Source organism: Catenuloplanes japonicus (assembly GCF_000717135.1).
Taxonomy (GTDB): domain Bacteria; phylum Actinomycetota; class Actinomycetes; order Mycobacteriales; family Micromonosporaceae; genus Catenuloplanes; species Catenuloplanes japonicus.
The window spans coordinates 56727-885816 of sequence record NZ_JNXY01000001.1; the positions used below are offsets into that span (position 1 = coordinate 56727).

At 71.7% G+C, this 829090-nt stretch carries 754 protein-coding genes, 3 tRNA genes, 9 pseudogenes and 1 riboswitch (1 of these 767 running past the window's edge); of the genes and pseudogenes, 394 read left to right on the plus strand and 372 right to left on the minus strand.

The window, feature by feature from the left end; genetic code table 11:
- Both OP04_RS56360 and OP04_RS00295 read left to right on the plus strand, forming a co-directional pair.
- Positions 1–630: the 3' end of a sensor histidine kinase gene (locus OP04_RS56360; RefSeq protein ID WP_157239058.1), read on the plus strand. It extends 753 nt beyond the left edge of the window; the window shows 630 of its 1383 coding nt (coding positions 754–1383); the start codon falls outside the window, past its left edge; the stop codon is at positions 628–630.
- Positions 627–1253, plus strand: coding sequence for a response regulator (locus OP04_RS00295; RefSeq protein WP_033337404.1), 627 nt, complete (start codon positions 627–629; stop codon positions 1251–1253). The genes OP04_RS56360 and OP04_RS00295 overlap by 4 nt, the downstream gene beginning before the upstream one ends.
- A 66-nt stretch (positions 1254–1319) precedes the next feature.
- On the opposite strand, the gene OP04_RS00300 is transcribed toward OP04_RS00295, so the two are convergent.
- Both OP04_RS00300 and OP04_RS00305 read right to left on the minus strand, forming a co-directional pair.
- Entirely contained in the window at positions 1320–3287 is a 1968-nt protein-coding gene (locus OP04_RS00300) for an LTA synthase family protein (RefSeq protein WP_232323410.1), read from the minus strand.
- A gap of 111 nt (positions 3288–3398) precedes the next feature.
- Positions 3399–6491, minus strand: coding sequence for a DUF3427 domain-containing protein (locus tag OP04_RS00305; RefSeq protein ID WP_033337405.1), 3093 nt, complete (start codon positions 6489–6491; stop codon positions 3399–3401).
- Positions 6492–6620: 129 nt separating this feature from the next.
- Here OP04_RS00305 and OP04_RS00310 point away from each other — a divergent pair, with 129 nt between their 5' ends.
- The 4 genes from OP04_RS00310 to OP04_RS00325 all read left to right on the plus strand — a co-directional run bounded on the left by OP04_RS00310 (position 6621) and on the right by OP04_RS00325 (position 12178).
- Positions 6621–8717 carry a phosphocholine-specific phospholipase C gene (locus OP04_RS00310; RefSeq protein ID WP_033337406.1) on the plus strand — a complete coding sequence of 699 codons (2097 nt, stop codon included), beginning with the start codon at positions 6621–6623 and terminating at the stop codon, positions 8715–8717.
- Positions 8718–8803: 86 nt separating this feature from the next.
- The gene (locus OP04_RS00315) at positions 8804–10381 is read left to right on the plus strand and encodes an FAD-binding oxidoreductase (protein WP_063746520.1); all 1578 of its coding nucleotides are present in this window, start codon (positions 8804–8806) and stop codon (positions 10379–10381) included.
- 10 nt (positions 10382–10391) lie between these two features.
- Complete coding sequence (locus tag OP04_RS00320) at positions 10392–11537, plus strand: sensor histidine kinase (RefSeq protein ID WP_051796872.1); 1146 nt, start codon at positions 10392–10394, stop codon at positions 11535–11537.
- Entirely contained in the window at positions 11534–12178 is a 645-nt protein-coding gene (locus tag OP04_RS00325) for a response regulator (RefSeq protein WP_033337408.1), read from the plus strand. Before OP04_RS00320 ends, OP04_RS00325 begins: the two co-directional genes overlap by 4 nt.
- Here OP04_RS00325 and OP04_RS00330 read toward each other — a convergent pair.
- From OP04_RS00330 to OP04_RS00340, 3 genes are all read right to left on the minus strand, one after another.
- Positions 12144–12860: a TetR/AcrR family transcriptional regulator gene (locus OP04_RS00330; protein WP_033337409.1), complete on the minus strand. Its 717-nt coding sequence runs from the start codon at positions 12858–12860 to the stop codon at positions 12144–12146. The genes OP04_RS00325 and OP04_RS00330 overlap by 35 nt on opposite strands.
- A gap of 194 nt (positions 12861–13054) precedes the next feature.
- Positions 13055–13843, minus strand: a complete 789-nt coding sequence (locus OP04_RS00335) for a hypothetical protein (RefSeq protein WP_033337410.1) — start codon at positions 13841–13843, stop codon at positions 13055–13057.
- A 102-nt stretch (positions 13844–13945) separates the two neighbouring features.
- Positions 13946–14563, minus strand: coding sequence for a DUF6230 family protein (locus OP04_RS00340; protein ID WP_033337411.1), 618 nt, complete (start codon positions 14561–14563; stop codon positions 13946–13948).
- Between the two features lie 190 nt (positions 14564–14753).
- Here OP04_RS00340 and OP04_RS00345 point away from each other — a divergent pair, with 190 nt between their 5' ends.
- From OP04_RS00345 to OP04_RS00365, 5 genes are read left to right on the plus strand one after another with little or no spacing between them, the layout of a single operon-like run.
- Complete coding sequence (locus OP04_RS00345; protein ID WP_033337412.1) at positions 14754–15602, plus strand: S1C family serine protease; 849 nt, start codon at positions 14754–14756, stop codon at positions 15600–15602.
- A 32-nt stretch (positions 15603–15634) separates the two neighbouring features.
- Positions 15635–16606 (plus strand): AAA family ATPase, encoded by a 972-nt coding sequence (locus OP04_RS00350; RefSeq protein ID WP_033337413.1) that lies wholly within the window; start codon positions 15635–15637, stop codon positions 16604–16606.
- A 3-nt stretch (positions 16607–16609) separates the two neighbouring features.
- The gene (locus OP04_RS00355; protein WP_033337414.1) at positions 16610–17494 is read left to right on the plus strand and encodes a DUF58 domain-containing protein; all 885 of its coding nucleotides are present in this window, start codon (positions 16610–16612) and stop codon (positions 17492–17494) included.
- Entirely contained in the window at positions 17491–18462 is a 972-nt protein-coding gene (locus OP04_RS00360; protein ID WP_033337415.1) for a VWA domain-containing protein, read from the plus strand. The genes OP04_RS00355 and OP04_RS00360 overlap by 4 nt, the downstream gene beginning before the upstream one ends.
- The gene (locus OP04_RS00365; protein WP_033337416.1) at positions 18462–19544 is read left to right on the plus strand and encodes a VWA domain-containing protein; all 1083 of its coding nucleotides are present in this window, start codon (positions 18462–18464) and stop codon (positions 19542–19544) included. The genes OP04_RS00360 and OP04_RS00365 overlap by 1 nt, the downstream gene beginning before the upstream one ends.
- Here the strand turns inward: OP04_RS00365 and OP04_RS00370 are convergent.
- On the minus strand, positions 19525–19899 hold the full coding sequence (locus OP04_RS00370) for a barstar family protein (RefSeq protein ID WP_232323411.1): 375 nt from the start codon (positions 19897–19899) through the stop codon (positions 19525–19527). The two genes, OP04_RS00365 and OP04_RS00370, sit on opposite strands and share 20 nt — an antisense overlap.
- A 53-nt stretch (positions 19900–19952) precedes the next feature.
- Between OP04_RS00370 and OP04_RS00375 the strand changes: the two genes are divergently transcribed.
- On the plus strand, positions 19953–20339 hold the full coding sequence (locus OP04_RS00375; RefSeq protein WP_033337417.1) for an SseB family protein: 387 nt from the start codon (positions 19953–19955) through the stop codon (positions 20337–20339).
- A gap of 26 nt (positions 20340–20365) precedes the next feature.
- Entirely contained in the window at positions 20366–21298 is a 933-nt protein-coding gene (locus OP04_RS00380; RefSeq protein WP_033337418.1) for a 5,10-methylenetetrahydrofolate reductase, read from the plus strand.
- Between the two features lie 30 nt (positions 21299–21328).
- Here the strand turns inward: OP04_RS00380 and OP04_RS00385 are convergent, their stop codons facing one another.
- The gene (locus OP04_RS00385; RefSeq protein WP_033337419.1) at positions 21329–22183 is read right to left on the minus strand and encodes an SDR family NAD(P)-dependent oxidoreductase; all 855 of its coding nucleotides are present in this window, start codon (positions 22181–22183) and stop codon (positions 21329–21331) included.
- Between the two features lie 81 nt (positions 22184–22264).
- Between OP04_RS00385 and OP04_RS00390 the strand changes: the two genes are divergently transcribed.
- Both OP04_RS00390 and OP04_RS00395 read left to right on the plus strand, forming a co-directional pair.
- The gene (locus OP04_RS00390) at positions 22265–23221 is read left to right on the plus strand and encodes an AraC family transcriptional regulator (RefSeq protein WP_033337420.1); all 957 of its coding nucleotides are present in this window, start codon (positions 22265–22267) and stop codon (positions 23219–23221) included.
- Positions 23222–23248: 27 nt separating this feature from the next.
- Positions 23249–24280 carry a hypothetical protein gene (locus tag OP04_RS00395; RefSeq protein WP_033337421.1) on the plus strand — a complete coding sequence of 344 codons (1032 nt, stop codon included), beginning with the start codon at positions 23249–23251 and terminating at the stop codon, positions 24278–24280.
- Here the strand turns inward: OP04_RS00395 and OP04_RS00400 are convergent.
- Positions 24240–24959 (minus strand): MerR family transcriptional regulator, encoded by a 720-nt coding sequence (locus OP04_RS00400; protein ID WP_033337422.1) that lies wholly within the window; start codon positions 24957–24959, stop codon positions 24240–24242. The genes OP04_RS00395 and OP04_RS00400 overlap by 41 nt on opposite strands.
- Positions 24960–25019: 60 nt before the next feature.
- On the opposite strand from OP04_RS00400, the gene OP04_RS00405 reads away from it, so the two are divergent.
- Positions 25020–26597 carry a DUF6194 family protein gene (locus OP04_RS00405; protein ID WP_033337423.1) on the plus strand — a complete coding sequence of 526 codons (1578 nt, stop codon included), beginning with the start codon at positions 25020–25022 and terminating at the stop codon, positions 26595–26597.
- A gap of 51 nt (positions 26598–26648) precedes the next feature.
- A complete protein-coding gene (locus tag OP04_RS00410) occupies positions 26649–27662 on the plus strand; it encodes a threonine ammonia-lyase (protein WP_033337424.1) in 1014 nt (337 codons plus the stop codon).
- 43 nt (positions 27663–27705) lie between these two features.
- On the opposite strand, the pseudogene OP04_RS00415 reads toward OP04_RS00410, so the two are convergent.
- A pseudogene (locus tag OP04_RS00415) lies at positions 27706–27927 on the minus strand (carbohydrate-binding protein); the annotation flags it as partial.
- A 237-nt stretch (positions 27928–28164) separates the two neighbouring features.
- Between OP04_RS00415 and OP04_RS00420 the strand changes: the two are divergent.
- Entirely contained in the window at positions 28165–28635 is a 471-nt protein-coding gene (locus tag OP04_RS00420) for a response regulator transcription factor (RefSeq protein WP_051796874.1), read from the plus strand.
- 729 nt (positions 28636–29364) lie between these two features.
- On the opposite strand, the gene OP04_RS00425 is transcribed toward OP04_RS00420, so the two are convergent.
- The gene (locus OP04_RS00425) at positions 29365–30480 is read right to left on the minus strand and encodes a glycosyltransferase (RefSeq protein WP_033337426.1); all 1116 of its coding nucleotides are present in this window, start codon (positions 30478–30480) and stop codon (positions 29365–29367) included.
- A gap of 93 nt (positions 30481–30573) precedes the next feature.
- On the opposite strand from OP04_RS00425, the gene OP04_RS00430 reads away from it, so the two are divergent.
- The 3 genes from OP04_RS00430 (at position 30574) to OP04_RS00440 (ending at position 32930) form a co-directional block, all read left to right on the plus strand.
- Positions 30574–31182, plus strand: a complete 609-nt coding sequence (locus OP04_RS00430; protein ID WP_033337427.1) for a TetR/AcrR family transcriptional regulator — start codon at positions 30574–30576, stop codon at positions 31180–31182.
- A gap of 82 nt (positions 31183–31264) precedes the next feature.
- A complete protein-coding gene (locus OP04_RS00435) occupies positions 31265–32056 on the plus strand; it encodes an SDR family NAD(P)-dependent oxidoreductase (RefSeq protein ID WP_033337428.1) in 792 nt (263 codons plus the stop codon).
- A 160-nt stretch (positions 32057–32216) separates the two neighbouring features.
- Entirely contained in the window at positions 32217–32930 is a 714-nt protein-coding gene (locus tag OP04_RS00440; protein ID WP_033337429.1) for a hypothetical protein, read from the plus strand.
- Between the two features lie 390 nt (positions 32931–33320).
- Here the strand turns inward: OP04_RS00440 and OP04_RS00445 are convergent, their stop codons facing one another.
- Together OP04_RS00445 and OP04_RS00450 are read right to left on the minus strand one after the other, a co-directional pair.
- Positions 33321–34424 carry an alpha/beta hydrolase family protein gene (locus tag OP04_RS00445; RefSeq protein WP_033337937.1) on the minus strand — a complete coding sequence of 368 codons (1104 nt, stop codon included), beginning with the start codon at positions 34422–34424 and terminating at the stop codon, positions 33321–33323.
- Between the two features lie 84 nt (positions 34425–34508).
- Entirely contained in the window at positions 34509–35396 is an 888-nt protein-coding gene (locus OP04_RS00450) for a patatin-like phospholipase family protein (protein ID WP_033337430.1), read from the minus strand.
- A gap of 253 nt (positions 35397–35649) precedes the next feature.
- Here OP04_RS00450 and OP04_RS00460 point away from each other — a divergent pair, with 253 nt between their 5' ends.
- The gene (locus OP04_RS00460; protein ID WP_085066111.1) at positions 35650–37041 is read left to right on the plus strand and encodes a glycoside hydrolase family 30 beta sandwich domain-containing protein; all 1392 of its coding nucleotides are present in this window, start codon (positions 35650–35652) and stop codon (positions 37039–37041) included.
- Here OP04_RS00460 and OP04_RS00465 read toward each other — a convergent pair.
- A complete protein-coding gene (locus tag OP04_RS00465; protein ID WP_033337432.1) occupies positions 37038–38003 on the minus strand; it encodes a Bug family tripartite tricarboxylate transporter substrate binding protein in 966 nt (321 codons plus the stop codon). The genes OP04_RS00460 and OP04_RS00465 overlap by 4 nt on opposite strands.
- Positions 38004–38103: 100 nt before the next feature.
- Here OP04_RS00465 and OP04_RS00470 point away from each other — a divergent pair, with 100 nt between their 5' ends.
- Together OP04_RS00470 and OP04_RS00475 are read left to right on the plus strand one after the other, a co-directional pair.
- Positions 38104–39660, plus strand: coding sequence for a sensor histidine kinase (locus tag OP04_RS00470; RefSeq protein ID WP_033337433.1), 1557 nt, complete (start codon positions 38104–38106; stop codon positions 39658–39660).
- Positions 39657–40328: a response regulator gene (locus OP04_RS00475; protein ID WP_033337434.1), complete on the plus strand. Its 672-nt coding sequence runs from the start codon at positions 39657–39659 to the stop codon at positions 40326–40328. The genes OP04_RS00470 and OP04_RS00475 overlap by 4 nt, the downstream gene beginning before the upstream one ends.
- Before the next feature lie 69 nt (positions 40329–40397).
- Here OP04_RS00475 and OP04_RS00480 read toward each other — a convergent pair whose 3' ends face one another.
- The 3 genes from OP04_RS00480 to OP04_RS00490 all read right to left on the minus strand — a co-directional run bounded on the left by OP04_RS00480 (position 40398) and on the right by OP04_RS00490 (position 43527).
- Positions 40398–41927 carry a tripartite tricarboxylate transporter permease gene (locus tag OP04_RS00480; RefSeq protein WP_033337435.1) on the minus strand — a complete coding sequence of 510 codons (1530 nt, stop codon included), beginning with the start codon at positions 41925–41927 and terminating at the stop codon, positions 40398–40400.
- Positions 41924–42460: a tripartite tricarboxylate transporter TctB family protein gene (locus OP04_RS48950; protein ID WP_198153641.1), complete on the minus strand. Its 537-nt coding sequence runs from the start codon at positions 42458–42460 to the stop codon at positions 41924–41926. The genes OP04_RS00480 and OP04_RS48950 overlap by 4 nt, the downstream gene beginning before the upstream one ends.
- 68 nt (positions 42461–42528) lie before the next feature.
- Positions 42529–43527 carry a Bug family tripartite tricarboxylate transporter substrate binding protein gene (locus OP04_RS00490; RefSeq protein WP_033337436.1) on the minus strand — a complete coding sequence of 333 codons (999 nt, stop codon included), beginning with the start codon at positions 43525–43527 and terminating at the stop codon, positions 42529–42531.
- 179 nt (positions 43528–43706) lie between these two features.
- Between OP04_RS00490 and OP04_RS00495 the strand changes: the two genes are divergently transcribed.
- On the plus strand, positions 43707–44927 hold the full coding sequence (locus OP04_RS00495) for a PP2C family protein-serine/threonine phosphatase (protein ID WP_033337437.1): 1221 nt from the start codon (positions 43707–43709) through the stop codon (positions 44925–44927).
- Positions 44928–45029: 102 nt separating this feature from the next.
- A complete protein-coding gene (locus tag OP04_RS00500) occupies positions 45030–46535 on the plus strand; it encodes a glucoamylase family protein (protein ID WP_232323412.1) in 1506 nt (501 codons plus the stop codon).
- 8 nt (positions 46536–46543) lie between these two features.
- Here OP04_RS00500 and OP04_RS52835 read toward each other — a convergent pair whose 3' ends face one another.
- Positions 46544–46711, minus strand: a complete 168-nt coding sequence (locus OP04_RS52835) for a hypothetical protein (RefSeq protein ID WP_157239060.1) — start codon at positions 46709–46711, stop codon at positions 46544–46546.
- A gap of 193 nt (positions 46712–46904) precedes the next feature.
- On the opposite strand from OP04_RS52835, the gene OP04_RS00505 reads away from it, so the two are divergent.
- The 3 genes from OP04_RS00505 (at position 46905) to OP04_RS00515 (ending at position 49328) form a co-directional block, all read left to right on the plus strand.
- Entirely contained in the window at positions 46905–47378 is a 474-nt protein-coding gene (locus tag OP04_RS00505; RefSeq protein ID WP_033337439.1) for a winged helix-turn-helix transcriptional regulator, read from the plus strand.
- A gap of 129 nt (positions 47379–47507) precedes the next feature.
- Entirely contained in the window at positions 47508–48296 is a 789-nt protein-coding gene (locus tag OP04_RS00510) for a thioesterase family protein (protein ID WP_033337440.1), read from the plus strand.
- 204 nt (positions 48297–48500) lie between these two features.
- Positions 48501–49328, plus strand: a complete 828-nt coding sequence (locus OP04_RS00515) for an alpha/beta fold hydrolase (protein WP_033337441.1) — start codon at positions 48501–48503, stop codon at positions 49326–49328.
- Here the strand turns inward: OP04_RS00515 and OP04_RS00520 are convergent.
- Both OP04_RS00520 and OP04_RS00525 read right to left on the minus strand, forming a co-directional pair.
- Positions 49274–50197 (minus strand): polysaccharide deacetylase family protein, encoded by a 924-nt coding sequence (locus OP04_RS00520; RefSeq protein ID WP_051796876.1) that lies wholly within the window; start codon positions 50195–50197, stop codon positions 49274–49276. The two genes, OP04_RS00515 and OP04_RS00520, sit on opposite strands and share 55 nt — an antisense overlap.
- 23 nt (positions 50198–50220) lie before the next feature.
- Complete coding sequence (locus tag OP04_RS00525; RefSeq protein WP_033337442.1) at positions 50221–51327, minus strand: MFS transporter; 1107 nt, start codon at positions 51325–51327, stop codon at positions 50221–50223.
- A 6-nt stretch (positions 51328–51333) separates the two neighbouring features.
- Here OP04_RS00525 and OP04_RS00530 point away from each other — a divergent pair, with 6 nt between their 5' ends.
- Positions 51334–51717 carry a MerR family transcriptional regulator gene (locus OP04_RS00530; protein WP_051796877.1) on the plus strand — a complete coding sequence of 128 codons (384 nt, stop codon included), beginning with the start codon at positions 51334–51336 and terminating at the stop codon, positions 51715–51717.
- Positions 51718–52129: 412 nt separating this feature from the next.
- Here OP04_RS00530 and OP04_RS00535 read toward each other — a convergent pair whose 3' ends face one another.
- From OP04_RS00535 to OP04_RS00545, 3 genes are all read right to left on the minus strand, one after another.
- Positions 52130–53461 (minus strand): ferredoxin reductase family protein, encoded by a 1332-nt coding sequence (locus tag OP04_RS00535; protein WP_198153642.1) that lies wholly within the window; start codon positions 53459–53461, stop codon positions 52130–52132.
- A 48-nt stretch (positions 53462–53509) separates the two neighbouring features.
- Positions 53510–53584: transfer RNA gene (locus tag OP04_RS00540), tRNA-Arg, on the minus strand.
- Between the two features lie 11 nt (positions 53585–53595).
- Positions 53596–53670, minus strand: a tRNA-Glu gene (locus tag OP04_RS00545).
- A gap of 139 nt (positions 53671–53809) precedes the next feature.
- Between OP04_RS00545 and OP04_RS00550 the strand changes: the two genes are divergently transcribed.
- From OP04_RS00550 to OP04_RS00575, 6 genes are all read left to right on the plus strand, one after another.
- Positions 53810–54451 carry a hypothetical protein gene (locus OP04_RS00550; protein WP_157239062.1) on the plus strand — a complete coding sequence of 214 codons (642 nt, stop codon included), beginning with the start codon at positions 53810–53812 and terminating at the stop codon, positions 54449–54451.
- A gap of 58 nt (positions 54452–54509) precedes the next feature.
- Positions 54510–55076, plus strand: coding sequence for a thymidine kinase (locus OP04_RS00555; protein WP_033337445.1), 567 nt, complete (start codon positions 54510–54512; stop codon positions 55074–55076).
- Between the two features lie 107 nt (positions 55077–55183).
- Positions 55184–58318 carry an ABC transporter permease gene (locus tag OP04_RS00560; RefSeq protein ID WP_033337446.1) on the plus strand — a complete coding sequence of 1045 codons (3135 nt, stop codon included), beginning with the start codon at positions 55184–55186 and terminating at the stop codon, positions 58316–58318.
- Positions 58315–61032: an ABC transporter permease gene (locus OP04_RS00565; RefSeq protein ID WP_033337447.1), complete on the plus strand. Its 2718-nt coding sequence runs from the start codon at positions 58315–58317 to the stop codon at positions 61030–61032. The genes OP04_RS00560 and OP04_RS00565 overlap by 4 nt, the downstream gene beginning before the upstream one ends.
- Entirely contained in the window at positions 61032–61976 is a 945-nt protein-coding gene (locus tag OP04_RS00570) for an ABC transporter ATP-binding protein (RefSeq protein WP_033337448.1), read from the plus strand. The genes OP04_RS00565 and OP04_RS00570 overlap by 1 nt, the downstream gene beginning before the upstream one ends.
- Complete coding sequence (locus OP04_RS00575) at positions 61973–62647, plus strand: ABC transporter ATP-binding protein (protein WP_033337449.1); 675 nt, start codon at positions 61973–61975, stop codon at positions 62645–62647. Before OP04_RS00570 ends, OP04_RS00575 begins: the two co-directional genes overlap by 4 nt.
- Before the next feature lie 40 nt (positions 62648–62687).
- Here the strand turns inward: OP04_RS00575 and OP04_RS00580 are convergent, their stop codons facing one another.
- Entirely contained in the window at positions 62688–63113 is a 426-nt protein-coding gene (locus OP04_RS00580; RefSeq protein WP_033337450.1) for a PPOX class F420-dependent oxidoreductase, read from the minus strand.
- Between the two features lie 61 nt (positions 63114–63174).
- On the opposite strand from OP04_RS00580, the gene OP04_RS00585 reads away from it, so the two are divergent.
- On the plus strand, positions 63175–63594 hold the full coding sequence (locus OP04_RS00585; protein ID WP_051796878.1) for a hypothetical protein: 420 nt from the start codon (positions 63175–63177) through the stop codon (positions 63592–63594).
- A 183-nt stretch (positions 63595–63777) separates the two neighbouring features.
- Here OP04_RS00585 and OP04_RS00590 read toward each other — a convergent pair whose 3' ends face one another.
- Positions 63778–65367 carry a Na+/H+ antiporter gene (locus tag OP04_RS00590; protein WP_232323413.1) on the minus strand — a complete coding sequence of 530 codons (1590 nt, stop codon included), beginning with the start codon at positions 65365–65367 and terminating at the stop codon, positions 63778–63780.
- A gap of 127 nt (positions 65368–65494) precedes the next feature.
- Between OP04_RS00590 and OP04_RS48290 the strand changes: the two genes are divergently transcribed.
- The 4 genes from OP04_RS48290 (at position 65495) to OP04_RS00610 (ending at position 67746) form a co-directional block, all read left to right on the plus strand.
- Positions 65495–66196, plus strand: a complete 702-nt coding sequence (locus OP04_RS48290) for a scabin-related ADP-ribosyltransferase (RefSeq protein WP_051796879.1) — start codon at positions 65495–65497, stop codon at positions 66194–66196.
- A complete protein-coding gene (locus OP04_RS00600) occupies positions 66180–66611 on the plus strand; it encodes a hypothetical protein (protein ID WP_051796880.1) in 432 nt (143 codons plus the stop codon). The genes OP04_RS48290 and OP04_RS00600 overlap by 17 nt, the downstream gene beginning before the upstream one ends.
- 6 nt (positions 66612–66617) lie before the next feature.
- Positions 66618–67136, plus strand: a complete 519-nt coding sequence (locus tag OP04_RS48295; RefSeq protein ID WP_332309655.1) for a molybdenum cofactor biosysynthesis protein — start codon at positions 66618–66620, stop codon at positions 67134–67136.
- 79 nt (positions 67137–67215) lie between these two features.
- A complete protein-coding gene (locus OP04_RS00610) occupies positions 67216–67746 on the plus strand; it encodes a hypothetical protein (RefSeq protein ID WP_033337452.1) in 531 nt (176 codons plus the stop codon).
- A 231-nt stretch (positions 67747–67977) separates the two neighbouring features.
- Here the strand turns inward: OP04_RS00610 and OP04_RS00615 are convergent, their stop codons facing one another.
- Positions 67978–68379, minus strand: coding sequence for a beta-ketoacyl-[acyl-carrier-protein] synthase family protein (locus OP04_RS00615; RefSeq protein ID WP_033337453.1), 402 nt, complete (start codon positions 68377–68379; stop codon positions 67978–67980).
- A gap of 54 nt (positions 68380–68433) precedes the next feature.
- Between OP04_RS00615 and OP04_RS00620 the strand changes: the two genes are divergently transcribed.
- On the plus strand, positions 68434–69087 hold the full coding sequence (locus tag OP04_RS00620) for a dihydrofolate reductase family protein (protein WP_033337454.1): 654 nt from the start codon (positions 68434–68436) through the stop codon (positions 69085–69087).
- A 364-nt stretch (positions 69088–69451) separates the two neighbouring features.
- The gene (locus tag OP04_RS00625) at positions 69452–70153 is read left to right on the plus strand and encodes an SIMPL domain-containing protein (protein WP_033337455.1); all 702 of its coding nucleotides are present in this window, start codon (positions 69452–69454) and stop codon (positions 70151–70153) included.
- Here the strand turns inward: OP04_RS00625 and OP04_RS00630 are convergent.
- Positions 70128–70655, minus strand: a complete 528-nt coding sequence (locus tag OP04_RS00630; RefSeq protein WP_033337456.1) for a GNAT family N-acetyltransferase — start codon at positions 70653–70655, stop codon at positions 70128–70130. The two genes, OP04_RS00625 and OP04_RS00630, sit on opposite strands and share 26 nt — an antisense overlap.
- Before the next feature lie 75 nt (positions 70656–70730).
- On the opposite strand from OP04_RS00630, the gene OP04_RS00635 reads away from it, so the two are divergent.
- The 8 genes from OP04_RS00635 (at position 70731) to OP04_RS00670 (ending at position 77624) form a co-directional block, all read left to right on the plus strand.
- Positions 70731–72533, plus strand: a complete 1803-nt coding sequence (locus tag OP04_RS00635) for an alpha-amylase family glycosyl hydrolase (protein ID WP_033337457.1) — start codon at positions 70731–70733, stop codon at positions 72531–72533.
- A gap of 53 nt (positions 72534–72586) precedes the next feature.
- Positions 72587–73780, plus strand: a complete 1194-nt coding sequence (locus tag OP04_RS00640) for a beta-ketoacyl-[acyl-carrier-protein] synthase family protein (RefSeq protein WP_033337458.1) — start codon at positions 72587–72589, stop codon at positions 73778–73780.
- A 42-nt stretch (positions 73781–73822) separates the two neighbouring features.
- Complete coding sequence (locus tag OP04_RS00645; RefSeq protein ID WP_033337459.1) at positions 73823–74698, plus strand: YwqG family protein; 876 nt, start codon at positions 73823–73825, stop codon at positions 74696–74698.
- A gap of 56 nt (positions 74699–74754) precedes the next feature.
- Positions 74755–75477 carry a lysophospholipid acyltransferase family protein gene (locus OP04_RS00650; RefSeq protein ID WP_033337944.1) on the plus strand — a complete coding sequence of 241 codons (723 nt, stop codon included), beginning with the start codon at positions 74755–74757 and terminating at the stop codon, positions 75475–75477.
- Between the two features lie 220 nt (positions 75478–75697).
- The gene (locus OP04_RS00655) at positions 75698–75979 is read left to right on the plus strand and encodes a type II toxin-antitoxin system RelE/ParE family toxin (protein ID WP_033337460.1); all 282 of its coding nucleotides are present in this window, start codon (positions 75698–75700) and stop codon (positions 75977–75979) included.
- A 19-nt stretch (positions 75980–75998) separates the two neighbouring features.
- Positions 75999–76313 (plus strand): HigA family addiction module antitoxin, encoded by a 315-nt coding sequence (locus tag OP04_RS00660; RefSeq protein ID WP_033337461.1) that lies wholly within the window; start codon positions 75999–76001, stop codon positions 76311–76313.
- Positions 76314–76395: 82 nt separating this feature from the next.
- Positions 76396–76875: a nuclear transport factor 2 family protein gene (locus OP04_RS00665; protein ID WP_033337462.1), complete on the plus strand. Its 480-nt coding sequence runs from the start codon at positions 76396–76398 to the stop codon at positions 76873–76875.
- Between the two features lie 467 nt (positions 76876–77342).
- Positions 77343–77624 (plus strand): hypothetical protein, encoded by a 282-nt coding sequence (locus OP04_RS00670; RefSeq protein ID WP_157239064.1) that lies wholly within the window; start codon positions 77343–77345, stop codon positions 77622–77624.
- Here OP04_RS00670 and OP04_RS00675 read toward each other — a convergent pair.
- The 3 genes from OP04_RS00675 to OP04_RS00685 form a co-directional block, all read right to left on the minus strand.
- Positions 77610–78473, minus strand: coding sequence for an NADP-dependent oxidoreductase (locus tag OP04_RS00675; protein WP_033337464.1), 864 nt, complete (start codon positions 78471–78473; stop codon positions 77610–77612). The two genes, OP04_RS00670 and OP04_RS00675, sit on opposite strands and share 15 nt — an antisense overlap.
- A gap of 80 nt (positions 78474–78553) precedes the next feature.
- Positions 78554–80311, minus strand: coding sequence for a cellulase family glycosylhydrolase (locus OP04_RS00680; RefSeq protein WP_033337465.1), 1758 nt, complete (start codon positions 80309–80311; stop codon positions 78554–78556).
- A gap of 21 nt (positions 80312–80332) precedes the next feature.
- Complete coding sequence (locus OP04_RS00685; protein ID WP_085066114.1) at positions 80333–80779, minus strand: cellulose binding domain-containing protein; 447 nt, start codon at positions 80777–80779, stop codon at positions 80333–80335.
- 124 nt (positions 80780–80903) lie between these two features.
- On the opposite strand from OP04_RS00685, the gene OP04_RS00690 reads away from it, so the two are divergent.
- Entirely contained in the window at positions 80904–83879 is a 2976-nt protein-coding gene (locus OP04_RS00690; protein WP_033337467.1) for a tetratricopeptide repeat protein, read from the plus strand.
- 15 nt (positions 83880–83894) lie between these two features.
- Positions 83895–85661, plus strand: coding sequence for a WD40 repeat domain-containing protein (locus OP04_RS00695; RefSeq protein ID WP_033337468.1), 1767 nt, complete (start codon positions 83895–83897; stop codon positions 85659–85661).
- A gap of 7 nt (positions 85662–85668) precedes the next feature.
- On the opposite strand, the gene gap is transcribed toward OP04_RS00695, so the two are convergent.
- From gap to OP04_RS00715, 4 genes are all read right to left on the minus strand, one after another.
- Positions 85669–86664 carry a type I glyceraldehyde-3-phosphate dehydrogenase gene (gap, locus tag OP04_RS00700; protein ID WP_033337469.1) on the minus strand — a complete coding sequence of 332 codons (996 nt, stop codon included), beginning with the start codon at positions 86662–86664 and terminating at the stop codon, positions 85669–85671.
- 473 nt (positions 86665–87137) lie between these two features.
- Positions 87138–88073 (minus strand): GlxA family transcriptional regulator, encoded by a 936-nt coding sequence (locus OP04_RS00705; RefSeq protein ID WP_232323414.1) that lies wholly within the window; start codon positions 88071–88073, stop codon positions 87138–87140.
- 26 nt (positions 88074–88099) lie between these two features.
- Positions 88100–88819 (minus strand): GNAT family N-acetyltransferase, encoded by a 720-nt coding sequence (locus OP04_RS51300; protein ID WP_085066115.1) that lies wholly within the window; start codon positions 88817–88819, stop codon positions 88100–88102.
- 85 nt (positions 88820–88904) lie between these two features.
- Complete coding sequence (locus OP04_RS00715) at positions 88905–89387, minus strand: DUF2231 domain-containing protein (protein WP_033337470.1); 483 nt, start codon at positions 89385–89387, stop codon at positions 88905–88907.
- 222 nt (positions 89388–89609) lie between these two features.
- On the opposite strand from OP04_RS00715, the gene OP04_RS55365 reads away from it, so the two are divergent.
- On the plus strand, positions 89610–90206 hold the full coding sequence (locus OP04_RS55365) for an excalibur calcium-binding domain-containing protein (RefSeq protein ID WP_051796881.1): 597 nt from the start codon (positions 89610–89612) through the stop codon (positions 90204–90206).
- A 98-nt stretch (positions 90207–90304) separates the two neighbouring features.
- Positions 90305–90967, plus strand: coding sequence for a VOC family protein (locus OP04_RS00725; RefSeq protein ID WP_033337471.1), 663 nt, complete (start codon positions 90305–90307; stop codon positions 90965–90967).
- A 6-nt stretch (positions 90968–90973) separates the two neighbouring features.
- Here the strand turns inward: OP04_RS00725 and OP04_RS00730 are convergent, their stop codons facing one another.
- On the minus strand, positions 90974–92296 hold the full coding sequence (locus OP04_RS00730; protein WP_085066116.1) for a dienelactone hydrolase family protein: 1323 nt from the start codon (positions 92294–92296) through the stop codon (positions 90974–90976).
- 32 nt (positions 92297–92328) lie between these two features.
- Positions 92329–93054: a TetR/AcrR family transcriptional regulator gene (locus OP04_RS00735; protein WP_033337949.1), complete on the minus strand. Its 726-nt coding sequence runs from the start codon at positions 93052–93054 to the stop codon at positions 92329–92331.
- A gap of 364 nt (positions 93055–93418) precedes the next feature.
- Between OP04_RS00735 and OP04_RS00740 the strand changes: the two genes are divergently transcribed.
- The 4 genes from OP04_RS00740 to OP04_RS00755 all read left to right on the plus strand — a co-directional run bounded on the left by OP04_RS00740 (position 93419) and on the right by OP04_RS00755 (position 96748).
- Positions 93419–94114, plus strand: a complete 696-nt coding sequence (locus OP04_RS00740) for a DUF2306 domain-containing protein (protein WP_051796883.1) — start codon at positions 93419–93421, stop codon at positions 94112–94114.
- 287 nt (positions 94115–94401) lie between these two features.
- Positions 94402–94875: a protein-tyrosine phosphatase family protein gene (locus tag OP04_RS00745; protein ID WP_232323415.1), complete on the plus strand. Its 474-nt coding sequence runs from the start codon at positions 94402–94404 to the stop codon at positions 94873–94875.
- A 233-nt stretch (positions 94876–95108) separates the two neighbouring features.
- Complete coding sequence (locus OP04_RS00750) at positions 95109–96311, plus strand: sensor histidine kinase (RefSeq protein WP_051796884.1); 1203 nt, start codon at positions 95109–95111, stop codon at positions 96309–96311.
- A gap of 35 nt (positions 96312–96346) precedes the next feature.
- On the plus strand, positions 96347–96748 hold the full coding sequence (locus tag OP04_RS00755; protein ID WP_033337473.1) for a nuclear transport factor 2 family protein: 402 nt from the start codon (positions 96347–96349) through the stop codon (positions 96746–96748).
- A 37-nt stretch (positions 96749–96785) separates the two neighbouring features.
- Here OP04_RS00755 and OP04_RS00760 read toward each other — a convergent pair whose 3' ends face one another.
- Positions 96786–97319 (minus strand): DUF1697 domain-containing protein, encoded by a 534-nt coding sequence (locus OP04_RS00760; protein WP_033337474.1) that lies wholly within the window; start codon positions 97317–97319, stop codon positions 96786–96788.
- 93 nt (positions 97320–97412) lie between these two features.
- Here OP04_RS00760 and OP04_RS00765 point away from each other — a divergent pair, with 93 nt between their 5' ends.
- Positions 97413–97997: an HD domain-containing protein gene (locus OP04_RS00765; RefSeq protein WP_033337952.1), complete on the plus strand. Its 585-nt coding sequence runs from the start codon at positions 97413–97415 to the stop codon at positions 97995–97997.
- A gap of 113 nt (positions 97998–98110) precedes the next feature.
- On the opposite strand, the gene OP04_RS00770 is transcribed toward OP04_RS00765, so the two are convergent.
- Positions 98111–98971: an alpha/beta fold hydrolase gene (locus OP04_RS00770; protein WP_033337475.1), complete on the minus strand. Its 861-nt coding sequence runs from the start codon at positions 98969–98971 to the stop codon at positions 98111–98113.
- 22 nt (positions 98972–98993) lie between these two features.
- Between OP04_RS00770 and OP04_RS00775 the strand changes: the two genes are divergently transcribed.
- Positions 98994–99566, plus strand: a complete 573-nt coding sequence (locus tag OP04_RS00775) for a TetR/AcrR family transcriptional regulator (protein ID WP_033337476.1) — start codon at positions 98994–98996, stop codon at positions 99564–99566.
- Here the strand turns inward: OP04_RS00775 and OP04_RS00780 are convergent.
- Positions 99536–100072, minus strand: coding sequence for a DUF4291 domain-containing protein (locus OP04_RS00780; RefSeq protein WP_033337953.1), 537 nt, complete (start codon positions 100070–100072; stop codon positions 99536–99538). The two genes, OP04_RS00775 and OP04_RS00780, sit on opposite strands and share 31 nt — an antisense overlap.
- An 18-nt stretch (positions 100073–100090) precedes the next feature.
- Positions 100091–100495, minus strand: a complete 405-nt coding sequence (dhaM, locus tag OP04_RS00785) for a dihydroxyacetone kinase phosphoryl donor subunit DhaM (RefSeq protein ID WP_033337477.1) — start codon at positions 100493–100495, stop codon at positions 100091–100093.
- 69 nt (positions 100496–100564) lie between these two features.
- Here dhaM and dhaK point away from each other — a divergent pair, with 69 nt between their 5' ends.
- From dhaK to OP04_RS48955, 6 genes are all read left to right on the plus strand, one after another.
- Complete coding sequence (dhaK, locus tag OP04_RS00790; protein WP_033337478.1) at positions 100565–101545, plus strand: dihydroxyacetone kinase subunit DhaK; 981 nt, start codon at positions 100565–100567, stop codon at positions 101543–101545.
- Positions 101542–102135 carry a dihydroxyacetone kinase subunit DhaL gene (gene dhaL, locus OP04_RS00795; protein WP_033337954.1) on the plus strand — a complete coding sequence of 198 codons (594 nt, stop codon included), beginning with the start codon at positions 101542–101544 and terminating at the stop codon, positions 102133–102135. Before dhaK ends, dhaL begins: the two co-directional genes overlap by 4 nt.
- 82 nt (positions 102136–102217) lie before the next feature.
- Entirely contained in the window at positions 102218–103795 is a 1578-nt protein-coding gene (locus OP04_RS00800; protein WP_033337479.1) for an FAD-dependent oxidoreductase, read from the plus strand.
- A gap of 132 nt (positions 103796–103927) precedes the next feature.
- Positions 103928–104233 carry a hypothetical protein gene (locus OP04_RS00805; protein WP_033337480.1) on the plus strand — a complete coding sequence of 102 codons (306 nt, stop codon included), beginning with the start codon at positions 103928–103930 and terminating at the stop codon, positions 104231–104233.
- A 237-nt stretch (positions 104234–104470) separates the two neighbouring features.
- The gene (locus OP04_RS00810; RefSeq protein WP_033337481.1) at positions 104471–105481 is read left to right on the plus strand and encodes an SDR family oxidoreductase; all 1011 of its coding nucleotides are present in this window, start codon (positions 104471–104473) and stop codon (positions 105479–105481) included.
- A gap of 11 nt (positions 105482–105492) precedes the next feature.
- A complete protein-coding gene (locus tag OP04_RS48955) occupies positions 105493–106143 on the plus strand; it encodes a GNAT family N-acetyltransferase (RefSeq protein WP_085066117.1) in 651 nt (216 codons plus the stop codon).
- Here the strand turns inward: OP04_RS48955 and OP04_RS00820 are convergent.
- Positions 106122–108017, minus strand: a complete 1896-nt coding sequence (locus OP04_RS00820; RefSeq protein ID WP_232323416.1) for a glycoside hydrolase family 5 protein — start codon at positions 108015–108017, stop codon at positions 106122–106124. The genes OP04_RS48955 and OP04_RS00820 overlap by 22 nt on opposite strands.
- 293 nt (positions 108018–108310) lie before the next feature.
- On the opposite strand from OP04_RS00820, the gene OP04_RS00825 reads away from it, so the two are divergent.
- On the plus strand, positions 108311–108619 hold the full coding sequence (locus OP04_RS00825; protein WP_033337483.1) for a hypothetical protein: 309 nt from the start codon (positions 108311–108313) through the stop codon (positions 108617–108619).
- Positions 108620–109502: 883 nt separating this feature from the next.
- On the opposite strand, the gene OP04_RS00835 is transcribed toward OP04_RS00825, so the two are convergent.
- The 3 genes from OP04_RS00835 to OP04_RS00845 are packed head-to-tail and all read right to left on the minus strand — an operon-like array spanning position 109503 to position 112180.
- A complete protein-coding gene (locus OP04_RS00835) occupies positions 109503–110669 on the minus strand; it encodes a DUF5925 domain-containing protein (protein ID WP_157239067.1) in 1167 nt (388 codons plus the stop codon).
- A gap of 52 nt (positions 110670–110721) precedes the next feature.
- Positions 110722–111225, minus strand: a complete 504-nt coding sequence (locus OP04_RS00840; protein ID WP_033337485.1) for a GNAT family N-acetyltransferase — start codon at positions 111223–111225, stop codon at positions 110722–110724.
- A gap of 46 nt (positions 111226–111271) precedes the next feature.
- Positions 111272–112180 (minus strand): SDR family NAD(P)-dependent oxidoreductase, encoded by a 909-nt coding sequence (locus OP04_RS00845; RefSeq protein ID WP_051796887.1) that lies wholly within the window; start codon positions 112178–112180, stop codon positions 111272–111274.
- A 145-nt stretch (positions 112181–112325) separates the two neighbouring features.
- Between OP04_RS00845 and OP04_RS00850 the strand changes: the two genes are divergently transcribed.
- Complete coding sequence (locus tag OP04_RS00850) at positions 112326–112880, plus strand: TetR/AcrR family transcriptional regulator (RefSeq protein ID WP_033337487.1); 555 nt, start codon at positions 112326–112328, stop codon at positions 112878–112880.
- 218 nt (positions 112881–113098) lie between these two features.
- Here the strand turns inward: OP04_RS00850 and OP04_RS00855 are convergent, their stop codons facing one another.
- The 4 genes from OP04_RS00855 to OP04_RS00870 form a co-directional block, all read right to left on the minus strand.
- A complete protein-coding gene (locus OP04_RS00855; RefSeq protein ID WP_033337488.1) occupies positions 113099–114505 on the minus strand; it encodes a pectinesterase family protein in 1407 nt (468 codons plus the stop codon).
- A gap of 11 nt (positions 114506–114516) precedes the next feature.
- Positions 114517–115950, minus strand: coding sequence for an RICIN domain-containing protein (locus tag OP04_RS00860; RefSeq protein WP_033337489.1), 1434 nt, complete (start codon positions 115948–115950; stop codon positions 114517–114519).
- Between the two features lie 199 nt (positions 115951–116149).
- The gene (locus tag OP04_RS00865) at positions 116150–117277 is read right to left on the minus strand and encodes an ROK family transcriptional regulator (protein ID WP_033337490.1); all 1128 of its coding nucleotides are present in this window, start codon (positions 117275–117277) and stop codon (positions 116150–116152) included.
- Positions 117278–117447: 170 nt separating this feature from the next.
- A complete protein-coding gene (locus tag OP04_RS00870; RefSeq protein WP_033337491.1) occupies positions 117448–118212 on the minus strand; it encodes a polyphosphate kinase 2 family protein in 765 nt (254 codons plus the stop codon).
- A 1084-nt stretch (positions 118213–119296) separates the two neighbouring features.
- Here OP04_RS00870 and OP04_RS48960 point away from each other — a divergent pair.
- Complete coding sequence (locus OP04_RS48960; protein WP_157239069.1) at positions 119297–119983, plus strand: alpha/beta fold hydrolase; 687 nt, start codon at positions 119297–119299, stop codon at positions 119981–119983.
- Between the two features lie 660 nt (positions 119984–120643).
- Positions 120644–121201, plus strand: coding sequence for a TetR/AcrR family transcriptional regulator (locus tag OP04_RS00880; RefSeq protein ID WP_033337492.1), 558 nt, complete (start codon positions 120644–120646; stop codon positions 121199–121201).
- A gap of 209 nt (positions 121202–121410) precedes the next feature.
- Here the strand turns inward: OP04_RS00880 and OP04_RS00885 are convergent, their stop codons facing one another.
- Positions 121411–121599, minus strand: a complete 189-nt coding sequence (locus tag OP04_RS00885; RefSeq protein WP_033337493.1) for a DUF397 domain-containing protein — start codon at positions 121597–121599, stop codon at positions 121411–121413.
- 93 nt (positions 121600–121692) lie between these two features.
- Complete coding sequence (locus OP04_RS48300) at positions 121693–122181, minus strand: DUF5753 domain-containing protein (RefSeq protein ID WP_051796889.1); 489 nt, start codon at positions 122179–122181, stop codon at positions 121693–121695.
- A gap of 351 nt (positions 122182–122532) precedes the next feature.
- Here OP04_RS48300 and OP04_RS00895 point away from each other — a divergent pair, with 351 nt between their 5' ends.
- From OP04_RS00895 to OP04_RS00905, 3 genes are read left to right on the plus strand one after another with little or no spacing between them, the layout of a single operon-like run.
- Positions 122533–123078, plus strand: a complete 546-nt coding sequence (locus tag OP04_RS00895; protein WP_456297617.1) for a DinB family protein — start codon at positions 122533–122535, stop codon at positions 123076–123078.
- Positions 123079–123115: 37 nt separating this feature from the next.
- On the plus strand, positions 123116–123481 hold the full coding sequence (locus tag OP04_RS00900; protein ID WP_033337495.1) for a DUF427 domain-containing protein: 366 nt from the start codon (positions 123116–123118) through the stop codon (positions 123479–123481).
- Between the two features lie 3 nt (positions 123482–123484).
- Positions 123485–124645, plus strand: coding sequence for an acyl-CoA dehydrogenase family protein (locus tag OP04_RS00905; RefSeq protein ID WP_033337496.1), 1161 nt, complete (start codon positions 123485–123487; stop codon positions 124643–124645).
- Positions 124646–124710: 65 nt separating this feature from the next.
- Here OP04_RS00905 and OP04_RS00910 read toward each other — a convergent pair whose 3' ends face one another.
- Complete coding sequence (locus tag OP04_RS00910; RefSeq protein WP_033337497.1) at positions 124711–125262, minus strand: dihydrofolate reductase family protein; 552 nt, start codon at positions 125260–125262, stop codon at positions 124711–124713.
- 104 nt (positions 125263–125366) lie between these two features.
- On the opposite strand from OP04_RS00910, the gene OP04_RS00915 reads away from it, so the two are divergent.
- Positions 125367–125816: an Hsp20/alpha crystallin family protein gene (locus OP04_RS00915; RefSeq protein ID WP_033337498.1), complete on the plus strand. Its 450-nt coding sequence runs from the start codon at positions 125367–125369 to the stop codon at positions 125814–125816.
- Between the two features lie 64 nt (positions 125817–125880).
- Here OP04_RS00915 and OP04_RS00920 read toward each other — a convergent pair whose 3' ends face one another.
- The 3 genes from OP04_RS00920 to OP04_RS00930 form a co-directional block, all read right to left on the minus strand.
- Positions 125881–126054, minus strand: coding sequence for a Flp family type IVb pilin (locus OP04_RS00920; protein ID WP_232323417.1), 174 nt, complete (start codon positions 126052–126054; stop codon positions 125881–125883).
- Between the two features lie 111 nt (positions 126055–126165).
- Positions 126166–126939, minus strand: coding sequence for an ABC transporter permease (locus OP04_RS00925; RefSeq protein WP_033337500.1), 774 nt, complete (start codon positions 126937–126939; stop codon positions 126166–126168).
- Positions 126936–127874 (minus strand): ATP-binding cassette domain-containing protein, encoded by a 939-nt coding sequence (locus OP04_RS00930; protein ID WP_033337501.1) that lies wholly within the window; start codon positions 127872–127874, stop codon positions 126936–126938. Before OP04_RS00930 ends, OP04_RS00925 begins: the two co-directional genes overlap by 4 nt.
- A 77-nt stretch (positions 127875–127951) precedes the next feature.
- Between OP04_RS00930 and OP04_RS00935 the strand changes: the two genes are divergently transcribed.
- The gene (locus OP04_RS00935) at positions 127952–128920 is read left to right on the plus strand and encodes a helix-turn-helix transcriptional regulator (RefSeq protein WP_051796890.1); all 969 of its coding nucleotides are present in this window, start codon (positions 127952–127954) and stop codon (positions 128918–128920) included.
- A gap of 102 nt (positions 128921–129022) precedes the next feature.
- Here the strand turns inward: OP04_RS00935 and OP04_RS00940 are convergent, their stop codons facing one another.
- Positions 129023–131311, minus strand: a complete 2289-nt coding sequence (locus OP04_RS00940) for an ATP-binding cassette domain-containing protein (protein ID WP_033337502.1) — start codon at positions 131309–131311, stop codon at positions 129023–129025.
- 53 nt (positions 131312–131364) lie between these two features.
- Here OP04_RS00940 and OP04_RS00945 point away from each other — a divergent pair, with 53 nt between their 5' ends.
- The gene (locus OP04_RS00945; RefSeq protein WP_033337503.1) at positions 131365–132108 is read left to right on the plus strand and encodes a TetR/AcrR family transcriptional regulator; all 744 of its coding nucleotides are present in this window, start codon (positions 131365–131367) and stop codon (positions 132106–132108) included.
- Here the strand turns inward: OP04_RS00945 and OP04_RS55370 are convergent.
- The 3 genes from OP04_RS55370 to OP04_RS00960 all read right to left on the minus strand — a co-directional run bounded on the left by OP04_RS55370 (position 132098) and on the right by OP04_RS00960 (position 136984).
- Positions 132098–133570, minus strand: a complete 1473-nt coding sequence (locus OP04_RS55370) for a (Fe-S)-binding protein (RefSeq protein ID WP_033337504.1) — start codon at positions 133568–133570, stop codon at positions 132098–132100. The genes OP04_RS00945 and OP04_RS55370 overlap by 11 nt on opposite strands.
- Positions 133571–134051: 481 nt before the next feature.
- A complete protein-coding gene (locus OP04_RS00955; protein WP_033337505.1) occupies positions 134052–135290 on the minus strand; it encodes an FAD-binding oxidoreductase in 1239 nt (412 codons plus the stop codon).
- Between the two features lie 245 nt (positions 135291–135535).
- On the minus strand, positions 135536–136984 hold the full coding sequence (locus OP04_RS00960) for an FAD-linked oxidase C-terminal domain-containing protein (protein ID WP_033337959.1): 1449 nt from the start codon (positions 136982–136984) through the stop codon (positions 135536–135538).
- A gap of 212 nt (positions 136985–137196) precedes the next feature.
- On the opposite strand from OP04_RS00960, the gene OP04_RS00965 reads away from it, so the two are divergent.
- Complete coding sequence (locus tag OP04_RS00965) at positions 137197–138681, plus strand: Nramp family divalent metal transporter (RefSeq protein WP_033337506.1); 1485 nt, start codon at positions 137197–137199, stop codon at positions 138679–138681.
- Here OP04_RS00965 and OP04_RS00970 read toward each other — a convergent pair.
- The 5 genes and pseudogenes from OP04_RS00970 to OP04_RS00985 form a co-directional block, all read right to left on the minus strand.
- Complete coding sequence (locus tag OP04_RS00970) at positions 138671–139576, minus strand: DUF559 domain-containing protein (protein ID WP_033337507.1); 906 nt, start codon at positions 139574–139576, stop codon at positions 138671–138673. The two genes, OP04_RS00965 and OP04_RS00970, sit on opposite strands and share 11 nt — an antisense overlap.
- Before the next feature lie 691 nt (positions 139577–140267).
- Positions 140268–140453, minus strand: coding sequence for a VOC family protein (locus OP04_RS55375; RefSeq protein WP_232323418.1), 186 nt, complete (start codon positions 140451–140453; stop codon positions 140268–140270).
- A gap of 127 nt (positions 140454–140580) precedes the next feature.
- Positions 140581–140694 (minus strand): annotated as a pseudogene (locus OP04_RS56680) (VOC family protein); the annotation flags it as partial.
- Entirely contained in the window at positions 140691–141131 is a 441-nt protein-coding gene (locus tag OP04_RS00980) for a helix-turn-helix domain-containing protein (RefSeq protein ID WP_033337508.1), read from the minus strand. The gene OP04_RS00980 and the pseudogene OP04_RS56680, both read right to left, overlap by 4 nt.
- 8 nt (positions 141132–141139) lie before the next feature.
- Positions 141140–141502, minus strand: a complete 363-nt coding sequence (locus OP04_RS00985) for a DUF1304 domain-containing protein (protein ID WP_033337509.1) — start codon at positions 141500–141502, stop codon at positions 141140–141142.
- A gap of 33 nt (positions 141503–141535) precedes the next feature.
- Between OP04_RS00985 and OP04_RS00990 the strand changes: the two genes are divergently transcribed.
- The 3 genes from OP04_RS00990 to OP04_RS01000 are packed head-to-tail and all read left to right on the plus strand — an operon-like array spanning position 141536 to position 146785.
- Positions 141536–144670, plus strand: coding sequence for a hypothetical protein (locus OP04_RS00990; RefSeq protein ID WP_033337510.1), 3135 nt, complete (start codon positions 141536–141538; stop codon positions 144668–144670).
- A complete protein-coding gene (locus tag OP04_RS00995; protein WP_033337511.1) occupies positions 144667–145872 on the plus strand; it encodes a lycopene cyclase family protein in 1206 nt (401 codons plus the stop codon). The genes OP04_RS00990 and OP04_RS00995 overlap by 4 nt, the downstream gene beginning before the upstream one ends.
- A complete protein-coding gene (locus tag OP04_RS01000) occupies positions 145829–146785 on the plus strand; it encodes a hypothetical protein (RefSeq protein ID WP_051796892.1) in 957 nt (318 codons plus the stop codon). Before OP04_RS00995 ends, OP04_RS01000 begins: the two co-directional genes overlap by 44 nt.
- Here OP04_RS01000 and OP04_RS01005 read toward each other — a convergent pair.
- Positions 146771–147679, minus strand: coding sequence for an NADP-dependent oxidoreductase (locus OP04_RS01005; protein ID WP_033337512.1), 909 nt, complete (start codon positions 147677–147679; stop codon positions 146771–146773). The genes OP04_RS01000 and OP04_RS01005 overlap by 15 nt on opposite strands.
- A 91-nt stretch (positions 147680–147770) precedes the next feature.
- Here OP04_RS01005 and OP04_RS01010 point away from each other — a divergent pair, with 91 nt between their 5' ends.
- On the plus strand, positions 147771–148397 hold the full coding sequence (locus tag OP04_RS01010) for a TetR/AcrR family transcriptional regulator (RefSeq protein ID WP_198153644.1): 627 nt from the start codon (positions 147771–147773) through the stop codon (positions 148395–148397).
- Between the two features lie 258 nt (positions 148398–148655).
- Entirely contained in the window at positions 148656–149075 is a 420-nt protein-coding gene (locus OP04_RS01015) for a hypothetical protein (RefSeq protein ID WP_033337513.1), read from the plus strand.
- 148 nt (positions 149076–149223) lie between these two features.
- Here the strand turns inward: OP04_RS01015 and OP04_RS52840 are convergent, their stop codons facing one another.
- From OP04_RS52840 to OP04_RS01030, 4 genes are all read right to left on the minus strand, one after another.
- Complete coding sequence (locus tag OP04_RS52840; protein ID WP_198153645.1) at positions 149224–149670, minus strand: hypothetical protein; 447 nt, start codon at positions 149668–149670, stop codon at positions 149224–149226.
- Between the two features lie 145 nt (positions 149671–149815).
- Positions 149816–150634, minus strand: coding sequence for an alpha/beta fold hydrolase (locus OP04_RS51305; protein ID WP_085066123.1), 819 nt, complete (start codon positions 150632–150634; stop codon positions 149816–149818).
- A 274-nt stretch (positions 150635–150908) separates the two neighbouring features.
- Positions 150909–153173, minus strand: a complete 2265-nt coding sequence (locus OP04_RS01025) for a hypothetical protein (protein WP_033337515.1) — start codon at positions 153171–153173, stop codon at positions 150909–150911.
- Between the two features lie 96 nt (positions 153174–153269).
- Positions 153270–153935: a TetR/AcrR family transcriptional regulator gene (locus OP04_RS01030; RefSeq protein ID WP_033337516.1), complete on the minus strand. Its 666-nt coding sequence runs from the start codon at positions 153933–153935 to the stop codon at positions 153270–153272.
- A 100-nt stretch (positions 153936–154035) separates the two neighbouring features.
- Between OP04_RS01030 and OP04_RS01035 the strand changes: the two genes are divergently transcribed.
- Positions 154036–154950 (plus strand): SDR family NAD(P)-dependent oxidoreductase, encoded by a 915-nt coding sequence (locus OP04_RS01035; RefSeq protein WP_033337517.1) that lies wholly within the window; start codon positions 154036–154038, stop codon positions 154948–154950.
- 61 nt (positions 154951–155011) lie between these two features.
- On the opposite strand, the gene OP04_RS48965 is transcribed toward OP04_RS01035, so the two are convergent.
- From OP04_RS48965 to OP04_RS48970, 3 genes are all read right to left on the minus strand, one after another.
- The gene (locus tag OP04_RS48965) at positions 155012–155800 is read right to left on the minus strand and encodes a hypothetical protein (RefSeq protein ID WP_051796895.1); all 789 of its coding nucleotides are present in this window, start codon (positions 155798–155800) and stop codon (positions 155012–155014) included.
- A 206-nt stretch (positions 155801–156006) separates the two neighbouring features.
- Complete coding sequence (locus tag OP04_RS01045) at positions 156007–157644, minus strand: serine/threonine-protein kinase (protein ID WP_033337518.1); 1638 nt, start codon at positions 157642–157644, stop codon at positions 156007–156009.
- A 147-nt stretch (positions 157645–157791) separates the two neighbouring features.
- Positions 157792–159645 carry a diguanylate cyclase domain-containing protein gene (locus OP04_RS48970; RefSeq protein WP_051796896.1) on the minus strand — a complete coding sequence of 618 codons (1854 nt, stop codon included), beginning with the start codon at positions 159643–159645 and terminating at the stop codon, positions 157792–157794.
- A 232-nt stretch (positions 159646–159877) separates the two neighbouring features.
- Here OP04_RS48970 and OP04_RS01055 point away from each other — a divergent pair, with 232 nt between their 5' ends.
- Both OP04_RS01055 and OP04_RS01060 read left to right on the plus strand, forming a co-directional pair.
- The gene (locus tag OP04_RS01055; protein WP_051796897.1) at positions 159878–162181 is read left to right on the plus strand and encodes a putative bifunctional diguanylate cyclase/phosphodiesterase; all 2304 of its coding nucleotides are present in this window, start codon (positions 159878–159880) and stop codon (positions 162179–162181) included.
- Between the two features lie 23 nt (positions 162182–162204).
- Positions 162205–162873: a (2Fe-2S)-binding protein gene (locus tag OP04_RS01060; RefSeq protein WP_051796898.1), complete on the plus strand. Its 669-nt coding sequence runs from the start codon at positions 162205–162207 to the stop codon at positions 162871–162873.
- Positions 162874–162937: 64 nt separating this feature from the next.
- On the opposite strand, the gene OP04_RS01065 is transcribed toward OP04_RS01060, so the two are convergent.
- Both OP04_RS01065 and OP04_RS01070 read right to left on the minus strand, forming a co-directional pair.
- Entirely contained in the window at positions 162938–163642 is a 705-nt protein-coding gene (locus OP04_RS01065; RefSeq protein WP_033337519.1) for an anti-sigma factor family protein, read from the minus strand.
- Positions 163639–164214 (minus strand): sigma-70 family RNA polymerase sigma factor, encoded by a 576-nt coding sequence (locus OP04_RS01070; protein ID WP_033337520.1) that lies wholly within the window; start codon positions 164212–164214, stop codon positions 163639–163641. The genes OP04_RS01065 and OP04_RS01070 overlap by 4 nt, the downstream gene beginning before the upstream one ends.
- Before the next feature lie 303 nt (positions 164215–164517).
- Between OP04_RS01070 and OP04_RS01075 the strand changes: the two genes are divergently transcribed.
- Entirely contained in the window at positions 164518–164805 is a 288-nt protein-coding gene (locus tag OP04_RS01075; RefSeq protein ID WP_033337521.1) for a hypothetical protein, read from the plus strand.
- A gap of 44 nt (positions 164806–164849) precedes the next feature.
- On the opposite strand, the gene pgi is transcribed toward OP04_RS01075, so the two are convergent.
- The gene (gene pgi / locus OP04_RS01080) at positions 164850–166484 is read right to left on the minus strand and encodes a glucose-6-phosphate isomerase (protein WP_033337522.1); all 1635 of its coding nucleotides are present in this window, start codon (positions 166482–166484) and stop codon (positions 164850–164852) included.
- Between the two features lie 84 nt (positions 166485–166568).
- Complete coding sequence (locus OP04_RS01085; protein WP_033337523.1) at positions 166569–166934, minus strand: hypothetical protein; 366 nt, start codon at positions 166932–166934, stop codon at positions 166569–166571.
- Between the two features lie 167 nt (positions 166935–167101).
- Here OP04_RS01085 and OP04_RS01090 point away from each other — a divergent pair, with 167 nt between their 5' ends.
- The 9 genes from OP04_RS01090 to OP04_RS01125 all read left to right on the plus strand — a co-directional run bounded on the left by OP04_RS01090 (position 167102) and on the right by OP04_RS01125 (position 176249).
- Positions 167102–167995, plus strand: coding sequence for a helix-turn-helix domain-containing protein (locus OP04_RS01090; protein ID WP_157239075.1), 894 nt, complete (start codon positions 167102–167104; stop codon positions 167993–167995).
- A gap of 29 nt (positions 167996–168024) precedes the next feature.
- Entirely contained in the window at positions 168025–168174 is a 150-nt protein-coding gene (locus OP04_RS51310) for a DUF397 domain-containing protein (RefSeq protein WP_232323457.1), read from the plus strand.
- Positions 168175–168316: 142 nt separating this feature from the next.
- Entirely contained in the window at positions 168317–169195 is an 879-nt protein-coding gene (locus OP04_RS48975; protein ID WP_157239077.1) for an ATP-binding protein, read from the plus strand.
- Between the two features lie 192 nt (positions 169196–169387).
- Positions 169388–170323 carry an STM4015 family protein gene (locus OP04_RS01100; protein WP_033337524.1) on the plus strand — a complete coding sequence of 312 codons (936 nt, stop codon included), beginning with the start codon at positions 169388–169390 and terminating at the stop codon, positions 170321–170323.
- Entirely contained in the window at positions 170320–171366 is a 1047-nt protein-coding gene (locus tag OP04_RS01105; protein WP_033337525.1) for an STM4014 family protein, read from the plus strand. Before OP04_RS01100 ends, OP04_RS01105 begins: the two co-directional genes overlap by 4 nt.
- Positions 171354–172139: an STM4013/SEN3800 family hydrolase gene (locus OP04_RS54435; RefSeq protein WP_033337526.1), complete on the plus strand. Its 786-nt coding sequence runs from the start codon at positions 171354–171356 to the stop codon at positions 172137–172139. The genes OP04_RS01105 and OP04_RS54435 overlap by 13 nt, the downstream gene beginning before the upstream one ends.
- The gene (locus OP04_RS54440) at positions 172136–173422 is read left to right on the plus strand and encodes an STM4012 family radical SAM protein (protein WP_198153646.1); all 1287 of its coding nucleotides are present in this window, start codon (positions 172136–172138) and stop codon (positions 173420–173422) included. Before OP04_RS54435 ends, OP04_RS54440 begins: the two co-directional genes overlap by 4 nt.
- Positions 173419–174279, plus strand: a complete 861-nt coding sequence (locus OP04_RS01120) for an STM4011 family radical SAM protein (RefSeq protein WP_033337527.1) — start codon at positions 173419–173421, stop codon at positions 174277–174279. Before OP04_RS54440 ends, OP04_RS01120 begins: the two co-directional genes overlap by 4 nt.
- Before the next feature lie 65 nt (positions 174280–174344).
- Positions 174345–176249 (plus strand): Xaa-Pro dipeptidyl-peptidase, encoded by a 1905-nt coding sequence (locus tag OP04_RS01125; protein WP_051796901.1) that lies wholly within the window; start codon positions 174345–174347, stop codon positions 176247–176249.
- A gap of 92 nt (positions 176250–176341) precedes the next feature.
- On the opposite strand, the gene OP04_RS01130 is transcribed toward OP04_RS01125, so the two are convergent.
- Positions 176342–177457, minus strand: a complete 1116-nt coding sequence (locus OP04_RS01130) for an AAA family ATPase (RefSeq protein ID WP_033337528.1) — start codon at positions 177455–177457, stop codon at positions 176342–176344.
- Entirely contained in the window at positions 177444–178229 is a 786-nt protein-coding gene (locus OP04_RS01135; RefSeq protein WP_033337970.1) for an RNA ligase family protein, read from the minus strand. The genes OP04_RS01130 and OP04_RS01135 overlap by 14 nt, the downstream gene beginning before the upstream one ends.
- Before the next feature lie 126 nt (positions 178230–178355).
- On the opposite strand from OP04_RS01135, the gene OP04_RS01140 reads away from it, so the two are divergent.
- Positions 178356–179210, plus strand: a complete 855-nt coding sequence (locus OP04_RS01140) for a hypothetical protein (RefSeq protein WP_157239079.1) — start codon at positions 178356–178358, stop codon at positions 179208–179210.
- Between the two features lie 283 nt (positions 179211–179493).
- Here OP04_RS01140 and OP04_RS51320 read toward each other — a convergent pair whose 3' ends face one another.
- Both OP04_RS51320 and OP04_RS55380 read right to left on the minus strand, forming a co-directional pair.
- Positions 179494–180186, minus strand: a complete 693-nt coding sequence (locus tag OP04_RS51320) for an FAD-dependent oxidoreductase (RefSeq protein ID WP_232323458.1) — start codon at positions 180184–180186, stop codon at positions 179494–179496.
- A 37-nt stretch (positions 180187–180223) separates the two neighbouring features.
- Positions 180224–180364, minus strand: a complete 141-nt coding sequence (locus OP04_RS55380) for an FAD-dependent oxidoreductase (protein ID WP_232323459.1) — start codon at positions 180362–180364, stop codon at positions 180224–180226.
- A gap of 108 nt (positions 180365–180472) precedes the next feature.
- Between OP04_RS55380 and OP04_RS01150 the strand changes: the two genes are divergently transcribed.
- Complete coding sequence (locus OP04_RS01150) at positions 180473–181129, plus strand: TetR/AcrR family transcriptional regulator (protein ID WP_051796903.1); 657 nt, start codon at positions 180473–180475, stop codon at positions 181127–181129.
- Positions 181130–181160: 31 nt separating this feature from the next.
- The gene (locus OP04_RS48980; protein WP_157239082.1) at positions 181161–183416 is read left to right on the plus strand and encodes a putative bifunctional diguanylate cyclase/phosphodiesterase; all 2256 of its coding nucleotides are present in this window, start codon (positions 181161–181163) and stop codon (positions 183414–183416) included.
- A 6-nt stretch (positions 183417–183422) separates the two neighbouring features.
- Here OP04_RS48980 and OP04_RS01160 read toward each other — a convergent pair whose 3' ends face one another.
- The 5 genes from OP04_RS01160 to OP04_RS01180 all read right to left on the minus strand — a co-directional run bounded on the left by OP04_RS01160 (position 183423) and on the right by OP04_RS01180 (position 189205).
- Positions 183423–183794: an FKBP-type peptidyl-prolyl cis-trans isomerase gene (locus OP04_RS01160; protein ID WP_033337530.1), complete on the minus strand. Its 372-nt coding sequence runs from the start codon at positions 183792–183794 to the stop codon at positions 183423–183425.
- Positions 183795–183834: 40 nt separating this feature from the next.
- Positions 183835–184692, minus strand: a complete 858-nt coding sequence (locus OP04_RS01165) for a methyltransferase domain-containing protein (RefSeq protein ID WP_033337531.1) — start codon at positions 184690–184692, stop codon at positions 183835–183837.
- 10 nt (positions 184693–184702) lie between these two features.
- The gene (locus tag OP04_RS01170) at positions 184703–185776 is read right to left on the minus strand and encodes an App1 family protein (protein ID WP_033337974.1); all 1074 of its coding nucleotides are present in this window, start codon (positions 185774–185776) and stop codon (positions 184703–184705) included.
- A 219-nt stretch (positions 185777–185995) separates the two neighbouring features.
- Positions 185996–186868, minus strand: a complete 873-nt coding sequence (locus OP04_RS01175) for a hypothetical protein (RefSeq protein WP_033337532.1) — start codon at positions 186866–186868, stop codon at positions 185996–185998.
- 132 nt (positions 186869–187000) lie between these two features.
- Entirely contained in the window at positions 187001–189205 is a 2205-nt protein-coding gene (locus tag OP04_RS01180; protein WP_033337533.1) for an MMPL family transporter, read from the minus strand.
- Positions 189206–189497: 292 nt separating this feature from the next.
- On the opposite strand from OP04_RS01180, the gene OP04_RS01185 reads away from it, so the two are divergent.
- Both OP04_RS01185 and OP04_RS01190 read left to right on the plus strand, forming a co-directional pair.
- On the plus strand, positions 189498–191537 hold the full coding sequence (locus tag OP04_RS01185; protein WP_033337534.1) for a sensor histidine kinase: 2040 nt from the start codon (positions 189498–189500) through the stop codon (positions 191535–191537).
- Positions 191538–191594: 57 nt separating this feature from the next.
- Complete coding sequence (locus OP04_RS01190) at positions 191595–192146, plus strand: GNAT family N-acetyltransferase (protein WP_051796906.1); 552 nt, start codon at positions 191595–191597, stop codon at positions 192144–192146.
- On the opposite strand, the gene OP04_RS01195 is transcribed toward OP04_RS01190, so the two are convergent.
- From OP04_RS01195 to OP04_RS01205, 3 genes are all read right to left on the minus strand, one after another.
- The gene (locus OP04_RS01195; RefSeq protein WP_033337535.1) at positions 192089–192370 is read right to left on the minus strand and encodes a hypothetical protein; all 282 of its coding nucleotides are present in this window, start codon (positions 192368–192370) and stop codon (positions 192089–192091) included. The genes OP04_RS01190 and OP04_RS01195 overlap by 58 nt on opposite strands.
- 433 nt (positions 192371–192803) lie before the next feature.
- A complete protein-coding gene (aroA, locus tag OP04_RS01200) occupies positions 192804–194039 on the minus strand; it encodes a 3-phosphoshikimate 1-carboxyvinyltransferase (protein WP_033337536.1) in 1236 nt (411 codons plus the stop codon).
- Positions 194040–194401: 362 nt separating this feature from the next.
- Positions 194402–197026 (minus strand): Tex family protein, encoded by a 2625-nt coding sequence (locus OP04_RS01205; RefSeq protein WP_051797046.1) that lies wholly within the window; start codon positions 197024–197026, stop codon positions 194402–194404.
- Between the two features lie 298 nt (positions 197027–197324).
- Here OP04_RS01205 and OP04_RS01210 point away from each other — a divergent pair, with 298 nt between their 5' ends.
- Positions 197325–198845, plus strand: coding sequence for a deoxyguanosinetriphosphate triphosphohydrolase family protein (locus OP04_RS01210; RefSeq protein WP_033337537.1), 1521 nt, complete (start codon positions 197325–197327; stop codon positions 198843–198845).
- Between the two features lie 67 nt (positions 198846–198912).
- Entirely contained in the window at positions 198913–200385 is a 1473-nt protein-coding gene (locus OP04_RS01215) for a hypothetical protein (protein ID WP_033337538.1), read from the plus strand.
- A gap of 64 nt (positions 200386–200449) precedes the next feature.
- Here OP04_RS01215 and OP04_RS01220 read toward each other — a convergent pair whose 3' ends face one another.
- On the minus strand, positions 200450–200920 hold the full coding sequence (locus OP04_RS01220; protein WP_033337539.1) for an SRPBCC family protein: 471 nt from the start codon (positions 200918–200920) through the stop codon (positions 200450–200452).
- A complete protein-coding gene (locus OP04_RS01225; protein ID WP_033337540.1) occupies positions 200917–201258 on the minus strand; it encodes an ArsR/SmtB family transcription factor in 342 nt (113 codons plus the stop codon). The genes OP04_RS01220 and OP04_RS01225 overlap by 4 nt, the downstream gene beginning before the upstream one ends.
- A gap of 138 nt (positions 201259–201396) precedes the next feature.
- On the opposite strand from OP04_RS01225, the gene OP04_RS01230 reads away from it, so the two are divergent.
- The 3 genes from OP04_RS01230 to OP04_RS01240 are packed head-to-tail and all read left to right on the plus strand — an operon-like array spanning position 201397 to position 204644.
- Positions 201397–202239: a DUF3626 domain-containing protein gene (locus tag OP04_RS01230; RefSeq protein WP_033337541.1), complete on the plus strand. Its 843-nt coding sequence runs from the start codon at positions 201397–201399 to the stop codon at positions 202237–202239.
- A 36-nt stretch (positions 202240–202275) separates the two neighbouring features.
- The gene (locus tag OP04_RS48310) at positions 202276–203604 is read left to right on the plus strand and encodes an FAD/NAD(P)-binding protein (RefSeq protein WP_051796907.1); all 1329 of its coding nucleotides are present in this window, start codon (positions 202276–202278) and stop codon (positions 203602–203604) included.
- 20 nt (positions 203605–203624) lie between these two features.
- On the plus strand, positions 203625–204644 hold the full coding sequence (locus OP04_RS01240; RefSeq protein WP_033337542.1) for an acyl-CoA dehydrogenase family protein: 1020 nt from the start codon (positions 203625–203627) through the stop codon (positions 204642–204644).
- Here OP04_RS01240 and OP04_RS01245 read toward each other — a convergent pair.
- The 9 genes from OP04_RS01245 to OP04_RS52845 all read right to left on the minus strand — a co-directional run bounded on the left by OP04_RS01245 (position 204634) and on the right by OP04_RS52845 (position 211680).
- Positions 204634–205425, minus strand: a complete 792-nt coding sequence (locus OP04_RS01245) for a spermidine synthase (RefSeq protein ID WP_033337543.1) — start codon at positions 205423–205425, stop codon at positions 204634–204636. The genes OP04_RS01240 and OP04_RS01245 overlap by 11 nt on opposite strands.
- 104 nt (positions 205426–205529) lie before the next feature.
- Positions 205530–205727 (minus strand): hypothetical protein, encoded by a 198-nt coding sequence (locus OP04_RS01250; RefSeq protein WP_408606690.1) that lies wholly within the window; start codon positions 205725–205727, stop codon positions 205530–205532.
- A 754-nt stretch (positions 205728–206481) separates the two neighbouring features.
- Positions 206482–206892 (minus strand): GNAT family N-acetyltransferase, encoded by a 411-nt coding sequence (locus tag OP04_RS01255; RefSeq protein ID WP_033337544.1) that lies wholly within the window; start codon positions 206890–206892, stop codon positions 206482–206484.
- A 270-nt stretch (positions 206893–207162) separates the two neighbouring features.
- Positions 207163–207561 (minus strand): Hpt domain-containing protein, encoded by a 399-nt coding sequence (locus tag OP04_RS01260; protein ID WP_051796908.1) that lies wholly within the window; start codon positions 207559–207561, stop codon positions 207163–207165.
- The gene (locus OP04_RS01265; RefSeq protein ID WP_033337545.1) at positions 207558–208703 is read right to left on the minus strand and encodes a response regulator; all 1146 of its coding nucleotides are present in this window, start codon (positions 208701–208703) and stop codon (positions 207558–207560) included. Before OP04_RS01265 ends, OP04_RS01260 begins: the two co-directional genes overlap by 4 nt.
- A 200-nt stretch (positions 208704–208903) precedes the next feature.
- Positions 208904–209458, minus strand: a complete 555-nt coding sequence (locus OP04_RS01270; protein ID WP_051797047.1) for a GNAT family N-acetyltransferase — start codon at positions 209456–209458, stop codon at positions 208904–208906.
- A 64-nt stretch (positions 209459–209522) separates the two neighbouring features.
- Positions 209523–209852: a hypothetical protein gene (locus tag OP04_RS01275; protein WP_033337546.1), complete on the minus strand. Its 330-nt coding sequence runs from the start codon at positions 209850–209852 to the stop codon at positions 209523–209525.
- 25 nt (positions 209853–209877) lie between these two features.
- Positions 209878–211266, minus strand: a complete 1389-nt coding sequence (locus OP04_RS01280; RefSeq protein WP_033337547.1) for a DUF4331 domain-containing protein — start codon at positions 211264–211266, stop codon at positions 209878–209880.
- 45 nt (positions 211267–211311) lie between these two features.
- Positions 211312–211680, minus strand: a complete 369-nt coding sequence (locus tag OP04_RS52845; RefSeq protein ID WP_157239084.1) for a hypothetical protein — start codon at positions 211678–211680, stop codon at positions 211312–211314.
- A gap of 176 nt (positions 211681–211856) precedes the next feature.
- On the opposite strand from OP04_RS52845, the gene OP04_RS01290 reads away from it, so the two are divergent.
- The 3 genes from OP04_RS01290 to OP04_RS01300 all read left to right on the plus strand — a co-directional run bounded on the left by OP04_RS01290 (position 211857) and on the right by OP04_RS01300 (position 214311).
- Positions 211857–212096, plus strand: coding sequence for a CPCC family cysteine-rich protein (locus OP04_RS01290; RefSeq protein ID WP_033337549.1), 240 nt, complete (start codon positions 211857–211859; stop codon positions 212094–212096).
- Positions 212097–212212: 116 nt separating this feature from the next.
- Entirely contained in the window at positions 212213–213031 is an 819-nt protein-coding gene (locus OP04_RS01295; RefSeq protein WP_051796909.1) for an MSMEG_0568 family radical SAM protein, read from the plus strand.
- Between the two features lie 47 nt (positions 213032–213078).
- The gene (locus tag OP04_RS01300; RefSeq protein WP_232323420.1) at positions 213079–214311 is read left to right on the plus strand and encodes a sugar efflux transporter; all 1233 of its coding nucleotides are present in this window, start codon (positions 213079–213081) and stop codon (positions 214309–214311) included.
- Between the two features lie 359 nt (positions 214312–214670).
- Here the strand turns inward: OP04_RS01300 and OP04_RS01305 are convergent, their stop codons facing one another.
- On the minus strand, positions 214671–214973 hold the full coding sequence (locus OP04_RS01305; RefSeq protein ID WP_033337551.1) for an STAS domain-containing protein: 303 nt from the start codon (positions 214971–214973) through the stop codon (positions 214671–214673).
- A gap of 2 nt (positions 214974–214975) precedes the next feature.
- Complete coding sequence (locus OP04_RS01310) at positions 214976–216124, minus strand: PP2C family protein-serine/threonine phosphatase (protein ID WP_332309656.1); 1149 nt, start codon at positions 216122–216124, stop codon at positions 214976–214978.
- Positions 216125–216162: 38 nt separating this feature from the next.
- Here OP04_RS01310 and OP04_RS01315 point away from each other — a divergent pair, with 38 nt between their 5' ends.
- The 4 genes from OP04_RS01315 (at position 216163) to OP04_RS01330 (ending at position 221601) form a co-directional block, all read left to right on the plus strand.
- On the plus strand, positions 216163–216585 hold the full coding sequence (locus tag OP04_RS01315; RefSeq protein ID WP_033337552.1) for a MarR family transcriptional regulator: 423 nt from the start codon (positions 216163–216165) through the stop codon (positions 216583–216585).
- A gap of 177 nt (positions 216586–216762) precedes the next feature.
- Positions 216763–218049, plus strand: coding sequence for a Tat pathway signal sequence domain protein (locus OP04_RS48315; protein ID WP_157239086.1), 1287 nt, complete (start codon positions 216763–216765; stop codon positions 218047–218049).
- A 50-nt stretch (positions 218050–218099) separates the two neighbouring features.
- Positions 218100–221099, plus strand: coding sequence for a M14 family metallopeptidase (locus OP04_RS01325; protein WP_033337553.1), 3000 nt, complete (start codon positions 218100–218102; stop codon positions 221097–221099).
- A gap of 115 nt (positions 221100–221214) precedes the next feature.
- Complete coding sequence (locus OP04_RS01330) at positions 221215–221601, plus strand: DUF6401 family natural product biosynthesis protein (protein ID WP_051796911.1); 387 nt, start codon at positions 221215–221217, stop codon at positions 221599–221601.
- Between the two features lie 14 nt (positions 221602–221615).
- Here OP04_RS01330 and OP04_RS01335 read toward each other — a convergent pair whose 3' ends face one another.
- Positions 221616–222173, minus strand: a complete 558-nt coding sequence (locus tag OP04_RS01335) for a Uma2 family endonuclease (protein ID WP_033337984.1) — start codon at positions 222171–222173, stop codon at positions 221616–221618.
- Between the two features lie 221 nt (positions 222174–222394).
- Here OP04_RS01335 and OP04_RS01340 point away from each other — a divergent pair, with 221 nt between their 5' ends.
- Positions 222395–223135: a LamG-like jellyroll fold domain-containing protein gene (locus OP04_RS01340; protein ID WP_033337554.1), complete on the plus strand. Its 741-nt coding sequence runs from the start codon at positions 222395–222397 to the stop codon at positions 223133–223135.
- Positions 223136–223141: 6 nt separating this feature from the next.
- On the opposite strand, the gene OP04_RS01345 is transcribed toward OP04_RS01340, so the two are convergent.
- From OP04_RS01345 to OP04_RS01355, 3 genes are all read right to left on the minus strand, one after another.
- Entirely contained in the window at positions 223142–223498 is a 357-nt protein-coding gene (locus OP04_RS01345; RefSeq protein WP_051796913.1) for a hypothetical protein, read from the minus strand.
- A 65-nt stretch (positions 223499–223563) separates the two neighbouring features.
- The gene (locus OP04_RS01350; protein ID WP_033337555.1) at positions 223564–224841 is read right to left on the minus strand and encodes a sensor histidine kinase; all 1278 of its coding nucleotides are present in this window, start codon (positions 224839–224841) and stop codon (positions 223564–223566) included.
- Complete coding sequence (locus tag OP04_RS01355) at positions 224838–225515, minus strand: response regulator transcription factor (protein WP_033337556.1); 678 nt, start codon at positions 225513–225515, stop codon at positions 224838–224840. The genes OP04_RS01350 and OP04_RS01355 overlap by 4 nt, the downstream gene beginning before the upstream one ends.
- A 223-nt stretch (positions 225516–225738) precedes the next feature.
- On the opposite strand from OP04_RS01355, the gene OP04_RS01360 reads away from it, so the two are divergent.
- The 5 genes from OP04_RS01360 to OP04_RS01380 all read left to right on the plus strand — a co-directional run bounded on the left by OP04_RS01360 (position 225739) and on the right by OP04_RS01380 (position 231206).
- Positions 225739–226743 (plus strand): NAD(P)-dependent alcohol dehydrogenase, encoded by a 1005-nt coding sequence (locus tag OP04_RS01360; protein ID WP_033337557.1) that lies wholly within the window; start codon positions 225739–225741, stop codon positions 226741–226743.
- Positions 226744–226793: 50 nt separating this feature from the next.
- Positions 226794–228371 carry a methyl-accepting chemotaxis protein gene (locus tag OP04_RS01365; RefSeq protein ID WP_033337558.1) on the plus strand — a complete coding sequence of 526 codons (1578 nt, stop codon included), beginning with the start codon at positions 226794–226796 and terminating at the stop codon, positions 228369–228371.
- Between the two features lie 215 nt (positions 228372–228586).
- Positions 228587–229228 carry a response regulator gene (locus OP04_RS01370; protein ID WP_033337559.1) on the plus strand — a complete coding sequence of 214 codons (642 nt, stop codon included), beginning with the start codon at positions 228587–228589 and terminating at the stop codon, positions 229226–229228.
- Between the two features lie 24 nt (positions 229229–229252).
- Entirely contained in the window at positions 229253–229828 is a 576-nt protein-coding gene (locus OP04_RS48320) for a hypothetical protein (protein ID WP_051796914.1), read from the plus strand.
- A gap of 406 nt (positions 229829–230234) precedes the next feature.
- Complete coding sequence (locus OP04_RS01380) at positions 230235–231206, plus strand: helix-turn-helix domain-containing protein (RefSeq protein ID WP_085066130.1); 972 nt, start codon at positions 230235–230237, stop codon at positions 231204–231206.
- Between the two features lie 4 nt (positions 231207–231210).
- On the opposite strand, the gene OP04_RS01385 is transcribed toward OP04_RS01380, so the two are convergent.
- Positions 231211–231549, minus strand: a complete 339-nt coding sequence (locus tag OP04_RS01385; protein WP_033337561.1) for an Imm51 family immunity protein — start codon at positions 231547–231549, stop codon at positions 231211–231213.
- A 161-nt stretch (positions 231550–231710) separates the two neighbouring features.
- On the opposite strand from OP04_RS01385, the gene OP04_RS01390 reads away from it, so the two are divergent.
- On the plus strand, positions 231711–232247 hold the full coding sequence (locus OP04_RS01390; RefSeq protein ID WP_033337562.1) for a hypothetical protein: 537 nt from the start codon (positions 231711–231713) through the stop codon (positions 232245–232247).
- Here OP04_RS01390 and OP04_RS01395 read toward each other — a convergent pair.
- The 3 genes from OP04_RS01395 to OP04_RS01405 form a co-directional block, all read right to left on the minus strand.
- Positions 232225–234168, minus strand: a complete 1944-nt coding sequence (locus OP04_RS01395; RefSeq protein ID WP_232323461.1) for an ABC transporter ATP-binding protein — start codon at positions 234166–234168, stop codon at positions 232225–232227. The two genes, OP04_RS01390 and OP04_RS01395, sit on opposite strands and share 23 nt — an antisense overlap.
- Before the next feature lie 130 nt (positions 234169–234298).
- Entirely contained in the window at positions 234299–236104 is a 1806-nt protein-coding gene (locus OP04_RS01400) for an ABC transporter ATP-binding protein (RefSeq protein ID WP_033337564.1), read from the minus strand.
- Positions 236105–236118: 14 nt separating this feature from the next.
- On the minus strand, positions 236119–236736 hold the full coding sequence (locus OP04_RS01405; RefSeq protein WP_157239088.1) for an MFS transporter: 618 nt from the start codon (positions 236734–236736) through the stop codon (positions 236119–236121).
- Between the two features lie 99 nt (positions 236737–236835).
- Between OP04_RS01405 and OP04_RS01410 the strand changes: the two genes are divergently transcribed.
- The 7 genes from OP04_RS01410 (at position 236836) to OP04_RS01440 (ending at position 244393) form a co-directional block, all read left to right on the plus strand.
- Entirely contained in the window at positions 236836–237402 is a 567-nt protein-coding gene (locus tag OP04_RS01410) for a dihydrofolate reductase family protein (RefSeq protein ID WP_033337565.1), read from the plus strand.
- A gap of 407 nt (positions 237403–237809) precedes the next feature.
- Entirely contained in the window at positions 237810–238799 is a 990-nt protein-coding gene (locus OP04_RS01415) for an Acg family FMN-binding oxidoreductase (protein ID WP_085066132.1), read from the plus strand.
- 14 nt (positions 238800–238813) lie between these two features.
- Positions 238814–239608, plus strand: coding sequence for an exodeoxyribonuclease III (locus OP04_RS01420; protein ID WP_033337566.1), 795 nt, complete (start codon positions 238814–238816; stop codon positions 239606–239608).
- A 35-nt stretch (positions 239609–239643) separates the two neighbouring features.
- Positions 239644–241242, plus strand: coding sequence for a PP2C family protein-serine/threonine phosphatase (locus OP04_RS01425; protein WP_051796916.1), 1599 nt, complete (start codon positions 239644–239646; stop codon positions 241240–241242).
- Positions 241239–242291 (plus strand): cobalamin B12-binding domain-containing protein, encoded by a 1053-nt coding sequence (locus OP04_RS01430; protein ID WP_033337567.1) that lies wholly within the window; start codon positions 241239–241241, stop codon positions 242289–242291. The genes OP04_RS01425 and OP04_RS01430 overlap by 4 nt, the downstream gene beginning before the upstream one ends.
- On the plus strand, positions 242291–242656 hold the full coding sequence (locus OP04_RS01435) for an STAS domain-containing protein (protein ID WP_063746526.1): 366 nt from the start codon (positions 242291–242293) through the stop codon (positions 242654–242656). Before OP04_RS01430 ends, OP04_RS01435 begins: the two co-directional genes overlap by 1 nt.
- Positions 242657–243118: 462 nt before the next feature.
- Positions 243119–244393 (plus strand): Hsp70 family protein, encoded by a 1275-nt coding sequence (locus OP04_RS01440; protein ID WP_157239091.1) that lies wholly within the window; start codon positions 243119–243121, stop codon positions 244391–244393.
- 839 nt (positions 244394–245232) lie between these two features.
- On the opposite strand, the gene OP04_RS01445 is transcribed toward OP04_RS01440, so the two are convergent.
- The 3 genes from OP04_RS01445 to OP04_RS01455 form a co-directional block, all read right to left on the minus strand.
- Complete coding sequence (locus OP04_RS01445) at positions 245233–246843, minus strand: GAF domain-containing sensor histidine kinase (protein ID WP_085066198.1); 1611 nt, start codon at positions 246841–246843, stop codon at positions 245233–245235.
- 80 nt (positions 246844–246923) lie between these two features.
- A complete protein-coding gene (locus OP04_RS01450; RefSeq protein ID WP_033337569.1) occupies positions 246924–247886 on the minus strand; it encodes an Acg family FMN-binding oxidoreductase in 963 nt (320 codons plus the stop codon).
- A gap of 73 nt (positions 247887–247959) precedes the next feature.
- On the minus strand, positions 247960–248313 hold the full coding sequence (locus OP04_RS01455; RefSeq protein WP_033337570.1) for a VOC family protein: 354 nt from the start codon (positions 248311–248313) through the stop codon (positions 247960–247962).
- A 59-nt stretch (positions 248314–248372) separates the two neighbouring features.
- Here OP04_RS01455 and OP04_RS01460 point away from each other — a divergent pair, with 59 nt between their 5' ends.
- Positions 248373–249812 carry an ATP-binding protein gene (locus OP04_RS01460; RefSeq protein WP_033337571.1) on the plus strand — a complete coding sequence of 480 codons (1440 nt, stop codon included), beginning with the start codon at positions 248373–248375 and terminating at the stop codon, positions 249810–249812.
- On the opposite strand, the gene OP04_RS01465 is transcribed toward OP04_RS01460, so the two are convergent.
- Complete coding sequence (locus tag OP04_RS01465) at positions 249790–250392, minus strand: M15 family metallopeptidase (RefSeq protein WP_085066133.1); 603 nt, start codon at positions 250390–250392, stop codon at positions 249790–249792. The two genes, OP04_RS01460 and OP04_RS01465, sit on opposite strands and share 23 nt — an antisense overlap.
- A 121-nt stretch (positions 250393–250513) precedes the next feature.
- On the opposite strand from OP04_RS01465, the gene OP04_RS01470 reads away from it, so the two are divergent.
- Complete coding sequence (locus OP04_RS01470) at positions 250514–251350, plus strand: alpha/beta fold hydrolase (protein WP_033337992.1); 837 nt, start codon at positions 250514–250516, stop codon at positions 251348–251350.
- Here OP04_RS01470 and OP04_RS01475 read toward each other — a convergent pair.
- Together OP04_RS01475 and OP04_RS48985 are read right to left on the minus strand one after the other, a co-directional pair.
- Positions 251345–251815, minus strand: coding sequence for a nitroreductase family deazaflavin-dependent oxidoreductase (locus OP04_RS01475; protein WP_033337572.1), 471 nt, complete (start codon positions 251813–251815; stop codon positions 251345–251347). The genes OP04_RS01470 and OP04_RS01475 overlap by 6 nt on opposite strands.
- A 49-nt stretch (positions 251816–251864) precedes the next feature.
- Positions 251865–252629 (minus strand): septum formation family protein, encoded by a 765-nt coding sequence (locus OP04_RS48985; protein ID WP_051796919.1) that lies wholly within the window; start codon positions 252627–252629, stop codon positions 251865–251867.
- A gap of 84 nt (positions 252630–252713) precedes the next feature.
- On the opposite strand from OP04_RS48985, the gene OP04_RS01485 reads away from it, so the two are divergent.
- On the plus strand, positions 252714–253652 hold the full coding sequence (locus OP04_RS01485; RefSeq protein WP_051796920.1) for a phosphotransferase: 939 nt from the start codon (positions 252714–252716) through the stop codon (positions 253650–253652).
- Between the two features lie 8 nt (positions 253653–253660).
- Positions 253661–254317, plus strand: coding sequence for an SDR family oxidoreductase (locus OP04_RS01490; RefSeq protein WP_033337995.1), 657 nt, complete (start codon positions 253661–253663; stop codon positions 254315–254317).
- A gap of 57 nt (positions 254318–254374) precedes the next feature.
- Here the strand turns inward: OP04_RS01490 and OP04_RS01495 are convergent, their stop codons facing one another.
- A complete protein-coding gene (locus tag OP04_RS01495; protein ID WP_033337573.1) occupies positions 254375–255190 on the minus strand; it encodes a class I SAM-dependent methyltransferase in 816 nt (271 codons plus the stop codon).
- A gap of 313 nt (positions 255191–255503) precedes the next feature.
- Here OP04_RS01495 and OP04_RS01500 point away from each other — a divergent pair, with 313 nt between their 5' ends.
- Positions 255504–256787 (plus strand): citrate synthase, encoded by a 1284-nt coding sequence (locus tag OP04_RS01500; RefSeq protein ID WP_033337574.1) that lies wholly within the window; start codon positions 255504–255506, stop codon positions 256785–256787.
- A gap of 158 nt (positions 256788–256945) precedes the next feature.
- On the plus strand, positions 256946–258973 hold the full coding sequence (locus OP04_RS51325) for a glycerophosphodiester phosphodiesterase family protein (RefSeq protein ID WP_085066134.1): 2028 nt from the start codon (positions 256946–256948) through the stop codon (positions 258971–258973).
- A 52-nt stretch (positions 258974–259025) separates the two neighbouring features.
- On the opposite strand, the gene OP04_RS01515 is transcribed toward OP04_RS51325, so the two are convergent.
- Positions 259026–260180 carry an endonuclease gene (locus tag OP04_RS01515; protein ID WP_033337575.1) on the minus strand — a complete coding sequence of 385 codons (1155 nt, stop codon included), beginning with the start codon at positions 260178–260180 and terminating at the stop codon, positions 259026–259028.
- A 243-nt stretch (positions 260181–260423) separates the two neighbouring features.
- Here OP04_RS01515 and ppk2 point away from each other — a divergent pair, with 243 nt between their 5' ends.
- Positions 260424–261356 carry a polyphosphate kinase 2 gene (gene ppk2 / locus OP04_RS01520; protein ID WP_051796921.1) on the plus strand — a complete coding sequence of 311 codons (933 nt, stop codon included), beginning with the start codon at positions 260424–260426 and terminating at the stop codon, positions 261354–261356.
- On the opposite strand, the gene OP04_RS48990 is transcribed toward ppk2, so the two are convergent.
- Positions 261330–262394: a hypothetical protein gene (locus OP04_RS48990; protein ID WP_157239096.1), complete on the minus strand. Its 1065-nt coding sequence runs from the start codon at positions 262392–262394 to the stop codon at positions 261330–261332. The two genes, ppk2 and OP04_RS48990, sit on opposite strands and share 27 nt — an antisense overlap.
- 173 nt (positions 262395–262567) lie before the next feature.
- Complete coding sequence (gene cspE, locus OP04_RS01530; RefSeq protein ID WP_033337577.1) at positions 262568–262771, minus strand: transcription antiterminator/RNA stability regulator CspE; 204 nt, start codon at positions 262769–262771, stop codon at positions 262568–262570.
- Positions 262772–263093: 322 nt separating this feature from the next.
- A riboswitch (cobalamin riboswitch) is annotated at positions 263094–263163 on the plus strand.
- 85 nt (positions 263164–263248) lie between these two features.
- Here cspE and OP04_RS01535 point away from each other — a divergent pair.
- From OP04_RS01535 to OP04_RS01555, 5 genes are all read left to right on the plus strand, one after another.
- Complete coding sequence (locus tag OP04_RS01535) at positions 263249–265231, plus strand: VWA domain-containing protein (RefSeq protein WP_033337578.1); 1983 nt, start codon at positions 263249–263251, stop codon at positions 265229–265231.
- Between the two features lies 1 nt (position 265232).
- The gene (cobO, locus tag OP04_RS01540) at positions 265233–265835 is read left to right on the plus strand and encodes a cob(I)yrinic acid a,c-diamide adenosyltransferase (protein WP_033337579.1); all 603 of its coding nucleotides are present in this window, start codon (positions 265233–265235) and stop codon (positions 265833–265835) included.
- Entirely contained in the window at positions 265829–267226 is a 1398-nt protein-coding gene (locus OP04_RS01545; protein ID WP_033337580.1) for a cobyrinate a,c-diamide synthase, read from the plus strand. Before cobO ends, OP04_RS01545 begins: the two co-directional genes overlap by 7 nt.
- A gap of 173 nt (positions 267227–267399) precedes the next feature.
- The gene (locus OP04_RS48995) at positions 267400–267990 is read left to right on the plus strand and encodes a cobalamin biosynthesis protein (protein WP_051796923.1); all 591 of its coding nucleotides are present in this window, start codon (positions 267400–267402) and stop codon (positions 267988–267990) included.
- Positions 267991–268016: 26 nt separating this feature from the next.
- The gene (locus OP04_RS01555) at positions 268017–268355 is read left to right on the plus strand and encodes a hypothetical protein (RefSeq protein WP_033338000.1); all 339 of its coding nucleotides are present in this window, start codon (positions 268017–268019) and stop codon (positions 268353–268355) included.
- A gap of 1 nt (position 268356) precedes the next feature.
- Here OP04_RS01555 and OP04_RS01560 read toward each other — a convergent pair whose 3' ends face one another.
- Both OP04_RS01560 and OP04_RS01565 read right to left on the minus strand, forming a co-directional pair.
- A complete protein-coding gene (locus OP04_RS01560) occupies positions 268357–269139 on the minus strand; it encodes a hypothetical protein (protein WP_157239100.1) in 783 nt (260 codons plus the stop codon).
- A 55-nt stretch (positions 269140–269194) separates the two neighbouring features.
- Positions 269195–269731, minus strand: coding sequence for a carboxymuconolactone decarboxylase family protein (locus OP04_RS01565; protein ID WP_033337582.1), 537 nt, complete (start codon positions 269729–269731; stop codon positions 269195–269197).
- 23 nt (positions 269732–269754) lie between these two features.
- Here OP04_RS01565 and OP04_RS01570 point away from each other — a divergent pair, with 23 nt between their 5' ends.
- The 3 genes from OP04_RS01570 (at position 269755) to OP04_RS01580 (ending at position 272595) form a co-directional block, all read left to right on the plus strand.
- Positions 269755–270246, plus strand: coding sequence for a MarR family winged helix-turn-helix transcriptional regulator (locus OP04_RS01570; RefSeq protein ID WP_198153648.1), 492 nt, complete (start codon positions 269755–269757; stop codon positions 270244–270246).
- Positions 270247–270304: 58 nt separating this feature from the next.
- The gene (mptB, locus tag OP04_RS01575; protein WP_033337583.1) at positions 270305–272035 is read left to right on the plus strand and encodes a polyprenol phosphomannose-dependent alpha 1,6 mannosyltransferase MptB; all 1731 of its coding nucleotides are present in this window, start codon (positions 270305–270307) and stop codon (positions 272033–272035) included.
- 158 nt (positions 272036–272193) lie between these two features.
- On the plus strand, positions 272194–272595 hold the full coding sequence (locus OP04_RS01580) for a hypothetical protein (RefSeq protein WP_033337584.1): 402 nt from the start codon (positions 272194–272196) through the stop codon (positions 272593–272595).
- Between the two features lie 21 nt (positions 272596–272616).
- Here the strand turns inward: OP04_RS01580 and OP04_RS01585 are convergent, their stop codons facing one another.
- Together OP04_RS01585 and OP04_RS01590 are read right to left on the minus strand one after the other, a co-directional pair.
- Positions 272617–273819, minus strand: a complete 1203-nt coding sequence (locus tag OP04_RS01585) for a LacI family DNA-binding transcriptional regulator (RefSeq protein WP_085066135.1) — start codon at positions 273817–273819, stop codon at positions 272617–272619.
- The gene (locus OP04_RS01590) at positions 273816–274496 is read right to left on the minus strand and encodes a TetR/AcrR family transcriptional regulator (protein WP_033337585.1); all 681 of its coding nucleotides are present in this window, start codon (positions 274494–274496) and stop codon (positions 273816–273818) included. The genes OP04_RS01585 and OP04_RS01590 overlap by 4 nt, the downstream gene beginning before the upstream one ends.
- A gap of 73 nt (positions 274497–274569) precedes the next feature.
- Between OP04_RS01590 and OP04_RS01595 the strand changes: the two genes are divergently transcribed.
- On the plus strand, positions 274570–275733 hold the full coding sequence (locus tag OP04_RS01595; protein ID WP_051796925.1) for an FAD-dependent oxidoreductase: 1164 nt from the start codon (positions 274570–274572) through the stop codon (positions 275731–275733).
- Here OP04_RS01595 and OP04_RS01600 read toward each other — a convergent pair.
- Positions 275723–276439, minus strand: a complete 717-nt coding sequence (locus OP04_RS01600; protein ID WP_033337586.1) for a hypothetical protein — start codon at positions 276437–276439, stop codon at positions 275723–275725. The genes OP04_RS01595 and OP04_RS01600 overlap by 11 nt on opposite strands.
- A 139-nt stretch (positions 276440–276578) precedes the next feature.
- Positions 276579–276938: a VOC family protein gene (locus OP04_RS01605; RefSeq protein ID WP_033337587.1), complete on the minus strand. Its 360-nt coding sequence runs from the start codon at positions 276936–276938 to the stop codon at positions 276579–276581.
- A 105-nt stretch (positions 276939–277043) separates the two neighbouring features.
- Here OP04_RS01605 and OP04_RS01610 point away from each other — a divergent pair, with 105 nt between their 5' ends.
- A complete protein-coding gene (locus OP04_RS01610) occupies positions 277044–277385 on the plus strand; it encodes a hypothetical protein (RefSeq protein WP_033337588.1) in 342 nt (113 codons plus the stop codon).
- A gap of 418 nt (positions 277386–277803) precedes the next feature.
- Here OP04_RS01610 and OP04_RS01615 read toward each other — a convergent pair whose 3' ends face one another.
- From OP04_RS01615 to OP04_RS01635, 5 genes are all read right to left on the minus strand, one after another.
- Positions 277804–278439, minus strand: coding sequence for a hypothetical protein (locus tag OP04_RS01615; protein WP_051796926.1), 636 nt, complete (start codon positions 278437–278439; stop codon positions 277804–277806).
- Complete coding sequence (locus tag OP04_RS01620) at positions 278436–279314, minus strand: carbohydrate ABC transporter permease (protein WP_033337589.1); 879 nt, start codon at positions 279312–279314, stop codon at positions 278436–278438. Before OP04_RS01620 ends, OP04_RS01615 begins: the two co-directional genes overlap by 4 nt.
- A complete protein-coding gene (locus OP04_RS01625) occupies positions 279311–280204 on the minus strand; it encodes a carbohydrate ABC transporter permease (protein ID WP_033337590.1) in 894 nt (297 codons plus the stop codon). The genes OP04_RS01620 and OP04_RS01625 overlap by 4 nt, the downstream gene beginning before the upstream one ends.
- A gap of 66 nt (positions 280205–280270) precedes the next feature.
- Entirely contained in the window at positions 280271–281533 is a 1263-nt protein-coding gene (locus tag OP04_RS01630; RefSeq protein ID WP_033337591.1) for an ABC transporter substrate-binding protein, read from the minus strand.
- A 29-nt stretch (positions 281534–281562) separates the two neighbouring features.
- Positions 281563–282546 (minus strand): hydroxyacid dehydrogenase, encoded by a 984-nt coding sequence (locus OP04_RS01635; RefSeq protein ID WP_033337592.1) that lies wholly within the window; start codon positions 282544–282546, stop codon positions 281563–281565.
- 168 nt (positions 282547–282714) lie between these two features.
- Between OP04_RS01635 and OP04_RS01640 the strand changes: the two genes are divergently transcribed.
- Complete coding sequence (locus OP04_RS01640) at positions 282715–283815, plus strand: substrate-binding domain-containing protein (protein ID WP_232323421.1); 1101 nt, start codon at positions 282715–282717, stop codon at positions 283813–283815.
- A gap of 30 nt (positions 283816–283845) precedes the next feature.
- On the opposite strand, the gene OP04_RS01645 is transcribed toward OP04_RS01640, so the two are convergent.
- Both OP04_RS01645 and egtA read right to left on the minus strand, forming a co-directional pair.
- Entirely contained in the window at positions 283846–284409 is a 564-nt protein-coding gene (locus tag OP04_RS01645; protein WP_033337594.1) for an HD domain-containing protein, read from the minus strand.
- A gap of 65 nt (positions 284410–284474) precedes the next feature.
- Entirely contained in the window at positions 284475–285698 is a 1224-nt protein-coding gene (egtA, locus tag OP04_RS01650; RefSeq protein ID WP_232323422.1) for an ergothioneine biosynthesis glutamate--cysteine ligase EgtA, read from the minus strand.
- 509 nt (positions 285699–286207) lie between these two features.
- Here egtA and OP04_RS01655 point away from each other — a divergent pair.
- Both OP04_RS01655 and OP04_RS01660 read left to right on the plus strand, forming a co-directional pair.
- Entirely contained in the window at positions 286208–287812 is a 1605-nt protein-coding gene (locus tag OP04_RS01655) for a serine/threonine-protein kinase (RefSeq protein ID WP_033337595.1), read from the plus strand.
- Positions 287813–287846: 34 nt separating this feature from the next.
- Complete coding sequence (locus tag OP04_RS01660; protein WP_033337596.1) at positions 287847–288887, plus strand: questin oxidase family protein; 1041 nt, start codon at positions 287847–287849, stop codon at positions 288885–288887.
- Positions 288888–288891: 4 nt separating this feature from the next.
- Here OP04_RS01660 and OP04_RS01665 read toward each other — a convergent pair whose 3' ends face one another.
- Positions 288892–289332, minus strand: coding sequence for a hypothetical protein (locus OP04_RS01665; RefSeq protein WP_033337597.1), 441 nt, complete (start codon positions 289330–289332; stop codon positions 288892–288894).
- Between the two features lie 9 nt (positions 289333–289341).
- Entirely contained in the window at positions 289342–290484 is a 1143-nt protein-coding gene (locus OP04_RS01670) for an oxygenase MpaB family protein (protein WP_033337598.1), read from the minus strand.
- A 104-nt stretch (positions 290485–290588) separates the two neighbouring features.
- Here OP04_RS01670 and OP04_RS01675 point away from each other — a divergent pair, with 104 nt between their 5' ends.
- From OP04_RS01675 to OP04_RS01680, 4 genes are all read left to right on the plus strand, one after another.
- A complete protein-coding gene (locus OP04_RS01675; RefSeq protein ID WP_033337599.1) occupies positions 290589–291848 on the plus strand; it encodes an SGNH/GDSL hydrolase family protein in 1260 nt (419 codons plus the stop codon).
- A gap of 163 nt (positions 291849–292011) precedes the next feature.
- Positions 292012–292152 carry a hypothetical protein gene (locus tag OP04_RS52850; protein WP_157239105.1) on the plus strand — a complete coding sequence of 47 codons (141 nt, stop codon included), beginning with the start codon at positions 292012–292014 and terminating at the stop codon, positions 292150–292152.
- Between the two features lie 149 nt (positions 292153–292301).
- Complete coding sequence (locus tag OP04_RS52855) at positions 292302–292697, plus strand: hypothetical protein (RefSeq protein ID WP_157239107.1); 396 nt, start codon at positions 292302–292304, stop codon at positions 292695–292697.
- Between the two features lie 145 nt (positions 292698–292842).
- Positions 292843–293421, plus strand: a complete 579-nt coding sequence (locus tag OP04_RS01680) for a hypothetical protein (RefSeq protein WP_232323423.1) — start codon at positions 292843–292845, stop codon at positions 293419–293421.
- A 129-nt stretch (positions 293422–293550) separates the two neighbouring features.
- Here the strand turns inward: OP04_RS01680 and OP04_RS01685 are convergent, their stop codons facing one another.
- Complete coding sequence (locus OP04_RS01685; protein WP_033337600.1) at positions 293551–294567, minus strand: polysaccharide deacetylase family protein; 1017 nt, start codon at positions 294565–294567, stop codon at positions 293551–293553.
- A 132-nt stretch (positions 294568–294699) separates the two neighbouring features.
- On the opposite strand from OP04_RS01685, the gene OP04_RS01690 reads away from it, so the two are divergent.
- From OP04_RS01690 to OP04_RS01715, 6 genes are all read left to right on the plus strand, one after another.
- The gene (locus OP04_RS01690; RefSeq protein ID WP_033338007.1) at positions 294700–295158 is read left to right on the plus strand and encodes an AAA family ATPase; all 459 of its coding nucleotides are present in this window, start codon (positions 294700–294702) and stop codon (positions 295156–295158) included.
- A 2-nt stretch (positions 295159–295160) separates the two neighbouring features.
- Positions 295161–295709, plus strand: a complete 549-nt coding sequence (locus tag OP04_RS01695) for a hypothetical protein (RefSeq protein WP_033337601.1) — start codon at positions 295161–295163, stop codon at positions 295707–295709.
- Positions 295710–295764: 55 nt separating this feature from the next.
- On the plus strand, positions 295765–297738 hold the full coding sequence (locus tag OP04_RS49000; RefSeq protein ID WP_051796927.1) for an alpha/beta fold hydrolase: 1974 nt from the start codon (positions 295765–295767) through the stop codon (positions 297736–297738).
- A gap of 152 nt (positions 297739–297890) precedes the next feature.
- On the plus strand, positions 297891–298943 hold the full coding sequence (locus tag OP04_RS01705) for an LLM class flavin-dependent oxidoreductase (protein ID WP_232323424.1): 1053 nt from the start codon (positions 297891–297893) through the stop codon (positions 298941–298943).
- Positions 298944–298980: 37 nt separating this feature from the next.
- Entirely contained in the window at positions 298981–299322 is a 342-nt protein-coding gene (locus tag OP04_RS01710) for a hypothetical protein (protein WP_033337602.1), read from the plus strand.
- Between the two features lie 52 nt (positions 299323–299374).
- The gene (locus OP04_RS01715) at positions 299375–300394 is read left to right on the plus strand and encodes an LLM class flavin-dependent oxidoreductase (protein WP_033337603.1); all 1020 of its coding nucleotides are present in this window, start codon (positions 299375–299377) and stop codon (positions 300392–300394) included.
- Positions 300395–300406: 12 nt separating this feature from the next.
- Here the strand turns inward: OP04_RS01715 and OP04_RS01720 are convergent, their stop codons facing one another.
- Entirely contained in the window at positions 300407–301186 is a 780-nt protein-coding gene (locus tag OP04_RS01720) for an SDR family oxidoreductase (RefSeq protein ID WP_033337604.1), read from the minus strand.
- 198 nt (positions 301187–301384) lie between these two features.
- On the opposite strand from OP04_RS01720, the gene OP04_RS01725 reads away from it, so the two are divergent.
- Entirely contained in the window at positions 301385–301948 is a 564-nt protein-coding gene (locus tag OP04_RS01725; protein WP_157239109.1) for a hypothetical protein, read from the plus strand.
- 86 nt (positions 301949–302034) lie between these two features.
- Here OP04_RS01725 and OP04_RS01730 read toward each other — a convergent pair whose 3' ends face one another.
- Together OP04_RS01730 and OP04_RS01735 are read right to left on the minus strand one after the other, a co-directional pair.
- Entirely contained in the window at positions 302035–302931 is an 897-nt protein-coding gene (locus OP04_RS01730) for a sporulation protein (RefSeq protein WP_033338010.1), read from the minus strand.
- An 89-nt stretch (positions 302932–303020) separates the two neighbouring features.
- Complete coding sequence (locus tag OP04_RS01735) at positions 303021–303653, minus strand: hypothetical protein (protein WP_033337606.1); 633 nt, start codon at positions 303651–303653, stop codon at positions 303021–303023.
- Positions 303654–303864: 211 nt separating this feature from the next.
- Between OP04_RS01735 and OP04_RS49005 the strand changes: the two genes are divergently transcribed.
- From OP04_RS49005 to OP04_RS49010, 7 genes are all read left to right on the plus strand, one after another.
- Complete coding sequence (locus OP04_RS49005; RefSeq protein WP_198153651.1) at positions 303865–306291, plus strand: tyrosinase family protein; 2427 nt, start codon at positions 303865–303867, stop codon at positions 306289–306291.
- 143 nt (positions 306292–306434) lie between these two features.
- Positions 306435–307712, plus strand: coding sequence for a VWA domain-containing protein (locus OP04_RS01745; RefSeq protein WP_033338012.1), 1278 nt, complete (start codon positions 306435–306437; stop codon positions 307710–307712).
- A gap of 1 nt (position 307713) precedes the next feature.
- Entirely contained in the window at positions 307714–308541 is an 828-nt protein-coding gene (locus tag OP04_RS01750; RefSeq protein ID WP_033337607.1) for a hypothetical protein, read from the plus strand.
- Between the two features lie 292 nt (positions 308542–308833).
- Entirely contained in the window at positions 308834–310063 is a 1230-nt protein-coding gene (locus tag OP04_RS01755) for an extracellular solute-binding protein (protein WP_033337608.1), read from the plus strand.
- A gap of 10 nt (positions 310064–310073) precedes the next feature.
- Positions 310074–310439, plus strand: coding sequence for a hypothetical protein (locus OP04_RS01760; protein WP_033337609.1), 366 nt, complete (start codon positions 310074–310076; stop codon positions 310437–310439).
- A gap of 30 nt (positions 310440–310469) precedes the next feature.
- Entirely contained in the window at positions 310470–311345 is an 876-nt protein-coding gene (locus OP04_RS01765; RefSeq protein ID WP_232323425.1) for an ADP-ribosylglycohydrolase family protein, read from the plus strand.
- Positions 311346–311654: 309 nt separating this feature from the next.
- A complete protein-coding gene (locus tag OP04_RS49010; RefSeq protein ID WP_157239111.1) occupies positions 311655–314762 on the plus strand; it encodes an AbfB domain-containing protein in 3108 nt (1035 codons plus the stop codon).
- Here the strand turns inward: OP04_RS49010 and OP04_RS01775 are convergent.
- A complete protein-coding gene (locus OP04_RS01775; protein WP_232323426.1) occupies positions 314714–315232 on the minus strand; it encodes a CGNR zinc finger domain-containing protein in 519 nt (172 codons plus the stop codon). The genes OP04_RS49010 and OP04_RS01775 overlap by 49 nt on opposite strands.
- A gap of 60 nt (positions 315233–315292) precedes the next feature.
- On the opposite strand from OP04_RS01775, the gene OP04_RS01780 reads away from it, so the two are divergent.
- Together OP04_RS01780 and OP04_RS01785 are read left to right on the plus strand one after the other, a co-directional pair.
- Positions 315293–316378, plus strand: a complete 1086-nt coding sequence (locus OP04_RS01780; protein ID WP_232323427.1) for an epoxide hydrolase family protein — start codon at positions 315293–315295, stop codon at positions 316376–316378.
- A gap of 1102 nt (positions 316379–317480) precedes the next feature.
- Positions 317481–318653, plus strand: a complete 1173-nt coding sequence (locus OP04_RS01785) for an acyltransferase family protein (protein ID WP_051796931.1) — start codon at positions 317481–317483, stop codon at positions 318651–318653.
- A 4-nt stretch (positions 318654–318657) separates the two neighbouring features.
- On the opposite strand, the gene OP04_RS01790 is transcribed toward OP04_RS01785, so the two are convergent.
- A complete protein-coding gene (locus tag OP04_RS01790) occupies positions 318658–319347 on the minus strand; it encodes a response regulator (protein WP_033337612.1) in 690 nt (229 codons plus the stop codon).
- Positions 319344–320912, minus strand: coding sequence for a sensor histidine kinase (locus OP04_RS01795; RefSeq protein WP_033337613.1), 1569 nt, complete (start codon positions 320910–320912; stop codon positions 319344–319346). Before OP04_RS01795 ends, OP04_RS01790 begins: the two co-directional genes overlap by 4 nt.
- A gap of 79 nt (positions 320913–320991) precedes the next feature.
- Here OP04_RS01795 and OP04_RS01800 point away from each other — a divergent pair, with 79 nt between their 5' ends.
- The 3 genes from OP04_RS01800 to OP04_RS01810 all read left to right on the plus strand — a co-directional run bounded on the left by OP04_RS01800 (position 320992) and on the right by OP04_RS01810 (position 324051).
- Positions 320992–322371, plus strand: a complete 1380-nt coding sequence (locus OP04_RS01800) for a cation:dicarboxylate symporter family transporter (RefSeq protein ID WP_051796932.1) — start codon at positions 320992–320994, stop codon at positions 322369–322371.
- Between the two features lie 205 nt (positions 322372–322576).
- The gene (locus OP04_RS01805) at positions 322577–323221 is read left to right on the plus strand and encodes a hypothetical protein (protein WP_033337614.1); all 645 of its coding nucleotides are present in this window, start codon (positions 322577–322579) and stop codon (positions 323219–323221) included.
- Positions 323222–323235: 14 nt separating this feature from the next.
- A complete protein-coding gene (locus tag OP04_RS01810) occupies positions 323236–324051 on the plus strand; it encodes a transporter substrate-binding domain-containing protein (protein WP_033337615.1) in 816 nt (271 codons plus the stop codon).
- A 4-nt stretch (positions 324052–324055) separates the two neighbouring features.
- Here OP04_RS01810 and OP04_RS49015 read toward each other — a convergent pair whose 3' ends face one another.
- Together OP04_RS49015 and OP04_RS01820 are read right to left on the minus strand one after the other, a co-directional pair.
- On the minus strand, positions 324056–324238 hold the full coding sequence (locus OP04_RS49015; RefSeq protein ID WP_051796933.1) for a hypothetical protein: 183 nt from the start codon (positions 324236–324238) through the stop codon (positions 324056–324058).
- A 140-nt stretch (positions 324239–324378) separates the two neighbouring features.
- Entirely contained in the window at positions 324379–324663 is a 285-nt protein-coding gene (locus tag OP04_RS01820; protein ID WP_033337616.1) for a Smr/MutS family protein, read from the minus strand.
- Between the two features lie 112 nt (positions 324664–324775).
- Between OP04_RS01820 and zwf the strand changes: the two genes are divergently transcribed.
- On the plus strand, positions 324776–326119 hold the full coding sequence (gene zwf, locus OP04_RS01825) for a glucose-6-phosphate dehydrogenase (protein WP_033337617.1): 1344 nt from the start codon (positions 324776–324778) through the stop codon (positions 326117–326119).
- 79 nt (positions 326120–326198) lie between these two features.
- On the opposite strand, the gene OP04_RS01830 is transcribed toward zwf, so the two are convergent.
- The 3 genes from OP04_RS01830 to OP04_RS55385 form a co-directional block, all read right to left on the minus strand.
- Positions 326199–327404: an NAD(P)/FAD-dependent oxidoreductase gene (locus OP04_RS01830; protein WP_033337618.1), complete on the minus strand. Its 1206-nt coding sequence runs from the start codon at positions 327402–327404 to the stop codon at positions 326199–326201.
- Positions 327405–327421: 17 nt separating this feature from the next.
- Positions 327422–327916, minus strand: a complete 495-nt coding sequence (locus OP04_RS01835) for a universal stress protein (RefSeq protein WP_085066136.1) — start codon at positions 327914–327916, stop codon at positions 327422–327424.
- 315 nt (positions 327917–328231) lie between these two features.
- On the minus strand, positions 328232–329512 hold the full coding sequence (locus OP04_RS55385) for a hypothetical protein (RefSeq protein ID WP_033337619.1): 1281 nt from the start codon (positions 329510–329512) through the stop codon (positions 328232–328234).
- 331 nt (positions 329513–329843) lie between these two features.
- On the opposite strand from OP04_RS55385, the gene OP04_RS55390 reads away from it, so the two are divergent.
- Positions 329844–330656 carry a hypothetical protein gene (locus OP04_RS55390; protein ID WP_232323428.1) on the plus strand — a complete coding sequence of 271 codons (813 nt, stop codon included), beginning with the start codon at positions 329844–329846 and terminating at the stop codon, positions 330654–330656.
- On the opposite strand, the pseudogene OP04_RS56745 reads toward OP04_RS55390, so the two are convergent.
- Positions 330606–331184, minus strand: a pseudogene (locus tag OP04_RS56745) (hypothetical protein); the annotation flags it as partial. The gene OP04_RS55390 and the pseudogene OP04_RS56745 sit on opposite strands and share 51 nt — an antisense overlap.
- Positions 331185–331498: 314 nt before the next feature.
- Between OP04_RS56745 and OP04_RS01855 the strand changes: the two are divergent.
- The 6 genes from OP04_RS01855 (at position 331499) to recD (ending at position 342085) form a co-directional block, all read left to right on the plus strand.
- The gene (locus OP04_RS01855; RefSeq protein WP_085066137.1) at positions 331499–332047 is read left to right on the plus strand and encodes an NUDIX domain-containing protein; all 549 of its coding nucleotides are present in this window, start codon (positions 331499–331501) and stop codon (positions 332045–332047) included.
- Positions 332048–332072: 25 nt separating this feature from the next.
- Positions 332073–332822, plus strand: a complete 750-nt coding sequence (locus OP04_RS01860; RefSeq protein WP_198153652.1) for an ArsR/SmtB family transcription factor — start codon at positions 332073–332075, stop codon at positions 332820–332822.
- A 48-nt stretch (positions 332823–332870) separates the two neighbouring features.
- Positions 332871–333254: a hypothetical protein gene (locus OP04_RS01865; RefSeq protein WP_033337623.1), complete on the plus strand. Its 384-nt coding sequence runs from the start codon at positions 332871–332873 to the stop codon at positions 333252–333254.
- A gap of 187 nt (positions 333255–333441) precedes the next feature.
- Positions 333442–336738, plus strand: a complete 3297-nt coding sequence (gene recC / locus OP04_RS01870) for an exodeoxyribonuclease V subunit gamma (protein ID WP_033337624.1) — start codon at positions 333442–333444, stop codon at positions 336736–336738.
- Positions 336735–340172: a UvrD-helicase domain-containing protein gene (locus OP04_RS01875; protein ID WP_232323429.1), complete on the plus strand. Its 3438-nt coding sequence runs from the start codon at positions 336735–336737 to the stop codon at positions 340170–340172. Before recC ends, OP04_RS01875 begins: the two co-directional genes overlap by 4 nt.
- On the plus strand, positions 340169–342085 hold the full coding sequence (recD, locus tag OP04_RS01880) for an exodeoxyribonuclease V subunit alpha (RefSeq protein WP_051796936.1): 1917 nt from the start codon (positions 340169–340171) through the stop codon (positions 342083–342085). The genes OP04_RS01875 and recD overlap by 4 nt, the downstream gene beginning before the upstream one ends.
- 12 nt (positions 342086–342097) lie before the next feature.
- On the opposite strand, the gene OP04_RS01885 is transcribed toward recD, so the two are convergent.
- The 7 genes from OP04_RS01885 to OP04_RS01915 all read right to left on the minus strand — a co-directional run bounded on the left by OP04_RS01885 (position 342098) and on the right by OP04_RS01915 (position 351803).
- Positions 342098–342170, minus strand: a tRNA-Gly gene (locus tag OP04_RS01885).
- A gap of 40 nt (positions 342171–342210) precedes the next feature.
- Positions 342211–345483 (minus strand): NACHT domain-containing protein, encoded by a 3273-nt coding sequence (locus tag OP04_RS01890; RefSeq protein ID WP_051796937.1) that lies wholly within the window; start codon positions 345481–345483, stop codon positions 342211–342213.
- Positions 345484–345586: 103 nt separating this feature from the next.
- Positions 345587–346423, minus strand: a complete 837-nt coding sequence (locus OP04_RS01895; RefSeq protein WP_051796938.1) for a carbohydrate ABC transporter permease — start codon at positions 346421–346423, stop codon at positions 345587–345589.
- Entirely contained in the window at positions 346420–347334 is a 915-nt protein-coding gene (locus OP04_RS01900; protein ID WP_033337625.1) for a carbohydrate ABC transporter permease, read from the minus strand. The genes OP04_RS01895 and OP04_RS01900 overlap by 4 nt, the downstream gene beginning before the upstream one ends.
- Positions 347335–347394: 60 nt before the next feature.
- Entirely contained in the window at positions 347395–348708 is a 1314-nt protein-coding gene (locus OP04_RS01905) for an ABC transporter substrate-binding protein (protein WP_033337626.1), read from the minus strand.
- A gap of 33 nt (positions 348709–348741) precedes the next feature.
- A complete protein-coding gene (locus OP04_RS01910) occupies positions 348742–350766 on the minus strand; it encodes a beta-galactosidase (protein WP_033337627.1) in 2025 nt (674 codons plus the stop codon).
- Positions 350763–351803, minus strand: a complete 1041-nt coding sequence (locus tag OP04_RS01915; RefSeq protein ID WP_033337628.1) for a LacI family DNA-binding transcriptional regulator — start codon at positions 351801–351803, stop codon at positions 350763–350765. Before OP04_RS01915 ends, OP04_RS01910 begins: the two co-directional genes overlap by 4 nt.
- Before the next feature lie 162 nt (positions 351804–351965).
- Here OP04_RS01915 and OP04_RS01920 point away from each other — a divergent pair, with 162 nt between their 5' ends.
- A complete protein-coding gene (locus OP04_RS01920) occupies positions 351966–353666 on the plus strand; it encodes a hypothetical protein (RefSeq protein WP_033337629.1) in 1701 nt (566 codons plus the stop codon).
- 132 nt (positions 353667–353798) lie between these two features.
- On the opposite strand, the gene OP04_RS01925 is transcribed toward OP04_RS01920, so the two are convergent.
- On the minus strand, positions 353799–354662 hold the full coding sequence (locus tag OP04_RS01925; RefSeq protein ID WP_063746527.1) for a LysR family transcriptional regulator: 864 nt from the start codon (positions 354660–354662) through the stop codon (positions 353799–353801).
- Positions 354663–354734: 72 nt separating this feature from the next.
- Between OP04_RS01925 and OP04_RS54445 the strand changes: the two genes are divergently transcribed.
- Complete coding sequence (locus OP04_RS54445) at positions 354735–356129, plus strand: GNAT family N-acetyltransferase (protein WP_051796940.1); 1395 nt, start codon at positions 354735–354737, stop codon at positions 356127–356129.
- On the opposite strand, the gene OP04_RS01935 is transcribed toward OP04_RS54445, so the two are convergent.
- Entirely contained in the window at positions 356114–357514 is a 1401-nt protein-coding gene (locus OP04_RS01935) for a GGDEF domain-containing protein (RefSeq protein ID WP_198153653.1), read from the minus strand. The genes OP04_RS54445 and OP04_RS01935 overlap by 16 nt on opposite strands.
- Before the next feature lie 391 nt (positions 357515–357905).
- Between OP04_RS01935 and OP04_RS51340 the strand changes: the two genes are divergently transcribed.
- Both OP04_RS51340 and OP04_RS49025 read left to right on the plus strand, forming a co-directional pair.
- Positions 357906–358712: a UTRA domain-containing protein gene (locus OP04_RS51340; protein ID WP_232323430.1), complete on the plus strand. Its 807-nt coding sequence runs from the start codon at positions 357906–357908 to the stop codon at positions 358710–358712.
- On the plus strand, positions 358678–359301 hold the full coding sequence (locus OP04_RS49025; protein ID WP_051796941.1) for a hypothetical protein: 624 nt from the start codon (positions 358678–358680) through the stop codon (positions 359299–359301). Before OP04_RS51340 ends, OP04_RS49025 begins: the two co-directional genes overlap by 35 nt.
- 388 nt (positions 359302–359689) lie before the next feature.
- Here the strand turns inward: OP04_RS49025 and OP04_RS01950 are convergent, their stop codons facing one another.
- From OP04_RS01950 to OP04_RS01965, 4 genes are all read right to left on the minus strand, one after another.
- The gene (locus OP04_RS01950) at positions 359690–360475 is read right to left on the minus strand and encodes a polysaccharide lyase family 7 protein (RefSeq protein ID WP_033337631.1); all 786 of its coding nucleotides are present in this window, start codon (positions 360473–360475) and stop codon (positions 359690–359692) included.
- A gap of 209 nt (positions 360476–360684) precedes the next feature.
- Entirely contained in the window at positions 360685–363771 is a 3087-nt protein-coding gene (locus OP04_RS01955) for a DUF4132 domain-containing protein (RefSeq protein ID WP_051796942.1), read from the minus strand.
- A gap of 9 nt (positions 363772–363780) precedes the next feature.
- A complete protein-coding gene (locus tag OP04_RS01960) occupies positions 363781–364797 on the minus strand; it encodes an LLM class flavin-dependent oxidoreductase (protein ID WP_033337632.1) in 1017 nt (338 codons plus the stop codon).
- Entirely contained in the window at positions 364794–365252 is a 459-nt protein-coding gene (locus OP04_RS01965) for a DUF1579 family protein (RefSeq protein ID WP_033338029.1), read from the minus strand. The genes OP04_RS01960 and OP04_RS01965 overlap by 4 nt, the downstream gene beginning before the upstream one ends.
- Before the next feature lie 94 nt (positions 365253–365346).
- On the opposite strand from OP04_RS01965, the gene OP04_RS01970 reads away from it, so the two are divergent.
- On the plus strand, positions 365347–365991 hold the full coding sequence (locus tag OP04_RS01970; protein WP_033337633.1) for a TetR/AcrR family transcriptional regulator: 645 nt from the start codon (positions 365347–365349) through the stop codon (positions 365989–365991).
- Here OP04_RS01970 and OP04_RS49030 read toward each other — a convergent pair.
- Positions 365978–366457: a hypothetical protein gene (locus OP04_RS49030; RefSeq protein WP_157239116.1), complete on the minus strand. Its 480-nt coding sequence runs from the start codon at positions 366455–366457 to the stop codon at positions 365978–365980. The genes OP04_RS01970 and OP04_RS49030 overlap by 14 nt on opposite strands.
- Positions 366458–366492: 35 nt before the next feature.
- Here OP04_RS49030 and OP04_RS01980 point away from each other — a divergent pair, with 35 nt between their 5' ends.
- On the plus strand, positions 366493–367089 hold the full coding sequence (locus tag OP04_RS01980; protein WP_232323462.1) for a GNAT family N-acetyltransferase: 597 nt from the start codon (positions 366493–366495) through the stop codon (positions 367087–367089).
- Positions 367090–368272: 1183 nt separating this feature from the next.
- On the opposite strand, the gene OP04_RS49035 is transcribed toward OP04_RS01980, so the two are convergent.
- Both OP04_RS49035 and OP04_RS01990 read right to left on the minus strand, forming a co-directional pair.
- Positions 368273–368818: a hypothetical protein gene (locus OP04_RS49035; RefSeq protein ID WP_051796944.1), complete on the minus strand. Its 546-nt coding sequence runs from the start codon at positions 368816–368818 to the stop codon at positions 368273–368275.
- Positions 368819–368826: 8 nt separating this feature from the next.
- Positions 368827–369480, minus strand: a complete 654-nt coding sequence (locus OP04_RS01990) for a cellulose binding domain-containing protein (RefSeq protein ID WP_033337635.1) — start codon at positions 369478–369480, stop codon at positions 368827–368829.
- Positions 369481–369745: 265 nt separating this feature from the next.
- Here OP04_RS01990 and OP04_RS01995 point away from each other — a divergent pair, with 265 nt between their 5' ends.
- From OP04_RS01995 to OP04_RS02005, 3 genes are all read left to right on the plus strand, one after another.
- On the plus strand, positions 369746–370279 hold the full coding sequence (locus OP04_RS01995) for an AAA family ATPase (protein WP_033337636.1): 534 nt from the start codon (positions 369746–369748) through the stop codon (positions 370277–370279).
- On the plus strand, positions 370276–370941 hold the full coding sequence (locus OP04_RS02000) for an SMI1/KNR4 family protein (RefSeq protein ID WP_033337637.1): 666 nt from the start codon (positions 370276–370278) through the stop codon (positions 370939–370941). Before OP04_RS01995 ends, OP04_RS02000 begins: the two co-directional genes overlap by 4 nt.
- Before the next feature lie 240 nt (positions 370942–371181).
- Positions 371182–374814 carry an NB-ARC domain-containing protein gene (locus OP04_RS02005; RefSeq protein WP_085066140.1) on the plus strand — a complete coding sequence of 1211 codons (3633 nt, stop codon included), beginning with the start codon at positions 371182–371184 and terminating at the stop codon, positions 374812–374814.
- Between the two features lie 71 nt (positions 374815–374885).
- On the opposite strand, the gene OP04_RS02010 is transcribed toward OP04_RS02005, so the two are convergent.
- A complete protein-coding gene (locus OP04_RS02010; protein ID WP_033337639.1) occupies positions 374886–375218 on the minus strand; it encodes a TfoX/Sxy family protein in 333 nt (110 codons plus the stop codon).
- Positions 375219–375247: 29 nt separating this feature from the next.
- On the opposite strand from OP04_RS02010, the gene OP04_RS02015 reads away from it, so the two are divergent.
- On the plus strand, positions 375248–375688 hold the full coding sequence (locus OP04_RS02015) for a hypothetical protein (protein WP_157239118.1): 441 nt from the start codon (positions 375248–375250) through the stop codon (positions 375686–375688).
- On the opposite strand, the gene OP04_RS02020 is transcribed toward OP04_RS02015, so the two are convergent.
- The 4 genes from OP04_RS02020 to OP04_RS02035 form a co-directional block, all read right to left on the minus strand.
- Positions 375685–375984: a DUF1905 domain-containing protein gene (locus tag OP04_RS02020; protein ID WP_033337641.1), complete on the minus strand. Its 300-nt coding sequence runs from the start codon at positions 375982–375984 to the stop codon at positions 375685–375687. The genes OP04_RS02015 and OP04_RS02020 overlap by 4 nt on opposite strands.
- On the minus strand, positions 375981–376568 hold the full coding sequence (locus tag OP04_RS02025; RefSeq protein ID WP_033337642.1) for a class I SAM-dependent methyltransferase: 588 nt from the start codon (positions 376566–376568) through the stop codon (positions 375981–375983). Before OP04_RS02025 ends, OP04_RS02020 begins: the two co-directional genes overlap by 4 nt.
- 63 nt (positions 376569–376631) lie before the next feature.
- Positions 376632–377108 (minus strand): YfbM family protein, encoded by a 477-nt coding sequence (locus OP04_RS02030; protein ID WP_051796945.1) that lies wholly within the window; start codon positions 377106–377108, stop codon positions 376632–376634.
- 37 nt (positions 377109–377145) lie between these two features.
- Positions 377146–378015, minus strand: coding sequence for a helix-turn-helix domain-containing protein (locus OP04_RS02035; RefSeq protein ID WP_033337643.1), 870 nt, complete (start codon positions 378013–378015; stop codon positions 377146–377148).
- 136 nt (positions 378016–378151) lie between these two features.
- Between OP04_RS02035 and OP04_RS02040 the strand changes: the two genes are divergently transcribed.
- Entirely contained in the window at positions 378152–379162 is a 1011-nt protein-coding gene (locus tag OP04_RS02040) for an alcohol dehydrogenase catalytic domain-containing protein (RefSeq protein ID WP_033337644.1), read from the plus strand.
- Between the two features lie 637 nt (positions 379163–379799).
- Here the strand turns inward: OP04_RS02040 and OP04_RS02045 are convergent.
- The gene (locus OP04_RS02045) at positions 379800–380558 is read right to left on the minus strand and encodes a class I SAM-dependent methyltransferase (protein ID WP_033338033.1); all 759 of its coding nucleotides are present in this window, start codon (positions 380556–380558) and stop codon (positions 379800–379802) included.
- Between the two features lie 332 nt (positions 380559–380890).
- On the opposite strand from OP04_RS02045, the gene OP04_RS02050 reads away from it, so the two are divergent.
- Positions 380891–381448 carry an ester cyclase gene (locus OP04_RS02050; protein WP_232323431.1) on the plus strand — a complete coding sequence of 186 codons (558 nt, stop codon included), beginning with the start codon at positions 380891–380893 and terminating at the stop codon, positions 381446–381448.
- Positions 381449–381508: 60 nt separating this feature from the next.
- Here the strand turns inward: OP04_RS02050 and OP04_RS02055 are convergent, their stop codons facing one another.
- Together OP04_RS02055 and OP04_RS02060 are read right to left on the minus strand one after the other, a co-directional pair.
- A complete protein-coding gene (locus tag OP04_RS02055; protein WP_157239121.1) occupies positions 381509–381664 on the minus strand; it encodes a GNAT family N-acetyltransferase in 156 nt (51 codons plus the stop codon).
- A 39-nt stretch (positions 381665–381703) separates the two neighbouring features.
- Positions 381704–381937, minus strand: a complete 234-nt coding sequence (locus OP04_RS02060; RefSeq protein ID WP_085066142.1) for a hypothetical protein — start codon at positions 381935–381937, stop codon at positions 381704–381706.
- A gap of 131 nt (positions 381938–382068) precedes the next feature.
- Here OP04_RS02060 and OP04_RS02065 point away from each other — a divergent pair, with 131 nt between their 5' ends.
- Both OP04_RS02065 and OP04_RS02070 read left to right on the plus strand, forming a co-directional pair.
- The gene (locus OP04_RS02065; protein ID WP_157239123.1) at positions 382069–382866 is read left to right on the plus strand and encodes a hypothetical protein; all 798 of its coding nucleotides are present in this window, start codon (positions 382069–382071) and stop codon (positions 382864–382866) included.
- Between the two features lie 43 nt (positions 382867–382909).
- Positions 382910–383581, plus strand: a complete 672-nt coding sequence (locus OP04_RS02070; protein WP_033337646.1) for a VOC family protein — start codon at positions 382910–382912, stop codon at positions 383579–383581.
- Here the strand turns inward: OP04_RS02070 and OP04_RS02075 are convergent.
- From OP04_RS02075 to OP04_RS02095, 5 genes are read right to left on the minus strand one after another with little or no spacing between them, the layout of a single operon-like run.
- A complete protein-coding gene (locus tag OP04_RS02075) occupies positions 383556–384344 on the minus strand; it encodes a carbohydrate ABC transporter permease (protein WP_033337647.1) in 789 nt (262 codons plus the stop codon). The genes OP04_RS02070 and OP04_RS02075 overlap by 26 nt on opposite strands.
- Entirely contained in the window at positions 384341–385237 is an 897-nt protein-coding gene (locus OP04_RS02080; protein ID WP_033337648.1) for a carbohydrate ABC transporter permease, read from the minus strand. Before OP04_RS02080 ends, OP04_RS02075 begins: the two co-directional genes overlap by 4 nt.
- Positions 385234–386472 (minus strand): ABC transporter substrate-binding protein, encoded by a 1239-nt coding sequence (locus tag OP04_RS02085; RefSeq protein WP_033337649.1) that lies wholly within the window; start codon positions 386470–386472, stop codon positions 385234–385236. The genes OP04_RS02080 and OP04_RS02085 overlap by 4 nt, the downstream gene beginning before the upstream one ends.
- A gap of 9 nt (positions 386473–386481) precedes the next feature.
- Positions 386482–389280 (minus strand): MGH1-like glycoside hydrolase domain-containing protein, encoded by a 2799-nt coding sequence (locus tag OP04_RS02090; RefSeq protein WP_051796947.1) that lies wholly within the window; start codon positions 389278–389280, stop codon positions 386482–386484.
- A 24-nt stretch (positions 389281–389304) separates the two neighbouring features.
- Positions 389305–391119, minus strand: coding sequence for a glycoside hydrolase family 127 protein (locus tag OP04_RS02095; protein ID WP_033337650.1), 1815 nt, complete (start codon positions 391117–391119; stop codon positions 389305–389307).
- Positions 391120–391224: 105 nt separating this feature from the next.
- On the opposite strand from OP04_RS02095, the gene OP04_RS02100 reads away from it, so the two are divergent.
- Complete coding sequence (locus OP04_RS02100; protein ID WP_051796948.1) at positions 391225–392274, plus strand: LacI family DNA-binding transcriptional regulator; 1050 nt, start codon at positions 391225–391227, stop codon at positions 392272–392274.
- Here OP04_RS02100 and OP04_RS02105 read toward each other — a convergent pair.
- Positions 392269–393447, minus strand: coding sequence for a cellulose-binding domain-containing protein (locus OP04_RS02105; protein WP_232323432.1), 1179 nt, complete (start codon positions 393445–393447; stop codon positions 392269–392271). The two genes, OP04_RS02100 and OP04_RS02105, sit on opposite strands and share 6 nt — an antisense overlap.
- A gap of 168 nt (positions 393448–393615) precedes the next feature.
- Between OP04_RS02105 and OP04_RS02110 the strand changes: the two genes are divergently transcribed.
- The 9 genes from OP04_RS02110 (at position 393616) to OP04_RS02150 (ending at position 405140) form a co-directional block, all read left to right on the plus strand.
- Positions 393616–396246, plus strand: coding sequence for a DUF7824 domain-containing protein (locus OP04_RS02110; RefSeq protein WP_033337653.1), 2631 nt, complete (start codon positions 393616–393618; stop codon positions 396244–396246).
- 2 nt (positions 396247–396248) lie between these two features.
- Positions 396249–398690 carry a hypothetical protein gene (locus tag OP04_RS02115; protein WP_157239126.1) on the plus strand — a complete coding sequence of 814 codons (2442 nt, stop codon included), beginning with the start codon at positions 396249–396251 and terminating at the stop codon, positions 398688–398690.
- 85 nt (positions 398691–398775) lie between these two features.
- Positions 398776–399477 (plus strand): DJ-1/PfpI family protein, encoded by a 702-nt coding sequence (locus OP04_RS02120; RefSeq protein ID WP_033337655.1) that lies wholly within the window; start codon positions 398776–398778, stop codon positions 399475–399477.
- 50 nt (positions 399478–399527) lie between these two features.
- Positions 399528–400217, plus strand: a complete 690-nt coding sequence (locus OP04_RS02125; RefSeq protein ID WP_033337656.1) for a DJ-1/PfpI family protein — start codon at positions 399528–399530, stop codon at positions 400215–400217.
- A 225-nt stretch (positions 400218–400442) separates the two neighbouring features.
- Complete coding sequence (locus OP04_RS02130) at positions 400443–401216, plus strand: hypothetical protein (protein ID WP_033337657.1); 774 nt, start codon at positions 400443–400445, stop codon at positions 401214–401216.
- A gap of 441 nt (positions 401217–401657) precedes the next feature.
- Positions 401658–402557, plus strand: coding sequence for an ATP-binding cassette domain-containing protein (locus OP04_RS02135; protein ID WP_033337658.1), 900 nt, complete (start codon positions 401658–401660; stop codon positions 402555–402557).
- Positions 402554–403309, plus strand: coding sequence for an ABC transporter permease (locus OP04_RS02140; protein ID WP_033337659.1), 756 nt, complete (start codon positions 402554–402556; stop codon positions 403307–403309). The genes OP04_RS02135 and OP04_RS02140 overlap by 4 nt, the downstream gene beginning before the upstream one ends.
- A 50-nt stretch (positions 403310–403359) precedes the next feature.
- Positions 403360–404490 (plus strand): sensor histidine kinase, encoded by a 1131-nt coding sequence (locus tag OP04_RS02145; RefSeq protein WP_033337660.1) that lies wholly within the window; start codon positions 403360–403362, stop codon positions 404488–404490.
- Complete coding sequence (locus OP04_RS02150; RefSeq protein WP_033337661.1) at positions 404490–405140, plus strand: response regulator; 651 nt, start codon at positions 404490–404492, stop codon at positions 405138–405140. The genes OP04_RS02145 and OP04_RS02150 overlap by 1 nt, the downstream gene beginning before the upstream one ends.
- On the opposite strand, the gene OP04_RS02155 is transcribed toward OP04_RS02150, so the two are convergent.
- The 4 genes from OP04_RS02155 to OP04_RS02170 form a co-directional block, all read right to left on the minus strand.
- Entirely contained in the window at positions 405141–406580 is a 1440-nt protein-coding gene (locus tag OP04_RS02155) for an alpha/beta hydrolase (protein WP_051796949.1), read from the minus strand. It abuts the gene before it with no gap.
- 148 nt (positions 406581–406728) lie between these two features.
- The gene (locus OP04_RS02160; RefSeq protein WP_033337662.1) at positions 406729–408879 is read right to left on the minus strand and encodes a M48 family metalloprotease; all 2151 of its coding nucleotides are present in this window, start codon (positions 408877–408879) and stop codon (positions 406729–406731) included.
- Complete coding sequence (locus OP04_RS02165; protein ID WP_157239128.1) at positions 408876–409358, minus strand: hypothetical protein; 483 nt, start codon at positions 409356–409358, stop codon at positions 408876–408878. Before OP04_RS02165 ends, OP04_RS02160 begins: the two co-directional genes overlap by 4 nt.
- A 218-nt stretch (positions 409359–409576) precedes the next feature.
- Positions 409577–410794: an MFS transporter gene (locus tag OP04_RS02170; RefSeq protein ID WP_033337664.1), complete on the minus strand. Its 1218-nt coding sequence runs from the start codon at positions 410792–410794 to the stop codon at positions 409577–409579.
- A 97-nt stretch (positions 410795–410891) separates the two neighbouring features.
- Between OP04_RS02170 and OP04_RS02175 the strand changes: the two genes are divergently transcribed.
- On the plus strand, positions 410892–413708 hold the full coding sequence (locus OP04_RS02175) for a LodA/GoxA family CTQ-dependent oxidase (protein ID WP_198153655.1): 2817 nt from the start codon (positions 410892–410894) through the stop codon (positions 413706–413708).
- Between the two features lie 3 nt (positions 413709–413711).
- Entirely contained in the window at positions 413712–414788 is a 1077-nt protein-coding gene (locus OP04_RS55400; RefSeq protein WP_051796952.1) for an NAD(P)/FAD-dependent oxidoreductase, read from the plus strand.
- A 46-nt stretch (positions 414789–414834) separates the two neighbouring features.
- Here OP04_RS55400 and OP04_RS51345 read toward each other — a convergent pair.
- From OP04_RS51345 to OP04_RS02195, 3 genes and pseudogenes are all read right to left on the minus strand, one after another.
- Positions 414835–415800 (minus strand): annotated as a pseudogene (locus tag OP04_RS51345) (Hsp70 family protein); the annotation flags it as partial.
- Positions 415801–416408: 608 nt separating this feature from the next.
- On the minus strand, positions 416409–416612 hold the full coding sequence (locus OP04_RS02190) for a hypothetical protein (protein WP_033337667.1): 204 nt from the start codon (positions 416610–416612) through the stop codon (positions 416409–416411).
- Between the two features lie 31 nt (positions 416613–416643).
- Positions 416644–417084, minus strand: coding sequence for a hypothetical protein (locus OP04_RS02195; protein WP_033337668.1), 441 nt, complete (start codon positions 417082–417084; stop codon positions 416644–416646).
- A gap of 147 nt (positions 417085–417231) precedes the next feature.
- Here OP04_RS02195 and OP04_RS02200 point away from each other — a divergent pair, with 147 nt between their 5' ends.
- The 4 genes from OP04_RS02200 to OP04_RS02215 are packed head-to-tail and all read left to right on the plus strand — an operon-like array spanning position 417232 to position 419859.
- Positions 417232–418332, plus strand: a complete 1101-nt coding sequence (locus tag OP04_RS02200) for an RNA ligase RtcB family protein (RefSeq protein ID WP_033337669.1) — start codon at positions 417232–417234, stop codon at positions 418330–418332.
- On the plus strand, positions 418329–418919 hold the full coding sequence (gene prfH / locus OP04_RS02205) for a peptide chain release factor H (RefSeq protein WP_033337670.1): 591 nt from the start codon (positions 418329–418331) through the stop codon (positions 418917–418919). Before OP04_RS02200 ends, prfH begins: the two co-directional genes overlap by 4 nt.
- A 41-nt stretch (positions 418920–418960) precedes the next feature.
- Positions 418961–419536 (plus strand): DUF6892 domain-containing protein, encoded by a 576-nt coding sequence (locus tag OP04_RS02210; RefSeq protein WP_033337671.1) that lies wholly within the window; start codon positions 418961–418963, stop codon positions 419534–419536.
- Between the two features lie 41 nt (positions 419537–419577).
- Complete coding sequence (locus OP04_RS02215; RefSeq protein WP_157239133.1) at positions 419578–419859, plus strand: hypothetical protein; 282 nt, start codon at positions 419578–419580, stop codon at positions 419857–419859.
- 211 nt (positions 419860–420070) lie between these two features.
- Here the strand turns inward: OP04_RS02215 and OP04_RS49040 are convergent, their stop codons facing one another.
- Both OP04_RS49040 and OP04_RS02225 read right to left on the minus strand, forming a co-directional pair.
- Positions 420071–420502, minus strand: coding sequence for an META domain-containing protein (locus OP04_RS49040; protein WP_085066145.1), 432 nt, complete (start codon positions 420500–420502; stop codon positions 420071–420073).
- A 94-nt stretch (positions 420503–420596) separates the two neighbouring features.
- Positions 420597–421826, minus strand: coding sequence for a chymotrypsin family serine protease (locus OP04_RS02225; RefSeq protein WP_033337673.1), 1230 nt, complete (start codon positions 421824–421826; stop codon positions 420597–420599).
- A 213-nt stretch (positions 421827–422039) separates the two neighbouring features.
- On the opposite strand from OP04_RS02225, the gene OP04_RS02230 reads away from it, so the two are divergent.
- The 4 genes from OP04_RS02230 (at position 422040) to OP04_RS02245 (ending at position 427553) form a co-directional block, all read left to right on the plus strand.
- Positions 422040–422462 (plus strand): nuclear transport factor 2 family protein, encoded by a 423-nt coding sequence (locus OP04_RS02230; protein WP_051796954.1) that lies wholly within the window; start codon positions 422040–422042, stop codon positions 422460–422462.
- 17 nt (positions 422463–422479) lie between these two features.
- Positions 422480–424222, plus strand: coding sequence for an FtsX-like permease family protein (locus OP04_RS02235; protein WP_033337674.1), 1743 nt, complete (start codon positions 422480–422482; stop codon positions 424220–424222).
- Positions 424223–424246: 24 nt separating this feature from the next.
- Positions 424247–425242: a hypothetical protein gene (locus OP04_RS02240; RefSeq protein ID WP_033337675.1), complete on the plus strand. Its 996-nt coding sequence runs from the start codon at positions 424247–424249 to the stop codon at positions 425240–425242.
- A 73-nt stretch (positions 425243–425315) separates the two neighbouring features.
- Positions 425316–427553 (plus strand): putative bifunctional diguanylate cyclase/phosphodiesterase, encoded by a 2238-nt coding sequence (locus tag OP04_RS02245; RefSeq protein WP_051796955.1) that lies wholly within the window; start codon positions 425316–425318, stop codon positions 427551–427553.
- A gap of 72 nt (positions 427554–427625) precedes the next feature.
- On the opposite strand, the gene OP04_RS02250 is transcribed toward OP04_RS02245, so the two are convergent.
- The 3 genes from OP04_RS02250 to OP04_RS02260 all read right to left on the minus strand — a co-directional run bounded on the left by OP04_RS02250 (position 427626) and on the right by OP04_RS02260 (position 429718).
- On the minus strand, positions 427626–428036 hold the full coding sequence (locus OP04_RS02250; RefSeq protein WP_033337676.1) for an ATP-binding protein: 411 nt from the start codon (positions 428034–428036) through the stop codon (positions 427626–427628).
- A 46-nt stretch (positions 428037–428082) separates the two neighbouring features.
- Positions 428083–428889, minus strand: coding sequence for an SAM-dependent methyltransferase (locus OP04_RS02255; protein ID WP_033337677.1), 807 nt, complete (start codon positions 428887–428889; stop codon positions 428083–428085).
- 64 nt (positions 428890–428953) lie between these two features.
- Positions 428954–429718, minus strand: a complete 765-nt coding sequence (locus OP04_RS02260; RefSeq protein WP_033337678.1) for a DUF899 domain-containing protein — start codon at positions 429716–429718, stop codon at positions 428954–428956.
- An 81-nt stretch (positions 429719–429799) separates the two neighbouring features.
- Here OP04_RS02260 and OP04_RS02265 point away from each other — a divergent pair, with 81 nt between their 5' ends.
- Positions 429800–430921, plus strand: coding sequence for a glycosyltransferase (locus OP04_RS02265; protein WP_033337679.1), 1122 nt, complete (start codon positions 429800–429802; stop codon positions 430919–430921).
- Positions 430922–430971: 50 nt separating this feature from the next.
- Positions 430972–431565 carry a TetR/AcrR family transcriptional regulator gene (locus OP04_RS02270; RefSeq protein WP_033337680.1) on the plus strand — a complete coding sequence of 198 codons (594 nt, stop codon included), beginning with the start codon at positions 430972–430974 and terminating at the stop codon, positions 431563–431565.
- On the opposite strand, the gene OP04_RS02275 is transcribed toward OP04_RS02270, so the two are convergent.
- The 4 genes from OP04_RS02275 to def (OP04_RS02285) all read right to left on the minus strand — a co-directional run bounded on the left by OP04_RS02275 (position 431549) and on the right by def (OP04_RS02285) (position 433990).
- Positions 431549–431764 (minus strand): hypothetical protein, encoded by a 216-nt coding sequence (locus OP04_RS02275; RefSeq protein WP_033337681.1) that lies wholly within the window; start codon positions 431762–431764, stop codon positions 431549–431551. The genes OP04_RS02270 and OP04_RS02275 overlap by 17 nt on opposite strands.
- A 92-nt stretch (positions 431765–431856) precedes the next feature.
- Complete coding sequence (locus tag OP04_RS55405; protein WP_051796956.1) at positions 431857–432606, minus strand: DUF4132 domain-containing protein; 750 nt, start codon at positions 432604–432606, stop codon at positions 431857–431859.
- A gap of 122 nt (positions 432607–432728) precedes the next feature.
- On the minus strand, positions 432729–433298 hold the full coding sequence (locus OP04_RS55410) for a hypothetical protein (RefSeq protein ID WP_232323433.1): 570 nt from the start codon (positions 433296–433298) through the stop codon (positions 432729–432731).
- 194 nt (positions 433299–433492) lie between these two features.
- Entirely contained in the window at positions 433493–433990 is a 498-nt protein-coding gene (def, locus tag OP04_RS02285) for a peptide deformylase (RefSeq protein ID WP_408606697.1), read from the minus strand.
- Positions 433991–434081: 91 nt separating this feature from the next.
- On the opposite strand from def (OP04_RS02285), the gene OP04_RS02290 reads away from it, so the two are divergent.
- The 5 genes from OP04_RS02290 to OP04_RS02310 all read left to right on the plus strand — a co-directional run bounded on the left by OP04_RS02290 (position 434082) and on the right by OP04_RS02310 (position 439479).
- The gene (locus OP04_RS02290) at positions 434082–435134 is read left to right on the plus strand and encodes a FecCD family ABC transporter permease (protein ID WP_198153659.1); all 1053 of its coding nucleotides are present in this window, start codon (positions 434082–434084) and stop codon (positions 435132–435134) included.
- Positions 435135–435145: 11 nt separating this feature from the next.
- Positions 435146–436099: an ABC transporter substrate-binding protein gene (locus OP04_RS02295; RefSeq protein ID WP_033337684.1), complete on the plus strand. Its 954-nt coding sequence runs from the start codon at positions 435146–435148 to the stop codon at positions 436097–436099.
- Positions 436096–436866 (plus strand): ABC transporter ATP-binding protein, encoded by a 771-nt coding sequence (locus OP04_RS02300; protein ID WP_033337685.1) that lies wholly within the window; start codon positions 436096–436098, stop codon positions 436864–436866. The genes OP04_RS02295 and OP04_RS02300 overlap by 4 nt, the downstream gene beginning before the upstream one ends.
- A complete protein-coding gene (locus OP04_RS02305; RefSeq protein ID WP_051796958.1) occupies positions 436863–437564 on the plus strand; it encodes a class I SAM-dependent methyltransferase in 702 nt (233 codons plus the stop codon). Before OP04_RS02300 ends, OP04_RS02305 begins: the two co-directional genes overlap by 4 nt.
- A 1156-nt stretch (positions 437565–438720) precedes the next feature.
- Positions 438721–439479, plus strand: a complete 759-nt coding sequence (locus OP04_RS02310; RefSeq protein WP_157239137.1) for an ATP-binding protein — start codon at positions 438721–438723, stop codon at positions 439477–439479.
- Positions 439480–439620: 141 nt separating this feature from the next.
- Here the strand turns inward: OP04_RS02310 and OP04_RS02315 are convergent, their stop codons facing one another.
- Positions 439621–439965, minus strand: a complete 345-nt coding sequence (locus tag OP04_RS02315; RefSeq protein WP_085066146.1) for an STAS domain-containing protein — start codon at positions 439963–439965, stop codon at positions 439621–439623.
- A 75-nt stretch (positions 439966–440040) separates the two neighbouring features.
- Positions 440041–441396, minus strand: coding sequence for a sodium:proton exchanger (locus OP04_RS02320; protein ID WP_051796960.1), 1356 nt, complete (start codon positions 441394–441396; stop codon positions 440041–440043).
- Positions 441397–441539: 143 nt separating this feature from the next.
- On the opposite strand from OP04_RS02320, the gene OP04_RS02325 reads away from it, so the two are divergent.
- From OP04_RS02325 to OP04_RS52870, 4 genes are all read left to right on the plus strand, one after another.
- Positions 441540–442550 carry a lysylphosphatidylglycerol synthase domain-containing protein gene (locus OP04_RS02325; RefSeq protein ID WP_051796961.1) on the plus strand — a complete coding sequence of 337 codons (1011 nt, stop codon included), beginning with the start codon at positions 441540–441542 and terminating at the stop codon, positions 442548–442550.
- An 18-nt stretch (positions 442551–442568) separates the two neighbouring features.
- The gene (locus tag OP04_RS02330; RefSeq protein ID WP_033337688.1) at positions 442569–443678 is read left to right on the plus strand and encodes a glycosyltransferase family 4 protein; all 1110 of its coding nucleotides are present in this window, start codon (positions 442569–442571) and stop codon (positions 443676–443678) included.
- Positions 443675–444661: a PIG-L deacetylase family protein gene (locus OP04_RS02335; RefSeq protein WP_033337689.1), complete on the plus strand. Its 987-nt coding sequence runs from the start codon at positions 443675–443677 to the stop codon at positions 444659–444661. Before OP04_RS02330 ends, OP04_RS02335 begins: the two co-directional genes overlap by 4 nt.
- Positions 444662–445629: 968 nt before the next feature.
- A complete protein-coding gene (locus OP04_RS52870) occupies positions 445630–446478 on the plus strand; it encodes a hypothetical protein (protein WP_157239139.1) in 849 nt (282 codons plus the stop codon).
- A gap of 37 nt (positions 446479–446515) precedes the next feature.
- Here the strand turns inward: OP04_RS52870 and OP04_RS02345 are convergent, their stop codons facing one another.
- Positions 446516–446875: a DUF4267 domain-containing protein gene (locus OP04_RS02345; RefSeq protein WP_232323464.1), complete on the minus strand. Its 360-nt coding sequence runs from the start codon at positions 446873–446875 to the stop codon at positions 446516–446518.
- 89 nt (positions 446876–446964) lie between these two features.
- On the opposite strand from OP04_RS02345, the gene OP04_RS02350 reads away from it, so the two are divergent.
- Positions 446965–447537: a TetR/AcrR family transcriptional regulator gene (locus tag OP04_RS02350; protein ID WP_033337692.1), complete on the plus strand. Its 573-nt coding sequence runs from the start codon at positions 446965–446967 to the stop codon at positions 447535–447537.
- A 99-nt stretch (positions 447538–447636) separates the two neighbouring features.
- On the opposite strand, the gene OP04_RS02355 is transcribed toward OP04_RS02350, so the two are convergent.
- Together OP04_RS02355 and OP04_RS02360 are read right to left on the minus strand one after the other, a co-directional pair.
- The gene (locus OP04_RS02355; protein WP_033338046.1) at positions 447637–448260 is read right to left on the minus strand and encodes a 4'-phosphopantetheinyl transferase family protein; all 624 of its coding nucleotides are present in this window, start codon (positions 448258–448260) and stop codon (positions 447637–447639) included.
- On the minus strand, positions 448257–449081 hold the full coding sequence (locus tag OP04_RS02360) for a metallophosphoesterase family protein (protein ID WP_033337693.1): 825 nt from the start codon (positions 449079–449081) through the stop codon (positions 448257–448259). Before OP04_RS02360 ends, OP04_RS02355 begins: the two co-directional genes overlap by 4 nt.
- 57 nt (positions 449082–449138) lie before the next feature.
- Here OP04_RS02360 and OP04_RS49055 point away from each other — a divergent pair, with 57 nt between their 5' ends.
- Complete coding sequence (locus tag OP04_RS49055) at positions 449139–449921, plus strand: class I SAM-dependent methyltransferase (protein ID WP_051796962.1); 783 nt, start codon at positions 449139–449141, stop codon at positions 449919–449921.
- 17 nt (positions 449922–449938) lie between these two features.
- Here OP04_RS49055 and OP04_RS51355 read toward each other — a convergent pair whose 3' ends face one another.
- On the minus strand, positions 449939–450103 hold the full coding sequence (locus OP04_RS51355; RefSeq protein ID WP_085066147.1) for an SDR family oxidoreductase: 165 nt from the start codon (positions 450101–450103) through the stop codon (positions 449939–449941).
- Here OP04_RS51355 and OP04_RS02370 point away from each other — a divergent pair.
- Entirely contained in the window at positions 450090–450614 is a 525-nt protein-coding gene (locus OP04_RS02370; protein ID WP_051796963.1) for a TetR/AcrR family transcriptional regulator, read from the plus strand. The two genes, OP04_RS51355 and OP04_RS02370, sit on opposite strands and share 14 nt — an antisense overlap.
- 65 nt (positions 450615–450679) lie before the next feature.
- On the opposite strand, the gene OP04_RS02375 is transcribed toward OP04_RS02370, so the two are convergent.
- Both OP04_RS02375 and OP04_RS48330 read right to left on the minus strand, forming a co-directional pair.
- Positions 450680–451342 (minus strand): hypothetical protein, encoded by a 663-nt coding sequence (locus OP04_RS02375; protein WP_033337694.1) that lies wholly within the window; start codon positions 451340–451342, stop codon positions 450680–450682.
- Between the two features lie 6 nt (positions 451343–451348).
- Positions 451349–454231 (minus strand): AfsR/SARP family transcriptional regulator, encoded by a 2883-nt coding sequence (locus OP04_RS48330; RefSeq protein ID WP_198153660.1) that lies wholly within the window; start codon positions 454229–454231, stop codon positions 451349–451351.
- A gap of 190 nt (positions 454232–454421) precedes the next feature.
- Here OP04_RS48330 and OP04_RS02385 point away from each other — a divergent pair, with 190 nt between their 5' ends.
- On the plus strand, positions 454422–455888 hold the full coding sequence (locus OP04_RS02385) for an MFS transporter (protein ID WP_051797050.1): 1467 nt from the start codon (positions 454422–454424) through the stop codon (positions 455886–455888).
- Between the two features lie 4 nt (positions 455889–455892).
- Positions 455893–456483, plus strand: a complete 591-nt coding sequence (locus tag OP04_RS02390) for a TetR/AcrR family transcriptional regulator (protein ID WP_033337695.1) — start codon at positions 455893–455895, stop codon at positions 456481–456483.
- On the opposite strand, the gene OP04_RS02395 is transcribed toward OP04_RS02390, so the two are convergent.
- Positions 456464–458581: a DUF4132 domain-containing protein gene (locus OP04_RS02395; RefSeq protein ID WP_033337696.1), complete on the minus strand. Its 2118-nt coding sequence runs from the start codon at positions 458579–458581 to the stop codon at positions 456464–456466. The genes OP04_RS02390 and OP04_RS02395 overlap by 20 nt on opposite strands.
- A gap of 16 nt (positions 458582–458597) precedes the next feature.
- The gene (locus OP04_RS02400; protein WP_033337697.1) at positions 458598–459170 is read right to left on the minus strand and encodes a TetR family transcriptional regulator; all 573 of its coding nucleotides are present in this window, start codon (positions 459168–459170) and stop codon (positions 458598–458600) included.
- A 63-nt stretch (positions 459171–459233) separates the two neighbouring features.
- Here OP04_RS02400 and OP04_RS02405 point away from each other — a divergent pair, with 63 nt between their 5' ends.
- Positions 459234–460037, plus strand: a complete 804-nt coding sequence (locus OP04_RS02405; RefSeq protein WP_033338051.1) for an SDR family NAD(P)-dependent oxidoreductase — start codon at positions 459234–459236, stop codon at positions 460035–460037.
- A gap of 110 nt (positions 460038–460147) precedes the next feature.
- The gene (locus OP04_RS02410) at positions 460148–461581 is read left to right on the plus strand and encodes a glycoside hydrolase family 76 protein (RefSeq protein WP_232323435.1); all 1434 of its coding nucleotides are present in this window, start codon (positions 460148–460150) and stop codon (positions 461579–461581) included.
- Positions 461582–461630: 49 nt separating this feature from the next.
- On the opposite strand, the gene OP04_RS02415 is transcribed toward OP04_RS02410, so the two are convergent.
- The gene (locus OP04_RS02415; RefSeq protein ID WP_033337698.1) at positions 461631–462314 is read right to left on the minus strand and encodes an SDR family NAD(P)-dependent oxidoreductase; all 684 of its coding nucleotides are present in this window, start codon (positions 462312–462314) and stop codon (positions 461631–461633) included.
- 105 nt (positions 462315–462419) lie between these two features.
- On the opposite strand from OP04_RS02415, the gene OP04_RS02420 reads away from it, so the two are divergent.
- The 3 genes from OP04_RS02420 (at position 462420) to OP04_RS02430 (ending at position 464219) form a co-directional block, all read left to right on the plus strand.
- Positions 462420–463007 carry a TetR/AcrR family transcriptional regulator gene (locus tag OP04_RS02420; RefSeq protein WP_085066150.1) on the plus strand — a complete coding sequence of 196 codons (588 nt, stop codon included), beginning with the start codon at positions 462420–462422 and terminating at the stop codon, positions 463005–463007.
- Positions 463004–463492: a DUF7919 family protein gene (locus OP04_RS49060; protein ID WP_051796964.1), complete on the plus strand. Its 489-nt coding sequence runs from the start codon at positions 463004–463006 to the stop codon at positions 463490–463492. The genes OP04_RS02420 and OP04_RS49060 overlap by 4 nt, the downstream gene beginning before the upstream one ends.
- A 193-nt stretch (positions 463493–463685) precedes the next feature.
- On the plus strand, positions 463686–464219 hold the full coding sequence (locus OP04_RS02430) for a TrmH family RNA methyltransferase (RefSeq protein WP_033337699.1): 534 nt from the start codon (positions 463686–463688) through the stop codon (positions 464217–464219).
- Positions 464220–464422: 203 nt separating this feature from the next.
- Here OP04_RS02430 and OP04_RS02435 read toward each other — a convergent pair whose 3' ends face one another.
- Positions 464423–464929: a cupin domain-containing protein gene (locus tag OP04_RS02435; RefSeq protein ID WP_033337700.1), complete on the minus strand. Its 507-nt coding sequence runs from the start codon at positions 464927–464929 to the stop codon at positions 464423–464425.
- Between the two features lie 81 nt (positions 464930–465010).
- On the opposite strand from OP04_RS02435, the gene OP04_RS02440 reads away from it, so the two are divergent.
- Positions 465011–465505, plus strand: coding sequence for a MarR family winged helix-turn-helix transcriptional regulator (locus tag OP04_RS02440; RefSeq protein WP_033338055.1), 495 nt, complete (start codon positions 465011–465013; stop codon positions 465503–465505).
- A gap of 14 nt (positions 465506–465519) precedes the next feature.
- Here OP04_RS02440 and OP04_RS02445 read toward each other — a convergent pair whose 3' ends face one another.
- Together OP04_RS02445 and OP04_RS02450 are read right to left on the minus strand one after the other, a co-directional pair.
- On the minus strand, positions 465520–466044 hold the full coding sequence (locus OP04_RS02445; RefSeq protein WP_157239144.1) for a GNAT family N-acetyltransferase: 525 nt from the start codon (positions 466042–466044) through the stop codon (positions 465520–465522).
- Between the two features lie 48 nt (positions 466045–466092).
- Positions 466093–466437: a hypothetical protein gene (locus OP04_RS02450; protein WP_033337702.1), complete on the minus strand. Its 345-nt coding sequence runs from the start codon at positions 466435–466437 to the stop codon at positions 466093–466095.
- Positions 466438–466589: 152 nt separating this feature from the next.
- Here OP04_RS02450 and OP04_RS02455 point away from each other — a divergent pair, with 152 nt between their 5' ends.
- The 3 genes from OP04_RS02455 to OP04_RS02465 all read left to right on the plus strand — a co-directional run bounded on the left by OP04_RS02455 (position 466590) and on the right by OP04_RS02465 (position 468475).
- Positions 466590–467189, plus strand: coding sequence for an AAA family ATPase (locus OP04_RS02455; protein WP_051797052.1), 600 nt, complete (start codon positions 466590–466592; stop codon positions 467187–467189).
- 305 nt (positions 467190–467494) lie between these two features.
- Positions 467495–468028 carry an ATP-binding protein gene (locus OP04_RS02460; RefSeq protein WP_033337703.1) on the plus strand — a complete coding sequence of 178 codons (534 nt, stop codon included), beginning with the start codon at positions 467495–467497 and terminating at the stop codon, positions 468026–468028.
- Positions 468029–468079: 51 nt separating this feature from the next.
- Complete coding sequence (locus OP04_RS02465) at positions 468080–468475, plus strand: hypothetical protein (RefSeq protein WP_033337704.1); 396 nt, start codon at positions 468080–468082, stop codon at positions 468473–468475.
- Here the strand turns inward: OP04_RS02465 and OP04_RS02470 are convergent.
- A complete protein-coding gene (locus tag OP04_RS02470) occupies positions 468472–469143 on the minus strand; it encodes an HD domain-containing protein (protein ID WP_033337705.1) in 672 nt (223 codons plus the stop codon). The two genes, OP04_RS02465 and OP04_RS02470, sit on opposite strands and share 4 nt — an antisense overlap.
- Positions 469144–469212: 69 nt before the next feature.
- On the opposite strand from OP04_RS02470, the gene OP04_RS02475 reads away from it, so the two are divergent.
- Positions 469213–470130, plus strand: a complete 918-nt coding sequence (locus tag OP04_RS02475) for a LysR family transcriptional regulator (protein WP_051796966.1) — start codon at positions 469213–469215, stop codon at positions 470128–470130.
- Between the two features lie 5 nt (positions 470131–470135).
- Here OP04_RS02475 and OP04_RS02480 read toward each other — a convergent pair whose 3' ends face one another.
- The 3 genes from OP04_RS02480 to OP04_RS02490 are packed head-to-tail and all read right to left on the minus strand — an operon-like array spanning position 470136 to position 472611.
- Entirely contained in the window at positions 470136–470867 is a 732-nt protein-coding gene (locus OP04_RS02480) for an ABC transporter permease (protein ID WP_033337706.1), read from the minus strand.
- Positions 470864–471793 carry an ABC transporter substrate-binding protein gene (locus OP04_RS02485; protein WP_051796967.1) on the minus strand — a complete coding sequence of 310 codons (930 nt, stop codon included), beginning with the start codon at positions 471791–471793 and terminating at the stop codon, positions 470864–470866. The genes OP04_RS02480 and OP04_RS02485 overlap by 4 nt, the downstream gene beginning before the upstream one ends.
- Positions 471794–471825: 32 nt before the next feature.
- Positions 471826–472611: a class I SAM-dependent methyltransferase gene (locus OP04_RS02490; RefSeq protein ID WP_033337708.1), complete on the minus strand. Its 786-nt coding sequence runs from the start codon at positions 472609–472611 to the stop codon at positions 471826–471828.
- A gap of 60 nt (positions 472612–472671) precedes the next feature.
- Between OP04_RS02490 and OP04_RS02495 the strand changes: the two genes are divergently transcribed.
- Together OP04_RS02495 and OP04_RS02500 are read left to right on the plus strand one after the other, a co-directional pair.
- A complete protein-coding gene (locus OP04_RS02495) occupies positions 472672–473142 on the plus strand; it encodes a hypothetical protein (RefSeq protein ID WP_198153661.1) in 471 nt (156 codons plus the stop codon).
- Complete coding sequence (locus OP04_RS02500; RefSeq protein ID WP_232323436.1) at positions 473079–474290, plus strand: MFS transporter; 1212 nt, start codon at positions 473079–473081, stop codon at positions 474288–474290. The genes OP04_RS02495 and OP04_RS02500 overlap by 64 nt, the downstream gene beginning before the upstream one ends.
- On the opposite strand, the gene OP04_RS02505 is transcribed toward OP04_RS02500, so the two are convergent.
- Positions 474277–474732, minus strand: coding sequence for a hypothetical protein (locus OP04_RS02505; RefSeq protein ID WP_033337711.1), 456 nt, complete (start codon positions 474730–474732; stop codon positions 474277–474279). The genes OP04_RS02500 and OP04_RS02505 overlap by 14 nt on opposite strands.
- Positions 474729–475664 carry a hypothetical protein gene (locus OP04_RS02510; RefSeq protein ID WP_033337712.1) on the minus strand — a complete coding sequence of 312 codons (936 nt, stop codon included), beginning with the start codon at positions 475662–475664 and terminating at the stop codon, positions 474729–474731. Before OP04_RS02510 ends, OP04_RS02505 begins: the two co-directional genes overlap by 4 nt.
- Before the next feature lie 268 nt (positions 475665–475932).
- On the opposite strand from OP04_RS02510, the gene OP04_RS02515 reads away from it, so the two are divergent.
- Positions 475933–476673 (plus strand): class I SAM-dependent methyltransferase, encoded by a 741-nt coding sequence (locus OP04_RS02515; protein WP_033337713.1) that lies wholly within the window; start codon positions 475933–475935, stop codon positions 476671–476673.
- A gap of 24 nt (positions 476674–476697) precedes the next feature.
- Here OP04_RS02515 and OP04_RS02520 read toward each other — a convergent pair.
- Positions 476698–477153, minus strand: a pseudogene (locus tag OP04_RS02520) (DeoR/GlpR family DNA-binding transcription regulator); the annotation flags it as partial.
- Here OP04_RS02520 and OP04_RS02525 point away from each other — a divergent pair.
- Positions 477138–478199 (plus strand): annotated as a pseudogene (locus OP04_RS02525) (MFS transporter); the annotation flags it as partial. The pseudogenes OP04_RS02520 and OP04_RS02525 sit on opposite strands and share 16 nt — an antisense overlap.
- Positions 478200–478265: 66 nt before the next feature.
- Positions 478266–479699 (plus strand): lipase chaperone, encoded by a 1434-nt coding sequence (locus OP04_RS02530; protein WP_051796969.1) that lies wholly within the window; start codon positions 478266–478268, stop codon positions 479697–479699.
- A gap of 42 nt (positions 479700–479741) precedes the next feature.
- Here OP04_RS02530 and OP04_RS02535 read toward each other — a convergent pair whose 3' ends face one another.
- Positions 479742–480269, minus strand: coding sequence for a GNAT family N-acetyltransferase (locus tag OP04_RS02535; protein WP_033337714.1), 528 nt, complete (start codon positions 480267–480269; stop codon positions 479742–479744).
- Positions 480266–481180 (minus strand): LysR family transcriptional regulator, encoded by a 915-nt coding sequence (locus OP04_RS02540; protein WP_033337715.1) that lies wholly within the window; start codon positions 481178–481180, stop codon positions 480266–480268. The genes OP04_RS02535 and OP04_RS02540 overlap by 4 nt, the downstream gene beginning before the upstream one ends.
- Before the next feature lie 73 nt (positions 481181–481253).
- Here OP04_RS02540 and OP04_RS02545 point away from each other — a divergent pair, with 73 nt between their 5' ends.
- Positions 481254–482150 carry a DMT family transporter gene (locus tag OP04_RS02545; RefSeq protein ID WP_198153662.1) on the plus strand — a complete coding sequence of 299 codons (897 nt, stop codon included), beginning with the start codon at positions 481254–481256 and terminating at the stop codon, positions 482148–482150.
- Positions 482151–482324: 174 nt separating this feature from the next.
- On the opposite strand, the gene OP04_RS02550 is transcribed toward OP04_RS02545, so the two are convergent.
- Entirely contained in the window at positions 482325–483266 is a 942-nt protein-coding gene (locus tag OP04_RS02550) for a hypothetical protein (RefSeq protein ID WP_033337716.1), read from the minus strand.
- 61 nt (positions 483267–483327) lie between these two features.
- Here OP04_RS02550 and OP04_RS02555 point away from each other — a divergent pair, with 61 nt between their 5' ends.
- Positions 483328–483951: a TetR/AcrR family transcriptional regulator gene (locus tag OP04_RS02555; RefSeq protein ID WP_033337717.1), complete on the plus strand. Its 624-nt coding sequence runs from the start codon at positions 483328–483330 to the stop codon at positions 483949–483951.
- A 559-nt stretch (positions 483952–484510) separates the two neighbouring features.
- Here OP04_RS02555 and fusA read toward each other — a convergent pair.
- On the minus strand, positions 484511–486412 hold the full coding sequence (gene fusA, locus OP04_RS02560) for an elongation factor G (protein WP_033337718.1): 1902 nt from the start codon (positions 486410–486412) through the stop codon (positions 484511–484513).
- Positions 486413–486872: 460 nt separating this feature from the next.
- Positions 486873–487775: a LysR family transcriptional regulator gene (locus OP04_RS02565; protein WP_033337719.1), complete on the minus strand. Its 903-nt coding sequence runs from the start codon at positions 487773–487775 to the stop codon at positions 486873–486875.
- A 67-nt stretch (positions 487776–487842) separates the two neighbouring features.
- Here OP04_RS02565 and OP04_RS02570 point away from each other — a divergent pair, with 67 nt between their 5' ends.
- From OP04_RS02570 to OP04_RS02580, 3 genes are read left to right on the plus strand one after another with little or no spacing between them, the layout of a single operon-like run.
- Positions 487843–488625: an inositol monophosphatase family protein gene (locus OP04_RS02570; protein ID WP_033337720.1), complete on the plus strand. Its 783-nt coding sequence runs from the start codon at positions 487843–487845 to the stop codon at positions 488623–488625.
- A 1-nt stretch (position 488626) separates the two neighbouring features.
- The gene (locus OP04_RS02575) at positions 488627–489238 is read left to right on the plus strand and encodes an NAD(P)-dependent oxidoreductase (RefSeq protein ID WP_033337721.1); all 612 of its coding nucleotides are present in this window, start codon (positions 488627–488629) and stop codon (positions 489236–489238) included.
- Positions 489239–489273: 35 nt separating this feature from the next.
- On the plus strand, positions 489274–490221 hold the full coding sequence (locus tag OP04_RS02580) for an FAD-dependent oxidoreductase (protein ID WP_033337722.1): 948 nt from the start codon (positions 489274–489276) through the stop codon (positions 490219–490221).
- Here OP04_RS02580 and OP04_RS02585 read toward each other — a convergent pair.
- The 6 genes from OP04_RS02585 to OP04_RS52875 all read right to left on the minus strand — a co-directional run bounded on the left by OP04_RS02585 (position 490189) and on the right by OP04_RS52875 (position 498082).
- Positions 490189–492144, minus strand: a complete 1956-nt coding sequence (locus tag OP04_RS02585) for a cytochrome c oxidase assembly protein (RefSeq protein WP_051796971.1) — start codon at positions 492142–492144, stop codon at positions 490189–490191. The two genes, OP04_RS02580 and OP04_RS02585, sit on opposite strands and share 33 nt — an antisense overlap.
- A 145-nt stretch (positions 492145–492289) precedes the next feature.
- Positions 492290–492946: a response regulator gene (locus OP04_RS02590; RefSeq protein WP_033337724.1), complete on the minus strand. Its 657-nt coding sequence runs from the start codon at positions 492944–492946 to the stop codon at positions 492290–492292.
- On the minus strand, positions 492943–494127 hold the full coding sequence (locus OP04_RS02595; RefSeq protein ID WP_157239149.1) for a sensor histidine kinase: 1185 nt from the start codon (positions 494125–494127) through the stop codon (positions 492943–492945). Before OP04_RS02595 ends, OP04_RS02590 begins: the two co-directional genes overlap by 4 nt.
- A gap of 229 nt (positions 494128–494356) precedes the next feature.
- A complete protein-coding gene (locus OP04_RS02600; protein WP_033337725.1) occupies positions 494357–495661 on the minus strand; it encodes an ABC transporter permease family protein in 1305 nt (434 codons plus the stop codon).
- A gap of 2 nt (positions 495662–495663) precedes the next feature.
- Positions 495664–496386 (minus strand): ABC transporter ATP-binding protein, encoded by a 723-nt coding sequence (locus OP04_RS02605; RefSeq protein ID WP_033337726.1) that lies wholly within the window; start codon positions 496384–496386, stop codon positions 495664–495666.
- A 184-nt stretch (positions 496387–496570) separates the two neighbouring features.
- Positions 496571–498082: a tetratricopeptide repeat protein gene (locus OP04_RS52875; RefSeq protein WP_051796973.1), complete on the minus strand. Its 1512-nt coding sequence runs from the start codon at positions 498080–498082 to the stop codon at positions 496571–496573.
- Between the two features lie 119 nt (positions 498083–498201).
- Here OP04_RS52875 and OP04_RS52880 point away from each other — a divergent pair, with 119 nt between their 5' ends.
- Positions 498202–498768: a DUF4303 domain-containing protein gene (locus OP04_RS52880; protein WP_051796974.1), complete on the plus strand. Its 567-nt coding sequence runs from the start codon at positions 498202–498204 to the stop codon at positions 498766–498768.
- A gap of 26 nt (positions 498769–498794) precedes the next feature.
- On the opposite strand, the gene OP04_RS02620 is transcribed toward OP04_RS52880, so the two are convergent.
- The 3 genes from OP04_RS02620 to OP04_RS02630 form a co-directional block, all read right to left on the minus strand.
- On the minus strand, positions 498795–499778 hold the full coding sequence (locus OP04_RS02620) for a Gfo/Idh/MocA family protein (protein ID WP_232323437.1): 984 nt from the start codon (positions 499776–499778) through the stop codon (positions 498795–498797).
- 85 nt (positions 499779–499863) lie between these two features.
- Positions 499864–500946 (minus strand): GDP-mannose 4,6-dehydratase, encoded by a 1083-nt coding sequence (locus tag OP04_RS02625; protein WP_085066154.1) that lies wholly within the window; start codon positions 500944–500946, stop codon positions 499864–499866.
- 164 nt (positions 500947–501110) lie between these two features.
- Positions 501111–501872 (minus strand): rRNA methyltransferase, encoded by a 762-nt coding sequence (locus OP04_RS02630; RefSeq protein WP_033337727.1) that lies wholly within the window; start codon positions 501870–501872, stop codon positions 501111–501113.
- A gap of 281 nt (positions 501873–502153) precedes the next feature.
- Between OP04_RS02630 and OP04_RS02635 the strand changes: the two genes are divergently transcribed.
- The gene (locus OP04_RS02635) at positions 502154–503644 is read left to right on the plus strand and encodes a multicopper oxidase family protein (RefSeq protein WP_033337728.1); all 1491 of its coding nucleotides are present in this window, start codon (positions 502154–502156) and stop codon (positions 503642–503644) included.
- Positions 503645–503702: 58 nt separating this feature from the next.
- Positions 503703–507497, plus strand: a complete 3795-nt coding sequence (locus tag OP04_RS02640; RefSeq protein ID WP_033337729.1) for a type I polyketide synthase — start codon at positions 503703–503705, stop codon at positions 507495–507497.
- Positions 507498–507578: 81 nt separating this feature from the next.
- On the opposite strand, the gene OP04_RS02645 is transcribed toward OP04_RS02640, so the two are convergent.
- The 8 genes from OP04_RS02645 to OP04_RS02685 form a co-directional block, all read right to left on the minus strand.
- Positions 507579–508922: a cation:proton antiporter gene (locus tag OP04_RS02645; RefSeq protein WP_033337730.1), complete on the minus strand. Its 1344-nt coding sequence runs from the start codon at positions 508920–508922 to the stop codon at positions 507579–507581.
- A 45-nt stretch (positions 508923–508967) separates the two neighbouring features.
- The gene (locus tag OP04_RS02650) at positions 508968–510236 is read right to left on the minus strand and encodes a class I SAM-dependent methyltransferase (RefSeq protein ID WP_085066155.1); all 1269 of its coding nucleotides are present in this window, start codon (positions 510234–510236) and stop codon (positions 508968–508970) included.
- The gene (locus OP04_RS02655; protein WP_033337732.1) at positions 510233–511030 is read right to left on the minus strand and encodes a class I SAM-dependent methyltransferase; all 798 of its coding nucleotides are present in this window, start codon (positions 511028–511030) and stop codon (positions 510233–510235) included. Before OP04_RS02655 ends, OP04_RS02650 begins: the two co-directional genes overlap by 4 nt.
- Positions 511031–511115: 85 nt before the next feature.
- Positions 511116–512471 (minus strand): phytanoyl-CoA dioxygenase family protein, encoded by a 1356-nt coding sequence (locus OP04_RS55415; RefSeq protein WP_232323438.1) that lies wholly within the window; start codon positions 512469–512471, stop codon positions 511116–511118.
- A gap of 11 nt (positions 512472–512482) precedes the next feature.
- Positions 512483–513553: an NAD-dependent epimerase/dehydratase family protein gene (locus OP04_RS02670; RefSeq protein WP_051796976.1), complete on the minus strand. Its 1071-nt coding sequence runs from the start codon at positions 513551–513553 to the stop codon at positions 512483–512485.
- Between the two features lie 34 nt (positions 513554–513587).
- Complete coding sequence (rfbB, locus tag OP04_RS02675; RefSeq protein ID WP_033337733.1) at positions 513588–514577, minus strand: dTDP-glucose 4,6-dehydratase; 990 nt, start codon at positions 514575–514577, stop codon at positions 513588–513590.
- Positions 514577–515644, minus strand: coding sequence for a glucose-1-phosphate thymidylyltransferase (locus OP04_RS02680; protein ID WP_033337734.1), 1068 nt, complete (start codon positions 515642–515644; stop codon positions 514577–514579). Before OP04_RS02680 ends, rfbB begins: the two co-directional genes overlap by 1 nt.
- 133 nt (positions 515645–515777) lie before the next feature.
- Positions 515778–516716: a GDP-mannose 4,6-dehydratase gene (locus OP04_RS02685; RefSeq protein WP_033337735.1), complete on the minus strand. Its 939-nt coding sequence runs from the start codon at positions 516714–516716 to the stop codon at positions 515778–515780.
- 587 nt (positions 516717–517303) lie between these two features.
- Here OP04_RS02685 and OP04_RS02690 point away from each other — a divergent pair.
- On the plus strand, positions 517304–517717 hold the full coding sequence (locus tag OP04_RS02690; RefSeq protein ID WP_033337736.1) for a cupin domain-containing protein: 414 nt from the start codon (positions 517304–517306) through the stop codon (positions 517715–517717).
- A gap of 12 nt (positions 517718–517729) precedes the next feature.
- Here OP04_RS02690 and OP04_RS02695 read toward each other — a convergent pair whose 3' ends face one another.
- From OP04_RS02695 to OP04_RS02725, 7 genes are all read right to left on the minus strand, one after another.
- Positions 517730–518668, minus strand: coding sequence for an NAD-dependent epimerase/dehydratase family protein (locus tag OP04_RS02695; RefSeq protein ID WP_033337737.1), 939 nt, complete (start codon positions 518666–518668; stop codon positions 517730–517732).
- Positions 518665–519711, minus strand: coding sequence for a Gfo/Idh/MocA family protein (locus OP04_RS02700; RefSeq protein ID WP_051797054.1), 1047 nt, complete (start codon positions 519709–519711; stop codon positions 518665–518667). Before OP04_RS02700 ends, OP04_RS02695 begins: the two co-directional genes overlap by 4 nt.
- A gap of 5 nt (positions 519712–519716) precedes the next feature.
- Complete coding sequence (locus OP04_RS02705; RefSeq protein WP_051797055.1) at positions 519717–521084, minus strand: NDP-hexose 2,3-dehydratase family protein; 1368 nt, start codon at positions 521082–521084, stop codon at positions 519717–519719.
- 234 nt (positions 521085–521318) lie between these two features.
- Entirely contained in the window at positions 521319–522368 is a 1050-nt protein-coding gene (locus OP04_RS02710; protein WP_051796977.1) for a methyltransferase, read from the minus strand.
- Complete coding sequence (locus tag OP04_RS02715) at positions 522361–523188, minus strand: 2OG-Fe(II) oxygenase family protein (protein WP_033337739.1); 828 nt, start codon at positions 523186–523188, stop codon at positions 522361–522363. Before OP04_RS02715 ends, OP04_RS02710 begins: the two co-directional genes overlap by 8 nt.
- A gap of 100 nt (positions 523189–523288) precedes the next feature.
- Entirely contained in the window at positions 523289–524122 is an 834-nt protein-coding gene (locus OP04_RS02720; RefSeq protein ID WP_051796978.1) for a TrmH family RNA methyltransferase, read from the minus strand.
- 77 nt (positions 524123–524199) lie between these two features.
- Complete coding sequence (locus tag OP04_RS02725; RefSeq protein WP_198153663.1) at positions 524200–525261, minus strand: methyltransferase domain-containing protein; 1062 nt, start codon at positions 525259–525261, stop codon at positions 524200–524202.
- A 202-nt stretch (positions 525262–525463) separates the two neighbouring features.
- On the opposite strand from OP04_RS02725, the gene OP04_RS02730 reads away from it, so the two are divergent.
- Complete coding sequence (locus OP04_RS02730; protein WP_033337740.1) at positions 525464–526498, plus strand: ketoacyl-ACP synthase III family protein; 1035 nt, start codon at positions 525464–525466, stop codon at positions 526496–526498.
- Between the two features lie 132 nt (positions 526499–526630).
- On the opposite strand, the gene OP04_RS02735 is transcribed toward OP04_RS02730, so the two are convergent.
- The 9 genes from OP04_RS02735 to OP04_RS02775 form a co-directional block, all read right to left on the minus strand.
- Positions 526631–527464 (minus strand): ABC transporter permease, encoded by an 834-nt coding sequence (locus tag OP04_RS02735; protein ID WP_232323440.1) that lies wholly within the window; start codon positions 527462–527464, stop codon positions 526631–526633.
- Positions 527461–528402, minus strand: coding sequence for a daunorubicin resistance protein DrrA family ABC transporter ATP-binding protein (locus tag OP04_RS02740; protein ID WP_033338075.1), 942 nt, complete (start codon positions 528400–528402; stop codon positions 527461–527463). The genes OP04_RS02735 and OP04_RS02740 overlap by 4 nt, the downstream gene beginning before the upstream one ends.
- A gap of 119 nt (positions 528403–528521) precedes the next feature.
- Positions 528522–529502 (minus strand): aldo/keto reductase, encoded by a 981-nt coding sequence (locus tag OP04_RS02745; protein WP_033337741.1) that lies wholly within the window; start codon positions 529500–529502, stop codon positions 528522–528524.
- Positions 529499–530230, minus strand: a complete 732-nt coding sequence (locus OP04_RS02750) for a class I SAM-dependent methyltransferase (protein WP_051796979.1) — start codon at positions 530228–530230, stop codon at positions 529499–529501. The genes OP04_RS02745 and OP04_RS02750 overlap by 4 nt, the downstream gene beginning before the upstream one ends.
- Complete coding sequence (locus OP04_RS02755) at positions 530227–531546, minus strand: nucleotide disphospho-sugar-binding domain-containing protein (RefSeq protein WP_198153664.1); 1320 nt, start codon at positions 531544–531546, stop codon at positions 530227–530229. The genes OP04_RS02750 and OP04_RS02755 overlap by 4 nt, the downstream gene beginning before the upstream one ends.
- Positions 531547–531592: 46 nt before the next feature.
- Complete coding sequence (locus OP04_RS02760) at positions 531593–532834, minus strand: twitch domain-containing radical SAM protein (protein ID WP_085066158.1); 1242 nt, start codon at positions 532832–532834, stop codon at positions 531593–531595.
- The gene (locus OP04_RS02765) at positions 532828–533769 is read right to left on the minus strand and encodes a phytanoyl-CoA dioxygenase family protein (protein ID WP_033337742.1); all 942 of its coding nucleotides are present in this window, start codon (positions 533767–533769) and stop codon (positions 532828–532830) included. The genes OP04_RS02760 and OP04_RS02765 overlap by 7 nt, the downstream gene beginning before the upstream one ends.
- Positions 533766–534500: an FkbM family methyltransferase gene (locus tag OP04_RS02770; protein ID WP_232323441.1), complete on the minus strand. Its 735-nt coding sequence runs from the start codon at positions 534498–534500 to the stop codon at positions 533766–533768. The genes OP04_RS02765 and OP04_RS02770 overlap by 4 nt, the downstream gene beginning before the upstream one ends.
- Positions 534497–535945: an NAD(P)/FAD-dependent oxidoreductase gene (locus OP04_RS02775; RefSeq protein ID WP_033337743.1), complete on the minus strand. Its 1449-nt coding sequence runs from the start codon at positions 535943–535945 to the stop codon at positions 534497–534499. The genes OP04_RS02770 and OP04_RS02775 overlap by 4 nt, the downstream gene beginning before the upstream one ends.
- A 249-nt stretch (positions 535946–536194) precedes the next feature.
- Between OP04_RS02775 and OP04_RS02780 the strand changes: the two genes are divergently transcribed.
- Genes OP04_RS02780 through OP04_RS02795 form a run of 4 tightly spaced genes read left to right on the plus strand, consistent with a single transcriptional unit; the run spans position 536195 to position 540183 of the window.
- A complete protein-coding gene (locus OP04_RS02780; RefSeq protein ID WP_051796981.1) occupies positions 536195–537130 on the plus strand; it encodes a thiamine pyrophosphate-dependent dehydrogenase E1 component subunit alpha in 936 nt (311 codons plus the stop codon).
- 4 nt (positions 537131–537134) lie between these two features.
- Positions 537135–538100, plus strand: coding sequence for an alpha-ketoacid dehydrogenase subunit beta (locus OP04_RS02785; RefSeq protein WP_033337745.1), 966 nt, complete (start codon positions 537135–537137; stop codon positions 538098–538100).
- A gap of 20 nt (positions 538101–538120) precedes the next feature.
- Positions 538121–539134, plus strand: coding sequence for a glycosyltransferase family 2 protein (locus OP04_RS02790; RefSeq protein WP_033338080.1), 1014 nt, complete (start codon positions 538121–538123; stop codon positions 539132–539134).
- The gene (locus OP04_RS02795; protein ID WP_157239152.1) at positions 539131–540183 is read left to right on the plus strand and encodes a glycosyltransferase family protein; all 1053 of its coding nucleotides are present in this window, start codon (positions 539131–539133) and stop codon (positions 540181–540183) included. The genes OP04_RS02790 and OP04_RS02795 overlap by 4 nt, the downstream gene beginning before the upstream one ends.
- A 174-nt stretch (positions 540184–540357) precedes the next feature.
- Here the strand turns inward: OP04_RS02795 and OP04_RS02800 are convergent, their stop codons facing one another.
- The gene (locus tag OP04_RS02800; protein WP_033337746.1) at positions 540358–541377 is read right to left on the minus strand and encodes a glycosyltransferase; all 1020 of its coding nucleotides are present in this window, start codon (positions 541375–541377) and stop codon (positions 540358–540360) included.
- Between the two features lie 7 nt (positions 541378–541384).
- Complete coding sequence (locus OP04_RS02805) at positions 541385–542569, minus strand: hypothetical protein (RefSeq protein ID WP_051796982.1); 1185 nt, start codon at positions 542567–542569, stop codon at positions 541385–541387.
- 365 nt (positions 542570–542934) lie between these two features.
- On the opposite strand from OP04_RS02805, the gene OP04_RS02810 reads away from it, so the two are divergent.
- On the plus strand, positions 542935–543855 hold the full coding sequence (locus OP04_RS02810; protein WP_033337747.1) for a putative sugar O-methyltransferase: 921 nt from the start codon (positions 542935–542937) through the stop codon (positions 543853–543855).
- Complete coding sequence (locus OP04_RS02815) at positions 543852–544862, plus strand: NAD-dependent epimerase/dehydratase family protein (protein WP_051796983.1); 1011 nt, start codon at positions 543852–543854, stop codon at positions 544860–544862. The genes OP04_RS02810 and OP04_RS02815 overlap by 4 nt, the downstream gene beginning before the upstream one ends.
- Here the strand turns inward: OP04_RS02815 and OP04_RS02820 are convergent.
- The 5 genes from OP04_RS02820 to OP04_RS02840 all read right to left on the minus strand — a co-directional run bounded on the left by OP04_RS02820 (position 544785) and on the right by OP04_RS02840 (position 550368).
- Positions 544785–545462, minus strand: coding sequence for a dTDP-4-dehydrorhamnose 3,5-epimerase family protein (locus OP04_RS02820; protein WP_085066159.1), 678 nt, complete (start codon positions 545460–545462; stop codon positions 544785–544787). The genes OP04_RS02815 and OP04_RS02820 overlap by 78 nt on opposite strands.
- On the minus strand, positions 545423–546664 hold the full coding sequence (locus tag OP04_RS02825; RefSeq protein ID WP_033337749.1) for a class I SAM-dependent methyltransferase: 1242 nt from the start codon (positions 546662–546664) through the stop codon (positions 545423–545425). Before OP04_RS02825 ends, OP04_RS02820 begins: the two co-directional genes overlap by 40 nt.
- Before the next feature lie 30 nt (positions 546665–546694).
- Positions 546695–547816 (minus strand): DegT/DnrJ/EryC1/StrS family aminotransferase, encoded by a 1122-nt coding sequence (locus OP04_RS02830; RefSeq protein WP_033337750.1) that lies wholly within the window; start codon positions 547814–547816, stop codon positions 546695–546697.
- An 11-nt stretch (positions 547817–547827) separates the two neighbouring features.
- Positions 547828–549093, minus strand: a complete 1266-nt coding sequence (gene evdC, locus OP04_RS02835; RefSeq protein WP_033337751.1) for an L-evernosamine nitrososynthase — start codon at positions 549091–549093, stop codon at positions 547828–547830.
- A 222-nt stretch (positions 549094–549315) separates the two neighbouring features.
- Positions 549316–550368 (minus strand): transposase domain-containing protein, encoded by a 1053-nt coding sequence (locus tag OP04_RS02840; RefSeq protein ID WP_198153665.1) that lies wholly within the window; start codon positions 550366–550368, stop codon positions 549316–549318.
- Between the two features lie 103 nt (positions 550369–550471).
- On the opposite strand from OP04_RS02840, the gene OP04_RS02845 reads away from it, so the two are divergent.
- Together OP04_RS02845 and OP04_RS02850 are read left to right on the plus strand one after the other, a co-directional pair.
- Complete coding sequence (locus tag OP04_RS02845) at positions 550472–551641, plus strand: nucleotide disphospho-sugar-binding domain-containing protein (RefSeq protein WP_085066161.1); 1170 nt, start codon at positions 550472–550474, stop codon at positions 551639–551641.
- Positions 551626–552564 carry an NAD-dependent epimerase/dehydratase family protein gene (locus tag OP04_RS02850; RefSeq protein WP_033337752.1) on the plus strand — a complete coding sequence of 313 codons (939 nt, stop codon included), beginning with the start codon at positions 551626–551628 and terminating at the stop codon, positions 552562–552564. Before OP04_RS02845 ends, OP04_RS02850 begins: the two co-directional genes overlap by 16 nt.
- Positions 552565–552607: 43 nt before the next feature.
- On the opposite strand, the gene OP04_RS02855 is transcribed toward OP04_RS02850, so the two are convergent.
- Positions 552608–553366: a phytanoyl-CoA dioxygenase family protein gene (locus OP04_RS02855; protein ID WP_033337753.1), complete on the minus strand. Its 759-nt coding sequence runs from the start codon at positions 553364–553366 to the stop codon at positions 552608–552610.
- 200 nt (positions 553367–553566) lie between these two features.
- Here OP04_RS02855 and OP04_RS54455 point away from each other — a divergent pair, with 200 nt between their 5' ends.
- Together OP04_RS54455 and OP04_RS02865 are read left to right on the plus strand one after the other, a co-directional pair.
- Positions 553567–554316, plus strand: a complete 750-nt coding sequence (locus OP04_RS54455; RefSeq protein WP_051796986.1) for an HAD family hydrolase — start codon at positions 553567–553569, stop codon at positions 554314–554316.
- Positions 554313–555230 (plus strand): NAD-dependent epimerase/dehydratase family protein, encoded by a 918-nt coding sequence (locus tag OP04_RS02865; protein WP_033337754.1) that lies wholly within the window; start codon positions 554313–554315, stop codon positions 555228–555230. Before OP04_RS54455 ends, OP04_RS02865 begins: the two co-directional genes overlap by 4 nt.
- 90 nt (positions 555231–555320) lie before the next feature.
- Here the strand turns inward: OP04_RS02865 and OP04_RS02870 are convergent, their stop codons facing one another.
- The 3 genes from OP04_RS02870 to OP04_RS02880 form a co-directional block, all read right to left on the minus strand.
- Complete coding sequence (locus tag OP04_RS02870; RefSeq protein WP_232323442.1) at positions 555321–556175, minus strand: glycosyl hydrolase; 855 nt, start codon at positions 556173–556175, stop codon at positions 555321–555323.
- Positions 556176–556253: 78 nt separating this feature from the next.
- On the minus strand, positions 556254–556502 hold the full coding sequence (locus OP04_RS02875) for a LuxR C-terminal-related transcriptional regulator (protein ID WP_033337756.1): 249 nt from the start codon (positions 556500–556502) through the stop codon (positions 556254–556256).
- A gap of 843 nt (positions 556503–557345) precedes the next feature.
- On the minus strand, positions 557346–557852 hold the full coding sequence (locus OP04_RS02880) for a YbhB/YbcL family Raf kinase inhibitor-like protein (protein ID WP_033337757.1): 507 nt from the start codon (positions 557850–557852) through the stop codon (positions 557346–557348).
- Between the two features lie 89 nt (positions 557853–557941).
- Here OP04_RS02880 and OP04_RS02885 point away from each other — a divergent pair, with 89 nt between their 5' ends.
- Positions 557942–558592, plus strand: coding sequence for a GntR family transcriptional regulator (locus OP04_RS02885; protein ID WP_198153666.1), 651 nt, complete (start codon positions 557942–557944; stop codon positions 558590–558592).
- Between the two features lie 86 nt (positions 558593–558678).
- Here OP04_RS02885 and OP04_RS02890 read toward each other — a convergent pair whose 3' ends face one another.
- Positions 558679–559191, minus strand: coding sequence for an O-acetyl-ADP-ribose deacetylase (locus OP04_RS02890; protein ID WP_033337759.1), 513 nt, complete (start codon positions 559189–559191; stop codon positions 558679–558681).
- Positions 559192–559288: 97 nt separating this feature from the next.
- Here OP04_RS02890 and OP04_RS02895 point away from each other — a divergent pair, with 97 nt between their 5' ends.
- Positions 559289–560551 carry a radical SAM protein gene (locus OP04_RS02895; RefSeq protein ID WP_198153667.1) on the plus strand — a complete coding sequence of 421 codons (1263 nt, stop codon included), beginning with the start codon at positions 559289–559291 and terminating at the stop codon, positions 560549–560551.
- Here the strand turns inward: OP04_RS02895 and OP04_RS02900 are convergent.
- Genes OP04_RS02900 through def (OP04_RS02920) form a run of 5 tightly spaced genes read right to left on the minus strand, consistent with a single transcriptional unit; the run spans position 560532 to position 565197 of the window.
- Complete coding sequence (locus OP04_RS02900) at positions 560532–560924, minus strand: hypothetical protein (protein WP_033337761.1); 393 nt, start codon at positions 560922–560924, stop codon at positions 560532–560534. The two genes, OP04_RS02895 and OP04_RS02900, sit on opposite strands and share 20 nt — an antisense overlap.
- Positions 560925–560942: 18 nt before the next feature.
- A complete protein-coding gene (locus OP04_RS02905) occupies positions 560943–563018 on the minus strand; it encodes a hypothetical protein (protein ID WP_033337762.1) in 2076 nt (691 codons plus the stop codon).
- 33 nt (positions 563019–563051) lie between these two features.
- Positions 563052–564269, minus strand: a complete 1218-nt coding sequence (locus OP04_RS49070) for a YqgE/AlgH family protein (RefSeq protein ID WP_051796987.1) — start codon at positions 564267–564269, stop codon at positions 563052–563054.
- Positions 564266–564625: an effector-associated constant component EACC1 gene (locus OP04_RS54460; protein WP_033337763.1), complete on the minus strand. Its 360-nt coding sequence runs from the start codon at positions 564623–564625 to the stop codon at positions 564266–564268. The genes OP04_RS49070 and OP04_RS54460 overlap by 4 nt, the downstream gene beginning before the upstream one ends.
- 35 nt (positions 564626–564660) lie before the next feature.
- Positions 564661–565197: a peptide deformylase gene (gene def / locus OP04_RS02920; RefSeq protein ID WP_033337764.1), complete on the minus strand. Its 537-nt coding sequence runs from the start codon at positions 565195–565197 to the stop codon at positions 564661–564663.
- A 220-nt stretch (positions 565198–565417) separates the two neighbouring features.
- On the opposite strand from def (OP04_RS02920), the gene OP04_RS02925 reads away from it, so the two are divergent.
- Together OP04_RS02925 and OP04_RS02930 are read left to right on the plus strand one after the other, a co-directional pair.
- Positions 565418–566896 carry a GGDEF domain-containing protein gene (locus tag OP04_RS02925; protein ID WP_033337765.1) on the plus strand — a complete coding sequence of 493 codons (1479 nt, stop codon included), beginning with the start codon at positions 565418–565420 and terminating at the stop codon, positions 566894–566896.
- Between the two features lie 69 nt (positions 566897–566965).
- Positions 566966–567436 carry an SRPBCC family protein gene (locus tag OP04_RS02930; protein ID WP_033337766.1) on the plus strand — a complete coding sequence of 157 codons (471 nt, stop codon included), beginning with the start codon at positions 566966–566968 and terminating at the stop codon, positions 567434–567436.
- A gap of 82 nt (positions 567437–567518) precedes the next feature.
- Here OP04_RS02930 and OP04_RS02935 read toward each other — a convergent pair whose 3' ends face one another.
- Positions 567519–568439, minus strand: coding sequence for an alpha/beta hydrolase (locus OP04_RS02935; protein ID WP_033338088.1), 921 nt, complete (start codon positions 568437–568439; stop codon positions 567519–567521).
- A 103-nt stretch (positions 568440–568542) separates the two neighbouring features.
- On the opposite strand from OP04_RS02935, the gene OP04_RS02940 reads away from it, so the two are divergent.
- Entirely contained in the window at positions 568543–569343 is an 801-nt protein-coding gene (locus tag OP04_RS02940; RefSeq protein ID WP_033338089.1) for a helix-turn-helix domain-containing protein, read from the plus strand.
- Between the two features lie 35 nt (positions 569344–569378).
- Positions 569379–570545 (plus strand): amidase family protein, encoded by a 1167-nt coding sequence (locus OP04_RS02945; protein WP_051796988.1) that lies wholly within the window; start codon positions 569379–569381, stop codon positions 570543–570545.
- A gap of 284 nt (positions 570546–570829) precedes the next feature.
- Here OP04_RS02945 and OP04_RS02950 read toward each other — a convergent pair whose 3' ends face one another.
- Positions 570830–571642, minus strand: coding sequence for a chitosanase (locus tag OP04_RS02950; RefSeq protein WP_269746648.1), 813 nt, complete (start codon positions 571640–571642; stop codon positions 570830–570832).
- 172 nt (positions 571643–571814) lie between these two features.
- Between OP04_RS02950 and OP04_RS02955 the strand changes: the two genes are divergently transcribed.
- Positions 571815–575018 (plus strand): GH92 family glycosyl hydrolase, encoded by a 3204-nt coding sequence (locus OP04_RS02955; RefSeq protein WP_051797058.1) that lies wholly within the window; start codon positions 571815–571817, stop codon positions 575016–575018.
- A 109-nt stretch (positions 575019–575127) separates the two neighbouring features.
- Positions 575128–576015 (plus strand): septum formation family protein, encoded by an 888-nt coding sequence (locus OP04_RS52885; RefSeq protein ID WP_033337769.1) that lies wholly within the window; start codon positions 575128–575130, stop codon positions 576013–576015.
- A gap of 156 nt (positions 576016–576171) precedes the next feature.
- Here OP04_RS52885 and OP04_RS02965 read toward each other — a convergent pair whose 3' ends face one another.
- On the minus strand, positions 576172–577794 hold the full coding sequence (locus tag OP04_RS02965; RefSeq protein WP_033337770.1) for a methyl-accepting chemotaxis protein: 1623 nt from the start codon (positions 577792–577794) through the stop codon (positions 576172–576174).
- Between the two features lie 128 nt (positions 577795–577922).
- Positions 577923–578615 carry an SGNH/GDSL hydrolase family protein gene (locus tag OP04_RS48335; RefSeq protein WP_157239160.1) on the minus strand — a complete coding sequence of 231 codons (693 nt, stop codon included), beginning with the start codon at positions 578613–578615 and terminating at the stop codon, positions 577923–577925.
- 158 nt (positions 578616–578773) lie between these two features.
- Here OP04_RS48335 and OP04_RS02975 point away from each other — a divergent pair, with 158 nt between their 5' ends.
- The 3 genes from OP04_RS02975 to OP04_RS02985 are packed head-to-tail and all read left to right on the plus strand — an operon-like array spanning position 578774 to position 581282.
- Positions 578774–579448 carry a response regulator transcription factor gene (locus OP04_RS02975; protein ID WP_033337771.1) on the plus strand — a complete coding sequence of 225 codons (675 nt, stop codon included), beginning with the start codon at positions 578774–578776 and terminating at the stop codon, positions 579446–579448.
- Positions 579445–580803 carry a sensor histidine kinase gene (locus tag OP04_RS02980; protein ID WP_033337772.1) on the plus strand — a complete coding sequence of 453 codons (1359 nt, stop codon included), beginning with the start codon at positions 579445–579447 and terminating at the stop codon, positions 580801–580803. Before OP04_RS02975 ends, OP04_RS02980 begins: the two co-directional genes overlap by 4 nt.
- Complete coding sequence (locus OP04_RS02985; RefSeq protein WP_033337773.1) at positions 580800–581282, plus strand: hypothetical protein; 483 nt, start codon at positions 580800–580802, stop codon at positions 581280–581282. The genes OP04_RS02980 and OP04_RS02985 overlap by 4 nt, the downstream gene beginning before the upstream one ends.
- 278 nt (positions 581283–581560) lie before the next feature.
- Here OP04_RS02985 and OP04_RS02990 read toward each other — a convergent pair whose 3' ends face one another.
- Positions 581561–582793 (minus strand): acyltransferase family protein, encoded by a 1233-nt coding sequence (locus OP04_RS02990; RefSeq protein ID WP_033337774.1) that lies wholly within the window; start codon positions 582791–582793, stop codon positions 581561–581563.
- A gap of 127 nt (positions 582794–582920) precedes the next feature.
- Complete coding sequence (locus tag OP04_RS49075; RefSeq protein WP_051796989.1) at positions 582921–583577, minus strand: hypothetical protein; 657 nt, start codon at positions 583575–583577, stop codon at positions 582921–582923.
- A 159-nt stretch (positions 583578–583736) separates the two neighbouring features.
- Between OP04_RS49075 and OP04_RS03005 the strand changes: the two genes are divergently transcribed.
- From OP04_RS03005 to OP04_RS03020, 4 genes are all read left to right on the plus strand, one after another.
- Positions 583737–584588 (plus strand): alpha/beta fold hydrolase, encoded by an 852-nt coding sequence (locus tag OP04_RS03005; protein ID WP_033337775.1) that lies wholly within the window; start codon positions 583737–583739, stop codon positions 584586–584588.
- Between the two features lie 104 nt (positions 584589–584692).
- Positions 584693–586372, plus strand: coding sequence for an ABC transporter transmembrane domain-containing protein (locus OP04_RS03010; RefSeq protein WP_085066210.1), 1680 nt, complete (start codon positions 584693–584695; stop codon positions 586370–586372).
- Positions 586369–588144 carry an ABC transporter ATP-binding protein gene (locus OP04_RS03015; protein WP_085066211.1) on the plus strand — a complete coding sequence of 592 codons (1776 nt, stop codon included), beginning with the start codon at positions 586369–586371 and terminating at the stop codon, positions 588142–588144. The genes OP04_RS03010 and OP04_RS03015 overlap by 4 nt, the downstream gene beginning before the upstream one ends.
- A 169-nt stretch (positions 588145–588313) precedes the next feature.
- A complete protein-coding gene (locus OP04_RS03020; RefSeq protein ID WP_033337777.1) occupies positions 588314–589138 on the plus strand; it encodes an enoyl-CoA hydratase/isomerase family protein in 825 nt (274 codons plus the stop codon).
- Positions 589139–589211: 73 nt separating this feature from the next.
- Here OP04_RS03020 and OP04_RS03025 read toward each other — a convergent pair whose 3' ends face one another.
- Positions 589212–590075, minus strand: coding sequence for a helix-turn-helix domain-containing protein (locus OP04_RS03025; protein ID WP_033337778.1), 864 nt, complete (start codon positions 590073–590075; stop codon positions 589212–589214).
- A gap of 243 nt (positions 590076–590318) precedes the next feature.
- On the opposite strand from OP04_RS03025, the pseudogene OP04_RS03030 reads away from it, so the two are divergent.
- Positions 590319–591233, plus strand: a pseudogene (locus OP04_RS03030) (glycoside hydrolase family 5 protein); the annotation flags it as partial.
- A gap of 16 nt (positions 591234–591249) precedes the next feature.
- On the opposite strand, the gene OP04_RS03035 reads toward OP04_RS03030, so the two are convergent.
- On the minus strand, positions 591250–592020 hold the full coding sequence (locus OP04_RS03035) for an SDR family NAD(P)-dependent oxidoreductase (protein ID WP_033337779.1): 771 nt from the start codon (positions 592018–592020) through the stop codon (positions 591250–591252).
- 115 nt (positions 592021–592135) lie between these two features.
- On the opposite strand from OP04_RS03035, the gene OP04_RS03040 reads away from it, so the two are divergent.
- Positions 592136–592975, plus strand: a complete 840-nt coding sequence (locus OP04_RS03040; RefSeq protein WP_033337780.1) for a helix-turn-helix transcriptional regulator — start codon at positions 592136–592138, stop codon at positions 592973–592975.
- Here OP04_RS03040 and OP04_RS03045 read toward each other — a convergent pair.
- Both OP04_RS03045 and OP04_RS03050 read right to left on the minus strand, forming a co-directional pair.
- Complete coding sequence (locus OP04_RS03045) at positions 592948–594006, minus strand: Gfo/Idh/MocA family protein (RefSeq protein WP_051796990.1); 1059 nt, start codon at positions 594004–594006, stop codon at positions 592948–592950. The two genes, OP04_RS03040 and OP04_RS03045, sit on opposite strands and share 28 nt — an antisense overlap.
- On the minus strand, positions 594003–594719 hold the full coding sequence (locus OP04_RS03050) for a sugar phosphate isomerase/epimerase family protein (protein ID WP_033337781.1): 717 nt from the start codon (positions 594717–594719) through the stop codon (positions 594003–594005). Before OP04_RS03050 ends, OP04_RS03045 begins: the two co-directional genes overlap by 4 nt.
- Before the next feature lie 347 nt (positions 594720–595066).
- Between OP04_RS03050 and OP04_RS03055 the strand changes: the two genes are divergently transcribed.
- From OP04_RS03055 to OP04_RS03080, 6 genes are all read left to right on the plus strand, one after another.
- Positions 595067–595366, plus strand: coding sequence for a hypothetical protein (locus tag OP04_RS03055; RefSeq protein ID WP_157239165.1), 300 nt, complete (start codon positions 595067–595069; stop codon positions 595364–595366).
- A gap of 8 nt (positions 595367–595374) precedes the next feature.
- A complete protein-coding gene (locus OP04_RS03060) occupies positions 595375–595656 on the plus strand; it encodes a hypothetical protein (protein WP_157239168.1) in 282 nt (93 codons plus the stop codon).
- An 84-nt stretch (positions 595657–595740) separates the two neighbouring features.
- Positions 595741–596331 carry a TetR/AcrR family transcriptional regulator gene (locus tag OP04_RS03065; RefSeq protein ID WP_033337784.1) on the plus strand — a complete coding sequence of 197 codons (591 nt, stop codon included), beginning with the start codon at positions 595741–595743 and terminating at the stop codon, positions 596329–596331.
- A 34-nt stretch (positions 596332–596365) separates the two neighbouring features.
- Positions 596366–597805 carry a DUF6745 domain-containing protein gene (locus OP04_RS49080; RefSeq protein WP_051796991.1) on the plus strand — a complete coding sequence of 480 codons (1440 nt, stop codon included), beginning with the start codon at positions 596366–596368 and terminating at the stop codon, positions 597803–597805.
- Positions 597806–597828: 23 nt separating this feature from the next.
- Positions 597829–598299 (plus strand): hypothetical protein, encoded by a 471-nt coding sequence (locus OP04_RS03075; RefSeq protein ID WP_051796992.1) that lies wholly within the window; start codon positions 597829–597831, stop codon positions 598297–598299.
- Positions 598300–598360: 61 nt separating this feature from the next.
- Positions 598361–599170, plus strand: a complete 810-nt coding sequence (locus tag OP04_RS03080) for a rhamnogalacturonan acetylesterase (RefSeq protein WP_033338098.1) — start codon at positions 598361–598363, stop codon at positions 599168–599170.
- A 7-nt stretch (positions 599171–599177) separates the two neighbouring features.
- Here OP04_RS03080 and OP04_RS03085 read toward each other — a convergent pair whose 3' ends face one another.
- Positions 599178–600356 carry a glycoside hydrolase 5 family protein gene (locus OP04_RS03085; protein ID WP_051796993.1) on the minus strand — a complete coding sequence of 393 codons (1179 nt, stop codon included), beginning with the start codon at positions 600354–600356 and terminating at the stop codon, positions 599178–599180.
- Between the two features lie 786 nt (positions 600357–601142).
- Positions 601143–601898 carry a DeoR/GlpR family DNA-binding transcription regulator gene (locus tag OP04_RS03090; protein ID WP_033337785.1) on the minus strand — a complete coding sequence of 252 codons (756 nt, stop codon included), beginning with the start codon at positions 601896–601898 and terminating at the stop codon, positions 601143–601145.
- A gap of 46 nt (positions 601899–601944) precedes the next feature.
- On the opposite strand from OP04_RS03090, the gene OP04_RS03095 reads away from it, so the two are divergent.
- The 4 genes from OP04_RS03095 (at position 601945) to OP04_RS03110 (ending at position 607905) form a co-directional block, all read left to right on the plus strand.
- Positions 601945–602613, plus strand: coding sequence for an NUDIX domain-containing protein (locus OP04_RS03095; RefSeq protein WP_232323443.1), 669 nt, complete (start codon positions 601945–601947; stop codon positions 602611–602613).
- 75 nt (positions 602614–602688) lie between these two features.
- On the plus strand, positions 602689–605172 hold the full coding sequence (locus OP04_RS03100; RefSeq protein ID WP_033337786.1) for an alpha-L-arabinofuranosidase C-terminal domain-containing protein: 2484 nt from the start codon (positions 602689–602691) through the stop codon (positions 605170–605172).
- Between the two features lie 8 nt (positions 605173–605180).
- Complete coding sequence (locus tag OP04_RS03105) at positions 605181–606602, plus strand: family 43 glycosylhydrolase (protein ID WP_063746513.1); 1422 nt, start codon at positions 605181–605183, stop codon at positions 606600–606602.
- Between the two features lie 133 nt (positions 606603–606735).
- A complete protein-coding gene (locus OP04_RS03110) occupies positions 606736–607905 on the plus strand; it encodes a cupin domain-containing protein (protein ID WP_051796994.1) in 1170 nt (389 codons plus the stop codon).
- Positions 607906–607947: 42 nt separating this feature from the next.
- On the opposite strand, the gene OP04_RS03115 is transcribed toward OP04_RS03110, so the two are convergent.
- The gene (locus tag OP04_RS03115) at positions 607948–608520 is read right to left on the minus strand and encodes a TIGR03086 family metal-binding protein (protein ID WP_033337788.1); all 573 of its coding nucleotides are present in this window, start codon (positions 608518–608520) and stop codon (positions 607948–607950) included.
- Between the two features lie 64 nt (positions 608521–608584).
- Here OP04_RS03115 and OP04_RS03120 point away from each other — a divergent pair, with 64 nt between their 5' ends.
- Complete coding sequence (locus OP04_RS03120; RefSeq protein WP_232323444.1) at positions 608585–609190, plus strand: TetR/AcrR family transcriptional regulator; 606 nt, start codon at positions 608585–608587, stop codon at positions 609188–609190.
- On the opposite strand, the gene OP04_RS03125 is transcribed toward OP04_RS03120, so the two are convergent.
- The 5 genes from OP04_RS03125 to OP04_RS03145 form a co-directional block, all read right to left on the minus strand.
- Positions 609162–609755 (minus strand): TetR/AcrR family transcriptional regulator, encoded by a 594-nt coding sequence (locus OP04_RS03125; RefSeq protein WP_232323445.1) that lies wholly within the window; start codon positions 609753–609755, stop codon positions 609162–609164. The genes OP04_RS03120 and OP04_RS03125 overlap by 29 nt on opposite strands.
- Positions 609756–609764: 9 nt before the next feature.
- Positions 609765–610727 carry an aldo/keto reductase gene (locus OP04_RS03130; protein ID WP_033337790.1) on the minus strand — a complete coding sequence of 321 codons (963 nt, stop codon included), beginning with the start codon at positions 610725–610727 and terminating at the stop codon, positions 609765–609767.
- Positions 610728–610793: 66 nt separating this feature from the next.
- Complete coding sequence (locus OP04_RS03135; protein ID WP_033337791.1) at positions 610794–611807, minus strand: CE1758 family FMN-dependent luciferase-like monooxygenase; 1014 nt, start codon at positions 611805–611807, stop codon at positions 610794–610796.
- A 21-nt stretch (positions 611808–611828) separates the two neighbouring features.
- Positions 611829–612200, minus strand: coding sequence for a DoxX family protein (locus tag OP04_RS03140; protein ID WP_033337792.1), 372 nt, complete (start codon positions 612198–612200; stop codon positions 611829–611831).
- 134 nt (positions 612201–612334) lie between these two features.
- A complete protein-coding gene (locus OP04_RS03145; protein ID WP_051796995.1) occupies positions 612335–612940 on the minus strand; it encodes an LUD domain-containing protein in 606 nt (201 codons plus the stop codon).
- A 121-nt stretch (positions 612941–613061) separates the two neighbouring features.
- Between OP04_RS03145 and OP04_RS03150 the strand changes: the two genes are divergently transcribed.
- A complete protein-coding gene (locus OP04_RS03150; protein WP_033337793.1) occupies positions 613062–613643 on the plus strand; it encodes a TetR/AcrR family transcriptional regulator in 582 nt (193 codons plus the stop codon).
- Between the two features lie 49 nt (positions 613644–613692).
- Here OP04_RS03150 and OP04_RS03155 read toward each other — a convergent pair whose 3' ends face one another.
- The 4 genes from OP04_RS03155 to OP04_RS03170 all read right to left on the minus strand — a co-directional run bounded on the left by OP04_RS03155 (position 613693) and on the right by OP04_RS03170 (position 616043).
- Positions 613693–614085, minus strand: coding sequence for a hypothetical protein (locus tag OP04_RS03155; protein WP_157239173.1), 393 nt, complete (start codon positions 614083–614085; stop codon positions 613693–613695).
- Positions 614086–614158: 73 nt separating this feature from the next.
- Positions 614159–614983 (minus strand): hypothetical protein, encoded by an 825-nt coding sequence (locus OP04_RS03160; RefSeq protein WP_051796996.1) that lies wholly within the window; start codon positions 614981–614983, stop codon positions 614159–614161.
- Between the two features lie 39 nt (positions 614984–615022).
- Positions 615023–615646 carry a GntR family transcriptional regulator gene (locus OP04_RS03165; protein ID WP_033337795.1) on the minus strand — a complete coding sequence of 208 codons (624 nt, stop codon included), beginning with the start codon at positions 615644–615646 and terminating at the stop codon, positions 615023–615025.
- A 79-nt stretch (positions 615647–615725) separates the two neighbouring features.
- Positions 615726–616043 carry a putative quinol monooxygenase gene (locus OP04_RS03170; RefSeq protein WP_033337796.1) on the minus strand — a complete coding sequence of 106 codons (318 nt, stop codon included), beginning with the start codon at positions 616041–616043 and terminating at the stop codon, positions 615726–615728.
- 196 nt (positions 616044–616239) lie between these two features.
- Between OP04_RS03170 and OP04_RS03175 the strand changes: the two genes are divergently transcribed.
- Both OP04_RS03175 and OP04_RS03180 read left to right on the plus strand, forming a co-directional pair.
- A complete protein-coding gene (locus OP04_RS03175; protein ID WP_033337797.1) occupies positions 616240–616650 on the plus strand; it encodes a MarR family winged helix-turn-helix transcriptional regulator in 411 nt (136 codons plus the stop codon).
- Between the two features lie 9 nt (positions 616651–616659).
- On the plus strand, positions 616660–617319 hold the full coding sequence (locus OP04_RS03180) for a nucleotidyltransferase family protein (protein ID WP_033337798.1): 660 nt from the start codon (positions 616660–616662) through the stop codon (positions 617317–617319).
- Positions 617320–617531: 212 nt separating this feature from the next.
- Here the strand turns inward: OP04_RS03180 and OP04_RS03185 are convergent, their stop codons facing one another.
- Positions 617532–618485, minus strand: a complete 954-nt coding sequence (locus OP04_RS03185) for a zinc-binding dehydrogenase (RefSeq protein WP_033337799.1) — start codon at positions 618483–618485, stop codon at positions 617532–617534.
- Positions 618486–618670: 185 nt separating this feature from the next.
- On the opposite strand from OP04_RS03185, the gene OP04_RS03190 reads away from it, so the two are divergent.
- The 3 genes from OP04_RS03190 to OP04_RS03200 all read left to right on the plus strand — a co-directional run bounded on the left by OP04_RS03190 (position 618671) and on the right by OP04_RS03200 (position 621869).
- On the plus strand, positions 618671–620080 hold the full coding sequence (locus OP04_RS03190; RefSeq protein WP_033337800.1) for an SDR family oxidoreductase: 1410 nt from the start codon (positions 618671–618673) through the stop codon (positions 620078–620080).
- A 65-nt stretch (positions 620081–620145) separates the two neighbouring features.
- Positions 620146–620961: an MEDS domain-containing protein gene (locus tag OP04_RS49085; protein ID WP_051796997.1), complete on the plus strand. Its 816-nt coding sequence runs from the start codon at positions 620146–620148 to the stop codon at positions 620959–620961.
- Positions 620958–621869: a sensor histidine kinase gene (locus OP04_RS03200; RefSeq protein WP_051796998.1), complete on the plus strand. Its 912-nt coding sequence runs from the start codon at positions 620958–620960 to the stop codon at positions 621867–621869. Before OP04_RS49085 ends, OP04_RS03200 begins: the two co-directional genes overlap by 4 nt.
- Here OP04_RS03200 and OP04_RS03205 read toward each other — a convergent pair whose 3' ends face one another.
- Both OP04_RS03205 and OP04_RS03210 read right to left on the minus strand, forming a co-directional pair.
- On the minus strand, positions 621870–622442 hold the full coding sequence (locus OP04_RS03205; protein ID WP_033337801.1) for a GAF domain-containing protein: 573 nt from the start codon (positions 622440–622442) through the stop codon (positions 621870–621872).
- A gap of 408 nt (positions 622443–622850) precedes the next feature.
- Positions 622851–623408, minus strand: a complete 558-nt coding sequence (locus OP04_RS03210; protein ID WP_232323465.1) for an aldo/keto reductase — start codon at positions 623406–623408, stop codon at positions 622851–622853.
- On the opposite strand from OP04_RS03210, the gene OP04_RS55420 reads away from it, so the two are divergent.
- A complete protein-coding gene (locus OP04_RS55420; RefSeq protein ID WP_232323469.1) occupies positions 623337–623687 on the plus strand; it encodes a hypothetical protein in 351 nt (116 codons plus the stop codon). The two genes, OP04_RS03210 and OP04_RS55420, sit on opposite strands and share 72 nt — an antisense overlap.
- Here OP04_RS55420 and OP04_RS03215 read toward each other — a convergent pair.
- Entirely contained in the window at positions 623669–626128 is a 2460-nt protein-coding gene (locus tag OP04_RS03215; RefSeq protein WP_033338108.1) for a beta-L-arabinofuranosidase domain-containing protein, read from the minus strand. The genes OP04_RS55420 and OP04_RS03215 overlap by 19 nt on opposite strands.
- 126 nt (positions 626129–626254) lie before the next feature.
- Here OP04_RS03215 and OP04_RS49090 point away from each other — a divergent pair, with 126 nt between their 5' ends.
- From OP04_RS49090 to OP04_RS03235, 4 genes are all read left to right on the plus strand, one after another.
- Positions 626255–626950, plus strand: a complete 696-nt coding sequence (locus tag OP04_RS49090; protein WP_051796999.1) for a DUF4184 family protein — start codon at positions 626255–626257, stop codon at positions 626948–626950.
- A 153-nt stretch (positions 626951–627103) separates the two neighbouring features.
- Positions 627104–627358, plus strand: coding sequence for a hypothetical protein (locus OP04_RS03225; protein ID WP_157239175.1), 255 nt, complete (start codon positions 627104–627106; stop codon positions 627356–627358).
- A gap of 62 nt (positions 627359–627420) precedes the next feature.
- Complete coding sequence (locus OP04_RS03230; protein WP_033337803.1) at positions 627421–629133, plus strand: sensor histidine kinase; 1713 nt, start codon at positions 627421–627423, stop codon at positions 629131–629133.
- Positions 629134–629417: 284 nt separating this feature from the next.
- Complete coding sequence (locus OP04_RS03235) at positions 629418–630806, plus strand: nitronate monooxygenase (protein ID WP_157239256.1); 1389 nt, start codon at positions 629418–629420, stop codon at positions 630804–630806.
- Here OP04_RS03235 and OP04_RS03240 read toward each other — a convergent pair.
- The 5 genes from OP04_RS03240 to OP04_RS03265 all read right to left on the minus strand — a co-directional run bounded on the left by OP04_RS03240 (position 630787) and on the right by OP04_RS03265 (position 639360).
- The gene (locus OP04_RS03240; protein WP_033337805.1) at positions 630787–633210 is read right to left on the minus strand and encodes an ATP-binding protein; all 2424 of its coding nucleotides are present in this window, start codon (positions 633208–633210) and stop codon (positions 630787–630789) included. The genes OP04_RS03235 and OP04_RS03240 overlap by 20 nt on opposite strands.
- Before the next feature lie 813 nt (positions 633211–634023).
- Positions 634024–635808 (minus strand): dipeptide ABC transporter ATP-binding protein, encoded by a 1785-nt coding sequence (locus tag OP04_RS56365; protein ID WP_269746649.1) that lies wholly within the window; start codon positions 635806–635808, stop codon positions 634024–634026.
- 5 nt (positions 635809–635813) lie between these two features.
- Positions 635814–637469, minus strand: a complete 1656-nt coding sequence (locus OP04_RS03255) for an ABC transporter substrate-binding protein (protein ID WP_033337808.1) — start codon at positions 637467–637469, stop codon at positions 635814–635816.
- Entirely contained in the window at positions 637466–638470 is a 1005-nt protein-coding gene (locus OP04_RS03260) for an ABC transporter permease (RefSeq protein ID WP_033337809.1), read from the minus strand. The genes OP04_RS03255 and OP04_RS03260 overlap by 4 nt, the downstream gene beginning before the upstream one ends.
- Positions 638467–639360: an ABC transporter permease gene (locus OP04_RS03265; protein WP_232323447.1), complete on the minus strand. Its 894-nt coding sequence runs from the start codon at positions 639358–639360 to the stop codon at positions 638467–638469. The genes OP04_RS03260 and OP04_RS03265 overlap by 4 nt, the downstream gene beginning before the upstream one ends.
- Before the next feature lie 241 nt (positions 639361–639601).
- Between OP04_RS03265 and OP04_RS03270 the strand changes: the two genes are divergently transcribed.
- The 4 genes from OP04_RS03270 to OP04_RS03285 all read left to right on the plus strand — a co-directional run bounded on the left by OP04_RS03270 (position 639602) and on the right by OP04_RS03285 (position 644291).
- Positions 639602–640429 (plus strand): basic amino acid ABC transporter substrate-binding protein, encoded by an 828-nt coding sequence (locus OP04_RS03270; protein ID WP_033337810.1) that lies wholly within the window; start codon positions 639602–639604, stop codon positions 640427–640429.
- A 25-nt stretch (positions 640430–640454) separates the two neighbouring features.
- Positions 640455–641249, plus strand: a complete 795-nt coding sequence (locus OP04_RS03275; protein WP_033337811.1) for an amino acid ABC transporter permease — start codon at positions 640455–640457, stop codon at positions 641247–641249.
- A gap of 5 nt (positions 641250–641254) precedes the next feature.
- Entirely contained in the window at positions 641255–642031 is a 777-nt protein-coding gene (locus OP04_RS03280) for an amino acid ABC transporter ATP-binding protein (protein WP_033338111.1), read from the plus strand.
- Positions 642032–642398: 367 nt separating this feature from the next.
- Positions 642399–644291, plus strand: coding sequence for a peroxidase family protein (locus tag OP04_RS03285; RefSeq protein ID WP_051797001.1), 1893 nt, complete (start codon positions 642399–642401; stop codon positions 644289–644291).
- On the opposite strand, the gene OP04_RS03290 is transcribed toward OP04_RS03285, so the two are convergent.
- Complete coding sequence (locus OP04_RS03290; RefSeq protein WP_198153669.1) at positions 644256–645389, minus strand: AraC family transcriptional regulator; 1134 nt, start codon at positions 645387–645389, stop codon at positions 644256–644258. The two genes, OP04_RS03285 and OP04_RS03290, sit on opposite strands and share 36 nt — an antisense overlap.
- Here OP04_RS03290 and OP04_RS03295 point away from each other — a divergent pair, their 5' ends adjacent.
- The gene (locus OP04_RS03295) at positions 645390–646181 is read left to right on the plus strand and encodes an alpha/beta fold hydrolase (protein ID WP_198153670.1); all 792 of its coding nucleotides are present in this window, start codon (positions 645390–645392) and stop codon (positions 646179–646181) included.
- A 36-nt stretch (positions 646182–646217) separates the two neighbouring features.
- Here OP04_RS03295 and OP04_RS03300 read toward each other — a convergent pair whose 3' ends face one another.
- The gene (locus OP04_RS03300) at positions 646218–646901 is read right to left on the minus strand and encodes a histidine phosphatase family protein (RefSeq protein ID WP_033337812.1); all 684 of its coding nucleotides are present in this window, start codon (positions 646899–646901) and stop codon (positions 646218–646220) included.
- Positions 646902–647138: 237 nt separating this feature from the next.
- On the opposite strand from OP04_RS03300, the gene OP04_RS49095 reads away from it, so the two are divergent.
- On the plus strand, positions 647139–648938 hold the full coding sequence (locus tag OP04_RS49095) for an eCIS core domain-containing protein (protein WP_085066168.1): 1800 nt from the start codon (positions 647139–647141) through the stop codon (positions 648936–648938).
- Between the two features lie 162 nt (positions 648939–649100).
- Here OP04_RS49095 and OP04_RS03310 read toward each other — a convergent pair whose 3' ends face one another.
- Both OP04_RS03310 and OP04_RS03315 read right to left on the minus strand, forming a co-directional pair.
- Positions 649101–649556, minus strand: a complete 456-nt coding sequence (locus OP04_RS03310) for a hypothetical protein (protein ID WP_157239180.1) — start codon at positions 649554–649556, stop codon at positions 649101–649103.
- Positions 649557–649674: 118 nt separating this feature from the next.
- A complete protein-coding gene (locus tag OP04_RS03315; RefSeq protein ID WP_157239182.1) occupies positions 649675–650268 on the minus strand; it encodes a hypothetical protein in 594 nt (197 codons plus the stop codon).
- Between the two features lie 704 nt (positions 650269–650972).
- Between OP04_RS03315 and OP04_RS56750 the strand changes: the two genes are divergently transcribed.
- Positions 650973–651779, plus strand: a complete 807-nt coding sequence (locus OP04_RS56750; RefSeq protein WP_157239185.1) for a LysR substrate-binding domain-containing protein — start codon at positions 650973–650975, stop codon at positions 651777–651779.
- Here the strand turns inward: OP04_RS56750 and OP04_RS03325 are convergent.
- Together OP04_RS03325 and OP04_RS03330 are read right to left on the minus strand one after the other, a co-directional pair.
- Positions 651712–654225, minus strand: a complete 2514-nt coding sequence (locus OP04_RS03325; protein ID WP_033337816.1) for an ATP-binding protein — start codon at positions 654223–654225, stop codon at positions 651712–651714. The genes OP04_RS56750 and OP04_RS03325 overlap by 68 nt on opposite strands.
- Positions 654226–654275: 50 nt before the next feature.
- The gene (locus tag OP04_RS03330) at positions 654276–655430 is read right to left on the minus strand and encodes a cobalamin-independent methionine synthase II family protein (protein WP_033337817.1); all 1155 of its coding nucleotides are present in this window, start codon (positions 655428–655430) and stop codon (positions 654276–654278) included.
- A 309-nt stretch (positions 655431–655739) separates the two neighbouring features.
- Between OP04_RS03330 and OP04_RS03335 the strand changes: the two genes are divergently transcribed.
- Together OP04_RS03335 and OP04_RS03340 are read left to right on the plus strand one after the other, a co-directional pair.
- Positions 655740–656738, plus strand: coding sequence for an esterase/lipase family protein (locus OP04_RS03335; protein ID WP_033337818.1), 999 nt, complete (start codon positions 655740–655742; stop codon positions 656736–656738).
- A gap of 269 nt (positions 656739–657007) precedes the next feature.
- Positions 657008–658519 (plus strand): GGDEF domain-containing protein, encoded by a 1512-nt coding sequence (locus OP04_RS03340; protein WP_033337819.1) that lies wholly within the window; start codon positions 657008–657010, stop codon positions 658517–658519.
- Between the two features lie 13 nt (positions 658520–658532).
- Here the strand turns inward: OP04_RS03340 and OP04_RS03345 are convergent, their stop codons facing one another.
- From OP04_RS03345 to OP04_RS03355, 3 genes are all read right to left on the minus strand, one after another.
- A complete protein-coding gene (locus OP04_RS03345; protein ID WP_051797005.1) occupies positions 658533–659660 on the minus strand; it encodes an acyl-CoA dehydrogenase family protein in 1128 nt (375 codons plus the stop codon).
- A 39-nt stretch (positions 659661–659699) separates the two neighbouring features.
- The gene (locus tag OP04_RS03350; RefSeq protein WP_198153672.1) at positions 659700–660518 is read right to left on the minus strand and encodes a helix-turn-helix domain-containing protein; all 819 of its coding nucleotides are present in this window, start codon (positions 660516–660518) and stop codon (positions 659700–659702) included.
- 130 nt (positions 660519–660648) lie between these two features.
- The gene (locus OP04_RS03355; protein ID WP_033337821.1) at positions 660649–661674 is read right to left on the minus strand and encodes a LacI family DNA-binding transcriptional regulator; all 1026 of its coding nucleotides are present in this window, start codon (positions 661672–661674) and stop codon (positions 660649–660651) included.
- 127 nt (positions 661675–661801) lie between these two features.
- On the opposite strand from OP04_RS03355, the gene OP04_RS03360 reads away from it, so the two are divergent.
- From OP04_RS03360 to OP04_RS03375, 4 genes are all read left to right on the plus strand, one after another.
- On the plus strand, positions 661802–663169 hold the full coding sequence (locus OP04_RS03360; RefSeq protein WP_033337822.1) for an extracellular solute-binding protein: 1368 nt from the start codon (positions 661802–661804) through the stop codon (positions 663167–663169).
- 5 nt (positions 663170–663174) lie between these two features.
- Complete coding sequence (locus OP04_RS03365) at positions 663175–664038, plus strand: carbohydrate ABC transporter permease (protein ID WP_085066169.1); 864 nt, start codon at positions 663175–663177, stop codon at positions 664036–664038.
- Entirely contained in the window at positions 664031–664879 is an 849-nt protein-coding gene (locus tag OP04_RS03370; RefSeq protein WP_033337823.1) for a carbohydrate ABC transporter permease, read from the plus strand. The genes OP04_RS03365 and OP04_RS03370 overlap by 8 nt, the downstream gene beginning before the upstream one ends.
- Positions 664880–665005: 126 nt before the next feature.
- Positions 665006–667024 (plus strand): glycoside hydrolase family 2 protein, encoded by a 2019-nt coding sequence (locus tag OP04_RS03375; protein WP_033337824.1) that lies wholly within the window; start codon positions 665006–665008, stop codon positions 667022–667024.
- Between the two features lie 41 nt (positions 667025–667065).
- Here the strand turns inward: OP04_RS03375 and OP04_RS03380 are convergent, their stop codons facing one another.
- The 3 genes from OP04_RS03380 to OP04_RS49100 form a co-directional block, all read right to left on the minus strand.
- Positions 667066–668724 carry a sialidase family protein gene (locus OP04_RS03380; RefSeq protein ID WP_033337825.1) on the minus strand — a complete coding sequence of 553 codons (1659 nt, stop codon included), beginning with the start codon at positions 668722–668724 and terminating at the stop codon, positions 667066–667068.
- A gap of 139 nt (positions 668725–668863) precedes the next feature.
- Positions 668864–669877, minus strand: coding sequence for a LacI family DNA-binding transcriptional regulator (locus OP04_RS03385; protein WP_033337826.1), 1014 nt, complete (start codon positions 669875–669877; stop codon positions 668864–668866).
- A gap of 57 nt (positions 669878–669934) precedes the next feature.
- Positions 669935–672706: an Hsp70 family protein gene (locus OP04_RS49100; RefSeq protein WP_051797007.1), complete on the minus strand. Its 2772-nt coding sequence runs from the start codon at positions 672704–672706 to the stop codon at positions 669935–669937.
- A gap of 192 nt (positions 672707–672898) precedes the next feature.
- Here OP04_RS49100 and OP04_RS03395 point away from each other — a divergent pair, with 192 nt between their 5' ends.
- A complete protein-coding gene (locus OP04_RS03395) occupies positions 672899–674104 on the plus strand; it encodes a nitric oxide synthase oxygenase (RefSeq protein WP_033337827.1) in 1206 nt (401 codons plus the stop codon).
- Here the strand turns inward: OP04_RS03395 and OP04_RS52900 are convergent.
- Positions 674099–674641: a globin domain-containing protein gene (locus tag OP04_RS52900; protein WP_051797008.1), complete on the minus strand. Its 543-nt coding sequence runs from the start codon at positions 674639–674641 to the stop codon at positions 674099–674101. The genes OP04_RS03395 and OP04_RS52900 overlap by 6 nt on opposite strands.
- 154 nt (positions 674642–674795) lie before the next feature.
- Between OP04_RS52900 and OP04_RS49105 the strand changes: the two genes are divergently transcribed.
- Positions 674796–675404: a TetR/AcrR family transcriptional regulator gene (locus tag OP04_RS49105; protein WP_198153674.1), complete on the plus strand. Its 609-nt coding sequence runs from the start codon at positions 674796–674798 to the stop codon at positions 675402–675404.
- Positions 675405–675416: 12 nt separating this feature from the next.
- Here the strand turns inward: OP04_RS49105 and OP04_RS03410 are convergent, their stop codons facing one another.
- The gene (locus OP04_RS03410; RefSeq protein WP_033337828.1) at positions 675417–676196 is read right to left on the minus strand and encodes an SDR family oxidoreductase; all 780 of its coding nucleotides are present in this window, start codon (positions 676194–676196) and stop codon (positions 675417–675419) included.
- A 75-nt stretch (positions 676197–676271) separates the two neighbouring features.
- Between OP04_RS03410 and OP04_RS03415 the strand changes: the two genes are divergently transcribed.
- The 6 genes from OP04_RS03415 to OP04_RS03440 all read left to right on the plus strand — a co-directional run bounded on the left by OP04_RS03415 (position 676272) and on the right by OP04_RS03440 (position 682954).
- Positions 676272–677543 carry an MFS transporter gene (locus tag OP04_RS03415; protein WP_033337829.1) on the plus strand — a complete coding sequence of 424 codons (1272 nt, stop codon included), beginning with the start codon at positions 676272–676274 and terminating at the stop codon, positions 677541–677543.
- 244 nt (positions 677544–677787) lie between these two features.
- Positions 677788–679641, plus strand: coding sequence for a serine/threonine protein kinase (locus OP04_RS49110; RefSeq protein WP_157239187.1), 1854 nt, complete (start codon positions 677788–677790; stop codon positions 679639–679641).
- Between the two features lie 112 nt (positions 679642–679753).
- Positions 679754–680374, plus strand: a complete 621-nt coding sequence (locus OP04_RS03425; RefSeq protein WP_033337830.1) for a TetR/AcrR family transcriptional regulator — start codon at positions 679754–679756, stop codon at positions 680372–680374.
- A complete protein-coding gene (locus OP04_RS03430; protein ID WP_033337831.1) occupies positions 680374–681168 on the plus strand; it encodes an SDR family NAD(P)-dependent oxidoreductase in 795 nt (264 codons plus the stop codon). Before OP04_RS03425 ends, OP04_RS03430 begins: the two co-directional genes overlap by 1 nt.
- A 26-nt stretch (positions 681169–681194) precedes the next feature.
- The gene (locus OP04_RS03435; protein WP_063746515.1) at positions 681195–682061 is read left to right on the plus strand and encodes an alpha/beta fold hydrolase; all 867 of its coding nucleotides are present in this window, start codon (positions 681195–681197) and stop codon (positions 682059–682061) included.
- The gene (locus OP04_RS03440) at positions 682058–682954 is read left to right on the plus strand and encodes an NAD-dependent epimerase/dehydratase family protein (protein ID WP_033337832.1); all 897 of its coding nucleotides are present in this window, start codon (positions 682058–682060) and stop codon (positions 682952–682954) included. The genes OP04_RS03435 and OP04_RS03440 overlap by 4 nt, the downstream gene beginning before the upstream one ends.
- Positions 682955–683004: 50 nt before the next feature.
- Here the strand turns inward: OP04_RS03440 and OP04_RS03445 are convergent, their stop codons facing one another.
- The 3 genes from OP04_RS03445 to OP04_RS03455 form a co-directional block, all read right to left on the minus strand.
- Complete coding sequence (locus tag OP04_RS03445) at positions 683005–683799, minus strand: metallophosphoesterase family protein (protein WP_198153675.1); 795 nt, start codon at positions 683797–683799, stop codon at positions 683005–683007.
- An 11-nt stretch (positions 683800–683810) separates the two neighbouring features.
- Positions 683811–684716 (minus strand): diacylglycerol/lipid kinase family protein, encoded by a 906-nt coding sequence (locus OP04_RS03450; protein WP_051797012.1) that lies wholly within the window; start codon positions 684714–684716, stop codon positions 683811–683813.
- 110 nt (positions 684717–684826) lie between these two features.
- The gene (locus OP04_RS03455) at positions 684827–685900 is read right to left on the minus strand and encodes a glycoside hydrolase family 43 protein (RefSeq protein WP_033338125.1); all 1074 of its coding nucleotides are present in this window, start codon (positions 685898–685900) and stop codon (positions 684827–684829) included.
- A gap of 166 nt (positions 685901–686066) precedes the next feature.
- On the opposite strand from OP04_RS03455, the gene OP04_RS03460 reads away from it, so the two are divergent.
- Together OP04_RS03460 and OP04_RS49115 are read left to right on the plus strand one after the other, a co-directional pair.
- Positions 686067–686660, plus strand: a complete 594-nt coding sequence (locus tag OP04_RS03460) for a hypothetical protein (RefSeq protein ID WP_033337833.1) — start codon at positions 686067–686069, stop codon at positions 686658–686660.
- 44 nt (positions 686661–686704) lie between these two features.
- Positions 686705–688927, plus strand: coding sequence for an Hsp70 family protein (locus tag OP04_RS49115; protein WP_051797013.1), 2223 nt, complete (start codon positions 686705–686707; stop codon positions 688925–688927).
- A 110-nt stretch (positions 688928–689037) separates the two neighbouring features.
- Here the strand turns inward: OP04_RS49115 and OP04_RS03470 are convergent, their stop codons facing one another.
- Positions 689038–690192 carry an ROK family protein gene (locus OP04_RS03470; RefSeq protein WP_033337834.1) on the minus strand — a complete coding sequence of 385 codons (1155 nt, stop codon included), beginning with the start codon at positions 690190–690192 and terminating at the stop codon, positions 689038–689040.
- An 86-nt stretch (positions 690193–690278) separates the two neighbouring features.
- Here OP04_RS03470 and OP04_RS03475 point away from each other — a divergent pair, with 86 nt between their 5' ends.
- Positions 690279–691511: an MFS transporter gene (locus OP04_RS03475; RefSeq protein WP_198153676.1), complete on the plus strand. Its 1233-nt coding sequence runs from the start codon at positions 690279–690281 to the stop codon at positions 691509–691511.
- Positions 691512–691515: 4 nt separating this feature from the next.
- Here the strand turns inward: OP04_RS03475 and OP04_RS03480 are convergent, their stop codons facing one another.
- The gene (locus OP04_RS03480; RefSeq protein ID WP_033337836.1) at positions 691516–692214 is read right to left on the minus strand and encodes a TetR/AcrR family transcriptional regulator; all 699 of its coding nucleotides are present in this window, start codon (positions 692212–692214) and stop codon (positions 691516–691518) included.
- 117 nt (positions 692215–692331) lie between these two features.
- Here OP04_RS03480 and OP04_RS03485 point away from each other — a divergent pair, with 117 nt between their 5' ends.
- From OP04_RS03485 to OP04_RS03495, 3 genes are all read left to right on the plus strand, one after another.
- On the plus strand, positions 692332–692751 hold the full coding sequence (locus OP04_RS03485; RefSeq protein ID WP_033337837.1) for an ester cyclase: 420 nt from the start codon (positions 692332–692334) through the stop codon (positions 692749–692751).
- A gap of 68 nt (positions 692752–692819) precedes the next feature.
- Complete coding sequence (locus tag OP04_RS03490) at positions 692820–693275, plus strand: GNAT family N-acetyltransferase (protein WP_051797014.1); 456 nt, start codon at positions 692820–692822, stop codon at positions 693273–693275.
- Between the two features lie 74 nt (positions 693276–693349).
- Positions 693350–693970 (plus strand): NAD(P)-dependent oxidoreductase, encoded by a 621-nt coding sequence (locus OP04_RS03495; protein ID WP_033337838.1) that lies wholly within the window; start codon positions 693350–693352, stop codon positions 693968–693970.
- A 6-nt stretch (positions 693971–693976) separates the two neighbouring features.
- Here the strand turns inward: OP04_RS03495 and OP04_RS03500 are convergent, their stop codons facing one another.
- Entirely contained in the window at positions 693977–695647 is a 1671-nt protein-coding gene (locus OP04_RS03500) for a flavin-containing monooxygenase (protein WP_051797015.1), read from the minus strand.
- Positions 695648–695794: 147 nt separating this feature from the next.
- Here OP04_RS03500 and OP04_RS03505 point away from each other — a divergent pair, with 147 nt between their 5' ends.
- A complete protein-coding gene (locus tag OP04_RS03505; RefSeq protein ID WP_033337840.1) occupies positions 695795–696631 on the plus strand; it encodes a mycofactocin-coupled SDR family oxidoreductase in 837 nt (278 codons plus the stop codon).
- On the opposite strand, the gene OP04_RS03510 is transcribed toward OP04_RS03505, so the two are convergent.
- On the minus strand, positions 696624–697190 hold the full coding sequence (locus OP04_RS03510; protein ID WP_198153677.1) for a TetR/AcrR family transcriptional regulator: 567 nt from the start codon (positions 697188–697190) through the stop codon (positions 696624–696626). The genes OP04_RS03505 and OP04_RS03510 overlap by 8 nt on opposite strands.
- A gap of 2 nt (positions 697191–697192) precedes the next feature.
- Complete coding sequence (locus OP04_RS03515) at positions 697193–698287, minus strand: amidohydrolase family protein (RefSeq protein ID WP_033337841.1); 1095 nt, start codon at positions 698285–698287, stop codon at positions 697193–697195.
- An 84-nt stretch (positions 698288–698371) separates the two neighbouring features.
- Between OP04_RS03515 and OP04_RS03520 the strand changes: the two genes are divergently transcribed.
- The 4 genes from OP04_RS03520 to OP04_RS03535 all read left to right on the plus strand — a co-directional run bounded on the left by OP04_RS03520 (position 698372) and on the right by OP04_RS03535 (position 701647).
- Positions 698372–698806, plus strand: a complete 435-nt coding sequence (locus OP04_RS03520; RefSeq protein WP_033337842.1) for a MarR family winged helix-turn-helix transcriptional regulator — start codon at positions 698372–698374, stop codon at positions 698804–698806.
- A gap of 66 nt (positions 698807–698872) precedes the next feature.
- On the plus strand, positions 698873–700093 hold the full coding sequence (locus OP04_RS03525) for a hypothetical protein (RefSeq protein ID WP_051797016.1): 1221 nt from the start codon (positions 698873–698875) through the stop codon (positions 700091–700093).
- Entirely contained in the window at positions 700042–701199 is a 1158-nt protein-coding gene (locus OP04_RS03530) for a vWA domain-containing protein (protein WP_033337843.1), read from the plus strand. Before OP04_RS03525 ends, OP04_RS03530 begins: the two co-directional genes overlap by 52 nt.
- Positions 701186–701647 carry a hypothetical protein gene (locus OP04_RS03535; protein WP_157239189.1) on the plus strand — a complete coding sequence of 154 codons (462 nt, stop codon included), beginning with the start codon at positions 701186–701188 and terminating at the stop codon, positions 701645–701647. Before OP04_RS03530 ends, OP04_RS03535 begins: the two co-directional genes overlap by 14 nt.
- Positions 701648–701687: 40 nt before the next feature.
- Here OP04_RS03535 and OP04_RS03540 read toward each other — a convergent pair whose 3' ends face one another.
- Complete coding sequence (locus OP04_RS03540) at positions 701688–702890, minus strand: S8 family peptidase (RefSeq protein ID WP_033337845.1); 1203 nt, start codon at positions 702888–702890, stop codon at positions 701688–701690.
- Between the two features lie 108 nt (positions 702891–702998).
- Complete coding sequence (locus tag OP04_RS03545; RefSeq protein ID WP_033337846.1) at positions 702999–703925, minus strand: hypothetical protein; 927 nt, start codon at positions 703923–703925, stop codon at positions 702999–703001.
- A gap of 58 nt (positions 703926–703983) precedes the next feature.
- Between OP04_RS03545 and OP04_RS56370 the strand changes: the two genes are divergently transcribed.
- On the plus strand, positions 703984–704601 hold the full coding sequence (locus OP04_RS56370; protein ID WP_033337847.1) for a TetR/AcrR family transcriptional regulator: 618 nt from the start codon (positions 703984–703986) through the stop codon (positions 704599–704601).
- A 496-nt stretch (positions 704602–705097) separates the two neighbouring features.
- Here the strand turns inward: OP04_RS56370 and OP04_RS03555 are convergent, their stop codons facing one another.
- The gene (locus OP04_RS03555) at positions 705098–705580 is read right to left on the minus strand and encodes a BP74-related protein (protein ID WP_051797017.1); all 483 of its coding nucleotides are present in this window, start codon (positions 705578–705580) and stop codon (positions 705098–705100) included.
- 332 nt (positions 705581–705912) lie between these two features.
- Between OP04_RS03555 and OP04_RS03560 the strand changes: the two genes are divergently transcribed.
- The gene (locus OP04_RS03560) at positions 705913–706368 is read left to right on the plus strand and encodes a response regulator transcription factor (RefSeq protein WP_232323448.1); all 456 of its coding nucleotides are present in this window, start codon (positions 705913–705915) and stop codon (positions 706366–706368) included.
- Between the two features lie 55 nt (positions 706369–706423).
- Here OP04_RS03560 and OP04_RS03565 read toward each other — a convergent pair whose 3' ends face one another.
- A complete protein-coding gene (locus OP04_RS03565) occupies positions 706424–707611 on the minus strand; it encodes a cytochrome P450 (protein WP_033337848.1) in 1188 nt (395 codons plus the stop codon).
- Between the two features lie 179 nt (positions 707612–707790).
- Here OP04_RS03565 and OP04_RS49120 point away from each other — a divergent pair, with 179 nt between their 5' ends.
- The 5 genes from OP04_RS49120 (at position 707791) to OP04_RS03590 (ending at position 713635) form a co-directional block, all read left to right on the plus strand.
- Positions 707791–710388 carry a DUF4132 domain-containing protein gene (locus OP04_RS49120; protein ID WP_051797018.1) on the plus strand — a complete coding sequence of 866 codons (2598 nt, stop codon included), beginning with the start codon at positions 707791–707793 and terminating at the stop codon, positions 710386–710388.
- Positions 710389–710421: 33 nt separating this feature from the next.
- A complete protein-coding gene (locus OP04_RS03575) occupies positions 710422–711525 on the plus strand; it encodes an SPFH domain-containing protein (protein ID WP_232323449.1) in 1104 nt (367 codons plus the stop codon).
- Positions 711526–711530: 5 nt separating this feature from the next.
- A complete protein-coding gene (locus OP04_RS03580; protein ID WP_198153678.1) occupies positions 711531–712613 on the plus strand; it encodes a hypothetical protein in 1083 nt (360 codons plus the stop codon).
- A 74-nt stretch (positions 712614–712687) separates the two neighbouring features.
- Positions 712688–713251 carry a TIGR03086 family metal-binding protein gene (locus tag OP04_RS03585; protein ID WP_033337851.1) on the plus strand — a complete coding sequence of 188 codons (564 nt, stop codon included), beginning with the start codon at positions 712688–712690 and terminating at the stop codon, positions 713249–713251.
- A gap of 165 nt (positions 713252–713416) precedes the next feature.
- Positions 713417–713635, plus strand: a complete 219-nt coding sequence (locus tag OP04_RS03590; protein WP_033337852.1) for a hypothetical protein — start codon at positions 713417–713419, stop codon at positions 713633–713635.
- Here the strand turns inward: OP04_RS03590 and OP04_RS03595 are convergent.
- Entirely contained in the window at positions 713629–714048 is a 420-nt protein-coding gene (locus OP04_RS03595) for a BLUF domain-containing protein (RefSeq protein ID WP_051797020.1), read from the minus strand. The genes OP04_RS03590 and OP04_RS03595 overlap by 7 nt on opposite strands.
- Positions 714049–714112: 64 nt before the next feature.
- Between OP04_RS03595 and OP04_RS03600 the strand changes: the two genes are divergently transcribed.
- Positions 714113–714550 (plus strand): DUF6194 family protein, encoded by a 438-nt coding sequence (locus OP04_RS03600; protein WP_033337853.1) that lies wholly within the window; start codon positions 714113–714115, stop codon positions 714548–714550.
- A 34-nt stretch (positions 714551–714584) separates the two neighbouring features.
- Here the strand turns inward: OP04_RS03600 and OP04_RS03605 are convergent, their stop codons facing one another.
- From OP04_RS03605 to OP04_RS54470, 3 genes are all read right to left on the minus strand, one after another.
- Positions 714585–715586, minus strand: a complete 1002-nt coding sequence (locus OP04_RS03605; RefSeq protein WP_033337854.1) for an LLM class flavin-dependent oxidoreductase — start codon at positions 715584–715586, stop codon at positions 714585–714587.
- Between the two features lie 15 nt (positions 715587–715601).
- A complete protein-coding gene (locus tag OP04_RS03610) occupies positions 715602–715892 on the minus strand; it encodes an ArsR/SmtB family transcription factor (RefSeq protein ID WP_033337855.1) in 291 nt (96 codons plus the stop codon).
- 96 nt (positions 715893–715988) lie between these two features.
- Positions 715989–716399, minus strand: a complete 411-nt coding sequence (locus OP04_RS54470) for a MarR family winged helix-turn-helix transcriptional regulator (protein ID WP_033337856.1) — start codon at positions 716397–716399, stop codon at positions 715989–715991.
- Positions 716400–716435: 36 nt separating this feature from the next.
- Between OP04_RS54470 and OP04_RS03620 the strand changes: the two genes are divergently transcribed.
- The gene (locus OP04_RS03620) at positions 716436–716924 is read left to right on the plus strand and encodes a YbhB/YbcL family Raf kinase inhibitor-like protein (RefSeq protein WP_051797021.1); all 489 of its coding nucleotides are present in this window, start codon (positions 716436–716438) and stop codon (positions 716922–716924) included.
- Between the two features lie 39 nt (positions 716925–716963).
- On the opposite strand, the gene OP04_RS03625 is transcribed toward OP04_RS03620, so the two are convergent.
- Positions 716964–717701, minus strand: coding sequence for a GntR family transcriptional regulator (locus OP04_RS03625; protein WP_033337857.1), 738 nt, complete (start codon positions 717699–717701; stop codon positions 716964–716966).
- Positions 717698–718225 carry a GntR family transcriptional regulator gene (locus OP04_RS03630; RefSeq protein ID WP_033337858.1) on the minus strand — a complete coding sequence of 176 codons (528 nt, stop codon included), beginning with the start codon at positions 718223–718225 and terminating at the stop codon, positions 717698–717700. The genes OP04_RS03625 and OP04_RS03630 overlap by 4 nt, the downstream gene beginning before the upstream one ends.
- 123 nt (positions 718226–718348) lie before the next feature.
- Between OP04_RS03630 and tgmA the strand changes: the two genes are divergently transcribed.
- The 3 genes from tgmA to tgmC are packed head-to-tail and all read left to right on the plus strand — an operon-like array spanning position 718349 to position 720557.
- Positions 718349–718573 (plus strand): putative ATP-grasp-modified RiPP, encoded by a 225-nt coding sequence (gene tgmA / locus OP04_RS03635; RefSeq protein ID WP_051797061.1) that lies wholly within the window; start codon positions 718349–718351, stop codon positions 718571–718573.
- A 3-nt stretch (positions 718574–718576) separates the two neighbouring features.
- Positions 718577–719518: an ATP-grasp ribosomal peptide maturase gene (tgmB, locus tag OP04_RS03640; RefSeq protein ID WP_033337860.1), complete on the plus strand. Its 942-nt coding sequence runs from the start codon at positions 718577–718579 to the stop codon at positions 719516–719518.
- Entirely contained in the window at positions 719511–720557 is a 1047-nt protein-coding gene (tgmC, locus tag OP04_RS03645) for an ATP-grasp peptide maturase system methyltransferase (protein WP_232323450.1), read from the plus strand. Before tgmB ends, tgmC begins: the two co-directional genes overlap by 8 nt.
- On the opposite strand, the gene OP04_RS03650 is transcribed toward tgmC, so the two are convergent.
- On the minus strand, positions 720547–721158 hold the full coding sequence (locus OP04_RS03650; RefSeq protein WP_033337861.1) for a hypothetical protein: 612 nt from the start codon (positions 721156–721158) through the stop codon (positions 720547–720549). The two genes, tgmC and OP04_RS03650, sit on opposite strands and share 11 nt — an antisense overlap.
- 85 nt (positions 721159–721243) lie before the next feature.
- Between OP04_RS03650 and OP04_RS03655 the strand changes: the two genes are divergently transcribed.
- On the plus strand, positions 721244–721831 hold the full coding sequence (locus OP04_RS03655; protein ID WP_033337862.1) for a TetR/AcrR family transcriptional regulator: 588 nt from the start codon (positions 721244–721246) through the stop codon (positions 721829–721831).
- Positions 721832–721909: 78 nt separating this feature from the next.
- The gene (locus tag OP04_RS03660; RefSeq protein WP_033337863.1) at positions 721910–723025 is read left to right on the plus strand and encodes an NADH:flavin oxidoreductase/NADH oxidase; all 1116 of its coding nucleotides are present in this window, start codon (positions 721910–721912) and stop codon (positions 723023–723025) included.
- A gap of 153 nt (positions 723026–723178) precedes the next feature.
- Here OP04_RS03660 and OP04_RS03665 read toward each other — a convergent pair whose 3' ends face one another.
- The 5 genes from OP04_RS03665 to OP04_RS03685 all read right to left on the minus strand — a co-directional run bounded on the left by OP04_RS03665 (position 723179) and on the right by OP04_RS03685 (position 731187).
- Positions 723179–725974, minus strand: a complete 2796-nt coding sequence (locus tag OP04_RS03665; protein ID WP_033337864.1) for a hypothetical protein — start codon at positions 725972–725974, stop codon at positions 723179–723181.
- Between the two features lie 121 nt (positions 725975–726095).
- The gene (locus OP04_RS03670; RefSeq protein ID WP_085066176.1) at positions 726096–728123 is read right to left on the minus strand and encodes an alpha-galactosidase; all 2028 of its coding nucleotides are present in this window, start codon (positions 728121–728123) and stop codon (positions 726096–726098) included.
- 39 nt (positions 728124–728162) lie between these two features.
- Positions 728163–729482 carry an extracellular solute-binding protein gene (locus tag OP04_RS03675; protein ID WP_033337866.1) on the minus strand — a complete coding sequence of 440 codons (1320 nt, stop codon included), beginning with the start codon at positions 729480–729482 and terminating at the stop codon, positions 728163–728165.
- A gap of 29 nt (positions 729483–729511) precedes the next feature.
- Positions 729512–730339 (minus strand): carbohydrate ABC transporter permease, encoded by an 828-nt coding sequence (locus OP04_RS03680; protein ID WP_033337867.1) that lies wholly within the window; start codon positions 730337–730339, stop codon positions 729512–729514.
- Positions 730336–731187 (minus strand): carbohydrate ABC transporter permease, encoded by an 852-nt coding sequence (locus OP04_RS03685; protein ID WP_033337868.1) that lies wholly within the window; start codon positions 731185–731187, stop codon positions 730336–730338. The genes OP04_RS03680 and OP04_RS03685 overlap by 4 nt, the downstream gene beginning before the upstream one ends.
- Before the next feature lie 122 nt (positions 731188–731309).
- Between OP04_RS03685 and OP04_RS03690 the strand changes: the two genes are divergently transcribed.
- From OP04_RS03690 to OP04_RS03700, 3 genes are all read left to right on the plus strand, one after another.
- Complete coding sequence (locus OP04_RS03690; protein ID WP_085066178.1) at positions 731310–732323, plus strand: LacI family DNA-binding transcriptional regulator; 1014 nt, start codon at positions 731310–731312, stop codon at positions 732321–732323.
- A 1002-nt stretch (positions 732324–733325) separates the two neighbouring features.
- Positions 733326–735854, plus strand: coding sequence for a rifamycin-inactivating phosphotransferase (gene rph, locus OP04_RS03695; protein WP_033337869.1), 2529 nt, complete (start codon positions 733326–733328; stop codon positions 735852–735854).
- 52 nt (positions 735855–735906) lie between these two features.
- Positions 735907–736353, plus strand: coding sequence for a hypothetical protein (locus OP04_RS03700; protein WP_033337870.1), 447 nt, complete (start codon positions 735907–735909; stop codon positions 736351–736353).
- A gap of 85 nt (positions 736354–736438) precedes the next feature.
- Here the strand turns inward: OP04_RS03700 and OP04_RS03705 are convergent, their stop codons facing one another.
- From OP04_RS03705 to OP04_RS56375, 4 genes are all read right to left on the minus strand, one after another.
- A complete protein-coding gene (locus OP04_RS03705) occupies positions 736439–737053 on the minus strand; it encodes a hypothetical protein (RefSeq protein ID WP_051797024.1) in 615 nt (204 codons plus the stop codon).
- Positions 737050–737385, minus strand: coding sequence for a hypothetical protein (locus OP04_RS03710; RefSeq protein ID WP_033337871.1), 336 nt, complete (start codon positions 737383–737385; stop codon positions 737050–737052). Before OP04_RS03710 ends, OP04_RS03705 begins: the two co-directional genes overlap by 4 nt.
- A complete protein-coding gene (locus OP04_RS03715) occupies positions 737386–738189 on the minus strand; it encodes an SAM-dependent methyltransferase (RefSeq protein WP_033337872.1) in 804 nt (267 codons plus the stop codon). It lies immediately after the preceding gene.
- A gap of 74 nt (positions 738190–738263) precedes the next feature.
- Positions 738264–738386, minus strand: a complete 123-nt coding sequence (locus tag OP04_RS56375; RefSeq protein ID WP_269746650.1) for a hypothetical protein — start codon at positions 738384–738386, stop codon at positions 738264–738266.
- Between the two features lie 310 nt (positions 738387–738696).
- Here OP04_RS56375 and OP04_RS03720 point away from each other — a divergent pair, with 310 nt between their 5' ends.
- Complete coding sequence (locus OP04_RS03720) at positions 738697–739434, plus strand: RDD family protein (RefSeq protein ID WP_033337873.1); 738 nt, start codon at positions 738697–738699, stop codon at positions 739432–739434.
- 99 nt (positions 739435–739533) lie between these two features.
- Here OP04_RS03720 and OP04_RS03725 read toward each other — a convergent pair whose 3' ends face one another.
- Entirely contained in the window at positions 739534–740337 is an 804-nt protein-coding gene (locus OP04_RS03725; protein WP_033337874.1) for an SDR family NAD(P)-dependent oxidoreductase, read from the minus strand.
- A 79-nt stretch (positions 740338–740416) separates the two neighbouring features.
- Between OP04_RS03725 and OP04_RS03730 the strand changes: the two genes are divergently transcribed.
- Positions 740417–740833 carry a MarR family winged helix-turn-helix transcriptional regulator gene (locus tag OP04_RS03730; protein WP_033337875.1) on the plus strand — a complete coding sequence of 139 codons (417 nt, stop codon included), beginning with the start codon at positions 740417–740419 and terminating at the stop codon, positions 740831–740833.
- A gap of 956 nt (positions 740834–741789) precedes the next feature.
- Here the strand turns inward: OP04_RS03730 and OP04_RS03735 are convergent.
- Both OP04_RS03735 and OP04_RS03740 read right to left on the minus strand, forming a co-directional pair.
- Entirely contained in the window at positions 741790–744039 is a 2250-nt protein-coding gene (locus OP04_RS03735) for an FdhF/YdeP family oxidoreductase (RefSeq protein ID WP_033337876.1), read from the minus strand.
- 69 nt (positions 744040–744108) lie between these two features.
- A complete protein-coding gene (locus tag OP04_RS03740; protein WP_051797025.1) occupies positions 744109–745005 on the minus strand; it encodes an alpha/beta hydrolase in 897 nt (298 codons plus the stop codon).
- A gap of 56 nt (positions 745006–745061) precedes the next feature.
- On the opposite strand from OP04_RS03740, the gene OP04_RS03745 reads away from it, so the two are divergent.
- Positions 745062–746174, plus strand: coding sequence for a glycosyltransferase (locus OP04_RS03745; RefSeq protein WP_033337877.1), 1113 nt, complete (start codon positions 745062–745064; stop codon positions 746172–746174).
- A 4-nt stretch (positions 746175–746178) separates the two neighbouring features.
- On the opposite strand, the gene OP04_RS54475 is transcribed toward OP04_RS03745, so the two are convergent.
- Positions 746179–746670 carry a sigma-70 family RNA polymerase sigma factor gene (locus OP04_RS54475; RefSeq protein WP_033337878.1) on the minus strand — a complete coding sequence of 164 codons (492 nt, stop codon included), beginning with the start codon at positions 746668–746670 and terminating at the stop codon, positions 746179–746181.
- 91 nt (positions 746671–746761) lie between these two features.
- On the opposite strand from OP04_RS54475, the gene OP04_RS54480 reads away from it, so the two are divergent.
- Positions 746762–746959 (plus strand): hypothetical protein, encoded by a 198-nt coding sequence (locus OP04_RS54480; protein ID WP_033337879.1) that lies wholly within the window; start codon positions 746762–746764, stop codon positions 746957–746959.
- A gap of 42 nt (positions 746960–747001) precedes the next feature.
- Here OP04_RS54480 and OP04_RS52910 read toward each other — a convergent pair whose 3' ends face one another.
- Together OP04_RS52910 and OP04_RS03765 are read right to left on the minus strand one after the other, a co-directional pair.
- Positions 747002–747139, minus strand: a complete 138-nt coding sequence (locus tag OP04_RS52910) for a hypothetical protein (RefSeq protein WP_157239199.1) — start codon at positions 747137–747139, stop codon at positions 747002–747004.
- A 66-nt stretch (positions 747140–747205) separates the two neighbouring features.
- Positions 747206–748198 carry an esterase-like activity of phytase family protein gene (locus tag OP04_RS03765; protein ID WP_232323451.1) on the minus strand — a complete coding sequence of 331 codons (993 nt, stop codon included), beginning with the start codon at positions 748196–748198 and terminating at the stop codon, positions 747206–747208.
- Between the two features lie 225 nt (positions 748199–748423).
- Between OP04_RS03765 and OP04_RS03770 the strand changes: the two genes are divergently transcribed.
- From OP04_RS03770 to OP04_RS03790, 5 genes are all read left to right on the plus strand, one after another.
- Positions 748424–748885, plus strand: coding sequence for a cupin domain-containing protein (locus OP04_RS03770; protein ID WP_232323452.1), 462 nt, complete (start codon positions 748424–748426; stop codon positions 748883–748885).
- A gap of 372 nt (positions 748886–749257) precedes the next feature.
- Positions 749258–750088, plus strand: a complete 831-nt coding sequence (locus OP04_RS03775; RefSeq protein WP_033337880.1) for a CPBP family intramembrane glutamic endopeptidase — start codon at positions 749258–749260, stop codon at positions 750086–750088.
- Positions 750085–751200, plus strand: coding sequence for a sensor histidine kinase (locus OP04_RS03780; RefSeq protein ID WP_085066180.1), 1116 nt, complete (start codon positions 750085–750087; stop codon positions 751198–751200). Before OP04_RS03775 ends, OP04_RS03780 begins: the two co-directional genes overlap by 4 nt.
- Positions 751197–751850 (plus strand): response regulator, encoded by a 654-nt coding sequence (locus OP04_RS03785; protein ID WP_033337881.1) that lies wholly within the window; start codon positions 751197–751199, stop codon positions 751848–751850. The genes OP04_RS03780 and OP04_RS03785 overlap by 4 nt, the downstream gene beginning before the upstream one ends.
- 344 nt (positions 751851–752194) lie before the next feature.
- A complete protein-coding gene (locus OP04_RS03790; protein ID WP_033337882.1) occupies positions 752195–754018 on the plus strand; it encodes a LamG-like jellyroll fold domain-containing protein in 1824 nt (607 codons plus the stop codon).
- 32 nt (positions 754019–754050) lie between these two features.
- Here OP04_RS03790 and OP04_RS03795 read toward each other — a convergent pair whose 3' ends face one another.
- A complete protein-coding gene (locus tag OP04_RS03795; protein WP_033337883.1) occupies positions 754051–754650 on the minus strand; it encodes an HD domain-containing protein in 600 nt (199 codons plus the stop codon).
- 48 nt (positions 754651–754698) lie between these two features.
- Here OP04_RS03795 and OP04_RS03800 point away from each other — a divergent pair, with 48 nt between their 5' ends.
- On the plus strand, positions 754699–755544 hold the full coding sequence (locus tag OP04_RS03800) for an alpha/beta hydrolase family protein (RefSeq protein ID WP_033337884.1): 846 nt from the start codon (positions 754699–754701) through the stop codon (positions 755542–755544).
- A gap of 55 nt (positions 755545–755599) precedes the next feature.
- Entirely contained in the window at positions 755600–756394 is a 795-nt protein-coding gene (locus tag OP04_RS03805) for a methyltransferase domain-containing protein (protein ID WP_051797026.1), read from the plus strand.
- Here OP04_RS03805 and OP04_RS51380 read toward each other — a convergent pair.
- The 6 genes and pseudogenes from OP04_RS51380 to OP04_RS03830 form a co-directional block, all read right to left on the minus strand.
- A pseudogene (locus OP04_RS51380) lies at positions 756391–756480 on the minus strand (GNAT family N-acetyltransferase); the annotation flags it as partial. The gene OP04_RS03805 and the pseudogene OP04_RS51380 overlap by 4 nt on opposite strands.
- Positions 756481–756589: 109 nt before the next feature.
- Positions 756590–757711, minus strand: a complete 1122-nt coding sequence (locus OP04_RS03810) for a caspase family protein (protein WP_033337885.1) — start codon at positions 757709–757711, stop codon at positions 756590–756592.
- Complete coding sequence (locus OP04_RS03815; RefSeq protein ID WP_033337886.1) at positions 757711–758100, minus strand: type III secretion system chaperone family protein; 390 nt, start codon at positions 758098–758100, stop codon at positions 757711–757713. Before OP04_RS03815 ends, OP04_RS03810 begins: the two co-directional genes overlap by 1 nt.
- A 50-nt stretch (positions 758101–758150) precedes the next feature.
- Positions 758151–758609: a DUF427 domain-containing protein gene (locus OP04_RS03820; RefSeq protein ID WP_033337887.1), complete on the minus strand. Its 459-nt coding sequence runs from the start codon at positions 758607–758609 to the stop codon at positions 758151–758153.
- 47 nt (positions 758610–758656) lie between these two features.
- Positions 758657–759808, minus strand: a complete 1152-nt coding sequence (locus OP04_RS03825; protein WP_033337888.1) for a DUF6461 domain-containing protein — start codon at positions 759806–759808, stop codon at positions 758657–758659.
- 37 nt (positions 759809–759845) lie between these two features.
- Positions 759846–760778 carry a helix-turn-helix domain-containing protein gene (locus tag OP04_RS03830; RefSeq protein ID WP_033337889.1) on the minus strand — a complete coding sequence of 311 codons (933 nt, stop codon included), beginning with the start codon at positions 760776–760778 and terminating at the stop codon, positions 759846–759848.
- 71 nt (positions 760779–760849) lie between these two features.
- Between OP04_RS03830 and OP04_RS03835 the strand changes: the two genes are divergently transcribed.
- Positions 760850–761722 carry a saccharopine dehydrogenase family protein gene (locus OP04_RS03835; protein ID WP_033337890.1) on the plus strand — a complete coding sequence of 291 codons (873 nt, stop codon included), beginning with the start codon at positions 760850–760852 and terminating at the stop codon, positions 761720–761722.
- Here OP04_RS03835 and OP04_RS03840 read toward each other — a convergent pair.
- On the minus strand, positions 761699–762259 hold the full coding sequence (locus tag OP04_RS03840) for a DUF4240 domain-containing protein (RefSeq protein WP_033337891.1): 561 nt from the start codon (positions 762257–762259) through the stop codon (positions 761699–761701). The genes OP04_RS03835 and OP04_RS03840 overlap by 24 nt on opposite strands.
- An 80-nt stretch (positions 762260–762339) precedes the next feature.
- On the opposite strand from OP04_RS03840, the gene OP04_RS03845 reads away from it, so the two are divergent.
- On the plus strand, positions 762340–764634 hold the full coding sequence (locus OP04_RS03845) for a putative bifunctional diguanylate cyclase/phosphodiesterase (protein WP_085066181.1): 2295 nt from the start codon (positions 762340–762342) through the stop codon (positions 764632–764634).
- Here OP04_RS03845 and OP04_RS03850 read toward each other — a convergent pair.
- A complete protein-coding gene (locus OP04_RS03850; RefSeq protein ID WP_033337892.1) occupies positions 764631–767639 on the minus strand; it encodes an ATP-binding protein in 3009 nt (1002 codons plus the stop codon). The genes OP04_RS03845 and OP04_RS03850 overlap by 4 nt on opposite strands.
- A 120-nt stretch (positions 767640–767759) precedes the next feature.
- Between OP04_RS03850 and OP04_RS03855 the strand changes: the two genes are divergently transcribed.
- Positions 767760–768875 (plus strand): FAD-dependent oxidoreductase, encoded by a 1116-nt coding sequence (locus OP04_RS03855; protein WP_033337893.1) that lies wholly within the window; start codon positions 767760–767762, stop codon positions 768873–768875.
- 52 nt (positions 768876–768927) lie between these two features.
- Here OP04_RS03855 and OP04_RS03860 read toward each other — a convergent pair whose 3' ends face one another.
- A complete protein-coding gene (locus tag OP04_RS03860) occupies positions 768928–769443 on the minus strand; it encodes an LURP-one-related/scramblase family protein (protein ID WP_033337894.1) in 516 nt (171 codons plus the stop codon).
- Between the two features lie 59 nt (positions 769444–769502).
- On the opposite strand from OP04_RS03860, the gene OP04_RS03865 reads away from it, so the two are divergent.
- Positions 769503–770438 carry a hypothetical protein gene (locus OP04_RS03865; protein WP_033337895.1) on the plus strand — a complete coding sequence of 312 codons (936 nt, stop codon included), beginning with the start codon at positions 769503–769505 and terminating at the stop codon, positions 770436–770438.
- 4 nt (positions 770439–770442) lie between these two features.
- Here OP04_RS03865 and OP04_RS03870 read toward each other — a convergent pair whose 3' ends face one another.
- A complete protein-coding gene (locus tag OP04_RS03870; RefSeq protein ID WP_033337896.1) occupies positions 770443–771648 on the minus strand; it encodes a pyridoxal phosphate-dependent aminotransferase in 1206 nt (401 codons plus the stop codon).
- 47 nt (positions 771649–771695) lie between these two features.
- The gene (locus tag OP04_RS03875; RefSeq protein WP_033337897.1) at positions 771696–771989 is read right to left on the minus strand and encodes a thiamine-binding protein; all 294 of its coding nucleotides are present in this window, start codon (positions 771987–771989) and stop codon (positions 771696–771698) included.
- A gap of 263 nt (positions 771990–772252) precedes the next feature.
- Between OP04_RS03875 and OP04_RS52915 the strand changes: the two genes are divergently transcribed.
- The 9 genes from OP04_RS52915 to OP04_RS03920 all read left to right on the plus strand — a co-directional run bounded on the left by OP04_RS52915 (position 772253) and on the right by OP04_RS03920 (position 783115).
- Positions 772253–774154, plus strand: coding sequence for a hypothetical protein (locus OP04_RS52915; protein ID WP_157239201.1), 1902 nt, complete (start codon positions 772253–772255; stop codon positions 774152–774154).
- On the plus strand, positions 774120–774908 hold the full coding sequence (locus tag OP04_RS54485; RefSeq protein WP_198153679.1) for a cytosine permease: 789 nt from the start codon (positions 774120–774122) through the stop codon (positions 774906–774908). Before OP04_RS52915 ends, OP04_RS54485 begins: the two co-directional genes overlap by 35 nt.
- 484 nt (positions 774909–775392) lie before the next feature.
- Positions 775393–778176 (plus strand): TIR and AAA domain-containing protein, encoded by a 2784-nt coding sequence (locus tag OP04_RS03890; RefSeq protein WP_198153680.1) that lies wholly within the window; start codon positions 775393–775395, stop codon positions 778174–778176.
- Positions 778173–779138 carry a D-2-hydroxyacid dehydrogenase gene (locus tag OP04_RS03895; RefSeq protein ID WP_157239206.1) on the plus strand — a complete coding sequence of 322 codons (966 nt, stop codon included), beginning with the start codon at positions 778173–778175 and terminating at the stop codon, positions 779136–779138. The genes OP04_RS03890 and OP04_RS03895 overlap by 4 nt, the downstream gene beginning before the upstream one ends.
- Before the next feature lie 13 nt (positions 779139–779151).
- A complete protein-coding gene (locus OP04_RS49125; protein ID WP_051797028.1) occupies positions 779152–780363 on the plus strand; it encodes an aminotransferase class I/II-fold pyridoxal phosphate-dependent enzyme in 1212 nt (403 codons plus the stop codon).
- 71 nt (positions 780364–780434) lie between these two features.
- The gene (locus OP04_RS03905) at positions 780435–781358 is read left to right on the plus strand and encodes an ATP-grasp domain-containing protein (protein ID WP_198153681.1); all 924 of its coding nucleotides are present in this window, start codon (positions 780435–780437) and stop codon (positions 781356–781358) included.
- On the plus strand, positions 781351–782109 hold the full coding sequence (locus OP04_RS49130; RefSeq protein WP_051797029.1) for a class I SAM-dependent methyltransferase: 759 nt from the start codon (positions 781351–781353) through the stop codon (positions 782107–782109). Before OP04_RS03905 ends, OP04_RS49130 begins: the two co-directional genes overlap by 8 nt.
- Entirely contained in the window at positions 782106–782591 is a 486-nt protein-coding gene (locus OP04_RS03915; RefSeq protein WP_033337902.1) for a hypothetical protein, read from the plus strand. Before OP04_RS49130 ends, OP04_RS03915 begins: the two co-directional genes overlap by 4 nt.
- On the plus strand, positions 782588–783115 hold the full coding sequence (locus OP04_RS03920) for a hypothetical protein (RefSeq protein WP_033337903.1): 528 nt from the start codon (positions 782588–782590) through the stop codon (positions 783113–783115). The genes OP04_RS03915 and OP04_RS03920 overlap by 4 nt, the downstream gene beginning before the upstream one ends.
- Here OP04_RS03920 and OP04_RS03925 read toward each other — a convergent pair.
- The 3 genes from OP04_RS03925 to OP04_RS03935 form a co-directional block, all read right to left on the minus strand.
- Positions 783100–784263: an alpha-hydroxy-acid oxidizing protein gene (locus OP04_RS03925; RefSeq protein WP_033337904.1), complete on the minus strand. Its 1164-nt coding sequence runs from the start codon at positions 784261–784263 to the stop codon at positions 783100–783102. The genes OP04_RS03920 and OP04_RS03925 overlap by 16 nt on opposite strands.
- Before the next feature lie 2 nt (positions 784264–784265).
- Positions 784266–784589, minus strand: a complete 324-nt coding sequence (locus OP04_RS03930; protein ID WP_033337905.1) for a pyridoxamine 5'-phosphate oxidase family protein — start codon at positions 784587–784589, stop codon at positions 784266–784268.
- 512 nt (positions 784590–785101) lie between these two features.
- A complete protein-coding gene (locus tag OP04_RS03935) occupies positions 785102–786205 on the minus strand; it encodes a magnesium transporter MgtE N-terminal domain-containing protein (protein WP_198153682.1) in 1104 nt (367 codons plus the stop codon).
- 717 nt (positions 786206–786922) lie between these two features.
- Here OP04_RS03935 and OP04_RS52920 point away from each other — a divergent pair.
- Both OP04_RS52920 and OP04_RS03945 read left to right on the plus strand, forming a co-directional pair.
- Entirely contained in the window at positions 786923–787180 is a 258-nt protein-coding gene (locus OP04_RS52920) for a cytosine permease (RefSeq protein ID WP_033337907.1), read from the plus strand.
- 2 nt (positions 787181–787182) lie between these two features.
- On the plus strand, positions 787183–788040 hold the full coding sequence (locus OP04_RS03945) for an aspartate/glutamate racemase family protein (protein ID WP_063746517.1): 858 nt from the start codon (positions 787183–787185) through the stop codon (positions 788038–788040).
- Here OP04_RS03945 and OP04_RS03950 read toward each other — a convergent pair.
- The 4 genes from OP04_RS03950 to OP04_RS52925 form a co-directional block, all read right to left on the minus strand.
- The gene (locus OP04_RS03950) at positions 788002–791511 is read right to left on the minus strand and encodes a DEAD/DEAH box helicase (protein WP_051797030.1); all 3510 of its coding nucleotides are present in this window, start codon (positions 791509–791511) and stop codon (positions 788002–788004) included. The two genes, OP04_RS03945 and OP04_RS03950, sit on opposite strands and share 39 nt — an antisense overlap.
- Positions 791501–792265, minus strand: coding sequence for a hypothetical protein (locus tag OP04_RS03955; RefSeq protein ID WP_051797031.1), 765 nt, complete (start codon positions 792263–792265; stop codon positions 791501–791503). Before OP04_RS03955 ends, OP04_RS03950 begins: the two co-directional genes overlap by 11 nt.
- A 165-nt stretch (positions 792266–792430) precedes the next feature.
- On the minus strand, positions 792431–793663 hold the full coding sequence (locus OP04_RS03960; RefSeq protein ID WP_051797032.1) for a hypothetical protein: 1233 nt from the start codon (positions 793661–793663) through the stop codon (positions 792431–792433).
- A gap of 332 nt (positions 793664–793995) precedes the next feature.
- A complete protein-coding gene (locus tag OP04_RS52925; protein ID WP_157239214.1) occupies positions 793996–794148 on the minus strand; it encodes a hypothetical protein in 153 nt (50 codons plus the stop codon).
- 201 nt (positions 794149–794349) lie between these two features.
- On the opposite strand from OP04_RS52925, the gene OP04_RS03965 reads away from it, so the two are divergent.
- Entirely contained in the window at positions 794350–796086 is a 1737-nt protein-coding gene (locus OP04_RS03965; RefSeq protein ID WP_157239216.1) for a pentapeptide repeat-containing protein, read from the plus strand.
- 530 nt (positions 796087–796616) lie between these two features.
- The gene (locus OP04_RS52930) at positions 796617–796880 is read left to right on the plus strand and encodes a hypothetical protein (RefSeq protein ID WP_157239218.1); all 264 of its coding nucleotides are present in this window, start codon (positions 796617–796619) and stop codon (positions 796878–796880) included.
- A gap of 115 nt (positions 796881–796995) precedes the next feature.
- Here OP04_RS52930 and OP04_RS03970 read toward each other — a convergent pair.
- Positions 796996–798431, minus strand: a protein-coding gene (locus OP04_RS03970; protein ID WP_408606698.1) for an IS3 family transposase whose coding sequence is annotated in 2 segments (ribosomal slippage) — positions 796996–798074 and positions 798074–798431 — 1437 coding nt in all. Because the reading frame shifts where the segments join, the coding sequence is not laid out codon by codon here.
- Between the two features lie 315 nt (positions 798432–798746).
- On the opposite strand from OP04_RS03970, the gene OP04_RS03980 reads away from it, so the two are divergent.
- Entirely contained in the window at positions 798747–799037 is a 291-nt protein-coding gene (locus tag OP04_RS03980) for a hypothetical protein (RefSeq protein WP_033337909.1), read from the plus strand.
- Positions 799038–799203: 166 nt separating this feature from the next.
- Here the strand turns inward: OP04_RS03980 and OP04_RS03985 are convergent, their stop codons facing one another.
- Positions 799204–799596 carry an HflX-like GTP-binding protein gene (locus tag OP04_RS03985; RefSeq protein ID WP_198153683.1) on the minus strand — a complete coding sequence of 131 codons (393 nt, stop codon included), beginning with the start codon at positions 799594–799596 and terminating at the stop codon, positions 799204–799206.
- Positions 799597–800310: 714 nt separating this feature from the next.
- A complete protein-coding gene (locus tag OP04_RS49135; RefSeq protein ID WP_051797035.1) occupies positions 800311–801588 on the minus strand; it encodes a S1 RNA-binding domain-containing protein in 1278 nt (425 codons plus the stop codon).
- A 215-nt stretch (positions 801589–801803) separates the two neighbouring features.
- Between OP04_RS49135 and OP04_RS03995 the strand changes: the two genes are divergently transcribed.
- Complete coding sequence (locus tag OP04_RS03995) at positions 801804–802991, plus strand: response regulator (protein WP_157239220.1); 1188 nt, start codon at positions 801804–801806, stop codon at positions 802989–802991.
- A gap of 3 nt (positions 802992–802994) precedes the next feature.
- Here the strand turns inward: OP04_RS03995 and OP04_RS04000 are convergent, their stop codons facing one another.
- From OP04_RS04000 to OP04_RS04015, 4 genes are all read right to left on the minus strand, one after another.
- Positions 802995–808793, minus strand: a complete 5799-nt coding sequence (locus tag OP04_RS04000) for an ATP-binding protein (protein ID WP_033337911.1) — start codon at positions 808791–808793, stop codon at positions 802995–802997.
- A complete protein-coding gene (locus OP04_RS04005) occupies positions 808790–812497 on the minus strand; it encodes an AAA domain-containing protein (protein ID WP_033337912.1) in 3708 nt (1235 codons plus the stop codon). Before OP04_RS04005 ends, OP04_RS04000 begins: the two co-directional genes overlap by 4 nt.
- 202 nt (positions 812498–812699) lie before the next feature.
- A complete protein-coding gene (locus tag OP04_RS04010) occupies positions 812700–813482 on the minus strand; it encodes an IS630 family transposase (RefSeq protein ID WP_157239222.1) in 783 nt (260 codons plus the stop codon).
- A complete protein-coding gene (locus OP04_RS04015) occupies positions 813371–813838 on the minus strand; it encodes a helix-turn-helix domain-containing protein (protein WP_033337913.1) in 468 nt (155 codons plus the stop codon). The genes OP04_RS04010 and OP04_RS04015 overlap by 112 nt, the downstream gene beginning before the upstream one ends.
- A gap of 153 nt (positions 813839–813991) precedes the next feature.
- Between OP04_RS04015 and OP04_RS51395 the strand changes: the two are divergent.
- The 13 genes and pseudogenes from OP04_RS51395 to OP04_RS04080 form a co-directional block, all read left to right on the plus strand.
- Positions 813992–814240, plus strand: a pseudogene (locus OP04_RS51395) (helix-turn-helix domain-containing protein); the annotation flags it as partial.
- A gap of 337 nt (positions 814241–814577) precedes the next feature.
- Complete coding sequence (locus OP04_RS04020) at positions 814578–814955, plus strand: DDE transposase family protein (protein WP_063746518.1); 378 nt, start codon at positions 814578–814580, stop codon at positions 814953–814955.
- A 31-nt stretch (positions 814956–814986) separates the two neighbouring features.
- A complete protein-coding gene (locus tag OP04_RS49140) occupies positions 814987–815946 on the plus strand; it encodes a hypothetical protein (RefSeq protein ID WP_157239224.1) in 960 nt (319 codons plus the stop codon).
- Positions 815943–817256 (plus strand): hypothetical protein, encoded by a 1314-nt coding sequence (locus tag OP04_RS04035; RefSeq protein ID WP_033337915.1) that lies wholly within the window; start codon positions 815943–815945, stop codon positions 817254–817256. Before OP04_RS49140 ends, OP04_RS04035 begins: the two co-directional genes overlap by 4 nt.
- The gene (locus OP04_RS04040) at positions 817253–818809 is read left to right on the plus strand and encodes a hypothetical protein (protein WP_033337916.1); all 1557 of its coding nucleotides are present in this window, start codon (positions 817253–817255) and stop codon (positions 818807–818809) included. Before OP04_RS04035 ends, OP04_RS04040 begins: the two co-directional genes overlap by 4 nt.
- A gap of 3 nt (positions 818810–818812) precedes the next feature.
- Complete coding sequence (locus tag OP04_RS04045; RefSeq protein ID WP_033337917.1) at positions 818813–820210, plus strand: AAA family ATPase; 1398 nt, start codon at positions 818813–818815, stop codon at positions 820208–820210.
- Positions 820211–820443: 233 nt separating this feature from the next.
- Complete coding sequence (locus tag OP04_RS04050) at positions 820444–822405, plus strand: DUF4209 domain-containing protein (RefSeq protein ID WP_033337918.1); 1962 nt, start codon at positions 820444–820446, stop codon at positions 822403–822405.
- Positions 822406–822647: 242 nt separating this feature from the next.
- Entirely contained in the window at positions 822648–822905 is a 258-nt protein-coding gene (locus OP04_RS04055; protein WP_157239226.1) for a hypothetical protein, read from the plus strand.
- A gap of 283 nt (positions 822906–823188) precedes the next feature.
- Positions 823189–823800 (plus strand): RNA polymerase sigma factor, encoded by a 612-nt coding sequence (locus OP04_RS04060; RefSeq protein ID WP_198153684.1) that lies wholly within the window; start codon positions 823189–823191, stop codon positions 823798–823800.
- Entirely contained in the window at positions 823800–824018 is a 219-nt protein-coding gene (locus tag OP04_RS04065; RefSeq protein WP_033337921.1) for a hypothetical protein, read from the plus strand. Before OP04_RS04060 ends, OP04_RS04065 begins: the two co-directional genes overlap by 1 nt.
- A 13-nt stretch (positions 824019–824031) precedes the next feature.
- Positions 824032–826761, plus strand: a complete 2730-nt coding sequence (locus OP04_RS04070) for a CHAT domain-containing protein (protein ID WP_157239230.1) — start codon at positions 824032–824034, stop codon at positions 826759–826761.
- Positions 826762–826962: 201 nt separating this feature from the next.
- Entirely contained in the window at positions 826963–827199 is a 237-nt protein-coding gene (locus OP04_RS04075; protein ID WP_033337922.1) for a hypothetical protein, read from the plus strand.
- Positions 827200–827749: 550 nt separating this feature from the next.
- The gene (locus OP04_RS04080; RefSeq protein WP_157239232.1) at positions 827750–829009 is read left to right on the plus strand and encodes a hypothetical protein; all 1260 of its coding nucleotides are present in this window, start codon (positions 827750–827752) and stop codon (positions 829007–829009) included.
- The last annotated feature ends 81 nt before the right edge of the window (positions 829010–829090 follow it).

Genomic DNA, 829090 nt, shown 5'->3' on the forward strand with positions numbered 1-829090 from the left:
ACGGGCACGGGCGTCGGCTACAGCGGCGACCGATCGGAGGGCTCGGGAGCGTCCTCGGCGGCGGCGGACCCGATGTCGGGGGCTGCGACCCCGACGGCCGCGGGACCGCCGGGTGCGGGAGGGATGGCACCGGGCGTGACGGCGCTGGATGCGGTGGTGCCGAGAGTGGCCGTGCCGGGCGTGACGGCGTCGGAAGGGATCGGGGCGCTCCTGGAGCTGCCGGACGGGCCGCAGCCGGAGGACTGGCCGCCGGAGGTGGCCACCGGCCTGTATCGGATCGCGCAGGAGGCGCTGACCAACGTCGTCCGCCACGCTCCCGACGCGCGGCACGTAACGGTGACGCTGACCCACGACACCCGTGCGATCTGCCTGACGGTGACGGACGACGGAGGTGGCACTGGCCGGGCCGCTCGGGCCGATCGTCAGGATTCCGCACCCGCGAGCGGGAAAGGCGCGGGCCGGAGCGTTGACGGACTGCGCGCGGGCCGCGGCGTCGACGGCATGCGAGAGCGTGCTGCCGGGCTCGGCGGCACGCTCACCGCCGGCCCCACCGCGCACGGGTGGACCGTCCGTGCCGTGATCCCGGCGCCGGCGTCGTCGCGCGGGCGATCCTGGAGGATCTGGCGATGAGCATCAGGGTGCTGGTCGCGGACGATCAGGCGATCGTGCGGCGCGGGTTGCGGCTGCTGCTGGAGAGTCAGTCCGACATCACCGTGATCGCGGAGGCCGCGGACGGGGTGGAGGCGATCGAGGCGGCGCGGCGGCTGGGGCCGGACGTGTGCCTGGTCGACATCCAGATGCCGCGCCTCACCGGGCTGGACGTCACCAGGGCGCTCTCCGCCGGCACCAAGGTCGTCGTGATCACCACGTTCGACCTGGACGAGTACGTGTACGGCGCACTGCGGGCCGGCGCGGTCGGGTTCATCCTCAAGGACTCCGGGCCGGCGCTGCTGGCCGAGGCGGTCCGGGCCGCGCACGCAGGCGATGCGCTCATCTCGCCGTCGATCACCATGCGGCTGCTGAAGCACTTCTCCGGGCCGTCCCCGGTCCCCGCTGATCGGCCGTCGCTCACCGAGCGGGAGTCGGAGCTGGTCAGGAAGGTGGCCGGCGGCCTGACGAACAGGGAGATCGCGGCTGACCTGTTCGTGTCGCTGAGCACGGTCAAGGCGCACCTGGCGAACATCCAGACCAAGCTCGGCCTGCGCAACCGCGTCGAGGTCGCGGCCTGGGCCTGGGAGAACCGCCATGCGTGAGCAGGCCCGGGATGCTGCCGGCCCTAGCGGGGCCCGCCACCGGATCGGGGTGGCGGGCCCGTGACCTCAGTCGCTGAACGCGGTCAGGAAGCGGTCGCGGAACGCGTCCATCGGCCAGACCGGCGCGTCCGGGGCCGGCTTCAGGCCGTCGGTCCACCCCCAGGACGTGATCTTGTCGAGCACGGCCGGGTCCTTCGCGACCAGCGTGATCGGCACGTCGCGGGTGGCGTTCTCGCCGGTGATGATCGGCGCGGGCTGGTGATCGCCCAGGAAGACCAGCACCGTGTTCTCGTCGCCGTAGGTGGAGATCCACGACGTCAGCGCCTCGATGGAGTACTCGATCGACTGGCGGTAGTGGGCGCGCACCTTGTCCGAGTTGCTCCACAGCTCGCGCGTGGACTCGCCCGCCTGCGCCATCGGCGTGAAGATCGAGCCGTCGCCGACCTGGTCCCAGTCGACCATCTGCGGCAGCCGCGTCCACGGCGTGTGGCTGGACAGCGTGTCGATCTCCGCCATCACCGGGCCCGCCTGCCGGGCCGCGCCCAGCTCCCGGGTCTGCAGCGTGGAGTAGGAGAACTGGTCCGGGACCACGACCCAGGTGAAGTGCTCACCCTCGTACCCGATGGTCTCGGAGTTGTAGACCTGGTCGAAGCCGTAGAAGTCCTGCTCCGGCCAGGCGTAGGTCAGCGCCGGCATCACGCCCACGGTGCGCCAGTCCGCCCGCCGGAACGAGCCGGTCAGCGTGGTGTGCTCCGTGCTGACCAGGTTCCGGTACCGCTCCTGGTTGTTGATCCACAGCCCGGACTGGAACGTGGAGTGCGCCAGCCAGCTGCCCCCGCCCGCGGTCGGCGACGTCAGCCAGCCGCTGCGCGCCGCGAACCCCTGCGCGGACAGCCGCTCGTTGCCGGCCTCCAGCGCGGACGTCACCGCGGCCGTGTAGTCGTAGCCCTCGACCGCGGTCCGGCCGTAGCTCTCGATGAACGTGAAGAACACGTCCTTGCCGCGCAGCCCGGTCAGCAGCTGCTCCGGTGGCACGTCCCGGAACGCGTCGTTCGCCGCCAGCTTCGCGAATTCGCGCGAGTCCGCCAGACCGGCCGCGACCTGCTCGACCTTGTCCACCGCCATGCGTCCGGTGCTCACGGCCGCGACCGGCCCGCCCGGGTTCGCCCGCAGCCCCGTGCCCGCGATCAACACCCAGATCACGGTCAGGACCGCCACGGTACGCACCGAGGCCTTGTCGTGCCGCACCACGAACCCGGAGAGCCGGATCATCGCGCCGGCCATCGCGGCCAGCACCAGCACCGCCAGCAGCACGATCCCGACGATCGCGGCCACCGCGCCCACGGTCCCGGTGTTGCCCTGCACGAAGTTGTAGGCATCCTTGAAGAACGGCCAGTCGAGCACCAGGTCGAACGGCCGGGACAGCGTCGTGTAGAACCCCATGTCGACGATCTTGATGATCAGCATGACCGCCAGCCCCACGCCGAACAGCCCCGCCAGATAGATCCGCGGCCGCCGCGGGAACAACCGCAGCACCGCCACCGCGAGCAGCGCCTCCAGCGGCAGCCGCAGGAACGCGGCCGGCCCGAGGCTGGTCATCTGATTCGGCGACAGCAGCGCCCCGAGCACCAGCGCCGCGCAGGCCAGCGTCAGCAGCCACCCGCCGGTCGTCCGCAGCCGCCGGCGTACCGTGATGCCGCTTTTCTCCGCCTTTTTCGGCTCATCACCCTGTTCTGCCGAAGCCGCGACAGGTTCCTCCGCGGTCGAGGCGGCGACCGCGATCGGCCCGGCCGCCTCCGCGCTCTCCGCCGCCCCCGTGGCCTCAGCGGCCTCGGTAGCGTCAGCAGCCTCCGTCACCTCGGCCGGCTCCGTCACCTCGGCCGGCTCCGTGGCCTCCGCGGTCTTCGTGGCCTCGGCCGTCCCCGTGGCTCCGGTGGTCTCCGTCACCTCGGCCGCCGGGGTCGCTTCGACGGGCGGCGCCTCCGCGGGTGCGTCCAGAGCTGGTGTTCGGCGGAAGCGCGTGATCAGCGACAACGGTCAGTTCCTTCGCAGCGGGACCCCTTCGGGCCGTCGGACCTACCCGGTCCTAGGTACGGCTCAAGCGGCCCGCCGCGTTCAACGCGAGAACAACTTTGTGCGCGTGCGCTACGCGACCGCCGCCGCAAACGTCGCAAAAAGGTCACCCGAGAGCGGTGTGTCGAGCCTCCAGGTGATGGCCATCGGCCGCTCTCCCTCGTGCGATACGTAGGTGGCGGGACCGAGGAACCAGAACGCCCGATCGTTCTGCTGCCGTCGCGCAAACAGTAGAATCGAACGACCGATCTGGGCATGAGTCCGGTAGCGCCTGCCGGTCGGACTGTCCTCGGGAGTGCCGGATTGACTCTCCCAGTGGATGAGGGATGGGCTGATCGCGTAGTCCCGGTACCGCGTGGTGGGCGAGAACTCTCCGCTGGTCTTGTCCAGCGTGAAGGCGAGGAGATCGGCACCGGCGGCCTTCGCCTCGTACACGCCCTCACGCCACGGCGGTGTCTTCGCGTGTGCGCCCTCGCCCATCGCCGCCAGGATCTCGATCCGGGTGTACTGGCTGTGCACCTGGAGCGGCACGTGCGGAAGCGCGGCGTGCTGCATGTGGTCCGGCGCGTCCGTGATCACGGCGAACAGTTCCTGCAACTCGGTACGCACCTGGGGGTGCAGCCACACCAGGTCGATCGCCGATTGGAGCGACTCCTGCTTGGTGATGACCTGGTCGGTCAAGCTTGCCGTGAGCATGCGCGCCAACCTTCGTGCGGTGGATCCCAGCCCTTCCACGCTTGGGGCAGTGTCGTTGGCCAGGAGCTCTCGGTAGCCATCAATGCGCTGCCGGTCGTCAATGTGCAGCAGCCGCCCGATACTGCGACGAATCTTAGGCTCCTCGGGGCCGGCCGGGGCGACCTGCAGTCCCGCTTCTTCTCGCAGGGTCGACCAACTGCTGTTGCCGCTGTAGATGTCGGCGACGTCGAGGCCGGTCGCCTGCAGGTAATCCGCCAGCGTGATGGATCGCTGCTGCTGAGAAAGGTCCCTGAGCTCGCGAATCTTCGAGCGCTTGTCGGACGGCACCGCACTCTTCAGGTTCTGCAGGATGACCTCGCGTGCCACTCGATCAAGCTCCATGTGGCACCCGGCCGGCAGGAACGGGAACCCCTGTTCGACCGCCTGCTCCACGTCCCGTCGCGTGCCACCAAGTAGCGCGCGATAGCGCTGGTCGAAGCGGAACTCGCGGCGGTGCTGACCGACAAAGTCGAGAACCGTGCAGAGCGACTTTCCGAGCGCTAACCGCAGGCCTCGGCCCAACTGCTGGATGAACAGTGTGGCGCTCTCGGTGGGGCGGAGCATGAGCACCGTGTCCACCACCGGCACGTCAACACCCTCATTAAAGAGGTCAACGGAGAAGACGACCTGGATTCGTCCTGCCGCAAGGTCGCGTAGCGATGCCTGCCGGTCCGCGTGCGAGGTCTGGTCCCACACCGCGACCGCATTCAGCCCAAACGCCTGGAATTGGGCGGCCATGAAACGGGCGTGCGCGACGCTGACGCAGAAGCCAAGGCAGCGGATGCTGTTGACGTCGTCGACGTGTGCGCGCAGTTGGTCGTAGACGAACCGCGCCCACGCCTCGTTGCCCAGGTAGACGTCGGCGAGCGCTTCGATGTCGTAACCCCGACCTCGCTGCCAGGGAATCTCAGTCAGATCGATGCCGTCGTGGATGCCGTAGTAGGCAAACGGCGATAGGCGGTGCTGCTCGATCGCATCCCACAGTCGCATTTCTGCCGCGATGCGGCCGCCGAACCAGCGGAGCACATCGAGTCGGTCGGCCCGTTCCGGAGTGGCGGTCAGACCCAGGAGCTCGCGCGGCGTGAGGTCGTCCATGATGACGGCGTAGGACGGGGCGGCCGCATGGTGAAATTCATCGACAATGATGACGTCGAAATGCGTCGGGTCGAGCCTGTTCAGGTCGGTGGCGGCGAGGCTCTGCACCGACGCAAAAACATGGTCGAACACGGTCGGACGCTGGCCACCGACCCACAGCTCGCCAAAGGCGTGGTCGGCCAGCACCTGTCGGAATGTCAGCCGGCTCTGCCGCAGAATCTCCTCGCGGTGCGCCACGAAGAGCAGCCGCGCCCGAGGAAGCGTCGTCCGGAGCCGGGCGTAGTCCATGGCCGCCATCACGGTTTTGCCGGTTCCCGTTGCGGACACGAGCAGATTGCGGTGTTGCCCCTGCGCGCGGGAGAGCTCGATGAGCTCCAGGAGACGTTCCTGGAACGGCTCGAGGCGCACGTAGAGCGGGCTGATCACCTCAGTGTCCGAGTCCTCGGGGCGTTGGGTGCGCGCCACCGCGTGCCGGAATGTCTCCCGGTCGTAGCCGACGAAGTCGACGCTCTGCCAGTAGCTTTCAAATACCGCGCCGATTTTGTCGACGACGTCCTGATTGCGCGCCGCGGAGACACGCACGTTCCATTCCATCCCGGCGATCTGCGCGGAGTGGGTCAGGTTGGACGAGCCCACGTAGGCGGTGCTGAACGACGTCTGCCGGTGAAAGAGCCAGGACTTGGCATGCAAGCGCGTGGTTGAGACGTCATACGACACCCGCACCTCGGCACCCAGCTCGATGAGCAGCTCGATCGCCTGCTCCTCGGTCGAGCCCGTGTACGTCGTAGTCAATACACGGAGCCGCTTACCCTGCGCGCAGTGTTGGCGCAACGCGGGCAGGAGTGGCCGGACGCCGCTCTTGCGGATGAACGCCATGACGAGGTCGATCGAGTCCGCGGACTCGATCTCGGTGAGAATCTGGCTGCCCACCCGTGGCTCGCCCGGGGCGTTCGTCAGCAGGGTGGTGTCGAGGAGCGGGATGAGCGGTCGCTCCGCGAAGCGCACCGTGCTGTCGGGGCGCCAGGTGCCCACGGCGCTCAGAACCTCGCCCGGCGCCAGCGGCCGTTCCACCTCCACTTTGTCGGACGCCACGGCCTCCAATGCGTCGAGCACGGCGTTGGCGATCCGCACGGCGGCGGCGACACGCTCGTCTTTTCCTACCGTATCGATGGCGCGCTCGACCTGCTGTGCGACGAGACGACTGATGCGGTCGGCGACCTCCGCGACGCGGAGGTTCTCGCGCCGGATGAGCTTGTCGTCCATCTCGGATAGACGCGCCGCAACCGCACTGGTCAGAACGGTTTCGTAGACGCCGGAGTGAAGTTCAGCTACCACCCGTGCAGTGTCCCGCAGCTGATCGTGAAGGGGCGGCAGAAGCGAGGTGTGTCGTGGATCTAGCGATCGCCCCGGAGATTCTGGTGGTGGTCATCTGGGGGCAAGGTTGTGGATTTAGCGTGGGCGGCTATGAGCACCGTCGATCGGCGCAGCTTTCTGACCATGTTGGGTGCGCCTGCGATCGGCGCCGCGGTGCCGGCGGGGCTGGAGCGGGCGGTGCGTATCGCGCCCGACAGCCGGACCGGGAGTATTCGCGACGTCGAGCACGTGATCTTCCTGATGCAGGAGAATCGGTCGTTCGACCACTATTACGGCGCGATGCGCGGGGTGCGCGGGTTCGCGGATCCGCATCCGGCGCGGCTGCGCAACGGCGACCCGGTGTGGCGGCAGCCATTTGGCAGCTCAGCGCGGCAGCCACTTGGCAGCTCAGCGCGGCAGCCATTTGGCAGCTCAGCGCGGCAGCCGCACGAGGGCGGGGTGCTGCTGCCGTTCCGGCCGGAGGTGCCGGATGTGGGGCGCATGTTCCTGCCGGATCCGCCGCACGGCTGGAACGACGGGCATGCGGCGTTCGGCGACGGGCGCTTCGACGCGTGGGTGCCGCAGAAGGGCGTCACCACGATGACGCATCACGTGCGCGGCGACCTGCCGTACCAGTACGCGCTGGCGGACGCGTTCACGGTGCTGGACAACTACCACTGCTCGCTGCTCGGGCCGACCGACCCGAACCGGTACCACATGTGGTCCGGCTGGGTCGGCAACGACGGGCAGGGCGGCGGGCCGGTCGTGACGAACGCGGAGCTGGGCTACGACTGGACGACCTACCCGGAGCGGCTCACCGACGCGGGCGTGTCGTGGCGGATCTATCAGGACACGGGCAACGGGCTGGACGCGGCCGGCTCGTGGGGCTGGACCCAGGATCCGTACATCGGCAACTACGGCGACAACTCGCTGCTGTACTTCAACAGGTACCGCAACGCCGCCCCGGGCTCAGACCTCTTCCAGAAGTCCCGCACCGGTACGTCGATCGTGGACGAGGGACGCGACCCGGAGAAGCTGCTCACCGACTTCGCCGCGGACGTGGCCGCCGGACGGCTGCCGCAGGTCTCCTGGATCGTGGCGCCGGAGGCGTACACCGAGCATCCGAACTGGGAACCCGGCTACGGCGCCTGGTACGTCTCGCAGGTGATCGACATCCTCGCCGCGCACCCGGAGGTGTGGAGCAGGATGGCGCTGTTCATCACGTACGACGAGGAGGGCGGCTTCTTCGACCACCTCGTGCCGCCCACGCCGCCGCGCACCCCGGCCCACGGCGCCTCCACCGTGCCGATCACGAACGAGATCTTCCCCGGCGGCAACGGGCTGGTCCCCGGCCCCTACGGGCTCGGCATGCGGGTCCCGATGGTGATCGTGTCGCCGTGGACGCGGGGCGGCTGGGTCAACTCGCAGGTGGCGGACCACACGTCGCTGATCCGGTTCCTGGAGCGGCGGTTCGGCGTGCGTGAGCCGCAGATCACGCCCTGGCGGCGGGCCGTGACCAGCGACCTGACCGGCGCGTTCGACTTCCGCACGCCGAACGAGGCCGCGCACGTGGAGCTGCCGGACACCGACTCCTACCGGCCCGCGGACCTCACCCGGCACCCGGACGAGGTGCCGGTTCCGCCCGCCGATCCGCGGCTGCCGGCGCAGGAGCGGGGCGTGCGTCCGGCACGCGCGCTGCCGTACCGGCTGCATGCCGATCTCCGGGGTTCTGATCTTCGCCTGCGCAGCGACGGCGGGGCCGCGGCGGTCTTCGGACTGCGCTCGCCCGACCACGACCCGCGCACGTTCACGGTCGGTGACGGTTCCGAGATCACCGAGTCGCTGGCCGGGTACGCCTCGGCGGAGGTGCACGGGCCGAACGGCTTCTACCGGCGGTTCGCGTTCGGCGCGCGCACGCCGGTGGACGTGCGGGCCCGCTACGACGAGCACCGGCTCGAGGTGATCCTGGAGATCACCAACCGGTCCGCGCGGCGGGCCGAGGTGCGGGTCGCGGACCGGTACCGGAGCCGGGCGCGCACGCTGACGCTGAAGCCGCGTGAGATCCGTGCGGAGCGGTGGGCGCTGTCGCGCACGCGGGGCTGGTACGACCTGACCGTCACGGCCGCGGATACCGAGCTGCGGTACGCCGGGCACCTGGAGAACGGCAAGCCCAGCATCAGCGACCCGGGCATGGGCGGACTCATCTGACCGAACGGTGGAGCGGCGGATTCCACCGCCGCTCCCCACCCGGTGGCCGATGCGCGGGAAGGTGGCGAATCGGCAGGCTCATGGGCATGACAGATTCCACTCTGAGCCGCCGCCACCTGCTCGCGGCGGCAGGCGTTTCCGCAGCCGGCGCCACGGTTCTCGTCGGCACGCCGGCCGCTGCGACCGCCCGCACCCCGGCCGTGGCCAGCAGCGTCCCGGTCTCGGCCGGCGGTACCCCGGCAGCCGACGTGGACGCGCGCCCAGCCGCCGCACGTCCCGCCGCCACCATCACGCCCGGTGACCGCCGCTACGACAGTCTGCTCCGTGGCAACAACTGGCGCTTCGCCGGACGCCCGGACGAGATCCGTGTCGCCGCCTCCACCACCGACGTGGTCCGCGCGGTCGCCGACGCGGTCCGCACCGGCCGCCGCATCGCCCCGCGCAGCGGCGGGCACTGCTTCGAGAACTTCACCGCGGACCCCGCCGTCCGTCTGCTGCTCGACCTGTCCCCGATGAACGCGGTCGGCTGGGACCCGGCCCGGCGCGCCCACTACGTCGAGCCCGGCGCCACGCTCGGCGAGGTCTACCGCGCGCTCTTCACGGGCTGGGGCGTCACCGTCCCCGGCGGCAGCTGTCCCGAGGTCGGTGCCGGCGGCCACTTCGCCGGCGGCGGTTACGGCCCGCTGTCCCGCCGGTTCGGCTCCGTCGCCGACTACGTCCACGCGGTCGAGGTCGTGGTCCCGGACCGCAACGGCGCCCGCGCGGTGATCGCCACCCGCGAGCCGGACGACCCGCACCGCGACCTGTGGTGGGCGCATACCGGCGCGGGCGGCGGCCAGTTCGGCGTCGTCACCCGGTACTGGCTGCGGGACCTGCCGCCGGCGCCGTCCACCATGCTCCAGCACGTGGTCATCTGGTCCTGGGCCGGCCTGACCGAGGCCGCGCTGACCACGCTGATCCGCAATTTCGGCACCTGGCACGAGCGGCACAGCGCGCCGGGCACGCCGGAGTGCGGCGTCTACGGCATCCTGGAGGCCTCGCACCGGACCACCGGCACGGTCATGCTGGTCGCGCAGGCGGACGCGGACCTGCCCGGCGCGGGCGCGCTGATCGACGGGTTCATCGCGGCGGTCGCCGAGGGCACCGGCCTGACGCCGGTGCTGGACCTGCGGACCCCGATGCCGTGGCTGCACCGGATGACCTGGCCGGGCAGCGGCATGCCGGGCGACGTGCTGACCCGCCGCTACAAGATCAAGGCGGCGTACCTGCGGCGCGGCTTCACGGAGGCGCGGCGCGGCGCGATCTGGCGGCACCTGACCAGCGCCTACGGCGCCAACATGACCATCATCGGGTACGGCGGGCAGGCCAACGCGGTCGCGCCGGACGCCACCGCGATCGCGCAGCGGTCCGCCGTGATGAAGACGACGATCGCCGCCACCTGGTTCGGCGAGGCCGACGACGCCGCGCACCTGGAGCTGGTGCGCGCGTTCTACCGCGACGTGTTCGGCGACGTGCCCGCGGACGGCTCCTACATCAACTACCCGGACACGGACCTGCCGCGGGAGGCGTACTACGGCAGTAACTATCCACGGCTGCGGCGCGTGAAGTCGCGCTGGGACCCACGTAACGTGTTCCGTCACGCGCTCTCCGTCGAGCCACTGTAGATTGCGCGGCATGAGGTGGTGGCCGTTCGCGCTGCTGGCGGTGCTCGCCGTCGCCGGTGCCGCGGAACCCGTCACGCAGGCGCTGTGCGCGGTGACCGCGGTGTGGATGCTGCAGCCGTGGTGGCGGCGCGGCGGGTTCGTGGCCGGGCTGATCCTGCTCACCGGCGCGCTCGTGGTGCAGACGCCGTGGTTCGGGCTGTTCACGCCGGTGGCGTACGTGCGGACGTTCCAGCTGCTGCGCTGGCCGTGGCAGCCGGTCGGCGTCGGCGCGGTCGCGGTGGTGGCCGGGGTGGCGCAGGCGTCCGGCGTGGACACCTCGACGGCCGAGGGTGTGATCGCCTACGCGGCGGTGCTGGCGGCCAATGTCGTACCCCTGTGCGGGTTTGCCTGGTTCCTGCGGCAGGACGAACGGCACCAGGCCGAGCGTGAGCAGGCGCTGGCCGAGGCGCGCGAGGCGAACCGGCGGCTGGCCGCGTCGCTGGCCGAGAACGCGGCGCTGCACGACCAGCTGGTGAACCAGGCGCGGGACGCGGGCATCCGCGACGAACGGCAGCGCATGGCCCGGGAGATCCACGACACGCTGGCCCAGGGGCTGGCCGGCATCATCAGTCAGCTGCGCGCGGCCACGCACGCGGACGACGACCCGGAACGCCGGCGGCGGCACGTGGACGCCGCGGCGGCGCTGGCCGGGGAGAGCCTGACCGAGGCGCGGCGGTCCGTGCACGCGCTGCGGCCGGAGCCGTTGCGGACCGCGCAGCTGATCGAGGCGCTGACCGGGGTGGCGGCGCGGTGGTCGGCGCTGCACGGCATTCCGGTCCAGGTCAGCACGACCGGCACGCCGCGGCAGATCCGGCCGGAGGCGGAGGCCGCGCTGTTGCGGATCGCCCAGGAGGCGCTGGCGAACGTCGCGAGGCACGCGGCCGCAACCCGGGTCGGCGTGACACTGTCCTTCCTGGACACGGAGGCGGCGCTGGACGTGCGCGACGACGGGCGCGGGTTCGTGGTGCCGGCCGAGAACCGCCCCGCGGAGAACGGCAGCGGCTTCGGGCTGGTCGCGATGCGGCAGCGGATGGAGGAGCTGTCCGGCACACTGCGGGTCGAGTCGGAGCCGGGCGGCGGCACCGGCGTCTCGGCCCGTGTGGGAGTGAGCGCATGACCCCGATCCGGCTGCTGATCGTGGACGACCACCCGATCGTCCGCGACGGCCTGGTCAGCCTCTTCGACCGCGACCCGGACTTCACCGTGCTCGGCGAGGCCGGAGACGGTGCCGAGGCGATCCGCCAGGCCCGCGCGCTGCACCCGGACGTGATCCTGATGGACCTGCGCATGCCCGGCACCGACGGTCTGGCCGCGACCCGTGAGCTCGCCGCCGACTTCCGCGTGCTGGTCCTGACCACCTACGACACCGACCACCACGTGCTGCCCGCGATCGAGGCGGGCGCCGCCGGTTACCTGCTCAAGGACGCGCCCCGCGACGACCTGACCCGTGCGGTCCGCGCCGCCGCCCGTGGCGAGGCCGTGCTCGCGCCGTCCGTGGCCGCGCTGCTGATGAGCCGCGTGCGCAAGCCCCCGCCCGGCCCGCTCAGCGCCCGCGAACTCGAGGTGCTGCAGCTGGTCGCGGACGGTGCCACCAACCGCGAGGCCGCCGCGAAACTGTTCCTGACCGAGGCCACGGTCAAGTCGCACACGCTCAGCATCTACAGCAAGCTGGGCGTCAACGACCGCGCTTCCGCGGTCACCGAGGCCTTCCACCGTGGCCTGCTCACCCCGCGGCCGGGGCCGTCTGACCGGCGTTGAGCCCGGCCGTGTCCGCCGCCGCGCGCATCCCGATGAACGGGGACAGCACCGCGTACGTCAGGGCCGGCAGCTCGTCCGGCAACTCCGCCAGCCGCCCCGACACCGCGTAATCGAAGATCACGCCGTAGACGCCGGCCACCACCGCCTCCACCGCGACCGGCGGCGGCACCGGCTGCCCGGCCCGGTGCGGCGCCTCCGCGAAGAAGGCCAGGAACCCGTCCAGCAACGCCCGCCTGCGTGCCAGCGCACGTGGCCCGGCCGCGGTCACCTCCACCACGGCCAGCGCCGCGAAGGCCGGATTCGCCGACAGCACCCGCAGCAGCTCCTCCAGCCCGCGCCGCATGCGCACCGGCCACCGCCCCGGCTGCCCGTAGGCGGTCACCACCTGACGTTGCAGCAGCTCAAGCCCGGTGTCGAAGGCGGCGAGGAAACACGCCTCCTTGTCCGCGAAGTGCTGATAGAACGCCTTCGTGGACACGCCGGCCGCGGTGCACACCTCACCGAGCGCCGCGCCCGCATAACCGCGTGCCGCGACCGTGTGCGCCATCGCGTCCAGCAACCGGTCACGCTGGGTGCGCGCCACGAACTCCGGCGGCAGATCATGCCGCCCGCGCGGGAGCAGCCGGTCCGTCGCGGTCGCCGACCGCGCCCCCGGCATCTCACGCACATAGTCCGCGGTCATCCCCACAGCCTACGGCCCCGATTTCACGAACAAAGACCTTGAAAGACCTGGATTTCCCGCTTCCGGCGTGGTCCGGTTCCGCGCGCTCCCGCGGCCGGGGGATCCGTGGCCGGTCACCGAGAACCCCGCCGTGGACGAGGCCGCGGCCTGCCTCCCGTGCCCGTGCCGTGGAGGCGGCACGGGCACGGCAACGGTCAGGGGCCGACCGTGATGCGGGTGGCGGGCGCGGTGGTGTCGGCGACGGAGTAGCGGGCGGAGAAGATCGCGGAGGTGGACGCGGTCGGGCAGCCGAAGCCGCCGGTGACCGTGACCGGGACCGGGACGCCGGCGGAGAAGTCGAGCTGCGGCGCGGCCGTGGTGGTGCCGGGGACCCACGGCCCGGTGATCGAGGCCGGGCCGTCCGGCGCGACCGTGATCACGCAGGAGGCGAGACCGGAGATCGTGCTGATCACGCCGGCGCGGGGGATGGTGAGCGTGCCGGTGGAGCCGGACGCGTGGTACTGCAGGCCCACGGTCCAGTCGCCGTTGGTGCTGTTGGCGATCGTGCTCGCGGTGGTGAAGAAGATGCCGGTCGGGCACGCGCCGCCGTTGTCGGTGAACGTGGGCGGCGTGACCGCGCTGGTCACCGGCCCGTCCGCGCTGGCGTTGCCGGGCGCGGCCGGGACCGCGCCGCTGGTGCTGGACGCGGTGCAGGTGGACGTCACGGCACCGACCTGGAAGTCGGCCGTGGTCCCGGCGACGAGGCTCGCGGTGAACGCGTGCCCGGCCGGGGTGACGGTGGTGGCCGGTGCCGCGACACCGGCCGAGAACGGCGCGCTGGAGGAAGCGGCCTCGCCGGCGGAGAACGGAGCGGCGCCGGTCGAGAACGGAGCGCCGGCCGGCGGAAGGGCGGCCGGGGTCGCTGAAGCGGGTGAGGCAGGGACAGTGGCCGCGACCAGCGCGCCGAGCGTGGCGAGTCCGGCGATGAGGCGGGGGCTGAGCATCGTGATCTCCTTTGATCCGGGCTGGGGTATCCCGATCCAGAAACGGGGGATTTTCTGGATACGCGACGAAGGTATTGCCGGACGTAGATATCGGTCAAGACCTCAGAAACACTCGTTCCGGCCGCGTGAGATCTTCATCTGCAGGCCGGGCAGCGTGAACGTGCCCGCCTGTGTCGCCCACGCGATCTGCTGCAGGTGGTCCACGTGCAGCGTGTTCGCCTGCTGGCCGAACAGGCCCTGCAGGCCCACCGCGCCGGCCGGGCCCTTGTTCAGCGTGGACGCGTCCCGGCCGATCTCGATCGAGTCGAAGACCGCGTCGCCGTCCATCTGGTTCATGTCGACCGTCATGTTCGTGCCGATCACCGGCGAGTCCGCACCCGCGGTCAGTCGCAGCGTGATGTCGCCGACGATCGGCAGCGTGGTCAGCACGGACTGGCAGAGGTTGGTCAGCTCGGCGCGCCGCATGCCCGCGATCGCGACCGGCTCGGCCGTCCGGTCCGCCTTCTGGTTCACCCACCCGTAGTTGACGAACCCGGTCGCGTCCATCGTGTCCGCGGAGATCTTGAACTGCTGCGACGAGACCGTGAACGAGGTGGCGAGCGCGCCGTCCGCGATCAGCGCCAGCATGGCGCCGCTGGCGAGCGTGACCACCGCGCCCGCGAGCCCGGCCCGCCGCCGGCTGATCCGGCCCCGTCCGGCCCGCCGATTGTGTGCGCCCATGAATGCTCCTCGGGAAAAGGGCTCGATTCTGGATTACCGGAAAGTAACCCCCGTGTAGCACGGTGGTCAATAGGTGGACATCGATCAATAACAGGGGGCGTAAAGAGTCGCGGAGTAGCCGGAAGGTTCCGCCACGTAGCGTGCTCAACTCTCCTGGCGATTTCCGAGAAAACCCTCCTACAGTCAGGGGATGCAGACCGACCGTCCGCCGGTGGTGATGACCGTGCTGCGCGACTCCGCGACCGTCCCGGAGACCCCGGAGCAGCCGGCGAGAGCACCCTGGATGACCCCGGACCGGCGCCGCAGGCTGCTCATCGGCGCGGTCCTGGTCTGGGCGCTGGCCATCACCGGCCTGGTCGTGTTCCGGCAGGACGGCGGCGGGACCGCGCCGGCGGCCGCGCCCGCGCCGAGCCCGAGCGAGTCCGAGGGGCCGCTCACCGTCCCGGCGATCTACGAGGCCGTGCTGCCGTCCGTGGTCCGGATAACGGCCGAGGGCGCGGGCGAGTCCACCGGCACCGGCGTGCTGGCGAACGCGGACGGCACCGTCCTCACCGCGAACCACGTGATCGACGGCGCGCGCACCATCACGGTCACCTACGCGGACGGCACGGAGTCCGGTGCCACGGTCGCGCAGTCCGACCCGGCGAGCGACATCGCGGTGCTGCTGCCGGAGACGTTGCCGGAGACGCTGGTCCCGGCCACGCTCGGCGGCGGCGCGGGCGTGGGCGACACCGTGGTGGCGATCGGCAACCCGCTCGGTCTGACCGCGACCACCACCAGCGGCGTCGTGTCCGGGCTCGGGCGCACGCTCGATCGCGGGAACGATCCGGATCTGCCGGGACTCATCCAGTTCGACGCGGCCGTCAACCCGGGCAGTTCGGGCGGGCCGCTGATCAACGACCGGGCGGAGGTGGTGGGCATCGTGGTCGCGCTCGCCAACCCGACCGACGCGGGCACGTTCATCGGCATCGGCTTCGCGGTCCCGATCGGCGCCGCGCTCGGCGCCGGCGAGGGCACCGGCCAGGCCCCGCCACTGTAAAACGCCACACGGAACGGATTGAGGGAGCGAACATGCCGGATGCCGGACCGATCGAGCAGGTGCTCTACGAGGTCAAGAAGACCATCGTGGGCCAGGATCCGCTGCTCGAACGGCTCGTCGTGGCGCTGCTCGCCCGGGGCCACATCCTCGTCGAGGGCGTCCCCGGGCTCGCCAAGACGCTGGCCGTGAAGTCGCTCGCGGAGGCGATCGGCGGCGAGTTCCACCGGGTGCAGTTCACGCCCGACCTCGTACCCGCGGATATTCTCGGCACTCGGGTCTATCACCAGCCGACCGGCGAGTTCCAGGTGTCGCTGGGGCCCGTCTTCACCAACCTGCTGCTCGCCGACGAGATCAACCGCGCGCCCGCGAAGGTGCAGTCCGCGCTGCTGGAGGTCATGCAGGAGCGGCAGGTCACCATCGGCCGCGAGACGCACCGGGTGCCGAACCCGTTCCTGGTGATGGCCACCCAGAACCCGATCGAGAACGAGGGTACGTATCCGCTGCCCGAGGCCCAGACCGACCGCTTCATGATGAAGGTCCTGGTCGGATACCCGAGCGTGACCGAGGAGTTCGTGATCGTCGAGCGCGCGCTCGCGCCGGCCGCGGTCATCCAGAAGATCATCGACCCGGAGACGCTGGTCGGGCTGCAGCAGCAGGCGGACCGGGTCTACGTCGACCCGTCGCTGATCGAGTTCGCGGTGAACCTGGCGCACGCCACCCGCGAGCCGGTCCGGATCGGCCTGGACGATCTCGCGCGGTACGTCACCTACGGCGCCAGCCCGCGCTCCTCGATCAGCCTGGTGCTGGCCGGGCGCGCGCTCGCGTTCCTGCGCGGCCGCGACTACGTGGTGCCCGGCGACCTGACCGACCTGGCGCTGGACGTGCTCCGCCACCGCCTGGTGCTCTCCTACGAGGCGCTCTCCGACGACGTCACGCCGGACCTGATCCTGCAGAAGGTGCTGGCCAACCTGCCGGTGCCGGAGCCGGCCGGACGCGGGCGATAAGACATGACCAGCGCACCGGACCGGTTGCTGCGGCGTCTGGAGTGGCGGCTCGGCCGCCGCCTCGACGGGCGGTTGCAGGGCGCCCACCGCACGGTGTGGCACGGCACCGGCCTCGACTTCACCGACCTGCGCGCGTACACCGCGGAGGACGACGTCCGGCACATCGACTGGAACGTCACGGCGCGGCTCGACGAGCCGCACGTCCGCCAGTACACCGAGGACCGCGAGCTGACCGCGTGGCTGGTCGTGGACCGGTCCGCGTCGATGCGGTTCGGACCGCGGGAGCAGGGCAAGGACTCGGTCGCGGCGGAGCTGTCGGTCAGCCTGGCCCGGCTCGTCTCGCAGGGCGGCAACCGGGTCGGCGCGATCCTGTTCGACAACGACACGCAGCGGGTGATCCCGCCGCGCGGCGGTCGTGACCAGATCCTGCGCATCGCGGCCGACCTGCTGAAACCGTTCCCGCAGCACCGGTCCACGACCGATCTGGCGCGGATGTTGCACCTGGCCGCCGCCACCACGCGCAAGCGCCGCAGCCTGATCTTCGTCGTCTCCGACTTCATCGGCGATCCCGGCTGGGAGAAGCCGCTGGCCATGCTCACGCACCGGCACGAGGTGGTGGTCGTGCGCGTGGTCGACCCGGCCGAGCTGGAGCTGCCCGACCTCGGCGTGGTGCTGGTCGAGGACGCGGAGACCGGCGAGCAGATGCTGGTCGACACCAGCGACCCGCTGCTGCGCCGCCGGCTCGCGGAGGAGGTCGACGGCCGTGAGCTGGCCGTGGAGACGGCCATGCGCCGCGCCGGCGTGGCCGCGCACCGGATCACCACCGACCAGGATCTGCTCGACGCGCTGGTCTCGATGACCCGGGCCTCCGGGAGGGTACGCCGATGACCGTGCTCTACCCGGCCGTGCTCGCGGCCGCGGTCGTGCTGACCGCGGCCGCGATCGCCGCCTACGTGTGGCTGCAGCGTCGTCGTACCCGCGTGCTCGTGGCCGTGGGTTTCATGGCGCCGAGGGATCGGGCCGCCGCGGTCCGTCGCCACCTGCCCTGGGCGCTGCTGCTGGCCGCGCTGCCGATCATGCTGGTCGGCGTGGCCCGCCCGGAGGCGGAGGTGGCCGTGCCGCGGGTCTCCGGCACCGTCGTCCTCGCGTTCGACATCTCCAACAGCATGGCCGCGGACGACGTGAGCCCGACCCGGCTCGGCGCCGCCCAGGCCGCGGCCGGCGAGTTCGTGCGCGCGCAGCCGGACACGGTCGACGTGGGCGTGGTCGTCTTCGGCGACCAGGCGCTCACCACCCAGGTCCCGACGGACGACCACGACCTCGCGGTCGCCGCGATCAACCGGGCCAGGGCCGGCGGCGGGACCTCGCTCGGCCAGGCGATCATGGTGTCGCTCGGCGCGATCACCGGCAAACCGGTCACGCTGCCCGAGGACGACGGCGCACCGCCACCGGACCTCGGCTACTGGCCGTCCGCGACGATCGTGGTCTTCTCCGACGGCGAGGAGACCGGCGGCATCGACGTGGAGACGGCCGCGTCCGTGGCCGCGGCCGCGGGCGTGCGCATCCAGACCGTCGGCGTCGGCACGCCGGAGGGCGCCACCGTCGAGGTGGACGGCTACCGGCTCTCCACCGCGCTGGACGAGACGCTGCTCAGCGCCGTCGCGCAGGCCAGCGGTGGTGCCTACCACGCCGCGGGGGACGCGGGAGCGCTCGCGGACACCACCGGCGACATCGACCTGCGGCTGACCACGAAGAAGGAGCCGGTCGAGCTGACCGCGGCCTTCGCCGGGGCCGCGCTGCTGCTGCTCGCGGCCGGCGCGCTGCTCAGCACCCGCTGGCACGGAAGGATCATCTGATGTCCGTGAGCTGGCCGTGGGCGTTGCTGGCGCTGCTGATCGTGCCGCTGCTGCTGCTCGCCCGGTGGTGGATGAACCGCCGCCGCAAACGGGCCGCGCTGCGCGTCTCCAGCGTCGCGCTGATCCGGGCCGCGCTGCCCGGCCGCTCGTCGTGGCGCCGCCGGGTGCCGCTGATCCTGTTCCTGACCGGGCTGGCCGCGCTGGCCGGCGGCCTGACCCGGCCGCAGGCGTCGGTCGCGGTGCCGTCCACCGACACCTCGATCCTGCTGGCCATCGACGTGTCCGGCTCGATGTGCACCACGGACATCGCGCCGAACCGGCTCGCGGTCGCGGCGGACGCAGCCCGCGGCTTCATCCGCGAGACGCGCGACGGCACGAAGATCGGGCTGGTCGCGTTCTCCGGCATCTCCGGGCTGCTGGTCGCGCCGACCGAGGACAAGGAGGCGCTGCTGGCCGCGATCGACACGCTGAAGACCGCGCGTGGCACCGCGATCGGCGCGGCGATCCTGACCGCGATCGACGCGATAGCCGAGATCAACCCGAACGTGGCCGCGACCGGCGTGGACCTCGGCGATCCGCCCGTCGCGGACCCGAACGCGTTCGAGCCGGACACCATCGTGGTGCTCACGGACGGCGCGAACAGCACCGGCGTCGACCCGGTCACGGCCGCGGAGCAGGCGGCCGCGCGCCGGTTGCGCGTGTTCACCATCGGGTTCGGCACCACGGAGCCGGCGCAGATGGTCTGCACCGCGGACCAGATCGGCACGGACGCGTTCAGCGGCCGGCGCGGGCCCGGCGGGCGCGACCCCGGGTTCGGCAACGGCGGAGGTCGGCGCATCCAGGAGATCGACGAGGAGGCGCTGACCGCGGTCGCGGACCTGACCGGCGGGCAGTACTTCAAGGCGCAGGACGCGGAGCAGCTCACCGACGTGCTCGGCGACCTGCCCCGGGAGATCGGCCTGCACACCGAGGACGTGGAGATCACGTTCTGGTTCCTGCTGGCCGGCGCCGCGCTGGTGATCTCCGGCGCCGGGCTGTCGCTCTGGTGGAGCCGCGTCGGCGTCACTCCTCCCAGACGATAGGCGGCTGCACGAGGCAGGAGAGATTCCGGCCGGCCGCGCAGTGCTCCTCGATGATCTCCAGGGCGAGCCGGGCCGTGCGGGGCCGGTGCGCGGCGAACACGTCGTAGCCGATGAACGCGATCGCCAGCCCGTCCCCGGGGTCCAGATCGCCGAGCGAGTCGTGGAGCGCGTCCAGGTTCGCCCCGTAGTGGTCCGGGAAGTCCAGCGCGGCCGCGAGCTCCCGGTGCAGGTCCGCGTCCTCGGTCCAGCCGGACGCGTCGAACCGGACCACCCGCTGGCCGCGGGCGCGCAGCGACGCCGCCACCGCGTCCAGGACAACGACCTCCAGAAACGGGCGTACGCACGCAGACGTCATGTGCCCGACCATAGCCAAATATTGATATGCCCGCAGGCCCTATAGTCGCGGTCATGAGCGATTCGCCGCTGTCCGATGCGTTGGCCGCGTATGCCGGAAATCGGACGGATGAGAACTGGACCGCGTTCGTCGCGGTCTTCCGCAACTCGATCGTCGGCGCGGTCGGCTCCGGCCCGGTCGACGAGAACGGGCGCTCCCGCCCCGGCTTCGGCGTGGGCCGCACCACAGCCGGCGACGGACGGCCGCGCATCCTCACGTTCGCGGACCCGCCGATCTACGCGCGCCGGTTCGGCCAGGTGTTCACGGTCGGCGTGCCCGGATCCGTGCTGCTGGAGATGGCCGCGGGCGACCCGGACTGCGCCGGCATCCTGGTCAACAGCGCGCTGGAGGAGAGCAGCGTCGTCATCACGCGCGAGGAGGCGGAGGCGTCGCTCGACTGAGACCGGGCCGGGTAGGGTTTGCGGCTATGTCCGAGACACCCAGGCCGTCCCTCCGGCAGATGATCGAGTCGGGCGGAGAGCCGCTGCTGGTGGGTATCACGCCGCCGCGCCGCTCCGCCGCGCCGGAGCAGGTCGAGGAGATCGCCGGTCGCACGCTGGAGCGGCTGTCCGCGGTCGACGTGGACGGCCTGATCCTCTACGACATCGACGACGAGAGCGACCGGAACCCGGAGCAGCGCCCGTTCCCGTACCTGCCGACCATGGACCCGGCCTCGTTCCACGACCGGCACCTGGCCGGCTGGGACCGGTCCGTGATCGTCTACCGGTGCGTCGGCAAGTACCCGGAGGCCGACCTGGCGGACTGGCTGCGCGCGGTCGACACGGACCGGGTGCTGGGCGTGTTCGTCGGCGCGTCGTCCGGCGACAAGCCGGTGCACACCCACCTCGGGCAGGCGCACGCGCTGCGGCACGAGGTGCGCGCGGACCTGTCGCTCGGCGCGGTGAGCATCACCGAGCGGTACACGCGGCGTGGTGACGAGCACCTGCGCATGCTGGAGAAGCAGGAGCGCGGCGTCGTGTTCTTCATCTCCCAGGTGGTCTACGACGTGGGCGCCACCAAGAGCATGCTGTCCGACTACTTCTACGCCTGCCGGGAGCGCGGCGTGGCACCGCGGCCGGTGATCCTGACGCTGTCGGTCTGCGGGTCCGTGAAGACGCTGGAGTTCCTGCAGTGGCTCGGCGTGGACGTGCCGCGCTGGCTGGAGAACACGCTCCGGCACACCGACGACCCGCTGACCGAGTCGTACGAGCAGTGCGTGGCGAACGCGCGCGAGCTCATCGGTTTCTGCCGCCGTCTGGGCCTGCCGTTCGGTTTCAACGTGGAGAGCGTCTCCAGCCGCCGCGTCGAGATCGAGGCGTCGGTCGCGCTGGCCGCGGAGATCCGCCGCCTGCTCGACTAGCTCACGCTCCGTGATCGGGGGCGTTCCAGATCACCCGCTGATCGCGGCGGACGCGTAGTCCCAGAGCCAGGCGGCCGTGTCCGGGTCGGTCGCGTGCGCCGCGACCGCGTCCGACGGCGCGGTGTCGTCGAAGTAGCGGCCGGTCACGCCGTGGACCAGCGGGGAGACGGCGAGCAGCACCGGGCCGGCCGTGCCCTCGGCGAGCGTGCGCGAGTACGGCTGCGGGATCAGGGCGCCGTCCGCGTCCATCGCGCCCATCGCCCGCATGGTGTCGTCGTCCACGTGCCGCTGCAGGCCGGTGGTGACCCAGCCCGGGTTCGCCGCGTTCGCCACGATCCCGTCCCCGGCCCACCGCCGCGCCGCCTCCACGGCCAGCAGCACGTCCGCGCTCTTCGACGCGCCGTAGGCGGCCCACCGGTCGTAGGGCCGCCGCGCGAACTGCGGGTCCTCCCGGTCGAGCGGGTGATCGCGGTGCGCGCCGGAGGAGAGCACCACCAGACGGCCCGCGCCGGACGCGCGCAGCGCCGGGTGCAGCGCGGTCGCGAGCGCGAAGTGGCCGAGGTGGTTGACGGCCAGGTGCATCTCCCAGCCCGCGCGGCTGAGCTGCCGGGACGGGATCGCCATCACGCCCGCGTTCGCGATCAGCACGTCCAGCGGGCCGTCCCACGCCGCCGCGAACGCGCGCACCGAGTCGAGATCCGCCAGGTCCAAGGGCACGGAGCGAAAACCCGCCACGGGGGTACGGGCGCCGACCGTCACCTCCGCGCCCGCGCCCGCCAGTACGCGCGCGGTCTCCGCGCCGAGCCCGGAGCCGCCGCCGGTGATGACGATGCGCCGTCCGGTCAGGTCGAGCCCGCGGACCACGTCTTCTGCCGTTGTTCTCATGGCCTCGACGGTACGGAGCGCACGTCGTACCCTGAATGGTTGAATGTCGCTCTTTCTTTAGCAAGCGTCCAGGGAGGCGCGGTGGACCCGCTCGAAGACGTGCTCGGACTGCTCGGCGCGACCGGCCGCCTCTCGCCGGGCCTGATCGCGGGCGGCGACTGGGCGGTGTCCTTCGACGCGCCGCACGACCTGAAGTTCAACGCGGTCCGCCACGGCACCTGCGTGCTGATCAGCGGCGGCGAGGCCATCCCGCTCGCGGCCGGCGACTGCTTCCTGATCACCCATCCGGTCCCGTTCGTACTGGCCAGCGCGCCGGGCGTGCCGCCGTTGCCTGCCTCGCTGGTGTTCGCCGAGACCGAGGGCGGCTTCGCGCGGGCCGGGTCTCCCGCAGACGGCGTGCGTTCCGCGGGCGATGAGCTTTCCCCGGGCGATGAGCTTTCCCCGGGTGGCGACGTCGTGATGATCGGCGGGCGGTTCGAGCTGGGCGAACGGGCCCGGGAGTTGCTGCTGGACGCGCTGCCGCCGGTGATCCACGTGCCCGCGCACACGCCCGAGGCCGCCACCGCCGCCTGGGCGATCGGCGAGATCGACGCGGAGCTGCGGGCCGGGCGCGTCGGATCCGGGCTGGTCGCGGAGCACCTGGCGCTGGTGCTGCTCATCCGGGTGCTGCGCGGCTTCCCGGCGCGGACCGGCTGGCTGGGCGGGCTGGCCGACCCGGTCGTCGCGCCCGCGCTGCGTGCGCTGCACGCCCGCCCGGCACACCCGTGGACGGTCGCGGAACTGGCCCGCACGGCCGCGGTGTCCCGGTCCACGCTGGCGGCCCGGTTCAAGGACGCGGTCGGGCGCGGGCCGCTGGACTACCTGACCGGCTGGCGGATCGAGCTGGCCGCGGACCGGTTGCGGCGTGGCGACACCGTGGCGGCGATCGCGCGGGACGTCGGCTACGGCTCGGAGAGCGCGCTCAGCGTGGCGTTCAAGCGCGTCACCGGGTCGACGCCGCGGGCGTACCGATCGTTCGTTTCCAGGACATTCCAGTGACGATCCGGATCATCTATATTCCCCGACATGAATGCTAGGAAGGCTCTCGCCACCGCACTGATCACCACCGGGATCGCGGTGCTCGCGATCGACGCCCCGGCCTCCGCCGCACCGAGCCGCGCCGAGCTGGCGCTGCGCTGGGCTCCCATCCACCACCAGGACGTCGACCAGACCGGCGATCATGCGCTCGGCGGCAAGTCCGACTACATCACCCGGGCCGACTTCGACGGCGACCTCAACGGGCGCAACAACTGGGACAACACGGGCACCGGCGACATGACGGCCGCGGCCTACTACTCGGTGACCGAGACCAGCTCGCACTGGTTCATCACCTATCTGTTCTTCCACCCGCGCGACTGGGTGGACCACCCGTTCTTCGAGACCGAGCACGAGAACGACGGTGAGGGTGTGCTGCTCGCGGTGGAGAAGAACGGCACGGACTACGGCGTGCTGCGGTCCGCGGTGACGGTGGCGCACAGCGACTTCTACTCGTACCTGCCGTCCGGCAGCACCTGGACCGGCGGCCGGGAGTCCAGCGACGGCACGCTGACGCTGGCCTCCTCGCCGCACGACGCGTTCCAGCACCCGGTCACCGCGCAGGAGGCCAAGGGGCACGGGCTCAAGGCGTGGCCGCAGTACCAGATCGAGGGCGACGGCGTGACGTACTACCCGGCCACCTCCGGCGAGGCGCCGAGCGGGCCGGACGACCGGGACGTGCGGTACCAGCTGATCGACGTCTTCGCGGGCGGCGGGCTGTGGGCGCAGCGCAACAACACCAGCCTGTTCGCGAGCCTGGGCACGTTCGCGGGGGACACGTCCGGCGGCTGCGGCACCGGCACCTTCAGCTGCGGGACGAACTCGGCGAACGCGCCGTGGGGCTGGGACGACGGCAACGACGTGCCGGGCCGCGGCGAGATCGCGACCGACCCGGCGAAGCTGTCCGCGGAGTACTGGACGATTCCGGGGACGCTGTCGCGCAGTTACGTCTACAACCCGTACTCGTCGGCCGCGGCCGCGCTCAAGGTCGCCGCGGAGACGGCACCAGCGGTGGTCGACTGAGGTAGTCGTCCAGGCGCGCGGCCGCGGTCAGCATGGCCCGGCCGCGCGCGGTCAGTCGTTCCCGCCAGTCCGCCAGCGATGCTGCCAGGAGCCCGGCGCCGCCGGCCGCGCGGACCTGGGCGGTGACGGTGGCGATGTGCTCCAGGCGGTAGCCGCCGCGGCGCAGCAGGTGGGCGAGCTGGGCGTCGCGGATGTCGTCCTCGTCGTAGACGCGCTGGCCGGCACGGTCCCTGCGCGGGGTGAGGATGCCGGCGCGCTCCCACGTGCGCAGTGTGGCCGGCGTGACCTGCAGCCGGTGCGCCAGCTCCCCGATTTGCAGATTTATCCGCTTTTCTGGCTTTATCTCGCCCAGAATGGCGATGGCGATCTCCACCTGGTCCAGCGTCTCTCGGTCCCGGAGCAGCAGCGTGTGGCCCTCGTCGACGGTGCGCAACGCTGTGTCCAGGTCGCCCGCGACGATCGCGCGCATGATGTCGCGGGCCGGCCCGTGACCGAACGCCGGGATCAGTGCCAGATACGCGCGCAGCGCCGCCGCGTGCCCCGGCGTGTAGACCCGGTAGCCGCTCGCGGTCCGCTCCGCGGCCGGCAGCACGCCGAGGCTCTCGTAGTTGCGCACCGCCTGCGCGGACAGCCCGTGCTCTCGGGCCAGGTCGGCGGGGCGTTGAGACTTCGGCACCATGCTCCCCAGGTCGTGAGGCTTCAAGCCTCAACAGGAGATTCAACGATACGGTAGAGGTCTATGACCTCCGAATTCTCGCCCTTGTTCGCCCTGCTCGACGCCCGGCCGGTCACGCCGGAGGTGCTCGCCGTGGGCGAGCCCACGCACGCCGAACCCGCGACCCTGACCTACCGCAACGACCTGCTGGCCGCGCTCGCCGGGCGCGGCTTCCGCTCGGTCGCGCTGGAGACCGACCGGTTCCGGGCCCGGCGCGTCGACGCGTTCGTGCGCCTGCACGCCGACGACGACCTCGACGCGGTCCTGGCCGAGGGGTTCAGCCACGGCTGGGGTGCCCACGCCGGCAACCGGGAACTGGTCGAGTGGCTGCGCGCGCGCAACGCCGCGGTCGAGCCGGGGGAGCGGATCGCGTTCCACGGGTTCGACGCGCCGCTCGAGGTGGCCTCGGCGCCGAGCCCCGGGCCGTACCTCCTCGAAGCCTTTGATCTGGTCGGTGACCGCATCTCCGTGAGCCGCGACCAGATCGTGGAGTGGATCGGCGACGACGCCCGCTGGTCCGGCTCCGAGGCGGTGATGGACCCGGCGACGTCCCCGGGCGCGGGGGCGGACGCGGTCGCGCTGCGCGCCGTGGCCGACGACCTGCTCACCGCGCTGCGGGTCGCCGACCTGCCGGAACAGGCCGTGCACGCGGAGACCGCGCTCTGGCTGCTGCGCTACCACGCGCAGGCCGCGATGCCGATCGCGCTCGGGCTGCGCGTCACCCGCCTGCTCGGCATCCGCGACGCGTGGATGGCGGAGAACCTGATCGACATCCGGCGGTACGAGCGAGGGCGCGGGCCGACGCTGCTGCACGCCCACAACGGGCACCTGCAGCGGCACACCGCGTCCTGGAACGCGGCCGACTGGGGGCAGGGGGACCTCGACCTGCGGTGGAGCCCGGCCGGGCGGCTCGTCGCGCCGGTGTTCGGGGACGCCTACGTGTTCGTGGCGGGCAGTCTGGGCGCGAGCGCGACGCTCGGTCTGGAGGCGCCGGCGGAGGGCACGTTCGAGGCGGGCCTCTCCGCGGGGCTTTCTTCGACGCCGCCGGCCGGTCAGGCGCGCACGGACGGCCAGCACGGCTACTCGCCGCTGGACGCGGACCTGGTCGCGGACGCGGACGCGATCTGGCACCTCGCGGCCGTCGGCTTCGACGGGCCGACCGAACCCGAGGTCGCCGAACGGATCCGCAACATCCCGGGCGTCACCGAGTTCGTGGCGGACGAGGCCGCGGGCGCGCCGCCCGGCAGCCACGGCGACCGGTTCTACTTCGCCGGCGTCTCGCACCGCATGCCGTTCGCCACGATCGTCGCGCACGACACGCCCGAGTTCGACGAGAAGTCCCGGCTCGGCCGGCCCGGCGTGTTCCGGCTCAACATTGCGCTCGGGCGCGCGGAGTTCACCCGGCGGTTCGGCTACCCGCCGGCGGAGGCGGCCGACCACTTCGGCACGGTCGACTTCGCGCGGATCGGCGTGATCATGCCGCACCCGGCGTACGCGGTGCAGGGCTGGATGAGCGTGCTCAACCCGCCGGTCCCGCTGCTGCCCGAACTGGACGACCTCCTCGACCGCGCCCGCCGCCGCGCCTCCGGGGAGGCCCGGTGATCATGAGCCTGTTACGGTGGCCACCGTCACCCCCTGGGAAAGGTGGTCGCCATGACCGACGTGGAGAGCACGCTCCGGACGGTCGAACCGCCCACCGCGGCGGACCTGGACCACGCCCGTCACGTCGTCGCGGCTGAGCTGGCCCCGACACCGCTGGTCCGGCTCCCGCTCGACGGCATCGTGGGCGCGGACGTGCACGCCAAGCTCGAGACCATGCAGCCCACCGGCTCGTTCAAGGTCCGGGGCGCGCTCGCGGCCGTCGCCGCGCTCGGCGGGTCCGAGGCCGGCGTGATCACCGCGTCCGCGGGCAACCACGGGCTCGGCGTCGCCTACGCGGCCACCCGGCTCGGCGTGCCGTGCACGATCGTGGTGCCCGCGAACGCGTCCCCGGCCAAGGTCGAGGGCCTGCGCCGGCTCGGCGTCGAGCCGGTGCTGCACGGCTCCTCCTACGACGAGGCGGAGGCGCACGCGCTCGGCGTCGCGGCCACCTCGGGCGCGGAGTTCATCTCCGCCTACAACGACCCATACGTGATCGCCGGCCAGGCCACCTGCCTCGGCGAGGTCCGGGACCAGCTGCACGGCGGGTTCACCGCGGTCGTGCCGGTCGGCGGCGGCGGACTGCTCGCCGGCACGGTCCTGGCCGCGCACGGGCCGACCCGCGCGGCCGCCTCACCCTGGTCGTCCGCTGCCGCGCGGATCCGCGTGGTCGGCGTCGAGTCCGCCGCGTCCCGGGCGGTCTCCGCCGCGGCCGGGTCCGGCACGATCACCGAGGTCGAGGTCGGGCCCACGCTCGCGGACGGCCTGGCCGGGAACCTGGAGCCCGGCTCGATCACGCCGGGGCTGGCCGCCGCGCACGGCGTCGAGTTCGCCGCGGTGGGCGAGGAACACATCGCCGAGGCGGTACGACTCCTCGCCACCCGCTGTGGCCTGATCGTCGAGGGCGCGGGCGCGGTCGGGCTGGCCGCGCTGCTGGCCGGCGCGCTGACGCTGGACGGGCCGGTCGTGCTGCTGCTGACCGGGCGGAACATCGCGGTGTCCGCGCTGACACCGATCCTCTCCGCGTAGTTTTCGCTCGCGTAGTCCCGGCGCGGGGCCATCCGCGCCGGGGCTAGCGGCGGAACACGAACCAGTCGACGTTGACGAAGTCGGCGGGCCGGCCGCTGGAGAAGGTCAGACAGACGGTGTGCGTGCCGGCGACCGCGCTGACGGTGCCCGGCACCTCGCGGAAGCTGCTCCAGCCACCGGTGTCGCCGATCGCGAAACTGCCGATCGGCGTGCCGGTGGGGCTGTCCAGGCGCACCGGCACCGGGCCGCTCACGCTGCCCCGCGCGTCCGCCGTGATCGCGACCGTGCCGGCCAGGGTGGCGAGTCCGGCGAGTGTCCGGGCTCTCTTCATGAGTGCCTCCGGAGGTCTGAGAGCGCTCTCACGTTTCTAACCCATAAACTGATGTTTGTCAATGTCTTGATCGTGCCGACCCGCGCTCACCGAACCGCAACCGGCAGGCACCCGTGCGCAGCCGGGCGATGCGGCATTCTGAACAGGGTCGAGAGAGAAGAGGTGCCCCCGATGGACAGCGACCTGGTGATCATCGCCGAGGACGACGCCGACCTGCGCGACCTGCTGGCCATGTCGGTCGAGGGCGCCGGCTACCGGGTGGAGTGCGTGCGCGACGGCTTCACCGCCGTGCGGCGCCTGGAGCAGACCACGCCGCGCGCGCTGATCACCGACGTGCGCATGCCCGCGATGACCGGCCTGGAGCTGTGCCGCTGGGTGCGCCAGGAGCCCCACCTGGACACCGTGCGCGTCGTGATCGTCTCCGCCGCCGTCGCCCCCGACGACGTGTCCGCAGGCTACGCCGCCGGCGCCGACGACTACCTGATCAAACCCTTCTCGCCGAAGTTCCTGCGCGCCCGCCTCGCCGCACTCCTCCAGGCACCGAACGCCGCCCCCGCCCTGGACCGCCCGGATTCCGTCGACGTCAACGCCGCCCGCGACCTCTACCTGCGCGAGGCCCGCCGCAACGGCCACATCTTCTGACCCGCCCCGGATCCCCGCGTCTCGCCGCCCCCGGATCCCGGCGGGGACAGACTCCGGCCCGGCAATGCCACGTCATGACCCGGAAGTTGCGAAGATCAAACCCGGGAAGCGGGTTCTCTGCTTTGTCGGTGGTGGTGACCCGCGCGCTCCTGCCGCGCCGGCCCAATGCCACTTACTGAGCCGTCGGCGTCGAGGTCCCGACCCCGCGACCAACCGGGCACTCCGTGCCCGAAACGGGCCCGTCGATCGCGGCCCGTCGATCGCGGCCCGTCGATCGCGGTGAGTCTAGGTCTTGATGCCGAAACTCGGTAAGTGGCATCGCGCACCGGTCGTCGCTGGCGCACCTCCCTTCCGGTCCCACGCCACACCGGCTCAAACCGGTGCCCACCCGCGCACCGCTCCGGGGCGGCCCTCCGCAATCGAGGCCTCCCTGGCAGCATGAGGGACGCTTCGATCATGGAAGGTGCTCCGCGTGGCACGGAACGCGCCGCGATCGGCGTGAGTACGGCGGGGGCCGCGTGCTCTTTCTTGACCACGGCGGAACCGGCTCCGATGCCGGGAGGCAAGCGGAGCGCCAGCGGAGTCTTGGCGTACGGCGAGGTTTGCCCGCGGGAGCAAACGGACCGCAACCACGCTGGAAGCGGGAAGATCAAGAATTTGATCTTGACCTTTGCGCTCTGCGATGAACGCCGCCTGATCCGCCTGATCGGTCATGTCGGCCGCGGACGGTCACGATCGGGCGCCCGCCCGTTCGATGGCCTTGACAAGGACGTCCGCGGGGGAGTCGATCCTGTTGATGTCGGCGGCCGTCGTGCGGGCCGCGGTGCCGAAAGCGTCATCCTGCAGGATCTTCGCGACGGCCGCGCCGATCTCCGCCGGGTCCTGAACGACCAGGGCGGCGCCGGTGGCGCGGGCACGTTCGGCATTGACGGGTTTGTCCAGGCCGAGCGGGAGCAGCACCATCGGCAGCCCGGCGCTGAGCGTGGACAGCACGGTGCCGGCCCCCGCCGCGGACACGACGAGGTCGGCGCCGCGGAGCAGGTCGCGCATCGGGACGAATCCGGCGACCTGGACCTGGCCGGGGTCGAACCGGCTCGGATCGATGTCCGAGTGCGGCGCCACGAGCACGTTCACATCGAGTGTCGTGACGGCGTCGAGGGCGGACGTCAACGCCGGCGGATCATCGACGACCGTGCCCAGCGTGAGCAGGACCGTCGGCCGGTCCTCGCGTCCGGGGAACGCGGGACGCTGCCAGGCCGGGCCCTCTCCCGCGTGGGGTTCCGGGCGCACCGGGACGCGCGGGGCCGGGTACAGGTCGGTGGGCCGCAGCAGCTGGTCGGGCCAGGGGTCGATGTACGCGAAGGCGGCGGTCGGGGTGACACCGTGCGATGCGTAGGTCGCGGCCGCGCGCGCTCCGAACTGGACCGCCAGCGGCTCGGCGAGCGGCAGCGTGGCGCCGTGGGCGGCCCACGGCACGCCGAGCGCGGCCGCCGCGAACTGGCCCAGGTAGTCGGACATCTCGGCGATGACCAGGTCGGGGCCGAACTCGCGGGCCGTGGCCAGGGCGTCCCGTGCGCCCACGGTCAGCCGGGTCTCGACGAAGAACTCGACCGCGAAGGCCGGCATGTCGGCCATCGGGTTGCCGCCGGTGCGGCGCAGCACGTCGGCGAGCGTGTCCTCCATGCTCGGGCCGGCCGCGAGCGGTGGTATCGACGGCGCCGCGACGCCCATGGACGGGTGTGTCTGCAGGGCGATCTCGTGGCCGGCGGCGCGTGCGGCGCGGGCCAGCGGGATGAGCGGCAGCACGTGGCCGGTGGCCGGGACCGCGGTGAACAGGATGCGCACGGACGAACTCCTCAGATCGGCTATCAGTGCGACTGGACCGTAGTACACAAACTAGAGTGCGGTCTAGTGAACGGTAATGACTACGATGATCCGGTGGAAGCCAAGAGCCGCCGGGCGGAGAACGCGGAGCTGACGCGGCAGACGATCCTCGACGCGGCCCGGGAGCTGTTCACCCGGAAGGGCTACTTCCAGACCACCGTGGGCGACATCGCGAGCACCGCCCGCGTCTCCGTGGCGTGGGTGCACGCGGCGGGCGGCGGCAAGAGCGGCCTGCTGCGCGCGCTGCTCGAACAGGGGGTCACCACCGACGGCAACGCGGCCGTGCTCGCCCGGCTCACCTCGATCACGGACCCCGATGAGCTGCTGCGTTTCCTCGTGCACGCCACCCGCGAACGGTTCGGGGAGTGGTCCGCCCTGATGAGCCAGGTCGCGGCGGCCGCGATCCAGGATCCCGCGGTCCGGCAGAGTCAGGAGATAGCGCACGAGGGGCTGCGCGGCGCGCTGCGCCTCACCGCGGCACGACTGGCCGGCATGGGGGCGCTGCGCGACGGCGTCGACGAGGCGCGCGCCACCGATCTGCTGTGGCTCCACCTGTCCAACACGGCCTACTTCCTGCGGACGGACGAGCTCGGCTGGTCGCTGGACGAGTCCGAGGCGTGGCTGAACGAGTCGCTGCCGGCGGCGCTGCTCATCGAGCGCTGATCGGCTACTCATTCGCGGTCGGCACCCTTCCGGTGGGGACGCCGTCGGACGGACGGTGCCGGCCCGAAGGAGAAGCACAACCATGGACCTGCAACTGCGTGGCAAGACCGCGATGATCAGCGGCTCCAGCCGGGGCATCGGCTACGCGATCGCCCGTGCCCTGGCCGCGGAGGGGGTCGACGTGATCCTCAACGGCCGCGACCCGGACCGGCTGGCGGCGAGCGTCGCGGCACTGCGACGGGAAATACCCGGTGTGTCCATCACCGGTCTGGCCGCGGATTTTTCGGTCACCGAGGACGTCGACCGGCTGTGCGACGAGCTCCCGGACGTCGACATCCTCGTCAACAACGTCGGGCTGTTCGAGCTCAAGCCGTTCGCGCAGATCCCCGACGAGGACTGGCGGCTCTACTTCGAGGTGAACGTGCTCAGCGGGGTACGCCTCTCCCGGCGCCTGCTGCCCGCGATGCTCGCCCGGGGCTGGGGCCGGATCGTGTTCGTGAGCACTGAGTCCGGCGTCAACATCCCGGCCGACATGATGCACTACGGGACGTCGAAGACGGCGATGCTCTCGGTCGGCAACGGCCTGGCGAAGCTCACGAAGGGCACGGCCGTGACCGTCAACTCGGTGCTGGGCGGCCCCACCTACTCCGACGGCGTCGCGGACACGGTCCGGGCGATCGCCGACGCACAGTCCCTGCCCGAGGAGCAGATGAAGGCGGCGATCATCGGCGCCAACCGGACGTCCCTGCTGGAACGCTTCATCGAGCCGGCCGAGATCGCCACCATGGTCACGTTCCTGGCCAGCCCGGCCGCGTCCGCGATCAACAGCGCCGCGGTACGTGTGGACGGGGGCGTGCTGCAGACGCTGCTCTGATCAGCGAGGTGATCCCACCGTCCATCCGCGAGGGAGCGCTGAACGGCCGTGTCTGCCCGGCTTGGCAACCCGGCGGCCGGACGACTCGGTCCATTCCTTCCGGCTCCCCGCTGCGACACGCTTGCCGACAACGGTTTCGCAGCGCGGGAGGGGACATCCGGTGTCGCGGTTCGAGTGGCTGAAGGACAATCTGAAGGTCGCGGTGGCAAGCCTGCTGGTCGCAGTCATCGGCGTGCTCGTGGCCTTCCTGTCGCTGACCAACGACGTCTTCGGCGGCCGTGCCGTGTCGTCCACACCGGAGATCACGTCTGCGGCCGTTCCGAGGACGCCGTCGCCCTCGTCGGACGTCTCGCGTTCCGCCGGTCCGGGCCCGTCCGGCCCGGCGACGCCGGACCTGAGCCCGTCCGGCTCGGCGACGCCGGATCCGAGCCCGACCGACTCTGCGTCGCCACGGCCGGACGGTGTCACCTACCTGGATGAGTTGGCGGCGGCCGAGCGCAACGGAGGCTACCTGCGCGAGCCGGTGACCATGGACCACGTGCTGTACGACCGGAGTGTGCAGCTGACCTGCAACGGCAAGGACAGCTGGTTCATCTACCCGATCGCCGGGCACCGGACCTTCTCGTTCGCGCTGGGCATCGATGACGGCGTGACCACGGCCTTCGGGCGGGCCGCCGACCTGACCTTCTTCGCCGACAACGGCACCCAGATCGGGGGACGGCACACCGCCGGCCTCGGCCCGGCGAAGAAGGTCGAGATCGACGTGACCGGTGTCATCCAACTCAAGATCCGCTGCATCGGCCGCGACGCCGAGTCGAACGCGCAGAAGAGCATCCCGCACGTCGCCCTCGGCGAGGCCGTGCTGACCCGGTAGATCCGGGCCGGCGTCACGTCGGACGCGGGTGGCATCGAAGATCGTGATTGTCGACCGGTGCTCCCCGGGCGGGGCCGGCGCCGTTCGATGTGGTGCGGTGGGTCGTCATCCTGCCTCCCGGCCCGCCCTGCCTGCAGCGCGGCCCGCTGCCGGGCGCGCCGGACCGCTGATGCGGTGCATCTCGCGCTCCCGGCCTGCGAGACCGCCTGCCGTGCGGGCGCAACGATCGCGCGGCGGACAGCCTCGACGGTACGGCGGTGCCGCCACCGGCGGAGCCTGGACCGGCGGCGGCCGTGTCGCTGTTGCCGCGCGGCGACCGAGCAGGATGGGTGACCGATGGTGCCGGTGGCGATCCACATGAGGTCCGGCCGCAGCGCAATCGTCGGATGGCTACCGGGTGGCCGGGGGCGTGACGAAATCGACCTCGGGGAAGCGGGGCGACGGGCCGTTCAGCAGCGGCTGCGGCGTGCCGCGCAGGTGGTGGGCGAAGAAGGCGCGGTCGTACCGGCGGATGATCTCGATGGTCCGGGCGCCGTCCAGGGGCTGGACCTCCTCGCCGATCAGCGGGCCGAAGACCGCGGCGTCGCTGAAAGAGAAATGCACCATCGTGGGTACGTCGAGCCAGCGCCGCCATCCGGTCAGGTGTGACCAGGTGGTGGGCCAGGACGGGTCCGCGGCCGGGTCGCCGTGCGCGGCCGCGCCGAACATCAGGAACGGCCGGTCGAGGTCGCGCGCGAGATCGTGGTGGAACGTACCGTCCATGTTGATTCCGGCATCAACCCGAGGGTCGTCGAGCATGACCGCGGCGGCGGCCGCCCCGCCGAGCGAGTGCCCGGCCGCGCCGATCCGGTGCGGGTCGATCGGCCACCGGCCCGGCGTCGCGAGCAGCCGGTCCAGCACGAACGAGAGGTCGGCGGCCCGGTTCGCGACGATCGCGGACCAGTCCTTGTCCTCGCGGGCACAGAGGACGCACTCGGTGACGTGGCCGTCCGGGAACGTGATCGCGGCCGCCTCGTAGTTGTGGTCGACGCCGGCCACCACGTACCCCTGGCCGGCAAGATCCTCGGCAAGTGAGGTCTGCAGCCAGCGGGGTGTGCCGAAGCCGGGGGAGAGCAGGACCAGCGGCAGGCGCCCGGCGGTCCGCAGCGGTGGTGCGCCGGCCCGCGCGTGCGCCCGGACACGGGTCAGCGCGTCCGGTGCGGCACCGTCGACCTCGAACAGGTTGATGAACCGGGCCGATTCGGTCGCGGAGGCGTAGGTGACCCGCGCGCCGTGCCGGGCCGCGGCCGGGTACCAGACGGAGACCATGAGTTCGCGCGGCCCGTCCGGGACCCAGGGATCGGTCCGGCCGGCGTCGACCAGATGGAGATCCTCGCGGCCTACCGGGAAGGGGCCGGTCGGCGCCGGCAGGACGAGGGTGGCGGCCTCGGCGGAGGCCGGTGCGGGCACGGCCATAACGGTCACGGCGGCCAGCAGGGCCGCGACGTGTCGCATCGACGGAATCATGGCGGCATCATGCGACCGGAAGCCTGACAGTCCGCTGAGGATGATCGGCGAGGGCCGGCGCCCCCAGGCCGCTCAGCTGTCCCACGCGGCCCGGATCGCCGGTGCCTCGCGTGCCGCCTGGCTCCGGCCGAGGTGGAAAGCCTGGTCGGCGATCCGCGGGTCCATCATCTTCACCGGTGCCTCCAGGCCGCTGAAGTCGGGCTCCACCGCAACCAGCCGGGTGATGCCGCGCAGCCGGGCCACCTCGGCATTCGATCGGATCGCCGCCGCGGACCGGTCGTGGTCGACCGGGCCGCCGGGCTCGCCGATGGGCAGGCAGGACAGCACCACGACCACATCGCTCGGCGGGGCCGCCGTGGCGTTCAGGTGGCTGAGGATGCCGCCGTCCAGGTAGGCGGCCCCGCCGATCGTGACCGTGGGAAACAGCATCGGGATGACGCAGCTGGCCGCGACCGCGTGCCGCAGCGGTACCCCGGACCTCTCGTCCCACACGACCAGCTCGCCCGTGCCGGCGTTGATCGCGGTGCATCGGAACCCGACCGGCCAGGCAAGACCGTCGAGCGTGCCGAGCAGCCCGAGATATTCGTCCTCGCTGAGCACGGTCCGCGCCTGCCGCGCCGTCGCGCCGATCGCCCGGAGCGCCTGCTGCGGGTCGGCCGCGACGGCGGCCTGCCGTGACGCGTCGACGAAGCTCGCCGACCCCGACCGCAGGCTCTCCGCGCCGAGCCTCCGCCCGGCCTCCGCGAGGATCGCGAGCGCGTCGGTCACGTCACGGCCGCCGGCCAGCAGCGCGGCGACCAGCGCGCCCGCGGAGGTGCCCACGATCGCCGAGGCTCCGGTCAGCGTGACGCCGGCATCGCGCAGCCCGGTCAGCAGCCCGGTCTGCCAGGCGACGCCGACGGTGCCGCCACCACCGAGCACGACCGTGCGCACCGGCGCACCACGTCGCTGCGTAGTCATCGGTGTGTCCCCCCATCATGTTTCTGCTCAACAACCGTTGAGCGGAACGGTACACCACTCGCTCAACGCTCGTAGAGTGAGATTCGAGGTTCGCGCGACGCGCAAGAACTGCCGTCCGGAAATCTGTTACGGCGGGAGAAGCGCCTGCTGGCCGAGGCGCACCCCACGGCGCTGAATAAATTCATAGCAATCCATGTATTGAGCGATTTGGGAGCGCTCCCGTAGCCTGCCGGGAAAGAGCGGGAGGCAATCGATGCGCAGTCCGAGAAACAGAACCGTGCTGGCGTCCGCGACCGTGCTCGCCGTGGCGGCCGGGGTCGCCGTCACGCTCCCGGCCGGTGCCGCGGCCGCCTTCGCGGTCAACGGCACCGCCTGCACCGGGGGTACGAGCACCACGTCACCACCGCCCGGCAGCGCCACCGCCGACCTCACCGTGAACACGGGCACCGGCTACCAGACCGTCGACGGCTTCGGGGCCGCGGTGTCGATCTGGGGCAGCGCCTGGTCGACGGCCGAGACGCAGACCCTGGTCGGGATGGGTGCGAACCAGTTCGGCCTGTCGATCGTGCGCACCGGCGTCTCCCCGGTCTCCGGCGAGTGGCCGGTACAGGTGAACGCGCTCAAGACCGCCAAGTCGTACGGCTCCGGCGTCAAGATCCTGGCCTCACCGTGGACCGCCCCGGCGGAGTGGAAGACGAACAACAGCCGGATCAACGGCGGCAAGCTGAGGACCGACTACTACGACGACTACGCCGGCCACCTCAACGGCTTCGTGCAGTACATGCGCAATCAGGGCGTGGCCATCGACGTCACCTCGGTGCAGAACGAGCCGGACTGGCACCCCGCCTACGACTCCATGGACTGGAGCGGCACCGAACTGCGCGATTTCGTCCGCGACCAGGGCGCCAAGGTGCAGAACACCCGGCTGATGGTGGCCGAGGCGGTGAACCTGAACTACGGCTACACCGACCCGACGCTCAACGACAGCACCGCCCGCAACAACATCGGGTACGTCGGCGGCCACCTGTACGGCACCGAGGACGCCGGCCGGCTGACCCGGTACCCGCTGGCCGAGCAGTACGGCAAACCGGTGTGGATGACCGAGTGGAACCACCACGAGGCCGACGGCAGCGGCGCGAACATCTGGGGCGACCCCGCCAACCAGGCGATCTGGGACGAGACCCTGGACGACGTCATGCGCACGGTGCACCGGTCGATGGAGGCGAACTGGTCCGCCTACATCTGGTGGTACGGCAAGCGCTTCTACTCGTTCATCGGCGACGGCGAGGCTGCCTACGGCACCACGGCCGGCGCCCCGCTCAAGCGCGGCTACGCGTTCTCCCAGTACGCCAAGTACGTTCGCCCCGGCTACCAGCGGATCGCGCTCACGAAGAGCAGCAAGGCGTCACCGCTGGAGGTGACCGCGTACCGCGGGGACGGAAAGGTCACGCTGGTGGTGCTCAACCGGTCGTCGAGCACGGTGACGAACGCCGTGCTCCAGGCGCCGCAGGCCATCACGAAGGCCGAGCACTACGTGACCTCCCGGACCGCGAACGCGGCCGCGCAGACCGCCACCGTCAGCGGCTCCCAGGCCACCGTGACCGTTCCGGCCCGCAGCATCTCCACCGTCGTCCTGACGCTCTAACCACCGGACGCGGGCAGCTCCAGGTCGGTCAGCACCGCGTCCAGACGGGTCATCTCGGCGGCGAGGAACGTGTCGAAGTCGTCGCCGCCGAGGTACGCGTCGATCCAGCCGTTGCGCCGGACCGCCTCCTGCCACTGCGGCGAGCGCACCATCCGCGCGATCACGTCGTGCAGCCGGCGCGAATCGGCCTCGGACAGCCCGGATGGTGCCACCACGCCGCGCCAGTTCGTGAACTCCAGATCCACGCCGGCCTCGCGCAGCGTCGGCGCGGCCACGCCCGTCACCCGGACCGCGCCGGTGACGGCCAGCACCCGCAGCTGCCCGGACCGGACCTGGTCGGCGTACTCCCCGACGCCGGAGACGCCGAACGCGACGCGCTTGCCGAGGATCGCGGCCAGCAGGTCGCCGCCGCCGTCGTAGCGGAGGTACCGCACCCGCGGCGGCGCGATCCCGACCGCGCGGGCCAGCAGCATCGGCGCGAGATGGTCCGGGCCGCCCGGCAGCGACCCGCCGCCGACCGGCACCGCGCCCGGATCGGCCCGCCACGCGTCGACCAGCTCGGCGAGCGTGCGGTACGGCGAATCCGGCGTCACCACGACCATGCTCGGCTCCTGGATCAGCCGCGCGACCGGCGTGGTCTGCCGCAGCGAACCGGACGCGGTGCCGGCCACGCCCAGGCCCATCAGCATCAGCAGGCCCCCGGTGCCCCGCTCGTAGACCATGCGCCGCGCGCCGACCGCGGCACCGCCGCCGGGCAGGTTGAACACCTCGACACGGCCGACCAGACCGGCGTCCTCCAGCGCGGTGGCCGCGGTCCGCGCGGTCACGTCGTACCCGCTGCCCGGTGCATTGGGCACCATGATCCGCAGATCCAACGGTGACGCCGGGAGATCACCCACGGTGAGGAGCGCGGCGGCGGAGAGCAGCGCCGCGGCGCACGTCGCCAGCCGCCGGAGATTCATGAACCCAATAAAGGCCGCTGGTACGGCCCGCGCAACCCCGTGCACGGGACCAAAAGGACCACAATCGCGCCGAGGTGCCCGCTCGTGGCACGCTGTCGCCATGCGTCGCAGGTTCTCCCTCGCCGGGCAGCTGCTGCTGTTCCAGCTCGGCGTGGTGCTGGCCGTCGTCGTCGCCGTGGGCGCGGTGTCGCTCGCGGAGGCCGACGCGGCGTTCCGCACCGACCAGGGCAGTCGGCTGCGCTCGATCGCGGAGAACCTGGCCGCGGAGAGCACGGTCCGCGCCGGCCTGCACGATCCGATCTGGCACGACTCGCTCGCGGCCCGCGCGGAGAACGCCCGCGCGGTCTCCGGCGCGACCTACGTGGTGATCGGCGACGCCGCCGGTAGCCTGCTCACCGGCCCGGACGCGAGCCGCCCGGCCGCGCTCGGCGACAGCGACGTCCTCCAGGGCCGCTCCTGGGTCGGTGTGATCGACGACGGTGCCCGCCGGCTGGTCGCGCACGTGCCGATCCTGGCGGAGCAGGACGGCCGCGTCGACGGGTTCGTGGCGGTCGGGCTGACCTATCCGACCCCGGCCGGGCAGCTCGCGAACGCGACACCGGGCCTGCTGGTCTACCTCACGCTCGGGCTGGCGCTCGGCGTGGCCGGGTCGCTGCTGCTGGCCCGCCGGGTGAAACGGCAGACGCTCGGGCTGGAACCGGCCGAGATCTCCGGCCTGGCCGAGCATCGGGAGGCGATGCTGCACGGCATCAAGGAGGGCGTGATCGGCATGGACGCGGCCGGGCGGGTCACGCTCGCCAACGACGAGGCGATCCGTCTGCTCGGCCTGGCCCCGGACCCGGTCGGCGCGCCGCTGACCGGCCAGGGCCTGGAGCCGCAGGTGCTCGACGTGCTCAGCGGCCGGACCGAGGGCCAGGACCAGGTGGTGCTGCGCGGCGACCGGATCCTGGTCCTGAACCGGATGCCGGTGATCGTCCGGGGCCAGGCGGCCGGCTCGGTCACCACGCTGCGCGACCGCACCGAGCTGACCACGCTGCGCCGCGAGCTGGACGTCAGCCGGCACGCCACGGACACGCTGCGCGCGCAGGCCCACGAGTTCTCCAACCGGCTGCACACCATCGCCGGCCTGGTGCAGCTCGGCGAGTACGACGAGGTCGTCCGCTACGTCGACAGCGCCCACCGGCGGCAGGCCGGCCTGCAGGACGTCACGTCCCGGATCGCCGAGCCCGCGCTGGCCGCGCTGCTGGTGGCGAAGGCCAGCCTCGCCGCCGAGCGCGGGGTGGAGCTGCGCATCGACCCGTCCGCGTCGATCGGCCCGCTCGACGACGCGCTCGCCGCGGACCTGGTCACCGTGGTCGGGAACCTGGTCGACAACGCGCTGGACGCGGCCGGCGCCGGCGGCTGGACCGCGGTGTCCGTCTCCGGCGACGAGGACCGCATCGTCGTCACGGTCCGTGACTCCGGCGCCGGGGTCGCGCCCGCACGGCAGGACGAGGTGTTCCGGCAGGGGTTCAGTACCAAGGACGCGTCCGCGGGCCCGCGCGGGTTCGGCCTCGCGCTGACCCGATCGATCTGCCTGCGCCGCGGCGGCTCCGCCGGCGTGGACGGCGCGGTCTTCACCGCCGTCATCCCATGGGTACGGGAGGGAGCGCCATGATCCGGGTGCTGGTCGTCGACGACGACTTCATGGTGGCGCGGGTGCACCGCGGGTTCGTCGAGCGGGTGCCCGGCTTCACGGTCGCCGGCGCCGCGCACACCGGCGCGGAGGCGCTGGCCGCGGTCTCCTCGCTGCGCCCGGACCTGGTGCTGCTGGACATCTACCTGCCCGACCTGTCCGGCCTCGAGGTGCTGCGCCGGGTGCGGGAGGGCGCGGCCCCGGTGGACGTGCTCGCGATCACGGCCGCGCGGGACGTGGCGACGATCCGGACCGCGCTGCGCGGCGGCGTCGTCCACTACCTGATCAAACCGTTCACGTTCGAGGTGCTCCGCGACCGGCTCGACCGGTACGCGACCGCGCACCGGCGGCTCCCCGCGGACGGCGACGTGGCCCAGGACGACGTGGACCGGCTGTTCGGGGCGATGCGCCCGGCGCAGCCCGTGCTGCCGAAGGGCCTGACCGCGCCGACCGCGGACCTGGTCCGGGCCACGCTGGTCGCGGCCGAGGGCGACCTGTCCGCCAGCGAGTGCGCGGACCGTGCCGGGCTGTCCCGGGTCAGCACCCGCCGCTACCTGGAGTACTTCGTGGAGGCCGGCACCGCGCAGGTCCGCCTGCGCTACGGCGGCACCGGCCGCCCGGAACGCCGCTTCCTGTGGACCGGCCCGTAGAGAGGCCTCGCGTGTAAAGACCGGCCCGCAGCCCAGGGCGGTGGGCTGCGGGCCGGTGACCGGCAGGGCTCAGTCGTCCTCGGCGAACGTGAGCTTGCCGGCCCGTCGCCCGCGGGACCGGGCGACGATTCCGGGCAGGTACGGCACCACCAGCGCGACCACGGCCAGCGACAGCAGCACGACCGTGAGCGGGCGGGTGACGAAGACCGTGGCGTCGCCGCCGGCGATCTGCAGTGCGCGGCGGAACTGCTCCTCCATCAGCGGCCCGAGGATGACGCCCAGGATCACCGGCGCCAGCGGGAAGCCGTACCGGCGCATGAAGAAACCGATGACCCCGATGGCGTACGCGATGAGCACCTCGACCACGCTGTTCGACACCGCGTAGACGCCGAGCGTGGCGAAGACCAGGATGCCCGCGTAGAGCAGCGGCCGCGGGATCTGCAGCACCTTCACCCACAGCCCGATCATCGGCAGGTTCAGCACCAGCAGCATCACGTTGCCGACGTACAGCGACGCGATCAGCGCCCAGACCAGATCCGGTGACCGCTCGAACAACTGCGGGCCGGGCTGCACGTTGAAGATCTGGAATGCGGCCAGCAGCACCGCGGCCGTGGCGGACGTGGGGATGCCGAGCGTCAGCAGCGGCACCAGCACGCCGGCGAACGCCGCGTTGTTCGCGGCCTCCGGCCCGGCCACGCCCTCGATCGCGCCCTTGCCGAACTCGCCCTTGCCCCGGGCCCGGTGCTTCTCGTACATGTAGGACAGGAACGTCGGGATCTCCGCGCCGCCGGACGGCAGCGCGCCGAACGGGAAGCCGAACGCGGTGCCGCGCAGCCACGGACGCCACGACCGGCGCCAGTCGTCGCGGCTGAGCCAGCCGAGCACGCCGCCGGTCGGGCGTACCGGCTCGACCGTGGCGGGCACGTCGCCGCGCGCGGCCACGTGCAGCGTCTCGCCGATCGCGAACAGGCCGACGATGACCACCACGATCCCGACGCCGTCGAGCAGCTCCAGCGTGCCGAACGTGAACCGGGACTGGCCGGTCAGCGAGTCGATGCCGATCAGGCCCAGGAACAGGCCCAGCGACAGCGACAGCAGGCCGCGGATCACCGAGCTGCCGACCAGCGCGGTCACGCACACCATCGCCAGCACCGCGAGCGCGAAGTAGTCGGACGCGCGGAACGACGTGGCCAGCGACGCTACCGGCCGTGCGATCAACGTCAGCAGCACCGTGGAGATGGTGCCGGCGACGAACGAGCCGATCGCGGCGGTCGCCAGCGCGGCATGCGCCCGCCCGCGCCGCGCCATCTGATAGCCCTCGATCGAGGTGGCCACGGACGCGGACTCGCCCGGCGTGTTCAGCAGGATCGACGTGGTCGACCCGCCGTACATCGCGCCGTAGTAGATGCCGGCGAACATGATCAGCGCACCGACCGGGTCGTCCAGGCTGAACGTGATCGGCAGCAGCAGCGCGATGGTCAGCGCCGGGCCGATGCCGGGGAGTACGCCGACGAACGTGCCGACCGTGACGCCGATCGCGGCGAACAGCAGGTTCCACGGGCTGAGCACGGTGGCGAACCCGGACAGCAGCTCGCTCATATCGGCAGCACCCCCGCGGGCAACCGGATGTCGAGACCCAGTGTGAAGGCGAAGTAGACGCCGAACGCCAGCGGCACCGCGACCACCACGTCCCGCAGCCACCGCCGGGACCCGAGGATCCAGGCGGCCGCGACGAAGAACAGCGTGCTGGCGATCGCGAAGCCGGCCGGCTCCAGCAGCAGCACGTAGACCACGAGCGCGGCGACCAGCAGCAGCGGGGACCGGCGGTCACCGATCGGCTCGACCTCGACCGGCGCGGGCCGGATCAGGTAGACGACCGCGAGCGCGGTCCACAGCACGGTGACCAGCAGCGGCGCGAACCGCGGGCCGCCGACGGCCAGGGGCTCACCGTCGAGCTCACCCCAGGCGACGAACGCGAGCGCGCCGCCGGCCACCACGAGCACCGCGGCCACGATCCGCGGCCCGATCCCCGCGACCACCACCGACTCTGTCTCTGTCTCCGTCTCCGCCGCCGTCTTCGTCTCCGCCTCCGGCGCGGCCGAGGGCGAAGACGAAGGCGAGGTCGCGGGCACCCCGGACGCCTCCTGCGAAGGCGAGGACGCCTCCGCAGGAGGCGAAGCCTCGGGAGAAGTGGACGTCATCAGGCGACGACCCCGGCCGCGACCAGCACGTCCCGGATGCGCGCGGACTCGCTGTCGTAGAACGCCTTCGCCTCGTCGCCGCTGCGGTAGAAGTCGGTCCACCCCTGCTGGGTCACCGCCTGCTTCCACGCGTCCGACTCGTGCAGCCGGTCGATGAGCGCGATGATCGCCGCCCGCTCGCCGTCCTTGATGCCGGGCGGGGCCACGATCCCGCGCCAGTTCTGCAGCTCCACGTCGTACCCCGCCTGCTTGATGGTGGTGGCGGGGGTGCCGTTCCCGGCGTCGATGCCCTGCGCGCCGGAGACCGCGAGCGCGCGCACCTGGCCGCCGGCGACGAGGTCCTTGAACTCTCCGACGCCGGAGACGGCCGCGGTCAGGTCGCCGGAGAGCAGGCCGGCCTTGGTCTCGCCGCCGCCGGAGTACGCGATGTAGTTCATCTGCTTCGGGTCGATGCCGGCGGCCTTGGCGAGCATGCCGACCAGGATCTGGTCCGTGCCGCCGGCCGAGCCGCCACCCCACTTGATGCCGGCCGGGTTCGCCTTGAACGCCTCGACCAGGTCCTTCAGCGTCTGGTACGGCGAGGACGCCGGCACCACGATGACCTCGTCCTCCGCGGTCAGCGTCGCGATCGGCGTGGTCTGCGTGAGGTCGACCGCGGACTTGTTCGTCACCACGCCGCCGACCATGACCAGGCCGGTGATCATGAGCTGGTGCGCGTCACCCTTGTGCTTCGTGGCCAGCTGCGCCAGCCCGACCGTCCCGGCCGCGCCGGTGACGTTGCTGACCTCGACGCTGCCGGTCACCAGGTTGCCGTCCTTGAGCGCCTTCTGGATCGTGCGTGCGGTGATGTCCCAGCCGCCGCCCGCGCCGGCCGGCGCCATGATCTGCAGGGTCCTGGTCGGGTAGTCCACGGCGTCGCCGGACCCGCCGCCGGTGTCGCCGCACGCGGCGACGCCCAGCATGAGCCCGGCCACGAGCGTGGCGGCTGTCTTCCTCATCGATGTGCCCTTCGATTCGGCGAAGTATGTTTCCTGCGTGTGAAGCCAGATCGTGCGGTCAGCCGGTGACGCCGGTCACGCTTTTGTCGAGGAAGAAGCTTTTGGTCCTTTCGGCCACCGGGCCCACGAAGGGGGACGAGCCTGACCGTGTCGCGCCCGGTGGGCCGTACGATGCGAGCGTGACGACGGCGTCTGACACCGGGGCCGGTCAGCGGCTGAGACGGATCGAGGCGCTGACCGACGTGAGCCTGTCCCGGTTGCACGGCGCCGCACTCCTCGACGCGCTGCTGGAGCGTACGTGCCGGGTGCTCGATGTGGACACCGCGGTCGTCCTGCTCGTCGACCGGCACTCCCACCAGCTCGTGGTCACGGCCGCGCACGGCCTGCAGGAGGAGGTCCGCCGCCGCATCCGCATCCCGCACGGCCGGGGATTCGCCGGGCAGGTGGCCGCGACCGGCGAGCCGCTGGTGGTGGAGCAGGTCACGGCCGCGACCGTCGCCAGTCCGGTCTTGATCGACGCCGGCCTCCGGTCGCTGCTGGGCGTGCCGATCTTCGCGGGTGGTGAGGTGGTCGGCGTCGTCCACGTCGGATCGCTGACCAGTCGCGGGTTCACCGCGGACGACGTGCGGCTGCTGCAGCTGGTCGCGGACCGGGCCGCGGTCGCCACCACCGCGCGGACCGCGGTCATCGACGACAGCGCCGCGCACGCGCTCCAGCGCAGCCTGCTGCCCACCCGCCTGCCGGACGTGCCGGGGGTGGATCTCGCCGCGCGGTACGTACCCGGTCACCAGGCCGGGCTCGGCGGCGACTGGTACGACGTGTTCCCGCTGCCCAGCGGCCGTCTCGGCCTGGTCATCGGCGACGTCAGCGGGCACGGGCTCCAGGCCGCCGTGGTGATGGGCCGGCTGCGCAGCGCGCTGCGCGCCTACGCGTTGACCAGCGACGACCCGTCCGTGGTGCTGACCCAGCTGGATCACAAGGTCCACCACTTCGAGGCCGGGAACCTGGCCACCGTCGCCTACGCCACGATCAGCCCGGACCGGGCCACGGTCCTGCTCTCGCTGGCCGGGCATCCGCCGCCGATCCTGGCCGCGCCCGGCGTCGCGGCGGGCCCGGTCGGCGTGCCGGCTGACCCGCCGCTCGGGTTGTGGTCGAGTCGCTACACCCGGCGCACGACCGGTGTCCGCCTGCCGGCCGGCGGGGTGCTCGTCTGCTACACGGACGGCTTGGTCGAGCGCCGCGACGAGATCATCGACGTCGGCATCGACCGGCTGACCGGCGCGGTGCGCCCGGACACGGCCGAGACCGTCTGTACCGCGATCATGGAGCTGCTCGGCCTCGAACAGCCGGCCGACGACGTCGCGCTGCTCGCGGTCCACCGCGGCGGACCGCAGGCCTGAACTCGCTCATCGTGAACGGGCACGGTGCCGTCGCGCCGCCGGGGTTACGGTGCCGGGATGGCCGCCACAGGACCGATGACACGACGCCTGCTCGTACTCCTGATGGCTCTGCTTCTGATCGTGACCGCCGCGCCGGCCGCGGCGGCGGACCCGTTGCGCGCCTACGCCCGCGACACCTGGCGGTCGCTGGCCGCGATGACCGGGCCGTCCGGCCTGGTCGCGGACCACGTCACGGGTGACCTGTCCGGGCCGTCCGCCTACACCTCACCGACGAACATCGGCGGTTACCTGTGGTCGGCCGTGGTCGCGCGGGAACTCGGCATCATCTCGCGCGGCGAGGCCGAGGCGCGCGTGTCCCGCACCCTGGACATGCTCGCCGCCCTGCGATATCACGAGATCTCGGGCATGTTCTACAACTGGTATGACCCGTCGACCGGTGCGGTGCTGACGGTCTGGCCGGAGGACGGGTCTGCCGTGACCCCGTTCCTGTCCAGTGTGGACAACGGGTGGCTGGCGGCCGGACTGCGCGTCGTGCAGGGCGCCGTGCCGTCGCTCCGGACCGCGGCCGCCCGCATCCTGGACCGGATGGACTTCGGGTTCTTCTTCAACCCGGCCGCCACCTCGCCGATCGGGACGCGCGGGCTGATCCGCGGCGGCTTCTGGGACACGCCACCACCCGGCTGCTCCGTCGCGAGCGGCACGGTCTGGTTCACCTGCAACCACTACGACATCACGGTCACCGAGCCGCGGATCGCCACCTACCTCGGCATCGCGGCCGGGCAGATCCCGCCGACCGCGTACTTCGACACCATGCGCACGCTGCCGGACAGCTGCGACTACGCCTGGCAGGAGATGCGGCCGGCCGGCTTCACCACCACGCACCTCGGCCGCACGGTCTACGAGGGCTCCTACCGGTACCGCGGCATCACGTTCGTGCCGAGCTGGGGCGGCGACATGTTCGAGGCGCTGATGCCGGACCTGTTCGTCCCGGAGCAGCAGTGGGGCCCGGACAGCTGGGGCCGCAACCATCCGGCGACCGTGGCCGCGCAGATCGAGCACGGCCTGCACGACGCACGCTACGGCTACTGGGGTTTCTCGCCCGCGTCCGATCCGTTCGGCGGCTACGGCGTCTACGGCGTGGACGCGATGGGCATGGACGCCGACGGCTATCCGTCCGATGTGGAGGGCGGTCGTTACGACGCCGGGTTCGGCGACTGCCGCCCGGCCGGGCCGCCCGCGGTCCACGGCGACGGCGTGGTCACGCCGCACGCCGTGTTCCTGGCGCTCCCTTACGCGCCCGGACCGGCCCGCGCCAACCTCGCGAGGATCAAGAACGATCTCCGGGGGTACGGTCCGGGCGGCTTCTACGACGCGGTCGCGGTCCGATCCGGCAGGGTTGCGGCGCGTTACCTGTCACTCGACCAGTCGATGATCATGGGTGCGCTCGGCAACGTGCTCGCCGGCGACGTGGTGCGGCGCGCGTTCGTCACACCCGGCTTCGCCCGCGCGATCCGCCCGTTGCTGGCCAGGGAGACGTTCCACGTCCCGGCCCGCCAACCCCTGCCACAGCTCGGCGGCGGCCGGGCCGTACCCACGCAAGGATCTTGATCTGTCTTTCAGCGGAGCCAGTCGTCGCCCGGTAGATCGCGGAGCCGGGTGAGGTCGAGCGTGGGCGCGATCTGCGTGGCCGGGGCCAGGCCGTAGTGCTCTACGACCTTGCGCACCCACTCCGCCGCATCGATGGTGAGCGGGCCGGAGACCCGCATCCGGCTACCGCCGTTCACGCAGCGCGCCGCGTCCGGTCAGGGAGGGCTCACGCCGAAGCATCCGTGCTCGGCGACGCCGGCCTGGTGCGCGAGCTGCGGGTCGGCATGCGCCCGCTGTTCGCCGTCATGCGAGTGGGCGGCCGAGGCGATCACCGGCTCGCCCCGTCCGGCACACCTGGATAGCAGAGTCGAACTCAGCTACCATCGCCCGATGGGCTTCGACCGGTCGGAATGGAGCGCCGAGAACTGCTCCGTCAAGCGCACGCTGGACATCGTCGGCGAGAAGTGGACGCTGCTGGTGCTGCGCGAGGCGTACTACGGGGCGCGCCGCTTCGAGCAGTTCCACGCCGGCGTCGGGTGCGCGCGCAACGTGCTCACCGACCGGCTGCACACGCTGGTGGAGCACGGGTTGATGGAACGCCGTCCCTACCGGGAGCCGGGCGCACGGCAGCGGCACGAGTACCGGCTCGCCGAGGCCGGGATCGAGCTGTTCCCCGCGCTGATCGCGCTGATGCGGTGGGGGGACCGCTGGGTCGCCGACCCCGCCGGCCCGCCGGTGCGGGTCACCCACCGGGACTGCGGCAGCCCCGTCCGCGCGGAGCTGTCCTGCGAGGCCGGCCACACCGGCCTGACCGCACGCGACACCACCCCGGTGCCCGGTCCGGGCGCACGCCGGGCCGCCTGACGAACGCGGCGCCACCCCGATCCGAGGAGACGAACAGGCCATGCAGACCGACGGGGACCAGCACGCAGGCTGGAGTTGTCAGACGGTCATCGGAGACGCGGTCCGCACCCGGATCGGAGGCTGATCCCGATGGGTTCCTTCTCCGAGGCCACCGCGCTCCGGGCCGTCGACGACGGCCACGAGGTCACGCTCGACCCGCAGTGGGCCGTCGGCGACAAGATCCACGGCGGCTACCTCATGGCGATCGTGGGCCGCGCCGTCGGCGAGGTGGCAACGCATCCGCACACCGTGGCCGCCAGCACGGTCTTCCTGCGCCCGCCGCTGCCCGGACCCGCCACCGTGACCGTGGAACCACTGCGCACCGGCGGCCGCCACGCGTACTTCCGCGCCCGGCTCACCCAGGACGGCCGGCCCTGCCTCGAGGCGCTCGTCACCCGCGGCACGCTGGACGATGCCGCGCCCACCTGGGCGTCCGGCCCCGCCCCCGCCGTCGCGGACGAGCAGGACTGCGTGTACCTGCCCGCGTACCAGCCCGGCGCGCCGTTCCGCGTGCCGCTGCTCGACGTGGTCGAGCACCGTCTCGAACGCTCCTGCGCCGGATTCCTCGACGGGCAGCCGTCCGGCCGGGGCGAGACCAGCGGCTGGCTCCGGCTCGCCGACGGCGCCGACTGGGACCACGACAGCCTGCTGGTCGCGCTCGACCCGGCCCCGCCGGTGTCACTGACGCTGGGCATGACGGGCTGGGCACCGACCGTCAGCCTCACCGCGTACCTCCGCCGGCTCCCCGCACCCGGCCCGGTCCAGATCGTCATGCAGGCCCGCGAGGTGACCGGCGGCCGCATGGACGAGACCGTGCACATCTGGGACACCAAGGGCGAACTGGTCGCCCAGGCCACCCAACTCGCCGGCGTCCGCTGAACACGCGAGCCCGCCGGGGGCGCCTCCCGGACCCGCGTTACCTGTCGGGGCGGATACCGCGTGGGGTGTGGCTCTGGGCCCGGCCCCGCGCGGGACCGGTGCCCGCGGGAGCGTGCGGGCCGCAACCACGCTGGAAGCGGGAAAATGAATTAGATTCTGATCTCGGTCTTTTGATCGGAGCGTTGCCGGGGGAGGGTGGCGGGTATGCGCGGTGACAACACGGTTCTGGCCGATGACGGCCATCGGGTCGGGTACCAGGTCCGGAAGGCGCCGGGGGAGCGGAGTCCCGTGCTGGTGTTCCTGCCCGCGCTCGGGGTGCCGCTGTCGTACTACTCCCGGCTGCTCGACGTGTTGGCCGGCGGGGACCGGACCGTCATCGGCGTGGAGCACCGCGGCCAGCCGATGAGCCCGATCCGCGGCCGGTTCGGGTACGCCGACATGGTCCGCCGCGACCTGCCGGCCGTGTTCGCGCTGCCCGAGGTGCGCGAGGCCTCGCACGTGCTGCTGGTCGGGCACAGCATGGGCGGCGCGCTCGCGCTGCTGTCGACCGCGGCGGGGCTGGTCGCGCCGGACGCGTTGGTCACCATCGCCACCGGCACCAGCTGGTGCGGCGCGGAGTTCGGGGCCTGGCGGCGGATCCGGCGGTTCGCGGCGATCCGGACCGTGCGTGGCGTGACCCGGATGCTCGGCTACTGGCCCGGCCACCGGCTGGGGTTCGCCGGCCGGCAGCCGAGCACGGTCATGCGCGACTGGGCCTACGAGGCGAGCCACGGCCGGTTCCGTCTCCACCGTGATCCGTTCGACTACGAGGCCGCGCTGGCGACGCTGACCACGCCGCGGCTGATGCTCGGCATCGAGGGCGACGACCTGATCAATCCGCGTGCCGTCGCGTTGCTGGCCAGGCGCGCGGCCGGCGCCGACCGTGCGCACGTCGCGCCGGCCGGCGGGCCCCGGATGAACCACTTCTCCTGGGCGCGTCACGCACCCGCGGAGGTCGCCGGCTCCATCGACCGCTGGCTGGTCGGGCTGTAGCGGCCGGGGAACAGCCCGTCCTCCAGCTCGGGACGGACGTGCGCGTGCACGGGCAGCGTCAGCCCGGACAGGTGCGTCGCCAGCTCGTGGCCGGTCAGAATCGGTACGTCGCCGGCGTCCTGGATGTGCCCGATGAGCTGCTCGAGCGCGACCGCACGGGCCGGGCGGCCGGTGAGGAACGGGTGGTTCGTGAGCATGAACAGGCCGCCGAACCGGCGCATGGCGTCGACCTCGGCCGTCCACATGCTCAGCACGTCGGCCGGGTTCTTGATGTGCTGGCCGATCTCCGGGAACGGCAGGAACGCGTACTGTTCCCAGTCGTCCAGCGACCAGTGCGGCGGCAGCTCGACGATGCTGCCCCGCGGCGTGGCGACCCGGTACGGCGCGTCCCGGCCCATCAGCGAGCTGTCGTAGGCGAGCCCGTGCGCCGCGACGATCGACGGCGTGGACCAGCTGGCCTCCCAGAGCCCGGCGCGATGCCCGTGGATCGGCACCCCGATCGTGCCGAACACGTCCAGCGCCCGTGCGAAGTCGCGTTCCTCCTGTTCGGGCGTCATCGAGGAGGCCGGGACGTGGCTGTAGGAGTGGTGGCCGATCTCGTGCCCCTCCTCGGCGATCCTCCCGACCAGCGCCGGGCGTCGTTCCGCGACCCAGCCGGGGAAGAAGAACGTCGCCCGTACGCGCAGATTCCGCAGGATGTCGAGAATGCGCGGCACGCCGATCTCCGGCCCGAACTGCTGGTGGCTGATGGCCATGGCATGGTCGGCGGCCGCGGCGTCCATCGAGAGGATGCCGGTCTCGGCGTCGACGTCGAACGTGAGGCAGGCGACGGCGGAGGCGCCCTCGGGCAGCCAGGTGTGAGCGGTCATGGTGTCGGTCTCCGTTGTCTGTTTCAGTGGACGGCGAGCAGCGCGCCGACGCCCAGGCCGAGGTCGAAGGTGATGTTCCAGGCGGCGCCGGCCCGCACGGTGCCGGCCGGACCGCCCGCGCCACGCATGAGGCCGGTGAGCGCGGCCGTCTGCACCGCCCCCGCGACGGCGCCGACGACGGCCATGGTGGCGATCAGGACGACCGGTGCCGTAGCGGTCAGGAAACCGGCGCCGGCCGGCGCGACCAGCGCCAGGCCGGCCGTGATCACGCGGGCCGGTGGCAGGCGGTCCGAGAGCCGGCCGCCCGCGACCCGGCCGAGCGCGACCGCGGCCTGGGTCAGGAACGCGGCCACGACAGGGCCGCTCCCGGCCAGTGAGCCTGCGGAGCTGAGCACGGCGGCGTAGGCGGTGACGGCCAGCAGATGCGCGGCCAGGACGGCCGCGAGCCCGATGCGTGGCCGACGTGACGCGGTCGGCGATGCGCCGGCCGGCCGGCGCGGTTCCAGGGCGGCGTCCGTGACCGATCGCGCCTCGAACGGTCGCTCCATCGCCGTGACCGCCTGTGCCGATCCGCCGCGCCGCCGCGCGACCACGAGCGCCGCGGCCCCCGCCAGCACGAACCCGGTCGCTCCACCGAATGCCCCGACGGACCCCGTATGCGCCACCAGCCAGGCCCCCGCCGGAGATCCCACCGCACCGCCGATCGCGCTCCCGAATCCGTAGGCGCCCAGCGCGCTCCCCATCCGCCCGCTGCTCGCGAGTTCCCTGGCCCAGGCCGTGCTCGTCACCACGAACACGCCGAACCCGATACCCAGCAGCGCCAGCCCGGCCCAGTCCGCCCCCGCGGCCGTCATCAGTGGTCCGGCCGCCATCCCCAGCAGACCTGCCTGCACGATCCGCCCCCGCGACCGCGTGTGCCGCAGCGGAATCAACACGAGCACCTGCGCGAGGATGACGACCACCATGAGTCCCGCGACGCGTACCCCCGCGGACGGCTGCACGGCGGCGAACGCGGCCGGCGCGGCCGAGTACAGGCAGTAGAAGCCCGCGAACGCCCCTCCCGCCGCCGCGGCGACGCCGAGGCCCTTCGTGCCCTGACCATGCGGGTCCGGACGTGCCTGGATTACCATGCGCAGATGGTAGAAGTTGACACTGATGTCAAGTTCAAGCGCGAACTGCTCACCATCGGCCGCCTCGCCACCGCGAGCGGTGTCAGCACCCGCTCACTGCGCTACTACGAGAAACAGGGCCTGCTCACCGCCGCCCGCACCGACTCCGGCCACCGCCGCTACGACCCCGGCACGATCGACCGGGTCATCCTCATCCAGCGCATGTTCGGCGCGGGCCTGACCAGCCACGCCATCGAACCGCTGCTCCCGTGCATGCTCGACGCGACCCGGCGCACGCCGTTCCTCCTCGACGAACTCCGCCGCCAGCGCGACCGCCTCCGCCACGAGATCCGCCGCCAGCAGGAGACCGTCCGCATCCTCGACGAGGTCATCGGCGAATACGACGGCTGACCCCGCACGATCCGAGAAGCAAAGATCAAGATCCAGTTCATTTTCCCACTTCGCGGTGGTTGCGGTCCGCATGCTCCCGCGGGCACCGGTCGTCGCCGGCGCTCCTCCCTGCCGGTCCCGCGCGGGCCCGGCACCAACCCCCACGACCGTGCAGACCCCGATCGCCATGCGAGCAGAAGCCGCAGCCGCACTCACCCCCTGGCGGCAACCGCCCTGGCCGGCGGCACGAGACGCGCCTCGATCGACGTGAGCACGACGGGACTCGCGTGCTCTTTCCCGGCCACGGCGGAACCGGCTCCGATGCGAAGCGGCAAGCGGAGCGCCGGCGGAGTCTTGGCGCGCAGCGAGGTTTGCCCGCGGGAGCAACGCTGCCGGACCACGCCGGAAGCGGGAAGATGAATTTGATCTTGATCTAGGCGGCGAGGCGGAAGGCCTCGATGTGGCGCTGTGCGGGTGGTACGCCCAGCGTCTTGAGGCTGCGCAGCACCGTGTCTGCCATCGGGGCGGGGCCGCACAGGTAGACGTCACGGTCTGTGATGTCGGGGACCAGGGCGCGCAGGGACTCGGGGCTGAACGGCTGGTTCCCGGGGGTGGTGGGGCCGGTCAGCAGGTGTACGCGGGCGCGGCGCCGGCCGGCCAGGTCGCGGATCTCGGCGAGCAGGACCGCGTCGTCCGGCGTGCGGGCGCGGTAGAGGACCACGATGTCGCCGTTCAGGTCCGGGTCGTCGAGCAGTGCGCGGATCGGGGTGACGCCGATGCCGCCCGCGATCAGCAGCGTGTCCCGGCGGGTCCGGTTGGCGCTGGTGAGCGCGCCGTAAGGGCCCTCGACCCAGACGCGCGCGCCGACCGGCAGATGCCGCAGGCCGGCGCTGGTGGTGCCGACCGCCTTCGCGGTCAGGCGCAGCGTCCGGCCGTCCGGCGCGGCGGACAACGACCACGGGTTGACCTGCCACCAGGCGTTGTGGCCGGGGAACCGCCACCAGAAGAACTGGCCGGGGCGGGCGCGCAGTGTGTCCAGGTCACGGCCGGTGACGTGGACCGAGACCGCGTGGTCGCCCTCGGGCACCACGACCGCGACCCGCAGCCGGTGCCGGGCGTTGCGGATCAGCGGCACGACCAGCCGGTTGATGAGCAGCGCGCCGATCGCGAACGCCCACAGGCTCCACCAGTAGGCGCGGGCCCAGCCGGTGCCGTTGAAGGAGGCGCCCTCGTACACCTGGTGGATCACGGCCAGCACGATCACGGCGTAGACCAGCAGGTGGATGGCGTGCCAGGCCTCGTAGGGCAGGCGCCGGCGGAGCGCGCGCACGGAGGTCAGCGCCATCACGCCGATCAGCGCGGCCGCGATCATGCCGAGCAGCACCGGCCACTGACCGCCCAGGCTCGCGGCGACGCGGAAGACCGGTACGCCGTCGTGCTGCGCGAACCCGAGCAGCACGAACGTCGGATGCAGCAGCACCAGCCAGAACACCCCGAACCCGGTCCAGCGGTGCCAGACCGTCAGGTGGTCCATGCCGATCCGCCGCTCCAGGAACGGCAGGCGCGCGATCAGCAGCAGCTGCAGCGCGAGCACGAGCCCCAGGTGCAGGCCGAGAAGCCGCCCGGCCGCGGCGAGCGTGTTGTAGACCGGCCTGGACGGGTGGGCGAACATCAGCTCCACGACCACCAGGTTGACCAGCAGGAAGACCCAGAGGGCCAGGCGTGCGGCCCCAGCCGGGCCGATGCGGCGCGCAGCGGACATCATCGATCACCCTCCCGGGAGGATGATGGCATGCGCGCGCCACCGGGCGGGTGCGGGCGGGCCGGGATCGAACCGGCGTCCTCCACATTCGCAGTGTGGCGCGACGACCTCTGCGCTACCGCCCGCTCGCCAGGGGGTACGGGTGTGCCGGATTCGGACCGGCGTCCTCCGCCTTGAGAGGGCGGCGCGACGACCTCTGCGCTACCACCCGTACCACGCGCCACCCTAGCCAACCGCTCACTCCGAAGGGCGGCGGGCCTCGCCGGGACGGGGGTGCGGGAATTAGGATCTGAACCGGGGGTGAGGATGGACGGGCGGCATACCCTGCGGCCGGGTCGCATAGCGGCGCCGGTGCGGCGTCGTGCCGCGCGCACGTCCGGCCGGGGCCCGGCCGCGGATCTGCGGCAGGTGCACGCCACGCTGATCGCCGGTGCGGACCGGCGGGTCCACGCGCGCGGCTGCGGCCGGTGGCGCGGCCCCCGGATGGCGCATCTCGGCACCCGGCACGCGCTGACCTGGGAGCCGTGCGCGCACGACTGCCCGTGGCCGGAGGCCGAGGCGGAAGAGATGCCGATGGCCACGCGCGGCTCGCGGCTGTCGCGGTGGCTGACGCTGGCGCTGCTGATCCTGATCCCGATCGTGTCGTCGCTGTGGAGCCTGGCCCGCCCGACCGCGGCCGCGCCGGCGTGTCCGGCCGGTCAGGTGACGATGGCGGCGGCCGGCGGTGACGTGAGCGCGAGCCTGGAGGCGAGCGGGAGCGCCGGTTCCGTGCTGCTGCGCCTGTGCACGACCGGCGGCGTGGTCTCGTCCTGGACCGCGTCGGCCACCCCGAGGGCGGGCGGCGCGACGACGACCTTCGAGGTGGTACGGGTGCGGGACGGCGCCGCCCTGGGCACGGCCTCGCTGCCGGCGGGGCAGGAGTGGCTGCTCGCGGTCGAGTTGATCACGGAGAGTGGCGAGCGGCGTACGGCCAGCTCGTACATCACCAGTTGACGGGTGATTAACACGACCCGGCGGCCCGTTGCCGCGCCGGGAACGGCAGGATCGTCGCGTGGATCTGACGGTGATCGTGGGCCCGGTCAAGGGCGGCAAGAGTCTTGAGATGATCAGCCTGCTCTCGCCCCTGGAGCATGCCGGTGTGCCGCACCGGATATTCCAGTCGGAGCGGCACGGGCGGGACACCGAGATCGTGTCCCGGGCCGGCGGCAGCCTGCGCACCGAGCGGGTACGGGACCTCCGGTCCGCGCTGGACCGCCCGGTGCAGGTGATCGGCGTGGACGAGGTGCACATGTTCTCGGCCGCGGACGTGGCCGTGCTGGGCGAGGCGCTGGCCGAGGGCGTCCGCGTGGTGGTGGCCGGCATCGACCTGGACCATCGGGGCGAGCTGTTCGCGCCGATCCGCGCGCTGATGGAGCTCGCGCCGGAGAAGGTGATCCACCGGCGTGCCGTGTGTGACGTGTGCCGGAGCCTGGACGCGGCGTACACGCAGGTGCTGGAGCGCGGGGTGCCGTTCCTCCGCCGCCTGGCGCCGTCGACCGCGCTCCCGGACGACGGTACTTACACGTATGAGGCCCGCTGCCGCCGCTGCTTCGTGTTTCCTGACAGTGAAGAGCGGTAGCTAGATCACGAATGGGAAACGCGTGCGAACCTTTTCGTGGGTCTCGCCTCTCCTGTCTCACTGAGGAGGCGAACACGCGCCGCCCTCAGTGAGGAGAGTGCGGCGGCATGAGGCTGGTGATGCGGCGCGCCCGCGCGGCCAGGAGCCTGCTGATCGCGGCCGTCGCGGCGACACTGATCGCCACGGCGCTGCTGACGGGCCTGGCCGGCTACAGCCGGGAGGTCGTCGACGCGGGCGCGCGGAGCGCGGTGTCCGCGGCGGACGGTGATCAGCGTTCGGTGCTGGTCCGGGGCTCGGCCGGTGCTACCGCCGCCGACCTGGACACACGCGACGACGCGGTACGGAACCGGCTGTCCGGCGGCCTCGGCGGGCGGGAGACCCGGGTCTCCGGCGCCGGTTATGCGGCCGGCCGTGAGCTGACCGGCCCGTCCGGCACTGCCCAGCCGGACAAGGACGGCACGGTCTACGCCTCCGTCGTGTTCCTGGACGGCCTGGAGACGCGCGCCGACCTGGTCGACGGCGCCTGGCCGACCGGGACCGGCATCGAGGCGTCGCTGCCCGAGAACGCCGCGGCCGTGCTCGGCCTGAAGGCCGGCGACACCGTGCCGATCCTGGACCGGGTCACGAAGCAGACCACGACCGTGACCGTCACCGGCGTCTGGCGGCCGCGCAACGCCACGGACGCCTACTGGCGGCTCGCGCCGGACGCGGCCGCCACCTACGGCCCGTTCGTGGTCGGCCGGGACGTGTTCACCACGAACTTCCTGGCCAACGCGTCCGCGGCCTGGCTGGCCGAGCCGGACCTGGCCGGTGCCGCGCTCGACGACCTGCACCGGGTCGCGGCGGACGCGGCCGCAGTCTCCGAGGGGCTGCCGGAGGCGACCGGGCTGGGCCGGTCCGGGCTGGTCACGTCCGACATCGGCGCGCTCGCGGACCGGCTGGCCGCGGCCGACCTGGTGGGCCGGTCCGCGCTGGTCACGCCGATGCTGCTGGTCGTGGTGCTCAGCGGGTACGCGCTGCTGCTGGTCGCCGGCCTGCTGACCGAGCAGCGCCGGGACGAGACCGCGCTGTTGCGGGCCCGCGGCGCCGCCCGCAACCAGCTGGCCGGGCTGGCCGCGCGCGAGTCGCTGCTGGTGGTGCTGCCCGCGGCCGTGATCGCGCCGCCGCTGGCCACCTGGCTGGTCCGGGAGGCCGCGCGCCTGCCGATGCTGCGTGACGCCGCGATCGAGCTGCACCCGTCCGTGGACGCGGTCGCCTGGATCGTCGCGGTGCTGGCCGCGCTCGGCTGTGCGCTGGCCATGCTGGCGCCGGCGCTGCGCAGGGGCGGCACGTACGCGGGTGAACTGGCCGCGCGCGCCCGGCCGACACGGCGTACCGCGATCCAGCGGGCCGGAGTCGATCTGCTGCTGATCGTGCTGGCCGTGCTCGGCTGGGTGCAGCTGCGGCAGTACTCGTCGCCGCTGTCCGGGTCCGGCGCCGGGATCGGCATCGACCCGCTGCTGGCCGCCACGCCCACGCTCGGCGTGCTCGGCGGCGCCGTGCTCGCGCTGCGCGTGCTGCCGCCGGTGACCAGGCTGGCCGAGCGCGTGGTCGACCGCCGCCAGTGGATCGCGGCCACGTTCGGCGCCTGGCAGGCCGGGCGCCGCCCGCACGCCGGCCCGGTGCTGCTGCTGTCGCTCGCCGTGGCGGTGAGCACGGTCGCGTGGTGCCTGGCCAGCACGTCCACCCGGTCCGGCGTGGATCAGGCGGACCATGCCACCGGCGCGGACCTGCGCCTGGTCGAGCAGGACGGCTCCGCGCCGAACGCCCGCGGGCCGCAGATGGCGGCGCTGCCGGGCGCCGCGACCGTGCTGCCGGCCTGGCGGGACAGCCTGCGGATGGGCCCGGAGAACACGGCCGGCGACATGATCGCGCTGGACGCGGAGGCCGCGCCCGCGGTGCTGCGCATGCGGCCCGACCTGGCCGGCGGCGACCCGGAGAAGCTGCTCGCGGGCTTGTCCGAGGCCCGGCAGAGCGCGCCGGAGGTGCCGCTGCCGTCCGGTGGCCGGCACCTGACCGGCCGGTTCGCCGGTGACGGCGTGCGGGCGCCGATCCGGACCACGGTCGTGCTCGCGAACGGCCACGGTGCCACCCAGAGGCTCGCGCTCGGCGAGATCTGGCCGGGCCGCGACACCGCGTTCGACGTGGAGCTGCCGGCGGGCGTGGACCGGCTGATCGGCTTCGTGGTCGACTCGGTCGGCGGCGACCGGAACGTGCTGGCCTGGTCGCTGACCGGGCTGGCCGTGGACGGCACGCCGCTGGACCTGGCCGCGTCCGTGCCGCAGTGGCAGGGCGTGGACCGGGGCGGCCGCACGAACGACGTGGTGCTCCAGGGGAACGCGCTGAGCACGAACTACGCCAACGACGGCCCGATCTACGGCCTCGCGTCGTTCCAGTTCACCGTGGTGCCGAAGACCGCGCCGCTGGTCGTGCCGGTGGTGGCCACGCCGCAGGCGCTCGGCGCGCTGAAGCTGGACGTCGGCGACACCACCCAGATGGTGCTCGGCGGCGCCACCGTCGACGTGGTCATCACCGGCCGGGCGGACGCGCTGCCCGGCGCCACGCTGCCCGCGGCGCTGCTGGTGGACCTGCCCACGCTGAACGCGGCCGTGTTCACCACCTGGGGCCTGACCAGGAGCCCGCAGGAGTGGTGGGTGGCGGCGCGGCCGGGCGGCAGGGCCGAGGCGGCGGACGCGGCCCGGAAGCTGGGCGGCCTGACCGTGCTGGACCGGGTCGCGATCGGCGCCGGGGCGGAGTCCGACCCGTACGGCATCGGCGCCCGTGCCGCGCTGTTCGCGGCCGCGATCGGCGCGGTGCTGCTGGCCGCGGTCGGCATCGCGGTCGACGTGCGCGCCACCGGCCGCCGCCGGCTCACCGAGATGGCCGTGCTGCACACGCTGGGCGTCGGCGCCCGCCAGCTGGCCCGCTCGCTGCTGATCGAGCAGGCGTTCCTGGCCGGGCTGGGCGTGCTGGCCGGGCTCGGCGTCGGCATCGCGGTGGCCGCGACCATGGCGCCGCTGGTGGTGCTGACCCCGTCCGCGGAGAGACCGGTGCCGGAACCGTTGCTGCAGGTCGACTGGCTGTCCGTGGGCGTGACCGGTGCGCTGCTGCTCGGGCTGGCGCTCGCGCTGTCCGCGCTGTCCGGCGTGGGCCTGCGCAACCACCTGGCCGTGGCCCAGCTCCGGATCGGAGAAGACCGATGAGACTGCTCCGACGGGTACGGGCGAGCGCCGGCTATCTCGCGCTGCTGGCCGCGCTGGGCCTGGTGGCCGCGCTGCTGGTCAGCGGCGTGCCGAGGCTCGCCAACGGCTACACCGACGACGGCCTGCGCAGCGATGTGGCCGCCATGCACAGCACGTCGCGCGATCTGACGTTTGAGCAGGAGCCGCTGCTCGAGGGCCTTCCCCCGGTGGCGGCCGAGGGCGGTAACCTCGCCGCCTACCAGGAGAAACTCCCCGCACCGCTGCCCGCGTCGATCAGCCGCGGCTGGTTTTCCGCGCAGGTCGGCCAGGGCACCGGCGAGACGAGCCGCCGCGTGCGCGCGACCGGCCCGTTCACCGCCGACTGCCTGCCGCCGCTGTCCCTGCGCTACCAGCCGGGACTGGCGGAGGCGCTGCGGATCGTCGACGGGGCGGCGCCGGCCACCACGCGCGGCGGCCCGGCCGAGGCGATGCTCTCCGAGGAGGCCGCGAACCGGCTCGGCGTGGGCGTCGGCACCGACTTCACCATGTCCAGCGACGGTGAGAACGACGCCCCGGTCCGGATCGTCGGCATCTACCGGGCGCTGGACCGGGACAGCCCGGACTGGGACGGCGTGCTGCTGGCCCCGGAGAACTGCCCGCCGCCCGCTGTCGGCCAGACCTGGCGGGCCACGCTGCTCACCGACGCGGAGGGGGCCGCGTTCGCGTCCGTGCGCCTCGACACGATCACCTACCGGTGGCGCTACCGGGTGGCCGAGGACCGGCTGCGCGCGGACGCCGGCCTGGACGCGCTGATCGCCGCGATCACCGAGGCGGACCGCACGCCCCCGGCCCGGGGCCTGCGGCTGACCACCGCGCTCGACCGGGAGCTGACCGGCTTCCAGGAGCGGCAGCGCGCGGTCGCGGCGCTGCTCGCGGTCGTGCTCTCCGGCCTGGTCGCCACGCTGCTCGGCCTGATCGTGCTGGCCGCGCGGCTGGCCGTGGACCGGCGCCGGGACGAGCTGTCGCTGCTGCGCGCCCGCGGCGGCACCGGCGTGGTCATCGGCCGCCGCACGCTGGCCGAGACGTTGCTGGTGGTGCCGCTCGCGGTGCTGGCCGGCAGGGGGCTCGGACTGCTGCTGCCCGGCCGCGCCGATCCGGGGGAGTGGCAGTCCGTGCTCGCCATCGGGCTGATCGCGGTCCTCTCCGTGCCGGTGCTGGCGATGACGCTCCGCGCCGGGTTCCTCGGCAGCCGGCACGACCTGACCCGGCAGCGGCTCTCCGCGCGGCAGCTCGCGCTGGAGGGCTTCCTGCTGCTGCTCGCCGTGCTCGGCGTGTTCGTGCTGCGCCGCCGCGGGCTCAGCCAGGACACCGGCGTCGACCCGTTCCTGGCCTCCGTGCCGGTGCTGCTGGCGCTCGCGGCCGCGCTGGTCGCGGTGCGCGCGGTCCCGTGGCCGCTGCGCCGCCTCGGCCGGTTCGCCGCGCGGGCCCGCGGCGTGGTGCCGTTCCTCGGGCTGGCCCGCGCCGGACGGGCCGCGCCGGTCAGCCTCGGTCCGCTCGCGGTGCTGGTCGTCGCGATCGCCACCGGCGTGTTCACCAGCGTCGTGACCAGCACGATCGGTAACGCGCGGGACCGGGCTGCGGACAGCGCGATCGCCGGCGACGCGCAGATGATCGGCTATACCTATGCGTGGTCCACCACCGAAGCGCTCAGCAGGAGGGACGGCGTGGACGCGGTCGCGCCGCTGCTGGTCGACTCCGGCATCCGGCTGCAGGACCGGCTCGGCACCGGCAGCCACGAGCTCACCCAGGCCCAGCAGATCGTGCTGGACGGCCCGGCCGTGGCCGAGGTGATCCGGCGTAGCGGCCACGGTGGCACGCTGCCGGACGTGCTCGCGACCGCGACCAGGGTGGACAGTGAGGAGACGCCGGTCCCGGTGGTGGTCTCGCCGGACGTGGCCGCGGAGGTCGGCGAGACCGGCGCCACCGAGGTGCAGGGCCGGCGATACGCGTTCCGGGTCGCCGCCGTCGCCGAGACGCTGCCCGGCCTGCCGGTCGGCACCCGCAAGTTCATCGCGGTCCCGGCCCAGGCACTGCCGCTGCCGCGCAACGGCGAGATCTCCCCGAACCGGTTCCTGATCGCCGGCGACGGTTTCGCCACCGCGGACCTGGCCGCGACCGGTGACCAGGGACAGCTCGACTGGTACGAGAACGTGTTCGGCCGCGAGGTCCCGGAGAGTCGCCTGATGGCCCGCTCCGCGGTCACCACCTGGACCGGCTACCGGGACGCGATGGAGGCCGGCGGCGTCAACGGCGTGCTCAGCTTCACGTTCGCGGCCGGGGCGACCGGCGCCACGCTGCTGGCGCTGCTCGCGGTCGGGTTCACCGTGATGGCGGACGCGGCCGGGCGCGGACGCACGCTGTCGAGGCTGCGGACCATGGGCCTGTCCACCGGGCAGGGCCGCGGGCTGCTGGTCTACGAGCTGCTGCCGCTGGTCGCGGTCGCGGTGCTGGCCGGAGGCGCGGTCGGCGTCGCGCTGCCGCGGATCCTCGGTCCCGCGCTCGGGCTCGGCGGGTTCACGGCCGGCGCTCCCGTTCGTACCCATGTGGATGTGATGTTGGTGTTGGGTGTTCCGTTGCTCATGGTCGTTGCGCTGGTCACGGCGCTGCTGGTGGAGAGCGGGCTGAATCGCCGGATGCGCCTCGGCGAGGTGCTCCGCCTCGGAGAGGAGAACTGATGGCGGCCCCAGACCTGGCCACGCTGCAGAAACGGGCGGCCGAGCGTGCCGCCGCGCGAGCGGGCGGCACCGACCGGCTCCGCGGGCACATCGTCTGCGACGGCCTGGTGCGGATCTTCAAGACCGAGGGCGTGGAGGTCTTCGCGCTGCAGGGCCTGGACCTGGTCGTCGACCGCGGCGAGCTGATCGCGATCGTCGGCGCGTCCGGCTCCGGCAAGTCGACCATGCTCAACGTGCTGTCCGGCCTGGACGTGCCGACCGCGGGCATCGCGCGCGTGGCCGGCTTCGACCTGCTCACCATGTCCGCGCGGAAGCGGCTGACCTACCGGCGGCACACGGTCGGGTTCATCTGGCAGCAGACCGCGCGGAACCTGCTGCCCTACCTGACCGCGAGGGAGAACGTGGAGCTGCCGCAGCAGCTCGCCCGTAAGGGTCGCGGGGCCGGGAAGCGCGCGCTGGAGCTGCTGGACATGCTCGGCGTCGGCGACCTGGCGAACCGGCGGCCCGGCGAGATGTCCGGCGGCCAGCAGCAGCGCGTCTCCGTCGCGGTCGCGGTCGCGAACAACCCGGAGGTGCTGTTCGCGGACGAGCCCACCGGCGAGCTGGACGAGTCCACGGCCGCGGAGGTGTTCGGCGCGCTGCGCACGATCAACGCGGAGCTGGGCGTCACGGTCGTCATCGTCACGCACGACCACTCCGTCTCCTCGCAGGTGCGGCGCACGGTCCAGATCCGCGACGGCCGCACGTCCGCCGAGGTCCGCCGGTCCGCGCGCCTGGGCCTGGACGGCGTCGAGGAGCTGATCTCCGAGGAGTACGCGGTGATCGACCGCAGCGGCCGCCTCCAGCTGCCCGCCACGTTCGTCGACGAGCTGGCGCTGCGCGACCGTGTGAAGCTCCAGCTCGAACCCGACCACGTCGCCGTCTTCCCGGGGCAGGAATCATGATCATCTCAGCAACGGACGTGAGCCGGAACTACGGCACGGTCGAGGCGGTCCGCGGCGTGTCGTTCACCGCGGACCGGGGCGAACTGGTCGCGGTCCGCGGCCGCTCCGGCGCCGGCAAGACCACGCTGCTCAACATGGTCGGCGGCCTCGACCGCCCGTCCGCCGGCACGATCGTGATCGACGGCCACGACGTCACCGCCGCCGGCGAGAAGGAGCTGCTGGAACTGCGCCGCACCACGATCGGCTTCGTCTTCCAGTCCTTCGGCCTGATCCCGATCCTGTCCGCGGCCGAGAACGTCAGCGTTCCCTTGCGTCTCAGCAAACAGCCCGCCGCGGTACGCGAGGAGCGCATCTCGCTGCTGCTGGAGCTGGTCGGGCTGGGCGGGCACGCGAACCAGCGCCCGTACGAGCTCTCCGGCGGCCAGCAGCAGCGCGTCGCCGTGGCCCGCGCGCTGGCCAACGACCCGCCGCTGCTCATCGCGGACGAGCCGACCGGCCAGCTCGACTCCGAGACCGGGCGGTCCATCATGGACCTGCTGCGCGCGCTGGTCGCCTCGCGCGGCATGTGCGTGCTGGTCGCCACGCACGACCCGACGCTGATCGACCTGGCCGACCGCGTCCTCACGCTGCGCGACGGCCGCCTGGCCGAGGACCCGGTCCCCGCGCTGTGACGCGGCGCGGGGGTGCACACCCGTGCACCCCCGGCGCCGGTCAGCGGACCTTCGCGCCGTACACGTGATCCACCGAGATGGTGAGCAGCACCCGGCGGTCCGCGACCATCGCGCGCTTGTAGTCGTCCCAGTCCGGGTGCTCGCCGGCCGCCCGGCGGTAGTAGTCGATCAGCGCGGCCACCTCGGGCCCCTCCGGATCCGTCCCCGGACCGGTCAGCGTGGCCGTGCCCTCGGCCGTCACCCAGGACCAGCCGTCCTTGCTGGTCGCCTCCAGCGTGGCCCGCGGATCGCGGCGCAGGTTGGCGGTCTTCGCGCGCCCCTCGGTGATCGACACCAGCAGCACGCCGCGGTCGCGGTCGTAGAAGTGGGTGACCGGGGAGAGTTGGGGACGGCCGTCCTTCTTGATCGTGGCGAGAATGCCGATCCGGGTGCTCGCCAGCAGCTCGTGCAGCTCTTCGGAGGTCATACTCGGCCCCAACCCGTCCCGTCCCCGTCACATTCCGGCGTGCTGCCGCGTCCATCCGGACATGAAACATGGATTCGCCTGGCTGCGCGCCGGCCTGATCGTGCTCGCGGCCTTCCAGACGTTCGTCGCCGCCTGGCAGTACTTCCTGACCCGCTCGTTCTACGACGACTTTCCCACGGTCAGCATGGAGCCGCCGTTCAACCAGCACCTGCTCGGTGACGTCGGCGGGCTGGGCCTCGCGCTCGCGGCGATGACCTGGTATGCGGCGTATTCCCTGCATCTGCAGGCCGTCTTCACGGCGCTGAGCGGGTTCGCGGTCTTCGCGATCACGCACTGGGCGTACCACATGATGCATTTTGAGGGGTTTGCGCCTAGTGACGCGATAGCGGTCGGCAGCGGGCTCGGCATCGAGGTGGTGCTGACGATCGTGCTGCTCCTGCACGCCTATCGGCTGAAGACAACCACAGGTCACAAGCCTTAGATCTTTCATCTACCCACTTTGTGGGTGGTTGCGATCCGCATGCTCCCGCGGGCTCCAGTTCCGCGCATCCCGGCTTTCCGAAAAACCCGCGGTGGCCGGGCGCCCATTGCATGGGCACCCGGCCACTCCGTGTGCGCGGTGCTTCTCGGGCTCGTTGCTTCCTGGGCTCGGTGTTTCCCGGGCTCAGTGCTTCGTGGGGGAGGGGAGGATGCTCTCCTCGTGGTCCAGCTCGCGTTCCAGGATCCGCAGGTCGTGGTCGGAGAGCAGGCCCTCGTCGCGGCGGGCCAGCAGCTCCTCCCGCTGCGCCGTGATCATCTCGCGGCGGGCCTGCTGCGCGGCCCGGTACTCCTCGTTGACCGGCAGCGCCTCGTCCTCGGCCGCGTTGAGCACGTCCAGCCGGTCCCGGTAGCGCTTGAGCCGCGCCTCGGCCAGCCGGCGCGCGCCCGGCACGGACGCGCGGACCGCATCGTCCTCGGACTCCTCCAGCTCGTCCAGCCGTCGGACCGCGGCCTCCATCGCGGCCGCGCGGGCCTCGTTGCGGCTGCGGGCCTGGCTCACGTCCGTGCCCGGGATCTTCAGCGCGCGCAGCAGCGGCGCGAACGTCAGACCCTGCCCGACCAGCGTCACCATCACCACGATGTACGCACAGAAGATCAGCAGAGGGCGGTTCTCCACCCCCTTCGGCAGCGTGAACACGGCGGCCAGCGTGATCACGCCACGCGTACCGGACCAGGTCAGCGCCGTCAGCTCGCGCAACGACAACGCGTCCCGCTTCGCATCGCCGCCGAGCCGTACGTGCATGCGGCTGGGCAGGTGCGCCATCACGTACAGCCAGATCGGCCGCAGCAGCAGCACGGCCGCGAGCGTGACCCCGGCCGCGCCCGCGATCGTGCTCAGCTCGTAGTCCTTCAGCGCGCGCAGCGTGGACGGCAGCATCTGCCCGATCAGCACGAACACGTACCCCTCGAGGAGGTACTCGACGAAGTGCCAGACCGGCCGTGACTGCAGCCGTGAACGGCTGGTCTGCATCGACGGTGACCGGTGACCCAGCCACAGGCCGCAGACCACCACCGCCAGCACGCCGGAGACGTGGATCTCCTCCGCGATCAGGAACACCGCGAACGGCGTACCCAGGGACATCGCGGTGTCGATCAACGGATCCGTGATCCGGCGGCGGACCTGGGCGAGCAGCCACGCCGACGCCAGGCCGATCGCGAGACCGCCGACCGCCATCAGCGCGAACTCGCCGACCGCGTGACCGAGCGAGAAGTGCCCGCCGAGCGACGCCAGCACCGCGACCTTCAGGATCGTCAGCGCGGTCGCGTCGTTGAGCAGTCCCTCGCCCTCGACCAGCGTGATCAGCCGCGGCGGCAGGCCCGCGCGCCGGCCGATCGACAGCGCCGCGACCGGGTCCGGCGGCGCCACCGCGGCGCCGACCGCGATGCCGACGCTCAGCGCCACGCCCGCGACCAGCAGGTCCAGGCTGTAGCCGACCAGCAGCGCGGTGGCCAGCACCAGGCCGACGGACAGGCCGAGCACGGTACGCAGATTGCGTTTCAGCGCGGTGAGACTCGACTCCAGCGCGGCCGCGTAGAGCAGCGGCGGAATGACCAGATAAAGCACGACCTCAGGGTCGAGCTGGAGATTCGGGCCCGGCAGATAGCTGTACCCGATCCCCGCCACGACCAGCAGGACCGAAGCCGGCAGGCCGCTGCGGTGAGCGACGGCGTTCGCCACCATCACCACCACGAGCCCGCCGAGCACCAGCGCCATTGTTTCGACCATCCGTACCGGCGTTCCCCTCTGCGCGATCCTCCCCGCCTAAAACCTTTTCATGCGCGCGCACGCTCCCGTCGCCCGTGTCCCCCCAATCGATCATCGTCGTTGCTATGCTGCCGCGATGCCGAGGCATCCAGGGGGCGGCGACGGCGGGGGCGGTGACGGCCCGGACAGCCCGGATGGTCCTGATTCGTCGCGGCGCTCTCCCGGAGGAGGCCCGGCCGGGCATCCCACGAGCGTTCCCGAAGGCCAGCGGATCGCGCAGTCGGAGGCGAACCAGGGCCGGGGCGGCCGATCGTCCGGCGGCGGTGGCACGGACCGGCCGCGCGCGACGGACGATCCGCTCTTCGCGGCCGCGAACCGCGACGTCGACCTCAGCCGGATCACCCCGCCCGGCCACGTCTGGCGCACCGACAACTACCCGCTGATCCGGGTCGACCGGCGCGGCCCCGACGAGATCTTCGAGCACGGCTTCCAGCCGAAGAACGCCGACCCGGAGACCGGCAACTACGACCTCGACCGGCACGTGTCGGACGCGGAGGACGGCCCGTTCGTCAGCACCAGCTACGCGCACGGCCCCGGCGCGGAGGCGCCCGCCCACTGGGAATACGAGATCAACGCGCCCGGCGGCATCGACCTGGAACGCAGCCCCGGCGTGCGGGAGAATGACGGCGAGGGCGAGGTCGCGTTCCCCGGCGGCGTCGACCGGCGCTTCATCCGCAGCGCACAGCTATACGATCCGTTCACGAACGAGCCGGTCGGTGAACGCCGGTACAACCCCCACTACGAGGAATGGCGGACCCCCGATGACCCACCCGGGTGAGCGGCAGTTCTACCGGGAGCAGGACGTCACGCTGACCGGCCCCGGCGGCGCGCGGGCGACCGGCCGGCTCGGCATGTGGATCGAGGGCGTCCGGTCCGCGCTCTCGCTCGACGGCCCGCCGGGCACGTTCGAGTCCCGCGCGGGCGACTTCTTCGACGCGCTGATCGGGCTCCGCCGTCAGCTGGCACCGCTCGGCTGGGCGATCGCGGTCCAGGGCGCACGGGCCGACGCCTACCCGTCCCCGATGCAGCGCGAGCGGTCCGCCCTTCAGCTCTACCGCCGCATCACGGGCCGGAAGACGAGCCGCGACGACATCGTCAAGATCTTCGACCCGCTCGACCCCGCGCTGATCGTCACCCCCGAGGACCAGCGCGCCCGCTTCGAATCCTGGCTGGAGTCCGTGCCGAAGGATTGATCCGCCATGCCCGAGATCGTCGAACTGCTGGCCTCATCCGTACACCGTTTCGAGGGCCGCCCCCAGGACGGCCCCGCACCCGCGCCCGACGGCGAGCTGCGCACCGAGATCGAGATCCGGGCCGGCCTCGGCATCGCCGGCGACCGCTTCTTCGGCCACCTGGCTCACCGGGACGCCGGCATCACCATGATCGCCCGCGAGTCGCTGCCACCCGGCATCGGCCTCACCCAGGTCCGCCGCAACGTGCTCCTCACCGGCGTCCCCGTCGACGACCTGATCGGCGCCGTCATCACCCTCGACTCCGGCCCCGGCCCCATCCGCATCCGCGTCAACAGCGCCGCCCACCCCTGCGCCTGGATGGACGTCACCATCGCCCCCGGCGCCTGGCGCTCCCTCCGCGGCCACGGCGGCATCCGCTGCACCCCCCCTCGACGACGGCATCCTCCGCGTGGGCCCGGTGCGGATAACCTTCTGACGGCATTTCCGCCAATTTCCGGCTCCGGTCGGCAATTGTCGTCGAATTAAATCGTTCGAACCTGCCGATTTGATCAACCAGAATTGCGAAGAACATTCATATGGCTTATGTGACATACACTTCCGGGGCATGACGCATGAATCGTCGAAGGATGGGTCGTCGTCCGCGCCGGCGGAGGGAAGATTTACGCGCCTGTCGGCCCGGACCGCGGTCGCCGCGCTTGTGCTGAGCAGCGTGACCGCGGGATGGGCGGTGGTGGACGAGATACGTGAGGCGCAATCCGAGAAGCGCGACAAGCGATCGGAGCGCCTCATCGTCATGTATGAGGATTTTCTCGACTCGGCACGAGAATACTATCTTTCGGCCGGAAGCTGGAAGTCCTGTGAATTTCAGTTCATGGATCCCGAATCCAAGAATTCGGGTGGCCGGTGCAGCACTCTTTTCAACAGTGTGGAGCGTGCCGAGAAGGGCGCCAAGGATCACCGCGATTCCGTGCGCGAGCAGGGCTCACCCGAGCTTGCGCTGCGCGCGTCCGATCTTTTCGACTCCGCTCACCGCTACTTCCGCGACGGTGATGACGCGAGAACCGTCCCCGCCTACGAAGAGTGCCTCAAGAATTACCGCCTGGCCATGAACGCGGAAATCGAAGCGATCAGTTGAACGGCGGAGTTGCCGGCCCGGCAGGTCGCACCGCGGAAACCGGGCGCCCGCACCCGGATGTGCCTCGACCGCGATCGCTCCGGTCACCGGGGGTCGCGCCTCGCTTTCCGGCCCCGGGTGAAGGCGGTTCGCGATCGCGGCGGGTGGCTCAATCCAGGCACAGGCAGAAGGGGTGGCCTGCCGGGTCCAGGAAGACCGGTAGGACGTGCCGGGCTCCCCGACCCGGCGCGGTCAGGTGGAGTAGAGGCCGTCCCAGGGCTCGCTGAAGCCCAGGCGGTCGGGGTGGAGCTCGACCCAGTCGATGTGGTCGCCGTCCTCGGCACGGTCACCGGACTCGTCGATCAGGCCGAAGGTCACGCCGTCGTGTTCGATGCGGAACAGGTGCACGGCGATGTCGCCGTACTCCTTCCCGGGCAGCGGGGCCAGCAGCTCGTCGAGCGTCGGATCGAGCAGGCTCCGATCCGGGACGCGGATGATCGTGGACTCGCGGTAGGCGCCGGCGTGGTCGAAGAGGTGGACGTAGGCGTGGTGGTCCCAGGCGTTCGCGTAGAAGAGTCCGTCCTGGTAGCGGCCGATGCGATCGGTCCGGTACCCGGCTTCGTACGCGATGGGGATCAACGACGGGAGTGCCACGCCACGACGCTATCGCAACCGTATGACACCGAGCAGCGCGCTTAGAGTGGGGCGATGTCGAAGGTACGGGTGCACAACTTCGCGATCTCGCTGGACGGGTTCGCCACGGGGGACGGGCAGAGCCTGGAGGCGCCGTTCGGGCACGCGGGCGGGCGGCTCATGGGGTGGTTCATGGGGACGCGCACGTTCCGGTCGATGAACGGGAAGGACGGCGGGAGCGAGGGCATCGACAACGCGTTCGCGGCCGGGTGGGGGCCCGGGATCGGCGCGGAGATCATGGGGCGGAACAAGTTCGGGCCGCAGCGCGGGCCGTGGGAGGACGAGGAGTGGAAGGGCTGGTGGGGTGACAATCCGCCGTTCCACACGCCGGTCTTCGTGCTGACCCACCATCCGCGTCCGACGCTGAAGATGGAGGGCGGCAACACCTTCAACTTCGTGGACGCGAGTCCGGCCGACGTGCTCGCGCAGGCGCGCGAGGCGGCCGGCGGTCTGGACGTGCGGATCGGTGGCGGGCCGGAGACGGTGCGCCAGTTCCTCGCGGCGGACCTGATCGACAGCCTGCACGTGGTGCTGGTGCCGATCGTGCTGGGCCGGGGCGTGCGGCTCTGGGACGGCCTGGAGAGCCTGGAGGACCGTTTCACGATCGAGTCGACCGCGTCCCCGAGCGGCGTCACGCACCTGACCTTCACCCGGCGGCAGAAAAACTAGGGCGACGAACGGCCTGCCGCTGCCGATCGCGGCAACCCGCACGGGTGTGCCGGACCACGGCGGCACCGGCTCCTCGCGTCGTGCGGAGCGCCAGCGGAGCCCGGCGCGAGGTTTGCCCGCGGGAGCAACGCTGCCGGACCACGCCGGAAGCGGGTGTCGTCCCCTGCTCGGCGTGCCTGCCGGTGGTGGGGCGTGGTGCCGGACGGTCGCGCCAGCGGGCTCGGGGTCTGGGGTCGTCCCCAGGAGAGCTCACGTGCCGAAGGCTTGGCTGGCCCGCACGCAATGCACGGATATCCCGGTTTCCCGGATGAACAACGCCCCCACCACGTTAAATAGCATGAAATATCGCAAAAAAGGGGCGAAAATGAATAAAACGCGGATCCTGCTGGTGACGCTGATGGTGCTCGGCTCGGGGCTGGTGGGGGCGCGGCCGGCTGTGGCGGCGGAACGGGAGAGCGTGATCGTCACGGGGACGGGGGCCGCCTCCGGCGAGCCGGACACGCTCGCGGCGAACCTCGGCGTCGAGACCACAGCGCCGACCGTCGCCGAAGCATTGACCAGCGCCGGCGTCGCCGCCACCAGGATGCGCGACGCGCTGGTCCGCGACGGGATCGCCAAGGCCGACCTCCAGACCTCGAACGTCTCCGTCAGCTCCACGGTCGGCGACGACAAGAAGGTGACCGGTTACACCGCCGTCCAGGGGCTGGTCGCCACCGTCCGCGACCTTCCCCGCGCCGGCGCGCTGATCTCCACGGCCATGGCCGCGGGCGGCGATGCGGCACGGCTCAACGGCGTCACGTTCGCGATCGAGGACCAGGCCGCGCTGCTCGACGACGCCCGTGCGAAGGCGTTCGCCGAGGCCCGCCGCAAGGCCACGCTCTACGCGGGCCAGGCCGGCCGGCCGCTCGGCCGGGTGATCCGGGTGAGCGAGGAGAACTCCGGCTACCAGAGCGGCGCGGCCGCCCACTACGACCTGGCGTCGGACTCCGCGAACGCGGCCGTGCCGATCGAGCCCGGCCTGCAGCAGCTGTCCGTGACCGTCACCGTGGAGTGGTCGTTCCAGTAGCGAGCCGGGTGTGGACGTGGCCGCCGTCGAGGCCCGGGGCCTCCGGCGGCAGCGTCTCCACGTACGGGTAGCGCGCCTTGGCCGCGACCCGGCACGACGCCGTGTTGCCCAGCAGGTGCAGCAGATCGACGGCCGCAAGCGACGGGAACCTCCCGAACGCCCAGCCGGTCAGCACCTCGACCGCGCGCGGCGCCACGCCCCGGCCCCGCGCCGCCGCGGTCGTCCAGTAGCCGACCTCGGCGCGCGGGCCGTCCGGGTCGTGGCGTTTGAGCGCGACCGTGCCGAGCACCGGGCCGCCGGCGGCGTCGACGACCGCGAAGCCGAAGCGGGTGCGGTCCGCCCAGCCCGCGTCGTGCAGGGCGACCCAGGCGAGCGCGGCCGGCGTGGTGTCCGCGTGCAGCCGGGTCCACCGCCGCAGTTCGGGGTCCGCGTACGCCGCGACCAGCGCCGGCACGTCCGCGTCCGTCCACCGGCGCAGCGTCAGCCCGTCAACGGTGATCATGCGGTGAGACTCTAACGAGTCCGATTGGACTCACGGGACTTCCCACCGGGTGACGGCACGCCGTAGAAACGAGGAATGCGGAGCGTTGCCGAGATTGATCTCAGTGCACTGACCGACCGGGCCTTCCATCCGTCGCCGGTCGCGTGGGAGGACGAGGTTCTCTACTTCCTGATGGTCGACCGCTTCTCCGACGGCCGGGAGCGCGACTGGCGGGACAACGACGGTGTGGCCGTGGCGTTCGGTGAGACGCCGCCGCTGCGGCCGGGCAACCGGGACAACGCGATGGGCACCGAGGCGGAGCGGGCGGCGTGGCGGGCCGCGGGCGAGCGGTGGGCCGGCGGCACGCTGCGGGGCCTGCGCGGCAAGCTCGGCTACCTGCGGCGGCTCGGCATCACGGCGGTCTGGGTGAGCCCGATCCTGAAGCAGGTGCCGGGCGCGGAGAGTTACCACGGTTACGGCACGCAGGATTTTCTCGACGTCGACCCGCACTTCGGCACCGCGGCGGACCTGCGCGACCTGGTCACGGCCGCGCACGCGCTCGGCATCCGCGTGATTCTGGACGTGGTGCTCAACCACACCGGCGACGTGTTCGACTACGCGGTCCCGGCGCCGGTGTGGGACGGTGACCGGACCTATCCGGTGGCCGGTTTCCGCGACGCCGACGGCAAGCCGACGCTGCCGTTCGGGCCGCTCACCGACCGGGACACCGGCGTGTGGCCGGCCGAGTTGCAGCGTCCGGAGACGTTTACCCGCCAGGGCCGCATCCGCGACTGGGACCGGTCGCCGGAATATCTGCGCGGCGACTTCCAGGCGCTGAAGGACGTGTCGCTGCTCCGGCCGGACGTCGGCCCGTCCGCCGCGCTGATCGCGCTGACCAGGGCATATCAGTTCTGGCTGGCGTTCGCGGACCTCGACGGTTTCCGGGTGGACACGGTCAAGCACATGGACCGGGCGGCGGCACGCTACTTCTCCTCCGAGATCCACGAGTTCGCGGCCAGCATCGGCAAGGAGAACTTCTGTCTCATCGCGGAGATAACCGGCGACCGCGCGTTCGCCTACCGCACGCTGGAGGCGGTCGGGATGGACGCGGCGCTCGGCATCGCGGACGTGCAGGATCACCTGGAGTGGCTGGTCAAGGGCCGGCAGGACCCGGCCGGCTACTTCGGCCTGTTCCGCGACGCGCTGCAGGACGGCAAGGATTCGCACACGTGGTACCGCAACCGCGTCGTGACCGGCTACGACGACCACGACCAGGTGCGCAAGGGCGCGCGGAAGGCCCGGTTCGCCGCGACCGACGACGGCGACCGGCTGGCCGTGGCCGCGCTCGGGCTGAATGCGGCCACGCTCGGCATCCCGTGCGTCTACTACGGCAGTGAGCAGCTGTTCGACGGCCGGGGCGGCGACGACCGCTACCTGCGGGAGGCGATGTTCGGTGGCGCGTTCGGCCCGTTCCGCAGCCGCGGCCGGCACGCGTTCGACGAGGACCATCCGGTCTACCGCCAGCTCGCCCGCATCCTCGCGCTGCGTCGCCGCGTTCCCGCGCTGCGCCTCGGCCGGCAATATCTGCGCCCGATCTCCGGTGACGGCGAGGTCTTCGGCCCGCCTGCGATCATCGGCGACGGCCCGATGCGGTCGATCGTGCCCTGGTCCCGCATCTTCGCCGACCACGAGGTGCTGTGCGCGATCAACACCGACCCCGACCGGCCCCGCACCGCCTGGGTCACCGTGGACGCGCTGCTCCACCCGCCCGGCACCACGCTGACCTGCCATTTCAACACCGATCAACGCCACGAGGGTACGACGGTGAGCGCCGAGAACCGCAACGGGAGCGCGGTGCTGCTGACCCTCCCGCCCGGTGGCTTTGTTGCCTACTGGTGACCACCGTGATACTGGATCACGGTAACGGTGGATCTCACAGGTAAGGATCGTCGATGCTCGAGTCTCGGAACGGGCGCCGGGTCGTGGTGACCGGCGTCGGAGTGGTGGCGCCCTGCGGGATCGGGGCGAAGGACTTCTGGGCCGGCCTGTCCGTGCCGGTCGCGCCCTCGGTCACGCGCGAGGTGCCCGGCTTCGACGCCGCGGTCATCGGCCTGTCCAAGGTGGAGATACGGCGGCTCGACCGGTTCGCGCAGCTGGCGCTGGTCGCCGCGGACGAGGCGATCGGTGACGCCGGGCTCGCGGACGAGTCCGCGCGCGACGGCGCCCGCACCGGCGTGCTGATCGGCTGCGGCATCGGCGGCGCGTTCTCCTGGGAGTCGCAGGTGCGCGTGCTGGACGAGAAGGGCCCGTCGCGCGTCTCCCCGCTCACCGTGCCCATGGTCATGCCGAATGCGGCGGCCGGCGCGGTCTCGATGCGCTGGGGCCTGGCCGGCCCGTGCGAGACGATCTCCACGGCCTGCGCGACCGGCACCCAGTCGATCGGCAACGCGGCCCGCTGGATCGCGGCCGGCCGTGCCGACACCGTGGTGGCCGGCGGCACCGAGTCCTGCCTGACCGGGGTGAACCTGGCCGGTTTCGGCAATATGCGCGCGCTGTCCCCGACCGGCGTGTCCCGGCCGTTCGACGCGGAGCGGGACGGGTTCTGCGCCGCCGAGGGCGCGGGCGTGCTGGTCCTGGAGGAATACTCGCGGGCGGTCGCGCGCGGCGCGCGGATCTACGCGGAGATCGCGGGCACCGGCTCGGGCGCGGATGCGTACCACATCACCGCCCCGGCGCCCGGCGGCCGCGGCGCCGCCGCCTGCATGCGGGAGGCGCTGGAGGACGGCGGCGTGCAGCCCGCCGAGGTCACGCACGTCAACGCGCACGGCACGTCCACGCAGCTCAACGACGCGGGCGAGGCCGAGGCGATCACCACGGTCTTCGGCGCGCACCGGCCGGCCGTCACCTCGATCAAGGGCGTGACCGGGCACTCGCTGGGCGGCGCGGGCGCGATCGAGGCGGCGGCGCTGGCGCTCACGTTCGCGCACCGCACGCTGCCGCCGACGATCGGCACCACGACCGTGGATCCGGCGCTCGACATCGACGTGGTCCTGGCGCCGCGCGAGTGGGAGCCGGCGCCGGCGCTGAGCAACAGCTTCGGGTTCGGTGGCCACAACGCGTCGCTGCTGTTCGTACCCGCGGCCTGAAATTTCCGGTCCGGATGCCTTCGTCTGGCACCATGCGATGCCATGGACTATCACCGGCAATTCCGGCAGGCGGCGATCGCGCAGGGCATCCCGGCGGACGAGATTGACACGTTCGCCGGGTTCCTCCGGTTCGCGATCTGGACGCGCACGCATGGCGAGGGCACGCCCGTCGGGCAGCGCGGCGGGCTGCCCCGCCTGCCGGCCGGCACCGCGTGGCCGCTCTCCGAGGACGGCGAGCCGCTGCCGTTCGTCGCGTCCTTCGACTGCGCGGCGCTGCCCCGGGTCGACGACCTCCCGCTGCCCACGGACGGCACGCTGCTCTTCTTCCTGCACCACGAGGACGCGCACGAGACCTACGACGTCACCGCGGAGCAGGGGCACGCGCGCGTGCTCCACGTGCCGGCCGGCGTCGAGACCGTCACGGCCGAGGTGCCCGAGTACAGCGACATGACGTTCTCCAACATGGAGCTGGAGTTCGTGACCCGCGCGTACGACCTCTACGCCTCCGTCACCGCGGACCTGCCCGACTGGCTCGACGAGTCCGGGCCGGAGCAGCACCTCGGCCGGCACCTCACCCACCTGCCGCAGCTGCGCGCGCTGGCCGGCAAGCTCTGGCCGGAGAACGGCACCCCCGAGGTCATGCTCGGCGGCCACTCCATGCACATCGGCGAGCTGGCCACGGACGCCATCCACACCACGCCCGAGACCCGGATCGCGGACGAGCGGCTCTCCGCCGCCGCCCCGGACGGATGGGCTGCCGGCCTGGAGGAGGAGACGCTCCGGGTGATGAGCGAGTGGGTGCCGCTGGCCCAGTTCGTCCCGGAGGACGTCTATATCGGCCGGTTCCTGATCCGGCGCGACGACCTCGCCGCCGGACGGTACGACCGGGCGATGTCCTACACCGCGTTCACCGAGTAGCCCGCCACGGTCCGGCGCACGTGGTGACGCGCGCGCCGGACCGTTACATTCTCCGCATGCTCCGGCTCCTCTCGTACCTGTACTGGACGATCATCGCCATCACCTGCCCGATCTTCTTCGTCGGCGCGCTGCTGGTCTGGGCGGCCACCGTGCTCTTCGACCGGCGCAAGGTGGTTCTGCACCTCTACTCGTCCGCGTGGGCCGTCTTCTACGTCCGGCTGAACCCGCTGTGGCGCCTGCGCACCACCGGCCGCGAGCTGCTGCCACGCAAGGGCGCCGCCGTCCTGGTCGCCAACCACGCCTCGCTGATCGACATCCTGGTGCTCTTCGACCTGTTCCGGCCGTTCAAATGGGTCTCCAAGTCCGAGATCTTCAAGGTCCCGTTCGTCGGCTGGAACATGTGGCTCAACGGATACGTCCCGCTGGTCCGCGGCAGCGGCGAGTCCGTCCGGCGCATGATGACCCGCTGCGGCCAACTCCTCGACCAGGGCATCCCGGTGCTGCTGTTCCCGGAGGGCCGCCGCTCCGAGGACGGCCACCTGCAGAAGTTCAAGGACGGCGCGTTCGAGCTGGCCGTCCGCCACCACGCCCCGGTCTACCCGATCGCCGTCCACGGCACCGGCCGCGCACTCCCCAAACACGGCCTCGTCCTCCGCGCCCAGATCAACGCGCGCGTCGAGGTCCTGCCCCCGCTCCACCCCACCGACTTCCCCGATACCCGCGCCCTCCGCGACGCCGCCCACACCCGCATCGCCGAGGCCCTCGACCAGCACCCCTGAAAGATCAAGATCCAATTCATCTTCCCGCTTCCGGCGTGGCCCGGCAGCGTTGCTCCCGCGGGCAAACCTCGCGTCGGGCTCCGCTGGCGCTCCGCTCGTCGCGAGGAGCCGGTTCCGTCGCTGGTCCCGCACACCCCGGTCCGCGCTACCGGCATCGACGGCCATGCCGCACGACTCGGCCGCTTGCCCGATAGTAACGCGGCGCGTTACTATCGGGCGCATGATTCAGTCCTTCGCTGATGCGGACACCGCCAAGGTGTGGCGAAGGCTTCGCGCGCCTGGGCTGGGCCCGGCGCTTCAACGCGTGGCACATCGGAAGTTGTTGATATTGGATGCGGCCGAGAGCGTCAATGATCTACGCTCTCCGCCGGGCAACAGACTGGAGAAGCTCTCGGGGGATCGTGCCGGCCACTTCAGCATCCGCATCAACGAACGGTGGCGCATCAGCTTCGCCTGGACGGATGCAGGCCCCGCGGACGTCGAGATCGTTGATTACCACTGATTGCCCGGGGAGGGAAGCAATGAACGGCGACGACGACCTGCTGGTACACGAGCCCGTCCATCCCGGCGAAGTGCTCATGGAAGAGTTTCTCCGTCCGCTGAACATCACCCAGTACCGGCTGGCGCAGGTGATCGGCGTGCCCGCGCGCCGCATCAACGAGATCGTGCACGGCAAGCGGAGCATCACCACCGACACCGCCCTCCGCCTGTCCCGCGCGCTCGGCACCTCCGACCGCTTCTGGCTGAACCTGCAGAATCGCTACGACATCGAGGTCGCCCGAAGTCGGCACGGCGACGAGTTCGACCGCATCGAGCTCCTGATCACCGCCTGCTGAGCCGCCCGCGCTCGCCCCACGCACGGCGCGGCAGGCCGTCGGCTCGCCTGCTGGAATGAGTGCCCGGCGCTACGGTGGCGGCATGGTGGGTGATGAGACGAGTGCGGCCGGCGACGGCGACCGGGTGGCGATCGCGGCCATCGTCCGCAGGTTCTTCGACGCCTTCACCTCCGGGCCGGACAGCACGGCGCGGCTCGACGCGCTCCGCGACGTGTTCCTGCCGGAGGCGGTGATCATCCGGACCTGCGGCGGCGTTCCCACCGTGTACGGCGTGGACACCTTCATCGCACCCCGCCGCGACCTACTCTCCGACGGCACCCTGACAGGCTTCCGGGAATGGCCGCTCGCCGGCCGCACCGAGATCTTCGGCGACGTCGCGCAGCACTTCTGCGCCTACGCCAAGGCCGGGGTGCAGGACGGGACCGCGTTCACCGGCCGGGGCATGAAGACGCTCCAGTTCGTGCGCACCCCGGCCGGCTGGCGGATCAGCGCGGTGGCCTGGGACGACGAACGGGACGGATTGACGCTCGACCCCCGGTGGCCGCACGCCGCACCACACTGACCCCGGCAGGAACGTCGGCGGACCGGTAGCGAGGACCGGGCGGGTTTTCGGGGTGACCACCCACGGGCCGGAAGCCCGCGGGAGCGTGCGGGCAGTTAGTGCGGCGTAAATGGGCAAATATGCCCTTAAATGCTTTTCAGTCCTTGCGTGAAGCAGGGCGTGGGGTGGCGCCGGAATCCTACTGTCGCCGGCATGTCCGTGGATGTCGAGGCGACGCTGCCGAAGCCGATCGCGCCGGCCGATGTGCTCGGTGAGACGCGCGAGGTGCTGTCCGTCCTGCTCGGTGCCGCCGTGGTGCCGGGGTTCGTCGTCTTCGCCGACCGTGAGCATCAGCAGGGGAAACGTGTCGGTCAGGGGCGCCGATTGGAGGCGGCGGAGCAGCGGGAGACCCTGTTCGGGCGCCCCGCGAGGCGGGCACGCTCCACCTCGAGGTCGACGTGCCGGCGACGGGCGACGGTGTCCGGCTCATGGTGGGGGAGTGGGGGTACGAGCGTTCCGCCGTGTTCAGCCCCTACCGGACCTGGGTCGGCGTCACGGTGGCGGTCGGGCTTGCGCTGGCCACGGCCCGGCTGGCGGGCGGTCGCTACGTCGACGAGCAGATCGGCATGCTGACCGGGGGCCCGGATCACGAGCCCGATCAGGTCATTCACCGCACCCGGCTGCGGCGCGAGCCGGGTGACGGCTTCCCCGCGCGGTGCGAGGCGTATCTGCGTCAGTTCTCCCCGGAGGACCGGTCAGTCCAGCAGTAGTGCCAGCCGGTCGCCGCCGGATTCGCCGAGGCGGTGGGCCTGGGTGAGGGGGACGGTGCGCTCGACGGGGAGGCGGAAGTCGCCGCGTTCGAAGAGGCCGGCGGCCTCGGCCAGGGCGTGCCAGGCGCGCTCGGGGGCGTCGGAGAGGTGTCGCGCGCCGCTGTCGCCGGGTGGCGCGACGGTGACGACCCGGTCGCCGGCGCCGGTCAGCGCGATCAGCTCGGCCAACCCGGTCCCGGCGGTGTCGAAGACGCAGTCGATGCCGTCCGGCACCAGCGCGTGCAGCCGGTCGGCGAGGCCGGGCCCGAACGCGACCGGCGCGACCCCGGCCGCCCGCAGACGCTCGTGGTGTTCCGGCGCGGCGACGCCGGCGACCAGCAGGCCGCGGGCGCGGGCGAGCTGGGCGGCGGCCAGGCCCACGCCACCGGCCGCGCCGTGGATGAGCAGCACGTCGCCGGCGGCCGGGCGCAGGATCTCGATCGCGCGCAGCGCGGCCTCGGCGGCGGAGGGCAGGCCGGCCGCGTCCGGCCAGGACATCGCGGGTGGTTTGCGGGCGAAGTGGGTGAGCACCGCGTGCTCGGCGCAGGCGCCGCCGGGGGCGATGCCGAACACCTCGTCGCCGACCTGGTAGCCGCGCACGTCCTCGCCGACCTGGTCGACGATGCCGGCGGCGTCGAGGCCGGGGATGTGCGGGACCGGGGTGGCGCCGCCGCGGGTCTTCCAGTCGGCCGGGCCGACGCCGGCGGCGCGGACCGCGATGCGGATCCTGCCCGGTCCCGCGTCGGGCGCGGGCGTCTCGACGACGCTCATCACGTCCGGGCCGAATTCCGCGAATCGCAGAGCCTTCATGAAGCGGCACCTCAGATCAACCGGCGGAGGGGCGCCGGCCGCCCAGCGGCCCGTAACAGACTTGCCGCAGCGCTGTCTCGTCACCGTAACATCGGCCAGGACTGAGCGGCAGCCCAGGAATTCAGCTCCGCGCGGGCGGCCTCGGTCTGCGCGGCGGTGGGCAGCGAGCCGGTCGGCGCGGAGACCACCAGCGCGACGTGGACGGCACCGGCGGACGGGCCCGCGGACAGCGACAGCAGCCGCGACGACACCGTGGCCGCGGCCGTGGACACCACCGCGGTACGGGCCGGGGCGAACGACGCGGGCAGGTGCACCTCGGTCGGCGCGGACAGGCCGGTGCCACGCCAGACCAGCACGCCGTACTGCCGGCCGCCGACCAGCGCGGACACGGCGGGCATCCCGGCCGGGGGCGTCATCCACGCGGCGGTGCCACCGGCGCCGCCGTACCCGTCGCGGGCCAGGTCCTGATAGCCGAACGCGAGGTGCTCACCGGCGATCGCGGTCGGGTAGACGCGGTCGAGCACGCGCGGGTCGAGGCGGAGCGCGCCGGTTCCGGAGATGACGGAGTGGTCCTCGTCGTTCCACGCGTCGCCGGTCGTCAGGATCTTCGAGGGGTTGCCGTTCATCGCCTCCGCGTGCCGTCCGCTGTAGACGTCCCAGTGCCACTGCGTCGCGGAGAGCACCGGGCCGGCGGTCGCGGCGTTGCGCCACCAGTTCGCGCCGGACAGCCGCGAGTCGAGCCCCTGATACATCGACCGGATCATCCAGGGGGTACGGGAGGCGCTGCTCGTCCCGGACAGCGCGTTGCCGAACTCGGACACGAACCCGGTGGTGCCGAGCGCGGCGGCCCGGTCCCGGATCCGGTTCATCGCGGCGGTGTAGGTGCCGTCCCCGGCCGGCGTCGGGTCGAGCGTCAGCCGGGCGCCGTCGTAGTAGTGCGCGTTGAACACGAACCGGGTGCCGAGCGTGCCCACCGTGCTCAGGCCGCCGGCCTCGCCGAACGTGGTGTTCCAGAAGACCAGCGGCTCCACGAACGCCGGGCGTGCGGCCCACCCGTTCGCGTCCATCACGGCGCGGAAGCGCTGGTAGAACGGCATCAGCCGCTGCTGTTCCCAGGTGGTGCCGGACATTCCGTCCAGGCCGCCGTCGAACGGCTCGTTGAGCGGGTCCATGCCGAGCACCAGCGCGAACGAGGACGCGGGCAGCGTGTCCGCGAGGTGGCGCATCGCGGCCCCGGCCTGGGTCAGGAACGCGTCCTGCAGGCCGCGCTCGTTGGCCCAGAAGTCGTGCGCCGCCTCGCGTACCGCCTGATTGCTGAGCATGTTCTGGCCCCAGAGCAGGCAGATGCCGCAGGACTCGTCGGGGTGGTCACCGCCTGCGATCACCCAGGCGGGCGCGCCGTCGCCGGTGTACCAGCTGTCCGCGTCGAACAGGTGCCGTGACCAGAGATCCTGGTGGTAGTCGACCAGCACCCGGATGCCGCGATCGGTGAACGCGCGGATCTGGGCGGCGGCCCGGTCCAGGTACGCATGATCGATCACGCCGGGCTGCGGCTGCACGCCCTCCCACGAGATCAGGAACCGGATCGCGGTGGCGCCGGTGAGCTCGCGCATCGCCTGTGCGGACGCGACGGCGTCGGCCGTGCTGCGGAACGGGAGCAGCCCGCTCTCGCGCAGTTTGCCGCTGCCGGAGACGTTGAAGCCGCGCAGCACCAGCTCACGGCCGAGCGCGTCGCGGAAGACGCCGGGCAGCGGTGCGGCGGACGCCGGGGCCGGCGTCGCGATCAGCGCGACGCCGGCCAGGACGATCAACGTGAGGAGTGCTCGCATTCTCCGCATGGAAAGCGATGGTAGTCGATATCAGGCTCTCGTCCAGAGACCGACACTGCACACGTTCCCGTTGACCCAGAAGGCCGTCGGCTTGACCCGGTAGTCAGGGCCGACAACCTGGAAGCCCACCCAGAGCGTGTTCAGAGGAAGAAGCTGGGCGTTCCACCCCACATCCGTCCCCGTCACCTCCTGCCCCACCTGCGTGATGCGCACGTTGTACGCACTGGCCGGCAGAGCCGTCTGCCCGGCCGGCAGCGTGAACCGCAGCGTCCAGCCGTTGATCGTGTAGTCGTTGCTCGGGTTGTCGATGCCGATCCGCACGCCGAACTGGGTCCCGCCCGGATCTGTCAGATAGTCGATGTCGCACGCGTAGGCCACGGGAGCGGCCACCGCACGCTCTGCGGCCTGAGCAGCCGTTGCCGTCGGGAGGAGAACCATCAGGCATGCCGCCACGAAGGCCCCGATCCTGGCTCGCACGTTCCGTACCCCCGGTTTCTATCCTATTTCCACACTTGGGATCTATCGTTTCAACGGCAGCCTTCACCACCCGACTGGATGCTCACTGGACGGGAGACGAGGGCCGGGATCGGGAGGTGCGCGCGTGCGGATCCAGGTGCTCGGCACGGTCCGCGCCTGGCTCGCCGACGACGACCCGGTCGAGCTCACCTCGACCGGGCAGCGTGCGGTGCTGGGCCTGCTCGCGCTGGCCGGCGGGCAGGCGGTGACCCGGCCCGAGCTGATCGACTCGCTCTGGGGCGACGAGCCGCCGGCCAGCGCGGTCAACGTGCTGCAGACCTACGTCAAACACCTGCGCCGGCGGCTCGAACCGGACCGGCCGGCCCGCTCGCGCAGCACGCTGCTGCCGCACATCGGCGACGGCTACGCGCTGCGCGTCACCGCGGACACATTGGACCTCCTCTGCTTCCGGCAGCTGTGCGCGCAGGCCGCCACCGCGCGCCGCGACGGTGACGACCACCGCGCCGCCACGCTGCTGGAACAGGCGCTGCGCCAGTGGCAGGGCGCACCGCTGGCCGACGTGCCGCAGCTGGCCGGCCATCCGAAGGTGATCGCGGTGGCGGCCGAGCGCAGCGCCGCGCTGGCCCGCTACGGCGAGCTGAAGATCGCGCTCGGCGAGGTGGAGGAGGCGCTGCCCGCGCTGGCCGAGGCGGTCGCGGCCCAGCCGCTGGACGAGGCCGGTCAGGCGCGGCTGATCCGGGCCTACGCGGCGGCCGGGCGCCGCGCGGACGCGTTCGAGGCCTACCGTGCGGCCCGCCGGCGTCTCGCGGACGAGCTGGGCGTCGACCCCGGCCCGGAGCTGCGCGCCGCCCACGAGCTGGTGCTCCGCGAGGAGACGCCGGGACCGGCGGCCGAGCCCGCGCCCCGGCGGCCGGTCCCGGCACAGCTCCCGGGCGACGTGCCGGACTTCATCGGCCGTGCGGACGAACTGTCCCGCCTGGACGCGCTGCTCGACGCGTCCACCGTGGTCATCTCCGCGCTGTCCGGCACCGCCGGCGTCGGCAAGACCGCGCTCGCGGTCCGCTGGGCCCACCACGCCCGCGCCGGCTTCCCGGACGGGCAGCTCTACATCAACCTCCGGGGGTACGACGCGGAGCGCCCGGTCACGGCCGGCGAGGCCCTGGCCCGGTTCCTGCGCGCGCTCGGCCTGCCCGGCCAGGACGTGCCGCTCGACGTGGACGAGCGCGCGGACCGCTACCGCAGCCTGCTCGACGGCCGCCGCATGCTGATCGTGCTGGACAACGCCGCCTCGGTCGCGCAGGTCCGCCCGCTGCTGCCCGGCACGCCCGGCTGCCTCACGCTGGTCACCAGCCGCGACGGGCTGCCCGGCCTGGTCGCCCGGCACGGCGCCCGCCGCCTCGACCTGGACCTGCTCCCGCACACGGACGCGCTGCTGCTGCTCCGGCGCCTGATCGGCCCGCGCTGCGACGAGGACCCGGCCGCCACGGCCGAGCTGGCCGAGCGCTGCGCGCGCCTGCCGCTGGCGCTGCGCGTGGCCGCGGAGCTGGCGCTGTCCCGGCCGTCCGTGACGCTGCGGCAGCTCACCGGCGAGCTCGCGGACGAGCGGCGGCGACTGACCATGCTGGACGCGGGCGGCGACCCGGAGACCGGCGTCCGCGCGGTGTTCTCGTTCTCCTACCGGCAGCTGCCCGAGCCGGCCGCGCGCGCGTTCCGGCTGCTCGGCCTGCACCCGGGCCCGGACGTGGAGCCGTACGCCGCGGCCGCGCTGCTCGGCACGCCGGTCGCGGACGCCCGCGACCTGCTGGAGACGCTGGCCGGCGCGCACCTGGTGCAGCGCGGCGCCGGCCGGTACACGCTGCACGACCTGCTCCGGGCGTACGCGTCCGAGCTGGCGTTCCTGGACGGCGACGAGACCGGCACCACGAGGCTGCTGGACGCGTGGCTGTTCACCGCGCGCACCGCGATGGACACGCTGCACCCGGCCGAACGCGACCGCCACGTCCCGCTGGTGCCGCCCGCCACGCCGATCGCGCCGGTCGGGGAGCCGATGGCCGCGCAGGTGTGGCTGGACGAGGAGCGGGCGAACCTGGCCGCCTCCGTCGCGTACGCGGCCGTGCACGGACATCCCGGCCACGCGGTACGCCTCACCGTCACGCTGCTGCGCTACCTGGAGGGCGGCGGGCACGTGGCGGAGGCGATCGCCATGCACACGCACGCCCGCGCGGCCGCGCAGCTGACCGGTGACACCGCGGCCGAGGCGCAGCTGCTCACCAACCTCGGCCTGGTCTACAGCCAGCAGGGCCGGTTCGATCAGGCCGGCGAGCACCTGCGGGCCGCGATCGACCTGGCCCGGCGCTGCGGCGACCACGAGGCCGAGACCCGGGCGCTCGGCAACCTCGGGCACGTCGACTCGTGGCTCGGCCGGTACGACGACGCGGCCGCCCGGCTCCGAGAGGCGCTGGCGCTCTGCCGGCGTACCGGCAACCGGGCCGGCGAGGCGCGCGTGCTCGGCAACCTCGGCCAGGTTTACCGGCGGCAGGGCCGGCACGCGGACGCGGACCGTCACCTGCGCGAGGCGGTCACGCTGTGCCGGGCCGTCTCCGACCACATCGGGGAGGCGTACGCGCTGGTCAGCCTCGGTCACGTGGCCGCCGGCCAGGGCCGGTTGGAGGACGCGACCGACTGCCACCTGGCCGCGCTCACGCTGTTCCGCCGCAGCACGGAACGCGGTGGCGAGGCGCTCGCGCTGGACGGCCTCGGCACCGCGGAGCTGGCGCTCGGCGACCCGGGCGGCTTCGACCGGCTGCAGCAGGCGCTGGCGATCTTCCGGCGGCTCGGCGAGCGCGCCGGCGAGGCCCAGGCCGGCAACAGCATCGGCGAGGCGCACGCGGCGGCCGGCCGGACGGACGCGGCCCGCGAGGCACACACGGCCGCGCTCTCCGTGGCGCGGGAGATCGGCGACCGGTACGAGCAGGCCCGCGCGCACGGCGGCCTGGCGGTGACGCACGCCGACCCCGCGCTCGCGGCCGACCACCGCCGGGCCGCGCTCGCGATCTACACCGAGATCGGCGCACCCCAGCAGGCGTCGATATTCACCTGAACGGACAATGACCCCGTGACCGACCAGTGGTGGGACGAACGCAACGGACCGCGGGAACGCGTGCTGACCGCGGACCTCGGGGACTTCCGCCCGGAGACGGTGACGGTGACGGACGTGGACGGCCGGGCGGTGCTGCTGCTCGGCGGCGGCTCCGACGACCGGCTGCCGATCCGCACGGTAGACCTGGAGACCGGCTCGCCGCTGCCGGACCGTGCGCTCGTGCACGGCCGCTGGTCGCCCGGCGCGATCGCGCTCGGCGTCTGCGGCGACCGTACGCTGCTGGTCAGTGGCACGCGTCAGGGCTCGGTCCGGGTCCGGGACGCGCGCACCGGCGAGCCGGTCGGCGTCGAGGTCCGGCACGAGCGGACCGGGGTGTCCGTCGCGGTCGCGTCCGTGGACGGGGAGGATCTGGTCGCGGTCGCGGGCAGCGCCTGGATCAAGGTCTGGCGGCTCTCCGACGGCGCCCAGCTGGCCGGTCGTGGCTACAAGGGCGTGCGGTTCGCCGCGTACGACGGCCGCCTGCTCGCGGTGCAGGCCAAGCCCGGCGGCACCCGCGAGACCCGCGACGTGCTGACCGGGAAGCCGTTCGCACCGGAGTTCCGGGTGCCGGACCGGATGGAGTGGACGCTCACCACGCTCGGCGGCCGGCTGCTGGCGGTCGGCACCGACGGCGAGGCGACCTGGGCCTGGGACGTGCCGGCCGGCACGACCGTCCCGATGCCGCCGCTGGTGCTGCCGGAGGATCTGGACGAGACCGCGCACAGCATCCGGGGCATCCAGGTCACCGAGCTCGACGGCGACCTCGCCACGCTGGTCACCTGGTACAGCGAGGACCACGGCACCGGCCGTGACCTGCTGTTCGACGGCGGCCGCGTGCCGCTCGGCCCGGAGCCGCTGGGATCGGTGACCGCGCTCGGCGGCGGGCTGGTCGCGGAGGCCGGCTTCGGCAACGCGCTGTCTGTCCGCGACGCCGCCACCGGCACGCCGATCGAGAGCCCGTACTACGGCGGCGAGGTCGGGCCGCCCACCGGCGTGGCGCAGCGCGACGGCCGCACGATCACCGCGCTGCCCGGCGACCCGCTGATGATCTGGGACGTCGCGGACGGCCGCCCGGTCACGCGCCTGCCCATCGGCGTCGACCCGCAGTGCGTCGCGCTCGGTGACGACGTCGCCGCCGTGCTGTACCCGCCGGAGGGTGAGGAGCCGCGCCTGCGCCTGGTCGACCTGGCCACCGGCCGGATACGCGCGGACGTGCCGCTGGAGCCCTGCCCCGCCGTCCTGCTGAAGCCGCCGGTCTTCCTCGACCGCGGCGTCGCGGTGCTGGGCGACGGCCTCGCGCTCTACGACACGACCACCGGCGCCCGGCTCGACGCGTCGTTCGCGCAGGGCAACACGTCCGTCACCGTGCTGGCCGCCGGGCGGCTGGACGGCCGTGAGGTGCTGGCCGGCGGCGACGGCCTCGGCGCGGTGCGGATCTGGGACACCGCCACCGGCAGCGTGCTGCGGACCATCGAGTGCGGCGGGCTCGGCGTCGCCGCGCTCGCGTTCGGCGACCACCGGGGACGCACGATCCTGGCCACCGCCACCGCGACCTACGGACAGCTCCAGGCGTGGGACGCGGCGACCGGCACCCAGCTCCGCGCGGGCGTCGACCTCGGCCGCCGCATCCCGGCCCAGACCGTCACCTCGCTGCACGTCACCCGATGGCAGGGCAAGACCGTGGTGCTGTCCGCCGCCGAGGGCTGGCCCCCGCACATGTGGATCATCGCGGAGGCGCGCTGAACGGCGCTCAGCGCGCGAGCAGCTCCAGCGTGTCGATGACCCGGTTCGAGAAGCCCCACTCGTTGTCGTACCAGGCGACGACCTTGATGTGCCGGCCGTCGACCCGGGTCAGCGCGGAGTCGAAGACGGACGACGCCGGGTTACCGGTGATGTCGCTGGAGACCAGCGGCTCGTCCGCGTACTCCAGCACGCCCTTCAGCGGCCCCGCCGCCGCGGTCCGGTAGGCCTCCAGCACCTGCTCGCGCGTCACGTCGCGGGCGACCGTGGTGTTCAGCTCCACGATCGAGCCGACCGGCACCGGCACCCGGATCGAGTCGCCGGACAGCTTGCCGTCCAGTTGCGGCAGGACCAGGCCGATCGCCTTGGCCGCGCCGGTCGTGGTCGGCACGATGTTCACGCCGGCCGCCCGCGCGCGCCGCGGGTCCCGGTGCGGGCCGTCCTGCAGGTTCTGCTCCTGCGTGTAGGCGTGCACCGTGGTCATGAAGCCGTGCTCGATCCCGGCCAGCTCGTCCAGCACCGCGGCCAGCGGCGCGAGCGCGTTCGTGGTGCAGGACGCGTTCGACACGATCACGTGCGCGGCCGGGTCGTAGGCGTCCGTGTTCACGCCGTACGCCAGCGTCACGTCCGCACCCGAGGCCGGCGCGCTGACCAGTACCTTCTTCGCGCCGGCCGTGAGGTGCGCCTTCGCGCCCTCCGCCGACGTGAAGCGCCCGGTCGACTCCAGCACGATGTCGACGCCCAGCTCACGCCACGGCAGATTCGCCGGGTCCCGCTCGGAGAGCACCTGGATCCGGCGCCCGTCGACGACCAGCGTGGAGCCGTCCACCTCGACGGGCCGGCCGAGCCGCCCCATCGTGCTGTCGTACTTCAGCAGATGCGCCGACGTGGCCGGCGCGGTGAGATCGTTGATGGCGACCACCTCGAGCGCGCTGTCCCGCTCGAGAAGCGCCCGGAGGAAGCTGCGGCCGATACGTCCGAATCCGTTGACGGCGATACGTGTCATGCCTCAATGGTGATCGGCCGTCACCCTCCGCGACAGCGGCCCGAACGCCACTGTCCGCAAGGATCACGCCAAGTCCTTCCCCGGCCTGGGGGATTCCAGACCCCGGCCCTGACGCTTTCGCGGGGAGTGGCCCGGTGCCCGCTTCGCGAAGATCAAGAGCAAGGTCCAATTTATTTCCCGCTTCCGGCGTGGTGCAGCCCGTTTGCTCCCGCGGGCAAACCTCGCTGCGCGCCAAGACTCCGCTGGCGCTCCGCTTGCCGCTTCGCATCGGAGCCGGTTCCGTCGCTGGTTCCGCAACTGCCGCGGCTCCGTCGCTGTGCGCGTTCCGGCCGCGAGTTACGACTCGCTGGGTTGACCTTGCCGCCGCGGAACCGGCAAGGAGGAGCGCCAGCGACGACTGGTGCCCGCGGGAGCAACGCTGCCGGACCACGGCGAAAGCGGGAAAATCAGCTTTTGAACTGGAATTTCGGGGTTTATGGGGCGAAGGTGTGGCGGTACTCGGACGGGGACGTGCCGAGGATGCGGTGGAAGTGGAGGCGGAGGTTGGCGCCGGTGCCGAGGCCGACGCGGCGGGCGATCGCCTCGACGCTGAGGTCGCTGCGTTCGAGCAGCTCACGGGCCAGGTCGACGCGGGCGCGCAGGACCCATTGCATCGGGGTGTAGCCGGTGTCCTCCAGGAAACGGCGGGAGAACGTGCGGGCGGAGACGCGCGCGTTGCGGGCCAGGACGTCGAGCGTGAGACGGTCGTGCAGGTGGGTGAGCGCCCACTCGCGGGTGCCGGCGAACAGGTCGCCGAGCGGTTCCGGGACGCTGCGCGGCACGTACTGGGCCTGGCCGCCGCTCCGGTACGGCGCCGCGACCAGGCGACGGGCCGTGTGGTTGGAGAGCGCCACGCCATGGTCACGGCGGACCAGGTGCAGGCAGAGGTCGATGCCGGACGCGGCGCCCGCCGACGTGAGTACGCTGCCCTCGTCGACGAACAGCACGTTCTCGTCCACCCGGATCGACGGGTGCCGGTCCGCCAGCTCCCGCGTGTAGTGCCAGTGCGTGGTGGCCCGGCGGCCGTCCAGCAGACCGGTCGCGGCCAGCGCGAACGCGCCGGTGGAGATCGCGGCGAGCCGGGTGCCGCGCGAGTGGGCGTCCCGCAGCGCGGCCACCACCTCGGACGGCGGCTCGGTCGTCGCGGGGGAGCGGTAGCCGGGGATGAAGATCGTGTCGGCGCGGCCGAACGCGTCCAGGCCCTCGGCCACGTGGTACGACAGGCCGTCACCGCCGGTCACCAGTCCGGGCGCGGGACCGCAGACGCGGACCTCGTAGGGCATGCTCGGCCGGTTCGAGAACACCTGCGCAGGGATGCCGACGTCGAGCGGCTTCGCACCCTCCAGCACGAGCACAGCGATCTGATGCACCCGGCGATCATGCCCGATCCACGCGGTTATGCGGTCAGATAGGTCCAGGTCTCGGCGAGCGTGAATCCCATCGCGGTGTAGAGCGGCAGGCCCGCGTCGGACGATTGGAGGAACGCGCGCGTGGCCCCGGCCTCGAACGCGTCCCGCATGACCGTCTCGGTGACCAGTCGGCCGTACCCGCGCCCGCGCCGGGACCGGATCGTCGCGATGTTGAAGATGGTCACCACGTCGCCGGCCAGCGCGCCGATCCCGGTCGCGACCGGCCCGTCGCCGTCCTCCACCAGGTAGGTGGTGACCTTCGGCAACTCCAGCGCCTCCGCCGTGATCATCCCGGCGAGCAGCTCGCGTGGCGCGCCGAAGCCACTGGTCAGCACGTCCGCGTAAGCCTCCAGGTCCGGGACACCGATCCGGCGGACCGTGGCGGTGCCGCTCCCGCGCGGCCGGAATCCCGCGGCGGGGAACAGCATCATCGGCGCGGAGATCCGGCCGGTCAGCCCGTGGGCGGCGGCGATCTCCACGACCTCCGGGCCGGGCTCGCCGCGTACCTGCACGGACCACGGCAGGCCGCCGGGCATGCCGTCGGCGAGCCGGGCGATCTCGGCCGTGTCGGGCGTCGTCGCGGTGCTGAACACGCCGTTCAGCTTCGGCAGCGCCATGCCGGACAGGACACGCAGCGTGCCGTGCGCGCCGGTCTCCGTCGGGAAGAACTGGCCGATGGCCTGGTAGTAGGCGTCCGCGAGCATCATGCGCCCATTCTGGGACGGTGCCGGGCGACCCGGCCAGCGCGCGTCGGGAACCTCTCAGCGGTTGAACCTCGTCCCTCCGCAGCCGTTATTGCCCCTCCCAGACCGCCTTCGCGCCGGTGTCGCCGGTGCGGATCACGTAGTAGAGCGTGGCGCCGGCCGCGCCGAGCGCGAGCACGCCCATCAGGATGCCGAGCAGCCGGTTCGACGCCTGGAAGCCGTCCTTCGGCCGCACGAACCAGACCAGCGCCAGCGTGATCACACCGAGCGCGATCGACGCCCAGAGCGTGGTCGTGCCCAGGTCACTGTGCTGGTTGAGCCGCGCGTAGTAGCCCTCGCTGATCCGCCCCTGCGTGTCCAGCCGGGCGTAGAACGCGTCGCCGGTCAGCTTCGCCAGCAGCGCGGACACCGGGGCGCCGATCGCCAGCAGCCCGAGCACCCAGCGCGTGTGCGCGCGGGTGAACGGCACGAACGCGTAGACGATCGCGAGCACGGCCAGCAGCGGCACGAACACCACCGCCGCGTGCACCATCAGCGGGTGGGCCGGAATGCCCATCACGGTCTCGAACACGGGGCCTCCTGGGTCGGGTGCTCACACAATAGAGGCCAGGTCCGCCCCTGGGGAGCCGGTGCGCGCGATCGGTCACGGAACGCCGCACCCGTTCGGCCCGTTACCGTCCACAATCGATTGAGGGTACGGTGGCTGAGCTGCGGATATCGGCTCAGCCGAGCGCTTCTCAGGTAACCCGTCCGGCGGGTGCCGCCGGTCCTGTGACCGCTACATGATCTCTGCGTGACCAACGTAGCCCGTAACCTGACCGCACGACAGACGATCTGGGCGTCGATCGGCGCCGGCGTGGTGGCGCTGTGCTGCTGCGGCGGCGCGATCAACGCGTTCTCCGACTCCCGCGGGACCGTGGTGGCGCCGGCCGCCACGGTGTCCTCCGCCCCGGCGTCCACGTCCCCCTCCCCGTCCGCCTCGCCGTCCCCGTCCCTGTCGCCGTCTCCGTCGCCGCCCTCCTCGCCGCCGGTGGCGGTGACATCGGCGGCCGCGCCGGCGAGGGACAAGCGTTACAAGAACTGCCAGGAGGTGATCGGCGACCGGCGCGGTCCCTACACGCAGGGCGTCGACCCGGAGTACGACTGGTACACCGACAGCGACTCCGACGGCGTGGTGTGCGAATCCGGCGAGTCCTCGTCCTCGGGCGGCGGTTCTTCGTCCGGTGGTGGTTCTTCGTCCGGTGGTGGCTCCGGCGACTCCGGTGGCGAGTCCGTCTACTACAAGAACTGCGCCGCCGCCCGCGCGGCCGGTGCCGCTCCGGTCCATGCCGGCCAGCCCGGCTACGGCTCCCACCTCGACCGCGACGGTGACGGCGTCGGCTGCGAGTAGGTCATCGGGGCGGCCCGGCCGCGGTGCGATGTGGCGGGGCCGGGCCGCCGGCGATCGTGGTGCCGGGGAATGTCGGTGGCTGGTGGGATGCTGGCGGGATGGCTGAGATCGCCGCGGGTCTGACCCGCCAGCACGCTTCCGACGCCGTCCACGACCTCGGCTGGCGTTTCGTCCTGGGGGCGGTCCGCACCGTGGTCCGCACCCGGGACCTCGGCGAGGCGGCCGCGCTGGCCGCCCGCCTCGCCGCCGTCGACGGCACCACCGGCCACCTGCACGCGGACCTTCGCGCCGACCACGTGCAGCTCACGCTGCGGACCTGGCCGGAGGGGATGCTCACCGAGACCGACCTGGCCCTGGCCGCGGTGCTGTCCGCCGAGATCCGTGCGCTCGGCCTGACCCCCGACGCGGGCGCCGCCCCCACCGCCCAGGCCCTGGAGATCGCCATCGACGCCCTCGACGCGGACGCGATCCGCCCGTTCTGGCGCGCCGCGCTGGGCTACGAGGGTAGGTACGACCTGGTGGACCCGCGAGGCCAGGGCCCGAGCGTCTGGTTCCAGCAGATGGACGCGCCCCGCCCGCAGCGGAACCGCATCCATCTGGACGTCTCGGTCGCCCACGACGTGGCGCGCGACCGAGTCGCCGCCTGCCTCGCCGGCGGCGGCACGCTCGTCTCCGACGCGGAGGCGCCCGCGTTCTGGGTGCTCGCCGACGCGGAGGGCAACGAGGCCTGCATCTGCAGCTGGGAGTCCCGTGACGACTGAGCTTCCTCAGCGCCGGCGGAGGGCGCGGTCGAGCCAGGCGAAGGCGTCCTCCTGCATGTCGGCGTCGAAGACGTGGGCCTTGCCCGGGTAGACGTGGGTGGACAGCCGGTCGGCGGCACGCCGGGACTGCCAGACCGCGCGCAGGCGGGCGTGGGCGGCGGCCACGCCCGCGGGCGTGAACAGCGTGTCCAGCTCGCCGTCGAAGACCATCAGCGGCTTCGGCGCGGCGATGCTCGCGACGTCCGGGATGTCCAGGTGGCGGCTGAGGCCGGGGTGCAGCATCCAGTACGCCGACTGGCCGCGCAGCGTGTTGTTGCCCACCACCATCATGTCGGCCGTCGTGGTCAGCCAGCAGGCGGAGACGGCGGCGGCGACGTGGTCTGAGAGCGCCGCGACCTGCCAGGCCCGGAACCCGCCCATCGAGAAGCCGGCCACGCCGACCCGGCCGCGGTCGACGCCCGGGAGCGAGGCCAGGAACGCGGCGGCGCGCACGTCCTCGCGAGCGGCCAGGCCGGCCGGGGCGGAGCCGAGCTCGTAGAGGTTGCCGGCCAGCGCCTGCTGCTGCTCGTAGACCAGACCGGCGCGATCGCCCCAGCCGGGCGTGTCCACGGCCAGCACGGTGTAGCCGCGCGCGGCCAGCTCGTCGCCGACGAAACGGCCGCTCATCAGCCGGGTCGTCCACTCGCGAGCGGAGGCGAGGCGGCCCTCGTCGTACCACGGCTCGACGAACTTCTCCTTCCCGATGTCGAAGCGGGCGCCGTGGTCGTGCAGGAGCAGCACGGCGGGGTGCGGGCCGGGCGTGTCCGGCGTGAGCAGCGCGGCCCGCACCCGGCTGTACCGGGTGATGTCGAACGCGAGCAGGCGCCGGACGTACCCCCGCGGGCTCTTCTGCTCCTGGAGCACGTGCGGGCGGAACGGGAGCCGATCGTCGGCCGGGTGCACCAGATGGCGCTCGACCAGCGTGCGGGCGTGCCGTCGCCACGCGCCGAAGTCGCGGATGGGGGAACGGCCCCAGGCGTCGGGGTACGTCAGGTCGGCGCGTAACCGCTCGTAGAACGCGGGCAGGTTGCCGTGGACGACGCCGGGGGACTCGAACGCGTCGAGCGGGCCGCCGGGGCCGGGGGTTCCCGCAACGCCGGTGGGGCCGGCTCCCGCGGTGCCGGTGGCGTCGGCTCCCGCGGTGGCGTCGGAGGTGGTGGACGCGCCGGCCGCGTCGGTGCCCGGCGATCCGCCCGGTGGTGAGGTGGTGCCGAGGCGGGTGTCGAGGTGCGGGAGGGCCGCGGGCAGCAGCGCGGCGGCGGGGAGGGCGGTGAACGCGCGGCGCTTCATGCCGCCGATGCTAGGCGGGAAAGCGCTTTCCATCAAGACTTGTCGATGATATGCCCGATTCCGTCGAGCATGCGTGCCAGGCCGAACGAGAAGGCGGCGCCGTCGGCCTCCTCCTCCATCGCGAACGCGCCCTCCTCGGACGCGGCCGCCAGGTGCGGGAAGCGATCGCGGGTGACCAGCAGGCGCATCAGGTCGCCGTACCGCTGCTGGGTCTCCTCGTCGGCCCAGGCGGAACCGGCCAGTCCCGCGCTGATCTGCGCCTCGCCGCGCACGTAGTTGAGCACCGCCATGATCGCGGCGAGCCGCCGGCTGCCGTCGAGCCCGGTCCGGCTCAGCGCGGCCAGGCCTGCGTCGGCCCAGGCGAGCTGGCCCGGATCGAGCGGCGGGCGGCCGGGGTTGATCACCAGGATCCAGGGATGACGCAGGTAGACCTCGCGCAGCGCGAGCGCCCAGACCTCCAGGCCGGCTCGCCAGTCGCCGCCCGGGTCGATTGCCGGCGGTGTGCCCGGGGCGGCGTCGCTCATGAAGATCAGGAGCTCTTCCTTGTTGGCCACGTGCCGGTAGAGCGACATGGTCGCGCTGCCCAGCCGTTCCGCGAGCTTGGCCATGGAGAGCGCGGCGATGCCGTCCGTATCCGCGATCTCGATCGCGGTGGCCACGATCCGCTCGCGCGTCAGCGACTGCACGGGCCGTTTGACCGGCTGCTCCTCCATGTCCCAGAGGATTCGCAGGCTGCGCGGCATTCCGATGTCGGCCATCGCGCCGATCATAGCGGCGCGCGTACGCCGTACCCGAAGCGTGCGCCGTACCCGAGGCGTACGTCGTGTCCGGAGGGTGCGGTGGGTCTGGAACGTGCGCCCTGCCGGGGGCGTGCGTCGTGTCCGGAGCGTGTGCGGGACCCGCGGTGTGCGCGGTGCCTGGAGCGGGCGCCCTGCTCGGCGCGTGTGCCGAATCCGGAGTGCGTGCGAGGCCGGCAGTGCGTGCGAGACCGGCAGTGCGTGCGAGACCGGCAGTGCGTGCGAGACCGGCAGTGCGTGCGGGACCCGAAGTGCGTGTCGTGCTCGACATGCGGCCCGGGAAAGCGTGTGACATACGCCGAGCGTATCAGATACGCTCGTGCGTATGAGATACGCGCAATCGAAGTGGATCTTTCCCCTCCTCTTCCTGATCGTCGTCTTCCTGGCCTTCTCGCTGCCGCCTTACCTGAGCCTGGAGCCGGCCCGGTCCCGCGTCCCGGAGAACACCGCGCTTCCCGGCCAGTTCTGGTGGCTGGTCGCGCACGTCGTCTTCGGCTCCGTCGCGCTGCTCGGCGGCGCGCTGCAGGTCTGGCCGTGGCTGCGGCAGGCCCGCCCCGCGCTGCACCGCCGGGTGGGCAGGCTCTACGTGTTCGGCGGCGCGCTCCCCGCCGCCGCGACCGGGCTGGTGCTGGGCGTCTTCACCCCGTTCGGCCCGGTCGCCGGCGCGAGCAGCGTGCTGCTGGCGCTGCTCTGGTTCGGCACCACGCTGGCCGGCTGGCGCGCCGCACGCCGTCACCGCTTCCGTGAGCACCGCCGCTGGATGATCCGCAGCTACGTGCTCTCCGCCTCGATCATCTCCAACCGCCTCTGGGGCATCGTGATCGCCATCTTCGTGCTGCCCACCCTGCCCACCAAGATCGCCGACGACCCTCAGCTCACCATGTGGACCATCGGCGGCCTCACCACCTGGCTCGGCTGGACCATCCCCCTGCTCCTCGCCGAGGCCTGGCTCGAGCGCCCACCCCGCCGCCCCGAGTCCCCCACCCCACGTCCGGAGGCGGTGGCCACCGTGACCCCTTGACCCGCAGTCCGAGCCCTCGGCCCCCCGCAGCCTCCCGGCCGCCTCCGTGCCCATCACCGCGAACTGCGCGCCGAGCTGATCGCGCGGTACGTGGCCGCCGCCCGGCTTCACGACACCGATCGCGCGCAGAGCCTCTGTAGCCGCCGACGTGACCTGGCAGCGACAGCGGCTGCCACGACTTCAGGCCGCCACGGCCGGAGGCGGCCGACGTTGCCCGGTGGCGCTGCGGTTCGCGGGCGCCGCTGGGGTCGATGACGACACGTCAGGGAGGTGGCTAGCGTGTCTTCATGACAACGCGGGACGATCCGATGGCGACGTGGAACGACGCCGTGCCGACGTGGGGCCGGGATGCCGCCGGCGTGCTGCGATTGCCGTCCGGCCGTCTGGTGCGCGGTCGCGGCATGCGCCATCCGATTCCGCCCGGCCCGGCGCCGGACTTCGCGCTCTACCTGCGCGGGCGCCGACCACCCGGCACCGCCTGGCCCAGCACCTGGGTTCGCTGGCCGGACTTCTGGCTCCCGCTGGACCCGGCCGCGGCGGCCGAGGCCTTCCGCGAGGCCTGGCACCGCGCCGCGGCCGAGCGGGTCGAGATCGCCTGCAACGGCGGCCGCGGCCGGACCGGTACCGCGCTGGCCTGCCTCGCGATCCTCGACGGCCTCCCACCCGCCGACGCCATCCCTTTCGTGCGCACCCATTACAGCCCGCACGCCGTCGAAACCCCCTGGCAGCGCCGCTTCGTCACCGGCTTCCCCCGCAACTGACTCGCTCGGTCGGTCCTGCGGCGGGCCGTGGGCGGTGCCCGAGCTGGCGGCGGCGCTGCCGTTCGAGGACCCGTTCGACCGGCTGGCGACCGCGCTCGGTGGTGCCCTGGGCGCGCAGGGCCGCGACACGGCTGGAAGCCATGATCAACGCGGGGCCCGACAAACGCTGACGGCGTACCCGATGAGTCTCCGTTCTTCGGATTTATGGGTTGAATGCGGATAGTTTCGGTCGTATGGCCAGCTCACGGGGGTGGTGGGCCGGGCTGCGCGTGCGGGCGGGGCTCGGCGATCCGGGCCCGCGGGCGGCCGCACGCCAGGCGGCCGTGCTGCTGGCGCTCTCCGGGCTGGCCGCGGTGCTGGGGCTGTTCGCCGGTTCGCCCCGGCCGGGTGCGCTGATCGCGATCGCGGCCGCGGACCTGGGGCTGGCCGCGCTGATCTGGCTGCTGCCCTGGTCCCGGTGGCCGCCGCTCGCCCCGGTGACGGCCACGCCGTTCGCGCTCGCCGTGCTCGGGTTCTCCACCTGGGTGTTCGGCGGGGTCGCGGCCGGCACCGGGCCGTTCTACGTGCTGTTCTTCGCCTGGCTCGGCCTGCACTTCCCCCGGTGGGTGATCTGGGCGCTCAGCCCGTTCGCCGCGGTCAGCTACGTGATGCCGCTGCTGCTCACCGGCCAGCCGCCGGACGTGGTGGGCAGTGTCGGCGGCCTGATCCCGGTCGCGGTGGCGGTGGCCATCATGATCAACGCGCGGGTCGGCGCGCTGCGGGACACGCTCGAACAGCTCTCCGGCGTCGAGCGCTGGCGCCGCGGGCTGACCTCGGCCGTCGCGCACGACGTGCGTTCCCCGCTCAGCACCATCCAGCTGGTACTGGAGATGATCCGCGACGGTGACCTGCCGGCGGACAAGCGCAGCCAGTTCCTCGAATCCGCGCTCCGCCAGTCCGCCCGCCTCGGCCGGCTCGCCTCCGGGCTGCTCGACCTGGACCGGGTCGAGTCCCGCGGCACGCTCCGGCTCGAACTCACACCGATCTGCCTGCGCAAGGCCTGCCAGGACGCGATCGGCTTCCTCAACGTCCGGAACATCGCGGTCCAGGTCCCGCCGGACCTCACCGTCACCGCCGACCCGCAGCGCCTCGAACAGATCGTGATCAACCTGGTCGGCAACGCGGCCAAGTACGGCATCCCGCCGGTCGAGATCACGGCCGGCCCGGCCCCGGACACCATGATCTGGCTCGCGGTCCGCGATCACGGCCCCGGCGTCGCACCCGCGGACCGGGACCGCCTCTTCGCCCGCTACGGCACCTCCGGCGACCTGCCCGGCGCGGTCGGCCTCGGCCTGTGGCTGGTCCGCGAACTGGCCCGCGCCCACGGCGGCGACACCCGCTACGAGGACGCCGCTCCCGGCGCCCGCTTCACCGTGACCCTTCCCGCAGCGCGATGATGCTCCTGTCGTACCCCGTTGGTAGGAAGGTGGGTATGGATGTGCGGGAGGCGGCGACGAGGTGGGCGGCGGTGTGGGCGGCCGGGTGGCCGGCGCGGGATGTGGAGGCGATCGCGGCGCTGCACGGCGAGGGGGCGGACCATTGGGCGTCGATGTTCCGGCGTTACGAGGGGCGGGCCGGGCTGCGGGACTATCTGGTGGAGTGCTTCGAGGAGGAGACACGGCCGGCCGAGGTGTGGTTCGGGGAGCCGCGGGTGGACGGTGACACGGCCGCGGTGGAGTACTGGGCGGTGACCTATCCGGGGGACGCGCCGTTGACGATTACCGGGTGCACGGTGCTGCGGTTCGGGGCGGACGGGCTGGTCGCGGAGGCGCGGGACTATTCGCACGTGCGGCCGGAGCGGCTGCTGCCACCGGACGGGCTGTTCGGTCCTTGAGCAACACACAAAGCCGATGAGGGTACGACCGGAGTGGTCAGTCCATCATCGCGAGGAGCTTCTGGACGGTGTTCCAGTTGCGTACCGTGGCGGAGGGCTGGTTCTTGATCTTGCCGAGTGCGGTGATGACCGGGCTGTTGCTGAGGCCGTGCGGGCACCAGACGTAGATCTCGGTGTCCCGGGCCGCGAAACGGTCGTCGACCGGGTCGACGCCGGCCAGCAGCTCGCCGATCGGCGTCGTGAGCGGCCCGGACAGGAACGACACGGTGAAACGGGAGCCGTCGTCGGCCACGCCGGCCAGCGGGTTCTCCGCGACCACGGCGGCCAGGTCGGCGCGGTCGCGCAGGATGACCTCGACGGCCATGCCGAACCGCTTCTCGATCGCGCGCTCGACCGCCGGTCCCAGCTCGCCGCGCGGCAGGCCGGAGTCCAGCAGCACGTTGCCGCTCTGCAGTAGCGTGGCCACGTTCGCGTAGCCCTCGGCGGTGAGGAGCTCGCGCAGATCGGCCATGCCGATGCGGCGGTTGCGGCCGAGGTTGATGCCGCGCAGCAGCAGGACGTACCTGGTCATGACGGCCAGGCTTGCCGACCCGGCCGGAGGCGTCAAGTGCACACGCGGGCGGGTGCGGTCCGGATCGAGACCGGCCAGGAGACTGTGGAACCGATGAACAATGCGACCGGCCGCCTGCTCCAGGCCGCCCTTACCGACGGTGGTCTCAGGCCGCTGCCCGAGACCGCGGCACGGCACCTGCGGTCGCTGGCCGCGCCGCCGCGCCTGGCCGCGCACCTGCGGGCCGTGCACGACGTCGCGTGGCAGGTGACCGGCGCGCTGGCCGGGCACCTGGTCTTCGACCGGGAACTGGTGCTGTTCGGTGCCGCGATCCACGACATCGGGAAGGTGATCCATCCGGCGGAGCTGTCCGGTCCGGGGCATGCGCACGAGGCCGCGGGTTACACGTTGCTGCGGGACCGCGGCGTGCCGGAACCGCTGGCCAGGACCGCACGGGATCATGCCTCGTGGACGCGGCCGGACATCCGGGACGAGGATCTGCTGGTGGCGCTGGCGGACAAGATCTGGAAGGCGAAGCGGGCCGAGGATCTGGAGATGCTGGTCGTCGATCGGCTGGCCACAGCGTCGGGTGCCGCGCGCTGGGACGCGTTCCTGCTGCTCGACGACGTGCTGCAGCGGGTGGCGGAGGGCGCGGACGCGCGGCTGGCGTTCCAGGCCGCCTACCCGGTGTCAGTCTGACCGGCCCGGAACACCGGCGGCCCGAACGGCGAATCCCGCAGCGCCCCGAACGCCACATCCCTCGGCGCGCCGAGCGGTAAACCCCGCGGCGCGCCGATTGGCGAACCCCGCGGTCACACCGACGTCAGGAACGTCGCTATCCGGTCCGCGACCTCGTCCGGCGCGTACGTCGGCACGTCGTGCGACGCGCCCGGAACGATCTCCACCCGCGCCTTCGGCATCACCGAGGTCAGCCGCGCCGCCGCCGAGGCCGCCGGATAGAGCGCGCTGTGCTCGCCCAGCAGGAACATCGTGGGCACGTCCACACCGGACAGTTCCGTGTCCGTGAACACGTCCGGCGCGGGGAGCCGCCGCCGGAACGACATCTGCAGCGGCAGCAGGGCCATCAGTTCGTCGTCCCGCAGCGTCGCGTTGCGGAGCGGGCCCGCCAGCCGGTGCCGCAGCGCGCGGGGCGCGAAGCTCGCCAGGCCGCCGGCGATCAGCCACAGCATGAAACGCGTGGTCACGCGCCCGAACCCGGCCGGGTCGAGCAGCGTCAGGCTGGCCGCGCGCCCCGGGAGGTCGATCTCGTGGCGGAGCGCGGTCCAGCCGCCGTACGACATGCCGACCAGGTGCGCCCGGGGCACGTCGAGCGCGTCGAGCGTCTCCGCGAGGCTGACGGCCACGTCGCGCGCGGTGGTGATCGGCGCGGTCTGCCGTGCGGCGCCCGGCTCGCCGACCAGGTCCAGCGCGATGACCGGATTGTCTCGTCCGAGGCGGGCCACCAGCCGATACCACGTGATCGCGCTTCCGCCCGCGCCCGGCACCAGCACGATCGGCGTGCCCGAGGACGCGCCACCCCGGTAGGCGACCGCGGTGCCGAACGACGTGGGCACCGGAGACGGCGGGAACGGCATCAACCTGGTCAGAGCCGCGTCATGGGCGGCGAGAAAACGCGAGAGACCCGCAGGGGACGTGAATTCGCTGGTTTTCATGGTACGAGCGTATCATCAAAAAATGCCGAAACGGGTGGACCATGACGAGCGGAAGCGGCACATCGCCGGTGCCCTGCTGCGCCTCGCCGAGGAGCGCGGCCTGCAGCACGCCAGCATGCGGGAGGTCGCGGTCGCCGCGGGCGTCTCGCTGCGCCTGGTGCAGTACTACTTCCACACCAAGGACGCGCTGCTGCTCGCCGCGCTCGGCTACCTCGCGGAGCAGCTCGCGGACCGGATGAAGTCCCGGCTCAAGGCCACCATGGAGCCCCGCGAGGCCGTCACGGAGCTGCTGCTCGCGGTGCTGCCCACGGACGCCGAGGGGGTCAGGATCACTCGCACGTTCGCCGCGTTCTACAGCCTGGTGCTGACCGAGCCGCACCTGAGCGAGGGCGGCGTCGCCTACCCGGACGGCCTGGAGCGCGTCATCGCCGGGCAGCTACGGAAGGCGGAGCGTCCGGAGCCGGAGCTGGCCGCGGCCGGCCTGCTCGCGCTCACCAACGGCCTCGGCTCCAGCATTCTCGCCGGTCAGCGCGATGCGGACGGCGCGGTCGCGGTCCTGCGCCATCATCTGGAGCTGATCTTCAGGGAGGGCTGATAGACCCGGTCCGGCGGCAGCAGCCGTTGAGCCTGGGGCGCCCGGCCCGCCCGCACCAACGAGTTGATCTTCACGGCGAGCGGTGTCACGTCGGTCAAGGACACGATCCATTCATCCACGAGGGTACGGATGAGCGCGCGCCCGATCCCCACCTGGATGCTGTAGACGTTCAGCGCGGCGCCGCGCAGCGACCGCTCCGGGTCCCACTGCACGTGCACCCGTGCCCCGGCGTGCGCCCCGGTCGTCGGCACCGCCTCGGCCAGCGCCGCGTCGAATCCGGCGCGCGTCATCCGTACCGCCAGGATCCGCTCTTGACCTGGCTTCTGCGCCCAGTTGCTGCGGTGCATGAGCCACAGGAAGGACGGCTTGATCCACGTCATCCGGGTGAACGAGAACGGCGGCACGAACGTGCCCGCGACCAGCGCCGGACCTGCGATCGCGGGGGAGTAGGCCTGGTAGACGGTGATCGTGGCGTTGTCGTAGGCCGCGCGGATCTCGTGTTGCACGACTGCGGACGGTGCCACTCAGGCGCCGTCGAGGCCACCGAATTTCGCCACCGTGCGGGCCTCCTCCGCGGCCGCCAGGACCGCGTCGAGCGACGCGCCGGTCGAGGCCGTGACCGTGGCCGCGATCGCGCCCTCGACCAGCGGCGCGTCCGCGAGCCGGACGTCCTTGCGGTCGAGATCCTCCAGAATGGTCAGTGCGGTCAGCACGGAGCTGCCGAGGTCGGCCAGCATCAGCACGCCGTCGCCGCGGTCGGCCCGGGAGATCGCGGCGAGGATCAGGTCCTCGCTGGAGCCGAGACCGCCGTCCTCGGTGCCGCCGGCCACCTCGATCGTGACCGGATCGGGCCCGCGGAGCTCGCCGAGGAGATCGCGGAGCCCGTCCACGAGAAGACCGCTGTGCGAAATCAGGACTATCCCCACCATGTCAGGAGCCTAACGCCTGGCGGAATCCCCGGCGGGAGGGAAAGCTGACCGGTGGAAGGGAGCGCACCGATGAAGAAGTTCATCAACGACCCTGGTGACGTGGTGGCGCAGGCGCTCGCGGGGCTGGCCGCGGCCCACGCCGAGCTGCGTGTGGACCCCGAGAATCAACTGGTGGTACGCGGAGACGCGCCGATCCGCGGCAAGGTCGGCATCGTCTCCGGCGGCGGCTCCGGGCACGAGCCGCTGCACGGCGGTCTCGTCGGTCCGGGCATGCTGGACGCGGCCTGCGCGGGCGAGGTGTTCACGTCGCCGGTGCCGGATCAGATCGTGGCCGCCACGCGCGCGGTGGACGGCGGCGCGGGCGTGCTGCACATCGTCAAGAACTACACCGGCGATGTGCTCAACTTCGAGATGGCGGCGGACCTGGCCGCGGACGAGAAGATCACCGTGGAGACCGTGCTGGTCAACGACGACGTCGCGGTGGAGGACTCGACCTGGACCGCGGGCCGCCGCGGCACCGGGGCCACGCTGATCGTGGAGAAGGTCGCGGGCGCGTTGGCGGAGGAACGCGCCCCGCTGGCGGACGTGGCCGCGATCGGGCGCCGGGTGAACGAGCGGTCCGGCTCGTTCGCGGTGGCGCTGACGGCCGCGACCACGCCCGCGGCCGGGCAGCCGGGCTTCGACCTGCCGGACGACGAGATGGAGGTCGGCGTCGGCATCCACGGCGAGCCGGGCCGGCGGCGATCGAAGGTCACGTCCGCGCGGGAGGTCGCCGCGCTGATGGTCGAGGCGATCCTGGAGGCCAAGCCCGGCCTGGGCGACAACGCGATCGTGCTGCTCAACGGGCTGGGCGGAACGCCGCTGATCGAGCTGTACCTGTTGTTCGGCGAGGTCTCCAAGCTGGTCACCGTGCGGCGCAGCCTGATCGGGAACTACGTGACCAGTCTGGACATGGCCGGCGCCTCGCTCACGCTCTGCCACGCGGACGACGAGATCCTGCGACTGTGGGACGCGCCGGTGCGTACCCCCGGATTGCGATGGGGGTCATGATCATGAATGTCGATCAGGCGCGCGACTGGATCGCGGCCATCGCGGCGAAGGTCGAGGCGGACGCGGAGACGTTGACCCGGCTGGATTCCGCGATCGGCGACGGCGATCACGGTGCGAACCTGAAACGGGGCTTCGCCGCCGTCACGCTCGCGCTCGACGGTTTCGAGGCGGAGACGGTCGGCGACGTGCTGACCAAGACCGGTGCGACGCTGATCTCGAAGGTCGGCGGCGCGTCCGGACCGCTCTACGGCTCCGCGTTCCGGGCCATGGGCAAGGCACTGACCAGCGCGGACGTGACCCGGGAGCAGCTCGGCGACGCGCTGGAGGCGGGCCTGGCCGCGATCCGGAAGCTGGGCGGCGCGCAGCCCGGCGACAAGACGATGGTGGACGCGTGGCTGCCCGCGGCCGCGGCGTTCAAATCCAGCGGCGCGCTGGCGGCGGCGGCCGCGGCGGCGAAGGGGGCGGAGGACACCACCGGACTGCAGGCCCGCAAGGGCAGGGCGTCCTACCTCGGTGAACGCAGCGTCGGCCACCAGGACCCGGGCGCCACCTCCACCGCGCTGATCTTCCAGGCGCTGGCCGGCACGTAGCATTTTGCCAATACGGCAAGCTTTCTTGTCGTTTCCTGAGGGTGCGGGCGACGCTCGTTCACGTCGGAAACGAGGAGGAACCGTGGCACAGCAGCAGTACGACGTGGTGGTCATCGGCGGCGGCGCGGCCGGTCTGAGCGGTGCACTCACGCTCTCCCGGGCGCGCCGCTCCGTGCTGGTCATCGACGCGGGCGAGCAGCGCAACCGGCCCGCCGGGCACATCCACAACTATCTGGGACGCGAGGGCACACCGCCGGCCGAACTGCTGAGCATCGGCCGCGGCGAGGTCTCGTCCTACGGCGGAGAGTTCCTGGACGCACGCGTGACCGCGGTGTCCGGCGACGCCGACCACGGATTCACCGTGACAACCGACGAAATTTCCGTCAAAGCACGCCGAATCATGGTCACGACCGGCCTCGTCGACGAAATTCCGGACATCTCCGGCCTCGAAGATCGCTGGGGCAAGGACGTGCTCCACTGCCCCTACTGCCACGGCTGGGAGGTCCGGGACCGGGCGATCGGCGTCATCGCGACCGGCCCGATGGCCGTGCACGGCGCGCTGCTCTGGGGCCAGTGGACCCCCGACGTGACGCTCTTCCTGCACGACGGCTTCGCGCTCACCGACGAACAGCGCGAACAGCTGGAGGCCCGCAGGGTGCGCCTGGTCGAGGGCGTGATCACCGGCCTGGAGATCGTCGACGACCGGCTGACCGGCGTGCGCCTCGACTCCGGTGAGACCGTCCCCCGCGACGCCCTCGTGGTCCAGACCGGCCTGCGCCCGCGCGACACGCTGCTCACCATGCTCGGCCTGACCACTCAGGAGACGCCGGTCGGCCCGTTCGTCCCGGTCGCGCCGACCGGCGCCACCGCGGTCGCCGGCATCTACGCGGCCGGCAACGTCGTCGACCCGATGGCCCAGGTGATCACGTCCGCCGCGTCCGGGCTGATGGCCGGCGCCGCGCTCAACGCCGACCTGGTCATGCAGGAGACGCGGCGCGCGGTCGCGTTCAAGCGCCTCGGCGTGGACGGCGACAACCCCGGCGAGCTCTTCTCGCGCGACTACTGGGAGAAGCGCTACGCCGGGCACGGCACCCACCTGTTCAGGGGGAAGGCGAACGCGCACCTGGTCAGCGACGTCGCCGGCCTGACCCCGGGCCGCGCGCTGGACGCCGGCTGCGGCGAGGGCGGCGACGCGCTCTGGCTGGCCGCGCAGGGCTGGGAGACCACCGGCGTCGACATCTCCGCCACCGCGCTGGAGCGGGCCGCCGCGCACGCGGCCGAACGCGGTCTCACCGTCACCTGGGAGCAGGGCGACCTGACCTCCTGGGCGCCGGAGCCGGGCGCGTACGACCTGATCAGCAGGCATTTTGTGCACATGTACGGCGCCGCGGGCGAGGATCTCTACCGCCGTCTGGCCGGTGGCGTCGCGCCCGGCGGCACGCTGCTGATCGTCAACCACAGCTACACCGACGTGGCGTCCTCCACGATCCCGCGCCCGGACCTGCCCGAGATGTTCATGACCGCACCCGAGATCGCCGCCGCCCTCAAGCCGGACGAGTGGGACATTCAGGTCGCCGAGGAGCGCGCCCGCCCGGCCACCGGGCCGGACGGCGCCGAGACCTCGGTGCACGACGTGGTGGTCCGGGCCCGGCGTCGCTGAGCGGTGAACACGCGGCCTCGGCACTGTTTCAGGCACGTGAACCGGCAGCTCGAGGCCGCGGTTCGCCCCCCGCGACCGCGCGCGAACCGGCACAATCGACCCCGTCACCAACGCTGAAGGCGAGGTCGGTCCGTGATCGCACGAGTCTGGCGCGGCTGGGTCCACGCTCAGGACGCCGACGCCTACGACCGCCACTACCGCGCCGAGGTGCTCTCCACGCTGCGTGCGGTCAACGGTTTCGGCGGCGCCCGCCTGATGCGCCGCACCATCGACGACGAGGTCGAGTTCCTCTCCATCACCTACTTCGAGACCATGGACGCGGTCCACCGTTTCGCCGGCGACACCCCCGAGACCCCGGTCATCGCCGACGCGGTCCGCCCGCTTTTCATCCGCTTCGACTCCCTGGTCCGCCACTACGAGGTCGATTTCGAAACCTAAAATCATCAGGGGGTACGCGGGTCCCACCGTCCCCGCCCTCCCCAACAGCAACAGGCCGCAGGTCCCCGCCTCCCGATTCTGCGGGTGCGGCAGGACGTCCGCGCAGGCGCCCGGCGGCGTCGTCTCTCGGCCGATCTGTCTCCGCCGGCCGGCAGATCCGGCGCCGGCGCGGTCGTCACGCGCCGCAGGTCGCAGGTCGTAGGATGGTCCGAACCGCCTGCGTCCGAGGAGAATCCCATGACCGGCGATCTGGTCCTGGTGACCGGCGGCTCAGGCTTCCTCGGCGGCCACTGCATCGCTCGCCTGCTCCGGCAGGGCTACCGCGTGCGGACCACGGTGCGCTCGCCCGCGCGGGCGAGCAGGATCCCGGAACCCGTGGAGATCGCGGTGGCGGACCTCGGCCGGGACGAGGGCTGGGCGGAAGCGGCCCACGGCTGCGACACGGTCCTGCACGTGGCCTCGCCGTTACCGCCGAAGGAGCCGAGGAACCCCGGCGAGGTGATCGGCCCGGCCCGCGACGGCACGCTGCGGGTGCTGCGCGCGGCCCGGGACGCGGGCGTCCGCCGGACCGTGCTCACCTCGTCGTTCGCGGCGATCGGCTACGGGCACCGGGACCTCGGGCGCACGTTCACCGAGGCGGACTGGAGCGACCTCGACGGCGAGCCGATGGGCGCCTACATCCGGTCCAAGCCGCTGGCCGAGCGCGCCGCCTGGGACTTCGTCGCACGTGAGGGCGGCGGCCTGGAACTGTCCGTGATCAACCCGACCGGGATCTTCGGGCCACCGCTCACCGGCGACTACTCGCTCTACGTCGACCTGGTCGCGCGGCTGCTCAACGGCGCGCTGCCGGTGCTGCCCCGCCTCACCTACGGCGTGGCCGACGTGCGGGACGTCGCGGACCTGCACGTGCGCGCGATGACCGGCCCGGCGGCCGCGGGGGAGCGGTTCATCGCCACGGCCGGCGCGATGTCGCTGCTCCAGATCGCGCGGCTGCTGCGCGACCGGTGCGGCGACGCGGCCCGCCGGGTCCCGCTGCGCACCGTGCCGGACTGGACCGTGCGCCTGGCCGCGCGCGTCAGCCCGCGGCTCGCCCTGATCGTTCCGGACCTGGGCGTGGTCCGGCACACCGACGCCGGCAAGGCCCGTGAGGTGCTCGGCTGGCGGCCCCGCCCGATCGACGTGACCATTGTGGACACCGCGCGAAGCCTGTCGGAACAAGGGCTTCTCCGTACCCCCGTCGCGGTGTAAAGGTTTAGCTCATGAGAACCGGTGTGGTGTGCGGGCCGCACGACCTGCACGTGGCGGAGACGCCCCGGCTGTGGATCGTCAGCAGCCGCGCGAACGACTTCGCACGCTGGATGCGGCAGGCGGCCGAGGATCCGGGCAACCGCGACGAGATGACGGACGAGGCCGTGCGCGGATGGATGCAGGTGCCGCTCGGCCCGATCGCGGACCCGGTCGAGAACACGGCGGAGCCGGACGACATGATGCCGGTCGACCCGCACTTCCTGTTCTTCGCCGGGATCAGCCGCCAGACGCGCCACCTCGTCGGCAACGTGTCCGTCTTCAGCCGCAACCAGGTCAGCGAGATCGGCGGCTCGATGCACCGCGACTACCGGCGGCAGGGCTACGGGCACGAGATGCTGGAGACCGTGACCACGTTGGCGCACCGGCACTTCGGGCTCGAACGGCTGGTCGCCGGCAGCGAACCGGCCAACACCGCGTCGCAGCGCTGGCTCGCCGGGTCCGGTTTCACGCCGACGACCGGCCCGGCCACGGTCACGCTGGAGAACGGGCGGACGCTGCGGACGCTCTGGTCCGAGCACGTCGACCCGGGCTACGAGCTGCGCTGCTCCCGACCGCGCCCGGTCTTCCGCACACGCCGCCGCTACGCCTGGCGCACGCAGTAGAGTGCGTCCGGCGTCCTCGACGAGAAGATCCGGCCGGTGTAGGCGATGCCGGCCGCGTACTCGTCCGCCGCGCACTGTCCCTTGTAGTGCCCGCTCGCGAACTCGCCGCCCCCGGACGACGGCCGGTTGTCACCCCGGTCGAACCACACCGTGCGGCCCGTGCCGGCCGTCGTGCCGGCGACGGCACCACAGAGCGCGCTGGACATCGCGGCGCCGCGCACGGCGTATCCGATCAGCACGGACCCGGCAGGGCACTGCAGCTTCGTGTACCCGGAGGCCCAGTCACGCGAGACGTACCGCTCATCCGTGACGACCTGATGTGTCGTCCAAATTCCCGACATGTCGGTGCAGAGGCCGCGGTTGCCGGTGTGGCTCAGGCCGATCAGTCGCTGACCGTCCGGACAGGCGGCCTTCCGAGCGCCGTTGTCCCAGTCCTGGCCGCGCAGCCGCAGTGACGCCACGAAGTCGCCGTAGTCCGGGCTCAGCATCGACCAGCGGGCGACCGGCGCCACGAACCCCTGCCGGCCGGTCGCGTTGATCAGCCGGGTCCACGGCTCCGCGCGCCAGTCGTTCATGTCCTCCCGCTGCCCGGCCCGGTTCCAGAACAGCAGCGCCCAGCCGTTGCCGCCGCGCTGCTCCGCCCAGCCCACCGCCGGCCAGTACGCGAAGTCCGCGTCCGCCGCGATCAACTGGTCCACGAACCGGTTGAACCAGTCGCGCTGCTTCGACCCGGCCGCCGCATGCCCGTCCACACCGAACTCGCTGATCCACACCGGCGCCGTGAAGTGCTGCCCGGACTCCGCCGCCACGTAGAACGCGTCCCGGAACAGCACCGCCGCCAGCTCCTCCGGGCTCAGGTCCCGGTACCGCGGATCCGTGGTCTCGCCGATCCCGGTCGCGCCGCTGTGGTTCGGCCCGGTGTAGTCGTAGAAGTGCGCGGCATACACCAGCTTGCCGCTGACCAGCAGCGTGTGCGACAACGTCCGGACCGGGCGCAGCGTGGGCCGCTCGTGCGCGAACCCGTCCACCGGGATGCCGGTCCAGTTGATCCCCTCCACCATGATCAGGAGGTGCGGATTCGCGTCCTTGAGGATGCGGTCCCCGGCCCGCTGCGACGCCGCGAACCAATCATGATCGTTGCCGAGCCCCCAGTTCGGGTCGTCCATGACGTTGCGGCGCACCTCGTTGTAGAGATCCGCGCCCACCACCCGCGGATCGTTGCGGTAGCGCGCCGCCATGAACACCCAGTCGTCCTCCCACGCCTGCGCGCTCTGGGACGCGTTCCACCGCTCGTTGCCGTCGACGCCGCAGCACCATCGGGTCGTGTTCGTATGATTGTTGAGGATCACGGCCATGCCCGCGCCGGTCAGCGCGGCCACCACCCGGTCGTACACCTGAAGCGGTGTCAAGCCTTTGAGCTGCGGATTCGCGGTCACGGCGGCGTCGCTGACCGGCTGTGTGCCGTGCACCATCTCGTTGGAGAACGGCAGCCGGACGCTGTTCAGCCCCACACTCTGAAACCCGGCGACGATCTCGGCGAGCGGCGCCCGATCCAGCCCCAGCGGCACCCGGCGGGAATTCTCGCCCGCATGATGATTCGCATCCGCCTCCGTGTCACCGGACCCGTTCCACGTCCCGCTGGCCCCGTGCCAGTTCGCCGACCGCAGCTTGAACCGATTCCCGTCCGCATCCACGATGTAACGCCCACGCGTGCTCAACGGCGGCGTCCAGGCGGCTTGACTCGCGATGGCCGGGCTGGCGGCCGGGCGTGCGGCGGCCGGGCCTGCTGCCGGTGCCGGCGTCGCTGCCACGACGCCGGCAAGCGGCAGGCACAGCACCATCAGGGAACGGAACGCCGAGCGCACGATGGTCACACAACACATCTAAGTCCATGAAAGCCTCCCGCGACACCGCCTCTCACCTTCCCTCCGGGAAACCCTTCACGAACAGATATTCCCGCTTCCGGCGTGGTCCGGCAGCGTTGCTCCCGCGGGCCAACCTCCGAGGATCGGAAGACTCCGCTGGCGCTCCGCTTCCGACCCCCGATCGGAGCCGGTTCCGCCGTGGTCCAGGCAGAACCGGCACCGGCCACGCGGTGCTCCCGCCGCGCCGGCCGCCGCCTGGTCCGCCCAAGGGGTGGCGCGGAAGAGATGCCACGATCGACGACGTGAAGGCCGGTCCGCCCTGGCTCGTCGGCAGCCGGCTCGGTGCGGTGGAACGGCCGGAGGCGGTCGACGAGGCCATCGATCGGAACGACGCGTACGTGGGTGTCACGCTGCCCGCTCTCGTGCGCGGACATCCCGATTCTGCGGTGGTGCTGCCCCGGATCAAGAAGGCGCCGGCGTCACGTTCGCTCGCGGCCAGGGCGGTCTCCACGCGCGCCTGCACAAGGGCGCGATGGTCGCCGCGTCACCGCGCCGTCCGCCGCGGTCTCCACGCGCGCCTGCACAAGGGACTATCGACGCCGAACTGGTGACGCTGCTGCATCGCGCCGTGAACGCCCGGAATCCGCCATATCGCTCCGCGGTGCGGGGTCATATGCGCTCCGCGCCGCCCGCGACGTCGGCAGGTGCGTACCACGACATGAGCTTCCCGGACGGCTGCGCCGACACTTCCCGGGACCTCGCCACCGGCCCGCCGGTGACCTCGGGTTCTCGGTCCTCACCGGATCCCGGCACCGCCACCCACTCTTCGGCCGGCTCGCGCCCATCCGTAGCGTGCAGGCTTTCCGCGTTCTGACGCGCCGTCATCAGGGGTCCGGTCCGCGCGATCGTCCAGGCGCTCCGCGCCCGAAATTTCGGCATAAATCGCGGGCGCCGTCGACCGGAAGCCAGGCCCGATCCAGCCTCCCGGCGATGCCCCGCGCCGAACGATCATTGACCGTTACGAAAAGGAGGTCAACAGCGCTAGTTGACCTCCTTTTCGCACCGCTCAATGATCCATCCGGTTGCGACGGCCGCCTGCGGCCGGTTTCGCCTCCACGGTGGGCGGCTACAGCGGCTCCTTTATGGTGAAATTTCGGGCGCGGAGCGCCCGGATCCGTGCGACGTGCGCTGGCGGCTTGGCGGGCCTGGGGCGGGCGGCTTGGCGGCCTGGGGCGGGCGCGCTGGGCGCTGGCGGCCTGGGGCGGGCGCGATGGGGCTGGCGGGAGGCGGGTGTCGCGGGGTTTCGGTGACCAGCGGCGGGACCGGCTCCGATGCGAAGGGGAAAGCGGAGCGCCAGCGGAGTCTTTGTCCGCAGCGAGGTTTGCCCGCGGGAGCATGCGGGCTGCACCACGCTGGAAGCGGGCAAATGAACTGGATCTTGATCTTGCCGGAGCGGGCGGCAGGCCACCTACCGCACGCGCGTCAGGGCCGGGGTCAGAGGTACATGCCGGTGTTGGCCGGGGGGTCGGGGAGGGTGACGGGGGCGGTGCCGGAGCGGAGGGCGAAGAGCTCGGCGAGGGTGGCGCCGTCGGGGGTGATGCCGTCGGAGCGGCCGAGCCAGGACGTGGCCTCCGCGTACGGGAGGCGGCCGACCTCGATCTGGGCCAGGCAGCGGCCGGGGCGGATGACGGCGGGGTGCAGGCGGGTCAGGTCCTCGTTGGTGGTGATCGCGATGAGCGCGTTGCGGCCCTGACCGAGCAGGCCGTCGGTGAGGTTGAGCAGGCGGGACAGGGACTGGCCGGAGCTGGCCTTGGCCTCGCCGCCGATCAGTTCGTCGCAGTCCTCGAGCACGAGCAGGCGCCAGCGCGGGCCGTCCTCGTCGTCGCCGCCGAGCGCGACGTTCATCAGGTAGGCCGGGTCGGCGAACAGGCGCTCCGGGTCGAGCACGCAGTCGACCTGGCACCAGGACTTCCACTCCTGGGCGAGTGCGCGGATGAGCGTGGTCTTGCCGGTGCCGGGCGGGCCGTGCAGCAGCAGGAGCCGGCCGTCGGGAGCCTCGCCGTCCTGGGCCATGACCCGGTCGAGCGCGCCGGCCACGCCGCCGGCGTAGTTGCCGCGGATCGCGTCCCACGGGGCGGCGTCGATCTGCCGCTCGACGCGGCGGGGGCCGTGCGGGCCGAAGTGCCAGAAGCCGATGCCGACCGTGTCGGGCGTGGGCTCGGGCTCCTCGACCGCGCCGTCGATGACGCTGGTCACCACGGACTCGGCCAGCTCCGCGCTGACGGCGGTGACCATGACGGTGGCGCGGCGGGACTGGGTCCAGTGGTTGACGTGCAGCGTGAAGCCGTCGCCGGCGATCAGGCGGCCGCGGCCGGTGTCCTCGACCGCCTCGCGCAGCACGCGCGCGCCGTCGACGGTGAGCTTCGCGTCGGAGCGCACGTTCTCCAGGTGGGTGGTGCGCCCGTACGGCTCCCGGCCGGTGGTGAACGCGCTTATCGCCAGCAGGTCGACCACGTCGACCAGGCGGTCACCGTCGTCGACGGAGCCGGACATCGGGAGCGCGCCGACCAGCTCGGGCGCCTTCGACTTGGCCGCGGTCGCCTTGGCGCCCGTGGCCGTCTTCTTGTCGCGCGCCTCGACGGGCTGCCGGGGGGTGTTCATCTGTCCCATGATCCGGGGCCGGACGGGCGCCGACCAACCTATTTCTGCTTTCTTACACGTGCTTGCGAAAGATCGTGGTCGCAGCCCGGTCACCCGTCGGGGTGAGCGCGAACTCCGGGATCTCGCCGACCCTGGTCCAGCCGCGCCGGGCGTACAGACCTTCCGCCACACTGCCGGTCTCGGTGTCCAGCACCAGGAGGGTACGCCCGAGCGCGCGGGCGCCCTCCTCCGCGGCCACCAGGAGTGCGCCGCCGAGGCCGCGGCCCCGCCCGTCCGGGTGGACCAGCAGTTTCGCGACCTCGGCGCGGTGCGGCGCGTTCGGCTGGGCGGCCGGCAGCAGGCGCACGACGCCGAGGATCCGGCCGCCGTCGCGCGCGACCCAGGTCCGGGCCTCCGGGTTCTCGAGGGCGTCGCGCCAGTAGGCGCGCGCGTCCTCCACGGCGAACGGCAGCGTGAACCCGACGCTGGCGCCGCCGAGCACGCACTCGAGCAGCACCTCCGCGAGATCGACCTCGGCGGCGGCATGGTCCTCGGCGGTCAGCGGCACAATCTCCATCACCCCATGATCAACGATGCGGGGCCGATCGGCGGGGTGAGCTTTTTCATCTGAGTGTCTCTTCCGACACCGTCCACAGTCGTGCGGCCGCGTCCGTGTCCATCGCCCAGGCTGCGTATCCGGTCCGGGTGCCCGGCTGGTTCGGGACGGCCTCGGCGCAGTTCTCGAAGTAGCGCCCGGTGACACCCTTGACCGTCGGCGAGGCCGCGAGCAGCACGGATGTGGCCGCGCCCTGCTCCGGTGTCTTCCAGGCCGGTCCGGTGCCACCGCCGGCCGCGGCGCGCGCCGCGGCCAGGTCGGCCTCGGTGACGTACCGCTGGAGGTTGGTCCGGATCGCGCCCGGGGTGAGCGCGTTGACCTCGATGCCGTCCCGTGCCCAGCGTGCCGCCGCCTCGACCGCGAACCAGATGTTGGCGGTCTTGGACTGGCCGTAGGCGGCCCACGCCTCGTACTCGCGCTGCCGGTAGTGGAGGTCCTCGAACACCACGGGTGAGCGCAGGTGCGCGCTGGAGCTGACCGACACCACGCGAGCGCCGCCGGCCGACGCGAGCGCGCGGTGAAGTCCGGTGGCGAGCGCGAAGTGCCCGAGGTGGTTCGTCGCGAACTGCAGCTCCCACCCGGGCCCGGTGCGGGTCAGCGGTGGCGCCATCACGCCGGCGTTGTTGACCAGCATGTGCAGCGGCCCGTCCCAGTCCCCGGCGAACGCGCCGACACCCACCGGATCAGCAAGATCAAGATATGCCAGGTGTACGCCGGGATTGCGCGTCTCCCGGGTGATCTCGTCCGCGACGCGCGCGCCTGCCCGGGTGTCCCGGACCGCGAGCGTCACCTCCGCGCCCGCGGCCGCCAGCGCGCGTGCGGTCTCGATCCCGATGCCGGACGCGCCGCCGGTGACGATCGCGCGCTGCCCGGTCAGGTCGACGTCGCGCAGGATCTCGGATGCCGTGGGGTTCATGTCCTTCTCCTTTATTCGGAGGCTCCTCCGGTAACGTTAACCGGAGGAGCCTCCGATTGCCAGGAGCCCGCTTGGTCCCGGGCGCGTCGCGGCGCGATATCCTGCACAATCCGCTTGACGGTCAGAGAGAAGGTGTGTCCTCCCGATGCGTGCCGACGCGCAGCGCAACCGCGAACGGCTGCTCGACGCCGCGGTCAACGCCTTCACCACCGAGGGTCCCGAGGTCACGCTCGAGTCCGTCGCCAAGACCGCCGGCGTGGGCATCGGCACGCTCTACCGGCACTTCCCCACCCGTGAGGCGCTGGTCGAGGCCGCGTACCGCAACGAGCTCTCCCGCCTCTGCGACGCCGCACCGGAGCTGGCCGCCGCGCTGCCGCCGGACCGCGCGCTGCGCGCGTGGATGGACCGCTTCCTCGACTACATGACCACCAAGCACGGCATGGCCGACGCGTTGCGCGCGGTGATCGCGTCCGGCGGCAACCCGTACGCCCACAGCCGCGACCGCATGATCGCCGCGCTGGCGCTGCTGCTCTCCGCCGGCACCGCCTCCGGCACGATCCGCGCCGACCTCACCCCGGACGACGTCCTGGTCGGCCTCAGCGGCATCACGCTCGCCGCCGGCAAACCCGACCAGCGCACCCAGGCCGGCCGCCTCCTCGACCTTCTCCTCGACGGCCTGCGCACCCACCCCGCTCCCTGACCCCGGCCGCCGTCACATGCGGCGCCCGCTGATCCTGTTCGGGTGTGGGCGCGCGCCGATGGTGATCCCGGACGTCCGCCCGCAGCCCGGCGGGTCCGGGAGCGCCGGGTGGCCGGGGCGTCGCGTGGGCGGGCTCGGGGTCTGGGTCGTCCCCGGAACGGTGCGGCGGCGCCCGCGGCGGAGGAGGAATCCGCCGCGGGCGCCGTGCGGAGAAGGGCCTAGATCGGGTTCCAGCCGTCGGTGCCGGCCAGATACCTCTGCGGCGTGTAGTTCGCCGCCGTGGAGTCGCTCATCTGTGGCCGGTTGCTGTTCGTGGTCGCGCCCGCGCCGGTGTTCTTGTACTCGAAGAAGCGCGCATTTTCCCAGATATTTCCGGACATGTCGGTCCAGGGCTCCGCGGTCTTGATCGTGGCGCTCAGGCTGGACTCGCGGTAGAGGACCTGCGCGTCCGGGCCCCACGGCCGCCCGAGCTGGGTGGTGTTGTTCGTGGCGCCGGTGATCGTGCACTTGTAGAACAGGAAGCCGTAGGTGGCGCCGGCGTCCGTCCTCGCGGCCGTGATCGGCCCGCCGGTGGACCGCCGCTGGTAGATGCTGCTGTTGCTGAACACCGCGAGTCCGCCGCCGAAGATGAAGTCGACCGTGCCCTCCACATAGGAGTTCACGACGTAGTGCCGGTTGCTGTTGATCAGCAGCGTGTCCTGGTTGCCGAGGAACCGGACGTTGCTGAAGACGCCCCGGTCGCCGCTGACGTTCGCCGCGACCGCCTGGCTGCCCTCGCCGTAGTCGTTGGAGATCGTCAGGTTCGTCGCCCGGAAGTTCGGCCCGTTGACGAAGACCGTGGCGCTGCCGGACGTGCCGTACCCTCCGGCGCTGCTGTGGTTGTTGACGATCACCACCTGGCTCGCGGAGCTGCCGAGGCCCTGGAGCGTGAGGTACGACTTCGACGCCGGGATCGTGACGATCTCCCGGTACGTGCCGGCCTTGATGGTGATCACGCTGTTCGACGCGGCCGCGTCCACGGCCGCCTGCACGGTCGAGTAGCGCCCGGTGCCGTCCTTGGCGACCGTGGGTGTGCCCGTGGTCGGCGTCGGCGTGACGACGCCGCCGACCTGGTTGAACGCGATCTGCATCCGCGCGACGTCGGCGCAGGTCTCCTGCACGATCGGGTTGTTGCCGGCCGTCGACCCGTCCTTGGTGCTGAGGCAGAGCCCGGTGGCCGCGTTCGGCACGGTGTACCTGCCGGAGGCCGCGGACGACGCGGCGAAGCTCCACAACCGGTTGGTCTGCGGGCTGCCGCACGCGTACTGCTGGAGCTGCAGGCCGGACGTGGTCGCGCCGCTGGGCACGTCGATGCACAGCCCGCTGCCGACGTTGACCAGGTTGGTGCCGGTGCCGGCCGTGACGACCTTCCACTGCTGGGCGGTGTTGCCGGCCACGCACGCGGCCTGGACCAGCAGCGCGCCACTGGCCGTGGACGGGACCTGCACGCACTTGCCGCTGGCGCCGGGCACGAGCGTGTAGATCCCGCCCGGCGCCGGTGCGGACGCGGCCTGCGCGTGGACGGTGACGATCATGACGGGCAGCGCGACCAGGGCCGCGAGGGCCGCGAACAGGCGTCTTCTCATGGCAGGTCTCCTCACAGGCCGATGTTCGACTGGGGGCCGCTGTACTGGGCGAGCAGCGCCGGCACGTTCGCGGCCGGGTCCAGCGTGTACGCGTAGAAGCTCGACGGCGTGAACGCGTTCCCGCTGGTCTGCTGCTTTCCGGTGCAGCTGACGCAGACGCTGCCGGACTGGCGCAGCTGCGCGGTCGCGTCCGGGTAGTACGGGTCCTTCACGCTCTGGAAGTAGCTGTTCTCCAGCACCATCTTCGTGTAGCCGCGCGCGTAGTTGCCGTACGACGTCACGTTCTGCAGGTAGTTGTTGTAGAGGTGCGCGTACTCCAGGTTGTCCGCGCTCGGGTTGCGCTGGTTCGCGTTCTGGATCCAGTTGTGGTGGATCGTGATCCGGGCCGTCACGTTCTCGGTCCAGCCGATGCCGATGTTCTTGTTGTGGCCGGGCAGGTAGTTCCACGAGATCGTGACGTTCGTGGTGTCCTTGCGGCTGTCGATCGAGCCGTCGTTCACGTTCTTGATCGTGTTGTGGTCGATCCAGACCCGGCTCGCGGTGTCCATCTGGATGCCGTCGTAGTCGAAGTCCTTGTCGTCCGGGTCGTCCGAGGCCACGTCCGTCTCGCCGATGGTCAGATTCCGGATGATCACGTTGCTGACGCCGGCGCCGAGGAAGATGCCGCCGTTCCTGATCGCGCCGCTCTTCCCCACCCCGATCAGCGTCTTGTTGGATTTGACCGGAATTTCGGTGCCGAACGTCGGCACCGTGATCGTCGCGCCGATCCGGATCACGTAGGCCGCGCTCGACGTCGCGTACGTGTAGAGGTCGTTGTAGTTCGTCACGGTGACCGTGGTGCCGCCCGCGCCGCCGGTGGTGCCCTGCGCGAACCCGTCCGCCGTGTTCGACCAGACGCGCTCCGACGTCCCGCCCACCTGGTTGAACGCGATCTGCAGCCGGGACACGTCCGAGCAGGATTCCTGCACGATCGGGTTGTTGCCCGCGGTCGAGCCGTCCTTCGTGCTCAGGCACAGCGCCGTGGCCGCGTTGCTGACCAGGTACTTCCCGGACGCGGCGGCCGAGGCGGCGAAGCTCCACAGCCGGTTCGCCTGCGGGCTGCCGCACGCGTACTGCTGGAGCTGCAGGCCGGACGTGGCCGCGCCGCTGGGCACGTCGACGCACAGTCCACTGCCGACGTTGACCAGGTTGCTGCCGGTGCCGGCCGTGACGACCTTCCACTGCTGGGCCGTGCTGCCGGTCGTGCACGCGGCCTGGACGAGCAGCGCGCCGCTCGCGGTGGACGGCGCGGTCACGCACTTGCCGCCGGCGCCGGGCACCAGCGTGTAGATGCCGCCGGCGGCCGGGGCGGCCGCGGCCTGGGAGAGCCCCGCCGCGTAGATGATCGCGGCCGGCACGGCGACGGCGATCGCGGCCAGGACGCCGAGCGTTTTCCTTCTGAACATGCGGGATTCCTTACGCGAGGACGGTGACGGGCGACGGCGGCGCGCTGCCCGGTGGCGCGTCCCACCCGGTGCGGCCGTCTCGCGGAGCCATCGCGAGGCCGCTGCCGGTGCCGCCCACTCTAGGAGTGACATCAATTACAGTCAATGGATTGCCCTAATTCACCTGCCGGTCTGACGTGCGGTTACGCACCCGATGACGTCAGAGATTTCCGAGCCAGGCCGACGGGCGCCGCCGGATGCCGTCGATCGCGGTCAGCGCCGCCCCGATCGCGGCCGCGTCCGGCCCGAGCAGCGACGGCCGCACCGCGATCGGCGTCCACGCCGCGGCCGGCACCCGGCGGCCGATCTCCGCGCGCACGCCCGCGGTCAGCCACGACGACAGCACCGCGAACGTGCCGCCGAGCAGCACCGTGCGGATGTCCAGCAGATTCAGCGCGCCGGACAGCGCCACACCCAGCGCGGACCCGGCCGTGGCCAGCGCCGCCAGCGCGGCCGGATCGTCCGCCTCCGCCCGCGCGAACACGTCGTCGGGAAGGCTCGCGAAGCCCAGCAGGCAGCCGCGCGACCCGCACGGGCACGGCGGGCCGTCCCGCTCCACGGTCACGTGGCCCAGCTCGCCGCGCCAGCCGCCCATCAGCGCGCCGTCCAGCACCACGCCGGTGCCGATGCCCAGGCCGCCGGAGACGTAGAGGAAGCCGGACGGGGCCGGATCGCCCGCGTACAGCTCGCCCAGCGCGCCGAGCCGCGCCTCGTTCTCCACCGTCACCGGCAGGTCCAGGCCGCGCATGGCCGCGCGGACCGGCGTCACCGCGTCCACGTCCCGCCAGCCCAGCGCCGGTGCGGACCGCACCACGCCGTCCTGCACCGGGCCCGGCACGGCCAGCGTCGCCGCGACCACGGTCAGGCCCTCCCGCGCGACCGCCGCGACCGCGTCCGCGGCCATCGCACCCAGACGCGGCAGCACGTCCGCCGGCCGGGGCAGGAACGCGGTGTGCCGTACCCGCCCGGTCAGATCCACCACGCACGCGGCCAGCGCGTCCGCCCTGATGTCCAGCCCCAGGCCGGCCGGCCCGCTCCCGGACAGCGTCAGCCCGATCATCGGCCGCCCCGCGCCCGGCCCCGGCGCCCGCGACACCTCCGTGACCAGCCGGCCCTCGATCAGCCGGTTCACGATCCGGGTGATCGTCGGCCGGGTCAGCCCGGTCGCCGCGATCAGCTCGGTCCGGGAGATCGGCCGTCCGGCGTCCACGATCCGGTCCAGGACGAGCTCAAGGTTGAGCGTGCGCAGGCGTGCCTGCCGCGCCGGGCCACTCGGCCGGATCGGCATGCCCACGCGCGCTCCTCCCGCCGAAGACCGGGCACAGCGTATCCAAACCCATCACATTCATATGCCCGCTTCCGGCGTGGTCGCGGCCCGCACGCTCCCGCGGGCCGCGGATCCGTGGCCGGTCACCTTTGAAACCCCATCGGCCCTCCAGGCCGGCCGGGAAGGCGTACCTAATCGGCGTCCTTGAGGTTGTAACCGCAGGCCGTGAGCGCATGCTCGATCGTGTGGCAGACCTGCTCGAGGACGGCGACGCGCGCGTAGGCCTTGTTGTCGCCGGCGATCACGTGCCAGCGGGCGCGCTTCTTGTCGGTCTTGTCCAGCATGTCCTCGATCGCGGTCTCGTAATCGTCGCGGCGGTCACGGTTGCGCCAGTCCTCGTCGGTGAGCTTCCACGTGCGCAGCGGGTCGGCGGACCGGTCCTGGAAGCGCTTGAGCTGCTCATCGGGGGAGACGTGCATCCAGAACTTGATCAGGATCATGCCCTCGGCGGACAGGGTGCGCTCGAACTCGACGATCTCCTGATAGGCGCGTGACCACTGCTCCGTGGTGGCGAAGCCTTCCACGCGCTCGACGAGCACGCGTCCGTACCAGGAACGGTCGAGCACGGTCATCCCGCCCCAGCCGGGCAGCACCGCCCAGAAGCGCTTGAGGAAATGATGCCTTTTTTCGTCATATGTCGGGGCGGCGAACTGGGAGACTCGCACGTGCCGCGGGTCCAGCGGCGCCACCAGCCGCTTGATCGCGCCACCCTTGCCGCTCGCATCCCAGCCCTCGAACACCACACACAGCGGCGGCCCGATCGTCTGCTCCCCGAGCTGCCCGCCCAGCAACAGCCGCAGCCTCAGCAGCCGTTGCTGCGCGGCCTCCAGCCGCTCCAGCCCTTCCCGCTTCGACAGCCGGACCGACAGATCGACCTGCGACAGGCGCGTCCTCATACCCGCCATCCTCGCACTGCCGCTCACCTGAACCTGCCCGGGACGACATCTCCCCACTCGCGCGGGCTCGCTCCAGCCTGCGGTCACTTCAGCCTGTGCTGGCCTCAGCCTGTGCTGGCCTCAGCCTGTGCTGGCCTCAGCCTGTGCTGGCCTCAGCCTGCGGTCACTTCAGCCTGTGCTGGCCTCAGCCTGTGCTGGCCTCAGCCTGTGCTCGCCTCAGCCTGTGCTCGCTCCAGCGGCACCATGCCCGAAATTTCACGATAAAGCAGCGCGGAGACTGCTGAGGCTCGCTTCTCGGGCGCTCCGCACCCGATATTTCGTGTTATTGCGACCCTGGTGTGACGCGTGCCTGACGTGACGCGGCAGGCACCTTGCCTAGTGGATCATTGGGTGCCGCAAAAACCAGGTCCCTGGCCCTAGTTGACCTGGTTTTTGCGGCACCCAATGATCCGTAAACGACTCCCGAGCTGCTATATCGCGAAATTTCGGGCACGAAGTGCCCGCTTTCCGCTTTGCCCGGCGTATCCGGCGGCCGGCGTATCCGGTGTATCCGGTGTATCCGGTGTGTCTGGCGGCCTGGCGGCCTGGCGGCCTGGCGGCCTGGCGGCCTGGCGGCCTGGCGGCCTGGCGGCCTGGCGGCCTGGCGGCCTGGCGTGTCTGGCGGCCCGGCGGCTCGGTGTGTCCGGCGGCTCGGTGTGTCCGGCGGTCGAACGTGCCCGGCGGTCGGGCGTGCCCGGGAGCATTGCATCCGATATTTCGGCATATTTCGGCGAGCTGTCGCGTGGTCTTGGGATGGCAGAGGCGAGGTTGCTGCGCGGTCTTGGGTGACAGATACGTGGGCCACCTTATGGGCGGCTCGTAAGGTGGCTCACGTATCTGTCGCGGATGATCGTTCGAGTCTTCTGGATCGGTGATCAAGGGATTGGTCGATGTGCGTGTCCGAGTGGGTCGTTTGGTGGGTGGGGAAGGCGGGCACGGGGGAGTGGTGACGGTCGCGGGCGGGTTTGTCAGCCGGTTTCCGCAGGTGGCGGGCAGGCGGTTGCATGTGTGCGGCCGGGAGGGTGAGCCGAGCGGGGTGCCCTGGGTGCTGTTGCACGGGCTTGCGGTCTCCCACCGGTATCTGATGCCGACGGCGGAGGCGCTGGGCGGGGGCGTACACGTGCCGGATCTGCCTGGGTTCGGGCGTTCGCGAGGGCCGCGTCGGGCGTTCGGGGCGGGGGAGCACGCGGAGGTGATCGCGGCCTGGATGGATGCGGAAGGGCTGCGAGGTGCGCGGGTGCTGGGCGGGTCGTTCGGGTGCCAGGTGGGGGTGGAGCTGGCGATTCGGCGGCCGGATCTGGTGAGTGCGCTGGTGTTGCTGGGGCCGATGGCGGATCCGGCGGCGGCGACCATGATCGGGCAGGCGTGGCGGCTGGTGCGCGACTTCCGGCACGAGGATCTGCGTCAGTTGCCGATCGTGCTGTCCGGGAGTCTGGCGGCCGGGCCGGTGCGGATCGCGGGTACGTTGCGGCGCAGTGTGCGGTACCGGATCGAGCGGCGGCTCCCGCTGATCACCGTGCCGGTACTGGTCCTGCGCGGTGAGAACGACACGATCGCCCCGGAGCCCTGGGCCTCGCTGGTCGCGCGCCTGACCTCGGCTCGCATGGTCACGATCCCCGGCGCCGCCCACAACGCGGTCACCACGGCCGGGCCGCTGGTCGCCGCCGCGGCCACGTCCTTCGTCGAAGAACTGGCACCATCGGCAGATGTCGATCCCGCGCAACGGCCGTGATCCGCCTGCCGGAACAGCTCCGGCGATCTCCGTTCACGACGTTCTTCGCCGCAGGCGGGGATGTGCCCCGCCGGCGTTGATGTGTTGCGCGGGCAGGGTGTTGCGCGGGCGGGGTGTGCTGCGCAAGCGCGGGTGTGCTGCGCACACAGGGTGCTCTGCACAGGCAGGGCGCTCTGCGCAGGCGGGGATGTGTCGCGCATGCCGGATGCGCTGCGCGGGCGGGGAGCGCTGTGCACGCGGGGGTGTGCTGTGCAGGCAGGGTGTTCTATGCAGGCGGGGATGTGTCGCGCACGCCGGATGCGCTGCACGCGGGTGTGCTGCGCACGCGCGGATGCGCTGCACGCGGGTGTGCTGCGCACGCGCGGATGCGCTGCACGCGGGTGTGCTGCGCACGCGCGGGTGTGCTGCGCGTGGGTGTGCTTCGCGGGCGGGGATGCGCTTCGTCGGCGGCGGCCAAGGACGTGACGCGTGTGGGACCGGCGGACCGGGCTCCCGTGCGCGGTGGGCACGCCGTGATGACCGGGGCGCGGCTTTCCTGCCGGTCACGCGACCGCGGCCGCCGGAGGCGGAGGGATATCCTGCTGGTGGTGGGCCACCCCGTTTCCGGATTCCCGGCTGGTTGAAGCGGCGGCCCGGCATGGCACCCCACCCGGAGGAACAGTGCAGAGCGCCCGGCCCCGCGCGGACAAACAACGCAATCGCGACCTGCTGATCGAGGCCGCGGCGCGGATCGTGGACCGGGACGGCGCGAACGCCTCGCTGGAGCAGATCGCGCGGGAGGCCGGCGTCGGTTCGGCCACCCTGCACCGGCACTTCGCGGGGCGGCAGGAGTTGTTGAGCGCGGTCTTCCACGACCGTATCGAGGCGCTGGCCCGGCGCGCGCCCGTGCTGGCCGCGGAGGCCGCGCCGTACGACGCGCTCACCCGCTGGCTCGGTGAGGCGGCGGCCTACATCGCGGCGACCCGCGGACTCGCTGCCGCCCTGTTCCCCACCGCGGACGGCTCGGTACCGAACGCCGACTCCTGCCACACCCTGGTCGTCGACGCTACGAACAGCCTGCTCACCCCCGCGATCGCGGACGGCGCCGTCGACCCCGCGGTCTCTGCCGACGACCTGATGGCGCTGGTCAACGGCGTGGCCGCGATCGCGAACGACGACCCCGCCACGGCCGAACGCCTCATCGCCCTGGCCACCCGCGGCATCGCCCCCACGCGCTGACGGCGACGGTGTGCCGGCCCGGCGAGCGGCTGCAGCCTGCGCCGTCGGGGGCTGCTATTTACCGAAATATCGGGCGCAGCGCGCCCGGGATGTGCGCGCATCAACCGCACCGAGGCCCGGCAGCCGTCACTACTCCCGCCACACGTGCGGTTCCAGATATGCGTGCTCACCGCGAAAGAACCAGCCACGGGGGTACGACAGAAAGCCTCCTACCGCCCGCCCACGCTCCCGGCGAACGCGCGGAACGCGGCCGCGCTCACCACAAGCACCGACCCATCCGGATCCTTGCTGTCCCGGATCGCGACGGCGCCGGGCAGGTTGCCGGCGACCTCGACGCATTCGCCCGCGGCTTTGCTGCGGGTGCTCTTGCGCCAGATCGCGCCAGTCAGGTCGATCACGTGTGCTCCTTGATGATCTCGCCGATCAGGTCGTCCGATGTGTCCCGGTCCAGCGCGCGTGCGGCGACCGTGTTCCACGTGTCGAGGTATGCCTCAATCTCGTCCGCTTGATCGAGGTACAGCGCGCCGGCAATAGACGGTCGTGGGCTCCGGTGCGCGGGCCCCGCGACCGGGAAACTCGAGGACGACGAACGGTCCCGCGCTGGTCGCCTCGTGCGGCCCGGCCTGATGCGGAATCACGCGCACCGAGACGTCGTGTTTCTGTTGGACGTTCACCAGATGGGCCAACTGGCGGGCCCATGCTGCCCGGTCGGCGATCGGCCGTCGTAGCACGCCTTCGTCGAGGCGCACCTGCATCGTCGGCGGCTTGGGGGCGCGGCGGGTGAAGAGGCGCTGCCTGTCCATACGAAGGCGCACACGCTGTTCGGTCTCCGTCGGGGTGACGCCGGCTCTGAGACTGAGAATCGCCGTGGCGTATTCCGGTGTCTGGAGCAGCCCCGGGATGAGTGCGGGCGCGTATTGCCGCAGCGTCGATGCTGCGGCCTCCATGCCGAGGTAGAGATCGAGCCAGGCGGTGATCACGTTGTCGTACGTGTGCCATCAGCCCTTGGACTTGGTCTCCTTTGCCCGTCTGTTCGTGACATCCGGTGCGGCCCGTCTGTGACATGCCCGCGGGGCTCACCGTGGCAGGGAAAACATGAAACGTGAATTCACAGCCGGGACTGTTGCAGACAGGGTAGTCACCCCGCCGACCTTGCCGTCAGTGCCGCCCACGTCGCTGCTGGTGATCTTCGGCGTGGGTGTGCCTCGACCCAGAAGGCGGCAGACGTGCAGAACCCGCGGAGGCCCCGGCCCGGTTTCCCGCAGTGGGCCGGGGCCTCCGCTTTGAAGGGCGCACGTCGTACCCCTGTGGGAGGGTGTGGGGTTATGACCGTGGCGTGGAATCACGAGCTGTCCGAGCAGCTCACGTGGCATTGGGAGCATCAGCTCAGGGCGCGTTTCGCGGGGCTGAGCGACGAGGAGTACTTCTGGGAGCCGGTGGACGGGTGCTGGAATGTGCGCCGCCGCGGGACCAGCGTCACGAAGATGGCGGGTGGCGCCGGGGAGTTCGTGATCGACTTCGAGTTCCCGCAGCCGGAGCCGGAGCCGGTGACCACGATCGCCTGGCGGCTCGGGCACCTGATCGTCGGCGTGTTCGGGGCGCGCGTCGCCAGTCACTTCGGCGGTCCGGCGGTCGATTACTACAGCCATGACTACGCGGGTACGGCACAGCGCGCGCTCGACCAGCTCGACGCGCAGTACGACGCGTGGATCGCCGGCGTGCGGAGCCTCGGGGAGGACGGGCTGGCCAGGGCGTGCGGGGAGGCGGAGCCGTATCCGGAGCTGACCATGGCGGCGCTGGTGCTGCACATCCACCGTGAGGTGATCCACCACGGCGCGGAGATCGCGCTGCTCCGGGATCTCTATCGGGCCCGATAAGCTGGCGAGCGACAAGAGCAGAAGGGAGGCCCGAGACATGAAGATCCCGGGTCCCGACCACCCGATCACGGTGGAGCCGGCCAAGGCGCGCGTCGTCGTGCGCGCGGGCGAGAAGATCATTGCGGACACGACCTCGGCGCTCGCGCTGCAGGAGGCGTCCTACCCGGTGGTCTACTACATTCCGCTGACCGACGCGGACGAGTCCGTGCTGGTGTCGACGGACACGCACACCACCTGCCCGTACAAGGGGCAGGCGTCCTACTACACGATCCGCACGGCCGAGGGCGACCTGGCGGACGCGGTCTGGTACTACCCGGAGCCGTACGACGCGGTCGCCCCGATCGCCGGCCACATCGCGTTCTACCCGGACAAGGTCGAGATCGTCGCGATTGAAGAGGGCTGACCGTTGCGGGACCCGCTGGAGCTGCTGGACGTCGCCGGCCTGCTGACCGGCGAGGAGCGGCAGATCCAGGAGACAGTGGCGCGTTTTCTCGCCGACCGGGTCCGACCGCATCTGGCCGAGTGGTTCGAGGCCGGCACGTTCCCGCGCGAGCTCGCGCCGGAGCTGGGCCGCCTCGGGCTGCTCGGCATGCACCTCGACGGTTACGGCTGCGCCGGCACCAGCGCGGTCGCCTACGGCCTGGCCTGCCTGGAGCTGGAGGCGGCCGACTCCGGCCTGCGCAGCTTCGTCTCCGTGCAGGGCTCGCTGGCGATGTACTCGATTCATCGGTACGGCTCCGAGGAGCAGAAACAGCGCTGGCTGCCGCGGATGGCCGCGGGCGAGGCGATCGGCTGTTTCGGCCTGACCGAGCCGGACTTCGGCTCCGACCCGGCGAACATGCGCACGCGCGCGATCCGCGACGGCGACGACTGGCTGCTCCGCGGCGGCAAGATGTGGATCACGAACGGCAGCATCGCGGACGTGGCCACGGTCTGGGCCGCGACCGAGGACGGCATCCGCGGCTTCCTGGTCCCGGCCGGCACGCCCGGCTTCACCACCCGCACCATCAAGAACAAGCTGTCGCTGCGCGCCTCGATCACGGCCGAGCTGTCGTTCGACGACGTGCGCCTGCCCGCGGACGCGCAGCTGCCCGGCGCGAAGGGCCTGCGTGCGCCGCTGAGCTGCTTGAACGAGGCCAGGTTCGGCATCTGTTTCGGCGCGGTCGGCGCGGCGCGGGACAGCCTGGCCGTGGCGCTGGACTACGCGCGGGAGCGGGTGCAGTTCGGCAAGCCGATCGCGGCGTTCCAGCTGACGCAGCAGAAGTTCGCGGACATGGGCGTCTCGCTGGGCACGGCGGCGCTGCTCGCGCTGCACCTGGGCCGGCTCAAGGACGGTGGCCGGCTGCAGCCGCACCAGGTCAGCGCCGGCAAGCTCAACAACGTGCGCGCGGCGCTGGAGATCGCCCGGGAGTGCCGGACGATCCTCGGCGGCAGCGGCATCACGCTCGAATACTCGCCGTTGCGCCACGCCAACAACCTGGAGTCCGTGCTCACCTACGAGGGCACCTCGGAGATCCACACGCTGGTCATCGGCGAGGCGCTGACGGGACATGCTGCGTACCGCTGAAAGCGGTCCGACAGCTCAGCGCTGAAAGCGGTCCAAGAGCTCAGCGCTGAAAGCGGTCCGACAGCTCAGCGCTCATAGGTGCTCACCACGGCGCCCGAGTCGAACGCGCGGCTCTCCACCATCGTGAACGACGACGGCGTGAAACCGGCGCCGAACATCGGCTTGCCGGTGCCCGCGACCACGGGGTAGCGCTTCACGATCAGCTCGTCGATCTCCGGCAGCAGCTGTCCGGCCAGGTCCGCGCCGCCGCAGAGCCAGATGCCCAGCCCGTCCTCCTGCTTGAGCTTCCGGACGGTCCCCACCGGGTCCGTGGCGATCTCCACGGCCGGGTCCGGCGAGGTCAGCGTGCGGGAGAAGACGATCTGCCGCAGGTGGGCATAGGGGCTGGGGTCACCGATCTCGTACGTCCCGCGGCCCATCAGCACGGTGTCGAACTGCTGGTTCGGCGCGTGTGCCAGCCCGGCCTGCTCGCGGAAGTGACCGGGCACGGTCTCCGGCCACTTCGTGTTGATGAACCCCAGCACGTCCGCCGCCATCGGGAAGAAGTCGAACTCGCCGCCCGGCCCGGAGATGAACCCGTCGATGCTGGTCGCCACGTAGTAGGTCAGACGTCTCATCCGGACATGATCGCAGTCTGTGTCCGGCGGCACACCCGCGCGGTGGAATTGAGCGCGTTAGGCTCAAGTTATCTCCAGCAGAGCCCACAGATAAGGGAGCTGACATGAGCAACGTTCTCTGGACCCGCCGGGACCCGTTCACCGAGTTCGACGCGTTGGTCCGCACCGCCTTTGGCACCACCACCGCCACGACCGGTTTCACGCCGGCCGCGGAGGTGTTCCGCGACGGCGAGGACGCGGTCGTCCGTCTGGAGCTGCCGGGCGTCGACGTGGAGAAGGACGTCGCGGTCGAGGTCGACGGCGGTCGCCTGACCGTCAGCGGCGAGCGCCGGGACGAGCGCACCGAGGGCCGCAGCCTCCGCGAGGTCCGCTACGGCGCGTTCCGCCGCAGCTTCGGCCTTCCGTCGCACGTCACGTCCGAGGCGGTCTCCGCCACCTACGACGCGGGCGTGCTGAGCGTCCGGGTCGCGGGCGCCTACGCGGGCCGTGAGCCCCGGCGCATCCCGGTCACGCCCGCCACGCGGGCCGCGATCGAGGCCGCCCCGGCCAACTAGATAACCACGGAACGGCCGCGGAGTCTGCACACTCCGCGGCCGTTCCGCTTGCAAACGAAGAGGATCAGGGGGACGGCGAGACCACCGGCGCCACATGGCTGAACGTGGCGCTCAGGTTGCTGCCGACCAGCGTCACCGCGCCGATGATCACGACCGCGATGAGCGCGGCCAGCAGGCCGTATTCGACGGCGCTGGCGCCACGGTCGGATTTCACGCGTTCGCGGATCAGTGTCCGCACGTGTTGGATCATGGGGGCCTGCTTCCGGATCGGGGGCGGGCGCATCCGTGCGCCGTACCCTCTCATCGGCCGTCAGGCCCGCCCTTCAACCCCCGGACGGTTGCAGAACGGTTAGTCCGCGGAGCGCAGCATCGCCCGGATGCCCACGAACAGGCCGATCGCGGCCGTCGCGCCCGCGGCCACCGCACCCCACAGCGCGTCCAGGCTCGCCACGTCGCCGGCGAACAGCGCCCGTTCCGCGTCCACCACGTAGGCCAGCGGGTTCGCCCTCGAGGCCGCCTGCATCCAGCCCGGCCCGGACTCCAGCGGCAGCAGCATCCCGGAGAGGATCATCAGCGGGAACAGCAGCGTCTGCTGGACCAGCCAGAACATCCACTCGTTCTTGCGGACCGCGATCGCCAGCGCGTAGCTGAGCGACCCCAGCCCGACGCCGAAGACCGCGAGCAGCGCCAGCCCGAGCAGCGCACCGGCCGGATAGAGGTCGAAGCCGAACGGGACCATCACGGCCACGATCAGCACGGCCTGCCCGGCGAGCGGCACCATCTCCTTCAGCGACCGGCCGATCAGCAGCGACGACCGGGACAGCGGCGTGACCAGCATCCGCTCGTGCGCGCCGGTCTGGAACTCGTAAAGCAGGTTCGACCCGACCGCGGACGTGCCGAACAGCGCGGTCATCACCAGGATCGACGGCACGAACCACTGCCACACGGTGCCACCCGCGGTGACCGGCCCGGCCGAGCCCACGGAGCCGGACAGCAGCGGCCCGAACAGCGCCAGGAACACCAGCGGCTGGACCAGGCCGAACACGACGGAGAACGGGTCGCGGATCATCGGCTTGAGTTCGCGGACGAACACGATCCGGGTGTCACGTGCCAGGGTGGTCATTTGGCGTTCTCCTCGCGCAGGCTGCGGCCGGTCAGGGACAGGAACACGTCGTCGAGCGTGGGCCGGAACGTCTGCGCGCTCCCGGCCGCGATCCCCTTCTCGAACGCGGCCCGCAGCACCTCGGCCACCGCGACCGGCCCGTCCGCGACGCGCGCCCGGACCTCGCCGTCCGTGGCCTCGACCTCGGATGATCCGGGCAGTTGGGACACGATGGCGGCAAGGTCGGACGGGGACCCCGTCGAGAATGCCACGCGGTCGCCGGCCAGTTTCGACTTCAACGACGAAGCCGTGTCGTCCGCGATCACCTCGCCCTGATCCACGATCACCACGCGCTCGGCCATCGAGTCCGCCTCGTCGAGATAGTGCGTGGTCAGCACGATCGTCATGTCGTGCTCCGCGCGCATGCGCAGGATGTGCTCCCAGAGGTTCGCGCGGTTCTGCGGGGCCAGCCCGGTCGACGGCTCGTCCAGGAACAGCAGGCCGGGCGCGTGCACCAGGCCCATCGCCACGTCGAGGCGTCGTCGCTGGCCGCCCGACAGCTCGGAGACCTTCCGCTTCACGAGATCTCCAAGGTCAAGAGCTTCGACCAGAGACCCCACGCGGGTACGGGCGTCCGCGCGCGACAACCCGTAGATCGCCGCCTGGCTGTGCAGCTCGTCCGCGACGCGGTGCTGGTGGCCGGCGCCGTTGCCCTGCCCGACGTACCCGATGCGCCGCCGCACCTCGCCCGGTGACCGCACCACGTCGTGCCCGGCAACCTCCGCGCTGCCGGACGTGGGCGCGATCAGCGTGGTCAGCATGCGCATGGTCGTGGTCTTTCCGGCCCCGTTCGGCCCGAGCACCGCGACCAGCTCGCCCGGCTCGATGGCGAGTGTGATCCCCCGGACCGCATGCACGGCGCCGAAGTCCTTCGTCAGGCCCTTTGTCTGGATCATTACCGCTCCTTCGTCACGCAGAGATTGTCAGCAGAAGCGGACAGCTCCTGTCCTAAAAACCGTGCGATCGTGGGTGAATGCTGGAGACCTCGGGACGGCTGCTGAAACTGCTCTCGCTGCTGCAGGCCCGCCGCGACTGGCCGGGCGGCACGCTCGCGGACCGGCTCGGCGTGAGCGGCCGGACCGTGCGCCGCGACGTGGACCGGCTGCGCGAGCTCGGCTACCCGGTCCAGGCCACCAAGGGCCCGGAGGGCGGCTACCGGCTCGGCGCCGGCGCGGACCTGCCGCCGCTGCTCTTCGACGCCGACCAGGCCGTCGCCGTCGCGGTCGCGCTGCAGACGGCCACGACCAGCGTCGACGGCATCGAGGAGGCGTCGCTGCGCGCGCTCGCCACCGTGCGCCAGGTGATGCCGGCCCGGCTGCGGCACCGGGTGGACGCGCTGCAGGTCACGTCCGTCCAGCACCCGGTCGAGCGGCCGCGCGTCGACGCGGACGTGCTGCTCGCGGTCGGCGGCGCGGTCCGGGCCCGTGAGGTGCTGCGGTTCGACTACCGGGAGGCGCCGCGCCGCTGCGAGCCGCACCACCTCGTCATGTGGGGCGGGCGCTGGTACCTGGTCGGCTGGGACCTCGACCGGGAGGACTGGCGCACGTTCCGCGTGGACCGGCTGATGCCGCGCACGCCGAACGGCCCGCGCTTCACGCCTCGTGCGCTGCCCGCCCCGGATATTTCTACCTATATCGCGACAAAGTTTGCCGCGCCGGAGATGCCGTGCACCGGCACCGTGATCCTGCACGCGCCCGCGCACACGATCGTGCCCTGGGTGCGGCACACCGACCTGGTCGAGCCGCTCGGCGACGACCGCTGCCGGCTGACGCTCAGCTCCTGGTCCTGGGTCGGTCTCGCGGCCACGATGGGCATGTTCGACGCCGATCTGGAGATCGTCGGCCCGCCGGAGCTGCGCGAGGCGGCGCACCGCCTCGCGCAGCGCTACCTCGGCGGCCCTTCCGGTGATCAGGGCGTCTCTCATGTCGCCAGAACGACCTGAGAGACACCCCGGTCACGGTGGGGGCGACGCGCAGGGACGTGGTGCGGCACGCGCCCACCCGCGTGGTGCGGCGCGCGGGTCCGCACGAGGGTGGGCACCGGCTCAGCCCGCCAGGTGGCGGCGCAGGAAGTCGCCGGTGACCGAGCGGGGCTCGTTCATCAGGTCCGCGGGCGGGCCGGCGAAGACCAGTTCGCCGCCCTCGTGACCGGCGCCGGGGCCCAGGTCGACGATCCAGTCCGCGCGGCAGATCACGTCCAGGTGGTGCTCGATCACGATCACGGTGTGGCCCGCGGCGGCCAGCCGGTCCAGCAGCGTGTTCAGCTGGGCCACGTCCCGCAGGTGCAGGCCGGTGGTCGGCTCGTCCAGCACGTACACCTGCGGGGTCTTCTGTCCGGCGGAGCCGGCAAGCTTGATCGCGAGGCGGAGACGTTGCCGCTCGCCGCCGGAGAGCGTGTCCAGCGACTGGCCGAGCGTGAGGTAGCCGAGGCCGGTGTCCACCATCGCGGCCAGCACCGGCTTCGCGGCCTTCTCCGTGACGAATCCGACCGCCTCCGCGACCGGCATCGCCAGCACCTCCGCGATGTTCTTCCCACGCAGCGTGTACTCCAGGACCGAGGGAATGAAGCGTTTCCCGTCGCATTCCTCACAGACCGTGGCGACCTGGTCCATGAACGCCAGGTCCGTGTAGATCAGGCCGATGCCGCCGCAGCGCGGGCAGGCACCGGCCGAGTTCGCACTGAACAGCGCCGCGTTCACGCCGTTGGCCTTGGCGAACGCCTTGCGCAGCGGCTCCAGCACGCCGGTGTAGGTGGCCGGGGTGGACCGGCGGGAGCCCTTGATCGCGGACTGGTCCAGCAGCACGGCATCCGGGTGCAGTTTCGGCAGCGAGCCGTGGATCAGCGAACTCTTGCCGGAGCCGGCCACGCCCGTGACCACGGTCAGCGCGCCGGTGGGGAGGTCCACGGTGACGTTCTTCAGGTTGTGGGTGCTGGCCTCGGAAATGCGCAGCCAGCCCGTACCCACGCGGGGGTTGTCCTTGATCGTGGCCTGTTGTGACAGCGCGCGACCGGTGGCGGTGCCGGACGTGCGCAGGCCGTCGAGATCGCCCTGGTAGACGATGGAGCCGCCGCCGCTGCCCGCGTCAGGGCCCATGTCGATCACGTGGTCCGCGATGCCGATCACCGCGGCCTTGTGCTCCACCACCAGCACGGTGTTGCCCTTGTCGCGCAGCCTGACCAGCAGCTCGTTGAGCCGGTGGATGTCGTGCGGGTGCAGGCCGGTGGACGGCTCGTCGAACACGTACGTGATGTCGGTCAGGCTGGAGCCCAGGTGCCGGACCATCTTCACGCGCTGCGACTCGCCACCGGAGAGCGTGGCCGAGCGCCGGTCCAGGCTCAGGTAGCCGAGGCCGATGTGGTCCAGGTTGCCGAGCCGGTCCGCGAGCGCGGTGACCAGCGGCGTGATGGTGCCGTCGTCGCACTTCCGGACGAACTCGGCCAGGTCGGTGACCTCCATCGCGGCGCACTCCGCGATGTTCCTCCCGTTGATCCGGCAGGCCAGCGCGGCCTCGTTCAACCGGGCGCCACCGCAGGACGGGCAGGCGGACCGGGTGGCGATGCGCTCGACGATCGCGCGCGCGGCCGGCTGCATCGAGTCGAGATCCTTGCTGAGAAACAGGCGGCGGAACTTCGGCAGCAGGCCCTCGTAGGTCGAGTTCATCGTGCTGCCGCCCGGCATGGTCAGCTTGACCTTGGCCTCGGGCAGGTGGAGCAGCGTGTCCCACTCGTCCTCGGTGTAGTCGCGCAGCTTCTTGTCCGGGTCGAAGAAGCCGGACTGGGCGAAAATGCTCCAGTACCACTGCCCGACCGCGAACTGCGGCAGCGTGAGCGCGCCGTCGTTGAGCGACTTCTCCCGGTCGACGAGCTCGTCGACGTCGAGCGCGGAGACGTCGCCGATGCCCTCGCAGGCCGGGCACATGCCGGCCGGATCGTTGAACGACAGCGCGATCGGGTGCGCCACCGGCGGACTGCCCAGACGCGCGAAGAGCAGGCGCAACATGGTGTACGCATCGGTCGCCGTGCCCACGGTCGAGCGCGAGTTGCCGCCCATCTTCTTCTGGTCCACCACGATCGCGGCGGAGAGATTGCCGAGCGAGTCCGCATCCGGCTGGCCGTAACCGGTCATCAGGCTCTGCACGAACGCCGGGTAGGTCTCGTTGATCAGCCGCTGCGACTCGGCCGCGATCGTGTCGAAGACCAGCGACGACTTGCCGGACCCGGAGACGCCGGTGAAGACGGTGATGCGCCGCTTCGGGATGTCGACGTCGACGTCCCGAAGATTGTTCTCCCGCGCGCCGCGGACCTCGATGTTGCCGTAATCAGCTGTGGTCACGTGCTTGAGCGTACCACGTACCGTACATAGTACGGTTGAGTTACGATGGGCGCGTGAAAAGCCGCGCCCCCGACCCCGCACGCACGCTCGCACTGCTCTGGGGGTCGCACGGCAACGCCGGGCGCAGCGGGCTCAGCGTGCGCACGATCGTCGCCGCCGCCATCGAGATCGCGGACACGGAGGGCCTCGACGCCGCCGTCATGCGCCGCGTCGCCGAACACCTCGGCGCCGGCACCATGTCGCTCTACACGCACGTGCCCGGCAAGACCGAGCTGACCGCGCTGATGGCCGACACCGTGCTCGGCGAGCTGTATCCGGCCGACCGTCCCGGCTCCGCACCGGACTGGCAGGCCGGGCTGCGGACCATCGCGCAGGAGAACTGGGCGCTCTACGAACGCCACCCGTGGCTGCTCCAGGCCATGGACGGCCGCGGCGAACTCGGGCCGAACGTGATGCGTAAGTACGAGCTGGAGCTGGCGCCGCTCGACGGCATCGGCCTCACCGACGTGGAGATGGACTCCACGCTCACCATGCTGCTTGTCTACGTCGAGGGCGTCTGGCGCATGCGCGCCTCGCTGCGCCGCGCCCAGGACCAGACCGGCCTCTCCGACGCCGAGTGGTGGCAGAACACCGGCCCGGTCCTCGAACGCGTCATGGGCGGCAGCCAGTTCCCGCTCGGCGGCCGCGTCGGCACGGCCGCCGGCCAGCAGCACAACGCGATGCTCGACCCGGTCCACGCGCTGGAGTTCGGCCTGGACCGGATCATCGACGGGATCGCGCGCCTGATCACCCGCTGATCGCGCGGTCCAGGACCTCGATCGTGTGGGCCAGCCGAGGCGGGGTGCCGCCGCGGCGGCGGAAGGCGTCGGCGATCTGGAGGAGACAGCCGGGGTTCGCGGTGACCAGCAGGTCCGCGCCGGTGGCGGCGATCGCGTCGGCCTTGCGGTCGCCGAGATCGGCGGCGGGGGCGGGGTTCAGCACGTTGTAGACGCCGGCGCTGCCGCAGCACATGCCGGCGTCCGGGATCTCGTGGAGCGTCAGACCGGGGATCTGCCGCAGCAGCGCGCGCGGGGCGGTGCGGATGCCCTGGGCGTTCGCCAGGTGGCAGGCGTCGTGGTAGGCGACCGAGAGCGGGAGCGGGTGGCGCTCCGCGACCGGGCCCAGCTCGTGCAGCAGCTCGGCCACGTCCACGACCCGGAACGGCGGTGCCTCGCCGAGGATCTCGGCGTACTCCTTGAGCGCGGAACCGCAGCCGGCCGCGTTCGCCACCACGACGTCGACGTCCCGGAACGCCGTCACGACGTCCTGCGCGAAACCGCGGGCCTCCCGGTCCCGGCCGGAGTGCCAGGACAGCGCGCCGCAGCAGCCCTGCCGCTTCGGCACGATCACCTCGACACCCTCGGCGGCCAGCACCCGGACGGTGGCGGCGTTCACCTCGGGGAAGAACTCCCGCTGTACGCACCCGGTCAGCATCCCGACGCGTGCGCGGGTGGTTCCTGTCGCGGGCGTCCGTTCCGGGATCGCCGTCCGGCCGCGCGGGCGATGGGGGCGGGCGGTGCCGGGCCGCTGGGGAGCGTCCGCCGGCTCGGAGACGCGGTCCGTGTCGTGCTGCGCGGAGACGTGGGCCGAGTCGTGGGGCGCGTCGTCGTGCGCGGGGATGTGGGGCGCGTCGTGCTGCGCGCGGCGGGGACCGGCGTCGTGGTGGGGGCCGAGGCTGCCGGCCTGCCGCGCGGTGCCAAGGCTTTCCGGCTGAGCGTTCCCGCGGCTCGGGATGCCGGAGTCCGGGAGGCTCCGGGGCTCGGGCGCCAGGCGGGCCAGGAGCGCGAGCCGGGGTGCGATGCGGCGCATCAGGCGGTCCAGGGCCAGGCGGCGGTAGAGGTACAGCGGACCGCGCATCAGACGGAGCCGGGCAGGGTGCGGGAAGATCGCGAAGATCAGGGAGCGGAGCAGTCGTTCCCGGAGCGGGCGGCGGTGTTCCTCCTCGACCTGCGCGCGGGCCGCGCCGATCAGCAGGTCGTAGCGGACGCCGGACGGGCACGCGGGTACGCACGCCAGGCAGCCCAGGCAGGCGTCCAGGTGGCCGGTGAGCACGTCGTCGACCGGCGCGCCGTTGATCACCTGATCGATCAGGTGGATGCGTCCGCGCGGCGAGTCCATCTCCTCGCCCCACAGGCTGTAGGTCGGGCAGGCCGGCAGGCAGAACCCGCAGTGCACGCAGTCCCCGACCACCTTCGGATCCGGCCGCCGTGTCTCACTCATGCCTGCCGCCCTTCCGCTACCAGCGCATATGCCCGGGGAAGTAATCGATATGGCGAAATTTCGGGCGCGGAGGGCCCGTCGATTCGTGCGGGACTTGCGGAGCGCCCTTCGGTTTGTGCGGGACCTGCGGAGTGCTCGCTGGTCCGTGTCGGATTGCGTGTGGCGACGCCGAGGTCGGGGCCTGTGCGCGCCCTGCTCGTCGGAGCGGGCGCTCTGCGCCCGAAATTTCGTGACATAGCAGCCGGCGCGAGCATGGCTTTCGGCAGCCTGCAGTACCAGGAGGATTCGGACGGGAAGCGTGCACGCGGGCGGGGCTCGGAGCCTGTGCGCGCCCTGCCCGTGGGGGCGGGCGCTCCGCGCCCGAAATTTCGTGACATAGCGACCGGTACGAGCGTGACTTCGCGTGGCCCACGGTTCCGGGCGGGAAGCGTCCGTGCGGGCGAGGCACGGCGCCTGGTGCCGCTGATCGGTGGCGGGCATGTCAGAGGCCGCCGACGAAACGGCCGGGGGAGAGGCGGTGGGACGGGTCGAACTGCTGTTTGACGCGGCGCATCAGGTCCAGGGCGGGGATCGGGCCCCACATGTCGACGGCGGACCGGATCTCGGGCGGGGCGTTCAGCACGACGGCGGTGCCGCCGTAGCGGGCGCAGACCGTGCGCAGCGCGGCCAGTGCGAGCGCGACCCGGTCCGGAGCCGCGTGGGGGAGCGCGGCGGTGAGCACGCCGGCGGCTGCCGCGCCGCGCAGTGCGGCACCGTGATCGCGGGCGGTGGACAGCACCTCGGGCAGGCCGGAGCGGACGAACGTCAGCCGCAGCAGTGTGTCGTCGTCGGCGGAGGGCTCCGCCGACCGAGGCTTCGCGTCCCGCTGAGGTTTCGCGTCCCACTGAGGCAGTGCGCCCCACCACGGCGGGGACTCCGCACGCACGTGCACCTCCTCCGCGCCGGTCTTCTGCAGCAGTTCGCGGACTGCGGACGCGCGACCGGCCACACCGCCGGGCGAGCCCTCCACCAGCACCACGACCGCGCCCTGCGGGCAGGCCACGCTGCGGGCGGCGTCGTCCGGCGGCGGCGCGGGGAGGTCGAGCTCGACGGCGGAGGGGGCCAGGCGGGCGGTGGCGACGGCCTCGATCAGCGGGGTGGCCAGGGACGGGCCGAGGACGGGCGCGGTGATGAACGCGCGGGCGGCGGGCAGCGGGCGGAGGCGGAAGATCAGGCGGGTGAAGACGGCGAGCGTGCCGTAGGAGCCGCACATCAGGCGGGCCAGGTCGTAGCCGGCGACGTTCTTCACGACCCGGCCGCCCGAGATCGCGGGGGTGCCGTCGGGGCGTACCAGGGAAATGCCGATGATCTGGTCCTTGATCGGGCCGGCCAGCAGGCGGGACGGGCCGGAGTGCCCGGTCGCGACCGTGCCGCCGAGCGTGGCGCCGGGGGCGGGGGCGTCCACGGCGAGGCGTTGACCGGCGGCTGCCAGGTGGCGTTGCACGTCCGCGATGCGGGCACCGGGCTCGGCGACCAGAACGAGATCACCGGCGGCGTGGTCGACGATCCGGTCCAGTGCGGACAGGTCCAGGATGAGGTCCAGCCGCGACGGGGGAAGACCCCAGTCCAGGCGGGTGCCGTTGCCGCGCGGGACCACGGCGAGATCGTGCGCGGCCGCGACCCGCAGCACGTCCGCGACCTGCGCGGCGTCGGCCGGACGGGCGACGAACGAGGCCCGCACGCCGGCGACGTCCGATCGGGACCGCTCCGGACTCGGCGTCGCGGGGACGCGTGCGGCCGGAGATCCGGCGGCGGGCCGACCGGTGGACGGCCCTGCCGGGGATCCGGCGGCGGGCCGAGCGTCGGATGATTCCGCCGAGGACCCGGCAGCGGGCGGCCGTGCCGGTGCCGGCCCGGCGTCGTCCGAGACCCGCACGACCGAGGCGCACACGTCGCGAAGCGCCGCGGCCACGTCGCGCCGGGGCATCAGAAGATGTCCCGGGCGGGCTCGGTCGCGGCGTGGTGCTTGCGGGGGACCTCGCCGCACAGGCGGGGCGTCGGGAAGATCTTGCCGGGGTTGGCGATGCCGGCCGGGTCGAACGCGCACCGTACCAATTGCATGGTGTCGAGGTCGTGATCGGTGAACATGCGGGGGAGGTAGCGGGCCTTGTCGACGCCGACGCCGTGCTCGCCGGTGATCGAGCCGCCGTGCGTGACGCACAGGTCGAGGATCGCGCCGCTGACCTCCTCGGCGCGCTGCTCCTGGCCGGGGACGGCCGCGTCGAAGAGCACCAGCGGGTGGAGGTTGCCGTCGCCGGCATGGAACACGTTCGCCACCCGGACGCCGGAGTCGGCGGAGAGCGTGGCGATCGCGCGCAGCACCTCCGGCAGCGCGGTCCGGGGGATCACGCCGTCCTGCACGATGTAGTCCGGGCTGATCCGGCCGACCGCGGCGAACGCGGACCGGCGCCCCTTCCAGATCAGCTCGCGCTCGGCGTCGTCCGCGGCCACGCGCAGCGCGAAACCGCCGGCGTCCGTGCACAGGCGCGTGACCACGGACAGCTCCGCGGCGACGTCCGCGGCCGGGCCGTCCAGCTCGACGATCAGCACTGCGCCCGCACCGGCCGGATAGCCGCAGGCCACGGCCGCTTCGGCGGCCTCGATCGCGAGTGCGTCCATCATTTCCACGGCCGCGGGTACGATGCCGGCCGCGATGATCGCGGAGGTGGCCGCGCCCGCGTCGTCGGTGCCGGCGAACGCGGCCAGCAGCGTGGTGACCGCCTCCGGGTCGCGGGTCAGCCGCACGGTCACGGACGTGACCACGCCGAGCGTGCCCTCCGCGCCGATCACGGTGCCGAGCAGGTCGTAACCGGGCGCGTCCGGTGCCTCGGTGCCCAGCGTGACCAGGTCGCCGTCCGGCGTGACCAGGTCGGCGGCGAGCACGTGGCAGGCGGTGAAGCCGTACTTGAGGCAGTGGGCGCCGCCGGAGTTCTCCGCGAGGTTGCCGCCGATCGAGCACACCTGGCGACTCGACGGGTCCGGCGCGTAGTGGTATCCGTACGGCGCGGCGGCGCGGCTCACGTCCAGGTTGATCACGCCGGGCTCGACCACGGCCCGCTCGTCCTCCGGGCGCACGGCCAGGATGCGGCGCAGCCGGGACGTCACGATCAGCACGCCGGCCGCGTGCGGGAGCGCGCCACCGGACAGCCCGGTGCCGGAACCGCGCGCGACGAACGGGACCTGATGGCGGGCGCACTCGGCGACGACGGCGGCGACCTGGTCCGCGGTCTCGGGCAGGACCACCAGGCCGGGCACGACGCGGTGGTGGGTGAGGCCGTCACACTCGTACGTCCGCAGGCGGGCCCGGTCGGTGATCACCGCGTGGTCCGGCAGCAGCGTGCGGACCCGGCTGGTCACCGCCGCGAGCGCATCCATGACGGTCACGTTACCCGCAAATCAGTGGCCGAGGCGGGCAGCCGCTGCCCGGTTTTGGCAGTGTCTGCTTGCCGTCCGGGTTTTGGCCGAGGCGGGCAGCCGCTGCCCGGTTTTGGCAGTGCCTGCCCGCCGTCCGGGTTTTGGCTGAAGAATTGTGATCGTGGAGACTGATCCACCACTATGGATTCCTTGCCGTTGGAGGGAGTCCCGCGATGGCCGAATATCCGCTCGGTGTCAGCCGTCCGCCGCTCGGTGTCCGGGACCTGCCGGAGCCGGAGGAGGTCTTCGGCGTACCCCGGCTGGGCCCTTGGCAGATCGTCAAGTTCGCGATCGGCCCGAGCCTGATCGCGCTCGGCATCTCGATCGGCAGTGGCGAGTGGCTGCTCGGGCCGCAGGCGGTCGGGCAGTTCGGGTTCGTCGGCGTCGGCTGGGTCATCCTGGTCTCCGCGGTGCTGCAGACGTTCTACAACGTGGAGTGCGCGCGCACGGTCATGGCGACGGGCGAGACCCCGGTGGTGGCGTGGGGACGCGTACCCCCGGGCCTGTGGTTGTGGGTTCCGCTCTCCGTCGGTCTGGTGATCTTCGCGTTCATCGCGGGCGGATGGGCCGCGTCCGCCGGTCAGGGGTTGTACGCGCTGGTGCACGGCGAACCCGCGCCGGCCGGTGCGGAGGAGCCGCGGCTGTGGGCGATCGCGCTGCTGGTGCTGGTGTTCGTGCTGACCGCGTCCGCGAAGCGGATCAGCCGCACGCTCGAGCTGGCGAACTGGATCATGGTGGGCGCGATCCTGGTGGCGCTGTTCGTCGTCGACGTGATCGTGGTGCCGTGGGACATCTGGTGGGAGGGGTTGCGTGGCCTGGTCACGCCGGCCGCGCCGCCCGCGGGTATCACCGCGACCCAGCTCGGTGGCCTGGCGGGCTTCACCGCGCTGGTCTCCGGCCTGAACTGGTACGTGATGGGCCACTATCGGGACAAGGGTTACGGGATGGGGTTCCACACCGGCTTCCTGGCCGGGCTGCGGGGCGGCGGCGGGTCCGGCCTGCTGTCCGTCGGCATGACTTTTCCGGATAATACGGTAAATAAAGGGCGATGGCGTCGCTGGTACCGGCTGCTGCTGCTCGACATGTGGGGCGTGTTCTTCATCGGCGCGCTGCTGGGCATGCTGCTGCCGACGATCCTGATGGCGCACGCGGTGAACGTGGTCGGCGAGAAGCCCACCGCCGCCAACGTCCCCACGTTCGTCGCGGCCGCGCTGGACGTGTCCTACGGCCGTCTCGCGTTCTACGTCGCGCTCGTCGTCGGGGTGCTCGTCCTCTTCTCCACGCAGCTCGGCATCTTCGAGGGCATGGTCCGCGTCGTCACGGACGCGGCGCACGCCACCAGCCCCCGCCTGCGCCGCCTGGTCGAGGGCGATCCGCGCCGGTTCTACTACCCGTTCATGCTCGGCCTGCTGGTCGTCATCGCGATCGTGCTGCACCTGGCGGTCCCGGTCAGCCTGGTCCAGTGGTCGGCGAACATGTCCAACCTGGGCGCGCTCATCTACCCGTTCCTGCTGATCTACCTCAACAGCCGCCTGCCGCGTCCCGCACGGCCCCGCCCCTGGCACTACGTCCTGCTGATCGCGAACGTCCTCTTCTTCGGCTTCTTCTTCATCAACTTCCTGGCCGACCTGGTGGGAGACCCGCTGGTCACGTTCTGAGCTCTTGGGTGCGGCGGCGCGCCTCCGCGTGCCGTACCCCCTCGATGATCTTGTTGGGCCTTTTGAAGACGTCGTCGGCGGTGAACCGCAGCGTGGCCCACCCGGCTGCCTGCAACCGGTTGAATCGCGCGATGTCCTTGCGGAACGTTGCCTGGTCGCGGTGGTGGTCGCCTTCGTACTCGATGGCGATCTTCCACGCGGGATACGCCAGATCCACCTGGCCGATGAACGATCCGGCGTCGTCTCGGATTCGATACTGTGCCACCGGTCGTGGCAGCCCGCCGTCGGTGATCACCAGCCGTAGCCGGGTTTCCATCGGTGAGGCCGCTCCCGGTTCGGCCAGCCGCAGAATGTCACGAAATTTCATGACACCACGCCATCCGGGATGCGTGTCCGCGGTCCGGTGCAGCGCCGCGAGCGACACCAGCCGGCGATGCAGCATCGCGTCCACCGCGATCGCAGCCTGGATACGATCGGCGCCACGCCCCAGGTCGAACGCCGTCCGGGCGGCCGTGGTCACCCTGAACCCGGTGAGCACCTCCACATCGTCACGCGGCAGTTCACCGTGGATGACCTGAAGCATCGGCTGGTCACGTGTGGTGCGCGCACCCGGGAGGATGATCGACACCGGCTCGGCCGCGGCGAGGAGATCGATGCCCCGGAGATACGCCGCGCTCCGCCCGCCGATCGCCGCGCGGGCCGGCATCATCAGCTGCGCGGCGGCGCACCACATGCGGTGATGCTCCGGGGTGAACGCCGCGCGCTCGATGTAGATGCCCTGATAGAGACGTTGCCAGTGCGGACCTCTGAGCGCGGCCGGCGTGACGAGGCCGGCGCTGACCGCCTCCCGGCGCCGGAAGGGTTCGCGCCGTAGTTGCCGGGTCACCGGAGTCATTCATCCATGATGGACCTGTAGCATCACCGTGTGTGGATCATTGACGTCGACGAAATGGCGGTCAGCGGGCGGCTTTGACCGCCATTCTGCCGACGTCAATGATCCACGCGCGTGTGCGGGCGGTCCGACTGGAATGCTCGCGCATGTCGACGTCCGCCTTATGGTGAGATTTCGGGCACGGAGTGTCCGGTTTGCGGAGGCGGGTGCGGACTCTTGATCGAGCGCGGGTCTCGGACTTCACGCGCGGGCTCGGACTTCACGATCAAAATCTCAGAGATCATTTTCCCGCTTCCGGCGTGGTCCGGCCCGCATGCTCCCGCGGGCAAACCTCGGGGCGGGCAAAGACTTCGCTGGCGCTTCGCTTTGCCCGCCCGCCGCGGTCGCGGCGAGGGTGGGGTCAGCGGGGCGGGAAGTGCGGTAGGGCGGTGGAGGCGTGACGCGCGGGCGGGACGTGGGCAGCGGCGGGGGTCGCGGCTCTTCCCCAGCCCGCGCGGGACCGGCTCCGGTCGGAGGTCGGAAGCGGAGCGCCAGCGGAGTCTTCCGATCTCCGGAGGTTTGCCCGCGGGAGCAGCGCTGCTGGACCGTGCTGGAAGCGGGAATATCGATCGTGGGGTCCGGGGCTTGGGCCTCGGGGGGAGCAGATCGCCCGCGGGAGCAGCGCTGCTGGACCGTGCTGGGAGCGGGAAATGAACTAGAGGTGTTGCGGGGTGAAGGTTTTAGGTTCGACGAGGACCAGCCAGTTGCCGGTGTTGTCGCGCATGACGGCTTCGATGCCGTAGGGGCGGTCGGAGGGCTCCTGGAGGAACGTGATGCCGGCGGCGCTGAGGGAGGCGAACGTGGCGTGGCAGTCGTCGACGCGGAGGCCGAGGCCGCCCATCTTGCCGGCCTCGAGCTGGCGGCGGACGAAGGCGGCGGCGTCGTCCGTCCAGGGGCCGGCCGGGGAGCATCAGGGTGACCTCGAGCTCCGGCTGGTTGGGGTGGACGAGCGTGACCCAGCGGAAGCCGGGGCCCATCGGTACGTCGACGCCGGGCTTGAAGCCGAGGTGCTGGACGTAGAAGTCACGCGTGGCGTCCTGGTCGAGGCAGTAGACCGTGACCAGCGAGATGTTCGTAATCATGAGCTGACGGTACGGGCGGGGGCCGGCTCCTGGCTTCTCCGAGATTGCGGCAGCACGCCGGCCATGAAGAGGTAGCAGCCGGGCACGTGCGGCGCGCCGCGTGCGGCCCATCGGCGCTGGTAGGCGGCGGGGGACTCGCCGACGAGCGCGGAGAAGCGGGCGGAGAACGAGCCGAGGCTGGCGAAGCCGACCGTCATGCAGACCTCGGTGACGGTCAGGTTCGCGGCGCGCAGCAGGTCCTGGGCACGCGCGATGCGGCGGCGGGTCAGGTACCGGATGGGGGTCTGGCCGTAGACGGTGCGGAAGCTGCGCGCGAAGTGGTATTTGGAGACGCCTGCCACCCGGGCCAGCGCGTCCAGGTCGAGCGGGTCGGCCGAGTGGCGGTCGATGTGGTCCCGGGCGCGGCGCAGGTGGGAGAGCAGCTCGGTCGCCACCATGGGGCCGGTCAGCCTGCGATCAGGACCAGGGCGAGGCCGAGGGCGGCGGGGACGGCCTGGACGAAGAGGATGCGGCGGCTGACGGTGGCGGCGCCGTAGAGGCCGGCGATCAGGACGCAGGCGAGGAAGAAGAGTTTTGCCTGGTAGGACGTGGTGCCGTCGGCCAGCAGGGCCCAGATCAGGCCGGCGGCGAGGAAGCCGTTGTAGAGGCCCTGGTTCGCGGCGAGCGTCTTGGTGGACTCGGCGTACTCCGGGGTCATGCCGAAGGTGGCCTGCCCGCGCGGCTTGGCCCAGAGCACCATCTCCAGCACCACGATGTAGAGGTGGATGGCGATGACGAGGCCCACGACGATGTTCGCTGCGATGTTCACGCGGCGACTCTACGCGGAGGGCGGCCGGGCAGAATGAATGCCGTGCTCGATGCCACACGCAAGCTGCTGACCTCGCTCGACCCACTGCCGCACCCGGCCAGGATGTCGCGTCTCGTGCACTGGGCGCGCACGTCCGCGGACCGGGACGCGGTGTGCGCCGATCTTCGCGCGGGCGGTGCCTACGAGCGGCGGCTGGCGGCGGTCGCGACCGGCGAGGACCGGGGGACGGACGTGGCGGACCTGCCGCGGGAGGAGCGCGGCCGGCTCTATCGGCGGCTGCGTGCGCGGCCGGATCCGGAGCGCGCGGACGCGATGATCGCGACGGTGCGCGAGCGGTTCGGTGCGGCGGAGGCGGCGGCGCTGCTGCCGGCCTGCGGCGAGGCCACGGTGCGGGCGCTGCTGCCGGAGCTGGAGCACGAGGTGGCGCCCCACCGGCTGCTCCGCCGGCATCCCGGCCCGCTGCTGGACCGGGCCCGCGAGCGGCTGTCCGCGGCCGCGGTCGAGGACCGGAGACAGGTCTGGTCCGAGGCGGTGCTCCGCTGCGACCCGGCGCAGGTGCTGGACCTGCTGGAACGGTACGCGCCGGAGGATTCGCTGCCGGGGCCGCTCATCAGGTACGGCGTCCTCGCGGCCCATGACGCCCGCCGGGTCGCCGGGCTGCTCACCGCGCCGGACCGGGCCGGCTGGCTGCGGTCGGCCCGGCTGCCGCGCGCGCTGCTGCGGCGGCTGGGCCGGCTGCCCGCGGCGGAGCTGGCGCCGCTCGCCGCCCGCCTCCGGGAGGACGGCTACCGGCTGGCCACGTTGCTGGACGAGGTCGCCCCGTCGCACCGGACCGCGCTGTACGACCTGGCGATGACCGGCATGCACACGGCCACCTGGACGCCGGTTGACGCGATCATGGAGGTGTTGCCGCGGGCGGCCCGGATCCGCGAGGCGACCCGCATGCTGGGCCTGCCGCGGATCCGCGAGCGGGAGGCCGCGGTGCAGACCTGGAGCGCCTACCTGGCCTGGCCGGAGGCGTCAGCGGCGCTGGAGGGCGCGCTGCGGTCCGGCGACGCGGACGAGCGCGCGGCCGGGTACCAGCTGCTGGTCGACGCGGCCCGCCGGTCCCGTGATCCTCGGGTGGCGGCCGAGGTGGTGGAGCGGCTCGGCCGGCTGCGCAACGAGCAGGACCCGGTACGCCGCGCCGCGCTGACCGCGCTGACCCGGATCGCACCGCTGCTCACGGCGCCGGTCGCGCCGGGCCTGGCCCGGCTGACCACGGACGCGGTCGAGGCCCGGGACGCCTCCGCCGGCACCACGATCGCGCTGAGCGGGCTGGCCGCGGACGTGCTCCAGCACCACGTGGACACGCCGGAGCTGCGCGAATGGGCGCTGTTCACGATCGACCGGGTCAGCGGCGACGCGACCGTGCCGGTGCTGCGCCGGTTCGACACGGTGCTGCGCCGCGGCCAGGAGGCGCTGGTCTTCGCGCGGCTGCGCGGCTGGGCCGAGGCGGGCATGGCGCGGGCGCGGTACGGGCCGCTGTTCGCGCTCACCCACGCGTTCGGCCGGCGGGCGTACCGGCTGCCGGAGCTGCAGGAGCTGCTGCGCCGCGCGGCCGGTAAGCGCACGCGGCCGTGGGTGGCGCGGCAGGCGATCGAGCTGTGGCTGGCCGATCCGCGCACCCGGTCCGCGCGCGTCGCGGAGGTGCTGGCCGCCGACCCGTCCGCGGTGGTGATCGGCCGCGTCTGGGAGACGATCTGCGCGTCCCGCACCGACCTGCTGATCTTCAAGGCGAAGGGGCGGTTCACCGAGGGCTGGACCGCGCGGTGGCCGTTCCGGCCGGAACGGTGGGTGCCACGCCAGCATGCCGCGTTCGTGAAGCTGCAGGCCCGGATCGTCGCCGATCACGGCCAGGGCGTGCAGGCGCGGGCGCTCGCGGTGCGGGCCGCCGCGCGGATTCCCGGGGCCGGCCTCGATCTGGTGCGGCGCCACCTGGACGCGCCCGAGGTGCCGATCGCGGAGGCGGCGCTGGGCGCGCTGGCCTGGACCGACCGCCCGGCCGACGTCCTGCCGCTGCTGCTGGGGCACGCGGGCGGGGACCGGGCGCGGGTGGCGGTCTACGCGGCCGGCCGGGCGGCCCGGCACACGCGGCCGTCCACGCTGGCGACCGTGCTCGGGGCGGCGCTGGCCGGGCCCATGAAGATCACCAGCCGTAAGGAGGTGGTACGCCTGCTCGGCCGCCTCGGCCCGCCGGAGTCGATGGCGACGCTGCACGCGATCTACACCGCCCCGGACACGCACCGGGACGTGCGGGCCGCGATCGTCGCCACCGCACGGCAGCGGCTCGAGCCGGAGCAGAGCTGGACCGTCCTGCACACCGCGGTCGACGGTGCCCGGGAGGAGCGGCGTGCGGTGCTGAGCGCACGGCCGGCCACGGTCCCGGAACGCCACCGCCCGCGATACGCCGCGCTGATCGCACGCTGCTGCCGCGCCGGCGACGCCGAGGTGCGGCGCGAGGCGTTCTCCGCGCTGGCGCACTGGACACGGTGGACCCCGGACGTGTCCGCGCTGATCACCGACCGGCTGGCCGGCCTCGGCACGCCGCTGACGACCATGGAGACCGCCGCACTGGTACGGGGTGACGCCGCCCCGCTCCGGGCCGCGCTGGACCTGCTGGTGCTGGACCCGCCCGGCGACGACCCCGCGGCCGACCAGCCGGCCCGGCGCCGCATCGACGTGCTCACCCAGGGGGCGGCGATCCGCGCCCGTACCATGCCCGACCGCACGCCGCTGATCGACGTCGCCCGCGCGCTCGCCGACCGGCCGGACCACCTCGGCGTCGCGCTCCGGCTGCTGGTCGAGCTCGGCCGGCTGGACAACCTGGACGAGATCGCGGACCGGTGCGCGGGCCGGCCGGTGCTGGCGGCCCGGATCGCGGCGCAGGCCGGTGCGTACCTGCGCACCGCCAGCCGATGGACCGACCCCAGGGAGACGATCGCCCGGCTGACCGCGCGCGGCGACCTGGCCGGCGGGCTGATCGCGGTGGAGCTGGCCCGGCACGGCGCGTCCGTCAACTGGCACACGCCGTGGCGGGAGCTGCTGACCGCGCTGCGCGCCCACCCGGACCCGGACGTGCGCGACGAGGCGCTCTCGGCCGACATGACCGCGGACGCGCCGCGGTGACCGTCGACGCCGACATCGTGCTGGTGGGCGGCGGCGGCGCGGCCTCGCTGGTGCTGGCCGCGCTGGAGCCGTCGCCGGACCTGCGGGTGGCGATCGTCGACCCGGTGCACAAGCGCGGCCAGGACCGGACCTGGGCGTTCTGGGGCACCCCGGACCCGTTCCTGGACCCGCTGCTGAGCGCGAGCTGGGACGCGGTGGACGTGGTGACGACGGCCGGCCGCCGGACGCTGCCGCTGGAGCCGATGCGCTACGCCATGTTGAGGTCGGCGCCGCTGTACGAGCTGGCCGCGGCCGCGGAGGCGCGGCTCGGCGCGGTCCGGCTCACCGTGCCCGCGGAGTCGGTGTCCGACGACGGCGACCGGGTGGTGGTCTCCGGGCCGGGCGGTCCGCTGGTGCGCGCGGCGTGGGCGCTCGACTCGCGGCCGCGGAAGCCTCGGCGGCCGGGGCGTACCAGCTGGTTGCAGCATTTTCGGGGTTGGTGGCTCTTCTCGGAGCGACCGGTTTTCGACCCGGACCGCGCCGTGCTGATGGACTTCCGCACTCCGCAGCCGGCCCGGGGCGTGTCGTTCGGTTACGTGCTGCCGGTCAGCGACCGGTTCGCGCTGGTGGAGTACACGGAGTTCTCGCCCGCGGTGCTCTCGGACGACGCCTATGACCGGGCGCTGCGCGGCTATGCGGACCTGCTCGGGCTGGACCTCTCCACGCTGCAGGTGCGCGAGATCGAGGACGGCGTGATTCCGATGACGGACGGCCCGTTCACGCAACGGCCCTCGCCGCGTGTGGTCCGGCTCGGCACCGCGGGCGGCGCCACCCGGCCCTCGACCGGCTACACGTTCTCCGCCATGGCCCGGCAGGCCGGGCAGATCGCGCGCGCGGTCGCGGCCGGCCGTCCGCCGATCCCGGAACCGGCGTACCCGGCCCGGCACCGCTGGATGGACGCGGTGCAGCTGCGCGCGCTCGACCGCGGCCTGCTCGACGGCGTGGCGTTCTTCGACGGGCTCTTCGACCGGAACCCGGCCGGGCGCGTGCTGCGTTTCCTCGACGGGGCCACCGGCGTGCGCGAGGATCTGGCGCTGATGGCGTCCAGCCCGCTGCTGCCGATGATGCGGGCGGCCGCGGGTGATGCGCTCGGAAGGGTGGCCCTAAGATCTCCTTTCCATGTGGCCGTTCCGCAAGAAGCCCGCAGGACTCAGGATCGATGACGCGCATGGGGATCCGGCCGCTCGGACGCTCATCGACGCGCTTTCCGCCAGGGACTGGCGCGTTGCCCGCGATGTTCTCCAGGCCACCACCGAGCCGGACGCCCGCGCCTACCTGATGGAGGCCGCGGCCGACGTCGGCGGCGTGCAGGACTGGATCGGCGAGTGGGTGCGCGCCGAGCCCGACTCCACGCTGCCGGTGCTGGTCCGCGGCTGCCACGCGGTCTTCTGGGCCTGGGAGGCGCGCGGCGCCGCCAGCGCGGACCGGACCAGCCAGGACGCGTTCCGCGAGTTCCACCGGCGGCTCCGGACGGCCGAGCACCTGCTGGCCGACGTCGCCTCCCGCGACCCCGGCGACGTGACCTCGCGGGCCTGGCTGGTCGCGTCCGCGCGCGGCACGCAGGCCGGGAAGGACGTGGCGCAGGCCCGCTTCGACGAGGTGGTCAAGCGGCACCCGCACCACGTGGTCGCGCACGAGCACCGCCTGCAGTACCTGTGCGCCAAGTGGTTCGGCAGCCACGACGAGATGTTCGCGTTCGCCCGCGCGGCCACCGCGTCCGCGCCGGCCGCCAGCCTGCTGCCCGAGCTGATCGCGGTCGCGCACCTGGAGAAGTGGCTGGCGCTGCCGAACGACGAGGACGCCGCGTACATCACGTCCGCCGAGGTCCGGGACGAGATCGTCGCCGCGGCGGAGAAGTCGGTGCTGCACCCGTCGTTCGTGCCGCCGCCCGGCTGGGTGCCGCGCGGCAACACGTTCGCCATGGTGCTGGAGCTCTCCGACGCGAACGCGCACGCGGCCCGCGTCTTCGACCTGCTCGGTGACCGGGTGAGCGACTGGCCGTGGACGTACCGGACGAGGAATGCGGTGTCGGCCTTCACCACCGCCCGCGAGAACGCCCGCTCATTCCGCGACTGACACCACGATCTTGCCCTTGGTGCCGGCCGTGAAGTGCGCGATCGCGTCCAGCGCGCCCTCCAGCGGGTAGACCTTCTCGACGACCGGACGGGCGTCATCGGCGGCCAGCGCGTCCAGCGTGGCCGCGGTCGGCTGCGCCCGGACCGGCAGCACCGTGTGCTCCTCGGTCGGCACCTGGTCCGGCGCGCCGACCAGCGTGGAGACGAACCGGCCGCCGGCGCGCAGCACGCCGAGCAGCTCCGCCGCGTCGCCGGCCAGGTGGAAGACCACGTCGACGTCCTTCACCTGCCCGGCCAGCCCGGCGGTGTGGTCCGCGGTCTCCGCCGCGCCCAGCGACGTGACCAGCTCCTGCTCCTCGCCGGGGCGGGCGGTCGCGATCACGGTCGCGCCGGCCTGCACGGCGAGCCGGACCACCAGGTTGCCGACGCCGCCGGTCGCGCCGGAGACCAGGACCCGCTCGCCCGCGGTGAGCCCGGCCGCGGCCACGGCGTCGCGCGCGGCGGACCCGGCCAGGCCGAGCGCGCCGCCGTCCGTGAACGAGACCTCGTCGGGCAGCTTCGCCAGGCCGATCGCGACCGGCACGGTCACGAACTCCGCGAGCGAGCCGTCGCCCAGGAACGCCTTGGTCACCACGCCGAAGACGCGGTCGCCCACGGCGTAACCGCCGACGCCGGCACCGACCGCGTCCACGACGCCGGCGAAGTCCTTGCCGAGCACGACCGGGAAGCGGTGCTCCATCACGCCCTGCAGGTAGCCGTTGGCCACGGCCAGGTCGAAGCCGTTGATCGAGGCGGCGTGCACGCGGACGCGTACCTCGCCCTCGCCCGGCTCCGGCACGGCGATCTCCCGCACGGCGACGGCCGCCCCGAACTCGGTGAACGCGACAGCGCGCATGGTCGACTCCTCATATGTGGTGTGGGTACTCCACTTACACCGTAGCATGCAAGTGGTGCGGGCGCTCCACTTGCGTCGTTATCCTGGTGGAGTGGCAGATCTACGCGTCGACGCGGAACGCAATCGCGCCCGGCTCATCACTGCCGCCCGCGAGGTCTTCGCCGAACAGGGCCTCGACGCCTCGATGAACGAGGTCGCCCGCCGGGCCGGCGTCGGCGTCGCCACCATGTTCCGCCGCTTCCCCACCAAGGACGACCTGATCACGGCCGTCTTCGCGGACAAGATGCACGCCTACGCCGCCGCCGTCGACGACGCGCTCGCCGACCCCGACCCCTGGCACGGCTTCTGCACCCACGTCGAACGCATCTGCGAGATGCAGGCCGACGACCGCGGCTTCACCGATGTACTCACCGTCGTCTTCCCGACCGCCAAGGCGTTCGAGGCGCTCCGCGACCGGGCCGGCCTCGGCTTCCAGGAACTCATCGTGCGCGCCAAGGCCACCGGCCACCTCCGCCAGGACTTCGTCCACCAGGACATGATCATGATCCTGATGGCCAACGCCGGCGTCCTCACCGCGACCGCCCAGTCCGCGCAGGACACCTGGCGCCGCCTGGTCGGATACCTCATCCAGTCCTTCGCCACCGAGGCCGCCGCCCCGCTGCCCGACCCGCCGACGCCGCCTCAGCTCTACCGCGCGCTGCTCCGCCAGAAGCGCTGATTTTCGTCGGTCGCGGCAGCCCTGCCCAAGGCGCGTCTCAACCCCAGGATCTATGACCACAAGATCAAGATCTTGCTTTCCCGCTTCCAGCGTGGTCGCGGTCCGCATGCTCCCGCGGGCAAACCTCGCGTCGGGCTCCGCTGGCGCTCCGCTCGTCGCTCGGAGCCAGTTCCGCCGTGGTCAGGGGCTCCCTAGCGTGTGGACGTGCCCTTGCCGCAGCGCAGTAGCGTGGCGCTTGCGGTCCGAGGAGGTGGGCGAATGTTCCTGATCGCGGTCATCGCCGTCTACGGCTACATCATCGTCCTGTCCCTGTGGGCGATGCGGGTCCAGCTCGCTGCCGCCCGCACCCGCCACCACCCCCACGACCACCCCGCAGCGTCCCACCTCTTCGAGCGCAACTCGCACGCCGCCGTCGCCGCCTGGCTGACCGGCTCACTCGCCGTCCGCCTGCTGCAGTTGCTCGTCCCCGTCCCACTCTGGCTGCTCGTTCCGCTGACCATCCTGGCCGCGCTGCTCACCCTGCCCATCGCGCACTTCGTCTGGCGGATGGCCCGGGAGGATCTGCACAATTGGTACATCGGCGGCCTCAACCGCTTCAAGACCGCCATCCTTGCCACCTGCGCCGCCATCGTCTTCCTCGACCAGCCCTGGCGCGTGATCACCCTCTTCTGGTTCTGACCTCGCTGCCGATCGGGCCTGGTCCGCGATGAATGAGGCTTTAGGTGCCAGCCCTGGTCTGCGCCGCGAACCTGGCTCTCGATGATTGCGTGCTCTCGAACGCTGGATCGGGCCACGCGATCTGTGTCAGGTGCTAATTGGAAGCGGATCATTCAACTAATGCCGGATCTGTGGTCGCGGACCGAGTATTGAGTGCCGTATTGCGGACGCTTGAGCGTTTGTGTTGCTTTACCCGAATCCGCACGATCTCATCGGCTGGCAGTCGCTCTGCGTATGCCGCGAATTCTTCCAGCCAGTTCAGAATCGACTCGTCGGGCAGATTTCTAAGCTGGCGTTCGCGCAGTACGACCGGCCTCAGGCTGTTCCACACCTCAACGTAGCGCCGACGCAGCAGTACGCCCATGAATCGTCTGTCGATGATGCCGAGTTGGGCGAGTATCGCGTACAGCTGGAAAAAGTAGCCCACCGCGTAGACTTTTCGCTGAGCTTCGTCGTTCAAGCCGGAGATGCCTCGCTCGCTGGACAGTTTCGGGAGTTCCTCGCATACGAACTCGTAGTCCCGATGAAATTCGAGTGATCGGAATTCCTGCAGCATGTCGACGAGTGGGCCGACGTAGTTGCTGTGCCGTTGGGCTTTATGCTGGCTTCGGATGAGCCAGGCGGAAACTCCAGTTGCAAAGATCGACACTACGACAGCGCTAATGTTGACTATGATCGACGGGTCTGGCACTGTAACCTCGCTACCGATCGGCTGGATGGGTTCCTGCGGCGAATGACTCAATTAGCGGGTTAAGTAGGTCGGGCCGTTGGAGATGCGGCCAATGCCCGTTGCAGTGAGGCTTAAGGTCCACGGTGGTGATGTTCGGGTTGAGGGCTCGTAGTGTCGCGAGGTCTGTCTGCCTTCGGCTGCGAATGTATCGCGCGGGTATCGGACAACGTTGCCACAGAACGGTTGGATCTGTGAGTAGAACTTCCCTCCATAAGGGTCGGAGAACGTGTTCTGGAGTCGACCTTATGGTCGTGAAGACGTGATTGCGGAACTCGACGGCAGCGCCATCATCGCGCCCCCAGGAGTCGGTCATCGCCTGAATGAAGGCCGCCCTCCAGTTGTTGGCCTCCGCCTCGTGGAATGTGCGTTCGTTTGCCTCCCGCGCCGCTGAGGACAAGGCCGTATTCGTATCGATCACAAATATTTTGCATACAAGGCTGGGATATCGCACTGCAAGATCGATGGCAATGAGGCCTCCGGCGCTGTGGCCGACGACCATGGCGCTCTCTTTGTATCGCTCGGCCAGTTTGTGGGCAACAAGGTCGGCAATGATCGCCAGCTCGGACCGCGGATAGCGTCCTGCGGGTGGAAGTTCGGGTGATCCGCCGTGGCCGGGAAGATCAATGGCGAGGAGTCGAAGACGGGGATCAAGTCCGGCGAACTGAGGCCCGAACTGGCTGCGTTCGCACGCCAGGCCGTGTAAGAAAACGACTGGTGGATCGAATGTGCCGTCGGTTGGCAATCGTTCGGTCGCGGCAAGTCGATCACTAAAGCCAGCAAGTGACTCCATGGAGTCACCGTAGGGTCCCGATGCAAGTGTCGAGGGTGTGGCGCTGGTTTGAGAGGTCAAGTAGGCATAATGGTGGTAAGTCTTGATTGATGCTGATCGATCGATTGAAATATATGTGATCGTGTCTCGGCAGGCGCCGGATGAGATCGTCGAGGCGATCCTGTACGCGGCCGTGCGCGCAGGTTCACGCAGTCCGTCAACGCGACCTCGCGGCGAAGGAAGTCCTCGACACGGCGCCCAACGTCGCTTCTGGGACTACGACGGCGACCTGACGTCACCGCTGTCGGGGCGGGAGCTGAGACAGGCGGTGGAGGGTGCGGGTGTAGGTGCGGTGGTCGCCGGTCTTGAGGGCGCGGTCGATGACGCGGCTCCAGCAGAGGCGGGCGGTGGTGTGGTTGCCGGCGGCGAAGGCCAGGTCGCCGTCTAGTTCGTCCAGTTCGGGGTCGTACTGGGTGGTGCCGGAGGCGGCGGCGCGGGCGGCGGTCAGCGCGGTCACGGCCTCGTCGAGCAGGCCGAGTGCGAGGAGTGCTTTCGCCCGGACGGTGTGGACGCGGCCGGCGTTGCGGCGGTCGGTGGTGTGGGTGGTGGCCTCGTCGGTGGCGGCCAGCGCGTCGGCGGGGAGGCCGGCCTTGACCAGGACGTTGGCCAGCATGCGGGCGTGGATGCCGCGGGAGTACGACCAGCCGGCGGCGCGGTCGGAGGTGAGCGCGTCGCGCAGCAGGGCGGCGGCACCGGCCAGGTCGCCTGCTTCCTCGGCGAGGCGGGCGCGGAACTCGGCCAGGGACGAGTCGAAGCGGGTGGTGTCCAGGCCGTCGGCGCGGGCGGCGGCCAGGAGATTGTGGGCGGAGTCCAGCAGGTCGGCGGCGTCGGCGGGGTGGCCGCGCAGCAGGGCGATGCGGCCGCGGAGCGCGGTGAAGCGGGCCTGGGCGAGCGGCGCGCCGAGTGCGACGGCGGCGGTGACGCCGTGGGTGAAGGCCTCGTCGCAGCGTTCGTGGTGGCCGCGGTGCAGCAGCAGGACCTCCAGCGTGCCGCACAGGCGCAGGACGTCCTCGAAACGGCCTCGGTGCAGGGCCTGCGCGGTCAGCGTGAACAGGGTGCCGGCGGAACCGGCCAGCCAGTCCAGCGGCGCGGTGGCGAGCGGCCAGCGCACGTCGTCCGGCACGGGGTAGGGGCGCAGCCGGTCGGGGCGGGTGAGTGCGACGTCCGCGGCGATGCCGAGCGTGACGTGGTGGTCGAGCAGGCGCAGCAGCGCGGCGTCCGCGTCGGGCCCCGGCGGGACGGGCAGCAGGTGGGGGCGGCGCCGGACCAGGCTGGGCAGCCGCAGACGGCCGTCGGGGGCGCGGTCCAGCAGGGCCAGGTCGTCCAGTTCGGTCAGCGTGGGGGTGGCGAACGGGCCCAGCATGACGGTCGCTGCCGCGCGGGTGAAGGCGTCGCCGGGGTGCCGGGTGAGCAGCGCCAGGCCGGCGGCGGCGCCGGGGCTCAGCTCGCCGAGCGCGCGGGAGACCATCAGGTCCAGGAAGTCGTCCGTGTGCAGCGTGTCCAGCTCCGCGGCGAGCGCGCCGGGCTCACCTGTGCGACGGCTCAGGCGGGCGGCGATCTGCTGGATGCCGTAGGGCAGGCGGTCGCACGCGTCCAGCAGACGCCGGGCCGCGTCCGGTTCGGCCGCGAGCATGGCCGGGTCGACGCGGGCGGCGAGCATCTCCCAGGCGCCGTCCGGGTCGAGGCCGCCGAGCGGGACGATCGACTGCGGGCGGGAGCGGCGGAAGTCGTCGCCGAGCCGCCGCGTGCTGACCAGCACGCGCGCGGCCGGGGACACGCCGATCAGCGGCGTGATCTCGGCCTCGCCGCGCGCGTTGTCCAGCAGCAGCGTGTACCGTCCGCGCGCCAGCGTCCGCGCGTAGCCGGCACCGGACGGCAGGCCGAGCTGGCGCAGGATCTCGCGCCGCGCCGCGTCCAGGTCGAGCTGGTCACCGAGGCGCAGCGCGTCGTGGTCCAGGTCCAGGTAGGCCACCGCGTCCGGGGCCGAGTCCGCGGCCACCCGCCACAGCAACGCGGTCTTGCCCGACCCCGGAGGACCACCCAGAAACCAGGTCCCGGGTACGGCCATGCGCGCCCGCACCGCAGCCCGGTCATGGAACGCGGTCGCGGGCAGTGCGGTCACCGGCCCGGCGGGCAGCGGCAGCGCGTCCGCGATCGCGGCGGCCAGCGCGGGCTCACGCGCGATCGCCCGCTCGATCTCCGCGGTCAGCGCCGCGATGTCGATCTCCCCGGAGATCGTCGCCGGTGGATCGGCGGGCGTGGCCGGCGCGTCGCGTGTTCCGGCCCGAGGTGGAGCGGAGTCGGTCACGGAGGATGTGGGGGGAGTTCCGGCCGTACCCTCGATGGCTTGTGAAGGTCCGCCGGGACGGCGGGAGAGGCGCGGAATGCGGGACCTGAGCAGGGTCAGGAGGCGGCCGGCGCCGGAGACGGAGGCGCCGAGCGCGGCCGCGGCGATGGTGCGGGCCGCCTCACTGGCGAGGATCGCGCCGATCTCGATCACCGGAACACTCCCGAGACTCGACAGCCACCAACGGTGAGGCGACGCTAGCACGGTGTGCGGGGGCGCGGTCGGACTGTCCGGGGTGGACGGAAGGTGTCAGGGCCGGGGCAGCACGCCGACGAGCGCGGCGGTGAAGGAGAGCTGGAGGGCGTCGCGCAGGTCCAGGTGGAGTGCGCCGAGTGCGGGCTCGTCCGCGTAGGCGGCGACGAGGCTGGGCGGCGGCGGGACGTAGGCGGACAGCGCGCCGGCGGAGACCAGGCTCATCAGGCAGAACAACTGCGCGCCGTCGCCGAGCTCGGGCAGGTGGTGGCGCATGAGCGCGGCCATGGTGTCGAGTCGCGCGAGGGAGGAGCGTTTGTGCTGCTTGACGACCTCGACCGAGACGTTGTGCTCGAGGACGCCGCCCTGGGCGCCGAAGAGGTCGCAGAGCACCACGCGTGCCGCGAGCGTCCGGCTGAGGATCTCGGCCAGCTGACGTGCGCGTGCCTCCGGCGCCGCGTGTGGTGCGATGCCGGCGGCCAGCTCGGAGGTGAGCTCGGTGAGCCAGTCGCCGAGGAAGACGTCCAGCAGTTCGAGGAGCACGGCCTCGCGTGATTCGAAGTACCGCAACACGTTCGACTTGGCGAGGCCGACGCGGCGGCTGAGTTCGTTGAGGCTCACGTCGGCCACGGGCATCTCGTCGAGCATCGCGGCGGCCGTGTCCAGGATGGCCCGGCGGCGGATCTCCCGCTGCTCCTCGCTGCGCGCGCGTTGAAATGTCACGCTCCCACCCTAGCTTAAAGACCGGTGGTCCCTTGACAGAAGACCGCCGGTCTTTTACGTTGAACGAAATAACAGACCGATGGTTCTTTAGGAGTGCGTCATGAGCAGGAACTGGACCGAGCAGCACGTCCCCGGCCAGCACGGGCGGGTGGCGATCGTGACCGGCGCCAACACCGGGCTGGGCTTCGAGACGGCCCGGATGCTGGCCGCGCGCGGGGCGGCCGTGGTGCTGGTCGTCCGCGACGTGGAGAAGGGCCGGCAGGCGGCGGCGCGGATCGACGGCGACGTGAGCGTGCAGGCGCTCGATCTGACCTCGCTGGACTCGGTGCGGGCGGCGGCGGAGGACCTGCGGGCGGCGCATCCGCGGATCGACCTGCTCATCAACAACGCCGGCGTGATGTATACGCCGCGGCGGACCACGATGGACGGGTTCGAGCTCCAGTTCGGGACGAACCATCTCGGGCACTTCGCGCTGACCGGGCTGCTGCTGGACCGGATGCTGCCGGTGCCCGGCTCGCGCGTGGTGACGGTCAGCAGCACCGGGCACCGGATCAACGCGGCGATCCACTTCGACGATCTGCAGTGGGAGCGGTCGTACAGCCGGACCGGCGCCTACGGTCAGGCCAAGCTCGCCAACCTGATGTTCACGTACGAGCTGCAGCGCCGGCTCGCGCCGCACGGCAGCACGGTCGCGGTCGCGGCCCACCCGGGTCTGTCCAACACCGAACTCGCCCGGCACACGCCCGCCGCGCTGCGCGTGCCGGTCACGCTGCTCGCGCCGCTGCTCACCCAGGACGCCTGCATGGGCGCGCTGCCCACGGTGCGCGCCGCCACCGACCCGGGCGTGCTCGGCGGGCAGTACTACGGCCCCGGCGACCGCGGCGAGATCCGTGGCTATCCGAAGCTGGTCACCTCCAGCCCCGATTCCCTCGACCGCGTGACGCAGCAACGCCTGTGGACCGTCTCGGAACAGCTCACCGGCGTGACGTTCCCGCTCACTCCCACCCTGCGATGACCGCGCGACGCGACGGGAGCGCGACGCGCTGCCCGGGGCCGGGCAGCGCGTCGGGCGGGGGTCAGGCGGGGTTCTTGGTCACCCATGTGCCGGAGGCGTCGGCGGTGACCTCGAAGGCCTGGCTGCCGCCGGCGTTGAAGTCGAGCATGCAGTCGTAGCGGCCCGCGCCGTCCGAGTCCACGTCGGTCGCGACGCAGGTGGCGCCGGTGACCGTCACCGGGGCGCCGGACCGGTCCACGAAGTCGCCCTCGCGCACGATCGACTGCTCGAGCGAGGTGGAGGTCACCGCCTCGCCGCCGGACGTGGCCAGCTGGATGATGCCGAAGAGCAGCCATTGGGCGAGGAGCGTCAGGCCGAAGGCCACCCAGTACTTCTGCGTCGGTGCGCCCATCTCCCGTGCGCGCCGGGCGCGGCGGGAGGCCGAGAGTGCGCCGAGGATGCCGAAGATCGCGGTGAACAGGATGACCGGGCCGAAGCCGGGCGCGTCGCCGGCGTAGGGGCGTCCGCTCGTCTGGAGGTAGCCGACGGGAGCCGTTCCGGGCGGGCCGAAGGCACCGGGCGGGCCGTAGCCGGGCGGGCCGTAGCCGGGCGGGGGAGCCTGCGGTGGCGGGAAGCCGCCGTAACCCTGCGGCGGCGCGGCCGGACCACCGAGAAACTGCTGGTACCCCGGCGGCGAGGCCGGCCCGCCGAGATACTGCTGGTATTGAGACGTGCCGGGACCCTGCTGGTAGCCCGGGGCCGCACTCGGACCGCCGGAGTGCGACGCGGGAGGGCCGCTGGAATACGGCGCGGGCGCGCCTGGACTGCCCGAGTACGGCGTGGCCGGATCGCCGGAGTACTGCGATGGCATCTGTTGCCCTGGATGGGCGTTGGCCGACGGGGACGGACTCGGGGGCCGGTAGGCCCCGTCGTGGCCCGACGACCCGTGGTGCTGCTGCCGGTCTGTCTGTGGTTCAGTGGTCATTGACTACCGCCCGCATGTTGATGGTGACGTTGCGTCAAGGGCTCGCAATCGGTTGCGGTGCGGTGGAGCTGAGGCGAAGCAGCGGAACGGTGTCAGGACCGGCTGTCCACCGGGACAAGACGGGAACCCAGGCGGAGCATGTCGAGGCGGACCGCCGGATCCTTCAGGTGGAGGTAGGCGAGGGAGGCCAGCACCGCGGGATCGTCGACGTCGGCGGTGAGCGTGAAGAGCACGCCGTCCCGGGAGAGCGTGTGGCAGCGGGAGTCACGGTCGACGCCGGTGACGAGCACGGCGGACGGCCAGGCGGACAGCAGCACCTCCGCGTCGCGGCGCCAGGCGCGCGGCGACGTGTGCACGTCGGCGCGGACCACGGTCGCGCCGGTGAGCTGGCCGTGGGTGGCGGTGGCGAGGTCGGCGATCACGTGGCGGTGGTCGCGCTCGTCGCGGGACGGCGGCGCGTCCAGGAACGCGGGGAAGCGCCGCAACGCCGCCACCCCGTCCGTGACCAGCGCGTCCACCACGTAGGCCGGCACCGGCGACGCGGTGGCCGACGGCGCGGTCGGCGGCGGCAGCACGGCCGGCGACGACGGCTCGGGCAGGCCGAGCAGCCGGTAGATCAGCGGCCGCAACCTGCTCGCGCACGCGCCGGGCGAGTCCACGACGCCGGCCGGCACGTACCCGCTGGTCGGTGCCCGGCCGGAAGACCATGCCACCCCGGCATCGGGAGGAGCCAGCGCGCCCCGGACCTGTGCCAGCAGGTCCCCGCCCGGCGTCAGTCGCGGCGCGCGCGCCAGCAGCGACTCCATCGCCGACCCCGGCACCACCGTCGGACCGCCGCCCGCCAGCAGCAGGGGCCGTCCCAGCAGCGCCGCGTACAGCGACAGCGACCCCGCATCGGACACGACCAGGTCGGCCGCGGTCAGCGTGGCCTGCCAGCCGTCCTCGGGCGAGATGACGCGCAGGCCGGCGGCGGTGGCGCGGGAGAGCCAGGCGCGGACCTGCCAGGGGCCGTGGGCGGACCAGATGCCGGGGTGCAGGACGGCGGCGACGGCGAACTCGTCGGCGGGCAGCGCGGCGGCCAGTCGTTCCGGGAGGCCGGGTGCGAGACCCAGCAGGCTGTCCGGACCCCAGGTCGAAGCAAACACCACGAGGGTACGCTCGCGCGCTCCCAGCCCGCCCCGGTAGAGCGGCACGCGGTGGCGGCCGGCCAGCATGCGGTCCAGGCAGGGATCGCCGACCACGACGGCCCGTGCGGCGGCGGGCGGGCAGGCGGCGGCGAGGACGGGCAGCTCGCCGGGGTGGGTGAGCGCGATCGCGGCCGGGACGACGCGGCCCTGGTGGGTCAGGCGGTCCGGGTCCATGCCGGAGATCGTGGTCGTGCCCGGGTAGTACTTGTGGAAGCCGAGACCGTGCGGGACCAGCAGGATCGGGGCGTCGAGCTCGTGCAGGCGGTCGTTCTCGCTGGCGGCGACGGCCAGGTCGAAGCGGCGGGAGACCGCCTCCTGCCAGGTGATGAGCGGCGCGGCCAGGCGGTGCAGGAAGCCGGGCGTACCCGCGGAGAAGATGGGTGGATTGTCCGGGTCGTGAGTGAAGACCGTCTGGATGCGGCGGTCATCCGCGGTGAGCGTGAGCACGTCCAGCAGACGGGTGAGCGTGACGCCGGTCCGGACCACGACCAGCAGCGTGTGCGACGGCCGCAGCGTGGCCCACGCCGACGACGGCGAGATCATCTAGAGCCGGCCGAGGCCGGGCGGGCGCGGGCGGTCCTCCGGGAGCGGAGGCCAAGATCCAAAGACCCCGCCGACCCGCCGACCCGCCGACCCGCCGACGGGTTCAACGAGGGAGTCGGGCGGGGCGCAGCGGGCACGCGACAGAGACTAGCTCGCGGCCATCGCGTCCCGGCCGCCGCGCTTGGCGCGGTACATGGCCGCGTCCGCGGTGCGCAGCAGCCCGTCCGTCGAGGTCCGGGTGCCGATCGCCACGCCGACGCTGGCGCCGATCTGCAGGCTGTGCCCGTCGATCACGGCGGGCTGGGTGACGGCGGCGCGGATCCGGTCCGCGGTGGCGTCCGCGAACTCCTCCGTGGTCGGCGACAGGATGACCGCGAACTCGTCGCCGCCCAGCCGCGCGACCGTGTCGTAGGGCCGCACGCAGCGGCGCAGCCGTTCCGCGACCATGGCCAGCACCTCGTCGCCGACGTGGTGGCCGAGCGTGTCGTTGATGGCCTTGAAGCCGTCCAGGTCGATGGCGAGCACGCCGACCAGCGCCTCCGGGTCGCCGGCCGCGGCCGGGCCGCGCAGCTTGCGGTGGAAGAGCAGCCGGTTGGCCAGGCCGGTCAGCGCGTCGTGGGTGGCGTCGAAGCGGAGCTGGTCCTGGAACGCGCGGGCCTCGGTGACGTCGCGGGCGTTGCAGATGTAGCCGCGCACGTTCTCGTCGTGCAGCCGGTTGGTGCTGGTCACCTCGAGCCACCGCCAGCTGCCGTCCGCGTGGCGTACCCGCAGCTGGGTGGTCTGGACCGCGGCCGGGTCGGCGGGCAGCGAGACCGGCTCGAGGTCGTCCGGGTGGACGAGCGCCTGCAGCGTGAGGCCGGTGAGCTCCTCGGGCGCGATGCCGAGCACGCGTTGCACGGCGGGGCTGGCGTACGTGATGATCGTCTGCGCGTCCGCCACGATGGTGATGTCGGAGGCGTGCTGGACCAGTGCCCGGAACCGCGCCTCCTGTTGCGCGATCGTGTGCAGCAGCGCGCCGTTCTCCGCGAGCGCGGCCAGCTGCCGGGCCACCACCAGCGTGGTGATCACGATGGCGCCGGCCACGATGCCCCAGGCGCGCGGTGACAGCTCGGCACTCCACAGCACGGAGACCAGCAGCGCGTAGGTGGCGGCGACCGCGACGTACGGCAGCAGGCTGACCTTGCCCTGGCGGCGGGCGATCCCGGACGCGGCGCCGTGCCGCATGCCCAGCTCCTGGATCTTCGGCGCGAACGCCATCAGCACGCACGGCACGAAGCTGGCCGCCATCGCGAGGTTGTAGTGCCCGGCCTCGGTGAGCGTGCCGCCGACCGCGATGCCGGCGCCGGTCATGGTGACGCCGATGATGCCGACCGCGGCCGCGCCGCGGGTGAACGGCGGGTTCCCGCCGAGCGCGAGCTTGAGCACGCCGAGCGCGCAGATGAGCATGCCGGCCGCGCCGGCCACGGTGAGCATGAGCCGGGGGAGACCGGCGCCGCCCGCGCCGCTGACCGAGTAGACCCAGATGAACGCGCCGACCGCGGCCAGGATGATCACGGCGTCGAGCCAGAAGCGGAGGCGCTCGCCGCGGCGTACCGTCGCGATGGGGTGGGTGATCATGGCCCAGAGCGGGAGTGCGACACCGGCGGCGAGGAAGGCCAGCTGCACGGGGCCGCCGGTGATCGCCTTCTCCGGGGTGGCGCCGACCGCGATGACGGCCTGGTAGCTGTCGCCGATGGAGAACAGCAGCGTGGCGCCGGCCATCGACCGCCAGAACCGGCGGGTGGCGGGGACGGCCCCGGACATCCTCCAGATCTGCCACGAGGTGAGGCAGATGGTCAGGTCCAGCACGACCTGGGCCGGCCAGAACAGCCGCACCATGCCGTCCAGGTCCGCGAGCGGCACCAGGTACCAGACCAGGCCGAGCACGGTGAAGACGACGAGGCCGACGAAGAGGGGGTCGGTGAGCGCGGCACGGCGCACGACGCGCTGCCCTGTGCCCATGCAAAGCCCCCCGATGATGGTTCGTCTGTGACCGCATCATCGCGCGTAGTAAGCCTGACCTGAGGGCCTGTCGTTTTTCTGATTCAACTTCCCGGGGGTACGGGTGGGCGGGGCCACACGGAAATCGCCCAGGCTGGGAGGATCTTCCCGGGGGATCGCGCGGCTTCGGCGTACCCCCGTGCGGGTGTGATTTTCGCGAAAGATGCCGGGGGATCGGCCGATGGGTCCGAGCATGACGGGGAGGACGCACGCCGGGACGTGGCAGCTGCCGCGGCCCGTGTTCGCCGCGTTCGTGATGCTGGGCGTGCTTCTGCTGGTCCAGATCGTCGTCGAGGTGCCGCCGGCGGTCCGCCGCTGGCTGGGTGAGGACTGGTTCGGCGGGGAGATCCTCACCGACACGCTCTACCTGCTGCCCGCGCTGCTGGTGCTGGCCCGCGCCTGGCGTCCGGAGACCGGTCGCCGCGAGCGCGCCGCCTGGACGCTGCTCGGCACCGGCCTGGTCAGCTACGCGGTCGGGAACGGCTACTGGTACACGTGGATCCGGCCGCTGGACCCGGAGCCGCTGGTCACGTTCGCCGACCCGCTGTGGCTGATGCTCTACCCCGGGTTCTACGCGGGCCTGATGCTGCTGCTCAAGGACCGGCTGCCGCGGATGAGCCCGTCCGCGTGGCTGGACGGCGTGATCGCCTCCGCGTGCGCGGCCGCGTTCGCGTCGCTGCCGTTCCTGGCCACCGTGGCCGCGGAGCCGGGCACCACCATGCTCGCGCTGATCGTGAACTTCAGCTACCCGGCCGCGGACATCGCGCTGGCCGGCTGCGTGCTCGGCGCGTGGGCGCTGACCGGGTGGCGCACCGAGCCGATGTGGCTGCTCATGGTGGCCGGCATGACGCTGTTCACGGTGGCGGACGCGGTCTACCTGGTCGAGCTGTTCCGTGCGGTGGATCCGCTGCCGGGCTGGATCGAGCCGCTCTGGACGCTCGGCCTGGCCGCGATCGCGGGCGCGGCCTGGCAGCGCCCGGAGCGCCGCCGCCAGCGCCAGACCGGCCGCATGTGGGCCTCGGTCGCGCTCCCGGCCGTGTTCGCCTGTGCCTGCATGACGCTGCTGCTCTACGGCTCGTGGCAGTACAGCGCCCTGCCGCGCGTCTCCAGCGTGCTCGCGGCCGTCGCGATCTCCGCGGCCGTGCTGCGCATGCTGCTCACCGTGCGCACGGCCGAGGCACTGGCGGACGCGCGCCGCGAGGCCCGCACGGACGACCTGACCGGCCTGCCGAACCGCCGCCTGTTCGTCGAGCGGTTGCAGGAGGAGCTGCACGGCCGTCCGGCGCAGCAGCCGCTCACCGTGGCGCTGCTCGACCTGGACCGGTTCAAGGAGGTCAACGACAGCTTCGGCCACGACGTCGGCGACCGGCTGCTGCAGCTGGTCGCGGCGCGGCTGTCCGGCGCGCTCGGCGACCACGTGGTGCTGGCGCGGCTCGGCGGCGACGAGTTCGGCCTGGTCATGCCGGATCAGGGCGAGGAGGAGGCGCGGGAGACCGGTCTGGCCGCGCTGGAGGCGCTGCGCGCGCCGTTCGTGCTGGACGAGGTGGCGCTGCACGTGGACGCCAGCATCGGTGTGGCCGCGTTCCCGCGCGACGGCGCAGATCGGCCCACCATGCTGCGCCGGGCGGACGTGGCGATGTACGCGGCGAAGTCCGCGCACACCCGGCTGGCGTTCGCGGCCGGCCGCGACGACGAGGAGGCCCGGCACCGGCTCACCACGCTGGAGGAGTTCCGGACCGGGCTGTCCCGCGGCGAGCTGCTGCTGCACTACCAGCCGCAGGTCGCGGTCACGCCCGGCCGCGAGGTGGTCGGCCTGGAGGCGCTGATCCGGTGGAACCACCCGGTCCGCGGCCTGGTCTTCCCGGACTCGTTCCTGCCGATCGCGGAGAGCGCCGGCCTGATGGACCTGGTCACCGCGGAGGTGCTGGACCTGGCCTGCCGGCAGTGCCGCGAGTGGCGCAACGCGGGCCTGGACGTCTCCGTCGCGGTCAACCTGTCCCCGACGAACCTGCTCGACCCCGCGTTCCCGGCGCGCGTCGCCGAGGCGCTGGACCGGTACGGCCTGCCGCCGTCCGCGCTCGACCTGGAGATCACCGAGGGCGTGCTGATGAAGGACGCGGACACCTCGCTGCGGCTGCTCACCGCGCTGCGCGCGCAGGGGCTGCGGATCGCGGTCGACGACTACGGCACCGGTTACTCCAGCCTGTCGTACCTGCAGCGGCTCCCGGTCGACGACCTGAAGCTGGACCGCGCGTTCGTCGGCGCGTGCGACACCGACCCGCGCAGCGCCGCGATCGTGCAGAGCACCGTGGGTCTCGCGCACAGCCTGGGCCTGCGGATCATCGCGGAGGGCGTGGAGAACGAGGAGGTCTTCGCGTGCCTGGCCGCGTACGGCTGCGACGTCGCCCAGGGTTACGGCATCGCCCGCCCGGCCCCGGCCGACCGCGTCACCGAGTGGCTGCGCGACCACACCGCACGCTTGCGCACGCCCGCCTGACCGGGTCTCGATATGCTGCCGGCTTGGACACGGTCGGGGCGGACGAGATCGCGGCGGCGGTGGCGCGCGTCGCCGCGGGCAACCCGTTCTACGGCATCGGCCTCGATCCGCTGCCGGACGCGGTGCCGATCGAGGACACGGTGGCCGCGGTGCGGGCCTGGGCGCGCACGGACGAGCCCCGGGTGGCCGCGTCGCTGACCGTGCTCGGCTACTCCGCCCGGCTGGTCGGCCCGCTGCTCGCGCTCCTGGTCCACGACCGCATCCTGCTCGACATCTCGTCCGTGAGCTGCGCCTACACCCCCGGCGCCGGCTTCCGCCTCGCCCTGGCGGCGCCGTCCGGCCGGCGCGGTCCCGATCTCGCGGCCCAGGCCGGCGCCGCGCTGGTCACACACCTGACCCAGATCATTGCGAGGGTACGGGTGGTGGCTCCGGCCGCGGCCGGGCTGCTCTGGGGGAACGTCGCGTCCGGGATCGCGGGCACGGCCCGGCAGCTGTCCCGGACCGCGCCGCCGGAGGCGTGCCGCCGGGTCCGGGACGCGGTGCTGGCCACGGCGCCGCTGGACGTGGCCGGCACGTTCGACGCGCGCGACGCGTACACCCGCAGCAGTTGTTGTCTTTACTACCGCCTCGGCGGTGGCACCTGCGGTGACTGCCCGCTGCCCGCGGACATCGCCCGCGTCCGCCGGCCGTGATCCGGGCGTCGTTCAGGTCGCGGGAACGACCTGAACGACGCCCGGATCATCGGCCTGGGGCGGGTCATACGATGGGCACGCTGACGAAGAGGCGGCCGGCGGTGTTGACGATCTCGACGGAGGCGACGTCCTCCGGTGCGATCGAGGCGCTGCCGTCCAGGTTCGTGCCGCTGACCTCGCCCCGCTCGGAGACGATCCAGCCGCCGGCGATCTGACGGTCGCCGTTCTTCGCGACCACGATCAGGCGGCAGTCCTCGCCGTGCGGGATGCCGGCGACGTCCGCGTTGACGCGCACCCAGCCCATGGCCGGCGTGACGGTCGCGGTCAGCGCCACGTTGGTCGCCGGGTCGAGCGTGGACGCGACCTTGGCGCCGGCGGCCGCGGAGGTGGCCGACGGGATCGCCTGGGGCGGCGCGTCCGTGCCCCCGGCGCCGCGGCCGACCAGCACACCGCCGCCGATCGCGGCGACCAGCGCCACCGCGGCCGCGGCCGTGATCAGGCCCTGCTGCCAGCGGGCAGCGCTGGACTTCTCCTGCCGGATCTGGCGGAGCGTGCGCTGCAGCACCAGGTCCGCGTCCGGCGGGCCGTGGATCAACGCCTCCGGCGGGATCTCGCCGAGCACCTCCTTCATCGCCTCGAGGTCGGCCAGCTCGGTCCGGCACGTCTCGCAGGTGGCCAGGTGGGCGTCCACCTCGCTTCGCTCAGCGGGTTCGAGCGTTTCCAACACATACGCTCCGATCAGCTGGCTGTGCTCAACCTCGGCGTTCATCGGGTCACCTCCGCCACGCGCGCAACGGTCCTGCCCGGCGCCTTCGTCTGTCCGCCTATGACATGCTCCCGGAGGGACTTCATGGCGTTGTGTGATCGGGACTTCACGGTACCGGCTGGGATTCCCAGATGCGCCGCCGTCTCGGTGACGGTGCGGCCCCGGAAGTAGATCTCCACGAGCACGCTGCGGTGCTCCTCGGAGAGGCGTTCGAGCGCGTCCAGCGCCACGATCGAGTCCACCACCTGGTCGGAGTGGTCCCGCGACACCGGCACGGTCACCGGCGACTCGGCCACCTCGGCCGGGCGGACCGACTTCGCCCGCGCGCGGTCCGTGATGATGTTCCGGGCGACCGTGAACAGCCAGCCACGGATCGACCCGGACGCCTCGGACAGCTCGTGGACGTGCCGCCACGCGCGCAGCAGCGTCTCCTGGAGCACGTCCTCGGCAGCCCCGCGGTCGCCGGTCAGCCGCGTCGCGTAGGCGATCAGGGCGCCGCCGTGCTCCTCGTACAACGACCTGATCAGCGCCTCGTCACTCGACGTCTGGCGTTTGCGCGGCCGGAGAATCGCCATCGCGCGCCCCTCTGTGTGTTGGTGGCGAGAACCCGTCGGCTCGCACCACCCGAGCTACGACGGTCCTCACGGAACGGTTCATCGCAACGTAGCCTCCGATCCGGACGGGTGATGGTGGTTGATCGACCGCCATGCGGCACGCCCATCGCCGTCACCCTATTGACCCAGGTCCGGCACAGCACGTGAACGTGGGTGTCGGGTGCGAGTCAGCGGCGAAAATAGTATGAACCGGTTTCGGACCACGGTCGTTATAGCGTCAAGTGCCGAAAGACCCGGAGGCCGATGATGACCGTCCCACACCCCGTGACCCGTGACCCGCGTACCGCGCCCGGCCTGGTCGTGCCCATCGCGGGCCCGGTCCGCAACGGACCCCGGCGGGTGGTCAAGGCGGCCGGGTTCGCGCTGCTCGCGGTGGGTGCGATCGCGCTGCTGGCCGCGCTGCCGTTCCTGGGCCTGCAGCCGGAGGCCGCGGCCGTGGAGTCCGGGCGGCTGGTGCAGGTGGACCACCCGGTGTACTACGCGGCCGGTGGCGCCGTGGCCGTCGTGCTCGCGCTGGTCGTCATCCGGCGCGCACGTCGCAGGCGTTCCTGACACCGGCGGGGGTACGGCGTACCCCCGCCGGCTCTTGATCTGGTTTATGCGCGGCCGCGCTGGGCGCGGTAGCGGGCGATGAGCGCGTTCGTCGACGAGTCCTGGTCGCCGGCCGGCGTGGTCTCCTGCGTCAGCAGCGGGGCGAACTGGTTCGCCATGACCTTGCCGAGCTCGACGCCCCACTGGTCGAACGGGTTGATGTCCCAGATCGCGCCCTCGGTGAACACGATGTGCTCGTAGAGCGCGACCAGCTGGCCCAGCGTCGACGGCGTCAGCTTCTCACCGAGGATCGTGGTGGTCGGGTGGTTGCCCGGCATGACCTTGTGCGGCACCACCGACGGGTCCACGCCCTCGGCCTCGACCTGCTCGCGCGTGCGGCCGAACGCGAGCGCGGCGGTCTGCGCCAGGAAGTTCGACATGAACAGGTCGTGCATCTCGGCGGTGTCGTGGTTCGGCACGGAGAAGCCGATGAAGTCCGCCGGGATGGTCTTCGTACCCTGGTGGATCAGCTGGTAGAACGCGTGCTGGCCGTTCGTGCCCGGCTCGCCCCAGAAGATCTCGCCGGTCTGGAAGTCCGCTTCGGTGCCGTCCTTCGTGACTGACTTGCCCAGCGACTCCATGGTCAGCTGCTGGAGGTAGGCGGCGAAGCGGTGCAGGTACTGCGAGTAGGGCAGCACCGCGTGCGTCTGGACGCCGAGGAAGTTGTTGTACCAGACGTTGAGCAGGCCCAGGATCGCCGGGATGTTCCGCTCCAGCGGCGTGGTCCGGTAGTGCTCGTCGACCGCGTGGTAGCCGGCCAGCATCTCCCTGAAGTTGTCCGGACCGACCGTGATCATCACGGAGAGGCCGACCGCGGACGGCAGCGAGTAACGGCCGCCCACCCAGTCCCAGAAGCCGAACATGTTCGCCGGGTCGATGCCGAAGTCGGTGACCCGCTTCTCGTTCGTGCTGACCGCGACGAAGTGCTTCGCGACCGCGCTCTCGTCCACGCCCAGCTTGCCGAGCAGCCAGGTGCGGGCCTCGCGCGCGTTGGTCAGCGTCTCCTGCGTGCCGAACGTCTTGGACACGATCACGAACAGCGTGGTCGCCGGGTCCAGGTCCGCGGTCTTCACCGCCAGATCGGTCGGGTCGATGTTCGAGACGAACCGGGCGGTCAGGCCCGGGTCGCGGTAGTCGCCGAGCGCCTCGTACGCCATCACCGGGCCGAGGTCCGAACCGCCGATGCCGATGTTGACCAGCGTGGTGATCTTCTCACCGGTCGCGCCGCGCCACTCGCCGCCGCGGACCTTGTCCGCGAACGCGGCCATCCTGTCCAGCGTGGCATGCACGTCCGCGACCACGTCCTGGCCGTCGACGGTCAGCTGCGCGCCCCGGGGGAGGCGGAGCGCCGTGTGCAGGACCGCGCGGTCCTCGCTGGTGTTGATGTGATCGCCGCGGAACATCGCCGCGATCTTCTCCTCGAGTTTCTGCTGCTGCGCGAGCTCCTGCAGGAGCCCGAGGGTCTCGTCCGTGACCAGGTTCTTGCTGTAGTCGACGTAGAGGTCCGCCGCCTGACCGGTCAGACGCTGCCCGCGACCGGGGTCGCCCGCGAAGAGCTCGCGCAGGTGCGTCTGGCGGAGCTTCTCCGCGTGCGCCTGCAGCGCCTGCCACTGCGTTGTGGCCGTGACCGTTTCACTCATAGAGCTCGACCTACCCGTGTAGCCGTTGACTGTCGTTTCATCCTTACGTACTCCGCGGGCTTACGGATGACAACGTGCCGTGCCTCATCTCTGTCTGCGGTAGATGGTGATCGCCACACCGCCGCCGGTGACGAACGGGATGAGGGCGAGCAGCGCCGATGGCAGGTGTTCCGTCATGAGCCCCACCAGCAGCCCGACCAGGACGAGCAGCAGCGTGAGCAGGACGAGCGCCAGCGCCGCCGCGGCAATGGTGCTGGTCAGCAGCAGAATCGCCCGCCGTGCCGCCGCGTCGCTGGACTCTGCGTACCGCCACCGGTTGTCAAGGAAGCCGATCAGGTTCGACGTCGGTGTTACGGGCGGCGATGGCGGTATGGCCGGCTCCCCGTCCGCATCGATGATCTCGCCCTCCTGGACGGGCGGCCGTCGGGTGACGGCATCGTTCGGCCCCATGTTGATCCTCCCCGGCCGGCCCGCCGCAATTCCCCCTACTGCGCGCCGACGTGATCCATTAAGGTACTTCTATATCAAAGTCGCAGCTGTGACTCGCACGTGCAAGTTTTTACTTGAACCATTCATGTTCACGTTTTTCGGCATCTTTACAGCGAGGTGTTGATCGGGTGGCTCGCGAAAAGCAAGGCGGCAATCTGCCAGGTGGCAATCCGCAGTCCCGTCGGTTGCTGCTAGGGGATGAGCTGCGGAGCTTGCGGGCCTCGCGGAAGATGACGGCGGACCAGGCTGGGCGTGAGATTGATCGGTCTGGCTCATGGGTCAGTCGCATCGAGGCCGGCAAGATCGGAATTCGGGTTCGCGAGCTGCACGAGCTTCTCGACGTTTATGGAGTGGCGAGTCTGTCGAGCCGAAAATATCTGGAGGGTCTTGCTGTTGAGGGGCGGCAGCGCACGTGGTGGAGTGCGTATCGCGACATTGTGGGCGAAAGCTATTCGGTTTATATCGGACTCGAAGACGCTGCTGAGCGGATTTTTGAGTTTCAGGAGCGTGTGGTTCCCGGTTTGCTGCAGACGATTCCGTATATGAGGGCGCTTTTCGAACGATTCTCTGTCGTGGCGGACTGGGCCGTCGGGGAGCCTGAGATCGATAGGTTGATTCAGGTTCGGGTCAGGCGGCAAGATATCCTTAATCGTCGGCCATTGCCGAAACTGGTGGTCGTCATCGACGAATCAGTCGTGCGCAGAGTGGTGGGCGGAATTGAGGTTCAGCGAGATCAGCTTCGGCATCTTGTTGACTGCGCATCGCGAATAGATCTCAGGATCCTCTCTTTTCGGGCCATGTCGGGGCCGGCGATGACCTCATCATTTACTCTCCTGCGATCGCCGGGAAGGTCCCCGATCGCGTTTCGGGAGGATATGGGGCGATCGGATGTGTATCATGACGCCTTGGCGGCACCGTACGTGGCGATGGCTGACTGGCTCCTAACCAATTCGCTCTCGACCGAAGAAACGGTGCTTCTACTTCTGCAGGCTCTGAACGAATTGAGTGAAGAAGCTCCGTGAAGAAAAGCGTGTTTCGCACTGGTGCCTGGGTGACGAGTTCGCACAGCGATACGGTCACGTGTGTAGAGGTTCGAGCGAATGGCGTAACGGTCGATATCCGTGACAGTAAGCGACGCCTTGGTGGCGTTCTGCACGTGTCGCCGGATGCGTGGACGGCGTTCGTGCGCAGGTTCGGCTGATTTCTGCCGGTAGGAACGTAGAAGAAGGCGCGGCCGGGAGGCCGCGCCTTCTTCGTTGAGGACGTCCTCACCACGAACCTCAGAGTTTCCTGACAGCGAACGTGAGTAAGGGAGCCGCTGCCGGGGCAGTAGGTTGCCAGGCGTGGTACTGAGGGAGGCGAGGACCGTGGTGGGCAGCGTTCGGGCGCATGTGGAGAGTGGCGCGCTGGTCGTGGCGCTCGGTGAGCGAGCCGACCTGCTCTCCGCCGAACGGCTGCGGCGTGCGCTGATCCGGTGCACCGCGCATCACCCGCCGTTCGTGATCGTCGACTGTGCGCGGGCCGGTCGGTCGCGCCGGCTGGCGTCGCTGCTCTCGGCCGTGGTCATGTTCTGCAACGCGCGCCGGCCCGGGACCACCATGGTCGTGACCGGTCCGAACGCGGCGGTCCGGCGGATGCTGCGCGGACGGGTCGCGATCTTCGCCACGCTGCCGCGCGCGCTGGCCGCGCTGCCCGCCTACCGGCCGCACGCCACGCGCGAGCACGTGCGCCTGGAGCCGGATCTCGGCGGCGCGTCGGCGGCGAGGGCGCTGGTCCGGTCGTTCTGCGCGCGCCGGGGGCTGGGTGACGACGCGGTGGAAGCGGGCGAGCTGATCGTGTCCGAGCTGGTCTCGAACGCGGTCCAGCATGCCGGGACCGCGCTGGACGTGACGGTCAGCCACCACCGCGGGCAGCTGCGCATCGCGGTCGCGGACCGGTCGCCGGAGCTGCCGCGGTTCGGCGGCGGGAACGGGCCGGGGCTGTCCGAGCGCGGGCGCGGGCTGGACCTGGTGGCGCGCTCGGCGACGCGATGCGGCGTGCTGCTCGGCACGGACGGGAAGGTCGTGTGGGCGAGCGTGGCGGCGCCGAAGCGGCGCTGGCGGCGGACCTGGCGGCCGGTCGCGGCGCTGGGCGGCAGGGTGGCCTCGTGGCGCTCGGCGGTGGTGCGGCGACGGGTGGTCGCACGGCGGCCCGCGGTGCGCCTGCGCCCGGCGCTGGGCTGAACGCGACCGCACGACCGTGTCGTGCGCGTGGGGCTGAAGACGCCCGCGCCGGATGTTCGGCTGAGCCCGGCCGTGTGATCGCGCGACGCCGAACCCGGCTTCGTGACCGATCGCACCCAAGACCGGGGAAAGTGTCGGCCGCCGCTGTTACGGTCCGTTCGAGCACATCGGACGAGACGGGGCGGTGGAAGCGTGACCATCAACCAGAACCTGGAGACGTTCGCCGGGCTGCCGGTGGTGTCCTGGGACGACGACCGGGTCGCGGCCGATCCGGCGTCGGTGGCGTGGTCCGTGATGACCGACGAGTACGACGTGGGCACCGACGAGTTCGAGGTCGCGTTCGAGGGGCTGGTCGCGCGCGCCGGTGAGGACGGCCCGTCCGCGCTGGTCATCGGCCAGTGGGGCGGCGCGTTCGACATCGGGCCGCCGCTCGACCTCTTCGTGCGGCACGCGCCGCGACTGTCCCGGCTGCGCGCGCTGTTCCTCGGCGACCTGCGGTTCGAGGAGTGCGAGATCTCCTGGATCCAGCAGCGCGACGTCGGGCCGCTGCTGACCGCGTTCCCGCGGCTGGAGCGGCTGGTCGTGCGCGGCGCCACCGGCCTTGAGCTGCACACGCCGCTGCGGCACGAGTCGCTGCGGGATCTGGAGTTCCAGACCGGCGGGCTGCCGGCGCACATCATCCGGTCGATCACCACGTGGGAGCTTCCGGCGCTGGAGCGGCTGCACCTGTGGCTCGGCGTGCGGGACTACGGCGGCGACTACACGCTCGACGACCTCCGTCCGCTCCTCGACGCGCGCGCGGTCGCGCGGTGGCCGCACCTGACCTCGCTCGGCCTGTGCGACAGCACGATTCAGGACGAGATCGCCGCCGAGGTCGCCGGCGCGCCGGTCGTCGCCCGGCTGCGCGAGCTGTCGCTGGCGATGGGCACGCTCGGTGACGCGGGCGCGGCGGCGCTGCTGGCCGGGCAGCCGCTGGACCACCTCGACCTGCTCGACCTGCACCACCACTACATCAGCGAGCCGGTCGCCCGGCGGCTGGTGGAGGCGCTGCCGTCCGTGCGCGTCGACCTCAGCGGCCCGCGGGTCGAGCCTCAGCTCGACGGCCGGTTCGTGGCGGTGTCCGAGTGACCGCGCTGTCCGTCATAGGAAACCCGGCCAACCGTCGGGTGACCATGTTCCTGCGCGCCGCGGCCGGGGCCGGTCTGCCGCCACCGCGCGTCTACGCCTGGCGTGACGTGCTGCGCGGCGGGCCGCTGCCAGGGCCGGGCGAGATCGTGCGCATCGACTCGCCGGGCGAGGATCCGGAGGTCGACCGGCTGCTGCGCGGCGCCGGCACGGAGGCCGCGCACGGGGAGATCGTCGGCACGGCCGCGGCGCACGCCGGGCTGGCCGCCGCGCTGCGCCGGGTCGAGGCCACCGGTGCCACGCTGCTCAACGCGCCGGACGACATCCTCACCATGAGCGACAAACGGCGCTGCCACGCGCTGCTGACCGGGCACGGCGTGCCGGTCCCGCCCGCGCTGCCGGAGGTGACCGGGTGGGACGCGCTCCGGGCCGCGATGCGTGAGGCCGGCTGGGCGCGCGTGTTCGTGAAGCCGGCGCACGGGTCGTCCGCGTCCGGCGTGCTCGCGCTTACCGCCGCCGGGAGCCGGGCCGAGGCCGTGACCAGCGTCGAGATCGCACCGGACGGGCGTCTTTTCAACAACCTGACCCTCCGGCGGTACGACCGGGAGGCCGAGATCGCCGCGATCGTGGACACGCTGGCCGGCGACGGGCTGCACGTGGAGCGCTGGTTCCCGAAGGCGGGCGTGGACGGGCGCACGATCGACCTGCGCGTGGTGGTGATCGCGGGCGAGCCCCGGCACGTGGTGGTCCGGGCCGGACGGTCCCCGCTGACGAATCTGCACCTCGGCAACGCGCGCGGCGACGTGGCGCGGGTGCGCGCGCTGGCCGGCGCGCGGGCGTGGGACGCGGCCGTGGAGAGCTGTGCGCGGGCCGGGTCGGCCTTTCCTCGTACCCTCATGGCCGGTGTTGATCTGATGTTCGGCAGCCGGTGGCATCGGCACGCGGTGGCCGAGGTGAACGCGTTCGGCGACCTGCTGCCCGGCGTGCTGGACCGGGGCGAGGACACCTATGCCGCGCAGATCAGGGCGGCGCTGTGCGCGGTCTGATCGGCAGTCACGACCTGCTCCTGATCACGCTGGACACGCTGCGGTTCGACGTGGCGGACCGGCTGCTCGCGGCCGGGCGCACGCCGACGCTGGCCCGGCTGCTGCCCGGCGGCTGGGAGCGGCGGCACACGCCCGCGAGCTTCACCTACGCGGCCCACCACGCGTTCTTCGCCGGGTTCCTGCCGACGCCGGTCACGCCGGGGCGGCACGCGCGGCCGTTCGCGGCCCGGTTCGCCGGCAGCGAGACGACCGGGCCGGACACGTGGGTGTTCGACGCGGCCGACCTGCCCGGCGCGCTGGCCGCCGCCGGCTATCACACGGTCTGCCTGGGCGGCGTCGGCTTCTTCAACCCGGGCGCGCCGCTCGGCCGCGTGCTGCCCGGCCTGTTCGCGGAGGCGCACTGGGAGCCGTCGTTCGGCGTGACCGCGCCCGCGTGCGTGGACGCGCAGGCGGACCGGCTCGCCGAGATCATCGCGCGGCTGCCGGCGGACCGGCCGCTGTTCACGTTCGTCAACGTGGCCGCCATGCACCAGCCGAACCGGCACTACCTGCCCGGCGCCGCCGCCGACAGCGTGGACAGTCACGCGGCCGCGCTGGAGTACACCGACCGCGCGCTCGGGCGGATCTTCGCGCTGGCCGGCGGGCGCGGGCGGCCCTGCCGGGTGATCGTCTGCTCCGACCACGGCACGCTCTACGGCGAGGACGGGAACGTCGGGCACCGGGTCGCGCACGAGACGGTCTGGACCGTGCCGTACGGGGAGTTCGCGCTGTGACCGACTCGCCCTACCAGGGCTATCTGTATGCGTATCCGCACAAGACCGCGTACCGGCGGCTGGTTCCGCGCCCGTCGCTGGCCGAGGTGTGGGCGGGGGAGCGGACCGATGCGCTCTTCGGTTACGTGCACGTGCCGTTCTGCGAGATGCGCTGCGGGTTCTGCAACCTGTTCACCCGGGCGAATCCGGCGGCGGATCAGGTCACGGCCTACCTCGACCGGCTGCGGGCGCAGACGCGCGCGGTGCGGGACGCGCTCGGCGCCGGCGCCCGGTTCGCCCGGATGGCGATCGGCGGCGGCACGCCCACCTATCTGACCGCGCCGGAGCTGACCATGCTGTTCGAGATCGTCGGCGATCACGGCGTGCCGCTGTCCGTGGAGACCTCGCCCGCGACCGCCACGCCGGACCGGCTGGCCGTGCTGGCCGCGCCCGGCACCACCAGGGTCAGTATCGGCGTGCAGAGCTTCCTGGACGCGGAGGCGCGCGCGGCCGGTCGCCCGCAGCACCGGTCCGAGGTGGAGCGCGCGCTGGGCGTGATCCGCGACGCCGGGATCCCGCTGCTCAACATCGACCTGATCTACGGCATCGACGGGCAGACCGCGCGCACCTGGCGGGAGAGCTTGGACGCGGCGCTGGCCTGGCGGCCGGAGGAGCTGTACCTCTACCCGCTCTACGTGCGGCCGCTCACCGGTCTCGGCCGGCGTGCCCGGTCGTGGGCGGACTGGGACGCCGCCCGGCTCGCGCGCTACCGGCAGGCCGTGGACGTGCTGACCGGCGCGGGCTACGCGCAGCTGTCGATGCGGCAGTTCCGGCGGGCGGACGTGCCGGCCGACGACGGGCCGGACTACTGCTGCCAGGACGACGGCATGGTCGGGCTCGGGTGCGGTGCCAGGTCGTACACGTCGTCGCTGCACTACTCGTTCGACTACGCGGTGACGGTCGGCGAGGTGCGCGCGGTGCTGGACGACTACCTGTCCCGGCCGGACGACGACTTCCGGTTCGCGGAGTTCGGCTACCGGCTGGACGAGGCGGAGCAGCGGCGCCGCTGGCTGCTGAAATCGCTGCTGCGCGCGGAGGGCGTGTCCGCCGTGGACTATCGGGCGCGGTTCGGCACGTCGCACGTCGACGATTTCCCGGAGCTGGCGGCGCTGGCCGCCCGGGGCTGGCTGCGCCCGGAGCGGGACCGGCTGACCGCGGACGGGCTGGCCTGGTCGGACGCGATCGGGCCGCGCCTGGTCTCCGCGCCGGTGCGCGCCGCGATGGACGGGCACGTGCCCCGGTGAGCGCGCTGTACGTGCTGTACCGGGGGCCGCTGGCCAGCTGCAACTACGACTGCCCGTACTGCCCGTTCGCGAAGCGGGTGGACTCGCCGGCGACGCTGCGCGAGGACCGGGCCGCGCTGCTGCGCTTCGCGGACTGGGTGGAGGCGACCACGGACCGGCGGCTGTCCGTCCTGTTCACGCCGTGGGGCGAGGGCCTGACCCGTCGGTGGTACCGGGACACGATCGTCCGGCTGTCCCACCTGGCGCACGTGGACCGGGTGGCGATCCAGACCAACCTGGCCGCGCGCACGGGCTGGCTGGGGTCCGCGGACCTCGGCACGGCCGCGCTGTGGGCCACGTACCACCCCGGGCAGGTGAGCCGGTCCGCGTTCCTGTCGCGCTGCGCCGAGCTGGACGCGCTCGGCGCGCGGTACTCGGTGGGGGTGGTCGGGCTGCCCGCCCACCTGCCCGAGGCGCGGGCGCTTCGGGCTTTGCTGCCGGCCTCCGTCTACCTGTGGGTCAACGCGGCCGAGGGGTATGTCTACAGCGCCGACGAGGAGGCCGCGTGGACCGCGCTGGACCCGAGGTTCGGCGACAGCGTGCGGCCGCATCCCTCGCGCGGGCTGCCGTGCCACGCCGGGGAGACCGCGATCTCGGTGCGCGGCGACGGGACCGTGCGGCGCTGCCACTTCGTGCCGGACGTGATCGGCAACCTCTACGACGGCAGCTGGCGGGCCGGCCTGCGCCCGCGCGCCTGCCCGAACACGATCTGCGACTGCCACATCGGGTACGTGCACCTGAAACCGCTCGGTCTGCGCGAGGTCTACGGGAACGGCGTGATGGAGCGGATCCCGTTGTCCACAGCCCCGAAGAGTTAACACCACGGCATATTTAGATCTACTAACATGCTCGTAGTTCATCAGGCTTGATCATTGGAGTGCGGATGGTGCGCAGGTCCGTAGTGGTCTTTCTCGCGGTGCTCACCGCCGTGATCGGCGCGGGCGCGCCGGCTGCGGCGCACGGCGGGCCACGGCACGTGCGGGGCACGGAGACCGTTCCCGTCTACGACTACGCCACCGCGATCCGCGAGACGGTCTACGTGGAGACGCCGCTCGACTCCGACGGCGACGGCGTGCGCGACCGCATCGCGGCCGACATCGTCCGCCCGCGCGAGGCCACCACGCGCGTGCCGGTCGTCATGGAGGCCTCGCCCTATTACACCTGCTGCGGCCGCGGTAACGAGAGCGAGCTGAAGCAGTACGACGCCAACGGCAACGTCGCGCTCATGCCGCTCTACTACGACAACTACTTCGTGCCCCGGGGGTACGGGTTCGTCGGCGTCGACCTGTCCGGCACCGCGCGCTCCACCGGCTGTGAGGACGTCGGCGGCCCCGCCGAGGTGGCCAGCGCGAAGGCCGTGGTCGACTGGCTCAACGGCCGGGCCAACGGCTTCACCGCGGACGGGAAGAAGGCCACCGCGTCCTGGACCACCGGCAAGGTCGGCATGATCGGCAAGTCGTGGGACGGCTCGGTCGCCAACGGCGTGGCCGCGACCGGCGTCCGCGGGCTGGAGACGATCGTCCCGATCGGCGCGATAAGCAGTTGGTACGACTACCAGCGCTACCACGGCCTGCTGCGCTCCGAGGACTATCCGTACTTCCTGCACTCCTACGTGAACGGCCGTCCCGACGCCGCGTGCGCCGCGCTGGTCACGAAGCTGCGGGCGGACAGCGGCGAGGACACCGGCGACTTCACGCCCTACTGGGCCGAGCGCGACTACCGGCCGGCCGCGGGCAAGGTCCGGGCGTCCGTGTTCATCGCGCACGGCGTCAACGACAAGAACGTCTCGACCCGCCAGTTCGGCCAGTGGTGGGACGCGCTCGCGGAGAACGACGTGCCCCGCAAGCTGTGGCTCTACCAGGCGGGCCACGAGGACCCGTTCGACGTCCGCCGCGCGGAGTGGGTCAGCACGCTGCACCGCTGGTTCGACTTCTACCTCCAGGGCCTGCGCAACGGCATCGACCGCGAGCCGCGCGCCACGCTGGAGACCGCACCCGGCGTGTGGCAGGACGAGCGCGACTGGCCGGCGAAGGGCGCCCGCGACCGGGAGCTGCCGCTGGGCGACGGCACGCTCGGCGCCGGGGCGAAGGGCCGGGGCGTGACCAAGACCTACACGGACGAGTCGCTGCGGGAGGACGCGCTGGTGGCGAACCCGACCACGGTCGTGCCGGGCCGGCTCGCGTTCGTCTCCGCACCGCTGACCGCGCCGCTGCGGATCTCCGGCGACGCGTCCGTGAAGCTGCGCATCCAGGTGGACAAGCCGACCACCGCGCTCTCCGCACGGCTCGTCGACTACGGCAGCGCGACCCGCGTCGACCACTTCCGGTCCGAGGGCGTGGTCACGCTCGGCACCGAGTCCTGCTGGGGCGCGGCCTCGGCCACGGACAACGCCTGCTACCTGGACACGGCCGAGGTCACGGCCACGACGGACCACGCGGTGCTGACCCGCGGCTGGAAGGACGCGGCGCACTACAAGTCGCTGCGGTTCACCACGCCGCTGCAGCCCGGCACGTGGTACGACGTGACGATCCCGCTGATGCACTACGACGCGACGCTGCCGGCCGGCCACGTGCTGGGCCTGGTGCTCGGCCAGAGCGACCCGCAGTACACGGTGACGAATGATCAGAACGCCACCGTCACGGTCGACGCCGGCCGCAGCTCCGTGACGCTCCCGGCCACCGGCGCCACCGTCACCGCCCCGGTCGCCGCGCCGGCGGCCATCACCACGACCACGCTCCCGGGCGCCGCCGAGCGCCGCGGCGAGCAGGCCGGCCCGGTGGTGCCGTAGTCCTGGCCGGTGTTGGTGATCGCGGCTAGGCCCCGGCGATCACCAGCACCGGGCGGTGTGGCCGCCGGTGACGTCACGCCGGCCGCGACACCTCAGGCCTCGATGATCCGGTGGGCCTCGGTGAGATCCGGGGCCTCCCACTTGCCGATCAGGCGGTCGATGACCGGCTGGGGCACCGGGACGTCCCGGCCCGCGTTCTGACGGCGGACGGTGTCGCGCGGGGCCTCCAGCGCCACGATCTCCACCCGCGCGTGATAGGCCGCACCCAGGCCGATGCACAGGTCGCGGTGCTGGCGGGAGATGTTGGTGGCGTTCCAGACGAAGTCCCGGCGGGCGCGCAGGTGCACGCGCGCCTCCTCGTGCGCGGCCGCGGCCACGGCCCGCTGGCCGTCCGCGGGCGAGATGCCCAGGCGGGCGCGGATCGCGTCCAGGCTGACCACCGCGCGGTCGCCGGCGTGGGTGGCGATCCAGGTGTCCTTGCCGACGCCGGGCAGGCCGGACAGCACGGTCATGGTCAGCCGCGTGTCGTCGAAGGCGGCGTAGCGGGGGTCGCGGCCGGGCGTGCGGAAGTACCTGAACCGGGCGTGGTCGGACGCGAACGGCCACGGCCCGTCCAGCACACCGAGGTCCGCGCAGTACTCCCGGAACAGCGCGATGTTCTCCAGCACCTGCTCCAGGTCGCCGCAGATCCGGCCCGTGATGTCCGCGATCGCGAGCATGGCCAGGTCCCGGTTGCGGGTGACCAGGCTCGCGCGCAGCACGATCTGCTCCAGGTCCGGCCGTTCCAGCGCCCAGAACGGGACCTGATGGTGCCGGACCAGCGCGGCCACGTGCTCCCGCCAGGCCCGCGGCGCGCCCAGCTCCCACAGGATCCGCCGCACGGTCAGGTCACCGCGCCGGGAGTGCCCGTGCGCGGTGATCCGGCCGTCGTCCTCGACGCGCGTGCAGTCCGGCTTCGCCACGTCGTGCAGCAGTACGGCGGCGAACAGGCGCACCCGCTCGCCCGCCGGCAGCGCCCGCCACTCCGGCTGCGCGGCCAGCGCCTCCGCGGCCATCCGGGTGTGCACGGCCACGTCACCCTCGCCGTGGTGCACCGCGTCCTGCGGCACGCCCTCCAGCCGCCGGATCCAGTCGAACGTCTCGGCGATCCGCGGCCACGGCACCGTCCACGCCGGAGCGTCCGGGCACAGCTCCTCAAAGACCCGCATACATCACCTCCGGGTCGGCCAGCCGGTTCGGCACGATCGGCCGGTCCGCCCAGTGCGAGCCGGAGTCCAGCACGGCCTGCAGGAATCCGGCACGCACCCATTTGTAGCGGGCGACGACCCGGCCGTCCTCCTCGTGCTTGAGGTAGAGGCCCTCCATGTCGTCGCCGGTGTCCGTCTCCGCGACCGCGCGATCCGGGTCGACGCCGGCCTCGGCCGCGGCCGTGCGCAGCGAGTCGCGCCAGGCCGGTGTGCGTACCGTGGACGGCCCCACCAGCGAGGTCAGCGACGCGGGCGTGGAGAAACCGCCGGAGCGCAGCACCGGGACGCTGACCACGGGCGTGCCGGCCAGCATCGCGTGCCGGCCCGGCGTGTCCAGGAACGCGCCGGTGGTCCGGTCCAGGATGTCGAACTCGCAGAAGTAGTGCGGGAGCGCGTCGTAGAAGACCGTGTGCTTCGCGTACATCCACTCGCCGTAGAGCACGAACCGGTCCGTGAGGATCGGTCGCAGCACCGGCGCGACCGTGGCCGCCCACGACTTGAACGGCGCGAACTGGCGCTCGCGCGGCCCGCCGGTCAGGTAGTGCCCCCGGGACTGCAGCCGTAGCTCACCGTCACCGGTGAAGCTGATCGCCGCGTTCGCGCCGTCCAGTTTCTCCTCGACGACGAGGTGCCGTCCGCGGAGGTCCGCGAACGGGATCTGCGACAGGTCCTCGTCGCCCGGCTGGAGGCGCGATCCGGCCAGGTGCGGCGTCCGAGGGTATTTCGTGATCACGAGAGCCATTAGTACAGGTGGGCGCCGTGCCGGACCACCCGTTTACGACAGACGTGGGAATCCCATATGCACAAACTCGCGGTTCTGGCGGTACGAAAGTCCGATACCTGACTGTCGGATCATCCAATGAGCAGTAGAACTTCGGGAGTGCCGATGTACGTCTGGGTGGCGGCGGCGCTCGCCGTCGCCTCGTGTGGTTTCATGCTTGTCTCCCTCGTGACGTTGCGTGCGGTGCGGCGGGAGCGAGCGCTTCTGGCCGCGACCCGGGCGGTCGTGGCCACCTCCGGCGCGCCCGGCGATCCGGAGTACGCGGGCGCCGGCCTGATGGCCGACGAGAGCGTGGCCGCCGGCGCCATGCTCGGAACGATCCTCGAGGCCGACGTCACCGCGCTGAACGCACGGCTCAGCGCCGCGCGGACCGGCGTCGCCGACCTCGGCGCCAAGGCCGAGCTGGACCGCGTCGCGGACAAGCTGCGCGAGGCCACCACCGAGGCGCACCTGTGGCGCACCGTGCCCGAAGGCCGCGAGCACCTGACCGCGGCGACCGGCGCGCTGGCCTCGGCCGGCCGCCACCTGTCCCGCGCGTCCGCGCTCGCGATCGGGCGACCGGCGCCGGCGGACGCGCCGCCCTGCCTGTTCGACCCGGCGCACGGGCCGGCCACCCGCGAGGTCGAGTGGGCACCGCACCCGTCGACCGCGCCGCGCCGCATCCCGGTCTGCGAGGCCGACCACGCGCGGGTCGCGTCCGGCCGCGCCGCCGCGGTCCGCTCCGTGATCGGCCCCGGCGGTCAGCAGCCCTACTACGACACGCCGGGATACGGCGACTGGCTGCTCGGCTACTTCACCGGATACGACCCCTACCAGGTGGCCCGCCTGCTCGACGGCACCGTCCTCGGCCGCCAGATCCCCGGCCGCATCACCAGCCGCGGCCGCCACGCCGCCGACACCGGCGGCGACGTGGGCACCGTCCACTTCGCGTGAGCCTGCCTGGGAGCGACCCCGCTGAGCCTGCCTGGGGACGACCCCGCTGAGCCTGCCTGGGGGCGACCCCAGACCCCGAGCCCGCTGACGTGATGGTCTGGCCGGCGTCTTGCCGCCGGTATCCGCGCCGGCCGAGAGGCGACGACCCCAGATCAAGATCTTGCTTGCCCGCTTCCGGCGTGGTCCGGCAGCGCTGCTCCCGCGGGCAAACCTCGCGTCGGGCTCCGCCGGCGCTCCGCACGACGCGAGGAGCCGGTTCCGCCGTGGTCCGGCAAACCCGGGGCTACCGGACGGCCGTGGTCCGAGGGTCGTAGTCGTAGAGCCAGCCGGTCGCACGCTCGAAGCCGTGGCGGAGGACGACCGGCATGATCAGTTCCCGGAGGGTGCGCTGTAGCCGGCCCTCCAGCTTCACGCCCCGGTTGTCGTCGGCCGTGCGCAGCACCTTCGTGACGCGCGGCCGGCGCGCTGTCTCGTAGGCCGCGAGCGCTTCCTCCACGGTGGACGCCGCGCGCACCGCGCCGGTCAGCGCGACCGCGTCCTCCAGCGCCATCGCCGCGCCCTGCCCGGCGCCGATCGGGTGCAGCGCGTCACCGAGCAGCACCACCCGGTCCGTGTGCCAGACCGCCGGCGCCGGATCGAGCAGGTGGTGCGGCTGCGGGCGGTCGATCGAGGTGGCCGCGGCCACGATCGCGGCCGGCACCGGGGCGTCCGCGAAGGCGGTGCGCACGTCCAGTGCGGACAGTGGCCCGGTGATCTGGGCCTGCCACCACACGGTGCCGTCCGGCGCGGCCAGGTGGATGAACGCGCCGTTGCGGCAGAACGTCATGTTGAACGCGGAGGGCCGGGCCGCGTCCGCGGGCAGCGACAGCGCGGAGACGCCCGCGACCGTGCAGAGCCCGGCGTAGACCGGTTCCGCCGAGGCCGGGTCCAGCTCCGCCCGGATCGGCGACCGCAGCCCGTCCGCTGCGACGACCAGATCGGCGGCACCGAAGGCCCGGTGGCCGTCGGAATCGTCACGAGGATCGGCTGATGAACGAGCCGCCGTGCGCGAGCGCGGGACCGGCCTCCAGCACGGTGACCCGGTGGCCGAGCGAGGCGAGCCCGATGGCGGTGGCGGAGCCCGCGATCCCGGCTCCGACGATGGTGACCTGCATGAACGTACCCCCGTGGCTTTGGTGAATTTGAATTCGCCGAATTGCGGTTCACTGTAGCGGGTCTCATCCTGAACAGGGAAGAGGCGACACATGCGAAGGAGCGGGCCCGTGGGTGTGCGGCAGGTCAAGGCGGCGGAGACCGAGGCGGCGTTGAAGACGGCGGCCCGGCAGCTCTTCGCGGAGCAGGGGTACCTCAATACGAAGATCACCGACATCACCACCACGGCCGGGCGGGCCACCGGGTCGTTCTACGACCACTTCGCCGGCAAGGAGGAGCTGCTGCAGGCGCTGGTCCACGACATGAACGCGCACGCGGACGCCACCATCGCGGCCGAGGCACACCCGGAGGAGCACGACCTGCGCGACCGCGGCCAGCTGCGCGCGCACATCGGCACCGCCTGGATCGTGCTGCGTGACCACCTGCCGGTCGTGGTCGCGCTCATGCAGTCCGCGATGACGGACAACCTCGCGGCCGGGCGCGGCTGGCGGACGCTGCTGGAGGACACGGACATCCTGCGGCAGCACCTGGAGACGCTGGAGCAGCAGGGGCACCCGCTGCCCGGCACGCCGGAGATGGTCGCGGCCGCGATGGGCGCGATGCTGTCCATGTTCGGGTACGCGCTGCTGACCGCCGGCGAGTTCGCGCCCGCCGCCTCCGAGGAGGAGATCGTGGACATGCTCACCGGCCTGCTGCTCTACGGCCTGACCGGGCCACCCCGGGAGGGCAGCGAGCGCCGGGAGAAGGAAACGGTCGCCGTAGGCTAAAGCGCCACTGCTCCCGGCCGATCTGGGAAGAGTGCTGCGTCGAGCGTTGTGGCCGGTCGTGCTGCCCGTGCTGGCCTATCTGGGCGGGCTGGGCGGCCTGGCGGCCGTCCTCCTGACGGACGTGCCGCCGGAGCCGGTCGCCGGCGGCGCGTTCATCGGCATGCAGGCGCTCGGCGTCGTGCTGACCGGCTGGGCCGCGTTCGACCGCCGCACCACGCCGCACCAGCGAAGACCGTGGCAGCTGATCCTGCTCTCCTGGCTGCTCTGGCTGTCCGCGGGACCGGGTCTGGCCGCGGCCGTCAGCGGGGGCTCCCGGGCGTCCGGCGTGCTGTGGTGGGGGACCGTTGCCGGCACGCTGCTGCAGGGCGTGGCGCTGCTGGCCGGCGTGATGATGTTCCCGCAGCGGCGGATGAACCGGCGCGAGTGGCTCAAGTTCGGGCTGGACATGGCCACGGTGGCCGGCGGCGGGTTCATGCTCACCTGGTACTTCATCCTCGGCCCGGCGCTGAACCGGCCGGTGCGGCTGGACCCGATCTCCACGGCCACGCTCGCGTTCCCGCTGGAGGATCTGCTCGTCATCTTCGGCATCTGCGCGGTGCTGCTGCGCGGCGCGGTGCACAGCCTGCGGCACCCGCTGCCCACGCTGCTGGCCGGCGTGATCGTCTACCTGGCCTGCGACGTGTGGACGTCGTACCTGACCGTGCGCAGCGGCGTGCACCCGTACCGCAGCGAGAGCCAGCAGGCGGGGCTGGGCGTGTGGATGCTGACCGGCATGTTCCTGATAGTGCTGGCGGCGGGGCAGCAGATCCGGCACGCGCGCCTGGACCGGGACACCGCGCGGCGGCGGCACCAGCGGGGCGTACCCGGCATCGCGCACCTGCCCTTCCTCGCGCTCGGCATGGGCTACGGCCTGCTGGTGGCCGCGCTGCGGCACGACGACCTGTTCCCGTGGGCCGGGCTGGTGCTCGGCGTGATCGTGATGACCAGCGCGGTCGCGGTACGCCAGTGGTCGTCGCTGCAGGAGAACCAGCGGCTCGCCACCACGGACAGCCTCACCGGGCTGGCCAACCGGATCCGGCTGCGCGAAGCACTGGACGCGGCCGTGGACGCGGGGAACGCGGCCGTGCTGCTGTTCGACCTGGACGGCTTCAAGCAGATCAACGACGGGCACGGGCACGAGGCCGGCGACCGGGTGCTGGCCGAGTTCGCCGCGGTGCTGACCCGGTCGCTGCGCAAGGCGGACGTGGCGGCCCGGCTCGGCGGCGACGAGTTCGCGGTGGTGCTGGCCGACGTCACGGCGCCGGAGCAGGCGGTCATGGTCGCGGAACGCATCCTGGCGGCCGCGCGCGCCGTGCGGACCCCCGAGGTGTCCGGGATCCGGATGAGCGTCGGCATCGCGCTCACCGAGCCCGGCCTGGTCCCCACCGAGGTGCTCGCGCACGCGGACTCCGCCATGTACGCCGCGAAGCGCCGCCACTCGCACGGCTGGCAGGTCTACGCGCAGACCGCGGAGGATCTGGCCGAGGGCCTGCTCGCGGACGAGCTGACCAACGCGATCCGCGGCGGCCGGCTGGCCGTGGTCTACCAGCCGATCGTGGACCTGGCGGACGGCCGGATGGTCGGCGCGGAGGCGCTGGTCCGCTGGCCGCGCCCGGAGCGGCAGATCTTCCCGGACGTGTTCGTGCCGCTGGCCGAGAAGATCGGCGTGATCGGCGAGCTGGGCATGTTCGTGCTGCGCGAGGCCGCGGAGCAGGCGGCCGCGTGGCGGGCCGTGATGCCGGACTTCTACGTGACCGTGAACCTGAGCGCCCACCAGCTGCGCGAGCCGGAGCTGCCCGCGCGGGTGGCCGCGGTGCTGAACCGGGCCGGGTTGCCGCCGCGGCACCTGGTGCTGGAGCTGACCGAGAGCGCGCTGGTCACGGAGCGGACCGACATCCCGGTGCTGGAAGGGCTGCGCGCGCAGGGGATCCGGATCGCGGTCGACGACTTCGGCACCGGCTATTCGTCGCTGCGCTACCTGACGCGGCTGCCGGTGGACGTGCTGAAGCTGGACCGCAGCTTCGTCGGCGAGCTGAACGGCGAGCCGGAGGGGTCCGCGGTCACCGAGGCGGTGATCCGGCTGAGCCAGATCCTGCGGCTGAGCCTGGTCGCGGAGGGTGTGGAGACCGAGGCGCAGGTGCGTGAGCTGCTGCTGCTCGGCTGCACGACCGGTCAGGGATATCACTTCTGGCGCCCGATGGACGCGGACGCGATGGGCCGGCTGATCGCTCAACCGGCCCATACGTAGGACCGTCTACTTGACGTCGACCAGGTCCACCACGAAGATCAGTGTCTCGCCGGGGGCGATCAGGCCGCCGCCCGCGCCCGCCTGGCCGTAGCCCAGGTGCGGCGGGATGACGAGCCGGCGCCGGCCGCCGACCTTCATGCCCTCGACGCCCTGGTCCCAGCCGCCGATGACCCGGCCGCCGCCGACCGGGAACGAGAACGTGTCACCGCGGTTGTACGACGCGTCGAACTCGGCGCCGGTGGAGTGCGCGATGCCCACGTAGTGGACCACGGCGTGACGGCCCTTGGTGGCCTCCGCGCCGGTGCCGACCTCGAGGTCCTCGACGATCAGGTCCGTGGGCGCCGGACCCTCGTGCGGGGCGACCTGCGGCTTGCTCATGGAACGGCTCCGTTCGCTGTGAATGCTTACCGGCTCCAAACTATCCCGAGGTCGCGGGCGACAGCACCTCGGCGTGCAGTGAGGCCATCAGGTCCGGGATCTCGTCACCCGGACGGTAGGCGAACCGGATACGCACAGTGTCGCCCGCGGCCACCTCCGTGGGCTCGGGCAGCGGCACGACCAGGTAGTTCATCAGCCATTCCACCGGTTCCGGGTCCTCGGTGAGCAGATTTTTCGTGATCATCCGCACCGCGTTGAGCGTGCCGCCGGTCTGTACGACAAATACGACATTCCCGGCGCAGGATGATGGCAGCTCGTCGCCGTAGAAGAAGCTCTGGAACACGTCCGGTCGCGCGAGTTCTACCGTCCGTGACTGGGTCACCGACGGCTCCTGGAACAGTGGTGCCGCCACCGTGTACCCATAAAACGTGAAATTTTGGGACACGGGCTGGACTGCCTGGATGGTGGCGCAGGGGAGGTACAGCGGCGGCGGGCCGTCGTAAGAGCTGCGGAACGCGCGGATCACCTCGACCTGCCGCTCCCGCAGCAGCCCGACGTGCAGCATCTCGCAGATCACCACGTCGACCGGGCCGGACGGCGTGAACGACCGCGCATCCCCGTGCACCACCCGCACGTCGTCACCGTGCGCGGCCAGCGCGCGCGACGCCGCCTCGTACACGCTGAGTTCCCGCTCCACCGCGGTCACCGACGCCGCGCCCGCCACGGCCGCGAAGTGGGCCAGCACACCGGTGCCCGCGCCCAGCTCCAGCACCCGCATGCCGGGCCCGACCACGCGCATGATCGCGTCCTGGAACGCGCCCATCCGCCGCTCGTCCAGCAGCATCTGCGCGTGGTACTGCAACGGGATGACGTCCGCCGGGCTCCCTTTGTGGTGCATACCAGCGAAATTACAGCAGGTCGGCCTCGGTGAGCAGCTGCGACAGACCGGCGCCGTCCGGCGCGCCCAGCCACTTGCGGCCGAACCGGGCCGACGACACCGACGTGTCCGACTCCGGCAGCGACGGCAGGCCGCCCGCCAGCACCGCCTGCGCGGGGGAGAGGCGCCGGATCGCGACCGCGGCCACGTTGTCCGGATGCTTGGAGGCGAACTCCGCGTAGATCTCCGGGTCGTGCTGGCCGTCGTCGCCGATCAGCAGCCACCGTACCTGCGGGAACTCCTTGGAAAGCCGCTCCAGCGTCAGTCGCTTGTGCTCGGGACCGCTGCGGAACCACCGGTCCTTCGTCGGCCCCCAGTCCGTGAGCAGCAGCGGCCCGACCGGATAGAGGTGCCGGCGCAGGAAGCGGGTCAGCGCGGGCGCCACGTTCCACGCACCGGTGGACAGGTAGAACACGGGCGCGCCCGGGTGCGCGGTGCGCAGCCGCTCGTAGAGCACGGCCATGCCCGGCACGGACGCGCGCGCGTGCTCGTCCAGCACGAACGTGTTCCACGCCGCGAGCATCGGCCGGGGCAGCGCGGTCACCATGACCGTGTCGTCGATGTCGGAGATCACGCCGAACGTGAGGCCGGGCTCCAGGATCTGCACCGGCGCCTCGACCGGCTCGCCCGCGCCGCTCTGGATCGTCACGGTCTGCCAGCCCGGCTTCAGATCGGCCGGCACCACGGCGTCCACGAACCCGCCGCGATCGCCGACCGCCTGGTGGTCCACACCGCCCGCGGTGATCGTCACCGGCGCGTTCATCTGACTCACCGTGGCGAAACTGCGCCAGCCGCGCAGACTCTGCGGCTTCTGCGACGCCGCGCGCCGGGCCCACCAGCCGGACTTCGGCACCGGGCGGCTCAGCAGCACGCGCGCCATCACCCGCACCCAGCCGGGCGCGCCGTACCCCGCATAGCCGATCACGGTCGGCTCCCAGCCGCGCTTCACCAGCCGTCGCTCGACGACCTCGTGCACCGCGTCCTCGATCCGGGCGGCGCGGTGCAATTGGGGTCCGTTGCCGTGTCCGACGGGGATAAGCGCCACCGTCACACCTTGCCACACCCGCAACAGTCCGGCCACGGATGGTCCGATCTTGCACCCGTCGTTCACTGAGGATTCAAAATCCAAGATCAAAATCACGCGAGGGTACGCCCGCCCCGCCCGACGCCGCACTCCGAGCCAGACGGCAGCGGCGCCCTGTTCTTTGCCTGCGGTTCCCCCGACCACGGTGAAACCCGGCCCGGAGGAGCGAAGCGACGACCATCAGGTAAGGGCGATAACGACGTCGCCGCCGAGGCGGCCGTGTTCCGGCTCGCGGGTCACGGCCTCGCTGTCCAGCAGGCCGTGCAGCGCGCGCACCGTGTCGGCCGGGCGGTAGGCGGTGTCGGTCATGGTGAAGTGCTTCAGTTCGGTGACCGTGCAGGCGCCGACCTCGTCCAGATGGTCCAGCAGTTCGCGGCGCAGCGGGGCGGGGTCCGGGTTCAGCGAGATGTCCAGCAGCCGGCCCTCCGGGTCGCGGGGGTCACGGAGGCGCACGCCCGCGTACTCGTCGACGGCCCACAGCTCGTTCTTGAACGCCTCCAGGCTCTTCGCGGACGGGGTGCCCAGGCTGAGCAGCAGCGCGCGCCCGTCGCCGTCCACCAGCTCCACGGCCGCGTGCAGCGAGAAGCCCGCGTCGCGTACCCCCGAGGTGGTGTCGTCTGTGATCATCAGCAGCTCGCCGGGGCGGCCGGCCTTGATCAGGCGCAACGTCTCCCTGCTCGCCGGGCCGTCCAGCGCGACCAGCAGTGGTGCGCCCGTGGCCCGCGCGGCGGTGAGCCCGGCCGGCAGCAGCGCCGCGTCCGGGAGCGTGTGGACGGTCAGGGCGGCCGGCGTGCGCAGCTCCGCCTGCACCGCGGTCAGCCGTTCCCGTGCCGTGTCCGCGCCCGGCCCCGCCACGATCATGGTCAGCTCGCGCCCGCGCAGCCGGTCGGCGAACTCCGCGAACACCCGCAACGCCGCCTCCGCCGCCGGCACGCTGACCGGCGTGGCCGACACCAGCGCGAACGTGGCACGCCGCCCCCCGGACAGCACGCTGGGCGCCCAGGTGTCGAGATAGCGGATCAGCAGTTCGCGGGTGACGTCGGTGAGGGACACCCCCTCATTCTGGTCCTACGAACGTCGCCCGGTGCTTCCGGCACTGCGCTTTTCGTCGTCGCGGGGTTTCCGGACGGCGCGAGGCGCCGCCCGCGCCGTGGAACGACGGGGAGGCGCCTCGCGGGGTGTGCGTCAGGAACCGGACGGGACCAGGGGGACCTCGTCCTCCTCGACCTCGTCGGACTCGGCGAGGCCGGCGCGTTCCTGGAGGCGGCGCAGCGGGCCGGGGGCCCACCAGGCGGCGTCGCCGAGCAGGCGGATGACGGCGGGGACCAGGAGCATGCGGACCACGGTGGCGTCCAGGACCAGCGCGAGGATCATGCCGACGCCGATGAAACGCATCATGGTCAGCGACGACAGCGCGAACGCACCGGTCACCACGACCAGCAGGATCGCGGCGGCGCTGATCACCCGGCCGGTCCGGACGATGCCGGTGACCACGGCGTCGGCGGTGGACGCGCCCTTCGCCCGCGCCTCGACCATGCGGGACAGCAGGAAGACCTCGTAGTCGGTGGAGAGGCCGAAGACCACGGCCGCCATCAGCACCACGATGCCGACCTCCAGCGGCGCGGGTGTGACGTTCAGCAACCCGGCGCCGTGGCCCTCCTGGAACACGAAGACCAGCACGCCGAACGTGGCGGTGAGGCTCAGCGCGCTCATCACCACGGCCTTGACCGGCAGCAGGATCGAGCCGAAGGCCAGGAACATCAGCACCAGCGTGGCGCCGGCCAGCAGCAGCACCATCCAGGGCAGCTGCGCGGTGGTCGCCTCGATGCTGTCCATGTTGCGCGCGGAGAAGCCGCCGACCAGCAGTTCCGCGCCGGACGGCGGGTTCAGGCCGCGGATCGCCTCGACCGCGTCCTTCGAGGTCCGGTCCAGCGCGTCCTCGGACTCCAGCGCGGCGGTGATCACGGTGACGCCGTTCTCCGCGCCGGAGATCGTGGCCTCGCCGATGCCGTCCACGTTCGCCACCTCGGCGACGAACGGCTGGGCGGCGACCGCGTCGACGCCCTTGAGCACGACCTGCACGCCGGTGCCGCTCATCGCCGGGAACTCGGACTTGAGCTCCGCGAGGGCCTCGCGGGCCGGGTCGCCGGAGGGCAGCACGCGCTCGTCGATCTCGCCGAACTCGACACCCTTGATCGGGACGGCCAGGAAGACCAGCAGCGCGAGGATGGGCAGCGCGATGAGCACCGGGCGCTTCATCACGAACCGGGCGAGGCGCTCCCAGCCCGTACCCTCGACAGGTTTGTCGCCCTTGATCTGCTTCTTCCGGCGCGGCAGCGCCAGCTTGTCCACGCGCGGGCCGAGCAGCCCGAGCATGGCCGGGAGCAGCGTCAGCGAGGTGAACGCGGCCAGCGCGACCGCGGACATGCCACCGTAGGACAGCGACTTCAGGAAGCCCTGCGGGAACAGCATCAGGCCGGCCAGCGCGATGATCAGGAGCGTGGCGGAGAACGCGACGGTACGGCCCGCGGTCGCCACCGTGTTGCGCACCGCGGTCGCGGTCGCGCGTCCGGCGGCCAGCTCCTCGCGGAACCGGCCCACCATGAACAGGCCGTAGTCGATCGCCATGCCGAGACCGAGCAGGCTGGCCACGTTGACGGCGAACGAGTTGACCTCGGTGGTCAGCGCGATCACGTGCAGCACGCCCAGCGCACCGAGCACGGCCAGGCCGCCGACCAGCACGGGCAGCGCGGCGGCGACGAGCGAACCGAAGATCAGGACCAGCAGCACGAGTACGACCGGGAGCGACACGCCCTCGGCCAGCGTCAGGTCCTGCTTGGACCGCTGCGACGTGGAGTCCTGCAGCGCGGCCGCGCCGCCGACCTTGGTCTCGACGCCGTCCACCGCGAACGCGTCCTTGAGATCGCGGAAGTGCTCCAGCTTCTCCGTCTCGGTCGCGCCGGCCAGCGTGACCAGCGCGATCGCGCTGCGCTTGTCCGGCGTGGCGAACTGGGCGGCCTGCGCGGCGGCCTGTGCCGCACGCGGGTCCTGCGGATTCGCGGCCGTGGCCTGGCTCGCGAACGCGGCCAGCTGCCAGTACGAGTTCGCCTCCTGGACCTTGTCGGACGGGAGTGCCTGCAGGCTCGCGGTCACGGCCTGGGCCACGCCCGGATCGTCGACGTTGCCGCCGTCGGGTGTGTAGATGACGATGACGTCGCCGCCCTGCGGGCCGAGTGCCTCCTCGGCGACCTCGGCGGCACGGGCCGACTCGCTGCCCGGATCGATGTAGCCGCCCTCGGAGAGCTGACCGAAGACGCCGAGACCCCACACGCCGGAGGCGATGGAGGCGGCCACGACCACGATCACCGTGGTCCAGCGCAGGCGGTGCATGAGTGAACCCCATGACGCGAACACGAGTGCGTACCCTCCGGTGTTCTTGTGTCTTGTCAAGCCGCGTGGTGGCGCGCTGCCCACCGATGCCGAAAAGTAAACACGTGGGACGGCCGCCCGTCCGGGCCGGGGTGATGCTTACCCGCTTTTCCCGATTCGACCCGCGGACCGGCCCCCGCGCGTTAGCGTTACTTCGTCCTCTTTTATGCCTTATATCGTCATGTCGGCGGATGTTTCCTGCGGGAGGTGGTGGCCCGTGGCCTCCCGGCCTCTGTCGTCTCCCGGTCCCTCCGTGCCCGGACCGGAGGTCGCGGCCGCGCTGGCCGACCTCGAGGCGCGCGCGGACGAGATCGCCGAGGCCATCGGCCTGCGCCGGGTCCTGGAGACCACCACCGAGGCGTTCGTGTCGATGGACTCCGACGGCCTGATCCGCGCCTGGAACCCGGCCGCGGAACGCCTGCTCGGCTGGCACGCCGCCGAGGTCATCGGCCGCGTCCTGGCCGACACGATCATCCCGGAACCGCTGCGCGAGGCCCACGCGGGCGGCATGAAGCGCTACATGGCCACCGGCGAGGCGCGCGTCGCCGGCGAACGGCTGGCGCTGCCCGCGCTGCACCGCGACGGCCACGTGGTCACGGTCGAGGTGGTCATCTGGCCGAACGAGGTCGAGGGCGTCTGGTGGTTCCACGCGTTCCTGCACGACATCAGCGACCGCGTCGCCGCCGAGGAACGGCTGCGCCGCGAGCGGATGTTCCTCGCCACCGTGCTGGACAGCCTCTCCGACGGCGTCCTCGCCTGCGACGCGGACGCGGTGATCACCACGGTCAACCCGGCCGCCCGCCAGCTGCACGGCAACCCGGCCCCGACCGTGCCGATGCCGGTGCTCTTCGCACGGCTCGGCGCGCGGCACGCGGACGGCTCACCGATGACGTACGAGGAGATCCCGCTGATCCGGGCGCTGCGCGGCGAGATCGTCGTCGACGCGGAGATCATGCTCGGCGACCGACGCCTGGTCTGCACCGGCCGCCAGCTGCGCGACGCCACCGGCGCGGTCTCCGGTGCCGTGGTCGCCGCGCGGGACGTCACCGCGGAACGCGCGGCCGAGTCGCACAACACGCTGGTCGCCGCGCGCCTGCGGCAGACCATCGCGGTCCAGCGCGAGGTGATCGAGGCCGCGGCCGACCGCGCCGAGACGCTGCGGCTGGTCGCGGACCGTGCGCTGGAGATGTTCCCGCAGGCGGACGGCGCGGCCGTGGAGATGCGCGACGGCGACGAGATGGTCTACACCGCGGTCTCCGGCACCATGGCGCCGCACGCCGGGCTGCGACTGCCCGCCAACGCGTCACTGAGCGGGCACGCGGTCCGCGAGGCGGTCACCATGCGCTGCGACGACCCGGCCACGGACCCGCGCGTGGATCAGGAGCTGTGCCGGCGGGTGGGCATCGGGTCGATGCTGATCACGCCGCTGCTCTCCGAGGACCACGTCACCGGCGTGCTGAAGGTGGCCAGCCGGCGGACGTACGCGTTCGACGACAGCGACACGCAGCACCTGCAACTGCTGGGGCACAGCCTGAGCGGCGGGCTGCGGCACGCGGACGACTACGCGGAGATCAACCGGCTGCTGACGGAGCGGACCGCGACGCTGGCCGAGGTCGAGGACGCGAACCAGCTGAAGCTCGACCTGATCGGCATGCTCGGGCACGAGATCGCGACGCCGCTGATGTCCATCCTGGCGACGGTGGAGATGGCGGCGCCCGGGTCTCAGGCCGCCGGGCCCGGCGACCTCACGGAGATGACCGAGGCGCTGGCGCTGATCGGGCGGCAGGCGGCGCGGCTGGACACGCTGGTCCGCGAGGTGCTGACCCAGGTGGCGCTGGACGCGGGCCGGTTGCACGCGGACAGGGACCCGGTCGACCTCCGGCCCGCCATCGCGGCCGCGATCGAGTTGAGTGGCTCGCAATCCGTACCCGTCAATGCCGATTTTTCGCTCTTTGTGCTGGTGAACCGCGGCCACCTGCAGCAGATGCTGGTCAACTACCTGACCAATGCGGCCAAGTACGGTGGTGGCGCAGTCGCGGTGGACGTCACCCGTACGGCTGAAAACACGGTACGAATCGCGGTGCGTGACGCGGGGGAAGGCGTGCCCGAGGGATTCCGGGATCAGCTTTTCTCGCAATTCAGCCGCGCCCGCCGGACCGCGTCCAGCCGGCCCGGCACCGGGCTCGGGCTCTACATCGTCCGAGGTCTCGCGCGTGCGAACGGCGGCGATGCCGGTTATCTCCCGGCCGTACCCCATGGGTCGATCTTCTATCTCGACCTGGAAACGGCGTGATGTCCTGATCGTCCCGGTCCCGCCGGGTTGCTGATGATGCTTTGCCAGACTGACGCTGTGCGAACCCGCCCCGCCACCGTCAGCGACGCCGCCGTGCTCGCGGACATCCACGTGCGCACGTGGCAGGACACCTACCGCGGCTTCGTCCCCGACGACTACCTCGACGCGCTCGACGCGGTCCGCTGGCGCCCGTTCTGGCAGGACCGGCTGCGCGACCAGCCGCCCCCGTACGGCACGCTCGTGCTGATCCAGGTGGACGGCGGCAAACCCGTCGGCTTCGTCTCCTACGGCCCGTCCCGCACCGGCTCGCCGACCGGCTCCGGGGAGATCTTCGCGATCTACGTGCTGCCGCAGCACCAGGGCCGCGGCGGCGGCCGGATGCTGATCGAGGCCGGCCTCGGCGCGCTCGCCGCCGGCGGCTTCGACCGGGCCGTGCTGTGGGTGCTGGCCGGCAACACCCGCGCCCGACGCTTCTACGAGCAGGGCGGCTGGAAACCGGACGGCATGACCAAGCGTGACGAGTCCCGCGGCTTCCCGCTCGACGAGGTCCGCTACGGCCTGCCGCTCGCGCATCCCGGCCCGACCGCGCGCCCGTGGTCGATGGTGTAGCCGTCGAAGTCACGCTTCGTATAAGACCAGAGCTCGCCGATCGCGGTCGGGGCCACGCCGCGGTCCGCGGTGTAGGAGATGATCGCGGCGTTCACGGACTGGCAGGCGAGCGCCTCGCCGGCGGCCTGCGAGGTCGCGTGTGAACTGGTGATGAGCGCGGGCAGGTCGGCCGCGGAGGCGCCGGTGACGGCCAGGCCGCCGGCCACCGTCAGGGACACGGACATCCTGGTGATCGCATGCATCGTGACCTTCCCTCGAAAGTGACCCACCGTGACGGCAGGCGAGGAAACGGATCGTATGGCGGCCCGGACGGGCTCTCCACGACTCGTCAGATATCGGACGTCGGCCGCCTGCCGCCCGACCGTGATCCAGGCCCCTCCGGTCAGCCGGACTGCACGGGCCGTCCTCGATCGCCCGGCGGGCGGCGCCGCCGAGGGGTCTGGTGGCGTCGGGGCCGAAAAGAGCGGCGAGGAGTACGGGCGGAGGACCGAGCCGGTCGCGGAAGCCGGGGACGGACAGCGCGGCGAGAACGGCGTCCCGCCGGTTGCCGGCACCGCCCTCGATCCGGGCGGAGGTGCGATGCCGGAATCCCGGGTGGCGGGGTTTCGCGCGGGCCCGTCTGCACGGAATCCGTGCCGCCAGGAACGACGGCGCGTCCTACAGGTCCCACTCCGCGCGCAGCGCGCCGAAGACCTCGTGGAACTCGGGGAAGGTCTTCTTCACGCACGCCGGGTCGTCCAGTGTGATCTTCGGGGCGCGCAGGGAGGCGACCGAGAAGCTCATGGCGATGCGGTGGTCGCGGCGGGTGCCGATTTCTGCGGGTGCGGGGATGCCGGGGTGGATCTCGATCCAGTCCTCGCCGGTCTCGACGCGGATGCCCTGGCGGCGCAGGTTGTCCGCGCACGCGTCCAGGCGGTCGCACTCCTTGACGCGCGTGTTGTAGACGTCCTCGATCCGGACGGGGCCGTCCGCGAACGGTGCGATCGCGGCCAACGTCGGCATGGTGTCGGAGATGTCGCGCATGTTGGTGGTGATGCCGGTCAGGCGGCCGGTGCCGCGGACGGTGGTGGCGTCCGCGCCGATGGTGACCTCGGCGCCCATCCTGCCCAGTACCTCGACGAAGCCCAGGTCGCCCTGCAGCGCGCCGGCGCCGAGGCCGGGCACGGTGACCTCGTTGCCGGTGAGCGCGGCGGCGGCGAAGAAGTAGCTGGCGGTCGACGCGTCCGGCTCGATCGCGTAGGAGGTCGCCTTGTAGCCGCCGGGCGGCACGCGCAGCGTGGAGCCGTCGCGCGTGACGGTCACGCCGAATCGGCGCATCATCGCGAGCGTGATCTCGACGTAGGGGGCGCTGACCAGGCCGGTGACCGTGATGTTCAGGCCCTCGCGGGTGAGCGGCGCGGCCAGCAGCATCGCGGTGAGGAACTGGGAGGACAGGCTCGCGTCCAGCTCCAGGTCGCCGCCCTTGATGCCGTCCGCGACCACGGTGAGCGGCAGGTGGCCGTCCTCGCCGGTGTGGCGCACGTCGACGCCGATCGCGCGCAGCGCGGCGGTCAGCGGTGCGACCGGGCGGCGGCGCATCTGCGCGGACGCGTCGAAGCGGAACGTGCCGGTTCCGGCGGCGACCAGGCCGGGCAGGAACCGGGCGGCGGTGGCGGCGTCGCGGCAGAACACGTCCGCGTCGTCGACGGCGGGTCCGGCGGGGCGGCCGGTGATGGTCCAGTCCTCGCCGCCGCGCCGCACGTCGTACCCGAGCGTGGTCAGCCCGTCCGCGAACGCCTCCGTGTCGTCGGAGAGCAGCGGCCGCCTCAGGACCGTGGTGCCCTCCGCGGCGGCCGCCAGGAACAGCGCCCGCGCGGTGATCGACTTCGACCCCGGAATCGCCACCACAGACACGTGAATACCCCCTGCGTTCGCGTGAACCCACTCGTCACAGATCGTATCGGGCGCGCGGCCGCTCCCCGACGGACTCACTGCCCGTCCCGCCGGTCGGGAGCCGGACCACAAAAGACACCAACGATCCGGGGGTACGGGAAGCGCGCCCGCCGCGCGGTCCGGAGCCCCCGCGCCGGTGGGGCGCTCCCGTCCACGGAGTGCTACCGGGCTTCCGGTGTCAGGGGGAGTCTGCCGCGGCCGCCGGGCCGCTGGACCCTGAGGTTCCGGGCGATGGCAGAGTCGAGTCCCCGCACCTCGGCAGACAGTGATCGGGGCGTCCTCATGTCGTCAGCGCGACGTGAGGACGCCCCGATCACCGAGGCCTACCGTCGCTTCGAGTCGCGGGAGTCGCCGCCGGAGTTGAGGCCCTTGTCCAGGCCCGCGCGCTTCAACGCGTCCGCCAGCGCGGAGTTGCCGAAGTCCGGACGGCCGCCGCCGGCCCGGTTGTCCCGGCCCCCGCCCCCGCCCCCGCGCCGGTCCTGACCGCCACGCTCGCCACCGCGACCGCCGCCGCCGGCACCCTGCCCGGCCCGCTCGCCACCGCGACCGCCGCCCTGGCCGCCACGCTCACCGCGACCGCCACCGGCGCCGCCGCCCTGCCCGGCCCGGTCGCCACCGCGGCCACCGCCGCTACCGGCGCCGCCGCCCGGCGCACGCTCGCCGCCCGGACCGCGCGGTCCACGCGGCCGCTCGCCCCGGGGACGGTCGCCGCGAGGGGCGCCGCCGCCCGCGGTCTCCGGCTCGTCGTCCAGCCGCAGCGTGAGCGAGATGCGCTTACGCGGGATGTCCACGTCGAGCACCTTGACGGTGACGATGTCGCCGGGCTTGACGACCTCGCGCGGGTCCTTGACGAACGTCTTCGACAGCGCGGACACGTGCACGAGGCCGTCCTGGTGCACGCCGACATCGACGAACGCGCCGAACGCGGCCACGTTCGTCACCACGCCCTCCAGCTTCATGCCGGCCTGCAGGTCGGAGATCTTCTCGACGCCGTCCGCGAACGCGGCCGTCTTGAACGCCGGGCGAGGGTCGCGGCCCGGCTTCTCCAGCTCCTTGATGATGTCCGTGACCGTGGGCAGACCGAACTGCTCGTCCACGAACTGCGCGGGCGCGAGCCGGCCGAGCGCGCTGCCGTTGCCGATCAGCGTCTTCAGGTCGCCGCCGGCCGCGTCCACGATCCGGCGGACCACCGGGTACGCCTCCGGGTGCACGCCGGACGCGTCGAGCGGGTCGTCGCCGGCCGGGATGCGCAGGAAGCCCGCGCACTGTTCGAACGCCTTCGGCCCGAGCCGGGGCACCTGCTTGAGCGCGGTCCGGGACCGGAACGGCCCGTTCGCGTCGCGGTGGAGCACGATGTTCTCGGCCAGGCCGGCGCCGATGCCGGACACCCTGGTGAGCAGCGGGGCGGACGCGGTGTTCACGTCCACGCCGACGCCGTTCACACAGTCCTCCACGACCGCGTCGAGCGAGCGGGAGAGCTTCACCTCGGACAGGTCGTGCTGGTACTGCCCGACGCCGATCGACCGCGGGTCGATCTTGACCAGCTCGGCGAGCGGGTCCTGGAGGCGGCGGGCGATGGAGACGGCGCCGCGCAGCGACACGTCGAGGCCCGGCAGCTCCTCCGACGCGTACGCGGACGCGGAGTAGACGGACGCGCCCGCCTCGGACACCACGATCTTGGTGAGCGGCAGCGCCGGGAACGCCTTGATCAGGTCACCGGCCAGCTTGTCCGTCTCGCGGGACGCGGTGCCGTTGCCGATCGCGATCAGCTCGACCTTGTGCTTCTCGGCCAGCACCGCCAGCGTCGCCAGCGACTCGTCCCACTTCTTCCGCGGCTCGTGCGGGTAGATCGTGGCGGTGTCGACCACCTTGCCGGTGGCGTCCACGACCGCGACCTTCACGCCGGTGCGCAGGCCCGGGTCCAGCCCCATGGTCACGCGCGTGCCGGCCGGCGCGGCCAGCAGCAGGTCGCGCAGGTTGGCCGCGAAGACGCGCACGGCCTCCTCCTCCGCCTCCTGCCACAGCCGGGAGCGCAGGTTGATCTCCAGGTGCACCAGGATGCGGGTGCGCCAGGCCCACCGCACGGTGTCCTTCAGCCAGCGGTCGCCCGGCCGGCCCTGGTCCGCGATGTCGAAGCGCGCGGCGATGGCCTGCTCGTACGTCGTCGGGCCCTCGGTCTCGGTCGCGTCCGGCGCGAGCGAGACCTCCAGCACCTCCTCCTTCTCGCCGCGGAACAGCGCGAGGATACGGTGCGACGGCAGCTTGGTCAGCGGCTCGGAGAACGCGAAGTAGTCCTTGAACTTCGCCCCGGCCTCCTCCTTGCCGTCGCGGACCTTGGAGCCGATCACGCCGCGCGCCCAGACCTGCTCGCGCAGCGTGCCGATCAGGTCCGCGTCCTCGGAGAAGCGCTCGACCAGGATCGCGCGGGCGCCGTCCAGCGCCGCCTGCGCCGTGGCCACGCCCTTGTCCTCGGACACGTAGGCCGCGGCCTCGGCCGACGGGTCCCGCGTCGGGTCGCCGATCAGCAGGTCGGCGAGCGGCTCGAGGCCGGCCTCGCGGGCGATCTGCGCCTTGGTCCGCCGCTTCGGCTTGAACGGCAGGTAGATGTCCTCCAGGCGCGCCTTGGAGTCGGACGCCAGGATCTGCGCCTGGAGCTCGTCGGTCAGTTTGCCCTGGCCGTGGATGGACTCGAGGATCGCGGCGCGCCGCTCCTCCAGCTCACGCAGGTAACGCAGCCGCTCCTCGAGCGTGCGCAGCTGCGCGTCGTCGAGCGTGCCGGTCACCTCTTTCCGGTACCGCGCGATGAACGGCACGGTCGAGCCGCCGTCCAGCAGGCCGACCGCGGCGGCCACCTGAGCCTCGCGCACGCCGAGCTCCTCGGCGATGCGCTGGTTGATGGCGCCGGCGCTCGCGGCGACGAACGCCGCGGTGGTCGCGGTGGGCGTCACCGCCGCGGGCTCGGCCGCCGCGAGCACCTCGGGCTGCGCCTCGGGCAGGGGCAGTGCAGGGTCCACAGACGTTGTCACGGCGCCATTCTGCCCGCACCCACCGACACTTGTCGCGGCACCCCGCTCCGCCCGGCGGGTCGCACCGTGCCGCCCCGGGGGCGGCGCCGGACCCCGTTCCCGGCGCGTCCGGCGTGCTCACGGCAGGTACACACCGAAGATCAAATGCCGTCGTGGGTACGGCCCCCGGCCGGGCGCGGCCCGCCGTTCGAGGTGATCAACAGGCTGTTAGCGTGGCCGGATGGCCGACTCCGACGACCCCCGCGCACAGCGCCTGTCCGGCGCCGGGCCCGCGCCGGGTGATCTCGCCTCCTCGCCGTTCCGCGCGGACCGCGACCGGATCGTCACCTCCACGTTCTTCGCCCGGCTGGCCGGCGTCACGCAGGTGATCAGCCCCGGCGGCTCCGGCCTGCTGGTGCACAACCGGCTCACGCACAGCCTCAAGGTGGCCCAGGTCGGCCGCGCCATCGCGGAACGGCTGACGGCCGACGCCGCGCACCGCGACCTGCTGGACAAGCTCGGCGGCTGCGACCCGGACGTGGTCGAGGCCGCGTCGCTGGCGCACGACCTCGGCCACCCGCCCTTCGGCCACCTCGGTGAGCGCGTGCTGGACCTGCTGGCCCGCGACCGGCTCGGCCTGCCGGACGGGTTCGAGGGCAATGCGCAGTCGTACCGCATCGTCACCAGCACCGAGATCCGTGGCGAGGCCCCCGGGAAGACGATCATCGGCCTGGACCTGACCGCGGCCGTCCGGGCCGCGCTGCTGAAGTACCCGTGGACCCGGCGCGGCTACCCGGAGCCGCACCCGTCGACGCTGGACCCGGCGCCGCGCGGCGCGAAGGCCCCGGCCGGCGAGCCGGAGACCGGGTCGTCGAAGTTCAGCGCCTACAGCACGGAGATCCGCGACCTGCGCCACGCCCGTGCGCCGTTCGAGGGCCGCATCGCGGACTGGCAGCAGACCGCGGAGGCGTCGATCATGGACACCGCGGACGACATCGCGTACGCGATCCACGACGTCGAGGACTTCTACCGCGTCGGCGTGCTCCGGCAGGGCGAGGTCGCGGCCGAGCTGTCCGCCTGGCAGCGGCACGCGGGGGAGCTGGCCATCGAGTCGGACGAGGCGCTCGAACTGCACGCGCGCCGGCCCGGCCGGTCGATCGAGCGCCTCCGGCGTACCCTCCATCGCAAGGATTCCTGGGTCTCCGACGACGAGGCGTTCGGCACCGCGGTCGCGCATGTGCGCCGCGAGCTGGTCGACGGGCTGCTCTCCGCGCCGTTCGACGGCTCGGTCGAGGCCGAGCACGCGGTCTCCCGGTTCTCCGACACGTGGACGCGCGGCCTGGTCGACGCGATCACCGTGACCGACAAGCCGTCGCTGCGGTCCGGGCACGTGCTGCTCTCGCCGGTGCAGTGGCACGAGGTGCAGGTCCTGAAGTTCGTCCACCACCGTTTCGTGCTGGAGCGCCCGGACCTGGCATTGCACCAGCGCGGCCAGGCCCGTCTGCTCGGCACGCTGGTCGAGGCGCTGCTCGCCTGGCTGGAGGACCCGGACGAGGTCACCCGCCTGCCGCGCCGCCTGCACGACCTGGTCGAGCTGGCCCACGCGGAGCTGGACCCGGCCACCCCGCGCCGGGACGCACTGGCCCGCGGCCGCGCCATCGTGGACTTCGTCGCCTCACTCACCGACCGCCAGGCCGTCGCCATGCTCGACGCGCTCTCCGGCCGGTCCGGCCAGCTCTGGACGGACGCGTTCGTGCTCTGACCTGTCGTTTCATCCGGCAGGGGATATCGGGGTGCCGGACGCGAACCCGTTTCGGTAGCGTGCCCGCGTGCAATCACCCACCCCCGATCCCGCCGAGCAGCCGCAGTTCTCCGCGGCACAGCCCGGCCCGGACGCCACCGGCGTCGCTCCCGAGGCCGCCGCGCGGCCCGCGGACGCCACGCAGGACGGCGTTCCCGCACCGCTCGCGGGCACGCCCGTCGCGCACCACGGTGCTCCGTCGCAGGCCGCGGACGTGCCCGTCGCGCACTACGGTGCTCCGTCGCAGGCCGCGGACGTGCCCGTCGCGCACGAGACCGCCTCCGCAGACGCGCAGCCCGCCGGCGTGCCCGCGACCGCCGAGGCCACCGCGCATCACGGCACCTCAGCGCAGCCCACCGGCACCTTCGCGTCCGCTGAGGCGCCCGCTGAGGCCGCCGCGCCGACCGCACCCGGTGCCGTGGAGGCCGCGCCGCAGCACGCGCCCGTGCCGCACCCGTTCGGGCCGCCGCCGATCACCGGGACGCAGCGCGGGCCGCGCCCGGCCACGGTGACGACCGCGCTGGTCCTGCAGTACGTGGTGGCCGGCCTGCTGCTGGTCGCGGGCGCGCTGGTCCTGTGGGAGGGCATCGGCTACAACGCGCTGATCAACGACGCCGCGAGCGTCGCCGGCGCCTCGCAGACGGACGCGGCGGCGGAGCGGCTGATGAACTGGTCGGGGACCGGCGTCGCCGTCTCGCTGATCGTCCTGCTGGCCGGCTGGCTGCTCACCAACACGCTGCTGATGGCGCGCGGTGCGAACGTGGCCCGCATCCTCAACCTGGTCGGGCTCGGCGCGCCGATCGGGATGGCCGTGCTGGCACTCTGCGGCTCCGGCGTGGCGGCCTCGTTCGCGACCGTCTCGCTCGGCGGGTCCGAGGACCCGCTCGGCAGCGACCCGTGGGCGGAGCAGCCGTTCCCGGAGGACTTCGAGGGCGGCCTGCCGTCGCCGGACAGCTACTACCACGCGGACGCGTTCAACGCCCGGCTCACGGATCTGCTGGAGGAGCGCAACACGGCCGTCTTCGACGTGGGCCTGCCGCTGGTCGCGATCATCACGGTGTTCCTGGCCGTCGCCGTGTTCGTGCTGCTGGTGGTGCCGGCCTCGAACCGCTGGTTCAGCCCCGGCGGTGACCGTCCGCGCCCGCGCCGGTTCACCCCGCCGCCCGCGTTCGCCGGTTACGGCGCCCACCCGGCGCACCCGTTCCCGCCGCAGCCGCACCAGCATGTCCCGGTGCCGCACCAGCAGCCGTTCGCGGCCCCGCACCAGCCGTTCTCGCCGCCTCACCAGCAGCAGTTCCCGGTGCCCCCGCAGCCGTTCCCGGCCCCGCACGAGCAGCACCAGGCGCCGCCCCCGCAGTTCCAGGCGCCGCACCAGCCGTTCCCGGCCCCGTATGAGCACCAGGCGCCGCCGCAGCCCGGCCGGCCCGACCCAAGCCAGCCACACCCGGCACAGCCCTATCCGCCGCAGCAGCCTCCGCCGGGCACCGGCCCACAGCAATAGATCAACACCATGTCGGGGGTACGGGGAGAGCGCGCTCTCCCCGTACCCCCGACATGGTGTGATGTCAGGCCTGGAGCTCCTTGAGCAGGGCGTCGAGCGCGACGTAGGACTGCTGCGCCCCCTCGGCCATGCCGGAGTCGACCATGCCGTCCCGGTCCTCCTTCGTGGTGAAACGGCTGGTGGTGGTGATAGTGGTCCGGCCGTTCTCCTCGGTCAGCACGAGCGCGTCCGTGGCCACGTGGCCGGGCATCCCCTCGAACTCGAACGTCTGCACCAGCCGGACCGGCGCCTCGATCTCCAGGAACTCGCCACGGAACGCGTAGGCGTTGCCGTCGTCCGCGTGCTCGACGAACCGGTACTTCCCACCCACCCGGAAGTCGTGCTCGATGTCCAGCGGGTGGCCGCGGCCCCACCACTTGCGCAGGTGCTCGGGCTGCGTGTGGGCGGCCCAGACCAGGTCGCGCGGCGCGTCCACGACGCGGGTCATGACGATCTCGGTGTCGGACAGCGTTGCCACGCTGAGCTGCTCGGTCATTGTTCCGTCTCCCTCGTCTGCAGGTCTTTCAGGTAGGTGTCGAGGCTGGCGTAGCGCTCGTCCCAGAACCGCCGGTACTGCTCCATCCAGTCCGCCACGTCGCGCAGCGGAGCCGGGTCGAGCCGGCAGGGGCGCCACTGAGCGTCCCGGCCGCGGGCTATCAGCCCGGCGCGCTCCAGCACCTTCAGATGCTTGGAGATCGCCTGCAGGCTGACCGGGAACGGCGCGGCCAGATCGTTGACGGTCGCCTCGCCCTCGGTGAGCCGGGCCAGGATCGCCCGCCTCGTCGGGTCGGCCAGCGCCGCGAACACTTCACTGAGCCGGTCGTTCGTCGCCATCATCCTCAACCATTCGGTTAATAAACCACTGGGTTGACTATAGCCTCGGGGCGGACTTGATTGTCAACCCCTTGGTTGAATGTGCTGCTCAGGATAATTGCGTCGCGGTGGCCGGCCGGCCGGGATCATCATCTGTGGATGAGCGAGGAGATCTGGCGGCGCGCCGTCGCCCACGTCGCGGCGCTGGCCACGGGCGCGCCGCTCGCGCCCGGACTGGCCGTCACGCTGCACTTCCATCCGGACCGGCTGACCCGGACCGGTGAGCCGATCCTGGACGCGATGCGGCGGGACGGGCGGTACCGGTCCCAGTTCGAGACCGGTACCGGGAACGGTGGGCTCACGGCCCACCGCGGCGGGGATCGGTGGCGGTGGGAGAGCCGGTTGTTCGGCGCGGTCTACGACGACGCGGGGCCGGAGCACCGGCCGGTCTACGGCTCGCTCAACCACCTCGGAAGTCCGGCCGGGGGGTCGCCGCGGTTCGGGTCGTCGCACTTCCGGCTCGCGCCGCACGTGCTGGAGCGCGTCACGTTCTGCTACCCGGACAGCTTCGCCGCACCGTCGGACTTCGGCGTGCGGGACCGGATGGCGCTGGTGGAACTGGTCGCGGCCGCGGACCCGCTCGACGCCTACGTCGAGGCGCACGTGCACGGGCCGGTGCTGCTGGACCGGGACGTGGACGCGCTGGTGCTCGACCCGAGCTACGCCGGCACGCCGGTCGAGACGTCCGCGCGGGCGCTGCCCTGCCCGGTCGAGTGGCACCCCGGGTTCCGGGCCGGCGTGGACGCGCTGGAGCCCGGCTACCGTCCGGACGCGGGCCGGGACCACGCCCGGCTGCTGGCCGAGGGCGGCGTGCTGGTGCCGCGGCTGATCGGCGACGCGGCCCGCGAGCCCGGCCACGATCCGCAGTTGGTCAAGTGGGCCTGGCACTACCTGGCCCGGTTCGGATCTCCTATCGTGTCCATAGGGAAAGGAGGTCGTTGAGGACAGGACGGAGCCGGGCAACCAGGGAGCAGCACCATGACAGTCGCGATCATCGGCGCGGGCGCGAGCGGCATCCTCACCGCCCGCGCGCTGCGCCGCCGATGTCCGGGCCTGGAGCTGACCCTGATCGACGACCGGCCGGCGGGCGGCATCGCCTACCGCGCGCCCGAGCCCTGGCATCTGCTGAACTCGCGCGCGGCCGTGATGGGGGCGGACGAACCGGGTGACTTCGCCGGCCGTACGGGCCTGGACGGGGACGGCTACGCGCCACGGCGGCTGTTCGGCGACTACCTGCGCGCGGTGCTGGCGGACACACCGGTTGCCCGCCGGGCCGGGCGCGCGGTCCGGGTCACCCGCGGACCGGGCGGACTGGTCGTGCACCTCGCGGACGGGCTGCCGGTCCGGGCGACCGACGTGGTGCTCGCGCTGGGGCCGCCCCGGACCGCGGTGCCCGCGTTCGTGGCCGGGCACCCGGAACTGGTGCCGGACCCGTGGGCGCCGGGCGCGCTGGACGTGATCGATCCGCGGCGTCCGGTGATCATCGCCGGGACCGGCCTCACCGCCGTCGACACCGCGCTCACGCTGCGGCGGCGCGGACAGGCGGCGCCGATCACGATGGTCTCCCGGCACGGGCTGCTGCCGCGGAGTCACGCGGGGGCGAGCGGCGCGCCCGCCGACGGACCTTCGCCGATCCGCGCCCCGGCCGGTGGGTCGCCGGCCGGGGGACGGGCGCCGACCGGCGACGCGCCGGGGGCCACCGGTGCGGCCGGGGGACCTGCCGCCACCGCCGTGGACGAGCTCGCCGCCCGCGCCCGGACGCTGCGCTCACTCGTGCGGGGGATCCGGGAGATCGCCGATCATCACCCCGGCGGCTGGCGGCCCGTCGTCGAGGCGGTGCGGCCGCACACGAACCGGCTCTGGACCGCGGCGAGCGACGCCGACCGGGACCGCTTCCTCCGTCACTGCGCCCGCCACTGGGACGTCCACCGGCACCGGATGGCCGCCCCGATCGCCGCCGAGGTCGCCGCACTCCGCGCGGAACGCGCGCTCCTCATCCGTACCCCCGCGGATGTTGATCTCACAGACGCGCAGGTGGTCAACGCGGCCGGGCCGGGAAGGCTGCCGCACGCGGCGGACCCGCTCGTCGCCGCGCTGATCGCGGACGGCCTGGCCCGCGTCGGACCCTTCGGGCTCGGGCTCGACGTCGGTCCGGACGGGCGCGCGGCCGGCGGACCGCTCTGGGTGGTGGGGCCGCTGCGGCGGGGGAGGATCTGGGAGACCACCGCGATCCCGGAGATCCGCGAGCAGGCCCGCACGCTCGCGGAAACGCTCGGCAGGGCGTACAGAGCGGATGCCGCCGCCTGATTCCCGCTACGTTGAGGGGTATGAGTGATGCGGCGACCATGCGCTCCCGGGCGGAACAGCTGGCCGAGGAGATGTTCCTGCCGGCGGCGGCCGAGGTGGACCGGGCCGGGCGGGTGCCCCAGTCGCACCTGGACATGCTGAAGCGGTTCGGCTTTTACGGCGTCGCGGCGCCGGCCGAGCTCGGCGGCCTCGGCATGGAGGACATGGCGACGGCCGGCTACCTGCTGGAGGTGCTGGCCAGCGGCTGCCTGACCACCACCCTCGTCTGGATGCAGCACCACGGCGTCGTGCTCGGCACCGCGGCCAGCCGCACCCCGGGCCTGCGCGACACCTGGCTGCGCCGTCTGGCCGCGGGCGAGGTGCGCGGCGGCGTGGCGCTGGCCGGGCTGCGACCGGGCGGCGAGGGGATGCGCGCGCGACGGCTGGACAGCGGCTACGTGCTGGACGGCGAGGTCCCGTGGGTCAGCGGCTGGGACATGATCGACGTCGTTCAGGTCGGCGCGCGCGACGAGAGCGGCGCCGCCTGCTTCTTCCTGGTCGACGCGAAACCGTCCGCCACGCTGACCGGCACCGTGCAGGACCTCGCGGCGTTGCGGGCGAGCCGGACCGCGGTGCTGCGCTTCCGGGAGCACCTGGTCCCGGCCGACCGCCTGATGCACGCGCTGCCGATGGACTCGTGGACCCGTGCCGAGGCGCCCGGCTCCGCGCTCAACGGCTTCCTCGCGCTCGGCGTGGCCCGCCGCTGCTGCGCGCTGCTCGGCCCGTCCTCGCTCGACGCGGAGCTGGACTCGGCCCGTGCCGCGCTGCTCGGCGCGGACCCGGAGAAGACGCCGGCGGCCCGCGCCACCGCGTCCGAGCTCGCGCTGCGCGCCGCCTCCGCACTCATCGTGCACCAGGGCTCGAAGTCCGGCCTGCGCGGCGACCACCCGGAACGCCTGTTGCGCGAGGCGGGAATGCTGCTGGTCTACGGCACGCGCCCGCTCATCCGCGACGAGTTGCTGAGCCGGCTGTCGTTCGCCGCAGGCGCCGCTACAGCGTGACGATCGGGTCGTGCAGCGGGAGCGCGCCGGAGATGAAGCCGGTCAGCGCGTCGCCGCCGATCACCTGGCCGGGGTCCTGGTCGCGCGCGTTCAGCGCGGCCAGGCGGTCCAGCGGGAGCCGGCCCTCGGACAAGCCGCCGACCAGCACCGTGTTCCCGTACCGCCGGCCGCGCAGCATGCCGCTCGCGCCGACCACGCACACGTCCGGCAGGACCGCGGCCAGCGTGGCGGTCAGCACGCGCGTGCGGGCCAGCGGCGGGTTGTCCACCACGTTCACCGCGAGCAGGCCGTCCGGCCGCAGCACGCGTTTCGCCTCCTGCACGAAACCGGTGCCGGCGATGCTGCGCGGCATCACGGCCGCCTGGTAGACATCCGCGACGACAAGGTCGAACTCCTGATCGGGCAGCCCTTCCAGCGTCTCGCGCGCGTCGCCGAGCAGCATGGTCACGCCCGCGTCGTCCGGCAGCGGCAGCCGGTCCCAGACCAGCGCCATCAACAGCTCGTCCCGGTCGACCACGGTCTGCGCCGAGCCGGGACGCGTCGTCGCGACGTAGCGCGGCAGGCTCAGCGCGCCGCCGCCCAGGTGCAGCACGCTCAGCGGCTTCCCCGGCGGGGCCATGGCATCGACCACGGTCACCAGCCGCCGCATGTAGTCGAACTTCATCCGTGTCGGATCGGTCGTGTCGACCCACGACTGCGGCACGTTGTCCACCATCAGCGTCCACGCGCCCGGGACCGTGGAGTCCGGCTCCAGCCGCGCCCTGCCGTACCCGGTCGGCATGGAAATCCCCGTGATGGGATCAGGCAGATTCACGCACCCAAACTACGCCCACGCAAAAGGGCCGGCACGCTTGCCGGCCCTTTCTGTGGTCCTCTACTCGTCGCTCACTTGGAGGGTTCCGGCGCCTCACAGTTGACCTTCGGGTTCAGCCCCACGTAGTTCAACGGCCCCGCCACGATCGTCACCGCGGTCGTGGACACCTCCGCACAGTTGTCCGCGTCGTTCGCGAAGTAGCCCCGCTGCCCCGCCGCCAGGGCACCGATGATGAGCCAGATGATGATGACCACCGCTCCGATGCGCACAGATCCTCCTATGTAGAGCGTGTGGCATTCCACCCCCACGCTGCCCCTCGATGTGGTATCGACGTCTCTACCCACCCACGCTCCGCGCTACACTCCGCGCCGCCGAGCCGGCCTGGCGGCGACCGCCGAGCCGGCCTGGCGGCGACCGCCGAGCCGGCCTGGCGGCGACCGCCGGGCCGGTCTGGCGGCGACCCCAGACCCCGAGTCCGCTCGCGCGATGGTCCAGTGCGCTCGCCCCTGCGGGCGATCGGGCCTGCCTGGGGAAACCCCGAAATCCAGATTTCCCGCTTCCGGCGTGGTGCGGCCCGTGTGCTCCCGCGGGCAAACCTCCGGGGCGGAAGACTCCGCTGACGCTCCGCTTCCGCCCCGGCCGGAGCCGGTCTCGCCGCTGCTCACGCACCCCCGCGCGTTCTTCCCGCGTAACTCCGGAAGCCATCGCGCCTGACGATTCCCCGCCACAGGCAAACCCCGTGCCTCACCCCCTGCGCCACGGGCGGACTTCGCGCCACGGGCGGACTTCGCGCCACGGGCGGACTTCGCGCCGCCGACGACCGTTGATCAAGGCATTAGCCCAGCCTCCTAGGATGACTTAGGCGATGTGAGCGTGCCGGACGCGCGTCGCGAGCTGCACCTGCCGGGCGCCCGGTTCAGCAGACCCGAGCCGGCGTGCCGGTCGGCAGGGCTCACCGGGATCAGCCGGCGACCCTGGGGTTCACCGACGGTCCCGCAGGTGCGGCGGGCGGGCAACCGCGGGTCAGGGGAGCGGTTTGTGGAAGTGGTGTTTGGCGGTGTTGCCGGGCATGCCGGGGGTGCGGCCGACCTCGTGGTAGCCGTGGCGCAGGTAGAAGGACGGCGCGTGGAAGGACATGGTGGCGACCACGACACGGTCGCAGCCACGGCGGCGGATCTCGGTCTCGGCGGCGGTCAGCAGTTCGCTGCCGAGACCGCGGCCGCGGTGTTCCGGTGCCAGCCACAGCGACGTGATGCCACCGCACCCGCCCCAGGTGTAGCCGGTGATGCCGCCGATCAGCGTGCCGTCGTCGGCGGTCAGGCGGATCGCCAGATTCCGGTGGTCGTCGGCCGCGACGGCGGCCTCGTTGATCGCGTCGAGCTCGTCGGAGAGCCGCTTCTCGAGCTCGGGATCGTCGTCGGTGAGGTGAAGCATGCGGGTGAGTCTGGCGGCCGCCGTCCTTTCCCGCATTCCGTTTGCCGAGTCCCGCCGGCGAATGTGCGGTGCGGCGCCGGAGCACGATCAACGGGCACTCCGCGCCCGAAATGTCGGCGCATAGCGGCTGGCTCGCTGCTCGTCCTCGCGCTGACGCCTGACCGGTGCGGGGCCGGACGCTGACCGCGACGATCGACGCCGGCCTGCTCGCCGGGATCGCGACGCCGTAGAAGGGCCCCGGTCAGGAGCCGGCGTAGAAAGGGGCCTCGGTCAGGAGTCGGCCAGGCGGGCGGCGGTGCTCTCGAAGACCGGGCGTAGTGCGGTGGCCTCCGCGCGCAGCGCGCTGATCGCGGAGGCGTCGGGGATGCGGCCGGCGCGGATCTCGTCCTCCAGCGCGCCGGCGAGGAGCGCGAGGCCGTCCGCGCCGATGTTGGAGGCGGACCCGCGCAGGGCGTGGGCGGCCACGCGGGAGGCGTCCGGGTCCTCGGCCGCGAGTTCGGCCTCCAGAAGGTCGAGCATCAGGGGGACCTTGCGCAGGAACGATTCGATCAGGCGCACCATGAGCGCGCGTTCCGCCGTCGACGGTTCCGGGCCGGCGATGTCGAGCAGCCGGTCGCGCAGCGCGTCCTCGCGCGGGACGCCGGGGCCGCGCTCGGGGCCGGGGTTCATGAGGGTCGCCGGCGGGAGGCCAGGTCGGCGGGGATGACGGCGAGGACGGGCTCGGCGATCCGGGCGATGTGGCGGAAGTTCATCAGGCGTTCCAGGAGCAGGTCGGTGACGCGGGTGCCGCGGCCGATGAGGACCAGGCCGTTGGCGGCGGTGACGTTCTCGGCCATGCGCATGCCGACTTCGAGCTCGGTGAGCGCCATCGCCCGTACCGTGTCGGGAATTGCGGTGATGCCCTTGATGCGGCGCAGGGCGGCGAGCGCTTCCGGATGGTGGCGGGCCTCCAGGGCGCGGAGCGCGGCTTCGCCGGAGACGCCGCGGGCGGTGTGGTTCTCGAAGTCGCGGGCAACGCTGATGACGCCGACCGCGAGCGGGACGAGCGGGGGCGCGTCCGGGCCGGGTGGCGTGGTCAGGCCGCGGATGACGGCGATGACGTCGTCGAGGTTGGGTACGTCCGCGAGCAGCCGGACCGCCACGTCCGGCATGGCGTCGACCATGCGCTGCTCGGGTGGTGCCAGCGGGATGCCCGCGTCCATCCGCTCCAGCACCGCGGGCGGGAGCGCGACGGCGCCGAGTTGCGAGCACATGGCCGCGACCTCGATCTCCCACAGGTTGTCCAGCCCGAGGTCGTGACAGATCGCCGTGACCAGTTCACGGATGCGGCCGGCGCGGGCGAACGCCGCCGGATTCGCGAGTTCCAGACAGCCGAACAGCGCCTGAAGGCTGGCCCGGAGCGTCTTGTCCAGCACCGCCCGTTCCGCGACCGCGATCCGGTGGTACTCGGCCGCGTCCCCGACCGTGGTGCGCAGTTCTCCGGTGGGGCAGGGCTTGGTGAGAAAGCGGTAGACGCCCCCGTCATTGATCGCCGCGATCGCATGGGAGACATCGGCCTGCGCCGTGAGCAGCACACGCGTGGTGTCAGGATGATGCAGCCGCATCTCGCCGAGCAGCTGTGCCCCCGACATGTCCGGCATGAGCATGTCCGAGACGATCACCGCGATGTCGTCCTGCGCCGCGAGCAGCGCCAGCGCCTCGCGCCCGTTCACCGCGGTATGCGTCTCGAAGTCACCGCGCAGCTGAAGCGTGAGCGTGTCGAGCACCGCCTCGTCATCGTCGACGAGCAGTACTCCGGGACGATCGGCCATCAGCGTCAAAACCTCCCTGATGGCCCCATCGGATCCGCCGGCAGAACCTTTAGCAATCCCGCGGTACGCCGTCCCCGCAAACTGCCCGCGGCCACTCCCGGCCGGCTCCGTGGCCCGGTCCGCGCGTGGCATCGGCTGTTTCCCGACATTGCGCGACGTGCCCCCTGGCCGCGGCGGGCTCAGACCTCGACCCCGGAACCTCAGTGAACGCCGAACTTCCGGCCGCGTAGCCCCCGGTCCGCCGCCGCCCCCCGACGCATAGCCACCCGAGGCCACCGGTCCAGCCCGCAGGCCCGCTCCCGCTCCCGAATCTCCGCAAGGCCTGCCGGGAGCGCATCATCCGGCACGACCACGAACCCGAGCCGCGCGTAATAAGGCGCGTTCCACGGCACGTCCGCGAAGGTGGTCAGCGTCGTCCCGTGCGCTCCCCGGGCGTACCCCCAGAGCTCGCAGGTGTTGATGAGCGCCGCCCCGAGACCATGCCCCGCATGGGCCGGATGGACAGATACCTGCGAGACATGCGCCTCGTCGTCGACCAGGTCCGCCAGCAGATAGGCGACGGGCATCCCAGGAGCGGCCGCAACCACCCACGCCCGCCCGTCACGTTGATATCCGGCCAGTTCGTCCAGCGAGGGTGGCGCGTCGGCCGCGATCGCGTCCATGCCGACGTCCGCGAAGCAGGCGCCGGCCGCGATTTCGAGCGGCGGCAGCCACGGCAGGTCGGCCGCGCCGGCGAGCCTCAGGGAGTACGGCATCCTGAGCACGATAAAGAAAAGCCTTCGGGGGTACGAGCGAATTCGCTCGTACCCCCGAAGGCTTTCAGTTGGCCGGCCAGGAGAACTCGGCCACGCGGGACGCCGCGATCTCGACGGTGCCGGCCTGCTCGGCCTCGCCGCGCCAGACCGCGTAACGGCCTGCGGGCAGGCTCGGGTAGACCGCGCAGTAGAGCTTGCCCTGGTTGATCAGGCGTTCGCGGACCGCGACGTGCGTGCGCTGCGCCGGGATCATGTCCAGCGGGCTGATCTCGATCTCCAGGCCCTGCTGCTCCGGGCCGGTGTAGATGACCAGCGCGCCGGTGTCCCGGCCGATGTCGAGCATGACGCTGCCGGTCTCGGAGGTGCCGTAGTTGTGGTGGTGGTGCGTGTGCATAGCAAGACCTCCTGTGTGGACCGGATCAGGACGGGTTGTTGAAGCCGTCGTACGGCAGGCCCAGGTACGGGAAGTGGCCGAGGAACCCCGCCGTCACGTCCTTCGCCGTGATGCCCTGCTCCAGCAGGCCGGTCGCCTCGTCCGGCGTGAAGTCCTTGTCGATCAGCGGGAACGTGGCGCCCGCGACCGCGCGCAGCGCGATGCCGACCACGTCGTCCTCGGGGCGGCGGCCGTTGGGCCAGCCGGCCGCGTCGCCGGCGACCAGGCCGAACGCGTTGGGCTCCGCGGTCGGCGGGATCGCGGTGTTGAGGCGCAGCATGTCGGCCTGGGTCTCGCCGGTGAAGTTCGTGAAGCCGTCGATGATGCCCTCGGGGATGCCGGTGAGCAGGATCGCGAGCAGGTCGGCGCGGTCGGTCTTGTCCGCGACGAGCTTCTCCAGGTTCGGGAAGACGTCCGGGTAGAGGACCGGCAGCAGCGTGGCGAGCTCGGGCCGGGCGACGAACTCGGCGAAGCGCTTGTCCTCGGTGGGCTCCAGCGCGTTGAACGTGTCCTTCTGCGCCATCGGCACGATGACCTCGTTGAACAGCGGGTTGCCGAGCCGGGAGACCTGCACGGTCGGGCCGAGGTCGAGGTCGTTGCCCTTGTTGCCGTGCAGCACGCGGACCTGGCGGCGGCTGGCGGTGGTCCACACGCCGATCGTCGCGGCGGCCTCGTTGTACTTGTACTTCTTGCCGCCCTGGGTGACCGAGGAGAGCGGGAGCTGCAGCGCGATGCTGTGCACGTTCGTCTTGTCGAGCGCGTTCACGCCGTCACCGGGGGCGTCGAAGATGTTCTTGCCGGTGAGGTGCAGGTTCTGGAACGGCCGCAGCGTGCCCAGGTCGAAGATGGCGCCGAGGTCGACGAAGAAGCCGTCCGCGCGCTGGCCGGCGAAGACGCGCGCGCCGCTCTCCAGCTTGTAGACCGCGTCCTTGGCGAGCTTGGCGTAGTCCGGCGTGGACGACGGGCCGATGTTGCACGGCGGGCAGGGGATGTCCTTGCCGACGATCGTGGCCTTGCCGTGCATGTCGACGCAGGTGACCGTGTAGAACTGCTTGCGGTTCCAGTCGGCGTCGTCGAGTGTCTCGATCGGCCCGGTGTTGTAGAGGAACGTCTTGTCGTTCGTGATCTCGGTCCGGAACCGGAATTGGTACGTGACGTCGGCCTTGGCATCGCCATTGTTGTCGATGTGGATCTCGTAGAGCACGTCGTCACCGAACTCGAAGAAGTTCGGGCCACCGGACGGGACCTGCAGCGGCAGGTAGTTCGCGATAATCGTCACGGTGTCCGGCTTGTCCGGGCTGACGAACGCGTACAGGTCGGTGCTGTCGGCGACCGGGTCTTTCGAGATCTCGGGGGCCTCGCGGTGCGAAGACATGCTGTTTACCTCTTCGAGTCGGGAGAAGTGTGAGAGGGGGTGCGACTACTTTTTCTTGGAGGCCTTGACCAGGTCGGAGGCGAGACCCTTGTCCTTCACCTGGACGACGCGGTCGCCGACGAAGATGGCGAGTTCGCCGTTCTTGGCGTTGACCACCTGGACGACGATCGCGTCACCGTTGTCGGAGCCGTTCTCCCGGGCGGCGGCGAATCCGGCCACGGCGGCGGTGCCGATTCCGACGGTTGCGGTACCGGCGCCGATCAGCACCTTGCGGCGGGAGAGAGCGAATCGAGGCATCGTCAGTTCCTTCGGTTCCGCCGCCGCGGTAATGGCGGCGGGTGAGTGTTTTAGCGAGGCGCCCATGAGTACGGGGTCGGGTGCCCGGATGGTTCGACCTGATTCGGCGAGATCCACATACGTACAGCTCACGCACAGTTGTGACCTGTATCACAGGAATTGGACGGGTGAACGGACCCATCCGCGCTGGCCACGGCTCCGGATACTCCTGCGTGGAACTCTCTGTCCACGCGCTTCTTCCGGTGGCAACCTCGGTCTACCCGCGCCGGGGGAGGCATGGCAAGGTAACCGGGGTGGAGCAGTTTGTAGTCAGCCCGTGCGCGTGTTGCGGATACCGAACCGGGGGCGGAACGTGCCCGGTGTGTTTCTGGACAGAAGACGGTTCGACCGACCAGGACGCGAAAACCGTCAAGGGCGGCCCGAACGGGGAGCTCAGCCTCGAAGAGGCGCGCCTGAACTTCGCCATCTACGGCGCAAGCCATCGGCGGTACGAGGACGTGGTGCGCAAACCACGCGAGGACGAGTTGCCCTGACCTGCGACCTGGTGGCCTCCCCTCACCGGGAGGCCACAGTGGACGTGAGCCGGGCTTAACCGGCGCGCCTTCCCGGCGAAACCGGGCAGAGATCGGTCACCGTCGAAGATTCCGGTATGGCCGACCTACCGGTCCCGCGCTTCTACGGCCTCGTCACCGCCGACGGCGTCCCCTACCACCGCATCGCCCGTCTGCCCGAGCCCGGCCTGGTCACGGCGACGGTCGTGCAGACCTGCGTGCGCTACGACGAATCCCAGCGCTGCCGGTTCTGCGCCATCGAACAGGCCGACGGCACACTGCGGGTCAAACGCCCGGCCCAGCTCGCCGAGGTCGTCCGCGCGGCCGTGCTGCTCGACGGCGCCCGCGCGGTCTCGCTCACCACCGGCACCTCCTCCGGCCCGGACCGTGGCGCCCGCTACCTCGCCCGCTGCGTGCGCGCCATCCGCGCCGCGATCGGCCCGGCCGTCCCGATCCAGGTCACCTGCGAGCCGCCGGCCGACCTGTCCGCGCTCGGGCTGCTGCGCGAGGCCGGGACCACCGCGATCGGCATGAACGTCGACACGCTCGACGACCGCCTGCGCCGCCGCTGGCTGCCCGGCAAGGCCAAGGTCCCGCTCGCCCAGTACGAGGCCGCCTGGGAGCACGCGGTGCGCGTCTTCGGCCGCAACCGCGTCTCCACCTGCCTGATCGTCGGCCTCGGCGACCGCCCGGAAGACCTGATCATCGGCGCACAGCGGCTGATCGCGCGCGGCATCCACCCGTTCGTCGTACCGCTGCGGCCCATCCCCGGGACGCTCGCCCACCGCGACGGACTCGCCCCGCCACCGCCCGACCTGGTCGCACTGATCACCGCCGTGGTCGACGGCCTGCTCGCCGAGCACCAGCTGTCCGGCGGCGCCTGCACGCCGCGCCGCGCCGCGAGTGTGGGGTGGTGACCCCCTACCCTCCGGCGGGCTGAGATCGCAGGGCGTAGCCTGGCCCGGTGTTGAGTGATCTTGGTGCTCTGCGTCGGCTCCTGCTGCCACTCGCCGTCATCTGCGTGGCGGCCGGCCTGTCCGGAGCCGTCTTCTCACCACTGCTCTCGCTCTTCCTCAGCACCGAGGTCCAGGCCAGCCCGGCCCAGATCACCATGTTCCTGGTCGCGTCGCCGCTCGCGTCCGTGGCCGTCTCCACCGTCGTCGGGCGGCTGTCCGACCGGTACCCGATCCGCCGGATCCTGCTGGTCGCGACCGGTGCGGCCGGCGCCGCGGGCATGGCGGCCACGGCGTACGTCCGCGACTTCTGGTTCCTGCTCCTGCTCGCGGTGACCGTGACCGCGTTCGCGCAGACCACGTTCCCGCAGTCGTTCGCCTATGCGCGGCAGGCACTCGCGCGGGTGGACTCCGGACGCTCGGCGATGGCGATCAGCACGCTGCGCACGCTCTACTCGGCCGCGTGGGTGGGCGGGCCGCCGATCGCGGCGGTGGTGCAGTCGGTGGGCGGGTTCCGCTGGGTGTACCTGCTGGCCGCGGCCGCGTTCGCGGCGGCGACGCTGGTGGCGCTGGCCTGGCTCGCGGAGCCGCCGCCGGTGCCGTCCGCTGCTGCTCCGGTCGCCGCCGGGCCTGCTCCGGAGGCGCTGCCGGTCGGCGTCCTGCCCGACTCGCCGCCGCCGCTCAGGGAGAACGCGCCCGGCTGGGTCCTGGCCGTGACGATCATGGGATTCACGCTGCTGCAGACGCCGCTGACGCTCGGCCTGCAGGCGCTGCCGCTCTTCGTGATCAACGATCTGCACGGGGTGACGCGCGACTCCGGGCTGATCCTGGGGCTGTGCGCGGCGCTGGAGATCCCGCTGATGCTGGCGTCGGGGGCACTGGCCACCCGGCTGCCGCTGCGCGGGCTGGTACTCGGCGGGGCGGTGCTCGGGATGCTGTACTACGGGCTGGCCGGGCTCGCGTCCCAGGTGTGGATGCTCCTGGCGGGGCAGATGCTGAACGCGGGCTACATCGCGGCGGTGACCGGGATCGGAATCTCCTACGTGCAGGACATGCTGCCGCGCGAACCGGGACGCGCGACGACGCTCTACAGCAATACGTACACGATCGGGGCGGTACTGGCAGGGCCGCTGCTGGGAGTGGCGACGGCGGTCGGGGTGCGGTGGGCGTACCCGATGTGCGCGGGGTTGTGCGCGTGCGGGCTGGTGCTGCTGCTGGTGACGCGGCGGGGTTATAAAGGCTGAAAATCTTTGATTTTCCCGCTTCCGGCGTGGTTGCGGTCCGTGTGCTCCCGCGGGCAAACCTCCGGGGATCGGAAGACTCCGCTGGCGCTCCGCTTCCGAGCCCCGATCGGAGCCGGTTTCGCGGTGGTTCCGGAAGAGCACGCGAGATTCGCCGCCGGTCCGGTAGGCGGGGCGACTCTGGTTCCGCGACCCCCTCAATTCTCTCGGTCTCGGTCCCGGTCCCGTCTTGGTTCTGGTCCCGGCCTGGTTCCGGTCATGGTCTCGGCCTCGCCTCAGCCCAGATCCGGTGTGCGCGCGGGCGAATCGACGGGCGAGAGGGATCGCGAGGTCTGCGCGCGCGACGCGCGCTGGAAGGCGGGTCAGATCAGGTCCAGCAGGGTGTCGATGCCGGAGAGGGTGAGGACGCGGCGGAGGCGGGGGCTGGGGCGCAGGGACAGGGAGGTGGTGGTGGCGGCGCGCCAGGCGGCGACGAAAGCGGCGATTCCCCGCGAATCGCAGAAGGTTACCTCGGCGGCGTCGATGAGCAGGCGGCGTGGGGCGGAGGCCAGGGCCTTCAGGAGGGCCTGCTCGAGGGTGGGCGCGGTGGCGCCGTCGATCTCGCCGGCCACGTGGATGGTCAGCTCGTCGGGGCGGCCGCTCTGCCGCAGCACCAGGTCGGTCATGGTCAGCCTCGGGTGTCTCCTGAGTGGGGCGGCGTCCAGTCCAGGCACACCGCCACGGCGTCGTCGATCATCTCGCCGCCGATGAAGGCACGCAGGTCGCCGATGACGGAACGGACGGCGGCCAGCGGGGAGAGCGCGCCGCTGCGGGTGAGGAAGCGGTCGAGCAGGCTCTCGCCGTAGCGGACGCCGCGGGCGGTGGCGTCGACGATGCCGTCACTGACGACGAAGAGGCGGTCGCCGGGGGCGAGCGTGAACGTCTGGGTGGCGTACATGGTGCCGTCGAACATGCCGAGCGGGTCCTGTGCGTCCAGCGTGATCGGGCTGATCTCGCCGTCGCGCAGGCGCATCAGGCGGGGGGAGCCGGCGTCGACGGCGGTGACGACGCCGGTGGTCAGGTCCAGGTCGAGCAGCAGCGCGTCGATGTGCAGCGTGCCCCGGTGGTACGAGTAGATCGCCTGGTCGGCGAGCATGGCCTGGTCCGCGATGTCCAGGCCGGCGCGGCGCGCGTTGCGCAGCGCGTTCAGCGCCAGGCAGGTGAGCGTGGCGGCGGCGACGCCCTCGCCGTGCCCGTTGGCCACGACGACCTGCAGGCGGTCCGGGTCGTCGGACCAGTCGAACGTGTCGCCGCGCACCGCGTACGCCGGCTCGAGCTGCCCGGCCAGCGCGAACGCCGGACCGGTCCTGGCCCGGCCGGGGAGCAGCCCCCACTGCATCTCGGCCGCGAGCGTGAGCCGTTTGGTGCGGGCGGCGACCGCGTACCGGTCGGTGCCCTCGCGCGCCCCGGCCAGCGCGTGCGCGAGCAGGTCGGCGATCTCGGACAGCTCGGCTCGGAGGTCCGGGTCGGCGGGTACCGGCGTGAGGCGCACGACGCCGAGCCGGTCGCCGCGGACCGCGACCGGCAGCCACAGCGCGGTGCCGTCCACGACCTCGGCCAGGTGGTCGAACGCGCGCCAGGCAGGCGTGCCCGGGTGGGTGACGGCCGGGCCGCCGTCCAGCGGCACCAGCTCGCTGAGCCGGTAGTCGACCTGGAACAGCTCGAACGCGGTGATCGTGTACTCCTTCGCCAGGAACTCGGCGAGGTGTTCGACGATCTGGTGGGCGGGCGCCGACATCAGCGCCCGCTGGGCCCCGATCAGGCGGTCGTGCATCATGCCTCCCGAGGGCGAACGAGGATAGTCTTGCCTGCACCATGGGTGCCGACCGTGTCCCGGACGCCGCCGCCATCGACGCGGCGGCGGACGGGTTGCTGGCCGCGTACGACGACGATCTGCCCCAGCGGCTGTCCGCGTCGCAGCTGCGGGCACTGCTGACGCTGGCGGAGCTGCCCGGCGGCATCAATCTGCGCGGCCTGGCCGACCGTCTCGGCGTGGTGATCTCCTCCGCGAGCCGGCTGTGTGACCGGCTGGTCGCGGCCGGTCTGCTGGAGCGCCGCCAGTCCGACGAGGACCGGCGTGAGGTGCTGGTGCGGTTGTCCGACTCCGGCCGTCGCCTGCTCGGCGAGGTACGGAGCCGGCGGCGGGAGCGGCTGGCCCAGGTGTTGTCCCGGATGACGCCCGAGGACCGTGCGGCACTGCGCCGCGGCCTCGAAGCGTTCCGTGAGGCCACTCCCTAGAGCGGCCCGGTGTTCGCGCACGAATAATCCCCTCCCGCGCAGAAAGATACTTGCTGGAAAGCAACTATTCAACGCCGGGCGGCGTGGCGCGCCTTCTGTCGTGCAGCCGTCGGGTAAAAGGTGCATAAAGGGCGGAGATACGGGGGTTTCTCCATGGTGTCAGTCGGTGGTCGTCGCGTGTTGCTCAAAGCCGCGGCGGGAGGGCTGGTGGCGGCCGCGTTACCGGCCGAACAGGCGCGGGCGAACGTGCCGTGGGTGCAGGCCGGGCGCTTCCTGGACGCGATGACCGACGTCCACGACGGCGACGGTCCGCGGCTTCCGCAGTCGTACTCCGATCAGGTCGGTCTGATGAGCACCGCGTTCACGTACGACGCCGCGCTCGCCATCCTCGCGTACCTCGTGCTGGGTGACCTCAGACGCGCCCGCGCGATCGGGGACGGTCTGCTGCACGCGCGCACGCACGACCCGGAGTGGGGGACCGGGCCGCTGCGCCAGGCCTACGCGGCCGGGCCGTACCGGCGTGGTGAGCGCGGCTGGGACCACGGCTTCACCGGCCCGGACGGCACGGTCGACGCGGGCGGGCCGTTCCGCTTCACCGCGGCCTACACCGGCGACCAGGCCTGGGCCGGGCTCGCGCTGCTGGCGCTGCACCGGCGCACCCGCGACCAGCGCTACCTCGAGGGCGCGACCGCGCTGGCCGCGTGGGTCCGCGACGAGGCCGCCTCGCCCGGCCCGCTGGGTGGTTACACGCTCGGCCGGAACCGGCAGGGCGCACCGACGACAGCGCAGTCCACCGTCCACAACGCCGACCTCTACACCCTCTTCTCGCGGCTCAACTGGACGAAGGAGCAGGACAACGCGCGCCGCTTCGTCGAACGGGCCTGGATCGTCGGCGACGAGGAGTGCTGCTTCTCCGCCGGGTCGCCGGACGGCGAGACCAGGGACGACGGCGCCCGCACGCTGGAGGCGCAGACCCACCCGTGGCTCGCGCTGCGTGACGAACGGCACCGGGGCGCGCTCGCGTTCGTCGACTGCCGGCTGCGCGTCGCGGACACGCCGGACGCGCCGAACAGCGCGCTCACCGGCCGGCAGCACTACCGCGGCATCACGGTCAGCACCGGCAGCCCCGAGGCGGACCCGGGCCGGCCGATCGAGGAGGGCCTGCCCGCGCCGGATCCGCAGGCGGTCTGGTTCGAGGGCACCGCGCAGTACGCGGTCGCGCTCCGGGCCGCCGGCGAACCCCGCCGTGCGCTGCGCGAACGCGACCCGATCACGGACGCGCAGACCGAGCTGGGCACCGGGCAGACCGCGGCCGGACGCGCGCTGCCGGAGAGGTCCGGGGTGGTCGCCGCGTCCAGCCCGCTGCACGTCGGGTTCGCCGACTCCGGCTACTACCCGAGCCGCCACGTCGCCGCGACCGCCTGGCACGTCCTGTCGATCAAGGGGGTGAACCCGCTTTCCTGATCGCACCCCGGTCGTTAGACGATCAACAGCGACGATCACGGGGGTACGCGATGAGGGCAGCGGCAGCAGCGGTGCTCGTGCTGGCCGCGGCGCTCGCACCGGCCCTGCCGGCGCACGCGCGGAGCACGACCGGCCACCTCGAGGTCTACACCGGCACGGTCACGCCGGACCAGGTCGGGCGCCTGCGCGCGCTCGGCGTGGACACCGGCCACGCCGGCGAGGTCGAGGTCGTGCTCTCCCCGCGGCAGGCCGCCAAGCTCGCCGGCCAGGGCCTGCGGCTCACGCCGAGAACGGTCCGCGGCGAGTCCGCCTCGGAGACGCTGCGCGCGCAGGCCCGCGCCGGCTGGACCGCCTACCGCTCCTACAGCGAGCCGGGCGGCCTGCGCGACGAGTTGACCGCCACCGCGGCCCGCTACCCGGAGCTGACCAAGGTCGCCACGATCGGCCGTACCCTCCAGGGCAAACCGATCATCGCGGTCAAGGTCACCCGGCAGGCGCGCACCGTGCCGGACGGCAAGCGCCCGTCCGTGCTCTACGCCGGTGCCCAGCACGCACGGGAGTGGATCACGCCGGAGATGGTCCGGCGGCTCTACCACCACGTGCTCGCCGGGTACGGCACGGATCCGCAGATCACCCGCCTGCTCGACACCACGGAGCTGTGGTTCCTGCCGGTCGCGAACCCGGACGGCTACGACCACACGTTCACCGAGGGTAACCGGCTCTGGCGCAAGAACCTCCGCGACAACGACGGCGACGGGAAGATCACCACCGGCGACGGCGTCGACCTGAACCGTAATTTCGGCTACCGGTGGGGCTACGACGACGAGGGCTCCTCCAAGGACCCGGCCGCCGAGACCTACCGTGGTACCGCCGCGCAGTCCGAGCCGGAGACCCGCGCGCTGGACGCGCTGTTCGCCCGCGTCGGCTTCGAGTTCTTCATCAACTACCACTCGGCCGCGCAGCTGCTGCTCTACGGCGTCGGCTGGCAGGTCGCCACGCCCTCCCCGGACGACGTCATCTACCAGGCGCTGGCCGGCGACGACGCACACCCGGCCGTCGCCGGGTACGACCCCGACCTGGCCGCCGAGCTCTACACGACCAACGGCGACACGGACTCGCACGCGGCGGAGAAGTACGGCACGCTGGGGTTCACGCCGGAGATGTCGACCTGCGCGAGCGCGGCCGACTCCGTACCCGATGATCGCTGGAAGTCCGAGGACTGTGCCAGCGAGTTCACGTTCCCCGACGACGAGGCGCTGATCCAGGCCGAGTTCACGAAGAATCTCCCGTTCGCGATGTCCGTCGCGGCCTCCGCCAAGGACCCGTCGCACCCGGTCTCCGTGCTCGGCCGCACCGCGCCCGACTTCGCCGCCGACCCGTTCGACGTCTCCTACGGCACCTCCCAGCAGGTCGCCGTCGTCGCCCGCCGCGCGCTGCGCCGGCTGGACATGCAATACACGATCAACGGGGGTACGCCCCGGCGCGCGCCCGCCCGGCAGTGGAACGGCGGCACCCGCTACGGCACGGACGGCACCGACTACTACGCCGAGTTCCGCGCCACCGTGCCCGCGCAGCGCCCCGGCGACCGCGTCGAGGTCTGGTTCACCGGCCTCGCCGGCGACGGCAGGGCCGTGGTCGCGCCGCGCTTCACCTACACCGTCGCGGACGACATCGGCGGTGACGTGCTGATCCTCGCGGCCGAGGACGTCACCGGCACCGCCCCCGAGCAGCCCGGCACCTCCGCCCGGTACGCCGAGCTGCACGCCGCGTCCGTCCGCGCGGCCGGGTACTCCACCGACGTCTACGACCTCGACACGCACGGCCGGACCGCGCCGCACCCGCTCGGCGTGCTGTCCCACTACCGCGCCGTCGTCTGGGAGACCGGCGACGACAGCATCCCGCGCGACAAGGGCCAGCCGGTCGGCACCGTCACCGCCGCCGCGTCCGCCACCGAGCTCGCCGTCCGCGACTACCTCAACGAGGGCGGGAAGCTGCTGGTCGGCGGCCAGAACGCGCTCTACCCGCAGTCGCTCAACGGCGGCGTCGTCTACCGCCCGTCCGGACCGCCGGAGTGCCAGGACGCGGCCGCCGCGAGCTGCCTCGGCCTGGTCAACGACTTCCCGCAGTACTGGCTCGGCGCGGACAGGTATCTCAACGACGGCGGCACCGACGGCGCGACCCGCGCGCCACACGCGCTCACCGGCACGGGCGGGTTCGCCGGCTGGTCCGGCACGCTCGACGCCGGGCAGAAACACACCGCGTCCTTCGTCACCCGGAGCGGCTCCCGGGGCGGCTCCCGGATCGCCGGCGGCTGGGCGCGTACCGGCCCCGCGCCCTACGCACCGCGCACCGGCGCGAACTACGTGTGGTCCGGCGAGACCAGCAGCGCCTACAAGCGGCTGACCAGCACGCTCGCGGTCCCGGCGGACGCGGCCGCGTCGCTGCGGTTCGCGGTCTCCCACGACACGGAGAAGAACTGGGACTTCCTGATCGTCGAGGCGCACCGCGCCGGCCAGGACGACTGGACCACGCTGCCCGAGGCCGGCGGCCGGACCAGCACCGCACCCGGCGAGAGCTGCCCCGCCGACCTGGCCGGCCTGCACCCGTTCCTCACCCGCTACCAGACGCGCAGCGGATCCGGCTGTACCTCCGTGGGTACGACGGGCCGCTGGAACGCCGCGACCGGCTCGTCCGGCGGCTGGCAGGACTGGTCGTTCGACCTGTCCGCCTACGCCGGCTCCACCGTCGAGGTCTCGATCACCTACGTGACCGACTGGGGCACCAACGGCCTCGGCGTCTTCATCGACGACGCCTCGTTCCAGGTCTCCGGCGTGCCCGCCGCCGCCACGTCGTTCGAGACGGACCTCGGCGGCTGGCGCGCCGAGGGCCCGGTCCCGTGGACCCGGACCGCCCCGCCGTTCGCCGAGGGCAGCATCGTCACCACCCCGGCCACGGTCTACCTCGGCTTCGGCCTGGAGGGTCTCGCCGCCGCATCCCGGGACGACCTCGTGCGGCGCGCCCTGAAGCATCTCCTGGGCGGTGCGTCATAGGCTTTGTCCGCTTTCAAGCACTTCCGGCCCCCTGCGGTAGCCGGGTCGGGTGCAGTTGGTTGTCATTCAGTTACCGGTCTACCACTCCGCGTGTTTACTGCCTAACGTTGCGCGCATGAACAACGAGATCCCCGCCGTGACCGCCCAGGGCCTCGACGCCGAGCTCCTGCTCAACGCCGACCTGCTCTTCCTGGACGAGATCATGGCCCGTGTCGGCGTCGACGGCATCACCGCCGCGTACGCCAACGTGGGCGTGCTCGCAGCGGTGGATCAGCACGCCGCCGCCGTCCGCGAATCCCTCCGTGGCGCCGCCCGCGCCATCGACGCCCCGTCCCTGGCCGCCTACGGCCGCTCCATCGCCGCCGCCGCCCGCCGCGCCGGCCGCTTCCTCCCCGACCCCGGCGGCGCCCACGTCGCCGCCATGGACTGGCTCGCGGCCGACTGGCACCTGCTCCGGCTGGTCGCGGTCTGCCTGCTGGCCGAGGACGCCGCCGTCATGTGACCCCTCTGCCGGCGCTATCGGTGGGAGCGGGACAGCAGCGCGCTCGTATCGATAGCCATGGGGAACGGCTCGTCCGTGGTCAGCGTCTCGCCGAACTGCGCCACGGCATGCTCGACGTAGTGCTCGCCGTCCAGCCGGTACAGGCGCAGCACGACCTCGTCCTGGGGCTGCTCGACCAGGAGGTACCAGGCGATACCAGCGGCCGCGTACAGCTGCATCTTGACCAGGCGATCCGCGGCGGCGTTGCCGGGGGAGACCACCTCCCCGACCAGGACCGTCTCGCCGGCCTCCACGACCACGCCCTCGTCGTCGGTGTCCGCGACCACGAGGTCCGGGATGACGATACGGTCGCTGCGCAGGCGGAGGTTGACGGCCTCGAAGACCCAGAGGCCCGAGGCGGCGTCCTCCAACGCCGCGGCGAGGCGACGGGAGAGGTGCTGGTGGCGCTTGCTCGGAGCGGGGCTCACCAACAGGCTTCCATCGATCAACTCAATTCGGTCCGCGGTCTCACCGAGGGCCAGGTACTCGATCTCGCTCCAGGGACCGACGTGCCCGATGACAGCCACACTCATCGCGGCCATACCTCCACCCGCTCGGCTGGTCGTCTCGCCGTCCACGATACGCAGGCGATCCGGGAAGACATATCTGCGGCCACGCCGGTGTCGCAATACCCAAATGTCCAGGTGGGGCCGATTGCGCGCGGAGGTTGCGTACCAAATCAGTCTTTTTATCGTCCTTTTGGGGACGGAGAGTCTGCTTTCCGGGCAAAGGCGGGCTAACTACTCTCGCGGCCATGAAGAAGACATTTTCCACGATGCTGGTGGCGGCCGCTGTGGTGCTGGCGCCGGCGACGGCCGCGGTGGCGGCACCGGTGGCGGCGCCGGCCACCGGCACGATCGTTGCGAAGTACTCGTTCGACGGGACGGCCACGACGAGCGTGAACGACCTGTCCGGGCGCGGGGTCGCGCTGAAGATGCGGGCGGCGGACGGGGGCGCGGTCAAGTTCATCAACCGCGGTGACGGGCGGGCGCTCGCGTTCCCGGCGCGGTGCGCGGAGAAGGCGGAGAAGTGCCCGCGGGTGCTGCTCGAAGGGTCGGACGACCCGGACCTGGACCCGGGGACCAAGCCGTTCACGTACGGCCTGACGCTGGCGGCCACCGCCGCGGCGGTGGGCAGCGAGTCGAACCTGCTGCAGAAGGGCGTCGCGGACGCGCAGGGGCAGTGGAAGCTGCAGATCGGCGGCAAGAAGAAGCTGCCGTCGTGCGTGATCGCGGGCGCGGGTAAGGGCGCGAAGCGGTACATCGCCAAGTCGACGGCCGGTGTGCTGGACAACAAGTACCACACCGTGACGTGCCAGCGGACCGCCAGCCAGCTGATCATCTGGGTCGACGGCCAGAACCGGGGCGCGGTCGCGGTGCCGGCCGACGTCAGCATCAGCAACAACCTGCCGCTGCGCGTCGGCGCGCAGAACCTGAACGCCAAGCAGACCGCGTTCGGCGGCGTGATCGACGACGTGACGATCACGCTCGGCTAGAAGGACTCAACGGGTGGTCGTCACCGTGACGACCACCCGGTCCGGCGAGGCGCGGTGGGCGACGGCGTGGCCGGGGACCTCCGTGCCGTCCAGGCGCAGCGTCAACGGGCCGCCCGCGCCGAGGAACGCGCGCCACCAGCCCTTGGTGTCCGGCATCATGACGTCGATGCGGACCGTGTCGCCGGTACGCCGGTAGCCGACCGGGAAGCTGAACGTGCGCCCGGACCTCGGCCCGGTGTAGGTGAGCACGGTCAGCCGGCGCCGCACCAGACGCCCCAGGCGCGGCGACGCGTACAGCGACAGCACGCACCCGTTGAAACGCGAGACGAAACCCCTGGTCACGGCGTTGGACTGGATCTTCATGCGACCACGGTAGGCCGCCGGAACGTCCGCGAACGGATAGTGCGACGAACCGGTGGCGGATCATCTCAGTTACGCGGCAGCGACACCCGGAACACCGCCCCCTGACCCGGCGCGGACCGCACCGTCACCTCCCCGCCGTGCGCCTCCACCAGCGACCGCACGATCGACAGCCCGAGCCCGGTCCCACCGGCCGGCGTGACGCGGTAGAAACGCTCGAACACGCGCGCGGCCTGCGCCGGGGAGAGCCCGGGACCGGAGTCCGCGACCTCCAGCACCGCGAACCCGTCGACGGCACCCACGCCGATCCGCACCGGCGTCCCGGCCGGCGTGTGCGTGACCGCGTTGCCGATCAGGTTCGTCACCACCTGCCGGAGGCGCGACTCGTCCCCGATCACCGGCGCACTGCCGGGCGCGCCCTCGGAAGCGAGGCCGGTCAGCGTGACCGGACGCGACGGATCCAGCGCCCGCACCTCCAGGTACGCGTCCGCGGCCACGGTCCGCAGGTCCATCGGCGACACCTGCAGCACGCCCGGCTCCTCCAACCGGGTCAGCAGCAGCAGATCCTCGGCCAGCCCGGCCAGCCGGGACGTCTCACGCCGGATGTGCGTGATGGTCCGGTCGATGTCCACGCCGCCCATCCGGTACAGCTCGGTGAAACCCCGGATCCCGAACAACGGCGTGCGCAGCTCGTGGCTGACGTCGCCGAGGAACGCGCGCATCCGCTCCTCCGAACGGGCCCGCGCGTCGAACGCGGCCGCCAGCTGCTCCAGCATCACGTTCAGCGACGCGGCGAGCCGCCCGACCTCGGTCCGCGGCGGCGCCAGCACCGGCACGCGGTGACTGAGATCCCCGCCCGCGATCGCCGCCGCGGTCGACTCGATGCGACGCAACGGCCGCAGCCCGGCGTGTACGGCGAACCGGCCGGCGACGGCCAGCACGGCCAGGACCAGCAGCGCTGTCCCGCCGGTGACCAGCCACATCCGCCGTACCGCGCCGTCCACCTCGTCCAGCCGGGCGGACACGCCCACGCTCCCGGTCCCGTCCGCGCGCGGCGCCCACACCACCCGCCGGTCGCCGTTGTCGTAGGGCGTGTCGAACGGGCCGGCATACGCGGTGGAGAACTCGATCCGCACCTCCGAGACCATGTCCAGCCGGTCCGTGAACACCTCGCCGGAGAGACCAGGAGGCGCTATCCGCGCGACCGCGGACAGCAGCCGCAACTGCGAGTCCACCCGGTCGACCAGGTGGCCGCGCAGGTAGCCGACCGCCACCGCGTCCGAGACCAGCAGCCCGGCCGTGAGCAGCACCAGGCAGATCGCCAGCAGCCGCGCGCGCAGGCTCATGACCGCGGCCTGCGCAGCACGAACCCGGAGCCGTGCACGGTGTGGATCAGCTTCTCCGGACCGGTGTCGACCTTGCGGCGCAGGTAGCTGATGTAGGTGTCGACGATGCTGGTCTCGCCGCCGAAGTCGTACCGCCAGACGTCCGTGAGGATCTCCGCCTTCGTCAGCATCCGGCCCGCGTTGCGCATCAGGTGGTGCAGCAGCCGGAACTCGGTCGGCGACAGCCGCACCGGCTCACCCCGCAGCGTGACCAGCATCCCGGCCGGGTCCAGCGCCAGATCGCCCGCGGTCAGCGTGTCCTCCGCGGACCCGCCGGTGCGGCGCAGCACCGCCCGGATCCGCGCGATCAGCTCCTGCAGGTCGAACGGCTTCGTCACGTAGTCGTCGCCGCCCAGCGTCAGCCCGTGCACCTTGTCCGCGGGCGCGTCCCGGGCGGTCAGGAACAGCACCGGGACGCGCGCGCCACCCTCCCGCAGCCGCCGCACCACCTCGAACCCGTCCAGATCCGGCAGCATCACGTCGAGCAGCACCAGATCGGGCGGCTCCCGCCGGGCCAGGTCCAGCGCCTCGCCCGCGGTCGCGGCCGACCTCACGCCGAACCCCGCGAACCGCAGCGTCGCGGCCAGCAGCTCCCGCACGGTCGGCTCGTCATCCACCACGAGCAGCTTCTCCATCCGTCACGCATCCCGCCCGCGACACACCACACCAGACATGACAACCCAACCCATCCATCGGTACGCCCCGAGCGTGCCGGACACCCGCTCCGTGGCCATCAGCCCGCCGGTCCACCCTGACAGCGCTCCCTGAGGGTTCCGGCAGAGGTTCTGGGAAATCCCTGTGTGCTTCTCAGTGCTTCCCCGGATGACCCGGCGCGCGGCCCTTTCTACCGTCGGAGGTATGAAGGCCATCGTGCAGCAGCGGTACGGAGCCGCTCCCGCCGTGCTCGAGGTCGGGGAGGTCGCGACGCCCGCGGCCGGCCCCGGCGACGTTCTCGTCCGTGTCCACGCGGCCGCGGTCAACGCCGCGGACTGGCACATCATGCGCGGCGACCCGTGGATCGCACGGGTGGCCAGCCCGGACATCTTCGGCCGCCGCGGGCCGAAGCACCCGATCCGCGGGCGGGACATCGCCGGCGTGGTCGAGTCGGTGGGCGCGGAGGTGTCCCGGTTCCGGCCCGGCGACGAGGTCTACGGCGACCTCGGCAACGCGGGCGGCGGCTTCGCGGAGTACGCGGTGATCGCCGCCGCAAGCCTCGCCACCAAGCCGGTCAACCTGACGTTCGCGCAGGCCGCGGCCGTGCCGCTGGCGGGTAGCACCGCGCTCTACGGGCTGCGGGACCTCGCCGGTGTGCGCCCGGGGCAGCGCGTGCTGATCAACGGCGCGTCCGGTGGCGTCGGCACGTTCGCGGTGCAGATCGCGGCCGCGGCCGGTGCGGAGGTCACCGGCGTGTGCAGCACCCGCAACGTCGAGCTGGTCTCCTCGCTCGGCGCGACCGAGGTCATCGACTACACCCAGACGGACTTCGCCGCGCTCGGCCGGCACTGGGACGTCATCTTCGACCTGACCGCCCGCCGCACGCTCGCCGACTGCCGGCGCGCGCTCACGCCGGTCGGCACGCTGCTGCTGGCCGGCGGCGGCGTGTTCGAGGGTGGCAGCGTGTTCGGGCCGATGGGCATCCAGCTGCAGGGGCGCCTGCTGGCCCGCGCGGCCCGGCCGCAACGCCTGCTGCCGCTGGAGATCGTGCCGCGCGCCGCCTACCTGGACGCGCTGCGCGACCTGATCGAGTCCGGCGCGGTCACGCCGGTCGTCGAGAAGACCTACCCGCTGGACGCCGCGGCCGAGGCGGTCGACCACCTCGAACAGGCCCACGCCCGCGCGAAACTCGTGCTCACAGTGCGCTAAGCCACTCGTCTCCGCCGCCGAAAAGGGAGGAGACGAGAGGCGGGTGCCCTATGCGCTCCTTGAGTATGCGGGCCGGCCTGCTGGCGACGGCCGCGGTCGCGCTGATCGTGGCCGTCGTCGTCGGCAGCGTCAGCGTGGTGCGCATGCACTCGATCGCGGACCGCGCCGAGGCCGTCTACGACCGGGCGCTGCGGCCGCTGAGCGTGGTGCAGGACATCGAGCAGCTCATCTGGCACTCCCGCTGGGCCAGCCTCTCCAACCTGACCGGCACCGACCCGGTCAAGGTCGAGGCGTACGCCAAGGAGACCACCGAGAACCTCGACCAGGTCACCGTGCGCCTGGAGGAGTACAAAGGGCTGACCGTCACCGCGGACGAGCGTGCCGCGATGGACACGTTCGAGGGCGCCTGGGCCACCTACCTCGACCTGCGCCAGCAGTCCTCCGCGCTGAAGAAGGCCGGTAAGACCGAGGAGTGGCAGGCGTTCCGCAGCAGCACGCTCAACCCGTCCATCGTCACCGCGATGGGGCACCTCAGCGAGCTCAAGGACCTGTCCAAGCAGCACGCGTCCGCCACCGCCGCGGCCGCCCGCACCGCCGCGGAGCAGGCCCGGAACCTCATCGTGATCCTGCTGGCCGTCGGTGTGCTGCTCGCCGGCGGGTTCTCGCTGCTGGTCGCGCGCATCCTGGTCCGCCGGCTGACCGCGCTGGAGACCGTGCTGGCCGGCATGGCCGCCGGCGACCTCACCGCGCACTCCGTCGACGGCGGCCACGACGAGATCGGCCGGATGTCCCGCGCGGTCGAACAGGCCAACACCCAGATGCGGGCCGCGGTACGCACGCTGGCCGAGGCGAGCGCCGGCCTGGCCGAACGCTCCACCGACCTGCAGGAGGCCAGTCGCACGCTCTCCAGCAACACGGACGAGGCGTCCGGCCGGGTCGGCTCGATCGACGAGGCCGCGGGCGAGGTGACCGCCGGCGTGAGCGCGGTCGCCAGCGGCGCGGAGGAGATGGGCGCGGCGATCCGGGAGATCGCGGTCAGCGCCACCGAGGCGGCCGGCGTCGCCGCGGACGCGGTCCGGGTCGCCGCGCAGGCCGAGGAGCTGATGACCAAGCTCGATCTGTCCTCCGCCGAGATCGACACCGTGGTCAAGACGATCACCGCGATCGCCGGTCAGACGAACCTGCTCGCGCTCAACGCCACCATCGAGGCCGCACGCGCCGGCGAGACCGGCAAGGGCTTCGCGGTCGTGGCCGGCGAGGTCAAGGATCTGGCCCAGGAGACCGCGAAGGCCACCGAGGAGATCAGCCGCCGCATCGAGGCGATCCAGGCGGACACGCGCATCGCGGTCGAGTCGATCTCCGGCATCGGCGAGATCATCGGCCGGATCAACGACTACCAGAACACGATCGCGTCCGCGGTCGAGGAGCAGAGCGCCACCACGAACGGCATGACCTCCGACCTCAACCGTGCCGCCGGCGGCACCTCCCGGATCAGCAGCCAGATCGGCGAGGTCGTCCAGGTGACGGCCGCGACCCGCGAGGCCGCCCACGCCACCGAGACCGCCGCCGGCGACCTGGCCAGGATCTCCGGCGAGCTGCGCACCGCGGTGGCCGGCTTCCGGTATTGAGTGCCACCGCGCGGGTCCTCGCCGAACGGCACCACCGGCGGGGCGGGCTTCCGGTACCGACAACCACCGGGCGGGTCTTCGCCGAACGGCACCATCCGCGGATCCGCGGCCGCGGGAGCCGCGGCACCGGACCACGCCGGAAGCGGGAGACCAGGTTCTTTGATCGGGACCTTCGGCCCTGCCCTCGATCAACTTTCGCACGGTAGAAAGGAGGGGTGATTCGTGTCTTTCTGCTCGACGACCACGAGGTCGTGCGCCGCGGCATTGCCGACCTGCTGGGCGCCGCGGGCGATATCGAGATCGTCGGCGAGTCCGGCCTGGCACAGGAGGCGGCACGCCGCATCCCCGCGCTGAGGCCGGACGTGATGATCCTGGACGGGCGGTTGCCGGACGGCAGCGGCATCGACGTGTGCCGGGACGTGCGCGCGGTCGACTCCTCGATCAAGGGCCTGATCCTGACGTCGTACGAGGACGACGAGGCGCTGTTCGCCGCGATCATGGCGGGCGCGTCCGGCTACGTGCTGAAGCAGATCCGCGGCAACGACCTGGTCGACGCCGTCCGCCGGGTCGCGCAGGGGCAGTCGCTGCTCGACCCCGCGGTCACCCAGCGCGTGCTGGAGCGCATCCGCACCGGTGTCGAGGAGCCGCACGAGCTGCGCTCGCTGACCGAGCAGGAGCGGCGCATCCTGGAGTACGTGGCGGAGGGCCTGACCAACCGCGAGATCGCCGGCAAGATGTTCCTGGCCGAGAAGACGGTGAAGAACTACGTCTCCAGCGTGCTCGCCAAGCTGGGCCTCGAACGCCGTACCCAGGCCGCCGTCCTCGCCACCCGCCTCCTCGGTGATCACAAGAGCTGACCCGGCCCGGTAATCTCGGGCACTGTGGACTATTACCTCCTCGACGGGACGACCGTGCTGGTCGAGGAGTTCGCGCGGGACCGCGACCACGTGACCGTGGGCCTGCGCGCCGCCGCCTGGGACCGCGGGTCGCGGCGCTGGGTGAGCTGCGCCGCGTTCAGCCGGGCGCTGCGCGGTGACCCGGGTCTGCTCGCGCGCGTGACGCCGGTCGACCGGGCCCGCGCGGAGGCCGCGCACGGCGGCCCGCTCCCGCCGGAGGCGGAGTTGCGCGCCGCGTTCCTGGACTTCGCGGCCGCGGCCCGGTCCGCGCCGCTGCGGCTGGGCCAGGACGCGCCGCCCGAGGGCTTCCAGGAGCAGCGCTTCTACCGCGTCCTGTTCGCCAAGGACGCGGCCGCACCCTATCGAGGGGATCGCCGCGCCGGCGCGGATGTCTTCAGCTGGGAATTGCGCCGCGTGGCCGGTGGCACCGCCTGGGCGCTCGACCTCACCGCGCTGCTCGCCGACGGCGACGACACCACGGTCGGCACCGTCCTGACCGACCTCACCCGCGAGGCCCGCACCCACGGCCTGATCCCGATCGCCACCGAGCGTTTCAGCTGATCACCGCGTGCGGCCGCGGGATGCGTTTAATGGGAATCCCATTTACCGTCCCGGAAGCTTCCAGGCGGGAAACTTGCGGCGGCGGTGCCCGAAAGATCACCTATGTGGACCGTGGCTGTCCGGGTGGCCGGCGGCGGGAATCCGAATAACGATTATGTGACGTCCGTATTGCGGGGAACTAATTGTGTTTGGATTTGCATGGTCGTCAAATGCCAGGCGCCCGGCAGCGATTGTCCTTTGTGACCACAGGCAATCTGCCACCTGGCCGATCGCGGGGCCGCACGCCGTAAATGTACCCAGGTCAGGGCCGTGATCGACACTGGGGGTGACCACGCCTCGGATAGAGGGTTGCGCCGCGCCTGTAATCGTGGCAATACTCGTTGTCTGAGTCGGAGGTGGGATAGTCATGACTGATCTTGGGTGGCGTGAGGCGGCAGACGAAAGGGAATTCCGAGTCGCTCTGAAAACGCTACAAGAATCGCGCGGCCTGACCAACAAGGACCTTGCGGCCGCCATGCAGTTCCACCCGTCCTACGTCAGCCACATCGTCAGCGGCCGATGCGCCCCCACGCCGAACTTCGCGATGCGGGCGGACGCGGTGCTCGGCGCCGACGGTGAGCTGCTCAAGCTCTGCGTGAAGGCGCGGCACGGCGACCCGGCGGACCCGATCCGGCGCGCCGGCATCGCCCGGGAGGCCGAGCTGGCGTCGCCCGGCTCGGCCGAGCTGATCGTGGAGCGCGAGGAGGCCGAGGTCCGCTACGACGAGGTCTCGCGCAGCTACCGGATCACCATCCGCCGCCACCTGCTCAACCGCACGTCCGCGCCGGTCACCTGGTTCCCCGCGCACGTCGCGCCGGACGCGGCGCCGGACGACTACCAGGCCGCGAAGCGGCTCTACTCCGCGCAGCCGATCAGCGACCGCGACCTCGCGTTCTACGCGCGCTACAACGGCCGCCCGGTCACCTGGGAGGTCGAGCGGGTCAGCGAGTGGCGCCGCGACATCGCGATCCGGTTCCGCCGCTTCGGCCTGCACGAGCCGATCTACCCGGGCGAGCGCGGCGTGGTGGAGTACGGCTACCGCGTTCCCGAGACGCACTGGGGCGACTGGTTCGAGCGCGAGGTCCGCTGGCTCACCAAGCAGCTCGTGGTGCGCCTGGAGTTCCCCCGCCGCCTCGCCATGCGGGTGGCCGGCGAGCTGTCCTCGATGAGCGGCGACCGCCCGCTCGACCCGCCCGCCACCATCACGCCGGTCGGCGACCTGGACCGCTTCGAGTGGCGCAGCGACGGCCCGCTCAAGCCCGGCGTCTCCGTCCAGTTCGCCTGGACCGTCACGGCCGCCACGCCCGCCCACCGGCGCGCGGTGCTCCTGGCGGCGTAGGTCTTCAGTCGTCGAAGGTGAAGCCCTCGGCCTCGGCCGTGGTGACGAGCAGGCGGGCGCGGGCCGCGTCCGTCGCGACCGGCACCATGTGCGTGGCCAGCTCCTCCAGCGCGCTCCGGTCCGTGCCGTACGCGCAGAACATGCCGGCCTCCGGGTCGTAGCCGAACTTTCCCCGCAGGTGCGGCGCCTCCGCGCGGACCAGCAGCTGCGCGACCCCCTCCCAGAAGTAGCCGTTCGGCTCGTGGCCGAGCTCCTCGATCACCGCGTCGACCGGCGTGCTGCCGGCCGTCAGCAGAAGTGAGTAGTTCCCGGGCTTCGTCTCGATGAGGTTCAACGGATCCACCCGGCCATGGTCCCATCCCGCGCGGGCCCGCCCGGGGACGCGCCGCGGACTCCACTTTCGAGGGTCACGCTCCAGGGCACGGCAGATCCGCGGTTCTCCCGGCCTGCCGGAGCCGATGCCGTACGCTCGGGCGCAAGGCCCCCACGAGAGGAACAACGGCGTTGACCAGTGCATACTCCCCGGTGCCGGAGTTGAATCTGCTCTGGGACCTCCAGGACGAGGCCGGCTACGAGCAGTACGCGGACGGCTTCGGCCTCGACGACTGGGACGACAAGTCCGGCCTCGAGGCGGGCTGGTCGAAGGACCCGGCGTTCCTGGCCGCGCTGCTGCCGTTCGCGCGCGCCACCGGCGGCGGCTCGTTCTACGCGCTGTGGCGCGTCGACGACCGCGCGGACCTGGCCGCGCTGCCGGTCGTGGTCTTCGGCGACGAGGGCGGCCAGCACGTGGTGGCCCGCAACCTGCGCGAGCTGTTCCAGATCCTGACGTTCGACGCCGAACCGATGATCGACTGGGACGAGGCGACCTACTACCGGGCCGAGGACGACGACACGCACCGGGACGCGCACGACGACTTCGTGGCCTGGCTGGCCGAGCACTTCCGGCTGCCGCCGGTCACGGACGCGGACGCGGTGGTCGCGGCCGCGCAGGCAGAGTTCGGCGAGCGCTTCAAGACCTTCACCGCGCGACACCTGGACTAGTGGATTCCCACGTGGCGTACATCGCGGCGTAGCGGCCCCCGGCGGCGACCAGCACGTCGTGCGGGCCGGACTCGACCACGCGCCCGTCCTCCACGACCAGGATCCGGTCCGCGCGGCGGGCCGTGGAGAGCCGGTGCGCGACCAGGATCGCGGTCCGCCCGGTCAGCAGCCGGTCCAGCGCGGCCTCCACCCGCAGCTCGCTGCGCAGGTCGAGGCTGGACGTGGCCTCGTCCAGCACCACGATGCGCGGCGCGGCCAGGAACGCGCGGGCCAGCGCGATCAGCTGCCGCTCACCGGAGGACACGGACTGGCCGCGCTCGTGCAGGAAGCCGTCCAGGCCGACGCGCGCGACCAGGTCGTCCAGGCCGATGGCGGTCACGGCGTCGCGCACCTCCGCGTCCGTGCAGTCCGGCCGGGCGAACGTCAGGTTGTCGCGCAGCGTGCCCGCGAACAGGAACGGCTCCTGCGGCACCACGCCCACCTGCCGGTGCAGCGAGGTCAGCGTGACCGTGCGCAGATCCTGCCCGTCGATCGCGACCGCGCCGGCCGACGGGTCGTAGAAGCGCGCCACCAGCTTGGCGAGCGTGGACTTCCCGGCACCGGTCGGTCCCACACACGCCACGGTCTCCCCGGGCGCTATCCGCACCGACACGTCCCGCAGCACCGGCCGTGCGGGGTCGTAGCCGAACGACACCGCGTCGAACGTGATCTCCCCGCCCGCAACGTCAAGATCAAGGTCCCCCGAGGGTACGCCCGGAGCCGTGCCCAGCAGCCCGCGGAGCTTGCCGATCGCGGCGCGGGCCTGCTGATAGTTCGTGTAGAGCTGCACCAGCTGTTGCACCGGCAGGAAGAACGCGTTCAGGTACAGCACGAACGCGGTCAGCTCGCCGATGGTCAGCTCCCCGCGCAGCACCATCCGCCCGCCGATCCAGAGCAGCGCGGCCAGCCCGAGCAGCCCGATCACGGACGTGCCCGGCCCGTAGACCGCGTTGATCCGGCCGGTGGCGTCGTTCGCGTCCCGATAGGCGCCGACCACCTCGCGATGGCCGAGCACGTGGCGTACCCGCTGGTGGTAGGCGGTGATCACGCGCACGCCGTAGAGGCTCTCGGACAGGTGCGCGAACATGGCCGCGATCGTGTCCCGCTGCCGGTTGTAGGTGTGGTTCGCGGCCCGCCGGAACCACAACGTCAGCGCCAGCAGCGGCGGCACCACGATGAGCAGCGTGATCGCGGCCAGCCCGGCGTCGTAGTGGAACAGCACGGCCGTCACCACCACCATGGTCAGGCCCTGGATCAGGAACTGCGCGTACCCCTCCTGCAGCAGGTGCTGCAACGACTCCACATCGGACGTCATCCGGGTCAGCGTGACGCCGGCCTTCTCCCGCGTGTAGTAGTCCAGCGACATGCGCTGGAGCTGCGCGAACACGCGCACCCGCAGGTCCCGGGTGGCGTAGGCGGCGAGCCGGCCGCTCTGCCGCACGCGCACGCCGGTCGCGATCGCGGTGCACACCACCGCGAGCAGGAACGCGGTCGCGCTGGCGATCAGCACGGGCGCGCTGCGGGCGATGATGCCGTGGTCGATGCCGATCTGCACCAGGTACGGCCCGGACTGCAGCAGCAGCGCCTCGACCAGCACCGCGATCGCGGCCGTGACCAGCAGCGCCGGGCGGCCGGACAGCAGCGACCAGAGCGAGATCTTCCCGTTGTCCGGCGCGAAGGAGAACGGCTCGTGCGCGGGCGGGCGCTCCGGCTCGGCGGCTTCCAGGCGGGTCACGCCGTCGGCCAGTTCGGGCGGGATTCCCGCGAATGGGAGGGCGGTGGCCTGGTGGCGCGCGTTCCGGCCGGCGCCGCTGCCGGTGAACCCGCTCGGGCCCGCCGATCCCGGCCCGCCACCGGGCCCGCCGAAACCCCCGCCGAACATGCTCACGCCGGCACCTCCGCTGATCCTGATCCTGCTGTCGCTGTCGCTGGAGGCCTGAATGCCGCTGGGGGCGCCGATGCCGCCGAGGGCACGGCTCTCGCTGGAGACGCGAATCCTGCCGGAGGCCCGGTCACCCGCGAGCCGCCGCCGAGGACGAGGACGACGATTCCGGTTCCGGCGACGTGGCGAACGTGGCCAGCACTTCCGCGTACCGTGGCTCGCTTCTCAGCAGTTGCGCGTGCGTGCCGTCCGCGACGATCCGGCCGTGGTCGACCAGCAGCACGCGCGCCGCCAGCCCGATCGTGGCCAGCCGGTGCGCCACGATGATCGTGGTCCGGCCGTGCATCAGCGTGCGCAGCGCGTCGTGGATGTGCTGCTCCACCGCCACGTCGACCGCGCTGGTCGCGTCGTCCAGCACCAGCACCGGCGGGTTGACCAGCAGCGCACGGGCGATCGCCACCCGCTGCCGCTGCCCGCCGGAGAGCGTGTAGCCGCGCTCGCCGACGACCGTGTCATAACCCTGCCCCAGCGCCCGGATGAAGTCGTCCGCGCCCGCCGCCCGCGCCGCGGCCCGGACGTCCTCGCGCGTCGCGTCCGGCCGGCCGAACGCGATGTTGTCGTGCAGCGAGACCGAGAACAGGAACGGCTCGTCCGGCACGATGCCGACCTGGTCCCGCAGCGACTCCAGGTCGTAGCCGCGCACGTCACGCCCGTCGACGGTCACCGCGCCCGAGGTCACGTCGTAGTAGCGCGCGATCAGCCGGCCGATCGTGGACTTCCCGGACCCGGTCGCGCCGACCACCGCCACGGTCTCACCGGCCGCGATGTCCAGGTCGAGGCCGTCGAGCGCGCGGGTGCCGTCCGGGTAGTCGAAGCGTACGTCCCGGAAGCGCACGTCGCCGGCGATCACCGAGTCCACGCCGTCCGGCGGCGAGACGATCGTGGGCGGCAGGTCCAGGATCTCGTAGATGCGCTTGGCGGACGCGGCCGCGCGCTGACCCAGCATGATCATCATGCCGAGCATGCGGAACGGCGGCTGGAGCATCAGCACGTACGAGTTGAACGCCACGATCGTGCCCACCGTGGCGTTGCCGTCGATCACCATCAGGCCGCCGACCAGCAGCACCAGCGCGAGCCCGACCCGGGTCAGGTTGTCCAGCACGGGATTCCACCGCCCTCGGATCGCCGCGTCGCGCATGTAGACCCAGCGCACCCGGTCCGCGGCCGTGGCCAGCGCGTCCACCTGGCGCTGCTCGGCCGCGAACGACTTGACGATCCGTACCCCCTGGATGTTCTCGTCGACCACGGTCGCGAGCCCGGCCAGCCGCGCCTGGATCAGCCAGGACACCGGGAAGATCGCGCGGCGCATGCGCAGGCCCACCACCGCGATCAGCGGCATGGTCGCCATCGCCACGATCGCCAGCGGCACGTTGATCGTCAGCATCAGCCCGAACGCCACGGCCGCTATCAGGCACTGGACCACGATCGACGGGCCGAACGCCAGGTACATCTGCACCGCACGGATGTCCGACCCGGACCGCGACATCAGCTCGCCGGACTGCACCCGGTCGTAGAACGCGAACGGCAACCGCATGAGGTGGCTGTAGACCACGTTGCGCAGGTCGTACTCCATCTCGTAGGCCGTGCGCAGCAGGTAGAGCCGGGCCAGGAAGTTGATCAGGCCCTGCGCCAGCGCGAGCCCCACGATCAGCCAGACGTAGGTGGCCAGGCTCGCGGTGCGGTCCACCAGCGCGTCGTCGATGCCGCGCCGCACCAGGTCCGGGATCTGCACCTGCACGATCAGCCCGACGAACGACAGCGCCAGCGACGTGATCAGCAGCGCCCGGTGGGCCCGCAGGATCGGCCACGCACGCCGCAGCCAGCTCTTGGAGACGTCCCGATCGATACCGGCCTTGGGTGCGCGCCTGGTCCCCATGATCCTTAGCCTAGCTAAGAATGTCGGGTGACGGCAGGAGTGAATGACGGCTCACGCCGTACCCCCGCGGTGTTCTTGATCTTGTGGCCGGCGACCGCGAGCACCAGGCCCGCCAGGCAGTAACCCGCGCCCTGCGCCGCGATGACCGGCACGATGCCGAGTTCGCCCAGCGTGCCCGCGGCGAGCGTGCCGGCCGGCATCGCGATCGCCTCGAAGGCCAGGAACGTGCCGAAGACGCGGCCGCGGTGCTCCGGCCCGGCCGCGGTCTGGATGATCGTCATGCCGGACGCGGCCATCAGCGCGCCGGGCAGCCCGACCAGCACCATCAGCGCGAACGCGGGCCACAGCAGCGGCGTGAACAGCGGATAGAGGAACAGCATCAGGTCCAGCAGGCCGAACGTGAACGCGCCCCACGCCACGGCCGGCCACGGCGAGATCCGGTGCCCGAGCAGCGCGACGACCGCGCCGCCGGCCAGCCCGCCGATCGCCTGCGCGGCCGAGATCGCGCCGTAGGCCAGCGCGTCCGCGTGCAGCACGTCGCGCACGAACGGCGCCATCAGTGTCGCCATGATCGCCTCGCCGACGCCGGTGATCACGAAGAAGCCGGAGTCCGGCATGGATGTCAGGCACATGCTTGGAATGCCGGTTACCGGAATTTTCTCCGTCGCTCGTCGAAAATGGGCGGGCGCCGTTCGACGTCGTGACAGACCGAACCACCTGAGGAGAACCTGATGCGAACCCTGATCGTCACCGCCTTCGTCTCGCTCGACGGCGTCATGGAGGCGCCCGGCGGCGAAGCCGGCTACCGCAACTCCGGCTGGACCTTCAAGGGCGTCGAATTCGACCCGGCCGCGTACGAGATCAAGGGGCGTGAACAGGAGGAAGCTGCGGCGCTGCTGCTCGGGCGTCGGTCGTACGAGGCGTTCGCCCCGGTCTGGCCGACCATGGTCGAGGACTTCAAGGGCTACAACAGCATGCCGCGGTACGTGGTGAGCACCACTTTGCAGGCCGAGGACGAGCGCTGGCCGGCCACGATTCTGCGGTCGCTCGACGACGTTGCCGCGTTGAAGGAGGGCGAGGGCGGGCCGATCTCGGTGCACGGGAGCGCCACGCTCGGTGCCGCGCTCGCGGACGCGGGGCTGGTCGACCGGTACCACCTGCTGGTCTTTCCGCTGCTGCTCGGCGCCGGGAAGCGCTTGTTCAGTGCGGCGGACAAGGATGCGACGGCGCTGAAGCTGATCGAGCATGAGGTGTATTCGAACGGGATCCAGAAGCAGGTGTTCGACGTCGTACGCTGAATCGTGTGGCGCGCCCGGCCCTGCCCGGCCGGGCGCCCACGGTTTTTTTGGGTGGGCTTCCGGTGTTGAGGGGGCTGGGGGCCTCGGTTCCGGCTTGGGGTTGGGAGTTGGTATCGGGCGCTGGCGCGCCCGAAATTTCGTGTTATTGGTTGCGTTGGGTGGGCTGGTTGCTGTTTTTGCCTCCGGCGGGAGCCTCCGACACCGGGGCAGCGGGAAAGGCCACGTCAACTGCCCCACCCCCACATCCCGGCTTGCTCTGGACCGGACCGGCCACGGATCCGGCGGCCCGCGGGAGCACGCGGAACCGGACCACCGCGGAAGCGGGAATATCGAATTGAGGTCTTTCGGCCCTGAAACGGGACCACCCTCGCAGGTGAGAGTGGTGGGAACGCTTCAGGAGGTGTGCCATGGTCCGGGTCCAGCCCGCCACGCCGGTCGAGATCGACGGCTATCAGGCGGAGGATCTCGCGGTCGCCGTGGCGGCCGCGGTACGGGCGCCGTCGCAGCACAACACGCAGCCGTGGCGGTTCCGGCTGGTGAACGGCGCGATCGAGGTGCGCTCCGATCCGGCGCGACGGCTGCCGATCGCGGACCCGACCGGCTGGGCGGTCCGGATCGCGTGCGGCGCCGCGCTGCTCAACGCGCGGCTGGCGCTGGCCGGTGCGGGCCGGCCCGCGGACGGCGTGATCAGGCCGGCGCACGGCGAGACCGACGTGGTGGCGCGCCTGGTGCCGGGCGTGCCGCGGCCCCCGACACCCACGGAGCTGGCGCTGCTGCGCGCGGTGCCGCACCGCCGGAGCACGCGCGGGCGCTTCTCCGGCGAGCCGGTGCCGGCCGTCATCCGCGCACGCATGCTGGAGGCAGTGCGCTCCGAGGGCGGCTGGCTGGACCTGATCGTGGGCACGCCCGCGGTGACCGCGGTGGCGGAGATCGCGCACAGCGCGGACCGGGTGCTGCACCGCGACGAGCGGTACCGCGAGGAGATCGAGGCGTGGACGCGCCCGGCCCCGGCGAACGACGGCGTCCCCCCGGAGGCGGCCGGTCCGAAGGCGGACCCCGGCGACATCCTGCCGCGGCGTGACTTCGGCGGCGCGCCGGAGACCGCGACCGAGCCGGAGCCGGAGCCGCTGGTCGCGGTGCTGGGCAGCCCGTCCGACACCGCCGCCGAGCAGGTCGCGGCCGGTCAGGCGCTGCAGAAACTGCTGCTCACGGTCACGGACGCGGGGCTGGCCTCGTCGATGGTGTCGCAGCCGATCGAGGTCCCGGCCGCGCGGGAGCAGCTCCGGCTGGCGCTGGGACGGTACGGCCCGCCGCAGATGGTGGTCCGGATCGGCTACGCGATGCGGGCCGCCGCCACGCCGCGCCGCCCCGCGGAGAGCGTGATCATCACCGAGTAGGGCAGTCTGGGTGGATGCGGCTCGCTACCTGGAACGTGAACAGTGTGAAGGCGCGTCTCCCGAGGCTCCTCGAGTGGCTGGAGAGCGCGAAACCGGACGTGCTCTGCCTTCAGGAGATCAAGTGCACGGCCGAGCAGTTCCCGACCGAGGAGGTGCGTGCGCTCGGTTACGAGACCGCGGCGCACGGCGACGGCCGGTGGAACGGCGTGGCGCTGCTGTCCCGGGTCGGGCTGGACGACGTGCGGCGCGGGTTCGACGGCGATCCGGGCTTCCCGGACGAGGTCACGCACGAGACGCGGGCCGTGTCGGCGACCTGTGGTGGCCTGCGCGTCTGGTCGGTCTACGTGCCGAACGGCCGCACGCCGGAGGACCCGCACTACGCGTACAAGTTGGAGTGGTTTGCGCGTCTGGCCGCATTTGTGAAAGCGGAACCGGCGCCGCTCGCCATCTGCGGCGACTTCAATGTTGCGCCCACGGACGACGACGTCTGGGATCCGGCCGCGTTCGCCGGTGCCACCCACGTGACCCCGCCGGAGCGGGACGCGCTCCGCGTGCTCCGCGAGGCCCGGGATCTCCACGACATCGTCCCCCGTCCGTTGAAGGGTGACCGTCCGTTCACCTATTGGGACTACCGGGCGGGCATGTTCCACAAGAATCTGGGAATGCGAATCGACCTGGTCTATGCCTCCGGAACGGTGCGCGACAGCGTCACCGACGCGTATGTCGACCGGGACGCGCGGAAGGGAAAGGGCCCGTCAGACCACGCGCCGGTGGTGGTGGAAATCGCCGGCTCCGGGCTCGGCGGTTAGGCTGAGGGCTTGACGATCTCCCAGGGGCGAACGCTATGACCGTGTTACGGAACGTAAGCACACCGCCGCCGACGCACCTCCTGCACGCCGTGCTGGACGCCACCGCCGAGGCGGTGCTGCTCTGCGACGAGCACGGCGCCGTGCTGCTGGCGAACGCGGCCGCGCGCCGCCTCCTGCCGGACCTGCAGGCCATGAACGAGATCACCGACGAGACCGACGTCTTCGAGCTGGAGCTGCACGGACGGCCGCTGCGCGGACGCCGGCAGCCGGTCGACGAGACGCACAGCGTGTGGACCGTCCACGACTGCACGGACGAGATGGCCCGCGCGGCCGCGGTCGCGCAGGAGAAGGAGCGGACCGCGTTCCTGGCCGAGGCCAGCCGGCGGCTCTCCGCCTCCCTGCACCGCGGGCGCTGCGTGCGCACCACGGTCGAGCTGGCCGCCGCCCACCTGGCCGACGCGGCCGTGGTCGTGCTGCCGCCGGCCCGGCGCCGCACCGAGTGGGTGCGCGCGGTCACCGGCAGCCGCTTCGAGACCGGCACCATGCGCGAGCGGGACGTGGACAGCGTTCCCGGGCTGTCCGAGGCGCTGGCCGGCTTCCCGCCGGTGCCGAGCCGCTGGCTGGACCAGACCCAGATGCCCGCGTCGCTGCTGCCGGACGGGTTCGGCGAGATCGGCGCGATCCTGGTGACGCCGCTGCCCGGCAACGGCGTGCCGGCCGGCGCGCTGATCCTGGCCCGCCGCGCGCCCGGCACGTTCTCCGAGGAGGAGGAGCTGCAGGCGCGGATCTTCGCGGCCCGCGCGGGCGGCGCGATCTCCGCGGCCGTGCTCTACCAGGAGCAGGTGGAGACGACCGCGATCCTGCAGGCCGACCTGCTGCCGCCGGAGCTGCCCCGGATCGAGGGGCTGGAGCTCGCGGGGGCGTACCGGCCGGCCCAGGACGCGGCCCGGATCGGCGGCGACTTCTACGACGCGTACCCGCGCACGCCCTCGGCCGCACCCGGCGGCGACGACGCGGAAACCATGATCGTGCTAGGCGACGTGGTCGGCAAGGGCCCGAAGGCGGCCGTGATGGCCGGCAAGGTCCGCCAGACGCTGCGCGCGCTGCGCCTGCTGGAGTCACGTCCGGAACCGCTGCTACGCGTGCTCAACCAGGCGTTGATAGACCCCCGCGACCGCAGCCGGTTCGTCACGCTGGTGCTCGCCTCGCTGGTCCGGTCCGGCGACGGCTGGCGCGTCACCTGCGCGACCGGCGGGCACCCGCCGCCGCTGATCCTGCGCGCGGCCGGCCGGGTCGAGCCGATAGCGGCCAAGGGCACGCTGATCGGCGTCACCGGGCCGATCACGATCGAGACCGCCGTGGTCGAGCTCGCACCCGGCGACCTGCTGCTGTTCTACAGCGACGGCCTGTTCGAGGCGCGCGGCGGCGTCGGCGGGCGGGAGGCGTACGGCGAGGACCGGCTCGCGGACACGCTCGCCACCTGCCGCAACATGCCTGCCACCGCGGTCGTCGAACGGCTCGAACAGCTCGTCTCCGACTGGATCAACGGCGCCGGGCACGACGACATAGCGATGCTCGCGGTCCGGGTGCCGCCGCGCCACCACCACCCGGTCAACCTGCGGCGGACGCGATGACCAGCACCATCACGGTCGACGCGCAGTACCTCGAACTCGTCGGCAACGGCGACGAGTGGGGCGCCACCGACCTCGTGCTCACGCTCTGGGAGAACGGCGCCGACCCCGAACAGCTCCTCCTCGGCCTGATCGCGCCCGCCCAGGCCCGCGTCGGCGAGCTCTGGGCCGCCAACGAGTGGTCCGTCGCCCGCGAACACGCCGCCACCGCCACCAGCGAACGCGCCATCGCCGCGCTGGTCGCCCGCGCCGCCCCCCGCCCCACGCTCGGCCGGATCACGGTCGCCTGCACGGACGGCGAGTGGCACGCGCTCCCGCCCCGCCTGGTCGGCGAGGTGCTCCGGCTGCGCGGCTGGCGCGTCGACTTCCTCGGGGCGAACGTGCCCGGTCCCCACCTCGTCACCCACCTGCACCAGACCGGGCCGGACGTGGTCGCGCTCAGCTGCGCGCTCCCCACCCGGCTGCCCCGCGCGCACGCCACGCTGACCGCGTGTCAGGCGGTCGGCGTGCCCGTGCTGACCGGCGGTCGCGGATTCGGCGCGGACGGCCGGCACGCACGGCTGCTCGGCGCGGACGGCTGGGCCGCGACCGCGACCGAGGCCGCGGACATCCTCGACGCCGGGTGGAACCCGACGCCCCGCGCGCCGCACGACGACCTCGCGCACCTGGCCGACGAGGAGTACACCCAGCTGGCCCGGCAGCGGCACCAGATCATCATCGGGCTGCTGGACCGGTTGCGCGCCGGCTATCCGCCCATGCGCGACTACGACCAGCGCCAGGCGGACGCGACCGCGGAGGACGTCACGCACATCGTGGACTTCCTGGCCGCGGCGCTCTACGTCAACGACGCCGCGGTGTTCACCGAGTTCCTGACCTGGACCGCGGGGGTGCTGGCGGCCCGCAACGTACCGCCGGCGGCCCTGACGGTGTGCCTGGATCTTCTGGCCGCGGACCTCCGGGACTTCCCGCGCGCGGGGGACCTGCTAAAACTGGGTTTAGCGGAGCTGGCAGCGGGTAATCCTGCGGGCCACGACACCATGAGGCCACAGTGATGATCGACGATTCCCCCCTGCGCATCGCCACGTCCCGCCCGAGCCGGACGACGGTGGTGCTGACGGTCTCCGGCGACCTCGACTTCGACACCGCGGAGGAGCTGGTCGCGCACGCGTCCCAGCTGCTCGGCGCCGAGACCGGCGCGATCTGCCTGGACCTGTCCGAGCTCTACATCTGCGACTCGTCCGGCCTGAGCGCGCTGATCCACGTCAGCCAGGACGCGCGGCGCGTCGGGGCGACGTTCGCCATCACCGGCGTGACGAACCAGCTCCGGCGGATCCTCGAGGTGACCGGGCTGGACACGGTGCTCGGGACAGAGCCGGTGCGCGCTCCCGCTTCGCGTGCCTCAAAGGCAACGACCTAGAGCTTTGTATGCCGATCTGGTCTCGCATCAGGTCCGTGGCCGTAAGCACAGAGCCCGGCTTCAGATCACAGTTCGGGACCAGGTTTCCGGGGGCTTTCGGGGGCTTTTCGGGCCTGCGACGGTGACCGGGGTGTGAACGCTCACACAGCAGTGCCCGCCCGTCGCGGGCTGATCCGTCACGCAGCCTCCTGAGCGCGCGCTCAGCGCACGAAACCGGGCCGCCCCTGGGTCCTTGTGACGGCGCGTTGATTCCGGCTCTGGTGATGATCTCGCGCTGTACCCCGTACCGGTGCTGAAAGGTTTGCGGGATTTCGATAGCGTGCGTGGGGTTGACGGTGTGCACAGAGTCCGTCGCTTAAGTTGATCACCCATCAGAGTGGTCTCTAGCTGCAAGGCTGAGTCCGTGGGTACCATCCCGGCGGCGCGGCGGCGCGCTGACCGGGACGGGTGGGGGAGACAGCAGTGGAGAGTCCGTCGCAGTTGGCGGTGGATCTGGGCACGACCCACACGGTCGCGGTGGTCGGACGCCCCGGTGAGCCCCCTCGGACGCTGCTGTTCGACGGGTACTCACTGATGGACTCCGGCGTCTACCTCGACGCCGAGGGCAACATCGTCACCGGCATCGAAGCGACCCGGCTCGGCTCCAGCGACCCCGTCCGATACGAGCCGCACCCGAAACGACGCGTCGGCGAGGGCTCGATCCCGCTCGGCGGCGTCGAGGTCCCGGTCGTGCTGCTGCTCAGCGCCGTCCTGTCCCGCGTCGCCTACGAGGCCCGGATGGCCGGCGTCAACCCCGACGGCGCGCTCCTGACCTGCCCCGTCGGCTGGGGCCGCCAGCACCGCGAAATGCTCACCGACGCCGCGCGCCGCGCCGGCATGGGCGAGGTCCGCCTGCTGGAGGAGCCCGTCGCGGCCGCCGTCTACTGCACCCAGGTCGAGGGCCACCACGTCCCGTTCGGCGGCTCCATCGCCGTCTTCGACTTCGGCGGCGGCACCCTCGACGTCACCGTGGTCCGCCGCGAGATCAACGGCTGGCAGGTCGCCAGCACCGGCGGCCTCGCCGACCTCGGCGGCGTCGACATCGACCTGGCCCTGCTCGACCACTTCCGCCGCCATTTGGCGCGCCGCGACCCGGAGACGTGGAAGCGTCTCTTCCGCCCCCGCACGGCCGTCGAACTCCGCGCCCGCCAGGACTTCCGCACCGAGGTCCGGGGGGCCAAGGAAGCGCTGTCCCGCAACTCGGCCGTCACCGTCCGCGTCCCCGGCTGGGAGCGCCCGCTTCATTTGACCCGTGAGGAACTGGAGTACGTTTCCGAGCCCTTGGTCGCCCGCGCCGTCGAGGAGACTCGCCGCGTCGTCGAAGCCGCCGGGGTCTCGTCGTTCCTGCTGAACTCTCTGATGCTGGTCGGGGGTTCCAGTCGTGTTCCGCTGGTCTCCACGCGCCTCTACGCGCGTCTCGGGACCACCCCCTCGGTTCCGGAGCAGCCGGAGTTGCCGGTCGCGGTCGGCGCGCTCGCGTACCACCGCCTCAGCCGCAACGAGGAGACCGGCGACCTCTCGCAGGTGGTCGCCATCACGCCGGAGTCCGGGCATGTGACGCGGGCTGGGCTTCCCGCCCCCGACGGCGCCCCCGGCTTCCGCGTCCCGGTCTCCCATCCCAAGCTTCGGCACCTCCAGCGCCGCTGGTTCGGCGCGGTCCGGAACGCCTTCAACAAGCCCCCCACCACCCAGGAATAGCCTCCTCCGACCTCGGCATCCCGCATCCCGAGAGGTCCATTCCAATATTCGGGATCCAAGATCTTTGCATACGTCACCGCTGTTATTCCGGCCGCATAACAGCGGTGACGTATGCAAGGATCTTGAGCCATCCTGACGCCCGCCCGCGAGCGGGTCTTTTGTCTTTTATGCGCAAGCAGTCACAGTGGTGACCGCCTGGCTGCCCCGTTTGCCGTCGACCCGCCCGCAGGGGTGCAGATCATCGGCAGGGCCGCCACCAACGCGCCGGCGGCAATCAGCGAGACGCAAGCCTGAACCCGACCACGACGCTGACCGGCGCCGGGCGACGTCACGCCACCCTCAAAACGGCACCAGCCACCTACCTCAGCCGATCAGCGGAGAGCGACCGCCCACACGCGAGAACCACGAATCCGCCGCCCGACAGATCAAAGCTGGCGGCCCTGCCGATGATCTGCTCGGCTTGTCCCGGGTCGATGGGAAACGGGGAAGACAGGCCGCGCGAAACTCAACCATCCGGGATGTGGGGCATCGCCGTTGACGGTGCCTTTCCGCTGCCCCGGTGTCGGAGGCTCCCGCCGGAGGCAATAACAGCAACCAGCCCACCCAAAGCAACCAATAACACGAAATTTCGGGCGCACCAGCGCCCGTTGATGGCTTGTGGGCCGCAGGTGGGTCCGTGTCGCGGGCGATTGCGGTGAGTCACGCGTGGTTGGTCGCGGGTGTCCGGCGGGTCCGTGTCGCGGGCAGCCGGCGGCGAGTCACGCGTGGCCGATCGCGGGGTTACCAGCGGATCCCGGCCGCCCGCTGGCGGCAGCCAAGTCACCGTTCACCGCTCTCTTTCAGAGCGGAATCGTCCAGCTGAGCAGCGTGCCGGACGGATGCGGTGCCGGTGCCGGTGCGATGCTGAAAGTCCCCTGGTGAGACGCCGCCCGATCCGCCAGATTCACCAGCCCGCTCCGAGCCGCCGCCGGCGGACACCCGACCCCGTTGTCCAGCACCGTCAGCGTCAGATGCCCTGACGCCACCCGCACGCCGACCTCGACCACACTCGCCCGTGCATGCTTCACCACATTGGACAGCGCCTCCCGCAGCACGGCCAGCAGATCGGGCCGCACCGCATCCGGTACCGCACTGTCCACCGGCCCGTACAGGTCGAGCCGCGGCCGGAACCCCAACGGCTCCGCCGCCGCGTCGATCATCTCGCCGAGGTCCGCGCGCAGCGCCGGCAGCACCGGCATCCGCAGCTCGAAGATCGCCCGCCGGATATCCCGGATCGTGCTGTCCAGATCATCCACGGCCGCGTTGATCCGCTGCGACGCCTCTGGACGCCCGGCCAGCGGAATCGCCGTCTGCAGCTGCAGCCCGGTCGCGAACAGCCGCTGGATCACCACGTCATGCAGGTCCCGTGCGATTCGTTCCCGGTCCTCGAGCACGACCAGCATCTCGCGTTCTTCCTGCGCGCGCGCCCGTTCCAGCGCCAGTGCCGCCTGCCCGGCGAACGTCGCCAGCATGGTCAGATCGTCGTCGGCGAACGTCGCATTGGCGACGACCAGCGCGCCGTGCAGCGTCTCCGCGCTTCCCAGCGGCGCGACCATGGCCGGCCCGCCGGAAACGTCCCCCGGCCACGCCGCGGCCTTGGCCAGGCTCTCGACATTCACGGTCCCGCCGCCGGTCACGGCGGGCAGGAACGCGGTCTCGCTGGCGACCAGCACCGATCCGGCGGCCAGCGTCGAGTCTCCGTCGATGACCTCGACCGTCAGCCGATCGGCATCCGCGTCGTAGAGCAGCACCAGGACGAGCGCCGCGTCCGCGACCTCGCGTGCACGACGGGCGATGAGCGAGAGCGCGTCGGTACGCCGTACCTCCGACAACAGCACCGACGTGATCTCTGCGGCCGCGGCCAGCCACTGCTCACGGCGGTGGGAGACCGCGTAGAGCCGCGCGTTCTCGATCGCGACGCCCGCGGCGGCGGCCAGCGCGGCGACGACCTCCTCGTCGTCCACGGTGAACTCGGCCGCGCCCTGCTTCTCCGCCAGATAGAGGTTGCCGAAGACCTGGTCGCGGATGCGCAGCGGCACGCCGAGGAAGCTGTGCATGGGCGGATGGTGGGCGGGGAACCCGTACGACCGCGGGTGTTCGGTGATGTCCGGCATGCGGACCGGGCGCGGGTCCTCGATGAGCAGGCCGAGCACGCCGCGCCCGTGTGGCAGGTCGCCGATGTGGGCGGCCTGCGCGGTGGTCATGCCGTGGGTGATGAAGTCGGTGAGCCGCCGGTCCGGCCCGACCACGCCGAGTGCGCCGTACCGTGCGCCGGCCAGCTCGCAGGCGGCCTCCACGATGCGTTGCAGCGTGCTGTTCAGGTCGAGGTCGGTGCTGATGCCGACGACCGCGTCGAGCAGTGCGCGCAGCCGTTCCCGGCTGGCGACCACGTCGCCGACGCGGTCGAGCATCTCCTGCAGGAGCTCGTCGAGGCGGACCCGGGACAGCGGTCCGAGTCCGAGCGACGGCGGAAGGTCTGCGGCCACGGAGTCTAGGGTAGATCGATGAGCTGTGCCGCGGGGATCCGCGGGGTGGGCGGCGGTCCGGCGTGGTCGAGGTCGGGCAGGCCGAGGCGGATCACCAGGTACGGATATCCGAGCTCGGAGAGCGTCATGCGCAGCGCGGTCCGGGTCACGTCGACCTCGACGACGCCGGAGAGCGGCAGCACGCCGAGGCCGCGTTCGGCCGCGAGGAGCCACGCGTCGGAGAGCGCCTCGCCGGCCCGCAGCCAGGTCTCCGGCTCCTCGTCGTGGCCGAAGATCACGCCGTATCGGGCGAAGCTGTCGTGGCCCTCGCCGATCGGGAGCGTGCCGTGCTCGCCGTAGTCGCGGTTCGGCACGGTGGACTGCACCGGTGTCTCCGGCAACGAGGAGGCGGGCAGCGTCTTGGCCTTCCAGAACTCCAGCTCGTGCGCGACGAACGGGTCGCGGGCCTCGACCTCGACGGCCCGCCCGGCGGCCGCGGCCAGCTCGTAGACCTGGTCGTCGACGAGCAGGTGCAGGTGTACGTCGTGTTCCTCGACGGCGCGCTGCAGCGCGGTGAGGTCGGCGGCCGGCACGGTCTCGTCGCGGGTCGGGCGGCGGTCGGTGCGCCGGGTCCGCAGGTGCTGTACGCGGCGCATCGCGGCCGGGGTGACCTCGCAGGGCGGGCCGAGTGTGATGCGGGCGAGCAGGTGCGGTTCGCCGGGGCAGCGGTCGACGACCGCGGTGTGGCCGAGCGCGGCCAGCGCCACGACCGCGTGGTGCAGTGCGGCGCCGCAGCTGACGGTCAGGAGCCGGCCGGACGGGTCGATGGAGAGCAGTTTCCGCTCGGGCACGGCCCGCAGTTCGAGGGTGTCCGCCGACACCCGCCAGCGCCACGGCTGCGTGTTGTGCACGGACGGCGCGAAACCGGCCGTCGCCGCGGCCTCGGCCAGCACGGTCGCGGCCGTGCGCGTTTCCGCCGATGAAGTCATGAGGTGTGCCTCCCTGTTCTTACCGTCGTAACAAGTGTGCTGGTCAAGGGGCAGCAGAAGGCAGGGCCCAAAGTCACGACTTCTTCGGCGGGAACGCGCAGAACTCGTTGCCCTCCGGGTCGGTGAGCAGCCACCAGTTCTCGTCCGGACGCGGCTCCAGCAGCACGGTCGCGCCGGTCGCCACCAGCGGGTCGATCGAGTCGAGCCGCAGGTCCAGGTGCACGCGCGTCTTCACCGGCGGCGGCGCGTCCGGCACGTCGTTGATCCAGACGATGGTCGAGTCCGCGATGCCGGGCGTCAGCCACCAGAACTCCGGGTGCGTGTCGTGGTGCGTCTTCGTCGCGGCGAGCGCGAGCGCCCAGAACTCGCTCATCGCGTCCCGGTCCGTGGCATCGATGCAGATGTCCCTGAAGGAGGCGAGCGTCATGCCGCCATCCTGCCCGATCGTCCGGTCCGTGGCAGACTCGATCGCAGAGGGGGAGTCACATGAACCTCAGGCAGCCCAGTGAGAGCGTCGAGTGCCGGGGCGCGTCCGTGAAAATAGTCGATCCGGCCGCGATCCTGCTGGCCGCGACCGGCCCGGAGCCGGTGGAGCTGTTGCACGGCGCGCCGTTCCCGGGGTCGCTGCGCGCGGTGACGATGACGGCCGGCAGCCGGTTGTCCACCAGCGGGCCGGTCTACCGGTTCGTGGGGACGGCCCGGGTGTGGCGGGGCGGGATGGACGCGGTGCGGTCCGGCCTGACCGGCCCGGTCGGCGTCATGATCGCGAAGCAGATGGCGACGCGGGACCCGTTACGGTTCGCCGCCAGGACCGCGTCGCTGGCCGGGGAGACGATCCGGCGGTTGGGGGAGCGGCCGGAGGATCTGCCGAAGGAGCGGACCGTGGCGGATGCGGCCTCCGGGCTGTCCGCGCGGGTGACCTACGAGGTGGAGCCGGCCGGGCTGCCGCAGCAGATCTCGGTGACGGTCACGGCCGAGGGCTCGCGGCGGGCGGATGCGGTGCTCACGCCGTACCTCCGCGGCTTTGTGACCCTGTTCTTCGGGGTGCTGGCGGACCTGCACGGGGAGGATCTCGACGGCAGCTACACCATCACCCGAAATCCCGAAATTTCGGACAAAGCGCCGCAAAGGGTCACCCTCGATCAGGTCGGCGGGCTCGATCACATCGTGCGGCAACTGCGCGAGGTCGCGGTCAGCTTCAACCACCCCGAGGCGATGGCCCGCTGGGGTGCCAGGCGACCGCAGGGCATCCTGCTGTTCGGGCCGCCGGGGACCGGGAAGACCATGCTCGCCACCGCGCTCGCCCACGAGATCCGCGGTGAGCTGCGCGAGGTCCGCACACCGGAGATTCTGGACCGCTGGCTGGGCGCGTCCGAGCGCAACATCAAGAAGATCTTCGCGGAGGCGCGCCGCTACACCCGGCCGACCGTGCTGCTCTTCGACGAGTTCGACTCGATCATCAGCTACACCGGCGGCGGGCAGGACGCGGCCGGTCAGGCGATCAACTCGGTGGCCGGCATCTTCAAGCAGGAGATGAACACGCTGATCGAGGAGAACCCGCAGGTCATCGTGGTCGCCACGACGAACTTCCCGGACCGGGTGGACGCGTCGCTGATCCGCTCCGGCCGGTTCGACATCAAGCTGTCCGTGCCGAAGCCGGACACGGACGGCCGCGCCGAGATCATCGCGAAGATGCTGCGCCGCCTGATCACCACGTACGAGACGCCCGGTTTCCGGATGTTCGGCGACGACGTGGACGCGCGGGAACTGGCCGTCGCGTGCCCCGGCGCGACCGGCGCGGACCTCCGCGAGGCACTGCGCCGGGTGCAACTTCACAAGGCAATGCAGGAGGCGAGTGGGTACGCCCCGGCGCCGATCAGCCAGTCCGAGCTCTTTCAGGCGCTCACGACAGTTTCTCCGGCTTGAACGCCCAGTGCCAGGGCTCGCGCGGCGTGTCCTCCTCGAAGCCGTACTTCGCGCCGTTCGCCCGCATCCACGCCTGCGCCTTCGCGTTCAGGTCCAGGTCCGTGGCCATGCCCCAGCCGTGGTCCGAGGTGCCGGGCTTCGCGGCCAGCCCGCCCTGCGAGTAGAGGCCCTTGCGGCGCACCAGGTCGACCTGCTCCTCGTAGGGCCGGTACGAGTCGGTGATGCCGATGTGCACGCCCTGCGCCTTCGCGTCCGCCATCATCTGGGTCAGCTTCTCCGCGGCCGGCGCCCACAGCTTGTGCCGCGTGTCGCCGACCTTGCCCAGCGCGGTCGGCGGGATCTTCCCGTTCCCGTAGGCGGCCAGATCCTCCGGAATGCCCTGCGCGTTGACCTTCATCTTTGAGGCAGGAGCAGCGGGCGCCGCGGACCCGTGCACCGCGCTCGCCAGCGCGGACGCGAACGCCTGACCGCTCTTCGCCACCGCCGTCGCGCTCCTCGCCGCGGTCTGCTGCGTCATGGACGAGATGCGGTGCTCGATGTCGTTGATCCGTGCGGTGATGCCGGTGATCCCGTTCAGCATGTCCCCACCCCCAGATGCTTCAGCCACCCATCGGCGGTTTCTGCGGAAAGTTGAGGCGTGATACGGAAAAGTATGTGAGTGACACCCCGAGGCCGAGGCGAGGAGCCGAACGACAGTGGAGATGGTGCACACCGACGACGGCGTACGCCTCTGGACCGACCGTACCGGCCGCGGCGGCAGCCATCCGCTCGTGCTGTGTCACGGCGGGCCCGGCCTGTGGGACTACCTGGGCGACGTGGCCGCGCTGCTCGGCGACGTGACCGAGGTGGTCCGCTGGGACCAGCGCGGATGCGGCCGCTCGGAGAAGAAGGGGCCGTACACGATCGCGCGGTCCGTCAACGACCTGGACGCGGTCCGGCAGAGCCTCCCGGCCCGGCGGATCTCGTTGTTCGGGCACTCGTGGGGCGCCATGCTCGCGCTGCGGTACGCGCTGTCGTTCCCGTTCGCGGTGGAGAAGCTGATCTACGTCTCCGGTACCGGCGTGGACCCGCAGGAGACCTGGCAGCAGCCGTTCCACCACGCGGTCGAGGAGCGGATCGCGGCGGACGGCAACCTGGGCCGCTGGCGTGACCTGAGCACGCGCGACCGCAGCCGTGAGGAGGACCGCGAGTGGGCGATCCTGCAGTGGACGACGGACTTCGCGGACCCGTCCACCGCGCGCGCCCACGCGGAGAAGCTGGCCACGCCCTGGCCCGGCGTCAACCACGAGGCCGCGGACGCGCTCAACGCGGACAACGCGGCCTACCTGCGCGACCACGACGTGCCGGACGTCTGCAAGGTCATCCCGGTGCCGGTGCTGATCATCGACGGCGACCAGGACCTGCGCCCGCGCCGCGCGGTCGACTCGCTGGAGGCCACGCTGCCGGACGTGCGCCGGGTGACGATCCGCGGCGCCGGCCACTCGCCGTGGGTAGAGGACCCGGACGGCTTCCGGGAGATCGTGGCGGAGTTCCTATGAGAACGGGACCAGGCGGAAGATGCGTACCGGCCGTCCGCCGGAGGTCTCCAGGTAGACCTGGTAGCTCGGCCACCGGGCCACGATCGCGCGCCAGAGCCGGTCGTGGTCCGCGGGGCCGGTGACCTCCTCCGCGCGCACGGCCAGATCCGCGCCGCGCACGGTGACGGTCGCGACCGGCGTGGCCAGCAGGTTGAACACCCAGGCGGGCGGCCGGCCCTGCCCCCAGTTCGTCCCGACGACCACGTAGGCGTCGCCGTCGCGCAGATAGCTCAGCGGATTCTGCCGGGCCAGGCCGGTCTTCCGCCCGGTCGTGGTGATCAGCAGGCTCGGCAGCATCCCGAGCGCGACCACCCGCCCGCGCGTGACGCGGCTGACCAGCCGGTCCACCGGCACCGCCGCGCGCGCGAACGGCGTGAACCATCGGAAGCCGCTCATCCACCGCCAGAACGTCCGCCACCATCGCATCCGCTCACGATGACGAATGCCAGAGCGAAAATCCATGGGGGTACGGATGTCAGCGCCCGGTCCGGCGTACGGTCGTGGTCAGTTTTCCGTCCGGGTCGTAGGCCACGCAGTAGACGTGCCGGTTGCCGTCCGCCCAGGTGTCCGCGTCCGGCGAGCCGGAGGTGTAACTCAGCACGGAGGCGTCCAGCTCCACGCCGACATAGGCACGGAACGCGGTGCGGCATTGTTCCTTTACGAGATCGTCCAGCGTGTCACCGGGGAACGCGGCGTCCGCGCTCCACGGATCGGAGGCCAGGATCACCTCGCCGTCGTGCGGCACGTCGCAGGACACGACCTCGGTGCTGTCCGGCCAGGGGATCTCCGTGTTGTCCAGGATCAGGTCGCTGCCGGCGATGCAGTCGCCGGGCAGCAGGGCGTGGATCCCGACCCGGAGCGGACCGGCCTGGGACGTCGCCGTCACGCGCGGCGCGGGCGCGGCCTCGTCACGGAACAGCGGCTCGAGGTAGACGGTCACCAGCGCGCCGATCGAGAGGAACGCGAGCACCACGCAGAGCGGCACCCGCCACCGGCCGCGCGCGTAGCGGGTCGCGAAGAGCAGCGCCGCGAGACCGACCGCGCCGATCGAGGAGAACACGGCACGCCAGGCGGACAGCTGCGCCAGCGTGATCAGGATGCCGACGGTGGACAGCACGGCGACGACGTCGACCGCGCGTGCACCTCTGCCGGTGGCGCCGGGATCGTCGGGCAGCGGGGTTCCGGCGTCGAGACCGTCCGCTTCGGACGGGGGCGGTTCATCGGTAGCCGTCGTGGCCATTCATCGACGGTAGCACCGGGTGTCGGCGTGCTTACCGGTAGAAATACCCCGTCGTCGTACCGGAGTCGTACTACAGTCGCGCCCATGTTCGCCGAGCCGCCCGGATTCGACCGTGCCGTGCTGGCCGACGCGCTCCGCGCCGGGTGGGGGATCGAGGCGGTGACGCTGGACTACGCGCCGGTCGGGTTCGGCACCCACCACTACCGGGCCCGGGACGTCACCGGCACGGAGTGGTTCGTGAACGTGGACCTCGGCGCGGACGCGGACGCGCTGGACCGGGCGCTGCGTGCGGCGGCCGCGCTCGGTGAGAGCGGGCTGGAGTTCGTGGCCGCGCCGCTCCGGCGGGCGGACGGGAGCTGCGTGACCGTGACGGCCGAGGGAGACGCGGTCTCCGTGGTCGGCGTGATCGACGGGACGCCGCACGAGTTCGGTGAACTGCCGTCCGGTCCGGTGCGGCTGGCCGTGCTGGGTGCGCTCGGGCGGATCCACGCGGCGCGCGGGATCGACGCGCCGGTGGACACGCTGGCCGTGCCGCACCGGGCGGAGCTGGCCGAGGCCAGGGGCGCGCTGGATCGCCCCTGGGACGACGGGCCGTACTCCGGGCGTACCAGCGAGATCGTGTCCTTGAAAGGGTTGGTGATCGACGAACTCTTCGCGCGGTACGACGCGCTCGTGCCCGCGGTGCACGCCACCCGGGACGCGTGGGTGGTCACGCACGGGGAGCCGCACGCCGGCAACGTGATGATCCCGGCCGGCGGCGGTGTCCGGCTGATCGACTGGGACACGGCCGCGATCGGGCCGCGCGAGCGTGACCTGTGGATGCTCGCGCCCCGCGATGTCGCGGAGCAGGCCGCCTACGGGAGCTACCGGCCGGACGAGGACACGATGGCGCTCTACCGGCTGCGGTGGGCGCTCTCCGAGATCTGCGTCTTCGTGCACGAGCTGCGCGGCCCGCACCGGGACGACGAGAACACCCGGGTCGCGTGGCGGGAGCTGAGCGGTTACCTGACCGCCGACCTATGATCGGCGGCATGGCGCGAATCGTGATCGTCGGCGGGCACGGCAAGGTCGGACTGCTGCTGGCGCCGCTGCTGGTGAAGGCCGGCGACGAGGTGACCTCGATCGTCCGGAACCCGGACCACACTGCGGACGTGGCCGCGACCGGCGCGCGCCCGGTGGTGGCGGACGTGGAGAACCTGGACACCGAGGCGATCGCGGCGCTGCTCGCGGGCCACGACGCGGTGGTCTGGTCCGCGGGCGCCGGTGGCGGCAACCCGGTGCGCACCTACGCGGTCGACCGGGACGCCGCGATCCGGACCATCGACGCGGCGGAGACGGCCGGCGTGCGGCGGTTCGTGATGGTGTCCTACTTCGGCGCCGGGCCGGACCACGGCGTGCCCGCGGACAACGGCTTCTTCCCGTACGCGGAGGCGAAGTCCGAGGCGGACGCGTACCTGGCCGGGACCGCGCTGGACTGGACGATCCTGCGCCCGAGCCGGCTCACGCTGGACGCGCCGACCGGCCTGATCGAGACGTCCGCGCAGGGTGCGAAGCCCGGCGCGGTGAGCAGGGCGGACGTGGCCGCGACGGTGGTGGCCGCGCTGGCGGATCCGTCGACGCGCGGCCTGACCGTCGAGTTCAACAACGGCGCGACGCCGATCGCGGACGCGCTCCGGCCTTCTCGGTGATCCAGGCGTCATTGACGTCGTTAGAATGACGTCAATGACGCCTGGATCACCGGGAGGTCAGCGCTCGTATCGCAAGTAGCGGGACATCTGCCGGATGGGCCGGAACGGCCGGAGCGCGGACGAGAGCACCCGAGTGCCGCGCGGCAGCAACTCCGAGCCGGGCGCGGTGAGCGCGACGACCGCGTCCCGCAGGCGCAGGCCGGGCACGTCCCTGACCAGGTCACGTGGATGGTCCACGCTCCAGTGCAGGGTGGCGCCGGACATGCGGACCGCCGGGTTCATCTTCTGGGTGCGGATGGCCAACCGGTTGAACGCGTCGAACGCGATCGTGGTGCCGCCGTTGAACCGGTCGGTGATCCGGCGCAGCAGCGTGACGCCCTCCCGCGCGGTGAGGTACATGCTGAGGCCCTCCGCGACCGCCAGCGTCGGGCGCCCGTCCGGGATCCGGTCCAGCCAGCCCTCGTCCGTGACGGACGCGCCGATCATGTGGTAGCCGGGCCGCTCCGGGAAGAGCGCGCGGCGGATCTCGATCACCTCGGGGAAATCCACGTCGAACCAGGTCACCTCCGGCCCGGGATCGATGCGCCAGACACGGGTGTCCAGCCCGGCGCCGAGGTGGACGACGGTGGCCTCGCCCTGGTGCTCGCGGAGGAACTCGCGCACCCAGTCGTCGATGAACTTCGCCCGCACCGCCACCGTGGGCGCCATCCGCGGCGTGATGTGCGTGGTGGCGAAGTCGAAGTCGATCGCGTTCACTGCCTCGGACGCCATGGTGTCGCCGAGGACCGGGCGGGTGGCGCGTGCGTCCAGCGCCCGGCCGTAGAGCGTGACGAGAAGCGTCTCGCGCGCCTCCGTGAGTTGTACCCGCAACATTCTGCCGACGCTACGCGCGGGGTGCACGGATGTCCGCTGCCCGCTGGTGCCCCATCCGGCAGAAGGTGCGCACTGCACATTTCGCACCCGGCCCACCTCGCCGTTCTGGCCGTGAGGCACCCGCTTGCGGCGATATGGTGCCCAGAGAAGATGCCGTCGCGCCGCGAATAAACGTCGTTAAGCACGCGTTAAGGCGCACCCGCGCTGTGCGGTGATCCACGCCTCACTGGGGCCGCTGCGCCGGTTGTGGGCGGAGGGTTTACGGTGAACGGAAGGTCTACCCAGAGATCTGCCGGTAAAGCGAGGGAAATACATGACGGATGTCAAGCTTGAGCATCCTGGCGGACAGCTGTCGATGCCGGTTCGGAACGCGGTAGAGGGTCCGGCGGGTGTTGACGTCGGTCAGTTGTTGAAGGAAACCGGATACGTCACCCTCGACACCGGATTCGTCAACACCGCCTCGTGCACCTCCGCGATCACCTACATCGACGGCGACGCCGGAATTCTTCGGTACCGTGGTTACCCGATCGATCAGCTCGCGGGCAAGGCGTCGTTCCTCGAGACGTCCTACCTGCTCATCTACGGTGAGCTCCCGACCGCGACCCAGCTCGCCGAATTCGACTCCCGGGTGCGCCGCCACTCGCTGCTGCACGAGGAGATGCGCCAGTTCTTCGGCGGTTTCCCGCGCGACGCGCACCCGATGGCCGTGCTCTCCTCCGCCGTGAGCGCGCTGTCGACGTTCTACCAGGACGCGCTCGACCCGTTCAATCCGGAGGACGTGGAGATCTCCACGGTCCGGCTGCTGGCCAAGGTGCCGACCATAGCGTCGTACGCCTACAAGAAGTCGATCGGCCAGCCCACGCTCTTCCCGGACAACAGCCTGGGCTACGTGGAGAACTTCCTCCGCCTCACCTTCGGCGTCCCGTCCGAGGAGTACGAGGTCGACCCGGTCGTCGCCAAGGTGCTGGACATGCTGCTCGTCCTGCACGCGGACCACGAGCAGAACTGCTCGACCTCCACGGTCCGCCTGGTCGGCTCCTCCCACGCGAACCTGTTCGCCTCCGTCTCGGCCGGCGTGAACGCGCTCTTCGGCCCGCTGCACGGTGGCGCGAACGAGGCCGTGCTGAGCATGCTCAACGGCATCCACCAGAACGGCGGCGACGTCAACGCGTTCGTCGAGCGCGTGAAGAAGAAGGAGCCCGGCGTCAAGCTGATGGGCTTCGGTCACCGCGTCTACAAGAACTACGACCCGCGGGCCGCCATCGTCAAGGACGCCGCGCGGGACGTGCTCGAGCGCACCGGCGGCAACGACCCGCTGCTCGAGCTCGCGATGAAGCTGGAGGAGATCGCGCTCGCCGACGACTTCTTCATCTCCCGCAAGCTGTACCCGAACGTGGACTTCTACACGGGCCTCATCTACAAGGCGATGGGCTTCCCGACCAAGATGTTCACGGTGCTCTTCGCGCTCGGCCGGCTCCCCGGCTGGATCGCGCAGTGGCGCGAGATGATCGAGGACCCGGCGACCAAGATCGGCCGTCCGCGGCAGCTCTACACCGGCGCACCGGAGCGTCCGTTCCTCCCGATCTCGGAGCGCTGAGTTTCCCGTCGTTTCCGGAAAGGCCCGCGGCCCGGCTCTGATGAGAGCCGGAACCGCGGGTCTTTCCGTTCCGGGTGCGTTCCGGCGCGCCGGTCCGTAAGCCGGCATTAACGTCGATGTTCCTTGCGGTCCTTCCGGGACCGACACGATCCTGTGCTATGTGGAAACGTCGATTGCTCACCGGCGCGTTGGTGCCGGTCCTGGTCACAGGGTTCATAGCGGCGCCCGCGTCGGCCGGCGGGCGTAAGGATTTCGACCTGCAGGCGCACCGCGGCGGGCTCGGGCTGCGCGTGGAGAACACGCTGGCGTCCTTCGGCAACGCGCTGCAGCTGGGCGTGAGCACGCTGGAGCTGGACGTGCAGATCACCGAGGACCGTCAGGCCGTGGTCACCCACGATCGCCGGGTCACGGGCACCAAGTGCCGGGACACCGCGCCCGCGGTGCCGGGTGACCCCGAATTCCCCTATGTCGGGAAATATGTCAATACGCTGTCGCTGGCCCAGGTCCGTACCCTCGACTGCGGTTCTCAGGTCCTGGCGGACAAGCCGGGACAGCTGGCCGTGCCGGGCGCGCGGATGCCGCTGCTGAGCGAGGTCTTCGCGCTGGTCAAGCGCTATCACGCGGACGACGTCACGCTCAATGTGGAGACGAAGGTCGAGGCGGGCGCACCTGCCGAGACCGCGCCGCGTGAGCAGTTCGTGCAGGTCACGCTGGCCGAGATCCGGCGGGCCGGCATCCTGCGGCAGGTCACGATCCAGAGCTTCGACTGGGGCGCGCTCACGCGGTTCCGCGAGGTCGAGCCCCGGCTGCCGCGGGTGGCGCTGACCAACTACGACTTCCTGCAGGTCGGGCAGCCGGGCGCGTCGCCGTGGCTGGGCGGGCTGGACATCGACGCGTTCGGCGGCGACCCGATCAAGGCGATCAAGACGTTCGGCGCCGCCGCGTTCTCGCCGGTGCACGGCTTCCCGCAGAACGGCACCGTGACCGATCCGGCCTACAAGCCCTATGTGACGGCGGCGCTCGTGCGGCACGCGCACCGCAACGGCATCAAGGTCATCCCGTGGACCGTCGACGACGTGCCCACCATGACCAAGCTGCTCGACGACGGCGTGGACGGACTGATCACCGACTACCCGGACCGGCTGCGCACGCTGCTGGCCTCGCGCGGGTACGCGCTGCCGCGCGGGCACGTGGCGCCGTTCGACGTCCAGGCACACCGCGGCGGGCGGGCCACGCTCCCGGAGAACACGCTCCCGGCGTTCTCCGCGTCGCTGGCCAACCCGGCGATCTCCACGTTGGAGCTGGACACCGGCGTCACCCGCGACGGGCACCTGGTGGTGCTGCACGACCGGGCGATCAACGGCTCGCACTGCATCGACACGGCGCCGGCGGCTTCGGGCGATCCCGCGTACCCCTACGTCGGTGACCTGGTCCATTCGCTGACGCTGGCCCAGATCAAGACCGTCGACTGTGGTACGAAGACGAACCTGCCCGGCCAGACCGCGGTGCCGGGCGCCCGCATTCCGACGTTGACCGAGGTCTTCGACCTGGTTGCCAGGTCGGGGCGTCGCGATGTCAGGCTCAACATCGAGACGAAGATCAGCCCGACCGTCTCGGACACCGAGCGCTATGACGTCTTCACCGGCAAGCTGGTCACCGCGATCCAGCGTGCGCGGCTGACCGATCGGGTCACCATCCAGTCGTTCGACTGGCGCACCATCCAGCTCTCCCGCCGCCTGGACCCGCGCATCGAGACGGTCGCGCTGATCTGGCAGTACGGTCCCGCTGAGTGCGCCTCGCTCGCCGACGAGTGCTCGCTGCAAGCCGTCCACGGCGACCCGTCGGTGCGCAGCCCGTGGACCGGTTCGGTGGACTGGTGGCGGTTCCGCGACGTCGGCAAGCTGGTCCGGGCCGCCGGTGCCACCACGATCTCCGCGAACTGGCAGGTCCACGACCCGGCCCAGCCGGTGCACGCGGACGCCGACTGGTACCTGCGCACCGACCCGTCCTACTTCCACGGGCCCGCGGTGCCGGTGCTCCAGAACCGGGACCACCTGAAGGTCGTGCCGTACACGCTCGACGACCCGGCCGTCATCCAGCGCGCCATCGACCTCGGCGTGGACGGCATCATCTCCGACACCCCGGCGCTGGTCATCCAGATCGCCGTCCGCAACGGCCTCCGCTGAGGCCCGCCGCTCTGCTCACCTCCATCACGGGGGTGAGCAGAGCGGGGAGTTGCTACCCGAAGATCGAGTTCACCCACTCCGGGTGGTCGATGAACGGGTTCCGGTTGTGCTGGTACGCGCTGTAGATGATCTGGTTGCGGTTCTTCTCGAACGCGTCCGGCGGGTCGGCCGCGTTCCAGGCGAGAAGAACGGAGAGCTTGCCGATGTACGGGTTGGCGCCGTTGCCGGTGGAGTTGTTGACCTCCAGGTCGGCGAACGAGTCGTCCCCCTCGTACCGGACGGCCATGTAGAAGATCATGCGGGCGACGTCGCCCTTGACCGCGTTCCGCGGCTCGAACGAGTCGGTGTCGGTGTAGTTGCCCGGGGCGCCGGAGACCGCGCTGCCACCGGTGTCGAAGTCCTTGTTGTTCCGGACGGAGTTGACCGACACGTCCTCCGGGCGCAGGTGGTGCAGGTCGGTGCCGGGACCGGTGGCCGTGCCGAAGTCGCCGTGCGACTTTGCCCAGACGTGCTCCCGGTTCCAGTCGCCGGTGTCGCCGCCGTTGAGCGACTTGGAGCGGCTGATCCCGGAGTAGAGCAGGATGACGTTCGACGAGTTCGACGGATCCTGGTCGGTCGCCTTGAGCGCGGTCCACACGGCGTCGTAGGACAGCTTCGTCGTGCCGGTCGAGATGATGGTGTGCAGCGCGTTCTTCAGGTTCTCGCCGGTCTTGCCCTGCGCGGCCGCGTAGTAGGCGTCGGTGCCGCCGGACGCGGTCGGCGACACCGTCGGCGAGGCGGTCGTGGTCGTGCCGCCGGTCATGGCCGACGGTGACTTCAGGCCCGCGTGCGCGAAGTAGGCGGTGAGCGTGCCGGTCACCACCAGCACGCCGCCCATCCGGCCGGGATTGGTCTGCAGACCCCACGCCGACCGGTACGCGCTGGTGATCTGCACGTACAGCATGTCGCCGGTGTCGGTCTCGCCCGCGCTGTCCGCGATCGCGAGCGCGGTGTCCCCGGTGAAGCCCGAGGTGCGCACGGTGTCGGTCGCGGTGGGCTCGCCGACGATGTAACCCTTGACCGTTCCGGTTCCTCCGCTCTGGCCGCTGATCGCCTGCGCCACGGTGAGCGTGTCGGCCGCGCTCGCCGACGGCGCCTGGACGAGCGTGATCAGCAGCGCGAGCAACGCCAGTACGGCGGGGAAAGCGATCGTCCTCGGACGCGACATGGACCCTCCGATCGACCAGGCATTATGGACGACCTCAGGGTAGGTGACCGCATGTGCCGCCCAGCCATACCGGATGCGTCATACGCGGGAACGTTGTCCCTCCCAGCGAACGTGAAGGTGTACCCGCGGGACGGGCGCAGACCCGCGCCGGGAACGGAAGCGGGCCGACAAACGCCGCAGTTCACGCAATGTTTGCCGACCGTAGGCGTCTTGGGCGGCGTGACGACGGGGTATCCCTCTGTCATGGTGGACATGCCGCACGCCGATGATCTTCAGCCCGTTCTGGACCAGCTCGGGGACTACGACGTGCGTGACGACGACGATGACGACCCGGTCCTGATCAAGCCGGACGGGTCGCCGGTCGACACGTGGCGTCAGGACTATCCGTACGGTGAGCGCCTGCTCCGCCCGGACTACGACCGGGACAAGCGGCTGCTGCAGATCGAGCTGCTGAAGCTGCAGAACTACTGCAAGAAGACCGGTGAGCGCCTGGTCATCCTGTTCGAGGGGCGGGACGCGGCCGGCAAGGGCGGCACGATCAAGCGGTTCATGGAGCACCTGAACCCGCGCGGCGCCCGCGTGGTCGCGCTGGAGAAGCCGAGCGAGCGCGAGTCGACCCAGTGGTACTTCCAGCGGTACGTCGAGCACCTGCCGGCCGCGGGGGAGATCGTGCTGTTCGACCGGTCCTGGTACAACCGGGCCGGCGTCGAGCGTGTGATGGGCTTCTGCACCCGTACCGAATATCTGGAGTTCATGCGGCAGGCGCCGGAGCTGGAGCGCATGCTGGTCCGGTCCGGCATCAGGCTGGTCAAGTTCTGGTTCTCGGTCACCAGCGGCGAGCAGCGCACCCGGTTCGCGATCCGGCAGGTGGACCCGGTCCGGCAGTGGAAGCTCTCGCCGATGGACCTCGCCTCGCTGGACAAATGGGATGACTACACCGAGGCGAAGGAGGCCATGTTCTTCTACACGGACACGGCCGACGCACCCTGGACGGTCGTTAAAAGTAACGACAAGAAGCGTGCGCGAATTGAGGCGATGCGGCACGTCTTGAGCCGCTTCGACTACGAGGGCAAGGACCACGAGCTGGTCGGCACGCCGGACCCGCAGATCGTCGGCCCGGCGTCGCTGGCGGTCGAGGGCGTGCAGGGCTCACCGCGGGTCTTTCCGCGCCTCTGACGCCCACCGCGTGATCATGGTGACGAGGCCGCGCAGCCGTTCCAGCTCGGCCACGTCGTCGTCCAGCGGCGCGCCGTAGGCGTTGCCACCCCGCTGCCCACGGATCATGCGGCCCAGCACGGCCGGCCCGAACCAGCTGTACTTGGCCGCGCCGCACGCCGCGATCGCGTGCCGTACCACGTCCGGATCGCCGTGCCAGCCGCCGTCCCGCAGCCCTTCCAGGTAGCCGGTCGTGGCCGCGTCCTCGATCTCCGGCAGCAGCGCGGCGTCGATCAGCCCGTCCGTCACGCTGTCGATGACCAGGTTGGAGATGTCCTCACCGAGCGCGCCGTCACCGACGAAGGCCCAGTCGATCAGCACGGTACGGTCGCCGTCCGCGATCACGTTCGTCGGCCACACGTCCAGGTGCGCGAGCGTGCGCGGCGCGCTCTCCGCCGCGCGCAGCACGGTGTCGCGATGCTCCCAGAGCGCGCGCAGCTCCGCGGCCGGCCAGTGCGCGGCCAGCGGGTGCGTCCAGTCCTCGTCCGTGCGCATCCACACGATGTTGCTGGGCCCGTGCGCGAGATAGTGGCGCAGCCACCGCCGGGACAGCCACGGTTCCGCGGGCACCCGGTCCGTCCAGCGTGCCTGGCCGGCGCCGAGCTGGCGGGCGAAGAGCCGGAACCGGGCCGGTGACCAGGACGGGCCGTGCGCGCCGGTCGCCTCGGCCAGCCACAGCTCGACCGCGCCGTCCGGCCGGTCGACGAACTCCAGCAGCTCCGGCGGCTCTATGCCGGTGCCGTCGTAGGCCGCCGCGGCGAAACCGGTGGTGTAGGCGAGGGCCTCGCGGCGCCAGTAGTTCCAGTGGTCCGGCACGTCGCTGGTCTGCCAGTTGGGGCTGCCGGTGGGGGTGGCGGACGGCGGGCGGGCGATCTTGCGGATCGCGGTGCGGCGGGTGCCGTGCACGCGCCAGATGCCACCGGTGGCGGCGTTGCCCGCGTTGTGGGTCAGCGGCTCCGCACGGGTGATCGTGCCCACGACGTACGATCGCGCTTCCACGGCGTACCCCTCGGTGATCGGGCCTGAGGAACAGTGACGATCATCATGCCGGGAGAGAGCCGGACAGACAAAAAGCACCGGCAGCGTCTGCGACGAACACTGCCGATGCTCTGGTGAAACAGGTCTAGGGCACCGCCCGGCCCGGATGGCTACGGGCGGTGGAAAGGGGTCACTTACAGCGGGCGGATGTTCGCGGCCTGCGGGCCACGCTGACCCTGCGTGATCTCGAACTCGACTCGCTGGTTCTCGTCGAGCGAGCGGTAGCCGCTGGACTGAATCGCCGAGAAGTGCGCGAAGACGTCGTTGCCGCCGTCGTCAGGGGTGATGAAGCCGTAGCCCTTGTCCGCGTTGAACCACTTGACGGTGCCGACAGCCATGTACTTCTCCTTGCCAAATCGAACCCCGCGTCTTACGGGGTCGTAGGTAATGGGCCCGCAACTCACGAACCCGTCTGTTGCATTTCCGGCCCCAACGCAAGAAGCGCCCGCGGTCGTAATCCCGCAGGCGCTGCCGAACCCTCAGAAGAGAGAGTCAAAACACTGGGAACCAAAACTGCAACGTTGCGATGCTAACACGGTTACAGGCCCGCACCAGATGAATCCGCGTGAAAACTCTGCGTTCACCCCGGCGCACCCGTAACCCCGCGTTGACGTGCCCCTCAGGGGTACGCGAGCATGACCGGCGAGCGGATTGACGGAGGAAACCCGGTGTGACTCCGGGACGGTCCCGCCACTGTGACCGCGCGGCACCCGCGCGGGAGTCAGGTCACTCCGGCCGCTCGCACCGAACCACCATCGCGCGGGCGTGGACACCCGCTGAAGGGACTTGAGCATGCGGCCGCCTCTGAGCGCGGAATGACCACGCCCTACCCGTTCTCGGCCGTCGTCGGCCTCGATGATCTCCGTCAGGCACTGTTGCTCACCGCCGTCTCCCCGGCGATCGGCGGCGTGCTGGTCCGCGGCGAGAAGGGCACCGCCAAGTCGACGGTGGTCCGCGCGCTGGCCGCGCTGCTGCCGTCGATCGACGTCGTGCCGGGCTGCCGGTTCGCCTGCGACCCCGCCGCACCGGACCCCGCCTGCCCGGACGGGCCGCACCCGCGCTCCGGCCCGGCCGGCAGCCGTCAGGCGCCGCTGGTGGAGCTGCCGGTCGGCGCCACCGAGGACCGGGTCGTCGGCACGCTCGACCTTCAAAAAGCGCTGTCCGAGGGTACGAAGGCGTACGAACCGGGCCTGCTCGCCGCGGCGCACCGGGGCGCGCTCTATGTCGACGAGGTCAACCTCCTGCCGGACCACCTGGTCGACCTGCTGCTGGACGCGGCCGCCATGGGCCGGGCCCACGTCGAGCGCGACGGCGTCTCGGTCAAGCACGCGGCACGATTCCTGCTGGTCGGCACCATGAATCCGGAGGAGGGCGAGCCGCGCCCGCAGCTCGTCGACCGGTTCGGCCTGGTGGTGAACGTGTCCGCGCCGCGCGAGGCCGGGCTGCGCGCCGAGGTGGTGCGGCGGCGGCTCGCCTACGAGGCGGACCCGGACGCGTTCGCGGCCCGCTGGGCCACGGACGAGACGGACCTGGCCGCGCGCATCGTGGTCGCCCGCGACCTGCTGCCGTCCGTGACGCTGCCGGACGCGGAACTGGACCGGATCGCGCGCATCTGCATCGCCTACGCGGTGGACGGCATGCGGGCGGACATCGTGGTGGCGCGCGCCGCGATCGCGCTGGCGGCCTGGCGCGGACGGATCGTGGTGACCGGCGACGACGTGCGCGACGCGGCCCGGCTGGCGCTGCCGCACCGACGCCGCCGGGACCCGCTGGACCCGCCGGGCGCGGACGAGGACAAGCTGGAAGAGGCGCTGAACGACGCGGGCGCGGACCCGGAGCCGGATGAGGATCCGGACGATGCGGGCCCGGATGACGGCGGGCCGGACGACGGCCCGGACGACGACGGCGGACCTTCGCCGGGCCCGGCCGGAGGCCCCGAAGCTGCCCCACCGCCGTCCCAGGCGACGCAGGCCTCGGCGAACGGGTCTTCGGACTCGGCACCCACCGGCCCCGCCAAGGACCAGAAGGCGCAGCCCGCGCCGGTCGGCGCCGCCTTCCGGACCAAGGCGTTCACGGTCGCCGGCCGCGGCGAGGGCGCGCACACCGGCCGCCGCTCGCCCGCGTTCGCCCGCCGTGGCCGCGTGGTCGGTGCCCGTACCCCCGTGGGGCGTCGTGGTTTCGCCCCGCACCTCCCGGCCACGCTGCGTGCGGCGGCGGGACGCGGGAGTCGTACCGTCGAGGCCGTTGATCTTCGGGAAGCCGTGCACGTGGGCCGCGAGGCGAACCTGGTGCTGTTCGTCGTGGACGCGTCCGGGTCGATGGCGGCCCGGCAGCGCATGCGGACCGTGAAGACCGCGGTGCTGTCGCTGCTGCGCGACGCGTACCAGCGAAGGGACCGGATCGGCATGATCACCTTCCGGGGCGGGGAGGCGACCACCGTGCTGCCGCCCACGTCCAGTCACGAGGTCGGCGTGGCCCGGCTCGCGGAGCTGCGGACCGGCGGGCGTACGCCGCTCGCGGCCGGCCTGCGCTCCGCCGCCACCGTGATCGCGGCCGAGCGCCGTCGTGACCCGCGCCGCCGCCCGCTGCTCGTGGTCGTCACGGACGGCCGCGCGACCAGTGGCCCCGACCCGCTCACCGTCACACCGGCGCTGGCCGGCACCGCGTCCGTGGTGGTCGACTGCGAGTCCGGCCCGGTGCGGCTCGGCCTGGCGCGGCGGCTCGCGGGCGCGCTGGCCGCGGACTGGATGCCGCTGGACCGGCTCTCCGCGTCCGCGATCTCGGTCAGGACGGCCTGACATGCCGCAGGGCAAGGTGGAGAGTGTTCCGGACGACGGGCTGACCACGCGCCAGCGCCGCCGCCAGCCGGTCCTGGCCGTCCACACCGGACCGGGCAAGGGCAAGTCCACGGCCGCGTTCGGCATGGCGCTGCGCGCCTGGTCCGCCGGGTGGCCGATCGTGGTGTTCCAGTTCGTGAAGAGTCCGAAGTGGAAGGTCGGCGAGGAGACCGCGCTGCGCGCGCTCGGCGAGGTGCCCGGCGGAGCGCCGGTGACCTGGCACAAGATGGGCGAGGGCTGGTCCTGGATCCAGCGGCCCGGCACCGAGCGGGACCACGCCGTCGAGGCAGCGCAGGGCTGGGAGCAGATCAAGAAGGACCTGGCCGCGGAGGCGTACCGCTTCTACGTGCTGGACGAGTTCACCTACCCGATCAAATGGGGCTGGGTCGACATCGACGACGTGGTGTCGACATTGCGCGACCGGCCCGGCAGCCAGCACGTGGTGATCACCGGCCGGGACGCGCACCCCGCGCTGCTCGAGGTCGCGGACCTGGTCACCGAGATGACGAAGATCAAGCACCCGATGGACGCGGGTCGCAAGGGGCAGCAGGGAATCGAATGGTGAGCATCCCCCGGGTCGTCATAGCCGCGCCCGCATCCGGCCACGGCAAGACCACGGTCGCGACCGGGCTGCTCGCCGCGTTCGCGGCCCGTGGCGCCCGCGTGGCGCCGTTCAAGATAGGCCCCGACTACATCGATCCCGGCTACCACGCGCTCGCGGCCGGCCGCCCCGGCCGCAACCTGGACGCGGTGCTCGTCGGCGAGGAGCGGGTCGCGCCGCTGTTCGCGCACGGCGCCGCCGACGCGGACCTGGCCATCGTCGAGGGCGTGATGGGCCTCTACGACGGCCGCGTCGGTGAGGGCGACTTCGGCTCCACCGCGCACGTGGCCGGCCTGCTCGGCGCGCCGGTCATCCTGGTCGTGGACGCGACCGCGCAGGGCCGCTCCGTCGCCGCCGTCGTGCACGGCTTCCGCTCGTTCTCCACCGGCGTCCACATCGGCGGCGTGATCCTCAACCGGGTCGGCTCCGACCGGCACGAATCGCTGCTGCGCGAGGCCTGCGAGGAGGTCGGCGCGCCCGTGCTCGGCGTGCTCCGCCGCCACGACGCGGTCGCGGCGCCGTCCCGCCACCTCGGCCTGATCCCCGCGGTCGAACGGCACGCCGAGGCCGCCGCGTCCGTCCAGGCGCTGGCCGCGCTGATCGCGTCCTCCGTCGACCTGGACGAGGTGCACGCGCTCGCCTCCTCCGCCGGTCCGTTGCCGGTGCCGGCCTGGTCGCCGTTCGACGCGGTGTCGTCCGCCGCGTTCGAGGTGCCCGGGGGCAGGGTCGTCGAGTCGCGGCCGGTCGTCGCCGTGGCCGGGGGCGCGGCGTTCAGCTTCGGCTACGCCGAGACCACGGAGCTGCTGGCGGCCGCCGGCGCCGAGGTCGTCACGCTCGACCCGCTCCGCGACGAAAAACTCCCCGAGGGTACGCGCGGGCTGGTCATCGGCGGCGGCTTCCCCGAGGTCTACGCGTCCCAGCTCTCCGCGAACGCCTCGCTCCGCGCCGACGTCGCCCGCCTCGCCGCTTCCGGCTCGCCGGTCGTCGCGGAGTGCGCGGGGCTGCTGTGGCTGTCCCGGTCGCTGGACGGCGCGCCGATGTGCGACGTGCTGGACGTGGAGGCGGCGATGACGCCGTCGCTCACGCTCGGGTACCGGGACGCGGTGGCGCTGGCGGACAGCGTGCTCGCGCCCGCGGGCACGCGTGTCTCCGGGCACGAGTTCCACCGGACCATGGTGAGCCCGCGGTCCGGTCTGCTGCTGGCGCCGCGGGCGGAGGCGGCGTGGGCGTGGCGCGGGGCCGAACCGGAGGGTTTCGTCGCCGGCAACGTGCACGCGTCCTACCTGCACCTGCACTGGGCCGGGCAGCCCGGCATCGCGTCGCGCCTGGTCGCGTCCGCCGCCACGGTGGAATGAGCCCGCGGGACGCCGCACCGGCCGGGCGATCGCGAGCCCGCGGGTCGTCGGGGCCGCGCGTGACCACGGCGGAATCGGCAGGCGATCGCGTCGTTCCGGATCCCGGGCGTCGCGGCGACCTCGACGGGCCGGAAGACCGAGTTCCGGCGGATTCCGCAGACCGGGCGGATCGGGTGGGCCTCGCCACCGGCGGAGGCCCGGCGGGCCGACGGCGCTATGCGGTCGGCGTCGGTGTCCGGCCGCAGGCGACCGTCGGTGAGCTGTCCGACCTGGTGAGGATGGTGCTCTCGGAGCACGCGATTCCGCCGGAATCGGTCGTCGCTCTGGCCACGCTCGACCGGCGCCGCGATCATCCCGCGGTGCGGGCGCTGGCGGCCGCCCACGGCTGGCCGGTGATCGGCTACAGCGCGGAGGAACTCACGGCAGCGGGCGCCGCCGGTCCATCGGCGCGGGTGCGGACGGCGGTCGGCACGCCCAGCGTCGCGGAGGCGGCCGCACTGCTCGCCGCAGCCGGCACCGCCCTGCTGCCGTCCGCGCTGCCTGGCACGTCCGCGCTGCCTGGCACGTCCGCGCTGCCTGGCACGTCCGCGCCGCCTGGCACGTCCGCGCTGCTGAGAACCGCCGACACCGCCGCGCAGCGTCCTGCCGCCGGAACGGCGGACGCCGCCGAGGCGCCGGAAGCCGCCGCCCGCCTCGTCGTCCCCAAACACACCGCCCCCACCGCCACCGTCGCGATCGCGGCGAACCGAGTCGCGACGACATGAAGGAGACCGACCCCGTGGGCTGCACGCTGACCGTCTGCCGGGACTGCTGCTGCGGCAGCCGGAAGAAGCATCCGGCCGTCGACCACGACTGGCAGCTGCAGCGGCTCGAGGCGGAGCTGGCCCCGGCCGGTCACCGGGTCAGGACCAGCCTCTGCCTGGACGTCTGCGACCAGTCGAACGTGATGATCGTGCACCCGGCCCCGGAGGCCCGGCGTCGCGGCGCGCGCCCGGTCTGGTTCGGCCTGGTCCTGGACGACGCGATCGCGGACGACATCGCGGACTGGGTCGGCGCCGGCGGCCCCGGCGTCGCCCCCATGCCCGCCACCCTGGAACTCTCCGTGATCAGGGTGCCGGGCCGCGGCTGACCTACTGCTCCTGGATCGCCTTCATCGCCTCGGCGTAGTCGGCCACGGCGGCCGGGTCGGGCTTGGCCGGAGCCTGCGCCGCGCCGTAACCGCTCAGCGACAGCTCCACGTGGTTCGCCGGAACGCTGCCCGCGGCCGGGACGTCGTAGAGGAACGTGAGCAGCCGTCCCTCCGCGTCGAGCGTGGCCGTGAACGGCACCGCGGCGGCCGCGTCGCCGAGCTGGACCAGCAGCTCCGCGGTCGGGCCGACCTTGAGCACGCCCGGCCCGATCTGGGTCAGGTCGACCGTGCCCGCGTACGTGTGCTCGCCGGTCTCCCGCGCATCCGTCACCGCGCGCACGGCCGCGGTCGCGCCGACCACGTCGTCCCCGGGCGTCGGGAACGGGATGCCGCCCAGCTCGGTCACGGCCGGATCGGTCAGCGGCACCCACTTCTTGCCGGTCAGCACCTCCGGCAGGTTGGAGGTCAGGTTCTCCACCTGGCTGAAGTCGAGCAGCACGAACCGCTCGCCGCCGACCACCACGTAGTCCGAGGTGAACTGCTGGCCCTCGACGCCGGAATCCAGCTTCACCCGCATGGAGTTGCCGGAGGCGAGCGCGGAGCCCTCGACCACCTGGTAGGTCGTGGCGTGCTTGAACGTGTAATTGCCGTCGAGCAGCGCGATCACGGAGTTGTCCAGCGCGTCGAACGGATCCGCCGCCACGTCGTCGTCCCCGCCGCATGCGGCCAGCGCGAACGCGGCCGCCATCAGCACCGCCGCGACCGCACGCATTGTTGTGTTCACGCTCTGCTGCTCCTGTCCCTAGCCGAGGCCGCCGAGAGCCTACCGTCTCCCTTTCTTACGCAGGAGGGGCCAGTTCCGGATCGATCGCGGCGCCGGTGAGCCGGTTCGCGAACGTCGACAGCGTGTAGGTCCCGATCCCGAGCACCACCTCCAGCGCCTGCTGCTCGCTCCACCCGGCTTCGAGGAACAGATCAAGATCATGCGGCGGTACGCCTCCGGCGTGCGCGAGCGCGGCCAGCGCGAACAGTCGTACCCCCTCGAGTTTGTGATCTTCAAGGGGTTGATCCGTCCGTAACGCCGCGATCAGCTCCGGCGGCGCGCCGAGCGCCCGCAGTCGCCCGGTGTGCAGCGCGACGCACACGTGGCAGCCGTTGCGGACCGCGACCGTCATGATCAGCGTCTCCCGGGCGAGCGGCGGCAGCGAGGTGGACTCGAAGAGCGCGTTCAGGCGCTGGAATCCCTCCAGGAGCTGCGGCGACGTGGCCATCCGGGCGGCGGCCTCCGGCAGGTGGCCGAAGTGTTTCTCGATCGCGCGCAGGCCGCGGCGGGCCGGCTCGGGTGCGGTGTCGACGGTGTGTGCGGGGAAGCGCATGGCGATCTCCTAGAATCGTCAATGTGGTTGACGAAAAGGTAAACCAGGTTGACGAATTCGTCAACGGCTGGGAGCTGCCCGTGCTGCTGTTCGGCGGCTTCCGGACACTGGTCGACGCGCTGCACGTGCGCCTGGCCGCGGAGGGACACCCGGACGCGCGCCCGGTACACGGCTTCGCCATGCAGGCCATCGGCGCCGGCGGCGTGACCGCCACCGAAGTCGGACGGCGGCTCGGCGTCTCCAAGCAGGCCGCCGGCAAGACCGTGGACCGGCTGATCGCGCTCGGCTACGCGGAACGCGCCGACGACACCCACGACGCCCGCCGCAAGATCGTCCGCCTGACCCCGCGCGGCCGCGACTGCCTGGCCCGCTCCGCCCGCATCTTCGACGACCTGCGCGCCTCCTGGGCGGCAAGGCTGGGCTCGTCCCGCGTCACCGACATCGAGGACGCGCTCCGCGCCGTCGTCCCCGCCGACGCGCTCCGCGTGGACGCGCCGGGCTGGATGGGCACATGAGCCCGTGGGGTTTGCTGCCGGCTCGCGTTCCGCGGGGCGTGCCGGGTTGGATGGGCTTGTGAGACTGCTGGGATTCCTGTCCGCCGCGCTGTTGGCCGGTGGCGCATGGTGGGCGGGTGCGCTCCCCGCCGGCCACCGCACCGGGCCGGCCGGGCCGTTCACGGTCGCGCTGATCGTGTGCCTGATCGGGCTCGCCGGACTCGTCGCGTGCTGGCTGCGGGTGGCCCGGGGGTTGCCGTCCTCGGCGTCGTTCTCGCCGTCGCCTCCGCGGTCGTCCTCGCCTCGGCGGTCGTCGCTGCCGCTGCCGCTGCGGTCGCGGTCGCGGTCGCTTGTGCGGCTGCCGTCGCCTGTGCGGTCCTTGCTGGTCACCGGCGTGCTGTGGCAGCTGCCGTTCCTGTTCGCGCCGCCGATCGGATCCCGGGACGTCTACTCCTACGCCTGCCAGGGCTGGATCTACGCCCGTTCCCTCGACCCCTACGTGACCTCGCCGCGCGCCGCCGACTGCCCCTGGCTCCCCGGCGTCGCGGAACTCTGGCAGGACGCCACCACCCCCTACGGCCCGTTCGCGCTGCTCATCTCCGGTCTCGCCGGCTTCAGCGGATCATGGCTGGTCGCGCTGGTGGTGCTGCGGTTGTGCGCGCTGGCCGGCCTCGCGCTGGCCGCGGCCGGCGTGTGGCAGCTCGCATCGTCGTTCGGCTTCGACGCGACGCGGGCGGTGTGGATCGGCCTGCCCGCGCCATTGATCGCGGTACACGCGGTCAGCGGCGCCCACCACGACGCGCTGCTGGCCGGATTGCTGCTGGTCGCGCTCGCCTGGTCCCTGCGCCCGTCTCCCGCCTACGCGACAGCGGCCGGCATCGCCCTCGGCCTGGCCGCCGCCATCAAGATCACCGCCCTGGCCGCGCTGCCGTTCGTCCTGATCCTGGCCCTCCGCGGCCGCCGCAGCCGGAGGGCCGCGCAGCTCTCGTCCGCCGACGCCCCGGAGACCGCCGCGATTGCGGCCTCGGGTGGGCCGGGGGGTCTGCGGGTTCCGGCCGGGACTGACTCGGGTACCGCCGCGGTCCCGGTCATGGGTGAGTCGGGGAGCCTGCGGGTTCCGGCCGGGACTGACCCGCCCGCGGAGGTAGCGGCCGTCGGTGACCCGGAGCCCGTGCGGAGTCCCGCAGCCGGTGATGGGCGCGTCGGCCGGGGGCCCGTTGCCGTGGCGGGCGGGCTCGTCGGGTCGTTCGCGCTGGTCACGCTCGTGTCCGGGCTGGGATTCGGCTGGCTGGCGGCGCTGACCTCCTCCACCGGGCCCAAGCAGTGGACGTCCGTCCCCACCGGCGTCGGCATGGCGGTCGGCTATCTCCTGCGCGCGGCCGGTCTCGGCGCCCACGAGGAGACCGCGCTCGCCGTCGCGCGCCTGGCCGGCATCGTGGCGCTCGCGGCCGTGGGCCTGATCTGCCTGTGGGGTGCCTGGAAACGCCGTGCCGACCCGCGTGCGGTCGTGCTGCGGGCCGGCGTCGTGCTGCTGGCCGTGGTCGTGCTCGGCCCGGTCGCCTACCCCTGGTACTTCCTGACCCCGGTCCCGGTCCTCGCCGCCGCGCTGACCACGGAACGCCACCTGCGACGGCTGGCCTACGGCGGCGCGTTCGTCTCGCTGCTCGTGCTACCGGACGGCCTCGGGATTCCCGCGCTCACCAAGGCCCCGGGCGCGATCGCGGATCTGCTCCTGGTCGCCACCGCACTCGTCCTCGCGATCCGCCGCACCCGCCGCCCATCCACCACCGCGTCCCGCGATCCCGCCTGACCCGCCACGCTGACCGGCCGCCACGGTGACGCGACAACGCATCGGGTGCGGCGCGCGTGGTTGCGGGCATCCGGCAGCATCGTCACTGCGCCCGCCGTCGACGGACGGGCGTATCGGCGCGGTCCGGTCCGCGCGACCGTCGACAGTGGAGGGTGTGCATGCGGGAGATCCTGCCCGGACTCGTCGGGGCGTTCATCGGGCTGGCCGGCGTGATGATCGGCGCCTGGCTCGGCAACCGGCATCAGGATCGGCGCTGGCTGCGTGAGCAGAAGCTGAAGGCGGCCACCGAGCTCACCACCGCGGGCACGCACCTCTACGAGTCCCAGCTCGACGACGCCGACCAGCGCAGCCTCACGCCCGCCGACCGGGTGGCGTGGCAGGACCGCCTTCAGGCCGGCCGCGCCCAGATCCACCTGCTCTGCCGCGACGACACCCGTGACGCCGCGGACCGGTTCGCGAGCCTGGTGTGGCGCACGGCCGGCGCGAAGCCCCAGGACGAGGGCGAGGTCGTGGCCGCGCTCAGAACGTTCACCGCACGTCTGCGACGCGAGATCCACTGAACGCGGGCCGTCGCGCGCGGGTCAACCGGAAGCAGATCCACCACATGCGGATCTGCCAGGCGTGCTGTCCCGCACGACGACCTCCGGCGGCACCCGCACGACGGCACCCGCAGCCCCTTCCGGCGGCACTCGTGCGGCACCCTTCGGCGACACCCACGCGCCGTCCCTGACCGAGTCCCGCCCGCCGCCTCCGGCCGAGCCCCGCACACCTGCCCCGGCTGTATCCCCGCCCGGATCCAGCGCGATCCGCAGCGCCAGCCGTCCGATCTCGCGCAGCGGCACCCGCACCGTGGTCAGCGCCGGTGTCGCGTACCGCGCCTCCTCCACGTCGTCGAAGCCCGCGACCGCGACCTCCGCCCCCGGCACCCGCCCGGCCTCGCGCAGCCCGCTGCTCACGCCGATCGCCATCACGTCGTTGACCGCGAACACGGTCCGTACCTCCGGGTGCAACGACCGCCCGGCCCGCCGCCCGCCGTCCCGGGAGAACGCCTCCTCGATCAGCACCGGCTCCAGGCCCGCCTCGCGCAGCCCGTCCGTGAAGCCCTGCCGGCGGTCGCGCGACGTGTGGATCCGGTCGCCGGAGTGCACGATGCCGAAACCGTCACGACCGAGATCCACGAGGGTACGGGCCAGCGCCCGCGCCCCGCCGTAGTTGTCGATCGGCACGGTCGGGAACGGCAGGCCCTCCTGGCTGATCAGCGCGACCCGCCCGCCCGCGCTCCGGTACGCCTCCAGCTCCGCGACCAGCGCGTCCTGCGGGCCCTCGATCCGGCTCCCGGCCACGATGATCACCTGGGGCCGGTGCCCGCGGAGCTTGTGGACCAGCTGTACCTCCAGCTCCGGGGTGCGGTCCGCGACCGCCATGGTGACGATCAGCCCGGCCTCCTCGGCCGCGTCCACCACGCCGACCGCGATCGAGGCGAAGTAGGGGTCGTCCATGTCCGCGACCACCAGCGCCGCGGTCGAGGAGAAGCCGCGCGCCACCGCCTGCGCCGGCAGGTAGGGGAGGTAGCCGAGCCGGGCGGCCGCCTCCCGTACCCGCGCGGCGTTCTCCTCCCGCACGGTCCGATCACTGCCGTTGAGCGCGCGTGACGCGGTCGCATACGAGACCCCGGCCTCACGCGCCACCTCCCGCAGCGTGACCGGCGCCGGCCCACCCGCGCTCCCGGCCGCGCCGCTCCCGGCCGTACCCCCGTCGGCGTCTGTGCTTTTGTCGCCCCTCATCGCGCGAGGCGGGCTGCGATGCCGTCGAGCAGCAGGTCGAGGCCCAGGCGGAAGGACCGGTCGGCGTCGAGGTGGGCGGCGTCGTGGACGACCGCGGACATCGCGGGGAACCGGCCGCTCGCGAACAGCCGCTGCAGGTACGGCCCGAACGCGGCCTGCCACTGCCGCTTGTCCAGCCCGGAGGTCCGCTCCGCGCGCCGCTCGGTGATCTCCTGCCGGACCGCGCCCGCCACATAGGCGTTCACGGCGCCGACCATCGGCATGACGTCGTCCACGTGGATGCCGCTCATCCGCGACACCACGGCCTCGCCCTGGGCCAGCGCGTGCGGGCCGAGCCGGGGGCGCCCGCCGAGCAGGTCGGCGAACCATTCGTGCCGGTGGGCCGCGTCGCGCGTGGTCTCGGCCAGCGAGGTCAGCGCGGCCCGCCAGCCCTCGCCGGCCGGCTGGATCTCGGCGTAGACCGCGTCGGACATCAGGTCGAGCAGCTCGTCCTTGGTGGCGATGTAGCCGTAGAGCCGCATCGGGCCGACCTCCAGCGCGGCCGCGACCTTGCGCAACGAGACCGCGTCCAGCCCGTCCGCGTCCGCGAGCAGGATCGCTGCCCGCACGATCCGGTCGCGGCTCAGCGCGCCCGGTGTCGGGCGGTCGGGCGGTTCCGGTCTCTCCCACACCAGCACGGGTGTTGACAATACACCGCATCGTGGCGATACGGTGTATTGGCCAATACGGTGTATCGACGGGGGAGGGTTCATGAGCATCGCGATCATCGGAGGCGGGCCGGGTGGTCTCGCGCTCGCCCGCACGCTGCACCTGCACGGCATCGACGCGGTCGTCTACGAGCGGGAGACCTCCCGCGACGCCCGCACCCAGGGCGGCTCGCTCGACCTGCACACCGACACCGGACAGCGGGCGCTGCGCGAGGCCGGTCTGATCGACGGGTTCCACGCGATCGCGCGCGGCGAGGGGCAGGACCTGCGCCTGCTGGAGCCGGACGGCACGCTGCTGCTCCAGGAGGACACGCCGGACGACGCCCCGCTCGCCCGCCCCGAGGTGGACCGCGCCGACCTCCGTGACCTGCTGCTGGACTCGCTGCCGTCGGGCACGGTGCGGTGGGGGCACGCTTTCGCGTACGCCGAGAAGGGCTCTGTGCATTTCGCCGGCGGCGGCAGTGCACGTTATGACCTGCTGGTCGGCGCGGACGGCGCGGAATCCCGGGTGCGACGGCTGCTCACGGACGCCCGCCCCACGCACACCGGCGAGAACAGCATCGAGCTGGGCATCCCGGACATCGACCGGACCCACCCCGGCCTCGCGGAGATGGTCGGACGCGGCTCCTACTGGGTGCTCGGCGACGGGCAGTCCCTCGCCGCGCAGCGCAGCAGCGACGGCCGGGTCCGGGTCGGTCTGATCTTCCGCACCGGCGTGGACTGGCTTGCGACCAGCGGCATCCCGTTCGACGACCCGGCCGCGGCCCGCGTGCGCCTGATCGCGCTCTTCGCCGGCTGGCACCCGCGGTTCACCGCGCTGATCGAGGCCTGCGACGACACCATCGTGCCGCGTGCGATCAGCGCGCTTCCGGCCGGCCTGACCTGGCCGTCCCGCCCCGACGTCACGCTCCTCGGCGACGCCGCGCACCTGATGCCGCCGGTGGGGGAGGGCGCGAACATGGCCCTGCTCGACGGCGTCCTGCTCGGCCAGGCCCTGGCCGTGCACCCGGGCGACATTCCCGCGGCCGTCCGCTCCTACGAACGCGAGATGTTCGCTCGCACCAGCGAGGCCGCCCGCATGTCCGCCTCCGTCCAGGCCCTGCTGCACGGCCCCGGCGCGGCCCGCCGGATGCTGGCCTTCTTCCAGCCCGAGCCGCCGGCCCAGCCCGAGCCGCCGACCGGGCCTGAGCAGTCGGTCAGCTCTTGAGGAGCTTGGCCGCGAAGAGGTCGTCCAGGTGGTCGCCGCGGACGCCGAGCGCCTTCTCCGCGGCCGCGTGGTCGATGCGGTCCATGCCGCCGGTGACGCGGGTGGTGACGTCGACGCGGCTGAAGCGCGCCGGCCACATGTAGTCGACCAGCGTGCCGCCGGTGAACAGCGGCGACATGGCGGTGTGCGTGTCGCGGCTGAGCAGGAACGTGCCGGGGCAGGTGACGGACTCGGTGGCCAGGATCTCGCCCGCGCTCACCCCGTCGCGGCAGACGATGGCCCGCGCGCCGACCAGCGAATATCCGTACGGCGGGGCAACCAGCGCGCCGGTGACCGTGAGCGTGCCGAGCACGATCACCCGCGCCTTGCGGTCGAGCACCAGGTTGCCGTCGATGTGCACGTCGCCGGGCCAGACCCGGATCACGCCCTTGTCGAGCGTGACCGGGCCGGCCAGGTTCAGCGGTTCGCCGGACGGGTACGCCGCGGTGAGCACCCGCAGCGCCGCCCAGCGCAACGGCATGTGGCTGCTGGTCCACTGCATGAACGCGGGCACGGCGGCCAGGTCGTCCGGATCCGGGCCGAACGCCTTCTCCCGCCAGTCCGGGCCGGGGCTGAACGGCGCCGGCGTGTCCCGCAGCGACAGGTACGCCTCGTCCAGCCGCGCGAGATCAAGCGGAAACGGCGTCTCCGGCCACTCTGTCCCCATCGCCGCATTCTAACTTTGACCAGGTCAGACGTGGAGCGATACCCGATCGATCGCCTCGGCGGCGATGCCGTTCAGCGCGGTGATGTCGGCGGCGCCGCGCACCGTGTCGTGCAGCATGACGATCACGTACGGATACCTGTCAGCTCACGCAGATGCAGAACGGATGTCCGGCCGGGTCGAGAAACACCCGGAATGTCGTGCCGGGCTGGTGCGAGTGCTTGGTGGCGCCGAGTGCGACCACCGCGGTCTCGGCCGTGTCCAGGTCGTCGACGATCACGTCCAGGTGCATCTGCTGCGGCTTGTCCGCGCTCGGCCAGTCCGGCGCCACGAACCGGTTCACCCGCTGGAACGAGAGGCACTGGCCGTTCTCCGCGCGGATCTGTGCCCAGTCCGGGTCGGACTCCTCGACCTTCCAGTCGAGCATGGATCCGTAGAACTCCGCGAGCGCGACCGGGTCCGGGCAGTCGAGCACGATGCTGGGGTAACGAGCGATAGCCATGCCCGTCAGGCTAGGAGCAGTTCCCGACATCCACTGTCGGGATTCGCGATAAACCTCCGGCGTACGCTCCTTCGTGACAGTCGACTCTCATGAAGGACCGGTCCCGTGGCTCTCCTCCTGGTCAACGCCGCCCTCTCCGCCGCCACCATCGTCTTCGCGCTCCTCGGCGCGCTCCGCCCGTCCGCGCTCAGCCACAGTCCCGAGCCGTCCCCGGGGGAGCGCTTCTACGGACGCATGTATGCGCTCCGCGGTGTGCCGCTCGGCGTGCTCGCGCTGGTCCTGCCGCTCGCCCGGTCCGGTCCCGCGGTCGCGGCGGTGCTGATCGCGGCCGCGTTCGCCCAGGTCGGGGACGGTGTGCTCGGCATCGCCCGCCGGGAGTGGACCATGGTCGCCGGGCCGCTCGTGGTGACCGCCGTCCACGTGGCGACCGCGCTGGCCGTGCGCTGAGCGGCGGATCCGGCGCCGAGAGCGCTCCGAATTCACAGGCAAGATCAAGATCTGGTTCATTTCCCACGTCGCGGGTGGTCGCGGCCCGCACGCTCCCGCGGGCACCGGTCGTCGCCGGCGCTCCTCCCTTCCGCTGCCGCGGGTGGCTGAGCTCACACCCAAACCCAGAACCGCCCCGATCACGTGCGGATCGTGACGGGAGCGGGCTGCGGGATCTCGGGGCGACGCCGCCCTCGAACGCGCTGTACCGCCACCCTCGAAGATCAGGGCGTCCCCCGTGCCGCTTTCGCGACATGGGGGACGCCCCGACCACCGACGGGGCCGGTCGACGTTCGCGTCCTCTGCGGACGGCCGCGCACCACCATGCGCGGCCGTCGACGTGACAGCAGAACGGGCCGTTCCCTGTCGTACCCCCGGATCAGGCTTCGTCGGGTTGCCGCAGCGAGGCGGAGGAGTTGACCCAGGCCAGGATCAGCGCGCAGCCGGGGAGCGTGGCCAGGCCCAGGATCGGGGCCTGGTTGACCGCGAGGGCGGCGGCGGCCAGGGCCAGCAGCGTCAGCGCGGTCAGCCACCACCGCCGCACGGCCGCGTAGGCCGAGGTCAGCAGCCCGGCCCACAGCCGCAGCTCCGGCCGCAGCGGGAGCAGCGCCAGCGACACCACGCCCGCGGCCGGCACCAGCACGGTCAGCACCACGAACAGCGGGACCAGGTAGGCGCCGGCGGCGTGGTCGTGCAGCGCCACGATGTCCGCGAGCAGCACGCCGGTCAGCGCCACGGCCAGCGTCCAGCGCAGCAGTGCGGCCCGGAAGAACCGCCGGTAACACGCCGGATAGGACCCGGACCCGTGCAGGTAGCCGAACGCGGCCGCGACCGACGGGCCGACGCTCAGGGCCAGGACCCCGAAGAACAGCGGGTACGACCCGGGCGCGGACACCACGGCCAGCGCGAACAACAGCGGCAGGTTCGCCAGCGCGAGCGCGAGGTTGAGCACCAGTGCCCGGTGCGCGAACGACCAGATCAGGTCCCAGGTGCCGTAGGCCAGGTTGAGCCTCATTTCAGCCCCGAGGTGGCGATGCCGCGCACGAAGTAGCGCTGTCCCAGCAGGAACACGGTCAGGATCGGCACCACGGAGATCACCGAGCCCGTCATGATCATGGCGTATTCCGCGTCGTACAGGCCGACGAACGCGCGCAGGCCGATCTGCACCGTCCACAGATCGTTGCTGGTCAGGTAGATGAACGGGCCCATGTAGTCGTTCCAGGTGTTCACGAACGTGAGCAGCGCCAGCGAGGCCAGCGCGGGCTTGGACAGCGGCAGGATCACCCGGGCCCAGATGCCGTACTCGGAGAGCCCGTCCAGCCGCGCGGCCTCGCTCAGCTCGTCCGGGATCGTGAGGTAGAACTGCCGCATCAGGAACACGCCGAACGCGCCGAACGCCTGCAGCAGGATCAGCGACAGGTGCGTGTCCACCAGGCCGAGCTTCTGCATGATGATGTACTGCGGCACCATGTACGCCTGCCAGGGCACCGCGATCGTGGCGATGTAGGCCAGGAACAGCGCGTCCCGGCCGGGAAACCGGACCTTCGCGAAGCCGTACGCCGCGAAGCTGCCGGTCAGCACCTGCAACGCGGTCACGGACACGCTCAGGATCATGGAGTTGCCGAGGTAGGTCCAGAGCGGGATCCGGTCCCAGATCTCCGCGTAGTTCTCCCAGCGCAGCTCCGTGGGAATCCACTGGATCGGGACCGTGAAGACCTGGTTGTTCTGTTTGAGGGACGAGCTCAGCATCCACGCGAACGGGATCATCACGGCCAGCGACAGCACGATCAGGAGCGTGTATCCGGCGACCTTCCCGGCCGTACCCCCACGTGATGTTGATCTGGGGGTTCGCCCGGTGACGCGTGCCGGTGTGTCCAGAAGCGCCGTCATCGCTCGCTCCTCTGCTGGATGCGGAACTGGATCAGCGTCACCAGCAGCACGATCACGAACAGCACCATCGAGATCGCGGACGAGTAGCCGAACCGGCCCTGCGTGATGCCTTCCCGGAAGATCAGCTGGGACAGCACCAGCGTGGACCGGCCCGGACCGCCCTCCGTCATCACCTGCACCAGGTCGAAGACCTTGAAGCTGGAGATGGTCAGCATGATCACGACGAAGAACGTGGTCGGCCGCAGCGACGGCAGCGTGATGTTCCGGAACCGCGCCCACGCGCCGGCGCCGTCGACCTTCGCGGCCTCGTAGAGCTCCGGCGGGATGGTCTGCAGGCCCGCCAGATAAAGCACCATGTAGTAGCCCATGTCGCGCCACACGCTGGTGAGCACGACCGCGGCCATCGACCAGTCCGACGACGTGGTCCAGCCGGGCGGGTTGTCGATGCCGATCGCGCGCAGGAACTGGTTGATCGGGCCCAGATCCGGGCTGAACAGCATGTTCCACACCACCGCGACCGCGACCAGCGACGTCACGTAAGGGAAGAACAGCGCGGTCCGGAACAGTCCCACGCCGCGCAACGGGCGGTTGAGCAGCATCGCGAAGCCGAGCGCGGCGACCAGCGTGAGCGGGATGTGCCCGAGCGCGTAGAAGCAGGTGTTCTTCAGCGCCACCCAGAAGTTGGCGTTGTTCCACATCCGCTCGAAGTTGGCCAGCCCGACCCACTCCGGCGAGCTGTAGGAATCCCATTCCATGAACGAGAGCGCGAGCGCGGCGACGACCGGGACGAGCGTCAGCGCCGCGAAGCCGATGAAATTCGGCAGGATGAAGCTCCAGCCGATGAGCGTGGTGCGGCGGCGTTTCCGGGCCGTCGAGGTCAAAACCGTCACGTCACATTCTCCTTCGCGGGTACGGCGGGGAGCCGGCCGCGCACGGCCGGCTCCACACGTCGTGCCTCAGCCGACCTCGTTCTTGACCCGGTCGCCCATCTCCTTGATGCCGTCCGGGATCGTCTTCTCCCCGGACATGATCAGCTCGTGCTCCTCCTTGAGGATCTGGTCCACGTCGGAGGACTTGTCGCTGACCGGCATCTCGAGCATCACGCTGTCCGGCGCGAACGCCTTCTTCGCCACGTCGTCGGTCGGCATGCCGGCCACCCCGGCGTAGGCGGCCAGCACCGCGTCGTTGGTGAACGACGGGTAGATGCCGATCTTGGCGACCGCGGTCGCGCCCTTCTCCCCGGACGCCCACTCCACGAACGTCTTCGCGGCGGCGGCGTTGCGCGCGTTCTTGTTGACGGCGAACGCGGTGGGCGAGCCGAAGGTCTTCACCCCGGCGCCCTTCGCGGTCTGCGGCAGCGGCGCCACGCCCCAGTCGACGTCGTGCTTGCCCGCGGCCTTGTCCGCGATCAGGCGGGCGGAGTACCAGGCGCCCATCGGCAGCAGCGCGGCCTTGCCGGTGGAGAACTGGCTGTCGTAGGTCACCTTCTGGCTGTTCGCGGTGCCCCACGGCATGATCGCGCCGGCCTTCTCCAGGTCCAGCGTCATCGTGTACTGGTCGGTCATCCAGGCGTAGTCGCCGCCGAGCTGGTCGCCGCCGGTCTGCGACGCCGCGATCGCCTGCACGACCGAGCGCCAGACGTGCTGGTAGGAGCCGTAGACCTTCTCCGCGCCGTCGCCGTTCGTCTTCGACTTGGCCAGTGCCGCGTACTCGGCCCAGGTCAGGTTCGACAGGTCCGCGTCCCCGACCAGCTTCTTGTTGTAGTAGAGGACCCAGAAGTCCTGGCGGTACGGCAGCGCGTAGTACTTGCCGTCCAGGTCGAACGCGTCCAGGCCGAGGTAGCTGTCCTTCGGCAGGCCGTTCACCGTCTCGGTCAGGTCGGTGAGCTGCCCGCGGGTGCCGTAGCGGGCGTAATCGGTCACGTTCTTCATGGTCAGCACGTCGGTCTTGTCGCCGCCGGCCAGCATCGTCGTGACCTTGTCGGAGTAGTCGTCCGCCAGGATGTCGACCGGCTGGATGTCGATCGTCGGGTTGTCCGCCTCGAACGCGTCGAACAGCGCCTTGAACTCCGGCGTCTGTTCGTAGTTCCACACCGAGATGGACAGGATGTCCTTGCCGTCCGCGGTCTTGCGTGCCTCGTCACTCCCGCCGCCACAGGCGGTCGTGACCATGAGCAGCGCGGCCACGGCCGCAACGCCCTTCATGAGGTGCCTCGTCATGAAGTACTCACTCCTTTGTGGGTTATCTCTTATGCGTGCGTGGTCAACAGGTCTGCCGTGACCTCCGCGTGCAGCGGCTCGTCGGCGAGCCATCGGCCCAGCTCGTCCAGCGCGAAGTCGCTGAGCCGCAGGATCTCGGTGCCGAGAGAGCCCGCGATGTGCGGAGTGATCAGGATGTTCGGCACCGATCGGAGGGTGCTGTCGCGCGGCAGCGGCTCGGGATCGGTGACGTCGAGGATCGCGAAGAGCCGTCCCGACCGGCACTCGTTCTCCAGCGCGCGGGCGTCGATCAGGCTGCCGCGGGCCGTGTTGATGACGGTGGCGTGATCGGGCAGCAGCGCCAGCTCGGCCGCGCCGATCATGCCCCGGGTCTGCGCGTTCTCCGGCGCGTGCAGCGTGAGCACGTCGCTGCGGGGGAGCAGCTCGTGCAGGCCGACCGGGTCGCCACCGGCGCGGCGGATCTCGTCCGGGTCCGCGAACGGGTCCGCCACCAGGCACCGCGCGTGGTCCAGCGTCTCGAGCAGCCGTACCACGCGGCGCCCGATCCGGGAGAAACCGACCACGCCGATCGTCCGGCGGAAGTTGGACAGGTCGCCGTAGCCGTTGCGGTGGCCCCAGCCCGTGCTGTGCGCGGCCGGGTCCGCCGCCAGGAACGGCGCCTTCTTGCCGGCCAGGATGATCGCGGCCAGCGTGAACTCCGCGACCGGGATCGCGTTCACGTCCGCCGCGTTGCTGACCCGGATGCCGCGCCGCCACACCTCGTCGCTGACCAGCCCCTGCACGCTGCCGGCGGCGTGGATGACAGCCTTGAGATGCTTCGCGTCGGCCAGCCGCGCCGCGGTCAGCTGCGGCGCCCCCCACGACGTCACCAGAATTTCCGTATTTTTCAGTTTTTCTTGGGCTATGCGGGAATCGAGCTCGTCGATCCGGATCGGGTCGCCCAGCGACACCATCCCGGCCAGCCGGTCGAGGCGCTCCCGGTCGAAGTGCGCCCGGAACGAGCTCTCGTCCATGACGAGCAACGCCCGCGGCCTGCCGGGGACTGACACTGGTGCCTCCCGCTCGAATTCGGTAAAAGGTGAGCTGGGTTACATGAATAACGCCAGCCGAACATGTAGGCCAGAGGTCGTAACCTGCCGGACACAAACGTTCACACTCGAACACCCTGCCCTGGAGGCGCCGTGCAGTCGGATCGCATGTTCAACCTGCAACGGCAGGAACGCCTGCTCGGCGAGCTCCGCCGGCACGGCGCCGTCCGGGTCCGGGACCTCGCGCGTGACTTCGGCGTCTCCGAGCTGACCATCCGGCGCGACATCACCGCGCTCGCCGAACGCAACCTGCTCACCAAGGTCCATGGCGGCGCCACGCTGCCGATCGACTTCGTGCCGCCGTCCCAGCGCCCGCGCCGCGCGCCCGCCACCCGGTTCACGATCGGCATGGTCGTACCGTCGCTGGACTTCTACTGGCCCGCGATCGTGGCCGGCGCCCGGACCGCGGCCGCCGTGCTCGGCATCAGCATCCAGCTGCGCGGCTCCAGCTACGACCAGGTCGAGGACCGCCGCCAGATCTCCCGGCTGATCGAGGCGCAGCAGGTCCAGGGCCTGCTGCTGGCCCCGAGCCTGGACGGCGACGGCATCGACGAGATGGTGGAGTGGATCGGGCGCCTGCCGGTCCCGACGATCCTGGTCGAACGGCAGCCGGCCCGCTGGACGCCGACCCCGCGCCAGCTCGAATGGGTGCGCAGCGACCATGCGCTCGGCGTGGAGATCGCGGTCCGCCACCTGTGGGAGCACGGCCACCGCAAGATCGGCCTGGTGCTGTCCAAGGGCAGCCCCACGTCCGTGCACCTGGAGCGCGGGTGGCGTGCGGTCTGCGCCGACCTGGGGCTGCCGCAGGAGCTGCTGATCCGCGAGTCGGTCGCGCTGGACGCGCCCGGCCACCGGGAGATCATCGCCGACATCCTGGCCGAATGCCGTCGTACCGGCACCCGCGCGCTCATCGTGCACAGCGACCCGGACGCGATGTCGGTGGCCCAGTTCTGCGCGGAGCAGGGCCTGTCGATCCCGGACGACCTGGCGATCGTCTCCTACGACGACGAGGTGGCCCACCTGGCCGAGCCGGCGCTGACCGCGGTCCGCCCGCCGAAGAACCACGTCGGCCGGATCGCGGTCGAGCTCATGGTCTCCCGCCTGCTGGAGGGCGAACGCCGCCCGTCACAGCAGGTCCAGGTCACCCCGGAGCTGGTGATCCGCAGCAGCTCGATGCCGCGCGTGGTCCGTTGACCGCGCCCGCAGCGCCGCGCCGCACGGTGCCTACCGCGCCGCGCCGAGGCGGGCCTGCACGCGGGCCGCGATCGCGCGGATGTGGGGCGTGCGCAGGTGGGCGACGAGCGCGTTCGGCGAGCCGGGGCCGTGGCGGTGCAGCATGTCCGTGATCCGGTCCTCGATGCCGAGCGGCTCGCCCTGCGCGCCCACGGTCTGGTCCGCGTAGGTGAGCGCGTCCGACGTCGCGGACGCCTCGTCCGGGTAGGCCGCCATCTCGGCGCCGAGCCCGCGCACGGACGCGACGAAGCAGGCGCCGGAGTGGTTCGCGACCAGGCCGGCGACGCGGGCCGGCCAGCCGGAACGGCCGAGCAGGCGCGCGCCGTCTATCGGGTGGAAGCCGGTGTCGTGCGCCAGCTCGCCGTAACCGATGTCGTGCAGCCAGGCGGCCGCGACCAGCAGGTCACGGTCCTCGGCCGGAACCACGGCGGAGATCTGCGCGGCCCGCGCGGCGACCGCGGCGGTGTGCAGCCAGCGGTTCCCCATGCCGCCGATCACCCGCTCGGCCAGCTCGCGGGCGGCAGTGGCGGTGGGGAGCACCAGAACCGAAGGCATCCGATCACGGTACGACCGGCGAAGGGGAACTCCGCCAGTCAGTTAGCCCGCTGTTCACCCAGGTTTCAATGCCCGGTAGCTGACTCCTTGCTCAGCCTTTCCTCGACGACGCGGGCCACCCGGGCCCGGGTCGGGACGTCGAGCGTGGTCCGGTCCAGCCGCCGCACGGCCAGGTCGAGCACCGCGTGCGCGGCGCGGGCGACACCGGCGTCGGTGAACCCGTCCCGCGCGGCCTGCTCCCAGCGGCCCGCCCCCGGTGCGGCCAGGTCGCGGGTCAGCGACGTGGTCTCGTCGTCGGCCAGCAGCGCCGCTATCACCGCGATCGGCGCGATCCACTCGTTGCCCGGCTGCGCGTCCAGGCAGCGGACCTCCAGGTAACCGCGCGGCCGGATCGGCGGGAACAGCAGCGTGAGGTGGTACTCCAGGTCCTCGGTCGTCGGCGGCGTGTCCAGCGCCCCGTCGATCCAGTCGTTGAACGTCAGACCGTTCGGCGCATCCCAGTCCCGCCCGTCGCGGCGCACGCACAGCAGCGGTGCGGCGAGCGCGTGCCGGGCCCAGGCGTGCGCCGGGTCGTCGCCGAGCTCGATCGCGCGGGTCAGCTCGCGGTCGACGCCGAACCAGGCCCGCATGCGGGCGGAGCGCCAGCCGGTGTCGATGCCGCCCTGCCGGTGCGAGGTGGCGAACGCGGCCATCAGCGCCGGCCCGGCCGAGTAGAGCGCGGCCCAGCGGTCGGCGAGCTGCTGCGGCTCGCCCGCGTCCACGCACGCCTGCAGGCCGGCGGTGTTGCACATCATGACGCGCCCGGCCGTACCCGTGCGGTCGAAAGCCTTTTCCAGAGCATTGAAACGGGGGGTACGCAGCAGCCGGCGCGGCGACCGCCACGGGTCCAGCCCGTGCTCGCCGAGCACCAGGCCCTCCGTGGCGAGCAGGCGGGCCAGCTGCCGGCGGTCGCCCTCGGTGGCGGCGTAGAGCGCGGCCAGCGACCGGAACGGTGCCGAGGAGATCTCCACCTGCCCGCCCGGCTCGACCGTGACCGGCGTGCCGTTGTCCAGCGTCTCCTGTGGACTGCCCGGCGCGATGGTTGCCGGCGCGTGCGGGCCGAGCGCGCGCCGCAGCGTCTCCAGCTCCAGGGGGCGGGCGGGGTCGTCCGCGTGGTGAACCGTGAACTCCAGCTCCGCGCCGATCAGTCGCGACGGCCCGGTGCGGAAGCAGAGCGAGGCGATGTGCTCCTCGGCCTGATCCCGATCGGTGACCGATGCGTTCGGCTGCGTGATGGTGGATGTGGACAAGACCCAAGCCTTCCGGGACGCGCGTCGAGAAGCGGATTTCCCCGTGTGAATGTGCGAGATCGCACCGCGCCCACCTGCTCCTGGCTGCGGCAACCCACGCGACGTTACCGGTTCACTGCGTTGGGTGACACCCCTCAAGACCGTGCAACTTCCATCGTTATCTGACGGAGACAGTCCTTGCACTCACCGCGATCGCCGCAGCCCAGGGGCCTGAAGCCTGAGGCGCGGATGCGCGGGGGGAGAGGTGATGGGCGGGCCTGGCGCCGCGACCGTCCCGACCGTGCGCCAGGCCTGCCCATCAAACGACTCAGCGCCGGTGATCGTGGTTCCGTCACACGAAGGGGGTAGTCAGTGGGGTACGTCACGTGCGGCCGGTGCGCCCTTGATCGACATCGGTCAGCACGGGCGCGGGGCCGAGTGGGATACCGTGGGCGGGCGCGAGGACGGCGGTACGCATCCGGGCTCATCCCTGATGCGTCGTCGTCATACGTAGTGGGTAGTTTTCATGTATGCCAGAGGCCCCCACCATGATCGCCGGACGCTACCGACTGGGCGAAGAGATCGGCTCCGGCGGCATGGGCCGGGTGTGGCGCGCGCACGACGAGCGCCTGGACCGGGATGTCGCGATCAAGGAGATCGTCCTTCAGTCCGGCAACGAGGAGGACGCGGCGGTCGCCCGTCGCCGGACGCTGCGCGAGGCGCGCGCGGCCGCCCGCCTCAACCATCCCGGCGTGGTGGCCGTCTACGACGTGTTCGAGGCGGACGGCAAGCCGTGGATCGTGATGGAGCACGTGCCGTCCCGCTCGCTCAAGGAGGTCGTCCAGGAGGACGGCCCGCTAGAGGACCGCCAGGCCGCCGTGATCGGCCTGCAGATCCTTGAGGCGCTCAGCGCCGCGCACAGGGCCGGCGTCCAGCACCGCGACGTCAAGCCGGCGAACGTGCTGATCACCGAGGACGGGCGCGTCGTGCTCACCGACTTCGGCATCGCCACGATCGAGGGCGACGCGCTGGTCACCAGCTCCGGGCAGCTGCACGTGTCGCTCGACTACATGGCGCCGGAGCGCGCGCAGGAGGGTCAGGCCACCGAGGCGTCCGACCTGTGGTCGCTCGGCGCCACGCTCTACGACGCGGTCGAAGGCCACGCGCCGTTCCACCGCGCGTCCGCCGTGGGCACGCTGACCGCGATCGCGGTCGACCCGCCGGACCCGATGGAGCGCCCCACCGGCCTCGCCACCGTGATCAACGGCCTGCTGCAGAAGGACCAGAGCAAGCGCCTCACCGCGGCCGAGGCCGGCAAGCTGCTGCAGGCCGTCGCGGACCGGAAGGTGGCCCGCGCGTCGGCCGCGCCGATCGCGCCGGTCAGGAAAGATCCGAAGCAGCCGGGGGTACGGTCCGGAGCGCCCCGGCCCGCGCTGCTCACCGCTGCGGCCGCGGTCGTGGTGGCGCTGGCGCTGGTCGCGTTCCTGTTCCTGCGGCCGGACGGCTCCGGCGACGCCACGAACGACAAGACCGCGACCGGCGCGACCCCGTCCGGGGCGGCCTCTCCCGTACCCTCGGATGCTCCTGCCTCTGATCCTGCGGCCGCGACGCCGCCCACGGAGACCGGGCCGGCAACGGACCCGACACCCACGGGCGTCTCGGGTGAGGGCGACGGGGACGGTGGTGGCCGCCCGCAGCTGCCGGCCGGGTGGAAGGACTACAAGGATCCGACCGGCTTCTCCGTGTACGTGCCGAACGGGTGGGCGCAGTCGCAGGTCGAGACCATGGTCTACTTCCGCGGGAACAACGGGCGGGTGCTCGGCATCGACCAGACCAAGACCCCCAAGCCGGACCCGGTCGCGGACTGGCGTTCCCAGTCCCAGTTTCGGGTGAACCGTGGCGATTTCCCGGGCTACAGCGAGGTCCGGATCGCCGAGGTCGACTACTTCCGGAAGGCGGCGGACTGGGAGTGGGAGTACAACGCCGACGGCGGCCGGGTGCACGTCGTCAACCGGGGCGTGATCACGTCGCCGACCCAGGCCTACGGCATCTACTGGCAGACGGGCTCGGGGGACTGGGCGGCCGCGCAGCAGGACCTGCAGCTGATCTTCGACAGCTTCGTCCCGGCGTCTTGACTTGAAGCGTGGTTGAGGTTCGACGCTGGTCCGCATGACGGATTCGATCCTCGACGAGGCGTACGGCAGGCTGATCGATACCGGACCCGAGCGGGACGGCTGGCTCTCCAACCACGCGCCGATGGCGGTGGAGGCACTGGCCGCCCGCGGCCGTGAGGGCGACGTGCACCGCTGGATCGACGGGTACGCAGACCTGCTGGAGGACCGGCCGCGCGGCATCGCCCCGATCCGTCCGGCGGAGTGGCGTGACCCGCTCGGCGACCCGGTCCGTACCGGCGACTGGCTGGATTTCTTCGCCCGCGAGACCGCGCTCGCGCCGTGGCGGACCGTGCTGGCCACCTGGTGGCCACGCCTGCTGCCCGGCATCGCGGCCGGCGCCACGCACGGGGTGATCAGAGTCGGTCACGCGGTCCGTGCCCTGCGCGACGCGGAGACACGGGAACGGGTGTCCGAGCTGGGCCAGGGGCTGGCCTACTGGGCGGCGCGCTGGCAGCCGCTGGCACCGGCCGGCTCGGGGCCCTACCGGGCGAGCGACCCGCGGTCCGCGCTGGACGCGGTGCCGTTGATCGCGGACCAGCGGTACGGGGCACGGTCCCGGCTGGCACAGCTCGCGGCGATGCCGTCCTGGGCGATCACGGCGGGGGCGGTGCCGGTGATCCCGATGGGCGAGGTCGCCGCCGCCGAGACCTCGGCCGCCACGATCGCCGCCGTCGCGGACGCGGCCGTGGCACGGTTCGCCACGCACGGGCACCGCGACCCGGTCATGCTGGTCCACGCCGCCACCGCGCCGACCGCGGTCCTGCGCGTGCTGCCCGAGCTCCCGGCCGGCCTCCACCAGGCCAGCCTCGCCGCCGCCTGGGCCGCGTCCGCCGCGGTCACCGCCGCCTACTCCGCGCCCACGCCCCGGGCGGCCCCGTCCGGCGACTACTCGCCGGACGAGGTGATCGACCGTGCGGCCGCGGGCGGCGACCCGCACGCGATCAAGTTCGCGGACGCGGCCGTGGACGCGTTCGCCCGCACGGGGGACCGTCGCCACCTGACCGCGTCCGCGACCGCCACCACGGACATCGGATGATGTTTCAGTACGCGTCCGCGTAGCGGCAGGCGGTGGTGAGGAGCCGGTAGTCGGTCAGGTCGACGTCCGGGATGCTGCCGGGCGGGATGATCGGCGCGCCGTCCGGGCCGATGCTCGGCAGCCCGCCACCGCGGATCATCGAGTTCCAGACCGGGTCGGTGCGGCGGAACTCCGATTCGCCCGCCTCGGCCAGCGTCTCCACATCGGACCGCCGGAAGCTCGACACGATCGCCGTACGTTCGGCCGCGCTCGGTCGGGTGCCGGCGTTCGCGTGAGCCTTGAGACGTCCACAGGCGACGATGCCCGGGTCCGGGGGACGCGGGAGGAAGAAGTAGATCAGGGCGACGTTGAGCACGACCAGCGCGCCGATGCCGACGATCACGGCGAGCGTCTTACCGCTGACGCTCACGGTGTAGGGGTCGTTGGATTGATCGGTGTACGACACGGCTGGAGATCATCCAGCAGCGGGAGGCCTTTGCGCATCAGCCTTTTCGGCCTGCCGGTGGCGCAGCTGCCGTTCGGCGCGGGCGAGCAGGCGCCGGCGGCCACCGGGCAGCCGCCCGGCGACGTGCGTGACGGGCAGGTTGATTGCGGCGCGCCACAGTCCGTACCAGGGGAATCGGGGTGTCAGGCCGAGATCGCGCATGGCGGCCGGGCCGAGCAGCCAGGTGCCCAGCGACAGCGCGCGCTCCCGTGGCTCGGGGACGCCGGCGTGGATCAGCGCGTCGGCCAGCGCGGCGCTGTTCACGTCCGGCGGCGGGTCGTGCGCGAGCAGCTGGTAGAGCAGGCGTCTGCCCTGGCGTTCGGTGTGCGGCAGCCAGCGTTCGTCCACACCCATCAGCCAGCCGAGGTAGCTCCACAGGTGCATCACGGCCGCGCCGTCCGCGCGCGGGACCCGGACGCCGAGCAGACGCAGGTGGAGCAGGAAGCTGGTGCTGAACACGCCGAGCGTGCTGGCCTGGTCGTACTGGTTGATCGGCACGCCGCGCCCGGCCCGGTCCCACGCCGGATCGGCCTCCAGACGGTGGTTGACCATGGCGTGCATGACCCGCACGTGCAGCGACAGCCGGTGTCCCTCGGCGCCGGGCCGCAGGCCGCCGGGCGCGGTGACGGCACGCCACCACTCGGTCGTCTCCGCGATCCGGCGGACGGTCTCGCCGCCGGTCAGCCGGCCGGTGCGGACCAGCGGTTCCAGCGCGGCGGCGGTGCGGTACCCGCCGAGCAGCGAGCCGTAGGCCAGCACCAGCGTGGCGTCCCAGCCGTAGGTGCGGCATGCCTCCGCGCCGCGCGCCAGCAGCGTGTCGTCCACCCAGGACGGACGCGTGCGTACGGTGGAGAGAAAGGCCTCCAGTGGCTCCGGCGCGGGTGCGTCCGGGTCGGCGAGCGCGTCGCGGATCTGCGCGTGCGTGACCGTGCGGTCGTCGAGCAGCGCGCGGGCCAGCGCGGCACCGGGCTCGTCGCGCTGGAGCAGCGCGGCGCGCAACGCGGCCAGCTCGCCGGCGTCCGGCAGCGCGCCGGGACCGGCCACCAGCCGCAGCGGGAGGGCCGCCCGTTCCGCCCACCGACCGCCCGCGCCGAACCGGGCCGGGGTCACCATGATCCGACCATAGGTCACCGGAACGTCCGGCGCCCGGTGAAACAACGTGACCGATTGAACATCTTCACTTGACCGCGTGTGACGGCCTGCCTAGCGTCGAGTGCATGGTTTCGGTGAGGCGGCCGGTGACGGCCCTGGTGCTGCTGATGTCGCTGGTGGCGTTGCCGGCCTGGTCAGGCCCGGCGCAGGCGCCGCAGCCGGCCGTCTGGGCCGGCACCTGGGCCACCGGTGTGACCACGGTGCCGCCCGCGTCCACGACCACGCTGGAGCGGCAGACGATCCGCCAGGTGGTGCACACCAGCATCGGCGGCGATGCCGTGCGCGTGCGGCTGAGCAACGAGTTCGGCCGGGCACCGGTGCGCATCGGCGCCGCGCACGTGGCCCGGCGCGCCGGCAGCACCGGGGCGGACATCGACCCGGCCACGGATCGCGCGCTCACGTTCGGCGGGGCCGGCGGCGTGCTGATGCCGCCCGGCGCGCCGCTGTTCAGCGACCCGGTGCCGCTGGCGCTCCCGGCCGGGGCAGATCTCGTGATCAGCATCTACCTGCCGGAGCGGACGCCGGTCGGCACCGTGCACGCTTTTTCGTACCAGCGGAATCTGATCGCCGACGGCGACGTCACCGCGGCCCCGTCCGTCACGCCGGTCACCGAGATCTACCAATGGTTCCTGCTCTCCGGCATCAGCGTCTCCACCCGCGCGCGGGGCGCCTCCGCGATCGCCGCGTTCGGCGACTCGATCACGGACGGCGCCTCCACGCAGAACGATGCGAATCATCGCTGGCCGGACGCGCTGGCGGCCAGGCTGCACGGCACCCGCGGCGTGGTCAACCTCGGCATCTCCGGCAACCGCCTGCTCCACGACCCGAATCCGACGCCCGGCGCCGAGGGCTTCGCGGCCTGGTTCGGGGCGAATGCACTGAGTCGCTTCGACCGGGACGTGATCGCACAGCCCGGCGTCGGCGCCGCGATCGTGCTGCTCGGCATCAACGACATCGGCCAGCCCGGCGGCGTCGCGCCCGCGTCCGAGGCGGTCACGGCGGAGGAGATCATCGCCGCGCACCGCCAGCTGATCGCCCGCGCGCACGCGTCCGGCCTGCGGATCTACGCGGGCACGCTGCTGCCGTTCAAGGGCGACACGCTCGGCTTCTACACCGAGGCCAACGAGGCGAAGCGCGCCGCGGTCAACCAATGGCTGCGAACCTCCCAGGAGTACGACGGCGTGGCCGACTTCGAGGCCGCGGTCCGCGACCCCGCCGACCCGCTGCGCCTGCGCCCCGACTTCAACAGCGGCGACGGCCTCCACCCCAACGACGCCGGCATGGCCGCAATGGCCGAGGCGATCCCACTGCACTGGTTCCGCTGACCCTTCGGCGTCCGGGTCGAAGGGCGGTAGCCCGGTCCGGTGTGACGCGGCTCGGGGGTTTCCTGCGGACCTGGGCTGGCGAGCTGTGCGGCGCCAGGAAGCGGTAGCCCGGCCCGGAGAGACGCGGCTCGGAGCTTCTCCTCCCGCCGCGGCTTCGACCTTGATGATCACCGCCTGGCGGCCGGCGGCGCTCCTGATGATCACCGCCTGGCGGCCGGCGGCGCTCCTGATGATCACCGCCTGGCGGCTGCGGCGCTACTCGGCTGCAGCGGTTTTCGGGCACTCCGTGCCCGAAATTTCATGATAAAGGATGCCAGGTTCTGGCCGAGGCCGCGTGCGGCTCAGCAGTGCCACGAGCGCACGCCTGCCTGTTGTTCGTCGCTCTAAGTGGATCATTGACGTCGACGAAATGGCTGTCGAAGCCGCTCGCCGACCGCCATTTCGTCGACGTCAATGATCCACATACGCATGTGGTCGGCTTCGCGCACGCTGGCGGCCCGCCTTGTGGTGATATTTCGGGCACGGCTTGCCCGGTTGATCGAGACGAACGTCAAGATCGAGGCGAACTTCAAGATCAAAAACTGGGAAGATCATTTTCCCGCTTCCGGCGTGGTCCGGCCCGCATGCTCCCGCGGGCAAACCTCGGGGCGGGCAAAGACTTCGCTGGCGCTTCGCTTTGCCCGCAGGGAGAGGCCGGCACGAAGTCCCCGGCGCGCCGCCTGGCGGAGATCGTTGTTGCGCTCACTGCTCTTTCAGGCCACCGGAAAGAGCAGTGAGCGCAACAACGATCTCCCTGATGACGTCGGCACCCCGGCTGGCATCCATCGATGTCTGCCGGGGCGCTACTGACCCCGCAGGTGCCTGGGTTCCGCGATCGCCGAGGCCGCTATCTCATGAAATTTCGGGCGCGGTGTGCCCGTCGATCGACGCAAGTTTGGATCTGAACGCCAGTAGACCGGTAATTCGAGTGCCGTCGTCCGGTCGTGTGGCGAGAATGCCGCGGGTGGAGATCTTTCGCTGTGCCACGTGCGGGAACACGCTGAGCGTGCCGGTCCGGCCGGTGGAGCTGGCGGAAGGGCCGCACTGGTCGCTGCTGGACTGCCATCACGTGAACCCGCCGCGGCTCGAGACCGGCACCTATGCGATCGATCATGCCCCGCACGGCCACGGGCAGGTCACCGGCACCTTCGTGCTCTCGCCCGGTGACGCGCGCGGCACCCGCATCGTCCACGATCGTGTCCTCGTCGGCTGCTGGTCGCTGGTGGGATGGGAGCCCTGTGTGGCGTGCGACGGGTGCGGCACGCTGGTCGCCTTCCGGACGGACGACTGCCGGGTGCCGCAGGAGACACGCTTCCACCCGGCCGCGGTCGTGCGGGAGCGCCGCGAGGGTGCGCCCGCTGGCCGGGACGATCCGTTCGCGCCGATCGCGGACTGGGACCGGGGCGCGCTTGACACCTGGCGGCTCGGCAGTTGGGCGCCCGAGCCCATCCGGCCGCGGCCCGAGCTGGTCGCCACACGCTGGGGCGGGCGAGGAATGAAGGCGGAGCTCTATCGGGACGACCCGCCGGCCTGACCGGGACGACCCGCCGGCCTGACCGGGAAGCCACCTGCCCGGCCGGGAAGCCGCCGGCATGCGCGGCCTCCCGACCAGGAGCAACAGCGATCAAGAGCAAGCGATCACGAGCAACAGCGATCAAGAGCCTCAGGGGGTACGGCAGGCGACCGCCGGAGCGGACCAGGTGCCGTTGGCCATGACGGTGAAGCCGAACGTGGTGGACGCGCCGGGCGAGAGATTGCCGTTGCCGTTCGGGCGCATGGTCATGATCAGGCCGGTGCTGTCCCAGGCGGGGGTGCCGTTCCAGGTGGTGGAGACGCGCTGGCCGCCGGTGAGCGTGACCGTCGAGGTCCAGCTGGTGATGGCGGCGCTGCCGGCCCGGATGGTGACCTGCCCGTTGAAGCGGTCACCCCACCGCTGCGTCTCCGCGTAGGTCGCGGTGCAGGAGCCGCCCGCGGGCGGTGGCGTGGTGGGCGTGCCGGACCCGTCCGGCGCGACCGCGCGACCGGTCGTCGGCGAGATCATGCCGGGGCAGAGGCCGCGACCGGCCAGGTTGGACACGATCTGCGGGACCGCGCTGATCGTGGTCTGGTAGGCGTCGTGCATCAGGATCACGCCGCCGGCCTGCAGCGAGTTGGCGGCGTTGACGATCTGTGCCGTGCTCGCGCCGTTCCAGTCCTGGGAGTCGACGGACCAGATGACCTCGCGCAGCCCGAGCTGCGCCTCGACGGACTGCACGGTCCCGTTCGTCTCGCCGTAGGGCGGCCGGAACAGTCGTGGCGTCACGCCGGTCGCCTGCTGGATCGCGCTCTGCGTCTGGGACAGCTCCTGGGTGATCTGCGCGGCGGACAGCTGGGTCAGGTGCGGGTGGCTCCAGCTGTGGTTCGCGATCCAGTGACCTGCCGCGACCTGTGCCTGGGCGAGCCCCGGATTCTGCTGCACACGCTGGCCCGTGTTGAAGAACGTGGCCCGTGCGCCCGCGTTGCGCAGCGCCGTGAGCAGCGACTGGGTGGTGGACGGGTTCGGCCCGTCGTCGTAGGTGAGCGCGACGTACCCGCCCTCGCAGGCCGCCGCGGCATCGGCCTCGGACGTGGCCGCGGCCGTGAGCAGGCCCGCGCCGGCGAGCACGGCGGCGGCGAGGACCGCGAACCGTTGTCGGAACATGAGTGCACACCTTCCATAGAAGTTGCGGAAACATTCCGCAGTATGAGCGCTTCAAGTGAAGAACATCAATGTCTCGACGGAGGTTGATTTCCGGAACAACACCGGAAGGACGCGACGGCGTACCGTGTGATCATGGCGCGGGTGCTGGTGACGGGCATGTCCGGAGCGGGCAAGAGCACGCTGCTCGCGGAGCTGGCGCGGCGCGGCCACCGGACCGTCGACACCGACTACGACGGATGGACGCTGCCGGACGGCACGCTGGACGAGCCGCGGATGACCGCACTGCTCGCGGCCGAGGCCCGGCTGGCCGTCTCCGCCACGGCCTCGAACCAGGGGCGTTTCTACGGTCGCTTCGCCCACGTGGTGCTGCTCAGCGCGCCCCTCGACGTGCTGCTCGACCGCGTCGCCACGCGCACGGGCAATCCCTACGGCAAGACCGAGGCCCAACGGCAGGAGATCATCGGGTACGTCCGGGACGTCGAACCCCTGCTCCGGCGCGGCGCCACGATCGAGCTGGACGGCCGCCTCCCGATCGGCTCCCTCGCCGACACGGTCGGCGCACTGATGCAGGCCGGCGACGATACGGTGTGATCATGGGTAATCCACTCGGGGACCGCCGTCGCGACCGGATCGTGCGCTACCGGGCCGACCCCGCGCTCGCCCGGGAGACCGCCGCCGCCCGCATCTCCGCGTACGTCTACGGCAACATCCTGGTCTTCGCGTCCGTCGCCACGATGACCGCGGAGGACGTGGCCCACTTCCACGGCGTGCTGCTGGTCCTCGGCGTGACCGCGTCCACCTACCTGGCGCACATGTTCGCGGAGCTGGTCGGCCGCAACGTCCGCACCGACGCGCCGCTCACCCGCGCGGAGCTGTGGCACGAGCTGCGCGACTCCGTCCCGATCATCTCGTCCGCGATCGTTCCCGCGCTGTTGCTGGCCGCCGCCGCACTCGAATCGCTGTCCGCCTCCGCCGCGATCGTGGCCTCCGAGGTGTACCTGTTCGTTCGCATCGCGCTCTTCGGCCTGCTGGTCGAACGCCTGCGCGCCACCCGCGCCTCCGCCCGCACGCTGCTGGTGGGCCTGCTCACCGCCGCCGCGGCGGCCGGCATCTCGTTGCTCAAGGTGGCCGTCGGCCACTGATCGCCCACGGTGGCCGTGCGCCACCGAAGACCCGTGCGGCGGTACGGTGCAGCGCATGTCGATCCGGTCGTGCCTGTCCGTCCTCGTCGCCGGACTGCTGCTGCTCGCGGCCGGCGCCGCCGGACTCGTCTACGCGAACCAGCACCTCCAGAGCGAGTTCACGCACGTCGGCGGCGTCCCGGTGGAGGTGGTCGCCGTCGCCGGCAGCTTCGAGGACAACGTCGGAGCCCGCCCGGCCGTCGTGGTCGTGCACGGATACGCCGGCTCCGGCCGCCTGATGCGCCCGTTCGCGGACACCCTCGTGCGCCGGGGGTACGTCGTGCTGCTCCCGGACCTGGCCGGCCACGGCGCGAACACCCGGCGCCTGGACGTGCCGTCCGTGATCGACCCGGAGATCGCCGACGTAATCCGGTACGCGCGCGGCCTGCCCGGCATCGACCCGGACCGGGTCGCGCTGCTCGGGCACTCGATGGGCGCGGGCGCGGTGGTCCGCGTCGGCGCGGCCGACCCGCGCATCGCCGCCACGGTCGCGATCTCCCTGCCCGGCGACGACGTACCCGGCCCGCACCACCTGCTGCTGCTCGTCGGCGCGCTGGAACCGGGCGGCATCCGTGCCGCCACCGCGCGCGCTGCCGGTTCCGCCACCGGCACGGACGACCGCCGCCTGGTCGTCGTCCCCTGGGTCGAGCACATCTCGGTCCTGTTCGCGCCGCGCACCCACCGCGAGGCCGCGGACTGGCTCGACGCCGCGCTCACCAACACCGACCCGCCGTCCGCCGGCATCGCCCCGCTGCGCCGCGTGCTCGCGGGCTCGGCACTGCTGCTGGGCGCGCTGCTGGTGCTGATCGCGGCCGTGGCCTACGCCCCTCGGCGCGAGGCCGTGCCCGCCCGCGCGGGTAGGCCGCTTCCGGCCGAGGTGCCGCCGTCCGCGGAGGGCGGCCCGTCTGCGGACGGTGGCCCGTCTGCGGACGGTGGACGGCCTCCGGCGGGGCACAGCGCGCCGATGAATGCCGACGACGACTCGCGGGTGGCAGCATCGCATGACCGGGACGGCGACCCTGCGAACGTGCCCGGCGACGGTGATTCGGGCGTCGGGCCGCCCGGCGCGGCGGTGAACGCCACCTCGATCGGTCAGGGCGGCGTCCAGGCGGCCTCCAGGTCCGGCCGTGTCCGAGCCGCCGTCCTGGATCGGGTGCCGATCTGGGTCGTCGCGGCGCTGGCCGGGGCGCCGGGAGTGGTCGTCGGTGCGCTGTTGTCGCTGGTCGTGGCCGCGCCGGTGACCGGATACCTGATCGGCTACTTCGCGGTGACCGGCGCCGTGCTCACCACTGCGGCGCTGATCCTCGTCCTCTACGCCGAGACCGCTCAGGCGGGCGCACCACGGCCGGTCGGCCTGCGGGCCATAGCGGCGGCGGTCCGACCGGCGGCGGTCCGATCGGCGACGGCCGGATCAGCGACGGTCGGGCCGTCGGAGCTGGGATCACCGACCGCCCGGCCGGCGGTGGGATCAGCGACGGCCCGGCCGCCGGCGGTGGGATCAGCAGCGGCTCGGCCGTCGGAGCCGGGATCACCGGTCGCCCGATCCGCGGCGGCGTGGCAATCTCCGCAGCGCGCGCCGCGACGGCGACCGTGGGCCGCCCTGGTCTCGGCCATCGGCGGAGGAGCGGCCGTCGTCGTACCCGTGCAGATGGGGTTGACCTTGATGGTGCCGCACGGGGATCGGTGGTGGCTGATCGTGGCGCTGACGCTCGCGACCGCCGCGCTCCTGCACGGTGCGCGGTCGCTGGCCGGGCCGGGGTGGGACGCCGCCGTGCTGGTCGTGGTGATGCTGCCGCTGCCGGTGGCCGCCGTGGTCGGACTGGCGCCGGGTTTCCTGATGCTGATCGCGCCCTTGGTCGCGATCCTTTTCGTGCTCTATGTCGGGCTTGCCGCGCTCGGCAGGAACACCCGCTGGTGGCATCCGGTCGCGGCCGGCGCCGTCATGATCGCCTGGCCGATCGCGGTCGCGCTGCCGGTCAGCGTGACCTGATGCGGGCCGGCAACGACGACCTGACGATGGCCGGGAACGATGACCCTGTCGAGAGCCGGCAACGACGACCTGACGAGGGCCGGAAACCGTGGCCTGTTGAGGGCCCGCAACGATGGCCTGATGCGGGCCGGGAACGGTGACCTGATGCGCGGGTGGGAACAACCGTGACGTCCCCGGCCGTTGACGCGCGCGTGAAGAAGATCGGATTCCTGTCCTTCGGGCACTGGCGTGACGTGCCCGGCTCGCAGACCCGCAGCGGCGCGGACGCGCTGCTGCAGACGATCGAGCTGGCCGAGGCCGCGGAGGAGATCGGGGTGAACGGCGCGTTCGTGCGCGTCCACCACTTCGAGCGTCAGCTGGCCTCGCCGTTCCCGCTGCTGGCCGCGATCGGCGCCCGCACCCGCCGGATCGAGATCGGCACCGGCGTGATCGACATGCGGTACGAGAATCCTCTGTATATGGCTGAGGAAGCGGCGGCTGCGGACCTGATCAGCGGCGGGCGGCTGCAGCTCGGCATCAGCCGGGGATCCCCGGAGACCGCGCTGCGCGGCGCGGAGTCGTTCGGCTACGTGGCCGAGGACGCGGCGGAGATGGCGCGCACCAAGGCGGAGACGTTCCTGGCCGCGATCGACGGCGGGCCGGTCGCGCGCACCGACCCGGCCCGGACCGGCGGCCTCAGCGGGCGGCTCGCGGTCACGCCGCAGTCGCCGGGCCTGCGCGACCGCATCTGGTGGGGTGCGGGCACGCGTGCGACCGGGCAGTGGGCCGCGAAGCTCGGCGTGCATCTGCAGAGTTCGACGCTGCTGTCCGAGGACACCGGCGTGCCGTTCGACCAGTTGCAGGCGGAGCAGATCAGGCTCTACCGGGAGGCGTGGCGCGAGGCCGGGCACGACCGGGAGGCGCGGGTGTCCGTGTCCCGCAGCGTGCTGCCGATCACCGAGGACATCGACCGGCTGTACTTCGGCACGCAGGCGCAGGGCGACCAGGTCGGGCTGCTGGAGGGCGTGCGGTCGCGGTTCGGGCGCACGTTCGCCGGCGAGCCGGACCGGATCGCGGAGGAGCTGGCCGCGGACGAGGCGGTGCGCGAGGCCGACTACGTGCTGTTCACGGTGCCGAACCAGCTGGGCGTGGAGTACAATGCGCGCATCCTGGCCACGATCGCGGCGCACATCGCGCCCGCGATCGGATGGAAGCCGGCCGCCTGACGGCGATAGCATCGATGCCTCTTGATGACATGGGGGCATGATGTTCCGACTGGCACTCGCACTGGTGATGGTGTCCGGCGCCGCGTCCGCGCCGGACACGGCGCCGCCGCTCACCCCGGCGGCTCCGGAGGTGGTCGCGGTCGAGCCCGGCTTCGCGACCATCCGGTGGGCGCCGACGACGGACGACGTGGGCGTGATCGAGTATCAGCTGCATCTGGTCACGTCCGGCGGCTACGTCCGCGTGTTCAGGACGACCGGGACCAGCGTGACCATCGCGGAGATCACCGGGCCGGCCGGCGCCTGGGTGGCCGCGTTCGACGCGTCGTGGAACCGGACGGACGGGCCGTATCTGCCGCTGCACGGAGTGCCCATTCCCTAGTTCACCGCCGTGACAAGTGCGTTTCCACGCTTGTCGCGGCACAATGATAGTTGTGCCTACAACTGACAAGCCGCTCCGGAAACTGGGATTTCTCACCATCGGTCTGTTCGACGAGGCCGACCCCGCCGCCGGCCACGAGTCCACGCTGCAGATTATCGAGCTGGGGGAGCGCCTCGGCTTCGACAGCGCCTGGCTGCGCCACCGCCACTTCCAGTTCGGGATCTCCTCGCCGGTCGCGGTGATGGCCGCGGCCTCGCAGCGCACCAGCCGGATCGAGATGGGTACGGCGGTGACGCCGCTGGGCTGGGAGAACCCGGTCCGCCTCGCGGAGGACTGGGCCACGGTCGACGTGCTCTCCGGCGGCCGCCTCAACCCGGGCATCAGCGTCGGCCCGCCGATGCGCTGGGACACGGTCAAGGACGCGCTCTACCCGGACACCGCGGAGACCGAGGATCTCAGCTACGGCCGGGTCGAGCGACTGCTCGCGGCCGTGCGCGGCGACGAACTCACGGACGGCACCTCGATCGAGGGCTTCGAGGCGTACTCGAACCGCGTACAGCCGCACTCGCCCGGTCTCGCGAGCCGTCTCTGGTACGGCGGCGCCGGCCTGAAGTCCGCGACCTGGGCCGGCGAGCACCGGATGAACTTCCTGACCAGCAGCGTGGTCCGGGCCGAGGAGTCGGAGGACTTCGCGGAGATCCAGCTGTCGCACGTGCGCGCGTTCCGGGCCGCGCACCCGGACGGCGACGCGGCCCGCGTCTCGCAGGGCCTGGTGGTCATCCCGACCGACTCGGCCACGCCGGAGCAGGTCGCGACGTACCGGGCGTTCGCGGAGAAGCGCCTGCCCCGGACGGCCCAGCCGCTCGGCCCGCAGCGGATGCTGTTCGCGCCGGACATCGTGGGCACGTCCGAGGAGATCGCGGAGCGGCTCTACGCGCAGGCGGCGTTCCGGGAGATCGACGAGGTCGCGTTCGCGTTGCCGTTCACGTTCGCCCACGACGACTACGTGCAGATCCTCACGGACATGGCGACCAGGCTCGGCCCGGCGCTCGGCTGGAAGCCCGCCCGCTGACACCGATGGCGCCTAGCTGAAGTCGGCCGCGTGGTCGCGGGCCCATTGCGCGTAGCCGCGGGCCGGTGAGCCGGTCACCTCCTCCACGGTGCGGGTGACCGGCTCCGGCGTGTGCACCAGCGACTCCCAGTAGTCCAGCGCGGTGTCCGCGAAGCCGGGCGACGACCAGGCGAGCACGGCCTGGCGTGCCTCGGCCCGCGGCTGCTCCTCGACGCGCAGGTCCCGGCCGATCGCGGCGCCGATCATCGCGACCTGCGCGGCCTGGCTGATCGCCTCCGGGCCGGTGATCACGTGGGTACGCCCGAGGTGCGCGTGGCCGGTGAGCGCGTGCACGGCCACGTCCGCGATGTCGCGTTCGTGGATCAGCGAGCGCCGCGCGCCCGGCGACGGGAGTCGTACCGTGGCGGCGTCCTTGATCTGATCTGCCCACCCGAGCGTGTTGGTGGCGAAGCCGCTCGGCCGCAGGAACGTCCACCGGTCGGTGACCTCGCGGATCGCGGCCTCCACCTCGCCCCAGAACCCGGACTCCGCGCTCATCGCGGACACGTAGACCACGCGCCGCCCGGCGAACTGCGACGCGACCTGCGCGGCCAGTTCCCCGGTCATGAACGGCCAGATCAGGAACACGGAATCCACGCCGTCGAGCGCGGCCGCCAGCGCCGGCGGATCCGAGACGTCCCCACCGGACCGGCGGCTCATCGGACGCGCCTCCAGACCTTGCTCCCGCAGGCCGTCGACCACGTGCCGCCCGATGTTCCCCGTACCGCCGATGACCAGCGTGCTCTCACCCATGTGGACATCCCACCCCCTCAACGGCGCTTGAGGTCAAGGGACGGTACTCCGGAAGAGGGAGATGATCTCCGGACTGGAGGGATCCCGGCCGAACGGTGGGGGCGCGTCTCGTACCCCCGGGTGGTTTTGATCTTTGAAACGGCGCGGCGTCTCCCAGCCCTGCCCGAATTAACAGCAAATTTCTGCATAATGGCGGCCATGAAGCGTAAATACGTGGCGTGGGCGGCGTTGGCGCTGGCCCTCGGCGGGCTGGTGGTTGGTGCGGCGCCGGGCGCCGCGATGGCGAAGGGGTCGCAGGTCTCGCTGGGCGGGGCGAGCGCGCCGGAGCCGAGCGGCGCCTCGCTGCGCGACCTCACCAGCGGTGGCAAGAAGATCTGCGTGAACATCCAGGTCGACGGGACCGGATGGCAGGGTTGGCGGTGCGGCGGGAAGGGCAACCGGCTGACGGCGGGCCCGGCCGGCACCACCAAGAAGGCGAAGGCGGTGGCGATCACGGCGAACGGCGTCGGGACGCTCTGCATGAAGATCACGATCCAGTCGGCGCCGGTGCAGACCTGCGTCAGTGACAAGACCGTGCTGGTCGCGGGCTCGAAGAGCGGAAACGTCCGCCTGGACACGCTTCAGGTCAAGACGTCCGGCAGCGGCGTGTGCGGCAACAGCCGCGCGAACACCGCCTCCTGGTCCGCGGTGAGGTGCGCGAGCGCGGGGGCCTGGCTCCCGGTCGGCAAGTCCGGCGCGAACGCGCTCGGCCTGCAGCTCTAGAAGATCAAACCCATCAGGGGGTACGACGTGCGCCCTGAACCCATGATCGGGGCGTCCTCACCACGTGGGGACGCCCCGATCGCGGCCTACTCCTCGTCCTCTTCCTCGTCCTCGAAGATCTCCTCGAACACCTCTTCGGCGACGAGACCGGCGGCGAAACCACCGGCCGCACCCAGCGCGACGCCACCCCAGCCGGGGCCGTCCTCGTGGTGCTCCTCGTGGTGCCCGCCGTAGCCGTGTGACGGCATGCGGGACGTGGCCTCGCGCATCCAGCCGTCCACGACCGCGGCGAAGTCCACCCGGTCCGCGTCGCCGTGCGGGATCGTGTAGCGGGCGAACGCGTCGGCGTGGCCGTCGAACTCCAGCACCACCTCGACCGCGTGCGGCGTCGCCACGAAGCTCAGCTCCACGCCGCGGAACGCGTGCGCGTACTGCGGGGCGGCCCGGTACTCGATCTCCTGGTAGAAGGGCAGCTGCTGCGGCACGCCGCTCAGACGGCCACGCTCCAGATCGGCCGTGGTGAAGCCGAAACCGAGCCGGCCGAACGCGTCCAGGATGCGCTCCTGCACCGGCAGCGGGTGCACGTGCACCGCATCCAGATCACCCTTGTCGACCGCGCCCGCGACCGCCACCTCGGTGCGCAGGCCCATGGTCATGCCGTGCAGGCGCTGACCGTACAGGTCGGTCACCGGCGTCTCCCACGGCACCGCCAGCTGGAACGGCAGCGACGCGCGCTCGCCCTCGCGCAGCGACAGGTGACCGGCCACGCCCACGCGGAAGAACTCGGTGTACGCGTCGTACTCCCCGTCGCCGCCCTCGACCTCGACGCGCGTCACCAGCGCCACCGAGACGTGCTCGATCTGCGCGTCGTGGCTGCCGCCGGCCAGCTCGACGCGGCCGCTCAGCAGCAGGCCGGGCCGGGTCGCGTCGTTGTCCAGCACCGTGTCGACGGTCGGGCCGCCGACTCCGAACGCCCCGAGCATTCTCTTGAACACCGTTCGCCTTCCGTCCGAAATGGATCGTCGGGCAAAAGCCAATCACCGGCGGCTGAACGGAGCCTGTGAGGGGTGCGTCAGTGGAACACGATCGCGTGACCGCCGGCGATGCTGGCCCGGCAGGACTCCCAGAGCGCGAACCACACGGTCGTCTCGGTGGCGAAGTCCGCGTCGTCGTCCACGTGCCCGATCCGGTGCGCCTCGGCCTCGGCGAGGTCGCCGTCCGGCGTGAGCGTGATGCCGAGCGCGGGCGCGCAGCGGCGCAGCTCCGCACGCAGGCCCTGGCTGGAGCCGACCATGCCGCCACCGGCCACGTCAGGGTGGTCATTGAGGAACAGCGGGTCCGGGAAGTCGACCGGCACGTAGTAACCGGCCGAGTCGGAGTGGCACAGCAGGTGCGAGGCGAACATCATCGTCTCGTCGTCGACCAGCTCACGGTCGGCCTGCAGCTGCTCCGGCGTGTTCGCCGGCGGGACCGGACGGCCGGTGTCCACCAGCGCCATCACCCGCCGCAGGTAGGCAAGCGCCGAGTACGGCAGGCTGCCGGCCACGTGCGAGTCGCGCGGGACCGGCGCGCTGTCCGGTTCCGCCCAGGTGATGCCCTCGGACGCGAGCGCGACGCGCAGCGCCTCGAGCCCGCCGGCGGCTCCGGCCCGCTCGTCCGCGTCCGTCAGACCGGCCAGGATGCCCACAGTGATCGCAAGACCCACGCCGGGCACGCTACCGGATCTCGCTCGTCCGGACGTGACCGGGAGTGATCGTGAATGACCCGGGTGTCCGAAGCGCGACAACCGGCCGCAGAGGACAGTCACGCGGGACGAAGCTGGGATCGGGCTTTCAAGGGGGACGGGCGACATGCAACGGGTGCTGACGGGGTTTCACGCGGGTGGGGGCTGGCGGGCGGACCGGCACCCCCGGTTCGTGACCGATCTGACCGGTGACGGGCGCGCGGACCTCGCCGGATTCGGCGACGCGGGCCTGCACACCGCGCTCGCCACCGGCGGCGGTGGCTTCGCGGCGCCGATCCTGGCGCTGGGCGAGTTCGGCTACACCGCGGGCTGGCGCGTCGACCGGCACCCGCGCCTGTTCGCGGACCTGACCGGCGACGGCCGGCCCGACCTGATCGGCTTCGGCGAGGACGGCGTGCGGACCGCGCTGAACGCCGGCGACGGCAGGTTCGCGCCGTCGCGCCTGGTCGTGCCGGACCTGGGCTACACGGCCGGCGGCTGGCGGGTGGAGCGCAACCCCCGGTTCGCGGCGGACCTGACCGGCGACGGCCGTGCGGACCTGATCGGCTTCGGCGACGACGGCGTGCTCACCGCGCTCGGCAACGGCGACGGCACGTTCGCCACGCCACGATCGGTGCTGGCCGACCTGTCCGTGGACGCGGGCGGCTGGCTGGTCGAGCGGCACCCGCGGTTCGTGGTGGATCTGACCGGCGACGGACGGGCTTCCCTGGTCGGGTTCGGTGACGACGGTGTGGTGGTCGCGCAGGGCAACGGTGACGGCACCTTCTCCCCGCCGAAGCTGGTGCTGCCCGCGTTCGGCTTCGCCGCGGGCGGCTGGCGCACCACCCGTCATATCCGGATTTTGGCTGATATCACCGGTGACGGGCGGCCGGACATCGTCGGGTTCGGCGAGGACGGCGTGTGGGTCGCGCTCAACGACGGCGGGGGCGGGTTCGGCCCGGCCCGGCGCGTGATCGACAACTTCGCGATCGGCGCCGGCGGATGGCAGCTCGACCGGCATCCGCGCCTGCTCGCGGACGTCACCGGCGACGGCCGCGCGGACATCGTCGGCTTCGGCAACACGGGCGTCCTGATCTCCAGAAGCAACGGCGACGGTACGTTCGGCGCGCCCGCGCTCACGCTCACCGGCCTCGGGTACCGGGCCGGGGACTGGCGCACGGACCGGCATCCCCGCTTCGCGGCGGACCTGACCGGCGACGGCCGTGCGGACCTGATCGGCTTCGGCGAGGACGGCGTGTGGACCGCGCCGAACGCGGGCGACGGCACGTTCCGCACGGTCCGGATCCGCCGCGACGCCTGGGACCTGGACACCTGGGACCCGACGCTGCTGCACTACGCGCGCGCGGTCCGGGCCATGCAGTCCCGCCCGATCTCGGACCCGACCAGCTGGGCCTACCAGGCCGCGGTGCACGGCCGGACCGGCGCCACCCCGTCCGGTGCGGACTGGAACCTGTGCCAGCACGGCAGCTGGCACTTCCTGCCCTGGCACCGCGGCTACCTGTGGCACTTCGAGCGCATCGTGCGCGCCGAGGTGATCCGGCAGGGCGGGCCGGCCGACTGGGCGCTGCCGTACTGGGACTACGGCACCCAGGCGCGGGCCGCGCTGCCACCGGCGTTCCGCGAGCGCACGCTGCCGGACGGCACGCCGAACCCACTGTTCACGGCGCAGCGCGCGGCCGGGATCAACGCGGGCGGACGGCTGCCCGCGTCCGCCACCAGCAGCGCGAACGCGTTGCGGGCCACCGCGTTCGCGCCCGGGTTCGGCGGCGGGCGGACCAGCCCGCAGCACTTCTTCAACGCCTACGGCGAGCTGGAGTTCACGCCGCACAACGACATCCACTCGCTGATCGGCGGCCTGATGGGCGACCCGAACCAGGCCGCGCTCGACCCGATCTTCTGGCTGCACCACGCGAACATCGACCGCCTCTGGACCGTGTGGCTGCGCCAGGGCGGCGGGCGGGCCAACCCGGCGGACGCGGCCTGGCGCGACCAGTCCTGGACGTTCCGCGACCCGTCCGGCAACCGCGTCACCATCACCACCGGCGCGATGCTCGACACCGACCGGGACCTGGAGTACGTCTACCAGGACGGCGTCGCCGCGGCCCCGCTGCCCTCGGTGCGCCTGGCCTCGGTGCAGGTCGACGAGCCCGAGTTCGTCGGCGCCTCGTTCCGGCCGGTGAGCCTGTCCGGGCGGGCCGCGGCCGTGGAGGTGCCGATCGACGCGCGCAGCGCGACCGAGGCGGCCCGCGTGCAGCTCAACCTGGAGGACATCGAGGCGGACGCGAATCCGGAGGCGGTGTACGAGGTGTTCGCCCGCCCGCTCGGCGCGCCCGGCGCGGTCCCGCGCTACCTCGGCAACGTCTCGTTCTTCGGCATCACGCACACCGGCCCGGCCGCGCACCACGGGTTCCGGCGCACGTTCGACATCACCGACTGGGTGGGCGAGCTGCGCGGGCGCGGGGAGTGGTCGGACCAGGGCGTGACCGTGTCGTTCCGGCCGATCGGGCTGGCGACGCCGGAGGAGACCGCGACGGCGGCGGACGACGCGCGCGCCGTGCCGGTCCGGGTCGGCCGGGTGAGCATCTTTTACGGAGCGTGACCACATAGGAGCCGATCCACGACCGCCGATCCGGTCGTGGACACGGCCGTGAACAGGGAGGATTCCGGCGTACCCCCTCGACGGTGTTGAATGTCTGCTGGGTGCGTCGATGTGATCGAAGCGTGATCACTATCATCGCGCCGGTGATCCACAGAAGAGTGTCCATAGTGGCCGTTCTGGGCCTCCTTGGCGCCGTCGCGGTCGCACCATCCGCCGCGCTCGCCGACGAGACCGAGAACGCCCCGCCCGCCGAACCGGCCAAGGTCGAGCTGGTCCTCGACGTCAGCGGCTCGATGAAAGCCGCCGACATCGACGGCAAGACCCGCATCTCCGTCGCGAAGGACGCGTTCAACACCGTCGTCGACGCGGTCCCGGAGACCACCCAGCTCGGCATCCGCGTGCTCGGCGCCACCTACGGCGGCGACGACAAGGCGGTCGGCTGCAAGGACTCTCAGCAGCTCATCCCGGTCGGCACGGTCAACAAGGTCGCGGCCAAGAACGCGATCGCGTCGCTCCAGCCCACCGGCTTCACCCCGGTCGGCCTTGCGCTGCGCGGCGCGGCGCAGGATCTCGGCACCGGCGGCTCCAGCCGGCACGTCATCCTGATCACCGACGGCGAGGACACCTGCGCGCCGCCCGACCCGTGCGAGGTCGCGCGCGAACTCGCCGCGCAGGGCACCAACCTGGTCGTGGACACGCTCGGCCTCGCGCCGGACGAGAAGGTCCGCCAGCAGCTGGTCTGCATCGCCACCGCCACCGGCGGCACCTACACGGCCGCGCAGACGCCGAACGAGCTGACCGACCGCATCACCCAGCTGGTCGAGCGCGCCGTCGACGTGCCGGCCGCCGCACCGCCGGTCGCGGTCACCGGCACGGACGTCTGCGAGGGCGCACCGACGCTCACCGCCGGCATCTACACCGACCGGGAGAAGTTCGAGGAGCACCGCTTCTACCGTGTCGTGGTGGCCGAGGACCAGGAGCTGCGCGCCTCCGTGAGCGTGGCGCTGGACCGGCCGCTGCAGCGCGACTACGGCGTGCTGCTGCGCGCGATCTCCACGGACGGGCGCGAGCTGGTCCGCGGCACGGACGCGGGCAGCGGGCGCACGGACGTGCTCTCCACCGGCCTGCGGTACTCGGGGGCCTACGCCGAGGCCGAGGAGAAGACCGACGCGGAACGCGTCGTCTGCCTCGCGGTCAGCAACTCGTTCGCGGCCGGCGCCGGCGCGGCCACCGCCGCGAACGCGCCCGGCATGCCGATCGAGCTGAGCATCGACGTCGTCGACGCCTCGCCCGCCCCGGACGCGCCCGGCCTCGGCCGCGGCTTCCTGCTCCTGCTCGTGCTCGCCGTGTCCGGCCTCGTCGCCGGCCTGCTCGCCGGCTGGCTGACCCGCTGGTGGGTCGCCACCTGGAGGGAGAACTGATATGCGGGTCCTGACTGTTCTGGGCGGTGCCGCGGTCGTGCTGGGGCTCGCCGCTCCCGCGTACGCCGCACCCACGCCCACCACGGACACCGAGGTCACGCCGTCCCCGGGCGCGCAGACCGTCACCAAGGCGGGCACGAACTTCAACAACGCGGCCGTGATCGACGCCGGGCAGCCGGTCGAGGTCGACGCGGCCACCGGTGAGTACCTCTACTGGTCGTTCGCGGCCACCGCCGGTCAGGTGCACGACATCGCGGCCACGGTCACGTTGCCGCCGGCCGCGAGCCGTACCGGCGACCAGGCCTGGACCGTCGAGGTCTTCGACGGCCTGCGCCGCCGCCAGGCGTGTGTGGACGGTGTGCAGAGCCCGGTCGCGAAGACCGCGGACGCCTCGGTGGAGCTGCGGTGCACGCTGCGCCGCGTGCGCTCCTGGGCCGAGCCGTGGTCCGGCGACCCGCTGCCCGGCACGTACTACGTGCGCCTCTCCATCACGGAGATGCCGGAGGAGGACCTCGGCCAGCCCGCGAAGGTGTCGCTGCTGGTCGGCGCCACGAACGAGGGCACGTCCGCGGACGACGGTGAGCTGGCCGCGCCGCTGAACCCGGTCACCAAGGCAGGTGCGGTCAACGCGCAGCCGTCCGCCGGGCCGTCCGGCGCGGCCTCCTCGTCCTCGTCCGCGGAGGACGAGGAGTGGAACTGGGACTGGCTGCCGTCGCTGCCGAAGTTCTCCGCCCGCTGGTTCTGGACCGCAGGTGGCGGCGTCCTGGCCGCGATCGCGGGCGTGGTCGGCTTCGCGCTGACCCGCCGCCCGCGCGTCGTCGTCCGCTAGCTTTCCCGAATCCCCCGCACCGGCGCGATCGCGGCCAGCCCCCACGCTCGCGCCGGAACCTGCCCCGCAGGGGGAGAACGGCCGGGTCCCGGTACTTCCTCACCGGGACCCGGCCGTTCATACGTTCACGGGCGTCCGCCCCGGCTGACATTCGCATTCATATTGCGACACGGAATCGCATGTCCAATCGTACGACCCTGTCCGGGTGGGCTCGTCGTCTCCTGCGTTTACGCATGTATCGGGCGTGTTAGCGTCGCATTTCGCCGTTAGATCGGCGGAGGGGGTCGCATTCATGAACCGATACTCCAGACGGTCGTTCCTGACCGGTGTCGCCGTTACCGGAATCGGCTCCGCGTGGGCCGGGAATCTGCTCGGAAGCCGCGGGCGGCCCGTGCCGCTCACGGTCGCCTGCGGCGAGGACCCGTCCGGTGCCCGCGACCTGCTGGTGACGATGTGGAACGCGCGCAGCACCGGCGTCGAGGCCACGATCACCGAGGTCAAGGGCAGTGCGAAGGACCAGCTGAAGGGCCTGCGGGAGCACGCGCGGCTCGGCACCGCCGACCTGGTCGCGCTGGACGTCGCCCACCTCGCCGAGTTCCGCCGGAACGAACTCATCACGCCGGTGGCGGCGCACGGCCCGGCCGGTTTCATCGATTCGGTGAGCGCGATCAACCGGCTGTACGAGGAGCGCGACGACTTCTGGGCGCTGCCGTTGAATACGGACTGCGGTGTGCTGTTCCATCGCATTCCGGCCGGGGCCGCCGGAAACGACCAGGAACTGCTCGGGCTCGACCGGCTGCTCGCGGAACGGAAACCGACGTGGATCGCACAACTGCCGACCCAGGCCGATGCGTCCGACGAGGCGTTCATGTGCAATGTCCTGGAGCACGCCATGGCCGTCGTGCCGGACGTCCTGGGACCTGACGGGACGCCCACGACGAGCACGGACACCTGGGCGACCGCGCTCGGCCCGCTCCGGGAGGCGATCACCGCGGGCGTGGTCCGGGGCGTGGCCGCCATGAGCGACGAGACGATCAGCACGAGCGCGTTCAACGAGGGCACGCTGTCGTCCCGCATGCGGAACTGGCCGAACCAGTTCCGGCGGACCGAGCAGCAACGGCACGCCCGGAACGGTGCCTATCAGGTGCGGGTGACCGGCCTGCCTACCGGCGTGCTCGGCGGGCAGAGCCTGGCCGTGGTCGCGCGCGGCCCGCACCGGGACGCGGCCGCCGAGCTGGCGAACTTCCTGTCCGGCGAGCCGGCGCAGCGGGTTCTCGCGTCGTTCGGCTTCGCGCCCGCCCGCACCGCGGTCTACGACGACGAGGAGTTGCGGCGGGCGTTCCCGTACCTGGCGTCCCTGCGCGGGCTCGTCGAGCGGGCCAAGCCGCGACCGGTCAAGCCGTCGTACAGCGAGGACAGCCCGGACCTGCTGACCGGGTTCCGCACCTTCCTGTTCCGCGGGGAGACGGAGCCGGCGACGTTCGGGCCCGGCTTCGCGGACGCGCTCCAGCGACTGCAATAGCGAGGACACCATGATCGACGACTTCTTCGCCAACCTGCCCGCCCTGACCCCACTGGTGGTGATGGCGGTGATCTTCGCGGTGACGTTCGGCGTGGACGCGGTGCTGCGCGTGCGCCGGCTGCGATTCCTGCGCGGGCGGAGCCTCGCCGTCATCTTCGGCACGCTCGGCCTGCTGGTCTTCATCGCGTTCCTGTTCGCGGTCGGCCTCGAGGACGCGGACCCGATCGCCAGCGTCACCTCGATGTTCCTCACCCTGGCCAGCCTGATCGTCACGGTCTGGACCGCCTGGCCCACCGAGGCGACCCCGCCACCACCGCCTCCGCCACTGGTCGCACCGCGGTCCGAGGAGCCCGCGGAGGAGTTTCAGAACGGGTGACGGTCTGGCAGGATCGGTGTCCATATGGGGATGATCGATATCTGCCGGGACAGTCTTGACGGGCTCTCCGTCGGCGACGCGCTGGGCGCGCAGTTCTTCGTACCGGGAACGACCCCGGGCATTCTTCCGGACGGCGAGTGGCCGTGGACGGACGACACCGAGATGGCCTGCTCCGTCGTGACGGCGCTGCGGGAGTCGCAACCGCTGGATCAGGATCGGCTGGCCGCGCTGTTCGGGGCGCATTTCGAACCCTATCGAGGGTACGGCGGGGGCGCGGTCGTGCTGCTCCGGGCGCTGCGCGAGGGCGGTGACTGGCGGGCGCTGGCGCCGGCCTCGTTCGGCGGGCAGGGGTCGATGGGCAACGGCGCGGCGATGCGGGTGGCGCCGCTGGGCGCGTTCCACGCAGGGGAGTCGCGGACCGCGGCGCGGGAGGCGCTGCGCTCCGCCGAGATCACGCACGCGCATCCCGAGGCGATCCTGGGCGCGGTGGCCGTGGCGGTCGCGGCCGCGGAGGTGGGCTGGGCGCGGACCCTGCGTGACCGGCCGGAGCCCGCGGACCTGCTCGACGCGGTGCACGGATTTCTCGTCGACAGCCAGGTGCGGACCGGCGTCGAGCGTGCGCGACGGCTACTCGGTGTGAGCGTGGCGGAGGCGGCGTACGAGCTCGGGAACGGCGCGCAGGTGCTCGCGCAGGACACGGTGCCGTTCGCGCTGTGGACCGCGGTGACGTATCTGCATGATTTCTCCGCCGCGATCTATGCCTGTGCGGAAGCGGGCGGCGACGTGGACACGACCGGTGCGATCGTCGGCGGCATTGTGGCGTCCTATACGGGGCGTGACGGAATTCCGGGGGAGTGGTTGGCGCGGCGGGAGTCGTTGCCGCCGTATGCGCTTTCCGCTTCCTAATGCGTACCCTCTGTGGTCTTTGATCTTAGATCCGGCCCTGAGCTGCGGAAACGCCCGACGATGCCGTCATAGGCCGAAATGTCGGGCACGCGGGCCCGACCTGGAAGATCACACACGCCGGGCCCCGATGATCGTCTCCGGGCCGCTGGGGCAGAATCGACCGTCCCCAGTGGCCGGGCAATGGTGTGAAATCGATGACCGCCCCGCGCTTCAACGGCTTCCCCGGTCTTTTCCGAAGAAGATTCGTTCGGTACGGTCTGGGGCGCTGTGCGAAATTAAGCAATTCTTAAAAGAGCGGTGGGAAGCCAAGTGACCGAGGGTATCGACCTCGTTGTTGCGGCCCGGGTGGGCGACCGTCGAGCGCTTGTGGAGCTGAACGCGCTCCAGCTGCCCCTGGTCTACAACGTCGCGGGCCGTGCGCTGCGCGTTCACGCGGACATCGAGAACGCGGTCCGCCGCACGTTCGCCCGGTCCGCCCGTGAGCTGGCCCAGCTCCGCGACCCGGAACGCTTCCGTGGCTGGCTGCTCGCGCTCACCGTCCGTGAGGTCGCGGGCATTCAGGCCGCCGGGACCGGCGTCTCGGCCGCGCTCGACGGCGGCGCGCCGGACCCGACCACCGACTTCGTCGGCCTCGGCGTGGTCCAGCACGGGCTCACCGGCCGACGCCGCGAGCTCGACGAGGCCACCCGCTGGATCGACGGCGAGTACTCCGTGGTCCTGGCGCTCTGGTGGCTGGAGGCCGCCGGCCTGCTCACCCGCGCCGAGGTCGCGGAGGCGCTGCGTACGCCCGCCGACGACCTCACCGGCCGCATCACCGTGCTCCGCGAGCAGTGGGAACAGGCCCGCGCCCTGGTCGGCGCGCTCCGCGCCCAGCCGCCGTGCCCCGAGCTCGCCGCGATCACCGACGGCTGGGACCGGCTCCCCGCGCCCGCCTGGCGCCGCGGCCTCGGCCTGCACGTCGGCGACTGCCCCACCTGCGCCACCGCCGCCGGAAACCTGCCCGAGCTGGTCCGGCTGCTCGCCGACCACCCGCTGGTCCCGGTCCCGGGCGCGCTGGTCACCGCGCTCACCGCGGACGGCATCATCCCGGCCGACGCCGGAAAGACCAACCCCTTGCTCGGGGGTACGCCGGCGGCGACGCCGGTCCGCTCGTCCTCGGCCGCCGCGAGCGGTCCGGCGGCGGGGCGGCCCGGCGCGTACGCGGCCGGCTGGGGCGGCGCCCCCGGCACGCCCGCGGCCGCGGCGACCGCGGCCGGTGGCGTGGCAGTGCCTCCTGCGGCCCGGCCGACCACTCGAACGGGTGATGCTGGGACGGTTTCCGCCGGGCCGACGGTAGAGATCTCCGCCATGGCCGCCGCCGCGGCAGCTGCGGCGGCGAGCGCCGACGGCGGGAAGCCGGACGCGGGCTCCACGCGGTCGCGGCGCGGCGAGGCGGCCCGTCACACGGCGTCGCAGGACGTGTCCGCGCGCGACGCGACCGGTGCGGTGGCACACCGGCCGACCGCGTCGGTGCAGGGTGCCGGGGCGGGGAGCGCCGCGGGCCCGGGACCGGCCGCGCGTCACACGGCGTCGCCGGGGACGTCCGCGTCCCGGGCGGTGGCGGACGCCGGGGCGGCCCCACAGACCTCGGCCGGATCCGCGCGTCGTGCCGGAGCGGCGGATCAGCCTGCCGCCGGAGCCGCCGCGCAGTTGCCGGCCGGATCCGCGCGTCGTGCAGGGTCATCGGCGCCGCAGTCCGGCGCGGGTTCGGACGGTCAGCCGTGGCGGACCGGGCAGCCCGGGACCGCACGGCACGCGACGCCGCCGGGCTCCCCGGCCCCTGCGGCCGCGGACACGAGCACGGGCACGCCGGGCCGGCCGGCTGCCGGTGCGGCGGGGCAGGCGCCCTTCGGTGCGACTGCGCGACCGGCTTCCGGTGCCGCCGGTGCCGCCGCCGGGCAGGCTTCCCCCGGTGCGGCCGGGACCGCGCGTCCTGCCGCCGCCGGTCAGGCCGCCGCCGGTGGCGCGGTCGTGCGGGGCGCGGGAGCGGCACGCCCGGACCGTACCGGCGAGGTCTCCAGGGGTTCTTCGGCCAACGGGCCGACGACCGCGCAGGCCGCGATCGGCGGGACCGCGACGCCCGCGGCGTCCGGCCCGGCCTGGAAGGGCGCGCCCACGCGCGTCCCGGACTCGGCGCCGGAACCGGCCGAGGACGACGCGCCGTCGTGGAAGGGCGCGCCCCGGAAGATCCCGGTCACGGACTCGCCGACCGCCATGCTGCCCGCCGTCGCCGGTGGCGCGTCGGCCGCCGCGGTCAAGGGCTCGCACCCGCGCGAGGTGCCGCCGCAGGCCGCGCGTGGCGCCGCCGCGGCCGCCGCCGGGAACACGGTGGAGCTCGCGAAGACGAAGGGCGGCGTCGTGGTGCCGCGCCAGCGGTCCGCGGTCCCGCCCAAGACCGAGGACGGGTCCACCGCGGTCATCCCGCGCGTGCCGCCCGCCGTCACGGCCGGTGCCGCCGCGCGGACGCCGGTGGACAACGAGAGCAAGGACACCGGCGTGCTGGCCGGCGTGATCCTGCCGGGCGACCAGTTCGTGCCGTCGCAGACCGCGTCCCGGCACATCCCGCCGCCGGCCGACCACGACGACGACGCCGGGATCCTGCCGGTGCCGGTCGAGGCGGAGGAGCGGGAGCGCGGCGGGCGGTCCAGGGCGGTGCTGGCGCTGGCCGGCGTCGCGGCGGCCGTGGTGGCGCTCAGCGCGGGCGCGCTCGTGGTCAACAACGCGATCAACGGCGGTGACGACGACACCACGGGTACGGCCGCGCCGATCGGTGCGCAGAACCAGTACGCGGTGCCGCCGGTCGTGGAGTCCAGCGCGGCCTCGGCGTCGCCGTCCGCCTCGCCGAGCCCGTCGCCGTCCGCGTCGAAGTCGCCCTCGCCGAGCCCGTCGCCGTCCGCGTCGAAGTCGGCCTCGCCGAGCCCGTCCGCCACTGCGTCCCCGCCCGGCGGTGGTGTGCCGGCCGTGGTCCGGCAGTCGCTGCGGCTGGCCTCGGACTCGAGCCGGTACGTGCGGGCCGGCGGCGGCGGCGTGACCGTGGAACGGATCTCCGCGAGCAGCGCCGCCGGCACGCGTCTGGAGGCGTCGTTCGAGGTGGTGGCCGGTCTGGCGAACGCCGGGTGCGTCTCGTTCCGCACGTCCGAGGGCCGGTACCTGCGGCACTCCGACTACCGGATCCAGGCGGCCTCGGACGACGGCTCCGCGCTGTTCAAGGCGGATGCCACGTTCTGCATGCAGCAGGCCGGCGGCGCCACCATGCTGCGGTCGCACAACTACCCGGACCGTTTCCTGCGGGTACGCGACGGCGGCCTCTACATCGCCACCGCGGACCGTCAGTCGGCCACGTCGATGATGTGGGTGCTGACCGCCGGACTCGGCTGACCGTCGGTGTGACGCCGGCGGTACGCGCGGGTCTTCGCGCGATTGCCGCAGACGTTCATGGCGCACCAGCGCCCCCCGCCGCTCTTTGACGTGTCGTAGAACGCCCACCGGCAGTCCTGGGCCGCGCAGAGCTTGACGCGCGCCCAGGACCCGGTGGCGACCGCGTGCGCGACGATCTCCACGATCCGGTCCTGGGCCGTGAGCCCCAGGCCACGTCCCGGCGTGAAGCGCAGCCGCAGCGGGAAGCTCTCGGTCGTACCCTCGCCGCTCAAGACTTTTCTGAGAGCCGTGCGCAGCGTGATCGCCTCCTCCAGGCCGGTGCCCCGCGGCAGGCCGTGGTCGGCGAGCCAGTCGTCCAGCGCCTGCTGCCCGCCCAGGCTCTCCCCTCCCGCGTGCGTTTCGCCGTGCCGGCGGAACGTGCGTTCATCAACCGTGTTCAGGAACTCCTCGACCAGCCGCAGATCGTCCACGACACCAGGATAGTTCATCACTGGTGTTGCAAACGCCGACACCGGTGTTATCTTTCGGTGGTGTTGGAACCGTTCACGCTGCACGTCAGCGACCCAGACCTGGCCGCGCTCCGCCGTCGACTCCGCGAGACGCGCGCCCCCGCCGCCTTCCCCGCTCCCGGATGGTCCGCCGGCACCGAGGCGGAGACCGTCGCGCGCCTGGTGAGCTACTGGGCCGACGGCTTCGACTGGCGGGCCCGCGAGGCCGTGATCAACGAGTTGCCGCAGTTCACGGTCGAGGTGCACGACACCCGGCTGCACTTCGTCCACCTGCGCGGCGAGGGCGGCGCCCGCGCCGTGCCGATCGTGCTCACCCACGGCTGGCCGAGCACGTTCCTGGAGCTCGTGCGGCTGGGCGACCGTCTCGCCCACCCGAGCCGCTACGGCGGCGACGCCGCCACGTCGTTCGACGTGGTGATCCCGTCACTGCCCGGCTTCGGCTTCTCGGCCCCGTCCGCCGTGCCCACGCACGAGCTGTGGCACACGCTGATGCGCGACCTGCTGGGCTATCGGCGTTTCGGGGCACACGGCGGAGACCTGGGCGCCGGCGTCAGCAGCCGCCTGGCCGCGTTCCGTCCGGAGTCGATGATCGGCCTTCACCTGACCGCCGCCATGACACCGCCCGTCGACCCCGCCACCGACGAGGAGCGGGCGCACGTCGCGCAGGTGGCCCGGTGGCACGCGGCCGAGGGCGCCTACGAGCACCAGCAGCAGACGCGCCCGCTGACGCTGGCCCACGGCCTGAGCGACTCGCCGGCCGGCCTGCTGGCCTGGATCGCCGAGAAATATCGCGTGTGGAGCGACTCGGCGCACGCGTTCTCCGACGACGACGTGCTGACGCAGGCCTCGATCTACTGGTTCACCAACACCGTCGCGACATCGTTCGTCCCCTACTTCGCCTACCGCCCGTTCTGGCAGCGCGTCGAGGTGCCGACCGCCTTCGCCTCCTTCCCGGCCGACCTGTCGCACCCGCCGCGGAGCTGGGTGGAGCGCACCTACGACCTGCGTCGCTACACGCCGATGCCCCGCGGCGGCCACTTCGCCGGCCACGAGGAACCGGACCTGCTGGCCGCGGACATCACCGCGTTCTTCGAGGATCTTCGCTGAGAGCGGTGGGTCACGTTCAGCCCCCTGGCCGAAGAATGCCGAAATTTCAGGCGCGCAGCGCCCGTACTGCAGTCACGGCCCTGCGGCCGCTACGCGAACGTGCAGGCAGCCCGTTCGCGCAGCCCCGGTCGCGACGACGGCCTGCCCACCTGTACCGCACCCCGAGATAGTCATTCCACCATCCGGGACTCAAGATCCTTGCGTCTCTGGTGGCCCTTTTACGGCCCGTGAAAGGGCCACCAGAGACGCAAGGATCTCGACCCGCCCTGACACCCGCCTTCGGGCGGGTGTTTTGTCTTTTATGCGCAAGCACAGATAGAGGTGACCGCCTGGCTGCCCTGTATGCCGTCGACCCGCCCGCAGGGGTGCAGATCATCGGCAGGGCCGCCACCAACGCTTCCGGCGGCAAACAACGTCACGCAAGCCTGAACCCGATCACGAGGAACCCGGCAGCGGCCCGCCCGACGTCACTCTCAAAACCGGACCGCCCACGGACCCGCCGCCGAGCAGCGGAAGGCGACCGCCCAAACGCGAGAACCACGCGACCGCCGCGCGACAGACCAAAGCTGGCGGCCCTGCCGATGATCTGCTCGGCTTGTCCTGGGTCGATGGCATGCGGGGCAGGCGGGCCGCGCGAAACCCCACCACCCGGGATCTGCGGGCATCGCCGTTGACGTTGCCTTTCCGCTGCCCCGGCGCCGGAGGCTCCCGCCGGAGGCAAAAACGCAACCAGAACACCCAACGCAACCAATAACACGAAATTTCGGGCGCGCCAGCGCCCGACCTCTCAGTGACTCTAGGTAACCGATCCCTCGTGTCGTCCAGAAGATGAAGGTCCGCCGTAAGAGGCCAGCGCAGGTTCGCCGCGCAGCGCCCACCCGCCCGCTCGCCCACCTCCACGTGTGACCACCCCCCAAACAGGGAAAGCAAGAGGCACCCCTCACCGCCACGCCCCATAAACACCCATGGATGCCGTCACCCCATCATTCCGATTTCCCCACCCCCAACAACCCGTGCCAAGATGGGGTGAAAATCGAGGAAATCGACCCGTCACAGACACACTTATCCCGGCTTTATGCCGGAGCGGGGACCATGTCTCGTTATGCACCGTATTCCCGCCCTGGACGCCCTGCGGCTCATCGCCGCGCTGGCAGTGGCGCTCTACCACTACACGTCGTTCTGGTCCGTGGACGGGGTGCACAACCCCGCGCACTACCTGCCGTACGCGAGCAGGGTGACCATCTACGGCTTCCTGGGCGTGGAGATGTTCTTCATGATCAGCGGCTTCGTGATCGGGATGAGCAGCTGGGGCAAGAAGCTCGGTGACTACGCGGTGTCACGACTGGCGCGGCTCTACCCCGCCTACTGGGCCTGCATCGCGATCACGCTGGCCGTCACCACGCTGATCCCGGTCAAGGGCGGCTGGATCCCGGTGTACGACACGTTCACCTGGACGGACATCGGCATCAACCTGACGATGCTGCAGCACCCGCTGGGGCACCCGTCCGTCGACAACGTGTACTGGACACTCTGGACCGAGCTGCGGTTCTACCTGCTGTGGGCGCTGGTGGTCGGGCGCGGCGTGACGTACCGGCGGGCGGTGCTCTTCTGTGTCGTCTGGATGACGGCGTCGGCGCTGGCCGTGCAGTTCGGTAACCCCATCGTCAGCACGGTGGTCGTGCCGGAGTACGCGGGGTACTTCTGCGCCGGCATCCTGCTCTATCTGATCCGCCGGTTCGGGCCGTCGACGCTGCTGTGGGGCATGCTCGGGTTCACCTGGCTGCTGAATCTGCACAGTCTGAACGGCCGCGTGAAGCTGAACCCGGGGTGGGAGGTGCCGCTGTGGCCGGCCGTGCTCATCATGACCGTGGTCTATCTGATGCTGATCGGGATCGCGATGGGGAAGGCGGACCGGTTCGACTGGCGGTGGCTGACCGTGGCGGGCGCGCTTACCTACCCGTACTACCTGCTGCACCAGCGGATCGGCTACATCCTGATCCGGCACGGGCTGGTCGACGCCGGGATTCCGCTGGAGGTGCTGGTGCCGGCCACGATGCTGGCGATGCTGGTGCCGGCCTGGCTGGTGTACCGGTTCGTGGAGAAGCCGTTCGGGCCGCGGCTGCGCCGGGCGTTGCAGAAGAGCGTGGCGGAGATCCGCAAGGACCGGCCGGAGGAGAGCGCGGAGACGCCGGTGCCGGCACAGCAGCGCCCGACGGTGGTGCCGACGCAGCACACGCGTCGCCCGGAGCCGGCGGGCGTGTCCCGGGGCGCCTGACCGCTCACGCCGGCCGGTACTCGACCTCCGGCCGGCCCGGCCCGCCGTAGCGCGGGGAGCGCACCACCCTTCCCGTACCCGCGAGATGTTCCAGGTATCTGCGCGCGGTCACGCGCGACACCCCGGTGGCCGAGGCGATCTCCGCCGCGGACAGCCCGCGGGTCGGCGGCGCCGCGCGCAACGCGCCCAGCACCAGGTCGAGCGTGGCCGTGTCCAGGCCCTTCGGCAGCGAGTCCGCCGGCACGTTGCCCCGCAGCGTCGCGAAGACGCGGTCGATCTCGTGCTGCGCCGCGACCTGCCCGTCCCCGTGCATCTGGCGGTGATACTCCGCGTACCGCTCCAGCTTGTCCCGGAACCCGGCGAACGTAAACGGTTTCAGCAGGTAGTGGGCGACGCCGAGCGCGGCGGCGGACCGGACCATGGCGAGGTCGCGCGCGGACGTCACGGCCAGCACGTCCGTGGGGATGCCGGCGGCGCGCAGCCCGCGGACGATCTCCAGCCCGTGCATGTCGGGCAGGTGCAGGTCGAGCAGGACCAGGTCGACGCCGCCGGCGCGCAGCGCGGCCATCGCGGCCCGTCCCGAGTGCGCCACGCCGGCCACCTCGAAACCCTCGACCCGCAGCGTGTACGCCACGTGCGCCTCCGCGATCAGCGGCTCGTCGTCGACGACCAGCACCCGGATCGCGGCGGTCATGGCCGGGCTCCGACGGGAAGCCGGACCGTGATGACCGCGCCACCGTCCGAGGCCAGGGCCGTCGCCGACCCGTTGTGCCGCTCCGCGACCTGGCGGACCAGCGCGAGCCCGAGCCCGCGGCCCTCCCGTTTGGTGGTCCAGCCACGCCGGAACGCGGACGCGGCCTCGTCCGGCGTCATGCCCGGACCGGTGTCCGTGACCCGGACCAGCACCTCCGCGTCCTCCTCGGTGATCAGCACGGTCACGCGGCGCGGCGCGGGATGCCCGGCGACCGCCTCCAGTGCGTTGTCGACCAGGTTCCCGACCACGGTGAGCAGGTCGCGGGCGGGCAGCCGGGACGCGTCCAGCCGCGACACAGGGTCGACGACCAGCTCGACGCCGCGCTCCGCCGCCTGTGCGGACTTGCCGAGCAGCAGCGCGGCCAGCGCCGGTTCCGCGACCGCGCCGACGACCTGGTCGGTGAGCTGCTGGGCCAGCTCCAGCTCCGCGGTGGCCAGCCGGACCGCCTCGTCCGCGCGGCCCAGCTCGACCATGGTCAGCACCGTGTGCAGGCGGTTCGCGGCCTCGTGTGCCTGCGCGCGCAACGCCTCGGTCAGTCCGCGCACGGAGTCCAGCTCGCCGGTCAGCGCGCGCAGCTCCGTGTGGTCTCTCAAGGTCAGGACCGTGCCGAGGGTACGGCCGTCGAAGCGCGTCGCCCGCTGATTGGCCACCAGCACCCGGTCGCCGGCCAGCACCGGCACGTCCGCGGGCGGCTCCGCCGCGGTGAGCAGCTCCGCGACCTCGTCCGGCAGGTGCAGCGCGCCGACCGGCGTGTCGTCCGGCAGCCCGAGCAGGCGGCGGGCCTCGTCGTTGATCAGCGCGATCCGGCCGTCCCGGTCGACCACGAGCAGGCCCTCGCGCACGGAGTGCAGGACGGCGTCGTAGTACTCGTACATCCTTCGCATCTCCGCGGGCCCGAGCCCGTGCGTCTGGCGGCGCAGCCGGTTGGAGAGCAGCCAGGCACCGGCCGCCGCGAGCGCGAGCGCGGCCAGCGTGGCGAGCAGCACCGCGGGCAGCTGGTTGCGCAGCCGGCGGTTGATCTCGTCGGTGGTGATGCCGACCGAGACCAGGCCGGTGATCGCGCCGGACTCGTCACGGATCGGCACGACCGTGCGCACGGACCGGCCGAGGCTGCCGGTGGTCGTCTCCACCACGGTGCCGCCGGCCAGCGCCTTGTCGATCGAGCCGACGAACGGCCGGCGGATCAGTGACTCGGTGGGGTGCGTGTAGCGGGTGCGGTCCGGCGCCATGACCACGATGAAGTCGGTGCCGGTCGCCTTGCGCACGCTCTCCGCGTACGGCTGAAGGGTCTGTGTGGGGTCGGCACTTCGCAGCGCGGTGACGACCAGCGGCGAGAGCGCGATCGTCTCGGCGACGGCCGTGACCTCCTCGACGGCGGCGTGCTGCGCGTCCTGCGCCGCGAGCGCCACCGTGCCCACGGTCCCGGCCGTGACCAGCAGGGTCACGACGAGCACCTGCAGCACGAACAGCTCGCGCGCGATGCTCCATCGTCGGATGATCGGCATGTTTCGGGTCCGGGTCCTCGCGGTGAACAGAATGAACGCAATCGTGCCTCACCCTGAGACACAGGCCACAGTCTGCGGCATGAGCGTCACAGAGAACACAGCGCCGGTACGGCGGTCGGGTGGCCGTACCCACTTCCTATACATCGCCGTCATCGTCGCCGTGCTTCTCGGCATCGCGGTCGGCTTCATCTGGCCGACGCAGGCCAAGGAACTGGCGCCGATCGGCACCGGCTTCGTCAACCTGATCAAGATGATGATCGGGCCGGTCATCTTCTGCACGATCGTCCTCGGCATCGGCTCGATCCGGAAGGCCGCCTCGGTCGGCAAGGTCGGCGGCCTCGCGCTCGGTTACTTCCTCACCATGTCCACGGTCGCGCTCGCGATCGGCCTGGTCGTCGGCAACATCGTGCACCCGGGCCAGGGCCTGCACCTGAGCGAGTCGGTCGCGGCCGCGGGCAAGGCGGCGGCCGGCAAGGCGCCGCACACCAGCACCGCGGACTTCCTGCTCGGCATCATCCCGCACACGCTGGTCTCCTCGCTGACCGAGGGCCTGGTGCTGCAGACGCTGCTGGTGGCGCTGCTGTTCGGCTTCGCGGTCCAGTCGATGGGCCGGCGGGGCGAGCCGGTGCTGCGCGCGATCGAGCTGTTCCAGCGCGTGGTCTTCAAGATCCTCGCCATGATCATGTGGCTGGCCCCGATCGGCGCGTTCGGCGCGATGGCCGCGGTCGTCGGCGCCACCGGCATGGACGCGCTGAAGAGCCTCGCCCAGATCATGATCGGCTTCTACATCACCTGCGCGATCTTCGTCTTCGTGATCCTCGGCCTGATCCTGCGCCTGGTCTCCGGCGTCAACATCTTCAGCCTGCTCAGGTACCTCGGCCGCGAGTTCCTGCTGATCGTGTCCACGTCGTCGTCCGAGTCCGCGCTGCCGCGCCTGATCGCGAAGATGCAGCACGCCGGCATCAGCAAGTCCGTCGTCGGCATCACGGTCCCGACCGGCTACTCGTTCAACCTGGACGGCACCGCGATCTACCTGACCATGGCCTCGCTGTTCATCGCGTCCGCCATGGGTGACCCGCTGAGCGTCGGCGAGCAGATCTCCCTGCTGCTCTTCATGATCATCGCCTCGAAGGGCGCGGCCGGCATCACCGGCGCCGGACTGGCCACGCTGGCCGGCGGCCTCTCCAGCCACCGCCCGGACCTGGTCGACGGCGTGGGCCTGATCGTCGGCATCGACCGGTTCATGTCCGAGGCGCGGGCGCTGACCAACTTCGCCGGCAACGCGGTCGCCACGGTCCTGGTCGGCACCTGGACCAAGGAGATCGACAAGGAGCGCCTCGAGGCGGTCCTGGCCGGCCGCGAGCCCTTCGACGAGGCCACCATGCTCGACGACCACGAGGAGACGGTGCAGGTCCCGGCCGCGGCCTCCGCCGGTTCGCCGGAGGGCACCACCCGCTGACCTTCCCCACCGCACCACTCGGGCGCCGCCGGATCCCCCCTCCGGCGGCGCTCGCTTCTCTGTGTGCCACGAAGGCCTGGCCGTTCGGCCTCCCGCCGAGGAGTGAATCCGGAAATATGGCCGTTTAGCAGGCACTATCCGGGCGTGCCGCCCGGACGACGGTGATCCAATGTCTCCCGTCCGAGCGGGAGCGAGGGGGCATCGGATGGGCATGCTGACGCGTGGGGCACGGTGGTCGGTGCCGCTGCTGGTGGCCACGTTCGCGCTGACGATCGCGCTGTTGTTCTGGGGCGACCGGGGCGGTTTCGTCGCCGATGTGCTGGCGCTGCCGATCGGCGTGGTCGGGGTGCTGCTGGCGGCCGCGGGGATCCGCGCGGCCAGGCCCGATCCCGGTGGGCCGGCGCCGGGGATGCGCGCGGTGCTGACGCAGACGGTCGTGGCGCTGATCGTGGTGGCCGCCGGCGCGGGCGCGGCGATCGGCGTCTCGGCCTGGCACGCGCGGCACGTGGACCTGACGGTGTCCGTCGGCGACGCGGTCCGGATGGCACAGGACACGGACACCGACCTGAAGGCCACGGTGGACGGTCCCTGGGGCGGTGAGCTGGTCGCGGTGCCGGAGCTGTCGCCGACCGGTGACCTCGGCGACTGCGTGCTCCCGGCCACGGTCCTGGTCCGGCCGGTGATCGACGGCCAGCCGCAGGCCGCCTACCGGACCCGCCACGGTGAGCAGGTCGCGCTGCCCATCCCGGCCGGTGCGAAACGGGTCCAGCTACGCGTCCGGGTCGAGGTACCCGGCGAGCAGAAGTGTGAGCTGCTGGTCCGCATGTCCGACACGCGCCTGCGGCGCTGAGTGAGGAGCACGAGATGAGACGTACCGCGTGGGTGGCGCTCTTCGCCTGCCTGGCCCTGACCGGCTGTAACGCGCGCACGCCGGAGCCCGAGCCGGCCGACTACCTGTCCGGCACCGTGCCGATCGGGGTCAACTCGGACCTGCCGGGCTGGAGCCTGTACCGCAACGGCGTGTGGAGCGGGTTCGACATCGCGCTGGGCAACTGGCTGGCCGGCGAGCTGGGCTTCACGCCGCAGTACGTGCCGATCACCACGGACGAGCGGCTCAAGGTGCTGAAGCGCGAGGACAGCCCGGTCAAACTGGTCATCTCCAACTTCTCGATCACGGATGTACGGCGCGACGAGGTCGACTTCGCCGGTCCCTACCTGTCGGACGCGCAAGGGCTGATGACGCTGACCGGCAGCCCGATCGGCACGCCCGCGGACATCGAGGGCCGGGCGGTCTGCGTGGTGCTCGGCTCGACCGGCGAGACGCGAATCTTCGGCGCGAAGATCAACTCCAGGCCGGAGAACACGCTCGACCGGTGCGTCCAGCGGCTGCGCGCCAGGGAGGTCGACGCGGTCTCCACCGACCAGGTCATCCTCGAGGGGCTGGCGTCGTACGCGAGCGACCTGCGCGTGGTGCCGGGAATGCGGGTGGGCAGCGAGCGGTACGGCATCGGCCTGCCGAACAACCGGCCGGAGCTGTGCGAGTACCTGAGCGCCGCGCTCACCCGGTTCGTGGACGAGGAGTGGACCCGGAAATTCGGCGAATACCTCCCGGCGAGCGTCCCGGGCGACCGCAAACCGAACTCCAGGGTCCTCGACCCGTGCGAGCCGGCCACTCCCTGACGACTCAGGTTCTGACCAGCGCGACCAGGGCGGCCAGCGCCAGCAGCGAGGTGATGATCAGGGCGATGACGGCGGCGGGGGAGAAGACGCCGAGGCCGTAGATGCTGTAGGCGTTGGCGGCGGCGTCCGTGGTGAGGACGACGGCGGCCAGGGCCAGGCCGGCGCGGCGGCGCAGCAGGAGCAGCACGGCGGCCAGCGGGTCGAAGAACGTCAGCGAGATGAAGTAGATCGCCAGCCACGTCGGCGCCCACGGGTACGGCGGCCACGTCGTCAGCTGCCAGACGTGGACGGCGCCGCCGTAGAGGAGGACGGCGGCGAGGAGGCGGGTCAGCGCCCGCGGCCGCGGCGGCCGGTGGGGGCGTCGTGCTTGAAGTGGACGAAGAGGCGGCCCCAGTTGTCGCCGTCCTTCTCGACGCGGTGGTAGAGCTGCTTGATGTCGCGCTGGTCGAGGAAGCGCAGCACCTTCTTCTTCAGGGCGCCGCTGCCCTTGCCGGGGATGATCTCGACGGTGGCGGCCTTCTTCTGGATCGCCTCGTCGATGATGTTCCGCAGCGCGCGGTCGATCTCCTGGCCCCGGTTGAAGATGTCGTGCAGATCCAGCTTCAGCTTCACGCCGACGATTCTAGCTGTCGCCCACGTCTCACCCGCGGACGGAAATCCGGACGATCATGCGCTCGTTGGTCAGGAACGCATAGTTGTCTACCGACTTATGGGGTGACCCCCGATGGACGAGCGCGCTGACGCTGTCGTTCTCTTCGGCGTGACCGGTGATCTCGCGGCCAAGAAGCTGATCCCGGCCCTCTACGAACTGACTCGCCGTGGTCGGCTGGACCTGCCGGTCTTCGGCGTCGCCCGGTCGGCCTGGGATCACGAGCACCTGGTCAGGACGGTACGCAAGGCCGTCGTCGAGGCCGTGGACGTGGTCGACGAGGCCGCGTTCGACGCGCTGGCCGCGCGAATGACCATGATCTCCGGGGGGTACGACGACGCGCGCACCTACGCCCGGCTGAGCGAGGCGCTGGAGCACACCGCGCGGCCGCTCTTCTACCTCGCCATCCCGCCCGCGGTCTTCACCGACGTGGTCGGCGGGCTGAAGGACTCCGGGCTGGCCAGGCGCGGCCGGGTGATCGTGGAGAAGCCGTTCGGGCACGACCTCGCGTCCGCGCAGGCGCTCGCGGTCACGCTGCGCGGCGCGTTCGACCCGGAGCGGACCTTCCGGATCGACCACTACCTGGGCAAGGAGGCGGTCGAGGGGATCGCGGCGCTGCGGTTCGGCAACCGGCTGCTGGAGCCGATCTGGAGCCGGGAGCACATCGACAACGTGCAGATCACGCTGGCGGAGCAGTTCGGCACGCAGGGCCGGGCGGGGTTCTACGACCGCAGCGGCGCGGTCCGGGACGTGCTGCAGAACCACGTGCTGCAGGTCGCGGCGCTGCTGGCGATGGAGTCCCCGGCCAAGGCCGACGAGCTGCACGCGCTGCGCCGGATGCGGCCGCTGACGCCGGGGAGCACGGTCTTCGGGCAGTACGCGGGGTACCGGGACGAACCGGGCGTCGCGGCCGGGTCGACCACGGAGACGTTCGTGGCGTCCACGCTGCGGATCGACACGCGGCGGTGGGCGGGCGTGCCGTTCCACCTGCGGGCCGGCAAGCACCTGGCGGAGACCGCGACCGAGGTGGTGGTGACGCTGCGGCCGTCGGCCTACGCGAACGCGACCCCGAACCTGCTGCGGCTCCGGCTCGGGCGCAACGACGGGATCGGGCTGATGCTCAACGTGAAGGAGCCGGGCCGGGCTTCCAGGACGCGCCCGCTCCCGCTGGACGTGGACTTCGGTGCGGCGCTCGGGAGGCGGCAGGAGGCCTACGAGCGGCTGATCGACGACGCGCTGGACGGACGGCAGGACCGGTTCGCCTCGGAGGAGACGATCCGCGAGGAGTGGCGGATCGTGGCGCCGGTGCTGGACGGGCACCAGCCGATCCTGCCGTACGAGCGGGGCACCTGGGGTCCGGAGACGCCCGGCACGCTGCCGGCCGGTGGCTGGCACGCGGTCGGCGCGGCGGGCCGATAGCGCGCGGCACGTCCCCCACGCCGGTCCAGCGACGTGGGGGACGCCCCGATGCACCGAGGACGCCGGTGGCGGGTGGCCGTCAGGCGATCAGGTCCTCCAGCGGGACCGAGGGGTCGGTCAGCCGGTCGAGGTCGACCTTCCCGCCGGTCAGGCCGGCCCGTACCAATGCCTGAATCTGCTCTTGAACGTCCCAGACGTTGAGGTTCATGCCGGCCGCGACCCGGTCACCGACCAGCCAGAACACGATGCCCTCGCGCGCGGCCAGGTCGCCGCGCACCACCACCCGGGCCTCCGCGCCCGGCGGCACCCAGCCCGCGTACTCCATACCCAGGTCGAACTGGTCCGTGAAGAAGTAGGGGAGTTTCTCCCACGGCGTGCCACGACCGAGCATGGCGCGAGCGGCCGCCGGGCCGGAGTCCAGCGCGTTGCCCCAGTGCTCCACGCGGACCCGGGCCTTGAGCAGCGGATGCTCCACGGCCGCGATGTCGCCGGCCGCGAAGATGTCCGGATCGCTGGTGGTGTGCAGCGCGTCCACGTGCACGCCGTCGCCGGTCGCCAGGCCCGCCTCCACCGCGAGGTCGATGCTGGGCGTGGCGCCGATCGCGACCAGCACCGCGTCCGCGTCGATGCGGGTGTCGTCGGCCACGATCACGCCGTCCGGCAGCACCTCGCGCACGTGCGTGCCGAACCGGAACTCCACGCCGTGCGCCCGGTGCAGGTCCGCGAACACCTCCGCCACGGTGTCGCCGAGCACCTTGCGCAGCGGCAACGAGTCCGGCGTGACCACGGTGACGTGCGCGCCGCGCTGCCGTGCCGCGGACGCCACCTCCAGGCCGATCCAGCCCGCGCCCACGATCACCAGGCGGGTGCCCTTGTCGATCGCTGCCGCGAACCGGTCCGAGTCCGGCCAGGTGCGCAGCGTCGAGTCGGCCGGCGTGCCGATCCGGCGCGGGGTGGCGCCGGTGGCCAGCAGCAGCCGGTCGTACGCCACGTCCTCGCCGGACGCGGTGCGCACCACGTGGTTCTTTCGATCCATGCCGGTGACCACGGCGCCGAGGCGAAGGTCGACGTCGTGCTCCGCGTACCACGACTCGTCGTGGACGAACGGCTCCTCGCCGGTGCCCAGGAGACGGCCCTTGGACAGCGGCGGCCGCTCGTACGGCCGGATCAGCTCCGCGCCGAGCAGCGTGATGCGGCCGCCGAAGCCCTCCTCGCGCAGGGTCTCGGCGGCCTTCGCGCCGGCGAGCCCGCCGCCGGCGATGACGATAGATTCAGGTGGGGTCATGGATAGATCCTTACCCCTCAACCACTCAGTTCGGACAACTCCCGGCTGATCGCGTCCGCCACGCTGCGCCGCTGCCACTGGCGCGCGAACGCGTCCGGCGGCACGACCTGCACCGGGCAGGTCGCGTGCGCCACGCAATAACCGGCGATCGAGCGCCGGAACACGCGCCGCCACCAGCGCTGCGGCGTCCGGCCGACGAAGAGCACGTCGTCCTCGCGCGCGTAGTCGACCAGCGCGGCACCGGGCCGGTCCAGCACGGTCACCGAGTTGATCTGCACGTCCGGCGGCATGCCGCCGAGCGCGTCCGCGAAACACTCCCGGATCAGCTGCCTCGCCGCGTCCCGCCCACGCACGTAGACCGCATCCGTACCGTCGAGATCCCAGGCGCGCACCGCACGCAGCGGCACACCTCGCCGTCGCGCCTCCCCGACCGCCATGCGCAGCGCGCGCAGACCGGTCAGCGACGGCGAAACGCCGACAATGACACGAGGTCCCACCGAGTCGGCCAACACTCTGCCCTCCGTCCCGTCCGCTCGTCACCACCACGCCGATGCGCCGGCGGACGTGCCGCATCACAAGACCCAACGATCGAGCGTCACGGGGTGCCCGCCCGCCCCGCTCGTCGTCAGACAGACGGTAAGCCCCCAAAGGCCTCTCTGGTAAGGGGCGAAATTCCATCGATCTGTGACAGGCCCTTCGACCCGACGTAACGGGACTCCTGTACCTGCCCGCTTCTGCCCCGCCGGGCGAATCATGAATCCGCGTCACCCGGCGGCCGTGAAGACGGAACCCCCCTCATGACACGCCGCCGGGTGACGCACGCCCGGTCAGGCGCGGCCCGCCTCCGCGAGCAGCCGTTCCACGGCGGCGGTCGAGCGACCGTCGTCGAGCTCGCGGAAGAAGTGGGCCGCCTCCAGCAATGCCCGCCGCGCGGGTACGCCGCGGCCCTGCGCGACCAGCAGGACCCCCTCGGCCCAGTGCAGGCGCGCGTCGAGCGTGGTCAGCAGATGGTCCGCGTCGATGTCCCGGCGGAACGTGCCGAGCAGCCTCGCCGCGTGGTGCCACTCGGTCTCGCCCTGCGGGAGCAGCCCGGCCGCGATGAACGCGCGGCTGAGAAGGCACCGGGCCCGGATCTCGCCGACCCGGTTCGCCATGCCCCGGAAGTACCGGACCGCCTCGGCCGCCCGCCGGATCGCCAGCCGGGTGAGCTCGGCGTGCCGGTCCACGCGATCCTGCGCGTGCTCCAGGTACAGGCGAGCCAGGCGATAGCTGACGTTGGCGGCCCGGCGGCAGTCGCCCAGGCACTGCTCCAGGGCCTCGCGCAGGCACTGCTCGGCCTGTCCCCACTCGCGCCGCCTGCGGAGCGACTCGGCGCGGACCAGCAGCACCAGGAACGGCCCGGGACGGGCGGACGACTCGGCCAGCGCGTGCAGCCGCAGACCGATGTCGGAGTCGTAGTTGAGGTCCAGGAGCAGCCGGGCCGACTGGCGTTCCCGTTCGTCCTTCAGCGTCTCGAAGTCCATCATCGCCCTCGTCAACCGGCCGCCGGCCACCTGCGGCACGCGCAGCTGGGCGTAGCCCATGCCGACGCGCAGGTTCGCCCAGGCGATTCGCCGTCGCGCGTCGTCGGGGGAGATGGCGCCGATGTCCGGGCGGCCCGCCCACTCGGCGATGGTGAACACCTTGTTCAGGCAGGCGAACGCGGGCGCGTACTCCTCTACGGAGATCAGGAAACCGCCGTAGGCCAGGAGCGCGTCGATGCGGCAGTTCAGGTCCCGGTCCGCCTGGTCGGCCTCGTCGCGGGCCGCCGACTCGTGGGCGCGGCTCAGCAACAGTCGCAGCCGGTCGAGGGACCCGCCGGGCACGTGGTCGCCGAGCAACGCGGTGGTCCGCCAGTACAGCGCCGGATCCTTCTGATCGAGCGCGGTCTCCGCACAGTCGACCAGGCTCTGGTGCTCGAGGCGTACCCACGGCGTCGGGTTGCCCGCGACCTCGGCGGCCATCGCCTCGATCAGCACACGCCAGGCGCCACCGGGCTCGAGGCCGGGCACGCGCACCACCGGCGCCGGGAAGGTCTCGTCCCATCGGTGCAGGACAAGCCCGATCATCAGCCGGTACGCCTCCCGCAGGCGACCCAGCGCGACGGTGGACTCGGGCGCGTACCGCTGCCGGAGTTGCCGTTCGGCGGCCAGCCGGACCAGCGGATTCAGACGGTAGCGGAACTCGCGCCCAGAGCACGCTCGGCAGGTACGTGCGGCCGTCCTCGATCTGGTCGCAGAGCCACTGCGCCTCCTCCACGATGTCCAGTGCCTCGTCGCTGTCCTCGCGTGCCAGGGCCACGGCGAGTTCGCGCCGGGTGCGGATCTGTTCGGGCCGCTCGCCCTCCTCCTCGGCCAGCCGCAGCGCCGTGCGCAGCTGCGGGACCGCTCGCTCCTGCTGATGCAGCCGCCGGTGCAGCCGTCCCAGCGTCCGGCGTGCGCGGATCTCGCTGCGCCGGGTGGCGAAGCGGCCGGTCATCGCGCGCGACGCCATGTCCTCGGCGGCCTCGAACGCGCCCATCTCGGCGTGCAGCTCCGCGAACGCGGCCAGCGCCAGCCCTTCGGCCTCGGGCTCGCCGCGTTCCCGGGACACCGCGACGGCGCGCCGGGCGCCGGCGAGGGCTTCCCGCATCTCGCCCCGGACCATCGGCAGGTAGATCAGCCGATCCAGCTCGGCTCCCGGGTCGAGCGCCCGGCGGGACGCCTGCCGCGCCAGCACCAGCTCGGAGTCGCGGCGCTGCTCCTGTGGTGTCCGCGGCCGGTCGAGACGCCGGGCGTACGCCAGCACGTGCTCCCGGACCCGGTACTCGGTCTCGCCGCCGAGGTCGGTGCTCGCCCGCTCGATCAGTTCGGCGAACATCAGCCGGTCCGCGAGGCGGAGCACCGTCGCCTCGTCCGCGGGCCCGTGTTCCTTCTCGTGCTCCAGCATCGGCGCCAGCTCCCAGGCGTGGAAGGCCGGCCGTCCGAGCCGGCCGATCGCACGCAGCGCGCGCTGCTCCGGGCCGGTCAGCATGGCGAAGATGACGTCGAGCGCACCGGTGTAGCCGTCCGAGCCGAGGTTCCGGCGTCCTCGCTCCAGCGCGCTGGCGAGCCCCAGACGCGGACGGGTGTTCAGCAGCGCGCCCGCGGCCTGCAGCGCCAGCGGGTGACCGCCGGTCTCCTCGAACATCGCGGTGGTGTCGGGCTCGTCGATCCGGTCGTCGCCGGCCAGTAGCCGGAGCAGGTCGTGTGACTCGGCTCGGTCCAGCCCGCCGAGCGTGATGGGAAGGCCCACGCTGTCGTGCGGGATGACGCCCGGCCGCGCGGTGACGATCAGCGCGCTCCACCGGTCGAGCGGCAGCAGGCTGTCGAGGACGGCCGTGCCGGGCACGTCGTCCAGGATCACCAGCCGCCGCCGGTCACCCACCTGTTTCTGGTACAGGGCCGGGAGTTCGTGCGGTTCGCCACCGTCCGGCGGCGTGATCAGCCTGGGGAGGATCGTGTCGACGGCACCGGCCCGGCCGACCGGGCAGAAGATCTGCCCGTCCGGGAAGTCGGCGGCCACCTGGTGGGCGACGCGCAGCGCGAGCGCGGTCTTGCCGATGCCGTCGATGCCCTCGATCAGGACGACCCGGAGGTGGACGGCGGAGAAACTCCTCGATCCGCCCGATCTCCTCGACACGGCCCACGAAGGGCCGGGGCGTAGGCGGAAGCTCCGATGTGGTCCGGTATTGTTCTGCACCGGCCGGTTGTGCCGGATCACCGTTTCCGTGATTCCTCCGGTGCATATTCCACCAGGCTGCCGTCGCTTCTGTGATGAGATATGAGCCGATGGTGATGACTCCTATCGGTGTCCGTACCGCGGCGTCCTCGAAGATCAGATGAATGGCGATGTTGAGCACCGCGACGACCACGGGCGCGCTGAGGTACGGCGGTATTCGCTCGACGCGGAGAAACGGTGGAAGTTGCACGTGACCTCCCGGTTTCCGTATCCGACTAGTGTCGCTGCGTAGGGCTGCTTCATCAATCGTGTGTCGTTGGGCCTCGAAGGCGGGAATCCCGGACTAAGGTTCTCCCGTGGTTGACGACCTGCCCTCTTTCATCGCGAGCCTGACTCGAGTCAGAGTCTCGGCCGGCGCTATTGTCCGTGACCTCAGCGGTCGAATCCTGATCGTGCATCCCACGTACAAAAGCGATTGGGAGATCCCCGGCGGCTGCATCGAGCCGGGCGAGTCGCCGGCCGCGGCCTGCGGGCGGGAGTTGCTGGAGGAGCTGGCGCTGCCGTCCCGCCGCGTCGACCGGATGCTGTGCGTCGACTGGGTGCCCCCGGCCCCGCCGTGGGACGGCGCCCTCGGCTTCGTCTTCGACGGCGGCCGCCTGACACCGGCCGAGATCACGCAGATCCGCCTGCCCGCGGGGGAGCTGGACGGCTACGCGTTCATCGCGCCGTCCGAGGTGGACGACATCCTCATCCCGCGGCTGGCCCGCCGGGTCCGCGCGGCCCTGGCCGCGCTGGAGAGCCGGTCGGCGCCGAACTATCTCGAGAGCGGCTGCCCGTCCCAGATCGTCGGCGCCGCCGCGCTGCAGGCCGGCATGGTGGCGTCCGTCGGTCGTACGCTCCCTTGACAATAGGCAGGTGTATGCCTGCATAATGCTGGCTGTGGACCGGGTCTTCCGTGCGCTTGCCGATGCGACCCGTCGTGGGCTGCTGGACAGTCTCCGGCGGCGTGACGGGCAGACGCTCGGGGAGCTCTGTGCGGGGCTGGACATGGCCCGGCAGTCGGCCACCCAGCATCTCGCGGTGCTGGAGGAGGCGAATCTGATCAGCACGGTCCGGCGGGGGCGGGAGAAGCTGCACTACCTCAATCCGGTGCCGATCCACGAGATCCGCCGCCGCTGGATCGCCGCGTTCGACGAACCGCGGCTCGCCGCACTGGAGGCCATCATGGAGCGCTCGATGATCCCCGATTACGTCTACGTGACCTACGTCCGGAGCACGGCCGAGCGCGTCTGGCAGGCGCTCACCGACGCCGACCTCACGGCGCGGTACTGGGGGCACAGCAACCGGTCCGACTGGCGGCCGGGCTCCACATGGGAGCATCTGCGCACGGACGACTCCGGCATCGCGGACGGCGGCGGCGTGGTCCTCTCCGCAGATCCGCCGCGAAAACTGGTCATCTCGTTCGGCATGCCGGGGCAGCGGCCGGAGGACGGCGCGGGCACGGTCACGTTCGACGTCGAGCCGTGGCAGGAGATCGTGCGGCTCACCGTCACGCACACCGGCCTGACGACGGAGAAGGACCACGGGCTGATCTCCTCCGGCTGGCCGGCCGTCATGGCGAACCTGAAGTCGTTGCTGGAGACCGGCGACGTGCTGCCGCAGGCGCCCTGGGAGATGTGAGTACCCGGGCTCACGCGCCTCCCCGCGGGCGGGCATAGGTTTCTCCGCATGAATGCCAAGACCATCGGCGGCGCTGTGGCCGTCGCCGTGCTCACCGTCGTCGCCTGGTTCGGCTGGCTGGGGTGGGACACCGAGAAGGACGTCGACGCGGCGGGCAACATCACCGGGCCGTACCATGCCTGGCAGGTCGTGGGGTGCGGTGTCACGCTGCTCGCGATCCTGGTCGCCGCGATCCTGCTGCGCGTCAACGCGGCGGTGACGGCGGTCGTGCTCACGCTCGCGTTCACGATCGTCTGGACCTGGGACGCGGCGCGGCACGACGACTCCGGGCTCTTCGCGGTCGGCGCGCTCCTCGTCTTCGTCGGCCTCGCCGCGAGCAGCGCGATCGCCGCCGCGGTCACGCGTTCGCTCGCCCGCTCCCGGCCCGCCTGATCGCTCAGGCAGGAAAAGCCTCAACCTTTCTTCCCGCTTCGCGGTGGTCGCGGTCCGCATGCTCCCGCGGGCACCGGTCGTCGCTGGCGCTCCTCCCTGCCGGGTCCGTGGGTGGTGGCGTTTCGAACAAAGACCTTTTGGGCGGATATAGGGGGACGAAGGCCGTACCATCGGGCTCGGGGTACTCATGTTGCGCGTGCACCGGGCCGAGCGGGCGGACCGTCTGGCGGAGGCGCTCGCGGGGGTGCTGCGGGAACCGCCCGGCGATCCGTTCGCGCCGGAGGTGGTGGCGGTGCCGTCGCGCGGCGTCGAACGCTGGCTGGCGCAGCGGCTGTCGCACCACCTCGGGGCGGCGGACGGCCGCGGCGACGGCGTCTGCGCGAACGTGGGGTTCCCGTCCGTCACCGAGCTGATCGCGCGCGTGGGGGCGGCGGTCGGCGGGCCGGGGCGTGCGGAGGACCCGTGGCGGCCGGCGCACCTCGTCTGGGTGCTGCTCGACGTGATCGACCACGGCATGTCCGAGGCGTGGTGCCGGCGGCTGCGCGTCTATCTCGGCGCGGACGACGCGGACGACGTGCGGCGCGGGCGGCGGTACGCGACGGCCTGGCGGCTGGCCCGGCTGTTCGACTCCTACGGACTGCACCGCCCGGACATGATCACGGCGTGGGCCGGCGGCGACGACGCGGACGGGCTCGGCGGGCACCTGCCGGACGATCTGCACTGGCAGGCGGAGCTGTGGCGTCGCGTCCGCAAGCACCAGACCGTGCCCAGCCCGGCCGAACGCCTCACCGATCTCTGCGACGTGCTGCGCCGCGAACCGGACCGGGCCGCGCTGCCCGCCCGCGTCTCCGTCTTCGGCCCGACCCGGCTGCCGGCCGCGCACGTCACGGTCCTGGCCGCGCTCGGCGACCGCCGCGACGTGCACCTCTGGCTCCCGCACCCGTCACCCGCGCTCTGGGACCGGGTGGCGCCGCACGCGACCGCGCTCCACGGCCCGGTCGCCCGCGCCACCGACCCCACCCGCGACCTGCCGAGACACCCGCTGCTCGCCTCCCTGGGCCGGGACGCCCGCGAACTCCAGCTCACGCTCGCCGGCGCCGCGACCGTCCACCACCCCGCCGCACCCCGCCCGGACACGCTCCTCGGCCGCCTCCAGCAGGCGATCGCGGACGACGTGCCGGTCGACGCGTCGGCCGGCGGGCTCCAGACCGCCCCGCGCCCCGCGCCGGAAACGGACGACGCCCGTCTCCCGCCGGATCGCGCCCCCGCGCCGGTTGCCACGGGCGCAGCGGACCGCAGCGTGCAGGTGCACGCCTGTCACGGGCCCGTACGGCAGGTGGAGGTGCTGCGGGAGGTGATCCTGGGACTGCTGGCGGCGGACGAGACGCTGGAGCCGCGGGACATGCTGGTCATGTGCCCGGACATCGAGACGTTCGCGCCGCTGATCTCCGCCTCGTTCGGGCTCGGGGCCGCGCTGCCGCCGGGGACCGGGCACCCGGCCCACCGCCTGCGCGTCCGGCTCGCCGACCGTGCGCTGCTCCAGGTCAATCCGCTCTTCGGCGTCGCCGGGCGGCTGCTCGCGCTGGCGCACAGCCGGGTCACGGCCGCGGAGGTGCTGGACCTGATCGCGGAGCCGCCGGTACGACGCCGGTTCGCGCTGGACGACGACGATCTGGACCGGCTGCGTGACCTGGTGGTCCGCTCCGGCGTGCGGTGGGGGCTGGATCCGGAGCACCGGGCCCGCTACCGGCTGGACGTGCGACCGAACACCTGGGCGGCCGGCCTGGACCGGATCCTGCTCGGCGTCGCCATGTCCGAGGACGAGCTGTGCTGGCTCGGCACCGCGCTCCCGCTCGACGACGTCGACTCCACCGACGCCGACCTGGCCGGACGGCTCGCGGAGATCGTGGACCGGCTCTCGGCCACGCTGACGGCGCTGCGCGGCGAGCACCCGCTGACCGGCTGGATCGCCGCGATCCGGGACGGCGTGCACGGCCTGACCAGCGTGCCGGACGCGGACGCCTGGCAGGCCGCCCGGTTCGACGCGGAGCTGGCCGACGTGGTCGCGACCGCGGGCGCGCACGCGAGGACGGTCCCGCTCGGCGGGCCGGACGTGGACGCGCTGCTGGAGGAGCGGCTGAGCGGCCGGCCGACCAGGGCGAACTTCCGGACCGGGGACCTGACGATGTGCACGATGGTGCCGATGCGTTCGGTCCCGCACCGGGTGGTGTGCGTGCTCGGGCTGGACGACGACAGCTTCCCGCGCGGGTCCGGCCGGGACGGCGACGACGTGCTCGGACGCACGCCGTGCGCGGGGGAGCGGGACCCGCGCAGCGAGGACCGCCAGCTGCTGCTGGACGCGGTGACGGCCGCGACCGAGCACCTGATCCTGTGCTACTCCGGCGCGGACGAGCGGACGAACGCGTCGCGGCCCCCGGCCGTACCCCTGGCGGAGATCGTGGATGTGCTGCGCGCACCGGTGACGCGGCACCCGCTGCAGGCGTTCGACGCGCGCAATTTCACGGACCTGCGCAGCTTCGACCGGGACGCGTGCGCGGGCGCTGAGGCGGCGGCCGGGCCGCGGCGCGATGATCCGCGGTTCCTGGACACGCCGCTGCCCGCGCCGCCGGTGGAGGACGTGATCCGGCTCGACGACCTGCGGCACTTCCTGGACGATCCGGTCGGCGCGTTCCTGCGGCGGCGGCTCGGGATCAGCTTCTTCGCGGACGACGAGGACCCGGCGGACGGCCTGCCGGTCGAGCTCGACGAGCTGGAGAAGTGGGGCGTCGGGGACCGGCTGCTGCGGGCCCGGCTGGCCGGCGCGGACCTGAGCCGGTGCGTGCAGGCGGAGTGGCGGCGCGGCGTCGTCCCGCCCGGCCCGCTCGGCGCACGCCTGCTGGACACGATCGGCGGCGACGCGGAACGCCTGGCCACGGCCGCGCTCCCGCACCTGACCGGCCTGCCGGACGCGCACGACCTGGAGGTGACGCTGCCGGGCGGGCGACGCGTGGCGGGCACGGTCGGCAGCCTGCACGGCGACGTCATCCTGTCGGCGAACTACGCGCGGCTCGGCCCGAAACACCGGCTGCGGGCCTGGCTGGCGCTGTGCGCGCTGACCGCGGGCGTGCCGGGGCGGCGGTGGCGGGCGGTGACGATCGGGCGGGACCGGTTCGGGGCGGCGCCACGCCGGTCGACGCTCGGGCCGATCGGGCACGACGTGGCGCTGCGGGTGCTGGCGGACCTGGCCGCGCTCTGGGACGAGGGGATGCGCGCGCCGCTGCCGATGGCGATGAAGACCTCGCACGCGTACGCCGAGGGCGGTCTGGAACATGCGAAGAAGGAGTGGAACCGGTTCGAGGCGCACGGGTCGGCGGCCACCATGGTCTGGGCCGGGCGGGCGATCGTCGCGGACGACCGGTTCGGCGAGCTGGCGCTGCGGGTGTGGGAGCCGCTGCGCGCGGCGGAGACGCTGGACCGGCCGTGAGCGGGTTCGACGTGTGCGGGCCGCTGCCGTCCGGGACGACGGTGCTGGAGGCGAGCGCGGGGACCGGGAAGACGTACACGATCGCGGCGCTGGCGGCCCGCTACGTGGCGGAGGGGCGGGCGCGGCTGGACGAGCTGCTGCTGGTCACGTTCGGCCGGTCCGCGACCGCGGAGTTGCGCTCACGGGTCCGCGCACGGCTCGTCGATATTTCGCGAAAAATCGGACAAAATCCGGGTGGGGATCCGCTCGCCGCGCTGCTCTCCGCCGTACCCCCGGATGAGCTGGAGAATCGTCGCGCCCGCCTCGCCGCCGCGCTGCGCGACTTCGACGCCGCCACGATCGCCACCACCCACCAGTTCTGCCACCGCATGCTCGCGGAGCTCGGCCTCGCCGCGGACGCGGACCCGGCAGCCACGTTCGCCGAGAACCTGAACGACCTGGTCACCGAGGTCGCCGACGATCTCTACCTGCGAAAGTACGGCGTGCCCGGCGCGGAGGAGCCACCGTTCGGCCGCCGGATCGCGCTGGAGATCGCGCGCGAGGCGGTGGCGGACGCACAGGCCCGGCTCGCGCCCTCCGGCCCGGACGTGCGCAGCCGGTTCGCCACCGCGGTCCGGTCCGAGGTGGACGGACGGCGGCGGCAGGCGCGGCTCTACTGCTACGACGACATGATCGACGGGCTGCACGCGGCGCTGGACGACCCGGACGTGCGGCAACGCCTACGGGATCGCTACGCGGTGGTGCTGGTCGACGAGTTCCAGGACACGGACCCGGTGCAGTGGAGCATCGTCGAGAAGGCGTTCCACGGGCACACCACGCTGGTGCTGATCGGCGACCCGAAGCAGGCGATCTACGGCTTCCGCGGCGCGGACGTGGTGTCCTACCTGGCGGCGGCCGACGCGGCACCCGCGCACGCCACGCTCGGGCGGAACTGGCGCAGCGATCCGGGCGTGCTCGCGGCGTGCGAGACGGTGTTCGGCGGGGCCGCGCTCGGGGACGCGCGGATCACGGTGCGTCCGGTCGCGGCCGCGCAGGCCGGCGCGCGGCTGCCGGGGCCGCCGTTCCGGCTGCGGGTGCTCGGTCGCGACGGGTTCACGCTCAACAGGAGCGGCCTGATCCCGATCGACGACGCCCGCGCGGCCGTCGCCGCCGATCTCGCCGCGGACCTGGCCGCGACGATCACCGCATCCGGCGACATCGCGGGTTCCGGCACCTCGAACAGCTCGCCGGGCGAGGCCGCCGAGCCGCCCGGTGAGGCCGTTCCCGTCACGACGCCCGGCGACATCGCGGTGCTGGTGCGCACGCACAAGCAGGGCACGCAGATCCGGGAGACGCTGGCCGCGGCCGGGATTCCCGCCGTGCTGGCCGGTACCACCAGCGTCTTCGGCACCCCGGCCGCCGCCGACTGGCTCGCGCTGCTGGAGGGCCTGGAACAGCCGCACCGGACCACCCGCGTCGCGGCCGCCGCGCTCACCGCGATCATCGGCTGGCCCGCCGACCGGCTCGCCGCCGCCGGCGAACAGGATCTCGAAGACCTCGGGGGTACGCTGCGCCGCTGGGCCACGCTGCTGACCGACCACGGCGTGGCCGCGCTGCTGGAGGCGATCACCGCGACCGGCCTCGCGCGGCGACTGCTGGCCCGGCGCACCGGCGAACGCCACCTCACCGACCTGCGCCACATCGGACTCGCGCTGCACACGGCCGCGGTCGAGGGCCGCCTCGGCCTGGCCGCGATCGTCGAATGGCTGCGGCACCGCATCGAGGACGCGCCCGCGGACGTCAGCCTGGAGCGCAGCCGCCGCCTCGAGTCCGACCTCGCGGCCGTGCAGATCCTCACCGTGCACGCCGCGAAGGGCCTCGAATACCCCGTCCTCTACCTGCCGTTCGGGTGGGACCGGCACGTGCCGTCCCAGCCCGAGCTGCTGCGCTTCCACACCGACGACGGCACGCGCGTGCTGGACGTGGCCGGGACGCGGGAGACCGAGGCGCTGCGCCGGCACCGGGCCGAGGAGGGCGGCGAGGATCTGCGGCTGCTGTACGTGGCGCTGACCCGGGCGAAGAGCCGGATCGTGGCGTGGTGGGCGCCGACCGCGAACACGAAGGAGTCCGCGCTGCACCGGCTGCTGATCGGCCGTCCGGCGCCGGGCGAGGTGCCGCCGGCCGCATGCCCGGTGCCGTCCGATGCGGACGCGCTGAGTGCGTTCCGGAGTCTGGCGTCACCGGTCTTCTCGGTCACGCCGGTGTCCGTGGCGGCGGCGCGGTTCACGCCCGCGCCGGTGGCGACGCCGGTGCTGCGGGCGGCGCGGTTCCGCCGACGACTGGACACCGGATGGCGTCGCACGTCCTACTCGCGGCTCACGTCCGGCGCACACGGCCCTTCCGGCGCTCACGGCGGGCCAGGTGCCGATGGCGTGTCCGGTGCTCACGAGGTGTCCGGGGCGGGTGACGGGCCCGGCGTCACCAGTGAACCGGCCGGGGACCTGCTCAACGATGAGGAGATCACCGGGTTCCGGGCGGAGGACACCGTGCCGGAAGGGCCGCCGTCGCCGATGTCCGGGCTGCCGACCGGCGCGGTGTTCGGCACGCTCGTCCACGCCGTGCTGGAGGATCTGGACACCACCGCGCCGGATCTCGGGGCCGCGCTGGCCGCCCGCGCCCGCCTCGTCCCCGGCCCCGCGGGCCTGGACCCGGACGTGCTCGCGGCCGCGCTGCTGCCGTCGCTGCGCACACCGCTCGGCCCGCTCGCGGACGGCCGCAGCCTCGCCGACTTCACGCCCGCGGACCGGCTGCCCGAGCTGGACTTCGAGCTGCCGCTCGCCGGTGGCGACGCCACCCACGCGGAGGTCACGCTGGGCGACGCGGCCGAGGTTCTCGCGGCGTGGGAGACCGAACCCCTGCGTGGGTACGCCGCGCGGCTGCGCGTGCCCGAACTGGCCGACCAGCCGCTGCGCGGGTACCTGACCGGCAGCATCGACGCGGTGCTGCGCGTGGACGGCCCCCGCTACCTGGTCGTCGACTACAAGACGAACTGGCTCGGCGACCTCGGACCGGCCGGGCCGGAACCGCTGACCGCGGGCCACTACCGTCCGTCCGCGCTCGCCGCCGCGATGGCCGCCGCACACTACCCGCTGCAGGCGCTGCTCTACGCGGTCGCACTGCACCGCTACCTGCGGTGGAGACAACGGGGGTACGACCCGGAGCGGCACCTCGGCGGCGTGCTCTACCTGTTCCTGCGCGGCATGTGCGGGCCGGCCACCCCGTCCGTCGACGGCGTCCCGCACGGCGTCTTCTCCTGGAAGCCCCCGGCCGGCCTGGTCCTGGCCCTGTCCACGCTGCTCGACGGGTCCGGGCCGCGCGACGGGACCCTGCCGCCGGGCGAGACCGTGTCGCCGGGCGACGGTGCGCCGACCGGCGGTGACGGGGGTGAGCCGTGACCGCGCCGGCGGTGGAGGTCGCGTGGAACGTGACCGGGTTGCTGGGGACGTTTCACCGGGCGGGGGTGCTGGCGCTCGCGGACGTGCACACCGCGCGCCGCGCCGCCACGCTCGGCGGCGAGGGGGACGAGACCGTGCGGCTCGCGGTGGCGCTGGCGGTGCGCGCGTTGCGGCACGGCTCGGTCTGTGTGGACCTGGCCGGGATCGCGCGCAGCGTGGCCGTTCTCGGCGACGACGAGCAGCCGCTCGACATCGGCGCCCTGCCCTGGCCCGCACCGTCGGCCTGGCTGGCCGCGTGCGCCCGCAGCCCGCTCACGACCGTGGGCGAGGGTGGCGGCGCGGCGGGATCCGGTGGGGGCGTTGGGGAGAAGTCGGTCACGGAGCGGAGTGGGGGAGTGCGGGGCGTACCCACGAGGGCTGGTGTTGCAGGGGTTGACGGGCGGCCGCTGCGGCTGGTGCGTGGGTTGTTGTATCTGGACCGGTACTGGCGACAGGAGGAGCAGGTGCGGCGCGACCTGCAGGAACGTGCTGCCGCCACGCCGCCGGTGACGGATCCCGGGGTGTTACGCGCGGATCTTGACCGATTGTTCGGGGAGCCGGAAGCGGAACGGCAACGGCTGGCGGCGGCGGTGAGTGCGTTACGGTGGGTGACCGTTCTGGCGGGCGGGCCCGGCACCGGGAAGACGACCACGATCGCGCGGCTGCTGGCCGTGCTGGCGCGGCAACCCGGACGCGCGCCGCGGATCGCGCTGGCCGCACCGACCGGCAAGGCCGCGGCCCGGCTGGAGGAGGCGGTGCGCGCGGCGGCGCTGTCACCCGCCGACCGGGCCGCGATCGGCGACCTGACGGCGTCGACGATCCACCGGCTGCTCGGCCGTCGCCCCGGCGCGCGCACCCGCTTCCGGCACGACCGGGCGAACCGGCTGCCCTACGACGTGATCGTGATCGACGAGACGTCCATGGTGTCGCTGACGCTGATGGCCCGGCTGATCGAGGCCGTGCGCCCCGACGCGCGCCTGGTCCTGGTCGGCGACCCGGACCAGCTCGCCTCCGTCGAGGCCGGCGCGGTCCTGGGCGACATCGTCCGGGCCGGCGGGAGACCGTCGCCCGAGCTCACGACCGGCCTGCGCGCGGTCTCCTGCGACACGCCCGTGGTCAACGGCGTGGTCACGCTGAACCGGACCTGGCGGTTCGGCGGCGCGCTGGCCACGCTGGCGTCCTCGATCCGGGCCGGCGATCCGGACGCTGTCCTCGACTGCCTGCGCGCGGGTCCGGCGATCACGTTCGTGGCGGAGGCGCAGCTGGAGCGTCCGCGTCCGTCCGGCGTGGAGGAGTTGCGCGCCGAGGTGATCACCACGCTGTCCACGGTGGCGGAGGCCGCCCGATCGGGTGACGTCGTCGGCGCGCTCGCGGCGCTGGACGAGCACCGGCTGCTCTGCGGTCATCGGCGCGGGTTCTACGGCGTGCGGCGCTGGACCGCCGAGATCGCCCGGTGGCGGGACGACCCGGTGCTGGGGGAGTGGCAGCCCGGCGTCCCGCTGCTGGTCACGGCCAACGATTACGACGGCGGCCTCTACAACGGCGACACCGGCGTGATCGTGTCGACGCCGGAGGGCCCGCGCGCCGCCTTCGCCCGTGGGGGTGACCCGGTCCTGATCCTGCCGTCACGCCTGTCCGACGTGCAACGGTTGTACGCGATGACGGTCCACCGCAGCCAGGGCAGCCAGTTCCGCCGGGTGACGCTGATCCTGCCGCCCGCGGGCTCACCGTTGCTGACCAGGGAACTGCTGTATACGGCCGTGACCAGGGCACAGTCGAGCCTGCGGGTGATCGGGAGCGAGGAGGCGGTGCGCGCCGCGGTGCTGACACCGATCGCGCGGGCGAGCGGCCTGCGGGAGAGCCTGGCTCTGTGAATCTCGTGAGAGAGCGGACGACGGGATTCGAACCCGCGACCCTCACCTTGGCAAGGTGATGCGCTACCAGCTGCGCTACGTCCGCATGTCAACTCGGTGTGTTGCTCCCGGCGACAGAGAGAACATTAGACGACCCCGTCCATCGACGTGACACCGGGGTTCCGGTTCGAGGCGATCGCCTGACGGAAGCGTTCGCTGAGGTCCGGGTGTGCGGGCCACTGATCGTCGAGCCTATCGGTCCTGAAGACATCGAGTTCGGCAAGCCGAATCCAGGTCAGCGCGATATTTCGGCTGTCCTTTTCTTCCGGAAAATTGAGGATGTTATGGAAGACCGACAAAAGTCGAGATATGGCCACATCGTTCTGTCGGCGAGGAGGTTCGAGGTGCGGCAGGACGCAGCGTGCAGCGGCGAGCCGCTCATCCTCGTCGAAGTAGAAATCTTGGTCGAACAACACGATGAGGACGTCGGCGGTCAGGTCAGCATCTGCCTGTGGATCGGTGGCCAAGCGGTCGAGGAGCAGGCGAGCGTAGCCGGAACCCTCACCTGCAGCAGCAATCGCACAGCGGAGATACGTGCTTCGACGGCTTGCGGAGTCCGTCTCCGACACCGGCATGGTCCAGGCTTCTAGCAGACTGTGCGCCGCCGAGGCATACTCCCCGTCGTCGAGTCGATGGAATGATCCGGTCGAGAACGGGAAGACTTCGAGGACCGGGGCGAGTGCGTGAAGCATGGCGTCGTCGAGGTTCCCACAGATCAGGTAGCCCTTACGGATAAGAGCCTTGGCGTCGTGCTGGGCGTAGTGGTCATGTCTCTCCTCCGTTCCACCGACCTGGTACGTCCACGACGGATCGAACGGCGATGGCACGATGTCCTCGCTGGTCAGCTCCAGCCGGATGTCGCGCTCGTTCCCGCTGTCGAGAGTCCGATGGAGTTCCAGCACGTAGCCGATGCTGGACCAGTCCTCGCTGCTCAGCTGTGAACGCCACAGCAGCGCCTCGCGGTGCCAGTCCGCAACCCGGTCCTCTCCGGCGCCGAAGAGCTGCCGCCCGCTGACCGTGCCGCCCAGGTAGACGGCCAGGAGCACGAGGTTCGCGCTGTAGGCGGCCTGGCGCACGGTGACCGACAGCCGCCGGGGCCGGTAGCCGGCGTTCGCGCGCGGCGGCCGCTCCTCGTGCACGGTCCGGAACAGCCGGATCACCTGCGCGGCCAGCGACTCTCGTTCCGCCGCCGGGAGCGCGTCGGCGAACTCGCCGAGGAAGCCCATGATCGGCGCGCGGCTGGAGAGCGGGCAGAACGAGAGGAGCGCGTGCAGCCGGTCGTCGGACACCGGCGCGTTGCCGAACCCGGACGCGGCCACCGCCTCCAGTTTCGCCACCTCGCGCAGCGCGGACCAGACGAGCCGGGCCACCAGGAACTCGCCGAACGTGGCGTGCAGGAACTCGTAGGTGTGCAGTTCGGCGCCGTCGCGGGTGGCCTGCGAGCGGTGGATGAAGAAGAACTTGCCGAGCATCCGTTCCGCGGCGCCGAGCGGTGCACGCCGTCCGAGCTGCCGGCCCGGCACCGGCGCGCCGGACAGCGCGGTCAGATCCTCCTCAAGGTCGGCCTCGGTGATCCACTGCGCGCCGCGGTTGAACATCGCCAGGCCCACCACGGACAGTCGGTCCAGCTCCTCCCGGATGGCCCGCTCGTCCGGCTCGGGCCCGCCCTTGGCCAGCTCGCGGACGGCGAAGTCGTGGAGCAGGCGACGGTACAGCTCGCCCTGCCCGAGATCCTCGGCGAGGTTCTGCAGCGCGTTGCTGTCCGCGTCGTAGAGCGCGCACATGAGCAGCAGCAGTGGCTGCCCGGCCAGGTCACGGTGGCGGAGCACCATCTCGGGGCCGAGCCGGGTCAGGCCCTGCACGGAGAAGTAGCCGGCGTTGGCCGCGTTCCAGGTGCGGAGCCAGGCCGTGACGCGATCCTCGTCGAACGGCTCCAGCCGCATCGCGACCGTGCCCTCCGGCGGGCGTGCCCGGTCGGCGACGCTGGTCCGGCTGGTGACCAGGACCGCGAGCGGCCGCCCCTGGTCGGCCTCCCGCTGCTGCAGGCGTGCGATCTTGATCAGGTAGTCGGTCTGGCTGACGCCGGTCGCCTGGAGCAGTTCGTCGAAGCCGTCCAGCAGTACGACCGGCAGCGCGTCCCCGGCGGTCCGGACCAGTGCGGGCCACTCCAGCCGTTCGCCGGTGGCGGTCCGCACCGCGTCCTCGATCTGTTCCTGCGGGTCGGCGTCGGCCGGCACGTCGCGCAGGACGACCCGGACCGGCATGAAATCGGCGGCGGGCAGGCGTGCGGCCAGGATCTTGGTCAGTACGGACTTCCCGGAGCCGGGCTGACCGAGCACGAGCAGAGGCGCGACCGTTGCCTGCGGCGAGGTGAGATGACCGGTGAGGAAGCCTTCGAGGTCGTCGCGGATCTCCCGCTGGTTCCACCACCGCTCCTCGTTGGACGGTGTGCCGGGCTGGATCTCTGCCACCCGGAACAGCGGCTCGACATATGCCTCGGCCAGCGTCGGGATCGTCAGGCCGGGCGGGGTGTCGGCCGCGTCGATCAGCGGTCGGTCGAGATCGCTGCGGTATGCGATGGCCAGTCCGGCCCGGCGTGCGTCCGGGACGCACCCGGTGGAGATCCTCGCCAGGATGCTGTGCACCTCGGAGAGCGTCGTGCCGAGCTGCCGGACTCCGGCCCGGGTCGCGGCGTGATCACGTCGTGCGGACCACGTCGCCACCTCGGGGAAGTCGACGGCGAACTGCCGGGACAGGTCGGCGTAACGGTCCACCGCTGCCGGCGGCAGGTCCGCGAAGACCTGGGCCGCGCGGTCCTGGGCGGTCTCGGTCAGCCGATCGTGCGGGTCGAGGCCCTGGACGAACCGGTGCACAGCGGCCGACAACCGGGTGTAGTAATCCGTCAGCCGCCCGTGAAAGTCCTCCTCGGGCTCGTGAGCCCTGGGCATCGGCACCGGAAGGTCGAGCGCGGTGTCGGTGACCTCGTCGGCGGCGCTCGCCGCCAGGTATTCCTGCTCGGCACGGTCGAGCTTGAGGTCCGCGAAACGGAACGGCAGGTCCGCGCGGTCGAGCGCCTCGAAGTAGGCGGTGACCACGAGGATCGAGTGCGCGGCGCTGATTCGCGCGGTCCGGCCGTGGCGGGACAGGCCGGACGACTGCGCCGTCAGCGACCGGACGAGCTTGTGGCTGAGCCGGACGACCTCGGCCTTCGCGTCGAACAGGCCGAGCACCGCCGCAGGCCCGAACGGCGCGGAGGCCAGCAGCAGCCCGCCGGCCACGACGTCCAGCGCGGCGACGATCGGGTTGTCCTGCCCGCCGAGCAACCGGGCGGCGTCCGAGTAGCTGAGCGTCCTGGCCATCGGCGTTCCTCGCGTCCGCAGTGGATGGACCACCCATCATGCCGGGCGCGCGCGACCGAGGAGGCCGCCCGCACCCCGGAAGAGGGATGCGGGCGGAAGCGGCTCAGCCCTTGACCCCGCCCGCGACCAGGTCGAGCTTCCAGTAGCGCTGGAGGAACAGGAACAACGCGAAGATCGGGATGATGGAGATCAGGGCGCCGGTGATGACCAGCGTATACAGCGCGGGCTGTGACGCACCCCGGTTGAGCAGGGAGTACAGGCCCACCGTCAGCGGGAAGCGGTCGTCGTTGGCGAGCATGATGTAGGGGAGGAGGAAGTTGTTCCAGATGCCGATGAACTGGAGCAGGAAGACCGTGACCAGGCCGGGCATCATGACGGGGAAGGCGATCGACCACAGCATGCGGAATTCGCTGGCGCCGTCGACGCGGCCGGCCTCCAGCATCTCGTCGGGGATGGACGCGGCGGCGTACACCTGGCAGAGGTAGATGCTGTAGGGGCTGATCACGCTGGGGAGGATGACGGACCAGTACGTGCCGACCAGGCCGGTCGAGGAGAGCAGCAGGTACTGGGGGATGGACAGCGTGATGCCGGGGACGAGCACGCCGGCCAGCAGCGAGCCCAGGATGACCGCGCGGCCGTGGAACCGGTACTTCGCCATGGCGAAGCCGCAGGCGGCGGAGACCAGCACGGTCAGGAACGCGCCGCCGCCGGCGTAGATGAGGCTGTTGAGCGTCCACTTCCAGAAGCGGCCGCCGCCGTAAGCATTGAGCTGAGAAACGTTCTCCGCGAAGCCGCCGTTGAAGGACGGGAATCCGGAGAACGTGGTGAACAGCTCGCCCGGACCCTTGGTGGACGCGAAGACCAGCCAGAGGATCGGGGCGAGGGAGTAGAGCGCGCCGATGACCAGCACGATCGTCGGCACGATTTTGAGGCGATTCACGCTGACCTCCTGGCGCGCAGCCGGAACACGGCCAGGGCGGCCAGGGACAACAGCACGGTGACCAGTGCCAGCAGCACCGAGGTGGCCGAGCCCAGGTAGACGTCGTTCTCGATGAACGCCTGCTGGTAGATCCGCATCAGCGGCACCCAGTCCGGCGTGATCGAGTTGGTGACGGACTTGACCGTGTTCGGCTCGCTGAAGACCTGGAGCATGCCGATCAGCGAGAAGACCGAGGTCATGATCAGCGCGGGGGCCAGCAGCGGGATCTTGATCCTCCAGGCGATCTGCCACTCGCTGGCGCCGTCGATCTTCGCGGCCTCGTAGACCTCGGCCGGCATGGCGCGCAGCGCGGTGTAGAGCACGACCATGTTGAAGCCGACCGAGCCCCAGATCGCGATGTTCGCGATGGAGAAGTAGATCGAGACGTCGCCGAAGAAGTCCGGTGCGGGCAGGCCCAGCTCGGTGAACGCCCGGGTGATCGGGCTGACCGCGGGCAGGTAGGTGAAGCCCCACAGGACGGACGCGATGACGCCGGGCACCGCGTACGGCAGGAAGATCGAGATCCGGGTGAAGCCCTTGAGGCCCACCCGGGGTACGTCGAGCATGAGCGCGAACGACAGCGCCAGGCCCATGGTGACCGGCACCATGATCACGCCGTAGGCCAGCATGCGGACCAGCGCCTCGTACATGGCCGAGTCGGTGATCGCGGTGACGTAGTTCTCCATCCCCACGAAGACCTCGGTGCGCACGCCGAAGCCCTTTCCGCGGACGCGCATGGCGTGCAGGCTGAGCCAGATCGCGTACCCGATGGGGATGAGGAAGAAGGCGATGAAGAGCACGACGGCCGGCAGAGCCATCAGGTAGGGCGCCGCGCCGGGGCCACGGCGGCGCCGCCGGGAAACAGTGGTCATGTTGCACGCATCCGTTCTGGACCAGAGGCCCGTCGGCAACAGCCGACGGGCCGGACAGCGTTACGCGACCTGGTAGCCCTGCTTCTTGAGGTCGTCGACCGAGGTGGTCTGGACCTGGTCCGCGACCGCGGCGAAGTCGGTCTTGTTCTTGACCGCGGTCGGCAGCAGGTCCTCGAACGCGCCGTACGCCACGTTCGTGTTCGGTCCCCAGCTGTCGAAGCCGCGCGCGGTCTTCGCGATCGCGGCCGCGGTCGTGTAGTAGTCGGGCTGGTTGCTCATGTACTCCGGCGCGTTGCCGAGCATGTCCGCGCCCTGGCCGACCGTGGCCGCCGGGTAGAGGCCGATCTTGACGAGCGCCGCGACCGCCTCCGGGTCCGCCGTGATCCACCGGGCGAACTTGGCGGCCGGCGCCTTCTGCTTCGAGGACGCGGCCACGCCGGTCGACGAGCCGCCCCAGAAACCGGTGACGTTCTCGCTCGCGGACCACTGCGGCAGCGGGGCGACCTTCCACTTGCCCTTGGTGCCGGGCGTGACGCCGGCGAGCACGCCCGCGCCCCAGACCGCGCTCGGCCACGCGATGATGGTGCCGTCGCTCATCTGGCTGTTCCACTGCGGCGTATACATCGGGTCGCCCAGCAGGTCGCCTGCGTTCACCAGCCCGCTCCAGAACGCGAGCATCTTCTTGGTGGCCTCGTCGTTGATGCCGACCTTCCAGGCGTCGTTGGCGTTGCTCCACCAGTTCGCGCCGGCCTGCTGCGCGAATCCGGCCAGCCAGCCCGCGTCACCCGGTGAGAACGTGGTCAGATACTTGGCAGGGTCCTTCGCGCGCACGGCCTTGGCCAGCACGCCGAACTCCTCCCACGTCTTCGGCACGGAGAAGCCCATCTCGGTGAAGATGTCCTCGCGGTAGAACAGCATCATCGGGCCGACGTCCTGCGGGATCGCGTAGGTGGCGCCGCTGAACGAGGTCAGGTTCCAGGTGCCCTCCGCGAACGCGCCCTTGATCGGGTCGATCACGCTGGTGATGTCCTGCAGCGCGTTGTTCGTGATCAGCGTCGGCAGCGCCTGGTACTCGGCCTGGATCACGTCGGGCGCGTTGCCGGCCTTGGACGCGGTCAGGAACTTCGACACCAGCTCGTCGCTGGCGGCCTGGCCGGACAGCTGTACCTGCTGGGTGGGGTTCTTCGAGTTCCACAGGTCGACGACGGTCTGGATGTTCTCCGCCCAGGACCAGAAGACGATCGTGGCCGGCGCGTTCTCGTCGCCCTCGATCGCCGGGGCCGCGCCGTTCTCGCCGCCCTCGTCGTCGCCGTTGCCGCAGGCGGCCAGGAGCATGGTGGCGGCCGAGGTGGCCAGCAGGGTCCTTCTACGCATGATCTTCTCCGCTTTACAGGTAAATATCGATGTTTATCGGGTTGCCGGCGGTCCGGCGTGCTGCCGCAGGATCGCGACACCGCGAGGAGCGAGGTCCACCCCGTCGCGCAGTGGGCTACCGGTGAGCACGTCCACGGCATCCCCCTCGAAGGGCACGGAGACGGTGCCGTCCCCGTGGTTGAGCACCCAGAGCAGGTCGCCGCGGCGCACCGCCTCGACCCCCTCGGGAAGTTCAGCGAGCACACCCGAGACCTGTGCGTCGGCCATGAATCGGGCGGTCAGCTCGGCCAGCGCGGCGGCATCCGGCAGCGTCGCGACGTACCAGGCGACGCCGGCCCCGAACGCGTGCCGGGTGACCGCCGGACCATCGCCGGGGAACGTGGCCACCACCTCGGCCCCCTCCGCGCGGATCGTCTCGGTCCAGTCCCGCGCCGTGAAGAACCCCTGCTTGAAACCGGTTTCATCACGCCATGCGCACTCGACCTCGCCGTCCACCGGCCGCCACGCCTCTCCGGACGCGCCCAGCACGTCGCGCAGCGGCGCCGGGAAACGCCCGGTGTGCAGGTGCCCGCGCGGGTCCGAGATCCCGGAGAACGGCCCGACGACCAGCACTCCGCCCGCCCGCACCCACTCGGTCAGCTTCACCGCGTCCGCATCCGAGATCACAAAAAGCTGAGGAGCAATGACCAGCCGGTACGGGGAGAGCTCCGACGACGGATGCGCGAGGTCCACGGTCACCCCCCGCCGCCAGAGCGGGTGGTAGTAGTCGGTCAGCTGCTCCACCACGGACAGCCGGTCGCTGGGCCGCGCCCGCTCCTCCGCCGCCCACCAGCTGTGCCAGTCGTGCAGCAGCGCGACGTCCGCGCGCACCTCCGTACCCGCGATGTCGTGAAGCTCGTGAAGTTCGAGACCGTGCGCGCGCACCTCCGCGTGGGCCTCGGTGTCCGGACCTGCCAGCGGCACCATCGCGGAGTGGAAGCGCTCCGCGCCGAACGCGGACTGACGCCACTGGAAGTAACAGAGCCCGTCCGCGCCGCGCGCCACCGCCTGCAACGACTCCAGGCGCAGCTGCCCGGCCGGTTTCGGCAGGTTGTGCGGCCGCCAGTTGACCGCGCCGGTCGACTGTTCCATGAGCATCCACGGCTTGCCGCCGGCCAGTGAGCGCATCAGGTCGTGGGTGAGCGCGGCGCGGGCCGGGAAGCGCGGGTCGGACAGGTCCGGGTACCAGTCGTTGGAGATGATGTCCTGCTCCGGGGCCCAGGACCAGTAGTCGACCGGCTTGAAGAAACCCATGTAGTTCGTGGTGATCGGCTTGCCGGGCGACAGCTCGCGGATCAGGTCGCGCTCGGCCTTGTAGTGCGCCAGCAGCTCGTCCGAGCAGAACCGCGCCCAGTCCAGCTTCTGCGACGGGTTGACGATGTAGGGCGCCAGCCGCGGCGGCAGGACCTGCTCCCACTCGGAGTAGTGCTGCGACCAGAACGTGGTGCCCCAGGCCTCGTTGAGCGCGTCCAGGCCGGTGTAGCGCTGCCGCAGCCAGAACCGGAACTCCTCCGCCGCCTCGTCGCAGTAGCAGACCTGGCCGAACTCGTTGCCGACGTGCCACATCGCGACGGCCGGGTGGTCCGCGTAGCGCTCCACCAGGTCGGTCACGATCGCGGTCGACCGCGCGTGGTAGTCACGGGACGACGGGCACCACTGGTTGCGGGCGCCGTACCAGAGCGTGTTGCCTGCCTCGTTGACCGGCAGCGTGCGCGGGAAGTGGTGGCCGAGCCACGGCGGCGGGGACGCGGTCGGCGTGGCCAGGTCGACGGCCACGCCGGCGCCGTGCATCAGCTCCAGCACCCGGTCCAGCCAGGCGAAGTCGCGCTCGCCCGGCGACGGCTCCAGCCGCCCCCAGCTGAACACGCCGACGGTGACCAGGTTGACGCCGGCCTTGCGCATCAGCGCGGCGTCCTCCTCCCACACGTGCTCCGGCCACTGCTCCGGGTTGTAGTCGCCGCCGAAGAGCAGCCCACGGCCCTGCGTCACGGTGTGCAGGCCGGGTCGGTCCGCGCTCACGCTCGTACCCCCTTGTCGTCTCTTGGTGTGGTGGAACTGTCGCCGATGACCAGGCGGCACGGCACCAGCTCGCCACCGGGCGGCGGGCCCGCGGTCTCGTCCGAGAGCTGCTCGATCAGCATCTGCGCGCCACGGCGGCCCAGCTCCAGGCTCGGCGGCTCCAGCGTGGTCAGTTGCGGCCGGAACATGGCCGCGACCTGCGCGGACGTCAACACCATCACGACCGTCAGATCATCGGGTACGCGCCATCCGCGATCCTCCACGGCCGCCAGCACGCCGACCGCGGCCTGATCGCTGAAGACCGTCACGGCCGTGGTCTCGGGATGGGCGTCGAGGAGATCGTGCAGCGCGGCCCGGCCCTGCTCCGCGGTGTCCGCGTCGAAACCGTCCGCATAGGACATCCCGGCCTCCTTCGCGGCCGCCGCGATCTCCTGGCCGATGCGCACCACGGGGCCGTACTCGCCCGCGTACGCCGCGCCGGTGTGGTTGATGAACGCCATCGCGCGGTGGCCGAGCCCGGTCAGGTGGCCGGCCACGTCCGCGCCGAGCCGGGCGAAGTCGATGTCCGCGAACCACAGGTGCTCCGGCCGGCGGGTGCGGCCGATCAGCGCGAACGGCACGTTCTGCGCGGTCAGCAGCTCCACCCGCGCGTCGTCGAGCCGCACCTCCATCAGCAGTACGCCGTCGAGCAGCCCGGTGCCGGTCAGGTAGCGCAGCTCCTCCAGCGGGTCCGCGTTGTCCGGGGAGAGCAGCAGGTGGTAGCCGAGCTCGCTGGCGGCCGCGGCCGCGCCGGTCGCGAACTGCATCTCGGTCAGGCCGAAACCGGAGGCCGGGGCCGGGTAGTGCAGCGCCAGGATCCGGGTGCGCTTGCTGACCAGGCCGCGGGCCAGCACGTTCGGCCGGTAGCCCAGCTCGGCGGCGGCGGACTCGATGCGCTGCTTCGTCTCGGCGGCGACCGGGCGCGTGCCGTTCAGCGCGGCGGACGCGGTCGACACCGCGACGTTCGCCCGCTTGGCTACGTCCCGTAGCGAGATCATGCGCCACCGATCCTCGTCGTCCGAATGGCTGTCGAAACGTTTCGCACACGCTAGGGCTGCGGTTCTGAAGATGTCAATGGTGTTACGCGAGGAAATCCTCTGATCAAAAAGTGCTCGGACGGTGACTCTGCGTGCTTTGCGGGTGGCTGACACCATCGAGGGATGTCGCCGTCCGATGTGAACACGGTGGTGAACGCGCTGCGGCGGAACCCGTTCCGGCGCGTCGCGGTGGTGCCGCGCGACCCGGGCCCGCGCGCCGCGATCGGCCTGGCCATGTTCACCTCACGACTGATCGCCGATCGGCAGTTCGCGCCGTTCGGCACGGTGTCCTGGCTCCGCGTCGACCGCGCCGGCGACGACGAGGCGGACGAGGAGCTGCGCGAGGAACGGCTTCCCGGCTACGGCGGCCACACGGTCTGCGTCGTCGAGGAGCCGCCGGTGGCATGGCTGACCGGCGAGCCCGGCGTTCCGGAGCTCGTCGTCACCACGGCCGTGCCGCATCGGTCGTGGGACGCGGTCGTGATCCAGGTGGCCTCGGTGGAGCCGGCCCGCGCGGCCCGGCGCTGGCTGACCTACCGGCTGCGCGGGATGCCGCCCGGCACCCGGACCCGGCTGGAGGAGCTGGCCGTGCTGCCACGCCGGTTCGGCGGCGGCGAGCCCGGCAGCCACGGCGCCGCGCTCGCGCTGTGGCAGGCCACCGCCGGAATGCCGGCCGAGACCGCGCGTGACCTGCTGATCAGGCTCGCCGCCCGCGGACTGATCGAGATGCCCGGTGACGGCCTCGTGTCGCCGCACCCGGTGGCCCGCGCGATCGCCCGCCACGACCGGCCCGCCGGTTGGTTCGCCGATCTGGCCGGAATGCTGCTCGACACGGTCGACCGCCCCTGGTGGGAGCTACCGCCCGGCCACTACCTCTGGGAGAACCTGATCGCCCACCTGTGCGAGGCGGGCCGGGACGCGTCCGCGGTCGCCACGGACCTGCGCTGGATCACCGCACGTCTCGCCGAGAGCGGCCCGCTCGGCCCGCTGCGCGACCTGGTCGCGGCCTGCCCCGGTAGCGTCGCGGAACGGCGCTACCGGCAGCTTCTTCCGCACCTGGGTGACGGCGGCGAGGACACGCTGCTGAACCTGGTCCGGTTCGACGACGGGGCGTGGGGTGCCCAGGCACACCGCCTGCAGGCCGAGCCGGTCCGGCCGATACTGGTCAGCCGGTGGATGCCGGTCCTGCTGAAGGAGGTCCGGTGCTTCGCGGTGGACCGGCGCGGATCGCGGATCGTGGTGATCACCGCAGCCGGGCGGGTCAGCGTCGTCGACGGGCTCACCGGCGAGCGGCGGTGGCGGGATCACCAGCTCGGGCCCGGCACCTACGCGCTGACCGCCTCGCCGGACGGCGGCTGGTTCGCGGCGCATCGCAGCTCGCGGATGCGCGCCGGGCTGTACCGCGGGGAACTGCTGGTCTGGGACGAGGACACCGTGCTGCGCTACCGCCGGGTGCGGTGGCTGCGCCACCCGGTCACCCAGATCGCGGCGTCGCTGGATTTCACCGTGGTCGGCGCCGGTACCGGATTCGGCGACCGCTATTGGGACTGGACCACCCGCGAGGCCCGGCTGCTCGCCGACGTGGGCCGGCTGACGCCCTGGTCCGGGCCGGTAGGCGGGGCGCCGGGGGCGACCAGCCCGGACGGGCGATGGCACGCCTACGCGGCCCGTGACGGACTGCGCCTGCGGGACGGCCTGCGCCGGCGGGAGGGGCCGTGGGCCCAGCTGCCGAGCCCGCCGCGGTGGATCGCCTGGCTGCCCGGACCGGTCGTGGTGGCCTGCGCCGAAGGCTACGTCGCCGCGTTCGCGCTCGCCGACGTGTGACCCACTCCCAGCGCCGAGGCCGCGTTCGGGTCCCGGTGATCGGGGCGTCCCGCACGTCGTCAGAGCGAGGTGCGGGACGCCCCGATCGTGGGGGAGCGTGGCACCCGTCGGACGTCGGCGGACGCCCGGTCATCATCGCGGCGCGGTGAGCAGGGAGAGCAGCGCGCGTACCGCCGGGGTCTCGGTTCTCAGGACCGCGTGCGTGGTGCGGGTGATCGGCGGGCCGGGGAGCGGGCGCAGCGCCACGCCGTCCGGGACGCCGGTGACGGACGCGACCAGCTCCGGCACCAGCGCGACGCCCAGACCGGCCCGGACCATGCGCAGCACGAGCGCGTAGTCGTCCGCGGTGTGCACCACGTTCGGGCGGAAGCCGGCCAGCGCGCAGACCCGGTCCAGCAGCTCGTGGTCCGTGGTGCCGGCCGAGCCCGCGATCCACGCCTCGTCGTGCAGGGTCCGGGTGTCCCGCCCGTCCGGCAGCGCCAGCATGATCGGCTCGCTGCCCAGCCGGTGGCGTGTCGTGCCCGGCGGCGGATCCTCCGGGATCACGTTGTAGCCGAACGTGATCGCCACGTCGCAGCCACCGTCGGCCAGCGCGGCCAGCGACTCGCGCGGCTCCATCTCGTGCACGATCACCCGCAGCTCCGGATGCCGCTCCCGGGCCGCCACGATCGCCGGGAGCAGGCGCGCGGCCGTCGCGGTGCCGAAACACGCCACCCGCAGCGGCCCGCGCGGCGTCGCGGCGGCCCGCAGGTCCTCCTCCGCCGCCTCCATCGCGTGCAGGATCGTGTGCGCGTGCCCGACCAGGCGCTCACCCTCCGCGGTCAGGCGTACCCGGCGGCCGGCGCGCGTGAACAGCGGCACACCCGCCTCCCGTTCCAGCGTGGCGAGCTGCTGGGACACCGCGGAGGACGACATCCGGCAGGCCTCACCGACCGCGATCATGGTGCCGCGCCGGGCGAGTTCGCTGAGCAGTCTCAGCCGCGTGGGGTCCAACATCAAGAGCATCTTACCGGTGTACGCAGTAACGCTAAGTAGACGTGGCGGATGAGTGCTGGTGATACTGGCCGCATGATCACCGTTCTCGAGGTGCCGCAGTGGGACGGCTCCGGATCCGCCACGGCGCGCAGACTGGTGCCCGGCGCCGCGTTCCTGGCCTCGCTGGTGCCCGCGGACCGGCACGTGCGCGTCCCGATCGGCGGCACCCTGGCCGAGACCGCGGCCCAGGTGCGGGCCGCGCTGCCGGACGACGGTTTCCCGGTCGTGGTCGGCGGGGACTGCGGCGTCGACCTCGCGCCGGTCGCCGCCGCGGCCTCCCGCTACGGGGACCGGCTCGGCGTCGTCTGGTACGACGCGCACGGCGACCTCAACACGCCGGAGAGCTCCCCGTCCGGCGCGTTCCACGGCATGGTGCTGCGGACACTGCTCGGCGACGGGCCCGACCCGCTGGTGCCCGCGGTCCCGCTGTGGCCGGCACAGGTCGCGCTGGTCGGCACGCGCGCACTCGACCCGGCCGAGTCCGCGTTCATCCGGTCCGCCGGCATCGGGAGCACGCCGGATCCGGGCGCGGTCGTGCACGTCCACGTCGATCTGGACGTGCTGGACGGGATCCGGTCCGTCGGCTGTCCGGAGCCGGGCGGGCTGACCCCGGAACAACTGCTCGCCCACGTGGCCGGCGTCGCCGCCCGGCACGAGATCATCGGCCTGACGATCACGGAGTACGCGCCGGAGTCGGCCGTGGACGAGCCGATGCTGCGCGCGCTGGTCCCGGCGCTGGTACGGCTCTGCGCGGGCGCGCGGGCCCGGCGCATCGAGCGGATCGCGGCGTCGTCCTGGCCCGCGGCCGAGACCGAGGAACGCGACGGCTGGCTGCTGCGGCACACGCCGGGCGTGGGGCGCCGGCGGTCGAACTCCGCGCTGCCGGTCGGAGCTCCGGCCGTACCCTCGATGGAGGCTTTTTATGACGCTCGTCAGGCGCCGGCCGTCGCGCAGATCGCGCCCGCGGACCAGCATCCGGAGCTGGACGCGCTGCTGGAATCGCGCGGCTACGCGCTCGACGGGCGGACGTTCGTGCTGACCGCGCCGGCCGTGGCGCTCACGTCGGACCTCGAGGTGACGCGGCACGACGACCGGGCGTCGTGGGAGCCGCTGTTCGCGGCGATCACCGGAGACGTCTCGTCGATGCCGGTGATCGCCCGGATCGACGCGCCCGCGGCCGTCTTCACCGTGGCGACCGCCGGGCTCGCGCTCGCGGTCACCGTCGACGGCTGGACCGGCGTCTTCTGCATGTTCACCGCCCCGGCACACCGCCGCCGGGGGATCGCGACCGCGCTGCTCGCCGCGATCGGCGCGTGGGCGCCCGGACCGCTCTACCTGCAGGTGGAGGACGGGAACACGGCCGCGCGGGCGCTCTACGCGCGGGCCGGGTTCACGCTCTCCCACCGATACCACTACCGGACGCGCTGAACCTCAGCCCTGCGGGCGGCCTTCTCCGCGTACATGGCCGCGTCCGCGGTGGCGAACAGCGTGGCCGGGCTCGGGCGGTCCAGCCCGCTCCAGGACGCCAGGCCGACGCTGACGCCGAAGGAGAGCAGCTCGCCGTTCCACTCGACCGGCTTGTCCGCCAGTGCGCGCAGCCGGTTCGCGAGCCGCAGCGCGTCCGCCTCGTCCTCGAGGCCGGTGGCCAGCACCACGAACTCGTCGCCGCCGAGCCGGGCCGCGGTGTCGGACGGGCGGATCGTCACGGTCAGCCGCCGGGCGAACTCGACCAGGATCAGGTCGCCGGCCGCGTGCCCGTACCGGTCGTTGATCTGCTTGAAGCCGTTGAGGTCCATGTAGAGCACGACCGGGCCGAAACCGGACACCCGGAACAGCTCCAGCTCCAGCTGCGCGTCGAGCGCGGCCCGGTTCGCCAGCCCGGTCAGCTGGTCGTGCTCGGCCTGATGCGCCAGCGCCGCCTTGATCCGCTCCTGCTCGCGGACCACGAACAGGAACCGGACCAGGATGAACGAGGTCAGCATCGAGATCGAGACGAACAGCGAGACCCGGCTGACGATGGTGCCGAACGAGTGCAGGCCGGTCACGGTCGGCAGCACCACCAGCGCGATCCCGAGGAACACCACGCGCGCCGGGTGCAGCCGCTGCGCGGTCAGCGTGCTGTCCGGCTGGGCGACCTTCGCCGCGTCCCGGTGCAGGAGCGCGGCCGCGAGCAGGCTGTTCGCCAGCAGGAGCAGGCCGTCGAACCGCTCCGCCTGGCCGGACCGGGACAGCTCCTCGAACAGGACCGGCAGCAGCGAGATGCTGATGTCGCCGACCAGCGTCAGCGTCAGCGCCGCGATGAGATAGCCGGTCGAGCCGCGCGTGGTGCCGGGCGCGAAGAGCAGGATCGCGAAGCCGGCGAAGAACATCACGTCGCCGAACGGGTACAGCGCGCCGACGAACATGGCGGGCGACAGGTGCTGGCTCTCCGCCGCCGGCAGGATCACGAACTGCCAGAACAGCCAGGCCACCACGGTCGTCATCGCGGCCGCGTCCAGCACGCCGTCCCGCAGCCTGCCCGGCGCCCGCAACCGGACCAGCTTGACCAGCGCGGCCATCAGCAGCGGATAGCCGGACAGCCAGAGCACGTCCGACGGTGAGACGTCACCGAGCGGGCCGTGGAAGCGGGTCAGCACGTCGTACAGGATGTCGCCGGTGAGCCAGACCGTCAGCGCGAGCGCGACGAGCCGGTAGGCGCCCTTACTCGGACCGGAGATCGCCCGCAGCCCTGTCCACGCGCTCACCACCACCACGCCGAAGCCGATGAGGTACGCGTTGTGGGCGGCCGCGGTGCCCGGTGCGAATACGGACACCGCACCCGCGAGCGCAGCGACGAGCGGTACCGCCGGAGCCGGGACACGTTTCATGGGCCACCTATCGGCCCGCACGAGGCGAACCTCAGGCTTCCAAACTGATTACGCGGGTTCGATTCCCGTCGTCCGCTCCACTTGGGGTGTCTCTGTCAGCGGAGTGCGTTGACCTGGGCGTTCCGCGTGCCACCCGGGGGCCGAGCCCCCGGACCCCCACGGTGTGGATCGCTCACTTTCCGGCCTGGTTGATCTTGCGTGCCATTAACGTGCCACTAGCCCTGCTTCTTGGGTTTGCCCCTGGGCTTCTTCATGTCCTTGGGCTTCTTCGGCTCGTGGCCTTCGCGATCCGCTTGTCCTTGTCGCTGGCGATCTCGCGGTCGCGCTCGTTGGTCGCGTGCTGGTAGATCAGGGCGGCTCGCATGCTGGACTGGCCCGTCCGGACCATCAGCTCGCGGGTGCTGGCGCCGGTCGACGCGGCACCGTAGTCCGGCCGCGCCTGCCGATGAAGCGTCTCGGCGCCGACCGCTACGCGAAGGCCAAGTGGAAGGGCACCGGCCTTGTAGCCTTCGCCGCCGACCGTGAAGCGACCGGCCGTCCCTGGAAACCCGGAGACCAGACCCAGACGGTACGGATGACGACCGCGGACACCGACATCGCGGAAGCCCTCGGTCTCGAAGTCGGCGACCAGGTCTACGAGCAGGCACGTCTGGTCAAAGAAGCGAACGTGCCGACCCACACCCTGACGAGCTACTACCGGCCGGCGGATGTCGAGGGCACTCCACTCGTCGACGCGAAGGCCGGCCCTGCCGGCCGCGGTGGCGGCTTCGCCGTACTCACGAGTCAGGGCCTGGAGCCGGACAACATGACGGAGACGATCCGTGCCCGGATGCCGACGCCCGACGAGATCGACCAGCTCCAGCTACCCGGCGGCGAACCGGTGATGATCCTGCAACGCATCACCTACACCGCCGAGGGCCGCATCACCACCGGCGCTTCAAACCTCGCCCAACATGCAACTAACTGCCGACTTAATCTCTTCTGGATCAAGGCGCCGCGTGGGCGCGGCGCCGGCTGGCGTGCCCGGCCTGCTGGCGGCCGGCATCGACCGGGCACGCCAGCCGCGAAATTCGGTACGTCGAGCCGGTTGAGGCTGCGATCATCCGGCGATGGAAGTGTGGTCCCACGGCGGCAAGCTGTATGACGTGACCTCGGGGTACAGCCTCCCCGACGATGCCTGGCAGTACGAACTCATGGGGCTGACCGGCGCACCTGGCACCGGGCCGTACCTCTCCGTATCGATCCCAGATGCGACGCTGGATGGGCCGTTCACTCCGAGGACTACTCAGCATGTTGTTGTGCACCTCGGCGGTGGAGAGCTGCCGTGGCCGATTCTGGAAAAGCTGATCTTCCTGCTGGAGTCCAGCGGAGATCTGGTCGAGGACCACAACGAGCAGTCGACCGCGGAGCTGGCGAGTCTTCCGGTACGCGGCATCTGGTCGATCGGGAGCCGGCGGTTCGAGGTCGCTGACTCCCATCACAGCGATACGGGAGTGCAGCTCTACGAGTTGCATGAGGTCAGCCCGGAAACCGCTGACGGCAACTACATCAGCGTGCAGATCTCCGATGCCTCGACGGAGTCCCAGCCGCCTGTCGGCCATGCAACGCTCACCATGTATGGGCGCTGGGCGATCCCTTGGCTGGTCTTCCGCCGCTTCGTCGATGTCGTCCGCACCGCCGGGAACGTGAAGCAGGTTGCCTCTGAGGGAGCTTTACGTACAGACCAGCTCTGACCGGTTGACGTACGGATGTCGGGCACCACCAGCAAGACAACGCGCGGAGAAGCCACCGACCACCGGTCTCGGCCCCGACGATCGCTGTGGGTGGCTGGGTGCCGCGGTGGGTTCCGGCGATCGCTGCCGCGCCGCTACGCGGCTTGCCATCGGTCTTCCTGGGTTGCGTGCCACGCGGGGTGCCGGCGCCACGGCAAGCCGCCCCGGACCGCGTACGGTCCGGGGCGGGAATCCGCCTTGCGGCGCCGGAGCGCCGCGCGGCGGAGGTTAAGCGGCCGTGCCACCAACTCAGGCCGCGAGCGGCCACGGACGGTTATGATCGGGCAGTACGGCACCCGCGCTGACCAGGCAAAACCGGACGATCATCCCAACACGGCGAGATCTTCGCTCATGTGTGCTTCACGACGAGGCTGTAGAACTTGACCTTCGCGCCGTTCGTGGTGCTCTCCGAGGACGACTGGTTGTACGAGCCCGCCTTGAAGTACTGCCGGTACGGGTTGAACGCGGCCGGGATCGTGTAGCTGGTGGTCGTACCGTTGATGGCCAGCTTGAGGCTGTTGCCGTTGACCGTGATGAGGTAGGTCCACTTCACGCCGAGCGCCACGTTCCCCACCGGGTGCAGCGTCTGGCCGCTGGCGTCCGGCGAGTTCTGCGTGCCGAAGAAGATGTCGCCGTTCGGGCGGTAGTAGAGCTCGGCCAGCGGCTTCGTCGACGTGCCGCCGGTGCCCAGCTTCACCTGCCCGACCGCCACGTTCTTCGTCACGGACACGATCCGCAGCTGGGCGCTGAGCGTGTGGTTGCCGGCCAGCGTCCAGTTCGCCGCGCTGCCGTTGCCGTTCATCTCGCGCAGCTCGGAGCGGGCGTAGCTGGAGTTCGGCGTGGTGACGCCCTTCTCCGGCGCCCAGAACGTCATCGACCCGTCGTTCTTGTCCGTCCAGAAGTAGGCCGGGTTGGTGTAGCCGCTCGCGCCCTTGAGCTGCGCCGGCTGGATCGTGTCCGGGCTGCCCGGCGACCCGGTCGGCAGCTGCAGCGACCAGACGGAGAGGTCGAAGTTCCCACCCGGCGGCAGACCGGGATCGAGCGCGGCCGCGGAGGCACTCCCGGCCCCGGCAACGCCGAGCGCGCCGGCGGCGGTGGTGGACAGGGCAACGGCGAGCAGCGTGCGCCTCTGCATGGGACCTCATCACCGATCGGATGGTTTCGGTAAAGACAGTTAAAGGAAACCAGCCCGTCGATCGACGCTCAAGAATCTCTCCACCCCGAGATCCCTAAATCGACCCTAACGCCGGGCCGGTCCGGTAACCGGGCTCGTGGCCGACCCGGCCACGTCGGGAGCGGGACGATGAATTGGATCTCGACCTGGTGCATGGGCAGGCGGCGGGCTCAGGCGTGGGTGAGGTCGTGGAGGTCGCGGAGAAACTCGGAGGCGGAGATCGGGTCGAGGGTGTCGGGGAAGCTGACGGAGATGGTCTGCTCGGGGTTCTCGGCGGGGAGGCCGATGATGATGCCCGGGTCGAGGTGCACGGTGACGGTGTGGCCGTGCATGGTGCGTTCGATCCAGCCCTGCCAGCCGGCGTCCTGCGGTGTGCCGCGCGTCCAGCCGCGGGCGGCGAGACCGAGCACGCGGCCGGTCGGCACCGTGAGGCCCTCGAAGGCGGCGACCGCCGACGGGGACGGTGTGAAGACCTCGCGGCCGAGCTGCGGGAACGGTTGCAGGATCTCGTAGTCGGCGAAGATCTCGGGCCAGGCGCGGAGGTCGGTGACGGCGGGGTGCGGCAGGCCGATCACGGCGTCGTCGGGGATCTCGATCGGCGTGTCGTGCACGTCGGCGGCGGTGCGGTCCTCGGCGATCCGGAACGTGTGGATCGGCGTGCCGTCGCGGTAGCGGGCCCAGACCAGGCGGTGGACCAGGTGGAACAGCAGCGGGTGGCCGGCCAGGTATCGGTGGAACTCCGCGCCGGTCCAGCGGCGGCCGTCGACCATCGCGGTTTCCAGGCGCCGGATCTGGTCGGACGCCACCGTGCGCGCGTCCTTCTTCAGCGCGGCGAACGCGGCGCCCTTCGGCAGTGACTTCAGGCGGCGGCCGGTGGCGGGATCCGTGACGTACGGCCTCAGCTGCTCGTCGAAACTGACGGTGCGGGAGTCGATCGTCAGGCCGAGGTCCGGGACCAGGCGGTCGGCCAGCTGTTCCGGGGTCAGCTGCAGTGACTCGGCGACCTCGGTGATCTTCTCGCCCGCGCGTTCCTTGAGCGCGCGGAACTTCACGCGCTGGGCGATGCCGTGCAGGTGCATGAGCGCCGTGTCGGTGCCGATCGCGGCCAGCACGTCCAGGCCGGTCACCGCCTTGGTGTGGCCGCCCTCGCCGGGCCAGGCCCGGATCAGCGGGGCCAGCCGGCGCACGGTCTCGTCGTGGCCGATCAGGCCGAGCGCGGTCAGCGCCCAGCCGTCCTTGGACGGCGTGCCCGCCACCTGCCAGCGGTGGAACACGGCCCAGCCGAACTCCGCGAGGTCCGCCGGGTCCAGCAGCTCCGTCACGATCGGCACGCCGGGGTAGACCTCGCCGGGGCGGGACACGGCCAGCATGGTGAGCAGGTGCCGGGCCGAGGCGGCCGGGAGCACGCCGGAGCCGTCGCGCAGCGCGATCCGGGGCAGCGTCTCCGGGTCCGCCCAGTCCACGGACGGGACCTTGGCGGGCAGCACGTCCAGCGGGTCGGTGTCGAGCACGGCGGTGACCGCGGCGGCGGCCTCGGGGCCGTAACCGGCGGCGGCCGCCAGTACGGTGGCGCGGTCGAGCAGCCGGAGCGCGGTCTCCGCCTCGCGGCGCGCGATGCCGGGTCTGCCGAGCGCCGCGGGGATCAGCGCGCGGGCGGCGGCGTCGGCGTGCCGCAGCAGCCAGGCGCGGGCCGGCTCGCGCATGGACTTGGTGCGTGCGTACCAGCCGGCCATGGCGGTGGCGAGCTCCACGCTGACGAACGGCATCAGCGCGGGCGCGGCGCCACTGCTGCGCCCGACGACGCGGATCGCGGCGGGAATCGCCTCCGTCCCCCACCGCGCCATGATCACCGGCAGCCAGCGGTGGGCGTTCCACACGGTCTGCGGGTCCCAGTCCGCCAGCAGCGGCCGCGCCAGGTGCTCCGGACCGTCCTCGAACAGGAACGACTCCTCGCTCCACCGCGCCACGCCGGCCCGGATCCGGGCCGCGAGCGCTTCGAAACGGGCGGTGTCCCAGGAGGGGTGCAGCGTGCGGCCGGGGCGCTCCTGCTCCCACGCGACGGACGCGGGCAGGTCGGGCGTCAGGCCCGCGACCACGGTCGCCTTCGCGGACCGGCGACCGACGCTCCACGGTGGACTGACCAGCACCGGATGCAGGTGCGACGTGGGCGCCTCGGCGGCCCCGGTGGCGGCGAGGATCGTGCGCACCCGTTCCGCGGCCGGGCCGGGCAGGCCGGGCAGCGCCGCCTCGGCCAGCTCCGGGTGGCGGGCCACGAGCGGGCGCAGCAGGTCGTCCGCGGCCCGCGCGCCGGACGGTGCCAGCAGACGCAGCGCGCGCTCCGGGAAGCGGGCGGTCGCGTCCTGCAGCGCCAGCAGCATCGGCTTCTCCGCGGACCGGTCGCGCAGCGTGCGGAAGGCCTCGTCCGTCGGCAGCACCGCGATCAGCGCGGCCAGGCGGCGTTGATCGTCCACCCCGATGTAGTCGGCGTCGTACCACCTCGTCAGCGCCGGCAACGCGTCCGCACCGACGGCCTCGATCAGGGACGGGAGCGCGGGGGTGGCCGGCTCGACCCGCCCGAGGCTCTGCAGGGCCAGGTCCAGCTGCGCGGCGGTGCCGAGTGAGGCCAGGAGCAGCCCCGGGTACGGCAACTGGGTGATCCGGGCCAGATCCTGCTCCACCCAGTCCTGCCGCGCCGGGAACAGGAACGAGCAGGCCTGCGACTGCATCGGGTGTCCGCCCCGGTACGGCACGGCCAGCGCCTCCGCCGCCGCGTAGTCCTCGTCGCTCGCGGTCGCCAGCCGGTTGCGGGCCCCGCCGCAGACCCGCACGGCCCACCGGACGCCCCAATACGTCTGCGACCACCCCGGGTTTCCGACCTGCCGCTCGCCGCCGACGTTGATCGCGGCCAGCTCCAGCGCGGCCTCCACCAGGAACGGCAGGCCCCGGGCGGCGAGGAACGGCTCGGCCGCGTCCGCGGTCGCGCCCGCGTGCCGGTAGGTGCCGCCGCTGATCGCGGCCGCCACCAGTGCGGCGGCGCCGAGCGGTGTGGCGCTGTCAGGGTCGGCGAGCGCGGCGTCGCGCAGGGCCGGTGTGGTGCGCTCGTCCAGCAGCGCGGCCCGTGCGTGTTCCTGCCGCTTCGGCAGGAACACGGCCGCCTTTCCCGCGTCGGCGACCGGCGCCCGGTCCGTGAACCAGCCGCCGCGGCGCAGGTAGAGGTTGCGCCGGAATGTGGGTGGCGGGATCAGGGCCTCGGGCATGGCGCGACCCTAGTCCCGGGGTACGACAGTTCCGGCCCGCACGGCCGGCGCGATCTCGGTGCCGAGGCGGTGGACCGAGGCCTCGACCAGGGACGGTGGCAGGCCGCCCCAGTCGGCGAGGAGCTGCACCCGGTCGTACCCGGTGGCCTGATGCAGGTGAATGAGCTTCTGCGTCACGTGCTCCGCGGTGCCGATCATCAGCGGGCGCCCGGGGAGGACGCCCGCGTCGAACTCCGCCCGGGAGACGACGAACCCACCGCCACCGGGCCGCTTGGGGCGAAGAAAATCATGATACTGAGGGTATGTCGCTGCGGCCTCCTCCGGCGTGGCCGCACCGAAATAGTGCGCGGCCACGCCGACCACCGGCCGCTGCCCGGCCCGGCGCGCGGTCTCCCGGTAGAGCCGCACCAGGCCGGCCAGCCGCTCCACGGTCCCGCCCAGGTAGCCGATGATCAGCGGCAGCCCGAGCTCGCCGGCCCGCACGACGCTGGACGGCGAACCGCCAGCGCCGATCCAGACCGGCAGCGCGGGCTGCACGCCGCGCGGCACCACCTCGGCGTCGTGCAGCGCGGGCCGGTGATCGCCGCGCCAGCTGAGGACCGGCTCGTCACGCAGCCGCAGCAGCAGGCCCAGCTTCTCCGCGAACACCGCGTCGTACTCGCGCAGGTCCACGCCGAACAGCGCGAACGGCTCCGGGTACGCACTGCGGCCGACCGTGATCTCCGCGCGGCCGCCGCTGATCAGGTCCACGGTCGCGAAGTCCTGGAACACGCGCACCGGGTCGTGCACGCTCAGCACCGTGACGCTGCTGGTCAGCCGGATCGCCGAGGTGCGCGCCGCGACCGCGGCCAGGACCGGCGCGGGCGACGAGACCAGGAAGTCCGCGGTGTGGTGCTCGCCCACGCCGAAGACGTCCAGGCCCACCTCCTCGGCCTGCACACCCAGCTCGACGATCTGCCGCATCCGGTCCGGCGCGGGCACGGCCTGCCGGTCGGTCAGCGTCGCCACGCCGATCTCGATGGTCATCGCGTCGCCGGCGCCCGGGTGAAGGTCTCCTCGTCGATCGGGATCCAGCCGTCGCCGAGGTTCGTCTCGCCGATGTGGTGGTAGCTGTCCGGCCCGGTGCGGGTGAACGTGTCCCGCAGCGGCGCGGTCCGGCCGCCGACCGCGATCGTGCCGAGGAAGACCAGCGTGTCACCGTCCCAGCCGCCCGACCGTTGCACCGCATGCCCGCCGTTGCTGTCGAACCAGTCGGCCGTGAAGTCGCCCGCGGCCGGGTCCGCGCCCCACAGGTAGCGGGCGGTCAGCGGCTCCGGGTTCTCCGCGGTGGCGGCCTCCTCGGTGCGCAGCATGAGCCAGCGGCCGCGCTCCTCGCTGGTCGTCACCACGGTCATGTCGATCGGCTTGCCCGGCCCGAACGGCCCGGGGTGGAACCGCCCGGACCCGCGCCACTCGCCGAGGAACCATTCCAGCTCGTTCATGATCTTCTCCGTCTCCGACGCCAAATATGGAAGACCTCTTCCACATCGGCCACGGTACGCTATTCGGAAGAGGTCTTCCACTTGAAGGTGAGTCATGCCACCCAGAACCCCGCGCGCCGACGCGGCCCGCAACCGCCGGCGCGTGCTGGACGCGGCCGCCGAGATCTTCGGCCGGGACGGCATCGACGTGCCGATGAGCGAGGTAGCCCGGCACGCCGGCGTCGGCATCGCCACGCTGATCCGCAACTTCCCGGCCCGCGAGGACCTGGTCGAGGCCGTCTTCGCGGACGCGATGAAGGCCTACGCGGACCGCGCCGCCGAGGCCGCGGCCGACCCGGACCCGTGGCCGGCGTTCTGCGACTTCATCGGGTACGCGTGCCGGCTCCCGCACACCGACCGCGGCTTCGGCCAGGTGCTCACCACGATGTTCCCCGGCGTGGCCGGCCTCGAGGCGGAACGCCAGCGCGCGCTGCGCTCCTTCATCCGCCTGGTGAACAACGCGAAGGCCGCGGGCGCGCTACGCGCCGACTTCTCCCCGCACGACCTGCCGCTGATCCTGCTCGCCACCGGCGGCATCCTGCGCAGCGCGGAACCGGTCCTGGCCGAGGCCGGACAGCGGCTGGTCGACTACTTCCTGCAGGCGTGCGCGGCCGTGAACACCGGGACGCTGTCCGGGCCGCCACCCGCGCGCGAACTGTATCGGGCCCTGGAACGGGCCAACCGCGTCACTCGGGGATGAGCGGGCCGCCCGCACGCGCCGTCAGCGGACGCTGCCGGCGGCTCAGACTGTGCCGGGCCGCGTTGATGAACTCCATCTGCGCCGCCGCGACCCGTTCCAGCAGCGTGCGCCACCGCGCGTCGTCCCGGTCGCCGCCGTGGACGTACCGCTCCGCATCCACCAGCGCCTCCGACAGCCCGGCCACCGCCACGGCCACCCGCTCGTCCGCGACCAGCGTCAGCTCGGTGACGGCCGCACCCCAGCGCGGCCAGTCCAGCTCCCGCACGTCGAGCTGCCCCAGATAGGCGCGCCGCACGTCGAACTCGATCCGGGTGTACTCCCGCAACAGCTCCCGGTACGCCGCGGCCTTCGTCTCCCGCAGCCACTGCCGGTCCTGCCCCCGACGCCCGACCAGCCCACCGGCCACCACGCCGAGCAGCGTGGTCACCGCCCCGCCCCCGGTCGTCGCGATCAGCGCCCAGTCCACGCCGCACATGATGTCACGGCATCATGGACGCCGTGATGCCCGAAATCGCCGCGCTGGCCGCTGATCCGTCCCCGTTGGACCGCCGCCTGATCGTGGACGGCGTGCCGTTCACGGTGCGCGCACTGCGTACCGAGGACGCCGCCGCTCTGGTCCTGTTCCTATCCGGACTGTCCGGCGGCAGCCGCCGGTTCTGGCACGGCGCCACCGGCCACGCGGCCGAGGCCACCGGCTGGATCGAGGCGATCGGCCGCTACGACAAGCTGCGGCTCGTCGCCCACCCGGACGATCATCCCGCGGACCTGGCCGGCGTCGCCGACCTCAGCTTCTCCCTGCCGGACCACGCCGAACTCGCCCGATACGCCGATTACGGCCTCCCGCTGGACCCGGACCGCACCGTCCGCTGGGGCCCGTGCGTCGCCAACGCCTGGCAGGGCCGCGGTCTCGCCGCCGCCCTGCTCGAACCCGCGTGGGACGCCGCCCGCCTGCTCGCCCGCGACCGGGTCGTCCTCTTCGGCGGCGTCCACCGCGACAACCACCGCGCCCGCCGCTTCTACCTCCGCCACGGCTTCACCGAGGCCGGCACGTTCACCACCGACGACGGCCCCGGCATCGACATGACCCGCCCGATCTAAGCCGTGCTTGCCTGCCCACGAACCAGATCAAGATCCAATTCACGTTCCCGCTTCCAGCGTGGTGGCGGCCCGTTTGCTCCCGCGGGCAAACCTCGCCGTACGCCAAGACTCCGCTGGCGCTCCGCTTGCCTCCCGGCGACGGAGCCGGTTCCGCGCCACACCGGAAAGAACACGCGACTCCCGCCACACTCACGCCGGCCGACGCGCGTCCCGTCCCGCACCCAGAGGCGGTAACCACGCGGCGGCCCGTTTCAGGCGAACCCCGCGAGGGATCGAACTTGCGCCCGTGGCCTGCGCCCGTGGCCTGCGCCCGTGGCCTGCGCCCGTGGCCTGCGCCCGTGGCCTGCGCCCGTGGCCTGCGCCCGTGGCCCGCGATCAACCGGGCATGTCGTGCCCGAAATCTACGTAAATAGTCGCCTGCAAGCCGACCGCGGCTTCATGCTGACGCTGAAAGCCCCGCAAGCGCTGCCCTCCCGAACAGGCCTCCGAACGGCCTTCCTTCAGATTCCGAGAGCCCGCTTCCACTAACCGAGATCCAAGATCCTTGCGTCTCTGGTGGCCCCTATTCGGCCCGGGAAAGGGCCACCAGAGACGTAAGGATCTTGAGCAGCCCTGCCGCCCGCCCGCGGGCGGGCGTTTTGTCCTTTATGCGCAAGCAGCCACAGTGGTGACAGCCGGGCCCACGAAACCTGGCCACCCGCTCGAAGGGCGGCGCAGCTGCAAGGTCTTGGATCCTGCCCCGGAGCCGGAGCGCTCCCGCCGGAGGCAAATCCGCAGTCAGGCCACCCTACGCCACCAATAACACGAAATTTCGGGCGCGACAGCGCCCGAGTGCTCGGCGTGCCCCGTTGGCCGCGGCGCGTTGCTGACGGGTGCCGGTTTTGCCACGGCAGGTCATTTGCTGACGGGCGCCGGCTTGCCAGGGCGGGTTTGCTGACGGGTGCCGGTATGCCACGGCGGGTTTGCTGACGGGTGCCGGTGCGGCGGTGCGTTGCTGACCGGTGCCGGTTTACTGCGGCGGGTTGTTGAAGGTGCCGGGCCGGCCGCGGTCGGGTGGGGTTTTGGGGTGAGCCGGTGTGGCGCGGGAGCGGAAGGGAGGAGCGCCAGCGACGACCGGTGCCCGCGGGAGCGTGCGGACCCCGACCACCGCGAAGTGGGAAGATGAACTGGAATTTGATCTTGGTTAGGAGGGGGTGCAGAGGCGGGCGAGGGCGGCGAGCTGGGCGCCGTGGCGTGGGGTGATGACCTGGACGGGGGCGTGCTGCCAGCGGGCGTGGGCCTCCTCGGGGGTGAGGCCGGCGGCGGTGCCGATGTCGGACCAGGAGGCGCCGAGTTCGCGGGCCTGGCCGACGGCGGTGAGGGCGCGATCGTCGGGGAGGTCGGGGAGCGAGGCCAGGACGGCGTCGCGGATGGGGGTGATGTGGTCGCTGTACTCGTGGCCGCTGATCAGGTCTATCGCGTCCATCGGCGGGGACGGGTGGGCGGACCAGACGCGGCGGGCGGGGAGGTGCTGCTCGGCGGGCGTGGCGACGCGCAGCCACTGGGTGCCGCGCCAGCCGCAGGAGCAGACGTAGGCCCAGCCGGTGATCCCGGTGTCCGGGCGGACGTGGAACTCGTCCGGCTCCAGGTCGCGGTCACCGATCTTGACGATCAACACCTTGCCCTCGGCGTACGCGGAACCGACCGCGCCGTCCGCGAACGTCGCACCGAGCAGACCCTCGTGCCGCACTGTTGCTCCTACGTCAGACCCGAACAGGACGTGCCGTTGACCGTGCACCGGGCGGGCGTCTCGACGTCGCCGTTCCGGTTGAGATGAAACCGCAGCGGTACGCTGCCGCCCGCGCCCACCGGCACGCCGGACCGCCACGTGTAGGTGCGGCCGTCCACGTCCAGCGTGGCCTGCGGCGCGCCCTCGACCCACGATGTGACCAGGCCGGTGATCGCCGAGGGCAGGGTCAGTGTGACGGTCCAGTCCGCGTCGGCGCGCGTCGGGTTCGCGATCAGCACCTCGCCGATGAAGCCGCCGTCAAAAGAATCGAGCACACGGTACGTCCCGGTGAGTCCTTTTTGTGCGGCGGGTTCCTGTGCCGGCGTCGCTGGCGTCGCCGACGGTGCCGGACTCGCCGAAGGGGCGGACGGCGGCGTGATCGAGGGCGTGGGGCGCACCGGATCGGCCATACCGATCGTAGCCTCCGACTCGGCGGGAGCTGACGACGGCGCATCGAGGGCGAACGACGGCAGCACCGGCGCGACCCGCACCGGCGTCGGCGGATCGGGGTCGCCACCCACCGCGTACGCCGCGACGGTCACCATGGAGACCAGCAGGAACGCCACCGCCACCCCGGTCGGCAGCCAGGGCGCGATGTTGCGGAGCACCGTCGCCGCGCGCATCACACGCCTTCCTGCCGTCCGGAAACCAGCGCCACCCTATACCGCCAAAGCGACGAACGATCGTGATCACGGAGAACGCGACACATCGGACGGACACCGCAAGCTTCTCGCACGGTCCGACCCGGACGCCCCCTCCGGCGCCCACATCCACCTCGACGCCGCCTCAGCCTCCCTGATGCTCGCCCGGGACCCACGCGCCCAGCCCGAGTCGCTGACGGTTCGCGCGTCCGGTGCGGCCTATGATCGGCGCGAAGGGCGGGAGCGGATGAGGATCGCGGTCTCCGGGACGCACGGGATCGGGAAGACCACGCTGGCCGAGGCGCTGTGTGCGCGTCTGCCGGGACATGTCATGGTCGACGAGCCGTACTACCTTCTGGAGGACCAGGGGTACGAGTTCGGCTTCCCGCCGTCGTCGGAGGATTACCGGGCGATGCTGGCCTGCTCGGTGCGGAGCCTGCGCTCCCCGTCGACACCCAGGGCCGTCTTCGACCGCACTCCGCTCGACTATCTCGCATACCTGGCCGCGCACGGAGCGGATCCGTCGGAGCAGGCCGACGCCTCCACGGTACGGCTCGCGTTCGCGACACTCGACCTACTGATCATCGCGGTGATCACGCCGGAGAGCGAGCGGGTCCTGCCCGCCGCGGAGCTGCCCGGCCTCCGCTCGCGGGTGAATGATGCGCTGCTGGAGCTGGTGTACGACGACCCGCTCGACGCCTGGAAGGACACTCCCGTCCTGGAGCTGAGCGGCCCGCTCGACGACCGGCTGGCCACGGCCCTCGACGTCCTGGAGTCATGATCAACAGCGGGCGGTGGCACGGGGTCAGGGATCGGGTGCTGCGACTGGCGGATTCGCCGGGGCCGGACGAGGTGTTCGCACGTCACGCCCACGGGTTCGCCCTGGAGGCGCCGTTGACGGAGGCCGAGGTCACCGAGGCGGAGGAACACGTCGGGATCCGCCTGCCGGAGGCGTACCGCACCTTCCTGTCGCAGGTCGGGGCGGGCGGGGCCGGCCCCGCCTACGGCCTCATCGCGCTGCGCCGGACAACGGACGGCTGGGACTGGCCGGCGGAGGACTCGCATCGCACCGAGACGACGCGGCTCGGTGAGCCGTTCACGCCACGACACATCGAGGGCCGCCCCGTCGGCCACCTCGATCTCCGCGAGCCGGTTCAGTACGACTTCGAGTACCGCGACGACTTCCAGGTGCAGCACAACCGGTGGCAGAAGACGCTGTGGCACCCCGACCGCACGGCCGGCGCGATCTTCCTGTGCGACCAGGGCTGCCTGCGCGGATACTGGCTCGTGGTCAGCGGCGACGAACGCGGAATGATCTGGGAGGACAACCGCATCGACGGAACGGACCTGTCCCCGCTGTTCGACGCGGGCGGTGATCGGCTCACGTTCAGCCGGTGGTACCTGGACTGGCTCAGGCGGGCAGAGGATCAGATGGGGCGCTGATCCGGGACGGCCGTTCGTGCAAGCCACCGGGGCACAGGCGCGGATCATTCGAGGTGCCCCGGCAGGCTGGCGGCACCGAGGTCGCGGTGCGGTGGCTGGGCGGCTGCGACAGTGCCGGGTAACCCAAGCATTCGTCGGTTGTGTGATAGCTGCTGTATCCCGACGTGGCTGGCACTCTGCCACGCCGCGCGGTCCCGCGCATCCAGGTCAGGTGGTGTTTGAGCAACTAGGATTTGCGGCATGCGTCGATTTGCCGCGACCGTTGCGATGCTGCTGGCATACGTTGCGGTGTTGCTGGTCTCCGCTGGGACGTGGTGGCTGTGGGCCCGTTTCGGGTGGCCTCGGGGAAGCGACGCGGGTCAGCAGGGGATGCGAAACGACAACGCGATCTTCTTTGGGGCGCTGGTGAGCGCTGTGGCCATCCCAGCTCTCAGCGGGGGGCTGGTGGCCCGGTTTCGCCGACGCCGCGCCACGGCGGACAACGAGGCGCCGTGGATGGTGGAGACGGCCGTGCTTCCGTTCGTTCCGCGTCCGGACCTGGTGTCGGCCGTGGTCAGGAATCTGTCAGGAACGGTCGCGCTGGTCGGTGCCGGCGGGTTCGGCAAGACCACGCTTGCACAGGCGGTCTGCCGGCTACCCGAGATCCGTGAGCGGTTCCGGGGCGGTGTGCTGTGGGTAACGGTGAGTGAGAACCCGTCGACTGTCGACCTCATCGGCCACCTGGAGCACTTGGCGTATGTGCTCTCCGGCGAGCAGCATGAGTTCAGCAACGTCGGCTCTGCGGCCTTCCGGCTGGGACGGCTCCTTGATGCCCGACCACCGACCCTGCTGGTGATTGACGACGTCTGGACAGCCGAGCATCTTGCTCCGTTTCTTCATGGCGGTCGGACGTGCGCCAGGCTCGTGACCACTCGTGTCTCCCGGCTGTTACCGGACGGCACTGCGCAGGTCGAGGTCGGCGAGATGACGACGGCTCAGGCGGAACGACTACTCAGGCATCACATCGGTTCGAACAATGTCGCTGTGGGGGCATTGATCAAGGGCGCTGCCCGATGGCCGCTTCTGCTGTCGCTGATGGGTGCCGCGGTCGCCGATCTGATCCGGCAGGGAACGCCGACCCGGGACGCGGTGAATGCGCATCTCGCTCTGTTGCGTGAAGCTGGACCTACCGGTCTGGACGAGATATCGCGCGACGCGTTTCGAGGTCGGCTCGTCGCCGGAACCATCGAAGCCAGCATGGGCCGTCTGGACCCGGACCAGCAGCAGCGGTGTCGGGAGCTGAGTATTTTCCGTGAGGACGACCGTGTTCCGCTAGCTGCCGTCCGGATGCTGTGGGCCGGCTCGGCTGGGCTGAGCGCCGTCGACAGCAGCCTCGTCCTCGGCCGGCTCTCCGCGCTGTCATTGCTGACCGTGCACGAGGGAACGTACCTGCGCATGCACGATGTCGTGCGGTCATGCCTTCGACAGGAATTGGCGAGTGATGCCGAGCCCGCATTGCATGCAGGCCTGCTGATGCAGGCTCGCGTGGACAGGAAAGCGGACTGTGGCTGGTGGCACCTTCCGGATGACGACGACTATCTACGTCGTAACCTGACCTACCACCTCTCTGTGGCCGGTGCCACTGAGGAACTGAGCACGCTCGTCCGGGATCTGCGATGGATTCGATTCCGGGTACGCCTGGACGGGCCGGTCGCGGCAGAGAGCGACGTGCGAATGGTGCCCGGATCGGCGACCGACTCGATCGCCCGGTCACTTGCCGCGAGGGCTCATCTGGTTACACCGCTGCTGAACTGCGCTGATGTGACCTCGCCTCTGCTGAACGTGCTGGACGCCCACATTGACACAGAACTCCTGATCCGGGATCGGGAAGCCGGTTGCCTGGTCCCATGTTGGTCGCCCTCAACCGATGAGTCTCCGTCAACACGAACTCTGATCGGTCACACCGGGATCATTTCCGCGGTTGTCGTCGCTACCGACGGCAGCTGGTTCGCGTCTGCGGACGACGACGCCGTCGTGCGGGTTTGGGACACCGAGACAGGAGCGCTGCGACTTGCTCTGACCGGAGACACTCACTACCTCAAGGATGTAGCGGTGTCGTTGGACGGTGACCTGATCGCGAGCGGCGGCTTCGACCGCAATCTGCGAGTCTGGGACGCGACGCTTGGCACCGCCCGGGATGTCTTGCATGGTCATAAAAAGACCATCGCCGCGGTACGCGCGCTGCCGGACGGGCGTCTGCTGACCGGAAGCGATGACGGCACAGTGCGTGTCTGGCAGCTGGCGTCCGGCGTGAGTTCCGAGGTCTACGCCGCGTACGGGCCGAGGGATCGGATTCGGCGAGTTATGGCCCGGCTCCGAGGGAAGGGGATTCCGAGCAGGGCGGTCAACGCACTCGCCGTGACGACGGGCGGTGACTGGGCCGCCGTTGGAAGTTGGGATTCTCAAATCCATCTTGTCGATCTGGGCGACGGCCGGGTCCGGGGCACGTTCCGGGACCACACCGAGCTGAAACAGAACAGACCATGGGGGGAGAGCTGGGCTGGCCCGATCGAAGCCGTCGCGATCTCGCCGTGCGGGCGCTGGGCGGTGAGCTGCACCAGCAATATCGGCGTTGTCCTCGTCTGGGACACGGCGACGTTACGTACGACGCGGCGGCTCTACCACGGAGACTACGGAACCTGCACAGTGGCGATCTCCCCGGACGGCAAACTGATCGTCACTGGAGGTTGGGACAACACTGCCAAGGTCTGGGACGCGGAATCGGGCGCTCTACGGCACACCTTCGACGGTCATTCCAACGGTGTTACCTGTGCCGCGTTCCTTCCGGACGGTCGGCGTGTGGTGACCGGTAGCGCCGACAAGACGCTCCGGATTTGGGACCTGACCGCGGCCAGGACCGGTCAGGTAACGAGCGATGACGGCGGATACGCGCTCGGAGTGCACCCTCGCGGCGAGTGGGTGGCGGCAGACGGTGACATCCGGTTGCGTGACGTCACGACTGGCGCCGTTCGTCGCTCACTCGACGGTCAGCTGAGCGAGCCGACTTCGGTTGCGGTATGGGACGGGGGTCAGCGTCTGGCCGCAGTCGACCAGGGCTCCGTGGCTGCTGTCTGGGACACGGACACCGGAGACTGTCTCGGGATGCTCTACCCCGAGATCGAATCGCTGGTCGGCACCGATCGAGTAATCGTCACTGGGGGCTCCGACGGCTACTTGCGCCTGTGGGATCCGCACTCGGTTACTCAGACCCGCGCGTGGCAAGGGCACCAGGACCGCGTCACCTCCCTGGCCCTTGCTCCGGACGGCAGCTGGTTCGCCAGTTCCGGCCACGATCCTCGGATCCGCGTCTGGGACGCTGACACCGGAAACCCACTGGCGACCTGCATCGGCCATACCGACTGGGTGGGCGGACTGCTCATCCCATCCTCCGGTCGATGGCTGGCGAGTTCGGACGACGACGGCGTTATCCGGCTATGGCGGATGCCCTTGGGAGAGGCTTGGCATGTGCTGAGGGGGCACAGCGGAATGGTCCGTACCCTTGCGATGACGCCGGATGACGCATTGATCGTGTCGGGAAGCTGGGACCATACGGCCCGGGTCTGGGACGTCGCGACCGGTGCCACCCTGCACGTGCTCACCGGACATACCGGCCAGATCGAGGTGGTGACGGTCTCGCCGGACGGATCCCTGGTGGCGACCGGCGGCTGGGATTACACCGTCCGTGTCTGGGATGTGCGTACCGGCCGGTGTCTCGCTGGGGTCACGGTCAACGAGCGTGTGACCGGGTGCGCCTGGATACCCGAAAAATCCATGCTTGCTGCGACCACGCCTAACGGCACCTACCTGTGGTCATACCTGCCCCCACCGAGATGAGCGGGGCAGCAGCCCGCTCCCGTGGGTCCCGTCAGGCGGTGAAGCCTCAGCAGGTCTGCACGTTCCCGTCGTCAGCGGGCGGATTTCGGTGGAAGAGACCGGGCGAAAGCCGCTCCCCGCGACACCCACCGGGACAGCGCGTCGTCCGGTTCGCAGGCGTCCGCGGTCACGGTGATCCAGCCGGACATCGGGCGGCCGCGCATCACCGTCGGGGAGGCGCCGGGCTCGGTGCAGAAGGCGGCGGAGTCGGCCGGGTTCACGCGGACCATCAGGCCACCGCCGGAACGCACCGCTACTGCCATGTGGCCGCCGAGGAGCATGGCCACGCCGCCGAACATGCGTTTCTCGTCGGGGCCGCCCAGCAGTGCCCGGACGCGGGCGGCAAGATCCTCGTCGTACGCCATGAACAGCAGTCAACCGTATGATCGACCGCATGCACGCGCTTTACGCCTGGGGAAACTTCATCCGCGAGGTCGGTCTGGACCGGGACCCGGGCTGGCTCGACCCCGCCCTGCTGGCCGGCGACCGGAGCACGCTCAACGAGTCCCTCACGATCGTCGACGACGGGCCGCTGGTGATCGACGGGCCGCACACGATCTTCGACGTGGACGGGGAGCGGGTCGAGGGCCGCACGCTGATCGGCCGGGACCTCACCGGGGCGGACTGGCGGGTGGTCTACATCCGGGTGGCGACGGACGGCACCCGCAAGCACGCGCGACGGATCATGGCGGAGGTCGAGGAGGCCGGCGACATCGACACCGAGAAGAATCCCACCAGGAACTGGGTCGGCATCGGCAAGATCGTCACCGCCTGGGAGGACAGCCACGGCCAGTGGGATTTCGCGCTGCTGAAGGTGAAGGAAAGCAAGGGCTAGGCGGCCAGCACCTCGACCGTCACCGTGGCCACCCCGCCCACGACCAGCCCGTTCTTCTCCCGGACCGCGCGCTTGACCGGCAGTACGTACGACCCGCGCGCCTTGTCCGGGAAGATCGACGTCGACCACTCGCTGCGACCGATCGCGGCCCGCACCTTGACCGCGCCGAACCCGCGCCGCAGCCCGGCCGTCAGATGCGTGATGTCCTCGGACACGTCCGCGGGCAGGCTGACGAACGTCCAGCTCTCCTGCCGCGCGTCCCACTCCCACAGCGGCGCCTCGAACTCGATGATCATCGGGTGAGCACCGCGACCAGGAAGTCCGCGTCCGGGCCGAACGGGCGCAGGTCCCACGTGCCGAGCAGCAGCGACGCGGTCAGGCCGGCCTCCTTGACGTCCGCGAGGTAGGCGTCGAACCCGTAACCGCGGCCCGCGCCGAAGCCGGTGACCAGACGGCCGCCCTCGCCCAGGTGATCGGCGAGGCGGCGCAGCACCTCCACGCGCGTCGACGGCGCCACGAACGTCAGCACGTTCCCCGCGCACACGATCACGTCGAACCGGTCCGGCAGGTCCAGCGCGGCGAGGTCGCCGACAAGCCAATGCCCTCGGGGGTACGACGAGAGCGCGTCCTCGATCAACGCCGGGTCCAGGTCGACGCCGGTCACGGTGTGCCCGGACTCGGCCAGGTGCCCGCCGACGCGCCCGGTGCCGCAGCCGGCGTCCAGGATGCGCGCGCCGCGCGGCGACATCGCGTCGATCAGGCGGGCCTCGCCGTGCAGGTCGGCACCCTGCGCTGCCATGTCCCGGAACCGCTGGATGTACCACCGCGAGTGATCCGGGTTCGCCGCGATCTGCCGCAGCCAGAGGTTCTCCTCCGTCATGACGCGCCCCTCATCCGTACCCCCGCGAAGATCTTTGTTCGTGCGGAACCCACGGTAGACCGGTCAGGTCAGCGCGAGCACCACCGCATCCCCCGCGGTCGCCGCTGACCGGTAGAAACGCCGCAGCGCGGTGAGGAACGGCACCACGATCTCGTCGAAGTCGGCCCAGCACGGGTCGTCCCAGACGTTCGGGTAGATGTCCGCCGCGGTCAGCGACTGCAGGCGGTGCCGGGCGCGCAGCGTCGCGAGGGCGAGCGTGTCCAGCGCATCCGCGACCTCGGCGACCACGTCCGGCGTGAGCAGCCGGGGGTGGCCGTGCCCGTCGTCGCCGCCGATCTCCTCGCCGCCGAGGATGGCCTGGCCGGCGCCGCGGCTGACCTCCCACGCGGTGCCGGTGATCAGGTAGTGCAGGAGGTGCCAGAGTTTGTCCAGGTCGAGGCCGGCAGGGTCGCCGCCGCGGATCATGGCCGCGACCCGCGCCGGGTCGTCGCGGAGCGCGCGCGTCCCGGCCGCCGGCACCCGGAAGCCCACCAGCCTCATTCCCACCAGCCGAGCATCCCAAATGAGTACGACGGTGTCAGACGCGTTCGCGAATCGCCCCCGACGGCTGCGCGGTCCACTGCGCCAGCAGCCGTAGCGCCGTGTGCGCGGGCGTCCCCGCGGCCGCGGTGTAGACGAACAGCGTCTGCTCCGCGTCGTCCGGCAACGTGAGCGCCTGGTAGGTCAGCGTCAGCTCGCCCACGACCGGGTGCCGGTACCGTTTCGTCCCCGATGTCCGGGCCAGCACCTGGTGATCCGCCCACCACCGCCGGAACGCCTCGCTGCGCACGGACAGCTCGCCGACCAGGGCGGACAGGTCCGGATCGTCCGGGTGCCGCCCCGCGTAGAGCCGCAGCGCCGCCACCGTCTCCGCCCCGATCGTCGCCCAGTCCGCGTGCAGCTCGCGCGCATTCTCGTCGAGGATCACGAACCGCGCGTAGTTGCGCTCCCGGGCAGGCAGCGCGTGCAGATCACCGATCAGGGCGCGGGCGGTCCGGTTGATCGCCAGCACGTCCATCCGCCGCCCCAGCAGCAGCGCCGGGCTCGCCGCACCATCCAAGGTCTCCATCAGCTGGTACGTCGCGACCGCGATCCGCTGCGGCCGGCGCGGTGCCCGGCGGCGCGTGACCGCGGGCCTGGCCAGGTCGAACAGGTGCGCCCGCTCCGCGTCGTCGAGGCGCAGCGCGCGGGCCAGCGCGTCCAGTACCGCGTCCGACGGGTTCAGGTTCCGCCCCTGCTCCAGGCGCACGTAGTAGTCCACGCTCACGCCGGCCAGCGCGGCCAGTTCCTCCCGCCGGAGTCCTTTGACCCGTCTGTCTCCCGTGCCGGACGGCAGGCCGATCTCCTCCGGCCGCAGCCGGGCACGCCGGGACCGCAGGAACCCGCGCAGGTCGTCGTTGTGGCTCACGTACCCCAGTGTCGCCCTGGTCCGTGGTTCCTGAGGCGCGCTGGGTGGTCCTGTCCGTCCCAGCCAGCGCGACTTTCCGCCCCGTCCGAGGGGCTGTGATGGAGGGGCAACACCGCATCCCACCGGAGGTTTTCCCATGCCCAGCATCCGTTCCGCACAGGTCAGCGCGCCCGGCGCCGCGTTCGAGATCGTCACCCGGGAGCTGCCCTCGCCCGCCCCCGGCCAGGTCCGCATCGCGGTCGAGGCGTGCGGCGTGTGCCGCACCGACTCCGCGTTCGTCAACGCCGGCTACCCCGTGACGTTCCCGCTGGTCGCCGGCCACGAGATCGCCGGCCGCATCGACGCGATCGGCGACGCGGTCTCCGGGTGGGACGTCGGCGACCGGGTCGCGGTCGGCTGGTTCGGCGGCAACTGCGGCGTCTGCGTGCCGTGCCGTGCCGGCGAGGCCATCTACTGCGAGCGCCTGCAGGTGCCCGGGTGGGCCTATCCGGGCGGCTTCGCCGAGGCCGTGGTCGTGCCGTCGTCCGCCCTGGCCCGCATTCCGGACCCGCTGACCGCGGTCGAGGCCGCGCCGATGGGCTGCGCCGGCGTCGCCACGTTCAACGCGCTCCGGCACAGCCGCGCACGGGCCGGCGACCTGGTCGCGGTGCTCGGGCTGGGCGGCCTCGGCCACCTGGGCGTCCAGTTCGCGAACAAGCTCGGCTTCGAGGTCGTCGCGATCGCCCGTGGCTCCGCGCGGGCGACGGATGCGCTGTCCCTGGGAGCCCACCACTACATCGACGGTACGGACGAGGACGTGGCCGCCCGCATCCAGTCCCTCGGCGGCGCGAAGGCCATCCTGAACACGACCAACAGCTCCCCGGCGATGAGCGCCGCCTTCGACGGCCTCCGCCCCGGCGGCGAACTGCTGGTCGTCGGCGTCGACCCGGCGCCGATCCAGGTCAGCCCGTTCCAGCTCGTGCCCGGCGGCAGGACGATCCACGGCCACCCGTCCGGCACCGCCCGCGACGTCGAGGAAACACTGCGATTCGCGGCGCTGACCGGCGTGCGGCCGATCACGGAGACGGTGCCGCTGGCAGAGGCGAACGCGGCCTACGGCCGGATGATGTCGGGCGAGGCCCGCTACCGGATGGTCCTGACCAGCTGACGCAATCGGTGCCGGCACGGCTCAGGCGGGGTCGTGCCGGCCGCCTCTCTCCGGCCCGCGCGAATCACGACCGAAGCCGACGCACGCGGGTCCGGCGGGCCTTGCGCACCGTTTCTTGTCAGCAAACGGTGCACGACCATGGGCCGCCCGCGACAACACGTCCCATGACGGCGCAGCCGATCCCTACGGTGATCCGCAGACGACTCGGCACTCGATCAACAGTCGCCTCCGAAACAATGCCCGCGGATTGCACAACACGCCGGCCCGGAGCGCCTCTTTCGCGAACCCTCCCGGAATTCACCCACCATCCGCACAGCCGCAACGTGCGTTCCGGGTCGGCCGGTCGGTCTGCTCACCTGACGCAACGCGGTCCGCCCGTCCGATGCCAAGGCGTTCGGCCGGGCTGATGGGAGGGGTCCGGTGTCGTGCGGCATCGTTCGAGGCCGGCCGCGTCGGACGGGTCGCGTTGAGTGTATGTATATAAGCCGCTCGGGACCCGAGGGCGATCGGGATGACGGTCGGAGCGTTTCTCGGCGCGTCGTTCGTACGTATGGCGAAGAAGGCGCGTTAGGGCCGGCACGACACCGGCGCCACGACCGCCGGACATCGACGCTGTCCTCGGTGAGACACGATCCCCTTACTCAGGGCGCCGCGCCAGCAGGGCGAAAGCGTTCGGCAGCCGCCCCCGGAACGCGGCCGCGTCGATGCCGCCCATGCGCCAGAACGGCTCCGCATACTCCTCAAGGCTCAGGATCTGCAGACCGGACCGGCTCAGCGCGGTGACGATGCCGCCCAGCGTCCACTGCCACATGACCGCCCCGCCCGCCGGGAAGCTGTCGTCGTCGCAGACGAAGGAGCGGCCGAAGTAGCTGCGGTCGGGGCGGACGCGGGGCTCGTCGAGGTCCCAGGTCCACAGGTCGGTGGCGGGGTGGCCGTCGTGGATGAAGAAGTGGCCGCCGGGCCGGACGAGGCGGGCCATCTCCGCGGCCCACGCGCCGATGTCGGGCATCCAGATCAGCGCGCCCTTCCCCGTGTAGACGAGGTCGGCGCAGCCGTCCGGCAGCGGCACGGCGGGAACCGTGCCGACCACGTAGCGGCACGCGACCCCGAGCGCGTCCGCGCGGCTCCGGGCGGCGCGGACGGCGGGCAGGCTGTAGTCGACGCCGATCACCAGGCGGGCGCCGGCCTGGGACAGCGCGATGTCGTCCTGGCCGTTGCCGCTCTGCGGGTGGACGACCGTCGGGTGCGTCGCGAGGATGTCCCGGAGCAGTGTGCGCTCGCTGGGTACGAGCGTGGCGCCGGTCGCGGCGTGGGCGAGCATCTCGTCGTGGAAGGGCGTCTGGCCCTGGTACGCCCTGTCCCATGCGGCACGGTTGGCGAGCGTCGTCTCATCCATGCCGGCCATTCTCCGTGCGGGTGGCCGGCAGCGAAACCGACTTGTCCCGTGCTACCCGCCACGCCGACGCCCACGCGGCGAACGTGGCGTTCGCGGCCTGGCGGGGGTGCACCGTCCGAGGCGTCCGGCACGACACTTCAAAGGATCAACCACCTCCATGGGTACGCCCCGGAGCTTCAGAGCCGCCCGGCCAACGGTCCTGCCGGGGGCAGGTTGCCTGAATGCTGCGTTTAAATGTCTAATTGGGATGCTTACAGCTATCTCGGATCAGCGAGCTTTTCAACCCGTTTGAAAACGGCTCCATCCGCGACCCGATCATGAGGAGATTCGCCGTGGGCCGCTTCGACATGCCCGACATCGAGACGCTCCGTGCCCGCGAGAAGCTGGTGCTCGACCACATCCACGACGAGGGCACCCAGCACTGGGACGACGTGATCTCGACGTTCCCGCACCCGTACTACGAGCTGATCGCCACCATGAAGGTCTACGACGGCGAGGAGGGCGTCCGCGGTTACTGGGCCGAGTCCCGGGGCGCGTTCCCGGACCAGAACCACGAGCTCATCTCGCTGCGGCACAGCCCGGACGCGGTCATCGTCGAGTTCTGGCTGACCGGCACGCACCTCGGCCCGCTGAACGGCATACCCGCGACCGGTCAACGGTTCCGCATGCGGATGACCGCCTACTTCATCTTCGACGAGCAGGAGAACCTGGTCTCCGAACGCGCCTACTTCGACACGATGACCATGCTGCGCCAGCTGATGGGCGGCCTCAACATGCGCAACCCCCGCAACTGGCTGTGGGCGATCCGGGCGTTGCGCGGACTGTCCAAGATGACCTCCACGCCGGATCCCCGCCTGCTCGACACGCCGCCGCCGGACCTCTCGCACTGAGCCCCGCGCCCGCGGGCTGAGCGTTCCGCGGCGGGAACGCTCAGCCTCACCGGTCGCTCGTCATGGACGTGCGCGGATGTGCTCCGGCGGGGTCGGCTCGCCGCCGGTCAGGAAGCGCATGACCGTCGGGTCGCTGTCCAGCTCGATCAACAGGTCCGCGTCGTCGGCGGTGACGTGGCGCAGGGTCAGGCGTGCGGTGTCCAGGTAGGCATTCACCAGCGCATCCTGATGCAGTCCGGCGCGAAGGTCCACGCGTTATCGGCCGGGCCGCAAGGATTGGTACACCAGCCACAGCACGAGCGCGACGGGTGTGAGGACCAGCGAGAACAGGATGCCGGCGAACATGCTGTAGCCGTGCGGGTCGGACGACAGGCCGACGGCGCTGAGCACCGCCATGCCGGCCAGCAGGACGATCAGCGCGCTGGTGACCGCGGCCGCGCCGAGCGCGAGGCGTCGCAGCACCGTGCGCAGGGTGCCTGGCATGTTCATGATCGGCTCCGCGGAGGTGGGGCGCTGTCGGGAGGTCCAGCCTGCCAGACGGCGAGTCTCCCGGGATCCGGGGATCGCACCGGTCTGGGAACATCGATGGGGTCCGCGAGACAGACGCCACGGGGGTGGGCATGGACGTCGTGTTCGATGTTGCCGATCGAGGGATGGCGGAGCTGCGGCGGCGGTTCCCGCGCGTGCTGCTCGCGGTGACACTCGGCGTGTGGCTGCCGGTGGTGGGGCTGCTGCTGGTGGCGATGTACGGCCGGCCACTGTGGGCGGTCGTCCTGGTGCTGGTGATCGTGGCGCCGACGTTCGTGCTGGTGGGTGTGGTGGCGGTGCGCGGGCTCCGGCGTACCCCGGCGTGGGTGTGGGGTTCTGGGGTCGCGGGCGTGGTGGCGGGCTCCGGCGTGGTGGTGCCGCTGTGGCTGCCGGCCGACGCGACGCGCGGCATGCTGATCGCGGTGGCGAGCTTCGTCTACGCGCAGATGTATCTGGGGTTGCTCGGCGTGGTGGACCACCTCTGGATCGTGCGGCACGGCGGCGTGGAGCCGGTGGAGGACGCGGTGTTGCGGCTGCGGCGGATGCTGCAGGTGCGGTTGCTGCTGGCGAGCGCGGTGGTGGTGTGCGGCGCGGTGAGCCCGCGGGCCGGGGACTACCCGTCGATCTTCCCGTTCGGGTGGCTGTACCTGGCGACGATCCCGCTGATCTGGATGGCGCTGCGGGATCGGGAGCGCGGGCGGGCGTGGCGGGTGGCGGCCGCGATCACCGGGGTGACGGTGGTCAATCTGTTCGTGCTGGTGGACGGGCCGGGGCGGCAGCGGACGCTGGTGGAGTACGGCTGGATCCTGCTGGTCGCGGTATATCTGTGGTCGAAGGCGGCGCGCGTGGGGTACTGGGCGGCACCGCACGGGGACGCGTCGGCCGGGTAGAACTCGGTTGTCCGGCTGCGGCGGGCGTGCTTAGGGTGCGGGTATGCGGACGCTGACGGTGACCTTCGACGCGCGCGAGCCGGAGACTCTTGCGACCTTCTGGGCGGAGATGCTCGGGCGCAGCCCGATTCGGGAGCCTGACGGGGTGCGCCTTCCGGGGGAGGGCGGGCAGGCCGGCCTGCGCTTCGTGGCGGGGCCTGCGCCGGAGCGGGGGACCCGCGGCCTGCACCTGCATCTCACCAGCACGACGCCGGACGAGCAGCAGCACACCGTCGACCGGGCGCTGAAGATCGGCGCGAGTCATCTGGACGTGGGGCAGCTGCCGGAGGAGGGGCACATCGTGCTGGCCGACCCGGAGGGCAACCCGTTCTGTGTGATCGAGGCCGGCAACAACTTCCTGGCCGGCACCGGGTTCCTCGGTGAGGTGGCCTGTGACGGGACGCGGGCGGTCGGCCAGTTCTGGGCGGAGACGCTGGGGTGGCCGCTGGTCTGGGACGAGAACGAGGAGACGGCGATTCAGTCTCCGCTCGGGGGCACGAAGGTCGCGTGGGGCGGGCCGCCGCTCGCGCCGAAACGGGGGCGCAATCCGCAGCGCTTCGAGGTCGGCCTCCCGGCCCCCGCCGAGAGCGGCCACGTCGAGAGCGGCCTCGCCGGCAGCGACGAACTCACCGATCCCGACGGGAACGAGTTCACCCTCGTAGTGCGCCGGACATGAATCCGCGCACGTAACTGCGCTGCAGCACCATGAACAGCAGCAGGCACGGCACGGCCATCAGCGTCACCCCGGCCTCCAGCGCCGCGTAGTCGATCGCCCCGAACGTCGCGGTCCGCATGTTGACCACCGCGAGCGTCATGGTGAACCGGTCCGTCGAGTTGAGCAGGATCAGCGGCGCGAAGAACTCGGACCAGCTGGACAGGAACGCGAACAGCGCGACCGTCACCAGGCCGGGCCGGACCGCGGGCAGCATCACCCGCAGCAGCACGCCGAGGCTGGACGCGCCGTCGACCTGCGCGGATTCTTCCAGTTCGCGCGGGACGGCGGCGAACGAGTTGCGCATCATGAAGATCGCGAACGGCAGCTGGAACATGATCAGGACCAGGCTCAGGCCGAGCAGCGAGTCCTGGAGGCCGATCCAGCCGAGCAGCACGTAGAGCGCGATCAGGATGGTGGCGTAGGGGACCATCAGGATGGCCAGCGTGACCAGGAACAGCGCGTCCCGCCCGGGGAACTCGAACCGCCCGAACGCGTAGCCACCGAGCGTCGCCACCAGCAGCGTGCCGCCGACGGTCAGCGCGGCCACGGTCAGGCTGTTGAGCACGTGGTAGCCGCGGATGCCGCTGTCGTCCGTGAACAGGCGGGCGTAATTCTCCAACCCGAAGCCATCGGGGGTACGGAGTGAGGCGTAGCCGCTCCACAGCAGCGGGAACAGGAAGAGGACGGCGAGCGCGCCACCGGTGACGGGGTGCAGGATCTTCACGGGGCGCTCCGATCGCGCAGGACGGCCAGTTGCACCAGCGAGACGGCGACGAGCACGATCAGCAGCACCACGGACACGGCGGCGGCGGAGCCGAGGTCCAGCTCGATGAACGCCTTGCGGTAGATCACCATCACCAGCGAGGTGGTGGAGTTGTCCGGGCCGCCGCGGGTGAGGATCCAGAACTGGTCGAACGCGAGCAGCGACCCGGTGACGATCAGCGTGAGGACCAGCGCGATCGTGGCCCGGAGCAGTGGCAGCGTGATGTGGGTGAACGTCTGCCACCGGCCGGCGCCGTCCAGCTTCGCGGCCTCGTACACCTCGGTGGGTATGGCCTGCAGACCGGTGAGCAGGATGAGCATGTTGAACCCGGCGAAGCGCCACAGCACCAGCAGGATCGCGGCGCCGAGCGCGGTCGTCGCACTGCCGCTGACGCTGACCACGCCGCCGAACGGGCCGATCTCGGCGCTGAGCAGGCCGAGGAACAGCAGCGATGCCGAGGCGAAGCCGACCGCGGCCGGCAGGAAGAACGCGGTGCGGAACAGGCCGGTGCCCGGCCGTTTCCGTTGCACCAGCAGGGCCATGCCGAGCGCGGTCGTGAACAGCAGGACCGTGATGATCACGGTGTACCGCGCGGTGAACCAGGCCGCGTCCGTCAGCAGCGTGTCGCCGGTCGACCCGGTGTAGTTGGCGGGCGCGTTCAGCGACGGCACGCCGAGCAGCGGCCAGCGGTGCAGGGACATCCACGCCACGAGCCCCAGGGGTACGACGAAGAACGCGCCGACCATGAACGCGGTGGGGGCGGCGTAGAGCAGCCCGGTGAGCGCGCGCCGCCGCCGGGGCCCGGCCGGGGCGGCACGCACCGCCACGGCCGGGCGCGACACGGTCGTCGTCACTTCGCGAGCGAGGCGGTCAGGGCCGACGCGCCGTCCGTGAGCGAGGCGGTCGCGTCGCCGAAGAGCGCGCCGCGGAACGTGGCGATCCACGGGCTCTGCGGGTCGTTGTAGGTGGCGTTGAAGTTCTTCGCGTACGGCGTCCTTCCCTTGGCCATCAGCGAGTTGATGGTGACCACGCGCGGGTCGGCCGTGGCGTACGTGTTGGCGGCCAGGTCCGTACGCACCGGGACGCCCTTGCCCTTGGCGATCACCTCGATCTGCGCCTCGTCGCCGAGCGTCCAGGACAGGAAGTCCCAGGCCGCGCCCGCGTGCTTCGACGTGGCGCCGACGCCGATCGCGTCACCGCCGACGAACGTGGACTCGCCGCCGGTCAGCCCGCTGATTGGCGCCACGCCCAGCGCGAAGTCGGCCTTCTCCTCGATGATGCCGAGCCAGACACTGGGCGCGGGCGCGATGCCGATGTTGCCGCTCTGCAGCGCGCCCAGCCAGGTCGGGCCGGCCTCGTCTTTGGACGCGGGCGCGGCCACGCCCTCGTCGAAGAGTTGCCGGTAGAGCGCGAACACGCCGGCCATCTCCGGCCCGTTGATGGTGCTGGCGGTGCCGTCGTCGTTCATGACGTCGCCGCCGGCGGCCCAGACGGACGGCCACAGCGTGAACACGTTGCAGCCGCCGCAGTTGCCGCCGAAGTAGGTGCCGTTGACGTCGCCGCCGAGCTTGTCGACCGCGCGGGCCTGCGCCGCGAACTCGGTGAGCGAGGTCGGCGGCTTGTCGGGATCCAGGCCCGCGCGAGTGTAAAGATCCTTGTTGTAGAGCAGCACGGACATGTCGATCGTGTGCGGGACCGCGTAGTGGCGGCCCTCCCAGGTGCCGTTCCTGACGTGCGCGGGTGCGACCTTGCCGGCCACCGGGAGGGCCTCGAACCGGTCGGTGATGTCGAGCCAGAGGCCCTGGGACGCGTACTGCGGTGCGAACACCACGTCCGCGGCGAAGAGGTCGGGCAGCGCCTTCGCACCGGCGGCGGAGGCGAGCTTCGCCGGGTACTCCTCGTTCGGGTACGCCGTGACCTCGACCGTGTCCTCGTGTGTCGCGTTGTACGCCTCCGCGTACGCCTTGGACACGGTCTCGGTCGCGGCCCGGGTCCAGAGCGTGACGGTCGCCGGCCCGTCGTCCGCGGCCTGGCCACCACAACCCGCCACACCCGTCATCAGAAGGACGGCGGCGATCGACCTCTTCACAGTTATCTCCTAAGGGGTATAAGCCTGCAGCTCCGTTATTCCGGTCCTGAACCCGGAGGCGTGGGTCACCTGGATCCGGAACCGCACGGCGCTGACCGCGCTGAACCGGACGGTGTTGTAGTTGGATCTCGGCGCGGCCTGGGTCGCCACGTTCACCCAGGCGGTGCCGTTCCAGTACTGGACGGTGTACGACGTGGGCGGCCGGTAGCGGTTGGTGGCCCGGTCGTTGCGGAAGTAGACGCGCACCTCGCCGAGCGTGCGCGCGGTCCCGAGGTTGACCTCCAGCCAGTCCGTGGCGTTCGGCGACTGGTAGGTGCCCCAGATCGGCTCGTTGATCGGGTAACCGTCGACCGCGGCCGCGCCGGACGTGCCGGAGGCGGTGTAGGACGCGCCGGTCGTCGCGCCCTTGAAGGCGTTGCTCGCGCTCAGGTGCGTGCCGGACTTCGCGAAGATGTCCACCACCCGCGCGCCGTTCTGGGTGACCTGCGCCGGCGCCTGGATCCCGGGCACAGCCGCGCTGTAGGTGACCGTCCCGCCGGACGGCAGCGTCACCGCGCCGGTCGCCGGGTTGTAGACCACCCTGGTCAGCCGGTCCACCGTGAACGCGCGCGTGCCGTTGAGGTAGACGGAGTAGCCCTGCGGGAAGCCGTTGTAGCGGGTGATCCCGTCCGCCGGGTCGTCCCAGACGATCGACAGGTCCGCGTTGCGGTAGCGCAGGTTGTTCGCCGCGAAGTGCGACCAGCCGATCCCGATCGGGGACAGCTCGACCTGCGCGTCGTTGCGCGGCCGGAGCCCCATCACGTCCTCGATCACGGTCCAGTTGCTGCTGCCGAGGATGTTGTGGTGGATCCAGGAGCGGTAGTCGATGGTCTGGGCCGAGGTGTTCCAGTCCGCCCAGAACTCGTTCGCGTCCGGCCAGGCCGTGTTCCCGCCGACGTACTGCGCCCAGGTGTTCCAGTAGAGCAGCTTCTTGTAGTCCTCGTTGTTCATCCACTGGTTGGGGTAGTTGCGCAGCACGGAGGAGTAGAGCCGGAACTGGACGGTCGAATTGATGGTGGAGAAGTTGTTGCTGCCCGGCTGACCCGCGGCGGCCGCGGCGGCCTTGTCCTTCTGGTTGGCGGTGAAGAACGGGAAGATCGGGTACTCCGCCGGGTCCGCGTAGAGCCGCAACGCCTGCTTGTACGTGTCCGTGTTCGGCATCGCGCCGACCGAGAACGGGTAGTAGTTGTTGATCTCCTTCCACGGTACGAACGCGTTCGTCGCCACGTGGCGGTGCTCGATCAGCTGCCGGGAGGGGTTCCACAGCACGTTCACGATCGCGGTGCGTACCCGGTCCGCGATCGCCTGCATCTCCGCCGCCTTCGCGGTGTCCCCGGCGACCGTGTAGGCGGCCGCGGCCGCGAGCGCGTTGCTGTAGACGTAGGCGGACTCGGCCCGGTCCAGGTTTCCCTCACGCCAGTGGAACGACACCGCGTCCGCGTCGTTGCCGGTCAGCGCGCCCCAGTCGTACTCGATGAGGCCGTTGTCGTCGTGGTCGTAGTAGGAGAGCTGGCCCTTCACGTCACCTTCGGCGTAACGGGCGAGCTGGGCCGCGATCGCCGGCTGTCCACCGTGGATCTGATAGGCCCGCCAGGCCGCCTCGGAGATGTACTGCGTGTACGAGTTCGACCAGTTCTCCGGGTCGCCCGGGTTGTCCACGAACCGGCCGCCCTTCGAGACCTGACCCACCGACACCCACGGCCCGAACGAGTACGCCGGGTCGCGCAAGTATTTTAGATCATCGATATGCATGGGCTGGGTGAGCACGATCGCGTTGTTGTAGCCGAGCGCGCCCTCGACCGAGATCGGGAACTGGAAGTCCTGCCCGGGAATGTCCGCGTCCAGGTGGTTGAAGCGCATCAGCCACCAGCGGTAGTAGATGTTCTTCTTGATCGCGGGCTCGGGAACGTCCAGGTACGGGATGTTCTGCGCCCACCAGCGGTGGTACGCGCGCACGTGGGTGGCGAAGGCGGCGTCCGGGGCGTACCCGCGGAAGGTCTGGTATTCGGTGAGCGACTCCGGGATCTCGTTGGCGACGAAGCCGAGCACCACCTTGGTGGTCACGGTGGCGCCGGGCGCGACCGTGATACTGCGGTTCAGGCCGCCGGAGGTGGCGGTGAAGCCGTCCGCGGACAGGCGCGGGTGCAGCGTGGTCAGGTTGTTCTTCACGTTCACCTGACCGGTCAGTTCGTTCCCCGACCCGGTGCCGGCATACGGCGAGGTGACCCTGAGACTCAAGGTTGACGCGGCGGACCCGCTGTTCGTGATCGCCAGGTTGGCCACGGCCACGTTCTGCTGCGTGATGAACTTGGTCTGATTGATCCGGATATTTCCGGAGGTGTGCACGGACTTCCAGTGGCTCGGCGCCTGCCACCGCTGCGCGACCTGCTCGGTGAACGTCCCCGGGCTCGCGGTCACCGTGAACGCGGACTGGTCGTTGATGCTCTCCCAGTACGCCACCTGCCCGCCGAAGCCCAGCGTGCCCGGCGTGTGCGTCTTCATGAACACCGCGCGCCCGCGGCTCATCAGCCACGTGCCGGCCGGATCGTTGCCGGACCGGGCCAGCAGTCGGTCCATCCAGAAGTCGGTGCCGCCGGCTTCCGCGTCGTAGATCGCCTGCATGGTGCTGCCGGTGGAGAGCGCGGCCGGCGCCGCCGGAATGCTGCCACCGGAGAACGTGGGATATCCGATGGGTTGCGCTGCTTGGGCCGGAGCGGCCGGGACGGTAAGGAGTGCGAGGACGAGCGCGGAGCTCAGGGCGATCCGCATCGTGGGCACCTCCTGTTCAGGGGGTCAGGACGGCATGACGGGCAGCCAGACGCGCATCGTGGCGGGACCACGACGGGCCCAGCGGTGGTACGGCACGAGCGGCACGACGATCGGGGTGGCGGGGCCCCGGTCGGTGCCGGTGCTGCGGTACGGCCAGCGCGCGTCGGTGGGGGAGGCGAACCGGCCCTTCACGGCGGCGGCCTGCGGGGCCTCCGACGCGTCGACCATGAGGTGATCCAGGTTCTGCCGCGCGTCCAGCGACTCGACGCACATGACCAGCGGCCCGGCCTCGACCGCCACGCACCCGCGCACCGCGTCGATCCGCGGGTCCGGCCGGGTCCAGCGCGGCGACACCGGCAGGCGCAGGCGCAGCAGGTCGCCGGTGGCGAAGTCGCGGCGCACGCGCACGGCCGTGCCGGCCTCGACCAGGCGGCCGTCCAGCGTGGCGCCGTGCGCCCAGCCGGGGATGCGCAACGTCAGCACGCGTTCGCCCTGGTCCGCGCGGCGCACCTCGATCGCGATGTCGCCGTCGTCCGGGTAGTGCGTGCGCACGGCCAGGCGCAGCCCGCCCGCGGTGACGTCCATGTTCGCGTACTGGTGCAGCTGCACGCCCTCGGCGCTGGACGTGGCCAGGTAGCCGGGCAGGCCGGCCAGCAGCCGTGCCACGTTCGGCAGGCAGCAGGAGACCTCGAAGAACGGCGCGCGCGGGCCGCCGCCGAAGCGCAGCTGCGCCCGGTCCGCCGGGACGAACTCGGTCGGCGTGCGCTGGTGCAGCGTGTGCGCGTAGAAGAACGACCGGCCGTCGTCCGCGATCGCGGTGGCGATCACGTTGTAGAGGACCCGCTCGACGACGTCGCCGTACCGCACGTCGCCGGTGGCCAGCAGCAGCCGGTGCGCCAGCATGATCGTGGCGACGCCGGCGCAGGTCTCCGAGTAGGCCCGGTCCGGCGGCAGCACGAAGTCGTCGCCGAACGACTCGTCCTGGTGCCGCGACCCCATGCCGCCGGTCAGGTAGGTGCGCCGCGCCAGCGCGTGGTCGAACTGGCGGATCACGGCGTCCAGCAGCTCGGTGTCGCCGGTCTCCACGGCCACGTCCACCGCGCCCGCGGCCAGGTAGAGCGCGCGGACCGCGTGCCCGCGCAGGCTGTGTGCCTCGCGGACCGGCGTGTCGTCCAGGAAATAGGTCCAGCCGAACTCGTGCTCCGGTAGCGTGCGGTGGCCGCGCCGGTCGATCAGGTCCTTCGCCGTCTCCAGGTAGCGCGCCTCGCCGGTCACCCGGTACAGCTCGACCAGCGCGGTCTCGATCTCCGGGTGCCCACAGAGAACGGTCGCGTTCCCTGTCACATGGTCGGCGGCCCTGCGGGCCACCTCGACAAGATCAGGAGCTTTGCCGGTACGCGCGGCGGCGACGCCGGCCTGGATCAGGTGGCCGAGGCAGTACAGCTCGTGCCCGAAGTTCGGATCGGACCAGCGCTTCTGCTGGCCGTCGCGGCCGTACGCCGTACCCAGGTAGCCGTCCTTGTCCTGGGCTTCGACCAGCAGCGCGGTGAGCGCGGCGATCTCGGTGGCGTGGTCGGCGTCGTCCCAGCAGTAGGCCTCGAGCAGCTTGTAGATCTCCGAGTCGGTGAACTCGCGGCCGGCGTGCGTGCCGGGCGTCCGGAAGTTCCCGATCCAGCCCATCCGGTCCATCCAGGCGTGCGCGTGCGGCATGATCCCGGCCGTGTTGATCGCGCGCCGGTCCGCCCAGAACCCGTCGCCGACCAGGCGCACGGCCTCCGGCGACACCGGCCGGAACGCGCCGGACGACGGCACGACGGGTCCATGCTCCACTGCGGTCACGCCGGTCCTCCACGGGTCGTCGAAAACCTTTTCGGGAATCCTGGCACCGGGTTACTCCACTGTCAACGGTCGATGTCGTGGCGATGTCCGCCGCAATCGGCGGCTATGCTGACCCGAAAACCTTTCGATCTTTCGGGGGTACGCGTGGCGCGGACGCAGGCCGTGACCCTGACCGACGTGGCCCGGCTGGCCGGCGTCTCGGTCGCCACCGCCTCCAAGGCGCTGAACGCGCGCGGCGAGGTCGCGCCCGCCACCCGGCAGCGCGTGCAGGCCGCCGCGGACGAGCTGAAGTTCTCGCCGAACATCCTGGCCCGCGGCCTGATCTCCGGGCACACGCGCACGATCGGCCTGCTCACCGACGAGCTGTCCGCGGCCCGGTTCACCATCCCGGTGCTGCTCGGCGCGGAGAACGCGCTCGGCGACGAGCAGATGAGCGTGCTGCTCTGCGACGCGCGCGGCGACGCGATCCGCCGCCGCCACTACATCCGCACGCTGCTGGCCCGGCAGGTCGACGGCTTCATCATCCTCGGCGACGCGAACGAGGTCCGGCCCTCGCTGACCCACGACATCCCGGTCCCGGTCGTCTACGTGTACTGCGAGTCCGACGACCCGGGCGACGTGTCCATCGTGGCGGACGACGCCGGTGGCGCCCGGCTCGCGGCCCGGCACCTGGTGTCGCTCGGCCGCCGCCGGATCGCGCACATCACCGGCGACCACGGCTATCGGGCCGCACGGGACAGGGCCGACGCGTTCCTGTCGGAGCCCGGCATCGACCTGGTCGGCGAGCCGCTGTTCGGCCAGTGGTCGCAGCGGTGGGGACGGCACGCGGCCGCCATGCTGCTCTCCACCCACCCGGACGTGGACGCGATCTTCTGCGGCAGCGACCAGATCGCGTACGGCGTCACGGAGACGCTGCGCGACCTCGGCCGCAGCGTGCCGGACGACGTGGCCGTGGTCGGGTACGACAACTGGGAGGTGATCGCCGCCGAGTGCCGCCCGCCGCTGACCACGGTCGACCTCAACCTGGAACAGCTCGGCGCGGCCGCGGTCAAGCACCTGTTCGCGGCGCTCGACGGCAATCCCTCCTCCGGCGTGGTGCGCATGCCGACCCGGCTCATCGTGCGTGAGTCCACCGGGGTGGCGCGCCGGTCATAGGCCGTACCGGTTCTTCAGGTGCCGCCACCAGTCGCGGGCCATCCACGTGTCGAACTCGGTGATCTGGCTCGCGCTGCCGGCCATCATCAGGAAGCCGCCGACGCCCGGGTCCCAGTCGTAGAAGTCGTCCAGGCCGAGGCCGTGGCCGATCTCGTGCAGCAGGATGTGCTGGTTCTCCTGGTTGAGCGAGTTCACGTAGTACTCGCTGCCGACGCGCTGGCCCCAGTCGCCGCCCGCGCCACCGGCCATGCCGGCCGTGAGCCAGAGCGACATGTCGTAGTGGTGGGCGTACCCGCCGGGGCAGTTGGGGTATTGGCCGTTCTGGTGGAAGAAGCGGCCGCACGGTTCCGCGCACTGCGGCGCGTTCTCCCGGATGTTGCCGACGTAGATGTCGACGGAGTTGTCCGTCCACTGCAGCGTGTTGCGGTCCCGGACCGCCCAGCCGACCACGTTGACCGGCACGTTCGTGTAGGGGAAGCCGTCGAACCCGGCCATCGCCGCGATCCACTTGTTGAACTGCTGGCCGAGCTTGACCTCGATCTGGTCCCGCAGCGCGGCGCTGACCGGCGCGCTGGAGTCCCAGCGCACGCAGTAGTTGATGCTGCCCTGCGCCGCGATCAACTGGTCCCAGATGTAGTTGCGGAACCCGTAGAGGTCGCCGTAGGTGTCCTCCTGATGCTTCCAGACCGCGTTGAGCGCGCTGGAGAGGTGGGACGGCGGGTTCCAGGTGCTGGGCGCGGGTGTCGTCGGTGCCGGTGTGGTCGGTACGGCGCTTCCCGTGCAGGTCACGCCGTTGAGCGCGAACGTGGCCGGCGCCGCGTTGCTGCCGCTGTAGGTGGCGTTGAAGCCGAAGCTCGCCTCCGCGTTCGTGGCCAGCGCGCCGTTCCAGGACGCGTTCGTCACCGTGACCGCGGCGCCCGACTGGGTGTACGACCCGTTCCACAGCTGGTTGATCTGCTGCGAGCCCGGGAACGAGAACGTCAGCCGCCAGCCGTTGATCGCGTCGCCGAGGTTGGTCACCGCGACGGTGCCGCTGAAGCCGCCGCCCCACTGGCTCGGCGTCGAGTAGACGACCCGGCAGCCCGCGGCGGCCGCGTGTGCGGTCGCCACCATCGCGCCCGAGGCCGCCATCGCGATCGCGATCATGCCCGCCACCAGAGCCGGTCTTCGCATGGATCTCATGATTCGTGCCCCTTCGAGTGCCGAAAACCTTTTCGGGCACCCTAGGCATTGGCATTGATAAATGTCAATGGCGGGTGGTTCTGTCGGAGGGCCGCGCTACGCTCCCGCGGTGACATCTTCGGCTCATCTATGCGCATATGTCCCTCGCGAGGAGCGGCCATGACCCAGGATCTGCTGTCCGCGGCCGCGGCCGGTGACCGGGACCGCGTGCTCGCGCTGCTGCCCACCATGGATGCCGCAGCCCGCCGCGGCGCGGTGCGCGCGCTGACCACGGCCTGGCGGGAGCTGCCGGAGGAGTGGGTCGAGCCGGCCCGCGAGCGGCGCGCGGCGCTCGAGGTGGCGGTGCTCGGCTGCCACACCGCCCCGGCCGGGGCCGCCGCCTGGATCCTGCGCGTGTGGCGGCGGGACGACGACCACCTCGACAGCCGCCTGCTGCCGGTGCTGGCCGACCGGGATCCGGCGTGGCTCGCGGACGTCGCGCACCGGCTGGCCGCGGCGCTGCGGGTCCGGCCCACGGCCGAGTGGCCGTACGGCGGCATGGGCGAGGGGTACCTGTTCGCGCTGATCGACGAACTGCTCCGGCACTCCGCCGACGGGGTCGGGCGGTCTGCCGACGGCCCGGAGCGCTCCGTTGGGGGCCTGCCGTCCGGCGAGGGCTTCGTGACCGAGTGGGCGCTGGCTCTGTGGCAGCGGTCGCGCGACGCCACGCCGTTCCGGGCGGACACGCGCACGCCGGTGCTGCTGCCGCGCCTGATGGAGGTGACCGGGCTCGGCACGTTCCTGGACCGGTCCGAGTTCGGCGACGTTCTGGCGTCGCTCACCGAGAGCGGCGAGATCGCACGCGGGACGCTGATCGAGCTCTGCGCCGGGCGGCTGCTGATCGGCGGGAAGCCGGGGGAGACGCGCGGCCTCTGGAAGCTGCTGGACGCGATCGGGCCGACCGAGGAGGAACTGGTCGGGTTGATCCCGGACTGGTCGCGTCTGGCCGCGACCGGTGAGACGCCGGTGGCCGGGCGCGCGCAGGCGATTCTGCAACGGCTGTGGGAGGCGGGGCATCTTGACGCGTTGACGCTGGCGGAGACCTCGCGCGAGGTGCTGGTGCGCCCGGAGCGGGTGGTGGTCCGCGCGCAGCTGAAGCTGCTGGCCGGTGCGCTGCGCCGCGTTTCGGCGGACGCGGCGGGGCCGCGCGCCTCTGCGGCATCGCGCCGCACCTCGTCCATGACGACCGCGCCCCATCGCGCCCCGGCGGACGTCGCCGTGCTGCTGCCCGCGATCGCGGTCGCGTTCGGCCACGACGACAGTGCGGTGCAGGAGCAGGCCTGGAAGCTCGTCGCCGCGCACGCGGACGCGGCCGACGACGAGGTCCGTGCGGCCGCCACGCTGCTCACGCCGGACCTCGCGGCCCGCGCCGCCGGCGTGCTCGGCCTGTCCTCCGGCGCGTCGTCCTATGAGGAGACGCTGCCGCCGATCTCCGTGCCGCGCCGCCTCGACCCCGCGCCGGACAGCGTGGTCGCGCTGGCCCAGGAGGTCGCCGCGCTGCTCGCCTCCCGCAGCCCGTCCCCGGCCGGCCGCGAGCGGGTGCTGGACGGCCTGGTCCGGCACGCCCGCCACGACCGCGAGAAGCTCGCTGCCGAGTTGCGGCACGTGGTGCGCGCCGACCGGCACCTGCCCGACGAGCTCCGCGACCTCCTGATGGCGGTGCTGGAGCGCAGGAAGCCCGGCGCGGCCCCGCCGCCGGGGATGACCGAGGGCGACAGGCACCACCGCTGCGCGCACTGCGTCTTCGACGGGGCCTGGCTGCTCCGGGCCGCCGAGGCCGCCCGCCGGATCCTGACCGATCCGGTGCCGTACCTGCTGGCCACCCCGGTCCACGAGACCGGCGTGATCGACGCGGACGTGCTGCTGGAGCGCCTGACCGGCTACGCGCGCGACGGTGTGCGCGCCGGCCACGCGGACCTGGACCAGGCGCTGCTGCGGGTGCGTCTCGACGAGGACCGGGAGCGGATCTCCGCGGCCGCCACCGCGCTCGGCACGCCGGACGCGGCCCGGTTCGCCCGCTGGCTCGACGGCGGCGGCATCCTGGCCGGCCGGAGCGCGGACGACCCGGCCACCCGGCTCCCGGCGCTGCGTGACGGCTTCTCCGACGGCTTCGCGATGCTCGACGATCGCCTGCGCGCGGAGTACCACTACGACCTGGCGTCCGGCGCGCTCCCGCGCTGGCTGACCGTGGTGCCGGTGTACCGCGAGTACATCGCGGCGCAGATCGACGCGGTGGCCGGCTGGGAGGGCTACGACGCGTTCGTGCCGGACCTGCCGCTGCTCGCCGAGGCGGACGGACCGGCTGGGCCGCTCACGGACAAGATGATCGCGAAGCTCGTCGCCCGAGGTGAGCCCGCGCACGCGTTCGCGATCACGGACGCGCTGCTCCAGCTGGCCGCGCGCGGGGACCTGGACCCGGCCCGCTGCGGCGCGATCATCGGCGGCTCCAACCGCTACCACGCGGCCGACGACACGCCGCCGGAGGTGGCCGCGCTGCTCGGCGACCTCGCGCGGACCGGGGCGTACCAGCTGGTGTGGGGCCTGTTGCAGACCGCGCTGCCCGGCCTGATCGACCGCCCGAGACGCCCGCAGCGGCTCAACGCGGTCCTGTCGCTGGCCGCGGACTGTGTCAGCCGCACCGGCGCGACCGGTGCGGTGCCCGGCCTGGACGCGCTCGCGGACAGCGGCGGCAGCTCCCAGACCGTCAAGCAGGCCAAGCGCCTGCGCGACTGCCTGGCGGCCGGGCAGTGACCGTGCCCGCCGCCGGCGGCCCGGCCGTGACCGCATCGCTGCTGGCGGCCGCCGCAGCCGGTGACCACGCGCGCGTCCTGACGCTGCTGTCCACCATGGACGACGCCGCCCGTCGTGCCGCCGCGCGCCCGCTGACCGCGGCGTTCCGGGCGCTGCCCGCCGGAGATCGCTCCAGTCCGGCCCGCGAGCGCTTCGCCGCGACCGAGGCTGCGGCGCTGGGCTGCCAGCCCACGCCGGCCACGGCTGCGGCGATCATCGCGCGCATGTGGCGGCACAGCCCCGGCGGTGGTTTCTCCGGACGCTGCCTGCCCGTGCTCGCCGGCCGGGACCCGGCGTGGCTCGGCGACCTCGCGCACCGGCTGGCCGCCACCATGCGGGTCCCGCGCGTCTGGTCCTATCCGCACTGGACGGGCGAGACGCTGCTGGAGCTCACCGCGGAGCTGGTCCGGCGGGCCGGATGCGCCGTGCCGACCGGTGACGGCTACGTGGCGCTGTGGGGCCTGGAGAAGCAGGCACAGCAGTGGAGTTCCAGCGATCTGCCCCCGCTGCCCGACGATCCGTACACGCCGGAGCTGCTGCCGCGCCTGCTCGACCTGGACGGCTTCGGCCGGCTCGTCGAGGGCGACCGGGACGGCTGGACCCGGACCGTGGCCGGCGCGCTCGACCGCGGCACGTTGCTGGACCGCTGTGCCGGCCGGCTGCTGACCGGCGGGCGCCCGGCCGAGATGCGCGGCTACTGGAAGCTGATTGACGCCGTCGCCCCGACCGAGGACGAGCTGGCCGCGATGACCGCGGACTGGGCGCGCCTGACCGCGACCGCGGACTCGCCGGTCGCCACCCGGGCCCAGGCGATCCTGCGGCAGTTGCGCGCGGCCGGCCGCCTGGACACCGCGACGCTCGGCGAGCTCTCCCGTGACGTGTTGCTGCGTCCGGAACGCACGCTGGTCCGCGCGCAGCTGAGGATGCTGGCGGACGCGCTGCCGGAGCTTCTCCCGGTGGTCGCGGTCGCGTTCGGCAACGAGGACAGCGTGCTGCAGGAGCACGCGTGGAGGATGGTGGCCCCGCACGCGGGCGTGGCGGACGACGAGGTGCGCGCGGCCGTCGCGCTGCTCGTGCCGGACCTGGCCGCACGCGCGTCCGCCGTGCTCGGCGTCTCCACCGTGGACACCGCCGTGCCGGAGATGCTGCCGCCGGTCTCGTCACCGCGCCGTGTCGCGCCCGCGCCGGAGAGCCCGGTGGAGCTGGCCCAGGAGGTTGCCGCGCTGATCGCCTCGCGTGACGAGCAGGCGGCGCCGTCCGACCGGGAGCGGGTGCTGGACGGCCTGGTCCGGCACGCCTACCGGGACCGGGAGAAGCTCGTCGCGGAGCTGCGCCATGCGACCCGCGGCGGCCGGCTCCCGCCCGACCGGATCCACCTCGCGCTGGCCGCGGTGCTGGACGGCACGGCGCCGGAGCTCGGCGAACTCTTCGGCGCGGAGGCCCGCTGCGGCGTCTGCGCCTTCGACGAGACGTGGACCGTGCGGGTCCACGAGGCCGCCGTCCGCATCGTGACCGACCCGGTGCCGTACCTGCTGGCCACCCCCGGCTACGAGACCGGCGCGATCGACGCGGACGAGCTGCTGGACCGCCTCACCGGTTACGCGCGCGACGGCGTGCGGGCCGGCCACGCGGACCTCGACCAGGCGCTGCTGCGGGTCCGCCGGCCCGACGACCCGGACCGGATCTCCGCGGCCGCCACCGCGCTCGGCACGCCGGACGCGGCCAGGTTCGCCCGCTGGTGGAGCGGTGACGATGACGGCTTCTCCGGCCCGTTCACGCTCCTCGGCGCACCGCTGAGCGGCGGCACCCACTGGCATCCGCTGGTCCGGCCGCTGCCGCGCTGGCTGGCCGTGCTCCCGGTCCACCGGGAGAACCTGGCCGTGCTGCTCCACGCGCAGTTCGGCGGCGCGCTGGACCCGTTCTGGCGGGACCTGCCGCTGCTGGCCGAGGCGGACGGGCCCGCCGGCCCGGCGCTCGACGCGCTGCTGGCGAAGGCGATCGGCCGCGCCGGCCCGGACGCCACCACGGCCGTCGTGGACGCGCTGCTCCAGCTGGCCGCGCGCGGCGACCTGGACGCGGCCCGCTGCGGCGGCGCGATCGGCGGCACGCTGCCCGACTACATGCGATGGTCCGGCACGCCGGTTCAGGCAGAGGCGGTCCTCGGCGAGGCGGCGCGGGCCGGCGCGCACGCCACGGTCTGGGCCGTGCTCGCCGCCGCGCTGCCCGGCCTCATCGCCCACGAGGAGCGCCGGTACCGGTTCCACGCGCTGCTGTCGCTGGCCGCGGACTGTGCCGCCCGGTCCGGCGCGACCGGCGTCATCCCGGGCCTCGACGCGCTGGCCGGCAGCGGCGGGAGTTCGCAGGTCGTCAAGCAGGCCCGGAGACTGCGTGACCTGCTGATCTAATTCCGTCGATACGTGCGGGAACTTTGCGGGGACCTCCTCCGACTATCCGGCTGTCCGGAAAGCCCGATCGTCGGAGGAGAACCGCATGCGACGCCGTGACCTGCTGGTAGGAAGCGCGACCCTGGGGGCGGGCGCGCTGCTGCCCGGCCGTGTCTTCGCGCCGGACCACCCCCTGCGGGTACGCATCGTGATGTTCGACGGCGTCGAGGAGCAGGACTTCATCGGGCCGTACGAGGTGTTCTCGCTGGCCGGGCGGCTCAGCGGCGGTGCGATCGAGGTCGCCTACACGGTGCTGGACGGGCCGCGCGCGGTCACGGCCGCGTTCGGCACCCGGGTCGCGGTCGATCACGGGTGGCGGCCGGACGAGGCGGACCTGCTGGTCGTACCCGGTGGCGGTTTCGGTCGTCCGAACGACCCGGGCATCTGGGCGGAGATCAACAACGGTGCGCTCCCGGCCGCGCTCGCCGCCGCCCGCCGTCCCGGGCTGGTGATCACCTCGCTCTGCACCGGCGCGATCATCCTGGGCGCGGCCGGCCTGGTCGCCGGCCGCCCCTGCACCACGCACACCGGCGCGAAGGCGGAGCTGGCCGCGCGCGGCGGCCTCGTCAAGAACGCGCGCGTGGTCGACGACGGCGACCTGGTCACGGCCGCCGGCGTCACGTCCGGCCTGGACCTGGCGTTGCACCTGGTCCACCGCGAGGCCGGCGCCGACGTCGCGATCCGCGCGGAGGAGGTCCTGGAGTACCAGGCCCGCGGCACGGTCTGGACCTCGGGAACGTCGTCCTGATATCGCCCGACCACCGGACAGCGATCACGGATGTCGACGAGGGAGCAACGATGAGACGACGGACGGTTCTGGCGGGCGGCGCGGTGGCGGGCGCCGGCACGTTCCTCGCCGCGGAGCCCGCACAAGCCAAGACACAAAAGCCTCTGCGGGTACGGATCGTGCTGTTCGACGGCGTGGAGGAGCAGGACTTCATCGCGCCCCAGGAGGTGTTCTCGCTCGCCGGCTGGTACAGCGCGCGGCCGGTCGACACCGGCTACATGGTGCTCGGCCGGCCCCGGCTGATCACGGCCGCGTTCGGCACGGAGGTCAGGGTCGCGCGCGGCTGGCGGCCCGAGGAGGCGGACGTGATCGTGGTGCCGGGCGGCGGACGCCCCGGCGAGCCCGGCATCTGGGCGGAGATCGGCGGCGGCGCGCTGCCGAGGGCGCTGGCCGCGGCCCGCCGTCCGGGCCTGACCGTCACGTCGCTGTGCACCGGCGCGATCATCCTGGCCGCGGGCGGGCTGGTCACCGGCCGCCCGTGCACCACGCACACGGTCGCGAAGGCCGAGCTGGCCGCGCGCGGCGGCGTGGTGAAGAACGCGCGCGTGGTCGACGACGGTGACCTGGTCACGGCCGCCGGGATCACGTCCGGGATCGAGCTGGCGTTGCACCTGGTCGCGCGCGAGCTCGGCGCCGACGTCGCGATCAAGGTCGAGGAGGCGCTGGAGTACCAGGCCCGCGGCACGGTCTGGACCCGCTGATCCCCACCGACGAGCTGCACCGTCGGAGACACCGGCCGGCTCCACAGCGCGCCGGCCGGGTCCTGGCTGTGGGTGGTCGCGCGCGGCGGTCTCGCGCTCTGGCACAGCCGGGCGCGCCGCACGCTGCCGTCCACTGTGTTCTGCCGCGCTGGCCCGCGCAGGCGTGCCCGGAACCGCTCCGCAGGCGGCCTTACCCGGGCGCCGGAAGGTCAGTAGGCTCGGGCGGTGACCGAACCCGAGCCGCCCCGCCTGCTGCACAACCGCTTCGCGCAGGATGCGCGGGGTGTGAGCCGGATGCGGGCGGACGAGACGTGTTTCCGCCGCCGAGGGGAGCCGTCGTTCTTTCACGGGGAGCGGCAGGACACCTCGCTGCCCGGCTGGCGGCGGATGCTCGCGCTGATCGACGAGGCCGCCGCCGACGGCCGGGAGGTGTTCCGGCCGCTGGTCGAGCTGACGCCGGAGGAACGGCAGGACCTGGTCACGCTGCCGCCGGAGATCGCGCGGCTGACCCGTGTCACGCACCTGTCGCTGTACGGCAGCCCGCTCGTCCGGATCCCGCCGGAGATCGGCGCGATGGTGAGCCTGGAGACGTTCGAGCCGTACACGTCGCGCTCGCTGCACTGGTTCCCCTACGAGCTGACCCGCTGTCCGCGCCTGCGCCGCAGCACGGTGAGCACCCGTGGGCTCTACGGGAACTACAAGTTCCGGCCGCACTTCCCGCAGTTGCCGCCGGAGGGCACGCTGCCCACGGCGACCGGCCTCGACCCGCGCGTGTGGGGCGTCGAGCAGATCAGCGCCTGCAGCGTCTGCGCGGGCCCGATCGACCCGGCCCGTTTCCGCCAGGTCTGGATCTCGCTGGGGATCGCGACCGATGTGCTGCCACTGCTGGTCAACGCCTGCTCCGCCGCGTGCGTCGAGGCACTGCCGACCCCGCACCAGGGGTACGTCGAGCGCCCTCACCGGGGCGGCAAGTCGATCGTCCAGCCCGGACCGCGCTGACCGGGCGTCGAGGGCACCCGGCGCCTGAACGACCGCGGTTCTGCCGGACCACGGCGTCACCGGCTCCTCGCGTTGTGCGGAGCGCCGGCGGAGCCCGGCGCGAGGTCCGCCCGCGGGAGCGACTCTGTTGCCCATTCCGGTCATTGGATGACATATCCGGCATCAGGTGTTGGATCCCCGCGCGCAACGACTTCCCGGAACCTCGCCGCTCACGGCGCTCGTCGCGAATGGGCTACAGGGCCGGGAGCATGCTGACCGCCACCACGCCGGAAGCGGGAAATGTATTAGATCTTGATCTGGGTCGTCGCCTCCTGGCCGGTGCGGATTCCGGCGGCGGGGCACGGGCCGGGCCAAGCGGTTGATCTTGTGGTACCGCGGTGCCACAGCGGGAGGGCACCGCGGGTGGATGGCGTGACGGGGGCGGTTCCATAGCGTCGAGGCGTGATCGAAGTCTGTGCAGTGACGAAACGGTTCGGCCGGATCACCGCGGTCGAGGACGTGTCCTTCGGGCTGGATCCCGGGTCCGTCACCGGGTTCATCGGGCCCAACGGCGCCGGGAAGTCCACCACCATGCGGATGATGGTCGGGCTCGACCGGCCGACCTCCGGCACGTGCCTGGTCGGCGGGAAGCCCTACGGGAAGCTGGCGGCGCCGCTGCGGGTGGTGGGCAGCCTCATCGACCCGGAGGCGCCGCACGGCGGCCGCAGCGCGCGGAACCACCTCCGGGTGCTCGCGCGCACGCACGGGATCCCGGACCGCCGCGTGGACGAGGTGCTGGACGACGTGGGGCTGACGGGCGCGGCGCACCGGCGCGTGCGCGGCTTCTCGCTCGGGATGCGGCAGCGGCTCGGGCTCGCCGGCGCGCTGCTCGGGGACCCCGCGGTGCTGCTGCTCGACGAGCCGGCGAACGGGCTGGACCCCGACGGCATCATCTGGATCCGGACGCTGCTGCGGTCGCTGGCCGCGGAGGGCCGCACGGTCTTCGTCTCCAGCCACCTGATGAGCGAGCTCGCGCAGACGGCGCACCGCCTGATCGTGCTCGGACACGGCCGGGTGCTCGCGGACGACTCGGTCGACGCGCTGACCTCGCGGTACGGCGCCCGGCGCGGCCGCGTCCGCGCGGACCGGCCGGACGATCTGGAGGCGCTGCTGCGCCGGCACGACGCCGTGGTGACCCGGTTGCCGGACGGAGTGCTGGAGGTGACCGGGATGGAACCGGCCGGCATCGCCGTGCTCGCCCAGGGGATGGGCATCCTGCTGCTGGAGAACGGCGGCGTGCCGGCCTCGCTGGAGGACGCCTACCTGACGCTCACCCGGCGCGATGCGGAGGAGGTCCGATGAGGACCGACGACCGGCAGCGGCTGAGCCTGCCGCACCTGGTGTCCTCGGAGTGGCTGAAGCTGAGGTCGCTGCGATCGTTCTGGCTCGGCGCGGCCGGGGTGGTGGTCCTCACGGCCGCGGGCGCGCTGCTGCCGGCGATCTTCCTCACGGCGGACAACCCGCCGTCCGCGCAGGAGGCTCCGCAGGTGGTGTTCCAGTTCGGGTCGATGGGCGGGCAGATCGCGCTGCTCGTGATCGCGGTGCTCGCCATGACGTCGGAGTACTCGCGCGGCGCGATCCGGCTCACGTTCGCGGCCGCGCCGGCGCGCCTGCGGGTGATCGCGGCCAAGGCCGTGGTGGTCACGGCCGTGTCGGCGTCACTGGCGGTGCTGTCGCTGCCCGTCGCGTACGTCGTGTGCGTCCCGGCGCTGCGCGCGCTCGGGCTGCACCCCGCCGCGCGCGACGTGCTCGGCGGGTTCGCCGCGCACGTCGGATACCTGATCCTGGTGGCGTTGTTCGCGTTCGCGGTCGGTCTGGCGGTCCGCAGCACGGCCGCCGGCGTCGGCCTCGGCCTGGGCGTCGTCTTCGTGCTCCCGAGCGTGCTCGGCCTGCTGGGTGACGGTCTGCGGCGCCCGATCGAGGAGCTGGGCTTCACCCACGCGGCCCACGGCCTGTTCACCGGGCCGCTGCTCGCCGACGCGCTCACCGTCGCGGTCTGGCTGGCGGTGCCGTTCGTGCTTGGCGGACTGGCGCTGGTACGCCAGGATGCCTGATTGTGGGCGAATCAGCTGAGCCACCGCGCCTGCCGAGACCGGCAGGCGCGGTGCGCGCGTTCTGGGCCCGTCATCCCCGGCTGGTGGACTCACTGCTCGCCGCCCTCTGCTGGGTGTGGGTCTTCGACGACGCGGGCGGACTGCGCATACCGCAACCGGTCGAGGGTGCGTGGTGGACCGTCAACACCGTGGTGGCGGCCACCATGCTGATCCGCCGGTCACGGCCGTGGTGGGCCGTGCTGGCCGTCACCGCGGCCGGCACCCTGCTGAGTGACCACTTCGTCGGCGTCGCGCTCGCCTGCGCGCTCTACGCCCTCGCCGCCTACCGGCCCACCCGGGACGCGATGCTCGGCGCGGTGCTGGCCGTGACCGTCCTGGCCGCCGCGGTGGCCGTCAATCCCGGGCCGCGGTCGTGGCAGGACACGGCCGTCGCCTACACGGTGATCGCGGTGATCTCGGTGCTGCCCGGCCTGAACGTGCGGATCCGGCGGCGATATCTCCAGGCCCTTCTCGACCGTACGGAGCAGCTCGCCCGGGAGAAGGAGCAGGAGGGCAGGCTGGCCGCGGCCCGGGAACGCACGCGGATCGCCCACGACCTGCACGACATCGTGGCGCACAGCCTGACCGTGATGGTGCGGCTCGCCGACGGCGCGGCCGCGGTGGCCAGGACGGATCCGGCGCGCGCGGAGTCGGCCTCGGAGCGGATCGCCGGCGTCGGCCGTACCGCGATGGTGGACATGCGCCGGCTGCTCGGGGTGCTCCGCGACGGCCCGCCCGGCGAGGACGCGCGGCCGGCCCAGGATCTGGACACGCTGGTCGCCACGTTCCGCGGCGCCGGCCTGCCGGTCACGGTCGACCGGCAGGGCCCGGAGCCGGCGTCACCGAGCCTGCGCAACGCGATCTTCCGTACCGTGCAGGAGTCGCTGACCAACGCGCTGCGCTACGCCGACGGCGCGCAGAAGGTGCTGGTCGGCCTGGACTACCGGGCCGACCCGATTCTCGTCGAGGTCACCGACGACGGACAGGGTTCCGGACCGGCGTCGTCGGTGGGCGCACGGCAGGGCCTGATCGCACTGCGGGAGAGGATCTCGTTGTACGGCGGCACGGTCCTCGCCGGTCCCCGCGCGGAGCACGGATGGGCCGTGCACGTGACGCTGCCACAGCCGGACGAGGGAAGCTGATGGACGAGACGACGGTCCTTCTGGTCGACGATCAGGCCCTGGTGCGCGAGGGCATGGCGATGGTGCTCGGCCAGGAACCCGGCCTCCGGATCGTCGGGGAGGCCGGTGACGGCCGCGAGGGCGTCCGGCTCGCCCGCCTGCACCGGCCGGACGTGGTGCTGATGGACGTGCGGATGCCGGTGCTCGACGGCATCGGGGCGACCCGGGAGATCGTGGCGCAGGGCCCCGAGACCCGGGTGCTCATCCTGACCACCTTCGACCTGGACGAGTACGCCTTCGACGGTCTGCGTGCCGGGGCGAGCGGCTTCCTGCTCAAGGACGCGAGCTCGGCCGATCTGGTGCGCGCGGTGCGTACGGTGGCGGCCGGCGAGGCGGTGGTGTCCCCGCGGATCACCCGTACGCTGCTGGACCACTACCAGACCGGCCCCGCGAGCCCGCCGGAGAGCGCCCGCCTGCTGGAGGCGCTGACCGGACGGGAACGCGAGGTGCTCGTCGCCATCGCCGGCGGGCTGTCGAACCCGGAGATCGCCGCCGCGCTCTTTCTCTCCGAGTCGACGGTGAAGACCCACGTGGGCCGGGTCCTCGCCAAGCTGCAGGCCCGGGACCGGGTGCACGCGGTCATCTGGGCGCATCGGCACGGGCTGGCCTGATCAGGCCGGATCGCACACCGCGCCGGCCCGGGGTGGCGGCACGCCGTCGAGCAGGTAGCGGTCGACCTCGGGGCGGCAGGCGCCGTAGACGTAGGATCCGTGCCCGTTGCCCACACGGGTCAGCAGCCGGCCGTTCTCCAGCGCGGCGGCGGCGGACCGGCCCCACTCGTAGAGCGCCGCGGGGTCACCGGTGCCCGCGATCAGCACGATCGGCACCGAGCCGCGTGCGGTCACCGGATGCGGGCCGGCACCGCCCCCGTGCGGCCACTGTGGACACGGGGTGCCGGACATGACCTCCGGCCCGAACACCGGCCATTCCCGCGTCAGCGCGCGGGTGTCCGCCATGATCCGGGCCGCGTCGCGGTGGTCCGGCAGGTCCAGGCACTGGATCGCGTTGAAGTCGATGCGGGTGTCCGGGTCCGGTGCGATGACGCTGTGGTCACCGGCCCGCACGGCCGTGAACAGGCTGTCCAGTCCGGGAGCGCCGGACGGGTCGGACAGGTGCTCCTCGGTCAGGTTGACCAGCTGCAGCTGCTCGGCCGGTCGGCGATCGGCCGCCCTGAACAGTGCTGCCACCGCGGCCCGGCTCCGCGCCGGGGACAGTCCGTGGAACGGGCAGCCGGCCCGGTCGTCGCAGCCGCTCAGGTAGGCGTCCAGGCCCCGGCTCTCGCCCTTGGCCACGTCGGTGAGGAAGGCCCGGTTGTCCTGTGCCGGATCGACGACCGCGTCCAGCACCATGCGCGCGATCCGGGTGGGGAACAGGTCCGCGTACCGCAGGCCGAGGCGGGTGCCGTAGGAGCCGCCGTAGTACGACAGCTTCTCGTCGCCGAGCACGGCACGCAGCACGTCGAGGTCCCGGGCGGCGCTGACCGTGTCGACGTGATCGAAGAGCGGCCCGGACGCGGCCCGGCAGGCGCGCACCCACGTTCGTGTCGCCTGCTCCCGTGCGATCCGCTCGCGGAGGTCGTCCGGTGAGGGATCCGAGGCCAGGAAGGCCGCGTCGGCCTCGGCGGGGCAGCGCAGCGGCGAGGACTCGCCGACCCCGCGCGGATCGAAGCTGACCAGGTCGAACCCGTCGATCACCGGCCTGCTGAACAGGCGTGCCGCGAACTCCAGGAACGGCTTGCCGGGGCCGCCGGGGCCGCCCGGGTTCAGCAGCAGCGAGCCGCGGCCGGGCTCGGCGGCCCGGTGCCGGTGCACCCGCAGGGAGATCGTTTCGCCCGCGGGGTGTGACCAGTCCACCGGGACGGTGACGTCCGTGCAGTCCAGCACCAGCTCGTTGTCGTCGCAGGGTGTCCAGGTCAGCGTCTGCGTGTAGAAGACGCCGGTCCGGGCGGCGGCCGCGGCGGGCGCACCGGTGACGGCGGCCGCCGCCAGCAGCGTGCTCGCCAGCAGTGCCGCGGCGGCCCGTCGCCACGCGCGTTTCTTGGTTTCGATCATGTCTTCGACGCTACGGAGACGGCACGGCCGCGCCATCCACCCGCGGTGCCCTGCCGCCGTGGTACCCCGGTACCGGCTCAGGAACGGGTGACGGCGAAGAGTTCCAGGCGGGGCAGCGGGTTCCGCATGATCAACGGTGCGGACCGGGTCACAGCACCGGGACCAGCAGTAATTCGCCCGCGGCGAGCATGAGGGCGATCAGTGCGGCGGCCACGACGGCGCCGGCGAGCGGCAGCAGGATCAGGCCACCTGCGCCGTCGACGAGTCGCAGGCGCCAGCGGGGGAGCAGGGCCAACGGCAGACCGAGGAGCAGCACGATCAGGGCGAACGCGGAGGACGGCTGGTTGAGGTACAGGAGCGCCGATCCGACCGGGCGGGTCCATGTCCCCAGGTGAGGCAGCCAGCAAGCTGCGGCGACGACGAATATGGTGGGCGGCGCGGCGATCATGACCGCACCCAGCGCCGCCGAACCACGACAGGCGACCAGCACCACCAGCACGGCGAGGCCGGCGGCGACGGCGGCCCACGCGTCTCGTTCCGCTTGATGGATCGCCAGGCTGTCGAGCGGGCCGTGGGTCGCCCAGCGCAGCGCCGAAGCGGTGGTGGCTGACGCGAGGCAGAGCAGCGCGGTCCGGCCGGCATCGCGCACGGCCGGCCGGTCCGGCTTGCGCAGCACCATCAGGCCGACGGCGAGCGCCATACAGGTCAGTGCGGCAGCGGCGTTGGCGATCGTGAAGCGGGACAGCGCGGAGATCACGACCGCGCGGTACAGCGGGTCCGGTCCGGTTCCGAGGCTCCCGACCGTTCTCAGCAGGCCGATCCCCGCGCCGGACCAGAAGCCGCCGACGAAGACGGCAGCCGTGACCACGCCGGCCAGGACGCGTTCGGCACGGCGCAGCGGGCGGCCCGCGCGCCGCGTCGCGCACCACCGGGCGAGCGCGATGACCACGCCACCCGCGCCCATGACCAGTAGCGGCACGAACAGCAGCATGGCAGGGCGATTGTAGGTGTTACTCAGCGCGAGGTGGACGTCCCAGATCTGGGCTGCCGAGCCGATGACGAGGCCGGTGCCGAGTGCGAACAGTGCCGCCCTGAATCGCAATGGGCGGCCGTCCGCCGCCGCGGCGAACGCGGCGCGCCACACAGCCGTGCCCCAGGCGACGGCCAGTAGCAGCGCGGCGGGCGTCTCGACGAGCCGATTGGCGGCGACACCGAGGAGAGCGAGCCGGGAGTTGATGAAGACGTGGCTCAGGGCGCCGAGCGTCATCGCCGCGAGCAGGCCGGCGGCCAGGGCGTCCACCGGCCGCAGCCCGAGCGCGGAGCCGGGCGCGTGCAGCACGGCGATCCTGCGTTCCGGTCCCGGGTGCAGCGCGCGCACCCGGGACCAGGCGGTCAGGATCAGCCGCGTACTCCTGCCCGGGACGGCGCGGCGCAGCAGCGCGCCGAGCCCGTCCGTTCCCACGAACCGCACCGCCCGCAGATCCGCCTCGTGCTCGCGGGAGCGCAGCACGGACAGCGCCAGCAACCCGGCTACGGCCAGCAGGAACGCGACCCGCGCGAGATAGGTCCCCCAGTAGGGAATGAGCATCATGAAGATCAACGAGCTGGCGGCGTCGCCGATCGTCATCGGCAGCGGGCCGCCCAGTGCTGTCAGGAATGATCTGCCGTAGACGATCAGCGGTGCCGCCAGCAGCACCGGCGTCACGGCCCACCAGACGCCGCGGGTCAGCCAGACCAGCGTCACGTCCCCGGCGGCGATGTGTGCGAGCTCGTGCCGCAGCAGCGCGTCGGACTCCGCCATCGGCAGCCTCTTCGCACCGTGCGGCAACACGATGCGCAGCCCGGTCGGCAGCCGCACGGTGAAGGCCTCGCTCAGCCGCCAGTTGCCGAACACCACGCGCGGTGCCCGGCGAAGCCCGCCCTCGGCGGCCAGCGCCGCAGCCCGGGTCTGCCAGTCCGTGGATGCCGCACGCAGCGGACCGGCGCGGCGCGCCAGCAGGCATGGCAGCAGCGCCATCAGGATCAGCCCGAGCGCCAGGACCAGCACGGCACCGCTCAGCATGAACAGCAGGCGGCGGCGCTCCATCATGGACATGCAGTCCACGAAGGCCGGGAAGTCGGCGGCCTTGCCGAGCAGCGGGGCGCACCGGGCGTAGGCCTGCAACCACGGGCCCGCCTCCAGCTGGGCCGCCACGGAGTTACCGCCGAACGCGCCCGCCAGTACGAGCACGAGCACGAGCAGCGCGTAGCGGCCGCGGGCCGGTGAGGGCAGGGAGAGCGGATGCCAGTCAGCGGTCACTCCCGGCCGCCGCGGAGGCGGAGGGCGCCGATCACCGCCGCGCCCATGGTCTCGGCGCGGCCGCGGTCCAGGCCGTGGCGTTCGGCGGCGGCGACGACCTCGGCGTAGACGGCCGACTCCTCGTCGGCGTCCAGCGCCACGGCCGGGGACTGGCGGGTCATCAGCGCGGCCAGGCGTCGGCGGCCGGTGTCGCCGATCGTGGCGACGGTCCATTCGACCGCGCCGGTGACGGTGGCGGCGGCCAGGAAGGAGAGCACGGCGAGCAGTGCGGGGGAGACGGCGCTGAGGTCGACGCCCATGCCGACCGGCGCGCGGAGCGGGCGGGTGGCGAGCGCGCGGCCGCGGCGCAGTTCGGCGGCGACGTCGTCGAAGATCTCGAGCTCCGAGGGGTACGCGGCCGCCACCACCTCCCGGCCGAGCATCACCACCTCGTCGTGCTGCCCTTTGGTGCCCTGCCCGCCGCGTCGCCAAAAAGCCACAGTCGTACCCCACCGTCGTCCCGGACGTCCCTTGCCCGCCCAACGGGTGGGTTTCGCGGGTGGTGACGGCGTGTCGCCCACGCAGGGTCGCCCGTCCGTCCCAGGCGTTCCGGCCGGAATCACGAGGGGGAGCGGCAGGCCGAGTGCGGTGGCGGCTTCTTGCCGTTGGCCGGATCGGGTGCTGACCGGCCGTACCGTGGCAAGATTTTGATCTTGGTTTAGCGGGTGGGCAGGTGTTTGCGGTAGGCGGTGAGCAGGGCGAGCACGCACAGCAGGCCGATCGCGGTCACGGCGAGCAGCGGGCCGGTGGTGCCGAGCGTGCCGGCGGTCGCGGCCAGCAGCGTGGGGGTGAGGAAGCCGGTGTAGGCGATCGCGTAGAAGACGCCGGTCAGGCCGGCCAGATCGGACGGGCCGGCGATGCGCTGCACCTCGAGGATGCCGGAGACCATGCCGACGCCGATGCCGCAGCCCATCACCACGGCCACGCCCAGGCCGGCGATCCAGGACTGCAGGTGGTTCGCGGTCGCGGCCAGCGCGACGCCGACGGTGATCAGCGAGATCGCGATGACCAGGCCGCGCGCGCTGTCCATCCGGTCCAGGCGTTTGGCCCAGGGCTGGACCAGCGCGGACATGCCCAGCGCGATCACGGTGAGCAGCGTGGCGTAGGCGATGCCGACCGTGCCGGTGGTCTTCTCCAGCAGCACGGGAAGGTAGCCGTAGGCGAGGGACGGCGCGACGAACAGCCACGGCGCCGCGACCGCGACCACGCGCAGGAAACGGCGGTGACCGACGGCCGGCACGCGCAACCGGTCGCGCAGCGGGCCGGGCGAGCCGGCGGTCTCCGGCGCGCGCAGCACCAGCCAGGCGAACGGCAGCGTCAGCGCGACGTGGATCAGGTACGGCAGCTGCAGCGCCCACGGCCCCCACTGCGCGATCAGGCCCGCGACCAGCGCGCCCGTGGCCGAGCCGAGCGCGAATGAGGTGGTGGCCCGGCGCGCGCCCGAGCCGGCGTCCGCGCGCGGGTCGAACGGCGGCGCGGACAGTTCCTTGAGCCAGCTGGTGCCGACGCAGGTGGCGGTGCCGACCGCGATCCCGGCCAGGAACCGGCCTGTGCAGATCATGACCGGTCCGGAGCCGCCGCACGCGAGCGCGGTGCTGGCGGCCAGCGCGGCCAGCACGCCGCCGAACATGACCGGGCGGCGGCCGTAGCGGTCGGAGAGCGCGCCGCTGAGCAGGAACGCCGGGCCGAGGCCGAGCACGTAGACGCCGAGGAAGCCGTTGACCGCGAGCGCGGAGTAGTGCTCGCGCTGTTTGTAGAGCAGCAGCAGCGGGCTGAACTGGTTGCCGGCCCAGGTGGAGAAGAACATGACGGCGTAGACGGAGATCCAGGGGCGCGTGGCAGGGATCGCGATCGGGGCCGTGAGCGTCGCCGTCATGCGGGCGACGCTACGCCTTGTATGCATGGATGCATACAAGATGTGACTCTCCGCATTCCGGCCATGCGGCCTCCCGATCTTCGGAAGGCTGATAGCCGTGACCGAGAACCCCGCACGGCAGCTAGAGGACCTGTTCATCGGTGCGGTGCAGGCCGCGCGCACCCGCACCGGCCCGCCACCGGCCGAGCGCGCCGTCTTCCGCAAACTGCACGGCGCCGCGCACGGAGAGCTGATCCCGCGCCCGGACCTGCCCGCGCGGTGGCAGACCGGGATCTTCGCGGCCGCGCGGCTGACCGCCTGGGTGCGCTTCTCCAGCGACGCCGCGCCGACCGACCCGGACCTGGGCAGCACGCTCGGCATCGGGGTGAAGCTCTTCGGTGTGCCGGAGACGGACACCGCGGATCTGATCATGCAGAACGGGCCGCGGTTCTTCGTCGACGACGCGACCGAGATGGCCGCGTTCACCGAGGCCGGCGTGATCCGCCACGACTACCCGGGCTATCTGGACACGCACCCGGTCACCAGGGAGGTGCTGCACGAGCTGACCGCGCCGCGCGGCTCCGTGCTGACCAGCACGTACTGGGCGATCCTGCCGTTCCACCTGGGCGAGGACATCGTCAAGTACCGGCTGGAACCGCAGACCGCGCCGCAGGACGTGCCCGACGACGGCACCGACTACCTCGCCGTGGACCTGGCCTCCCGGCTCGCCCGCGACGAGTACCGCTTCACGCTCTCGGTCCAGCTGCGCACCGCGCCGGACCGGATGCCGCTCGACCAGGCGACCGTGCTCTGGCCCGAGGACCTCAGCGCGTACATGCCGATCGCGGACCTCGTGCTCGACCGCCAGGACGTCAACGCCCGCGGCCAGGCCGACTACGGGCAGGCGCTGGCGTTCAACATCGGCCGCGTCCCGCACGCGAACCGGCCCTGCGCGGAATCGTCGCTGGCACAGGCGAGGCAGACGGTCTACGCGGCCGGCGCACAGCTGCGCCACCTCGCCAACGGCCAGCCGATCGAGGACGCCGCCCAGCCGCGACCGGGCGAGCTGCCGGTGCAGACGCCGGACGAGACGATCGTCCAGGCCGTGATCCACCCCGCCATCGGCGTGGCCCGGGTCGGCTCCAGCGACGAGTACTTCCACGGGCCCGAGGTGCCGTACCCGGACCCGCTGCCGCAGGGCGGCTACCGCGACGGCACGAAGCGGCTCAAACGGCAGGCCGCACGGTTCCGGATCTACGGCGCCAACGCGCGCGGCGACCTGGTGCGCGAGCTGACCGGCGACGGCGACGGCGCGGACATCGCCTGGACGGTAGAGCTGGCCAACACCAAGGCCGCCTGGTACGGCTTCCAGCTCGCCCTGGACATCCCCGAGGCCGCCTACGCGCCGCCGACCACGCTGCGCAACCCGGACGTCGCCGACCGGGAGGCGCTGGCCATCCGGCCCGGACCCCGCACCGCGCACGGCCGCAGCGCCCCGGCCGCGCGCTTCGACGACGGCAGCTTCATGGGCACGAAGGTCTACCTCGGCGAGATCAGCACCGACGCCGGGCAGCGGCTGACCGTGCTGGGCGGGCACGGGCACTCGGCCAGCGCGTACGACCGGCCCGCGATCACGTTCGCCAACAACGAGGGCTGGCACGACGACGTCGCGGACGGGCCGGTCACCGCGACCGTCACCTGGCAGGGCACGGAGCTGCCCGTCGTACCGGCCTGGGTGGTCGTCGCGCCGCCCAACTACGGGCCGCAGCGCAAATCGGTCCGCACCATGTGGGACCTGATGCGCGACGTCGCCGTCACCGCCGGGACGCTGCCCGCGCCCGCCCGGCCCTCGTTCACCCACGACATCCTGCCGCTCTTCGAACGCCTGGCCGGCCTGCAGTGGGTCAACGCCGGCTACGCGGCCGGATTCGGCTGGCAGGGCACGTTCGACCTGACCACGCCGGACGTGCTCGCCCGGCTGTCCGACGCCGGACCGGCCACCCGCGAGCAGCGCCGCGTGATCGCCAACAACTTCCGCGACCTCGCCCGCGACGGCGCCTCGGCCGTGCCCTGGCCCTGGCAGTACGGCGACGCCATGGCCATCCCGCCCGCGCCCACGCCACGGCAGAACGCCGCGCTCAGCACCCTGCAGAAACGGATGCTCGACCAGTGGGCCACGGGCGAGTTCGTCGAGGACTGGGACCCGTCGGCCGCGCCGCCGCGCCGCATCGACGACGTACCCGTGGCGGAGCAGGGGGATCTGCTCACCCGGGCCGCGCTGGAGTTCTGCCTGGCCGACGCGTTCCACCCGGGCTGCGAGATGACCTGGCCGGTCCGGGCGGCCTCGATCTACCAGGCGCCGTTCCGGTTCAGGCACGCACCGGCGGACCTCGCCGAGCCGCCGCTGGGCGAGATCCTCACGCCGGACGCGGTGACGATCCCGGCCGGGCCGCTCTACGGGCAGGCACCCGGCGGGATCACCCGCTGGATGGCGGTGCCGTGGCAGACCGACACCAGCAGTTGCCGATCGGGGTACGAGTCGGCCTACGACCCGTACTCGCCGTCGTTCTGGCCGGCCAGGGTGCCGAACGAGGTGCTCTCACCGGCCAACTACGACATCGTCATGGACACCACCCGGCCGCTGGAGGAACGTCGCAAGGCGTTCGCCAACCGCGAGGCGTGGATCGAGCCGCTCGGGTCGGACAGCTACACCGCGCAGATCAACAACATGGTGCGCCACTTCGACTTCATGGCGGTGGTGGAGCCGCGGCCCGGTCCGGACGACGGGCACTTCCCGGAGACGGTGGAGGTCGCGGATCATGTGCATCCGGCTCTTCTTTCGCAGGGGCCCCGCCGCTCTGCCCGGGACGTCGACCTCTCGCGGATCGACCTGGTGAACCGGTTCCCCAACGGGCTGCCGCCGCAGGTGCGCTGAGCCGTGCCGCAGATCGACGTGGCGGTGATCGGGGCGGGGCCGGCCGGATGCGCCGCCGCCCTCACGGCGGCCGGGGCCGGGCTCGCCGTCACGCTGCTGGACAGCGTGGCGGTGCCCGGGTGGCGGATCGGGGACTCGCTGCCCGGCGCGGCGGCCCGCGTGCTGCGCGAAATCGGCGCCTGGGAACGGTTCGCGCGCGCCGGACATCTGCCGGCACCGCTCAAGGTCAGCCGGTGGGGTGCGGACGAGGCGGTGGCGCTCGACGCGTTCCGTGATCCGGACGGGGCGGGATGGTGTCTCGACCGGCCCCGGTTCGAGGCGGACCTGCGTGACGGCGCGCGGGAACGGGGTGTGCGGCTGCACAGCCCGGTGACGGTGCGGGGATACCGTCGCGAGGCGGACGGCTGGGAGCTGACCTGCGGTGACGGGTCGGTGATCCGGGCCGGGTTCGTGATCGACTGCGGCGGGGCACGGTCGGGGTTCCTGCGTCGTGAGCGCGGCCGGGTGGTGCTGGACCGGCTGGCCTGCGTGTATCAGCGCGTCCGCTCCCGCCCGGAGCAGGACCGGACGATCTACACACAGGCGGTGCCGGACGGCTGGTGGTACACGGCGCCGCTGCCGGGGCGGGGGCGGATCGTCGCGTTCCACACCGATCGGGACCTGCCGGCGCTGCGGGACGTGCGGCAGCGAGGGCCGGCGCGGGTGGCATCGTCGCTGCCGGGGCTCGGCGGCCTGGTCGACGGGGAACCGGAGGCGGCGGTGCGGGTGGGGACCGCATACACGGTGGCGCGCAGCGGGGCCGGGGCCGGGTGGGTGGCGGCCGGGGACAGCGCGATCAGTCTGGATCCGCTGTCGTCGCAGGGGATGTTCAATGCGCTGGTCACGGGCGTCGATGCCGGTCGCACGGCGGGTGCGGTGCTGGCGGGGGAGGACGATGCGGTGGCGGGCTACGGGGAGCGCCTCGGCCGGATCTGGCAGGCGTACCTGCGCCACCACGGGATGTACTACGGGATGGAACGACGCTGGGCCGCGGCACCGTTCTGGTCACGGCGGGTGCCTGTCCGCGGATCCGCCGGCTAGCGGTTCGCCGGTGCGCCAGCGGCCCCGCCTCCTCGCCCGCCGCCCGCAGCGCCGACCGCGTCGCCGTCACCGTCCGCTCGATCACCGGCCGCGCCACCTGCTCGAACTGTGGCCTCCCCAGCACCGCCTCGCGCTCCAGCAACGGCACGTACACCGCCGCGGACGCACCCCGCGACAGCATCTCCTTCGCGCCGCGTACCTCCTCGCGCAGCTGCCTCGCCGCCCGCCGATCCGCCGCCGAGACCGGCGTCAGCAGCCGCTCCCAGACCCCGTCCGCGCCCGGCATCGTGGCCGCGAGCACGCCCAGCACCGCCTCGTCCACGTCCAGCCCGCCGGCGTCCGGCAACCCTTCGGAAGCCACGACCACAAACCCCTCGGGGGTACGCGTGAGCGTCGTCGCGTCGAACGTGCCACCACCGAAGTCGTACACCACGGCCGCGCACCCGACCGGCACGTCATGCCCGGTCGCCGCCAGCCGTTGCGCCGCCGCCACCGGCTCCGCCACCAGCCGTGGCACCGCCATCCCCGCCCGCGCCGCCGCCCCGGTCAGCACGGCCCGCCGATGCGCGCCCCACGCGGCCGGATGCGTCAGCACCACGTCCCGCGCCGCCTCCCCGGGCGCCTCCGCCACCACCCGCGCCAGCACCGCCGCGACGATCTCCTCGACCGGCACCTCCCGCGCGCCGAGCAGCAGCACCCCGTCATCGACCCGGCGCTTCGGCCACGGCTCGAAAGCCTCCGCCCGGCTCGCCCCCCACTGCACCGCGTCCCGTCCGGTGTGGATCCGGTCCTCGGCCGCACAGACCGCGGACGGCAGCAGCGGAAACCCGTCGAACAGCAGCGCCCGCACCTCACCCTCCGGTGTGGACACCGCCGCCGCCGTGTTCGACGTCCCGAAGTCGATACTCAGCCCCACGGCACACAACATAGCGCCGCCCCCGCATCCGCACCGGCCGGCCGAGACCACTTTCGTGCTCCATAAGCGTCGCCCGAATGGATGAACTGCGGCCATGGCTTGCGTCGTCTCGCTATTCTCGGTGGCGCTGAATTGCGGTCCGGGAAGTCGGTGCCCGGCAATCACGAGACCGCTGGCCCGAGCTCGCCTCGCCCGTCGAACTCCGGACAGAGCAATACTGTGCCCGTCAGGCAGAATTGCCAGCTGGAACGTCTGCTGAAGAACGGCGATGCGGTGGACATCACTCGGTGCGAAATCGGCAATTCGGGACCGCTGAGATTTGATGAAGGAAAGCTTTTCTTCGCGGACGGGGTCGTCGGAATTCTCTCCAAGGGCGCCGGAACTGAGGAGAGTGACATATCCTGTGACACCGCATTCACCTACTCTGCCAACGGAGTGCCCGCACCGAATCCCATGACCGGAAAATCCCAGGCATGCCTCCGATGGGAAGGCGGAAAGCCGTACAAGAGGGGCATGGCGATCGCGCACGTGGAGGTCGGCGAGCTGAACCCATCCGGCCAGGTGCAGCTCAAGCTCTTCTACTGGGGCGCCGGCGCCTCCTGACCGTCATGGCCGGCGGCCACCCGGTCACAGAGAGAGAGCGGGCGGTAGGCCGGCGCGGCGTCGCAGCGTGTCACGCAACTCCACATCGTGGACCCTGCCGGTCATGCCGGCCGGAGGGCCGCATCCGGGTCGCCAAGGACCAGGGCGATCGCACCTACGCTGCTCCAGGACGGGTCCTGATCGCGGACGCAGGTCTCCAACTTCCCCACCAGGAGCAGCACGCGTTCGTCGACGGCCGGCATCGCACGCAGCGCCTCACAGACCGCGCGGCAGCGGGCGAGGTCGGTCGCGTCCGCCCGGACCATGTAGTCGGCACACCGCCCGCCCGCGGACTGATCAGCGTCGGCCCGCGACCAGCGCCACCAGGAACTGGCCGCCGCCCGCGTCGACGCTGGCGGTGACGGGCAATCCCGGCGTCAGGCGGGAGAAGCGGTCGACGAGCCAGTCCGCGGCGGCCTCGGCGTCCTTCCGGGCGGGGCTGCGGGCGACGATCTCGCGACCGCCCTTGCGCTCGAGGCGGTCGGCGACCGCGATGAGCGGGGCGGGCTCGATGACCTGGAGGCGGTCGGGCCAGGCGATGACGACCTTGACGGCGCCCTTGCGGGAGTTGCAGGCGCGGTGGGCGAGCCGCTCGGTGACCTTGGACTTGCGGTCGTTGGTGCGGCTGTCGACGCTGGGGCCGCGCGGGTCGTTGACCGACTTGTCCGCGTCGACCGGTTCGTCGCACACCCAGCAGCGCCAGTTGTCGCGGCTGCCCACGTCCTCAAGGAGACTCATCCGATCAAAATACCGGTTGCGGCCGCGGGCCGGCCTTCGCCATGATCTCCGGCATGACGTACTGACGGACTGACCTCCCCCATCGGCCCCCGCCGGCGAATCGCCCGGGTTGTGCCGTGCGTCCGCGTGTCTCCAGATCTTCGTGAAGTGAGCGCTACCTTGTCCAAGGCCAGTGTGTCCGTTTTTGCCTCCCCGTCGAGTTGGATCGAGTCCGATGCGCTCGATCAGTGCCACCAGGTGGCCGCGCTCGACGGGATGGTCCATGTCGCCGCCATGCCCGACCTGCATCCGGGCAAGGGCGCGCCGATCGGGGCGGCGATGTCGTCCCGGGTGCTGTATCCGCTGCTGGTGGGTTCGGACATCGGCTGCGGGATCGCGGTGTTCCCGATCAGGATCAAGCGCCCGGCGCCGGAGCGCCTGGCCACGAGGTTCCCGGATCTGGACAAGCCTCTCGACCCGGACGACGAACTTCTTCAAGATCAAGAAATTCCCATGGGGTACGGGGAGCAGCTCGCCACGGTCGGCCGTGGCAACCACTTCGTCGAGCTGGCCCGGGTGCGGACGGTCCACGACGAGGCCCACGCGGAGCGGCTCGGCCTGCGCGCGAAGGACCTGGTGCTGATCGTGCACAGCGGCTCGCGCGGCCTGGGCGAGCGGATCCTGCGCGCCCACACCGAGGAACACGGCGCCGGCCCGGCCGCGGACGTCGATGCCTACCTGACCGCGCACGACGCGGCCGTCCGCTGGGGCTCGCTCAACCGGCGGCTGATGGCGGCCCGGGTCGCGCGGGCGCTGGGCGCGCCGGCCGAGGAGCCGATCGTGGACGAGTGCCACAACTCCGTCACCCTGGTCGACGGCCGGTACCTGCACCGCAAGGGCGCGGCCAACGGCGACGGCCGGGACGTGCTGGTCGCCGGCACCCGCGGCACCGCCTCCTACCTGGTGGCGGCGCACGCGGGCGCGGACGCGAACTACTCGGTGGCGCACGGCGCGGGCCGCAAGATGTCCCGGTCCGACGCGCTGGTCCGCGGCAAGGCCAAGCACACCGTGGAAGAGCTGCGGCGTACCCCCGTGGGCTCTTATGTGGTCTGTGGCGACCGGCAGCTGCTCTTCGAGGAGGCGCCGACCGCCTACAAGAAGATCGAGCGGGTGATCGACGACCTGGTGGAGCACAAGCTGGCGACGCCGGTGGTCAGCACGCTGCCCGTGGTCACCTACAAGGTCGCGGACAAGGGCGGCCGGCGATGAACCTGCTGATCTCGGCCGGGCGCGGCCCGCAGGAGTGCGCGTGGGCGCTGTCGCACCTGGTCACGCGGCTGCTCCGGGCGGCCGCACGGGCCGGTGTGACCGTCGTGCGGGTCGAGGACGTGCCCGGTGAGCGGCCCGGCACGTTCCGGTCGGTGCTGCTGCGCATCGACGACGCGGCGTTCGCGGCGTCGTGGACCGGGACGCTGTGCTGGCAGGCCGCGTCACCGTATCGTGCGACGAGCCGGAAGAACTGGTACGTGATCGCGGCCCCGGTCTCCGGCGAGGCCGGCCGGACCGAGTTCCGCGAGTCCGACGTGGAGATCGTCCCGATCCGCACCGGCGGGCCGGGCGGGCAGCACCGGAACAAGGTCAGCTCCTCCGTCCGCGCGACCCACCGGCCGACCGGCATCGTGGTGGTCGCGGACGCGGAACGGAAGTTCGGGCTGAACCGGACGCTGGCGCTGCGCATGCTGCGGGAGCGGCTGGAGGCCGGCGACGCCGTGGCCGCGGAACGGGTGAGGACACAGCGCTGGGAGGTCCACGACGACCTGGTCCGCGGCGACCCGGTGCGGGTGGAAAGGCCGTAGCTTCGCCGTGAAGCCGTCCGGGACGCGATACGGTCAGGATCATGACCATCTTCGCCGACCGCGGCCTGCATCTCGGCGTGCTGGACACCCTGCTGTCCAACGGCGGCATCGCCGCGGCCGACCTGCGGGCCCTGGTCGAGTCCACCGGACCGGACGGCCCGGACGACGGCTATCCGGGCCCCGGCCCGCGCCTGGCCGCGTCGCTGGCGCTGCTGCACGCCGTCCCGATCCCGCCGGCCCTGGCCGCGACCGTCACGGAGGTGGACTTCGACGGCAGCAACGACATCTACATGCTCATCGAGCAGACCCTGGACATCGACACCGGCGGCGAGTCCGACGACTACAACGTGGCGTCGATCGAGGGCATCCACCTGCTGCCCGCGCTGCTTTCGCTGAACCTGGACGGCCACGGCTACCACCCGGACCCGCTCGACCTCACCCCGCTGGCCGGCCACCCGGCACTGACCACGCTGATGCTGACCGGCGCCTGCACCGCGGCCGGCACGCTGGAGTCACTGCCGGCGCTGCGCAACCTCGACGTCGGCCTGGCCCGCCTCGACGACCCCGCCGTGCTGCCCCGGCTGGCGGCCCGCGGCGTGACCGTCGTCAGCCGCTGAGACAACGATTGCGAGGTCCTGTGGGCTCCTACAACATTCTGGTGGCCGAGATGGAGTGTCCGCGCTGCCAGAGGCTCGCCGAATGCGAGGTGGAGTTCAAGCTCGGTCGGCTGGACCTGCGGACATATCGCCTGGGCGAGGCCCTGGAATGGGCCGGCGGAAATGGCCGCAAGCCGTTACGCAGGCCCGATGGTGGCAACGCTCGGACAGAGGGTTACGCCGACTGCCCCCAGTGCGGGCGTGACTTCTGGGTGACCATCCACGTGCAGGACGATCGACTCGCCGTGGTGGTTCCGGATCCAGCCAGGCCGGGTTACATCTGACCGGTGGGGCAGAGCCGGATGTCCTCGGAATCAGGCGTGCGCAGGACCGGTGGAATGCGTGGCCGGTGACCACGGATAACACCCGCGTTGCCCGATCCGGAACGGCGCCGAAATACATCCCGAGCCGTTTCCGGACCACGTCGGACATTGTCAGGATCGTCAGGTCCGCCGCGCTGTACACATGCTCCGCCACGGCACTGACGATAGAAGCTCAGGAGGCGCGCGGCTCTGCCGGTGCGGGGCCGGTGGACGGTGCGGGTCCGGTCCCGCCCGGTCGCAGGTGGACGGTCGTGTCGGGCGTGGTCAGCGTGAGTGCGGTGCCGTCGGTGGTGACGGTGGGCTGGGCGCCGAGGAGCTCTGTCAGCCACGTCTGCACGGCGACGAACTCTGCGGGGCAGGGCAGGTCGGTCGTGCTCAGGTCCGAGACGGTGAGCCGGTTGCCGTCGAGGCTGGTGCGGCCGGTGACGGTGTTGCATCCGGTGGCGGCGGAAAGGGTGCCGGGGCCGAAAGTCAGTGTGATCCGGCCGGGACCGTCCGTGACCTCGTATGTTCCGGCGAGGGCCGGAGGAGCGGCCGGTTCGGTGGTGCCGCAGGCGGCCAGGAGCGCCGCCGCTGCCACGGTTGTCAGCAGTCTGGTTCGCATTCCGGTTGGACGCTCCTCACCGCGATATGGTCGCGTGCCTCCCCGAAGACTCGAGAGAAAGTCACTCGGGAGAGGCACGCGGGATCTCCAAGGGTCACGAGGTCTCGTAGATCAGTCCGCTCCAGAAGGAGTTGAGCGGGCTGGCCCAGGCCACCCCGTTGGCGACGTTGCAGCCTTCGAGGCTGGAGCTGTGCAGCGCGACGGCCCAGCGGTTGCCGGAGCCGGGCAGCCAGTACCAGCCGCCGCCGCTGTCCCCGCCGCACGGGTCGTACCCGGCCATGCGGGTCTTGATGCCGGTGCCGACGTCGGTGACGGTGGCGCACGGGTTGCCGGCGCGGGCCGGGTCGGTGTAGCTGGCCGACAGGCAGTTGACGTCGTTGACCAGGTTGTAGCTCTCGCCGGTGACGGGTGAGTAGCTGGACGGCCCGATCATGATGCGGCCGGCGGTCTGCGTGGAGTAGAACGAGTTCGTCACCAGAATCGCGCCGGCGTCCTGGTTGCCGGAGTTGATGAAGTCCGTGGCCGGGCCGACGGTACGGGTGGTGCTGGTGCCGTTGGACCAGGTCTCGTTGAGGGTGCCCACGCAGTGGCCGGCGGTGAGTGCCCACCTGTTGTTGGCGCTGTCCCGGGCGGTGAAGCCCAGCGAGCACCAGAGCGTGCCGGAGCGGCGCAGCACCAGGCCGGCGCGCAGGTCGTTGTCGCAGTCCGTGCGCGAGGTGCAGGCGTCCGGGTGCTGGCTGACCTTGTCGCCCTGCTCGACCCGGACCCCGTCCGGGACGTCGGTGGCGCTGAGCGCGGAGAACTTCGCCTTCGGGACCCGGACCACGACCTCGTTGGTCTTGACGTCGATGGTCACCTCGCCGCCGGCGGCCTGTGCCAGTTTGTCCTTGCCGGTGCGGATGCTCTCCACCAGCGCGCCCAGCTCGGCCATCGAGCGGGGGACCTGGTGGGTGTTGACGACGAGCCCGGGTGTCCGTGCGGCCACCGTGCTGACGTCCTTGGCCGCGGCCGGCGTGGTGACCGCGATGTGGAACTCCGCCGTGTACGGGTCGAACCAGCCGCCCGCCCAGGTGGCCTTCTCGATGTCCAGGCCCTGCCGGAACGACTCGCTGCCAGCCTGGGCGCGGGCCGCGGTGAGCGCCGCGGCGGGCGAGAGGTCGGTGAACGACGTGCGGTAGGCGTCCGCCACGGTCTGCAGGTCGTTCCTGCCCGTGTCGTAGGCGGCCCGGGCGGGCGCGGCCTCCGCGGGGACGGCGAGCGCGGTGACGATCAGTGTGACCGCACCGACGGTGGCCAGGCACCGCCGTAGGTCGACGTTTTTCACAGGTGCTGCCCCTCTCCGATCGGAATTGATTCGCCTTGATGGCGGGCCTGAATTTAGCGCGCGCATAAAGATTCAATGGTGTCGAAGTCAATGATGTGACATGGGCGCCGATAAATGGCGGAGCGTGTCGTAAAAGGCGAATTGGAAGTCGGGTTCGTGACGTATTTTTCTGCGGCGTCCTGAATTGAAACGGTGCAGGGGTTAGAGTGGAGAGTGGACCTGACGCATAAGGAAGTCTTCGAGCGGTACCTGTACGCCGGCGCGATCACCCGGAACCCGGAGGCGATCGCCGCGATGTTCACCGACGACGGGGTGTACGAGTCGCCCCTGGTCCCCGACGATCACCCGCTGCGGCGCCTGACCGGCCGGGAGGAGATCCGGGCCGGCACCGCGCTGTTCCATCAGCGGCCTGCCCCTCCGGGTGTGATGAACGCGGAGCGGTCCGCCGTCGTCCTGCACGACACGGCCGACCCGGACGTCTTCATGGCGGAGATCGACGTGGCCTTCGACCAGGAGGGCGGCGGCCGTACCACCATGTCGCTCCTGCAGCTCTTCCGCCTGCGCGGCGGGGAGATCGCGATGCTGCGCGACTACTTCAGCGACGTCGGCGGCGAAGTTGACAAGGCCGATGGATAACCGTTACCTATAGCCCGGTGAACGGACCACTCCTCCTTGCCGCCCGGCTCGTCCTGCGCGGGCTCGGGCGGCGACGGGCCGAGGCCGCGCTGCTGCTGATCGCCGTCACGGCCGCCACCACGGCCATGACGATCGGCCTCGCGCTGGACGAGACCGTCTCCCGGCCGTACCAGCGGACGTGGGAGGCGACCAGGGGCCCGGACCTGGTCGTGGACGCGGCGGGCACCGGCCCGGAGTCGCTCGCCCGGATGGCGGAGATCGCGGCCCGGCCCGGCGTCGTCGCGCACGCCGGGCCGTACCCCCTGATCTTCAAGCATCTGACCGCCGCGGGCGTCACCATGCGGGTCGTGGTGCAGGGCCGGGACACGGCGCCGGCGGAGGTGGATCGGCCGGTCGTCACGGACGGCGACTGGATTCGGCCCGGCGGCGTCGTCATGGAGCGCGCGTTCGCGGAGGCGCTCGCCGTGCGGACCGGCGACACGGTGGTCATCGACGGGCACGCGATGACCGTGGCCGGGATCGCGGTCGGCACCGCGCGCGGCACGTTCCCGCAGAGCGGCTGGCACGAGCCGGGCGCGGTCGGCACCGAGAAGGGCGGCCTGGTCTGGGCGGACCGCGACGACCTCGTCACGATCGCGGGGGAGCAGCAGCCGTCGTACACGCTGAATCTCCTGGTCGGCGACGGCTGGACCGCCCCGGAGATCAGCCGCGGCTGGAGCATCCGGACCGCGGCGGAGATCGGCGCGCGGTACGGCTCGACGAACGAGCTCGCCGGGACCGCGCTCCGGACCGGCGGCTGGCTGCTGTCCGTGCTCGCGGTCACCGGCGTCGCCGGGATCGTCGCGGGCCGGATCGTCGCCCAGCGCCGCCGGGCCGGCCTGCTCCGCGCGGTCGGTGCCGGTCCGGGACTGATCGCCGGCGTGCTCCTGGCCGAGTACCTGGTGGTCGGGCTCGCCGCCGCCGGTCTCGGCCTGGCCATCGGCTGGCTCGCCGCGCCGCTGCTGTTCCGTCCCACGTCCGGGCTCCTGGCGCCGGACGGCGTCACCCCGCCGCCGTTGCGGCTGGGGCTCGCGGCCGTGGGGCTCGCGCTGGCGATCGCGGTCGCGGGCGCGCTCGCCCCGATCGTCCGGGCCGGCCGCCCGCGTGCGGCCCCGCGCCGCCGGACCTGGCGGGTGCGGCTGTCCCGGCGGCTGCCGGTCAGCGTGCTGATCGGCGTGCGGATCCACGCGCGCCGTACCGGCCGGGGCCGGCTCGTCACCGTGAACACGCTGGTCACCGCGGCCGCGTTCGCCGCGGTGCTCACCCACCTGGCGCAGGCCGACGACCCGCTGCGGGACGGCGCCTCGACGCTGCCCGACCCGCGCAACGAGCGGCTGGCCTCGGCGCTGCTCGTGATCGCGGTCCTGATCGGCCTGCTGGCGCTGCTCAACACCGCGGTCAGCACCTGGGCTGCGGTCCTGGACGCCCGGCATCCGCTCACCGTCGCCCGCGCGCTCGGCGCGACGCCGGTGCAGGCCGGTCTGGGCCTGACCGTGGCGCAGCTGCTCCCGGCGCTGCCCGGCGTCGTGCTCGGCGTGCCGCTCGGCGTCCTGCTCTACGGCGGTGACAAGTCTGCGCCCGGATCGTGGCTGCTCACGGGCGCGGTGGGCCTGCTGGTGCTGGTCGCCACGCTCACCGCGGTCCCGGCGCTGCTCTCCGCCCGGCACCCGGTCGCCGACGCCTTCCGTGCGACGCCCGCCACGACCGAGGTAGCGGCATAGTCAGATAATCTTTATATTGGTCCGGTGACGTGGAACCGGATGCTGTTGCTCGCGTACCCGAAGGGCCCGCGCCGTGACGAGGTGCTGGACACCCTGACCATGGCCGCGGAGGCCGGTGGGCGACGACCACAGACCCTCAACCTCATCCGGTACGGCCTGCGCGCCCGGCTGGGGCGCCCGCGGAGTCGTACCATCGTGGCCCTGAGTGTGCTCCTCGCGATCGCGGGCGGGTTCCTGGCCGCCTCCGTGACCAACCGGATCATCTGGGAGGCCGGCCCGGAGCTGCCCGGCGAGGCGCGCGCGGCCGAGATCGCCGGCCTGGTCGCGCCGGGCCTGCGGCTGGAGCTCTACGGCGGCGACGCGTTCGGCGACGGCCCGTTCGGCTACGCGCCGGGCGAGGAGGTGTCCGCGCGCAGCCTCCACCAGCGGACGAGCGGCCGGGCCGACACCCGCGACGTCGCCGGTTTCATGACCGGTGTGCGGCAGCGGGTCGAGGCGGCCGGCTGGCGGATCACCGAGGAGGCGAACCACGACGGGGAGCCGCTCGGCACCGGGCGGTGGTTCACCGCGCGCCAGGACGGACTGATCCTCAGCGTCAGCGACAACTACACGCCGGCGGACGGCACCGACTTCCTCATCGTCTCCCTCGGCGCGGCCGAGCCGGCCTGGATCTCCGTGGTCACCGTGACCGGCGGCCTGCTCGGCGCGATCGGCGCCTGGCTGCTGGCCGCCTGGGCGAGCCGCACCTCCGAGCACGCCCGCGGCACGTCCGTGCCGGCCGGCGCCGCGGCCTGGTTCGGGCTGCTGCTGCTCTGGCCCGCGCTGTACTACGCGCGGGCCTACCTCCCCGAGGTGGTCACCGGCGGCTATGAGCCCGGATACCCGTTCTGGGCGAACCTGACCTGGCAGAGCGAGTACGGCCCGCCCACCGCGCTCGCCGTGATCATGTTCGCCACCGCGCTCGGGCTCGCGCTGGCCGGCCGCCGGTTCGCGCCCGATCCGTCCCCGGTGGCCGGATAAAAGCTTCAGCCGCAGGCCGTACGGCCGATGGGAACGCTGCGAAACAGTGCCGCGTCGACCCGGAGGTGCCGTGATGACGCCCGCGCTCCAGGCCCGGCGCACCGTGGCCGCGCCCATCGTGCTCGCGGTGATCATCGCGGCCGGTCAGATCGTCTCGCTCGTCGAGCCGGGCCTGCGCTCGCCGCTCTTCGGGTTGTCGCTGGTGGTGCTGGACACGCTCGGCATCGTCTACAGCCTGCGCGCGGCCCGGTACGGCGCCCGCCTCACCTGGCGGATCACCGCGGCCGGCCGCGCGCTGTCGCTGTCCATGTCGATCTGCTTCGCGGTCAACGAGGTCAACGGCGCGCTCGCCTGGTGGTGGGCGGGCGCGCTGAGCGGCCTCACCATGTTCGCGGTGCTGACCGCTGCCGCGCTGTCCGCGTCGATCAGGCGGCTGCGCGGCCGGCAGCGGGTGGCGTTCGCGGCCGAGCTGCTCACGGTGTTCAGCTGCGCGTTCATGCTGGTCTGGCACCTGGTGCTGGACCCGGCGTTCAAGACGCCGGCGAGCTACCGGTGGGTGTTCGACATCGGCTTCGGGCTCGGCAACCTGCTGCTCAGCGTGGTGATCGGCACGGTGCTGCTGCGCGGCGCGTCCCGCGGCCTGCGCGAGCCGATCACACTGCTGCTCGGCGGCATGATCCTCTGGGCGGTCAGCGACACGGTCTTCTCCTCGATCCGGATCAACGGCCACGACCCGGACAGGAACGCGCTCGCGGTGCTGGCGCTGACCTCGGCGAGCCTGATCATGACGATCGCGGCGATGCGGATGACCCGCGACGCGCAGCCGGACGCGGGCGTCACCTGGGGCGCGCCGCCGATCTGGTCCACGCACCTGCCGTACATCGGCGTCGCGCTCGGCAGCGTGGTGCTGGTCGGCATCACGATCCGCAGCCAGCAGTTCTCCACCTGGGGCGGCCTGATCCTGGCACAGTGCGCGATGACGATCGCGGTGATGCTGCGGCAGGTCGTGTCGCTGCGGGACAGCCGGGAGGTCAGCAGCACGGACCCGCTGACCGGGCTGGCGAACCTGGCCGGCCTGCGCGCCGGGCTGCGCCGCACGAGCGGGCGGTTCGGCATCCTGCTCATCGACCTGGACGACTTCAAACCGGTCAACGACCGGTACGGCCACGAGACCGGCAACCTGCTGCTCACGCACGTGGCGCACACGCTGCGCGGGCAGATCCGGGCCACGGACATCGCGGCCCGGGTCGGCGGCGACGAGTTCGTGATCGTGCTGTGCGACCTGGCGGACGACGCGGAGGCCGGCCTGGTGGCCGAGCGCGTGCTGGCCGCGTTCGCCGGCACGCCGGTCGAGGTGGGCGAGCACGTGATCCACGCCCACGCCAGCATCGGGGTGGCGACGGCCGAGGACGGCGAGGACCCGCAGAGCGTCCAGCACCGGGCCGACCTGGCCATGTACGAGGCGAAGCGCAACGACAAGCACGGCTGGCGCGCCTACGACCCGTCGATGACCGACCAGCGCACCCGCGAGGCGATCCTCGCGGACCTGCTGGAGCACGCGATCGCCCACGACGAGCTGTCGGTGCACTACCAGCCGATCGTGGACCTGGCGTCCGGCCGGACCGTCGGCGTGGAGGCGCTGGCCCGCTGGCGGCACCCGTTGTACGGCTTCATCCCGCCGAACGAGTTCGTGCCGATCGCGGAGCGCTCCAACCTGATCCACGCGATCGGGCTGTGGATCCTGGAGGAGGCGTGCGCCCAGGTGCAGGACTGGCAGCGCCGCCAGCACACCGACCCGCTGCACCTGAGCGTCAACCTGTCGCCGCGGCAGCTGCTGAAACCGGGCATCGTGGCGGACATCGCCGGCGTGCTGGACCGGACCGGCCTGTCCCCGGCACACCTCACGCTGGAGATCACCGAGTCCGCGATCGTGGACGCGGGCACGGCCGCGCCCATCCTGGCCGAGTTCCGTGCGCGGGGCATCCGGATCGCGATCGACGACTTCGGCACCGGGTACTCCTCCCTGCAGTACCTGATCGGCCTGCCGATCGACAGCCTCAAGATCGACCGGGCGTTCGTGACCCAGCTGGACAGCACCACGCGCGGTGCCGCGGTGGCGGAGGCCGTGGTCCGGCTCGGTCAGGTTCTCGGCCTGGACACGGTCGCGGAGGGCATCGAGTCACCGGCGCAGGTCGCGGAGCTGCAGCTGCTCGGCTGCACCAGCGGCCAGGGCTACCTGTTCAGCAAGCCCAAGCCGGCCGCGGAGATCGAGGCGAGCCTCAACCTCATCCCGCGCCAAGCGGTCCAGTGAGTCTTCCCCACCCGTGCGCGCCCGTCCCGTGGACTCCTCGTGGCATCAGTCCGCTCGCCAGGTGGAGATTGCTCACCGAGGCACCGGAAAACTCGCCCACACGTGTTTCGCCTGGTCGGTGGTGTACCAGCCGACGTTCAGCGACAGCGACTGCGCGATCTGCAGGCCGCGGCCGCCGGCCGAGTCCCAGGACACGTCCGCGGGCTCCGGCGGCGTGTCCGGGTCCCGGTCCAGCACGTCCAGCACGAACTGGGTCTCGGTCCGCAGCAGTCGTACCTCCGTCGGCGGGCGTCCGTGCCGGATCGCGTTCGTCGCCAGTTCCGTGGCGACCAGCAGCATCCGCTCCGGCACGTCCGCGAGCGGCTCGCCGGGGATCTCCTCGCTCAGTCCGGCCCGCAGCGTGCGCAGTTCCTCCGGGGTGTGCAGGACCCAGGTCCTGATCTCATCGGCTTCGGGCGGCAGCGACGTGCTCAGATTGCTCACCTGCGGCAACTACCCCGATGTGACCTGCTCCACTCCCGTTGGCGGATCAGGGAATCCGGGCCACACCCGCGTGCACGGCCGCTTCCGCCGCGGTCGGGTGCGGGCCGTCCGCCCGCCAGTCCGCCACCGAGGTGATGCCGGGCGCGACCAGCTCCAGGCCGTCGAAGAACCGGGCAAATTCCGCACGGGTACGCGGAGCGGCCGGCTCACCGCTGCGGGCGAACGCGCCCCGCAGGCCGGCCGCCTCGTCCGGCGACAGATGGTCGAGCGTGCCGTTCGACATGACCAGGTAGCTGCCGGACGGCATGGCCCGCACCAGCCGTTCGACGATCCCGTACGGCCCGAACTCCTCCGGGAAGAAATGCATGACCGCGACCAGCATCAGCGCGACCGGCTGCGTCAGGTCGAGCGTGTCGCGCAGCCCGGCGGCGGTGAGAATCCGGTCCGGATCGCGCAGGTCCGCGTCGACGTAGGCGGTCGCGCCCTCGGCCGAACTGGTCAGCAGCGCCCGCGCGTGCACGAGCACGATCGGGTCGTTGTCGACGTAGACCACCCGGGACTCCGGCGCGATGCCCTGCGCGACCTCGTGCACGTTCGGCGCGGTGGGCAGGCCGCTGCCGATGTCCAGGAACTGCCGGACGCCCGCCTCGCGCGCCAGGAACGTGACCGCGCGCCGCAGGAACCCCCGGTTCTCCAGCGCCGCGATCCGCGCGGTGGGGAAGAACGTCGTGAGCATCTCCGCATTGGCCCGGTCGGCCTCGAAGTTGTCCTTGCCGCCGAGGAGGTAGTCGTACCGACGGGCCGGGTGCATGGTGCTGGTGTCGATGCCCGGAGGTACCTGACGGTCGGCCATGCGTTGTCCCATCCGGTGGCGTCTGTCGATGTCCCCGGAGTCTACCTTCAACCACTGTGGACGGTCAGTACTCGTCCGGTAGACGCATGGCAGGGCCTCCGGCCTGCAGTCCGAGCGGGGCCGCACGCCCGGCCGGCTCCTCCCAGTGCTCCTGGCGGCCGAGCGCGGTCAGATCCAGGTACCGGTTGCCGCCGACGAACGGCTCGATGCCTCGGCCCAGCGTCGAGTAGGTGTGGAAGACGTCGTCGCCGTCCCGCAGGAACGCGCTGATCGCCGGCCACTCGCCCCGGTCGTCCTGGCTCCAGGGTCTGCCGGCCGCATCCAGCTCGGCGCGGTCACGGAAGTTGAGCACGGGCTCGGCGACCCGGTCGTCCAGCGTGACGTGGAAGTCGTAGTTGAAGTCGTCGCTCGTTCCGTACCAGGGAAAGGTCCAGTTCATTCGTTTTCGGAAACCCTCGATCAGGGGGTACGGAGCGCGCGACACCCCCGCGAGCGACGTGTTGCGGACGTGCAGCTGGGTGAGCCCGGCGATGCCGTCCGCGATCGACGCACAGCTGGCGCATGGTGTAGCTTTTGCTGCTCCTTTATCATCATATGTCCACATGAAGTGATGCATGATCAGCTGGCGGCGGCCCTCGAACAGCGCGATCAGCGGCACCGGGCCGTCGGGGCCGTCGAAGACATACGGCTTCTCGATCCGGACCATCGGCAGCCTGCGCCGGTCCGCGTGGAGCCGCGCCTGTGCGGCCGTCAGCTCCTTCTCCCGCGCCAGCAACTCCTTGCGCGCGACCAGCCACTCGTCGCGGCTCACGGCTTTCGGCATCGTCATATGTGCAACATAAGGTTGCACGTCGCCGCCCGTCAAGCGCTGGAATGGCGTTCTGATTACTGGAACGTTATTCTGCCGAACATGCGAGTTCTGTTCAGCTGCACGCCCGCGATCGGGCACACCTACCCCCTCCTGCCGCTCGCCCGCGCGTTCGCCGGCCGCGGCGACCAGGTCGCGTTCGCCACCGCCGCCGGCATGGCCCCGGTGCTGGACGGCGAGGGTTTCACGCTGCTGCCCGCCGGCCCGATGCCGGACGTGCTCTTCGCCGAGGCCGAGGCCCGCACCGGCCAGGACGCGGGCGCGGACCCGACCCCGGCCAGCGTCTCCGCGTTCTTCGGCGAGGTCCGCCTCGACACCACCGCGGACGAGTCGCTCGCCGCGGCCCGCGAGTGGGCGCCGGACCTGATCGTCAACGAGCTCTTCGACCTGCCCGGCGCGCTCACCGCGGCCGTGCTCGGCGTGCCGCTGGCCACCGTCACCACCGGACCGGGCGCGCCCGCCGAGTTCTTCCAGGCCATCGCCGCGAACGTGGCGCCCTACTTCACCGCGCACGGCCTCCCCGCCCCGGCCACGCTCCCGGCCGGCCGCTGGGTGCTCGACGTCTGCCCGGACGCGCTCGGCCCGCTGGGCGTCCCGGACGGCGTGACCCGGCTGACGCTGCGCCCCGAGGCCCATCGCGCGCCCGGCGCCGGCACCGCGCCCGCGCTCGCGCCGCCCACGCCCGGCCGCCCGCGCGTGCTGGTCACGTTCGGCTCGTTCTCCGGCGACCGCGAGGTGGTGCGCACGCTGCTCGATGCGCTGGAGGAGGAGATCGACGCGGACTTCGTCGCCACCTCGATGCCCGGCGCCGAGGAAGACCCGCGGTTCCTGCCGTTCCAGTCGTTCGCCGGCCTGCTCGACGGCGTCACCGCGGTCGTCACGCACGGCGGCGCCGGCACCGTGCTCGGCGCGCTCTCCCTCGGCCTGCCGCTCGTCGTCGTGCCGCAGGGCGCGGACCAGTTCGTGCAGGCCGCCGCCGTCGCCGCGGCCGGCTGCGGCGTGGCGACCGCGCCCGGCCTGCCCGACCCGGCACAGCTGCGCGACGCGGTCCGCACCGTGCTCACCGACCCGGCCATCGCGGAGGCGGCCGCACGCGTCCGCAAGCAGATCGAGGCGATGAGCTCGCCGGACGAGGTGGCTGCGTCGCTGGCCGCCACGCTTTAAGCTCCTACGGCGGCCGTTGTCATCCGGTCGCCAGTACAACGGGGAGCACCATGAGCCGGCGCGCACAGTCCGCGGAACACACCCGGGTCCTCATCCTGCGCGCCGCGCTCGAGCGCTTCACCGCCGACGGGTACGCCAAGGCCACGGTCAACGACATCGCCCGCGCCGCCGGCGTGGTGGTGGCCACCGTCTACACCAGTGTCGGCGGCAAGCCGGTCCTGCTCGAACAGCTGGTCCGGCAGGGCGTCGAGGACACCGAGGTGGAGCGCACCACCGCGGCGATCCTGGCCGCCGGCACCGGCCGCGAGGTGATCGACCTGCTCGCGGACGGGACCGGGCTCACGTACCGCCGGCACGAGGCCGTGATCGGGCTGCTGCTCGACACGGCCGCCTACGAGCCGTTCGCCCGCCGCCTGCTCGCCGCCGGGAACCGCGCCTACCGCGAAGCGCTCGCGGTCGCGGCCCGGCGGCTGGCCGCGTTGGACGCGCTCGCGGACGGCGTCGACGTGGACCGCGCGACCGACGTGCTCTGGTACCTCTTCGGCATCCACTCCTGGCCCCGCCTGCTCCGCGACGCGACGTGGACGGGGCCGGAGGCGGACGCGTGGCTGCGCGAGACGGCCGCGCTCAGGCTCCTGCGCTAGCGCGGCGGCGGCGCTGCACATACGGCAGCACGAACAGATACAGCCCGGAGACCAGCAACAGCAGCAGCGGGAGTACGGGCAGCGTGTAGACCCATCCGGCGGGCTCGCCCTGCACGGCGAGCAGGACGGTGACCAGCACGACGGCGGCGGTGAAGACGATCGACAGCCAGCGGTGCACCTGGCGAATCAGCTTGTTCATGCAGCTCACGCTAGGTGCGCCGCGGCTGCCGCGCTTCTCGATTCCTGACGTCCCCGAAGGTCAGTCCGTGCTGAGCGCCCGGAGGCCGCGGGTCAGTTCGGAGAGGGCGGTGGGGAGAGACGGGTCCGGGGTTGCGTCGGGGCGGTGCGCCGGTGGAAGCGGACCGGGCCGTCCAGCAGGATGACCTCGGTCAGCGTCTGCGAGGGGAAGAGGCCGGGGGCGCCGACGGCGATGCCGGGGTCCAGCATGATCGCGGCGGTGAGGCCGTCGGCGATCGGGCGCTCGATCCAGTCCTGCACGCCGTTGTCCTCGGCGGTGCCGCGACGCCAGCCGCGCGACTCGAGGCCGAGCACCCGACCGGTCGGCGTCGTGACGTCGGTGACATCCGGGAGGCGGGTGAAGACCTCGCGGTAGATCTGCGGGAACGGTTGCAGGATCTCGTAGTCGGTGAAGACCGTGGCCCAGCGGCTCAGGTCGGTCGCGGCCGGGTGCGGCAGCACGATCACCGCGTCGTCCGGCACGACGAGCGGGGTGTCGTCCACGGTGGCGGGGCTGCGGTCCTCGGCGACCCGGAACGTCACGACCGTGTCGCCGTCGATCATGCCCCAGACCAGGCGTCGCACCAGGTGCCAGAGCAAGGGATGACCGGTCAGGTACGCGCGGAACTCCGCGCCGGTCCAGCGCCGTTCGTCCGTCATGGACCGTTCCAGGCGGCGCACCTGATCGACGGCGACGGTCCGCACGTCCTTCCTGAGCGCGGTGAACCGGGCGTAGGCGGCCGGATCGTCCTTGGCGCCGGGCTTCGGCAGCGCCTTGAGCCGGCGACCGGCGGCATCCGTCACCGAGGGTCTCAGCTGCTCGTCGAAGCCGACGATGAACCGCCGCGGACCGTAGTCCAGCGTGAGCGAGCCGTCCGCGGACAGCCCCAGGTCCGGGACCAGCCGGTCCGCCAGCTGTGCCGGGCTCAGCCCATCGCGTCCGCCACCTCGGCGATCCTGTCCACGGCCCGGTCCTTGAGCCCCTTGAACGTCACCCGCTGGGCGATGCCGTGCAGATGCATCAGCGCCACGCCGGTGCCGATCGAGGCCGGCACGTCCAGCCCGGCGACGGCCTTGCGGTGCCCGCGCTCACCCGGCCAGGCCCGGATCACCGGCGTCAGCCGGCGCACGGTCTCGTCGTCGCCGACCAGCCCCAGCGCATCCAGCGCCCACTTCTCCTTCGCCGGCGCCCCGGCGTTCTGCCATCGCTGGAACAGCCCCCATCCGAACTCGGCCAGATCGGCGGCGTCCAGCACCGCGACGGCCAGGGGCACGCCGGGACGGACCGCACCCGGCGCGGACATCGCCGGCATGGTGAGCAGATGCCCGGTGGGCCCGGCGGGCAGCGTGCCCGGGTCGTCCTTCAACCGGATCCGGGGCAGCGTGGCCGGGTCCGCCCACGCAGGCAGCGCCGGCGACGGCCGCCACCACCGCGCCGACGCCGAGGCCGGTGGCCCTTCCGGGGCCGGCGAGCCTGGCGCGGGCCGCGGCGGCAAGGTCCGGCTCCATGGTGACCAGCGCGTTGCGTGCCCAGGGCCCGTAACGGTCGAGGAACGTGGAAGGCTTCACCACGGACGGTTTCGCCGTGAACCAGCCGCCGCGCCGCAGATGGTGACTGCGGCGCCAGGCGGGGCTGGGCACGATGACGGCTTCGCTCACGGCGGCACCGTAGCGAGCGGGTCCGACAGATTCAGCGCAGTCCGGCCTCGCGCAGCAACGACTCGCGCTGCTCGGCCGGGAGCAGGTCCACATAGACCGTGCCGTTGAGGTGGTCGGTCTCGTGCTGGAGGCAGCGGGCGAAGTAGCCGGTGCCGGTCACCGTGAGCGGGGTGCCGTGGCGATCGAAACCGGTCACGGTCGCCTCGGTCGCGCGGGACACGGACGCGCGCGGGCCCGGCACGGACAGGCACCCCTCGGTCCCGTCGTCCAGCGTGGCGGAGAGCGCGGTCAGCACCGGGTTGACCACGTGGCCGACCTGACGTTCGTCGTCGGCGTCCGGGCAGTCGTAGACGAAGATCTGCGCGTCCACGCCGATCTGGTTCGCGGCCAGGCCGACGCCGCGGGCCTCGTGCATGGACGCGAACATGACGTCGATGAGGTCGGAGAGTGCCTGGTCGAAGACGGTCACGTCCGCACAGCGGCGGTGCAGGACCGGGGTGCCGTAGTACGTGATCGGCCGGGAGTTCACCACCACGACACCATACGCGATCTATCCCCGGTTTGATCTTGCTGCTAGGTTGTTGCAAAAGTCTGGCAACAACGGGATGGCGGGAGTAGGGGTGTCGACCGACACGCTGGGCGTGCGCGCACGCCGGCGCAGCACCGTGCTCTGGACGACCGGCCTGAGCGCCGGTCTGATCGTGACCGGTCTGATCGCGGTCGGCACCGGCGCCATCGCGATCGACCCGGCCACGGTCGCCCGGATCGTGATCCACCAGCTGACCGGCCTGGACACCGGCGACTGGACGCCGCCGCAGGAGGCGATCGTCTGGCAGGTGCGCCTGCCCCGCGTGCTGCTCGGCATGACGGTCGGCGCCGGGCTCGCGATCTGCGGCGTCGCGCTGCAGGCCATGGTGCGCAACGTGCTCGCCGACCCGTACCTGCTCGGCATCAACTCCGGCGCCTCCAGCGGTGCGGCCGCGGCCATCCTGTTCGGCGCCGGTGCGGGCTTCGGCCAGTACGCGCTCTCCACCAGCGCGTTCCTCGGCGCGCTCGGTGCCTCGCTGCTGGTCTTCCTGATCGCACGGTCCGGCGGGCGGATGACCAGCATCCGCCTGCTGCTGGCCGGCGTCGCGGTCGGCTACGCGCTCTACGCCACCACCAGCTTCCTGATCTTCGCGTCCGGGTCGGCCGAGGGCGCGCGGTCGGTGATGTTCTGGCTGCTCGGCTCGCTCGGCCTGGCCCGCTGGGACCCGCTGATGGCGGTCACCGCGACCGTCGTCGCCGGCGCCACGCTCTACCTGACCGTCGTGGGCCGGCGGCTGGACGTGCTCGCGGTCGGCGACGAGACCGCGCACACGCTCGGCGTCTCGCCGGACCGGTTCCGCCTGCGGCTGCTGGTGGTCGTCTCGCTCGCGGTCGGCGTGCTGGTCTCCGCCTCCGGCAGCATCGGTTTCGTCGGCCTGGTCGTGCCCCACCTGGCCCGCCGCATCGTCGGCGCCGCGCACGTGCGCGTGGTGCCGGTGTCCGCGCTGCTCGGCGCGATCCTGCTGGTCTGGGCGGACGTGATCGCCCGCGTGCTGCTGGCCCCGCAGGAGATCCCGATCGGGATCATCACATCGCTGCTGGGCGCCCCGTTCCTCCTGATCCTGATCCGCCGTCTGCACGCCTGAAGGAGCCCTCGATGAAGGCACGCCTGGCCGCCGTCTCCGCCGCCACCCTCGTGATATCCGGGTGCGGCGCACAGGCTCAAGCCCCCGACGCGCAATCGGTCACGGTCACGAACTGCGGCGTCGAGGTCACGTTCGACACGGTGCCGGAGCGCGTGGTGCTGCTGAAGAGCGCGGCCGTGCCGTACCTCCACGACCTCGGCGTTCTTGATCGTGTCACCGCGCGCGCCGGGCAGTACCCGACCGAGTACTACGACGCCGCCACGCTCGCGGAACTGGAGAAGATCCCGCTGCTGACGGACAAGACCGACACCAGCGGTCACCTGCAGATCTCCAAGGAGGTGGTGATCAGCCAGCAGCCCGACCTGGTGCTCGGCGAGGTCGACAACCTCTCCCGCGACACGCTGTCCGCCGTGGACATCCCGCTCCTGGAGGAGCCGGTCCTCTGCCCGGACAGCACGGTGGTTCCGTCGTTCGACAGCATCTACGACCAGATGTCCACCTACGGCCGCGTGTTCGGTCGCGCCGAGGCGGCGGAGACCGCGGTCGCCGCGCTCAAGGAGCGCATGGCGAAGATCCAGAGCAGCCCGTCCGGCCGTACCGCCGCGGTCCTCTACCCCACGGTCGGCGGCGGCGTCACCTACGCCTACGGCAGCACCAGCATGGCCCACCCGCAGCTGCAGGCCGCCGGCTTCACCAACGTGTTCGGCGACGCCACCGACCGGGTCTTCGAGGTCACGCCGGAGGAGTTGCTCGGCCGGAACCCCGACGTGATCGTCCTGCTCTACAGCGACGGCGACCCCGCGGCCGTGCAGAACGCGCTCACCGGCCTGCCCGGCGCCGAGAAGCTCACCGCGGTCCAGAACGGCGACGTCATGCCGCAGCTGTTCAACTTCACCGAGCCCGCGTCCCCGCTCAGCATCGACGGACTGGAGAAGATCGTCGCGCGCTTCCCGGCCGGCGCATGATCGAGGCGGCCGGGGTGACCTGGCGCTACGGCGCCGACCCCGTCATCGACGACGTCAGCGTGACCGCGCGCCCCGGCCGCGTGCTCGGCCTGATCGGCCCGAACGGCAGCGGCAAGACCACGCTGCTCCGCCTGCTCTACGGCGCGCTGCGCTCCGCCACCGGCACGGTCACGGTCGACGGGGACACACTGACCGGGCTCGCCCCGCGCGAGGCCGCACGCCGCCTCGCCGTCGTGGTGCAGGAGAACGGCGGCGAGACCGCGCTGACCGTCGCCGAGATGGTGCTGCTCGGCCGCGGCCCGCACCTCGGCACGTTCCAGCGCACCGGCCCCGCCGATCACGAGATCGCCGCGCGATGCCTCGATCGGGTCGGCGCGTCGCACCTGGGCGCGCGGGCGTTCGCCGGACTGTCCGGCGGCGAGCGGCAACGCGTGCTGATCGCCCGCGCGCTCGCCCAGCAGGCCACCCACCTGCTGCTCGACGAGCCGACCAACCACCTGGACATCCGCTACCAGCACGAGATCCTGCGCCTGGTGCGCGGCCTCGGGACGTGCGCCGTCGTGGTGCTGCACGACCTCAACCTGGCGGCCCGCTACTGCGACGACCTGATCCTGCTCGGCCGCGGCGGCGTCGTGGCCGCGGGCAGCACCGGCGACGTCCTGGACCCTGCCGTGCTGGAACCGGTCTACGGCATCGGCATCCGTCGCCTGGAGCTCGAAGGGGCTCTCCACCTGCTGTTCCACCCACTGGAGGAGCGCGTCGCATGAGCACCGCCCCACAGGACCGGATCAACGCGTACTGGACCGGCCGCGCCCCCGTCTACGACGCCCACGTGCGGCGCCCGTCCCGCTTCGACGCGGACCAGGAGGCGTGGTCGGCGATCTGGCGGTCCGCCCTCGGCCCGTCCCCGCTCGACGTGCTCGACGTCGGCACCGGCACCGGCCAGGTCGCCATGGTCCTGGCCGGCCTCGGGCACCGCGTCACCGGCATCGACCTGGCCGAGGGAATGCTGGCCCACGCGCGTACCCACGCCGCCCTTCTCGAGAACCCCCCGACGATCCTGCACGGCGACGCCGTCACCCCGGACTTCCCACCCGCGTCCTTCGACGCAGTGGTCAGCCGCTACCTCCTGTGGACGCTCCGCGACCCCGCCTCCGCGATCGCCAACTGGCGCCGGCTGCTGCGGCCGGGCGGCACCGTCGCGGTCGTCGACAGCACCTGGTTCCCGAACGGTCTCACCAGCCCCGCCGATTCCTTCGACGACCTCTACGACGCCGAGGTCCACGCCACGCTCCCACTCGCCACCGCCAAGACCATCGACGAGTCCGCAGCCGTACTCACCCGCGCCGGACTGCACAACGTGACAGTGACGCCGCTGGAGGCCATCTACGACCTCGACCGCCGGCTCGGCACCACCCCGGACCATGAGCACCAGATGCAGTACATGCTCACCACCCGCATCTGACAGCCGAAATCTGAATCTTCCCGCTTCCGGCACGGTCGCGGTCCGCATGCTCCCGCGGGCGCTCGTGCCGGCCTGGGGGCGACCCCAGACCCCGCCTCCAGACTTACCCGGCGGTTCCGTCGGCAGGGGTCGTGCGAGCGCGAATGACCGAGAACAACCCAGATCCAGATCTTCCCGCTTCCGGCACGGTCACGGTCCGCATGCTCCCGCGGGCAAACCTCCGGGGGCCGGAAGACTCCGCTTGCGCTCCGCTTCCGACCCCCGGTCGGAGCCGGTCCCGCCGTGGTCCGGAAATAGCCGCGATTTCCACCGCGGCTTACGTCCGCCTCCGCGGCTCACGTCGGTTGCCGGGCACTCCGTGCCCGAAATTTCAGGAAATAGCAGCCTACGCGATAACCAGGCCCTCGCGCCGACACCGAAAGCGCGCAACGCCGCCTACCCGACCGACCAGGCGCCACTCTGCCCTTATTTCAGATCCCGAGAGCATCATTCCAACCTATGGGATCCAAGATCCTTGCATACGTCACCGCTGTTATTCCGGCCGAATAACAGCGGTGACGTATGCAAGGATCTTGACCCGCCTCTCGCCCACCCCCGGGCGGGTGTTATGTCTTTTATGCGTAAGCGCCCACACTGGTGACAGGCCCGCACGAAACCCAGCCACCCGCTTTGAACGGCAGCGCAGCCAGGCCCATGACCAGCGCTGACGCTGCGCGCGGCAGGGAATGGCCCCGGCGAAAGCGGCGTGATCCTGGGTGACCAGCGACGGGACCGGCTCCGATCGGGGATCGGAAGCGGAGCGCCAGCGGAGTCTTCCGAACGCCGGAGGTTTGCCCGCGGGAGCAACGCTGCCGGACCACGCCGGAAGCGGGTACATGGTGGGGTCCGGGTTCCGGGGGAAAGAGCGCCCGCGGGACCGTGCGGATCGCCACCACGCTGGAAATGGGTACAACGGGGTTCGGGTCCCGGGGAACGGGGCGCCCACGGCAGCATGCGGACCGCCGCCACGCCGGCGTCGGCAACATCCGGATCCAGGGGTTCCGCGGTCCGGATCCCGGCGGCCCCGCAGGAAAGCGGATAGCACGATTTTCGGGCTGGATGTCTGTTGTGCGTCGCTGTGCGCCGAGATGAGTGGGGAACGGCGACAATGGGAGACGTGTCGGCCGTCGGATGTGAGGTTGATCAGGTAGGGACCAGGCTGGTGGTGCGCCTGGACGGGGAACTGACGCTGGCGAGCGCGCCGGGCGTGCGGGCCGCGCTGTCGAAGTGCCTGGTGGACGTGCCGGATGCGCTGATCGTGGATCTTGCGGCGCTGCGGGTGGCGGAGCCGGTGGCGCTGTCGGTGTTCCGGACCGTGCACTGGCAGGCGGCGTTGTGGCCGGGTACGCCGATGCTGCTCTGTGCGCCCGCCGGGGACACGGCGCGGCTGCTCGCGGGCGGTGGGTACGGGCGGCTTGCGGTGTATCCGAGCGTGACGGCGGCGCTGTCGGCGCGTCCGGCGCGGCGGATGCCGATGGTGGGGGACACGGTGCTGCCCACGGACGGGGCCAGCCGCCGGGCGCGTGACCTGGCGGAACAGGCGTGTGCGCGGTGGAATCTGCCGGCGCTGGCGGCTCCGGCGGCGATGATCGCGGGGGAGCTGGTGACGAACGCGATCGTGCATGCGCGCACCATGGCAGACCTGCGGTTGTCGCTGGGGCGGCGGCATCTGGTGATCGCGGTACGGGACGGGTCCGCGGAGCTGCCGCGCGTGTGCGAGGGGCCGGACGCGTCGCCGGCGACCGGGCGTGGGCTGCGGCTGGTGGAGGCGTTCGCCCGCAGGTGGGGGATCATGCCGGCGCAGGGCGGCAAGGTGGTCTGGGCCGGGGTGCCGCTCGGGCAACCCCGGATCAAGACCGTGGCCGGAAGGCGCTGACCCGGCGCGGCGCCGTGGCCGGAAGGCGCTGACCGGTGCGGCGCCGTGGCGAGAGAAGCCCTCGGACCTCCCGCCGCGAAACGCCCGGCCGGAACGCCTCCCGGCTCCAGCCTGACAGTGAAAGCGGAGACGCCGCCCGGCTCAGTTGCGCTGCTGGGAGACGCTGACCGGGGAGACGATGTCGGCCAGGCCGACGACGCGGAGCGCGTAGACCGTGACGTCGTCGTGGACGTTGATGATGCGGTAGGCGCGATCGCATCGCTCGGCGGCGGCCCGGCCTTCCAGCAGCGCGCGTATCCCGGCCGCGGCCAGGACGGACACGCGGTCGAGGTCGACCACGAGGGCACCCGCACCCGGTTGCTCGGCCGCGTTGGAGATGATTTCGGTGAGCGCCGCGGCGACGTCGTTGTCGACGTCGCCGCTGATCGTGAGGCGGATTGTGCCCTCGCCGTCCTCGGACTTCACCACTGAGAAGGAACCGGTCACACTCTGCTCCGATCGGGAAGCTGTGCGCCGAGCCTACGCCAGCGATACGACAGTCCCGTGACAAGACGCTGACTGTCAGCTCACCGGCTTACCGCCGGTCGCGCCATGTCCCTCTCCCGTGGCGCGATCCCATTCCGGGATCCGGTCGAGCGGCGCGACCGTGCCCTCGCGGAGCAGCCGCCCGGCCCGCCGCCACGACACGGCCAGCATGATCGCGGAGAGCGTAAGGTAGACGGCGGAGAGTGCGACCAGGACCATGCGGTTCGCCGCGTCGGAGAGCAGCAGGCTGGCGGTGAACTGGGTGCCGAACAGTGCCAGCAGCACGCCGGAGCCCCACAGCGACAGCCTCAGGTCCAGCAGCAGGCTCACCGCGAACAGTGACTGCGCGGCCGTGATCAGCAGCTCGTAGCGCTGGTGGTCGCTGAGCGGCAGCCCGTGGAACCCGCCGGACGAGATCGCGAACACGACCGGGATCGTGCCGACCAGCAGCGTCCACTGGTTGACCTTGCTGGAGAGCAGCGTGCCGAGCGCGTGCGACGCGCGCAGCCGCCACGCGTAGAGGCAGGCGACGATCAGTTCCGGGGCCTCGCTGGCGACCGGCGCGGCCCACTGGACCAGCAGGAACCGGTCGATGCCGAGCTGTTCGCCGGTGCCGACGACGGCGTCGGCGAAGTGTTCGGCGGTGAGCAGGATGACGCCCGCGGCGACCACGAACAGGCCGATCAGCCAGGCACGCCGCGGTTTTGTGGCGAGGGAGGCGATCCACGCGGACGTGCCGATCATGTCCGGCTCCTCGACCGGGGCCTGCGCCAGGCGCCACGCGTAGAGGACGAAGATCGAGACGAGCACGGCCGCGTCCAGCAGCGTGAGCGAGTGCCGCAGCGGCAGCGTCAGCGAGTAGACCGTGGCGATGCCGAGCGCGACCACCTCGATCGACATCGGCCGGGCCAGTCGCACGTGGCCGGGCGCGGGCACGCTCGGTTCCTGCTCCGCGCGCCGGGGGTGGCGGCGGGCGACCACGGCCGCGATCAGCACCACCAGCGGCCAGCCGATGCCGACCAGCACCCGGTTCGCGCCGGTCATGTTCGCCAGCGCGAGTGCGCACGGGTCCTCGCCGCCGACCGGTGCGCAGTGTCCCTCGGCCGCGAACGTGTCGCCGGCCCGCCAGGTGAAGACGAAGTCGACCGCGTATTCGGGCAGCACCGCCAGGAACGCCAGGAACGCGAGCGCAACCCCGGCGCTGACCTCGGTCTGCGCGGCCTCGGCGGCCCAGGACAGCAGGAACGCGGCGCCGACGATGGCGGCGCCGAACAGGAGCGCGGCCGCGGCCGGGGGCAGCTCGGGGTGGGGCAGGCCCAGGCCGGAGTACGCGCCGGGCAGGACGGCGAGCACGGCCACCAGCGCGGGCCACGGCCGCGGAGAGGTTGACATGACAAGCGTGTACCCCCGGTCACGGTATTTCTACCGTCCGGGTGATCGTCACTGAAACGGGTGGTCTAAACGGGCGAAATACCCGTAAAACGCTGTGCAAGGCGCTACGGTCGGTTATCTACCAGGGCTCGGGGGAGGAGTGGATGGAGCGGACCGCGACGTCGCGGCGCGGACGACTGCGACGGCTCGGACTGCTGCTCGCCGCCGTGCTGATCGTGGTCTGGGCCGGACACCACCTGGCCGCGGCCGGCGCGTCCTGGACCGCTGCCTGGACGTCGATCAGCGAGGTCGGCTGGCGCTGGCTGCTCCTGCTCGGCACGGTGTGGCTGCTCGGGCTCTGGGTGCACACGTTCGTGCTGGACGCGTCGCTGCCCGGCCTGACCCACCTGCGTGCGCTCGCGCTCAACCTCTCCGGCAGCGCGGTCTCCAACATGCTCCCGCTCGGCGGGGTCGCCGGCACCGTGCTCAACCTGACCATGGTGCGCGGCTGGGGCCACACGAACCGCGACTTCGCCCGGTTCGTCGTCGTCTCCAAGGCCTGGGACGTGGCCGCCCGCCTGCTGCTCCCGGCCGTCGCGCTCGCGGCGCTGCTCGCGGCCGGGCGGCTGACCGGGTTCGCACCGTTCTGGCTCGCGGCCGGACTCGCCGCGGCCACCGCCGGCACGCTCGTGGTCGCGGCCTCGCTCGGCCGGGCCGCGCCGATCCTGCACGTGGTCCGGTTCGCCGAGACGCTGCTGCGGCGCACCGGCTGGACCGGCGCGGTCGCGGCGCTGCTCGACGGCGTCGACCGGCTGGTCCGCCGCCGCTGGCGCCCGCTGACCGCCGGGATGGCCGGGTACTGCCTGCTCGAGGGCGTGCTGCTCTGGCTGTGCCTGGTCGCGGTCGGCGTGAGCGTACCGGTCCCGGTGCTGCTGGCCGGCCTCGCCGCCGTGCGGGCGCTCACGCTGGCCGCGCTCACGCCCGGCGGCGCCGGCCTGGTCGAGACCGGCGCGATCGCGGTGCTCATCGGGCTCGGCACGGACGCGACCGGCGCGCTCGCCGGCGTACTGCTCTTCCGCGGCTTCGTCTTCGCCGCCGAGATCCCGGTCGGCGGACTCGCCGTCGTGCTGTGGCTGGCCACCCGCCGGCGTGGCATGCGCCCGACCCCGGCGTGACCTCCGAGTGGAGAATCCATGCGTATCGCCCACGTGACCGACGTCTACCTGCCCCGGCTGGGCGGCGTCGAGCTGCAGGTCCGCGACCTCGCCGCCCGTCAGGCCTCGGCCGGGCACGCCCCGTTCGTGATCACCGCGACGCCCGGGGTCCCTCAAGATCAAGATCAAGATCCGATTCCGCTGGTACGGATGGGAGCGCCCGGCGTCGGTCCCTACCGCGCGGTCCGCGACGACGACCTGTGCCGGGTGCTGCGCTCACGCCGGGCGCAGGTCGTGCACGCCCACGTGTCCGCGTTCTCGCCGCTGGCCTGGACCGCGGCCCGGCTGGCGGGGCTGCACGGCGTACCCACGGTGGTGTCCGTGCATTCCATGTGGCACGACGTGGCGCCGGCCATCCGCTGGTACGCCCGTCGCCGCGGCGCCGCGGCCTGGCCCGTCGCCTGGTCCGCCGTCAGCACCGCCGCGGCCGCCGCGGTCCGGGACACGCTCGACGGCACGCCGGTCGCGGTCCTCCCCAACGGCATCGACCCGGCCGACTGGCTGTCCCCGCCCGTCGACCGCGACGGCCCGCCGACCGTGGTCAGCGTGATGCGCATGGTCCGCCGCAAACGCCCCCGCCCGCTGCTGCGCGCGCTGTTCGCGCTGCACCACGCACACCCGGGCCGCTTCCACGCGGTCCTGATCGGCGACGGCCCGCTGCTGCCCCGCCTCCGTGCCGAGGTCGCGGAGGCAGGACTGACCACGGGGGTACGCCTGACCGGCGCGATGGCCCGCCGCGACATCCGGGCCCTGCTGGCCGGCGCGGACCTCTACGTCGCTCCCGCGCACCGCGAGTCGTTCGGCATCGCGGCACTGGAGGCACGCTGCGCCGGTGTCCCGGTGGTGGCGCGGCGAGGCAGCGGCGTCGCGGACTTCGTCGAACACGGCGTGGACGGCTGGCTGGTCGGCTCCGACGCGGAGCTGATCTCCACGGTGTCCGGGCTGCTGGCGTCGCCGGCCCTGCTCGCGGAGGTGGCACGGCACAACCGGGCCGTCGTGCCGCGACTGTCCTGGGAGACGGCGCTGGCCGCGGCGGAGGCACGCTACGCGGCGGCGGCACGGCTGCAGGACGCGCTGGTGGTGGTGTGAGGCCCTACACGGTCGTCGCGTTCCACGCCCATCCGGACGACGAGGCGCTGCTGACCGGCGGGACGCTCGCGCGGGCGGCCGCGGAGGGCCACCGGGTTGTTCTGGTGACGGCGACGCTGGGGGAGGCGGGGCTGGCGGCGGCTCTGCCAACGGCGGGCGGGCTCGGTGGTCAGCGGCGCGACGAGTTGATGGCGTCGGCGGCGGCGCTGGGGTGCGCGCGGGTGGAGGTGCTCGGATACCGCGATTCCGGAATGGAGGCCGCGGATGCCCTCGATGCCGGGGTTGCGGGAATCCTCGACGATGCCGGAAGCATCGGCGCCCGGATCGCCGGGAGCCCGGAGACCGGCGGAAGCGGCAGGAACACCGCGCACGCCATGATCCCGGGGCGTGCCGACGACAGGATCGGGAGTGCCGAGGCTGCCCGGACGTCCTCCGGGAACGGGGCGCGTCCCGGGCGCTTCGCGGACGCGCCGGTGGCCGAGGTGGCGGCGCGGCTGGCCGCGCTGCTGCGGGAGGAGGACGCGGACGTGCTGATCGGCTACGACGCGCGCGGCGGCTACGGTCATCCGGACCACCTCCAGGTCCACCGCGTCGCGTCGGCCGCCGCACGGATCGCCGGGACGCCGGTGCTGCTGGAGGCCACCGTGGACCGTCGCGCGCTACGGCCGCTGCTGGCGGTGCTGCGCCTCGCCGGCCGCCTGATGCCCCGGCTGCCGCTGGGCGGGGCGGAGACCGCGTTCACGCCGCACGAGGAACTGACCCACGCCGTCGACGTGCGCGGACACCTCCGGCAGAAGCGTGCGGCCCTGCGCGCTCACGCCAGCCAGACCACCGGCGGACGTGGACTCCGGACCGTCGCCGCGCTCGCCGCCCTGCCCGGCCCGCTGTTCGCCGCCGTGGCCGGTCGCGAGTGGTTCACCGAGCCGGGAAGCGCCCGCGACAGCCCGCTCAGCGACGACATCTTCCGCTCGCTGCGCGGCTGAGGACGCTCGCAGAGGTCTCTGAGAGTCGCGTGTGAGCTGGGGTTTCTTAGTCCCGTGAGCTCTTACGGTGGCGGTCTGACGATCGCGGCGGGTGAGAGGTGCGGACGAGAATGACACGAGATCTGATACGAGGCGCGGTCTCCGCGGTGGCCGCACTGGCGGTCATGGCCGCGACGGCCGCGGCCGGACTGTGGATGCTGGGCGTGTCCGCGGGCGGCGTGTCCGGGGTTGCCGCGGTGGTGGCGCTGGCTTCCGGCGGCAAGGTGACCGTCGGGATGTCCGCGAGCGGCCTTCCACTCGGCGACAACGGTGCCGGTCTCCCGTTCGGCGGGAGCGAAGACGGCACCAGTGGTCTTCCGTTTGACCATGGCGGGGACGGCACCGGGAGTCTTCCGTTCGGTATGGGGGCGGACGGCGCCGAGGGGCTGCCGTTCGGGAAGGGGGCAGACGGCGCCGGGGGCTTGCCGTTCGGGCAAAGCGGGGGAGACACCGGGGGCCTGCCGTTCGGTGGGCCGGGCGGCGGCGTCGGTGACCTTGCCGGCCTCAGCGGCGAACTGTCGATCATGCCGCTGGGTGTGACGGCCCTCGGCGTCCTCACCCTCGCCGTCTGTCTGCTCGCCTCCCGCGGCCACCGGCCTTTCCGACGCTTCTCCCGCGGCCGGCGGTCCCTTGTGGACCTGGTCTCTCGCCGCCTGTTCCCCGGACAGACGCACTCGGACGCTGAAGCCGCGGTCGTCGGCAGCCCGGTCGTCGGCAGCCCGGCCGGCGGCACTTCAGCCGGCCATACCTCAGCCGGTCGCATTCCAGCCGGTCACATTCCGGCCGGTCGAGGCTCGGCCGGTCATGTCTCAGCCCGTCGCACACCGGCTGGTCGAGGCGCGGTCCGTCACATCTCGGCCCGCCACACCCCACCGGATGGTGCGTTGATCGGCCCGGCGGCCTTCGCACGGCGTACCCTCGCTGCCCTTGTGGTCTGGATCTTCGCGATCGCGTTCGTGGCCGGCCTCGGCAATGGAACGCTCACCGGACTGGTGCCGGGGCCCGGCGGCATCACCTTCTCGACCGACGTCGCTACCGCCGTGACCAGGTCATTCCTGTTCGCGCTGGTCCTGATCCTGCTGCTTCTGCTGTCCTCGACCACGCTCGCGCAGCGCATCGGCACCCGTGCCGCCGCCTCCTCCGTCGGGCTCGTCGCGGCCGTGATCACGGTTGTCGGCACGCTCATCGCGTTGATCACCGGACCGTTCACACCTGGCGGGTCCCGTCTCGGTGGCGGCCTGCTGTTCCTCTGGCCCAACGTCGCGTCCGTGCTGGGTGGCATCGGCCTCGGCGAGTCCTGGCATCTCGGCACCAGCGGCATCCTTGCGACCCGTTTTCCCGGCACCGATCTCTCACTGTCCACCATCGACGCCCGGCTCAGGCTCGTCGCCGTTCTGCTCGCGGTGGGAATCCTGCTCGTCGCCGGCCTGCTCACCGCTCACCGCACGCCCGCCGGCCCACAGCGCCCGCTGCGCGCCGCCGCCGGGCTCGGGCTGTCGCTCGCGGTCCTGCTGCCCGCCCTCGCGATGCTGACCGCCGCCGGCCTGCGTGCCGGACTCACCGTCTTCGGCTTCTCGCTCGCCGGCCTGACCGCGGACCTGGCCACCAGCCCGTGGGCAGCGGCCGTGCTCGGCCTGCTCGCGGGCGCGTTCGCCGCGACGGCCGGATCCGCCGTCCTGGCGCTGTCCCGCCGCTTCCGAGGCCCGCGGTCGGGCCCGGCCCCACAACCGGCCTCGCGCCCGCGGACCCGCTCCGCCAGTCCGGTGACCACACCGTGAACCGGTGTCCACAGCGTGCGGCAGTCCCGTGTCCAGATCATGCCGCGAACAGCAGCGCCGCGCTGACCAGCACCGCCGCCGCCGTGGCGAAGTGGATGCCGAACGCGGTCGCCCGGCTCCCGCCGTTGCGCAGCACGATCACCGTGTCCCCGAACGGCACCACCGCGGCCGCGAGCATGAACCACGCCGCCGCCCACGCGCCGGCGAACGCCAGCAGCGCCAGCCCGATCAGCCCGAAGCTGAGATCGCGCACCCCCTTGACCGCCCGATAGGCGCTGGTCCGGTCCGGAACGCCGTACCCCGCCGCGGAGGCCTCCGGCACCAGGAGAAAACGCACCCCGATGACGATGATGAAGAGATTGAGCAGCACAGCGAGCCCGTAGGCGACAAATCCCATCACGACACACTCCCTTCTAGCAGTGCTAGATAATAGAGCGACGCTAACATGCCGTCGACAGGAGATCTAGTGCTGCTAGCATTTCTGTCATGCCGATTCGAGAGCGCCGCGAGCGTGAACGTACGGAGCGGGAGCGCCGCATCATCACCGCCGCCCGGGAGCTGGCCGAGGCCGAGGGCTGGGACGCGGTCACCACCCGCCGCCTCGCCGAGCGCATCGAGTACAGCCAGCCGGTCCTCTACAGCCACTTCAAGGGCAAGGACGCCATCATGGCCGCGGTCGCGCTCGAGGGCTTCGCCGAACTGGCCGCCCGCATGCGCGCCGCCCGCACCGTCACCCCCGACCCGCGCGCCTCACTGGCCGCCGTGGCCGAGGCCTACACCTCGTTCGCGGCGGCCCGCCCGATGCTCTACGAGGCCATGTTCACCAACGCCGTCGACCTGACCTTCGCCAGTGAGGACACCCCCGCCCCCCTCCAAGCCGGCTTCGCCGAACTCCGCGAGGCCGTCCACCCCTTCGCCGGCACCGACGACCCCGCCCTCACCGCCGAGATCTTCTGGGCCGCCCTCCACGGCCTGGTCACGCTCACCCGCAAACACCGCCTCCGCCCCGAATCCCACCCCCGCCGCCTGGCCCTCCTCCTCCACCACTTCACCGCCTAGCCGCCAGGGTGCGGCTACCGCTCGACCGGCAGCCGCGATTTCCGGGGAAAACGAATGGGATCTTGAATTTGATCATGGTTCTGGGGTGAGACAGGAACGTCAGGCGGGCACGGTGACGGCCGTCAGGACCAGGCCGTCAGCGGTCAGCCACCGGCCGGAGAAGGACGACACCGGCCCGTCGACCAGAATTTCTGCCGAGAAACGGCCGTCCGGCGAGAACGTCAAGGCAGCCTCCTCGAAGCCGAGCCAGCGGCGGGCCAGCGGGAACCAGGCCTTGTAGACGGACTCCTTCGCGCTGAACAGCAGGCGGTCCCAGTGGGTGCCGGGGGGTGCGGTGGCGATCCAGGCGCGTTCGGCGGGGAGGCTGACCAGGTCGAGCACGCCGTCGGGCAGCGGCGCGTGGGTCTCGGCGTCGATGCCCACCGAAACCACGTCGGGGGTACGGCCGGCAGCGGCGGCACGGTAGCCGGGGCAGTGTGTGATGGCGCCGGCCACGCCGGGCGGCCATCCGGGAGCGCCGCGTTCGCCGGGGACGATCGGGGTGGCGGGCAGGCCGAGCGCGGCCAGCGCCTGACGGGCGCACCAGCGTCCGGTGGTGAACTCGCGGCGGCGCTTCTCCACGGCCTGGGCGATCGCGGCCTCCTCCGCGGGGAAGAGCGCACACTCGCGGTCCGTGAACGTCTCCGCCCAGGTCACGCCGGGTGGCAACAGCCGTTCGATCATGCCGCGGGCAGGATGCGGCGGACGGGGGACGGCGCGGTCCCGCGGTGGCGCCACTCGCGGGGGTAGCCGAGCGACACCTCCTCGAAGCGGACGCCGTCGTGCCAGGTGGTGCGCGGGATGTGCAGGTGGCCGTAGACCATGACGGCGACGTTGAAGCGCCGGTGCCAGTCGGCGGTGAGGTCGGTGCCGCACCACTGGGCGAATTCCTGGGCCCAGAGGATCGCGGTCGGCTCGCGTACCAGTGGATAGTGGTTGGCCGGGACGATCGGCAGGCCGGGCGGGATCTCGGCCAGGCGCGCCTCCGTGTAGGCGGCGCGGGCGCGGCACCAGGCGTCGCGTCCGGGGTGCGGGTCGGGATGCAGCAGGAACTCGTCCGTGCAGACGACGCCCGCCTCCTCGGCGAGGCGCAGCGACTCTTCCTTCGTGGTCACGCCGGGCACGCGCCACGAGTAGTCGTAGCCGACGAACAGCGGGGCGACGACCACAGCGTCATTCCAGCGTGGGTACGGGTCCTCCGGCGTGTGGACGCCCAGCTCACGGGCCACCGACACCAGGTGCTGGTAGCGCTCCTCGCCGCGCAGCTGCACGGCGTCGTCGCGCACGGTCCACAGCTCGTGGTTGCCCGGCGCCCAGACCACGGTCGCCCACCGGTCGGCGAGCTGTGCGAGCGTGCGCCGGATGTCGACGACCTGCTCCGCGATGTCGCCGGCCACGATCAGCCAGTCGTCGGGGGTCTCGGGCCGCAGCGCCTCGGTGATCGCGCGGTTCTCCGGATAGGACACGTGCAGGTCGCTGACCGCGTACAACCCCGGCTCACTCATCGCGGTCCATGCTAGCCGGGGTAGCGGCGGACGCGGGGACCTGAGACCGTAGGCGTCATGGCCGAGCACCGCTGGCGTGCGGAGCCCTACCGCGGCGCCAACACCGCCCAGATCCGTGCCGCGCTCAAGGCGCTGGCGCGGGTGACGATCGCGCTGCCCCGGGCGGGCCGGGTGGCGGACGTGGGCTGCGGCTCCGGCGAGGTCGCGGAGGCGCTGGCCCGGCGTGGCCACACGGTCGACGCGTGCGACATCAGCGAGTCCATGGTGGAGGCCGCGCGGGCGCGGTGCGCGGCGCTGCCGGTCACGGTCTCGGCGCAGGACGCCCGGGTGCTGACGCTGGCGGCGGGCGCGTACGACCTGGTGCACTCGTCGTGGATGCTGCACTGGCTGGACGACGCGACCCACCCGGTGCGGATCATGGCCCGCGCGGTGGCGCCGGGCGGGACGCTGGTCGTGCAGTACAGCGCCGGGCAGCCGCGTGCGGACGGCTTTGCGCTGCGGGACACGCTGCGCGCGGTCGCGGACCGGCCGGCCTGGCGGGACCGACTGCGCAACGCCCCGATCGTGATGTTCCAGCATCCGGCGGACGAGGTCTCGGCGCTGCTGGCCGCGGACGGGCTGGAGGTGGCGCCGGTGGAGCGGGTGGCGCCGGACCTCGGCGAGGGGGATCCGGACCGGCTGCGGCGGACGTTGCGGGCGGCGACGTTCGCGGCGCAGGCGGAGGTGCTGGGGGAGGACGTGGACGCGTTCATCGACGAGTGCCTGAGCGCGCTCGCCGTGGCGGGCGCGCTCGACGCGCACAACGTGCTGATCATCGCCCGGCGGCCGCGGCCTCGTTGAGGGTGGCGGCCGTGGCTTCAGCGGGCGAGGTAGCCGCCGTCGACGTACAGTTCGGCGCCGGTCACGAACGACGCCTCGTCGCCGGCCAGGAACGCGACCGCGGCCGCGATCTCCTCCGGCCGTCCGAGCCTTCCGAGCGGCGTGACGTCGACGAGCGGCGCGCGGTCCGTGCCGCCCATCATCGGCGTCTCCCGGCGTTCCGTGCTGGCCGCCGCCGAGGAGCCGATGCGCGAGATCGGCTACCACAACGTGACGATGGACAGGATCGCGGCGCGGTCCGGCGTCGCGAAGATGACGCTCTACCGGTGGTGGCCCGACAAGGCCGCGGTCGTCACGGACGCGGTGCGCGACAGCCTCGCGCCGGCGTCCACTCCGGACACCGGGGCCGTCGTCACGGACTGCCTCACCCAGCTGTGCGCGCTCGTCGACGTCCTCACCCGCTACGGCGACGCCTCGGTCACCGCCGCCGCGATGAGCGCCCGCGGCGAGGCCGGCCGCGCCGACCTGCGCGACATCCTGCACCCCTGGGAGGAGAGCCTGATCGAGATCCTCTCCCGCGGCGCGCTGTCCACCCGCTTCCCGATCCGCGCCACCGCCCACGCCTGGATGGGCTACATCGTCTACCGCACCGTCTTCCTGGAGGAGGAGATCACCGCCGACGACCTGTCCGTCCTGGTCAACATCCCTCTGTAGAGCTGCCGCTCTCCCGTGCGGCCATCAGTCCAGCCTCCTAGGATGCGGTAGGCGGTGTGAACGAGCTACGGGAGCGGACGTCGGAGCCAGTCGTCGCCGTCCGGCAAGGCAGCGGCGTCGAGTGCCCAGCGGGGGCGACCGGCCAGGAGGAGCGCGAACGTCCGCGGGATGAGCGGCTTGTCGCTCCAGCTCGGGGCAACGACGGCCAAGGTCTCCGGTCCGCAGTACAGGCGGGCCCCCGGGGTCGGCCAGGACATGGGGTGGTGCGGCACCTCGGCCATCGTGGTCGTCACCTGCTGGGCCTGCGCTTTCGAGGCTGTCCAGGAGCAGCGGGCATAGGTCCCGTACAGTGCGACCTCCGCGGCCACGGTCAGGAGGAGGAACCTGCGGAGCGTGAGCTCGCAGAGGCTCCAGGACTCGGCGGCGGGATCTCGGTGATAGACCGGATTGCCGTCGGCGGCCGGATCGAAGGCCCACAGACCGTCACCCTCGCTGTCGATCATGAAAAGTGTCAGTCCGTCGTGATCGCGGAGGTGCTCGGGCTTGAGGAAGATCCGGTCGTGGACCATCGTCGTCTGCCACCGGCGAGTGGTTCGGTACCACTCATGGAGCGCGGCCGGCAGGTGGTGTCTGCCGGAGTCGTCGACCGGTGTGCGCGCCGGAGGGCCGTACCAGCGGGTCAGGAACGACGTCAGGGCGTCCGGGACGTCATCGATCAGATCGCGCACAGGCCATTATGGAGCGCCGGATCCGAGGCGGGAGATGAGGGCGCGGACGGCGTCGGCCTCGTGGTGGCCGTGGGCGTCGTAGCCGTCGACGGCCCTGCGCAGGTGGGGGAGGGCCTCGGTGAGGTCGCCGAGCGAGGCCAGCGCACGGCCGATCTCCTCGTGGGCCTGCGCGGCGAGCAGCGCGTCGCCGGTGGCGGCGGCCGACTTCAGGGCGTCGCGGCCGTGGGCGGCTGCGAGCGGGAACGCGCCGCTGAGCCGCTGGACCGCGGCCAGGCCGAGCAGCACCTGGGCCACGTCCCGGTCGCCGGAGGACAGGCGTGTCGCGGCCAGCGCGGCCGTGTAGTGCGTGATCGCGGCCGGGAGGTCGCCGAGGGCCTGGTGGGCCTCGCCGAGGTTGGAGGAGATCAGCGCGCCGAGGTGGCCGGCGGCCGGGAGGGTGGCCTGGCGGCGGGCGGCCTCGTCCAGCCAGCGGATGGCCTCGGCCGGGCGGCCGGCGTTGTTGCAGACGGCGGCCAGGTTGAGCAGCGCGGTGGCGGCGCCGAGGCCGTCGCCCAGCCGGTCGCGCAGCTCGAACGCGCGCCGGCAGGCCGCGACCGCGTTCTCCACGTCGCCGGTGAGGCTGTAGGGCATGGCCAGGCGACCCATCAGCATCGCCTCGCCGCCCGGGTCCCCGGCGAGCGCGGCCGCACGCGCGCCGGTGGTGTAGAGCGCGATCCACCTGCTGCGATGCCCGCGCCGGACCAGCCAGCCGTACATCGTGGCCGCGATCTGCCACGCCGGCCGCGGGTGGGTAATCTCCGCGGCGGCGACCGTGGCGGCCAGGTTGTCGGCCTCCCGGTCGAACCAGTCGAGCGCCTCGGCGGCGGTCGCGAAAGGCGCTGTACCGGCGTTCGCGAAAGGCATCGGACCGGCGGCGGGGAACGACGTCGCACCGGAAGGCGGCACGGCCGCCGACCCGAGCGGCGAGAAGGGCGCCGAGCCCGAAGGCGGCAAGGCCGCGGAGCCCGAAGGCGGCGAGGGCGCGGAGCCCGAAGGCGGCGAGGGCGCCGGGTCCGGGTCGGGGAAGTTTGGGCGCTCGTGAGGGCGCAACACGCGGTCGGCCGCGTTCGCGGAGTCGCGGTACCAGGTCAGCAGCCGCACCACGGCCGCGTCCCGCTCGTCCGGGGCCAGGGCGGCGGCCTCCGCGCGGCCCAGCAGCCGCACCAGGTCGTGCTGTCCACAGTGCTCGGAGCCCAGCGGGTACGCCAGGTGCACCTCGATCAACTCCGCCACCGCCTCCGCCGCGTCCGCCCCGGCCAGCGCGGACACCGCCCCGAGCGACGGCCGCGGCCCGGGGTGCAGCGCCATCAGCCGGAACACCCGCCGCACGCCCGGATCGAGCGCGCCGAGCGTGACCGCCACCGCGGCCCGGACGGACACGTCCCCGCCCTCCAGCGAGAGCCGCCCGAGCCGCTGCTCCTCGTCCTCCAGCTCGCGGGCGAACCGGGCCACGCCGATGCCGCGGCCGAGCCGGGCGGCCGCGATCCGGAGCGCGAGCGGGAGCCGGTCGCAGAGGGCGACGAGCCGGTCCAGCGCGTCGCGGGCCTCGCCGGCGGGGTGCAGGCGGTCGATCAGGTCGGCGGCCTCGGTGGCGCTGAGCGGGCCCAGGTCGACGGCGACCGGCGCGTGGGTGACCTGGAGGCCGTCCAGGCGGCGCCGGCTGGTGACGAGCGCGACGGATTGCCCGGCGCCGGGCAGCAGCGGCCGGGCCTGGCGTGACGAGGCGGCGTTGTCGAGCAGGACCAGCGTGGGTACGGCCGACAGCCGCGACCGGTACAGCGCCGCGCGTTCCTCCTCCGTGGCCGGGATCGCGGCCGGTTCGACGCCGAGTGATCGCAGCAGCCGTTCGAGCACGTGTGCGGGTGCCAGCGGATCTCCGAAACCGAATCCGCCCAGGTCCACGTAGAGCCGTCCGCCGGGGAACCGGTCGCGCAGCCCGTACGCCCAGTGCAGCGCGAGCGCGGTCTTGCCGACGCCGGGCGGTCCGGTGATCGTGGCGACGCCGGCGGCGACCTTGTCGAGCGCGGACAGTTCGGTCTCCCGCCCGACGAACGCGACCGGCGCGGCCGGCAGCTCCGACGGGCCGGGCGCGGGCGTGGTGACCGGTGGCTGCCGCAGCACCCCGTCGTTGCGGAGGATGGCCTGGGCGACCGTGTTCAGCTCGGGGCCCGGTTCGAGCCCGTGTTCGTCGAGGAGCGCGAGGCGGGCGTCGCGGTAGACGTCGAGCGCCTCGCCGCGGCGCCCGGATCGGTAGAGCGCGGTCATCAGCTGGCCGAGGATCGGTTCGGACGTGGGCAGCCGGGCCGCGAGGTCGGACAGCTCGTCGCAGATCTCCCGGTGCCGGCCGCGTTGAAGTTCCAGGTCGTAGCAGGTGACGAGCGTGCCGTGGTGCAGGCGGTCGAGCTGGCGGCGGGTGCGTTCGGCCCAGTCGCCGCCGAGGCCGTCGAGCGGGCGGCCGCGCCACAGCGCCAGCGCGTCGCGGGCGGCGCGGACGCGCTCGTCGAGGCTGCCGGCGCGGCCCTGGGCGTACCCGCTGAGGTCCTTGAATCTGTGGGCGTCGACGGTCTCGCGGGGGACGGTGATGCGGTAGCCGTGCGGGTCGCGGTCGAGCGTGAGCGTGCCGAGCGGGCGGAACGCGGCGCGCAGCCGGGAGATGTAGGTGTAGAGCAGGTCGCGGGCACGTGCCGGTGGGCGGTCGTCCCAGAGGCGCGCGATCAGCACGTCCGTCGACAGTGGGCGGCCCTCGGCGAGCAGCAGTGTCGCGGCGAGCCGTCGCTGCACGGACGGCCCGAGATCGACCTCCCGGCCGCCGACGCGCAGCGCGACCGGTCCCAGTACCCGGAACTCCACGACCGGCAGCGTATCGGCCGCGGCCGCGGTGAGCATCAAGGTACGCGCTGAGGTCCCGGATGAGGTGGCCGTGCGAGGGTGGAGGTCCGCCCCGGGCGTCACGGGGGAGCCCGGGGCGGCCCTCACCGTGTTGAGCCGCAGATCACCCTGGAAACTGCACCGACCAGTCGGTAAAGTTTCACCGGTGATCATGACGAAGACACGGCGCTGGGCCGCGCTCGCGGTGCTGGCCGCGGTCGTGCTGCTGCTGGCCATCGACGGGACCGTGCTGGCGCTGGCCGTGCCGGCGCTGACCCGGAGCCTGGCGCCGACCGCGGAGCAGATCCTCTGGATCGGCGACGTCTACTCGCTGGCGCTGGCCGGGCTGCTGGTGCTGATGGGCAACCTGGCGGACCGGTTCGGGCGCAAGCGGGTGCTGCTGATCGGCGCGGTCGCGTTCGGCGGGGCGTCGCTGGTGGCCGCGTTCTCCACCGGGGCGGAGGCGCTGATCGCGGCGCGGCTGCTGCTGGGCGTGGCCGGTGCGACGCTGATGCCGTCCACGCTGTCGCTGATCCGGAACATCTTCCCGGACGCGGCGGAGCGGACGCGGGCGATTGCGATCTGGTCCACCGCGTTCGGCGCGGGCTCGGCGATCGGTCCGCTGGTCGGCGGCTTCCTGCTGGAGCACTACTGGTGGGGGTCGGTGTTCCTGATCAACGTACCCGTGATGGTCCTGGTCCTGGTCTCGGGTTTCCTGCTGCTGCCGGAGTCGCGCGACCCGGAGCCGGGCCGGTTCGACGTGCTCTCCGCCGTGCTGTCGATGGCGACCGTCGTGCCGCTGGTCTTCGCGATCAAGCACATGGCGTTCGACGGGGCGCTGGCCGCCGGCATCACGATCGGCCTGGTCAGCGGCGTCCTGTTCGTGAGGAGGCAGAAGATGATCACGAACCCGATGCTCGACGTCGACCTGTTCCGCAGCCCCGCGTTCTCCGGCGCGGTCGCGGCGAACGTGATCGCCATCTTCGCGCTGACCGGCCTGCTGTTCTTCTTCTCGCAGTACCTGCAGTTCGCGCGCGGCCACAGCCCGCTGCGGGCCGGCCTCGCGGAGCTGCCCGCCACGCTGGCCTCGATCGTGGTGGTCGCGATCATCGGCGTGACCGCGTCCCGGCTCGGGCACGGGCGGGCGATCGCGCTCGGCCTCGCGCTGGCCGGTGCCGGGCTGGCGATCGTGGCCGCGGCCGCGACCGGGCCGTTCGCCTGGCTGCTGCTGGGCCTGGTCCCGATCGGGCTCGGCATCGGCCTGGCGATGACGCTGACCGGCGACGCGATCATCTCGGCCGCGCCGCCACGCAAGGCCGGCTCCGTCTCCGCGATCACCGAGACCGCCAACGAGCTGGGCGTGGTGCTCGGCATCGCGGTGCTCGGCTCGCTGCTGTCCTATGTCTACCGGGCGAACGTGGTGGTACCGCCGGGGCAGGACGAGGCACGGGTGCGTGACTCGCTCGGCTCCGCGCTGCAGGTGCTCGGCCCGGAGGATGCGCAGGTCGCGAAGGACGCGTTCATCTACGGCATGCAGACGACCTCGCTGGTCGCGGCCGCGCTGGCGGTCGCCGCCGCGGTGCTGGCGTGGGCCGTGATCCCGTCGAAGCGGGCCCCGATCCCGTCGACGGTAGGTTGATGGCGTGGGACGAACGGCAGGCCGGTCACCGGAGGACACCAGGCGGGCGCTGCTGACCGCAGCCGGCGAGGCGATCAGGTCGCGGGGCATCCACGCGTCGCTGGACGAGATCGCCCGTTTCGCCGGCGTCTCCAAGGGCGGCCTGATCTACCACTTCGCCAGCAAGGACCAGCTGATCCAGGAGCTGGCCCGCGACCAGCTGGCCAGGTTCCAGGCCGGCATCGACGCCGCGCTGGACCCGGCCGACACCGCGCCCGGCCGGCTGACCCGCGCCTACCTGCGCGCGGTGGTGACCCCGATCGGCGACGACGTGGCCGCGCTGGCGCTGATCACGCTGCTGATGACCGTGCCCGCGGTCGCGGAGCTGGCCAGGGCGGACGCGGCCCGGGTCGAGGCGGAGCTGGCTGCGGACGGGCTCCCGCCGGACGTGCTGGCGCTGGTCGTGGCCGCGGCGGACGGCATGGGCAGCGCGCCGATGTGGGGCGGCTCCGCGCAGACCGCGGCCCACCGGCGCCTGGTCGAGCGCCTGATCCACCTCACCCGGCAGCCGGAGCTGTGGGAGAACGCGGACTGGCCTACGACAGCACGTCCCTGAGCGCGCACAGCGCCTCGGACAGCGTCACCGGGTCCGCCTCGGCGAACGGGATCCGGCGCGCGGTCGGCCAGTTGTCGGAGAACGCCCGGTCCACCCACAGCTCCGTGATCGTCTGGTCCGGCGTGGTCGGCATGACCGTGACCGGGAAACCCGGACTCACGTCGGCGACCAGCGCCAGACCGTCCGGCAGCTGGTGCACGAGCCGGGAGAACTGGTGGTGCCCGCCGCCGCGCCGGTGCCAGCCGAACCGTTCCAGGCCGATGATCCGGTCCGCGGGCAGCGCGCGCCCCGTGACCTCGGCCGGGGCCGCGACCGGCCGGTGCAGCTGCGGGAACGGCTGCATGATCTCGTAGTCGAGGAACGTCGTCTCCCACGCACCCAGGTCCGCGCCGACCAGCACCGGGTGGGCGAGCCGGACCGGTGTGCCGTCCGTGAGCGTGACCGTATGGTCGTGGATGTCCGCGAACGTGCCGTCCTCCGCGATCCGCAGCGCCGTGCCGTCCGCGATCCACAGCAGACGGCGGGCGATCGGGCCGAGCACCGGGTGCGGGAGCACGTGGCCGCGCAGATGCCCGGCCGTGCGCCGCCGCCCGGTGAGCATGTCCCGTTCCAGGCGCGCGGTCTGCGCCGACACCTCGGCACGCAGCTCCTTGCGGAGCTGGGTGAAGCGTTGCAGCCCGTCCGGCGCGTCGCGGACCCCGGGTTTCGGCGGCCGGCGGAGACGACGGCCGGTCGGATCGGTCACGTAGAGCGTCAGCGTGCCGTCCGCCCACGCCGTGAACGTGCGCGGCCCGTAGTCCAGCGTGACGCCGGCGTCCAGCCCGAACGTCGGCCCGAGCCGGTCCTCCAGCTCCGGCGCGGTCAGCCCGCGCACGGCCGCGGCCTGGGTGAAGTAGGTGGTGGCCCGGTCGTTGGTCGGCCCGCCGGACATGCCGAGCTCGATCTCGTGCAGCCGGCGCAGCGCCGCGTCCGAGCCGATCGTGGCCAGCACCGCGAAGCCCTCGACGGCGCGCGCGTACCGGCTGCGGCTCGGCCAGCTCCGGATCAGCGGGGCCAGCCGGTCCGCCGTGGCATCGTCACCCAGGCAGGCCTGGGCCAGCAGCGCCCATGCGTGCCCGGCCGGCATCTCGTCGTCCAGCCAGGCCTCCAGCAGCGCCCGCCCGAACGCGGCCACGCTCGCCGGGTCGCAGTCCGCCAGGAACGCGGGCGGATCCACCACGACCAGCGGCTGCGCGGCGGAGGACGACTCGACGGCCTGGACCGGGTGGTAGGAGCCGGGCGGGGGCTCCGGCGGGTCGGCCAGGCGCGCGCGGGTCAGCGCGGCGAGGAGCTCGGTGGTGGAATCGGCGGACAGCGTTCCCGCATCCTCACCCGCAAGCACGATCAAAGGCAGTTTCGCGGGTACGGCCCAGAGCGGCATCTTTCCCGGCCGGGTAACCGACGCCGTGCGCGGCGTGCCCGCACCCGCCGCGGTCCGGTCGGGCGCGGTCCCGTCCTCTGCGGTCCCGTGGGACGCGTTCGTGGCGGCGGGCGCCGGCCCGTACCCCCGGGTGTTCTTGATCTGGGTGTTGACCCGCAGGAACTCGAGCGCGTCCGCCGCGTTCTGCCGGGCGCGGCTCGGCTTGCCCGCGGCGATCGGCGTCAGCGTCCGGATCGCGACCGTCTCGTGCCTGGTCAGCCAGGTGCGCGCCCACAGCCGGCTCGACCCGAGGTTGCCCAGCCAGCCCGCGGCCAGCGCGGCCGGCTCCGGGCCCGCGAACGGCATCAGCAGCAGCCCGAGCCGGTCCGCCTCCGACCCGGCCGCGGACAGCGCGAGCGGCAGCGCGTCCAGCCCGAACCGGGCCACCGTGGCCATCGCCAGGTCGAGGCGACCGCGGTAGGGCAGCGCGTTCCACGAGCCGAACAGCGGGCGGGCCAGGTCTTTCGGGCCGCGCAGGAACAGCCACACGGTCTGTTCCATGGTCAGGCCGATCGAGTTGCTCGCGCTCCCGGCCGCGTTCTCCCACTCCGGCTCGTAGAGGCCGTGATCGGCGACGGCGGCGCGGGCGGCCCAGCGCTCGCGCTCACCGGCGTTCCAGGCGAGGACAGTGTCGGACACGCCCGCAGACGCTATCTCAGGCGCGGCGCACCGCGGCCAGCGCCTCGTCGAAGATCTGCACCACGTCGCCGGTGCCGCCGCGGCGCGCCCAGACCTCGGTCGCGGTGTCCAGGCAGGCCAGTGCGGCGGAGACGATCGCGTGCGCGGCCGGGTCGGGCACGTCGCCGGGCGCGCGGCCCAGCCGGCGGGTGACCTCGGGGACCAGCAGGTCCAGCCAGGCGAGGCGTTTCTCCAGGCGGCGGGCGCGCAGCGACGGCGTGCGCAGGAACATCTCGGTGATGGCGAGCGCGCGGTCCGGCGGGTTGTCCTCCAGCACCGCGAGCGCGGCCCGCAGCGCCTCCCACGGGCCCTCCTCGGGCGGGCGGGCCTGCAACGCGGCCAGCACCCGCTGCCCGGCGTCGCGCAGGTCGCCGAGGACGATGTCCTCCTTCGTGCCGACGTAGCGGAACAGCGAGCGCGGGGAGACGCCGGCGGCGTGCGCGATCTCGTCCGTGGTGGTGGCGTCGAAGCCCTGTGCCACGAAGAGCCGCATGGCCGCCTCGCTGATCTCCTGCTCGACCGCGCGGCGGTTGCGCTCCCGGATGCCCATGCCGCGATGTTATCAGGTTCCGCCATCTTGGCAGTCACTGCCAACTTGGCGTACGGTGCGCTCATGGAACCGCTCGCACATGACAAGCAGACCGTCCTGATCACCGGCGCCAGCTCCGGGATCGGCGCGGAGTTCGCCCGCCGGCTTGCCGGCCGGGGATCCGCGCTGGTGCTGGTCGCCCGCCGCGCCGACCGGCTGACCGCGCTCGCGGCCGAGCTGGAGCAGGCGCACGGCGTACCCGTGACGGCACTGCCCTTCGATCTGAGCTCTGAGGCGCCGGGCGCGGGACTGGCGGCGGAGCTGGAACGGCGCGGCATCGACGTCACCGCCGTGATCAACAACGCCGGGCACGGCTCGTGGGGGCGCTTCCACGACGAGGATCCGGAGCGGCTGCGGCACATGATCGCGGTCGACGTCACCGCGGTCGCGGACGTCAGCCGCGCGTTCATCAACCGGCTGCGCGCGCACGGCCACGGCTACCTGCTGAACGTGACCAGCGTGGCCGCCTACGCGCCGGTGCCGAACCAGGCCGCCTACTCCGCGACGAAGGCGTTCGTGCTCAGCCTGACCGAGGCGCTGTGGGCGGAGTCGCGTGGCACCGGGCTGCGCGTGCTCGCGTTCGCGCCCGGCGTGACCCGCACCGAGTTCTTCGAGGTCGTCGGCACCACGGACGCGACCGGCGGCTCTGCTTACCAGACACCGGCGCAGGCCGTGACCGCGGCGCTGAAGGTGCTGGACCGCCGCGACCCGCCGCCGAGCACGGTCTCCGGCCGGGCCAACCACGCGCTCACCCTGGCCGGCCGGCTGGTCACCCGGCGGCTCGGCGTCACGCTCGCGGCGGCCAACACCTTGCGCGCCAGAGGGTGAGTGAAATTCCCTAAATGAAGCCTAATTCGACCTATCCCGGTGTCGCATTTGGCCCGATGTAGGGCATGATCGGCGCCTGATCGTGGTCGATACGACGTGGGAGGCCGCCTGTGAGACGCAGCATCGTCGGGGCACTCGTGCTTGTGGCGGCCGCGGGCGGGGTGGTGGCGCAGACGCAGATCAGCGCCGCCGCGACCGTGGACGCCGCGGCCGTCATCTGCAACATCCACTGCGACGGCCGGGACCCGGCCCAGGCCGCGGGCGACCGGACGCCGGGCAGCGGCACGCTGTTCGGCCGCACGGTCCGCACCCACGTCAGCGACACCGACACCATGATGTGGGCCTCGATCGAGAACGGCTCACCCGGCGACGAGACCTGGATCGACCGGTCCTTCGACGGCGGCCGGACCTGGACGCTGGAGGGCCGGACCGCGATCCCGTCCGGCCAGCGCGGCTGGCGGACCGCGATGTTCAACGTCGACGACTGGAACGCGCGCGGCGTCGGCGTGCTGCGCGCCTGCGGCAAGGCCGGTGACCGCCCCGACGTGGTCTGCACGCCGTGGGCGCGCAGCACGTGGAACGCCGGGGACCGCAAGCGGGCGGCCGCGACCGCGCTGATGATGCGCTACGACCAGAACACCGGCCTGTTCGACGGCAACGCGTGGTGGACCAGCGCGAACGCGATGTCCGCGCTGATCGAGAACGCGCGGGTCTCCGGCATGGGCAGCTACCGGTACGCGATCGCGAACACCTACGACCGGCAGATCAACGCGGCGCAGGGCCAGTTCCGCAACGAGTACATCGACGACACCGGCTGGTGGGGCCTGGCCTGGGTCGCCGCCTACGACCTGACCGGCGACGTGCGCTACCTGAACACCGCACGGGCCGACGCCGACCATATGCACAATTATTGGGACAACGTCTGTGGTGGCGGCGTGTGGTGGAGCAACGCCCGGCAGTACAAGGCCGCGATCGCGAACAGCCTCTACATCCAGCTCAACGCCGCGCTCGCGCGGCGTAACCAGGGCGCGGCCTATCGGACGCGGGCCGAGACCGGCTGGGCCTGGTTCAAGAACACCGGCATGATCAACGGCGACAACCTGGTCATCGACGGCATCGACCTGAACACCTGCCGCGGCGCCAGCGGGCCGCTGACCTACAACCAGGGCGTGCTCATCGACGCGCTGGTGCAGCTCAACAAGGTCAACGGCAGCGCGGACGCGCTGGCCACCGCCCGCCGCCTCGCGGACGCGGTCACCGTGTCCGGCCGGCTCACCCAGAACGGCATCCTCCGCGAGCCCGGCGAGCAGGACAACTGCACCGGCGACCAGCCGTCCTGGAAGGGCGCGTTCGCCCGCGGCCTGGGCGTGCTGGACCGCGCGACCGGCGGCGCCTACGCACCCTGGCTGCGCCGCAACGCGGACACGATCTACGCGAACAACCGGAACAGCTACGACGCGTACGGATCGCACTGGGCCGGCCCGTTCATCGACACCAACCACGGTTGCCAGCACAGCGCGCTGGACCTGCTCAACACCGTGTAGAAGACGTGACCTCACGGGCCGCACCGTCCCGGCGGCCCGTGAGTCTCACTCACCAGGGCAGGGTGCCGAACTCGTCCTGCAGCGTGCCGGTGTCCTTGCCCTCGCCGGTCGCCAGCGCCACGATGACCGCGGCGCTCTCCGCGCGGTCCCGCCCGATCCCGTAGTGCGCGTTGAAGTCGGTGGCGGCCGTGCCGGGCTCGAGCGCGCTGAACCTGATCTCCGGGTACGCCTTCGCGTACTGCACCGTCAGCATCGTGGCCGCGGCCTTCGACGCCGCGTAGAGCGGCAACGGCATCCCGAACTCCGGCCGCTCCGGATTGTTCACCACCCAGAACGAGCCCAGGCTGCTCGACACCGTGACCACGTGCGGGCTCGCGGACCTGCGCAGCAGCGGCAGCGCCGCCTCGGTCACCCGGACCACGCCCACCACGTTCGTGTCGAACACGGTCAGCGCCTTCGGCCCGTCGACCGGTCCGTCCCCGAGGATGCCCGCGTTGTTGACCAGCAGGTCGAGCCGCCCCTCGGCCGCCTCGATCGTCGCCAGCGCCGCCTCCACGGTGGCGTCGTCGGTCACGTCCAGCCGCACGAACCGCGCGCCGAGCTCGGCCGCGGCCTTCTCGCCCCTGTCCGTGTCCCGGGCGCCCAGGTAGACGGTGTGGCCCAGCGCTTTCAGCTGGCGGGCGGTCTCGTGGCCGAGGCCCTTGTTCGCGCCGGTGATCAGTGTGACGGTCATGCGTGCTCCTTTTGTACCGAACGGTTGCGGACGACCATAGCAAGTTTTGTACCGAACGGTTGGTGGCGCGGGTCACTATTTGTACCGAGCGGTAGAGTGGGGATCATGAGCACAATCGGGCGACCGCGCGCGTTCGACGAGGAGGCCGTCCTCGACCGGGCGGCCGAGGTCTTCTGGCGGCACGGCTACGAGGGCGCGTCGCTGAGCGCGCTCACCGGCGCCATGGGCATCAACCGCCCCAGCCTGTACGCCACGTTCGGCAGCAAACAGGAACTGTTCGCGCGCGCGTTCGGCCGCTACCACGACCGTCAGGTCTCCGTCGCGCGCGCCGCACTCGACCGGCCCGGCACGCGGGAGGCGATCGAGGCGTTCCTGCGCTCCAGCGCGGACGGGTTGACCGCCGTCGACGACCACCCGGCCGGGTGCCTCTCCGTCCAGGGCGGGCTGGCCTGCTCGCCGGAGAACGCGCACGTCTCCGAGGTGCTCGCCACCGGCCGGGCCGACACCGAGGCTGCGCTCGCCGACCGGCTGACCCGCGCGACCGACCTGCCGTCCGGTGTGGACCCGCGCGCGCTGGCCCGCTTCGTCATGGCGCTCAGCGAGGGGCACGCCGTCCACGCCGCCGCCGGTGCCACCCGCGCGGAACTCCACGCCTCGATCGACGTCGCGCTGCGGGTGCTGATCCCGGCATGACGTACTTCGCGGATCTCAGCCCGTACACGTACTACCCACGCGAGATCATCGAGACCGACCGCGAGTTCATCGACTACCGGCCGAAATCTGCGCGGCTCAACGTCGGCTGGCTCGACGCGCCCGCGGCCTTCGACATCGGGCCGACGCCGTCATGGCTGCCGGACGCGCTGCTCGACGTCATCGCCGGACCGGCGATCAACGGGATGCGCGGCTTCCACGAGTGCACGTACTGCCCTCGCGCGGCCGGGATGATCACGGTGGACCACGCGAGCGGACCGCTGACGCTCGGACACGGTGAGATCAGGGTCCCGGCCGAGGCCGGCACGATGTTCGCCGCACCCAGCCTGATCTGGCACTACGTCACCGCCCACGGTTACCGCCCGCCGGGCGAATTCATCAGAGCCATCAGGGGGTACGACCGGAGCTGGCTCACCGCACCCGGCCCGTGGATCCCGGAGGACGCGGACCGCGTCAGCTTCGAGTGAGGCTGTCCGGTTCCGGTCCTCGGTCTTCCGGTGGCCGCGGGTGGCGGTCCTGGTGCCGGACACGCCGCCCGCGTCTTCCGGTGGCCGATTTCCGGTGGCCGTGGGAGCGCGCGGCGCGATAGCCTGTCGGCGAATCCGCCCCGGCTGTCGATGGCCCGCGTGCGCCGCGAAGCACGTCCCACATGAACGTCGAATGCTGTCCCGTGCGGTGAAGGCCGCGATCCGGGTCCGGACCCCGCGCGAGATCCGGACCGCTCGACGGCCACGACCGCACCAGTGCTGGGGACACCTGGTCGCCGCACCGCTCTGGCCGATGCACGGCGCCAATCTCGGCACGCTGCTGCGCACCTGCGATGCGGTCGGGGCCTGTCTCGCGGTGCCACCGTTCGGCTGGGTCGACGAGGCGATCGCCCGCGGCAACACGCTCCGCAAGCCCGCCTGCGTCCACCGGATCAGCAGCCCGCTCCGGTGGCTGACCGCCGAACGCCAGGCCGGCGCCGCGATCCTCGGCGTCGAACTCGCCGACGAGGCGCTCCGCCTCGCCGACCTGCCCGCGGCCCGCCGCCGGACGATCATGGTGCTCGGGCACGAGGCCACGGGCATCCCGCCGGAGGCGCTCGACCTGCTCGACGCGGCCGTCGAGATCCCCATGATCGGGACCGGCTCCAGTCTCAATGTCGCCGTAGCGGGCTCGCTGGTCCTCTACAAGCTCGCGGGCCTGCTCTGACCGGCCGTGATCCGATCGAGGACCGCGGTGTTACGGTGGCGTCCGTCCGTCCGGGCCTGGATCGGCGTGGGGACCAGCGGGATCGGCGCGGCCACGATCGCCACCCGGGTGACGGTGGACGCCGGCCGGGCTGGGTTCAGATCCCGGCCGCGCGGACCATGGTGGCGGGCCGGAACCGGACCCGGCTCCGGCCCGCGGTGGATCTACTCCGGCAGGACCTGCAGCTTGGTGCGCTGCACGATGTCGGCCAGCGACATGACCTTGTCCATGTCCCACACGACGGGCTTCCCGCCGGGCACAGGCTCGTCGCCGCCCTCGACGAACAGATCCTCCGGGCCGCCGGGCGTGAACATGAACAGCGTGCGCACGTCCGTGTCGCCGATGTTCTTGAAACGGTGCCGGCTGCCGCGCGGGATGAACAGGAACGAGCCCTGCTCCGCGACGAACGTGCGGTCGCCGTCCAGGAACTCCAGCTCGCCGTCGATCAGGAAGAACGCCTCGTCCTCGTCGGTGTGCGCGTGCGCGATCGGCCCGCCGCCCGGCGGCACGATCGCATCGATGAACGCGAACGACCCGTTCGTCTGGTGCCGCGTCGCCTTGATCGAGTAGATGTCGCCGGACACCCACTTGGTCAGGCCCTCCGACGGCGGCACGTGCAACACGCCACCAGCGCTGCGCGGGACATCCACATTGCTCACAGAGAAGCTCATGTGATGCATGTTTGCACAAACAAACAAGAGACACCAGCCGTGGGTACGCGATGCCCGTCCGCGATTGGTAGCGTGCGCAGCGTGAACGACCAGCCCGTGGAGCCGCTCAACGCCGACGAGGAAGTGGCGTGGCGTGCCATAGCCCGCGTCGTCACGTTCCTGCCGCGCATCATCGACGCCGACCTGCTGAGCCTCACCAACCTCACGCTCAGCGAGTACATGGTGCTGATGCAGCTCTCCGAGGCGCCGGACCGCTCACTGCGCATGTCCGAACTCGCGGACAGCACGCTGATCAGCTTCAGCGGCCTCACCCGCCTGGTCGACCGCCTCGAACGCGAGGACATGGTCACCCGGGTCCGCGCCGAGACCGACGGCCGCGGCCAGCGCGCGGTCCTCACCGACGTCGGCCTCGCCCGCCTCCAGGAGGCCTGGCCCGGCCACCTGGCCAGCGTCCGCCGCGTCGTCATCGACCACCTCGGCGGCCTCGACCTCCCCGCCCTCGCCGCCGCCCTCAACGCCATCGTCGACGCCGGCTCCCCCCGCAGCGCCGGCGGCCGCCAGCGCCGCCGCCGATGAGCGGGGCGTCTACCTCACCGGCAGGCGCCCATCGGCGGCCGTGACAGCCCGCGATCCGCACCCACCGGCTCCCCGAACCTGATCCGTGCCGTCAGCGTGCCCGGCTCCTCCCGTGACCACTGCGCGCCGAGCCGGGCGAACAACCGCTTGCCGCGCGCGTTGTCGGACTCGACCAGCGCCTCGATCCCGCACGCGCCGGCCGACCGCGCCTCCCACACCGCGTAGGCCGCGGCACGCGAGCCCAGGCCGCGTTCCTGCCAGGCGTCCTCGATCAGCACGCCGGCCTCCCACAACCCGTCCGGGATCGTGCCGATCACGTTCACCAGCCCGACCGTGCGGGCGTTCAGCGTGACGAGCGCGCTGAAGCCGTACGGCGGGTCGCACCACCACTCCCACTCGCCACCTCGGATCCGATCCCGCTGCCCGTGGTAACGGGCACGCCGCGTATCGACCGAGCATCGGGCATGCATGTCGTTCACCGCGTCGAGATCGGACAGCACGGCCCGCCGGATCACCGCGAGATCACGTATGTCGTCCATGAACACACAGTGACGGCGAGAACTGCTCACTCACCAGCCCGTTCCTGTTCACCCTTGATCCAATGTGGCCCGTCGCGCGGGTGTGAGCCGGCTCGTGTCCGCCACGGACGCGTAGCGGCCGTCGTCGTCGCGACGGACGGTGAGCTGCCCGCCGACCTCCGCGACCGCGTGCAGCACCCGGTGGAGGCGGCCGTCCGGCCAGCTCAGTGCCGTGATCAATTCCAGGGACGGCAGGGGCCTGCGCGCGTACGCCGGCGCGGGCAGCGCCGTCACCGCGTCCGTGGAGGGGCCTGCGCGCATGTGGCCGTTGAGGCCGGTGAAGAAGACCGCGAGGTGGTGCGGACGGCGGCCGGCGGGCGTGTCCCGGCCGCGCAGATCGCCGCCATCACGCACGGTGACGCTTCCGCGCCGGGAGGGGGTGTGGGGAACGGGCGGGGGCGACGTTCGGATCGACGACCTACGCCCACGGCACCCGGGACGGATCGCAGGTCGTGGTCGCGAACGTGAACGGCGACCGGGGCGATCCACTCGCCATCCTGACCGGCATGCCGCACGCGGAGCTAGGATCCTTCATGCCCTCCAGCACGCTGATCCTCATCCGCGGCAACTCCGGCAGCGGCAAGACCACCACCGCAAGAGAAACCCGCCGACGGTACGGGCGGGGATGTGCCCTGCTGGAACAGGACCATCTGCGCCGGGTGATGCTGCGCGAGCACGACGACGCGGAGATCGGGCCGGTGGCACCCGCGTTCATCGCGGCGACCGCCCGGAACGCGCTCGACCTGGGGTACCACGTGATTCTTGAGGGCATCCTGCACACGTCGCGGTATGCGTCGGTGCTGCAGGGGCTGGCCGCCGGTCACGCGGGGCCCACGTACGCGTTCTATTTCGACGTCTCCTTCGAGGAGACCGTTCGGCGGCACCTCGGCCGCGCCGAGCCCATTCCGGTCACGGCCGACGAGATGCGCGAGTGGTATTCGCCGAGGGATCTGCTCGGCCTTCCCGGTGAGCGAGTGATTCCCGAGGCCATGGCGTGCGACGACGCCGTTCGCCTGATCCTGGAGTCCAGCGGGCTCGCCACCGCTGCTCCGCAGACTCCGTGCCCGTGCCGCTGTTCTCGCTGCTCGTCCGGCGCCGGCGGCTGAGCACGTGAAGGGGCCGTCGGGTATCACGGGTGGCATCCGGACATTGTGCTCGCCGCTCGCTTCGCCGTCGGTGGCGGCTGTCGCCTCCGGCGGGAGCCTCCGGCACCGGGGCAGCGGAACGGCAACGTCAACTGCCATGCCGCACCTCCCGGGCGAAGGATCTTGTGTCCCGGAGGTGGGGATCGGTTTCTCGGGATGTAGAAGCAAAGGCGGGCACTGTGCGCCCGAAATTTCGTGAAATAGCGCGATGTTGAAGGCTCCGTAACCTGGATGCCGGCGGGGGCCGATCGCGTTACGGTGCGGGGGTGGTGCGGAGTGAGGTGCTGCTTCTCGGCGGGCGGTCGGGGGTCGGGAAGAGCAGCGTGGGGTATGAGATTCATGCGCAATTGTCCGCGGGAGGGGTGCGGCACTGTGTGATCGAGGGGGACAACCTCGATCTGGCCTATCCGCCGCCGTGGGAGCACGGGCTGGCGGAACGGAACCTGGCGGCGATGTGGGGCAATTATCGGGCGCTCGGGTATCGGCGTCTGATCTATGCGAACACGGTCAGCGTCCGGTTCGTCGATGAGCTGACGGCGGCGATGGGGGACGATCCGCGCGTCACCGCGGTGCTGCTCACGGCGGATGATGTGACGGCGCGGCAGCGGCTCGCGCGGCGTGAGATCGGGTCGGCGCTGGAGCAGCACGTCGTCCGCAGCGATCTTGCGGCTCGCGAGCTCGAAGCGCTCAGCCCGGCCTGGGTCCACCGCGTGCCGACCGACGGCAGGCCGGTGGTGGACATCGCCGGCGAGATCATCGGGCTGACCGGCTGGGCCGCGGGGGATGTGGGGCTGTCGTAGAGTCGGCCGGTGCCGACGCCTGCGGAAGTGATCGAGAAGATTTTTACCACTGTGAATCCGGAGACCGGGTCGGTGCCGCCGCCGGAGATGGCCTGGGCCGTCTTCGCGCACGGCACCGCGTTCTTCTCCGCGCCGGATGACCGCCTCGGTGTCTCGGCCGGCGTGGACGACGTGGCCGAGGCGGCGCGGGCGGCACTGGCCGGCCTCGGGCCTGTCGTTCCGGGTGGGCCCGGGGGCGACTTCAGTGCTGACCGGCTCAGCGGCTGGTTTCCCGACGAGCCGGTCTGGTTCATCGGGTTCGGCGCCGGCGGGATCGCCACCGTTGTGGTCGAGGATCTGGACGATCTGAGGGCGGGGCTCACCGGGCGGGCGCTGCGGGACCGGGACCACGAGTCGATGCGGCTCGTGGCCGTGCGGAACTTCCGCGGTGAGCGCGCGGAAGGCTAGCCCAGGACCGCCGCGATGCGGGTGGTGGCCAGGTCGAGCTGGGCGTGGATGTGGGTCTTGACCGGCGGGGTGAGCGGGGTGTCGGGGAGGGACAGGAGCGAGCGCAGCACGGGTACGGCCGGCGCGTACTTGACCGCCACGCGTGCTGCCTTCGGGCCGGTCGTGTGGATGATGCCGACGCCGTTGTCCGTGAAGTCGGACAGTTTGATCACCCGGCCCCACGGTGAGGCCGCGACCGTGGTGGACAGGTGGTCGAGGTAGTGACTGACCCGGTCCACGCCGGAGGGCCGGGCGGGCGTCGTCACGGAGGCGACCAGCGCGGCGACGCGCGTGCCGTACCCCCGGCTGATGATGGTCTGGATCGTGACGGGCTGGTCCTCGACGGAGTCGTGCAGGAGCGCGGCGGCCAGCACCTCCGGATCCTCGACGCGGTAGTAGCAGAGGATGCGCAGCGTCACCCGCAGCAGGTGGTTGATGTACGGCTCCCGGACGCGCCGCTGTGCGCCGTGCAACTCGGTGGCCCAGACCGCCGCGGCGGCGACCAGGCGGCGGTCCGCGGGCGGGAGACGCAGCAGTTCCAGCTCGAGGCGGCGGGCGAGGCCCGCGGACCCGAGAACCTCGGTGACGGCGTGCAACGGCATGGCGGTCAGGTGCTTCCCCGTGATCATGCGTTCAGCCTGCCCGCCGCAATGCAAAGGGGGAACTACCAAACAACGGGCGAGCTATAAAGGAACCCTATGGCCGGACCGAGGATCAACTCCGACGCGCTGGCGGCGTTCCACGTCTTCGCGGACCATCTCAATTTGACCCGGGCCGCGGAGGCGCTGCACATCTCGCAGCCGGCGCTGCACGCGAAGCTGGCCACGCTCGCGCGGGAGCTGGGGCGTCCGCTCTACGAGCGGCGAGGTCGGCGGCTGGTGCTGACGCCGGACGGGGAGGCGGTGGCCCGGTTCGCGCGGGACAGTGACGAGCGGCTGGGCCGGTTCCTCGACGAGCTGCGGGAGACGCCGGCGGCGCGCCCGATCGTGCTGGCGGCGGGGCACGGGGCCTATCTGCACGTGCTCGGCGACGCGATCCGGCGCACGCTGGCGGCGAGGCCGGGCGGGCTGCGGCTGCTGCGTACGAACCGGGACGAGATGCTCGACGCGCTGCGCAACGGCCGCGCGCACCTGGGCGTGTCCGTGCTCGACGTGCTCCCGGCCGACCTGGTCACCGTGCCGGTCGCGACGTATCCGCAGGTGGTGCTGGCCCCGGTCGGGCACCGGCTGGCGGGACGGCACCGGATCCGGATGCGGGACCTGGCGGGAGCGGATCTGGTGGTGCCGCCGCCGCACCGCCCACATCGGATCGCACTGGAGCGGTCGCTGCGCCAGGCCGGCGTGCCGTGGAGCGTGGCGGTGGAGATCGAGGGGTGGCCGCTGGCGGTGCACCTGGCGGAGCTGGGCGTGGGGCTGACCGTGATCACCGGGTGCGTGCGCCCGACGGAAGGGCTGGTCGCGGTGCCGATCACGGACCTGCCGCGGATCACCTACTACGCGGCGCATCGTGCCGGGGCGCTGGACGACCCCCGCACGAAGGCGCTGCTGAGCGAGATCCGGGCTACGACGCGAGCGCGTGGGCGACGCTCGGCGGCACCACCGGACACCCGAGGATGACGACGTCACTCCCAGGGAAGCAGGCGGCGCTCGATCGTCACCAGCAGGCCGAAGAGTGCGATGCTCATCGCGGCCAGCAGCGCGATCGCGGCGAACGCGAGCGCGGTGTCCGCCCCGGCGTTCTGGATGACGAAGCCGAGGCCGGCGCCGGCGCCGAACAGCTCACCGACCAGCGCGCCGATCACCGCGAGCGGCATGGCGGTCTTCAGGCCCAGCATGATCTGCGGGAGCGCGGCCGGGAACCGTACCCGCGTGAACGTCTTCCAGCGCGACGCGGCCAGCGAGCGGGCCAGCTCCACCAGCTCCGCGGGCGTGCTCGTCAGGCCGGTCGCGGTGGCCAGCACGACCGGGAAGAAGCACATCAGCACCACCATCACGATCTTCGGGCCGGGGCCGAAGCCGAGCCAGATGATCAGCAGCGGCGCGAACGCGAGCTTCGGCACCGCGTTCAGCGCGACCAGCACCGGGTAGACCGCGCGGGACACGACCGGCGCGGTGGCCAGCAGCGTGCCGAGCGCGACGCCGCCGACCGCGGTGATCGCGAAGCCCTGCACGGTCTCCAGCAGCGTGACGCCCGCGTGCCGCAGCAGGTAGCCGGGCAGGCGGGCGAACGCGGCGGCGACGGCCGGGGGAGCGGGGATCACGTACGACTCGATGCGCAGCGCCACCACGGCCAGCCACCACAGCCCGATCGTGGCGGCGCCGGCCAGCACCGGCGGGACGAACCGTCCGATCATCGGGGGCGCAGGTCGTACGAGATCACGTCCGCCGGGTCGACCGTGTTGCCGGGCGGGGGCAGCGCGGCCACGTTCGCCGCGACGCGTACCGGGTCGAGCGCGCCGGCCGGTGCCACGTAGGGTGCCATCGCGGTCAGCTCCGCGGCCGCGACCGCCGCGGTCTGCCCTTGCTGGTACTTCACGAAGATCGCCGCGGCCTCGTCCGGATGTTCCGCCGCGAACGCCAGACCGCGCAGCATCGCGGTGTTGAAGCGCCGCAACCGTTCCGGGTCGCGCAGCGCGGCCCGCGACACCGCGAGCCCGTTGCCGTACAGGTCCGGCAGCACGTCGCTGTAGGGCAGCACGGTCACCGCGCGCCCCTTCGCGATCGCCTCCAGCGCCGGCTTCGCCACCACGAACTGCGTGGCCGCGTCGATGCTGCCGGCCGCGAGCCCCTGCCCCATCTGCTGGATCGGCATGTTGACCCACTCGATGCGGCTGTCGTCCACGCCGGACCTGGCGGCGTACGCGTCGAACAGCGTGCGCGCCACACCGCCCGGCAGATAGGCGATCCGCTTGCCCGCCAGATCCGCCGGCGTCGTCACGCCGGAACCCTCCAGCGCCATGATCGCGGCGAGATTGCGCTGGTGGACGGCGCTGATCACGGTGAAGTCCCGGAACGTGCCCTTCCCGTGCTCGATCAGCGCCGCCGTGATGTCCACGATCGCGAAGTCGGCCTGCCCGCCCTGCAGCACCTGCAGGTTCTGCACCGTGCCGTTCCCGGGCTGCACCGCCACGTCGAACCCGGCCTCCGCGAACCAGCCCTTGTCGATCGCCACATACACATAGGCCTCGCGTCCCTGCGCCGCGACGCCGGTGAGATAGGTGACCTTCTCGCCCCGCTGTTCCGGCTCCGGCGTGTCACAACCACAGATCAAGAGCAGCATCAGCGGTACGGTGGCAGCCGCGCGACGCCATCTCACGACGGGGACCGCCCGGCCGTCGACAACAGCAGCGTGCCGCGCAGCACCGTGCCCGGATCGAGCGCGGCCGCGGCCAGCGCGTCCAGGTCGGCGGCGCTGATCAGCCCGGTCGCGATCAGCCGCGGCCGCAGCTCGGTCGAGCCGGACCAGGCCAGCAGGCAGGCGCCGGTGCCCCCGGCCGACGAGCCGTGCCAGCCCTCCGTGCCGACATCGGTCAGCCCCGCCTCGGCCATCGCCGTGAAGACACGCCGCGACCAGGCCGGATCCTGCCCGTTGCCGCGCAGCACGGCGAGCATCGCGGGCTCGTAGCGCTCCATGATGCCGGGCAGGTTCTCATCCGCGGCGGCGAGGACGGAGACGCCCCAGCGCGCCTCCATCTCCTCGATCACCAATGTGCCGCCGGGGGCGAGCGCCCGTGCCAGGCGGGCCAGCACCTGCTCGCGCTGCGGCAGGTGGGCGAGCACGGCGCGCACGTGGATCAGGTCGAACGGCCCGTCCGGCAGCGGGTCGTGCACGATGTCGTGCTCCAGCACGGTCAGCCGTGGATGCGCCGGCACGTGCTGCGGCTTGATGTCGGTGGCGATCACGTCCGCGCCCTGCTCCGCTAGCCAGAGCGCCACCGTCCCGGCGCCGGCGCCGACCTCGAGGCAGCGGGCGGACGCGAGGTCCACCGCCTCGCCCAGTCGTCGCCGGGTGAACGGGTCCATCATCTGGCCGAGCGCCGTGAGCAGCCGCGATGCGGTCGGCGTGTCGTTGTCGAACGTGTAGGGCGACGTGGCCATCCGTACCCCCCCAGATGTTGATGAATTTGCATCAAGCAATATAGCGGTGCGGGAATATCGGTGGGTGCGGTCAGAGTGCGCGCCCATGACGATCATGGGGCGGGTGCCGGCGTGGTGCGCCACCTGTTCACCTGCGACACCGCGGAACGGCAGATCGTGCTCGCGGCCGCGGCCGTCCGGGTGGTGCAGTGGAGTCTCGACGCGGCGGCGCCGACCGGCCCGGACCTGGAGCACCCGGCCGGGGTCACCGCGCTGTACGCCACGGTCCTGGACGGCCGCCCGGTCGCGGTCACCGGCGCGGAGGACGGGCTGCTGCGGTACTGGGACCTCGGCACGGGCGGGTGCGCGGACGTGCGGCGGCCGCCGGGGAAGATCCGGAAGGTGGTCGCGGCGGACGCGGACGGGGTGACCCTGCTGGCCGACCGGTTCCTGCTGCCGTTTGCAAACCGTACGTTCGTATTGTTTAAATGTCCGTCATGCGCCTGCTCCCCGAACCCGGACCCATCCGTGTGCTGGCCACCGCCACGCTGATCAGCACGATCGGGAACGGGCTGTGGATGGCGTCCAGCGCGCTCTACCTCACCCGGATCGTCGGGCTGTCCATCGCGCAGACCGGGCTCGCGCTCACCACGGTCGCGCTGATCATGCTGGTGCTGAGCACCCCGGCCGGCTACCTCGCGGACCGGATCGGGCCGCGCGGCGTCTCGATCGGCTGCCTGTTCGCGCTCGGCGTCTGCGAGACGGCCATGCTCACGGTCGGCTCACTCGCCACGTTCATGCTGGTCGCGGCGCCGATGGCGGTGTTCGACGCGGCGCAGCGCTCGGCCCGGGGCGCGATCATCGGCGGCGCGGTGCCGCCGGACCGGCGCGTGCACACGCGCGCCTACCTGCGTGCGGTCACCAACGTGGGCATCACGATCGGCGCGGGCGCGGCCGGGCTCGGGCTGGCGGTCGGCACGCGCGAGGCGTACCAGCTGATGATCGTGGTGGATGCTCTGAGCTATCTGCTGGCCGGGCTGGCGCTGATCCGTCTCGCCCCGATCCCGGCCACGCCGCACACCGGCGGCGGGCCGCGGCTGACCGCGCTGCGCGACCGGCCGTTCCTGCTGCTCACGGTGCTCGACGGGCTGCTCGCGATCAACTTCGGGCTGACCGAGGTGGCGGTGCCGCTGTGGATCGCGGACCGCACGGACGCGCCACACTGGATGATCTCCGTGGTGTTCGTGGTCAACACCGTCACCGTGGTGCTGCTGCAGGTCCGGCTGTCGCGCGGCACCGAGGGCATCCCCGGCGCGGCCCGCGCGTCCCGTCGGGCCGGGTTCGCGCTGCTCGCGGCCTGCGCGATCTTCTCCACGACGTCGCACAGCAACGGGCACCTGACCATGGCGCTGCTGGTCCTGGCCGCGCTCGTGCACGTGGCCGGCGAGCTCTGGTACTCGGCGGGCGGCTGGGGGCTGTCGTTCGGCCTGGCCCCGGACGGCGCGCACGGTCAGTACCAGGGGACGTTCGCCATGGGGCATCAGTTCGGGCAGATGCTCGCGCCGGTCGTGGTCACGGCCCTGACCCTGGGATGGGGTACGCCGGGCTGGCTGCTGCTCGGGGTGGTGTTCGCGGCGGTCGGGAGCCTGGTGCCGGCGGTGGCCCGGTGGGCGGTGGCGTCGAGGGTCACTCCGGCGTGAGCCGGAAACCTGAGCCCTCCACGCGCGAGATCTGCCATTCGTCGCCGCTCGGCACCAGGGAAATGATCAGCGCGCCCGGCAAGCCGTCGTCGAACGTGATCGCGGCGACCACGGTCGCCTCGACATAACCGTTGTCGGAATCGACCTGGATGTGCGAGATGCGGTAGCCGGTCACGGCGGCCGGTGCGCGGTCGTCGCGTGCGACGGTGGGGCGGGCGGCGACCAGCCGGTCGAGCCGGGCGGCGGCGGCCACGCGGATCGCCCGGGGGATCGGCGTGAGGCGGAGGTAACCGATGATCGCCGCCGCGGCCGGGAGGGCGACGGCCGTGCCGAGCAGGCCGATCGCGACCGGCGGCGATAGCGTGTCGGTGAGGCCGCCGACACAGCAGACACAGGCCGACACCGCCCCGACGACCAGAAGGGCGACGATCAGGCGGGTCACGCGTCCGTGCCCCGGTCGGCCGGCCCGCCGGTGAACTCGGGATTGCTGACCAGGGTCGGCGTGCGAAGCTGCCCCGCCGTGTCGTCCTGACTCGGCGTCTTGTGGGGGTGCCGCAACGCCCACAGGTGCAGCGGCAGCGTGAGCGCGCTCAGCCCCGCCGCCGTGGCCACCAGCTGCCACGGCCCGCCGAACTCCAGCGGACTCACCAGCCGCTCCGCCGCCCAGGCCAGCAGCCACAGCGCCAGGATGTCCGTCGGCAGCAGCGTTACCGCACCCCACCACGTGGTCACCGGGAACCGCAGCGCCTGCAGCACCACCGCCAGCACCAGGATGCCGAACAGCGGCTCCGGCCCGCCTGCCGACGCCAGGTCCGCGGTGCCCGCCACGTCGACCGCCAGCCACAGCACCGCGGCGCAGGCCAGGAACGAGAGCCGCTGCGTCACCCACGGCACGACGTTGTTGTCCTTGATCGACGGCGCGAGCGACGAGTGCACGAAGTGCCAGACACTGTGCATCACCAGCCCGACCACGAAGTACGCCACCCAGCCGCCGGTGACCTCGACCGGCATGCCGACCACCCGGCAGGCCCGGACGGCCAGGAACGCCGCCACCGGCCCGACCGCGAACGTGGCCAGCAGGAACACCACCACGGCACTCAGCGCCGTGGCCACCGGATGCGGCACCAGCTGCGACGAGCCAGCCCTGATCCGAGGCCTCGCCCCGATCATCATGAGCGGCGTGAGCGGCGCGATCACCACGAGCGCGGACACCATCGTCGCCGCCATCGAGAACCCCGCCACCGCGCCGCCGACCAGCAGCCGCGTCCGCAGCGACCCGTCGATCGCGAACCCGGCCACGAAGAGATCCGTCACCCACGCCGCGAACACCGCGGCCGCGACCCAGACCGGAACCCGCCAGAGCTTCTTGCGCATGATGGCGCCTCCCGATGTCGGACGTGCGCTGCCCACACCTATATGTATGCCAGCCGCGCCACTCCCTCGCGGCCACCTCGAGAACCCCAGAAGCCGCCACGGTACGACCGTGCAACTCGATAGATTTTCACCGATGTTGCGGGCGGGCCCTGCCTCGGTCTCGAACGGCTGCGGGAGCATGTGGACCACCACCACGCCGGAAGCGCGGGAAGACGGGTGCGGGTTTTATCGGGTGAGATCGGTGTGGGTGTCGTGGCAGGGTGAGGGCATGCGTGCTCTGAGCTTCGGTGCCGTGGCGGAACGGTATGAGCGGTATCGGCCCGGCTACCCGGAGGAGCTTGCGGATCTCGTGCTGGGCTTTGCGGGGCGGCCGATCGGGAGCGCGCTGGAGATCGGGGCCGGGACCGGGAAGGCGACGCGGCTGTTCGCCGCGCGGGGGATCGCGGTCACGGCGACGGACCCGGATCAGGCCATGCTCGATGAGCTGCGGAAACACGTCGGCGTGCGCACGATCAGGGCCGCGTTCGAGGAGGTGCCGACGGGTGAGCGGTACGACCTGGTCTACGCGGCCGCCGCGCTGCACTGGACGCGGCCGGACGGACGGTGGGACCGGGTCGCGGCGCTGCTGAAGGCCGGGGGCGCGTTCGCGTCGTTCGGCGGGCCGGTGCGGCTGGTGGATCCGGCGGTGGAGCGGGCGGTGAGCGAGGCTCGCGCGCCGTTCCTGGACACGGACGAGTTCCCGTCGCCGGACGGCACGCCGCCGGAGCGGGAGATGCAGTGGCCGGGTACGGAGCTGCTGCAGGACGCGCGGTTCACCGACGTGCGGCAGGTGACGATCCCGCAGCGGCTGACGGTGAGCGCGTCCGCGTTCGTCGGCCTCCTGTCGACGATCTCGGCCTACCTTCAGCTGCCGGAGCCGGAGCGCGCCTGGGAGGCCATCTCGCGCGTGCTCCCGGAGACCGTGGAGATCGAGGGCGGCGTCGTGGCGCACCTCGCGCGCCGGACCTGATCGACCGCGGGGCCGTGGCCGGTGTCAAGCGATGTGGACGGTGGTGCCGGCCGCGGTCAGCGCGGCCACGTCCTCCTCGTCCGCCTCGTCGGTGGTGACGATCAGGTCGAGTGCGGAGACCGGCGCGACGAACGCCAGTGCGGTCCGGGAGAACTTGGCCGGCTCCGCGACCGCGACCACCCGGTGCGCGGACGCGATGATCGCCCGTTTCACCGCGGCGTCGGCCAGGTCGAACGCGGTGAGCCCGTCCGCCGCGGTCAGCCCGCAGCAGCCGAGTATCGCGGTGTCGAAGCGCAGCGCGGCCAGCGACGCCTCGGTGAGCGGGCCGGTCAGCGCCAGCTCGCCGGGCCGGGGCTCGCCGCCGGGCAGCAGCAGGCGCAGCGCGGGCGCGCCGGTCAGCGCGTTCGCCGCGTGCAGCGACAGCGGCATGACGGTCAGGCGGCGCGCGGCCAGCAGGTGGGCGACTTCCAGGCGGCGCGTTCGTCGGCATGCAGCTGACCGGCCCGCTCACCGACCGGTTCGGCGCACGGCTGGTGGTGCCGACCAGCGGCGTGGCGATCAGCGCGGCGCTGCTGCTGCCCGCACTGTCGCACAGCGGATGGGCGCTCGGCGCGGCGCTGCTGGCCTTCGGGTTCGCCAACGGCTGCCTGGACGTGAGCATGAACGCGCACGCCGTGCAGGTCGAGGCCGCGTACGAACGGCCGGTCATGTCCGCGTTCCACGCGATGTTCTCGATCGGCGGCGTGTTCGCGGCGCTGCTGGCCGCACGCACGCTGAGCTGGGGCTGGAGCCCGCTCACCACGCTCGCGGCCGTGAGCGCGGCCGGCGTGGTGGTGGCGCTGGCCTCCATCCCGGGGCTGCTGGCGCACGTGCCGCCGCCGGCCCGCGACGCCTCGGCGCCGAAGCCCGGGTGGCGCTCCACGCCGCTGCGGATCTGGGTGCTGGCCGCGCTCGCGCTGATGCTCATGCTGAGCGAGGGAGCGGCGGCGGACTGGAGCGCGCTGGCCATGCGCGACGTGCTGCAGGCCGGCCCCGCCACGGCCGCGCTCGGGTACGGCGCGTTCGCCACCGCGATGACGGTCGGGCGGCTGCTCATCGACCGGATCGCGGCGCGGTTCGGCCCGGTCGCGGTGCTGCGCTGGGGGTCCGTGGTGGCGGCGCTGGCCATGGTGCTGATCGTCTGGTCGCCGTCGATCCCGGTCGCGCTGGTCGGCTGGACGCTGTTCGGCGCGGGTCTGGCCGGGACGATTCCGCAGCTGTTCAGCGCGGCCGGGCACACGGATCCGGCCGCGGCCGGCGCGAACGTGTCGCGGGTGGCGGGGCTGGGCTATCTGGGCATGCTGGCCGGGCCGGCGGTCATCGGCGCGCTGACGCACGTCGTACCGCTGAATGTGGCTTTCGTCCTGCCGTTGATCTTCTGTGTGGTGGCGGCGCTGACCGCGCCGATGCTGCGGGAACGCGCCGCCGTGGGCACGCTCCCAAGCAGACGTGAGAATGGGGTAGAGTCCGCTCGGGGAATGGCCTGACTGCCATTTCCTAAGCGCAATCTAATCCGCCCCTAATGACAAATTAATACAAGGACGGAAACGAACATGACTGAACTCCCGCCGCCGGCCCACCGGCATCGCGCGGGTGGGTGGAAAGGCCGCCGGGCAGCCCTCGTCGCGGCGGCCGCGCTCGCGGTCGTGACCACGGTCGCGACCGTGGCGGCGCTGACGCTGACCGGGGGATCCGCCACCCCGGAGGCGATCTCGCCGGCCGCGGCCACCGGCGTCCCCTCGGCGGAGCCGTCGATCGCCCCGTCGCCGTCGCCCTCGCCCTCGCCCTCCGCGAGCGCGTCGCCCTCCGCCTCGCCGCCGCCCGCCACCTCCGGCGACTGCGGACGCCCGGTCAGCGCCGGTCCGGTCGTCAAGACCACCCAGGTCACGCTGCCCGCCGCCGTCTCCGGCTACGGCAACGAGGGCGACACCGACCCGCTCCCGCTGGCGATCGCCGCCACCCCCGACGGCACGTCGTGGCTCGCCTGGCTCGGCACCAACGGCAAGGTCTACCTGGGCAGACTCGGCTGCGACGACAAGCTCACCGGCACGCCGGCCAGCTTCACCGCCGTCGACCTCCAGGACGTGCAGGCCGACGCGAACGGCGGCGTGCTGCTGGTGACCCGCGCCGGCACCTGCGGTGACACCCCGCTGTGCGGCGGCGAGTCCAGCCCCTGCCGGACCATGGTCATGATCCGCTTCGACGCCTCCGGCCAGCAGGTCTGGGAGCGCCAGGTGACAAACCTGAGCGACAGCCGGGCCGGTTACGACGACGGTGCCCGGTTCATCTGGTGGTACCAGCACCACGGCCGCCTGGCCTCCGACGGCGCGAACACGGCCGCCTACTTCGGCACCGCCATCACGGTCAAGAACGGCGCCTGCGTCGACATTCACGAAGGCGACCGAATGCAGGTCGTGAACGCATCCGGCGGGCTCGTCAGTGGGCACAAGGACGCATTCGAGGTGGGGTGCAGCCACGCCTGGACCTCACGTATCGTCTACGACCCGCGGGCGAAGAAATTCGTCACCGTGTGCGCCACCGACAATGCCTGCCGTATTGCACAGCCGAACCCCTATCGAACCATTTCCGCGGGTACGTGTGACGGCACGCTCTTCGGCGGCGACCTGGTGCTGGCGAAGTCCGCCGGGTACTGGACCGCGTGGAGCCAGGGCAACCGGGTGCGCCTCGAGCACTTCAGCACCGGCGCGTCCGACACCACGATCACCACGGGCGCGTCCTCGCAGCACCCGCACCTGGTCACCTACGGTGACGGACACATGCTGCTGACCTGGGCCTCCGGCTCCGGCATGGCCGCCCAGGTCTACGACTCCGGCAGCGGCACCACGGTCGGGTCCCAGTTCACCATCGCGGCGAAGGACCACAACTACCAGGCCTTCAAGGGGTACGCCGACGGCAGCGCGGCCTATCCTGCCGCGGGCGGCAGCGGCACCACCGTCACGATCGCCCGCGTCCAGCCGCTCGGCTGAGGCAGAGCACCCGGGGTGGGCAGCGCTACCCCGGGTGTTCCCCTACCGGGCCCGGCTGATCGCGTGGATGGCGACGGGCTGGTGGTAGACGGGGACGACGGTGTCGGACTCGTGGGTGAGGCCGAGTTTGGTCATGACGCGTTCGGAACGGACGTTGTCCGGGTGACGGATGCTGATCAGGCGGTCCAGGTCGAGCTCGTCGAAGCCGAAGTGCAGCACCGCGGTCGCGGCCTCGGTGGCGTAGCCGTGGCCCCAGGCGTGGCGGGCCAGCCGCCAGCCGATCTCGACCGCGGGCAGCACCTCCGGCAGGAACTCCGGCACCGCGAGCCCGGCCCAGCCGATCAGCTCGCCGGTCTCCCGCACGTCGATGGCGAAGAGCCCGAAACCGCGCTCCTGCCAGTCCCGGATGCACTTGGCCAGGCCCTGTGCCGACTGCGCGCGGTCCCGCACCGCGCCGTCCATGATGTACCGCATCACCTCCGGATCCGCGTTCATCGCGGCCAGCGCGTCCAGGTCGTCGTCGCGCCACTCGCTGCGCAGCCGCAGCCGTTCCGTCTCCAGGGTGATCATGCGTTCATTGTGGCCGACCGCCGGACGAGGTCGTCGGTGATGGTGCTGATCAATGCCAGGACGGCGGCGACGCCGGCGCGCTCGAGCGTCTCCGGGCGGGCGAGACAGTCGATGTGCCGGCCGAGACCGGGGTGGGCCAAGGGCAGGAGCACCAGGCCCGGGTGGTCGGTGGTGTAGCGGGGCATCAGCGCGACGCCGCCGCCGGCCTCTACCACGGCGGCGGCGACGGAGAACTCGTTGATCCGGTGCACGATGCGCGCGTCGCCGCCCCCGACGCCCGCGATCACGCCGACCGCCCGCTCCAGCGGGAAACCCTCGTGGACGGCCACCCAGTCCTCGCCGCGCAGATCCGCCGGTGTGACCGACGGCTTCGCGGCCAGCCGATGGTCCCGCCGGACCGCGAGATCGAGCGGCTCGAACAGCAGCGGCGTCACCCGCACGGTCGCCGGCCACGGCGGGCTGCCGGCCAGCCGGTGCGCGAGGACGAGGTCGTGGTCCGAGGTGAGCGCCGGGAAGCGCTCCTGGGCGACGTCGAAGTCGCTCAGGCTGACCCGCGGCCGGTCAGGGCCGTGCAGCGCGGTGAGGAGCGGGCCGAAGACGGCCAGGCAGGCGCTGTGGAAGCCCGCCACCGACACCGTGCCCGCCGGCTCGCTCTGGAACCGGGCCACCGCCTGCTCGGCCCGCGCGAACGCCTCCTCCACACCGATCGCGGCCAGCGCCAGCGCCCGACCGGCGTCGGTGAGCGCGGTGCGCCGACCGTCCTTGACGGTCAGCGGGACCGGTGAGGTGCGTTGCAGCGCGCTGATCTGCTGCGAGACGGACGACGGCGTGACGTGCAGCGCGGCCGCGACCGCGGCGATGCTGCCACGGTCGCCCAGCTCTCGCAACGCGCGCAGCTGACCCAGTTCCATTAGCTCAAGCTAAACCATGGGGCACGAAATCTCTGCCTTGTCTTAGCTGTCGGCCGCTCGGACGATGAGCGGCATGCGTACCCGTGTCGACCTGCTCCTGCTCCTGGTCGCGATCTCCTGGGGCTCGACCTATCTCGTGGCGAAGGAGCTGGTCACCCCGGACTCCGTGGTCGCGCTGCTCGCACTGCGGATGCTGCTCGCGGCCGTGATCATGGCGGTTGTGGTGGCGGCCCGGCGCACCCGTGTGACCGCGGCCGAGCTGCGGGCCGGCGCGATCCTCGGGGTGCTGCTGACCGCCGTGTTCGCGTTCGAGACGTTCGGCATCGCGCACACGTCCGCGACGAACGCCGGCCTGATCATCAGCCTGACGATCGTGTTCACCCCGCTGCTCGACGCCGTGCTCTCGCGGCAGCGGCTACCCGGCCGGTTCTTCGTCGCGGCCGCGCTCGCCGTCGCCGGCGTCGTGCTCCTGGCCGGCGACGGCGGCTTCCGCGCACCGTCCCTCGGAGACCTGCTCGTGCTGGTCGCGGCCGTGGTCCGGGCCGTCCACGTCACGTCCGTGTCCCGGCTCAGCTCCGCCGCGCCGATGGACCCGATCCACCTCACGACCGTGCAACTGGCCACCTGCGCGGCCCTCTTCTCGGCGACGACGGTGTTCCACGGCGAGTCGATTCCGCGCTATCTCACGCACCTCGACCCCGCGCTCTTCCTCTACCTCGTCATCGTCTGCACGGTCTTCGCCTTCCTGGTGCAGACCTGGGCGGTCCGCCGCACCTCGCCGTCCCGGGTCAGCCTCCTGCTCGGCACCGAGCCGGTCTGGGCCGCCGTCATCGGCATCACCGTCGCCCACGACCGGCTGCTTCTCACGGGATATCTCGGCATCGCGCTCATCCTCGCCGCCACCGCCTGGGGCCGCGCCATCGAACAGCACCACCGCGAGTCGCGGCCCCCGGCCATGATGCTCCAGTGACCCGGTCCAGACCTCAACGCTGAAAGATCAACAAGGCCACGATCCATCTCCCGCTTCCGGCGCGGTCCCGTTCCGCGCGCTCCCGCGGCCTCGGATCCGTGGCTGGTCACCACGAACCCCAGGACTGAGACGCCGGAGTCCGTACCCGCGAAGGCTTCTGGAACGGCAGTCCGGCTACGTCGTCGAGACGGAATGCGTCGCGATGAGCGCGCGGTACGTCTCGAACGCCGGCTTCGGGCGGTAGCCGGAGGTCATCAGGCCGAACCGGAAGAACGGGTCCTCGCTGGTGCTGTCCGCGTCGCGGAGCGCGAAGTGTTCGTAGGCCGCCACCCCGAGGCGGTCGGCGACGCTGACCACGGTGGACAGTACCTCGGCCTGGCGTTCCGGCGTGCGATCGCCGCCGGTCGGCCAGCCGTGCTCGGTGATGTGGATCGGCGTGCTGCTCGGGAGGCCGGCCGCGGCCATGCTCCGCGTGCGGAAGCCGGTGATCACGCCCTCGACCGCGGCCTCCAGCTGCTCCGCCGGGATCGGCGCGAACACGTCCGGGAAGAAGTCCAGACCGGCGTAGCCGAGCGCGCCCGCGAACTCGTCGCCGCGCAGCGAGCTCCAGAAGTCCTGCGTGTCGTCGAAGATCGGGGTGGAGTTGCAGCCGATCCGCACGTCCGTCAGGCCGAGCCGGTCCGCCTCGGCGCGCGCGGCCAGCACGCCCTCCACGATCGCGCGCCGGACCGCGGGCTGCCCGCCGTCGCCGCCGGGACCGGCGTGGTTGCCCTCCTCGCCGACCTGCAGCGTGGCCAGCACGTCGCCGTGCGCGCGCAGCTGGTCGCGCAGGAACGCGAGCCACCCGGTCAGGTCGTCACCGGGCTCGCGGAACGAGACGACCAGGTCGAGGCGGCGGTTGCCGCGGGCGTGCCGCCACGGCGCCGGCGGCGCCTGGACGTGCCCGGGGCGCGCGTCGTCGTAGAGCACGTATCCGCGGGTCAGGAACGGGTGCGGGCCGTGCAGCGCGTCGAGCGCGGCGTCGATGCGGTCCGGGTCCTCGGCCGGGCCGGGCGTGGTGATGCCGTTCTGGTCGCCGGCGAGACCACCGGCGTAGATACCGAAGAGGAGGCTCATGCCGGCAGCCTAACCAGAATTTTGGTGTCACACCAAATTTGGGGCGGCTATAGTTTTGCGCATGGCACTCCGTGAGGCGAAGAAGGCGGCGACCCGGACCGCGATCGCGGACGCCGCGCTCGGCTTGTTCCTGGAGAGGGGCTTCGACCGGGTCACGGTCGCGGAGGTGGCCCGCGTCGCCGGCGTCTCGGTGAACACCGCGTTCAACTACTTCCCGACCAAGGAGGACCTGTTCTTCGACCGCGAGGACCAGGTGGTACGCCGTCTCGCCGGCGCGGTCGCGTCCCGCGCCCCCGGCGAGAGCGCGGTCACCGCGGTCCGCAACGCGTTCCTCCGCGAGCTCGACGACGACGAGCCCACGCTCGGCCTGCACCCCGGCGCCGCCGCCTTCCACCGCGTGATCGAGAACAGCACCGCACTCCAGGCCCGCCTCCGCCGCCTCCACGACGACGCCCGCGACGCGCTCGCCACCGAACTGGCCGCCGCCACCAAGGCCACAGTGGACGATCCCGCGCCCAGGATGGCCGCCGCGGTACTGGCCGGCCTGGACGCGGCGCTGCACGCCGAGGCACACCGCCGAATGATGGCGGGGGAGCGCCCGGACGACATCCGCTCTGCGCTGCGCGCCGCCGCCGTCCACGGTTTCACCCTCGCGGCACAAGGCCTCGGCACCTACGGCGCGTGACCAGTCTCCACACCACAAACCCAGCCGTGGGTACGACATCAGCGGCACCCCGCCTGGCCGAGTCCACCGGCGCGGGCCCCGGGCACGGTGCGGCCGCCGGTTGTTCCGGCGCGCCCCCGAGGTGTCGATGACCTGGGAGTGCGACGCGGTCAGCGCCTCGACGGCCCGCGGTCTTCCGCCTCACTCTCGACAGCCCGCGTGCTGTGAAGTGCCTTCGGTGTGCCGGAGCACGGCGTGACCGGCTCCTCGCGTCGTGCGGAGCGCCAGCGGAGCCCGGCGCGAGGTTTGCCCGCGGGAGCAACGCTGCCGCACCACGCCGGGAGCGGGCAAGCAGGATCTTGATCTGGGTTGTCGCCTCCCGGGCGGCGCGGATTCCGGCGGCGAGGCGCGGGCCGGGCCACGCGCGTGAGCGGGATCGGGGTCTGGGGTCGTCCCGCAGGCACGTTCAAGCATCCGCGGGAGCGGCGCTGCTGAACGACGCCGGAGGCAAGATCTTGATCTTGTTCTGGTCGCTCGTGCGGGAACGCGGGCCCCTCGGAAGGAGCCCGCGTTCACGTCGTCACGTCAGCCGGTAGCCGGCCGGGCGGCTGGTGAACGTCGCCCGGCCGCTGGTGCGGCTGCGCAGCGCGGTTGCGTAGCCGAACAGCGCGGCCAGTGGCACCACGGCCGTCACCGAGCGTTCGGTCGTGCCGGTGACCTGGCCGCGGCGGGACGCGAGGTCGCCGAGCACGCCGCCGAGCGTGTCGCCCGGGGCCGAGACCGTGACCTCGGCGACCGGTTCGAGCAGCGCGGTCTCGCAGGCGGCGAGCGCGGCGCGCAGACCGAGCCGGCCGGCCGTGCGGAACGCCGTCTCGGACGAGTCCTTGACGTGCGTGGCGCCGTCGGTCAGCGTGACCGTCAGGCCGGTGACCGGGTGTTCGCCCAGGCCGAGCGCGTCCCGGCAGCCGGCCTCGACCGCGCGTACGTACTCTGCCGGCACCCGCCCGCCGGTCACCGCGGACTCGAAGACGAAGCCGTCGTCACGCGGCGTCACGGTCAGCACGACGTGCGCGAACTGTCCGGCGCCACCGTCCTGTTTGACGTGGCGGTAGACGAAGTCGCGCACGCCGCGGACCACGGTCTCCCGGTACGCGACCTGCGGGCGACCGGTCTGCACGGCCAGGCCGGTGTGCTGGCGCAGCGATTCCACGGCCACCTCCAGGTGCAGTTCGCCGAGGCCGGACAGCAGCGTCTGCCCGGTCTGCGGGTCGGTGTGCAGCGTCAGCGACGGGTCCTCGTCGATCAGCGCGGCGAGCGCGACCGGCAGGCGCTGCGCGTCCGCGCGGGTGCGGGCCTCGACCGCGACCGAGACCAGCGGTTCCGCGGTGCGCGGCGCCTCCAGCCGCACCGGGTGGGCGCGGGTGGAGAGCGTCGCGCCGGTCCGGGCCGCCTTGACGCCGGCGAGGCCGACGATGTCGCCCGCGGTCGCGGTGTCCAGGTCGGTGTGCCGGTCCGCGTGCAGGCGCAGGATCCTGGCCACGCGTTCGGTGCGCTGTGCGCCCGCGTCCCACACGACGTCCCCCTTCCGCAGCGTGCCCTGATAGATGCGTGCATAGGTGATCCGGCCGGTGCGGGCGGAATGCACCTTGAAGACCAGCGCCACCAGGTCGTCGTCGGCCGTACCGCCCGGCGCGGGCAGGTAGTCGACCACGGCGTCCAGCAGCGGCTCGATGCCCTTGTCCCGGTAGGCGGACCCGCACAGCACCACGACCGCGTCCCCCGCGATCGTGAGGTCGCGCAGCGCGTTCCGCAGCACCGTGTCCGGCATGTCGCCCAGGTGCTCGAGCGCGTCGGCGTGACGCTCCGCGACGGACTCCTCCAGGGCCTTGCGGGCGGTTCGCGAGCCGGGATCGGTGGCGGGCTCTACCGTGAGCACGCCGCCGGGCCAGGTCACGCGCCGCATGCCGACCAGATCGACGACGCCTTCGAAGGTGTCCTCCCGCCCGATCGGCAGCTGTACCACCAGCGGCACCGCGTCCAGCCTGGTCCTGATCGACTCGGCCACGTGCGGCAGCGACGCGCCCGGCCGGTCCAGCTTGTTGACGAACACGATGCGCGGCACGCCGTAACGATCGGCCGTGCGCCAGACGGACTCGGTCTGCGGCTCCACGCCGGCCACGCCGTCGAAGACCACGACCGCGCCGTCCAGCACCCGCAGCGACCGCTCGACCTCGTCGGAGAAGTCGACGTGGCCGGGCGTGTCGATCAGGTTGAGCCGATGCCCGTTCCAGTCCGCACTGACCGCCGCCGCGAAGATCGTGATGCCACGGCTGCGCTCCTGCGGGTCACTGTCGGTCACGGTCGTACCCTCGTGCACCTCGCCCTGCTTGTAGGTGACCCCGGTGGTGAACAGCACCCGTTCGGTCAGCGTCGTCTTGCCGGCGTCGACGTGGGCGAGGATGCCAAGATTGCGGACACGCATGATGAGTCTCGTTTCTTGCAAGATCCAAAGGGGACGGCGCCCAGCCGTCCGCACCGCTCAGAAGGCAGGCGGGCAGGCACGTCCAGCCCCGGTGGCGCAGCCGGGGCTGGGCACCGAGGACACGAGGATCCGCTCGAAGCGGGACACGGGGATGGCAACAGCAGTGCGATAACGCACGACGGCCACCCCCTCAAAGATCAAAATCCGACTGCCCCGAGGGTACGAGGCCCGCGCCACCGCAGTCGACACCTTTTCGCAACAGCCGGCATTCCAGCCCGCTACGCTGCCGGCCAGCACACAGCCGAAGGCGCGGCCGCGTCGACTGCGCCATACGCCGCGAACGGTCCGGCGCCGACCGCAGGACACCAACCACGGCGGGCCACGGCGTGCTCAGGACAATAGCGGCGAGACGCGGTCCGATCCCGCGTTCTCGGGGCCGCAACGCATGCCGAGTGGCGGATCAGCCGCCCACCGCCGCTTCCCCGAGGGCCGCGCGCACCTGCGTGCGCAACCACCCGTGCGCCGCGTCCGTGTCGTACCGCTGATGCCAGACGCAGATGATCTGCGGCGCCGGCAGGTCGAGCGGGAATGCCGTCGTGACCAGGCCGAACGTGTCTATCAGTGGGCGCCACACCAGTTCGGGCACGGTAAGCACGGCGTCGGTCCGGCCGATCACCTGCAGCGCGCTCGCGCTGGTCGCGACCGAGGCCAGCACCCTGCGGCGCAGCCCGCGTTCCGCCAGCAGGTCGTCGATCGGGTCGGACAGGCGGCCTCGGCGGGAGACCAGCACGTGCGGCTGGGCCGCGTATCCGGCCAGGTCGAGGCCGTCCGCGCCCGGGTGCCCGCGGCGCAGCACCACGGCGAACCGGTCCTGCCCGATCACCTCGGACCGGAACTCCGGCAGGCCGGGCAGGTCCGCGCCGATCTCCAGGTCGACGCGGCCGTGCCGCAGGTCGTCGGTGTCCACGGCGGACTCGGCCAGGAACCGCACGCGTACGCCCGGCGCCTGGTCCGCGATCGCGTGCAGCAGCGCGGGGGCGAGCGAGGCGGTGAGCGCGTCGTGGCACTGGAGCGTGAAGACCCGGTCGAGCGCGGCCAGGTCGAGCGAACGGCGCGGCACCAGCACGCTCCGGGACGCGCGCACGATCTCGCTGGCCTGGTCGCGGACGGCGAGCGCGTACGGCGTCGGGGTCATGGTGCGCCCGGTCCGGACCAGGATGTCGTCGCCGGTGAGCCGCCGGATCCGGCCGAGCGAGCGACTCACGGCGGGTGAGGAGAGCCGCAGCCGGTCCGCCGCGCCCATCACGCTGCCCTCCTCGAGCAGTGCGTCCAGCACGGTGATCAGATTCAGATCCAGTTGCATGGCGGTAAATCGTACCGTACCAAGAGTGCACTGGACTTAACCAACGATGCGGCCGAGAGTGGAACGCATGACGAACGCACTGCTCGACACCGTGGTGGAAGCCGCCCGCACCGCCGGCGCCCGCCTGATCACCCGGCAGCCGACAACCCGCCCGCAGGGCATGGACGCGCTGATGACCACCCTCCGCGCGAACGACGACGCGGTCTCCGCCGTGCTGCGGCCCGCGCTCACCGCCGTGCTGCCCGGCTCCGGCTGGAACACGGACGAGCACGGCGAGGGCCCGATGCCGGACGGCGACTGGTGGGTCGTCGACCCGATGGGCGGCAACATCAACGCGGTGCACGGCATGCCGGACTGGAACATCGGCGTCAGCCTGGTCCGCGACGGCCGCCCGGTCCTCGCGGTGCTGCACGCGCCGGTCGCCGGCGAGACGTTCACCGCGATCGCGGGCGGCGGCGCGTTCCTCAACGGCACGCCGATCTCGGTCGCGGCCACCACCGGCCTCGGCGCCGCGCTGGTCGGCACCGGCCAGGCCCAGCCGTCCCGCGACGCCGCGACGTCGCAGCGGGCCGGCGCCGCGATCGCCACGATGATGCAGCACACGCTCTACGTCCGCGCGTCGGTCCCGGTCGGCCACCAGCTCACCCAGGTCGCGGCCGGCAGGATGGACGCGCACTGGCAGTTCGAGAACCTGCGCTCGCACATCGCACCGGTCCTGATCGTGCGCGAGGCCGGCGGCATCGTCACCGACCTCGACGGCAAACCCTGGACAATCACCAGCCGGGGGTACGTGGCCGCCGCCCCCGGCGTGCACGCGTCCGCGCTCGCGCTGCTCCAGGCGGTCCGCTGACATGCGACTGACCATCCTCGCCGCGTCCGGCGCGACCGGCCTCGAACTCACCCGCCAAGCGCTCGCACGCGGCCACACCGTCACCGCGGTCGCCCGCACGCCCGCCCGGATCACCGTGCCGGACTCGCCGCTGCTCACCCGCGTCGCCGCGGACGTGCGGGACCCGGCCTCGATCGCGTCCGCGCTGGACGGCGTCGTGCTGTCCGGCCTCGGCATCGTCGGCGGTGACCTCGGCGTGCTGAGCGCGGGCGCGCGGGCGGCCGTGGCGGCCGGGCCGGAGCGGATCATCTGGCTGGGCGCGTTCGGCACCGGGCCGTCCGCCGAGGCAGCCGGCGCCGCCACGCGTACCCTGCTGAAATTGGCTCTGGGTAGGGAGATCCCGGACAAGGTGGCCGCGGACGCGCTGGTTCTGGAGGCCGGCGGGACCGTGTTCCACGCGGGCATCCTCTCGGCGGGCCCGCTGAGCCCCGCACGCCGCACGATCGCGCTGTCCGACGCCCCGAAGCGCCTGGTCCCCGCGCGCGTCAGCCGGGCGACGGTCGCCGCGGCCATGCTCGACGAGGCCGAGAACCACGCTCACGCGGGCGGTGTCGCGCTCCCGCTGGAGCGCTGAGCCGCGGTCGCCGGCCGGGGCCTAGGATCGGGCACGTGGGACACATCGCCGTGATCGGGGCCGGGGTCATCGGGCTGTCGATCGCCCATGAGCTGGCCGAGGGCGGGCACGACGTCACGGTGTTCGCGGAGCGGGACCATACCGGTGCGGTGTCCTCGGTCGCGGCCGCGATCTGGTTCCCGCACGCGGTCGACAACGCGCCGCGCGTGCGGCAGTCCGGCGAGCTCACCCGCGCACGCCTGACCGCGCTCGCCCGGACCGACCCGCGCACCGGTGTGCGGCTGCGCACCGGCACCGTGCTGACCCGGCATCCGGACCCGGACCTGTCCTGGACCGCGGCCGTGCCCGGCCACCGTCCCGCGACCGCGGACGAGCTGCCGCCGGGCACGGACGGCGTGACCTGCGAGCTGCCGGTCGCGGTGACCGGCCTCTACCTGGCCTGGCTGCGCGCGGCCGTGAGCAGCAAGGGCGTGGCGTTCAAGACCGCCGTGCTCACCTCGCCGGACGACGTGGGTGCCGGCTTCGACGCGGTCGTGGTCGCGGCCGGGCTCCGGTCCGGCGCGCTGCTCGGCGGCGACGACGAGGTCTTCCCGATCCGCGGCCAGGTCGTGCGCCTGGCCAACCCCGGGCTGACCCGCTGGCTGCTCGACGACGACAACCCGGGCGGGCTCACCTACGTGGTGCCGCGCGACGACGACGTGGTCTGCGGCGGCACCGGCGACCGCGGCTCCTGGGACGAGACCGCGGACCCGGCCACCGAGGAGAGCATCCTGCGCCGCGCGATCGCGCTGGTCCCGGCGCTGGCCGGGGCGCCGGTCGTGTCGCGCGCGGTCGGCCTCCGCCCGGCCCGCACGTCCGTGCGTCTCGACACCGTCCGGGGGTACGCCGTGCCGGTCGTCGCCTGCTACGGGCACGGCGGGGCCGGGTTCACGCTGTCCTGGGGCGAGGCGTCAGCGGTGCGCGCGCTCGTCGACGGCCTGTGACGCCGCCGCTGCCAGGAACTCGTTGTACCGTTCGTGGGCCTCGTCGCCGTTGCGGTCGACGCGGCGCTGCTCCCGCTCGTCCGCGCGGATCCACTGCCTGACCAGCACGATCATCACCAGCCCGGACGGGATCTCGCCGAACGCCCACGCGATCGCGGCCCCCAGCTGCTGATCCTCGATCAGCGGCGCGGCCCACGGCGGGTGCACGGCCAGGTACCACTCCGGCGCGATCAGCGACGTGCTCTGCAACAGCGTCAGCCCGAAGAACGCGTGCAACACCATCGACGCGAAGTGGACCAGCACCAGGATCGGCGGCGCCACCCGTCGACGCCCCGGATCCACCCCGATCAGCACCCAGAAGAGCAGAGACCCGGCGAGTACGAAGTGCGCCAGCATCGCCAGGTGGCCGAGGTGATAGCGCATCAGCCAGCCGAGGACGCCCCCGAAATAGAGCCCGTAGAGACTGACGCCGTAGATCGCGAGCGCGGCCAGGGGGTGCGTGACGCACCGGGCGAACCGGCTGTGGAGCGCGATGAGCAGCCAGTCACGCGGACCGCGTACCCGTGGATCGCCGGGTTTCCTGAGCGTGCGCAGCGCGAGCGTGACCGGCGCGCCGAGGACGAGCAGGATCGGGACGGCCATGGAGAGCAGCATGTGCTGGACCATGTGCACGGAGAACATCACGTACGAGTAGCGGCTGATCCCGAGGCTGGTCACCGCCGCCAGCAACAGCATCCCGGCGATGAACGAGACGGTGCGGGTGATCGGCCAGTCCGCTCCGAGGCGGCGGACGCCGATCAGGTAGGCGGCGATGCCGGCCAGCGCGATCGTGAGGAAGAACAGGTCGGGCAGCGGGTTGCCGAGCAGGGCGGCGGCGCTGAGCGGCCCCGGCATGGGGAAGCCGATGGTCTCGATGATCGGGTCGGCGCTGACGACGTCGTCCGGAATCGGCGCGGGGCTGCGCGACAGGGCGGCGGCCAGCCCGAACGCGGCCCCGAACAGCACGATCTCCCCGGCGGCGAGGCGCAGGAAGGGGCGGCGGTCGCTCGCGGCCACGTGGAGCAGCGGCAGCGTGCGAGTGCGGTGCACAGCGCCGATCGCGCCGATCGCCAGCAGGGCCAGCAGTTTGCCCGCGAGCAGTGCGCCGTACGCGGTCTGCCAGTCGCCGCCGAGCCGGACCGCGCCGTTGATCAGGCCGCTGGCCGCGACCGCGACGAAGCAGGCCAGCGCGAGGCGGCTGTAGCGGGTCGCGATGTCCGGCAGCGCCTTCGCACGGCGCACGGTGAGCAGCGCGATCAGGCCGCCGGTCCACAGTGATGCGGCCAGCACGTGCATGGCCAGGCTGGTCACCGCGATCTGGTGGTTGCCCGCGCCCGCGGCATGGCCGGTGAACGCGGGCGGCAGTACCGCGGCCAGCGCCAGCCCGGCCGCCCACGCGGCCGTCGACCGGGCCAGCGCGAGGTGGCAGAGGACCGTGGCGGCGAGCGCGAGCACGGCCTGGATCAGCAGCGCCTGTCCCTGGGAGATCGACCACGCGAAGCTCACCACGGCCGCGAACGGCAGCGCGGTCAGCGGCATCCCGAGCACATCGGAGAGCGTGAGGACGATCAGCGCCAGGGCGGTCCCGGCCCAGGCCAGCGCGGCCCATCGCGCCCGGCGCAGCATGCGGAACGCGAGCGCGGACACCCTCCGCCCGTCGCCGGGGACTCCGAACGCGCCGGTCACGACCAGGCCCACGGTGATCGTGGCGAGCACATCGGAGAGCAGCCGCAGCGCGGGCAGGCCCCAGATCGTGGCCGGTCCCGGTTGCGCCAGCCCGGCGATCTCCACCGTGTCCACGCCGCCACCCAGCAACAACGCCAGGACCAGCGCGGTCGACGCCACCCCACCGGCCACGGCCGGCACACTCCTGATCGAGCTCACCGCTGGTAGTCGCCGCAGGTGGCAGCCCGGTTCCCGGGCTGTGGTGTGACTTGTCCGCAGCGGTCTCGGGCGCGGAGCGGGCCGGGGCAGCGCGCGCTCGCGGTCGACCCGTCGCCGGCCGGCGAGACCGACCTGGAGGGCCTGCTCAGCCGCCCACCGTGACCAGGCCGGACTCGTAGGCGAAGATCACCGCTTGCACCCGGTCCCGCGCGCCGACCTTGGCCAGGATGCGGGAGACGTGCGTCTTCACGGTCGTCTCGCCGATGTGCAGCTCGGCCGCGATCTCCGTGTTCGACGCGCCGCGGGCCATGCCGGCCAGCACCTCGGTCTCCCGCGTGGTCAGCGTGCGCAGCACGGCGAGCCGGGCCGGGTCGATCGGCGTGGTCGCGGCACGGAACCGGCTCAGCAGCCGGGTGGTCACGGTCGGCGCCAGCAGCGACTCGCCGGCCGCGACCACCCTGATCCCGGCCACGATGTCCTCCGGCGGCGCGGTCTTGAGCAGGAACCCGCTCGCGCCGGCCCGGAGCGCCTCGGTGACGTACTCGTCGAGGTCGAACGTGGTCAGGATCAGCGCCCGCGTCGGGACCAGCCGGGCCAGCTCCCGCGTCGCGGCGAGGCCGTCGAGCTTGGGCATGCGGATGTCGAGCACTGCCACGTCCGGTCGCAGGCGGACGGCCAGCTCGACCGCCTCACGACCGTCGGACGCCTCGCCGGCGACGCGCAGGTCCGGCTGGGTCTCGATCACCATGCGCAGCGCGCCGCGCATCAGCGGCTGATCGTCCGCGATCAGCACCTCGATCATGCGGACAGCCTGGCGTGCACGCGGTAGCCGCCGTGCGGCAGGGGACCGGTCTCCAGCGTGCCGTCGAACAGCGCGACGCGCTCGCGCATGCCGACGGTGCCGTGGCCGCGGCCGGGCCTCGGCGTAGCCGGCGGGACAGCCGGTCCGGCGTTCTCCACCTCGATCATCACCCCGGTATCGTCCACCCGCACGGTGACGGTGGTCGGCACGGGCCCGGCATGTTCCAGCACGTTGGTCAGCGACTGCTCCACGATCCGGTAGGCGGAGAGCTGGAGAGCCTCGGGAAGGCGGGCGTCTTCCGGCAGGCCCGCGCGCCGGAACCCGTCGCCCGGCGCCGGCGGTGGCCCGCCCGCCTGCGGAGCCGGTGCTGCCGGCGTCGCCGAGCCCGTCCGCAACGCCAGGTCCACCGGCAGGCCCGCGGCCCGGAACCCGTCCACCAGCGCCGGCAGATCGCCCAGGCCCGGCTGCGGCCCGCCCGGCCCGCCGGCGTCCGTGCGCAGCACGCCCAGCATCCGGCGCATCTCGTCGATCGCGGTCCGGCCGGTCGTCTCGATCGCCCGCAGCGCGTCCCGCACCGGTGCGGCGACCGGCGCCGGGCCGCCCGCATCGATCGCCATCCGGGCCGCGCCCGCCTGCATCCCCATCACGCTCACGTGGTGCGCGACCACGTCGTGCAGCTCCCGCGCGATCCGCGACCGCTCCTCGACGACCGCCCGATAGGCCGCCGCCTCCCGTTCCGCGTCCTGCCGGGCGGCCCGCTCCGCGAGCGTCCGGGCCCGGCCGCGCAGGTGCTCGCCCGCCAGCCACGGCACCGCGACGACGACCACGGCGCTGAGCAGCGCCCACCACACCGACGGCACCCGCAGCGCGAATCCGGCCGTGAACGGGGCCAACGCCACCACGGCCGCGACGTGCCGGGTGGGGGTCCGGCCGTGGCGGGCGAGCGCGTACCCGGCCAGCACCGCCGCGGCGTCGACCGGGATCTCACCGGCGCCGGCGACCGCGAGATGCGCCACGTTCGTCAGAACCGCAAGGGCAAAGGCCATCAGCGGGTACGCGCGCCGCCACCACAGAACGACGGCCGCGACCGACACCAGCGCGGCCACCGGCCGGTCCCCGGCCCGCAGCAGCGCGGGAAGCCCGGCACCCAGCAGCGCCACGGCCACGACCAGCACGTTCACCGCACGGATCCGGCCGCGGCCGATCCCGGTCCGGCGTCCTGCCGAGTCACGGCCGCGCCCCACCGCGCTTCGCCTCGACGGGCTGCCGCGTCCGGCCGTGCTCTGCTCCGATCGGCGGCCGGTCTCGGCCGCGCGCGGTCCCGACCCATGGCCAGGCCCGGCCGGGCTTCGTTCCGGCAGACCGGCAGGCCCGGTCGCGCTTCGCTCCGACACCGGCCCGGCCTTTCGCTCACTCGGTCGCCAGTGCGCGTGGCACCGGCCGGCGCAGCGCCGCCGCGGCCGGGGCCACGGTGGCCACGGTCATGAGCAGCAGTCCGCTCGCTGCGACAGTACCGGTGGCGGCCAGGCCGGGGGACGGCACGACGCCCGCGGCCAGGCCGCCCGCGATCGCGGTCACCGCGACCGCGATCGCGCCGAGCGCGGTGGCGGTGACCGCGTAGATGACCGCCTCCGCCGCGGCCGCGCCCAGCACGGTGGCGGTGGTCGCGCCCGCTGCCCGTACCAGCGCGGACTCCCTTGACCTGAGCTGGCCGGACATCAGCACGGTGACGGCGGCGCCGAGCACGCTGAGCAGCAGCGGGCCGCCGGCCAGCAGCACGGCGGTGCCGGCGGACAGGCCAGGGCCGGTGTTCGCGGTGCCGTCCGCCGCGTAGAGGCCGCCGGCCAGCGCGACCGCGACCATCAGCGGGCTGATCGCGGCCGTGCTGCGGCTCAGGTGGTCGGCCGTGGTGTGCCGGGCGAGGAACCAGGCGCCGGACACGCGGGCCGGGACCAGCGCGGTCCACAACCGGATCAGCGGCGCCAGGTAGACCGGGCCGAACGCGGCGAGCGCGCCCGCGGTCAGCGGCGCCAGCGCCATCAGCGGCGTGGTCAGCTTCTCCGGGTCCGAGGGCAGCGTCGAGATCATGAGCGTGGCCAGTGCCAGCGAGGTCAGGCCCGCGATCCAGCGGCCGGCGCCCAGGCCCGCGTCCGGCGTGTCCGGGCGGCGCAGCAGGTCGATCGGCGCGGTCCCGGCGGCCCGGCGCGCGGCGCGTCCGCCCGCGGTCAGCACCACCGTGACGACGAAGGCCAGCACGCCCAGGGCCGCGACCACGCCGAACCTCGGGTGGATCTCCGGCATGCCGGTCGCGTCCGCGAACACGAACCGGAACAGCGCGGGCAGTCCGGGCGCGGCGGCCAGGCAGCCTGCGATGCCGCCGAGCACGGCCACGATGACGAGCTGCGCGGTGACGACCAGGCGCACGTGGCCGGGGCGGATGCCGATCAGCTGCCAGAGCGCGTACGCCCGCTGCTGCAGCGACACCGTGAGCGTGGTGACGGAGGAGAGCACGATCATGGCCGCGACCGTGCCGAAGAGCAGCACGGTGCCGCTGACCGACGCGAGCGCGAGGCCGGGCATCCCGCCGATCTCGACCGCGGTCTGGATCTCCGCGGCCACGACCGTGCCGACCGCGGCGGTGGCGGCGGCGACCAGCAGCGCGCCGACCCAGATCCGCAGGTTGGCGGCGAAATCCCGCACGATGAGCGTGAGCATGGTCAGACCTCGATCTCCGCGTGCGCGACGGCCGCGATCACGTCGTCGACGGACGGGCCGGTCAGCTCGCGGTGGACCGCGCCGTCGCGGAGCACCAGCACCCGGTCCGCGCGGGCGGCCGCGCGCAGGTCGTGGGTGACCATGACGACCGCGCGGCCGTCCCGGGCCACGTCGCCGAGCAGGTCCAGCACCTGGTCGCCGGCCCGGGTGTCCAGCGCGCCGGTCGGCTCGTCCGCGAACACCACGTCCGGGCGCAGCGCCAGCACCCGCGCGATCGCGACCCGCTGCTGCTGGCCGCCGGAGAGCGCGGACGGCCGGTACGACGCGCGCTCGGTCAGCCCCACGTGCGCGAGCGCCCGGTCCACCGCGCCGTCGTCCACCCGCCGGGTGGCCAGCCGGGCCGGCAGCGCCACGTTCTCCCGCGCGGTCAGCGACGGGATCAGGTTGTACGCCTGGAACACGAACCCGACGTGATCACGGCGCAGCTGCGACAGCGCGCCCCGGCTCAGCGCGGCCGGATCCCGCCCGAGCAGCGAGACCCGCCCGGTCGTCGCCGCCTCCAGCCCGGACATGCAGTAGAGCAGCGTCGACTTGCCGGACCCGCTCGGGCCCACGATCGCCCGGAACTCCCCGGGCTGCACCGCCATCGACACGCCGCGCAGCACGGGCGTACCCGTGGAAAAGCTCTTGGTCAGGTTGTCCGCCGACACCACTGGCTCAGTCATGCCGTCGATCGTCGCGATTCCGGGCCCCGGAAAAGTCCTGCCCCGGTCCGACCCGGGGTCCTACCGGGGGAGGACCCGGTAGGCGCTCGGCGCCACGCCGGTGCGGCGCTGGAGGGCGCGGCTGACGTCGGCCGGCCGAAGCACCGGCGGGCCGCGATCGTCGGGTGGGCGCACGCCGGATCGGTCAGCTGGTCTTGGTGACCACGACCGCGCTGACCGGGGCCTTGTTGAGCCGGTCGATCGGGGTGGAGACGCCGTTGCCCCACGTGCCGGCGGCCGTGGCGGCCTGCTTGTGGGCCTGGAGGTAGTCGTAGTCGGCGTTGCTCAGGCGGTCGACGCGGACGGTCCACTGCTCACCGATGCCCTCGCCCTCCTTGCTGCCGAGCAGCACCGGATAGTTGCGGGCCCGGCCGTTCTCGATGGTGAGCGGGCCCTCCAGGAAGCACCACTCCTTGACGCACACGGTCAGCGCCAGGCGGGTGCCGGCGGCGGACGCGTCCGCGGCCGAGGTCGTGAACGTCACCGTGAACAAGCGGGCCACACCGGCACCGTTCGCGGGTGCGGAGATGGCGGTCACGGCGGTGGACTTCGGTGCGCCGGTGGTGGCGGGCGGCTTGGCCGGGCCGGTGGTGGCCGGCGCTGCGGAGGAGGGCGGCGCGCTCGACGGGGACGGGCTGGGGGATCCGTCCGGGCCGGTGGTGGAGAACGCGCCCGCGCCCGGGGCCTCGGTGGTGGCCGCGGGTGCGGCGGTGGAGTCGGCCGCGACCGTGCTGGGGTCGTCCCCGCCGCCGGGGCGGACCAGGACGGCGACCAGCGCGACGACCGCGACGACGGCGGCGGCCGCGGCGGCGATCAGCCAGGGGGCGCGGGAACGTTCGTTGCCTGCGGTTTCACCGAAGGGGGATGTGGAGCCAGCCGGCGGAAAAGCCTGCTGCCCGAAGTCCGGCGACCCGGAGACGGGCTGCCCGAACGCGGGCGATGCGGAGACCGGCTGCCCGATCCCGGGCGTTCCGGAAACCGGGGTCCCAGATATCGGCGTTCCGGACACGGGTGAGCCGGAGACCGGTGACCCGGAGACCGGCTGCCCGAATCCAGGCGTTCCGGACACAGGCGTCCCCGAGACAGGCATCCCCGACACCGGAGCACCGGCTCCGGCCCCACCCGCACCCGAAGACGCGGGCAGCCCCGACACCGGCACCGGAGTTCCGTGCACCACCGTCCCCGACACCGGCGGCGCGATCGCCTTCATCGGCGCGGTCGGCGGCTCCGGCAAACCCGCCGCGGCCCCGTCCGCCCCGTACCCGCGCGCATGCACCACCGCCGGGTGCTCCTCGCCCAGCACGCCCGGCCCGTACCGTGCGACCAGCCCGAAGTTCTTCCTGGCCACCAGCCGGTTCGCCAGCTCCTCCGCGACCACGGCCAGGTCGTACGCCAGCAGCACCATCAACGGCTCCGCAGGCCCGCCCCGCCCGGCCGCGTAGGCCTCTTCGAGCAGTCGCCGCGCCGAGGTCGGATCGCCCGCCTGCGCGTGCAGCCCGGCGAGCTGCCGCATCGTCTCCAGCAGCTCCGGATCACCGGAGGGGAGATCGGTCCGCCCGGCCTCGACGACCGGTGCGAGGAGCGCCAGCGCGCCGGGGAGGTCGCCGCTGTCCGCGATCTGCTGGGCCTGTTGACGGGCGTGAGGATACGAAGGCACCCGGCCATGTTTCCCGACGACGCGTCTCCGCGCCACCCTGGCCCCACCCGTCCCGGTATGTGCGGCCGTACTCACGCGTTCCCGCCCGGCCGTCCGCGCCGGTCCGGCAGAATGTCGGTGTGGAGTGGGAGGAGTTCGAGGCCGTCGTCTACGACGCGCTGGTCGAGTCCGTGGGCACGGCGTTCCGCGAGCGTCCGGACGAGCGGTTCTACGCGGCCGCGCTGGGCCGCATCCACCGCAAGCCCGGCGGCGTGATCGCCTTGCCGTCGCTGGCGCTGGCCACCGAGCCGCTGGCCCCGCGCACGCCGGTGAACTGGGTGTACTCCGGCACGCCCTGGATGAGCCCGGACACGGTCAAGCGCTGGCAGGCGATGCTGTTCGCCGAGGCCACCGGCGGTTCGCCGCGCCGCTGGGAGACCGCGCTGGAGCGCTACCTGGCCACGCTCGCCCGTGCCTGCAAGGGCGCCCGCCACACGCTGCGCGCCCACCGCATCACCGGCCGGGACTTCGTGGTCCTGCTCCTCGACGACCAGTTCCGCGAGTCGCTGATCAGGCAGGTGCTCCCGGTCTCCGACATCCGTCGCCTCTTCCCGGAGCTCGACGCGCGCCCGGTCGCGCTGACCGGCTCGTCCCGCCCCACGCACGCCGAGCGCGCGTCCATGTGGGGCCAGGACTCGAGTTCCTGAGAACCCACGACAGCACCGTCCGGGTCCTATCGGGTGATCCGGGCTGTCTCGGAGATCTGGCTGAGAAGGCGAGCGCGGGATCGGGTGCCGGGGGAGTGGGATCGGGGGGTGCCGACGGACTGAATGAAGGCGTGAAGGGTATTGGCGAACTGGTCCTCGGGAGGGAGGGTCAGCGTGCGGGAACGGTGCTGGTGGTAGAGGCTGATCGTGGGGTGACGGGTGGGGGGCGGAGTGTAGGCGCGGTCGACGACGAGGTGCCCCTTCGTGCCCCAGAGGACGTAGTCGCAGCGGTAGGCGTGTTCGAAGCCGAAGGTCAGCTGGGCGGTGCGGCCGTCAGGAGTGCAGAGCAGGGCGGTGCCGGAGACGTCGACGTTGCGCGTGGCGTCGTGTTTCAGCGTCGCGCCGACCACCTCCAGGCCGGGGCCGAGGAAGAGGTGGGCGGCGCTCAGCGGGTAAACGCCGATGTCGAGGAGCGCGCCGCCGCCGAGCTCCGGGCGGTACCGGATGTCGGCCGGGTCGAGCGGGGGAAAGCTGAACGCGGCGCTGACCGAGCGCAACTCGCCGATCTCCCCGCCGTCCACCAGATCGCGGACGGTGCGGTGCAGGCTGTGCCGGAGAAAGGTGAGGTTCTCCATCAGCGTGAGACCACGGGCGGCGGCGCTCTCCAGCATCGCCACCGTGTGGGCATACCGGGTGGTCAGCGGCTTCTCGACCAGGACGTGCTTGCCGGCCTCCAGCGCGCGCCCGATCCACTGGTGGTGCAGCCCCGTCGGCAGCGGGATGTATACCGCGTCGATGTCCGGCCGGGCGAGCAGCGCGAGATAGTCGGGTGCGGCGTCGCAACCGAACTCGGTGGCGAACGCCCGCGCGCGGGCCGGGTCGCGGGCGGCGACGGCGACCAGTTCCGTCCTGGGCTCGCGCAGGATGGCCGGCACCGTCCGTCGCCGGGCGATGCTGGCACACCCCAGGACGCCGAACCGGATCGGCCGGTCCGGCGGCACCTCGTTCACGCCGGACCGTGCGGACGGGCGAGCGGGCCGCGGCCGTCGATGGTGCGCCGTCGTACCGGGGACTCCGGTGGCGCGAACAGTTCCCTCACCACAGGCCGGCCAGCTCGCGGATGAGGCCGTCGCCTCGCCGGTGCGGGTCCGACAGCAGTTCCAGATCGCTGTCCACCATCATCGCGATCATCTCCTCGAAGGAGACCGCCGGCTTCCAGCCCAGCTTCTGCCGGGCCTTGGTCGGGTCGGCGCAGAGCAGATCGACCTCGGCGGGTCGCAGCAGCGCGTCGTCGATCACGACGTGGTCGCGCCAGTCGAGGCCGACGTGGGCGAAGGCCAGCTCGGCGAGCTCGCGCACGCTGTGCGCGATGCCGGTGCCCACGACGTAGTCGTCCGGCTCGTCCTGGGCGAGCATCAGCGTCATGCCACGGACGTAGTCACCGGCGAAACCCCAATCCCGGTCGGCCTCCAGGTTGCCCAGCCGCAACGTTTTCCGCAGTCCCAGTTTCACCGCGGCGGCGCCGAGGGACACCTTGCGGGTTACGAACTCCGGGCCGCGGATCGGAGATTCGTGGTTGAAAAGCATGCCGGAGACCGCGTACATGTTGTAGGACTCGCGGTAGTTCTGCACCGTGTAGTGGCCGAACACTTTGGCGGCGCCGTACGGACTGCGCGGATGAAAGGGCGTCAGCTCGTTCTGCGGAGTCTCCCGGACCTTGCCGAACATCTCCGACGACGACGCCTGATAGAACCGTGGCTGATTGGCGCCGGGCGTCTGCGAGCTGGTGATTCCCGCGACGATCCGGACGGCTTCCAGCAAGCGGAGCACACCCATCCCGGTGATCTCCGCGGTGGTGGTGGACTGCCGCCAGGAGACCGGGACGTAGGAGAGCGCGCCGAGGTTGTAGATCTCGTCCGGCTGTGCCTGTGCGACCGCGAAGACGAGGCTCGACTGGTCCAACAGGTCGCCGCTTATCAGCCGCACGTCCGGATGCGGCTGACGTGGTCCCCGTGCGGCCGGCGCTGTCTGCCCGCGCATCATTCCGAAGACGTCGTATCCGGCGGCCAGGAGGTGCCGCGCAAGATAGGTGCCGTCCTGGCCGGTAATCCCTGTGATCAGCGCTCGCCTAGTCAGGATAATCTCCCAGCCCTGAGACCACCCCCCGAGATATCTCATCGAAGGATGGCGAACTGCCGGACCGCCCGGGGGAATGGGCGTATGTCCTGTTGCCGTGGCTCACGTTACTGGAAGACGTTGCGGGTATCACCCTTCGCGAATGCGATATAGGGAGGCCACTAGTGGCGACGGCTAAACGCGCCGGGCGGGCAATCCGTGCCGTTTCAGGGCATGCTCCTCGAACGGCCGTCGAGGTCGCCCGCCGCGAACAGCGCCACGGCCCGGGTGCCCACCCGCGATTTCCGCCGGGGCCGCACGTCGCCGATCGGCGGGACCCGGCGTCCCCGCACGATCACCGCGACCACCGCGTCCGGGCGGAGCACGGTGGCGAGCGCGGTCAGCATTCCCGGCAGGCCGGCACCGGCGTGGTCGCCGGTCCAGTCGGTCTGCTCGCCGTAGGGCACGTCGGTCACCACGAGGTCGGGTGCGAATCCCTCGGCCGCGCGTGCGAGCGCGGCCGGGTCGAAGACGTCGGCGCGCCGGACCGAGTGCGGGACCGGGCCGCCGCCCTCCTCCAGCCGCCGGCTCAGCCGCTCGGACGCCGCCGCGGCCTCGACGTAGCCGGGCTTGCCGAAGCGCCGGGCCCGGTCGGCCAGTTCCGTGCCGCGCGCGGCCAGGCCACCGTCCGCCAGCAGGCCCAGGTTGGCTGATGCCAGCGTCAGCGCGTCGCCGTCGATGTCGGAGGCCAGCAGGGCCGCGATCCGCGGGCGGTGCAGGATCCCGAGCACGGTCAGCAGGTAACCGGAGCCGCAGCAGGGGTCCCAGAGGACGGCCGGGCCGGTGCCGCCGCGCAGGTCGAGGGCGGACTGGAACACCTCGGACGCGAGCCGGACCGGGAAGGCGGGAAAGCCCGGGGCGGAGCGTAGAACCGCACCGCTCGCAAGATCGCCGTAGTCGTCCCGTGCCGTTTCGAACCGATAACTCACCGTGCTCCCTACTCTCCGTGCATCAGCTTAGCAATCGGTGGGGCCGGCGCCGGATCGCGTTCCGAACAGGACACTAGCGACATCCCTAAGGGTTCGCCGGAGCGATGGAAGTGGCTGCTGTCCACGCCTAGCATTGCGCTCGTCACTCTCGGGAGCGGCTCGTGACCGGGCGTGAGCGGTCCTCGCCGGGTCCGGTGACCGCACCCGCCGCCCGATCGGCGGCAACCGGACGTCGTCCGTGTCCCACGCGCCGGCGGCCATATCGGAAGGGAAGCCCTGCCATGTTCAACCGACGTCAGCTGCTGGCGCTCGGCACCGCGGCGGCGACCGGTGTGGTGGCCACCTCGCTGTCGAAGGCGGCCACGCCGGGTGCGAGCGCCGCCGCGCCGGCCACCGACCATGCCGCGCACCTGGCCGCCGCCGGCGAGTTCGCGCCCCGCACCGCCACGAGCGGCCCGGTGGTCACCCCGTTCACGCAGTGCATGCCGGTGCCGCCGGTGCTGGTGCCCACGTCGACCGCGGGGGGCGTGGACGCGTACACGATCGAGGTGCGGCCGGCCGACGTGGAGATCGTGCCGGGCCTGCAGACCCCGGCGTACACGTACGCCGGGCACTTCACCGGGCCGACCATCCGGGCCCGCGCCGGACGGCCGGCGACGGTCGCCGTCACCAACCGGCTGACCACGCCGACCAACGTGCACCTGCACGGCGGCCACGTCGCCCCGGACAGCGACGGCCACCCGATGGACCAGCTCGTTCCCGGCGCGACCAAGGTGTACGAGTACCCGAACGCGCAGCGCGCCGCGACGCTCTGGTACCACGATCACACGCACGCGCTGGAGGCCGACCACGTCTACCGCGGCCTGCACGGCTTCTACCTGATCGAGGATCCCGCCGAGCGGCACCTCGACCTGCCGAGCGGTGACTTCGACGTTCCGATCATGCTGCGCAACGCGGAGCTGGACGCGGCCGGCGCGTTCGTCTTCGGCGGGCACCCGGACAACCGGACCGTCATCATGGCGAACGGGAAGGCGCAGCCGTACTTCCCGGTCGCGCCGCGCAGGTATCGGTTCCGGCTGCTGAACGCCGCGCTGAAGCACGTCTTCGTGCTCGGCCTGGGCGGCGCGGAGATGACCAAGATCGGTACCGACGGCGGGCTGCTCCCGGCGCCGGTCCCGGTCACCGAGGTGGCGATCTCCTCCGGCGAGCGGGCCGAGGTGGTGATCGACTTCGCTGCCTGGGCCGGTCAGGGCCCGGTCTACCTCTACGACGGGGCCAACCCGATCATCCGGTTCGACGTGGCGCCGCGCCGGGTGGCCGACCGGAGCCGGGTGCCGCGCACGCTGCGGTCGCTGCCGGCGCTCGGCACGCCGACGGTCGAGCGCACCCTGACGATGAGCATGGACATGACGCTCCGGCCGCCGATCGGGCTGATGAACGGGCGGCCCTACGACCCGGTCCGGGCGGACGTCTCGGTACGGCGCGGCGCCACCGAGATCTGGAACGTGGTCAACGAGGACCTGGATCCGGCGTTCCCGTTCGACCACCCGTTCCACATGCACCTGATGCAGTTCCAGGTGATCGGCCGGGACGGTGGCCCGCCGCTGCCGGAGGACGCCGGCCTGAAGGACACCGTCTACGTGGGACCGCGCGGCACCGTGCGGCTGCAGGTCACGTTCGACACCCCGTTCACCGGCGAGTACCTGGCCCACTGCCACTTCCTGGAGCACTCGGCGCTCGGGATGATGCTGCGGATGGACGTGCTGCCGTGACGGTCCGTGGGTGAGGGTTACTCCCGGCGTGCGCGCCGATCGACAACAGGGGATATGTGTGGAACCGAAAACGCTCAGTCCGCAACCGGTTGCTGTCGTCGGGATCGGCTGCCGGTTCCCCGGCGGCGTCAACTCCCCGGACGAGTTCTGGGAGCTGCTCTCCGGCGGGAGGAACACGACCGGGGAGGTTCCGGCCGGCCGCTGGGAGCCGTACCGCGACCTCGGCCCCGACTTCGAGGCGGCGGTCCGGCGGGCGAACCGGGCGGGCAGCTTCCTGGACGGGATCGACGGTTTCGACGCCGAGTTCTTCGGCATCTCGCCGCGCGAGGCGGAGCTGATGGACCCACAGCAGCGGCTGCTGCTGGAGGTCGCCTGGCAGGCGTTGGAACACGCGGGCATCCCGCCGCGCGGGCTGGCCGGCACCGACACCGGCGTCTTCGCCGGCGCCTGCACCTACGACTACGGCGCCCACCAGCTCGAGAACCTGCCGCACATCGACGCCTGGACCGGCATCGGCGCGGCCACCTGCGCGATCTCCAACCGCATCTCGCACGCGCTGGACCTGCGCGGGCCGAGCCTGACGGTGGACACTGCGTGCTCGGCGTCGCTGGTGGCGCTGCACCTGGCCGCGCAGAGCCTTCGCCTGGGGGAGAGCACGGTGGCGCTGGTCGGCGGCGTGAACCTCATCGTCTCGCCGGGCCAGTCGATCACTCTCGGCGCGGCCGGCGCGCTGGCCCCGGACGGGCGGAGCAAGTCCTTCGACGCCACCGCCGACGGGTACGGCCGCGGCGAGGGCTGCGGCGTCCTCGTGCTCAAGCTGCTGGCCGACGCGGAGCGCGATGGTGACCGGGTGCTGGCGGTGCTGCGCGGCAGCGCCGTGAACCAGGACGGTCACACCAACGGCATCATGGCCCCGTGCGGCACGGCCCAGGCGCACGTGATGGAACGGGCCCTGCGGTACGGAGGGGTCGAGCCGGGCTCGGTCGACTACGTCGAGGCGCACGGCACCGGGACGCCGCTCGGCGACCCGATGGAGGCCTCCGCGATCGGCGACGTGTACGGGCAGCCCCGCAGCGACGGTGACCCCTGTCTGATCGGATCGGTGAAGTCCAACATCGGGCATCTGGAGGGCGCGGCCGGCGTCGCCGGGGTGATCAAGGCGGTGCTCGCGCTCGGCCGCGGCGAGATCCCGGCCACGCTGCTCGTCACCGAGGTCAACCCCGCGATCGCGTGGGACAAGCTGAAGGTGCGCGTGGTGACCCGCAACGAGCCCTGGCCGGACCGGGACGGCCCGCGCCGGGCCGGCGTCTCCGGCTTCGGCTACGGCGGGACGGTCGCGCACGCGGTGCTGGAGCAGGCGCCGCCGGTAGCGCCGCGCGCGGTGGGCGCGCCGGCCGGGGCGTCGCTGTTCCCGATCTCCGCGGCTTCCGGCGCCGCCCTGCGCGATCAGGCCGCGGCGCTCGCCGACCGGCTGACCGACGACGCCGACCTGGTGTCCGTGGGTCACACGCTGGCGGCACGGCGGTCGCACCTGGCGTACCGGGCCGTCGCGGTGGCCGCCGACGCGCCGGGCCTCCGCGCCGCACTGCGCGGCCTGGCCGCGGGGGAGCCGGCCGGCGACGTCGTCACCGGCTCGCCGCTGGGCGACGTACCGAAGCTGGTCTGGGTCTTCTCCGGCCACGGCTCCCAGTGGAGCGGGATGGGCCGGGAACTGCTCGCCACCGAGCCCGCGTTCGCGGAGACGATCGACGCCCTGGAGCCGATCTTCCAGGAGGAGATCGGCTTCTCACCGCGGCAGGCGCTGCTCGACGGCGAGTTCGAGGCGGTCGACCGGATCCAGACGATGATCTTTGCTGTGCAGCTGGGCCTGGCCGCGATGTGGCGCGCCGGCGGGGTGACCCCGGACGCCGTGATCGGTCACTCGGTCGGCGAGATCGCCGCCGCCGTCACCGCGGGCGTGCTGACGGTCGCGGACGGTGCCCGGCTGATCTGCCGCCGGTCAATCCTGCTCCGGCGGGTGGCCGGCCGGGGCGCGATGGCAATGGTCTCGTTGCCGTTCGCGGAGGCGGCCGCGCGGCTGGCCGGCCGGGCCGACGTGGTGGCCGCGATCGCGTCGTCGCCGTCGTCCACCGTGGTCTCCGGCGACCCGGAGGCGCTGGACGCGCTGCTCCGGACGTGGGCCGCGGAGGGGCTGGTGACCCGGCAGGTCGCGTCCGACGTGGCGTTCCACAGCCCGCACATGGACGATCTGGTCGGCGAGCTCGCGGCGGCCGTCGACTTCACGCCGGGCAGCCCACGGATCCCGGTGTACCCGACCGCGCTGGACGACCCACGCGCGGCGATGACGGCGGACGGCGCGTACTGGGCCGGGAACCTGCGCAATCCGGTGCGGCTCGTCGACGCGGTCACCGCGGCGTCCGCGGACGGCTTCCGCGCGTTCCTGGAGGTGTCGCCGCACCCGGTGGTGACCCACTCGATCCACGAGACGCTGGCCGAGCTGGGCGAGGACACGTACGTCGGCGTCACGCTGCGCCGCCACCAGCCGGAGGCACACGGCTTCCTGACCGCGCTCGCCGGGCTGCACTGCGCCGGGGTGGAGATCGACCGGGACGCCCTGCATCCGGGGGGTGACCTGGTCACGCTGCCGGTCTACCGATGGCGGCACCGCAGCCACTGGCACTACCCGGCCCCGGTCTCCCGGGCCGGCGGCCGCGGCCACGACCAGGACTCGCACACCCTCCTCGGCGCGCGCCGCAGCCTCGCGGGCAGCGAGGTCCAGGTGTGGGGGACCGGCCTGGACGACGCGAACCGCCCGTACCCGGGCAGCCACACCCTGAACGGGGTGGAGATCGTGCCGGCCGCGGTGCTGGCGGTCACGTTCCTGGCGGCGGCGGAGCAGGACGGCGTCCCGCCGGTCCTGCACGGCCTGGCGATGCGGCATCCGCTGATGACGGCCGGCCGGCGGGAGATCCAGGTGGTCCGCGAGGACGGCGCCGTCCGGCTCGCGTCCCGGACCACCGGCGGGGATGCGGGCGAGGACCCGCCGTGGCTGGTCCACGCGGACGCCGCGGTGCGGGCGGGTGACCCGGACGCGCTCGCGGCGTGGAAGCTCGTGGACCCGGCGGAGCACCGGCTGGAACCGGCCGACCCGGCCCTGATCCACCGTCGGCTCGCCGAGGTCGGAGTGCCGTCGACCGGGTTCGGCTGGTCGGTGGACCAGCTGCTCGCGGGCTACGGGGTGCTGCGCGCCCGGGTCCGGGCCGCTGACACGTCCACCTGGGCGACGGTGCTGGACGCGGTGATGTCGATCGCGCCGGCCGCGTACCCCGGAGTGCCTCAGCTGCGCATGGTGGTGCAGATCGACGAGGTGGTCACCGATGGCCTGCCGCCGGAGACCGTCCTGGTCGAGGTCCGGCTCGACCAGGACCGACCGGACACGGTCGACGGCCTGGTCACGACCGAGGACGGCCGGGTGCTGGCCGCGCTGCCCGGCCTGCGCTACGCGGTGATCGACCAGCCGCCGGCCCCCGCCGCCGGCGACGAGACGGCCGGCCCGGATCCGGCGGTGTCCTTCGCCGGACTGCCCCTGCCCGAGCTGCGGGAGCGGGTGCTGGCCGAGGTCCGCACGCAGATCGCGGCGGAGATGCGGCTCGCGGCGGACGACCTGCACCTGCGGCGGCCCCTGGCCGAGCAGGGTCTGGACTCCGTGCTGACCGTGGTGATCCGGCGGCGGCTGGAGAAGCGGCTGGGGCTGGCGCTGCCCGCTACCGTCTTCTGGCAGCAGCCCACCGTGACCGCCATCGCGGACCACGTGACCGGGCTGCTCTCCGCAGCGGAGGCCGGGGCGAGCTGACCCGTCACACGCCACTGATCGAGGCGTTCCGTACGTCGTTTCCACGACGTACGGAACGCCTCGATCCTGTCGGTGGGTGGATCAGCGGGTCTTTCCGGACGGGCCGTGCACCGCGCCGGCCCACTCGAGGTGCCGGCTCTCGCGCAGCGACTCCTCGGCGTTCTGCTCCAGCCGGGCCATCGCGCGGCGCAGCAGCGGCGGCGCCATCACCGAGGTCAGCACGGCCACCAGCACGACGATGGTGTACGTCGCGGTGCTCAGCACGCCGAGCCGGAGCCCGATCATCGCGATGATGATCTCCACTACGCCGCGCGCGTTCAGCCCGGCGCCGATGGCGATCCCCTCCCAGTGCGGCCGGCGCCCGAGCCGTGCACCCAGGTACGCCCCGGTGAACTTCCCGACGATCGCCAGCGCCAGGATGACGACGCCCCAGAGCAGCACCACCGGGTCGGCGAGCGCGCGCAGGTCCACCCGCAGTCCCGCGCCGGCCAGGAAGATCGGGGCCAGCACGGACAGCACCACGGTCCGCAGCGGCGCGAGCCGGGCCGGGTCGGCGACGCCCGGCAGGCCGATCAGGACGCCGGCCACCAATGCGCCGAAGATCGCCTCGAGGGCCAGCGCCTGGGCCACCGCGGCGGCCAGCAGGATGGTGACGACCGCGACGACGGTCGCCGGACCGGCGTCGGAGGCCCGGTTGGCCCGGCGCATCGCCAGGCGGACGGCCGGTCGGCCGATCAGGGCGGCGGCCGCGACGAATCCGACCAGCCACAGGATCGAGACGACGACCTGCCCGGGTACGAACGTGTGCACGGCCAGCGAGGAGATGACCGACAGCAGGAACCAGGCCATCGCGTCGTCGATCGTGGCCGTGGCCAGGATGAGCTGGCCCACGTCGCGGTGCATCAACCGCATGTCGGTGAGCGTCTTCGCGATCACGGGCACCGCGCTGACCGCCATCGCGACGCCGAGGAACAGCGCGAACGTGGTCCGGTGCGTCTCGGCCGGGTAGAGCGCCTGTGGCACCACGTACCCGGCCGCGATACCGAGCGCCATCGGCAGGAGCAGGCCGCCGGTGGTGACGGTGACGACCACACCCCGGCGGCGCCGGACGATCGCGAGGTCGAGGTGGAGACCGGCGACGCCGACCAGGAGCACCACGGCGAACTGGCTCACCGCGTCGATCAGATGGACCTGGGCGGCGTCCGCCGGGAACAACCGGCCGCCTACGGAAGGGAATGCGCTGCCCAGCACGGAAGGGCCGAGCAGCACGCCGGTGAGCAGCTCACCCGCGACCGCCGGCATACCGAACCGCTGCGCCAGCCGGCCAAGCCCGAATGCCAGCAGGAGGAGGACACCGAGCTGAAGGAGGAGCAGCAGCAGCTGATCGGCCGACAGCGGTGGGACGGGAGCGGCTAGATACGTCACGTATCCGGTATGCCTTTCTGCGCGGGTCCACGGGCACCGCGGAGCTCACGGTCGTGTGATGGTCTCGATCTCGGGCAACGGGAAGATCAGCCGTGTTCCGGCCGCCAGTGTGGCGGCTTCCCGAGCGACGATCTCGTCGCGGAAGTGCCAGGGCAGCACCAGGTAGTAGTCGGGGCGTGCGGCCCGGGACTGCTCCTCACTGATGATCTCGATGTCGGTGCCGAGGGTCCGGGCGCCGAACTTGTCAGGGTTGCGCTCGGCCGCGTACCGGATCAGCGTGTTGTCGATGCCGGAGAACTGCAGCAGCGTGTTCCCCTTGGTCGACGCGCCGTAGATGTGCACGACCCGGCCGTCCTCGCGCAAGCCGTGCAACAGGGTGACCAACTCGTCGCGCCGCTGCCGCACCCGGGCCGCGAACGCGTCGTAGGGCGCGTCCGTGTCCAGCCGCAGCCGCCGTTCCCGTTCGGCCAGCGCCGGCACGGAGTCGTCCGCCCGGCCGGCGACCTCGGTCGACCGGGTGACGAAGCAGCAGATCGAGCCGCCGTTGACGCCGTTGACACCGGCCCGGACGATCTCCAGGCCGGCCTCCGCGAGGATCCGGGTCAGCGCGCCGAGCGAGTAGTACGAGAGGTGCTCATGGCAGATGCTGTCGTACCCGGTCTGCTCCAGCATCTCGGGCAGGTAGGAGACCTCGACGACCCAGACGCCGCCGGGCGCCAGCAGCCGCTCCACCTCACGGACGAACGCCACCGGGTTCTCGACGTCGTAGAACATGGCTATCGACGTGATCACGTCGAACCTGCCCGCCTCGTCCGCCAGCTCCTTGCTGGGGAAGAAGTCCCGGATCAGCGTGATCGTGTCCGGCGCGTCGTCGGCGGCGCTGGACGGGTCGATGCCCCACCGCTCCGCGCCGGTGTAGTTCTCCAGCAGCGTGCCGTCGTTGCAGCCGATGTCGAGCACCGCCGCCGGCTGCCCGCCGTGCAGTGCGACCGCGGACTCGACGATCCGGGCGAGGTGCGTACGCATGGTGTCGTTGATGCGGGAGCGGTACCAGTAGGTGTCGTACAGCAGGTCGCCCGGCAGCGTGTGGCGCAGCTGCACCAGACCGCAGGACGCGTCGGTGCATCGGGTGAGGTCGAGCGGGAACCGCTCGCCGGGCGGCGCCGGGAAGCCGGGCTTGACGAAGCTGCCCTGCAGGTACTGCGGCCCGAGATCGAGGACGGTGCGTAGCGGACCCTGGCAGATCCGGCAGCTCGTCCGCTCGGCGGCCACACCCCGCACATCCTCGTCGTAAGCAGCCGACGATTGGCTCACGTGACGTTCTCCTTCTTTCTGGCGACGAGCAGGATGTCCAGGTAGAACGGCTGTGCCGGACCTTCGCTGAGCCCGAGAGCGCCGAACGCGCGGTCGAGGTACTCGTCGAACGATCGCGGCCGGAGCCGGTCCACCAGCTGCAGCGTGTTCAGGACCAGCCCGACCGTTCCGGTCCGCGGCCAGCCGTGTTCCCGGCCGTACCAGCGCAGGAGCAGCAACAGCCCGCGCGGACCGCAGGTCAGCTTGACCGTGCGGTCGACGGTGAATCCGGCGCGCTCGGCCTGCAACGCCAGGCCGTCCGCGGTCCACCGCCACAGGTCCTGGCCGCCGTGCTCCTCCCACACCCCGTGGGTGGACAGGACCAGCCGGCCGCCGGGCCGTAGCAGCCGGTGCGCCTCGCGCAGGTACGCGTCCGCGTCGGCGACGTGCTCCAGGACCTGGGTGGAGAGCACGCCGTCGAACGTGCCGTCCGCGACCGGGCATCGCCCGTCGCGGTCCAGCGCGTGGTCGGCGGGGAACGACTCGCCGCCCGGGATGTCCGCGGTCTGCAACTCGGCCACGCCGAACAGGTCGCGGTACGGCGAGGTGCCCGCGCCGTAGTCGAGCCAGACCCCGGACACGCCGGACAGCGCCTCGGTCAGCGCCTGGCGCAGATCCAGGAAGTGTGCGTACGCCCAGTCGCCGGGGCGGGGGTCGACCCGTTCGCGGAACCGCTCCGCCATCACGGCGTCCAGCGACGGCTCGGCGGCGGGCCCGGCGGTGAAGCCCGGGATGCGGTTGAGCAAGCTGACCAACGCTGATCCTCCTCGTGCGGGAACCGCGGCGCGCCGGCACATCAGTCGTCCGGTGCCGCGGGACCCGGTACGGACGGCCGGGTGGTCAGGACGCGCGGGTCGGCATCGGACGGGCCGGGTTGGCGAACTCGATGACGATGGTGCGGCGCCACCGGTCGGTCGGGTTCGGGCCGGAACCGTGCACCAGCCGGACGTCGTGCACGATGACGTCGCCCACCTCGGACGGCACGGCCGTGCGGGGTCCCGCGTCCCGTACCGTCAGGACGTCGGCGTCGTCGGGGAGCAGGTGCGAGCCGGGTACGCCCTCCAGGCAGCCGTTCGCCGGGCCGGCCTCGTCCAGGCAGATGCTCAGGTTGCAGACCGTGTGCGGCGCCACGTTGAGCCGGTCGCGGTGCCACGGGAGCCCCGCCGCCCGGTTCGGCTCCTTCAGCACCAGCGCGAGGGCGGTGGGTACGACCGGCCCTCCGATGAACGTGGCGGCCAGCTCGGCCAGCTCCTCGCGGAACAGCAGCTCGCCGGCGGCCCAGTCCTGCTTCTCCAGGTTGTGGATCCGGTAGAGCACCGGGTCCTGGCCCTCGACGTCGTAGTTCCAGAAGTCCTCGGACCGGTACCCCCGGTCGGTGAACCGGGAGATCAGGTCGATCGCACCGGCCTTGAGCCGGGCCACCGCGTCGTCGGCGAAGATCGGCCCGGCGTTGACGAGGCCGTCCTCGCGGAAACGGCGGACCTGTGCGCCCAGCCGGGTCCGGCCGACCACCACGATGTCGCAGACGCCGGGCGTGGTGCGCTCGTGCAGCACCTCGATCTCGGTGAACCCGGCGTTCTCCAGCGCCGCGAGCAGCGACGGCCGGTCCAGCCAGCGCACGTCCACGCTCAGTCCGCGGGCCTGCGGCTCCGGGTGGTCCTCGCGGACGTGCTTGACCGAGTAACCGTCGAGCGTCTCCAGCCCGTCCGAACTGCCCCAGTAGTGGGTGGACAGGTAGATCCCGGCGGAGATGCCGGCGATGTCCTTGAGCAGCGCCCAGGGCTCCCGGACGTGGTAGAGCAGGCCGGCGCACATGACCGCGTCGAAGCGGCCCAGTGCCGGGAAGTCGAGCGCCTCCACGTCGGCGAGCCGCAGCTCGGCGTTCGGGACGCCGTGCACGTCGATCACGAACTCGGCGCGGCGCAGGTTCTCCGCGCGGCCCTCCAAGCCGACGACGTGCGCCTCGGGCTGCTGCCGGGCCAGCTCCAGCGTGTCCGCGCCTTCCAGCGCGCCGAGCTCCAGGACGCGGGTCGCGCCGGGGAAGGCCGCGTAGAACGCGCTCGCCCGGTCCGCCGGATGCTGGCTGAGCAGATAGCCGTGATCGGAACCCTCGGCATAACGAATTCCGTCGTAGTCGAATCCGTTGACCCAGGGCCCGAGTGCTGTCGCGCGGCGCCGAATGTCCTCACGTTCCATGGATTCCCAGCCTAAAGATCGATGGTGAGCAGGGGACTAGTGTTTCCACCACAGTCGGCGGGGTCGGGTTCGAGCCGCCTCTCGACGTGCCTGGCCCATTCCGGGACCTGATTGCCGCCGATCTCGATGTCGAACGACGCGTGGAGTTCGGCCGGCCCCACCGCGGCCGCCCAGGCCGCGGTCCGGGCCAGCCCGTCGGGCAGCGGGGTGTCCGGCCAGTCGCCGAAGATCTGCCGGGCGTCATCCGTCGCGGTGTAGGCCACCCGGACCTCGTCGCGGGCCGGCAGGTGCGCGATGGGGTGGTCCGGCACACCGGCCGCCACCCGTACCGCCTCGGCCAGCTCCAGCACCGTGCTGGTGCCGGCCGCGCCCACGTTGAAGCAGCGGCCGTGCGCGCGCTCGGTGCCGGGGACCCGGCTCACCACGTCCACGACGTCGCCCACGTAGGTGAACGCGCGGACCTGACCGCCGTCGCCGTACACCGTGATCGGTTCGTCGCGCATGATCTGGTTGAAGAAGATCGCCACCGCGTTCCGGTACGGGTCCCGCATGTTCTGCCACTCGCCGTAGACGTTGTGCATGCGGAACGCGGCGAACGGCAGGCCCTGCGTCCGCATCGTCACCGCGAGTTCGCGCTCGACGACGAGCTTCGCGTTGCCGTAGCTGTCCGCGGGCACCGGGACGGAGCTCTCCCGCATCGGCGTCGCGCCGTGCCCGTAGACCGCGACGGACGAGGCGAAGCAGAAGAACGACACTCCGGTCCGCAGCGACGCGTTGATGAGGTTGATGCTGCCCATCACGTTGGTGTTGTAGTTGAGCCGTTTGACCGAGTGGCTGATCGCCTCGGCGGCGAACGCCGCGAAGTGGAAGACGTGGTCGAACCGATGCTCGGCGAAGATCGAGTCGACCAGGTCGGCGTCCGTCACGGACCCGACGTGCAGGTCGACCCCCGTGGGTACGCGGGACCTGCTGCCGCCGCTGAGGTCGTCGAGCACGGCAACGCGGTGGCCGGCTCGTAACAGCCGTTCGACCAGGTGTGATCCGATGAATCCGGCGCCACCCGTCACCAGGCAGTGAGCCATCCGAAGCTCCTTCGAAGGTCGGGGCGACGTGCCATCAGCCGGTACGGACGTCGTCGAGTTGCGTGCGCAGCGGTTCCCACCAGTGCCGGTTCGCCCGGTACCAGTCGACCGTCCCGGCCAGGCCGTCGGCGAAGGAGACGCGCGGGGCGTACCCCAGGCCACGCAGCTTCGCGTCGGAGAGGGAGTAGCGGCGGTCGTGTCCCTTGCGGTCCGGGACCTGTTCGACGGCGTCCCAGCCGGCGCCGACCGCGTCGAGGAGGAACTTGGTCAGCTCCAGGTTGGTGAGCTCCGCGGTCCCGGCGATGTGGTAGACCTCGCCGGCCGCGCCTCGCTCGGCCACGGTCTGGATACCGCGGCAGTGGTCGTCCACGTGGATCCAGTCGCGGACGTTCCGGCCGTCGCCGTAGAGCGGGACCGGCCGGCCGTCCATCAGCCGGGTGAGGAACAACGGCACGACCTTCTCCGGGAACTGGTGCGGGCCGTAGTTGTTGCCGCACCGGGTGATCCGGACGGGCAGGCCGTGCGTCCGCGCGTACGCCAGCGCGATCAGGTCCCCGCCTGCCTTGGCCGCGGCGTACGGCGAGTTCGGGGCCAGCGGGCTGTCCTCGGTCCACGACCCGGTGGCGATGCTGCCGTAGACCTCGTCCGTGGAGACCTGGACGACGGTCGGGACGCCGGCGGTCAGGCACGCCTGCATGAGCGACTGGACACCCTGCACGTTGGTGCGCAGGAACTCGGCCGAGTCGGCGATGGACCGGTCGACGTGGGTCTCGGCCGCGAAGTTGAGCACCGCGTCGTGTCCGGGCACCAGGTCCGCGAGCAGCCGGCCGTCGCAGATGTCGCCGCGGACGAACGTGATGCGGTCCCGCACGGCGTCCAGGTTCGCCGGATTGCCCGCGTAGGTGAGCTTGTCCAGCACCGTGACCCGGCAGCCCCGCCACGCGGGGTACGCCCCGGAGACCAGCTCCCGGACGTAGTGCGAGCCGATGAAGCCGGCCCCGCCGGCCACGAGCACCCGCCGCACTAGACACCCACCCGTACTTCGCTGTGGTCCCCGAGCACGAACCGGTACGTCTGCGGCGCGCGCGGCCCCGGGACCACCCGCGCCTCGCGGCCGATCATCGACATCTCGATCCGGCCGACACCGTCGATGAAGGCGCCGCGGAGCACGATGGACTGTTCGATGTCGCTGTCGGTCACGGTGCAGTCGCAGTCGATCGAGGTGAACGGGCCCAGGCGCGAGTTGCGCACGATCGACCCGGCCCCGACCACGACCGGCCCGACGATCCGTGAGCCGGTGACGACGGCGCCGGCCCCGATCACGACCCGGCCGACTATCTCGGTGTCCGCGCTCACCGAACCGTTGACCTCGCAGTCGATGCTCTCCAGGACGAACCGGTTCATGTCCAGCATGTCCGCGAGGTTGCCGGTGTCCTTCCAGAACCCGGTGATGACCGTGGACCTGACCGGCCGGCCCTGGTCGATCAGCCACTGGATCGCCTCGGTGATCTCCAGCTCGTTGCGCCACGACGGTTTCAGCTCCGCGATCGCCTCGTGCACGGCCGGGCTGAACACGTAGACGCCCACCAGCGCGAGGTCGCTCCTCGGGTACTGAGGCTTCTCCTCGACGCCGAGAACCTGACCGTCCGGACCCATCTCGGCGACGCCGAAAGCGTGCGGGTTCTTCACCTGGGTCAGCATCAGCTGGGCCTGCGGGCGTTCCCGCCGGAACCGCTCGACCACGCCGTTGATGCCGCCGACGACGAAGTTGTCACCGAGGTACATCACGAAGTCGTCGTCGCCGAGGTAGTCCCGCGCGATCAGGACGGCGTGCGCGAGGCCACGGGGTGCATCCTGGGGAATATAGGTCACGTCCAGACCGAACTGCGAGCCGTCGCCCACCGCGCGCTCGATCTCCGACGCGGTGCTGCCAACGATGATGCCGACCTCCCGGATCCCCGCTTTGCGAATCGCTTCGAGGCCGTAGAAGAGGACCGGCTTGTTGGCGACCGGAATGAGCTGCTTCGCTGAGGTGTGGGTGATCGGGCGCATTCGCGAGCCGACACCGCCCGCCAGCACCAGACCTTTCACGAGGCGACCCTGGACGGTTGGACCGAGACCGGAAATCGAATCACAATGGACTCCGTTGTCGGACGGCAACTGGCTCTTGTGAAGGTACCGAAATCCGACTCGTGATTTCCCTACTAAAGCGCCGGACCGCCGGTCAGCCGGGCCGGGTCGCCGGCGTGACCAGCGTGGCGCCGGCGGCCCGCAGCAACGTACGCACCATGTCCGGAAAGCCGAGGCTCGGGCGCCAGCCGGTCGCGGCGCGCAACCGGCTCGCGTCACCGGCCAGCGGGACGTCCGGCCTGGTGAGCACGGTGGCGTCCTCCTCGACGTGGTCCCGCCAGTCCAGCCCGGCCGCCGCGAACGCGATCGCCGCGAACTCGCCGACGCTGTGCCGTACGCCGGAGGCGACCACGAAGTCGTCCGGTTCCGAGAGGCCGAGGATCCGCCGCATGGCGTCCACGTAGTCCGGCGCGTACCCCCAGTCCGACCCGGCCGACAGGCTGCCGAGCACGAGCCGGGCGGTGTCGCCGCGCTGGATGCGTACCACTGCGTCCACGATCTTGCGGGACACGAAGCCCGAGCGACGGAGCGGGGACTCGTGGTTGTAGAGGATGCCGGCCGAGGCGAACACGCCACGCGCGCGGTAGTCGCGGCAGTGCAGCAGCCCGGCGGCCTTGCTGATGCCGTAGACCGAGGTCGGCCGCAGCGGTGTCGTCTCGTCCTGCATCGGCGTGTCCGGCACGCCGAAGACGTGCGAGGAGGCGGCGTAGAAGACTCGGGTGGCCGGGCTGTGCCGCTCGACCGCGTCGAGGAAGTGCACCACGGGGAACGTGTTGACCTCGTACGACCGGTGGCAGAGCCGTACCGGGTCGGTGACCGTGTCCTGCGCGGAGTGGTGCACCGCGGCCAGCAGGTACACCTCGTCCGGGCGTATGCCGGACACCAGCCCGGCCACGTCGTCCGGCCGGGTGATGTCGATCGTGCCGTGCCGGAGTACCGGCACCACCCTGTCGCCCCGCGCCCGCAGCGACTCGCTCAGCAGCACCCCGTCCTGGCCGCCGGCACCCACCACGACCGAGGTCCGCACGGTCATGTCCGCGCCCGGATCGGGAGTGGGGCGGTCTTTCGAACGGGTGGCCCGGATACCGTGCTGATGCGACCGAACATGGGATTGCCTCGCTCATTCTGATTGTTGTCCGGTAACCGACCGGAAGGCGATTCACCGGCCGCGGCGGGTAGGTCCCGGCAGTCGCGTGGATCGGCTTCGTGGCTGGTGGTGATGTCGGCGTTCCGCGTGTCCGTCCATGATGGGCAGATTGTCGAATGAATTCGCCTTGGCCGTCAATTTGCGGGTCTGGCGCGTTATGTGGCCGACGCCGCTGAGTATTCTGTCCAGCGCCTTCATGCCTGTCAATTCTTGTTCGCCGGTGTCGGTTGCCCTACTATCCAAAGCCAATGAGTTCTCCTGCGGCGCGGTCGCCGAGTGTTGTCTCGGCATTGCGAACGCTTACGATTTCCTGTGGAACCCGGTGCCGGGCGGGCGTGCCCGGATACCGCCACGTCCTCGCGACGCCGATGAGACTCCACCTTGCCGCCAGCCGACTCCCGTTCCGGCACGCGCCCCGGGCTCGCGAGCGGCACCACACCGTCCCGCCATGACCCCGAGAATCGGAGTTCGCCGTGAAGATCGAGGTTCTGACGCCGAGTTGCAATCTGGATACCGTCCGGGACGGCCGGGGTGGCATCTTCACCTGGGTGCCGCCGGAGCCGCTGCTGGAGTTCAACCTCATCTCGATGCACCCGGGCAAGGTCCGTGGCCTGCACTACCATCCGCACTTCGTGGAATATCTGCTGTTCGTCGACGGCGAGGGGGTGCTGGTCACCAAGGACGACCCCGACGACCCGGACTGCCCGGAGGAGTTCATCCACGTGGCCCGCGGCACCTGCACCCGTACACCGGTCGGGGTGATGCACGCGGTGTATGCGATCACCTCACTGTCCTTCGTGGCCATGCTGACCCGTCCGTGGGACGAGTGCGATCCGCCGATCGTGCAGGTCCAGCCGCTGCCGCACACGATCACGGTCGAGGGCTGAGGCGCCGGCCGGTCACCGGCGCGGACCGTGCTCCATCGTGTCCTGCCAGAGCGCGCGGAGTGCCTCCGGCAGCGTCCGGCGCGGCGCCCAGCCGAGCTGGTCACGCGCGGGCCGGAGATCGGCCAGCGTCCAGTCCTCGGTGGCGCCGGCCGGGTCCCGGGCCGGCAGCTCGCACACGGTGGCCGGCACGCCGCTGATCTCGGTGAGCATGGTGACCAGCGCGCGCACCGGCACCGACTCGCCGCGACCGATCGGGATCGGCGCGGTCACGCCGGGCACCCGGATCGCGGCCAGGACTGCCTCCGAGACGTCCCGCACGTCCACGTAGTCGCGCCGGGAGTCCAGCGCGGTCAGCTCGATCATCGCGTGCCCGCCGCGGTGTGCCGCGGTGGCCAGCGCACCGGCCACCAGACCGAGCAGGCTGGCCGGCGGCACGCCGGGACCGGTGACGTTCGCCAGACGCAGCACCACCGCGTCCACGGCCCCGGCCTCGGCCGCGGTCAGCACCGCCTCGGTCGCGGTCAGCTTGAACCGGTCGTACTCGCTGACGGATCGCGCCGCCCGCTGCGCGGAGCCGGGCGTGTCCGGCGCGGCGAGCCGGTACTCCAGCACCGAGCCGAGGTGCACGAATCGCGGTGCCTGCGAGGTCTCCGCCAGAGCCGCCAGGATGGCCTCGGTCGCCCCGACACAGCTGGCCTCCAGCCCGCGCCCGGACAGGCCCCACTTGCCGCCGGTGGCATTGACGACAGCCGCCGGGCGTTCTTCGGCCAGCGCCGCGGACAACTCGGCCCCGCCGGAGACGTCGACCGCGCGAAACCGGAACCCGGGCGTGGCCGCCGGGGCGCGCCGTGCCAGGACCAGCACGTCGCGGCCGGCGGCGACCAGGTCCTTGACCACCTGACGGCCCAGGAAACCGGTACCGCCGACCACCACGACACGGCCGTCGTTCACCCGTACCTCCTCGTCGGCTCGTGGCCTCCCAGCCGGACCGGCTCGCCCGGCCGCAGCGAGCGCGCCCGGCCCCGGACCTGGTCGACCAGCCTCGCCAGCGCCCTGGACTGCGATGCCCGGCCGGGAACCTCCCGGCCGGCGCGGACCGCGGTGACGAACTCGCGCAGAGTGGCGGCGACCTGATCGTCCTCGGGCAGCACCAGGTCGCTCGGCTCGTCGTGCCGGGTCAGCCGGACCGTCGGACGCCGGGACGCCGGCGGCGTGAAGGCCCGGTCGACGACGATCGAGCCGGTGCTGCCCCACAGCGTGTACTCGCAGCGGTACGCGTGCTGGAAGCCGAAGTCGAGCTGGGCGGTGCGCCCGTCCGGCGTGGCCAGCAGCACGCTGCCGGCCACGTCGACCCCGTGCTCCGGGTCGTCCGTGCGGGTCGCGGCGACCACCTGGAGATCCGGCCCGAGGAAGAGCCCTGCCACGCTCAGCGGGTACACCCCCGCGTCCAGCAGCGCGCCGCCGCCGAGATGCGGTTGGTACCGCACGTCACCGGGGTGCAGCGGCGGGAAGCCGAACACGCCGTGAACCGAGCGCAGCTGTCCGATCTCGCCGGAATCCACCAGCCTCGCCACGGTCGCGTGCAGGCCGTGTCGCAGGAACGTGAGGTTCTCGGTCAGCGTCAGCCCGCAGTCCTGCGCCAGGTCGAGCAGCTCGGCGGTGTCGCGGTAGCGGGTGGTCAGCGGCTTCTCGACGAGCGCGTGCCGGCCCCCGCGCAGGGCCCGTAGGGTCCATTCGTGATGCAGCCCGGCAGGCAGCGCGATGTAGACGGCGTCGAGGTCCGGGAACGCCAGCAGCGACCGGTAGTCGGGCACGGCCTCGCCGCCGAACTCGCCCGCGAACAGCTTGGCCCTGTCAGGGTCCCGGGCCGCGACCGCGACGAGCTCGGCGCCGGGCTCCCGCAGGAGCGCCGGAAGGGTACGGCGCCGGGCGATGTCCGCACAGCCGAGCAGGCCGATCCGGACCGGGCGTGCGACCGGGGCCGGTTCCGGCACGACGGTCACCACAGGCTGTGCAGGCAGGCCAGCAGGCTGCGGGCCTCGACGTTGACGTAGTAGCCGTGCCGTAGCAGCCGGGATAGCTGGTGCGCGGTCACCCAGCAGAACTCGTCCGGGACCTCGACCGGCACATCGTTACCCGCGTCCACCAGCAGATACCGGTTCTGCGAGCGGTAGAAGCGGCCGCCCTCCTCGGTCAGGACCGTGTCGTACAGGACGCGGTCGGCCGGTGCGTGCCGCACGTAGTCGAGGAACGCCGGCGCGCCGTCCGGATAGTTGCCCGGGTTGCACTGCACCGTGGGTCCCATCTCCATCGCGTCCAGCAGGCCCGCCTGGTACCGCGCGTGGACCAGCAGGTGCGCCACCCCGTCGATCTCCTTCACGACGAAGGCCACGATTCCCTTCCCGCTCGGGTAGAGGAGCGGCTGATGCCACTCGCTGACCTCCCGGTCGTCGGTCCGGACGCTGACGCCGATGATGCTGAAGTGCTTCTCGTCGTCGTGCGAGATCTCGTCGGGCGTGTGGTGCCAGCCGGGCAGCTCCCGCAGCGCCACCCGCCGTACCGCCAGCTCGTACCGGCTCTTGGCGGCGGTGAACCAGCTCAGCACGGCCTCTGCGCTGTGCAGCGGCGTACCGGCACCGTTGATGGACCGGATCAGCGCAGGGGCCGGGCCGGAGCCGGGCAGTTCCCGGTCGGCGGTGAAGAATCCGGGCGGCATGCAGGACAGCACCGTCCGGGTGTCCATGTTGACCAGACCGTCGACCCGCAGCAGGCCGCGCAGCTCTGCCAGCGGCATCCAGTAGTGCCCGTCCGTGGCGGCCACCGACTCGTCCACCAGGACGATCATGTTCCGATTGCGCTTGCGCAGGAACCAGGACCCCTGCTCGGACTGCAGCACGTCGGCCAGAACGGTGCCGGGGCCGGCCTCGGTGAAGTACTCGAGGTACTTCGTCCGGCTGCCCCGGTGCACGCGCGTGTAGTTGCTGCGGGTCGCCTGCACGGTCGGCGAGAGCTGGAACGTGTTGATGTTGCCCGGCTCCATCTTCGCCTGCACCAGCCCGTATGCAACGCCGTCCACGGTCTTGACCAGCAGCCCGAGGATGCCGATCTCCGGCTGGTTGATGATCGGCTGGCTCCACTCGCGGATCTGGCCGTACGAGGTCCGCACGTGCAGCCCTTCGATGGCGAAGAACCGGCCGCTGTCGTGGGTCAGGTTGCCGGTGGCGCCGTCGATCGACCACCCGGGCAGCTCGCCGAGCGGGGTGCGGGTCACCCAGCAGGTCGTGGAGCGAGTGCGGCCGGCGAACCAGGACCGGAACTCCTCGCCCGCCCCGGGCAGAAGGGTGGTGGCTGCGCCTTGCGTATCCAGTTCGGCCGAGGTCATCACGCTTTCCTTCGGTGGCTGGGGATGCGGGATCACCACAGCTCGGTCGGCTCGGTCGCGGGACCGGCGGCGATGTACCGGGGCATCCGTCAGTGAATGCGCCGTCGCAGGGGGAGTCAATTGCCGATTCGAGCCCCAGAGGAATGTGGCCCGTCGCCGTTGACGATACGCGACATCCCTGCGGTTCTCATCAATGGAGAATGGATTATAGGGAGGCCATTAGTAATCGGCTTCCGCGCTATTCTCCGGGTGGATCTCGATCCAATGGAAGCCGGTCGACGGCAGGGCCCCGATCTCGGCGATCCGCAGGCCCGCCTTGACGCACAGGCCGGCGAAGTCGTCTCGCGTCCGTTCCTGCCCCTGCCCGTTGACGAGCAGGTTCAGGTCGCTGAGGTACGTGGTGGGGCTCTCGCCGGCCGGCACGACGTCCGGCAGCAGGTGCTCGACGAGCAGGATCCGGCCGTGTGGCGCGGCATCGCGGGCGCAGTTGCGCAGGATCACCGCGGCCCGCTCGTCGTCCCAGCCGTGCGTCACGCTCTTGAGCAGGTACAGGTCGCCGCCGCCCGGGACCCCGGCGAAGAAGTCGCCGGTCTCGACCCGGCAGCGTGCGGTGAGCCCGGCCGCGTCCAGGGTCCGCGCCGTCGCGGCCACGCCGGACGGGCTGTCGTAGACCACGCCGTGCGGTCCGGGGTGGGCGGTCAGGATCGCGGCGAGCGTGGTCCCGTCGCCCCCGCCGACGTCGACGACGGTCCGGAAACGGCCGAAGTCGTACGCGCCGGCGAGCACCGTGGCGACCCCACGGCTGCCCTGGCTCATCGCCCGGTTATACATTTCGGACAGCTCCGGCCGGGCCGCCAGGTAGCCGAAGAAGTCGATGCCGAACGCCTCGTCGAAGGCCGGCCCGCCGGTGCGCACGCTGAACTCCAGGTTCTGCCAGGCGTGCGCCATCGTCGGGTCGGTCAGCATCCTGGCCAGCGGATACATCGACCCCTGCGCGTCGCCGCGCAGCAGAGCGCCGACCGGGGTGACCGTGAAGCAGCCGGGGCGGCTCTCGGCGAGCACGCCGAGCGCGGCGAGCCCGCGCAGCAGGCGGAGCACCGGCCCCTCCTGGAAGCCGTACTCCGCGGCGAGCCCGGCCGCGTCCCGCTCGCTGTCGCCGATCGCGTCGGGCAGCCGCAGCCGGACGGCGAGCGCGACCAGGTGCGTGGCCATCCCGCCGAACACCAGCCGTAGGACGGCTGCCCAGGGCGCGGCCGTGCCACTATCCACGGCCGAGTCCCACCCGGATCGCCCGCTCGACCGGTACGGGCTGCCCGTCCGTGCGATTCAGGTCGAACTCGCCGGCCAGCTGCAGCGACGGCTGCGCCATGAACCGGGGAGCGGTGCCGGTGTTGGTGATCGGGGTGTGCACCAGGAACGGGTGGCACAGGTAGGCATCGCCGGCCCGGCCGGTCGCCAGCGCGTGCGGCCGGTCGGCCCCTACGCTGCCGCAGTCGAGGTAGGTGCCCTCGGGACCGTACGGCGCGAGCAGCGGCGGCACGTCCAGGTGCGAGCCGGACCGGATCAGCGTGGGTGCGTCCTGCTCACCGGTGTCGGAGTAGAGCAGCAGTACCAGCAGGCCGCGACCGCGTGATGACACGTTGCAGCGGAAGACCTTGTCGTAGTCCGGCGGGACGAGCGCGAGCTCGCCCTCCCAGTCGCCGGCGCCGATCGTGGCCTCACCCTCCGGGCTGAGGAAGCTGGCATCGATGTGCCAGCCGTAGTCCTCCGCCTGCTCGGGCGCCCGGTCGGCCGGGAAACGCACGGGAAAGGTCCCGATCGCGTCCATCGGCAGCCACCGTCCGTGGCCGACGAGCTGGTCGTACGCCTCGGTGAGCACTGTGGTGTTGGCGCTCCGCACGAAGGCGTCGTCGCTGCGCACGCCGAGCCGGATGACCTCCCTGGTCCAGGTCGACCGGTCGCCGGGGTCCATGTCCAGCTGTTTCCAGAGCAGGTCGCGGCACTCGGCGGCAAGCTCGGTGGAGAACGCGTTCGGCACCCGGACGAAGCCGTCGGTGACGAAGCTTTCGATGTGCTCGGCGGTCAGCATGCGTGCCTCCTCATCGGACTCTGCCGACCGGTTATATCCCAACGGCAGTCGATGGAGGCGGGTTCCGGCCGAAGACTAGCGGTCTCCCCAGAAGCCGGTGTCAGGCGCGCTGGCGGGCGATCTCGTACAGCGTGATCGACGCGGCGACGGCCGCGTTGAACGAGCTCGCCGACCCGACCATCGGAATGCGGATGACGGCGTCGCAGTTCTGCGCCCAGAAGCTGCTCATCCCGCTGGTCTCGTTGCCGACCACGATCGCGGTCGGCCCGGTGAAGTCGTGGTCCCAGATGTCGGTCACCGCGTCCTCGCTCGTCCCGACCACGGTTGCCGTGCCGGTCGATCGCAGCCAGTCCAGCACCGCGGACGGGGTGTCCGCCCGCACGGCCGGCACGGCGAACAGCGACCCGCGGCTGGCCCGGACCGTCTTCGGGTCGTAGAGGTCGGTGGCCCGGCCCGCGACGACCACGCCGGCCGCGCCCAGCGCGTCGGCCGAGCGCAGCACCGAGCCGACGTTCCCAGGGCTGATCGGGCGGTCCAGCACGACCACGACGCCGTCGGACCCGGGCCGGATCCGGGTGAGGTCGTCCGGCGGGATCGCGACGACGGCGGCCAGCTCGGCGATGTCCTCGTCCTTCTCCGTGAGGTCGCGCAGTAGCTCGGGAGCGAGCCGGACCACCTCGTCGGCGACCTGACCGGCGACCAGGTCACGGGCCCAGTGCGACCGCAGGTTCCCCGCGTGTAGCAGTGCCCGGATCGGCCAGCCCCGTGCGACCGCCTCGTTGATCGGGCGCACGCCCTGCACCAGGAACTCGCCCAGACGGTGCCGCGTGTTCCGGTTGGTCAGCAGCGCCTCCCACTGCTGGAACCGGGCGTTGCGGCGCTCCACCCGGAGCTCCGGGTCACGGTTCCGCGAGTCATTCTTGATCTTGGGCATGGCTGGACTTCTCCCGTACCGGTGGCTTTCACCGCAGCGTAACAATCGTGGCGTCCGTCCGAAGAGGACGGACATGGTCAGCCGGTGAGCGTGACGATCGACGGGTGGGTGCCGAACAGGCTCAGCGGGCGCACGTCGCGCACCCGCAGTTCGGCCGCCTTGACGGCGGTGAGCTGCTCCTCCGCCTCGTGCAACAGGAGGACGGCCCGTCCACCGGCGGGCAGGACCCGGCGGATCTCCCGGTAGAGCCGGGCCGGCCGCCCGGCCAGCGTGCCTCGGGCGGGCACCTGCCGGTCCCACGGCGGGTTGCTCACCACCCGATCGATCCGGCCGGTGCCGATCGGCGGCCGGGCCGCGTCGCCGCGGAGCCAGGTCGCCCGGGTCTCGGTCAGCGCCGCGTTCGCCGTGGCCGCGGCGAGCGCGCGCGGGTCGTGGTCCACACCGATCAGCCGCGCCTCCGGGGCCTGGCCGGCGGCCTCGATGAGGATGGTGCCGGTTCCGCAGCAGGGGTCGAGCACGGTGTCCGCCGGCCGGAGGTCCGCCAGCAGGACCATGGCGGCGGCCAGTGGCGGGTGCAGCGTGCCCGGCGTCGAGGTTTGCTTGTAACTCCGGCGGTGCAGCGGCCGGTCGCCGGCGCGCAGGGCCAGCGCGGCCCGGGTGCCCTCGACCGTGACCCGGAACGACAGCGTGCCCTCCGGCGGGGCGTCACCACCACGTCGCGAGTGGTACGGCAGGCCGGTGGCGCGCGCCAGCTCGGCGCCGGCCGCGTCCTCGATGTCGTAGCGGTTGTAGTTGCGCTTGCCGAGGAACGACGCGGCGACGTCCACACCGGTCGCGGCCGCGCCGAAACCGAGGAGGCCGCGCTGCCGCAGCAGCTCGCCCGCGTCGGCCTCGCGGGCGGCCGTGGCGAATCGGGCCAGGTCAGCCTTGGTGTGCCCGACGTCGCTGATGGACGCGGCCAGCAGGAACAGGTCGTCGACGGTGCGAAGGTCCAGCAGGGCGGGATCGGCCTGGTCCGCGGTGAACCACACCTCGCGGTGCCGGCTGCGGGTGACCCGGCCGAGGCCGCGCCCGGTCACCTCCGTTGCGGCGACGTCCTCGAGCCCGCGCAGGGTCCTCGCCAGCAATCGCACCGCCACCGGCCGTATCCTCCCGTCGGCGGAAATCCATCTGGGAACCGCGCGATTTCTAGGTGAAATGCCACACCTGTTTCGTTCCGACCATCATAGAGTCGCGGTACGGCGCAATGAATTCCGGGCGGCCGAAGGCTGGGCCCGATGGTCGGACAATGACCGCGCCGATCGACGATGGTGATCGTCATTCTCTCGAGGAGACGACTTCGTGCGGACAACGGACATGTTCCTCGCCGGCATCGGGACGTTCATTCCACCGCGGGTCAGTGTCGAATGGGCGGTCGCGCGCGGCCTCTATCCGGCCGCGGACGCGGAGACGCACGAGCTCGGCGGCGTCGCCATCGCGGGTGACCTGCCCGCGCCCGAGATGGCGCTGCGGGCCGCACAGCAGGCGGTGAAGCGATGGGGCGGCTCCCCGGAGGAGTTCGACCTGCTGCTGTACGCCAGCACCTGGCACCAGGGGCCGGACGGCTGGCCGCCACAGTCCTACCTGCAACGACACCTGGTCGGCGGTGACCTGCTCGCGCTGGAGATCCGGCAGGGCTGCAACGGGCTGTTCAGCGCGATGGAGCTCGCCGCCGGTCACCTGGCCGCCGTCCCGGAGCGGACGAGCGCGCTGCTGGTCGCGGCGGACAACTACGGCACGCCGCTGATCGATCGCTGGTCGATGGGGCCCGGCTTCATCGGCGGCGACGCCGCCTCCGCGGTCGTGCTGACGAAGCAGCCGGGATTCGCCCGGCTGCGCTCGGTGTGCTCCCGGACGGCCACGGCCGCGGAGGCGCTGCACCGCGGCGACGAGCCGTTGTTCCCGCCGAGCATCACGGCCGGGCGTACCACCGACTTCAGCGCCCGGATCGGGCAGCAGTTCGCGACCCGCAGCCCGGCGTCCGTGGCCATGGCGGACATGCCGCAGTGGACGGTGGAGCTGGTCGACCGGGCACTGGGCGAAGCCGGCATCGGCATCCGCGACATCACCCGGGTGGCTTTCATGAACTACTCCCGCGAGGTGGTCGAGCATCGGGTGATGGCCATGTGGGACCTGCCCCTGTCGCGGTCGACCTGGGAGTACGGCCGGGGGATCGGGCACTGCGGCGCCAGCGACCCGATTCTGTCGTTCGACCACCTGCTCCGCGGCGGCGAGCTGCGCCCCGGCGATCACATGCTGATGCTCGGCACCGCGCCGGGCGTCGTGGTGTCCTGCGCGATCATCGAGGTTCTCGAGTCACCGTCCTGGGCGGGCTGACCGGCCGGCGGTCCCGGTGCGGCTGTCCACCATCGTTCTACGGGTGCCACGCCTTCCAAGATCAAGGCGTCCCTCCAGTCGTTCTGACGGCTGGAGGGACGCCCCGATCATCGGCAGGTTCGGGATAGTTCACTAGCGTTCGAGGTTGCGGTACCGGCGGATCGAGAGCGGCACGAAGACCAGCATGATCACCGCGGGCCAGGCGAACGCCAGCAGCATCGCATGCTGGGCCGCCCAGGAGTCGCCGACCACGCCGGGGTTGCCGAACAGCTCCCGGCAGGCCGCCACCGTCGCGGAGACCGGGTTCCACTCCGCGATCGCGCCGAGCCACGGCGGCATCTGTGTGGGCGACACGAACGTGTTGGCCAGCATGGTCAGCGGCAGCAGCGGCACGTAACCCGCGCCGACCGCCTCCACCGGCAGGATCAGCCCGAAGAAGATGCCGGCCCAGACCAGCGCGAACCGGAACAGCAGCAGCAGGCCGAGCGCGCCGAGCGCGGGCCCGAGGCCGTGATGGAAGCGCCAGCCGACCAGCAGCGCGCAGACGACCAGGATGATCAGCTCGAACACCGAGGTGACCAGGTCGGCGACGCAGCGGCCGAGCGCCACGCCGGTCTGGGCCATCGGCATCGTCCGGAACCGGTCGGTCATCCCCTTCGCCGTGGCCGAGCTGGTGACCATCATCGTGGTGATGATCCCGAACATCATGGTCTGGCCGAACAGGCCCGGCATCAGGAACTCGCGGTACGATCCGCCGCCGGCCACCACCATGGCGCTGCCGAAGACGAAGCCGAACACCACGGTCATCACCGGATACATCAGGCACTGGGTGATCAGCCCGGGGTTGCGCCGCCAGTGGAACAGGTTGGTGCGGCCGACCACCCAGCCGTCGGTCAGTGCCCACCGCAGCCGGTCCAGCGGGTTCGTGGGCCGGGGCGGCACCGTGATCATCGTCGTGGCCGTCATGCGGCCGCCCGTCCCACGTCCGCGCCGTGCCCGGTCACGCTGAGGAACACGTCGTCCAGCGTCGGCCTGCGCACCGCCACGTCCTCGACCTCGACCTCGTTGTCGTGCAGCCAGCGCATGACGTCGTGCAGCGTGGTGACCTGGTCGCGTACGGGCACGCTGATCCGCGACGCCGCCGCGTCGACCTCCGGCTCCGCGCCCACCACGCGGGCCAGGCCACGCGCGGTCCGTGCGACCGCGCCGTCGCCGCCCAGCACCACGTCGATCCGGTGGCCGCCGATCCTCGACTTGAGCTCGTCCGGCGTACCCTGAGCGATCATCCGGCCGTGGTCCAGTACGGCGATCTGGCTCGCCAGCCGGTCGGCCTCCTCCAGGTACTGCGTGGTGAGCAGCACGGTGGTGCCCTGCGCGGCCATCGACGCGACGACCTGCCAGACCTCGTTGCGGCTGTGCGGGTCCAGCGCGGTGGTCGGCTCGTCCAGGAACAGCACCTGCGGCCGGAGCAGGAAACCCACCGCGAGGTCGAGCCGGCGGCGCATCCCGCCGGAGTACTGCCTGACCATGCGGGTGGCCGCGTCGGCCAGGCCGAACTGCTCCAGCAGCTCGTCGGCCCGGCGCCGCGCGGTCCGTACCCCGATGTGGTAAAGCCTTCCCCAGGTCTCCAGGTTCTCCCGGCCGGTCAGGATGTCGTCGACCGTGGTCCGCTGGCCGGTGACGCCGATCCGGCGGCGCACCTCGTCCGGGTCCCGGGTCACGTCGATGCCGCCGACGAGCGCGGTGCCCGAGTCCGGGCGGGTCAGCGTGCTCAGGATCCGTACCGCGGTGGTCTTGCCCGCGCCGTTGGGACCGAGCAGGCCGCAGACCGCGCCCGGCGGGACGACAAGGTCGACGCCGTCCAGGGCGGTGACGTCGCCGTAGCGCTTGCTCAGTCCGGCCATGACGATGGCCGCGCCGTCGCGCGCCGCCGTGACGGCCTCACCGGCGGCGGGGTCCGGGGCCGGCGACCACCGGTCGATCACGTTCTCGGTCACTGACTTCCTCTCTGGTACGGCCGGGCTCAGACGCCGGCCGTTGCCCGGTGCGGCGGCTCGGCGTCGGGCAGCACCGGCGGTGCCCCCTCGACCAGGCGGCCGAGCGCGGCCAGTTCGGCCTCGTCGAGCCGCACGTCGAGTGCCCGCACACTGTCCTCGACGTGCTCGGGCAACTGGGCGCCGAAGATCGGGATCACGCCGCCCGGCTGGTGCAGCACCCAGGCGAGCGCGAGCTGGGCCACGCTGATGCCCCGGTCGGCGGCGATCGCGGAGAGCCGGTCCACCGCGGTCACCACCGCGGCGAGCCGCTCGCCCCGGAAGATCGGGGAGTAGGCGCGCCAGTCGTCGAGCGCGAACGCGTGACCCGGCCGCAGCGCGCCGGTCAGCAGCCCGTGGGCCAGCGAGGCCCAGCCCATCACGGGGACGCCCGCCGCCCGGCAGTGCGGCAGGATCTCCCGCTCGACCCCGCGGGCCAGCAGGCTGTACGGGACCTGGGCGACGGCCGCCGGACCGAACTCGTCCATCTGCGCGGCCGTGAAGTTGGAGACACCGGTCCGGCGGACCAGTCCCTCCTCGACGAAGCCGGCGAGCACGCCCGCGGTCTCGGCCGGCGGGATGGTCGGGTCCGGCCAGTGCACCAGGAACAGGTCCACGTAATCGGTGCCCAGCGCGCGCAGACTGGCCACCAGGCCGGAACGGAGGACATCCGGGTCGCAGTCGCGCACCACGGAGTTCCCCTGGATCCGCAGCCCGCCCTTGGTCACGATGACCAGCTCCGAGCGATGGGTACGGATCAGGTCGCCGAGCCCGCGGGCGAGCGCGGCCTCCGCGGTGCCATCACCGTAGGCGCGGGCGGTGTCGAAGAGGTTCACCCCGAGGTCGAACGCGCGGCGGACCGCGCGTACCGCGGGCTCGATCGCCCCGCCCCACTGCCCGCTGAGCGGCCAGGTGCCCAGGCAGAGCCGGGACACCTGGGGACCGCCGGAGCCGAGTAGCAGACGGTTCACGCCGAGGGCTTCTCGTCGCGCCGCAGGATCAGGTAGCAGACCCCGTCCTCGTTGACGAACTCGTCGAGCAGCGGCGTCAGGCCGGCCTCGACCGCTATCGCCGCGATCACGTCCACGTTGTGGAAGGAGAGGAAGCCCTTGAACTCGATCGGGTTCGCCGCCAGGTAGCGCTCCGCGTAGAAGTGGAAGAAGCTGCGGGTCGAGTCGCCGAGGTCGAGGAAGTTCACGCCGAAGTGGCCGCCGGGCCGCAGGACCCGGGCGATCTGGCGGAAGTAGTGGAAGAACTCGAACACGTTCAGGTGGATGAAGACGTTCAGGGAGAACCCGCCGTCGAACGCCGCCGACGGCAGCTTCGCCAGGTAGTCGTTCTCGATGTGGTGGTAGTCGACGTTGGCGTGCTCCCGGCAGGTAACCCGCGCCTTGTCCAGGAACGAGCGGCTGACGTCTGTGCACAACATTTGTCCCACCCGTGGCGCGAGGACGCCGGCCATCACCCCCTCGCCGCTGCCGATCTCGAAGACCGACGACTCCGGGGTGAGCCGGAGCCGGTCGGCGATCCAGTTCGCCCGGTCGACGCGGTCCTGGAGGTACTCGTCGCGGGGCTGGGTACCGGCGAGCTGGATCTGCATCTCGTCCGGCGTGTTCCACTCCCAGACCAGGTTGAGGTCGCCCATGCTGCGCAGCGGCGGCTTGGGCGTGGCGGTCGGCGTGTCCTGTGCGTTGCTCATCGAACCTCGCTCACGGTGTCCCCGGTGATTTCCCTACGGTGCTGGTCCGGACCGGCGACCAGGCCGGCGACGTCGCCGGGGGTCAGCTCGCCGGTCCGGGCCAGCGTGACGAGCAGGTCGGCGACCTGCGCGGCAGTCGGTGCGCCGGCCACCGACGCGCGCAGCTCGGCCGCGCGGCGCCGGTACCTGTGGTCGAACAGCATTTCGGCGATCGCCTTGTCGATCTCCTCGGCGCTGATCATGAGACCGGGCAGCGTCTTGGTCGCGCCCTGCGGGTCGAGCCGCCTGCCGTAGATCTGGCCGTCGTAGTTCAGGGCCAGGGACAGCTGCGGTACGCCGGTGACGATGCCGTTCATCAGGCAGTTCGCGCTGCCGTGGTGGATGAGCAGGTCGCAGTCGGGCAGGATCAGCTCGAGCGGGCAGTTGCGCAGCACCCGGACGTTCTGCGGCAGCGAGCCCATCGCGTCCACCTCGGACAGCGCGGCGGTGAGCACTACCTCCGTGGCCAGCTGGGCCGCGGTCTCCACCGCCCGGCGCAGCGCGGGCAGCCGCTCGCCGAACACGCCGGTGGCCGAGTTGCCCCACACCACGCAGACGCGCTTGCCCCGGATCGGGCCGAGCAGCCACGGGTCGACGTCCTGATTGCCGTTGTACGGGTGGTACCGGACGGGGATCCGCAGCGCGTCACCCATCGGTGGCACGGCGGCGTCCGGCGACGGGTCGACCGCGTACCGGATGTCGCGCCGGGTCCAGTCCACGCCGTACTTCTCGAAGCAGGACAGCGGATCCCCGGCCATCAGGTTGAGGCCCGGCTCGGTCTCCACGGTGCCGATGAACCCGGGGCCGTAGTAGACGCTCGGCACGTTGTTCAGCACCCCGACCAGCGCGCCCTCGATCGCCATGATGTCGTGCACCACCAGGTCGGGGCGCCACGAGGCGGCGAAGTCGACGGCGTTGTCGAAGCTGCGCTGGACCGCGGTGATGGTCTTCTTCCAGAAGTCGCTGAGCGTGCCGGTGTCGAAGTCGCGGACCGAGCTGAGCGCCTCGCCGGTGAACGGGTGCAGCGGCAGCGGCATCTCACCGCTCTGCGGCGGCGTGTTGATCGCCAGAGACCAGTAGGCCAGCCGCGCGCTCTCCATCATGTCGGCCGCGTCGAGTACCGAGACCGGCATCAGCCCGGTCGAGATGACGCCCTGCACCTGCTGCGGCGGGCAGGCCACCCGGACGTCGTGGCCGGCCGCCCGGAACGCCCAGGCCAGCGGCACCATGCACATGTAGTGTCCGGCCCAGTTGGACACGGTGAACAGAATTCGCAACGGAATCTCCCCTCGCGCCGCGCCGGCGCGTACCGCGGACGGCCGGTCAGGACGCCCCTTCGTCAACGAGGCTGACCGGGTCGAGCGAGTTCATGAACGAGCGCAGCGCGCCGAGGTGCCCCGCGGGCTTGTCCCAGCCCAGCTCGGCACACCAGGTGATCAGATCGGTCAGCTCCTCGGTCGCGCGCGCCTTCTCGTCGGCTGGCAGGTTGGCCACGGAGAAGTCCGCCGGCCACTGCACGACGTTGGCCAGGTCCACCTCCAGGCCCTCGGCGCGCGCGAACTCGAGCACGTTGCGCAGGTCCCACAGGTTGTGCCGCTGCGGCGACACCTGGAGCCAGATGTCCACCTCGGTCCGGAGCAGGCGCAGGTTGGCCACGAAGTCGGCCCATTTGCCGCCGGTCCGGATGTACTCGAAGACCTCGCCGACGCCGTCGCAGGAGGCCCCGATCCCGACGCTCTTGAAGTGCGGGAAGAGCTTCATCGCCCGTTCCGGGGAGACGGTCAGGTTCGAGTTGTACGCGATGTCGACGTTGCCCGCGTTCCCGGTCTCCACCAGCAGTTCGAGCATGGCGAAGTGGCCGGGTTGCAGGAACGGCTCGCCGCCGGCGAAGTAGAGCCGGCGGATCAGGTGCGCGTTCTCCCGGAGCGCGGCCCACAGCTCCTCGTCCGCGCGGTAGGGGTCGATCACCGCGGACGACCACTTCGGGCGCTGTTTGGCGCCCCAGGACGAGCTCACCGGGTATGTGCACATGACGCACCGCAGGTTGCAGGTGTTGCCGAACCGGATGTCGAGGAAGAACGGGAACTCCTCGACGGAGCCGTCCGCCGCGGTGCGGGCGGCCAGCGCCTCCAGGTCGAACTCCTGCGTGAACCGGCGGTTGACGTTCTGCCGGTAGGACTGGGCGCCGTGGTCCTCGCGGAAGTAGCAGTACTGGCAGGCGGCCACGCGCTCGCCGTTCAGCATGGCGAGCCGGGTCCGCTTCATGTTCGGGCTGTTGAACGCCGCCTCCAGACCCATCACCCGGTCCGGGTTGTCCTTGGCGTACCGAGAACCGGGCGAGCAGCCGATCGCGTCGTCGTTCAGCGCGAACACCGGCTCCTCGCGCTCGTCGTAGAGCGCGTTGTGGTACATCGAGTCGTCGACGCAGCACCGGCCGTAGACGCCGTCGATGGAGGCGCAGAGATGGATCCACGGGAGTACGCAGGCGGTCTGCGCGGCCGACTCGGCCGGAGGCCCGTGCCGGCCGGACCGGTCGCCCACCGGGTCCCGCTCGTCGCTCACCATCGCCAGTGGTCCGTGTGCGCGAACCGCAGCGTGTCGATCTCCGGCCGGTCGGGCCAGCGCCGGAGCGTCTCGGCGGGCCGGTAGTCGAACGGCTCCTCGTCCGCGAACCGCGGGTCGTCCGCCCGCATGCGGACGCAGGTGCGCAGCACCTGCTGCTTGAGGCCGATGTAGTCCTCGGTGTGCGGGCCCAGCTGCCACTCCACCTCGGCCGGCCGGTACTCGAAGTAGATGACCCGGCGCTGTTTCCCGACCACCGCGGGGGCACCGTGCAGGGTGAGGATGTTGTGCAGCAGCAGGTCCCCCGGCTGCATCACGGCCGGGATCGCGCCGGTGGTGTCCCACTCGGTGGCATTGAGGCGGTCGGCGGTCGCGGTGACCCGCTGGTCATCCCAGTAGTTCGACTCCGGGATGCACCAGACGCAGTTGTCCTCGGGGGCGGGGTCGAGGTAAATGCCGGCGTCGATGACCCGGCCCATGCCGGTGACGCCGACCGCGTGGTCGTACAGTCCGGCGTCGCGGTGCCAGGGGAGCCGCGGCGCGCCGGCCGGCGTCTTGAACACCATGCTGTCCCAGGTCGGGATCAGGTTGGGGCCGACCAGCTGCTCCATGATCTGCAGGAGGAGCGGGTGACCGGCCAGCATCGCGATCTGCCGGGACTTGTCCACCACGTACTCGATCCGCACCGGCGCGGCGCCCGGCTGGTCGGGCTCCAGGGTCCAGACGGTGTCGTCCAGGGAGCGGGCCGACCACGCCTGGTCGATGAGCGTGCGGCCGGCCTCCTGGACGTCGGCCAGCTCCTGCGGGGTGAGCAGCCCGCGCACGGCCAGCACACCCTGCCGGCGGAACGCGGTGACGTGCTCGGGCAACAGGCCGGTGTGCCGGATGTCGCACACCGCGACCCGGGCCGCGACGGGCGTCTCGGTGACGGAGTTCATCGGTCGGAACCCTTCTGTTCGTCGGTCGTGGATCCGGCGGGGCGGTCCGCGACGAAGTACCAGTCCCGCTGCAGCGCCGCGGTGAGCGCGGCACGGTCCAGCGCGGGCTCGCCGGCCAGCCAGGCCGGCAGTGTGAACACCCGGTATCCCAGGTCGTCGACCAGCAGCGACCACAGGTCGTCCGTGGTGGTGCCGTACTCGCGCATGACCGGGTCGCCGCCGTGCTCGAAAACGATCACCGGCCCGTCGCGCCGCAGCAGGCCGGCCGCACCGCGCAGGGCCACGACCTCGCCGCCCTCCACGTCGATCTTGATCAGGTCGACACCCAGATCCGCGGGGACGACGTCGTCCAGGCGTACCGTCTCCACGGTGATCTCGCGCAGGTTCTCGTCCGGCCGGTCATACGGGCGCCGCCGCAGGCCGCTGTAGCCGGGGTTGGACACGACGTGCACGAAGGCCCGCGGTCCCGAGGTGTCGGCGGCCGCCGCCCTGACCAGGGTGACCGACGGCAGCCGGGCCGCCAGCTCGTCCGCGAGAGCGGGCAGCGGCTCCACCGCGAAGTGGGTGCCGCGGGGCGCCACCCGCACCAGGTGCCGGGTGATCTCGCCGACGCCCGCGCCGAGATCGACGGTGACCGCGGCCGGCCCGCAGACCCGCTCGATGATCTCGACGGTGAGCCGGTCGTAGTCGTCGTTGCGCCGGGTGGCGTCGGCCAGCTGCTGCTCGCTCACGCCGACCGGGTCCGTCCGATGCCGAGCCGGGGGTTCGTCATCAGGTACAGGCCGGTCTCCGGGTCGAACAGCTCCATGCCGTCGACCCTGTTGAGAGCCTCGCTGACCGGTGCTTTCGGGACGCCGGCCTCCGCCATCCGGCGGGCCTGCTCGGCCGCGACGAACAGCTGGCCGACCGAGTTGCCCTCGTCGGACCTCGGCATCTGCGGCGGTACGTTGCGGCCGGCCATGGCGTCCCCGACGTCCGCGAGCCCGGCGATCAGCTGGGCGAACGCCTTGGCGCCGTCAACCCGCTCGTAACCGGTCCCGCTCTCGCTCTCGCCGACCAGCCGGTCGGCCAGGGCGAAGTAGTTGGCCTTGCCGGCCTGCTGCTGGTAGACGGCCGCGACCAGCGTGAACAGTCGCTCGAAGGCGTTCCGGTAGAGCGTCTCGTAGAACCCTGCGGCCTGCTCCTCGGTGACGTCCCCGTTGATGATCGCCAGGATCGACGCGGACGCGAGCAGGCCACTGTAGAACGCCAGGTGCACGCCGGTCGACAGCAGCGGGTCCAGGAAGCACGCGCTGTCGCCCGCGGCGAAGTAGCCGGGGCCGCAGAAGCTGTCGGAGACGTACGAGAAGTCCTGCTCGACGCGGACGCCCGGCTGATACGTCCCGCTCGCCATCAGGTCACGCACGGTCGGGGACTCCTCGACCAGCGCGGCCAGCATGGCCTCCAGGGACTCGTGCCCCTTACGGCGCTCCAGGAACCGTGTCTGGTGGCAGACGAACCCCACGCTGAAGCGGTTGTCGCGCAGCGGGATCACCCAGTACCAGCCGTCCGGCGCGCCGATCACGTTGATCCCGCCCTGAGGCGAGCTGGGCAGCAGCTCCCCGCCGTCCCAGTAGCCCCAGATGGCGACGTTCTTGAAGGTGTCGTTGGACCGCCGGTGCTTGAAGTGCCGCGCCGGGATCAGGCCGGCCCGGCCGGACGCGTCCACCACGAAGTCGAACGTGCCGGTCTGCCGCTCGCCGGTGCGGGGCTCGGTCCACTCCGCGCCCACCGCGCGGTCGCCGTCGAAGAGCACCCGCTTGACCTCGGCACCCTCGATCACGGTGGCGCCCTGCTTGGCGGCGTTGGTCAGCAGCACCTGGTCGAAGTCGTCCCGGTCCACCTGCCAGGACCGCACGCCGGGGCCGAAGATCTCGGTCCAGTCGATGGCCCAGTCCTCTTTGCCCCACCGCAGCAGCACACCGTTCTTCTCGGTGTAGCCGCGGGCGTCGATCTCCTCCAGGGCGCCGACGAAGTCGACGATGGTCCGGCACGAGGAGGCGATGGATTCGCCGATGTGGTACCGGGGGAAGGTCTCCTTCTCCAGGAGGGTGACCGACAGCCCTGCACGCGCGAGCAGCGCCGCGGCGGTCGAACCAGCGGGACCACCACCGATGACCAATACAGTGCTGACCATGAGGCTCCCATCGATGGTGACTCTGTCGTGACATTGGCGAACCTCACCGTACGGCGGATCAAAAAGGGCATTCAACGAATCCGGTGATGGTCTAGTGGGAGCGCTAGACAGGCCGTGCGGACGCGGTCATGACTGGGGTTTTCCCGGGTCGTGCCGCCCTACAGTCGACGAGGTTCCCGTCCGCGCTGGCGAAGAAGGGGCGTGCCTGTGACGACCGCGCCGGATCGATCCCGTCACCTCTACCGACAGATGCGCCTGATCCGAGAGTTCGAGGAGCACTGCCTCGAGAAGGCCCTCGCCGGGACGATCGTCGGTGGCATCCATCCCTATATCGGGCAGGAGGCCGTCGCGGTCGGCGTCAGCGCGTGCCTGCGGGCGGACGACGTCATCACCAGCACCCACCGCGGGCACGGGCACGTGCTCGCCAAGGGCGCGGACCCGGCGCGGGCGCTGGCCGAGCTGTACGGCGCCAGCACCGGCCTGAACCGAGGGCGCGGCGGATCGATGCACGCCGCCGACGTGAGCCTGGGCATCTACGGCGCCAACGGGATCGTGGGCGCGGGCGCGCCGATCGCGGTGGGTGCGGCCTGGGCGGCCCGGCGCGCGGGACGGGACGACCGGGTGGCCGTGGCGTTCTTCGGCGACGGCGCACTCAGCCAGGGCGTGGTCCTGGAGGCCTTCAACATGGCCGCGCTGTGGTCGCTGCCGGTGCTCTTCGTCTGCGAGAACAACGGCTACGCCACCAGCCTGCCGGTCGATCGCGGCCTGGCCGGCGACCCGGTGACCCGCGCGGCCGGCTTCGGCCTGACCGCGGAGGCGGTGGACGGGATGGACGTGGAGGCCGTGGCGGAGGCGGCCGGCCGGGCGGTGGACGCCTGCCGGGCCGGTGCGGGACCGCACTTCCTCGAGTGTGCGACCTACCGGTTCCACGGTCACCACACCGTGGAACACCTGATGGGCACCAAGTACCGCGACGACGACGAGGTGGCCGGCGCGTGGTCACGCGACCCGCTGACCCGGCAGCGAGACCGGCTCACGCCGGAGGCCGCCGCCGAGGTCGACACCGAGATCGCCGTGCTGATCGCCGAGGCGGAGGCGTTCGCCAGTTCCAGCCCGGGGTCCGACCCGGGCGATGCCCTGGACTACCTCTACGCCGGCCTGGTGCCGGCGCGACCGGGAGCGTGAGCAGATGCCCAGCCTTTCCTACGTTGCGGCCGTGAACCGGGCGCTGCGCGACGAGATGGCCCGTGACGAGCGGGTGTGCGTCCTCGGCGAGGACGTGAGCCAGGGCATCACCGGCCTCACCAAGGGCCTGGCCGCGGTGTACGGCACCGATCGGGTCGTGGACATGCCGCTGTCCGAGCAGGCGTTCACCAGCCTGGCCACCGGGGCCGCGATCGCCGGTCAGCGGCCGGTCGTGGAGTTCCAGATCCCGTCGCTGCTCTACCTGGTGTTCGAGCAGATCGCGAACCAGGCGCACAAGTTCTCGCTGATGACCGGTGGTCAGGCCGCGGTCCCGGTCACCTACCTCTTCCCCGGATCCGGGTCCCGGTCCGGCATGGCCGGGCAGCACTCCGACCATCCGTACAGCCTGCTCGCGCACGTGGGCATCAAGACCGCGGTGCCGTCAACGCCGAGCGATGCCTACGGCTTGCTGCTGTCCGCGATCCGGGAGCCGGACCCGGTCGCCGTGTTCGCGCCGACGCTGCTGATGGGCGCCTCGGAGGAGATCGACGACGATGACCTCGAGGCCGTGCCGCTGGGCAGCGCCCGGGTGTGCCGCGAGGGTACGGACGTCACCGTGGTCGCGGTCGGGCACCTGGTCCCGGTCGCGCTCCAGGTCGCCGAAGGGATGGCAGGGGAGGCGTCGGTCGAGGTCATCGACCCGCGCACGGTCTATCCGGTCGACTGGGAGACGCTCGGCAAGTCGATCACCCGGACCGGCCGGCTGGTGGTGATCGACGACTCGAACAGGATGTGCGGTTTCGGGGCCGAGATTGTGGCGACCGCGGTCGAGGAGTTCGGTCTGACGGTGCCGCCGGTACGACTCTCCCGGCCGGACGGGGCGGTGATCCCGTACGCGCTGAACCTGGACCACGCGCTGCTGCCTGACGGGCGCGGGCTCGCCGGCGCGATCCGTGCGGTGCTGCGGTAGCCGCGGCGGGAGTGGACGCGATGACAGCGGAACGCCCCCGAGTGGCGACGATCACGGTGACCACCAACGAGTCCGGCTGGCTGCGCCGCTGCTTCGCGGCGCTGACAGGCAGCGACACCGAGGGCTTCGACCTGGACGTGCATCTGGTCGACAACGCCTCGACGGACGGCGGCGCGGAGATGGTCGCCGGGGAGTTCCCCGGCGTGCGGATCACCCGCAACCCGGCGAACCTCGGGTTCACCGGCGCCAACAACGTGGGCATCCGGGCCGCGCTCGCTGACGGCGCGGACTACATCTTCCTCGTCAACCCGGACACCTGGGTCCCGCCCCGGCTGATCCGGGCGATGGTCGAGTTCGCGGAGCGGTGGCCGGAGTACGGCATCATCGGCCCGCTGCAGTACCGCTACGACCCCGGCTCGACCGAGCTGCGCGAGTTCAACGACTGGACCAGCACCGCGCTGTGGCTGGGCGAGCAGCACGCATTCGCGGGCGACCGGCTGGATCATCCGTCCCCCGCCGGCAGTCCGGCCGGCCGCGCCCCCCGGACGTTGGAGCACGCCTACGTCCAGGGGGCAGCCCTGTTCGCACGCGCGGCGACGCTGCACGCGACCGGCATCCTGGACGAGGTCTTCCACACCTACTACGAGGAGGTGGACCTGTGCCGGCGGGCCCGGTGGGCGGGCTGGCGGGTCGCGCTGCTGCTCGACGAGGGCATCCAGCACCACGGCGGTGGCGGCGCGGCCACGCGCAGCACATACACCCGGGTGCACATGCGGCGCAACCGCTACTACTGCCTGCTCACCGACGTGGACTGGAGCCCGGTCAAGGCGGCCCGCCTCGCCACCCGCTGGCTGGTGGCGGACCTGCGCGGCCGGAGCGTGGTCGGACGGATCCCGCCGATGACCGGGGCCCGGGAGACCGTGGCGGCGCTGCGCTGGCTGGCCGGCCAGGCACCGACGATCGTGGCACGCCGGCAGCGCCATCGCGGCCTGCGTGCGGCCCGCCCGGCCGTACGAGCGGAGGTGGTGTCATGACCGGCCCCCGCGTCCTGATCTCCGGCAACTTCCACTGGAACGCCGGATTCAGTCACACCGTGGCCGGCTATGTCCGGGCCGCCGGCGAGGCCGGCTGCGAGGTCCGGATCAGCGGCCCGCTGTCCCGGATGGACGGCGAGGTGCCCCGCCTGCTTCCGGTCGAGCCGGATCCGGGCTGGGGCACGCATCTGGTGGTCATGTTCGAGGCCCGGCAGTTCCTGACACCGGAGCAGATCGAGCTGGCCGGCACGTTTCCCCGGTCTCGCCGCCTGGTTATCGACTTCGATCTGCACGGCGCGGACGAGCAGCCGGAGCTGGGGGTGGACGGCACCGCGGGACGGTACACCGCCGAGAGCTGGCGCACGCTGTACGGCGCGCTGAGCGATCTGGTGCTGCAGCCGAGGATCGCCGGCAAGATGCCGCCGGGCGTGGAGTTCTTCCAGTGCTACGGCATGCCGGAGACCGTGCGGCGCCCGTTGGAACTCGGCCCGGAACGGGACTACGACCTGCAGTACATCGGCAGCAACTGGTGGCGGTGGAAGCCGCTGGCCGAGCTGGTGGAGGCGGCGGCGATGCTGGACCCGGTACCGCGCTTCCGGGTCTGCGGACGTTTCTGGGACGGCGGCACCGTCTCTCCCGGATTCGAGGACGCGACCGCGAACGAGCCGGGCTGGCTGGCCGAGCGCGGCGTCGAGGTCTGCCCGCCGGTGCCGTTCGGACAGGTCGTCCCGGAGATGGGCCGGTCGCTGATCTCGCCGATCCTGGTCCGTCCGCTGGTCGCGGGCACGAGCCTGCTGACGCCGCGCATGTTCGAGACGCTGGCGTCCGGCAGCCTGCCGGTGCTGTCCGCCGACGCGGAGTTCCTCGCCGAGGTCTACGGCGACGAGAGCGAGCACCTGCTGCTCGGCGTGGACCAGTCCGCGACCCTGGCCCGCCTGATCACGGACTTCGACCGGTACGCCGGGATCGTCGGCCGGATCCAGGACCGGGTGCGGGCACGGTACAGCTACCCCCAGGTACTGCGGGACCTGCTGGCCTTCTTCGGCTAGGGCGTTTACCGGCACCTGCCGGTGATCGGGGCGTCCCTCACGTCGATGGAACGACGTGAGGGACGCCCCGACCTCGGAGGCGCGGCACCAGCCGCGGGCCGGTGCCACCGGCCCCGCCCACGATCACCGACGCGCGGAACCGGGGCACCCCGGCCGGGGTGCCCCGGTGGCCCGTCACGTCCAGGTGCGGCCGGCGAGCACGTCGTGGTAGATCGCCTCGAACTCCTTGGCCAGCACGACGTGGTCCCACTGCTCCAGCGCTGCGGCCCGGACCGCGTGCGGCGCGGGCAGCCCGGCCACCACGCCGAGGGCCTGCTCACGGGTGAACGCCGAGCCCTCGGGCACGACGGTGCCGACGTGCGGCACGATCTCGGCCAGGCAGCCGTTGGGCGAGCCGATGACGGGCGTACCGCAGGCCGCGGCCTCCGACACCACGGTCGAGCCGGGCTCGCACCAGACCACGCCCCACGGCCCCATCGTGCTCTGCGACAGCACCACCATGGCGGTGGCCCGGGAGATCAGGTCGAGCCGCCGTTCCGCACCCACCTCGCCGACGACGTCGACGGTGTCCCCGAAGTCCCGCAGGATCCGGGCCAGGTAGTCCTCCTCCCAGGACGGTCCCGCCACGACGAGCCGACGCCCGGCGGCGGCGGCGAAGGCAGCGGCCTCGTAGGCGCCCTTCCACTCCGAGATCCGGCCGAGGTAGAGCAGGTAGTCGTCCTTCTCGGCGCGGAACGTGTACCGCGCCGGGTTCACCGAGATGCGCACCACCGGAGCGACCTCGTTCCCGGCCTGGGCACGCTGCGCGTAGGAGGCGTACACACAGTTGCGCGGGTACTTCGGCCGGCCGGTCAGGTGGTGGGTGGACAGGTACGCCAGGCCCTCGGGGAGCCGGTCCGGGTCGATCTGCCCGCAGGAGAAGTCGTGCACGATGTCGACCGTGGAGGCGCCGGGGCCGTTCAGCCAGGCGTGCATGTCCTCGATCTCCCCGGCGTCGACCACGGTGACCGCGGGTGAGGCCGGGATGGTGCCCGGCCCGCCGAGCAGGGATACCTCGTGGCCGAGCGCCAGCAGGCCGTCCAACTGGTTGGACACCACCCAGTGGATGCCGGCGTACCCTTGCGGCGGGACCGTGATCCAGCGGCTCTGGTCGGTCGGCAGCCGCAGCGCCATGGTCACCAGTGCGACGCGCATGTGTCCCTCATTCTTCCGTGCCGCGGTGGGGTGCCGGCAGATCGCCCATCGGATCGTGCCGCGGCCGCCACGCGGCGTTCGCCTGCTCCGTGTTGCTGCCCTTCTCGACGAACGCGAGATTGTGGTAGAGATGCAGCCCGGTGACGTGCCGGTCCGCGTACGACGGGTGGTGGGCGTGCTCGTGGATGCGGTCGCGGTGGTGCAGGCCGTCGACGAGCGTCTTCAGGAAGCCCACCGACGTGGCGGGGTCGGCCAGGTCGGTGCCGTTCCCGCCCCACTCCGGCCAGTACGACGTGTGCAGGTCCTCGACGACGTACATGCCGCCCGCGCGCACGTGCGGGAAGAGCGCCTGGAACGCGGTGATCACGTGGCTGCTGACGTGGCTGCCGTCGTCGATCACGATGTCGAACGGGCCGTACCGCCGGGCCAGGCCGTCCAGGAACTCCGGATCGGCCTGGTCGCCACGGACCGTGGCGAGCCGCGGCTCGTCCAGCACCGACTTGTCGTAGACGTCGAGCCCGTACACCAGGCCGCGGCTGAAGTAGTGCTTCCACATGCGCAGCGAGGCCCCGCCGGCGTCCGGTTCGTGGTAGCCGCCGATGCCGATCTCCAGCACGGTGACCGGCTGGTCGCGGAAGCCGCCCAGGTGCCGCTCGTAGTGCGGCGTGTACCAGTGCCCGCCCCACTTGTCCGAGCCGAACAGCAACGCCAGCGAGGTCAGGTCGCCACGGTACGGCTCGCAGGCCGCGAGCACCTGGTGAGCCGCCCGGGTCGCCTCGTCCCGCTGCACCATCCACGGATCGTCGGGCTTGTACTCCACCGGGCCGGGCTCGTCCTTCACGGTCACCTCGCGGCCGCTGCCGGTCCACGGCCCGGCCGGACCGAACACGTCCCGGACGAGCGCCTCGAGGTCGTACCGGACGTGCACCCACGGATCGTCGATCCGGCCCGGCCGGGCCCGGGAGCCGTTCGGGCCGGCCGTCACCAGATACGGCACCTGCCCGCCGGCCGGGACGTCGACCTCGAACATGACGGTCACCGGCGTCCGTGGTCCCGGGTGGAGGGTCGTGCGTCCGGCCACCTCGGCCAGGGCCGTGGCCACGACGGCACCCGGGTCCTCGCCGGCGAGCAGCGCGCCGGAGCCGGGTCCGCCGGCCGCGGCGATCAGACGCCGGACGAACGGGTCCGTCATGCGGCCCTCCGCGGGTGCGCGCCACGGATGCGTGCGGCGAACGTCGGCATGCTTGTCTCCTTAGCTGGCTGACGGGTCGGGGGTTCGTCTCGGCGTGCGCCGACGGTCCAGGAGTCCGCGTCGTCCGGTATTGCGGGGTGATCGGCCGGGTCTGCGGAGCCGTGCCGGCCGAACCCGCCGCACGCACGGGGAATCGCGCCGTGCCGCACCCGTCAGCGACACTATCGAGCCGCCCGCGGCAGCGGACTAGTATTTTCCCCACAGCTCGCCGGTCCGCGGCCGCCGCCCGGCCGGAATCTAGGCGAAGCCCCAACCCTCTGCCGGTACGGTGACGATCGACCGATGTCGAGACGGCAGGGGAGCAGATGAGCCAGAGGTACGGCCGCAGCCCGCTCTGGGAGCGCTACAACGACACCCAGGTCACCAAGGAGGCCGTCGCCGATCTGGCCGGCTTCAAGTCCGGCGACGTCAACTTCAAACTGGCGCTCTGGGACCCGCGGGTCAACGGCGTGCGCTACCTGAAGACGCTGATCTTCAACCTCGCCGCCGGTCTGAGCCCGGAGAACTGGGCACGGCTGCGCCGGATCGCCCGCCGCGACGTCGGCGACCCGTTCTCGATCACCTACGACGGCGAGGCGGTCTGCCTGGACTACCTGCAGGCCGTGCTGGAGCTGGAGTTCGTCGAGAGCCGGCTGGCGCTCGGCGGTGCGCGCGTGCTGGAGATCGGAGCCGGCTACGGCCGGACCTGCCACGCGATGTTGTCCAACCACGACCTCGCCGCGTACCACATCGTCGACCTGGAGAACTCGCTCGACCTGGCCCGCCGGTACCTCGGCGCGGTGCTCCTCCCGGAGCAGCTCGACCGGGTGCACTTCCACGACGTGGCGGAGGCGGAGGACGGCGGGGCCCTGCGCGCACTCCGCTTCGACCTGGCCGTCAACATCGACTCGTTCGCGGAGATGACGCCCGGCACGGTGCGCGCCTACCTGGACCTGATCGCCGCTCACGCCGACCATCTCTACGTCAACAACCCGGTCGGCAAGTACCTGGACCGGAGTCTGGACGGGCACTCCCAGGGCAGCGAGGTGGTCGAGCTGGCGTTGCGGACCGGCCTGCTGCGCGACATCGTGGACATCCACGACAACCGTGCCGTGGCGGCGCAGTCCCGCCGGTTCCTCGACGCCTACCGTCCCGCCCCCGGCTGGACGCCGATCGCAGACGCCAGGACCGTGCCGTGGAGCTTCTACTGGCAGGCGCTCTACCGGTCAGGGTCCTCCGGACGATGACGGACCGGCCGCTGATCGCGGTGCTCGGCGCCGCGGGGTTCGTGGGTTCTGCCGTGCTGGCCGCGCTGGCCGACCGGCCGGTGACGGTCCGCGCGGTCTCCCGTCGGCCCGCCGCGGTCCCGGCCGCCGGGGTCGCGGGGTTCGAGGTGGTCACCGCGGATCTCACCCGGGAGGGCGAGGTCGCCGCCGCGGTGGACGGCGCGCACGCCGTGATCAACCTGGTGCTCGACACGTCCGGGTGGCGGGGCGCGGACGGCAACGGCGCGGCCGAGCGGGTGATCGTGGGTGTGGTCCGTGACCTGGCCGATGCGGCGGCGCGGGCCCGGAGCGACGCGCCCGTGGTCGTCTTCGCCGGCTCGGCGTCGCAGGTGGGCCGGCCGCGTCGGCTGCCGGTCGACGGTACCGAGCCCGACCGGCCGGAGACCGTGTACGACCGGCAGAAGCTGGTCGCCGAGGCGCTGCTCGACCGGGCCACCGCCGACGGCGTGGTACGCGGGGTCACGCTGCGCCTGCCCACGGTCTTCGGGGCTGCCCGGCCGGGCGGCGGCGCCGACCGCGGCGTCGTGTCGACCATGATCCGCCGCGCGTTCGCCGGTGAGCCGCTGACCATGTGGCACGACGGCACGGTACGGCGGGAACTGCTGCACGTGGACGACGTGGCGGATGCGTTCGTCGCTGCGATCGGCCACGCGGACACCCTCTCCGGCCGACACTGGCCGCTGGGCGACCGGCACGGCGAACCGGTCGGTGACCTGTTCCGGACGATCGCCGCGCTGGTCGCCGCGGCGACCGGGCGTCCGCCGGTGCCGGTCGTCTCCGTGCCGCCGCCGGCCGCCGCCCGGCCGAGCGACTTCCACAGCATGGTGGTCGACGCGTCCGCCTTCACCGCCGTGACCGGCTGGCGTCCCCGGGTGAGCCTGCCTGAGGGGCTACGCCGCACCGTGCGGGAGCTTGGCCGGGCAGGATCTGGCCTCGATCTCGGTGCAGGCTTCGTACCGGGGGAGTAGGCCGGCCGCCCGCGCCTGGGCGAAGGTGACCGCGGTCCGGTCCCGCTCGGACAGGATCGGCTCGATGTCCTCCGGAACGGGCAGGCCGAGCGCGGGGTCGAGCGGGGACAGCGCCCGCTCGTTCTCGAACACGTACTCCGTGGAGAGGATGTACGACATCACCGTGTCGTCCTCCAGCGCCACGAACATGTGCGCCACCCCGGTCGGTAGGTACACCGATCTGAAGTCCCGGGAGTCGAGCACCACGCTGTCCCAGCGGCCGAAGGTGGGCGAGCCGACCCGGACGTCCAGCACCAGGTCGAGCACGCTGCCGTGCGGGCAGGAGACGAACTTGGCCGAGCCCGGCGGGGTCGTGGTGTAGTGCAGCCCTCGGACGACGCCCCGGCGGGAGACGCTGTAACTGGTCTGTGCGACCGGGAACAGCGGGTACCCGAGCGCCTCGATGAACGTCGTGTCCAGGTACGGCGAGAGGAAGACCCCCCGCGCGTCCGGGAAGACGTGCGGGGTGAAGACGTAGGCCCCTTCGACGGCCAACTCCGCTACGGTGTGCACGGGCGCGCTCAATTCCGCACGTGCACGTCTGGGACGTACAGGATCCATGCCCCGCCGGCCTGGCGGAACGCCTGCTCTTTCGCCATGATCTCCTCGGCGTGGTTCCAGGCGAAGAGCAGCGCGTAGTCCACCGCGGCGGCCGGGAACTCGTCGGCCGGCCGCACCGGGATGTGCGTGCCGGGGGTCAGCCGGCCCTGCTTGGCCGGCGTCGTGTCGTAGACGCAGGGCACCAGGTCCGGGCCGAGGCCGCAGAGGTTCGTCACGGTCGCGCTTTTCGCGGTCGCGCCGTACCCGGCCACCCGCCGGCCCTCCGCCCGTAGCCGTTCGAGCAGCGCCCGCAGGTCGTCGCGGATCCGGCCGACCTCGGTGGCGAACCGGTCCAGCCGGGCGAGCGTGGCGACCCCGGCCGCGTCCTCCTCGGCGATCAGCGCGGCGACGCGGTCCGCCGGGCGGCGCGCCCCCGCGCGGGCCAGCGTGTACCGGACCTCGCCGCCGTGCACGGGCAGCCGCTCCACGTCGACCAGCTCGAACCCGGACGACGCGGCCATCGCCTGGACGGAACGCGCCGAGAAGAGGAAGAAGTGCTCGTCGTAGATCTGGTCGAACGAGGTCTTCGCCAGGATGTCGCCCAGGTACGGGTCCTCGAAGACGAAGACGCCGCCCGGTGCCAGCAGCGCGTCCACGCCCCGCAGGATCGAGTCCAGGTAGGGGATGTGACAGATGGTGTTCGCCGCGTAGATCACATCGGCCGGGCCGTCGGTGTCCCGGACCGCGCGCGCGGTGGACTCCTCGAAGAAGTCGCCGCGTACCCGCAGGCCGGACGCGCGGGCGGCCTCCGCGACCTTGCCCGACGGTTCGAAGCCCAGGTGCCGGACGCCGGCCTCGTGGACGGTCCGCAGCATCACCCCGTCGTTGCAGCCGATCTCGACCACGAACGGGTCCGGGCCGGTGGCCTCCGTCTCCAGCAGCCACCGTGCGGTGTCCGCGAAGTGCTTCTGCATAACCGCGGAGCCGGACGAGTAGTACGGATAGTCCTCGTGGAACATGTGCTCCCGGGGGACCTCGTGCATCAGCTGCACCATGGTGCAGGCCTCGCAGGCGCCGACCTCGAGACGGAAGAAGTACTCCAGCTCGGTCTCCGACCCGGTCCGGAACCGGTCGGACAGCGGTTGCCGGCCGAGATCCAGGAACTGCAGGACGGTGCCGCCGCAGACCCGGCAGGTGCCCCGTGGCCGTACTGGGTTGGTCATCGTTGTTCTCCTCCAGTGCTGCCGGTGGGCTCAGAGTGCCGTGAGTACGTCGCGCAACGCGCTGATCACCGTGTCCTGCACGTCGATCGGCAGCGACGGGTACATCGGCAGGGAGAAAATCTCGCCGGCCAGCCGTTCGGTGACCGGCAGCGATCCGGCGGCGTAGCCGAGCTTCGCGAAGCCGGTCATGGTGTGCACCGGCCACGGGTAGCTGATGTTGAGTGTGATTCCGCGCCGGTTCAGCTGCGCCATGATGGTGTCCCGCCGGGGGTGGCGGACGACGTAGAGGTAGTAGACGTGGTCGTTGCCGGCGGTGGTCGAGGGCAGCGACAGCCCGGTCGCGGCCGCCACGTCGGCCAGCCCGGCGGCGTAGCGCTCGGCCACCGCCCGGCGCCCGGCGATGTACTCGTCGAGACGGCCCAGCTTGCGCCGGAGGATCTCGGCCTGCACCTCGTCCAGCCGGCTGTTGTGGCCGGGCGTCTGCACGACGTAGTAGACGTCCTCCATGCCGTAGTAGCGCAGCTGGCGCAGCTCCCGGTCCACGGCCTCGCCGCGGGTGAGCACCGCACCGCCGTCGCCGTACGCACCGAGCACCTTGGTCGGGTAGAAGGAGAACGCGGCCGCGTCGCCCATCGTCCCGGCCGGCCGCCCCCGGTGCCGCGCACCGTGCGACTGCGCACAGTCCTCCAGCACCAGCAGCCCGTGCTCGCGGGCAAGCCGTTCCAGCGGCGCCATCTCCACGCACTGCCCGTACAGGTGGACCGGGAGCAGCGCCCTGGTCGCGGGCGTGATCGCGTCGGCCACCCGGTCGGTGTCCATCAGATAGTCGTCCGCGCGGACGTCCACGAAGACCGGGGTGGCGCCGACCGCGTCGATCGCGAGCACCGTCGGCGCCGCGGTGTTCGCCACCGTGATCACCTCGTCGCCCGGCCCGACGCCCAGCGCCTGCAGCGCGAGCTTGATCGCGTTCGTCCCGTTGTCCACCGTGACGCAGTGCGGCACGCCGTGGTACTCGGCGAACTCGATCTCGAAGCCCCGCACGCTGCGCCCGAGCACCAGGTTGCCGGACTCGAAGACCGTCTCCACCGCGTCGAGCAGGTCGGACCGCTCCTTTTCGTACTCCGGCAGATAGTCCCACACTCGGATGGTCATGTTCGCCCTTCTTATGCCGGGGTCCGGGAGCGGAGCGCACGCACGCTCATGTAGTCGTTGTCCCGGTCGGCACCCAGCGCCTGGCCGCTCAGGTATTCGACACCGTCCACATAGCTGTACGGCTGCATGAAGCCGCCTGCCCGGACGTCGCGGTAGAGCCGCGCCAGCGGGTGCTGCCCGGCGTAGGCCTGGCCGCCGACCAGCGACAGGCAGTCGTCGACGACCGCCGGGGCCAGCTGGTTGATGGTCGTCTTGGCGTACTGGAACGGGGTCATCATCCCGCGCCCGCGCTCGTCGAGGTCGCCGCTGAGGTCGGCGGAGAGGGTGTCCGCATTGAGCAGCGCGGTGCCCGCGACGGCACGGAGCGTGTAGAGCCGGGTGTCGATGCCGGCCACCAGCGTACGGACCCCGGCCGGTGGCTCCGACCGGCGTCGCGCACACATCTCCACGGCGATGTCCCGCGCGGCCTGCGCGACGCCCGCGTAGATCCCGAGCATGGTGATCGAGCTGACGGTCTGCCCGGCCAGGACGGCGTCCCGCCGCGCGCCGGCCGCCCCGCGCTCGAGGACGTGGTCGGCGCTGACCGGGCAGTCGCGGAAGCTGACGTCGAGCGTGCCGGACGCCCGCATGCCGAGGCCGTCCCAGTGCTCGGCGACGGTCAGGCCGGGGGCGCCGCGGTGCACCACCGGAACGACCAGCCGCACGGTGCCGTCGGCCTCCCGGCGCTGGGCGTGCACGAAGAAGTGGGTGCCGATCGGCGCCATGCTGACCAGGATCTTGCGTCCGTTGAGCAGCCAGCCGCCGGCGCTGTCCGAGGTCAGCTCCGTGACGACGCCCGGTGCGTCCTTCAGGCCGCCGCAGACCGCGGCCTCCCCGGTCGCCATCGCGCGCAGTAGCCGCTCGGCCAGCGCCCGCACCGGCGGGGTGCCGTGCTGCCACTCGTAGGTCAGCGTGAGCCCGCGGCTGAGCTGGACGTGCAGGGCCAGCGCGGTCGAGGCGTCCGCCTCGGCCAGCCGCATGAGGGCCACAGCGACGTCGTACAACCGGTCGACGCCGAGGCCGCCGAGTTCGGCGGGCACGGTCGCGCCCATCAGGCCGAGCTTGGCAAACTGCTCGAACACCTCCACGGGGAAGGCGCTGTCCCGGTCGTTGTCCCCGGCCTCGGACCGGATTTGCGGAAGGACGCCGGTGAGTAGGTCGAGCATGGTGTGGCCCGCCGGTGTGATCGGTGCCCGCAGGTCGCCCGCCACCGGCGAATGCGCCGTTTCTTTAGCCATCGCCCGCTTCCGTTTGCGCTATTCCGGCCCTTGTCGCGTACGCGTCACCAAAGCCGCCATTGTGCGGCCCGGGTTTACCCGGACGGCAACGACACACAGTGGACCGTAAGTGGGTGTGTGGCGGTCAGCGTAACGCCGCACAGTGGACGCGGCGGCGAAGTCTAGGCGTATCACTCGAGCTTTATTCGCAGCCCTTTCCGGCGCGTACCCGATATCGCTTCCTTAAGGTCGGTGGGCGAGCGGGGCCAGCGCCTGGTGAAGGCAGAGCAGCGCCCAGATCTCCTGCCGGACGCCGGCCGGGCTCTGCGAGCGGGCGAGCACGGCCGTGCCGCGCGGCCCGGCCCCGACCGCCTCGAGCAGCCGCTCCGCCTGCCGGCCGGGACGGAGCGCCACGAGTTCCGCAGCCGGCCGGGCCCGCACGTCGAGCAGCGTGGTGACCAGGCGGACCGGTTCCCGCTCGATGACGCGCACGGTGACCGGATCGCCGTCCCCGGCTCGCGGCGGGCGGAGCACCGACAGGTAGCTGCCGTCCGGCAGCCGCTCGACGACCGGCAGGACGACCGCGTCCCCGGCGCGCCATGCCAGCTCGGCCCCCGTGCCGGCCGCATCGCGCCACAGCCGCCAGGTGAGGACGTCCGGTCCCGCGAGGACGAGCATTCCCGGGCCGAACGAGCCGAGCTGCCGGCTCGCCAGCTCGGCCGGCCCGGTCCGGTCGCCGTCGAAGGCGGCGCTCAGCAGGGCTCCGGTGCCGCAGTCCGCGTGTGTCAGCAGCCGGACCCGGGGGGTCGCGGCCGGGCCGGCGCCGAACCCGGCCCGGTTGGCCGGACTGCCGGGCAGGTCGACCGTGGCGCCGTCGATCGCGGTCGATCGCAGCCCGCGCCACCGGGATTGCGGCGTCCGCGCTCCCGCGGCCAGGTCCGCGGCCTCGGTGAACAGCAGCCGCAGCGGCTCGCTGCCCAGCCGGGCCCGTGCCTTGGCGATCGATCCGGACCAGGCCGCGTCCGCGCGCTCCGGCCCCGCTCCCGACCAGCGCAGACCCTCGGTCAGCCGGCGCAGCACGTCCTCGTAGCCGCGCTCGCGCCACAGCCACATCGCCATGGTGAGGTACGTGGTGAGCCGCGCTGGCAGCGCCCGCCGCCGCAGCTCCTGCGCGCCCGCGAGAGCGATCGCGCGGTCCACCACGTCCGGCGGGAACCGCGCGACCAGCACGCCGACCGCCACCCGGTCCGGCGCCGTGCCCCGTGCTGCCCGGCTGTTCCACTTCTCTCCGGCCACAGCGGACAATTCTAGACCGGAGGCGTTGCTAAGGAAGCGCGATCGCGCCTGTGCCGTCGACTCGGATCGATATACATTCGGCCGACACGGCACGGAGGTTCTCGTGAAGATTCTGTTTATCGCAGGGCCGACGAAGTCCAGCCTATTCGGGCTGGCCCCACTCGCGATCGCCACCCGGGCCGGTGGCCACCGGGTCGTCATGGCCTCCACCGCGGAGGTCGTGCCGACCGCGCTCGGCATCGGGCTGCCGGCCTTCCCGATGACTCCGTTGTCGTTCACCCACCTGATGACGGTGGGCCGGGACGGCGAGTCCCTGCGGATCCCGGCGGACGACGCGGACCTGAGCACGTTCGTCGGCCACATGTTCGGGCGGCTCGCCGCGGCCGGGCTGCCCGCGCTGCGGGACCTGGTGACGGGCTGGCGCCCGGACCTGATCGTCGGCGGCCCGCACGCCTACGCCGCGCCGCTGCTCGCCGCGGAGTTCGGTGTGCCGTGCGTGCGTCACCTGCTCACCGGCAACACCATCGATCGCGAGGGTACGCACCCGGGGGTGGACGAGGAGCTGCGGCCCGAGCTGGCCGGTCTCGGCCTGGACCGGGTTCCCGGCTTCGACCTGGCAATCGACATCTTCCCGGCGAGCACGCGGATCGACGAGGTGACGCCCGGTCAGCCCGTGTGCCCGATGCGGTGGATCCCGACGAACGAGCAGGGCGCGGCGGAACCGTGGATGCTGGCCCGGGGCACGCGGCGGCGCGTCCTCGTCACGGCCGGGAGCCTGGTGACCCGGACGCACAACTTCGCGTTCCTGAGCGGCCTGGCCCGCACCTTCGCGGCGCTCGACGTCGAGCTGGTCATCGCGGCCCCGGAGGACGTCGGCGCCGCGCTGCGCGACGAGCCCGGCGTGCTGCACGCCGGTTGGATCCCGTTAGACCTGATCATGCCTACCTGCGACCTGATCGTGCACCACTCCGGCACGATGACCGCGCTGACCGCGCTGCACGCCGGTGTGCCGCAGCTGATCGTGCCGCAGGAGAGCCGATTCATCGAGTGGGCGCAGAACCTGGCGGTGCTGGGGACCGCGATCATGCTGCGGCCCGGTGAGGCCGACCCGGAGCTGCTGGCCAGTGCCGGAAAATCGCTGCTCACCGAGGCGTCGTACGCCGATGCGGCCGCCTCGCTCGCGGCCGAGATCGCCGAGATGCCGCTGCCCGGCGAGATCCTCGGCGTGCTGGAGGACCTGGTGGCGAAGGGACCGGCATGCGGGTCCTCGTGACGGGCGGCGCCGGCTTCATCGGGTCGCACCTGGTCGATGCGTTGCTGGCGCGCGGTGACACCGTGACGGTGGTCGACGACCTCTCCACCGGGCGGGACGCCAGGCTGGCGGCCGGCACCGACCTGCGCCGCGAGTCGATCACGGACACGACCGCGCTGACCGTGCTGGCCCGCCAGGTGCGTCCGGGCCTGATCTGTCACCTCGCCGCGCAGGCCGACGTCCGGATGTCGGTCGCGGACGTGGCCGGGGACACCGGGGTGAACATCCTCGGCACGGTCAGCGTGCTGGAGGCGGCGCGGGCCGCCGGCGCCCGGGTCGTCTTCGCCTCCACCGGCGGAGCCCTGTACGGCGCGATCGACGCGATGCCGTCCCCGGAGGACGCCAGGCCCGAGCCGGCGGCGCCGTACGGTGCCGCCAAGTACTGCGCGGAGCAATATCTCGGCCTCTACAACCGGCTCTACGGCACGGCCCACGCGGTCCTGCGGCTGGGCAACGTCTACGGGCCCCGCCAGGATCCGGCCGGTGAGGCCGGGGTGGTCTCGATCTTCTGCGGCAGCGTGCTGGCGGGGCGGCGGCCCACTGTCTTCGGCGACGGCAAGCAGACCCGCGACTACGTCTACGTCGGCGATGTCGTGGACGCGTTCCTGCGCGCGGCCGACCACGGCGGCGCGGGTGTGTGGAACATCGGCACCGGCGTCTCCGCGACGATCCTGGAGTTGCTGGAGGCCATCGGGCGGACGTCGGGCCAGGCCGTGCAGCCGGTGTTCGAGGCCGCTCGTCTCGGCGAGTTGCAGCACTCCGCGCTCGACGTGACCCGGGCCGGCCGGGACCTGGGCTGGACCGCGCGGACCGCGCTGGCCGAGGGGATCACCAAGGTCTACCGGTGGATCGAGGACCGGGAGCCGGTGCGCGGCGGGCCGTGAGGACGGCGCGGGGCCACCGGCGATCGGCGGCCCCGCGGGAGGATCAGGCCGTCTTCAGCCAGGGCCGGGGTTCCGGATCGACGACCTCGGCCGGCCGTCCCATGAAGACCAGCACGTACGCCCGGCGAGGCTGATCCGTCTGGTTCGGGCCGGCGTAGTGCGGCGCGCGGAAGTCGTGGATGACCGCCGCGCCGGCCTCCAGCGGGCAGGCGACCGCGTCCGAGTCGTCGACCTCGTCCGTCATCAGCCCTTCGATCCGGTCGTCGTGGTCGATGTGGTGGTGCGGCAGCACGGGGTGGAGATGTCCGCCCGGGATGTACTGCAGGCATCCGCTCTCCACGGTGGCGCCGTCCAGCGGTGTCCAGATGCTCAGCCCCCGCCACTTCCACTTCGGGTCCATGTACGCCTCGTCCTGGTGCCACGGCGTCGGCGCTCCGTACCGCGGCGGTTTGAGGATCGCGTGCCCGTAGAAGTCGAGCTCGTCCTCGGGAATGTTCAGGAACGTGGACGCGATCGTGCGGCATCGCGCGAAGTGTGCACTTTCCAGCAATTCAGGAGCGTATTTCTCCGGCTTGATGATCTGCGGGAGCTTGGCCGGTCCGTCGGCATCGTCACGCCCCGCGATGTCCCGGTAGTCGGCTGTCCGGGGTACCGCGTAATCCGCGAACAGCTTGTCGTAGACGCCGCGCAGCCATGCGACTTCCGGGTCGTCGGCGAGCCGCGGAAGAGTGGTGAAGCCATCGCGCCGATAGGCCTCGATCTGGTGTTCGTCGATCTCGAAGTCCAGGGTCTCACTGCGCATTCGCTTGCCTCCTGGAATAGCGACTTTGTGCGAGACGATACGCGACAGGTCACCGTCCGAACGCGAGTCGACGAGCGAGAATAGGGAAAAACCTAGTGATGACTGGCGAGATGCCCGATGCTTCGCGAAAGGCTCGATCGGCCATAACTCACCGTGCGACGATCGCCCGGATATCACCGACGACACGGGAGTGATTGGCCATGACCGAATACGGCGCCGTGGCGCTGGATGTCGGCGGGGTGATCTACTACGACGAGCCATTCGAGCTGGCCTGGTTGCAGTCGACGTACGACCTGCTCCACGCCGCCGATCGGGCGATCACCCGGTCCGTCTTCATCGCGCAGATGGAGTGCTTCTACCGTTCTCCGGCGGATGGTTCCGCCGGCCGGACGCTGCTGCATTCGCCGGCCGGCGCGGACGCCTGGGCGCGGGTCCGGCTGGCCTGGACGGAGCTCGCGCAGGAGATGCCGGGGGCGGTCCGGGCGGCGATCGGGCTGGCCCGCGGGGCGCAGGCCGTGATCGTGGCGAACCAGCCGCCGGAATGTATGCGGGTGCTGGAGGCCTGGGGACTGGCCGAGGCCTGTGCCGCGGTCTTCCTGGACTCGCTGACCGGCGTCGCCAAACCCGACCCGGCGCTGCTGCGGCTGGCCCTGGACCACCTCGGCACCGACCCCGCGGACCTGCTGGTCGTCGGGAACCGGGTGGATCACGATGTCGTGCCGGCGCGCGCGCTCGGCTGCCCGGTCGCGTTCGTCCTCGCCGACCCCGGCTATCGGACGCCGCCCGGGGTGCACCCGGACCTGGAGCGGGCGTACACGTCGCTGCGGGCCGTCCGGACCGCGCCACCGGCCGGCGACGACGCGCGGGTGCGCACGATACCGTCGCTGGCCGCCCTGAGCCGCCGGCCGGCCGCCGGACCGCTCCCGGTCGCACCTGCCGAGGCGTCGTGACCACGGTACGGGTGCGGCAGTGCGCGGCGGCGGTGATCGGCGCCACCGGGTTCATCGGCTCCCGGCTCGTCGCCGAGCTCACCAGCTCGGGGCACCCGGTCGCCCGGTTCAACCAGGCACATCCTCCGGTGGTCGGCGGGCGCGCGGCTCCCGGTCTCTGCGACGCCGAGATAGTCCTGTTCCTCGCCGCGCGGCTGAGCCCGGCGCTGGCGGAGCGGCATCCGGAGCAGATCACCGCCGAGCGGAAGCTGCTCGTCGACGTGCTGGAGGTGCTCCGCCGGTCCGGCCGGTCCCCGGTGTTCGTCCTGGCGAGCTCGGGCGGCACGGTCTACTCGCCGGATGTCTGGCCACCGTACGCGGAGTCCGCGCCGACCCGGCCCACGTCGGCGTACGGCCGGGCCAAGCTCCGGCTGGAGGGGGAGCTGCTGGCCCATGCCGCGCACGTCCGCCCGGTGGTCCTGCGGCTCAGCAACGTCTACGGGCCGGGGCAGCGGCCTGCGCACGGGTACGGCGTGCTGTCGCACTGGCTGGACGCCGCGGCCAGGCGGCAGCCGGTCAGGGTCTTCGGCGATGCCGACGTGGTGCGTGACTACGTGCACGTGGACGATGTCGCCGGCATCCTGACCATGCTGCACCGCCGCACCGCCGACCTCGGCCTGGACGACATCCCGGCCGTGCTCAACGTGGGCTCCGGCGCACCGACCTCGCTGAACGACCTGCTGGGCATCGTGTCCACCGTGGTCGACCGGCGGATCGAGGTGGTGCGTGAGGGCGGCCGCCAGTTCGACCGGCGCGGGAACTGGTTGGACTCCTCGCTGGCCCACACCGCGCTGGGCTGGAAGGCCCAGATCGGGCTGACCGACGGTGTGCGCGAGTGCTGGCGCCACCTCCTCGACGAGCGGGCCGGCCGGTGACGGCGGGGCCGGCCTCCGTCCACCGGAACCGGCCTTCGTGCACCGTCACCGGCCTCGGGCCACCGGTGCCACGCAGCGGCGGCTGCGCCTCTATCGCCGCAGCAGGCCGTGCAGCACGCCCCAGCCGGTCACCGCGCCGTAGAGGCAGGCGAGCGGCAGGCGCCAGCGGGATTCCGGCGCGGTCCGATGCCGGTCCCACTCCTTGCGCAGCCCGGCCCGCGCCTGGCCGCGGCCGGCCTCGCACCGGCCCTGCCAGTACGCCCGCCGCAGCAGGTAGCGCAGGGTCAGCCGGGCGGGGTCCACGTCGTGCGTCACGGAGCAGTCCGGCAGCAGCTGCTCCCGGGCTCCCGCGTCCTTCATCATCTTGACGAAGGTGGTGTCCTCACCGGACTGGAGGTTGCCGCCCGTGCGGCTCAGCGCCAGGTTGAACGAGATGCCGTTGGCGTGCGCGAACGCGGTGTCCACGGCCATGCAGGCGCCCCAGATCTTGATGTCGCGGTCGTCCCGGTGCCAGCCGAGCAGATGGAACTGGCCGGACGTCACGAACCACGGCAGCGGGAGCGGCGGGCGGGCGAGACGGGTGCCGGCGACGTGCGCACCCGCCCGCAGGCTTTCCCGGATCGCGGTGACGGCCTTGGCGTCGAGCCGCACGTCGTCGTCGACGAACATCACGTGGTGGTTCGGCCAGCGGGCCAGCATGAGGTTGCGCGACGCGGACAGGCCGCCGGTGGTACCGAGCACGTGCATCGTCCCGCCGGCCGCGCCGACCTCGGCGGCGACCTCCTCCGCCGCCGAGGTGACCGGCCGGTCCAGCTGGACGAAGTACTCGTCGTCGGCCAGCTGAGCCATATTGTGGTGCAGGTGTTTGCGTACGTTCTCGACGTGGAAAGCGCAGATCGCCACCACCATCGGGAGACCGGCCGGATCTGTTTTCCTCTTTCCCATGTGGCCTCGAATCGTCCCTTGCCGATGAATAGGTCGTCAGGTGGTGCGACCAGCCGGGCGGACGGCCGCGGGAACGGCTCATTCGAGCGTCTCGCGACGGACCTCCGGCGGCCAGGTGCCGACGGTGAGAATCCCGAGAGAGTAGACCTTGGCGATGAGCGCGGGCCGATTGGGGACACGGAGGTTCTGCAGCAGTCTGCTGACGTGGTACTCGACACCCTGGCGACTCAGGTAGACCTTGTTTGCGATGTGCACGGTCCGTTCGCCGGCGGCGATGCTCTCGATAATGCGAGCATCCAGTTCGGAGAGTGACAGTTTGAGGCTCACAACCCGGTCTCCATCCCTCGTGAGGTACGACGTTGCACTATGTCAACCCATGGCGTACTTGTTCATGGTGTTTCCGCTCGCCTTAAATGTGTGTGGTCGCGGCGGACCGGGCGCGGTCGTGCCGTCGCCAGGAAAGATATTCTTATGAAGCGTTGCTGCCAGTCGGGCCGATGAGGCCCGAGGCGCGCGGGACGATCTGATGGCTCCCTCGTGATGGGAAGCTCTACACGCGTTCACTCCACGTGGTGCGCATGAATGCGCCATCCAGATTGACCGGCAACCATGTCATCTGTGTTTCATGAGAATGTTCGCCCCGTGTCACCTGAAACACTCCACATTGCTAGCGGTGAATAGACTGCTGAACTGTCCGACCGTGGTGGCACGCTGACGGAATGTTGCATCAGCCTAACCGAACTCCTCCGCCGGTGTCTTCCTCGGGCTGGCGTCGATCGTCGATAGATCAATCGTTGAAGATCATCTAGCGCTTGCCCGCCGGCCGCGACATGTCCGAAAGATACTCATTTGGCGGTGATGATCGAGTCTCTGCGTGGCGCCCGTTCCGCCTGCTCGGGCTCGGCTTTCCGGCCGGCTCCGCCGTCTCCCGGCCGCGCTCCGGCCGGTCTGGCGGAGGGCTGGAGATTTACCCGTGGGTCCTAGGGAATTCCCTAGCTGTGGTTGCTTCGCGGCAATTGCCGCCCGCTGATTGGCGTGCGAGCCGCGGTGCCGGCGCCCGCGCAGAATGCTGGGCGCGCGATTTCAGTACGGCAACGTGGGAATTGTGAATAGAGGTTTAATCGGCGTAGGTGGGGCCTCCCCGCCGGGAAGCCGGGGAGGCCCCACCCATCAGTTCTCCGCGGTGGCGGTGAGGACCGCGCGGCCCAGGATGTGGCCGGCGATGTTGAAGCCGAGATACGCGGGCGTGGCCTCGGCCGGTATGCCGATCTTCGCGGTGCCGAGCGCGTGGACGACGATCACGTACCGGTGCGGGCCGTGCCCGGCCGGCGGGGCCGCGCCGATGTAGCGAGCCAGCCGCGCGTCGTTGGGCAGCTGATATGCGCCGTCCGGGATTCCCGAGCCGGTGTCGTCGCCCGCGCCCTCGGCCAGGCTGGTGACCGACGCCGGGATGTCCGCGACCGCCCAGTGCCAGAAGCCGGAGCCGGTCGGCGCATCCGGGTCGTAGACGGTGACGGCGTAGCTCTGCGTGCCCTCCGGCGCGCCGGACCAGGACAGCTGCGGTGACAGGTCCTTGCCGGCCCGCTGCGCGTCCGCGAAGGGCGCGCCGTCCTCGACGCTCGTGCTGGTGACCGTGAAGGCCGGCACCTCGGGCAGCCGTGCGAACGGGTCGTTCATGGGGTGGTCCTCTCGAAGGTCGGTGAGCCAACGAGATCGACGATAGCACTGAAAATCGATTATCCGTCAAATGGTCTACGATGCTGGCCATGGGTGAGCGCAAACAGATGCTGTCCGGGCGGATCTACACCGTGCTCCGGGAGGCGATCCTGCGCGGCGACTTCGCCCCCGGAGACGCCCTGAAACCCCAGGAACTCGCGGGTACGCACGGCGTCAGCCTCGCCGTCGTCCGGGAGGCCCTGGTCCGGCTGGTCGGCGACGGCCTCGCGGACCGGCTGACCAACCGCGGCTTCGCGGTCCCCACCCAGTCCGACCGGCGCTGGCAGGATCTCGCCGAGGCCCGCCGCCTGATCGAGCCGGCCGCGCTCCGCCTCGCCATCGTCCGCGGCGACCTGGAGTGGGAGTCCCGCGTGCGCGCCGCCCACCACCGGCTGGCGCGCACGCCCGCGCTCGACCCGGACGGCTCGCACCTCAGCGCGGACTGGTCCCGCGCCCACCACGACTTCCATCGCGCGCTGCTGGACGGCTGCGGCAACACCGTGCTCCTGGAGACGTTCGACCGCCTCTGGCTCGGTGCCGAGCTCACCCGCCGCTGGTCCGCCGACCGCAACCCGTCCCGCGACTACGTGGGCGAGCACCGCGCACTGGAGGAGGCCGCACTGGCCCGCGACGCCGACCTGGCCGCCTCGCTGCTGGAGGCGCACCTCTCCCTCACCGCAGCGGACCTGGTCAGGCCGTGAGGCACCGGCCGGTCAGGTCGTGAGCGGGCAGCCGGCTCTGCGCCGAGTCGCGGACGGGCTCCGCCCATGGCGTGAGTGCGCGTCGCTCACACCGTGAGTGCGCGCTCCGCGATCTCGCGGGTGGGCGCGTCGAACAGCACCAGCCGGGCCAGCTCCACCGTGGACCCGCCGTGGTCGCGCAGGACCGTGAGCGCCTGCGCGATCGCGTCCTCCTTCGGCCACCGGTACACGCCGGACGAGATCAGCGGGAACGCGATCGTCCGCGCCCCGAGCCCGCCCGCGACCGCCAGCGACGCGGTGTAGCAGGCCCGCAGCAGCGGCGACCGGTCCTCCTCCGCACTGAACACCGGCCCGACCGTGTGGATCACCCACCGTGCCGGCAGCCGCCCCGCGGTGGTCGCCACCGCCTTCCCGACGGCCAGCCCCCGCCCGTAGTGCCCGGCCCGCAGCGCGCGGCACTCCTCCAGGATCGCCGGCCCGCCCCTGCGGTGGATCGCGCCGTCGACGCCGCCGCCCCCGAGCAGCGACGAGTTCGCCGCATTGACGACAGCGTCCACCCGCTCGATCGTGATGTCCCCGGTCGCCAGCTCGATGCGCATACCGAGCAGTCTGCTGACGTGCCCGCCCGCGCGGCAACCGTTATTCGCCGTGTCGATCCGGGGCCTGCGCCGCGGAACGTCGCCGGAGGAATATGCTGTGGACGCAATTATCACGGACTTCCGCGCGAGGAGCCCGCACGTGCAGCAGGCAGGTCTCGTGCGCGCACGTCGCGCCGACGGGCTCCGGGTCAGGCAGCAACCGTTCGGTGCGGTGGTCTACGTACCGGGGCGGGATCGGTTCTTCGCGCTCGACCGCCGCCACGCGGATCTGCTGCGCGGTATCGGCACCACGCTGACCGGGATCATGCCGCCGGACGAGACCGAGGCGTTCCGCGCGCTCGCGGAGCTCGGCATCTGTGTGACCGATCCGCCCACGCCGGAGCTCCCGCACGCGGCCCGCGCGCACGTCGGAGACGTCCCGGACGTGCCGGTGCTCACGCCGTACCCCCTGGTGGTGAATTGTTTTACGACCGCCCACTGCCCGCTGCGCTGCACGTATTGTCACGCGGACGACCTGATGTCCGGCTATCGCGACGACGAGCGGGACGCGGGGCTGCGCGAGGTGATCCGGGTGGCGGCCGCGACGCCGGCCATGGTCGGCGTGGTCACCGGTGGTGAGCCGCTGGCCCGGCCGGACCGCGCGGAACGCCTGATCACGGCGCTGGCGGGGGAGAAGGCGGTCGTGCTGGACACGTCCGGCGTCGGGGACTTCCCGCGGCTGCTGCCGTTGCTGCGCCGGCACGCGGTGCACGTGCGCGTCTCCGTGGACAGCGCGGATCCGGCCGTCAACGACGCGCTGCGACCGATCAATCCGGGGTACGTCGGCCGCTGGGTCAGCGCCCACACCAGCGCGCTGGACACGCTGCGCCGTGCGGTGCGGGCCGGCGTGCCGTGCAGCGCGCAGACCGTGGTCACCACGCGCAACGGGGACCTGGACGGCCTGCTCCGGCTGCGGGACCTGCTGGTGGCCGCGGGCGTGCGCACCTGGGTGCTGCACACGGTGGTGCCGGCCGGCAAGGCCGCGATGCCGGGCCGGGCGGGGCTGCTCACCGGGCCGGGCACGAGCACGGTCCTGGCCGAGCTGGCGCGGCGCACCGCGGAGGACGGGGCGCCGATCGACGTGCGGGTGACCGGCACGCACCGGGCGCCGCACTCGGTGCTGCTGATCAGCGCGGCCGGTGAGCTCGCGGTCGAGGATCCGGCGCGCCGGGGCAAGACGGTGTCACGGGTGCCGCGGCTGTTCGCACGGCAGGCGGTGCTGCGCCGGTTCCGCGCGCTGGTGGACGCGCGCGGGCACGCGGACCGCTACCTCAACGGGACGCTGGACGTGTCGTCGCCGGTCAGGCTGCCGACCGGATGATGCGCTGCCGGGTGACCCACACGTGGGCCGCCTCCAGCACGACCTTGATCGGCTGCACGTCCGTGCCCGCGGACCGGATCGACCGGGCCGGGACCACCCAGCCGGCCTCGGTGCTGGTCATCTCGCGCAGCCAGTGCGGCAGGAGCGAGAGCAGGTTGTCGGCCGCGAACGTGCGGATCAGCTCCGCGCCGGCGGTCAGACGGACGGCGGTGTGCGCGGGCGCGGGATCGCCGGCACACCAGGCGTCGAACTCGGCGACCGTGTCGGCGCCGGCCAGGTAGGCGGTCAGCTCTCTGCCGAGCGCCGCCGTGCACCGGCCCGCGAGACCGGGCAGCTCCGTCGTGGAAGGACTCAGCGCCGTGATAGTGGCCATGGGGAAAGAGTACCCGGCCTACTCGAAACGGAACACGTCCAGACGTCCTATCCCGGTTCCGCCGCCGTACCAGAGCGCGGCCTGGTCCGCGAGCGCGTCCAGTGCGGGCGCACCGCCCTCCCACGCGGCCATGAAGCCGGCCCAGGAGTCCAGCACGAAGCCGTCGGCCTCGGGCGGCGTGGTCCCGGTGAGGTAGTTCGGCAGCAGCACCGCGTTCTGCAGCAGCCAGGGCACGTAGCGGCCGTCCGCGTCCCAGCCGGGCACCGCGACGGTCTCGTCCAGGTGGTCGCGCAGCGTCTGGGCCGAGTCCCAGCGCAGCATCTCGGACTTGTGCGTCAGGCTGGTGATGTGCGGGTTGTAGAGCTGCGCGATGCCGAACCGGTACATCTCGCGCCACTGCTCCCAGAACAGCGCCTCGTCCCGCCCGCCGAGCGTCATGATCGAGTTCGCCGGGCGTTCCAGCAGCAGGTGGTGCAGGTAGGACCACATGGTCATCGGCGTGAGCAGCCGGTTCGTGTTGCGGCGCAGCAGGGACTGGACGATCTCCCAGGACCGTGACTCCAGCTCGTGCGGGGCCACGTTCGGCACCGCTTTGATCGAGGCCAGCACGCTGTAGAGCGACGGGTTGTGCTCGCCGTAGAAGTCCCGCGCCACGGCCCACGGGTCGATCGGGCGCAGCAGGTGCTCCGGCGACGGCGACTCGTGCTGCTGCCGGATGAACTCCGACAGCGAGACGAACTCCACGTTCAGGCCGGGCGCGGTCGCGGTGATCCACCGCCGCAGGTTCGCCTCGAACAGCGAGCCGACCAGGTCCGGCTCGCGGATGCCGAAGTCGTCCAGGCACACCACCAGCTCCGCCCCACGCGCGGCCAGCGCGCCCGCGACCAGGGCCTGCGCCATGTGGATCACCGAGGTGCGCTCGCGCAGCCGGACCGGCCAGAAGATCAGCGACGGCGTGCCGGACTCCGGCGCCTGGAACTGCCAGCCGAACCGCCGTTCCAGCTGCCGGATCAGGCCCAGGAAGCTTTCCGGCGGCGTACCGGCCGGGTGCGAGACGATCTCCCGCTCCCAGAGCGGATGCCGGTGCCGGTGACGCGGACCGGCCGACCGGGGGATCACGGTGACACCGAGCCGCGCGGCCAGTCCGGACAGCAGTCGCTCGCCCTCCACGCCGGGGAAGCACTCCACCCGCTGGACGCCCTCGCTCTTCAGCTGCTCGGTACGCCGGGCCGCCCCCTCGGCATCATCCGTGTGCTGCGCCCACAGCACCGTGATCGGCCGCTGCTTGGCCACCTCGATCAGCGCGGACGTGATCGTGCCCGCCCAGTCGCTGCTGCCCAGCACCAGCACGATGTCGCCGGTGATCAGGTCCGCGACCGGGCCGACCTTCGGCGTGCGGACGAACCGGGCCGGGTCGTGCACCAGCGGTGTGCGGTCGCCGCGGACCACCGGGCGCCAGAAGCCGTGCAGGTGGAAGACACGTACGGCGCCGTCGTAGCCGGTGCGGGGGTCCCAGCGGCCGTCTATGTCCAGCGGCGTGGTGATCGCCCGCCCGCTGGCGGTACGGATCGCGACCTCCAGCTGCGGGTCGAAGTTCGTGGTCAGGATGCGGTTGTCGAACGCGCCGGGCAGCCCGGCCAGCACCGCGCCGAGCGCCTCCACCGCGGGCGACAGCATCCAGGAGCCGAGATCGTTCTCCAGGTCCTCGCCCAGGTCCGCGGTCACCCGCTGCCAGATGCCGTGCGTGGCCAGCGGCCCGGCCAGCCGGTCCGGCGGACGGTACTTCTCCAGCACGGACTGCTGCGCGATCACGTCGAAGCCGTCGCCGCCCACCCAGTTCGCGAAGATCCGCCGGTACTCGGTGTAGAGGTCGGTGTGCGCGCCCTCGCCCAGGCGGGCCCGCGCCATCTGCAGCATGCGGGTGAGGTCGCCACCGTCGCTGCGGCCGACCGCGTACTGCTCGGCGAGCCGGAGCACGTCACCGACGCCGGGGGTGGCGTCCGCGCCGATGCCGGAGCCGAGGATGAGCGTGATCTGCTCCTCGCGCTGGAAGGAGTCGTACAGCCGGTCGGCGAGGAGCTGCTCGGAAGTCATGTTCGATACTTTCGTGGCGGGGACGGGGGAGGTTTACAGCTCTCCCCTCGGATCGTCGGCGGCGGCCCGGACCAGGACGCCGCTGTCCAGATAGGACTCCAGCTCACCGGGGGACCATCCGAAGTACCCGCTGAACACCCGGATCCACGCGAACGTGTGCCGCACCTCCTCCGGCGACGTGGCCAGCGACAGCACGCCGAGCCGATCGCGGATCGGGGTGAACTGCGGCGGTGGCGTGGCCGCGGGACGCGTCTGCGCCAGCGCGATGAAGCCGTCCCGGGCGACCGGTCCGCCGTACCGCACGCCGGCCTCGGTGAGCCGTTCCCGCCAGGCGGGCGCGAACTCGTCCGGCAGCGGGGAGGCGCGGCCGTCCAGGTCCACGCCGATCGCGCCGGTGTCGTCGTGCCGCAGCACCAGGATCCGGCCGCCGGCCAGGTCCCGGTCCGCGACGCCGCGGCCGCCGCGCAGGATCACGCCGGCCAGGTCCTCCTTGCTCAGCGCCGCGTTGCGGACCAGGCCGACGCTGCCGCCCGCATTGCGTTCCCGCAGCTCCGGGCGTTCGAAACCGCGGGCGGTGAGCGCGGTGCGGACCCGTCGCCAGATCGCGGCCATGGTCAGCACCGGGTCGCCGCCCGGGATGCCGTCGCGCAGCACCCGCAGCAGCTCGCCGGTGAACGCGGTGTACTTCTCGCCCTCGGGCGCGGCCGCGCGCCGGTTCGACGGCGCGGACACGAACAGGCAGGTCCGGTCCAGCTCGGCCACGTCCGCGACCTCGTCGGTGCCGCCGGTCCCGGCCGACATCAGGCCGTCGGCCCGGCCCGCGTAACAGCAGTCCAGGATCACCACGCGACGGGTCGCGGCCGCGCCGGCCATGGCGCGGCCGACCCAGTCGTAGGGCAGGCCCGCCTCGTCCGGCACCTCGGGCTCGCACTCGGCCAGCGCCAGGATCAGCTGCCCGTTGATCGGGTCGATCAGGCCGTGCCCGGCGTAGTAGACCAGCAGCAGCCCGCCCTCGGTGACGGACGCCGCAGCCGTGCGGATCGCGCGGCCGACCTCGCGGGGACTGGTCACGTCCAGCACCACGTGGCAGTTCTCCGGCGGGAGGCCCCACAGCTGCGGGTCGCGCAGCAACTCGGCGAGCGCGGCCACGTTCGCCGCCACGGAGGGCAGCGCGGGCAGGCGGGTGTAGGTGGTGGCGCCGATCAGCACCACCTGGGAAGCGGCCGGATCGGCCAGATCCGAACGCGTCATGACCCGCCGAGCTCGCGCATCGCCGCCGCGACCGCGCCCGGATCCGACGTCTCGATCGTGACGGTCCGGCCGTCCTCGGTCTCCCGCGTGATGGTCACGGTCGGTGCCGGGTGCCGGGTGTCCCTCCATTGGGCGACCGCGAGCCCGATCTGCAGCAGCGTCAGGCCGCTGCCGGCGAGCAGGCTCAGCAACTCGATGCCGGCGCCCATGTCCTCGTTGCCGGTGGTGTCCGCGTACCGAAGATCGCCGTGTGTCCGCACGTCACGCTCCTGTTGCAACCAGGACCGCAGATTCCGTACGTCGTCGGGGTTGTCCCCCTGCACCCGGAGTCGTACCCGCACCGCGTCGTTCTCCATCCGGCAACTGTATGGAACAGCGACAATAGCTGATGTCAGTGGGGGCTGACCTTCACCGTCCGATCGTCCCACCAGGACGCCGCGCGCATCGTGGCGATCAGCCGTGCCTGTGCCTCCGCGTCCTGCTTGTCGATGAAGAGCACGCCGTCCAGGTGGTCGGTCTCGTGCTGGATGCACCGCGCCATCAGGCCCGCGCCGACGACCTGCACCGGGTCGCCGAGCTTCGTGTATCCCTTGGCCGCCACGTTCATCCGGCGCCTGGTGTCGAGGTAGATGCCCGGAATGGACAGACAGCCCTCGGGTCCGCGCTGCTCCTCCTCGTCCGGGAACTCCAGCACCGGGTTGACCAGGTGGTCCAGCCGCAGATCGTTGCCGGGCAGGTCCGGATTGAGGGCGAACACGCGCAGGCTCACGCCCAGCTGCGGTGCGGCCAGCCCCGCGCCACCGGAGGCGACCAGCGTCTCGCTCAGGTCTGTGATCAGCTGGTCCAGCTCCGCGTCGAACGCGGTCACCGGCTCCGCGATCAACCGCAACACCGGATCCTCGACGGTACGAATGGGAAGTACGCTCACCGGACGATCTCCTCAGCATCGCTCTTGTGGTCCACGTTCGACGGCACAGTACTGCGCGGTGTTCGCGTGAATCACATCGATCCCGCGGCGCGTCGCTCGGCTGCCCGGCGGCAGTCCGCGACTACCGTGCGCGGGTGACGATTCGGCCACTCTCCGGCGCGGTGCGGTGATATCGTATGAAAAGTCAGCACATACCGCCCAGAACGGTCGGCCAGCAGCCATGACGCCGTCCCATCATGAGCCCTTCGCCGACCAGGTCGGGCAGCTGATCGCGGACCTCTACCGCTCCCACGACGGCCTGAGCGCACGCGCCGTCGCGCTCGCGGACGCGGCCGCCGCCGCGGGGAACACCCGCTGGGCCGACCTCGCCCGGCTCGTCGTCGCGGACGTGGACAACCGCAACGGGCGCGCGGACGAGGGCGTCACGCTCGCCCGCAGGGTGCTCTCCGCCACCGAGGACCGCGTGGTCCGCGCGCATGCGCACGCGGTCGTCTCCGGAGGGCTGTGGCGGGTCGGCGACAACGATCGTGCGGTCCGGCACGCCCTGCAGGCGATGCGCATGCTCGAGGAGGGCGACCCGCTGCCGGTGCGCGCCGATCACGCGCTGGTCCTGGCCGCGATGGTCAACGCGCAGCGGCCCGGCCGGATCTCGACCGAGGAGTTCGAGGTGGCGCAGGCGCTCGCCGAGGCGTCCGGGCAACCCTCGATGATCATCGTGAATCTGAACAACTGGGCCTGGTGCGCCTGCGCCGCGGGCGACCTCACCACCGCCCGCGCGATGGTCGCCCGGCTCCAGGCCTGCGCGGAGTCCACCGGCACGCAGCTGAGCAGCTCGGTCGCGGACACGGTCGCGCGCGTACTGCTGGAGAGCGGCGAGTTCGACGAGGCCGAGCGGATGATCGTCTACGCGGCCGAGCAGGCCCCCACGACCGACTCGGACGCGATCCCGGCCGCACTGATCACGCTCGCCGAGATCCAGTACCGGGACGGCGACTGGGCCGGGGGCCTGCGCACCCTCGACCGCTGCCGGGCGATCGCGGCCCGCAACGGCGTCGCGGACACCGCCGTGGCCGCGCTCCGCCAGATCGCGGTCGGGCAGGCCGGGCTCGGCGATTTCGAGGCCGCCTACCGCACGATGGTCGAGTTCCACGACGCGTGGACGTTGCGCCGCTCGCAGCAGAGCGAGCTGGTCGCCCGGTTCGCGCACGCGCAGTTCGCCGTCGAGGAGTTCCGCGCGCTCGCCGAACGCGACCCGCTCACCGGCCTGCCCAACCGGCGCGGCTTCGACGCGGGCCTGCAGGCCGCGCTCGCCGCCGCCGAGCCGGTGTGCGTAGCACTCGTCGATCTCGACCACTTCAAACAGGTCAACGACACCTACTCGCACGCGGTCGGCGACGATGTGCTGCGCAGCATCGCCGACCTGCTCGGCGCGGTCCCGGGGGTGGCCGGCCGGCAGGGCGGCGAGGAGTTCGTGCTGATGCTGCGCTCGGGCCTGGACGACGCGGTGCGCGCCTGCGAGCGGCTGCGGCACGCGGTCGAGGCCCACGAGTGGCAGGACATCGCGGCCGGGCTGTCCGTCACCGCCAGCATCGGCGTCGCGGAGATCCGCCCCGGTGAGGAACCCTCCGAGGCGATGGGCCGCGCCGACGCGCTGCTCTACGCCGCGAAGCGCGAGGGCCGCAACCGCGTCCGCGCGTGACCGGGTTCTGCTTCCCTTTGTTCGGGCCGGGAGCGGCGCGGACCGGCCGTGCCGGGGCAGAATGCAGCCATGACCGACATCGTGACCGAGGTGGACACCGGCCCGCGCCGGGTCTCCCGCCGCGCCCTGGTGAACGCGCCCGCCGCCGAACTGTTCGCGCTGGTCGCGGATCCGCACCGGCACCCGGAGCTGGACGGCTCCGGGACGGTCCGTCGTGAGGCGGTCGAGGGGCCGCACCAGCTCTCGGAGGGCGCGCGCTTCACGGTTCCGATGCGGCAGTTCGGGATGCCGTACAAGATCACATCGGTGGTGACCGCGTTCGCGCAGGACCGGCTGATCGAATGGCGGCATCCGCTGGGGCACCGGTGGCGGTGGGAGTTCGCCGCGCAGACGCCGGGGCGTACCGAGGTCACCGAGACGTTCGACTACAGCACGTCACGGGCTCCGTGGATGGCGCCGCTGCTCGGCTTCCCGGCCCAGAACGCCAAGGGCATCACGGCGACTCTGGCAGCGCTGGTCGCGCGCTATCCGGACGCGTGAGATGCCTCCGGCGGGCCGTCACCTTTCTAGCTGACGTACGCAAGGATCTTGGGTCTCGAATGTGGGAAGGCGCGAGGTCAGGTCACTTCATGTGGTCGGCGAACCAGGCGAGGGCGCGGGCGGGGTGCTGGGCGAAGTGGAGGTAGCCGTCCCAGCGGCGGGTGGAGCCCTCGATCCAGAACAGATCCTTGTCGTCGATCGGGATGGCGTCGAAGACGGCCTGGACGTCGCTCGGCCGGGTCAGGACGTCGTCGCGGACCTGGTAGAGCAGCGTCGGCACAGTGACCGAGGACGCGGGCCCGACCGGCGAGAGGTCGTCGAGCGGGGCGCTGTTGTGCAGGCGGATCAGGGACTCGAGGGTGGGCATGTGGGCGGCGGCATCGACGCCGGCCAGGGTCAGGGTCTGTTCCAGCGTGATGCGCGGGGAGAGGGGCTGGGGAGCGACCAGGCAGCGGACGTCGTGGAAGGCGGCCGGGTCCTGGCGCATGGCGAACAGGGTGGCGTTGGCGCCCATGCAGCGGCTGAGGAGGCCGATGGCGGCGTCACGGAGGCCGGGGTGGGCGCGTACCCAGTCGAGGGAGCCGAGGACGTCGCGGGCCTCGAAGATGCCGCTGATCACGCCGCCGTTGGCGCTGCCGCTGAGGCCGAAGTTGCGCATGTCGTAGGCGAGCACGTGGTAGCCGGCGTCGTGCAGGATGCGGTAGTCGGGGATGAAGGTGACCTCGACGTCGTTGCCGGTCGGGGCCCAGTGCGACTTCCACGGCTCCAGGTGCGAGGGCAGGCCGGCGCGGTTGAACCACAGCGGGTGGTTGGCGATGATGACCTTCGTGGCGCCGGGGGCGGGGATGAACCAGCCCTCCAGCGGCACACCGTCACGGGACGGGAACGTGACGTCCTCGAAGTCCAGGCCCGCCTCGGCCGGGGTGTGCAGGATCGGCGAGCGCATCGAGCGGAAACCGTCGGCGACCGCGGCCAGGAATGTGTTGATCTCTTCCGGTGTCATGCGGTCCACGCTGGCAGCGATCTCCGCGGCTGCGCAGAGCCGGACTTTTCATAGGTGCCGGACTCCTACCCTGGCCGGCGCCCGCGCGGCTACCGTGGCCTGCGTGGACAACCTGCTCGGCGACTTCCTGCGCGCCCACCGGAGCCGGGTGCGGCCGGAGGAGGCGGGGCTGCCCGGTGGCGGCCGCCGGCGTGTCCCGGGGCTGCGCCGCGACGAGGTGGCGGTGCTGGCGGGCGTCAGCACGGACTACTACATCCGCCTCGAGCAGGGCCGCGAGCGCCGTCCGTCCGCCGAGGTGCTCGCCGCGCTCGGCCGGGTGCTGCGCCTGGACGCGGCCGAGTCCGCTCACCTGCGCCGTCTGGCCACGCCCCGCCGCGACCCGGAGCAGCCGGAACGGGTCGGCGCGGGGCTGCTGCGGCTGCTCGACGTGTGGCGGGACACGCCGGCCATCGTGCAGGACCGGTACGGCGACGTGCTGGCCGCCAACCCGCTCGCGGTCGCGATCCACCCCGGCGTGGCGCGGCGGAGCAACCTGATCCGTGTGATGTTCCTGGAGCCGGACGCGCGCACGCTGTTCCCGGACTGGGAGGATCTGGCCCGCCAGTCCGTGGCCTGGCTGCGCGCGGACGCGGACCCGGCCGGTCCCCGCCTGGCCGCGCTGGTCGGCGAGCTGACCGCGCGGAGCCCGGACTTCGCGCGGATGTGGTCCCGGCAGGACGTCCGGCTCCGGTCCACCGGCCGCAAGCGCTTCGCGCATCCGGTGGTGGGCGCGTTCACGGTCGACTACGAGACGATGCGCGTCGGCGGCGGCGAGCACACGCTGACGGTCTACCACACCGCGCCGGGCTCCCCGGACGCCGACGCGCTCGCGCTGCTGGCCAGCCACGCCGTCACCCCGGCCTGACCGCTTCGCCGCGCTCTCGATGATTCACTACACGCATGACCGCGCTGGAGATCGCAGATCACATCCATTCGGGGGTACGCAGCGCGCTCTCCACCGTCGAGGAGGCGCTGGACGCCGCCGTACGGCTGGATCCGGTGTTGCACTTCCTCGACTCACTGGACGCGTCCGGCGCGTTGGCGGCCGCCCGTTCCCCCGTGGACGGCCCGCTCACCGGCGTGCCGTTCCTGATCAAGTCCGGCACGCCCGCGACCGCGCCGATCGTGACCCGCCTGGTGGCGGCCGGCGCGATCCCGATCGGCGTGTCCACCCGGTCGCGCCCCGGTTCGCCCGCGCAGACGCACGGCTGGAACGGCGCCGGCTTCACCCGCAACCCGTGGGACGTGACCCGGTCGCCCGGCGGCTCGTCCGCGGGCGCGGCAGCCGCGGTGGCGGCCGGCGTGGTCCCGATCGCGACCGGCGGCGACAGCGGCGGCTCGCTGCGTATTCCGGCCGCGTTCTGCGGCGTCGTCGGCGTCAAGGGGACCGCCGGCCGGATCCCCCGCTTCCGCCCCGACCTGAGCGGCCTGCTCACGCCCGGCATCATCGGCGCCGACCTCCACGACGTGGTGGCCGTGACCGCGCTGGTCTCCGGCCCCGACCGCCGCGACCCGTCCGCGCAGCCGCCCTGGCCGGTCCCGACCGTGTTCGGCGGATCATGGCGGGTGGCCTACCTGCCCGGTCTTGCCGGCGTGCACGCGGACGCGGCGGTGGACGCGGTCGTCCGGTCCGCGCTCGACGTCCCCGGCATCGAGGTGGCCGAGGCAACGATCGCGCTGCTCCCGGTCACGGAGGCGTGGGAGGCGCTGTACGCCGCCGACAACGGCCGGGAGGTCTCCGGCCCCGCGCTGAGGTCCGCCACCGAGGTCCGCAACCACAACGCGACCGCGCTCGCCGACCTGTTCGCCGAGGTGGACGCGCTGATCACCCCCACCACGCTGACGGTCGCCCACGCTTTCGACGGCCCGCCTCCCGGCCCGTTCGTCGGCGACCCCTGCTGGCACCTCAACCTGACCGGCAACCCCGCGGTCAGCGTCCCGGCCGGCCTGCTCTCCGGCCTCCCCGTCGGCCTTCAGGTCGTCGCCGCCTGGGGCCGCGACGACGTCGCCATAGCGGTCGCCGACCACCTCAGGTCTCCGCTCCCGCGACCCTCCGTGTCGGCCTGACGCCCCGGTCTTCGGAGTGCGCGGAACGTGCGGGCCCCGCGGGCCGGGCCGGGCGCGGGAATCGCGGCCTGTGCCCGGCCATGGCGGGACCGGCTCCGGCCGGTGGTCGGAAGCGGAGCGCCGGCGGAGTCTTCCGATCATCGGAGGTTTTGCCCGCGGGAGCATGCGGGCTGCACCACGCCGGAAGCGGGAAGATCGGGTTCGGGGGTTGTTCTTCTCGGCCGGTGCGCGTGCCGGACGGTCGCGTCAGCGGGAGCGGGATCCGGGGGCGTTCCCGGACCGGCTCAGCGGAGGATTTCGAAGGCGTCGCCGTAGACGTGCCAGCGCAGCGGAGGGGCGAGGTCGAAATTCCCGGCGCGGAGGAAGACGCGCTGGGCCGTGTCGACGCGGCTGGTGTCGCTGTGGGCCTCCTCGGTCTTCATGGCGGCCACGCGGGCGTCGAGGAACGCGTTGAGGAAGGCGGTCTCGTCGCCGCCGCGGGAGGGCGGGGTGGCGTTGCGGAGCGCGGTGGCGCGGATGCCGCCGAAGCTGACCGCGTCGTTGCCGGGGCCGTGCATGACCAGCGCGTCGTAGTAGATGAACTGGCCGAGCGTGCGCAGGCCGTCCGCCTTGCCCTGGGCGACGGCGGGGTTGAAGTAGGTGGCGTCGCGTTCCGCGTTCTGGGCGGTCTGGAAGACGGTGTCGGCGGCCGCGGTACGCCAGTCGCCGGTGAAGCCCGGGTCGAGGCCGGCGTGTGAGTCGGTGCCGTTGACCGCGCGCAGCGCCGGGAGGTATTTGGCCAGCACGTTGGACGGTTTCGCGGCCGTGTAGCGCTCGACGACCTCGAGCATGTCGCCGGTGCCGGAGCAGAAGCCGATGATCCCGGCCGTGTAGCCGCGGCCGTCGCCGATGTCCTCGATGTAGGCGTACTGCGCGCGCCAGTCCAGTGAGGAGTTCTCCGCGCTGGAGACCAGCTGCATGGCGATCTCCTTCTTGGCGGGATCGTCCAGGTTGATCGCGGCGACGTCCGCGTGGGCGGTGAGCGCGAGCGCGCCCGGGACCAGCACCGCAAACGCCAGCAGGCCGGCAAATCCGGCTTTTCTCCGAATATTCTTCACGACCACCATTTCAGGCCGGATCACCCCGCCCGATCAATGGATTTAAGGCACATTTATCGATGCACCGGGCGTGATCGCGCCGCGACTCGTTGATCAACGGGGATGGCGGGAGATTGACTTCCGTCACGCGCCGGTAGCAAGATCGTCACACTGTCGTGATGGAGGTATGTCGATGTTCCGACATCTGCTCGTGGTGGCGACGCTCGTCGCGCCCGCGGCACACGCCGCTGCCGGGCCGGACCCGCAGCCGGTCGATCTGGTGAAGCCGTTCGTGGGCTCGCAGAACTTCGGCAACACGTTCCCCGGGGCGGCCGCGCCGTTCGGCATGGTGCAGGTCAGCCCGGATACGGGAGGGCAGGGTGGCTACGACTACCTGGCCGACTCGATCTACGGGTTCAGCCAGACGCACCTGTCCGGTGTGGGCTGCGGCGTGGCCGGCGAGCTGCCGATCATGCCGACCACGGGCGCGGTGACCAGCACCGACCACAATGCCTATCGGTCCGCGTTCTCGCACGCGGACGAGGAGGCGTCGCCGGGCTACTACCGGGTCGGGCTGAGCACCTACGACATCGACGCGGAGCTGACCGCGACCGCGCGGACCGGCTGGCAGCGCTACACGTTCCCGGCGACCGGCCAGGCGAACGTGCTGTTCAACACCGGCAAGGCGAACCAGAACGTGTTCGGCTCGGAGATCCACGTGGTCGGCGACCGCACGATCGAGGGCCGGGTCAACGCGGGCAACTTCTGCGCCGGCAAGGACGACCACACGGTCTACTTCACCGCGAGCTTCGACCGGCCGTTCGCCGCGTTCGGCACCTGGCGCGGCGCGACGGTGAGCGCGGGCAGCCGGGACGCGGCGGGCTCGGGCGGCAACGGCGCCTACGTCACCTTCGACGCGAGCAGCGACCGGGACGTGACGGTCAAGGTCGGCCTGTCCTACACCGGGCTGGACGGCGCCCGGAAGAACCTCACCGCCGAGACCGGTGACGGTTACGACTTCGACGCGGTCCGCGGCGCGCTCCGCGACCGGTGGGTTCAGGAGCTCAACAGGATCAACGTCACCGGGGGTACGGAGGAGCGGCGCGCCGTCTTCTACACCGCGCTCTACCACTCGCTGCTGCACCCGAACGTGGCCGCCGACGTGGACGGCACCTACGTCGGCTTCGACCGGCAGACGCACGTGGCGGCCGGCTACACGCCGTACCAGAACTTCTCGCTCTGGGACACCTACCGCCCGCAGAACCAGCTGCTGGAGCTGGTCGCGCCGGACGTCGCGCGTGATGTGGCGCTGTCCGTGGTCGCGATCGGGCGTGACGGCGGCTGGCTGCCCCGGTGGGCGCTGGCCAACAGCGAGACCAACATCATGACCGGCGACCCGGTGACCCCGTTCCTGGTCGAGGCGTGGTCCAAGGGGCTCCTGGCCGGGCATGAGCAGGAGGCGTACGCGCTGCTGCGGGCCAACGCCACGTCGCAGCCGCCGGCCGGGTCGCCGTACAACGGGCGCACCGGCGTCGGCTACTACGCGGACCGCGGCTACATCCCCTCCGGCCTGCAGCTCGGCACGGACTGCGTGCACAAGGGCGGCGACAACGACTGCGTGCACCCGGCCTCGTCCACACTGGAATACTCGCTGGCGGACGCCTCGCTGGCGCTGATGGCCCGCGGCCTGGGCAAGACCGCGGACGAGAAGCTGTTCGCCGCGCGCGGCCAGTGGTACCGCAACCTGTGGGACGCCGGGACGAACCAGTTCCGCCCGCGCACCGTGGACGGCACCTGGGTCACGCCGTACGACCCGGTCGAGGCCGGGCACCAGTTCCACGAGGGCGGCGCGTACCAGTACCAGTGGCTCGTCCCGCAGGACCCGGCCGGGCTGGTCTCGCTGATGGGCGGGCGGAAGAGCACGGAGAAGCGCCTGGACGACTTCTTCGTCTACGACAAGCTGCTCACCGACCCGGCCGGGACCGCGCGCACCGACTGGATCGCGGCGCCGTACGACTACTACGCCAAGCCCACCTACAACCCGAACAACGAGCCCGACCTGCTCGCGCCGTACATGTACCACTGGGCCGGCGCGCCCGCGAAGGCCGCGACCGTGGTCCGGGCCGCGATGACGCTGTTCACCACCGGGCCCGACGGCATGACCGGCAACGACGACCTGGGCACGATGAGCGCCTGGTTCGTCTTCTCCGCGCTGGGCCTCTACCCGACGATGAGCGGCGCGGACGTCCTCGCGGTCTCCACCCCGCTGTTCCCGTCCGCGACCGTGACGACCGGTACCGGCACGCTGCGGATCACCGCCCCGGGCGTCACCGACGCCAACCGCTACATCCAGGACGTGCGGCTGGACAACGCGCGTGTCACGAAGAACTGGGTGACGTGGAGCTCCGTGGCGGACGGCGGGTCGCTGCGGCACACGGTCGGATCGTCGCCGTCCTCGTGGGGCACGCCGGCCGCGGCCGAGCCGCCGTCCGTGAACAAGGCGCCGCAGGACGGCCGCAAGCACATCGACCTGTCACTGCGTCCGGCGTCGGCCGCGCTGCCGTCCGGTGGCACGACCACGTTCACCGCGGACATCGTGGCCCAGGCGCCGGGTTCCATACGCCCGACCGTCACCGCCACCGGCCCCGCCGGCTGGACGGTCACGGTCACGCCGAAACGACTGCCGGAGCTGCGCTCGTCGCACCTGCCGGTGTCCACCAGCGCCACGATCACGGTGACCGCGCCCGCCTCCGTGCCGAACGGGACCTACCCGATCACGGTCACGGCCGGCGGCGCGAACACGGTCACGCGTACCGCCTCGGTCGTGATCCGTCCCGCACTGTCCTGTGCGGCCGGCACGTCCTGCGCGGTCGACCTGACGCCGGAGCTGACCCGCGACGGCACCGCCACCGTCGCCGCCTCGGACCAGGGCAACTTCGACACGGGCGGGTGGAGCTACGACGCGGACCTGCTGCCCGCAGCCGGTCCGGTCACCTGGAACGGCGTCGCTTTCCACGCCCCGGATCCCGCGGGTACGGCCCGGAACTTCCTCACCGCCGCCGGTCAGTCGCTGGTGCTGCCGCAGGGTGCGCACACCTCGCTGGAGGTGGTCGCGACCAGCCACAACGGTCCGGTCAGCGGCGCGCTGACCATCGGCTACGCGGACGGCAGCTCGGAGTCCCGGGCCATCACGGTCGCGGACTGGTGCGGCAGCGCCTCGGCCGGGACCACCACGGTCCTGTCCATGCCGCACCGGATCAAGGCGGGGCAGGGCGTCGACGGGCCGCCGGTGAGCCTGTTCGGGCTCAGTGTGCCGCTGGCCTCCGGAAAGCAGATCCGCTCGATCACGCTGCCGAACGACACGCGACTCCAGCTGTACGCGTTGACGCTGCGCTGATGTGGTGCTGACCGGTGAGGGCCCGCCCCTCACCGGTCGGCTACCGCTTCACGTTCTGAGCCCGGTCGCTATTCTTCCCCGGCGCACCACAGACGGGGAGAGATCAGGGATGAGCACGGAGCAGGTCGGGCCGGGGCCGGTGGCCAGGTTCGCCATCGTTGTCGGGATAGCGGTGGCGCTGGTGGCGGTGCTCACCGGCGGCTGGTTCGTCGGGAACCGCGTGCTCGGCACCGGCGGTGACGCCTGGGAGGCGATGGAGCGGCTGGGCGGCGAGGGCTGCTTCGATCTGCCGGACGCGACCGAGGGCGCGTTCGTGCCGGCCGGGATCAGGCAGGTGGACTGCGCACGGCCGCACAACGCGGAGATGATGAAGCGGCAGGGCAAGCCGGACGAGGAGATGTCCGACGACTACGCGGACGTGGCGAAGCTGGAGGACGGCGCGCCGCTAGCGTGCGAGGCCGCCATGATCCGCGAACTGCTCGACACGATGACGGTGCCGGTGGGCGCGCGGGTGCGGTGGTTCATCCCCACCGCGCAGCAGTGGGCGGCCGGGCACCGCGGGGTCTACTGCTACTACGCGTTCGAGGGTGACCTGCCGACCGAGACGGTGCGCGCGCTCCCGCCGGGACAGCTCAGCAACGACCAGCACCGGTTCCCGGGCTCGGCCGCGTTCGTGCACCTGCAGGCGCGGATCGCGTTCGCGGACGGGACGTTCTCCACGCGCCGCAACGCCGCGCTCGCGGTCGTCCGGCACCTCGGCGAGCGCGACGCGGTCTACCGCACCGGCTTCGAGACGCTGCGGCCGCAGATGGACGCGTTGATCGCGGAGGACACGATCCTGCGGGAGAAGTGGCAGGCGGCGGTGGACGCGGCGGACGAGCCGGCGTTCCTGGCCGCGCTGGCGGCCGTCGGCGCGCCGGGGCCGAGCCCGACGGAGCTGGCGGTCCGCGAGGCGATCGGGCTACCGACGGTCCAGGGCGGGAAAATCAAGGGCTAGAAGCGGCGTGGTGCAGCAGCGCCGCTCCCGCGGGCGAACCGAGCGTCGTGCTCCGCCGGCGCTCCGCTCGACGCTCGGAGCCGGTTCCGCCGTGGCCCGGGAAACCACTGCGCGCCGGACCGTGACGGAAGGTCACGACCCGGCGCGCAGTGCCGATCAGTAGCGGAAGCCGGCGACCAGCGTGTTCAGGTCGCTGGACATGCGGGCCAGCTCGCCGGTCGCCTGCTGGGTCTCGGCGACGCCGCGGCTGGTGGTCTCCGCGGCCTGCGCGACCATGGTGATGTTCGCGGCGATCTCGTTGGTACCGCCGGACGCCTCGCTCACGCTGCGGTTCATCTCCGCCGTGGTCGCGGTCTGCTCCTCGACCGCGGACGCGATCGTGGTCTGGAAGTCGCTGATCCGGCCGATCACGGCCGTGATCTCCTCGATCGCGGCCACCGCACCGGTCGTGTCCGCCTGGATCGCCTGGACCCGCCGGGAGATGTCCTCCGTGGCCCGCGCGGTCTCCTGCGCCAGGTCCTTGACCTCGGACGCGACCACGGCGAAGCCCTTGCCGGCGTCCCCGGCGCGGGCGGCCTCGATCGTCGCGTTCAAAGCCAGCAGGTTGGTCTGCTCCGCGATCGCGGTGATCACCTTGATGACGTTGCCGATCTCCGCGGACGACTCGTTCAGCTTGTTCATGGTCGCGGACGTGGCGGACGTGATGCTGACCGCCTCCGAGGCCACCCGCGCGGCCTCGGCCGCGTTCTGTGAGATCTCCCGGATCGACGCGCCCATCTCCTCGCCGCCGGCGGCGACGGTCTCGACGCTGCGGGACACGTCCTCGGCCGCGGCCGTGACGGCCTGCGCCTGCGTCGCGGCCTCCTGCGCCGAGTTCGCGATCTGCATGGAGGTGCTGGTCATCTCCTCGGCGGCGCTGGCCAGCGACGACGCGGAGCCGTCGATGGTCTGCACGGTACGCCGGAGGTTGCCGACCGCGGTGTCCAGCGCCTGCGCCATCTGGCCGGTCTCGTCCCGCGAGGTCACGCCGCTGGTCCGGGTCAGGTCGCCCACGGCCAGGCCCTCCGCGACGTTCTTCACGCGCACCAGCGAGGCCACGATCCGGCGGGCCACGATGACGCCGAGCGCGAGCGCGATCACGGCGCCGGCCACCATGACGATGATCGAGGTGAGGCGGCCGGACTCGTACCCGGTGACCGCGGCGTCCGCGTTCTTCTTCGCGTCCGCGGTCTCGGCCTTGTCCAGGTCGGCGAGCGCCGCGTCCACGGTCTTCATCAGCGGACCGACCTTCGCCGAACGCACGGACGCCCAGGTCGCGGTGTCCCCGCGCGCCGCGGCCGGCAGCAGCTCGTTCTGCGCGATCGTCAGGTACTCCTGCCACGCCGCGTCCAGCGCCTCGATCGTGGCGGCGTCGCCGGAGGGCACGCTGGCCCGGTAGGCGTCCATCGCCGCCTCGAAGGACTTCACGTAGCCGGCGAACTGCTCGCCGTACGTCTGCCGGTCCGCCTCGGTCTGCGACACCGCCTGGTTCGCCGCCGCCAGCCGCGTCTTGTAGATCTCCGCCTTGACCTCGCCGACCGCCTTGATGCTGGTCACGCTGCTGCTGTAGATCGTGTCCGCCGAGTTCGCGGCATCCCGCAGCTTCAGCAGCCCGACCACGCCGACCACCACCGCCACCGCGACCGCCGCGCACACCGCGGTCAGGATCTTCGCGTTCACGCGCAGATCGTCGAACCGGTTCCGCCGCGCAAGCGGCTCACCGCCTGTCACCGTGCTCATAACTGGCCTCCGGGCCGCGACGCGAGTGGGGGAGTGCTGGCATCGCTCCCATCGCCTGCTTACGCCCCCATCCGAGAGGAACGGCGGAGATTCAGCGCACAAATCACCTGAAACGGGCTCCCGGGGCCTCAGCAGCCGACGAAGCGCCGGTCGGTGGACCAGCCGGTGTTCGCCCAGGTGTCCGGCGCGGGCGGGGTGAAGCCGGGCCAGAGCGCGGCCAGTGCGCGCAGCAGCCAGGTGGTGAAGCGGGCCGCGCCCTGCGGGCAGGTGTGGATGCCGTCGGTGCTGCGGCCGTCCGGCGTGAATTCTGTGCCCCAGACCTCGGACGCGTCGAGCAGGTGGGCGCCGGGGACGTCGCGGGCCACGGTGGCGGTGCGGGCCAGGTCGGCCAGGTGCGGGGTGTAGAAGTCGTCGGCGCGGATGGGCGGCACGGTGACGATGACCAGCGTGGCGTCGCCGACGGACTCGGCCAGGCGGGTGTAGGCGGCGCGCTGCTCCGGCTCGGTGCCCCAGTCGTAGGTGGTGATCTGGTAGATGACCACGGCCGGCCTGTCCTCGGCGATCGCGGCGGGGAGCGTTTCCCAGGTGGCCTCCGCGTTCGGGCCGACGACGTTGCCGCCGCCCTCGGACGCGATCGACCGGAACCGCACGCCGGCCGCGGCGAACGCCTCGGTCAACGGCGCGGACTCACCGGCGGCGACGGAATCACCGGCGAAGAGAACCGCGCCGAGGTCAGGGCGCACAGGCACAGGCGTCGGGGAAGGGCTGCTGCAGGCGCTCAGGAGGAGGGCGCCGACGGTGATGCCGATACGAGTCTTCATGCCGATGAACGGTGCCGCCGCCATGTCCCGGCCTCCACGCCGTCACGTCACAGCTCTGTCGCAGCCGCCCCGGCACCGCACGCACCCCGTGTCGCAGCTCTGTCGCAACGACCCGCGCCCGCTCGGCACCCCACCCCGCTGCCCCGATACTTGACCCTGTGGTGGCGATACTGCTGATCGAGGACGACCCGCTGGTCAGGCGCGGGCTGGAGCTCGCGATGTCCCGGCTCGGCTACGACCTGCGCACCTCCGGCACCGGGCAGGCCGGCCTGGCCGCGCTGGCCGGCGACCTCCCCGACCTCGTCCTGCTGGACCTGATGCTGCCGGATCTCGACGGCTTCGAGGTCTGCCGCCGCGTGCGCGACAGAACCGACGTCCCGGTCATCATGCTCACCGCCCGCGGCGACGACGTCGACGTGGTCGGCGGCCTGGAGGCCGGCGCGGACGACTACGTGATCAAGCCGGCCCGGCCGGCCGTGCTCGACGCCCGCATCCGTGCGGTCCTGCGGCGGAGCACCGGTGATCCGGACGGCCTCCGTACCCATCGGGATCTGCGCATCGACACCACCGCGCTGACCGTGTCCCGGCGCGGCGAGCCGGTCACGCTGACGCCGACCGAGATGCGGCTGCTGCTCACGCTGTCCCGGCACCCCGGCCGCGTCCTCAGTCGTCAGCAGCTGCTGCAGGACGTGTGGGAGCACGACTACCTCGGCGATTCCCGGCTGGTCGACAACGCGGTGCAACGGCTGCGCGCCAAGATCGAGACGGATCCGGCCGCGCCGGAGTTCGTGCAGACCGTCCGCGGTTTCGGCTACCGGTTCGGCCCGGTGTGAGCCTGCGCCTGCGGCTGGTGACCGCGTTCGTGCTGGTGACCGTGCTCGGCGCGGCCGCGGCGGCCTGGGCGAGCGTCACCTCGGCCAGCGCGGCGCTGGTCACGGCCGCGCAGCAGCAGCTCACCGCGGCGGTCGCGGCCCAGATCAGCGCGATCGCGCCGGAGCTGACGTTCCCGCCCGACCAGGACGCGCTGGACCGGCTGCGCGCCGCGGTCGGCCCGGACACGCTGGTCACCTACGCCGACCTGACCTCGGAGAACGGCACGATCAACACCTTCGACCTCGCCACGGTACGCGCGAGCATGCGCGACACGCACCGCCTGGCGGCCCAGCGCGTCGACGGCCCCTGGCTGCTGATCGGCGCGCCCGTCGTCACCACCGCGCCGGACGGCAGCCGTACCCCGTCCGGCCTCGAGGTCTACGCCGCCCGCGATCTCGGCCCGGTCGACCGGCAGATCGACGGACTCGCCCGCGACGCCGCCCGGACCGCCGCGCTCGCGCTGCCGCTCTCCGCGCTGCTGGCGCTGGCCGCGGCCGGCAGCGTGCTGCGCCCGGTACGCCGGCTGCGCGACACCGCCCGCCGCCTGGCCGCGGGCGACCTGACCGCGCGGACCGTCCCGCGCGGCGCGGACGAGCTGACCGACCTGACCGTCACGATCAACGAGATGGCCGGTGCGCTGCAGACCATGCAGGCGGACGCGCGCCGGTTCGCGGCCGACGTCTCGCACGAGCTGCGCACACCGCTGGCCACGCTGACCGCGGTCGTGGACGTGCTCGCCGCCACCGCCGGCGCGCTGGAACCGGACGCGCGCGAATCCGCCCAGATGGCGATCACCGAGGTGGGCCGCCTCACCCGCCTGGTCGAGGACCTGGTGGAGGTGTCCCGCTTCGACGCCGGCACCGCCGCGCTGCGCACGGAGGAGACCGACCTGGTGGACATGGTCCGCGACTGCCTGCGCGCCCGCGGCTGGACCGGCGAGGTGGAGCTGATCGCGCCGTCTCCGGTACGGACCCGTGCCGACCGCCGCCGCCTGGACGTGATCGTCGCGAACCTGGTCGGCAACGCGCTGCGCCACGGCCGGCCGCCGGTGAGGGTGCGCGTCGCCGCGACCGCGGCCCACGCGCTGATCGAGGTCACCGACGCCGGGCCCGGCCTGCCGCCGGACGTGCTGCCACACGTGTTCGCGCGGTTCTGGAAACGGGATCCGGCGCGCTCCCGTACCCCCGGAAGCGGTCTTGGGTTGTCGATAGCCCGGGAGAACGCGCGCCTGCACGGCGGCGACCTCACCGCCGCCGACGCGGGCGGCGGCGCGCGTTTCACGCTGTCCCTGCCCCTCGGCACGGAGGACCGATGAGGCGATTCTTGCTGATCGGCGCGCTGGCCGTGCTCCTCGGCGGGTGCGGCGTGCGGCCGTCCGGCGTGATCACGACGGGCGAGGCACCGACCGGTGTCGCGCCGGGCGTCACGCTCTACTTCGTCACCGAGGACGGCGCGCTCGCCCCGCAGCTGCGCGAGACCGGCCGTCTCGGCACGATCCCGGAGGCGCTGGCGCTGCTGCTCGACGCCTCCCCGCAGGACGCCGGCCTGCACACCGAGATCGAGGCGCACGGCGTCACCCGCGTGGTGGCCGACACCGAGCCCGGTTTGATCATCCTCAGACTCCCGCTGGCCGACTACGAGCTCACGCCGCGCGGCATCGACCAGATCGTCTGCACCACGCTCGGCGTCGCCATCCAGCGCGGCGAACCGCGGACCACCCGCGTGCGCACCACGTTCACCCTGCCCACACCCGCCTCCGATCCGCTGCGCACGTGCCCGCTGACCGGCTCCTGAGGCGCGTCACCGAGGCTGGCGGCCGCGGCGGCGAGGTCCGGACTCGCCGTGATCAACGGGCACTCCATGCCCGAAATTTCGGGAAATAGTGGTTGGAGCGATCGCGAGGGTCAATCTGCCCGTCGGCAGCTCAGTAAAGATCAAGATCTTATGCATTTCCCGCTTCCGGCGTGGTCCGGCAGCGTTGCTCCCGCGGGCAAACCTCGCGTCGGGCTCCGCTGGCGCTCCGCACGACGCGAGGAGCCGGTTTCGCCGTGGTCCGGCAAACCCGTGGACTGTCACAGGTTGTCCACGTCGATCCAGATCGGTGCGGGACCCGGGATGATCAGCCACAACGCTGCCAGCACGGCCGTCGCGCCCGCGAAGACGACTGTGCCGACGCGGCCTCGCGCCCAGTTCGCCCGGAACCGGATCGGGTCCTCGACCAGCCGTTTCGACAGGATCGCCGTGCTCACGGAGACGGCCAGGACCACCGCGGTCCACGTCCACCCGCTCAGGCCGGTCGACTTCGGTGACAGCAGCACGATCACCGGCCAATGCCACAGGTAGAGGCTGTAGGAGATGCCGCCCAGCCATCGCAACGGCCGCCATGACAGTGCTCGCGCGACCACGGTGCCCGGCACGTGTGCGCAGAGCCGGATCAGCGCCGCGGAGGCCAGTGCGTGCAGGAACAACCCGCCGGTGAACAGCCACGGTGTTCCGGTGTCGTCCGCCAGCACCCAGGACGCCCCGATTCCGGCCGTGAGCAGCGTGGCCACCGTGCCGGCCCATCGTGCGTGAGACGCGTTCGCCAGCCTGGCCCAAGGTGCGTGCGGCTCGGCCGCCGGCGCGTGCGTTGGCCCGGCCGATGGCGCGGGCAGAGCGATCGCCGGCCCGGCGACTCGCGCGCGCAGCCTCGCCGGATGGGGCAGTGCGGCGGCCAGCGCGCCCAGGAGCAGGGAGAACGCGCGTGTGTCCGTGCCGGTGTAGACGCGGCTCGGGTCGGACGGGTCCAGCATGATGATCATGAGGGTCAGTGACGCGACCGCACCGCAAGCCGCGGCGATCCAGGTCCGGCGCGGGCCCGCGGCCAGCACGATCAAGGGCCAGAGCAGGTAGAACTGTTCCTCGACCGCGATGCTCCACAGATGGGCGAAGACGCGGGCCTCGCCGAAGCGGTCCCAGTATCCGGCGGATTCCGCGAGCAGGTGCCAGTTGGCCAGGTTCGCCTGCACCCAGGGGCCGTCGGAGAGCGTGGAACGCAGCAGGCCGGGGGCGCCGAACGCCGTGACCAGCAGCGTGACGGCCGCGAGCAGGACCGCGAGCGCGGGGAACAGGCGCCGGACCCGCCGGGCCCAGAACGCGGTCAGCGAGCCGGGGCCGCGCAGCAACAGCGCCGTGATCAGGTAGCCGGAGAGGACGAAGAAGAGGTCCACGCCGAGGAAGCCGCCGGGCAGGTGACCCGTGTGGAAGAGCAGCACGCCGGCGACGGCCAGGCCGCGCAGTCCGTCCAGCGAGGGGATGTGACGCATGCCCGTGACGCTTCACGCGTCGCGTCCCGGGAGCGTGGGGGCGATGTCGCAGGTGTGTCGCGGGGTGGCCGGCGCGACGGCCGGCCACCCCGCGGCGGGGAGCATCAGGACGTGACGGCGGAAGCGCTCAGTCTCCGGCAGAGTCGCCGGGGGCGGTGCTCGGCCGCTCGCCGCCGTGACCGCCCCGGCCGCCGTCCTTGCCACCGCCGCCCGGCCGGGCCGCCCGCTGGGTGACCGTGGCCAGGTCGGCGGAGACCTCGAACCCGACCCGCTTGCCGTCCTTCGTGCCGAGCACCCGATAGGTCCCGTCCGTCGCCTTGAACACGCGCTCGACCGTGACCGCGGAATCCTTGGCCGTCACGGCCGCGCCGACCTTCGTGGCCTCGTCGCCGGTGACCTCGGTGCCCTTCGGCCCGCGCTCGCCCCGGCCCTTGCCCTCGCTGACCGTGGCGAGGTCCGCCGAGACGTGGAACCCGACCCGCTTGCCGTCCTTCGTGCCGAGCACCCGGTAGGTCCCGTCCGTCGCCTTGAACACGCGCTCGACGGTGACCGCCGAATCCGCGGACGTGACCGCCGCGCCGACCTTCGTGGCCTCGTCGCCGGTCACCTCCGTGCCCTTCGGGCCGTGCCCGCGCTCACCGCCGCCCGGCCCCGGCGCCGCCGATGAGGACGAGGACGGTGCCGGCGTGGGCGTCGCCGCGCTGGCGAGCGTGGACCCGCCGAACACCAGCAGGCCGGCCGCGACGGTCGTGGCGGCGACGAGGCCGATCTTCTTGAGCTTCACAGGTGCCTGCTTTCCTCTGCACAGGGCCGGCACCGCACCGGCCGGGCTGACTTCGAGGTTGCGGCCCCAACCTGTGCGGAGCCTGTCACCGAGCTGCAAAACAGGAGCAAACCCGTACTCCCGGAGGTCTGTGCGAGCGGCTCGGTAGGGTTTCCGCGCATGGACACCCTCACCCCGGGCACGCACAGCCTGACCGTGGACGGCAGCCGGCAGGTCTACCACGTCGCCGGTGACGGGCCCGTGCTCGTCGCGCACGCGGGCGGCCCCGGCATCGACCACGGCTACCTGCGCTCCGCGGACCTGGAGAAGCGCTTCACCGTGGTCTACCTGGAGCCGGTCGGCACGGGAGACTCGCAGCCGTTCCCGGAGGACGCGAGCTATGTCGGCACCTACGCGCGCTTCCTCGGCGCCGTGATCGACCACCTCGGCGTGCCGCGCGTGCACCTGCTCGGCCACTCGCACGGCGGCTTCGTGGCGCTGCGGTACGCGCTGGACCACCCGGATCGCGTCGCCGGCCTGGCGCTCTACAGCACGTCGCCGACCACGGACGAGGAGTTCTGGGCGTCGATGCGGTCGAACGCGGCGTCGTTCCCGGACCGGCACCCGGACCACCCGGAGGCGGCGGACGTGCTGCCCTGGCTCACGTTCGACTCGGCCACGGACGAGGAGCACACGGACGCGCTGCGCGGGCTGATGCCGCTCTACTTCGCGGACTACTGGGGTGAGCGGCACGCGGAGTACGCGGCGCTGCGCGAGGGCGTGCGCGCCTGGCGGGTGCACCACGACGGCGAACCGTTCGACTACCGGGCAGAGCTGGGGGACCTCACCGTCCGTACCGTCATCGTCTGTGGTCGTCATGATTTCATCTGCGGACCGGTGTGGGGTGCCATGCTGCACAACGGGATTCCCGGGTCACGCCTGGTGATGCTGGAGGAGAGCGGCCACTTCGGGCAGACCGAGGAGCCGGACGCGTTCACCGAGGCAGTGACCTGGCTCATTTCGGTGGAATAGAGCACCATCGGTACGCGAGGATGCCGTGAGTGGAGACCCGCGGACCCTGGCGATACCTCTGGTGGCTGGCACGGCGGCTGAAGGGCCGGGTCGCGCTCGGCGCGATGTTCGGGTCCGCGTGGTTCCTGAGCCTGGCCCTCACGCCGTACCTCATCTCCCAGGCGATCGACCGCGGCCTCGCGCCGCGCCGGCCGGGCGCACTGCTCCTCTGGGCCGGGTTGCTGCTGCTCCTCGGCATCGCCAGCGCCGTGCTCGGGATCATGCGCCACCGCAGCATGACCAAGATGCGGATGGCCGCGGCACTGCAGACGGCGGACCTGGTGATGACGCACGCGACCCGGCTCGGCGCCGCGCTGCCCCGCCGGATCTCCGCCGGCGAGGTCGTCACGATCGGCATCTCCGACGTGTGGACGATCGGCCGCGCGCTCAACGTCGGCGGTGTCGGCGTGGCGGCCACCGTGGCCTGCGGCGTGATCGCGGTGCTGCTGTTCGGCATCTCGCCGCTGCTGGCCGCCGTCGTGCTGGCCGGCGTGCCCGCGCTGGCCCTGCTGATCGCGCCGCTGCTCACCCGCACCCGCGATGCCGGTTCCCGCTACCGCGAGCGGCAGGGCGCGCTGAACTCCCGCCTGACCGACCTCGTCGGCGGCCTGCGCGTCCTCAACGGTCTCGGGGGCAAAGAGCAACATCAGCGGGGGTACGAGGAGGAGTCCGCGCTCCTGCGCGCGCAGGGTTACCGGGTCGGCGGCCCGTCGAGCTGGATCGGCGCGCTCGGCGGCGGCCTGCCGATCGTGTTCCTCGCGGTGGTGATCTGGCCGGCGGCCCGGATCGCGGTCGCCGGCGACCTGACCGCGGGCCAGCTGATCGCGGTCTACGGCTACACGGCGATGCTGGTCATCCCGGTCGACGTGCTGATCTTCTCCGCCCGCGACCTGACGCACGGCGTGGTGGCGGCGCGGCGGGTGATCACGTTCCTCAGCCTGCCGGTGGAGGATCCGGCGGGGGTGCCCGCGCCGCCCGGCCCGGCGGGGCTGCACGATCCCGCCTCCGGGGTGACCGTGGAGCCGGGCAGGCTGACCGCGCTCGCCGGGGCCCGTCCCGCGTCCTCGGCCGCGATCATCGACCGGCTCGGCCGGTACACGCCGTCCGATGTGACCTGGGGTGGCCTGTCACTGTCCGAGGTGGACCGCAACGCGGTCCGGGAGCGGATCCTGGTGGCGGACAACGACGCCGACCTGTTCGCGGGGCCGCTGCGGGCCGTGGTGGCGGGACGGTCCGATCCGGTGGACGACGGGCGGGTGCGGGAGGCGCTGGCCACCGCGGTCGCGCACGACGTCGGCGACGATCTGGACCGGCCGGTCGACCGGGGCGGGCGGAACCTGTCCGGCGGTCAGCGGCAGCGGGTGCGGCTGGCGCGGGCGGTGCACGCGGATCCGGAGTGGCTGCTCGCGGTGGAGCCGACGTCGGCGGTGGACGCGCATACGGAGGCGGCGATCGCGGAGCGGCTGGCGGCGGCGCGGGACGGGCGGGGGACGGTGGTCGCGACCACGTCACCGGTGCTGCTGGACCGGGCGGACACGGTGTACTACCTGGTCGACGGGCGGGTGGCGGCGACCGGAACGCATCGGTCGCTGCTGGCGGACTCGGCGGGGTATCGGGCGCTGGTGACGCGCGCGTTCGGTGAGTCCTCGGCGTCGTCGGGGGAACCGGCGGGATCGTCGTGCGACGGGCCGGCGAGATCGCCTCGGTCCGAGGAGCCGGCGCGATCGTTCGGGGAGACGGCATGAGCACGCGGAGCGCCGGTGGGACCAATCGGGTGGCCGGCACGAGCGGCGGCATGATCGCGAGTCCGGGGGAGGTGCTGCGCGCGGCCGGGCGCCTGATCGCGGCCGACCGGTGGACCGTCGCCGGGATGCTCACGCTCGGCTCGCTGGCCGCGCTCGCCGCCCTCGGCGCGCCCTACCTGCTCGGCCGCGTCATCGACACGGTCGCGACCGGCGGCGGCGTGTCCGCGGTGGACGGTCTCGCGCTCGCCGTGCTCGGCTGCGCGGTCGCGCAGACCGTGCTGTCCCGCTACGCGCTCGGCGTCGCCTACCGGTTCGGCGAGCGCGCCGCGGCCCGCATCCGCGAGACGTTCGTGCGCCGCGTGCTCGCGCTGCCCGCCGCCGTCGCAGAACGCGTGCCCACCGGAGATCTGGTCGCGCGCGGCACCACCGACGTGGACCAGGTCGCCATCACGCTGCGCGACGTGCTGCCCGGCGTCTTCATCGGCTTCGTGCAGATGCTGTTCATCGTGGGCGCGGTGGTCGTGCTCGACCCGGTGCTCGGCATCGGCGGCGTGCTCAGCCTGTCCGGCGTCTGGTTCCTCACCCGCTGGTACCTGCGCCGTGCCCGGACCGTCTACCTCACCGAGGGTGCGGCGAACTCACGTCTGGCCGAGGAACTGGCCGCCACCACCGCGGGCGCGCGCACGATCGAGGCGCTCGGCCTGCACCGGCAGCGCCTGGACGCCGGCCACGACGCGATCACGGAGACCCGGCGTACCCGGCTGGCCTCGCTGGCGCTGCGCAGCCGCTTCTTCCCCGGCGTCGAGACGATCTACGCGATCCCCGGCGTGCTGGTGCTGCTGCTCGGCGGCCTGCTCTACACGAACGACCTGGTCAGCCTCGGTACGGTGGCCGCGGCCGTGCTCTACCTGCGGCAGCTGGTCGGCCCGCTGGACGCCATCATGATCTACATCGAGCAGATGCAGAGCAGCGGCGCCGCGTTCGCCCGCATCGAGGGCGTCGCCACGATCCCGGTGCCGGTGTCCGCGCCGGTCGGCGTCCCGGACAGCGACCGGATCGAGGTGTGCGGCGTCAGGTACTCCTACGGCGCCGGCCCCGACGTGCTGCACGACGTCGACCTGACGGTCCGCCCCGGCGAACGCCTGGCCGTGGTCGGTCTCTCCGGTGCCGGCAAGTCCACGCTCGGCCGCCTGATCGCCGGCGTCGACCGCCCCACGGCCGGCACGGTCACGGTCGGCGGCGTCCCGATCGCCGACCTCCCGCCGGACCGGCTGCGCCGTCAGGTCGTGCTGGTCACCCAGGAGCACCACGTCTTCCGCGACACGCTCCGCGCGAACCTGATGTCCCCGGCGCCCGACGAGGATCTGCACCGCGCGCTGCGTACCGTCGGCGCGGACTGGGCCTCCGACCTCGGCCGGGACCTCGCCGCCGACCCGCTCGACGGCGCCCAGGCCCAGCAGCTCGCGCTGGCCCGCGTCCTGCTGGCCGACCCGCACACCGTCATCCTCGACGAGGCCACCGCGCTCCTCGACCCCACCGCGGCCCGCACCGCCGAGCGCGCGCTGGCCGCCGTCCTCCACGAACGCACCGTCATCGCCATCGCCCACCGCCTCCAGACCGCCCACGATGCCGACCGGGTAGCCGTCATGCACGACGGCCGCATCATCGAACTCGGCACCCACGACGCGCTGCTGTCCGCCGACGGCCCGTACGCGTCGCTCTGGCACTCCTGGCACGGCGACGCCACCCAGCAGGCCCCCTCGGCCACCTAGCCTTCGGATCCGGTCCGCGCTCGGCCGGCTGGCGTGACGAGGGAAGCCAGGTAGTGCCTCTACCCCCGATAGACGCGAGCTGGATCGGGGCCGCGGCGGCGGGTTGCATGGTGGCTGCCGGACGATGCAGGTGGCTCCCGGCGGCCTTCGAGGAACAGTGGGAAACGACATGGCACAGTTCGCGCTTCAGCAGGTGACGCCGGCGATCCGCCGGGTCACGTTCACCAACGGGGACGTCAACGTGGTCGGGGCGGACACCGTCGCGGAGCTGTCCGCGGTCGTCGACGCGCTGAGCCGGGACGCGCGGGTGCGGGTGGTGATCTTCGACAGCGGGACGCCGGGGTACTTCTACAACCACGCCGACCTGGCCCAGTTCGGCGAGCTGCTGGCGCTCGCGGACGAGGACGGGACGGCGACGTTCGTCGGGCTCGGGGAGCGGCTGGCGGCGGCGCCGTTCGTCAGCATCGCGTCGATCCGGGGGCGGACCCGGGGCGGGGGCGCCGAGCTCGCGCTCGCGTTCGACCTGCGGTACGCCAGCCGGGAGGAGGCGTTCTTCTGCCAGCCGGAGGTGGCCACCGGGCTGGTGCCCGGCGGCGGTGGCGGGGACCGGCTGCCCCGGCTCGTCGGCCGCGACCGTGCCCTCGAGGTGCTCCTGACCAGCGAGGACTACGACGCGGTCCGCGCGGAGCAGTACGGCTGGGTCACCCGCACACTTCCGGACGCCGAGCTGGACGCGTTCGTCGACGCGGTGGCCGCCCGCATCGCGCTCTTCGACCAGCAGTCCGTCGTGGGCGTCAAGGCGCAGGTCGGCCGCGCCACGCTGCCGCCGGGGGCGGACGTGCGCAGGTCCTGGGCCGAGTTCACCGGCGCGGTCTCCTGGCCGGGCTTCCAGGCCCGGGGCGCGGTCTTCGGTGAGCTGTTCGCCGAGGCCGGCGTCGCCGAGGTCGAGCGCCGCCTGGGCCACTACCTCGGCGTGGCGAACCAGCGGTCCTAGCCCTCGGCGTGGCGAAGCAGCGGCCCTGGTTATCGGGGCGGCGAACCAGCGGGCCGGCCGGTGATCGCAGGCGTCAGGGGCCGACCCGCGCCGTGAGACTCCGCAGCCGCTGCTCGGCGACGGATCCCGGCTCGGCGCTGTAGACCGTCATCAGCGGCCCGTCCCCGGCCGTGACCGGCAGCTCCACCGTGTAGTACGACAGCGCGATCGGCCCGGCGGCCGGATGGCAGAACGTCTTCCGGCCGCTGTTGGCGATCAGGACGTCGTGGGCCGCCCACCTGGTGCGGAACTCGGGGCTGGCCGCGGACAGCTCGTCCACGAGTTCGCGCAGGTCCCGGTCGTGCGGGTAGCGGCCGGCCTCGGTGCGCAGCAGCGCGACGACGGTCGCGGTGGTGTAGTCCCAGTCCGCGAAGAACCCGCGCGCGCCCGGGTCGAGGAAGTGGTAGCGGGCCACGTTGATGTCCTGCGCGCCGCGCGCGACGTCGCTGTCCAGCAGCGGTGCGTAGAGCGCGCGGGCGAGCGCGTTGCTGGCCAGCACGTCCCAGCGGCCGTTGGTGACGAACGCGGGCGCCAGCGTCATCGCGTCGAGCATCCACTGCACGCGCGGCTCCAGCGCCACCGCGGGCCGGCGGCTGCGGGCCGGGCCCGGACGCGCGGCCCTGGCCAGCTCGTTCAGGTACTCCCGCTCCTCGTGGCCGAGGCGCAGCGCGCGGGCGACGCCGTCGAGCACCTCGGTGGAGATGCCGGTGATGTGCCCCTTCTCCAGCCGGGTGTACCACTCCGTGCTCACCCCGGCCAGCGTGGCGACCTCCTCCCGCCGCAGGCCCGGCACGCGGCGCCGGCCGGCCGTGGGCAGCCCCACGTCGGCGGGGGTGAGCCGGGCCCGGCGGCCGGCGAGGAAGTCACGCACGTCGGCCCGGTTCGTCTCGCTGTTCACGCATTCCACGGTACGGGGGTGTGCCGGACCACGACGGGACCGGTGCCCGCGGGAGCGACGCTGCCGGACCAGGCCGGAAGCGGGAAGATAGATATTGATTGGTTTAAGTTCTTGAATTTGCGGTAAGGGTTCGTGATGTCGATGTGTGAAGGACGTCTCATGCGCCCGCGTCTTCTCGCCGCCGCGCTCGTTGCCGCTGCCGTGACACTCGCGATGGGAAACGGGCCGGCGTCGGCCGCCGCGGCCACGCCGGTCGGACGGAACGGGCAGCTCGGCGTGTGCGGGACGAAGCTGTGCAACAGCGCCGGAACTCCGGTGCAGCTGCGTGGCATGAGCACGCACGGCCTGCAGTGGTACTCCGATTGCGTGACCGGCGGCTCGCTGGACGTGCTGGCGGACGAGTGGTCGGCCGACGTGCTGCGCATCTCGATGTATGTGCAGGAGGGCGGCTACGAGACCGATCCGGCCGGGTTCACCGCACGCGTCAACGAGATCGTGGAGCAGGCGTCCGCGCGCGGGCTGTACGCGATCGTCGACTGGCACATGCTCGACCCGGGCGACCCGAACGCGAACCTCGACCGGGCCCGCACGTTCTTCGCCGAGGTCGCGGCGCGGCACCGGGACAAGCCGAACGTGCTGTACGAGATCGCGAACGAGCCCAGCGGCGTGCACTGGAACACGATCAAGTCCTATGCCGATCAGGTCATCCCGGTGATCCGCGCGCAGGACCCGGACGGCGTCGTGCTGGTCGGCACGGAGGACTGGTCCTCGCTCGGCGCGTCCGGCGACGGCGAGGGCGTCGCGCGGATCCTGGCGAATCCGGTCACCGCGGGCAACGTCATGTATACGTTCCACTTCTACGCGGCCTCGCACGGCGACTGGTACCTGGACACGCTCCGCGACGCGGCCGGGAAACTGCCGATCTTCGTCACCGAGTTCGGCACGCAGGAGTACACGGGTGACGGGCCGAACGACTTCACCACGGCCCAGCGCTACCTCGACCTGCTCGCCGGATCAGGCATCAGCTGGGTGAACTGGAACTACTCCGACGACCTGCGCTCCGGCGCGGTCTTCACCGAGGGCGCCTGCGAGGCCGGGACCTACGGCAGCCTCAAGGAGGCCGGCCACTGGATTCGCGACCGGATTCAGGCCCGATAGCGATCCGGGACCGGATTCAGGACCGGTAGCGCGACGCCAGCCGTGGCGTCTGCGCGCCGAACGCGGCCAGGTCGGCCTGGAAGACCGCGTCCAGCAGCGACGGGTCCTCCAGGCCGGGCGCGGTGACGACCTCGCCGAGCGCGACGCCGGCCAGCGCGGCCGTGACCACGTCCTCCGCGGACATGCGCGGCACCGCGGACAGGTCCATGCCCTGCACGGAGTGGAACTCGGTGGCGACGATGCCGGGGCAGACCACGTGCGCGCCGACGCCGGTGCCGGCCAGCTCGCCGTGCAGCGTCTGCGTCCAGGCGACCAGGTGGGCGAGCGTGCCGGTGTAGATCGCGCGGGCCAGCTGCCCGGACGGCGCGGGGCCGCCGAACGCGAGCATCCCGGCCACGGTGATGATCGTGCCGGCGCCGCGGGCCAGCATGCCGGGCAGCGCCGCGCGGGTCAGCATGGTGGGCGCGACGACCTTGACGCCGACCAGTTCGCGGGCGTGCGCGACCGGCAGCTCCGCCATCGGGCCGTAGTGCGAGACGCCCGCGTTGTTGACCAGCAGGCTCAGCGGCCGGTCCGCGGCCAGCGCGGCGACCGCGCCGATGCCCTCGTCCGAGGCCAGATCCGCCACGACGACCTCGACCCGGACCGTGGTGAGTGTCGATGCGAGCTCCTCCAGCCGATCCTTGCGGCGGCCGACCACGATCAGGTCGTGACCGTCCGCGGCCAGGCGCTCCGCGAACGCGCGGCCGATGCCGGAGGACGCGCCGGTGACAAGTGCAGTGGACATGCTGACTCCTTGGTCAGGTACATGGACAGGACCCACGATCCGTCGCACACCGCAGCCCAGCCAGAGCCCTGACAGGACCCCCTCAACCCGGCGGTACGCGGCCTACGCTCGGAGCATGACCGATGAGCCGAACCTGCTGGGCGCGTTTCTCCGGGCCCGTCGCGAGCTCGTCACCCCGGAGGAGGCCGGCATCCCGGTGCTGGGCGTCCGGCGGGTGCCGGGCCTGCGCCGCGAGGAGGTGGCGATGCTGGCCGGGATCAGCGCGGACTACTACCTGCGCCTGGAGCGCGGCCGGGACCGGCACCCGTCCGTGCAGGTCCTGGAGTCGCTGGCCCGGGTGCTGCGGCTGGACGAGGACTCGCGCGCCTACCTGCTCGGGCTGGGTGCGGACAAGCCGCGCCGGGCCAGGCGCCGCCGGGTGGAGACGGTGCCGCCGAGCACGGCGAAGCTGGTCGCGATGCTGCCGCTGCCCGCGTTCGTGGAGGGCCGCTGCATGGACGTGCTGGCCGTGAATCCGCTCGCGACCGCGCTGTCACCCCGGCTGGTCCCGGGCGCGAACCGGGTGCGGGACGTGTTGCTCGACCCGGCGGAGCAGACGCTGCTGCCGTACTGGGAGCAGGCCGCGGTGACCATGGTCGCGCACCTGCGGGAGGCGATCGGCGCGGACACGGACGACCCCCGGTTCATCGAGCTGGTCGGCGAGATGTCGCTGGCCAGCCCGCTGTTCCGGCGGTTGTGGGCGCGGCACGACGTGCGCCCCCGGACCGGCGCGGTCATGCCGTTCGTCCACCCGCAGGTCGGCGAGATCACGCTGAACCGGGAGAAGCTGCACGTCAGCGGCACGGACGGCATCATGCTCGTGGTCTACCACCCGGACGCCGGGACGGAGAACGAGGAGAAACTGGCCCTGCTCGGCGCGCTGAGCGCTCAGAAGCTGCTGCCCACCTCCACGTAGCCGCCGTTGTCGACCGACTCCTGGATCGACAGCATCAGGTCCAGCACGTGCAGCGCCCGCTCGCCGGAGGCCGCGTGCGGCACGCCGGCCCGGATCGCGCGTGCCATCTCGGTGACGCCGAATCCGCGTCCGACGTGCGGATCGTCGTGCTCCGCGGGCAGCTCGGCCCACTCCTGCGCGCCGCGGCGCAGGATCCGGCCGTTGGCGCGGTGCGCGTTCGGGTCCGGGAGCGCGAGCGTGGCCTCGGTGCCGGTGAGCTCCAGCAGGCCGGTCCGGGCGAGCGGCGAGTCGAAGCTCATCACCAGCGTCGCCACCGGCCCGTCCGTGAACTCGATCAGCGCGGTCACGTGCGTGGGCACCTCGACGTCGAACGCGGTGCCGGCCTTCGGGCCGCTGCCGATGGTCCTGCTCGCGAACGCCCGCCGCCCCTGCGCGACCACGCGCCGGGCCGGGCCGAACGCGGCCGTGAGCGCGGTCAGGTAGTACGGCCCGATGTCGAACAGCGGGCCGGCGCCGTGCTGGTAGAGGAACTCGGGGGAGGGGTGCCAGGACTCCGGCCCCGGGCTCTGCATGATCAGCAGTGCGCTCTGCGGCGTGCCGATGCCGCCGTCCGCGGCGAGGCGCAGCGCGGTCGCCATGCCCGGGGCCAGGAACGTGTCGGGCGCGCCGCCGACGCGCACGCCGGCCGTGGCCGCGGCCGCGAGCATCCGGGCACCGGAGGTGCGGTCCAGCGACAGCGGCTTCTCGTTGTAGACGTGCCGGCCCGCGTTGATCGCGTCCGCCGCGACCAGGTCGTGGGCGGCCGGGACGGTCAGGTTGACGACCAGCTCCACGTCCGGGTGCGCGATCGCCGAGGGCACGTCCGTCGCGGCCGGGACGCCGTACTTCTCCGCGACCTCGGCCGCGCGGGCCGCGTCCAGGTCCGCGCAGGCGAGCACGCGCACGTCGTCCGGGTAACCGGCGAGCGTCCGGAGATATTGGTGGCTGACCGTGCCGCAGCCGATGATCGCGAGACCGACCGGGCCGCTCATCGCAGCGCCGCCGCGCTCGTGGCCAGCGCCGTCAGCATGTCGGTGGCGCAGCGGTCCAGTTCCACGACGCGCTGCGCGTCCGGCGCGGCCGCGAGCGAGGCGGCGATCGGGACCACACCCTCGCCGACCGCGGTCATCGGGCCCTCCACCGTGGCCGGGCCGTCCTTGACGTGCAGGAACCGTACCCGGTCGCCGAGCCGGCCGAGCAGCGCCGGGACGTCCGCGCCGCCGGTCGCGGCCCAGTAGAGGTCCACCTCGAGCAGCACGTCCGGCGCGAGCAGGTCGGCCAGCACCTCCAGCGCGGGCACGCCGTCGATCAGCGTGCCGACCTCCCAGTGGTGGTTGTGGTAGCCGAACCGCACGCCGGTCTGCGCCGCGCGGACCGAGGCCGCGTTGAGCTGCTGCGCGGTGTCCGCCACGGCCTCGCGGGTGGCGAACCGCTCCGGCGGCAGGTAGGCCTGGATGAGCGTGTCCGTGCCGAGGACCGGCGCGGCGGCGAGCGCGGCGTCCGCGTCGTCGCCGAGCAGGTCGGTGTGGGCGCTGCACACGGTCAGGCCGGCCGCGTCGAGGTCGGCGCGCAGGCCGTGCGGGTCGACGTGCACGCGGAACGGCTCGACCGCGTCGTAGCCGGCGTCGGCGAGCAGGCGCAGCGTGGCCGGGCGGTCGTCGGTGAGGTGGTCCCGGACGCTGAAGAGCTGGACAGCCAGGGTCATGGCCGATTCTCCCTACCAAGATCGTTCTTGACGGGATGTCGAAATCTCGCATCGAGTCTTGTCGAATCAACGCGGCGCGTCCAGATCACAGTCGAAGAAGATCCAAATACGCTCTGTAGCTGCGTAATTTCGGGCCGTGGTGGCGTCGCATCCGCCTTTCGGTTCGCCTCGACTCCACCCTTTATACCGATATTTCAAGGCATAAAGGTCAAAATCGGGCATGGGTACGGTAAAGCGCGCCGAAGCATGACGACGTGCCCGCTGTCAAGATCCTGCACGGAAGCCCGACAGTGCCCTACCTTTCAGCTCCCGGCCAACCACGACCGGCGACCGCTGAAGGAGAGTCCATGAGGACGAGCGTGCTGACCGGCGAGCCCCCGCTGGCCCTGCGCGTGCTGACCGCCGTCGCCGTCACCGCGGCCGCCGGCGTCATCACCGTGATCCTGCTGGCCAACGCGCTCTCGTTCTGGCTCGACGGTGGCCGCGTGACCGCCAACGTGCTGCTCGGCGCCGGCATCCTGCTGCTGGCCGCGTCCGGCGCGGTCTGGCACCGGGTGCTGCCCGCGGTCCGCTGGCTCGGCGTCCCGGTCGCGCTCGGCGTGGTGGCGCTGTTCTGGGACCTGCTCATCGCGTTCCTCCCCGCGTGAGCCCGGCGATGAACAACCTTCCGCTCGGACTGCGCATCTTCGCCGCCGGTGCCATCATGGCGGCCGGCAGCGTGCTCACCATGGTGCTGCTGGGCATGGGCCTGGTCGCGATCTTCTCCGGCAGCACGCCGCTGCTGATCCTCAGCCTCGGCGGCGCGCTGCTCGGGCTCGTCGGGTCGGCCGTCGCCTGGTTCCGCCTGCTGCCCGCGGTCCGCTGGCTGGGTGTGGTGTTCGCCGCCGGCGCGCTGCCGCTCGGGTGGCTGGTCTTCGCCGGCGTTCTGGCCGGCTGACGCCGTACCCGCGAGGATTTTTCGGCTTGTCGGGCCTTCACTCATCAGAGTGGCGCTCTGATCATGGGATGTTAGCGTGATCGGGTGCAGACCAGTCGGCGGGCGGAATATGCGGAGGCGACGCGCCAGGCGATCATCGCGGCCTCGCGTGAGCTCTTCGTCTCCAAGGGCTACGTGAAGACGACCGTCAATGAGATCGCGAGGTCGGCGCGGGTCGCGCCGGCCACCGTCTACGCGGTCGGCGGCGGCAAGCAGGACCTGCTGCGCACCGTGATCCGCAACGGCGCCGCGGACTGCGCGATGTCGCCGACGATCACCGCGGTCGCGGAGACCCTCGACCCGGACGAGGTGCTCCGGCTGACCGTGCGCATCACCCGCGAGTCCTTCGCGGAGTGGGCCGACCTGATGCGCGTGGTCGCGGACACCGCGCCGCACGAGCCGGCCGCGGCCGAGAGCCTGCGCCTGGTCCACGAGAGCCAGCGGGCCGCGCTCACCTCCGCCGCGCGCCGCCTCGAGACGCTCGGTGCGCTGCGCGTGGACGTGCGCGAGGCCACCGACGTGCTCTTCTACTACCTCGGCAACGCCTCCTACTTCACGCTGACCGGCGACAACGGCTGGTCCCTGGAGGACGCGGAGCGCTGGCTGCTCGGGGCGCTGCGGCGCGCGCTGCTCTGACGCGCGGTTGCCGCCCGGTGCCATCCTGTGACGTATGGAGCCGTGGCGCGCGGCGGTGATCGACGGCATCCGGGATCGGTACCGGGATGCCGGACTGACGCCGCCCGCCCGCGTCGTGTGGGCGTCCTCACCGCTCGCCGGTGTGCTGATCGCCCGTGACCTGCAGGAGAGGGACGCGAAGCCGCGGACCGTCCGGCGCCGGTGGCGCCGATGGGCGGCCGACTCGGCCCTGTTCGGCGCCGTGTTCTCGCTGACCTGGGGACTGATCGTGGTGATCTCCGCGGCCGTGCTCGGCTTCGGGCAGGACCGGATCTTCTTCCAGAGCGGCGAGCTGCTGATCATCCGGATGCCGCCGGCCACGCTCCACTACACCTGGCTGGGCATCGCCTGGGCCGGCGTCGCCTCCTGGGCGTGCGGGCTGATCTGGGCGCACGTCCACCGGCACGACCTGGACTGGAGGCGTGACGGGGGAACCGGGACCCCGATCGACGCCGTACCGCTGGCGGCGATGGCCGCGTTCTTCCCGTTCCCGGTGCAGGTGCCGATCCTGGTGCTGGCCGGCGCGTGGATCGGCGCCGATGCCACGCCGGTTGCGGTCGGCCCGGTCTGGTGGCGATGGGCGTTCCCGATCGCGGTGATCACGGCGATGATCGTCGCCGGCACGCTGCTCTCCGCGCTGTCCGCGCTCTGGTGGCCGGACATGCCGTTGCTGATCGATCCGGCCCGGCGCGCGGTCATGGACACGCCGGACCCGGTCGCCGCGCCGATCCTCCGCGAGGCGATCCGGACCACCGAGCGCCTGGCACCGTCCACTGCGGACCGCCGGGCGATGCGCGCGGCGAGCAGACGGCGCAGACGGAGACCGCCGCGCCATGCCCCGATCAACGCGCTGCCCGTCCGGCCCGAGTGGCTCCCGGAATCCGCGGACGAGGCGGACCGGACCGCCTGGTGGTGGCCGCATACCGCGTTCGTCGTGATCTCCGTGCCGCCGGTCGTCGTGCACACCGAGCAGGCCGGACGCGCCCGTCGCCTGCACCACCTGCACGGCCCGGCGATCGCCTGGCCGGACGGCTTCCTCCGCCACTACGCGCACGGCACGCTGATCCCCGCCTCACTGACCGAGCGCGACTGGGACGTGGACGAGATTCACCGGCACCCCAACACGGAGGTACGCCGGGCCGCGATCGAACGGATCGGCTGGGATCGCTACATCGGCCGCGCGGGCTGGCGGCTGGCCGCGTCCGCGCCGGACCCGGCGAACCCGCCGCACGAGCTGCTGCTCTACGCCGACCCCCGGGAACGCCTCGGCGACGTGCACGTGCTGGTCATGACGAACGGCAGCCCGGACCGGGACGGGCACCTGCGCCGGCACGCCGAGACCGTGCCGGCCTCGATCACCGACCCGGTCGAGGCGGCGGCCTGGCAGTACGGCTGTGACGTGGAGACGTACCGGCAACTGGAACGCCGGACCTGACACCGCACCGGAGGAGACCGATCATGCACACCTACCGCACCGCGCTGGCGCTGGCCGGCGTCTCCGTCCCCGAGCACCTCGCCGCGGACACGGAGGTGCCGATCTTGACCGGTCCACAGGCCCAGGGCGACCTGCTGGTGCTGCCCGGCACGCCACCGTCCGACGCACGCTGGGAGCCGGTCGGGGACGAGGGCGTGCAGGTCGTCCACGGTGAGGCGACGGGCAACACGCACTGGCTGCACCGCGGCTTCGACTCGCCCGGTGTGCGATGGGCGCCGGCCACCGGTCAGACGCTCGGCTTCCTGTTCGTGCCGGAGGGCCAGAGCGCACAGCTGATCCACACGGACGAGCACGGCGCGAACGGTGTCGGCGGCGGCACCTATCTGATCAACCGCAAGCGCGAGGCCCTGCCCACCTTCGTCTCCCGCGCGGAGCGTGACGCCCGTGACGCCCGTGATCGCTGGGCGGCCCGCGTCTCCTGGGTTAGTGATTGACAATCTTCGATGTAAGGTGATCGGGTCCCGCTTCCTCAGGCTCCCGGAGTGACCCGTGTCCATGCATATCACCCGCCGCGCGCTGCTCACCGGCGCCGGCGCCGTCGGCGCGCTCGCCGCGACCTCGTCCATCGCGCACGCCGCGCCCGCGCCGCCACGCGTCCACGTGGCCGGCGACTCCACCGCCAGCACCTATGCCGCCGGCCTCGCACCGCGCGCGGGCTGGGGGCAGGCGCTGCAGATCTTCCTCGCCGGCGGCGTCGCCGTGCGGAACGCGGCGCTGTCCGGCGCCAGCTCCAAGAGCTTCGCCGACGCCGGCCTGCTCGACGCGATCCTCGCCACCATGCGCGCCGGCGACGTCTTCCTGATCTCTTTCGGTCACAACGACGAGAAGGACGATCCGGAGCGCCACACCGATCCGGCCACCACGTTCAAGACCTACCTGAGCCGGTACGTCGACGGTGCACGTGCCAGGGGCGGGCGTCCGGTGCTGGTCACACCGGTTGAACGCCGCCGTTTCGACAGCGCAGGGCATGCCACGGTCTCGCACGGCGCCTATCCCGCCGCCATGCGGGAGCTGGCCGCCGCCACGTCGGTGCCGCTGATCGATCTGACCGCGCTGAGCCTGGCGCTCTGGGACTCGCTCGGCGTCGAGGGCACCAAGGACCACTTCCTGTGGCTCACGGCCGGCGAGTCGCCGAACTATCCGGCCGGGGTCGAGGACAACACGCACTTCCAGGCTCACGGCGCGATCGAGGTCGCGCGCCTCGTCGCCACCGGCCTGCGCGGGCTTCCGATCCTCCCCGCCCCGGCCTTCCGCCGCCTCACCACGGCGGGCCTGCCCGATTCGTTGATCGTGTGGCCCGCCTGACGGCCGGTCACAGGTCGAAGGCGTCCGGGTCGCTGACCGCGCTGTAGACGCCGGGGACGCCGGCCGGGGCGGGTGGGAGCGTGTCGGCGTACCCGTGCGGCTGTCCTTGGCGTGTCAGCGCGGGGCGGAATCCGGCGGCGGCAGCGTCCATCCAGGCCGTGAAGACGGCGCCGCCGGGCGCGAGCGCGGCACGGAGGGAGTTCGCGGGGATCTCCACGGCGGAGGTGCGCGGCGCGGGGGCGGCGGTCTGCCACCGCGTCCGGACCTCGGCCGCGACCTCGGCGAACGCGGCGCCGATCGGCTTCAGCGCGCCGTCGGCGCCGAACAGGCCGAGCGAGTGCTCCAGGTCCGGGAAGTCGCTCAGGCCGCGCCGCACGTCGTGGGAGCACCACCAGGTCACGCCCCAGAACGCGTCCGAGTCCGCGGCCGCGAGCACGGCCCGCCGGCAGAACTCCGGCGCGTCCGCCTCGTCGAGCACGCTCAGCGGCGCGCCGATCTCCTGGAGCCAGACCGGCCGGGCCGGATCGACCGCGTACGCCCGGGACAGCTCGATCAGGTACTCCGCGTGCCGGACGCTCTGCGGCGACATCGCGCCGTAGTGCTGCGCGGTCCCGTTGAAGATCCAGGAGTGGATCGTGGTCAGGTCACCCCACCGGCTCGCGTGCTCCGGCAGGAACGGATGCCCGTCCTGGTACCAGACCGCGTCGTACTCCGCGTGCACCCGCAGCCCGCGCCCGTCCGCCGGCACCGCGTCGAGCAGCGTGTCCAGCCACACGTTCACCAGCGACGGCGTGGTCGGCATCGGCGTCGGGTGCGGCGCGGACGAGAACTGGTTGACCTCGTTGCCCAGCGTGAGCCCGAGATAGTTCGGCAGGTCCGCCACCGCGGTGTGCAACGCCGCGACCAGCGCCGCCTGCGCCTCGATCGCGGGCCCGTCGGTGAACATGTTCCCGCGATGCCAGCTCGACAGCCACGACGGCAGGAAGTCGAAGCTCGACAGGTGGCCCTGCAACGCGTCCACGCTCGCGTCCAGCCCCGCCTCGCCGGCCAGCTCGACCACGCGCCGCACGTCGTCCAGCGCCCGCTGCCGGATCAGCGTCCGGTTCGGCTGCAGCACCGGCCAGAGCGGCAGCACCCGCACATGATCGAGACCCAGCCCCGCGATCGCGTCCAGATCCCGCCGCACCGCATCCCACCGCGGCGCCAGCCACTCATAGAACCAATCCCCCGAGGGTACGTAATTGACCCCGAACCGCGGCCCTAAGCTCACGTGCTCTCATCCCTCGCTGTCGTCCGATGCCCGCGAACACTAAAGCGCTTTAGTGGCGTCGTCAACGCCCGCCGTGCCACGCGCCGGAAGCCCTCGGCGGCGCGGCCTCGAGCCGGCCCGTCTCGGGCAGCAGCAGCCGGTCTGCTGATCTCCCGGCGTGGAGATCCGATCAACGGCGCTCTCACCCGAAATATCGGGATATAGAGGCTACGGCGATCGCCGTAGCCTCACCCACACACCGAAGGCTGACCGGAAATGGCCCACACCGCGGACCGAAGCCGAAGGATGTTGCGTCCTCCCGCACCTTCGGGCGGACTCGGTAGCGCCGCGGCAGGCATCGATGAATGGCCGCTACGGCGGCGGTAGGCGTCCTCAAGCCTTCAGTGACGTGTCACTCCCGGCGCAGTACCGGAGTCCGGTACGTCCAGGCAGGCCGGGGCGGTCTGATCGCGACTCGCGCCGCCTCGCGGGAGCGGCGACGGGAGTCGTGGCCTTGGGTCGGCCCGCGCGAACCGGCTCCGACGGGGCGGGGAAAGCGGAGCGCCGGCGAAGTCTTTGCCCGCCCCGAGGTTTGCCCGCGGGAGCATGCGGGCCGGACCACGCCGGAAGCGGGAAAATGATCTTCTGAATTTCGGTCTTACGGTCCGGCCGGTGCGCTCCACGCACGAATAATCACGACAAGGCGGCATCTGAGGTTGATGTTCAGGCTCGGAGGATCGGCACGCCGCGGGCGGTGAGGTGGTCAAGGGTGTCGTCGGAGGCGGGGGCGTCGGTGATGATGCCGGCGACGGCGTCGAGGGGGAGGACGGTGAAGCGGGAGGCGGCGCCGATCTTCTCGGCGCTGGCCAGGACGTAGGTGTCGGCGGCGCGCTGGGCCAGCGCGCGTTTCATGGCGGCCTCGTCGGGGTCGCCGGTGGTGAGGCCGGCGTCGGGGTGGACGCCGGTGACGCCGAGCAGGAAGACGTCGGCGTGGACGGCGGACGCGGCCTCGACCGCGGCGGCGCCGCACGCGACCATCGAGTGCTTGAACACGCGCCCGCCGAGCAGGTAGATCTCGACGTGCGGGTGGGTGCCGAGCGCGGCCGCGACCGTGGGGCTGTGCGTGATCACGGTGGCGGACAGCGTTGCGGGGAGCGCCTGGGCGACCGCGAGCGCGGTGGTGCCGCCGTCCAGGATCGCGGTGCTGCCGGGCGTGATCAGCGCGGCCGCCGCGACCGCGACCCGCTGCTTGCTGTCGACGGAGACGGCCTGTCGGGCGGTGTAGTCGGCGATCGCGGGGGAGGCGGGGAGCGCGCCGCCGTAGACGCGTTGGCAGAGGCCGGCGGCGGCCAGGTCGCGCAGGTCGCGGCGGATCGAGTCCTCGGAGAGGCCCAGCTCGGCGGCGATGTCCTTGGCGATCACGCGGCGGTCGCGGGCCAGGCGGTCGAGCAGCAGGGTGCGGCGTTGCGCGGCTAGCATGTGCACGTTCCTCCTTGATTTTTCACGATTACGCTAACATGGCTGCATGATCATGCATGTTCCTGGCGTTGACGTCCCCGATGCGCGCGGCCGCACCGGGCTGGACCGGACCGGCCGTGACCTGACCGGCAATCCCGGCGTGGTGGTGCGGGACGTGGAGCTGCTCGCGACCGCGTGGCACGTGCTGCGACGGACCACGTTCGACTACCGGCACGCGGACGGGCGCTGGACGCGGGAGCAGCGCGAGACCTACGACCGGGGCAACGGCGCGACGATCCTGCCCTACGACCTGGAGAGGGGGACGGTGCTGCTCGTGCGGCAGTTCCGCTATCCGGTCTACGTCAACGGCCATCCCGACGGGATGCTGCTGGAGACCGCGGCCGGCCTGCTGGACGACGACGCGCCGGAGGCGGCGATCCGGCGGGAGGCGGCGGAGGAGCTGGGCGTGACGCTCGGCGAGCTCACGCACGTGTTCGACGTGTTCATGAGCCCGGGGTCGGTGACGGAGCGGCTGCACTTCTACGCGGCGCCGTACACGCCGGGGAGCCGCACCACGGCCGGTGGCGGGCTCGCGGAGGAGGGGGAGGACATCGCGGTGGTGGAGCTGCCGTTCGCGGACGCACTGGCGATGATCCACGATGGCCGGATCGCGGACGCGAAGACCGTCATGCTGCTGCAATGGGCCGCTTTGCACGTGTTTCGGGCGCGCGCCTAGACGTTGACGTATGGAGATGTGTCGTTAACACTGTGGGCTCCGTGTTAGCGCTCACATGACCCCGGGAGTCAATGCATGTCCCGACGACGCATCCTCAGGGCCACCGGTGCGGCCCTGCTGCTGAGCACCGCGCTCCTGGCCGTGCCCGGCGCCTCCGTGGCCGCGCCGCAGTACACGATCACGCTGGACGCCGGCCGGAGCGGGGTGGAGATCCCCGACTCGATGTACGGCGTGTTCTTCGAGGACATCAACTACGCCGCGGACGGCGGGCTCTACGCGGAGCTGGTCCGCAACCGGTCGTTCGAGTTCCTGCCGGTCGACAACGGCGGGTTCACCGGGCTGACCGGGTGGACCAGCGCGGGCACGACCGTCAACGACGACGCGCGCCTCAACGACCGCAACCGGACGTATCTGAAGCTGTCCGGCGGGCAGGGGGCGACGAACGCGGGCTACAACAGCGGGGTCGCACTGTCCGCGGGTGCGCTCTACGACTTCTCGATCTGGGCGCGGACGGACGCGGGCAGCACGCCGCTGACGGTCACGCTGCACGACGCGGCCGGGGTGGCCCTGGCGAAGCCGTTGGTCCTGGCGGTACAGGGCGACGGCTGGGCGAGATATGCCGGGAGTTTCAGGGCGACCGGGACCACCGATGCCGGCCGCCTGACCGTGCGGACCGGGGGTGCCGGCACGGTCCGGCTCGACGAGATCTCGCTGTTCCCGCGGGAGACGTTCAAGAACCGGCGCAACGGGCTGCGCAAGGATCTGGCGGAGAAGGTGGCGGCGCTCGACCCGGGCTTCGTCCGATTCCCGGGCGGGTGTCTGGTCAACACCGGAAGCCACTATGGGTACGACGCGGCGTCGCACTACGAGCGGGCGCGGTCGTTCCAGTGGAAGGACACGGTCGGGCCGGTCGAGGAACGGGCGACGAACAAGAACTTCTGGGGCTACAACCAGTCGTACGGGCTGGGCTACTTCGAGTACTTCCAGTTCTCCGAGGACATCGGCGCGATGCCGCTGCCGGTGGTGCCCGCGCTGGTGACCGGCTGCGGGCAGAACCGGGCGACGAACGACGACGCGCTGCTGGCCCGGCACATCCAGGACACGCTGGACCTGATCGAGTTCGCGAACGGGCCGGTCACGTCGACGTGGGGCGGGCTGCGCGCGCGGATGGGCCACCCGGAGCCGTTCCACCTGACGCACGTCGCGGTCGGCAACGAGGAGAACCTCCCCGACGCCTACTTCGCCAATTTCACGAAATTTCGGGCGGCGATCGACGCGGCGCACCCGGACATCACCGTTGTGGGGAACACCGGGCCGGACGACACCGGCGTCACGTTCGACCGGCTGAGCGCGCTGAACAGGGCGGCCGGCACCGAGATGGTCGACGAGCACTACTACAACAGCCCGGCCTGGTTCCTGTCGCACAACGACCGCTACGACGGTTATGACCGCAGCGGGCCGAAGGTCTTCCTCGGTGAGTACGCGTCGCTGGACAACAAGCTGTTCAACTCGCTGTCCGAGGCCGCGTACATGACCGGCCTGGAGCGCAATGCGGACATCGTGCGGATGGCGTCGTACGCGCCGCTGCTGGCCAACATCGACCACGTGCAGTGGCGGCCGGACCTCATCTGGTTCGACAACGACGAGTCCTGGGGCTCGACCAGCTACCAGGTGCAGAAGCTGTTCATGACCAACGTCGGCGACCGCACGGTCCCGTCCACGCTGGCCGGCCCGGTGGTCACGCCGAAGCCGATCACCGGCGCGGTCGGGCTCTCCACCTGGGCGACCGCCGCACGGTACGACGACGTGCGGGTCACCACGCCGTCCGGCGAGGTGTTGTTCGCGGACGACTTCTCCGGCGGTGCGGACGCCTGGTCGCCGTTCACCGGGCGGGGCGCGTGGTCGGTGGTGGACGGCGCGTACGTGCAGTCGGACACGGCGGCGCAGGACACCATGGTGCGCGGCGCGGACATCACGGCCACGGACTACGACTACTCGGTCAAGGCCACGAAGATCTCCGGCGCGGAGGGCTTCCTGGTCGGGTTCGGGCTCAAGGAGACCGGCGCGTTCTACTGGTGGAACCTGGGCGGCTGGAACAACACCCAGGGCGCGGTGGAGAAGGGCGTCGGCGGCGCGAAGGAGCAGGTGCTCACGAAGCCGAACTCGGTGGAGACCGGGCGGACCTACGACCTGACCATCCAGGTCCGCGGCAACGTGGTGAAGCTGCTGCTGGACGGCGTGGAGTGGGGCGGGTTCACGGACGACATCCCCACGGAGCCGGTGGCGCAGGTGGTGACCCGCGACGACCGCACCGGGGAGCTGATCGTGAAGGTGGTCAACGCGCAGGACTCGGCCGCGGTGACCCGGATCGACCTGGGCGGGCTGCGGGTCAGGGACCGGGCGCGGATGACCGTGATCACCGGCGATCCGGCCGAGCAGAACACGCGTTCCGCCGAACCGATCCAGCCGGTGACGAGCACGATCACCGGCGTCTCGTCCGACTTCACGCGGACATTTCCGCCGAACTCGGTGACCTTCCTGCGGCTGCGAACCACGTGAGGATGACAATGGATCGTCGCACCCTTATCAGAGGCGGACTCGGGATCGGCGCGGTCGCCGGGCTGGGCGTCTCCGCCGTGCCCGCCACCGCGAAGGACGACCGCACGGACGCGCAGATCTACGGCGTACCCACGAATGATCCGTTGATCCTGCAACGGGCCGATCCGTTCATCACCCGGCCGGTCGGCGGGACGTACTACTTCACCGGCTCCGTCCCGGAGTACGACCGGATCGTCGTGCGCGGCGCCACCACCATCGCCGGGCTGGCGGCCGCGACCGAGTCCGTGGTCTGGCGGCGCCCGGCCACCGGCACCATGGCCGGGCACATCTGGGCGCCGGAGCTGCACCGCATCGACAACCGCTGGTACATCTACTTCGCGGCCGGCGACTCCGACGACGTGTTCCGGATCCGCACCTACGTGCTGGAGTCCTCGCGCGCCGACCCGACCGACCCGGCCGGCTGGACGCTGCGCGGCAAGATGATCACCGAGTGGGAGGGGTTCACGCTCGACGCGACCACGTTCGCGCACCGCGGCCGCCGCTACCTGCTGTGGGCGCAGTCCGAGCCGGAGATCGCGGTCAACACCAGCCTCTACATCGCGCCGATGGCGAACCCGTGGACGCTCGCCGGCAAGCCCACCCGGATCGCCACGCCCACGCGGGACTGGGAGATCCAGGGCTTCAAGGTCAACGAGGGGCCGGCGGTGCTGATCCGCAACGGCCGCGTCTTCGTCACGTTCTCCGCGAGCGCGACGGATTCCCGCTACGCGATGGGCCTGCTCACCGCATCCGACGCGGCCGACCTGCTGCAACACTCGTCCTGGACGAAGTCACCGCAGCCGGTCTTCATGACCAACGAGCAGACGCGGCGGTACGGACCGGGGCACAACTCCTTCACCGTTGCCGAGGACGGTGTGACGGACGTGCTGGTCTACCACGCCCGGTATTATCGTGATATTTCGGGCGATCCGCTGTACGACCCGAATCGGCATACTCGCGTGCAGAAGGTCTACTGGCACGAGGACGGCACGCCGATGTTCGGCATCCCGGTCGGTGAGGGTGGGCCGATCGTGCGGATCTCGCCGGCCGACGCCCGGAGGGCATTCGTCCGGCACGCTGCGGACGGCTCCGTCGGTGTGCCGGTCGCGCCGCGCGAGCTGGCGGACTCCCAGTTCCGTTTCGTGCCCGGCCTGGCCGGCGCGGGCACCGAGTCCGTGCAGGCGGTCAGCCGCCCCGACCGCTACCTGCGCGTGGTCGACGGCGTCGTGCGCGTCGCGGCCGGGACCGCCGATCCTGGCCGGGCCAGCTTCACGCGGATCAAGCGGTCCGGCGGCATCGCTCTGCGACTCGCCGCAGACCCGGCCGTATATCTCCGCCATGACCGGGGTGCGCTGGTCACCGGCGGCGCCTCTACGTTCCTGCTCAGCTGACCACCGTTCCTGCTCAGCAGCACGGCATAGGGGGCCGGTTCCGGCCGGTCCCCGTGCACGCTAACATCGGACATTCAACTCCATCGATGCAATGTGGCTCCCATCGATGCACAGCGGCTCCTGGAGTGATCCGATGTCCTCAGCACCCGCACGTCCGTCCCGCCGGCTCTGGCGCACCGCCCTGGTCTCGGCCACCACGCTCGTGGTGGCCGGGGCCGGCGCCGCGATCGGCCTCACGCAAGCGTCCGCCGCCGACTGCGGCGCGCTCTCCTACCAGGCCCAGGCCATCCAGAGCGGCAGCACCTGGACCGCCGGCCGGGCCGGCAGCACCGTCTACACCGGCACCGACATGCGTGCCGCGGTCCAGGCCGCGATCGGCGCGCTCCCGTCCCGTACCGCCAAGCAGAATGTCCTGGTTCGTGGTTCTGGCACGATCAGCGCCGGCTCACGGATCTCGCTGCCCAGCTACACGCTCATCGACGTGTGCGGCACGATCAACGTGACCGGCTCCGGCAGCGGCGACCAGGCCCCGATCTACTCGCGCGGCACCACCGAGGTCGAGGTCGCCCACCTCACCGTGACCGGCGCGCCGCTCTACGGGATCTTCATGCGCAACGTCACCAACGTGATCCTCGGCCAGATCGACATGCGGCTGTCCGCCGGTCTGGGCGTGCGCATCGACAACCGCGGCGACACGTCGCAGTGGACCCGCAACGTGCGCATCGACAACGTCTACGTCTCCGGCGCGTCGTCGCACGCGGTCGAGACCTACGGCGTCGACGGCATCACGATCGGCACGGTCACGGCCCGCAACGTCGGCGAGTCCGGCCTGCTGCTCAACCAGACGATCAACGCGACCGTCGGCACGGTCGACGCGGAGAACGCGGGCACCGGCACCGGATACGCCGCGTTCCGGATGGCCAACCGCAACGGCCGCATCGGCGATTCATATGCGACGAACATCCGCGTGGGTACGGTCAAGGCGCGCGGCGGCGGCCGCGGCGTCTTCTGCGTCTCCGAGAGCGGCGGCGCCGTCATCGACCGCGTCGACATCGCCAACACCGGCAACAACTCGATCCTGGTCGAGAACTGCTACAACGTCACGATCGCCAACGCCTCCGGCACGGTCTCCGGCGGCGGCGAGATCCGCATCGCCGCCCGCACCGAATTCCCCCCGTCCTCCAACATCACCTTCAAGAACCTGACCGTCTCCAACACCGCCATCCGCTGGTCCCCCTGCACCGGCACCAACAACGTCGTCACCAACGTCACCCGCAACAACGCGCCGCTGACCTGGTGCTGATCGCCGCCTGGGCGGGCCCGGTGCGAGCCGGGCCCGCGTCGGTCACGCCGCCGGCTTCCAGGACGGGTCGCGGCCGGTGAAGGCGAGGAGGCGGTCGAGGGTGGGGGCGTCGGCGGGGATGGGGATCTCGGGGCCGAAGGGGAGGCCGGGGCCGCGGTAGGCGGGCTGGACGGTCTGCCGGAGGAAGGTGAGGGTGTCGGCGCTGATGGCGGGGGAGGGGTGCCAGGGCTGGCCGGTGGCGACGGACAGGTCCCAGCCGTGGCCGAGCGCCTCCGCCTGGAGGAAGTCCAGCGTGGTGGTGACGGGGTAGGCGCCGCCGAGGCGGGGCAGGTTGACGGTGGCGATGTCGGCGGAGAGCGCGCTTCGTACCGTGGCGGCCAGGGTGTTGATCTGGGTGAGCGCGGTGTCGTGGGACGGGTGCGTGTCCGGGTCGGGGCGGTCGGTGCCGGCGGGATCGGTGAGGGCGGCGTCGAAGTAGTGCAGCCAGCCGAGCAGGTGGCCGCGGAGCGTGTGGACGTCCATCTCGGTGCAGGGGGTGGGCAGCCCCTCCTGGTCGGGCGTGATGGAGCTGGTCACGCGTGCGAGATCGTCCAGCACGGCGAAGATCGCGGTCATCGGCGAGTCCCTCTGATAGGTGGCTATATCGAACAGAGTATGCCATCAGGTTAGGATGCTCGGTGTGACATCCCCCAGCCGGCGTGCGGAGTACGCGGCAGCCACCCGTCAGGCGATCCTGGACGCGGCCCGGCAGCTGTTCGTCGAGCGCGGCTACTTCGAGACCCGCGTCGAGGACATCGCGCGCGCGGCCCGGGTCGCGGCGCCCACGGTCTACGCGGCCGGCGGCGGCAAGAGCGGGCTGCTGCGCACGCTCATCGAGGAGGGCACCGGCGACAGCGAGGCGAATCTGGACGCGATCGTCGCCGCGCACACCGACCCGGCCGCGCTGCTGCGCTTCATCGTGGACGGGACCAGTTCCACGTTCGCGGTGTGGTCGCCGCTGATGCGCCAGGTCACCGACGCGGCGCCGCAGGACCCGGGGGTGCGGGAGAGCCTCGAACTGGCCCGCTCCAGCCTCCGCGACGGACTGTTCCTGGTCGCGAACCGGCTGGCCGAGCTGGGCGCGTTGCGCCCCGGCCTGGAGGCGGGCACCGCCTGCGACCTGCTGTGGTACTTCCTGGGCAACCACTCGTACTTCACGCTCACCGGCGACCTTGGCTGGTCACCGGCCGACGCGGCGGACTGGCTCTACGACCGGCTCACCGAGGTGCTGCTCCCAGCCCCCTGATGATCAGCGTGCAGAGCGCGGCCAGCGCGTCGTCCCGGTCCGGTCGCGCCCACTGGGCGGCGCTGCCGGGCGCGTGGAACGCCTCCGTGGCATCCAGCACGGTACGGGCCGCGGCCGGCGCGCCCCCGGGAAAGGCGAAGTCACCGGCGCCGATGCCGGCCGCGATGATCGTCTCCAGCTGACCCAGCAGCGTGCCGAGGTGCTCGGTGATGACCGTGCTGTTCTCCTTCGCCAGCACGCCGACGGTGGCGTACAGGTCAGGCTCGGTGACCGCGCCCTCGCGCTTGCGGTGGAACAGCAGCGTGATCCAGCTCCGCAACCGCTCCGGGGGCGTGCGGCCGGGGTCGGACGCGACGTCGGCCAGGTCGCCGAGGTTGCGGGTCAGCCAGCGCCGCGCCACCGCCTCGCGCAGCGCCGCCTTCGACGGGAAGTGCCGGTAGACGGCCGCGTGACTGACGCCGAGCGCGCGGGCCACGTCCACCACGGTCGCTTTGGCGGGACCGTGCCTACGCAGCATGTCCTCGGCCGCGACCATGATCGTCTCGGTGTCCAGCGCGGCCCTCACCGGGAGAATCTAGCGCTCGCTGTCGAGTCTCGCCATCAGCGGCGCGGGGTAGCGGGTGCCGGCGACCGCGCCCGCGGGCACGGCCCGTGCGATCTCGGCCAGGTCGTCCTCGGTCAGCGTGATCGCGATCGCGTCGACGGCCGCGGCGATCCGGGACGGACGGCCGGCGCCGACCAGCGCGACGATCGACTCGCCCTGTGCCAGGACCCACGCGATCGCCAGCTGCGGGATCGTCGCGCCGCGGGCCTCCGCGATCGGGCGGAGCCGCTCGACGAGCGCCAGGTTCGCGGTCAGGTTGTCGCCGGTCAGCTGCGGCAGGTAGGCGCGCTCGCCACCGATCGGGGCGCCGGTGAGCAGGCCGTGGCCGAGGACGCCGTACGCGGTGACGCCGATGCCCAGCTCGCGGCAGGTGGCCAGGATCGCCCGCTCGGCACCGCGGTTGAGCAGGGAGTACTCGATCTGGACGTCGGCGATCGGGTGGACGGCGTGCGCGCGCCGGATCGTGTCGGCGCCGACCTCGGACAGGCCGATGTGGCGCACCCAGCCCGCCTCGACCATCTCCGCGATCGCGCCGACCGTGTCCTCGATCGGGGTGGCCGGGTCGAGCCGGCACGGGCGGTAGATGTCGAGGTAGTCGGTGCCGATCCGCCGCAGCGAGTAGCCGAGCGCGCTCTTCACGTGGGCCGGCGACGCGGTGAGACCGACGAAACGGCCGCCGGGGTCGCGGAGGCTGCCGAACTTGTCGCTGATGATCACGTGCTCGCGGTCGCCGGGGTGCAGCGCGCGGCGGATCAGTTGCTCGTTGTGGCCGCTGCCGTAGAAGTCGGCGGTGTCGAGCAGCGTGACGCCGGCGTCGATCGCGGCCCGGATCGTGTCGAGGTTCCGCTGGTCGTGCTCGTCCGTCATCGTGCCCATGCCGAGGCCGATCGCGGGAACGCGCGGACCGGTGGTGCCGAGTTGCCTCATCTCCATGACCGGCGACGGTACGCCGACTGGTTACAGATTACAAGATTTGTAATCTGTAACCAGTCGGCGTGGTCACGCGAGCTCCCGTCGCAGGACCGGCAGCACCTCCTGGCCGACCAGATCGATGACCTCATGGATCTTGGATTCGGGCATGCCGCCGAAGTCGAGGCCGAACAGCACCCGGCGTACGGTGCCGAAGTGCTCCGGGAAGCGCAGCACCTTCTCGACCACCTGCGCCGGACTACCGACCGTCAGGCCGGTGCGCGCGATCTCCTCCTCGAAGGAGGAACCGGACCGGGCATGGACGGGATGCGCGTCGAAGTAGGGCCGGTACTCCCGCAGCGCGTCCTGCGAGCGCGGGCGCACCCAGATCCCGGAGCCCGCGCCGACGATGCCGTCCTCGGCCCGGCCGTGCCCGTGCTCGGCGAACCGCCGCCGGTAGAGCGCCACGGAACGGGCGTAGTGCTCCATCGGCGCGAACATGTTGTTGACGAAGAAGCCGTCGCCGTACCGGGCCGCCTGCTCGGCGATCTCGGGAGTGCGGACGGAACCGTGCCACACGAACGGCGGAACGCCGTCCAGCGGCCGCGGCACCGAGGTGAAACCGGTCAGCGGTGCGCGGAACCGCCCGGACCAGTCCACGTTCTCCGCGCGCCACAGCAGGCGTAGCAGCGCGTAGTTCTCGGTCGTGAGCGCGAGGCTGTCGTCGATGTCCTGACCGAACCAGGGGTAGACCGCGGGCGTGTTCCCGCGGCCGAGCATCAGGTCGGCCCTGCCGTTCGAGAGATGCTGCAGGGTCGCGAAGTCCTCGGCGATCTTCACGGGGTCGTTGGTGGTGATGAGCGTGGTCGACGTCGACAGCGTCATCCGGGTGGTCCGCGCCGCGATGTAGGCCAGAAGCGTCGTGTCCGCGCTGGAGAAGTAGGGCGGGTTGTGGTGCTCGCCGATCGCGAAGACGTCGAAACCGGCCTCCTCGGCGTGCACGGCGATGCCCATGAGCGCGTGGATCCGCTCGTGTTCGGAGACCAGCCGGCCGCTGACGGGGTCCCGCGTCACGTCACCGATGCTCGAAAGACCGAATTCCATGGTGGTGTCTCCCGGCTGTTCTCAGAGCGCGACGGTCCGCGCGACCGCGACGAACAAAGCGCCACAGACCAGCAGCAGTACGAAAGGGAGGCCCGCGTACTCGTGCCGCCGGACGTGGACGATCCCGGCCCCGGTCATCAGCGCGGCCAGGCAGTACCCGGCGACGGGGGTGAGCACCGGCAGGACATCCGTGGCCCACGGCACGACGAGCCCGAGTGCGCCGGCAACCTCGGCGAGCCCGATGAGTCTGATCCCGGTCTGACTGAAGTCGTCGGCCCACCCCATGTTGGGGTTCTCCAGAATCTTCTCCCTCGACCGTACGAGCTTGCTCGCCCCCGCCCCGCCGAGAATGAGGGCGAGGATGCCGGAAGCGATCCATACCGCGATATCCACTGTCGTTCCTTTACGTGTCGTGACTCGGGGCCGGACGGTCGAACAGCGGGCTGTGGGCCCTGGCCGTGAGACCCCCAGGGGTGTGGTGACGCCGGCCGCCGTCCGGGCGGCGGCCGGAGCGGCACGTGTGCGGGTCAGAAACCGACGATCTGGCGGATCAGGACCAGGTGGATGCGTCCCGGCATCTCGCCGTAGATCTCCATGACCTTGTTGAGGCGGCTGTTCTGGCCGTAGGCCTCCCGGGCGCGCCGGTCCTCCAGCGGCAGGCTGTGCTCGCGCACCCGGCGGTGCGCGGTCGGCAGGTCCGGCACGACCTTGTGCAGGCCGGCCACCAGCACCACGCGGTCCGCGCCCCAGGCGAGCGTCGCGAACTGGCTGCCGGACGCGGACCCGATCAGCAACTCGCCGTCCGTGGTGACGGCGTGCACGCTGCCGAGCGCGTAGTCCGGTGCGGCGGCGAGCTCCTTCATCTGGCGGCTGGCGTAGTTCTCGGCCGTGACCTGGAGCCGGACCGATTCGTACGGCCCGCCGGCGGCGTCGACATCGGCCGAGACGCCGATCTCGTCGAGCGTGATCGACTGGTTCCGCCAGACCCTGGCGCCGTGCGGGATGCGGGCCAGCACGGCCTTCCGCGCGGCCTCGAGATCGTCGACGACCTCCACGCCGAAGCCGTGTGCCTCCAGCGCGGCCACGGTCGCGCTGATCGTGTCGTCGTCGGGCAGGACGGTGAACTGAGACATGAGTGCTGCTCGCTTCTCTCTATAAGCGGACTATCCCCCGCTTGTGTAACGGACTATACCCCGCTTATTGGCGGCGGCAAGCGGCCCGGATCACACCTCGGTGCGGCGATAGGCTGCGCGCGTGAAGAAAGAACGTGCTGACGCCAGCCGGAACAGGGCGGTGCTGGTCACGACCGTGCGCGAGATGCTGGCCGAGGACGGCATCGACAAGATCACCATGGACGGCCTGGCCGAGCGGTCCGGCCTGGGGAAGGGCACGGTCTTCCGGCGGTTCGGCACCCGGGCGGGCATCTTCCGTGCGCTGCTCGACGAGGGCGAGCGGGACTTCCAGAACCGCATGATGTCCGGGCCGCCGCCGCTCGGCCCCGGCGCGGAGCCGCTGGACCGGTTGGTGGCGCTCGGCAGCGAACGCCTCCGGTTCCTGCTGGCGAACCGGGAGATCGCCCGCGCCGCGCTCGACACCCGTACCCCGGTGCCGTTCGGTCCTCCGGCCCGTGCGATCCACCTGCACATCCGCATGCTGTTGCGGCAGGTGCCGGTCGAGGGCGACGACCTGGAACTGATGGCGATGCAGCTGGCGGCCGCGCTGGACACGCCGCTGCTGCTCTACATGCCGCTGGACGGCGACGGGCCGCCGGAGAGCGAGATCGAGGACCGGCTGACGCGTGGCTGGGAGAGCCTCATCCGGCGGGTCTGCCGCTGAGCCTGAGCCCGGTGCGGCCGGCCGGGGAATCGCCGGCCGGCCGTGAGGCTCAGGGGATCGTCACGCCGACCGTGTAGGCGCCGCCGCCGCTCGTCGCCACCACCTCGACCCGGTAGGCGCTGGGGACGCCGTCGTAGGAGAGCGACTTGTCGGCGCCGTCGCCGGTCGCGGTCGCCACGGTGACCAGCCCGCCCGAGGTGAACTGCCTGACGACGAGATCGAGGTCCGCGTCGTCCGGGCCGTCCAGGCAGACCTCGACCGTGCCGGGCCGGGCGGAGATGACGTAGTTCCAAGGTGCCGAGCTCCGGCCCTCGGCGACCTGCCCGGGGGCGGTGAACGTGTGGTCCGCGCAGCTCACCGGCGCCGCGGCCGCCGGTGAGCCTAACGCCAGTGAGCCGGTGGCCAGCGTGGTGACTGTTGCGAGGAATCGACGAGGTGTCATGAGGGGCTCCTTCGTGAGGGTGCCCCTTGAGCCTAAGCGGACTTTACCCCGTTTTTGCCGGCAGTGGCTCGGATCACCTGGCCGTCTCGCGGGGCACGTAGAAGTGCTGACGCTGGTAGAGCGGCCGGAAACCCGCTCGCAGCATGTTGTTCAGTGACGGATTCGACGTGCCGGCCGTCGGCTGGGCGCACTCCGTGACGATCCACTCGCAGCCGAGCTCCCGCGCCCTGGCGGCGCGGGCCGCGATCAGGCCGGTCTGGCCGCCGTGGCGACGGCTGGCGGGGAGCACCGCTCCGGCGTTGAGCGACGCGACCGCGCCGTCGACGTACAGGTTCGCGCCACCGACGAGGTCGTCGCCGGCCCAGGCCGCGTACGGATGGAACTGCGGCAGTCGCGCGGTCGCCGCGAACATGCCGCCGAAGCCCTCCAGCGGCCGGCCGAGCCCGGTCAGGACCGCCGCCGCCCACGCCGCCACCTCGTCGTCGGCGACCGGCGCGATGCGCAGATCGGACGGCCCGGGGGTGATCTCGTCGACGCGGGCCGCCAGCTTGACGATCAGCGGGCCGGGCCGCAGCCCGCGGGTGGCGACGATGTCGTCCCAGTCGCGCGGCAGCACCTCCGGCGCGAACTCCAGGCCCGCGTGCGGGTTGGCCTCGGCACGGTACACGTCGAGAATCCGGTCGATCAGGTCGCCGGTGACGGGTGCGCCGAAGCCGAAACCCAGCGCCTTGCTCCAGAAGCCGCTCGCGTCGTTACGCGCGGACAGGACCACGCCGCCGTCGAAGCGGTAGGTGGCCACGCCCAGGATCTCCTGGTCGGGCAGGGGTGCGCCGGCCTCGTACAGATACATCGACTCGGCCTCGACGGCCTCGGCCGGCGCGGTGGGAAGGATTCGCATGCCCCACTGACGTCGACGGCCGTGCCCGGGTTCAGACGCTCAGAGTACGCCCTGGTGGCGCGCCAGATGCCGGTCCAGCACGGCCAGGTAGCCGGCCCCGTCGTGCGCGGCCAGCAGCCGGGCCAGATCCTCGTGCTCGTCCAGCGCCTCGTCCGGCTTCAGACCGCCGACCGTGAAGACCTGGTGGAACAGCCGCAACTGGCGGTCCCGGAGCAGGTCGTAGAAGTGGGCGGCGATCCGGTTGCCGGACAGCGCTATGACCGCGCCGTGAAAATCGCAGTCGGCCACCACGTACGCGTTGAGGTCGTCGCCGTCCAGCGCCTCGCGCTGGTAGCCGAGCGGCGAGCGCAACGCCGCGGTTATCCGCGCCGGATCCACCCGGTCCGCGACCACGCGGGCCGCGGCCGTGCGCTCCAGCGCGCCGCGCATCTCCAGCACGTCCCGCGCCTCGCCGGGCGGGATCGCGGTGACCACCGCGCCCTGCCGGCTCGACAGCGTCAGCAGCCGTTCCGCCTCGAGGCGCAGGAAGGCCTCGTGCACCGGTGTCCGGCTCAGCTCCAGCGCGGCGCAGATCTGGCCCTCGCTCAATCGCTCGCCGCCGACGAGCTCCCCCCGGATGATGCGCTCCTTCATGTACGCATACGCCCGCTCCGCCGCCGTCATCCCGTCACCCTATCGCTTGCCCGGACGGGGGAGCGGACGCTCCGGACCGGGTGAGGTACCCCGGTCCGGAGCGGTGTTCCTACTTCTCGGGACGGAACGGGCGCAGCAGGCGGATGCCGTTGTCCGGGCCCAGCGGCTCGATCAGGTCGAGCATCTGCGGGATTAGCGTGGCCATGCGCGGCGCGTTGAGGTGCGCGTCCAGGTGCGCGCGGGTCTCCCAGCGCTCGTAGATCACGAACGTGCCGGGCCGGCCCTCGACCTCGTGGGCCTCGTAGTCGATGTTGCCCGGATCGCTGCGGGACGGGGTGACGGCCGCGGTGATGAACGCCTTGAGCGCGTCCTGGCGGCCCGCCTTGGCCTGGGCTTCCCAGATGACGGTGACATAGCTGGCGGTCATGCGTGTTCCTTTCGGCAGTGTGCCGCGCGCCGTACGAGCGCGTGGCCGGCTCGACGAGGTTCCGGACGTCCGGCGTGGCGCCGACGACGACCGTGGACGGGCCGATGCGATAGTTTTGAGGCACCACTACTACATGCCTGCGCTAGTTCTAGATGGCGACTAGTACGAAAATAAACTATCACGCGTGAGGAGCCCGATGTCAAAGCCCGAACAGGCCCGTATCTGGACGCTGAACTACCAGTTCCTGAACCGGGTGCTGAGCGAGTGCGCCGCGGACGTGGAGGCGCTCGGGGTGGAGGTGAAGGAGTTCTTCGTGCTGGCCGAGATCGAAGAATGTCGCTACCCGGCCGAGCTGGCGATCAAGCTCGTGCTCCCGAAGCCGACGCTGACCGTGTACCTGAAGAACCTGGTCGCCAAGCAGTTCGTCGCCCGCGAGATCGACCCGGACGACCTGCGCCGCCACCGCCTGGTCCTCACGCCCGCCGGCGCCGACGTCCTGGAACGCGCGCTCGCCATCCTGTCCGCGCGGTTCGACGCGCGCCTGACCCGGCTGGACGCGGGCGAGCGCGACGACCTGGCCCGGATGCTGGAGACGCTCTCCGGCTAGATTCCGGGGATGGATGCGGTGGGGGACGCGCGGGCGCTGGTGCAGAAGCGGTTTCCGGAGGCGGTGTGGGCGGTGCTGACCGGGAGCGTGCTCGGGGCGGCCCGGACGGCCGGGTCGGACCTGGACATCCTGGTCATGCGCGAGGCGGGGACCGGCTTCCGGGAGAGCCTGTACTTCCGCGGGTGGCCGGTGGAGCTGTTCGTGCACACGCCGGAGCGGCTGGACGGCTTCCTCGCGAGCGAGCTGGCACAACGCAGGCCGACCGCGCACCGGATGCTGGCCCGCGGCGTGCCGCTGTGCGGCGACCCGGGTGCGCTGCAGGCGCGGTGCGCGCGGGTGCTCGCGGACGGGCCGCCGCCGCTGACCGACGCGGAACGTGACCGGCTGCGGTACGAGCTGACCGACCTGCTCGACGACTACCGGCACGGCGTGGACCAGGGCGAACGCGCGGTGATCGCGGCCGAGCTGTGGGCCGGGTCGGCACGGGTGGCGCTGGCGGCCGGCGGCCGGTGGGTGAGCCACGGCAAGTGGCTGCTCCGCGAGCTGCGCGAGTGGGACCCGGAGCTCGCCGCGCGCTGGACGGAGGCACGCGACGAGCCGGCGGCCTTCGCGGAAGAGGTGCTGGACCGCGCGGGCGGTCCGCTCTTCGACGGCTACAGGGCGTCCTGAGTCCGGCGACTATTTCATGAAATTTCGGGCACGGAGTGCCCGTTGACCGCAGCCTGACCGCCGCTGAGGGCGACCGGCCGAGTGGCCCGGATCAGCAGGGGCACGTACAGGAGCGGCCGGCCGCGAGGTCCGGATCAGCAGAGACACGCGTGAGCGGCCGCGCGGCTTCGACCGGCAGCCGAGGCGGACCTGGCGCCGATGAGCCGCGCCCATCAGATCAACAGCAGCGACTTCCCGATCGTGGTGCGGGCCGCGAGGGAGTGATGTGCGTCCGCGGCCCGGTCCAGGGGAAACGTCGCGCCGATCGACGGGCGGAGCCGGCCCTCGGCGGCGCGTTCCAGCGCGAGCCGCAGGAACTCGCGCATCGTCGCCGGCGTCGGCCGGCCGTCCGACAGCGGCGTGATCACCCGGATGCCGCGCTCGGCATCGGAGACGGGGAAGCCGTTCGCGGTCCCGAAGGCCACGATCCGGCCGCCGTCCTCGGTCGCCCCGCGCGCGGCCGTGCCGAACTCGCCGCCGGCCCCGTCGTAGACCAGCGACACGCCGCCGTCGATCGCGGTGCGGACGGTCTGCGGCCAGTCCGGCGTGGTGTAGTCGACCGTGACCGACGCGCCCAGTGATCGGGCCAGCCGCCGCTTCTCCGTGCTGGACGCGGCCGCCACCACCCGCGCGCCGGCCTCGACGGCCAACTGCACCAGCAGCGAGCCGGCACCGCCCGCGGCGGCCAGCACCAGCACCCACTCGTCGCGGTCCGGCGCGCCCAGCCGGTCGTAGCGCAGCGCGGTCACGCCGTCGTGCATCAGCGCGGCTGCCTGCGCGCTCGTCACCGAGTCCGGCACCGGGACCAGCGTCTCCGCGGACGCGGCGAACCGTTCCGCGTAACCGCCGTCGTCGGCGCGGGCCACGACACGCCGCCCGAGCCAGGACGCGTCCACGCCGTCGCCGACGGAGGTCACCGTGCCGGCGCCGCCGAAACCGGGCACGTAGGGCAGCGTGAGCGGGAACGTCGGCGGCGCGAGGCCGCGGCGCAGCATGGTGTCGAGGAAGATCACGTCGGCGGCCTCGACGGCGACCACGACCTGGCCGGGGCCGGGGGACGGGTCCGGCAGCGTGACCGGCGTCAGGACCTCCGGGCCGCCGAACTCGGCCACCTGAACAGCACGCATGGGTGATCCCTCCGTGAGCGGGCAACACGGACGAGGATCCGGCCTCAACCGGAGTTGAGGTCAAGACAGGCACGGAGCGGATCGGGTAACGCGTCGGCCGTACCGTTGATGGATCTTGGTGTTGATCGTGACGACCGCGTCACCGGTTTTCGGGGAAACGGGGGTGGCCAAGTACAGTCGCCGACGTGAACGGCACGGTGACGACTGGTCTGGACCCGCAGCGACTGGCCCTCTGCCTGGAGGTGATCGCGGAGGCCGAGGCGTTGCCACCGGAGCACCCGGACGCGGTCGCGGTCCGGCGGGCCACGGCGGGCCTGTTCAAGACCACGAAGCTGCAGCGGCGCAAGGAGCGGCGGGACGCGGTGCTCGCGAACGACCGCGCGGTGACCGAGTCGACCGCGACCGGCGCGCCGGGACGGATCGACGACGAGACGGCCGGCCTGCCGCTGCAGACGCGGGCGAAGGGTGAGACCGCGGGCGTGCTGCAGCAGCCGCGCGGCTGTTACACCTGCAAGAAGCGCTACACGGTGGTCGACGCGTGGTACCACCAGCTCTGCCCGGACTGCGCGGCGCTGAACCACAGCCGCCGGGACGCGCGCACCGACCTGACCGGGCGGCGGGCGCTGCTCACCGGCGGGCGCGCCAAGATCGGCATGTATATCGCGCTGCGGCTGCTGCGCGACGGCGCGCACACCACGATCACCACCCGGTTCCCGCACGACGCGGTGCGCCGGTTCACCGCGATGCCGGACAGCGGCGACTGGCTGCACCGGCTGCGCGTCGTCGGCATCGACCTGCGCGATCCGGCCCAGGTGGTGGCGCTGGCCGACTCGGTCGCGGCCGCCGGGCCACTGGACATCCTGATCAACAACGCGGCGCAGACGGTACGCCGTCCGGCCGGAAGCTACGCCGCGATCGTGGCGGCCGAGAACGCGCCGTTGCCGGCCGGCCCGCTGCCCGAGGTCGAGTTCCTCGGCGGGCGGTCCGCGGCCGGCGAGCTGACCGGAGGCTCCCCGGGTGCGCCGCTGGTCAGCGCGCACAACGTGACCGCGATGGCACTGACCGCCGGCTCCACGCTGATCGACGCGGGCGGCCTGGTGCCGGACGAGGCGGCCACGAACAGCTGGAGCGACCGCGTGCACGAGGTACCGCCGATGGAGCTCCTCGAGGTGCAGCTGTGCAACGTGACCGCGCCGTTCGTGCTGGTCAGCCGCTTGCGGGCGGCGATGGCGGCGTCCTCGTTCCCGCGGCGGTACGTGGTGAACGTGTCCGCCATGGAAGGCATCTTCACCCGCGGCTACAAGGGCGCCGGCCACCCGCACACGAACATGGCCAAGGCCGCGCTGAACATGCTGACCCGCACCAGCGCCGACGACATGTTCACCGACGGCATCCTGATGACCAGCGTGGACACCGGCTGGATCACGGACGAGCGCCCGCACCCGACGAAGATGCGCATGCGGGACGAGGGCTTCCACGCGCCGCTGGACCTGGTCGACGGCGCGGCCCGCGTCTACGACCCGATCGTGCGCGGCGAGGCGGGTGAGGACCTGTACGGTTGCTTCCTCAAGGATTACGCTCCGGCAGCCTGGTAGACGGCGTGTCCGGCCCTCCCGTCGCGTTATTCTCAGGGGATTCGCAGGCGGAGGGGGGTGACGGGATGGTGGAGACGCTGCGGCCGGGCGACCACGTGTGCTGGACGGTCGGCACCGACGACGAGCAGCTGCAGGTGACCAGCAGGTACATCAGCGACGGCCTCGCCCGCCACCACCGGATCGTGTACTTCACGCACAGCCTGATGCCGCAGGCGGTGTCCGCCGGGCTGGAGGCGCGCGGCGTCCCGGTCGCGGCCGCGGTCGAGGCCGGCCAGCTGCGGATCACCTCCTCCGCGCGGGGCTACCTGGCGTCCGGCCGGTTCGACGCCGCCGCGATGCCGGCCGCGTGGGCCGCCGAGCAGGACGCCACCCGGGCCGCCGGGTGGACCGGGCTGCGCGCGATCGGGGACATGGCGTGGGCGGCGTCCCGGCTGCCCGGCGCGGAGGATCTCGCGTCGTACGAGGCCAGGGTCAACCGGGTCTTCGCCGAGGGCTACGCGATGGCGCTCTGCCTCTACGACCGGCGCCTGTTCACGGCCGCGGAGCTCGCCCCGATCATCTCCGCGCACCCGTGCGCGAAGGGCGCGGCCGACGGCGACCTGTGGGAGCCCGCGCTGCGCATGCGCTACACCACGGCCCCCTACCGGCTGACGCTGCGCGGCGAGATCGACGCGGCCAACCGGGACGCGGTCGCGGCCATGCTCGCCACGCTCGCCGAGGAGTCCACCGCCGCCGGCCGGACCGGCGAGGTCGACCTGTCCGGGGTCGCGGTCTACGACGTCTCCACCGCCACCCGGCTGGTCCGCGCGGCAGACGCCGGGAGCATCCGGCTGACCGGCGAGTCCCCGCAGCTCACGAAGCTGATCAGGCTGCTGGGATGACCACCGGCCTGTGCCACGAGGCGCTCTTCTACGACAGCGACGTCACGTTCCGCGACGCGCTGCTGCCGTTCGTCCACGACGGACTGGCCGACGGCGACGCCGTGATCATCGCGGCCCACGCGGACAATGCGGCGCTGCTGCGTGACGCGCTCGGTGAGGACGCCGGCCGGATCGTCTTCATCGACCGTGATCAGTGGTACCGGCGCCCCGTCGTGACCATCGCCGGATGGGCCGCGCAGCTGGCCGGCGCGCGCGCCCGGGGCCACGCACGCGTGCGGATCATCGGCGAGGTCGCCTTCGGCTCCCTGGACAGACACCAGGCCTGGACACGGTACGAGTCCGCCGTCAACGTCCTGTTCGCGGACGCGCCCGCGTGGATCGTCTGCCCGTACGACACCCGCGCGCTCCCCGCCGCCGTCCTCGCCGACGCGCTGCGCACCCACCCGGTCATCCGCGACCCGGTCCGCCGCGACAGCCCCGGCTACCTGCAGCCCGCGTCGCTGCTGGCCGAGCTGCTCGAGACACCGCCCGCGGTCACCGGCCCGCCGCTGCTCGACCGCGTCCTGCACGACGTCACCGACCTCAGCGCCGTCCGCCAGGCGCTGCGCGCCATCGCGGCCGGCTGGCCCTCCGAACCGCTCGACGACCTGCAGCTGTGCGTCACCGAGATCGCGGTCAACGGGCTGCGGCACGGTCGTGGCGAGCGGCGGCTGCGCGTCTGGCGGGAGGGCTCGTCCGTGGTCTGCGAGGTGGCCGACGACGGGCCTGGGCCGACGGACCCGCTGGCCGGCTACGCGGCCCCGGCCGGGAACGGGCTCGGCGGGCGCGGACTGTGGATCGTCCGCCAGTTGTGCGACGCGGTCGCGATCGACGGCGGCCGCATCCGGATCTCGCTCAGCGCCGGCTGATCACCGTGCGGCCGCGCTGCGGATGACGGTCAGACGCAGCTCCAGCTCGTCGGTGACCATCGCGGCCAGGTGCTCCAGGGCCCGGAGCTGGCGCGGCGTCGCGGTGCGCGGGCGGTCGTCGATGACGTTGACCGTGCCGAGCCGGTAGCCGTCCCGGGTGCGGATCGGGGCGGCCGCGTAGAAGCGCAGGCCCAGCTCACCACGGACCAGCGGATGGGCGAGCGTGCGCGGGTCGACCGCCGCATCGTTGATCACGTAGGTGTCGTCCTGGGCGATGACGGACGCGCACAGGCCCGGCTCCCGGCCGACCTCGCGCACACCGGCCAGGCCCTGGCAGGCCGCCAGCCACACCCGATCCTGCTCCACCAGCGACACCGTGGCGATCGGGGTGTCGAAGATCGTGCCGGCCAGGAACGCGATCCGGTCGTAGGCGTCCTCGACCGGCTGATCCACGAGCACATAGCGGCGGACGGCCGCCAGCCTGTGCTGCTCGAGGGCGTCTGCGTCGGCGTCGGCTTCGGTGTCGGTTCCGGCGGAGTCCAGATACTCGTACGCGGTGCTGCTGGTCGTCACGGCTGCGTCCTTCGCGGTCTCGGGTGCTGGACCGCTGAGAGTCTAGAGAGCATCCACCCGACTGAGCCGGAATGCCGCGCGTGCGACCGGGTGATTCCGGACGGCGACCACCCAGCCTGCCGGGACGGCGGCGACGGTCCTGCACTGGGCGGCGGCTGGTATGGCCGTCGCCGCGGCAGGCCTTCACCGCCGCCGCGCGTGCCGGCGAACTCGCCGCGTGAGCCGGGACCACACGAACTGCTCCAGGGCGGGACGTCATGGTCCGTGTGTCCGGCCACGCGATTACGGCTAGGCAGATCTCGCTAGGGGTCCTCACCTCCTTCGTGCGGGCGCGCCGGTGCAATGGTCATGGTGTGGAGCGCCGCGGCTCGCTGTCGCACGTCGAGCGGCGTATGTCTGCCGGGGGTGTCACTGCCAGGCGGGGAGCATCGCCGCGTTGTACCGGGCCCCGGCGGCGCCGTCGGGCAGGATCTGCCGGATACGGTCCAGATCGTCCGGTGTCAGGTCGACCCGCGCGGCAGCGAGGTTCTCGGCCAGGCGCTGCGGGCTGCGGGTGCCCGGGATCGGCACGATGTCCGGGCCCTGGGCGAGCAGCCAGGCGAGCGCGAGCTGGGTGACCTTGATGCCCTTGCCCTCGGCCAGCGCGGTCAGCTCCCGGATCGCGGCGGCGTTCGTGTCGTAGTTGCCCGGCTGCCACCGCTCGTCGTGACGGCGCATGTCGTTCTCCGGGTACTCGGCGGCCGGCTTGACCTCGCTGGTCAGGAACCCGCGGCCCAGAGGCGAGTACGCCACGAAGCCGATGCCCAGCTTCCGCAGCACCGGCAGGACCTCGTCCTCGACCGCCCGCTCGAAGATCGAGTATTCGGTCTGCAGCACCGACACCGGGTGGACGGCGTGAGCGCGGCGGATCGTGTCCGGACCGGCCTCGCTGAGCCCGAAGTATCGGACCTTGCCCTCGGCGATCAGCTCGCCGTCGCGATCAACATGCCGCTGGTCCCGCTGCGGCGGTACCGGCTGCTGATGGGGGAGTCCTCGTTCGTGTCGACCGGGCCCACGATCGTGTCCAGCCAGGAGATGGTGGAGCTGGAGCGCACGCCGCTGGTCCTCGGCGAGGTGCTGTTCACCTATCTGACCTGGTGGGTGCTGGGGCCGGTCGCGCTCATACGTGAACCCGGCTCCTTCCCTGGTCCGCACGCTGATCCGGCAGCCCACGGTGTGACGTGCGCTCACGTCCGGCGGAAGTAGGCGTGATATGCGGCGGTGTCGGCCTGGTAGAAGGGCTCGAAGGGGACGCCGCCGACCGTGAACGTCATCGGGCGGGAGCCCGGCGTCGCCCCGGTCACCGGGTCGCCGGTGATGGGGAGGGTGTCGGTGCGGGTGGACTTGGCGATGAGGGCGACCGGGCCGTAGAGCAGCGACTGCAGGGACGGACTGTCGAGCGCGGCCTCGACGCGCAACCGGAACGGGAAACGGATCTCGACGCGGTCGCCCGACTGCCAGGTGCGCGCGATCACGGCGTACCCATCAGGGCCGATGCTCGTCGTTTGCGGACTCCCGTTCAGGGTGAGCGTGAACGTCGCGCGGGCCCACGACGGCACCCGCACGCGCAGGTCGAAGCGGCCGCTGCCGGTGACGGAGAGCGTGGAGACGTCGGATCGGGGGTAGTCGCCGGTCTGGGTGATGGTCAGGCCGCGGGAAACCCACCGGAGCGTGGACGGGATGAACAGGTTGACGTAGAGCGTGTCGTCGGCGGCGGACCGGAAGTAGATGGAGTCCTGATATTTCGTGTGATTCTCCAGGCCGGTGCCGCCGCAGCAGGTGCCGATGTTGCCGTAGCCGCGCCGGACGCCCGGCCCGACCGGCACCATGTAGGTCACCAGCGGGTCGTCCGCACTGTCCGCATCACGGCGGGACGCGAGGATCTGGTTGACCAGCGTCTTCTCGTAGTAGTCCATGTACCGGGCGTCCGGCGCGTGGAAGAACAGACCACGAGCCACCTTGATCATGTTGTACGCCGCGCACGTCTCCGCATTGGTCGTGTTCACGATGCTGCCCGCGATCACGTCCCGCTGACGGAAGATCTCGCCCTGGCCGGTCCCGCCGTGCGCATAGGTGCGGTGCTGCACCACCATGTCGAAGAAGTTGGCCGCCGCGGTCCGGTACCGCGTCTCGCCCGACTCCTCGAACAATCGCAGATAGCCGAGGAACTGCGGGATGTGCTGGTTGGCGTGCCGCCCGTCGAGCGAGTCCACCCCGGCCGCCGTGTCCGCGAGCAGCGCGGTGTTGTCGAAGCAGCGGGCCGTGTCCAGGAACGTGACGTCGCCGGTGAGTGCGTGCAGGTCGGCCATGACCTCGTTCATCCCGCCGTACTCGCCCGCGATGTAGAGCGCCCACATCCGGTCCAGCTGTGCGCGCGGCAGGTGGCCGAGCCGGCTGTGCACCCACTCGCCCATGCCGCGCGCGACCGTGAGCGCGGTGGCATTCCCGGCCAGCGTGTGCGCGTCCAGCAACCCCCGCATGATCTTGTGGCAGGTGTAGTAGGGCGCCCAGATCGCCGGATACGTCACGTACTGTTCGAGCTGGATGAACTGCGTCTCCGGGTACGCCGCCAGGAACCCGGCGTGGCTCGGGCCGGGCGCGCCGCCCTGGCCGGTGACGACCGCGGCGTCCCAGGCCCGGCCGGACGAGTCGTGCACCGCGGTCCCGGACGTCTCCTCGAACCGGTACGCCGCGACATTCCCGCTGAACGCCGGTGTCACCACGCGGTCGTAGACGTGGAACTCGCCGATCGTGGCCGCGAGGTAGGCGTCGCCGTACTGCGACCGGCCGATCCAGTTGTTCTTCGGCGCGCCCAGGTTCGCCGGGCTGAGCGTCATCGCGGTGTTCCGGCCCGCGACCGCGCCGTTGACGTAGAGCGTGCCGACCGCGCCGTCCAGCGTGACCGCGAGATCGACCCACTGCCCGACCGGCAGCGGTGTCGTGCCGGCGATCCGCTGCTCGCCGCCGCTGCCACCGGTCGTGATCGCGAAGCGCGGCCCGGTGCCGTCGTCCGCGGTCAGGAACATGTTCACCGACGTGCCGGTGCCGAAGTCGAAGATCCGCGCCCAGGTGCGGCGCTCGGTCAGCCGCAGCCGGACCGTGATCGTGAGCCGGGTGAGCCCGTCGATCGTCGCGTCCGGCAGTCCGACGTACTGCCCGTCACCGGTGAGTGTCAGGCCGTCGCTGGTCCAGGTCGGCGCGGACCCTCCGGAGCCCGGCTGGCCCACCCGTGCGTTCCACGCGTCCTGGCACTCCTTGAGGCCGGCGACGATCGTGTCCAGTTTGGTCTTGAACACCTGCTCGCCGGTGCCGGCCCAGGCCTGCGCCAGCATGGACAGGAAATGCCCGCTGTAGTGGCCGCGCAGGTTGCCGGTCGCGTCGTCCCACCCGCCGGGCGGCTGCGCCCCGCGCGTGTCCAGCCCGGCCGCGGCCCGGAAGTTGCTGAGGATCCGGTCGGCCGGGTAGGCGCGGGCGTAGGCGAGCATCCGGTCACGCTTCTCGGTGAAGACGCTCGGCCGCAGCGTGACCTGGTCCAGACCGAACGGGACCGCCTGCCTGGCCACCGCCGCCTTCTCCGGAGGCCCGATGAGGGGGAGTGCGGCCGCGGCCGCTCCGAACTGCAACAGGTGACGACGGGACACGTTCATGTCTGACCTCGTTTCCGCAGGCAGGGGTGTTGTGCCATCGACCGAAAACGTTTTCAGAAACGTAATGCGACGGGTGTCGATTGTCAAGATGATCGATGAATGGTGCGCGCTCGCTACAGTGCGCCCGTGCCGCTGACCTTCCCGTCCCACGCCGCCCTGCCGCTGCCGCTGAAGCTGTGGCGCCCCCGCTGGTTCGACGGCGTCGCGCTGACCGTCGGCTCCACCGCGCCGGACTTCGCCTACGCGCTCGACGGCAGCGGCCTGCTCGTCCACCCGTTCGCCCACCGCCCGCTCGGCGCGCTCCTCTTCTGCCTGCCGCTGACGCTGCTCTGCTGCCTCCTGATCCGCTGGTCAGCCCCGGGCGTCGCGTCCCACCTCCCCGCGCGCCCGTCCTGGCTGGCCCTGCGCGACTACGGCGCACTCGGCACCCGCCCCACCTTCATGATCACCGCGGCCTCCGCGCTGCTCGGCGCACTGTCCCACCAGGCCTGGGACGAGGCCACACGCGCCGCGCCGCTCTTCGACACACTCTCCTCCGTCCTGGGCGTGCCCGCCTTCATCGCGATCGTTGTCCACATAGGACGACGCCGCCTGATCCGCACCTGGCACGGCGACGCACCCGCGCGCGCCACCCGCCCCGCGCTGTTCTGGAGCGTCACCGCCGCCGTCCTCGCCACGGGCACGCTCGTCGCCCTTCAGCTCCCCGGGGCCTTCCTCTGGCACACCACCGTCCCGCGTCTGCTGGCCGTGGCGGGACTCGCACTGATCGCCGGCGCCGCCACGATCCGGAACCGCACCCCGGCCAAGGCCGCTACCGCATAGCCCCAAACCCAAAGATCACAGACGCTTTTCCCACTTCGCGGTGGTTGCGGTCCGCACGCTCCCGCGGGCACCGGTCGTCGCTGGCGCTCCTTCCTGCCGGTCCCGCGCGGGGCCGGGCTCAGAGCCACACCCGTACGCTCGTTGATCACGTGCGTGGTCAGGCGGGTGCTGCTGGCGTGCGGCCTGGCGCTCACCGCGCCGGCGTTCGCGCTGCGCCGGATCACCCCGGCGGAGTCGGCGCCGGACCGGGCCGGGCTCGAGCCGCCGGCCGGCAACACCGTGTCCCTGCTGCTGGCGTTCGTGATCACGCTGGCCGTTCCCGGCGCCGGCTTCTGGCCGCTGCTGCTGCTCCTCGCGGACGGACCGATCCTTGCGCTGGTACGCCGCCGGCGCCTGTCACGTGCCTGAGTTGTCACGGCATTGTCAGCGTTCGCCGAGGTGCGGGCCGGTGGCTCCTATAGTCCTGGGCCATGCGATCGAGTCTGACAGCGCGGTTGCTGGGCCTGTCCCTGCTGGTCATGCTGTGCACGGTGACGGCCACCACCTGGCTCACGGTGCAGAGCACCACGCGCGAGGTCCGGCAGGAGTACAGCCAGGGCTTCGCCGGCGACGGCCTGATCGTCGACGCGGTGCTGGAGTACGCGGCGGAGAACACCACGTGGACCGGGGTGACGCCGTTGCTGACGAATCTGAGCCAGTACGTCGATCGGCAGATCGTCCTCACCGGTACCGACGGCACGTTCCTGGCCAGCTCGGACGGGACCCAGCCGGAACTGCCCGCCCGGGAACTCGCACCGGTCGACCCGCTCCACGCCGCGGGGGAGGGCGGCGGCATCGACCCTCGGGCGGTCGGCCCGTACCGGCTCACCCCGGAGGAGCAGACGCTCGCTGCCGCCCGGATCAACACCGCTACGGAGTGCATGGCCGGGTTCGGCATCGACGCTGCCGCGGTCAGGGAGGGCTCCGGCCGTTTCGCGCTGACGATTCGTGGTGCCCCGACCGCACAGGTCGCCGACTGCTACCGGACGTCCGGTGCGGACGCCGTCACCGACAAGGAGCGTGCCGCGCTGCGCCGGCTCAACGACCTCACCAACGCCTGCCTGGGCCACGCCGACCAGCCGGTGGTCACCGTGCTGCCCGGGTTCACCTGGGTCCTGACCGCCGCCGCGCCGGCCGGTCTCCAGCCACAGCGGTGCATCGACGACTCCCGCCGTGAGCAGCTCCGGCCGTACGTGGCGCCGCCCGTCCAGATCTACGTCATCGAGCAGGGCACGGCCCCCGCGGTCGACCTGTCCCGGGCCGGCACGTTGCGGATCGCCGGGGTGTCCGGGCTGGTGCTGGCGGCCGCGTTCGCCGTCACGCTGCTGGTCGGCCTGCGGCTGTCCCGGCCACTGCGTGCGCTCACCCGGGCGGTGGAGAACGGCGAAACCCGTCTGCCGGTACGGGGCGGGGACGAGATCGGCCGGCTCACCGCCGCGTTCAACGACCTGTCCGCGCGCCGGGAGACCGTCGAGCGGCAGCGGCGCTCGATGGTCAGCGACATCGCCCACGAGCTCGGGTCACCGCTGACGAACATCCGCGCCTGGCTGCAGGCCGCCCGCGACGGCGTGGCCGAGGCCGACCGCGAGCTGCTGGACCTGCTCGCCGACGAGGCCGCACTGCTCCACCACGTGATCGACGACCTGCGCGACCTGGCCGCAGCCGATGCCGGCCGGCTGCGCCTGCACCCGGAGCCGGTCTACGTCAACGAGCTGCTCGGCCAGGTCGTCGTGGCGCATCAGGGCCGGGCAGACAGCATCACGATCACGCTCGACGCGGACGGCGACCCGGAAGCCGTGCTCGACCCGACCCGGGTACGCCAGGCGGTCGGCAACCTGGTCTCCAACGCGGTCCGATACTCCCCGCCCGGCGGGACCGTGACCGTCCGGTCCCGAGTGGACGGTGACGACCTGGTCATCGAGGTCGCCGACGCCGGCAGCGGGATCGCCGAGGACGATCTGCCGCACGTCTTCGAGCGATTCTGGCGCGCAGACCTGTCCCGCAGCCGGCACACCGGCGGGAGCGGCCTCGGGCTCGCCATCGTCCGCAACCTGATCGAGGCGCACGGCGGCACCGTCACCGCGACCAGCCGGGCCGGCCACGGCAGCACGTTCACGATCCGGCTGCCCGCTTCCCTCGCGTGACATGGCGGCGCGCTCTGCCGGCCGCTGTGAACCCCATGGGTTTGCCTGAGCACGACGGCACCGGCTCCTCGCGTCGTGCGGAGCGCCAGCGGAGCCCGACGCGAGGTTTGCCCGCGGGAGCAACGCTGCTGGACCGTGCTGGAAGCGGGAACATGCATTGGATCTTGATTTGAGGGTCTGGGGACTTATGACTCTGTCCGCGGCGCCCGTGGTTGCGCAGACTCCGCTCAGGGCCCTCGGACGGCGGTGGGCCGGTGGGGAGAGGGCGCGAGATGGCGGAAACCGTGACGTGGCCGGCGGTCATCCAGGGCGGGATGGGCGTCGGCGTCTCCGGGTGGCGGCTGGCGCGTGCGGTCGCGCTGACCGGGCAGCTGGGCGTGGTGTCCGGCGTCGCGCTCGACACGCTGCTGGTGCGCCGCCTGCAGAAGGGCGACGCGGGCGGGCACATCCGGCGCGCGCTGGCGCACTTCCCGGTGCGCGCGGTGGCGGACGCGGTGCTGCAACGCTATTTCGTGTCCGGTGGCACCGCGGCAGGCCATCCGATGCGGCCGACGCCGAAGCTGGTGCTCCAGCCCCGCCGGCACGCGCAGCAGCTGACGATCGTCGCGAACTTCGTCGAGGTCTTCCTCGCGAAGGAGGGCCATGACGGCCCGGTCGGCGTCAACTACCTGGAGAAGATCCAGACCGCAACCCCGGCATCGGTGTACGGGGCGATGCTCGCCGGCGTCGACTACGTGCTGATGGGCGCCGGGCTGCCTACGGAGATCCCGCGACTGCTGGACGCGCTGGCCGCGCATCAGCCGGTGCGGCTGCCGGTCGCCGTGCACGGGGCGCTGCCCGGCGAGGACCATCACGTGGCGCTGGACCCGTTCGCCGGGCTGCCGCCCTTGCCGCGTCCGCGGCTGCTCGCGATCGTCTCGTCCGCGACGCTGGCGGTCTACCTGGCGCGCGACGAGGCGACACGGCCGGACGGTTTCGTGCTGGAGACGGCGGTCGCGGGCGGGCACAGCGCGCCGCCGCGCGGCCGGCTGGTGCTCGACGACGCGGGCGAGCCGGTCTACGGGCCGCGGGACCGGATCGACCTGGCCGCGGTAGCCTCGCTGGGGCTGCCGTTCTGGCTCGCCGGTGGGCAGTGCGGGCCGGAGTTCCTGACATCGGCGCGGGCCGCGGGCGCGGCCGGTGTCCAGGTCGGGACCGCGTTCGCGCTGTGCCGTGAGTCGGCGCTGGACGACGGGCTGAAGGCGCGGCTGCTGGCGAGCGCGAAGGCCGGGAATCTGGTGATACGCAACGACGTGCGTGCGTCACCGACCGGGTTCCCGTTCAAGACGGTGCCGCTCGCGGGGACGGCCGCGTCCGCTCGGACGTATGCGGAGCGGCCTCGGCTGTGCGATCTCGGATATCTGCGCACCCCGTTCCGGCAGGCGAACGGCGGGGTCGGATACCGGTGCCCGGCGGAGCCGGCGGACGAGTACGCGCGCAAGGGCGGTGCGGCGGGGGAGACGGAGGGGAGTCTGTGCCTGTGCAACGGGCTGATGGCGACGGTCGGGTTCGGGCAGGTGCGGCCGGGCGGCTATGCGGAGCCGCCGCTGATCACGCTGGGCCAGGACGTGTCGTTCCTGGCCCAGCTCGGTGACGACTATTCCGCGGCGGACGTCATCCGGTACCTCCGGTAGTACCCAGACACCGGTCGATTCCCTGGCCGGCGCGCTCTCGCTCGGCTTCGTTGCCTGCCCGTAGCGCGAAGGCCAGGGCCGACCGGTGCCGGGCGATGGCGAGGCTCGGGAAGCCGCGCATGTGCTCCAGATGGCCCAGGGCATTGAGCACCTCGGCCTGTCCCAGCGGGTCGGCGAGTTGCGCGAACACGTCCAGTGCCTCCCGATGGGCGTCGGCGGCGGCGTCGAGGTCGCCGCTCAGCCGATGGATGATGCCCATCCTGTTGAGACCATCGGCATATCCGGCGAGCGAGCCGAGATTCCGGTAGAGCGCGAGCGCGCGCCGGGTGGCCTCGCGAGCCTCCTCGTAATGGCCGAGCTCGCGATAGGCATGACCCAGGTACAGGAGTGCGTTCGAGAGCCCGACACCGGTCGAGCCGAGGCGGTCGTGAAGGGGCAGGGACGCGGCCAGTACCTCGGCGGCCCTGCGGTACTCACCGGCCTCGCACCACAGGTGGCCCAAATAATTGTGTGCGGCCGCCTGTCCGTGGAGATCATTCAACATTCCGTACAGTTCGAGCGCGCGTTGGTGTGCCCCGGCCGCCTCCTCACGGTCACCCCGGTACTGCAGCACGGCCCCGAGATGGTTGAGCGTCAGCGCGCAGGACTGAAGGCTTCCGTGTCTCTGCTGCATGGCGACGGCTTCCCGCAGTGCGGTCACGGCGCCGTCGTGATCTGCCAGGCGGGTCCGGGCCATGCCGAGCTCCATCAGCGCCTCCGCCTCGCCCACCCGGTCTTCTTGGCGCCGAAGCGTGCCGAGCGCCTCGGTGAGGACGGCGACGGCCTCGGCCGGCTTGCCCTTCTGCCGGAGCGCCGCACCCAGTCGGGTACGCACGAGAGCCTCCAGCGCGTCGCGGTCGGGCCGGTGGCGCAGGACGGCGAGCGCACCCCGGAGCGCCGCAATCGCGTCCGAGTGGTGGCCGCGCTGGTAGTGCACCTCGCCGAGCTCACGCAGGGCCGCCGCGTGGCCCGCGTCGTCGTGCTGCCGCACCGACGAGTCGGTGGCTGCCTGCTGTAACGCGATCGCCTGCTCCCAGGGTCCGGCTTCGCGGAAGAAGGGCGCCAGACCGGCGGCCAGCGCGGTCAGGAGCTGATGCGCGCCGATCCGGGCCAGCGTCGTGGCACAGGAGAGCAGGCTGGCGCGCTGCTGCTGGAACCAGGCCAGCGCCGCGACCCGGGCCCGGATGCGCTCGGCGCGGTCCTGCGCGCGATACGGCACTGTCAACGCGGCGGCACCGTCGCGAAGTCGCCGCACATAGTGCTCCGCGAGCCGGGTGACGGCCGCGTCCCCGTCCTCGCCGCCACGGGACCGGGCGTGGTCGCTGATCAGGGCGTGCATCCGGTAATGGCCGTCGGTGCGCTGGTCCAGCAGGTGTTCCTGGAACAGCGCGTCCAGATGCGTGCGGGCCGGTTCGAGTCCCACACCCGCCAGTGCCGCCGCGGCGGCGACGTCGAGATCCGAACCCGGGTGCATGGCGAGCCGGCGCAGAAAGCGGCGGCGTGCCGGAGGCAACCTGCGGAACGAGAGGTCGAACGCCGGGCCGACCGCCAGATCCTCGGCCCGCATGCGAGCCGTGGGATGTGCTGCCTGCCGCAGTTCGTGCAGGAGATCGGCGGCGTGGCGGCGTGGCTGCGTCCGTAGCCTCGCCGCCAGCAGGCAGATGGGGAGCGGCAACAGACCGCAGATCTCGACGATCTCCCTGATCGCGGGCGCGTCGTCGCCGTGGCGGTCCCGGCCGGAGCGCTGCGCGAACAACTCGACCGCGTGATCCGTGGCCAGCGTGTCCAGCTCCACCGTGGTCGCGGGGTACGCGGCGATCAGTCCGGTGAGCCGGCGTCGGCTGGTCACCAGCACGAGGCAGCCGTCGTCGCCGGGTAGTAGCGGTGTGACCTGACTGCGCTGCTGGGCGTCGTCGAGCATGATCAGGATGCGCCGCCCGGTGAGAATCGTGCGCCACTGCGCGCTGCGGCCCTCCACGTCTGCGGCAATCCGCGTCGCCGGTACGCCGTCCGCGGTCAGGAGCTGGTGCAGGGCGTCGTTCGGGGTGACCGGCGGCTCGGTCGGGTGGTGCCCCCGCAGATCGACGTGGAACTGCGCGTCGGGGAACCGCGGTGACAGGCGACGGGCGGCGTGGAGGGCGAGCGTGGTCTTGCCGGCGCCGGCCAGGCCTGAGACCAGGAGAAGGTGATGGCCGGTCGCCGGTGCGCCGGTCAGGCACTGGAGCTCGCGGTCCCTGCCGACGAGTAGCGCGGCGGGCGGCAGCGCGTGGTGTGCGGCGATCGTCCCGCCGTCATCGGCCGGCACGACAGCCGCCAGTGAGGCCGGGCGGCCGATGGTCGCCTCCGACGCGAATCGGCAGGACATGCGTGTGCGCGTTCATGGGTCCCCCACATCGTTGTGACAACGACTAATGGTCACCCGGAGTTCGGTGGCGATTACTTAATGCCACATGGTGGCGCTTATTGAATCTGCACATGCACATGCAGATGCAGTGTCGGCAATAGAAAGAGCGCTCGAGCCAGCGGAAATGCGGTCCGCCGGCTCGAGCGTCGAAGATCGTTATCCGACTTTCATTCATGTTTCATTCGCGGGGCCCGATGCGACGTCGCGAATTTGCGCACCGGGGCGTGTCTCGAATGGTCGTCGGCCGAAAGGATGTGCCATTCCGGAAGTGTTCGGGCGTAGTCGGACGTGCTCGGACGTTTGATGTTGTGCGTTGCGGGCGCGCGGAAATGGCCGCTTGTCGTCGGTGTCTCGATCAAATAAGGTTTTCGCGACCGCGGGATTTCCATCGAAGTCCAGCGATCGCGCGCGCGTGGCGTCGTTTGCTGATCACACGAATGGTGGGGGCGGCGTATCTGATCTTGAAGCGAACAGAGAGCGGAAAAGTGGTAACAGGCACAACCTTTATTGTGGCCGTATGGATCTTGACGCTCAGTGCGTTGGCGTCGCCGGTGGCCGCATTCCTGGGGTTTGACCAGCAGTATCTCCATTTCGAGACCCTGCTGCGCGCGCTGGCTGCAGCGTTCGGCCTCATATAAGCCGGTGGGCCCGGGGTGGGTCCCGCTAAGACCTGCCCCAGGCTTGCCCGGTACCGACTCGTCCTGTTCGTTGCCCAGGACAAGACCGTACGCGACTTAATCGACGATGTCGATAAGGTGGACCGAGTGTACCTCGTCAGAGGGAGGCGGCCGCCTCCTTGCGTCGTGCCCGCTGGAGGTCCGGATCCGGGACCGGCGCCGCCGCCAGCAGCCGCTGTGTGTACGGATGCGACGGGGACGAGAGCACGTCACCCGTCGCCCCCTCCTCGACGACCTTCCCCCGGTGCAGCACCGCCACCCGGTGCGCGACCGCCCGGATCACGGCCAGGTCGTGGCTGATGAACAGGCAGGCGAAGCCGTGTTCGCGTTGCAGGTCGGCGAGCAGGGCCAGCACCTCGGCCTGGATGGACACGTCCAGCGCGCTGGTCGGCTCGTCCGCGATGAGCAGCGCGGGGTTCAGTGCGATCGCCCGCGCGATGACCACCCGCTGGCGCTGCCCGCCGGAGAGCTCGTGCGGATAGCGGCCGGCCGACGACGCGCCGAGCCGCACGGAGTCCAGCAGGGACGCCACGCGCCCCCGCACATCGGTGGCGGCGCGGTGCAGGACCAGCGGCTCGGCGATGCTGTCGCCGATGGTGCGGCGGGGGTCGAGGGCGGCGGCCGGGTCCTGGAAGACGATGCCGATGCGGCTGCGTACGGCGCGGAGTGCGCGGCGGGAGGCGCGGCGCAGGTCGGTGCCGTCGACGGTGACGGTGCCGGAGGTGACGGGGGCGAGGCCGACCAGCGCGCGTCCGATGGTGGATTTGCCGGAGCCGGACTCGCCGACCAGTCCGACGACGGTGCCGGCCGGGATGTCCAGGGTGACGCCGTCGACCGCGCGGACACTGCGTCCATAGTGGACGGACAGATCCCGTACCCCCGCGACGGTTTTGACTGAGGCAGGCGGGGTGAGGACCGGGCCGGTCAGTGACGGCACGGCGGCCAGCAGCGACGATGTGTAGGCGTGGGCCGGTTCCGCGAAGAGCGGGGCGACCGGGGCGGACTCGACGACCTCGCCTGCGCGCATGACGACCACGTCGTCGGCCAGGTCGGCGACCACGCCCATGTCGTGCGTGATGAGCAGGATCGCGGTGCCGTGGGTGTCGCGGAGACGGCGCAGGAGCGCGAGAATACCGGCCTGGACGGTCACGTCGAGCGCGGTGGTCGGCTCGTCCGCGATGAGGACGTCGGGCTCGCAGCTGATCGCCATCGCGATCATGGCGCGCTGGAGCTGTCCGCCGGAGAGCTGATGGGGGTACGACCTCGCGATGCGCGACGGGTCGTCGAGCCCGGTCTCGGTGAGCAGGGCGAGCACGCACGTGCGGAGGGCGGAGCGCGGCGTCGGGCGGTGGGCCGTGATGGCCTCGGCGATCTGCGCGCCGATGGTGTGCACGGGGTTCCAGGCGCTCGTCGGCTCCTGGAAGATCGTGCCGATCCGGCCGCCGCGCACGGCCCGCAGGACGGGCGGGGCGGCGCCGATCAGCTCGGCCGGCGCGCCTTCGAGCGAACCGGCGGATGCGGGCTCGACCGACTCGGCGGATGCGAGTTGGATCGACCCGGCCGCGTCGCCGCCCTCGCCCCGTGCGGTGCCGATACCGTCGGCCGAAGCCGAAGCCGAAGCCGAAGCCGAAGCCGAAGCCGAAGCCCCAGCGGCAGCCGCGATCGCAGCGGAAGCCGCAGGACCGGCCGCCGCCAGCCGGATGCTTCCCGACACCGTCGCGGACGGCGGCAGTAACCCCAGCGCGGCCATCGCCGTCACCGACTTGCCCGACCCCGACTCCCCGACCAGCGCGAGGACCCGCCCGCGGCGCAACGAGAACGTCACGTCGCGGGCGGCCCGGACCGAGCCGAAGGTGACGGAGACCCCGTCGAACCTCAACACGTCGCTCACTGCTTCAGCGACGCCTTCAGGTAGTTCGGGTAGGTCGGATACTCGCCGATGTAGAAGTTCTCCACCGACGAGCCGCGCAGGAACGAGTTGCGCGTGTAGATGAGCGGCACGACCGGCACGTCCTGGAGGATGCGCTTGTCGGCCTGCGCCCAGAGCGCCCCGGACCTGGCCGGGTCGACCTCCGCGGTGGCGGCCGCGATGAGTTGGTCGACCTCGGGCGCGGAGTAGCGGGACAGGTTGAACCCGCCGCCGCCGATCTCGGTGGACGCGAAGAGCGGCGCGATGTTGCCGTTCGCGGACGGGAAGTCCGGTTGCCAGGAGGTGAGCGTCAGGTCGTAGTCGTCGCGCTCGCCGCTGGTGACGTGCTCGAACCAGGACTCGTACTCCTCGGTGCGGATCTCGACCGTGATGCCGGCCCGCGCGAAGCCCTGCTGCAGCGCCTGCGCCTGGCTGCTCCACTGGCCGTCGCTGCGGGTGAGCAGCGTGAGCTTGGGAGCGGTCTGTCCGGCCGCGGTCAGCAGTTCCTTGGCCTTGGCCACGTCGCCGGCCGGGTCGGTCGTGGGGTAGAGGTCGTACGCGACGCGGCCGGGGATGCCCGGCGTGATGAGCGTGCTGGCCGGGCTGCCGCCCAGCTCACCGCCGGAGGCGACCAGGTAGGCGCGCTTGTCGGACGCGTAGGCGAGCGCCTGCCGCACGCGTACGTCAGTCACCCGGCGGGTATTTATCACCAGATATGCGAGCGCACCCGGCGAGGAGGTGACGATCCGGTCCTTGACGGACGGGTTCGACTGGGCCTGGGCGAGCTGGGCCGGCGGGACGAAGTTCGCGCCGAACGCACCCTTGTCGTCGCCGGAGTCCGCGACCAGCCGCTGAGCGGCGACCGTGGTGTCCTGCCCCAGCTGAAAGATGATCTTGTCGGGTCCGGCCGTGCGGACCTGGTCGGTCTCCTGCTTCCACGCCGGGTTGCGCTCCAGCACCGCCTCCGCACCCGCGGTGTAGGACGTGATCCGGTACGGCCCGGACGGGACCGGGTTCTTGCCGTAGTTCGCCGGGTCGTCCGACGCCTTGGGCACCGGCGAGAACGCGGGCATCGACACGATCCACGGCCAGTCGCCGTAGGCGGTCTTCAGCGTGAACGTGATCGTCTTGTCGTCCGGCGTGACGATCGACGCAAGCGAGGCGCCCGTGTACGGGCCTTTGTAGGCCTCACCGCCGTCCAGCAGCGTCTTGTGGTAGCCGAGGCCGCCGCCCAGCTCCGGCGCGAACGACCGCTCCACGCCGTACTTGATGTCCCTGGTGGTGATCGGCGAGCCGTCCGGGAAGGTCAGCCCGTCCTTGAGCGTGAACGTCCACGTCTTGCCGCCGTCCGTGGTCCGGCCGGTGTCGGTGGCCAGGTCCGGCACGACCGCGGGCGGCTTGCCGGGCGAGATGTCCCAGGTGGTGAGCCGGCGCAGCACCAGGCCGGACGAGGTGATGGCCAGCGACTGGCTCTTCGCCGGGTCGAGGCTGAACTCCGTCGACGAGCTGAGGATCCGCAGCGTGCCGCCCTTGGCGAAGCCGGACGGCTCCGCAGGCGCGGTGGGATTGGCGTTGCAGCCGGTCAGCCCCAGGATCACTGTGGCTGCCGCGGCAACGGCATGGCGGGCTCTCATGAGAAAATCCCCTTCTGAACGTGGGTGACACGTGGATCGAGCACGCCGTGCAGCAGGTCCACGGCGGCGTTCGCGGCGACGATCATGGCGGTCGAGAACAGCGTGATGCCGATGATCACCGGGAGGTCGGCGTTGCCGAACGCGTCGATCAGCAGCGAGCCGAGGCCCGGCATGCTGAACACGCGCTCGGTCAGGACCGCGCCACCGAGGAGGCTGCCGAGATCCAGACCGAAATACGTGACGATGGGTACGAGCGTGTTGCGCAACCCGTGCCGGCGCAGCACCACGCCCTCGCGCAGTCCCTTGGCGCGCGCGGTGCGCACGAAGTCCTCACCGAGCACGTCGAGCAGCTGGGTGCGGGTGAGGCGGGCGTAGACGGCCGCGGAGATCAGCGCGAGCACCAGCCACGGCAGGATCAGGTGCCAGGCCCAGTCGATCGGCGACTCGGTCAGCGGCACGTACCCGGAGACCGGCACCATGTCGAGCGTGAACCCGAAGATCAGCAGCCCGATCAGCCCGACCAGGTAGGCGGGCGCGGAGACCGCGGCGACGGACAGCGTCATCGCGGCCCGGTCCAGCAGCGTGCCGCGCTTGACGGCGGAGATCGTGCCGGCGGCCACGCCGAGCACCAGCCACAGGACGGCCGCGCCGATCGCGAGCGAGAACGTGACCGGTGCCCGGTCCGCGATCAGCTCGGTGACCGGCGCGCCGAGCCGGAACGAGTAGCCGAGGCACGGCGCGGCGCACTCGACCGCGGCGGCGGTGCTGCCGAACGTGCGCCCGGTGAAGATGCCGGTCAGGAACGACACGTACTGGGCGATCAGCGGCTCGTCGTACCCCATGAAGGCTCTGGCGTCCGCGAGGCGGTCGGGGGTGCATGGCCGGCCGCAGGACATCAGCGCGGGGTCGGCCGGCGCCGCGATCAGCACGACGTAGGTGAGGAAGCTGACGATCAGCAGCACCAGGATCATGCCGCCCAGCCGTTTCGAGACCCGGGTCATCGGCGCAGCTCCCGCAGCTTCGGGTCGAGCGCGTCCCGGAGGCCGTCGCCGAGCAGGTTGAACGAGAGCGTGGCCGCGAACAGCGCGGTGCCGGGGACCAGCAGGTACATCGGGTCGAGCTGCACCCATGAGACGGCGTCGCCGATCGTGCGCCCCCAGGACGGCGTCGGCGGCGGCACGCCCACGCCCAGGAACGACAGCGCCGCCTCCGCGCCGATCATCGACGGGATCAGCATCGTGCCGAAGACCAGCACGGTGGGCAGCAGGTTCGGCAGGATGTGCCGCCACAGCACCTGATGCGGCCGCGCGCCGAGCGCGACGGCCGCGACCACGAATGTGCGGTGCCGCAGCGTGATCGTCTGCGCGCGGACCACTCGGGCGATCGGCGGCCAGCCGAAGAACCCGACCACCAGCACTACGATGAGTAACCGGGGGATCTCCGGCGGCGCGACCGCGCTCAACGCGATCATGAAGATCAAGGCAGGGAAACCGAAGACCACATCGGTGGTACGGGAGGCGAGCGCGTCCCACCAGCCACCGGCGAAACCCGCGGTGGCGCCGACCGCGACGCCGATCAGCACCGCGACGAGCGTGGCGCCGACGCCGACGAGCAGCGAGGTGCGCGCGCCGTGCAGGACGATGGCGAACAGGTCGCGGCCGGTCATCGGCTCGACGCCGAGCCAGTGGTCCGCGCCGATGCCTCCGCCGGTGCCGAGCGGTACGCCGCTGCCGGAAACCGCGTCCAGGTCATAGGTGTAGGGGTCGGTGCTCGTCAGCAGGGGTGCCGCGGCCGCGGCCACGATGAGCAATGCCGCGACGGTCGCGCCGCCGACGGCCCACCTGTCGGCGCGCAGCCGTGGCCAGATGCGGGCCGGTGCCGTCTCCGTCACGGATTCCCCTTCATAGATCCCCAATTGCCGGGTAATCCTATGTGTCTAAGGGGAAATGTCCAGTCGCCGGCCACAGTGATCGCGATCATGCAGGCGGGCGGACGATGTGGGCCCAATCACGCTCGTCGTTGCGATGTCGTGACGCAATGTTGATCTTCCGTGTTGCCGGGAGGAATACCGTGGATTAACCTGTGGCGGCTCCGCGGGCGCGGGCATGCGGAACAGGTACCTGGGGAGAGACATGACAACGCTGGGGAACACCCGGAAGGCGGCCACCCTGGCCGCCGCAGTGATGCTGGCGGTCGGCGGCGTGGCCGGCTGCGCGAAGAAGGACACCGGCGGCGAGACCGAGAGCGGCATCGCACTGGTCAAGGCCGGCGCGCTGACCACCTGCACCCACCTGCCGTACGCGCCGTTCCAGTCGAAGGACGACACCGGCAAGGTCGTCGGCTTCGACGTCGACATCGTCGAGCTGGTCGCCAAGAAGCTCGGCGTGACCCAGGAGATCATCGACACGCCGTTCGAGGGCATCAAGTCCGGCGCCGACCTCAACGCCGGCAAGTGCGACATCGCGGCCGCGGGCATGACCATCACCGACGAGCGCAAGCAGGTGCTGGACTTCTCCGACCCGTACTTCGACGCCACCCAGGCGCTCGCCGTCCTCACCGGCAAGGAGGTCAAGACGCTCGAAGAACTCGCGGGCAAGCGGGTCGGCGTCCAGGGCGCCACCACCGGCGAGGACTACATCAAGGCGCAGGTCGCGGAGAAGAGCCTCAACATCGAGGTCGTCTCGTACAAGGACCTGGCCGCGCAGCAGCAGGCGCTCGCCACCGGCCAGATCGAGGCCGCGGTCAACGACCTGCCGGTCTGGAACGAGTACATCAAGACCAACCCCGGCAAGGTCGTGGTCGCGACCGGCTTCGACACCGGCGAGCAGTACGGCCTCGCGATCAAGAAGGGCAACGCCGAGCTGCTCAAGGCCGTGAACGAGTCGCTGACCGCGGCCAAGGCCGACGGCACCTACGACTCCATCTACGCGAACTGGATCGGCGCCAAGCCGGCCAGCTAGATCCCACACTCGGATTCAGACTCAGATGAAGCTGACTCGACGCCGGCGGCAGCGGCTTGCCCGCTCCGCCGGCTACGTGGTGTTCGCACTGGTCATCCTGGCCGTGGTGGCCGCAGCGGACTGGGGAACCCTGTCCGAGGCGTTCTTCCGGCTCGACGTCGCCCGGAGCATGTTTCCCGAGGCGATCACCGTCGCACTGCGCAACACGGTCTTCTACACGCTGATGGCGTTCGCCTTCGGCCTCGCGCTCGGGCTCGTGCTCGCGCTCATGCGCCTGTCGTCGGTGCTGCCGTACCGGTGGTTCGCCACCGCCTACATCGAGCTGTTCCGCGGCCTGCCCGCCCTGCTCGTGCTGTTCATGGTCGGCTACGGCGTGCCGCTGGCGTTCCCCGACCGGGAGATTCCCGGCGGCGTCTACGGCTCCGTCACCCTCGGCCTCGGCATCACCGCGGCCGCGTACATGGCGGAGACCATCCGGGCCGGCATCCAGGCCGTCCCCAAGGGCCAGCTCGAGGCGGCCCGCACGCTCGGCATGTCGCACACACGCGCGATGATCTCCATCATCCTGCCGCAGGCGTTCCGGATCGTGATCCCGCCGCTGACCAACGAGATCATCCTGCTGACCAAGGACACCTCCCTGGTGTACGTGCTCGGCGTGACCTCGACCACGATCGAGCTGACCAAGTTCGCCGGCGACGCGCTCAACACGCGCGTCAACCCGACGCCGCTGGTGGTGGCCGGGTTGCTCTACCTCGTGATCACGCTGCCGCTCGGCCAGGTGGTCCGGTACCTGGAACGCCGCGCCGCGAGGGAGAGGTGACACGCGTGTCCACCATCGAGATCAGCAACCTGCACAAGTCCTTCGCGAAACTCGACGTGCTGCGCGGCATCGACCTCTCCGTCGGCACCGGCGAGGTCGTCTGCGTGATCGGCCCGTCCGGCTCCGGCAAGTCCACGCTGCTGCGCTGCGTGAACCTGCTGGAGCAGCCGACGTCCGGCACCGTCCGGGTCGGCGACGTCGAGGTCACCGACCCGGACTGCGACATCGACGGCGTACGCAGGCGGATCGGTATGGTGTTCCAGCAGTTCAATCTGTTCGGCCACCTGACCGTGCGGGAGAACGTGACCATCGCGCAGCGGCGGGTCCTCAAGCGGTCTCGCGCCGAGGCCGATCGCATCGCGCTGCTCAACCTTGAGCGGGTCGGCCTGGCCGACAAGGCCGGCTCCTACCCCGCGCAGCTCTCCGGCGGCCAGCAGCAGCGCGTGGCCATCGCCCGCGCGCTCGCGATGGACCCCCAGCTGATGCTCTTCGACGAGCCGACCAGCGCACTCGACCCCGAACTGGTCGGCGAGGTGCTCGCGGTCATGCGCGGCCTCGCCGCCGAGGGCATGACCATGCTCGTCGTCACCCACGAGATGGCCTTCGCCCGCGAGGTCGCCTCCCGCGTGGTTTTCATGGACGGCGGCGTGGTCGTCGAACAGGGCCCGCCCGCCGAGGTCTTCGGCAACCCCCGCGAGGACCGCACCAAGACGTTCCTCCACCGCGTCCTGGAGCCGACCAGCGTCAGCGAGTCCGAGATCGGCGCGCACCTGTCGGAGTGATCGCGTTGTGGCACCCCGGTTCCCGGGGTGCCACACGTTCGTTCTCCTGCATCGGCCGTCAGGCCATGGACCTTCACGGCGTCACGCGGCCCTCACTGCCGGGCCGACCGCGTCCGTCGTCAGCATCTGCCGCGTCGCGCCGCGGCTTCGCCGTTCATCGGTACCCCCTCATGCCGGTGGTCCTTTGGGGATCTAGCTAAGCGGGGTAAAGTCCGGTTATGCTGACGCGGTGCCCCACCGGCCGGTCCCTGTGGTGCCGGCGCGCCCAGACCTCTCCGTTCCCCCGCCGAGCTCGCGGGCCGGCACCGGGACGGCCGGCGTCACCGCGGTCCAGAGGGCGCACCATTTTCCGACGAAAGGAACGCCGATGTCCCGAAAGCGTTGGTGGACGGCGGTCGCCACGGCCGCACTCGTCACGACCACGGTCTCCGCGGCGCCCGCGTCCGCGCGGAGCGGGGACCCGCTGCGCGGGGTCGAGTGGCAGAGCCTGGACGGCAGCGGAAACAACAAGGACCGTCCGGACTGGGGCAAGGCGGCGACCGAATATCCACGGGTCGCGCCGGCCCGCTACACCGACGGGGTGGGAGCGATGGTCGGCGGACCGTCTCCCCGGTACGTCAGCAATCGCATCTTCAACGACGCCGGGCAGCAGCTCTACAGCGAGCGTGGCCTGAGCCAGTGGGCCCAGGTGTGGGCGCAGTTCGTCACCCATACCGTCGGCCTGCGCGTCGACGGTGCGGACCCGCTGACCATTCCTTTCGACACCGCCGATCCGCTGGAGAACGTCACGGCCACCGTGCCGGTCGTGCCCGCCGGGCGTAGCCAGGTCGTGCCCGGCTCGGGCGTCACCGCCCCGCGCGAACCGTTGAACGTCAACAGCGCGTACGTCGACGCCTTCGCCGTCTACGGAGGTAGCGCGCAGCGGCTGGAGTGGATGCGTGAGGGCCCGGTCGACGGCGACCTCGGCAACAACGGGGCCCGGCTGATGATGCCGGGCAACCTGCTCCCGCGCCGGGACGCGCGAGGCGACGCCGCCTCCGCACCCGCTGTGGACTCGCCCGGCGTCCGTCTGCTCGAGAAGGGAGTGGTGGCCGGCGACATCAGGGCGGGCGAGAACCTCGGGCTCACCGCCGTGCAGACCCTGCTGGCCCGGGAACACAACAGGATCGTGGACGCGCTGCCGTCCGCGCTGGCGGAGGAGACCAAGTTCCAGGTCGCCCGGCGCGTCGTGATCGCGCTGGAGCAGTACATCACCTATCAGGAGTTCCTGCCCGCGATGGGCGTGCGGCTGGCCCCGTACCGCGGTTACCGGCCGGCCGTGAATCCGGGGACCGGCAACGAGTTCATCACGGTGGGGTTCCGGGCGCACAGCATGGCGCGCGGTGACTTCTCCGTCGAGGTCGCCGAGGACCGCTACTCACCGGCGGAACTCGACGCCTTCCGCGCACGCGGGCTCGTGGTCGTGGCCGGCGGCGGCACGGTGACGGTGACCGTGCCGCCGTCGGTCGCGGCGTTCAACCCGGAACTCGTCGGTGAGCTCGGGCTCGGGCCGCTGCTGCAAGGCCTGACGCAGCGGCCGGAGGCGAAGAACGACGAACTGGTCGGCGACCTCACCCGCAACATCAGACTGGAGCGGCCGGTCGGATGTCATCTCCCCGAGGCGGGCTGCCAGGTCGCGATCTTCGACGTCTCCGCGATCGACGTCGCCCGGGGACGCGATCACGGGATGCCGGGCTACAACGAGATGCGCGAGACGTACGGCCTGGCACCGAAGACCACCTTCACGTCGATCACCGGAGAACGCAGCGACGCGTTCCCGAGCGACCCGGAACTGACCCCCGGCGACGAGATCAACGACCCGGACAGCCTCGACTTCGTCCGGGTCCTCGACGACAGGGGCAACCCGGTGCCGCCCGGCAGCGAGCGGGCGGTGACCGGTGAACGGCGCACGACTCTGGCCGCCAGGCTCAAGGCCGTGTACGGCACGACCGCGGAACTGGACGCCTTCACCGGCGTCTTCTCCGAGCCGCACGTGCCCGGCAGCGAACTCGGGGAGCTGCAGCTGGCGATGTGGAAGCGGCAGTTCGAGGCGACGCGCGACGGCGACCGCTTCTTCTACCTGAACGACCCGGTGCTCCTGAGCATTCGCCAGCGCTTCGGCATCGACTATCAGAGGTCGCTCGCGGAGCTCATCGCGCTCAACACCGACGTGGGATGCGCGCAGCTACCGCACGACGTCTTCTTCACCGGCCGGCGGTGAGGTCTCACGTGTCTCACGGTGCCGGAAGCGACCCGGAGACACGCCGTACTCGCGCCGGAACGCGGCCGAGAAGCTGAACTCGGTGGAATAGCCGGTCTGCTGCGCAATGTCGGCCAGCGTCAACTGCGTGGACCGCAGCAGCTCCGCGCCGTGGCCCAGCCGCAACCCGGTGAGATAGGCACCCGGTGCCACGCCGGTCACCGCGGTGAATCTGCGGGAGAAGGCTGCCCGGGACAACCCGGCCAGCGCGCTGAGCTGCTGCACCGTCCACGACGTGGAACCGGCCTCCTGGAGTACGCGCAACACGTGGGCGATGCGCGGATCCGGGGTCGCCGGCCAGTCACCGCGGCCACGCTGGTCGTGCCACAGCCGGAGGAGATGGACCAGCATCAGATCGACGACGGCCGGGAGCGCCACCGCGTTGCCCGGTCGCGAGCCGGCCGCATGCTCGCCGAGGAGATCGGCCAGCATCGGCAACGCCGAGGAGCGGTCGTCGTCCACGGTGAGGGCGATGATGTCCGGCAGGCCGCTGAGCAGGTTGTGCCCGTGCCCTCGATCCAGGTGGTAGCAGCAGGAGACGAAGTCGACATCAAAGGAATCGGGATCCGGCGCCTCGGACGGGCCACCCGGCAGCTCTCCGAAAGCGACAGGAAGATCACTGAAACCATGACGGCGCCCATGCGGTACGAAGACGACGCTGCCCACTCCCAGCGGGATCGGTGAGTCCCCATCGGGGATGAGCCACGGCGCCCCTCGCCGGACAACATGCAGTCCCACGCCTCTGATCGCCGGGAAACGGACGCCCCACGCCCCGGCATAGCGGTTACGCCGGGCCACCGCGCGGCCGGCCCTCGCGGTGGCGACCACATCGTCGATGACGTCCATCGCGGCGATGGTACGCCAGGCCCGTGAAGACAAAGCCGTATCTACGCGAGAGGGCAGAGCATGGCCCGCCGTCCGCGTCCCCTGCTGGAATACCAGTGGCAGTGCATCGTCGATATCGATGGAGGTTTCATGGGTGTGGCAGGCGTGGACGTGAGCCCGTTGGCGCAGGGCGTTCACGAGCTCCGGTTTCAGGGTGTCCGCCAGGCTTACCACGTGGCCGGACAGGGGCCGGTCTGCGTCGCGCATCCCGGCGGGCCCGGTCTGTACTGGTCCTACCTCCGATCCGCGGAGCTGGAGAGCCGGTTCACGGTGGTGTATGTCGAGCCGGTCGGCACCGGCGGGTCCGGCCGGCCCGCCGGCTACGACCTGGCGACGTATGTCCGATTCCTCGGCGCGGTCATAGACCACCTTGGGCAGGAACCGGTCTACCTTCTCGGCCATTCGGCGGGAGGCTTCGTCGCCCAGTCGTACGCCCTGAGCCGGCCGGACCGCGTCGCCGGGCTCATCCTCTACTCCACGGCGCCGACCGCGGGCCCGGATCTCTGGTCCGGCGCGTCGGCCGCCTTGGCTTCCTATCCCGGGAACCACCCCGGCATTCCGGAAGCCCAATCAGTGCCCCAGGCGTTCCAGCGGGCACTCGCGGCCCCTGACGACGCCTCCGTGAGCCGGCTCTTCGCCGAGGCCGTGCCGGTCTACTTCGCCGACTTCTGGGCGCGGCGCGCCGAATTCGCACCCTTCGTGTCCGGGATCAGATTCTTCCGGGAGCCGGCGACGGCATCGGACCCCGTCCCGTTCGACACACGAGAGACGCTCGGCACGCTGACGATGCCCACCGTGATCATCACCGGCCGCCACGACTTCCTCTGCGGCCCCCGGTTGGGCGAGTTCCTGGCCGAGCACATCCCGCACGCGCGGATGACGTTCCTCGAGCACAGCGGCCACTTCGGACACGTCGAGGAGCCTGCCGCCTTCGGCAACGCCGCCGCACGGATCCTGCACCCGTAGCGCGCTGTCCCTCGCCGCCGGTTCGTCGAGGCCGGGCTATGCGATGGTCTGCAGGTGGGAGACGCCGTTGTACTCGGCGAGCGTCAGTTTCCCGTCCCGGGCGACGTATCGGGTGAGGGAGGTGTTGGCCACCGGGCCGGCGGCGATGATGCCGGCGATGTCGTCGAAGGTGAGGTCTTCGATCAGCAGGCGGAGCATCAGCACGACCGCGTCGTGGGCGACGACCCACAGCCGCTGACCCGCGTACCGGGACGCCGCCTCGGCCGGCCAGGGACGCAAGCGCGCCACGACGTCACCGAACGACTCGCCACCCGGTGGCCGCCAGCCGAACTCGCCGTCGCGCTGCCGCCGGGCGTCCTCCTCGGGGAACCGCGCCGTGATCGCCGCCGGTGTGAGCAGTTCCAGAACGCCCATGTGCCGGTCTTCGAGGCGGGCGTCGGTGACCGCGGCGGGCAGACCGGGTGCGGCATCGCGCGCCGCCTCCCAGGTCCGCACGGCGCGCACGTAGGGCGAACACACCACCGCGTCAGGACGGTGGGCCGCGCCCGTGCCCGCCAGCCAGGCACCGAGCGCGGTCGCCTGGGTCCGGCCGAGCGGGGACAGCGTCACGTCCGCGTCCCGGCCGGTGATGCCGCTGTCGATCGACCCGGCGGACATCGCGGCGGCGAAGGCCGCGTTCGCCACGCTCTGCCCGTGCCGGACCAGGACGAGTTCCCGCACCGCGTGCCCTCCCTCGCGGTCGTCGCTGCCGCAGCGCTCCGGCCTCAGACGCTACCGCGAGGCGACGCAGGGATCACCGACATGATCATCGAGAACGGTCCGGCCGGACCAGCAGACCACCGTCGCGGTGGCGATCCCATCGCATCCGGGTTTGCGGCAGGCGTGTGAGGGCACGCCTGCCGAAAATCCGGATGCGGTGGTGTCCACTGTGGTCGCCGAGCCGGTAGGGTTTGCTCGATGTCCATCCGTGTTTCGAAGGCCGCGCGGTCGGGGGATGAACGGTCCGCCGCGCCGGAGGGTAGAACCGCCGAAGGCCGTCGTTTGCCGCCCCCACGTGAACTGTCGCTGGCCGGGCTCGTCGCGAAGGGCGCGTTCGCCCCGCGAGCCGCCGATGACCTGGTGCGTGCCGCCGTGCGTGGTCCCGGACGCCCGCTCGACGGCGCCGTCCGGCAGGAGATGGAAGAACGGCTGGGCGCGCCGTTCGACGACGTCCGGGTGCACGACGACGCGGCCGCACGGCTTTCGGCAACGATGCTTGACGCTCGCGCGTACACCTCCGGACGGCATGTCGTGCTCAGCGAGCCGAACCCGGACCGCGAGACGCTCGCCCACGAACTCACCCATGTCGTCCAGCAGCGGCGGGGCCCGGTGGCCGGCACCGCGACCGCGGGAGTGCACCTCAGCGATCCGGCCGACCGGTTCGAGCGCGCGGCCGAGTCAACCGCGGCCGGGCATGAGCAGCGAGCCGAACCCGTGTCGGGCGACAACGCCGGCGGCCTGCTCCCGGTGCAGCGAACCATCCAGGTGAAGGGGATCGGGCCGAGTGCCACCGTGCATCCCCTGTACCAGCACCTGTCGCCTGAGGACAGCATGTGGCAACAGGTTCTCGATGTGCTCAGAATTGATCCGGAGCTGGCGGACGCCAACTGGTGGCATGACCTGATCGAAGACTCGAGAATGTCTCTGGCCATCTATATTGATCAGGGGATGGATCCGGATGATGTTCGCTATGCGGCCGTCATAAAAGACGCGGTGCTGAACCACCTGGGGGGCGTCAAGCAGCAGGGGGACGACTGGTCCACGAAGATGGTGCAGGCGGTGACCCTGTGGGATTACCGGCAGATCCCAACCCTGTACTCCTCGGTCGTGGAGATCGAGTCGCATCGCCCTGGGCAGAGCATCCGGATCGAACGGCCCTATGCGAAGTACATGAATTCGTATCGGCGTAGTCTTGTCCGTCAGTTGGTGGAGGAAGCGGAGACGATCCTGCGGGTGACCTCGGGCGCTGCTGCGGATTTGATCGGAATTGCTCTGGGGAGAACCGGGCTATCGCCCGAATTTGTGGCCCTGGCCGGCGAGTTGCAGAGGCTGCTGGATAATTTCGGCAATCTAAGTGACCGGCCGGACTATATCGCTCGCCTGGCGACCATCCGCAATGTGCTGGATCGGGCGCTCGATTGGTTCGACGCTACCCGACTCACGATCCAGAAGATGCCGGGAGGCAATGAAGGCCATGTGGAAGGCCTGGCGTCCGCGCCGGCCGATGGCTGGTGGCTGCTGACGCCAGACGGTCATACCACGGGCAGCCGGTCGTCGATCGAGAGTGACCCAGACGCCATGCGCCCGAATCTGGCGGCATGGAGGGAGAAGAGTTTCGGGCCCTGGGCCCGTCGGATAGCGCCGGCCGCGACTGGATTCGAGACCACCCGGCCCGCGGCCCCTGGGCGTTACTCCCCGATCTCGCTTCGGATGTCGACGGATCGCATCCGGGCGGATGATTATTCCGGTGCGTTCCATTCGTTGGTGCACGAGATCACGCATGCGACATCTTCCACAAGGGATATCCTCTACAGCGACCAGCCGGGGTTCAACCGGCTCAGTCCCGATGAGCACGTCGCCAATGCCGATAGCTACGCGGTTATCCTGCAGAAGATGCGGAAATTCTATATGGCGCAGCTTGTCCAAAAGGGCGGGAGCGTGCCTTTCCTGGGCCATCCAGGAATGCCGCTCAATAATGCACCCTATGAGCAGGGCTGATCCTGGTCCTCACCGGTCGGGCCGGCTCCGGCTCGCCCGCGGGGGCCTCCACCGGCGTGACCGGCTCGGCGAGCCTCTCCGTGAATACCAGGCCCTGACGGCACCTGCGGTATCCGCGGCTCCGAGCGTCCCGAGCCGGTCGCCGTCCGGCCGTGGGGCGGGTCAGGCTCGGTGGGTCAGGGTCGCGCCGGTCCAGAAGTCCTCCAGCTCGACGGTCATGGAGATGTGCTCGACCGCGCAGGTGTAGCCGCTGACCTCCAGGCCCTGCACCCTGAGCGGCACCGTGGCCGGGCCCGGGACGGTGCCGTCGAAGCTGATCAGGTAGTCGCTCGTCCGGAGGGACGACGCGGTCCGGTGAATCTCCAGGGTCGACTCCTCGTTCGTGCAGACGGCGTCCACCGCGGCGCTGACCCGGGCCGAGATCGTGGTGGCGTTCGCATCCAGGTTCACGTCCACCTCCAGGAAGGTGACGGTGGCGGTGGTGCCGTTCCACCTGATTTTGGTCGCCTCGGGCACGAAGTGCGCGTCCGCGGCGGCTGATGCGGCGGTGGAGTCACCGAGCAGCAGCGCCGCGGCGGCCGCCACGGACGACCCGATACGGGCCGGCGTCCTCGTCATGAATAGCATCTTGCCCCTTTTTGAAAAGAACGAAAGGCGGCGACTGGTGTCGCACCAATCGCCGCCTTCGTCACGCAATTGTCGTCAGGTCAGCCGGACGATTCGTCCGGACGCTCGATCAGAACTCTTCGAAGTCCACCGGGATGTCGTTGTTGTTCTGGTCCTTGGCGCCGCCGGACTCGCCGTTCACGACCGTGAAGTCCTTGGTCGTGCCGTTGACGTCCAGCCGCAGCGTCTCGAACCCGATGCGAAGGGTGGAGACGCCGTTCAGATTGGCGGCCGCGACCCGGAACGTGACGTCGATGTCGACGTCGACGGTGTTCGACTCCTCGAAGGTCTGCTTCAGGACGCTCCGGCTGGCGTCCGCCTTGAAGCGGGCACCCCACACGCTGAAGCCCGCCGAGTACGGCAGGTTGTAGACGTTGTAGATGGCCTTGTAGTCGTGGGTCCTGATCTTGCCCTTGATGGTTCCTTCGAGGTCAAAGCCCTGCGACTGGATCACGACGTTCTTGAAGCTGCTGAAGCCGTGGAAGGCGGTCACGGTCTCGGCGGCCGCGGAATTGCCGGTCCGGCTGTCGGGAAGCACGATGGTGAAGCCATCGCTGGTGACATTGATGATCGACAGTTCGGACGAACCGGTGGCGGCGCTGGCCGGGCCGGCGGCAACCAGAGTCCCGCCCGCCAATGCCAGCACACTGGCGGTGACTGCCACTACGTGCCGGACTTTCCCTACGCGAGAGCGCATTTAGACCCCTTCAAGTCTAGGGCACGGCAATTGTGCTTCACAGATAAATAAATCTGCGAAGCGGCTGCCGTCGATTGCCTTAAACCTAATAGTGAGTACGACCGATGTCTATGCCTCACATTTGCGTAAGTCCACTGTGCTCGCTCGTTCGGAAGCTATTCCCATGACGGTCAAGATCATCTATAAATGCGGGATCCGGTCGCCGTGCGCCGATCTGGGAAGATCGTCCGATTCGGCCGGACGCAATCTCCGGAGTTGGCAAGGTTCGCCCTATCGGTCGGGTCTCATCATCCTTCGGCCCGAATTCTGCGATTAAGGCATGCGGCCGGCGCGGCGGGCTCTGCTCCGGTGTCAGGATCCGGACAGTCGAATGTGGACGCTCAGGCTTCCGGCAAACGATTTCTTGTGCCTGCGAAGCGATGCAGGCCCGATCCGGTGCCGGGCTGCGGGCCGCGCACGTGCCGCCGACCCCCGCCCACCACGCCGGATGCGGTCCCGGCGCCCGCCGGACCCGGCGAAGCGGGACACCGCCTCACGCTGCCGAAACTGCTCCACGCCGCACCCGGTAAGGAGATCCGCTTCGAGCAGCGGGACCGGGACAGCTACGCGGACCTGGAGCGAGGCCGGGCCGACATCGCCCTGTCCGTGCTGCGCCCGTCGGCTCCGCTGCGATGGAGCAGCTGTTCACCGACGACGTGGTCTGCGTGGTCGACCGCGACCATCCGGTCCGGGACCGTTTCTCGCTGACCGAGTACGTGGCCGCCCGCCACGTGACCGTCAACGTGGTGTCGCAGGAACAGCCGATGATCGAGCACTGGCCGCAGAACCTGGGCCACAACCGGATCGCCGCGGTACGGGTCACCTACTTCACCGCGGCGGTGCACGCGGTGCGTGGCACCGCCCTCGTGGCCACGCTTCCCCGGCGTCTCGTCGAGCACCAGGCCGAGAATGATCCGCGGCTGCGGATGGTCGCTCGGGCGCCGGCGTTGCCAGGCGAGCCGCAGGAGCGGGGTGCCGTCGGCCTCGACGCGCAGGTTCGCGAGGACGCGGCCGGCGAAGGCGCGCGCCTCCGCGTCGGTGATCTGCCGGTCGGCGTCGGGGTCAAGGCCGGTCAGCGCATCGGGGGCGACGATGATCCCGGGGGACAGGCCGATCTCGATGCCGATCGTTCCCGGCGCTGGTGTCAGGTACGCCGCGTGCGGGTAGGCGTCGAGCGGGTGCGCCGACGCCGGCGCCGCGGGCAGCAGCACGCCGATCGCCGGCAGAAGCGCGCGCCTGGGCCTGCATCGGGCGAGGTCGATGACAGACAGATCGAACATGGCCGCAAAGGTGCCGGTCCGCCAGGCCGCCTACCAACGCGGTTCGCGGATGCGTCCCATGCGCGATGCGGATGGCGGCGGCGCTCCCGCATCAGGTGCTGTACCGCGTCGCCCAGAGCGCGACGTCGATCCGGCTGCGGAGGTCGAGCCTCCGTCTGATGCCGGCCAGATGGCTGGCCACCGTCCGCTCGCTGATGTCGAGCCTCGCGGCGATCTGCGCGTTGGTCAGGCCGTCGGCCACGTACCGCACGATCTGCTGCTGCCGGGCGGTGAGTGAGCCGGCCGGCATCGTGTCGTGGACGGCGTACCCCTTGAGCTCCGTCATGGTGAGGGCGCGGCCCAGATCGGCGGCGGCCAGGGCGGCCGCCGGTCCGAGGGCACGCTCCGCGGCGCGCATCACCGCCGACAGTTGTGCGTCCCGGAACCCGTTGCGTTGATAGCCGATGCCGGTCAGGCCGGCCGCCAGCGTCAGGGCACGTGCATGCCGGCCCTGGCGCTCCGCGAGGAACGCGAGGCACTGGAGCGCGCCGACGACAGCGTGGTGGTGATGAAAGCGGCCGGACAGCACGGCGGTGAGGTACTCGGCGGCCGTCGCGTCGTCGCCCTGCGCGATCGCCACGTCCGCGGCCGTGGACAGCAGGAACGCGGCCCAGTGGTTGGCGAAGCGGTCGGCCATCGGCAGCGTGAGGTCTGCGTCGTCGTCGTGCAGCGCGAGCGCTTCGGTGACCGCGTCCTGGGCGGCCTCGGTATCGCCGCGGCCGATCAGCAACGAGGCCTGGATGGTGAGGACGCGGCCGAGCGAGCCGTGGTCACGGTTCGCGCGAAGCCGGCCGAGCAGTGCGGTGCCGACGTCGATTCCCCCGGCGAGGTCGCCGTTGATCCCACGCGCGATCATGACGCTGATCAGCGCCGCCGTCAGCATTTGAGGATCGTCGGCCGACCGTGCGAGCGCCTCGGCGTCGTCCGCGTGCCGGGTCGCCGCCTCCAGGTCGCCGAGCCGGCCTGCGTTGACCGAGGTTATCCACGCGGCGCAGGCCCGGTCCGCGGCCGACGCCCGGGGGTCGCCGGCCAGACCGGCGAGCAGCAGGCTGGACTCGGCCAGCTGCTGGCGCATGCTGAGCAGGTTCCCCAGCAGCAGCACGAGCGTGGGATGACGGGCGTGACCGAGCGTCTCGGCGACGTCCACCGCGTACCGGACGTTGTCCATCTCGTCGGCCATCTGATTGTCCTGCGCGGTGAAGGCGCTTCCCCAGGAGGTCACGGACAGCCGCCGCTCGAACGTCGCCAGCCACTCGATCAGCCCGGACTGCGCCGCCAGCAGGTCGTCCCCGGCCAGCATCTCCCGGCCGAATGAGCGCAGCGACTCCAGGATCCGGAACCGGCCGGGCGACGCGACGACCATCGACGTGCGGGCGAGGCCGGCGAGGAGCGCCCACAGCCGCGTTTCGGTCAGCCCCAGGTCCGCGGTGACGGCGGCGGCGGTGTGCCGATCGAAGCCGCCGGGCAGGATGCAGAGGCGTGCGTACACCACCTTGGCGGTGTCGTCGAGCCGGTCGTAGCTCCACCGGATGGCGGAGCGGAGGCTGCGGTGCCGGTCGGTGAGCAGGTCGAGGGGTGCGGCCAGACGGGCCTGCAACTCGTCCGGCGCGAGGAGGTCGCTCTGCCGCGCGGCCAGTTCGACGGCCAGCGGCAGACGGTCGAGCGCCTCGCAGATGCCGGCGATGACGTCGGCCCACCCGTCGACGTCGAAGTCCGGCTTGACGTCGCGGGCACGGGCGGCGAACAGCCGGACCACGTCCGCGCCGCGCGCCTCGCCGGGGCGCCGGCCGGGAGAGGGCAGCGGCGCCAGCGGCATGACCGTCTCGCCCGCGGCGTGCATCGCCTCCCGGGTCGTCGTGAGCACGCGCAGGTGCGGCACCGCCGCGCGCAGGTCCGCGACGAAGCGGGCCACCGCCTCGATGAGGTGCTCGCAGTTGTCCAGCACGAGCAGCAGCGGGCCTGCCTTGGCGGCCTCGGCGGCGACGTGCCGGGCCTCCCGCCCGGCGTGGGCCGGACCCGCCGCGGCGATCACCGCCGGGCCGATGAGCCACTCGCGGGTCACCACGGTGAGATCCACCCACCAGACGCCCGCGGGGAAGGCCGGTTGGATGCGATGGGCGGTTTCCAGGGCGAGCCGCGTCTTGCCGACGCCGGCCGGACCCACCAGGCTCACCACCGGCGAGCGGATCAGCAGGACGGGCAGGTCGGCGAGTTCGCGCAGACGGCCGACGAAGAGGTCGGCACTGGGCGGCAGGCCGGCCGGGCGCGCCTCGGGCACCGATGCTGTGCCCGGCGCCGTCGCGAGGGCGTCGCCCTGGCCGAACTGCCGATGCAGGGTCGACGCGGGCATGCCGAGCACGTCGGCCAGCGCCCGCCAGCTCAGGCCGCGCGCCCGCGCGAGCTCCACCGCGGCCCGGAGACCCTCGCCCGCAGCCCGCTGCGCCTCGGCGAACGACGCCACCATCGCCACCGGATCGCCCGAGGCGAGCCCCGCCGCCGTTCCGGCCGCCATCAGCCGCCGCACTGCCGATTCGGCGTCCCCGGCCCGGCCGTCGTTCTGCACCATGCTCCTTCACGGTCACCGGCGGGTCTCTGCGCCCGCGCGTCGCGCGGCGTTCAGACGCGCGAGCGCCACAGCCGATCGGTGGCGATCCGTGCGCCGTCGCGCATCGCCTCGAGTTTCGCCCAGACGACGGTCGGCACCACCGCGCTCATGCCCGCGACCGGCCCGAACCCGCAGTCGGTGCCGGCGACGACGTTCTCCCGGCCCACCACCCCCGCATACTGGACCAGGCGCTGCGCCACCACCTGAGGATGCTCCACGACGTTGCTGCCGATGTCGATGACGCCCGGGATAAGATACGTGCCCTCCGGCAGCTTGACATCCTCGAACACCTGCCATTCGTGGGCGTGGCGGGCGTTCGCCGCCATGAGCATCACGCCGGCCGGCTTCGCCGCGAGCAGCAGATCGACGATGTCGTGCAGTCCGACATCGGTGGTCCGGGGCAGTTCGCCGCCACCCCAGCAGACGTGCATGCGCACGGCCTCGGCCGGAATGCCGGACAGCGCGTGATTCAGCGCTTCGACCCGCATCTGTACGTGCCGCCGGAAGTCCTTGACCGAATCGAACGCCGGGGCGCTCATCGCCAGGTCCGGGCAGTCCACCTGCAGCACGAACCCGGCGGCGTGGATCGCCTCGTACTCGGTGCGCATCGCCTCGGCGAGCGCGGTGAGGTAGTCCTCCTCCGTCGCGTAGTGCCGGTTGGGGGTTGACTGCGCGATCAGGCCCGGCGACGCGGAGCTCAGGAACGCCGTCGTCGTCCCGGCCGCCGACGCGGCCACCCGCAGGGTGTCGATATCAGCCTGCAAAGGGGCATGCCCCACGTACGACACCGGCCCCTCGCAGGCACGCAGCCGTATGCCCGCGGCCGGTGCCATCACGGTCGCGAGCCGTTCGGCGAAGTCCGGGAAATCGCGGATCGCCACCGCCATCCAGCCGGTGGCCTCCTCTATCGAAACGCCCTCGACGAATCCGGTCAGCCGCTCGGTCGCGTACGTGAAGTAGGCGGCCTTGCCGAATTCGCCGTCATTGAGGATGTCGACGCCGGCCGCCGCCTGCCGGCGGGCGACCTCCTCGACCGCCGACCGCACCCGGTCGCGCAGCCTGGTCTCGTCGACATCTGCGCCGGCCTCCCTGGCCATGACCAGGCTCAGCAAATCTTCCGGCCGCGGCAGGCTACCGGCATGAGTGGTCGTAATACGGTCTAGCAATGTTTCTTCCCTTCCTTGCCGCCCCTATTCTCAGGGCGCATTGAACAATTCGGCGTGCGGTAACGAAAGGATCTTCAATTGCCATTCATTGTGGCAGGAGTGATCGATTCTTCATATCCGCACATGAAGCAACACGCATCGCTGAGAATGCCCGTGCGCACGGTGACGACGGCGTTCGGCGCCGCACCTCGGGCGGTGGTGCCGCCGCTCGGGCTGTCCCATTTCGGGACACGCCGGCCTGTGACGCGTACGACATGGTGCGGCTCCGGGGTTGCACCTGACGCCGACGTCAATTTGTAGCGTCGGGGCATGTATCGCCTATCGACACTTGTCATCGTCGCGCTGCTCGCGCTGGCCGTCGGGCCCGCGTCGGCCGCTGCCGCCGGCCCCGGCCCGTATGCACCGCTCGACCGCCCCGGGCCACGCCTGTCCGTGCCCACCGCCGATCTGCGTGCGGCCGTGCGGTGCACGCCGTCCGCGTACGACGCGGACCGGGAGGTCGCCCTTCTCGTGCCGGGCACCGGCGTCGGCGCCGCCGAGTCGTTCTCCTGGAACTGGTTCGCGGCGCTGGACCGGATCGGTCACCCGTACTGCGCGGTCACGCTGCCGGGCGCCTCCGTCGGCGACGTGCAGGTCTCCGCGGAGTACGTCGTGCATGCGATCCGCCATGCCCATCGGATCAGCGGCCGGCGGATCGCGGTGATCGGCGCCAGCCAGGGCGGCCTGAGCCCCCGCTTCGCGCTGCGGTTCTGGCCGGACCTGCGGCCGATGGTCGCCGACTACGTCGGCCTGGCGGCGGTCAACCACGGCAGCACGCAGAACGATCTGCTGTTCGCGGACGGCGGGCCCGCGTTCGGCCTGCAGCTGAGGACGGCGTCCGCGTTCGTCGAGGCGACGAACTCGCGGGCGGAGACGTTCCCCGGGATCGCGTACACCTCGCTGTCGACCACGTTCGACCAGTTCGTCACCCCGACCGGCACGACCGACCTGCGCGGACCGGCCGGGCGGGTCGCGAACGTCCTGCTCCAGCAGGTGTGCCCGGACAACACCGCCGACCACATCGAGATCGGCACCGTGGACCCGGTGGCGTTCGCGCTGACGATGAACGCGATCACCCGGCCCGGTCCCGCGGACCCGCGCGCGCTGCCGGCCGGCGTGTGCGACGAGACGCTCATGCCCGGGGCCGACCCGGACACCGTCGCGACCGAGTTGGCGACGTTCCTCGCCACCGCCATGGCGGCCATCGGCGCGGCCCCGGTGCTTCCGGCGGAGCCGGCGCTGCGGCCGTACGTCTACGCCGGCCGGTAAGCCGTACCGCGTGCGACGTAGCCGGCGTGGCTCCCGCGGGCCAGGGGTGTTGACAGGGGCGTTCCCCGATGTCGTGCGGTGCCCCGCGCCGCAACCATGGAGACCCGTGCTCTGGGCGATGATGCCCACGGAGAAGTCCGACCCCGCGCCCGCCTGAACCCGGGGGTGGGTGGGGCCCGCACGCCCCACCCACCCCGCGACCCGCTAAACGGCGACCCTCCGCGGCCGAATGGGTAGGCGTGACCCGTACCGCGGAAGTAGTGGCTCTGGTGGGTTTGTTCCGATCCAACGGGCCTTCCTGGCTGCTGGCCGGGCTCTGCGCGTCCGCGATCGCCGTCGCGAACCTGACCGGCGGCGACGTGGCGGACTACACCTACCTGGTCGCGATCGTCGTCGCGATCGCGGGCACGGTGGTCGGGCTGATGCGCAACCAGACGCCGGCGAACCGGCGGCCGTGGCTGGCGATAGTCGCCGCCGAGCTGTGCTTCTTCCTGGCGCTGCTGCTGCCGAACGACGTCACGGACGGCGACGAGACGGCGGCGCTGGCCAGCGACCTGGCACAGATCGCCGGATACCTGCTGATCGCGAGCGCGCTCACGGCGCTGATCCGGCAGCGACGTGCCGACCGGGACGACCCGGCCAGGGCGGACGCGCTGGTCGTGGTGCTCGTCTCCGCGCTGCTGTCCTGGATCGTCATCGTCGAGCCGATGCTGTGGCAACCGGGCGGAAGCCACCTGCTGGACGTGCTGGACGGGATCAAGCCCGCCTTCGACGTGGTGGCGGTGGTCGCGTCGATCCAGCTCGTGGCCGCGAGCCGGCGCCGGACACCGGGGCTGTGGATGCTGGGTCTCGCGCTGGCCGGCGTCTTCTCCTGCGACCTCTACCGGGCGCTGTTCGCGTCCGGGCACTCCGCGTTCGTCGGCGCGCTGAACGACGCGCTGGTGCTGATCGGCTTCTTCGGCATCGCGGCCGCGTCGCTGCACCCGTCCATCCGCCGGGTCTCCCGCCCGCAGGCGGTCGCGCTGCGCCGGCTCGGCGCCGGCCGTACCGTGTGGCTGGCCGCCGTGCTGATGCTGCCGGTCGCGACGATGGCGATCTGGATCCCGGAGTCGCCCCCGGCCGGCTACGTGCGGCTCGGCCTGTCGCTGCTGCTCACGCTGGTCGTGATCGGCCGGCTCGTGCGCACCACGGACGCGCGCTTCGAACGTGAGCAGAGCGCGAGCCGCCGGGCCGCGCACGACGACCTGACCGGGCTGCCGAACCGGGCCCGGTTCTACGAGGAGCTCGGCCTGGCCGCCGCGGAGCCGGAGCGGCAGTTCGCGCTGCTGATGATCGACCTGAACGACTTCAAGCAGGTCAACGACGTGCACGGGCATCAGGCCGGGGACGCGGTCCTGGTCGCGTTCGGCGACCTGCTGCACCAGAGCACGCGCGAGGCGGACATCTCGGCCCGGCTCGGCGGCGACGAGTTCGCCGTGCTGCTGAACGTGGCGACCACCGAGGAGGCGGTCACGGTCGCGGAACGCATCGTGCGGACCGCGGCGGCCCGGCAGGTCCCGGTCGGCGACCGGACGACCGCCATCTCGTGCAGCATCGGCATCGCGATGACCGAGCCGGTCGCGGCGGGACGGGTGGAGATGACCGAGCTCATGCACCGCGCGGATCAGGCGATGTACGCGGCCAAGCGGATGCGTACCAGCGGCTGGCAGTTCTACGCCGGCGCGCTGACCGATGCGGTCCGGGCCCGTCCGGACCACGCGTGGCTGCCGGACGAGCACTGAACCGCGCCGGTGGTCAGAGCATCAGCGACACGGTCGGCAGCACGTCGAACGCGAGCCGGCCGTGGTCCTCGGCCAGCGTGTACGGCGTGAAGAACGGGTGCCGGGTGCCGACCGCGACGTCCCGCCAGAACCGCTGCAGCGGATTGCCGTCCGCGAACCCGCTCGCCCCGTGCAGGTCGAGCAGCAGCTCCATCGCCTCACGGCACTCCCGGGCGGCCGTGGACAGCTCGATGCGCAGGTCCATCCGCTCCGCGATCGGCAGCTGCCCGCCGGGCGGCAGCGCGTCGAGGACGTCGGCCACCCGGACGGCACGCCGCATCGCCGAGTCGGTACGCCGCGCCGCCTCGGTGAACCAGTACCGCCCGAGCGGGGAGTCCGCGACCCGGGCGTAGGTCGTCATGTACGGCGCCCGGCCACCGGCGATCGCGGCCGCGACCAGCTCCCGCGCCCCCATGGTCGCCCCGATCATCGGGGCGAGCGCGGCCAGTCCACCGGCGAAGAGCAGCACCGGCGGGATCGACTGCGCCGCACTCGCCGCGTCCGGGAAGCTCGCGAACCCGTCCGGCACGAAGACGTCCTCGGCCACCAGCGTGTGGCTGCTCGTACCGGCGAGTCCGGCGGCCTTCCAGGTCTGCTCCACCGACAGGTCGGAGAGCGGCATCGCGACCATGGCCATCCCGTCCGGCATCGGCAGTCCGACGACGGCCCAGGACGCGAGCTCGGAACCGGACGCCATCGCCCACCGCCCCGAGACCCGCAGGCGGCCGGGCACCCGTACCCCGGTGGAAGCCTGCGACATCACGGCGGAGGCGCAGACCACCGCGTCCGGGTCGGCCAGGATCGCGTCCTGGGCCGCCTCCGGCACCATCAGCCGGTTCACGCTCTTGCCCACGGCGCTCAGGCCGACGACCCACGCGGTGGACGGGCAGCCGCTGCCGAGCGTGGCGAGCACGTCCACGAGGGTACGCAGATCGGCCTCGTGCCCGCCCGCCGCGCGCGGCACGGTGAGCGCGAACAGCCCGGCGTCCCGCACCGCGGCCGCGCTGTCCGGCGCCGGCCTCAGTTCGCGTTCGGTGCGTGCCGCGTTCTCCAGCAGCGTCGGCACCGTCTTGCGGGCAGCATCCAGCAACATCTCGTTCATGACAGGTGATTCATCCTTCGTGCAGGGGGAAAATGCAGGTCAGCCCAGGCGGGTGGCGGCCAGGCGGACGGCGTCGAGCGAGCCGGGTTCCGCGGTATACACGATGGCGCGCAGGTCGCCCTCGTGGATCGTCACGATGTCGCAGTCCACCGTGAGCTCTCCGACGACCGGATGGCGCCGGGTGAGCTGGTGAGGCCGCTCCGCGTAGTCCACCCGTGACTCCCACATGGCGACGAACGACTCGCTCGCCGCCCGCAGGTCGGCGACCAGGTCCGACAGCCACTCGTCGTGCGGATACCGCAGCGCGGTGGACCGCAGGTCGGCGACGATCGCGTACTGGAAACGCAGCTCCGACTCGGACCCCGGCGGGGCCCATCCGTCCGCGCCGGTGAAGGCACGCCAGGCCAGGTTGCGCGCCCGTCCGTCGGGGATGCTCGACATGGCGCACATCGCCTCGCAGGCGGTGTTCCAGGCGAGCACGGTCCAGGCCGCGTCCATGACGCAGATCGGAATGTCGCCGAGCCGGTCGAGCATGCGCCGCGTGCCGGGACCCACCTCGTACGGCACCCGGCCGACCCGGGCCGGCACGTGCCCGGCGAGCGAGCAGAGGTACTCGTACTCGGCGCGGGACAGCCGCAGGGTCCGGGCGAGCGCGTGCAGCACCTGGGCGGACGGCCGCCCGTGGCCCTGCTCGAGCCGCTTGACGTACTCGGCGGACACACCGGCCGCGGCGGCCAGCTCGTCCCGGCGCATTCCTGGCGTGCGCCGACGCGTGGGCGACCAGGACCCGCCCGGTGGCGGGTCCGCGCGCTCACGCCAGCGCCGTAGCGCTGTGCCGAGATCGTTGCCTGGGATCACCTGGAAAGGATCTCCCATCGTCGCGGTTCCAGCCTGGCCCGAAAAATAACAGCCAGACCCTGATCATCCGTGATCCTGCGCTGCCAGGCGGCGGTGAACTCCGGGAACCGCTGTCCGCGACCTCCCCGTGCTACGGCCGGGCGACGGTGCTCTCCCGGACCAGCAGCGTGTGCCCGGCGCGTATCTCGGCCGGCGCGGGGATCGGGCCCGTAGTGCCGTCGATGAGCGCGACCAGGCCGCCGACCGCGAGCGTGGCGATCTGCTGTTTGTCCGGGACGACCGTGCTGAGGCTGGGCGTGCTGAACTCGCCCTCCTCGATGCCGTCGATGCCGATCACGGCGACGTCCTCCGGCACGCGTATGCCGGCCCGGGTCAGCGCGCGCATCGCACCGAGCGCGAGCAGGTCGTTGTAGCAGAAGATCGCGTCGGGCGGCGAGGGCAGCGCCATCAGCTCCAGCGCGGCCGCCGCACCGAGCCGGCGGTGGAAGTGGACCGTGGGCCGGATCAGCGCGGGATCGAGCGGGATCCCGGCCCGCTCAAGAGCCTGGCGATACCCGGCGGTACGCAGCTGCGCGGTGTCCCCGGTCGCATAGGGCTGGTCGCCGATCGCCGCGATCCGCCTCCGCCCGAGCCCGATCAGGTGCGTGGTCGCGTCCCGGGCCGCGGCCACGTTGTCGATCGCGACGTGCGAGAAGCTGCCGTCGAAGATGTGCTCGCCGAGCAGCATGATCGGCGTGCGGTTGCCGCGGTGGCGCAGGTCGTCGGCGCTGAGCGTGAGCGGGCTGAGGATCAGGCCGTCGAACAGCGCCAGGCGTGAGTTGCGGGTGAGCAGCTCGCGCTCGCGGTCCGGGTCCGCGTCTGTCTGGTCGACCAGCACGGCGTACCCGTGCTCGCGGCCGGAGGCGATCACCGCACGGGCCAGCTCGGCGAAGTAGGGGACGTCCAGCTCCGGCACGACCAGGCAGAGCAGGCCGGTGCGGCCTTGCTTGAGGTTGCGGGCGATCAGGTTCGGGCGGTAGTCGAGTTCGGCGAGCGCGGCCTCGACCTTGACCCGCAGCGCGTCGGAGACCGGGGCGTAGCCGTTCACCACGTTCGACACGGTGCGGATGGAGACCCCGGCTCGCGCGGCCACGTCCCGCAGTGTCGCGTCGCGCATCTGTTCGTTCCTCCCCGGATGGCCTTCCCCGAACACGACGATCTTAGGTCTTGCATCGCTGCAGAGTTGCGTGCAGTCTGTCTGCAACGATGCAGAGCTGCCACCAGCTCAAACACCTGGAGTTGCCATGAGCACGCCCATCCACTCCGCCCTGACCCGCCGATCCCTGTTGCGCGGTGCCGCCGGCGCCGGTGCCCTGGCCGCGGCCGGCGGTGCGCTCGCCGCCTGCGGCGGTACCGACAACTCGTCCCCGACCGCGCTGACCGCGTCCGACAGCGGGCCGCTCAGCGGGTCGATCACCATCTGGAGCCGCTCCGGCGACCTGTTCAAGGTCTTCGACGCGGCGATCGCCAAGTTCCGGGCGGCCAACCCGGGCGTGACCGTCGACCACCAGGCCGTGGACATCGACGCCAAGCTGGCCAACACCCTCATCTCCGGCGCCGGCGTGCCGGACGGCTCGTTCTGGGACGACGCGAAGATCGCCGGGCAGGCCGAGCACCTGTACGACCTGAGCGCGCTCATCGCGCCGTACCGGGACCAGATCGCCCCGCAGAAGCTGTCCGTCAACACCGTGGACGGCAAGGTCTTCGGCGTGCCGTGGGACCTCAACCCCGGCCTGCTCTACTACCGCGCCGACCTGCTGGAGCAGGCCGGCGTCGACCCGGCGGGCCTGGCCACCTACGACGACCTGCTCACCGCGTCCCGCGCGCTGCGCGAGCGCAACGCCCAGGCCAAGCCGATCCACCTCGACGCCGACCCGTTCCTCGGCCAGCTGTGGCTGGAGATGCTCGCCAACCAGCAGGGCACCAGCCTCAGCGACGACAAGGGCGCGCTGCGGCTCGACTCGCCGGAGTACCGGCGGATCTTCACCTGGATCAAGCAGGCCGTCGACGACAAGCTGGTCACGCACACGCCCTACCTGAAGCCGGCCGACCTGGCCGCGCTGGAGGACGGCACCCAGGCGTTCGTGCCGTGGGCGATCTGGTTCGACTTCGCGCCGCAGACGCTGCTCAGCCGCACCAAGGGCCTGTGGCGGGCCGCGCCGCTGCCGGCCTGGACGCCCGGCGGCGCGCGCAGTGGCGCGATGGGCGGCAGCAGCTTCGTCATCCCGGCCAAGGCGAAGAACCCGGAGCTGGCCTGGCGGCTGTACGAGTTCATGACCGTCAAGACCGACGGCATCAGCTCGGTGTACGGGCCGAGCGCCACCTACCCCGGCGGCCTGAATACCTCGATCCCGGCCTACCTGCCCGCGGCCGACCCGGCGAAGCCGCTGTTCCAGCCGATCGAGGCGCTCGGCGGCCAGGATCTGTGGAAGGTCGCGACCGAGGCCGCGAAGACCATCCCGGCCGCCGCGCCGATCCCGGCCTGGTGGGCGAAGTCCGTCGACTACCTCGGCGACAACCTGCAGCGGCTGATCCAGGGCCAGATGACGCCGGACGACGTGATCGCGGAGTCGACGACGCAGATTCAGCGGAACCTGGTGGACCGGGCCTGACGTCGATGACCCTGTCCCGCCGGCTCACGCCGTACCTCTACATCCTGCCCTTTCTCCTGGTCTTCGCGGCCTTCGGCGCGTACCCGCTGGCGTACGCGCTACGGCTGAGCCTCACCCGCTGGACCGGGGCCGGCGAACCCCGCTGGATCGGCCTGGACAACTACACCTACCTGCTGACCAGCCCGGAGTTCTGGGCGTCGCTGGGCAACAGCGCGGTGATCTGGCTGCTGGTCGTGCCGATCCAGATGGTCGCCGGACTCGGCGCGGCCGTGCTGCTGTCCAACGCCCGGCTGCGGCTGCGCGGCGCGTTCCGGGTGGCGTTCATCGCGCCGTTCGTCACGCCGCTGGTGGCCATGGCCCAGGTCTGGATCGTGGTCTTCGACCAGGATCACGGCCTGGTCAACCACGCGCTGAACCTGGTCGGCCTGCCGGACGTCGGCTGGCTGACCAGCACCGCCTGGTCCAAGCCGACGCTCGCGCTGCTGTTCCTGTGGAAGACCACCGGCTTCGCGATCATCATCCTGCTGGCCGGGCTGCAGTCGGTGCCGGCGCCGGTCTACGAGGCGGCCGAGATCGACGGCGCCTCGCGGTGGCGGCAGTTCTGGTCGATGACCGTGCCGCTGATGCGGCGCAGCCTGTCGTTCCTGCTCGTCATCCAGACGCTGGCGGTGTTCCAGATGTTCGCCGAGCCGTTCGTGGTCACCCAGGGCGGCCCGTTCGGCTCGACGACCACCGCCGGGCTCTACCTCTACGACCACATCACCGCCTCCGACCTGGGCACCGGCGCGGCCAACTCGTTCCTGCTGGTGATCCTGGTCTTCGCGCTGTCCCTGGTCTCCGTCCGACTCCTGCGAGCCCACGATGAATGACAAACGGCCCGGCGTCGTCACCTATCTGCTGCTCGGCGCGCTGTCGCTGCTGTTCCTCTATCCGATCTGGTGGGCGGTCAGCTCCTCGTTCAAGCCGGCCGCCGAGATCATCAGTGACCCGCTCGGCTTCGGCCTCGGCCGCGCCACGCTCGACGGCTACCGCGCGATGCTGGCGGACGTGCCGATCGGCACCGGCTTCGCGAACACCGCGCTGGTGCTCGCGATCAAGGGCGGCATGACGATGTTCTTCTGCCCGCTCGCCGGGTACGCGTTCGCCAAGTTCCACTTCCCCGGCAAGAACCTGCTCTTCGGGCTCGTGCTGCTCACGCTGATGCTGCCCACGCTCGTGCTGATCATCCCGCTGCTGCTGGAGATGAGCGCGCTGGGTTGGGTGAACACGTACCAGGCGCTGATCCTGCCGGGCAGCATCGACGCGTTCAGCATCTTCTGGATGCGGCAGATCATCGCGGCCGTGCCGGACGAGCTGATGGACGCGGGCCGCGTCGACGGCGCCGGCGAGTTCGGCGTCTACCGGCGGATCATCCTGCCGATCATCCGTCCCGGCCTGGCCGGCCTCGCGGTGCTGACCATGATGAACGTCTACAACGACTTCGTCTGGCCGGTCGTGGCCGTCAACGACGAGCGCCATCAGACGCTGCAGGTCGTGCTCTCCACGCTCGCGCAGAACATCACCGGCAACCGGATCGGCGCCGACTTCGCCACCGTCTGGAGCGAGCTGCTGGCCGCCAGCAGCATCGCCATGATCCCGCTGCTCGTCGTCTTCGTCCTGCTGCAACGCCACTTCATCAACGGCATCCTTGCCGGCAGCGTCAAGGGCTGACCCCCCCCCACCACTCACAGGAAGCGACCATCAATGAGCAATTTTCAACCTGGCGAGCAGGTCAACGCTACGCAGGAGTCAACGGGACGGATGTCCATGGGTTGGGACCACGTTGAAAAAGGCTCAATGACGACCCCACGCCCGGAGTACCCGAGGCCGCACTTCGACCGCTCGCACGCCTGGCTCAGCCTGAACGGCGCCTGGGACTTCTCCTTCGGCGAGCCGACGCTCGACCGGACGATCACGGTCCCGTTCGCCTGGGAGACGCCCGCGTCCGGCATCGAGGCGCACTGGCAGCAGACCGGCTGGTACCGGCGCACGATCACGGTCCCGGCGGAGTGGGCCGGCGAGCGGGTCGTGCTGCACGTCGGCGCCGCGCACCACGAGACCGTCATCTGGGTCAACGACACCGAGGTGGTACGGCACCGCGGCGGCTACACGCCGTTCGAGGCGGACATCACGGACGCGCTGACCGGTGCCGGTGAGCAGGAGGTGCGCATCCGGGTCGACGCCCCGGCCGACAAGCGGGAGATCGCGCACGGCAAACAGCGCAGCGTGCCCCGTACCGACTACGACGGCGTGTGTTTCACTCCCTCCTCCGGCATCTGGCAGAGCGTGTGGCTGGAGGCCCGCCCGGCGACCCACCTCACGTCACTGCAGCTGCGTCCGTCCGAAGACCTCAAAGGCATCGATGTGAGGGTACGGGCGGCAGGCGCGCATGCGGCCGGCGCCACGGTCATGGTCGGGCAGCTCCAGGTCACGCTGGACGACGACGGCGAGGGCAGCACCCGCCTGGACATCGCCGCGCCCCGCCTGTGGAGCCCGGCCGACCCGCACCTCTACCACGTCGAGGTGATCCTGGAGACCCCGCACGGCGAGGACCGGGTGACCGGCTACACCGGACTGCGCCGGGTGCGGACCGACGGCGAGGACATCCTGCTCAACGGCGAGCGCCTGTGGGTCAAGGGCGTGCTCGACCAGGGCTACTGGCCACGCACCGGCATCACCGCGCCGACCGACGACGCGCTCGCCCGCGACCTCGAACTCGCCCGCGACCTCGGCTACACGCTGGTCCGCAAGCACCTCAAGCTGGAGGACCCGCGGTTCGCCTACCACGCGGACCGGATGGGCATGCTGCTGTGGTGCGAGCCCGCGTCGACCGGCACGTTCACCGCCGCGTCCACGGTGGCGTTCGAGGACCAGATCGCGCCGATGGTCGACCGGGACGGCAACTCGCCCGCGATCGTGATCTGGGGCCTCTACAACGAGGAGTGGGGCCTGGACTGGGACGTGCCCGGCGACCCGGCCAAGCAGGACGCGGTCGTCGCCGCCTACGAGCGACTGGCCGCGCTGGACCACACCCGCCCGATCGTGGACAACTCCGGCTGGACGCACGTGCGCACCGACCTGCTCGACTGGCACTACTACGACGAGAGCGCGCCCGGCTGGGCCCGCACCCTCGCCGAACTGGAGCGCGGTGCCCGCGACGACTTCCCGGTCAAGCTCGGCCCGGACTTCGTGGTGCAGAAGGCGCTGGCCGTGCCCGGTCAGCCGCTGCGCGGCCTGCCGAACCTCAACAGCGAGTACGGCACCGGATTCACCAGCGTCGAGCGCGGCTGGCACCTGCGCTGGCAGACCCAGGAGCTGCGGCGGTACGACCGGCTCTCCGGCTACGTCTACACCGAGCTCTACGACATCGAGCACGAGTCCGCCGGCCTGCTCACGTTCGACCGCGAGCCGAAGGACCTCGGCGGCGCCGTGCCCGCGGCGGTGAACGCGCCGACCACGCTGGTGCTGGACCTGCTGCCGGTCGCGCCCGGCCGCGACGTCCTCGGCGGCACGGCGGAGGTCGCGGTGCACGTCTCGCACCACGGCACCGAGCTGTTCACCGGCCGGGTGCGCACCGCCTGGGGCACGGTCTACTCGACCGAGCCGGTGACCGAGCCGGTCGACGGCCCGGCGGTCGAGGCGAAGCCGTTCACGCTGAGCGACCCGGCCACGGTCACCGCGACGCTGCCGGACGGCTGGGCCTCCGGCCGCCTGCACCTGACCGCGGTCACCGCGGACGGGACCGTGGCGGCGCGGGCCGCGATCGACGTGGACCGCAGCACCGCGCCGCACATCGGCGACGACCCGACGGTCTGAGACGTGCGGGGCCGGTCATGCCGGCCCCGCACACTCCGCACTCAGGCCGGCAGGTTCCAGACCTGGGTGAACAGGCCGTTGCAGTCGTAGATCTGCAGGTCGGTGCCGTCGGCGGTGTTGCCCTCCGGCAGGTCCAGGCAACGCCCGGACTGCGGGTTGCGGAGGCTGCCGTTCGACTGCGGCACCCACTGCTGCGCCGGCGCGCCGGGCAGGCAGTCCCACAGCTGGACCTTGCTGAGGTTCGCCGAGCCGTTCGCGGTGATGTCCATGCACTTGCCGAACGCCCGGATCGTGCCGTCCGCGGACCGGGACCAGCGCTGGCCGGTCGCGATCCCGCACGTGTAGAGCTGCACGGCCCGGCCGGCGTCCGCGGTGTTCGTGTCCACGTCCACGCACTTGCCGGCCGGGCCGGTGATCTGGCCGGTCGGGCCGGGCAGCGTGCCGATGCCGAACCGCAGCTGGCACTGGGAGCCCTGCAGCAGCGTCGCCGCCAGGTACAGGAACGTGGTGCCGTCCTCACGCGGGATCGCCGGGGTGGAGTAGCCGGGGCAGGACGGCACGCCCGGGGCGTACCCTCCGGTGGGGTTGACCAGCACCGGGGCTTCGAGCTCGGTCCAGGGGCCCTGGCCGAGGGTGGTGTTCTGGAACAGCACGGTGCCGGACTCGGCCAGCACCGCCTTGTTGCCGGTCGGGCCGGAGACGACGCGCTGGCCGGAGAGCAGGACCGTGCCGTTCGGGCCGCCGCCGGGCTGCCACGAGACGTACGGCGTGTGCAGCAGCTCGCGGGCGTCCGTCGTGGTGACCAGCGTGCCGGTCGAGCCAAGTGCGCCCCAGTTCAGCCCGTCGTCGCTGAACTTGACGTAGACCTCGCAGGCGTGGTCCGCGTTCGTGGCGTCGCGGCACATCTCGTACGACATGATGAACTGGCCGTTGGGCAGCTCCGCGAACGTCTGCATGCCCGGTCGCCGCAGGTTGTCGGCCGGGAAGGCCACGTCCTGCGTGATCGTGCTGCTCCAGCTCACGCCGCCGTTCGTGGACGTGTAGTGCCCGATGATCTGGTTGTTCGTGGCCGAGTTCGCGGGCCGCTCGTCCGAGATGAAGCAGGCGAGCGTGCCGTTGTCCGCGACCAGGAACGTCGGCTCCCAGATGCCGTGACCCCAGGTGTTCGGCAGCCCGGACGTCTGCGTGCAGACGGACAGGTACTGCCAGGACTGCCCCTGGTTCGTGCTCTTGAAGACCTCCACCTTCTGCGTGGTGTAGTCGCCCACGTGCCAGGCGGTGCCGGCCGCGAGGATGTCGCCCGCGTTCAGCCCCGGGATGCTGCGCGGCACCTCGAACAGCGTCGGCGCCTCCAGGTCCCAGCCCGCGGTGTTGGACGACAGCGACGAGATCTGGGTCCAGCTGGTGCCGCCGTTGGTGCTGCGGTAGATCGGCAGCGTGGTCGGGCCGTTGTGCCCGCCCCGGGCGAACGTGGCCAGCATCGTCTGGTTAGCGGAGCCGTCGTTGACGACCCGGATCGCCCGCGGGTAGCCGGCGGTGCCGTTGGGGAACGCCCCGAGGTCGGGGGAGTAGAGCACCTGACCGGGCTGGGCCGCCGCGGCCGGCGTGGCCACGGCGACGGCGGAACCGGCCAGGACGAGCAGCAGGCCGGCGAGGGCCGCGGCTCTCGATCGCGGGCGTGGCAAAGCGGATGCCTCCATGAGGTGCCCTCCATAGCGCGTCGTGAATGCCCCTTACCATGCAACTGTTTTGCCATCGTTGCAAGACCGCGAACGCGAGTTTTGCCATCGTTGCAGAGATTGTTTCCAATCAGTTACGACTCACCCGGTGGGGAGGGTGTCAACGACGGCCGCGCGTGCTCTCCCTGGCGAGCAGCGTGTGCCGGGCGCGGATCTCGGCCGGGGCCGGGGTGCCGTCGATGTGCGCGACCAGACCACCCACCGCGAGCGACGCGATCTGCCGCTTGTCCGGGACGACCGTGCTGAGGCTGGGCGTGGCGAACTCGCCCTCCTCGATGCCGTCGATCCCGATCACGGCCACGTCGTCCGGCACCCGCAGCCCCGCGTCGTGCAGCGCCCGGATGGCGCCCAGCGCCAGCAGGTCGTTGTAGCAGAAGATCGCGTCCGGCGGCTCCGGCAACGCCATCAGCTCCCGCGTCGCCGCCGCCCCGAGCCGGCGGTGGAACCGCGCGGTCGGCCGGACCAGGGCCGGATCGTAGGGCAGCCCGGCCCGCTCCAGCGCCTGCCGGTAACCGGCCGTCCGCAACCGCGCGGTGTCGCCGGACGGATCGGGCTGGTCACCGATCGCCGCGATCCGCCGCCGCCCGAGCCCGATCAGGTGCGCGGTCGCGTCCCGCGCCGCCGCCACGTTGTCGATCGCCACGTGCGTGAAGCTGCCGTCGAAGACGTGCTCGCCGAGCAGCACGACCGGCGTACGGTTGCCACGGTTGCGCAGGTCGTCCGCGCTGAGCGTGAGCGGGCTCAGGATCAGGCCGTCGAACAGCGCCAGCCGCGAGTTACGGGTCAGCAGCTGCCGCTCCCGCTCCGGGTCCGCATCGGTCTGGTCCAGCATCACCGCGTAACCGTGCTCCCGGCCCGCGTTGATCACGGCGCGCGCCAGCTCGGCGAAGTAGGGCACGTCCAGCTCCGGCACCACCAGGCAGAGCAGGCCGGTACGACCCTGCTTGAGGTTGCGGGCGATCAGGTTCGGCTGATAGTCCAGCTCGGTCAGCGCCTGCTCGACCCGGGCCCGCATCGCGTCCGAGACCGGCGCATACCCGTTGACCACATTGGACACGGTGCGGATGGAGACCCCGGCGCGGGCCGCCACGTCCCGCAGCCTGGCGTTGCTCATCGCACTTCCCTCCGGCCGGCTCCCGCACAGCCTATCGCCGGTGTCCCGGACCGATCGTCAGGTCCGGGAGAGGTCCCAGAGGCGGATCGTCCCGTCCACGCTGCTGCTGGCGAGCGTCCGCCCGTCGGGTGCGAACGTGACGTCGTAGACCGAGGCGGTGTGGCCGTCGACGACGCCCAGCGGGTCCCCGGCCGACGACACGAGCCGGACCTCGGTGCCGACGCGACAGACGTACGCGGCGGTCGCGCCGCCAGGCGCCAGAGCCACGGCGTCGACCCACCGGGACTCGGGGCAGCGGAGCGTGGCGAGCGTGGTGCGGTCGGCCCAGCTCCAGATCCGGGCGGTGCCGTCGCCGCTGTCCGTGGCCATCCGTTCGCCGGTCGTGTCGAACCGGACGTCGTACACCTGATCGGTGTGCCCGGCGAACGGCGGCAGCACCTCGCCGGTGGCCGGGTTCACGACCCGTACCTCGGTGCGGGCGGCGACGGCGAGCAGGCCGTCTCCCGGGTGGTACGCCAGCGCGTTGTCGAGCCAGGCGTCCTCGTCCTCGAGGAGCATGTTCGTCTCGCCGGAGCTCAGGTCGCGGAGCAAGACGCTCCTGCCCGACCCGATCGCCAGGGCCCTGCCGTCCGGGCTGACGGCGACGGCCGTCGCCCCGCCGCCGAACTCGGCGAGCTGCCCGCCGGTGGCGACGTCCCACACCCTGGTGCCACCCTGATAGCTCGTCGTCGCGACGGTCCGGCCGTCGGGGGCGAACGAGACGTCCACGTCGTTGTTGGTGTCGCCGTCGCGGAGGGTGGCGAGCAGGCGGCCGGTGCCCGTCTCCCACAGCCGTACCAGCCGGTCGTCGCCGTCCTCAGCCCGCCCGGCCGCGGCGATGACGGTCCCGTCCGGGCTGAACCACACCCGCATCGCCTGCATGCCGGCCGCGATGGCCCGGCTGCGGTACGTGTCGGTCGCCTGCGCCGCCACCGCGGTCGCCGCGACCACGACCACGGCGGCGGTCGTCGCCACGAGCCCGCGCCCGGCGGCGGACAGGCGGCGCAGGCCGACCGCGACGGCCGCGCCGACCAGCGCGATCGAGGCGAGCGCGCACCACTCGGCGACCGGCGCCGGCAGCGCTGCCCAGCCGCCCGGGTGCCGGAGGCCGTCGTGGAGGCGGAGCAGGACCGCGACAAGGGCGAGCACGGCGGCGGTCAGCGGCAGGCGGCGCAGCGCACCCGGCAGCGGGCGTTGCCGGGCGCACGCGACGCCGGCGAGCACGGCGGCGAGGGCGGCCAGCGCGTCCCATCCGAAGTAGATCCACACCCGCCACCCGGGAATGACACCGGCCAGGCCGAAGAACGGATCCTCCAGAGTCAGCTGCGCGTACGCCGCCGGGCGCAGCACCAGCAGCGGCACGAGAACGCCCAGTGCCCATCGGCCCGGCCGGCCACCGGCACCGGTCGTGAACAGCGCGAACACCACCGCGAGCGGCACGGTGGCCGTGGCCCACGACGCCAGGCCGCCGAGTCCGGCGGCGGCGGCCACCAGGGCAAGGACGAGCGCCGGCACGGCCAGGCCGCCGAGAACGCGGGCGAGCGTGGGGAGCGCGGGCGCGGCCGGGGGAGGCGGGGGACCGGTCGTGGCGAGCGCGGGCTCGGTCGTGGCGAGCGCGGGACCGGCCGTGGCGAGCGCGGGGAGTGCCGGTGCGGTCGTGGATCCGGCGGGCGGAACCGCAGGCGGGGCGGTCGAGGCCGGCTCCGCTCCCTGCGGCGGGCCCGGCTCCGCGTGCGTGTGGAGGCTGCCCTCCGCCACCACCAGCTCCGGCGTCTCGGTCACGATCGGCGGCATCCGCAGCGCCCGGTGCAGCAGGCTCGCCGCCAGCGGCACCCGGCTGCCGCCCCCGACCAGCACCACCCCGGCGACCTCCTCCCGGCGTATCCCGGAATCGGCCAGCACCCGCAACGTCAGCGCCACGGTCCGGTCGAGCGGCCCCCGCGCCGCCGCCTCGAACTCCTCCCGGGTCAGAAGCACATCAGACCCCAGCAGCGGTACGTGCAGCGACGCGCTCGGATGCCGCGACAGCTGCTCCTTCGCCGCCCTGGCGGCCAGCCACAACTGGTGCCGGGCCTGCGAGTCCGCCGACGTCCGCGGCCACTCCAGCCGCCCCCACTCGTCCGTCGCCCCGCCGGTGCGTGTCCGGGCGTGCCCGACGACCTCCGCGTCCAGGTCCAGCCCGCCGACGTCGTCGAGCCCGTCACAGGCCAGCACCTCGAACCCGCCGGCCGTCCGCCGGACCACGCTGACGTCGAACGTGCCCGCCCCGAGGTCGTAGACGATCAGCGCCCGTCCGTCCGGAACCCGCCGTTCCAGCACCCCGGTCAGGTAGGCCGCAGCCGCGACCGGCTCGGCAACGGTGCTGACGGTGGTGAAGCCCGCCTTGCCCGCGGCTTCGAGCAGCGTGTCGACGCGGCTGCGCCCCCAGTTCGCCGGGTGGGTGAGGACCACCTCGTCCGGCGGTCCGCCGGCGACGCGCCGGGCCTCCGCACCGGCCCGGCGCAGCACCGCCGCGATCAGGTCGGTCGTGGAGACCTCCCGGTCGCCGAGCCAGACCACGCCGTCGTCGATCCGCCGCTTCGGGTTCGCCTCGAACGACGCCGGATCCGGCACCGCGGCCCGCTCCGCGTCGCCCCCGGTCAGCAGCGCCCCGTCCGCCCCTGCGGCCACCGCGGACGACAGCAGCGGCGACGAGTCGAACAGCAGCGGCGCGGCCGCCCGCCCCGGCATCGACAGCACCGCGATCGTCGTGGAGGTCCCGAAGTCGATACCCAGGCGGTACGCGGTCATCCGGCCACCCTAAGGCCGCCCGACAACCACTCGGGGCCAATCGATGCGCCGACTCCGATACGTACCGTGTGGGGGTGTGTGCGTTGAGTCGGCAATGCGATGAAGGTGATTGATGCCCTGTTGACCGCCATCTGTCGGAAATTTACTATTCTCACGTTCCTAAAAGGATTAACAGCCGAATGAGGGATAGACGTGGGCACACCCGGCTATCGGGATCATCCCGTTGCTGACTGGGATCCGGACGCGCCGATCGACTGGCGGGAGGCGGAGGATTTCCTGAGGCAGTACCACGCCGAGAATCCCGGCGCCGGTGACCTGGCGGCACGGCTGGCGGCGGTCTACGTGGAGATCGTGTCCACCGGCACCTACGAGCACACGGCCGAGGAGGTCACCTACGGCGCGAAGCTCGCGTGGCGCAACGCCAGCCGCTGCATAGGCCGCCTCTACTGGCGCAGCCTGCACGTGGTGGACCGCCGCGCGGCCCGCACCCCGCACGAGATCTACGACGGCCTGATCCGCCACCTGGAGATCGCCAGCGGCATCGACGCGCGGCACGACGCCGGCCGGCGCGGCAACATCCGCCCGGTGCTCACCGTGTTCGCCCCGGCAAAGCCCGGCCGGCCGTACGCGCGGGTCTGGAACGACCAGCTCATCCGGTACGCCGGCTACCGCATGACGGACGGGACCACGGTCGGCGACCCGGCGCAGGCGGAGTTCACCGAGTCGATGGAGTTGCTCGGCTGGAAGGGCCGCGAGACGCCGTTCGACGTGCTGCCCCTGGTCATCGAGACCCCGGATCACGGCCTCCACATGTACGACGTCCCCGCGGACGTGGTGATCGAGGTGCCGCTGGCACACCCCGAGTACGACTGGTTCGCCGAGCTCGGCCTGCGCTGGTACGCCGTACCCGCGATCGCCAACCAGCGGCTCAGCATCGGCGGCATCAGCTACCCGCTGGCGCCGTTCAACGGCTGGTACATGGGCACCGAGATCGGCGCCCGCAACCTCGCCGACACCGACCGCTACAACCTGCTCCCGGTCGTCGGGCAGCGGCTCGGCCTGGACATGAGCTCCGAGACGACGCTGTGGCGGGACCGGGCGCTGGTCGAGCTCAACCGGGCGGTCCTGCACTCGTACGCGCGCGCCGGCGTGCGGATGAGCGACCACCACACCGAGGCGGCGCGGTTCGTCGAGCACGTGCGTCGCGAGCAGAAGGCCGGGCGCGAGGTGCCGGCCGACTGGAGCTGGATCGTGCCGCCCATGTCGGGCGCGGCCACGCCGGTGTTCCACCGCTACTTCCACGAGGCCGACCAGCGGCCCAACTTCTACCTCGACGAGGATGCGCGGCTGCTCGCCCGCTACGGTGCCGCGCGGGCGAGCCAGCCGCAGCGGCTATGACCAGGTGCCGGCCGGCCCGGCCGCCCTGCCCGGGTCGGCCAGCATGTGCGCGGCCATCCAGTCGTACACCCAGATCCACGCCGCGCTGGTCGAGGACGTCCAGTCGTCCGAGACGTCGCCGACCGCCCGGACCAGCGCATGCCCCACGTACGGGTAGTGCTCCGGGCGGACGCCTAGGTGCCGGGCGTGGTGCGTGCCGAGGCGCTGCAGCGTCCGCTCCATCTCGCCGGCGTAGCGCTCGGGCTCGACCAGCGCGCGTATGCCGTCCAGCAGCGCGCGGCACAGTTTCTCGTTCTGCGAGGTCATGTCCTCCGGGAACATCGCGCGCACGCCCGGCGCCATCTGGAACAGGTGGCCGTAGAACGCCTCCGCGAGCTTGACCGGCCGGGCGGCCACGCTTCCGGCGGTGCGCTGCACGATCTGCATCGCCTCCGCGGTCGGGCGGCGGTGCGCACCCACCGCGTCGGGCGCGCTCTGCTGTGTGGCCGCTGTGGCGTAGACGTATCCCGCGGAACGGCTCAGGTTTCCGGATCCCATCACGAACGCACTATAACGTCCACTCTCGATGGGTTCTGAGCAGGTAGATGGTGTTTGTCCGAAACTGGCCGACACCAGGCATTTCGCGGCCGGAGTCCATATAGATGTGGTGGCATGCCGCCGGTGCGCGCGGCCGGGCCCTAAGATGACCTTCGTGAGTTCCCCCGCCCGCCGCAGGATCGACGAGATCGGCGACGAGAGCCGTCGCCGGATCCTGGATGCGGCCGAGGACCTGTTCGCCGAGCGCGGGGTCGGCCGGACGTCGTTCGTGGACATCGCGGCGCGCTCCGGCATTAGCCGTGGCTCGATCCCGTGGCACTTCAAGAACAAGGACGGACTGGTGCTGGCCGTGCTCGAACGCGCGGTCGAGCGCTCCATGCCGCCCGAGCGCTACACCTCGATGACGACGCTCACCGCGCTGTTCGAGGACGCGGCCGGGCTGCTGCGCACCCGCAGCTCCGCGCTGTTCCTGATGTTCCTGGCCGAGGCCGCCACCGACACCGGCGTGCTCCGCGCCCAATATCAGGAGTTCGCCGCCCGCCGCCGGGCCGGCCTCGAGGTGTGGCTGCGCGCGCAGCGCCCGTCCGGCCTCGACCCGGCGGCGGCGGAGAAGCGGGAGCGCGCGTTCGCGGCGACGCTGAACGGCGCGCTGATGGGCATCCATCTCCAGGCCGTCATCGACCCGGAGAGCTTCGACCCCGACGAGGCGATGCGCGCGCTGGCCACGCTGGTCGACCGCAACGTCCCCGACATCTGGGCCTGAAAACCTGGAGCATCACGAGGGTACGGACGCCAGCAGCTCCGCCGCCCGCCGCTCCAGGTGCGGACGGATCTCGTTGCCGGTGTGGATCCACATCGACCGGGCCTCGACGCCGGCCACCACCATCTCGCCCACCTCGTCGATGCTCACGCCGCCGCGCAGGAAGGCCTCGACACCCGCGCGCAGCTCGCCGTGCAGCGCCACGGACGGGTCCGTCGCCTGGGTGTTGCCCACGATCCCGGTGTCGACCGGGCCGGGGCAGAGCACGCTGACACCGATCCCGTGCCGCTCCAGCGCGGGCCGCAACGACTCGGAGAGCCCGACCACGGCGAACTTCGCGGTCACGTACAGCGGGTTCGCGTTCGCGATCAGGCCGTTGCCGGACGCGGTGTTCACCACGTAGCCACCCCGGTCGCGCGCGATCATCCGCGGCAGGAACGTCTGGATCCCGTTGACCACGCCGGTGAGGTTGATACCGAGCGCGAGGTCCCACTTCTCGTAGGACAGGTCCGCCGCGGCCGAGACCGGCACGATGCCGGCGTTGTTGACCAGCAGGTCGACCGGGCCCAGCGCCTCCTCCGCCCGGTCCGCGGCCTCGGCGAACCCGGCCCGGTCCCGCACGTCCAGCCGGACCGTCCGCACCTCCGTCACGCCGGACAGTTCCGCCGCGGCGCGGGCCAGCGCCGCCTCGTCGATGTCGGCCAGCACCAGCCGCACGCCCCGCTTGCCGAACGCGCGTGCGATGCCCAGGCCGATGCCCTGTGCCCCGCCGGTAATGAACGCGACCGAAGCCATCGAGAACCACCATCCCTATGTTCTGATGTTTAGTCTATGCTGACCAACATAGACTACGAAAGGGGTGGATGCGAGATGGGTCGATTCGTCTCCGCGGGCGGGCGCGCCACGCTCGGCGTGCTCGTCGGGCTTCAGGTGCTCGACAGCACGGACAACGTCATGCTGATCATCTTCGCGCCGGAGATCAGGGCGTCGCTGGGCCTGAGCGAGGCTGCGATCAGCCTGGTCGGCGGCCTCGCCGGCATCATGGTCGCGGTCGGCGTGCTGCCGCTCGGCCTGCTCGGCGACCGCCATCGACGCACCGTCATCGCCGGCGTCTGCACGCTCGCGTGGGCCGTCGCGGCCGGCCTGCTCGGCCTGGTGCAGACGCTCTGGCAGATCGTCACGGTCCGGATCCTCGCCGGCATCGGCAAGGCGAACGAGGGGCCGATCCAGTCCGCGATCCTGATCGACGCGTACCCGGCGGAGGTCCGTGGCCGCGTGCTCGGCCTGCACCGGGGCGGCCAGCCGATCGGCATCATCACCGGGCCGGTACTCGTCGCGATCTTCGCCGCGCTGGTGCCCGCCGGGCACGAGCCGTGGCGGTGGGCGTTCCTCTTCCTCTCCGTACCCGCGCTGATCCTGGGCATCGCCGCCCTGCGACTGCGGGAACCGGCCCGCGGGCAGGCCACCACGCCGGGGCCCTCCCCGGCCGCGTTTCCCCGGCTCCGACAGAACCGCACGTTCGTGCTGGTGACGGTGGCGCTCGCCGCCTTCGGCCTGTGCATCACCTCGGTACCGACGTCCCTCGCGCTCATCCTGGAGGGCCGTCTCGGCCAGGGCGTCACCGCGCGCGGCGTGATCATCGCGGTCTGCGCGCTCGGCGGCCTGGCCGGCGCGACGCTCGGCGGCATCTACGCCGACCGGCTGTTCCGGCGCAGCCCCGTCGCCTCGCTCTACCTGGCCGGCGCCGCACTCGGCGTGCTCGGCCTCGGCTTCGCCGCCCAGGCGTACGCGCCGGACGTCCGCACCTACGTCCTGGCCGGCGTGCTCACCCAGGGCCTGACGCTGGCCGGCATCGTCCCGCTCAGCCTGGTCATCGCCGCCGTCACCCCACCGGACCTCCGCGCCACCGCGTTCGCGCTGGTCGGCCTGTTCCTCGCGCTGGTCGGCGGCCTCGGCGGCTCCGCGCTGCTGGCCGGCGCCGTGCTGCTCTGGGGCGTCCAGGCCGCAATCGCCGTGGTCGCGCCCGCCGCGTCCGTCCTCGCCGCCCTCATCCTCGTCCACGCCACCCGCCACCTTCCGCACGATCTCGTGCGGGCCGACGCCGACGACCCGGCCCTGTCGGGCACGGCGCGCGCGGGCTGACCGCCCTCATCCTGCTCCACGCCGCCCGCCACCTTCCGCACGATCTCGTGCGGGCCGACGGCGACGACCCGGCCCTGTCGGGCACGGCGCACGCCGGCCGACCACCCTTTCGTACAATGTGGACGGCTCTTGGGGTTTGGTCTTAATCCTTTAGGGTGATGTGTGCGGCTCTCACCTGGGACGGGAACACCGGGTGGAAATCACCCGGGTTGTCGGTGGATGTCGATGCCGGAAGACTGTCGCGGTGCGTAGTCACCAGGTGCTCGGTGGGCGATACCGGCTCGACGGCGAGATCGGCCGCGGCGGCATGGCGGTCGTCTGGCGCGCCGAGGACGAGGTGCTCGGCCGCGCCGTCGCCGTGAAGGTGCTGGCCGGGCAGTACGCCGCTGATCCCGAGGCCCGCGCGCTCATCCGCGAGGAGGCGCGGGCGGCGGCGCGGCTGTCCCACCCGAACATCGCCCAGGTGCACGACTTCGGCGAGGCGAGCGACGGCGACGACATCCTGCCGTACGTGGTGATGGAGCTGATCAGCGGCGACTCGCTGGCCCGCCGGCTGCGCGCCGGGCCGCTGCCGCTGGACGCGGCGCTGCGCTGCTGCGCGGAGGTGGCGGCCGCGCTGACCGCCGCGCACGAGGACGGCCTCGTCCACCGCGACATCAAGCCCGCCAACGTCATGCTGACCCGGCAGGGCGCCAAGGTCGTCGACTTCGGCATCGCCGCGGTTGTCACGCCCGGCACCGGCGGCGGCCCGGTCGGCGTGCCGATGGGCACACCGGCGTACATCGCGCCGGAGCGGCTGACCGGCGACGGCGTACACCCGGCCACCGACGTGTACGCGCTGGGCGTGCTGCTCTACCAGCTGATCTCCGGCGGATCACCGTGGAGCGCGGAGACCGTGACCGAGATGCTCGACGCACACGTCTACACCGAGCCGGACCCGCTGCCGCCGCTGCCGCACGTGCCGGCCGAGGTCGTCGACCTCTGCCACCGGTGCCTGCGCAAGGACCCGGCGGAACGGCCGGGCGCGCGCGAGGCCGCGGTCGTGCTGGCGGGCGCCTCGGGCAGCCGCATCGTGACGGACGCGGCCTGGCCGACGGCGCCGGAGCGGACCGGGGGCGATCCCGATGGCGGCGCCGACCCGCTCAGCGCCATGATCGCGGGCCTCGCTGCGGCCTCCTGGCAGGACGATCCCGCGCTGCCGGATGCCGCCGCGTTCCCGGGCAGCCCGGTGTTCCCGGGTACCCCCGCGTCCCCGGGCACGGATGCCGCAGCGTTTCCGGACGGTGCCGTGCCTGCGGGCGTCGTCGCGCGGGCGGATGATCCCGTGCTGCCGGGTGCTGCCGCGCTGCCGGACGCCTCCGTCAAGCCGGTTGCCGCCGTGGCTTCCGGCGCTGCCGCACCCGCAGGCTCTCCCGCGCCCGCAGGTTCTCCCGCGGTCCCCGACGCCGCGATGCGTCCCGGCGTTCCGGCGCGTCCTGCGGGAGCGCCCGGCCCGGGTCGGGAATCGGCTTCCCGTCGCCGGAATCGAGTGATCCTGGCCGGCGTCGCCACGCTGCTGGCGCTGCTCGCCGCCGGCGGCGTGACCACCGTCCTGCTGCGGCCCGGCGACCAGAGCCGGGACGCCGTCGCACCCGCCACCGGCGGATCCACCACCCCGGACACACCCGCCGCCGCTGCGACCGGTCCCGGCATCGCGCCGGACGGTGGTTCCTCGCAGAGTCCGGTGCCCGGCGCGCCGATCGGCCGGCCCAGCGCGCAGACCACCCAGACCCTGGCGCTCGCGACCCCGGCGCACACGGCCGGCGCCGCCGCCACGAACAGCCCGGCGGCCGTGAGGACGAGCGCCCAGGCCGTCCCGTCACCGCAGCAGCGGACGTTCACCTCCACCGGCGGCTACACCGATGCCACCTGCACGTCGGCCGGTCAGACGAGCCTGGTGTCCTACGAGCCGAACCGCCCGTACAAGGTGGACAGCGTCGCGGCAGGCCCGGCCGAATCCGCCGAGGTTGTCTTCCGGCACGGCAACCGCCTCTCGACGATCGTGGTGACCTGCGACGACGGCGTCCCGGCCGCCTCGGTTACCGAAGGCAACCGCTGAGGCGCACCCCCGGCCGGTGTGGAGGACCGCGGCTCCCTTGCGTTGGATGAAACGAAACAGTATCGTTTCATCTGGCGGATGAAACGGATCTGTTTCAAGAGGGAGTGCCGTGATGGCGGATCAGCGTGCGAGCCGGCCCCGGATCGAGGGGGAGCGTGGGCGGCAGATCCTGCTGGCGGCGCTGGAGGTGCTCGGCGAGCTGGGCTACGACCGGCTCACGTTCGACGAGGTCGCGGGCCGGGCCAAGGCGAGCAAGGCCAGTCTGTACCGGCGATGGAGCACCAAGGACGCGCTGATCTCCGACGCGATCGGCTGCGGCGAGGACGGCGACGACGAGGCGCCGCCGGTGCTGCCGGACACCGGGTCGCTGCGTGGCGACCTGCTGGCGCTCGCCGACTCGGACGGGTTCTTCGACGTGGGCCGGGCGTCGCTGGTGAGCGCGCTGGCCACCGCCATTCACCGGGACCCGCAGACCCACGCGGCGGTACGGCGGAAGCTGGTCGCCGACGGCACCAAGCACCTGCGTCCGCTGCTGCACCGGGCGCGCGAGCGCGGCCAGACCCGGCCGGGGCTCGACATCGACCTGCTCTCCGCCGCGCTGCCCGGCCTGGTGCTGTTCCGGATGACGTTCGAGACGCCGGGCGAGTTCCCGCCCGGGTTCATCCGCAGCATCGTCGAGCAGATCATCCTGCCGGCCGCGCAGCCGGACACCACCGAACGAGGAGAATCCTGATGGACCTGCACCTGACCGGCAAGACCGCGCTGATCACCGGATCCTCCGGCGGGATCGGCCTGGCGACCGCGATCGGCCTGGCCCGCGAGGGCGCGACCGTCGTGCTCAACGGCCGTGACGCCGCACGCCTGGCCCGCGCCGCCGGGACGCTGACCGCGGAAGTGCCCACCGCCACGGTACGGCTGGCCGTGGGCGATGTGGCGACCGCCGCCGGCACGGACGCGGTCCTCGCGGCGGAGCCGGACGTCGACATCCTGGTCAACAACGCCGGCACGTACGGCCCGGCGCGGTTCGCCGACATCACGGACGCCGAATGGTCGCGGTATTTCGAGACGAACGTGCTCAGCGGCGTACGGCTGTCCCGGCACTATCTGACCCGGATGCTCGGCCGCGGCGCCGGACGGATCATCTTCGTCAGCAGCGACGCCGCCCTCGAGGTCTCGGCCGAGATGGTGCACTACGCGGTCACGAAGACCGCCGTGCTGACCCTCGCGCGCGGCCTCGCGGAACTCACCCGCGGCACCGACGTCACCGTCAACTCGGTGCTGCCCGGCCCGACCGCGACCGACGGCCTCGGCGGCGTGCTGGACACCGTCTCCGGCCAGGCCGGGATCAGCCGGCACGACCTCGAGGCCGGCTTCTTCACCCAGGCCCGCCGGTCGTCGCTGCTGCAACGCTTCGCCGACCCGCAGGAGGTCGCGAACCTGATCGTCTACCTGGCCAGCCCGCTCTCCTCCGTGACGAACGGCGCCGCCGTCCGTGCCGAGGGCGGCATCCTCAGCGCGGTCGTCTGACCCGCGTCGACGAAAGGAGAAACACGATGAACTGGCTCCCGCCGGGATTCTCGGCACAGGTGGTGGAGGCGAACGGCACCCGGATCTCCGTCGCGACCGGCGGCGACGGCCCGCCGATGGTGCTGCTGCACGGCTGGCCGCAGACCGGCCGCGTGTGGCGGAAGGTGATGGTCCCGTTGGCGGAGCGGTACACCGTGGTGGTGCCGGACCTGCGCGGCGCCGGCGACAGCGACCGGCCCGCGGACGGCTACACCAAGACGAACCAGGCCCGGGACATGCACGACGTGCTGCACGCGCTCGGCCTGGCCGGACCGGCCGTCGTGATCGGACACGACATCGGCGCGATGGTCGGGCTCGGGTGGGCGGCCTCGATACCGGAGGACGTGCGGGCGCTGATCATGCTGGACGCGCTCCTGCCCGGGTTCGGCCTGGAGGAGAGCATGGACGTCGCGAACGGCGGCATGTGGCACTTCGGGTTCTTCATGACGCCGGACGTGCCGGAGATGCTGTTCGACGGCCACGAGCTGGAGTTCATCACCACGATGTTCCCACTGCTCAGCGGCCGTGCCGACGCGTTCACCGACGAGGATTTCGCCTACTACGCGCAGGCCTACCGTGGCCGCGACCGGCTGCGCGGCGGCTTCGCGCAGTACCGGGCGCTGCTGACCGACGGCCGGGAGAACCGGGCGCTGCTCGCGGACCGGCACCTGACCATGCCGGTGCTGACGGTCGGCGCGGGCGCGCACCTCGGCGACGCGCCCGTCCCGGCACCACTGAGCGGGCACGCGGACGACCTCACCGCGCTCGCGGCGCCCACCGGCCACTTCGTCGCGGAGGAGGATCCCGGCTGGCTGCTCGCCACGATCTCGACGTTCCTGGGGGAGCGGTCGTGAAGGCGTTCGTCATCGGCGCGACCGGATTCGTCGGCGGGGCGATCGCCGACCGGCTGCGGGCCGACGGGCACACCGTGACCGGCCTGGCCCGCGACCAGGACGCGGCCGACCGGCTCGCCGCCAGGGGCATCACCCCGGTGCAGGCAGACCTCGGTGACCGGGTCGACGCTGCCCTCGCGGCCGGCGCCGAGGCGGACGCGGTGGTGCTCGCGGCGCAGCTCCCGCCCGCCGTCGAGGAGGAGATGGCCGACGCGCTGACCGGCATCGGGAAGACTCTGCTGCTCGTGTCCGGGACCGGCGTCTTCCTTCAGCGGACCGGCGGCGCGTGGAGCCCGGATGCGTTCGCCGAGGACGACCCCTTCACGCCGGAACCGCTGGCCGTGCCGAGGGTGCGCGCCGAGCAGCGGGTGCGCGCCGGTGCCCGCGGGATCGTCGTGCGGCCGCCGCTGCTGTGGGGCCCCGGCGACCACGGCCACGTCAGCGAGATCTACCGGTCCGTCGCGGTCACCGGCGCCGCCTGCTACGTCGGCGACGGCCTCAACACCTACTCCCACCTGCACGTCGACGACGCGGCCCGGCTGGTCGTCGCGGCCCTGGAGCGCGGCACGCCGGGCGCGCTCTACCACGGCGTCGCGGGGGAGGTGCCGAACCGGTGGATCGCCGAGGCGGTCGCCCGCGACCTCGGCTGCCCGACCCGCAGCCTGAGCCCGGCCGAGGCGGCGACGGTCTGGGGCGAGTTCGGCGCGCTGATCATGGGCGCCTCCAGCCGCGCCCGCACCACCGGCACGGCTGCCGCACTCGGCTGGTCACCCACGCACCGCGACATGCTCTCCATGATCGGCGAACCCCGTCTGCGCGCCCTGGCCGTCCCGATCACGGCGCCGTCTTCCTGAGGGGCGATCCTCGCGCGCTCCCGGCCGTACCCGCGAAGGGTTGTCGCAGTTCAGGCCGTGCGCCACTCGTGCCCGTCGCGGACGTAGTCCGTGCTGGCGTGGGTCTCGAAACGGTCGTCGATCCAGCGGCGGGTGGCGATGGTCATGCGGTCGCCGGTGGCGTCGATCAGGCTGTAGCTGTTGGGCTCGCCGCCCTTGAAGCGGTTCGACAGCGCCGTCCCGCACTGCGACACGACCAGCCCGTCCACGATCCCGCTGTACGCCATGTGCAGGTGCCCGCCGAGCAGCAGGTCCGCCCGGTGCCGCAGGTGCCGCAGCGCCAGCCCGGACCGCCCGACCAGACCCCGGCTGAGCCCCTCCTCGTTCAACAGGAACGGATGATGCGCGATCACCACCCGCAGGTCGTCGCGCGGCGTCTCGTCGAACGCGGCGCTGATCGCCTTCAGCTGCCGCAGGTTGATCCGCCCGCGCGACCAGTCGTGGTGGAAGTTCCAGCTGCGTGCCGAGTTGACCCCGACCGCGACCAGCCCGTCCTCCGCGTGCACGACGGCGCCGTGCGGGTCCGACGTCATGTGCGTGCTCCACCGGCGCCACGGCCGGGCGAACCGGGACCAGAACCGCCAGCCGGGCAGATCATGGTTGCCGGGCACGACCAGCGCCGGCGCCGGAAGCTTGTCCAGGAACGCGCGCGCGGCCTCGAACTCGGCCTTCGCCGCGGTCTGGGTCAGGTCGCCGCAGACCGCGATCATCGTGGGTGCGACCTCGCGCAGCTCGGTGAGCAGCGTCTCCGCGACCTCGGGGACGTCGCGGCCGAAGTGCAGGTCGGCTATCTGCGCGATGCGCACGCCCTGCGGCTTCACGCGGCGGCGCCGGGGGTGAGCACGGACAGCGCGCGCGGCTGCACCTCGTAACGCAACGGGGTGGTCAGCTGCGCGATCTCACCGTCGCTCATCACGCTCATCAGCGCCAGCTTGGATGATCTCACCTCTACAGTCTTACCCTCGTACGACCGGATCCGCTCGTCCTGCCGCCAGCCGCCGTTGAACAGCTTCGCCGTGACCTCGACCAGGTCCCAGGCGGTGCGCTCCAGCGTGACGTAGACCGCGACCAGGCCGTCGTCGAGGTGGTCCCGCCCCGGGATCGGCGCCGGGCCGGCCGCCAGCGGGTTGCAGGAGACCACGACCGCACGGGTACGAATGGTGTGCTCCGTCCCGTCCACCACGATGGTGAGCGGCATCCGCGGATAGCGCCGGATCAGCCGCAGCGCCTTGTCGACCAGCCGCACCGTGCCGAAGCCGGCCCCGCCGCGGGACCGCTCCCGGATCCGGCCGAGGTGCGGCAGCATCGCCAGCATCGAGCTGTGCAGGAACGGCTCGCCATTGACCGTGGCCACGTCGATCCTGGTGGTCCGCGCGCCGATCAGCGCGTCCGCGGCCGCCTCCAGGTCGGCGGGCACGCCCAGGTCGCGGGCCAGCAGGTTCATCGTGCCGAGCGGCAGGATGCCCATCGGCACGTCGTGCGGGAGCAGCCGCTCCGCGACCGCCTTGACCGTGCCGTCACCGCCGGCCACGATCAGCGCGTCCGGGCCCTGCCGGAGCAGCTCGCCGATGTCCGCGGTCAGCGTGCGCATGTCGAACGGCCGGAGGTCGGCCTGCACGCCCCGCCGGTCGAACAGCTCGGTCAGCTGATCCTCCGGGGAAGCCTCGGCCCGAGCCAGGAGCGCGCCGGACCGCGCGTTGAACACCACCGCGACGCGATTCACGGGGGCGAGTCTATGGCCCGTCGGCGGTGCGCGCCTCCGCGGAGGATCAGCAGCAACGCGCCGCCGACGGTGTCACGGCTCAGGAATCGGGTGATGCCCGCAGGCTGACCTCACTCGAAGAACTTCAGGCTCCAGCCCGTGTTCGAGGTCGCGCCCGGCACGTTCGCCCTGGTGTAGGTGATGTTGCCCCACCACATGAACGTGCCGGTGTACCAGTAGCGGTTCGCCCACGAGTAGGCCGTGCCCTTGGGGACGCCGTGGTACATCAGCGGGAACGCGGAGCCGGCCGGCGGGCTGGTGTTGATGTCGCCGTTGAGCAGCACGAAGCTGTGGTGGCCGGGGCCGTTGACGTAGAGCGTGGGGTCCCAGCCGGACATGATCGTGGAGCGGTTCGAGCCGAAGTGGCAGCCGTTGGACTTGTACCAGTCCCACACGTAGGTCGGGTCGCCGCCGGCGCGCAGTCGCAGGTCCGCCAGGCAGTACTGGTCGCTCCAGCTGCCGTTCGTGGAGTAGACCACGTGCAGCTGACCGTTCGGGTCCTTGATCGCCTCGGGGCCCTCGTTGATGAACGGGTTGCCGACCACGCGCTCCCACGACTCACGCGGCTGCGAGATCACGTACCGCGCACCGGTCGTCGCGGTCGGGCTGCTCATCCGCGCGATGTAGAGGTTCTGCTCGATGTTGGTGTCGCCGGCCCAGCCGGACCAGACGAAGTACCGCTGGCCGTTGAACGTGAGCATGGTGCCGTCGATCGCCCACCTGTCGTCCGGCAGCGCCATCCGCTGCGCCGCGGTGTAGCCGCCGGTCGCGCCGGCCGAGCTGATCACGTACATGCGGTGGGCGGCGCCGGTGCCCGCGGCGAAGTACACGTAGTAGCGGCCGCCGTCGTAGTGGACCTCCGGCGCCCAGACCTCGCCGAGCCGGCCCGTGTCCGACCAGACCTGGGACACGGTCGCGCTCGCCAGCCCGGCCGTGGAGGCGGCCTGGCGCACGCCGATGCCGCCGTTCCACGACTGCACGGACACGTAGGTGCTGCCGACCCGGATCACGCTCGGGTCCGCGGCGCGCATGGTGGTCTGGGCCGCGCTCGCGTCGCCGGCCCGGTACACGGTCACGCCGACCGACACCGCGGCCGCCAGCAGCAGCGCGGCGGCGGTGAGAATCCGGCGGTGATTGAACGTCATCGTCGTCACGTCCCCTGCTGAGAGCGTTCTCTCAGACAAGCAAACGTCCGGGGAGCGACGTACGTCAACCTAAGAGTTCCCTATATTTCCGGTTTGCCGGCCCGCGGCGTACCCCCGAAGGTTTGTGGGTATGACCTGGTTCCGGGCTGACGACGGAGGTAGACCCGTGCGCACGATCCTCGCCACCGGCACCGCGCTCCTGCTCACGGTGACCGCCTGCGGCACCGGTCCGGCGGAGCCGGTCGCGCCGGCACCGGTACCGCCGCCGTCGAGCGCGGTGGAGACGCCGAGTGCCTCGGTCACGCCGAGTACCGACGGCGAAGGCGCGGGCCTCGACGAGATCAAGGCCGGTGACCGCAAGATCCTCATCCACCTGGCCGAGGCGGACAAGGATCTCAGCGCCACCTACGAGGGCCCGATCGCCACCGGCGACGGGACCGACGACGGCGCGCTGTTCCGGCTGCTCCCGGTCGCCGGCGGCCAGTTCATGATCGAGGCGCTGCGGCCGCGCGAGGAGGGCGGGCGCTGGTGCGTGATCGTCGACGACCGGCAGGCGCGCCCCACGCTCGGCACCGAGCTGTGCACGGAGCAGTCGAAGACCCGCTTCCGGATCGAGCCCGCGGGCGGCGCCGACGACAAGAACCGCCCCACCCACCACCTGGTGAACGACGAGTTCGGCGCCGTGCGGTACTCCGCGGAGCTCCACGTCGAGCCCGGCGACGCCTATGCATTCAGCTTCGTCGATAGAGGTGCGGTCTGACCGGCTAGTCTGACCGGGAAAGATCTACGGGGAGGATCTGACCGGTGAGGCTCGGCATAGATTTCGGCACGTCCACGACCGTCGCGTCCGGCGGTGACACGGTGGTGCTGCCGTCCGGCGTCTGCGCGGCCGGCGACAAGCTGATCACCGGACGTGAGGCGGTCGGCCGGGCCGGCATCACGCCGGACGCCTACGAGCCGCACCCGAAACGCCGCATCGACGAGCCCTCGGTGCGGCTCGGCGACTTCACGTTCCCGATCGCGAAGATCATCGGCGCGGTCCTGGCACGCGCGGCCGAGGAGGCCACGCTCGAGTCCGGCGATTCCGTCACCACCCTGGTCCTGACACATCCGGCGTCGTGGAACGCGGCCCGCAGGCAGGTGCTCGTCGAGGCGGCCCGCGAGGCCGGCCTGCCCGTTCCCGAACTGCTGCCCACGCCGTCCGCCGCCGCCCGCGCGCTCGCCGGCACCGGCGACGCGATCCTGCTCTACGACCTCGGCGCCGGTGGTTTCGAGGCGACCGTGCTCTCCCGCACCCTCGACGTGCGCGCCGTGGAGGGCCTGCCGGACGCGGGCGGCCTCGACATCGACAACGCGCTGCTGTCCTGGCTCGCCGCGTCCGTCCCCGCACCCGACGAGACCTGGCGCCGCCTGCTCACGCCACAGACCTCCGGCGACCGCCGTACCGCCCGCCGCCTCCGCGACGACCTCCGCCAGGTGAAGGAGACGCTGTCCGCCGCGTCGTCCGTCACGCTGCACGTCCCCCTCCTGGACCAGAACCTCGTCATCACCCGCCAGCAGCTCGACCTCCTGGCCCGCCCGATCCTGGAACGCACGATCGCCGCCGGCCGATCCGCCCTGCGCGCCGCAAGACTCCCGGCCGGCACCCCCGTGACGGTCCTGATGGCCGGCGGCGCCAGCCGCCTCCCGCTCGCCGCCACGCTGCTGCATCACGCGCTCGAATCCACCCCCACCCTGCTCCCCGACCCGGACCTGACAATCATCAAAAGCCTCATCCAGCGGTACGACTCCGTCAGCGGCCCGCCCGCGGCCGTGCCCACGGCCGGCGGGCAGGGTGCGGGGGCGGCTGCGGGCATCGGCGTGGCGGCGTCCGCCGGTGCGGCCGGTGCTGCGGGGCTTGCGCCTGGTGCCGCGGGTTGTGCGCCCGGTGCCGCGGCCACCACGCCGATGCCCGCGATCCCGCACCAGACGCCGGTCTCGGGAGCACCGGATTCCGGGACGACCGCAGCGGGTGGGCAGGCGTTCAGTGGCACGGCCGCGTTCGGTGGCGCCACACCGGTCTCCGGCGCGCCAACGTCCGGAATGCCGGTTTCGGGCGCGCCTTCCATGCCGGTGTCGGGAGCGACCGCATTCGGAGCGCCGGTCCCCGGTCCGGCCCCAGGTGTGCCGGTCACGGGTGGGGCGGTGCCCGGAATGCCGGTTTCCGGCGCGCCCGGTCTCGCGGCGCCTGACCGCAGTGCCACCACGATCCGGCGCTGGGCCATCGTCGCCGGGGCCGCCGCCGCGGTGGCCGCGATCGCCGCCACGGCCGCGCTCCTGATCCCGCGCGGCGACGACGGCACGCCGGAGCAGGTGGCGCTGCCCGCGGCGACCGGCACCGCGGCCCCCGGCCAGGGCGCGGTCACCACCGGCGAGCCGCAGGCCTCGGCGTCACCCTCGGCCTCGGCGTCCGCGTCGCCGAGCCCGTCCGCGACCGGCGGTCCCGCCTCCGCCGCCCCGCCCGCGGCCACGTCCGCGCCGGCCGGGGGAGGCGCGGCCTTCTCCGTACCCGCGACGCTCTGCCCTGCCGTTCGGTACAGCGCCGTCACGGCGCTGGTCGGCGAACAGGTGAGCGCCCCGGTCCGCTCCGGCACGGATCCGACCGTGCCGGGCCTGAACTGGTGCCAGGTCGACTACGCGACCGGCGGCTTTCAGGCGCTCGCGATCTCGCTGGACAGCGAGGCCGAGGGCCGGGACTACATGACGTCGGTGCGCGGTTTCGAGGCCGGCGGCGGTGGCATCCCGAACGCGAAACCGGAACTCACCGAACAGAACGCGGCCGGCCTCGGCGTGGGTCAGGAGGCGTTCAGCTTCGCGTCGCAGTCGCCGGACGGCACCCGGGCCGGCCTCGTGATCCGCAACGGCAATCTCGTGATGGAGTTCGAGATCTACGGCTATGACACGCTGGTCAAGGACACGTCCAAGCGCGCCACCGTCACGAACGCGCTGGCCAAGGCCGTCCGGGAGACGCTGCCCCAGCTGCGCTGACACGTCTGGGCCACCGGATGGTCAGGACGGGGAAGCGATCACTCCCGGGACGGCCTGCCGTTCGTCGACGTGCCCGGACCACCGTACCGTCGGCGGTTCGCGGCCCTGCGTCAGAGTCGCTTGCGTAGCTCGTCGGGGTGCAGGACGGCGTCGAAGGCGATCTCCGCCGCGCCGCGCAGCGGGCCGATCTCGCCGACCGTGCCGGCCAGGATGCGGGGTGGTGTGGCGCGGCGGAACTCCATGAGTGCGTCGGCGCAGGCGGCTTCGATCAGGTCGCGCCGCAGGCGGATCAGGTCGACACCGAGCCCGGAGAGGGTGATCGCCTCGGGGTCGAGGGCGTTGGCCAGTGCCCCGAGACCTCGCCCGAGCGCGGTGGCGTTGTCGTCGACGGCGCGGCCCGCCTCCGGGTCGCCCGCTGCGGCGCGTGCCACGATCTCGCGCCCGAACTCCCGCCCGCGCCCGTGGCCGGGCTCCCGGCCGAAGTGCCGCAGCAGTGCGTTGGTGCCCACGTCCAGACTCCAGCATCCGTGTACCCCGCACATGCATCGCAGCCGGGAGCCGGTCAGTGGCATGTGCCCGAACTCGCCGGCGATGTTGGCGGCGCCGCGCTGCGGGTCTCCGTCCAGGAGCAGGGTGCCGCCGATGTCGAAGTCGATGTGGAAGTGCAGCGCGGTCCCGGTCCTGCGGAGCGCACCGCGCCGGGCCTCGGCCAGCCCGGCCAGCCGGGCGTCGTTGCCGACCGCGGTCGGCCACTCGTCGTCGAGATGCCGGCGAAGGTCCACCTCGCCCCAGTCCAGGTGTGAGATGTGCAGGCGGTGGCCGTCGCGAAGCGGTCCGGTGACGGCAATGCCGAGCGCGGCGGTCCGGCCGGTGGCGTGCCGCTTCATCGCGGCGCGGAGCTCCTCGAACACCGCCGGCGTCCGGTCGTGCTCGCCGGCCGCCAGTTCGGTCAGGAGCCCGCCGAGCTCGATCTGCGCCAGGGTCCAGGAATCCTCGCGGATGTCCGCGGCGAAGGCGATCGGCCCGCGGGGGTGCGGGACCAGCAGGGTGGTAGGCCGGCCGCGGCCCGCGACGTCCGCGCGTACCTCGTGCAGCAGTCCGGCCGCCTCGAGCTCGCCGACGAGCGTGGCCATGGTGTTGCGGCCGAAGCCGAGCAGCCGGCCCGCGCCGGCGCGGGTGAGCGGCTCGTCGGCGTCGTGGACGGCCCGCAGCAGCCTGGCCTGGTTGTGGATCCGGAGGTCGGCGCTGGTCCTCATCTGCTGCATACGAAGGATTATCCATTTGGTTCGCGTCGAGGACAAAAGTTGACGTCCGGCGGTGCCACCTTTATGTTCCTGTCTAGAACAAAAACGTGGAACGAGAGACAGAGATGCACCCTGACCTCACCGCCCTGCGCCGCGCCCGCATCGGCGTTCTCGGCACCTTCGCCACCTCCGGCTTCGTCATGGGCGCCTGGGCGGCCGCCCTGCCGTCGGTCGACCGCCGCCTCGACCTCGGCGAGGCCCGTCTCGGCACCCTGCTGCTGCTCATCCAGGTGGTCGGGCTGATCACCATGTTCGCCGCCGGGAGGATCGCTGACCGGATCACCAGTCGTCGCCTGCTGCGGTGGGCCGGGCCGGCCACGCAGCTGGTCCTGATCGCGCCCGCGGTGGCGCCGAGCTACGAGATGCTGCTGTTCTGCGGTGCGCTGTACGGGGTCGGTGTCGGCTTCGTCGAGGTGGGTCTCAACTCCCACTCCGTCGAGCTCGAGCGTTACTACCGGCGGCCGATCCTCTCGTCCTTCCACGGCTTCTGGAGCCTCGGCGGCGCGGCCGCCGGTGCACTCACCTCGTTCGGGCTCACGCTCGGACTGGGAAACCAGACCATGCTGGTCATCGCGGCGATCGCCTGCACCGTGGTGTTTGCCGCCTTCACCCTGCCCCTGCTGCCACCGCCGGGCCCGGTGGGCGGCGACGATGCCGGCGCGCCGGTGGGCGCGGCGCGCATCGGTGCGGTCGTGCTCGGCGCGATGTTCGTCCTCGGTCTCGGCGGCCACCTCGTCGAGTCCGGTGCGAGCGACTGGGCGAATCTGCACGCCGCGCGCGTCCTGGACGCGGACGAGGCGCTCACGCCGCTGGCGTACTCGGTCTTCGCCGTCGCCATGACGGTGTTCCGCCTCCTCGGCGACCCGATCCGTGCCCGGCTCGGCCCCGGCCGTACCCTCCTCTTCGCAGGTGTCCTGGCGACCGCCGGTTATGCGCTCGTCCTCGTCTCGGCCGCAGCCGGTGGGCTCCCGCTCGCCTGGGCCGGCTGGATCCTCGCCGGCGCGGGGATCGCGGTGATCGTCCCGGTGCTCTTCAGCGCCATCGGCGACGCCGGCGGCCCACCCTCGAACGTCGCGCTGATCTCGATCTCCGGCTCCACCGGCATGCTGCTCGGCCCGGCCGTGATCGGCTACCTCGCCGAAGCCACCAGTCTGACGATCGGCCTGATGGTCCCCGCCGTCCTGGCCGTCTTCATCGCCGTGGCCGGACCGCTCACCATGCGCAGGCTTCTCGCGGGTCGCACGGCCGATCCTGCGGTTACGGTCGCAGCCCGGACGTAGCGGCTCAGGCCGGGATCCGGCGGTGGGTGTCGGCCAGCAGGTGCCGGATGCTGCCGCGGAAGAGTTCGTCGCGTTGCGGGCCGAGGAAGTCCGTGTGGCCGAACGTCTCCAGCACCACCAGGCCGTGCACCTGCCCCCACGCGGTGACGAACAGCGCGATGCCCTCCGGCGGAAGCCCGTTCAGCGCGTGCGGCGGGAAGCCCGCGAGGTGTGTGCGCAGCTCCGGGCTCAGCGGCGGGACGTCCGCGCGGGCCAGCTGATCCGGGGTGAAACCGTCGAACAGTTCGCGGATGAAGACGGATGCGAGCCGCCGCGCGCCGGCCGTGGTGTCGCCGTCCTCCGGCGCCCGGTAGTGCAGCAGCGGCGTGCCGTAGATCAGCTGGAACCGGGCCGCGTGCGCGATCGCCCACGCCCGGAAGCCCTCCGCGGCCACGACGAACCGGGGCAGACCGGTGTCGCCCGTGGACAATGCGGTCTCGATCGCGTCGGCGAGATCCCGGTACGCCTCCGTGATCAGCGCGGTGATCAGGTCGTCGCGGCTCGGGAAGTAGTGGTAGAGCGCCTGCACGGTCATGCCGAGACTGCGCGCGACCGACCGCAGCGCCAGACCGGCCGGGCCGTGCTCGGCGATCTGCGCGCGGGCCTCGTCCAGGATCTCGCGGACGGCGGTGGCACGGCGGCGCTGCCGGAGCGGTGTGGTCATGCCTCCAAGCTTCACACTGTTAAGCAAATCTGGCACTGCCAAAGCCACGCTGACGCTCGGTACGGTCGATCCGCGGCCGCAATCGCTGACGAATCTACAGAGGACTGAGGATCGGACATGGGTACCACTGAGATCATCGACGGCTGGCTGCACCTGTGGAACGGTGAGCTGGACCGCGCCGCAACGCTGGTCACGCCGGAATTCCGCGTCCACGCGGCGATGCCGGACGGCGGCGACGGCGCGGCCGTGTCCGGCCCGGACGGGCTGGCCGGCTGGATCGGTCAGACGCGCGCCGCGTTCTCCGACCTGACGTTCGCCGTCGAGGTCGGCCCGATCACCGAGGGCGACAAGATCGCGGTCCGGTGGACCGTGGAGGGCATCTACAGCGGCGGTTTCCCGGGCGCGGCCGCGGAGATCGGCACGAAGGTCGCGTTCACCGGCATCGACCTGCTGCGGACCGAGGGCGACCGGATCGCGGAGTACTGGGTCAACTCCGACATGCACGTGCTGCTCGCCCAGCTGCGAGTGCTCGGCTGACACGCCGGATGCGGACACCCCGGACGCCGGCAATCGGACGTCAATCCGGGCGTGCCTGAATTCCGGGCATGCGACTGCGCCTTTCCACGGACGACGAGCGGACCTCGCACATCGAGGACCTGGTGATCCGGCTGGCCGACCTGAGCGTGCTGGCCGGCCGCTGGACCCCGGAGGAGGCGCGGTCGCTGTCCCGCGCCGCGATCGACGCGGGTCTGCCCGAGCCGGGCCGGTTCTTCTTCACGGCCGAGGACGACGCGGGCCCGGTCGGCGCGATCTACCTCGGAATGGCACACCCGGACGGCTTCTTCCCCGGCGCCGCCTGGGTGCACGACGTCGTGGTCTTCCCGTCACGCCGCGGCCAGGGCCTGGGACGCGCGCTGATGGCCGCGGTCGAGCAGGAGGTGCTGGCCCGCGGCGGGACCGGCCTGGCCCTCAACGTGATGACCGCGAACGAGCCGGCCATGCGCCTGTACGCCGCCGCCGGCTACGCCGCGGTCACGCAGACGATGATCAAGCAATTCTGAGACAGTTGACTCATAGTTGCGTTCCATGGCAGCATTCCCCTCTGTGAGACGCCTGTCTCGCAGAGGGGATCGTCATGCGAATCGTTGTCCTGGGCGCCACCGGCGCGACCGGCCGCCACGTGGTGCGCCATGCACTCGACCGCGGCCACGACGTGATCGCGCTGGCCCGCGACCCCGAGACGCTGTCCGGCCTGCGCGCCGCGCGCCTCGAGGTGCGCAAGGCCGACGTGCACACGCCGGTCAGCGTGGTCGACGCCGCCGCCGATGCCGACGGCGTGATCAGCGCGCTCGGCTTCAGCCGCGGCGGCCCGAGGAACACGCTGTCCACGGGCGCACGTGCCGTGGCCGACGCGAAGCGCCCGCGGGTCGTGTGGCTCGGCTCGTTCGGGGTGGGCGCGTCGAGGCGGTTCTCGAGCGGGCTGCACGAGCGGATCCAGCGCCTGGTGCTCGGCGCGGACGGCTACGACGACAAGATCCTGGCCGACTCGATCATCGAGGGCCCGGACGTGACGATCGTCCACCCGGTGTCGCTGACCAACGGCCCCCTGACCGAAGCCCGCGTGGTGCCGCTGGAGACGCTCGACCGCAGGTGGCGGGTCATGCCCCCGTCGATCTCCCGCGCCGCGGTCGCCGCCGCGATGGTGTCGGAGCTGGAGAACCCGGCACACGCGGGGCGTACCGTGGCGGTCTTCTAGACCCTTCTAGACCGGCGGGTAAACGGGTGTTTCCAGGCCCTCGTAGCGCGCCTTGAGCTGCAGCGCCAGGTAGAGCGAGTAGTGCCGGGACTGGTGCAGGTTGCCACCGTGGAACCACAGGCCGGGCTGACGCGTGGGCTTCCACATGTTGCGCTGCTCGCCCTCCCACGGCCCGGGGTCCTTCGGCGTGTCCGAGCCGAGACCCCACACCCTGCCCACCCGGTCCGCGGTCTCCCGATCGACGATCTCCGCCACCCGCTCGTGCATCGACCGGTACCCGGTGGCGTACACGATCAGGCCGGCCGGGAGCGCGGTGCCGTCGGTGAGCACGAGCGCGTCCTCGGTCAGGTGCCCGGCCTGCCCGTGGGCGAGCCTGATCCGCCCGTCGATGACCAGCTCGGCCGCCCCGGTGTCCACATAGAACCCGGATCCGCGCCGCAGGCTCTTCATGACCAGGCCAGAGCCGTCGGCGCCCCAGTCGTGCCGGAAGCCGGACTTCGCCAGCCGGGCGTAGAACTCGGCGTCCCGCTCCGCCATCATCCGCGCCCGGGGGATGTGGGCGAGGTGCATGATCCGGTACGGCAGGGACGCCACGGTCAGGTCGGCCCGGTCGGTGGGCACCGCGGCGTGCTCGGAGTAGAGATCACCGATCGCGACGTCCATCAGCGTCGCGGACCTCACCACGGTCGTCGGCGAGCGCTGCACCATCGTCACGTCCGCGCCGGCCCTCCACAGCGCCTCGGCGATGTCGAACGCCGAGTTGTTCGAACCCACGACCACGGCCCTCTTCCCCGCGTACGACGCCGTGGCGCGATGTGCCGACGAGTGGTGCTGGTCGCCGCGGAAGACGTCCTGCCCGGGAAGGACGGGAACCTCGGGCTTGCCCGCCAGACCGGTCGCGAACACCAGCTGGGCGGGGCGCAGCACCACCTCGTCCCCGCCGCGGTCCACGACGACGGTCCAGCGCCCGCCGTCGTACCGTGCCGATCGGACCGTCGCCCCCGGCCAGTACGGCACGTCCATGATCCGGGTGTAGCTCTCCAGCCAGTCGGCCATCCGGTCCTTCCCCGAGAAGACCGGCCAGGTGCTCGGGAACGGCAAGTAGGGCAGGTGGTCGTTCCAGACGGGATCGTGCAGCGTGAGCGAGTCGTACCGGGTGCGCCAGCTGTCGCCCGCCCGGTCGTGCCGTTCCGCGACGACCGTGGGCACGCCGAGGTTACGCAGCCGCGCACCGAGGGCGATCCCGCCCTGCCCGCCGCCGACCACGAGCACGTAGGGCTCGTCAGCAGGTGTGTCACGACGGTCCAGATCGGGCCGGACCTCCTCGAATCCTCTCAGCTCACGCAACGTGGTGAGCAGCGTGAAGGCCTTGCCGCCGGCGAGTCGCAGGTGCCCGATGCCGTTGCCGGCCGCGGTCCGGAACCGGAACCACCCCTCGGCCAGCTCGCCGGTCTCGACCGGCGGATCGGTGAGCACGAACCCGGACGGATCGGTGCCGTCGAGGGTCCGGGCGAGCAGCGCGGCCACGCCGTCCCGCCCCTCGACCGTGGCGAGGTTCCAGGTGAAGGCGACCAGATCACGCCAGTACGACTCGGCGGCGAAGAGACCGGTCACGGCCGGGATGTCCCGATTGCGCAGGGCCGCCTCGAACGACGCGAGCCACGTTTCCACGTTCATGACCCCGAAGGACGACAGCCGGCGGGGCCGCGTTCACACGCTGCGGAAATATAGGTCTCCCGATGTATGGGGCGTACCTCTGGAGAGGGACGAGCGAGGCGCGAGGCCGTGGATAGCGTGCCCCGACGACATCCGGAGGGGGAGACCATGGCGGGACGGCTGCAGGACAGGGTGGCGCTGGTGACCGGCGCGGCGCGCGGGCAGGGGCGGGGCATCGCGGTCCGCCTCGCGCAGGAGGGCGCGGACATCATCGCCGTCGACATCGCGGCGCCGATCGAGTCCGTCTTCTATCCGCTGGCCACGCCGGAGGATCTCGCGGGGACGGTGGCCCAGGTCGAGGCCCTGGGCAGGCGGGCAGTCCTGGTCACGGCGGACGTCCGGGACTTCGGCACGCTGGACGCCGCCGTCGGCGATGCCGTGGCGCGCCTCGGCCGGCTCGACATCGTGGCGGCCAACGCGGCCGTCTACGGCGTCGGCACGGTCGGCATGCCGGAGCAGACCTGGCAGGACATGATCGACGTCAACCTGACCGGCGTCTGGCACACCGTCAAGGCGGCCGTCCCGCACCTGCGCGCGGGCGACGACGGCGGCTCGATCGTGATCACCGGCTCGGCCGCGAGCCTGCGGCCCTATCCGGAGGCCTCGCACTACGTCGCGGCCAAGCACGGCATCGTGGGCCTGACCCGCAGCCTGGCGCTGGAGCTCGGCCCGGACCGGATCCGCGTCAACAGCGTGCACCCGACCGGCGTGGACACCCCGATGATCCACAACCCGTCCGTGTACGCCCTGTTCGCCCCGGACCTGCCGGAGCACGAGCGCACCCGGGAGACGCTGGCCGGCCGTTTCCAGACCGTCAACGTCCTGCCGATCCCCTGGATCGACCCGGTCGACATCGCCAACGCGGTGCTCTGGCTGTCCACGGAGGAAGCACGCTACGTCACCGGCGTGGCGCTCCCGATCGACGCCGGCGCGTCCATCAAGTGACCCAGGTGCCGATCGAGTCCAGCAGGCGGTCGAGGAGCGCGTCGTCGACCGGCGCGTGCTGGATGACGATGCGGAAGTGGAGCGGGCCGACCAGCAGCGCGGACAGGTCCAGCGGGGTGGCGTCCGTGGTCAGCTCGCCGGCGGAGACCGCCAGCGTGACGGCGGCCGCGATGCGCGCGGTGATGGTCCGGTTGGACTCGTCGTGACGGTCCGCGATGACCGGGTCCGAGAGCGCGGACCGGGCCAGCGTCAGCGCCATCGCGGCGACCGCGGGAACGCTCAGCTCGTCGGCCATCTGCCGGAGCTCGCGGCGGAGCCAGGGCCGTACCGGTGAGGCCGGGTTCTTGAAAAGGGGCAGGTCCGCGCCGCCCATCGCGTCGAGGAGCAGCTGGTCAGGGCGAGGCCAGTGGCGGTAGACGGTGGCGCGGCCCACGCCGGCCAGCTCCGCGACACGCTGGTGGGTTATCGCGCCGGGCCCCTCGTCGACCAGCAGGCGGCGCGCGGCGGTGATCATCGCCTCGCGGCTCCGGGCCGCCCGCGGGTCGGTCGAGTAACTCACGGTCACATACTACGAAAGGCCGTGACACCGGCGGTCCAGACGTGCGCGATGCGTACCGTGGAATGAATGTCGGTGGTGGGGTCGCCGTCCACCAGCAGGAGATCGGCACGCTTGCCGGGCGCGACGACCCCACGATCATCAAGACCGAAGACCTTCGCGGGTACGGACGTGGCCGCCCGCAACGCCTCCACCGGCGACAGCCCGGCGTCGACCAGCAGCCGCAACTCCTGGTGCATCGACGTGCCGAACGCGGGGGAGAACGGCGCGGTGCCGTCGCTGTTGGAGTCGGTGCCGGCCAGGACGGTGGCGCCCTCGGCGTGCAGGCGGCGGACCGAGCCGAGCGCGTGCGCGAAGTCCATCCGGGGCGCGATCCGCAGCGCGGCCAGCGCGCGCAGCGCGAAGCGGCGCCCGACCGTGTCGCAGATGCCGCGCATCATGGTCAGCGTGGGGGAGACGACCCGGGCGCCGCTCGCGACGGCCTGGATCGGCACGTGCGTGACGACGTCGGCGACGGACGCGATCCGGTGGGTCGCGGCGGTCACGGCGTGCGCGACCGTGAGCAGGCCGCGGGCGTGGGCGGCCTCCACCAGCGCGGTCACGGTCGCGGGGGACAGGCCGGTGGTGCCGGGCTGCCTCGGGTCCTCGACCGCGATCTTGATGTAGTCCGCGCCCTCCGCGATGCGCGCGTCCACCCAGGCCTGTGCGTCGGCGGCGCCCGGCACCGCGATGTGCGCGGGATAGCCCATCTGCCGGATCGTGGCCGACCCGGGCGCGACCGCGGGATACACGGCGCTGAACAGGTCCGCGACGCCGTCCAGGTGGCGCAGCGGCAGCGTGGCGGCGGGGCGCGGGCTGCCCATGTCGAGCGCGGTCGTCACGCCCCAGCGGGCCAGCTCCGCCAGCTCGGCACGCCGCTCGACGTGCACGTGCGTGTCGATCAGGCCGGGCAGCAGCGTCCGGCCGCGTCCCTCCACCACCTCCGCGCCCGGCGGCGGCGTGGCCACGATCCGGCCGCCGGAGACGTGCACGTCGGTCAGCACGGGCGCATCTGTCGATGCGGACCCGTCGAAGACCCGGACGCCGGTGATCGTGAACATGTGGCTCCCCGAGGTAGACAAGTGACTGGTCTATCTTGCGGCACGGCGACGCGATAGACAAGTGACTGGTCTATCCTGGCAGGCATGCCGATGCCGCTCCCGCTGCTGCTCTCCATGACGTTCCGGCTGTTCACCGACCGCCTGCACGCCCGCCTCGCGGAGGAGGGCCACCCGGAGATCCGCCCCGCGCACGGCTACGCGATCAGTCGTCTGGTCGTCACGGACGGGCAGACCGCGGTCGACCTGGCCGCCTACCTCGGCGTCACCAAGCAGGGCGCCGCGCACCTGACCCGCGAGCTGGAGACCTGGGGCTACGCCACCCGCACCCGCCACCCCACGGACGGCCGCGCCCAGCTGATCGTCGCCACCGCCCGCGGCCGGGCGCTGGTCGCGCGCGTCGCCGAGATCTGGGCGGAGGAGGAGTCGCGGATGCCGGAGCTGGACACGGTCCGCGCCGCGCTGCGGTCCTATGTCGACGACAACGGCGACGGCCGCACCCCGATGCGCCCGGTCTGGTGAGACATCGGACGGTGCGTGAACGTACTACCCTCTGGGGCACAGGAAACTGTCGATCACGGGGCTCGCATGAAATCCCAACGGGTCAGGACTGTCCTCGGTGGCCTTCTCACGATTCTCGTACTGATCCTCGGCTGGCGCGTCTCCACCGGCCATCGCAAGGACGCCTGTGAGATCCGGATCCCGCACCTGCTGGTCTGCCAGGTGTTCGACGTCCACGGTCTCGTCGGCTCGGAGAAGCTCTCGTTCTTCCAGGACCGCGACGTCATCGCCGCACTCGAACGGCGCGGCCTGCGGGTCGCGGTCGAGGCGGCCGGCTCGCGCACCATGGCCTGCGACGGCGACCTGCGCAGTTACGACTTCGCGTTCCCGGGCAGCACGTCCGCGGCGGAGAGCGTCCTGCGGGCGGCCGGCAGCGGCAACACGCCGGTGACCGTGTTCTCCTCGCCGCTGGTCGTCGCCACGTTCGAGGAGGTCGCGGGCGCGCTGCCGCCGGGCGTGGCCGCGGTCGACCAGCAGACGTTCGACGTGGCGCGCTACCTGTCCGAGGTGTTCGCGGCGAAGAAGCGGTGGCGGGACCTGGGGCTGGCCGCGCCGTACCCGGGCTTCCAGCGCGCGATCCTGCTCAGCACCCGGCTGGACACGTCCAACTCGGCGGAGCTGCTGCTCGCGGTGAGCAGCAGTGCGGCGAACGGGGGCGTGCCGGTCACCTCCCAGGATCCGAACAAGGTGGGACCGCTGATGCGCGAGCTGTTCCAGGCGCAGGGCAGCACCGGGCTGACCAGCGAGGAACCGTTCGACCAGTTCCTGTCCGCGGAGGGATACCAGCTGCCGATGCAGGTCGTCTACGAGGCACAGTTCCTCGACGCGGCCCGGGAGAACCCGGACGGGCTGGTCACCGAGGTCACCACCAGCGACGGCACCACGCACACGTTCACCCGGATCATGCTGTACCCGGCGCACACGATCGCCAGCGACCACACGATCGCGCCGATGACGGACCGGGGCGCGCAGCTCGCGGCCGCGCTGACCGAGGACCCGGAGCTGCGCCGGCTGGCCGCGGTGCACGGCTTCCGGCCGGCCGGCGACCCCGGCGCCTTCGACGCGGCGAACCGTGACCGCGGGCTCGCGCTGCTGGAGCCCCCGGGACCACCGGTGCCGGTCCCGGCCTCGCAGGCGTGGAAACGGTTCATGAGCGAGGTCATCACGGGCGTCTACGGAGAGGACCGGGCCGGTGCGTGCCGGGCCTGCATCAGGCGCTGCGGCGGTTCTTCGCCGGGCACCGGCTGAGCGCGGACACGTCGCTGGCGCTCTCCGACGGGTACGTGGCACAGGTCGCGTCCGGCGGCGCGGAGTGCGGACGGCAGCGCAGCACGGACGGCGTCGACGGCCTGATCATCTACGAGTCCGAGATCCAGCGGATGAACGCGGAGCTGCCCGAGGACTGCCGGCTCACCGCGATCTACCCCACCGAGGGCACCATGGTCGCGGAGTACCGGCTGAGCCTGCTGACCGGCGCGACCGCGGCGGAGCAGCGCACGTTCGACACGCTGTGGCAGTGGCTGTTCAGCGAACCGGTGCAGAAACGCATCCGCGAGGCGACCGGCCGCCGCCCCGGCAACCCGGCCGTGGTCTCGGCGCAGAACGCGATCCCGGTGCCGCAGCTGCGCTACCCGACCGACCCGAAGGCGCTGAGCCGGCTGATCGACGCGTACCGGGCGCAGATCCGTACCCCGTCGCGGATGGTGTTCGTGCTCGACGTGTCCGGCTCCATGGAGCAGAACATGTCGCAGCTGCGCAACGCGCTGATCAACCTGACCGGCACGGACGAGAACGACCCGGCCACGTACTTCAACTTCCTGCCCGGTGAACGCGTCGACTTCGTGCCGTTCAGCAACGGCGCGCAGACGCCGCGCGAGTTCACGCTGCCGGATGCCGAGACCGGGCCGACGCTGACCGCGATCCAGGACTACGCGAGGAAGGATCTGAAGGCGGCCGGCTACACCGCCATGTACGACGCGCTCCAGAGCGCGCACGCGCTGGTCCGGCCGTGGCTGGCCGAGGCGGACGACGGCGCGTCCACGTCCATCGTGCTCTTCTCCGACGGCCAGAACACCTGCGGCGCCAACTACAGTCAGTACCTCGACTTCCGCGCGGGTCTCTCCGAGCGGGAGCGGGCGGTGCCGATCTACACGATCGCGTTCGACTCCGGCGACCAGAGCACCACGCCCTGCGATCGTTACACGCCCGATCCCGGCCCGGCCTCGGTCGCGGGCGCCACGCAGTGGGAGCGCGAACTGCGGGCCGTCGCCGAGCAGAGCGGCGGGCAGCTGTTCACCGCCGGCCGGGACATCCCGCTCTACACCGTCTTCTGGAGCATCCGTGGATATCAGTAGCGTGCCTCGCTGGCTCAGCTCGCGCCCGCACCTGGTCGGCGCGTCCGTCGCGCTCGTCGCGGTCTTCCTCACCTGGCAGGGTGTGCTGGAGACGCTGCTGCGCCCGCACTTCGACGGCTGGTGGGTCGTGGTCGTCCTGGCCGGCTACGGGATCGGCTGGTGGGCCGCGGCCGGTGCCATGCTGGTGGTCGACCGCCGGGCCTGGTCCACGGTCTGGCTGGACCCGCCGGTCCGCAACCGCCCGCCGCTGCCGATCGCGACCTGGCGCAAGGCGCTGTTCGTGTGCGGGATGACCGCGCTCGTCGCCGGGTTGCTGTTCCTGCCGCTGGTCTACATCGGCGCGGAGAACGCGCAGATCTGGCTCGCCGTGATCGGCGTGGTCATCGCCGCGCTCGGCCTGGTCCTGACCTGGCTGTCGTATCAGCACCTGCGCAACACCAAGGCGTAGCGAACGGGTGCGGCCGAGGCGACCGCACCCGTTCTGCGGATCAGAACCCGCCGGTGTAGAGCAGCCGGTTCGGCGAACCCGTGCCGGGGCTGGTCACCACGCCGGTCGTGGCGGCCGCGACCACGGCGGCGCTGACCTGGGCCGGCGTCGCGGACGGGTTGTTTGCCAGGTAGAGCGCGGCCGCGCCGGCCACGTGCGGTGCCGCCATCGACGTACCGCTGATCGTGTTCGTGGCCGTGTCGTTCGTGTTCCAGGCCGACGTGATGTCGATGCCGGGCGCGAACAGGTCCACGCACGTGCCCCGGTTCGGCCAGGACGGCTTCGCGTCGGAGGAGTTGGTCGCGGAGACCGTGAGCGCCTCGGCGACCCGGGCCGGCGACTGCGTGCAGGCGTCCAGCGCGAAGATGCCCAGGAAACCGTTGCCGGCCGCGATCGCGTAGGTGACGCCGGCCGCGATCGACCGCCGGACCGCGTCGTCGAGCGCGGTGTCCGCACTGCCGCCCAGGCTCATGTTCGCCACCGAAGGGGCGGTCGCGTTCGCCGTCACCCAGTCGATGCCGGCCACGACCTGCGCGGTGGTGCCGCTGCCCTCACAGTCGAGCACGCGCACGGCCACCAGGCGCACACCCTTGGCCACGCCGTAGGCGTTGCCGCCGACCGTACCCGCGACGTGGGTGCCGTGGCCGTTGCAGTCGTCCGCGGTGCCGCCGTCGACCGCGTCGAAGCCGCTCACCGCACGCGTGCCGAAGTCACCGTGCGTGGTGCGGATGCCGGTGTCGATGATGTAGGCGGTCACGTTCGACGCGGTCGTGCTGTAGGTGTAGGACGCGTCGACCGGGCGGTTGCGCTGGTCGATGCGGTCCAGCCCCCACGACGGCGGATTCGTCTGCGTGGCCTGCGTCGTGTGGACCACGTTCGGCTGCACGTAGGACACACCCGGCGCCGCCGCCAGCCGCTTGGCCTGCGCCTCCGTCATCCGCGCCGCGAACCCGCGCAGCGCGTGCTCATAGGTGGCGTCGACCGTGGCCCCGTGCTTGCCGGCCAGGCTGCGCGCCTTCTCCCGCACACCGGTCGTGCCGTCGTCCATCACCACGATGTAACTGCCCGGGACCACCTCCGCCCCGGCCGCCGCCGCGAGGATCGAGCCCTCGGCCGGCGCCGCCGCGGACGCTCCCGGCAGGCCGAGCGTGCCGGCCAGCACCGCCACCCCGGCCACCAGCCCGAGCCGCACACGTTTCGCCATCCGAACCTCCTGAAGTACCGGCCGGTCCGGCCCGGCCGTCCCTCTCGGACCGTAACAGCGACATAGACGAAATTCTTTGCAACAGCGAATTTTCCCGCTTCCGGCCCGCTATCGGGGTAGCAGGCCGCGGCGGCGTGCGGTGCGGATGCCCTGCTTGGCGAGCAGGCCGTTGCCCAGGGTCTGGACCAGTTTGATCGGTGGCACGGTGAAGCCTCCGGTGGTGTGCGGTGACCAGATCGCCTCGCCGCCGTGGGCCTCCAGCCATCCGGTGCCGGCGCGGTTCGCCAGCGCGGTCGCCTTCGGGCCGAAGGAGTGGGCCGCGAGTCCGGCCCGGCGGCCGCCGTCGGGCAGGCCGGGCGCCCGCAGGTGCAGGCCGCGCGCGTCGTGGCCGGTCAGCGTCACGGGCAGGACGACCGGCAGGCCGTCCGCGCCGACGTACGCGATGAGCTGGTGCGGCAGCCGGCTCATCCGGCGGTGCATCTTCGCCGCGTCGACCCGGGGCGCGGTGCCCTTCGCAGGTGGCCGCTGCGGCGCCGGAGGGGCGGGCCAGATGGCGCCGTGGACCTCCGGGCCGGAGCCGTCGTGCCAGACCGCGACGCGGTGCACCGGGATGTCGAGGAAGACGCGGTAGTCGAGGTACTCGCGCAGCAGCCAGTCCCAGAACCGGCCGGTCGGGTCGGCGCCGAGGAAGCGCGCGACCTGTGGCCGCAGCGCCGCGAGCCGCTCCGGGTCCGGGGTCAGGTCCACCATGGCGGTTCCCTGGGCGAGCACGAAACCCGGGTCGTCGGCGAAGCCGTGCTCCCGCGTGTGGTAGGCCATCGCGACCTCCGGGCGGTCTCGCACGTGACGCAGTTTGCCGGGAAACGCCAGCGAGGTGGTCATGGCGATCCGGCCCGCGTCCCGGTCCACCAGGCCGGTGGGTGAGACGGGCAGGAGCACGGCGCCGCCGGCCGGGGTCGTATACGCGAAGACCGTCACCAGGTCGCCGGCCATCACGCGTTGCACGTGGTCCGGCCACGCTGTTCCAGATTCCATAGGGCCTACACTAATCATTATATGAAGACATAGCCAACCTGCCGCCTACGATGAGACCGTGCAGTCCGCCCAGTACCACTCGCCCCGCCGCGAGGCCGCCGCGGCGGCCACCCGGGCCGCCATCCTGGACGCGGCCCGCGAGCTGTTCCTGACCGACGGCTACGCGGCGACGACCCTTCCCCGGATCGCCCGCGCCGCCGGGATCGCGGTCCCGACCGTCTACACCAGCCTCGGGGCGAAGGCGGAGATCCTCGCCGCGCTGATCGAGCCGATCACCACCGCGCCCACGGTGCGGGACAGCCTCGACGCGATCGCGCACACCGGCGACCCGGCGGAGGTCCTGGCCATCGTCGGCGAGGGGATCCGCCAGACCCACGAGCAGCACCGCGACGCCATCTTCGGCCTCTTCCCCCAGGCCCGCTCCGAACCGGCGGCGGCCGCGGTGCATGCGCGCATCCTGCACGCGTACCAGGAGGCGCTCGGCACGGTCGCGGACCACCTGGAGACGCTCGGCGCGCTGCGCCCGGGGCTCACCCGTGACGACGCCGCCACGCTGCTCTGGTTCCACTTCGGCGACGGCGCCTGGAAGGCCCTGTGCCAGGACTGCGGCTGGCCCTTCGACCGCGCCCGCGACTGGCTGGTCGGTCAGGCGAAGGCGGCCCTGCTGGCGGGATGACCACCCGAGGAGCCGCACTCTCCCGGTTCCGGCGTGGTGCAGCTCAAAAGCCGCAAGACGGACTGCCCTGCCCAGGAGTACGAACAGGAGGCGTGAATCAGGGAGTGTCGAGTGCGGTCGGAGGCCGCCATGATCGCGGAGCAGGGTCTGATATGCCGAAATGTCGGGCGAGGACCGGCTCTGCCCGGCTTGCACCTGACCGGAACGAGCACCAGAGCCGCTTCCGCGGGCAACCTCGCCATACGCCAGGACTCCGCCGGCTCTCCGCTTCCGATCCCCGATCGGATCCGGCGCCGCCGGTCACGGAGAAACGCGGTTCCCTGTCACGTCGGCGCACCGGCCGCGTCCCGCGTGCCGGGGCGGGAACGCCGAGTCACATCGGTGCGCCGGTCGCGACTCGCGTCGGTCGCGTCCCGCGTGCCGGGGTGGAAACGCCGACTGGACGCCGTCCCGAGGGCGGCGTCCAGTCATCGGCGTTGCTGGTGGTGCGGGTGGATCAGAAAGGTGATACCTCGGCGATGAGGGTCGAGGTGGACGGACAGACGAGCAGGCCGGAGATCGGGAGTCCCGGCAGGCCGGGCAGGAGTCCGGTCAGCCCGCCCAGGCCACCGAGGCCGCCGAGCAGCGTGTTGAGCTGAGCGAACGTGGTGTCGCAGAGGGTGCTCGCGGTCTGGAAGAACGTGATGCTGGACGGGTCGAGGTGGTAGTTGAAGCCGGGGTTGTAAGCCGCGGCCGTCGGCTTGGCCAGGCCGAGGATGTGTGTGGCGCCGCCACCGTTGCCGTCGAGAATGGCACGCGCCTGGTCGATCTTGAGTTGGTCGACCAGCTTGATGACGAACAACTTCCCGGTTATGTCGCTCACGCTGAAGAACGCGGGCACGACCGCGGCCTGGGCCGGTGCGGGTGTCACGGCGACGCCGGTGAAGGCGATCGCGGCGGCCGCGACGAGGCCACCGATCCGGGTGCGCAGCTTTTGCATGGAATTCCCCCATCTCAGGAGTGGAACCCGCCATGATCTTGGCGGGCCACAACAGAACGTAGTTGATCGCCAGCGGGACGTGAGCAGAACTCGTTTTTTCCCCGGGTGGTGCCGAAATCGTTGCCAGCAAAGGCGAATCTCGCGGGGTCTTTGCCCGGATTGCGCGGCGGCGAACGTCTGTTTCTGGGGTTTTCGTGGGGTTTCACGGCTCTGGCCAGGTTTGCGGCGCAGGTCGGGATTGCGGGCTAACAACCGGACCGCAACCTGGATGCACCCGGATCGCCACCGGGCGCGCGCTTCATCTGGGTGGGCGAAAAAACCGGGAGGCCACCGTGCGTCAGACGACCATGCCGTATTTGACCAGCGCATTCATCGTCCCGGCGGGTCAGGAGCAACCTGTCGCGCCGGACGCGCAGCCGACCGTGCTCGTCGCGGACGACGACGAGGACGTGCGCGCGCTGATCGAGTTCACGCTGGAGGCGGCCGGCTACCACGTGATCACGACCGGAGACGGGCTGTCCGCGCTGAGTCTCGCGGTGCAGCACCGGCCGCAGCTGATCCTGCTGGACGTGGTGATGCCGGGCCTGAGCGGCCTGGACATCTGTTACGAACTCCGTGCGAAGCCCCGCACCACGGACATCCCGGTCCTGATGCTGAGCGGCCGGGACGCGGCCGGCGACATCGACCTCGGCATGACACTCGGCGCGAACTACTACATGACGAAGCCGTTCCGCCCGCAGGAGCTGGTCAACCGCGTGCAGCGGATGCTCGCGGACCGCACCTGGTGAGGTGCCGGGGCGACGCGCGCGCCCCGGCGAACGGGAACCACAGAGGACGGACGGATCAGGACAGCCGGTAGCGGGTCGGGAGGGACTTGAAGCCGCCGATGAACGTGGTGTCGGTCAGCGCGGCGTCGCCGTCGTGGTCGACGGACTCCAGGCGGGGGAGCAGGCGGCGGAAGAGCGTGCGCATCTCCATCCGGGCCAGCGCCGCGCCGAGACAGTGGTGCGGGCCGAAGCCGAACGCCAGGTGCCCGGCCGCGTTCGGCCGGGCGACGTCGAAGGAGTCCGGGTCGGGGAACTTCTTCGGGTCGTGGTTCGCGGCCGGGTAGGACAGCAGCACCCAGTCGCCGGCGCGGATCCGGGCGCCCGCGACCTCGGTGTCCGCGGACGCGGTGCGCATCATGTGCCGTACCGGCGAGGAGAACCGGATCATCTCGTCCACGGCGGAGTCGATCAGGTCCGGGTTCTGCCGCAGCCGGGCCAGCTGCTCCGGGTGTGCGATCAGCGCGTGCATGCCGCCGGTCAGCGCCTTCGCGGTCGATTCGTAGCCGGAGGCCGCGACCATCATGTGGTAGCTGGTCGCCTCCACCTCCGGGATCAGCTCGCCGTCGATCCGGCCGTTGGAGACCGCGCTGGCCAGGTCGCCGGTCGGCTCCGCCCGCCTGGCCATGGTCAGCGCATACATGTAGCCGAACAGGTTCTGCATGACCTGTGCGTCGCCGTCCCGCGCGAAGAAGTCCTGAGTGAGCGCGATGACCTGCGGATATTCTTCCTCCGGCAGGCCCATCAGTTCCAGGATCACCTTCAGGGGGTACGGCCGCGCCACGTCGGCCGCGAAGTCACAGCGCCCGTCCAGCCCCTCCAGTGTGGACAGCGCGTCACCGGCCAGCGTATTCAACCGGGTCTGCAGCCGGGCCAGCGCGGCCGGCCGGAACCAGTCGTGGCCGAACCGCCGGTAGTTCGCGTGGTCCTCGCCGTCCATGTGGATCAGCGTGCGTGGCGCCGGTCCGGCCTCGACCGCGGCGTGGATGTCCGCCCGGCTCATCACCCAGGGGAGTGGTGCGTTGCGGAACAGGTCCGGCTGCCGCTCGATCTCCATCACGGCGTCGTGCGCCAGGACGGCCCAGAACGGGTCGAAGCCGTCCGCGGTCACTCGGTGGATCGGTGCCTGTGTGCGCAGCTCGGCGACCTCGCGGTGCCAGCCGGTCATGTCCGTGTATCGGTCCGGGTCGGTGAAGACTGTCGTCATTTCGGCCTCCGGATTGTCGGCACTACCGCAGCGATCCTTCCCCCGGCAATGGCGAAGATCAATGCTTGACTGTCCATGCAGGACCCGTCTAACATCCGAGCGTTTCTGAGTGATCACTCAGCGTGGCTGTCACAGGTCTGCGATACGGTCGGGCCCTCATCGTCGAGAGGGGAAAGACCGTGGACGTGGTGCTTCCGGAAGGCTGGCGGCCGCTGCCGTGGCGGACGGACGCGGAGACGCCGGTGGGCGACCCGGTCGCGCCGGACCCCGACGCACCGGCCGCGCTCGCCGCGTACTACGCCGAGCGCCCGGACCTGCGCGCCACCGTGCTGAGCCAGCCCGAGACCACGCCGGAGCTGGCGGCCGCCGACCCGGAGAGCCCGCTCGGCGCCGCGCTCACCGCCTTCGCCCATACGGACGCGTCAGATTTCCTCGAGTGGCAGACCGCCTCGGCACGGCGTGCACAGCTCAACGCGGTCCTGGCCGACGCCTGGCTGGCCGGGCGCGGGCTCGCGTTCGCGGCCGAGGCGGCGGTGCTGCTCTTCGACCTGCACCAGACCGGGAACCGGCAGAACCGGGACCAGCCGTACGCCGTCGAGTGGCAGGAGTTCTACGGCTACTACTTCCGCCACGACGCGGACACGCCGCTGACCGTGCTCTACCGGGTCCGGGACGTGCTCGCGGCCGCCCCGCCGGAGGAGTACCGCGACGCTGTGGCCGCCGTCGCCCGCGTCCGGGCGGAACGGGACAGCGTGCAGCGCCGCGCCGTCAGCGCCGTGCTGGTCCCCGCCGCACGCGACTGGACGGCCGCGGCCCTGGACGAGCTGGCCGTGGACCGGCCGCTCGACGAGTACCACTACGGCATCAACCGCCGGATCGCCACGCTGCTGGCCGCGGCCTGCACCCCGGAGCAGGCCCGCAGGCTCCTGTTCGTGGCCGACGACATGATGTTCCACGACCCCGGCCACCGGCTGATCTCCACCGTGCTGACCCACGCGCCGGAGGCGGCCGCCACGCTGCTGCGCGGCACCGGCTGGCACAGCAACCTGACCGTGCTCGCCCGCACGCCCTACGACGACGCGTTCACCGAGCTGCGCGACCGCGTGCTCGACCGGGACATCCGGCCGTACCTGGTGGAGGCCGCGGACCGCTTCCCGGAGCGCGCGACCCGGCTGCTGGCCGAGGCGGGCGGACGCCGCGTGGTCGGCGACCTGCTGCGCGGGCACGTCGTCGCGCACCCGGCCGAGGCCGCGACCGCGCTGCCGTCGCTGACCGGCGCGGCCGCCACCCGCGTCGCCGCCGTGCTCGACGAGATCGCGGCCCGCACGGAGGCCAAGCCCGACGCCGTGCCGTCCTGGCCGGCGTTGCCGACGAAGCGCCCGCCCGTACCCCCGTGGATGCTCGTCGGGGTGCTGCCACCGCTGCTGAAGGACGGGACCGCGCTGCCCGGCGCCTACGTGCCGGCGCTGCTCACCGCGTTCGGCCTGAGCAGGGTGAACAAGCCCTGGGAACACCTCGGCGACGTGATCGGGGCGTTCGACCGCACAGACCTCGCACGGTACGTCTGGGACGTGTTCTTCCGCTGGTACTTCCTCGGCGGCACCGCGAAGGAGAGCTGGACGCTCGACGCGCTCGGCCTGGCCGGCGACGACGACACCATCCGCCGCCTCACCCCGACGATCCTGGCCTGGCCGGGCGAGTCCGGGCACGCCCGCGCGGTCGCCGGCCTCGGCGTGCTGGCCGCGATCGGCACCGAGGAGGCGCTGATGGCGCTGAACCGGATCGCGCAGCGCGCCGGCTTCAAGGGCCTGAAGAACGCGGCCCGGCAGAAGATGGACGAGGTCGCGGCCGGGCTCGGGCTCACCGGCGCGCAGCTGGCCGACCGGCTCCTGCCCGACCTGGGCCTGGACGAGGGCGGGCGGACCGTCATCGACTACGGCCCGCGCACGTTCACCGTGGTCTTCGACGAGACGCTCACCCCGCACGTCACGGACGCGACCGGCCGTCGGCTGAAGGCGCTGCCCAAGCCCGGCGCGAAGGACGACGCGGACCGCGCGCCCGCGGAGCAGAAGCGGTTCGCCGAGCTGAAGAAGGAGGCCCGCCGCGTCGGCACCGACCTGGTCGCCCGGCTCGAACGCGACATGGTCTCCGGACGGCGGCTCACCGGCGCGGAGTTCGTCGCCCACTACGCCACGCACCCGCTGGCCCGGCACGCGGCCAGGCGCCTGGTCTGGGGCGTCTACGACGAGGCGGACACGCTGACCTCGGTGCTGCGGGTGGCCGAGGACGGCACGCTCGCGGACGACCACGACGACCCGGTCACGCTGCCCGCGGACGCGCGCGTCGGCGTCGCTCACCCGATCCACCTGGCCGCGCACGAGACGCCGATCGGCGAGGTGTTCGCGGACTACGAGATCCTGCAACCGTTCGCGCAGCTGCACCGCGAGGTGTACCGGCTCACCCCGGAGGAGGCGGCCGGCACCCTGCTGCCGCGGCTGACCGGGCGGACCGCGCCGTACGGCAGGGTGCTCGGCCTGGAGAAACGCGGCTGGCTGCGGGACAACCCGCAGGACGCCGGCATCATCGGCTCGTTCGGCTACGCACTGCCGGGCGGCGGCACCGTCGAGGTCGAGCTCTCACCCGGCATGTCCTTCTACGAGCGCGACGAGGACCAGGACTTCCAGCGGGTCCGCCTGACCGGCCGCGGCACGCTCGGCGAGGTCGACGAGGTGATCATGTCGGAGATCATCCGGGACCTCGTGGTCGCAACCGCCTAGCCCGGTCGACCGGCCCTGTTACCGTGCGGTCGAGTGTTGATCAACCCTCGGGAGGGGCCGGCCATGGGCCTGTGGGACAAGATGCGCGGCGAGCTCGTCGACATCATCGAGTGGCTGGACGACAGCCGCGACACGATCGTCTGGCGTTTCCCGAGGTACCAGAACGAGATCAAGATGGGCGCCAAGCTCGTCGTGCGCGAGTCCCAGGTCGCGGTCTTCGTCACCGAGGGCCGCGTCGCGGACGTGTTCACCCCGGGCACGTACACGCTGGAGACCCGCAACCTGCCGATCCTCTCCACGATCAAGGGCTGGGCGCACGGGTTCAACTCGCCGTGGAAGTCCGAGGTCTACTTCGTCAACGTCCGGCAGTTCACCGACCTCAAGTGGGGCACGCAGAACCCGGTGATCGTCCGCGACGCGGAGTTCGGCGTGGTGCGGCTGCGCGCGTTCGGCGGGTTCGCGGTCCGGGTCGTCAACTCCGAGCTGCTGCTCAAGGAGCTGGTCGGCACGGACCCGCAGTTCCGGACCGAGGAGGTGCTGGGCTTCCTGCGGCAGCTCGTCGCCGGGCACCTGGGCAGCGCGCTGGCCACGGCCGGGGTGCCGCTGCTCGACCTGGCCGCGCAGCAGCTCAGCATCGGCAACCGGCTGGCCGGCGTGCTCACGGCCGAACTGTCCGGGTACGGCATCGAGGTCTCGAAGTTCATCATCGAGAACATCTCGGTGCCGCCGGAGGTGGAGGCCGCGCTGGACCGCCGCACCTCGATGGGCGTGGCCGGCAACCTCGACCAGTACACGAAGTTCCAGGCCGCGGAGTCGATGCGCGACGCGGCGAACACACCCGGGGGATCGGCTTCGGATCTCGCGCTCGGCATGGTTGCCGCGCAGCAGGTCAGCGCCGCCCTGAACAAGCCCGCGGGGCCGCCGCCGCTCCCCGGCACGGCCGCGGAATGGTTCGTCGGCGTGGGCGGGCAGCAACAGGGCCCGTTCGACCTGGCAGGGCTCGGTCGTGTCGACGGCATCACCCGCGAGACGCTGGTCTGGAAGGCCGGCATGGCCGCGTGGACGCCCGCGGGACAGGTACCCGAGCTGGCGCCGGTCTTCGCGAACGTGCCGCCGCCGCTGCCCCCGCAGGCGTGACCGCGGTGAGCCAGACGCAGTACCCGTGCGCCGGCTGCGGCGCGTCCGTCGAGTTCGCGCCCGGCACCAGCGTGCTGCGCTGCCCCTATTGCGGCTTCGAGACGCCGCTTCAGGGAGACGGCCGCGCCGTGCGCGAGCACGACTTCCGCGCGTTCGCCGCGCTGCCCCGCAAACCCGTCGCCACGCTCGCCCCGCACGTCTTCACCTGCCGCAACTGCGGCGCCCAGACCAGCAGCGACCGGATCTCGGACCGCTGCCAGTTCTGCGGCGCGCCGCTGGTCGCCACCACGGACGCGGCCGACCAGGTCGTACCCGAGGCGGTGCTGCCGTTCGCCGTGGAGAAGTCCGCGGTCCGCGAGCACCTCAAGGGCTGGGTGAAGACGCGCTGGTTCGCGCCGTCGCAGCTGAAGAAGGTCACCGAGGCGGAGACCGCGCACAGCACCTACCTGCCGCACTGGACGTTCGACAGCAGCACCTGGTCGTACTACAACGGCCAGCGCGGCGACTACTACTACGTGACCGAGACGTACACCGAGACCGTCAACGGCGAGTCGCAGACCCGGACCCGGCAGGTCCGCAAGACCCGCTGGACGTCCGTGTCCGGGCAGGTCAGCCGCGCGTTCGACGACGTCCTGGTGGCCGGCACCACGCACGTCACGCCGAAACACCTGGACGCGCTGGAGCCGTGGCCGCTGGGCGCGGCCGAGCCGTACCGGCCGGAGTTCCTGGCCGGCCACGAGACGCTGCGCTACGACGTGGAGCCGGAGGCCGGATTCGGCGTCGCGCGGGGCCGGATGGACGACCAGATCCGCGACGACTGCCGCCGCGACATCGGCGGCGACGAGCAGCGCGTGCACGAGGTCAACACCGACTACCGCGACCTGACGTTCAAGCTGATGCTGCTGCCGGTCTGGATCGCCGCCTACCTCTACGCAGGCAAGACCTACACGGTGCTGGTCAACGGCCGCACCGGCGAGGTCGCGGGCGAGCGCCCCTACAGCAAGGTCAAGATCGCCGCCGCGATCGTGGCCGCGCTGGCCCTGATCACCGCGATCATCCTGTTCTTCGTGCTGAGAAACCAGCGCTGATCGGGATCGTCGCCGCGCCTGCGGTTCGGGCCCCACCTCCTCGCAGCGCCCGAACCGGGACATACCGTGTCGTCATGGCAACCTCGGCTCTGCTCATGATCCCCGCCGCCGTCGACCGTTTCGGCGCGCGCGTGCACGGCGTCCCGGCCCACCGCTGGAACGACCCGACGCCCTGCACCGAGTGGTCCGTCAGCGACCTGGTCAACCACCTGATCGGCGAGCACCTCTGGGCGCCGCACATCCTTGCCCGCGAGACCATCGCGCAGGTCGGCGACCGCTTCGACGGCGACCTCACCGACGGCGACCCGGCCAAGGCCTGGGACCTGGCCGCCGCGTCGTCGCTCGCCGCCTTCCAGGCCACCGACGGCTCCGGCACGGTCCACCTCTCCTTCGGCGAGGTGCCGCTGGCCGAGTACGCGGCCCAGATGCTCGTCGACCTCACCATCCACCAGTGGGACCTGGCCCGCGGCTCCGGCCAGGACGAGACCCTGGACCCGGAGGCCGTCGCGTTCTCCCTGGCCTACGCGCATGCGAACATCGACACCTTCGCCGGCATGGGCATCGTCGCGCCGCCCGTGCCCACCACCAGCAAGGACCCGGTCGTGCAGCTGATCTCCCTGACCGGCCGCCACTTCTGAGTCCCGAGATCATTTCCAAAAACAAGATCAACGAGCGGATTTTCCCGCTTCCGGCGTGGTCCGGCCCGCATGCTCCCGCGGGCCGCCGGTTCCGCCGTGCTCACCACAACCCCGTAGGGGGCTCGTCGGACGCGGAAGCGCTGCTCACGGTCGTACTCTCAAGGCATGAAAAAGATTTTGATCTATGTCTTGGTGGGGTTCGGCATCTATCTGGTGATGCGGGCGGCGGTCGAGCCGTTCGTGATCGACGTCGGGGATCCGGAGACCTACGCACATGACTGGGGCGGGCCGTCGCTGGCGGGGGTGCTGGCGGTGCACATGGGGCCGGGCGTCGTGGCGGCGGTGCTGCTCACGTGGGCCGTGGTGCGATGGCGGCGTCAGTAGGTGTGGCGCAGCGTGCGCAGGCGCTGCATGAGCAGCGTGACCTCGTCGACGCCGAGGTGTTCCGGGACGAAGTCGTCGCCGGGCAGCACGTCGCCGATCGTCTCGCGGGCCTGGTCGGACTCGGTGTCGACCAGGCCCATCGACCAGTCGGGGAAGCTGCGCTGCGGCACGTCACGCACGGTGACCAGGGAGATGTGGTCGTGGCGCGGGTCGTCGGCGATGGTGCGGAACGTGCGGGTGATCTGCTCCGCGTCGCCCTCCAGGCACTGCAGGAAGTGTTCGGGGCTGAACAGCAGCACGCCTGTGAGGCCGAGGCGCGCGTTGTTCTCGCGGGCCTGGTCGCGGATGTTGAAGATGCTCTCCGGCGGCAGCCGATCCTGTTGGCTGCGGTAGATCAGCTGGGTCACCGTCATGGCCCAATTTTACCCATTTTGCGGGGTAAAACGGGCGGGTTGGTGGTGTGCGACGCTGGTCGGCATGACCATGGACGACATCATCGGGTACGTGTCCGGCCTCGACGGCGTGCTCGCGCTGCGCCCGCGTGAGGGCGACGGGACGCCGGAGATCGCCTGGGGCGACACGTTCTTCTACTACTCGCCGGACGGCAGCGTGCCCACGAACGTCCAGCCGTTCGCCACGATCGTGACCAAGGACTATCCGGAGGACGGGAGCTCGCGGCTGGACCGGCCGGGCTTCTTCCGGCTCAACATCGCCGATGTGTCGCGTTCGGCCGTCGCGCAGGCCGATGCCGACCCGAGCGACGAGGACGTGGTGTTCCCGCACCCGGTCTACGGGCGGATGGGCTGGGTCTCGATCGTCAACCCGGGCGAGCGGACGGACGCGGTGGCCCGGGAGCTGCTGGAGGCGGGGTACCGGACCGCGCGGTCACGCTACGAGCGCCGGGCGTCGCGCTGATGATCGGGGCGTCGATCGACGCCCCGATCGTGGGTCAGGCCGCCGCGGCGGCGGACATCGCGGCGCCGGTCAGCGCGACCGACTTGACCCGGTCCGCCGCGCTCTCCGCGTGGTGGGCCGTGATCAGCTCGTCCGCCTTGATCGAGTCGGCGAAGTCCTCCAGGTAGTCGCGCACCTGCTCCGGTGTGCCGACCGCGGTGTAGCGGGTCATCCGGGCCAGCTGCTGCCCGCCCGGCGAGGCGAGGAACGTGTCGATCTCCACGTCGGTGAAGTTGCCGCCGGTCGCGCCGCGCGAGATGAACGCCCGGGTGCGGTTGCGGTAGGCACGGGTCTTCTGGTCCTCCGCCTCCTCGTACGTGTCGGCGGCGATGACGTTCACGCCGGCGATCACGTACGGCTCGGCGAGCTGCGCGGACGGCGTGAACTGCTGCCGGTAGACCTGCACGGCCTGGTGCAGCGCGTCCGGCGCGAAGTGCGACGCGAACGCGTACGGCAGGCCGAGCTGGGCCGCGAGCTGCGCGCCGAACAACGACGAGCCGAGGATGAACAGCGGGACCTCGCCGTCCGGCTTCGGGTACGACTGCACGCCGGGGATGCGCGACTTGCCGGTCAGGTAACCCTGCAGCTCCAGCACGTCCTGCGGGAACGACTCCGCGGACAGGTTGTCGCGGCGCAGCGCCCGCATGGTCACCTGGTCGCTGCCGGGCGCGCGGCCCAGGCCGAGGTCGATCCGGTTCGGGAACAGCGTGCCGAGCGTGCCGAACTGCTCCGCGATGACCAGCGGCGAGTGGTTCGGCAGCATGATGCCGCCGGAGCCCAGCTTGATCGACTCGGTGCGGGCGGCGACGTAGCCGATCAGGACGCTCGTCGCGGACGACGCGATCGTCGCCATGTTGTGGTGCTCCGCGTACCAGACACGCCGGTAGCCCGCGCGCTCCGCGGCGCGGGCCAGGTCCACGCTGGCCTCGAAGCTGTCGCGCGCGGTCTGCCCGCTCGCGATCGGGGCGAGGTCGAGCAGGGAGAGTGCGGTGGGCATGGTGCCGCCTTCCGGTTACAGGTCGTGGTGCACACGTTCGGCGAATGCGCGGATCCGGGCCTCGTCGCGCCGGTAGTAGGTCCACTGGCCGCGACGGGTGGCCTGGAGGAAACCGGCACGCAGAAGGACGGCGAGGTGCGCGGACACGGTCGAGGCGGAACAGCCGGCGCGCTGCTGGATCAGGCCTGCGCACACGCCGAGCGGCTCGTCGCCGACCCGGTCGTCGAAGTGCGTGGCCGGGTCCTTCAGCCACTCCAGGATGCTCAGCCGCGTCTCGTTCGCCAGCGCCTTGCACTCGTCAAGCACACGTACCGTCCTTCGGCATTTCGCTAATCTCCGAAATTACGTCACTGAGGGTGTTCCCGCCACCATGACGCTGCTCACGCCGTACCCCCTGGTGGCTTATGGGGTGATTTTTCGAAGAATTTCGGGAATTTTGGTGGCGACGTCGCGCTCCTCGGGGGTGAGCCGCCGCAGCGCCTCGGCGATCGCGGCGGCGCGGCGGCGGCGGGCCTCCGCCAGACGGGCGGTGCCGGCCTCGGTGATCACCACGACGACCTGACGGCGGTCGAGCCCGTCCGGGCTGAGCGTGACCAGATCCTGCGCCGCGAGCAGGCTGATCGTGCGCGTCATCGACTGGTGGCGCACGCCCTCCCGCCGGGCCAGGTCCGCGATCGACAGCGCGCCCTCGCGGCCCAGGTGGCCGAGCGCCGCCAGCTGCCCCGGCGGCATCACCTCCATCGGCCGCACCCGCCGCACGAAGTCACCGACCGCGGCCCGCAGCGCCTCGGCGAGATCCAGATCGTCGCTCATTGGCAAAACTATACAGCCTTGCTGTACGTTCACCATATGCACAGCAAAACTGTAGATCCGTACGAGATCGCGTTCCCGGCCCCGGCCTTCACACTCCGCAGCACGTCGTTCGCGGCCGGTGATCCGCTGCCGGCCACGGCCTATGCGACCGGCGGCGACGTGGCGCCGGACCTGACCTGGGGCGATCTGCCCGACGGCACGTGCAGCCTGGTGGTGACCGCATTCGACCCGGACGCGCCGATCCCCGGCGGCTTCTGGCATTGGGCGGTCAAGGACATCCCGGTCGGCGGCCCGGTCTCCGGCGGCGTGGCGCTGGCCAACAGCCTCGGCGTCGCCGGCTACTCCGGCGTCAACCCACCGCCCGGCACCGGTACGCACCGGCTGTTCCTGTGCGCGACCGCGCTCGGGACTCCGCGGCTGGACCTGCCGCCGGCCGCGAGCCTGGCCATGCTGCACGTCCTGATGCTCCCGCACACGCTCGGCCGCGCGATCCTGGTCGGCACCAGCACGCCGTTTGCCGGATGAGCACCTTTTCCGGTTCCGCCAGGGATGCTGCCTGAGCGGTCAGCCGGCTGCCGGCCATCGGTAACGCACCTGCCAGCGGTTACCCGCCTTGACGATCTCCTCCGCGCTCACCGCCCGGCCGCCGCCCGCCAGCACCACCCGGAAGGTATGCAGCACCGGCACCACGCGCGGCAGCGCCAGCAACTCCGCCTCGCGTGGTGTCGCGGGCCGGGTGGAGATCAGATCGTCGAACTCCCGCGGCGCGAGGCCCAGTTCCGCGAGTACCGCCGCCGCGCCGCCCCGGATCTTCCGGCCCGCGGCGAGCGGCGTACCCCGGGCGATGCCGGTAGGGAAGTAGATCCGGTCGTACTCGACAGGATCGTCGCCGGCCAGCCATACCTGCTCCCGGCAGACGACCGGCTCGCCGCTCGCGACACCGAACGCGGCGGCGACCTTGGCCGGCGCGGGGACCTCGCCCACGCCGATCAGCCGGATCGTGCGCGGCGGGTGTGCTGTCCACGGATGAGGTGCTCCCGGCGTCGGTGTCCGGCCGTACTCCGCGGGCTCGATCGTCTCGTGCGGTGAGCTCCGGATGAACGTGCCGCTGCCGCGCCGCGCCTCGACGTACCCCTCGTCCTTGAGGATCCGCATGGCGTTCTGCGCGGTTTGATTCGAGATCGCGAACCGGCGCTGCAGTGCGGGCACGGACGGGGCTGTCGTGCCGGGCGGCAGATCACCGGACATGATCTCCGCCCGGATCTCCGCCGCGACCTGGGCGCTGCGATCCCGGTCGGTCACGGTGCCATCCGGTACCGCAGATGCTGCCCCGCGCCCATCACCATCACGCTGTATTCGAACGGGACACCGGACGCGGTCAGGCTGAGCCTGCTCAGCACCAGCACCGGGGCGGTGGTGAGCACCGCCAGCAGTTCTGCCTCGTCGTCGGCGGGGTGCCGCGCGGCGACGTCCTCCCGCACGTCCTCGGCATGGAATCCCAGCTCGGCCAGGAGCGTCACCGCCCCGCCGCGGATCTTCGACGGCTGTGCGAGGCCGGTCCCGACCGCGACGCCGAGCGGGTAGAACGAGCTGGCGATCTCCACCGGCTCGTCGTCCGCGAGGATCAGCCGCCGTCGTCGCACGACCGGGCTGCCGGGTGTCAGCGCGAGCGCCGCCGCCACGTCGTCCGGCGCGGCTATCTCACCCGCATCCAGAATCCGCTGCGAGCCGGTCCGTGACTCGGCCCGCGCCTGGGCGGCCCAGGCGTCACCCTGATCCGGCGTCAGATAGACCACCGAGTCGCTCGTCCATTCCCGGCTGCTCACCGCCGTGCCTCCCGATCATCCGGCCTGCCGGAACCTTAATACTCCGACCGAAGGTTTACCATCCAGGCAGTAACGTGCGATTCTGGAACCTGGATGGACGTCGACCGGTGTGGAGGCGTGGCGATGACCGTGACGGCATTCGGGGTCCGGCAGGCGATCGAGGTCGACCCGATCCCGGTCGACATGGCGGTGATTCGATTCGATGAGGATCTGCAGATCAGCGTCGTCGTCGAGGGCGGAGTCGCCGTTCCGGCACTGAAGCACTCCACCGGCAGTACCTCCACCAGCACCGCCAGTCAGGACAACCGCGGTGGTGCCGACCGCGACTCCGACCGGACCGAGGACTGACGGATGTCCGGGCCGCGGACGGTCGCGGTCTTCACCGGCGAGTGCGACGTCACCGCCGATGTCGTCATCATCGAGCTGGGCCGCCGGGGCGTTCCGGTCTTTCGCGTCGACCCGGCGGCTTTTCCGGCCGAGATGACGATGAGTGCCCGATTTGACGGCACCTGGTCCGGGCGTCTGCGCGCCGGAAGACGATCCGTCGATGTGGCGGACGTGGTTTGTGCCTGGTGGCGGCGTCCGAACCCGATCGCCGCGCCGACCGGGGCGACGGAGGCCGAGTGGACGAGGTCGGAAGCTGTTGCCGGATTTCGTGGTGTGCTGGCGGTCCTGCCGTGGCTCAATCATCCGGACGGCATACGCGCCGCTGAGCACAAGCCATGGCAGCTCGCGACGGCCGCGCGGGTCGGGCTGAAGACCGTACCGACGTTGATCACGAATGACGGGGCAGAGGCGAGGGCGTTCGCCGCGGCACAGAATCGAATCGTTTACAAGCCGCTGACCAGTGGTGTTCTCGACGACGGCAGGGTGGTCTATGCGCGTCCCGTCGATCCGGAGGTGCTGGACGAGAGCATCGCGGTGACCGCGCATCTGTTTCAGCGGCAGGTGCCGAAGTCGCATGAATTGCGGGTGACCGTGGTGGACGGGCGCATGTTCACGGCGCGGATCGACGGCCTGTCGGAGCTTGCTCGGCAGGACTGGCGGGCCGATCACAGCAACGTCCGCTACCGCGCAGACCGGCTGCCGGACGATGTCGCGGAACGGGTCCGGCGCTTTCTGGCTCTCGGCCGCCTGCGTTTCGCGGCGCTGGACTTCGTCGTTACGCCGGGCGGTGAGCACGTGTTCCTGGAGGCGAATCCGAACGGGCAATGGGCGTGGATCGAGCAGGAGACGGGGCTGCCGATCGCGGCGGCCATCGCCGATGCGTTGGAGAGTGGCCGCCATGACTGATGCGTTCGGCCTGCGAAGAGGTTCCGCCTGGCGGGAGGCGTTCTCGGTCGTACCCCGGCATGCTTTTCTGCCCTGGTTCTTTGTCTCCACGCCGGACGGCGGCTGGCGTGAGGTGCGCGAGAGCGACCCGGACCATGCCGCGCTGGTGTCGTCGGACTCCACGCTGACCACGCGGCTGGACGAGAACGGGCGCGGCATCTCCAGTTCCACCCAGCCGTCACTGATGGCGATCATGCTGGATGCGCTCGGCCTGCGCGGGGACGAACGGGTCCTGGAGATCGGCACCGGGACCGGCTACAACGCGGCGCTGCTGGCGCACCGGCTCGGTGGGGACCGGGTGACGTCGGTCGAGGTCGATCCGGTGGTGGCCGAGACGGCGCGCCGGAACCTCGCGGCAGCCGGATATGCGCCGTTCACCGTGGTCGGCGATGGGGAGAAAGGCTGGCCGGAGCGCGCGCCCTACGACGCGCTGATCGCGACCGTCGCGGTGCCGGAGATCCCGGCGGCCTGGATCGGGCAGATCAGGGACGGCGGCGTCATCGTGGCCAGCCTGTGGCGTGACCTGGGTGGAGGCCCGCTGGTGCGGCTCGTGGTGGACGGCGGGGCCGTGCGGGGACGGTTCCTGCCGACGCCCGGAGGCTTCATGCCGGTCAGGTCCGCGGCGCCGGTCGGCGCGGAGCTGGCTGTCGGCCTGCGCCAGCGGCACCTCGGCACGCGTCGGCGGAGCACCCAGCGGCCGGAGGTGCTGCACGAGCCCGACGCCGGGCTCTGGATCGCGCTACTGGTCCGGGACACCACCTGGCTCGGCTTTACGCCGGACGGGGGTGAGGAGCAGACCTGGCTGTTCGCGCCGGACGGGTCGTGGGCCGTGGTCGAGGGCGACGAGGTCACGCAGCACGGCCCACGGGCGCTCTGGGACGAGGTCGAGGCGGCCGAGGCACGCTGGCGAAGGGCGGGCGGGCCGGCCCGCGACCGGCTCGGGCTGACCGTGGAGCGCGGTGCCCACCGGTTCTGGGTCGATGAGGATCTCAGGCCGTGACCGGGTCCTGGAGGAAGGTCTGGGCGTGGGCGACCAGCGCCTCCGGGTCGTCCACGTGGAAGCGCAGCTCCGTCACGCCGGCGGCCGGGCCCTTCGGGAGTGCCAGCGTGACCGGCTCGCGGAAGACGACGTCGACGGCCGTGAGGCTGCTGATCGCGATGCTGACCACGTCGCCCTCGCGCTGCACGGTGGCGCCGTCGATCAGGTAGCGGCTTCGCGTGCGTACCGTGGCGATGGTCTCCCAGGGAAGGACCAGGTCGAGCGTGTGGGAGTTGCGGACGCGCAGGCCGGACGGGCCGGTCAGGTGCGGGTGGGTGAGGATGTTCGCGGCGAGGCCGATCATCCACAGCAGGCCCCAGACGCCGAGGACCAGTGCCACCGTCCGCAGCCAGCCCCAGCTGGGCAGGAAGTGGTGGATCGCGAGGTCCACCGCGACGATGTCGATGGCGGAGACCACGATGAAGACGCCGAGGACCGGGGCGATCGGGCGGACGTAGCCGAAGCGCCGCGCGCCCTCCTCGATCGGCGCCGGGCGGCGGAACGTCAGCCGGTAGAGGCTCACCCAGAGCGCTATCTCCCAGCTCAATGCCTTCTTGATCATGTAAACCCCCTTTTGCGTTTCACCTGTAATGTAAAAGGGGGAACGCCCCGGTGTCAATACAGTCGTAATGTGAAAACATGGCGGTGTGCCGAAGAAGGTTGATCATCAGGAACGGCGGGCGCTGATCATCGACGCGCTCATGCGGGTTGCGGCCAGTGGTGGCCTCGAGGCGGTGAGCCTCCGTCATGTCGCCACCGAGGCCGGCGTCACCGCCGGCATGGTCCAACACTATTTCGCGACAAAAGACGAAATGATGCGCTTTGCGCTGGAAGGGATCGTCGAGCGCACCTCTGCCCGCATCGACGCTGCCATGGCCGCGGCGCCATCACCCATGACACCCGCGGCCACGGTACGCACGCTGCTGACCACGTTGCTGCCGCTCGACGAGCCGCGCCGCGCGGACGGGCGGGTGGCGGTGTCGTTCCTCGCCTACGCCGCGGTCGAGCCTGCCGCGGCCGGCCTGCTGCGCGAGGGTACCCAGCAGATGATCGCGTTCATGGCCGATCAGGTCCGGGCGGTGCGTGCCGATATCGACGCCGAGGCCGCGGGTGCCGGGCTGATCGGGCTGATGGAGGGCCTGTCGCTCTACGTGCTCAACGGGCACCTCGCCGGCGACGCCGCGATCCGCGCGCTCGACACTCATCTGCGCCTCGTCTTCTCGTCTGAGGCTTAATACAGTCGCTTGCAATAGACCGCGCGTGCAGCTAATCTGGCGAACCGACGAATTGACTTCTCGGGAAGCGTGGCCTCTGTGACCAGACGACTGTTCGAGCCGATCACCCTGCCCACGGCGGACGGCGCCGGGCTGCGCGTACGCAACCGTGCCTTCGTGGCCCCCATGTGCCAGTACGCGATCGACGCCGAGGACGGCGTCCCCACGGACTGGCACCTGGTGCACCTGGGCGCGCACGCGTCCGGCGGCTTCGGCCTCGTCATGACGGAGGCGACCGGCGTCGAGGCACGCGGGCGCATCTCGCCGCGTGACGTCGGCCTCTACAACGACGAGCAGCAGGCCGCGCACGCCCGGATCGTCCGGTTCATCCACACGCAGGGCGCGCACGCCGGCCTGCAGATCGCGCACGCCGGCGGCAAGGCGTCCACCTACCCGTCGCTGCCCGGCCAGCCGACCGCGACCGTGCCCGCGTCCGAGCGCGGCTGGTCCACCGTGAGCAGCTCCGACGGCCCGGTGCTCCCGGCGTACGACGCCGCCACCGGCCTGGACGAGGCCGGCATCAACGACGTCATCGCCGCGTTCGCGGACTCGGCCCGGCGCGCGGACGAGGCCGGCTACGACGTGGTGCAGATCCACGCGGCCCACGGCTACCTGCTTCACCAGTTCCTGTCGCCGCTGACCAACAAGCGCACGGACGCCTACGGCACCGACGAGGAGGGCCGCTTCCGCATCGTCCTCGAGATCGCCGCCGCGGTCCGCAAGGTCTGGCCCGCACACAAGCCGCTCGGCATCCGCGTCAGCGCCACCGACTGGGTCGAGGGCGGCTGGGACGTCGAGGCCACCGCGCGCCTGGTCCGCCGCCTCGCCGACGAGCACGGCGTGTCCTGGGTCGACGTCTCCAGCGGCGGCCTCACCAACGGCTCCACCATCCCGGTCGGCCCCGGCTACCAGGTTCCCGCCGCCGCGCACCTGTCCGCCGCGCTCGCCGGCACCGGCGTGGTCGTCAGCGCCGTCGGCATGATCGAGGACGCGCACCAGGCCGAGACGATCCTGGTCACCGGCCAGGCCGACGCCGTCTCCATCGGCCGCGCCGCGCTCCGCAACCCGCACTGGGCCGCCCAGGCCGCCGCGGTTCTGGGAGTCCCGGCCGCCGACGTTCCCGCCGCCCCGCAGTACTGGCGTGCCCGCTGGTGAAGATCTAGATCAAACCCCGCCGAGGGTACGGGTGAGGCCGGCCGCTTCCGTGGCCAGACGGGAGCGGCCGCCGGCGCCTCCGGCGTGAACGTGCGCACCCGAGGCGCGAGCGCGCGCCGTTCCCGCTCGCCCCCGGCGGTCCAGGCGGCGACGTCATCGAACGAGATCGGCATGGCCGTGACCGTATCCGTTCCCGTCGAGCGTCCTGATCAGCCGGGCCGCCTCCGTGACCAGCCGCGACTTCCCGCCCCGCGCCGCGATCGCGGCCACCTCGGGCATCCTGTCGGTGGCGTGGACGGCCGCGACCGCGGACTCGGCCAGCTGCAGCAGCGCGGGCGTGCCGGACGGGGGCGACGACGCGGTGAGCACGGCCGGGACGAGTGCGCGGGCGACGGCCCAGACCTCCGCGGCCGCGCCGGCGCGGACCACCTCGTCGAGGCAGCCGGTGACTCGGGTGAGCACCAGTACACCGTGCCGGAGGAGCGCGACCAGTTCCCGGCCGAGGAGCGTGCCGTCGAGGACGCCGAGGCCGGCGAGGTGCAGAAACGCGTCCGTCGCGGCCAGCCGCTCGCCGGTGCGGCCGGCGGTCAGCCCGAGCGCGAGGCACAGCGCGGTCGCCGGCCCGAACGGCCCGCCCGTGCGGGCGAGCGCCGGGAGCAGGTCGAACGTGCCCGGGTAGTTCTCGTGGAGCGCCACGGTGAGGTGCGGTTGCAGGTGCGCGGCGACCAGCTCGCGGCGGCCCGGCAGCATCATCGCCCAGGTGGCCAGGTGGTCGCTGCAGACTTGGCCCGGCCTGGCCGGCGGCACGTCCAGCAGCCCGTCCGGCACGGTCAGCGACGGGTGGACGGCGATCTCGCACGCGGCCACCCGGCGTGGACCGGACCAGGGGTGGCCCCAGTAGCGGAAGCTGTCGGCGCAGGTCTCCAGCGCCACGTCGGTCGTGACGCCGATCGGATCGGGCCGGCCGCCGTCGCGCAGCCAGTCCGCGAACGCACGACCGGCCGGGCCGGTGAGCCGCGCCGCGTCTCCGGCGATCGCCGGGCCGACGTCGCGGGGCAGGCGCAGCAGGGCCTGGGACAGGTCGTAGGGCCCCGGTTCCCACCCGTCCGCCTCGGCGGATTGCAGCAGCGCGAGGACCCGTGCGGGATCGACGTGCCCGTCGATCGTGGCCGGTGTGGCGAGCAGGCCGGGCGGTGGGGCGGCGATGCGGTCGCCGAGCTCCCGGAGGCGTGCGAGCCACATCAGATCAGGAGGCGCCGCGGGGTACGGATGGAAGTCCGGCACACCCGGCCACCCGCCCACGATCACGCTGCGTGCCAGGTTGTGGAGCGGCGTGTTCCGGGGCGGGAGGGTGTCGGTGAACGCGTGGGCGAGCGCGGACCGTTCCGTGCGCGCGAACCTCGCGATCCCGTCGAGGACGCGCTCGGCCTGCACCGGATCGCCGTCCCGGTCCCGGATGACCGCGACGGTGAAGGCCGCGAGTTCCGCGACGGACCCGATCGGCGGCGGCATCGGCGGGGCCGGCGGCGACACCCGGCCGGGCGGTGCGGCGGCACCGCTCGGCGCGGCCGCACCGCGCGTTCCGGCGTTGTTGCCTCGCCCTGGGGAATCACTCGGCCCAACGGCATCGCCAGGCCCGTCCGCATGGCGCGACTCGGCGGAACCACCCGGCCCGACAGCGCCGCCCGGCCAGCCGACATGTCCCGGCCCGACAGCGCCGCCCGGCCCGACAGCGCCGCCCGGTCCGACAGCGCCGCCCGGCCCGGCGCCGCTCGGCCCGGCGGCTCCGAGCACCGCCTCCGCCTGCCATCGCAGGTCGCCGTCCAGCCCGTCCGCCGCGGCGGCAAGCAGCTCACGCCCGCGCGAGCCGACCGCGTCCAGGTGCCGCCCCGCGATCGTCAGCGTCAGCTCCGTGATGTCGGCGGCGTGGCTGCCGAGGCCGGTCAGCAGCGCGGCGAACAGCCCCGGGTCCGGCGTGGCGGCCAGCGTCGTGTCCATCCAGGACAGTTGCGCGCGGACCAGCTTCTTCTCCGTCCGCGCCAGCACCGTGTAGCCGGCGTCCGCGACCAGTGCGGGATCCGTGCCGGCCGTGCGCAGCGCCTCCAGCGCCAGGCCGGCCACCATGCTGTGCGGGCCGGCGAGCAGGCCGAGGTATTCGTGCGTGCGTGCCGCCGACTCCGCGGCCGTGGGTGCGAGCATCCGGTGCAGCGCGACGACCGGCCGGATCGCGCCCGGCCGGCCGCCGCCCACCAGCCGCAGCACGCAGCAGTCCAGCAGCACGGTCCGGTCGAATCCGCCGACCGCGCAGAGCCGGGTGAGCGCGGCCGGCCCGGACCCGTCCAGCTCCGAGGTGACGCCGGTGACCTCGAAGACGCGCGGGAGCAGCTCCGGCGTCCACGGGTCGGCACGGAACCTGTCCGTGTCCAGCCCGGTCTCCCGCAGCCAGCCGCGCAGCACCGCCTCGGTGGCCGGCGGGGTCTGGCCGGTGGCCCGCAGCAGTGCGGCGGCCACCGCCCACTGCCGGTCGATGCCGTTCGGGCGCAGGCGGTCCGCGAGGCCGCGGGCGACCGCGGCGGCGGACGGGCGGCCGGGCAGCTGGAGCACGCGCACGATCGCGGCGGTCCCGGCCGGCGTGCTCGGCTCCCAGAACCGGTCGGAGCGCAGCCAGGAGACGATGTCGGCCGCGCGGGGCAGGCAGGCGGCGCCGGCGACCCGCAGCGCGTCCTGCCGGACCGGCGACCGGCGCGCCTCCAGGTCCCAGAGACGGCGATGCTCCTCGTAGGACATGGTCTGGACGAAGGCGGCGCTCTCGGGCCTGGGCTCCAGCTGCCGGATCGCGGGCGCGACGGTGCGGCGCTCCTGCTCGTCCGCCGCCGCCAGCGCGTCGGTCAGCGGCCCCACCGCGCCGGCCTGCACCCACGACGAGACCTGGTCGGCTGAGATCGGCATGGCCGGCACCGTATCGCCCGGGTCCGACAGAACCGCGCCCGCCCGGCAGTACCCATGATCGGGGCGGCCCTCATGACGACCTGGGGACGCCCCGATCACCGGGAAGCGCGGCGCGACGGGCTCAGGCCGTCGTCACCTCGAACAGCGCGGCCTGCTGCGGCTTGAGCAGCGGTACCGCCACCCCCGCCTCGGACAGTACCCGCCCCGGCAGCGTCACCGACCCCGCAGTGACCCACGGCGGCGGCGCGTCCTGCGTGACCGGCCCGGTCAGCAACGGCGTGACCGTGTAGACCCGCTCCGGATCGAGTCCGGGGAACCGTACCGGTGACGGCAGTGCTGCTTGTGGGGTTTCGAGCGTCACATAGGCGAAGATCGCGCTGCGAAGATCCTGCGCCACCACGCCGTGCACCAGCTGCGCCGGGTCCGCGGTGTCGGCGCGCACCACGCGACCGGTGTGCAGCAGGCCGCGCAGCCGTTTGTGCAGCGTGATCCACGCCGCGATCGCGTCCCGCTCGGAGTCGGTCGCGTGCAGCAGGTTCCATTCGATGCCCGCGCTGCCGAACAGCGCGGTGATCTGCCGGAACGCGAGGTCGGTGGTGCGACCGGTGATGTGCGCGTCCCGGTCTCCGAGGTGACCACCCAGATACTCCGGGGGTACGAGCAGAGACGTCCATCGCTGGATCGACTGCCGGTCCAGCGGGTCGTTGGTGTCCGAGGTCCAGAACCGGTCGACCAGCTCCAGGATGCCGAGGTCGATGCGCGCGCCGCCGGACGCGCAGCTCTCGATCTCCACGTCCGGGTGGGCCGCGCGCAGCTCGCCGAGCAGCCGGTAGAGCGCGGTCGTCTGCCGGTGCGCCACATTGGGCGTGAGCACGTCCCGGTTGTGGTCCCACTTGAGGAACGCGATCGGATACTCGGTCAGCAGCGCGCTCAACCGCTCCAGAAGATAGGCGTAGGCGTCCGGGTTGGCCAGGTCCAGCACGCGCTGGAACCGCCACGTCGGGCCCTGACCGAGCACCCAGTCAGGATGCTGATCGGCGAGTAGGGACGAGGGGCTGACCATCTCCGGCTCGACCCACAGCCCGAAGTCCATCCCGGCGTCGTGGACCCGCGTGATCAGCGGATGCAGGCCGGCCGGCCACACGCCGGTGTCGACGAACCAGTCGCCGAGCGCGCGCCGGTCGTCGCGACGCCCGGTGAACCAGCCGTCGTCCAGCACGAACCGTTCCACGCCGACCGCGCCGGCCGCGTCCGCGAGCGCGCCGAGCGTCTCGAGATCCTGCGAGAAGTAGACCGCCTCCCACGTGTTCAGCACGACCGGTCGCGGGCGGCGCAGCGTGTTCCGGCCGCGGATCCACGGGTGGAGCCGGTCGGAGAGCCCGTCCAGGCCCCGATCGGACCAGGCCGCCACCAGCCACGGCGTGCGGTGCTCCGCGCCGGGCGCGACGACCACCTCACCGGCGCCGAGTAGTTCGCCCGCGCCGATCACGGCCGGGCCGAGCGCGGACCGGGACGCCCAGACGCGCTTGTCGCCGCTCCACGCCAGGTGCGCGGCCCAGACCTCGCCGTCGCGGAACCCGAACCCGGGCTTCCCGGCGGCCAGCAGGAACGCGTCGTCGTGGCCGGGGCGGCCGTGCCGGGACTCGCGCATCCACGCGCCCTGGTGCAGTTCGCCGCGCTGCGGGCGGCGCTCGTGCGCCCAGAGGCCGGAGAAGTCGAGTACCTCGCGGGCCCGGTCCGGGACCGGCAGCTGCACGTCGAGCGCGGTCAGCACGAAGTCGGCGTCGCCGTTGTTGACCAGCGTGTGCCGCACCCGCAGCACGCCCTCGGGCGAGAGCTCGAGCCGGGTGGTGACCGAGAGCGGCCCGTCGGCGGACACGCTGATCCACCCGTCCCCGGACGCGACCGACCAGCCGGTGGGCGCGTACGGCGCGTGCGTGACGAAGAAGCCGTCGAGGCCGGGTCGCTCGCTCCAGCCGTCGGCGAACGACGGCAGCAGCGGCAGCCGCAGCGGCACGTCGATGCTGCTGGGCGGCACCGCGGGTACGGACGCGCCGGCGAGCGCGGCGAGCGACTCCGGGGAGAGGTCGCCGAGGTCGGCGCCCCAGTGGACGATGGCGGGCGGTCGTGCGTCGCGGGCGTCCAGCACGAGGCTGACGCCCGCGGCGCGAAGCTGGCGGATCAGGGCTTACTCCTTGACGGGAATGGACTGCGATTTCAGGGTGTCGACGGTCGACCGTTGTGCCGCGGCGAGCGCGCCGGTCAGCGTGCCGCCGCCGGAGACGGCCGTCTTGAAGCCGTCCGAGGTGGTGGCGTACGTCGAGGTCATCGTGGGTCCCCAGACGAAGCCCGGGGTGACCTGCGTGGCGGCCTGCGCGAAGACCTCGTAGATCTTCTGGCCGCCGTAGAACTCGACGCCCTGCGCGTAGACCGGCAGGCTCGCGCCGGCCTTCGTCGCCGGGTACAGGTTGGCCTTCTGGGCCAGCAGGGTGAGCGCCTCCTCACTGGTGTTCAGCCACAGCGCGAACTGCGCGGCCTCGTACGGGTGCGCCGAACCCTTGAACACCGCGGTGGACGAGCCGCCCCAGTTGCCGGAGACCGCGCCCCCTGCCTGCCACTGTGGCATAGGAGCGACCGCCCAGCGGCCGGCCGTGTCCGGCGCGCCGGAGGAGATCGAGTTCGCGCCCCAGACCGCGGAGACCCAGGTCCAGGCGCTGCCGGAGTTGTAGGCGTGGTCCCACTCGGTGGTCCACGGCGGCACGGTGGAGACGAGCTTCCGGTCGAGCAGGCCCTGCCAGTACGCGGCGACCTTGGTGGTCTCCGGGTCGGTCAGCCGCACGGTCCACGCGTCGCCGTCATTGGCGAACCAGTGCGCGCCGGCCTGCCAGGACAGGCCCGCGAACTGGTTGATGTCGCTCTGCGAGAAGTTCGTGATGTAGCCGCCGGCGGCGCGCACCTTCTCGGCCGCGGCCGCGTACTCGTCCCAGGTCGCCGGCACCGCGATGGTGTTCTTCTCGAACAGGTCCTTGCGGTAGAACAGCGCCATCGGGCCGGAGTCCTGCGGGATGCCGTAGGCCGAGTTCTCCTCGCCGAAACTCACCTGGTCCCAGGTCCAGTCGATGAATTGACCGCGGGCGTCGGCCACGTTCGCGCAGGCGCCGAGGTCGAACAGGCCGTCCTGGACGCGGAAGCTCGGCAGCGCGTCGTACTCGATGTGGCCGAGGTCAGGAGGGTTTCCGGCTCTGAGCTGATTGAAGAAGTTCTGATACGTACCGTTGTTGCCGTTCGGTCCGGTCTGGACCTTGATCTGGATCTTCGGGTTGGCCTTGTTCCAGACGTCGACGACCTCCTCGATGCCGGGGATCCACGACGTGTAGGTCAGCGTGACCGATTGCGCGTCGCCGGGGGTGCAGGCCGCCGCATCGGCGGTATCGTCCGGTGCGGAACAGGCGGTGACCAGCACGGCAACGCTCGCTGCCACGGCGAGCGGCCGACGGGGGATCTTCATCGGTCTCCCTGCTTTCTGATGAGGGGGTGTTACTTCACGGACCCGGTGCCGAGACCGTTGCGCCAGAAGCGCTGGAGGAGCAGAAAGGCGACCACCAGGGGTACGACCGAGAGCAGCGCACCGACGAGCACCAGCCCGCGCAGTTGCGGCACCTGGTTGACCTGCGTGTTCCACGTGTAGAGCCCGAGCGTGACCGGGAACAGCCGCTCGTCGCCCAGCATGATCAGCGGCAGCAGGAAGTTGTTCCACACCGCGGTGAACTGGAACAGGAAGATCGTCACCAGCGCCGGCAGCATCAGTCGCGCCGAGATCGTGAAGAAGGTGCGCACCTCACCGGCGCCGTCGATCCTGGCCGCCTCGACCAGCTCGCCGGGCACGCTCGCGGCCGCGTAGATCCGGGCCAGGTAGACGCCGAACGGGTTGACCAGGCTCGGCAGGAACACGGCCCAGAACGTGTTGGCCGCGCCGGCCCTGCTGAAGATGAGGAAGAGCGGCAGCGCGAGCGCGGTCGCGGGCACCAGCACGCCGCCGAGCACCACGTTGAAGATCGTCTCCCGGCCCGGGAAGCGGTAGATCGCCAGCGCATAACCGCACATCGCGGCCAGCAGCGTGCCGATCAGCGCGGCGCCGGCCGTGTAGAGCACGCTGTTGCCCATCCAGCGCACGAAGATCCCGTCACGGTACGTCAGCACCTCGCGCACGTTGTCCACCAGCGCGACGTCCGCGAACCACAGCGGCGCGGTGGTGGTGAAGTCCGCGCGGGTCTTGGTGGCGCTGACGAACAGCCACCAGATCGGCGTCAGGAAGTAGACCGTGCACACGCCCATCACGGTCATCGCGGCCGGCCGGCCCTTCATCGCGTGCTCACCTTCAGCACCGTGAACGACAGCGCGCAGGTGGCCAGCGCCAGGACCACGGAGAACGCGGCGGCCAGGTGGAAGTTCGGGATCGAGGAGGTGGCGTAGACGGTCAGGTTCGGCGTGTAGGTGCTGGACACCGCGGAGCTGAAGCTGCGGAACACCTGCGGCTCGGCCAGCAGTTGCAGCGTGCCGATGACCGAGAACACCGCGGTCAGCACGATCGCGGGCCGGACCAGCGGGATCTTCACCGACCAGGCGAGCCGCACCGGCCCGGCGCCGTCGATGCGCGCCGCCTCGTAGATCTCCGGCGGGACCGCCAGCAGCGCCGAGTAGATGATCAGCATGTTGTAGCCGACGTAGACCCAGGTCACCACGTTCGCCATCGCCCACAGCACGAGTCCGGCGTCCAGCGGCGCGATCGCCCTGGTCAGCGCGGTGAACGGCGACAGCGTGGGGGAGTAGAGGAAGCCCCACATGATCGCGGCGAGGACGCCCGGGATCGCATACGGCACGAAGAACGCCAGCCGGAAGAAGCGGCGCCCCTTCACCAGGCCGGAGTCGAGCAGCAGCGCGAGCAGCAGCGCCAGGCCGATCATCACCGGGACCTGCACCACGCCGAACAGCAGCACCCGCCCGACCGACGCCCAGAACGGCCCGTCGGCGAAGACGCGCTGGTACTGCACCAGACCGCCGAAGACCTCCCGCGCCGGCCCGAACGTGCCGGTGCGCTCGACCGTGTAGAGCGACTGGGCCACGGCGTACCCGATGGGCAGCAGGTAGAAGAGCGCGAACAGTGTCCCGAACGGCGCGACGAAGAAGACCACCGCGGACCGGTGCCTGGTCACGTAGCTGCCTCCCCGGCTTGTGTGCACGTGCACACATTTCCGTGCGGTGTCGGGTGTGTGAACGTGCACACAGTGTCACGCGGCCGTTCGGTGGTCAAGACCACGCCGCTACGCTGTGCCGCGTGGCAGCCAGCAGACCACCCAGACGCGCCACGGTGCACGACGTGGCGGCCGCGGCCGGCGTCTCCCGCGGCACCGTGAGCAGGGTCCTCAACGGCGGATACGTCTCCACCGAGGCCCGCGCGGCCATCGAGGCCGCGATCGCCTCCGTCGGCTACGTGCCGAACACGGCCGCCCGCAACCTGGTCCGCCGGCGCTCCCAGGCCGTCGGCTTCCTCACGCTCGAACCGCACTCGTTGCTGCTGGAGGACCCCAACATAGGGGCGATCATGCTCGGCGCCAACGAGACGCTCTCCATCGCCGACCACCAGATGGTCAGCCTGGTCGTCGACTCCGCCCGCGACACCGAGCGCGTGGCCCGCTACCTGAGCGGCGGCTTCGTCGACGGCGCCATCGTCGTCTCCGCCCGCACCCACGACCCGATCACCCGCGTGATCGCCTCCCTGGGCCTGCCCGCCGTCTTCGTCGGCCACCCACCGGACCTGAGCCGCGAGATCCCCTGGGTCGGCATCGACAACGCCGGCTCCGCCCAGGCCATCGTGACCCGGCTGATCGCCACCGGCCGCTCCCGGATCGGCATGATCGCCTCCGCCCTCGACCGTGATTCCGGCGCCGACCGGCTCGCCGGTTTCCGGGCCGCCCTGGGGGAGCGGTTCGATCCGGCGCTGGTGGTCGAGGCCCCGCTCTACGACTACACCGCCGGCGTGAAGGGCATGCGCGAACTGCTGTCCCGTGAGCCCCTTGTCGACGGCGTCTTCGCCGCGTCGGACGCGGTGGCCGCCGGCGCACTCGAGGTGCTCCGGGAGTCCGGCCGGGCCGTGCCCGCGGAGGTCGGGCTCGTAGGCTTCGACAACAGCACGTGGGCCCTGCGCACCCAGCCACCGTTGTCCACGATCCACCAGCCCGCACGGGACGTGGGTTCGGTCGCGGCGGACCTGGTCCTGCGCCAGATCGACGGCGAACACCCCGACCCGGTCGTGCTGCCCTCCCCGGTGGTCTGGCGCGCCTCGGCCTGATCGCCGGATGCCCCGCTCTCCCGCATCCCGAGAGTCTGCGTCCAGCATCCGGGACCCAAGATCCTTGCAAGCGCCACCGCCGCTATTCGACCCTGATGACAGCGGTGGCGTATGCAAGGATCTTGACCCACCCCGCCGGGGCGAGGCGGCGGCTCGATCTATCTCCTCGATGATCTGTTGAGGCCGTGCGAAGACGTGAACCGCGGTTGCCCAGACCGGCGCCCGGTAGCTGATTGCGCCGGCGCCCGGCATGTGCGCCCGGTCGCCGGCCGTGTTCCCGGCGCCGGAAGGCCCGCCCTGCCGTTGCCGGGCGTCCCATTCGTGATGAACCGCCGCATCGCCGTATGTGGATCATTGACGTCTGCGAAATGGCGGTCAAAGTCGCTCGTTGACCACCATTTCGCAGACGTCAATGATCCACACGCGGGTGCGGGTAGCTCGCGCCTATCGTCGGCTGCCTCATGGTGATATTTCGGGCGCGGAGTGTGCGGCTTGCACGAGGTCTCGACCACGGTCGGGCCTGCACTTCAAGATCAAAAGAGCGGAAGATCATTTTCCCGCTTCCGGCGTGGTCCGGCCCGCATGCTCCCGCGGGCAAACCTCGGGGCGGGCAAAGACTTCGCCGGCGCTTCGCTTTGCCCGCCCCGTCGGAGCCGGTTCGCGCGGGTCGGCCCAAGGCCGCGACTCCCGTCGTTGCTCCCGCCAGGCGGCGCGGCTTACGCCCAGACCGCTGCGGCCGACCAACCCCACGCAACCGATAACACGAAATATCGGGTGCGAAGCGTCCGGTGCCGGGGTGTGGTGGTGTGCCCGCGGTGGTGGTGCGGCGTGCAAAAAATAAGGCCGGGAGAAGACTCTCCCTGCCACCTCTAACGTATATCGCACCCCCGGGCTTGCGGCAAGAGCCGGGTCCTGGCGCAGAATCCTCGGCCGAGACCACAACGCGGTGCGATCTGCCCGGGTTGTGGTCGATGGTGACCATTGATCGGACGGGTAGCGCACATGATCGAAGAGCACGTGCTGGGTCTGGACCAACTGGACCGGACCATGATCGCGGCAGTCGGCGGCAAGGGTGCCAACCTGGGCGAGCTCTCCCGGATCGACGGCGTCTCCGTGCCGCCCGGCTTCTGCGTGACAACCGCCGCGTTCCAGCAGGTCATGGCCCAGGTCTCGGTGCCTGACGAACTCTCCCGCCTCAAGGCCGACGACCGGGACACGATCGGCACGCTCAGCGCGGACGTCCGCCGGAGCATCGAGGCGATCGAGATGCCCGCCGACCTCGCGGACGCGATCACCGCCGCGCTCACCGTCCTCGGGACGGATGCCGCGGTCGCGGTCCGGTCCAGCGCGACCGCGGAGGACCTGCCGACCGCCTCCTTCGCCGGCCAGCAGGACAGCTTCCTGAACGTGACCGGTGCCGACGCGGTGCTCAACCACGTCCGCCGCTGCTGGGCGTCCCTGTTCACCGACCGGGCCGTGACCTACCGCCTGCGGAACGGCTTCGACCACCGGCAGATCCGGATGGCCGTGGTCGTGCAGCGGATGGTCGTGCCGGAGGCGTCCGGTGTCATGTTCACCGCCGACCCGGTGACCGGGAACCGGAAGCTGGCCACCGTGGACGCGGGGTGCGGTCTCGGCGAGGCACTGGTCTCCGGTCTGGTGAACCCGGACGTCTTCACGGTCCGCGACGGCGAGCTGGTGAGCAAGGCGATCGCCGCGGACCGTCCGTCCCTGACCGACGCGCAGGCCGTGCGGCTGGTGGAACTCGGCCGCACGATCGAGGCGCATTTCGGCAGCCCGCAGGACATCGAGTGGTGCCTGGCGGGCGACGAGTTCCAGATCGTGCAGAGCCGGCCGATCACCACGCTCTACCCGATCCCGGAGACTGCGGACGGCGGGAACCACGTCTTCCTCTCCGTCGGGCACCAGCAGATGATGACGGACGCGATGAAGCCGCTCGGCGTCTCCTGCTGGCAGCTCACCGCCATGGCCCCGATGCTCGCCGCGGGTGGCCGCCTCTTCGTCGACGCCACGCCGCGCCTGACCTCACCCGCGGTCCGGGCCGGCTTCATGACCATGGTGACCAGGGCGGACCCGCTGTTCGGCGACGCGCTCCAGACCGTCCTCGACCGCGGCGACTTCATCCCCTCGCTCCCGGCCGAGCCGGGTGCCGCCGCGGCCGCGGCCCGCCCCGCCGCCGCCCCGCCCGGTCACAATGCCCCGATCGAGACCGACCCCGCCATCGTCGCCGGCCTGATCGCCCGCGACGAGGACTCCGTCGCCAAGCTCCGCCGCGACATCCACGGCCTTACCGGCCCCGCGCTCTTCGACTTCCTCCGAGAGGCCTTCGAGGAGCACAAACGCCTCCTCACCGACCCGCTCAACTTCCAGGCGATCATGGCCGGGATGGACGCGACCGACTGGCTCAACACCCACCTCGCGGACTGGCTCGTCGAACAGAACGCGGCCGACAGGCTCACGCTCTCCGCGCCCGGCAACATCACGTCCGAGATGGGCCTGGCGCTGCTCGACGTCGCGGACGTCATCCGCCCCCACCCGGAGGTCGTGGCGCACCTTCAGGCTGGCCGCAGCCTCGACGAGCTGCCGACGCTCCCGGGCGGGCCCGAGGCGCACGACGCGATCCAGGCCTACCTCGACCGCTACGGCATGCGCTGCGCCGGCGAGATCGACATCACCAGGACCCGGTGGAGCGAGGACCCGGCCGCGCTGGTGCCGCTGATCCTCGACCACGTCCGCACGTTCGCGCCCGGCGAGGCCGCCCGCCGTTTCGCGCTGGGCGCCCACGAGGCGGCGGAGAAGGAGCGGGACGTGCTGAGCCGTCTCAGGGCCCAGCCCGACGGCGACCGCAGGGCCGACGAGACCAAGCGCATGATCGACCGGGTCCGCACGTTCATCGGCTACCGGGAGTACCCGAAATACGGCATCATCGCCCGCTATTTCGTCTACAAGCAGGCGCTGATGGCCGAGGCCGACCGCCTGGTCCACGCCGGAGTCCTCCGCAGCCGGGAGGACGCGTTCTACCTGACGTTCCAGGAGTTCCACGAGGTCGCGCGCACGCGGCAGGCCGACGAGCGGCTGATCCGCCGCCGCGAGGCCGAGCACCGCATCCACCAGGCGCTCGTCCCGCCGCGCGTCATCACCTCGGACGGCGAGATCCTGACCGGATCGTACCGGCGTGACGACGTACCCCCGGGTGCCCTTCCTGGTCTTCCGGTGTCCGCCGGCGTCGTCGAAGGCCGCGCCCGCGTGCTCCACGACATGGCCCACGCCGACCTTGAACCCGGCGACATCCTGGTCACCGCCTACACCGACCCGAGCTGGTCGCCGCTGTTCGTGTCGATCGCCGGTCTGGTGACCGAGATCGGCGGCCTGATGACGCACGGCGCCGTGATCGCCCGCGAGTACGGACTGCCCGCGGTCGTCGGCGTCGAGGGCGCGACCCGCCTGATCCCGGACGGCAGCCGGGTCCGCGTGCACGGCATCAGCGGCTACGTCGAACTCCTTCCGTGACAGCGTTGTCTACGCTCACCAAGGTCAACGACACCCCGTCCGAAGGATGGTCATGATCGCCCGAAAGCGTGCTCTCACCGTGGCGCTGATCGCCGCGGCCGCGACGACGCTCACCGCCTGTGGCAGCGACAACAGCGAGCTGCGGCAGATCAGCCCCGGCACGGTCGTCTACATCGACGCCTGGGACGAGAACGGCGACCGCGGCGACCAGGCCCAGGTCGAGCAGAAGCCGTCCGGCCTGTGGGTGGTCCCGCTCCAGTCCCACTTCCGCAAGACCAAGGCGAAGGGCTTCGACGTCCGCGTCGAGCTGACCCGCGAGGGCGTCTGGCGCGTCGACCCGGAGGGCTCGCAGGTCGGCCGCGACCACGACGACTGCCTGGAGGACGGCGAGGCCTACGCCCAGCTGATCCCGGCCACGACCACGCTGAAGTGGGAGTCCGACTCCGGCGGCGGCACCGACAACGACGACTGCATCACCACCGACACCAAGAGCAAATAGCCAGATTTACCCACTCTGTGGGTGGTTGCGGTCCGCATGCTCCCGCGGGCTCACCTTCCGCGCGGCGCGGGAAAGACCCGCCCGGTCAGCCGCCGGGACAGCGACTGTCACCGCCGCTGCGCTCGACGCAGTGGGTGACCCGCGGGGCCGGCTCCTCCGAATCCGGCACGTTGCCGATCAGCGGCGTGCTCGCCTGGGCCGCGATCATGGAGAAGACGATCAGGTAGGCGGCGGACCACAGGAACGAGCGGGAGAACGCGCGCGACCAGTGCTCGTTCTCCCGCCACCGGGCCAGCGCCAGACCGATCGCGGGCAGTGCCCAGACCAGGATCAGCGAGGCCCACAGGATGGCGTCGGTGGTGGTGGCGAACGTGCCCGCCTCCGCGCGCGTCGGCAGGTAGGGGTTGCCGGTACGCCGGTACAGGTCCATGATCAGCAGGAACGGCACGCCGTAGAGCCACGCGACGAAGAGCGCCCTCATGATCAGCCCGCCGAGAGCGTCGGTCGCCGGCTCGTCGTCGGTTGCACGAGGTCGGGCCGCGTCGTCGGCGTCGCGAGGGCGCGTCGTCGTCCGGTCGTCGGTTGCGCGGGGGTTCGCCGCCGTCTCGTCGTCGGCTGCGCGAGGGCCGGCCGTCGTCATGCCGTCGGTGGCGTGAGCGTTGGCTGCGGCCTCGTCGTCGGTGCCGGGCGGCTTCGTCATCGGCTCGCCGCCAGCACCGTGATGACCGTCCAGGCCGTGAGGGCGGTTCCGCCCGCGGTCAGCGTGCCGGCCACGACGGCGGACCTGGTGACGAGCCGGGCGATCGCGGCCACCGGCAGCGACAGCAGCAGCAGTCCGCCGCCGGCCACGACCGTGAGCAGCGGCAGCAGGTCGAGCAGCGACAGGCACGAGCCGATCGTGGTGCAGTCGTCCGGGCCCCGCGGCCGGTCCGGTGTGGTGGCGTCGCCGGCCGCGAGCCCGGCGAGCACGGTCGCGTACCAGCCGATCGACACCAGCAGGGTCTCACCGTACGACGCTCGCGACGTCTCCACTCAGGACCGCCTCGCCACGGCACCGAGGATCGCCGGCTGCGGCCGGACCGCGTCGCCCAGCTCCGGATGCCAGTCGCCGATCGGGACCACGCCGGGCGGCAACAGCTCCCAGCCGTCCAGCATCGCCGTGACCTCGGCCCGGCTGCGCACGAAGAACGGCATCGTGGTGCGCCGGTAGAGCCCGCCGATCTCGTCCATCGGCGCGGCGTCGAACTCCTCGACGCGGGTGCCGTGCGAGATCGCGACGTGGCTGCCCGGGGCCAGCCGGTCGCGCAGGCGGGCGACCAGGCCGGCGGGATCGTCCGAGTCCGGCAGGAAGTGCAGGACGGCGCAGAGCAGCACCCCGACCGGCGCGGACAGGTCGAGCAGTCCGGCCACGGCCGGATCCGCGAGGATGTCGTCCGGCTGCCGCAGGTCGCCGCGCACGAAGACCGCGCCGGGATCGTCGGCCAGGATCTGCTGCCCGTGCCGGACCGCGACCGGATCCACGTCCACATAGGCCACCCGTGCGTCCGGCGCCACGACCCGGGCGATCTCGTGCACGTTGCCGATGGCCGGAATGCCGGAGCCGATGTCCAGGAACTGGCGTACCCCGCGCGCGGCCAGCCACCGGACGGCCCGCCCCAGGAACGCCCGGTTGTCGAACGCGAAGTCGGCCACGGCCGGGAACAGCTTCTGCGCCTGGAGCAGCATCTCCCGGTCGACCGGCAGGTTGTGCGTGCCGCCGAGCGCGGCGTCGTAGACCCTGGCGACGTTCGGCACACTCATGTCGACGTCGTCCGGCACCCAGTCTGGACGGTCCATCTCATCCCCCCGCGGTGCGTATCCTCGCCGTCGCATTCTGTCAGTACATATCGGACTCTGCGTCGTCCGAACGGTCAGCCCAGCCGCGCGACGATCCGCCGCAGCTGCTCCCGGTAGCCATCGATGAACTCCGGCGACTCCGGGGCCGGCCCGGTGACGTTCTCCGCCGCCTGCGGGAGCGTGCGGTCGAAAACCATCAAAAACCTTTAAAAGCGGATATTCCCACTCCCGGCGTGGTGGCGGCCCGCACGCTCCCGCGGGCCGCCGGGCCCGTGGCCGGTCCCGAGAACCCCGCCCGACCGTCACCGCCCTGGCCGCGCTCAACGGACCTCGCGTGCGGCGGCCCGTCCCCGCTGCCGGCCACCGCGCGTGCGGAATCCCAGAAATAGGTGTGCCGGCCCGTCTTTGCTGCGGCCATCGCGTGTGCGGAAGCCTGGAATCGGGGTGATGGCGTCACGGTCCCGACCGCGGGCGCGGGGCCGGTGGGGCACCTGATACAAACTGCGCGTGAGTGATCAGCCGCAGTACCCACCGCAGTACCCGCCGCAGCAGCCCTACGGTGGTGACCCGCAGGCCCCGTACGGGCCTCCGGCACAGTCCCACGGGTCGCCGGGTCAGGCTTACGGCGCGCCGCAGGACGCCTATGGCGCGCCGCAGCAGCCCTACGGCGCGCCGCAGGACGCTTACGGTGCGCCGCAGCAGCCCTACGGCGACCCGAAACAGCAGCCCTACGGCGCCTTTCCGCAGCCGCCGCAGCCGACCGCGCCGGACGGGCGACCGCTGGCCGATCCGGGGATCCGGCTCGCCGCGCGGATCGTCGACAGTGTCGTGTTCGCGCTGATCACCGCGACGGTGGCGGCCGTGATCGCGGGCAGTGCGGTGTCGCTGGTGGCCTCGGCCGCGGGCACGGACTCGCCGCTGGTGCCCACGATCGGCATCAGCCTGGTCGTGATCGTCGTGTTCGCGGTGCAGTACGTCCTCGAGGTCGAGGTCCCGATCCGCTGGAACGGGCAGACGGTCGGCAAACGCGCGCTGAAGATCGCCATGGCGCCGATCGAGCCCTACACCGCGCTCACCCGCGGCCGGCTGACCTACCGGTTCCTGGTGGCGCTGTTCTTCAACGTGCTGGCCAACTGTTACGTCGGCTATGTGGACTCGCTGTGGTGCCTCTGGGACAAGCCCTACCGCCAGTGTCTGCACGACAAACCCGCAAGAACCGTGGTGGTACGGGTCCAGCCGCAGTGACGCCCGGACGGGTTTTCGTTCTGGACGCGACCAGCGGCGGAACGAGAGCCCGCGGGAGCATGCGGACCGCAACCACCCACGGAGTGGGAATATCCGTATTTAAATGTCTTTGACCTTGTGGTGGCCGACGCGGCGGTTGACCGCGCCGGTCGCGCGGACGACCAGCGTGCGCGGCAGGAGCCGGGCCGCGAGCGTCTGGGCGCGGTGGAGCGGCCGGCCCGGGTAGGAGTTGAGGCGTCCGCGCGCGAAGTCGTCGAGCGTCTTCGCGGCCACCCGGTCCGGGCTGTCGGTGACGCGCGGGTCCATGGTCGCGGTGGTGCCGTCGAAGAAGCCGGTCGCGGTCGCGCCCGGGTGCGCCGCCATCACGCGGACGCCGCTGTCGCGGATCTCGTGCGCGAACGCCTCCGTGAACGAGAGCACGAACGCCTTCGTCGCCGCGTATCCGGCCTGGTAGGGCATCGGCTGGAAGCCCGCGGTGGACGAGACGTTGATGATCCCGCCGCTGCCGCGCGCCACCATGTCCGCCCCGAGCGCGTAGCTGAGCGCCATCAGCCCGTGGATGTTGAGATCGACGGCCTGGCGCTGCGGCGGGTACGGCCGGTCGAGGAACGGCCCGACCGGCCCGATGCCCGCGTTGTTGAGCAGCAGGTCGACGGCGATGTGCCGTCTTTGCAGCTCCCGGATCGCGCCGGCCGGCCCGTCCGGCGTGCTGAGGTCCGCGACCAGTGTGTGCACCTGGACGTCGTGCCGGGCGCGGAGGTCGTCGGCGAGTTCCTGAAGGGTCTGTGCCGAGCGGGCGAGCAGGACCGGGTGCGCGCCGCGCCGGGCGAGCTCATAGGCGTACGACCTGCCGATCCCCCTGGACGCGCCGGTGACGAGTGCGGTGATGCCGCGGTAGTCCATCCGATTCCCTTCGAGTCTCGAACTAATGCGGCGACGGTAGCACATCCTTCGAGTCTCGAAGCATCGCTACGATGGGCGCATGGACCTTCTCGCCGTGGTCGCCGCCGCCCACGAGATCTCGATGCGCGCCGAGGACCGGATCGGCCCGCTCCTGGCACTGCACCGCTTGACGCCGCCGACCGCGCACGCACTCTGGTCCATCGACCCGTCCGAGCCACCCCCGTCCATGAAGCTCATGGCCGACCGCCTCTACTGCAACGCCCCGAACCTCACCTTCCTGGTGAACCAGCTCGTCGACCGCGGCCTGGTCACGCGCGCCACCGACCCGTCCGACCGCCGTTCCCGCGTGCTGACGCTGACCTCACGGGGTCGCGAGGTCCGTGAGGAACTGGTGAGCACGATGCTGCAGGTGACCCCGTTCGCGGTGCTGGACCCGTCAGAACTGTCCCAGCTCGCCGCGCTCCTCACCCGCGTGACGGACGCGTCTGCGGGGTGATCGGTGTCGCGTGGGTGGCGGGGCGACGGATGTAGTGCCGTGGCGGACGCAGTGCAGGGAAGCGGGCGCAGTGCCGGGGTTGGCGGACGTAGTGCAGGGAGGCAGGCGCAGTGCCGGGGTGGCGGACGCAGTGCAGGGAAGCAGGCGCAGTGCCGGCGTGGCGGATGCAGTGCCGGAAGCGGGCGCGGTGCCGGGGTGGCGGATGCAGTGCCGGAAGCGGGCGCGCTGCGCCCGAAATTTCATGTTTTAATGGACTTTCGGCGTTGAGGTCCAGAGCCGCGTCGATCGACGGGCACGCCGTGCCCGAAATTTCAGGAAATAGCGCCCCGGTACTCCCTTGCCGTGACGCCGAAAGCTCGGTAGTTGCCCAGGTGAATGCGATCGGTGATGGCGTTGGGCAAAGCGCTCGCGGGATCCTGCCCGGATCGGTCTCGTGCCCGCCACCGAGCGTCCTCAAGGATCATGCCGTGAGGTCAAAGGATCATTGGGTGCCGCAAAAACCAGGTCAACTCGCGCTCTCGACCTGGTTTTTGCGGCACCCAATGATCCTTGATCATGGCGCACTTCAAAGGCGTGCGCCTATATGGCGAAATATCGGGCACCGTGTGCCCGGCCTACGGCGCCGTCCCGAGTTGCACTGCGCGGCACTGCGCGGCACTGCGCGGCACTGCGCGGCGCGGCATTGCGCGACACGGCGGCACCCAAGCTGTCTGGCAGGTGAGCCGCCCCCCAAGCAGTGAGGTCCCACCCGGCCATCGTGTCGGCGCGCTCTTGATCTTCGTGCCACCTGGTAGGTGAGTCGCCTCGCGGGCCGTGAGCCTCGGCCGGGCTCTCGCGTCGGTGCGTTTTTGACCTTCAATGCCGCCCGGAACGTGAGTCGCCCGCGGGACGGGCGGTGCTGTTCACGGCGATGTGACGTGGCCGCGGCGAACGGGGCGCCGCGGCCATCCACACGGTCAGGCAGCGGGCTCCAGCCGCACCACGATCTCCTTGGAGGTCGGCGTGTTGGAGAGCTCCGCCGTGGAGTCGAGCGGAACCAGCACGTTGGCCTCGGGGAAGTACGCGCCGGCGCAGCCGACCGCGATCGGGTACTCGACCACGCGGAAGCCGGGCGCGCGTCGTTCCACGCCGTCCTTCCACTCGGAGATGATGTCGACCATCGTCCCGTCGGCGAGGCCGAGTGCGGCGATGTCCTTCGCGGCCACGAAGACCACGCGGCGGCCGTTGGAGATGCCGCGGTAGCGGTCGTCCATGCCGTAGATCGTGGTGTTGTACTGGTCGTGGCTGCGCATGGTCTGCAGCATCAGGCGGCCGGGCGGCAGGTGGCGCTCGACGATCTGGTTGACCGTGAACTGCGCCTTGCCGTCCGGTGTGGTGAAGCGGCGGCCGTCGCGCGGGCCGTGCGGGAGCGTGAAGCCCTCACGCGGCGTCACCTTGGCCTCGTAGTCGTCGAAGCCGGGCACGACGCGGGCGATCACCTCACGCATGGCGGGGTAGGAGGCGGCCCACGAGTCCCAGGGCAGGTCCGACGAGAGCGTCGCCTGAGCGAGCCGCGAGATGATCGTCAGCTCGGAGAGCAGGTCCGGGGAGGCGGGTGCGAGCCGGCCGGTGGACGCGTGGACGGCCGACATCGAGTCCTCGACCGTGACCGAGCCGGCCGGGTCGCGTTCGGTGCGGCCCAGGCAGGGCAGGATGAGCGAGACCGTGCCGGGCGTGGCGTGGGTGCGGTTGAGCTTCGTGGACACGTGCACGGTCAGGTCGCAGTTGGCGAGCGCGGCCAGCGTGACGTCGGTGTCCGGGGCGGCGGAGGCGAAGTTCCCGCCGACCGCCATGAAGATCTTCGCCCGGCCGTCGCGCATGGCGCGGATCGCGTCGACCACGTCGTACCCATGTGTCTGCGGCACGTCGATGCCCAGCTCACGGGTGATGTTCGCGGACCACGGCGGCGGGCGCTCGACGATGCCCATGGTGCGGTCGCCCTGCACGTTGCTGTGGCCGCGGACGGGGCACAGGCCGGCGCCGGGCTTGCCGACCATGCCGCGCAGCAGTTGCACGTTGACGACCTCGCGGATCGTCGGCACGGAGTCGGAGCGCTGGGTGAGGCCCATGGCCCAGCAGACGATGGTCGCCTCGGACTGTGCCATCAGCGCGGCGACCTGCTCGATCTGCGCGCGCTCGAGGCCGGTCTGCTCCTCGGTCATCGCCCAGTCCACGGTGGCCCGCGCCCGCGAATACTCGGCAAAACCGGCCGTGTAGGAGTCGATGAAGGCGCGATCCGCGTGCGGCAGCAGCAGGTGACCGAGCGCGGCGAAGAGCGGCAGGTCGCCGCCGACCTTGACCGGCATGTAGACGTCGGCCAGCGACGTGCCCTTGCCGACCACGCCGTCCGGGTGCTGCGGGTTCTTGAAGCGCAGCAGGCCGGCCTCGGGCAGCGGGTTGATCGCGACGATGGTCGCGCCGGCCTTCTTCGCCTTCTCCAGCGCGGTGAGCATGCGCGGGTGGTTCGTGCCCGGGTTCTGGCCGACCACGATGATCAGCTTGGCCTCGTGCACGTCCTCGAGCGTGACCGAGCCCTTGCCGATGCCGATCGTCTGGGTCAGCGCGACGCCGGACGACTCGTGGCACATGTTCGAGCAGTCGGGCAGGTTGTTGGTGCCGTAGGCGCGCACGAACAGCTGGTAGGCGAACGCGGCCTCGTTCGACGTGCGGCCGCTGGTGTAGAAGACCGACTGGTCCGGCTCGACCGCGTTGAGCTGCCCGGCGATCAGCGTGAACGCATCGTCCCAGGCGATCGGCTCGTAGTGGTCGCTGTCCGCCCGCTTGATCACCGGGCTGGTGAGCCGTCCCTGCTGGCCGAGCCAGTAGTCGGACCGCCCGGCCAGGTCGGATATGGAGTGGTTCGCGAAGAACTCCGGCGTGATCCGCCGCAGCGTCGCCTCCTCGGCGACCGCCTTCGCGCCGTTCTCGCAGAACTCGAAGTGGCTGCGCTTGCCGGGCGCGGGCTCCGGCCACGCGCATCCCGGACAGTCGAAGCCACCGGCCTGGTTCACCTTGAGCAGTGTGAGCGCGCTGCGGCGCACGCCCATCTGCTGCTGGGCGGCGGCCAGGCCGTGCAGGACACCGGGGACGCCGGCCGCCGCCTGCTTCGGCGTGCCGACGTGGAGATCACGGTCGCCGACGTCGTCCGTGGGAGCGTTCTTGGCCATACTCACGACCTTATGCGCGGGGTGCGCCGTTTCGCACTAGTGTGCGGCGCAATCTGGAGGAGACAAAATTCAAATTCGAGAAACATCGCCGAGGGTACGGGAGAGGAAGCCGACGCTCCGGCGTACCTGGGCGCCCAGGTCAGCGCCGCCGAACAGGTGATCCCCGCCCGGCACCGCGACCAGCTCGACCGGCGCCCCCACGGCCTCCAGCGCCGCGGCCAGCTCCACGCTCTGCCGGTAGCCGACCACCACGTCCTCCTCGCCGTGCAGCAGCAGGATCGGCGGCGCGTCGCCCCGCACGTGGGTGACCGGGCTGGCCGCCGCCACCTTCTCCGGTGAGCGGGTGACCGGCGCGCCGATCAGCAGCGACTCGGGGGAGTCGTCCGCGTCGTGGTCGCCGGTCGCGCGCGGATGCTGGTGGGACTGCATGGTGGCCAGGTGCGACGGGCCGTACCAGACCACGGCCGCCTGCACGTGCGAGCTGCCCTCGGTGACGCCGACCGTGCCCTCGTCCGTGGACAGCGCGAGCAGCGACGCCAGCAGGCCGCCCGCGGACTCGCCCCAGACGCCGATCCGATCGGGGTCGATCCCCAGGTCCGAGGCGTAGTACCGCAGGTAGCGGACTGCGGACTTCAGGTCGTGCAGCGGTGCCGGGAACGCGGCCTCGCCGCTGAGCCGGTAGGCGGGGAGCGCCACCGCGAGACCGGCGCGCAGCGCCTGGCCGATGTGGTCCTCGCCGGCCAGCCAGTCCGGCAGCACCTTGGGTGAGCCGTTGAGCCAGCCGCCGCCGTGCACCCACAGCACCACCGGTACCGGGCCGGTCGCGTCCGCCGGGACCAGCAGGTCCAGCAGCAGCGGGCGGAAGCCCTGCTCCTGGGCCACGAACGCGTCCCGGAACTCGATCCGGTCACCTCGTCGCTCGCCCGGCGGCGGCGCGCCGTACCGGTCCCTGCCCGCATCAGCCATCTCCCGATCTTGCCACGCGGGTGAACCCCGATGATGATCCACTCGTCTGTGTGGCTATGCGTGTCCTGTTCTCCGCACCTCCTCAGACCGGGCACCTGCTGCCCGCGCTGCCCACGCTCAGTGCCCTGCGGGCGGCGGGGCACGACGTCCTGCTCGCCGGGTACGGCGGGAACCCGCGCGGGTACGACGTGATCGGCCTGCCGGTCGTTGACGTCGGCGACGGGATGACGGTCGACCAGGCCTATCAGGCGTTGCCGTCCGGGAACCGGTTCGAGAGCGTCGCCGCGCTGGACGGCGAGGAGATCCTGCGCCGCCCCGCCGCCGCCAACGCGATCCTGCTCCGCCCCACGATCGGCCCGCTGCTCGACGTGGTCCGCGACTGGCGGCCGGACGTGTTGTTGTACGACCCGTTCCAGGGCGCGTTCCCGCTGGTCGCCGCGATCACCGGGTTGCCGGCCGTGGAGCACCAGTTCGGCCCGCTCAACGGCCGGCCGCTGTCCCGGCTGCTCGCCGCCGAGCTGGCGGACGACTACCGGGAGCACGGCCTCGACGGGCCGGCGCATGCGGTCAGCATCGAGGTCGTGCCGCCGAGCCTGCACGGGCCGGACCCGGACAGCTGGCAGGTCCGGTACGTGCCGCTGCACGGCGCCTCCGGCCTGCCCCGCGACCTGCTCGCGCCCGGCGACCGGCCCCGCGTGCTGGTCTCGTTCGGCACCGTGGTGAGGGCCGAGGAGCGCGACCGGCGGCTCGGCGCGCTGCTGCCGCGGCTGGCCCGTCTGGACGCGGACTTCCTGCTGCCGGCCGCGGCCGGCCTCGACGGGCTGCCCGGCAACGTGCGGGCGCTGCCGTGGGTGCCGGTCACCGAGGTGCTGCGGCACTGCCGGGCGATCATCCACCATGGCGGCGCGGGCACGCTGATGGCCGCGGTCACCACCGGCACGCCGCAGCTGATCGTCCCGCACCACGGCGACCAGCCCTACAACGCGGACCTGGTGACGAAGACCGGCATCGGCCTGCGCGCCGACACCGTCGACACGATCGACGACGACCTGCTCGACCGCCTGCTCCACGACGAGACGCTGCTGGCCGGCGCGGAGGCGATGCGCGCGGAGAACGCGCGCCAGCCGGCACCGTCCACACTGGTCACCCGCTTCGCGCAGCTGGCATAGGCCGCTACGCCGCAACGTCCTCCAGGCTCGCCCGGAGCGCGCGCATCGCGTAGTAGGCGCGGGACTTCACGGTGCCGACCGGCAGGCCGAGCCGGGCCGCGATGTGCGAGGTGGACTCGCCGCGCATGTGCATCGCGACCAGGATCGACCGGTGCGACTCGCTGAGGCGGGAGAGCGAGGTGCGCACGGCCTGCGCGGCCAGCGCGGCGCCGATCTCGTCCTCGCGCGACGGGATCCACTCCAGCGCGACCGGCGACACCTCGGCCGGGCGGGTCCGGCGCAGCCGTGCGGCGTCGATGACCAGCCGGCGCGCGACCGTGAACAGCCAGCGCCGCGCCGCGCTGTCGTCGTCCGGGACCGTGTCCAGGTGCCGCCAGGCGCGCAGCATCGTCTCCTGCAGCAGGTCCTCGGCCAGATCCGGGTCACGCGTCAGCGCGCGCAGGAACCGCCGGACGTCCCGGGCATGGGTGTCGTGGAGCGCGGTCATCGTGGTCATGCCTCCGAACGTACGAACGTCCGATCGCGGCCCGATTGACAAACGAATACCACGGGTTTGACGTGCCGGGTTGTGTGGGTACGTCCAGATCATGGGCATCTGGAGCAGGCTGAAGAATGGTTGGAGCAGGCTGACGAAGAGGCGCAACGACGAGATCGAGCGCCGGCGCACCGCGGCCACGCTGGAGGCGGCCTCACTCGGGGCGACGCCGGAGCAGGCCCGGAAGATCGGCGATCGTGCGGCGAGCGGCCATACGAACACGGCGATCATCGGCGCGATCAACACCTGATGGTCGTGCGGAGGCGGGCACCGGCAACGGTGCCCGCCTCGCTCACCCCGCCGACTCGACGACCCGTTTGATCTCGACGATGCCGCGCTCGACGCGTGCCCGGACCGCACCGGCCATCGCGTGCGGGAGGACGTCGGTGGACCGGACGAGCCGGCCGTTGCCGCCGTCGGCGTGATGCACCTCGAAGGCCGCGTGACGGTACGTGAGCGGCAGCTTCTGCCCGTACCGTCGCCACGGGTGGTGAGCCTAGCGTCCGGGCGGCCGGCGGAAGCGTCTGGCCAGGCCGAAGCCGAGCGCCCCCAGCACCAGCAGGCCGGCGCCGGCGGCCACGGCGATGCCCGCGGTGGTGACGTCGCGGGACGGCGCGGGGGCCGTGAGAGCAGGCTCGGAGGCGGGCGGCGGCGCTGACGGTGAGGGGGCCGGGGCCGGGACGACGGAGGGGTAGCGGAGGATCGCGGGGGACTCGCCCTCGGAGACGGTGAGCAGGGACTTCCCGTCGGGGGCGTAGGTGATCGACTCGCCCTGGGGCTCGTCCGGGAGCGGGATCCTCTCGGCCGTACCCTCGGTGATGCTTCTGATGATGTCGCCGTTGACGACCGGGAACTCGAACGCGTCCGCATAGGTGCGCAGGACCACCCGCGTGCCGTCGGGCGACACCGCGCCGCCGGTGATCACCAGACGCCCGGGGAAGCCGAACGGGTTGCTGGTGGACGTGTCCGGGATGCGGAAGGAGCCGGCCTTGCGCAGCGTGTCGCCGTCGGGGACGTACAGGCCGGCGCGGATCGGGTCCTTGGAGACGATGATCGGGGTGCCGTCGCCGTCGAGCAGCAGCGCCTCGGCGTCACGCGCGCCGTCGGGGTAGGTGTAGCGCTGCAGGACGGGCTCGGACGCGCCGGGCGCGAGGCGCCACAGGCCGATCGACTCGCGGACGCCGCCGTTGTCGCCGATGTCGCCGATCCAGACGGTGCCGTCCGGGGCCAGGGCCAGATCCTCGGTGTCGCGCGGCTCGGACGGGTAGGCGACGGCGCGGGCGACCTCGCACGCGGCGTCCAGGAAGAAGATGCGGCGGGCGGCGGGGTCGTCGGCGCCGTCGTTGACCGTCACGTAGCCGTCCGCGGTCGCGGCCAGCCCGGACAGTTCGGTGAGCCGGCCGTCCGAGATCGTGCACACCGTCTCCGGGGCGGGGGCGGTGAGACCGCCGCTGAACAGCACCATCAGGACCGCGAGCGCCGACTTCACCAGATCATCCTTCCACGCGTGCTCCCGGCGCCCGACGCAACGCGTGAACGGCGGACCAGATCATCACGGGTACGTGCGGCAGGTAGCCGGCCTGCTCCGGCGCGGGGCCGGTCCGGCCGTGGCGGTCCGCTGATGGTGCGTCAACGGTTTGCTGACGCCGGAGTGGTTAGTGTCCTCCGTGGAGACAATTCCACTGCAATGGTGAGCAATCCGAGGAGCAGTAACGTGAGAACTCAGCGACACGAACGGCGCACCGCGGTCATCGCGGCGGCCGCGGCGGCCCTCACGCTCGGCACGGCGGGGGTGGCGCAGGCCACGCCGCCGACCGGTGAGGTGTCCGGCACGATCCTCGCGGAGTGGGACGCGTTCGGGAAGCACTACGTGCACCGCCTGGTCTACCTGGGCGCGGACTCCGCGACCGGCTGGCACTACCACGACGGGACGCTCTACGCGCGCGTCGTGCAGGGCCGGCTGCACCACTTCGACTCGGACTGCGAGGAGGACGTGCCGGGCCCGCGTGACTACTACGGCGCCGGCCAGTTCATCCTCGAGCCGTCCGGGCCGGGCCACGTCCACATCGGCATGAACAAGGGTCAGGAGCAGGTGATCCTGGACGTGCTCTACGCGCTCCCGATCGGCGCGCCGCTCTCCCAGGACGCCCCGGCCCCCGGCTGCACGCTGCCGTAGCCGGTCGTTCGCCGCGGCCCCTCACCCGGGGGCCGCGGCACACACCCGGAATCAGAAACCGATAATCGCCGACGGTACGGAAGCCGGCCCGCCGGTGACGCGTCACACACCGTGTCTCGATCTTCGAGCCGTCACCCGCTGTCGCCGTTGTAGTGGCGTGAAGGACTTTTTCTACGACTCGATCGCGCGGTCGCTGCGCGCGGCCGGTTTCCTCTACTGGCATCTCGTGGTGAAGCACCGCCGGCGGCAGGGGTAGCTCGCAAGAGCTACCCCAAGTGTCCGCTCCGCAGGGATTCGCTCCGCCGTGACAATCCGTAATTTTCTTCCCAGCCGCGGGCCATCGGAGGCCGCGGCAGGCGGGAAAGGTTCGTCATGCGGTTTGTTGTGCAGCTCGTCGCGATCGCCGCGGTCTCGTTCGCCGGTGGCCAGGCGCTCCTGGCCTTCCAGGACGAGGTCTGGCTCGCGCTCGCGGTCGGCGTGGTCGTCGCCGTGCTCGCGGTGCTGGTCTACTACTGGACGGTCAGATGGACCGAGAAGCGCGAGGTCACCGAGGCACTCCCGGGGGCGGCCCCGTCCGGGACCATCCGCGGCACGTTGCTCGGCGTCGCGCTGTTCTCCGCGGTCATCGGCAACATCGCGGCCAACGGGTCGTACCGGATCCACGGCCTCAGCGAGCACCCGTCCGGCGCGGCCGGGCTGGCCGGGTTCATGCTCGGGGCCGCGGTCACCGAGGAGCTGCTGTTCCGCGGCGTGCTGTTCCGTCACGTGGAGAAGCTGCTCGGCACCTGGATCGCGTTCGTGCTGTCCGCCGCGATCTTCGGCGCCGGCCACCTGCTCAACCCGAACGCGGACCTGTGGGGCGCGCTCTGCGTCGCGATCGCCGGCGGCGGCATGCTGACCTCCGCCTACATCGCCACCCGCAGCCTCTGGCTGCCGATCGGCCTGCACTTCGGCTGGAACGTCACCGCCTCCGCGATCTTCAGCACCGAGGTCTCCGGCAACGGCACGCCCCAGGGCCTGCTGGACGCGTCCACCAGCGGCAACGAGTGGATCAGCGGCGGCGCGTTCGGCCCGGAGGCCAGCCTGTCCACGGTCATGGCCGGCGTGATCGTCACCGCCGTCTTCCTCTGGATGGCCCACCGCCGCGGCAACGTGGTGCCGCCCCGCTGGTCGAAGACCCCGTCGCCTACTCTCGCCCAGTGATTTTCACGAAGCTCCGGGACCGGTGGCGCCGCCTCGACGTCACCGTCCGGGATCTTCCGTTCGCGCTGCTGATCACGGCCGTGGCGCTGGTCCCGGCCTGGCACCGGCACGGCACCCAGGTCGGCGACCTGATGCCGACCCGCGACTACGACCTGCTCGGCGTCCTGGTGATCGTGGTCGAGTGCCTGCCGCTCGCGCTACGCCGCAGGTGGCCGATCGTCAGCCTCGCGCTGGTCTGCACCGGCTTCGCGTTCGACCAGCTCTTCGGGTACCACACGGTCGGCGGGACCGCGCTGCCGATCGCGCTGATCAGCGCCGGCGCCTACATCACGGTGCACCGGGCCGCCACCATGGTCGTGACCACCGGCGCGTTCCTGGCGCTCGGCGTCGCACTGGACCAGCTCGGCCCGACCGACACGCTCGCCGACTACGCGCTGCTCTGGCTGCTGCTGGCCGCGATGTGGGCCGTCGGCTCCTGGATCCGGCGCACGCGCACCGCGGAGGAGGCGGCCCGGCGGCACCTCGCCGAGGCCACCCGTGCGGCCGAACGCACCCGGATCGCCCGCGAGCTGCACGACGTGGTCACCCACCACGTGACCGCGATGGTGGTGCAGGCCGAGGCCGCGCGCTACCTGACCGCCGTACCGGACAAACTCGACGAGACGCTGACCGCCGTCACCGGCACCGGACGCCAGGCCATCACGGACCTGCGGCACCTGCTCGACCTGCTCAACCCCGGCCACGGCGGCGAGCTGCGCGCACTGGTCGCCCAGACGCTCCGGGCCGGCCAGCCGATCGAGCTGATCGAGGAGGGTGCCGCAAGCGACGACGTCCTCGTCTACCGCGTGGTGCAGGAGTCACTGACCAACGCGCTCAAGTACGACCACGGCGCCCGTACCGTCGTTCACGTGCGCAACATGATCTCGGAGGTGCACGTGCGGATCAGCAGCGACGGCTCGGGCTCGGCCGACGCGTCCCCCGGCGGCAGCGGCCGCGGCCTGTCCGGCCTGCGCGACCGCGTCGAGTCCCTGGGCGGCACGTTCAGCGCCGGTCCCGCGGCCGAGGGCGGTTTCGTGGTCACCGCACGCGTCCCCGCCGGAGCCACCTCATGATCCGCGTCCTGATCTGCGACGACCAGCCGCTCATCCGCACCGGCTTCGCCACCATCATCGGCGCGCAACCGGACCTCGAGGTCGTCGCCGAGTGCGGCGACGGCCGGTCCGCCGTCGACCAGGCCCGGACCGTGCACCCCGACGTGGTCGTCATGGACGTGCGCATGCCAGGCTTGGACGGCATCGAGGCCACCCGCCTGCTGGCCGGCGCCGGCGTGCCGTACCCCACAAAGGTTCTGGTCGTGACGACCTTCAACCTTGACGAGTACGTCTACCAGGCGCTCCGGGCCGGCGCGAGCGGCTTCCTCCTCAAGGACGCCCCGCCCGCCCAGCTCCTCCACGGCATCCGCACCGTCGCCGCCGGCGCCGCCCTCCTGGCCCCCGAGGTCACCCGCCAGCTGGTCGGCCGCTACGCCGCCCGCATCCGCCCCGCCGACGCCTCCGCCACCGGCGAGCTGCCGCTGACCGCGCGCGAGCTGGAGGTGCTGCGCCTGCTGGCCACCGGCCTCTCCAACAGCGAGATCGCCACCGCCCTGGTCATCAGCCACGAAACCGTCAAGACCTACGTCTCCCGCATCCTCACCAAACTCTCCCTCCGCGACCGCGTCCAGGCCGTCGTCTACGCCTACCGCCACGGCCTCGTCTCATGACCCCGCCGCCCCGGCCCCCATCCGCACCGGCCTGACCCCCGCCAACCAGCCCTCACCACCACGCCGGCGCCCTGAACCGGCCCTCGGGTATCGACAGCGGTAAGCGCACCGAGGCCTGCCGGCACAGGGCTTTCAGGGTCGTGCCGAGATCGCCGGTTACCCGCGACCTGCAACAAACCTGCACGTCCCGCTTATTGACCCGCGTATATCGCCTGGAGAAGTATCCGAGTCAGAAGATCCGTCCCGGAGAACCGCCGGAAACGCCCCGTGGACGCGCCCGCGGCCCCTGCCGCCGCCGATCCCGTCCGGCGGTGCTCCGCGTTGCGACAAGGAGAAACCCACCCATGGCTCCAGCTTCCCCTGCCCTGAAACGGCGCCGGACGGCGGTCGCCGGCGGGATTGCCGCGCTGGTCACGGGCGCGCTCGCGCTCACCGTGACCGGCGCGCACGCGGCGACGGTGTTCACCGCGGACTTCGAGAGCGGCAGCACCAGCGCCTGGTCGAAGTCGGGCGGCACCTGGACCGTCACGGCGGACGGCTCGCAGACGCTGCGGCAGACGAACGTGTCCAGCGAGAACGCGCGCGAGTTCGCCGGCGACGCGTCCTGGACCGATTACACCGTGTCCGCGCGGGTCAAGCCGCTGTCGTTCGGCTCGGGCGGCACGGTCGGGCTGCTCGCGCGGGCGACCAGCTCGACCACGTTCTACCGGCTGGCGCTGCTCCCCGGCAACGTGGCCCAGCTGCAGGCGGTCAACAGCGGAAACATCACCGTCCTGGGTACGGCGTCGCGTACGGTCACGACCGGCACCTGGTACACGCTGAGCCTGTCGGTCAGCGGGGGCACGATCTCCGGCAGCGTCGACGGGACCGCGGTCGGGTCCGGCACCAGCAGCGTGGCGGGCGGCGGACGGATCGGGCTGCAGACGCTGTTCGCGTCCGCGGGCTACGACGACGTCGCGGTCAGCACCGGCGGCACGACACCCACGCCGACGGCGACCGCCTCGCCGAGCCCGACAGCGAGCCCGAGCCCGACCGGGTCACCGAGCCCGACACCCCCGCCGGCCACCACGCCCCCGCCGGCCGGGAACGCGCTCTACGCGTCGCCGACCGGCAGCGCCTCCGCCGCGGGAACGATCTCCGCGCCGACCACGGTCGCGTCCGCGATCACGCGGATCGGCGCGGGCGGCACGATCTACCTGCGCGGCGGCACCTACAACTCGTCCGCGACGATCACGATCGCGGCCGGCAACAACGGCACGTCGTCCGCGCGGAAGACGCTCCAGGCGTACCCCGGCGAGACTCCGGTCCTGAATTTCTCCGCGCAGGCGGAGGACCCGGCCGCGCGGGGGCTCGCGGTCAACGGCAACTACTGGCGCGTGTACGGGATCGTGGTGGAGCGCGCCGGTGACAACGGCGTCTTCGTCGGCGGCAGCAACAACATCGTCGAGCGCGTGATCACCCGCTACAACCGCGACAGCGGCCTGCAGATCTCCCGGATCGCCTCGGACACGCCGAACAGCGCGTGGCCGGCGAACAACCTGATCCTGAGCTCGGAGTCGCACGACAACGCGGACTCGGACGGCGAGGACGCGGACGGGTTCGCGGCGAAGCTGACGTCCGGGCCGGGCAACGTGTTCCGCTACACGGTGTCGCACAACAACATCGACGACGGGTGGGACCTCTACACGAAGTCGGACACCGGGCCGATCGGGACCGTGACGATCGAGGACTCGCTGGCCTACGGCAACGGCACGCTGTCGAACGGGACGACGAACGGCAACGGTGACCGCAACGGCTACAAGCTCGGCGGCGAGGACATCGGCGTCAACCACACGGTGGTACGCAGTGTGGCGTACAGGAACGGCAAGCACGGGTTCACGTACAACAGCAACCCGGGCAGCATGACGATCTCGAACAACCTGAGCATCGACAACACGGAACGTAACTTCAACTTTGACGCCGGTAGCTCGGTGTTCCGGAACAACACGTCCTGCCGCAGCTCCAGCGGCACCAACGACCGGATCATCGGCAGCGCGGACAGCTCCAACCAGTTCTGGTCCGGGTCGAACGGCTCCCGGTGCGCCGGCTACTCGGGCGCGCTGGCCTGGTCGTTCGCCTCGGACGGGCGGCTGGTCATGACGCTCGGCGGGCGCACCGTGTCGCTGTAGTTCCGGTCGCCGACCGGACCGCTCGCCCGCCGTCACACCAGCGCGTGCTGGTAGCGGCGGGCGAGCGGCACCAGGTCCGGCGTGCCGAACTCGTCCCGGAGCGCCTGGAAGCGGGCCGGCTTGTCCGCGCCGAACCGGCGGATCGAGGCGGCGAACGCCTCCACGGAGTTGAAGACCGGCGGCGTCTTCTTGCTGTGGAACTTGTCCGCGTACATGACCAGGCGTTCCTCGGCCGTGGTGGCGAGATAGTCCGCGGGCGGCAGCGGCAACCGCTGGGCCAGCACGTCCTCCCGGCTGATCCCGACGCCGGTATGGTGCGAGCAGATCCGGCACAGCGCGTCCGGCAGCCCCTCCTCGCGCAGCAGGTCGTGACCGCGCAGCCCGTGCGTGACGTAGTTGCGGCCGTCCAGCCGCCCGTGCTCGTCGTAGAGCCGGTAGACGCCGATGTCGTGCAGCAGGCAGCCGGCCCGCACCAGCGCACGGTCGAGGTCCGGGCCGGCCGGCGCGTCCATCAGCTGCTCCGCGATCGCGCAGACGATCTCGCAGTGCGTCCACACCTTCTCGAACGCCTCCGCGGTCGGCGCGTGCCGCGCGTGCAGGTCCCGGATCTGCTCGTCACTCGGAATGATCACGCCACATTCTGTGCCATCGGCCCGCCCGAGGCGTGGTTGACTCGCGTCGTGGAACTGCTCATCGACGGCCGCCTGCCCGCCACCCTGGACACGCCCGCCGGCCCGCGCGGCGCGGTGGTGGTGCTGCACGGGGCGGGGGAGCCGCAGCGGTCGTACTTCCTCTACGCGCACCTGGCGCGCGTGCTCCCGGCCGCCGGCGTGGCCGTGCTGCGGTACGACCGCCGGCCGTGGAAACACGGCGACGTGCCGTTCGACGTACAGGCCGCGGACGCGGTGGCGGCCGTGACGGAGGTGCGGCGCCGGATCGGGGACGTACCGGTGGGCCTGTGGGCCTGGAGCCAGGGCGGGTGGCCCGCGGCGGAGGTCGCGGCGACCCATCCCGATCTGGTCGCGTTCCTGGTGCTGGTGGCCGTCAGCGGCGTGAGCCCGGCCCGGCAGATGCGCTTCGGCACCGCACGACAACTGCTTCTCCGGGGGTACGACGAGAGCGTGCTCGCGGACCTGGCTGCGCTGCGGACCGCGCTGGAGGAGGCGCGGCGCGGACGGATGCCCGACGCGCAGCAGGTCGTGGACCGGTACGCGGACCGGCCGTGGTTCCCGCTCGCGTACGTCCCGCGCGATCTGCGGGCGGGCACCTGGGACGACATGGACTACGACCCGGAGCCGGTCATCGCACGCGTGACGTGCCCGGTGCTGCTGTGCTACGGCGAGTCCGACGAGTGGACCCCGGCCGAGGACAGCATCGCGGTCTGGGAGCGCGCCGCCGCGACGGACGACCTGACCGTCAGCCGCCTGCCCGGCTGCACCCACCTGCCCACGCTCGGCGGCGGCTCGGAGATCAGCGCCGATTACACGCGCACACTGTCGGGCTGGGTCGAGGCGCGGCTCGGCTGATCGTTGCCGTCGTCACACCGGTTGAGCCTCGGCCTGCGCGGCGCGTCTGTAGGGCATGACTTCGATCGCGGATTACAGCGGCACGGAACAGACGCCGCACATGCGGGAGTACCTCGCGGCGGCGGCCGGGTCGTCCGGCATCGCGCAGGTGCGGGCGACGGCGCTGTCCATGTGGGACGTGAAGCCGGACGGGTTTCTGATCGACGTCGGCTGCGGGCACGGAGAGGTGGCCCGCGAGCTGTCCCGGCTGATGCCGGGCGCGGACGTGACCGCGCTGGACCACTCCGCCGACATGATCGCCACGGCCGGCGGCCTGGACGACGGGACCAGCGTGAAATACCTGGTCGGCGACGTCTACGACCTGCCGTACACGGACGAGCTCTTCGACGGCGTGCGCAGCGAGCGCGTGCTGCAGCACCTCGCGGACCCGGACCGGGCCGTGGGGGAGATGGCCCGCGTGCTGGTGCCGGGCGGCCGGCTGTGCCTGATCGACACGGACTGGGACTCGCTGCTGCTCGACGGCTCGCCGGCCGGGTTCCACGAGCGCGGGCTGGCGTTCTTCCAGGAGTTCCAGCGGATGAGCAAGCCGATCGACGCGCCGACGTCCGGCCGTACGCTGCGGCGCCGGCTGATCACCGCGGGCCTGCGTGACGTGCGCACCGAGCCGGTCACCCTGCTCTTCACGTCCGTGGCCGCGATCCAGCCGATCATGCCGCTCAACCGCCAGATGTTCCAGGCCATCGGCTTCGCCGACCGCGCCGCGTCCTGGCTCGACGACCTCGACCGGGCCGACGCCGACGACACGTTCCTGGCCACGCTGACGATCTGGGTCGCCACCGGCACGCGCTAGAACTCCAGATACATCAGGTGCAGGCCGACGCGGCCGCGCGTGGGGTGGGCGAACGCGCGCGGGACCGTGCCGAGGATCGCGAAGCCGTCCTCGAACTCGCGAATCCGCATCGTCGGCGTTCCTCCAGGATGTGAGCCGCAGGACCAAGACCGTGAAGTTCCGGGCGTCCGCACGACGGCGGACGCCCGGAACGAACTAGCTCTCGTCGATGCCGAAGACCGTGTACTCCAGCGTGTCCGCGTGCAGCGCCACCTGGTAGCAGCGCGCCGCCAGTTGCTGCGTCGACGTGCCGGCCAGCGGCGTGAACGACTGCGTGACGATCTGCGGGACGCCGGTCGGGCCGGTGACCAGCGCGACCCGGCCGTAACCGGGGTGCCCGGACGCGGCCAGCAGTTTCTCCGGCGTGATCAGCGGCGAGGTCGGGCCGACGTCGGCCTCCATGCCGCACATGGTGACGCCCTCGGCGAACGGATCCGTGCCGTCGACCAGGAACATCTGGACCACGTGGGTACGCCCGCCGGGCAGCGGCACCGTGATGTCCACATGGTTGTCGTGCTCGGCCCAGCCGGCGCCGAGCCGTTCGCCGATGGCCGGCATGCGGTGCTTGAGGCGGCCGATCCGGCCGGTGGTGACCGCGGCGGGCGCGAGGCCGGACTCGGCGTTGGCCGGGTTCGGCGGGATCGGCGCGTCGGTGAGCATCCACTGCTTGATCAGGTCGTCGAGGCCGACGTCGGACTCGCGGCCCTCCTCCAGGAAGTCGATCGCGCGCTGCAGCGTGACCGGCCGTCCCCAGCCCGCGACCAGCGGGTGCCCGCCGAGCGCGGTGCGCCAGGCCGGCGCGTACGCCCCGACGTAGCAGGCGCCGAGCACCAGCAGGCGCAGTCCCTCGTGGGCGGCGGGAATGTCCGCCAGCGTCAGGATCGTGCCGTCGCAGCACTCGACGCTGCCGTCCGCGCCGCCGTGTGAGCTCCAGTAGATGCCGGCCGGGACGAGGTCGCCGAGGCCGCGGCCGGTGACCGCGTCGCGCATGTCCTCGCGGGTGGCCTGCCGGTCCACGACCACGGTGTAGCCGGCCTCGCGCAGCACGGCCACGTCGTCGTCGATCTCGTCGAGCTCCGCGGCCATCATGCCCGGGTCCTGCGTGCCCGCGGTCTTGTAGCCGAACAGGAACAGGAACACCTTGCCGTCGCCGATGCCGGTGCCGGTCGGCGCGTGGACCTCGCGGGCGGCCGGGTCGTCGCCGCGTGCGTCCTCGGTCCAGTGCTTGGGGCCGGGTTTGCGGTCCGCCCAGTCGGCGGGGACGAAGACCTCGGTCATCAGAAGTCGTCCCGTTCGGAGTGCTGCTTCTCCAGCGTGTCCGCGGTGGTGGCGAGCGCGCGCAGCGGCAGCCCGAACTCGTCCGGGTCGAGCGTGGCCAGCGACGCCTGGTGGACCAGGAAGTAGTCGCCGTCCTCGTCGGTGGCGAGCGCGCCGACCGTGAACTGCGCGTTCTTGCGCAGCGCGGCCCGCGGTGACATCTCGTCCGCCTTGCAGACGTAGCTGCGGAACTCGACCCAGTCCTGCTCGCAGAAGGCGAAGCGGCGCACCGAGATCTTCTGCGAGCGCCCGCCCTCGTACTCCCAGATCAGCGCGAACCCGTCCTCGTCCTCCCCGGACAGGGAGTAGGCGCTGCGTGCGTGCTCGCGAATCTCGTGCCAAGTCGGCATGTGTGGTCCTCCGTGCGGGTGATCCGAACGGCGAAGCCTAACGCGACGGTTCACCAGCCGGTGGTGCCCGGTCCGCCCTTGAACGGGCCGGTGATCGCGTCCGTGATCCAGCCGCCGTAGAAGTCGCCCTCCTGCGCGCGGACCGGCTCGTCGTCGACCCGGCATTCGTCCACTCTGCTCGGATAGAACGCGACCGCGCCGGTCATCGCCGCGTATCCCGCCGTCGGTTCCTCATAGGACCAGCCCGCGTCCGCGACGTCCATCAGGCTCCAGTAGCTGGCCCAGCCCTTGTACTCGCAGAACGATCGGTGCGCGGCCGGGCGCAGCAGCCCGTCCGCGATGTCCGTGCGCGGGACGTAGTAGACCGGCGGATGCGAGGTCTCCAGCACTCGCCAGCAGCGCGTGCTGTCCGCGACCAGGACGCCGTCGTGGTGCACGGTGACGCGCGCGTCCGTCCGCTCGAGGCGCGGCGGGCGCGGATAGTCCCACACGGACTCGGTGCCGCTCATCGCGTCGTTCCTCCGAAGATCAAGGGCATCCTCCGAGGGTACGGCGGTCAGCCGGCCAATCCCGGGAACGCGTGCCGGAGCGCGGCGAGCGCGGGCGTGCCCTCGGTGGCGGCGATCGCGTCGCAGGCCGCGGTGAGCGGGTCCGGGTCGGGCGGGCGGAGGACCAGGTCCATGGCGAGGTGCTGCCGGGAGGCGAGGTCGAGGCGGCCGTCGGCGTCCAGCACGGGCGCGTCCGGCAGCGGCAGGATCCGGCGGGAGACCTTGCGGCGCAGGCCGGCCGGGACGGGCTCGCCGCGGCGCAGGTGGTCGAGGGCGGCACCGATCCCGGACTTGCCGAGCAGGCCGGCATCCGCGAAGACGCGCTCGCGGGCCCATTGGGCGACGTCGTGCAGTGTGGCGTCGTTCGCCCTGCTCAACGCCTCCAGCAGCGGCAGGTCGAGACGGGCGAGTTCCGCGCCGGCCGGGCCGGTGGCGCGCAGCCGGTCGTCGGTGACGACGAGACCGTCCCACCAGTCCGTCTCCGTCTCCTGCTCCGGTGCGGGTTCGTTCGTCGCCGCGTACTCGGCCAGCCGCTGCCGTGCGTCGTCGTCCGCGTAGGTGTCGTGGTGCGGGTCCGGGACGGCCGCGCAGTGGAACGTGGTCCTGGTCAGGAACTCCTGCGACAGGCCCACGCCGGTCAGCCGCTCGGCCAGCGCGAACGCCCGTTCCCGGTGCTGCCCGTCCGACGTCTCGCCGTCCCGGAACCCGAGCGCGGCCAGCGCCTCCGCGTGCGCGTCCGGGTCCGCGCCCTCGCGCGACTCCGGCACGGACGGGTCCATCCGCAGCTGGACGACCCCGTTCTCGACCAGGAGAAACAACGGCGCGCTGTGCTCACTGAAGTAGACCGTGACCACGCGCGTGCCCGCCGACAGCGGCCGGTAGACCTCGGCCTGCGTGAACAGGAACCCGTTCGGCTCGACCACGACCGCCCAGCCGTCCCGCTCCGCCACCGCCACGAACGCCATCCCGGTCGCCCGGTAGGTCTTCCCGGTCCGGAACGGCACCTGCTCCGCCGCCCGCACCAGCCGGTGCAGCGACCGCAGCTCCACCACCCCGGCCCCGCCGAGCGCCTCCACCACACCCGCCGCGCTCCGCCCCCGCACGAGCGACACGCAGTACGCTTCCCGCAGCTCACTCCCGACGATCCACTCCGCCCCCACCTCCCGATCATCGCCGCTCCCGCCGCGACGCGGGACCTTATGGACGGAACGTCCGGCGGTAGGTGTCCGGGGGGACGCCCAGCTGGTGGGCGAAGTGCCGGCGGAGCGTGGTGGCGGTGCCCATGCCGGTGCGGGTGGCGATCTGCTCGACGGTGAGGCCGGTGGTCTCGAGGAGTTCCTGGGCGCGGCGTACCCGCTGGGTCAGGAGCCACCGCAGCGGGCTCTCCCCGGTCACGGCGTGGAAATGGCGGGCCAGGTTGCGGGTGCTCATGCCGGCCTGCCGGGCCAGGTCGGTGACGCCGAGCGGGCGGTCGAGGCGGTCCAGCGCCCACGGCAGCAGCGTGGCGAGCACGTGGTCGCGGCCGTGGGAGATCGCGGCCGGGATGAACTGGGCCTGGCCGCCGGGGCGGTGCGGGGGCACGACCAGGCTGCGGGCCAGCGCGTTCGCCACCGCGGTGCCGTGGTCGGCGCGGACCAGGTGCAGGCAGAGGTCCATGCCGGCGGCCTTGCCCGCGGAGGTGAGCACGTCGCCCTCGTCGATGTAGAGGACGTCGGGGTCCACCCGTACCGCCGGATGTCGTTCCTGGAGCAGCGCGGTGTGCGCCCAGTGCGTGGTCGCCCGGCGGCCGTCCAGGAGCCCGGCGGCCGCGAGCACGAACGCGCCGGTGCACAGCGACGCCACCCGGGCCCCGGCCGCGTGGGCGGCGCGCACGGCGTCGACCAGCGCGGGCGGCGGCGCGTCGAGGTCGCGGATCGAGGGAACGATCACGGTGTGCGCGGCGGCCAGCGCGTGCAGGTCGTGGCGGATGCCGGCGGTCAGCCAGCCGCCGACCAGCGCGCCGTCCTCGCCGCAGACGGTCAGCGTGTACCAGGGCGTGGCCAGCTCGCGGTCGACGCCGAAGACCTCGCAGGCGGCGGCCAGCTCGAACAGGAGCGTGCCGTCCGTGACGGCCACGGCGACCGTGGTCATGTCCGAAACTGTACGGGTCCCGTCGTTCCGGACGCTGTCGGCCGTTCCCGGCAACGGCGAGGCTGGTCCGCATGACACAGCGAGTGGCGGTGCCCGGCGCGGGCGGGCACACCGGCGGTTTCGTGGTCGCGGAGCTGCGCAGGCGCGGCCTGGAACCGGTGCCGTGCCCGCGCGGAACGGACCTGGACGAGGCGTTCCGGCAGGTGGACGCCGTGATCAACTGTGCGGGGCCGTTCGCGGCCACGGCCGGGCCGGCGATCGGCGCGGCGGTCCGGGCGGGCCTCCCCTACCTGGACGTGACCGCGGAGATCGAGGTGGTGACGGAGACGTTCGCGGGGCACCGCGACGCGCCGATCCCCATCGTGCCCGCGGCCGCGTTCTTCGGCGGGCTCGCGGACCTGCTCGCCACCACGGTCTTCACACCCGGAACCGAGAAGATCCTCATCGGGTACGCGCTGAGCAGCTGGCACCCCACGCCGGGCACCCGGGCCACCGGGCGCGTGTCCGCGCAGCGCCGCGCGGGCCGCCGGATCGCCTACCGGGACGGCGGCCTGCGCGTGCTCGGGAGCGGTGACGCGCCGCGCACCGAGTGGACGTTCCCGTCCGGCACCCGGCCGGTGGTCGGCGAGTTCACCACCGCGGACAGCGCCACCATCCCCACCCACCTGGCCGTCCGCGAGGTCGCCACGTTCATGACCGTCAACGCGGTCGACGACCTGATCGCCGGCCGGGCGCGTGAGCACGACGAGTCGTTCCTGGTCGAGGTGGTCGCGGGGGAGCGGCGGGCGGTCGCGCGCGGCCGGGACATCTACGCGATCACGGCGCCGCTGTGCGTGGAGGCGGCGGTCCGGATCCTGGCCGGCGAGGGCGCGGCGCCGGGCGTGGCCTCGCTCGGCGCCCGCTTCGACGCGCGCGATTTCCTAGACGCGATGCCGCTGGAGTGACGGCCAGCCCTCGGCGTTGCTGCACGACTCGCGGGAGATGCCGGAGCCGGTCTCCGCCCACTCCTCACCCGTACGCTCCCGGTAGAGCCCGTTGAAGAAGTAGCACATGGCCTCGCACTCCCCGTCCAGCACCGCGAACCGTGGGTCGCGCAGCACGGCCTCGTGGAACTCGCGACCCATCGCCACGATGTGACCGCGCGCGTAGAGGAAGCCGTCGTCGGAGCCGTCGGTCTTCTCGTGGATGTCCTCCCGGTCGGCGTCGTGGAGGGCGCGCTCCAGCACCCGGTCCATCGCCACCAGCTCGAACGGCGACAGGTCGGCGCTCACCGCGGCGAGCCGCTCCAGGAACCCGTCCAGGAACGCGTCGATCTCGTAGAGCCGCTCGTTCTCCTCGTCGCCGGCCGGGTCGCGGGTCAGCAGCATCCGCCGCAGCTCCGCGGGGCCGCTGCCCAGCTCCGCCCAGGCGGCCTCGATCAGCGCCCAGAACCGGGCCTTGTCCTCGGCGGTCGGGACCCGCCCCACAGGTGTTTCGGTCACCCGCGCACGGTAGCGCCGCCGTACGACATTAATCGGCGCTATCGCTCAAGACGGGTGGCCGGGGTGCCGATCGGGACGATATGACCCCAGTGCGCCCGCTGGCGCGCGCCGCTCCCGAGCGCCCTCCGGCGCCCGTGGACGAGCGAGCACCTACCGGCACCGTGGCGTGGCTGCTCGCCGCGGCCGCGGTGCTGATCGCGGGTCTGGTCGCGGCCGGCCCGGAGGCGTGGCGCGGACCGGCGAACCTGGCCGGCGTGCTCGCCGGGATGGCCGCGATCGGCTACGGCACGTTCCGGGTCGCGCGTGCCGCCGACCGGGCGCCGTGGCGGCACCTGAGCCTGTCCGGCCTGCTGTTCCTGGCCGGGCTGATCACGCGCGCGCTGGTGCCGGGCGCGGCCGCGTCGCCGCCGACCCTGGCGGCGCTGGTCCCGGACGCGTTCGTGGTGCCCGGCTACCTGATGGCCGCGTACGCGTTCGCCGGTCTGCTGGGCCGCCGGCGCGCGGACCGGGACGACCCGGCGTGGGTGGACGCGGCGCTGGTGGGCGTGGCGTCCGCGTTCATGGCCTGGACGTACCTGGTGGCGCCGTCGATCGCGCAGACCGGCCTGCCCGCGCTGCGGTTCGCGAACTCGTTCTTCCCGGTCATCGACGTGGTGCTGATCGTGCTGGTCGCGCAGCTGGCGCTGGCCGGCGGCGTGCGCGCGCCCGCGCTGTGGCTGCTGATCGTGGGCGCGGTCAGCCTGTTCACCGGCGACCTGCTCTACACGGTCCGGGACGGCGCGCTGGCCGACGTCCCCCAGGCGCTGGTCGAGGTGTCCTACACGGTCGCGTTCCTGCTGTTCGGTGCCGCCACGTCGCACCCGTCCATGCGGACGCTCACCGAGCCGCAGCAGATCGTGGTGCGCACGCTGTCCAAGGCGCGGACCTCGGTGATCTCGCTGGTCGTGCTGGTCCCGGTGGTCGTGACCACGGTCGAGCCGATCAGCGGCGTGCTGGACGGCACGGTCCGCGCCACGCTCTGCGCGCTGCTGGTCACGGCCGTGCTGTTCCGGGTGGTCCGCGCGAACGACTCCCGGGCCCGCGCGGAGAGCGCCACCCGCCGCCGCGCCACCCACGACGCGCTCACCGACCTGCCGAACCGGGAGCTGCTCACCGAGTCGATCACGGCCTGGAGCGCGGAGGCGGTCGCGAACCGCAAGGAGATCAGCCTGCTCTTCATCGACCTCGACCGGTTCAAGATGATCAACGATCATTGGGGGCACCACGTCGGCGACGAACTGCTCTGCGCGGTCGCCGGGCGGCTGAGCGAGCACGTGCGCAGCGCGGACCTGATCTGCCGGATCGGCGGCGACGAGTTCGTCATCGCATTCGCCAGCCCGTCGCACACCGTGCTCGCGGAGTCGGTCGCGGCCCGCGTGCTGGAGCTGTTCGCCCGGCCGTTCGACCTGTCCGTGGGCAGCGTGGTCGTGTCCGCCTCGATCGGGGTGGCGAAGACCGGCGGCGGCGCGGAGGCGCTGGAGCTGATCCGGGACGCGGACACCGCCATGTATAAGGCCAAGGGCTCCGGCCGCAACACGTACGCGCTGTTCGACGCCTCGCTGCGCGACGAGGTCCGGGACAGGCTCCAGCTGGAGCAGGCGCTGCGCGGCGCACTGCACCGGGGCGAGCTGTACGCGACGTACCAGCCGATCATTGATCTTGACAGTGGCGAGACGGACGGCTTCGAGACGCTGATGCGCTGGGAACACCCGCAGCTCGGCCTGGTCTCGCCGCTGCGGTTCATCCCGGTCGCGGAGGAGACCGGGCTGATCGTCGAGGCGGGCGCGTGGCTGCTGCGCGAGTCCGCCACCCAGCTCGCGGCCTGGCGGGCGGAGCACGGCCGGCCGCTGCACATCTCCGTCAACGTGTCCGTCCGGCAGCTGCGCGACCACGCGCTGGTCACGCTCGTCCGGGACGTGCTGGCCGAGACCGGGCTGCCTCCGGACGCGCTGTGGCTGGAGATCACCGAATCCGGCGTCATGGAGGACACCGAGACCGCGCTGGCCGCGCTCGGCGCGCTGCGCGACCTCGGCGTCACGATCGCGGTCGACGACTTCGGCACCGGCTACTCGTCGCTCAGCTACCTGAACCTGCTGCCGGTCGACATCGTGAAGCTGGACCGGTCGTTCATCAGCGAGCTGGGCAGCAGCGCCGCACGCGAGTCGATCGTCCGCGCGGTACTGGCCATGGCGGACGCCCTCGGCCTGCGCGTGGTGGCCGAGGGCGTCGAGACGGAACCGCAGCGGGACTGGCTGCGCGCGCAGGGCTGCGACCTGGCCCAGGGCTGGCTGTTCGGCCGGCCGGTGCGCGCGTCCGAGACCGTGATCACGCCCTAGCGGAGCAGGCCGTCCATCAGCGCGCGGACGCGGTGGTGGACGGCGGCTTCGCTCAGCGCGCCGGCCTCGGTCAGCAGCGGCTCGCGGCTCTCCCGGCCGCCCAGCGCGTCCGCGAGACGGCCGCCGCCCTGCGGGAAGAACCGGCTGATGGGCGCGCCGGCCCGCGTCCCCAGCGCCCACAGGCCGCGCGCGGCCGGGACGTCACGGCGGAACGCGGCCAGTTCGGCGCCGGCCGTCGCCCACGCGCCCAGCAGCGGCCGGTCCCGTCCGGTCCGGGCCTCGGCGCCGGCCTGCCGCAGGACGTCGGCGGCACGGGCGGCGTCGATCTCGCGCTCGGCCGCCCAGAGCTGGATGACCGCGGCCGCGACCCGGAACACGGTGAACGCCCCGGCCGTCGTCCCCAGCAGCGCGTCGGCATGGGCGAGCGCCTCCGCGGGCCGTGCGTGCCGCCACGCGACCTGCGCCAGCACGAGGCGGGCCTGGCACGCCTCCTCCGGCGCGATGCCGTCCTCGCCGACGATCGCCAGCAGTCGTCGCGCGGCCTCGGCGTCGCCGGCGAGCGCGAGCTGCGCGTCGAGGAGCGCGCGTGTCGACCGGGCGTCCTCGGCGGCGCCGACCAGCGTCAGATGCCGCTCGCTGCGGCGTAGCCAGGTGGTGCCGGCACCGGTCGCGTGGCCCGCCGCGTGGGCGGCCATCCCCATGCCCCAGTGGTCGCCGACCGCCTCGAACCGGCGGTAGGCCAGCTCGCCGTCGCCGATCACGCCGTCGCCCTCGGCCAGCACGGCCCGTAGGAAATGCCCCATCCCCTGGACGTACGGGTCGGGGTGCGCGATGAGCGTCGCGGCGTCGGCCCGGTCCGGGCCGGGCAGCGCCGTGGCCAGCGCCGCGATGCGGGGCGAGACGTCGCCGGGCCGCTGCGTGAACAGCGTGCGCAGGGCGCGGCGCGCCAGCGCGTGCGGCCGGACGGCGCCGGTGATCCCGGTGTTCAGGCCGATCAGCACGCACAGCCAGGCGAGCCGATCGGCGTGCGGCAACGCGCCACCGTCGACGGCTGCCGTGCCGTGCAGGATCGTCGAACGGCGGCGCGCGGCGGGGTCGCCGAGGCGCAGCAGGGGACCGGCCCAGGCGCTCGCCTCGGCGTGCCGGCCGCGCACCGTCCACAGCTGGAACAGGGCGGTGGCGATGTCGGCCGCGGCCGGCTCGTCGTCGTGGTCCAGCGACCAGCGCAGCGCGGCGACCAGGACGTCCCGGTCGGCCGCGCCGCCCCGCAGCGCCGCGACCTGGGCCGGACCGATGAAGTCGGCGGCCAGCGTCACCGCCCGCTCCCGGGACCACCGGACGAGTCCGGCCATGGCGGTCGCGTGGGCGCCGGTGCCGAGCCTCGCCGTGCCGTACTCGCGGACCGTGGCCAGCATCCGGTAGCGGTCCTCGTCGAGCTGGAGCAGGGACTGCTCGACCAGGATCGACAGGCCCGGTCGTACGTCGGCGCCACCCGCGACGGCCTGCGCGAGCCCGGCGGTGAACGGGGCCGGGATGACGGCCAGCCGCTCCAGCAGCGACTGCTCGGCCGGTGCGAGCAGCGCACGGCTCCAGTCCGTCAGCGCCCGCACGCTGGCGTGCCGGTCCGGCAGGCCACGTACCACGTTCTCCAGGAGCGCGACCCCGGCCAGCACGTCATCGATGGGCATGGTGCGCAGCCGGGCGGCCGCCAGTTCGATGGCGAGCGGAAGGTTGTCGAGCCGGCGGCAGAGGGCCAGCGCCCGGTCCCGGTCCCAGGCGGGCGCGATGCCGCCGGCCCGCGCGCGTGCGTCGAGCAGGGCGAGCGCGTCGTCGTCGGGCAGCATGGACAGCCGGTGCACGCGCTCGCCGAGCAGGCCCAGCGGCGCGCGGCTCGTGGCGAGGACGCCGAACTCGGGTGGCGCCACCGCCAGCAGTTCGGCGACGACGGTCGCGACCGCGTCCAGCACGTGTTCGCAGTTGTCGAGCACCAGCAGTCCGGTGAGCGCGGCGTCGGCCGTGCTCGCGGCCCCGCCCGGCACGGGCCCGGTGGTGTCCGTGCCGGGCAGGGCCGCGAGCACGGTGGGCCGTACGTCGCCCGGCGAGCGCAGACCGGCCAGCTCGACCACGTGGACCGGCCGGTGCTCGGCGCGGGCGATCTCGGCGGCCAGCCGGGTCTTGCCGGCCCCGCCGGTGGCGACGACGGTCACCAGCGCGGACTCCCGCAGCGCCGTGCCGATCGTGCCGAGGTCGGCGGCGCGACCCACCAGCGGGGTCGCCGCCCGGCGCCAGCCCGCGGGCAGCTCGCCGGCCGCCCGCGGTCCGGCGATCGCCAGCTGCCCGCGCAGCAGCGCCAGATGCGCGTCGGCGAGCACCGGTGACGGGTCGGCGCCGTACCGTTCGGCGAGCGCGGTCCGCACCCTGTCGACCAGGTCGAGCGCTTCGGCGTCGCGTCCCTGCGCGGCGAGGACCCGCACCAGCAGCGCGGCGGCCGGCTCGTCGGGTGGCACCCGGGTGGCCAGCCGGCGCAGGTCCGCCTCCCCGGCCCGGTGCGGATCGCCGCCGGCCAGCGCCGCGTCCGCCCGCAGCGTGACGACGTCGCCGAAGAGCCGGCCGCCGGTCTCGCCGGGGACCTCCGGGAACAGCACCCGCGCCTCGTCGGCGCACGTGCGGGCCCCGGCCGCGTCGCCCTCGGTCAGCGCCCGCCGGCCACGGTCCACCAGCGCACCGGCCGTGACCGCGTCGATCTCCACCCGGTCGGCCGGGATCCGGTAGCCGCCGGGCGCGGCGAGCACCGGCAGGCCGAGCCGGCGGGCGCGGCCGACCAGGGCCTGCACCGCCCCCACCGCGTCCTCGGGCGGCGCACCGGACCAGACGGCGTCGATCAGGGCGCCGGTGGAGGCCGTGCGGCCCCTCGCGTCCAGCAGCTCGCGGATCACCGCGGTCAGCCTGTCCCCGCGCACCGGCCGCCCGTCCACCGCCAGCGGGCCGAGGGTCGTGATGCGCACACCACATCATCGCGCACCCGGCCGCCGCGGTATCGGTGCCGTGTCGCTCCCGTGTCGGTACGCCCGGCCAGGCTCGGGAGCACGGCGCGAGCACCACGCCGACACAGTGAAGGAGTCGTCATGCAGGAACCGATCACCATCATCGGTGCGGGACTGGCGGGCTTGACGCTCGCCCGCGTTCTCCACGTCCACGGCATCACCTCGGCCGTGTACGAGGGGGAGGCCTCGCCGAGCACACGTACCCAGGGCGGCCAGTTGGACATCCACGACGTCAACGGCCAGATCGCGCTGAAGGAGTGCCGGCTGTTCGACGAGTTCCGCGCGATCATCAACCTGGGCGGCGCGGCCATGCGGTTCCTCGGCCCGGATGCCGAGGTCATCGGCGACCTCCCCGACGACGGGACGCTGCAGAACCCCGAGGTGCTCCGCGGCGAGCTGCGGAGAATCCTGATCGAGTCGCTCCCCGAGGGCACGATCCGGTGGAACCACCGGGTCGCATCGGTCGGCTCCGCGGGCGCCGGCCGGCACGTGGTGACCTTCGGCAACGGGCTGTCGCTCGAGACCGGCACGCTGATCGGCGCGGACGGCGCCTGGTCCCGGGTGCGGGCGTACCTGTCCGACGTCACGCCGGAGTACCTGGGCACCCTCTGGGTCGAGACGTTCCTGTTCGACGTCGAGAAGCGCCACCCGCGCAGCGCCGCGCTGGTCGGCGGCGGGGCGATGCTGGCGATGATGCCGGGCAAGGGGATCTTCGGGCATCGCGAGGCGGACGACGTGATCCACACCTACGTCGTGCTCAAGAAGCCGATGGACTGGAAGCCGGAGGCCGCCGGCCGGGAGCGGGCGCTGGCCGAGGTCGCCGCGCAGCTCGGTGAGGGCTGGGACCCCGCGCTCGTCTCGCTCGTCACCAGCGGCGAGACCGACCCGGTGGTCCGGCCGATCTGGGGCCTCCCGCTCGGCCGCCGGTGGGAGCACGTGCCCGGCGTGACGCTCATCGGGGACGCCGCCCACCTGACACCGCCGGACGGCGACGGGGCGAACTGGGCGCTCTACGACGGGGCCGAGCTGGCCAAGGCCATCGCCGCCGGCCCCGGCGACATCGAAGCGGCGCTGCTCGCGTTCGAGGCGGAGATGGTGCCGCGGAGCACGGCCTCGTCGGTCGAGGGATACCAGTCGTTCGAGCGGACGTTCGGCTACAACGCGCCGGAGAACCTGCGCCTCATGCTGGGCTCCTGACCGGTGGTCCTCGGTTCCCGATCGTGCGGGCGGATCGGGAACCGAGGGCGGCTCAGTCCTCGTCCTTCTCCTTCTTCTTCTCCTTCTTCTTCTCCTCGCGCTCCAGCGCCAGGTCGAGCGCCAGCACCGCGCCGATCACCAGCAGCGGCTCCTCGCCCGCGACGATCTCCACCGCGTACGTGTCCCGGATCGTCAGCCAGCGCTTGGACACCTCGGCGACGCGGGAACCGCCACGCTCGATCACGTACTCGTGGTCGAGCAGGTTGCCCTTCATCTCCAGGTCGTCCGGGCCGGGCACGTCGATGGTGAACTTGTCCCGGAACGGCGTGAACAGCTTCTTCTTGACCTCGGCCGCCTTCTCACCGCCGATGCGGATCTCGTAGGTGGGGCGCAGCGCCACCAGGTGCCGGTGCACGCTGGCGACCTCCTCGCCGGACAGATCCTCGATCACGACCTTGTCGCGCAGGCTGAGCACCTTGCCGTCGACGCGCAGCACCTTGTTGCCCTCGCCGTCGAGCACGTCGAAGTCGTCGCCGATGGAGAAGAACTTCTCGCGAATCACATACATGACCGAGTAATACCCCGATCCGCGCGTGGATGTCGTACCCGCGGGCTAGATTGCCGCTCGTGGAGTTTTCCGAGGACGAGGTCCGCCGGCTGGTCGACGAGGCGGTCGAGGACGATCCGACCGCGCTGCTGGACGTGGCGCGCGTGCGCCCCGACCTGGTGGCCCCGCACCACCTGCGGCTGATCGACGCGGAGGTGGGCTGGACCTGGGATCTCTACCGCGGCATGACGGACGAGACCGCGGCCGAGCTGGTCCGCCGCATCGACGCGGATCCGGTGCCGATGCTGGTCTTCGCGCTGGCCGCGGGCGGCACCACCATCGCGGTCGACGCGATCCGGCGCTGGACGACCGAGCGGCCCGCCTGGACCGGCGACTTCCACGGCACGATCCGCAAGGCCGGCCACACCGGCGGCTGGGAGCTGGACACGGCGGGAAACCGGCGCGAGCTGGCCGCCCCGGTGGCCTACCGGCTGGTCCCGGCCGCGGAGGGCGTCTCCGGCGGCGTGCTCGACGGCACCTGCGGCTGGTGCGGCCTGACGCTGGTCCGGCTGCTGGAGCTGGACGCGGCCCGCGCCACCGAGCTGCTCGGCGCCGGCTCCGGCCCGGTCACGGTCGGCACCTGCTACCGCTGTGGCTGCTACACCGACTACTTCACGGCCGGCGGCGCGTTCCTCGACGGGCAGGAGCGGCCGGAGTTCCTCGGCCACGACGGCGACGAGTGGGAGCTGCCCGCCGAGCCGCCGCTCGCGGTCGGCGCGCGACGGCCCACACCGTTCGCGGGCAACGCCTGGGAGACCGGCGGCTCCACGCTCGGCGGCACGCCCGACTGGATCCAGGACACGGCCTATCCGGACTGTCCCCGCTGCGGCGGGACCATGTTCTACCTGGGCATGGTGACCGGCGGAGACATGGCCGGCGAGTTCGCGGAGGGCGCGCACTACGCCTTCCACGACCCCGCCTGCGGCGTCTCCGCCACCGTCTACCAGCAGACCTGAGAACCTATTGGCGGTACGTGGAGAGGAACGTCCCCAGCCGGTTGATCGCGTCGTCGAGCACGTCCGTCGGCGCGAGGAACACCATGCGGAGGTGGTCCGGCGTGTCCAGGTTGAAGCCGGTCCCGTGCGAGAGCAGCAGGTTCTGCTGCTCGAGCAGGTCGATTATCAGCTGCTCGTCATCGCGGATCTTGTGCACCGCCGGGTCCAGCCGGGCGAAGAGGTAGAGCGCGCCGTCCGGCCGCACACACTCCACGCCCGGGATCGACGTGATCCCCTCCCACGCGTGCGTACGCTGCTCGTACAGCCTTCCGCCCGGCTCGATCAGCCGCTCGATGCTCTGGTAGCCGCCGAGCGCGGTCTGCACCGCGTGCTGAGCCGGCACGTTCGGGCACAGCCGCATGTTCGCCAGCAACTGCAGGCCGTCCACATATTCGGTGTCGTGCGCCGTGAAGCCGCTCATCGCCAGCCAGCCCGAGCGGAAACCGGCCGCACGGTAGGTCTTGGACAGCCCGCCCATGCTGATCACCGGCACGTCCGGCGCGAGCGCGGCCGCGGTGCAGTGCTGCGCGCCGTCGAACACGATCTTGTCGTAGATCTCGTCCGCCAGCACCATCAGCCCGTGCTTGCGGGCCAGGTCCAGCATCCCGAGCAGCGTCTCCTTCGCGTACACCGCGCCGGTCGGGTTGTTGGGGTTGATGATCACCATGGCGCGCGTGTTCGGCGTGATCTGGGCGGCCATGTGCTCCAGATCCGGCATCCAGCCGTTGTTCTCGTCGCACCGGTAGTGCACCGGCCGCCCGCCGCAGAGCGTGACCGTGCCGGTCCAGAGCGGGTAGTCCGGGCTCGGGACCAGCACCTCGTCACCGGTGTCGATCAGCGCCTGCATGGTCATCGAGATCAGCTCGGACACGCCGTTGCCCAGCATCACGTCGTCCGGCTGGACCTCGGTCACGCCGCGCGACTGGTAGTACTGCGCCACGGCCACCCGGGCGGAGTAGATGCCGCGCGCGTCGCTGTAACCCTGCGCGGCGGTCAGGTTCTGCACCACGTCCGCCATGATCGGGTCGGGGGTGCTCATGCCCCACGGCGCCGGATTGCCCAGGTTCAGCTTCAGGATGCGATGACCGGCCGCCTCCAGCTCCTGAGCCCGCCGCAGCACCGGGCCGCGGATGTCGTACCGGACGCTCTTGAGCCGTTGCGCCTGCTTCACCGTTGATCTCCTCCCGACGAACCCGGCCAGCCTACGCTTTCCGGCCGCTACGAGAGCACGCGTTCCACGGTGGCGACCTTGGAGTCCATCGCACCGGTGACCCCGTCCCGCCAGTCGACCTTGATCACCACCGACGCGCGCGGCGCCACCGCCTTCACCGCCTCCACCGCGGCCTTGACCACGCCCATCACCTCATCCCACGTCTCTCCCTCGACGGTCGTGAACATCGCGTCCGTCGTCAACCTCAAAGTGCACCACCGCTGCACCAGGGCCAGGATCATGCCGACGCAGATGAACCGCATCATGGTCAGCGAGGAGAGCGCGAACGAGCAGTTCACCACGACCGGCAAGATCGGGGCGGCGCTGATGGACGCGTCGCCGCGTGGGCCTCGACCATCCGGGACAGCAGGAAGACCTCGTAGTCGTTTGAGAGGCCGAAGACCTCGGCCGCCACGAGCCACCACGATGCCGACCTCAGCGGGGCTGGTGTGACGTTCGTAGACAACCCCAAAGTGCACCAACGCTGTTTTCCCTGTTCAGGGTGTCTTCGTCCTCGGCGAGGAGGGGGTGCTCAAGGCTCGGGCAAGGATGAGATACTGGTGAAATGTACGCTTCAGGCCCTTCGCACTCATATCCACCGGTTTTTGTAGACGAGCTGCATGATGCAGTGGGGTGGTGGACCCAAGCCGATGATGTGCGCTGGGCGGAAGGTGGTCCCGTTGACCTCGTCCTGGCTGCGACCGAGCTGGCTGCCTGGATCAACGATCCCCGCCCTTTCGAGACACGCCACCGTGGTCCCTGGAAGTCCGCGATCTCGGATTTTCGCGCCGCTGAAGATTCGTGCGGCCCGGAAGTAAAACAGGTCCTCGGCGGCGATCTTGTCGACGTCTTGCACGAGACTCAGGCCCAGCCGGAGGTCATCGCGGCGGCGAGGCAGCCTGCGCAGGCCGCGATGGCGACCTTGACGAGCCGGTTGAACGATCCGGCCGTCATTGCGGCGGCCTGGCGTGATCTTCGAGAGGCATGCCAAGACGTCCAGGCTGGCGCCGATGTCGTTGCGTACAGGCGGGATCTGTTCCTAGCCGTACTCCGGCGGACACATGGGAAAGCCCGAGGTGTCCGAAAGCTGCTCTGCGGCGTCCTTCATGACAATGCCGCCGCGGTTGCTGAGGCTCGGCATCTTCTCGGTGATGCAACGATGACGCCAGCGGAAGTCTGGGTTCTACGGGACAATCCGGCGGGCTTGCCGGAAGCGGATCGACTTGCGCTCTGCGAGCGGGTCGTCCAGGCGCCGGCTACCGCCGGTGAGCACGTGGTCTGGCTGGCGTTCGAGAAGGCTCATATCGGAGGTTCGGCGACGTCGGTCGGACCAGTGACTTTCTATCCCCTCTATCTGGTTCAAGCGGCGGTACAGCAGGCTGTCAGGGCCGCCGGGTGGGCACCGCCGGAGCTTGCGAACCCAGATTCTTACCTCGCTCTGGAGGATTTTCCCGACGACTCGAACACGGTCTTCGCCCGGGTTGAGCTCGGCCATGGAGCGTTCGTCGATCCTGTTGACGCGGCGCTTCGGCGAGCTCATGCGGTCGTAGCGGTAGCCCGTTTCGAGACCCAGACGACCAACTGGATTCCGTTGGATGGCTATCTGCTTTCTGTGGACGGGTGCGTCACCGGAAGGGCCCCGTTTCTGAAGCCACGGGAAGCGTCAAGTGTGATTCCGACCTTGGATCCGACGGGGGGTGAGCTGATTGCTTTGGCTGGACGCGTAGGTCCTCATCTGGCCGTATTGGGGGATGAGCTTACCGAAGCGTTCGAGGCTTTGCATTGGTGGCATGAAGCAGGTGACCAATCACCTCTGCCGGCAGTTGTGCTCAATGTTCGTGTGCTTGAATTTGTGGCGTCCCGCCTCAGTTCTGCCGCGTGGTACGAGTATGCCGACAGTTACTGGAAGAACGCCTGGGTTCATTCCCGGATTAAGCATATTTTGCTCAGCATTTGCAGCGAGGCTGCTCGGCATGAAGAGCTGGTTGCCGCCTCGGATCGACCGATCCTTAAGTCTTATTGGGAACGGATTTCAGTCCGACATGGCTGGGGCGACTACACCATGGATGCGGGGGAGGCGCTCGCGGCCCTGCCGGTGTTGACGCGGATCTTCCCGGACCACCATCGGATCGGCCGAGAGCTGTCGACGATCGCGACTCGGCTTAGCACTCCGGCCTCTCTCGTACAGTGGTGTGTTGATTTGGACGCGGAATGGAAGGAGAGACGGGGTCGGCTGCAGCGGGTCCGCAATGCTCTTTCTCACGGTGGACCGGCTTCTTCCGCGGTCGTGTCGACAGTTGCGACCTTTGGTCGATCGTTGGCCGCCTGGGCTTTGAGTGCCACCCTCGAAGGGATTCTTGACGGTACCGGAGTGGCTTCCTCGCACCAGGCAGTTCAGAGCCGAGAGGACGGCTGGCGAAATGGCATCATGAGTGCCTCGGATATTCATACGGCTCTCTTTCCGTAAGCTCATCGGCTCCGGGCTTCGGGGCGAGCCCGCCTGCGGTCAGAACCCGCGGCAGCCCGTCGCGAACTTCATCTCGCCCGCGTTCGACTTCTCCAACGTCAGCCCGCAGCGCATCTCCTGGCGGGCCGGTGGCATGATCGCCGCGGTCGGCTCGGTGCTGATCACGCCGTGGAACCTCTACAACAACCCGGACGTCATCCACTACACGCTCGAGGTGCTGGGGGCGTTCATCGGGCCGCTGTTCGGCGTGCTGATCGCGGACTACTACCTGATCCGCCGCCAGCAGGTCGACGTGGACGACCTGTTCACGCTCTCCCCGGACGGCCGCTACCACTACCGGAACGGCTTCAACCCGGCCGCGTTCATCGCCACCGCGATCGCTGCCCGTTCCCGCAGACACCCTGGCCGTCCCGCCAGCCCGGGACGGCCCGCCTACCAGGAGTTCGAGTACGTCCGGCACGGCACGGTATCCATCGTCGCGGCCCTCGACATCCAGACAGGACAAGCGGTCACCGAGCCGATCCTGTGCAACGACTCGGTGACCTTCCAACGCTTCCTGACCATGCTCAACACGGTTATCGACCCGGACAAACAAATCCACGTCGTACTGGACAACGGATCGTCACATATCGCGAAGCCACCCGGACCCGGCTGGCCGCGCATCCCCGCTGGCACGTGCACTGGACCCCGGTCCATGCCTCCTGGCGCAACCAGGTCGAGCTCTACTTCTCCGCCCTGGCCCGGCGAGTCATAAGCCACGGCGACTTCAGCTCCCGCGACGACCTCATCGACAAGATCGAGAACTACGTGATCGAGAAGACACCACCGCAAAACCCTACCGATGGACCTACGACGGAACCCCGCTCAAGGCCGCATGACCCCCAACGAACTAACGCGGTGCAGCACTAGTAAAGGGTCATGAGCTGGGCATCGGCTAGTCACGAGGGGTTCCGGTTGGCCCCGCTAAGTCGGCTCCGGGGGCCGTTCCAGGCCGTCGTGACATTGCTGCGCTGTTGGTAGGCGACGGAGTTGCCGAGGGTGTAGCGCGTCTGCCTGGGCCTGCAGATGGTGACCATCAGCTGCGGGGAGTTGGGGTACGAGTTCCGTACGGCCCCGACCACTCGGGGCTTCACCGCCCGGCAGCCGTAGCCACGTCGCCGCGTAAGCGACCAAAGTGGCAGTTTGAGCCGCCATTCGGGCGGTAGCGAGGCTCTATGTGAACTTGTAGTGTGCTGTGCGTGACACCGGATGGCACCCCACCAGCACGGCATGAGGTGGTCATTTGCTGCTCCGGAGAGGACGAAGCGACGACCGCCGCAATCGCGGAGGGTCTGCTTGGCGACGGGTTGAGGTCCTTCATCGCAGGGCCAGAGGCCAGCGCCAGGCCCGACGGCGGCCTCGAGGTGATTAAGGCGCTTTCCGCGTGCGACGTGGCGGTCTTCCTACTCTCCGCGACAGCCGTCGGCGATGGCCGCGTCTTGGAAAGCCTCGCCCTCGCGGTCGGCGAGCGCCGCCGCGTCGTGCCGCTGGCTATGCCGGGCACCGCCTACCCGGAGGGTCTTCCGGCTCAATGGATGTACTGGCTGAGTGCGGCCGAAGTCCAACCCTACCGGGGGCGCGACGAGACGGTCGCGTTTGTCCGGCGGACCCTTGGCGAGGTCACCAGTGCCCGGCGGGCGGTCCCGCCCCGGGGACGCCGACTGCGCGGTGCGACCGGCGCGAGAGCGATGGACGCGCTCGGCGGCGGCCGGGCCGGGCCGGATGCTCCCCCGAGCGCCCTGTTGCGGGCGCAAAGCCGGGCGATGCCGTTGATCGGCCGGGACAAGGAGCTCGCCCGGCTCGAGTCCTGGGCCCTGCGCGACGATCTGTTCGGCGTACGCCTGGTCACCGGCGCCGCCGGACAGGGCAAGTCACGGCTGGCCCGTGAGCTGGGAGAACATCTCGCCGCTGCGGGCTGGCAGGTGATCGAGATCCGGCGCACCGGGCCGGTGTCCGACGCGCTGCGGCGGCTCGGGGACCGGCCGAGCCTTCTGGTGGTCGACTACGCCGAGACGCAGGCCGACACGGTTGCCGAGCTGGTCGAGGCCATGACCGACCTGGATCTGTTCGCCGCCGTGCGGCTGTTGCTCCTGGCCCGCGGCGCTGGCGAGTGGTGGACCCGACTGGTCAGCCGCAGCGCGATCGTCGAGGACCTGCTCGCCTCCGCTGGCACCCTCACGCTGAGCTCGCTCGCCGAAAACCGGGAGGCGTCCACCGCGATCTACAGCGCCGCCCGGGCGAGCTTCCGGGCCACGCTCGGCCTGCCCGCCAACGAGGCCGACGGCGCCACGTACCGGCGGCAGCGATCGATCTTCGATATCATCGAGTCCGCGCTGGCCGACCTGATGGCCACCGCGATCCCCTCCGAGCGGACGAGGACCGCCCTGCCGCTGCTCGAGCACGAACGCCGCTATGTGCTGGGGGCAGCCGCGGACGAGGGACTCGACGGTCTGGACGGGGTCGAGCTCGACCGGTTCCTCACTGTGCTCACCCTGTTCGGCGCCGTCAGCGAGCGCGCCGCCATCGAGCTGCTTAGCACGGTCGACAGCGATCTCGGACCGGCCGAGCTGCGCAAGCTGGCCCGGCTGTGCCGGCGCCTCTACCCCGGCGAGGACCGCTACATCGACGGCGTGCGGCCCGATTCGCTGGCCGAGAAGCTGGTCGCTCAGGTCGTCATCGACGATCCTGCCTTGATCGGCGAGCACGCGCTCTGGCGCTCATCCGCGGTGCTTCCCGAGCAGTTGCGCCGCGCGCTGATCATCCTGGCCAGGGCCGCCGCGACCTATCCCGCGGTGCTGCCGCAGCTGCGTCGCATCATCGAGCAGGCACGCTTCGAGACGCTGGCCGCCGCGATCGAGGTGAGCACCTTGGTGCCGGACCCGTCGGTGCTGGTCGATCAACTCGACCACGTCCTGCAGACGCAGGCGCACACTCCGGACGAGGCGCTGGACATGCTGGCGCTGGTCCCCGACGAGACCGTGGCGCTCGCCGAGCTCGCCGCGCGGCTGGCCAGGGTGGCGATCGGGGGGTTGCCGCCCGAGGGCGCCCGCAGCCGGGAAGAGGCGGAACTGCTGCTCGCGGCCTCCAACCGGTTCAGCGACGCTGGCTGGGGGCTGGAGGCCGCCAACGCGGCGACCTCGGCTGTCAAGGATCTCGCGGCGACCCGCAACGAGTCCGAAAGGTTAGCGCGAGCCCGATCCAACTTGTCGAACCGGTTGTGGGAGATCGGCCGGGTGGAGGAAGCCTTGACGCCCGCGCGCCGGTCCGTCGATTGGTTTACCACCTTCGGCGCGGGCGGGCCGGCGGCCGCCACGGCCGAGAGCAACCTCGCCTTCCGGCTGGTCGAGATGGGCGCGCTGGACGCCGCTCTCGACCACGCGGCCAACGCGCTGCTGGCGTTCCGGGCCGCGGGCGTCAAGGGCTCCGAGGCCACCCCGCTGAATAACCTGACCTGCATATCGGTCGCTCGGCGCGACTATGAGGCGGCGGTGCGCTACGGCTCTGAGGCGGTACGCATCCGGCGAGCTCAGGCCTTCGACAACCGGGACCGCTTCCTGCCGTTTATCGCCCGCACGCTGGCGAACACTGCCCCCGCGGCGCTCGCGACCGGCAACGTGGTCGGGGCGCGCAAGCTGATCGCTGAGGCGCGGGCGCTGCAGGAGATCACCGCCCGCAAGGCGCCGATCTTCGCGTTCGAGCAGGCCGAGAGCGCAGCGATCGACGGCGTCATGCTGGCCGTCTCGGGCTCGACCGCCGAGGCGCGGGCAGCGTTCGAGGTCGCCGGCCACATCCTCAGCCCACTCGGTGCGCTCGGCGACCTGCACGATCGGCTGGCCGGGGCGCTGAAGCACAACCTGGATGTCTTGGCAGCGCGCGACACGGTGGGCTGGGGCGATGTCGCGGTTGTCCGGCAGGATGTTCCGTCGCACGAGGCCGGTCCCGTCCTGCTGCTGCCGCAGCTGCTCGAATACAAAGATCTTTGAAAATACAAAGATCTTTCAAAATCGCGACGGGCGTCGGCGTATCGGCGCAGACGTTGCGTCTGCTCGGCGAGCGAGCGATCCCCGGCGCGAGGCTCGTCGAGGCGCCCAGCGCCGACGTCGAGGTGCTGTGGCGACGGCAGGACGACCGCACCCGATGGTTCACCGCAGCCCTCGCCGCCTGCCCCGGAGTGCGATGGGCGCACACCGACACGGCGGGCGTGGACCGGCTGCCCCTGGAGGAGCTGCGCCGGCGCGGAGTGAAGCTCAGCAACGCGCGCGGCGTCTACACCGAACCGGTCAGCCAGTGGATCATCGCTGCGGTCCTGCTCGCGGCGAAGCGACTCGACGAGACGGTGCGCCACGGAGATCGCCGACTATGGCAGGTGGTGCCCGGCACTATCGATCTGGCCGGCGCGACCATGCTGCTGATCGGCTTCGGCGCGATCGGGGAGGCCGTGGGACGGATCGCCGGTGCGCTCGGCATGCGGGTCGTCGGGGTCGTCCGGCGGCCGCGACCCAGGCGCGACGGCGAGAGCGCCGATGTGATCGTGGCAGCGTCGGATGACTGGCGGGTGTTCCTTCCCGAGACCTCCTTTCTCGTCGTGACTGCCCCGCTGACTGCCGAAACGGCCGGGATGATCGGCGCGGCCGAATGGGCCCGGCTGCGGCCCGGCGGCTGGCTGATCAACGCCGGACGCGGGGGCATCGTCGACGAGCCGGCGCTGTGCGACGCGCTCGACTGCGGCAACCTCGGCGGCGCGGCGCTCGACGTCTTCGCGACCGAGCCGCTGCCGCCCGAAGACCCGCTGTGGGGGAGGTCGAACGTCCTGATCAGCCCGCACGTCGCCAGCCGCAGCCCGCGTACGGGCCAGCTCGCGCTGGAGCACTTCGGCCGGGAGATCGAGCGGTACCGCGCTGGCCTGCCCCTGGCGAGCCGGGTCGATCCGATCCTGGGCTACTGACAAGGGAGCGACGATGACCTCGGAGTGGCCGATCTACTCTCCGGCGACGGCGGATCGCATTTCCGGACTCGTCCGGGCCGGCGACGTCTTCGACTACAGCGGCGGCGGTCCCGTTCTCGAGCTGGAGCAGGAGTTCTCCGTACGACATGAAGGTCGCCTCGCCCTCACCTTCAACTCCGGCACCAGCGCCCTGTTCGCTGGCTTCGTCGCCCTCGGCCTGGAACCGGGCGACGAGGTGATCGTGCCGAACCTGACGTTCCTGTCCACCGTCTCGCCGCTGCTGTGGCTGGGAGCGACGCCCGTCCTCTGCGATACGGGTCCTGAGGAGACGGGCATGAGCCCGGCGGCGGTCGAGCGCGCCATCACCGATCGCACCAGGGCGATCGTGGTGACCCACGTCTTCGGGTACCCGGTCGATATGCCTCGGATCATGAAGGTGGCCCGCAGCCGCGGACTGCCGGTCGTGGCGGACTGCTCGCACGCGCACGCGTCCACCATCAACGGGCGGCCGGTAGGCGCCTTCGGCGACATCGCGGTGTTCAGTCTCGGCGCGCGAAAGATGGTCTCCGGCGGCCACGGCGGGGTTCTGCTCACCGATGATCCGGTGTGGCGGGACAGCGCACTGCTCGTGGGCCATTTCAAGCCCCGGGCCCGTACGGTCACGAGTGTCGCGGTGCTGCGGGCCCAAGCCGAGTACGGGCTCGGCGGCAACCTGCGGATGAGCCCGCTCTCGGCCGCGCTGGCCCTGGACCATCTGGCCCGGCTCGACGACATCGCCGGCGCGAAACAGGCCAACATCGCCCTGATCGACGAGGCGCTCGCCGGCCGACTGCTGCCCGTCCCCGCACTTCCGGGCGCCGTCAACCGCACCCACTTCGACTTGGTCTACGGCCTGCCCGACGACGTCCCGGCGGCCCGCCGGGATCAGATCGTCCGGGAGCTGGTGGCGACCGGTGTGCCCGTGGGTGTCCCTGCCACTCGACCGCTGAACCGAGTGCTGCGGGCTGTCGCCGCCTCGCCCGTCCACCAGCGCGGCATTCTCTGGAGCCGGTTGGCCGGCCACGCGGCCGCCGCCGTAGCCGACGACGGGCTGCCGTACAGCACGGATCTGCACGACCGGTTGATCAGCTTTCCGGCGACGCTCCTCCACGGCGAGAACCGCGCGTATGCCGAACAGCTGGCCGCGAGCGTCGGGCAGGTCGACTGGGCGGCGCTATGGGACTGACGCGTCTGGCAGCCGTGTCTCCCGCGAGCCTGTTCTCGTGGTACCCGACCTTCGCCGGCCCGAACGATCGGATGATCTTTCTTGGCGAAGATCCGGCACAGCCGGCGGTCGATCTCGATCGCCTGGTCCTCGAGGCCGGGGACGCGACCGTCGACTTTCTCTCGTCGCACGGGACGCTGCTCCGCGACGGGCGCCTCGCCGCGCAGCTACGAGACGCTGGTGTAGCGGCGCGATGCCAGTCAGCCCTGGCGATCACAGCGGCCACCGACAAGGTCATGGTCAAGCGGCTACTGGAGGACAGCGGCGTGCCGACCCCACGTTGGGGCCGCGGCACCCCGCCACGACAGGCCGCCTCGCCAGCGCTGCTCAAGCGGCGCAGCGGGACCCAGAGCCAGGGGCTCACCTGGGCGGATACCACGTCCGACCCCGGCGACGACGGGTACTGGGAGACGTATGTCCACGGCGTCGAGTTCTCCGTCGTGCTGCACCGCGAGGACCGGCATACGGTCGTGTTCCCGCCGGTGTGGAAGGGCGAGACCCGGACTGACCTGCTGCCGCCGTGGCGCCGGCTGCGCGTGTGCCCGTTGCCGTCGAGCTGGCGTGACCTCGCGAGCGAGCTGGCCGGGATGGCGAAGCGGGTCGCCGAGGTGCTCGACGTCTGGGGCTTCGCCGAGGTCGAGTTCATCGCCTCCGGCGGAGCGCTGTCGGTCATCGAGGTCAATCCGCGCGTCTCCGGAACGCTGCGCCTGGTCGCGATGGCCACCGGCGTCCGGGTCTTCGACCAACTGCAACTCGTCGCGCTGCCGTCCCGGCCGCCTGCGACGCGATACGCGGCGGAGCTCCCGTATGACGGCGCTCCGTTGCTGAGCGAGGACGTGATCGCCACGTCGCGCATCACCTGCGCCGCGCCGACCCCGCAGCGCGTCCGCCACCTGATCGGCGAGTACGTGACCGGATCGGCCCCGTGGCCGGACGAGTGGGAAGCGCATGACTGACTACGACGTGGCGGGTTACGCGCGCCGGTTCGTGACCGCACGCGCGCTGAGCCCCGAGCTCCGGCAGGTCTGGACCGGCGCGCTGGCCCGCGCGGCTGGGACGGACATGCGGGCCGACGTCCTGGACCTCGGTGCTGGGACCGGCCGCTTCGGCACGGTCCTGCGCGCGGCGTGGCGGGCCGAGCGGGTGATCGCCATCGACCGGTCGATGCCCATGCTGCGCCAGATGAGACTCGCGGACGCGAATCTGGCCGTACACGCTGACATGGGCGCCCTTCCGTTGAGGACCGGATCCCTCGACGCGTGCCTCTGTTCCATGGTCCTGCACTACAGCCCGGACCCCGCTGCGGTCTGCCGCGAAATTCGCCGCCTGTTGCGGCCGGGTGGCGTCCTGTGTGTCCGGACCGGCGCGCAGGAGACCATCGCGAGTTTCAGCTTTCTACGCTACTTCCCGGCGGCGCGACGGGCCGAGCGGAGTGCGATGCCCGACCGCGCCGATGTCATCAACTGGCTCGGCCACGCCGGGTTTGCCGACGTCGTGGTCGAAAAGGTGCGAACGCCCGCGGCGCGGGGTCACTGGCGCTACTGCCGGAAAGTCCTCTCCCGGGGCTTCCCCTCCCTGCAGCTCGTACCCAACGTCGAGTTCGTCGTGGGCGCGGCATTCATGATCTTAGACACGATCCTCCACGCCCTGCTTTGTCGACCGATCCCACCGGAGGAGACATTGCTGGTCACCGGAGTCGCCGTATGACGCCGTCCGCCTTCATTGCCCACCCGGTTTCCGAAACCGGGAACGCCGAGGCGATCGCGGTCGCCGCCCGTGAAATGCGTAACGTGCTGACCGGCTGCGGCTGGCGGGTAGTGCCGGAGGTGGTGGTCGAGAAGTCGGTCGCGACCGCTCGGGTCAGAGACGGCGAGGGACGACGACTCGTCGAGCGCAATGTCGAGCAGGTGGGCTCCGCGACCGTGCTGGTGATCCTGGCTGACGGCGCCGCCGAAACGTCGAGCGTGTGGATAGAGGCCGGAGTGGCGCTCGCCCGCGGTGTACCCACGGTGGTCGTGGCAAGCCCTGAAACTCCGTTGCCCTTTCTGCTCGGCTCCGCGCTGGGCTCCAATGCCGGTCGCCTTCCCGCGTGCCGCCGGGTCACGGCCGACATTCGGCTTCCAGGCATGATTCATCGCGTCGCCCAACAGATTATGTCCCTGACACAGTCAGCGGAGGATCTCAAATGACCGCGGTCGCCCACGGCCTGGAGACGGTCGCCGCTGTGCTGGCGGCCGCCACACCTCAGAAGGACCCGAAGATCAACTGGGGATCCATGCCGGACTGGCTGGCGGCGACCGGCGCGTTGCTGAACCTGGTGTTCCTCGGCGTCGCCCTGCTCCGGGAGATTCGTCTGCGGCGTGCCGAGGAGGGCCGCCGCGACCGGGAACGCCGCGACCTGGAGGCGCGGCACGCGCGCCGCGTCTCGGTGACCGTGCGCGAGGGCAGCGGCTTGCGGCTCAGCCTCGAGGTAGCCAATGACGGCGACGGACCGATCTTCGACGTCGTCCCGGGTCTGGATGGCGCCCAGGTCCGCACGCCGATCACGATTCGGCGCATCGGCGCCGGCCAGACGGCGAACGCCGAGGTCGGGTCCGCCTCCGTACTGCGCGACGACTCGGGCGTGGTGCCGACCGTGACCTTCACCGACGTGGACGGACTGCGCTGGGCGTGCATGTCGGGCCGGCCTCCGATCCGTCAGCTGACGCCCTGACCGTCACGGCGCAGCAGCCCGCGATCGAGCGAGGCGACGCTTCGGCGTCCGACGAGCGCCAGCGTGATGTCCAACTCCGCGAGCAACGCGCGGATGACGTGCTCGACCCCGGCCTCGCCGGCGCAGGCAAGTCCCCATACGTACGGCCGGCCGACCAGCACCGCATCGGCGCCGAGCGCGAGGGCCTTGACGATGTCGGTGCCGGTCCGCACGCCCGAGTCGAACAGCACCGGAGCCTGGCCCGCCACGACGTCGGCGACGGCGGGCAGCGCATCGAGCGACGCCACGGCGCCGTCCACCTGGCGGCCACCGTGGTTGGAGACGACGAGCCCGTCGGCCCCGTGTTCCAGGGCCAGCAACGCGTCATCGGGGTGCTGGATCCCCTTCAGCACGATCGGCCCGTCCCAGTGCTCGCGGAGGAAGGACAGCCCCTCCCAGCCGTGGTTGCGCCCGTCGAAAATGTGGTGCCAATGTGCGATGGCGGCGTCCGGGTCGTTTTCCGGCACCGCCGACAGTCGTGATCGGAAGACGGGGTCGGAGAAGTACACCTGCATGCCGAGGCCACGTACGAACGGCGAGTAGCCAGCTTCTAGGTCCAGCGGGCGCCACCCGATAATCGGGTTGTCGACGGTAACCACCAGAACCGAGTAGCCAGCCTCCCGGGCGCGGCGCAGCACGCTGACCGTGTGCTCGTCGTCGTTGGAGCGGTAAAGTTGGAACCAGCGGACGCCGTGGCCGTTCGCGGCCGCGACGGTCTCGATATCGACCGATGACGAGGCGCTGAGGACAATCGGCACGCCGGTCGCTAACGCCGCCCGGGCCGTTGCCGTCTCACCGTCCGGATGAACGATGGCCTGGGCCCCGATCGGGGCGAGTAGCAGCGGAGTAGGCAGTGGCTGCTCGAACAGGGTGATCCCGAGGTTGCGGTCGTCGATGTCGCGGAGCACGCGTGGAATGAGCCGCCACGCGTCGAACGCTTCGAGGTTCGACCGAGCGGTCCGACCGGTGCCGGCGGCGCCTGCTACGAAGTTGTACACCTCCGCGCTCAACTCGGCGCGCGCGGCCGTTTCGAGGCGCTGCGGCTCGACGAACGGCCGCTGGCCCGGCTCGAAGAGGCGCTGCCGATACGAACCGTACGGGGTGGACACGGTCAACTGCCGTAGACGCGAGACGGGGCGATGGGGACGGCCGTGCGGCGTTGGTCATACATGGTGCGGCTATATGCGTCCCACTCAGCGAGGCCCTCGACGGTCGCCCAGCGCCAGCCGTTGTGGAAGGCGACGGCAAGCTGGGGGCGTGATCTGAGGTCGTCGAGCTCAATCTTCCCGTACTTGACGAAAGCGAGCCTACCTCCGACGATACCGGGATTGACCAGCATGGCCTGCATGATCCGGTCGGCGTGCAGCGTCGGTACCACCGCGAGTTCCATTTCCTGACGCCGGAGCTCCCACGCCCATTCCAATGACTTCTCCACGGTAGAACCCTACGCAGGAAGCAGGTCGGCGGGGCGGCTCGACCGGCCCGTGAGGGACAGCACGGCTTCCAGCCGCAGCATTCAGCGTGGGCGTGCGCGCCGACCGCGTCGGTACGCGTTGGGTGACCAACGTCCCGTTTCCGCCGCGCATGGGGACAGGAGCGGTCGCCGCTACTGGATGCGCGCACATCCTGCACTGACGGCGATCGCTAGTGGGCTGTCCACGAACGTTCGACGGGTTTGAGACACGCCGGGCAGCGTCCGCCGTCCGGCCGTGGTGGAGAGTGGGTGGTGCGGGTGGCCGAGCCGGTACGGGCACGGCCGTTGACCCAGGACGAGGGCCGCAGGCTGCAACAACTCGTCCGGCGCGGGAAGCACGACTAGGTGCGGGTCCGCCGGGCTCTGATCATCGTGGCGTCCGCGTCCCGAACCCTGGAACCGATTTGAGCACTTCGACAGCAGAGCCGGCAGTCTCCCTCGGCTGCGGGCTTACAACCGGAATGCGCATGAGGCTACGACAGGCGGGCGCGCCGGGCGTTTGCAAGCTTCTCGAGCGTCGGCTGCGACAGCTGGCTGCGAAGCCGTTCGATCCATTCCGAGAGATCGTCTAGCGGGAGTTCGAGGAGAACTCCTGCTAGCCGGTCCTCCCCCCAGGCTGCCAGCAATGGCATAGCGCAATTGTCATTGATACTGGGCATGCGCCGCACGAGATCGACGAGCATCTGACGCGGTATAACATCGGCAATCCGTGATGCCACCTTCGGATCCACCACTGACAACCAGCCGGCGGCAAAATCGGGTGGAGCAAGGGTCAGCAGCCGCACGAGGAAAGGTTCCGCCGCGCCAGACAGTAGTTCGACGCCGTCGCGTGGGGACGTGCCGTTGGCACCCTGTAAGTAGAGGGAGAGCGCCTCGTCGGGCAGTGCGGCCAGCACCCGTCGCCGGTCTCGAACATCGAGTTCACGAGCATGCCGGTCCAGGAATCTCGGCCAACCGGGCATCTGCTGCAGTGCCTCGGCCGCCCGTGACGGCTGCATCCGAACGATCCGCAGGGCATTGTGCGGGGGGATCATGCGATGTAGAAGGTGTGCTGCCGTGGCGGCCGGAATTTCGTCGAGAGCAGTCCCCGCTGGTCCGGGCTCCATGTCGGTGAGGATGAGCGCAGCGTTGGCTTCGTCGATAGCCTCGAGCACCGCGGCCGCACGGGTTGCGGACACCCTGCTAAGGCGGGCTGCTGTCCTGTCTGGCTGGATGCCGGCTAGGGCATCGACGACCTCGCTCAGAGGCTCACTCTCGATCAGGCGGGCTCCCTCAGCGGCGTTCACCCGAGAGATGCGCGCGGCGTTGTCCGAAGTCGGCGAGGAGGCCGGTGCGGCAGAGACCGCAAAGGTAGGTACAGCGGGACGGCTCGGGTGGTCTCGGCGCCGCATCTCTGCCCGAACCCACGCGCGCCGCCACGCCGCAATGTCGGCATCGGGGTGAAAGTGTCCAACCAAGGCAAGAAACCTGCGCTGATTCGGCATCCTCCCGTTGCCGCGAAGGATGTCTTGGACTGACGAGTGCGCGATGTCGAGTGCCTTTCCGATGTCGCGAACTGAAGGGCTTCCGGCGTTCATGTGGAGCAACCTCAGCTCACGGGCCAGGTCAGCTAGGCTGGACACCGCGCCGGGATCCGCCTCCGTGTCCTCACCTGTTGGAACGGTCATCGCGACTCTTCCCCGGTCTTGCGCTCAGGTACGCCATCGTCCGGCAGCGTACAAAGCTGTCCGAAACTGTCCGAGACTGAGTTTAGCGTCCGATGACGTAGAGCGCTGCGCAGGTCTGTGCGGCTCTGTCCGTCCCTCTGGATTTCGTCCCGGCGAGGCCTTCTAGTGGGTGGTGCGCGGCAAGTGCAGTGCTCGGTTACTTGCCGGTTTCCGTTCCAGGGAGGAGCGAGACTGATGATCGAATTTGGGGAGCTTGTGGCGGCAGCTCTGCTCGGGGTAGTGCGTGGATCGGCGGCCGCGATCACGACGCACCTGTTTGAGAGGGGCATGGGTCTTAATCCGGTTAACGGTCGGGGTCAGCGCCGAGATGGCGGCGCCAGGCACGGCCGGCCGAGGAGCCGTCGATGACGCGACCGGCAAAGGATGGCAGCCGGGCCGCAGAAGAGTAGGCGGGGGTGTCGGAGGCCGGGCCAGCCTGAGATCAAGCCGAAGCCTTAGGCGCTGCTCCGCAAGATCTGAGGCTCTGCTGGCACCCGATCGCAGGCTCGGCGAGATCGATCGCAGATGGGTTGCCGCGTTCGAGCTCGAACAAGCCAGCGGCCGGCATCGGTGGGAGGCGTAGCGACCGTGGACGACCTGTTCACCCTCTCCCCGTCCGGGCGCTACCACTACACCGGCGGCTACAACCCGGCCGCGATCATCGCCACCGCGATCGGCGCGATCATCGCGGTCATCCCGGTGCTGCTCAAGGCCACGGACGTCGCCCAGTACAGCTGGTTCATCGGGATGGGGCTCGGCTTCGTCTCGTACCTGCTCCTGGTGCCCGCGTTCCGCGTGCGGGAGCGCAGCGGCGTCCTGCCCGGCCTCCCGAAGGTCAAGGCCTGACCATGCTGATCCGGGTCATCAACCCGAACACCACGGACGCGATGACCGCCACGATCGAGACGAGTGCCCGGGCCGCCGCCGGTCCGGGCACGCTCATCGAGGCGATCACCCCCGTCATGGGCCCGGCCTCGATCGAGAGCCACTACGACGAGGCGCTGGCCGTACCCGGCATCCTGCACGCGATCACCTCCGGGCCGCCCGCCGACGCCCACGTGATCGCCTGCTTCGGGGACCCGGGACTCGACGCGGCCCGGGAGATCGCGGACGGCCCGGTGATCGGCATCGCCGAGGCCGCCATGCACGCCGCCACGCTGCTCGGACGCGGCTTCAGCGTGGTCACCACCCTCTCCCGCACCCGCGGCCGCGCCTGGGACCTCGCCGCCCGCTACTGCCCGCCCGGCGCCTGCCGCGGAGTCCACGCCACCGACATCCCGGTCCTCGATCTGACCCCCGACTCACTGAAACAGGTCGTCGCGCTCGCCCGGCACGCGCTCGACCACGACGGCGCCGACGCCATCGTGCTCGGCTGCGCCGGCATGGCCGACCTCTGCGCCGCCGCCACCCTCGAACTCGGCGTGCCGGTCATCGACGGCGTCGCCGCCGCCGTCACCCTCGCCGAGGCACTGGTCCGCCTCAGGCTGCGCACCTCCACCCGCGACGAGTACGCTTTTCCGCCCAGCAAGCCGTATCTTGGGTTGCTTCAAAGCTTCGGCGAACTATCGAATCGAAGTCGATATAGCTCGCCGATTCTGCATCCAACCCTTCGCATTATTAGCCTGCCCGTCTTCAGCACGATTGACTTTTTGGATGCCGGTCGCCCGTCATACGCTGTTTGCCGGTGTGCTGGGCGTCTCCGGTAGCAGATCGCCTGGGCCGCGATATTGCAGGCTTATACCGGTATCGGCGCGATGCCGCCGGGCGCGAAGGACCCCTTGCCGCTCGGGATCGAGATGAAGAGCTGCTTCGCCGAGCAGGTCGAAGCCCGTGGACCAAATCCGGATTTTGCCCGGGGCTGCGTCAGTCACCCGCAGCCAGGTGCTCGGGGCCGGGACGGTCCCGTGCCAGGCCACCTCCTGCACATCCTTGGTCTGGAGGCTCCACCGGCGCCCGCGGCGTGCCCGCGACGGGTTAACGAATGCGTTCCATGCCGTGTGTGACTCGGGCGTGGGCCAGTCTTGGTTCAAGGCGTGTGCGGGGTCGAGGCCGGCGATCCATTGGCGCATGTTGGCCGCCGAGTCGAAGGTGGCCCCAGTGCTGGTGACGGCGGATATAGCTGCGAGTCGATGGTCGAAGCCGCTGCGGACAAGGATGGAGGCTGACTGGTTGAAGGTTCCCGTCTCGATCGCGGTTACCGCCGCGCCCGACAAGGCGTCAGCGTCAGTGTTGCTCTGGGCCATCTCGTAGACTCTGGCGGCCTCCATGCCCCAGACCAGCCGGTAGATGACGTCGCTCTCGATGAACTGCGCGATCTCGACGCGGTCGCCGGGTACTTCGCTGAGGGTTGATCCGCGTACCCAGCAGCGCAACACATCGTTCCAGTTGCCGAGCTTCGTTTCCGGCGCGAAGACGTCCATCGCGAAGACGGTTTCGGCGATCTCCACGAGCAGGTCAGTGGCGGTCGCGGGAACTTCTTCCAGGATGGCGGTCTCGGCTCGACGTGCCAAGGCGATGATTCCACCGGATACCTGAGAGAGTGCCGATCCCCCTTCTGCCCCCAAACCGGCCAAGAACCACCCCCGGCGCTGGGGCGACGTGGCAGTTCGCCACAAGTGCCTGGTCCGGCTGTACACGAGCCCGCGGATGGCGGCCGCCGCCGTGTCCACGTAGCGGTTGAGTTGGCGTTCCCACAAGGAGTTTCGCAGGGCATCGGCGACTATCTGGGTCGCCGCGTCCGCGACGACGTCCTGATCGCCGTCTCCGACGATGCTCAGGACTCCGATATCGAGAAGCGCAAGGTTGGACCGCCAAGTCTCGGCTGCGGCCGCACGCACCTCGGCGGTCTCCTGGGACACGATGGGCAAGGCCCAATCCGGCCCACCTGTGAGATAGGTGAGCAAGGGCTCAACTGAAGCGAGTTCCTGCGATCTGCTCATCCTACGTAGGAGGGCGACGCCGATCTCGATCAGCCCCGAACGCAGGGCCTTGCCGCCGTCTCCCTTGGTGAGTTCAATCCAGTCTCGGCGATGCTTTTGTGTGGGTTTGAAGATCGGATAGAGGACCAGGCCTTCAGTGTCGACGAACGCGCGGCCAGCGCGTCCGATGACGTTCGCGAACTCGGAGCTGTTGATGAGGTCCGTGCCGCGTCGTAACCCGTGGAACAGCACCGCTGAGGCGGACAGGTTGAGCCCTTGGGCGAGTGTGGGCGAGGCGATGGTGACTTTCAGGAGGCCATGCTGCAGGAGCCGCTCGACTTCGCGCCGGAATGGGCCAGGCAGTGCGCCGTGGTGGATGGCTACGCCGAGCTCAAGGCATTTGAGAATGGGGTGCTCGGCGCCGAACCACTCGGCGCCCACGGCCAGCGCGTCGCTCAGGTCGATGTTCGGTGGCAGAACGGACGGGACGAGGCCACGGGCGTGGAGATCGATGATCGTGCGGGCGTAGGGTGCGACGGATCTCCGTTGGGGGCAGAAGACCAGGACCGTCTGGCCTTCTTCGACCAGCCGCCATCCGGTGGCGATTACGTGTTCCCGCTGGTCGTTCGGAAACATCTTCCGGCGCTTGCCGCTCGGCTTCTTCTCCTCGAAGTAGCGAGGGATGAACGGTCGGTCTGGCCCAAGAGTGATGGTCAACCGTGCATGATCTTCGCGCCACTCGACCAGGCCGAACCGCTGCTGCGTCGGGCGCCATGACTCTCGGTGCAGGCCATCCGCCTGTTCGTGGGTGATCCACGCGACAAAGTCGTCGAGGTCGGGCCCGGTGGGAAACACCGCCGAGAGGCACAGAATGCGGCGTTCCGAGGCGTCCGAGCGGCGCAGCAGCCGTTGGATCTGGGCTTCGTAACGGACCTCCCGCTCGGAGGCTCCGATCATGTGTCCCTCGTCTAGGACGACCAGGCCGACGTCATCGAGCACGGATGGGTCTGATCGAAGAGCGAAGTCCAGCTTTTCAGGCGTCGCCACGACAATCTGGCTGGAGCGCAAGGTGTCCTCGTCGACGTCGCTTGTCCCCATGCTCCCGTAGAGCGACGAGACGCGGACACCCAGCGGCGAAAACGTCCGTGACAGAACGTGTTCGGTCTGCGCGGACAATGCTCGCAGCGGAGTGACGTAGACCGTACGGCGTCCCTGCGCGAGACAGGCCAGGATCGACAGTTCCGCGATGCGCGTTTTACCGGCGCTGGTCGGCAGCGCGACGACAAGATCCCGCGAGTCCTGGAACAGCCGGTTGACGACGTGTAGCTGGGAGGGCCATAGATCGATCTCGGACCGCTCCCGTGCTAACAAAGACGCGACGAAGTTGCGCCGCAGGTAGTTCCACCGCCCGGCCGGGCCGGTAGCCCTCAACGGCGGGTCAGTCGGGATATTCGTCTCTAGGCTTGTGTCGAACAGGCCGTTCATCAGATGCCGGGTCAGCCGGTAAATCCACCAAGGTCCGGGGGCGCTCACGTCGGAGGACGCCTGCTCACCCTCCCGAAGCTCTTCGAGAGCAGCTTCCAGCAGAGGCCGGCTGCCAATCTCAATCGCAAACAGCCCAGCCGCCACCGCCGACAGGTAGTTCTCGCTGAGTAGAAGGACAACCGGGCCGACCTCCTCCAGTGCTTCGTCGTCTACTCCGCTACCCGCTGAGGTGAGCGCCGCCAGCAGCGCCTCATCGGACACCTGCCTTGACGAGCGCAGAGTCAGGGTGCGCCGCTCGATAGAGCTCAGGTCGCGCATGAGTAGGTCTGCCAGCGTGAGCTCCATCGGAGTCAGCCGCTGCGCCTGTCGACTTCCATCGATCAGCGAGAACGCTCGTGCAGCGAAGCCGCCGAGGTGGCTGGCCGCGCCGGCGACAAGCGCGTGAAAGACCAGGTCTGTGTCAGATGCCGCATTTCGGGTGGCGGCCTCGAGAGCGAGGGAACTCTGGACACACCCCTGCTGGGCGAGGGTGATCAGTTCTATCGAGTCGTCTTGCGCGACCTCCAACAGCTCAAGGCTGGTGGACAACAGCGCGTACCCGTAATTGAGCAGGTCGGCATCCAGGAAGGAGCTGAAGTTGGGCGCGCCCGGAGGTAGGGCACCGTTACGGCGAATCATCGATTGGGCTTGGCCTTGAGCCAAGAGCCGCCCGCGGAAGCCCTCATCGGTGGCCGCGGTGAGGATCGCTACCAATTCCGGAGCCTCACGGGCCACTGACGGCTACCTTCTCGTAGGCGTCCCGGATGAACTGCTGGTGCCCTTGGACTCGTAACGTGATCGTCAACTGCGACACCAGACCCTGGTAATCCTTAAGGTCATCCGCCACATACTTACTCGGATCGTTGCTCGTGAAAAGAAACATCAGATGATCAACATTGTCGGGGCGCATGCCCTCCCGCAGCTGTAGCATGAGGACGGCCTCTCCAACCGCACTGTCGGCGGTGAACATCAGCCGTTCGGCGAACTGAGCAAGGGACTGAGGCGATGGCATCTCACCGTTGCGCGCTAGGCCATCGCGAGCCTCGGCCGCGGTGTCTTTATACAGCTTGACGCGGCTCTTGGCCTCCGCCTTGACGATGCGGACCTTGCCGCCGTGGCCAACCTTGGCCGCGAGCGCATCATCGCCTCGCATGGCCCACTCCTGGTGATCACGGTCAATGAGCCGGCTCGGCCCCACCACACATCCGTGCTCCTCGCGTAGGTAGGCCGTAGCAAGGATCTCGCCCACGTCGCCAGAACGGGCGTTTGCCGTGGTGGGAAGTTTGTTGCGGAGGAAGTTCGCAACCTCATCCTTCCCCATCCGTTCCGCGATCCAGGCGAGCGTGTCGGCTTTCGCGTACGTGTTCGGCAGACCTGCGCCGAGAGTGACGGCCCCTGTGGCGTCGTCGTGCGACTCGATGACGCCGGCTAGATGGCTGCCGACTCGTATGGGCTGCTTGACGGTGCACCAGCTCCGAAGGTTAGCCATGTCCCGCCGCTCACGCGTCCTTCCCCAGGCCATATGTGTGCCGGGGTACTGTACCGAGAAGGCAGCCCGTTGTGTCACCTTCAACAGCGTCGGTCGGTGTCGGTCGGTAGCCTTCGAGCTTCGCGTCAGCGCCCGCTGGGCGTCGGGCGGGTCATCCAGTCGTCATCAGCTACGGCCTCGGCGCGGGCTTTTGGGGCGAAGCGCGAAAGGGAGTAGCGCCATGGCGATTCGCTGGTGCGGATCGCCGGTGGCATGCATGACGAAGTTGTAGCGGCTTGAGCCGGTCGCCACTGCGTCGGCCGTGAAGTTCCCGTGTGCCCTGACTGTGCTCAGTGCGGTGTTGATGACCGCAGAGACGTCGTGGTTGCGGATGAAGAGCAGCACCGCCGTCTTGGTGTCTCTCCATACCGCATATCTGAAGAGCTGATCCAGGGCCTCCGTCAATGACGTCTCGCCGTCCCAGAACTTGCATTCGCCAATGAACACGTTGACCCGATCGTGGCGGATCAGGATGTCGGTTTTGCCATCGCCGTTGAACACCTCTCCGGCTGCGGCTCCCTTGAAAACGCTGTTCAGTCCGGCGACGAGTAGGTCACGGATCTCCTCCTCGCCCCGTTGATCTGCGATCGATGGGGCTCGCTCGAGAGAGTCGCGCCAGTAATCGAGAACCCGTAATGCCTCCTGGTAGTCGGCGTCGTGGAGTACCCATCGAGGTTCGGAGGTGCCGCCGCGGGACGCGCCTGGCGATAGATGGAGGGCTGTATGGCGGGTAAGGGGCACCGAAGCGGCGCCGGCTTCATTGCGTAGACGCAATGGATAGCCGACCTGCGCCTCGGTTTCGCGAAACCGCTGCACCTCCTCCCGTCGGCGGCGGACCAGACCCGGCACGTCGGCGGCCAAGCGCCGGTTGTGAGTGTCGCAGTCGGCGCGTGCCCAGGCCAGGTACTGCCCTATGTCGTGGATCTGGGTGTCGAACGCGTGACGGACCTGCTCGGCCTGGTGGGGGCCATCGACAGACAGCTCCAACTCATCCTCGCGTAGGTCGAACGCGACCGGACGCGTCAGTGAGGCTCGGCTGGGCTGGGAACGGAAGATATGGGTGTGTCCCGTGAACGGGACCACGATCCTGTACCGAGGTACTTGCCGCGTAATGTGACTACCGTCTTTGTAGAGGCCGACCGGCTCGGAGCACTCGATCATCGGCAGGGCCTGGATCTCGTCGGTCAGCAGCTCGGGGCATTCGGCTCGTGCGTCACGCAGCAGGCCCTCGACGATGTACTCGTCATCAGCCGCCAGGATCTGGTTTGCCGGGATCCGTGCGATGTGCAGAACGACCGCACGGAAGGTGCGCTCCAGTTCCGTCTCGAGGCGCACACCAGCGAACAGCTCAATCTCCACCAAGCCAGTGTGCCGAACGCCAGCCCGAGCGGATGCGCGGACGCGCTGGCACGACGGTAAGAGTTCGGAGGCGGCGGATGCGACGGCTTCGATTGGCTGACCTGCGCCAAGGCGACAATCCGGGGCAAGCGGTGCGCTGATCGAAGATGTTGCAACCGAGCCGGTCCAGGCTCTTCAGTGGTCACACTCCCGCCCAACCCATTGAACGCCACACCATCAGATGGTGAGTTCGCGTGTGACCTGCTCGGCGATTCGTTGCCGTAGGTCTCGCTCGGCGTCCCGGAGCTCCTGATGGACTCGTCGACGCAGCTCACTTGTCGGCATACCAGCATCTACAGGTTGGACCTCGCCGGAGATACCTCGTCCACAGCATGTTCCGAGTTGAGGAAGTCAGCGAGGGTCTGCCGCCGCTCCTTGTAGAGATACCGGATCTCAGGGCTGCCGTACGCAGCCGTCAGCGCGTGACAGCGGGCCTGCTTGTCCATGTTAGGGAGACTAAGCATCTCCGATACCGGCCCGAAGTGGGCGATTGCGCCGTGAATGGAGATCTTTGCCCGTCTTGTTCAACCGCGGTCAGCAGCTCACGTTCCATCGACTTTGCCATGCCCGTTGATCAACACGACAGCGGGACAAAGAGGCCCGAGCAGTGCGATGGGCGGTTGTACGGGCACGCCACCATGAGCTGCGTGAAACTCATGCAGCGGATCCGTCGGGTCTGGCCCGCGTACCCAGCCCGAACCCTGCGCGGCGCCGCCGCGGTGCTCGTCCTATTCGCCGCGGTGATCGCGAGCGCCCCGGATTGGTGGGCCGAGGCCGCGGCTCCAGTGGCCATGTGGGTCGGGCGGCACTGGCTAGCTGCTCTCCTGTTCGCCCTCGCCGGCGTGCTCGCGGTCTCGGCCGGCAGGCGAAGGCGTTCGTCGGATGATTTTGCGCTGCCGCTTGCCGCTCACGTGGCGGCGCTGCTGACGGCCGCGATCGCCGTGGCCGTAGGGGCCGGGCTGGCGCTGTGGCTCGCGGTCGGGCAGCCCGACCTGACCGCTTCGGCGCCGTCCGGCGCTACGGTGCAGGGGGCCGGGTGGAGCGCACAAACCACCTTCGACGGCCTGCGCGCGGTGTTGTCCTTGGTCGCCGGGCTCGGCGCGGTCGTCGCGCTTACCGTCGCCTATCGGCGCCAACGCCACCACGAGACCGCAGAGCAACGGGAGAACACCAAGCTGTTCGCCGAGCGTTTCGCCAAAGCCGCCGAGCTGCTCGGCAGTGCTCAAGCGGCCGTACGTCTGTCCGGCGTGTACGCCATGGCTGCTCTCGCCGACGACTGGAAGGCCGGTCGGCAAACGTGCATTGATGTGCTCTGCGCCTATATTCGCATGCCGTACGAGCCACCGAGCGACACCGCTGACCCACCGTCCGGAAGCAGTGATCCCACTGCGCAGAACGCTGACCGCGATCCGCGCGAGGAACGGCAGGTCCGGCATACCGTCATCCGGATTATTCGGGACCGACTCCGTCCCAGCATCGACAAGGCGCGCGCTTGGCAGGGTCACCATTTCGACTTCACCGGTGCGCTTTTCGACGGCGGTGATCTCACCTACATCGACCTGCGGGACCAGACCTTGCTCGACTTCACCAACGCGACCCTGCGCGGCACGGTGGACTTCGCCCATGCGACGTTCTCGGGTGGCACGGTGGCCTTCTTCGGCACGAGGTTCTCCGGCGGCATGGCGAGCTTCTTCAGTGCAACGCTCTCCGCTGGCATGTTGCGCTTCGGCGACACGACACTGTCCGACGCCGCAGTGGACTTCGGCTACACGACTATCTCTGGTGGCACGGTGTATTTCGGCGACGTGACCCTTTCGGGCGGCTCGGTCTTCTTCGGTAGCGCGGAGATCTCCGGCGGCATGGTGAGCTTCGGCCGCACGAAGTTCTCCGGCGGGACGGTGGACTTCAGCGGCGGGAAACTCTCCGGAGGCCTGTTGGACTTTGGCGATGCAGTGTTGTCTGGCGGGACGGTCAGCTTCCGCGGCGCGACGTTCTCTGACGGCATCGTGGGGTTCGGCAATGTGACCCTTTCCGGTGGCACGGTGGACTTCCGTGGCCTGACCTTCCCGGGCGGCACGGTGGACTTCCGTGACGCGACGCTCTCCGGTGGCGCGGTGGAGTTCGGCGGCACGGAACTGTCCGGAGGCACGGTGGAGTTTCGCGACGCGACTCTTGCCGGCGGCAGGGTTAACTTCGGCGCGACAACGCTATCTGGTGGCGCGGTGAGCTTCGGCGGCGCGACGTTCTCCGGTGCCTCGGTGAACTTCCGTGGTGCAAGGTTCCTTGGTAGTGAGATCGACTTCCAGGGTTCACGCTCATGGGAGAAGCCGCCCATCGGCGTCGCAGGTTCTGAGCCGGGGGTGCGCTGGCCAGTAGGTCGTTGAAGGCCGCTCTTGCTGTGGCGGCGAGCGCACCGGACAGCGGAGTGGGTGGGATGGGCACGGGCCGCTGCAGAGCCGGAGCGGGGTGTCGCTACAGCGGCCGATGCGGTCAGCATGTATCCGCGCGAGGCGGGCTGGTCGCGGTGTGTGACACAAGGCCATCGGGGCAGCCGAGGAGGTAATGGACGGCGGGTGACGGGACGCGGCGATGGCCCGACTAACCGCCCCGGGGCGATGGGGGGTAATCAACATGTGTCGCCAGGCCGCACCGTACCTGCGGTAGATGAAGCTACGGGAGAGCATGTGCCGCAGGAGCGGGAAGAGCCGTTGGCTCGGCCGCAGCGCCCGGCGGTGGACCACCCCCTCGACGCAGGTACACGCGAAATGCTGAAGGATGTACCTACGTCGGCCCAAGGAGACGTTGGGCCGGTCGTGTACACAGATCACGGCCGCATCAGGGTGGCCGTCCTCAGGCCCGAATGGAAGATCAGCCGGGGGACTGCAGCGAGGGCCCGCACTCGCCACCGAGCGCAATGAGCGTTTCACCGATCGGTACTGGTTTCCTTCCAGCGGCCGATGACGGTGCGGCTTACCCGGCCGTCGCGCATGGCCTGCACGCGGTGGCGGCCGTTGATGTATCCCCGGTCCTGCTCGTCGACCGGCTGAATCGGATCTATGAACAAGCTCGCCGCCGCTTGCGCGGTGTCGGCGTCGAGTCCGGGCTCGTCAATGATCTGCTGCAGCGCCTCCAGTATCCGATCGGGTTCACCCTCGTGCGGGTCGTCGCCATCCGGTAGCGCGTCCGCGCGTCCGACGGCTGTGATCGCCGCTTCGGACGCGGTACACCAGTCGGCGCTGTGGTATGTGCAGCAGCCAGGCCGGAACGTGTCAAGGGAATGAGGCCAACGGGAGTTAAGCGGCTTGCAGCTCGGGCTGGGTTTCCTGGTCAGGCCGGTTGATCCAGACCTGGTCGGGCAGGTCGAGGATTTTGGGCAGGGGCCGGGGTGCGCTGAACCGCTCGGGATGTGCGGTCCGGGCCGCGGTCAGGGTGGTCTCGCGGGCGGCGCGGACCGTGTGGTGGCGGCCGTGGTGGACGTCGGCGGGGGTGTGCAGGCCGATCCCGGAGTGCCGGTGGGCGTGGTTGTACCAGGTCACGAAGTCGGTCATGAACGTTCGTGCCTGGGCGAGGGATGCGAACCGGGCCGGGAAGACCGGTGCGTACTTCAGCGTCTTGAACCAGGCTTCGCTGTACGGGTTGTCGTTGGAGGTCTTCGGCCGTGAGTGCGATCGGGTCACCTGGAGGTCTTCGAGCAGGTCAGCTACCGATTTCGAGGTCATCGAGGTGCCCCGGTCGGCGTGGACCACGTGCGGGACGCCGTGGGCGTCGAACACCTCGCGCATCATGCTCTCGGCGAGCGGGCCCGATTCGCGGGCGTGGACCCGGGCGCCGACGATGTACCGGGAGTAGATATCGATCCTCACGTACGCATCGAAGTAGGAGCCCTTGACCGGGCCGGCGAGTTTCGTGATGTCCCAGGTGTAGACCTGCCGCGGTCCGCCGGCGGCCAGTTCCGGACGGGCGCGGGCCGGGTGCCGGGCCAGCCGGCGACGTTCACGGACCTGCGCGTGCTCGCGCAGCACCCGGTACATGGTCGCGATCGAGCCCACGTATACGCCCTGGTCCAGCAACGCCGCGTAGATCTGCGCCGGAGCCGCGTCGACGAACTCCACACTGTTCAACACGTGCAGGACCTGCTCACGCTCGCCCGGGGTGAGCGCGTTCACCGGCGGGCGTCGCACCGGGCGTGCCGGTGTCGGACGCCGCCGGTCCCGATCGGCGCTGGACCGGGCGATCCCGGTCAGCCGCGTCGCCTCCCGCGTCGCAATGTTCGTGCTGGTCAGCTGGTGATAGGTGTCCATCAGCGTCTGCCGAGCCCGAACACGTCCGGCCCGTCCGGCTCGCTCCTGGAGATGTCCTCCAAGAGCTCTCGCGCTTTTCCCATGATCGTCAACGCCGTCTCGGTCCGCGCCAGCTTCGCCTGCGCCAGCTGCAACTCCCGCCGCAGCCGGGCGATCTCCGCCTGCTCCGCCGACGGCCGGCCGACCGTCTCCCCAGCCGGTTTGCCCTGCAGCAGGCCGGCGTCACGGGCCCGGCGCCACTCCGACACAAGCGACGAGTGCAAGCCCTCCCGCGGCAGCAACGCCCCACCGTCACCAGCCGCGACGGCCTGCTCGTAGCCGGAAAGGAGCTCCAGTTTCTGCCCCGGAGTGAAGTTCCGGCGGGCTCGCGGCCCGCCCGCACGCGGGCCTTTCTTGCGACTCATGACCCGATCCTGGGCCACGACCATGTCAGCAGCAGTAGTCAACGCTTCTCGATCCTGAACTCGCCCTGTCCGGCGGACTTGCTATGAACCGCTGGCCTCAACTCACCCTGACAGACAGGGGGCAGGCAAGCCGTCGCCCGCGCCATCGGCCGCGACCCCGCACTCAGCCAGTCGTGGCTACGTACCTTGGTCACGAGCCTGACCACAGGTTGAGTTCCGGCTACCCGCCCTGCGCTGTCGGCATTGACGGATGCGCGGATTTGCCGCCGTGAGCGTGCAGCACGCGGCCCGGTCGGTAAATCCTTCGTGGGTCGCCGTGGACCCGGATAGGCTCGGCGGATGATCAATATGGCGGTGCGTGGTGACAGCGGCAAGGTCGTCGCCTCCGCCAAAGCCGGGGTGGAGTGGACGGCTGGCTTTGCGGAGCTGGACCCTGCGGAGTTCCCGATGCTCTGGGCGCTGACGCCGTATGGGGATGCGGTCTTCAACCAGAGGCAGGTACCGCTCCTGGTGGCGGAACTTGACCGGCTTCCTGCCGATTTGGGCGGTGACTGGGTCGCTCAGGCTCTTGAGCTGTGCCAGATCGTGGAACGCGGGCTGCACCTGTATCTGTGGTTCATCGGCGATTGACTCAGGCCAGCCTGGCTTCGGCTGCCCCCGCCGGAGTCTGCTGCGGGCCCAGAGCTTGCCACGCGATGGTGCCGTCCTTGAGGAATTGGCTCGCCCGGATTTGCCGCAATCCGCCTGCGGGCCGGCCAGTTCGCCGTTATCGATCGGACCACAGCACCATCGATGATCACACCAGGTCTTCGCCGCTCGAGATGAGGCACCCGAGGGTCTTGGACAGGACGCTCCGCTGGCGATGTGTCAGGGTGTTCACGAATACTGCGGCGTCGATCTCCGCCTCTCGGCGCGCCTGGGCGATCTCGCGAACCTTGCCATGTGTCAGCAGCGTACGGCGGGAGAAGGGCTGCGACATTCGCAGCGACCCGCCCGGGCGCTGCTTCCAGCGGTCTGAGGCGCCCCGGCGCTGGATAAACCGGGCCACCACCCGTCCACCTCGGGCCTCGACCATAGCGGCCAACTCGTCGAGCCTGGCTTCGTACTGCTTCTCCTTGGCCGAGAACAGATCGATGGGTGCGACGTCGGCACCGCCGAGTGGATCACCAAGGCTTCGGTACTGCTTCACGCTGCCATGATCGCTTCGGACATGCCCGCGAGCCACAGGTTTTAGACCGTCGACCCCTGCGACGTCGGCGACGGACGCTACGGGCACGGCGGGAGTCCGGTGGTGCTCGTCGGCGCGAATAAATCGATGGTCGCGGCGCCTATTCTTGCCGTGTGAGCTTCGGAACCTACGCCCGCAAGGTGAAAGATGGTTCGTGGTCCTACGGGCAACGGATCAATGCCCTGGCTGGCTGCGTCCAGCTCTATCGACCGCTGGGCTAGGCGATTTCGTACGAGGCGTTGATCACGAGATTGCAGGGCAAGACCGAATCGGTCCGGTGGGCTGGGCGCTCACCGTCGATGGCCTGGTGACGGCGTTCAAAGACTGCACGTGACGAACCGGCCGCCTGATCTCAGCATTGGGCGATTTGGTCGGTCAGGCCGCGGATTGGGCAGCGCACGGTGGCCGCGCTGACCGCCTCGGGCGTGGCCCTCGACCAGCCGGTGCCCACCGAGGTAAACGCCGAGTTGCGCCCGTACCGGGAGGGAGGAGGGTTTCCGGTGGCTGGCCGCGTTGCACGACAACGGGCTCGTGGCATCTTCGCCGAAGATAGAAGATATGGGTCTCGGCATGACACCGCAGGCGCTCGCTGTCCTGTGTCATGCCCGCAGTGGATCGCGGTCTGACGACCGAGGGGCCGCGCACGCACGCGGCCCCTCGGGTTCCCGGCCCAGGTCAGTCCCCCTTCGGCGGCTCGGTCTCGAGGTCACGGAGGAACACCTTGCCGTTGTCCGCCACCTTGATCACCTCGGTCATCAGCAACTCGCCGATCTCCAGCTGACCGCGGTTGAGGTCGGCGCGCACCTCGGCCGACATCTGCGTGCAGTGCAGCATGGCCGGGCGCTCGTAGCCGGGGAGCCGCACCAGGGCGTACCCGCCTCGACCGTCCCGCTCGGCCTCCGCGCGGATGATCTCCGCGTCGAAGCGGTCACCCGCTTTCGGCCGCTCCGGCACCGGTTTACCGGCCGGCGGGCGCCCGGCCGGCCGGGCGCCCGCCGGGGCGAGCTGGATCTGCCGGTTCGGGACGTTCAGCCGGGTGATGCCCACGGTGATTTCGGTACCGATCTGCACCGGCGGCAGGTCCCGCAGCGCGCCGGACGGCACAAGCCCGTTGAGGCCGTGGCCGACCCGGACGAACGCGCCGACCCCGTCCATCACGTTCACCACTTTGCCGGTCACGACGTCACCCTCGGCGAACTCCTGGGTGAACTCCCGCCAGGGGTTGGTCTGCCCGGCCAGCATCGTGTAGCGGGTGTAGCCGTCGGTGGTCTCGAATGCCCCGTCGATGACCTCGCCGACGTGGAAGCGGCGCGCCATGTCGGTCATGATCCGGGTGTAGTCGACGTCGGCGGCGCCGAGCACACCGAACTGGCCCTTCTCCGCCTCCACCACCACGTGCTCGCGGCTGACGCTCACCACTCGGGCCGGGACCGGCCGGATGGTGGCCGTCGCCATCGGCACCAGCGTCAGCTCCGCCGGCGGCTCGTGCCGAAGCGCCTCCAGCCGGTTGAGCAGCTCGGTCTTCATCCGGTCGATCGAGGAGAAGTGCGTGCCGTAGCTGATGTAGCGCAGGCCGGGGAGGTCGGAGGGCACGTCGTCGGCGCTCTGCGTGAGCGGGATGATCTTCTTGTTGAGCAGGTAGGCCCAGCCGAACTCGAGCATCACGTTGCGGTTGGAGCCGCTGAGGTCCACGATCACCAACTGGCCCTCCTGGAGCCCGTTCCAGACGTTCTCCAGGACGGTATCGCCCTCGTAGAGGGAGTCGGCCCGGGTGGCCACCAGCCCGACGCTCTCGATCACCGGGACGAGAACGTCGTGGTACAGGGCATCGAAGTCAATGATCTCGGGGTCGCCCTGGGCGGTGCGGACCTCCCTCTTGCCGTACGGCATGATCACGAACACGCTGTTCTGCCGGAACCCGCGGTCGCGCTGCAGTCGGACGTTGCTGTTCACGGGGCATACTCCTCGTCGGCTTGGCCGGATTCCCGACCGTGGTCCCGGAGCACCGGGGTCTGCCACCGACAATCCCCGCGGATGGATGAACGGGCAGCCGCGTGTTGATGTATTTCCCGATGTGATTCCGCCGCCGGTACGGCGATTGTGGACCGTTCGTACATCGTCGATGCATCCGTGCTGGTGAGGCCGCCGGGATGGGTAGGGTGAACGGTGTGACACCGGTGCCGGGCGGCTTGTGGAAGATTTGGGTGTTGGGCGATGTCGTCGTGCAGCATGACGGTGCGGAGCCGATCAGGTTCTCTGACCGCCGGACTGACGTCCTGGTGTCGCTGGCGCTGGCCGACGGGCCGCTCTCACCGGCCCAGCTACGCGACCGGCGCGAGATCTCCGGCACCCAGCACCGGCCTGCTCAGAACGCGTTCGTTCAGCACGTCAGCGCACTGCGCGACCCAGGCATCCCGATCGAGACGCGGGGCCCGCACCGGGCTGAAAGCTATCTGCTCAATGCCGATCACGTGTGGGTAGATGCCTGGCAGTTCCTCCGCCCGCCTGCCACCGACTTGTCCCTCGAGGACTCACTCAGGCTCTGGCGCGGGCCGGTACGCCGGCCGGGCCTCACCGCCACCGTGTTCGAGCGCATCGAGCAGGCCCGGCTGGACCTGGTGTCGCGGGTCCTCGGCGTGGCGCAGCCGGACACCGCGCTCCGGGACGCGGTGATCGGGTTCATCGCCGCCTTCCCGGGCGACAGCCTCGCCGACCAACTGCGCGCCCGGTACGGGCGGGAGCGCAAACGCATTCTGGTCGTCGACGACGACCCCGACGTACGCAGGGAGATCTGCGGGCAGCTCGAACCGAACCACGATGTCGAGCCGATCAAGGACATCGAGGCGTGGCGGAATCTGCGTGACCGCCCGCAGGATCTGGCCCGGATCGACGGCGCGCTTGTCGATCTGCATCTTAAGGGCGGCGACGACGACAACCGCGGCATGGAGATCGTCAAGTATTTGCGGCGGCACACCGAGGTCCCGGTGGCCGTCGTCACGGCGAACATCCGGCAGGGCACCACCCGCCAGGTTACGGACCTGATGGCCGAGTACCGGATCATCGACGTGGTGAACAAACGCCAGCCGGACTGGCTCGAGGCCCTGGACGACGTTTTGGAGCAGCTCATCGGCACCTCGGACAGGGCGGTGCGCACCCGGGCCCGGTCCTGGCTGCAGACGGCCTACCGTGACGTGCGCCGGGACACCGAGCAGGCCCCGCCGGGAAGTCCCGGTGCGTCTCGCCGCCGGGACTGCGATCGCGAGTACCAGAACCTCCTACCGGCGGTCGAGGCGCGACCGGTCGACGAGCTCACCGACCGGGTCCGGACCTTCTGCCGGCGCTGGCGGGTCGACTGAGACTCAACCGGCGGCGGGCAACACCGGCAACCCGATGCGGAACCGTGCCCCGCGAAGCTCGCCAGCGTCGTCGAGCAGGTCCAGGGTCCCGCCGTACTCCTCCAGCCACTTGCGGGCGGCGGTGATCCCGGTGCCCCGGCCACCCCAGGTGCTGAACCGCTCGCCGGAGCGGATCTTCTCGGCGTCCGCACCGGACAGACCTACCCCGTCGTCGGCCACGTCGATCACGCACGTGGTGCCGTTCAGAGCGACTGTGACCTCGATTTTGCCGAACTCGCGGCTGGTCCGTTCGTGGGCAATCCGGGCGTTGTCGAAGATGTTGAGGAACACCTGGCTGAGGATCCAGGCGTTGGCGTCGACCAGGATCTCCGGGTGATCCTCCTCGTCCGGGGTCAGGGTGCCGCGCACCTTGGGGTCCTCGAACTCCACCTTCTCCAGACAGGTCTTCACTTTCTCCAGGACCGATACCGGGCCGTTCGGCTCAGTCGCCTCCTGATACATGGCGGAGATCGAGCCGATCCGGGATAGCACCGCCGAGGCGAGGCCGACGTCGGAACGGCGCAGGGCACTGTTCACGACGGCGTGCCGGTTCTCCACGGTGTGCCCGATGAGCTGGACGACCCGCTCGCTGATCTCGGCGCGCATCCGTGCGGTCGCATCGCGTTGCCGGCGGTACTCCTGCTCGATGGCGTACCGGGCCAGCTCCAGCGGCTGATGGTGCGGGCTCTCCACCGCCAGCAACTCGCGCAGGCCGTTGCCTGGGAGCGCATACCGGCCCGCCGGCGCAGGCCGGAACAGCTCGGCGCGGGTCAGCCGCGCGATGGCCATGCCGAGGTCGGTGTGGCGGAGCACATGCTCGGCGTGCCGATCGTCGCCGGCTGTCTCGATGCCCAGGCCGAGGCTGTCGGCGTCGAACTCGTTGTCGTCGAAGGCTGCGGCCACCCGCAGAACCATCAGCGCGGGCAGGTCGTGCGCTAGCGGTTCGAGCAGCCCGTCCCGGGCGGCGCCGCGCCAGTCGTCGTGCCCCCGGGCGCGATCGAGGTCCGACTGTTCGAGCCGCTGGTGGCGCGGGGATCCGGGCACGGCCGGGGTGAGCACGGCGTCCAGCAACGGGCCGAGCACTTCCGGCCGGCCACCTGAGTCGTGGTAGATCGCCTCGGCCGTGACCCCGTCCGGAACGGCGCCGAGCAGATGCAGCAGCCATGCCGACTCGGTCTCGGTGATGTGCGTGTGCGTGCCGTCGAGCAGGGTCGTCGCGTTGAGCTGGGCGCAGATCCGGGCCAGCAGGTTGATCCGGCGGGCCATGCTAGGCACGGCCACGCCGCCCGATTGCGGCGCGATCCACCTCAGCAGGAACGGCACGTCGATTACTGCGACCTGAGCGCGGGCGGGCTCCGGGCTGCCGAACCCGACGACGAACCAGACGACCGGGCCGGTGATGTCCGTCGGCGGCGGGTTGCCGGTGAGCCCGATCCAGCAGTCCAGTCCAGCCCGGCCGAACAACGGCATCTCGGGCAGCCGCAGATCGTGGTCCGGCACACATATCCGGGTCCGGAACCCACCCTCGACCGCAGCCAACGGGTACGACGAGTGGTCGACTCCGATCAGCCGCTGCGCCGCCCGGGCCAGCGAAACGGCACTTTCTTCCTGCCAGCCTCGGGCGAGGTCCTGAATCGACTGGAGCAGCTCCCAGGCCGCGGTGTCGCCGGTCGGCGGGTACCAGGTCTCCAGCCCTCGGGGTACATCATGGTTTCGGACGAAATACCAAGATATAATGTGTTCAAGCGGGGCGACCCGGAACGGCCACCGATCGCGGATGCGCGGGCTGGTGGACGGGTGCGGTGGCGGCGGCTCGGTCGGATCGCGAGTCAGCAACGCCTCGGCTGCCTCGAACTCCCGCCGCTTGATGCAGTCGAGCACGGAGACGTGCCACGTCTCGACTGCGGTGGCCGCCGACAGCTCGGGCGCACCAGGTAGGCTGGCGAGCTTCGCGACGACGGCGGCGGTCAGCTCGTCCTCCTTTGCCTCCTCGACCTCCTGCACCCGCTTGCGGCGGTCGGCGAGATAGGCCTCGGCCTCGGTCCGGCTGCTGACGGCCAGCTCGGACAGCAGAATCGGGTCGATGTCGAGGTGCTCGCCCACCCGCCGGGCGCGCCGGGCCAGGGCCGCGCTGTCGTACCGGACCTGTTCAGTGAGGCGAGCTCGGGCGTCGGCCAAACGCTCCGCCAGCACGCGTAGCTCGGCCGGCGTGATCGCTGCCTCGTCGCGCAGCCGCTCGAAGGCGCTGAACTGCCCGCTCTCGATCAGGGCAGCGGCGGCCTGGCCGATCGGGAGCGGCTCGACCAGGTCGCCGAACAGGGCAGCACCCAGATCCACCTGGCGGTCGCCGCCCGCCTGAAGAGCGAGCGCGAAACGCGGGTACTGCCATCGGCCGGGCCACTGGCGCAGGGCGGCCGGGAAGTCCACCGGCCCGCGCGCGTCGGCCGGCTCCGCGGCACGGCCGCTGACCAGCTCGTCCAGCTCCGCGCAGACCGCCGCGGCAACCGGTGTGGCGATGGGACCGAGACCGGCCTGCTCGCCGGTCAGCGCCGGGCGGAGCCGCTCGTAGGCCGCGACGAAAGCCCGGGCCGCTGCCGCCAGCTCGCCAGCCGGTGCGGCGGCCGGTTCGCCGCCTTCGCCGTCCAGTTCGAGCAACCGCCGTGCGGCGCCGATCACCGCGCCGAGCCGCTTGACGTACTTGGCGCGTGGACGGCCGGTCAGCAGATCGTTGCGCGGCGCGACCTGCCGCCACGTGGTGTCCACCAGGAGCCCGGCGGCTTCCTCTGGGCGGTGCTTGGCCGGGAACTTCTGCATGGTCAGGCGGCGGATCGCAGCCAGGTCGCGACGCCGTACGCCGTCGTCCATGGCGCCGAACACCCCGGTGGCCTTGAACAACGCGGCGTGCGTCTTGGTGGCCCCGTCGATCTTCAGCGGGTTCGGTTGCGCCTCGACCACGGCGGTCGCCAGATGTTCCCAGCGCTCAGCCAACAGCACCGACCGCTCGCGGTCCAGCGCCACCGCCCGCATCAGCTCGGGCAGGGACACCCCGATCGTGGATGTGGCCAGTTCGGTGGCCTGGGCGGCCAGATCCGCCCAGCCGCCACCGGCCTCGTCCTGCAGATCGTCGGCGACGAGCATGGTGTCGTCGTCGCCGCGCAGCACAAGGCGGCCGACGACCGCGACGAGGATCGCCGCCTTCTCATCGGGCGTCGGCGCCTGCCCGGTGGCGTCAAGGAGGGCTTCGTTGCCGCCGGGGAAGCCACGTGTGGCGATCGCCGCGGCGATCGCCGGTGAAGGGGCCTCCGGGCCGGCCGGACCGGCGCAAACGATCGCGGCCTCGACGAACTGGCCGGCCGCCCACAGATCTGCGGTGAGCCAGTGCCGGGACCGAGCGATCACTTCCGGCTCGGCGTCCGCCGTGCGATGCGCCAGGCAGAACGCCGTCGCGGGCCGGCGTAGCGGATCGTCGTCCAGCTCGGCCAGCACCGACCAGGGATCGTCGGCGTCCAGCAGCTCGGCGCGCAGGACTGTGTCCAGGCGTTCGCCCTCGGCGGTCCGGTGCAGCAGGCGCGCCGCAGCCGCGAGCGCGACGGGATCGCCGGCCGATCGGCCTGCGCCGGACGAGGCGGTGGCCTGGGCACCGCTGACCGCCGTGGTCACCTCAGGCGGCTCCCCGCAGACCGCGGCGAGCGAGTCGGCGAGAGCCGGGTCGGTGACCCGCAGGCCCAGCTCGGTGCTCTGCAGGTGCCGGCCGCCGAGCGGCCCGTAGCCGCTGTTGGACAGGTAGTTGAAGCTGCCCACCACCACGTCGTCGTCCCAGATCAGCACCTTGGCGTGCCCGGTGCGGGTGGACAGCGTGAACAGCCCGCGGTAGCTGGTGGCTAGCTCGGTCAGCCCGGCCGTCGCCTCAACCCGCTGCTCGGCGTTCCCGCCGCGATCGTCGAAGCCGACGGTGATCGCGACACCGGCGTCCAGCCGGCTGCGCAGCGCGTCCAACAGCCGGCTGTTCACCACCTCGTCGGCGACGTTCCCGGACGTGATCACGATGCGCCGTTTCGCGGCCCGCAGGGCGGAGCTCCACAGCAGCTCACGGTGGGCGCCGTCCTCGACGAGCCGGACCGACGGGAGCGACCGGGAGACGTGGCGCTGGCGCAGTTCCTCGGCGTGCGCGACCCAGCGCTGCGTCCACAGCCGGGTGGCCGTGGTCATCTCCGGCTCCTCGCTGGGTCCGGCCGGGAACTCCGGGAACGAGTCCGCTTCCCCTTCCGCGCCCGTCCATTCGAACCGGTCCAGGTCGGCCAGGACGCTGCGGCTCATCGGGCCGGGCAGGTTAATCCGGACCCAGGTGAGCAGGTCGTGCACCGCGTCGGCGTGCTGGCGGTCGGCGGCCCGGATGCTGAGCCCGATCTCCACCCGCGACCGGTCCGCGGACAGGACGTTGTACGAGGAGACGAACGCTTCGCGACCGTCGGCGATCACCAGCTTGGCATGCGTCCGCGCCGACATCTGCGGTCGCAGCATCGGATTGCCCCGGGACTGCCGGGTCAGGCTGTCCAGGGCATTCTCCACGTTCTTCGGCAACGTCGACCGATGCGAGATCCCCCAGACCATTACCACCTGGACACCCTGGCCGACCGCGGTCCGCAGGTCCGGAAGCATCCGCTGCAGTGCGTCGTACTTGATCCACGGCGAGACGATGATCAACTGACGTTTCGCCTGCTGGATGAGCCGGATAACCTCGGCTTCGTTCGCGTCCGGCCCGACCATCGCTGTGACCCGCGCCTCGCGCGCGAACCGGTTGGTCAACATGCCCGCAACCCGCTTCGCGTCGGCGACCAGCGCGTTGTTCTCGTCCCGGCGCCGCCCGGCTGGCACTGCGGCGCTCGCCGCGGCCTTGTCTGCGAGCCTGTTGATGAGATCACCGAGCGGCGGCGGATCGACCAGCCGGTCCTCGGCCTCCGCCGCCAGCCGTACGAATACCTGCTCCTGTGGGTAGTCGCGGGCGAGTTGGGTCAGGCGCGCCGAGGCGGCTTCCCGGCGGTCGGCGGGCAGCCTCGACTCAACCACGGTGATCACCAGGTCATCGCCGGTCGAGTTGCGTCCGACGGCGACCTCCAGCCGGATCCACAGGTCCCGGCCGCTGAGCCGGCGGTCCTGGGAACCGCTGCGGATCGACAGGATCCGGCGCTCCCGCGCCGACATCCGCGGGCCGGCCGGTCCGCCTGCCCGGTCGGCGCCGTCCGCAGCCGGGGAGTCGTTGCGGCGCAACCAGGTACGCACGGCACGGTGCAGATCGGCCTGCGTGGCGGCGGCGAACGTCCAGTCGTCACCGAGACAGCGCACAGCGAACTGTCGGTCACCCGGCGCCATCCGCCCGTAGGCGGGCATGACGTACCCGGTCAGCCGGTCGGTCATCAGGTCGAGATGGCGTTCCTCCGACTCGACGCCGGCCAGCGTCGCCAGCTTGCCGGTCCGCCACAGGTCGCGCACCTGGTCGCTGAGCGCGATCCGGCCGGAGCCGAAGTCGACCACGAGATGCCCGGCGCGCCACAGATCGTGCACCAGATCGAGGGTGAGCCGGTCACTCAGACCGAGCATGCCGGCGAGCATTCGGACGCCCACCACTTGGCCGTCGTCAATCTGCTCGGCCGTGCCGATCACCTGCAGCGCGGTGCTTTCCAACGGCGAGAGGGTGTCGCCGAACCCCAGCCGGACACGTACCGAACCGACCTCACACGGCACCCAGACGTGCGACCCGTTCATCCGTCGATCACCTCCGCAGCCGATAACACCTGGCCGTAAAGCTGTACGGCGGTGCACAGCCGCCCCCAGAACGGCCGGTCCTCCTCGTCCGGCCCGGCCGGCATCGTGGTCTCCGCGTCGACGTTCGCGAAGTGGTCGAAGCTGCCCACGATGATCAGGAGCTTGCGGGCCCGGGAGGTCATTACATTGATCAGGTTTCGCTGGGTGAGGTGACCCAGGCTGCTCCACGCGTGACCGGCGGGACCGTGTCGGCGCTGCCGGACCAGCGAGACCATGACGATATCGGCCTCGCGCCCCTGGAACGCATGGATCGTCGAGACGAAGTCACGCACAAGGCCATACTGCTTGAGCAGCTGGGCCTGCTGCCGGTACGGCGAGAGGATTGCCAGTGGCTCGCTGCTGTACCCGTGCCGCCGGGGCTCAGGTTCCGGCTGGAGCCGCTCGACCAGCTTGGCGATGATGCGCGCCTCGCCCTGGTTGAACCAGTGGCCCTCGTCGGCGCAGTCGGGCACATCCCGCGTGTCGAGCCAAACCACCGACTGCCCGACCAGATCCGGCGGACCTTGCACCGGCGCGTGCGGCACCTCCCGTCCGGTGCGCAACTGCCCGCGCGGCAACCCGTCCGGCTCGAGTTCCTTCGACGACGGATAAAAGACCCGGCTGACGATCTGCGCTATCGGGTCGCGCATCCGGAATTGGTGGGTGAGTTCCCGCAGCGGAAGCCGCTCCCGGGCGGCCTGGGTCAGCGAGTCGTCCTTCAGCGCGTCGAACAGGCGGCGGAACGTGTCGAACGTGTCCAGGTACAGCTCGCTGTTGTCGGCCAGGGCGGCTAGCTCGGGCGACGGGTCGTTGGCGCAGTCGGCCAGGAACCGTTCGAAGTCGCTGCGCCGGTGCGCGCCGAGCTGCTTGTGGTCGCCGATCAGCGTCCAGGCGGTGCCGGCGGCCAGCGGCATGGCGAGTTCGGTCGGCCACGCCTTTGCCGCCTCCTCGACGATCACCCAGTCGAAGCGGCTCCGGGTGCCGCCCGGCGTGACCGTCTCGGCGGTCGCCGTGACGCAGGTGGCGAAGACCAGGTCGGCGGCCCGCTCGACCCGATCGCCGAGCTCAGGCAGGATGTTCTCGCCGCTGACCGGGTCGAGCAGCCGGCGCCACACCGACAGGATGCTGGACTGCTCCGGACTGCAGTCGGCAAGCACCTCGTCGACCCGTTTCCGGATCCGTTCCGCGGTGCGTTCGGCCAGCTCGTCACGGGTCCAAGGCATGATCTGCGGGTTCGGCGGCGTACCGCTGTGCGACGTCACGCGCAGTGCGATGAACTCCATGGCATTCGTCGGCTCCCCGTCGGCGTCGATCTCGCCGAGCCGCTGCAACACCCGCTGTGCAAGGTTGTCTAGCGCGAAACCGGACTGCGCCGAGATCAGTACGCGGGAGGTCGCCTCCTCGCGCAGATAGGCGTTCACCGCCTCACTGACCAGCGTGGTCTTACCGGTGCCCGGTGGCCCCTGGATGGCGAAGAACGGCCGGTAAGTAAGCATGTCGCCGACCACCTTGCGGCTTTCCTCGCTCTTCAGTGTGTCCTTCAGCTCAGCCATCGCCCTGGTCCAGCGGTTGGGCAGGGTACGGATCGACCACGGCTTGCGCAGCTGCGCGAGTAGGCCCCGGGTCCGCATCAGGTCGGACCGAGCCGCGACCTGCCGGTGCAGTGCTGTCCGGGTGCCGGTGTCGGACAACGGCCGTATCCAGCCCCGCTCCGGGATCGGCTCGCTGCCCTGGTCGCGGCGCAGCCACAACCGGTCGATACCGACCCGCTGGGTGTCCACGATCCACACCGACCGGCGGGTCACGTCGGTCACCGGGCGCCCGTTCAGGTCCTTGAGGATCTCCACCTTGGACTCGCCGCTCTCGTCGTCGAGGCTGCGGAAGAAGTCACCCAGTGCAGGGCGTAGCCACGGTGAGTCGCTGAACTTGGTAAGCAGCGCATCGGCGTTATGAATGCGGCGCTCCCGCTCCTGGTCCCACTCGATCACCACCTGCCCGGTGGAGTTCTCGGTACGGGTGAAGCCGTACGTGCGGGCGCTGAGTTCCGCACCCTGGTACGCCAGGAGCCAGTCCAGGGCGCTGCCGTACTGCAGATCCTGGGCCGACTCTGGTGACATCGAGCCGAGCTGGTCCAGAAACTCCTTCCAGGACGGCCGCTCGACGAGCGACTGATCCATCACCGAGGCGGCGACGTTCATGCTGACCACGTCGACGGCGGGCACATCCAGCAGCGGGGAGTTGCGGACCAGGTCCTCGAAGGCACGGCGGTTGCCCGGGTGCTCACGCTGGGCGACGTACTTGATGATCAGCGCTGTCTCCAGGGGCTGACCCGGTTTGCCCCAGGTCTTGCGCTGGTAGTACTGGCAGAACCAGGCGCAGTTGCGACCGAGTAGCACCGTACGCGACCGCATCTTGTCCTGCGCGTTCTCGCCGGACCGCACGAACGCCTCCGCGCCCCGCGGCGAGAGCGCCACCCGTACGTTCGTCAGGTCGTACGTCATGAAGGCGGACAGTTCCTCCAGGCCCTCGGGCGTGTCCGCGCCGTGCTTGATCAGACCCCAGCCGATCAGCGTCGGCGCGGCCTCGCGAGGGATGTCGACCACCAGGTACGGCCTGGTCCGCTCGTCCGCGGCGAGAATCAGTCGGATCGCGTCCAGGTCGGCAACGAGAAGCCGGCAGACCTGCGCGATCGTCGGCCGGTTACGGGCCACCGGGTCGAGCATCGAGGACAGGGTCGTCGCAAGCCGGGCCGGCACCCCACCGGCCGGCCCGAGCGCGGCGACCATCCGGCCGTGCAGCTCCCGGTGCCGCTCGACCGGCGACTCGGGCAACGGCTGCGCGGTCAGCACCTCCGGTTCGCAGAACCAGTCCCATACCGTCGCGGCCAAGCTGTAAACATCGGCCTCCGGCGACTCGAGAAGCGGCTCCGGCACCTCCTCCGGAAAGAGGAACCTCATCCGCTCGAACGGCTGACAAACGAGCACGCGGTCGTCCGGCGCGGCCGGGTCACTAAGGAACAGCGCCCGCAACTCGGCCGTGGACACCTCCGAGTCGACCGTCCGACGCAGCAGGTTACCCAGCAGCGCGCTCATCTCGAAGCGCCCGATCCACAGCGCCGGCGTGTCCGCGGACAGATCGGCGAGGATGGCGGCCGGGACCAGATTACGGTGCATGCCGCCCATGTCGTGGATCTCGGCGAGCGCCTCGCACAGCTGCAGGAACTGCTTGACGGCCATCAGGGGCTTGGACCGCATCTCAGTGGCAGCGCCGTCGTCGGCCAGCGAATGATCCGCGCCGCGGGTAGCCACCAGAGCGACGCCACCGACAGCTGAACTCGCCTTGGCCGTAGTGGCCGCGTCTTCGTAACCGCCGTCCAGTACCAGCGGCAGGCCCTGCTGGCCCGACGAGCCAAGCCGGAGCAGCACCCGGACCTCCTGCTCCCACAACAGACCGCCGATCTCACCCAGTCCGACATAGACATGCAGTTCGACGGTCTTACCCTCGCCGTCGATAAGGCGATACCGGCGCAGCCGGCCAACAATGAGATCGAGGCCCCGCGGCCACCGGCCATCGGCCGGATCAACTCGATACGGGCCGTACCGAGCGGTTTGCGGCGCGACGCACAGGTAATGGACCAGATCGTCGATGTCGTCGTCGGAGCTCAACTGGACCCCTCCTTGCGCCCGCCAGACGACAACCCTAATCCAGATGACTCGATCTCCCATCGGCCCATCGGCCCCGGAGACTGGACGTGTCGCGGCACGAGACCGCCGCTCGGCCACCGTGCGTCACCCGGACGAGTCGCCGATGAACCGGAAGATCGCTGGATTCCGCCTCGTATGCAGCGTCCATAGTAGACCGTCGCTTCTAATTGGCTGGGTACAGGTGGCGGAGTCGGGTTCGGGCGTCGTTGGTGGTGAAGTGCCAGTCGACCTGCCGATGGTCGTTGTTCGTGGCGTTCTGCCAGGCCGTCAGCTCGGCGTTGAGGGTGTCGAGATCGGCCAGGCGCCGGTCGAGGCATTGGCGGGTCAGGCGGGACAGCTCGATCTCGGCGACGTTGAGCCATGAGCCGTGCTTGGGTGTGTGGTGGATCTGCAGGCGCCGGGCCAGGGCGTGTGCCGTCTTGGGGTCGAAGGCTTCGTAGAGTGACCCGATCGAGTGGGTGTTCAGGTTGTCCATCACCAGCACGACCTGTGCGGCGTCGGGGAAGTCGACGTCGAGGAGCCGGCGGACCTGGCGGGCCCAGTCCACGCGGGTGCGTTGTGGCAGGGCCTGCACGCGTCGCCATCCGGCCAAGGGCTGGGTGAACACGAAGATCGCGCAGGTGCCCTGCCGCACGTATTCGTTGTCGTGCCGTGCCGGTTTGCCCGGGGCGGCGGGCAGCGGGTCGCGGACCTCGCCCAGTAGCTGGTACGGCTTCTCGTCCATGCAGACCACCGGGAAACGCTCGTCGTTCGGGCGGGCGTAGACGTCCAGGACGTCTTCCATCGCGGCGACGAACTCGCCGTTGGCGTGCGGCGGGATGGTCCAGCACGCCTTCAGGTGCGGCTTGAGCGCCCCCTTTTGAGCACCCGCCCGATCGTGGAATGGTCCAGGCCCGGCACGTCGTCCAGCAGCGCGACGTGCTTCTCCAACAGCCGCAACGACCACCGCGAGTAACCCTCGGGCGGGGCCGAGCACGCCAACGCTGTCACCCGCGCCTCGACGTCCCCGGTGACCTTCGGCTCCACCGGCGGCGTGAGCCGCTTCTTCCGCCCGATCGCCAGATCGACATCCTGGCAGGCCATGAACGCTTCGGCGACGGACCGGACCAGATCACCTGAGGCGTCGAACTTCTCGGCGATCTGCGCCCGCACCGGCACGACCCCGCTGGACTCGTCCAACGCCAGCAGGATCCGCGCCCGAGCGATCGACCGCGCCGAACTCCTACCCGACCCGATGACCTGCTTCAACCTCACCCGCTGCTCCGCGTCCAGCACCACCGCATGAACCCGCTGACGCGCCATCAGTCCTCCACCCTCAAAACCACGACAGCGAAAGACCTACCAGACATCAACGACAATTAGAAGCGACGGTCTACTAGGTCGCTAGTGCCAGTGCGTGAGGTTTGAGATGTTTCGGTCCACGCTGGAGTCAGCGGGGGTGGATCGAGGTTCATCATGTCCACACCTGTAAGGGCCCGCCGGCTAACCGAAGATGAGGGCCAATACCTGCTCCGGCTGGTGCGCTGCGGCGTTCACGACAGCGTCCGGTACCGGCATACGCTGATCATCATGGCGTCGTCGGCCGGGACCCGGGTGTCGGTGATCGCCCGGCTGGTCGCTGCGGACGAGGACACCGTCCGCAGCGTCATTCACGCGTTCAACGACCAAGGCCTTGCGATGCTGGCACCCCGCTGGGGTCCCGGGCCAGGGCCATTGCGTAGCCTGATGGCAGGCGTCTGAGCTGGGGATTCGCGGGGTGATCGGCCTCTGTGGAGGCGAAGGTGGCGGGTGAGATCACGTAGGTGATCATGAAGTTCTCTAGGCCACACGACCACCGAGGACCTCACCCGCCGATGGCATCATCTCTCATCACCGCACTGACCGTTACGACACCCCAGGCCGTCACCCCACCCGCCCCGATCACTGATGGTGAGCGAGGCGGCCTGCTGGCCGTGCTGTCGACAATCCCGGATCCGCGTGACCCTCGCGGGATCCGCGTGACCCCCTCGCAGCGGTCCTGGCTGTCGCGGTCTGTGCGGTCATGGCCGGAGCCTCGTCGTTCGCGGCGATCACCGACTGGCTCCACGACCTGGACGAACACGCCCGCACCCGCCTCGGCTTCACCGACGATGTGCCGGCCGGCACCACAATCTGGCGGCTGTTGATCCGCCTCGATGCGGGACTGCTGGCCGCTGTTCTCGCCGGCTGGCTGCACGCCCGGACCAGCCAGCCGATCCCGCCGGCGCCTCGCCGATCCCGCAGGGTGATCGCGGTCGACGGTAAGACCCTGCGTGGCGCCCGCCTGGACGGCGGCCGCCAGGTGCATCTGCTGTCCGTGAACAACCCCAAAGTGCACCTGGCTAGTTTTTGCAGCTCAGGGTGTGTCCGCGAGTGGCGATGGCGCGCATCGCTGGGTTGACTTACCCACAACCTACCCACATACTCACCATATGGCACCCACACCGAGCGAGCACGCGGTCGCCGAGTTCGGCGAGTTGGTCGGCGCCGCCCGTGCGGCCCGGGATCACTACGAGCGCCTGCTGCTGGAGCCGGACGTGGATCCGGAGGAACTGGACAAGGCCGCAGAAGCGGCGGAGGCCGCTGAGAGGCTGCGTGCCGGCAAAGCTCGGGAACTCCACCAGGCCCGTCGCGTGGTCCCCGCCCCGAGCGGTGTCGGTGGCGCAGAGCCCGTAGAGCGTGTTGAAGCGCCGTTACGTGCGCCGTCGAAGGTCGGTGTGCGCGGCCAGCGTGAGGTTGTGGCGGACGTGCTGGCTGTACTCGGCGCCCCAGCGCGGACGGCGGAGTTGCAGGCCGCGGCGCGTTTCCTGCACGGGGCGCGGTTGACCGCGGCGCAGTTGACTCAGCTGCGGCGAGAGGAGCAGCGTCAGTTCGACCGGGCCGAGGCTCGGGCAACGACCGTAGCCCGGGCCTGGTACGTGGTGCCGTGTCTCTCCGCGGATACGCTCGCGCCCGCGTCGGGCACCTACGCGTTGTCTTCGTGGCCGCTCGTGGACCGGCTCGTGACTCCGTACGCGACGCGGCTGTGGTCGGTGCAGGCCGCTGCGAACGTCGCCCGGGCGCTGGTGCGCGTCTCTGATGCCGCTGAACCGGCCGTCCGTGAAGAGCTCTTGACGCTGCTGACCTTTCTCAGCCGCGGATCGAGTTGGTCGACAGCAGGCACCTCGTTCGCGGGTGAGAGCAAGAACTCGGTGGGCGTCTTGGCGGCCGTCGAGCTGGTCGCGGACAGGGCGGCCGAGGACGCTCGGAAGCTCCACGAGCAGCACCAGCGTGAGGTTCCGGACGCCGTCGCGCGGATCGAAGCGCTGGCGTTGAGGCAGCCGCGTGTCGCCTTCTGGGGCAACAGTGTGATCGGTGCTCCTGCCGCCGCCGACCGCGAGGTGGGTGCGTGAGCGGCGGCTCGGGGGCTGGTGCGCCTCGGCTGGCGCTGATCGCGTTGCGCGGCACGCTGGAACCGGCGCCCTACGATTCCCGGGCCATCATGAGGTCGGCCGGCAACCCGGAATGTCGGGTGCTGCCGACAGCGGCGGCGATGGGGGTGACCATCGACGCGATCGCCGAGCGCGCCCACGCGGTCGGGATGGGGCCTGATCCTCGCCGGGCGATGAGCCAGAACGCGCGGCTGCAGGGGGAGACGTTCGACGCGAACATGCTCACCGACGGGTTGCCGGTGCTCGAGGTGTTGCAGGCCGACGGCTGGGTGAACTCGATAGACGTGATCATCAATGTAGATGATCACTTCACGAAGCCCGCACTGCAACGTGGCACGACGGCAAGCGGCGGGAAGAAGGCCGAGGAAGACCGGCGATGGCGGCTGTTCCATCGTCGGCGTGCCCGCTACACCGCCAGCGCGGTCGCTGCCGCGATGCAGCGATCCGGCCCGACGATGATCCTGCGGGGCGTGGTGGAGACGACCTCGTTTGCTGGCACCCCTGAGCAAGCCTTCGGGGAGTTCGACGTAGCGCTAATTCTCCCTCCGGGATGTGTTCCGGTCCGCGTTGCCCTTCATGCGGAGGTCGGCTTGTCTGGGGGCAACCCGCACGGCTTGATCATGATCGGTGACGCGAAGTCGTGGCGGCGGCGCGGCCGGCTCGACGACGGTGATAAGCGGGCGACTGTCGCTAAGCAGATCGCCCTGTACGTCGCCGCGGCCCGCGCGACCTGGCCGAACGGGCCCGCTGGCGCGGTGTCGATGTTCGGGTTCGTCGTCAACCCGCCGTCGGCGGGAGGCCTGTCCACGGCGAAGCTGACGCGGATCGACCTGTCGCACCCGCTGGAGAAGCTTCTGACGGTCGCCGACCGGTCCGCTACAGCGGTCGCGGATGTCGAGGCCGCGCTCGTGGACGCCGTCGCGGATGGCGCGCGTTTCGATAAGGCCGACGCGGGCGCCACCCGCGTCGCGGTCGCCACGCTGCTGCGCCACGCTGCCTGGAATCCGTCCTGTCTGGCGGCCTGCCCGTTGGGCCAGGCGTGCCGGCGCCGGCTGGACGACAGTGACAGCGTGACCAGGCTTGGGGGCCTCGTGGCGCAGGCCGGGCCCGTCGCGACGATCACCCGTCTCGGAGAACTTCGCCGGGGCGCGGCGCCGACCCCGTCCGAGTCGGACGTCGCGGCCGAGTTCAGCGCCGCGGGCGCGCTGCTCGGCACCCCGATTCCGCTGCCGTGGCGGCCGCGTACCGGCGATCTGGAGGCCACTGCGTGAGCGTCATCATCCCGGGCATCCCGGCGGCCATGCAGCTCGCGCTGGCCGCCGACGCGCACACCACCGGTCTGCCCGTCCCGCTCTTGGAGTACCGGCATATCCCGATCGACCCGGGCGCGCAGGTGTTGTCGCTGATCGGCTTGACCGGAGACAACCTGCCCGTCGGGTTCGCCGTCGGCGGTCTGGACGATGACGAGCCGCGCACCGTCGTCGTGGTCGGGGAGCCCCGTGACCCGGCGCTCGCGGTGCGCGCAGGGGCCCGGATGGCCGACATCCTCGACCCCCTCATCGCCGGTGGCGCCGGTATCGTTCCGCAGTTGCTCCTCGACGGGCCGAATACTCTCGATGCGCTCAACGCGTGGGCGCTGCGCCTGCGTAACCCATGGCTGCCCGGCCCGTACGGCGCCGACCCGGACTTACGCGTCGCGGCTGAACGATGCCGGCACGCGTTCGCGCTCATCAGGTCGGTGACGACCGCGGCGAAGATCCCCGACACCGATGTGCTCGTTACCGCCGTGGAGGCCTTGACCGGGCACCTGATGTTTCCGCTCGCCGGGGCGCAGGAATCACAGCAGCTCGCGGTCTTGCTGCTGTGTCTGTACCGCGCGGGCGCGCCGATCACCGTGCCACTGTCGCAGCGCGACATCGTACGTTTCATCGAGCAGATCGAGGCGGCCGAGGAGATCACCCTGTCGGCGGCCACTGATCCGGGGTGGGACAACAAGCGGCTCTTTCCCGCTTTGTACCGGTTCAAGCACCTGCGGAATGCGACTGCCGGCCGTGACCAAATGCGCCGGGTGGACGCCGCCGTCGTTGACCAGGTGGCGAGGGCCAGTGGCCTCCACCATCTCGTGCGCGCCGCGCTCGTTGATCGACACCGCGCGGTCGCGGAGGCCTTCCGGGCTCTCCGGGAGCTGCCCGAGCTGCCGAGCCTGCCGGTCCGGCGCGCCGGTGCCGTCCAGCACGCGAGGAGGACTCTGCAGCGCGGCGCCGCGCATGAGATGGCGTGGCGAGACTTTCCGACCTTGGCGGCAGCGAATGCGGACGGTCGCCGGAGGGACGACTTGAAAGCCACCGCGCTCATCGACAGTGTGCGCTACGACCGGCGTGCATTCGCCTACGCGCAGGCCCGTGGAGAAGCAACCGTGGCACGGCCGGTTGCGGTATCGCCGGACGGCCGTCGAGTTGAGTTGGAGTTCGCCGTCCCTCTCGCCCCGCGCGGGGGCGCGGGATGGTGGTGGCTTGACGACCGTGGGCCGGCGCCGATCGCCGGTGACCTTGAGGTGGCCGCTGACGGGCGTGCGGGACAGCTTACCGTTCGCCAACAGATGCGTCGGCTAGCCGCCGACCCCCAAATACTCGTCGGCCAGGGCGCTATCCGGCTGACTTGTCTCACGCCCCCGTTCGAGGGCCGTCCATGGTCCCCTCGGTCTGACATCCCGAACCGGCCTGCCAATCCCGGGGTGATCATCCCGGGCGCGGTCCAGCCCGACGGCAGCGAGGGACCCGGCAGGTGGGCTACGCCGATCGACTTCCGCACGTTGGGAGACTGACAAATGCCCGACCTCTCTATCCCGGAGACCGCCCAGCAGGTGACCGACCAAGCGTTGCTGGCGCTGCAGGAGGGCCGCGATGTGATCATCCGCGCGCACGCGGGCGCGGGGAAGACCGGAGGACGCACTTCCGGCACCATCCGGATGGCTGCGGCCGCGGCGGCTGGCGGGCGCCGGGTCGCGTTGCTCGTCGCGCAGAACGACCAACTCGTCGAAACGATCCGCCGGCTCACCGATACCTGGCCGGCCCTGATCACGACGCTCGTGCCCGCCTCATCGTCGTGGGACGCCATGCCCGTGTGGATCCGGGACCGGCGGCTGCGGGCGCAACGGCCGAATCTCGAGGTCGCCAGGAACAACCCGGTCGCCGAGCAGCGGCGGCGTGACGGCGACGGCTTGTTCGTGATGACGCTGTCGAAGTTCGGTTACCTCGCGCCGAGCTGGGAGGACCTGCCGGCGCGGACGCTGACAGCAGTCGATGCATTCGACGTCGTCATTGTCGATGAGGCGTGGATGGCTCCCGCCGCGGTGTGGCGGAATCTGAACCACCTTGCCCGCCAAGTCGTCCTGATCGGCGACCCCGGGCAGATCATGCCGTGGGAACCGGACAGCGAGTTCTACCCCGGCATGGCCGGTTCGCCGATCGAGGCGCTGCCGGACCTGGTGCGCAGGGAACGCGCCGGGAACGTAGTCGAGCTCGACCTCGCGGTGACCAGGCGCAACCCGTCTCACACAACCAAGATCACCGGCCTTCTGCCCGCGTACGCGGCCGCACCGACCCGGCCGATGTTCGACGCGACCGAGGTCCCGATCACGCTGGGTGCGGCCCCGCTGCATCACGAACCGGCCGATGGAGTGTTGAACACACTGGTCGGCGCCGGGATGGCGCTGTACCGGCTGCCAGGCGCCGTCGCGCCGCAAAGCGATCGGCACGTCGCCGCCGGCTGCGCACAGATCGCCGCGCGGCTGCTCAACCTGGGTGCGGAACTTGGCCACCCCGACGGCGCCCGGATGCTCACCGCCGAAGACATTGCGATCGTCGTTGCTCACCACGATCAGCGCGCCGCGGCGCAGGCCGCGCTGGCAGACGCGGGCCTTCGCGGTACCGCCGCGCCGCGCGTCGCGACCTTCAACACCCTCCAAGGCGCGACGGTCGCCGTATCGATCATGTGGCATCCGCTATCAGGCCGGGCCGACGTGTCCGCGTTCCACTCCGACGCCGGCCGGCTGACGGTCGGGCTCACCCGGCACACGCACGGGTGCGTGATCGTCAGTCGTGACGGGGTTGGCGACCGGATCGCGGCCGCTGCGGTTGCCGACGACATCGAGGGTGACGCAACGGACCTGCGATACGCCGGTCTGCGCGCTCATGACCTTGTGTGGCAGCACGTCGCTGGCTGAGGCTTCATGGCGGGCTCTTTGGTCCTCGCCAAGGTCTCGATGGTCTTCACCAAGACTTCCACCGAGGTCATCAAGACCTGCACAGGCCCTCTCCGACGGGGTGCTGCGCGTGCGCGACAGCCGGCCCCTCCACGGCAGGGTGATTGCGGTGGCTCGCGGCTGTAAATCAGGTGCGTGCTCTCGTGAGTCCTGCCAACGTATATCGCCTGTATGCAGGCGAAAGGTAGCATTGAGTGGTTGACGCGGCGCAGGACCAATCTGCCGGTGGCCAGCTGGCGCAGGCCGCACCGGAGGAGACATACCGATTCGAGGCGACGCACACGGCGATCGCCATCCAGATCATCGACCGGGCCTTCACCGATAGCGCGGACCGCTTCGACGCGATGATGCGGCTCGGTGACAGGAACAACTTCGCCGATCTTGGCGGGCCGGACACGCTTTACACAGAGCTGAGCCGGGCATTGGCCTACCACCTGGTGTTGTTCGCCCGAGGTGAGGACCCGGGCTGCACTCTGGAGGCCGAGGGATACGGCGTACTTCAGGTGCCTGCAATCACGGATGTGCCGGATCCGGTGCTGGAGCTGTGGCGTGCGGTTGCTGCAGGGGTGACGCCGCGCGCCGCCGTCGCATTGTTCTCCGACCTTCTCTGGAGTCGTCGCGGCCCGGGTGCCGGTGCTCATGGTGCCCGCGCTGCCAGCGCCTATCTTGACCTGGGTGGTGGTACCGATGAACTCGCGAGCACCCGATATCTGGTCAGGGCCTGGACGATCGCCCGGGAAATGCACCGCGACGACCTCGATGAGCAGATCCGGGAGCGGATGGCGAAGATCGTCACGGAGGTGCTGAACGTGACGCCCGGTCAGCGGCCCGGCGTGACACTGCCGCTGTTGGGCGCGCTGGCCCGCGGGCCGCTGCGAAAGAAGAGGATGTCGGTGGCCACAGACCCGGTCCCGGTCGACGAGTTGCTGGAGCGGGCCGCCAACAGCTGCGTGCGCGGTCCTGAAGCGACCGAAATCGCCCGGTACCGGCGGCCCAGGGCCACCGACACCACGGGGATCGCGGCGATCGACCGTGAGGAGATCGCGGCCTACCGGCGGGACGCCGACGCCGCTGGTCACCCGGCGCAACAGATGCTCCTGTTGCGGGACACGGCGCGGGTCGCCGCGGACCGCGGGCACCATGATCTCGCACGGGGCGCGGCGGCGGCGATGCAGCAGATTGCGCCTGATGATCTTGATCTGCAGACCTTTACGTCCTCGACGACGTTGCCCGCCTTTGTGGTTGACGGGTACCTGTCCGGGTTCACCTCCGGCCACGAATGGAGCGACGGGATGAACGAGTTCCTGACCAGCGAGTGCCCCACAGGGAACATCGTCGACCTGCGCAGATTGGCGATCGACAACCAGGGCTTGCTCAGTCGGCATCTGCCGTCGACCCTGCTGAGGGGCGGACTTCCGAGGGCTACGACTACGACACCGGAGGAGATCGAGAAGCACGAGATGAGTCGCTACGCGACTCCGCGGGCGGAGGCCATCGGCCGTCTTCTGGCCGAAGGGCTGGACCGGATCGTGCGTCGCTATGGCACTCCCGAGCAGGACGAACTCGTCCGCTACCTGATGAGTCGGGGAGGCCGTGACCAGGGCCTGGTCACTACCCTGGCGAAGGCGTACCGGCACTTCTGGAACGGCGACTACGAGTCCTGCATCCACCTCGCGACGCCGAAGTTCGAGGCCGCCGCGCGGGCCCTGCTGATCGAGTTCGACGAGGGCATCTATCAGGTCGAGGCCACGAACTCACCCGGCGGCTTTCCCGGCCTCTACGCGCTGCTGAACCTGCTGGAGAAGGAGGCCTTGGACGAGTCGTGGGCGTACTTCTTCGGCTGGTTACTCGGCGGACCGTGGGGTGCGAACCTCCGCAACGACGTCGCCCACGGCTTGCCCGCCCCGATGAACCCCGCCTACGCCGCACTGGTCCTCCGGGCGGTTACGTGCCTGGGCGTGGTGGCCGGTCCCGTCACCAGTAGCCACCTGCCGGTCACGGCCCGGCGCGCCCGCGAGGAGATCCTCGCCACGCTGGTGGATCCTACCCCCTCCGCCGGGCACGTCGGGAACCTACTCGGCCGGCTCGCCAGCGACGCCGAGCGCCTCGCCTGGTGGTTGCGCGCGATCCGGCTGAGGTGGATCCGTCATACCTGACCGACGAGGCTGGCCGCCTGGTCGAGGCCTATACACCAGCCCTTGGTCGCGCCACGGCCGCTCCTCGGCCAGCCGCGCCGTCGGCGTAGCCCGGGTGGGTGCCGAACACGTGCGCGGCGAGCAGGGTGGTGGCTTCGCCGGCGGCACGGTGTCCTGGCCGCCGGCTGATTTCGCATTCTTGTCCTCCGATGACCTCTTCCTAAGTGACGCCGCGGGTCACGCGGGTTCGGAAGGGGATCACGATGGCGGACACGTCCACTCCGCAGCGGCGAGAGGAACGGCCGGAGCAGATTCGGGCGTTGGTGTGGTGGCTCGTCACGGCGCTCTGCGGCATCGCCGTAGCCGTGCTGCTCGCTGGCCTTGCGGCCCTGGTCACGGTGGTACTGCACGGCGATGCGATGCAGGTCTTTACGGTGGGCGGCGCGACGTTCGGGACGTCCCTGACGCTCGAGATTGCCCTTGTCGGCCTCTATCTGGCGGGCCGGAGCCGTAACGCGTAGTGCCGGTCGGGCTTGCTCCTTCGGCCCACGGGTAACCCGAACGGGTGTCCGGCCGAATCAGGTCGGGCACCCGTTGCGCGTTCTGCCCCGCTCGGGCCCTCGAACAGCTGAGAGGTTCGAGTACAGAGGAAAGGCAGGCGACCATGACAGGCATCGGCCGGTGCATGATTACCAGCTTTGCGGATCTGACCCCGACCCATGAGGTGATGCGGTGACCGACAGAGAACACGACCACCCGGGCGGGACCGGGCCACCGGATGGAGCCGGTATGGGGACGGGCCGCGTGCTGCGCGACGTCGGCGTCGCAGAGCCGGCCACGATCAGTCCACCGGTCTCGGTGCCATTGCGGGCGACGTGGAACGCCGACGGCGCGACGATGGGGCAGGCGCCGCCGGGTGCCGCATCGGACGCGGTCAACTTCGACGCGTTCTACATGCGGCACTGGCCGAGTCTTCTGCGCGCGATGGTTCGGCGTTGTGGGAACGACCGGCACTTGGCGGAGGACATCACGCAGCAGACGTTCCTCGTCGCCTATCGCCGGCGTGACCGGCTGTCTGAGGTGGCCAATCACCAGGCGTGGCTGCACGCCGTAGCCGGAAACGCGGCGACGAAGTACTTCAGGCGACGGCAGCAGGAGGAGGCCCTGCTCCGCACGATGGCGGCCGGTGCTCCAGGAGCCCCATGGTCGGGCTTCGACATCACCCTGCACGATCTGCTGACCCAGGTGCTGACTGAGCGCCAGCGGCGGATCATCATGTACCGGTACTTGGAGGATCGGCCGCTGAAGTCGATTGCCGAGACGATGAACTTGTCGGTCCGCTCGATCAACTATGAGATAAGGAAGTCGTTCAACCTACTTCGGCCCCACCTCGACCCGGGACAGGAGGACTCGTGATGGCGGAATACCACGGCGAAGACCCGGTCGCCGAGTCGATCGTCTCGGCGAAGCGCCGACTCACCGAGCTGAAGCTGGACGCCCTGCTCGACGAGAAGAGCAACCCGGCCGACATCGGCGACATCGACGCTCTCGGTGACGAGGTGCTCGCCGGGCTCGACCGGATGCAGCCCGTCGACCGCGGCAACAACGTTCGGGTGAACCCGGTTGCCGGCTGACGAGGAGCTCAGCGTGCTGCGAGCGCGGCTGGAGCGGTTCGCGACCGACGGTGACCCGGAGGTCCTACTGCACCCGTCCGTGCTCGCGGACGTTCTCGCTCTCAGCGCTGCTCTGTACGGCCGCCTTCTCGACGACCCCGGAGCCGCCGCCGTCCTCGGCAACGTGCACTGGCGGCGATATCTGCTGCTGCCCGAGCCGGACGACCAGGACGACCTGCGGGCCGCGCTCGCCGTCTTCACTGAGCTGGCGCCGTTTCGCTCCGATCTGGTGCCGCCGGAGGTGCTGGGTTTCCTGCGCGCCGATCAACAACCGGCCGGCGAGAATCCGGTGCGAGAGGATTCCCTTGGGGACAAGCCCCAGACGGAGCGAGAGGCTCCGATCACCGTCGACCCGTGGCGGTCGGAGCAGCTGGAGCAAATTGCCGCAGTACTGCGGGTGATGGAACCCGCCGGGCCGGGCCCGACCGGGCCGGTGGCGCTGCTGAGTGACGCCGTCGCAGGTTTTACGCGATATATACGCTCCGGGCAGTCAGCGGATGTGGACGAGTCCGTTGCCCTAGCGTCATCGGTGGTGTCGGATCCGGAGGCGCGCGGGATGTTGCGTTCCATCGCTGTCGATGTGCTTACCGGCCTGCTCCTCGTCCGATATCAGATCCATGGTCAACTTGCCGATCTGGACGCCGTCATTGCCCACGGCCGGGCGATGTCCCGCCGAGACCCGAGTATCAACCTGGCGGGCTGGCTTTCCAACCTCGGCTTGGCGCTGCGAATTCGGTTCGAGCGCATCGGCGAGGGCGGCGACCTGGACGAGTCCATCGCGCTCCACCGCGAGGCGGCAGCGCTGACACCAGCGACGGACCCGAGCCGCGGCCGGTACCTCTCCAATCTCGGACTTGCGCTGCGAATTCGGTTCGAGCGCAACGGCGATTTCGCCGATCTCGGTGAAGCAGTCGCCGTCACGCGCGAGGCGGTCGAGTCGTCACCACCCGACGCCCCGGACTTGTACCGCCTTCTCACGAACCTGGGCGTGGCCCTGCGGGAGCGCTACGTGCATCAAGGCAACGCCGAGGATCTGAGTGAGGCGATCCACTCCGGCCAGATAGCCGTGGCGCTCCTGCCGGAGGGACATCCGGATCGCGCCGGGGCGCTGCTCAACCTGGGCGGCTCATTGCTCGCTGCTAGCGAGAGCCGGGCGGACGACCGGCGGCTCACCGAAGCCGTCAATGTGCTGCAGGAGGCTGTGCGAAACGCCGCGGAGATCCCCACGCTGCGCGCGTTGGCTGCCACCTACCTCGGCCGGACGGCCGCGATGCGGCACGATTGGCGCCTGGCGGCCGACTCCTTCGAGACGGCGATCAGCGCGATCGACTTGATCGTCCGTCACGGCCACCGCCGCGACAGCGAGTTCCAACTCGCCCGGTTCGCGGGCTTGGCCTCGGACGCAGCGGCGAGCGCGCTGCAGGCCGGCGATCTCGAGCGTGCGGCTGAACTATGGGAGTACGGCCACGGGATCCTCTTCCGGCAGGCCTTGGACCAGCGGAGCGAGCTGGAGGCGACCATCGCCCCGGCCGCTCACGCCCTGGCCCGGCGGCTTACGGAACTACGTCGGTTGGATGCCGGAGGCCGCTTGAGCACGCGCCACCGAGAGTGGACTGAGCTGGTTGCGGAGATCCGTTCGCTTCCGGGGTTCGAGCATTTCCTGCGCCCTGTGCCGGCCCACGAGCTGACGGCAGCGGCCGCAGAGGGCCCGATCGTCCTGGTAAACGTCAGCGTCTACCGATCGGATGCGATAGCCCTGACCGCCGACGGCATCAGGATCATTCCCCTGCCGGGCCTCGACCCAGACGATCTACGTCGCCGCCATCACACTTTCAACCAAATTGTCAGCCGGCACGGCAACTGGGAGGCCGGCGACCAACTCAGTTGGCTCTGGGACACGATCGCCGAGCCGGTCCTGGAAGGCCTCGGACTCCATCACGGCCCTGACCCCGACCAGGAGTGGCCGCGTCTCTGGTGGTGCCCGTCCGGCCCTCTCGCGTTCCTGCCGTTGCACATGGCAGGTCGCCTCGACGGTCAGCAAAACGTGCTCGACCGGGTGGTCTCCTCGTACACCCCGACGGTCCGAGCGCTCGTCGACGCGCGTCGCCAAAGCCCCCGCTTGCTTGCCGATCCGCGAGTATTGGCGGTCGGCCTCACCGAGGTCGCCGGCACTCCGCGGTTGCCCGGGGCCACCGGCGAGGCTCGGGACCTGGCACAGCGCTTTCCTAGCAGCAGCACAGTGCTGACGGACTCGCAGGCAACCGCCGATGCCGTTCTGAATGCGCTGCACGTCAGCGACTGGGTGCACCTCGCCTGCCACGGCCAGGTCGACACCGTTGATCCGTCCGCGAGTGGTCTGCTGCTAAGCGATAGCACGCTCACTATCCGGGATCTTGCTAACCTGCGCGTGTCGGGCCAGCTTGTCTTCCTCTCGGCCTGCCAGAGCGCAATCGGGGAGGCGTTGCCCGACGAATCGGTGAACCTCGCCTCGGCCTTCATCCTCGCGGGTTACCGCCACGCGCTGGGCAGTCTCTGGCCGATCGCGGACGACATGGCCCCGCAAATCGCCGATGCCTTCTACACGGCATTGACCAGTGGTGTCGATAGTCCTGCCCGTGCGCTGCACTGTACGCTCCGGGTGATGCGTGACCGTTATCCTGACCAGCCCCTGGACTGGGCGTCGACAATCCACGTCGGGCCTTGATGCGAGGCCTGATCCGGACGTGCGGCCCTTCCTCCGTGAGCTGATGGACGCTGCGGCTGCCTGGCAAGACGTTGTCGGTGACCGCCTCCCCGCGGACGCTTGCTCCGACCGAGGTGTGTCGGGTGCAGGTCCGGGCCCGGCGGACCCCGCGCGACATCCGCACGTGCTTTCGACTCCCTCGGGCTGAGCGGTTATCCGCCGATGCGGCCGATCGAGTTCGACTCGCTGCTGAAGAAGGCGTTGTCCGAGCGTCCGCAGGTGCTGGTCTGCGATGAGGATGCGTCGGCCGTGACGAACCCGCTGACAGCGAGATGGCGAACCAGCGCTGACAACGACGTGGCGACTGCCAGCGACCTGCTGCTGCGGATGGTCTATGGGACCGCCGCGCGCTTGGAAGTCCTGACTCAGCCGCCGCTGCGCCGACACGAGTGGCATTGACAACGAGACCGGCCCCTCCCGGGAGGGGCCGGTCTCGTTACGTGCCGGGATTAGATTCACCTGATCCACTTCGGTTGCCGTTTCCCTGCACGGGGCCGACCGACTGAGTTGGAAGGGCCGTTCTTCGTCGACGACTTCGATCGGCACTTTGCGGCCCGCCGTCGCACGATTCGTGGCTGAGATCGCGCGGTGGCGAGTACGGAACGACGTCCCGGTGCGCGTCTGAGGACGCGGGTACGGCCCCGGTATGGGATCGTGTGCTACTCGCCGCGGTGCCGATGGTGAGTAATCGCCAGCGTTGTGATCGCAAGGGCGAGGTTGATCAGATCGATCATCGTTTCAAGAGCGATGGACCAGTGGTTCATGGTGAACTCCCGCGTATCGGTGCGGGGCGGCCGGCCGGGCCCCTTGTGGATGTTGACCTCAACACTGCCGGATGGGGTACCTGTCCATCGATGGGTTCGTAGGAAGCCGAAGGGCTGCCCGGATCGGTCGAGACAGGTGAGCAGCGTTGGTCGTATACAGCTCGAACGCGGTCTACGGTGGTCGGATGGTGTCCGGTGAGGTTCCACCGAACAGCCGCAGCGGTACCCCGGCCCCTGACCCGGACGGGATCCAGACCGTCGCGGAGCTCGCGGCCGCGTTGAACATGTTGCGAGGCGCGCGCTCGTATACCGACCTCGACAAAGCCGTCGGTGGGCAACCGAAAAGTGCCCGCGGGCGGCAACCGCAGCGCATTCTGTCCCCGAGCACGCTCGGTGGACTTCTCTCCGGCAAATCAGTGCCAACCACGCAGACAATGGTCAACTTCCTACGTGCCTGCGGGCTGGGGGAGGACGAACATGACCCGTGGATGAGGGCGCGGGAACGGGTGAGCACAGCGCATACACGCCGCCCGGCGGGTGCAGTGCGGGTATCGCAGGCCGACCCACGCCGGCTCGGTGTCCACGCCTGCATCCAGGTTGAGGCTGGCGCCGAGGATCTACCGGTGTACGTTCCACGGGACGTCGACGCAGATTTGCGCACCGCAGTCACCGCGTCTCGCGCTCGTGGAGGTTTCGTCCTGGTCAAGGGCAGCTCCTCGGTGGGCAAGAGTCGCACGCTGTATGAGGCGGTCAAGGCCGTGCTGCCGGAGTGGTGGCTGCTGCACCCGCGCGACGCCGCCGCTCTGATGAAGTTCGCCGCCCAGCCGACACCACGGACGGTGATATGGCTCGACGAGTTCCAGCGCTACCTGAACCACCCGGGTGGCCTGCCGGCGGGAGACATCCGGGCGTTACTCGATGCCAGCGTGGTGCTGGTCGCGACATTGTGGCCGGACGAATACGGCAAACGCACCGCCCTCCAGCAGCCAGACGAACCCGATCTGTACGACAACGATCGAACACTGCTGGGCCTGGCCACCGTCATCGACATACCAGAGTCATTCAGCCGCCGGGAACGGGTACGCGCCGCCCAGCTCGCCTCAGACGGCCGGATCCGCGTAGCGCTGGACACTACAGATGCCGGGTTTACCCAGGTTCTGGCCGCAGGCCCGGAACTCGTCCGCTGGTGGCGGCATGCCGATACCGGGGACGCACGGCAGTGTTACGGCAAAGCCGTAATCACCGCCGCGCTCGACGCCCGCCGCGTCGGTGCCACCTCGCCTCTCACCGCCGCGTTCCTCCGAACGACCGCATCGGCCTACCTCACCTCGGAGCAGCAGGCCACTGCAACGACCACCTGGTTCGACCAGGCTATGGACTACGCCACCAAACGGCTGCACGGCGCCACCGCCTGCCTAATACTGCAACCCGAGGTCGCTACCTGAGCTGCGGTGATTCGTTGTTCGGTGGTGCTGGGTGATGCGGTGCTTGCGGAGTGGCAGGCGGGTTTGGATGATCTGTTCGCG

Coding starts and splice junctions, on each gene's coding strand:
- OP04_RS00295 (WP_033337404.1), top strand. CDS start 627: ATGAGCATCAGGGTGCTGGTCGCGGACGATCAGGCGATCGTGCGGCGC.
- OP04_RS00310 (WP_033337406.1), top strand. CDS start 6,621: ATGAGCACCGTCGATCGGCGCAGCTTTCTGACCATGTTGGGTGCGCCT.
- OP04_RS00315 (WP_063746520.1), top strand. CDS start 8,804: ATGACAGATTCCACTCTGAGCCGCCGCCACCTGCTCGCGGCGGCAGGC.
- OP04_RS00320 (WP_051796872.1), top strand. CDS start 10,392: ATGAGGTGGTGGCCGTTCGCGCTGCTGGCGGTGCTCGCCGTCGCCGGT.
- OP04_RS00325 (WP_033337408.1), top strand. CDS start 11,534: ATGACCCCGATCCGGCTGCTGATCGTGGACGACCACCCGATCGTCCGC.
- OP04_RS00330 (WP_033337409.1), bottom strand. CDS start 12,860: ATGACCGCGGACTATGTGCGTGAGATGCCGGGGGCGCGGTCGGCGACC.
- OP04_RS00335 (WP_033337410.1), bottom strand. CDS start 13,843: ATGCTCAGCCCCCGCCTCATCGCCGGACTCGCCACGCTCGGCGCGCTG.
- OP04_RS00340 (WP_033337411.1), bottom strand. CDS start 14,563: ATGGGCGCACACAATCGGCGGGCCGGACGGGGCCGGATCAGCCGGCGG.
- OP04_RS00345 (WP_033337412.1), top strand. CDS start 14,754: ATGCAGACCGACCGTCCGCCGGTGGTGATGACCGTGCTGCGCGACTCC.
- OP04_RS00350 (WP_033337413.1), top strand. CDS start 15,635: ATGCCGGATGCCGGACCGATCGAGCAGGTGCTCTACGAGGTCAAGAAG.
- OP04_RS00355 (WP_033337414.1), top strand. CDS start 16,610: ATGACCAGCGCACCGGACCGGTTGCTGCGGCGTCTGGAGTGGCGGCTC.
- OP04_RS00360 (WP_033337415.1), top strand. CDS start 17,491: ATGACCGTGCTCTACCCGGCCGTGCTCGCGGCCGCGGTCGTGCTGACC.
- OP04_RS00365 (WP_033337416.1), top strand. CDS start 18,462: ATGTCCGTGAGCTGGCCGTGGGCGTTGCTGGCGCTGCTGATCGTGCCG.
- OP04_RS00370 (WP_232323411.1), bottom strand. CDS start 19,899: ATGACGTCTGCGTGCGTACGCCCGTTTCTGGAGGTCGTTGTCCTGGAC.
- OP04_RS00375 (WP_033337417.1), top strand. CDS start 19,953: ATGAGCGATTCGCCGCTGTCCGATGCGTTGGCCGCGTATGCCGGAAAT.
- OP04_RS00380 (WP_033337418.1), top strand. CDS start 20,366: ATGTCCGAGACACCCAGGCCGTCCCTCCGGCAGATGATCGAGTCGGGC.
- OP04_RS00385 (WP_033337419.1), bottom strand. CDS start 22,183: ATGAGAACAACGGCAGAAGACGTGGTCCGCGGGCTCGACCTGACCGGA.
- OP04_RS00395 (WP_033337421.1), top strand. CDS start 23,249: ATGAATGCTAGGAAGGCTCTCGCCACCGCACTGATCACCACCGGGATC.
- OP04_RS00400 (WP_033337422.1), bottom strand. CDS start 24,959: ATGGTGCCGAAGTCTCAACGCCCCGCCGACCTGGCCCGAGAGCACGGG.
- OP04_RS00405 (WP_033337423.1), top strand. CDS start 25,020: ATGACCTCCGAATTCTCGCCCTTGTTCGCCCTGCTCGACGCCCGGCCG.
- OP04_RS00410 (WP_033337424.1), top strand. CDS start 26,649: ATGACCGACGTGGAGAGCACGCTCCGGACGGTCGAACCGCCCACCGCG.
- OP04_RS00420 (WP_051796874.1), top strand. CDS start 28,165: ATGGACAGCGACCTGGTGATCATCGCCGAGGACGACGCCGACCTGCGC.
- OP04_RS00435 (WP_033337428.1), top strand. CDS start 31,265: ATGGACCTGCAACTGCGTGGCAAGACCGCGATGATCAGCGGCTCCAGC.
- OP04_RS00445 (WP_033337937.1), bottom strand. CDS start 34,424: ATGCGACACGTCGCGGCCCTGCTGGCCGCCGTGACCGTTATGGCCGTG.
- OP04_RS00450 (WP_033337430.1), bottom strand. CDS start 35,396: ATGACTACGCAGCGACGTGGTGCGCCGGTGCGCACGGTCGTGCTCGGT.
- OP04_RS00460 (WP_085066111.1), top strand. CDS start 35,650: ATGCGCAGTCCGAGAAACAGAACCGTGCTGGCGTCCGCGACCGTGCTC.
- OP04_RS00465 (WP_033337432.1), bottom strand. CDS start 38,003: ATGAATCTCCGGCGGCTGGCGACGTGCGCCGCGGCGCTGCTCTCCGCC.
- OP04_RS00470 (WP_033337433.1), top strand. CDS start 38,104: ATGCGTCGCAGGTTCTCCCTCGCCGGGCAGCTGCTGCTGTTCCAGCTC.
- OP04_RS00475 (WP_033337434.1), top strand. CDS start 39,657: ATGATCCGGGTGCTGGTCGTCGACGACGACTTCATGGTGGCGCGGGTG.
- OP04_RS00480 (WP_033337435.1), bottom strand. CDS start 41,927: ATGAGCGAGCTGCTGTCCGGGTTCGCCACCGTGCTCAGCCCGTGGAAC.
- OP04_RS00490 (WP_033337436.1), bottom strand. CDS start 43,527: ATGAGGAAGACAGCCGCCACGCTCGTGGCCGGGCTCATGCTGGGCGTC.
- OP04_RS00500 (WP_232323412.1), top strand. CDS start 45,030: ATGGCTCTGCTTCTGATCGTGACCGCCGCGCCGGCCGCGGCGGCGGAC.
- OP04_RS00505 (WP_033337439.1), top strand. CDS start 46,905: ATGGGCTTCGACCGGTCGGAATGGAGCGCCGAGAACTGCTCCGTCAAG.
- OP04_RS00510 (WP_033337440.1), top strand. CDS start 47,508: ATGGGTTCCTTCTCCGAGGCCACCGCGCTCCGGGCCGTCGACGACGGC.
- OP04_RS00515 (WP_033337441.1), top strand. CDS start 48,501: ATGCGCGGTGACAACACGGTTCTGGCCGATGACGGCCATCGGGTCGGG.
- OP04_RS00520 (WP_051796876.1), bottom strand. CDS start 50,197: ATGACCGCTCACACCTGGCTGCCCGAGGGCGCCTCCGCCGTCGCCTGC.
- OP04_RS00525 (WP_033337442.1), bottom strand. CDS start 51,327: ATGGTAATCCAGGCACGTCCGGACCCGCATGGTCAGGGCACGAAGGGC.
- OP04_RS00530 (WP_051796877.1), top strand. CDS start 51,334: ATGGTAGAAGTTGACACTGATGTCAAGTTCAAGCGCGAACTGCTCACC.
- OP04_RS00535 (WP_198153642.1), bottom strand. CDS start 53,461: ATGATGTCCGCTGCGCGCCGCATCGGCCCGGCTGGGGCCGCACGCCTG.
- OP04_RS00560 (WP_033337446.1), top strand. CDS start 55,184: ATGAGGCTGGTGATGCGGCGCGCCCGCGCGGCCAGGAGCCTGCTGATC.
- OP04_RS00565 (WP_033337447.1), top strand. CDS start 58,315: ATGAGACTGCTCCGACGGGTACGGGCGAGCGCCGGCTATCTCGCGCTG.
- OP04_RS00570 (WP_033337448.1), top strand. CDS start 61,032: ATGGCGGCCCCAGACCTGGCCACGCTGCAGAAACGGGCGGCCGAGCGT.
- OP04_RS00575 (WP_033337449.1), top strand. CDS start 61,973: ATGATCATCTCAGCAACGGACGTGAGCCGGAACTACGGCACGGTCGAG.
- OP04_RS00580 (WP_033337450.1), bottom strand. CDS start 63,113: ATGACCTCCGAAGAGCTGCACGAGCTGCTGGCGAGCACCCGGATCGGC.
- OP04_RS00585 (WP_051796878.1), top strand. CDS start 63,175: ATGAAACATGGATTCGCCTGGCTGCGCGCCGGCCTGATCGTGCTCGCG.
- OP04_RS00590 (WP_232323413.1), bottom strand. CDS start 65,367: ATGGCGCTGGTGCTCGGCGGGCTCGTGGTGGTGATGGTGGCGAACGCC.
- OP04_RS48290 (WP_051796879.1), top strand. CDS start 65,495: ATGCCGAGGCATCCAGGGGGCGGCGACGGCGGGGGCGGTGACGGCCCG.
- OP04_RS00600 (WP_051796880.1), top strand. CDS start 66,180: ATGACCCACCCGGGTGAGCGGCAGTTCTACCGGGAGCAGGACGTCACG.
- OP04_RS48295 (WP_332309655.1), top strand. CDS start 66,618: ATGCCCGAGATCGTCGAACTGCTGGCCTCATCCGTACACCGTTTCGAG.
- OP04_RS00610 (WP_033337452.1), top strand. CDS start 67,216: ATGACGCATGAATCGTCGAAGGATGGGTCGTCGTCCGCGCCGGCGGAG.
- OP04_RS00620 (WP_033337454.1), top strand. CDS start 68,434: ATGTCGAAGGTACGGGTGCACAACTTCGCGATCTCGCTGGACGGGTTC.
- OP04_RS00625 (WP_033337455.1), top strand. CDS start 69,452: ATGAATAAAACGCGGATCCTGCTGGTGACGCTGATGGTGCTCGGCTCG.
- OP04_RS00630 (WP_033337456.1), bottom strand. CDS start 70,655: ATGATCACCGTTGACGGGCTGACGCTGCGCCGGTGGACGGACGCGGAC.
- OP04_RS00635 (WP_033337457.1), top strand. CDS start 70,731: ATGCGGAGCGTTGCCGAGATTGATCTCAGTGCACTGACCGACCGGGCC.
- OP04_RS00640 (WP_033337458.1), top strand. CDS start 72,587: ATGCTCGAGTCTCGGAACGGGCGCCGGGTCGTGGTGACCGGCGTCGGA.
- OP04_RS00645 (WP_033337459.1), top strand. CDS start 73,823: ATGGACTATCACCGGCAATTCCGGCAGGCGGCGATCGCGCAGGGCATC.
- OP04_RS00650 (WP_033337944.1), top strand. CDS start 74,755: ATGCTCCGGCTCCTCTCGTACCTGTACTGGACGATCATCGCCATCACC.
- OP04_RS00655 (WP_033337460.1), top strand. CDS start 75,698: ATGATTCAGTCCTTCGCTGATGCGGACACCGCCAAGGTGTGGCGAAGG.
- OP04_RS00660 (WP_033337461.1), top strand. CDS start 75,999: ATGAACGGCGACGACGACCTGCTGGTACACGAGCCCGTCCATCCCGGC.
- OP04_RS00665 (WP_033337462.1), top strand. CDS start 76,396: ATGGTGGGTGATGAGACGAGTGCGGCCGGCGACGGCGACCGGGTGGCG.
- OP04_RS00670 (WP_157239064.1), top strand. CDS start 77,343: ATGGTGGGGGAGTGGGGGTACGAGCGTTCCGCCGTGTTCAGCCCCTAC.
- OP04_RS00675 (WP_033337464.1), bottom strand. CDS start 78,473: ATGAAGGCTCTGCGATTCGCGGAATTCGGCCCGGACGTGATGAGCGTC.
- OP04_RS00680 (WP_033337465.1), bottom strand. CDS start 80,311: ATGCGGAGAATGCGAGCACTCCTCACGTTGATCGTCCTGGCCGGCGTC.
- gap (WP_033337469.1), bottom strand. CDS start 86,664: ATGACACGTATCGCCGTCAACGGATTCGGACGTATCGGCCGCAGCTTC.
- OP04_RS51300 (WP_085066115.1), bottom strand. CDS start 88,819: ATGATGCTCGCGGACGCCTACTACCAGGCCATCGGCCAGTTCTTCCCG.
- OP04_RS00725 (WP_033337471.1), top strand. CDS start 90,305: ATGGCTGAGATCGCCGCGGGTCTGACCCGCCAGCACGCTTCCGACGCC.
- OP04_RS00730 (WP_085066116.1), bottom strand. CDS start 92,296: ATGAAGCGCCGCGCGTTCACCGCCCTCCCCGCCGCCGCGCTGCTGCCC.
- OP04_RS00735 (WP_033337949.1), bottom strand. CDS start 93,054: ATGGCCGACATCGGAATGCCGCGCAGCCTGCGAATCCTCTGGGACATG.
- OP04_RS00740 (WP_051796883.1), top strand. CDS start 93,419: ATGAGATACGCGCAATCGAAGTGGATCTTTCCCCTCCTCTTCCTGATC.
- OP04_RS00745 (WP_232323415.1), top strand. CDS start 94,402: ATGACAACGCGGGACGATCCGATGGCGACGTGGAACGACGCCGTGCCG.
- OP04_RS00750 (WP_051796884.1), top strand. CDS start 95,109: ATGGCCAGCTCACGGGGGTGGTGGGCCGGGCTGCGCGTGCGGGCGGGG.
- OP04_RS00755 (WP_033337473.1), top strand. CDS start 96,347: ATGGATGTGCGGGAGGCGGCGACGAGGTGGGCGGCGGTGTGGGCGGCC.
- OP04_RS00760 (WP_033337474.1), bottom strand. CDS start 97,319: ATGACCAGGTACGTCCTGCTGCTGCGCGGCATCAACCTCGGCCGCAAC.
- OP04_RS00765 (WP_033337952.1), top strand. CDS start 97,413: ATGAACAATGCGACCGGCCGCCTGCTCCAGGCCGCCCTTACCGACGGT.
- OP04_RS00770 (WP_033337475.1), bottom strand. CDS start 98,971: ATGAAAACCAGCGAATTCACGTCCCCTGCGGGTCTCTCGCGTTTTCTC.
- OP04_RS00775 (WP_033337476.1), top strand. CDS start 98,994: ATGCCGAAACGGGTGGACCATGACGAGCGGAAGCGGCACATCGCCGGT.
- dhaM (WP_033337477.1), bottom strand. CDS start 100,495: ATGGTGGGGATAGTCCTGATTTCGCACAGCGGTCTTCTCGTGGACGGG.
- dhaK (WP_033337478.1), top strand. CDS start 100,565: ATGAAGAAGTTCATCAACGACCCTGGTGACGTGGTGGCGCAGGCGCTC.
- dhaL (WP_033337954.1), top strand. CDS start 101,542: ATGATCATGAATGTCGATCAGGCGCGCGACTGGATCGCGGCCATCGCG.
- OP04_RS00810 (WP_033337481.1), top strand. CDS start 104,471: ATGACCGGCGATCTGGTCCTGGTGACCGGCGGCTCAGGCTTCCTCGGC.
- OP04_RS48955 (WP_085066117.1), top strand. CDS start 105,493: ATGAGAACCGGTGTGGTGTGCGGGCCGCACGACCTGCACGTGGCGGAG.
- OP04_RS00835 (WP_157239067.1), bottom strand. CDS start 110,669: ATGAACACCCCCCGGCAGCCCGTCGAGGCGCGCGACAAGAAGACGGCC.
- OP04_RS00840 (WP_033337485.1), bottom strand. CDS start 111,225: ATGGAGATTGTGCCGCTGACCGCCGAGGACCATGCCGCCGCCGAGGTC.
- OP04_RS00845 (WP_051796887.1), bottom strand. CDS start 112,180: ATGAACCCCACGGCATCCGAGATCCTGCGCGACGTCGACCTGACCGGG.
- OP04_RS00850 (WP_033337487.1), top strand. CDS start 112,326: ATGCGTGCCGACGCGCAGCGCAACCGCGAACGGCTGCTCGACGCCGCG.
- OP04_RS00855 (WP_033337488.1), bottom strand. CDS start 114,505: ATGAGAAGACGCCTGTTCGCGGCCCTCGCGGCCCTGGTCGCGCTGCCC.
- OP04_RS00860 (WP_033337489.1), bottom strand. CDS start 115,950: ATGTTCAGAAGGAAAACGCTCGGCGTCCTGGCCGCGATCGCCGTCGCC.
- OP04_RS00865 (WP_033337490.1), bottom strand. CDS start 117,277: ATGCCGATCCGGCCGAGTGGCCCGGCGCGGCAGGCACGCCTGCGCACG.
- OP04_RS00870 (WP_033337491.1), bottom strand. CDS start 118,212: ATGAGGACGCGCCTGTCGCAGGTCGATCTGTCGGTCCGGCTGTCGAAG.
- OP04_RS00900 (WP_033337495.1), top strand. CDS start 123,116: ATGAAGATCCCGGGTCCCGACCACCCGATCACGGTGGAGCCGGCCAAG.
- OP04_RS00910 (WP_033337497.1), bottom strand. CDS start 125,262: ATGAGACGTCTGACCTACTACGTGGCGACCAGCATCGACGGGTTCATC.
- OP04_RS00915 (WP_033337498.1), top strand. CDS start 125,367: ATGAGCAACGTTCTCTGGACCCGCCGGGACCCGTTCACCGAGTTCGAC.
- OP04_RS00925 (WP_033337500.1), bottom strand. CDS start 126,939: ATGACCACCCTGGCACGTGACACCCGGATCGTGTTCGTCCGCGAACTC.
- OP04_RS00930 (WP_033337501.1), bottom strand. CDS start 127,874: ATGATCCAGACAAAGGGCCTGACGAAGGACTTCGGCGCCGTGCATGCG.
- OP04_RS00935 (WP_051796890.1), top strand. CDS start 127,952: ATGCTGGAGACCTCGGGACGGCTGCTGAAACTGCTCTCGCTGCTGCAG.
- OP04_RS55370 (WP_033337504.1), bottom strand. CDS start 133,570: ATGAGTGAGACACGGCGGCCGGATCCGAAGGTGGTCGGGGACTGCGTG.
- OP04_RS00960 (WP_033337959.1), bottom strand. CDS start 136,984: ATGGATGCGCTCGCGGCGGTGACCAGCCGGGTCCGCACGCTGCTGCCG.
- OP04_RS00965 (WP_033337506.1), top strand. CDS start 137,197: ATGGCCGAATATCCGCTCGGTGTCAGCCGTCCGCCGCTCGGTGTCCGG.
- OP04_RS00970 (WP_033337507.1), bottom strand. CDS start 139,576: ATGACTCCGGTGACCCGGCAACTACGGCGCGAACCCTTCCGGCGCCGG.
- OP04_RS55375 (WP_232323418.1), bottom strand. CDS start 140,453: ATGGGCGGCCTCGGCCTCCGCGTCGACGACTGCCACGCCACGTTCGCC.
- OP04_RS00980 (WP_033337508.1), bottom strand. CDS start 141,131: ATGGTGGCGACCGAGCTGCTCTCCCACCTGCGCCGCGCCCGGGACCAC.
- OP04_RS00990 (WP_033337510.1), top strand. CDS start 141,536: ATGAATGCCGTGCTCGATGCCACACGCAAGCTGCTGACCTCGCTCGAC.
- OP04_RS01000 (WP_051796892.1), top strand. CDS start 145,829: ATGTGGCCGTTCCGCAAGAAGCCCGCAGGACTCAGGATCGATGACGCG.
- OP04_RS01005 (WP_033337512.1), bottom strand. CDS start 147,679: ATGCGCGCTGTCGCGTTCACCGAGTTCGGGGCGGCCGTCGCCGTGCGG.
- OP04_RS01015 (WP_033337513.1), top strand. CDS start 148,656: ATGTTCCTGATCGCGGTCATCGCCGTCTACGGCTACATCATCGTCCTG.
- OP04_RS52840 (WP_198153645.1), bottom strand. CDS start 149,670: ATGCTGCAGGAATTCCGATCACTCGAATTTCATCGGGACTACGAGTTC.
- OP04_RS51305 (WP_085066123.1), bottom strand. CDS start 150,634: ATGGAGTCACTTGCTGGCTTTAGTGATCGACTTGCCGCGACCGAACGA.
- OP04_RS01035 (WP_033337517.1), top strand. CDS start 154,036: ATGAGCAGGAACTGGACCGAGCAGCACGTCCCCGGCCAGCACGGGCGG.
- OP04_RS48965 (WP_051796895.1), bottom strand. CDS start 155,800: ATGCCATCGCAGTACTCCGGCGATCCGGCCACGCCGTACTCGGGCAGT.
- OP04_RS01045 (WP_033337518.1), bottom strand. CDS start 157,644: ATGATCTCGCCGTCGTCGGCGTGGGCCACGCTGCGGCCGTCGCACACG.
- OP04_RS48970 (WP_051796896.1), bottom strand. CDS start 159,645: ATGGGCACAGGGCAGCGCGTCGTGCGCCGTGCCGCGCTCACCGACCCC.
- OP04_RS01055 (WP_051796897.1), top strand. CDS start 159,878: ATGACGGGGAGGACGCACGCCGGGACGTGGCAGCTGCCGCGGCCCGTG.
- OP04_RS01065 (WP_033337519.1), bottom strand. CDS start 163,642: ATGAACGCCGAGGTTGAGCACAGCCAGCTGATCGGAGCGTATGTGTTG.
- OP04_RS01070 (WP_033337520.1), bottom strand. CDS start 164,214: ATGGCGATTCTCCGGCCGCGCAAACGCCAGACGTCGAGTGACGAGGCG.
- pgi (WP_033337522.1), bottom strand. CDS start 166,484: ATGAGTGAAACGGTCACGGCCACAACGCAGTGGCAGGCGCTGCAGGCG.
- OP04_RS01085 (WP_033337523.1), bottom strand. CDS start 166,934: ATGGGGCCGAACGATGCCGTCACCCGACGGCCGCCCGTCCAGGAGGGC.
- OP04_RS01125 (WP_051796901.1), top strand. CDS start 174,345: ATGGTGCGCAGGTCCGTAGTGGTCTTTCTCGCGGTGCTCACCGCCGTG.
- OP04_RS01130 (WP_033337528.1), bottom strand. CDS start 177,457: ATGCGGGTCTTTGAGGAGCTGTGCCCGGACGCTCCGGCGTGGACGGTG.
- OP04_RS01140 (WP_157239079.1), top strand. CDS start 178,356: ATGAGCAGTAGAACTTCGGGAGTGCCGATGTACGTCTGGGTGGCGGCG.
- OP04_RS55380 (WP_232323459.1), bottom strand. CDS start 180,364: ATGCAGGTCACCATCGTCGGAGCCGGGATCGCGGGCTCCGCCACCGCC.
- OP04_RS01160 (WP_033337530.1), bottom strand. CDS start 183,794: ATGAGCAAGCCGCAGGTCGCCCCGCACGAGGGTCCGGCGCCCACGGAC.
- OP04_RS01165 (WP_033337531.1), bottom strand. CDS start 184,692: ATGCACCACAAAGGGAGCCCGGCGGACGTCATCCCGTTGCAGTACCAC.
- OP04_RS01180 (WP_033337533.1), bottom strand. CDS start 189,205: ATGCACCGCCTGCGCTGGACCACGGTGATCGTGGTCGTGGCCGCCTCC.
- OP04_RS01195 (WP_033337535.1), bottom strand. CDS start 192,370: ATGTCCGTGTCCCTGACGGTGGCCGGCGGCCTGGCCGTCACCGGCGCC.
- OP04_RS01210 (WP_033337537.1), top strand. CDS start 197,325: ATGGCCGACTCCGACGACCCCCGCGCACAGCGCCTGTCCGGCGCCGGG.
- OP04_RS01220 (WP_033337539.1), bottom strand. CDS start 200,920: ATGACCGAGCAGCTCAGCGTGGCAACGCTGTCCGACACCGAGATCGTC.
- OP04_RS01225 (WP_033337540.1), bottom strand. CDS start 201,258: ATGGCGACGAACGACCGGCTCAGTGAAGTGTTCGCGGCGCTGGCCGAC.
- OP04_RS01230 (WP_033337541.1), top strand. CDS start 201,397: ATGAGCGAGGAGATCTGGCGGCGCGCCGTCGCCCACGTCGCGGCGCTG.
- OP04_RS48310 (WP_051796907.1), top strand. CDS start 202,276: ATGACAGTCGCGATCATCGGCGCGGGCGCGAGCGGCATCCTCACCGCC.
- OP04_RS01240 (WP_033337542.1), top strand. CDS start 203,625: ATGAGTGATGCGGCGACCATGCGCTCCCGGGCGGAACAGCTGGCCGAG.
- OP04_RS01245 (WP_033337543.1), bottom strand. CDS start 205,425: ATGCCGACCGGGTACGGCAGGGCGCGGCTGGAGCCGGACTCCACGGTC.
- OP04_RS01255 (WP_033337544.1), bottom strand. CDS start 206,892: ATGCTTCACCTCACCGACGACGATCCCGAGCTCGAGAAGCGGCTCTCC.
- OP04_RS01260 (WP_051796908.1), bottom strand. CDS start 207,561: ATGAACCCCGGCCCCGAGCGCGGCCCCGGCGTCCCGCGCGAGGACGCG.
- OP04_RS01265 (WP_033337545.1), bottom strand. CDS start 208,703: ATGGCCGATCGTCCCGGAGTACTGCTCGTCGACGATGACGAGGCGGTG.
- OP04_RS01270 (WP_051797047.1), bottom strand. CDS start 209,458: ATGCCGTACTCCCTGAGGCTCGCCGGCGCGGCCGACCTGCCGTGGCTG.
- OP04_RS01275 (WP_033337546.1), bottom strand. CDS start 209,852: ATGCACACGCACCACCACCACAACTACGGCACCTCCGAGACCGGCAGC.
- OP04_RS01280 (WP_033337547.1), bottom strand. CDS start 211,266: ATGTCTTCGCACCGCGAGGCCCCCGAGATCTCGAAAGACCCGGTCGCC.
- OP04_RS01295 (WP_051796909.1), top strand. CDS start 212,213: ATGGCCGACCTACCGGTCCCGCGCTTCTACGGCCTCGTCACCGCCGAC.
- OP04_RS01305 (WP_033337551.1), bottom strand. CDS start 214,973: ATGACCGACCTGGTGCTGCGGCAGAGCGGCCGCCCCGACGAGCTGACC.
- OP04_RS01310 (WP_332309656.1), bottom strand. CDS start 216,124: ATGATGCACGACCGCCTGATCGGGGCCCAGCGGGCGCTGATGTCGGCG.
- OP04_RS01315 (WP_033337552.1), top strand. CDS start 216,163: ATGGGTGCCGACCGTGTCCCGGACGCCGCCGCCATCGACGCGGCGGCG.
- OP04_RS01325 (WP_033337553.1), top strand. CDS start 218,100: ATGAGGGCAGCGGCAGCAGCGGTGCTCGTGCTGGCCGCGGCGCTCGCA.
- OP04_RS01330 (WP_051796911.1), top strand. CDS start 221,215: ATGAACAACGAGATCCCCGCCGTGACCGCCCAGGGCCTCGACGCCGAG.
- OP04_RS01335 (WP_033337984.1), bottom strand. CDS start 222,173: ATGAGTGTGGCTGTCATCGGGCACGTCGGTCCCTGGAGCGAGATCGAG.
- OP04_RS01340 (WP_033337554.1), top strand. CDS start 222,395: ATGAAGAAGACATTTTCCACGATGCTGGTGGCGGCCGCTGTGGTGCTG.
- OP04_RS01345 (WP_051796913.1), bottom strand. CDS start 223,498: ATGAAGATCCAGTCCAACGCCGTGACCAGGGGTTTCGTCTCGCGTTTC.
- OP04_RS01350 (WP_033337555.1), bottom strand. CDS start 224,841: ATGAGCCTGCGCGCGCGGCTGCTGGCGATCTGCCTGGTGCTGCTCACG.
- OP04_RS01355 (WP_033337556.1), bottom strand. CDS start 225,515: ATGGAGAAGCTGCTCGTGGTGGATGACGAGCCGACCGTGCGGGAGCTG.
- OP04_RS01360 (WP_033337557.1), top strand. CDS start 225,739: ATGAAGGCCATCGTGCAGCAGCGGTACGGAGCCGCTCCCGCCGTGCTC.
- OP04_RS01365 (WP_033337558.1), top strand. CDS start 226,794: ATGCGCTCCTTGAGTATGCGGGCCGGCCTGCTGGCGACGGCCGCGGTC.
- OP04_RS01380 (WP_085066130.1), top strand. CDS start 230,235: ATGACTGATCTTGGGTGGCGTGAGGCGGCAGACGAAAGGGAATTCCGA.
- OP04_RS01395 (WP_232323461.1), bottom strand. CDS start 234,168: ATGTTCGGCGGGGGTTTCGGCGGGCCCGGTGGCGGGCCGGGATCGGCG.
- OP04_RS01400 (WP_033337564.1), bottom strand. CDS start 236,104: ATGGGGACCAGGCGCGCACCCAAGGCCGGTATCGATCGGGACGTCTCC.
- OP04_RS01405 (WP_157239088.1), bottom strand. CDS start 236,736: ATGTGCCTGACATCCATGCCGGACTCCGGCTTCTTCGTGATCACCGGC.
- OP04_RS01410 (WP_033337565.1), top strand. CDS start 236,836: ATGCGAACCCTGATCGTCACCGCCTTCGTCTCGCTCGACGGCGTCATG.
- OP04_RS01415 (WP_085066132.1), top strand. CDS start 237,810: ATGGTCCGGGTCCAGCCCGCCACGCCGGTCGAGATCGACGGCTATCAG.
- OP04_RS01420 (WP_033337566.1), top strand. CDS start 238,814: ATGCGGCTCGCTACCTGGAACGTGAACAGTGTGAAGGCGCGTCTCCCG.
- OP04_RS01425 (WP_051796916.1), top strand. CDS start 239,644: ATGACCGTGTTACGGAACGTAAGCACACCGCCGCCGACGCACCTCCTG.
- OP04_RS01430 (WP_033337567.1), top strand. CDS start 241,239: ATGACCAGCACCATCACGGTCGACGCGCAGTACCTCGAACTCGTCGGC.
- OP04_RS01435 (WP_063746526.1), top strand. CDS start 242,291: ATGATCGACGATTCCCCCCTGCGCATCGCCACGTCCCGCCCGAGCCGG.
- OP04_RS01445 (WP_085066198.1), bottom strand. CDS start 246,843: ATGCTCGACCGCGTCGGCGACGTGGTCGCCAGCCGGGAACGGCTGCGC.
- OP04_RS01450 (WP_033337569.1), bottom strand. CDS start 247,886: ATGACTTCATCGGCGGAAACGCGCACGGCCGCGACCGTGCTGGCCGAG.
- OP04_RS01455 (WP_033337570.1), bottom strand. CDS start 248,313: ATGACGCTCGCCTCCTTCAGGGACATCTGCATCGATGCCACGGACCGG.
- OP04_RS01460 (WP_033337571.1), top strand. CDS start 248,373: ATGAACCTCAGGCAGCCCAGTGAGAGCGTCGAGTGCCGGGGCGCGTCC.
- OP04_RS01465 (WP_085066133.1), bottom strand. CDS start 250,392: ATGCTGAACGGGATCACCGGCATCACCGCACGGATCAACGACATCGAG.
- OP04_RS01470 (WP_033337992.1), top strand. CDS start 250,514: ATGGTGCACACCGACGACGGCGTACGCCTCTGGACCGACCGTACCGGC.
- OP04_RS01475 (WP_033337572.1), bottom strand. CDS start 251,815: ATGCGATGGTGGCGGACGTTCTGGCGGTGGATGAGCGGCTTCCGATGG.
- OP04_RS48985 (WP_051796919.1), bottom strand. CDS start 252,629: ATGGCCACGACGGCTACCGATGAACCGCCCCCGTCCGAAGCGGACGGT.
- OP04_RS01485 (WP_051796920.1), top strand. CDS start 252,714: ATGTTCGCCGAGCCGCCCGGATTCGACCGTGCCGTGCTGGCCGACGCG.
- OP04_RS01490 (WP_033337995.1), top strand. CDS start 253,661: ATGGCGCGAATCGTGATCGTCGGCGGGCACGGCAAGGTCGGACTGCTG.
- OP04_RS01495 (WP_033337573.1), bottom strand. CDS start 255,190: ATGTTGCGGGTACAACTCACGGAGGCGCGCGAGACGCTTCTCGTCACG.
- OP04_RS01500 (WP_033337574.1), top strand. CDS start 255,504: ATGACGGATGTCAAGCTTGAGCATCCTGGCGGACAGCTGTCGATGCCG.
- OP04_RS51325 (WP_085066134.1), top strand. CDS start 256,946: ATGTGGAAACGTCGATTGCTCACCGGCGCGTTGGTGCCGGTCCTGGTC.
- OP04_RS01515 (WP_033337575.1), bottom strand. CDS start 260,180: ATGTCGCGTCCGAGGACGATCGCTTTCCCCGCCGTACTGGCGTTGCTC.
- ppk2 (WP_051796921.1), top strand. CDS start 260,424: ATGGTGGACATGCCGCACGCCGATGATCTTCAGCCCGTTCTGGACCAG.
- cspE (WP_033337577.1), bottom strand. CDS start 262,771: ATGGCTGTCGGCACCGTCAAGTGGTTCAACGCGGACAAGGGCTACGGC.
- OP04_RS01535 (WP_033337578.1), top strand. CDS start 263,249: ATGACCACGCCCTACCCGTTCTCGGCCGTCGTCGGCCTCGATGATCTC.
- cobO (WP_033337579.1), top strand. CDS start 265,233: ATGCCGCAGGGCAAGGTGGAGAGTGTTCCGGACGACGGGCTGACCACG.
- OP04_RS01545 (WP_033337580.1), top strand. CDS start 265,829: ATGGTGAGCATCCCCCGGGTCGTCATAGCCGCGCCCGCATCCGGCCAC.
- OP04_RS01565 (WP_033337582.1), bottom strand. CDS start 269,731: ATGCGCTTCCCCGCACACACCGTCGACACCGCACCCGAGCCGGCCCGC.
- OP04_RS01580 (WP_033337584.1), top strand. CDS start 272,194: ATGCGGGAGATCCTGCCCGGACTCGTCGGGGCGTTCATCGGGCTGGCC.
- OP04_RS01585 (WP_085066135.1), bottom strand. CDS start 273,819: ATGAGGGGCGACAAAAGCACAGACGCCGACGGGGGTACGGCCGGGAGC.
- OP04_RS01595 (WP_051796925.1), top strand. CDS start 274,570: ATGAGCATCGCGATCATCGGAGGCGGGCCGGGTGGTCTCGCGCTCGCC.
- OP04_RS01600 (WP_033337586.1), bottom strand. CDS start 276,439: ATGGGGACAGAGTGGCCGGAGACGCCGTTTCCGCTTGATCTCGCGCGG.
- OP04_RS01605 (WP_033337587.1), bottom strand. CDS start 276,938: ATGGCTATCGCTCGTTACCCCAGCATCGTGCTCGACTGCCCGGACCCG.
- OP04_RS01615 (WP_051796926.1), bottom strand. CDS start 278,439: ATGAGGCTCAACCTGGCCTACGGCACCTGGGACCTGATCTGGTCGTTC.
- OP04_RS01620 (WP_033337589.1), bottom strand. CDS start 279,314: ATGACGGCGCTTCTGGACACACCGGCACGCGTCACCGGGCGAACCCCC.
- OP04_RS01630 (WP_033337591.1), bottom strand. CDS start 281,533: ATGACGAGGCACCTCATGAAGGGCGTTGCGGCCGTGGCCGCGCTGCTC.
- OP04_RS01635 (WP_033337592.1), bottom strand. CDS start 282,546: ATGGACGAGAGCTCGTTCCGGGCGCACTTCGACCGGGAGCGCCTCGAC.
- OP04_RS01645 (WP_033337594.1), bottom strand. CDS start 284,409: ATGCCTTCGGTTCTGGTGCTCCCCACCGCCACTGCCGCCCGCGAGCTG.
- OP04_RS01655 (WP_033337595.1), top strand. CDS start 286,208: ATGCCAGAGGCCCCCACCATGATCGCCGGACGCTACCGACTGGGCGAA.
- OP04_RS01660 (WP_033337596.1), top strand. CDS start 287,847: ATGACGGATTCGATCCTCGACGAGGCGTACGGCAGGCTGATCGATACC.
- OP04_RS01670 (WP_033337598.1), bottom strand. CDS start 290,484: ATGGTGACCCCGGCCCGGTTCGGCGCGGGCGGTCGGTGGGCGGAACGG.
- OP04_RS01675 (WP_033337599.1), top strand. CDS start 290,589: ATGGTTTCGGTGAGGCGGCCGGTGACGGCCCTGGTGCTGCTGATGTCG.
- OP04_RS52850 (WP_157239105.1), top strand. CDS start 292,012: ATGATCACCGCCTGGCGGCCGGCGGCGCTCCTGATGATCACCGCCTGG.
- OP04_RS52855 (WP_157239107.1), top strand. CDS start 292,302: ATGATCCACATACGCATGTGGTCGGCTTCGCGCACGCTGGCGGCCCGC.
- OP04_RS01680 (WP_232323423.1), top strand. CDS start 292,843: ATGCCGCGGGTGGAGATCTTTCGCTGTGCCACGTGCGGGAACACGCTG.
- OP04_RS01685 (WP_033337600.1), bottom strand. CDS start 294,567: ATGTTCCGACAACGGTTCGCGGTCCTCGCCGCCGCCGTGCTCGCCGGC.
- OP04_RS01690 (WP_033338007.1), top strand. CDS start 294,700: ATGGCGCGGGTGCTGGTGACGGGCATGTCCGGAGCGGGCAAGAGCACG.
- OP04_RS01695 (WP_033337601.1), top strand. CDS start 295,161: ATGGGTAATCCACTCGGGGACCGCCGTCGCGACCGGATCGTGCGCTAC.
- OP04_RS49000 (WP_051796927.1), top strand. CDS start 295,765: ATGTCGATCCGGTCGTGCCTGTCCGTCCTCGTCGCCGGACTGCTGCTG.
- OP04_RS01710 (WP_033337602.1), top strand. CDS start 298,981: ATGATGTTCCGACTGGCACTCGCACTGGTGATGGTGTCCGGCGCCGCG.
- OP04_RS01720 (WP_033337604.1), bottom strand. CDS start 301,186: ATGGGTGAGAGCACGCTGGTCATCGGCGGTACGGGGAACATCGGGCGG.
- OP04_RS01725 (WP_157239109.1), top strand. CDS start 301,385: ATGAAGCGTAAATACGTGGCGTGGGCGGCGTTGGCGCTGGCCCTCGGC.
- OP04_RS01730 (WP_033338010.1), bottom strand. CDS start 302,931: ATGCTCGGGGCGTTCGGAGTCGGCGGCCCGACCGTCGACACGGTGCTG.
- OP04_RS01750 (WP_033337607.1), top strand. CDS start 307,714: ATGCGGGTCCTGACTGTTCTGGGCGGTGCCGCGGTCGTGCTGGGGCTC.
- OP04_RS01755 (WP_033337608.1), top strand. CDS start 308,834: ATGAACCGATACTCCAGACGGTCGTTCCTGACCGGTGTCGCCGTTACC.
- OP04_RS01760 (WP_033337609.1), top strand. CDS start 310,074: ATGATCGACGACTTCTTCGCCAACCTGCCCGCCCTGACCCCACTGGTG.
- OP04_RS01765 (WP_232323425.1), top strand. CDS start 310,470: ATGATCGATATCTGCCGGGACAGTCTTGACGGGCTCTCCGTCGGCGAC.
- OP04_RS01785 (WP_051796931.1), top strand. CDS start 317,481: ATGCACCGTATTCCCGCCCTGGACGCCCTGCGGCTCATCGCCGCGCTG.
- OP04_RS01790 (WP_033337612.1), bottom strand. CDS start 319,347: ATGACCGCCGCGATCCGGGTGCTGGTCGTCGACGACGAGCCGCTGATC.
- OP04_RS01795 (WP_033337613.1), bottom strand. CDS start 320,912: ATGCCGATCATCCGACGATGGAGCATCGCGCGCGAGCTGTTCGTGCTG.
- OP04_RS01800 (WP_051796932.1), top strand. CDS start 320,992: ATGAGCGTCACAGAGAACACAGCGCCGGTACGGCGGTCGGGTGGCCGT.
- OP04_RS01805 (WP_033337614.1), top strand. CDS start 322,577: ATGGGCATGCTGACGCGTGGGGCACGGTGGTCGGTGCCGCTGCTGGTG.
- OP04_RS01810 (WP_033337615.1), top strand. CDS start 323,236: ATGAGACGTACCGCGTGGGTGGCGCTCTTCGCCTGCCTGGCCCTGACC.
- zwf (WP_033337617.1), top strand. CDS start 324,776: ATGGACGAGCGCGCTGACGCTGTCGTTCTCTTCGGCGTGACCGGTGAT.
- OP04_RS01830 (WP_033337618.1), bottom strand. CDS start 327,404: ATGACCCCACCTGAATCTATCGTCATCGCCGGCGGCGGGCTCGCCGGC.
- OP04_RS55385 (WP_033337619.1), bottom strand. CDS start 329,512: ATGATCGGGCTTGTCCTGCACCGATGGGACGAGACCTTCCCGGCGCCG.
- OP04_RS55390 (WP_232323428.1), top strand. CDS start 329,844: ATGCAGCCGCCGGTGCAGCCGTCCCAGCGTCCGGCGTGCGCGGATCTC.
- OP04_RS01860 (WP_198153652.1), top strand. CDS start 332,073: ATGCTGGCTGTGGACCGGGTCTTCCGTGCGCTTGCCGATGCGACCCGT.
- OP04_RS01865 (WP_033337623.1), top strand. CDS start 332,871: ATGAATGCCAAGACCATCGGCGGCGCTGTGGCCGTCGCCGTGCTCACC.
- recC (WP_033337624.1), top strand. CDS start 333,442: ATGTTGCGCGTGCACCGGGCCGAGCGGGCGGACCGTCTGGCGGAGGCG.
- OP04_RS01890 (WP_051796937.1), bottom strand. CDS start 345,483: ATGGCCAGGACGCTCAGCTACTCGGACGCCGCCCGGTTGCTCGGCGGG.
- OP04_RS01900 (WP_033337625.1), bottom strand. CDS start 347,334: ATGACCACTGTTTCCCGGCGGCGCCGCCGTGGCCCCGGCGCGGCGCCC.
- OP04_RS01905 (WP_033337626.1), bottom strand. CDS start 348,708: ATGCGTAGAAGGACCCTGCTGGCCACCTCGGCCGCCACCATGCTCCTG.
- OP04_RS01915 (WP_033337628.1), bottom strand. CDS start 351,803: ATGATCTCGCTACGGGACGTAGCCAAGCGGGCGAACGTCGCGGTGTCG.
- OP04_RS01920 (WP_033337629.1), top strand. CDS start 351,966: ATGTCGCCGTCCGATGTGAACACGGTGGTGAACGCGCTGCGGCGGAAC.
- OP04_RS01925 (WP_063746527.1), bottom strand. CDS start 354,662: ATGTTGGACCCCACGCGGCTGAGACTGCTCAGCGAACTCGCCCGGCGC.
- OP04_RS54445 (WP_051796940.1), top strand. CDS start 354,735: ATGATCACCGTTCTCGAGGTGCCGCAGTGGGACGGCTCCGGATCCGCC.
- OP04_RS49025 (WP_051796941.1), top strand. CDS start 358,678: ATGGAAGTGTGGTCCCACGGCGGCAAGCTGTATGACGTGACCTCGGGG.
- OP04_RS01950 (WP_033337631.1), bottom strand. CDS start 360,475: ATGCAGAGGCGCACGCTGCTCGCCGTTGCCCTGTCCACCACCGCCGCC.
- OP04_RS01955 (WP_051796942.1), bottom strand. CDS start 363,771: ATGCCCGAGGCCCTGATCCCGCCACCCACATTCCGGCGCAACCTCTAC.
- OP04_RS01960 (WP_033337632.1), bottom strand. CDS start 364,797: ATGACCATCGAGATCGGCGTGGCGACGCTGACCGACCGGCAGGCCGTG.
- OP04_RS01965 (WP_033338029.1), bottom strand. CDS start 365,252: ATGAACGAGCTGGAATGGTTCCTCGGCGAGTGGCGCGGGTCCGGGCGG.
- OP04_RS01970 (WP_033337633.1), top strand. CDS start 365,347: ATGCCACCCAGAACCCCGCGCGCCGACGCGGCCCGCAACCGCCGGCGC.
- OP04_RS01980 (WP_232323462.1), top strand. CDS start 366,493: ATGCCCGAAATCGCCGCGCTGGCCGCTGATCCGTCCCCGTTGGACCGC.
- OP04_RS01990 (WP_033337635.1), bottom strand. CDS start 369,480: ATGCGCGCGGCGACGGTGCTCCGCAACATCGCGCCCTGGCTGCCGACC.
- OP04_RS01995 (WP_033337636.1), top strand. CDS start 369,746: ATGAGGATCGCGGTCTCCGGGACGCACGGGATCGGGAAGACCACGCTG.
- OP04_RS02000 (WP_033337637.1), top strand. CDS start 370,276: ATGATCAACAGCGGGCGGTGGCACGGGGTCAGGGATCGGGTGCTGCGA.
- OP04_RS02005 (WP_085066140.1), top strand. CDS start 371,182: ATGCGTCGATTTGCCGCGACCGTTGCGATGCTGCTGGCATACGTTGCG.
- OP04_RS02010 (WP_033337639.1), bottom strand. CDS start 375,218: ATGGCGTACGACGAGGATCTTGCCGCCCGCGTCCGGGCACTGCTGGGC.
- OP04_RS02015 (WP_157239118.1), top strand. CDS start 375,248: ATGCACGCGCTTTACGCCTGGGGAAACTTCATCCGCGAGGTCGGTCTG.
- OP04_RS02020 (WP_033337641.1), bottom strand. CDS start 375,984: ATGATCATCGAGTTCGAGGCGCCGCTGTGGGAGTGGGACGCGCGGCAG.
- OP04_RS02025 (WP_033337642.1), bottom strand. CDS start 376,568: ATGACGGAGGAGAACCTCTGGCTGCGGCAGATCGCGGCGAACCCGGAT.
- OP04_RS02030 (WP_051796945.1), bottom strand. CDS start 377,108: ATGAGGCTGGTGGGCTTCCGGGTGCCGGCGGCCGGGACGCGCGCGCTC.
- OP04_RS02040 (WP_033337644.1), top strand. CDS start 378,152: ATGCCCAGCATCCGTTCCGCACAGGTCAGCGCGCCCGGCGCCGCGTTC.
- OP04_RS02045 (WP_033338033.1), bottom strand. CDS start 380,558: ATGGATGAGACGACGCTCGCCAACCGTGCCGCATGGGACAGGGCGTAC.
- OP04_RS02060 (WP_085066142.1), bottom strand. CDS start 381,937: ATGAACATGCCAGGCACCCTGCGCACGGTGCTGCGACGCCTCGCGCTC.
- OP04_RS02065 (WP_157239123.1), top strand. CDS start 382,069: ATGGACGTCGTGTTCGATGTTGCCGATCGAGGGATGGCGGAGCTGCGG.
- OP04_RS02070 (WP_033337646.1), top strand. CDS start 382,910: ATGCGGACGCTGACGGTGACCTTCGACGCGCGCGAGCCGGAGACTCTT.
- OP04_RS02090 (WP_051796947.1), bottom strand. CDS start 389,280: ATGCGGATCGCCCTGAGCTCCGCGCTCGTCCTCGCACTCCTTACCGTC.
- OP04_RS02100 (WP_051796948.1), top strand. CDS start 391,225: ATGCTGACCCGAAAACCTTTCGATCTTTCGGGGGTACGCGTGGCGCGG.
- OP04_RS02105 (WP_232323432.1), bottom strand. CDS start 393,447: ATGCGAAGACCGGCTCTGGTGGCGGGCATGATCGCGATCGCGATGGCG.
- OP04_RS02110 (WP_033337653.1), top strand. CDS start 393,616: ATGACCCAGGATCTGCTGTCCGCGGCCGCGGCCGGTGACCGGGACCGC.
- OP04_RS02120 (WP_033337655.1), top strand. CDS start 398,776: ATGCGACGCCGTGACCTGCTGGTAGGAAGCGCGACCCTGGGGGCGGGC.
- OP04_RS02125 (WP_033337656.1), top strand. CDS start 399,528: ATGAGACGACGGACGGTTCTGGCGGGCGGCGCGGTGGCGGGCGCCGGC.
- OP04_RS02140 (WP_033337659.1), top strand. CDS start 402,554: ATGAGGACCGACGACCGGCAGCGGCTGAGCCTGCCGCACCTGGTGTCC.
- OP04_RS02150 (WP_033337661.1), top strand. CDS start 404,490: ATGGACGAGACGACGGTCCTTCTGGTCGACGATCAGGCCCTGGTGCGC.
- OP04_RS02155 (WP_051796949.1), bottom strand. CDS start 406,580: ATGATCGAAACCAAGAAACGCGCGTGGCGACGGGCCGCCGCGGCACTG.
- OP04_RS02170 (WP_033337664.1), bottom strand. CDS start 410,794: ATGACGGCGACGCTCACGGCCCCGATCGCGATCCCTGCCACGCGCCCC.
- OP04_RS02190 (WP_033337667.1), bottom strand. CDS start 416,612: ATGGTCCGGGCGGACGCGACCGACCTCGCCCGCTGCCGCGCGGTCTGT.
- OP04_RS02195 (WP_033337668.1), bottom strand. CDS start 417,084: ATGAGTCTCCTTGAGGACGTGGGCAGCCGCGACAACTGGCGCTGCTGG.
- prfH (WP_033337670.1), top strand. CDS start 418,329: ATGAACCTGCTGATCTCGGCCGGGCGCGGCCCGCAGGAGTGCGCGTGG.
- OP04_RS02210 (WP_033337671.1), top strand. CDS start 418,961: ATGACCATCTTCGCCGACCGCGGCCTGCATCTCGGCGTGCTGGACACC.
- OP04_RS49040 (WP_085066145.1), bottom strand. CDS start 420,502: ATGCGAACCAGACTGCTGACAACCGTGGCAGCGGCGGCGCTCCTGGCC.
- OP04_RS02245 (WP_051796955.1), top strand. CDS start 425,316: ATGACGCCCGCGCTCCAGGCCCGGCGCACCGTGGCCGCGCCCATCGTG.
- OP04_RS02255 (WP_033337677.1), bottom strand. CDS start 428,889: ATGGCCGACCGTCAGGTACCTCCGGGCATCGACACCAGCACCATGCAC.
- OP04_RS02260 (WP_033337678.1), bottom strand. CDS start 429,718: ATGACGATGCCGAAAGCCGTGAGCCGCGACGAGTGGCTGGTCGCGCGC.
- OP04_RS02265 (WP_033337679.1), top strand. CDS start 429,800: ATGCGAGTTCTGTTCAGCTGCACGCCCGCGATCGGGCACACCTACCCC.
- OP04_RS02270 (WP_033337680.1), top strand. CDS start 430,972: ATGAGCCGGCGCGCACAGTCCGCGGAACACACCCGGGTCCTCATCCTG.
- OP04_RS02275 (WP_033337681.1), bottom strand. CDS start 431,764: ATGAACAAGCTGATTCGCCAGGTGCACCGCTGGCTGTCGATCGTCTTC.
- OP04_RS02295 (WP_033337684.1), top strand. CDS start 435,146: ATGAAGGCACGCCTGGCCGCCGTCTCCGCCGCCACCCTCGTGATATCC.
- OP04_RS02300 (WP_033337685.1), top strand. CDS start 436,096: ATGATCGAGGCGGCCGGGGTGACCTGGCGCTACGGCGCCGACCCCGTC.
- OP04_RS02305 (WP_051796958.1), top strand. CDS start 436,863: ATGAGCACCGCCCCACAGGACCGGATCAACGCGTACTGGACCGGCCGC.
- OP04_RS02320 (WP_051796960.1), bottom strand. CDS start 441,396: ATGTCAACCTCTCCGCGGCCGTGGCCCGCGCTGGTGGCCGTGCTCGCC.
- OP04_RS02325 (WP_051796961.1), top strand. CDS start 441,540: ATGGAGCGGACCGCGACGTCGCGGCGCGGACGACTGCGACGGCTCGGA.
- OP04_RS02330 (WP_033337688.1), top strand. CDS start 442,569: ATGCGTATCGCCCACGTGACCGACGTCTACCTGCCCCGGCTGGGCGGC.
- OP04_RS02345 (WP_232323464.1), bottom strand. CDS start 446,875: ATGGGATTTGTCGCCTACGGGCTCGCTGTGCTGCTCAATCTCTTCATC.
- OP04_RS02350 (WP_033337692.1), top strand. CDS start 446,965: ATGCCGATTCGAGAGCGCCGCGAGCGTGAACGTACGGAGCGGGAGCGC.
- OP04_RS02355 (WP_033338046.1), bottom strand. CDS start 448,260: ATGATCGAACGGCTGTTGCCACCCGGCGTGACCTGGGCGGAGACGTTC.
- OP04_RS02360 (WP_033337693.1), bottom strand. CDS start 449,081: ATGAGTGAGCCGGGGTTGTACGCGGTCAGCGACCTGCACGTGTCCTAT.
- OP04_RS49055 (WP_051796962.1), top strand. CDS start 449,139: ATGGCCGAGCACCGCTGGCGTGCGGAGCCCTACCGCGGCGCCAACACC.
- OP04_RS51355 (WP_085066147.1), bottom strand. CDS start 450,103: ATGATGGGCGGCACGGACCGCGCGCCGCTCGTCGACGTCACGCCGCTC.
- OP04_RS02385 (WP_051797050.1), top strand. CDS start 454,422: ATGACGAAGACACGGCGCTGGGCCGCGCTCGCGGTGCTGGCCGCGGTC.
- OP04_RS02400 (WP_033337697.1), bottom strand. CDS start 459,170: ATGGGCATCCGGGAGCGCAACCGCCGCGCGGTCGAGCAGGAGATCAGC.
- OP04_RS02405 (WP_033338051.1), top strand. CDS start 459,234: ATGGAACCGCTCGCACATGACAAGCAGACCGTCCTGATCACCGGCGCC.
- OP04_RS02415 (WP_033337698.1), bottom strand. CDS start 462,314: ATGACCGTCACACTGATCACCGGCGCGAACAAGGGCCTCGGCCACGAG.
- OP04_RS02420 (WP_085066150.1), top strand. CDS start 462,420: ATGAGCACAATCGGGCGACCGCGCGCGTTCGACGAGGAGGCCGTCCTC.
- OP04_RS49060 (WP_051796964.1), top strand. CDS start 463,004: ATGACGTACTTCGCGGATCTCAGCCCGTACACGTACTACCCACGCGAG.
- OP04_RS02430 (WP_033337699.1), top strand. CDS start 463,686: ATGCTGTCCCGTGCGGTGAAGGCCGCGATCCGGGTCCGGACCCCGCGC.
- OP04_RS02435 (WP_033337700.1), bottom strand. CDS start 464,929: ATGAGCTTCTCTGTGAGCAATGTGGATGTCCCGCGCAGCGCTGGTGGC.
- OP04_RS02445 (WP_157239144.1), bottom strand. CDS start 466,044: ATGGACGACATACGTGATCTCGCGGTGATCCGGCGGGCCGTGCTGTCC.
- OP04_RS02455 (WP_051797052.1), top strand. CDS start 466,590: ATGCCGCACGCGGAGCTAGGATCCTTCATGCCCTCCAGCACGCTGATC.
- OP04_RS02470 (WP_033337705.1), bottom strand. CDS start 469,143: ATGATCACGGGGAAGCACCTGACCGCCATGCCGTTGCACGCCGTCACC.
- OP04_RS02475 (WP_051796966.1), top strand. CDS start 469,213: ATGGCCGGACCGAGGATCAACTCCGACGCGCTGGCGGCGTTCCACGTC.
- OP04_RS02480 (WP_033337706.1), bottom strand. CDS start 470,867: ATGATCGGACGGTTCGTCCCGCCGGTGCTGGCCGGCGCCGCCACGATC.
- OP04_RS02485 (WP_051796967.1), bottom strand. CDS start 471,793: ATGCTGCTCTTGATCTGTGGTTGTGACACGCCGGAGCCGGAACAGCGG.
- OP04_RS02490 (WP_033337708.1), bottom strand. CDS start 472,611: ATGGCCACGTCGCCCTACACGTTCGACAACGACACGCCGACCGCATCG.
- OP04_RS02500 (WP_232323436.1), top strand. CDS start 473,079: ATGTCCGTCATGCGCCTGCTCCCCGAACCCGGACCCATCCGTGTGCTG.
- OP04_RS02510 (WP_033337712.1), bottom strand. CDS start 475,664: ATGCGCAAGAAGCTCTGGCGGGTTCCGGTCTGGGTCGCGGCCGCGGTG.
- OP04_RS02515 (WP_033337713.1), top strand. CDS start 475,933: ATGCGTGCTCTGAGCTTCGGTGCCGTGGCGGAACGGTATGAGCGGTAT.
- OP04_RS02530 (WP_051796969.1), top strand. CDS start 478,266: ATGACTGAACTCCCGCCGCCGGCCCACCGGCATCGCGCGGGTGGGTGG.
- OP04_RS02535 (WP_033337714.1), bottom strand. CDS start 480,269: ATGATCACCCTGGAGACGGAACGGCTGCGGCTGCGCAGCGAGTGGCGC.
- OP04_RS02540 (WP_033337715.1), bottom strand. CDS start 481,180: ATGGAACTGGGTCAGCTGCGCGCGTTGCGAGAGCTGGGCGACCGTGGC.
- OP04_RS02545 (WP_198153662.1), top strand. CDS start 481,254: ATGCGTACCCGTGTCGACCTGCTCCTGCTCCTGGTCGCGATCTCCTGG.
- OP04_RS02550 (WP_033337716.1), bottom strand. CDS start 483,266: ATGAGCCTCCTCTTCGGTATCTACGCCGGTGGTCTCGCCGGCGACCAG.
- OP04_RS02555 (WP_033337717.1), top strand. CDS start 483,328: ATGGCACTCCGTGAGGCGAAGAAGGCGGCGACCCGGACCGCGATCGCG.
- fusA (WP_033337718.1), bottom strand. CDS start 486,412: ATGCGTGTCCGCAATCTTGGCATCCTCGCCCACGTCGACGCCGGCAAG.
- OP04_RS02565 (WP_033337719.1), bottom strand. CDS start 487,775: ATGCAACTGGATCTGAATCTGATCACCGTGCTGGACGCACTGCTCGAG.
- OP04_RS02570 (WP_033337720.1), top strand. CDS start 487,843: ATGACGAACGCACTGCTCGACACCGTGGTGGAAGCCGCCCGCACCGCC.
- OP04_RS02575 (WP_033337721.1), top strand. CDS start 488,627: ATGCGACTGACCATCCTCGCCGCGTCCGGCGCGACCGGCCTCGAACTC.
- OP04_RS02590 (WP_033337724.1), bottom strand. CDS start 492,946: ATGATCGAGGTGCTGATCGCGGACGATCAGCCGCTGATGCGCGGCGCG.
- OP04_RS02600 (WP_033337725.1), bottom strand. CDS start 495,661: ATGCTCACGCTCATCGTGCGGGATTTCGCCGCCAACCTGCGGATCTGG.
- OP04_RS02605 (WP_033337726.1), bottom strand. CDS start 496,386: ATGACTGAGCCAGTGGTGTCGGCGGACAACCTGACCAAGAGCTTTTCC.
- OP04_RS02625 (WP_085066154.1), bottom strand. CDS start 500,946: ATGAGATATCTCGGGGGGTGGTCTCAGGGCTGGGAGATTATCCTGACT.
- OP04_RS02635 (WP_033337728.1), top strand. CDS start 502,154: ATGTTCAACCGACGTCAGCTGCTGGCGCTCGGCACCGCGGCGGCGACC.
- OP04_RS55415 (WP_232323438.1), bottom strand. CDS start 512,471: ATGGAACGTGAGGACATTCGGCGCCGCGCGACAGCACTCGGGCCCTGG.
- OP04_RS02670 (WP_051796976.1), bottom strand. CDS start 513,553: ATGGCTCACTGCCTGGTGACGGGTGGCGCCGGATTCATCGGATCACAC.
- OP04_RS02685 (WP_033337735.1), bottom strand. CDS start 516,716: ATGACCGTGCGGACCTCGGTCGTGGTGGGTGCCGGCGGCCAGGACGGG.
- OP04_RS02715 (WP_033337739.1), bottom strand. CDS start 523,188: ATGCTGACCGCCGAGCACATCGAAAGCTTCGTCACCGACGGCTTCGTC.
- OP04_RS02720 (WP_051796978.1), bottom strand. CDS start 524,122: ATGCCCAAGATCAAGAATGACTCGCGGAACCGTGACCCGGAGCTCCGG.
- OP04_RS02735 (WP_232323440.1), bottom strand. CDS start 527,464: ATGACGGCCACGACGATGATCACGGTGCCGCCCCGGCCCACGAACCCG.
- OP04_RS02740 (WP_033338075.1), bottom strand. CDS start 528,402: ATGGCCGGACTGAGCAAGCGCTACGGCGACGTCACCGCCCTGGACGGC.
- OP04_RS02750 (WP_051796979.1), bottom strand. CDS start 530,230: ATGAGCAACGCACAGGACACGCCGACCGCCACGCCCAAGCCGCCGCTG.
- OP04_RS02760 (WP_085066158.1), bottom strand. CDS start 532,834: ATGGTGAGCGACGAGCGGGACCCGGTGGGCGACCGGTCCGGCCGGCAC.
- OP04_RS02765 (WP_033337742.1), bottom strand. CDS start 533,769: ATGAACTCCGTCACCGAGACGCCCGTCGCGGCCCGGGTCGCGGTGTGC.
- OP04_RS02775 (WP_033337743.1), bottom strand. CDS start 535,945: ATGGTCAGCACTGTATTGGTCATCGGTGGTGGTCCCGCTGGTTCGACC.
- OP04_RS02780 (WP_051796981.1), top strand. CDS start 536,195: ATGCGCCTGATCCGAGAGTTCGAGGAGCACTGCCTCGAGAAGGCCCTC.
- OP04_RS02785 (WP_033337745.1), top strand. CDS start 537,135: ATGCCCAGCCTTTCCTACGTTGCGGCCGTGAACCGGGCGCTGCGCGAC.
- OP04_RS02790 (WP_033338080.1), top strand. CDS start 538,121: ATGACAGCGGAACGCCCCCGAGTGGCGACGATCACGGTGACCACCAAC.
- OP04_RS02795 (WP_157239152.1), top strand. CDS start 539,131: ATGACCGGCCCCCGCGTCCTGATCTCCGGCAACTTCCACTGGAACGCC.
- OP04_RS02800 (WP_033337746.1), bottom strand. CDS start 541,377: ATGCGCGTCGCACTGGTGACCATGGCGCTGCGGCTGCCGACCGACCAG.
- OP04_RS02805 (WP_051796982.1), bottom strand. CDS start 542,569: ATGACGGACCCGTTCGTCCGGCGTCTGATCGCCGCGGCCGGCGGACCC.
- OP04_RS02810 (WP_033337747.1), top strand. CDS start 542,935: ATGAGCCAGAGGTACGGCCGCAGCCCGCTCTGGGAGCGCTACAACGAC.
- OP04_RS02815 (WP_051796983.1), top strand. CDS start 543,852: ATGACGGACCGGCCGCTGATCGCGGTGCTCGGCGCCGCGGGGTTCGTG.
- OP04_RS02820 (WP_085066159.1), bottom strand. CDS start 545,462: ATGGATCCTGTACGTCCCAGACGTGCACGTGCGGAATTGAGCGCGCCC.
- OP04_RS02825 (WP_033337749.1), bottom strand. CDS start 546,664: ATGACCAACCCAGTACGGCCACGGGGCACCTGCCGGGTCTGCGGCGGC.
- OP04_RS02830 (WP_033337750.1), bottom strand. CDS start 547,816: ATGACCATCCGAGTGTGGGACTATCTGCCGGAGTACGAAAAGGAGCGG.
- evdC (WP_033337751.1), bottom strand. CDS start 549,093: ATGGCTAAAGAAACGGCGCATTCGCCGGTGGCGGGCGACCTGCGGGCA.
- OP04_RS02850 (WP_033337752.1), top strand. CDS start 551,626: ATGCGGGTCCTCGTGACGGGCGGCGCCGGCTTCATCGGGTCGCACCTG.
- OP04_RS02855 (WP_033337753.1), bottom strand. CDS start 553,366: ATGCGCAGTGAGACCCTGGACTTCGAGATCGACGAACACCAGATCGAG.
- OP04_RS54455 (WP_051796986.1), top strand. CDS start 553,567: ATGACCGAATACGGCGCCGTGGCGCTGGATGTCGGCGGGGTGATCTAC.
- OP04_RS02870 (WP_232323442.1), bottom strand. CDS start 556,175: ATGGGAAAGAGGAAAACAGATCCGGCCGGTCTCCCGATGGTGGTGGCG.
- OP04_RS02880 (WP_033337757.1), bottom strand. CDS start 557,852: ATGAACGACCCGTTCGCACGGCTGCCCGAGGTGCCGGCCTTCACGGTC.
- OP04_RS02885 (WP_198153666.1), top strand. CDS start 557,942: ATGGGTGAGCGCAAACAGATGCTGTCCGGGCGGATCTACACCGTGCTC.
- OP04_RS02890 (WP_033337759.1), bottom strand. CDS start 559,191: ATGCGCATCGAGCTGGCGACCGGGGACATCACGATCGAGCGGGTGGAC.
- OP04_RS02900 (WP_033337761.1), bottom strand. CDS start 560,924: ATGGCCACTATCACGGCGCTGAGTCCTTCCACGACGGAGCTGCCCGGT.
- OP04_RS02905 (WP_033337762.1), bottom strand. CDS start 563,018: ATGACTTCCGAGCAGCTCCTCGCCGACCGGCTGTACGACTCCTTCCAG.
- OP04_RS49070 (WP_051796987.1), bottom strand. CDS start 564,269: ATGACGCGTTCGGATCTGGCCGATCCGGCCGCTTCCCAGGTGGTGCTG.
- OP04_RS54460 (WP_033337763.1), bottom strand. CDS start 564,625: ATGGAGAACGACGCGGTGCGGGTACGACTCCGGGTGCAGGGGGACAAC.
- OP04_RS02925 (WP_033337765.1), top strand. CDS start 565,418: ATGACGCCGTCCCATCATGAGCCCTTCGCCGACCAGGTCGGGCAGCTG.
- OP04_RS02930 (WP_033337766.1), top strand. CDS start 566,966: ATGACCGACATCGTGACCGAGGTGGACACCGGCCCGCGCCGGGTCTCC.
- OP04_RS02935 (WP_033338088.1), bottom strand. CDS start 568,439: ATGACACCGGAAGAGATCAACACATTCCTGGCCGCGGTCGCCGACGGT.
- OP04_RS02945 (WP_051796988.1), top strand. CDS start 569,379: ATGACCGCGCTGGAGATCGCAGATCACATCCATTCGGGGGTACGCAGC.
- OP04_RS02955 (WP_051797058.1), top strand. CDS start 571,815: ATGTTCCGACATCTGCTCGTGGTGGCGACGCTCGTCGCGCCCGCGGCA.
- OP04_RS52885 (WP_033337769.1), top strand. CDS start 575,128: ATGAGCACGGAGCAGGTCGGGCCGGGGCCGGTGGCCAGGTTCGCCATC.
- OP04_RS02965 (WP_033337770.1), bottom strand. CDS start 577,794: ATGAGCACGGTGACAGGCGGTGAGCCGCTTGCGCGGCGGAACCGGTTC.
- OP04_RS48335 (WP_157239160.1), bottom strand. CDS start 578,615: ATGAAGACTCGTATCGGCATCACCGTCGGCGCCCTCCTCCTGAGCGCC.
- OP04_RS02985 (WP_033337773.1), top strand. CDS start 580,800: ATGAGGCGATTCTTGCTGATCGGCGCGCTGGCCGTGCTCCTCGGCGGG.
- OP04_RS02990 (WP_033337774.1), bottom strand. CDS start 582,793: ATGCGTCACATCCCCTCGCTGGACGGACTGCGCGGCCTGGCCGTCGCC.
- OP04_RS03005 (WP_033337775.1), top strand. CDS start 583,737: ATGGACACCCTCACCCCGGGCACGCACAGCCTGACCGTGGACGGCAGC.
- OP04_RS03010 (WP_085066210.1), top strand. CDS start 584,693: ATGTTCGGGTCCGCGTGGTTCCTGAGCCTGGCCCTCACGCCGTACCTC.
- OP04_RS03015 (WP_085066211.1), top strand. CDS start 586,369: ATGAGCACGCGGAGCGCCGGTGGGACCAATCGGGTGGCCGGCACGAGC.
- OP04_RS03020 (WP_033337777.1), top strand. CDS start 588,314: ATGGCACAGTTCGCGCTTCAGCAGGTGACGCCGGCGATCCGCCGGGTC.
- OP04_RS03035 (WP_033337779.1), bottom strand. CDS start 592,020: ATGTCCACTGCACTTGTCACCGGCGCGTCCTCCGGCATCGGCCGCGCG.
- OP04_RS03040 (WP_033337780.1), top strand. CDS start 592,136: ATGACCGATGAGCCGAACCTGCTGGGCGCGTTTCTCCGGGCCCGTCGC.
- OP04_RS03045 (WP_051796990.1), bottom strand. CDS start 594,006: ATGAGCGGCCCGGTCGGTCTCGCGATCATCGGCTGCGGCACGGTCAGC.
- OP04_RS03050 (WP_033337781.1), bottom strand. CDS start 594,719: ATGACCCTGGCTGTCCAGCTCTTCAGCGTCCGGGACCACCTCACCGAC.
- OP04_RS03055 (WP_157239165.1), top strand. CDS start 595,067: ATGAGGACGAGCGTGCTGACCGGCGAGCCCCCGCTGGCCCTGCGCGTG.
- OP04_RS03060 (WP_157239168.1), top strand. CDS start 595,375: ATGAACAACCTTCCGCTCGGACTGCGCATCTTCGCCGCCGGTGCCATC.
- OP04_RS49080 (WP_051796991.1), top strand. CDS start 596,366: ATGGAGCCGTGGCGCGCGGCGGTGATCGACGGCATCCGGGATCGGTAC.
- OP04_RS03075 (WP_051796992.1), top strand. CDS start 597,829: ATGCACACCTACCGCACCGCGCTGGCGCTGGCCGGCGTCTCCGTCCCC.
- OP04_RS03080 (WP_033338098.1), top strand. CDS start 598,361: ATGCATATCACCCGCCGCGCGCTGCTCACCGGCGCCGGCGCCGTCGGC.
- OP04_RS03090 (WP_033337785.1), bottom strand. CDS start 601,898: ATGCTAGCCGCGCAACGCCGCACCCTGCTGCTCGACCGCCTGGCCCGC.
- OP04_RS03095 (WP_232323443.1), top strand. CDS start 601,945: ATGATCATGCATGTTCCTGGCGTTGACGTCCCCGATGCGCGCGGCCGC.
- OP04_RS03100 (WP_033337786.1), top strand. CDS start 602,689: ATGTCCCGACGACGCATCCTCAGGGCCACCGGTGCGGCCCTGCTGCTG.
- OP04_RS03105 (WP_063746513.1), top strand. CDS start 605,181: ATGGATCGTCGCACCCTTATCAGAGGCGGACTCGGGATCGGCGCGGTC.
- OP04_RS03110 (WP_051796994.1), top strand. CDS start 606,736: ATGTCCTCAGCACCCGCACGTCCGTCCCGCCGGCTCTGGCGCACCGCC.
- OP04_RS03115 (WP_033337788.1), bottom strand. CDS start 608,520: ATGACCGCGATCTTCGCCGTGCTGGACGATCTCGCACGCGTGACCAGC.
- OP04_RS03130 (WP_033337790.1), bottom strand. CDS start 610,727: ATGGAGATGAGGCAACTCGGCACCACCGGTCCGCGCGTTCCCGCGATC.
- OP04_RS03135 (WP_033337791.1), bottom strand. CDS start 611,807: ATGGAATTCGGTCTTTCGAGCATCGGTGACGTGACGCGGGACCCCGTC.
- OP04_RS03145 (WP_051796995.1), bottom strand. CDS start 612,940: ATGTCTCAGTTCACCGTCCTGCCCGACGACGACACGATCAGCGCGACC.
- OP04_RS03155 (WP_157239173.1), bottom strand. CDS start 614,085: ATGACACCTCGTCGATTCCTCGCAACAGTCACCACGCTGGCCACCGGC.
- OP04_RS03160 (WP_051796996.1), bottom strand. CDS start 614,983: ATGCGAATCCTTCCCACCGCGCCGGCCGAGGCCGTCGAGGCCGAGTCG.
- OP04_RS03165 (WP_033337795.1), bottom strand. CDS start 615,646: ATGACGGCGGCGGAGCGGGCGTATGCGTACATGAAGGAGCGCATCATC.
- OP04_RS03170 (WP_033337796.1), bottom strand. CDS start 616,043: ATGACCGCCAGCTATGTCACCGTCATCTGGGAAGCCCAGGCCAAGGCG.
- OP04_RS03175 (WP_033337797.1), top strand. CDS start 616,240: ATGTCAAAGCCCGAACAGGCCCGTATCTGGACGCTGAACTACCAGTTC.
- OP04_RS03180 (WP_033337798.1), top strand. CDS start 616,660: ATGGATGCGGTGGGGGACGCGCGGGCGCTGGTGCAGAAGCGGTTTCCG.
- OP04_RS03185 (WP_033337799.1), bottom strand. CDS start 618,485: ATGCGTGCTGTTCAGGTGGCCGAGTTCGGCGGCCCGGAGGTCCTGACG.
- OP04_RS49085 (WP_051796997.1), top strand. CDS start 620,146: ATGGTGGAGACGCTGCGGCCGGGCGACCACGTGTGCTGGACGGTCGGC.
- OP04_RS03200 (WP_051796998.1), top strand. CDS start 620,958: ATGACCACCGGCCTGTGCCACGAGGCGCTCTTCTACGACAGCGACGTC.
- OP04_RS03215 (WP_033338108.1), bottom strand. CDS start 626,128: ATGAACGTGTCCCGTCGTCACCTGTTGCAGTTCGGAGCGGCCGCGGCC.
- OP04_RS03230 (WP_033337803.1), top strand. CDS start 627,421: ATGCGATCGAGTCTGACAGCGCGGTTGCTGGGCCTGTCCCTGCTGGTC.
- OP04_RS03240 (WP_033337805.1), bottom strand. CDS start 633,210: ATGTCCTGCCGATTCGCGTCGGAGGCGACCATCGGCCGCCCGGCCTCA.
- OP04_RS03255 (WP_033337808.1), bottom strand. CDS start 637,469: ATGAGAGCCCGCCATGCCGTTGCCGCGGCAGCCACAGTGATCCTGGGG.
- OP04_RS03260 (WP_033337809.1), bottom strand. CDS start 638,470: ATGACCCGGGTCTCGAAACGGCTGGGCGGCATGATCCTGGTGCTGCTG.
- OP04_RS03270 (WP_033337810.1), top strand. CDS start 639,602: ATGACAACGCTGGGGAACACCCGGAAGGCGGCCACCCTGGCCGCCGCA.
- OP04_RS03275 (WP_033337811.1), top strand. CDS start 640,455: ATGAAGCTGACTCGACGCCGGCGGCAGCGGCTTGCCCGCTCCGCCGGC.
- OP04_RS03285 (WP_051797001.1), top strand. CDS start 642,399: ATGTCCCGAAAGCGTTGGTGGACGGCGGTCGCCACGGCCGCACTCGTC.
- OP04_RS49095 (WP_085066168.1), top strand. CDS start 647,139: ATGTCCATCCGTGTTTCGAAGGCCGCGCGGTCGGGGGATGAACGGTCC.
- OP04_RS03310 (WP_157239180.1), bottom strand. CDS start 649,556: ATGACGAGGACGCCGGCCCGTATCGGGTCGTCCGTGGCGGCCGCCGCG.
- OP04_RS56750 (WP_157239185.1), top strand. CDS start 650,973: ATGGAGCAGCTGTTCACCGACGACGTGGTCTGCGTGGTCGACCGCGAC.
- OP04_RS03325 (WP_033337816.1), bottom strand. CDS start 654,225: ATGGTGCAGAACGACGGCCGGGCCGGGGACGCCGAATCGGCAGTGCGG.
- OP04_RS03335 (WP_033337818.1), top strand. CDS start 655,740: ATGTATCGCCTATCGACACTTGTCATCGTCGCGCTGCTCGCGCTGGCC.
- OP04_RS03345 (WP_051797005.1), bottom strand. CDS start 659,660: ATGAACGAGATGTTGCTGGATGCTGCCCGCAAGACGGTGCCGACGCTG.
- OP04_RS03355 (WP_033337821.1), bottom strand. CDS start 661,674: ATGCGCGACGCGACACTGCGGGACGTGGCCGCGCGAGCCGGGGTCTCC.
- OP04_RS03360 (WP_033337822.1), top strand. CDS start 661,802: ATGAGCACGCCCATCCACTCCGCCCTGACCCGCCGATCCCTGTTGCGC.
- OP04_RS03365 (WP_085066169.1), top strand. CDS start 663,175: ATGACCCTGTCCCGCCGGCTCACGCCGTACCTCTACATCCTGCCCTTT.
- OP04_RS03370 (WP_033337823.1), top strand. CDS start 664,031: ATGAATGACAAACGGCCCGGCGTCGTCACCTATCTGCTGCTCGGCGCG.
- OP04_RS03375 (WP_033337824.1), top strand. CDS start 665,006: ATGACGACCCCACGCCCGGAGTACCCGAGGCCGCACTTCGACCGCTCG.
- OP04_RS03380 (WP_033337825.1), bottom strand. CDS start 668,724: ATGGAGGCATCCGCTTTGCCACGCCCGCGATCGAGAGCCGCGGCCCTC.
- OP04_RS03385 (WP_033337826.1), bottom strand. CDS start 669,877: ATGAGCAACGCCAGGCTGCGGGACGTGGCGGCCCGCGCCGGGGTCTCC.
- OP04_RS49100 (WP_051797007.1), bottom strand. CDS start 672,706: ATGACCGCGTACCGCCTGGGTATCGACTTCGGGACCTCCACGACGATC.
- OP04_RS52900 (WP_051797008.1), bottom strand. CDS start 674,641: ATGGGATCCGGAAACCTGAGCCGTTCCGCGGGATACGTCTACGCCACA.
- OP04_RS03410 (WP_033337828.1), bottom strand. CDS start 676,196: ATGGCTTCGGTCGCGTTCATTACCGGCGGGGCACAGGGCATCGGCCTG.
- OP04_RS03415 (WP_033337829.1), top strand. CDS start 676,272: ATGGGTCGATTCGTCTCCGCGGGCGGGCGCGCCACGCTCGGCGTGCTC.
- OP04_RS03425 (WP_033337830.1), top strand. CDS start 679,754: ATGGCGGATCAGCGTGCGAGCCGGCCCCGGATCGAGGGGGAGCGTGGG.
- OP04_RS03430 (WP_033337831.1), top strand. CDS start 680,374: ATGGACCTGCACCTGACCGGCAAGACCGCGCTGATCACCGGATCCTCC.
- OP04_RS03435 (WP_063746515.1), top strand. CDS start 681,195: ATGAACTGGCTCCCGCCGGGATTCTCGGCACAGGTGGTGGAGGCGAAC.
- OP04_RS03455 (WP_033338125.1), bottom strand. CDS start 685,900: ATGACGTTCAATCACCGCCGGATTCTCACCGCCGCCGCGCTGCTGCTG.
- OP04_RS03470 (WP_033337834.1), bottom strand. CDS start 690,192: ATGCAGCAGATGAGGACCAGCGCCGACCTCCGGATCCACAACCAGGCC.
- OP04_RS03480 (WP_033337836.1), bottom strand. CDS start 692,214: ATGACCACACCGCTCCGGCAGCGCCGCCGTGCCACCGCCGTCCGCGAG.
- OP04_RS03485 (WP_033337837.1), top strand. CDS start 692,332: ATGGGTACCACTGAGATCATCGACGGCTGGCTGCACCTGTGGAACGGT.
- OP04_RS03490 (WP_051797014.1), top strand. CDS start 692,820: ATGCGACTGCGCCTTTCCACGGACGACGAGCGGACCTCGCACATCGAG.
- OP04_RS03495 (WP_033337838.1), top strand. CDS start 693,350: ATGCGAATCGTTGTCCTGGGCGCCACCGGCGCGACCGGCCGCCACGTG.
- OP04_RS03500 (WP_051797015.1), bottom strand. CDS start 695,647: ATGAACGTGGAAACGTGGCTCGCGTCGTTCGAGGCGGCCCTGCGCAAT.
- OP04_RS03505 (WP_033337840.1), top strand. CDS start 695,795: ATGGCGGGACGGCTGCAGGACAGGGTGGCGCTGGTGACCGGCGCGGCG.
- OP04_RS03515 (WP_033337841.1), bottom strand. CDS start 698,287: ATGTTCACGATCACCGGCGTCCGGGTCTTCGACGGGTCCGCATCGACA.
- OP04_RS03520 (WP_033337842.1), top strand. CDS start 698,372: ATGCCGATGCCGCTCCCGCTGCTGCTCTCCATGACGTTCCGGCTGTTC.
- OP04_RS03525 (WP_051797016.1), top strand. CDS start 698,873: ATGAAATCCCAACGGGTCAGGACTGTCCTCGGTGGCCTTCTCACGATT.
- OP04_RS03540 (WP_033337845.1), bottom strand. CDS start 702,890: ATGGCGAAACGTGTGCGGCTCGGGCTGGTGGCCGGGGTGGCGGTGCTG.
- OP04_RS03545 (WP_033337846.1), bottom strand. CDS start 703,925: ATGGAATCTGGAACAGCGTGGCCGGACCACGTGCAACGCGTGATGGCC.
- OP04_RS03555 (WP_051797017.1), bottom strand. CDS start 705,580: ATGCAAAAGCTGCGCACCCGGATCGGTGGCCTCGTCGCGGCCGCCGCG.
- OP04_RS03565 (WP_033337848.1), bottom strand. CDS start 707,611: ATGACGACAGTCTTCACCGACCCGGACCGATACACGGACATGACCGGC.
- OP04_RS03585 (WP_033337851.1), top strand. CDS start 712,688: ATGGCAACCTCGGCTCTGCTCATGATCCCCGCCGCCGTCGACCGTTTC.
- OP04_RS03590 (WP_033337852.1), top strand. CDS start 713,417: ATGAAAAAGATTTTGATCTATGTCTTGGTGGGGTTCGGCATCTATCTG.
- OP04_RS03595 (WP_051797020.1), bottom strand. CDS start 714,048: ATGACGGTGACCCAGCTGATCTACCGCAGCCAACAGGATCGGCTGCCG.
- OP04_RS03600 (WP_033337853.1), top strand. CDS start 714,113: ATGACCATGGACGACATCATCGGGTACGTGTCCGGCCTCGACGGCGTG.
- OP04_RS03605 (WP_033337854.1), bottom strand. CDS start 715,586: ATGCCCACCGCACTCTCCCTGCTCGACCTCGCCCCGATCGCGAGCGGG.
- OP04_RS54470 (WP_033337856.1), bottom strand. CDS start 716,399: ATGAGCGACGATCTGGATCTCGCCGAGGCGCTGCGGGCCGCGGTCGGT.
- OP04_RS03620 (WP_051797021.1), top strand. CDS start 716,436: ATGCACAGCAAAACTGTAGATCCGTACGAGATCGCGTTCCCGGCCCCG.
- tgmA (WP_051797061.1), top strand. CDS start 718,349: ATGACCGTGACGGCATTCGGGGTCCGGCAGGCGATCGAGGTCGACCCG.
- tgmB (WP_033337860.1), top strand. CDS start 718,577: ATGTCCGGGCCGCGGACGGTCGCGGTCTTCACCGGCGAGTGCGACGTC.
- tgmC (WP_232323450.1), top strand. CDS start 719,511: ATGACTGATGCGTTCGGCCTGCGAAGAGGTTCCGCCTGGCGGGAGGCG.
- OP04_RS03650 (WP_033337861.1), bottom strand. CDS start 721,158: ATGATCAAGAAGGCATTGAGCTGGGAGATAGCGCTCTGGGTGAGCCTC.
- OP04_RS03665 (WP_033337864.1), bottom strand. CDS start 725,974: ATGCCGATCTCAGCCGACCAGGTCTCGTCGTGGGTGCAGGCCGGCGCG.
- OP04_RS03675 (WP_033337866.1), bottom strand. CDS start 729,482: ATGAAGATCCCCCGTCGGCCGCTCGCCGTGGCAGCGAGCGTTGCCGTG.
- OP04_RS03680 (WP_033337867.1), bottom strand. CDS start 730,339: ATGAAGGGCCGGCCGGCCGCGATGACCGTGATGGGCGTGTGCACGGTC.
- rph (WP_033337869.1), top strand. CDS start 733,326: ATGATCGAAGAGCACGTGCTGGGTCTGGACCAACTGGACCGGACCATG.
- OP04_RS03700 (WP_033337870.1), top strand. CDS start 735,907: ATGATCGCCCGAAAGCGTGCTCTCACCGTGGCGCTGATCGCCGCGGCC.
- OP04_RS03705 (WP_051797024.1), bottom strand. CDS start 737,053: ATGACGAAGCCGCCCGGCACCGACGACGAGGCCGCAGCCAACGCTCAC.
- OP04_RS03715 (WP_033337872.1), bottom strand. CDS start 738,189: ATGGACCGTCCAGACTGGGTGCCGGACGACGTCGACATGAGTGTGCCG.
- OP04_RS56375 (WP_269746650.1), bottom strand. CDS start 738,386: ATGGTTTTCGACCGCACGCTCCCGCAGGCGGCGGAGAACGTCACCGGG.
- OP04_RS03725 (WP_033337874.1), bottom strand. CDS start 740,337: ATGGACTACCGCGGCATCACCGCACTCGTCACCGGCGCGTCCAGGGGG.
- OP04_RS03730 (WP_033337875.1), top strand. CDS start 740,417: ATGGACCTTCTCGCCGTGGTCGCCGCCGCCCACGAGATCTCGATGCGC.
- OP04_RS03735 (WP_033337876.1), bottom strand. CDS start 744,039: ATGGCCAAGAACGCTCCCACGGACGACGTCGGCGACCGTGATCTCCAC.
- OP04_RS03740 (WP_051797025.1), bottom strand. CDS start 745,005: ATGGCTGATGCGGGCAGGGACCGGTACGGCGCGCCGCCGCCGGGCGAG.
- OP04_RS03745 (WP_033337877.1), top strand. CDS start 745,062: ATGCGTGTCCTGTTCTCCGCACCTCCTCAGACCGGGCACCTGCTGCCC.
- OP04_RS54475 (WP_033337878.1), bottom strand. CDS start 746,670: ATGACCACGATGACCGCGCTCCACGACACCCATGCCCGGGACGTCCGG.
- OP04_RS54480 (WP_033337879.1), top strand. CDS start 746,762: ATGGGCATCTGGAGCAGGCTGAAGAATGGTTGGAGCAGGCTGACGAAG.
- OP04_RS03775 (WP_033337880.1), top strand. CDS start 749,258: ATGCGGTTTGTTGTGCAGCTCGTCGCGATCGCCGCGGTCTCGTTCGCC.
- OP04_RS03785 (WP_033337881.1), top strand. CDS start 751,197: ATGATCCGCGTCCTGATCTGCGACGACCAGCCGCTCATCCGCACCGGC.
- OP04_RS03790 (WP_033337882.1), top strand. CDS start 752,195: ATGGCTCCAGCTTCCCCTGCCCTGAAACGGCGCCGGACGGCGGTCGCC.
- OP04_RS03805 (WP_051797026.1), top strand. CDS start 755,600: ATGACTTCGATCGCGGATTACAGCGGCACGGAACAGACGCCGCACATG.
- OP04_RS03810 (WP_033337885.1), bottom strand. CDS start 757,711: ATGACCGAGGTCTTCGTCCCCGCCGACTGGGCGGACCGCAAACCCGGC.
- OP04_RS03815 (WP_033337886.1), bottom strand. CDS start 758,100: ATGCCGACTTGGCACGAGATTCGCGAGCACGCACGCAGCGCCTACTCC.
- OP04_RS03820 (WP_033337887.1), bottom strand. CDS start 758,609: ATGAGCGGCACCGAGTCCGTGTGGGACTATCCGCGCCCGCCGCGCCTC.
- OP04_RS03830 (WP_033337889.1), bottom strand. CDS start 760,778: ATGACCACGGTCGCCGTGGCCGTCACGGACGGCACGCTCCTGTTCGAG.
- OP04_RS03835 (WP_033337890.1), top strand. CDS start 760,850: ATGACACAGCGAGTGGCGGTGCCCGGCGCGGGCGGGCACACCGGCGGT.
- OP04_RS03845 (WP_085066181.1), top strand. CDS start 762,340: ATGACCCCAGTGCGCCCGCTGGCGCGCGCCGCTCCCGAGCGCCCTCCG.
- OP04_RS03855 (WP_033337893.1), top strand. CDS start 767,760: ATGCAGGAACCGATCACCATCATCGGTGCGGGACTGGCGGGCTTGACG.
- OP04_RS03860 (WP_033337894.1), bottom strand. CDS start 769,443: ATGTATGTGATTCGCGAGAAGTTCTTCTCCATCGGCGACGACTTCGAC.
- OP04_RS52915 (WP_157239201.1), top strand. CDS start 772,253: ATGTACGCTTCAGGCCCTTCGCACTCATATCCACCGGTTTTTGTAGAC.
- OP04_RS49125 (WP_051797028.1), top strand. CDS start 779,152: ATGACCTCGGAGTGGCCGATCTACTCTCCGGCGACGGCGGATCGCATT.
- OP04_RS03905 (WP_198153681.1), top strand. CDS start 780,435: ATGATCTTTCTTGGCGAAGATCCGGCACAGCCGGCGGTCGATCTCGAT.
- OP04_RS49130 (WP_051797029.1), top strand. CDS start 781,351: ATGACTGACTACGACGTGGCGGGTTACGCGCGCCGGTTCGTGACCGCA.
- OP04_RS03915 (WP_033337902.1), top strand. CDS start 782,106: ATGACGCCGTCCGCCTTCATTGCCCACCCGGTTTCCGAAACCGGGAAC.
- OP04_RS03920 (WP_033337903.1), top strand. CDS start 782,588: ATGACCGCGGTCGCCCACGGCCTGGAGACGGTCGCCGCTGTGCTGGCG.
- OP04_RS03935 (WP_198153682.1), bottom strand. CDS start 786,205: ATGAACGCCGGAAGCCCTTCAGTTCGCGACATCGGAAAGGCACTCGAC.
- OP04_RS03945 (WP_063746517.1), top strand. CDS start 787,183: ATGCTGATCCGGGTCATCAACCCGAACACCACGGACGCGATGACCGCC.
- OP04_RS03955 (WP_051797031.1), bottom strand. CDS start 792,265: ATGGCTAACCTTCGGAGCTGGTGCACCGTCAAGCAGCCCATACGAGTC.
- OP04_RS52925 (WP_157239214.1), bottom strand. CDS start 794,148: ATGGACAAGCAGGCCCGCTGTCACGCGCTGACGGCTGCGTACGGCAGC.
- OP04_RS52930 (WP_157239218.1), top strand. CDS start 796,617: ATGAGCGTTTCACCGATCGGTACTGGTTTCCTTCCAGCGGCCGATGAC.
- OP04_RS03980 (WP_033337909.1), top strand. CDS start 798,747: ATGATCAATATGGCGGTGCGTGGTGACAGCGGCAAGGTCGTCGCCTCC.
- OP04_RS04000 (WP_033337911.1), bottom strand. CDS start 808,793: ATGAACGGGTCGCACGTCTGGGTGCCGTGTGAGGTCGGTTCGGTACGT.
- OP04_RS04015 (WP_033337913.1), bottom strand. CDS start 813,838: ATGGCGCGTCAGCGGGTTCATGCGGTGGTGCTGGACGCGGAGCAGCGG.
- OP04_RS04020 (WP_063746518.1), top strand. CDS start 814,578: ATGGCCGGAGCCTCGTCGTTCGCGGCGATCACCGACTGGCTCCACGAC.
- OP04_RS49140 (WP_157239224.1), top strand. CDS start 814,987: ATGGCACCCACACCGAGCGAGCACGCGGTCGCCGAGTTCGGCGAGTTG.
- OP04_RS04045 (WP_033337917.1), top strand. CDS start 818,813: ATGCCCGACCTCTCTATCCCGGAGACCGCCCAGCAGGTGACCGACCAA.
- OP04_RS04055 (WP_157239226.1), top strand. CDS start 822,648: ATGGCGGACACGTCCACTCCGCAGCGGCGAGAGGAACGGCCGGAGCAG.
- OP04_RS04065 (WP_033337921.1), top strand. CDS start 823,800: ATGGCGGAATACCACGGCGAAGACCCGGTCGCCGAGTCGATCGTCTCG.
- OP04_RS04075 (WP_033337922.1), top strand. CDS start 826,963: ATGCGGCCGATCGAGTTCGACTCGCTGCTGAAGAAGGCGTTGTCCGAG.
- OP04_RS04080 (WP_157239232.1), top strand. CDS start 827,750: ATGGTGTCCGGTGAGGTTCCACCGAACAGCCGCAGCGGTACCCCGGCC.